Source organism: Pseudomonas sp. AC242, assembly GCF_979258655.1.
Genome location: NZ_OZ409873.1, coordinates 1,663,852 through 2,586,597, shown reverse-complemented (window position 1 = coordinate 2,586,597; position 922,746 = coordinate 1,663,852). Strand labels below are relative to the sequence as shown.

Genomic DNA, 922,746 nt, shown 5'->3' with positions numbered 1-922,746 from the left:
GACAAGCGGGATTGTGTGGGTCTGAAATCCTTGGCTGATCCACGTACTGTTGGTTTTCGAACCCGGTGGCTGCCAGAAAGTTTTTGCATACTCGCTGCCGTTCGTATCGTTGAGGGTGCCTGTCACACGCAGCCAGACATATTGCTCCAGAGCAATGAAAGGGTAGCTGTTCACTCGCATCGTTGCGTTCGTGGTCAGCGCGCTGATATCGAGCGTGGGGCCCTCACCGCTATTTTCAGCCTCGATGATCAATGGCATACCGAGCCTTGGGTCGCCATTGGCGATCGGCAGCACGCCAAGAAGAAATTCATCCGAGCGCTGCGGCACCGCATTGCGGATCACGGTGTAAGTCACTTTCACCTGTTCGCCCAAATTGAACGGAACCACTGACTTGGACAATGTAACTTCCTTGTCCGCCTGCTCGGTGATATCGACGGGGTCCGTTGTTGCGCTGCCCTGACCGGGCGTGCCGCTCCAGGTCACAGTGACTTGGGTACCGATCATGTTTGAATAGGCCGGAATAACGGCCGTCAGAGTGTCTTGGGCCGCGAACGGATCGAGAATGTTGTGGTCGGCTTCCTTGATGCTGGGCTCTTTAAGATCGAGTGCCACCCCGATCCGCAGTTTCAACTCCCGCGAATGCCCCAACGTTTCTCCCCCCCGCTCAATCCTGTAATCCGCCACCACCGTGCCGTTGCGGTTGGCCGTGACGTACTGTTTCGGCACGGTCACCCGCACCGGCTTGCCAGCAGTGGCGGGGATCAGGTCGATATGGTCACTGAAGCTGCCGCCGCTGACCGAGCCTTTCCAGTAGAAGTAAAACCGGTCTTTGTCCCGGGTACCGGTGTGGGTCAAGACCATGGTTGCGCCGGTCGGCGGCACCTTGTCCGGATCCAGCACGTCATTGGCGTCTGCTCCTTCGACTTCCGGGCGATCAAAGATTGGCTTCGCCACGCCGACCTGCATGATGAACGGCAGCGATTCGCGCACGCTGAGCAGCAGGTTGTCTCTGTTGGTGACGACGTAGTAGACCTTGACGCTCAAACCATCGAAACGCTGGATATCGCTCTGGGCAACGGCGCGCAAGACGGGCTCGCCATCCGCGATGTTGCCGACCGGGCGCGGGTCCTCATAGTAAACAGGGTCGCCGTTGGGCGCCCTTGCGTCCCAGATCACGTTCAGCAGATCACTGCCGTTGCGACCGACGTACCACGGAGCACTCACCGTTGCCCACGGCGTATCGACTGGCAACGTCCCGCCCGGTGCCTCGACGACGCTAGGCGCGGGCAGTTGGCTGATGTCGCCGACGATGCTGACGCTGGCGTTTTTCGAGGGGCGGTCGGACGCATTCTCGCGGCGCCGGACAAAACCCACCGACGCACTGCCCTTGGCGATGGCGCGTACGGCCGAGTTCGGGATGCTGAACTCGAGATGAAAATCCACGAACTTCACCGTCATCGATAATGGGCCGACTATGATTTGTGGGCCTTGGGCTGGGGTGCCGGTCCAGGTCAGGAGCACTTCATCGCCCTCGTCAAAGTCGGCATCTGGTGTGTACACGCGAACGATGACGTCGTCGTCACCCAGTGTTTCAAGGTCCACGCGATCGGTCGGCTGGCCTTTGACCAGCACCCGCGGTGGGTTCAGGCGATCACCGTTCATATCGACCAGCACCGACTGCAGGGCTGACCATGGCGCGCGCTCGTCCGGATAGTTGCCGCAGCGGTCGACCACCTGAAACGCCACCGCCACCGCGGAGCCATCGCCGGCGGCCTTGATCAGGTCGTAATCGAAAGTGATGTCGATGGGGTTTTTCACCGGATCCGCCGCTTGTTCCGGGGTGACCAGATGCATCACTTGCTGGCTGCCCCAGCGGGCGTGGATGCGGTCGTAGCGGGTCAGGTGGCGGTAGAGAACGATGCGCATCGTCACCACGTCGGTTTCCGAAAATTTCTGGTCGACTTCGTAGCGGTCGAGGGAAAAATTCAGGTCGGAGTGGCCGTCATCACCGGGGATGTCGTCGTATCCGCCGGGGCGGGTCAGTTTGACCAGCAGCTTCAAGCGGGGTCTGGATTCTTCGCCGGGATGGTTCTTGCCGGAAATCTTGTAGTAAACGTTGGTGGCGTCACCGTCGAGCACAGAATCCTTGGTCAGGGTGAAGATCACATCGCGATTGAGTTCGGAAGCATGTTGAATGGTCTTGCTCCACACCTCCTGCGTAGCGTTGTTCCAAAAAACATCGACCCGGTCGCCGATCTCCATGGAGAGCCAGGCAGGCACAGTGCCTTGCAAGCCGTTTTCCACCGCACGAATGGGGATGCCGCCATCGTAGTCTTCCGCTGGGGCGAGCGGGTTCAGGGCGGGGAAGTAGAGGGGCTTCAGGGCATCCGGTGTTGGGTTGGACATGGTGGCGAGCTCCGTTCGGTGAGGTAACGGAGTGATTGAAAGCGCATTGCTGGGGTTGCGCACCTGTCAGATCTGACAGGTGCGGGCTGGAATCCGACGGATGGTAATGTTGGGAGAGGTCGAGTCGAACTGAAAAAAACTTAGAGATTGATCGTTCCCACGCACAGCAAAGGAATGCAGCCCGGGACGCTCCGCGTCCCTCCCAAAGCCGAACGCGGAGCGTCCGTTGAGGCATTCCCATGCGGGAGCGTGGGAACGATCATAGAGGCCCGCTACTGCGGCACATCCAGATTATCCATCACCCGATTCACCGCCAGCTCACCGAGCATGATCAACTGCGCGATCCCCAAAGCACACAAGCCGGCGGATTCTGGCGTAGCTGTAGGCAATGGCGCAGGATGTGTAGCCTCAAAGACGTGTCTGCAGGTGTCTTTTAATCAGCGGAGTTTAAAAGGCATAGGATCGGGCAACCGGCTGGGTGCAAACATGGTTTGTCCCTGTAAACCCAGTGTGTGACCGACACTCACACAATTGAATCATTCCATGAAGTTTGATGTGTTGAGTCAGAAGCCCAGCGGGTACTGGATTACGACATAGATCCGGTCGATATCATCACCCGCCTGCGCCTCGTTGGCCCGGTGCGAGACATGCGAGACCTGCACCGACAGGTCCTTCGCCGCGCCCGATTGCACGACGTATTTCAAATCGATATCGCGCTCCCAATGCTTGCCGCCAGCGCCTTGCTGTGGCTGGTAGTTTCCGCTGTCAGCATCGAACGGGTTGTAGGCGCCGCCCTTTGGCGCATGGGTGCCATCGATGTGGCTGCCGCTGACGTAGCGGGTCATGAAGTTCAGGCCGGGGATGCCGAAGGCGCCGAGGTCGAGGTCGTAGCGCGCCTGCCAGGAGCGTTCGTTGGCGCCGTTGAAGTCGGCGTATTTGATCGAGTTGGCGAGGTAGATCGAGTCGCCACCGACGAAGTCGAACGGCGTGTCGCCATTGATCTTTTGCCAGCCAAGCATCACCGCGTGCGGGCCGAAGGTGTATTTGCCGGACAGGCTGAACGCGGTGTTGTCAATCGCGCCGGCCAGTGCTCGGCCGGTATCGCGGGTGTGGTAGAGGTTGGCGTCGAGGAGTACGCCCGATTGCTTGAAGTGCAGATTGCCGTAGTACTGATGCCAGGTGTCGCTGAGTTCCGAGGCATACAGCGCGCCGCCGACGGGGCTATCGCTGAACAGGTCGGCGCCGAGAAAGCTGATCCCGCCAGCCTCGGTATTGGCGCCATAGCCGTAGAAATCGCCTTTGCCGGATGAGCTGTCTTGATTCTTGAACGCGGTGAAATGCCCGGCCACCAGATTGAGGTGATCGAACTCGGCGCTGTTGAGCAGAAAACCGGTGGCGTACTCCGGTTGCAAGCGTTTGTCGGAAGTGTCGAACACCGGGGTTTCGACGGTCATTTCACCGAAGGCGAGGGTGGTGCGCGAGGTTTTCAGCTTGAGTGCGCCGCCCGCGCTGGAGTAGTCATTTTCGCTGCGACCTTCGCTGTCGACCGGCAGCAGACCGGTCCCGGAATGCCCTTTGCCGCCGTCCAGTTTCAGCCCGGCGAAGGCGTGGGCATCGATGCCGAAACCGATCGTTCCAGGTGTGAAACCGGATGAGAAAGTGCCGATAAAGCCTTGAGCCCATTCTTGTTTATAGTTTTTGCCGGAGGGTGAGGGCGAGCGATAGTCGTTGCTCAGGTAGAAGTTACGGGTGAGCACTTCGCCTTTGGCATCGTCGAAAAAACCGCTGGCGTGGGCGGTTGAGTTCAGACCGCAGAGCAGCGCGAGGAGGGTGAGGCGTGAAGAGGCGCGGTCGATCATGGTCGGTGGCCAGCGGCAATTAAGATGGCCTGAATGATCGAGGGATTGCGGGGAGGGGGATTGAGCGGATGTGCTGAATTGCTGTGGCTGTCAGGTCATGAGGTTGTGAATGCGCTGACGCCATCGCTGGCAAGCCAGCTCCCACAGGGATCTATGGTGTACCCACCGATCTTGGCATCACACAAAAAACTGTGGGAGCGAGCCTGCTCGCGAAGGCGGTGCATCAGGCGATATTTCTGTCGGCAGACACACCGCTTTCGCGAGCAGGCTCACTCCTACAGGGATTTGGGTCGAATGTGGATTTTGTGACTGGAGCTGAAATCTGTGGGAGCTGGCTTGCCAGCGATGGCGGTGTGTCAGTCAAGTTTATCCAGACTGACACACCGCTTTCGCGAGCAGGCTCGCTCCTACAGTTTTAAGCGCGTTACGACAATGGCGGCGTACGTGGCGGGATCTGGCGTTTGCTGCCGGTCGATTCAAACGCTGCAGCCAGGCGCAGCAGGTTCGAGTCGTCGTAGGCGCGGCCGGCGAAGGTCAGGCCGACCGGCATGCCGATGTCGGCCATCACGCCCATCGGCACGGTCACGGTCGGTACGCCGAGGTGGCGGATTGCAAGGTTGCCGTTGGCCACCCAGATACCGTTGCTCCAGGCAATGTCGGCCGACTCAGGGTTTACATCGGCGTCCGCCGGGCCGACATCAGCAACCGTCGGGAACAGCACGGCGTCGAGGCCCAGTGTGTCCATCCAGTCTTCGAGGTCGATGCGCCGAGTCTGTTCCAGGCCACGCAGGCCATCGGGCACGGTGGGGATTTCATTCCACGGCGTGATGCCGCGCTCGGCCATGCGCACGTATTCGTCCATGCCGGCAGCCAGATCGCCTTCACGGTTGGGCAGGGTGCCCGGGTCGTGCGGGAAGATTTTCGGCCCGTCGACGTCAACCAGACGATTGAGTTTCGGGTCGCCGTTGGCTTGCAGGAAGTCGTCGAACGCCCATGCAGTCAGGTCCCACAACTCATGGTGAAGGAACTCCTTGGAGACCAGACCACGGGTGAACACGGTTGGCGCGCCGGGACGATCGCCTTCGCAGTTGGAGACCAGCGGGAAATCGGTTTCGATGACTTCGGCACCGGCAGCTTCGAGTGCCTGACGCGCCTGTTTCCACAACTCGATCACCGACTCACGGGTATTGATGCGCTGGCCGGTCGGGCCGCCGATGCCCGGTGCTTCGCTGGTGCCGGCTTCAGGGTCGGCATTGATGAACATGCGCGGTACCGCGAAACGTTTGCCGGCCAAGGCTTTGGCATCGGCCGCCAGATCGGCGTAAGCGGCGGGGCGCACCTCGCTGACGCTGGGGATCGGCACCCACGGTTGCAGGCGCCAGAGGTCACCACGGGTGTCCGGGTCTTCGGCCACGACGATGTCGAGGACTTCAAGCAGGTCAGCCATGGTCCGTGCGTAAGGCACGACCACGTCCATGGTCGGCGTCAGCGGCCAGTTGCCGCGCACCGAGATCACCCCGCGCGACGGAGTGTAGGCGCACAAGCCATTGTTCGACGCCGGGCCACGCCCGCTCGACCAGGTTTCTTCCGCCAGACCGAATGCAGCGAAACTCGCAGCAGTGGCGGTGCCGGCACCGTTCGACGAGCCGGAGGCAAACGGCGCGGTCAGGTAATCGGCGTTGTAAGGACTTTCAGCGCGACCGTAGACGCCGCGTTGCATGCCGCCATTGGCCATCGGCGGCATGTTGGTCTTGCCCAGGCAAATCGCCCCGGCCGCACGCAGGCGTTCGATGGTGAAGGCATCGCGATAGGCAACCAGATCAGCGAAGGCCGGGCTGCCGGACGCGGCGGTCAGGCCCTTGACCAGGTAGCTGTCCTTGGCGGTGTAAGGAATGCCGTCGAGCGGGCCGAGGGTTTCGCCTTTGGCGCGACGGGCATCGGAGGCCTGTGCTTCGTTCAACGCTTCAGGGTTGCGCACGACTACGGCATTCAGCGCCGTTGCTGTGTCGGCACCGTCGTAGGCGTCGATACGGGCCAGATAGGCCTGGACCAGCTCGACTGCGGTGGTCTGCCCGGACTCAAGGGCGGCACGCAGTTGGGCAATGGAAACCTCGGTGACTTCGATCATGCGCTCACCGCTGTTTGAATTTGGGTGTTTTTCCTGGAATGGGTGTTCATATCGGTTCTCGTTGCACAGCTATAAGCGACAAGGTTAAGACTGGCGCCTATTTAACACCAAGCGGCGTGCGGAGTAATCGGCGGGATTGATCTCTTGCCTGTTTTCAACCCGACCGACGCCATCGCGAGCAGGCTCACTCCTACAGGGGGCTGCGGGGTATGCAGAATTCGTGTCCGCTGTAGATCCATATGGGAGCTGGCTTGCCAGCGATGGGGCCAGCCCATTCGATAATGAAGTGTCTGAACTATCGCCATCGCTGGCAAGCCAGCTCCCACAGGAATTTGTTGCGTTCCCAGAAGACAGGTACGTCCTCAGACGATCACAGCACCCCGTACTCCCGCGCCGTCCGATCCACCGCAATCCGCGTCTTGTCGATCAGCTCATCCAGCTCCGCACGCGTGGCGACCAGCGACGGCGCCATGATCATCCGCCCCAGTGTCGACCGAATGATCAGCCCTTCCTCAAAACCAATCGTGCGGCAACGCCAGGCGATATCGTTTTCATTGGCAAAGCGCTTGCGCGTGGCCTTGTCCTCAGCGAATTGCAACGCCGCCACCAGACCAACCCCCTGAATCTCACCCACCAACGGGTGATTGCCAAACACTTCGCGCAGGCAGTTTTGCAGGTACGGGCCGGTGTCGGTTTTCACCTGAGTCACCACGCCTTCATCACGCAAGGCCTTGAGGTTGGCAATCGCCACGGCGGCCGCGACCGGGTGGCCGGAGTAGGTCAGGCCGTGGGCAAACACGCCGCCTTTCTCGACCAATGCTTCGGCCATGCGCCGCGACAGAATCAGGCCACCCATGGGGATGTAGCCGGAGGTCAGGCCTTTGGCGATCGACAGGGTGTCGGGCTCGAACCCGAATGTCTGATGCGCGAACCATTCACCGGTGCGGCCGAAACCGCCAATCACTTCGTCCGCACACAGCAACACGTCATATTGGCGGCAGATACGCTGGATCTCCGGCCAGTACGTCGCCGGCGGAATGATCATGCCGCCCGCACCCTGAAACGGTTCGGCGACGAACGCCGCCACCTTGTCGGCGCCCAGTTCGAGAATCTTCTCTTCCAGTTGCCGCGCCGCGCGCAAGCCAAATTCTTCCGGGCTGAGGTTGCCTTCATGGGCGAACCAGTAAGGCTCATCGATGTGCGCGACATCGGGAATGCTGCCGCCCATTTCGTGCATGAATTTCATCCCGCCCAGCGCCGTCGCAGCCAGGGTCGAGCCGTGGTAGCCATTCCAGCGGCCGATCATGATTTTCTTCTCGGGTTGGCCCATCACCTGCCAGAACTTGCGCACGGTGCGGATCAGCACTTCGTTGGCTTCGGAGCCGGAGTTGGTGTAGATCGCGTGGCTGTAGTGCTTGGGCAGCAGGCTGAAGAGCAGTTCGGAGAGCTCGATCACCGCCGGGTGAGTGGTGTGGAAGAACATGTTGTAGTAGGGCAGTTGTTCCAGCTGCGCGGTGGCGGCAGCGGCGAGATCCTTGCGCCCGTAACCGAGGTTGGTGCACCACAGGCCGGACATGCCGTCCAGGTAACGCTTGCCGTCGTTGTCCCACAACGCCAGCCGATCGCCGCTGACCATCACCCGCGGGCCTTCCTCGTTGAGGGCCTTCTGATCGACGAACGCGTGGATGTGGTGGGCGGCGTCAGCGGCTTGGTAATCGCGGGTACTGCGGGTCGAATCGAATTCGGCGGACATGGCGGATCTCCAGAGCAAAGGGCAAGTGAGTGCGTTCGTCGCAGCGCTGCACGGACAAAGTTTTGTCATCTAAAAATATTTTTGTAAAGAAAATATTTGTCGGTGAAAAAAGATCTCCGTAGGCTGAGAGCCATTGGCAAGGATCATCAGAGGCAACATGAGCGGACTCAGAGAGCGGCAGAAGGAACAGCGCCGGCAGGTGATTGCCGAGGCGGCGCTTGAGCTGTTCAAAAGCAATGGCTTTGCGGCGACCACGCTGGAGCAGATCGCGGTCCAGGCGGGCGTTTCCGCACCCACAGTGGTGAATTATTTCGGCGGCAAGCAGGAGATTCTGCTGGCCTTGCTCAAGCAACCCGACGAGCAAGCCATGCGCGAAGCGCGGGCCAATCTGGACGAGGACAGCGATCCCCTGGAGGCGCTGTGCGAGTTCGAAGGGTTGATGACCGATTACCAGCTACAGGCAATGCCGGCTTCGTTGTGGCGGGAACTGGCGCCGTTTTTACTGACCGGTGAGCTGGCCGAGGCGATGAGTCCATGGAACGCGGCCGTGATCGAAGAGACCAAAGCGCTGCTTTTGCATTTCCAGCAAGCGGGAAAAGTGCGCGAATCGATCGATCTTGACGTGGTGGCAACCCTGTTCAACCAATACGCGAACATGGCGTTCATTCGGTTGGCAACGCAGGAAGTCCCGGACAGGGCCGCGCATGCCTTGCACATGCGCGGGGTTTTGAAGCTGTTGTGTCACGGCATGCTGGAGCGCTGAGCGCCCCGATCAAAATCGCCACGTCACGCCACCGCCAACAATGTGCAGCGCGCTATTGGGATAACTCCCCGACAGCGTCTGCCCATTGCGTTTGGTCTGTTGCACATCCATGTCGCCCAGCCAGACCAGCGTGTAATTGAGGTTGAGGTCGGTGTCTTCGGCCAGTTTGTAGCTCAGCCCGGTCGCCAGCCGCCAGGTCTCGTTCATCGGGTTGTCGACGGTGCGATCCTTGTCCTTCACGGCGGAGCTGTCGTAACCCACGCCCATGTTCCAGCGCAGTTTCGGGCTGATCTGGTTCTGTGCGCCGATCGACAGGTGCCAGGTGTCCTGATACTTGCGGTCGACCGAACGTGAAACGTCGCCTGCCGCCGTATCCACCGACACGCCGATGTCGGCAAAGTCGCTCCAGTCCTGCCAGTTCACCGAACTCAGCAGCGTCCACTGTTCGTTCAACTGATGGGCAATACTCAGGGTCGCGGTCTGCGGGATGTTCATGTCGATTTCCAGGTCGTCGACGTCCAGCCGCGACAGCGCCAGATTGAGCAGCGGATTGCGAATGCCATGCACGGAAGGTGAGTCCTTGAACTCAAGTTTGACCTTGCTGGTGTAAGCCAGGCCGACAGTGGTGCGTTCATTTAACTGATAGCGCAGGCCGAGGTTGATCCCGGTGCCGATGTCGGTGTCCTTGTACTGCAACTTGCCATCCTCCTGAAACGGCGTGCCCGGCAGGAAGGCGTTATTGTCGATGGCCATTTTTGTGTAGTAGTAGCCATAGACCAGACGCGGTCCGATGCCCATCGAAAGATCGTCGGTGATCTTGTAGGCGAAGGTCGGCTGCATCGAAATACCGATCAATGTCGATTCCTGGCTGAAGTAGCGGCCGGCCCAGTCATCGTCGTATTTCACGCTCAGGCCGAAGTTGCCGTACATACCGAAGCCGATACTGGCGCGATCATTGAGCTCATGGCTGATAAAGAAACTGGTGCCCGGCAGGAGCGGCAGCGGATTGCCGCCCTCGTTGCCGGAAAAGTCGTTGTCACTGTCGCGATCAAAACCAAGGCCGCCGAATATGGCCTGGCCGGTCAGGCTGATTTGCGTGCCTTTGAGTGCAGCAATGCCGGCCGGGTTACTCATCAACACGCTCGGGTCAGTGGCCAACGCCGCCGAGCCGGCATTCGCCAGTCCCGCGCCTTCCTGACCCGCTTCATACAGATCAATACCGCCCGCCAGTGCCTGACCGCCAGTGCCTGCCAGCGCAAGAATGATCAGTGAGTGCGTCGACTTCATCGCGAATTCCTTATCAATGCAGATCAGCCTTCAGGTTTAGTCGCGATTTGGCGTGCGCACCAGTCGAGACGATGTACCGGATGTGAACTAGGCTCACAGCGGTTCATTGATGGCCCAATCAGGAGCGCCGACATGGAAGACAAACCGCTGATCACCTTTCACAGTTCCAGAGCACTGCTGGACGTACTGATACGCGCGGGTCTGATCACCATTCTGGTGTTGTTCTGCTACGACATCTTTCATCCGTTTCTGAATGTCATGCTGTGGGCGCTGATCCTCGCGATCACCCTGTATCCACTCAATCAGAAGCTCGGCGCAAAGCTAGGCAACCGCTACGGTTGGGCGGCGATCTTGCTGGTGCTGCTGGGGTTGCTGATTTTAATGGTGCCGCTGAGCCTGCTCGGGGCTTCCGTTGCCGATTCGGTGAAAGTCGGCATGCACACGATGGAGGCAGGCCAGTTCGAGATCCCGCCACCACCGGCCAGCGTCGAGAACTGGCCGCTGATCGGTGCGCCGGTTTACGGCATCTGGCAACACGCCTCGCAAGACTTGAGCTGGGCGTTCAAGGAGCTGGCACCGCACCTGTCCAACTGGGGCAAAGTGTTATTGCATCAAGCCGCTGGCGTCGGTGCCGGGATCGTGGTGTTTGTGATTGCGCTGATCATCGCCGGATTGGTCATGACCCACGGCGAGCGCGGGCATCGCACGGCAGTGGCCATCACCACACGCATTTCCGGTCCGGTGCGTGGCCCGCAAATCGCCGAACTGTGCACGGCAACCATCCGCGCCGTGGCGCAGGGCGTAGTCGGCATCGCGTTTATTCAGATGCTGCTGGTCGGCGTGGCGCTGGTGGTCATGGGTGTACCGGCGGCCGGTATTCTCGCCTTGATGGTGTTGCTGTTGGGCATCACCCAATTGCCGGTGCTGCTGATCACGCTGCCCATCGTGATTTATGTCTTCGCGCAGGACGGGGTCAGCGCCAGCACGATTATCTTTGCGGTGTGGATGGCGATTGCCGGGCTTTCCGACAATGTGCTCAAGCCGATGTTGCTGGGACGCGGCGTTGCGGTGCCGATGCCGGTGGTGCTGATCGGTGCGCTCGGGGGCATGGTCACCAGCGGTATTATTGGTCTGTTCATCGGCCCGGTGATTTTGGCGGTCGGTTATGAGTTGTTCATCGGCTGGGTGTATCAACCGGCCGATGTCACCGAGCTTCTGGAGAGCCAGCGCAAAGAAAATCTGCCGTGACATTTATCGGTGCGCGGGAATCTGACAACCGTTCATCGCTCAACTACGCTGCCTTACGTATCCCTCTCTGACACTTGGGCGTAAGGAAACAGGCGCATGCGAAGCAGGCTGCTGGCGGTATGGATAGTGCTGTTCGCGGCGCTCTGGAGCGGGCTCGGCTGGGCGGCTGATGAGGCGGCAAAACCGGCGGATGAAGCAGTAGAGCTGAAGGTCGCCAATCGCAGCATCATGCTGTTTCGCGCCACCATCCTCGGCGAAGCGCCGGCCTCGCGGGTCAAACGGGCGAAAATGGTCATCAGTGAGGCGCTGGATGAAGGCGAGGACCTCAACGTCAGCATTGATCCGATCCAGAACAGCTATCTGGTGCTGATCGGTTCTAAACGCGCCTTCATCGTCGCGCCCAAGGACATCGACACGCTGGCCTATTCATCGGTGCAACAGGCTGCCGAGGGCGCGGCGGAAAAACTCCGCCAAGTGGTCAATGAAACCCGCGAAGCGCGCAGTCTCGACTTGATTCTGCGCTCGTTGGCACTGGCTGCCGTGGCCACGCTGATTTACCTTGCGCTGCTTTGGGGCCTGGCGTATTTGCGCCGCAAATTGCTGGCAAAACTCCCCGAACTGATGGATCGCCACACTCAGGCACTGAAGGTCGGGCGGGTGCAACTGATCGACTCCAACTTCCTGTATCCGCTGGTCAGCCGTCTGCTGTTGCTGCTGCGCTGGCTGCTGATTTTGCTGTTGACCTATGAATGGCTGGGTTTCGTCCTGTCGCGCTTTCCCTACACGCGGCCATGGGGCGAAAGCCTCAATAACTATCTGTTCGAGCTGGCCGGGTATTTGTTGCAAGGCATCGTCGATGCGATTCCCGGACTGGGCGTAGCCCTGGCGATATTCTTTATCGCCCGTGGCGTCACCGCGTTCACCCGACGCATCCTGCGGCGCATGGCTACGCCGGGAACATTCAGCTGGCTCAATCACGAAACCCTGCAACCGACCCAACGCCTGACGGCGCTGGCGGTCTGGTTGTTTGCTCTGGCGATGGCCTATCCGTATCTGCCGGGTGCCGGTACCGATGCGTTCAAAGGCTTGTCGGTGCTGATCGGCCTGATGATTTCCCTCGGCGCGACCAGTGTGGTCGGGCAGGCCGCCGCTGGTTTGATCCTCACTTACACGCGCACCTTGCGTCCGGGTGAGTTCGTCAAAATCGGCGAGTACGAAGGCACGGTCACCGAACTGGGCATGTTCACCACGCGTATTCGTACCGGGCTGGGGGAAGTGCTGACGCTGCCCAATTCGATGATCACTGGCACGGTCACCAAAAACTACTCGCGCACCGTGCAAGGCCCCGGTTATGTGGTGGATACGGTGGTGACCATCGGCTACGACACGCCGTGGCGTCAGGTCGAAGCGATGCTGCTGGAAGCGGCGAAGCGTACGCCGGGGATTCTCGAAGATCCTGCCGCGCAGGTATTCCAGACCGCGTTGTCGGATTTTTACCCGGAATACCGGCTGGTCGCGCAAGCGATCCCAAGCCAGCCGCGCCCGCGTGCGGTGCTGCTGAGCATGCTCCACGCCAATATCCAGGACGTGTTCAACGAATACGGAGTGCAGATCATGTCGCCGCACTATCTGGGCGATCCGCAGAGCGAAAAGTGGGTGCCGCGAGAAAAGTGGTACACAGCACCCGCGCAAGAACCGAAGGATCAGTGACCGCCGCTCAAAGGAGTTCGCCCCATGCTCGAATTCATCCTGCACGCCTTGCGCACCGACCCGGAAATCGCGGTGTTCCTGGCGATTGCCCTGGGCGTGTTCGTCGGCCGGATTCACATCGGCAGCTTCCACCTCGGCTCGGTGGCCGGTGCGCTGTTGATGGGTTTGCTGATCGGGCAGATCGGTCTGGAAGTGCCGGCGGGCCTGAAGTCAGTGTTTTTCGTGATGTTCATCTACGCCGTCGGGTTCAAGAGTGGCCCGGAGTTTTTCGGCAGCCTCAATCGCGGCACACTGAAACTGGTGCTGCTCTCGGTGGTGCTGTGCGCCACTGCGTTGGGGGCGATTCTACTGATGTACTCGCTGTTCGATTTCGACGCCGGGTTCACCGCAGGCCTCGGTGCCGGTGCGCTGACCGACACGGCGATCATGGGCACCGCGACCAGCGCGATCAATCAACTGACGATTGATGCGGCGGCCAAGGCGCAACTCAACAGCCACATGGCAATCGCGTATGCCATCACCTATCTGTTCGGCACCATCGGCTTGATCGTGTTTGTTGGCAGCATCGCGCCGAAACTGCTCGGGGTGAATCTGCGCGAATCGGCGCGTGAACTGGAGCTGGAATTGGGCATCGCCAAGGAAGAAGAGGCGATCACCGTGCCTTACACGCGCATCGTCGTGCGGGCTCATCAAGTGGCGAGCAACGGCCAGGCGGATGGCCAGCGCATCATCGACTTTGAAAAACTGCATGACTCATTGACGGTTGAGCGCGTGGTGCGGGCCGGGCAAATCATCGAGCGTGATGAAAGTTTCGTTCTCATGGCCGGCGATGTCCTTGGCGTGTATGCCTTGCGTGATGCCGTCGGTACGCTGAGTCACTGGGTCGGGCCGGAAATCGACCACCCCGAGTCCTTGTCATTCCCCACCCGCGAAGTGGACATCGTCCTGACTTCAGCCGAGTTTGCCGGCAAGACTATCCATGCAGCGAAAACCCGGCTGGCCAGTGATGGACGCCTGGGCTGTTTCGTCAACACCATCTCCCGCCAGGGCTACGAGCTGCCCTTGCTGCCCAACACGGTGCTGCGCCGAGGCGACGTGCTGACGCTGACCGGGCGCACTGCCAGTGTCGAGGCGATTGCCAAACGCCTGGGGCGGATCCGCAAGAACAACTACAAAAGCGATATCGCCATGCACACCCTGGGCATGGTCCTCGGCTCACTGCTGGGATTGCTCTCGACCCATGTCGGCATGATCCCGGTGGAACTGGGCATTGGCGGCGGGGTGTTGGTCGCCGCGCTGGTGATTGGCTGGTACAACTCGCGCCACCCGGAAATCGGCGCGCTGCCGCCCGCAGCGCAATGGGCGTTTTCCGAGTTTGGCCTGACGGCGTTTGGTGCGGTAGTGGGTTTGCTTGCCGGGCCGGCGGCGTTTGCCGCAATGAAAGAGCAGGGGCTGGCATTGCTGCTGTCCGGCGCAGTGGTGACGATTTTGCCGCCACTGGTGGCGTTGTATTTCGGTCGCTATGTGCTGCGCTTGCACCCGATGATCCTGTTCGGTGCCTTGGCCGGCGCGCAGACGGAAGCGGCATCGATGAACAAGATCATCGAGCAGTCGGGGAGTAACACACCGGTGATCGGTTTCACCGTGTGCTATGCGATTTCCAATGTGCTGCTGGCGGTGTGCGGGCCGATTATCATCTTCGTGGTTGCTGGCTAGAGCGGATTGTCAGAAACCACTTTCGCGCATCAGTACCGCCAGCACGTGCGTCGCGCCGTCGGCAAGCAAACTGCGCCGCTCGCCTTCAATCTTCAGATGCCCGCGGGTCTCGCGCAGGTTTGGCAGCGGCTCATCCAGTTGAATCAACACCTGAAACAGCGCGTTGCTCGGGATCAGCGCATGTTCGGCATTGGTCGTCGGCACGGGCCCGCCAAAGCGTGACGACAACATGCGGTGCGACAGCTGACTGGCGCGGGTGCTGCCGATTTGCACGACCCGGCCGGACAACGGCGTGGTCTGGCCATCGGCATAGAAACGCACGTGATCTCCGGTAGCCATGCGGTGCACCTGATCCTGCGCGACATAAGCATCGACCTGCCAACTGCGCGGATCAATCAGCATACCCAGCGACTCCTGACGGCCGACCCATTGCCCGGCTTTCCAGTCAGGATTGACGTCCAGCCAAACCCCGGCAAACGGCGTTTGCAGGTTCAGCCGGGCGATTTCCGAGCGGGCGGCGCGGGCTTCTTCGAATTGCACATTGAGGCGCTGGCGAGTCACGGCGTCTTCGGCCAGGCCGCCGGGATCGGCGATCAACCCGGACAGCCGCGCCTCATAGCTGCGCGCATTGGCTTCGCTGGATTGCAGGCGCGAGGCGATGTCCGGCTCGTCCAGGGCAGCCAGGGTTTCCCCAGCCTTGACCGGGCCGTGCGGGTGAATCGATTGCAAGCGCGCCGGGTAGGGCGCATACACGCGCAACTGGTGCTCGGCGCGGGCCACGCCGACCGCATCGATCTGCGTGCGCCATGGCATCGCCAAACCCAGCAGAATCAACAGCAGCATCGCGTAAAACGCCACTTTGCGCCGGCTCGGAATCGCCGCGCGGTTTTTCCACCAGTGGCCCAGCTCGCGCATCACGGGCAGGGCGATAAACCACGACAGTTCGACCATGAACAGGAAAATCCCCAAGAGCTTGAAGAAAAACAGATAGACCGCCAGCGCGATCCCCAGAAACAGCACCAGCCGATAAACCCAGGTGATGATTGCGAAGGTCACCAGCAAACGCCGCTGACCGCTCGGAAACGTTTCCGGCCAGTCTTCCTGCAAGCCCAACAGATTGCGCCGCAGGGTGACGCGCGCCAGCGCCGAAGCGCGTTCATGCAGGTTGGGAAAGTCGAGCAAATCGGAAAGGATGAAGTAGCCGTCAAAGCGCATGAACGGACTGGCGTTCAGCGCCAGTGATAACAGCCAACTGGTGGTTGCCAGATAGAGCAGGGCATTGCGCAATGCGCCGGGATCACACAACGCCCAGCCCAGCGTCGACAGTCCGGCCAGCGACAACTCGGTCACGATTCCCGCCGAAGCGATCGCCAGACGTTGCCGTGAACGGCTGAGTTTCCAGCTCTCACCGGTGTCGGTGTAGAGCATCGGCCACATCACCACAAACGCAATGCCCATGTGCCCGACGCGCAAACCGAGCCGGGTCGCGACCAAGGCATGGCCGAGTTCATGCAGGGTTTTCGCGACGATCAGCGCTAGGGCAAAACTGAACAGGCCCTCGGTGGAAAACGACTCGACCACCGCGCTGGTGAACACATCCCACTGCTGCAACACCAGAATGATCCCAAGCAGGCTCAGGCTCAGCACGATAATCCCGGTGAGCGGATGAAACAGCCAACCCAGCGTTCGCGCCAGGTATTGCAACGGCTGTTGCGGGCGCAGCAGCGGTATGCGGAAAAACAGGTAATGGTGCAGCCACCAGCGCCAGGTCAGCCAACTGCCTTCTGCGCTTTTGTTCTTGAGTCGTTCAAGCGCAGCGGGGCCGGCACGGAGTAACTGGTGTTGCTCCAGAAACTGGCGGAAATCGAGGACTTGCTCGACATCCGGTTTCAGCGCGGTGCCTTCGGCGATCTGCTCGCTGATCTGACGCGGCGACTGGCCCCAGCGCAGCAGGCACTCGAATTCCAGCCAGCCGATGCGGTAGAAACGGTTGATCACCGTGTCCTGAATCACCCACGCCGGTTCGCCGTTGCTGCCGTGGGCCGCTTCGCTCAGGCGCAAGTCTTCGCGCAGCGGCGGCACCGGCAGATCGGCCGGGTCGAGCATTACCAGCCACTCCAGGCGCGCAGCGTCGCCAGCGGCCGGCGCAGCAAGTAATAACCGAGCATGACCCGCCCGCCGTAAAGCTTCGCCGTGCCGTGCAGGCCGAGGCGCGCATGTTCGGGGGCGCCCTCAATGCTGGCGAGCAAGCGGTAGGCGACCACACCCTCATCGCTGGGCCGCGCCTGATAACTGGTTTCTAGAATCTGCCCCTTGAGGGGCGTCAGCGGATAGGCGGTGAGAAACAGCGTGACCTCGGCGCCCGGTTCCAGGGCGATGGCATCGGCCACGGCCAGTTGAATCAGCATGGCCGGTTGCGTCGGGTCAGCCACTTGCAGGATGCGCTCGCCGGTCACCACCGGTTTGCCCAGCCAGTCATTGGGGTCGCTGAACACCGCGACGCCGGCCTTTGGCGACAACACTTGTGTACGTTTCAGTTGCGCCTGCACCGCTGCCAACTCAGCCCGGCGTTGCTGCGCGCGACCGGCGAGCAAGGTCAGTTCGCTTTTGCTCTGCGGGTTATCGAAGGCCCGTTGGCTGGCTGCCTGCAACTCGGCATCTGCCACCGCGACCTCTTTGCCGAGCACTTCAGCGCGGCTGCGCAGGGTGGTTTCGTCCAGCGCAAACAGAGGTGTGCCAGCCTCCACCGGTTGATTGGGTCGAACCTGTATCTTTTCGATCACGCCATCAATCGGTGAGCTGATGATCTGCGCCTGCCGCGAAACGATTTCAGTCGGCGCCAAAGCCGTTTGCCGCACCGGCAACAGCAGCAGGGCCGCGAGCACGATCAACACCAGCAGCAGTTGTTTGCGATTGGGTCGCCAGCGCCGCAAGCCCTTGCGCCGGGTCAGCGCTGACCAACAATAGGCCCAGGTGCTGACCAGCCCCTTGAGGTGGTGCCACAACAGCGCCGGCGGTTCCTGCTCCAGCAACAGCAGCAACAGGCCCAGCCGTTGATTGTCGCGATCCTGCACTGGCACGCACCACAGCCCCGACGGCCACCATTCGTTCCAGCCTTCGGCGATGTCCAGCGGTGGACTGGCGCTGTCCTGGGACAGCCACACCGGCTCTGCATCGGGTACTTGCGCCGCGACCCAGCGACTGGCGCGCCGCAGCCACACCAGATAGGGCGAGTCTTCGCTGGGCCGTGACAGCCCCGAGACGTTTAACAGCTCCAGCGATGACTCACGCTGGGCGAACACCAGCGCCTGATGAAAGGGCAGCAGCGGGTACAGGTCGTTGGCCATGCTGAACGCCAGGCTGTTCAGCGAGTCAGCGGCCATGGCTTTATCACGCAGCGCATCGAGTTCGAGCAGCAGGTGAGGGTGAGGCAACGGCTCGTTCATGGTCATGGGCGCGCGTCTTGCTCGAACTGCGCGGTGCCGCTCATGCCGGCCATCAAGTCGGGGTACTTGTTGTCGAGCTTCGCTTCCAGTTCAACGGTTTGCGCTACTGCATCGACGCGTGAGTTGATGCCGCTGACATGGGCCGGATAGGTCTTGCCGGTTTCATGGATGCTGACCTGCAGCGGCAGGCCGGGCTTGAGGGTTTTCAGCAGGTTGGACGGTACGTTCAGGCGCACCTTCAGTGCACCGTCACTGACCAGATCGAACAGCGGCGTGCCGGCCGTAACCGTTTGGTAAGGCTTGACGTAAACCTTGGCCACACGCCCGGAAAACGGTGCGAGCACCTGGCAGTAACTGCTTTGCGCCGCGCCCATGGCCCGCGCGCCGTCGGCCTTTTGCACTTCGGTGTTGGCCATCGACACTTCGATATCGCCCACCGCGTTGAGTTGGCGCAGTTGTTGTTTGGCCTGCAGGTTCTGTTTGGCCATGGCCAGCTCCGCCGCCGCGACTTTCGCGCGCGCTTCGGCTTCATTGCAGTTGAAGCGGGCTAGCAATTGGGCCTTGGCGACCTGTTCGCCGAACCCGGCTTTCAGTTCGCCCAAGGTGCCGGCCATTTGGCTGGACAGGGTGGTTTCCAGTTCGGCGGCGAGCAACACGCGAATCGCACTGGCGCTTTCCAGTGTGGGTGCCGAAGTCGTTTCTTCAGCGTGGGCAGGGACGATCAGACTGGCCAACAACAGGGCCCCGAAACGGCACTCAAGGGCGATTTTGCGCATTCGGCGTTCCTTGCGAAGTGGCAGCGAGCAGACGTTGTTGTTCTTGTTCGTTCAAGGTGCGCTGGATTTCCCGGGCCAGGGTCTTGATGTCGTGTTGCGAGATTTCCTTGGGCAGCACGTCCAGCCCGACCGAGTTGTACATCCGCCCCCATGCGGCCTGCGCACTGGAGAACGCCGCTTCACGCTGATAACGCGAGAGCAGATAACGTCCCTCGGAGCGAATCACTTCCAGTTCCGAGCCCAACGCACCGGTTTTCGCCGCTTGCGCATAATCGAGCAGGCTGCGATCGACGCGCAGGCTGTCTTCGGCAAACTCGACCTCCTGCCGCGCCAGTTGATAGCGCAGGGTGCCGACCCGCACTTGGGTGAGAATCGCCATCGACAGCGCCACGCGCCGGGTGTCGTCGGTTTCGCTCTGGGATTTTTCCGCCGCGTTCAACGACGGCAGTTGCAGCAGACGAATCAGGTTCATCGACACTTGCAGACCGGTGCTCATCCAGTCGTTGTTGTAGAGGTATTTGTTGGAATCGTACTTGTAGCCGAAATCGACGCTGACGTTCGGCCATAGCTGCGCCTTGGCGATCTCCAGATCCTTTTGATTGACGCGTTTGCGGTACCACTCTTCCATGATTTCCGGTCGATTTTCCAACGACAGCTGTTCCAGCCGCGCCATGCTCTGGCGCACTTCCGGCAGCGGCGGGTCGGGCATGTCGGCGAGGATCATTTTCGAACCCGGCGGCAGCGACATCAGCGCCGATAGCTCGGCTTGAGCGAACTCCAGATCCTGCCGGCGCACGGTCAGCAAGTAGATCGAATCGAGCAGCGCGCGCTGATAGGCGAGGATTTCCTGACGCGGCAGCAGGCCACGGGTTTCCGCCTGGCGGGCCGAGGTCAGTGCGGTGTGGGTGCGCATCAGCAGTTTGTCGACTTCCGGCATCAAACGCTGGGCGCCGAGCGCCCGCCAATAGGCATTGCGCACGTCCTGCAGCACGTTCTGCGCGACTTTGCGCCGGCGCTCTTCGGCCATGAGGATCTGGTCGGATTTCTGCTGGGTACGGTAATACGCGACGCCAAAATCCAGCAGACTCCAGCTCAAACCCAGACCGTAGACTTCGCGATAGCGTTCTTCGGAGGTCGATGGACGCAAGCTGACCTGACGGTCTTCGATGCCGATCGAGGTGCCGCCGGAATCATTGTCACGCCCGGCATAACCGGCCGAGGCAACCAGACGCGGGAGCATTTCATGGCTGGAAACATCGCGCAGGTCCGAGGCAAGCGCGCTTTCCATGAGTTTGAGACGGTAGTCGAGGTTGTATTTCAGGGCCCGCGCGGCGGCTTCGTAAAAGGTGATCGGCGCGGTGACCGGCTCCTGACCGGAATACATGCGTGACTGGTCGGCGATGATGCGTTGACGGTTTTCTTCGTCGGTGGAGGGTTTCGGCTCCGTTGATGAGCAAGCACTGAGCAACAGTGCAGAAGCGATGGCGGTACTGAGAAGCCGGTTCGCGTGTAGGCGCATGTTCATTCCTTTGCATTCTTCGAATTTTTCTTCAGGTCGACCGCTTTACCGTGGCGTGCGCCGTTGCGCTGCATCGCGCAATTGCGCGCTGAAGCCCTTGGCCCGTGGTTTTTCATGAGGCTTTTCTGCGTGTGCCGGGCTGTGTGTCAGGTCGGCCGGGTTCAAGGTGAACAGCGACGGGTCGCTCAACAAGCCATCGGCGCTCAAACCGGTACGGCCCTGACGCCCCTGAATCCACAGCAGGTCCAGTTCGCTTTCGAGGCGACTGGTACGCACCGCTTGCGCGACGAATTGCCCCGGCACCAGGCCCAGACCATTGCCCACTGATTCGCTGGTGAACTCGCCGACCGCCGCCAGTCGCAGGTTGCTGCCATCGACGCCCCAGGCCGAGAGTTCGGAGATTTCAGCGGCGCGCTCGACCACCGGGGTGACGAAGATTGCCGGCTGTGGATCAGGAATCAGCAAGTTGCGGTTCAAAGTGTTCGGATCACGCTCGAAGTTATTGCCGCCGGGTGCCGGTATGAACGGCGTGGCGATGTCGAGGGTGATCACCAGTTCGGCCTGATCGCTGGCGCCGGCACGGTCGTTGATCGTGTAGGTGAACACGTCGCGCAGAATCTGCCCGAGGCCGGCGGCGGCGAGTACGGAAGGGTTGTTCTGATCGATGGTGTAGGTGTAACTGCCGTCGGCGTTCAGTACCAGTGTTCCGTACAAGCCAATGATCGGCTGGCCAATCACGCCCTCCGTGCCGGAACCGGCTTCAGCACCGGTGCGTACGCCGACCACTACCAGACTGTCATTGCCGTCGATGTCGCCATCGTTGGGCAGCACGTTGCCGGTGGTTTGCGGGGCAGGGGACTGATCGCTGGCAAACCCGCTGTCATTCTGCGCGACCGGTGCGTCGTTGGCGCCCTGAATGACCACCGTCAGCCGTGCGTCCGAGGTCGCGCCCGCCGCGTCGAGCATGCGATAGGTGAAGGTTTCGCTGAGGGTTTCGCCCGCAGTGCGCAAGGCCTGCACCACGGGATTGTTGTTGTCGATGACGTAGGTGTAACTGCCATCGGCATTCAGCGTCAGTTGCCCGTAGAGACCGATCAACACCTGTCCGGCACCGGTTGACTGGCCGGCCTGATTGCTGACGCTTTGCACCTGTTTGCCTTCGCCATTGGCGACGCTGTCGACATCCGTATCGTTGTCCAGCACGTTGCCGGTGGCGTTGCTGCCCGGCGTGCCGTTGTTGACGCCTCCGGCTTCGATCGCCGTGGCGCTGTCATCGGTGGCGACTGGTGTGTCGTTACGGCCATCGACGGTGATGCGCAATTCGGCGGTACTGGTGTCGCCCCAGCGATCGACGATGGTGTAGGTGAACACTTCATTCAGGGTCTGGCCGCTCTGACGCAAGGCCTGTACGGCAGCAAGGTTGTTGTCGACGGTGTAGGTGTAGCTGCCGTCGGCATTGATCAGCAAGTCGCCATACAAACCGCGCAACGAGGTGCCGACGCTGCCGACCGCGCCGATAGCGTTGACGGTGCCGGTGTGAATGCCGATCACCGACAGCGGATCGCTTTCGGCATCGGTGTCGTTGTCCAGCACATTGCCGCCGGGGTTGAGACCGGGTTGATCGTTGTTGCTGCCACCGGCCTCGATCGCCGTCGCTGTGTCGGTGTTGGCCACCGGTGCAATGTTGCGCCCGCGAATGATGATGTGGATTTCCGCCAGATCGTTCTGCCCGCCACGGTCGCTGACCTGATAGGTAAAGCGCTCATTGAGAAATTGCAGCGGCCCCAAAGCCAGCACCGCCGCATTGTTCGAATCGAGGTTGTAGGTGAAGCTGCCATCGGCGCCTATGATCAACTGCCCGTAGAGTCCGTTGATCAGCGTGCCGTTGCTGTTGTCGGTGCCAGCCGTGACCCCGGCCAGACTGCCGCCGGCGTCTTCCGTGCCGAAACGAATGCCGGTGACGGTCTTGCTGTCACCCTGGTCGACGTCGGTGTCATTGGGCAGCACGTTGCCGCTTGGGTTCACGCCATTGCCCTTGCCGTTGTCCGCCACGGCCAGCACGGTATCGTTGGCCGCGACCGGCGCATCCCAGGCGCCGTCGATGCGAATGCTCAGTTGCGCAGTGTCGGTGGCCCCGGCGATGTCGCGCAGGCGATAGGTGAAGGTTTCCACCAGCGAATCGCCGACTTTCAGCGCCTGCACGGCGGCGAGGTTGTTGTTGACCACGTAGCTGTAAGTGCCGTTGGTGTTGACGGTCAGCGTGCCGTACAAACCGTTGAAGGTCTGTGCGCCGGCAACGGTGGTGAAGGCACCGCCGGCCGCTTCGCTGCCCGTGCGGATGCCGGTGACCAGTTTGGCGTCGTTGGCATCGACATCGTTGTCGTTGTTCAGCACATTGCCGCTTGGGTTGACCCCGGGTGTGCCGTTGAACGTTCCGCCGGCCTCGACCGCCACGGCACTGTCGTTGCTGGCGATCGGGTTGTCGTTGGCCCCGCGCACGGTTATGGTCAGCGTCGCGCTGCTGGTGGCGCCGGCCAGGTCGCGGATCTGATAGGTAAAGGTTTCGGTGAGGGTGTCGGCATTGTTGCGCAGCGCCTGGACCAGCGGATTGAGGTTATCGACCACATAGCTGTAGCTGCCATCGGCGTTCAGGGTGAGAACGCCGTAGGTGCCATTGAACCCGCTGCCGATCAGGCCCACCGACGAGCCTTGATTGATCCCGATGACACTGAGCACTTCGCCGTTGCCGTCGACATCGCTGTCATTGCTCAGCACGTTGCCGCTCGGATTGGTGCCTGGCGTGGCGTTGTTCAAGCCGCCGGCCTCAACGGCGGTGTTGCTGTCGTTCTGCGCGATCGGCGTGTCATTGCGTCCTTGAATGGTGATGTTCAGCGTCGCGCGATCGCTGGCGCCGGCGGCATCGATCACCTCGTAGCTGAACGCATCGAGCAACGTATTGCCGGCGCGCAAGGCCTGCACGGCGGCCATGCTGTTGTCGAGGCGATAGCTGTAGCTGCCGTCGGCATTCAGCGTCAACCAGCCATAAGTGCCACGCAATTCGGTGCCGAGAACGCCAGCGTTACCGGTTCCGGCTTCGCTGCCAGTGCGCACCGAGGACACCGCGCGGGTCTCGCCATAGTCGTAATTGGGCAGATCGCCGGGGATTTCGCCGCCGTCGACGTCGCCGTCGTTATCCAGCACGTTGCCGGTGGGATCCTGGCCGGGCTGGCTGTTGTTCAGGCCTCCGGCCTCGATAGCCACGCCGGAATCATCACTGGCCAGCGGGTTGTCGTTCTGCCCGCGGATCAGCACGATGATTTCCGCGGTGTCGGTTTGCGGTGTAGCACCGACGCCATCGCTGACGGTGTAGGTGAAGCGCTCGGAAAGCAGATCGGCGCTGCGGCGCAAGGCTTGAACGTCAGGGTTGCTGTTGTCGACTTCATAGACGTAGCTGCCGTCGGGGAAAATCGTCAGCGTGCCGTACAGCCCGGCAATCACCGTGCCGCCGAGATTCACCGCAATCGGTGTGCCCGGGTCGCCGCTCGCGCCGGACTTGATCAGCGTGACCGTCAACGGGTCGCCATCGGGGTCGGTATCGTTGGCCGTGACGTCGCCCGAAGGGTTGACGCCCGGCGTCAGGTTGTTGATCCCGCCGGCTTCGGTGGCAACGGCGATGACGTTTTGCGCCACGGGTGGATCGTTGACGCCGTGGACGGTAATCACCAGTTGCGCGGTGTCGGTCAGGCCGGAGGTGTCGGTCACGCGGTAGGTGAAGAACTCGGTCAATGTCTGCCCTGGCGCCAAGGCCTGGACCGCTGCATTGGTACTGTCGACGTCATAGAAGAACGAGCCATCGGCGCCAATGCGCAAGGTGCCGTAAAGGCCTGTCACCAAGGTGCCGTTGGCTGAGGTGGTGCCGGTGGCCACACCGCTCAGCACGTCGACGGCCGGGTTGTAACTGGCTTCGCTTTTGTTGATCACGCCATTGACCAGCAACTGGCTACTCGGCTGGTCATTGGCATCGACGTCCTGATCGACGCCGTTGCCGCCGGGTTGGGTGATCGGTCCGGGGCGGCTGGGGAACTGAATCACGTTGCCGCTCGGATTGCTTTCCGAGGCTGCGCCATTGCTCGACGCGGCTTGTGCCGACGCCGCATCATCGCTGGCAACCGGGTTGTCGTTGGCGCCCTGAATGACGATGCGCAGTTGCGCGACATCGTCGAGCCCACCGGTATCGGTCAGCCGATAGCTGAAGAACTCGACCAATTGTTGACCTGCGCTGAGCCGCTGAACCGTGGCGTTGCTGTTGTTGACCACATAGCTGTAAGTGCCGTCGGGATTGATGGTCAACGTACCGTAGAGCCCGGTAATCGCCGTAGCGCCGCTGACAGCCGTGAAGTTGCCAGAACCGGCCTCGGCCACCGGGCGGATGCCGGTCACGGTGCGGGTTTCGCCATTGGCGGCGCTGTCGACGTCCTGATCATTGGTCAACACATTGCCGGTGGCATCGCTGCCCGGTGTGCCGTTGTTGACACCGCCGGCCTCGACGGCCACGCCGTCATCGTCGATGCCCTGCGGCGTATCGTTGGCGCCCTGCAAGGTGACAGTCAGCGTCGCCGTCGAAGTCTCACCGGCAAGGTCCGCGAGCACATAATTGAAGTTGTCCTGCAAGGTCTGGCCCGACACGCGCAAGGCCTGCACGGCCGCATTGTTGTTATCGACGACATATTGGTACGAACCGTTGCTGCCAATCACCAACTGACCGTACAGGCCATTGATCACGGTGACACCGAGCACCGGCGTCTGAATGCCGGCGCCGGGGCCGACCGAAACCACGTGCAGTTGGTCGGCGTTGGTGGCGATGTCGACGTCGGTGTCATTGCTCAGCACATTGCCGCGTGGGTCGATACCAGCGGAAGCGTTGTTGCTGCCGCCTGCCTCCAGTGCCGTGGCGCTGTCGTTGACACCGACCGGGTTGTCATTGACGGCGGCGAGGACGATTTGCAGGGTGTCGGTGTCGGTCAGCGCATCGGCGGCCGTGCCGGGAATACCGTCGCCATCGGCATCGCCGTAGTTGCCACGATCGTTGCTGAGCACGGTCAGGGTGTCGGTGCCGTTGAAGTTGGCATTGCCCAGATAACGCAGGCTGGCCAGCGCGGTATTGATATCGGCAAGGTTGCCGGTCAGGGTCATGCTCGCGGTATTGGCCCCGCTGATCGTGACGCCCGGCACTGTCGCGCCGAGGAACAGTGTCCCGTGAGTGACCGTGAGAATGACGCTGATGGCGCGGTCGTTGACGTTCGGATCACGGCTGGCATCGACATCGGCAACGCTGATGCCGCCGATATTCAGCACCACGTCTTCCAGGCCGTTTTGCGTGCCGGGGAGGGTGTTGACCGGCGCGTCGTTCTGTTCGACGTAACCGGCGTTGGCGCTTTGCGTGTCGGCATCGCCCAACGTGATTGTGATCTGGCCGAGAGTGCCGGCATCGCTGTCGACGCGCACGCGCAGATCGCCCACCGGTTGCGGGTAACTGACCAACCCTGCGGGCACATCGATACGGAACACGCCCAGCGGCAACACGCCGAAGCGGTACTGGCCGTTGGCATCGGTCGTGGTGGTGAATTGCAGGTTGTCGGCAGTAGTGTCGAGGCGGCCGTCGGCGCCGGCCCAGGTCAGGGTCACTATTTGCCCGGCCAGACCGGCGCCGTCCGGTGTGGCGCTGGCGGTCGGGCTGGCGGTGTCGTTCCACAAGGTGCCGGTGATCACGCCAAGCCCGGCGGTGTCGCGCAAAATGTACTGGTTCGGGCCGACGGCGCTGCCGTCGCGCTCGCCGGTGGCGGTACCATCGACCCCGACGCTGTTGCCGCCCCAACTGGTGAAGTCTTCGGGCAGGCTGCTCCAGGTCAGTGTCGCGTTGCTGCTGGCGATAATCGTCGAGTTCGGCAAGTCGACCGAGTAGCGCACCTGAATCTGCGCGCCGACATTCAGTTGATCGAAGTTGACGCTCAAACCGCCGCTGGTGCTGAAGCTGATTCCCGCCGGCAGGTTGCCCGGGCCGTAACTCACGCCATTGATACTGACGCTGAGCAGGGTGTAATTGCTGCCGCCGGCAAAGCCGTCGCTGACGCGCGCATCGAACGCCGGCAGGCCGCCGTTCTGGGTAAAGCTCAGTTGCACCGTCGCGTTGCCGGTGCTGCCGGCAGGGTTTGGGTTGAACGCGACAATCTGCTTGTCGAGGCCGCTGAAGCTCGGCTCGACCACCCGTTCAAACACCGTGTCACTGACCGCACGCCCGGCACCGTTGACGATTTCCTGTGCGGTCACCGCCAGTTGCGCGCCGGCAATGTTGGCGGCGATGTTGGTCACACGCACGTTGAACTCGATCGAGATGCCTTCCAGATCGTCGTCGTTGCCATTGCCGTTGACCACGTTGCCGAGGTTGAACGTCACAACCTGGCTGCCATCGGGGTTGGTGACGACGGTCAGCCGGCTGGGGTCGAAGATGCCTTGCGGCGCCAGACCTGACAGGTCGGCGGTGATCGGCAGGGCCTCGGGGCTGTTTTCGTTGCCGTCGATATTCAGCGTGCCGCCGACGATCAGGTTGGCGTCGCTGGTCAGCCCGCCGTTGGAAATGAACGCAATGCGCAGGGCATTGACCAGCGCATCCGGGGAGATGAACTGCAAGCCGTTGGCCAGGGTGATTTGCACCTGATAGTTGGGGTTGTTGCCTTCGGGCACCAGCACCACCACGCGGTAGCGAATCACTTCGCCGACGGTGACTTGTTCGACGGTTGCGGAGGTAGGGTTCGGCGCCGCCGTGTCCGGCAGGCCACCGACACGGGATATTTCGATGGCCTGAGCCACAGGAATCAACAAAGTCGACAGGTTACGGTAATCGTTGAGCGTGCCGCCATTGAGCACGCCATCAACGCCGGTACGTTCGCCGGCATTGCCGCCGTCGAGGCTGGTCCATTGCACGCTGGCGACGTTGGCGATGTTAGATAACGCTGCGGCGCTGGCGTTGACGATGCCGCGCAGTTGCAAAACGATGCTGCCGCCCTTGGCGATGTCGATATTGGCGCCGATGGCGGTGCGCAACTGGCCGCCGACGATTTCGAAGGCAACCCCGCCGTTGTTGGTGGCGCCGTTCTGATACAGCACGCCGACCAGCGTGACGTTGCTGAGCTGGGTCGGCAGGGTGTCGAGGAAACTGATGTCGAACGCACTGAAATCGGTGCTGCCATTGCCGTTAGTGATGGTGATATTGAAAGTCACCGTGTCGCCCTGGTCATAACCGCCCAGGCCCGAGGTCGAGGTGATCACCTGATTGATCTGCAAGGTCGGTTCGCGCAGGGTCACGGTGGGTTGGCCACCGCTCAGGGCAACGTTGCGATCCAGCGTGACCGCACCGTTCGGCGTGTCGCCATCCGGGTCGTTGTAAACCAACTGTGCATTGTTCTGCAGCGAGACGTTGGCCTGATTGGCAATGACGTTGTTGGCCACCAGTTGCAGACGAATCACGAAGGTGTTGTTGCCGGTCTGGTTGTCCGCCGAAACGCTGGAAACGCTGAAAGTCCAGCGTCCATCGACCCCGTCGCTGCCCAATGTACCGCCGATCCCGGCGAAACCACCGACCAGCACGCTGCCGGCGAAATCGGCGCCGAGCGCGCCACTGCCGGCGCGGGTGGTGATGATCTGGTAGCCAAGGCCACCGTTGAAACTGGTGTCCAGGCGCATGCCCGGCGGAATCAGGTCTTCGATGCGCAGGTTTTGTGTGGTGCCTTCGGGCAGGGTGATGACAATGTCGTAGCGCATGCTTTCGCCGACCACCAGATCGCTGCCATTGGTGTGGCTGGCGCTGGAGTCGCCATTGTCCAGTGTGCCGTCGGCAAAGACTTTGCTGATGACCGGCGCGGCAATCTGCTGGCTGGCCAGATCGGTGAGGTCGGTCGGGGTGAAATCGGTACCGCCGTTGACGCTGGCGTAATTGCTCAGGGTCGCGGTGGATTGCAGGCTGCGACTGGCCTCAATGGTTGCGCTGACCACGACGTCATAGCTGATTACCACGACGTTGGCGCCGCTGGTATCGGCCGCCGTGCCGCTGCGCCCGGCCAACAGACTGGCCTGGCCACCCGCATCAAGAAAGGTGATCTGGTTGCCGCTGACGCTGTAGTCGGTGCCCAACACCAGCAGCGTGCCGTCGCCGCGATAAATCTGCAGGTTGGCCGCCGCCAGGCTGCCGCCGACAAAGCTCAAGCCAGAGGGCAGGGTGATGCTGGTGCTGACGTCAAATGCGCCGCCACCACCGCTGTTTTCAATCGCCGTGACCAGGCGCAAACGGTCGGCGCCGTCGATATTGCTGATGTTGCCGTCGACCGCCGACAGGTCGGTGACGTTGCCATTGAACGGCTTGCCGGTGATGCCCGGCGGATTCCAGCTGCCGCTGGTGCCGGTCACCGTGCCGTTGGAACCGGACACCACGCCGTGCTTGATATTGAGCACCGGCTCGGCGACCGACACGATCGCGACAACGTCGGAGGAAATCAGCGTGCGGTCGGTGAGGGTGGTCTGCTGGCTCGATTGTGCGAGGACGTCGAGCGAGCGCTGGTCGGCAAATGGCTGATCGCCGACCCGGACCGTGAAGCGAATGACGATGCGGCTGCCGGTGGTGGTGTTGGTGGCAAAACTGCCGAAATCGAACACCACCGAGTTGCCGTCGGCGCTGGTGACGCTGACCACACCGCCGGCATTGGTATTGCCCGCGCCCAGTTGCCACTGGCCGACATCACTGCCCGAGCCCCAGGTGATCCCGCTGACATTGAACAGCGGCAGCGGCAGGTACGCGGTGAGTTTGAACTGCTCGTAGTCGCCGGTGATCAAGTCGTAGCTCAGCTCGAAGGTCACTTCATCGCCGGGGCGCAGTTCACCGTTGCCCGGCGGTGCGCCGTTATTGACCTCGACCAGATTGATATCGACGTTGCTGGTAGGGATCACGCTGGTGGTGGTGGAACCATCGGTTTCGCTCTCGCCCGTCAGGTTGAAGCGATCGACCAACAGCGTGCCGTCTACCGTGGCGGTGTTGCCCAGTTCGTCACCTTCGTTGATGTCCGGGTGCGGGTTGCCTGAAGGCGGCTTGTAGGTCTGGCCGACGATGGCCGAATAGCTCAACACCGCGACCACGGCGCCCTGCAACGTGTCGTCGAAGGCCAGGTCGCCATTGAGCCAGCCGCGAATGTTGTTGAACGCATTGCGCAGCGACTGGGCGATATCGAACACCATCGAGGTGCTGCCGTCGGCATTGTTCACCACGCTGGTGACCAGGGTGATGGTCTGCGCGACACCGTTGATCGTCACCGTCAGGGTCGGCGTGCCGCTGAGGGTCTGGCCATCGCTGAGTTGGTCGCGGATGACCAGTTGGCCTTCGTTGAAGAAGTCCTTGCCGAAGGCAAAGTAGTCGGAAATCGCCAGGTTCAGGGTGTATTGCAGGGTGTCGCCGGGGCTGATGCCGCTGTGGCCGATGTCGTTCTGCATCGTTGCGGTTTTCAGCAGCGTGATCGATTTGGCGATGAACTGTGTGCTCTGGCCGGTGCCGCTGAAATCGATGGTGGTGTTCGGTGCGGTGACGTCGCGAGGATCGAGTGGCACCCATTGCCCCGAAGCCGTCGGCGGGCCCAGGGTCACGGTCACCGCGTCGCCGGTGACCGGGTTGATCACCGGTTGACCGTTGGCGTCGACTTCCGGCACGTAGAACGCGACCACGGTGTCGGTCTTGCCGGTGAGGCTGGCGTACTCCACGGTGAACGAATTGATGTAGACGTCGTTGGCCGCAATCAGCACAGCGATTTGCGCAGCATTGGTTACCACGGTGCCGTCGTGCAGAGTGATCGAGGTCAGCCGACCGCCAGCGCCGGGGGTGATCGAGTTGACCTGGATGTTGTCGGGCAGGGGTTGGGTGACGACGACGTTGCTCAACGTCTGGCCCGGCGCGGGCGTCGCCGACAGGGTCAGCGTGCGCACGTAGTTGGGGCCGGTGGCGGTTTCGCCTTCCGGGGTATTGATCGTTTCGCTGACGGTAATCACCGTCGGGTGCACGACGAAAGCCGCAGTGCCGGCCTGGATCAGGCTCGGATCGTTGGTCGGGTTGTCCAGCGCGTCATTGCCGAATTCGAAGCCGCCACTGGCGCGGATGGTCAGGTCGGGGCTGCCATTGGAAAACGCCGTGTCGGCCAGATTGCTCAGGCTGGCGGTGATCTGCACGCCAATCACCGGTTGCTGGTTGGTGACGCTGGCGAAAGGCAACTCGATCACCACCAGTTTGTCGCCGGCGCGCATGCCGTAGGTGGCGGCGTTGATGATCAGGAAGTTGCCGTTGGCGTCTTTGGCCAGTGGATGCGTGGCGTTGCCATTGGCATCGAAGGTCACCACGTGACTGATGAGGTTTTGCCCAAGGTAGGTGGCCGAAATGAAATTGACGCCGTCGTCGCCATCCTTGCCGGTGACCGGCATCGCCAGGTTGATGAATGGCGCGTAACCCACCTGGGTCGAGGTGTTGCTGAAGTTCACGGTAAACGTGAAACGGTCGCCAAGCAGTACATCGCTGCCGCCGGTGGACACCGTCGCGGTCGGCGCGGCATCGGCCAGCAATCCGTCGAAATGCGCCATCGCGAGGCTGCTGATGGCGATGCTCTTGTCGAGGTCACCGACGCGGGTTTCCAGGGTCCAGTCGCCGCCGGCCTTGCTGCTGCCGGTGTCATTGCTGGAGGCGCCGACATCGGCGCCGGTCCAGCGTGCCAGTTCGCTGACCAGGGTTTGCCCGGCCGCACCGGCGCCGACATCGCAACCGTAGAGCTGAATGTCCGCGCCTTGGGTCAGGTTGTTGCGCCATTGTCCGAGGGTCTTGCCCAGCGAGTCGATGTTGTCCGAACTGACCGTGCGGTTGCCCAGGGTGAATTGCCCGGAGGCGCCGTGGGACATGATCTGGATCGAATCGACCTTGCCCAGTTGCGCCAACGCCGCAGAGATCGCCGCCAGACCGTCTTCGCCGACATTCACCACAATCGCGGTGACATTACCCGGCAACTGCGCGACCAGTTGATCGCGGTTTTCAATGCGGCTGTCGATCACCAGCAAACTGCGTGCAGCAGAAGGTGCTGGCTCGCTGGCGCGGCCCTCGGTGGGCGTGCTGTGAGGAACCTGGGCGTCCACCGCGGCCGGTGGCGCGGCGGGATCGCTGTGATGTTGATCGGCGGCCGCCGAAGCGGCGGCGCCGTCGAACAGAATTCTCGGTTCCAACGCCAGTGACTGACGTTGCGGGCGCCAATGGGCGCCGGACAATCCATTGCGTGAACCTTGCATGATCGGCCTCGTACTGCCTGCTGAATCCATCCAATGAGTACCGACGCCGGGCGACGGACAAATTCAGCGTAGGACGTTTCTTACGCTTTTCCAGCGAACTTCAGGGACTTGCAACGGGGCGCGATAACAGCCTATTGCCATCAATGCGCGGTGTGTCTGTGCGTATTGGCGCACAGCAAGGGTGAGGTCTAGGCTGGTCAGTCAGTCGCCCATGCGGCGCAACGCCCAACGCAGGGACAGGAGCGCAACCGATGAAAGCCCCAGCCAGTATTGTCTGCCTGATGTTCACGCTGGTGCTCGCGCCGGGAGCCCGCGCTGAAGACCCGCCGCCTGCGCCCGCTGCCGAGGCCACAGACGATGCGCCGTTGATCAACCCGCAAGTGGTCGACAAGCTGATCGATATGGGCAATTACCTGCGCAGCCTGCCGAAATTTCAGGTCGATGCCCAAGTCTCGCGCGACACGGTTCTGGAGTCCGGGCAGAAGATCAAGACCGAGTCCGCCAACACCCTGAAAGTGGTCGGCCATGATCGCCTGTATGCGAAAAGCGAAGGCGATGTGCGCACTCGCGAGTTCTTCTATAACGGCAAGAAGCTCACCCAGTATTCGCCGTACCTGAAGTACTACACCACCGTTGATGCGCCGACCACCGTCGCGGAAACCCTGCACAAGGTCGAGAGCTACTACGGTGTGCAGGTGCCGATGGAGGACCTGTTTCTGTTCGGCAGTGATCAGGCGCAGATCGATGCCTTGAAAGCCGCACTGTACGTAGGGCCGTCGGTCATCAAGGGCCAGCTCTGTGATCATTTGGCGTTTCGCCAGGAAGGTATTGACTGGCAGTTGTGGCTGACCCGCTCCGACAAACCCTTGCCGTGCAAACTGGTGATCACCACCACCGACGATAAGAGCTTTCCCGAGTACAGCGCGGTGTATCAGTGGAACCTCAAGCCGACCATTCCGGACACGCAATTCACCTTCAAACCGGGCAAAGGCGATGTGGCGATTGCGTTTAAAAAAGCCAGTGATCAGGGAGGGCAGTGACATGAACAAGTCGATAACGTGGAGTCTGTTGTTATCGCTGGCCGCCGCCACGCTGCTGACCGCAGGATATGTCACCGAAGCCGATGCCCGGGGGCAACGCGCTCAGGGCCATGCCCGCGCCAACGTCAACCGCGCGCCGGCGCCGAACGCGCAACGGGCGCAGCGGATCAATGCGCCGCAACGCGCCAATCACGTGAATGCCGGTAATCGGGTCAATTCGGGCAATCGGGTCAACGCCGGCAACAATGTCGGCAATCGCAGGTACGTCAACAACGGCAACCGCAACGTCAACATCGACAACAGTCGCGATGTCGATATTGATGTCGACGGCCATGGCCGTTATGGCTACGACGATCACTACCATCCGGTAGCGACGGCGGCGGCAGTGACGGCCACCGTGGCGGTCACGGCAGCGGTGGTGGGCGCGATCTTTACCCCGGCGCAAATGCCCAGCAGTTGTGTGCAGGTGATTCGCTACAACGTCGCCTACATGCAGTGCGGCTCGACCTGGTACCAGCCGCAGTATCAGGGCAGTGATGTGACGTATGTGGTGGTCAACGCGCCGTGATCAGGCTTTCGGCACCCACGGCTGCATCTGCGCGAGCATGCCACGACCGCCACGGCGCAAGCCGGTGGCCAGGGTCAGCCACGACAGGTCGGTGCTAATGACGTGTGCGGCCGGGACCAACCGCACTTCACCGGCGGTACCGCCGGCCGGTCCTCCGTCGGGCATGAAAATCGTCAGCCAGTCATCCACGCTCTCAACGATCAGGCACAACCGAAAACCTTCGCCTTCGGCAATTATTCCAACCTTGGAACCGTCTTCATTTTCCAGCCCGGCGAAGCGTGCCGTGGTGTCCTTGAACAACTGGTACCCCGGCAAGTTGCTCAGCAGCTTGTTTTCAGTGGCTTCCATGGCCCGCGCTGCCGCTGAGGTGCGTGCGAGCAGCCCGGCGAGAAAACACAGCACAATCAGACCCAACAACGTCGCCACACTCACCAATGTCACGCCCGCGACGTCATAGCCTTTGAACATCGGCAACAACTTCTCGACCGGCCCGCGCAGCAGGTGGATGGCTTTTTCGATCAGCACGACGATCAGCACCAGCGGCAGGATGAACAACAGCCCGCCGATCACGGTGGTCTTGATGAACTTGAACATGACGGCTCCTTGAATGACGTGCGACCGGATTCAAGGCTAGCTGATAAAAAAGGAATGAGCGCCGCGGCGCCCGTGCTGCAGATGGCACAAACCCGGCCAGTGCCGGGTTTGCGATGGTTGCGCGGAATCAGTTAATCCGCGGGTGCTGCTGCACCAGTTCTTTGCGCTTGGCTTCCAGCGCGGCGATCTCGGCGTCGATGTCTTCGATTTTCTGCTCGATGTTGTCGTGGTGTTCTTGCAGCAGTTCCTTCGCTTCTTCAAGGTCGGAGGCGGCCGGCGCAGCGCCACGCAACGGCTTGTTGGCGGTTTCCTTCATCGTCACGCCGGTGGCCAGACCGACCACGGCGATGACCATCAGGTAATACGCCGGCATGTACAGATCGTTGGTGCTCTCGACCAGCCACGCGACCACGGTCGGCGTCAGACCGGCAATCAGCACTGAAACGTTGAAAGCCGCTGCCAGCGCGCTGTAGCGAATGTGCGTGGGGAACATCGCCGGTAGGGTCGAGGCCATGACGCCGATAAAGAAGTTCAGCAACACGGCCAGCATCAGCAGGCCGGCGAAGATCAACCCGATCTTGCCGCTGTTGATCAGCATGAACGCCGGGATCGCCAGAATGAACAGGCCGATGCTGCCGACAACGATGAAGGGTTTGCGGCCAATCTTGTCGCTGATAAAGCCAATTGCCGGCTGCACGAAGAGCATGCCGACCATGATCGCGATGATGATCAACACGCCCCGGTTTTCGCTGTAGTGCAGGTTGTGCGACAGGTAACTCGGCATGTAGGTGAGCAGCATGTAGTAAGTAACGTTGGTCACCGCCACCACGCCGATGCAGGTCATCAGGCTGCGCCAGTGCTTGGTCGCGACCTCCTTGAACGAGACTTTCGGTCCGCCGGCGAGGCCTTCGCGATCGCCTTGCTCAAGCTTTTCGACGTGCTGCTGGAACGCCGGGGTTTCTTCCAGGGCGTGACGCAGGTAGAGACCGATCATGCCCAGCGGCAGGGCGAGGAAGAACGGCAGGCGCCAGCCCCATTCCTCGAACTTGGCTTCGCCCAGCGTCGTCGAGATCAACACCACCACCCCGGCACCAAGCACGAAACCGGCGATCGAGCCGAAGTCCAGCCAACTGCCGAGGAACCCGCGTTTACGGTCCGGGGCATATTCGGCGACGAAGATCGAAGCGCCTGTGTATTCGCCACCGACCGAGAAACCCTGAGCCATTTTCGCCAGCAACAGCAGGATCGGTGCCCAGATGCCGATCGAGGCATAGGACGGAATCAGGCCGATGGCAAAGGTGCTCAGCGACATGATCACGATGGTCGCGGCGAGGACTTTCTGTCGTCCGTACCTGTCGCCCAGAGCGCCAAAGAACAAGCCACCCAGCGGCCGGATCAGGAAGGGCACCGAGAAGGTCGCCAGCGCGGCGATCATTTGCGTGCCGGGGTCGGCGCCGGGGAAGAACACTTTGCCGAGCACATAGGCGACGAAGCCGTAGACACCAAAGTCGAACCATTCCATGGCATTGCCCAGTGCGGCGGCGGTGATCGCCTTGCGCATCTTGGCGTCGTCGACAATGGTGATGTCGTTCAGGCCGATCGGCTTGACGGTTTTCTTGCGTGATTTCATCCGGGTCTTCTCTTGGCTGATCCATCGTGCCGCGTAGATGCCATCTTTTTGATGGCGCGTACTCTTTGGCTCAGATACATGAGGACACGAAATAATTCACTGCTCGGTGCTTTTTTTCCTGAAGCACCTGTGTAGGAGCTGCCGAAGGCTGCGATTGATCGTTCCCACGCTCTGCGTGGGAATGCAGCCGGGGACGCTCCACGTCCCAACAAGATCGCAGCCTTCGGCAGCTCCTACAGGGGAATGTGGTTACCGGCGCAGGGTTGCGTAGGATTTACCGAGGTCGCTGGCCCAGCCATCCAGCACGACTTTGACGTCATCAGCAGTCAGCACCTGCTGGTCGTTCTCCAAAGGCACGCCGGTGCCTTTGCGCACCACTTCGGCAATCACTTCGCCGGTCGAACCGTCCTCGAACGACACCTCGGTAGCGACCTGACTGTCCTGATCACGGATACCGGTCGCCGTGCTTACGCCCGCAGCGACGAGGGTGACGGGCAGCCACTCATAAAAGCGCAAACCCTGAGTGCTGGTCGCCACTTGGGTGATGGCGGGGCGCACCACCAGCGTATTCGGCCCCGGTTGATTGACCAGATGCATGACCTTGCCCAACTCCAGCCTGAGCGCGGCGTCGTAGTAGTCGGTGACCCCAGACAATGTGCTCAGCGGAATTCGCAGAGTCGGCTCGGCGCTCGGGTAAAACTGGCTCGGCGCCAGATAAACCTGCGTGTATCGACCCCGGGCGAGGGCCGGGCTGACCCACGCCAATACAGGCTGACCGGACGGTGACTGGCGCTCGCTCAACACGCTGTAGTCATGCAGAAAACCGCTGTGTTCGACCTTGTTACTGCTGCAGGCCGACAGGCTCAGGGTGGTGGCGAGGGCCAGCGACAGCGAATGCGTGCGGGTCATTAACGGGTTTCCTTGCGAGGTTGCGTGGCGATGCTGTCCGAGCATTCGATGTGCAACTGGCCGTGGCTCATGATCCATTGGATCAGGTCGGCGGCGGCAATGCTGTGGACGTATTCGACCCAGTGCGCATTGGTCGGGCTGAACTGCTCGAAGTAGCGGCGCAGGACGATCCGGCTCTGATCGCTGGACACGCTCAGGCACGACTCCTGAAACACGATCGGCGTATCAGGGCCGAGCGCCGCGGTGCGCTGGCTGAGGATCAAGGGACGATTGCTGTTGTGCCCCCCGGCGCAATGGTTGTCGTTCAATAGCTTCATGCGAACCCCCTGGATTGGAATGGCCGCAGAATGCCCGCGAGGTTTTGCCAGAGAATGTCCGCTTGATGTCTGGCGGGTAGGAATGTTGCTCGATTGAAATAAATGACCCGGGCGGCGAAATGGCTTTAGATTGGCTTTTTTTGGTGCATGGATTCTGTAACTGTGAGCAGACTGCTGTTCGTCGACGATGACGTGGAAATTCTCGCGCTGCTGAAGAAGTTCTTCGTGCAGCACGCCTATGAAGTCGACGTGGCGCCGCACGGCGAGGCCATGTGGGCGGCGATCGCGCAGAACCGTCCGGACACGATCATTCTTGACCTGATGATGCCCGGCGAAAGCGGCCTGAGCCTGTGCCAAAAGGTGCGCGCGCAGCTGGGCATTCCGATCATCATGCTCACGGCCATGGCCGAGCTGAGCGATCGCATTGTCGGTCTGGAGTTGGGCGCCGACGATTACCTGACCAAGCCTTTCGCCCCGCAGGAATTGCTCGCTCGCATACGTGCTTTGCAGCGCCGCGCTGGCGAACAGCGCAGCCCGGTCGAGCCTTCACGCCCGGTGATCGGTTTCGCCGGTTGGCATCTGGACATCACCTGTCGCGAATTGCGCTCGCCGGAAAACGTGATGATTCCGCTGTCCGGCGGCGAGTTCGATTTACTGATGGTCTTCCTCGATCACCCGCAGCGCATTCTCACCCGCGAACAGTTGATCGACCTGACCCACGGCCACGGCCATGACGCCTTCGATCGCAGCATCGATGTGCAAGTCAGCCGCCTGCGCCGCAAGATCGAACCGGACAGCAAGCGCCCGGACCTGATTCGTACGGTGCGCAACGGCGGTTATCTGTTCACTGCCAAGGTCAGCCGCTGATGATCCGCCGACTGTTGCGCGGCGACACCCTGCGCCGGCACATCGCCCTGACCATCGTGGCGGCGATGGTCGCGTCACTGGCGTTGAATGCGCTGTTCGTGCAAGTCGCCGGCATCTGGGCGCGGCCACCGATTGAACGCACCGGCCTGCTGGAACAGATTGCCGCGACCTCGCGGGTGATCGAAGCGGCCCCGGCCAACCTGCGCCCGCAACTGGCCGCCGCCGCGAGCAGCGCCATGCTGCACGTGTCGTGGCAAGCACAGCGCGCGGATTTCGATCTGCCCAATGACGGCCTTCGCCTGCCAGCGAGCAGGGTGCCGGTGCTGCAGCAACTGCTGGGCAATGATCGAAAAATCGAGGTGTTCAGCCCAGGCGACTGGCCGAATGGCAGTCCCCAGGCGCATTACGCCGCCGTCGTGCAATTGGTCGATGGCAGTTGGTTGTCATTTATCCCGCCGGAGCGCAGTTGGGGGCTGGAATTTGGCGTGCGTATTGTGATCGTCATCGCGTTGGGACTGATTGCCACATTGCTCGTCGCCTGGGTCGCCACCCGGCAACTGGCCAATCCGTTGCAGCGTTTCACGCGTGCCGCCAGACGCTTCGGCACTGACCTGCGCGCACCGCCGATCAAACTCGAAGGCCCCGACGAAATTCGTCAGGCGATCATCGCCTTCAACACCATGCAGGCACAGATCCAGCACTTCATCGCCGAGCGCACGCACATGCTCGCGTCAATTTCCCACGACCTGCGCGCACCGCTGACACGCATGCGTTTGCGCAGTGAATTCATGGAAGACCTCGATCATCAGGGCAAATTGATTCGCGACGTTGAAGAGATGCAGTCGATGATCAACGCCGCGCTGGCGTTCTTCCGCGAAGACACGCACCGCGAGCAGACCACGGCATTCGATCTGTCGGAGCTGCTGCAAACCATCGTCGACGACTACCGCGATCAGCACATCAATGTCGATTTCGATGGCCCGGCGCATCTGGTGTACGAAGGGCGACCGCTGGGGATCAAACGGGTGATCGTCAATCTGCTGGAGAATGCGCTGAAGTATGCGCAGCGTCCGGGCATTACGTTGACGCGTGACGAGTATTCGATCTGTATCGAGGTCAGCGACGAAGGCCCCGGTATCCCCGAAGCGGCGTTGGAGCAGGTGTTCGATCCGTTCTTTCGCCTGGAGGCTTCGCGCAACCGCGACACCGGGGGCGTAGGCTTGGGGCTGTCGGCGGCGCGGGCGATTGTGCGCGAGCAGGGCGGAGAACTGACGTTGAGCAACCGTAGCGGCCAAGGATTGCTGGCGCGGGTTGAGTTGCCGCGTAACGGATAGTTGCTGGCGTGAAATTTATTCTGTAGATTTTCATGAAATTATAAAAAGATAATTTCATGAGGTCGCGCATGTTTCAGCAATCCAGCCAGCACGTCGACAGCTATTACGCCCATAGTTGCGCGGATATTCTGAGCAACCGCGCTGTGCTGGAAGGCCAGCATGACGCTGACGTGGTGATCATCGGTGCCGGTTTCAGTGGCTTGCACACGGCGTTGCGTCTGGCGTTGGCCGGCAAACGCGTGGTGGTGCTCGAAGCCAGTCGCGTGGCGTGGGCCGCGTCGGGGCGTAACGGCGGGCAGGCGATTCTTGGTTGGTCATGTGACATGCCGCCGCTGGAAGCTGCGTTGGGCCATGAACGGGCCAGACGGCTTTGGGATGGCATGCGCTGGGCCGCCGGGGAATTACGCGACTTGCCCGGGCGGCATGGTTTCGATTGCGACTATCGTCCCGGGCATTTGTGGACGTCGGTGATGCCACGGCGGGTCAGTCTGCTCAGCGAATGGCAACACGAGGCCAGCCACAAATGGGGCCACGATGGGTTGCAGTTCATTCCCCGTGAACAACTGCCGGAATGGGTGGCCACCGATCGCTATCAGGCCGGGCTTTACGACCCTGAGGGCGCGCACCTCAATCCACTGAAACTGGCGCTGGGCCTGGCGGACGCTATCGAGCGAGCCGGCGGGCGTATCCATGAACAAAGCAAAGCGTTGAGTTATCAGGAGCAGCGCGACGGTTTCCGCGTCAACACCGAGCGCGGTGCGGTGCGCGCCGATGTGCTGGTGCTGGCGTGCAACGCTTACCTCGATGAACTCGACCCGCAACTGTCCAGTTGCATTCTGCCGGTGGGCACCTACCAAGTGGCCACCGCACCACTGACATCCGAGCAGGCCACCGCGCTGTTGCCGCGCAATGTCTGCGTGACCGACAACCAGTTCGTCCTCGATTACTTCAGGCGCACGCCGGATAACCGTTTGTTGTTCGGTGGCGGCTGCACGTATCTCGGTGGCATGCCCAAGGACATCGCGGCAGCGACCCGACCGTTTCTTGAGCGGGTATTCCCGCAGCTCAAGGGCGTCGGCATCGAGTTTGCCTGGGGTGGGCATATCGACCTGACGATGAACCGCACACCCGATGTCGGCGGCGCGGGCAGTCGATATTGGCTGCAAGGCTACTCGGGCCACGGCGTTCTGCCGACATTGGCCGCCGCGCGTGCGGTGTCCGATGCGATTCTCGGTGATGCCGATGAACTGGCGTTGTACCAGGGCCTGAGTAATGGCCGTTTCCCCGGTGGCAAACATTTCGCGGCACCGCTGGAGGCGATTGGCAAAGCCTGGTATCGCCTGCGCGACAGTATTTGATGAGACCTTTTTCGGAATCCATGGCATGAACAAGCAAGAAGAAATCGCCGCGCTGGCGATCCTCATCCACGACCTGCGCAAGCACAAGAAATGGACCCTGAAGGAACTGGCCGACAAGATCGGCCGTTCGGTGGGTTTCCTCTCGCAGGTCGAGCGCGGCTTGTCGCGGCCAACCGTGGCGGATCTCACCGCGATCAGTGAAACCTTCGGCGTGCCGACCACTTATTTCTACAGCCTGCCCAAGCCTAAAGAGTTGCCGTGGGTCACGCGCCCGGACGAGCGCCGCACGCTGTATTACGCCAATGGCATCACCGACATTCTGGTGTCGCCGCAGATTCGCGCCTCGTTCTCCATGCTCGAAAGTCATCTGGAAGCCGGCGCCAGCAGCGGTGATCGCCATCTGACCGACAGCTCGGAGCAGGGCGGTTACGTCCTCGAAGGCGAACTGACGTTGTGGCTGGGCGACGACGAAGAACCCGTCACATTGAAGGCCGGCGACAGCTTTCAATTCGACAGTCATACCCGTTGCCGTTACGGCAACCTCACCGAGCAGCTGACTCGCGTGCTCTGGGTCTACACCTGATCACAAAAAAGGATGAACACGATGGACGCTGTCTGCGCTGACCTGCTCGCCGAAGTGCGTGCCTTTCGCCAACGCTACCCCGAAGTGCGTTATGTCGACCTGATTTGCCTGGACATTCCGGGGCACTTCTATGGCAAGCGTTATCCAATCGACATGCTCGAAAAAGTCGCGGCGGGCAGTGTGCTGAAACTGCCGCAGAACTGCGTATTGCTGGGCGTGCAGGGTGGTTTGTTCCCGATTGGCGATTACTGCTTCAACGACGGCGACCCGGATGCCGTGCGCCGCTTGGTGCCGGGCACACTGAAACCGGTGACGTGGGAAGCGAGCCCGCTGGGGCAGATGCTGATCACGTCGGACGGCACCGAAAAACCGATCGAATTCGAACCGCGTGAAGTCCTCGCGCAAGTGCTCAAGCGCCTGGCGCGCAAAGGCATTCATCCGGTGGTGGCCTTCGAGCTGGAGTTCTACCTGTTCGACAAAAAGCTGCGCGATGGCTTGCCGCAATTCCCCCGCGACGACCTGACTGACGACGCCGATGATCAACCGAACCTGCACATCGAACGCCTCTCACGCTTCGCGCCGGTGCTGGATGAAATGGTCGAAGCGACGCGGTCGCAGGGCATCGACGCTACCGTGATTACGGCTGAACTGGGTCCCGGTCAATTTGAAATCAACTTCGGCCATCTCGACGATGGCTTGCGTGCGGCGGATTGGGCGGCGTTGTTCTGCCGCAGCACGCGCGGTGTTGCGCTTAAACACGGCTACCGCGCCAGTTTCATGGCCAAGCCTTACTTGCAATATCCGGGCAGCGGTATGCATGTGCATGTCAGCCTCTACGATTCGGCGGGCAATAATCTGCTAGCCGCGAATGAGCAGCAGCCGCTACGCCATGCAATCGCTGGATGCCTGGAGTTGCTGCCGCACAGCATGCCTATCTTCGCCCCGAACCAGAACTCGATGCGCCGTTTAGGCGGCACGGTGAACACCGCGACCAAAGCCAGTTGGGGTTTTGAGGATCGCGATGCGTGCCTGCGCATTCCGGAGTCGGACGCGAAGAATTTGCGCGTTGAATATCGGCTGGCGGGCGCGGATGCCAATCCATATCTGGTGTTGGCGGCGATTCTGGTGGGGCTTGAACACGGGCTGGAGTCGGGTAAAGAACCGATCGTACCGCTGAATGAAGACCGCAACAGCGGGATCGATTTCCCCAAGGAGATGTTCGAAGCCGTGCGTGCGATGCAGCATCAGCCGCAATTGCGTGAGGGATTAGGCGCGGAGTTTGTCGATGTGTATTGCGAGAACAAACGGCAGGATCATTTGGCGTTTATGCAGGAGATTGGTGCGCGGGAGTATCGGTGGTATTTGTGAGGCTAGGGACATCGTTATTGTGGGATTGATGACGGTTTTGCAGGTGACGGCAGGCGTAGTCAGCGAGAAAGACAATAGTGTCATGGAGATAATCGTGGTTTATAAGGAGCTTCGTAATGACAAGTGAAAGTAACCGGCACATTGAAGTAAATCCACAAGAGCATTTGAATGAGATTCGGCGCCTGTTAGCGAAGGCCAAGCGTAGTTCATCAAAGTCTATGGAAGAGATGAGGGCTCTGGAGCGTGAGTTTCAGATCAATGTTGAAAAAATAAAATACGAACTGGGCAAAGAGATAATTGAACAGGCTAACGCGCCGATCAATAGGGCTGTTAGCGTTCTTAGTTATGTTTTAGCAGCGGTCGTTATCGTTGGTGGTGCGTTCGCCTGGATTACAACCAATAATCTTAAATCCACATTGCAGACCTTGATGACGCAAAGAATCGAGGGTTGGCTTTCATTGAACAATGACAGTTCGGAAGCCAGTAAAACACTTGATACTTATCGGACACGCGCTTTACTTGACTCCTATATGATCCAACTTGCCCGGCGTAAAGCTCAGAGTGACATTATGGCGAGACTGGATTTCAAGGCTGGCGACGAAAAACGGCTCTTGTCAATTGTCCAGTCAACGTCATCGGATCGTCAGGACTTCTACGACGCTTTACGTTTACTCGCCCTCGCAGACGGTGAATGGGGGATTATAGCTGGAGAGAATGGTTTGGGGCGGCAGCTCGTTGGGCTACTTAAAGACCCACAGTACGATGCAACGAGAAAGCTTGAAATACTTCAGATTCTTTCTCGCGATCGTAATTTGCTCGAGGTTGAGGCTGACTATATACAGGACGAGTCCGCACCTGAGTCGTTTCGCTATCAGTCTTACCTGAATCTTAAGGGGTATGATAAAAACTCAGTCCCAAATCAGCTTGCTTTAAAGTATGCGACTGCGCTGATCAGGGGTTCCAAAAGTACCTACAAGGTGCAGGATGCCTTGGAGTTCATCGCTTCTGTTGATCCGGACAATGCTGATTTAACGGCATTTCTTGGAAACATGAGCGAGCGTCAGCGTGAGGTCAGGATGGGTTATCGCCTGGCGGTTGCCAAAGGCCTCATCTCTCAACTTCCATCTCCAAGTTTTTCCGGCTATGAGGCGTTTGAAGAGAGCGAGCCAGTGGATAGGGGTTTGATACGCTCCAAAGTGGCAGAACTTATGTCGGAGTTACTGGATGATGGCCTGGTGCTAGGAGTCGACGAAAATTTTTCTGGCAAACCTCACCTCGAGATTCGCTATACGCAAGCGTCTGGCGTCGCATTATCAACGGTATTTCCGTTGGATCGCCTGCTTCAAGACGAACTGCTTATTCAGGAAATTTACAAGCGTCAATACACTAAAGGCTTAGATCGTTTTGCTCGATTTTTTTCAACGTTGGATAGAGGTGAAGTTGTAACTCAGGCAAAACTAACTGTGTCCGCAGAACAGCTTGGTGTGGGGCGCGATACATCACTGCCGAAAGCCATCATAGGCCGACTGGAGTTTGCCAAAGATGGAACATTAAAGTTCGCATGGAGAGACAGTTTGGGTGATTGGCAAACCAATGCTATTGAAACGCTGATCGATGCAACCGTCAGTTTAACGGTCGATAAAAACTACATCTCGTACCGTGATACGAGCCTGACAGACTGGATTTTCTAGCTGGGGAGATTCGGAGACAGATCAAGACACTAGACGTACAGGCCGATAACAGCTACTCACTCCCTCAACCCTTCAACGACATCGGCCTGTTCCCGCCCGGAGGCAAACCAAACAGCTTCCGCACCCCATTAAGAAACGCCCCATAAGGCCGCCCCAGAACCAGCATCATCACCGCCGCACCCAGCGTGCCGCGTACCAGTCCTTCACCCGATGCACCACTGAAGGCAATGATCGCTGCATAGATCGGCACCTGAAAACTGACCAGAGCAATACTGTCCCAGAGCAACCTCGACACCCGACCCTGACCGGCGCGCGTCATCACCCAATCGCGCCAGACACCGTAAGGTCGCGCGACTGGAATCATCAGCACCGCGCCCAGCAGGCGCGCCTGGAGAACCTGATCCCAGGTCATGTCGGCAATGAAACGTTCATTGATGATCCCGGTGGTGGTGAAAAACAGGATCAGCGCTGTGGTGTCTGCGATAAATGCAGTCCGACGCGTTGGCTGTTGCAGGCGTTGCGGCACCTCAATTCTCCTTTCATGGCTTCAGCTTTCTTCAGTTAAACGCCGGCGCTTCATCGTGATGTGACAGCGGCTGCACCGCGAGGTGCGGAGATTCGCCGAAGTACTCGATCAGCAGTTCGGTGAGCACGCGGATCTTGCGCGCGGGATGCGGGCCTGGCGCGCGGAGGAGGTAGGCTCCGGCAGGGGGCGGTGGATGGTTGGTCATGATCGGCACGAGTGCACCCGTGGCGATGTGCTCGTGGGTGAGGCAATCGGGCAAGTAGGCGACGCCGAGACCGGCAACTGCGGCCGCAGCGAGCGCAGTGCCATTGTCAGCCTTGAAGCGTCCTTGCGGGCGAACCGTGATGACCTTGTCAGCCACCATGAATTGCCAGGCTTCGGTGCCTTGCATGAGAGCCTGATGGGCTTGCAGTTCGTCCGGGGTTTCGGGGGCGCCGTGGGCTTTGATGTAGTCCGGGCTTGCGACGAGCTTGGTGTAGACCGGGCCGATACGCCTTGCGATCAAGTTGGAGTCCTGCAGATAACCCACGCGAATGGCGCAATCGTAGCCCTCGGTAATCAGGTCAACGAAGCGATCGCTGTAGCAGGTTTGCATGTGCAACTGAGGGTGACGGCGAGCCATTTCCGCCAGCACCGGGGCGAAGTGCGTCGGCCCGAACGACAATGGCACTGCTACTCGCAGGCGGCCACGCAGGGCGCCAGCGGGCAGGATGGTTTCCCTGGCGATATCGATTTCGCTGCAGACTTTGGCGGCGTAATCGCGGAACGTCGCGCCGGCCTCGGTGAGCGATGCGCCGCGCGTCGAGCGTGCCAGCAGTTGCACGCCCAGTTCTGCTTCAAGCCGGGCCAACCGGCGGCTGACGATTGATTTCGAGACCCCGAGCCGCAATGCCGCTTGTGAAATACCCCCGGCATCGGCCACTTCCACGAAGGTTTGCAGTTCTTCGATATCCATTTTCGCGTTCCCCTTGGCGCGACACAGTTCGCCTCGGGATGCTACTACTGCCGCGAATAGGGGAACAGCACAATGGGTTTTCCAGGCACGGCGTCACTCGCGTGCGTTCTGGAATCACAAACCGCACGGGCTCCGGCCGATTCACCCACGTGCGTTACCCAGACAAAAGGACCTGCAAATGGCAAGCGAAGCAATCCGCAACCCCCACACCGATCAACTGCTGACGCCCGAGAATTCAGCATTGATCGTCATCGACTATCAACCGGTTCAGGTGTCTTCGATCCGCTCGATGCCACGGGATGAACTGGTCTTCAACATCACCAGCGTTGCGAAGGCGGCGGTCAACTACAACCTGCCGATCATCCACTCGACCGTGAATGTCGCGACCGGGCGCAACAAACCGCCGATTCAAGAGTTGCAGGCGGTGCTCGGCCATCTGCCCACCTATGACCGCACGTCGATCAACAGTTGGGAGGACACCGAGTTCAAGCAGGCAGTCAAAGCGCTCGGGCGCAAGAAACTGATCATGACCGCGCTGTGGACTGAAGCCTGTCTGACCTTCCCGGTGCTCGACGCGATCCAGGAAGGCTATGAGGTTTATGTGCCGATCGATGCGGTAGGCGGCACGTCGCTGGCCGCGCACGAGGCGGCGTTGCGCAGAATGGAACAGGCAGGTGCGAAGCTGATCAGCCGGGTGCAGATGTACTGCGAACTGCAGCGCGACTGGGCGCGAGAGGTGACCGTGCCGGGCTTTATGGGCGTGTTCGAAAACTTCGACGGATTCAATGCTGAAAAGGCGCTTCAGGAGGCTGGCAACAAGGCCTGAGTAACGGGCCGTTGTTAAAGGTGGCGCTGGCAATCGCCGGCGCTGCCTTCATTTGGCCTGTTTCGAACGCCTGAAAATAATCTGAACCGCTGTAGGACCTGCTCGCCTAATGATTAGCTTGTGGTAAATCGCACAGGCGATGTGCCAATTCCGGCACACTCCGAGAGGTGGTCAACGTGGCTAAAGACGAAAAGAAAAGCAAAGACAAAGCTGACGCTTCGAAAGCCAGCAAGGATTTGAAGGACAAAAAGTCGTCACCTGCGAAGAAATCAGCAGCGGCTTCGGCGCTTTCAAAGTCCTCCGACAAGGACAAGAAAGACAAGAAGAAAGACGCCGAGCCGAAGAAATCTGCCAAGAAAGCCGATAGCAAGCCTGAGAAGGCCAAGGATTCGAAGAAGGCTGACAAGCCGGCTAAAAAGAAAAAGTGATCTTGAAGACAATAAAAAACCCGGCATTCGAACCGGGTTTTTTATCGCCTGTAATCGGAAAGTCAGAGCGCCGCTTTCACCTGCAAGCCAAACACCAATGCATTGTCGATGTCCTGCCCGGAGAACGCGCCCGGCTCGATGATGTACTGCACATTCGGGCGCAGGGTCAGCCAAGGCGTTGCCTGATATCCGTAGCCGAGTTCGATCAATTGCTCGGCGCTGTCCAGGTTTGGGAACGCTGTGCCGTTGTTCAATGCGGCGTCCTGCAAAACGTCACGGCTGCGCGGGTTCGGCACGGCGCGGCCATAACCGAGAGCGACGGTGTCACGCGGACGACCTTCGAACGGTTTGTACAGCACCACGCCGGTGCCGTACCACTTGCTGAACGGCGAAGCCGCTTCACTGGCGGCCGAGTACTGACCGAAAGCGTGCAGGCTGCGGCCTTCGGACGTTGGCGAGCTCCAGACCGCCTGATCGACCAGCAGGTAATGACCGCCACGACCGGACACTTCGTCGTCGCTGCCAATGCGTTTTACATCAGAGCTGTCGTAGTAGTAACCGAGCTTGTATTCGCCAGGCAGATCACCCGCGTGCTTGTACACCAACTCGATCGGCACCACGGTGCCGGTGGTGTGTTTTGGCCCAAGGTGCCAGGCGCGACTGGAGTTGCCGTTACTTTCCGGATCGACGTTGAACGCGGCCACGCGCAGTTGCCACGAGGACGACAGGTCGTATTTCACCCGCACACCGAGGTGGGCGTTGGGGTAGTTGGTCCAGCCGCTACCGCCGGACATGTTCAGCGGATGGCCGCAGAAACCGGCGTTCATGAAGTTGCACAGAATGCCGCTGTCGAGGCCACCGAGGTCGTTGCCCATGGCCATGTAACCGAGCTTCACGTTGAGCGCCGGGGTAAACAGGCTGCGCTCGTAGCTCAATTCGGTGAGGCGCGTGTACAGGCCGCCGTAGTTTTCCTGAATCGGCAGACGGTTGCCGACGAGGTCTTCCGAAGCGCTGTTGCCGCGACGGTCGTTGATGGTCAGCTGGACCTTGCCGGCATTGTCGACGCCATACAACCTGCTCAAATCGAACTGCACGCCGAGCTTGATGTTCTGCGAGTAGCGCGCCGAGCGGTGTAGGCCGCCATCGGCGTTGTATGCCATTTCACCGCTGTAATCGCCGGTGAACTTGATGCCTTGTTCATCCATCTGGTGACGCAAGCCACCCCAGTCACCGGTGAGCGTGCTGCGGGTCAACAGATCGGAATCGTTGTCGGCCAGCGCGGGGAGGGTAGTGGTGCACGCGACGCCCAGCAACAGGCCTTTGAACAGGTCGGAACGGGAAAAACGAACAGCCGATAGCATGTAAATCTTCCTGCAGAAAACTTGAGCAATAGGGGGGAAAGCAGCGCGGCACCCGAAGGTGCCGCGCTCAAAGCAAGCGTCCGCGTTTAACGTGGACACCGTGATCTATGGCAGGGCGTAAGCCATCACGTAGTCGCCGCGATCGGTCGACTGACGCGCACCACCGGCGGTGATGACGATGTATTGCTTGCCGGTTTTCGGCGAAACATAGGTCATCGGGCCGCCCTGACTGCCGACCGGCAGACGTGCTTTCCAGACTTCTTCACCGTTGCCGCTGTTGAACGCACGCAGGTAGAAGTCCTGAGTGCCGGCGATGAAGATCAAACCACCTTGGGTCGACAGTGTGCCGCCGAGGGTTGGCAGACCGATCTTGATCGGCAGGTGCATGCGGATGCCCAGTGGACCGGTGTCTTCAACAGTGCCGACCGGAACCTGCCAAGCAACTTTCTGGGTCTTCATGTCAATGGCAGTCAGCGTGCCGAACGGCGGCGCCTGGCAAGGAATGCCGGCTACCGACAGGAAGCGGTTTTTGTTCACGGCGTAAGGCGTGCCTTTCAGCGGTACGGCGCCCATGCCGGTGTTCAGTGCTTCGCCACCGCCAGCGGCCTGGCCTTTGTTTTGCGACGGGATCATCTGAATCCACAGACCCAGACGCATGTCGTTAACGAAGATGAAACCGTGCACCGGGTCAGTGGAAATGCTGCCCCAGTTCATGCCACCCAGCGAACCCGGGAAGCTCAGCGATTTATCGGTGCCTGGTGCGGTGTACAGACCGTCGTAACGCATGCCTTTGAAGTCGATGCGGCAGAGCAACTGATCGTACGGAGTGGCGCCCCACATGTCCGATTCGGTCAGGTGCTGAGCACCGATTTCTGGCATGCCTACCGATTTCGGCTGAGTAGGCGAGTACGGTTCGTTCGGGATGTTCGCCGCTTTGACCGGCACTTCTTTCACGTCGGTCAGCGGTTTGCCGGTTGCACGGTCGAGCACGTAAATCTGCCCGGCCTTGGTGCCGATGACCAGCGCCGGAACGGTTTTGCCGTCTTTGGTGAAGTCGATCAGGCTCGGCTGCATCGGCAGGTCGAAGTCCCAGAGATCGTTGTGCACGGTCTGGAATACCCAGCGTTCAGCGCCAGTCGTGGCGTCCAGCGCGAGGATCGAAGCGCCGTAGGTGTGATCGAGTTTGCTGCGCTCGACACCATAGATGTCGGTCGACGAACTGCCCATCGGCAGGAAAACGGTGTTGGTTGCCGGGTCGTAGGACATCGGCGCCCAGCTGTTCGGCGTGCTGCGCACATAAGTGCTGCCGTCGGCCGGAGCCTTTTTATCTTGCGGGTTGCCCGGGTCGAACGCCCAACGCATGGCGCCGGTCATCACGTCGAAACCACGGATCACGCCGCCGGGCATGTCGGTTTGCACGTTGTCAGCTACGCGACCGCCAACTACCACAGTGGTACCGGCCATCAGCGGCGCGGACGACAGCTGATAGTAGCTGTCCGGGACATCACCCAGGCCAGCCTTCAGATCTACCTGACCGTTGTTGCCGAAACCCTGGCAGAACTCGCCAGTGTCAGCATCGACCGCGATCAAACGGGCATCGATGGTGTTGGTCAGCAGACGACGCTGGCAGTTGGCGGCCGGCGCAGGCTTGGCTTCGATGATCGACGAGTTGCTCGGCTGAGCAATCGCTTTGGTGGCGTCGAAATAGGCCATGCCACGGCAGCGCTGCCAGACTTTCGACTGGGCGTTGATCGCGTTCTTCCACAGCTCTTTACCGGTGTCGGCATCGAGGGCGATCAGGTTGTTGTGCGGGGTGCAGATGAACACCTTGTTGCCAACCTGCAGCGGAGTGAGCTGGTCTTCAGCACCGTTGCCATCGCTCTCGGCGACGTCACCGGTGTGGTAGGTCCACGCGACTTTCAGCTTGTCGACGTTGCTGCGGTTGATCTGGTCCAGCGCAGCGAAGCGGCTACCGCCTTCGGTATTACCGTAGTGCGCCCAGTCCTTTTGCGCCTTGTCCGGCTCGACCGGAGTCAGGCCCGGGCCAGTGCCGGTTGCCGCCACGGTTGGATGGGCGACAAACATATTGCCGGCCGCTACAACCACGCCGACCGCCAGCACCGCAGCCACAGCGTAAGCGCCGCGACCGGCAACACCACCGTTGGCACGCTTGAGCAGCGGATAGACCAGCGCCACGACCAAGCCGATCACACTGAACATGAACAGGCGCGAGAACACCGGCCAGAACACCAGCCCGGCATCGCTCACCGCCCAGATCGCAGTTCCGACCAGGAACGCGGCAAACAGCCACGCGCCGGCAGGCTTGAAGCGCGCGATCAGCAGACCGGAAACGGCCATGACCAAGCCACCCACCAGGAAGTACCACGAGCCTCCCAGGCTGACCAACTTCACGCCGCCCGCAGCCAGCGCCAAGCCGAGCAGGGCGATGACGACGCCCAGCCCGATCAGAATGAATTTTGATATGCCCGAGAGGCGTTGACTCTGCTTCACGTTGAGTGTCCCGTTGAAATGAGGCGCGCATTATATAGTTAGGTAACTACCTAGTTAAATCACAAATTTCAACGTGAAGCGTAGTTCGAGGTTTCGGCTCGCGCCTGCAGAGGACTCAGATGTGGAAATGTCTGTCGAAATGCGCACAAGAATCGATGTTCTGTCAGATTGATTGTGATTTGTGACAGATATCGGATGCCGCGCCCTCAGGCGTAATTCATTTGCGTGGGGTTGTAAATGCGACGAATAACCGCCAGGTAGCCCGACCCAGAGCGGTCAATGGATGCGCTGAGCTATATGGATATGCTTTTTTAATCTTGGAATTCGCCACGATTTACCGCTCAACTTGCGCCTTTTTGATAGGTGGCTATTTATGTCCGAGCGATGTGAGGTGGTGGTTCTGGGCTTGGGAGCGATGGGCGCAGCAACGGTTTATCAGCTGGCGAAAGCGGGGGTGAACGTTGTCGGTATTGATCGTCATCACCCGCCGCACAACCTCGGTTCCAGCCATGGCGATACTCGAATCACCCGGCTTTCGGTCGGCGAGGGCGCGCAATATGTGCCGATCGTGCGCAATTCTCATCGCATCTGGCGTGAGCTGGAGGCCCTGACCGGCGAGTCTTTGTTCGAGCAGTCGGGTTTGCTGGTGCTGACGTCGAGCGCCGAATTCGATCCTGAAGATCAGACCGACTTCACCCTGCGCACCATCGGCCTGGCGCAAACCTACGGCATCGAGCACGAAGTCCTGTCCGCCGAACAGATTCGCCAGCGCTTCCCGCAATTCGCCAACGTGCACGACTCGGCCATCGGCTATTTCGAACCGGGTGGCGGCTTCGTGCGCCCGGAGCGCTGCATCGATGTGCAGCTCAAACTGGCCGAGCAACACGGTGCGACGCTTTATAAAGGCGAGACCGTTACGGCGATCAGCTCAAACGAAGCAGGGGTCACGGTCTCGACCAACCAGCGCACGCTACGCGCCGACAAACTGGTGATCAGCGCAGGCAACTGGAACGACGAATGGCTCGGTGAGCCGTATGAGAATTTGCTCAGCGTTTACCGACAAAAGCTGTTCTGGTTCGAGCTGGAAGAGAACGCCGGACTGGTCGGCCACTCACCGACGTTCATCTTCACCCACGGTCGCGGCGACGACAAAATCAACTATGGCTTTCCCGCGCTACCCGGCGAAAGCAGCATGAAAATCGCCACCGCGCAGTACCACACCTCAACGTCCGCGCAGGCCATTGACCGTACGGTGTCAGCGGCCGAAGCGCAGGACATGTACGAGCACCAGGTACACGATCGCATCGCCGGCGTGACCTCGACAGTGCTCAAGTCAGCGGTCTGCGCCTACACCGTGACGCCAGACCGGCATTTCATCATCGACGAACATCCGTCGCTGCAACACACCCTGTTCGTCTCGGCCTGTTCCGGGCACGGTTTCAAGCATTCCGCAGCGCTCGGCGAAGCATTTGCCCAGTGGTGCATGCGCGGCTCGAGCGATCTGGATCTGTCCTCTTTCTCCCTAAAACGCTTCGAAGGAAAACTATCGTGAAACGCTTCGCGCTCTCCGTAGCACTGCTGGTCGCCGCCATGGGCAATGCCTATGCCGAAACCCTGAAAATCGCCGTGGTGCCTGTGCCCCACGCCGAGATCCTCGAGTTCTTGAAGCCGGAGCTGGCCAAGGAAGGGGTGACGCTGGATGTCAAAGTCTTCTCTGACTACATCCAGCCCGACCGGCAGACGGATGAAGGCTTGCTTGACGCCAATTACTTCCAGAGCAAACCGTATTACGAGGCTTACAAGAAAGATCGGCCGAGCAGCGATCAAGTGCCGATCGTCGCCGTGCACATCGAACCGTTCGGTGCCTACTCGAAGAAGATCAAAAACATCAGCGAACTCAAGGACGGCGCGACCATTGCCATTCCCAACGACCCGACCAACTCCGGTCGGGCGCTGCTGCTGATCGCCAAACAAGGCCTGATCACCCTGAAGGATCCTGACAACATCATGGCCACGCGCCTGGATATCGTCAGCAATCCCAAGCATCTGAAGTTCCAGGAGCTCGAAGCGGCTATGCTGCCGCGGGTGTTGAATCAGGTCGACATGGCGTTGATCAACGCCAACTACGCGCTGGAAGCCAAACTGGTGCCGCACAAAGACGCGCTGTTTATCGAAAGTTCGGAATCGCCGTACGCCAATTATCTGTACGTGCGTCGCGACAAGGCCAACGCGCCGGCGGTGCAGAAACTCGGCGCATTGCTTAACTCACCGCAAGTGAAGCAGTTCATTCTTGAGCGTTATCACGGTGATGTGGTGCCGGCGTTCTGACGCCGTCGGGAGCCGCCAGAAATGCTGACGGCTCCCGACATCCTCAAGCGATCTCTTCAAACCTGCGCACATCGCCCAAGGAATCACGCTGCATCGACTGCAGGTTTTTTTCGATGGTTTCGCACAGGGCTTCCATCTGAATCTGATGTTCGCTGTGGCGAAAAGGGCTTTGCAGATCGGTGCCGATGCGTTCGATGGCCAGCAGCATAAAACCCACCACGGTCGAGGCCAGCGGTGTGAACCAGCCCAACGATTCCACCAGACCGACCGGGACGATCAGGCAGAACAGCGAAATAAACAGCCGTGGAAAATACACATAAGGGTAGGGCAGCGGTGTATTGGCAATCCGCTCCATGCCACCCTGGCTGTTGGACAGGTCCACCAGCGTCGATTCCAGCCGCGCCAGGCGAATGCTGTCCAGGCGCCCGGCCTTGTATTCCCGAGCGAGCAAAGTCGCGGAACCGGTGAGGATGTCATTGGCAAAGTTGTTGGTGGTGCCGCTGCGGGCAAACTCATCGGCGGGAATAAACGCGCGGACTTCCTCAGGGCAAGGCTGCCCTTGCAGATGCGCCGCGAGGCAGTTCACATAGGCGACGTGGCGGCGCAACAGGGTCGACTTGACCGGATTGACCTCGCCATCGGGATCATCCAGCAGCGTCAGCACCTGGCGGGCGAAGCTGCGTGAATTGTTGATCATCGACCCCCACAACGTGCGTGCTTCCCACCAACGGTTGTAAGCGCTGCTGTTGCGGAAACTGATCAGCACGATCAATGCCGAACCCAATAACGTCAGGGGCATCAATGGCAGATTCAGTTTGGCGTTGAGGAACAGCATGAAGTCGACGGTGACGGCGATGTCCCAGAGCAGCAGCCAGAACAACGCCCAGCCGACATAGCCCAGGGTCTTGATGATCAAACGGTATTTTCTGACGATGGCAGCTTTCAAACGGAAACCTCGTGGCGAGCGGTAAGCGTTAACGCCTTAGCTCGGACGCTGTTTTCGGGGGAAAGGTTCGGTCAATAGTCTGGCAATCGGCGTCTCGACTAGTCCGGGGTGATCATCGCTAAAGGCGTTAAACCTTACGTTCTCGCTACGCCCGGCACATCCATATTGATCTTGCGCCAGAAAGCTTCCGACAAACTGTAGACCGAGAAGGCAATCAGCCCCAAAGCCATCACCATCAAAATCAGCCAGCCAGCGGGCAGATTCTGCAGCGCATCGAGCGCTTCCTTCATTCCAGGTGGATCCATGGCTTGATAGGTGGAACCGCTGACCGCCAGCAGCAATGCAATCTCGATAAACACCACTCCGCGCGCGATCAGACCAAACCGGGAGACCGGGCGGACGTAGCGCATGACGTCCTCGTCGGCCTCGAAATACTTCTCGAACGACGCTTTCCAGCCCTTGAAGATGTGAGCAATGCCCACCCCAAGCGGAATGAGGGCGATCAGGTACATCAGCCAGTTCGAGTGTTCCCAGGACAGCAGATGCGCCAGCCAGTCTTTGGTTTGTCCTGCGGAATTGCCCGAGCTTTTAATCCCGCTGATGAGCAGGCCCAATGCGAAGAACGCCAGAGCACCGTTGACCAAGCCTCCGACAAACAGCCCTGTGCGAATCACCAGACCTTTGAGTTGTTTGCCGTGATGATCGACATCGCGCGTGGCCTGCAGGACACGCCAGGCGGCGAATGCCAGCAGTCCCGCCACGACAAGTCCCACCAGAAAATAGCCGAATGGCTGGCTTAGCAACGCCTCCAGACTCTTGTGGCTGTCCTTTGGTTTGGTCGAGTCATGAGCTGCGAGCAACGCGAAGATACCGATGATCAAATACAGCATTCCCCGGGCGGCGTAGCCTCCCCGAGCGAGGATGACAAGGTTGTGTTGCGCGGACATGGGACGTATTCCTGAGAGGTCATAGGAGAGCAGACCCTTCTTGCCGGGAGGGGTTCTATGAGCCGTCAAAACACTGCAGGGGCTTAGAGATCGAGAACGTCCTGCGAGCCCTGCTCAAGTCATACTCGCTGCCTCCAGAATCGGGCCTGCACAGTGACTTCCGTCTGTCGTAGGACTTGAACCATAAGGGGCGGATTGCGTCTTAACTTTCGCGAAATCAACCCTATGGAAGCAATCATGCTTTTGAAGAATAAGAGTCTCCTTGCTGTCATGTCCTGCGCCATGATGCTTGCAGCCGCCCCATTACTCCCTGCTGACATCTCTGTCATGAACTCTGCCTACGCGAAGGACGGTGGTGGTGGTGGTGGTGGTGGTGGTGGTGGTGGTGGTGGTGGTGGTGGTGGTGGTGGTGGTGGTGGTGGTGGTGGTGGTGGTGGTGGTGGTGGCAATGGCGGCGGTGGTGGCAACGGCGGCGGCAATGGTGGTGGTAACGGCGGTGGCCACGGCGGCGGTACGGGCGGCGGTCATGGCGGCTCAGATCACGGCAGTGCCAATAGCAATGGGCGTGGCGATGGGCTCAGTAGTGATCATGCCGGCAAAGCCGTACGCGACCATGGCGAAAGCGGGAACCACTATGGCAGTGATCGCAATGGTGACAGCGGTCACGGCTCAACGACTTCAGGCGTCGCCCATTCCAAAGATACGCGCGGCGTGACCAAAGCGACTGCCATCTCCGACACGACACCAGGGGATCACAATTCGAAAGGGTTGAGCAAAGCTGGAGCGTCGACAGCAAAGAAATCACACTGATCCGCTATTTCTCTGCAACACCCACTGTAAATAAAGAGGGCGTCTGAAAAGGCGCCCTTTTTTATGCATTCGCACAAAGGTCGCTTGTGGAATCAATTCCTCCACGCCGGATAATGAACACTGGGACAACCCTGGCTCCCGTGCGAATTGCCCGGTCGTTGGCCCAGAAATGGAATCAGTTGGTCGCCAGGGCTGAGTACCTTGAGTGACTTCTCCAGGACATCGACGCCTTGAGTGAGCAATATCTCAACCGAATTTCATGGACTCATGATCGCAGCCAGTTTCGGATGGTTTTTCGCGTAATACAGCTCTGACTCGGCGTCATCTTCCAGGAAGTGCCATATCTTTTTTGATCGCACGGAATACATGACGATAATCAGAAATACCCCGAGATAAAGCCACATCAAACTGGTTGCGCCGGATCTGGACATGATGGCGCCCGTCATCATGAATGAAACCGAACTTCCTAGCTGACTGATCACTAACGTGGATGCCATTAGTCGTACGCGTACGCCGGATGGGATCGACATGAGCCTCTTGTCCATTCCGACCATCGTAATGCAAGCACTCGCCGCTCCGGCAAAAAACAGGCAAGTACCCAACAGCCAGATTTCGTCGGCTGGTGTCGCTGCACAGAGTGCAAACGTTAACAGTGCCCAGCATCCAAGATACTTGTTGCGCTGATTTTCTTTTTTGCTAATCAGCGGGCTTAAAAAGAACACACCTGCAACGGCTCCACCCGCGAACACCGCATTGAACAAGCCAACGCTACCTTCAGCAAGGCCGTGCGTGTGTATGAGCGCTGGAACCAGCATCGGTACGGTCGCTGTGACGGCCAGACTCAGTAGTAATCCGGAAAAGGTCAAAAACTGTTCTGGCGGTAAAACGCATTTGAGTTTAAGCCCCAACAGCATGTCATTAACAAGATCGGTTGAGGATTTTCGGGGTTGCAGGGCAGGGGCTGCGCTGACCGGTAACGCCATGCCTAAAACCACGATGACCAATCCCAAGATCGACACGAATAGCAGCGAGATTTCCAGTGAAGAAACCGTAATCACAATACCCGCCAACAAAGGCCCCGCAACCCGGCCGACAGTAACAACGATGCGCCGGACGCGAAATGCAGCCTGCGCACGATGTTTATCAAGGGTTTCCGCAGGATAGATGCCCAAAAGAGGCTGGATCATTCCAAATGCTGATGCAGCGATCACATCGATCAGTATCAGCGCATCAAGCGAATACCAGTTTGTGGCAAAAAAGTATCGCAAGACACTCGCAATCAATAGCGCAAAACAGCCGACCTTAAGCGCCGTACTGCGGCGCATCGATTCAGCCCGCGGCGCCAGGCACAACATTGAAATGATCGCCGCGAGCGCGAGCGCTGTTTCGTATGCCGCCAGCTCCAGCAGACTTCCTCGCTGCACGATAATCAGCGGTAGCGTCGTATTCCAGCAGCCGAGGTAGATCCAAAGTAACAAGTCCAGGCAAAGATACTTTCGAAATGTACTCAAAGGGTGACTTCCTTGTTCCGCACCTTGTGTTTGGGATGTCATTCGCACGCGCCGAATTATCCGCAATACAACTGCGCAAATATCAGCTTATACCTGCGCTGACATCCGATGATTCTCCAGCAAGAAGTCCACGAACAAGCGCACCCGCGCCGGCATCGCCGCGCCACCGACGAACACCGCATGAATCGGTTCCTGATCCCCCGGGTTCCAGTCTTGCAACAGCGCAATCAGGTCGCCACGCTGCAGATCCTCACTCACGCTGAACTCTCCGATACGGGCAATGCCGGCGCCCACTCGCGCGAATTGTGCCAGCGCTTCACCACTGCTGCATTCGATGTTGCCACTGACCTTCAGGGAAAACGCTTTGCCATCGCGGATGAATGGCCAGTTGGGTTCGGCACGCTTGAAATTGAAGCGCAGGCAGTTGTGCTTTAGCAGGTCTTCCGGTTCCTGCGGGACGCCGTGACGCTGCAGATACTCGGGCGATGCCACCACGACCTGGCCGGTGGTGCCGATTCTGCGTGCGGTCAGCGGGCTGTCGGGCAGATGGCCAAAGCGGATCGCGACGTCGGCTTGGCCGCCGAGAATGTCGACCACTTCGTCGCCGAGGCTGAGGTCGACGACGATGTTCGGGTAGCGGGCGCTGAAGTCTGCGACCAACGGAACGATGGCCAGACGGCCATGGCCAAGGGCGGCACTGACCCGCAATCGCCCCTTGGGCACGCCTTGATCGGCGATGGCGTCTTCGACCTCGTCCATGTCGGCGAGGATACGCCGGGCGCCGCGCAGGAACGCTTCGCCCTCGGCCGTGAAGGTGATCGCCCGGGTGGTGCGCAGCAGCAGGCGAGTGCCAAGCCGTTGCTCGGTGCGCGCAATGATCCTGCTGACTGCCGAAGGTGTCAGGCCCAGTGCACGCGCGGCGGCCGACAGGCTGCCTTCCTGCGCCACGATGGTGAACACGCTCATTTCACCTGACCTGCCGTTGAAATCCACTTGTGCCTCCTAAGCAAAGGTGATTGCCAAAAATGCTATCTACCGCCTTAAAAGACGGGATCGTAGCATTGGCGGCATAGATAAGGAGCTCTCCATGCGTATCAATCCACCACTTGTTGCACTTGCCGTCGGTGCCTTCGGCATCGGCGTCACAGAATTCGCCCCCATGGGCATGTTGCCGGGTATTGCTGCGGATCTGGGCGTTTCCATTCCCGCTGCCGGTTTGCTGGTCAGTGCTTATGCGCTGGGCGTATTGCTCGGCGCGCCACTGATGACCCTGACCACCGGCAGGATTCCCCGGCGCTATCTGCTGATCGGGCTTATGGCGATTTTCACCCTGGGTAATCTGATGTCGGCCTTGGCCACCGATTACTACAGTCTCATGGTCGCCAGGGTCGTGACCTCACTGAACCACGGTGCCTTCTTTGGCGTTGGCTCCGTCGTCGCCGCCACCCTGGTCGCCCCGGAGAAACGTGCCGGAGCAGTTGCGGCGATGTTCATGGGCCTGACGCTGGCGACCATCGGCGGTGTGCCGCTGGCCGCCTGGTTTGGCGAACTGTTCGGTTGGCGTACGGCTTTCTGGGGGATTACCGGCCTCGGCGTGGTGACGATGGTCGCGTTGTGGTTCGCCTTGCCCAACGTGCGCGCGCCGCAAAGTGTCGGTGTCATGGCGGAAATTCGAGTATTGGGGCGCGGCCCCGTGCTGGCCGCGCTGGCCCTGACCGTCGTCGGCTCGAGTGCAATGTTTACCGTCTTCACCTACATCGCGCCGATCCTCAGCAGCGAGACCCATGCGTCCACCGCCTTCATCACCGCCATGCTGATGCTTTACGGTGTCGGTTTGACGCTGGGCAACATGTGGGGCGGCAAGGCCGCTGACCGCTCGATAGATCGCACCCTGATCGTCTCGTTGAGCGTGCTGATTCTGGTCTTGTTGGCGTTCACCGTACTGATGCGCTGGCCGCTGCCGGCCGCCGTGGCCATTCTGATCTGGGGTATTGCCAGCTTCGCCCTGGTGCCGCCGCTGCAGATGCGTGTGATGGAAGCGGCGAAGGACGCGCCCAATCTGGCCTCGGCGGTGAACATCGGCGCCTTCAACTTCGGCAATGCGATTGGTGCGGCGCTGGGCGGCGCGGTGATCGGCAGCGGGCTGGGTTATCCGGCGATCTCCCTGGCCGGCGCGGCAATGGCTGGCCTGGGACTGCTGATGGTGTTGGCGTTTGCGTGGCGTTCCAGAACGGTTGAAGCCGCCGTGGTGTAACACGTTCAACAATGCTCGGCGAGTTGTCAGTATTCGAGAGGATGAGTAAGCTGCCCCCATGAATCAGCCATCCCTATCTACCTCCTCGCCGAGCACTCGCGGCCCCGCCGAACACGACATTCGTGACCAGATTGTCGCCGCGGCCAACGAGCATTTCAGCCAATATGGCTACGGTAAAACCACGGTTTCCGACTTGGCCAAAGCCATCGGTTTTTCCAAGGCGTACATCTATAAATTCTTTGATTCCAAGCAGGCGATTGGCGAGGCCATTTGCGCCAACTGTCTGGGGCAAATTGTTGCCGCGGTCGAACAGGCGATAAACGCAGAGTCGGTTTCAGCGACCGAGCGTTTTCGCAGGTTGGTCAAAACCGTTATCGCCACGGGCGTGGACCTGTTCTTCAACGACCGCAAGCTATACGACATCGCGGCGTTTTCCGCCTCGGAGCGCTGGAACAGTGCCCAGGTGTATGAGGCGCAGATCAAGGGTTTTATCCTCGATATCGTGCGCCATGGTCGAGAAGCGGGGGAGTTCGAGCGCAAGACGCCGCTGGACGAGACGGTCGAGGCGATCAATCTGGCGTTGCGACCTTTCGTCAACCCGCTGCTGTTGCAACACAATCTGGATTTGATCGAGCAAGCGCCCATGCTGACAACCAACCTCATCCTGCGCAGCCTCATGCCTTGACCCTTCCCTGAGCAGAATTTTCAGGCGAGTCAATTCAAGGCGACATCCTCTTATCATGGTTCCTGTTCCCTGCACATGAGCGGCGGGAGAGCTATACATTCAACTGGAAGTGACCATTATCGGAGTTGGTCATATGAGTGATATGGCTACATACAAGTCTAGATGCCAGGTGACCTAGCAATAGCGAGTCAGGCCCGTCAGTCGATCCGTAGTCCGATGTTGCTGATGGCCAGGATGCAGTTATTTCTCAGGTTGTGACCATTGACGATATTGGTCACAAGACTGAGAATATGATGATCATCCTATTCCTCAGTAAGGGAATCTATGCGCCGGCTCCGACCTTTCCCCATTGCCGCATGCTTGTTGCCTCTTGCCCTGAGCGCCTGCGGCGAATCTTCCAGCGTTGCAGATCCCCGTACCCAGGCGCCGCTGGTCAGATCCGCTGCGGTTCAAGCGTCACCCGATGTCGCTCGTTCTTTCACCGGCGTGGTCGCGGCGCGCGTTCAGGGCGACTTGGGTTTTCGCGTGTCGGGCAAAGTGCTCGAACGTCTGGTTGATACGGGGGAGGTCGTCAAGCGAGGGCAGCCGCTGATGCGTCTTGACCCGATCGACCTTGGACTGCAAGCGCGGGCGCAGCAGGCGGCGGTCATAGCGGCTCGCGCCAGCGCCAAACAGACAGCCGACGACGAGGCTCGCTATCGCAAACTGGTCGGCGTTGGCGCCATTTCGGCATCAGCCTACGACCAGTACAGAGCCGCTGCGGAGACTGCAAAGGCGCAGCTCAACGCCGCGCAGGCGCAAGCGGACGTAGCGAGTAACGCTTCAGGTTATGCGTTGCTGGTTGCTGATGCGGACGGCGTGGTAGTGGAAACACTCGCTGAACCTGGACAAGTCGTAAGCCCGGGACAACCGGTGGTTCGACTGGCGCGCGCAGGTCAGCGCGAAGCCATCGTGCATCTGCCCGAAACGTTGCGTCCGGCAGCCGGTTCCACCGCACAAGCCAGCCTCTACGGGGTCAATTCAGCGGCGGTGACGGCAAAACTGCGGCTGCTTTCGGACTCCGCGGACCGCACGACGCGCACATTCGAAGCGCGCTATGTGCTTGAGGGGCCGCTGGCCAACGCGCCGATCGGTGCGACCGTCACCCTCAGCATTGCCGAGGGCGCCTCCCAGACACAGGCGTTACAAGTCCCCATCGCCGCGATTTACGACCCGGGCAAAGGACCCGGTGTGTGGGTGATCACCGGAACACCGGCAAAGGTGGCTTGGCGAGCGGTTAAGGTGCTGGGGTTGAGCGATGATTCGGCGCGCATCGCCGGCGACCTCACTGCCGGTGAGCAGGTTGTAGCGTTGGGCGCACATCTGCTGCGCGATGGCGAAGAGGTGCGATTGCCGCAACAGAGCGAAGCCAGCGTTGCCGGGAGTCGCCCATGAGCCAGGGGCGCTTCAACCTTTCGGCCATCGCGGTTCGTGAGCGGGCGATCACCGTGTTCCTGATCTTTCTGATTGCCGTTGCGGGGACGTTGTCGTTCTTTCAACTGGGACGTGCGGAGGATCCACCGTTTACGGTCAAACAGATGACGGTCATTACCGCGTGGCCCGGTGCGACTGCGCAAGAGATGCAGGATCAGGTCGCCGAACCCCTTGAAAAGCGCCTGCAAGAACTCAAGTGGTACGACCGCTCGGAAACCTACACTCGCCCTGGACTGGCGTTCACGATGGTGTCGTTGCTCGACAGCACGCCGCCGTCGCAAGTGCAGGAAGAGTTCTATCAAGCACGCAAGAAGCTCGACGATGAAGCCATCAGGCTGCCGGCCGGTGTTATCGGGCCGATGGTCAACGATGAGTTTTCCGACGTGACCTTCGCGCTGTTCGCCTTGAAAGCCAAGGGCGAGCCACAGCGCTTGCTGGTGCGTGATGCCGAAGCCATGCGCCAGCGTCTGCTACACGTGCCAGGGGTGAAGAAGGTCAACATCATCGGGGAGCAAGCCGAGCGCATCTACGTTTCGTTTTCCCATGATCGGTTGGCGACCCTGGGCCTGTCGCCGCAGGACATCTTCGCCGCCCTGAACAGTCAGAACGTGCTGACGCCCGCCGGCTTCATCGAAACCAGTGGGCCGCAGGTGTTTCTGCGTCTCGACGGTGCTTTCGACAAGGTGCAGAAAATTCGCGATACGCCGGTCTCCGTGCAGGGGCGCACGCTCAAGCTCTCTGATGTCGCGACGGTTGAACGCGGTTACGAAGATCCCGCCACCTTTTTTGTGCGCAATAACGGTGAAGACGCGCTGCTGCTGGGCGTGGTGATGCGCGAGGGCTGGAACGGTCTCGATCTGGGCAAGGCGCTGGATGCGGAAACCGCGCGGATCAATGCGGAAATGCCATTGGGCATGACCCTCGCCAAAGTCACCGACCAGGCAGTCAATATTGACTCGGCGGTCGGCGAGTTCATGGTCAAGTTTTTTGTCGCGCTGCTGGTGGTCATGCTCGTGTGCTTTCTGAGTATGGGCTGGCGGGTCGGGGTGGTGGTCGCTGCCGCTGTGCCGTTGACCCTAGCGATCGTGTTCGTGGTGATGGCCGCCACCGGCAAGAACTTTGATCGCATTACCCTCGGGTCATTGATTCTCGCGCTCGGGCTGTTGGTCGATGACGCGATCATCGCCATTGAAATGATGGTGGTGAAAATGGAGGAAGGCTACGACCGCATCAAAGCGTCCGCGTATGCCTGGAGCCATACGGCGGCGCCGATGCTGTCCGGCACGCTGGTGACCGCAATCGGTTTCTTGCCGAACGGTTTTGCCCAGTCCACTGCCGGCGAGTACACCAGCAACATGTTCTGGATTGTCGGTATCGCGTTGATCGCGTCCTGGGTCGTCGCGGTGGCGTTCACCCCGTATCTGGGCGTGAAGTTGTTGCCGGACATCAAGAAGGTCGAAGGTGGCCACGCGGCGATCTACAATACGCCGAATTACAACCGTTTCCGCCGGCTGCTGACCGCGGTGATCGCTCGCAAATGGCTGGTGGCGGGCACGGTGGTCACGCTGTTTTTCATCGCCGTTCCAGGCATGGGGCTGGTGAAGAAACAGTTCTTCCCGACCTCTGACCGCCCCGAGGTGATGATCGAGGTGCAGATGCCCTACGGCACTTCGATCGAGCAGACCAGCGCCACGGCCGCCAAGGTCGAAGCCTGGTTGCAGAAGCAGGATGAGGCCAAAATCGTCACCGCCTATATCGGCCAGGGTGCGCCACGTTTCTTCCTGGCGATGGCGCCAGAATTACCCGATCCTTCTTTTGCCAAAATCGTGGTGCTCACGGACAGTCAGGAAGCACGCGAAACCCTCAAGTTCCGGCTGCGCGAAGCGGTTGCAGAAGGCCTCGCGCCGGAGGCTCGTGTCAGGGCCACGCAAATTGTCTTTGGGCCTTATTCGCCGTTTCCGGTTGCCTACCGGGTGATGGGGCCTGATCCGGCGAAGTTGCGCGATATCGCCGAGCAGGTCCGGGGCGTGCTGCAAGACAGCCCGATGATGAGAACGGTGAACACTGACTGGGGACCGCTGACCCCGACATTGCATTTCAGTCTCGATCAGGACCGTCTGCAAGCAGTGGGGCTGACCTCGAATGCGGTCGCCCAGCAATTGCAGTTTCTGCTGAGCGGAGTGCCGATAACGGCGGTTCGCGAGGATATTCGTTCCGTGCAGGTCGTCGGGCGTGCGGCGGGTAATATCAGGCTCGACCCGGCGCAAATCAAAGGCTTCACTCTGGTCGGCGCGGCGGGGCAACGCATCCCGTTGTCGCAGATCGGCGAGGTCGATGTGCGCATGGAGGATCCGATTCTGCGCCGCCGTGATCGCACACCGACGATCACTGTGCGTGGCGACATTGCCGAAGGCTTGCAGCCACCGGATGTTTCGAGTGCGATCCTCAAGGAGTTGCAGCCGATCATCGAAACACTGCCTTCCGGTTACCGGATCGAGCAGGCGGGTGCCATCGAGGAGTCCGGCAAAGCGGGTAAGGCAATCTTGCCCCTGCTGCCGATCATGATCGCCATGACGTTGCTGATCATCATGGTGCAGGTGCGTTCGATCGCGGCGATGATCATGGTCTTCCTCACCTCGCCATTAGGCTTGATTGGTGTGGTGCCGACGCTGCTGATCTTCAATCAGCCATTTGGCATCAATGCGCTGGTCGGGTTGATTGCGCTGTCGGGAATCCTGATGCGCAACACGCTGATTCTGATCGGGCAGATCCATCACAACACGCTGGAAGGACTGGACCCGTTCCACGCTGTGGTCGAAGCCACGGTGCAACGTGCGCGACCGGTCCTGCTGACGGCGCTGGCGGCCATCCTGGCCTTTATTCCACTGACACACTCGGTGTTCTGGGGCACGCTGGCTTACACCCTGATTGGCGGCACGTTCGTCGGTACCATCATTACGCTGGTGTTCCTGCCGGCGATGTATTCGATCTGGTTCAAGATCCGCCCTGAGCACGAGATTCAGACCGAAACAGTCAAACTGGCGTAGTGACAACGCCTGCAATCGAGGCCCGCTTTCGCGGGCCTCTTTGTCCCCACGTCAAAGCGTGGTGATCTGCCCATTGCGATCCAGCTCATACACCTTGTTGCCCTGCAATTTCTCCTTCAGCCACCGCTCGGCTTTACCCAGCGGCCGTTGCCGCGCCCAGAGCAAATCCACACCAATCTGCCAGTCGGTATGCGGATACGCCGAGAGCTGCAGTTCCACCAGTTCACCCTTGGCCAATTCGCGCTGAACAAGCTGCCGGGGCAGGGTGGCCCAGCCGAGTCCGGCGCGGACCATTTCCAATAACGCCAGATAACTTTCCGCCTGCCACAACTGGGTCGAACGCAGGTATTCACTGCTCGGCAGTTTGCTCGCGTGGGCGCTGAAGGCCAGGCGCCGATGCACATGCAGGTCATCGAACGTGACGTTCTCGAGCTGCGCCAGTGGATGGTCGGGATGGCAGACGTGCAGCATGATCAGTTTGCCCAGTTGCTGGAACGCCAGCTCCTTGGGATAGCCGGGCTGTGAGAACGCCACACCGAGTACCGCTTCGCCGCTGCTGACCAGTTCGCTAACGTCGCCGTAAACCGGATGGCGGATGATCAGGTCGACAAAGGGGAACGCGGCTTCGAAGGCTTTGAGCACCGGCATGATCGGCCCGTACGGCGTTGCAATGGCGAGCGTCAGGCTGGTTTCGACGTTGTCCGAAAGACAATCGGCGTGGGCTTCGAAGGTCATGCAGCGTTCGAGCACGGCTTCGGCTTGAACCAGCAATTTGTGGCCGCTGGCGGTGAGCGCAGGGCTGCGGTTGCTGCGGTCGAACAGGTCGACGCCAAGGTCGGTTTCGAGGTTGGCAATCGCCGCGCTGATGGTCGATTGAGTCTTGCCTAGTTTGCGCCCGGCGGCGGAGAACGATCCGCTTTTGACCACTTGGACGAACATCAACAGTTGATCGAGTGAGAAGCGCAAGCGGTGAACTCCCGGGTCGAGGATGGGGGTTTAAAGCAGATAACCAATGCCAGATTCGTGCCATCGAAAAAAGCGATGGTTGCTAATTTTGTTCATCGCAATAAACGTTCAACTATGGCCCCGCGTCAAACGATCTCCGGGGCGGATCCACCCTACAAACGCCCCTGAGCATGCCCGCGATCTCAACAGATGCCGCACCTTCAGGAGCGTGTGAAATGACCCCACAACGCATTCATCCGGTGGACGAGGTTTTGCCACTGCGACAGTTGTTCACGTTTGGCTTGCAGCATGTTCTGGTGATGTACGCGGGAGCGGTGGCGGTGCCGCTGATTCTCGGCAGTGCGATGGGGCTGACCTCGGCGCAGGTGGTGTTGCTGATCAACGCCAACCTGTTGACCTCGGGTGTGGCGACGTTGATTCAAACCCTCGGCTTCTGGAAGTTCGGCGCGCGGCTGCCGCTGATTCAGGGCTGCTCGTTTATTGCCCTGGCGCCGATGATCATGATCGGCAAAGAGTTCGGCCTCAGTCAGATTTTCGGCGCGGTGATCGCAGCGGGCTTTATCACCATTGCCCTGGCACCGGTGTTCAGCCGCTTGCTGCGGTTTTTTCCGCCGGTGGTGATTGGCAGTCTGATCACCATTATCGGCATCTCGCTAATGCCGGCGGCGGCGATCTGGCTGGGCGGCGGCAATCCCGACTCGGCGGATTTTGGTAATCCCGCGAACCTGTTGCTCGGTTTGGCGACGGTCAGCGTGACGCTAGTGATCTACGCCAAATGCAAGGGCTTTCTCGGCAACCTCAGCGTGCTGATTGGTCTGTTCGTCGGCAGCCTGATCGCAGCAGCCTGCGGTATGACTCACTTCAATCGTGTCAGCGAAGCGGCGTGGTTTGAGCTGAGTGCGCCGATCGCCTTCGGCGCGCCGGAATTCGCACCGGTGCCGATTCTGATCATGACCCTGGCGATGCTGGTGATCATGGCCGAGACCACCGGCAACTGCTTGGCGATCGGCAAACTGACCGGCAAACCGACCACGCAACAGACTCTCGGCAACGCGTTCCGCGCCGACGGCTTGTCGACCATGCTCGGCGGTTTGTTCAACAGCTTTCCCTACAACGCCTTCACTCAGAACACCGGTTTGATCGCGCTTTCCAACGTGAAAAGCCGCTTCGTCGTGGCCGCCGCCGGGGCAATCATGGTGCTGATGGGCCTGTTCCCCAAACTCGGCGCGTTGATCGCCGCCGTGCCGACGCCAGTGCTCGGTGGCTGCGCGATCGTGATGTTCGGCATGACCACGGTGGCGGGCATTCAAGAACTGTCACGGGTGCAATTCGAGGGGACGCGCAACGGCATCATCGTTGCGGTTTCGGTGAGTGTCGGGGTGCTGCCGATGTCCTTTCCGGCGCTGTTCGAACACGTCGGTCCGACATTGAAACTGGTGCTCGACAGCGGGATTTTCCTCGGAGCGATCACCGCCATCGCCCTCAACATCCTGCTCAACAACGAAAAAAAATCGACCGAAACCCTCGGCGCTGAACTGGCCGACTGACTGTTTGTTTTCCACTGCCCAGGAGTTACCCATGAATCAATTCACTCAGCTCATTCCGGCCGGCGTCAGCGAGCTTGATCTGACCTTGCTGCGCCAGACCATTGCCTTGTCCGAGGCATCGAAACAACGCGGTCGCCATCCGTTTGCGGCATTGGTGGCCGACCGCAACGGCAAGGTGATTGTCGAAGCGGGGAATAACTCGATGCCGCCGGAAGGCGATCCGACGCAGCACGCCGAGTTGGTGGCGGCCGCCGCAGCGGCAAAATTGCTGTCGCCGCAAGAGCTGGAACTGTGCACGCTGTACACCAGCGCCGAACCTTGCTGCATGTGCGCCGGCGCGGTGTATTGGACCGGAATCGGGCGAGTGGTTTATGCCTTGTCGGAGCATGCCTTGCTGGGATTGACGGGGGATCATCCGGAGAACCCGACGTTCTCGCTGCCATGCCGCGAAGTATTCGCCAAGGGGCAGCGCAAGGTCAGTGTGTTGGGGCCGATGCTGGAGGGCGAGGCGGCTGCACCGCATAAAGGCTTCTGGTCGTAAACTGCTGTCCGCGTCACAAGGTCCAGCGAGGCGGGGACGGTAAACGAGCTTGAATGCCGCGCATTCTCGGATGCGCGGCAATTCTCACGAATCCATCGCGAGACGAACCGCGCTTTTACAACGCAAACGTAGTCCCCCGAGTATTCACAAACAGCGAATAGATCGAGTGACTGCTGGCCATGAACAACCGATTGCCTTCGCGCCCCCCAAAGCACAAATTCGGGCAGCGCTCTGGCAGGGAAATGTGCCCGATGGCCTTGCCTTGCGAATTGAACACGCGCACGCCGTCGAGTTTTTCCAGGTCGGCCTTGGGATCACCATTGCCGCCCCAGCCGCACCACAGGTTGCCGGCTTCGTCGCACTTGATGCCGTCGATCGCGGCATAGTCCAGCCCTTCGATATGCTTGCGGCGTTCGCCGAGTGTGCCATCGTCCTTCACCGCGATCGCCCAGATCAGGCGATTGGGCTTGGCGCGACCTTCAACGACGTACAGTGTTTTCTCATCGGGAGAAAAGCACAGACCGTTGGGGCCGTTCAGATCGTCGATGACCCGCGTGACCTTTTTGCTCTCGCCGTCGATGCGGTACACGGCGTGGGGTTGGCTCGGGGTGATTTTGTGGCCTTCGTAGTTGTTGCTGGTCTGGAAGGGCGGGTCGGTAAACCAGATTGATCCGTCACTTTTGCAGACGATGTCGTTGGGCGAGTTGAAGGGTTTGCCGTCGAAGCTGTCGGCCAGAACGGTGATCGTGCCATTGGCTTCGGTGCGCGTGACGCGCCGGCCTTCGCTGGTGGTGGTGGAGCCTTCGCAGACGATCAGACGTCCTTGGCGATCCCGGCACATGCCGTTGGAAAAGTTCGAGTGTTCGCGGTACACGCTGAAGGTGTCGGTGATTTCGTCCCAGCGCATGATGCGATTGTTGGGGATGTCGCTGACCAACAAATAGCGGCCATCACCGACCCACACCGGTCCTTCGGCCCAGCGCATACCGGTGGCAAGTTTTTCGACACTGGCGTTGAAAACGCGTAGCTCGAGGAAGCTGTCGTCGAGGATGTGAATCAGTGGATCTGGATAGCGCTGACTCAAGGGTTCGGCGGCCTCGGCGATCCGCGTCAGTGCGGTGCTGCCGACGGTGGCGAGCGTGGCGGAAACGGCGAGGGATTTTTTCAGGAAGCTGCGGCGGGTGTTGCCTTGCGCTCGGTCAGGGCTTTCAGGTCGAGCGGACAGGGATGAGTCCATGTAGCGATCTCCGTGGTTTTATTTTTATGTGGGAGACGTAGTAATACCTCGTGATAGGACATCGTACAAGTTGTTCGTTGCGCGACGCCAATGGGCGTAGGTAGCAGTGGAAGCCAGTAAGCATCATGGCCTCCACCTTAGAATTGGCATGCGATAACTTCGTGTCCTGCGGGCAAGGACAGCTTTTAGTCAACCATCACCTCATCCAGTGCCTGCTCAAGCAGGCTGACCGTGCGCTCGACATTCTGTAGCTTCTCCAGCCCGAACAGGCCGAGGCGAAAGGTCTGGAAGTCGGCCGGCTCATCGCATTGCAGCGGTACTCCGGCAGCGATCTGCAGGCCGTGTTGGGCAAATTTCTTGCCGCTTTTGATGTCGGCATCATCGGTGTAGCTCACGACGACGCCGGGCGCCTGAAAGCCTTCTGCGGCGACGCTTTTGATGCCTTTGCCGGTCAACAGCGCACGCACCCGATCGCCCAGCGCCTGTTGTTCATCGCGAACCTTGTCGAACCCGTACGCTTGTGTCTCTTTCATCACGTCGTTGAACCGCGCGAGTGAATCGCTGGGCATCGTCGCGTGATAGGCATGTCCGCCTTGTTCATAGGCCTGCATGATCTGCAGCCACTTTTTCAGGTCGCAGGCGAAGCTGCTGCTTTGCGTCTGTTCGATACGCTCGAGCGCCGCAGCACTGAACATCACCAGCGCGCAGCAAGGGGACGCGCTCCAGCCTTTCTGCGGGGCGCTGATCAGCAGGTCGACGGCGCATTTGTGCATATCCACCCAAATCGTGCCGGAGGCGATGCAGTCCAGCACGAACAGGCCACCCACCGCATGCACGGCGTCGCCAACGGCTCGCAGGTACTCGTCGGGCAGGAGGATCCCGGATGAAGTTTCAACGTGGGGGGCGAAGACCACTTTCGGCTTCTGCGCCGCAATGGCTGCCAGCACTTCGTCCAGCGGCGGCGGGGCGTAGGCTGCCTGGCGCCCCGTCTCGACCGGCTGGGCTTTGAGCACCGTGGTGGCCGCCGGGATGTTGCCCATCTCAAGGATCTGGCTCCAGCGATAACTGAACCAACCGTTGCGTATCACCAGACACTGTTGTCCGGTAGCGAACTGCCGCGCCACCGCTTCCATGCCGAATGTGCCGCTACCCGGAACCACCGCCACTGCTTCGGCGTTGTAGACCTGTCTCAGGGTCTTGGAAATGTTCTTCATCACGTCTTGGAAGGACTGCGACATGTGGTTCAGCGAGCGGTCGGTGTAGACCACTGAGTACTCGACCAATCCGTCGGGATCGATGCTCGGATAGAGCTTGGACATGGTGACTCCTTTGGCAGAGGGGTAAACATCATTGGCAAGCAAGTGTAGGCAAAGGGCAGGGATCAGCTCATTGATTTGCGCAAATGAGGTTAGAGTGCTCGGCAATGTCTCAATCGTTGCGTGAACCATGAAGCTGCCGCTGTTTATTTCTCTGGATGGGCCCAAGGGCACCGGCAAAACCACACTGCTGGAGGCTGTTACCGCTGCACTGCGGGCAGACAAGCACAAAGTCATTCGGCTCTGCGAGAGAAAAAGCGATCCGTACCGCGGCGAAACCATGGCCTTGGTCAACCAACTCGCCAGACATCCGTCGCGGGAACTGGAGTGGGCGGTGTGTCAACGCCTTGCGGATAGCCGTCGCTGGATTTCCCAGCAGGTGCTGCCCAAACAGCCACTGGACAGCATCATCCTGATCGACCGCTGGTATCCGTCTGACGCCGCATTTCGCCATAGCGTGCCGTTTGCCGAGATTCTGCAGTTGAACATGCAGCGAGGCGTGCGCGTGCCGGATCTGCATGTCGGCGTTGTCACCGCGCCGGATATTTCATGGGCGAGGGCGACGGCCCGGTCGCGAGGGCTGGGCGGCACGGTGATCCAGAAACACGCAGAGCACGTCGTCTGTACCGAGATGTTTGAGCAGGCGGTCGCCGATCACGGCTGGGTGTTGTGCCGTAACGAAGGAACCATCGAAGCCGCAACGACTCAGGTAGTTGCAGAGATCTATAAAGTGCTTGGCTGATTGTCGAATCAGCGCCGCCTGATCTAGTTTGAATGCCAGATTTCTCTGACCTGAACTCACCGTACTGACGGATCACACGCCCCCGATGCTCACAAACCTCTGGTATGTCGTTCTCCCATCGTCACAGCTGACTGATGGACTGATGCCGGTTCAATTGCTCGGACAACCTTTTGTGGCGTTCCGCGATGACGCGGGCGTCGCTCACCTGCTTTCGGATATTTGCGTGCATCGCGGCGGCTCGCTGTCAGCGGGCAGCAAAGTGGGCAATAGCGTGCAGTGTCCCTATCACGGCTGGCGGTTTGGCGCTGATGGTATTTGCACACTGATACCAGCGCAGCCGGACGTGCGGATTCCCGCCAAGGCCCGCGTCGATGCGTACCCGACGCTTGAGCGCTACGGTTGGATCTGGGCGTTTTTAGGTGATCTGCCGGAGTCTGAGCGCCCACCATTGCCCACGCTCGACTGGATCGACGATCCCGCCATCCGCGTGGTCTCGGGCCACTTTGACTGGCAGGCCAGTTGGGACCGGATTATCGAAAACGGTCTGGACTTCGCGCACGCGCCGTTTGTCCATGGCTCAACCTTCGGCGATCCGGATCATCCCGAGATTGAATCGTTCGAGGTCGACAGCGATGCGTGGAGCGGCAGCGCCCAAATGCTTATGCGCAGGCCGGCGCGCAAAGGGCTGCTGCGGCGTAAATCCTCCACCGAGTTTGTCAGTGTGGTGACTGTTCCGGGGTTTCACCTGTCCGGTCCGTGTACAACGCTGGAACTTGAATTACCGAACGGCTGGCGGATCTACATCGTCTCGGCGCATGTCCCGATTGACGCCAATCGCACGCGCACCTGGTGGATGATGGGCAGAACGTTCCTGCGCACCCGACTGCTGGATCGCAGGTTCATTGCGAGCAATATCCGTATCTTCGAACAAGATCATGCCGTGCTGAAAAACGTCAGGCCCGAACGTGTGCCGGACACTTTTCAGCAGGAGGTTTCGTTGAAGTCCGATGCGCTGCAGATCGCCTTTCGCAAAGACGTGCAGGCACTGGAGCAGCGCGGTTGGCGGATCGATGAAGACCGCCTCGCTCGAAACTTCACCGGACGCAAGGCTTGCGCGATACCCAGCCCTGAACGTCGTCAAATTCGCGCTTGGGCGATCGAGCCGATTCCGCTCGTGGATATCACCCACGAACCTGACTAGTGCTGCGAGCCAGCCTGCGCTTGGCGCAGACTGGCGCAACCCCTAGCGCGTCTCACATTGCGGCGAAGGCTCGCCGCTCAATGCATCCACCATCGGCGGATGCTCCTGCACCGCCTGACGCAAGTCCTCGGTCACTCGCAGCTCTGCACCTGTCGGTGAGAACGTCGCTGCTGCCGCAAACGGCGCGGGATTGGCCGGAACCGGGCGTTTGCCACGGCGCCACAGGAAGAAGGTAACCATGCACAGATTGACCAGCGCAAACACCCAGAACAGACCATTGGCACCGAACGAGTTCATCACCGGCGAGATCATCATCGGGCTGATCGCCGAGCCCAGTGAGTTGATCAGCAGCAAGCCCTGAATCATCGGCACCAAGGCTTCGGCCGGGGCGCGGTCGGCGGCGTGGCTGACGGCAACCGGGTACAGCGCAAACACACCGCCACCGAGCAGAAACAACATCACCGCGAGCATTGTCGAGGACAACGGCACCAGGACGATCAGCAGCGACAACACCGTGCACGCTACCGTCAGAATGGTCAGCACTTGCAAGCGATCCTTGCGATCAGACCAGCGTCCGACCGGGTATTGCAGGAGCATCGCGCCAAGAATCGTCCAAGCCATCATGCTGCCGACTTCACCGACATTCAGACCGCTGCGTTGCAGATACAGTGGCAGCAAGGTGTAGATCGCCGCGATGGTCACACCCGAGCCGAAACAGCCGACCAGCCCGGTCGGGGTCACGCCCAGCAGTTGCCGTGGTTTGAGCGGCTCGACCTGATCAAGCAGCGGCGACACGCGCGGCAGGATCACGATCGGCAACACCGACAACGAAGCGAGCATGCCGGCGACCATGAACGGTGCGCTGTCGCTGAGCCCGGTGATCTTGCCCAGCGTTGCCTGGCCCAGCACACCGGCGCCATACAAGACGATCATGTACAACGCGAGCAAGCGCCCGCGAATCTTCGCGTCGCCCGCCAGCAGCAGCCAGCTCTCGATCACCAGAAACACGCCGACCGTGGCCCAGCCGTTGATCAGGCGCAGGGCGAACCAGCCCCAAGTGTCATAGAACAAACCCTGCAGCAGGATGGTCACGGCGATCAGCGAGGCAAAGCTGCCGTAGGCGCGGATATGGCCGATGCGCAGAATCAAACGGTCATTGAACACCGCACCCAGGGTCAGACCGATGAAGTAGGCCGATGAAACGATGCCGATCATCGTGGTCGACGCACCGGCAGCGTCCAGTCGAAGGGTGGTCAGCGAAGACAGAAAACCGTTGCCCAGCGCAACAATGAACAGCCCGAGCAGGGGCGCCAGCGCCATGGCCAGCAAACGCGGAGACATAAAAACCTCTAGAGAACGAACAGCGCAACGTGCGCCTCTGCGCATGCGATTGCCAAGCCGGGATGTGTGGTGCAGGTGCCCGCCGAACGGGCAGGGCGGTTGGGTATGTTTCGGTCACCAGATCCGGCGACTGCAAGAGCGCGCGGATTCTAAGGCTTGTGCGGAATTTTCCAATGGCTGTTTGCTGCGACAGTTGGACGCAGGTCAATCAAGGCTGAGTCATAACGACAGCTCATCCTTTGCAGGGCAAAAATGTTCCTTTATTGATCTTCTTGCGCTGGTTAGCCTGTGCGGTCGGTTTGCCATTTTGTGCCAGGAGTCATGATGCTGATCAAAGGTGAGCGGGCCGCCACGGCGTGTGGTTTGGTGGCGATCGTTTTGTGGAGTACCGCTGCCGGATTGATCAGAGGCGTCAGCGAACACTTCGGCCCGCTGGGAGGCGCTGCGCTGATCTATTCGCTGGGCGCCATGCTCTTGCTGGTGTTCCTCGGCCGCCCGCGGATTCGCTCGACTTCCAGGCTCTATCTGCTGCTCGGCAGCGCATTGTTCGTCGCTTATGAGGTGTGCCTGTCGTTGGCATTGGGTTTCGCCAGTGATCGCCATCAAGCCATCGAACTGGGTGTGGTCAATTATCTGTGGCCATGCCTGACCGTGGTGCTGGCGATCGTCATGAACGGGCAGAAGACCCGCTGGTTCATCATCCCAGGCTCCGCGCTGGCGATTTTCGGCATCTTGTGGGTGGTCAGTGGCGAGGGTTTATCGCTGCCGGGAATTGTGCGCAATGTTCAGTCCAACCCGTTGAGCTACAGCCTGGCATTGACCTGTGCGATCACCTTTGCGCTGTATTGCAATGTCACGCGTCGCTATGCCGGCGGGCAGAATCTGGTGGTGCTGTTTTTTGTGCTGACGTCCGTCGTACTGTGGGGGAAGTGGTACGTGAGCCAGGAACAGATTCCGCCATTCACTTGGGAAAACTCCCTGGAGCTGCTGGCAGCCGGAATCGCCATGGCTGGCGGTTACGCGCTGTGGAACATCGGCATTCTGCGCGGAAACCTGACCTTGCTGGCGACCGCGTCCTACTCCGCGTCCGTGCTGTCGTCGGCGTTCGCCGCGCTGTGGCTGGGCGTCAGTTTGCAGATGCAGTTCTGGCAGGGCGCCGTGCTGGTGACGGTGGGCTCGCTACTGTGTTGGCAGGCGACCCGGCAGCACAAGGTTTCCCAAGCAACTCCGATCAAGGTCAGCGTGGGCGAAAACCCTCACTGAAACAGGCCTTAGCGGCCTGCCTTAACGGATGCTAAATTAGCGTCGCAACGCAAGTCTCCCGCAATCACGCGGGTTTATGGAGAGCAACAGCATGGAAGCCACCCCGGTAGACCGTTCAGCCCCGATCCGTTACTGGGCAGTACTGGGCTTGTCACTGCTGTTCAACCCCTCAACCCCGGCCATGGCCTTTACCCCCGAGCTGCATTCGGCCTACGCGCTAAAAGCAGCGCAGGCGTTTCAGCGCTGCCCCGGAGTAAAGCTACCTGTGCAGTTGGGCGAGGCGTTGGCTAAAGGAACGGATGCAGAAGACTCAAGCCCGCTGACGATCCTTCAGCGCGCCACCCACTGGCATTTCTACAACCGCAACGAAAAGCTTGAGCCACTCTGGTTGGTCCAGCGCAATCTGGACGCGATTTTCAACAAACGCATCAAGAAGCTGAACGAGCTGCTGGTGAAACCTGATGCCGACCCGGTTGCGGTCTACGAGCAAGCAGGAAGGGTTTTGCATTACATACAGGACATGAGCGTCCCCGGCCATGTGGTGCCGGCTTACCACGCAAAGTTACCGGGCAATCATTCCGATCCATTTGATGAGTTCGAGAGCATTGAAGCGCTGCCAGTGTTCGACTTGTCTGACGTGCAGTGTCAGGCGCTTCGTGATGAGGCGGATAAAGCCGATGCCAACCCTCGACGTTTTCTGGACGCCGCTGCCACAGCAACCTTGCAAGCGATAGAGCAGATAGACGCGGCCGGTAAACCTGTCGTCGACGGTGCATGGAACGCATATTGGGTTTACCCCGCGCGAAACACCGATGAAGCCCGCAAAGGCTGGGGCCAATACGGTACCTGCGAATTTGCAAAGGGCAATGTCAATGCTGGGTGCAAGCGTGAAGAAGAGCTTGTGGCGTTGTTCGAACAACAGTCTCGGCAGGCTCAGAGAAACTCGGTGCTGATGCTTTTTTATGTGCAAAAGAAGCTGGCCGAAGCAGGCCAGAAAAACGCCAGTGCAATGGCTGATCAATAGTGGGGACTGAAATTTAGAATGCGCCGCTTAATAACTCATGGATGTGTTGTCGTCAGTGTTGCGATGCTGTGTTCAGGATGTACCTCCTATGCGACCGTGCCGACAATCAACGAACACGCTGGAACCGCAACCCAGGAAATCATCTCCAGCTTCAGCTACGAAATAGACTCTCCCTGGAAAAACAGTCGCCTTGGCAAAGACGCCTACGCGCAGACAAAAAGCATGTTTCCACATGCACAGGATCACAGCTCCAGCCCTGTAGCCTCGAGCCTCCCTGCACTGGAAATCAAAGTCTCGGAATTTTCATTGGGTGGCGCTTGCACACAAGAGTATTTGACGGGGTTGAGTTTTGGTTTGATTCCGAGTTGGTGTACAAGGCCAGACCTGTACAAGTTTGATTTCACCCTGAATAAAGATAACGGCTTTTGCAGGCAAAGAACTTACTCAGTCAGCGCCACAACGGTTTCCCATCTCGTGATGATTCCGTTTGCGCTGTTTGAGCCCGAGAAACGACCACTGGCCATTTATCAGGCTTCGCTAAAAGATTTCCTTCAAGCCGATCAATGTTCCAAAGGCTTGTGACCGGCGCATCAGGCCTTCAAAAATCTCGCGGCGTAACTGACAAACAACAACAGGAAAACCAAGCCACCCAATGCGACCACCAGCGTACTGAGATGCGCAACCATGCCGATGAACGCTGGGCCCATGAGAATGCCGGCGTAGCCCATGGAAATGATCGCCGGAATCGCGGTGCGCTGGGGCATGCGTTGTTGCCGACCCGCCGCCGTAAACAGCACCGGAACAATGTTCGAGCAGCCGATACCGACCAAGGCATAACCCAGCAAGGACGCCTGCCAACTCTCGAACACCAGCGAAACCAACATGCCGGCCGCCGCGCAGATCCCGCCCAGCGCCACCACGCGAACGCCACCCAGTCGGCTGACGATGGCATCTCCGGTCAGGCGCCCGAGGGTCATCGCCGCGGCGAAGCTCGCATAACCCAAACCGGCGTAGCTGGGTTCCATTGCACGTTGCGAGGCGAGAAAAACCGCGCTCCAGTCAAGCATGGCGCCTTCCGTCAGGAAAACAATGAAACACAGGCTGCCCAACAGCAGCACGATCCCCCGTGGCATCGCCAACAACGGGCCGTCTCTCTCGGTGCCATAGGGCAACAAACTCGGCGCAGCCTTGTACAGTGCGGCGAGGATGATCGCCACCAGACTCAGCACAGACAACAGCGGATCCAGCCCCAGGCTGAGCATCGCCGTCATGGCCCCGGCACCGGCGATACCGCCGACACTGTAAAGCCCGTGGAACCCGGATTGCAGGGTTTCGCCGCTGTTCTTTTCAACAATGATGGACTGGATATTGATCGCGCAATCGAGCATGCCCATGCTCGCGCCGAACTCCAGCACCGCAAGGGCCAGCCCCGGCAGCCAGGCGAGATGGCTCAGCATCGGCAACACTGCGCACAACGCGACAGTCGAGCAGATGATCACTGGCCGACAGCCAAACCGTGCAGTCAGATAACCGGCAAACGGCATGGCGACGATCGAGCCGATACCAAATCCCAGCAACAACAGGCCCAGTCCGCCGTCGTCCAGTCCGGTACGCGCTTTCACCAACGGCACGAGTGGCGCCCAGGCCGACATCACAATGCCGGTGATCAAAAATACAATGCGCGTCGACACGCGTTCGCCGTAGTTTGCATAAGTCGCCACGGATGATGTCGAGGTGTTCATTGAGGCGGACATCCTTATCGGTGTCTCCCGGCTTTTTTTGGCGACGAACCGGAATAACAGGTTTTCGAGACGAAAGAGTCCCTGCCAGCATCCGTCGGGATGCTGGCAGGGAGCAGGGTTAACATGAGTGAACAGAGCGCAGATCAGCCAACAGACTTCAACGGAATAGGGCCTTTGAGCCGATCCATCATGGTCGCGCAATACCAGTCATCGAACTGACAAACGCCGGTCTCGGCGGTTTCCGAATAAGGACCCGGCTCGTACGAAGGCGAAGTCACGCCACGCTGGGTACCCTCGACCAGCGTGCGGTCCTGATCGTTGGTGGCAATCCAGACTTTGGTCAGGCGCTCGATATCGTAATCAACACCTTCCACTGCGCTGTCCGGTACCAACCATTTAGTGGTGACCAAGGTTTCGGTGGCGCTGATCGGCAGCACCCGGAAGCTCAATGCATGGTCACCGAGGAAGTGATTCCAGGTGGACGGGTAGTGGAAGTACAGCAGCGCGCCGATGTCCGCTTCAGCTGTCTTGTCCAGGCGACCGGCAACGGCCGGTTTGCCGTCCATGGTGTAGCTGACGGCGCCGGATGACAGCGGAATACGGGTCATGCGGAACTGGCCGTTGATATCCATCACCAAACGGCTTGGCAACCCGGCGCTCTCGCACTTGGACCAGTAGGCCGAGAGTTCGGGATCATCTTCACCACTGATGCCGCCCACCGACAGGTTATCGACGAACGAATGCAACAGTTCCGGGTGTGAGCCGTCGCAGTGGTAGCACTCGCGATTGTTTTCGAAGACCAGTTTCCAGTTGCCTTTCTCGATGATGTTCGACTCGAACGCCACTTTGCAGTTTTCAAGATAGTGCGGCGCGATGAAAGGGCTGACGGCTTTGCGGAAACCCTCGAAATCAGGAGCCTTGGCGGCCACGCAGACATAAATATAGGTATCAACGATCTCGCAGTGAACGCTTTTCAGGCTGTATTGGGATTTGTCGAAATCCTGGCCCATGTTGCCGGCGAACAACAGGTTGCCATCCAGCTCGTACGTCCACTTGTGATACGGGCAAACCATCTTCGCCACTTTGCCGTGATCGGCCTCGCAGATTTTTGCGCCACGGTGACGGCAGGCGTTATGGAACGCCCGAACTTCGCTGTCTTTGCCGCGTACCACTGCAACGGGATAGTCACCGATCTGCAGGGTGAAATACTGCCCCGGTTTGGTGATTTCAAAGGTGTGGCCGGCGAAGATCCAGTCCTTGTGCCAGATCTGCTCAAGATCCTGACGGTAAACGCTTTCATTGCTGTAAAGGGCGCCCGGCAGCGAATGCCAGGGTTTGCGCTGTGCGATCAGGTCAAAAACGCTTTCTTTATTCATTATTATCCTCCCAGGGGCGACATAGCCCTCAGCCTATAGGGCGCAGGACAGCGATCACAAACGACATTTGCTGTGGGCAATTCATGCGTTGGGGTTATCGATGATGTCTGACTGGCGTGCCAGCACTGGGTGAAAAATCGGTTCCAGAACCGTAATGGCGCAGCTGGATTGTGCAATGTGTTTGATCGCTGTTTTCACCTCGGCACTGCGCTCTACACCGAGACCGCTGGCGAACAGATCAAATTTCTGGCTCAGCTCTTCAGCGCTGAGGGGCGTTTCGGGGTCGCCCCGCGCGGCAGTGATCGGACTCACCAGCACGCCGCCGTTCTTCAGGGTAATGGTCAATCGGGAGAGGATTTCGGCTGGGAATCTGGCCGAGATATCGGCGGCTTCGACGACTTCGATACGGCGGCTCAGTGCCAGAATATCTTCGGCAAAAATCGCCGCCCCGGTGACTTCTTCCGGACCGACCTTGCCCCGCACAATCAGTGCGGCCAGCGGAAAGGCGAGGGCGTACTGCGCCTCATCGGCGTCACTCGGCGTATGCCCCTGCAAACACATCGACTCGTAGAACGTTTCCACGCAAACGGTTTCAATCGAGTCCGCATCGAGCTGAGGGTTTTCTCGCTGCAGTTCGAGCATGGCGGTCAGCGCCGGTTGTGCCCAGCGGCAAACTGGCCAGGGTTTGAAGTACTGACTGTCGATCTCCCAGCGTGCACCGATGTCGCTCCAGTATTCGGCGACTGTGATGTCTTCAACCGATTCTGCCGGTGCACCGGTGATGCCTTCCCGAGCCATGAGCAGGGCGTTCAAACCCGCAAATGCGCCTGCACCGTGGGCATCGCGCAGCATCGTCGGCGCTTGCACCACGCGCATCATCGGGCAGCGTGCGCTGAAGTACTCAGCGATGCCCAAGGCGTGGCGGAAGGTCGGCTCATCAAAGCCCAGCAAGCGCGCGCCGACGCAGACAACGCCCAGCGCGGAAAAACCACCCGATGCGTGATAAGTCGGCGAGGTCGCCATCAAGGCGGAACCGGCCCGCAGCGCCGTTTCATAACCGATGCACAGTGCGCTCAGTAGCGCATGGCCGCTGATCGACTGGCCTTGATGATGCAGCGCATCGGCGAGGGCAAGCACGGCGGGAACAACGGTCGCTCCGGCGTGCCCCTTGGATTTGAAGTGGCCTTCGTGGGCGTCGAGGCTGTCAGCGCTGAACCCTCCGGCCCACGCTGCGCCGAGCACGTTGACACGTTGCCCGGCAAAGATCAGGCGACTGCTATAGGCGCCCGCCGGGTAATGCTGTTCGGCAAAACGCCGCATGGCGCTGCTGGTGTCATTGCTGGCCGCGCCGGCCATGACGCCGACGATATCCAGCAGACTGTCCTGCAAGATTGCACGAGTCTTGAGCGGGGCATCGAGGAAATCAAAATCGCGACAGAATTCGAAGAGTGACATTCAACAATCCCTTCCTGTGAGTTGCGCCGGGCCGATCATGGCCGGCGCAGCTCAACAATGAGCCACGGGGAGGGTGCCGCTCTAGCAACATTTTCGTCGGGCTATTGATAACCAAATCAGCCGACGACGGTGCGGTGCGGATTAACGGCGGGGAAACTTCGCCAGAATCCATTCACGAAAACGCCGCAACTCGTCTTCGTTTTCGGAGCTTTCGCGACAGCTCAGGTAGTGCCAGCTATTGCGCAATTGCACCTGCTGCTCGATCGGTCGCACCAGCAGGCCTTGCTGTACCAATCCCGTGACCAGGTGATTCCAGCCCAGCGCAATGCCCTGATGGGTCAGGACCATGCTGATGAGCAGGTTGTAGTCGTTGGCATTGAAGATTTGCGGGCTGTTCGCCGGGCGATCGTCAATATCGATGGCCTGAAATGCCAGCCACACGCCCCAGTCGACATGTTCGGCGACTTGCGAGCGACCGTAAGGGCTGAGGTTGAGCAGGGCCGAATCGCGCACGCCTTCGATCGTCGAAATCTCTGGGTGCTTCTCCAGATACTGCGGGGTGCACACCGGGTAAATCACGTCGTGGCACAACGGGTAGCTTCTATAACCGTCACGGATGCGCGAAATCTTGGTGATGAAGATGTCCGGCTGCACACCGGGTTCCATTGTCAGAAAGTTCTGCGTGGTGATCAGGTTGAGTTCGATATCCGGGCACTGCGCGAAGAACTCTTGCAGATGATTCGACAGCCACAGTGCGGAAAAGGCCGGCGAGCAACAGACGGTGAGGACCTTCTTGGTCGACTGGCTGCTGCGGATGCGTTCGGCGGCCTGCGCGATGTTGACGAACGACAGTTGCGCGGCATCGAAGAACACCGCGCCGGCCGCCGTCAGCTCCACCGCCCGGCCGACGCGGGTAAACAGTTGCGCGCCCAGATAACTTTCCAGTTCACGAATCTGCCGGCTGATCGCGGCTTGGGAAACGCACAGCGCCTCCGCCGCGCGGGTAAAGCTTTCGTATTTGGCCGCGGCGACAAATGCCTTCACAGCCCTCAAGGACGGCATTTTCAGCAGGATGGTGTCAGGGTCGACATGCTTGCTCATTCGTACACTCTCCTAACGATACAGCTCCCCAACGAAGCGCGAGGAGGGTAACGGAACCGTGCGGGGAGGGCTACGCGAGCGTCGCTGCGGGGATAGACCCGGTCGCTCATGGTGCTGACGCGGCACTCGGCAATGGCTGTCGTCGCAACCGATAACCCGACGTTATCGAATTGCCCCTGTAAATGTAGTTGGATTAAGCGGGGTGATGCTAATAGATTTGAAACATCCCTTTTTCCTGGGACCTCAAAAATAATAAAAGGAAGCCCGTCGTGAAGACATCTATTCATTACCGCTGCCGCTTACAATTATTTTTGCTCGTTTGCCTGTCGCTTAATGCGAAAGATGCACGATGCGAAGGAGGCAAGGTATGACAAGTTCCGACGAGATCATTTGCGTAAAGAATGTTTTCAAAGTCTTCGGTACGCAGCCAGCACTTGCCATGAAAATGGTTAAAGAAGGCGCATCAAAAGCTGAAGTGTTCAAAAAGACCGGTCAGGCGATTGGTGTTTTTGATGCCAACTTCTCTGTTCGCCGCGGTGAGATTTTCGTGATCATGGGTTTGTCCGGTTCGGGCAAATCGACCATGGTCCGATTGTTCAACCGGCTGATCGAGCCGACGTCCGGGCAGATCTTTCTCAATGGCAAGGAAATCACCGGCCTGGGCGACAAGGACTTATTACAGGTTCGTCGCAAAGACATGGGCATGGTCTTCCAGTCGTTTGCATTGATGCCGCACATGAGCGTCATCGACAACGTTAGCTTCGGTCTGGAAATCAGCGGTGTCAGCGAGAAAGAACGCTATTGCCGCGCGATGGGCGCGCTGGAGCAGGTTGGCCTGGCAGGGCAGGAGTTCAGCTTTCCTCACCAACTCTCCGGCGGCATGCAGCAACGTGTCGGCCTGGCCCGCGCGCTGGCCAATGATCCCGCCATTCTGCTGATGGACGAAGCGTTCTCGGCACTTGATCCGATGATTCGCAGCGAGATGCAGGGCGAACTGATCAAGCTGCAGGCCGAGCAGGATCGCACCATCATTTTTATCTCCCACGATATTGAAGAAGCGGTTCGCATCGGTCACCGCATTGCGATCATGGAAGGCGGGCGCGTGGTGCAAATCGGCACGCCGCGTGAACTTCTGTGCAACCCAGTGAATAAATATGTGCGTGATTTCTTTAATGGTTTCGACACCAGTCGCATTCTGAAAGCGGGTGATATCGCGCAACAGGATTGCAATGTCGCTTATATACCGGGCGGGCAAACGCCGATTAAAGCGGAAGCGTCTCTTCGCGACATCTTTCATCTGGTTGCGGCCTCGGCAACTCCCATGCCGGTGGTGGATGAAGTTGGACTTTATAAAGGTTCGATTTCGCAGGGCCATCTTCTGAGCTGCCTGTGTAACAGCTGAACCGAGAATAATCAGAATTGATATGCCGTTTCTGAGTGCGAGGTAGCATCATGTCAGACTTCAACTTTTTAGATCCCTTTCAAAGTCTCAATATTCCTTTGGGATCCTGGGTGGAAAGCGCCCTTAAATATCTGGTGCATAACTTCAGGGAAGTGTTTCGCTCGATCCGCTGGCCGGTCGATCAAGTGCTGGACGGTGTGCAGTGGGGACTGCTGTCGGTTCCGCCGACGGTCTTCATCATCATTGCCGGGCTGATCAGTTGGCAGATTGGTGGCAAACGCATTGCCATTTTCAGCGTCGCCACCCTCACCGGGCTTGGACTGATCGGTGTGTGGAACGATGCCATGGTCACGCTGGCCCTGGTGCTGACATCGCTGTTGTTCTGCGCGGTCATCGGCATACCGCTGGGCATCTTGTGTGCACGAAGTGATCGCACGGAAATGATCATCCGTCCGGTGCTGGATGCCATGCAGACACTGCCGGCGTTCGTCTATCTGGTGCCGGTGGTGATGCTCTTTGGCATCGGCAACGTACCCGGTGTGATCGTCACCATCATCTTTTCCGTCGCGCCACTGGTGCGGCTGACCAACCTTGGTATTCGCCAAGTCCCAGCGGACAAGGTGGAAGCCGCCCGCGCATTCGGCTGCACGGCCACGCAAATGCTGATGAAGGTGCAGTTGCCGTTGGCGGCGCCAACGATGATGGCCGGCCTCAATCAGACCTTGATGCTGTCGCTATCGATGGTTGTGGTCGCCTCGATGATTTCGGTGGGCGGTCTCGGCTTGATGGTGTTGAGCGGCATCGGCCGCCTCGACATGGGCCTGGCCAGCGTCGGCGGTGCCGGGCTGGTGCTGCTCGCGGTATTCCTTGATCGACTGACCCAGGCAATGGGTGAGCGCAGCAGCGATCTGGCCTCCGGTCAGCGCTGGTATGAAAGCGGCCCTGTGGGGCTGGTCATGAAACTGAAGAAAAAGAAGAACGTTGCACGTCCAGTGACGAATTGAGTTGGCCTGCTCACCCCATTAAAAATTCCAAGCGTGGTGAAACATGAAACTGACAAATCTCAAGAAAAGCGTGGTTGCGAGCCTCGTGGCTTCAGTGTTTGGCACCTTGTTGTGCTCGGCGGTCTACGCGGCCGACGCCAACAAACCCGGTGCCGGCGTTTCGATTACGCCGATCTTCCCGACGATCGCCGAAGAGCGTTTTCGTGGTGAGGTGGTGATCGCCGGCCTCAAGGAGTTGGGCTACGACGTCAAACAGCTAAAAGAAGTCGACTACCCGGCGATGTTTCTCGCACTGTCTTACGGCGATGCGGACTTCACCGTGCATGAATGGGAGCACCTGCACCAAGCGTTTTATGAAAAGGCCGGCGGCGATGACGTGATGGTCAAAGTCGGGCAAGTCATGAAAGGCGTGTTGCAGGGCTACATGATCGACAAGAAGACGGCCGAGGCTTATCAGATCAAGGATCTGTCGGACTTGAAGAAACCCGAAATCGCCAAACTCTTTGACAGCAACGGTGACGGCAAGGCTGACCTGACAGGCTGCAACCCGGGTTGGGGCTGCGAGATCATGGTCGAACACCACATGAAAGCCTATGGCTTGGGCCCAACCGTGGTCGACAACCGCGGTTCGTACTTCGCGTTGATGGCAGACACCATTGCGCGCTTCCAGCAAGGCAAACCCGTGCTGTTTTTCACTTGGGTTCCGCAATGGATCGCCAGTGTTTTGGTGGAAGGGCGTGACGTGGTCTGGTTGCCGGTGCCTTTCACTTCGCTGCCGGATGGCAAGGAAAGCAAGGACACCTTCCATGATGGCAAGAACCTCGGTTTCCCGGTGGACACGATCAATGCCGTGATGAACAAAGAGTTCGCCGAGAAGAACCCGGTGGCGCGCAAATTCCTCTCTGAGGTCAGCATCCCTACGGCCGCTGAAAGTGCGCAAAACCTGCGCATGCAGAACGGTGAAAAATCGCTGGCCGACATCAAGCGCCATGCTGCGGAATGGATCAAGGCCAACCAGCAAGCCTATGACGGCTGGTTGAGTGACGCCCGGGCGGCAGCGAAGTAATCGGTTCGACCACGGTTTGGCGGCGGGCGGTGCCAGTCGCCAAGCCACAAGGTTGTCGTTTCAAGTGAAGGTGAGCGGGTGACGCAAGATGGAAACTTTCCAGAGTCCGTTGAAACAACAGAACATCGGCTTTCGCCCATCCACCGTGATGTCGGGCCATGAACGTGTGGTGCGGGTGGCGTTTATCCTGCTGGATCATTTTTCGTTGACGACCCTTTCAACGGCGATGGATGCCTTGGCCACTGGAAACCTGATCAATGGCGAAACGATTTACCAGGTATCGACCTACTCACTGCAGGGCGGGCTGGTTGAAAGTGATATCGGCGTGTCACTGGTCTCGCAAAGGCTGGTGGCGGAAGGCTTCAGTCATGATGCAGTGATTGTCGTCGGAGGTCAGCGTGTGAGGCTTGCCACGCAGCCAGTGCTGCGCCGAGTACTGAAGAAGTCCGCGAGCAAAGGGATCGTCGCCGGTTGCTGGAATGCCGCGTTTTATCTGGCCGATGCCGGTTTGCTCGAGACTGGGGAGTTTGCTTGTCACAGCGACAGCTGCGGTCTGATCAATGAATATTTCCCGCAGTTGAACGTTTCGACTCGCGAGTTTATTTGCGCACAGCGCCGAGCCACTTGCGCCAACGCTCATTCGGCGCTGGATATGACCCTGGCGATCATGCAGGAACTGGGCGCGCGCAACGATGCGCCACTGGTCGATGAAATAAAACGGGTTCACCAGTCTGGACACCTTCAACCGAAGACTGCCGACAGTCTCCGCTGTTCAGCGATTCCCAAGCCTTTGAACATAGCGCTCGACTTGATGGAAAAAAACATTGAGGAACCGTTGGAAATTGACGCAATCGCCAGCCAGGTTGGCGTGTCTCGCCGGCAATTGGAAAGAAGGTTTGCCCGCTATCTCAATGCCGCACCCAATCGATACTACCTGGAACTGCGTTTGACTCGGGCTCGGCAACTGATTGTGCAAAGTGATCGTTCGTTGACGGATGTGGCACTGGCCACCGGGTTTGTCAGCTATCCGCACTTCTATAAACGCTTCAAGGATCTGTTTGGCTTACCGCCCATGACCTTCAGGGATTACTACAACGCCAACGACTATGTCAGTAGCGGCCGTTATGCCGTGGCGGCGAATTTTTAAAACAAACAGTCAATCGTCACTGTTTGTGTAAGTGCCAGTTTTGCAAGTTTCCGGATCAACGCCATTGCGTGCGTTTGCTTTGTGCTGCGTGCGTTTTGCAACTTCAACGATTAACGGTTTAACACTATGAAAGTCAGTTCATTACCCGCCGATGATGATAGTTGTGGCTGGTTTCATTTGAGCAAGCCACGCAGTCCCGAGCCGGCTCACCGTGGGCACCGTTCCGCCCGCTGGGTGATCATCGGTGCCGGCTTCACGGGACTGGCGTGCGCGCGGCAACTGGCGTTGAATTTTCCCGACGATGAAGTGGTGCTTATCGAAGCGCAGGAAGTCGGACTGGGCCCGTCGGGGCGTAATGCCGGTTTTGCCATTGATCTTCCCCATGATATTGGCGCTGAGGATTACATCGGTGACATCGCACTGGCACGCACCAGTTTGAAACTCAATCTGGCCGGCCAATCGATACTTCGCGAGCTGGTCAATCAATACCGCATCGAATGCCAGATGAAAGCCTGCGGCAAATATCAGGCAGCGGTAGAGAACCGCGGTATCGCTGTACTCGATGCCTATCGCCGGGGCCTGGAAAAACTCGATCAGCCTTTTCAGATGATTGATGCCGATGAGTTGCCCGAACATTTGGGCACGCGGTTTTACCGCAAGGCGTTGTTCACGCCGGGCGCAGTGTTATTGCAACCGTCCGGACTGGTAAAAGGCCTCGCCGACAACTTGCCATCGAACGTCACGCTGTATGAGCGCACGCCGATTCTGGAAGTGGAGTACGGCACCAAGACGCTGCTCAAACATGCCCACGGCAGCATCACTGCCGACAAACTGATTCTGGCGAACAACTCGTTCGGCATGCGCTTCGGTTTCCTGCAAGGGCGCATGTTGCCGATCTACACCTACGCGAGCATCACCCGGCCGCTGACCGAAGAAGAACAGGCACGGCTGGGCGGCAAACCGTTCTGGGGCGCCATTCCGGCGGATCCGTTCGGCACCACGGTGCGCCGAACCCCGGACAACCGTTTGCTGATCCGCAACAGTTTCACCTTCAACCCGGATGGTCGCAGCAACAGTAAATACAACGAGCGTTTCGTGCGCCGGCACAAGGCTTCATTCGATCAGCGTTTCCCGATGTTGCCGGAGGTGACGTTCGACTACACCTGGGGCGGCGCCTTGGCCATGTCGCGCAACCACAACGGCTTCTTCGGTGAACTGGCGCCCAATGTTTATGGCGCGCTCGGATGCAACGGTCTGGGTGTCACGCGCGGAACCGTCACCGGCAAGTTGCTTGCTGACTGGCTGGCGGGGCAGCGTGACCCACTGATTGACTTCCTGCTGCAGGCGCCGGGGCCCAACAGCAACCCGCCAGAACCGTTCCTTTCGCTTGGGGTGAACATGAACCTCAAGTGGGGGCAGTACCGCGCCGGGAGAGAAAGCTGAGTCTGCGTTGGCCGGTCGCTGCAGCCTCGTCGCTCCGCTGCCGTCCTGAAGGCTTGCACCGCCAATAACCAAGGTCTGCCCGGCATGCCGTCGGGTGCACGGATTGAACATTGAACCACTGGAGAAAACGCTATGAACTTTGACGGAATTTTTACCCCTGCCATTACCCCGTTGTCCGCTGATGGCCAGATCGACTATTCGGCGTTCTCCGACGTGCTCGAATATCTGATCGAGTCCAAGGTTCACGGCATCGTTATTGGCGGCTCCACCGGCGAGTATTACGCGCACACCGCCGAGGAACGCGTGGCCGTCGCCGAGCGCGCCAAAGACGTGATCCGCGGACGTTTGCCTCTGGTCATCGGCACTGGCGGCATTCGTACCGAAGACTCGGTGTACTTCGCCGAAAAAGCCAAGTCACTCGAAGCGGACGCCATTTTGGTCGGTTCGCCACCGTATGCCTTGCCGACGCAAAAGGAAATTGCCGCCCATGTGCTCGCCGTGGACAAGGCGGCCGGGCTGCCGATCATGCTTTACAACTATCCGTCGCGGATGGGCGTGGCGATGGGCGACGAGTTTTTCGAAGCCATCGCTGGCTGCAAGAACATCGCCGCGATCAAGGAAAGTTCGGGTGAGATGAGTCGTCTGCACCGTCTGGCTCACGCCCATCCGTCGATCCAGTTGTCCTGTGGCTGGGATGATCAGGCGCTGGAGTTTTTCGCCTGGGGCGCGCGTAGCTGGGTATGCGCCGGCTCGAACTTCATCCCGCGCGAACACATCGCGCTCTACGAAGCCTGTGTACTGGAGAAGAACTTCGATAAAGGCCGGCGGATCATGTCGGCGATGCTGCCGTTGATGGATTTCCTCGAGAGCGGCAAGTTCGTGCAGTCGATCAAACACGGTAGCGAACTCAGTGGCCTGCGTGCCGGCGGTGTGCGGGCGCCACTGCAACCGCTGGAGCCTTCCGAGAAGCTAGCGCTGGAAAGCGTGATCAAAACCCTGCAGAAAAACGTCGCGCGTATCGTCGAGGAGGCTTGAAATGGCAGACCTGCTGAGCAAAGAGCAATACCTCGAACTGGCTGCGAAACTCGAATTTCGCAACCAAGCGTTCATCAACGGCCAGTTCTGCGCCTCCAGATCGGGCAAGACATTCACCACGACCAACCCGGCCACCGAACAGGTATTGACCGAGATCGCCGCGTGCGATGCCGACGACGTCGATGCCGCCGTCGCCGCTGCGAAGGAAGCCTTCGATGACGCACGCTGGCATTCACTGGCGCCGTCCGCACGCAAATCGGTATTGCTGCGCTTTACCCAATTGCTGGAAGACAACGCCCATGAACTGGCGGTGCTGGAAAGCCTGGACAGTGGCAAGCCGATTCGTGAATGCCAAAACATCGACGTGCCGGAAACGATTCATACATTGCGTTGGCACGCCGAGCTGATCGACAAGATCTACGACGCTACGGCGCCGGTCGGCTCGGGTGCGGTGACCATGGTGGTGCGCGAACCGATCGGGGTTGTCGGCCTGGTGCTGCCCTGGAATTTCCCGCTGCTGATGCTCGCCTGGAAAATCGGCCCGTCGCTCGCCGCAGGCTGTTCGATCGTGGTCAAACCGGCCAAGGAAACCACCTTAAGCACCTTGCGCGTCGCCGAACTGGCGTATCAGGCTGGGATTCCCGCCGGCGTGTTCAACGTCGTGCCCGGGGGAGGGAAAGAAGCGGGCGAGCCGCTGGGCCGTCACCCGGATGTGGCGATGGTCAGCTTCACCGGATCAACCGATACCGGGCGGCTGTTTCTCAAATATTCCAGCGAGTCGAACCTGAAACGCATCGTGCTGGAATGTGGCGGCAAGAACCCCGCCGTGGTGATGAATGATGTCGAAGACATCGACCTCGTCGCTCAGCACGTGGTGAACGGCGCGTTCTGGAATATGGGTGAAAACTGCTCGGCCTCTTCGCGCCTGATCGTCCACGCCGACGTCAAGGATGAACTGCTGCAGCGTGTGCAGGTTCATTTGGGTGACTGGAAAATGGGTGATCCACTGGATCCTGAAAACCGCCTGGGTTCGATGATCAGCAAAGCGCATTTCGACAAGGTGCGCTCCTACCTTGACGTGGCCCGCGACGAAAACCTGCATGTGCTGGTGGGCGGCAAAACCCGCCAGGATATTTTCGTCGAACCGACTATCGTTGACGGCGTGAGTCGCGATAGCCGTTTGTTCCAGGAAGAGATTTTTGGCCCGGTACTGAGCGTCACCACGTTCCAGACCGTTGACGAAGCGATTGAGCTGGCCAACGACACGGCCTACGGCCTGGCAGCATCGGCTTACACCGGCAACCTGCGCCATGCACTGAAATTCTCGCGCGGCATCCGTGCCGGGATTGTCACGGTGAATTGCTTCGGTGAAGGCGATGCCTCTACGCCATTCGGCGGCTACAAGGAGTCGGGGTTCGGCGGGCGCGACAAGTCGATCTGGGCGCACGATCAATACACTGAAATCAAAACCATCTGGATTGATGCTTCCTGATAACGCCTTGACGCAACAAATCGCATCGCCCCGACCACTGAATTGAGTGGCGGGGCGATTGCCACATACCGTAACCCCCATCCATGAGCTGGACTGGTTAGTGGCCACGTCAGCAGAAAGCTTTCAGTCATCCGCTTTTCTGCAGACATTTTGAACCTAACTCGACATCGGTGGCTCAACCGGGAAATGTTCGGGGTGGGCGAAATGAACGCGTTCAAGAATCAACTGACATTCGCACAAGAAACCAGATTACTCGCCTTGGCGGCCTGGCGACGTGCACTGGAAAACCTTGAACTGCGAAGGGACTGTCCAGACGCCTATCACGACGAACTGCTGCGCCAGTCGGATGAAATGGACCGCTTGGGCATGCTCAGCTGGGACGAGTGGCGCGACCTGCGCAGAGAAGCAGACGTTGCGTACCTGCGCGCAGTCGCTGGAGACGATTACCACTGAGGTCATGTACGTTGGTTATCCGCATCCGCTGAAAATATCGAATCAACAAAACAGGAGATTTCCATGCCCGAGCCGTTGACCTCATCAGCCGCACCCGCTCGCTCCTGGTTCGCCCGATTCTCAGGCTCCGGGTGGGGCGGGCGCGTCTTCTGGTCAATTCTGATCGGCGTGACAATCTTCCTGCTGATTAGCGGGTATGGTGCCTTCGTCGGGACCAACAAACAGAATCTGTACTTCGCCTTTATCGGTGGCATGACCGGCTTCGCTGCCACGGCAATCGGTGCTGTCGTAGCGATCGCGTTACGAGACATCGCCGCCCGAACCCAAGACATCATGCTCGGCTTCGCCGCCGGAATGATGCTGGCCGCCAGTTCGTTTTCGCTGATTCTGCCGGGCATAGAAGCGGCTCAGGCGCTTTGCGGTAATCAGTTGCTCGCAGCCTGCGTCGTCGTTGCAGGATTGGGATTGGGCGTAGCGCTGATGGTCGGCCTTGATCGTTTCGTGCCTCACGAACACGAGAAAAGCGGACGCCGCGGGCCGGATGCGCAGCGCATCAATCGTGTCTGGTTGTTCGTTCTGGCAATCACACTGCATAACCTGCCGGAAGGCATGGCCATTGGCGTTAGCTTCGCCAACGGCGATATGAAGGTCGGACTGCCGCTGACCGCGGCGATCGCCATCCAAGATATTCCCGAAGGCTTGGCTGTCGCTCTGGCATTACGCGTGACAGGCATCTCGGCACTTCGCGCAGCGCTTATTGCAGTGGGTTCGGGGTTGATGGAACCCATTGGCGCCATTGTCGGACTGGGTATTTCCAGCAGCTTTGCATTGGGATATCCCATCGCGCTCGGTCTGGCAGCCGGGGCGATGATTTTTGTGGTGTCCCATGAGGTCATTCCCGAGACCCATCGCAACGGGCATGAGACCCCGGCCACGTTGGGACTGATGCTCGGCTTTGGGGTGATGATGTTCCTCGATACTGCTTTGGGTTAATCGCGAACCTGACCAATGGCGAGAACCCCTCACGCACTGGCTTTAACCTCAGCCTTGACCACTGATTTACGATAAGTCAGCAGAACGATGCCCGTGACCACGATCACCCCGCCGAGAATCTGTCCTTTACTGAGCATCTGGTCCAGCACAATCCAGCCCATCAGCAGCGTTGCCAATGGCTCGATGTTCATGACCGGCGCGTTGCGCGGCATGTCGAGGCGAGGCACCGAAATGAACAGGACGATAAAACCTGTGCCGTACAGCACCACCAGAGTGGCGAGGGCCAGCCATCCGGTCGAGGTCGCGGGCAGGTTCAATCCGCCGGGAAGGGCGCCCGTCAGCCCTGCCAGGTTGACGCTGCTGAACACGATGAAAATGGTCAGCAGACTGCGTACCGAGCCACGTACCTGAGACAACTTGTGGTCGGTGATCCACAGCGCGCAGGCGAACACGCTGGCGGCGCAGAATGCGAGCGCGACGCCGGTCAGCCATTGCGCACTGACGTCCGTCGTGGTCGAGAGACGCCCGGGGACATCCAGCACAAACACCAGGCCCAGTAGAATCAAACCCATCAACGTCGCGGTACGTGCGCTCGGTCGCGGGCCACCCAGTGCCCAGGTGAGCAATGCCAGCAGAATGGGGAATACGTTCGCCACCAGCAGGGCAAGCGCCACCGGCACCCGTGCGACAGCAGAGTAGAGGCACAGACTCTGCGCAGTGATCAGCAGCCCCAGCAACAGTTGCCAACGCCAGGCGCCCGCCGGCAAACGCAGGCTTTGTCTTTGCCACAGCACCAGGATGGCGAGCACCAGCAAGGTCCCGCCGGAACGCATCAAAATCGCCAGCAACACTCCCGCACCATCATCAAATGCGACTCGCGCCGCCACATGATTGCCGGCAAACGCACAGCCCATGCACAGCAGAATGATTACGGCGAGAAAGCGAGGGAAGGGTGGCGGTACGGTTTGCGCAGCGGTAGGGCGAGGCATGGCAGATCTCAGGATTGTTAGCCGTTCGAACGACTTGGTTTTTATTAGGTTGTCGTATAACTAGCCCGTTTTATCGCATTCGGCGACGTCGGGCAATAGACCTGAAAGCGCACAGCTACGCATAAGTTCAGCGTTATGGTGGATTTTTACCTATTTGATTAAATGTAGAGATCGTATGACTTGATAGGGCAGGGGCGCATCGGCCCCTGCTTCCAGGGATTTACACATTCATGAGATGCGGGTCTGCATTTGTTCAGGCATGAAATGGATAATCGATGTACCCACGCTGATCCCCACCGAAAAAGCTGCTCGGATCCGGCGCGTTGAGCGCCAGGCCATCGTGCAGCCGACGCGGCAAGTCAGGGTTGGCCAGGAACGGCCGGCCAAACGCGATGATGTCGGCACGATCGGCAATCAGCGCCTGTTCGGCAGATTGCGCATCGTAGCCGCCCGCCAGAATCAGCACGCCGTTCCACGTTTTGCGCAACTGGGCAATGATCGCGTCCCAGCGCGGGTCGAAATTTTCATCTTTGACTGTGCCGACCATCGCCGGCTCGACCAGGTGCAGGTAGGCCAGATTCCATTGGTTGAGCGCCTCGACGAGGTGGCCGAAGGTCGCCTCCGGAGTGTCATCACCCATGCCCATGAAACGCCCCATCGGCGTCAGGCGTACGCCGACCCGCTCGGCACCGACTTCTTCAGCCACGGCCGCAACCACTTCCAGCAGAAACCGCGCGCGATTCTCCACGCTGCCGCCGTAGGCATCGTCACGCTGATTGCTGTTGCTGTTAAGAAACTGGTCGAGCAGGTAACCGTTGCCGGCATGGATTTCCACACCGTCCATGCCCGCTTTCAGCGCGTTGCGCGCGGCCACGCGATAGTCCTCGACGATACCGGCGATTTCCGCCGTTTCCAGCGCGCGCGGCACCGGCACATCACCCCAGACACCGTTACCGTTTTCGTCGACGATAAACGTCTTGCCCGGCACCGGCACCGGCAGCGCGCTGGGCGCAACGGGCAGGCCGGCATCAGGTTGAAAGCTGGGGTGGGACACCCGACCGACGTGCCACAGCTGCATGAAGATCAGGCCGCCGGCTTCATGCACCGCAGCGCTGACGTCACGCCACGCCTCAACTTGCTCAGGACTGTAGATGCCCGGCGTCCAGGCGTAACCCTGAGCCTGCCGGGAGATTTGCGTGGCTTCGGTGATGATCAGCGCGGCACTGGCCCGCTGGCGGTAGTACTCGGCGTTCATCGGTGTCGGCACGTCGCCCGGTTGGCCGGCGCGTGAACGCGTCAACGGCGCCATCGCCACGCGATGGGCGAGGGTGTAAGGGCCGAGTGCAAGGGGTTGGAACAGACGACGGGTCATGGGTAGCTCCAGATTTCAATAAAAGGAATTCAAGCGCGGCAGCGGGGCCGCGAACCAGTGCCGCTAACTTAACCGCGCTCAGCGGGGCTGATAATCGGTGACCGGCGCTACGCTGTTTTGCGCGCAACGCAACGGCGCCCGTGCTTATCAGCGATGAACACGGGCGTGGTTCAGGCGGGTTGGTTTGAGCGCGTCAGCGGCAGGTTCAGCCAGCGCCGGCCCGTAGCGTTGGCGACGGCGTTGCCAAGAGCGGCGGCCATTGGCCCTTGAACGATTTCAGCGGCACCGAGGAAAGGTTGTCCCGGCTGGTCGAGCAAATGCACATCGACTTTTTTCGGCAGTTGTGTGAAACGCAGAATCGGATAACCGCTCCAGTCGTAACTGCGAATGCCCCCCGCGTCGTAAGCGACTTTTTCGTACAGGGTCCAGCTCGCGGACTGCACGATGCCGCCCTCGACCTGATTGCGCAGGCCGTCGGGGCTGACGATCTGGCCGACATCCACCGCCGTCACCACGTGTTCGATGCGAATCTCGCCGGTCTGCGGATGCACGCGAAGTTTCACCGCGATGGCGCAGTAACCCATGATGTTTTTGTAGCGGGCAAAGGCGAAACCGATACCGGCGCCGGGCTCGTTGCTTTTTTGCGGCCAACCGATCTCATCACGCACACGCTCTACGACCGCGCGAGCACGCGGGTCGCTGAGATGGTCCAGACGCAAGGCGACCGCGTCGATGCCGGCCCGGATCGCCAGCTCGTCGATACTCGCCTCGATGGCGAAGATGTTGATGTGCGCACCCAGCGAACGCATGGCCGAGGTACGAAAGGGCATTTCGGTGACGAAGGTCATGTTGATGCGCGTTGAGTTCAACTCGTACAGCGGCACCGCGTTGCGATCACCATCGCCTTCGGGCTGGGCGATCGGCACGGAGGGCGCCGAGGCGAAGGGCCGCGCGAGCAAGCGTGCCGGCAACAGACGCCCGGCGTTGACGATGCGTTCGTTGTGCGGCGTGGTCCAGAGTTCGTAGGCCCAATCCTGCAAACGGCCGTGGCTGAGACCAGCGTCAACTTCGGTGACCATCGCCGAGCTGTATGGCTCCCAAAGATTTTCCTGTTCGCGCATCCATTGCACGCGCACCGGCGTACCGGGCACGCGCAGCGCGATCAATGCCGCATCGGCGGCGGCATCATCGGCGCCGTTATGCCCGTAGCACCCTGAGCCTTCGGTATGAATACAGCGCACCCGCTCAGGTGGCAGACCGAGCATTTCGGCAATGCCGGCGCGCAGCGGGTAAACGCCTTGGGTGTGGGTCCAGACCGTGAGATTGCCGTCCTTGAACCAGGCCACCGCGCAAGACGGGCCGATCGAGCCGTGCATCAGATATTGCTTGGTGACCCGCGCCTGAAAACGCGTATCGGCCGCGCCGCTCGGCGTGCCACTGTTGCTGATCGGATAGCGCCGTGAGGGCAGGCGTTTGAGCAGGTCATGAATCTGCGCCGAATCAGGAATCGCCTCGCCGCTGCTCCACTGCGCGACTTCGCTGGCACGGCGCATGGCTTTGATCGCTTGCCACTCGTCACGGGCGAGCACCGCCAGATAGTTGCCGTCGCGGATCACCTTGACCACGCCATCCAACGCCTCGATGGACGCCGCATCGAATGCCTGCAACGTGCAGCCCGGACGGGGCGGGCGGATCACCCGCGCATGCAGCATGCCCGGCAGGCGCATGTCCTGGACGAATGCCGCGCCACCGCTGACCTTCGCCGGGATGTCGAGGCGCGGCAACGAATGGCCGATCAGTTTGAAATCAGCGGCGGCCATCGCCGGTGATTGAGCCTTGGCATATTGATGCACATCGACATGTTTGACCGCGTCGGCGTAACTCATCCGCTGACCAGCCGGGCCTTCGATCACACCGTCGCGGGTGCTCAGCAGCGCCTCATCAACCTGCCAACTACGCGCGGCGGCATTGACGAGCATTTCGCGCACCTGCGCGGCGGCGTTATACAACGCGGTACCGCTGTCGAAAATGCTGTGGCTGCCGGCGGTGTAGCCTTCGTTGGGTGTTAGCGCGGTGTCGGCGGTGAGCAAGTTGATGGAGGTGGCCGGCACCTGCAAACGCTCGGCGGCGATTTGCAGCAACGCGGTTTTCACCCCGGTACCCAGTTCGACCTTGCCGGTGTAAACGGTAATGCCATCGGCGCCGATGCGGATCCAGGCGTCGAGAAACGGGTTGGTGCGCAGGCTTCCGGGGAGGTCGGGCGCGAGAACCACGGTGCCGAGCGTATCGACTTCGGTATCCGCCAACACACGTCGCGCCACCGGCAGTAGGGTGAATGCCACCAGCAACGCGCCACCGCGCAAGAACGCGCGTCGGCTCGGGTTCAATTCATTCGACTCACTCATGTCAGGCTCCCATTGTCCCCGGCCACCTGTTTGATCGCCTCGATGATCCGCAAGTGCGTACCGCAGCGGCACAGATTGCCGGCCATGTGCTCGCGAATGGTTGCCTCATCCGGGTGTCGATTGTGCTCAAGCAACGCCTGCGCGCGCATCAGCATGCCGGCAATGCAGTAGCCGCATTGCGCGGCCTGTTTCTCGATGAACGCCGCTTGCAGAGGGCCAGGTTTTTCCGCGCTGCCGAGGCTTTCCACGGTGCGGATTTTTTTGCCTTCGAGGCCGGCGCAGGGTGTCAGGCAGGCGAACACCGGTTGATCATCGACGATCACCGTGCAGGCACCGCATTGCCCGAGACCGCAGCCGTATTTGGCACCGTTGAGGTTCAAGTGATTGCGCAGCGCATACAGCGGCGGCATGTCCGGCTCCAGCTCAAGCGGTTGCGCGGCTCCGTTGACGTTGAGGGTGATCTGGCTCATTTCGTCTCCTGACGTAACGCTTCAATAGTGGAAGAGAGGTCGGTCCACGGCTGATCGGGGCTGGCTTGCTGACGCAGATACGCGGCCAGTGCGCCGAGTTTCGCGTTGTCGAGGCTGGCGGCGAACGCAGGCATCAGCGGGCCGGGCGATCCGGGTGTAGCGGGCAAGCCTTCAAGTACGGTTTTGAGGAAGTTGCGCGAACTGGCCGCTTGCAGTGCCGAGGTATTTTGCAGGCCCGGGCGACCATCGAGGGTGCGCATCGGTGCCGCCGGGCCATGGCAACCGGCGCAGGCGCTGCTGAAGAGCAGGGCGCCGGTCGAGTGGTCTGCCGCTTCACTGGCAGGCGTCTTCGGCGTCGTCCCTGTCAGCGAACGCGGGTTTTCCAGACTGAGCAGGTATTCGGCAATCGCCTCGGCTTCACTGGCGGGCAAGCGGGCCAGACTCAAACTGACCGGACGCATCGGCCCGGCTGGTGTGCCGTGGCCATCGACGATCTCGGCGCGCAGATAGCCCACCAGTTGCTCACGACGCCACGGGTTGCCGCGCTGGCCCATGCCGACCAGCGCGGGCGCTTGCCAGCCATCGACGATGCCGCCCTGCAAATACTCCGAGGATTTTTCCGCGCCGATCAGGTTCAGCGGCGAATGGCAGCCGGCGCAGTGCCCCGGGCCGTCGACCAGATAACGCCCGCGATTCCATGCCTCGGTACGTCCCGCCAGCGGCGTCAGTGGCTCACCGTGCAGGAACAGCAGGTTCCAGAACGACACCAGCGGGCGAATGTTCATCGGAAAATTCATCTGGTTCTGCTCGGCCGGCGCGTGCACGGCGGGGCCGCTCATCAAGTAGGCATAAGCGTCGGCGATATCTGCTGCGCTCATGCGCCGGTAGTGCACGTAGGGGAACGCCGGATAGAGCAAGTGACCATCGCGAGCAATGCCCTGACGCATCGCCCGCTCGAAGGCCGGCAGTGACCATTGGCCGATACCGGTCTCTACATCCGGGGTGATGTTGGTGCTGTACAGCGTGCCGAACGGCGTTACCAGCGGCAGTCCGCCGGCCAGATATTCACCGCCGGGGCGGGTATGGCACACCGCACAATCGCCGGCCTCGACCACCCGCGCACCGCGTTGCAACTGCGCAACATCGAACAGTGTCGAGCGCTCGATTGGCGCAATCGCCGGGCGCCACATCAGCCAAACGGCGCCGATCAGGCCGAGCACGGCGACGACGGCCACGCTGATCCATAGCGTTCTGGACTTCAGAAATGAGCTGTTCATGGGACTGAGAAAAACGCGGCAGGCAATGGCAGAACGGATCGGATACGGGTCATGACAACGCTCCTTGTAACAGCCGGGGAAGGGCGCCGATGGGGACGACGGCGCCAGGGGCCAAAGCGTAGAGAAACCGTCTGCGCGGGAGAATCAGCGGCGCACGCAACAGCGCGTTGCGCGAGAAGCAACGCCTGCGCCGTTGCGCCGGACGCATCACTGCGTTGCCCGCCGCGTGGATTCTGCGCGTCGCAACAGGGCCGTAGCCTTGGCAGCACTTTCCTGAACTCAATGAGGTGTCATCATGCTCACGGGCAATCCGGTCATTGCGACCAACGCCGAACAGCCGGCTGGACTTTCCGGCCTGATGGTTGCGTTCCTGGCATTTTGCTGTGGCGCGGTCGTGGCCAATCTTTATTACGCACAGCCAATCGTCGAACTGATTGCGCCGCAGATCGGTCTGTCCAGCGCCAATGCCAGCCTGATCGTTTCGCTGACGCAGTTTGGCTACGCGCTGGGCCTGTTACTGCTGGTGCCACTGGCCGACCTGATGGAAAACCGCCGGCTGGTGGTCGGTTTCACCCTGGCGGCGAGCGTCACATTGCTGTGCGCCGGGCTGACTCATTCGCCGTCGATGTTCCTGGTGTTGTCTTTGCTCATCGGTCTGACGTCGGTGGCTGTGCAGATCCTTGTGCCGCTGGCGGCGCACCTGGCGCCCGAGGCCAGCCGTGCCCGCGTCGTCGGCAATATCATGAGCGGCCTGTTGCTGGGCATTCTGTTGTCACGGCCACTGTCGAGCCTGCTGGTTGAAGTGTTCGGCTGGCGCGGGGTGTTTTACAGCGCATCAGCCCTGATGGCCGTCATCGCTCTGATTACCGCTGTGGCACTGCCGCGTCGACTGCCGACGCATAAGGCCTCTTATGCTGCGCTGATTGGTTCGGTGTTTGCCTTGGCCCGACGCTATCCGCTGTTGCGTCAGCGCTCGCTGTATCAGGGTTTACTGTTTGCCAGTTTCAGTCTGTTCTGGACCCTCGCACCGATTGAACTGATGCGTCACCACGGCTTCACTCAGGCCCACGTGGCGATCTTCGCGCTGGTCGGTGCCGTGGGTGCCATTGCCGCGCCGATTGCCGGGCGTCTGGCCGATGCCGGGCATGGTCGTCGCGGCACGCTGGTCGCATTGCTGTTGGCGCCGGTTTCGCTGTTGATCGCCGCACTCCCGGGCAGCGGCTATGTCTGGCTGGTGGTGTGCGCGGTGCTGCTGGATTTCGCTGTGCAATTGAACATGGTGCTCGGCCAGCGTGAGGTGTACGCCCTCGATCCCCACAGCCGTGCGCGCCTGAACGCCGTGTACATGACCAGCATTTTCGTCGGCGGCGCGCTGGGCTCACTGGTCGCCAGTCCGCTGTACGAGCACTTCGGCTGGAACCTGTCCGCCGTCGCGGTGGCGCTGCTGCCAGCGCTGGCGCTCGGGTTGTTCCTGAGCCGCAAGGCCGATGTCTGAACATCCGGCAAGTGCGGGCAAGCACGGCGGTACAAGACGTCGGGGGAACAGTGATGCACAATCGTCAGCGTTCCCTTTCGACCGGACCCCGCTTATGGACAAGTTGCTGGCACTGAAGATGTTTGTGGAAACCGTGCGCTGCGGGGGCTATTCCTCGGCAGCGCGCAAACTCGGGATATCCACGTCGTCAGTGACACGGCAAGTGGCCGGGCTGGAGCACGAGTTGGGCGCGAGCCTGCTCAATCGCACCACGCGCAACACCAGCGTGACCGTTGCCGGCCAGACCTATTTCGAAAAAGCCGTGGCGATTCTCGACGCGATCGACGAAGCCGATGCTGTCGTCGCCGATCGTGGCGCCGAAGCGCAAGGCCGTCTGCGCATCAGCGTGCCGGTGGAGTTCGGCCGACGCCTGATCGCGCCGCACCTGAGCCGTTTGCTTGAACGGCATCCGGGCCTGGAGATCAGTCTGTCGCTGAGCGATCAGGTCAGCGACCTGCTCAGCGAACAGATCGATGTTTCCGTGCGGCTGGGATCGTCCGTGGTCAGTGAAGACATTGTCAGCAAACGCGTGGGGCAGTTCGAACGCTGGGTGGTCGCGAGTCCGGCGTATCTGGCGCGTAGCGCGGCGCTCTGTCATCCACGGGATTTGCTGGAGCAGCAATGCCTGCGTTTCGATTACGGCGGCACCCACCAGCACTGGACCTTTCAGAATGAAGACGCGCCCATTCAACTCAACGTCCACGGGCGCCTGCAAAGCAACAACGCCGACATTCTGCGCGAAGCCGCCATCGGCGGCGGTGGAGTTACGCTACTGGCCGACTGGCTGGTGCGCGACGACGTCGCAGCCGGCCGGCTGACCCGCTTGCTTGAGCAGTACGAGGTCAATCCCGGCAGTGCCAGCACGTGCATCAACGCGTTGTATTTACCCAATCACCGTGGCTCCAGCCGGATCAATGTGTTTATCGATTTCCTCATGGAAATTCTCAGCCCGTCGCCGGCACCCGCAGCGTGACCCCTACGGCTCAACGGCGCCCGGTCCGCGTACTCACATCCACCCAAACCGCCAACACCAGAATGCTGCCCTTGACGATCATCTGCCAGTAGCTGTCGACATCGAGCATCGACATGCCGTTGTCCAGACTGGTGATGACCAGCGCGCCGAGGAGGGCGCCGTACACCGTGCCGGAACCGCCGCGCATGGAAGTACCGCCGATAAAGCACGCGGCGATGGCGTCGAGTTCGCCCATGCTGCCGGCCGAAGGTGAACCGGCGGCCAGGCGCGCGGTATTGACCACGCCGGCGAGGGCGCACATCACGCCCATGATCCCGAAGATCCACAGCTTCACCGCCTGCACATTGATTCCGGACAGACGCGTCGCTTCCATATTGCTGCCCACAGCGTAGACACGGCGACCGAACACGGTCTGGCTGGTCACGTAGCTGAACACACCGAGCAGAATCAGCAGCAACAAGACCGGCACGGGAATGCCGTCGTAGCTGTTCAGCGTCTGCACGAAACCGGTCAGCACGGCACCGATCACCAAGACGCGGATGACATCACGCACCAACGAATGTGCCGCGAGACCGTGAAGGGCGCGATTGCGCCGTTGTTTCCAGGTGAGGAACACGGTCAGCGCAAACAGCAGAACGCCGAGACCAGTGCCGATCGCGTGGGGCAGGTAACCCTGGCCGATGTAGACCAGCTCCGACGATACCGGCGCGATGGTCGTGCCGCCGGTAATCCCCAGCAGAATCCCGCGGAACGCCAACATGCCGCCCAGACCGACGATGAACGAAGGAATGCGCAAGTAAGCCGTCATGTAGCCGTTGGCGAGGCCAATCATCAGCCCGCAGAGGGCGACCAGACTCAGATTCGCCAGCAGCGGAATGTGGTAGACCACATCAAGAATCGCCGCGAGGCCACCGAGCAGGCCGAGCAATGAGCCGACTGACAAATCGATCTCGCCGCTGATGATCACCAGCACCATGCCGCAGGCAAGAATGCCGGTAATCGACATCTGCCGCAGCAGATTGGACAGGTTGCGCGGAGTGAGGAATCCGCCTTCGGTCTGCCAGCTGAAGAACAGCCAGATCAGCACCACGGCAAACACCAGCGCGAGCATTTTGTAGCGGGTGAACAGTTGTTTGACCTGATTCATTTACGCGGTTTTCCGATCATTATTGTTATGGCTGCCAGGCTGGCTGAGTGCGGCGGCGAGCACCTGCTCTTGTGTCAGATCATGGTTGATGAAGTCACCACGCAACTGGCCTTCGCCGATCACCAGCACGCGGTCGGAAACGCCGAGCACTTCGGCCAGCTCCGACGAGACCATGATGATCGACACGCCGGCGGCGGCCAGCGCGCCCATCAACTTGTAGATTTCGTATTTGGCGCCGACATCGACGCCTCGGGTCGGCTCATCGAGAATCAGCACCCGAGGTCTGGCCAAGAGCATCTTGGCCAGCACGGCTTTTTGTTGATTGCCGCCCGAGAGGCTGGTGATCGGCAGGAACGGGCTGGCGGTTTTGAGGTGCAGGCGCGAAATTTCCTTATCGATGCTGCCCAGTTCGGCTTCGGCGTCGATGCGGGTCAGTTTCGAGTAGTTGTCCAGCACGGCGAGGGTGATGTTCTGACCGACGCCCAGGTCCGGAATGATGCCTTGGCGCTTGCGGTCTTCCGGCACCAGGCACAGGCCGGCGCGGATTGATTTGAGCGGCGTGCGCGTGTCGATGGGTTGCCCGTCCAGCCAGACTTCGCCCTCGTGGCGACCGGGGTAAGCGCCGTAGAGTGCGGTCACCAGTTCGGTACGGCCGGCACCGACCAGACCGGCGATGCCGAGGATTTCCCCGCGCTTGAGGACGAAGGAAATGTCGTCGACCCGTTTGCGCTTGGGGTTATCGACGTCGTAGCAGGTGATGTGGCGGGCCTCGAAAATCACCTCGCCAATGTCGTGTGGTTCGCTGGGGTAGAGATTGCTCATTTCCCGCCCGACCATCTGAGTGATGATCTGCGCAATGTCCATGTCGGCCATGGCGGTGGTGGCGATGTGTTTGCCGTCGCGGATCACCGAAATGGTGTCGCACACGGCGGCCACTTCATCGAGCTTGTGCGAGATGTAGACGCAGGCCACGCCTTTGGCTTTGAGGTCGCGGATGATGTCCAGCAACACCTCGATTTCCGAACGGCTCAAGGCTGATGAAGGCTCGTCGAGGATCAGCAGTCGGGCCTTTTTATTGAGGGCCTTGGCGATTTCCACCAGTTGCTGATAGCCGCCGCCGTACTGCGACACCGGCAGCGCTACGTTCATGTCGGGGACTTTCAATTCGCGCATCAGCGCTTCGGCGCGGTGGATCATCGCCGGGTAATTCATGCGTCCGCCGGGCAGCGTCAGTTCATGGCCCATGAAAATGTTTTCGGCCACCGACAGGTCGGGCACCAGCGTCAGCTCCTGGTGAATGATGACGATACCGGCGGCTTCCGTTTCACTGATCGATTGCGCCCTGAGCGGTTGCCCGTCCCAGAGGATTTCACCGTCCCAGGTGCCGTGGGGGTAGACCGCCGAAAGGATTTTCATCAGCGTGGATTTGCCGGCGCCATTCTCGCCGCACAGGCCAACGCACTCGCCGGGCCTGACCTTGATGTCGATGCCGTTGAGGGCTTTGACACCGCCGAAGGTTTTGACGATGCCGTTCATTTGCAGCAGATAGTCGGACATGGGCAGGGCTCGTATATCAAAGACTCACACACCACTGAACCTGTGTGGGAGCGAGCATGCTCGCGAAAGCGTCGGTTCAGACAATGCTTCGTTGACTGACACAACGCCTTCGCGAGCAGGCTCGCTCCCACAAGGGTTTTCGCATTACCGGAGATCACTTCCCGGCGATTTGCGCCTTGGTGTAGAAGCCGTCCTGTTCGAGCAGGTCGATGTTGTCCTTGGTCAGCGGGGTTGGCGTGAGCAGGATGGTGTCGACCTTTTTGCTGCCGTTGTCGTACTGCGAGCTGAAAGCGGGCTTTTCATTGCGCGCCAGTTGTACCGAGAGCTTGGCGGCTTCGGTGGCGATGAGTTTCAGTGGCTTGTACACGGTCATGGTTTGCGTGCCGGCGATCACACGTTTGACTGCGGCAAGGTCAGCATCCTGTCCGGAAATCGGCACCTTGCCGGCCAGTTGCTGCGCCGCCAGTGCCTGAATGGCTCCGCCGGCCGTGGCGTCGTTGGAAGCGACGATGCCGTCGATTTTGTTGTCGTTGCGGGTCAAGGCGTTTTCAACAATGCTCAGCGCTTCGGTCGGGTTCCATTCCTTCACCCACTGTTGGCCGACAATCTTGATATCGCCCTTGTCGATGGCCGGTTGCAGCACTTTCATCTGGCCTTCGCGGAGGATTTTGGCGTTGTTGTCGGTGGGCGCACCACCGAGCAAAAAGTAATTGCCCTTGGGCGCCGCTTTCAGCACACCGCTGGCCTGCATCTCGCCGACTTTTTCGTTATCGAAGGAAATGTAGGCGTCGACATCAGCGTTGAGAATCAGTCGATCGTAGGAGACGACTTTGATCCCGGCTTTCTTCGCTTCGGCCACTGCGTTGGTCAGTACCGTGGCATTGAACGGCACGATGACGATAACATCGACGCCCCGGGAGATGAGGTTTTCGATCTGCGAAATCTGCTTCTGCTCGTTGGCATCGGCCGACTGTACGAAGACCTTGGCGTCCATTTTTTCCGCTGCCGCGACGAAGTAATCACGGTCACGCGACCAGCGTTCCAGTCGCAGGTCATCAATGGAGAAACCGATTTTCGGGTGGGCAGCGTCAGCCAGCACCGGCAGAGACAGCAAGGCCAGGGCAGTGGCCAATAGCGTGCGTTTTACGTTCTTCATAGTGGGGCGTCCTTTTATTGTTGTTGGAAAGACACGGCCTGACGATGAGTATCGGGCTGGTAAAACTGTAGAGAATCCGCAGACGCCGCAGGCACAGATTTGTCGTAGAAATGTCACCGCGTCGATGCGCCCGCAGACTCCCTGTGTGATCAGCGATAGATAAAGCGGTTGACGACGTTTTCGAGCATTTCCTGGCGGCCGCTGACCGCTTGCGGGTTCAACTCGTTGGTGAACGCGTGCTCGGCCAACGACTCAAGGTTGAAGTCACCCGCCATCACCGCCTGCCCGAACGGCTGCTGCCAGCCGGCGTAGCGTTGATCCTTCAGCCGTTGCAGTTCGTCGTTCTGCACCATGGCCGCGGCGCGCTCCAATGACAGGGCAAGAACGTCCATGGCACCGACGTGGCCATGGAACAGATCAATCTGATCAAGGCTTTGCCGGCGAACCTTGGAGTCGAAGTTGAAACCGCCATTCTTGAAGCCGCCAGCCTTGAGGATTTCATAGGTGGCCAAGGTCATTTCTTCGACGCTGTTAGGGAATTGATCGGTGTCCCAGCCGTTTTGCGGATCGCCACGGTTGGCGTCGATGCTGCCGAAAATCCCCAGCGAGACCGCCGTGGCAATCTCATGATGGAAACTATGCCCGGCCAGGGTCGCGTGGTTGGCCTCAATGTTGACCTTGATTTCGTGTTCCAGACCGAACTGCTGGAGAAAGCCGAACACGGTGGCGCTGTCGTAATCGTATTGGTGTTTGGTCGGCTCCTGCGGTTTGGGCTCGATCAGCAGGTCGCCGGTGAAACCGATCTTGTGCTTGTGCTCGACCACCATGCGCATAAAGCGGCCCAGCTGTTCGCGTTCACGCTTCAAGTCCGTGTTGAGCAGGGTTTCGTAGCCTTCGCGGCCGCCCCACAACACGTAGTTGGCGCCTTTAAGGCGATGGGTCGCGTTCATGGCGCTGAACACCTGAGCAGCGGCGCAGGCGAACACTTCTGGATCCGGGTTGCTCGCGGCGCCGGCAGCGAAACGCGGGTTGCTGAAGCAGTTGGCGGTGCCCCACAGCAGCTTGATGCCGCTGGCTTCCTGGTGTTGCTCGAGGTGATCGACCATTTGCGCGAAGTGGTTGCGGTACTCCCTTAAAGACAGACCTTCCGGGGCGACATCCGTGTCATGGAAGCAGTAATAGTCGATACCCAGTTTGGAGAAAAATTCGAAGGCGGCGGCTGCTTTGCCGATCGCCAGTTCCATGGGATCGCCAGCGTGTTGCCATGGCCGTTTGAACGTCCCCGCACCGAACACATCGGAACCCGGCCAGACGAACGTGTGCCAGTAACAGGCGGCCATGCGCAGGTGTTCGCGCATGGGTTTACCGAGGATGAGTTTGTCGGCGTCATAGTGGCGAAAGGAGAGGGGAGAATCGCTATCCGGGCCTTCGTAGCGAATCGCATCGACATCGGGAAAATACTGCATGGACCTTGTCCTTGTTGTTCTTGGCGGTGTCTCGATACTAGCAACGGCCCTGTACCCGCTGATTATGAAAAACATCAACACGGGGTGCGATTTTGCGTATTGAGCTTCTTCGGCCACGCGCCTAGTCTGTGCAAACCGTCTCCTTGAGAAGGGGGCCTCGAACAAGCCTGAAAACAATGAAAACCGTACCGCCTGTTCACCGCATCGCCCTTTTGTTCAACGGCAGCAAGATCTACGACCGAGGCATCATCAGCGGCATCGGCAACTACCTGAGCAGCACCCGTGCTTCCTGGGACCTGTTTCTCGAGGAGGACTTTCTCTGTCGTTTGAAAGGGATCGAACGCTGGCAGGGGGACGGGATCATTGCCGACTTCGACGATCCGCTGATTGGCGAGGCGTTGGCCGATATCCAGATGCCGGTGGTAGCAGTAGGGGGCTCGTACGAGGATAAACGCGCTTATCCGAAAGCGATTCCCTACGTCGCCACCGATAACAACGCGCTGATGACGCTGGCCTACAAGCATTTGATCGAGGCGGGACTGCAGCGCTTTGCCTGCTTCAGCCTGCCGGAAGCGCAAGCCAATCGCTGGGCGCAAGAGCGGGAAAAAGCCTTTCGCAAACTAATGAAGCGCGACGGCCTGCACGGCGAAATCTATCGCGGCATGGGCACCAGCGCACCGCTCTGGGACAGCGCCGTCGAACAGTTGATCGCCTGGCTGCAAAGCCTGCCCAAACCCATCGGCATCATCGCCGTCAGCGACGCCCGCGCCCGCCAGTTGCTGCAAGCCTGCCTGACCGCCGGCATTGCCGTGCCGGAGCAGGTGGCACTGATCGGCATCGACAATGATCCGCTGACCCGCAGCCTGACCCGCGTGCCGCTGAGTTCGGTCATTCAGGGCACGGAAACCATGGGCCGTACCGCCGCGCAATTACTCCATCAGATGCTCCATGGAATGCCGTCCACCGGTACACAAATCCTGATTCCTCCCGATGCGGTCAACGTGCAGGTGTCGAGTTTGCACCAGCCATTGGGTAATCCCTACGTCATGCAGGCGCTGCTGTTCATCCGCCAATATGCTTGCCAAGGCATTAAAACGGCGCAGGTGGCGGCTTATGTTGGTGTTTCGCGTTCGTCACTTGAAGCGCATTTTCGTGCTGAGCGAGGCTGTAGCGTGCATGACGAGATTTTGCGTTTCAAATTGGCAGCGGCGACTAGCGGCCTTAAAGATGCAGATTCAGTGATTGCCGACGTTGCGCGCAGTTGTGGGTTTAAATCTGCGCAGTATCTGCACACGGTGTTTCGGCGGGAGTTTGGCTGCACGCCGCGGGAGTATCAGCAAGGAGCAGGGATGCGCTGATGGAATACCGGAAATGAGGTTAGAGTGGGCATCAATGTCTTGATTGTTGCGTGAACAATGAATCGTCCGCTGTTCGTTTCTCTGGATGGGCCCAAAGGCACCGGCAAAACCACCCTATTGGAGGCCGTTACGCAAGTACTGAGGGCGGGCAACCAGAAAGTCATCCGGCTTTGCGAGAGAAAAAGCGATCCGTTCAGGGGTGAAACCATGGCCTTGGTTAACACTCTGGCGAGAAATCCTTGCCGGGATCTGGAGTGGGCTGTGTGTCAGCGCCTTGCGGATAGCCGTCGCTGGATCTCCCAGAACGTTCTGACGAAGCAGCCGCTGGACAGCATCATCTTGATCGATCGCTGGTATCCCTCGGATGCGGCGTTTCGCCAAACCATCCCGTTTGCCGAGATTCTTCAATTGAATATGGAGCGAGATGTGCGGGTGCCAGATCTGCATGTCGGCGTCGTCACCGATCCGGATATTTCATGGGCCAGAGCTGCTAACCGATCACGAGGACTGGGCGGCACTGTGATCCAGAAGCACGCAGAGCATGTGGCGTGTACGGAAATGTTCGAGCAAGCGGTCAAGGATCACGGTTGGATGTTGTGCCGTAATGAAGGAACGGTTGAGGAGGCGACGATGCTGGTGGTTTCTCGGGTCTATGAGGTGCTTGGGTTGAACGTCGAAGTGGATGCCAGTCTTGGCGCTCAGGGTATCGCGTAGACCTTGAAGTTCAGTGGGCACGGCCTGCCAGGAAGGGGCGTCTGGTGAAATTTTCTGGGGTTGGGCAGGACGCTTGCTCAGGCGCTCTGAATAGCCTGATGACGCTTTTATAGAAACAGGATGAGCAAAACCGCGACAGCCACAAAGCCATCGCGGTTGTTCTGCGTTTTAGCGGTTAGCGTCGGCCAAGCCAGCCTCGATGAAGCGAACGGAACTCTCCATAGCCTGCTGACCTTCTGGCAGCATGGTGGCGTAGAAGTGCCAAGCGTGGAACATCGCAGGCCATACTTCCAGGTTCACGCGAACCCGGTTATCTGCCAGGTGAGTTGCGAGGCGCATTGCATCACTCAACATCAGCTCGTTTTCGCCGATCTGCACCAAGATTGGTGGAAGACCGGTGACGTCCGCGAACACAGGTGAGGCAAGAGGATGATTGGCCAATGTGTCGCCGAGGAATGCTCTGGCGAGGATGTCCAAGACAGGCTTGGAGTTCAGAGGATCCAGACCTTCACGGTTGCTCATGGAAGCGCCGGTGTGTTCAAGGTTCGCCCATGGTGAGATGGAGGAGCCAACCGCAGGCAATGGAAGCCCTTTCGATTTAGCCGCAACCATGACGCTGACAACCATCGCGCCGCCAGCCGACTCGCCAGAGAACGCAATTTTGTTAGCCGGGATTTTCTGCTCAAGCAACCATTCGTAAGCGCGCAATGTGTCGTCAATTGATGCTGGGAACTTGTGCTCAGGAGCGAGGCGGTAGTCCGGCATGTACACACGAGCACCGAGCATTTTAGAGTAGTTGCCGCCGATACCGTGGTAGCCGTCTGGACGTCCTACAATGTAGGCGCCGCCGTGGATGTACATCACGACCGCGTCGGTTTTGATCTCGTCCGGAGTAACCAGTGTGCCGGGTACGCCACCCATGTCGACTGCTTCGAATTTAACGCCAGCTGGCGCTGGATTTTGCGCGAGCATTTTTGCGTAAGAGTCGCGGATGTCGCTCATTTTTGTAGTGGTATCGATTCCCTTAAGAACGGGTACCAGATCGCTAAGGCTATTGGCCCAGGTTTGGACGGCTGCTTGGACTTTAGTGTTCATAATGACCTCAATTGATCGTTGGGAGTGGATTAGCTAATTGAGATACTATGCTTACTATTGGGGAATAGGGTTCCCCATAACAGGTGCTAAGCCGCCCGAACGTTGAGACCACCGAGGCCGTATGGAACTCCATAACCTAAATGATATTGCCGCGTTTGTGAGCTCGGTAAACGCTGGAAGCTTCACTGCGGCGGCAAAACAGCTTGGCCTTACGCGCTCTGCAGTGGGCAAGTCGATAGTCAGGCTCGAGGCTCGTTTACAGGTACGTTTACTGAATCGCACTACGCGCAGTTTAAGCATGACGGATGACGGCCAGGTTCTGTATGAGCGCTGCGTGGGCGTTCTTCAGGATCTGGACGACGTGGAGGATGCCCTTGCGTTTCGTCGTTCGACACCCAGTGGGCGACTGCGGATGAGTCTGCCGGTTGCGCTGGGCAGACTTCATGTCCTTCAGCACATTGAGTGCTGCCTTAAGGATTGGCCCTCACTGAGCGTGGATATCACCTTTTCTGACAGGCTGGTCGATCTGATCGATGAGGGATTTGATTTGGCCATGCGTATCGGGCCACCGAAGGAAGATTCTCGGTTGTTAACGCGCACTGTGGCCTACCAACAAATGATTACCTGCGCTTCCCCCAAATATTTGGCTGAGCACGCCGAGCCTAAAACGCCGGAGGATTTATCCGAGCACCAGTGCCTGCATTTCGTGAGTGGTGGGAGATTGCTTCCTTGGAATTTTCGCGTGGATGGTAGCTCTGTGTCCGTTACTCATGGTGGAAGGCTACAGATGGACAGTGCTGAGTCATTACACCAGTCAGCTGTAGCTGGCCTGGGCATCGCGACTCTTCCTTCCTACGTGGTGAACGACGATTTGAGAAGCGGCAAACTTGTTCAATTGCTCGCTGGCTATGCAGAGGCCGCAGAGCCTATTCGGGTGATCTACCCTAGCAAGCGGCACCTCTCTCCAAAAATTCGACTCTTCATCGATAAGCTCGTGGAGGCTTGGTCACCATGCCCACCATGGGAGCAGCATTCTGCGGAAGGCATTCACTCTGCCTGACCCGTGAGCGAGGCCCGCTCGTCTAGTCGATACCTAGCATATGCATCGCGTATTCATTTCACTTGAGCATCGACTTCCAGGCGTGGGCACTGCGCCCGCATTCCGTGCATTTGCCAAAGGAGCCAGTGCCTCAGAGGCTTAGTGCGCCGGTGTTTTCCACATCCTCAATAGATGCTCATGACTGCGTTTCGTAGGAACTACTGGCGCTCCTTGCTGGGGAAGTGACCATGCAGACCGCTTGACAGCGGTCAAATATCCGAATAAAAATGAAGCGCTTCATAAATATCTCTTTAGAGAATAAATACAAAAAATAGAGTCGTGAAAATATCATGGATTTTGTTGGCTTATGGCCGCAGGCTGTGAAAATGAAGCGATTCATATTTTCCGTTTTACTAGGCAAGCCTGGAGTTCATAATGGTCACTGCATCATTAGCTTTCGCTCGGTCAACCACGCCGGCTGCCCTCTTATCTAAAGTCACCGACCGCCCCGGCACGGGGGCACAGGCTTCGCCACACAAATCTCCTAAAACCACCCGCATACATGAGTCCGAAATTTTCGGTCAGCCAGTGCGGCATTGGACGCGTGTGAGCATCACCGCGCCTTGTTTCTGTTTTTTCAGCGCGGGGAGTTTGACATGACGAATCTTCGACATTCAGGACGCACAGTTCTCATTACCGGGGCAGGAGGGGGCATTGGTGCCTCAATTGCCCGGCTGTACTGCGAGGAGGGCGCGCGGGTTGCTTTGGTAGATTTCGACGAACAGTCAGTTTCCGAGCTTTCACGGCAACTCAGTGCTGCCGGACATTGGGTGGCTTGGGCTAAAGCTGACGTATCAGATTTCGCTCAATGCAGTCGAGCCTGTCTTGAGCTTGGTGAGCAGCTCGGCCCGATCGACACCTTGATTAACAATGCAGGTATTTCCCCCAAACACGAGGGCGCACCAGCGCCGATTTGGGAAATGGATCCTCAGGAATGGGATCGCGTCGTTGGCATCAACCTGACAGGCTCATTCAACTTGGTCAGAGCTCTCGCACCAGCGATGGTCGAACGCCGTTTTGGAAGAATAGTGAATATGTCTTCCGTTGCCGGCAGCGCTTACCTCCCTATCGTCGCGGCGCATTACAGCGCCACGAAAGCAGCAGTTATCGGTTTTACCCGTCACCTGGCAGGTGAGCTCGGGCCTTATGGCATTACGGCAAACGCACTGGCTCCGGGACGCATCGAAACGCCGCTTCTAAAAACCGTTTCTGCGCAAGCGAACCAGGCAGTCGTTGATGAGACTCCGTTGGGCCGTCTTGGAACGTCACTTGAGGTAGCTAAAGCAGCATGCTTTTTGACTTCAAACGACAGTGACTTCATCACGGGCCAAGTTTTGGATGTGGCGGGTGGCTGGTTGATGCGCTGATCCATCCGGGCTCGTATTCAGCGTAACGATTTATCTCACAGTTTTTCAGCAGCGGGTGGTGGCATGGTTCGAACAATGGGTTTTCCTGGCCGATACGAGCAAGGGCCAGGCGCGCTAAAGCAGCTTGGCAGAATCCTTTCCGATATGGGGCAATCGCGCCCATTGGTCTTGTGCGACGAGTTCGTCTCGAGGCATCTGTGGCCTGAGGTAGGGAATGCATTGTCAGAGCATGGCTTCGAGGCGAACAGTATCGTTTTTCCTGGTGAATGCACTAAAGCTGCAATTGCGTCTCTCTGTGAGCGATCAGCAGATTACAGGCCAGACACCATCATCGCTTTGGGCGGGGGTAAGACAATTGACACGGCTAAAGGGATGGCTGCTCAGCTTAACGTCCCCATTGTCGTATGCCCGACCATTGCTTCCAGCGACGCCCCAACCAGCCGTTTGATTGTGCTTTACGACGAAGCGCACAAGGTCGTTGGTGTCGAGTACCTGAACATGAACCCCTCTGCAGTAGTCGTGGACACCGAAGTGATTGTCCGTGCGCCTGCAAGGTTTTTCGCCGCAGGCATCGGCGACGCCATCAGTAAAAAGTTTGAGGCGCAACAATGTCAGTCTGCCGGAGGCAATAACTCATTTGGTACTCCAGCGTTGAACACGGCATTGCTGCTAACAGAGGCTGTGTTTAAGACGCTTATGACCTACGGGTACAGCGCTTACCAAGCAGTAGGCCGGCACGAGGTTAATGATGATGTCGAGCGGGTTGTTGAAGGAACCGTCCTTATCAGTGGCGTTGGGTTTGAGAGTGGCGGCTTGTCGTTAGCCCATGCGCTTGTGCGAGGTCTTACGTCAATTCCTGCGATTACTTCCATGCTGCATGGTGAGCTTGTCGCATTCGGGACGCTGGTGCAGATGTCCGTCGAAGAGCGCCCAGACTCAGAGATCCTAGGGGTCGCTCAGCTTCTGAATGATGTGAATCTTCCCGTCACCCTCGACGGCCTTGGCCAGACGTCTGCGTTTACCTCTGAGGAATTGGACATTGTCGTCCAGGCAACACTGGGTGCGGTGTACGCGAAAAATATGGCGCCAGCCCTTACGGCTGAGCGAATCATCCGAGGACTCGCTCGTGCCGACGAGCTGGGACAACGATTGGAACGTTTCAACTAACCGCTAAATGCAGCACAGCTAATCCAAGAATAAAAGAGGCTCAGAAAATGACAGACAAGACCGTTCCGCATATTCATGACTTGCTCAAAGACTCCCCTAAGAATTGGGGTAAGTGGGGCCCGGATGATGAGGTAGGCTCACTCAACTACCTTACAGATATCGAAGTGCTCCAAGGGGTCAAAGAGGTCAAGCAAGGCAAGACATTTACTTTGCAGGTGCGGATGGCAGATCCTGCTGGTGACCCGGTCTGGCCTGGTCGCTCCCAGTCAAAACGCATGAATATCATGGATCGTGGTCACTACAACTGTGGCAAAGGCCCACATTTTCCGGGCTCTTACGAGTTCGCCGACGACGTGATGTTTTTTCATCTTCAAGGGTCAACTCAGTACGACGCCCTTGGGCATGTCTGGTACGACGATCAGATCTGGAATGGCTACAGCGCCGATACCACTATCGGTTCGCTGGCCAAGGCGAGCGTTGCTCCATTGGGTGAAAAAGGCATCGTTGGCCGAGGCATTCTGATCGACATCGCGCGCCACCGTGGTAAAGACGTGCTGGATGCAGGTGAAACGTTCAACCATGAGGATTTAATGGCTGCGGCCCGGGCTCAAGGCGTCTCTATCAACAAGCGCGACATTCTCATCATCCGCACTGGATGGATTGGCTCGTTTTATAAACGCGACCCGGAAGAGTTCTACAAAGACTTTATCGAGCCAGGCCTGACCTACAGCCCTGAGCTGGTGAAGTGGTTTCAGGAGATGGAAATTCCGAACATCGTCACCGACACCATTGCTAACGAAGTCACCGTCGACCCCGTGTCAGGAGTTGCGTTGCCGTTGCACAACGCACTCATGAGGAACTTGGGCATCACTCTCACTGAGATCGCTCAGCTTGATCCTCTCGCTGAGGACTGCGCTGAGGACGGTCAGTGGACGTTTCTCTATACCGCAGCCCCTCTAAAGGTCGTTGGCGGAACCGGAGCTCCTGTGAATCCGATCGTCATTAAATAAGTGTTTTTGCCTGGGGGCAGCAGAAACGCTGCTCTCAGGTTTTTCCCTCCAATTAACGGCTCCCGAACGGCAGGCTGTTGGCTTATCATCCTCTGCGCAAATCGAGGGCGTTCTTCTGATCGTCCTGTCTCCGCGCTACGATCGAGGATGCTGAATCTCCAATGAAAAAAATCGAGAAACCGAAGCTCAAGGATGTGGCTGAATTGGCGGGCGTCTCGATGGGGAGTGCTTCAAGAGCATTGGCTGTCCCGCACTTAGTGAAACCTGCCACGCTGGCCAAAGTACAAGCAGCTGTTCAAGAGCTCGGGTACGTGCGCGACGGGGCCGCGCGTGCTTTGGCATCCAGGCGCACGCACAGCATCGGAGCCGTTTTTCCTACTTTTAACAACCCTGCGTTCGCTGAAGCTGTCCAGGCCCTCCAGTTAAGGCTAACGGAGCTTGGGTATCATCTAATCATTTCTTCCCATGAATACGACCAGGCGCAAGAACTGGTAAACGTAAGGAACATGATTGAGCGGGGCGTCGAAGGCCTACTGTTAGTGGGTACTGAACATAGTCCTGAAATTTATGAAGCACTAACTGCCGCCCAATGCCCATTCATTCTCATGTGGTCGCTAGATGGTGCTCACGACCATCACTGCGTGGGATTCAGCAATGAGGAGGGTGGTCGATTGATTGCCAAGCACTTGCTTAGCCTTGGTCATCAAAGTATCGCGATGATCAGTGGAGTTGTTTCTAACAACGAACGGGCAAAATACCGTCTGAAAGGAATCACCGCTCAGCTACTCGAGTCAGGGATAGAGCTTTCAAGTGAACGGATTATTGAGCAGCCATTCACGATTGAGGGAGGGCGCGCCGGGCTGCGGATTGCTATGGAGCTTAACCCCAAGCCTACGGCCATTGTCTGCAGCACTGACCTCACCTGTATCGGAGCGTTGGCGGAAGCGCGCTCCAATGGGATCGACGTCCCCAAAGAACTATCAGTCAGCGGGTTCGATGATATCGAGTTCGCGGCTGCCTACGTGCCAGCCCTGACGACCGTCAGGGTGCCGACTTCGAAAATTGGTATCAGCAGCGCCAACAACATCGTTGCGCTAATCGAGGGGCGCCCACTTGCACGCCGCGAGCGCATACAAATCGAACTCGTCGTCCGAGATAGTACGGCGCCACGGCCCTAGAGCGTTTCCAGAAAGGCACTAAACTCTTGGTGCTTCATTGGCATTGAACCAGCCTGGGCGGTACTCGCTCCAGGTCAGTTGCCAGAAGCCCTCATGCTTGCGACGAAGCCGCATTCGGTAATGCGCGCCATAGAGAGGCGTGCCATCTTGCGTGTGTGAGTTTCCAGGAATGACTCTGCCGACAATCATTTCCGCTACACCCTTTTCCTCGTCGGCCTTGATCTCCAGCACGTCCGCGAAATGCTGCATCCACGGCCAGGGCCTGCGAAACTCTTTGAAGGAGCCGATGATCGCGTGGCGCCCTTCAATAAGGCCCATCGGTTGGAAATCACCAGCGGCGTCGTTGGCAAAGCAATGGGCAAGTAGCTGCATGTCAGCCTGATCCAGCGCCCATGAGTAACGAGCGTAGGTTTCAGCAATACACTCCTCGCTGGGTACCGAAGGCGTTGAGCTTGGGAAAGCAAGCCATGGCGAATTCAGCTCGCTAACGATGGTGGGGGCTGGATCGCCAATCCTCCATCCATCGTCACCTGGTGGAAGCTGCCAGTGAGTGGCAAGCGAGTAGTCCCCGGTTACCCAATTCAAGGCAATCAGCACGCTGTCGAGGCGCCAAGTGCCTGCTGTCTTTTTCAGAGAGCCTGTGACAGTCATACCAAATCCGAGCGTGGCCGACTTTGTGGCTTTGCTGATATGGCCATAGGCGTAGAAACTGAAATTGGCGTCGGTTTCTCCACCACCCACATAGTGATTGGTTGCCTTCACTGAAAAGCCATCAGCCTTGGCACGGTCTTGCTGGAAAGCTCTGACGATCTTGCGTCCACCCTCATGAGCGGACATGTGGCTTGTCACCAACTGGCAATTGTCAGTGAACATGTCCCCAGCAGATTCCCAATTACCGCTCTCCCAGGCTTCCAGAAAGGTGGCTATAACGCCCTTAATTTCGGTGCGATCAGTTGAGCCGGTCACTGGGTCACCTGCGAGGCAGGTTGGCCTATGGGGAAGTGTGGCAGGACATACTCAGCCATCTCCTCCAAGACATCAGCGGCTGGTCGCTGCAGAGGTTTGATATTCAGTGCGACGTGTGAAACACCTTCATCCTGTTGCCGTTTCCAGAGCTCCACGAGAGCATTACGCCCGATCCTTATTCCGTTGTAGCCGCGTTCCAGCGGTGTGCTCGGATCCTTCGCCAGATCGAAAAACGTCGCGTAGCCGTATGGTTTTACATTGCCGGTCTGGCTGGCAGAACGGAACTCGCGGATGAGGCCGGGCAAACGATTGAAGTCGCTCAGATGCCAAATCCAGGCATCGGCATTATTGGCTATCCACTCAAGCGTCTGACGGGCCCGGCCCACGACAATCATGGGGAGTCGAGGGCCCACGGGCTTGGGTACCATGTCTAGCAAGCCTTCCAGCTGGCCGAAAAGTTTGGTTGAGACGCTTGGGAAGCTGGTTTCAGTGACTGTCTTAATCAGCTCGAAGCCTTCCCGGTATCGTTCTTCTCTCGCTTCGAAATCAATCCCGAATGCTGGATATTCAATCGGGCGATCTCCGCTGGATAGCCCTAGCAAGAAACGACCGCCGGTTAGCTGGTCGACCGAAACGGACTGCTTAGCGACGATCAGTGGTTCACGTAACGGAAGAACGATGCCCGTTGTGCCCAAGGCAATGTTTTTGGTAACAGCAGCCAGATATCCCAGATATACAAACGGGTCGATCATTTGACCAGTATCACCAAAGCTCGGGTCATAGAAGGGCACATCTCTCATCCACAGACTTGCGAATCCAGCCTCGTCCGCGATGCGAGCAAGGCGTTGATGATCCTGCAGCGTGGGAAACGGTGAATTCGGATAGCCCTCCAAGGGCATGATGTATCCGAAGGTGAGGCCTTCGGGCTGGAACACTCGCGAATAGGCCGGGTGAGCTGCAAGTTCGGGACTGAGCTCAAGGGAAGGGCTGAGAGAAGTCATTGCTAAACCTCATTATTTCAAGCCGATTACTACTGTGTAAGCGGCTTTCAGATGAACAGGTCTGCATGGTAGTGAAGGTATTGGGGAAAATGTGTCCCCTCTGATGGGGCGCGATCCACTGGTGGCCGCTATCCACACAATGAAAAATCTGCTGGGTCAATCGCTTGAACTCGTCCGCAGTAGGCGTCTTAGATGAGTCGCGGCCTTCAACGGGATGAGTCTTACGCGCTGTGACGAGTGGTCACAGATGGTGTGAATTTCTGAGTATTCTCCTGTGCGAGAGCATCACCTACTCTCACTCAGCGATTGAAATCCTGGCTCGCTCGCCAGTCACACGTTGAGAGAAATTATAATGAATACGCCCGTTAAACCTGATGAACTTGCCATTCCTTATGCTTTGCCGCAGGTGCCTTTCATGTCTCCAGACATGGTGCATCCAGGCGTTATGACCACTTGGCTCGAAGACGATAATCTCTGGGTGCCTGTCACCAAGTCAGTATCTTTCAAACCACTGCTGCTGAGCGTTAGCGGTGGGTACTACATCAACTTGCTCCGAGTGCGGCAGAGCGGGGTTTTGTCACGTCACCGCCACTCAGGTGCAGTGCATGCGATCGTGTTGAAGGGGCGTTGGTACTACCTCGAACACGATTGGGTTGCTGATGAAGGCTCCTTTGCATTCGAGCCGCCAGGGGAGACTCACACTCTGTTCGTCCCTGAAGATGTCGAAGAAATGATTACTTGGTTCCACGTTCAGGGTGGCTACACTTACGTCGACCCACAGGGTGTCGCGGTTGGCTATGAAGACGTTTTCACCAAGCTGGAAGCTGCCCGCAGCCATTACAAAAATTTGGGCTTGCCGGACGATTATATCGAGCAGTTCATTCGCTGATTTTGGTACAAAAAAGAACGCGCTACGGCGCGTTTTTTTGTGTAGATAAACAGGTAGATTCAGTCGCGTAAGGAGCGTACCGAAATGGATCAATACTCCCAAATGCTAGCCTTCATCTGGTCAACAGAGTGCGGAAGTTTTTCTGCTGCCGCCAGGGCGCATGAGATGACTCCGTCGGCCATCAGTAAATTGATAGCGCGGCTAGAGGATCGGCTTCGAGTTCGACTGTTCCAGAGGGGTTCCCGAGTCCTCACTCTGACGGAGGAGGGGGCTGCTTATTTGCGAAGTGCGAAAGCTGTGGTTGAGGCGATGAGTGAAGCTGACTCTCTGGCAGAAGGGCTTCCTTCAAGGGTAAGTGGCACGCTACGCATCCACACGATGACCTCTTTTGCGAAGCAGCAGATCGTGCCTTGGTTGCCGGAATTCCTCGACGCTTATCCCGGTCTTGATGTCGAGATTCAGTTAGGCGCTCAGTTCGTTGACCAGTTCGAGCAGGGATTGGACATAGCCATCCATAGCGGGATTCTTCCGAGCTCTTCCAGAATCGCAAAGAAGATAGGCGAATGTGAATGGTTGCTGTGTGCTTCACCTGACTACTTGGAAAAGTATGGAAAACCGCAACAGCCACAAGACCTGATGAATCATCGATGCTTTAACTTCAGTTTTGCCAGCCCTTGGAACAAATGGGCCTTTATCCAGGACGGTCTGGGTGTGACGACCCCTGTGAAGCCCCGAGGATCGTTTACCCAAGGCGAACTGCTGAGGGACATGGCCAAATCAGGTGCGGGTATAGTCCGCCTTGCGGATTTCCACATTGGAAAAGACATTCAGGATGGATCGCTGGTGCTCCTGCTTGACGAGTACAAAGCGGAGATCTTAGAGCCTATTTACCTGCTCTACTCGGATAGAAAACATCTAAGCCCCCGCATCCGAGTTTTCATCGAGTTTTTCCAAAAAAAATGGATAGCACATCCATGGAAGGTCGTGAGAGGACTACCCGAAGCGACTTGATAGCCACTACGGCCTCGCGCTTACTTTCACTTTCCTTCCGCGCAAGCGTGCAACTTTGGCTCCTGCACAAGAGAGCCAATACTCCACCTCTCTGTAATTTTACCTCCTGCTCTGTGCCCAACAGAGCTCCCAAAAACTTGAGACCTATTTCCCAGTAATTACTTAGCCAGATGCTTCGCTGGCGCCTCTCTCATTTTGTGCCACTGACCTGTTCCTGGCGGTCACAGCAGGTGTGCTTTGCCAGCTATATTCAGCCCTGAAATTGAGCCATAACCTCTGTCCATGGTGAGCGGTACGACAAGTGCTGGATCACCTCGGATGTTGAGGCGTATGTGTGCAAAACACCGATCCTCAGCCGGAGAATAAAAATAAATACCCGGAGATATCCCCATGGGATTTGCTCAAGACAAAATCGAAGCATTACCTGCGGTCAATCGTGTGCCAAAAGGTGCAGGTGCAGCCTCCTGGGGTGCGATGGCTCTTTTGTGGCTCGTGTATGCCATGGATGCCAACTCCCGCCAGATGTTCTTTATGGTATTGCCCTCCATCACCAGCGAGTTCAAGACAAGCGCTGAGCTGACTGGACTGCTTGCCGCGTTCATCACGATCGCTACATCTTTGATAGCCGTGCCTTGCATGATTTGGGCTGATAAAGGCGGTCAGGGATGGATGCGAAAATACCGTCACCTGCCAATCGTTATTGCTTACACGCTATTCACCTTTCTGACCGGCCTCAATTTCTTGACTGGCTCGCTTGGAGTGCTTGTCGCGCTGCAAGTGATGTCTCACGCATTTGGTGGTGCTGGCGAAGCCATCGAAGTCACCTCCTTGTCTGAGTGGTGGTCGAAGGAGCGCCGTGGTTTCGCCTTAGGACTTCATCACACCGGATACCCTTGGGGCACATTGATCGGTGGCTTGGCGATCAGTGCTCTACTCCACGCTTACGGCCCGGAAAATTGGCGCTTGGCATTCCTGCTGTTCCCTGTACCGATGATCATCATCTTTTCGGTCTACTGGTGGTTCAGTACGAAGAAGCGTTACGAGTCCTTTGTTGAACACGCTCAAGCCGTGGGTGAGACCCCTCCATCAATGGAAGCGGTACAGGGTGTGGTGGAGGTGCCCAAAGGCGCGTTCAAGTCTGCAATGAAAAATCCGAACATCTCCGCTATCGCTCTTATCTCGATGTTCGCAATCGTTGGCTACTTCGGCATCAGCTTCTGGCTACCTCAGTACCTGGCCTTTGTTGCCCATTACAACTTCGCAGAGGCAGCTGCTTACTCGGTGCTCTTCACGATCACCGGTGGTATCGGCCAGATCGTTTGGGGATGGATTTCAGACCGTGCAGGCCGAAAACTTTGCCTAGTGCTTGTTTTCGCGTGGCTTGCGGTGGGCATGTACCTCTTCAAATACTCATCCGTCAGCCTGACTTGGCTTATCGCGATTCAGTTGTTTGCTGGATTCGCAATGAACGCGCCCTACACGTTGCTGTATGCCATTGCGTTTGACTCTGCGAAGCAAGGCACGACTGGCCTGGCGGGCTCAATCGTCAACGTCGGTATTTACGCCGGTGGCTTTGGGCCATTCGTGATCGGGATGTTCATCGGCGCAGGTGGTGGCTTTGAGCAGGCTGCGGGCTACAACTACGCGCTCTACTTTATCTCCGGCCTCATGGTACTGGCGGCCATCATCACCATTTTCTTCACCCGTGAAACTACCGGCTGGTTCCTTAAATACGACAAGGCGCTGGTATCGAAGTCCTCTTGCAACATGGGTTTGTAACGAACCGATCGTACCTGCACTTACAAGAAAATCCCCTTGGGGATAGCTAAAGCTAGGAGAAAGTCATGACCCTTATTAATGATGCCAAATGGTTGAGCCAATTCGCCGACGAGTTAAACGGTGATGCTGATTGGACTGCCGCTGCTCGCTATTTCGATGGACGCATTCAATTCAAGCACAGCACAGGCTTCTCAACGCTTGCGGTTCTCGCCGGTAAGGTCGTTGCGGTTTACCCGGAAGGAAGCCCCTTGGGTGCGGATATCATCGTGTCTGGCGCTGATGATGAGTGGCAGCGCGTTCTTGACGGAAAGATCGACTGGTTTGAAGCGTTGTCCCCAGGGTTGGGCAAACTTGAGCTTGAGGGCAACGTAGTCGCCGCATGGCAGTACGTTGATGTGATGGCCCGCGCGTTTGACGCAATGAAGCGTGTAGGGAAAGCTAATAATAACCCACCAGTCTCTTACTCTCCCGGGCCTAAGCCGTCGGGGAAAGAGACGGTAGGACGGTACATTACCGTTGATGGAATTCGCGTTTATTACGAAGAATCAGGGGAGGGACGTCCACTCGTTTGCTTCCACGCGGCATCACAAGATTCTCTGATGTACAGGCACGTACTGGACGGCCTCTCAGATGAGTTCCGCGTCATTGCAATTGACGCCCCCGGGCACAGCAAATCAGAGCTGCCCGAATCAGGCCCATTCCACAGCCTCACTCGCCACGCGGAGTTCAACGAGCACCTTATGGAGGCCTTGGGACTTGAGAAACCCGCCATCATGGGATGCTCGATGGGTGGCAATCTGGTGCTGGAATTGGGGGCACGTCGGCCCGATGCGTACAGCGCGATCATTTCAGCTGAAGGGGCAGATTTTACCCCGACGGTTTCCGAGTTCTTCCTCGATATGTTGCACATGAATGGGCCAGAGATCATCGGTGCCTGGTCTCGTTCGATGACGGGCAATCGCACTCCACCAGATCGTGCGAGGGAGGTGGTGTGGCAGATCTCGCGCACCACGCCGCAGGTGATGAAAGGTGACCTCACAGGCTATGCGAACTTTGATCAGAGGCAACAAGTTGGAAAGATCAACGCGCCTGTTTTACTTCTGCGCGGTGACGCGGATTGGTTGGTGTACCAAGAGAAGGTTGAGGAGACAGCATCTCGCATTCCCGGCAGTAAGATCGCCGTGCTCGCAGGTACTGGCCACTATCCAATGACTGAGAACCCATTGGAGTTCTGTGACACGGTACGTGCGTTCCTTCGTGAAGCGGGTCACGGCCACGCAGGCTGAAAGATCTGATTGAGGAGCCCGCTCGTCAGGCGGGCTTTTCTGCGTTTATTTAACGCGAAGGTTCAATCCCGAAAAAAACCTTTTCTGTTCCCGCACAAAAACCTGAAGCGCGCCGACCCACTGAGGCTCAGGCCGTTGCGGGAGCTATCTCGACCCTCGAATCCCTTCCATAGCCGGTCGTCAGACAATCAGAATTATTTTCTTGTGATCTGTGATCACACTGGATAGCATCTGTCTCAGAGCGAACAACTGAGCGTCAGCATTGTTCACCAACCGCTCAGACGATTACTCCTAAACATAAATACAAAATTTGGAGAACATCATGCGAAGTACAACTCCATCTGCGACCGAGCGTGGCCCCATTGCAATCGTTGGCGCGGGCCTGATTGGGAGAGCTTGGGCGATTGTTTTTGCTCGAGCAGGACATCCGGTGCGTTTACACGACATGGATCTGCAGACAATGCAGAACAGCCATGCCTACATCGAAGCGAGACTTAACGAGCTCGCAGAATTTGATCTTCTCAATGACGCCCCCCTCACCGTGCTGGCACGCATTACTTGCGTTCCCGACTTGGCTGATGCGCTACGTGATGTGGTGCTCGTACAGGAAAACGTTCGGGAAACGGTGGAGGCGAAAATCGACATTTTCAGTCGAATGGATGTGTTGGCGCCCAAGGATGCGATTCTTGCCAGTTCAACTTCATGGTTACCGGCCTCCGTGTTCACTAAAGATCTACCAGGTCGGGGGCGCTGCGTAGTTGCACACCCTACCAACCCGCCTTACTTAGTTCCTCTTGTGGAGTTATGCCCTGCGCCGTGGACAGAATCTGAAGTGATGATTCGAGCGCATGAGATCTACACCGCAGCAGGGCAGAGCCCTGTCGTTCTATCCCGAGAGATCCACGGCTTCTTGTTGAACCGAGTCCAAGCCGCAGTCCTCAACGAATGCTTCAAATTGCATGAGGAAGGCTTTGCCAGCTCGGAGGATATTGATCGGGTGCTCAAAGATGGACTCGCCCTCCGCTGGTCGTTTATGGGCCCCTTCGAAACCATCGATCTCAACGCCCCTGCCGGCGTATCTGACTATGCCAAACGCTACGGTCAGCAAAATCGCGAAACGATCAATTCCGAAAATGCTTTCGACTGGTCGGAATCAGCAGTCGCCCGAGTACATGACGAGCGCCGCCAAAAACTTGAACTTGAAGGCATTGCATTGCGATCCGCTTGGCGTGACCGCCGCCTTATGGCTCTCGCTGCGCACAAGCGTCAAGCACCAAATTCCTGACGGCATCACCTCATCCTGAACACCAAAATAAAAGTAACCAGGAGGTCACCATGGCTCGTAAAGTCATCATCACTTGCGCGGTCACCGGCGCAATTCATACACCTTCCATGTCCCGTTACCTGCCGGTAACACCAGGTCAAATTGCCGAAGCGGCGATTGGTGCCGCTGAGGCTGGCGCCTCAATTGTTCACCTACATGCTCGTAACCCAATTGATGGCAGCCCCTCTCAGGATCCGGAACTGTTTAAGCAGTTTCTGCCGGCTATCAAAGAGGCTAGCGATGTGGTGATCAACCTGACTACAGGTGGCGCACCGACAATGTCGCTTGAAGATCGCCTTCGTCCAGCACATCAGTTCAAACCGGAAGTGGCCTCACTGAACATGGGCACGATGAACATGGGACTTTACCCAATGCTCAATCGGTTTAAGGAGTTCAAACACGCCTGGGAGGAACCATACCTCGCCGGCAGCCATGACCGCATTTTCAAAAATACATTTACCGACATAGCCCACATCCTAGAGTCATGCAGTGAGAACGGGACCCGTTTTGAAATCGAATGCTATGACATTGGGCATCTCTACACCGCTGCGCATTTCATTGATCGCGGCCTCATCAAACCTCCATTTTTGATCCAATCGGTTTTCGGCATTTTGGGCGGAATCGGCGGTCACCCGGAGGATGTCCTGCATATGCGTCGCACAGCTGATCGTCTCTTCGGAGATGACTATCAGTGGTCGGTTCTTCCAGCAGGAAAGCAGCAGATGAGCATTGGTGCTCAATCAGCCACGCTTGGAGGACACGTGCGTGTGGGTCTTGAAGACTCGCTTTGGGACGGGCCGGGCCAATTGGCAAAAAGCAACGCCGATCAAGTCTCGCGTATGCGCAAAATTCTCGAAGGGCTTTCACTTGAAGTGGCGACACCTGCTGACGCGAGGGAAATCCTGAAGCTCAAAGGTGGCGATAACGTCAATTTCTAAGCGCCGGCACTCACCCCCCCATAAAGTCTATCTAGAGGATATTTTGATAATTAAAGGGCGTGGCACAACACCCGCGCCTTGGCAACTTATCCTCATGAGGAGAAAATGAACCATGTTAGCTACGACCCATACAAAAACACAAAAGGGACAGTCGCTGAACGCTTTAATGTTTCGCAAACTAATGCCGATGTTAATTTTTGCTTACGTTATAAGCTTTCTAGACAGAACTAACATTTCACTTGCCAAAACACACATGGCAGTAGACTTGGGTATTTCCGCTGCCGCATACGGTTTTGGTGCAGGGCTCTTCTTCCTTACCTATGCACTCATGGAGGTACCCAGTAACCTGATCATGCACCGGGTAGGTGCCCGGCTCTGGATCACCAGGATCATGATCACCTGGGGTTTGTTGTCTGCCGGTATGGCCTTCATTACCGATGAGACTACGTTTTACATTGCCCGCGCGCTACTGGGCGCAGCTGAAGCCGGATTATTCCCAGGTGTAATGCTCTATTTAACCTATTGGTTTGGTCGTGAGCAAAGGGCACGAGCCAGTGGCTATTTTCTAATCGGGGTCTGTCTCGCGAATATCATCAGCGGGCCGGTTGGCGGGCTGCTGTTAGAGATGGATGGAATCTGGGGTTGGCACGGCTGGCAGTGGCTGTTCTTCTTGGAGGGAATTCCAGCTGTTCTATTTTCCGTCGTGATTTGGCGAAAGCTTCCGGACGGCCCATCTACGGCAAGTTGGCTATCAAAGGAACAAGTCACTGAAGTAGAGCAAGTTCTGAAGAAAGAACATGATGAAGAAATCGCCTCCGGCAATGTAGGTCATTCTTTTAAGGGCGTCCTTAAGATCCCTCAAATTTGGCTTGCGATCACGGTGTATTTCCTCCACCAAGTTAGTGTGTATTCGGTAATTTTCTTCTTGCCGGGCATCATTGGCACGTATGGAGGCTTGTCATCGTTACAAATAGGATTGTTAAACTCAATCCCATGGATAGCAGCGGCACTCGGCGCAGCGCTTCTTCCAAAGTATGCAACTACTCCGAAAATCTCACGCAAAATAATGTTCGGTGGACTGCTCCTGATGTCGGCTGGATTGACTCTTGCGGCCTATACCACTCCACTGATAGCTCTAATAGGATTCACTCTTACGGCATCGATGTTTTTCGTTGTTCAGCCTGTGATATTCCTCTTTGCCAGTTCAAGACTGGCGGGAGCGGGTATGGCGGCGGGTCTGGCGTTAGTGAATACCTTTGGTATTACTGGTGGTTTCTTCGGCCCTTCACTTCTGGGCTTCGTTGAGCAAACTACCGGGAGCACAAAGAATGGACTCATTATTGTAGCGGCTCTTTTAACGCTCGCGGCATTCCTGAGTTTGAAACTACGTCAGGCACAAGAAATGATTACTACAAAAACGCGGGACAACATTGTATTGCCCCAGGCTGCGCCGTGTATTACTGATAATGCGAGGACAAAATGAAGAGTACATCCCTGGCACTTAAACTACATCCCGACGACAATGTTGCAATCGCACGCGCTTCGATACCTCAAGGAACCGTGGTTACGGAGTTCGGTAATATCGTGGTGCTCGCCGATGTGCCCGCAGCGCACAAGATTGCCCTTGCACACGTAAACCCAGGTGATCCTGTTCTGCGTTATGGCCAGATTATTGGCTTTGCTACTAAACCCATTGAGCCAGGCGATTACGTGCATACGCACAATCTGGAGATGGCGACGTTCGAGCGAGACTACGCGTTCGGCGAGGATGCCAAAGTCGCGTCGCCTGCGGCCTCTCCTGTGACATTCCAAGGTTTCGTCCGCGCTGACGGGCGAGTAGCAACTCGAAACTACATTGGTGTAGTGAGCACTGTGAACTGCTCCTCCACTGTTACCAAAATGGTGGTTGAACACTTCTCGCGAAACGGTGTGCTGGATGCTTACCCAAACGTGGACGGTGTGGTGCCGATCACCCACAGCTTCGGTTGTTGCATAGAGCACAATGGCGAGGGGGTGAACCAACTGCGGCGCACGCTAGGCGGTTTCATCAAGCACGCCAACTTCGCTGGCGTGGTGGTCATCGGGCTTGGCTGTGAAGCCAATCAGATGGGCGCTCTGTTCATGGCCCAGGGCATCGAGACCGGCAAGCTTATCGCTCCCGTGGTCATCCAAGACGTTGGCGGAACCCGCAACGCAGCGGATGCCGCCATTGCCGCCGTGGAATCGATGCTGCCGGTTGCCAACGAGTGCCGACGCGAGCCGGTCTCGGCGCGGCACCTGACCGTGGCGCTCCAGTGCGGCGGTTCAGACGGATACTCGGGCATCACGGCCAACCCCGCCCTCGGTGTGGCTGTCGATATGCTCGTAGCGCAAGGTGGAACTGCCATCCTTAGCGAAACGCCGGAGATCTACGGCGCTGAACACCTGCTGACTCGTCGCGCTGCAACCCGTGAAGTCGGCCAGGGTATCGTCGACCTTATCAAATGGTGGGAAAGCTACGCAGACCGCGAAAAAGGCAGTATTGATAACAACCCCACGCCTGGTAACAAGGCCGGCGGCCTGACGACCATTCTCGAAAAGTCTCTAGGCGCAGTTGCCAAAAGTGGCTCCTCAGCACTCATGGGCGTTTATCGTTACGCCGAGCCCATTACAGTCCGAGGCTTGGTGTTCATGGATGCGCCTGGCTACGACCCGATGGGAGCCACTGGCCAAATCGCCAGCGGCGCAAACCTCGTTGCGTTCACCACCGGACGCGGCTCGTGCTTTGGCGCTAAACCTGCTCCTTCGATCAAGCTTGCGACGAATACCAAAATGTACACTCGCATGAAGGATGATATGGACATCAACTGCGGGGATGTCATGGATGGCGATGCCACCCTTGAATCGAAGGGTAAAGAGATTTTCGACATGCTCATACGAGTGGCTTCGGGAGAAAAATCTAAAAGCGAGGCATTAGGCGTCGGCAATGAAGAAACAGTGCCTTGGATGATCGGCGCTCAAATGTAACAAGCAAAAAAAGAGGCGCCCTGATACCAGGCGCCTCTTTTTAAAACATGTTGGTGGAATTAATCAGCGTCGACAGGCTTGTGCGCATCGGCAACGATCAGCGCCCCTGTATTCACGATAAACTCGGCAGCACTTTTGATGTCATCTTGCAGTGCTTCACATGCTGCAACGGAGTCACCCTTCTTTAAAGCATCAACCATCGCTGCGTGATGACTGGCTTGCACTCGCTGAACCACACGCTCAGTGCCAGATCGTAGATCATAGTTGATGATAGGCCCTATTCTCAGCCACAGGGACTCAACTATCTGGAGCAGGATGGGCATGTCCGCTTGATTATAAATTGCAAAATGCAATTCTTTGTTCAGCGTAATCAGCCGTGACTCATCGGGAGCGCCTTTTGCAAACTCTGCGCAAAATGCCTCGTGTATCTTTTCAATCTCAGCCAGCGCCTGCGAATCAACAAGCTCCGCAGCACGAGCCGCAGCTTGCCCCTCAAGATTCAACCGGATACTGGTGATTTCCCGGAACTGGCTGACCGTCAGCACAGGAACACGAATATATCGATTTGCCGCCATCTCCAGCGCTTGCTCAGCGACCAACCTGTGAACCGCTTCTCGCACTGGCATGACGCTAACACCAAGAGCGTCCGCTATAGACCTGAGCGAGAGCTTTTCCCCAGGCATAACGCGTCCGCTTATCAGCAGATCACGCAGCTGGGCATAAACGTCCGCACTGAGAGTCTGGCGGATCATGGGCGTTACGAGTGTGGATAGGTTCATGGCGAGAATTATAGGCAGGTTCGATCAGGCGGCATAGCAAAATGAGACATCTGTAATCACGGATGTGCCGGTATCAAAAGTGACGGAATTGGGGAGAAACGAGTTCTCTAGCACAGGCATAACAAGCGTCTCGCTACCAAGGTCGGTGGCGAGACGTGTAGGTCTGACTAATCAAAGATACTCGACATTGCCGTCGATGCTGATTGCTTGTCCTGTCACATTGTTAGCAGCAGGAGAGCATAGAAATAAGGCCATTGCTGCCACGTCTTCGGGTGGAGTCATCCGGCGCAATGATATTTTCTTCAATGTTTGTTGGCGCATCTCCGGCTCTGAAATGCCTAACTGTTTGGCGCGATCACTGATGACGCGATCCTGGCGCGGGCCCTCGACGATGCCTGGCAGCAGTGCGTTGACTCGAATGTCTTTTTCGCCCAACTCGGCTGCCAATGACTTCATAAGACCAACGATGGCCCACTTGGTCGCGGCGTATGGCGTCCGCCAGGCATAGCCTAAGCGCCCCGCGACCGATGAAATATGAATGATGTGTGCGTGTTCTGACTTCGTCAGGAGGGGGACAGCATGATGAGCGAAGCGATACTGCGCATTAAGGTTGATTTCTACAGTCTGGCCCCATTCGGCATCGGTAATCTTGTCGATTCCGCCCGTTGGCCCTGCGATGCCTGCATTGTTGATCAGTACATCGAGCCCATCCACCCACTCCTGTTGTATCTCGAAGACTCGCTTAATTTGAGCAGAGTCGGAGACGTCAGCCAATGTGGCCAAAGCCTCTGGATAGCGCTCACGAAATTGTGCGATCGCCTGCTCACTTACATCGCATACATGGACTCTTGCCCCAATTTCGAGATATGCAGCCGCGATCGATTCGCCAATGCCTGCTGCCCCACCGGAAATCAAAACTCTCAATCCGGTATAGGGTGTCAGCCGCTTCATCACGTTCATAGCTAATGCGTCCTGTCTTGTTTTTGTTCATGAGTTCTTTCGTGGCTACGGCGTGCGTAGACAAGAAAACCTCATTAAGTGATATGTGATCACAGTTTGTTTGTCAAGACAGGTTTGCCGCAGATTTGCAGGTGATTACCGGAGAGGGTGCAGACTCCTACTCCGGCTCAGCATTGCTACCTACGGCCCGATTAATCTGCGAGTGGCAGCCGGCGGCGACTGCGCTTACCGCAGCACTTCATCATTATCGGATCTGGGCCATGGTCGGGTAATCCGTGTAACCGCGCTCCTCACCCTGATAGAAGGTGGTCGGGTCAGCGTCATTCAGTGCGACACCCTGTTCGAATCGCTCTACCAGATCCGGGTTGGCCAAAAAGGCTGTGCCAAAGGACACCAGATCAGCATTTCCTTCTCTGAGCGACGTTTCTGCGCGTTCCGCGTCATAGCCGCCATTGGCAATGTAGGTGCCTGCGAAATGACGCTTTAGTTCTTTGAAGTCGAATGCACCCGCACCGATTTCTACTACGTGAATGTAGGCTAGCCCGTAGCGACTGAGCATTTTCGCTGCATAGTTGAATGTCGCTCGTGGATCGCTGTCGCTCATGGAGAAGTAATTAAAGATTGGCGACAGGCGAACACCCACGCGGCTAGCCCCGAATACCTCGATGACCGACTCCACAACCTCCTTAAGAAACCGAGCGCGATTTTCTGCAGAGCCGCCGTATGAATCGGTTCGGGTGTTGGTGCCATCGCGCAGGAACTGATCGATCAAGTAGCCGTTCGCGCCATGTATTTCCACACCGTCAAAACCTGCACGCTTCGCGTTTTCAGCACCTTGGCGAAAATCCGCAATCACACCAGGAATTTCATCCAGACTCAGAGCCCGTGGCGACTCGTAAGGCTTCAGTCCTTCAGGCGTGTAGATCTCGCCATCAGCCTTGATCGCTGAGGGGGCTACCGGCAGCTGATTATCGAGCTGTACTAGGGAGTGTGACAGGCGCCCAACGTGCCAGAGCTGGAGAAATATCCGTCCGCCCTCTGCATGCACGGCGTCGGTCACGTGTTTCCAGCCGGCGCTTTGCTCGCTGGTGAAGATGCCCGGTGTTCTCATGTAGCCTTTGCCTTGAGCCGAGACCTGGGAACCCTCAGTAATGATGAGGCCGGCGCTTGCACGTTGACGGTAATACTCGACTACTGTGGAAGTTGGAACATCGCCTTGGCCAGCCCGGCTTCGCGTCAGAGGCGCCATCACCATATGATTTTTCAAGGGTAGGTTGGCGATTTGAGCGGGGGACAAAAGAAGGTTGAGATTGCTCGCTGTCATGACGTGCCTCAGTATGATTTGGGGTGTTGGATAGTTATCGTCGAGATGATTTTCACGCCGGCTTGAGCGGCGCTAGTTGAGCCGTCCTTGTTGCCGCAGCCGTGTGCCAATCCTCTGTATTTCCGTTTCACCCTGCGCCAGAGCTGCCTTGCTCGTGTGAACCGAGTAGTGACCCGTTACCAGGTCGTACGGATGCTTTACCGCCGAGCCCATCACGAAAGAGCAATCGCCTTTCGCGATGAAGTTGATGCGGTGCTCTGACTCTTCGAACACGGCTAATTCGCCTGCATTGATCAACCCACCTGCGTCCAGACTCCCAGAACTCACAGCGAGCCAAGCAATGTTGTGACCGGATGGAGGGGTGTAATGCCAGTGCTCACCGTCTTTTAAACTCACGGCGAGATAGTTCATTTCACTCGGCACTTCAATCAGGCTTTGGGCTGCCCCGTAACGTCCCAATAGCAAACGCGCGGGGCCCACTTGAGGAACTTGCGACGGCGCAAGGTAGACACTCATCGCGGGTGCGTTTTCAAGAGATGGTGGCAATGCCACCCAAAGCTGGAATCCCTGGATTGCGGACTTGCTGGCTAGCGTAGCGTCGTGCCACACCCCATTGCCGGCCTGCATCCACTCAACACCACCGGCAAGCAGTAAACCGGTCGCCCCTGTGGTGTCCTCATAAGAAACATCCCCTTTTGTCATGAAGGTAACCGTTGCGATTCCTGAGTGCGGATGCATGCCGAAACTCGACTTACCACCACTGGCGTTCAGGCTGAAAATGTCCAGGAAAATAAACGGCTTCAACATCTCGCCTAGATCACCTGGACTCATAAGCCTCGTTATGGGGCCGTGTGTGGTTCCTTCAGTACGATGGACAATGGCGCGTGGTCGAACTACTACGGTGGTGGTCATATGTTTTCTCTTTGTTCTCCATTGCCGACAGACGATGTCGTCGAGCGGAGTTCCGGCTGCCTGGACTGGATGTGGATGAACTCAGTGATGCCGAAAGTCTGGGCGGTGAGCCCGTAGGAGATTCCGGCAACTGAAGGTCAACTGCAGCAATGACAGAAGGATATGCGTCCGCTGATTGCTTTATTAGATGGCATAATTGGATTGGACTAATCCATTTTTGGAGTGGATGGCAGTAAAGATGATTGATCTGAATGACGTCGCATTGTTTGTAAAAGTGGTGCGCAGCGGTAGTTTCGCTGAGGCAGCACGGCAGCTTGGAATGCCCTCAAACACCTTAAGCCGGCGGGTTCAACAGCTCGAGGCTCAACTCGGTACGAGGCTGCTGCAGCGCTCCACGCGAAAGCTCACACTCACTCAGTCCGGCGAGACTTTTCACGAGCGCTGCTGTGGAGCAGTGGAAGGTCTGATTGACGCTGGTGAGCAGCTGATGACCGGAAACCAAGAGCCGAGTGGCACCGTGCGCATTGCGGCAATGGCTGATTTTTTCGACTTCTTTCCTATGGAGTGGGTGGCCGATTTTCTCGAGGCACATCCGCGGGTACACGTCGACTTTGTGCTAAGCGATGCACGTGCCGATTTGATCGCTGATCGCATCGATATTGCGTTTCGAGGTGGGGCGTTGCAGGACTCAGGATACGTCGGTCGCCAGCTTCTTGGAGCGGGTAACGAAGGTCTGGTAGCCAGCCCTGATTACATTAAAAAAAGAGGCATACCTAATAAGCTTGGAGATTTGGTCAAACACGACTGTGTGAGCTTTGGCCATCCTAGCGGTTTCACCACTTGGGTTCTTCATGGGCCAAACGATACGGCGGAAGAGGTGCGGGTCACTAGCCGTTTCAATGGCAACACCGCCCAGGCTTTGCGCAAGGCGACGTTGGCCGGGCTAGGAATTGCCTTGCTGCCGCCCGCTATGACTAAGTTTGATCTTCAGACGGGGCGCCTTGTGTCTGTACTTCCGCAGTACCACAGAACCGGATACGGCCTGCATCTGCTTTACCCTAGTCGGCGACACCTACCGCTGGCTGTATCTGCATTCATTGGCTTGGTTATGGAGAAATTAGAGGGGCAAGAATTCCCTGCAACGACTCTTTCCTGATCCATGCATTGTCGGAATATCGACGATTCGGTCGCGCTCGGAATAGAAGAGGGTAGCGCTATAGTGGGAGCCTGGCACTTCGTTGTTTGAGGATTCATTCCCCGTTCGAATGGTTACCTTCAAAGCCCGAATCATGCCTTGATGCATAAACATTTCGTCGCGCGGCAGTCGCAAGCCTCGTGTGCTTCGCAAACCTTCAACAGAGGCAACGATGATGAATTCAACCTGGGCAGATCAAGTGGCACTTGTGAGTGGAGCGGGCAGTGAGCTTGGAATCGGTATGGCCATTGCCCATCGTCTTGGGGCTCAAGGGGCCAAGTTGATCGTCACGGCAAGCAGCGCACGCATCAATGAGCGGGTTGCGGAGTTACGTGCCGCCGGCTTCGAAGCAGTGGGTCGACCGGTCGACTTGACTCAGGAAACTCAGGTGAGTGAATTCGTCGCTTGGGCTGAGGCCGCCTGGGGCCGCATCGATATTCTTGTAAATAATGCCGGTATGGCGATGCAAGGGAGTCCAGAACAGTTCTCCGAATTCACGAGTACGAGCCTCGAAAGCTGGAATCTTTCCATCGCTAGAAATCTGACAACTGCGTTTCTGTTAACCCAAGGGGTGTTGCCTGGGATGCGAGCGAGAGGCTATGGCCGCATAGTGAACATCAGCTCAACTACCGGCACACGGGCCAGTAATCCAGGGGAGGCTGCTTATAGTGCTGCAAAGGCGGGAATGGTAGGAATGAACATGAGTCTAGCTCTTGAGGTTGCTCATCAAGGTATCACTGTGAATTCAGTTGCCCCTGGTTGGATAGCTACAGGGTCGAGCACGCCTGATGAAGTCAAAGCCGCACGTTCTACGCCTCTCGGGAGAGCGGGGCGACCAGACGAAGTGGCTGCAGCCGTTGTATTCCTGGCTTCACCCGAAGCGAGTTACATCACCGGTGAGCTGCTCGTAGTGGATGGAGGCAATTGTCTGGTCGAGAACAAAGCTGATTAAGACTTTTTAGTTCCTGATAGGGATCTCAACGAGCTTGAGGGATTTTAGGGATATCGCCTGATCAGGTCGTGCGTCGACGCTCATTTTGCGTCTCCCGCACAGAAGTGCTGCTAAAGGACGTTGATATTGATGTCAATCAGCGTTGCCTTAGCTGCGGTGCGCCGACTCACTGGTCCAGCAAAAAACGCTCAATTTCCTCAACGGTACTGCGCGCCGTTCGGGTCACGCCGATCAGTGTCGCGGAAGCGGCGCCAGTCCAGTCGCCATAACCCACCAGCCACAAACGCGGTTCCTGAATCGAATGCGTACCTTTGACGGCCACGCGCCCGTCGGCGGAGCACACGCCCAGTGATTCCAGATAGCCGAGGGCAGGGCGGAAGCCGGTGCACCAGATCACCGCGTCGACCGGCGTTTGTGAGCCATCAGCCCAAGTCACGCCGGTCTCGGTGAAGCGCAGGAACGGCCGAACCGCGTGCAACACGCCGCGCTCCCGAGCCTCGACAACTGGCGGCACCATCACGATATCGCCCAGGCCGCCAACCGGGTTTTCAATGACCATGCCGGCCAGCTGCGCTTTCCAGCGCTCGGTGGCGCGTTCGAAGAGCACACGTCCATCAACGTCATCGGCAAGAAACTCTGGCGGCTGCGGAGTGACCCAGGTGGCATCGGCCACTTGCGAGACTTCAGCGAGGATCTGTGCACCGGAATTGCCACCACCTACCACCAGGACTTTTTTTCCGGCAAACGGTTTGGCGTTAACGTAGTGGGCCGAATGCAATTGCTGGCCGGTAAAGGTTTCGCTGCCGGGGTAATGCGGCAGGTAAGGATGGCGCCAGGTGCCGGTCGCGCTGACCACGGTACGGGCCAGCCAACTGCGACCTTGGGCTTTTACGTTGAGGTGATTGCCCCGACGTTCAATAGCGTTGACCCAGTAGGGCCGTTCGACAGGAAATTGGTAGCGTTGCTCATACTGACGCAGGTAATCGACTACGTTGTCGCGACTGGGGTAACCGTCAGTGACCGGAGGCATCATCCAACCGGCGATGGAGCTCGAGGTCGACGGTGAAAACAGTCGCAGGGAATCCCAGCCATGTCGCCACGCGCCACCCGGTGCTGCTTCGGCATCAATAATCACAAAGGAACGCCCGGTACGGCGCAGGAAGTAAGCCACGGCGAGTGCGGACTGGCCACCGCCAATAATCGCGACATCCACTTCGGCAGGCATGAGGAATCCTTGGGTCAGCGAGGTTCAGGTTAAGTTAATCCATTTGAAGCGGACGTTTGTTGATGTTGCTCAAGCGGAGGCGTTCTAAACCACAGCCCGGAACAGTGATACTCCCAGAACGGCAGCGCGCAGCCAGCCGAGACGATCGCTGCGATGAGATTCGGTGTTCATGGTTTAGCGGGACTTACTGTCTTTATATGGATCAATTGACATGACTTAACATAATATACATTACACGTAACAAGATGTTACGAGATCAGCCCGGTTGCACAGTGGATTTCAACCTACAGAATCGACCTGAATCCGATCCACTGCTTTTCCTTGAATTCGACGGCGCTCAACCCTCATCACGCGTCAGCTTTTCAATCAGCGTTCGATGCTGTGGAAATTGTTGCGTGAGTTTCTGCCGATTACCCATTTCCATATCGGCAAAATCAAATCCTGGCGAAACGGCTTCGCTGATCAGCCCAAATCCGTTTTCGCCTTCGAGCAACCGCGAAGCTTTCCATAGTCCACCCGGTACGTGTAATTGCAAAAGCTGTCCTGCCAGGATGTCGGCGCCCATCACCAATGTCTGCAACGAGCCGTCAGCATGAATCAGGCTGTACTCAATGGCGTCGCCCAGGTGGAAATAATGCAGGATGTCGGATCGATTGAAATGAAACTGGCCCACCGGTGATCGTTGATCGAGCAGATAGTAAATCGAGGTCATCAGATACCGTGGACCGCTGGGGGTTTCGAGTGGGTCGCGATGATCGGCTTGATAGGTTCTGCGGAAATAGCCACCTTCGAGGTGAGGCTGCAGATCCAGCGTTCTAATAATGTATCCAACTTTGGCTTCACCCTTGATCATGGTCTCTTCTCCGTCGAATATGATGCTATTTTACGTTAACTCGACTAAACGACCATTTAGTGTAGTTAAACATGATTTCTAGTGAATAAAGGTCCATGCTCGTGCCACTACTTTTGAAATTCACTACGCCGCTGGTATCTCCAAGCAATCATGACGGAGCCGCCCTACCCTCAATGCAAAACCTCATCAGATCGCCATCACCATCAAATTTTTCATCGCTTTCCTCCATTTAAAAAACCAGCGCTGCCCAGCGCGCAAATCTCTTTCGAACTGGCCTGTTACGGCGCAGGCCGGGGGCCTAGCTCGATTGGCGCGGTTTCAATCAAGCGCTTCGACACAATCATCGACTTGGTTGTGGCTGCGTACTTTTTGAAGTGCGGCGATTCGATATGGCTTCGGTATGCCGAATCGCTGGCGTAGATTTCGAAGAAATGAAACCAGTTCGGGCGGTCGACTTCGGCGACGGCGTAGATTGATATGACGCCCGGCTCTGTTCGAGTCGACTCTGTGATCTCTTCCTTGACTGCGGCTTGATAGGCCGCAACCTGTGCAGGATCGATTTCGAGTTGCGCGATGCGCACCACCAAGCCATTTTCCTCGGCGGCCAGCGCTTGTCCTGCCAGTAATCCAGCCAATGCCACCACTCCTAATAAACGTTTACCCATCAGGTTTCCCCCTCTTCATTGTGTGGCTCAAGGCGGAGGCGCTGATGCCCACCTCTTTGCCTGCGCGATTAAAGCTTTGATGGCGGGTAATGGCGAGAAAATAGACAAAGTCTGCGAGGTTGGCGCGGCTTACATTCATGAGGCCTCACAACTTGAATTCGGGATGGAAGCCGGACGAGCGACCACGTCAGGTGATTCTACGGATCACATCAGCGTATTTTGATGAATTTCCCTCATTAAACTGTCGCATCAGACTCATCAGTTGAATTCCATGATCGGGAACGAAGGCTGGAAATCGGCCTCGTATCGCTATTTGCCACCGAGACTCCCTCCGCCATCGACGCTGATCACTTGGCCCGTTACGAAGGATGCCCCCTCGCTCAGCAGGAAGGTAATCAGCGAGGCCACTTCTGATGGCGTTCCCAGTCTTTGCATCGGAATCGTGGACAGTATCTGACGCTCACCCTCACTTCCCACGGGTCGGTTGTTTCGGAAAAGCTCGGTGTCTATAGGGCCCGGGGCGACGGCATTGACCGTAATGCCAATGGGCGCCAACTCAAGTGCCCACGTACGCGTGACCCCCACCAATGCACTTTTTGCGGCAGAGTAAGCGGTTCTGTCCCGGGCTCCAAAAATGGCACGGCTGCAGACATTCACGATGCGTCCTGCAGAAGATCGCTTGAGAGACGGCAGACAAGCCTGGGTGATTTGTACCGAGGCTCTGACATTCAGGTCAAAAACGTTTTGGAGTGTTTCGAGTTCAAGCGTTTCCAGGCTTTGCGGAGACGCAACGCCTGCGTTATTGACGACGGCATCAATAGAGGTCCGCTCCAGGAGTTTCTCAAGCATTTCCCTCGTTTGCTGAGCATCACTTAAATCACAGAGCAGCAGCTTCCCGGGAAAATCATCAACCGGATGCCTGGCGATGCCGACCACATTCCACCCTGACTGATTCAACTGAGTACTGAGTGCGAAACCGATTCCTTTGGTTGCACCAGTGACCAGTGCAGTTCTGCTGTTGTTCATGGTTACCCCTCTCATCAACGATCACCTGCGCCGCCAGAAGTAGACGTTCCAGATAACTCACTCCAAGCAATATGACCGCCCTTCAGTATCGGTGAATTTCAATCCGTATCCCCTCATTCGTATCTGGAGCACGAAAGTAGCTCGTTATCAAATCAAACTCAGCGTCGCTTGCTGTAAACTCATGCTCGGCGCGGCCATTGCGCCGATGTAGCCTGCCCCGACAGGTCTCATCATCCACTTCGATGTAGTGGAAACAGTGGGGAATTTCGGCAGCGTCAGCCAGACCGCGTAACCACAGCCGATCCTCTGGCGTGTTGGCCGGGAAATCCAGAACCACAGTCACGCCAGCCTTCAGCACATCGATGACAAGCGGGCCCACCAGTGCCCGAATCTGACGCGCAAGCCTCACGTAATCGGCCACTGATTGGATCTGATCAGGGTAAAGCCTTGAGAGCCAATAATCCTCACTCATCAAAATAGCCGACCGTTCAGACGCCAAGGCCTTGGCCAACGTCGATTTACCGGATGCAATCTTGCCTGACATCAAATGAAGCATTGGTTTGGTCATGGGGGACGTCTCCTTGTCGAGTTCTGATGATCTTCATTGAAAGCATCGAAGCAACCGCATACCCTCCACTGTCAGCTTTGGACTGGGCCCGGTTTTTCCAGCCAGAACTTCAGCCTTTCTTGCTTTTCTCTTCATCGTATTCTTCTTGGACCACACGTAATAAGGATCCGAAATAGCCTCACTCGGTCGAAGGGACGGAAGCTTTGCTGCCCAAGCGTATGAGTTCATTGGAGAAACACAGGCCGACTATGATCAGCACCGCTCCCGCGTAGAGGCTTTCGCGCGGTACTTCATTGAGCGCCACAAACGCCAGCAGCGCGGCAAACAGTGGCTCGGTCAATTCCAGCGCTTGTACTTGGGATGGCTTGAGATACTCGATGGCCTTGGTCGTGCAGAAGAAGCCCAGGATTGTCGGCAGCGTGGCCAACGCCAGCAGCGCGGCGATCGCCATCGGCGACAACTCGCCTATTACAAAACCATCGGCGGCAGCCGGCATCAGCAAGTACAGGCTGCCAAAGAACAGCAATTGGCGGGTGAAGTGCAGTCCTCCCGACACCCCCATACGCTTCATGGCCACCGAAAAGGCTCCATAGCCGGAACCGGCCACGGCGGCGAGCGCAGCACCTTGCAGTGTAAAGCCCTGCTGCAGGTCGCCGCCGAAGATTACCGAGATTCCGGCGATAGCCAGTGTGGCGCCAACAGTAGCGTTCGCGGTGATCGCGTCCTTGAGGAAAATGCGCCCCAGAATGATCGAGGAAATTGAGGCGCTGGCCATCAGCACCACCACCACACCTGCCGCAGCGTAGTGTCGATAGGCGGACGTTTCGAAATGGAACAGCACAAAGATGCCAAGAAACGCGCAGACAGCCGCCTGCGTCCATTTGGTCGATGTCGCCGGGCGCTTGAGGAAAAACAACAGAATCGAGAGAAGCACGCAACCCAGTACGGTCTTGATGACAGCAACACTGGTAGAGGTGAAACCATTACTCATGAGTATTTTGCTGAGTACCCCGATCGTTGCGTTCAGTGCCGCAGCGGAGAGTGCAAATATGACGCCTTTCCTGAAAGTCGATTGCATGGATGACGATCCCTGTCGCTGAATGGTGGTTCGATAGAAAGCCGCCCTGTATCGACGGCGCAAAGTTTGAGGACACGAGCAGCCGACTAATCCCGATAGAGTGCTATTCGCCGTCATGTCGCCAACGGTCAGAGGGCCTGGCCTTTGGCGATGCAATACGAGTTGACGAACATGGCAGTGTGCTGCAGAGACTGACGTATATCCGGTTTGGCTATTCCGTGCATGTTGGCAAATTGTTCAACCGCCGCCGTATTAAAACGAGTGGTCTGGATAAAATCCAGGGCTTCGGGTTTTGAATTCAAGAACCACGCGACGGGAGGAATACTCAGTAGCAGCTTCAGCAATCGAAGTGAAATGTGATGCTTGGGAGACTTTAATCCCAAAGGTTGTGCAACCTGTTTCAGGAGTTCTCGCAGGTTTGGCGTCTGGTCATCAAGCGCCAGCAGTTCCTGACCCACCATGGCAGGATCAATCGAGTAACGCGGCCTGTTCCAGCAGCAGGCCGCGAAACCATTGCATTGCCGGGTCATGCTCTTGATAGGGATGCCATTGCAAGACTTGAACGGCCTCGGGAAAAGCCAACGGCGCCGGGTGGACGCGCAACGGATAACGCTGAGCGAAGCGTTGCGCCTGTCGTCGAAACACCGTGGCAATGCGTGCGGTACCGACAATGAATTGCGGCATCAGCACAAAGCTTTCAACGGTCACGGCCACTTGTCGCTCAATGCCGAGTTCATGCAGGTGCATGGCATCCATCGCCAGGTTGTGCCCGTCGGCAAACTCGCGCACCACATGCGCTGCGGCGCGATAGTCGGCCATGCTCAGTTGCTCGGTAAACTCTGGCTGCTGGGCGCAGACGATACAACAGAGCTGGTCCGTCATGAGCGGCACATGGGGATAGGCCGGGTTCAACCGTCGCTGCGGCACGATTACGCAATCACTGCGCCGATAATCGAGCGCTTCGCTGACGACATCACCGTCGCGCGGGACAGGCATGTCACGCAGGCTCAAGCGAATACCCGGAGCGATACGCGCCAATACACGGCTGACGGTTGGAAGCAGCACATCGGCGACGTAATCGGAGGCTACCAGAGTGATGTGTCGGTCGCAGTTCGCCGGGTCAAAATTCAGGGGTGCATCGACGATCTCCCGGGTCAGTGCCAGCGCAGCACGTACCTTTGGCAGCAATTCCAGACCCAGCGCTGTGGGTTCCAGGCGGCGCCCGACTTGCACCAGTAACGGGTCATTGAAATGTTCACGCAAGCGGCCCAGTGCCGAACTGGCAGCTGACTGTCCCAGGCACAGACGCTCGGCCGCCCGGCTGACACTGCATTCGCTCAACAAGGCGTCCAGCGCAACCAACAGATTAAGGTCGAGGCGTCGATATCGCATGTCGGTTCCGCTGAAGGTGATAGTGACGTCTTTGCGCCCGCCCGGTTTGCGGGCAGGATCAAAAACGAATCATGACCTTAGCGAGCTGTGTACCCATGCGCCAATCGCGTGTTGGGTTGGGAGGTATCGTTAACGAAGATACCAAGCGCCACTGCGCGTGAATTAGTTACTCAAGGGTAGCCACTAATAGAAAGGTCAACACGCACCATCGAGGATCCAGCAGGTAAGCAAATGCCCTGCGATCACTTTTGATCGAGGGTAACTTATAGGTTGCTCGAAATTGATGCTCGTGGACGGCAATCGGCCAAAAGCGGACATTGGCTTCGGCAGGTATTGGCCTAGACTGGGTCGACTCAATAATCGAAGGACATAGAATGCTTATTGTCTTTAGCGGCCTTCCAGGTACTGGAAAAACGACTATAGCAAGTGACCTTGCCACCAGAACAAGGGCGGTGTATCTGCGGATCGATACGATTGAGCAGGCTATCCGAAACTCCGGTGCTCTGGCACAAGACGTGGGGCGGAGCGGTTATATGGTCGCTAATGAGCTTGCTCTGAGCAATCTTCGCTTTGGCAGTACTGTCATAGTCGACTGTGTTAACCCAGTAATCGAAAGCCGAAACGCGTGGAGCGAGATCGCTATTCGCTCTGGTACTCCATTAGTGAATATCCAGGTGGTTTGCTCTGATAAATATGAACACCAGCGACGGGTAGAGACCAGGAAGATTGATATTCCTGGTCTGTCGCCCCCGACCTGGCAATCTGTATTGGATCATGAATATGAGCCGTGGGATGACGCTCCCTTTGATATAGACACAGCCTTGACGTCCCCGGCGGAGGCAGTGGCAATGATCACTAAACGATTTTTTCCGAGGAGTAGCGCCAGCTAAAAGCTCTACTTAGCAAGGTGCGATCAGCAGACGCTTGCCGCTTTTGGCCGAACACTGGTGGTCGAGAACGGCTGCTTTACGCCTCCACTCTCAGCAAAGGGCCGACACCCTGATGAACTCACTCACTGAGCATGTCGCCAGTTTGACGTCTTTTTCTCACACAACTGATTGTCAAAAGTACGCCGGCTGCAATGCCTTGTGTACCGCACATAAGCCAGATTAGGCCTATGTGAAAAAGGACCCAGGCACTCAAACCTAAAATCAGTGTTAACAATACCCCAAGTAAAAGTAGTGGCAGGTGTTGCACAGAGGGGCTGTCCTCCAGCGAGTCGGAAAAAATGCTCCAGCATGCCCATTGCGAGAACAGCGACAGCAGAAGCCACAACATGATCACCCCCCAACCAGAAAAGGATTGTGAGGTGAAGAGGTTGATCGTCGAGGTGATGGTGAACCAAAGAGTGAAGGCGAATGTAGTGCTTGAAGGTACGGTATAGGCTGGAAGGGCAATGGCTATCTGAATCAACTTGAGTGTTTGCAATCGAGTCATTCATACGCTCCCTGCAAGTTGAATTTCACCGCGTCCTATGGATTCTTCAGTGACTATAGATCAGGAGTCCTTCGAGGGGGAGCATGCGGGCGGTCAGCTATTGGCCCATTGCTGCCGGTCACCAAGGCCGCAATCGCCCATAGCTGCCGGTGAGGAACGGTAGATTTTGGCCATAACCGGACACTCGACAGCCCCCGAACGTTTGTTGAGTCCATCTGATCATCTATGAAAGAAGCGCTCGCAACGGAGCTGATATCGATGAGTTCGTCTCGCTCGGCCATCAAGGGCTTCTGCCTTTGATGGCGGCGATTGTGCCCACATCAGCGACTCAAAGATTTTCGCCTGGAACCTAAACACTCAGCTGCTTGATCCAGTCAAGACTCGCAACGGTAGATACAGAAGGACGGTACTCACACCCGATCCATCCTGCGTAGCCGCGCTGCTCCAGCGCCGCGAACAAGGCAGCAAAGTCGATACTCCCCGTTCCCGGCTCGTGACGACCCGGGCAATCGGCTATTTGCACATGCACGGTTCTGTCATAGAAACGCGCCAGCACATCGGCTGCATCTCCGGTCAAAAGCTGCGCATGGTAAAGATCAAGAATCAGCCCGACACTCGGGAAGGTCTCCAGTACCTGTTGCGCCTTGTTGAAGTCAGACATGTAATAACCCGGCATCGCCTCCGCGCTGATCACTTCGATCAGCGGCCGCAGCCCCTGGTCTTCCATGTACTTGACCGCATATTCCAGGTTGCCCGCGTAGGTTCGCTCAGCGTCATTCTGCGTGGTAACGCCCGACATGATGTGGACATCCGCACACGCCAAGGTCTTTGCGTAGCGGGCGGCCTGGAGCAACCCGTCACGAAACTCCTCTCCCCTGCCCTGTAACGCAGCGATGCCTTTGGTCACGCCAGCCGGGGCGGCGAACTGAATCAACGGCAAACTGTATTGGGCTAGATGGTCGGCAAGCAGACTGGCGTCGAATTCGTACGGTGACGGGAACTCCACTGCCCGGAAACCGGCGGCTGCGGCGGCTTCGATGCGTTGTAGAAAAGGCAATTCATTGAATTGGAAGCCGAGATGAGCATTGAACTTGAGCATTGGGTAATCATCCATCCTGGGAAGAAACGACATCATTAGCCTGGAGCATCCTTTGCCGCTCCAGCACTGCACTATCGCAAGTGCGTTCAACAATTAAAACCAGGTTTCCATCTGGATACCGTATTGCCACACCCCTCCCGCCTGGAAGTCGGACATGCCAAAGGAGTCGTTAGTACTGAACCTGTCCAGATCCGAAGACCAGTTCATGTAGCTGCCGAACACTCGCAACTCCGGACGCGAGAGTAGATCGCCGACGTCGAGTTTGAATGTCGGGGCGACCGTGAATTTCCAGAAGTTACCATCGACCGCATTACGTTGTAGATAGCCTTTGGGGTCGAGGTTCATGGTTTGCCAGCTCATTTCGTAGGCCATTTCGAAGTTGCTGTTGATTTTGTTGGCCAAGCGCACGTTGAGGGTCAGCCAGCGGTAGTCGTCACCTTTGACGTATCTATCCTTGCACTGTTCAGCCAGCAAGCTGGGCCCGATGCGCCAGTCAGAGGTCAGCGGGGTCTCACCGTAAAGTGCCAGACGCAGCGCGCGGGCGTCGTCGATCAGTTCACCATCCGAGCCGACGTTCTTGACCTCTGCCCCCAGGCCTTGCCCATAGAGCAGCGCCGTTTTGAAGAAGCCTTCCCTGCCGAAAAAGGTTTTCTGGTGATTGGCCAGCATGCTGTGCAAACCGGAATCCGCAGGCGTCAAACCGGCTTTATTGGTGCGGGTGCCAAAATCGTTTTTCTTGGCGCCGATGGCGTTGTACATCCACTGCCACTGGCCATCCTCGAAGAACTGGTTGGAGGTCAGGATGTAGCTTTCCACATCGGCATTGATACCGCCCTGACTGAAATCCCCGTAGCTACGCCCAATCAACGAGTAATTCGAGCGCCAATGCTTGTTCATCTGCACATCGTAAATTCCACCGCCGGTGCCGGCCAGGTAAACGACGTCCGAGTCCAGCCAGTGGATATCGAAATTATCTCTATCGAATCGCTTGCCTGCCCACAGCGTAGCGTTCTCGAAGACTGAATTGCCTTTGAATGCAGCGACATGGTCGAGCGTGGCGAACACCTGGCGTACGTTGAGTTTGCTTTCGTCGGCCGTCCAGTCATTGGAGCTTTCCACACCGTCGGCGATGGAGACGGTGAATTTTGAACGGGTGCCGTTTTGCGCATAGATCTCTTTCGACAGGTCGATACGCATGTAGGTGTCGTCCTCGTTACCGAGTCGCCCGACTGCCCCGCCCACCGAACCGGCCGGCGTTGTATAAGGGCCGCCACGCCCGCCACCCAGCCCCTCGTCGACCAGCAACCCGGAGCGCGCATAGCCGTTGAAGCTGAACCCATCGGTGAGGTTTCCGGCACCGCCCTCCTTCTCCAGGCTTTGCTGACGGGCTTCGAGTTTTGCCAGTCGGGTATCCAGAGCCGGCGCCGAAATGGCTGTTGCGTTAGCCGCGACGGACTGCGAGGGCGGCGTCGCGAATTTGATCTGCTGCAATTCCCGGGCAAGTGCCTGGGTCTGCTGTTCGGCCGTGGCTGCACGCTTTTCCGCTGCGCTGGCACGCGCTTCAAGCGCGGCCATGCGCTCTTCCAGCGTCGCGGCCTGAGAAGCCGCTGCCGATGTGCCGAGCACGCCGACCAGTAGCCAGCTTGATCCTTTCTGCATGTTGACTCCCTGTTTTGTTTTTATTTTTTGGTTGCCGCAGTTGCCTTTTTTGCGTGGGTCGCGAGTTGTCACAAACGACAAAAAAAGGATGCCTCCTCGCAAATACGCTGCTACATTTGGCGATGTTAACGTTAACTTTTCTAAAAACAAAAATAAAGGACGCTCGATGAAACACCTGAAATCGCTCCTGCCAGTTGCATTGATCACCCTGTCTGCCGCACTGCCATCCGTGTCGAACGCAACCGATCTGACGATCTCTTGCGGTGCGGTGGGTGCGGAGTTGCAGCTGTGCAAGGAAGCCGTCGATACATGGTCGAAACAGACTGGCAACAACGTCGAGGTGGTCTCCACGCCTAACTCGGCAACCGAGAGGTTGTCGTTCTACCAGCAGATCCTTAGTGCGCAGTCCGCCGACATCGACATCATTCAAATCGACATGGTCTGGCCGGGGATGCTGGCCAAACACTTGATGGATCTGCGTGAGGCGCTTCCCGCCAACGCGACCCAAGGCTACTTCCAGGCGCAGATCGATAACGCCACGGTCAACGGACGGCTGGTGACGATGCCGTGGTTCACCGACTCGGGGCTGCTGTATTACCGCAAAGACTTGCTTGAGAAATACAACAAACAGGTTCCTCAGACGTGGGAGGAAATGACCGCTACTGCCAGGGATGTGCAACAGGCTGAACGCAACGCCGGGAACGCCAATGCCTGGGGTTACATCTTTCAGGGGCGCGCCTACGAAGGGCTGACGTGTAATGCGCTGGAGTGGATCAGCAGCCAGCCGCAAGGCGGACTGATCAATCAACGCGGCGACATCGTGGTCAACAGTCAGGCCTCAAGAGCCGCGTTGACCCTGGCGAAAAGCTGGGTCGGAGATATCTCACCGCGTGGCGTGCTCAATTACACCGAGGAAGAAGGACGTGGCGTATTCCAGTCGGGCAATGCGCTGTTCATGCGTAACTGGCCTTATGTCTGGGCCCTGGTGCAAAGCCAGGACAGTGCCGTAAAAGACAAGGTCGGCGTCGCTCCCCTGCCCCGCGGCGGCGAGACCGGCGAGCATGCCTCCACCCTCGGTGGCTGGGGCCTGGCGGTCTCGCGTTACAGCGCCCATCCCAAACTTGCCGCCGAACTGGTGAGCTACCTGAGCAGTGCCCAAGAGCAAAAACGTCGAGCGCTGAAAGGCGCCTACAACCCGGTGATCGAATCGCTGTATCAAGATCCCGAGTTGCTCGCGGCCATGCCTTATTACGCTCAGTTGCACAGCATTCTCAACGCTGGGGTCATGCGCCCCGCCGCCATTACTGCCGATCGCTATCCACGGGTCTCCAATGCGTTCTTCGATCGGGTGCATGGCGTGCTGGCCGGCGAGTTGCCGGTCGATCAGGCACTCGCCGAACTGGAAAGCGAACTCACGCGCATCAAACGCCGGAACTGGTAAGCCACAAGGAAGGAAATCACCATGTCTGTCTCTACGACCCATGCCCCCTTTGACGAGCTGCTGCTCACGAGGGAAACGCCTGTACAACGTCGCCGGGTGCGCGCTGCCTGGCTGTTTCTGACGCCAATGCTGGTCTGCCTGGCCTTGGTGGCAGCCTGGCCGCTGCTGCGCACATTCTGGTTCAGCCTGACCGACGCCAGCCTGGCCGACACCGGTGGCGCAACCTTCATCGGCTTGAGCAATTATCTGCTGTTCAGCGGTTCCGGCTGGTCGGGCATCCTTGTCGATCCACAGTGGTGGAATGCGGTGCGCAACACGTTGTATTTCACGGTGGTCTCGGTGGGACTGGAAGTCATCCTGGGGCTGTTGGTGGCGTTGCTGCTGAACATCAAGTTCACCGGCCGTTCGCTGGTGCGGGCGTTGACTCTGATTCCGTGGGCGATTCCGACGATTGTCTCGGCGAAGATCTGGTCATGGATGCTCAACGACCAGTTCGGCATCATCAATCACCTGATGCTCAGCCTCGGCCTGATTGACGCACCTCTGGCCTGGACGGCAGATGCCGACCTGTCGATGTGGGCGGTGATCATTGTTGACGTCTGGAAGACCGTGCCCTTCGTCACGCTGCTGATGCTGGCGGCTTTGCAGATGTTGCCGAGCGATTGCTACGAAGCGGCCCGGGTCGATGGCATTCATCCGCTGAAGGTGTTCTGGCGCGTCACGCTGCCACTGTTGATGCCTGCAGTGCTGGTGGCGGCGATCTTCCGCATCCTCGATTCCCTGCGGGTATTCGACGTCATCTATGTGCTGACCTCGAACTCGTCGAGCACCATGAGCATGTCGGTGTATGCCCGCCAGCACTTGGTGGAGTTCCAGGACGTCGGTTACGGCAGCGCGGCGTCGACGCTGTTGTTTCTGGTGGTCGCTGTGATCGCCATGCTTTATCTCTACCTCGGACGCCGTCAAATGGAGGTCCACGCATGAGCCCGCGCCTGCTGAAAAAAGCGCTGTTGCGCCTCGGATTCTGGTGCCTGATCGGGGTGTTGCTGCTGTATGCGGTTTTCCCGTTCTACTACGCCATCGTGACCTCGCTGAAGCCCTCCAGTGCCTTGTTCGAGGTGAGTTACTGGATCGAAAATCCCGACTTCTCCAATTACGCGGCGGTCCTCCACCAGGCCTCATTCCTGCGAGCAATCGGTAATTCACTGGTGGTTGCGCTGTGCGTGGTCACCCTGGCGCTGTTCCTCAGCCTGACCGCTGCCTATGCCTTGGGCCGAGTGAAATTCCGTGGGCGTGGCACGGTGTTGATGATGGTGCTTGGCGTGTCGATGTTTCCTCAGGTCGCGGTGCTGTCGGGACTGTTCGAAGTGATCCGCGCCTTGGGTCTGTACAACACCTCGTGGGCGTTGATCCTCAGCTACACGATTTTCACCCTGCCCTTCACCGTCTGGGTGCTGACCACGTTCATGGGGCAACTCCCCCATGAACTGGAGGAAGCGGCAATCATGGATGGTGCGTCCCCGTGGGTGACGCTGACCCGCGTGCTGTTGCCGCTACTCTGGCCCGCCCTGGTCACCACCGGTTTGCTGGCCTTCATCGCGGCGTGGAACGAGTTTCTGTTTGCCCTGACGTTCACCCTCACCGACAGCCAACGCACGGTGCCGGTTGCCATCGCCTTGATTTCCGGCGGCAGCCCCCATGAGTTGCCTTGGGGCTTGTTGATGGCTGCCTCGGTGCTGGTCACCGTCCCACTGGTGATTCTGGTGCTGATCTTCCAGCGCCGAATCGTTTCCGGTCTCACTGCCGGCGCGTTAAAGGGTTGATGCCCAATAAAGACAAGGAACCGCATCGTGATGAAATTGAAACTGGACAACGTCAACAAACAATTGGGCGGCGCGCGGATTCTTCGCGACATCAACCTGGAGATCGCTGCGGGTGAATTCGTGGTGTTCGTCGGTCCTTCGGGCTGCGGAAAGTCGACGCTGCTGCGGCTGATCGCCGGACTGGATTCGATCTGCGCCGGCGACCTGCTGATCGACGGGCGCCGGGTCAACGACCTGGAGCCGCGCGAACGTGGCGTCGGCATGGTCTTTCAGTCTTATGCGCTGTACCCGCACATGAGCGTCTACGACAACATCAGTTTCGGTCTCAAACTGGCCAAGACTGAAAAGAGCAGCCTGCGCGAGCGGGTGCTGAAAACTGCGCAAATCCTGCAATTGGACAAACTGCTGCAACGCAAGCCAAAAGAACTGTCTGGAGGGCAGCGTCAACGTGTGGCCATGGGCAGGGCCATGGCGCGCGAGCCGGACATTCTGTTGTTCGATGAGCCGCTGTCCAATCTGGATGCTTCCTTGCGGGTGCAGATGCGTAACGAAATCGCCCGACTGCATGACCGATTGCGCTCGACCATGATCTACGTCACTCACGATCAGGTGGAAGCGATGACCCTCGCCGACAAAATTGTCGTGCTCAATGGCGGCCATATAGAGCAGGTCGGCTCACCACGCGAACTCTATGAGCGCCCGGCCAGCCGCTTTGTCGCCGGTTTTCTCGGTTCGCCGAGAATGAATTTCCTGCCGGCACGCTTGCAGGCGCCGGGAGAAACCAGCCTGGTTGATACTCCGGTTTTGGGGATGACCACCCTGCCCTTCGACAGCTCGAACCTGGCGGCAGACGCCTCGCTGAGCCTGGGCGTTCGCCCGGAACACCTGTCACTCAAAGCGGCGCCGGGAAGCGCTGGCGTCGTCGTGACCGGGGTCGAATACCTCGGCAGTGAAACCTATGTGCACCTGGATACCGGGCAGGACGAGCCACTGATCTGTCGTTGTGAAGTCAACGCCGGATGGCAGACAGGCGATCGGGTCGAACTGCAACTGGAGATCGACAAGATCCACCTGTTCGACGCCGACGGCACGGCATTGAAGCGCCACCCGCACGCCATTCAATCCGTGGCGGATGACCTCTCTCTGCGCTCAATCCGAGCACGCGCCCTATGACCTTGTCTTTGAATACCCAGAGCGATCCAATGTTTTCGACCCTTGACCTTGCGCAGCGCGCCTTGGCTGACAGCCAGTCCCGCGTCATTGAGGATTATCGACCCGGTTACCATATTGCCCCGCCGGCAGGCTGGATGAATGACCCTAACGGGGTCGTGTACTTCCGTGGCGAGTATCACGTTTTCTATCAGCATCACCCCTTCGACGCGAAATGGGGGCCGATGTATTGGGGCCACGCCAAGAGTGCCGATCTGGTGCACTGGCAGCACCTGCCCATTGCACTGGCACCCGGCGATGATTGCGACCGCGACGGCTGTTTTTCCGGTAGCGCCGTGGTCTGTGGCGATACCCTGGCGCTGATCTACACCGGGCACACCTGGCTGGGCGAAGTGGGTGACGAGCGCTTGATCAAACAGGTTCAGTGCCTGGCCACCAGCAACGACGGCATCCGCTTCGTCAAGCATGGCGCGGTGATCGACAGCGCGCCGCAAGACAGCATCATGCACTTTCGTGACCCCAAGGTCTGGCAGGACGATGGTTATTGGTACCTGATTGCCGGCGCACGTCTGGGCGACAAGCCGCTGCTGCCGTTGTACCGCTCCACGGATCTGCACGTCTGGGAATTCCTCGACTATGTGTCCGCCGGCAGCGAGGGCGATGGCTATATGTGGGAATGCCCGGACCTGTTTCGCCTGAATGGACACGATGTGCTGCTGTACTCCCCACAAGGCATGCAAGCCGACGGTTATGACCGGCTCAACAAATACCAGACTGGTTATCGAGTGGGCCAGCTCGATAACCAGTGGCACTTCACGGGCGGGCCTTTTATCGAGCTGGATAACGGCCACGATTTCTATGCGGCGCAAACGCTGTTGGCCGCCGATGGCCGGCGCCTCGTATGGGCGTGGCTGGACATGTGGGAAAGCCCGATGCCGAGCCAGGCCCATCACTGGTGCGGCATGCTCGGATTGCCACGCGAACTGGAACTGTGCGCCGATCGCCTTTGCGTATATCCGGCACGCGAGCTCAGCGCGCTGCGAATGGCGCAATTGCCGGGTACGCCGTGGTGGGAAGCGTCGGGAGCCCGCTGGGTGCCGGAGGTAAGCGGCGACATGCTCGAAATCCATGTGCATCTGGATCTGCTCGGCTGCACTGACGGCCACTTGGGAGTCGCCTTGCGCTGCAGCGACGATGGCCGTGAAGAAACCCTGCTCTATTACGATGCATCACTGCAGCGTCTGGTGCTTGATCGCAGCCGCTCGGGTGCGCAAGTCACAGGCCAGCGCAGCGTGGCGATAGACCCGACACAAGAGCGCTTGGAACTGCGCGTGTTTCTTGATCGCTCATCCATCGAGGTATTCGACGAAAACGGCCGCTTCAGCCTCAGCAGTCGCCTCTATCCGCGCTCCGACAGTCTGGGTGTGAAGCTGGTGGCAAGCGGGAGTGGCGGGCGTGTTTCGATTCCCAGGGCATGGCCTCTGGCTTCTGGATGGTCATGAGCGGCGTCATTCGGGTCGCGGAAGCCCGGGCCCTGTGTCATGATTCTGCGTCAACCTGACCGGCCGCACTTCGCATGACTTCAGTGAAAGACGTTGCACAGCTGGCCGGCGTGTCCCTGATGACGGTGTCTCGAGCGCTCAATACTCCGGAAAAACTGAGCCCCGAAACCCTTCTACGGGTGCGTCGTGCCATTGATGAACTGCAATTCGTACCCAGCCTGTCAGCGCGCAAGATGCGCGGTGACAACCTCCAGTCACGAACCATCGGTGTGTTCGCGCTGGACACTGCGACCACGCCCTTCGCGGTCGAGCTGCTGCTGTCCATTGAGCAGACCGCGCAACAGGCCGGCTGGAATGTCTTTATCCTCAACCTGCTCAGCAACCCGCCCACCGACCAGAACATCGACCTGATGCTGTCGCACCGTCCGGACGGCTTGATCTTCAGCGCCATGGGGTTTCGCCAGGTCAGCATTCCCGAGCGCTTGAAGAGCAAGCCGCTGGTGCTCGCCAATTGTCTGGCCGATGACAGCCGCCTCGTCAGCTATGTACCCGACGACGAAATGGGCCAGTATCGCGCCGTAGACCACGCGTTGAGCCTCGGCTACAAGCGTCCTCTGTGTATCAATCTGCCGAAACAGAGTCTGGCATGGGGGCTGCGACAACAAGGTCTGCAGCGTGCCTGTCAGGCATTCGGCCTGGCGCCTGACACGCTCCTGCAATACGACCTATCCGATCATGATGCCTACAGTGAAACAGCCGCTATCCTCGACCGGCATGTCATTGATGGTCGTCCCCAATTCGATATTTTGATCTGTGGCAACGACCGCATTGCCTTTTGTGCCTATCAGCTGTTGTTGGGGCGTGGCCTGAAAATTCCCGACGATGTCGCCGTGCTCGGCTACGACAACATGATCGGCATTGCCGAGTTGTTCATCCCGCCGCTGACTACCGTGCAACTGCCGTACTACGAGATTGGTCGCCAGGCTGCACGGCATCTGATCGAAACCCTTGAGATATCGGGAACTCAGCGCGTTGACTGTCCATTGGTGGTCAGGACATCACTATAAGAGTTGGACCGTTCGCTGATAGCACTCCCGATTGCTTACGATTTGCCGATTGGAATCAGAAATCGACCGTCGCTGAAAGCAGATAGGTTCTCGGTGTCGACAACGTCAATCCCGGTTCACTGTCATCGGACGCCCCTGCCGAACTCCAATAACGCTTGTCCAGCACGTTCTCGATATTCCCGCGCAAGGTGATGGTTTTGTCGTCAACCTTGAACGCATAGCGCGTGCCCACATCGAAGCGCTCCCAGGAATCGATTTCCTTCTCGTTGGACTGATCCAGGTACTGCGAACTGGAATAGATGCCACGGGTTGTCAGCGTCAGCCCTTGCACCGTCGGCACGTCCCACTCGGCGCCCAGATTGACGTTGTATTTCGGCGTCGCCGGCGCGCGATTGCCGTCGAAGGTGCCATTGGTGGTCTTGGTCAATTCGCTGTCGATGTACATCACGCCGCCAAGCAAACGGAAGCCTTTGAGCGGTTCGCCGAACACGCTCAGCTCCACACCATTGTTCTCGCGCTTGCCATTGGGTCCGAAGACTCGCGTGGTGGCGTTGGTTTCGTACGCCGGTTGCTTGATGCGAAACACCGCAGCGGTCAGCGCGTAGGCGCCGGCATCGTACTTGGCACCGACTTCAACCTGACGGCTGATAAACGGCGGGAAGATTTCGTCTTCGTTGATGGAAGTCGACGGCGCGATTTTGCCCTGGCTCAGGCCTTCCATGTAGTTGGCGTACAGCGACAGCTTGTCAGTCGCCTTGAACAGAATGCCGCCCGATGGCGAAATCTTTTCCTCGTCGTAAGCGGTGTCGCCTTTGATGTCATCGCTCCAGTCATCGACTTTTACCCGCTGCCAGCGAGCGCCGAGGGTCAGCAACAGTCGATCGTCGAAAAAGCCCAGGGTGTCGGACAGTGCTACGCCGCTGAAGCGGTTTTCCGTGTAGACCTTGGCGTCATTGCGTGTCGGCGTACCGGGTTTGGCGATTTCCACCGGGTCATACAGATTGCTGCGCCCGGCCGCGTAGCGGGCGCCGCCGTTCTCGAAATCCATGTAGAAGTAGCTGGCCGCGAGATTGACCTCATGGCTCACAGGCCCGGTATGGAACCAGTTGCGCACGCCTGCCGTGGCGGTCCGGACATTCTCGTCGCGGGTAAAATCACGCGGTTGCACGCTGAAATCACCGGCATCGTTGGTCACGGAAACGGCGTGGCGCAAGAAGTCATGATTACTTTTGCGCGCGCCGACGCCGCCGTACAGCATCACCGAGTCATTGACGTCGAACTCGGCGTTGAGCGTGCCGAAGGTGTCCTCGGTTTTCGCCTGAGTCCACGGTTGCGCGTAATTGCGATGCACGCTATTCGCGCTCGGAACCTTGGCATTGGCCGCGACCTGCACGCGCTCCTGCGGCGCGTCGGTATCGCGCTCGGTATGGCCGATATCGGTCGAAAGTCGCAAGCGCTCACCGCGAAAATCCAGGCCGAGCACGGCCATGTCACGGTCGACACTTTGATGATCCCATTCGGTATCACCCGACTGTTTGACGCCGTTGAAACGCAGGCCGAACTGATTGTCCTCGCCAAACCGCCGGCCGACATCCACTGCGCCGCCGACCTGATTGTTCGACGCGTAATTGGCCGTCAGCGAAGTGATCGGTTTGTCGGTGGCACGCTTAGGCACCACATTGATGCCTCCGCCCACGCTACCCCGTGGCGAGATGCCGTTAATGAGTTGGCTCGGGCCTTTGAGGATGTCGACGCGATCGGCCATTTCCATGTCAATGGTGTACGTCGGCAGCACGCCATAGAGCCCGTTGTACGCCACGTCGCTGTTGAACAGGCTGAAACCACGGATGGTGAACTGCTCGTAGCGGCCACCGGCCGGGTTGGTTGCACGCACCGAAGGGTCGCTGGCGATCAGATCGCCCAGCGTGCGTGCCTGCTGGTTTTTCACGGCTTCGCTGGTGTAGGTGGTCATGCTGAATGGGGTTTCCATGAAGTCTTTCGACCCCAGCAAACCCTGCGAGCCACGCCGCGCGACTTGGCCTCCGGCAAACACATCGGCATCGCTGGAACCGGTGGCACCGAGAATCGACGTCGGCGCCAGTTGCAGGCTGCTGCCCTCGGCGGCTGGAATCAGTGTGTAGGCCTGCTCGCCCAGCGGTTGCAGTTGCAGACCGGAACCCAGTAACAAACGAGCGAACCCCTCCTCCACAGCGAATTCACCGGACAAACCGTTGCTGTTGCGGCCACTTACCAGCGCCGGATCGACCGACAGATTGACCCCGGCCAACCCGGCAAAGCGGGTCAGCGCGGCACTCAGACTACCGGCCGGCACCTGGTAACTGCGCCGAGCGGCGTCTTCGGCCCAACTGGATTGAATCAACACAGGGCTGGCACTCAGGCTCAGCAGGAGGCTCAACTGCAACAACGGACGCAAACGACTTGGGAATACTGCGGGCATTGGAAGAAGCTCTCGATTTTGTTCACTTACCTGCAATGACCGGTGAGGCGAAAAAAGGGACAGGCTTCAGACGATATTTTTTCGCGGCGCCAGCGTTACCCAGAAACGCGTGCGCGAATGGACCTCCAACGGCAGGCTCGCCGCCAGCAGGGCCAGCACTTTATCGGTGTCGTCGAGACGGAAACTGCCGGTGACACGCAGACTTTCAAGTGCTGGCTCCCAGCGCAGAAGCCCCGAGCGATATCGGCTCAACTCGCGCAGGAAGTCCCCCAACGGCTGGTTTTGCGCCATCAACACACCGTCACGCCAACCCGGCATTTTGGCGTCGAACAACGTGACCGGTCCGGCGCCGGAGGTCTGCAAATTGACCAGTTGCCCGGCGTTCAACTGCAGCGCCGGCCCGTGCAACGGCTGCAATTGCACCGAACCACTGACCACCGACACGGTGCAATCACGTTCGTTGAGGCGCACGCAGACTTCGCTGCGGCTGACAATGATCCGACCGTACGGCGCGTTGACCGTCAATGCCGTGCTACCCGGAACGTTGAGCGCCATTTCGCCGCGCACCAACGTCAACTGACGGCTGGCCAGAACGACGTTCACCGCACTGGCGGTGTTCAGCTGCAAGGTGCTGCCGTCGGCCAGCCGTGTTCGCGTGTGCTCTCCGGTGGAAGTCTGCAAATCCGCGCGCCAGACGTCGAGCGGCAACTGGCGACTGATCAGCCACGCCGCAGGCACCAAAGCCGCCAGCCCCAGCGCCCTTTTCAATGCTGCACGCCGCGCCAGATCCGGGCGATCGAGTGTGGCCATGGCCAATTCTGTCGGCAGACTGGAAAAGCGCTGGCGCAGCAATTGAATCTTCTGCCAGGCGTTTTCATGGCGGCTATCGCTGTCACGCCAGTGCTTCAATCGCACGTGATCGGCTTCACTGGCCTCGCCGGATTCGAGCAATGCCAACCACTGTGCGGCGGCTCGCGCCACTTCACGCGCTTCGGTGTTGGGTGCGACGCGCATCATAGATCCAACATCAAACAATGCTCGTAAGCCATTGCCATGTAACGTTTTATACTGCGTTCAGAAACCTGCAAACGTTCGGCGATTTCACGGTAACCGAGGCCTTCGAGCTGACTCAGGAGAAAGGCCCGACGCACCGCTCGCGGCAAACCATCGAGTAACTCGTCCAGCGCTTGCAAGGTTTCCAGCAGCAGCCAACGCTGCTCGGGCGACGGCACGCATTCTTCGGGCAACTGCGCGAGGGCTTCGAGATAGGCCTTTTCCAGACTGCGGCGGGTGTAGAAATTGCTCAGCAGGCGTTTGCCCACCGTCAGCAAATACGCCCGCGGCTCGCGCATGTCGGCGATCGGTTGCGCACTGCAGAGTACGCGCAGGAAGGTGTCCTGACTCAGGTCCGCCGCATCCCACGCGTTGCCCATGCGCCGCCGCAGCCAGGTTTCCAGCCAGCCTCGATGGTCGCGATACAGTTCGTGCAGGTGCTGCGGCGATGGCGTCGCTGCTTCAGTCATCTCAAGAGTCCTGCGCGAAGTCAGTTTCAAATGAGAGTGATTCTATTTAACTTGCGCGCCGAGACAAAGCCTTTTTATCCAAGACGGCTTTCATGAGCGCTTCAAGGTCTCGCTCGGCAACTCCTTGAACAACGCCCGGTAACTGCTGGAAAACCTTCCCAAATGCCAGAACGACCACTGCATCGCCACCTCGGCAACCGTAGTTTCCGTGGGCCGACGCTTGAGCAATTCGCGGTGTGCACTGTTCAATCGGCGCAGGCGCAGCCAGTGACTTGGCGTCATGCCGGTGTAGGCCTTGAAGGCTTGTTGCAACTGGCGCAGTGGCACGCCCGCAACGTGCGACAGTTCGAGCAGATTGACGGTGTCTTCCGGCGAATCCGCCGCCCACTCTCCCACCCGTTTCATGATCATTCGCTCTTCGGTGCGCCGCTGTAACCCACCGCGATCAAGACTTGTATGAGCGTTGTCGAGGATGAACAGACAGTCTTCCAGCAACTGCTGTGTCAGCGCATCTTTATCAAGCGGATCAACAGCTTGCGACAACTTTGTGAGAATCGAGCTTAACCAGCGACTGAACAAGGCGTTCTGCCCGCAATTGAGTTGCGTCATGAACAAGCCTTCGAGTTTCGCCACATTCAGACCGTGCTGACGGACAAACTCCGGGCCGAACACGACGGCGATTTCCTGATAGTTCTCCGGGGTGATCCAGATGTTGCGGCTGTCTTCATTGAGCAGGTACAGCGCGTTGTCACTGCGATCAAAACAGAACGCCAAAGCACCCGATGGCGCACTGAAATTCTGCTCGACCCGGGTGTTCATCTGCTCTTCGTAGACCTCGACACCCTGCAGATCCAGATAGCGGATCTGCCCGGCGAAATGACCCGGCGACATCTGTTGGTAATGCTGGACCCAGCCCGGTGTGGCGCGGACTTGCTCAGCCACATCGGCGGTGTTGAATGCTTGAACCTGGAGCGGATTGCACGTTGTCATGGGGTGACCTTGCGCACTCTTTTGGTGCGCTTTGGTGCTGCTTAAAGTGGATAGATGGAACTGCAAGGCTCGCCCAAGATAGTCGTCAACGCGCCACAGGGGAAGGGGCGGAAGATGAAACCCGCCCTCCCCGGCGTCTATAAAACCAATAACGAGGTCTTTATGAATGCCCCTTTCGATCAGCTGTTCACGTGGCTGAAAGATCACAAGATTACCGAAGTCGAATGTGTGGTCAGCGACTTGACCGGCATTGCCCGCGGCAAGATCGCACCGACCAACAAGTTCCTGCATGAGCGAGGCATGCGTCTGCCGGAAAGTGTGCTGCTGCAAACGGTAACCGGGGATTTTGTCGACGACGACATCTACTACGACCTGCTCGATCCTGCCGATATCGATATGGTCTGCAAGCCCGTGGCTGACGCGGTCTACGTGATTCCATGGGCGATCGAGCCGACCGCCATCGTCATTCACGATACCTTCGACAAGTTCGGCAACCCGATCGAACTGTCGCCGCGCAACGTGCTGAAAAAAGTCCTGCAGCTGTACACCGATAAAGGCTGGAAGCCGATTGTGGCGCCGGAAATGGAGTTCTACCTGACCCAACGCTGCGAAGACCCGGACTTGCCGCTCAAGGCACCATTAGGCCGCTCGGGCCGTGCAGAAAGCGGTCGGCAGTCGTTCTCCATTGATGCTGCCAACGAATTCGATCCGTTGTTCGAAGACGTCTATGACTGGTGCGAACTGCAAGGACTGGATCTGGACACGCTGATCCACGAAGACGGCCCGGCGCAGATGGAAATCAACTTCCGTCACGGCGACGCCCTCGATCTGGCCGACCAGATCACCGTGTTCAAGCGCACCATGCGAGAGGCCGCGCTCAAGCACAACGTCGCCGCGACCTTCATGGCCAAGCCGATCGGCGATGAGCCGGGCAGCGCCATGCACATCCACCAGAGCGTGGTGGACATCGCCACTGGCAAACCGATTTTCGCCAATGAAGACGGGCAGATGAGCGAGCTGTTCCTGCATTACATCGGCGGTTTGCAGAAATACATCCCGAAAGTGCTGCCGATGTTCGCGCCGAACGTCAACTCGTTCCGCCGCTTCCTGCCGGACACCTCGGCACCGGTCAACGTCGAATGGGGCGAAGAAAACCGCACCGTCGGTTTGCGTGTGCCGACCTCCAGTCCGGAAGCCATGCGCGTGGAAAACCGTCTGCCGGGCGCCGATGCCAACCCGTACCTGGCGATTGCCGCGAGCCTGCTCTGCGGTTACATCGGCATGGTCGAAGGCATCGCGCCGAGCGCTGCGGTCCAGGGCCGCGCTTACGAACGCCGTAATCTGCGCCTGCCGATCACCATCGAAGAAGCGCTGACGCAGATGGAAGAATGCGAAGCCGTAGCGCAATACCTTGGCGACAAGTTCGTCCGTGGCTATGTCGCGGTGAAACGTGCCGAGCATGAAAACTTCAAGCGCGTGATCAGCTCGTGGGAGCGTGAGTTCCTGATGCTCAGCGTTTAACCCAAACCAAAATATCCCCTGTGTCGATCGTTCCCACGCTCTGCGTGGGAATGCAGCCCGGGACGCTCCGCGTCCCATCCAAAGCCGAACGCGGAGCGTCCGTTGAGGCATTCCCACGCAGAGCGTGGGAACGATCATTATAAGAAGAGGTGTCGATATGCGTCTGTTGAAATCCGTACTCCCGGTCGCCCTGAGCGTGCTGTTCAGCGCTGTAGCTCACGCCCAACCGACGGTCAGCGTCTACAACTGGACCGACTACATCGGCGAAACCACCCTCGCCGACTTCCAGAGCCAAACCGGGATCAAGGTGATCTACGACGTTTTCGACTCCAACGAAACCCTCGAAGGCAAACTGCTCGCCGGTCGTACCGGTTACGACGTGGTCGTACCCTCCAACCACTTCCTCGCGCGTCAGGTAAAGGCCGGCGCGTTCCTTAAACTTGATCGCTCGCAGTTGCCGAACTTCAAGAACCTCGACCCGAAACTGCTCGAACTGCTACAGAAAAACGACCCGGGCAACGAGCACTCGGTGCCGTACCTGTGGGGCACTAACGGCATCGGCTACAACGTCGACAAGGTCAAACAGGTGCTGGGCATCGACCACATCGATTCCTGGGCGGTGCTGTTCGAACCCGAGAACCTGAAGAAACTCACCCAGTGCGGCGTGTCGATGATGGATTCCGCAGACGAAGTCTTCCCCGCCGTGCTTAATTACATGGGCCTGGACCCACGCAGCGAAAACCCCGAAGACTATAAAAAGGCTGAAGCGAAACTGCTGAGCATCCGCCCGTACATCACCTATTTCCATTCCTCGAAATACGTGTCGGACCTGGCCAACGGCGATATCTGTGTGGCGTTCGGTTATTCCGGCGACGTGTTCCAGGCGGCCAACCGCGCCAAGGAAGCCAAGAACGGCGTGAACATCGCCTATGCGATTCCAAAGGAAGGCGCCAACCTCTGGTTCGATCTGTTGGCGATTCCGGCCGATGCGAGCAACACCAAAGAAGCCCACGCCTTCATTAATTACCTGCTCGATCCGCAGGTGATTGCCAAGGTCAGTGCGTCCGTCGGTTACGCCAACCCGAACCCGTCGGCCAAGCAATACATGGATCCGGAGCTGGTCAACAATCCTGAGGTGTATCCACCTCAAGAAGTCCTCGACAAACTCTACATCTCTACCACCCCGCCTCAAGCGATCATGCGTCTGATGACCCGCTCCTGGAGCAAAGTGAAGTCGAACAAATGAATCAGTACACCCAAGAACACGCCCGTTCCTATTACGCAGCCTCCGCTCGGGCGACTACACCTTATCCGCAACTGGAAGGTGATCTGAGCGCCGATGTCTGCGTGATCGGCGGCGGGTTCACCGGGGTCAACACCGCGATCGAACTGGCCCAGCGCGGGCTGTCGGTGATCTTGATCGAAGCCCGGCGCATCGGCTGGGGCGCCAGCGGACGCAATGGCGGTCAGTTGATTCGCGGGATCGGTCATGAGGTCGAAGGCTTCGCCAAATATGTCGGTCAGGAAGGCGTGCGTTATTTGCAGCGCGCCGGCATCGATTCAGTGGAACTGGTGCGTCAGCGCATCGGCGACAACGGCATCGAATGTGATCTGCGCTGGGGCTTCTGCGATCTGGCCAACACCACGGCGCAGTTCGCTGCGTTCAAGGATGAATTGGTCGATCTCGCCGAACTCGGTTACGCCCACGAAACCCGGCTGATCGGCCCGGAGCAGATCCGCCAGCAGGTGGTCAACTCCGACATTTATGCCGGTGGGCTGGTCGACATGGGTTCCGGACACCTGCACCCGCTGGATCTGGTGCAAGGCGAAGCGCGGCTGGCAGCGTCGCTTGGCGTGCGGATTTTCGAGCAGAGTGAAGTGCTGGAAATCATCCATGGCCCGACCGTGCAGGTGCGTTGTGCAAACGGTACGGTGCGGGCTGGCAGTCTGGTGCTCGGCTGCAATGCGCATCTGGACGAGCTCGAACAACAACTCAGTGGCAAGGTGCTGCCGGCCGGCAGTTACATCATCGCCACCGAACCATTGTCCGAGGCCCGCGCCGCGCAGCTGATTCCGCACAATCTGGCAGTGTGCGACCAGAAAGTCGGCCTCGATTACTACCGGCTCTCGGCGGACCGACGCCTGCTGTTCGGCGGTGCCTGTCACTATTCCGGGCGCGATCCGGCGGACATCGCCGCTTATATGCGGCCGAAGATGCTCAAGGTCTTCCCGCAACTGGCCGACGTGCGCATCGATTACCAATGGGGCGGCAAGATCGGCATCACCGCCAATCGTTTCCCACAGGTCGGCCGCCTCAAACAGTACCCGAACGTTTTCTATGCGCAGGGCTATTCCGGCCATGGTCTGAACGTCACCCACTGGTGCGCGAAACTGCTTGGCGAGGCGATTCATGCCGGCCACAGCCAAGGCATGGATGTGTTCAGCGGCGTGCCGCACATGACCTTCCCCGGCGGCCCGGCCCTGCGTTCGCCACTGCTGGCACTGGGGATGTTCTGGTATCGCCTGCGGGAAATGCTCGGCTGACAGCACAAGCAGCGCTGTCGCGATCTGATCGTTCCCACGCTCTGCGTGGGAACGATCATCAAGCACAGGTGAGCTATACACATTTGCTCTATCGCCAAGCACTTCTATATTGATGAGGTGCTTTTGCGTTCCTGACGCTCAGTGCCCATTCAATCGAGGAGACATGGATGAAGTCGTCAGCCACCGACGAGCCGCGAGCGCCAGGCCAAGCCCCCGTCAAAACCCGCCGTTTCGGCATTTCACTCGTCTGGATTGTGCCGATTGTGGCGGTGCTCGTGGGCATTTCGCTGGTGGTGCACAACATCATGCAGGAAGGGCCGACCATCGTGGTCACCTTCAAGACCGGCAGTGGTCTGACGGCCAATAAGACCGAAGTCAAATACCGTAATGTGGTGATTGGCCAGGTCACCGATGTCGAGTTGAGCGACGACCAGAAAAGCGTCAACGCCACGATCAAACTGGCCAAACAGGCCGAAACCTTCACCCGTGAAGACTCACAGTTCTGGGTGGTACGCCCGCGAATCGGTGCCGGAGGCGTGTCGGGTATCGACACTCTGCTCTCCGGCGACTACATCGGTGCCGACATCGGCCAGTCCAACTCCCGAGCGAAAAACTTCAAAGGCCTTGAAAACCCGCCGCCGATCACCTACGGCGAACCGGGCAAGCGTTTCATGCTGCACACCCAGGATCTCGGTTCGCTGGACATCGGGTCGCCGGTGTATTACCGCAAGATCCCTGTCGGCCAGGTCGTCACCTACGCGCTGGCGCCTGACGGTAAAGGCGTGAACATCGAAGTATTCATTCACGCGCCCAACGATGCGTTCGTCACCGAAAACACCCGATTCTGGAACGCCAGTGGCATCGACGTCAGCGTCGGCGCCAACGGTTTTCAGGTGAAAACCGAATCCCTGTCCTCCATGCTGGTGGGCGGCATCGCTTTTCGCGCCCCGGATTACAGCCCCAACGACGTCGCCGCCGCCGATGACAAAGACTTCGAACTGTTCGCCGACCAGACCACCGCCCTCGCCCCGCCCAATGGCAAGGCGCAATACCTGAGTCTGCGTTTCGACCAATCCCTGCGCGGCTTGAAGGTCGGCGCACCGGTGGAATTCCTCGGCATGGAAATCGGTCGGGTGGTGGCGATCAACCTGGATTTCGACGCGAAAAAACGCAGCTTCCCGCTTAACGTCGGCATCGTTATTTATCCGCAACGCTTGGGCATGGCATACGGAAAAATGCTCACAGCGTTCAAGCATGATCCCAACGATGAGGCCGCCGGCATTCGCTTGATGGGCACCTTCATCGACAATGGTCTGCGCGCCCAGGCCCGCAGTGGCAACCTACTGACGGGTCAACTGTACGTTGCCCTGGACTTCTTCCCGAAAGCCGAAAAAGTCGCCTTTGACCCCACGGCGCGCCCGGTGGTGATTCCAACCGTGCCCGGCAGCCTCGAACAGCTGCAGGAAAAACTCGAAGCCGTGGTCGACAAGCTCAACAAGCTGCCGGTCGATCGCATCGCCAGCAACCTCGACAGCAATCTGATCGAGCTGCGCAAAGGCCTGACCCAGTTCAACGCCAAGACCCTGCCGGGCGTGCAGAGCACTCTCGCCGATGTCAGCAAGACCTTGCAGTCCGCCAGCTCGACCCTGGCCGAAGATTCGCCGCAGCGCGAAAAACTCACGGAAACCCTCGACGAACTCGGGCGCATGTCGCGTTCGCTGCGGGAGCTGTCGGATTACCTTGGCCGGCATCCTGAGTCGTTGATCCGCGGCCGCCCCGATAACGCCGCGCCGCTGGATCTGAAAGGACCGCCACGCAATTGAGCACAGGAGCTAACCCAATGGCTTTACCGCTGAAGATCACCGTGCTCGCTGCCTTCATGCTGCTGGGCGCGTGCCGCAGCGACCCGATCAGCTTTCACACCCTGACGCCGGTGCAGATCGCCAACACACGGACCGGCGCGCAGATTCCGATTGAAGCGCTGAGCGTGCCGCCGCAGGTCGACCGGGCGCAAATCGTTATCCGCCAGGGCAACAGCGGCCTGGCGATTCTGGAAACCGATTGGTGGGGGGCGACACTGGCGGACGAGTTGCGCGGTGCGTTGGCCGATCAATTGAGCAATACCAGTGGCCAAGGCGATGTTTCGGTGCGCATCGAAGTGCAACGCTTCGACTCGATCCCCGGTCAGTACGGCCTGATCGACGCCAAATGGCGCTTGCGTCCCGTCGGCGCGACTGACAATGGCTTGCTGACCTGCCGCTCGACCGTGCAAACACCGTCCGGCCCGACCATCGATGATCTGGTGGGCGCCCAGCAGCAAAACGTCAAGCGGCTGGCTGAGCAGATCAGTCGGGCGGCAACCGGCAACGCGAGCACCTGCCCTTCTCCGTACTGACGGGGCCTACAGATCGAAACGATCCACCGCACGCCGCCGCTAGTTGTCATCACGCACATCGTAGTTGGCGGTGGTCTGGATGTTGCTGTGGTGCGCGAGCTTCTGCGCAATCGACAGATCATGTTCCTCGATGACCCGCGTGATAAACGAACGGCGGAAGTCGTGCGGCATGATCTTCACCCCGACCTGGGTGCCGCGCTGGCGGGCGATGTAATAGATCGCGTGTTTGGTGATGCGCTCGCGGGTGATGTGGCTGCCGCGCCGGATGCGATTGAACAGAAAGGCATCGTCACTCTCGCCTTCCTTGAGTTCCGAACGGCGCAGTTCCAGCCACGCATCGAGTTTGGCGAACGCCCACGCCGGTGCGTACTTGATCAGTTGCTTATTGCCTTTGCCGGTAACGGTGAGGCTGCGCTCGGTGAAGTCGACCTGCTTCAAGTCCAGGTCCACCGACTCCGATTTACGCATGCCGGTGCCGTACAACAACGCGATCACTGCCGCGTCACGCAGGCCTTGAGGCCGTGGATCGGCGGCGCAGACTTCCATCAATTCGTGAATCAAGGTGCGCTTCAAGTTGCGCCCCTGGGACAACCGCGTGCCGGCGATGCCCTTTACCGAGCGCATCTTCAGCAAATGGTCCTGACTGATCAGGCTCATGCGCCAGGCTTCATTCATCACCCCGCGCACGGCATTCACATACAGCGACGAGGTATTCGGCGCGTAACCGTCGGCGCGCAACGCGGCGACCAGTGCCACGACGTCTTCCGGTTGCAACCCGTGCCAGGGAATTTCTTCGATATCCACGTCTTCGAAACCGAGGCGGTCCGCAGCATCCTGCAAGACATAGCGCATGGTCAGTTGGCTGGAGGGCGCCAGTCGCGCCAGATAAATCGTCAGCGGATTAGGGTTGGACGGGGTGGATTCAGTACTCGACAAGTCAATCAAACGAAACGGCCTTGAATAGAAAACAGTTCAACAAAACAACTTAAAAGTGCAAACAAACTTATATAAAGAGCGACTCTTCCGTAGGACTTTTCTACTAAAGCAGCCGATGAACGGAAGAAGTCTGAACGGTGGCTGTATGGCTTGTAGATAGACGAATCGCCGACCGTTTTTTCATGTTCCTTTGACAAAAACGCGCATAACCTTAGTTACAACAGGTTGCCCCGAAAGGCCTGCAACCCTGCCGGCCGCGGACTGGAAAGTCAATCAGGTATTCCCCGACCGGTAACTCAACCCTTTGAAATTCCGTGTTTTTCAGACAATCGGCTGAAGGACGGCTGTCGCCCCGAGGTTCTTATGAGTCAAGCGTTTCTGCCGTTTTCCCGGCCGAGTATCGGCGATGAAGAAATAGCCGCGGTTGAACAAGTATTGCGTTCGGGCTGGATTACAACCGGTCCTAAAAGCCAGGCACTGGAAGAACAGTTTGCCGACTATGTCGGCTGCAAGCATGCAGTGGCACTTTCCTCGGCAACCGGTGGTATGCACATCACGTTACTGGCCTTGGGCATCGGCGCCGGTGATGAGGTGATTACGCCCTCGCAGACCTGGGTCTCGACCGCCAACATGATCTCGCTGCTAGGTGCCAAACCGGTATTCGTCGACGTTGATCGCGACACCTTGATGACCGACGCCGCGCGCATCGAAGCCGCCATCACCCCACGCACCAAAGCAATCATTCCCGTGCATTACGCCGGCGCCGCGTTCGATCTCGATCCGCTGTACGCGCTGGCCGACAAACACGGCATCGCCGTTATCGAAGACGCCGCCCACGCTGCTGGCACCCGTTACAAGGGTCGCCACGTCGGCTCGCAGGGCACGGCGATTTTCTCCTTCCATGCGATCAAGAACATGACCTGTGCCGAAGGCGCGATGTTCGTCACCGACGACGAAGCCTTGGCCAGCCGCGTGCGCATGCTCAAATTCCACGGTCTGGGCGTTGATGCCTACGATCGCCTGACCGGTGGCCGCAAGCCGCAGGCCCAGGTGATGGAGCCGGGGTTCAAATACAACCTCGCCGACATCAACGCCGCGATTGCGCTGGTGCAGCTTGAGCGTCTGGATGCAATCAACGCCCGCCGCACGGAACTGGCCGCCGCCTACCGGCAAAAACTCGAAGGCCTGCCGGTGCAACCGCTGGCCCTGCCCGCTTACGCACAAACCCACGCCTGGCACCTGTTCATCCTGCGCATCGACAGCGAGCGCTGCGGCATGGACCGCGAAGCCTTCATGAAAGGCTTGCAGGACCAGGGCATCGGCACCGGTATCCATTTCATCGCCACTCACCTGCACACCTGGTATCGCCAGCGTGCCCCCGACCTGTATCTGCCCAACACCGAATGGAACTCGGCGCGGCTGTGCTCGATTCCGTTGTTCCCCGACATGAGCGATCAAGACCTTGATCGCGTGGTCGGCGCCATCGCCTCCCTAATGGACAAACGCCCGTGAAACCTTATCCGATCCGCTGTGTGTCGATCGTCATACCGGTCTACAACGAACAGGACAGCCTGCCGCAACTGCTGCGCCGCACCGAGGCGGCCTGCCGGATGCTGCGTCACGACTATGAAATCGTCCTCGTCGACGACGGCAGCCGTGACGAGTCCGCGAATATGCTGGAAGAAGCCGTGACCCGTGAAGACAGCCCGTTCGTGGCGGTCATCCTCAACCGTAACTACGGCCAGCACGCGGCAATCATGGCCGGTTTCGAGCAGTGCAAAGGCGATGTCGTCATCACCCTCGACGCCGACCTGCAGAACCCGCCGGAAGAAATCCCCCGGCTGGTTGCTGAAGCGGAAAAGGGTTACGACGTCGTCGGCACAGTGCGCGGCAACCGTCAGGATTCGGCCCTGCGCCGCTATCCGTCGAAGCTGATCAACCTTGCCGTGCAGCGCGCCACCGGCGTTGCCATGAGCGACTATGGCTGCATGCTCCGCGCTTACCGCCGGACGATCATCGACGCGATGCTCGCCTGCCGTGAACGCAGCACGTTCATCCCGATTCTGGCCAACAGCTTCGCCCGCCACACCACGGAAATCGTCGTCGCCCACGCCGAGCGTGAACACGGCGATTCGAAGTACAGCCCGATGCGTTTGATCAACCTGATGTTCGACCTGATCACCTGCATGACCACCACACCTTTGCGCCTGCTGAGCATCGTCGGTTTCACCATGGCCGGGCTTGGATTGCTGTTTGCCTTCGCGTTGATCGTCATGCGCCTGGCGTTCGGTGCAGGCTGGGCCGGTGACGGCATGTTCGTACTGTTCGCCGTGCTGTTTGTGTTTACCGGTGGCCAGTTCATCGGCATGGGCCTGCTCGGTGAATACCTCGGGCGCATGTACAGCGACGTGCGCGCCCGCCCGCGTTTCTTCGTTGAAAAAGTCTTGCGCGGCCAACCCGCCATGCCGCCGCGCGCCATCACCGTCGACGGTCTCTCCTCCTCCAATGATCAGGTTCTCTCATGAGCGCAAAAACTGTTGTCTTCGCTTATCACGATATCGGCTGCGCCGGCATTCAAGCCCTGCTCGACAGCGGCTACGACATTGCGGCGGTGTTCACTCACGCCGATGATCCAAAAGAGAACGCCTTCTACGGGTCGGTTGCGCAACTGTGCGCCAACAAAGGCATCCCGGTGCACGCCCCGGAAGACGTTAACCACCCGCTGTGGATCGAGCGGATTGCCAAGCTCAATCCGGACTACGTGTTCTCGTTCTACTACCGCCACCTGCTGAGCGAATCGTTGCTGGCCACCGCGAAAAAAGGCGCGTTCAACCTGCACGGCTCGTTGCTGCCAAGCTACCGTGGCCGCGCCCCAGCCAATTGGGTGCTGGTCAACGGTGAGACTGAAACCGGCGTGACCCTGCACCGCATGGTCAAACGTGCCGATGCCGGCGCCATCGTTGCCCAGCAGCGCGTGGCCATCGAGCGCAGCGACACCGCTTTGAATCTGCACGGCAAGTTGCGCATCGCCGCCACCGATCTGCTGCGCGACACCTTGCCAGCAATGCTGCAAGGCAAGACCAGCGAAACCCCACAGGACGAATCTAAAGCCAGCGTTTACGGTCGTCGTAGCGCAGCGGACGGCAAACTGCTCTGGGCGAAACCTGCCGAGCAACTGTTCAATCTGGTGCGCGCCGTGACCCAGCCGTATCCGGGCGCTTTCTGCGCGGTCGGCGAGCACAAACTCATCGTCTGGAGCGCCGTAGTCGTTAAAGGCAACGACGGTCAGGCGCCGGGCCGGGTGATCAGCGTTGATCCGCTGCGCATTGCTTGTGGTGAAGATTCGCTGGTGATCCTCTCCGGCCAACGCAACGACAACGGCCTGTTCCTCAGCGGCCCGCAACTGGCCAGTGAACTGGGGCTGGTCGACGGCTCACTGCTGCGCGGTGCCGAGTCTGGCCGTGGGCCACGCCGCACGCGGGTGTTGATCCTCGGCGTCAACGGCTTTATCGGCAATCACTTGTCCGAACGCCTGCTGCGCGATGACCGTTACGAAGTCTATGGCCTGGACATCGGCTCCGACGCCATCGACCGCCTGCGCAGCCATCCGCACTTCCACTACGTCGAAGGCGACATCAGCATTCACTCCGAGTGGATCGAGTACCACATCAAGAAGTGCGACGTGGTCCTGCCGCTGGTGGCCATCGCCACGCCGATCGAATACACCCGCAACCCGCTGCGCGTGTTCGAACTCGACTTCGAAGAAAACCTGAAACTGGTGCGCTACTGCGTCAAGTACAACAAGCGCGTGATCTTCCCGTCGACCTCGGAAGTCTATGGCATGTGCCAGGACAAGCATTTCGACGAAGACACTTCCAACCTGGTGGTCGGCCCGATCAACAAGCAGCGCTGGATCTACTCGGTATCCAAGCAATTGCTGGATCGGGTGATCTGGGCCTACGGCGCCAAGGGTCTGAATTTCACCCTGTTCCGCCCGTTCAACTGGATGGGGCCGCGCCTTGATCGCCTGGATTCGGCGCGCATTGGCAGCTCCCGCGCCATCACTCAGTTGATCCTCAATCTGGTCGAAGGCACGCCAATTCGCCTGTTCGACGGCGGCGAGCAGAAACGCTGCTTCACCGATATTGCTGACGGCGTCGAGGCACTGGCGCGGATCATCGATAACGACAACGATGTCTGCAACGGCCAGATCATTAACATCGGTAACCCGGACAACGAAGCCAGTATTCGTCAGTTGGGCGAAGAGCTGCTACGCCAGTTCGAAGCGCATCCGCTGCGCGACAACTTCCCGCCGTTCGCCGGTTTCCGCGATGTCGAGAGCAAGGCGTTCTACGGCGCCGGTTATCAGGATGTCGAGCATCGCAAGCCAAGCATCGCCAACGCCAAACGTCTGCTCGACTGGACGCCGACCGTGGAAATGCGCGAGACCATCGGCAATACGCTGGATTTCTTCTTGCGTGAAGCCATGCTCGAACAAGCGGACAAGCGTTGATGCAGGCCGGTCTACGCATCGACGTCGACACCTTTCGCGGCACCCGTGAAGGTGTGCCGCGCTTGCTGGAAATGCTCGACGAGGCGCAGATCAAGGCGACGTTTTTCTTCAGTGTCGGCCCCGACAACATGGGCCGGCATCTGTGGCGCCTGATCCGCCCGCAGTTCCTCTGGAAAATGCTCCGCTCCAATGCCGCCGGCCTGTACGGCTGGGACATTTTGCTGGCTGGCACCGCGTGGCCGGGCAAACCGATTGGCCGTGACCTCGGGCACCTGATGCGTCAGGCGCGCGATGCCGGTCATGAAGTCGGTCTGCATGCCTGGGATCACCACGGCTGGCAGGCCAACGCCGGGCGCTGGAGCAATGCGCAACTGATCGAGCAGATCCGTCAGGGCGTCGACACCTTGAGCGACATTCTCGGTGAAAAAGTCGACTGCTCGGCGGCCGCTGGTTGGCGTGCCGACGAGCGCGTGATCGAGGCCAAGCAAGCCTTCGGCTTTCGCTACAACAGCGATTGCCGTGGGCAACGCCTGTTTCGCCCGTTGCTCGCCGACGGTACGCCGGGTACTCCACAGATTCCCGTGGACCTGCCGACCTTCGACGAAATCGTTGGCCCCATCGTCGCAGCGCGCGACTTCAACAGTTTCATTCTCGATCACTTCCGCCCGCAACAGCTCAACGTCTACACCATTCATGCCGAAGTGGAAGGGATTCTGATGGCTGAGGATTTTCGTCAATTGCTGGCCGCTGCACGTCAGCGCAACATCGAGTTCAAAGCGCTGGGCGATTTGTTGCCCGAGTTCTTCAACACCTTGCCTGTGGGCCGTGTGCAACGCGGCGCCCTCGACGGCCGTGAAGGCTGGCTGGGAGTGCAAGGCGCATGACTAAACGCTGGACGCTGCCACTGTTGTTGCTGGTCATTTGCTTGCTGGCCTATCTGCTGCCGCTGAGCACGCATGGTTTGTGGATTCCCGACGAAACCCGTTACGCGCAGATCAGTCAGGACATGCTGCTGAGCGGCAACTGGGTGTCGCCGCACTTCATGAGCCTGCGCTATTTCGAGAAGCCGATTGCCGGTTACTGGATGATCGCGCTGGGGCAGGAATTGTTTGGGCAGAACCTGTTCGGCGTGCGCTTTGTGTCGGCGCTGAGCACCGGCCTGAGCGTGCTGCTGTGCTATCTGCTCGCCCGACGTTTATGGAACGAACCGCGCAAAAGCTTCGTCTGCGCCCTGCTCTACATGAGTTTCACCATCGTCGCCGGGCAGGCCGGTTACGCCAACCTCGATCCGCAATTCACCTTTTGGGTCAACCTGAGTCTGCTGGCGCTGTGGTTTGCCCTCGACAGCCACACCAGCGGCAAGCGCATGGCGGCCTGGGCACTATTGGGCCTGGCCTGCGGCATGGGTTTCATGACCAAGGGATTCCTCGCCTGGCTACTGCCGGTGTTGATCGCCCTGCCATGGATGCTCTGGCAAAAACGCTGGCGTGAACTGCTGATGTTTGGCCCGGTGGCGATTGCCGTGGCGATCCTCATCAGCCTGCCGTGGGTGCTCTCGGTGCATGCGCAGGAACCGGACTACTGGCGGTTCTTCTTCTGGCACGAGCACATCCGCCGCTTTGCCGGAGACGACGCGCAACACGATGCGCCGTGGTGGTTCTACCTGCCGCTGCTGGTGGCGTTCAGTTTGCCGTGGGCGGGATTGCTACCGACGGCGTTCAAGCAAGCCTGGCAAAGCCGCGCTCAGCCCAAAATCGTGTTCCTGCTGCTCTGGCTGCTGATGCCGCTGCTGTTTTTCAGCCTGAGCAACGGCAAATTGCCGACCTACATCCTGCCTTGCCTGCTGCCGATGGCATTGTTGCTGGGCAATGCGCTGGCCGATCGTTTGCGTCTGGAGCAAGGTCGGGCGCTGAGCATCAACGGTGTGCTGAATCTGTTGTTGGGCATCGTCACGTTGATCGCGCTGGTCTACCTGCAACTGACCAAACCGGTCTACGACCACGAACTGCACAGCATGGTGCTGGTGTTTATCGCGCTGATCGGCTGGATCATCGCCAACCTGCTGCAAGCGTTCCTGCCGTTGCAATGCTGGGCGGCTCCGGCGCTGGGCAGCCTGTTGCTGATCGCGGTGTTGCCGGCGGCGCTGCCGAAGTCGGTGGTCGCCAACAAGATGCCCGATCAGTTCATCAAGCATCACGTCACCGAACTGGCGCAAACCACGCACCTGCTGAGCAACGATCTCGGCGCTGCGTCTGCGCTGGCCTGGCGCCTGAAAACCCCGCAAGTGGCGTTGTACAACACGATAGGCGAATTGAAATATGGCCTTGCCTATCCTGACGGCATTCAGCAGCGGGTCGATCCCGAACACGTACAACAGTGGATGCGTGAGGCGCGCCGCAGCGGTTCAGTCGGCGTGGTGATGCGCGTCAAGGGGCAGGACGAACTGGACGAAATCGATAGATTGCCTAAGGACGGCGTCCGTTATGAGCAGGGCAACCTGGTGATCATGATCCTGCCCAGGGAGGCGTCATGAGCCTGTTGCTGCTGTTGGCTGCGTGCCTGCTGACCTGCCTTGGCCAGATCGCGCAGAAATACGCCGTGGAGAGCTGGCGTGGCGTCGAGACGGGCTGGGCCGACAAACTGCGTTCGCCGTGGTTGTGGCTGGCCCTGCTCGCCCTGGGTTCAGGTCTGCTGGTCTGGCTGCTGGTATTGCAGCGGCTGGAAGTCGGCATCGCCTACCCGATGCTCAGCCTCAACTTTGTCCTGATCACTCTGATTGCCCGTTTCGTCTTCCGTGAACCCATCGACCGCCGGCATTGGTTTGGCGTGGCGTTGGTGATCGGCGGCGTGGTTTTGCTGGGGCAACAGTCATGAACCCGCGCCGTGGCATCACCTTCGCGTTGGGCAGCGTGTTTCTCGTCAGCGCTGCGCAATTGGGCATGCGCTGGAGCATGACCCGTCTGCCCGCACCGGAACAATGGCTGCACATCGACAGCCTCGATTGGCGCGCGCTGGCCGTGGTCATCGCGGCGATTTTTGCCTACGCCCTGTCGATGCTCTGCTGGCTCGCCGCCCTGCGCGATCTGCCGCTGGGCCGCGCTTACTCGCTGCTGAGCATCAGCTATGCGCTGGTGTATCTGCTGGCGGCCAGTCTGCCGCTGTTCAACGAATCCTTCAGTTTCACCAAATCACTGGGCGTGGCGCTGGTCATGCTCGGGGTCATCACCATCAACACTCGTCCGGCTCGTGCGCCCGAATTCAGGAGTGCTCCATGAAAATCACAGTATTTGGCAGCGGTTACGTCGGTCTGGTGCAAGCGGCTGTGTTGGCCGAAGTCGGCCATGATGTCGTGTGCATGGACGTCGACCAGAAGAAGGTCGACCTGTTGCGCCAGGGTCACGTGAGCATTTTCGAACCGGGACTGGCCAGCCTGGTGCGCGAAGGTCTGGATTCGAAACGCCTGCAATTCACCACCGATGAAAAGCTCGCCGTGCAGCACGCGCGGGTCGCGTTTATCGCAGTGGGCACGCCGTCGCGTGAGGACGGCTCGGCGGATCTGCGTTACGTGCTGTCGGTCGGCGATGCCATTGCCCGCCATCGTGAGCAGCCGCTGATCATCGTCGAGAAATCCACGGTGCCGGTGGGCACCGGCGATACGCTGCGCACGCACATCGAAAAAGCCTTGATCAAGGTTGGCCGCCTGCTGCAGTTCGATATCGTCTCCAACCCGGAATTTCTCAAGGAAGGCTCGGCGGTTGCCGACTGCCGACGCCCGGACCGTATCGTTATCGGTTGCGAAGGCGATGACGTGCGCGACGTGATGCGTGATCTGTACTCGCCGTTCAACCGCAACCACGACCGCATCATGTTCATGGACCTGCGCAGCGCCGAGCTGACCAAGTACGCCGCCAACTGCATGCTGGCGACCAAGATCAGCTTCATCAACCAGATCGCCGAACTGGCCGAGCACTTGGGCGCCGACATCGAATCGGTGCGCCAGGGCATCGGTGCCGACACGCGCATCGGTTACCACTTTATCTACCCGGGCTGCGGCTATGGCGGTTCGTGCTTTCCCAAAGACATGCGCGCGCTGATCCACAGTGCCGAAGAAGCGCATTGCTCCAGCGACTTGCTGCAAGCGGTCGAGGCGATCAATCAGCGCCAGAAACACAAACTGTTCGAGCGTATCAACGCGTTCTACCGCGGCGATCTGCGTGGCAAGACCTTTGCCCTGTGGGGGCTGGCATTCAAACCCAACACCGATGACATGCGCGACGCGCCGAGCCGGGTCCTGCTGGAAGAACTGTGGGGCGCCGGTGCCAGCGTGCGCGCCTTCGACCCGGAAGCCATGCAGGAAACCCAGAACCTCTACCCGGACGAGTCGAAGCTGATGCTGATGGGCACGCCCGAATCGGTGTTGCCCGGCGCCGACGCACTGATCATCTGCACCGAATGGCAGCAGTTCAAGGCGCCTGACTTCGACCTGATCAAGCAACGCCTCAACACCCCGGTGATTTTCGACGGCCGCAACCTGTACGACGCCGAGCGCCTGGCGCGCAATGGCTTCCAGTACTTCCCGATGGGCCGTGGCGAATCGCGTAAGTTGCCGATCCCGCTGCAACAGTGGCCGCACGCGTCCGACGTCGCTTGATTACGCTGTCGCCTGAGATTCGCCGGCAGTCGCTGATCGCAGGGCTGCTGGCGTTTTTATTGTTCATCGCCGGGGTCTTCGGGCAGGCCCCGATTGGTTTCGATTCGCGGTTTGTGTTGTTCGCGCAGGAAATGCTGCGCCATGGGCCGACGGTGTTTCCGACGACTTATGGTCAGCCGTACGCGGATTATTCAGCAGTTTCGACGCTGTTCATCTGGCTGCTGTCGTTGCCGTTCGGCGCGGTGAATGCGTTGACCGCGTGGGCGCCGAGTGCGATCGCCGGCGCACTGATCGTGACACTGATGTATCGACTGCTGGCGCCGTACTCGCGGCGCTGGGCGTTGATCAGTATTGCGTGGCTGATGCTCACCAGTGGCTTTGTCACCGAAGTGCGCGCGGTGTCGCAGGATTTGATGCTCGCGGCGGTGGCGTTCGCGGTGTTCTATCTGGGGTATGCCCATGATCATTTTGGCGGCAGGCGTCACTGGCCGCTGATCTTCGTTTTGCTGTTGCTCGGTTTCGGCATTCGCGGGCCGATTGGTCTGGTGGTGCCGACCGGCATGCTCTGCAGTTATTACCTGTTCAACCGGCAATGGTCGCGACTCTTGGTGTTCGGTGTGTTGGCTTCGCTGTTGCTGGCCGCGTGTGTCGGGTTGTTGTTATGGCTAGCGCAGGTCAGCGGTGGGCCGGTGTTTTTGCAGGACGTGATCCGCATGCAGTTCATGGGGCGCATGGACGGCAGCGAAGGCGTCAGCGGTTCGCTGTATTACTTCACTAGCTCCTTTGGTAACTATGCCCTCGCCTACCCGTTGGCATTGCTGGTGTTGGCGGCGGCCTGGCTGAGCAAACCGCAGCAGCGTGGCCAGGCGTTACGCCTGGTGCAGTATTGCGCAGCGGCGGGACTGATTGTGATGGTCGGCCTGTCGATTCCCCAGGCGAAGAAGGCGCGGTATTTGCTGCCGATGTTGCCCATGGCCGCGATCATTGCGGCGTATCCGTTTCAGGTCGCGCATGGTTGGGTATTTCGTTGGTTGCGCGGGTTGATGCTGGGTGTGTGGCTGGTCACGCCGGGCTTGTTGATGGTGGTGTTGCTGATCGCCCGACAGCGGTTTCCCGAGCAATTGGGTGAGGTTTCGATTGTTTTGATCGCGTTGGGCGTGCTGCAGCTGTTGGCGTTGTCGCGATTGTTGGTCCCGCGTTGGCGAGCCGAAGTGCTGGCGTTGTGTGCCGTGTTGGCGCTGTGGACGGTGTACGCGGCGGTGTTCGAGCCGGTGGAACGGCGTCTGTACGACACGCAAACGTTCAGCCGCGAGGTCTTCGCTCAGATCCAGCATAACCCCGCACCGCTGGTGCTGCACGGCATGGGCAAGGACGCGAAGGCGATCAAGTTCATGGTCAATCTCCCGCAGGATATGCAACCGCAGTTCAGTGACAGCATCCAGCAACTGGAAGTCATCGAGGGTCCGGCGTGGCTGATGATGGATCGCAGCGATTTCCAGGCCCTGCACGGCACGCCCTTCGGCGCAGTGCAGCCGACGTTGAGCGGTCAATTCGACAAAAACGAATATGTTCTGCTTTACCTGAAACCCTTGTAGGTATTGCCGAAGGCTGCGATCTTGATCGTTCCCACGCTCTGCGTGGGAATGCAGCCGGGGACGCTCTGCGTCCCAAATCAAGATCGCCGCCACGGAACTGGTCACAATGACGTCTCTTGTACGCCGCGCTCGTCCCTGCGACGCGGACGCCCTCCCCGCCATCGAACGCTCGGCCGCCGAGTTGTTTCGTCTTGATCCGCCACTGGCTTGGCTGGCCGACACCGAAGTGGCCGACGCCGCGTTTCATCTGCAAGCCATCCAGCAGGCCCGGGTGTGGGTCGCCGAAGACACTGAGGGGCAACTTTCCGGGTTCTTGCGCGCGGTGCCCGTCGATAACCAACTGCATGTAGAGGAACTGTCCGTCAGCCAACACTTTCAGGGTCAGGGTATTGGCCGCAAGTTGCTCTCGGCGGTCATCGCGCAGGCCGGTGAGCAACAACTTTGTGCGGTCACGCTGACCACCTTCCGCGACGTGCCGTGGAATGCGCCGTTCTATCAACGAATGGGTTTCACGCTATTGAAGGCGGATGAAACAGCCGCGCATTTAATCGACGCCTTGCACCAGGACAGCGTCCACGGCTTGCCCGCTGAACGGCGCTGCGCCATGCGCCTGATTTTGCGCTGAATTCAGGCTGGCGACTTCAGATCGACACCCAGTGCCTGGGCAAACGCCTTGACCAGCGGACTGCGTACGGTGTTGTGGCGCAGGATCAAATGGAACGGCGTGCTGATGTTGATGCGCTCCGGCAGTACCGCACGCAACTGCCTCGCCGCGACCATTGTGGCGGCGTAATGCTGAGGTAAAAAACCGACGAAACGCCCGGTCTTGATCAGCAACGCCACCGCTTCGACCTGGGTCGCTGACGCAGAAAAACTGTCATAGCGCGCGTAGTTGAGCTTGTCGCGATGTATCGCGTAGCGGTGGTTGATGCACTCGAATTCCTGCAAGACATTGCTGCCCATTTGCGCTTCCGGCATGTCGAACAACGGATGCCCGACCGCGCAGTAGACTTCCGAGCGCTCCTCGTACAGCGGGTAATAATCGAACTCTTCACGGCGTTGATAAACCGGCACTATTCCAGCCACTAAACGCCCCTCTACCACGCCTCTTTCCACTTCATCCAGTTGCGATGCTTGAAGTTGAAACCTGACCTTCGGCGATTGTTCATTAAGTTGTTTAAGCGCAGCAACTAATGGTGAGTTCTCATCGGTAATTGTATTGTCGATAACGCCCACGCCGAGGTCGCCAATAAGTTCATTCTGCGCAGAACTAAGTCGATCACGAAAGTTGTCCGCCGATGTAAACAAGTCAATCGACGCCTGATACACCAGACGCCCTTCTTCGGTCAGGTGAAAACCCTCTCGACCCCGCGTACAGAGGCGCATGCCGATGCGAATTTCCAGATCGGAAATTTGTTTGCTGATAGCGGCAAGGCCCACGTTCAGCTCGTTTTGCGCGGCGCTGAAGCCTCCGGCCTCGACCACTGCCTTGAACACCTTGAGCAGTTTGAAGTCCAGTCCGCTGAGCGCCAACGGTGCGCGTTGAGCCGTTTTCGGCGGCGGGTTTCCGGAATTGGAAAGTGGGGTTTCCATAATGCTGATTTACCTCTGGCGCAATGTTCAACAATCTGTGTCCAACAACAAAAACATCGCCGACCAATAATAATGAACACAGAAAACATGGCTTGGCAACCGGCAAAAAATCCCGAACATCAGTGCCAACTCACTGATCTCGAAACATTAAAAGCTGACACTTCGATCAGTTCTCGCTCCCTAGCAACTGCCCTCTTGAACACTGCTTTGGCCAGACTCCGTCTGCTGACTTTCCAGCAACGATCACGGCCATGCACAGCGATTTCAGTTCGCGTTACCGACGAGGAAAACAACACATGTCTCAAGCCACCGACCGCCTCTGGGGTGCCCGTTTCAAAAGCGGCCCTTCAGCCGCCCTGGCCGCGCTGTCCCGGTGCCCCGAGCGCCATTTCCGCCTGACGCCGTACGATCTGGCCGGTTCCAAGGCGCATGCCGGCGAACTGCAGCGGGCCGGTCTGCTCAGCGAGCAGGAAACCCGCACCATGCTGGAAGCCCTGGACGGCATCGGTGCCGACTTCCGCGCCGGACGTATTGCGCCAACGCTGGATGACGAAGACGTTCACACCTTTATCGAACGCCTGCTGACCGAACGCCTCGGCGCCCTCGGTGGCAAGCTGCGCGCCGGCCGTTCGCGCAACGACCAGACCGCCAACGACCTGCGCCTGTTTCTGCGCGATCACGTACGCACCCTCGCCGTCGAAGTCCTCGCCTTGCAGCAAGCGCTGGTGACTCAGGCCGAGCAACACGTCGAAAGCATCTGCCCGGGTTTCACTCACTTGCAGCAGGCGCAACCGATCGTATTCGCTCACCACTTGCTGGCCCACGCGCAATCGATGCTGCGGGACGTGCAGCGTCTGGTGGACTGGGACGCGCGCACCTCGTTGTCGCCACTCGGCGCAGCGGCCATGGCCGGTTCGGCGATTGCCCGCCAGCCGCAGCAATCGGCCAAGGAAATGGGCTACGCCGGGGTCTGCGAAAACTCCATCGACGCCGTCGCCAGTCGCGATCACGTCGCCGAGTTCCTGTTTATCGCCAGCATGCTCGGGATCAACATCTCGCGCCTCGCCGAAGAGTTTTGCCTGTGGTCGTCGCGCCAGTTCCGCTGGGTCGATCTGGACGATGCCTATGCCACTGGCAGCTCGATCATGCCGCAGAAGAAAAACCCCGATATCGCCGAACTGGCACGGGGCAAGGCCGGACGTTTGATCGGCAATCTCACCGGTCTGCTGTCGACGCTTAAATCCCTGCCGCTGTCGTACAACCGCGACCTCAGTGAAGACAAGCACGGCGTGCTCGACAGCGTCGACACTCTGCTACTGGTGCTGCCGGCCATGGCTGGGATGGTCGCGACCATGACCGTCAACGTCGAAGAACTGCGCCGTCAGGCGCCACTCGGTTTCACCCTCGCCACCGAGGTTGCCGACTGGCTGGCGGTGCGCGGCGTGCCGTTCAAGGAAGCCCACGAAATCACCGGGGCGCTGGTGCAGGCCTGTGAAAAACACGGCATCGAATTGTGGGAGGCCTCGCCGGCGCTGCTGGCCGAGATCGATCCACGCCTGACCGCCGATGTGCGCGACAGCCTGACGCTGGAAGCCGCCATTGCGGCCCGTAATGGTTGGGGTGGTACTGCGCCGCAACAGGTGCGCGAACAGATCGTCCGCTTGAAAACCACCCTCGCCGCGCAACAGCAGTGGACCGAAAACTACCAGGGCTTCCGCCTCTGAAGCCGCCAACGCAAAACCCTGTGGGAGCGAGCCTGCTCGCGAAAGCGATGGGTCAGCCAACTGCGATGTTGAAGGTGCTGCCGCCTTCGCGAGCAGGCTCGCTCCTACAGTGGAATGTGTTGGATTTGAAAGTACAGTTGGGAGAAACACCATGAGCCAGACCCAGGCAGAACGACTCCAGGCGGAGCGCAAACTGGCGGAAAACCAGTTCGATATCACCCAGTACCAGCACGTGCCTCGGCGTTATTACGGGCGGATTTTCTTCGCTACCGTGATTGTCATCGCGATTATCGGCCTGGTGCGCGCCTTCGCCGAAGGCAAGATCGAATGGTCGTACATCGGCCAGTTCCTCACCTCCGAAGCGATCATGTGGGGCCTGTTCAACACCATCATCATGGCCGTGCTGGCGATGGCGCTGGGCATCGTGTTTGGGGTGATCACGGCGATCATGCGCATGTCGGCCAACCCGATCCTGCGCTACGTGGCCGTGACCTACACCTGGTTGTTTCGCGGTACGCCGCTGATTCTGCAACTGCTGTTGTGGTTCAACCTGGCGTTGATCTTCCCCACCATCGGCATTCCGGGCGTGTTCGAACTCGACACCGTCAGCCTGATGACGCCGTTCGTGGCCGCGCTGCTCGGTTTGAGCATCAATCAGGGCGCCTACACCGCTGAAGTGGTGCGCGCCGGCCTGCTGTCGGTGGACACCGGCCAGTACGAAGCCGCCAAGTCGATCGGCATGCCGCGCCTGCAGGCGCTGCGCCGGATCATCCTGCCGCAGGCCATGCGCATCATCATTCCGCCGGTCGGCAACGAGTTTATCGGCATGGTCAAAATGACCTCGCTGGCCAGCGTGATCCAGTACTCGGAACTGCTCTACAACGCGCAAAACATCTACTACGCCAACGCCCGCGTGATGGAGCTGCTGATCGTCGCCGGTATCTGGTACCTGGCCACCGTCACCGTGCTGTCCTTCGGTCAAAGCCGTCTGGAGCGTCGTTTCGCTCGCGGCGCCGGCAAGCGTTCTTGAGGAGTCGAACATGAGAAGCATCGTCAAGGCCGTCAGCCTGAACAAGTATTACGACCAGTACCACGCGCTCAAGGACATCAACATCGAGGTCGAGCAAGGCGAAGTGCTGTGCATCATCGGCCCGTCCGGCTCGGGCAAGAGCACCCTGCTGCGCTGCGTCAATCAGCTGGAAAAGATCGACAAGGGTGGCCTCTGGGTTGACGGCGAACTGGTCGGCTACCGCGTGGTCGGCAACAAACTGCACGAACTCAACGAGTCGCAGATCGCCCGGCAACGCCTGGCCACCGGCATGGTGTTCCAGCGTTTCAACCTGTTCCCGCACATGACTGTGCTGCAAAACATCATCGAAGGCCCGTGCCAGGTGCTCAAGCGTTCGCCGAAAGAGGCGCACGAAGAGGCCCTGGAACTGCTGGCCCGCGTCGGTCTCGCCGACAAACGCGACAGCTATCCGATCGAGCTGTCCGGCGGGCAACAACAACGCGTAGCGATTGCCCGGGCGTTGGCCATGCGCCCGAAGCTGATGCTGTTCGATGAACCCACTTCGGCACTCGACCCGGAACTGGTCGGTGAGGTGCTGTCGGTAATGCGCGATCTCGCGCAGACCGGCATGACCATGATCGTCGTCACCCATGAACTGGGCTTCGCCCGCGAGGTTTCCAATCGCATGGTGTTCATGGACGGCGGGCAGATCGTGGAGGCTGGAAGCCCCGAAGAAATACTAATAAGTCCGCAAAACCCGCGCACCCAAAGCTTCATTTCTGCCGTTCGAACCTAAGCACCGATTGGTGCCACAACACTCATAAGAGAACGACCATGAAGAATTTCGTTATCCCAGCAGTACTCGCTTCAGTCATGTCTTGCGGTTTCGCCGTGGCCGCCGAGCTGCCGGCCAGCATCAAGGAAAAAGGCGAGATCGTTGTCGCGATCATGCCCAACTATCCACCGATGGATTTCAAGGACCCGGCCACCAACACCCTCACCGGTCTGGACTACGACCTGGGCAACGCCCTCGCCGAACGCTTGGGCGTGAAAATCAAATGGCAGGAAACCGGCTTCGAGCAAATGATCAACGCGCTGACCACCGACCGCGTCGACATGGTGCTGTCGGGCATGACCGACACCGCCGAGCGTCAGGCCAGCGTGACCTTCGTCGACTACTTCACCAGCGGCCCGCAGTTCTACACCTTGCAGAAGAACACCGCGACCAACGAGATCATTGATCTGTGCGGCAAGAAAGTCGGCACCAGCCGCCGCACCACGTTCCCGGCGGAAATCGCTGCGTGGAGCAAGGCCAACTGTGAAGCCGCGGGCAAACCGGCGATCAACGTGATCGGCACCGAAGGCTCGGCCGACGCTCGTGCGCAACTGCGCCAGAGTCGCATCGACGCGGCGATGCAAGGCAGCGAGACGTTGTCGTACCTGAAGACTCAGGAAAAGGACATGTACAAGACCGTCGGCCAGCCGATCTCCGTGCAGTTCACCGGTCTTGGCGTGAGCAAGAAAAAGCCTGAGCTGAGTGAGGCGGTGAAGGTTGCCCTGCAGAGCATGGTCGATGACGGCAGCTATGGCGCGATCCTGAAGAAATGGGACCTGGAGCTGGGCGCGATCAAGGAAGTGACGGTCAACGCCGGCAAGTAACCTTCGAGATCGATCCCCCCTCACCCCAACCCTCTCCCCCCAAGGGGGGCGAGGGGGAAAGGGAGCTGATCTTCAAGTGTTCCAAACCTGAGTCCGACGACACAGCGCCTGAGTTCGGCGCGATCTTTCAGGTCGATGCAAGGCGGGAGAACACCTCGGTCGGCTCCCTCTCCCTCCGGGAGAGGGCTGGGGTGAGGGTTTCAATTGATGCAACACCGGAGAGCCACAACCATGTCTTCGTGCCACCCCACCTGGCCCGACCCGCACAAAGCCTGCCTTGCCCTGGCCTTCGACCTCGATGGCCCGACCGGCGACGCCATGCTCAACGGCTCGATCTGGCACAAACCCGAGTACTTCGGTTTCGGCGGCTACGGCCCTTATCGCGCCCTGCCTCGCCTGCTCGATCTGCTCGACGCGTTCAAGTTGCCAACCACGTTTTTCGTCCCGGCATGGGTCGTGGAAAACTGGCCGAAGCAATGTCAGGCCATCGTCGAACGCGGCCATGAAGTCGCTTATCACGGCTACAAACACGAATCTTTCTACGCCCTGACGCTGGAGCAACAGCAAACCGTCATGGCCAAGTCCAGGGACGTGTTCTGGCAACACCTGCACATCCGCGCCGAGGGTTTCCGCACCCCGTCCGGCGACTGGCGCGCGGAAACCCCGGCGATGCTCGCCGACAACGGCGTCATCTATTCGAGCAGCATGCGCGGCGACGATCGCCCGTATCTGGTCAACGTTCCGGGGCACAGCACCCCGCTGGTGGAGATCCCCGGCCGTTGGGAAATGGACGATTACGCCTCCCTCGCCTACACCCGCGCGCCGAACTTTCCGTCCGGCCTCGATCGCACCGCCAGTTATGCGTTGACCCTCGACAACTGGCAGCGCGAATACGACGGCGCGATGGATGAAGGCCTGTGCCTGACCACCCTGTTCCACCCGAAAATCACCGGCAAACCGGGGCGCATTTTGTTGCTGGAAAAACTCTTCGAACACATGCGCCAGCGCGATGACGTGTGGTTCGCCACCTGCCGCGATGTCGCCCGTTGGTGGCTGAAGGAGCATCACCATGGTTGATTCCAGGATCTGGCCCGCTGGCAAGCGCTGCGCAGTTGTGCTGACCGTCGATTACAACGACATCCACGGCATTCTCACCCAGGCGCCGGAAGTGGCAGGTCGCGACAAGACCCTGTCGGTCTGGCGATATGGCAGCCAGCGTGGCGTCACGCGTTTGCTCGACCTATTCGCGGAACTGGGCGTGCGCAGCAGCTGGTTCGTGCCCGGTATCGTCGCCGAAGAAAATCCGCAGCACATCGCCGCGATTCGCGCCGGCGGGCATGAGATCGCTTGCGCCGGCTACCACCATCAGGATTACGACGGGCTCGATCTGGCGGCGCAAAGTGCCGACGTCGGCAAGGGATGTGCGGCACTTGAAGCCCTGACCGGTCAACGCCCGAGCGGGTTTCGCCTCCCTGCCGGCAACGGCGCGCCGGGTTTTATGGCCGCGTTGAAAGACCATGGCATCGTCTGGTCCTCTTCGTGGCGCGGCGATGATCTGCCATTCGCCCATCCCACTGCGCCTGAGGTGATCGAACTACCGTTGCACTATGAACTGGAAGACGAACCGTACTTCGCCTTCAATCTCAGCCCCGCCGTGCCACCGGCGCAATCGCGGATCGCCTCTTACAGTCACACCTTGGGCAACCTGCAAATGGACTTCGCCGGATTTCATCGCTTCGGCCTGTGTTATGTGCTGCGCCTGCACCCGGAAATCATCGCCACACCCGGACGCATCAGCGTGCTGCGCGAATTGCTGCAAGGCATTCAACAACATGACGATGTGTGGATCGCCAGCGGTGCCGAGGTTGCGCAATGGTGGGCAGAAACCGCAGCGCCGGTCGGCGCGGATCACCCGGCAGCGGTTTATGAGCAGCACTATCGGGACTATCTGTCATGACCGAACGCATTTGGCTGATCTGGCGCCTTCGCGAGCAGGCTCGCTCCCACACGGGTTCTTCACTGTTCAGACATTCCCTGTGGGAGCGAGCCTGCTCGCGAAGGGCACCACGCGGTCTGTAGTCGAACACAAAAACAACTGAAACAAGGACATTCGATTCCCCGTGGCCACTTACTCGCTCGTCATCCGCCGTCTGATGATTGTCTCGCTGACCATTGTTGTCAGCCGCGCCATCACCAGCCCGCTGCTGACGCTGTTTCTGAGCACCAAACTCGGTCTCAACCAGCAGGACGTCGGGCTGCTGCTGGGCATTGCGGTGTTTATCGCCACCCTGCTTGCGCTGTATGGCGGCTACATCATCGATCGCCTGGAAAAACGCCGGCTGCTGATTGTCGCCATGCTCTCCAGTGCCATCGGCTTCGTCCTGCTGACGTTCGCCCAGGATCTGTACCTGACCACCGCGACCCTGGTGATCACCGAAACCGCGTCGGCACTGTTCCTCATCGGCTCCAAGGCGATCCTCAGCGAAAACCTGCCGATGAGCCAACGGGCCAAGGCGTTTTCCTTGCGTTACACGCTGACCAACATCGGCTACGCCACCGGGCCGATGCTTGGCGTAGTGATCGCCGGGCATTACCCGATTGCGCCGTTTCTGATTGCCGCGGCGATCGCCTTCGGCAGCATTTTCCTGATGATCGGCATCCCCAAAGACGCCAGCCCGATTGCCGTGGTCAGTCAGCCGCCAAGCTTTCTGAAAACCCTCGTCACCCTGAAAAACGATCGCACCCTGATCATGTTCACCTGCGGTTGCCTGCTCAGCACGGTGGTGCACGGGCGCTTCACCCTATATCTGTCGCAATACCTGCTGGTGGTCAGCGACTCCAAGCGCGCCTTGCAAGTCATGGCCGCCCTGCTCGCCTGTAACGCGATCACGGTGATCCTGCTGCAATACCAGATCGGCCGCTTCCTCAGCCGCGAGAAACTGCGCTACTGGATCGCCGCCGGCACCGGCCTGTTCATTCTCGGTCTTATCGGCTTCAGCCTGGCTGACAGCTTGCTGAGCTGGTGCATCGCCATGTTCATCTTCACCTTGGGCGAAATGATCATTTACCCGTCGGAGTTCCTCTTCGTCGACACCCTCGCGCCCGAAGAACTGCGCGGCAGCTACTACGGCGCGCAGAATCTGGCGGCGTTGGGCGGTGCACTGAGCCCGGTGATCTGCGGCTTCCTGCTGATGCACACACCGGCACCGACGATGTTCTACGCCTTGAGCGCACTCACCGCGATGGGCGGCACCCTGTGCTTTCTTAGCGGACGTCGCGCGGATTCAATTCAAAACTAATGCACTAAATCTTCATTAATATGAATTTGTCAGCATCGAGTTTGAACGGCACACTGTGCACGTTCCTCCCCCAATGTTGGAACACTTCGAGGGCTTTCCGGATATGCCGGACAAGTCCTTTTTTTTGCCTCGAATTTGCTGCAAGGATCGGATTCACATGCTCGCTCGCTGGTTGCCCGCCGCCATCAATACCCGCCCGACCGAATGGAGCCGCGCCGCCATCGGCATGGCATTGGGCACATTGTTCAGCGTGTGGTTGTGCGCGCAGGTGTTCGGTCACGACGTCGCCTATCACCTGATTGGCCCGCTGGGGGCATCGGCGGTGTTGCTGTTCGCCGTGTCATCCGGCGCCCTCGCCCAGCCATGGTCGATTCTCGGTGGTTATTTGTGTGCCGGCGTTGTGGCGTTGCTGGTCGCTCACGTGCTCGGCCGAACTCTGGGCAGCGCCTGCCTGGCGGCGGGCATGGCGCTGATTCTGATGTGCTGGCTGCGTTGCCTGCATCCGCCGGCCGGGGCGTTGGCATTGACGCTCGTATTGGCCGATCCAGCGACCATCGCGATGGACTGGAAAGCCATGGAACCGGTGATGCTCGGCGCGGCGTGCATGCTGCTCAGTGCCTTGGCCTACAACAACCTGACGCGCATTCGTTATCCGAAACGTCCGGCTGAACCGGCGCCGATCGTTGCCCCCGTCGACAGTCAGGCCATCATCGCAGAAGACCTCAAACTCGCCTTGGCCGATATGGAAGCCTTCATCGACATCACCCCCGAGGATCTCGAACAACTGATCCACGCCAGCGAACTGCACGCCAAGCGCCGGAGCATTACCCAAACCTTCCGCTGACTCTGTGTAGGAGCTGCCGCAGGCTGCGATCTTTTGATCTTGCTTTTTAACGGTCAACAGATCGCAGCCTTCGGCAGCTCCTACATGAGCGCGCACATTTTCGACCAAGGTAAAAACGCAAACTCCCCCTGCGAATATCCCGGTTGTACACGGCAAATTTGCACTGTTACGATCCGGTAACGCTCGCGCGCGAGCTTCTCGAATAAAGACAATAAAAGCAGGGAGTTACTGATGACAGCTCAGGCTTCATCTCCGCGGACCCCGTCCATGGATGCCACGCAACACGAAGTGCTGGCCGACGTTCGCAACCACATCGGTCACCTGACCCTCAATCGCCCCGCCGGTCTCAACGCCATTACCCTCGACATGGTGCGTTTGCTGCAACAGCAGCTCGATGCCTGGGCAACTGACACCAATGTTCATGCCGTGGTCCTGCGCGGTGCCGGTGAAAAAGCCTTCTGCGCCGGTGGCGATATCCGATCCCTATACGACAGTTTCAAAAGCGGCGACACGCTGCACGAAGATTTCTTCGTCGAGGAATACGCCCTCGACCTGACGATTCATCACTACCGCAAACCAGTACTGGCGCTGATGGACGGATTCGTCCTCGGCGGCGGCATGGGCCTGGTGCAAGGCGCCGATCTGCGCCTGGTCACCGAGAAGAGTCGTCTGGCGATGCCGGAAGTGGCCATCGGTTATTTTCCCGATGTCGGTGGCAGCTATTTCCTGCCGCGCATTCCCGGTGAGCTGGGCATTTATCTGGGTGTCAGCGGCGTGCAGATCCGTGCGGCGGATGCGCTGTATTGCGGCCTCGCCGACTGGTACCTGGACAGCAGCAAACTGGCGCTGCTCGACGAAAAACTCGATCAGATGGAATGGCAGGACACGCCGCTCAAGGCGCTGCAAAACCTGCTGGCCAAACACGCCGTACAAACCCTGCCCGATGCGCCGCTTGAGTCTTTGCGCCCGGCGATCGACCATTTCTTCGCCCTGCCGGACGTACCGAGCATGGTCGAGCAGTTACGCGCGGTGACCGTCGCCGACAGCCACGAATGGGCGACCACCACGGCTGATCTGCTGGAAACCCGCTCGCCGCTGGCCATGGCCGTGACCCTGGAAATGCTGCGTCGCGGCCGGCACTTGAGCCTGGAACAGTGCTTCGCGCTGGAGCTGCATCTGGATCGTCAGTGGTTCTCCCGCGGCGACCTAATCGAAGGCGTACGCGCCCTGCTGATCGATAAAGACAAGACACCTCGCTGGAACCCGCCGACCCTCGCTGCGCTGGACGCTGCGCATGTCGCGAGTTTCTTCCACGGTTTTCCTGAGAGCGGGAGCTGAGCCATGCACGATCTCGAACTGACTGAAGAACAAGTGATGATCCGCGACATGGCCCGGGACTTCGCCCGTGGTGAAATCGCGCCGCACGCGCAGGCCTGGGAAAAGGCTGGCTGGATCGACGATGCGCTCGTTGCGAAGATGGGTGAGCTCGGTTTGCTTGGCATGGTGGTGCCTGAAGAATGGGGCGGCACTTACGTCGATTACGTCGCTTATGCATTGGCCGTGGAAGAGATTTCTGCCGGTGACGGCGCGACCGGCGCCTTCATGAGCATCCACAACTCGGTGGGCTGCGGCCCGGTACTCAATTACGGCAGCGAAGCACAGAAACAGACCTGGCTGGCGGATCTGGCCAGTGGGCAAACCATCGGCTGCTTCTGCCTGACCGAACCGCAGGCCGGTTCCGAAGCGCACAACCTGCGCACCCGCGCCGAACTGCGTGACGGTCAATGGGTGATCAACGGCGCCAAGCAATTTGTCAGCAACGGCAAACGGGCGAAACTGGCGATCGTCTTTGCGGTGACCGATCCGGATCTGGGCAAGAAAGGCATTTCGGCGTTTCTGGTGCCGACCGATACCGCCGGTTTTATCGTTGATCGTACTGAGCACAAGATGGGTATCCGCGCTTCCGACACCTGTGCGGTGACGCTGAACAACTGCAGCATTCCCGAGGCCAATCTGCTCGGCGAGCGCGGCAAAGGACTGGCGATTGCCCTGTCCAACCTTGAAGGCGGACGTATCGGCATCGCCGCGCAGGCTCTGGGTATTGCTCGGGCGGCGTTTGAGGCGGCGTTGGTGTATTCGCGCGATCGCATCCAGTTCGGCAAACCGATCAACGAACACCAGAGCATCGCCAACCTGCTGGCCGACATGCACATGCAAATCAACGCGGCGCGCTTGATGATCCTGCACGCAGCGCGTCTGCGCACGGCGGGTAAACCGTGTTTGTCTGAAGCGTCGCAGGCCAAGCTGTTTGCCTCGGAAATGGCCGAGAAGGTGTGTTCGTCGGCGATTCAGATTCATGGCGGGTATGGGTATCTGGAGGATTACCCAGTCGAGAAGTACTACCGTGATGCGCGGATTACCCAGATATATGAAGGATCGAGCGAGATTCAGCGGATGGTGATTGCGCGGGAGTTGAAGAACTATCAGTTGTAACGGTGTTGGCCCCTTTCCCTCACCCCAGCCCTCTCCCAATGGGAGAGGGAGCCGACCGAGGTGTCTGGCGTCATACGTCGACCTGAAAGACCGAGTCGATTATCGATTCGGTAAGCCAGGTCAATCAGGGATTCGGTAAAACTCTTTCAGGTCGGCGTACCTTCCAAGCATCCCCCCAATCAGTCCCTCTCCCTCTGGGAGAGGGAGCCGACCGAGGTGTCTGGCGTCATACGTCGACCTGAAAGACCGAGTCGATTATCGATTCGGTAAGCCAGGTCAATCAGGGATTCGGTAAAACTCTTTCAGGTCGGCGTACCTTCCAAGCATCCCCCCAATCAGTCCCTCTCCCTCTGGGAGAGGGAGCCGACCGAGGTGTCTGGCGTTATACGTCGACCTGATGACGGATTCGGTGATGAGCACCCAGGTCGGCGTAAATCTGAAATATCCCCCAATCAGTCCCCTCTCCCTCCGGGAGAGGGTTAGGGTGAGGGGCTTTTCGCTTTAGTCGCGTTACTTGCCCTTGAAGTCGGCCTCACGCTTGGCAATAAACGCCGCCATCCCTTCCTTCTGATCCTGCGTGGCAAACGCTGCATGGAACACCCGACGCTCAAAGCGCACGCCCTCGGTCAGGTTCACTTCAAAGGCACGATTCACGCTCTCTTTGATCATCATCGCAATCGGCAGCGACTTGCTGGCAATCACCGCCGCCACTTTCAGCGCTTCGTCGAGCAACTCATCGCTCGGCACAATCCGCGCGACAATCCCACAACGCTCAGCCTCCACTGCATCGATCAAACGTCCGCTCAGGCACATTTCCATGGCTTTCGCCTTGCCGACGGCGCGAGTCAGGCGCTGAGTGCCGCCCATGCCCGGTAACACGCCGAGGTTGATTTCCGGTTGACCGAACTTTGCGTTGTCACCTGCCAGAATGAAATCGCACATCAGCGCCAGCTCACAGCCACCGCCGAGGGCGAAACCGTTGACCGCCGCGATGATCGGCTTACGGCGGTTAGCCACGCGATCGCTGTCGCTGAACAGGTCGTCCATGTAGATCTGCGGGTAGGTCAGCTCGGCCATTTCCTTGATATCGGCGCCGGCGGCAAAGGCCTTTTTCGAGCCAGTGAGGACAATGCAACCGATGTTCGCATCGGCTTCCAGCGCATCAAGGGCTTGATTCACTTCGCTGACCAGTTGCGCATTCAGCGCGTTCAGCGCCTGCGGGCGGTTCAGGGTGATCAGGCCAACGCGGCCATGGGTTTCGAGCAGAATGGTTTCGTAAGTCATGATTAAAATTCCTTGTCAAAGATTGCGCGAAATGACCATGCGCTGAATATCGCTGGTGCCTTCGTAGATCTGGCAGACACGCACGTCGCGGTAGATGCGTTCCAGCGGGAAGTCGTTGAGGTAACCGTAACCACCGAGGGTTTGCAACGCCATCGAACAGACCTTCTCGGCCATTTCCGAAGCGAACAGTTTGGCCATCGACGCCTCGACCAGTGCCGGTTGACCGCTGTCGCGCAGAGCAGCGGCGTAATGCACCATCTGTCGGGCGACGGCGATCTGCGTGGCCATGTCGGCCAAGCGGAATGCCACGGCTTGATGCTCAATAATTGGTTTGCCGAAGGTGTCGCGCTCACGGGCGTAATCACGCGCCGCTTCAAACGCGGCGCGGGCCATGCCCACCGATTGCGAGGCGATGCCGACGCGGCCGCCTTCAAGGTTGGCCAGGGCGATTTTGTAGCCCTCGCCCTCCTCGCCCAAACGGTTGGCCACCGGCACTTTGACGTCTTCGAAGAGAATCTGGCAGGTGTCGGACGCGTGTTGACCGAGCTTGTCTTCGACGCGAGCGACTTTGTAGCCCGGCGAATCGGTCGGCACTATAAACGCAGTGATGCCGCGTTTGCCGGCACTCGGATCGGTCACCGCAAACACAATCACGATCCCGGCGTTCTGCCCGGAGGTGATGAACTGTTTGCAGCCGTTCAGCACGTAGTGATCGCCTTCCAGCCGTGCGCGGGTTTTCAGGCTGCTGGCATCGGAACCGGCCTGCGGTTCGGTCAATGCAAAAGCGCCGAGCATGGCGCCGCTGGCCAACGGTTTGAGGAAGCGTTCACGCTGATCGTCGTTACCGAACTTGAGAATCGGCACACAGCCGACCGAGTTGTGCACGCTCATGATCGTCGAGCAGGCACCGTCACCGGCGGCGATTTCTTCCAGGGCCATGGCGTACGCCAGGTAACCAGTGTCGCAACCGCCCCACTGCTCCGGCACGAGCATGCCGAAGAAGCCCAGCTCAGCCATCTCACCGATGGCTTCCTTGGGAAAACGGTGCTCGCGATCCCACTCGGCGGCGAACGGTTTGAGGCGTTCCTCGGCGAACTGCCGGGCCATGTCGCGGATCTGTGTTTGGTCTTCGTTGGGAATCATGGTGAATCCTTAATCCGGGTTACACGCGGTCCCCTGTAGGAGCTGCCGCAGGCTGCGATCTTTTGCTCTTGGTCTAAAAACAAGATCAAAAGATCGCAGCCTCGTTGCACTCGTCAGCTCCTACAGGATTAGTGCGTTTAGTAGACGCATTCCACGGCCATGGCCGTGGCTTCGCCGCCGCCGATGCAGATCGCCGCGATACCGCGTTTCTGCTTTCTCTGGCGCAGGGCCGACAGTAACGTCACCAGAATCCGCGCACCCGACGCGCCGATCGGATGGCCCAGGGCACAAGCACCGCCATGCACATTCAACTTGTCATGGGGGATTTCCAGGTGTGTCATCGCCGCCATGCCAACCACGGCAAACGCTTCGTTGACCTCAAACAGATCGACATCACCCAGCGACCAACCGGTTTTCTTGATCAGTTTCTTGATCGCACCAATCGGCGCCACCGGGAACAGGCCCGGGGTATCGGCGAACGCGGCGTGGCCATGGATCACGGCCAGTGGTTTCAGACCGAGTTTCTGTGCCTGCGACTGACGCATCAGCACCAGTGCCGCCGCACCGTCAGAAATCGAGCTGGAGTTCGCCGCCGTCACCGTGCCGCCTTCGCGGAACGCCGGTTTCAGCGAGGCAATCTTGTCCAGTTTGGCTTTTGGCGGTTGTTCGTCGTTGCTGATCAGCACCTGTTCTTTGCCGACGGTCACGGTCAGCGGGACGATTTCGTCCTTGAAGCTGCCGTCCTTGATCGCCTGCTGCGCGCGGGTGGTCGAGGCGATGGCAAAAGCGTCCTGCGCCTCACGGCTGAAACTATTGGTTTCGGCGCAGTCCTCGGCGAAGGTGCCCATCAGGCGGCCCTTGTCGTAGGCGTCTTCGAGGCCGTCGAGGAACATCGAATCGAGTACGCGGCCATGGCCCATGCGGTAACCGGCGCGGGCACGATCCAGCAGGTACGGCGAGTTGGACATGCTTTCCATACCGCCAGCGATGACCACATCGGCACTGCCAGCCACCAGCATGTCATGAGCCAAAATGGTGGTTTCCATACCCGAACCGCACATTTTGTTGACCGTGGTGCAACGGGTCGATTTATCCAGGCCGGCGCCCAAAGCGGCCTGACGCGCAGGCGCCTGACCGAGGCCTGCAGGCAATACGCAACCAAACAGCACTTCATCGACTGCATCGCTGGCGACACCGGCGCGTTCAACCGCAGCCTTGATCGCCGCAGCACCGAGTTGCGGCGCGGTGAGGCTTTTCAGTTCGCCCTGAAATCCACCCATTGGCGTGCGCACAGCGCTGACGATAACAATCGGATCGTTGGAAATAGTCATGACAAATCCTCCTTACTTGGCGGCCATGCGCAAGGCGCCGTCGAGACGGATCACCTCGCCGTTGAGCATGCTGTTTTCGATGATATGCCGAACCAGCGCGGCGTACTCGGCAGGCTTGCCCAGACGCGGCGGGAACGGCACGCCGGCGGCCAGCGAATCGCGGACTTCCGGGGTCATGCCGGCCATCATCGGCGTTTCGAAAATGCCCGGGGCGATGGTCATCACGCGGATGCCAAAGCGCGCCAGTTCGCGGGCGGCTGGCAGCGTCAGGCTGGCGATCGCGCCTTTGGAGGCCGAGTACGCCGCTTGGCCGATCTGACCGTCGAACGCCGCGACAGAGGCGGTGTTGATGATCACACCGCGCTCGCCGTCTGCATTCGCCTCGGATTCGGCAATCGCCGCAGCGGCCAGACGTAACATGTTGAAGCTGCCGATCAAGTTGACGTTGATCACTTGGGCAAAACTGCTCAGCGCATGCGGGCCGTTCTTGCCGAGGATCTTCTCGCCACGGACGATGCCGGCGCAGTTGACCAGACCGTTGAGGCTGCCAAAGGCTTTTACCGTCGCCTGCACGGCAGCTTCAGCGGCGGCTTCGTTGCTGATGTCGGCGACAACGCTTTGTGCGCCCAGACGCTGAGCCTGAGCGGCCACGGCTTCGGCGTTCATGTCCACCAGCATCACTTTGGCGCCGGCACTGACCAACAATTCAGCGGTGGCCGCACCGAGGCCCGATGCGCCGCCGGTGACGATAAAAACCTTGTTCTCGATCTGCATGACTGTATTTCCTGATTCAAGCTGAAACGTTATGCGCCGCAGCCTCTTGAGCTTTGGCGATTTCCTGGTTGCGCAAGATAAAGCGCTGCAATTTGCCACTTGGGGTCTTGGGCAATTCGCTGACAAATTCGATTTCACGCGGGTACGAATGCGCGGCCAGACGTTTGCGCACATGTTGGCGCAGCTCTTCGGCCAACTCCGGAGCCGCACGGTATTGCGCACTCAGCACCACGAAAGCTTTGACCAGTTCGGTGCGCTCCGGATCGGGTTTGCCGACCACCGCCGCCTCGACCACGGCCGGGTGTTCAATCAGTGCACTTTCCACGTCGAACGGCCCGACACGGTAGCCGGAGGTGGTGATCACATCGTCGCTGCGGCCGACGAAGCTGATGCTACCGTCCGGGTTCCATTCCACGGTGTCGCCACTGAGGTAGTAATTGCCGACGAAGGCTTTGGTCGGCGCGCCTTCGTAGCCACCGAACCAGCACATCGGTGATTGCGGTCGGTCGATGGCAAGAATGCCCGGCTGGCCGACGCCGAGTTCGTTGTATTGGTCGTCGAGCACGACGATGCGGTGGCCCGGCGAAGCGAAACCAGCGGCGCCGACGTGTACCGGATGGTCGAGGCCGTGGTGATTGCACAGGACCATGCCCAGTTCGGTCTGGCCGTAATGGTCGTGGATGACCACGTCGAGGTTGTCGGCGAACCAGCGGATCACTTCCGGGTTCAGCGGCTCACCGGCGCTGCTGACGATGCGCAATTTGCCTTTGATCGACTTGGCGAACTCGTCGCCGCCGGCAATCAGCAAGCGATAAGCGGTTGGCGATCCGGTGAGGTTGGTGATGCCGTACTTGTTGATCACCCGGCAGGTGCTTTCGAGGGTGAACGGGCCATCGTAGAAGGTGATCGGGTGGCCCATCGACAACGGCCCGGTGACGCCGAAGTAGATGCCGTAGGCCCAGCCCGGATCGGCGACGTTCCAGAACGCATCTTCCGGGCGCAGATCGACGGCATCACGGGTGTAACTCTGGAAGGCAACGATGGCCTTGAGTGGCACCGACAGCGCTTTCGACGGACCGGTGGTGCCGGACGTGAACATCAGCAGAAACGGGTCTTCTCCGGTCAACAGCACCGGTTCGCACACATTGGAATAGTTGGCCAGTTCGGCCCAGAAACTGAAATCGCCACGGACGATGCCCTGGCCTTTCGCGCCGCCAACGGTGACGAGCGTCGGGCAATCGGCGACTTCAGCGAGTTTCGGCCGGTTGACCGCGTCAGTAACAACGACTTTGGCGCCGGAGTTGTTCAGGCGATGTTCGAGGGCTTTAGGGCCGAACGCGGTGAACAGCGGCTGATACACCGCGCCGATGCGCCAGGTGGCCAACACGGTGATGAGCAATTCGACGTTGCGCGGCAGCAGCCCGGCGACCTTGTCGCCCTTCTGCACGCCTTGGGCGAGAAGGAAATTGGCGAAACGCGCGGCTTTGTCCTGCAGATCGTTGAACGTGTACGTCGCACTGGCACCGTCTCGGCCTTCCCAGAACAGCGCAATGCGCCCAGGCAAGGCGTGGCGGTCGCAACATTCGACGCAGGCGTTGAGCGCCTCAAGCGTACCGCTGAGCGCGGCATCCACGGTGTGCTGATAGTTGAACTGTGCGGTGGCAGACAAGTAATCGCGCATTGCCAGAATCCCTCTGTTTTTTATTAGGCTGGGAAGCGTAAACAACAGGGAGATAGTCGCGCTGTGGGGCAGCGGCGGCAATGGTCAAAGCCATCAATGTGGCTGACTGGTTTGGCCAATACTGCTACCACACTGATCGTTCCCACGCTCTGCGTGGGAATGCAGCCTTGGACGCTCTGCGTCCGCTCCAGGGCTGGAACGCGGAGCGTCCCTTGAGGCATTCCCACGCAGAGCGTGGGGACGATCAAGCGGCGGGATGTGTTGGATCAGACAACCTCGTTCAGGATCAACGTGCGGTAATGGCCCGGATTCGAACCCGACCACTTGCGAAACGCCTTGTAAAACGAACTCGCATCAGCAAAGCCCAAGCGGCTGGCAATTTCGACAAAACTGATCGAAGGCTCCGCCAGCCAAATGATCGCCAACTCTTTGCGCACACTGTCCTTGAGGCCCTGATAGGTCTGCCCTTCCTCTGCCAGACGCCGGCGCAACGTCGAGGCTGACATGCACAACTGTTGCGCCAGCGCCTCGGTCTCCGGCCATTGCTCAGCCGGCAGTTGCCGCAAATCCTGCTTGATCCTACTGGCAAGGCTTTCCGGGTCGCGGTACTTCACCAGAATGTTGGCCGGAGCATGGGCGAGAAAACGCTTCAACTCCTCGGCCGTGCGTTTGATCGGCAGGTCGAGGCAATCGGCAGAGAAAATCATCCGGGTTCGCGGCCGATCAAAACGCAGGTTTTCCGAAAACATCACCCGGTAGTCATCGGTGAAATTCGGTTCGGGGCAGCGCAGTTCAATCGCCAGAATCGGAATCCGCCGCCCGGCCAGCCAGCAGGCCACACCGTGGACGATCATCCAATAAGTGAAATAGGTGAAGGCGCGGCGCGGTTCGGGCTCATCCTCCAGCAGAACGATTTCCGCCAGACTTTGCTGGTGCACCAGTTGCGCCGGCAGGCATTCGAGCATCAGTGAGAGAAAGCTCAAACCCGTGCTCAAACCCGCCGCCAGCGTCGGTTGCGCCACGGCGCTGCGGCACAGGAACTCAAGACTGCCGGATTTGAGCTTGCGCGGGTCCATGCCAAAGAACTCGTCATCGCCACGGCGCGCCAATAACCGCCAGAGTTTCGCGTACTGCGAGGCCGGCACCCGGCCGTGTTCGGTTTGCAGCAACGCCGGATCAATCCCGACCTTGTTCAAGACTTCTTCCATGGCCACGCCCGGGGCACAACTTTGCAGCAGCGCTTCACGCACCAGTTGAACGGCGATGGTGTCTTTTTCCGACATGGAGCGCGCTGAACCTTGTTGTTTTTGAATGGCAGGCATATTACCGCAGGACACGAATTCAACACGAATCCCCTGTAGGAGTGAGCCTGCTCGCGATGGCGTCGTGTCATTTAGCGCTGAATGTTCTGACACACCGCTATCGCGAGCAGGCTCACTCCTACAGGGATCAATGCGAGGCAAAAATTGAGGTCGTTCAGCAACTGTTCAGGTTTATGTCAATCAATGTCATGTGAGAATGACTTTCATTATGTTACAACTTGTAACCTCTAGAAATGACCTCTTGGATGCCGAATGCTCGTTCCCTTTCTGATCATGCTGCGCGAAGGCATTGAAGCCGCGCTGATCGTTGGCATTATCGCCAGCTACCTGCAACAGACTGGCCGTGGTCAATGGATGCCTGCCGTGTGGATCGGCGTGTTTCTCGCTGCCGCCCTCGCCCTGCTGGTCGGTGGTGGCCTGGAACTGGTCAGCGCTGAATTCCCGCAAAAACAGCAGGAACTGTTCGAAGGCATCGTCGGGCTGGTGGCCGTGGGCATTCTCAGCTCCATGGTGTTCTGGATGCGCAAGGTCGCGCGCTCGATCAAGCATTCGCTGCAAGCCTCGCTCGATCACGCGCTGACATCTTCCAGACATCAAGTGATCGCGCTGATCGCCATGGTGTTTTTCGCGGTCGCCCGTGAAGGTCTGGAAACGGTGTTCTTCCTGCTCGCGGTTTTCCAGCAGAGCGAAGGCCCGGGCGCGCCGATCGGTGCCCTGCTCGGGCTGATTCTGGCGATCATCGTCGGGTTCCTGATCTACAGCGGCAGCATGCGCCTCAATCTTTCGGCGTTCTTCAAGTGGACCGGCCTGTTCATTCTGGTGGTCGCTGCCGGGATTCTCGCCAACTCAGTGCAGGCCCTGCATGAAGCCGGGCTGTGGAATCACCTGCAGACCGTGCTCTTCGACTTCAGCGCGACGCTGCCGATGGATGGCCCGTTGGGCTCGGTGCTGGCCGGCATGTTCGGTTATCAGGATGCGCCAACCGTCAGCACCCTCGGTGCCTATCTGCTTTATCTGCTGGTGGCGCTGGTGATGTTCTTCCTTCCCGCGCCCAAGCCCTCCACGCAATCGTCTTCCGTTTCCAGCCAATAAGGGCATCCATGTCAAAGCCTAATACTCCTCAGGCCTCCCCTCCTCGCGCCTTGCGTTGGGCGGTGGCCGGTTCAGTGGTGGTGATGATCGCCGCCGGTGGTCTGTTTTATTACGCCTCGAAAATGGCTGCGGCCAAGCGTCAGCACAACCACGATGAAGTGGTGGTGAACATTCATCCGGGCAGTTGCGAGCCGAATGCGCTGACGGTGCCGGCCGGTCGCGCCAGTTTCCGCATCGTCAACCGCTCCGACCGGGCGGTGGAATGGGAAATCCTTGACGGCGTACTCGTCGTTGAAGAACGCGAAAACATCGCGCCGGGCCTGAGCCAGGTGATCAACGCCAATCTGCAACCGGGCGATTACGCAATCACCTGCGGGTTGCTGAGTAATCCTCGCGGCACACTGCATGTGACGCCGACGGCTGCCTCCGATGCTGCGGCCAAAGCCAAACCATCGATGGTCGCCTTCGTCGGGCCGCTGTCGGAGTTCCGTGTGTACCTGGCCAGCCAGAGCAGCGCGCTGATCAAAGCCGTCACGGCGCTCAATCAAGCGATTGAAAGCGGTGATCTCAGCCAGGCCCAGGCGCTGTACCTGCCCGCGCGTGCGGCTTATCAACGTCTGGCCCCGGCCGCGCAACGCTTGGCCGAACTGGACAACAGCATCAACGCCCGCGCCGATTACTTCGAGAAACGCGAGCAGGATCCGGCCTTCGTTGGTTTCCACCGCCTCGAATACGCGCTGTTCCAGCAACGCAAACTCGACGAGCTGACACCCGTGGCCCAGCGCCTGCTCAGCGACGTCACCGCGCTCAAACAGCAATTGCTCGCGCAGTCGCTGCCACCGGAGCAACTGGTCAACATCATCGTGCGCAACCTCAACACCTTGGCCGACGTACGCGCCGCCAGTGGCGAAGAAGAACGCTACAGCCACAGCGACCTCAACGGTTTCGCCGCCAACGCACAGACCGCGCGCAAAGTCGTCGATCTGCTGCGGCCGATGCTGACCAAGTCTGCCGCCGACCTGATGCCGAAAATCGACAAGGCACTGGCCGACTTCGACAGCGAACTCAACAGCTACAAGATCAAGGACGGCTACGCCAGCTACGACTCCGTCAGCGGCGAACAACGCAAGCAGATCGCCGACAAGGCCCAGGCTCTGGCCGACGCACTGGATGGCATCGATCCCGCCCTCGGCCTCTCCGGCCTGTAAGCAGAAGAAGAATTCCCGATGAAAGATTTAGAAACGCTCAACCTGCAACGCCGCCGTGTCTTGATGGGCATGGGCGCCGCCGGTGTCGCCCTCGCCGGGTCCGCCCTGAGCTGCCCGGCCATGGCCGCCGCGCCGGCGCAGGTCACCGAAGCACCGAGCAGCGACAAGACCGAAGACCGCCACGATTTCCACGGCGTGCACCAGACCGGCATCGTCACTCCGCGTCCGGCGTCGGGCATGCTGGTGTCATTCGATGTGTTGGCCAGTGATCGCGAAGATCTGGAGCGGCTGTTCCGCACGCTCAACGAGCGCATTGCCTTTCTGATGAAGGGCGGCCCGGTCGCACAAATCGACCCGAAACTGCCGCCGCCGGATTCTGGCATCCTCGGCCCGAACGTCACGCCGGACAACCTGACCATCACCGTGTCCGTCGGTGAATCGCTGTTCGACGAGCGCTTCGGTCTGGCCGACGCAAAACCGAAACGCCTGATGCGCATGGTCGGGTTTCCCAACGATGCGCTGGACGCCGATTGCTGCCATGGCGATCTGAGTTTGCAGTTCTGCTCGAACACCGCCGACACCAACATTCACGCCCTGCGCGACATCGTCAAAAACCTCCCCGACCTGCTGCTGGTGCGCTGGAAACAGGAAGGCAGCGTGCCGCCGCAAGCCCCGGCGAAACCGGGGTTGCCAGCGCAATCGGCGCGCAATTTCCTCGGTTTCCGTGATGGCTCGGCCAACCCCGACTCCAACGACAGCAAAGCCATGGATCGTCTGGTCTGGGTGCAACCGGGCAGCGATGAACCGGCCTGGGCTGCCCATGGCAGTTACCAAGCGGTGCGGATCATCCGCAACTTTGTCGAGCGCTGGGACCGTACGCCGTTGCAGGAACAGCAAAGCATCATCGGCCGGGTCAAGACCACCGGCGCGCCGATGGGTGCGCAGCATGAGACCGAAGTCCCGGATTACAGCAAAGACCCGGCCGGCAAGCTGACCAAGCTCGACGCGCACATTCGCCTGGCTAATCCGCGTACGGCTGAAACCCAGGCCAATCTGATCCTGCGCCGGCCGTTCAACTATTCGAATGGCGTGAACAAGAACGGCCAGCTCGACATGGGCCTGCTGTTCATCTGTTACCAGGCCGACCTGGAAAAAGGCTTCATCACCGTGCAGACCCGCCTCAACGGCGAGCCGCTGGAGGAATACCTCAAACCGGTCGGCGGCGGGTACTTTTTCACCCTGCCGGGTGTCACGGGCGACAAGGACTTCATCGGCCGCTCGCTGCTCAACGCCACACAACCGAAAACCGCTGCCTGAAACAACATCTCAACACTGGAGCCGCCCCCATGAAAAAGACGCCACTCGCGTTATTGCTGACCCTAGGTTTGCTCAACACCCCGCTGTCGGCGTTCGCCGCCACGGCACCGCTGGATCTGGTCGGGCCGGTTTCGGACTACAAGATTTACGTCACCGAGCAATTGGATGAACTGGGTAGCCACACCCAACAATTCACCGACGCCGTGAAGAAAGGCGACCTGGCCACCGCGCAAAAGCTCTACGCACCGACCCGCGTTTACTACGAGTCGATCGAGCCGATTGCCGAACTGTTCAGTGACCTCGATGCGTCCATCGACTCCCGCGTCGACGACCACGAGAAAGGCGTGAAAGCCGATGACTTCACCGGTTTCCACCGCATCGAATACACGCTGTTCTCGGAGAAAAGCACTCAGGGCCTGAACGAACTGGCGGACAAGCTCAACAGCGACGTCAAAGACCTGCAAACCCGCGTCGCCAGCCTGACCTTCCCGCCTGAGAAAGTCGTCGGTGGTGCTGCTGCGTTGCTGGAGGAAGTGGCCGCGACCAAGATCTCCGGCGAAGAAGACCGCTACAGCCACACGGACCTCTACGACTTCCAGGGCAACATCGACGGCGCGAAGAAAATCGTTGATCTGTTCCGTCCGCAGATCGAAAAGCAGGACAAGGCTTTCGTAGCGAAGGTCGACAAGAACTTTGCCACGGTCGACAAGATTCTGGCCAAGTACAAGACCAAGGACGGTGGTTTCGAGACTTATGACAAGGTGAAGGATAACGACCGTAAGGCGCTGGTCGGGCCGGTGAATACACTGGCGGAAGACCTGTCCACGTTGCGTGGCAAGTTGGGTCTGAATTGATTTTTTGTAGCGTCTAAGCGGGCCTCATCGCTGGCAATCCAGCTCCCACAGTGTTCTCGGTCATTCACAAATATTGTGTACACCATAGAACCTGTGGGAGCTGGCTTGCCAGCGATGGCATTTTCAGCAGCCTTACAAAATCCGGTAGAGCAACCGCTCAATCCGCACCCGACTCACGCGCTTGAGAAACTTGGCCACCCCGGCCGGGTATTCCGGCAGCGTCTCCAGACTCTGAAAGCTGTCGATCCGCGTGGTATGGCGGAAAATCTCCTCCAGTTCCTTCGCTCGCGGCTCCAGCCACTCGCCCTTCGGGTCATCAATCAACAACGCGTTCTCAAGATCCAGGCGGAACGCCCGTGGATTCAGGTTGTTACCGGTGAGCAGCGTATAACGCTGATCGATCCACATGCCCTTGAGGTGATAGGTGTTATCGCCGTCGCGCCACAGGTGCAGGTTCAACTGACCGCTGTCGATGTTGCGCTGATGGCGCTTGGCAAAGCGCCGCAGGCTGATCTCGTACAGATACGGCAACGCTGCGATCACCTTGAACGGCTCGCTCGGCGGGATGTAGAAGTCGTTAGCGGTTTTGTCGCCGACGACGATGTCGATTTTCACGCCACGGGCCAATGCGCGGTTGATCTCGCGAATCACCCCCAGCGGCAGATTGAAGTATGGCGTGCAGATGGTCAGCTGTTTTTGCGCGCTGGCGATCAGTTCGAGAATCGCCCGGTTCAGCGGGTTGTTCTTGCCGACGCCGAGCAACGGGGTAACGGACAGACTGTCTCTGGCGGTGCTGCCGGTGGCCGTGTCGTACGTTGCATATTTGAGGCGGCTACGCAGATCACCGATGTCATTGCGCAAGCTACGCGTGGTCGGCAGGTTCGGCAGATCGAGGCGATGCACCGCTTTCGATTCGATCAGGCCGTGCTTGACCAAGTGATGCATCGAGTCCGCCAGCTCGTGGCTTTGCAGTACGTGGTAGCGGTCGAAACGGTATTTGTCGAACTTGTGCAGGTAAACGTTGTTCAGGCTCGCGCCGCTGTAGACCACGCAGTCGTCGATCACGAAGCCTTTCAAATGCAGCACACCAAACAACTCGCGGGTCTGCACCGGAACGCCGTACACCGGCACTTCGCTCTGGTGCGTGCGGGTCATTTCCTGATACCACGCCGAATTGCCCGGCTGCTTGCCGGCGCCGATCAGCCCGCGCTGAGCGCGCAACCAGTCGACCACCACGGCGATTTCCAGCTCGGGACGCTTGAGCTTGGCGGCGTGGAGTGCATCGAGAATTTCCTGACCGGCTTCGTCTTGCTGCAGATACAGCGCAACGATGTAGATGCGCTGGGTCGCTGCAGCGATTTTCTCGAGCAGGCAACGACGAAATTCAGCGGCGCCGGACAGAATGGTCACGGCCTCGGCGGTCAGCGGGAAGCTGCGCAATTTGGGCAGCAAGGAGCGTTTGAAAAGCAACGGCATAGGGCTCGCAATGGGTCGAATCCGAAGAACCCGAGAGCTTACACCATCGCATCCTTCGGGTCTTGTTAGTGCCCGTAATGAGATCAAAAGATCGCAGCCTTCGGCAGCTCCTACACGGGCCAATGTAGGAGCTGCCGAAGGCTGCGATCTTTTGATTTTAAAAAACCATTGCCAAAGGAGAACAATCGTTCTACTGTTCGCCACATGAACGAAATAACTAGCAACGACACACGCGAAATCATCCTGGATGTCACCGAAAAGTTGATCTATAAAAGTGGCATCGCTGCCACCAGCATGGACCTTCTGGTGAAAACCGCCGGCGTCTCCAGAAAAAGCATCTACCGCTACTTTGCCGACAAAGACGCGCTGACCGTCGCCGCCTTGCAGCGTCGCGACGTGCGCTGGATGCACTGGTACCGCAGCGCTGTCGATCAGGCCGAAACCCCGGCCGATCGCCTGCTTAACCTGTTCACGGTGCTCAAGAGCTGGTTCGCCTCGGAAGGTTTCCGTGGCTGCGCCTTCATCAACACCAGCGGCGAGACCGGCGATCCACAGGACCCGGTGCGCCTGGTCGCCAAAGAACACAAACAGAAGCTGCTCGACTACGTGTGCGAGCTGTGTACCGAACATGGCGCCGAGGACCCGCAACTGCTGGCCAAACAGTTGCTGATCCTGATTGACGGTGCCATTACCGTAGCGCTTGTGATGGGTGATCACAGTGCCGCCGATAATGCGCAATGCATGGCGCGAAAGTTATTGGACCTGTAACGCCTTAATAAGCCGGACTTGTTGTTCAATTATTAATTAGATTGGGAGACTGAACATGTCTACTGCAGCCCAGGTACGTCCGCCATTGCCGCCCTTCAACCGTGAATCGGCGATCGAGAAAGTTCGTCTGGCCGAGGATGGCTGGAACTCCCGCGACCCGGAACGGGTATCGCTGGCCTATACCCTCGACACCAAGTGGCGTAACCGCGCCGAGTTCGCCAACAACCGCGAAGAAGCCAAGGCCTTCCTCACCCGTAAATGGGCGAAAGAGCTGGATTACCGTTTGATCAAGGAACTCTGGGCTTACTCGGATACTCGCATCGCCGTGCGTTATGCCTATGAATGGCACGACGATTCGGGTAACTGGTTCCGCTCTTACGGCAATGAAAACTGGGAATTCGACGAGCAAGGCCTGATGTTCCAGCGCTACGCGTGCATCAACGACATGCCGATCAAGGAGAGCGAACGCAAGTTCCACTGGCCACTGGGCCGGCGCCCGGATGATCACCCGGGCCTGTCTGACCTCGGCCTGTAAATCCGGGACCTGTGAGTCTGTTGAATCTGCCGACCGCAGGACAACTGTAGGAGCAGCCTTCACTGCCCCTACAGTTGTTGCCTCACCATCTTAAACACGAAAACCGTCCGGCCACTTGAGCGGCCACGCCAGAGGATAGAATCAAAACCTTCCCCTCTTTGGCGGAACATAATCAGGGTCCGGCTCGAGTTCGTACGTAACAGTTGCGGAATGCTTGGACGGGTTTAGCACCACGTCTGAAATCTTCACTAACGACCCCGGTTTTTTTAGCAACTTCACAGCCTTTGCTTTAGCGTCTTCTTTGGTTTCAGAAGTTCCGTGCAAATCAACGATGAATTCCATTGCTCATGCTCCTGCGTGACCTCCACCAAGTCGGAATAACCGGGCGTAGTGAAGTCTGCCATCGGATTCAAAATGGAAAACCTGTCAAACTTGACAGGTATCGAGCTTGATTTGGAATAGCTTTCAGCAGTTTGATATCCAAATGTGTTGAATGCTCATTCGGCTTTGCCGGTAGGCTGGTTCCCACAGGTTCGCATAGGGTTCAGGCAACGGCGGCAGTCTTTTCTGCCTCCAGTTCACGCACCAGCGGCAACACCCGCCGGCCGAAATATTCGACTTCTTCCTGAAAGTGCAGAAACCCCGCCAGCACCAGATCCACACCCACCGCTTTCAACGCGACAATCCGCTCGGCAATCTGCAGCGGCGTACCAACCAGATTGGTTTTGAAGCCATCGTTGTACTGCACCAGATCTTCAAACGTCGATTTCGCCCAGTTGCCCTCACCTTCCGGCGACGCCCTGCCCGCCTGCTTCGCCGCGTCGCCAAAAGCATTCACTGCCTCTGGATCGGCCTGATCGATGATCTGCACCAGTACGGCTCTGGCCTCTTCTTCGGTGTCACGGGCGATGACAAAGGCATTCACACCAACCTTCACCGAATGATTGTTCGCCGCTGCTTTGGCACGAATATCGTCAACCTGCGCCTTGATCCCCTCAACGCTGTTGCCGTTGGTGAAATACCAGTCCGAAACCCGCGCGGCCATGTCGCGCGCCGCACGGGAACTGCCGCCCTGGAAGATCTCCGGACGGCCCAGCGGTTTCGGCTTCAGGCTGTAATTGTCGAAGCGGTAGAAGTCGCCGCGAAAGCTGAAGTTGTCCTGACTCCACACGCCGCGCAATGAGCGAATGAACTCCTCGGAACGGCGATAACGCTCGTCATGCTCCAGCCAATGCTCGCCGATGGCCTGGAACTCGCCTTTGAACCAGCCACTGACGACATTCACCGCGATACGGCCATTGGTGAGTTGGTCGATGGTTGCCAGTTGCTTGGCCGCCAGCGCGGGTTGCCATGGGCCGGGCAGAATCGCGGCGATCACCTTGAGTTTGCTGGTGGCAGCGAGTAACGCGTGGCTGAACGCCACGGATTCATGCTGGAACTCCGCACCATACCCGGCGGTGAAACGGATCTGCGTCAGCGCGTATTCGAACCCGGCCGTCTCGGCGAGCTGCGCCAGTTTGCGGTTGTAGTCGATGCCCCAATCGGTGCGCTGTTCGATCTTGCTGACCACCAGCCCACCGCTGACGTTCGGCACCCAGTAGGCAAATTTTACGGCTTGCTGACTCATCGGCGTGTCCTCGGGACATTTGCGGAGATGGGAGTCATAGAGCAGCAAGCGTGCCAGCCTTGGAATGTCCGGTTTTGTTGGGTTTCGGGATGGAGTTGATGTTTTGTGGAAGGGGGATTTGTTGGCAGGTTGTTGCGTGGGCAACAGTTGGTTTATTTGTTGGCAGGTTGTTGCGTGGGCAACAGTTGGTTTATTTGTTGGCTCGACTGCCCTCATCGCTGGCAAGCCAGCTCCCACAAGGATCGGGGTGAACAATGATCCTCAGTGCAACGCAAAAACCTGTGGGAGCTGGCTTGCCAGCGATGGCGTCAGATGGGTCGCCGCAACACTTGGAAATGAGTAACATGACCGCCCTCCCCGCAGCTCACGTTCTGCGCCCTGCCGAATAAGCCGATTCCATGCCTTTCGAACTCAGCGTTGACCTCACCACCCTCGCCATCCTGGCCCTTGTCGCTTTCATTGCCGGTTTCATCGATGCCATCGCCGGCGGTGGCGGTCTGTTGACCACGCCTGCCCTGCTGACCGCTGGCCTGCCGCCGCATCTGGTGCTCGGCACGAACAAACTCAGCTCGACGTTCGGTTCGGCCACCGCCAGTTTCACCTTCTACAAACGCAAATTGTTCCACCCGCGACAGTGGACCCACGCCATCGTCGGCACACTGGTTGGCGCATTGACCGGAGCCGTCGTCGCCCATTACCTGCCGGCCGAATGGCTGAACAAGATGCTTCCGGTAATCGTCTTCGCTTGCGGCCTGTATCTGTTGTTCGGCGGCACGCCAAAAGCGCCACTGGACAGCGACGCCCCGATCAAAAAGAATTGGCAATCGACCCAAGGCTTCAGCCTCGGTTTCTACGACGGTGTGGCCGGCCCCGGTACTGGCGCATTCTGGACAGTAAGCAGCCTGCTGCTCTACCCAATCGATCTGGTCAAGGCCAGCGGCGTGGCGCGCAGCATGAACTTCGTCAGCAACATTGCGGCGCTGTCGGTGTTCGTGTTTTCCGGGCAGGTGGACTGGATCATCGGTCTGAGCATGGGCCTGTCGGTGATGGTCGGCGCGTTCTTTGGCGCGCGCACCGCGATCAGCGGCGGCGCCAAATTCATTCGCCCGGTGTTCATCACCGTGGTGCTGGGTTTGACCGTACGCCTAGCCTGGCAGCACTGGTTCAGCGTGGCCTAAACGCCGCGCCACGTAGACGTCGATCAGGTAACGGGCAATCGACTTGGACGCTGGCAACGGCGGCAAGTCGTGCACGTTGAACCACTGGGCGTCTTCGATCTCGTCTTCCTGACAGACAATTTCGCCACCGGCGTATTCGGCATGGAAGCCGAGCATCATCGAATGCGGGAACGGCCAGCACTGGCTGCCCATGTACTGAATGTTCTTCACCTCGATCTGCACTTCTTCGCGCACTTCCCGAATCAGGCAATCCTCGGCGGACTCGCCCGGCTCGGCGAACCCGGCCAGCGTGCTGTAAACCCCGGTGACGAAACGCGGAGAGCGCGCCAACAGGATTTCGTCGCCACGGGTGATCAGCACGATCATGCTCGGCGAAATCCGCGGATAACTGCGCAGGTCGCACGGCTGGCAATACATCGCCCGCTCGCGCGGCACCTGCGTCATGGCCTGCCCGCAGTTGCCGCAGAAACGGTGCTCACGGGCCCAGGTGCCGATCTGCGCGGCATACCCAAGCACCTTGTAGATGGTGTGATCGCCGTCGAGCATGAACGCCCGCAGGCCTTTCCAGTTGCAACCTGATACTTCGCTGGCACTGCGCAGTTCCAGCAAATACACCGGCTCGCCATCGAGATGGCCAATGCCATGCTCGGTGAGAACTGACAAGTCCTGACGCTTGAGCCATTCCCGAGGGAACAACGCGCCGTTGTCGTCGAACAAAAAGCCTTCCGGGCTGCGCGCCACGGCCCAGCCGCCCGGTTGATCGGTGTCCAGTACTGCAGTGGTCCAGCGAGATGTCATGGTTTCTCAGTCCAGGAATTCGGGTTTCTGTTTGCTCATATGGGCAGCCATGGCCACGCGCAAGTCGGTGGATTGCAGCATGGCGGCATTCCAGGTGGCAACGTATTCGAGGCCGTCGTCGATGCGATGGTCGCGCATGTAGCTGATCATTTCCTTGGTGCCGGTGACCGCGATCGGCGATTTCGAAGCGATCTCGCGGGCGATGTCCAGCACACCTTCGAGCAGCGCGTCCTTGTCGCTGTAGACGCGATTGACCAGACCGATGCCGCGCGCTTCTTCAGCGCCGAACGTGCGACCGGTGTAAGCCAGTTCACGCAGCATGCCGTCACCGATGATCCGTGGCAACCGTTGCAAAGTGCCAACATCGGCGGCCATGCCGATATCGATTTCCTTGATCGAGAATTGTGCGTCTTCGGCGGCATAGCGCATGTCGCACGCGGCGATCAGATCGATGGCGCCGCCCAGGCAATAACCTTGAATGGCCGCAAGCACCGGTTTACGGCAGTTGTCGACGGCGTTGAACGAGGCTTGCAGGGTCAGAATTTTTTTACGCAGCAGGCGCGCGTTGCGGCCGACGTCCTTGCCCAGTTCATTGGCGACGCCGGCGAGCATCATCAGGTCGATGCCGGAGGAGAAATGTTTACCGTTGCCGCTGAGCACCACCACGCGCACTTCGTCGGTGTCGTCGACCCACTGGAAGATCTCGACGATCTCGCTCCAGAACGCCGCGTTCATCGAATTGATCTTTTCCGGGCGATTGATCTGCACATGGGCGATGTTGTCGGCCAGTTCGACGTTGAAGGCAGAGTATTGAGTCATGGCAGTGATCCTTTACCGGGCAGAAAATGAGGCCCGAACTATAACAAGGCATCACGGCGGCGGTTCGGCCAAATGCGGGACTGCAGTGCTTACTCCCGGGTTATTGCACAACCCCCACTCATCGAGCCAAACGCCGCAACCCAAACATCATCCCCCCCGCTCCCAACAACATCACCGCCAGAAACACCGGATAGGAAATCCACCACGGCGTCCCCGCCGTCATCATGCTGAACTCCGACATGCCACCAATGCTCGCAATCAGGTTCAACGGCAGAAACACCACGTTGATCAACGTCAGCTTGCGCAGCAGGTTGTTCATGCTGTTGTTCATCAGATTGCCGCGCGCATCGATCAGTCCGGAAAACACCGTGGAGTAGATTTCCGCCTGCTTGTAGCACTGATTGTTCTCAATGATCAGATCGTCAATCAGGCCGAGCGCTTCACTGCCGAAATGCTGTTTCTCGGCATGATTGCGCAGGCGCGTGAGGACCGCGCCGTTGCTGTGCAGCGCGTTGATGTAATAGATCAGGCTTTCGCTGAGGTTGAACATCTGCACCAGATGCTGGTTCTGCATCGAGTGGTTGAATTTCTGCTGCAATTCGCGGGCGACCAGTTTGATCACCTTCAGGTGCCCGAGGTAGTGATGGATATTGCTGAACAGCAAATCAAGCAACACATCCAGCGGCGTGTTCAACGGCTGGCGAGTGCCGAGGCCGTGCAGCGGCGTGTCGTCGGTGGCGATCACCAGCAGTTGTCCGGGGGCAAACAGCAATCCGCAGGACGACACTTCAAATGCCAGGCTGCCGCCACCGGAGTAGTTTTCCGGGCGTTTCCAGATCAGAAACAAATGGTCGGGATGAAACTCGATGCGCGACACCTCATCCGGGTCCAGCGCTGACGCCAATGCGTGTTCATCGACCTTGAAATGACTGTGCAGCAAGTCGCGCTCGGCGGCATCGGGGTTGCTGAACAGCATCACCTCGGCGTCCAGTCGCTCGACCCGCTGCAGGGCGCCGTGGCTCAGTGCGAAGCTGTTGATCATCGGCGCCTCACCAAGCCTGGCCGCGACGCTTGAGTTCCAGGCGGCGCACGAACTCTTCCAGCACCAGTGAGTACAGATCGTCGTGCAAATAGGCGTCTTCGATGCCGGCGTCGAGGTTGGGGTTGTCGTTGACTTCGATCACCACCACTTTGTCGCCGGCCTGCTTCAGATCGACACCGTAGAGGCCGTCGCCAATCAGATTGGCGGTCTTCACTGCCAGCTCCACCACCGCACGCGGCGCCTCGTGGATCGCCATCGTGCGGCATTCGCCATTGATGTCCTGACCTTTGGCCTTGTGGTTGTAGATTTGCCAGTGGCCCTTGGACATGAAGTATTGGCAGGCGAAGATCGGTTTGCGATTGAGCACGCCGATGCGCCAGTCGTATTCGGTGTAGAAAAACTCCTGAGCCAGCAGCAACACCGAGTGCTCAAACAATTCGGCGGTCGCCTCAAGCAGCGCTTGCTGACTTTCGACCTTGATCACACCACGGGAAAAACAGCCGTCGGGGATTTTCAATACCAGCGGAAAACCAAGGCGCTCACCCACTCGCTCGAAGTCTTCTGGTCGCTCCTTGTAGAGGATTTCGGTGGCGGGCATGCCCAGTTGATGGCTGTTGAGCAGATCGGTCAGGTAAACCTTGTTGGTGCAGCGCAATATCGACGTTGGGTCATCCATGACTACCAGCCCTTCACTTTCGGCCTTCTTGGCGAAGCGATAAGTGTGGTTGTCGACGCTGGTGGTTTCACGGATCAGCAAACCGTCGTACTCGGCGAGACGTGCGTAATCCTTGCGTTCAATCAGTTCAACGTCGATGCCCATGGTTTTGCCGACCCGGACGAAGTTCGCCAGTGCCTTGGCGTTGGACGGCGGTAAAGCCTCCTGCGGATCGTGCAATATTGCCAGGTCGTAGCGCGCTACTTGCGGCGAGCGCGGCACACGCCAGACTTTACGACTGAAACCGTCCAGCGCATTGGCAAACTGATCTTCCTGATCGTCGCGCAACTTGTGCAAGGCACCGGACTTGATGCCTTCAATATGCCATCCGTTAGTTCGGCGAAACTCAACTAACAGAATCGGACAGGGAAACACTTCAAACAACTGCCGGGCCAGATCCTGTAATGGCTCGATATGGGTCCGGCCAAAATACAGGGTCAGAGTAAAGCCTTCGGTATCACTGTAGAGATGATGACTGAGGGCTTTCTCAAGGGTTTTATCGAGATCGTCCAATGCCAGACCGTACAGTGATTTTTTTGTCAGTTCGCTGATGGTTCGCACCGACGGAATCACCTTGTGCCCCCGCGCCTCGGCGAGCAACGAGCAGTAGTAACCGTGGCCCAGGTACTTGTAGCTGCGGCACAGATTGATCACCTGCACGCGCTTGCCCGGCTCGCTGTCACAGCTGTGCTCGAGGTATTCCTGCGCCGTCAGGATGTCTTCGCTGGGGAAATATGAGGCCCAGTCTTCCTTGCGCTCGACAATAATCAAAACCTGACTGGATGTTTTAATCGCTGATTTTAAATAAGTTGCCGCCGGCAAACTTTGCTCGGATACTTCGCGCCAATGACCCTGTACCGCTGACATAGAGATTGATCCGTTGGAGAACAAGACCTTTTCTATTAAGCACGAAGTTTTTTGAAAGTCTCGTTTCGTTACGCAACTTTTACGGTGGTCATATGAAGGCTGTTTTTCGTTTGGCGGTAGTTGAAGACTTGCCGGCGTTGCTGGCACTGGAAATGCAATGTTTCACCACGGACCGGCTCACCAGTCGCAGCTTTCAGTGGATGATCACCCGTGCTCACGGGCAGTTGCTGGTGGCGGAGTACGACGGTCAATTGTTGGGTTATGCGTTGGTGTTGTTTCATCGCGGCACTTCGCTCGCGCGGCTGTATTCCATCGCCATCGCCGTCGAGGCGCGCGGCACGGGCCTGGGCAAGGCATTGCTGCAGCGCATTGAAGCGATGGCCCTGGAACATGACTGCGCGTACCTGCGCCTGGAAGTGCGCCTCGACAACCCTGCGGCCATCGCGCTGTACGAGCGCAATGGCTACCGGCGTTTTGCCCTGATTCACGATTACTACGAAGACCACGCCGATGCGCTGCGTCTGGAGAAACGCATTCTCCAGCACCGTGATTCGCGCAGCATCAAGGTGCCTTACTACCCGCAAACCACCGATTTCACCTGTGGCCCGGCGTGTCTGTTGATGGCCATGGGCGCATTGCAATCGGAGCGTTTGCTGGAGCGTCGGGAAGAGTTGCAGGTCTGGCGGGAAGCAACGACGGTGTTCATGACCTCCGGCCATGGCGGTTGCAGCCCGCAGGGATTGGCACTGGCGGCGTGGCGTCGGGGGTTTCGCGTGCGTATGGCGCTGAGCATGAGTGGGCCGCTGTTCCTCGACGGTGTGCGTGACGCGCATAAAAAAGACGTCATGCGCCTGGTCCACGAAGAGTTTACGGCGCAATTGCAAGAGACCGATGTCGAGTGCGTGATCGGTGCATTGCTGGATCTGCCGCGACTGCTGGATGCCGGTGGACAGCCGTTGGTGTTGATCAGCAGCTATCGACTGACCCGCTCCAAATCGCCGCACTGGGTGATCGTGACCGATTGCGACGAAGACTTCGTTTACCTGCATGACCCGGATGTTGACCACAGCCAGCATCGACAGCCCATGGATTGCCAGCATGTGCCGGTGAGTCATGGGGAGTTCGAGAAAATGTGCCGGTTTGGCCGGGGTAAATTGCGTGCTGCAGTAGTGCTGTATTCCCGCGAAACGTAAACCTCCACATGCAGGAGCTGCCGCAGGCTGCGATCTTTTGATCTTGATCTTGAAAACAAGATCAAAAGATCGCAGCCTCGTTGCACTCGACAGCTCCTACAGGGGGAATCTTCTTTAAAGTTCGGGCTTCAAGCCGATTTTGTACAAAGAGCCCTTCTCTTCATCCGTCAGCACGTACAAGTAACCATCGGGCCCTTGCCGCACATCACGAATCCGCTGCTTGAGTTCACCCAGTAAGCGCTCTTCGTGCACCACCTTGTCACCATCGAACTGCAAGCGGATCAGCTCCTGAGTCACCAGCGCGCCGATAAACGCATTGTGTTGCCACGGCTTGAAACGATCGGCATCGTAAAACGCCATACCGGTAACGCCCGGCGACTTCTCCCACACGTGGTGCGGTGCGACAGTGCCTTCGGCCGTTTTGCCCTGAGCTTCCGGGATCGGCTGCATCGAGTAATTGATGCCGTGGGTCGCCAGCGGCCAGCCGTAGTTTTTGCCGCGTTCGATGATGTTCACCTCATCGCCACCGCGCGGGCCGTGCTCGTTCTCCCACACCGTGCCGGTCCAGGGATTGAGCGCCGCCCCCTGCGGATTGCGTACGCCGTAGGCCCAGATCTCGGGGCGTACGCCGGACTGACCAACAAACGGGTTGTCATCCGGCACCTTGCCGTCCGGGTAGATGCGCACGACCTTGCCTTGCAGCTTGTCGAGATCCTGCGCGGTCGGCCGGTCGTTGTTCTCACCCAAGGTAATGAACAAATAACCGTCGCGATCAAACACCAGCCGTGAGCCGAAGTGATTGCCGACCGAAAGCTTCGGTTCCTGGCGGAAGATCACTTTGAAATCCTTCAGCGTCTTCAAGTCATCCGAGAGCCGTCCTCGCCCCACAGCGGTGCCGGCCTTGTCGCCGGCACCGCCACCTTCGGCATAGGACAGATAGACCAGACGATCCTGTTTGAAGTCCGGTGACAGCGCGACATCGAGTAACCCGCCCTGCCCCTTGGCCCAGACCTGCGGCACACCGGAGATCGGCGCCGACAGTTTGCCGTCGGCGGCCACCACGCGCAGATTACCCGGACGTTCGGTGACCAGCATGCCTTGGCGATCCGGTAAAAACGCCAGTGCCCAAGGATGCTCAAGGCCTGCGGTGATGGTCGTGACTTCGAGGGTGCCCTGCTCGCTTTGCAGCTCTTTGGGGGCGGCGGCAAAGGCCGGCGCGCTGATCAGCGCGCCGGCACACAGTGTGGCTAGAACGGTTTTACGCAACATGCACGATTCCTTTTGTTCGTTTGCAGGGCCGGCAGAACCTCAGTCCTGCCGCTCAACGGTTGCTGTCTCCGCTGCGCGAAGGTGGGTTGGGAATGAACGTGGGCGGCGTGCTCGGCACCGAGCGGATCGGCTGGCCATTACCAATGCCTCGGTTCTCGACCGTAGGCTGGCGCGGCGTCGGTACAGTGTTCGGTCCCCGAATGGGTGGAGCGCTAGGCTGAGTGCCCTGCATGCTGTTCGGATTGGCCCGGCGGATCGGACTGTTGTAGGGGTTATTGCTATTGCCGGTGGGGCTTTGCGCCAACAGGACGTCGGCATGAACCAGACCACCACTGAGGGTCAGGACGACGATGCCAAGCAGAATTCGGTTCATGACGCTGCCTCTCGATGGGGCCGGGGATAGAGCCTTCGAGTCCACGCTACGCTCAGGGTTCGGATTTGTTAACCCGCAAGCCTTAAACAACATGTAACACGGCTTGACCGAGTCCCTGTAAACCCGCGCATTTCGGGGAAACTTTCAGTCACAGCCGCAGGTCATCCGATCATCACTCGGAGAACTCACCATGGCTCGGGCAATCTGGAAAGGCGCAATCAGTTTCGGACTGGTGCACATCCCTGTCGCATTGGTCTCGGCGACCTCGTCGCAGGGCGTCGATTTCGATTGGCTCGACAGCCGCAGCATGGATCCTGTCGGTTATAAACGGGTCAACAAGGTCACCGGCAAAGAAGTCACCAAGGAGCACATCGTCAAAGGTGTGGCCTATGAAAAGGGCCGCTATGTGGTGCTGAGCGAGGAAGAGATTCGCTCGGCGCATCCCGTATCGACGCAGACCATCGACATCTTTTCCTTTGTCGATGCCGAACAGATTCCGCTGCAGAACATCGACACGCCCTACTACCTGGCACCCGACAAACGCGGCGGCAAGGTTTACGCATTGCTGCGTGAAACCCTGAGCAAAACCAACAAGGTCGCCCTCGCCCGCGTGGTGCTGCATACGCGCCAGTACCTCGCGGCGTTGATGCCGCTGGATTCTGCCTTGGTGCTGGTGAAGTTACGCTGGCCGCAAGAGGTGCGCAGCCTCGATGAGCTGGAGTTGGGCAGCGAAGTGACCAAGCCGCAACTGGCCAAGGGTGAACTGGACATGGCCAAACGGTTGGTGCAGGACATGAGCGCGGACTGGAAGCCCGAGGATTACAAGGATGAGTTCGAAGACAAGATCATGGCTCTGGTCGAGAAAAAGGCCCATGAAGGCAAGATCGAGGATGTCGAAACGGTGGGCGGCGAGGAAGAGCGCAAGACAGCCGATGTTATCGATTTGACCGAGCTGCTTAAACGCAGTCTGGGTGGGAAAGCGGTGGCGAAGCCAAAAGCGAAAGCAGAGAAAACGGCGAAATCTGCGCCGGCGAAGAAGACCAAGAAGGCTTCCTGATAGTGATTGGTTGCCCTTGAGACCTTCATCGCGAGCAGGCTCACTCCTACAGGGGAACGCATTCCAAATGTAGGAGTGAGCCTGCTCGCGATGGCGTCAGCAACGTCTGCCTGGAACTCAGATCAGAATGAAGATCGCCAGCAAACCACCGAAGATCGCCCACTTTTCCATGTAGTAACGCTTGCGATTGCGCTTTTTCAGTTCTTTGCCACGCAGACGAATCTTGTAGATCCGCGTAAACAAGCGGTTGATCCCGCCGGTGCGGTCGCCTGCATCGTTCGGCGCGCCGGCAGCCGACATCACCGTACGGCTGAACCAGGCGTTGAACGCGGCGGCCCAGCGGTACTTCATCGGGCGCTCAATGTCGCAGAACAGGATGATGCGGTTCTTGTCGGTGGTGTTTTCGGCGTAATGAATAAACGTCTCGTCGAACATCACCGCTTCGCCGTCACGCCAGTGGTAGCTCTCACCGTCGACGTTGATGTAGCAACCGGCGTCGTTCGGCGTGTCCAGGCCCAGGTGATAACGATACGAGCCGGCATACGGGTCACGGTGACGCACCAGTTTCGAGCCCGGTGGCAGCTCGGCGAACATCGCGGCCTTGATCGAACCAATGCTTTGCACCAGTTCGGTGGTGCGCGGACACAGCTTCATCGCCGACGGATGGCTTTCGCCGTACCACTTCAGGTAGAAACGCTTCCAGCCGCTTTTGAAGAACGAGTTGAACCCGACATCGTCGTACTGGTTAGAGCGCTTGATCTCGCCGGCTCGCAGCAAATTCTGCCCTTCTTCGCGGATTTCCTCCCAGTGTGCCTGCAACGGGCTCAAGTCAGGAAACTCGCTCGGGTCCAGGTACGGCTGGTTCGGCTTCTTCGAAAACAGATAAAGAAAGCAGTTGATCGGCGCCAGAAACGTCGAGTGGTCGCTTAGTTGTCGACCGAGCTTGTGGCGCACACGCCCACGCAAATGAACGTATGCAATGGAAATGACATAAATAGCAGCAATGATGAGTTTCACGGAAATCGTCACACGTCAGAAGTGAACAAACTGCGCGCCTGGCGGCCTGAGGCTCAGCGTCTTATGCAGTGGTCTGATTACAAATGGCACGTCCTTGGCCCGCGCCGTTACCGGACGCTCGGTGAAAGGTGGCATTTTAGCCACAGTTTGTAACCGATAGTGAATCTTCAACTGTGAAAAACTGTCCCGCGATGACGCCAATCGGCAATCGTGGCGTGATCGCCCTATCGTTTAGAGAGCCAGACCAGTACAATCGCCGCCAAACTTTACGCGCCCCCCTTGGTTGATGACGGGACTCTCCCGCTTCAGCGCACTTCGACTCGGGCCAAGCGCTGCAGCCGCACCCTCGCTACTCAGAATGCTTCGCAGGAATAACTCTTGATCTCTACAGCTAACATCACGATGCAGTTCGGCGCCAAGCCGCTCTTCGAAAACGTTTCGGTCAAATTCGGCGCGGGCAACCGCTATGGCCTGATCGGCGCCAACGGTTGCGGCAAGTCGACCTTCATGAAAATCCTCGGCGGCGACCTCGACCCGTCCGGCGGTCAGGTCATGCTCGAGCCGAACGTGCGTCTGGGTAAATTGCGCCAGGACCAGTTCGCTTACGAAGAATTCACCGTGATCGACACCGTGATCATGGGTCACGAAGAGCTGTGGAAGGTCAAAGCCGAGCGCGATCGTATCTACTCGCTGCCGGAAATGAGCGAAGAAGACGGCATGGCCGTGGCCGAGCTGGAAACCGAATTCGCCGAAATGGACGGCTACACCGCCGAATCCCGTGCCGGTGAACTGTTGCTGGGCCTGGGTATCGGCATCGAGCAGCACTTCGGCCCGATGAGCGAAGTCTCGCCAGGCTGGAAACTGCGCGTATTGCTGGCGCAGGCGTTGTTCTCCGATCCGGAAGTGCTGTTGCTCGACGAACCGACCAACCACCTGGACATCAACACCATTCGCTGGCTGGAAAACGTTCTGACCCAGCGTAACAGCCTGATGATCATCATCTCTCACGACCGTCACTTCCTGAACAGCGTGTGCACGCACATGGCTGACCTGGATTACGGCGAGCTACGCCTGTTCCCGGGCAACTACGACGAGTACATGACCGTGGCGACCCAGTCCCGCGAGCAACTGCTGTCGGACAACGCCAAGAAGAAAGCGCAGATTTCCGAGCTGCAATCGTTCGTCAGCCGCTTCTCGGCCAACGCCTCGAAAGCCAAGCAGGCCACCTCCCGCGCCAAGGCGATCGACAAGATCCAGCTGGCCGAGGTCAAGCCTTCGAGCCGCGTGAGCCCGTTCATCCGCTTCGATCAGAACAAGAAGCTGCACCGCCAGGCGGTCATCGTCGAAAAAATGGCCAAAGGCTTCGACGGCAAACCACTGTTCAAAGACTTCAGCTTCCAGGTTGAAGCCGGCGAGCGCGTAGCGATCATTGGCCCGAACGGTATCGGCAAAACCACCCTGCTGCGCACCCTGGTCAACGAACTGACCCCGGACGCCGGCAGCATCAAGTGGACCGACGCCGCCGAACTGGGCTACTACGCTCAGGACCACGCGCACGACTTCGAAGACGACGTCACCCTGTTCGACTGGATGGGTCAGTGGACTCAGGGCGAGCAGATGATTCGCGGTACTTTGGGTCGCATGCTGTTCTCCAACGACGAGATCCTCAAGTCGGTCAAAGTGATTTCCGGTGGTGAGCAAGGTCGCATGCTGTTCGGCAAGCTGATTCTGCAAAAGCCGAACGTGCTGATCATGGACGAACCCACCAACCACTTGGACATGGAATCGATCGAGGCGCTGAATCTGGCGCTGGAAAACTATCCGGGCACGCTGATCTTCGTCAGCCACGACCGTGAGTTCGTATCGTCCCTGGCCACGCGCATCATCGAGCTGAGCCCGGATGGCGTGACTGACTTCAGCGGCACTTACGATGACTACCTGCGTAGTCAGGGCGTCGTGTTCTAAACAGCTGCTGCAATCTAAAAAGCCCTGTCCATGTGACGGGGCTTTTTGCATTCAGGGCGCTGATCGTTCCCACGCTCTGCGTGGGAATGCATCTCGAGACGCTCCGCGTCACATGAGCGGGACGCGGAGCGTCCGTGGCGGCGTTACCATGCAGAGCGTGGAAACGATCAGTCTGGAAAGATAGTTAGCCTGCTTTCTTTTATCTGACACCCAAGCCATGATGCGAACTCTCCCACCGCCGCCCGCGAACGAGTCCTCATGTCTGCGCAGCAACTGCCACCGCAAAGCTCCATGGCGATCACCCTGCAGATCGTCTCCATCGTGTTCTACACCTTTATTGCGTTCCTCTGCATCGGTTTGCCGATCGCAGTGTTGCCCGGTTATGTGCACGAACAATTGGGTTTCAGCGCGGTGATTGCCGGTCTGGTGATTGGCTCGCAATACCTGGCCACCCTACTCAGCCGGCCGATGGCCGGGCGCATGTCGGATACGCTCGGCACCAAACGGGCGATCATTTATGGCTTGTGGGGGATTGTCCTCAGCGGCTTGCTGACGTTGCTTTCCACACTGCTGCAAGACTTTGCGCTAGCGAGCCTGATCATTCTGATCATCGGCCGTTTGCTCCTCGGTATCGCGCAGGGCTTGATCGGCGTCGGCACCATCAGTTGGTGCATGGGCCAAGTGGGTGTCGAACACACCGCGAAATCCATTGGCTGGAACGGTATCGCGTCCTATGGCGCGATTGCCATTGGCGCGCCGCTGGGTGTGGTGATGGTCGCCGACTACGGCTTTACCAGCCTCGGCATCGCGCTGGCGGTACTGGCGGCAGGCGCGCTGCTACTGATCCGCAACAAACCCTCGGTGCCGGTGATACGCGGCGAACGGCTGCCGTTCTGGGCGGTATTCGGACGGATTGCCCCGTATGGCGCCAGCCTGACCCTGGCCTCGATCGGCTACGGCACGCTGACCACCTTCATCACTTTGTATTACCTGAACCGTGGCTGGACCGGCGCAGCGTACTGCCTGACGGTGTTTGGTGTGTGCTTCATCCTGTCGCGCCTGATGTTTATCTCGGCGATCAGTCGCTTCGGCGGGTTCAGGTCCGCCATTGCTTGTATGACTATAGAAACCGTCGGGCTGGTGCTGTTGTGGCTGGCGCCGTCCACCGCTTTTGCCTTGATCGGCGCGGGATTGGCCGGGTTTGGCTTGTCGCTGGTGTACCCGGCGTTGGGGGTCGAGGCGATCAAGCAGGTGCCGAGTTCCAGCCGCGGCTCGGGATTGGGGGCTTATGCAGTGTTTTTTGATTTGGCGCTGGCGATTGCCGGGCCGTTGATGGGCGCGGTGGCGTTGAATCTGGGGTATTCGTGGATATTCTTCAGTGCGGCGCTGTTGTCAGTGATTGGGCTGGGGCTGACTTTGCTGCTCCAGCGCCGGGCAACGACCTGAAGTCCGACGCAGCCCCCTGTAGGAGTGAGCCTGCTCGCGATAGCGGTGTGTCAGTCGACATAATCTTTTCTGATGAACCGCTATCGCGAACAGGCTCACTCCTACAGGGGATTTGCGGGGTTATTGATCTGCGGTTTGCATGCCGGCCCGGGTTGGTCTGCCCAGCGTGTGGGAGAAGAACCGCCCGGCCTCTGAAATGAGGTTGCGATGGATATCCTCGCGATCCACGCCATCAGCATCGGTACACAACGCCGGCATCGCGCGAACCTGCTCTTCATTGCACGGCGCCATAAAGACGAAGTGCCCTGCCCCGGCGAGTAATTTGAAATCCGGCGCCGTCGGCAGTTTGCGCGCCAGCGCCGCCGCGTTCTTGTCGAAGGCGACCAGTTTGTCGCCATCACCGCTGTAGAGCAGCACCGGCACATGCACATCGGCCAAGGTGTGACGGCCGAACTTCAAGCTCAGCGGCGCCATCAGCAGCAAGGCATGGACGCGCGGATCCGCTACCGGTTGCAGGTCATCGCGATCAACGATCAATTCACCCTGCGTGTTGCAGGCATCACGATCATCTGGACGCTCTTGGCAATAACGACGCAGGCGATCGAGATCCGGTTGCGCCCCCGACAGGATCAACGCCGTTTCGCCGCCCGCCGAATAGCCAATCACCCCGACCTGATCGGCATTGACGTACGGCGCGAGCATGCGGTCGCCAAGCGTGGCGGTAATCGCTTCGGAAATCTGGATTGGCCGACCATAGAGATTGCTCAGGGTGCCCAATCGGCTGTGGTCTTTGGAGTTGTCGCCGGGGTGAATCACCGCCACCACGACAAAGCCTTTGCGTGCCAGTGAGGTCGCGAGGTCATGCAGCGCCAGCGGCGTGCCGGTGTTGCCATGGGAGAGCATCAGCATCGGGAAGCGGCCGATGGCGACTTTGGTGTCTTCGCCAGCCTCGACCGAATAACCCTCGAGCAGGCTCATGTGTTCGCGGTCGCTGGAGGGATAAAAGGCAATCGCGCGCATCGGCTGCAGATCCAGCGGATCGAGGAAGGTCATTTCGTGGTAGCCGACGCTCCACACCGGGTGTCGCCCAGGCGCAGCCTGCACTGAATTCAGGCCGCCGAGCAGGCAAATCAGTAACGCTGCACAAAGACGCATCATGGGATGCCCCACCCTGTTGTTACTCAATCGAAAGTTCCGCTGCGTTGCGGGCCTGAACCCCCGGTGATTAGGTGTTCCGGTACGACAATGCATTCAGACACTGATTGTGTGACTGCATAACCCGGGCCAGATTATGTAACAGTCAGAAACAAAAAACTCCGTATTCGCCCCTTGCGGAACCAGAATACAGAGTTTTTTGGGGGTTACCTGAACATCAGCTGTTCTTTACGCAAGCCTTACGCGGCGGCGAACAGTTGCTCGCTGATCTTCGCCTGAGCAGCGGTCATGGCGTTGTTGCGCACTTCTTCGCCATACGCCAGGCCTTCGGCTCGGACGATTTCGATATCGGTGATGCCAAGGAAGCCCAGTACCAGCTTCAGATATTCTTCGTGAGCGATGCCGCTGGCTTGGCCGGCGTGGATGCCGCCGGCAGTGGAGACGATCACGACTTTCTTGCCGCCGCACAGGCCTTCAGGGCCGGCTTCGGTGTAACGGAAGGTCTGACCGGCGACTGCTACGCGATCGATCCACGCCTTGAGTTGGGTCGGTACGGTGAAGTTGTACATCGGAGCCGCGATAACAACGGCGTCGGCGGCGATGAACTCGGCCAGGGTCGAAGCGCTCAGTTCGGCTTCGTGCTGTTGTGCGGCGTTACGCAGCTCAGCAGTAGTGCCAGCGGCGACCAGGGTGGTCGACGAGAAGTGGCTGATAGCGTCGGCGGCCAGATCGCGGTAAGTCACGACTGCGCTTGGCTCGGCGGCCTGCCAGGCTTTGACGACTTCGCTGCTCAACTGACGGGAAGCCGAGTTGTCGCCCAGAATGCTCGAATCGATATGCAGCAGTTTCATGTGGAATCTCCTGGAAGGAATCGCCGGTGGCGACGGAATGGAGACAATCCTACGCAAGAAACCAATGGATGATTAGCTGCCTGAAATGCGATAGTTTGTCCCACTGATAGAACAGTTGGATTTCCCTATGCAAGACCTCAACGATCTCTACTATTTCGCCAAAGTCGTCGAGGCTGGCGGTTTTGCTGCGGCCGGGCGATTGCTCGGGATTCCCAAGTCACGGCTGTCGCGGCGTATTGCCGAACTGGAAGAACGCCTCGGTGCGCGTTTGCTGCAACGTACCACCCGGCAACTCAATCTCACCGCCGTTGGCGAACGTTATCTGCGTCACTGCCAGGCGATGTTGCTGGAAGCGGAAATGGCCGATGAGGCCGTGGCGAGCATGTCCAGCGAGCCGCGCGGCCGTTTGCGGGTCTCCTGCCCCACCGGTCTGGCCCGGGAAATGTTGCCGTGGGTCATCAGCGAATTCCTCGGCAAGTTTCCTCAGGTGCAACTGGAAGTCGTCCTGCTCAATCGTCGGGTCGATCTGGTCGGCGAAGGTTTTGATGTCGCATTGCGCGTGCGTGAACACGGTGATGAGGATCCGCTGCTGGTGACCCGGCGTTTGCGTCAGGCACAAATGGTCGTGGTCGCCAGCCCGGCGTTTTTACAAGGCCAGACGATCAATCATCCGCAAGATCTGAAAAATCTGCCGGTGTTGGGGGCGCTGGAGGCCGATCGCATGGTGCATGTGCGTTTGCTCGATCAGCAGGGCCACAGTTTTGAACTGAACATGGAAGCCCGCCTGGGCATCGATGACTTTGTCGTACGCAAGACCTGCGTTCTGGCCGGTCAGGGGTTTACGCTGTTGCCGATGATGTATTGCGAGGCGGAGCTGGAAAACGGCACGCTGGTGCAGATGCTGCCAGAGTGGTCACTGCCCGGCGGCTGGCTGCAAGCGGTGTATCCGCATCGACGCGGCGTAATGCCGGCGGTGCGCGCATGGATCGATCATCTGGTCGAGTCGTTCAATGCCTGTGGGGAGCGGTTGTTATGAGCAAGGGAAAAATGAGCGAAGCCGACGTCGCGGCATTCTGCCTGGCATTGCCGGGCGCTCGGGAAGATTACAAATGGGGTGGCGTGCGGGTGTTTTCGATTGCCGGCAACAAGATGTTTGCCTTGCAGGGGCTGCGTGGCGATTCGTTGGCATTCAAGGTCGACAAGGATCTGTTTCTCGGTCATTGCGACCGCCCGGGGATTCATCCGGCGCCTTATCTGGCGCGGGCGCAGTGGATCATCATGCATCCGCCCTACCCGTTGGCTGCCGAGGAACTGAAGGGGTTGTTGCAGCGTTCGCATCAACTGGTGGTAAGCAAGTTGCCGAAGAAAACCCAAATCGGTTTGTTGCTGTAACCCCAATCCCCCTGTGTAGGAGCTGCCGAAGGCTGCGATCTTTTGATCTTTTAAAAAGCAAGATCAAAAGATCGCAGCCTTCGGCAGCTCCTACATAGGGAATTGCGGTGTATTCAAAACAGGGTCAGCAGATTCGAGCCGAGAAACAGCTGGTTGATCCAGAACACTTGGTGCAACACGACAATCACCCAGAACAAAATCTGAAACGACACCTTGCGCGTCTTGTGCCGGAACACCTGCTGGGCGATCAACGCGCCCGGCCAGCCGCCCGCCAGCTCTACCGCATGCAGGATGTTCTCCGGTGTGCGCCAGGCATCAGCGCGCGCCTTGCGCTTGTCCGCCCAATACATGAAGAACGCCAGCACGCTGACGATCCCGTAAGCGGCCAGCGGGACCAGCGAAATCCCGCGCAGCCACATCGACAACGAGCCGTACAGCGGCAACGCGCAGACGATCAGCAGAACGACCAGTTTCAGCTTCAGGTTCTGGATGTTGTTGCCGCCCGAAGGTCGTCCTTCGGGGCGGCGTGCGCGGGAGTCACTCATGGCTTGGCCGCCGCCCAATCGATCCAGCCAAACTGCCACGTCGCCAGAATCACCAGACCAAACACGATCCGATACCAGGCGAATGCCGCATAGCTGTGGCTAGCGATGAACTTGAGCAAACCGCGCACGGCGATCATGGCGAAGATGAATGCGGTGACAAAACCGATGGCGAACACCGGAAAATCCGCCGGGACAAACAGGTCGCGATACTTGTAGCCCGAGTAAACCGCCGCACCGACCATGGTCGGCATCGCAAGGAAGAACGAGAACTCGGTAGCGGTCTTGCGCGACAGGCCGAACAGCAAACCGCCAATGATCGTCGAGCCGGAACGCGAGGTACCAGGGATCATGGCCAGGCACTGCGCAAAGCCGACCTTGAGGGCGTCTTTCCAGGTGATCTCGTCGACCGTTTCCGCATGCACTGCATGCTGACGCTTTTCCGCCCACAACATGATGATGCCTCCCACCACCAGTGCGGTCGCGACGGTAATCGGATTGAACAGATATTCGTGGATCAGGTCGGCAAAGATCACGCCCAGCACCACGGCGGGCAGAAATGCGATCAGCAGGTTAGCGGTGAAACGCCGTGCGCTGGGCTGGGTCGGCAAGCCGATGACCACGTCGAGAATCTTGCGTCGAAACTCCCAGACCACCGCGAGGATCGCGCCGAGCTGGATGATGATATTGAACGCCATGGCCCGTTCGCCGCCGAACTCGAGCAAGTCGGCCACAATGATCTGGTGTCCGGTACTGGAAATGGGCAAAAACTCCGTCAGCCCCTCTACAACTCCTAGTATCAGTGCCTGCAAGGCCGTCCAAAGATCCATCAATCCCCCAAAGAGCGATGCGCGCTGGCATGCCCCGATAGTATTTTTTTACGTTCACTGCGATCAGCGTAGCTGGTTGTGGCTGTACCGATTCCGCGCGCACAAGATCCATACGAAACGGTCAAAATTCCGTGAAATATCAATTTGGATTCAGGTTTTCACGCGCGGGGCCGAAATCCTAACAGACAAGCCTTAATAGCGCTGCCGCGTTATACGACTTGGGTCGCGTATGCCCGCTCACAAAATCGTGGTTGGATGCTGGCGGTCGTTTATTACAAGAAAAAGAATCCGGAGTGACAGCGTTATGAACAGCTTGCGCAGTGTGTCGATCAGCCGACGCTTGTGGCTCATCTTGATTGTGGCGGTGGTCATGTTGCTGACCTTGGGCATATTGATGCTCAAGCAGATCCACGACGATCTCTATCACGCCAAGGCCCAGAAAACCCAGCACGTGGTGCAGACCGCCAGCGGCCTGCTGACCTATTACCACGACCTCGAAACTGCCGGCACCCTGAGCAAGGACGCCGCGCAGAAACAGGCGCTGACAGCAATTCGTGGTTTGCGCTATGACCAGAGCGATTACTTCTGGATCAACGACCTCACACCCGTGATGGTCATGCACCCGACCAACCCGAAACTCGAAGGCCAGAACCTTTCGGCGATCCGCGATCCGGACGGCTTCGCGGTGTTCAACGAAATGGTCGCCATCGCCCGATCCAAAGGCGCCGGCATGGTCAACTACCGTTGGCCAAAACCGGGCGCCAGTGAGCCGGTGGCCAAGACTTCCTACGTCAAACTGTTCGAACCGTGGGGCTGGGTGCTTGGCTCCGGGGTTTACGTCGATGACGTACAGGCGGAGTTCCAGGGTCAGGTGATCAAAGCCACGGTCATCGGCCTGGCGATTGCGCTGATCATGGCGTTGCTGGTGATCCTGATCGCGCGCAGCATCGTCCGTCCGCTACAGGAAACCGTGAACGCCATGGCCAACATTGCCAGCGGTGAAAGCGACCTGACCCGCAGCCTCGATACCCATGGCAAGGATGAAGTCACCGAGCTTGCGCATCACTTCAATGCCTTTACCGCCAAACTGCGTCGCGTGATCGGTGATTTGCAGGTGTCGGCCAGCGCCTTGGGCCAGTCGTCCAGCGAACTGGGCAACGACGCTTCGCAGGCGCAACAGCGTAGCCAGCAGCAGTCGCAGCAGATGGAACTGGTGGCGACGGCGATCAACGAAGTGACCTACGGTGTGCAGGATGTGGCGAAGAACGCCGAGCACGCCGCCGCCGAAATGCGCGATGCCGAAGCGCAGGCGCAACAGGGCCAGATCAACATCGATGGCAGCTTGCAGCAGATCGACAAGCTGTCCGGCACCATCGATCAAGCGGTTGAAGTGATTCGCACCCTCGCCGCCGAAAGCACACAGATAGGCAGTGTACTGGAGGTGATTCGCTCAATTGCCGAGCAAACCAACCTGCTCGCGCTCAACGCTGCAATCGAAGCGGCCCGGGCCGGTGAGCAGGGTCGCGGGTTTGCCGTGGTCGCCGATGAAGTGCGCTTGTTGGCGCAGCGCACGCAGAAGTCGACAGCGGAAATCCAGTCGATGATCGAACGCTTGCAGAACCATTCCGAGGCGGCCGTGAAGGTGATCGGTGACAGCAGCAAGGCATCGCAACTGACCATCGAGCAAGCCGGGCTGGCGGGGGCGAGTCTGAATGCCATTGGCCAGGCGTTGCGCAATCTCAATGGTCTGAATGCGTCGATTGCCAGCGCCACGCTGCAACAGGCGCATGTGGTCGAGGACATCAATCAGAACGTCACGCAAGCGGCCGGCCTCTCGCACAGCACAGCGATCGCGGCCGAGCAATCGAGTGCGGCCAGCCTGCGCCTCGGCCAATTGAGCGAACAACTCAACGCCCTCCTGCGCCAGTTCCGCGTCTGACCCGTGTAACTCTGGTGAGTCCCCCCTCACCCCGGCCCTCTCCCCGAGGAGAGGGGGCCGACCGAGGTGTCTCAAGCTATACGTCGACCTGAAAAATCGAGTCGATTATGGATTCAACGCAGAAAGATCAGGTCGGCGTATCTCGAACATCCAACTCGGTCAGTCCCCTCTCCTCTGGGAGAGGGTTAGGGTGAGGGGTTTGGCCCAATGCAGTACAATCCGCCCCCTCCTCAATTTCCCCCAAGGAACCGCCATGTCCGGGCTTGAACTGTTTGCCGCCGCCCTTGGCGTGATCGCCGTGTGGCTGACGGTCAAACAGAATCCGTGGTGCTGGCCGATCGGGCTGGTCATGGTCTTGCTCTACAGCTGGATCTTCTTTGAAGTGAAGCTGTACTCGGACATGTTGCTGCAAGTGATCTACGCCGCGCTGCAAGTCTATGGCTGGTGGCAATGGACCCGCGCCGGGACGATGCATGACGGTCGTGAGGTCACTCTCCTCGATCAACGCTCTATCCTGATCGGCCTCGGTGCTGGCGCGATCGGCAGCCTGTTGCTCGGCGCGGCCATGGCCCATTGGACCGACGCCGCGCAACCGTGGCTGGATGCAGCACTCACCGGTTTCAGCCTGGTGGCACAACTGTGGATGGCGCAGAAACGCCTGCAATGCTGGGCGCTGTGGTTCGTGCTCGATGTGATTTTTGTCGGCCTGTTCATCTATAAGGGGCTGTACCTGACCGCTGCGCTGTACGGGCTGTTTACCTTGCTGGCGATTCAAGGCTTTCGCGAATGGCGCGCCGACCCGGCGTTGCGCACATGAAGGTCGTGGTCCTGACCGGGCCCGAATCCACCGGCAAGAGCTGGCTGGCGGCGGGCCTGCAACAACGCTTTGGCGGCGTGCGGGTGGATGAGTACGTGCGCCGCTTTATCGAGCTCAATCCCCGTGATACCTGTCAGGCTGACATCCCGGAAATCGCTCAGGGCCAAATGCAATGGGAGGATCAGGCGCGAGCGCAGCAGCCTTCGTTGCTGATTCTCGACACTCACTTGTTGAGCAATATGCTATGGAGCCAGACGCTGTTCGGTGACTGCCCGGCCTGGCTGGAATCCGAGCTGTTGGCACGGCATTACGATCTGCACCTTCTTTTGTCCCCGGAACAGGTCGACTGGACTGATGACGGTCAGCGCTGCCAACCGGATCTGCACGAGCGAATGGCGTTTTACCGTTCCACGCGAAACTGGCTGGAAAACCATCACCAGCGTTTTCAGATCATTCAGGGCAATTGGGCCGAACGCCAGACTCAGGCATTTGCCGCCGTCGAGCAATTGCTGAGGCAGTGACCCGGTCAAAGGGTCAACTGCCCCACGACTCCCCCCTGTTTTGGGGGCAAAGTGTCCGTTCCTGAAACACTCCGTGAGTTGCAAAGTGCCCGTTTCAGCACTGTTCACTGCTTTGTCATCCGAGTTGTTACGCAACTGATACACACCGCGGCAAACCCTTGTTCCAGAGCTTTGTTCAGCCAATGGACAGGTCGGCGCACCAGTGCGTGTATCAAGCCTGAAACAGCCTGTGTATCAGACGTGCGCATTTATTTTCCAACCCTTTGAAATTACAACGCTTTTAAAAAGCGGCACAGCTTTCGCTCTCTCCTTCACAACGCTGACTAGGGCCAGCCCACTGAAGAAGGAATTGCAGCCGTGGGGAATATCCAAAAAGGTTTGACCTGCCTTCTGCTGATCGGATCAGCAGCCAGTACGTTGATCAGTTTCAATGTGCAGGCAGAAGGTAACGGCGTGATTGTTCTCGATCGCGATGTTCAGCCTATCCCGATCGGTCGCAACGGTGGCAAAGACCCCTACCCGACCACCGTCAATGCCAACCCGTCCGCACGCATCAATTCCACTATGAACAGCACCGAATTGAGCGATGGCGACTTCGCCGGCGTCGCCAGCGGCAGCGCGTTCCGCACCACCAACAATGTCCAGGCCGGCGCCAACATGCCAGGCCTCAATACCCTCACCAATCCCAACGGCATGCCCGGCATGAGTGCTGGCCACGGTGGCGGTTCCGGTGGCGCGATTTCCGGCACGATCAACCGCGCCATGAGTTCCGGCCTTGCGCCATTGACCCGCATGGCCGGAGGCCAATGAAATGAATCGTTCACTCCTTCTGCTCGCCTTGCTCGGTTGCACCACTGTCATGGCTGCCGATCCCGCTTCAGTGAACAACGCCAACATTCAGGATTCCGGGGTTCAGTACCGCGGCAACTTCAACGTCAACCAGGCGGCTGGCGATCAAATGCAACAGGCCAACGTCAAGGCTGTGGCGATCGGCACCGGATCCCATGCCAGCACCAGCGTCATGCAGAAAATCGATACGCCTGCCTCTCGCTCGATGGACGCCAGCGCAACCATCGGCGGCACCTCTTTCAGCAATGGCAACGGCATCCTTGGTGTGAACCAGGGTGCCGGGGCCAACAACCAGATGGCCAACGTCACGCGCGTCAGCATCAGTGCTGCCCCGCAGAGCGTTGACGACAGTGCCCTTTCACAACAGAACGTGGCGCTTTTACCGAGCTCAGGAGCAACTGGTACCTCATCCGGCAGTCGCCAGGTCACGACAAGTGATCAGGCCTTCACCGGCAGCCGCGGGGTAATCCAGGTGAACCAGAGTGCCGGGGTGGGGAACCGAATGGCTAACACCCTGAGCATCCGGGTCGCTGACTGACCCAAACAACAAAAAGCAGTGCAATTAGAAAGTACCAACACTTAACCAACTAATAAGCACGATGGAGAAACACCATGAAACCTACAATGGCTCTCAAACCACTGGTTTTCGCACTTGCAGCAGTGATGGCAATCGCAGCACAGGCAGGCGGTCGTGATGACAACAACGGTCATGGTAACGGGCATGGCAATGGACACGGCAACGGTCACGGCCAGCCACAAGGTCCAAATCTTGAACAACTGCTGCAGATCACCGCAGGCGCCGGCGCCGCTGTACTCGACGCGCAAAACAGCGACGGCAACGTGGTGAAAAACCAGGGCACTCTGAACAACGCCAATGCCAGCGACTCGCTCAATGGCTCTAACGGCAACATGGGCGCCAACGTTGCAGCCGGCGACGGCAACCAGCAGGACAACGCCGCCGCGCTGGCTACTGCCGATGAAAGCTTCATCTTCGGCAACGCTGTTGCTGCCTCGAGTGCAACTCAAGTCAACAACAACAACTATGTGAAAAACTCGTCCACCTTCAATAACGCTACGCTCAACAATGCAGGCAACAATGGTTCCGGCAACATCGGCATCAACGTGTCTGCAGGCAACTTCAACCAACAGAAAAACAACCTCGCAATCGCCGTATCCGGTGGCCGTGTAGCCACTGCCGCTGCTGCCGCCAACCAGTCTTCCACTGGCCTGGTTGTCGACAACAAAGGCGTGCAGACCTACAAAACCGATACCCTCACTGGCACCTACGCGGCCGCTGGCGTGTTTAAAGCCAAAGGCACTGCAACCATCGAAGATGATGACCACGGCGGTTATGGCAATCGTGGCGGCGGCCACGGTGGCAACGATGACCAGAAAGCCAAGTTCGAAGCCGTCGGTACTTTTGGCCTGGCTGGCGTAACCACCCAACAGGTGATGACCAAAGATGGCTGGAAAGCCCCTGTGGTCAACAATGCCAACATGACCAACTCGATGAACAACTTCTCCGGCAACGGCGGAGCCAACGTCTCGGCGGGTGTGGGCAACCAACAAAGCAACTCGCTGTCCATCGCTGCTGGCTGCAGAGCCTGCCTGTAATCGCGATCGAAACGAAAGCCCCGGCAACGGGGCTTTTCCTCAGTCCGCAAAGGCGTATCGATCATGCGTAAGACTGCCCTCCTCACTCTGCTTTTCGTCTGTGGCCTGACTCAGGCCGGTCAGATGCCCGTGGCTGCCCTGCCGGGTGGCACGCTCGTCTACAAAAACGTGCAGAGCATCCGCGAGCGCAAGTTTGCCGACATCGTCGAACAAAAAACCGATTTCAGCTGCGGCGCTGCTGCACTGGCCACGGTATTACGCCAGGCCTATTGGCTCGACGTCGATGAGGAGCACATCATCAAAGGCATGCTGGTCAACGCTGACCAGGACCTTGTTCGTACGCAAGGGTTCTCCATGCTGGACATGAAGCGCTACATAGAAAGCATCGGCATGCGCGCCAGGGGTTACAAGATTCCACCGGAAAAGCTCGAAGCGGTAACGATCCCGGTGGTGGTACTGATGGAAATTCGCGGCTACAAGCATTTCGTCGTGTTGCAGCGTTCGGACAAGGATTGGGTTTACATCGGAGACCCGGTTCTCGGCCATAAGCGTTACAAACATGACGACTTTGTCAAAGGTTGGAACGGCATTGTCTTTGCCATCGTCGGTCCCGGATATGACAAGGTCAACGCCTTGCGCAGCCCTCCGGTGCCCTTGACAGCCAAGAACAAGCTCGACGGTTTCAACCCTGTCAAAGATGCTGAATTGATGGATTTCGGGTTCATTCAGAGCGACTTCTTTTAATCGCCGATTATAGAAAATGGGACTGGATGTCCCGGGAGCAGCAGATGAAAACCTCATACTGGCTGGCCGCCGCCTGCCTGGCAGCGAGCGCATCGGGCTACGCCAATGCAGGATTCAAACCCATAGAAATCAAGGACCAGGAGCTCGCCGAGCTGCGTGGTCGGTATGTGATGCCGGGGCGGATTATCAGCTTCGGCATTGTCATGAGCAGTACCTGGCGCAACGCCAGTGGCGATCTGATCGGGGCGTCTGCATCCATGCAGGTGCAACAAACCACCATCAAACCGGAATTTTACGTGTCGACCATCAAGGAGATGGGCAACGGCAATACGCCGGAACTGGGCACGGGATCGATTATCGGTGGTGCCGGCCTTAACTCATCGTCGGGCGTGACGCAGAGCGTACGCGCGGCGGGTGACGGCAACACGGCGAACAACAACGTCGCCATTAACGTCAAGGAAGCCAATCAGGCGCCAGCACTCGCCCCCGTACAGGGCCAGGCCCTGATGGCCGGCCAGACTATTTCCGGCAGTAATGCCGCCGGCAATGTCGCAGTGTCGGCAACCGGTACGGGTGGCGTGCAAATGGCGATACAAGCCAGCGGCAATCAAGGCACGGCGCTGCAACAGGTCGCTTCGAGCGGTCTCTTGCAAAACACCCGTCTGCTCGGGAGTGCCAATGTGGTCAACAACCTGACTCAACTTAACGTCGTACTCAATAATAACGGCAGAAGTGCCGGCGCACTGGATTGCAACCTGACTCAACTCGGGGCCCTACGCAGTATTGGATATTGAACTACGCTGAGTCTCGATCATTGGGCTTAAAGGGACGGCTTATTCATGTATCGATCAGTATCACTGCGTGCCGCAGTGTGTTTGAGCACTCTTCTCCCTGCGGCGATGCTTCAAGCAGCACCGGACGCAGATGTAGAGGCCCTGAAACAGGAACTTCTGGAGCTGAAACAACGATACGAAGTACAACAAAAAGCCCTTGCGGTACTTGAACAACGAGTCCGCCAGGTTGAAGAGCAACCCGCCGCCCCACCGCCAAAACGGCTGGCCAAATCGCCATCGGACATGAAAGGCAATCGCGTCGCCACCGGCACCGGTGCGGCAGCAGCATCAGGAGGCGCCGCCGGGGGCAGTGGCGCTTCTTACGGGCAGTCGCTGGCGGACGATTCGCAACCGGCGCAGAGCGTTTCCAACCTGTACGACGAGGCCAGCGGCTTCTTCGGCGGCGGCAAGTTCAGCGTCGAAACCGGCATCACCTACTCGCGCTATGACACCCGTCAGCTGATTCTCAATGGCTTCCTCGCACTCGATTCGATCTTTCTCGGCAACATCAACCTCGACCGGATCAAGGCTGACACATGGACCCTCGACCTGACGGGCCGCTACAACTTCGATAACCGCTGGCAGTTCGACTTGAACGTGCCCGTGGTGTATCGCGAATCGACTTATCAGTCGGGCGGCGGCAATGAGGGCGCGGCGGGTGTCACCACAGAAGAAACCGTCACCAAGGATCCAACCATTGGCGACGTCAACTTCGGCATCGCTTACAAATTCCTCGACGAGTCGGTCAATACACCGGACGCGGTCGTCACCTTGCGGGTCAAGGCGCCAACCGGCAAGGATCCGTTCGGGATCAAACTGCGCCAGACCAATGCCAACTCCAATCTGTTTGTACCTGACACCCTGCCCACCGGCAACGGCGTCTGGTCGATCACGCCGGGCATCTCGCTGGTCAAGACGTTCGACCCGGCGGTGCTGTTCGGCAGCTTGTCCTACACCCACAACCTGGAGGAGTCGTTTGACGACATCAGTTCGACGGTCAACCAGAAAAACCCGGGCAAGGTAAAGATCGGCGACAGCTTCCAGATCGGCGCCGGTATAGCGTTTGCGCTGAACGAGAAGATGAGTATGTCGTTCTCGGTGTCTGATCTGGTGCAACGCAAGAGCAAGCTGAAACAGGATGGCGGGGATTGGGAATCGGTGGTGTCCAGCGACGCCAACGCCGGCTACTTCAACGTCGGCATGACCATTGCGGCCACCGACAACCTGACCATCGTACCCAACTTGTCCATCGGCATGACGGATGATGCCCCGGACTTTTCCTTCAGCCTGAAATTCCCGTACTACTTCTAAGCAAAAGTAAAAGATCGCAGCCTTCGCCAGCTCCTACAGGGATTACACAAATCCGAAGTAGGAACTGCCGAAGGCTGCGATCTTTTGATCTTCAGGTATCTAACGAATCTGGTGTTTATGCAGCAGGCGATAGAACGTCGGCCGTGATACGCCGAGGACTTTTGCGGCAACGCTGAGGTTATCGCTGTGCCGATTCAACACATCGCACAGCGCCTGGCGCTCGGCGCGAGTCTTGTAGTCTTCCAGCGTGCCCATGGGCGTAGCGATCGAATGCTGGCTGATCAACCCCAGATCACGGGCCTCGATCTGCCGGCCTTCGGCCAATACCAGCCCACGCCGCACACGGTTGGCCAATTCACGGACATTGCCCGGCCAGTCATGCTTGCCCATGGCAATCAGCGCGTCTTCGCTGAAACTGCGTGGGCGTCGGCCGGTTTCATGGCTGTAGAAGTGCGAAAAATGGTTGGCCAGCATCGACAGATCACCGTGACGTTCACGCAGCGGCGCGGTGACCACTTGCAACACGTTGAGCCGGTAATACAGATCTTCACGAAATCGCTTTTTCTCGATGGCCGCCTCTAGGTCGACGTGGGTCGCTGCCAGAACGCGCACATCCACTGGGATCGGCTGACTGCCTCCGACACGTTCGATGTGCCGTTCCTGCAGGAAGCGCAACAGATTGGCTTGCAGTTCCAGCGGCAGATCACCGATCTCATCCAAAAACAATGTGCCGCCATTGGCCGCCTCAATGCGCCCGATCTTGCGCTGATGGGCGCCGGTAAACGCACCTTTCTCGTGGCCGAACAGCTCGGACTGAATCAGGTGCTCGGGAATTGCCCCGCAATTGATTGCCACAAACGGTTTGTTGTGACGCTGGGATTGCCGATGCAGCGTGCGTGCAACCAGTTCTTTACCCGTGCCGCTTTCACCGCGGATCAATACCGGCGATTCGGTCGGCGCCAGTTTGCTGAGCAATTTGCGCAGTTCGCGGATCGGTTTGCTGTCGCCAAGCAATTCGTGCTCGGGCTGATCCACATGAATCGTGCCCTGCCCGCGCAAACGCGCCATGCCGAATGCCCGGCCGAGGGTAACCTGCACCCGCGACACGTCGAACGGCAAGGTGTGAAAATCGAAAAACCATTCACAGACGAAGTCACCGACGTTTTGTAAACGCAGGACTTCCTGATTGAGCACGGCGATCCATTCGGTGCCGCTGCGACTGATCAGTTCCTTGACGGCTTCAGGTCGTTCGAGGTGAAACGGCTGCAATCGCAACAAGCCGACATCACAACTTCGATCGGCGGCATTTTCCAGAGTGCAGCTATCAACATCCCAACCTACGGCGCGTAATCCGGGCAATAAGCGGTGGCAATCGTCGCAGGGATCGACCACCAATAAACGTCGTAACGCTGGCGCTTCGCTCATGACTGTTCCTTGGCGCCAAATTATTAGAAATGATTGTAAAAACAGTCATTTGGCAGACCCGACTGTAACATTAGCAAGATTTTGACAGGGCCTTGTATCGATTGCTTATAGGTGTACAAGCAAACACGTTATAAGAACAGAAGTTGTTAGTCAGCTATCTACTAATTTCTGCCTTAACCTTTCAGTGAGCTTTCAAAAACCTGTCTGTAAAGCAACGCCATGAAAGAAAGTTGAAATTTCTTTGTTTCATGTGTGACCCGCCTGCGGGTTCGGTGCATCAGTACAAGTACCAGCCGAACGGTAAGCCCAACCGACGGCACATCACTTGATTGGGCACGACAGAGAGAAAAATCCATGACCGCCCCGCTCCGTATCAACGAAGCTCTTCTGATTGCCAACCACGCGTTCAAACCTTTCCAGTGCGTGGCCTGGGCGCCACAAGACGGCAATGGCGAACTGAGCCTGACCGTGATTGACCGGACCAATAACAGTATCGGTCGCAAACAGATCCCAAGCAGCGCCTACTCTGATCCGGCGCAACTCGAGCAACTGCTGCAGCAGGCGCGCGCTGAACTCAGCAAAGAAGGTCACTTGCTGCAATCCTGGTCGATGCCACACTAACAACCGGGTAATGCGGATGACGTTCAGGTCATCCGCCCTCTTCCCTTAGTTGCAGTCTTTTTAACCCTCCGTACTTTTGTACAACTATTTGCAACGTGTTCAGGCTTAACTGCTTGGGCGGCTTGCTATTGGTTCAAAAAGACACTGTTCTGGCACAGTGCGACCCTCCACCTGTTAGTTCTTACAGTTGTACTTCTCCCGGTTCAGGGATTGAATGTTCCGCTCATGCAGTTACCCATCCGGTTTCCGGTCCAGGTCAACTCGCAAGGAGATGCGTGCATGTCCACTCTGAACACTTTTGCGCTGCCGGCGGTATCGACGTCTTTATTGAGCCGAGCCGGTCAACTCGACAGAACATTTGCCGCCACCGGCGTCGCTCAAGTGTATTTCACTGGCAGCGTCTCCAGCCTGACCGAGGACATTGCCCTCGATGCGCAGGGGCGCGTTCTGGTCGCAGCAAAGGTCGGCGTCGCTACCGGCAGCCGATTCGGCCTGGCGCGGATGCTGGCCGATGGCTCGGCCGATCTGACCTTCGGTGATAACGGCAGCGTGATCGACACCTTTGCCCCGGGTTTTGAAGCCACGGCCGGCAAAGTTCAGACGCTACCCGACGGGCGCATCCTGCTGGCCGGGCTGCATTATGAAAACGCTTATCGCACCCTGCCCGCCCTCGCCATGTTCGATGCCCAGGGCAAACCGGATGTGCGCTTCGGTGACAACGGTCGCCAGGTGGTGCGCCTGCCGGGCGATTTGTCCATGGGCAGCCGTGACAGCTGGTTGCCGCCAGGTGTGCCGGGGGCCGAAGCCAGCGATTTCGTCGTTCAGGACGATGGCCATATCCTGCTCATCGCCAATCACCACTTCGAACTCGCCGACCATGCCGGCATGCTGATTCGCCTCAAACCCGACGGCCGCCTGGATGAAACCTTTAATGGCCGTGGCTTCGTGATGGTTCGCCACTTGCTGCTCAATACCTGGCTCAGCAGCCTGCTACTGCAAAGGGACGGGCGGATTGTGGTGGCAGGTTCCATCGATTTTCCGCAGGAAGGTCTGTTGGCGCGCTACCTGCCCGACGGCCGCCTCGACGAGCGTTTCGCCGTGGACGGCTTCATGGCCTTCAAGGCGCACGGTAAAAGTGCTCAGGTCAGTCAGGTGATCGAAACCTCAGAGGCACTGCACTGTTTCGGCAGCAGTCGCGACCCGATTCGCTGCCTGGCATTCAGCCCGCACACAAACGGTCGCCCTAACCTGCACAACCATGGCGGCCAGCCACAATTATTGGAGATCGGCCCCAGCGGCTGCCAATGGAGCGCCGCCCAACGCATGGCGGACGGCCGCATCATCGCGGTCGGCGCAACCATTGGTGGAATCGAAGCGGACTTTATCGTCGCCCGTTACTCGAGTGATGGCGGCCTGGATCACAGTTTTGGCGACGGCAAAGGCTGGCTGCGCACGCGCTTGGGGCGCAGCCTGGACACAGCCAATTCGCTGGCTGTGCAAGCGGATGACGCGATCCTTGTCGGCGGTTATTCGCTGGATGGCAACTATCGGGCGATGGTGGCGCGGTATCTAAATTCATAGGCGAGCCGTATTAACCGTTCGTCGGGAATGGCCTTGTACCTGTAATTTCTGACAGTAGACGTCAACCTTGATCGGGCATCAGATAGCAGGGCGCGCAGAACATTGCGTGCTCTACCCGAAAAAGGAATTTTGATATGAACGATCTAGTGACACCGTCCAAACATCGCACATCGGTTGAACTGTCCTCAGTAAGCGCCGAGCTTGAAGCGCCGAGGATTCTCTCAATCACCAATGGTGACGATATCTCCATCCCACCTGGCGGCACTACCACGAACGGCAATCTGTCTTTTGTCGGTTCGGCGGAGCCGAATCAGTTAGCAGTGATGCTGGACAATGGGATTCCCGCACACCACCTCGTGACTGTTGACGAACGTGGTCATTTCAGCGCCCTGCTGCTTGATCAGGCACGGGGTATTCACGCATACAGCGTGACAACCTCCGATGGTCAAGTGTCAGCGACGTGGACTGTTGAAGTGGATGTCAGCGAAAAGGTCTCAATCGACTCGGTTTACGATGCTGCCGGTACGCCCGTCGGAAACGGTGAGACTACATTTCAAAATGAACTGAATTTTATTGGCAAGGCCGCGCCTGGCAAAGTAGTGGAGTTGGTGAATAACGGCACAGTGCTAAGCCTCCTGAATGTCGGAACAGACGGGCATTGGAGCGCCAACATCAAGGATCTCAAGACAGGCACCCAAAACTTCATCGCTCGGGAAACCAATGGGCAGCATTCCTCGTCATGGCGGATCCTGATAAAGCAACCTGCACCGATCAGCATCCAATTTGTCTTGGGCAATGAAAGTTTCCAATTGATCGGCAATCAAGAAACCACAACCGATCGATCAGTGACATTGGTGGGTACGGCAAACCCCGGTGAAACAGGCTGGATTGTCGACTATCACCGTGACTTGGTGCCCTTCGCTGCAAATGAACACGGTGTTTACTCCGCAAAAATCGAAGACCTGAAAGAAAACTTGGTTCACACCTTCAGACTCCGATCCGACCTAGGGCGGCTCTCGGCGCCGTGGGCAATCAAGGTGATTTCGTCGAAATTGCGATAAACGCTTTCCGGCGACAGACAAGGGCCCGTCGAGTCGTGACTCGGTGGGCCTTTGTCATTCCAGGGTGAAACATGCCAGGCTTGCAAAAAAGACATCGGTCAAATCCGGTAACACCTTGAACTTGCCCGCCACATCCGGCAACTTGCGCGCTTCTAAAAGACAAGGAGCAACCGATGTCCGGTTCTATGGCCCAGGCGTTCGCGCAAAACTTTCTCGGACACTCGCCACGCTGGTACAAGGCGACCATCGTCGGTTTTCTTATCCTTAATGCGCTGGTGCTGTTCACGGTTGGCCCGGTAGCGGCCGGCTGGTTGCTGGTGATTGAATTCATCTTCACCCTGGCGATGGCGCTCAAGTGCTATCCGCTGATGCCCGGTGGCTTGCTGTTGATCGAAGCGTTGCTGCTGAAGATGACCACGCCGCAGGCGCTTTACGATGAGCTGGTGCACAACTTCCCGGTGATCCTGCTGCTGATGTTTATGGTGGCCGGCATCTATTTCATGAAGGATCTATTGCTGTTTCTGTTCTCGCGGCTGCTGTTGGGCGTGCGGTCAAAAGCGGCACTGGCCTTGATGTTCTGCTTTCTTTCGGCGTTTCTCTCGGCGTTTCTCGATGCTCTGACGGTGACTGCGGTAATCATCAGTGCAGCGGTCGGTTTCTATTCCGTCTATCACCGCGTCGCCTCCGGCAATGATCCGCGCCAGGACAGTGAGTTCGCTGACGACCAGAACCTGCCAAAACTGCATCACGACGATCTGGAACAATTCCGCGCCTTCTTGCGCAGCCTGCTGATGCACGGTGCGGTCGGTACGGCATTGGGCGGCGTCTGCACGCTGGTGGGCGAACCGCAGAACCTGCTGATCGGCCACGAAATGGGTTGGCACTTCGGTGAGTTCTTCCAGAAGGTCGCACCGGTTTCGCTGCCAGTGCTGGCGGCGGGTCTGGTCACCTGCGTGCTGCTGGAGAAACTGCGCTGGTTCGGTTACGGCACACTGCTGCCAGACAACGTTCGCACGGTGCTGGCCAACTACGCCGCCGAAGACAATGCCGAACGCACAGCTCGCCAACGCGCCGCGCTGCTGGTGCAAGGTGCAGCCGCACTGATCCTGATCGGTTGTCTGGCGTTTCACATCGCGGAGGTCGGCCTGATCGGCTTGATGGTGATTGTGTTGATCACCGCGTTTACCGGTATCACCGACGAGCATCGTCTGGGCAGCGCATTCAAGGACGCCATGCCATTCACGGCGTTGCTGGTGGTGTTTTTTGCGGTGGTCGCAGTCATTCACGATCAACAGTTGTTTGCGCCGCTGATTCAGTGGGTGCTGGCGCTGCCGGTCGAACAACAACCGGGCATGTTGTTTATCGCCAACGGCCTGTTGTCGGCGATCAGTGACAACGTGTTTGTCGCGACGATCTACATCACCGAAGTGAAACAGGCGTTCCTCGCCGGGCACATGAGCCGCGAGCATTTCGAGACATTGGCGATCGCGATCAATACCGGTACCAATCTGCCGAGCGTGGCGACGCCAAATGGTCAGGCTGCATTCCTGTTTCTGCTGACCTCGGCGATTGCGCCGCTGGTGCGTTTGTCGTACGGGCGGATGGTGTGGATGGCGTTGCCGTACACGTTCGTCATGGGCCTGTTGGGCTGGTACGCGGTGAGCTACTGGCTCTGATCAACACCGCGTAAAAACTGTAGGAGTGAGCCTGCTCGCGATAGCGGTGTGTCAGCCCAGGAAATGGTGACTGATGCATTGCTATCGCGAGCAGGCTCACTCCTACATTTGGTTTTGCGTGCTTTCAGTGAGGGAGGATGTATTTCTCGATGGCCTGGGCGACGCCGTCTTCGGTGTTCGGCGCGGTGACCACGTCAGCCTGACGCTTTACCGCCTCCTCCGCCTGCCCCATGGCAATCGACAATCCCGCGCAATGAAACATCGCCGGGTCGTTGCCGCCATCACCGATGGCCGCTGTCTGTTCCAGTGGAATCCCGAGATGCGCGGCCAGGGTCGCCAGTGCGGTGCCTTTGTTGGCCTCCAGCGCCGTGACATCGAGATACACCGGTTGCGAGCGTGACACTTGTGCCATGCCATTGACTTTGGGCAACAGGCGCGCCTCCAGCTCAATCAACAGTTCAGTGTTGTTACTGGTCGCGACAATCTTGTCGATACGCTCCAGATAGGGCTCGAAACTCTCCACCACCACCGGCGGATAACCGAGGCCATGCTGTTCGCGCGGCACCATCGGCCCGTGCGGATCCTTGAGCAGCCAGTCACCGCCGCTGAACACCCAAATTTCCACATCAGGCTGATCGGCGAACGTTGCCAGGGCAATCAGCGCCGTCGTCGCCGGCAGGTAATGCGCAACCAGCAAACTGCCATCCGGATTGACGATGGTTCCACCGTTGAACGCCGCTGTCGGCAGATCAACGCCCAGGGCTTCGATCTGCTGCAACATGGCCTTCGGTGGTCTGCCCGTGGCGAGGCTGAACAACACGCCGGCCTCGCGCAGCGAGCGCACCGCGTCAATGGTGCGCTGACTCAAACTGTGATCGGGCAGCAACAGTGTGCCGTCCATGTCGCTGAGCAGAAAACGGACAGGTTGTTTCGGCAATTCACTCATCCCAGGCCATGCCAGACGCGACCATCGCGAGTCAGCAGATCTTCGGCAGCCTGCGGGCCGTCTTCACCGGCGGCGTAGGTCTGCACACTTGCATCCTGCTGCCAGGCATCAAGGAACGGTTGCACCGCACGCCAGCCATTCTCGATGTTATCAGCACGCTGGAACAGCGTCTGATCGCCGGTCAGGCAGTCGTAGATCAGCGTTTCGTAACCGGTCGACGGCTGCATCTCGAAAAAGTCCTTGTAGGCAAAACCAAGTTCGATGTTGGCCATGTTCAACGCCGGCCCCGGCCGTTTAGCCAGCAGGTCGAACCACATGCCTTCGTTCGGCTGGATCTGAATACGCAGGTAGGTCGGCTGTAATTCGTCGACTTCGGTGTCACGGAATTGCGCGTACGGCGCCGGTTTGAAGCAGATGACGATCTCGGTGTCGCGCACGCTCATGCGTTTGCCGGTGCGCAGGTAGAACGGCACGCCGACCCAGCGCCAGTTGTCGATCATCACCTTGAGTGCAACGTAGGTTTCAGTGTTGCTGTCAGGTGAAACGTTGGCCTCCTGGCGATAGCCGTTCAGCGCTTTGCCGTCGACTTCGCCAGCGCTGTACTGGCCGCGAACCGAGTTGGCCCGTGCCTCTTCAGTTGTCCAGGGACGAATCGCGCCAACCACTTTGGCCTTCTCACCGCGAACCGCGTCGGCGCCGAATGCCGCCGGCGGCTCCATGGCTACCATGGCGAGCAACTGGAACAGGTGATTGGGCACCATGTCACGCAGGGCGCCGGTGTGTTCGTAAAAACTGCCACGGGTTTCGACGCCGACGGTTTCGGCGGCGGTAATCTGCACGTGGTCGATGTAGTGATTGTTCCAGAACGCTTCGAAGAGGCTGTTGGAGAACCGGCTGACCAGAATGTTCTGCACGGTTTCCTTGCCCAGATAATGGTCGATCCGATAGATCTGCTTCTCGGACATCACCTTGAGCAAACAGGCGTTCAACGCTTCGGCAGTTTGCAGATCGGAGCCGAACGGCTTCTCGATCACCACCCTTCTGAAAGCCTCAGGGGTTTCTTCGAGCAGTTTCGCGGCGCCCAGTCGGCGCACCACTTCACTGAAGAAACGCGGCGCGGTGGCCAGGTAGAACACCGCATTGCCGGTGCCACTGTCGGCGATTTTCGCCGCCAGCGCGGAATAAGTGCTGTCGTCCAGGAAGTCGCCCTGGACGTAGCTGATACCTTTGGCGAGCTTGGCCCACAAGGCCGGATCCAGCATCTGATCGCCCTTGCCGACTTTTGCCGCCACTTCGGTACGGATGAAGTCTTCGAGCTTCTGCGCAAAGGCCTCATCGGTAATGGCGTTGTGGTCAACGCCAACGATCCGCAGATTTTCGTCAAGCAAGCCGTCGCGACTGAGGTTGTACAGCGCCGGCATCAGCAAGCGCTTGACCAGGTCGCCGTGGGCACCGAACAGAAACAGCGTGGTCGGTGGTGCGGGTTCTGCCTTGGATTTTCTGCGGATCGTATGGGTCATTTCTTCGGTGTCTCCACGTGGCCGCCGAAGCCGAAGCGCTGGGCCGAAAGAATCTTGTCGCCAAAGGTCCCCTGGCCGCGCGAGCGGTAGCGCGAGAACAGCGAGTTCGACAGCACCGGTACCGGCACCGCTTGTTCCATGGCCGCTTCGATGGTCCATTGACCTTCGCCGCTGTCGGCAACAGAGCCGGAGAAGCCGTCGAGTTTCGGATCGCTGGCCAGTGCATCAGCGGTCAGGTCGAGCAACCACGAGGACACCACGCTGCCACGACGCCAGACCTCGGCGATGTCAGCCACGTTCAGATCAAAACGCTGATCTTCCGGCAGGCGCTCGCTGGACTTGGTCTTGAGGATGTCGAAGCCCTCGGCGAACGCGGCCATCATGCCGTACTCGATACCGTTGTGAATCATCTTCACAAAGTGCCCGGCACCGGCGGGACCGGCGTGAATGTAGCCATGTTCGGCGCGGTGGTCGTCGGACTTGCGATCCTTGGTGCGCGGGATGTCACCCATGCCCGGCGCCAGTGCGGCGAACAACGGGTCGAGGCGCTGCACGGTTTCAGCGTCGCCGCCGATCATCATGCAATAGCCGCGCTCCAGGCCCCAGACGCCGCCGGAAGTACCGACGTCGATGTAGTGCAGGCCCTTTTCGGCCAGGGTCTTGGCCCGGCGAATGTCATCCTTATAGTTGGTGTTGCCGCCGTCGATGATGGTGTCGCCGGCTTCGAGCAAAGTGCTCAGGGTGTTGATGGTGTCTTCGGTTGGCGCGCCGGCCGGCAGCATGACCCAGACCGCACGCGGTTTGGCCAGGCCGGCAACCAGTGCCGGCAAGTCGGCGACGCCGGTGGAGCCCTCGGCGACCAGGTTATCGATGAAAGCGGTATTGCGGTCGTAAACAACGGTGGTGTGACCGTTGAGCATCAGACGTCGCGCAATATTGCCGCCCATGCGGCCCAGTCCAATAATCCCGAGTTGCATGTGCTGATGCTCCTTACTACAAATAAATGTGTGTCATTGGTTATAGCCCAACGCGACTGATGGAGGTTAGTCCAGAGCGTTGCGATGAAGTTTCCGGGCATTGTGCCCGAATCAGACTGATAACGCCCCGAAACGTGGCGAAGACACACCGACCATGAAAAATAAAAAAGTTCCATTCACGGGCAAAAGAAATCAAAATCGGCGCCGATAGTAGATCAGTACCCCAAATGGGGACGACCTACAGTTGATGCACGCCATTTGCGAGGTGAGCAATGGGCACAGTACACACAGCAATGCCGCCACAAACCCTGTACGTGACAATCCGTCGCGATGAATTGCGTCAGTTGAAAGACGAACGCGACCAGTTGAAGCAGGAGCTGGCGCAGCTGCGCCTGTTGACCCAAGGTGTGCAACCGCAACCTTTGCCGGTCGTTCAGCGTCATCCCCACGCTTGATCCCCCGCCTGATTCGGGAACGGCCGCCGCTGTTCCCGACATGATGCATCGCTGCCCGCTTCTCTATGGAACAAAGGCAGCAACTCACAAACTTTTCACATTCTCTTCGTAATACTCCGCCCCATTCTGGCCGTACCTGCGCGTACGGCTTCCGTTCGTCGGCTTCATGGATGTTCCGGCGGTGGTTGTAACGAGTGAGCTGGAGCGCCGAATGGCATTGTTCAAACGCAGCAAAACGACTGCGACAGGTTTCGACTGGGCCGGTTTTCTCTGGCTGTTTGTATTCTTCTGGTACTTCTCGGGTATCACCCAACTGCTGATTCAGCTGACTGGCACCTCGGGCTTTACCGGGTTCCGTCAGGCGTTCGTCATGAGCGCGATCTGGCTGGCGCCGATGTTGCTGTTCCCCAAACGCACCAAACTGCTCGCCGCGATCATTGGCGTGGTGCTGTGGGCCTGCTCGACGGCCAGCTTGGGCTACTTCTTCATCTATGAGCAGGAATTCTCGCAGAGCGTCATCTTCATCATGTTCGAGTCGAACATTTCTGAAGCTGGCGAGTACATGACCCAGTACTTTGCCTGGTGGATGGTGCCGGCGTTCCTCGCCCATACCGCGTTCGCCTATTTCCTGTGGACACGCCTGCGCCCGGTGTACATGCCCCGAGGTCGTGCGCTGGTGGCGGCAACCGCGATCGTGATCGCTGTAGTCGGTTACCCGCTGGTCAAACAGACCCTGCGCATGGGCACCTTCGCCCAAGGCTTCGAGAAATTCGAAACCCGCATCGAGCCGGCGGTGCCATGGCAGATGGTCGTGGCCTATCACCGTTATCAGGAAACCCTCGCCGACATGCAGGGCATGCTGCACAACGTGAGCAAGATCCCGCCACTGAAAAACCTTCAGGACGCCTCGGCCGATCAGCCGAAGACTCTGGTACTGGTCATCGGTGAATCGACCAACCGTCAGCGCATGAGCCTCTACGGCTATCAGCGCAACACCACGCCGGAACTGGACAAGCTCAAGGATCAACTGGCGGTGTTCGACAACGTCGTCACCCCGCGCCCGTACACCATCGAAGCGTTGCAGCAGGTGCTGACCTTCGCTGACGAAGAGCATCCGGATCTGTACCTGTCGACGCCGTCGCTGGTCAGCATGATGAAACAGGCCGGTTACAAGACCTTCTGGATCACCAATCAGCAGACCATGACCAAGCGCAACACCATGCTCACGACCTTCTCCGAGCAGGCCGACGAGCAGGTGTACCTGAACAACAACCGCAACCAGAACGCCGCTCAATACGATGGCGACGTGATCGAGCCGTTCAACAAGGCGCTGGCTGACGCGGCACCGCGCAAGCTGATCGTCGTGCATTTGCTCGGCACACACATGAGCTACCAGTACCGCTATCCGCCAACGTTCGACAAGTTTCAGGATCGCAACGGCGTGCCACCGGGTGTGCGTGACGACCAGGTACCGACCTACAACAGCTACGACAACGCCGTGCTGTACAACGACTTTGTCGTTTCGAGTCTGATCAAGGATTACGCCAAATCCGATCCGAACGGTTTCCTGTTGTACCTCTCCGACCACGGTGAAGACGTGTTCGACTCGGTGGGCCACAAGACCTTGGGCCGCAACGAAAACAAACCGACCGCGCCGATGTACACCATCCCGTTCATGGCCTGGGCTTCGCCGAAGTGGAAAGCCAGCCACGACTGGAACTTTGCCGGTGATCTGGATCGCCCGTACAGCAGCTCGCACCTCATCCATACCTGGGCCGACCTGGCCGGTTTGAGCTTCGATGAACTCGACCGCAGCAAGAGCCTGGTCAGCGACAGCTTCAAGGCGCGGCCACTACTGATCGGCGACCCGTACCAGACCGAGCAGCGCGCGCTGATCGACTTCAGCCTGATGAAGCCGAAGAAACCCGATAACGCCGTCGCCGACGCGGCGGAGCAGTAACACCGAAGGGGCCTGAAACGGCCCCTTTTTCATGTCCACTGCTAGCGAAGGACTGATCGCCATAAACCAAAGGTGCCGATGTGCAGCAACTGGCCCACACGGCGGTGATGTGGTTGAGCGATGGCTGGATGTAGTTGCCATTTAAACTCCGGTGTTTAAAAGACACCTCCAGACACGCCTTCGAGGCTACACATCCTTGCGCCATTGCCTACAGCTACGCCAGAATCCGCCGGCTTGTGCGCTTTGGGGGCGGGTTCTATTGTGGGTCGGTCGCTGACGAATCAGCGATCGGGTTTAGCAGCTCGGCAATTTTCAAGGCACGCGAGTTTCGCCAGTACGTTATGGCGGCTATGCGTGGGGCACTTCGGTGCGCCGGGATCCTTGAGCCTGGTCTGCTAACCCGCGTACAGCCGCCACCCTATCCGTTTAGCAGCGATGGATGACGGCTCCATATCTCAAGGAGCTTTACCGATGATCAAACCAACACCAAACCCACCTGAAACCGACCTCGCCTCCCCCTACGAATCCCACGACTCCAAAAAACTCAACGACGCCGCCGAACGCGCCCTCGATCACTACCTCTGCCCACCCGGCTCTACCCCACCGCCACGCAAAACCCGCCGGATGTACGCCGTCACTGCGGACTTCAAAAACGAGGAACTGCTGGCCGACGCCAGCGAAACTCTCGCCTCAGCCAGAACCATCGCTCATGACTTCGCCCACCTCATACCCGCGTCGCAGCGCAGAACGCTGCTGGGTATTGCGCAACTGATCATGCTCGGCGAACTGGCGGTGAATCGAGTGATGGATAATCTGCAGTTGCCGCAGTAGCGGGCCTCTATGATCGTTCCCACGCTCTGCGTGGGAATGCAGCCCGGGACGCTCCGCGTCCCTTCCGAAGCCGAACGCGGAGCGTCCGTTGAGGCATTCCCACGCGGAGCGTGGGAACGATCACGCTTTCGCGAGCAGGCTCGCTCCCACACTGGATCGGGGAGGTTTGGAGGAAAAAGTGGCGGAAGGCAGCCGGAGTCGAACCTGCCCGGGAACGGATGCCGTCCCCAACCGGGTTTGAAGCCCGGCCGCGCCACCGGGCGCGATTGCCTTCCTTGAACTCATTGTGCGTTGGCGTGGGCCAGCGCGTTGTCGGGGCGGATCTGGCGGGATTCGCCTATGCGTCGGGTCAGGCCGACGCGGTCGAAATATTCCAGATACTGAATGCAGCGTTTGCGACCCAAGCCTAGCGCATCACGGAAGGTTGTCACCTGGATCTGCGGATTTTCCCTGGCCAGTTGGAGCAACACGTTGGCCATTTGGCGCAGTTGCACGTCACTCAAGAACAGGTCGCGTACCACTTGATGCATCAGACCGAGCCGCGCCAGTTTGCGCAGCAGCAGGCGCACGACGGCGTCGTCCTGACCGAGCATTTTCGCGATGTCGCGCACCCATGGCGGGTCGAAACCGGCCTGTTCGAACAGCGGTTGCAGTTGCAGCCAGAGGCTTTCGTCCTCAGCATTCAAGCGCACTTGATGATCCGGCAAATGCAGCCACGGCCCGCTTGCCTGAATCGATCCGGCGGTGAGCAATTCATCCAGCAAACTGACAAACGTCGAGCGCTCCAATGCCAAGCCGCTGAAGCGGCGCAGGCGATCGCGATCCGGGCCCATCTGGTCGGGCTCCAGTTCATGGAACTGCGCGAGTTGTTCCAGCAGAGTGAACTTCAGCTGCGCCCAGCGCTGCACGTTAAACAGCAACTGGCCTTGGCGCGTGTCGATCAGGCGTACGTTTTCCGCTAACGCCCACGTTGAGCGCGGACGATTGAACTGACGTTCGAGCCTCAGCGGGTCGAGACCGCCCGCACTGTAGTTGAGCAACACGGGCAGGACCTGTTCGAACTCGTCGCCCGAGACCAAGGAGCGCAATTGCGCTAGACGTTCCGGGCTACGACGCTGTCGCGCCGGGGCGAACGGGTCGAGGACCTGGCCGCCGCCCAAGGTGCGTTGTGCGCTCTGGTCGCGCAGGATCAGCCGATCACCTTTCACCGCGTGCACCGGCGCATTGATCAGCAGTTGCGCGAACATGTGTTCGCCGGGACTGAGGCGCGGGCCTTCGAGCAACGCCACCCGTGCAATCACATCCTGCGTGCCGAGGTGCACGTGCACCGGGTGGAAGTGTTCGAAGGTGCGTTCACCGGGTAACAGTTGAAAGTCGATGTCGACCCGCTGCGTCGGCGCGTGCAGCCACTCGCTGAGTAACCACTGGCCGCGATGGATCTGCGCCAGTTCAAGGCGTTCGCCGCTGAGGTTCAACGCCACTCGCTGGCCGGCAAAGGCCTGTTCGGCGGGTTGATTTTGGGCGTGCAAACCTCGCACCCGCACCGATTTCCCCGAAGGCCCGAGGATGAGCTTGTCGCCGACGGCGACCGTGCCCGACAACGCCGTCCCGGTCACCACAATGCCGGCACCGGTAACGCTGAACGCGCGGTCGATGGCCAAGCGAAAAGCGCCTTCACGACTGCGTTCGTGCACTTCGTTTTGCGTCTGCACCAGCAGCTCGCGCAAGGCCTCAACGCCCTGTCCGCTCAGGCTCGACACGGTGAGGATCGGCGCCTCGGCAAACGGCCCCGGAGCGAGCAGGTCCAGCACCTGCCGCTGCACCTCTTCCACCCTGCCCGCCTCGGCCCGGTCGCATTTGGTGATCGCCACCAAAGCGCGCGGGATGCCGAGCAATTCGACAATCGCCAGATGCTCGCGGGTCTGCGGCATCACGCCGTCATCGGCGGCAACTACCAGCAACACCAAGTCGATGCCTTGCGCGCCGGCGAGCATGTTGTGGGTGAATTTCTCGTGGCCGGGGACGTCGATAAACCCGGTCAGGCCGGCGCCGGGTGCGAGTTCGACATAGAGATAGCCAAGGTCGATGGTCATCCCCCGCTCGCGCTCCTGCGGGCGGCGATCGCCGGTTTGTCCGGTCAGGGCTTGCAGCAACGAGGTCTTGCCGTGGTCGATGTGCCCCGCCGTGCCGATAATCACGAATCGACCTGCAACTGTGGCAACTGCGCGAGCCACGCCGGCTCATCGTCGAGTTGGCGCAGATCCAGCCACAGTGCATCGTCGTCGATACGACCGAGCACCGGGATCGGCAATGCACGCAACGCCGCTTCCAGATTCAACAGGCAACGCCCGCGCAAACGCTTGGAGACTTGCGGGCGACAACACAACGCTGCACTCGGCAGACGCGCCACCGGTTGGCTGCCGCTGCCGATCATGCCCAAGGCCTCGACTGCACTGACCTGCCAGATCTCACCCAACCGTTCAGCCATCAAGGGCTGCAAGCGCAAAGCCTGGGCGAAGATCTCAGCCTGCGGGCGAGTCAACAGACGCAAACTCGGCAGACGTTCAGCGAGGCGATCGGGATCACGATACAACCCGAGCACCGCTTCCAGCGCCGCCAAAGTCAACTTGTCCACCCGCAGCGCGCGTTTCAACGGGTTCTTCTTGATCTTCGCGATCAGCTCTTTACGCCCGACGATCAACCCGGCCTGCGGGCCACCGAGCAATTTGTCGCCGCTGAAGGTGACGATATCCGCGCCATCCAGCAGCGCCTGACGCACTGTCGGTTCGGCCGGTAACCCCCAACGGGTCAGATCCAGCAGGCTGCCGCTGCCCAGGTCTTCCAGCAACGGCAAGCCGTGTCGATGGGCCAGCTCGGCCAGTTCAGCAGTCGGCACCCGCGCGGTAAAACCTTCGATGCTGTAGTTGCTCGCATGCACGCGCATGATCAAACCGCTGCGTGGGCTGATCGCCGCTTCGTAGTCGCGGGCATGGGTGCGATTGGTCGTGCCGACTTCGTGCAGACGCACACCGGCACGGGCCATGATGTCGGGAATGCGGAAGGCGCCGCCGATTTCGATCAGCTCGCCACGGGAAATGATGCCTTCCTTGCGCGCGCCCAGACTGTTGAGCGTCAGCAACACTGCGGCGGCATTGTTGTTGACCACGGTAACGGCTTCGGCGCCGGTCAGTTCGCGGATCAGGCCTTCGATCAGGTCATCGCGATCGCCGCGTTTGCCGCTGGCCAGATCGAATTCCAGATTGAGCGGATAACGCGCGGCCATCTGCACGGCGTCGATGGCTTCGTCCGGCAACAAGGCGCGGCCCAGATTGGTGTGCAAGACGGTGCCGGTCAGGTTGAACACGCGGCATACGTTGCTGCGCTGTTGCTGGGCCAGACGTTCACCGACGCGGCCGGCAAGCACTTCGGGGCTGATTTCGACGGCTGACAATTGCCCGTTCAACACGCCGGAACGTAGCTCATCGAGCAACTGACGCAAACTTGCCAGCAGCGACTCACGGCCGTGACGCTCAAGTAAAGGCCCACACGCAGGATGACGCAACAGACCATCAATGGAAGGTAACCGCAGGGACATCAGCCACTCCTGGAGACAGATCACTGCGCCAGAGTGTAGACGCTCAGTTCATTCGTCTCCCGGTGCCAGCAACAGATTCGGTGCCAGCCGCTGATAACCGTCCTGCGCCAGGCGCATGTCCAGCAACAAACTGGTGAGATCCGCCGACAACGCCTCGGCATCGGCATCGTTTTCCAGATACACCAGCTTCAGATAACTGTTACAACCCGGACAGACCTCCGCCCGCAGCGGTGCCTGATTTGCAGCGTGGCGATCGTCCTCGAGGCTCAGATAATCAAGCCCTTTGCTCGACTCGCAATACACGCACTTGACCCGCACCACATGCCATTCGCAGGCACACAGCGAACACACCAGATAACGCAAACCATTGTGCTTGCCGCGATGGCGAATGACCCCGGCCATCGCCGGTGAACCGCACGCCGGGCATTGACTGAGGCTGTCACCGGGTTTGAGTTGCAGATTCGGCGCGCTTAGCAGCCAGTGACTCCAGGCCACTTGCAGCGCCGCACCGAGAAACGGCACCAGTTGCGCGGGCACCATTGTGTATTGGCCACTGACCAGCGCCACCGCCCACGCGCGTAACTGGCCCGAACTGGCGACCCGCAACGTCGTCACCGCATCAATGACGGCAGGTTGCTCAGCAGGTTCATAACGCTGCAGCAAAGCTTCAAGGTAAGCCTGCCAGCCCTCTTCGCGCACCAACGTATCGGCGGCAAACGGCGGCAAACCATGCTGCTGACAGGCTTCAATCCGTTGTTGATCGAACGGCGCCGTCAACGGCGGATCGTCGAAGACCTGCTGCTGCACCCGGCACAATCCGGCAATCAGTCGCAGGTATTCAGCCAGCGCATGCCCCTCGGCCAGTTGCTCCAGTCGATCAGCCCGCAGCGCAAACAGGTTCGAAGGCGGCAGATGCAGAAACGGCGGCGAACTCGCCGCCGCTTCAATTTCCCCAGGTTCCAGAATGGTTGGCAAGAGTCAGCCCTTTTTGGTGATCGGTCGTTCCGGCACATCCGGTTGGCGTTCGTCGCGGGTGATGTCGCGATACCAGAGTTCATGGTGTTTCCTGGCCCAGGCGCGGCTGACCCAGCCGTGCATCATTGCGTCCACCGAACCCTTGATCCACAGCCCGGCGTAGATGTGAATGATGATGCTCAGCACCAGAATAAACCCGGCCAGCGCATGCAGGAGCATCGCCCAGCGAATCACGGTGATGCCGAAATACGCACTGAACCAGGCGCGCCAGATCACCAGCCCGGTAAACAGCAAACCGAGCATGCACAGCAGTAAAGTCCAGAACAGCAGCTTCTGCCCGGCGTTGTATTTGCCCACCGGCGGCACGCTTTCTTCGTCGTTAACCAGCACCCGATCGATGCGGCGCAGCCACTTGCCGTCGTTGCTGATGAAGAAGTTGGCACGCCAGAAACTCAGCACCAGACCGAGGAAAAACACGAACATGGCGATGCCCATGTACGGATGCAGAATCCGCGTCCACGGCCCGCCGCCGAACAGGTTGCTGAGCCAGAACAACGACGGATGAAACAACGCCAGCCCGGACAGCCCGGCCATGAAAAACAGGATTGCCACCAGCCAGTGATTGGTGCGCTGGTTGGCGGTGTAACGCAGGATCGTCTTGTTGCTCATGGCCGGTCCTCCCCGCGTGGATCGAAGGTGTGCACTGCCGGATCGACAACGTGCACCGAGGTGTCGGGTGGTGTTGGGTGTTCATCCTCTTCCATCCGATTCGGGCCGATACGCACGTAATGGAAGAACCCGGCCAGCACCGCCGCGCCCATGGCCAGCAGGCCCAGCGGTTTGCTGATGCCTTTCCACAGGCCCACCAACGGGCTGATCGCCGGATCCTGCGGCAGATTGGCGTAGATCGTTGGTGTGTCAGCGTGGTGCAACACGTACATCACATGTGTGCCGCCAACGCCTGCCGGGTCATACAGACCGGCATTCTCGAAGCCACGGCTTTTCAGGTCGACGATGCGTTCGGCAGCGTGTTCCTTCATGTCTTCCTTGGTGCCGAACACAATGGCCCCGGTCGGGCAGGTTTTCACGCAGGCCGGTTCCAGCCCTACCGCCACGCGATCGGAACACAAGGTGCACTTGTAGGCTTTGTGATCCTTTTGCGAAATGCGCGGAATGTTGAACGGGCAACCGGTGATGCAATAACCGCAACCGATGCAGTGATCCTGATCGAAATCGACGATGCCGTTAGCGTGTTTGATGATCGCGCCGGGGCTCGGGCACGCCGCCAGACAACCGGGCTCGGCGCAGTGCATGCAGCCGTCCTTGCGGATCAGCCACTCGAGGTTGCCGGCGTCGGTTTCGTGCTCGGTGAAGCGCATCAACGTCCAGGTTTCTGCACTCAGGTCTTGCGGGTTGTCGTAGGTGCCGTGGTTGTGGCCGACCTCGTCGCGCAGCTCGTTCCATTCCGAGCAGGCGACCTGACAGGCCTTGCAGCCGATGCATTTGGTGGTGTCGATCAGCTTGGCCACCGCCTCCTGATTCCTCACCGATGGCGGCACGGTGGTAGTGGCCGAGCGGGCAATGATGTCTTGGCTGGCCATTTAAAGATTCTCCATTAGAGCTTCTCCACGTTGACCAGGAATGACTTGGATTCCGGGGTCTGTGTGTTGCCATCGCCGAGGAACGGCACCAAGGTGTTGGTCAGATAACCGTGACGCGTCAAACCGGTGAACCCCCAGTGCAGCGGGATGCCGATCTGATGCACGACCTGGCCGTTGACCTGCAACGGCCGGATCCTTTTCGTCACCACCGCCACCGCTTCGATAAAGCCGCGTTTGCAACTGACGCGTACGCGATCACCGGCAGCAATGCCCTTCTCTTTCGCCAGCACTTCGCCGATTTCGACGAACTGCTCCGGTTGAGCAATCGCGTTCAACTTGCAGTGCTTGCTCCAGAAGTGGAAATGCTCGGTCAACCGGTAACTGGTGCCGGCGTACGGGAAGTCCTTGGCCTCGCCGAGGGTTTCCCAGACCGAATCGAAGATCCGCGCCGCCGGGTTGCTGGTGGCTTTCTTGTTTTGCGGGTGCAGCGGGTTGATGCCGATCGGCGTTTCGAACGGCTCGTAGTGCTCGGGGAATGGTCCTTCGTTCATCTTGTCGACGGCGAAGAATCGCGCGACGCCTTCGGGGTTCATGATGAACGGGTTCATCCCGGCTTCCGGTGGTACGTCGGCCTTATAGTCCGGCACGTCGGTGCCGCCCCAAGCTTTGCCGTTCCACCACACCAGACGTTTTTTCGGATCCCACGGTTTGCCGGCGACGTCCGCCGAAGCACGGTTGTAGAGAATTCGCCGGTTGGCCGGCCAGGCCCACGCCCAGCCTTGATGCTGATGCATACCGAACGGGTCGCTGTTGTCGCGGCGGGCCATCTGGTTACCGGCCTCGGTCCAGCTGCCGGCGAAGATCCAGCAACCGGACGCGGTGCTGCCGTCATCCTTGAGCAAGCCAAACCCGGCCAATTGCGAGCCGGCCTTGACCGTCACACCCGTGGCATCGGTGAAATCGGCCACGGCGCTGCCGTTGATTTCCTTGGCCAACTCTTCCGGCGAAGGTTCGTCGGGGATCTTGTACGGCCACGTCAGTTTCAACAGCGGATCGGGGAATTTGCCGCCCTCGGCCTGATAACGCTTGCGCAGGCGCAGAAACAATTCGCTCATGATGCGGATGTCGGTCTGCGCCTCGCCCGGGCCATCGGCACCTTTCCAGTGCCATTGCAGCCAGCGACTGCTGTTGACCAGCGAGCCGTCCTCTTCGGCAAAACAAGTGGTCGGCAGGCGAATGACTTCGGTCTGGATCTCGGCGCTTTTCACGTCGTTGTACGGCCCGACGTTGTGCCAGAACTCCGAAGTTTCGGTAGCCAGCGGGTCCATCACCACCAGCCATTTCAGCTTGGCCAGTGCGCCCATCACGCGGTTCTTGTCCGGTAGTGCCGCGATCGGATTGAAGCCTTGGCAGAAGTAGCCGTTGACCTTGCCCTGGCTCATCAGGTCGAACATCTTCAGGACGTCGTAGTTGGGGATGTCGAGTTTCGGCAAATGGTCGTAGCACCAATTGTTCTCGACGGTGGCGTTGGCGCCGTACCACGACTTCATCAGGCTGACGTGGAACTTGCTGTAGTTCTGCCAGTAGGAAAGCTGTCCGGGTCTAAGCGGAACCTGCGTGCGTTTGTGGATGAACTGGGCGTAATCCTGCTCCATGTCGCTGCCCAGGGTCAGGTAGCCCGGCAGTGCGTTGGAGAGTAAGCCAAGGTCGGTCAGTCCCTGAATGTTCGAGTGACCGCGCAAGGCATTGACGCCACCGCCTGGCATGCCGACGTTGCCCAGCAGCAGTTGCACCATTGCCGCGCTGCGGATGATCTGCGCGCCGATCGAGTGCTGCGTCCAGCCGAGGGCGTAGAGAATCGTCATGGTCTTGCCCGGGATCGAGCAGGTGGCGATCTCTTCCCAGATTTTCTGCATGGCGTCGACCGGCATGCCGCAGATCTGGCTGGCGAGGTCGATGTTGTAGCGGCTGTAATGCTGCTTCATCAATTGATAGACGCAACGCGGATCCTGCAGGGTCGGGTCGACTCTGACGAAACCGTCCTCGCCCAGTTCGTAACCCCAGCCGGACTTGTCGGTGTAGCTGCGCTTGGCGACGTCGTAACCGCTGAAGATGCCGTCTTCGAAGCCATAGCCTGCTTTGACGATGAACGACACGTCGGTGTAGTTGCGCACGTATTCGTGCTGAATCTTGTCCTCGGTCAGCAGGTAATTGATCAAACCGCCCATGAAGGCGATGTCGGTGCCAGTGCGGATCGGCGCGTAATAGTCGGCCACGGACGCGGTCCGGGTAAAACGCGGATCGACCACGATAAGCCGCGCAGCGTTGTGCGCCTTGGCCTCGGTCACCCATTTGAAGCCGCACGGATGCGCTTCTGCTGCGTTGCCGCCCATCACCAGGATCAGATTCGCGTTGGCGATATCGGTCCAGGTATTGGTCATGGCACCACGGCCGTACGTCGGGGCAAGACTTGCCACCGTCGGGCCGTGTCAGACACGCGCCTGGTTATCGAACCCCAGCATGCCGAGACTGCGAATCACCTTCTGAGTTATGTAACCGGCTTCGTTGGACGCCGCCGACGCGGCGAGGAACCCGGTGCTCAGCCAGCGATTCACCGTTTGCCCGTTGGCATTTTTTTCGATGAAGTTGGCGTCGCGATCGGTCTTCATCAGGTCGGCGATGCGGTCGAGCGCTTCGTCCCAACTGATCCGCGTCCATTCACTGCTGCCCGGTTTGCGGGTTTGCGGGTAGAGCAATCGGCCGGGGCTGTGAATGAAGTCGAGCAGGCCTGCGCCTTTCGGGCAGAGGGTGCCGCGATTGACCGGGTGGTCGGCATCGCCCTCGATGTGAATGATGCTTTGCGCTACGTTCTTCGCGGTATCGCCCTGGCTGTACATGATCAACCCGCAACCGACCGAGCAATACGGGCAGGTGTTACGGGTTTCATGGGTGTGGGCTAGCTTGAAGTGGCGCACCTGCTCGGCGAAGGCTGGCGTCGGGGCCATGCCCAACGCGCCCAGGCTCGAGCCTGCAAGGCCGATACCGGCGACCTTGAAGAACTGACGACGGCTGAGATCCATCGTGCACTCCTGATCAGGTGGAACCCGGTACTGCTGCCGGGTTTTATCTGGACAATCACGGTTGCGGCAAACGTCTGCCGACCTTTTCACTGTAGACAATGACCACACGATCTGTGTGAAAACCGACCGTCGGCCGTTTGTCGGCACTCCTGCTAACAACCGCAAACCCTGTGCTGGCTTGCCAGCGATGACGTCGGCTCCTCCAACAATGATGGTGACTGACCCACCGCTATCGCTGGCAAGCCAGCTCCCACAGGGTTTGAGTGTGTTTCCAAAGGGACATGGGTTTATCATGCCCGCAGGACCAATCCCGCCTTCACGAGACCGCGCATGACTTTCGATTTTGATCAGGTATTCGACCGCCACAACACCGGCAGCACCAAGTGGAGCCGCTATTCGGCCGATGTGTTGCCGATGTGGGTCGCTGATATGGATTTCGCCGCGCCACCGGTGGTGATCGAGGCATTGCAGCAACGTTTGCTGCACCCGCTGGTGGGTTACAGCGTGGCGCAGGACAACTTGCGTGAAGCCATCGTCGCCGACCTCTGGGCCAAGTTGGCCTGGAAGGTCAAACCGCAAGAGCTGATCTTCCTGCCGGGAGTCGAGTCCGGCTTCAACATGGCTTTGAAGGCGCTGGTGCAGCCGCAGCAGAACGTTGTGGTGCAAGTGCCGAACTACCCGCCGCTGCGCCACGCGCCGGGGCATTGGGGGTTGAACAAGGTCGAGCTGGAGTTCGTCGCGCAGGCTGACGGCACTTACCTGACGCCGCTGGACGTGTTGCGTGAATCGCTGAACGGTGGCGGCGCGCTGCTGCTGAGCAACCCGCACAACCCGATCGGCAAGGTGTTTGGCCGTGAGGAACTGCAAGCGGTGGCGGATATCTGCGCGGCGCAGGACGCCTGGATCATCTCCGACGAAATCCACGCCGAACTGTGCTTCGACGGTCGCGTGCACATTCCGACCGCGTCGCTGAGCACGGAGATCGCCGAGCGCACCATCACCCTGATGTCGGCGAGCAAGGCGTACAACATTGCCGGCCTGAAGACCTCGTTCATGATCATCCAGAACACCGCCCTGCGCGAACGCGTCAACCACGCCCGTTGCGGCATGGTCGACAGCGTCAATCCGCTGGGCATGGAAGCCACGCGCGTGGCTTACAGCGAAGGTGGACCGTGGCTGGCCGAGCTGAAAACCTACCTGCAAGCCAATCGCGACTGGCTGGTTGAAGCGGTGCGCAGCCGCTTGCCTGGCGTGACCATCAATGTGCCGCAGGGCACTTATCTGGCGTGGCTGGATTGCTCGGCGCTGGACCTGGACAACCCGCAGCAGTTCTTCCTTGAACAGGCCAAAGTCGGGCTGAGCCCGGGTCTGGACTTCGGCGATCAACACCAGCAGTTCGTACGCCTGAACTTTGGCTGCCCGCGCTCGCTGCTGGAAGAAGGCATCGCCCGCATGGAGCGTGCCCTGACTCAGCGCAACACCTGAAAACACCACATCCCCTGTAGGAGCTGCCGAAGGCTGCGATCTTTTGATCTTGCTTTTTTAGAAGATCAAAATCAAAAGATCGCAGCCTTCGGCAGCTCCTACAGGGAATTTGCGTCGCGTGTAAATCCGATCGAACTCACGGCAAAGGCACCGGGTCAACCACCCATACCTGCCCTGAGACCTCGGAGACCCGCGATGACCGACCATCCAAAACCACCCTTCCCCGCACAAGCCCAAGCCGTGCCCGGCGCGCAAGGCAAAATGCAGCCCTACCCCGACTGCGGCGAGCAAAGCTACGTCGGCTCCGGGCGGCTGGCCGGCAAGATCGCCCTGATCACCGGCGCCGACAGCGGCATCGGCCGCGCCGTGGCAATCGCCTTCGCCCGTGAAGGCGCCGATGTTGCCGTCGCCTACTTGAATGAACATGAAGACGCCAAAGAAACCGCGCGCTGGGTCGAACAGGCCGGGCGCCAATGCCTGCTGTTGCCGGGCGACATCGCGCAAAAAGCCCATTGCCAGGCCTTGGTCGACAAGACCGTTGAACGCTTCGGCCGCATCGATGTGCTGGTCAACAACGCTGCGTTCCAGATGACCCACGAAACCTTCGAAGAAATCCCCGACGAGGAATGGGTGATGACCTTCGACGTCAACATCACCGCAATCTTCCGCTTGTGTCAGGCCGCGATCAAACATATGCGTGCCGGCGCGTCGATCATCAACACCAGTTCGATCAACTCGGACATGCCCAAACCCACCCTGCTCGCCTACGCCACCACCAAAGGCGCGATTGCCAACTTCACCGGCGGTCTGGCGCAGATGCTCGGGCCGAAAGAGATTCGCGTGAACTGCGTGGCACCGGGGCCGATCTGGACGCCGTTGATTGTCTCGACCATGCCCGATGAAGAAGTGCAGAACTTCGGCGGCAACACCCCGCTCGGCCGCCCCGGGCAACCGGTTGAAGTGGCGCCGATCTACGTGCTGCTGGCCTCGGACGAAGCCAGTTACATCACCGGCCAGCGCTATGGCGTGACCGGTGGTAAACCGATGTTGTGATGACGCCTTCGCCAACGCCTACAGTACAACTGAAGGCCCATTGAACACGGTGCGATTGCCGTCAGATCAAACATTTGAGGGCGGCAGATCATGAGTTTTATCGTGTGGGTCGCCGTACTCGGCGCCGTCCTGCTGACCCTGGCACTGACCTCGTCGTATCTGCGCTGGATGCCGGTGACCACGTCAGCAGTTTGCTTGTTGCTGGGGATAGGCATCGGCCCCAGTGGCCTCGATCTGCTGAAGTTATCCCTGGAAGACGCCTCGCTGTGGATGGAGCACCTGACGGAAGTCGCGGTGCTCTTCTCCCTGTTCGTCTGCGGCCTGAAGCTGCGCCTGCCGCTGCGTGACAAACGTTGGCGAATCGCCTTTGGCCTCGCCGGGCCAGTGATGGTGCTGACCATTGCCGGGGTTTGTCTGCTGCTGCACTTTGCGTTGAGCTTGCCCTGGGGGCCGTCGCTGTTGATCGGCGCGATTCTGGCACCGACCGATCCGGTGCTGGCGGCGCTGGTTCAGGTCAACGATGCGCGGGATGTCGACAGCGTGCGTTTCGGCCTGTCGGGTGAGGCCGGGCTGAATGACGGGGTGGCCTTTCCGTTTGTGATTCTCGGTTTGTTGTTGATCCACGGTGACGGCTCTGCCGCCGAGTGGCAGGGCTGGGTTCTGCGCAATTTATTGTGGGCGGTGCCCGCAGGATTGCTCACCGGTTACTGGATGGGCCGCGGTATCGGTCGGGTGACGCTTTCGCTACGTATCCGCAATGACGACAGCACGCTCAGTCCGAATGACTATCTGGCGTTGTCACTGATCGCCTTGGCCTATGTCGTCGCCGAGGCGATTGGCGGCTATGGCTTTCTGTCGGTGTTTGCTGCCGGGCTGGGCCTGCGTCAGGTCGAAGTGAAATCCACCGGCGCAGGGCAGCCACCCGCCGAGCATCTGGTGCAACCAGTGGTCGGCCACCAGAACGTCGAGCCGCAGCACGCGGTGCACGGCGACACGGAACGGCTGGAGAGTGACCAGGTCGCCGCCGGCATCATGATGGGCGACATGCTGTCATTCGGCGGTCTGGTCGAGCGCGCCATGGAAGTGTTTCTGGTAACTCTGCTCGGCGTGGTGCTGGTGGCGCATTGGGATTGGCGGGCGTTACTGGTGGGCGGCGTGCTGTTCTGCCTGATCCGCCCGGCCTGCGTTGCGTTGATGCCTTGGGGCGCATTGCTGGAGGGCCGCCAACGGCTGTTGATTGGCTGGTTCGGCATTCGCGGGATCGGTAGCCTGTTCTATCTGTTTTACGGCTTGAATCACGGGCTGACCGATAGCGTCGCCACCTTGTGTACCGACCTGACCTTGTCGGTGGTGGCACTGAGCATTTTGCTGCACGGCATCAGCACACAACCGATCCTGGCTCGCTATGAGCAGCACAAGAAACAAAAATCCTGATTTTTAATCCCGAGTTTTATCGACTAATTGATCGAACATTTTTCTGTAAAAAAATGGATCCCTGCTTAATCACCGGCAGTCACAAGCATAACCCCTCGCCGGATACGTCCGGCGAGGCCCGGCAGGTTCGGTTCCCCTGCGGCGCTACGCCTATGAAACGGAATCCTTGAAGAAAAAGGTCACGGTCATGAAAGAATGCTCGACTCCTGCGCAAATCAAGGCTTGCAGAGCACTGGCTCTGGAACGCAATCGTCAATTGTTCGATAACGCCCACACCCTCAATCGAGCGGCCAATGCGCTGCTTGAGGTTGAACATCTGGACATCGAACAATTCGAGCACTACCGAGCACTGCGCAAGAAAGCCGATTTGATGTTTGAAGATGCCATCGACCATTTGTGTGTCTTGAACGAGGACTTCCCGCCGATTCCGATGTCTTCGCAAAACTCGATGGCGCTGCGTCGAGAGCTTGAAACTGTGGAGTGAGGCAGAAAAGCCCCTCACCCTAGCCCTCTCCCAGAGGGAGAGGGAACTGACCGCGGTGAATGGTCGGGATACGCCGACTTGAGATACCGAGTCGAATGCGGATTTTTGAATACGACGAGGACCGGCTCACTACGGTGCGAACCTTGACAGCCCCTCACCCTAGCCCTCTCCCAAAGGGAGAGGGAACTGACCGAGGTGAATGGTCGGGAAACGCCGACTTGAAGTACCGAGTCGAACGCGGATTATTGAATACGACGAGGACCGGCTCACTACGGTGCGAACCTTGACATCCCCTCACCCTAGCCCTCTCCCAGAGGGAGAGGGAACTGACCGAGGTGGATGGTTGAGGTACGCCGACCTGAGATTCCGAGTTGAACGCGGACTTTGGCCTGAGGTACCGAGCCGAACGCAGATTTTGAACAGCACAAAAATCTGCTCCCTTCCCCCTCGCCCCCTTGGGGGAGAGGGCTGGGGTGAGGGGGATCGATCTGAATGGCAACACAAAATCCAAGCGAATGAAAAAGCCCGGCCACATAGGCCGGGCTCTTCTAGAGCTGCCCATCACCCCCCAGGATTGGTCACCTGAATAAACACCGCATAACTCCCCAGCAACACCCAAAACGTCGCAAAGATCCACGGCGTGCGCACCGAAAACAGCAGCGACTTGCGATAACCCTTGTGGCTCGATTCCATCTCGCTGAACAGCGGCGACTCGTCATACGCCAGGCCCATCAGCGGTTCGCTGTGGAGCAAGTGGCTCTGCTTGAAATGCCAGTGATCGATGATGTCGTACGCCGCGCGAATCCCCGGCCAGGCGTTCAGCGAGCTAAGCAACCCGAGGAGTGCCAGAAACGGTGGCACCACCAGCGTGAACAACTTGCCCCACTCCGGGTTGAGGTTGGCCATGCAGGACGCAAAGGCGATCACCAGAAACGATTGCGCCGCCAGATAGGCGTCGGTGCGGTTGGCGAGGATGCTGGTTTCGTACTGGATCTCCCGCCGATAGAAATCCAGCCGTTCCTTGGGTGAGCCGAACATTTTGGCGTTATGTTCGGTCAGGGTTTCTTCAGCAGTGGGCTCGGTCAGTATGCGAGACAAAAAGTGCATGCTCCGGGGTGGGGAAAACCTTTAGAAGTCCCCGTTGGCGCGCAAGTTCAGACGGATTGACCGACGTTTTTTTTCATCGACTGAGCAATGATTGCCACCAGATTCATTTGCGTGAACGGCTTGGGCAGCCGTGGCAGTTGCGCGGCAAAACCTTCCAGACGCTCGGCGTAACCGGTGGCCAGGATGATCGGCAGGTCCGGTTTGAGCACGCGCACGGCATGTGCCAGTTGTGCGCCGCTCATCTGCGGCATGGCCATGTCGGTGATCATCAGGTCGATGACCTCGCCCTGATCGAACAACGCCAGCGCCTGCGCACCGGACGTCGCACTGACCACCCGATGGCCAAGGTCTTCGAGCAGCAGACTGGTGCTGGTCAACACCAGCGAATCGTCATCCACGACCAGCACGCTCAGTCTCGGCACCACCACCGGCTCGGCGTGAGGCAGCGGCGGCTTGTTGGCCATGCCCGCGACGGCCACCGGAATCCACAGTTCCGCCGTAGTGCCTTGGGCCTTTGCACTCTTGAGGATGAAACGGCCACCGAGTTGCTCCATGAAGCCGTGGACCATCGACAGGCCCAGTCCGGTGCCCTTGCCCAGCCCTTTGGTGGTGAAGAACGGATCTCTGGCCGACGCCAGCGTGTGCTCATCCATGCCCTCCCCGCTGTCGATTACGCTGAGGCAGACATAACGCCCCGCTGGCAGGTCCGAATGCCCCAGCTCAAGCACCACTTGCGGTTCGGCAGTGATGCTCACCGTACCTCCATCGGGCATGGCGTCGCGGGCGTTGGTTGCCAGGTTAAGCAACGCCAACTCCAACTGATTGGTATCCGCCAGCACCGGCTCGATATCTTCGGGAAACCGCGTATCGATACGAATGCCCGGCCCGAGGGAGCTGCGCAGCAACCCGGTGATGCCCTGGACCAATTGCGCGATATCCACCGATTCGGTCTTCAGTTCCTGACGACGGGCAAAGGCCAGCATGCGCTGGGTCAGCGACACGCCGCGCAAAGCGCCCTGAGTGGCGTTCTCCAGCAGGCGGCTGATTTTCGGATCGTCGCCCACGCGTTTGTGCACGATCTCGAGGTTACCGAGAATCACCGTCAGCAGATTATTGAAGTCATGGGCGACGCCGCCGCTGAGTTGGCCGATGGCCTGCATCTTCTGCGCCTGGAACAGCGCTTCACGGGTTTTCTCCAGCGCTTGCTGCGCCAGGTGGGCCTCGGTGATGTCGCGGGTGATTTTGGCGAAACCGAGCAACGTGCCGGTGTCACCACGAATCGCATCGACCACCACATGAGCGAGAAACCGCGTGCCGTCCTTGCGCATGCGCCAGCTCTTGTTTTCAAAGCGGCCTTCGCGGGTGGCGATTTCCAGCGCCCGTTGCGGCTCGCCGAGTTCGCGATCTTCAGGGGTATAAAAAATCGAAAAATGCTGGCCGATGATTTCTTCCGGCAGATAGCCCTTGATTCGCTGCGCGCCCTGGTTCCAGTTGCTGACCCGGCCTTCGGGACTGAGCATGTAGATCGCATAATCAGTGACGCCCTGCACCAGCAAACGGAACTGCTGTTCGCTTTGCTTGAGGGTTTCCTCGGCCATCTTGCGGTCGGTCAGGTCGCGGGTGATCTTGGCGAAGCCGAGCAGCTTGCCGTCGGGATCAATGATCGGATCGATCACCACGTGCGACCAGAAGTTGGTGCCATCCTTGCGCACCCGCCAGCCCTCGCCTTCGAAGCGCCCTTCACGAATCGCGGTATCGAGCGCCCGTTGCGGCAGACCGGCGGCGCGATCCTCAGCGGTATAAAAGCGGGAGAAATGTTCGCCGAGGATTTCCGCCTCTTCATAACCCTTGAAGCGTTTGGCGCCGGAATTCCAACTGGTGATGATGCCGTCGGGATCGATCATGTAGATCGCATAGTCGACCACCGCATCGATCAATAGACGAAAACGCATCTCTTCGATCGCCGCGGTCTTGTTTTTCTCGCTCATCACACTCACCAGCCATTGTCATGATCGGAAGTATGCGGCAATCCAGCGAATTGGGAAGCGGCCGTCTCATGATTGATCGCCCACCAGCGCGGCAGCAGTTGTTTGATCCGGCTCTCGGCAAAGCGGTCGTCAATCAGCATCACCACGCCGCGATCCTCGCGGGTACGGATGACTCGTCCGGCGGCCTGCACCACTTTCTGCACGCCGGGGTACAGGTAGGTGTAGTCGTAACCGGCACCGAAGATGGCGGCCATGCGGTACTTGAGTTGTTCATTGACCGGATTGAACTGCGCCAACCCCAGCGTGGCAATAAACGCGCCGATCAGCCGCGCACCGGGCAAATCGATGCCTTCGCCAAACGCACCGCCCAACACAGCAAAGCCGATGCCCTGGCTGTGTGCGGTGAACTGGTCGAGAAAGGCCTGCCGCGCGCCTTCGAGCATCCCGCGCGATTGCTGCCAGAGGGTGATGTGCGGATAACGCTCCGCCAGCAACGACGCCACTTGTTGCAAATAATCGAAGCTGCTGAAAAACGCCAGATAGTTGCCGGGGCTCTCGCTGAACTGCCGCGCGATCAGCTCGACAATCGGTTCCAGCGAGGCCTGACGATGGTTGAAACGCGTCGAGATGCGGCTGACGATTTGCACCTGTAACTGCTCGGCGCAAAACGGCGACTCAACGTCGACCCACACGGTGTCGGCGGGCGTACCGAGCAAGTCAGCGTAATAATGGCGCGGACTGAGGGTCGCGGAAAACAGCACGCTGCTGCGCGCCGCTTTCAGGCGCGGGCCAATGAACGCGGCCGGCACCACATTGCGCAGGCACAATTGCGACAGCGGCTTTTTGCGCTCGAGGTCGCGCTTGCTGATATCGAACAGGTAATGCTCGTCGTACAGCTCGGCCACCCGGGCGAATTGCAGCAGGTCGAAGTAGAAGTTCTGCAAGGCGCTGTCGAGACCCTGCGGGTGGTCATTGAGGTAATCGCCAATGGCCGCGCAACACAGCGAGATGGCGTGCAGGAGTTTTTCCGGCGCCTTGTCGTACGCCTGATACGCCGCCAATTGCGGCGCATGCAGCGCGTTCCATTCACGGTTGACCCGTTGCAACGCGTTCTTCAGCGCCGCCGGCGCGGTTTTGCGCACGCTGCCGAGGGTGAACTGATCAAGACTGGCGCTGTACATCTGCCGGCCACGTTCGACGAGGTTATGCGCCTCGTCCGCCAGCACCGCGACTTTCCACTGATTGAGCTGGGCGAGACCGAACAGCATCGCGCTGAAGTCGAAGTAATAGTTGTAGTCGGCGATCACCACGTCCACCCAACGGGCCATCTCCTGACTCAGGTAATACGGGCACACCGCATGTTGCGCGGCGACCTCGCGCATGGCCGCTTGGTCGAGCAGGCGGATTCGACTTGCTGCCTCACGCGCGGCTGGCAGGCGATCATAAAAACCTTGGGCCAACGGGCAGGATTCGCCGTGGCAGGCTTTGTCCGGGTGTTCACAGGCCTTGTCGCGGGCGACCATTTCCAGCACCCGCAAAGGCAAGGCTGGTGACTGATCGAACAACACCTGACTGGCATCCAGCGCCAATTTGCGCCCCGGTGTTTTGGCAGTGAGGAAAAACACCTTGTCCAGTTGCTGCGGCGCCAGAGCCTTGATCATCGGGAACAGCGTGCCGAGGGTTTTGCCGATACCGGTCGGGGCTTGGGCCATCAGGCAGCGTCCGGTGCTGACGGCCTTGAACACCGACTCGGCCAGATGCCGCTGACCGGGACGAAAATCGGCATGGGGAAACGCCAATTGTTGTGCGGCGAGATTGCGCGCCTCGCGATGAGCCATTTCTTGTTCGGCCCATTGCAGGAACAGCGTGCATTGCTGCTCGAAAAAAGCTTTCAACGCATCTGCACTGAACGCCTCGACCAGACAGGTTTCCTTCTCGCTGACGATGTCGAAATACACCAGCGCCAGATTGATCTGTTCGAGTTCGAGCTTGCGGCACATCAACCAGCCGTAGATCTTCGCCTGCGCCCAGTGCAACTGGCGGTGATTGGCCGGTTGCTTGCTCAGGTCGCCACGGTAGGTTTTGACTTCTTCCAGGCAGTTTTGCGCCGGGTCGTAACCGTCCGCCCTGCCCTTGACCTTCAATTGCCGGAACTCGCCTTCCAGCGCCACTTCACTTTGATATTTTTCGCTGCGCCGCGAGGCCACGGTGCGGTGGCCGGCGATGCCTTCCAGCGCCGTGGGGGATGGAGTGAAGCGCAGGTCGAGGTCGCCGGTCTTGGCGGTGAACTCACACAGTGCGCGCACGGCAATGCTGTAGCTCAAGCGCTCTGCTCCGCCCATTGCACGTAACACACGGCCACCGGCATCTGGTGTTGATGACAGAATTCGAGCCAGCGCAATTGGTTGTCCTGCAGGCGATCGCCGGGGCCTTTCACTTCAATCATCCGGTAGGTTTTGTGCTGCGGCCAGAACTGGATCAGGTCGGGCATGCCGGCGCGGTTGGCCTTGATGTCGAGCAGCAAACGGTTGAACCAGTGCTTGAGATGTTCGGCGGGCAGACAGGCCAACGCCTGTTCCAGCAGTTGTTCATTCACCGCGCCCCAGAACACGAACGGCGACTGGATGCCCCATTTGTCGACAAAGCGCTGGCGAATGGTCGCGGCATAGCGACCGTCGTCGAGTTCGCTCAGGCACGCCTGAAACAGCTCGGCGCGGCGTTGCTGGAAGTCTTCGTTGAGCAGGTCCACCGGGCCACGCTGGAACGGGTGAAAAAACGCCCCGGGCAACGGCGCAAAGATCGCCGGCCAGCACAACAAGCCGAACAGCGAATTGATCAAGCTGTTTTCCACGTAATGCACCGGGCCGTCGTCATCGTGCAAGTGCGCCTGCACGTAATACTCCACGGACAACCCAGGATCGCTGCGCGGCAAGTGCAGATCCAGACGCTCGACCGGTCTGGCCGCTGTGCGCTTGAGTGGCGGGCCACCGAGTTTGCGCCGCAGCCTTGGCAGAATCCGTTGCAGGCCCTGCTGCTCGGCGGCACTTTCCGGTGCCTGTTCTGCCAGTGTGGCGAGTTCCAGCGCCAACGGGTATTCGCCGCTGCGCTCGAGCACGCGGATCATGCGCAAACGGGCGCCAGGATAGGCGCAGTCGCGGTAAATGCTCAGGGCCAGGGCAAATTCGCCGATGCGCTCGCAATACTGACCGATCTGGAACAACACCTTGCCACGCCGGCGTTGCAGCCACGGGTTGTCGAAGTGCAAGGCACTGACCTGCGCGACGATGGTGTCCAGCGGCTCACCGGCCTCGAAACGCAATTGGCAGTTGTGCAGGAACAGGCAGGCGTCGACGTCTGCGCGACTGCGCAGGCCCCGCGAGTCGGCGCAGAATTCGACTTTTTCATAGGTGAAGATGCCAAGGTCGGCGAGAACGAATTCCGACCAGTCTTGATACAGGTTGCCGAAGAACATCAGCCGCAAGCGGTCGCACAAGTCCATGATGGTCAGGCTGAACAAACGATCATCGAGCAGCGGCGCCCAGTCGCGCAGGCTGCGAGTGTCAGCAAACTGCTCGGCCAGTACCGGCAGCCAATCGTCCTTGCGACCCTTGGGCTGCTCGATGAAGGCTGCAAAGGCTTGCAGGATCTCGGCCTTGAGCAACACGTCGAACAATTCGGCGAGGGCCAGCGGCGCGTGTTCGTCGATCCAGCCGTGCCCCAGCAACGGCTGCGCGGCCTCGGCGATGTCACCGATTTCAACGTAATTGAGTTTGCCGGCACGAAAATGCACGCCCTTGCGCATCACCATCCGTACCAGCAAACCCTGCGAGGCGCGAGGCAAGGCCTTGAAGTCGCGAATGAACCCATGTTCCGCTTCGCTCATCACATCGGCATAGCGAAGCTCAAGCCAATCAAGTACTTGCCGGAAGTTGTTAAGGTAATAGAACGGATCGTCGAGGGGATTGGCAGTCACGGGAATTCTGGGCCATGGCGAACGAGTACTGGTTATGCGTACAGATACCAGCTGTGCCCTGCCCGGCGCAAACGGAAAATGATCAATGGCATTTTTTCGCCGGGCCATCGAACTTTTCCCCCGGGGATGGCACCAACCGCGTTAGAGGGCCGACAATGCTCGGCATCATATCGAATGAGGATTTAGAGGTGGGTATGAAAATCAAATCACTGGGCATCCCTTTCGCCATCGCTGCGGCGCTGACACTGGCCGGTTGCTCGACCCCGACGGTGGTCACTCTGCAGAACGGCACCCAGTATCTGACCAAGGACATGCCGAAGACCAAAACCAAGGATGGCTTCTATGAGTTCGAGGATATTTCCGGAGCCAAGGTGAAGGTCCGTGCTGATGAGGTCGCCACGGTTCGCGAAGAAGACTAGGTTTCGCTCGTGTCGATCATTCCCACGCTCTGCGTGGGAATGCAGCCCGGGACGCTCTGCGTCCCTTCAAAGCCGAACGCGGAGCGTCCGTTGAGGCATTCCCACGCAGAGCGTGGGAACAATCATCGCGTGTTATTCGAAAGTCGGCATACCCGGCAGGCTTCCGTCGCAAGGCATGTACGTGCCACCCCGCTTGACCACTTCCCCCTGCAAGCGCCGGCAGCGTTCCAGATCCTGTTGCGCCATACGATCGATGCTCAGATTGCCGGTGGTCTGCGGCTGTTTACTGTCACCCAGGCGCAGGGTCACGAACGGTTGTTCGGGCTGGATCTGAAAGCGGCTCTTCTCTTCGACCGATTCGACCGCCTCGGTTTTCGGCGGGCTCGGCAGTTGGTCGGTGGTAACGCCGTAACGGCTCAGAATCGAGCTTTGAGGCAGATCGGCGCAGGCATTGGCCGAACCCAGCGCCAGTGCAACGAACCCGACATACCCCTTGAAACCTTTCACGTTTGAATCTCCTGTACTCAATGGCGGCTAGCTGTAGAACGTGTGCGCACGTGCTGGCTTTAGGCCGCACTTGCTGTTTTCGCAGGGATTTGAGTCAGGTCGTGGCCATCGAGTCACTTTTGAAACCGAGTTATCGTTCTTCGCGAGCAGCCTCGCTCCCACAGGGGATTTGCAAACGACACAGATCCAGTGTGGGAGCGAGCCTGCTCGCGAAAGGGCCCTTACCGGCACCCCATCAACCTCAGGCGATCACAACACCGTCAGCACTCAGGCTGTTGAGTGACACCCCGACCAACGTCACCGAATCGTTGCCAAACGTCAGCACCGTATCCTGTCCAACGGTCGCGGCATGGGCACGGAAGTCCTCCGCCGGCAAAACTCCCTGCACGCCAAGAAACACCAGTTTGTCATTCGACGTGTAACCCACCACCCGGTCCTGCCCGAACGCACCGTTGAACAGAAACGTATCCGCCCCGCCCCCCGACTCCATCAGGTCGTTACCGGCGCCGCCGACAAACACGTCATTGCCGGTACCACCAATCAGGTGATCGTTGCCATCCAGGCCGAACAACCAGTCGCCGCCGGCATGTGCCTTCAGCGTGTCGGCGCCAGCAGTGCCTTTGACGCTGGACTCGTAAGCAGTGACGTTATTGCCGACCTTCAAGCCGCTCGCCGTGACGCTGTGGGTCACATCATCCTTGAACAGGCCCCAGAGAAACCCCGGTTCCTTGGTGACAATGCTACCGATGTCGCGGGTAATGCTGATCCCGCCGTTGGCATCGCGCACGTACAGATTGCCGGCGCCGTCGTTGGCGAAGTCGAAGTTCTTCACCGCGCTTTGCAGATCGAGGGTGTTGCTGCCCTGCCCGCCAAGGATGACGTTGTAGCCGCCACTGTCGCGGAAAGTGTCATTGCCGGCGCGACCTTCCAGGTAATCGTTGCCGCTGCCGCCCTGGATCAAGTCGCTGGCGTCGCTGCCGATGATGAACGTGCTGCCCTTGTGGGTTTCGGCGTTACGGTTGAGGTCCTGCACCCAGGTGTTGGCCCGCGCCGGGTCCGAGAGGTTGGCGACGATGATCGTCGAGTCGCGACTGGTCAGGTCGTAGAATTTTGAGTCGATCACCCGGTTCATGCCGTCGCCATACGCGGTCGGCAAGTGCGAGATCCAGGTGGGAATGTTGAGGATCGAGTACGGCAGCAGATTCCACGCGGTTGAGGCGTAGTGATCGTTGAAGCTGACGATGTTGTCGGTGGCCGATACTTTGGGCGCATCGTGCACGCCGACGGAGGCGCCGGTGAAGGTCGAACCGTCGAGGGCGCGGAACACCGGGTCGTTTTCGTAGCCGACGTTGAGCACTTTGTCGGTACTGCTTTGGGTTGGCGAGGCGTAGGCGATGTAGTTGGAATCGGCAAAGAAACCGCCCCACTTGCCGCCACTCAGATCCGCCATGCTGTTGACCGCCAGGCCGCCGAGGCTGTGACCACTGACCAGCACGTCCTTGCCGCTGAGGCCGTTGGCCTTGGCAAACGCCACCACATCATTGAGCAGATTGCCGAACGCTTCGCCGACATAATTCTTGGCGTAATCCTTGGGACCGAAGGCGGCGAGCAGGTCGTTGATCACGTCGCCGATGGAGTCGAGGATCAGGTTCTCACGTGGGCCGCTGGTGCCACGAAAGGCAATGCCGAGCTCGGTGAGATGGCCCTGAGCGTCGTACTTGCCGAGGATTTCCACTTGCGCGGTGGTGTAACCGGCCTTCTCGCCGAAGAAAGTTCCCCGCGCGTCGGTCTTGCCGTCGTAGCCTAACTGCGAGGCGGTGATGGGCGTCCAGCCGGCCTTTTTCACGGCGTCGAGGGCGAGCTTTTCCGAGTCGGGGTTCCACGGAATGCCGGGAATCACCCCTTGCGAATCGGTACCGCCGAGCAGCGCCGTGACCAGCGTGGCGGGCAGGCCAAGGCCGAAACCGTTGTGCTGATAACCGGCGGCAAAGCCGTTATCGAGGTTGTGGTAGGAATACAGCGTGATTGCCATGGCATCACTGAACAACGCCTTGGAATCGGCTGTGCCGAAGTTCTTGTAGTCATACACACCCATTGCTATTGCCTCTCTCTTGTTGGAATTGTTAGAGATAGCTCACAGCCAGGGCGCCCCACGGGGACGCCCCGGAGCATTTCGATACAACACTTCTTTAACGCGACCTTTGTAGGAGCTGCCGAAGGCTGCGATCTTTTGACTTGCTCCTAAAAGCAAGATCAAAAGATCGCAGCCTCGTTTCACTCGACAGCTCCTACAGGATTACTGTTTAGGCGAAAACGAACGCCGAGTCCGACAGGTTAGCCACTCCCACCCCGATCAGGGTCACGGCATAGTCGCCAATCTTCAGCACGGTATCGTTGCCGGTCTGCGCCGCGTGTTGCTTGTAGTCGTAGCCCTGCCCCGCGCCTTCAACGCCCATGAACACCAGTTTGTCGCTGCCCTGATAACCGTTGATGGCATCGAAACCGAACGCGCCGCTGAACAGGAAGGTGTTGTTGCCACCCACGGCAGTCATCACGTCGTTACCGGCGCCACCGACGAAGGTCACATGGCCTTTGTCGCTGATCAGCTTGTCATCGCCACCGAGGCCGAACAGCCAGTCACCGTCAGCCGTGGCGTGCAGCGCATTGCCGTAGCCATCGCCGCTGAGCGAATGGTTGTACTGGGTCAGCTCGCTGCCATTGGTCAAACCCTTAGCCGTGACGCCCCAGGTGATTTCCTTGCTGCCCCACCACGAACCCGACTCCTTGCTCACCAGCGCGCCAATGTCGCGGGTCATGCTGATGCCGCCGTAGGCATCGCGCACGTAAAGCGTGCCGTCACCATCGTTGGCGAAGCTGAAGTTCTGCAACGGTTTCTGCAGTTCGAAGGTGTTGTGACCCTGGCCACCGAGCAGGATGTTATAGCCGCCGTCATCACGGAAACGGTCATCGCCGCCCAGGCCTTCGAGGAAGTCGTTGCCCGCGCCGCCCTTGAGCCAGTCGTTGCTCTGGGTGCCGATAATGAAGGTGCTGCCGGTGTGCGGCTCACCGCTGCGCCCCAGATCCTCGACCCAGGTTTTGCCCCGGGACGCTTCTTCCAGATTGGAGACGATGATCGTCGAGTCTTTATGCGTCAGGTTGTAAAACTTCGAATCGATGACCCGATTCAAGCCATCGGCATAGCCCAGCGAGCTGTGGGCCGACCAGTTCAGCGGATTGACGATGCTGAACGGCACCAGGTTCTGCGCGGTGGACGCGTAGTTGTCGTTGAAGTTGACGATGTTGTCGGTGGTCGAATCGTGGGGTTTGTCGTGCTTGCCCATCGAGGCTGTGCTGAACGTGGTGCCATCGAGCACGCGGAACACCGGGTCGTTCTCGAAACCGATATTCAGCACGTTATTGCCGGTGCTGCTCTGGGTGGGCGAGGCGAAGGTGATGTAGTTGGCGTCCTTGAAGAAGCCGCCCCAGTTGCTCGCGCTCAATTCGGCAACGCTGTTGACGCCGAGCCCGCCGAGGCTGTGGCCACTGAGCAGGACGTCCTTGGCGGCGATGCCGTTGGCAATGGCGAATGCCGCGACAGCCTTGAGCAAATTGTCGAAGGCGTTTTTAGCGTAATTGCTCGCGTAATCCGAAGGCCCGATGGCAGCCAGCAGGTTGTTTTTCAGGTCGCCGAAGGTATCGCTGTAACCGAGCCCGCCGGTGCCACGAAAGGCCACGCCGATGCCGATCAGTTTGCCGGCGGCGTCGTATTTGCCGAGCACTTCGGCCTCGGCGCTGGTGAAGCCGTCCTTCTCGCCGAAGAACGTGCCCTGCGGCCCGACTTTGCCCTGATAGCCCAGCGCCGTCGCCGTGAGCGGCGTCCAGGCGGTGGCCGGCAGCGGCTTGCCGGTCGGCGTGTAGGCATATAGCGTCAGCGCGATGGCGTCGCTGTACAACGCTTTGCCATCGGCATTTTTATAATCGAACAGTCCCATGTTGTGCTCTCTCTTCCTTCAGAAACCGGCAGCTCTGTGCAGAGCTGCCGGTACGCTTTAGAACTGCCAGTCGAGGGTCAGACCCACACCGTGGTCCTTCTCGTTCGAGCCGATCAGGCCGTTGTAATCCAGGTTCACCCGCACATCGCGGTTGAGCGCCAGACCTGCCCGCACGCCGACCACCGCGGCGTCGCGATCCATCGACACGCCCTGCACGGTGAACGCGCTGTTGCCGTTGGCAAAGGCCAGATGGCTGTCAGCATCGACGTTGTTCAGGTTGTGCTGCCAGCCGAGGCTCGCGCCCAGTTCCAGCTGATGCTGATCCGACAAGGCGAACGAACGCTTGGCGCGCACGCCGAGGGTCGACAGCACCACATCGCGATTGTCCTCACCGCCCTTCAGCGCGGCGGCGTCACCCTTCTCGGTGAAGCTTTCGGTATTGAGGTGCACGTAGGACAGGTTGGCGAACGGTTCCAGATTCATCGGTTGCAGGCCCAGATCATAAGCGGCCTCGGTGAACACTTGAGTGGTGGCGGCATCGTGCTTGGTCTTTTGTTTACTGCTGACGTCCCCGAACTGCAGGTCACGTTTGACGTCGACACGGTGCCAGCTGTAGGCGCCGCCGACGGTCAGCCGCAGCGCATCGATCTGATGCCCCAGGTACGCACCCAAGTGGTAGCTGTCGACCGACGCCGACGAATGCGTGCCGCTGCCCATGCTCAACGAGCTGTCGCTATAACCGGTAACGAAACCCAGACGGGTATCTTCAGCGATCAAGCCATCAACACCGGCCAGCAGGCCGCCAATAGAGCTGTTGGAGTCGGCATTGTCATGCCCGCCATCACTCTTGCCCCACGAACCCAACACTTTGACCCAGGCGTTGCTGCGATCGTCGGTCGGTGCGCCAGCGTTGAACAGATCACGCTCACGCAGACGCTCGCCCACCGCTTCACGCAGGTAACGGCTGTCGTTGATCAGCATCGTGCCAATGGCCGGATGGATCTCGCCGGACAGTTGCTGGAACGCTTGCTGCGCCGACGCCGCATTCGGCGACAGCAACAGGGTTTCGAACAGCGCATTGCCGGCGCCCAGCCGTTCCGCCGCAGCGCCCACCGCGCGCTGGTTTGGCGTCAGACCGACGCTGGCGAACGAAGCCTCGTTACGCCCGACGGCCAACTGGATGCCATCGGCCGAGTACGCCAGCGTGCCACCGAGGAAGGCGTAATCCGGCAACACCTGACCGAAGCGCCCTTCAATGCCGCCGGCCGCTTGCAGGATGTTGTAGCGCGTGCCGAGCAGGCTTTGCACCTCGTTGGTGGTCAGCAGTGTCGGGCTGTTTTCCAGCGACATGCTCACCGTCGCGCCTTCAATGACCGCTTTGCCAGTCGCGATGATCTGGTCGCTGCTGGTCGGCGACAGCTCTACGGCGTAGGTCGAACCCGGTGCAAAGGTCACGTCACCGGCCACATTCATTGTGCCGATGGAGTTACCCGGCGCCACCGTACCGCCGCTGTTCACCGACAGCGCACCGATGTGGCCATTGCCGCCGAGGATACCGCCGTCATTCACCGTCACCGCCGATTGCAGCGAACCGTTAATGGCCAGACGCCCCTGATTGACCAGGGTCGGGCCGCTGTAAGTGTTGTTGCCGGTCAGCACCAGCGTGCCGATACCTTGCTTGGTCAAACCGCCGTGGCCGGAAATGTCGTTGCGCCAGGTGTCGAGGCCGCAGGTGATGTCGGTGCACACGCGTTCGGTCGGTTTGCCCTGATCGATGATCGCGCCGATGCCCGGTAGATCGGCGACAAACTGGCCGGAACCGTACGCGCCCTCGATGCGGAATTCCGCCGGTATGTCTTGCTCAGTGACGAACATCGACGGGCCATCGATGCCCTTGCGCAGGTTGATCATGCCCCAGCCGTACAAGGCGTCGATGCCCGGTGCGCCGAGGTCGGTGGCGGTGGTGCGCAAGACCGTGGCGACTTGATCGCCGGTCATGTACGGGAAGCGTTCCATCAGCACCGCCATGGAGCCGGCGACGTGCGGCGCGGCCATCGAGGTGCCGTTGTAGTTTTTGTAGCCGGTGGTCAGGTTGTCGGCGTTGGTGCCTTCGATGATCGAGCTGAAGATCTTCGTGCCTGGCGCCGAGACGCAGAAACTCGCGGTGTAACCGCAGCGCGAGGAGAACGTGCTCATGATGTACGGGTTGGCGCTGGCCAGGTCCGGGTTCTTCTGCAACGCGGCGACGGTGATCCAGTTCGGCGCGATGTCCGGAACGAAATAACCGAGGCCGGCGATGGCGTCCGGGTTGTTGAGGTTGTAGTCATTGCCGGCAGCGAAAATCGTCACGATGCCGCTGCGTGCGGCGGCAATCGCGCCATCGTAGGCACCGCCGGGTTTGGTGCCGAGCAGCGTGCGGATCTCGTTGAACTGCAACTGCGCGTCATTGACGGTGAAATGCGGGTACGCCGGATCGCGGCCGCCGAGGTCGAAACGATCAGTGATACCGATGCCCCAACTGTTGTTGATGATCCGCGCGCCGCTGGCGATCAGTGCATCCCAACCGGCCTTGTACACCGCGCCGTCGTTGCCGCGAACGATGCCGTCTTCCGGACCCGGGTCACCGTTGTCGGCGCTGATGATCTGCGCACCGAACGCCACACCGTGCATCGGTCCGCCGTCGCGACTGCCGGCGGCGATACCGCCGACGTGGGTGCCGTGGGCGCCGAGTTTGCCGTCGGAGCCGACCGAGGGCGAACCGTCATAGCGGAACGCATCGCCGGCTTTGACCGGGATGTACGGGTCGGTGTATTCGCGGATTCCGCTGGTGACCAGGGTGACGACTTTATTGCTGCCGGAAAACTCCGGGTGCGCGGCGTACACCGGCTGGTCGAAGATCCCCAGTTTCACGCCTTTACCGGTATAGCCGGCGGCGTAAGCATGATCGGCACCGATCGCGCCCAGACCCCAATCGGCCTGAAACTCGGCACTGCGCCAACTCGACGGATCGCCCGTGCGACCGCTCTCCACGTACGGCGCAGCGTGTGCCGTGCCGATTGCACAGAGTACGGCGAGCGTGAGGGATTTCAGGGCAAAGCGGCCACCCGTTTGCGCGGGGGTTTTATTGTTATTCATCCAGCGACCTTCCTTAGTGTTGTTGCGAAAAATCCGTCTCTTCAGCTCTGATCGTTCCCACGCTCCGCGTGGGAACGATCAGCGTGGGTTAGAACTGCCAGTTCAGGCTCAGGCCGACGCCATGGCTTTTCTCGCGATTGGCCAGTTGTCCGTTGTAATCAAGGTTGACGCGCACGTCCTTGCTCAACGCCAGGCTGGCCTGCACGCCAACGAGCGCGGCATCGCGCACCAGCGCCGAACTCTCCACCGCGTACGGCGTGCCGCCGCTGGCAAAGCGCAAATGCTGCTCGGAATCGATGTCGCTGAGGCTGTGCTGCCAGCCGAGGTGGCCGCTGACATCCAGTGCCTGCCGGGTCGACAGATTGAACGTCTTCACCGCCCGCACGCCGAGTGTGCTGAGCACCGCGTCACGTTGATCACCCGAACTTTTCAGCGCCGCGGCGTCGCCCTTCTCGGTGAAACCTTCAGTGTCCAGATGCACGTAAGCCAGGTTGGCGAACGGCTCCAGCGCCAGTGGTTGCAGGTGCAGGCGATAAGCCGCTTCGCCGAATACTTGCGTGGTGGTGGCATCGACCTTGGTTTTCTGTTTGGCACTGAGGTCGCTGTATTGCAGATCGCGTTTCACATCGGCGCGATGCCAGCTGTATGCCGCGCCGGTGCTCAAGCGCCACGCGCCGATTTCACGGCCGGCGTACGCGCCTAAGTGATAGCTGTCGACCTTGGCCGACGAATGCGTGCCCGAGCCCATGCTCAGCGAACTGTCGCTATAACCGGTGACCAGACCGATGCGCGTCTGCTCATCCAGCGCGCCATCGACACCGGCCAGCAATCCGCCAATCGAAGTGTTGTAGCCCGCCGTGTCGTGACTCGAATCGGTCGTGCCCCAAGCGCCGAGGGCTTTGATCCAGCCATTGCTTTGCGCAGCATTGTTATCGCGCAAACGCTCGCCCACTGCATCACGCAACTGGCGGCTGTCGTTGATCAGCATCGTGCCCAGCGCTGGATGGATTTCGCCGCTCAGTTGCTGGAACGCCTGTTGCGCAGACGCGGCATTTTCAGAGAGCAGCAGGCTTTCATACACCGAGTTGCCTGCGCCCAGACTTTCCGCAGCCGTCGCCACCGCGCGCTGATTCGGGGTCAGGCCAACACTGGCAAAAGAGGTCGCGTTGCGCTCGATACTCAGTTCAATGGTGGTGACGCCGTAATCGAGGACGCCGCCGATGAACAGATAGTTCGGTTGAACACTGCCAAACTGGCCCCATATTCCGCTCTTCGCCTCCAGGATGACGTAACGATTACCGAGCAGGCTTCTCGCTTCGACGGCACTGAGCAGGGTTGGACTGTTTTCCAGCGACACGCTGACCGCACCCTGACCGGGGGCAGCCATGCCTTCGGCAACGATTCGGTCGCTGCTCGTTGGCGACACCTCTACCTCGTAAGTCGAAAGATCCCCCATAAGGACGTCACGCATCACGCTGAGCGTGCCGATGGAGTGGCCGGGCGCAACGCGGCCGGTGCGGTTGAGGATCAATCCGCCGACCACACCAGTACCACTAAGAGTACCGCCGTCATTGACTGTCACCGTCGAAGTCAATGTACCGTCGACGCTCAGCAGACCGCCGTTGACCATGGTCTCGCCACTGAACGTATTGTTCCCGGTGAGATACAGACTCCCTGCCCCGGACTTGATCAGGCGACCCTGAAGTATCTTGTTCTCCCATGCGGCGTCGCGGGCCATGCCCACCGCATAATCCGTCTTGTCCTGCTGGCTGGCATTCTCCGGAAGCCCGTTGTACCAAGCCTTGTTGAAGAATGTTTTCTCCCACGCATAGTGCTCGGCGAGTGCTTCATCTTCGCGGGCTTTGCCTGCCTTGTCGGAAATGTCATTGCTCCAGACGTCACTCTGTCCGGCCGCCAGATTGGCATTGAACACCCCCATCAACTGCCCCGGCCCCCGCATCGCCCGGTCCAGGTTGATGACACCCCAGCCGACCTGTTCATTCGGCACTTGCGTCACCGAACCATCCAGTTGCGTGGCGGTGGTCAGCAGCACTTGCAGGGCTTGCTGATTGGTCATGTACGGGAAACGCTCCATGACCAGCGCCAATGCGCCGGTCGCATGGGGTGCCGCCATCGAGGTACCGGACTTGATCCCGTAGCCGCCGCCGGGAACGGTGCTGTCGATCTTCGCGCCCGGTGTGGTGATGCACCAGTATTTGGCGATGCCGCACTGGTTGTACTTCTGCTGATTGTTCTGATCGAGCCCGGAGACCGCCAGCCAGTGGCCTTCGAGATCCGGCTGAAAATACGGCAGTGCCGCACGCACGCTGGCATTCGGGTAGCCGCTGTTGCCGGCGCTGAACACGTTGATCACCCCGCGCCGCGAGACATCGGCCGCCGCGTCAAGCCAGGTGCCCTGGTTGTAGTGCTGGGCGTAGGCCTTCTGCACATCCGCGAGGGTGCGGTAACTGACATCTGGCGGCTGGCTACCCCAACTGTTGTTGATCGCGCGCACGCCGGCATCGGCCAGCGCGTCGTACACCGCTTTGAAATACCGCGGATCGGGATTGGGGCCGAACAGGAAGCTGTCGTTCTTGTTGGTGTTGCCGACGTAGATCTGCGCGTTGTACGCCACGCCATGCATGCCGCTGCCATCGCGCGAGGCGCCCATGGTGCCGACGACGTGGGTGCCGTGAGAGTCGTTGTTGGGATTGAGGGTGCCGTCGACGTTGAACGGCGAGCCATCGACGTAGCTGCCAGTGGCCGTCACCGGGTGATAGCGGTCACTGGCGAACTCTGGGTGAGTTGTGTCAAAGCCGGAATCGAGGGCGCCGATTTTTACCCCCTTGCCACTAAATCCTGCCGCGTAGGCTTTGTCGGCCTGCATCCGCTCAAGGCCCCAGTCACGGAGGAATTCGGCAGTGCGCCAACTGGCCGGATCGCCGGGTTTTCCAGGTTCCAGGTATTGCGCCTGAGCGGGGTTTGCGGAAATCGTAAGCAGCAAGGTGCCGAGCGAAATAGGTTTGATACGTCCGTCCATGTTCACCATTCACTTTTATTGTTTTATGCAGGTTCTTTTGCGGTGTTGCCTGTTCCCCTCACCCCAGCCCTCTCCCCGAGGGAGAGGGAGCCGACCGAGGTGTCTTGCGTCATTCATCGACCTGAAAACCTGGGTCGATTGTGGATTAGGTAAAGCACATCCCCTCACCCCAGCCCTCTCCCCGAGGGAGAGGGAGCTGACCGAGGTGTCTCACGTCATACATCGACCTGAAAACCCCGGTCGATTATGGATTCGGTGCCGCTCGATCAGGTCGGCGTACTTCTAAAATATCCCCCGATCGGTCCCCTCTCCCTCTGGGAGAGGGTTAGGGTGAGGGCTGGTGAGCGACCACAAATGCCTCATCCACCCGCGCCAGATCCTGCTCGTTCAACGTCCCGGCGTAGTAATGCAACTTGGTCCACGCCATCAAATAGTCATACCGAGCCTGCGCCAGATCACGGCGCGTGGTGAACAGTTGCTGCTCGGCGTTCAACGCGTCGAGGTTGGTGCGTTCGCCACCGAGAATGCTCTGCTTGGTCGACACCACCAGCGCTTCCGCCGAGCTCAACGCTTTCTGATAAGCGCGCAGTTTGCTTACCCCGGACAAACACGCACTGAACTGACGACGCAGTTCGATCAGCGTCTCGCGTGTCTTGCCATCAAGCTCGTACTCCGCCTGTTCCATGGTGCGGCTGGCCTGACGCGTCGACGCCGACACCCCGCCCCCGGCATACAACGGCACGCTGACTTCGAAACCAATGGTGTTGGTTTCGTAGCGCTGGTTGTAGGTATTGCCGCTTTCTGATTCGTTCTGGCGCATCGAGGCATAGGCATTGATTTTCGGCAGATGCCCGGCGCGATTGCGTTCCACTTCATAACGCGCAACTTCCACGGCCTGGCGCTGCGAGGCCAGATTCGGGTTATTGCTCACCGCCATTTCGTGCCAGGTGTCGTAATTGGCTGGCATCAGCGCGAAGGTCTGGAAGTTTTGCCCCAGCGGCGCCAGATCGCCGATATCCACCGCCGGCACGCCCACCAGTGCGCCCAGTTCACGCAGCGCCGCGTCTTGTTCATTGCGCGCTTCGATCTCTTCAGCGGTCGCCAGTTCATAGCGCGACTCAGCCTCGAGAATGTCGGTGCGCGTGCCCTCGCCTTGCTTGAACATGTGCTCGTTCTGCTGGAACTGCTGCTCGTAGGCCTTCTTCTTCGCCTGGGCGATATCGATCTGATCCTGCGCGAACAGTGCCTTGGTGTAGTTATCCAGCACGCGGACCAACAGTTCCTGGCTCTTGCCGCGAAAGTTTTCGTCGGCGAACAACGACTGCGCGACACCTTTGCGATACGCGGCATACGCCTCGTAATCGAGCAGCGGTTGCTGCAGGGTCAGTGCCGAGCCGTAACTGCTGTAGTTGCGGTCATCGGTACGATTACGCGCGCGCTCATCCAGCGAGGTGGCTTTCGAGGAGTTACGGCCCTTGTTGTAGGTGTAACCGATGCGCGGCAGCAGGCCGGCACGGCCAATGGCGCGGTTTTCCAGGCCGGCATCACGCTCCTTGATCGCCCCGAGGAACACCGGGTCATTGCGCAACGCCTGTTCGTAGATCTCGAACGGCCCCATCGCCGCCACTGCTGAGTGACTCGCGAGCAGCATCATTGCCGCCGCGAGCATGGAAAGCTTATTCATACAGCCGAACATCCTTATTCCTCGGTCAACGCGGAGCCGGCCCGGTCGAGCAGCGGTTTGAACAGATAGTTGAGGAGTGAACGTTCGCCGGTGCGCACGAACATTTCTGCCGGCATGCCGGGCTTGATCACCAGACCGTTGAGTTTTTCCATGGCCTGATCGCTGACGCTGCTGCGCAGGACGTAGTACGGCACGCCGGTTTTCTCGTCGACCATCTGGTCGGCGGAAATAAGACTGACTTCACCCGGTACACGCGGGGTTTTGCTCTGGTTGAACGCGGTAAACAGAATGTCCACCGGCAAATGCGTGCCGACCTTGTCGATCAGGTTGATCGGCAAGTGCCCTTCCACTTCCAGCGTGGTGCCTTGCGGAACGATCTCCAGCAAGGTTTCACCCTGACGCACCACGGCACCTTCGGTGTGCACGCCGAGGTTGACCGCGACGCCGTCGGCGGTGGCGATGATTTCGCTGTGCTGCAGATCGAAACCGGCGGAGGTCAGTTGCTCCGACAGGGTCACGCTTTTCAGCTGCGCGTCGGCCAGTTGCGTGCGGACTTCCTTCTGGTATTCCTCGGCGTGCTGTTGCAGCTTCAGCCGCGACTCGAGGATGCCCTGTTCCACGCGGCCGCTTTCACCGGTGTTTTCCGCCAGTTGCTGCTGCACTTGCGACAGTTGACGCTGGTACTCCATCAAGCGGTTGCGCGGGATGTAGCCGTTGTCCGCCAGCGGTTGCAGGTTGCTCAGCTGTTGTTGCAGCGAGTCGGCCTGGGCATTCAGATCGGTGCGGGCGCGGCGCATGCCGGCCAGTTGCGCGGTGGCGCCTTCGATGCTCGCACGCAGTCCGGCCTGCTCGCGGTAGTAGGCCTCGCGACGGCTGCTGAACAGTTGCCGCTGACCTTCCAGCACCAGTGCCAGACGCGGATCCGGATCATTGCTCAGCTCGGCGGGAAAGGTCACTTGCTTGAGGTTGTCGCGCTCGGCCTGCCAACGCGCGAGACTGGCCCAGGCCATGCGGTACTGCGCCTGCAGCGACTGCACGTCAGCGGCGACTTGCGTCTGATCGAGGCGGAACAACGGCTGACCCTGCTTCACGATTTCGCCTTCGCGCACCAGAATCCGGCTGACCACGCCGCTGCTCATCGACTGCACGGCTTTGCGCTTGCCCGAGACCACAACCGTGCCTTGCACCGGAATGCCTTGATCCAGCGGCGCCAACGCCGCCCAAGTGAAGAAACTGCCAGCGCCGACGATCGCCAGAATCCAGCCCATACGCGCGAAGAACTTTGCATCGCGTTCCGGGCGCTCGGTAATGTAGGCGTGTTCCATGCTCGCTTCGTTTTCAGTGTTCATGCTTGCGCTGCTCATACACCCGAATTCCTTGTCGAGGGCTGATACTGTCGACTCATGCTGAGCCCGCCCGGTGCCTGTGCAGCTTTTTCCCGTTGTTGTTCTTGCTGGCCGGAAAGTGCCTTGAGCACGTCCTGACTCGGGCCGAAGGCTTGCAAACGCCCGTCATTGAGGACCAGCAATTTGTCCGCCTGGGCCAGCACTGAAGAGCGATGCGTCACCAGCACCACCGTGGTGCCTTGCGCTTTAAGCGCGGCAATGGCGCTGGCCAGTGCCGCTTCACCGACGGTGTCGAGGTTGGAATTCGGTTCATCCAGCACCACCAGGCTCGGCGTGCCGTACATCGAACGCGCCAGTGCCACACGCTGCTTCTGGCCGCCGGACAAGCCACTGCCGTCCTCGCCCAGTTGCGTGTCGTAACCTTGCGGCAGACGCAGGATCATTTCGTGCACGCCAGCCTGTTGCGCGGCGGCGACGACTTTCTGTGGATCAGCCTCGCTGAAACGGGCGATGTTTTCGGCGATGCTGCCGCTGAACAGTTCGATGTCTTGCGGCAGATAACCGATGTAGGGGCCGAGCTGGTCGCGGTTCCAGCGATGAATATCCGCGCCATCGAGGCGCACGGTGCCGCCGAGGGTTGGCCAGACACCGACCAGCACACGGGCCAGCGTCGATTTGCCGGAGCCGGAAGCACCGAGCACGCCGAGCACTTCGCCGGCATTCAGATTGAAATTGACCATTTGCAACGTAGCCGTGCGTTGCCCCGGTGGGCCGGCGCTGACCTGTTCGAAAGTAATCTGGCCTTTCGGCGCGGGCAGCGCCATGGCGTCGTCACTCGGCGGGAACGCTTGCAGCAGCGCATCGAGACGACGGTAAGCCAGCTTCGCCCCGCTCCACTGCTTCCACACGGCAATCAACTGATCGATCGGGCTCAGTACACGACCCATCAAGATCGAACCGGCGATCATCATCCCGGCGGTCATGTCACCCTTGATCACCAGCAATGCGCCCAGGCCCAAGACCAGCGATTGCAGGCACAGGCGCAGGGTTTTACTCACAGAGCTGATCACCGCACCGGTGTCGCTGGCCTGATTCTGCAGACCGAGGAAGCGCGAGTGCACCTGGAACCAGCGCTTGCGCAGGGAACCGAGCATGCCCATCGCCTGAATGGTTTCGGCGTTGTGCAAATGGCTGGTGGCCAACTGGCTGGACTTCTGCGAATAACCGGCGGCTTCGCCCAGTGGCTTTTTGGTCATGTATTCGTTGAGGCAGGCCAGCCCGATCAGCAACAGTGCGCCTGCGGTGGCGAGCACGCCGAGCCAGACGTTGAACAGGTAAATCACGAACAGATAGACCGGGAACCACGGCGCATCGAAAAACGCGAACAGCGCCGGCCCGGTAACGAATTGACGAATGTGCGTGAGGTCGCCCAGCGACTGCCCGGCGTTGCCCTCGCCCTTGAACAGGTTGCGTTCGAACGCCGCTTGATAAACACGCAGGTTGAAGCGGCGCTCCAACTGGCTGCCGATGCGAATCACGATAAAGCTGCGGATCACTTCCAGCATGCCAATGAAGGCAAAGAAGCCGACGACCATCAACGACAGCATCGCCAGGGTCGTTTCGTTCTGCGACGACAGCACCCGGTCATAGACCTGGAGCATATAGATGGAGGGCACCAGCATCAGCACGTTAATCAGCGCGGTAAAGCAACCGACGCTGATCAGGATACTTTTATAGTCACCCAATGCCTTGATTAAGGGAGCGGTGGCTGGGGCCTTCGCCATCTTCATTGATTATTCCTGGAAAATATTTCCCGCCATTCATTGGCAAGATTCGAATTAATGATCCGTGCAACGTCGGAACTTGCTTTTTTCGTCTACCGCTTACACTTTCATAACAACTTGCGCGATTAACTGCGGTGCAGTTGCCATTCAGCGTTTCTTATAACCATTGCGTGGCGCTTTATATTAAAACCTTGTCGCCGTTTGAATAATCAAGGCTATTGCGCTGCGCGCTCAAGCGTAATCACCAGACCCGATTTCAAAGTCGCCAGATAAAGCCCGTCACGTTGTCGGCTGAAAAACTGGATTCTTGAGCCTTCTTTACCGGTGATCGCGATACCGTCCGGCTCAGGAAACCAGCCGATCGGGGTTTCTTCAAGCCATGCACCCAGGCAGTCGGCGCCTTTGCCCAAGGTTTTGTTGGCTGCCAATTCCACGAGGCACGTATTCGAAGGCTTGTCCTGTTGTTTTAGCGCTTCTCGATCATCATCCCGGGTAGACAATGTCGCTTGCCACTGTCCGGCAAACACCGAGGGTTCTTCGAGTCTGAGGCTGCTTGCCATGCTGGTTTCTCCTGAAATCATGATGAGCGCCGCCGAAAGCCACGCCGCTACCTTGTAGGTAAAAGCTTTACTGATCATGGGAATATTCGCTCCGGCGTGTAGCCTTGCTTACCTGTTAATACGATGCAAGCAAAGAAAGCGGCGCATCACGCGCCGCTTTCCATTTCTACATCACGCCACGATGTCGCTGGTCGCTGCCTGGCCAACGGTGCTGACCTGGAAGTCGGCCACGCCGTGCCCGGAGAAGTCCACCGAGAGCAGGCTGTTGCCGCCCGACGACGTCAGGACCGCGTCACCGGCAGCACCGGTGAAGCTGCTGACGAAGTGCAGGCCGGCACCGTTGGTGATGCCAGTCAGGTCGATTTTGTCCAGACCGCTGACGAAATCGAGGATCTGATCGATCGTACCTGGCTTGGAATCGGAACTGGCCGCGAACACAAAGGTGTCCGAACCAGCACCGCCCCACAACTTGTCAGCACCGCCAGCGCCGTAGAGGATGTCGTTGCCGGCACCGCCCTTGAGCTCGTTGGCCACGCTGTTGCCGATCAGCAGATCGCTACCCGAGCCGCCAATGGCGTTCTCGATGATCGCGCCCTTGGCGATGGACACGTTACCTACCATGCCGCCAACGTCGGAGAACGAGGCGTCATTGAGGTTGATCTTCTGGTTCTGGGTGAAACCCGAGAAGTCCAGAGTATCTTTGCCGCCCGCGTCCCACACCGAGAACACCACTTTGTCACTCGACGACGAAGCGCTGAGGAAATCGCGGCCAGTGTTGGAGTTGAAGCCGTAGGTGGTGTCACCGGTACGGGTGGTCAGGTTGGCACCGTAGAGCTTCTGGATGGCAGCGATATCGTCCATCAGTGGGCCGGACGAATACGCTTCGACCCCGCCCTTGCTGAAGTTCTGATTGGTGTTGCTTTCGCTCCAGTAGCTCATGACGCTGTAGCCGCGGGTGTCCTGCCCGTAGGACGCGTCGTTGTAGGTCGGGTTGCCATTACCGGCGTTGTAGTCGCCAGGGTGAGCGAGACCCAGGCTGTGGCCGATTTCGTGAGTCAGGGTCTGACGACCGTAGTTGTTCAGATCCGGATTCTTGTTCTGCGTGTAGCCACTGTTGATCAGGTACCACGAGGTGCCGTCATAACCGGCGCCAGTGCCTGGCAGATAAGCGAACGCTGCAGCGCCATCCTGGCCACCGCTGTAGTTACCGAAGGTCATGTGGCCGTCACCGCCCGAGGCTTTCTCGGTGAAGGTCACATTGGCCACGTCAGCCCAGGATTGCATGGCGAGCTTGGCCTGGGCTTGTTGTTGTGCACTGAACTGACTGAACCCGGTGATCCCGTGCTTGTACATCGTGCTGGACGATGCCGAAGTCAGGAACGTATAGGTGAGTTCGATCTTGCCGCTGCCGTCCTTGTCCTGGTAGGCAGCACCGTCGCGCAGCAACTGGGTGGCGGCCTGGTCGACGGAGTAGGAGGGTTTGCCATTGACCGTGAGGTTGCCGCCACGGTCGTACTGATGGCTGAAGCTATTGATCTGGTTATACGCCGAGCTGAAGGCTGACAGCTGGAAAGCCTGTTCGGCAGTATCAATAGCATTCGCTTTAACTTTCGACATAAACACACTTCCTTGTTTAGCAATGGAACAGTTTTTGTCCGACAGGACGATCTCTGGCGAGGTCGTCCTATCACTCGCCCAATGAAGGCGTAAGAAACCTGACACAATTTGAAATCTGCCGTAAAGGATTTTTTTGGGATCAAATCGGACTGTTTCGGGAAACTGCCGTAAACAAAGCGTGCGGAGGTGAAAGAATGTTTTAGTTGCGGAGCTTTTGCCTAATTGTCTGACGATTTTCTATTTAAATATTAAATATGGGTAAGTTGTTTTTTGTTAGGCGCGTCTCACTTTCCTGCACTTTATTAGTGCGATGCCAGTGTATTGATATCAACCAAATGGCTCACCCAAACTGTAGGAGCTGACGAGTGAAACGAGGCTGCGATCTTTTGACTTTGCCTTTCGAAAGCAAGATCAAAAGATCGCAGCCTGCGGCAGCGCCTACAGGGGAAAAGCGGATCAGCTACCGGTGCGTATCTTGTTCCACACGCGGGTGCGGATCCGGTCGATATTCAACGGCATCGCCTCCAGCGCGAATAATTTGCCCATCATCTCCGGACTTGGATACACCTTGGTGTCGTTCTTGATCGCAGGGTCGATCAGGCTGTCCGCCTGCTCATTGCCATTGGCGTAATGCACGTAGTTGCTGATGCCGGCCATCACGTCCGGGCGCAGCAGGTAGTTCATGAACGCATAACCAGCCTTCTCGTCCGGCGCGTCGGCGGGCATGGCGACCATGTCGAACCAGATCGCTGCGCCCTCCTTGGGAATCGCGTAGCCGATGTCGACGTCATTCTTCGCCTCTTTGGCGCGGTTCTCGGCTTGCAGGATGTCACCGGAAAAGCCAACAGCCACACAGATATCTCCATTGGCCAGATCGCTGGTGTATTTCGAGGAGTGGAAGTAGCTGACATACGGCCGCACTTTCATCAGCAGCGCCTCAGCCTTTTTATAGTCCTCGGGATTTTTGCTGTGGTGCGGCAGGCCCAAGTAGTTGAGCGCTGCCGGGAGCAGTTCCGGGCCGTTATCGAGGATCGCCACGCCGCACTTCTGCAGCTTTTCCATGTACTCGGGCTTGAAGATCAGGTCCCAGGAATCCACCGGTGCGTTGTCGCCCAGCACCGCTTTGACTTTGGCGATGTTGTAGCCGATGCCGGTGCTGCCCCACAGGTACGGAAAGCCGTGTTCGTTGTTCGGGTCATTGGTTTGCAGGGCTTTGAGCAGCACCGGATTGAGATTCTTCCAGTTCGGCAACTGGCTCTTGTCGAGTTTCTTCAGCGCCCCACCCTGAATCTGCCGAGCCATGAAGTGGTTGGACGGAAACACCACGTCGTAACCGGATTTACCGGTCATCAACTTGCCGTCGAGCGTTTCGTTGCTGTCGTAGACGTCATAAGTGACACCCACGCCGGTCTCTTTTTCGAAGTTCTTGGTGGTGTCCGGCGCGATGTAGTCGGACCAGTTGTAAACCTTGACCGTTTCCGCTGCCTGAGCAAGGGAAACGGCGAGCATCAGCGGTGCCAGAGCGAGGGTCTTGCGGATCATGGATCGATTCCTGTGTGGGTTTTCTTTTTTGTTGGCAGGCAATCAAAAGGATCAAACAATCAGAAAATCAGCACGTAGCTCTTGCGCACGGTTTCCTGGATATCCCAGATACCAAGCGTATTGGCCGGCAACATCAGTGCGTCGCCACCTTGTATGTGCAGGGTTTCGCCGCCACCGTCAGGGGTGAACGTGCAACGCCCGGAGATGAAATGGCAGAACTCTTGCGCGGTGATCTGCCGGCGCCAGCGCCCGGGCGTGCATTCCCAGACGCCGGTCTCGACGCCGTCATCGCGCTCGACGCTGGTGGTCGAGGCGATCGCCACCGGTTCGCCGAGGGGTACGGCCACCGGGTTGGATTCATCGAGTGGCAGGGTTGCGGTGTTTTTGAACTGGGTAATGCTCATGGTCTGACCTGTCTTTGGGCTTTCTTGAATTAAATCGACGTTCAATGCATGAAACCTTCCATGAAGCCCGCGACCTGGCTGGCGAGCTTGCGCCGCCATGGCGCGGTCGCCGGGTTGGCCAGGGTCTGGTCTTCGTGGACGAAACTTTTGATGATCGCGTTGTAGCCGAGCCAGCGGCACGGCTCTGGCTCCCAGGCGCGCAGGGCATGAATGCCGCCGTCCGGCAGCACCCACGGCTGATGGGTGAGTTCGGTGTCGCGCTCAAGAATCAGCTCCGCGAGGGTGCGCCCGCCGAGATTGCTCGCGCCAACGCCCTCCCCGCCATAACCGCCGGACAGCGCGATGCCATTGGCGCGATCGCAGAGCATGTGCGGTTTGAAGTGCCGGGACATGCCGAGGTTGCCGCCCCAGGCGTGGGTGATCTGCACGTTTTTCAGTTGCGGGAACAGTTCGCCGAACAGATAGCGGCGCAGCTCAACCTCATCGCGGGTCAGATCGAAGTTATGCCGCAACTTGCCGGCAAACTGATAACCACCACGGGCGCCAAAGATCAGGCGGTTATCCGCGCTGCGCTGGCCGTAAGTGACTTGGCGGCTGAATTCGCTGAAGGCTTGGCCGCGATTGAGGCCGATTTCCTCCCAGGTTGCCGCCGACAAGGGTTCAGTGGCGACAATCAGACTTTGCACCGGCAACTGATAACGGCCCAGCGGCGGCAACGTCACCGAATAACCTTCGACGGCCGGCACGATCCAGCGACTGCGCACGCTGGCTTTCGCCGTGCGTAAACTGCCCGACTGCCAATGGGTGACCGGGCTATTTTCGTAGATCTTCACGCCCATGTTCTGCACGGTGCGCGCCAGGCCGCGAACCAGTTTCGCCGGGTGGATGGTCGCCACGTGTGGCGCGTAAATCCCGCCATAGGGTTTGGCCACACGGATCTGCTGGGCCAGTTGTTCGGGGCTGAGCCAGCGGTAATCGTCGTCGGTCAGGCCCTGGGCATGCAGTTTGGCCAGATACTCACGCAGCGTGGCTTCCTGCTCCGGATAGCGCGCCGCGCAATACAGCACGCCGCCCTTGCGGTAATCGCAGTCGATGCCTTCGCGTTCGAGAACAATTTCCACTTCATCGGGAATGCTGTGCAGCAGATCGAATGACGCGCGGCGTTGCTCTGGCGACAGCCCGGCCAGCAAGCGATCCTCGCCGAGCAGGTTGCCCATCAGCCAGCCACCATTGCGACCGGAGGCACCGAAACCGGCGGTTTGTGCTTCGACAATCGCAATGTCGAGGCCCGGCGCGAGTTTCTTCAGGTAGTACGCCGTCCACAGGCCGGTGTAGCCGGCACCGATGATCGCCACGTCGACGTCCAGATCTCGCTCAAGCTCGGGCCGCGCGGTCAGCGGCTCATCGAGTTGATCCATCCACAAACTGATAGTGCGCCACGCCGGCATGCAAGACTCCGCCACTGAAAACCTTCGATGGCGTCGATCCTAGTGGCTGTGCTCAGTTGCTGTCTTGCGCGCGTGTCCGCAAAGAAATTTGTTTAACGTAAGCCTTCGGAGACTGGCCGGTGTGCTGGCGGAAACAGCTGTAAAACGCCGACAACGAATTGAAACCGGCAGCGAAAGCCAGTTCATCGATACGCACCGGCGGTGTGGCGTTATCCAGCGCACGCAGCAAATGCTGCAGGCGCGCCTGATTGACGTAGCGATAGAAGCTTTGCCCCAGCACCTGATTAAGCAGGTAGGAAATCTGATTGCGGCTGTAACCGCACTCCTTCGCCACCCGCTGCAAGTCGAGTTCAGGATCGAGATACGGCTGCTGCTTTTCAAAGTACTGTTGCAGGTCTTCAGCCATGAAACTCAATTGACGCGGCGACAAGCCCAGGCGACTGACCGCCGGGCGCTGACTTGCCGAGTTTGTGCCGTGAGTTTGCGTGCGCACCAGCGAAGCGTATTCGTTGACGCGCCAGATCAGCCCGTCCTTGACCGTGATCGCCTCGCTGGAGCGGAACGACACCAGGCCGTCGCCGCCGCGCAAGGTCACCTCGTATTGGATGAATGCGGTGTTGCCGTCGACGCGAATGCGGTCGCAATGCTCGAGCAATTCGTCGGATTCACGCGGCATGCTGACGCGTACGTACTCGCGCAACTCATCAAGGCCGAGCACGCGATTCTGGAAGAAATCGTTGTACTGGATGTCCGGGTGATACAGCGCCATGACGCTGTCGAGGTCACGGTGCTTCCAGCTCAGGTGATAGCGCATGACCGTGGCCGCCGTGGCCTGGGTCTGTTCTGGGCCGTCGTCGTCGGCGTGCATAAAGGGCTCGGCGCAAAAGAATCGAGCTTGCCGAAGTTCGGCGCGAGCTTCAATGACTAATCCGTAGTGGCCATTTGGCGACGATTGCGTAGGCCGTGACTTACATCAAAAAATGCGAAGCAATCGCAAAATGAACTGAAAAATCTCACAGGAATTTCACATGCAGATGCTACTTTTAATGTCAGTCACCGGTTGAGCCAATGAAGGCTCTTCCCACCTAACATGAGCAAACGGAAGCGCTCGATGAAGAAGGCGGGCAACACATGAATAAAGGGTCAAGCAAAGTCACGTTTCCCAATGCATGCCAGCTGATGCGCTGGCATTTTCATCCCATGGGTTTTGAGGCGACGATGGACGCGCCGGGCAGCATGATCGCCCGTCTGTTTGATCGTGCCAGCGGCGAAACCATGATCGCCATCGCTGGCATCCCGTGTGCGACGGTGATGAATGCAGCAGATGTCGAACGAATTATCGAGGCTGTGGAGGATGAACTGGAAGCCTTCGTACCTCCAGAGTCTCTCAGAAGCTACGCATAAGCTTTTGATTTAAAACAAAAAGCCCACATCTCTGTGGGCTTTTTTGTGCCTATGCGGTTTGTTTGGTAACACGGTGATCAACGAAGAACGGCTTGCCCTTGGCCACCCGGTCAGACGCCCGCGGCATGTTCACCGCTTGCGCTTCCTGCGGTTCGACGTACCAGTAGCAATGGCTGACCGCCCGTGTAATACCGACATAGGCCAGGCGCAGGATTTCGTCTTTTTGCGCAGTGTCGTACGGTTCGCTGTCGCCCGACTTCCCCAAACCTGCCATGCGATAGACCTGGTTCTTGTAGGGCGAACTGGTCAGGTGCTGGCAATCGCCGAGCAGAAACACCGCGTCGGCCTGCAAGCCTTTGGCGCTGTGGTAGGTCAGTTGCTTGAGACGTCGCGCTTCGTACGGCAAGCTCGAATCAACATTAACCACTGACTGAATATGCTCTTCAATCAATAGCTTATCGCTGCTTTTTCGATAAAGCATCAAGATCGAATGACCTTGGCGGTAGTGCTCGGCGAGGCGCTGCCCCAAGGCCTGATCATCGCGCTCCAGCACATTGACTGGCTGCAGCGGCTTGGGCGCACCGCTGGCCTTGGCTTTTTTGCCGGGGATCGCCGGCGCCGCGCGGACGATGTGTTCAGCGGCATCGATGATGTGCTGGTGACTGCGGTAGTTGTCACTGAGCATCACCCGCGTGGTGCCTGGCGACGGGAATTCCTTGTCGAACGCCATGAAGTAACTCGGCGAACTGCCACGCCAGCCGTAAATCGACTGCCAGTCATCGCCGACGCACAGCAGCGATGAACGCTGCGCGCCCCTCCCGACATGCATGGCGGGGCCACGGCTGCGGATTTCCGTGAGGCTGGCGCGAATCCACGAGACGATCTGCGGCGATACGTCCTGAAACTCGTCGATCATTAAATGCGACAACGGTCTGAGTAACTCATCGCTCAACAGCTTGAGGTTTTCCGGTGAGTGCTCGCTGAACAGCGCGAACATCCGGTTGTAGGTCATGATCGGCGGCTTCTGGTCGAGCAGATGATCTTCAAAGGCCCGCCAGAACAGGCTGAGTGCCTCAAAGAAAAACCGGTCTGGGTCGTCCTTGGCAAAGCTCATGCGACCGACCGCGTCTGGCACGTCCAGGCCGAGGTTTTCGATGAAACCGGCCGCCGCGACAAAACAGTCGAGCAATGGCGCGGAAGCCAGCTCGCCCTTGACCTTGTACTCAAAGCCCGGCCCGGCGCTGGCATCACCCGCCAACGTGGCCAGAACACGCCTTGACGATTCGTAACTATCTAGCCAAATCATAGGCTTACGACAGAAAGCTTGAAACAGGGTGCGCTTGACTGCCCACTCGGCGCGCACGCTGAGCTTGGCATTTGGCCGGCTCGTTTGCGGGTTTTCCCGCGGATCGAAGCCGAGCACCACCCAGGCATCCAGGCTCGGAATGTAGCCATGACAGTGAAATTTCGCGCCGTTGATATCGAAACTCTGCCGGTTCGGCTCAATGCCCTTGATCGGCCAGGCGCCAGCGCGGAACCACAGATCTTCAATGGCATCGCACAGTTCTTCATCGCGCTGGGAGGCTAACTGCGTCACCGCTACGCGTTTTTGCACGTCCGGATGATCGCGTTCCAGCTCCTTGAGCTGCAAACCAGCTCGGGACAGCGGCTGAATCAACTGGCGGAAACGCTCGTCTTCATTAAACAAGCGCTGATAACAGGCGTTGAGTTGCTGGCGTTGTGCATCGTTGATGCGCAGGTCGAAGGGGTTACTGTCGACCTCCTGCTCATCACCTTGTGCGCGGTGACTGAGGTTTTCAAAGGCCTGCAGACGTTCGAAACCCGGCAAGCTGCGCACCATCGGCAGGATGCGCGAGTGGAAAGTACGCACCAGATCGCGTGCCTGGCGCAGGTTCAGCGCCAGGCCCCAGAGCGCGAACAGCTCGATCAGTTTGTTGATGAAATCCTTGCGCGACTCGCGGGTGAAGGTCACCACGGTCATCGAGTCCAGCTCAAAACCCAGATAGTGGTTAAGCAACAGAATGCGCAGCACCAGCGTGGTGGACTTGCCCGCGCCAGCGCCAGCTACCACTGAGGTTGACGGGGTTTCGCTGAAAATCATCTTCCACTGCGCGACGCTCGGTTGAGCGTGCTCAGGCAGCAAACGGGCGACATCGGCCTTCATGCGCTTTTTCAGCTCGGCCGTCAGCGGCAGGCGCCAATCGTCAAACAGATGGTTATCGACGCTGGGCGGTCGATGCTCAGTGTTACGACTGTCACGGATCAGCAGCACCTGACGGCCTTCTTCCAGCCCCTCAAGCTTGCCTTCCTTAAAGCCATATTCGACGCCGGCGGTATGCCCGCTGCGAAAGCCATCGGCCTGACCGTGCAACCACGATGCTCGGTGTTGAGCGCGCAGCCGGGTCAAACCATGGCCGAAAAAGCGCGCAGCCAGACGTTTGAACCATGGCATCTCGGCCAAGGGGCGAAGTTCGGGAGGAAGATCGGGGGTGTGTTGCGCCACGCTGACGGACTCCAGTGTGTGAGGCTGTTGCGGCTATGGTGTCTGTATTTGCCGTTCAGTTCTAGCGAAATGCTTACAGGTCATTGGTTTAGGCGATGAACTGAAGGTGAGATGAGATCCTTTCGAGCTTGTTTCCAATCGATCAATTCGATAATAACGCCGCACTTTTTACGCTTTTTATCGATTATTGACTGATAGATGATGGCCGTCATAAACCACCGGTGTCGCGTCGGGTGTCAACCATTAACACCCCATGACGAACCTTTTGAGGAGACGATCATGCTTGAACTCAGACCCTTCAGCTCGCTGGGCGGCGCCCACCACGGCTGGTTGGATGCCCATCACCACTTTTCGTTCGCCGAGTACTACGATCCGCAGCGCATGAGCTGGGGCAACCTGCGGGTGTGGAACGATGACGTGATCGCCGCAGGTACTGGCTTTCCACAACATCCGCATCGCGACATGGAAATCATCACGTATGTCCGTGAAGGTGCGATTACTCACCAGGACAATCTCGGCAACAAGGGTCGCACCGAGGCTGGCGACGTTCAGGTGATGAGCGCCGGCACCGGCATCGCGCATAGCGAATACAACCTGGAAGCCAAGGACACCAAGATCTTCCAGATCTGGATCCTGCCAACGGAAACCGGCGCGCCGCCCTCGTGGGGTGCCAAACCATTCCCGAAAGGCCAGCGCGAAGGCTTTGTCACGCTGGCCAGCGGCAAGGAAGGTGATGACCAGAGCTTGCGGATTCGCGCTGATGCAAGATTGGTCGCGGCCAATCTCAAAGCCGGGGAAACTGCCGAATATCAGCTGGGTGAAGGTCGTCGTGCGTATCTGGTGCCGGCCACTGGCGTGATTGAGGTCAACGGCTTGCGTGCACAAGCTCGAGACGGTGTGGCGGTGGCGCAGGAACGAGTGCTCAGCGTCACGGCCATTGAGGACAGTGAAATTGTCCTGGTGGATCTGGCCTGATCGCTCGAATGGCAGGCAAAAAAAAGGGGCAACCAGACGGTTGCCCCTTTTTTCATGCGCTTGCCGACTTCATCAGCCGGAAATGGCGCCATCTACCAGCGTCTGCGCTTCAACGACCAATTGCTTGAGGTGGTCGTCACTGATGAAGCTTTCGGCGTAGATCTTGTAGATGTCTTCGGTGCCCGACGGACGCGCGGCGAACCAGCCGTTTTCAGTCATCACTTTCAGACCGCCAATCGCCTGATCATTGCCCGGTGCATGGCTGAGAATGCTCTGGATTTTCTCGCCGGCCAGTTCTGTCGAGGTGACCTGTGCAGGCGACAGCTTGCTCAGCAACGCTTTCTGCTCCGGATTGGCCTTGGCATCGACGCGCACCGAGAACGGTTCGCCCAGCTCATCGGTCAATGCCTTGTAGGCCTGGCTCGGATCGCGACCGGTGCGCGCGGTCATTTCAGCGGCGAGCAATGCCGGGATCAGGCCATCCTTATCGGTGCTCCACACGCCACCGTCCTTGCGCAAGAACGATGCGCCCGCGCTCTCTTCGCCACCGAAACCGAGCGAGCCATCGAACAGGCCGTCGGCGAACCATTTGAAACCGACCGGAACTTCGTACAGACGACGCCCCAAGCGCTTGGCCACGCGATCGATCAGACCGCTGCTGACCACGGTTTTACCGACGCCAGCATCCGCACGCCACTGCGGGCGGTTCTGGAACAGGTAATCGATCGAAACAGCGAGATAGTTGTTCGGCGCGAGCAATCCACCGGACGGCGTCACGATGCCGTGACGGTCGTGATCGGGGTCGCAGGCAAAAGCGACGTCGAAACGCTCTTTCAGGCCGATCAGGCCTTGCATCGCGTGGCTGGACGACGGGTCCATACGAATCTGGCCATCCCAGTCAACGGTCATGAAACGGAACGTCGCGTCGACTTCCTTGTTGACCACTTGCAGATCGAGGCGGTAATGCTCGGCAATCGCCGACCAGTAGCGCACCCCTGCTCCGCCCAGCGGATCAACACCCAGGCGCAGTTTGGCGTCACGAATGGCGTCGAAGTCGATCACGTTGATCAGGTCGGCCACATAAGTGTTCACGTAGTCGTGACGATGCGTCGTGCTGGCCTTGAGCGCCTGCTCGTAACTGATGCGCTTCACACCGGCCAGTTTGGCGGCCAACAGTTCATTGGCCTTGGCTTCGATCCATTTGGTGATGTGCGTGTCGGCCGGCCCGCCGTTGGTTGGGTTGTATTTGTAACCACCACTTTGTGGCGGATTGTGCGACGGCGTGATGACGATGCCGTCCGCCAGGCCCGAGGTGCGGCCACGGTTGTAGCAGAGAATGGCGTGGGAAATGGCCGGCGTCGGCGTGTATTCATCACCTTCGGCGATCATCACGGTGACACCGTTGGCGGCCAGTACTTCCAGCGCGCTGGCTCCGGCCGGAGTCGACAGGGCGTGGGTGTCGATGCCGACAAACAACGGCCCGGTGATCCCTTGGGCTTCGCGATACAGACAGATCGCCTGGCTGATGGCCAGAACGTGCCACTCGTTGAAACTCAAATCGAACGAGCTGCCCCGGTGCCCGGATGTTCCGAACGCCACACGCTGAGTGGAAATCGAGGCGTCAGGCTGTCCGGTGTAGTAAGCCGTTACCAGTCGCGGGATATCGACCAACAATTCTGCCGGTGCCGGTTTGCCCGCAAAAGGACTGAGTGTCATGCAAAACCTCTGAAATAGAGTGATTCAGGAATAGAGCGCAGTTTACTGGCAGTTTGACCGCAGTGCGATGGGATCTATCCGGGACGCTCCCGATGTTTTTTAACGTTATTCACCGGGTGCCAGGCGCAAGGCGTCACCGAGCAGGCCGACCACGCGGGCCAAGTCATGCTCGCCGTGGCTCAGCGGACTCAACCGCACATGCTGCGCATGCAGGCCTTGCAGGCTGAACAGCTCGCCCGGCGCAATAATGATCTGCTGCCTCAGCAGGCGCTGGAACACCTGTGCCATGTTGACCGGCCGCAGAGAACGCACCCACACGGTCGCGCCACCTTGGGGTTCGACAACCTGCAACGCATCGCCCAGACGCTCACGCAACAGCTCAATCAATTGCGTGCGACGCTCCTTGAGCATTCGTCGCAGTATCAACAAATGCTGATCCAGCCGACCACCCGCCAACAGCCTGGCAACGGCCTTCTGACGGATCGGCGACAAGCGAAACGCGCGCAACAGAAAATGCCTCTGCAACTCGTTGCGCCACTGCCGTGAGAGCAATATGCCGAAGGGTGCCTCGGCACCAATGAATTTCTCGAACGTGGAAAACACCAGCAGACGATCAGGGTCCAGCCAGTCACGCAATCGTTGGGTGCCCCCTCCTTCGTGGAGTTCGCTGTAACAATCGTTTTCCAGCACCCAAGTGCCATGGCGCCCGAGCAAATGCGCGACTGCCTGTTGGTTGCTCAGCGGTATCAGGCTGCCCCGCGGCATGCTCAACGCCGAAGACAACAGGATCAAACGCACCGACTCACTCTTGAGCACCGACTCCAGGCGCTGCAGATCAATCACGCCACCGGCAAATGGCAGTTCGATAACACGCACCTCGGCGGCTTCCAGCAGACGCAAGATCACCCAGTCACAGGGCGACTCGACGACCACGGTGGCGCGACGCAACTCAAGCACGGAAATCAGAATGTCCAGGACACCGCGCAGATCAGCACCAATATAGACGTCATCCGCACGCCAGTAATTGGCGGTAGACGAGGTATAACGCGCGGCCATTACCGTGCGTAGTTCAAGCTCTCCGCAAGGTTGCACGAGCGCTTGCGGCTGGCGCGGATATTGACGCAGCAGTTCGCGCTCCAGCATCAGTAACGGACTGTCGAGCGGTTGCAGAGAGGCCGGATCATCGGCGCTCAGCACACACATGCCCGGGCGCCTGGCATTGACGTAAACGGTTTCCAGCAAATCACTGCCGCTATCGGGCGAGTCCGATACGTGTAGCGCTTGCGCGTAGTATCCGGATTTGGCGATTGAATAGACCCTGCCTTCCTTTTCCAGCAGCGAATAGGCGTACTGGACCGTCGAGATCGACACATTGAGCCGATCCGCCAGTTGTCGCAGTGAAGGCAAGCGCACCGCCGAGCCACTGCCCGCCTCGTCTATCAGCAGCGTGAGATATCGATATACCGCCTGATAAACAAAGTCATTCTGCCTCGCCGCTTTCACAAGCTCGCGTCCGTTGGCATGGCTCCATCTCCCTGCACGAGGCTCACGTTCACCCCTCCGCTGATCGATCAGCTGCCGGTTCAACGACCGGGTCCTGCGAGGCTTTTTCACCGGCAGCAGGCATATGAACAGGCCCCATTGCATACAGGCGCACAATCAGCCTGACCGGCAGCCCACTGACATCCGTCATCCATTTCATGACCTGTTCCGGCGCATGCAGGCCCTGCATCGCCCGGTGCAGATCCGGCAACGCCACCAACATGCCGGGGTGACAATTGCGCAAGAACCGCTCGAGCCCGGCGCCAGCATTGATGAACGGTGAAAACAGCAAGCACGTCAGCTGGATTTCATTCAGTTCGAAATTGGCCTGCAGAGCGCTTTCTGCCTGCTTACGCAGAGACTCGAGTGCCTGCAGATTGCCGAAACTCGCCAGCAACTGTTCGCAAACAGGTTCGGGAACCTGTTTTTGTCGCATGGATATCAGGCTGTTTTTCAGGTAATCGCTGACGCCAGCCTCGTAGGTCCGTCCCTCGATGAAGTGCGCCTGCAAGCCCTGCAGATGCGCAGCTACCAGAGGTTCCACATGTTCGTTATCACCTTGATAAAGCGTCAGGTCATCAGCCTGGAAACCCAGAAAATCACTCAGCAAGGGCCAGCGTTCTTCGAGCTTGCCGACAATCATGTCGTTGATGCTGATGAAACTGGTGCGCCGACAGGCCTCGAATTGACCTTCGGGACGCCACGCTACCCGCTCTTCTTCGGGATAAAACTCGCGGTAATAATCGCCACCCAGTCCATCGAGAAGCGGGAACAGCATGTCAAAGCCGAGAGAACTCACCTGCGGCCCGGCAATCGCGGCTTTCTGCGCGGCGCGCCCCAATCCCTCCAGGAAGTGCCCCTGACGGCGCACGGATTCACTGCCGATCATCGCATCGACGCCATTGTTCCAGCGGGCAACCTGCCCGTAGAACTCGGCAGTGGCCAGATAAGCGTCATCCCACAGTTCAAGCGTTTCGTTCCAGGTTCGACGATGGCCGATCAGCAACAGATTGACGCGGTTGGCTTCACGCCCCGCCTCGCCAATGGGTGCCTGATGATCAAACGGCAGGACCTCGCGGTGATCCACCATCACCAGTTCGACTCGTGGATCGTCATACAGAAACAGCGCGCTGTAGCTGCGGTGCATGTTTTGCAGGGACGCCGGGCTGCTGCCGTTCCAACGCAGGTTGGCGACCCGCAGCTGAAAGGTCGCGGGCGATCGGCCAGCAATGGTCAGTTGTGCGGCCCGTAAAAGGGCCAGCGTATAACAACTGTCGCGCGACCCTGACTGGTTCACCAGAACCTTGAAATGACCGATGTTCTCCATACCGCCGGCGGCCACTGCCAGTCGCTGGATCAGCAACTGCAACGCCGTGCGTTCCGCGCGAGAGAAGAAACTCAGCAAACGTTGCAATACTTGCTGGTAGACATAGTTCATTGCCTGATCATGGATCGTGCTCATCGGTATTTACCCGGTATCGAAAGTTTCATGCCGCGCGGACTGAAAATCAGTCTGGCGACAATTCATCAATAAGTAATAGACGTTCGAATGCTAACACTTACAAGTTTGTAGTTATTTGAAACACTTGAGCTGCAAAAACCCCTTCAGCGACCGACCAACAGCCTCAAGCCGCTGTAATTGCAGGGATATTTTTTTCCGGACGCAGTCCTAGGAAACTTCCCACAATGTCCCACGACAAGTGAGTACAAGAAAAAGAGAAGCAGTTTCCGAATAGCCCTACAACAATTAAACAAAAGTTGGCTTGATCAATCGATTTATTCGTTTGATATCGCGCAGGACAAATTGAATGCACAGCCATGGCTCATTCCTTGAGATGAAAGTAATCATTCAATTATCAGGGCTTACATTGTGATTAGAAGATACAGATAGGGAGCAAAAACCAGTTCAGTTGCTGAACGGTCCCGGGGCTGCACCAGAGCGCTGTGTTTTTCAGGAGGGAGGTAAACGCACAAGAGTCCGTGGGGCCACGGACTCTGATGACAAGGCTTACGCCGGTTCGACTTGCAGGGCAACCCGTTCGCGGCATGGGCATTCGTCCATGTAGCGATGCGCTTCGACGAATTCGTTGAACGGGAAAACCCGCGTTTTCAGCGGTAGCAACACACGATCAGCGGTCAACTGGTTGATGTCACGCAAGGCACGTTGCAGAGCGACGTGGTCCTGAGTGATGCCCAGTTCCGGCTTGCCGGTGAAGTTGCCGATGCAGTGCACGAAAAACTGGATGTTCTTCTGGAACGCTGCACAGGCCGGGAACGGCGTCTGGTTGCCGCCCTGCAAACCGTACAGCACCAGGCTGCCACGCGGCGCCAGCACATCGCCAAGCAGCGACATCTGTGGGCCGCCGAGACCATCGAACACCACATCGACACCACGGTTGTCGGTGATCTTGTTGATTCGCATCAACAGATCTTCCTCTTCCGTGACGATGACCTTTTCTGCACCGAGGGACAGCAGGTACTCGCGCTCTTCGGCTTCTTTGGTCGCAGCGATCACCCGCACGCCCATCGCCTTGCCCAACTGGACAAACGAGGGACCGGCACAATGGCTGGCGTCCGTGACCAGAGCGAATTGCCCAGGCTTGACCCGCGCCAGATCGGCGTAGGCAAAGTAGGCGATCAGCAGCGGCGTGTAATGCACGCTGGCTTCGATCGGGCTGAGCACATCCGGATAACGGGTCAGCGCAGTACGCGGCAGTACGATCGACTCGCCGTATACCGGATAGTCGTTCGGGCTTTCAGCCGGAAAACTCGCGACCTTGTCACCGACGGACAGGTCCTCGACATCGGCACCGACTGCAGTGACCACGCCGGCCATTTCATGGCCAAGACCCGATGGCAAACGTGCCTGGGACGATGCCAGGTTCTGACGCCACAGGGTGTCGTACCAGCTGATGCCGATTGCCTCGACACGCACCTGCACTTCGCCAGGACCTGGCTGAGCGGCCGCATGCTCTTCGCATTTGAGCACCTCGGCCGGACCAAACTTGTGAAAACGGATCGTGCGGGACATCGCAAACCTCGTCAAAGTAACCTCTAATGCCATGAACTCTATCTGGGCTTTTGACCCAAGACTATCAGTGGCTATTAATAGTCGACATGCCTGTCATTGATTCCGCAACAGGGGCGGCAGTGGCAAAATCCATGAAAAACTGCTGCCACCGTCTCATTCAAGCTGAATTTTCCGGTGCAGAGTACCAGCCTTTCCCCGTAAGATTCATGCCGGCCATTGTTCTCATATGGCCGCTCTCGTCAAGCTTGATGACTCTGCCAGGACTCCAGATGAATCGTAATGACCTGCGTCGTGTCGACCTGAACCTGTTGATCGTATTCGAAACATTGATGCACGAACGCAGTGTGACCCGGGCGGCAGAAAAGCTCTTTCTCGGTCAACCGGCAATCAGTGCGGCGCTCTCGCGCCTGCGCAGCCTGTTCGATGACCCGCTGTTTGTACGCACCGGGCGCAGCATGGAACCGTCCGCCCGCGCGGTGGAAATCTTCGCCCTGCTCTCGCCGGCCCTCGATTCGATTTCGACCGCCGTCAGCCGTGCGGCCGAATTCGACCCGGCGACCAGCACGTCGGTATTCCGTATCGGTTTATCGGATGACGTCGAATTCGCCCTGCTGCCAATGCTGCTCAAACGCCTGCGCGCCGAATCCCCGGGAATCGTGTTGGTGATTCGTCGCGTCAATTACATATTGATGCCGGGCCTGCTGGCTTCCGGCGAGATATCCATTGGCGTCAGCTACACCACGGACCTGCCGGCCAACGCCAAGCGCAAGGTCCTGCGTCGCAGCGCGCCAAAATTGCTGCGTGCCGATACCGTGCCGGGGCCGTTGAGCCTGGACGACTATTGCGCGCGTCCGCATGCGCTGGTGTCGTTTGCCGGTGACCTCAGTGGCTTTATTGATGAAGAGCTGGAGAAGCTGGGCCGCAAGCGCCATGTGGTGCTGGCTGTTCCGCAGTTCAATGGCTTGAGTACGTTGTTGGCAGGCACTGACATCGTGGCGACCGTGCCCGATTACACCGCGGAAGCATTGACGGCTGCCGGCGGTGTTCGCGCGGAGGACCCGCCGTTGCCGACGCGTACGTTTGAGCTGCATATGGCTTGGCGTGGGTCGCAGGATAATGATCCGGGTGAGCGGTGGTTGCGGTCGCGGATTCAGATGTTTTTTGGGGATCCGGATAGTCTCTGAATCAGCGCTGGCAGTTCTGAATATTATTGAACGCAAGCGTAGCTTGCGGCATTCTTCGCAACGAAATTTCCAGGGACGGTAAAATTTGATGCGTACTTCACGTATGCAAGCGCTTGTGCCCCTCGCGTCTTCAAACACCACCGGTGTGATTGAAGGCGAACACTCGCATCCGTCCGGATGCACATGGGGTCAATGTCTCGCAGAACTGCCACCACACCTTCGCCATTCCCGATTCTACGACCGCTTAAGGCTGCCGATCCAACGGACAGCCTTGGCGCTCTACGCTACGGCTATCCATCACAGCTGCCCGATCTGACCTCTTGAAACGGAACTTCGCATGAGCGGAAAACCTGCTGCACGCCTCACGGACCCCACTAGCTGCCCTCTTCCGGGACATGGCACGAATCCCATTGCCAGTGGCTCGCCCAATGTGAACTTTGACGGGCTTGCTGCCGCCCGGATGACCGACAAATCCGCTTGTGGCAGTCCGATCACGGGAGGCGTCAGCTCGACCGTTTTCATCAATGGTTTGAATGCTGCGACGATCGACAGCACGGGCGGACACGGCAACATCGTTGTGGGCGGTTCCGGAACAGTCATCATCGGCGACACCTTCGTCTCGGCACCTTTCAGCGGTCTGCTGCCGATGCCGGTGCACTTCAGCGACAAGATCAAATTGATCGACGAAAGCACGGGTGAGCCCATGCCTAATCATGCCTACGCGATTCAGCGCGCGGACGGCAGTTTCGAGTACGGCACCAGTGATTCGCTGGGGTTCACGCACGTCGTGAGTTCACACGTGGCAGAAACCTTCAAACTATTTCTGGAAGATTGAAAACATGCCGGCAGAGCAAATCCAGCTTCCCAATGGAAATACCGCGAGTCTGGCCGTCACGCCGACGTTAACACTCGTGAAGGATCAGTCGGTAAAGACGGCTCCCGTTCCCGTAAAGAAGGCGATCGTTTTTTTCATTGGTGGGGCTGCCGACCAAGAGAAATATTATTTTCAAGGCGCGTTCCACAATATCGACGACGCAAAAAAACAGCTCGACGGCAAAATTGCCGGCAGCGCCAAGCTGCCGGCGAAATACACGGGGTTCCCTAAAAGTTATAAGGATGCAAGGGGTTCCGGCGATATCCAGACTCACTTCATCGACAACATTCCCAGCAAATCCTGCCCGGTTTACATCGTCGGCCACAGCCTCGGCGGATGGAACGGCGCACATCTGTCACAGATCCTTTCCGAAGCCGGTTACACCATCAAATATCTGGTGACACTCGATCCAGTGGGTGAAGGATTCCTGGTATGGCTGGGTTCCGATATCTATTTTTCGGAGCCAACGCCTGTCGCTGAAACATGGATCAACATCCGGGCCAACGCCAGTACACCTGACCAATCTGACGGTGTCGCAGAATTCGGGGAGCGTTGGATGATCGAGTCTGGTCCGACCATCAACAAGACCATTGATAGGCACCATGCATCTGCTGACTGGATGTTTATAGAACCTGTGCAAGGGACGAAGTCCGCCTGCGATCTGATTTTTGACTCAATCAACGGTATTTTCGGCCAATGAACAGCTTCCGCGCGGTCATATACCTGGGCGTTCTACTCTTCACCGGCTGCGTAAAAACGGCGAGCATTCCCCCCGCCGACCTCACGCTATCGTCGTTTGAGCTCGGCCCCGCCAATCTGTTCACGGCCCACTTCAACTCCACTGTGGATTTGCAGAACGCTTTCAATGATTACGAAAACTCCAACCAGCTCAACCCTACCCTGATCTGCTCTCTCAATCGCGACATGGAGTTCTCATCCGAGCATTCAATCGCGGTAAAAGCCGAAGGGCGAGTGAACGCAAGCGGTCAAGCCAGGCCCAATTACAAGTTTTCCTCCGACCTGATCTTCTACTACACCAATCCGGATGGTACGCAACGCGACTTGAATGACTACGACGCCATCAAACCGTTGCTGACGTCGCAAACTTCCATCCCGTGCAAAGTTCGCATAACCGCCTATGGGTATGAGGCCTATTACACTAATACGTTATTCATCCCCTCCAGGATCATGATTGAACAGATCTTCAGATAGCCGCGCTTTGCTGAACCTGGCGCAAGGATTTGGAGACGCACTGGTTGTCAGGCGAGCACCCATAAAAAAGCCCGGAAACCTTCCCCGGGCTTTTTCATTTGTGCGTCTCTTTTGCATTTTTGTGCGACACATCCCCTTTCAGGACTCCCGCAAGGCTCTGACACGGTGTTAGGTTGTAAGCGTATGTGTCTCAACCTTGAGACACGCCTAACTCACTGCCCTGCAAAGGAATGCCCTTCGTAATGAATGTCCCTTTCAAAAAACTGGCTGCCACCACGTTGATGTTGGCCGGCCTTGCCGTGTTCACTGCGCCCGCGCAAGCCAATATCACCCCACAACAGAGCGCTGAAATCCTCAAGACCTACAGCGCCGACAAAGCCACTGATTTCCGCCAGTTCATCGGTAATCTGGGCAAGAGCGATCTGGCGAAAACCGCCGACATTGGCTCGGCGATTGGCGCGTACCTTGATAACAAGACCCTGACCGCCGAGCAGCAGAACGAAATCTATCGTCTGCTGGGTATCTACACGCGCGCGAAATACAGCGCCGCCGCCACCGAAACCCTGCGCGAACTGGTCGAGATCCCGACTTATCGCAAGGACGGCGTCGAACAGCACGACAACCCGGAATTCACTAAGATCGCGGCGAAGATTCAGAGCCTTGCCGAGTCGTTCAATCTGAAATTCCGCAACATCGACAATCGTGTCTACGAGATCTCTCTCGACGGTAGCGGCGACGAAGTGGTTGGCATTCATGCGCACGCTGACGTGGTACCGGTGACACCGGAAAACTGGGTGCTCAAGGATGGCACCCGCCTCGACCCGTTCAAGATCACTCTGATCGGCGACCGCATGTACGGTCGTGGCACCGAGGATGACAAGAACGGCATCGTGGTTACGCTGTATGCCATGAAAGTCATCAAGGAAGAAAAGCTGCCGCTGGTGCGCAACTTCAAGCTGTTGGTCGACACCACTGAAGAAACCACGGGCGACGCGATTCCCTACTACTTCGAACGCAATCCGACACCGAACTACAACCTGGCGCTGGACGGCGGTTACCCGGTGGTGATTGCCGAGAAAGGCTACGGCACCGTCATGGCCAACTTTGCCAAGCGCAAAGGTGCAGGCAAAGGTGCGGAAATCATCTCGATGACCGGTGGCCTGGCGACCAACCAGATTCCATCAGCGTCTGTCGTCACCCTGGTCACCGACAAGCCTGCGGAGCTGGCCGCCAGTCTGCAGAAGGCCGGTGACGAGTTTGCCAAGCGTAATGGCGGCGATTTCCAGGTGAATGCCAAGGTTGATGGCAAAGACGTCAAGCTGACCGTGACTGGCGTATCTGCGCACTCCTCCGAGCCAGAGTCCGGGGTCAACCCGGTCGCGCGGATGCTGGTCTTTATCAATAGCCTTGATGGCAAAGTCGCGTTCAAGCAAAACCACATCACCGATGCCGCGCGTTACGCCGCCGACAACTGGGGTCTGGATTACCTCGGTAACAAGCTGGGGGTCGGTTTCTCCGATGCTTTCATGGGGCCGCTGACAACGTCGTTGACCTACGTCGGAATGGATGACAAAGCCTTCAAACTCGCGGTCAACCTGCGCGTGCCGAAGGGCAAGTCGCCGGAGAAGCTCAAGGCTGAAATCGCTGAGAAACTGGCGGCGTGGAGCAAGAAATCCCACGTAGCGGTTGCGTTCGACTACTCGATTGCCGAGCCGATGTACCGCAATCCTGAGGGCGAATGGGTCAAGGCACTGTTGGCGGTTTCGACAGAAAACCTCGGCATGAAACACGAGTTCGGCACTTCCGCCGGCGCCACTTCGGTGCATGAACTGCCGAATGGCGTGCAATTCGGTTTGGCCATGCCAAATGTGAAGTACACCGGTCACACTGATGGCGAGTTCAAGACCGTGGAGCAATTCCAGCTGGATCTGCAGATCGTGACGGAAATGATCGGACGCATCGGCCAGTTGCCGAAACTCTGATCACATTGCCGAACCCGCCGCCATGGCGGGTTCGGCATTTTTAATCCCCGCGTAATCCCCGCCGCGCAGCCTCGCTCCTGACTTTTGCAGGTCAGGCAACAGAGAATTGCCGTCAGAGAGATTGATAGCCACCTAACGAAAGGTGCATGCTAGAGGGCTCGTTCGGGTCTTATATCATTCCGAATGATAGTTACCTTTGCTTCATTCGATTCGTGCCATCACACCCCGCCGAGCATCATCCGCCCATCTTCAATACATTGGCGGATGCATCCATGGAACAGTCACTCAAACATTTGCGCTTCCCGTTGGCCATGTTGGCCGTACTGGTGATGAGCGCCTGCGGCAAGACTCCGGAGACTGCCGCCACTATGCCCGCTGCGAAAGTCAGCGTGGCCAAGGTGATCGAACAACCGGTCAACGAGTGGGACGAATTCACCGGGCGCCTCGAAGCGCCAGAAACCGTTGAAATCCGTCCACGGGTCTCCGGCCAGATTGACGAGGTGGCTTTCACCGAAGGCGCACTGGTCAAGAAAGGCGACCTGCTGTTCCAGATCGACCCGCGTCCGTTCCAGGCTGAGGTGCGCCGCCTCGAAGCATTGGTCGCCCAGTCCCGCGCCAACGCCACCCGCAGTGAAAACGAAGCCGGACGTGGTGAGCGTCTGCGCGCCAGCAACGCCATTTCCGCCGAACTGGCCGACTCGCGCACCAGCGCTGCACAGGAAGCCCGCGCCGCCGTCGGTGCCCTGCAAGCGCAACTGGATCTGGCCAAACTGAACCTCAGCTTCACCCGCGTGACCGCGCCGATCAGTGGCCGCGTCAGCCGTGCCGAAATTACCGCAGGTAATCTGGTAACCGCCGACACCACGCCACTGACCAGCGTGGTTTCCACCGACCGTGTCTACGCCTACTTCGACGCCGACGAGCGCGTGTTCCTCAAATACACCCAACTCGCCCGTAACGGTCAGCGCGGTGCCACCACTCCGGTGTACATGGGCCTGTCCAACGAAGACGGCAACCCGCACCTCGGCCAGATGAACTTCGTCGACAACCAGGTCAACCCGAAAACCGGCACCATTCGTGGTCGCGCGGTGTTCGACAACCGCGACGGCACCTACACCCCAGGCCTGTACGCACGCCTGAAACTGGTCGGCAGCGGTACCTACAACGCCATGCTGATCAACGACGAAGCGGTCGGTACCGACCTCGGCAAGAAGTTCGTGCTGGTGATGGATGCGGACAACAAAACCGCGTACCGCGCCGTCGAACTGGGTCCGAAAATCGAAGGCCTGCGCATCGTCCGTAACGGCCTGAACAAGGACGACACGATCATCGTCAAGGGTCTGCAACGGGTTCGCCCTGGCTCACCGGTCACTCCTGAAGTGGTGCCAATGGCCAGCGAACAGACCATCGCGGCACTCGCTCAACAACGTCAAGCGCTGGAAGCCAGCAACCTGCCCAAAGTCGCCCCTGCCAAAGGTGCGTCCGGTTCGGTTGTGAAGCTGGCTGCTACGACCCCACGCGGTTAAGGGACGACAACTCCGATGAATTTTTCCCAATTCTTCATTTCACGGCCGATCTTCGCAGCGGTGCTGTCGCTGTTGATCCTGATCGCCGGTGCGATCTCGCTGTTCCAGCTACCGATCAGCGAATACCCGGAAGTCGTGCCACCGACCGTGGTGGTACGTGCCAACTTCCCGGGCGCCAACCCTAAAGTCATCGGTGAAACCGTGGCCGCTCCGCTGGAGCAGGCCATCACCGGCGTCGAGAACATGCTGTACATGTCCTCGCAGTCGACCGCCGACGGCAAGATCACCCTGACCATCACCTTCGCTCTGGGCACTGACCTGGACAATGCGCAGGTGCAGGTGCAAAACCGGGTGACCCGTACCGAACCGAAGCTTCCCGAGGAAGTGACGCGCATCGGTATCACCGTCGACAAGGCCTCGCCCGACCTGACCATGGTTGTGCACTTGACCTCCCCGGACAAGCGCTACGACATGCTCTACCTGTCCAACTACGCGATCCTCAACATCAAGGATGAGCTCGCTCGTCTGAACGGTGTTGGTGATGTGCAGTTGTTTGGTATGGGCGATTACTCGCTGCGGGTCTGGCTCGATCCGAACAAGACCGCTTCGCGCAATCTGACCGCAACGGATGTGGTCACCGCGATTCGTGAGCAAAACCGCCAGGTCGCGGCCGGTCAATTGGGTGCGCCCCCTGCCCCGAATGCCCAGAGCTTCCAGCTGTCGGTCAACACGCAGGGCCGTCTGGTCAGCGAGGAAGAGTTCGAGAACATCATCATTCGTGCAGGCGACGACGGTGAAATCACTCGTCTCAAAGACATCGCTCGCGTTGAACTCGGTTCCAGTCAATACGCCCTGCGCTCGTTGCTGGACAATCAGCCGGCGGTAGCCATCCCGATCTTCCAGCGTCCAGGCTCCAATGCCATCGACATCTCGAACGACGTTCGGGCGAAAATGGACGAGTTGAAGAAAGGCTTCCCGCAAGGCATGGACTACAGCATCGTCTATGACCCGACGATCTTTGTGCGCGGCTCGATCGAGGCGGTGGTTCACACCCTCTTCGAAGCACTGATTCTCGTGGTACTGGTGGTGATCCTGTTCCTGCAAACCTGGCGCGCCTCGATCATTCCGTTGGTGGCGGTGCCGGTATCGTTGATCGGTACGTTTGCGGTGATGCACCTGTTCGGCTTCTCGCTCAATGCGCTCTCGCTGTTCGGCCTGGTGCTGGCCATCGGTATCGTGGTGGACGACGCCATCGTGGTGGTGGAGAACGTCGAGCGCAATATCGAGCTCGGATTGAATCCGGTCGAAGCCACCAAGCGCGCCATGCGTGAAGTGACCGGCCCGATCGTTGCCACGGCTCTGGTGCTGTGTGCGGTGTTCATTCCGGCGGCCTTCATCTCCGGTCTCACCGGGCAGTTCTACAAACAGTTTGCACTGACCATCGCCATCTCGACCGTGATCTCGGCGTTCAACTCGCTGACCCTCTCGCCAGCACTGGCCGCTGTGTTGCTGAAAAGCCACGACGCACCGAAAGACCGCTTCTCCAAAGTGCTCGACAAGATCTTCGGTGGTTGGCTGTTCCGTCCGTTCAACCGCTTCTTCGACCGCGCCAGCCATGGCTACGTCGGTACGGTGGGCCGGGTTATCCGCAGCAGCGGCATCGCCCTTCTGCTCTACGCCGGTCTGATGGTCCTGACCTTCTTCGGTTTCTCCAGCACGCCGACCGGTTTCGTACCCGGCCAGGACAAGCAATACCTGGTGGCCTTCGCACAACTGCCGGATGCTTCGAGCCTGGATCGCACCGAAGACGTGATCAAGCGCATGTCTGATCTGGCGCTGAAACAGCCAGGCGTGGAAAGCGCCGTTGCGTTCCCGGGTCTGTCGATCAACGGTTTCACCAACAGCCCGAACGCCGGCATCGTCTTCGTGACGCTGAAACCGTTCGACGAGCGTAAAGACCCGAGCATGTCCGCCGGTGCAATTGCCGGTGCCTTGAACGGCCAATATGCGAACATTCAAGAGGCGTACATGGCGATCTTCCCGCCACCGCCGGTACAAGGTCTGGGCACCATTGGTGGTTTCCGTCTGCAAATCGAAGACCGGGGCAACCTGGGCTACGACGAGCTGTACAAAGAAACCATGAACATCATCAACAAGAGCCACAGCGTGCCGGAACTGGCGGGCCTGTTCACTAGCTACACGGTGAACGTGCCACAGGTCGATGCCGCCATCGACCGTGAAAAAGCCAAGACCCACGGCGTGGCCGTCAGCGACATCTTCGACACCCTGCAGATCTACCTGGGCTCGCTGTATGCCAACGACTTCAACCGTTTTGGGCGCACCTATCAGGTCAACGTTCAGGCCGAACAACAGTTCCGCCTCGAATCCGATCAGATCGGTCAGCTGAAAGTGCGCAACAACAAAGGCGAAATGATCCCGCTGGCGACCTTCATCAAGGTCAGCGACACCTCGGGCCCGGATCGCGTGATGCACTACAACGGCTTCATCACCGCAGAAATCAACGGTGCGGCAGCTCCCGGTTACAGCTCCGGCCAAGCCGAGAAAGCCATCGAGAAACTGCTGAAAGATGAACTGCCGAACGGCATGACCTACGAGTGGACCGACCTGACCTACCAGCAGATTCTGTCCGGCAACACCGCGTTGTTCGTGTTCCCGCTCTGCGTACTGCTGGCGTTCCTGGTACTCGCCGCTCAATACGAAAGCTGGAGCCTGCCATTGGCGGTAATCCTGATCGTACCGATGACCCTGCTGTCGGCCATCACCGGCGTGATCATCTCGGGGGGTGACAACAACATCTTCACCCAGATCGGTTTGATCGTACTGGTCGGACTTGCCTGTAAGAACGCGATTCTGATCGTCGAGTTTGCCAAGGACAAACAGGAAGAAGGCCTCGACCCGCTCGCTGCGGTACTGGAAGCCTGCCGTCTGCGTCTGCGGCCGATCCTGATGACTTCCTTCGCGTTCATCATGGGTGTGGTGCCGCTGGTGTTTTCCAGCGGTGCCGGTGCCGAGATGCGTCACGCCATGGGTGTGGCAGTGTTCTCCGGGATGCTCGGGGTGACCTTCTTCGGTCTGTTGCTGACACCTGTGTTCTACGTACTGATCCGTAACTTTGTCGAACGCGGTGAAGCCCGCAAAGCGGCCAAAGCTCTGAAACTGGAGGCGCAACAATGAGTCTGAAAGTCTTCCTGCCGAGTCTGCTGGTGCTGGCCCTCAGTGCCTGCGCCGTCGGCCCCGACTACAAGACCCCAGCCACGGAGGCGGCCAACATCACGGCCGTCACCGACGGCGCCGCCGGGCAAAAGAACTTCGACCGCTCGAAATTCGAAGGCATCTGGTGGCAGCAATTCGACGATCCGACCCTCAACCAGTTGGTGACCCAATCGCTGCAAGGCAACCGTGAACTGCGCGTGGCGTTCGCCCGCTGGAAAGCCGCCCGGGCGATCCGCGACGACGCCAGCAACGATGCGATGCCGACCATCACCAGCCGCGCCAGCAGTGATCTGGCCAAGGGGCAAATCCCTGGCCAGACCACCGACCGGGTCAATAGCGAACGCTATGACCTCGGTCTGGACATGGCCTGGGAGCTGGACCTGTTTGGCCGCATCCAGCGCAATCTGGAAGCCAGCAACGCCGACCAGCAAGCGGCCGAAGCCGATCTGTATCAACTGCAAGTCACCATGATTGCCGAACTGGTCGATGCTTACGGTCAACTGCGCGGTGCCCAGCTGCGCGAAAAGATCGCCGTGGCCAACCTGAACAATCAGGTGGAGTCGCGCAAGATCACCATCAGCCTGCGAGACGCCGGTGTCGGTGATCAGCTCGATGTCGAGCGCGCCGATGCGCGTCTGGCCAACGTTGAAGCCACCGTGCCGCAGTTGCAGGCGGAACAGGTTCGGCAGAAGAACCGCATCGCCACCCTGCTCGGTGAGCGTCCGGACAAGCTGACCGTCGATCTGAGCCCGAAAGACTTGCCGGCGATTGCCAAGGCCTTGCCGATCGGAGATCCGGGCGAACTGCTGCAGCGTCGGCCGGACATTCTCAGCGCTGAACGCAATCTGGCTTCGGCCACGGCGCGTATCGGCGTGGCGAAAGCCGATCTGTTCCCTCGGGTCAGCCTTAGCGGCTTCCTCGGCTGGACGGCCGGGCGTGGTTCGCAGATCGGTTCCTCGGCGGCCAACGCCTGGGCACTCGGCCCGAGCATCACGTGGGCGGCGTTCGACCTTGGCAGCGTACGCGCCCGTTTGCGTGGCGCCGATGCTGAAGCCGAAGGCGCACTGGCGACTTACGAGCAACAAGTGCTGCTGGCCCTGGAAGAGTCGGAAAACGCTTTCAGCGATTACGGCAAACGCCAGCAACGCCTGATCTCGCTGATCCGTCAGAGCGAATCGAGCCGCAAGGCTGCCGACCTGGCTGAAATTCGCTATCGCGAAGGCACGACTGACTTCCTCGTGCTGCTCGACGCTCAACGTGAACGGTTGAACGCCGAAGACAGTCAGGCCCAGGCCGAAGTTGACCTGTATCGCGGCATTGTCGCGATCTACAAGGCCCTTGGCGGCGGCTGGCAACCGGAGACTGTTGCCAGCAAGTAATCGATTGTTAAAGAGCTCCTTTGGTTGGCCGCAACCAACCAAATTTTTTGCCCCGCGTATCATTCGGTCGCGGGGCTTTTTTATGCCTCGAAAATCACACCCTCTTCTGTAAGAGCTGCCGCAGACTGCGATCTTTCGACTTTGCTTTAAAGGAGCAGATCAAAAGATCGCAGCCTGCGGCAGCACCTACAGGGATCAGTTTTCCAGCACGGTGACGGTCGCTGTGGTGCCCGCACGCAAATGGTTTTTGCCGGCGTAGTCGCCATCGATTTCGATCCGTACCGGCACCCGCTGCGCCAGTTTCACCCAGGTGTAACTCGGGTTGATGTTCGCCAGCAGCCGACTGCCCGGCGCGTTCTCCCTGTCGGCAATGGCGAAGGCAATGCTCTGCACCGTACCGCCGAAGGTCTCCCCACTCATCAATTGCACCCGCACCCGAGCGCCCTCACCGATTCGCGGCAGTTTGGTTTCTTCGAAATAACCGCTGATGTAGAACGAATCACTGTCGACCAGCGCCAACAACGCGCCGCCACTCACTGCGTAGTCACCTTCGCGAGTCAGCAGGTTAGTGACATAGCCACTGACCGGTGACTCGACGCGGGTGCGCTGCAAGTCCAGTTCGGCCTGAGTCATCGCGGCAATCGCCAACTGCACATTGGCTTCGGCCAGGCCGAGATTGGCCTGATTACGTAAAAGATCGGCCTGGGCCACCGCTACATCGGTACTGGATTTCTCCCACTCTTCCCCGGAAATCGCAAAACCCTGCTTGAGCGTACGCCGCCTACGCTCTTCGCTTTGCCGCTGTTTGAGCAAGGCTTCACTGGCAACGATCGCCGCTTGCGACTGGCCCAGCGTCGCCTTGGCCACTTCCACTGAACGTCGCGAATGCTCCACCGCCAACCTGTAACGCGCCGGGTCGATCTCCATCAACAGTTGCCCCTTGTCGACATGCTGGTTGTCCTGCACCGCCAGCCTGACAATGCGCCCCGAGACATCCGCCGACAGCGTCACCACATCCGCCCTCACCCGGGCATCGCGAGTCCACGGTGCGCGGGTGTAATGCTCCCAGGCGAACCAGCCGAGCACGATCGCCAGCAACACCACCGCCAACGTGATCAATCGCGTGAATAACACTTTCAAGGCATCAGGCTCCCATCAGCAAAATCAGCGTGGCACAGACGCAGGCATATAGGGCGCCTTCGAACAGCGCTTCATGCCAGACCAGGCGCAGCACACCCAGACGCCGCAATCCCCAGTCGAGCAGCATGAATATCGGTATGGCCAACAATAGCGCCTGGGCAATGGGCGGCAGGTAGACACCGCCAATCTCGAAATCAATGGGCAAGGGCTGCTTCTCCTTCCGGGACAGATTGCTGGATGGCGTCACCGTGGCGCTGCAGGAATGACACGACGATCAACAGGGCCACGCGCATGCGAAACAACGACCACACATGCTCATGACTGGCGACGTGCAATTCATCCAGTTCGTCGCCCAGTGTGTGCAGCGTGGTCAGCAGTGGCGCCAATTGCACATCCTGACGCCCGGCGACAAAACGCCCGGTTTTGCGCACGGCCGAAGCAAGACGCTGATTGAAGGTGTCTGTCAGCAGCGCATTGTTGTGTGCCTGCTGACGCAGTTGATGCATCGCCACACCCAGCGCAACACACGCCAGGCTGATTTCGTAAAGTTGCTGCATCGCGCGGCTGTTCACCGCCGGCAGCAGGCCGAGCATGCTGGTCAGACGATCGACCATGCGGCTTTCGAAGGCGAACTGTTGTTCATCGGTCGCGGGGGTTTTGGTTAGCGCATACACCTGCTCGCGCGCTTCGTTGTACAAGCGACGAAGGCGCCACGCCGGGCGAAACGGGAAAATCCACGCGTAAACGATCAGGGCGAGCATGGCTGCACTGACGTAGGCGCCGGCGAATTCGAACCATTGAATCGCCGTGTTCTGCCCGGTACCGACATTCTGTGGGCCAAGCATGAGAAAGCTCGACAATCCCAGGCCCATGCCGATTCCTGCCGTGGCCGGGCTGGCCAGGCCGATTGCGATCACATACAGCAGCGGCGCCAACGCCAATGCCAACAGTTCGAAATCACTGATCGCCGGCACCAGCATGAATTGATAGAACGCCGAGACCACCAGCGCGAGCCCCAAGCCTCGGGCGTAACTTTGCGCGGCCATCAGTGGACGCGGGAAAGTAGCCATCAGCGAACAGAGGATTCCCACCAGAATCATCCCGCCCCGCGCACCGTCCCACGCGGTTTCGATCCAGATCAACCCGGCCACCAGCAACGCAGTGAAAGCGCGAATCGCGTTCATCGACGCCAGGGTGAAGTCCAGATGCAACGGGCTGACCTGACCGCGATAGAGGCAACTGGCCTCGCGCCCTTCCTGGATGGCATCGCTCAATTCGAGGATTTGCTCCAGTTGCTGCAACAGCCGCGCCTGTTCCCAGCGCAGCGCCCAGGCCAGCGAACGTAGCGTGGCACTCATGTCTTCAGTCAGTTGTTCGGCCTGATAAGCGAGCGCCTCGAACTGATGCTGCAGCGTGATAAACCGGTGACGTGTGGGCTCGGGCAATGATCGCCCCTGCTCCGCCAACTGATCGAGGAGCGCCAGTTCGTCCGCACGCAGTCGCTGGATATCCAGCGGCAGCTCCCCCTCCCAACGTTCGGTGAGCAGTTCGCGTTGATGGCGCAGCGCGGTCAATCGCGAGGTCAACAGCATCAGTTGATTGCCCAACAGCAGCACCAGATGGTTGGCGCTGCGCAATCGTGGTGCATCGAAATACAAGTGTCGCCGCAAGCCTTCAAGTGCGCTGATCTCCCCCAGCAGTTGCATTTGCCGGCGCTGGAAATCGGCCTCGCTTTCTTCCGTGCGAAGCACCGCCGCTGCGTGGCTGGCGGCCAGTTTGATCACTTGATCGACTTTGGCGAAATAACCCTTGGCCACCGCTTGCGGGCGCGCTGTCAGCAGGCTGACGACACACACGCACGCCACGGCCAGCAAGGTTTCAGTCACGCGGGTAACCGCCAGTAAAAACGTACCGTCCTGATCCGGAATCGCCAGTAACGCCACCACCACGGCAGTGTAACCACTGAGCACAAATGCTTGAGAGCTGGTGTAGCGCAGCAACGTACCGCCCGCCGTGCACAGCGCCAGCCATAGGGCCAGAGTGGTAATGAATGGCAGCGGTGCCTGGGGAAAGATCGCCATGATCAACACCGCCACCGCCGCCCCGAGGGTCGTACCGATCACCTGACCGAAACTGCGCGCCAGTGCCATCCCGGCCAACGGCTGGCTGACGATGACTACCGCCATGATCGACCACTTGGGCTGGTCGAGATCGAACAGGAACGCCAGATACAGCGTCAGCAACCCCGCCGCAATAGTTCGCAGGGCAAACAGCAGGACGGCCTGACCGGGATGGATCACGGCCTTGAAATAATTGAACAGGGCTTGCATGGGCACACTCATCGAAGCGACTTCTGCAAGCGTAGACACTGCATCGAAAGCCTGACGGGTAACTGAGTCGACGCAGCTTGTAGGGCGATTCGCATGCACAGGGTTTGACTCGTGGCCCGCGCTGACCGAAGCTTGCCGTTCTGCTCAAGAACGCCTGTTTCGGAAACCTGCATGCCTCAGTCGCGCCGCTACCTGCTTATCAGCCTGGGCCTTGTGCTTGTCGTCATTGTCGCGTGGTTGTCCGTGCGCAGCACCGTGCCGGTCATACCCGATGCGATCAAACACGGCTATAGCGAAGCGCTGGATGCCGCCCGCAAGGGTCAACCGGGCGCGGCGCGTCAGCTATATCAACAGCTGGGCCGTCCGGACATCTCGGTCAAGCGCCGCGTGTGGCTGCATGGCGAGCTGCCTAACTATCCGAGTCCACAGGCGTTGAAGCTGGCCGACACCGACCTGCAAAACGAATCCCCAGCCGTGCGGCTGGCGGCGATCAAAAGCGTGGTGGGGCTGGTGCCAGGCGGGCAACGCAGCCTGTTGCTCGGGCCAATGCTCGATGATGAAGATCGAACCGTGCGCTTTGCCGCCATCAACGCTCTGCTCGGCTTGACCCCGGATGAACTGGGTCTGTACTTCGCACCGCTGCAACAAGCAATCGACGGCTGGGAACAAACGCTCAAGGCGCAACCGGAAAGCGCCGCCAACTACGCGCAAATCGCTCGGCTGCATCTACACAACGCCGAACTCAAGGAGGCGCAGGTCGCGCTCGATAACACCCTGCGCCTGGAGCCCGGCAATCTGCAGGCGCTGGTGATGCAGATCGATGTCCTCGACCGCCAGGGCCAGACCGACGCCGCCCGGCAATTGCTGGGGCAACAACTCAAAGCGCAACCCGATTCTGCTTACCTGCAACATGCTCTGGGTCTTTGGCTGTTACACCACGATCAGCGCGAATACGCCCTGCTCGGCTTGTCCAAAGCCGTCGAACTTGAGCCAGACAACAAGGATTACCGCTACGACCTCGCCACCACCCTGCACAGCGCCGAAGAACTGGAAGCGGCACAAAAGCAATTGCAGGAAATCGTCCAGCGCCACCCCGCTGACCGCAAGGCGCGGGTCTTGTTGATCAACTACTGGAAAGAAAGCGGTCAACTGCAGAATGTGCAGATTCTGTTGGCGCAACTGGAACAACTCAACCCGGATGACCCGGCCTTGCAGCAAGGCCTCTGACCCACTTTCGACAGCTCTTTCGACACATCTCGCAAGGAATTTCGGAACTGCCATCACGCCAAAGGGTCAAGTTAATCAGGCCGCGTGATTCTGTTGGCGGCCTCGCTTCCCTTAGTCATGAGAGGGCATTTTTTGTCTACTTCTAACGAGTTGATCAGTGCGAAAGCCGCTACCGGCATTGTGGGTCTGGACGACATCCTGGCCGGTGGTTTGTCTCGCGGTCATGTTTTCTTGCTGGAGGGTGAACCCGGTACCGGCAAAACCACGGTCGCTTTGCATTTTCTCCTGGCCGGCGCGAAAGCCGGCGAACGCTCGTTGTACATCACGCTCTCGGAAACCGAGCGCGAACTAAGGCAAGGGGCGTCGTCCCACGGCTGGACGCTGGATGACAACATCAAGATCTTCGAGCTGACGCCCCCGGAAAGCCTGCTCAATGCCGAGCATCAGCAGAGCCTGTTGTATTCCTCCGACCTGGAACTAGGCGAAGCCACCAAGCAGATTTTCGAAGCAGTCGAACGCTTCAAGCCGACGCGCGTGGTGCTCGACAGCCTGTCGGAGATCCGTTTGCTGGCGCAGAGTTCGTTGCGTTATCGCCGACAGATTCTGGCGATCAAGCATTACTTCGTGCGCTACAACGCCACCGTATTGCTGCTTGACGACCTGACCACCGAGTCGCTCGACAAGACTGTGCACAGCGTTGCTCACGGGGTCATTCGCCTCGAAGAGCTGACACCTAACTACGGCGCCGAGCGCCGACGCGTGCGGGTGGTCAAGTACCGCGGCCAGAAGTATCGCGGTGGTTTCCATGACTTCACCATCATGGGCGATGGCGTGCATGTATTCCCACGACTGGTGGCGGCCGAACATCGCGGCGAGTACGCGCGATTGCAACTCTCGAGCGGCATCCCGGAAATGGACGCGCTCCTCGGCGGCGGCATCGAGACCGGCTCCAGTACGCTGATTCTCGGCCCTGCCGGTACCGGTAAATCGCTGATCTCGATGATCTTCGCTGCCGCTGCCGTACTACGCGGGGAAAAAGCCGCGCTGTTTATCTTCGATGAAGAACTCGGCCTGCTGTTTGAGCGGATGAAAAACATCGGCATCGACCTGAAAGCCTTGCAGGCCACCGGCAATCTGTTGATCGAACAAGTCGACGCCGCTGAACTGTCGCCAGGTGAGTTCTCCCATCGCGTGCGACGCTGCGTCGATGAAGGTCAAATCAAAACCGTGGTCATCGACAGCATCAACGGCTATCAGGCGGCAATGCCGGAAGAAAACGCGCTGGTGCTGCACATGCACGAGTTGTTGCTGTACCTGAACCGCAAAGGCGCGGCGACGTTCATGACGGTCGCCCAGCATGGTCTGGTCGGCGACATGCAAGCGCCGGTCGACATTACTTATCTGGCTGACACGGTGATTCTGTTGCGCTACTTCGAAGCACTGGGCAAAGTCCGCCGCGCGATCTCGATCATCAAGAAACGCACCGGCAGCCACGAATCGACCATTCGTGAATACCGCATTTCCACGCAAGGCATGACCATCGGTGAACCGCTTGAAGCCTTTCAAGGCGTGCTGCGAGGCGTCCCCACCTACCTCGGCGCGAGTAATCCGCTGTTGCAGGAAGAACACTTGTGACGGTTCAGGTGCCGCTGGCCGAACGGGCGCTGATTCTGGCGCCGGTGGGTCGCGACAGCCAGATTGCGCTGATGATCCTCAACGAGGCCGGCTACAGCGGACTCGTCACGCCAGGTCTGGATTCGCTGTGCACGGAGCTTGAACAGGGTGCCGGTCTGGTGCTGGTCGCCGCCGAAGCCTTGCGCGGACCGGAACTGGAAGCGCTGTTCCTGCACCTGGAGCAGCAGCCGGCGTGGTCGGATCTGCCCATTGTGCTGTTGACCCATCACGGCGGCCAGGAACAAGGCCCCTCCTCGCGGTTGAGCGATCTGTTGGGCAACGTGACATTCCTTGAGCGACCGTTCCATCCCGCGACACTGGTCAGTATGGTGTCCGCCGCATTGCGCGGCCGACGACGACAGTACGAGGCCCGCGACCGGCTGGTTGACCTCAGTGAAAGCGAACGACGTCTGCAATCGACCCTGGAAACCCTTGAACAACAGGTCGAAGAGCGCACCGCACAACTGCGGCACAATGAAGAAGCCCTGCGCCAATCGCAGAAAATGGAAGCGGTCGGCCAACTCACTGGCGGTATCGCCCACGACTTCAACAACATGCTGACTGGCATCATCGGCAGCCTGGAGTTGTTACGTCGGCGCCTGGCCCGTGGACGTCTGGACGACCTCGACAGCCTGATCGATCTGGGCGTGACTTCGGCCAACCGTGCCGCCAGTCTGACCCACCGCCTGCTGGCATTTTCGCGTCGGCAATCACTCGATTCAAAAGCTGTGCAGATGAACACCCTGGTGCTGTCCATGGGTGAACTGCTGCAACGCAGCCTCAACGAAAGCATTCAACTGGACATGCGCCTCAACGACAAGTTGTGGGTCGCAGAGGCCGACCCCAATCAACTGGAAAGTGCCCTGCTCAACCTGGTCATTAATGCCCGCGACGCCATGCCCGACGGCGGCAAACTGGTGGTCGAGACCAGTAATCAGGTACTCAAGCGCGAATTCACCGAGGCCTACAGCAATCTCGAACCCGGTGATTACGTGATGCTCAGTGTCACCGACAACGGCAGCGGCATGCCGCAAAGTGTCATCAACCGTGCGTTCGATCCTTTTTTCACCACCAAACCGATTGGTCAGGGCACCGGGCTGGGCCTGTCGATGATCTACGGGTTCAGCAAGCAGTCCCGTGGCCATGTCTCGATTCACAGCGAGATCGATGAAGGCACCACGGTAAAACTTTATCTGCCGCGCTTTCGCGGTGAAGAACTGTCCAGTCCAGACTCGGCTATTCAACAAGCCCCGAATGCGCTGGACGGCGAAACCGTGCTGATCGTCGAGGACGACCCGGCAGTGCGCGTGCTGGTCTGCGCGGTGCTCGGTGAGTTGGGCTATGCCTTTGTCGAAGCCTGGGATGCTGACAGCGCCGTGCCGATTCTGAATTCGACGCAGCGTATCGATCTGCTGATCAGCGATGTCGGCCTGCCGGGCATGAACGGCCGGCAGCTGGCAGAAGTCGGCCGCCAATATCGTCCGGGGCTGAAGGTTCTGTTTATCACCGGCTACGCCGAGCACGCCGCAGTGCGTGGCGGGTTCCTCGATTCGGGGATGCAGATGATCACCAAACCGTTCACTTTCGACCTGTTGACCGCCAAAGTGCGGGAGATGATCGAAAGCTGAAACCGCTGAAACTGTAGGAGCTGCCGAAGGCTGCGATCTTTTGATCTTGTTCTTGATCATCAACATCAAAAGATCGCAGCCTTCGGCAGCTCCTACAGGGCTTTACGCGAGCAATTCCTGAATCTTTTCCTGCAACACATCCAGGTCGAATGGTTTTTCCAGGATCGGCGCCTTGCGTGTGATCGGGCTGCCGGTTTCGCGGATTTCCTGCGGATAGCCGCTGATGAAAATCACCTTCAGGTCCGGGCGCAATTTGACGGCCGGTTCAGCGATCTGCACGCCGGAGATCCCGCCCGGCAAACGGAAATCGGTGATCAACATGTCCAGATGTGGCTTGCGCGCAAGAATCTCGAACGCCTGCTCGCCGTTTTCCGCCTGCAACACGCGATACCCCTGCCCTGACAAGTAATCCGTCAGGACCATCAAGATAACCGGTTCGTCCTCGACGACGAGTACTACATCTTGTGCATCTACGCTCATGGGAAGCCTTTGTTCAGTCAATAGCTGCTGATACGACCGTACGGTCAATCAGAGGTTGCGTCGGATGTGCCGTTTTCCTGAATTGGCAGACAAACGCGAAACAGGGCGCCTTCGTTGATTTCACTCTCGACGACGATGGAGCCGCCATGGGCGGCGACGATCTGCTCGGAAATGAACAGACCCAGCCCGAGCCCGGCCACTACCGTCTTGGCGGAAACCCGTTCGAACTGTTGGAAAATACGTTTCTGATTCTCTTGGCTGATGCCGATGCCACGGTCCTGCACCTCGACCCGCGCCTCATCACCTTCACGGTAAACCCGCACCTGAATCGGGCTGCGACCACCGTAACGCAGGGCGTTGGTCAGCAGATTGGACACCACCTGCTCGATGCGGAACTCGTCCCAATGGCCTTCCACCGGTACAGGCGCGGTGAACGACACTTCGGTTTCAGAAGCTTCGATCTGTGCCGCGAAGTTTTGCAGCAGGTTGCTCACCAGTTGCACCAGATCGAAACGGCTCGGTCGGATCGACAATTTGCCGGTGCGAATGCGTGACACGTCGAGCATGTCTTCGATCAGGCGGATCAGGCTTTTGATCTGGCGTTCATCGCGGTCGACCATGGCGTGCATCTTGTCGAGGGTGAACGCCGCAGCGTTGTCGCGGGCCAGGTGCATCTTGCGCAGCTGGGTTTCAAGGATCAGGCCATTAAGCGGCGTGCGCACTTCATGGGCGACGATGGACATGAAGTCATCGCGCATGCGCACCGCCTGCTCCAGTTCCAGCTGGGTGCTTTGCAGTTGTTGCAACAGTGCTTCCTGCTCGCGACGGGCCTGCTCCAGCGCTTCGAGCTGTTGCTTCATCGCCTTGCTCTGACGGTACAGATCGACGAAGACGTTGACCTTGCTCTTCACCGCGTGGATATCCAGCGGCTTGTGCAGAAAGTCCACTGCCCCGCTCTCGTAGCCCTTGAACGCGTAATTGAGTTCACGGCCGGCAGCGCTGACAAAAATGATCGGGATGTTCTTGGTTTTCTCGGTGCCGCGCATCAACTCGGCAAGCTCGAAGCCGTTCATGCCCGGCATCTGCACATCGAGGATGGCCATGGCGAACTCGTGTTGCAGCAGCAGCGACAGCGCTTCATCGGCCGACAAGGCTTTGTAGACAGTACGGTCTTCACGCTTGATCAGCGCTTCGAGCGCCAGCAGGTTCTCCGGCAGATCGTCGACGATCAGCAGTTTGGCTTGGATATTACTCAGCATGCGATTCGTTCCAGCTCGACAAGCAGACGGCCGATGCCGTGAATGGGTAGGACATGGTCCGGCTGCTGAATCTTCAGTGCAGCCAAGGGCATGGTGGCGACTTGCGCGTCTTCGGGGTCTTGAACGATGGTCAGGCCACCGCGGCGTTTGACTTGCGCCAGCCCGCGCGCGCCATCGTGATTGGCGCCGGTGAGCAGTACGGCGGCCAGCGACTCTCCGTAGGCGTCAGCCGCCGATTCAAACAGATAGTCGATCGATGGCCGGGAATAATGCACGCGCTCCTCAAGGCTCAGCGAGAGGCTGCGATCCTGCTCCACCGACAGGTGATAACCCGGCGTGGCGAAATACACATTGCCGGCAACGATATCCTGCTTGTCAGCAGCCTCGTGCACCGGCATGTCCACGCGGCGGGCGAAGACTTCGGCCAATTGACTGCGGCGTTCTTCGGGCAGATGCAGGACCACAACGATCGGCAACCTATAGCCTCGGCGCAGCGGTCCGAGCAGGCTCAGCAGCGCCTCGACGCCGCCGGCGGAAGCCCCGACCACAATCGCCTCGACGCGAGGTAAATCCACGGCCTCGTTCATGTTTTGCGGTAGATCCGTTCTTGTTTGACCAGCGGTTCGAACTGGTTCGCGTAACCGGAGAAATCCAGCGTTTCCTTGCTGCCCAGCACCAGAAATCCGCGGTGGCACAGCGATTCATGAAACAGACCGAAGGCACGGTCCTGAAGTTTCTTGTTGAAGTAAATCAGTACGTTGCGACAGGAAATCAATTGGGTTTCGGAGAACACACTGTCCGTCGCCAGACTATGGTCGGCGAAGGTCACGTTCTCGCACAGGCTCTTGTCGAAAATCGCATAACCGTACGCTGCCGTGTAGTAGTCGGCAAACGAACGCTGACCACCGGCCTGCTGATAGTTGGCCGTATACGCACGAACATTCTCCATGGAGAAAATCCCCTGCTTGGCCTTGTCCAGCGAGCGCGGGTTGATATCGGTGGCATAGATGATCGTGCGATCGAGCAGGCCTTCTTCGCGCAACAAAATCGCCATCGAATAGACCTCCTCGCCCGTGCTGCACCCGGCAATCCAGATCTTGATCGACGGATAGGTGCGCAGCAACGGCACCACTTCCCTGCGAATGGCGAGGAAGTGCGACGGATCGCGGAACATCTCGCTGACCGGAATCGTCAGCAATTGCAGCAACTGCATGAACGCCGTCGGATCGTGCAGGACTTTTTCCTGCAGCGCCGAAATGGTCGCGCATTCGAACTGGCTCAGCGCGTGCTGCACCCGGCGCTTGATTGAAGCGCCGGAGTAATCGCGAAAATCGTAGCTGTACTTGAGGTAAATCGCCTCAATCAACAAGCGCAGTTCGATTTCACTGTTTCGTTCAGCTGGCGTACTACGTTCCACTAAATGCGTTCCATCTTCGGTAACCACACGCGAATCAGCGAGAACAAGCGATCCAGGTCGATAGGCTTGGCCAGGTAATCATTGGCGCCCGCCTGCAGGCAGCGCTCCTGATCGTCTTTCATGGCCTTGGCCGTCACCGCGATGATCGGCAGCTTGCGCCAGCGCGGATCCTTGCGGATTTCAATGGTGGCTTCGAAACCATCCATTTCCGGCATCATCACGTCCATCAACACCAGATCGATATCCTCGACTTCATTGAGTCTTTCAATCGCCTCACGACCGTTACGGCCGATCACCACGACTGCGCCTTTGGTCTCCAGGGCACTGGTGAGGGCGAAAATGTTGCGCACATCGTCGTCCACCAGCAGCACCTTGCGACCCTCGAAGACCTTGTCGCGGCTGCGCGCGGTCTTGAGCATCTTCTGCCGTTCATGGGACAACTGCGATTCGACTTTGTGCAGAAAGAGTGTGACCTCATCCAGCAAACGCTCTGGCGAGCGTGCGCCCTTGATGATGATCGAGCGCGAGTACTTGCGCAGTTCGGCCTCTTCATCGCGAGTCAGGTTGCGTCCGGTATAGACGATGACCGGCGGGAACGAGCAGATGTCCTCGGTGGACATGCGCTTGAGCAGGTCATTGCCGAGCATGTCCGGCAATTTCAGGTCGATGACCATGCAGTCGTAGATCGTCGTGCGCAGCAGCTCCAGCGCGTCCTGCGCGAGGCCGACGGCGGTGATTTCGATGTCTTCGTCGCCGATCAGTCGGGCAATGCTCTCGCGCTGCAAGTCGTCGTCCTCGACCAACAGCACGCGTTTGACCTTCTGGGTCAGCTTGGCCTCAAGACGGGCGAACACGTCCTTGAGCTCTTCGCGGGTGGTCGGTTTGACCGCGTAACCGATCGCACCCATGTGCATCGCCGCTTCGACGCGGTCCTCGACGGAAATCACATGCACCGGGATGTGCCGGGTTCCGGCGTGTTCCTTCAGACGCTGCAGCACGGTGAGGCCGGAGTGATCCGGCAGACGCATGTCGAGCAGGATGGCATCCGGGACGAATTCTTTGGCCAGGTCGTAGCCCTCGTCCGCGCCATGAGCCACCAGGCACTGATAGCCAAGCTCATGCGCCAGATCGTAGAGGATATGCGCAAAGTTCGGCTCGTCTTCCACCACCAGAATGCAGCGCGTGGCGAATGGCGCTTTGTTACGGTCATCGGCGAAGCGCGGAATGTGCACCGGCGTCAACGGCGAAACAACCGGCGCCAGTGGCACGCTGGCCACCGCCGCTGGCGGGGTAAAGGTCAACGGAGCGAACGGCACTTCATTGGTCTCGTCGAACTGCTGCGGCAACACCAGCGTGAACACACTGCCCTGCCCCGGCGTACTGCTGACGCTGATCGAACCGCCGAGCAAGGTCGCCAGATCCCGCGAAATCGACAGGCCCAGACCGGTGCCGCCGTACTTGCGGTTAGTGGTGCCGTCGGCCTGGCGGAAGGCTTCGAAAATGCTTTCCTGCTGATCGGCAGCAATGCCAATACCCGAATCGCGCACGATGAACGCGACGCGATCATCCGGCTGGCCGGCAATGGTCAGGCTGACTGCGCCCTTCTCGGTGAACTTCACGGCGTTGGACAGCAGGTTCTTGATCACCTGCTCCAGACGCTGACGGTCGGTGTAGAGCATGCCCGGTGCGCCAGGTTGCAAATCGACACTGAAGGTCAGCTGCTTGTCTGCCGCCAGAGGTTCGAACACGCTGCGCAGACCATCGGCCAGACGCGCCACGCTGGTGTTCTCCGGAATCACTTCGAGCTTGCCCGCCTCGACCTTGGAGATGTCCAGAATATCGTTGATCAGGTTGAGCAGATCGTTGCCGGCGGAGTAGATCGATTCGGCAAACTTGACCTGTTCGGCGCTGAGGTTGTCTTGCGGGTTCTCCGCCAGCAGCTTGGCCAGAATCAGCGAACTGTTCAGCGGTGTGCGCAGTTCGTGGGACATGTTGGCGAGGAATTCGGATTTGTACTTGCTCGAGCGCTGCAATTCTTCGGCGCGTTCTTCGAGTTGTACCTGGGCCTGGTTGAGTTCGGTGTTCTTCAGGTCCATGGCGTCGCGCTGTTCGGCCAGAGTCTGGGCCTGCTCGGCGAGTTGCTCGTTGGTCTGCTCCAGTTCGACCTGCTGGGTTTCCAGATGCGCCTGGGATTCCTTGAGAATCCGCGACTGCTCTTCCAGTTCTTCGTTGGCGGTTTTCAACTCTTCCTGCTGCACCTGCAACTCTTCGTTGAGCTGCTGGGTTTCGGCCAGCACTTCCTGCAAGCGCTGACGGTAGCGCGCAGCTTCGATGGAGGTGCCGATATTGCCGGCAATCAGTTCCAGCAATTCGATATCGCGATCCGTGAGCGGCCGCAGGAAACCCAGTTCGATCACGCCATTGACCCGGTCGTCATCGCTGGTCGGCACTACCAGCACACTGTGCGGCAAGCCCTCGCCCAGCCCAGAACTGACTTTGAAGTAGTCCGACGGCACCGAATCCAGACGGATCAGCCGCGCCTGTTGCGCCACCTGGCCGACAATGCCTTCGCCGCTGTAAATCGACTGATCTTGTTCTTCCTGCTCGCGAGAGAAGCCGTAAGTGGCCACCCGCTTGAGGCCGCCATGTTCTTCACGCACGTACAGCGCGGCCACGGCGGTGCCCAGGTATTGCGCGCAGAACTGCAGAATATTGCGCCCCAGCAAGTTCAGCGTCAGTTGCCCCAGCACCTGCTCGGCCAGCTCGGTCTGACCATTGCGCAACCACGCCTGCTGCTCCAGACGTTCGGCACTGGCTTGCTGTGCGGCAAGGTTGGCGCTGTAGTTGGTCGACAGATTGACCAGATCACGACGGCCGATATAGGCCAGCAAGCCGCTGATACCAGCGATGAAAATCAGGTAGAGGCTGATGCTCCAGATCGTGGTGCGGCGCACGTCTTCATTGCGCGTCGTGCGCAGAACCTGTTCGGTTTCGATGACGTCTTCAAATTGCTTGCGGATTTCGTCCGTCAGGCGTTTGCCACGTCCAGCCTTGACCGCGCCCCGGTAATCGCCGCTGGAGCGCTGCAGATCGATCATCGATTGTGCGTAATTGGCCCACTCGATCTGCAAGGCCTGCAAACGACGCAAGCGATCGGTCTGCACCGGGTTATCGGCGGTCAGATCGAGCAAAGTACTGAGCGCCACCGCGATACGCGGTTTGGCAGTTTCGTAAGGGTCAAGGAAATGCTCGTCGCCGCTAAGCAAGAAACCGCGCATGCCGGTTTCCAGGTCCACGGTGAGCTTCACCGCTTCGTTGGCGTTATTGATCACCCGGTCGGTGTGCTCCACCCACTGGATCACCGACAGCAGATAAGTAATCAGCGACACGAAGAACACGGCACTGAGCACACCGACGCCCAAGGGCAGACTGATGTTGCGACTCAGGAGTTTACGAAACCGTTGCTCATCAACCGTAGACGGAGAGGACATGGGGCAGCCTTGTCGAACTGTTGAAAAACAGGCAGTTTGCCCCAAAACGGCGGCATGGATCCATTTTTCTCACACCTTTCGCAGCAAATTCCTACGCTCACCAGCATGTTCATGCCCCTGAACAGTTATCCTTGCGCCCCCATCTGCGGCTATGCTTTTTTTGCGTCGGGCGGGGAACTTGTGGCACTGCGCCACTTACTGATGAAGAAGCCCGGCACTTTTGATCGACCGGCGACCCTGAACTGACTTTCGAGAGCCTTATTATGTCTACCCCCGCCTCCACCATCCTTGTCGTAGAAGACGACGACATCGTGCGCATGCTGATCGTCGATGTGCTGGAGGAGCTGGAGTTCACGGTGCTCGAAGCAGACGGCAGCGAACAGGCACTGGAAAAGCTTGAAGACTCAAGTCTGCACATTGATCTGATGATGACCGACGTCGGCCTGCCGGGCATGGATGGCCGCGAACTGGCGACCGAAGCACGCAAACTGCGCCCCGCCCTGCCGATTATGTTTGCCAGCGGTTATGCCGAATCCATTGATGTACCCGCAGGCATGCATGTAATCGGCAAACCGTTTTCAATTGATCAGTTGCGTGACAAGGTAAAAGCCATATTGAACAATTAACAACAGGAAATAGCAGCCGAAGCAACTTGTTATATCCACGCATAATTCGCAACGCACTAAACCTGTAATTACTGATCACCGCAGTTCTATCCTGAGTCAACTCTTTGATCTGTGGCGCCTGACAAATCAGCGCCGCTAACAAAGACACTTGAAGCTTACCCGACTCAGGATAGAAGACATGCGCCCCGCAGTAATCAATAAAACTTCATACGTCGATCGTTCTCTTTTCGACAAACAGGAAAGAGCCAACATCACCCAAGCGCTGAATGCTGCCCTTCTACGTTCGCATCCCACTTTGACATTTGAGCAGTACAGCGCGAGCGCGTCTTTACCCGAGACAACCAGGCTTAGCCTGCAGAACCTGTTTTTCCCCTACGTTGCCGGCAGCACGTTCGATGAAGCCTATGAGCCAGCACGTCATGCCTTGCAGAAAATGATTGAAACCGAGCAGTTCTCGCATCTTTGCGAAATTCATGGTTTTCCGGCGAACGCTAGAATCGGTGTCGACGGCGAAGGCAGTATCTTTGGAATATTTGAACACGCCAAACATGAGCTACCCATCGGCGGAAGCGCAGAGACGCTGATGCTGGCCGAGTTTGCGGAAATAACCGGTGGCTATGTTTATTCCGGTTACGACATTGGCATTGAGCAATGGCTTGCCTTTGAAGGTTTGAATCTGCCGCAGACCATTGGCGACATCAAACAATTGATCGCCTATTTGATTTTTGAACTTCCCGCCCCTCCCGACTCCGGCGATTACCACGAGTTACTGAACAGTGAAGCGGATTCACCGTTTCATTTATCGCGCGCCAAACGCGAAATCATCACACAAGTCATTCAGGAAGCGACTGAAGGCAAGAGCACTCTTCTGAAAAAACTGTCCCTCGCCGATTTCAAGCAGATTCCCATCGCCACTAAACGCAAGCACGTGGACGACATTATTACCGACTGTTTGAAGCAGAACTTTGCCAGTGACCTGGGCCGAAAGCTCCATGAGTGCCTCGACTGGCATCTGGAAACGGACGATCAGCACGTGCGCGCCAATCAGCTTCGCGAAATCCTGCAGGCCGCGCTGGTCATCGATCTGGAGGCGCGGACCAACTCGCCCATCCTCGCCGGTTACGACCTGTATCAACCGGCCAATGCAACCCGCCATGCTGCACAAGTGCGTGAAAGCCTCGAGCAGCATCTCGTTAGCGAAGGCTTGATTGAACCAGACTACGCCCTGCTGGCGGCACACCTGTTACTGGCCGGCTCCGCCGCTGAATTTCTGATCGCCGATATACCGCCTGATCTGACCCTGGAAAAACCTGGCTGGGTCGTCATCGCTCAAGCGGTGGCGTTGATCGAACACGCCTCGCCGGGGTCCTCCCGAATGATGACATATAGCCAAATCAAGGCGTTTGCAGAACTGGCTCCGCTGTCCCCCGAACAAATCGAACTGCACCAGGTAGCTGGATTCACCCCGACGATCAATTGGGCAGTACTCAATGGCGTGATCGACTACCGAGCCCAAAAAGATTACGACAAGCCCACGCTGGTCAAGGCTACCGCGCACTTCGAGCGCTACATGGAGGCCCTCAGCCAATCGGAGACGGGTCTGTCGCGAACGCCCCCCGAGCGCAGAACAATCGCCCTTGAGGCATTAAAGAAGGTGATGCCCGAAGGCAGTTACCTCGAAAAGAAAGGGTTCTCCATCAAATACCTGAGCAGCTTCAAAGACCGCAGCTGGCTCGAGGGACTCAAGGCGGCGCACCCGGCCGGCATTCTCAGCGAGTTCTATGATGCGCTGCTTAGCACAACCGGCAACAGCGAATACGCGATAAACAAACTGCTGCGCCTGCGCTTCTCGATAGTGGATCTCTACCTGTCCGGCGACCTGATCGAAAATGGCAAGTTGACAGACCGATTTCAGCAACAAAGCGATTTCAAGCCACCCGCTGACGCGTTTGCCCGATTGTCCGAACTCGAATTGCCTGGCGTACTGTTCGATCAAGCCTTCGATTGCTATTACAAAGACGTGCGCGAGGGAATGTCTTCGGTCATGAAAATGGCGATTTCGAACATGCCCGAGCGCGATAGACAGGCGCTCACCAACGGCTACATGACGCTTTACACCGTCAGAAAGGAAGTCAATCCACTCAATCCACAGGAAGAAACCCAATTCGCTCGTGACGAAGCGAAAGGTCGCAACGGCCTTATTCTGTGCTGTAACAATGACGATGCATTGCGTACTTATGAGTTATTCAGCTTGCGCGGTCTGTGTCGCGAACGCCCCGAATTACTGGTGTTATTGCAAAGCACGCAGATCATCGATGCTCGCCCGACACTCTCCTTCACCGGCAGCCGGTACGACTTCCAGGCAAAGAACAAAGCCGTGGAATGGCCTCTCGATTTCGCGGCTTACAGCGAGGGCAGCGAGCCCCGAGGTGGCGTGACGTCTCGCGTAGTGGTGGAAAAGCTCTGGCACCTGAATCTGGCCGCCACGGACAATCGACCGGTTTCCCTGTTCTTTTCCCGCGAGGTCGATGACATCGCCGAATGCATCCTGACCCACCATCCTGTGGCCAGCCGTGCCGAGCTGTACGCCTCACTGAATGTGCAGACGGAGTTGGAGGAATGGCGCACAACCATAGAAACCGTTGAACGCTTGGCGATCAACGTGATCGTGCCGTTCAAACAATGTATTGAAGATATCCGTTCGGGGCGTACTGATCGGGTTTCCGAGGGCATCGGTGGCTGTGTGCTGGATGGCCTGTCGGTCATCGGTTTGTTGATTGGTCTGGGGGCAAGCGCGGCAAGTATCGCCGCCAAGACCGGGTCAACCACACTCAAGGTATTGAAAATCTCCAGGGCCGTGGCTCGTGTAGCGCTGTCGTTGATCAATCCGCTGGATGGCTTGCCGACACTGGCACGCAAAGGTCTGCGGCTCGCGGGCCGTGGCATCGTCTTCGTCGGCGAAAACGCACTGAGTACGGCGCGAACCGCCAATGCCCAGTTGCGCAAACTCGTGCGCGGTGCAAATGCCCCTGAGTTGATCAAGTTCGAACGGCTGACCGATATGCGCCAGGCGACCTGGCGCGGGGCGGACGGTGTGAGCCAGGCCGTCGATATTGCCGTGCTGCAACGCAACAAGCGCTGGCACGCACTCAACCTCAAAGTCGGCGGTGCCTGGGGGCCGCGCCTGAAGTTCCTCAATCTGGGGAATTTCTCGCCGTTGAAACGATTGTTCGCTCGCGCCAGGCCCTTCAGTTACACGCAGGGATATCTGACCAAAGCCATTCCCCACGCGAAAAGCAAACTCGACAACACGATCGGCATGCTCAGCAACATACACGAGGACGATCACCATGTTCGCTCGCTGCTCAAGCATGTCTTTGGCACTGACTCTAACGAAGCAATTGAATACATCACCCACAATTTGCGCGCCATGCGCAAGGATCTCGACTCCGTTGATCTCACCAATATGGTATTCCGCCCGCATGAGCCGGACATCCTCGCGGCACTGCGTGTCGATACCTACAAACACTGGAGAGCCGGCGTGGACGCTGGCGTGAAAGTCGATAAAAACGCAGGTCAGTTTCTCGCGATCTACCCGGACAATCTGGATGAGTTCTATCAAGTGTCCAGGTATGACGATGGCAGCATTGGCGATGTCATCGTCCATGAAATGTCGCACGGCGCTCCGGGAACGCTCGACCTTTACTACGGCGAAGTGCTTGCCGGGGTTACTCCCGCCGAGTTCGATGCCGTCGGGCTGCTTGAATTTGCCAGGGACGCGCACAGGGCCCATCCGGATAATCTGAGCAATCCCCATTTCCGCTTTGCCAAGCGTGAGGAATACATCGAGTTCAAGCGAATCAAGGACGGGCTGCCAAAAGTGGTCCAAGACCATCCCGCATTGTTGAATGCGGAATCCTATGCACTGTCTGTCTCGCTCCTGGACCAGCAAGTGACCGCGCCCGCGGCGTTTCAACTCAACCTCTCGGCCATGGAAAACGCTTTGAAGAACACGGCTCCCGGTGCTTTTATCCAGGGGCCGCTGTTGCTTAATCTCGCCAAACCGATGTGAAGAGAAACAGGGCGCATCCAAGCTTTATGGCTGTGGTTTAATTGCGCCCTTTTTTCTCACCTGCTTTAAAGGATCTGCCCCCATGACCCAACCCGATAACACCAAAGTCCTGGTCATCGGCTACGTCTGGCCCGAGCCGCGCTCTTCCGCGGCCAGTGGTCATGTGATGCAGATCCTCGAAACCTTCCTGCAACAAGGCTGGGACATTACCTTCAGCAGCCCGGCCGGTCCCGGCGAGCACAAGGCGGATCTTGCCGCACTCGGCATTCGTGAGGTGCCGATCGAACTCAACAACAGCAGCTTCGATCAATTCATCAGCGGACTGGCGCCGGACATCGTCTTGTTCGACCAATTCATGATGGAAGAGCAGTTCGGCTGGCGAGTTGAAAAACACTGCCCTCAGGCGCTGCGCGTGCTGGAAACTTCCGACCTGCAAAGTCTGCGGCATGCGCGTCATCAGCGACTCAAGTCTCGTCTGAAGGTCAATCCTGACCAGAATGATTTCAGTGATGTCTTTGCCCCGGCCCTGCGCGACGAGTTCGAACTGATGGCCGAAACCGATCTGGCCAAGCGTGAAATCGCCGCGCTGTATCGTTGCGATCTGAACCTGATGATCTCCGAAGTGGAGATCGAATTGTTGATCGAGCAGTTCGGCTTGCCCCGACAATTGCTGCACTGGTGCCCGCTGATGATCGACCCGCCTGCGGTCGAACCTGCAACATTTGCGGATCGGGCGCACTTTCTGAGTATCGGCAACTTCCGCCACGCACCCAACTGGGATGCCGTGCTGTGGATGAAAACCACGATCTGGCCGCTGATTCGCCAACAGTTGCCCCAGGCACAATTGCACATTTACGGCGCGTATACGCCGCCGAAAGCCACAGCGCTGCATAACGCCCGCGAAGGTTTCCACATCATGAACTGGGCCGAAGATGCATTGCAGGTCATGTCTGCCGCGCGAGTCTGCCTGGCGCCCTTGCGATTTGGTGCCGGTATCAAGGGCAAACTGGTCGACGCCATGCTTTGCGGTACACCCAGTGTCACCACGCCGATTGGCGCCGAGGCCATGCAGGGCGATCACGCGTGGCCCGGTGCAGTCACCAGCAGCGCAGTGGAGTTCGCCAACAGTGCCGTGGCGCTTTACAACGACGAGTCGCGCTGGCAGGACGCTCGTCTGGCGGGATACACGCTGTTGAATGAACGCTACCCACAACCAGTACATGGTCCGGCATTGATTGAAAAACTGCGTTATTGCCAACGGAACTTAGAACACCTCAGATCCAACAACTTCATTGGCAGCATGCTCCGTCATCACTCGCACAAAAGCACCCAGTACATGGCGCAATGGATCGAAGCGAAAAACCGACACACACAACAAACACCGGACATATAAGTACGCCTTTTACACGACTTGCATTAAAAGCAAACTTGGCCGAACACCCGGCACCCGTTATAAACATCCTGCGCGCGCAATTCCGACAACTTTCGTTTTCAATTGCAGGATGTACAACATGAACAATCTTGATAATTTCCAACCTTATCAATGGATGGCGGATTCGCCGCAAATCGACAACTTGTCGCTTTTCGAACTTAGTTTGCCGGGTGCCCATAACGCTGGCTGCGACTGGGAAGCGGGTTATGCACTGATACCCGGTAAAAACTGGCTCGCCTGCCAGGATGTCTCCTTTTATTCACAATTGAATCGCGGTGTTCGAGCACTCGACGCCCGCCTGACTTACGATAACAAAGCGCAAGGACTGGCAAAGTTCCGCTTCCACCACAACGGCTACCTTTCTTCCCGTACGCTTGAAGATCTTGTACGCGACGTCAAAGCTTTTTATGAAAGGAACATCAATGAATTCATCATTCTGGACTTTCATGAATTGGGTAGTGGCAAGGACGCATTCGATCATTCGGAGTTTCAAGCGTTGATACTGCAACACTTGGGCGACCGAATGATCCCGACCCGGAATCTGCACCTGACGCTTGGCCAGCTCAAAGCGATCAGCCCATTGCAGCGCATCATGGTGGCAGCCCCCATGACCTGGGAAACCGAGGACTACCGTATCTATGGAAGAATCCAGCACAAGTGGATCGGAAAGCAGCTTGTCAGTTCTCTCGATCTGCAGGGTTACATCAAAGAAGTATTGAGCACTGCCAACAGCACACTTCGCCCGTGGTCGCTGTCAGCAACCAGTTTTTCGATTGGCGGCCCTCAGCGAATTCTGGATGATCTCGACCACTGGTTTGACCCAGCCAGATCGGATTGGGCCAAAAAGTGCAACATCATCAATTTCGACTTTATTAAAAACTCGAACATTGTACGTTTCTGCCAGATGGCCAATCTGGAAAAAGCCATCGAGAAGTCCAGAGGCAGCGTCCGCGAGCAGACCGCTTGAGTGAAGCTGGCGCAAGTCCCGAGAAACGAGGCATGATCGGCAGGCGATAACAAAAAAAGTAGCTCGCCATGACTCGAACCGCCCGCGTGACCGACCCTTCATACGAGTTGATGGATGACCACAACGGGTTGTCCATCATCTACCGCCAGCACGGTTTTCCGTGCCCGCTGGTGCGCTGGCATTTCCACAAGGAATATGAACTGCACCTGATTGTCGCCAGCTCGGGCAAGGTGTTTATCGGTGACTACATTGGCAACTTCTATCCCGAAACCCTGTTCCTCACTGGCCCCAATTTGCCGCACAACTGGATCAGCCAGGTGGCCGAGGACGAGGTCGTTGAAAAGCGCGACATGCTGGTCAACTTCACCGACGAGTTGTTCGAGAGTGGCCACCAGGTGTTTGCCGAACTGAAGACCCTGGCGCCCCTGCTGGAACGTGCGCAGTACGGCATCGAGTTTCGCTGCAAACGTACCATCCGCCAGGCCATGACGCTGATGCAGCGCATCGCCGACAGCAAGGGCATCACCCGCCTCGGGCACTTCTTTATCCTGATGGAATTGCTCGCGGCCAGCGATGATTTCCAGCTGTTGTCCGGCGCCACCACCCCGCAACTGGCCGATGAGCACAATATCGATCGTACCAACCGGGCCGTCGACTATATTTTCAGCCACTACGCCCGCGATATCTCGCTGGAGGAAGTCGCCGCGCATCTGGGCATGACGCCGACCTATTTCAGCCGAGTGTTCAAACAGGCCACCGGGCGCAATTTCATCGAGTTCGTCAATCGCTTGCGTATCAGCAAGTCCTGCGAGCTGCTGGCCGATGGCGACAAACCGGTGACCGAGGTGTGTTTCGAATCGGGGTTCAACAACATTTCCAACTTCAATCGGCGCTTTCAGCAGCTCAAGGGCATGACGCCGTCGCACTATCGGCGGCTTGCGGTGCAGCGCCTGACTGAACAAAACCATCTCTGACAACGCAACTCCCCTGTAGGAGTGAGCCTGCTCGCGATAGCGGTGTGACAGCGTGCAGATATGTTGGCTGACACTCCGCTATCGCGAGCGGGCTCACTCCTACAAGTTGCGATGCCACTCCGGAAACCTGTACGCATCCGACAGCACCTCTGCGCTGAAAAGCCCTTCCCTGCATTCGCCCCACAAAAGCCCAGTGCAAAAAAGTATCGATCAAAGTGTTAGGGATGATTTGTCAGCCCTGCGATTGAAGGCTGTAATCAGCGCACATTCTTCCTGCACAGGAAGACACAAAAACAATAACTGTCCTTCTGTAACCCTACGGGTGCAGAAAAGGAGTGCACGATGCAACCGACTGCAAAAGCTCTGCTTGCCCTCACCTGCATGACCCTCAGCAGCGTCAGCCTTGGCGCCCAGACCCTGACCATCGCCACCGTCAACAACAGCGACATGATCCGCATGCAAAAACTCTCGAAAACCTTCGAGACCGAGCATCCGGACATCAAGCTCAATTGGGTCGTGCTCGAAGAAAACGTCCTGCGCCAACGCCTGACCACCGACATCGCCACCCAGGGCGGCCAGTTCGACGTGTTGACCATCGGCATGTACGAAGCCGCACTGTGGGGCGCCAAAGGCTGGCTGGAACCGATGAAGGATCTGCCGGCCAGTTACGCTCTCGACGATGTGTTCCCATCGGTGCGTGAAGGCTTGTCAGTCAAGGGTTCGCTGTACGCCCTGCCGTTCTACGCGGAAAGCTCGATCACCTATTACCGCACCGACCTGTTCAAGGATGCCGGCCTGACCATGCCGGAGCGTCCGACCTGGGAGCAGATCGCCGGTTTCGCCGAAAAACTCACCCACAAAGACAAAGAGCAGTACGGCATCTGCCTGCGCGGCAAGGCCGGTTGGGGCGAGAACATGGCGCTGATCACGACGGTTGCCAACGCCTACGGCGCGCGCTGGTTCGATGAGCAGTGGAAACCGGAATTCAGCGGGCCGGAGTGGAAAAACGCGCTGAATTTCTACGTCGACACCATGAAGAAATCCGGCCCGCCGGGCGCCTCCAGCAACGGTTTCAACGAAAACCTTGCGCTGTTCAACAGCGGCAAATGCGCGATCTGGGTCGATGCCAGCGTCGCCGGCTCGTTCGTCACCGACAAGACCCAGAGCAAGGTTGCTGATCACGTCGGCTTCACTTTCGCCCCGCATCAAGTGACCGACAAAGGCTCGGCCTGGTTGTATTCATGGGCGCTGGCAATCCCGACCAGTTCCAAAGCCAAAGACGCCGCCAAAGAATTCAGCGCTTGGGCGACGTCAAAAGAGTACGGCGAACTGGTCGCCAAGACTGACGGCATCGCCAACGTACCGCCCGGCACCCGCGCCTCGACCTACAGCGATGCCTACATGAGCGCCGCGCCGTTTGCCAAGGTCACGCTGGAATCGCTGAAAGCGGCTGATCCGAGCAAGCCAACGCTGAAACCGGTGCCGTACATCGGTATTCAACTGGTGACCATTCCTGAGTTCCAGGCGGTGGGCACCCAGGTCGGCAAGCTGTTCTCGGCGGCGCTGATCGGCCAGACCACGGTGGATCAAGCCCTGACTGCCGCGCAGCAAACCACTGAACGCGAGATGAAGCGCGCCGGTTATCCCAAGTAACCGCCTCTAAACCTGTGGGAGCTGGCTTGCCAGCGATGAGGCCGGCACATTCGACATTGCTGTCGGCTGACCTATTGCTATCGCTGGCAAGCCAGCTCCCACAGGGGCCGCGCCGATGTCAGGAATGTTGTCTTTCCTGAACATGTTTCTGCACCCAATTGGTTGTGATCACCATGAATACTTCAACTGCCAAAGCCCACATCGACCTGTCGCAGCCTGCGCGCAAAGTCCGCGTACGCAATCCCGGCTGGTTTCTGGTCAGCCCTTCGGTGGCCCTGTTGCTGCTGTGGATGATCGTGCCGCTGGGCATGACCATCTACTTCTCGATGATCCGCTACAACCTGCTTTACCCCGGTGAAAACCAGTTCGTCGGGTTGGAGAACTTCACATACTTCCTGACGGATTCGGGTTTCATGCCCGGTGCGACCAACACCTTGCTGCTGGTCGGCAGCGTGTTGTTGATCAGCGTGGTGCTCGGCGTACTCATCAGTGCGTTGCTTGAAGCGAGTGAGTTCCTCGGTCGCGGCATCGTGCGGGTTATGCTGATCTCGCCGTTCTTCATCATGCCCACGGTCGGTGCGCTGATCTGGAAGAACCTGATTTTCCATCCGGTCTCGGGGATCCTCGCTTACCTCTGGAAGTTGTTCGGCGCGCAACCGGTGGACTGGCTCGCCCACTACCCGCTGCTGTCGATCATCATCATTGTTTCGTGGCAATGGCTGCCCTTCGCGATCCTGATTCTGATGACGGCGATGCAGTCCCTCGATCAGGAACAGAAAGAGGCCGCGCGTCTCGACGGCGCCGGGCCGATCGCAATCTTCTGGCACCTGACCCTGCCGCATCTGGCACGGCCGATTGCCGTGGTGGTGATGATCGAAACGATCTTCCTGCTGTCGGTGTTCGCCGAGATTTTCACCACCACCAACGGTGGCCCCGGCTACGCCTCGACCAACCTCGCCTACCTGATCTACAACCAGGCGCTGGTGCAGTTCGACGTCGGCATGGCCTCGGCGGGCGGTTTGATTGCCGTGGTCATCGCCAACATCGCCGCGATCATTCTGGTGCGGATGATCGGCAAAAACCTGACTGACAAAGCCTGAGGCCTGCCATGACTCTTCAACAATCCCGCCGGCTGCAAAGCCTGCTGCTCGGCACCCTGGCCTGGGCCATCGCGATCGTGATTTTCTTCCCGATCTTCTGGATGCTGATGACCAGTTTCAAAACCGAAATCGACGCGTTCGCCACGCCGCCGCAGTTCATCTTCACGCCGACGCTGGAGAACTACCTGCACATCAATGAGCGCAGCGATTACTTCAGTTTCGCCTGGAACTCGGTGGTGATTTCCTTCAGCGCCACGGCCCTGTGCCTGTTGATCGCGGTGCCGGCAGCGTACTCGATGGCCTTCTACGAAACCCAGCGCACCAAAGGCACGTTGCTGTGGATGCTCTCGACCAAAATGCTGCCGCCGGTGGGCGTGCTGATGCCGATCTACCTGCTGGCGAAGAGTTTCGGCCTGCTCGATACGCGCATCGCGCTGATCGTGATCTACACGCTGATCAACCTGCCGATCGTGGTCTGGATGGTTTACACCTACTTCAAGGACATCCCCAAAGACATCCTCGAAGCCGCCCGTCTCGACGGCGCCACGCTGTGGCAGGAAATGGTCCGCGTGCTGCTGCCGATCGCCAAGGGTGGCCTCGCTTCGACCGTGCTGCTATCGCTGATTCTGTGCTGGAACGAGGCGTTCTGGTCGCTGAACCTGACCTCGTCGAAAGCCGCGCCACTGACCGCGTTGATCGCCTCGTATTCGAGCCCGGAAGGCTTGTTCTGGGCCAAGTTGTCGGCGGTGTCGACCCTGGCGTGTGCGCCGATTCTGATCTTCGGCTGGATCAGCCAGAAACAACTGGTGCGCGGCCTCTCGTTCGGCGCCGTGAAATGAAGATTGAAAAGCAAAAGATCGCAGCCTTCGGCAGCTCCTACATGGAATGTCGTATCGGCATAAATCTCCTGTAGGAGCTGCCACAGGCTGCGATCTTTTGATCTTAAAAAAACAACAATGTGGAGGCCCATCCTCATGGCCAACCTGAAAATCAAGAATCTGCAAAAAGGCTTCGAAGGTTTCTCCATCATCAAAGGCATCGACCTTGAGGTGAACGACAAGGAGTTCGTGGTCTTCGTCGGCCCGTCGGGCTGCGGCAAATCCACCCTGCTGCGGCTGATCGCGGGTCTGGAAGAAGTCAGCGACGGCACCATCGAACTCGATGGCCGCGACATCACCGAAGTCAGCCCGGCCAAGCGCGATCTGGCGATGGTGTTCCAGACCTACGCGCTGTACCCGCACATGACCGTGAAAAAGAACATGTCGTTCGCCCTCGATCTGGCCGGCGTACCGAAAGCCGAAGTCGAGAAGAAGGTCGGCGAAGCGGCGCGCATTCTCGAACTCGGGCCGATGCTTGAGCGCAAGCCGAAACAGCTCTCCGGCGGCCAGCGCCAGCGTGTTGCGATCGGCCGCGCCATCGTGCGCAATCCGAAAATCTTCCTCTTCGACGAACCCCTCTCCAACCTCGACGCCGCGCTGCGCGTGCAGATGCGTCTGGAGCTGCTGCGCCTGCACAAAGACCTGCAAGCGACGATGATCTACGTGACCCACGATCAGGTCGAAGCGATGACCATGGCCGACAAAGTCGTGGTGCTCAATGGCGGCAAGATCGAACAGGTCGGCTCGCCGCTGGACCTGTATCACAACCCGGCAAATCTCTTCGTTGCCGGTTTCCTCGGCACGCCGAAAATGGGCTTCCTCAAAGGCAAGATCGCCCGCGTCGACGGCCAGAGCTGCGAAGTCTCGCTGGACGCCGGCACGCGCATCACCCTGCCCTTCAATGCTGCCAACCTCAGTGTCGGCAGCGCCGTGACCCTCGGCATTCGCCCGGAACATCTGGAACTGGCGCAACCCGGTGATTGCAGCCTGCAAGTCACCGCCGACGTCAGCGAACGTCTGGGCAGCGACACTTTCTGCCACGTCACCACCAACGCCGGCGAAGCCCTGACCATGCGCGTGCGCGGTGATCTGGCCAGCCGTTACGGCGAACAACTGAGCCTGCACCTCGACCCGGCGCACTGCCACTTATTCGATGCCGAAGGTATCGCGTTGACCCGTCCGCTGCGCGCTGCGGCCTGATTTCGAGAACTCCCGATGAAACTCAACCAACAGAACCTCCATCGTCTGGCCGCCGAAGTGCAACTGCCGGCCTACAACCTTAGCGACACGCGCCAAGGCATCGCGCACATTGGCGTCGGCGGCTTTCACCGCGCGCATCAGGCGTATTACACCGATGCCTTGATGAACACCGGCGAAGCCCTCGACTGGGCCATTTGTGGCGTCGGCCTGCGCGCCGAAGACCGCCGTGCTCGCGATGACCTCAAGGAGCAGGATTACCTGTTCACCCTGTTCGAACTCGGTGACAGCGACGACACCGAAGTGCGCGTGATCGGCGCGATTCGCGACATGCTACTGGCCGAGGACGGCGCTCAGGCGTTGATCGACAAACTCGCCGACCCACAAATTCGCATCGTCTCGCTGACCATCACCGAGGGCGGTTACTGCATCGACGACAGCAACGGCGAGTTCATGGCGCACCTGCCGCAAATTCAGCATGATCTGGCCCACCCAGAAGACCCGAAAACCGTGTTCGGTTTCTTGTGTGCGGCCCTGGAAAAACGTCGGGCGGCGGGCATTCCGGCGTTTACCGTGATGTCCTGCGATAACCTGCCGCACAACGGCGCCGTGACGCGCAAGGCGCTGCTGGCGTTTGCCACCCTGCGTAACAGCAATCTGTGCAGCTGGATCGACGCCAACGTCAGTTTCCCCAACGCCATGGTCGACCGCATCACGCCAATGACCAGCACCGCGCATCGCCTGCAACTGGCGGACAAACACGACGTCGACGATGCCTGGCCGGTGGTCTGCGAGCCGTTTGTTCAATGGGTGCTGGAAGACAAATTCGGCAACGGTCGCCCGGCCTGGGAAAAGGTCGGCGTGCAGTTCACCGACGATGTTTCGCCGTATGAAGAGATGAAGATCAAACTGCTCAATGGCAGCCACCTCGCGCTGACGTATCTGGGCTTTTTGAAGGGTTACCGGTTTGTGCACGAAACCATGAATGACCCGCTGTTCGTGCGTTATATGCGCGCCTACATGGATCTGGACGTGACCCCGCAACTGGCGCCGGTGCCAGGTATTGATCTGACGGATTACAAAAATACGCTGGTGGCACGCTTCTCCAATCAGGCGATTGCCGATCAGCTTGAGCGGGTGTGTTCGGACGGCTCGTCGAAGTTTCCCAAGTTCACCATTCCTACCATCAACCGGTTGATTGCCGATGGGCAGGAGACCAAGCGTGCGGCGTTGGTGGTGGCGGCGTGGGCGTTGTATTTGAAGGGTGTGGATGAGAATGGTGATACCTATTCAATCCCGGATCCGCGCGCGGCGTTTTGTCAGGCGTTGGTGGCGGACGATGCTTTAATTACGCAGCGGTTGTTGGCGGTCGAGGAGATTTTCGGCACGGCGATACCGCGTTCGGCGGAGTTTGTCGCGGCGTTCGAGTGGTGCTGCAACAGCTTGCGCGAAGAGGGTGTGACGCGGACTTTGCAGCGGATTCTGGATTGAAAAGCCCCTCACCCTAGCCCTCTCCCCGAGGGAGAGGGCTAGGGTGACCGAGTGGTTTGTGCAAGTTACATCGACCTGAACGTCCGGAGTCGAACTCAGGTATTGAACAGCACCTGATTGAGAGAACCGCAGTCGAACTCAGGTTTTGAACAGCCCCGGTTTGAGAGAACCGGAGTCGAACTCAGGTTTTGAACAGCCCCCCGATCAGCTCCCTTCCCCCCTCGCCCCTTTGGGGGAGAGGGTTGGGGTGAGGGGGTAAGCTCTTGATCTTCACCACACCCGAGTGGTTCACACATGACAACACAACAACTGTTCCTAGGCATCGACTGCGGCACACAAGGCACCAAAGCCATCATCCTTGACGCCGCCAGCGGTCAAGTCATCGGCCAGGGCGCCGCCGCCCACACAATGATCAGCGGCGCCAACGGCCGCCGCGAACAAGACACCCAGCAATGGCTCGAAGCCTTCGCCCTCGCCACTCGCCGCGCATTGTTGGCGGCGAATGTCGATGGCCAGTCGATCCTCGGCATCGGCGTCTCCGGCCAGCAGCACGGTCTGGTCCTGCTCGATGATCAAGGTGAAGTGCTGCGCCCCGCCAAGCTCTGGTGCGACACCGAAACCAGCGCCGAAAACGACCGTCTGCTCACTCATCTGGGCGGTGAAAAAGGCTCACTGGAACGCCTCGGTGTGGTTATCGCGCCAGGCTACACGGTGTCGAAGCTACTCTGGACCAAAGAACAGCACCCCGTGGTGTTCTCACGCATCGCGCGTATTCTGCTGCCCCACGACTACCTGAATTTCTGGCTGACCGGTCGCGCCTGCAGCGAATACGGCGATGCCTCGGGCACTGGCTATTTCAACGTGCGCACCCGCCAATGGGACTTGCAACTGCTGCGCGACATCGACGCCAGCGGACGCCTGCAAGCTGCACTGCCTGAGCTGATAGACGCGCATCAATCTGTCGGCACCATCCTCCCGGCGATTGCCGAACACCTCGGCATCAACCCCAATGCGCTGGTCTCCAGCGGTGGCGGCGACAACATGATGGGCGCCATCGGCACTGGCAATATCCAGCCCGGCGCGATCACCATGAGCCTCGGCTCTTCCGGCACGGTTTACGCCTATTCCGAAGTACCAAAAGTCAGCCCGGACGCTTCGGTCGCGACGTTCTGTTCGTCCAGCGGCGGTTGGTTGCCGCTGATCTGCACCATGAACCTGACCAATGCTACTGGCGCGATTCGCGAGCTGTTCAACCTCGATCTGCCACAGTTCAACGACCTCGTCGCGCAAGCCCCCATCGGCGCCGACGGCGTGAGCATGCTGCCGTTCCTCAACGGCGAGCGCGTTCCCGCCCTGCCCCACGCCACCGGCAGCCTGCACGGCTTGACGCTGGATAACCTGACCCAGGCCAATCTGTGCCGCGCCGCCGTCGAAGGCACCACCTTCGGTTTGCGCTACGGACTGGATTTGCTCCGCCACAATGGTTTACAAAGCCGCAGCATTTGCCTGATCGGCGGCGGTTCGAAAAGCGCGGTTTGGCGGCAGATCGTTGCCGACATCATGAACACCCCGGTGATCTGCACCGAACAAAGCGAAGCCGCGGCACTTGGCGCAGCGATTCAAGCGGCGTGGTGCAAATCCTGGTCGAATGGCCACGAAGACAGCCTCGCCGACCTGTGCCAGCGCTGCGTGAAACTCGATTCAAGCAGCGAAACCCTGCCGATTGCCGCCAACGTTGCGGCGTTTCAGCAGGCCTATGAACGCTATCAACAGCATGTCGCAACCCTATAAAGAGCAAACAATTATGTATTTGGTGTGTGGCGAAGCCCTGTTTGATTTTTTCAGTGAAGACGACGCCAGCGGTCTGGCCTCGAAAGTCAATTTCAAGGCGATTGCCGGCGGCTCGCCGTTCAACGTCGCCGTCGGTTTGCGCCGTCTGGGCGTGGACTCGGCCTTGTTCGGCGGGCTGTCCACTGACTACCTCGGCCGTCGTTTGCAGCAAGTGCTGCAGGACGAAGGTGTGTGCCCGGACTATCTGGTGGACTTCGCCGCACCGACCACGCTGGCCATGGTCGCCGTCGGTGCCAATGGCTCGCCGCACTACAGCTTTCGCGGTGAAGGCTGCGCGGACCGGCAGTTGAGTCTGGTGCATCTGCCGGCGCTGGGTCCTGAGGTGCGCGGCTTGCACATTGGCTCGTTCTCGCTGGTGGTGCAGCCGATTGGCGACACCTTGCTGACGCTGGTACAGCGCGAGAGCGGCAAACGCCTGATCACCCTCGACCCGAACGTACGCCTCAATCCCGAGCCGAACATCGACCTGTGGCGTGAGCGCATCGCGACGCTGGTGCCACTGGCCGATCTGATCAAGGTCAGCGACGAAGACTTGAGCCTGCTCTACCCCGAACAGGATCCGCAACGCGTGATCGAAGGCTGGCTCGAACACCGCTGTCAGATTGTCTTCCTCACCCGTGGCGGCGACGGCGCCAGTGTGTTCAGCCGCCAGCATGGCAACTGGTCGGTGCCGGCGGCCTCGGTGAAAATCGCCGACACCGTTGGCGCGGGTGACACCTTCCAGGCCGCGCTGATCACCTGGCTGACCGAGCACGGTCTGGATTCGGTCGAAGGCGTGCAGCAACTCGACCGCGAGCAGATCGACGCCATGCTCAAGTTCGCCGTACAAGCCGCCGCGCTGACCTGCAGCAAGACCGGCCCGGATCTGCCCTATCGTCACCAATTGAGTTGAACGCGTAGACTGTCGGCCTTTTTGCGCACGACGGGATAACGGCTTTTGAATTACAGGCAGACGCTTGGACTACTGACACTGGCAACGCTACTGAGCGGGTGCGGCACCTCGCCGCCCCGTTCGCCGGAAGATATCTGCGAGATTTTCCGCGAGAAAAGCGACTGGTACGACGCGGCGCAAGTCACGCAAAAACGCTGGGGCGTGCCGATTCAGGTGCCCTTCGCGATCATGTATCAGGAATCCGGCTACCGCTACGACGCCAAGACTCCGCGCAAATACTTGCTCTGGGTGATCCCGTGGGGCCGTGTGTCCACCGCATCGGGCTATGCGCAAGCCAAGGATGAAGTCTGGGCCGACTATCAGAAAAGCACCGGTCGCAGCGGAGCCGATCGCGAAGACTTCGACGACGCCATCGACTTTGTCGGCTGGTACATGGACAAGACCTATTCGATCAACGGCGTCTACAAGTACGACGCCTATAACCAATACCTCAACTATCACGAAGGCTGGGGCGGCTTCCGCAACAAGACTTACGCGAGCAAAGCCTGGCTGATGCCGACGGCGCGCAAAGTGCAGAACCGTTCGGATGTGTATGCGCGGCAATATGCCGGGTGCAAGGAGGATTTGAATCGCGGATTCTGGAGCCGGTTCTGGCATTGGTTATAACAGCTTCGGGATCCCGTGTAGGAGCTGCCGAAGGCTGCTCCTACAATGGAGGTCTTTACAGGACGGAGAAGCTATAACTCACAATCAACCGGGTCTCATCCACATCCCGGGCAAACTTCTCATAATTGGTGCGATACGTAGCATTCCTCAAACGCAGACTCACATCCTTGAACGTGCCCGTCTGAATCACATACTTCAACTCGCTGTCGCGTTCCCACTCCTTGCCTTCCTGATCACTGCCCAACACCTTGATGTGGTCACCGTTCACATAACGGGTCAGGAAGCTCAAACCATTAATGCCAATGGCCTTGAAGTCATAGTCATAACGCAACTGCCACGAACGTTCCTGCGCGGCGGCGAAGTCGTTGACCTGCACGTAGTTGACCAGATACGGATTGCTGCCATCGAGGTACGGCATCGAGTTGTCGCCGTTCATACGCTGCCAACCGGCGCTGAACGTATGGCCGCTGTGCGCATACGACAACATGCCGCTCAACGCACGGTTATCAATGGAACCGGCCTTGGCATCACCGCTATCGGCACTCTTCAGCACCCGCAGATCTGCTTTAAGTACACCGCCAGCTAACGGTTGATTACCCAACAGCCCGACAAAGTGCTGACGATAGATGTCTTCCAGTTCAGCGTAGTGATACTGCGCAGTCAGACGATCGTTGATCTTGTAATCGAAGCCGTACATGTCGAAATGGTCGGCGGTGGTGTTGCAGGCGTAGCGCTTGTTCTTGCAGTGCACGCGGATGTCTTGCGAATCGGTGGAATCACGCGCGGTGTACTTGTCCAGACGCGCGGCCATGAAGGTCAGGTCTTTCAGCTCTTTAGAAGTGAGCATGGCGCCATTGAACATGGTCGGCAGCAAACGGCCGTCGTTGTATTTCAGCAACGGCAGATCCGGCAGTAGCGCGCCGTACTTCAGCACGGTGTCCGAGACTTTGACCTTGGCGGTCAGGCCCATTTTCGCGTACTGGCCTTTCGAGCCGCGCGGATCGTTGCCACTGGAAGGCAGCAAGCCGCTGTTGCTGCGGTTCGGGCTGGAATCGAGTTGAAAGCCAAGCATGCCCAGCGCATCGATACCAAAACCCACCGTACCTTCGGTGTAGCCCGATTGCAGGTTGAGAATAAAGCCCTGTGCCGACTCTTCACGCTTGGAGGCGCCCTGAGCGTTCGAGGTGCTCCCATCACGGAAATCGCGGTTGAAGTACACCGTGCGCGATTCGATTTTCGCCGTGGTGTCTTCAAAGAATCCGCTGGCCTGAACCTGTGCGGTAAAACCTGCGCACAGCACAAAGGCTCCGAAGCCAAACGACTGGCGCGGGGTGATGAGGGGAAATGGGGGACGCATGAAAAACTCCAACAATGCAGCGTTTGCGCAAGCGCGCAACAAGCCAGAAAAATAGCTCCCGTCCCGGGTCAGATTGACCGGGAGAAAGTGAACACGCAGGGGTGAACGGCAATGATGGCAGATGGCTTTGACGTGCTACAGGCGACTTTAGTCTGAATCTGACTGAGGATTCTTCAACCCGGGATCGTGGGAAAAGTTGCCGGCGATCAACGCCAATTCGCACTAAACACCCGTTTTCATTGGGCCAAACACCCCATCTAAGGGTTTTCCCTATACCGCAAACCTGCCAGACCTACGGCTTTTGTGCCTTGAACGAGGCTGCTTAATCCTCCATCATCCGTCACCTGCTTATTCAACGGACGGAATTCAAGGCATGCTGGACGCCAACGCAACCCACATCACACTCACGCTTGAAGGCGCCAACGCCGACCTGCAAGTCCTCAGCTTCACCGGTCGCGAAGCCCTCAACCAACCGTTCCGTTTCGACCTCGAACTCGTCAGCGCCCGCCCCGACCTCAAACTCGAAGAGCTGTTGCACAAGCCCGGCGTCCTGACCTTCGGCCCGACCGGCGAAGGCAAGATCCACGGTCTGGTCTATCGCATCGAGCAAGGCGACTCCGGCAAGACCCTGACCCGTTACAGCCTCAGCCTGGTGCCACAACTGGCCTACCTGCGGCACAACCACGATCAGCAGATTTTCCAGCAACTGACCGTGCCGAAGATCATCGCCCAGGTGCTGGAAGATCGCGGCATCCTCGCCGACGCCTACAGCTTCCAGCTCGGCGCCGAATACCCGCAACGCGAATACTGCGTGCAGTACGACGAATCCGACCTGCATTTCATTCAGCGTTTGTGCGAAGAGGAAGGCATTCACTTCCACTTCCAGCACAGCAGCAGCGGCCACAAACTGGTGTTCGGCGACGACCAGACCGTGTTCCGCAAGCTGAAACCGGTGAGCTACCAGCAAGACTCCGGCATGGCCGCCGACAAACCGGTGATCAAGCGTTTCAACCTGCGTCTGGAAACCCGCACCACCCGCGTCAGCCGCCGCGACTACGACTTCGAAAAACCAAAGATCCTCCCCGAAGGCGCGGTCAAAACCGAGTTCGCCCCGGACCTCGAGGACTACGACTACCCCGGCCGCTTCACCACCCGCGAGCGCGGCAAGTTCCTTTCCACCCGCGCCCTCGAACGCCATCGCAGCGACTACAAACTCGCCGAAGGCAAAGGTGACGAACCAACCCTCACCAGCGGCCATTTCCTCACGCTCGCCGAACACCCGCGCGCCGAATGGAACGACCTGTGGCTGCTGCTGGAAGTCTTCCACGAAGGCAAACAACCGCAAGTCCTCGGCGAAAACGTCACCAGCGACGTCACCGACCACAAAAGCGATTTCCACCAAGGCTACCGCAACAGCTTCCTCGCCACACCCTGGGACGCGCACTACCGCCCTGCCCTTGAACACCCGAAACCAAAAGTCCTCGGCAGCCAGACCGCCGTCGTCACCGGCCCCGCAGGCGAAGAAATTCACTGCGACCAATACGGCCGCATCAAAGTGCAATTCCACTGGGACCGCGACGGCCAGGGCGACGACAAAACCACCTGCTGGATGCGCGTCGCCAGCGGCTGGGCCGGCGCGGCGTATGGCGGCATCGCCATCCCGCGCATCGGCATGGAAGTCCTTGTCACCTTCCTCGAAGGCGATCCCGACCAGCCGCTGGTCACCGGTTGCCTGTACCACAAGGAAAACGTCGTCCCCTACGACCTGCCGGCCAACAAAACCCGCAGCACCTTCAAGACCCTGAGCTCACCGGGCGGCAAGGGCTACAACGAATTCCGTATCGAAGACAAAAAAGGCGTCGAGCAGATCTACATCCACGCCCAACGCGACTGGGACGAAAACATCGAGCACGATCAGAAGATTCGCGTCGGCAACGAACGACATGACACCGTTGAAACCAACACGCTGAGCGAGTTCAAGGTTGAAGAGCACCGAATTACGCATCTGGATCGCATCAGCGAGATGCGTGCGGATGATCACCTGACCGTGGGTGTCACCCAGCACCTGAAGGTCGGGACTGCGCAGTTTGTCGAGGCCGGGTCAGAAATCCATTACTACGCCGGCCAGAAAGTGGTGGTCGAAGGTGCGATGGAACTCACGGCCAAGGCTGGCGGGAGTTTCGTCAAGGTTGACGCGGGTGGCGTGACCATCAGCGGTGCCGAAGTGAAGGTCAACACTGGCGGCTCGCCTGGGGTCGGGACGCCTGCGGCACCATTGCTGCCGGGACCGATGAAAGTGGCGGATGCGGATAAGGCCGGAAAAGTACTCATCCCGCTTCCAAAGCGTCTGAACGAGTCAGGTATCACGCCGTTGTGCGGAAAACAAAGCAACGGCGCCTGCAGCCGTAAGGATTGCACATGCATGTAAAAGCGCTGACCGCCCTCCTCGAAGCGCCACGCCATGGGTTCGAGGAATTGCCGAGAGAAAGCTCCGACCTGACCCTGTGTTTCATCATTGATCGCGTCCGTCAGCCGGAAGCCATGAGCCGCCTGTACCGTGTCGGCGAGCCCGTAGACACCCAAGGTCTGTTTCTCAACACCGACTTCGCTGAAATTGCCGCTGACGGTCCTCTCTGGCTGGTCGCCCCGTGGGGCAGTCGACTCGCAGCCGAAGCGGCAAAGCTCTGCGAAGAAAATTTCTCCGGCATTGCCCTCTCCACAACAGATCCAGCCAAGGCACTGGCACATGCCCGCTGGCTCCTGCGTGCCAACGATGGCTCAGGTGGCCAAAGCCTGTTGAGCTATCACAAGCCAAGCCTGTGGGCCGCGCTGGCCTACACCGCTGGTGAAAGTTCGCATCAACTTTTCGGCCCTTGGCAACACGTTTACAGCCCGGCACCGGTCCACTTCGGGCGTAATCGCGGTCGCTGGCTCAGCTGGCGCCCCGTTTCGGAACTTGAATGGCTGGGCGACGTCTCAGCGTTCAACCTGCCGCCAACAGCGCCAAAGGTTCAGGAGCATCTGGGTTGGGTTTACTGGGCAGACGAGCAATACGCTGCCTACGGTGAACCCACCGACGAACAACTGCCCAACCTCGTGGAAAACCTGAACGTGCTGGTTGCCCACAACATTTACGAAGGTCGTCATTTACTGAAACTGGGCCAAATCACCAACGGCCCGCTGCTCGAAATGCAGCCTCAGGCAATGGCCATCCTGCAATCCAGGGAAGAGTCGTTCATCAAAGTGCAGCAGTTGCAGCAACTCGCTATCAGCGCTGCTTGATGACCCCCGTCCGTAAAGAATGAATGGAAGCGAAATGGAACAGAACACCAGCGCAACAACTAACACCGAGTCGGCACCTGCTACACCAGTAGTTGCAGACGAGACTTGTGCAAAACCACCTCGGGATATCGGTGAACAACCCGAAGCGCCGGAAGATACACCAGGCGATCACGACAAAGTGAAAACGCCCTGCTCCACCGTTTATGGCAGCGCCATTTACGACACTGAGAATGAATCATTCTGGTTGCTGCCGGAGCGAACCAATTCGGCACTGAAAGAAGCTTCCAGCGATCTGGAACAAAAAGTTAGCTCTACCAAGTCACCCGAAGAGCGCAAAAAAGGGCTCTACGAATCCGGTCTCTTGGAGTATTTCCTCGAACCCAAGCTGGCAAACTTTCTTGAGGGTGAAGAGAAATCCCGGATGCTGGAGATCGAAACTCAACATCCCAACATAAGTAATCTGGACGCGGCCCTGCTTGAATCGCAACAGAGCAGGAAAGCCGCAGCACCAGAAGCAGAAGCAGAAGCACCTGCAACGCCTCTCACGCGCCTCGAACAGGATCAGATCAAAAGAAACGAATTGATGTCCGCCCGTGAAGACGCTACTCGCGTGCACGGCATGCACAGTGAATGGAAAAAGCTCAAGCGTACGGCCATTGCCGCCGCGACGGAAAAAGGCTACGCGTACGAAAGCGGCAGTCTTTATGCGCCGAAAGCCATAGCCGCTCGTGAAGCCGTTCAAAAATATCTGAAAGCACGAGAAGCGCTGTTAGAAGACAAGGATCTAACCACGTTAACATCGGCAGAACTCGCCCCGATGCTCGCTCAGGACAAAAAGCGGATAGATGACATCGCGATGTGCGGCACCAATAATCAGTTGATGCTGTGTACTTATGTGCGTGACCAGGAAATCAAACGCAAGGAAAGGAAAGCGACTTATAACGCTTATCTGGATGCCATCACCGATGTTGCTCAGTACGGAATTGCCTTGCCCGAGTTCGCACTGATCCCCGAAGGGGGAGCAGTCGAGGGTGGCGTCGACTTGTTCAAGCAGTATCTGGCACTAGAGAAAGAGCAAAAAGAGGTCAATGAACGCCTCAGTACCAAATACAAAAGCTGGATCGAGGCAAGTGGACGACAAGCCAAGGCGCCCACCAACCTTGTCACCAATGAGCGCACCGCCTGGGATCGGCTGCAAGCATCAAAAGAAACACTACGGCTCCAGGCTGAAAACAATGTGGAAACGGCGACTGTTCGCCGTCATCTGTTGTGGGAGCCAGAACAATTTCAGGCAAGACCTGAAGAGCGTTTGATCAAGAACGGCTTCCCGCTGGCCGAGATGAGCATGGCGGACAGCCTGAAAAAACCTCTGACCTATCTCAGCATGTATTCGCTGCCACGAATCAAACAGACCGTTAAAGATGACTGGAAGAAAGTTGGCGCCAAGGTCAAAGATCTGGCGAAGCGTCCGGGCAATAGTGATGGAAAAGCAACGACCGACACTGAGCTGAGCTTGTTCGGACAGTGGCTGAAAGACGAAGGCGCTTTGAGGATCAAGGATCAGGAAAGCGATTGGTTCTCCTCCGAAGGCTGGTTCGAGATCGAAAAATTCAACGCCTATCTTGAAAGCAAAAAGTACAAGGTTACGGCGCTGGAGAGCGCTGGAACGCGTAAAGAATGGGGAGACCGGTTGCAGCAAGTGTTGTTCAAGGACAACGTTCGCAAGACCTTCCGCATTTTCGACATCACTCCGCAGGCACAGTTGGTTCGTTGCCTGATGCCTTCCACCACGAAGATCATCCATTCGTCGACAAAAGTAGAGGGGCCTGATTGGACATTGGCCGAAGGATTCCAGGCCTCGGCGAAGGCGACCTTTGCCGTTGACCTTGCCAGGGGTGAAGTCGAACTCTTCAAAGTCGACTTGCCAGACCGCGCCAGCGCTAAAGATATCGTTATCACCTACCGAAACGCCGAAGACATACAGCAGAAGATGAACCTCGGACGTTTTTCGCTCTATCTAGGCGCGAAGGCTTGGGGCTACGCCGGAGCATCGTTGCTGCTTTCTTCGGAAATTGCATTGGATGTCAGCAACGCTGGCTTCCATTTAGCGCCTCCGGAACCAGTCGTTCGCAACCCCGATAAGCGCAGCTACGCGAGAACTGAAAAAAGTGGCCAAATTAAAAGAGCTCCTGAAACGCTACAGATACAGGATGGCGCAAAAGCCGCATTCAATCTGTTCGCAGGCCTGCAAACCGGGATCATGGTCACCGGAGCGCTAAACTGGGCTCCCCCCTCCGAAGTAGCCTTGCTAACCAAAGCGCCCGTTGCCGGCAAAGCTGCCGGAATGAAGGCCAGCGAATGGTTTAGCCTTGCGCGTTTGACCGTGGAACTCAATGCCGCAGCCGGTCTCGGTGCGAGGGCTGAAGCCAGTATTTCCTTGCACGAGGGGCGTCTGGTTCTGGTGCTCAAGGCCGCATTGATAGCCGGCCCCGGCGTAGGAGGCTCCTTCAAGTTCGAAGTGGGGTACGACGCCGTCACTGAGTTGCTTAACATGTTCCGTAGAGAACTGTACAAAAACAATCAAAACCCGATTTTTGTCATTGAAGATGAGACGTACGCTTACTTATCCAAAATGAATTCGCTTGCTATCTCCGGCTTCGATGTAGGGATGATTTATCTCATGGGGGTAGATGCAGTGATGAGCCTTTATGAAAGCTTGACCTCCACTGGAAAAGGAGGACTGATCGCAGACACGATTATGTTTTATGACCAACAAGCAGAAATCGAGGAGTGGTGTGTCAACGCGATCCCAGGAGCACTTGGCCCTCTGCTCATGACGTTAATTAGTCCGCCAGAAGGATTCACTATCAACGCGTCATCCCCTTCGAACCCATCAAATAAAGAAGAACGAAAATACAGCGCCGATGAGGCTCATCTAATCCAACAAAGAGCGATCGAAAGAATATTAGCGTGGATAGTAAATAACGCTCAAAAGCAAAACTGTCTGGACAAAGCGCAGAGCCAATTCGTAGAGATCTGCATGAGCATGAACAAGTTCGGCTTGAAACCGAAGAACGCAGATCAAAAATACTGTGAAAGCCGCTTGGATCTTGATAATTTCATGAATGAAGCAGTGTTGCGCCTCGTGGAAATTGATGGTGACCGAATGCGCGAACGATACTCATCCCACGTCAAGTTACTAGGTGCAAAACGAGACAGCTTCTGTCAGCGAACTCAGTATTACGGGCGTACCTATATCCCCTCCGGCAAAGCCACCTATGTTGGCACTCCAAAAACAACCATTTAGCTCGGAACCCTCATGTTAATCAAAACAGCACTTTCGCTATTGATGTTTTTCACGCTCAACTGCTATGCAAACACTGAACTGACAAAAGAGCAAAGCTCGGCGAAAAACACTGGGATTATTTTATATAACCAATACAAAGCCACTTCTGCGATCCCTTTTTTAACAACAGCAGCAGAAGCGGGCGACTCCGAAGCACAATATTATTTAGGAGAGTCTCTTCGAAAGAAAAATCATTACATGAACAATGAGGCCAGAAAATGGTATGAAGCATCGGCAGGTCAGAACAATCTTTATGCCATGATCCAATTGGGCCGCATTGAGCACGACATGTGCGAAATATCCAACGACTGCCCCACTTCGCAGAAACAAGCAATTGATTGGTTGAATCAGGCAAAAAATATAGCTCAAGAAAAAGCCGAAGCTGGAGACGCGGAGGCGATGTACATAATGTATGAAATCACGCTAGATGATACTTGGCTTGAAAGATCCGCCGTTGCGGGAGATGCATTTGCACAGTACTGGATGGCGGTTTCCGTCAAGCAAGGCGATGGCTTTTTCCTGCCTTGGAAACGAAGAGAAGCAGTTGAAAAATGGTTTAAGCTTTCGGCTGAAGGCGGCTACCCCAAGTCAATGATGAATTATGCCGCCATTTTATATGAACGAGGTGATGTAGAAGGCTATCGCCATTGGGTCGAAAAGACAGCGCTAACGGGGTATGCAACTACTGTTTTCGGCTACGGCTCGGATTTGGCACATGAGCCTGACAGATTTGGATTTCCGCTAGATTTAATTAAGGGGTACGCGCTTTTATACTGGCTGTCCGAGCTCGACGGGGGTGGTGGCATGAAGGAAAATGTTGAGTACACGCTACCTCGAATCGCCGCTAAAATGACTGCTGAACAGATTGAAGCAGCAAAAAAGTTTTCTCAAGAATGGGCTGCGTCGCACCCTCCTCTCTCTTTTTTTCCTGACAAACTTAGCCGTTGATCACCATGAAACTTCCTATCGCAGGTTTTTTGCTAGTCGCTTTTAACCCCGCCGCACTGGCACTAAGTGACTACAAACTTGCAATGAAATATCGCGACATAGTTCTTTACAATCATTTTAAAGCTGTTTCAGCGCCTCCTCTACTGAGAATAGCGGCAGAGGCTGGAGACCATGAGGCACAATATTATATAGCTGAGTCATTGCGACAAAAAAATAGCTATATGAATTCTGAAGCAAGAAAGTGGTATGAAAAGGCAGCTACAAAAAATCACCAAATTTCACAGTATTTGTTAGCTAAAAGCTACCATCAGGGGGACGGTTTTTTTCTTCCATGGAAACGCTCAGAAGTTGTCGAAAAACTATTCAAAGCTTCAGCTGAGGGTGGGTACCCGCCTTCCATGATGGAATACGGAGCCCTTCTTTATGGAAAAGATGATATTGAAGGGTTCCGTCATTGGAATGAGCAAGCAGCTTAGCAAGTTACGCCACAAAGGTTTATGGTTACGGCTCTGATCTTGCTCATGAGCCAGACACGTATGGATTTCTATTCGATGTCGTTAAAGGTTATGCGCTCGCTTACCCGAAGAAGCTAGACGGCGGTGGGGGTTTACAAGAAAGAGTGGAGAGCAAGCTACCAAAAATTGAAGCGAAGATGACAGCTGAAAAAATTTCAGAAGGCAAACAACTTGCGAAAGAATGGAAGGCTACTCACGCCCCACTTTCCTTCTACCCAGACAAATTAAGTCGCTAAAAACTAAATCTATCATTATCCTCTTTCTGACAAGTTAAGCTGATAGAACCCATGAAGTATTTGGCCATTTTTCTGCTACTCATGACATCACTTCCTTCTTACGGGGAAGCCCAACTGGATGCACAGCAGAAAATCGCTAAAAACAAAGGCATTGCACTTTACAACCAGTACAAGGCCACTTCAGCCATCTCCTTTTTAACAATTGCTGCAGAGGCTGGCGATCCTGAAGCTCAGTATTATTTAGGCGAAGCTCTTCGAACAAAAAATCACTATATGAACGCAATTGCCAGAAAATGGTACGAAGCGTCTGCGAACCAAAACAACCTATATGCAATGATTCAGTTAGGGCGTATAGAGCAAGATCTATGTAACATATCAAGTGACTGCCCCCTTCGCAAAAAACACCTGCAGAGTGGTTAAATCAAGCAAAACAGTTAGCCCGACAATAAGCTGACGCGGGTGACGCAGAAGCGATGTACCTGATGTACGAAATAACGCTAGATGATATTTGGTTAGAAAAGGCTGCATCTTCAGGAAATGCTATTGCGCAATACTGGGTGCCAACTTCATTGAAACAAGGTGAGATTTTTTTACTTCCATGGAGGCGAAGTGAGGCGATTGAAAAATGGTACAAACTTTCGGCTGAAGGCGGCAATCCTAAGTCAATGATGGAGTTGGCGGTTCTTCTTTTTGAGAAGGGGAATATTGAAGGCTTCCGGCATTGGAATGAACAAGCGGCAGTTACGGGTTATGCAGAGTTCATATATGGATACGGTTCATACTTGGCTCACGAGCCTGACACCTATGGCTTTCCTTATGAGCCTGTACAGGGATACTCGCTCATTCACTCCCTAAGCATCTTGGATGGTGGTGGAGGAATGCAGGAAAACGTTAAATACAAGCTTCCGCTTATTGCTTCCAAGCTAACCCCTTCGCAGATATTAGAAGCCAAGGAACAATCAAAAAAATGGATATCAACGCATCCACCCCTGTCTTTTTTCCCTGACAAGCTAAGCCGTTAGATTATTTTATTCAAAACAGTGGCGCAAGAATCATACAAACGGGAGGAGTAGATAGCTCGGAGTTAGCCCAGCGCCGTCCTACTCCCGTTTTTACTAGCCCATCAAACCGGCGCCTTCCAACTCAACATCTGCTGCTGCGCCACCTGCAGCAAATCATTGCCATCCTGCGTCAACAGGTAAAGTGCATGGGTGATGTGTGGAATGTCTTGCACGTCGGCGTGCTTGAAGCACAGGCAATGCAGGGTTTCGAGCAGGTCGGCGGCGGCGCGGATGCGCTGGACGGCGGCTTCGAGGATGTCTTTCGGGTTGGCTTGGGTGTCGATGAGCAGTGTCGGGGTTTCGGTGACGTTGCTGCTGAGGGGGAGATAGCGGTTTTGTAGCAGTTTGATTATTGGCATATTGATTACTCGATTGTTTCAAAAGTAACCGCCGACACCGTGACCAAACGATGGGAGGCGGGCCGTGTACAGGCTTGGTCAACCGAGAACAATCAACTCAGCTCGCCCGAAGGCGTCCTGCACACGGCCGCCACAGCTATGCACTTCACGGTCAAAGAACTCCGCGGTGCAAATGATGGCACATATGCAATCGATTATTCCCGGGTGACCAAACCCGAACCACTGATTTTGCAGCGGCAACCGACAATAACCGCCCTGCTCCAACCGCCGAAAGCAGACAAAGCACCAGCCTTTGTAGGAATTCGCCAAACCTTCCAAAGAAAACCGCCGCACTCCCTGACAGCCGGCGTTCAGCTCGGTTAACCATCCCTTAACGCCGTGGTCAAAAACTCTACTGAACCGCACGCCCTCAGCCATTCTGGCTGTTGCCCAGTGCGGCAGGTTCGGGTGAATCACGCCGAACTCTAGAACCGCCACTCGGGAGTCCTTTCATGAACATTCGTCCTTTATTGCTCAGCGTCGCCCTCGCCTGCACCGCGTTCGCCGGGCTGGCCCAGGCCAATGACACCTCTGCCACGTCCAAAGCCGTGCCGTATGAGTACGGCATGCCGCTGCATGTGGCCAAGGTGGTGTCGTTGACCGAGCCGCCAACACAAACGTGCAAAGTGGTTACGGCCGATATGAAGTACATCGACAACGCCGGTAAGCCTGAGGAAATCAGCTACCGGAAATTGTCTGACGCGTGCAACTTCCAGAACTGACAGAAACGTCTGATTTGCGGGTTTGCGGTAGGCGTGGGGTGTTTCGGCGGTTATGCTCGGAGCCCTCCTCACTGCCGCAAGGATTCGCCATGCAGTTGTCGTTTCGCACGTTGTCGGGTCTCACTTCTTCGTTGTGTTTTCTGTTGGCGCTGGCCTGGGGCTTTGTCCCGGACATGCTGCTGGCGATCTGGAGCATTGAATATTCCGAAGGGGCCGGATTTGTCGCGCGGCGCAGTGCGGTGCTGTTTGCGGCGTTGGGAGTGATGTTTTATCTGGTGCGCAATGCACCGCCGTCGCTGGGGCGCAATGCGCTGAGCAACGGGTTTATCGTCGGTTGTTTTGGTTTGGCGGTGCTGGGTTTTGCGGAATGGCTGAACGGTCATGCCGGCCCCGGGATTTTGCTCGCGGTGCTGGTCGAGTTCGCGCTGGGCCTTGGTTTTGTGCAGGCCCGGCGCGTGACGGTCGAACTGGGTGAAACGGTGCGTTAGACGACTCTGGAGCGTGGGCTGTAGTGATGTTGCACAGTTTGCTGGTTCAGATCCGAGCGCAGCCCGGCGATCAGTTCGTTGATTTCACGACAGCCATTGAGATGGCTGGCGTCGATGCCACTGACCAGCAGATCGACCTGATCGGTCTGGTGATCGCCGAAGACCTTGACGGTCATCGACAAGTCCGGCGATAGCGTGCACTGGCAGCGTTTCGGCAGAAAACTGCTTTCAATGATATTGCGTAGTTCCAAGGCAGACAGAAACATGGCGAAACCCTCTCCTTACTGTGAGATGCCAATCAAGTATTCACGCTGACCGTTGCTGCCCCTGCACGGGTGTGTCCCCGCTGTTTCCCTGGTGCGACAAGCGGTGGTACTGCGAAATGCCCATTGGAGTGTAGGCGCCCAAGGCCGGTGCGCCGCACTGAAAAGACGCATAAAGCGTGCCTTTCATCGGTTCATTTTCACCCTCATGAAATCAAGCACTTGGCGGCGGTGCCAGCATTTGGCTACTTGCAAATTGCAAGAATGGACCCTGCCGGCACTGCATTTTGCAACTCGACGCTGGTTTGCAATCACGGCCCATGACGGTAAGAATGCCCGTCATCCACCCTACACCCGCACGGAGGCTTCCATGGGTTCTTTACGCGTTTACGCGACCACCGGTTTGTTCATCGCCAGCCTGTCCACCCTCGCCCACGCCGCCAAGCTTGAAGACGTCGCGCCGTTCCCGAAGGCTGAAGCCGGGTTCACCCGCCAGGTCATTCACTTGCCCAAGCAAGAGCAGGAAGAAAACTTCCAGGTGGAAATTCTCGCCGGCAAAACCCTGGAAGTGGACTGCAATCGCCAGCGTTTGGGCGGCGTTCTCGATGAGAAGAATCTTGAGGGCTGGGGTTATCCGTTCTATCGCCTGGAAAAAGTCATCGGGCCGATGAGCACGATGATGGCCTGCCCGCCCGGCAGCCAGAAGAAACGCGCATTCGTGCCGGTCGTCGGTGACGGTTTCATGCTGCGTTACAACAGCAAGTTGCCGGTCGTGGTGTATGCGCCGTCTGACGTCGAAGTGCGTTATCGCATCTGGTCGGCGTCGGACAAAGTCGGTACAGCCCTGCAGGAATAACCGGAACAAGGAGTGCTTCGTTTGATTACCTGCCACGTCCGATATGTCATTGATCCCTACCAATTGCCTGAGTTCGAGGCTTACGCCAAGGCCTGGCTCGGCATCGTCGAGCGCTTGGGCGGCACCCATCACGGCTACTTTTTGCCGTCCGAAGGCGCGAGCAACATCGCTTATTGCCTGTTCAGTTTTCCGTCGCTGGCGGATTACGAAAGCTATCGGCACATCGCGATGACCGATCCGGAAAGCACCGCACTGGTGGCCAGCCTGGTCGAGAAGAAGTTCATCGTCAGCTACGAGCGCAGCTTCCTGCGCCCGTTGCTGTCGTAAACCTCATCATGCCGAGACGCCGCACATCGCGGCGCGCTCGGCGACATGGCGCAGGCTGTCGAAGTTGATATTGGCGCCCGAGTCGATCGCCACGAATGTCTGCTCGCGCACCCCGGTTCGCGCTACGTACTGCTTGATCCCGGCCACGGCCAAGGCGCCGGACGGTTCGGTGATCGAGCGGGTATCGTCGTAGATATTCTTGATCGCCGCGCAGAGATCGTCGTTGCTGACGGTGATGACTTCGTCGACGCAAAAGCGGCAAACCTCAAACCCAAACGCGCCAATCTGCGCTACCGCCACGCCATCGGCGAAGGTGCCGACATTGGGCAGCACCACGCGCTGATCTGCTTCGAGCGCAGCCTTCAGGCAAGCTGAGTGTTCAGATTCGACGCCGATGATCCGTACTTCCGGGCGCAGGTATTTGACGTAGGCCGCGATGCCGGCGATCAGACCGCCGCCGCCCACCGGGATAAAAATCGCATCCAGCGAACCTTGATGCTGGCGGAGGATTTCCATCGCCACGGTGCCCTGCCCGGCGATCACTTCCGGGTCATCGAACGGTGAAACGAAGGTGCGCCCAGTCTGTTGCGCCAGTTGCAGCGCATGGGCCAGTGCGAACGGGAAACTCTCGCCGTGCAGCAATGCTTCAGCGTCACGACTGCGCACACCCAGCACTTTCAATTCTGGCGTTGTCGCCGGCATGACGATGGTCGCTGCAATCCCCAGTTCGCGTGCTGCCAATGCCACGCCTTGCGCGTGATTGCCAGCCGATGCGGTGATTACCCCCCGCGCCCTCTGTTCGTCGCTCAATTGCACCAATTTGTTGTAGGCGCCACGGATCTTGAAGGAGAACGTCGGTTGCAGGTCTTCACGCTTGAGCAGAATCCGGTTGCCCAGCGCCTCCGACAGCGCCGGCGCCGCTTGCAAAGGCGTGCGCACCGCGAGGTCGTACACCGGCGCGGCGAGGATCTTTTTCACGTAGTGCTCAAGCAAGTTTTGCTGATCGGGGCTGTGCGGCATGGTCGTCTCCTGACATTTTTCAAAACCCCGGAGACAGAAAGTAAAAACCCGCCTCTAGGGCGGGTTGGGTGCTGCAGTCGTGAGCTAGCCCGCCAAATGAGGAATGGCGGTAATAATCATTGGCTGGCAACGCGATACAGTCGAAGTCATAGACTGGAAATTAGCCTGCACGGTGCTGGCAAGTCAATGGCCAATTTTGCGTGGCGACGTTAGTCTGGCGACTCTCTCATCACACCAAGGAAGGCTTGCATGATGTCTATCGCCCTGCCCCTCACGGCTTTACTCGCTTTCAGCGCTTACACCGTTTCAGTGATGCTCCAGGCTGAACAGTCGTTGATCGACTTTGGCATCAGCCTGATGTCGCGGCCCGACACAGCGCAGGTGGTGATTGATCTGTATCTGCTGGCGACTCTGGCCGGCGTATGGATGGTCAAGGATGCCCGGTCGCGTGGGCAGTCGGTCTGGTCGGTGGTGCCGTATTTGTTGCTGACGGCGGTTTTTGTCTCGGTTGGGCCGTTGTTGTATCTGGTGGTGCGCGGGGTTCGCGAACGGCGGAAGGCGGTGGCAAAGTGCAGCCAGATACTATGAACACCTGAAACCCCTGTAGGAGTGAGCCTGCTCGCGATAGCGGAGTGTCAGCCAAAGATGAGGTGACTGACACTCCGCTATCGCGAGCAGGCTCACTCCTACACTGGAATGTCGTGGCATTCAGCCCTTTTTTACGGCGACGAACGCGGCGGTTTCGTAAGGCACCGTCACCACATCCCTACCACGCAGTTCCGGCTCGGCGGCAATCAACGCGCGAAGCTGCTCATCAACCTTCGCCCGCTGCGCATTCGGCAGCGCGGCGATGAAACTGGTCGAGCGCACGCGGTTGAAAATCACGTCCTCCGGCGAACCGGTATGGCCATGGTGAAACCGTTCGACCTGCAGAGGCGCGAACGCCGGGTGCGGAAACACTGTGCGCCAGGCGCCGGTGTAATAGCGTGGCGTGTCACCTTCCAGTGCGTTGACGATGGCGTCCAGTTTCGGCACCCAGCTGACCTGGGTGTCGCGCAGATTCCAGATCAACCCCAACTGGCCACCGGGCTTGAGTACCCGGGCGATTTCGGTCAGTGCTTCGGTGCTGGCGAACCAGTGAAACGCTTGCGCGCAAATCACCACATCGACTGAAGCGTCCGGCAACGGCAGATCAGTCGCCGTGCCGTTCACGGCCAGCACATCGGGCCAGGCGTCAGACAGCTTTTCCAACATCTGCGGCACCGGTTCAACCGCGATCACTTGTGCGCCGGTCGCCACCAGCCGCCCGGTGAACTTGCCAGTACCGGCGCCCAGATCGATCACGGTTTTATGCCCATCCAGGCCCAGCGTCGCGGTCAACCATTGACTGACTTGCGGCGGATAGTCCGGCCGCCCTTTGACGTAGGTGTCGGCGGCGGTTTTGTAGCCGGCAGCGGCTGAGTGATGGATTTGGTCGGTCATGGCAACGCTCCTTACGGCAAAACATCGGATCGACGGCAGACGCTCCCGAGCATAGCGCTTGAATTTACGCTGAACTTGAACAGTCACTGATAAAGCGATGAATAAAAATTCACCCTGTGGTGTTCAAAGTGAAACATAACCCCCTGTGGAGCCTTGCCCATGACTATCCGTTCCGTTATGTTCGCCGCCCCGTTTCTGCTGGTCGCCGCGATGTCCAGCCAACTGGCCTTGGCCAATGGTGATGAAGAAGCGCCGGTGCAGAAACCCGAATGCCCGAAAGGCCAGGTCTGGGACAGCAAAACGCAGAAGTGTGTGATGCAAGTCAGCAAAGCACTTTCGGATGCCGACCGTACCGATTATGCCTATCGCCTCGCCAAGGTCGGTCGCTACGAAGAGGCCCTAGCGCTGCTCGACACACTGAAGCAACCGAACACTGCCAAGGCCCTCAACTATCGCGGATACGCCACACGCAAACTGGGGCGCACCGACGAAGGCATCGGTTATTACCTGCAATCGGTGAAACTCGATCCGCAGTACGCGCAAGTGCGCGAATACCTCGGCGAGGCCTATGTGATCAAAGGTCGCGTCGATCTGGCGCAGGAACAGTTGCAGCAGATCAAATCGATTTGCGGTATGTCCTGCGAGGAATACCAGGATCTGGCCGAAGCCATCAACGATTCATCGAAAACCTGAGCACATATAAGGGCCGTCATCATCGTCAACGATCAGGCATTCAGAACAGAACTCGGACAGCATCTGGCGCGACTGTGGCGCTATGGTCTGCTGTTGTCGCGCAATCGGCACGTGGCCGAGGATCTGGTGCAGGCCACGTGTGTGCGGGCGCTGGAGCGCGCCAGTCAGTATGTGGCCGGCACGCGCATGGATCGCTGGTTGCTGAGCATTCTGCATTCGATCTGGCTCAACGAAGTGCGCGCTCGTCGCGTGCGTCAGGGGACGGGACAGGTCGATGCCGATGGTCAACTGGCGTTCGACGGTGAGTACGCCGCGCAGACGCACGTGATGGCGGCGCAGGTGATTCGCCGAGTGGACGCGCTGCCGGAAACCCAACGCGAAACCGTGTATCTGGCCTATGTCGAAGGCTTGTCCTACCGCGAAGTCGCCGAGATCCTGCAAGTGCCGATCGGTACGGTGATGAGTCGCCTGGCCACCGCACGGCTGAAACTCGCCGAATACCCGCCGTTGCAAGCAGTGCCTAAACCCACCGAAGGAGACCGTTCATGAACACGCCTTCGGATGAACAACTGGTCGCCTACCTCGACGGCGAACTCGACCCTGAGTACCGCGATCAGCTGGACAATGCCATTGCTGAAGACTCGCTGCTGAGTCTGCGCGTGCAATGGCTCAGCCGCAGCAATCTGCCATACAAGAACGCCTATGACGAACTGGCGCAACAGGCGCCGCTCGATCGCCTGCAGGCGCGGCTGGATGCGATGCCTTCACCGCAGCGTCCGGGCTTCAACCGCCGCTGGTTTATCGCTGGCGCCGCCGCAGCGCTAGTGGCCGGCGGGGTGTTGGCCGACCGCTTGTTCCTCGGCTGGCATGCCGCACAATCGAATAACTGGCGAGGGTTGGTGGCTGATTACATGGCGCTGTACGTGCCGCAAACGCTTGATCATCTGCCCACCGACGACGCCGCACAACGGGCACAACTGCGCACGATCGATGCGCGCCTGGGCCTCAATCTTTCACCTGCCGCGTTGAAGTTACAAGGTGCCGAGTTCAAACGGGCGCAGATGCTCGAATACGACGGTGTGCCCATCGCGCAGATCGTATATCTGGATGCGAAACATGGGCCGTTGGCGCTGTGTGTCACGCGCTCGAACCGCGGCAGTCAGCCGTTGGCCCATGAGCGTCGACGTGAGATGAACGTGGTGTATTGGACTGAACGTGAACACGCGTGGATGCTGATCGGACACGACGCCCCGGTGGCGCTGGAAGACAAGGCAAAACTGTTGAACAGCCGTTTAAACACCGGATAAATGCTGCACTATTCTGGGTGAGTGATTTTTCAAGGACTCCACGATGCCTGATTCTTCCCGTTCTGCCTTACTGGTTATCGACGTTCAAAACGACTTCACCCCCGGCGGCCAATTGGCAGTACCGGAAGGTGACCTGATTGTGCCGCTGATCAACCGGCTCGCCCGTCAGTTCACCCAGGTCGTCGTTGCACAGGATTGGCACCCCACCGGCCATGCCTCATTCGCCTCCAGTCATCCCGGACACCAGCCCTACGATGTCATCCAGTTGCCTTATGGCGAGCAGACACTCTGGCCCGACCACTGTGTGCAATCGACAGCAGGGGCCGAGTTTCACCGGGGACTCGACTTGCCTCATGCCCAGTTGATCATTCGCAAGGGCTGCAATCCTGATATCGACAGCTATTCAGCCTTTCTGGAAGCCGATCGCCGAACCACCACTGGGCTGGCCGGCTACCTCAAAGAGCGCGGGATCGATACGGTCTACATGGTGGGGCTGGCACTGGATTTCTGCGTGATGTTTTCGGCGCTGGATGCACGGGCGGCGGGGTTCAATGCCTACGTGGTGCTGGATGCGTGCCGGGCGATCGATCTGAATGGATCACTGGCGGCAGCAATTGAACGGATGCAGGACGCCGGCGTCGGGTTGATTCAATCGACTGAACTGATCTGAACAACCACAGCCCCCTTTGGGAGCGAGCCTGCTCGCGAAGGCGGCCAAGTATGCGTTGACTGACCCGACGCCTTCGCGAGCAGGCTCGCTCCCACAGGGATATTTTCAGCGTCATGTAGCTCAGGCGTTATTGGGCAACCACAACCGGAAGCGTGCCCCGCCCAACGGTGAAGACTCTACGGTCAACGTGCCGCCCTGCGCTTCCAATGCGCGACGACTGATCGCCAGGCCCAGGCCAAACCCGCCGGTGGCGCGATCGCGGCTGCGATCCAGTCGATAGAACGGCTCGAAAATCCGCTCCCGCTCGTCATCGGGAATACCGATGCCGTCATCATCGACCCAGATCTCACAGCCCTCGGCATTGACCTGCACACCAATCTGAATGCGCTTTTCGCAATAGCGCATGGCGTTGCGCAGCAGGTTCTGGATCGCCCGCGCGGTCAGGCGTGGGTCGAGGGAGAAGCGTTCGAGCTGACCGTGCAGCAACACGTCGATAACGATCTCCGGTGATTCCAGCTCTTCATCGACACTGCCCAGAATGCTGTCGATGAACTCGTCCAGCGACACCTCGACCTGCTCCGGCAGTTGCGCCGGATTCTGCAAGCGGCTGTAAGAGAGCAACTCCAGCACCAGTTCATCCAGCTCGCGAATGTGCGCGACCAGTCCCAGCAAGCGCTCGCGGCTGGCGGTCGGCAAGTCATCGGACAAAGCCAGCGCCAAGCCGAAATCCAGGCGCGTCAGCGGTGTACGCAATTCATGGGACACGGCGTTGAGCAGATCGCGTTGCTGATTGAGCAGGTTTTCGATATCGCCGGCCATGGTGTCGAAAACATTGGCGAGGCTGCCGATGTTGGAGCTCTGGGCGATTTTCGTGCGTTCGCTCAAATGCCCCTTGCCGAAACGTTCGGCGGTGCCTTTGAGGCGTTCCAGATCACGCCAGTGCGGGCGCAACCACATCAGCAGGCAGGCGAGCAGGCTCGCGCCGATCAGCACGTTGATGCTCCAGTACAACAGATTGACGTCCATCGGATCCGGCGGCACGACCATTTGCACGGCGGTGGTGTCGTCCAGCGGCGTCACCGCCAGCGTGCGCCAGCCCCAGTCGCCGATACGCACAACGTTTTCGCCACGGCGCAGGCGCTGCTGCTCGATGGCGGTGAACTCGGCATCGTCGATGCGCGCCAGGACGATGTGCAGCGGCTGGAAATCCTTGTCCATCGACGCCGCCAGCGCCGGCCACTGCTCATGCGGCACTGCATGAAACTGGCGGGTAATCAGCGATTGCAGGCCGCGCGAATAGTCGAGGTTGTAGGTGACGAAGCGATCGCGGAACGCCATGACCACCAGATCCGGCACCAGATAGATCGCCGCGCTGTACGAGACGATCGTCACCAGATACAGGCGAAACAGGATGCGAAACATCAGCTCAGCATTCCCACTCGGAACGGCTGAACAAATAGCCCTTACCCCACACGGTCTTGATCTTGCGCGCTTCGCCGGCGTGGTCGTCGAACTTGCGGCGCAGCTTGGAAATCGCCACGTCCACCGAACGGTCAGTGCCGTTGAATTCGATACCGCGCAGGCGTTGCAGGATCTGATCGCGGCTTAACACTTCGCCGGCGTGACGGGCCAGGACCACGAGCAGGTTGTACTCACCGCTGGACAACTCGACCGGTTGATCACGCCAGGTCACGGTGCGCTCGGACAGGTCGATGCACAGATTGCCCATGAGGATGCGGTCATTGGCGGTCAGCGGTTCGCCGAGGCTGCTGCGGCGCAACAAGGTGCGTACCCGTGCCAGCAACACGCGCGGTTCGCAAGGTTTGGTGACGTAATCGTCGGCGCCCATTTCCAGGCCCAGAACCTGATCGTGGCTGTCGTCGCGGGCGGTGAGCATCAGGATCGGCAATGTCGCTGAATCGGCACGCAGTAAACGGCAGACTTGCAGGCCGTCGAGGCCGGGCAGCATCAGGTCGAGAATCACCAGATCCGGCGGATTGACCCGCGCCCGTTCGCGCACGTGGTCACCACGGCCGATCACGCTGACGGAATAACCGTTGCGCTCCAGGTAGCTGGAAATCAGTTCGGCGAGGGCGGTGTCGTCTTCGACCAGGAGGATGTTGGGCATGGGTGATCCAGAAAGTGCTGTGGCGACTGATAAGGCCCATTCGCGAGCAGGCTCGCTCCCGCACTTGGAATGCGATTCCTTGTGGGAGCGAGCCTGCTCGCGAAAGCTATCTATCTGTCGCAATAAATTTCAAGACCTGAAGGATATACGCCCTCGCCCATCCCTGAGCAAAACCCTTACACAATTTCACACAGCGCCTACAAAGCTTCACCGCTAATCTCGGCGTCTGCCCGTAGGATGCGGACATCAATATTGGGGGTTGTACATGTCGAACAAACTGCTGGCCGGGCTCGGCCTGATCGCGATGGCGCTGACACTGAGCGCCTGTGATTCGTCCTCGAAGGCAGAGGATCAGACGCCACCGGCCACGGTGCGCATCGAGACGATCGAAGCGCATCCCCTGACGCTCAGCAGCGAACTCAGCGGCCGCATCGCCGCGCCGCGAATTGCCGAAGTGCGCGCACGGGTGGCCGGAGTGGTCTTGCAGCGCACCTTCCGCGAAGGCAGCGACGTGAAAAAGGGCGACGTGCTGTTCCGCATCGACCCTGCACCGTTCAAGGCTGACCTCGACAGCGCCGAAGCCGCGCTGCGCAAGGCCGAGGCCAATGCGTTCCAGGCCAAACTGCAAGAGCAGCGCTATGCCCAGTTGATCGACGACCAAGCCATTAGCGGCCAGGACTACGACAACGCCCGCGCCAATGCCCGGCAAACCGCCGCTGACGTTGCGGCCAACAAGGCGGCCGTCGAACGGGCGAAACTGAATCTGGGTTATGCCACCGTCACCGCGCCGATTTCCGGGCGTGTCGGTCGTGCACTGGTCACCGAAGGCGCACTGGTCGGGCAGAACGAAACCACACCACTGGCGCTGATCCAGCAGCTCAACCCGATTCACGCCGACCTCACCCAGTCGACCCGTGAACTCAACGAATTGCGCCGCGCGTTCCGCTCCGGGCAGTTGCAGGAAGTCGGTCAGGATCAGGTCAAAGCCACGCTGATTCAGGATGACGGCAGCCTCTACCCGCTGCCGGGCAAGCTGCTGTTCAGCGACATCACCGTCGACCCGGGCACTGGTCAGATCATCCTGCGCAGCGAATTCCCCAACCCGGACCTGGATTTGCTGCCGGGCAGTTTCATTCGCGTGCGTCTCGAGCAGGCAACCATTCAGAACGGCATCACCGTGCCGCAACGCGCCGTGCAGCGCGACAGCGCCGGCATTGCCCAAGTGCTGACCGTCGATGAGCAAATGCGCGTCGCCGAGCAACCGGTGCAACTGGGCGCGGTGCAGAACAATCGCTGGATCGTCACCGGCGGCCTCAAGCCCGGCGACCGCATCGTCATCGAAGGCCTGCAACATGCCCGTCCCGGCGAAACCGTGCAGATCGACGACACCCCTCTTCCACTTGCCCAGACCTCTGGTCAGTAAGCAGGACGCTTTTCTATGCCGCAGTTCTTTATCGACCGCCCGGTGTTTGCCTGGGTCGTCGCATTGTTCATCCTGTTGGCCGGTGCGCTGGCCATCCCGCAGTTGCCGGTGGCGCAGTATCCCGATGTCGCCCCGCCGCAGATCGAAATCTACGCCGTGTATCCCGGCGCCTCGGCGCAGACCGTCGATGAAAGTGTGGTCAGCCTGATCGAGGAAGAGCTCAACGGCGCCGATCACCTGCTGTACTTCGAATCGCAAAGCAGCCTCGGCAGCGCGACGATCAAAGCCACGTTCCAGCCGGGCACCAACCCGGAGCTGGCGCAGGTTGACGTGCAAAACCGTCTGAAAGTGGTCGAGTCGCGCTTGCCGCAAGCGGTGAATCAGCAAGGTCTGCAGGTCGAAAAAGTTTCGTCCGGTTTTCTCTTGCTGATCACCCTGACGTCCAGCGACGGCAAGCTCGATGACGTGGCGCTCAGTGATTATCTGGCGCGCAACGTGATGAACGAGATCAAGCGTCTGGAGGGCGTCGGCAAGGCGCAGTTGTATGGCGCCGAGCGGGCCATGCGCATCTGGATCGATCCGCAGAAGCTGATCGCTTTCAACCTGACGCCGGCTGACGTCAATGAAGCCATCGTCGCGCAAAACGCTCAGGTCTCCGCCGGCAGCATCGGCGACCTGCCCAATCCGTCGAACCAGGAAATCACCGCGACCATTCTGGTAAAGGGTCAGTTGTCGACGCCGCAAGAGTTCGCCGACATCGTGCTGAAAGCCAATCGCGACGGCTCGACCGTGCGCATCGGTGACGTCGCGCGGGTCGAAATTGGCAGCCAGGAATATCAGTTCGGCACGCGCCTCAATGGCAAACCGTCGACCGCTGTCGGCGTGCAGCTGTCGCCCGGTGCCAATGCGCTGAACACCGCGACCCTGGTGCGGGCGAAGATGGATGAGCTGGCGCGCTACTTCCCGGCGGGCGTGGAATACAAGATTCCGTACGACACCTCGCCGTTCGTCAAAGTCTCGATCACCAAAGTGGTTTACACCTTGGGCGAAGCGATGTTGCTGGTGTTCGCGGTGATGTTCCTGTTCCTGCAGAACGTGCGTTACACGCTGATCCCGACACTGGTGGTGCCAGTGGCGTTGATGGGTACATTCGCGACCATGCTCGCGCTGGGCTTCTCGATCAACGTGCTGACCATGTTCGGCATGGTGCTGGCCATCGGCATTCTGGTGGACGACGCGATTGTCGTGGTGGAGAACGTCGAACGGATCATGGCCACCGAGGGCCTGTCGCCCAAGGAAGCCACGCGCAAGGCGATGACGCAGATCACCGGCGCGATCATCGGCATCACCCTGGTGCTGGTCGCGGTGTTTATTCCGATGGCGTTCATGCAAGGTTCGGTCGGGGTGATTTACCAGCAGTTCTCGCTATCGATGGCGACGTCGATTCTGTTCTCGGCGTTCCTCGCCCTGACCCTCACGCCGGCACTGTGCGCGACACTGCTCAAGCCGATTGCCAAGGGTGAGCATCATGAAAAGTCCGGGTTCTTCGGCTGGTTCAACCGCCGCTTCGAGCGCCTGACCGATCGTTATCAGGGCTGGGTCGGCTATGCGCTGAAACGCAGCGGTCGTTATCTGCTGATCTACGTGGTGCTGCTGATCGGGTTGGGTCTGTGCTTCGCGCGCCTGCCCTCTTCGTTCCTGCCGGTGGAAGATCAGGGTTACACCATCACCGACATTCAACTGCCGCCCGGCGCCACCAAGAATCGTACGGTGGCGGTGGCTGAACAGCTTGAGGCACATAACGCCGGCGAGCCAGGGATCAGTGACAGTGTGGTGATTCTCGGTTTCAGCTTCTCCGGTAGTGGCCAGAACGCGGCTTTGGCATTCTCGACGCTGAAGGACTGGTCACAGCGTGGCAGTGATGATTCCGCCAGCTCGATTGCTGATCGCGCCAACATCGCGCTGAGTGAAATCAAGGACGCCATGGCGTTCTCGGTACTGCCACCGCCCGTGGATGGCCTCGGCACGTCCAGCGGGTTCGAGTTCCGCTTGCAGGATCGCGGTGGTCTTGGCCATGCGACCTTGATGCAGGCGCGAACTGAACTGCTCGCGGCCGCCGAGAAGAGCAAAGTGCTGATGAACGTGCGTGAAAGCGCACTGGCCGAAGCGCCGCAGGTGCAATTGGTCGTGGATCGTAAACAGGCCAATGCCCTGGGCGTCTCGTTTGCCGACATCGGCAACGTGCTGTCCACTGCGGTCGGCTCCAGCTACATCAACGACTTCCCCAATCAGGGGCGCATGCAGCGCGTTGTCGTGCAAGCCGAAGGTGATCAACGTAGCCAGGTGGCCGATCTGCTGAAAATGCACGTGCGCAACAACGCCGGGCACATGGTGCCGCTGTCTGCATTCGTACAGGCCAACTGGATTCAGGGCCCGGCGCAGTTGACCCGTTACAACGGCTATCCGGCGATTGCGATTTCCGGTGAACCGTCACCGGGGCACAGTACCGGCGAAGCCATGGCGGAAATCGAACGTCTCGTTGCACAGGGGCCGAAAGGTCTGGGTCAGGAATGGACCGGCCTGTCGTTGCAGGAACGCTTGTCTGGCAATCAGGCGCCGATCCTGCTCGGTCTGTCGCTGCTGGTGGTGTTCCTGTGTCTGGCGGCGCTGTACGAGAGCTGGTCGATTCCGACTTCGGTGTTGCTGGTGGTGCCGCTGGGTGTGCTCGGCGCGGTACTGGCGGTGACGTTGCGCGGGATGCCCAATGATGTGTTCTTCAAGGTTGGCCTGATCACCATCATCGGTCTGTCGGCGAAGAACGCGATCCTGATCATCGAGTTCGCCAAGAGCCTGTATGACGAAGGTCACGACCTGATCGATGCAACGTTGCAGGCGGCGCGTTTGCGTCTGCGGCCGATCGTGATGACGTCGCTGGCGTTCATTCTTGGCGTGGTGCCATTGGCCATTGCCACCGGCGCCAGCTCGGCGAGCCAACAGGCGATCGGTACTGGCGTGATCGGCGGGATGATTACCGCAACGCTGGCGGTGATCTTCGTGCCTGTCTTCTTCGTCGTGGTCATGAAACTCGTACAACGATTCACCAAACCCCACTGATCCAAACTGTAGGAGCTGCCGCAGGCTGCGATCTTTTGACTTTGCTTTTAGAAGATCAAAAGATCGCAGTCTTCGGCAGCTCCTACAAAAGCAGGGTTGCGTACGCTATGGTGCAGAGACAGTTCACCAACGTGAGTCCCCATGCGCTTCCTCGCTCGCACCCACCCTCGCCTGTCTGCCGCCGCCCTCCTCGGCCTTGCCACCGGTCTCCTGGTCCCCGCCGATTCCATCGTCAGCAAAATCCTCATCGGCTGGAACGCTGGCGTCTGGACTTACCTGATCCTGATGTTCTGGCTGACCGTGCGCGCCAAGGCTCCGGACGTCAAACGCATCGCTGAAGTCGAAGACGAAAATGCCGGGCTGGTGCTGTTCGTGGTGTGCATCGCCGCGCTGGCGAGTTTGGCGACCATCACCTTCGAGCTGGCTGGCAGCAAGGACCTCGAAACCACGCGCAAACTGCTGCACTACGGTTTCACCGCGCTGACGGTGATCGGCTCGTGGCTGCTGATCGGGGTGATTTTCTGCGTGCACTACGCCAGGTTGTATTACACCTGGAATGGCAAAGAGCCGGCGTTGCGCTTCGCCGAGGGGCTGACTACCCCCAACTATTGGGACTTCTTGTACTTCTCCTTCACCATCGGCGTCGCCGTGCAGACTGCAGATGTCGGCGTGGCCACCCGCGATATCCGCAAAATCGTACTGGCGCAATCGTTGATCGGCTTCGTGTTCAACACCGCGATTCTGGGATTTTCGATCAATATCGCCGCGGGTTTGTTCGGCTGACGCGATCCCGCCCGTCGGCGACACAAAGACCGCTGGTGATCATTCACTTGACGGAAGATTTGTTTTTGGTGTTTCCTGAAACCGGTTTCAGCGCTGCATGCAGACGTTGAGCCTATAAATCCAATAACAAGGTTTCAGACCGTGAACGACTTCTCCGCCGCCCAGCGCAGCCGCGTGACCATGCTTGATGTCGCCGAACGCGCTGGCGTGTCCAAAGCCAGCGTCTCGCGCTTCATCGGCGAGGACCGCGCCCTGCTCTCCGATACCATTGCCCTGCGCATCGAGCAGGCCATCGCGGAGCTCGGCTATCGCCCCAACCAGATGGCTCGCGGCCTGAAACGTGGGCGTACACGCCTGATCGGCATGCTGGTGGCCGATATCCGCAACCCTTATTCGATCGCCGTAATGCACGGGGTGGAAACCGCGTGCCGTGCGCACGGCTACAGCCTGGTGGTGTGCAACACCGACCGCGATGACGAGCAGGAACGCCAGCACTTGGCGCTGTTGCGCTCTTACAACATCGAGGGGCTGATCGTGAACACGCTGGGCCATCATCGTGACGAGTTGCATGAGTTGCGCCGCGAGATGCCGCTGGTGCTGGTGGATCGCAAGGTCGACGGGCTCGACAGCGACATGGTCGGACTGAACAACCCGCAAGCTGTGGAAATGGCGCTTACGCATCTGCAGCAACGTGGTTATCGGGATCTGGTGCTGGTGACTGAACCCTTTGACGGCACCAGTTCGCGAATCGAACGGGTCAGCAGCTTTCAGGCACAGATTGCCCAGCGGTCGGCCCTGACCGGGGCGGTGCTGGAAACCGGCGACGCTCTGAACGCGCAACTTCAAACCTTTTTAAACACACCCGGTAATGGTCCGAAAGCGCTGTTTTGCGCCAATGGCGTAGCGGCGCTGGCTGCGACGACTGCGTTACGGCAAATGGGTTGCCGATTGTTCGAGGACGTCGGGCTGATTGCCCTGGATGAACTGGATTGGTATCCGTTGGTGGGCAGCGGGATTACCGCGCTGGCTCAGCCGACGGCAGAGATGGGTGCGCGGGCGTTTGAGTGTCTGCTCAAGCGCTTGCGTGGGGATGATGAGATGGCGCGGGTGGTGGATTTTGCGCCGGTGTTGATTGAGCGGGGGTCTACCCGTGAGGTTGGCGGTGCTTGAGCTGACGCTATCGCTGGCAAGCCAGCTCCCACAGGTTTAGAGGTGTACCAAGCCTTGTGTACGACCCGAACACTGCGGGAGCTGGCTTGCCAGCGATGAGGCCCAAAAGGACAACACAGAAACACCTGATATTTTTTTGAACAAAAATGAAACCGGTTTCAGAGGTCAATAACAATGAATAAACCCGCCGTTTCCATCAGTCTGTCCAGCTACGGCGCCGAGCTTGTGCGCCAGCGCGGGCAGGATGCTTTCATCGCTGTTCTGGCTGCGGCCGGGGCCAATCGCATCGAGTGGCGCGAAGAGCTGCTGACGCGTGAAGACCCTGCGCAACTGGCTCAGGCCTCCGAGGCGCAGGGCCTGCAAAGCATCTATTCCTCCCCCACCGAACTGTGGCTGGCCGGGCAGGCGCAGCCTAATCCCGAGTTGATCACCGCGCTGCAACAGGCCGAAGCATTCGGCTCAAAGTGGCTCAAGGTTTCTCTCGGCTACTTCACCGACACCAACGATCTGCAAACTTTGGCCGAGCGTTTGAAACGCAGCCCAGTGCAGTTGCTGGTGGAAAACGACCAGACTTTACACGGCGGGCGCATCGAGCCATTTCAGCGTTTCTTCGCTGCCGTCGAGCAGCACAACCTGCCAATCAAAATGACTTTCGACATCGGCAACTGGCAGTGGCAAGACCAGTCCGCCGCCAGCGCCGCCCGCCTGCTCGGCCGATATGTCGGTTATGTGCATTGCAAAGCCGTGGCCCGTCGCGCTGACGGCAAACTGGTCGCGGTGCCTCCCGCCATCAGCGACTTACACCTGTGGGAACAACTGTTGCGGCACATGGCCCAAGGCGTTATGCGCGCCGCCGAATACCCATTGCAGGGCGAAGATCTGGTGCAACTGACCAGCGAGCACGTCGCCGCCCTCGCCCGCCTCGGCCAATCCCGCCTGGAGCCTGCTCATGTCTGAGATCGATATTCTCTCGTTCGGTGAAACCATGGCGATGCTGGTCGCTGAGCAGACCGGTGATCTGGCCGCCGTCGAGCACTTCCACAAGCGCATCGCCGGGGCTGACAGCAATGTCGCCATCGGGCTTTCGCGTCTGGGTTTCAACGTCGCATGGCTGAGCCGCGTCGGTAACGATTCGCTCGGGCGCTTTGTGGTGCAGACCTTGATGAAGGAAGGCCTGGATTGCAGCCATGTCGATGTCGATAAACAACACCCGACCGGTTTCCAGTTCAAGTCCCGCAATGACGATGGCAGCGATCCGCAGGTCGAGTATTTCCGGCGCGGTTCGGCGGCCAGTCATTTGTCGCCGCAGTCGATTACGACCAATCTGCTAAGCGCTCGTCATCTGCATGCCACGGGCATCCCACCGGCGCTCTCAGCCTCGACGCGGGAGATGTCCTTTGAACTGATGACACGCATGCGCAATGCCGGGCGCAGCGTGTCCTTCGACCCCAATCTGCGCCCGAGCCTGTGGGCCAGCGAGCGCGAAATGATCACCGAGATCAACCGCCTCGCCGCCCTCGCCCATTGGGTGCTGCCGGGTTTGAGTGAAGGCCGTTTGCTGACCGGTTTCGAAGACCCGGCGGACATTGCTGCGTTTTATCTCGATCAAGGTGCCGAAGCGGTGGCGATCAAACTTGGCCCGCAGGGTGCGTATTACCGAACGCATCTGGATCAGGGTTTTGTCGCGGGTGTGCCGGTGACCAATGTCGTCGACACGGTCGGTGCCGGTGACGGCTTTGCGGTGGGGATGATCAGCGCCCTGCTGGAGCATCAGGGTTTTGCCGAGGCGGTGCAGCGCGCGAACTGGATTGGCAGTCGGGCGGTGCAGAGTCGCGGGGATATGGAGGGCCTTCCAACCCGGGCCGAACTCTTCAGCGAATTTGAGGCCGCCATCGCTGGCAAGCCAGCTCCCACAAGGGTTGGTGGTGGAAATACAATCTTTGACATACCCGAGATCCCTGTGGGAGCTGGCTTGCCAGCGATGAGGCCCTGACAGGCAACCGATTTATTGAACCTGCTGCGACAAAAACAACAAGCTCAGGAGCAAGACCCATGAAAACCGCAACCCTCGCCACCCGCCGCTGGTGGTACATCATGCCGATCGTGTTCATCACCTACAGCCTGGCGTATCTCGATCGCGCCAACTACGGTTTTGCCGCCGCCTCGGGCATGGCCGAAGACCTGATGATTACCCCGGGCCTGTCATCGCTGCTCGGTGCACTGTTCTTCCTCGGTTACTTTTTCTTCCAGGTGCCGGGGGCGATCTACGCGCAAAAACACAGCGTGAAGAAACTGATTTTCGTCAGCCTGATTCTCTGGGGCGGTCTCGCCACGTTGACCGGCGTGGTCTCCAATGCCTATTGGCTGATCGTCATCCGCTTCATGCTCGGTGTCGTCGAAGCCGCTGTCATGCCGGCAATGCTGGTCTACCTGTGCCACTGGTTCACCCGTGCCGAACGCTCGCGGGCCAACACTTTTCTGATCCTCGGCAACCCGGTGACCATGCTGTGGATGTCAGTGGTCTCGGGTTATCTGGTGCAGCATTTCAGTTGGCGCTGGATGTTCATCATCGAAGGTTTGCCGGCGGTGCTCTGGGCGTTTATCTGGTGGCGTCTGGCCGATGATCGTCCGGCTCAGGCGAAGTGGCTCAATGATCAGGAAAAGCACGATCTGGAAAGCGCACTCGCTGCCGAACAGGTCGGCATCAAAGCGGTGAAAAACTACGCCGAGGCCTTCCGTTCGCCGAAGGTGATCATTCTCGCGCTGCAGTTTTTCTGCTGGAGCATCGGCGTTTACGGCTTTGTGTTGTGGCTGCCGTCGATCCTCAAGGCCGGCGCACAAATGGACATGATCGAGGCCGGATGGCTGTCGGCGCTGCCGTATCTGGCGGCGGTGATCGGCATGCTCGTGGTGTCGTGGGGTTCGGACAAGTTGCAGAAGCGCAAACGTTTTGTCTGGCCGCCGCTGCTGATCGCGTCCATTGCGTTTTACGGTTCTTACGCACTGGGCGCTGAACATTTCTGGTGGTCGTACACGCTGCTGGTGATTGCCGGCGCCTGCATGTACGCACCTTACGGGCCGTTCTTTGCCATCGTCCCGGAGATTCTCCCGGCCAACGTTGCCGGTGGCGCGATGGCGCTGATCAACAGCATGGGCGCGCTCGGTTCGTTCGGCGGCTCGTATCTGGTCGGTTACTTGAACAGCTCCACCGGTTCGCCCGGCGCTTCGTACCTGCTGATGAGCGGCGCGCTGCTGCTGTCGGTGGTGCTGACTATTTTTCTCAAGCCCGGCGCCAGTGATCGCGTCGTTGCCAAAGCCGTTGCCACGCGTGCCGTGCCAGCGCATTCCTGAAGAGACTTTTGCCATGAAAAAACAGGTCGTGTTGTACAAGAAACTTTCGCCCGCGCTGATGGCGCGTCTGCAAGAGCAGTGCGAAGTGACGCTGATCGACAGCCTCGACGCCGACGGTCTCATGCAACTGCGCGACGCCCTGCCCCGTGCCCACGGTTTGCTCGGCGCCAGCCTGAAACTTGATGCGGCGTTATTGGATCTGGCGCCGCAACTGCAAGCCATCGCCAGCGTCTCGGTGGGCGTCGACAACTACGACATCGATTACCTGAACCAACGCCAGATCCTCCTGAGCAACACCCCGGACGTGCTTACCGAAACCACCGCCGACACCGGTTTCGCGCTGATCCTCGCGGCTGCCCGGCGTGTGGTGGAACTGGCGAACATGGTGCGCAGCGGCCAATGGAGCCGCAACATCGGTCCGACGCATTTCGGCACCGATGTACATGGCAAGACGCTGGGGATTATCGGCATGGGCCGCATCGGCGAAGCGCTGGCGCAGCGTGGGCATTTCGGGTTCGGCATGCCGGTGATCTATCACAGCCAGTCGCGCAAACCGGCGGTCGAGGCGCGATTTGATGCGCAGTATCGAAGCCTCGAAGAATTGTTACAGCAGGCTGATTTCATTTGCCTGACTTTGCCGCTGACAGCACAGACGGAAGGCTTGATCGGCGCCGAGCAGTTCGCACTGATGCGCCCGGACAGCATCTTCATCAATATCTCGCGGGGCAAGGTGGTCGATGAGGCGGCGATGATTGAGGCGCTGCGTCATCAACGGATTCGTGCGGCGGGGCTGGATGTGTTTGAGCGTGAGCCGCTGAACCATGATTCGCCGCTGTTGCAGCTGAATAATGTGGTGGCGACACCGCACATGGGCTCGGCGACGCATGAGACGCGCGAAGCGATGGCGCGCTGTGCGGTGGAGAATCTGTTGGCGGCGTTGAAGGGAGAGAAGCCGGCGAATCTGGTGAATCCATCGGCCTGGCAGGGCTGAGATCTTCAGTGCCTGTTCTGGCCCAATCGCTGGCAAGCCAGCTCCCACAGGGTTCTCGAGCGGACACAAATATCATGTCCACCTCAAATCACTGTGGGAGCTGGCTTGCCAGCGATGGGGCCAGTGCAGGCAAGACAAAACCATCAAGCACTGCGCGCTTGTAACAACTGCGCCGCGCAAAGCGCAATCCGCGCACAGGCATCCGCCAGTTTCACCCGGTCCAGCACCAAACCAATACGAATATGCCCTGCCGCACTCGGCCCGAACGCCTCACCGGCCAGCACCGACACGCCATAACCCTCCAGCAACCGCTCGGCAAACGCCTGGGCGCCCAGCCCGGTCTGGCGCACATCGACCATCACAAACATGCCGCCATCCGGGCGAATCGGGTACAACCCCGGACAACCCTGCAAACGTTCGCAGACCAGATCCCGGCGCAGGCGATATTCCTCGCGCATTTGCGTCACTTCCGGCAGGTCTGACTGCAACGCAATCTCTGCGGCTTTCTGCACAAAATCCGGCAACCCGAACAACATGCTCAGCGACAAATTGACTAAATGCTCGGCCAGCGATGTCGGCCCGATCATCCAGCCGATGCGCCAGCCGGTCATGGCGTGGGACTTCGACAGGCTGTTGATCGTCGCCGTGCGTTCGGCCATGCCCGGCAAACTCGCCGGGCTGACGTGCTGACCTTCATAGAGCAGTTCGCTGTAGACCTCGTCGCTGATCAGCCACAAGTCATGCCGCACGCAGAGCGCCGCCAGTTCCTGCCAGATCAGCAGTGACAGGCTCGCGCCGCTGGGATTGTTCGGACTGTTGAGCAGCATGGCGCGGGTTTTCGGCGTGATCCGCGCAGCGACATCGGCCGGGTCGACGCGAAAGCCGTTTTCCGGGCGCACCGGCACCGGCACCACTGTCGCGCCGCAAGCGCCAAACACGCCTTCGTAGGTGACATACATCGGCTCAGCGACGATGACTTCATCGCCCGGATCCAGCAAGCATTGCGCCACCGAATACACCGCGCATTGCGCACCGGGCATGACGATCACATGGTCAGCATCGACCGTTTGCCCGCTGCGCCGACGATGGCGTTCGGCAATCAGCGTGCGCAGTGCCAAACGACCGCGTACTTCGGAATAATGGGTATCGCCGGCCAACAAGCTGTCGATCGCGCCGTGAACAATTGGCAGAGGTGTATCGAAATCCGGATCGCCAATGCTCAGCAGCAGGATATCGACACCCTCGGCGCGCAACTCCAGCGCTCGGTCGTGAATCTGCCAGGCGGCGGCTCCTTCTCCGGCGATTCGTTGGGTCAAGGCTGAATAGCGCATGTACGTCTCCTGATTGCGCGGTTTCCAGCCTTCACCGTATCTCAAATCACGAAACGCGCCACCATGGCGTTCAAATCCACCGCCAGACGCGACAATTCGTGGGTCGCGGCGCTGGTCTGGTTGGCCCCGGCGGCCGATTGCGTGGCCAGATCGCGGATGTTGACCAGGTTGCGGTCGACCTCGCGCGAGACTTGCGCCTGTTCTTCCGAGGCGCTGGCAATCACCAGGTTGCGCTCGTTGATTTGGTGAATCGACTGGGTGATCTGCTCTAGCGCCACGCCGGCCGCGCGGGCCATTTCCAGGGTGGTCTGGGTGCGCTGGTTGCTTTGCTGCATCGAGGAAACCGCTTCGCCCGTGCCGTTCTGAATGCCGGCGACCATTTTTTCAATCTCTTGGGTCGACTGCGCGGTGCGATGGGCCAATGCCCGCACTTCGTCTGCGACCACGGCAAAACCCCGCCCTGCTTCACCGGCACGCGCTGCTTCGATCGCGGCGTTGAGCGCCAGCAGGTTGGTCTGTTCGGCGATGGCGCGGATCACATCGAGCACTTTGCCGATGTCACGGCCCTGCGCGGCGAGACCTTCGATCATCTGTGCGGTGTTCTGCACGTCGTGGGTCATGGTCTGGATGGCGTCGACGGTTTTCACTACTTGATCGCGGCCTTCGCGGGCGGCGTGGGTCGACTGGTTCGAGGCTTCCGAGGTCGACACGGCGTTGCGCGCGACTTCCTCGACGGCGGCGGTCATCTCGTTGACAGCGGTGGCGGCTTGCTCGATTTCGTTGTTCTGCTGCTGCAGGCCACGGGAGGCTTCTTCAGTCACCGCGCTGAGTTCTTCGGCTGCGGCGCCCAGTTGCGTGGCGGAGCCGGCGATCTGCTCGATGGTTTTGCGCAGGTTGCTCTGCATGGTGGCCAGCGCCTGCAGCAACTGCGTCGCTTCGTCCTTGCCGTCGATTTCGATGACTTTGCTGAGGTTGCCGTCAGCAATGGTTTGCGCGGCCTGCACGGCACGGTTCAGCGGCGTGACGATGCTGCGGGTCAGCAGCCAGGCCAGTAGCACCGTGGCAACGGCTGCGAAAACAGCGACGATAATGATGCCGGTGATGGCGCTGTCATAATATTGGCCGGCCTGAATCGACGCGGCTTTGGCATCGGCGGCGTTCATCGCTATCAGCTTGTTGAGCTGTTCGCCCATCTGGTCGGTGCCGTCCTTGATCCGCGTGTTGATCAGGGCACGCATCTCGTCGAGTTTGTCCTGACGCGACAGCTCCATCATCTGGTTCTGCGCTTGCAGGTAGTTGTCCAGCGTGGTGGCGAAGCTCTGGTACAACGCCCGTTCTTCCGGGCCGGCCGGCAGTGCGGCGTAACTGGCCTGGGCGGCGCGAACCTTGTCGACCAGAACGCCGATGCGAGTCTGCGCTTCCTGCAACCCGGCCGCTTCGCGGTTGACCAGCACGCGGAACGACAGAATCCGCAGACGCAGAACGTTTTCTGTCACTACGGCAAGTTGCGTCACGCTGGGAAGTTGCGTCGAATCCATCTCGACGGACGCCTGACGGATGATCGACATGCGGTTGACGGCGAACACGCCGAGCACGATCACCAGCAAGGCGATAAAGGCAAAACCGAGGAAGGCACGGGGCGCGATATTCAGGTTACGCAGGGACATAGTTGAGCTCTCGAAAGATAGAAACTACGAGCGTCCATGCGTCATCACTGGCCCGAGGGGGGCGGGTCCAGTCCGGCGTCACTGTTTTAGGAAGTTATGTGCGCGCCTGTTAGCTGTATCGGCCAGGCTTTAGGAAGATTGCGGGTCAAGAGCAACTATTTTTCAGGGTGTTACAGCAATGAAACACAGTTGGTTGTTTTGTGTAGGAGCTGTCGAGTGGAACGAGGCTGCGATCTTTTGACGTTTAAAAGCAGTATCAAAAGATCACAGCCTTCGGCAGCTGATCAGGCTCAGCGGTCGATAGCGAGCTGCCAGACACGGGCGATGTCCGTCGCGCGTTCACGCAACAGGCGCGGTGCTTCGGCGCAGGCCTGTTCCAGGGACATCGGGCCGCTGGTCACAGCGAATGCCGCGTCGATGCCGTGCTCGTAGAGTTCTTGGTAACCCTCGCCCAAAGTACCGGCAATGACAATCACTGGCACGTCATGCCGTTTGGCAATCCGCGCAACGCCGAACGGCGTCTTGCCACGCAAGGTCTGGGCATCGAAGCGCCCTTCCCCGGTGATCACCAGATCGGCACCTTTGACGGCTTCGGCGAGGCCGACCAGTTCGGCAACCACTTCCACCCCGGCTTGAAATTGCGCACTGAGGAAGGCCTTGGCCGCAAACCCCAAACCACCTGCCGCGCCGCTGCCCGGCTCATCACGAACGTCTTTGCCCAACGCTTGTGCGCACAGTTCGGCGAAGTGCCCCAAGGCCTGATCGAGTTGCTGCACTTGCGCCGGTGAGGCACCTTTCTGCGGGCCGAAAATCACGGAAGCTCCGTGCGGACCGCAGAGTGGGTTATTGACGTCCGCTGCGATATCGAAGCGCACGTGCGCCAGTCGCGGGTCAAGTTCGCTCAAATCGACACGCGCCAGTTGCGCCAAGGCCAAGCCGCCGGGTACCAACGTCTGTCCTTGCGCATCGAGCAACTTCACGCCCAACGCTTGCACCGCCCCGGCGCCGCCGTCATTGGTCGCGCTGCCACCAATCGCCAGAATCACCCGTTGCGCGCCGGCATCCAGCGCTGCGCGAATCAGTTCGCCGGTACCGAAAGTGCTGCTGATGCAGGCATCGCGCTGCCCCAGCGGTACCAATTGCAAGCCGCTGGCCTCGGCCATTTCAATGATTGCGGTGTGGTTGTGCGGCAACCAGCCCCATGCAGCGTCGACGGCTGTGCCCAAAGGGCCGCGCACGCGGGTGCGGCGCAGCTCGCCTTCGCACGCGGCAAGGATCGATTCGACCGTGCCTTCGCCACCATCAGCCATTGGGCATTTGACCAAGGTCGCGTGCGGCCAGACCTGAGCAAGGCCGAGGGCAATGGCTTCGGCGACGCCTTGGGCACTGAGGCTGTCCTTGAACGAATCGGGGGCGATGACGATCTTCATGCGAATTCTCCGGTTGCAATGCCCCTCATGCTGCCAGTCTGCCTGAGCGTTGACGCCGGTCCGCTGCACAAGTGGCGGGGGCGTTTATTGTTCATTTTCACAAAGACAGGGAAAGTGGCGGTGAATGTTCGGCCGCCATCGCTGGCAAGCCAGCTCCCACAGGGATTGTCGGTGAACACAAATGTAGTGAACACCATCAACCCTTGTGGGAGCTGGCTTGCCAGCGATGGCGGCCTCAAAATCACCTCATGCCGACAGATCTGTCTGGGGTAACAGCTGCACCCCAAGATAAAGCGCCAACATCCCATCGAGCCGCAACGGATCAACCCCACTCAGTTCAGCGATCCGCTCCATCCGATAGCGCAAACTGTTGCGATGAATCCCCAACGCATCGGCACACGCCTGACTCTGGCCATCGTGCTCGCACCAACTGCGCAGCGTCGCCAGCAACTGGCCGTTGCCGTCCTTGGCGATCACCTTGCGCAGCGGCTTGAGCAATTCGTCCAGCGCATCGTCGTCGCGATGTCGCCACAACATCACCGGCAAGCGATAGCGGTTCAGCGTCAGCAATCGCGAGTGCGGCAACACTTCCCGGCCATAGGCGAGCAAATCACCAACCCGCCGATAACACCGACGTAACCCGGCCAGTCCATCCGCCTGCCCGCCCACGGCGATGCGCAGAATCTTCCAGCCGAGGCCGTCGAGTTTTTCCAGTAAGCGGTCGTGCTCGACGGTCTGATTCGCCGGGCGACACCACAGCAGCGATGACTTCGCCGAACTCACGCACCAGCTATCGGGATAACGCGACATCAGCCAGGCACTCAACGCCTCGACGGTTTGCCCCGGCCCATGCTCAAGGCCCAGCTCGAACAGATACGGCACCCGCGTCAGTTGCGGTTTAAGCCCGAGTTGCTGCGCTTCATCGACCAGACGCGGCGAGTCACCCGCCTCGCTCAACAGCAGCGCGAGCAAATCATCACAACGCTGGCGCCGCCATTGCTGTTCGGCCTGCTGATTGCGCTGGCCGACGAGCATTTCGGCGGTCATGCGCACCAGTTCCGCATACGTGCGCAGTTGCTCCGGTTCGCCGGTAATGCCGAGCACGCCGATCAAGCGCTGATCGAGTAACAGCGGCAGGTTGATGCCCGGTTGTACGCCCTTCAAATGCACGGCCGTCTGCGCGTCGATCTCGACCACGCGACCGTTGGCCAGCACCAGTTGCGCGCCTTCGTGACGGGTGTTGATGCGCTCCGGTTCGCCGCTGCCGAGGATCAGCCCCTGGCTGTCCATGACGTTGACGTTGTAGGGCAAAATGGCCATGGCCCGGTCGACGATGTCCTGGGCGAGGTCGTGATCGAGTTCGAACATAACGGCGGCAATCCTTAAGTTTCGGCACTGGCAGTTGTTCACCCGCACAGGGTCTGGTGGCAAACCCTGTGCTCAGGCACAAAGACAATCCGGCCAAAGGTGGCCGAGACTCTCGGGGCGATCAACGTTACCCTTTGCATCGCAAAAAATCATAATAAAGAGAGAGCCGCTATGTCGCACAGCGCCGCAGCTACCCAGACCATCGATGACGATAAAAACGCCGTCTACAAACGCATCACCCTGCGTTTGATCCCCTTCATTTTCATCTGCTACTTGTTCAACTACCTCGACCGGGTCAACGTTGGATTTGCCAAACTGCAGATGCTCGACGCGCTGAAATTCAGCGAAACCGTGTACGGCCTCGGGGCCGGTATCTTCTTTATCGGCTACGTGCTGTGTGGCGTGCCGAGCAATCTGGCGTTGACCAAATTCGGCCCACGGCGCTGGATCGCGGTGATGATGATCACTTGGGGCACGCTGTCGACCTGCCTGTTGTTCGTCACCACCCCGACCGAGTTCTACACGCTGCGCCTGTTCACCGGTGCGGCCGAAGCCGGGTTCTTCCCGGGCGTCGTGTTGTACCTCTCGCAGTGGTTCCCGACCTTCCGCCGTGGCCGGATCATGGCGTTGTTCATGTCGGCGATCCCGGTTTCCGGATTGCTCGGTAGTCCGTTCTCTGGCTGGATTCTCAATCACTTCGCCGCAGGGCAAGGTGGTTTGGCGGGCTGGCAGTGGATGTTTCTGCTGCAAGGCATTCCTACCGTCATTCTCGGCGCCCTCGCCTATTTCCTCCTGAGCGACAGCTTCGCCAACGCCAAATGGCTGAGCCCGCATGAGCGCGCCGTGCTCGAAGCGGATCAGGCGGAAGATTTGGCGAACAAGCCGAAGACTACGTCCGACTCGCTGCTGGCGGTGTTCAAGAACCCGGCGATCTGGGCGTTTGGCCTGATCTATTTCTGCATCCAGAGTGGCGTGTACGCGATCAACTTCTGGCTGCCGTCGATCATCAAGAACCTCGGCTTCAGCGATAACCTGGTGATCGGCTGGCTGAGTGCGATTCCGTATTTGCTGGCGGCGGTGTTCATGCTGGTGGTCGGGCGTTCGGCGGACTTGCGCAAGGAGCGTCGCTGGCATTTGGTGGTGCCAATGCTGATGGGCGCGATCGGTCTGGTGATTGCGGTGAACTTCGCGGCTAACCCGGCGATTGCGATTCTCGGTCTGACCATTGCCACCATGGGTGCGCTGACTGGCCTGCCGATGTTCTGGCCGGTGCCAACCGCGATGTTGAGTGCCGGTGCTGCGGCCGGTGGGCTAGCGTTGATCAACTCGATGGGGCAGATGGCCGGGTTCCTCAGTCCGTACCTGGTGGGTTGGGTCAAGGACAGCACCGGTTCGACCGATGCCGCGCTGTATCTGCTGGCGGGGGTGATTGTTGGCGGGAGTTTGCTTGCGTTGCGCATGACGCGGACGTTGCGGGCTTGAGTTTTTGATGCAGAGTAGAACGGCCTTTTTCAGGGCCGTTTTTTATTGGGTGTCCGACTTGGGTTTTGTGGTGTTCTGGAGATCTTTTCCCCCTCACCCCAGCCCTCTCCCCCAAGGGGGCGAGGGGGAAAGGGAGCCGATTTTGGTGCTTTTCAAGATTTGAGTTCGATTCGGTATTGCACGTCGGCGTAGCTCGTTCAAACACCTCGGTCAGTCCCCTCTCCCTTCGGGCGGTCCGACGTTTCGGGAGGGTTAGGGTGAGGGGCTTCTAATGCGTCCAGCTCAATCACCAGACCACCCGGCATTTGCACAAAAATCTGCGCGATCCCCTCGCCCGGTACCTGCGCCAACTGATACGGCAAACCACTGTCACGCACCCGCTGCAACACCGCTTCCGCCGGCTCATCAGTACGAAACGCGATGTGGCTCAATTCCGTGTCATCCGGCAACGGCCGCTCAATCACATGCGCCACGGCATGTTCATCCTGATACAGCCAACGCCCGGGAAACGGAAACGGCGGACGACGGCCCGGCTTGAGCCCGAGCAACTGGGCGAAACTGTCCTGCAAGGTCTGACCGTCAGCGGTATTGAAGGCCAGGTGATCGAATGTCCAGGTCATGCGCCTCTCCTGCGATTATTGATTGATTGCAGTATCCATCCTTGCCAATCACGAAAAAATCCCGCAAAAACGCAAAGATCTTTAAAGGATTTTTAGCAATGAGCTCAATTCTCGATCTGGAGATCTTCGTCCGCGTTGCCGATGCCGGCAGCATTTCCGCTGCCGCTCGCGCGCTGGAGCTGACCCCGGCCGCCGCCAGTATCGCGCTGAAGCGCCTGGAAACCCGCCTCGGTATCCGTTTGTTCGCACGCTCCACCCGCAGCATTCGTCTGACAGAAGAAGGCCGCCGTTATCTTGAAAGCGTGCGCCTGGCACTGGCGGCACTGGCTGAGGGCGAACAGGCAATCAAGCAGCAAAACGAAGGCCTGAGCGGCGTGTTGCAACTGGCTGCGCCGTCGGACTTCGGCCGCAACGTGTTGTTGCCGTGGCTCGACGATTTCAAACGTGAACATCCGAATGTTCAGCTGCAACTGCTGCTCAACGACCGACATGCCGATCTGTTTCGCGAGACCGTCGATGTGGCGTTGCGTTTTGGCGTGCCTAGCGATTCGACGCTGGTGGCGTTGCCGATTCTGCCGCAACACCGGCGCGTCGCTTGCGCCAGCCCTGACTACCTGGCGCGACGTGGTATCCCGCAACATCCCACTGAACTGAGCGAGCACAGCGCCCTGCTCTACCTGCGCAATGGCCGACCCTACAACAGCTGGCGTTTCAGCCGCGGCGATGAAACGCTGGAAGTCGAGGTCCATGGTGACTACCTCAGTGACGACGGCGAAGTCGCCCGCCGCTGGGCGCTGGCCGGGCATGGCATCGCTTACAAAGCTTGGCTGGACATTGCCCAAGACGTCCGCGCGGGGCGGTTGGTTACGTTGTTTGATGATTGGGACGGGGAAACTGCGCCGTTCAATTTGCTGTGTCCGCATCGAGTTCAAGTGTCTGAACGAGTCAGAGTGTTGCAGGTGTTTCTGCAAGAGCGCTGCACCGGGCTGAGCCGATAAATCACTTTTCCCCATTGCGTGCTTTGATCGTTCCCACGCTCAGCGGGGGAACGATCAAACTATTCAGATAGCCAGTAAACACCAGGCGGTCCAACTGCGAGCACTGAGGATAGTATTAAACGAGTAGTCAGGTCTCATGTATGCGCCCCATTGCCCAAAATTAGCACATGTCCAAACGTGCTCTGTTCGAAGGGGCGGAGAATATACTCGAACAATGTCATTACGAAAGATGCTGTCATATGTATGACGGCCTCCCAATGAATTCCTCCACGCTTCAGCCTCAGGAGAACCCAGCGTCTGGTCGCTGATTTGCAGCTTATAAACATTCGTAACAGCCACCAGGTAACTAACTGTCTCACCCTCCCGATCCGTAACGTATATCGTCGCCACGCCCTGCTTGAGTCCCGTTACCTTACCGGCCGCACTCACCGGCGCAGTCAACGGATCCGAAGAAGCATAGTCATACGGCGGAACCCCACCCGTCGGTACGCGAATACCCGTATTACCAAGCGAATCCTCACCGGTTTTCGGCCATTGCGGCACCTTCACCGAGAAACCGTCCAGCTTCATCTGCGTCCGGTCGATGTTGAGCGCCAAACGTTGAAACCGCCAAGGATCAGACTCAAATTGATTCCCGGTTTTTTCCTTCACGGTAAAGTTGTGCTGCCCCACCGCAATCGGCAGCAACTTGCTCTGCCACTTATAATTCGATCCGGTTTGAATCTCCTCAATAAACGCCTCACCATCAAAAACCCGCAACACCATCCCCGCCAGCGCAGAACCCGACAACACCACTTTATTGTCCGAAACCGTGCCGCCGTTTTGCACGTCCGCTCCGGACGAGTTCTTAACTTCTAAAATAACCGGTTTCACAATCACCCGTGCCCGTGCAACTTTCGATGTTGCAATAACGACTCCCCCTCGTACTTGCTCATACAGCACAGCGACCACACTGTCGCCGATGACCTTGGCATTGGGAATCATCAACCGGTGCACAAAAGGAAGCCTGCCGACCAACTGGTCAACCGTATGTGCGACAACGGGTCCGCTGCCTGGCGTCGCGGTGTATTTCACGCGGACAGTGTCGTTGGAGGCCCAAAGAGGTTCCAGGACATGCACCTGGATGGTCAGATCCTTGTTGCCCAGTTTGTTCAGGTCAATGGTATCCGGCGCGTCGTGCGGGTCATCCGGGTCTTCGGCAATATCGGGAGCGGCCATCCGTGTGCCCTTGAGATCGACAACAACGCGGATCGCCGCCGACCACGGCGAATTCAGATCGGCTCCGTTGCCAATCTGGTCGAACACCGTATAGGTGAAAGAGAACTGGGGATGATCACCAGCCGCCTCCAGATCGGCTTTTTCCAATAGACGCCCAATGCGAGTGGGTGTACTGGTCGGTGTCGCCGGAGCCTCGTCCGGATGCGCCACCCACTCAACATCATGACCGTTACAGTTGAGCACAATCCGGTCGTACGGCCGGCAATAGGGATAGGAGAACCAGACCTGCACGCCCTGTGCCGCACGATCGGCATCGATACCGTCCTCCAGCACATCCCGAGGCAGTCCTAACTCGAGTTCGGAGTGTCCTTCATCGCCGTTCTTGTCCTCCATCCCGGGGCGAATGGCGTTGTACAGAATAGTCAATGGCGGCTCGTAGGTTTCTTCAGCACCGGTGGTGCGTGTGACGGTATAGCTCAGTTCATTGACGAAACCCGGATCGGATCTCAGCAAATTTTTGGGAATATGCAGAGTCACTGCGTCGTCCGTGGATTGGGCCTGCTGGCTGTCGACGCGCATTGCTCCGTTCACGTGAATTGCAAACGTATCCAGCGGCCGCTGCGCCAGCACCGGATTGATAATGACGGTTGCGCCATTCGGCCGCAGCTCGTAGAACGCCTTGGCGATGCCGCAATCGGCACCGGCCACGGAGGTATTGCTGTCCGGAAGTTGCGGCGCGTAAAGGTTGATCTCGGCGTCGGCGGGTAACGCCACACCCAAAGTCTTGGTATCCATCAACGAGCTCCTGATTTCAAGAATAGGCCAGGACTTTTCAACGAGGCCACCCTTCAGAATCAGGCCAGAACATCTACCGCCGTGCCTACTGTCAGATCTGACAGTCACGACGAACGGCTCCCGTCGGGTGGGGTTTGAAAAGTAATTCCTGGACAAATTTGTTTGCCGGCTTCAGCGGTTCTGGTATTTGATTAACCCTTTCCCACCGACAAAAGGATTTCGGCATGACAGTCCGCTGGCCCGTGGCGTGCTCAGCGGCAAATACGCGCCGGATGTGCAGCCGGACGCCAATAGCCGCGCCGGGCGTCAGGACAAACGCATTCTGGAAACCGAGTGGCGCGTGGAATCACTGCGCATTGCCCAGCAGATTCAGCAGTACACCGAGCAGCGCGGCGTCGGGATGGTGGAGTTTGCGATTGCCTGGGTGCTGAACAACAGTGCCGTGACGTCGGCGATTGTCGGGCCGCGCACCGAAGCGCAATGGGATGCGTATTCCAAGGCACAGGCCGTGAAGATCACCGCAGCCGATGAGGCTTTCATCGATTCGCTGGTGACGCCGGGCCACGCATCGACGCCGGGATTCAACGATGTCAGTCATTTTGTGTCGGGGCGTAAACCGCATCTGGTTTAAGCGTTTTCCCTTGTCCAGCAACAGCCGATACAATCGGCTGTTTTTCGTTGAAGCAAGCGCGATCAAACGGATGATTTGATTGAGCGTTCAGAAATAACCAGGGATTTAATACATGCTCAATCGCCCCGTTGAGGTAACCAGGAAGCCTTTGCACGGCAACACCGTTTCCGCCGCTTCATCGGTTCGAAAAGCAATGTTGCTCAACTCCGTGTCATCCGGCAACGGCCGCTCAATCACATTGAATAAGGCCGGCGTTATCTTGAAAGCATGCGTCTGGCACTGGCGGCGCTGGCCGAGGGCGAACAGGCAATCAAGCAGCAAAACGAAGGCCTGAGCGGCGTGTTGCAACTGGCCGCACCGTCGGACTTCGGGCGCAACGTGTTGTTGCCGTGGCTCGACGATTTAAAGCGTGAACACCCGCATATTCGACTACAACTGCTGCTCAACGACCGGCATGCCGATCTGTTCCGCGAAACTGTCGATGTTGCACTGCGCTTTGGCGTGCCGAGCGATTCGACACTGGTGGCGTTGCCAATTCTGCCGCAACACCGCCGCGTCGCTTGCGCCAGCCCTGACTATCTGGCGCGCCATGGCACCCCGCAACATCCCGGTGAATTAAGCGAGCACAGCGCCCTGCTCTATCTGCGCAATGGCCGGCCCTACAACAGCTGGAGTTTCAGTCGCAGCGACGAAACGCTGGAAGTGGAAGTCCACGGCGACTACTTAAGCGACGACGGCGAAGTCGCCCGCCGCTGGGCGCTGACCGGGCATGGCATCGCTTACAAAGCCTGGCTGGACATTGCCCAAGACGTCCGCGCCGGGCGGTTGGTGACGTTGTTTGATGGTTGGGACGGGGAAACTGCGCCGTTCAATTTGCTGTGTCCGCATCGGGTGCAGGTGTCGGAACGGGTCAAGGTGCTACAGGCATTTTTGCAAGAGCGCTGTGCAGCGCTCAGTCGATAACGGGATGGTTTTTTTTGAACAAAACGCGGCGCGTCCGTTGAGGCATTCCCACGCAGAGCGTGGTAACGGTCAATAACGCCGAACGCGGAGCGTCCTGCGTATCATGGAAAAATCAAACTCGTAGATTCAACCTGGTTGAATACACCATGATTTATTAGTGTGCGATATGTGTTCACAGCCCACATAGACCTCATTCGACCTATAAAAAGGAGAATAATCGCCCGGACATCCGTTCCTACTACACATCCAGTACCCTGAATCTTGCTGTGCCGTTCCATATACTCGCGCAATATCATAAATAGCAGCATCAAAAACAGGAATCGCGTTATCGAGACTTTCTCGCCATTCTATGGCTTGAGAAGCTGTTAACAGACGGTTGTCAATTCTAAGAAAATAAACATTAGTTACAGCAACCAGATAATTAAGAGTAACTCCCTCCTGATCCGTAACATATATCGTCGCCACGCCCTGCTTGAGTCCCGTTACCTTACCGGCCGCAGTCACCGGCGCAGTCAACGGATCCGAAGACGCAAAGTCATAAGGCGGAACCCCACCCGTCGGTACGCGAATACCCGTATTGCCGATCGAATCCTCCCCGGTTTTCGGCCATTCCGGCACCTTCACCGAGACCCCGTCCAGGTCCATTTGCGTCCGGTCGATGCTCAACGCCAAACGTTCAAACCGCCAAGGATCCGATTCAAATTGATTCCCGGTTTTTTCCTTCACGGTAAAGCTGTGCAGCCCCACCGCAATCGGCAGCAACTTGCTCTGCCACTTATAATTCGATCCGGTTTGGATCTCCTCAATAAACGCCTCACCATCAAAAACCCGCAACACCATCCCCGCCAGCGCAGAACCCGACAACACCACTTTATTGTCCGAAACCGTGCCGCCGTTTTGCACGTCCGCTCCGGACGAGTTCTTAACTTCCAAAATAACCGGTTTCACAATCACCCGTGCCCGCGCAACTTTTGATGTCGCAATAACGATTCCCCCACGTATTTGCTCATACAACACAGCGACCACACTGTCGCCGATGACCTTGGCATTGGGAATCATCAACCGGTGCACAAAAGGAAGCCTGCCGACCAACTGGTCAACCGTATGAGCGACAACGGGTCCGCTGCCTGGCGTCGCGGTGTATTTCACGCGGACAGTGTCGTTGGTGGCCCAAAGAGGTTCCAGAACATGCACCTGGATGGTCAGTTCCTTGTTGCCCAGTTTGTTCAGGTCAATGGTATCTGGCGCGTCGTGCGGGTCATCCGGGTCTTCGGCAATATCGGGAGCGGCCATCCGTGTGCCCTTGAGATCGACAACAACGCGGATCGCCGCCGACCACGGCGAATTCAGATCGGCTCCGTTGCCAATCTGGTCGAACACCGTATAGGTGAAAGAGAACTGGGGATGATCACCTGCCGCCTCCAGATCGGCTTTTTCCAATAGACGCCCAATGCGAGTGGGTGTACTGGTCGGTGTCGCCGGGGCCTCGTCCGGATGCACCTCCCACTCAACATCATGACCGTTACAGTTGAGCACAATCCGGTCGTACGGCCGGCAATAGGGATAGGAGAACCAGACCTGCACGCCCTGTGCTGCACGATCGGCATCGATACCGTCTTCCAGCACATCCCGAGGCAGACCTAACTCGAGTTCGGAGTGTCCTTCATCGCCGTTCTTGTCCTCCATCCCGGGGCGAATGGCGTTGTACAGAATCGTCAATGGCGGCTCGTAGGTTTCTTCAGCACCGGTGGTGCGTGTGACGGTATAGCTCAGTTCATTGACGAAACCCGGATCGGATCTCAGCAAATTTTTGGGAATATGCAGGGTCACTGCGTCGTCCGTGGATTGGGCCTGCTGGCTGTCGACGCGCATTACTCCGTTCACGTGAATTGAAAATGTATCCAGCGGCCGCTGCGCCAGCACCGGATTGATAATGACTGTCGCACCATTCGGCCGCAGCTCGTAGAACGCCTTGGCGATACCGCAATCGGCACCGGCCACGGAGGTATTGCTGTCCGGAAGTTGCGGCGCGTAAAGGTTGATCTCGGCGTCGGCGGGTAACGCCACATCCAAAGTCTTGGTATCCATCAACGAGCTCCTGATTTCAAGAATAGGCCAGGACTTTTCAACGAGGCCACCCTCCAGAATCAGGCCAGAACATCTACCGCCGTGCCTACTGTCAGATCTGACAGTCACGACGAACGGCTCCCGTCGGGTGGGGTTTGAAAAGTAATTCCTGGACAAATTTGTTTGCCGGCTCCAGCGGTTCTGGTATTTGATTAACCCTTTCCCACCGACAAAAGGATTTCGGCATGAGCTTTCGCACACTCGGGCACTCGGGCTTGCAGGTGTCCACCCTCACCCTTGGCACGATGATGTTTGGCGAGCAGACCAGCGCTGAGGATTCGCTGCGTATCATCGACAAGGCCTGGGATCAGGGCATCAATTTCATCGACACCGCCGACGTCTACACCAACGGCCGTTCCGAAGAGATCGTCGGTGAAGCGATTGCCCGTCATCGGCATGAGTGGGTGCTGGCGACCAAGGTCGGTTTCGGCCCGGTGGACGGTGTGCCGAATCGCAGCGGTTTGAGCCGCAAACACATTTTCAATGGCATCGATGCCAGCCTGACCCGGCTCGGTACTGACTATCTCGACATTTATTACCTGCACCGCGAAGACCACAACACGCCGCTGGAAGTGAGCGTGTCGGCGATTGGCGATCTGATTCGTCAGGGCAAGATTCGTTATTGGGGTTTGTCGAACTATCGCGGCTGGCGGATTGCCGAGGTGATTCGCATCGCCGATAAACTCGGCGTGGACCGCCCGGTGATCAGCCAGCCGTTGTACAACATCGTCAACCGTCAGGCCGAGACCGAGCAGATCACCGCGGCGCAAACCTACGGCTTGGGTGTGGTGCCCTACAGTCCGCTGGCCCGTGGCGTGCTCAGCGGCAAATACGCGCCGGATGTGCAGCCGGACGCCAATAGCCGCGCCGGGCGTCAGGACAAACGCATTCTGGAAACCGAGTGGCGCGTGGAATCACTGCGCATTGCCCAGCAGATTCAGCAGTACACCGAACAGCGCGGCGTCGGGATGGTGGAGTTTGCGATTGCCTGGGTGTTGAACAACAGTGCCGTGACGTCGGCGATTGTCGGGCCGCGCACCGAAGCGCAATGGGATGCGTATACCAAGGCACAGACCGTGAAGATCACCGCAGCAGATGAGGCTTTCATCGATTCGCTGGTGACGCCGGGCCATGCATCGACGCCGGGGTTCAACGATGTCAGTCATTTTGTGTCGGGGCGTAAACCGCATCTGGTTTAAGCGTTTTCCCTTGTCCAGCAACAGCCGATACAATCGGCTGTTTTTCGTTGAAGCAAGCGCGATCAAACGGATGATTTGATTGAGCGTTCAGAAATAACCAGGGATTTAATACATGCTCAATCGCCCCGTTGAGGTAACCAGGAAGCCTTTGCGCGGGCTGCTGTTCAAACTGTTTGCCGATAAGCTTCCTGCGCCGGCAGGGACCGCAACTGCGGTGGATCGCAAACCTTCGATTGATTACCGTGCGGATATCGATGGGCTGCGCGCAATCGCGGTGTTGTTGGTGCTGATTTTTCACGGCGGCCTGGCGTTCTTCCCGTCAGGGTTTATTGGCGTCGATATCTTCTTCGTGATCTCGGGTTATCTGACCACCGCAATCATCATGAAGTCGCTGAACAACGGCACGTTCACTTTCTCGGGGTTCTACACGCGTCGAATCTGGCGCTTGCAACCGGCCGTGATTGCGTTGCTGGTCGTAACGCTGATTGTCACAACGTTGCTGTATTTGCCCGATGACTATGTGGATTTTCTCAAAAGCGAAAAATACACGTCGCTGATCATCTCCAACCAGTACTTTTCCAAAGTCACCACGGGTTACGCCACGCCCGATGCGGCCAGTCTGCCGCTCTTGCACACCTGGTCGCTGGCCATCGAATGGCAGTGGTACCTGGCGCTGCCACTGGGCCTCTGGTTGCTCTACCGTTATCTGGCGAAAAGCCTTTTCAAAGCAGCGGTGCTCGGCTTGACCCTGGCGGCAATCGCGCTCGCCCTGTACCTGTCTTACACGGCTCCTGAAAAAAACTATTACTTCTTCACCGCGCGAATTTTCGAGTTGATGATTGGCTCTTGTGCGGTCATCTTCAGCACGGACACGTTCAGGCTCAATCGCCTGAGCGCCACGCTGGTCTGCGCGCTTTCGCTGGCGACGATCATCTACTGCGCCACCCTGGAAGATATCCTGCCGGGCTTTCCGCGATATCACGCCATTGCCGTGTGCCTCGCAACGGCAGCCCTACTGTTCCAGGGTGTTGGCGATGCGAGCATCACTTCAAAACTGCTTGCGTTCAAACCCCTGGTGTTTATCGGCACGCTCTCGTACTCCTTGTACTTGTGGCACTGGCCGATCCTGGCGGTGATGAGTTACATGGGCATCGCGCTCACCCCGCCGATGACGATCGTTTACTTCGTCTCCACGTTCGTCACGGCCTGGCTCTGCTATGTGTTGATCGAAAACCGCTTTCGAAAGGCCAGGCTCGGCTTTGCCAAAACCCTGGTCGTGCTGATGATCGTGCCGGCGATCGGCCTGTCGCTGCTCCACGCGGCCAGCGTCAGACAAGAAGGCTGGCCGAACCGCTTCAACCAAGGCTACAACGACGTGTTCAACGGTTTGAAAGCATCTGTTCCGGCCACTCGCGAGGGATGCCTGGGTGTCAGCGATGGCGCCGATCCTGGCTGCATATCGGGCGCCGCACAGGCTGCACCGCAAATACTGCTGATGGGCGATTCGTTTTCGAATCATTACTGGGGCTTTGTTGAAACATTGGCCAAGGATGCCAATCTTGCCGTGCTCACACAGGGCTATCCGGCGTGCCTGGCCTTGCCCGGGATCTACCTCTATGACGAGAGTAAATACACCAACGGGCTGTATCAAAAATGCCACAACGCCGCTCAACGCTATTACGACATGATCGCGAAGCGGCATTTCAAGTATGTGATCGTGGGTCAGTTCTGGGAGGCCTATCTCGACGATGACATCGTCACCAAACTCGATGACCCGCGCAGCCCGGAACTGTCAAGACAACGTCTCGGCACAGCGATCCGCAAGGCTCTGGATATCATTGTCGAATCCGGTGCTACTCCAGTCCTTCTCGAGAACACGCTGCCTATGCCTGAGGGGATCAACACCTGCCTGCTGCAACAGGTCAAGTTGCGCGGTTTGATGGGCAGTGTCGAGCAAAGCAACCTCTGCGCCACGGCGCCATGGTCAGGTGCCAAAGAGCCGGTACTGGAACAACTCTTCAATGATCTGAAGGCTGAATATCCCGACTTGATCGTCATTGACCCGAAAATCGTGCAGTGCAAAGACGCCGCCTGCATGACCACCGTCGACGGTTTGCCGGTCTATCGTGATATTGGTCACGTCACCGATTATGCCTCTTACAAGTTCGGCGAGATGTACCTCAAGCGCTTCGGTAATCCGTTGAAGGTTGCTCAGTGATGTTTTCCTGCCACTGACTACGCTTGTGGAGGAACGCCCGCAGGTTGCGATCTTTCGACTTTCAAAGGCGAGATCAAAGATCGCAGCCTGCGGCAGCTTATACAGGGGAATGTGTGTGAAGAATATTGAGCATTTGCCCAATATTCAGCACAAAAACCACGTATCCTTCGCGCCCCGTTTGACCATCAACCCCCGCGAGGACAGTTTGTCTAAAGGTATCGCTCTATCGGTTTCAGCCTCGGTGCTGTTTGCCGTCATGTATTACTACACCTCGTTGCTCACACCGTTGAGTGGCGTAGAGATTTTCGGCTGGCGAATGCTGCTGACCGTACCGTGCATGACCGTGTTCATGCTGGTGTCCGGGGAATGGCGGCGGGTGCTGGAGCTGGTTCGTGTGGTCGCGGCAAAGCCAAAACTGATCGCCGGGTTGAGCGTCTCGGCTGCCCTGCTCGGTGTGCAACTGTGGCTGTTTATGTGGGCGCCGCTCAACGGCTACAGCCTCGACGTGTCGCTGGGCTACTTTCTGCTGCCGCTGGCGATGGTGCTGACCGGACGGATTGCCTACGGAGAAAGTCTGTCTTATTTGCAGAAAATTGCAGTGTTCTTCGCCAGTTTGGGCGTGCTCAATGAGCTATATCAGGTCGGCGGTTTTTCCTGGGCGACACTGGTGGTCGTGGTCGGCTATCCACTGTATTTCGTCCTGCGCAAATACCTGAAAACCGACCACCTCGGCGGATTGTGGGTGGATATGACGCTGATGCTGCCGGTCGCCTGGTGGTTTGTGCAGGGCGGCGAGCAAGGCTTGGGCGTGTTTGATCAATACCCGGGGCTGATGTGGCTGATCCCGCTGCTCGGCCTGATCAGTGCATCGGCGCTGGTGGTGTACATCATTGCCAGCCGATTGCTGCCGTTCAGTCTGTTTGGCCTGTTGAGTTATGTTGAGCCGGTGCTGTTGCTTGGCGTGGCGTTGTTGCTCGGTGAGAGCATCAAGTCCGGGGAATGGCTGACGTATATTCCGATCTGGCTGGCGGTTGTGGTGCTGATCTTCGAAGGCTTCAAACACCTGACGCGGCAACGCCGTCCTTAAAAGCAAAAGATCGCAGCCTGCGGCAGCTTCTACATTTGGAATGCATTTTCCCTGTAGGAGCTGCCGCAGGCTCGGGCCGCGATCTTTTGATCTTCAAAAAAATCCCGGCCCTGCATCGCTGCAGGCCGGGATTTTTCATTTCAGTGGCCGATTACTCGGTGGCTAGCACACCACGACGCACCTGATCGCGTTCGATCGACTCGAACAGAGCCTTGAAGTTGCCTTCGCCGAAACCATCATCGCCTTTGCGCTGGATGAATTCAAAGAACACCGGGCCCATCAGGGTTTCCGAGAAGATCTGCAGCAGCAGACGCTTGTCGCCCTGCTCCGAGGCGCCGTCGAGCAGGATGCCACGCGATTGCAGTTGATCAACCGGCTCGCCATGGTTCGGCAGACGGCCTTCGAGCATTTCGTAGTAGGTGTCCGGCGGCGCGGTCATGAAGCGCATGCCGATCTTCTTCAACTGATCCCAGGTCTTGATCAGGTCGTCGGTGAGGAACGCGACGTGCTGGATGCCCTCGCCGTTGAACTGCATCAGGAACTCTTCGATCTGGCCCGCGCCTTTCGACGACTCTTCGTTCAGCGGGATGCGGATCATGCCGTCCGGTGCGGTCATCGCTTTCGAAGTCAGGCCGGTGTATTCGCCCTTGATGTCGAAGTAACGGATCTCGCGGAAGTTGAACAGCTTCTCGTAGAAGTTCGCCCAGTAGGCCATGCGACCGCGATACACGTTGTGGGTCAGGTGGTCGATGATTTTCAGGCCAGCACCGACCGGGTTGCGATCAACGCCTTCGATAAACACGAAGTCGATGTCGTAGATCGAGCTGCCTTCGCCGAAACGGTCGATCAGGTACAGCGGCGCGCCGCCAATGCCTTTGATCGCCGGCAGGTTCAGCTCCATCGGACCGGTTTCGATGTGGATCGGCTGAGCGCCGAGTTCCAGTGCGCGGTTGTAGGCTTTTTGCGAATCCTTGACGCGGAACGCCATGCCGCAAACGGACGGACCGTGCTCGGCGGCGAAGTACGACGCAACGCTGTTGGGTTCGTTGTTGAGGATCAGATTGATCGCGCCCTGACGGTACAGGTGCACGTTCTTGGAGCGGTGGGTGGCGACTTTGGTGAAGCCCATGATCTCGAAGATCGGCTCCAGGGTGCCCGGCACCGGCGATGCCAGCTCGATGAATTCAAAGCCCATCAGGCCCATTGGGTTTTCGTATAAATCTGCCATGGTGGCACCTCATCATTTCTTATCAATTAACCAGGGTTATTTGTCAGTCATGTGAGGTCGGTGGGTGGCGCGCAGGAGATGCCACGCACACTGCGGGCGAGAAAGTCACCGTAGATCAGTTGAAACCCGAATATCTTCATTGTCGACCCAAGGCTTTTGCGGGCGAGGCTTCTGCTGCCAGAAGACGATTATTATTGTATGCGTAACCCGATTCTACACAGCGTAAATAGGCTTGTCTGCTCTCTCTATAAAATCCGCTTTCTGGCGCCCGGTGCAAGGGGTTTGTTGCACAGGTAAATGCCCGTCAGGATCAGTGCGCCACCTCCATACATGGCCAATGTCAGGTGTTCGTCCAGCAACACTGCGCCGAAGACCACGGCCGTCAACGGGTTCAGCGCGATAAACACCCCGCTGCGCGTCGCGCCGATTTTGCGGATACCGTGGTAATAGCCGATGTAGGCCAGCGCCGAGCCGAGGACGCCGAGGTAGGTCAGGCTCAACCATTGCGGCAGCCCAAGATCATCCAGCGCCTCCCAGCTCAGTTCGCCGCGCACAGCCGCCACAACCCACAACATGAGCGTGCCGATCAGGATCGAATACGTCACGGTCTGCACCGGCCCCAGCGTCTGATTCAATTCACGGGAAAACAACGAGTAAACACCCCATCCCAGCACACAGCCGAGGATCAACAGATCACCGATCCATGCGTCAGGCGTTGCAGCCAGTAATTGCGGATTACGGCTGACGATCACTAGACCAGCGCCAACAATACAGGTGGCGATTCCGGCGACTTTCACCCGCCTCAAGCGTTCTTTGAACAACCACCATGAGGCCAGACCGATCACCGCCGGGTTCAACGCGACGATCAACGAAGCCCGCGACGCGTTGATGTATTGCAGGCCGTAAAAGAAGCACAGGTTGTAGAAGAAGATCCCGAAGAATCCCAATAGCATCAGTTGCAGCCACTGCCTTGGGGTCGGCCGCGCCAAGGGGATCCGCGCCAGCCACAAAAAGCCCAGCAACGCCGCACTGGCCAGCAAGAAGCGCAGGCTGGCGGCGAACATTGGGCTCAGGCTGCCGGCCAGGAAACGTCCGGCGACAAAGGTCCCGCCCCAGATCATGGTGACCGCCGACAGATTCAGGTAAACGGCGATGTCGGATGAAGTTGTGTGTAGCTGCTCAACGTTGCGCATGACGCTCCAGTCCAAGGAAATTGAGGAATGCCGTATCATTCACCTCATTCCCCATCATCGTAAAATGAGCAAATACTCATGACCCTTACCCAACTGGAGATCTTCTCGCTGGTCGCCGAACTGCGCGGTTTCACCCTCGCGGCGCATCGGCTGGGGATTTCACAGTCGGCGGTATCCCATGCGATGAAAGCGCTGGAGCAAGAACTCGGCGTCGAGCTGCTGCGTCGGCACCAGTCGACAGTGGAACTCAGCGATATCGGCGAGCAACTGTTGCTGCGCGCCCGCGCGATGCTCGGTCTGGCCAACACCTTGCGTCAGGAAGCCGCCGATGCGCGCGGTATGAAAAGCGGCACCTTGCGCATCGGCTCGTTCGGACCAACATCGTCGATCAAACTGTTGCCCAATATTTTGCGGCGTTATCGAGAGGCGCATCCGGGCATCGAGGTGCACATCGATGAAGGACCGGATCGACAAGTGACTCAGTGGCTCGAAGAGCGGCGGATCGACATCGGTTTTGTGGTGCTGCCCCAAGATCGCTTCGACACGTTTGCGCTGATCGAAGACCAGATGGTTGCCCTGCTCCCTGTAGGTCATCCGCTGGCAGCGCGATCGGCATTGACTCTCAAGGACTTGTGCGACGACCCGTTCGTGCTCACCGAGGCGGGTTCTTCAGAACTGGTATCGCAGCTGTTCATGGCCGCGCGCTTGCAACCGAATATTCGCTATCGCTGCTCGCAACTGCTCAGCACCCTCGACACCGTCAGCCGTGGCGATGGCATCACGATTGTTGCCGAAGGCTCATTGCCGGAGGAAGCAACGTCTCACTACGTGAAAAAGCCGTTGTTGCCCGCCGTGCAGCGCCAGGTCGGACTTGCCGTCCTCGATCAGCGCCAGGCCTCTCCCGCCACCCTGGCCTTTATCGAAGTGGCGTCGCGGATGAATCTTTGATGAGCAGCGCAAGCGCCTTCTGCCATCTATCCTCCCTTCTGGCTGATGTGATTTTCAGCGGCGCGCCGTTATCCGGCCTGCATTCGAGAGCCCCACTCCACCGCGACAGGATGCGCCCATGCCGTTGACCGCCAGACCCCGCCGCAAACGCAGCGCCCGCATCGTCGTCACACTGTTCAGTGGCTTGCTTCCGGTGCTGCTGGGCAGCGTAATTCTCTACGTGCAGGCCGAACGCACGCTGGAACAAGGTTCACAACAGACTGCGGAAGAGGCGTTGCGCCAATTCGAATTGATGCTCGACAACACGGCCCAGGCAGCCCGTGAATTGCTGCCTCTGGCCGGCCAGACTTGTGAGAACGTCAAACTCGCCCTGCGCGAGCAAGTGACCCGTCGCCCGTTCGTGCGCTCGACCAATCTGGTGTGGGACGACAACCTCTATTGCAGTTCGTTGTTTGGCGACTTCAAGGAAGCCGTCAACGCGGGCGACTACAACCAGGGCAAGTTGTGGCTGATGAATGGCAACCCGGTAACACCCAACACCGCTCTGTTGGTCTATCGACTCAGCGAAGGTCGCGGCGGCGCCCTGACGACACTCGACGGTTACCATCTGAGCAATATGCTGCGGCTGATCGGCCGGCACATGTTGCTGGTGCTGCAAGTGGGCGACAACTGGCTGTCGGCCGACGGCAAAGTACACACTGGCGCCCTGCCCGCGTTGCCGATAGCACAACACACACTCGATTCTTCGCGTTATGCGTTCAGCGTTTCTGCGGGATTTCCCGAGGGCGAAACCTGGCGCTACATGGCCGATGAATACCCGCCGCTGTTCAGTCTGCTGATCTTTTTTGGCGTGGTCTCGGGTGCCATCGGCCATGTCTTGCAGAAGCGCTCGACGTCTCCGAGCCACGAGATGCTTCGGGCGCTCGAGGCAGGCGAATTCATTCCTTACTTTCAGCCCGTGGTGCATGGCGACAGCAAGATGTGGTCGGGGGCCGAAGTGCTGATGCGCTGGACTCACCCCAAAGAAGGACTGGTGCGCCCGGACCTGTTTATTCCATTCGCCGAGCATTCGGGGTTGATCGTGCCGATGACCCGCGCCTTGATGCAACAAACCGCTGCGCTGCTGGGACCGCTGTCATCAACGTTCACCCCGCCCTTTCATATCGGCATCAATATCACCGCGAGCCATTGCAAGGATCTGGAACTGGTGGAGGACTGCCGGGCGTTTCTCGCCGCGTTCGTGCCCGACAGCGTCAGCCTGGTGTTGGAGTTGACCGAGCGCGAATTGATCGAGCCGACCGACATCACCCGGCAACTGTTCGAGCAACTGCATGCACTGGGCGTGAAGATCGCGATTGACGACTTCGGTACCGGTCATTCAAGCCTCGGCTACTTGCGCAAATTCAATGTGGATTTCCTCAAGATCGATCAGAGTTTCGTCGCCATGATCGGCGTCGATGCGCTGTCCCGACACATTCTCGATACCATTATCGAACTCTCGGCCAAGCTTGATCTGGGTATTGTTGCCGAAGGTGTCGAAACTCAGGCGCAAGCCGATTATCTGACTGCACATCACGTCAACTTTCTGCAAGGCTACCTGTTCGGCAAACCGATGCCGGCCGCGGAGTTCATCAGCGCATTAACTCACCATTAACTAAGCCGGATTAAGACGAGCGTCCCGATCAGGCGCACCAAATTGATACAAAAGACCGCTGTTGTTACATGAAGACAACATCAGGATTTACTCTTGGCGCATTAACTACTACAATTTTTTCAACCTGAGCAAGATTGGCAGGTGAGCCATTTATCACCGAGTCGCTTCAAGGCTCTTGGCTTATTAGCTTTGTTTGCGGTTGGTATCAGCCAAACACACTATTGGAGTAAAGATATTGTCCAGACTCGCTGAATTTCGTGCAGCTGAAAAGGCCCTTCAGGAACAGCTCAAGCAGCTGGAATCGCTGAAGAACGATGCCGGGCTCAAGAAAGAAATCGAATTCGAAGAAAAGCTCCAGGGGCTGATGAAAACCTACGGCAAAGGCCTGAAAGACATCATCGCCATCCTCGATCCGAACCCGGCAAAATCCGGTCTGCAGACCTCTGCAGCGCCTAAAACCCGCCGCGCTCGCGTGGTCAAGGTTTATCACAACCCGCACACCGGTGAACTGATCGAAACCAAGGGCGGCAACCACCGCGGCCTGAAAGCCTGGAAGGAACAATACGGTGCTGCCACCGTTGACTCCTGGTTGCGCGGTTAATCCCTTGCCAACAAAAAAGCCCTGCATCATGCAGGGCTTTTTTATTGACAATATCTAACAAATGAAATGAATTTCATCGAAGAAGTTTCGAGTTTTCTGTAACGTTGCTGAGCCAGACGCCAAACATTTTGCTGCGCGATGTTACGATCATGACCCACGTTAAACTTTGTACTTAATCCCTTCGGGTATCTAACCTTCGCCGTGAAGAGTACAGCGGCTTAAAGTTTCAAGCTGTTTCTCGCCGCCACTATCTCGTCTGCGCTCGCCTTATAAACCTCAGCTTGCCCGGCGTAGGAAAGAACATAAGCCTTGTCCGCCTCTACCGCCGCTACCAGGGTTTGCGACAACACATGCCGACCGTTTTCGGTGATCGTGCAAGTGGTTTCCAGCGCCGACAAAGAACCCAGCGTCGCCGCATGCACTTTGTTGCAGACGCTTTGGTAGCCGCCCTGGAAGAAGTCCTTCTGTATCGACTTGCGCATTTCCAGCAGCACGCCCTGCAAATTGACCTGGTGGCCCTTCTCAACCTGAGTCATGGTCAATTCCATCACCATCACCTGATTGCCATTGGCATCATTCTTCACCGCTCGCTGACGGGAAACCTGTGCCGTCACCGGAGGCAGCGCCTCGACTTCCCAGCCGGCCGGCCAGGTGATGCTCGGTTCGTCCGCCGACGCGCACACCGCCACCAGCGACAAAAAAGAAAAAACAAACAGGGATTTGAACAGTCGGATCATTGCCGGGCGCACTCACAGATTGAGCGGTAAAGTCTGAGGCTCGCCCGCACGCAGGGCAAGCCTGCCCTTTCATTTGGCGATGCCGACAGGCATGCGTATCATTGCGCCCATTCACTCGCCCATAGTTATTGGAGGGCCCATGAGCCTGCACGAACTCAACACTTTCCCCGGCGTCACTGCCACCCCAGACAGCGCAACCCGCAACTTCGTCTTCAACCACACCATGTTGCGCGTCAAAGACATCACCCAATCCCTGGACTTCTACACTCGCGTGCTGGGTTTCTCGCTGGTTGAGAAGCGCGATTTCCCGGAAGCCGAGTTCAGCCTGTACTTCCTCGCGCTGGTCGACAAGGCACAGATCCCGGCTGACGCAGCGGCTCGCACCGAGTGGATGAAGTCGATTCCAGGCATTCTGGAACTGACTCACAACCACGGCACTGAGAACGACGCCGATTTCGCTTATCACAACGGCAATACCGATCCGCGTGGTTTTGGCCATATCTGCATTTCGGTGCCGGATATTGTCTCGGCCTGTGCGCGTTTTGAAGAACTGGGCTGCGACTTCCAGAAGCGTCTGAGCGATGGCCGCATGAAAAGCCTAGCGTTCATCAAGGATCCGGATGGTTACTGGGTCGAGATTATTCAGCCTGCGCCGCTGTAAAAGCAAAAGCCCCTCACCCTAGCCCTCTCTCTGGGGGAGAGGGAACTGATTGGGGGATATTGCAGCGTTACACCGACTTGAACGATTGGCGTTGAATCCATAATCGATTAGGTCTTACAAGTCGACGCACCACTTCTCGGCCGGCTCCCTCTCCCACAGGGAGAGGGGCTGATTGGGGGATATTGCGCAGGTTCACCGACTTTAACGGCTGGCGCTGTATCCATAATCGACTGGCGCTTTCAGGTCGATGGAAAACGCCAGACACCTCGGTCGGCCCCCTCTCCTTCGGGAGAGGGCTGGGGTGAGGGGCAGCTTTTCACGCGCAATAAAAAACCCATGATCGCTCATGGGTTTTTTCATTTCTGACCCGGCAGTTACGCAGGAGCCGACGTGCGGATCAAATGATCAAAAGCGCTCAGCGAAGCCTTGGCGCCCTCGCCCACCGCAATCACGATCTGCTTGTACGGCACAGTGGTCACGTCACCCGCTGCAAAGATGCCTGGAATCGACGTTTCACCGCGGTTATCGACAATGATCTCGCCACGCGGCGACAGCTCGATGGTGCCCTTCAGCCAGTCAGTGTTCGGCAGCAAACCGATCTGCACGAAGATCCCTTCCAGCTCGACAGTGCGCAGCTCGTCAGTGTTGCGATCCTTGTAGCGCAGACCGTTGACCTTCTCGCCATTGCCGGTGACTTCAGTGGTTTGCGCACTGGTGATCACGGTGACGTTCGGCAGGCTGTGCAGCTTGCGTTGCAATACGGCGTCAGCACGCAGTTGTACGTCGAACTCCAGCAGCGTTACGTGCGACACGATCCCGGCCAGGTCGATGGCCGCTTCGACGCCGGAGTTACCGCCACCGATCACTGCCACGCGCTTGCCCTTGAACAATGGGCCGTCGCAGTGCGGGCAGTACGCCACGCCTTTGTTGCGATACTCCTGCTCGCCCGGCACGTTCATTTCACGCCAGCGCGCACCGGTCGCCAGAATCACACTCTTGGCTTTGAGGGTTGCGCCGCTGGCGAAGCGGACTTCATGCAGCTCGCCGTTTTTGCCCGGGATCAGCTTGTCGGCGCGTTGCAGGTTCATGATGTCGACGTCGTACTGCTTGACGTGTTCTTCGAGTGCTGTGGCCAGTTTCGGCCCTTCGGTTTCCTGTACGGAAATGAAATTCTCGATGGCCATGGTGTCGAGCACCTGACCGCCGAAACGCTCAGCCGCGACGCCGGTGCGGATGCCTTTACGTGCAGCGTAAATCGCTGCCGAAGCACCGGCCGGGCCACCGCCGACAACCAACACGTCGAAGGCCTCTTTAGCGCTGATCTTTTCGGCCTGACGCTCAATGGCGCCGGTGTCGAGTTTGGCGAGAATCTCTTCCAGGCCCATGCGGCCCTGGCCGAAGTTTTCACCATTGAGGTAGATGCTCGGCACGGCCATGATCTTGCGATCGTTGACTTCGTCCTGGAACAACGCGCCGTCGATGGCGACGTGGCGGATGTTCGGATTGAGCACGGCCATCAGGTTCAGTGCCTGAACCACGTCCGGACAGTTCTGGCAGGACAGCGAGAAGTAAGTCTCGAAGCTGAACTGGCCTTTGAGCGAGCGGATCTGCTCGATCACTTCAACACTGGCTTTCGATGGGTGGCCGCCGACTTGCAGCAAGGCCAGCACCAGCGAAGTGAACTCGTGGCCCATCGGGATGCCGGCGAAACGCAGACTGATGTCAGCGCCCGGGCGATTGATCGAGAACGATGGCTTGCGTGCATCGTCACCGCTGTCGATCAAGGTAATTTGGCTCGAAAGACTGGCAACGTCTTTCAGCAGTTCCAGCATTTCACGGGATTTCGCACCGTCGTCGAGGGAGGCAACGATCTCGATCGGCTGGGTGACCCGTTCCAGGTACGATTTCAACTGGGCTTTAAGATTGGCGTCCAACATACGGGCGATTTCCTTTATTTGAGGCGAAAAAAAGCCCGAGCGAATCTCGCCCGGGCATTTTTATGGGGCGGTGCAGCTAACTTAAGTAGGTGCGGAGATCCGCCCCGAGTTGCGTGTCACAGACTTAGATCTTGCCGACCAGGTCCAGGGACGGTGCCAGAGTGGCCTCGCCTTCTTTCCACTTGGCTGGGCAAACTTCGCCTGGGTGAGCAGCAACGTACTGAGCGGCCTTGATCTTGCGCAGCAGCTCGGAAGCGTCACGGCCAACGCCGCCATCGTTCAGTTCAACGATTTTGATCTGGCCTTCAGGGTTGATCACGAAGGTGCCACGGTCAGCCAGACCAACTTCTTCGATCAGCACGTCGAAGTTGCGGGAGATGGCGTGGGTCGGGTCGCCGATCATGGTGTATTCGATTTTGCCGATGGCTGGCGAAGTGTTGTGCCAGGCAGCGTGAGCAAAGTGGGTGTCGGTGGAAACGCTGTAGATCTCTACGCCGAGTTTCTGGAAGGCAGCGTAGTTGTCAGCCAGGTCTTCCAGCTCGGTTGGGCAAACGAAGGTGAAGTCGGCTGGGTAGAAGAACACGACCGACCACTTGCCTTTCAGGTCAGCGTCCGAGACTTGAACGAAGTCGCCGTTTTTGAACGCGGTAGCTTTGAACGGTTTTACTTGGCTGTTGATGATAGGCATTGATGACTCTCCGTCAGGGGTTATGAAGTTGATGGGGGAATCCTACCCACTCACTCGACGGATGGCTCATTGGCAAACCTGATGCTGCTGATTTGTTTTCGCTATTAGCTGACTGTATTAATAGAAGAAAACGATCTCTACGACGAAGCCGGTTTATCCGTAATCCGAGCCATTCCCTGGAATGGGCTGGCTTCAACATAGCGCATCGCGGACTTCATATCCTTCCAGCCGACGTAGCTCATCAACGACTTCAGATCCCAGCCACTTCGGTGTGCCCATGTGGCAAAGCCTCGGCGCAGCGAGTGGCTGGTGTAGTTTTCGGCGGCAATGCCCGCACGCTGCAACGCCTGGCGCAGCAGAGGGATGATGCTGTTGGCGTGCAAGCCCTCCTCGTTCAGATTGCCCCAGCGGTCGATGCTACGAAAAACCGGGCCACGCACCAGCGCCGCCTCAGTGATCCAATCGATGTAGGCCTGCACCGGACACAACTTGAGCAGCGCCGGCGCTTGATAGGTCTGGCCGAGGTTTTCCCGATCACCCTTGCTGCGTGGCAAATACAAGGTAATGCCTTTGCCGGCGTGCGCCTGTACATGCTCGATTTGCAAGCGACACAACTCATCGCTGCGGAAGCCGCGCCAGAATCCCAGCAGGATCAAGGCGCGATCGCGGTAAGCCTTGAGCAGTAACGGGCGATCCTGTTGCTCTTTCGCGGTTTGCACCTCCTGCTCAAGCCAATCGATGACGCGCTGCAGATCCTGCAACTGCAACGGCTCGGCCTGTTTCTCCTGCGCCGGGTGCAGAGCACGAATGCCTTTGAAGACCTTGCGCACCACTGGCGCCTTGGTCGGATCGGCAAACCCTTGACTGTTGTGCCACTGCGCCAGCGCCGACAGACGCAGTTTCAGCGTATTGATCGACAGCTCTTCGGCGTGCGCTACCAGATACCGCGCGACGCTGTCGGCCGTGGCCGGCAAGAACCCGCCCCACTTCACTTCGAAATGCTCGATGGCCGCGCGGTAGCTACGGCGGGTGTTGTCGCGGGTGGCCGCTTGCAGATAGCGATCCAGATCGCTCATGGGCTGTTTTCTCGCTGGCGTACTGATATGGGGATGCAGATGCGCATTTTGCCGCCTGACACTGGGTAATACCAGTATATCCCGCGCCTTGATTATCAAAGTTTTATGTTTATTTTTGAGATGGTACACTGCGTACTTAAGTGGCATGTACCACAGTACGTAACCGTAGGAGTTCACATGGCCCGTGGCGGCATTACCAAAGCACTGGTGCAGATCGCGCGCACAGCGATCCTCGCCCGTGGCGAACACCCGAGCATCGATGCAGTACGCATTGAAATGGGCAACACCGGCTCGAAAACCACGATCCATCGTTATTTGAAAGAGCTGGATGACGGTGCGCAGCCGGTTGAAGCCTCGGCGGAGCCCATCGATGACGAGTTGACCGCCCTCGTCTCTCGTCTCGCCCAGCGCCTCAAAGAACAGGCGCAAGAGCCCATCGAGCAGGCCCGTGCGCAGTTCGAGGAACAGCGCGAAGCACTGGAGTCGGAGCTGAAACAAACGCGCCAGGCGCTGGAAAAGCTCGAACACGACCACGACATTCAAGGCGCCGCACTGGAGCGCGAGTCCGAAGCGCTGAACAACACGCGGTCAATGCTGCAAACCGAGCAAACCCGCAATGCCGGGCTGAATCAGGCACTGGCGGATTTTGAATTGCGCTTGCAGGACAAGGACGAGCAGATCCGCTCGCTGGAAGAAAAACACCTGCATGCCCGTGACGCGCTGGAGCACTACCGCAACGCCAGCAAAGAGCAGCGCGAGCAGGAACAGAGCCGCCACGAAGCGCAGGTGCAGCAGATTCAGGCCGAGCTGCGTCAGGCGCAGCAAAGTGCATTGGTCCGCCAAGACGAGATCACCCAACTGCACCGCGACAACGAACGCCTGCTCACGGAAAACCGTGGCACCCAGCGCGAACTGAGCTTGTTGCAAGATCAGCTCAAGCAGAGCAATCAGCGTCAGGATCAACTGCTCGAACAAGCGACCCGCGTCGACAGTGAGCGCACCCTCCTCCAGGAACGCTTGCGCGTAGCCACCCTGGAAAGCCAGACACTCAAACAGAGCGTCGAGGAGCAGACGCTGCTCAACCAGTCACTGGAAAAGGAATTGAACAAGGCCCAGGCAAGCCTGGAAGAAAGCCAGCGTCTGGCGCCCACCGTTGCGGCAGCGCCAGACTCAGCCAAACCGAAAGACGCTTAAGCGCCGACCGGCGTACGCATGGTGACGAACTCTTCGGCGGCCGTCGGGTGTACCCCGATCGTGTCGTCGAAGTCACGCTTGGTTGCGCCAGCCTTCAACGCAATCGCCAAACCCTGAACGATCTCGCCAGCGTCCGGGCCGACCATGTGGCAGCCGAGGACTTTGTCGGTCTTGCCGTCGACCACCAGCTTCATCAGCGTCTTCTCCTGGCACTCGGTCAGGGTCAGCTTCATCGGTCGGAAACGGCTCTCGAAGATCACCACATCATGACCCGCGTCGCGCGCTTCTTCCTCGGTCAAACCGACCGTGCCGATGTTCGGCAGGCTGAACACCGCCGTCGGGATCATCTTGTAATCCACCGGACGGTATTGCTCAGGTTTGAACAGACGACGCGCCACGGCCATACCTTCAGCCAATGCCACTGGCGTCAGTTGCACACGACCAATGACATCGCCCAGCGCCAGAATCGATGGCTCGCTGGTCTGGTACTGCTCGTCGACTTTGATGAAGCCTTTGTCGGTGAGCTGCACATCGGTGTTTTCCAGCCCCAGATTGTCCAGCATCGGACGTCGACCCGTGGCGTAGAACACGCAATCCGCTTCCAGCACACGACCATCCTTGAGGGTCGCTTTCAAGCTGCCATCGGCCTGCTTGTCGATACGCGCGATGTCAGCATTGAACTGCAGATCCAGACCACGTTTGGTCAACTCTTCCTGCAAATGCTTGCGCACCGAACCATCGAAGCCGCGCAGGAACAGATCACCGCGATACAGCAGCGTGGTATTTGCACCGAGGCCGTGGAAAATCCCGGCGAATTCGACCGCGATATAACCGCCGCCCACCACCAGCACACGCTTTGGCAGCTCTTTGAGGAAGAACGCTTCATTGGAACCAATTGCGTGTTCGCGCCCCGGAATTTCCGGAATCTGCGGCCAGCCACCGGTGGCAATCAGGATGTTTTTCGCGGTGTAGCGCTCACCATTCACTTCAACCTCATGCGGGCCAACGATCTTCGCGTGCGCTTCATGCAAGGTCACGCCGCTGTTGACCAGCAGGTTGCGATAGATGCCGTTGAGGCGATTGATCTCGCGATCCTTGTTGGCGATCAGCGTCGCCCAATCGAAATTCGCCTCACCCAGGCTCCAGCCGAAACCGGACGCCTGCTCAAAGTCTTCGGCGAAATGCGCGCCGTACACCAGCAGCTTTTTCGGCACACAGCCGACATTGACGCAGGTCCCGCCCAGATAACGGCTCTCCGCCACCGCCACTTTCGCACCGAAACCGGCCGCAAAACGCGCAGCGCGCACACCGCCGGAACCGGCACCAATCACATAAAGGTCAAAATCGTAGGCCATTTCTATCTCCTCGGCAGGGGATCAGCATACCTGCAGACGCCCATTGGGCAAGCACTGCCAGTCATATGGGGGCGCAAAATGAAAAAACCCGCCGAAGCGGGTTTTTCTTACAGACCAATCAAGCGCTCTTAGTAAGCCTTGCCAGTCTTGTAGAAGTTCTCGAAGCAGAAGTTGGTCGCTTCGATGTAGCCTTCAGCGCCACCGCAGTCGAATCGCTTGCCTTTGAACTTGTAGGCCATGACGCAGCCGTTCTGGGCTTGTTTCATCAGGGCGTCGGTGATCTGGATTTCGCCGCCCTTGCCTGGCTCGGTCTGTTCGATCAGGTCGAAGATGTCCGGGGTCAGGATGTAACGGCCGATGATTGCCAGGTTCGACGGCGCGTCTTCCGGCTTTGGCTTCTCGACCATGCTGTGCACGCGGTAGATGTCGTCGCGAATCATCTCGCCAGCGATAACGCCGTATTTGCTGGTTTCCTGCGGATCGACTTCCTGGATGGCGATGATCGAGCAGCGGAACTGCTTGTACAGCTTGACCATTTGGGTCAGTACGCCGTCGCCTTCGAGGTTGACGCACAGGTCATCCGCCAGGACCACGGCGAACGGTTCGTCGCCGATCAGCGGGCGGCCGGTCAGGATCGCGTGACCCAGGCCTTTCATTTCAGTCTGACGGGTGTAGGAGAACGAGCACTCGTCGAGCAGTTTGCGGATACCGACCAGGTATTTCTCTTTGTCGGTGCCTTTGATCTGGTTTTCCAGCTCGTAGCTGATGTCGAAGTGGTCTTCCAGAGCACGCTTGCCACGACCGGTGACGATGGAGATTTCCGTCAGGCCGGCATCCAGAGCTTCTTCAACGCCGTACTGGATCAGTGGCTTGTTTACCACCGGCAGCATTTCTTTAGGCATGGCTTTAGTCGCTGGCAGGAAGCGAGTACCGTAACCGGCTGCTGGGAACAAGCATTTCTTGATCATATAAGTCCTTGAAAGGGCTGTGTGTACGAGTTTCGGCGCAGTCTAATCAGGCGGCGTGCACCTTACAATGCCCCGCACTGGCTAACCGATGCCAACATAGAGAAATATTCTCGCCGATAGTTCCATCGGCATCCTGACGCAGCCAGATCAGCGTAGCTCATAGCTGTCGACAATCCGGATTACCATACGCTCATCGCCCCCCAATGCCAGCATTTGGCGGTATCATGGCGCCTTTGAACCAGCGAACGAGACAGATAGATGGCCGCGGTAAAAATCATCAACGGGTATGTGATCGACAAGAAAGACGGCAAGTGGACGCTGACCACCACCAATGGCGAACACATCGCCGGGCCTTTCGACAGCGAACAAATGGCCACCGATGTGGCTTCCGTATTCACGGACACTCCGGCATCGGCCAAGCGCCGCGGCAAAGATCAGGACTGATCAGTCCCGACACGCCCCAGCCCTGCCCTTGTGCAGGGCTTTTTTGTGCCCGCTGACAAACAAGTGGCCAAACGCTATAACCTTTTCACACCGGCGCTGTCAGAGCGTCTAGTCCCCCTTGCTGAAGACCCCGAACATGACTTTGAAAAAATGGCTGCCCCTGATAGCGGTATTGGCACTGGCCGGCTGCGCGACCTCCCAACCCACGTACCTGAACAACGGTGAACAGGGCCTGTCGATCGATTGCTCCGGCGAAGCCAACTCCTGGGCGACCTGCTATGAAAAAGCCGATGCGTCCTGTGCAGGCACCGGTTATCGCATCGTCGGCACTGACGGTACGCCTCAGCCCAAGGAAAGCGACAAAACGCTGGGAGTCGATGTCGGCAACTACAAGAACCGCAGCGTTGTCGTGGTCTGCAAATAGACCTTACATATGAATTTCGGCGAATTTGATCCCGAGTCCGCGTACGACTTCGATCAGATCGTCGAGACGGTTGAACGACTCGACTTCGTCGTTTTCGTCGACCAGAAAATAACTGCGTCCGGCGCTCTTCTTGAAAAACACGATCCACTCCCCCGGATTCGCCGGGTTCTGGATGACATGGGTGGCAGAGATCAGGCCCTCTACGTGGCGCTCCCGTACTTGCTCTCGCTTCATCGCGACTCCAGAAATGAAAATGCCGTCACAGCATGACTGCGACGGCATCGTTGCTGATGACAATCAGTCTATCAGCCGGAAATACACGCATTGGCGGCGTTTCGCACATCACGCGGACGTACTGGCACATTCGACATGCGCTCATGCAACTTGATGCTGCTGCCGCCGGAGCGATCTTCGATATCAAATACCGCTGCCGCGCCGGTGGAAAATTTACCCGGGACGATCACCCGAACCCCGTCCTTGTGCGGCTGCATTTGCAGCGCACCGCGGCTGTCCGCCAGCTTCTCGGCCAGGCATTGGGCATATTCATGGGGTTTCTTGCCGGAGATTACGCTCACGGTCGGCAGCGTTTCATTGATTTCGGAAACACTCGCACAACCACCCACAGCCAGAATCAACGGTAGACACACCACACCCCACTTCATACAAAACCTCCGTTAAAGACCGTCCGACAGCACAAATGCCGTTTTTCTCCGGGGCCTTCTGCATTTAACCCGCATCCGATTGCGAATATCTGTTCAAAATTGTCAAACCAACGCCCGACGGCCAGATAATAACCCGTGCGGGCTGATAAACTGCGCGCAATTACAAGCTATCGTTTTGATTTTGTAGAAAAAGCCCTTCTGGAGGCGCCCATGAAATTCATTCACCAGCGCGAACACCTCAACGAAGACGACATCGTCGTCATCCAATGCTCGCAAATGTGCAACATCCGTCTGATGAACGACGCCAACTTCCGCAGCTTCAAAAACGGCGGCCGTCACACCTATCACGGCGGCGCCTTCGACACCTTTCCGGCCCGTATCACCGCGCCGAGCACCGGTTTCTGGAACATCACCATCGACACCGTCAACCGCCGTGCGATCAGCGTGACCCGCAAGCCGACGCTGACTCACTCGATCAAGATCATCCGCCGCTCCAGCACCAAACTCAGCTGAGACAAGCCGTCCAACCAGAAAGGAATGCATGACCGTGGCCCAAACGACCAAATACGTCATCAAATACAAACTCAACGGTGAACGCCGCTTTGAGTTCGCGCAGCTGGAAAACGGCACTGCCGAAGAAGCCAAGGCTGCTTTGGATGCCCTTCACGGCCAGAGCGACGACGTGATCAGCGAGATCGCCGTCAGCAAAGCGCTGTAAGCATCGACAGGAATTCGACCGCAAGCGGCGGAGTGTTCTGCCGCGAGGCCCTGCCTAGACTGATTTTCTTCGACCAAGCGTCAAGGAGTCAGCATGTCGATGTCACCCTCTCGTCTGGATTCACTCGACTGGGCAAGCCTTGAGCGGCAACTGGATCAGGACGGCTACGCGATCGTCCGTTCGCTGCTGCTGGCTAAAACCTGCGATCAATTGAGTGCGCTGTATCAGCAGACCGAACCGTTTCGTTCGCAGGTCATCATGGCCCGCCACGGTTTCGGTCGTGGCGAGTACAAATATTTTCGTTATCCCCTGCCGACACCCGTAGAACGCCTTCGCGGCGCGCTGTACCCGCGCCTGGTTGCCTTGGCCAATCGCTGGTACGAACGCATGAACCTGCCCGAGCGTTTTCCGCCGAGCCATGCCGAATTTCTTCAGCGCTGCCATGCCACCAGTCAACTACGCCCTACCCCGCTTCTTTTGCAGTACGGCGCGCAGGACTACAACTGCCTGCATCAGGACCTGTACGGCGAATCGGTGTTTCCGCTGCAAGTGGCGATACTTCTGTCAGAACCCGGGCAAGACTTCAGTGGGGGCGAATTCGTTCTCACCGAGCAGCGCCCGCGCATGCAGTCTCGCCCGCACGTACTTGATCTGACGAAAGGTGATGCGGTGATCTTTGCCGTGAACCAGCGCCCGGTCAAAGGCGTGCGCGGTGATTATCGGGTAACGATGCGCCACGGCGTCAGTCGCCTGCACAGTGGAAAAAGGCATACCCTAGGCATCATCTTTCACGACGCCACCTGACCTACATGCAACCGAACACTTTCGATCTGTTCGCCGATCATGAACCCGAGCAACGCCCCCGCGCCGAGCAGATTGGCGAGCAATCGTGGCTGCTGCATGGTTTTGCCCTGCCGCTGATCGAGCAGATCCTGCCGGCGCTGGATACGATTCTTGCCGCAGCGCCGTTGCGCCACATGGTCACGCCGGGTGGATTCAGCATGTCGGTGGGCACCAGCAGTTGCGGCGCTTTGGGCTGGATCACTGATTGCTATGGCTATCGTTATTCAGGCGTCGATCCGCTCAGTCATTTGCCATGGCCGCCAATGCCGGAAGTATTCGCGGCACTGGCGCACTCGGCAGCCGCGCAAGCCGGATTCGCTGATTTCAACGCCGATTCCTGCCTGATCAACCGCTATGTCCCCGGCGCCAAGATGTCATTGCACCAGGATAAAGACGAAAAGGCCTACAGTGCACCGATCGTTTCGCTGTCACTGGGGTTGCCGGCAATGTTCCTCTTCGGCGGTTTCAATCGCAGCGACAAGAGCCAGCGCATTGCCTTGCTGCATGGCGACATGGTGGTCTGGGGTGGCGTTGATCGCTTGCGTTTTCACGGTGTACTGCCGATCAAGCAAGGACGGCATCCGCGCCTGGGGGAACAGCGGATCAATCTGACCTTTCGCGTGGCCGGATAGTCTGCAAAAAATTTGACCGCAAGGCCCGGAGTGTTGCGCCTTGCGACGCTGGTTAACCTGAATCAAACAGGTCAACGGACAAACCCTCATGAAAACGTTTTCGACTCCTTTCACGATTGAAACAGACCCACGCTGGGCCGCTGTGGTTGCGCGAGATTCACGAGCGGACGGGCAATTTGTCTACGCGGTGAAAACCACCGGCATCTACTGCCGCCCGAGCAGCCTTGCGCGCTTGCCGAAACCGCAGAACGTCGAGTTTTTCGATACCGCTGAACAGGCCGAGGCTGCCGGCTATCGGCCGAGCAAAAGAACCAGCAAGGATCAAAGTGATGTCGCCGCGCAGCATGCCGCGACCGTCGCCATTGCCTGCCGCCAAATCGAATCCGCCGAGACGTTGCCGGCGCTCAACGAACTGGCGCAAACCGCTGGCCTGAGTCCGTTTCACTTCCATCGTGTCTTCAAGGCCGCGACGGGGTTGACGCCCAAGGGCTACGCAACGGCGCATCGCTCGCGCAAAGTCCGTGAGCGCCTGGCAGACGGCGGCTCGGTAACCGATGCGTTGTATGACGCCGGTTTCAATTCCAATAGCCGTTTCTATGAATCAGCAGATCATTTGTTGGGGATGAAACCCGGCGACTATCGCGCGGCCGGGAGGAACAACGACATTCGCTTCGCCGTCGGCCAATGCTCGCTAGGAGCGATTCTGGTGGCGCAAAGCGAGCGCGGTGTGTGTGCGATTCTGCTGGGTGACGATCCGCATCAATTGGTGTGCGATCTGCAGGACCAGTTTCGCAAGGCCAACCTGATTGGCGCCGATAGCGGTTTCGAGCAATTGATCGCCAGGGTCGTGGGATTTATCGAAGCGCCGGCGATTGGCCTGGACCTGCCACTGGACGTGCGAGGCACGGCGTTTCAGGAACGCGTGTGGCAGGCGCTGCGGGAAATTCCGCTGGGCCAGACGGCCAGCTACGCCGAGATTGCCCAGCGCATTGGCGCACCGACATCCATGCGCGCGGTAGCCCAGGCCTGCGGGGCCAACCGTTTGGCGGTGGCGATCCCTTGCCACCGCGTGGTGCGCAGCGATGGCAATCTTTCGGGCTATCGCTGGGGCGTCGAGCGCAAACGTCAATTGCTTGAGCGCGAGACACAGGCTTGACGGATGCCGAGGTCGATCGCGACTGACATTGTCAGCGATTAACGTCCACTACAACCCGCCCGCGAAGCTGTCCGGCAAGTAACTTCGGCGCCGCATCAATCGCCTCGTTCAGGCCGATTTCATGGCTGATCAATGCCAGCAAGGAGAAATCCAGATCCCTGGCCAGACGCTCCCACGCTTCGAGGCGGCGCGCCTTGGGCTGGGTCACGCTGTTGATGCCGGCCAGTGTCACACCACGCAAAATGAACGGAGCAACCGACGCCGGGAAATCCATGCCCTGCGCCAGACCACAGGCGGCGACGGTGCCTTCGGAGCGAGTGCTGGCGCAGGCATTGGCCAGCGTATGACTGCCTACCGAATCGATCACCGCTGCCCAGCGCTCTTTGGCCAGTGGCTTGCCGGGCGCTGACAAGGTCGCGCGGTCGATGATTTCAGCGGCGCCCAACTGCTTCAGATATTCATGCTCGGAAACACGGCCGGTGGATGCGACGACGCGGTAGCCGAGCTTGCTCAGCAAAGCGATGGCGAAACTGCCAACGCCACCGTTGGCCCCCGTGACCAACACCTCACCCTGATCGGGCGTCACGCCATTACGTTCGAGTGCCAGAATGCACAGCATCGCCGTATACCCGGCCGTACCGACGGCCATGGCTTGCGCTGCGGTGAAGGCTTTGGGCAAAGGAATCAGCCAGTCGCCATTGAGCCGCGCCTTCTGCGCCAGACCACCCCAGTGATTTTCGCCGACACCCCAGCCATTGAGGACCACCTGATCACCCACCTTATAGTCGGGGTGCGAACTGGCTTCTACGCTGCCCGCCAGGTCGATCCCCGGCACCATCGGAAACTTGCGTACCACCGGACTGCTGCCGGTAATCGCCAGCCCATCCTTGAAGTTCAGCGTGCTGTACGCAACAGCGACGGTGACATCGCCTTCGGGCAACTGATCTTCGTTGACTTGCTGCAGGCTGGCGCGATAACCGCTGTCGTCTTTGTCGATCACAATGGCGTTGAACATGACTGCCTCGTATGACTGTTTTCAGAATGTCGTGCCTTGAAATACCACATTGCAACACGCTGCCACATACGACTTTGTGCCAATCGGCGAATCCGCCGGGTATTTCCAACACGGGCGACTATGCTTTTTCGACGGTCGTGGTTTCACCGTTATTCCTTCAGAAATCGGCCTGTCGATGGAGCTGACAATGCCTTACCCGCGCTCGTTTCTCATGATGTTGATGCTGTGCCTGCTGACGTTCGGCAGTGCCTGGGCGGCACCGGCCGCTGAGACCCCGAGCGAGCCGACCTGGCCGCAAGTGATCAGCAGCGGCAAAGCGAAGCTGACGGTCTATCAGCCGCAACTCGACAGTTGGGACGGCTACACCCTCAATGCTCGTGCGGCGGTTGAAGCCACCAACGCCGATGGCAAATCAACCTACGGCATTGTGCAGTTCAGCGCGCATACGCTGGTCGACAAGGCCACGCGCTGGGTCGCGCTGGATCAGTACAAAATCATCAAAGCCGATTTCCCGGCCGATGCCAGTCAAGCCGACACTTGGATCGCAGCCCTGCAGAAGGACGCCGACAACCGCAAGAAAACCATTTCGCTGGATCAACTGGAAGCGGCTGTCGGCGTTCTGTCAGCCGAGCAGAAAACTGACAACGCGCCGCTGGAAAACACGCCGCCGACCATCATCAGTTCTGACGTTCCCGCCCTGCTCGTCTATATCGATGGCGATGCGGCCTACCGATCGGTGGACGGCACGGCGCTGCAGCGGGTGATCAATACTCGCCCGCTGTTGTTGAAAGACGCGCAGGGCAAACATTATCTGCACGTCTTTGATGGCTGGATGGTCGCGGACCAGATCAATGGCGCGTATACCCGCCTGGCCACACCGTTTGCCGAACTGGAAAAAGCCAAACAGGCCGCCATTCAGAGCCGGCAAGTCGATCTGCTGACCGGGCAAAGCGACCCGAAAGACAAAATCCCCAGCCTGGCCAGGTCACCACAACCAAAGATTTTTGTCGCGACCACGCCCACTGAATTACTGGTCACTGACGGCGCAGCGCAATGGACGCCCATTCAGGGCACCGGTTTGCTGTATGTCAGCAATACCACCGGGCACATCTTCAAGGAGATCGGTGACCAGAACAGCTATGTGCTGATCTCCGGGCGCTGGTTTCGCGCCACCGATATGAATGGCCCGTGGACGTTTACCCCGGCAGACAAGCTGCCGGCAGATTTCGCCAACATTCCCGATGACAGCCCGAAGGAAAACGTCAAAGCTTCGGTCGCCGGCACGCCGCAAGCCAAAGAGGCCGCCATTGCTGCGACTATTCCACAGACGTCGGCGATCAAAAAAAGCGCGGTGAAAATGACCGCGCCACAGTTCGATGGCGAGCCGCAACTCAAAGCCATCAACACCACGACGCTGCAATATGTGGTCAACAGCGCTACGCCCATTATCCGAGTCTACAACGACAGCTGGTACGCCGTGGAAAACGGTATCTGGTTCACCGCTACCGGTGTGAACGGCCCGTGGGTTGTCGCCAGTTCCGTGCCAGCGGTGATCTATTCGATCCCGCCGAGCTCGCCCATGCATTACCTCACGTACGTCAAGGTCTACGAGTCCAGCGGCGATACCGTGGTGGTCGGCTACACGCCGGGTTATCAGGGTTCAAATCTTGATCCGAACACGGGCGTCGTGGTGTATGGCACCGGTTATCCCTACACGCCCTGGGTGGGCAGCGTCTGGTATGGTCCGCCGGTGACTTACGGTTTCGGCGTCGCCATCCGCTATACACCGTGGACGGGCTGGACCTTCGGTTTCGGTTTTGGCTGGAGCTGGGGCGGCAGCACCGTCGCGATGGGTTGGGGCTGGGGCGCGTACCCGTGGTGGGGCAATTACGGCTGGGGTTATGCCTGGGGGCCGCACCTGTACCCGGCGCCACTGGCCTGGGGTGGCGCCGCTTACGGCTATCGCGGTGGCGCGGTGGCCTGGGGACCTGGCGGCTGGGCCGGCACAACCGGCAACCTCTATCATCAGTGGGGTGACCGGGCCACGGTCAGCCGCTATGGCGCGGGCTACAACGCCTGGACCGGCAATCGCTGGGCCGGCCAGGTCGGTGCTTCCTACAACTCACGCACGGGCGTCGCGGCTGCCGGTCAACGCGGTGCCGTGCACAACGTCTACACCGGCAATTACGCAGCCGGACGCAGCGGCGCGGCAGTCGGACCGAACGGTGGTGCCATTGCCGGCGAAAGGGTCACCGCCGGCAATGCGCGTAACGGCACGCAGGTCACCGCCAATCGTGGCGCCGTGTACAACCCCAACACCGGCAACACCACTCAATATGGCGGGATTCGCGGGCGCAATGACGGCGCTGCACGCGTGGGCGACAACGTTTACGCAGGACGCGACGGCAACGTCTACAAGAAGACCGACAACGGCTGGCAATCGATGGTCGGGGGCGCGACTCGCACTGCCCCGGTCAATAACAATGCGCAATTGCAGAACCTCAACCGTGACTCCGCTGCGCGCAACTTCGGCAACCAGCGCACCAACAACTTTCACAACTCTTCGCAATTCATGAATCACTCGTTTGGCGGCGGTGGAGGCGGCGGATTTCATCGACGCTGAAAAACTGCACGGGTTGTTCTGAATTTCGAACTGGCTGCGGATCCGGTTTTGCTGTTAAAAAACCGGCTCTGCCTTTCATAGTTTGGAGTACAGCCTTCATGAGCCAATGGCCAGACACGCGCCTTCTTGACCTGCTCGGCATTGAACTGCCGATCATCCAGGGCCCGATGGCCGGTGCGACGAATTCGTCCATGGTCATCGCGGTGTGCAATGCCGGTGGCCTGGGTTCGATGCCGGCGGCGATGCTGAGCATCGAGCAATTGCGCGAAGAGCTGAAGACCATTCGCCACCACACCGACAAGCCCTTCAACGTCAACTTCTTCTGCCATCAGCCACGGCCGGCCGATGAGCAGCGCGCGCGTGAATGGAAGCATTTGCTGGAACCGTACTACCGCGAACTGGGCGCCGATTTCGACGCACCGACGCCGGTGTCGAACCGAGCACCGTTCGATGCGGCAGCCTGCGCAGTGCTGGAAGAATTTCGACCTGAGGTCGTGAGTTTCCACTTCGGTCTGCCAGAGAAATCCCTGCTGGATCGGGTCAAGGCGACCGGGGCGAAAATTCTGTCCTCGGCCACCACTGTCGATGAAGCGATCTGGCTGGAGCAGAACGGTTGCGACGCGATCATCGCCATGGGCTACGAGGCCGGCGGCCATCGCGGCATGTTTCTCAGCGATGATCTGAGCAGTCAGGTCGGCACGTTTGCCCTGGTGCCTCAGGTGGTCGATGCGGTGAAAGTGCCGGTGATTGCTGCCGGGGCCATCGCCGATGCTCGCGGTGTGGCAGCGGCATTCTTGTTGGGCGCTTCAGCAGTGCAGGTCGGCACAGCCTATCTGTTCACGCCGGAAGCGAAAGTCAGCGCCGCTCACCACAAAGCACTGCGCACCGCCAAAGAGAGCGAAACAGCGATCACCAATATTTTCACCGGGCGACCAGCGCGGGGTATTCTCAACCGCGTCATGCGCGAGCTGGGTCCGATGTCGTCGAAGGCACCGGCATTTCCCTTGGCCGGTGGTGCACTGATGCCACTGCGAGCGATCAACGAAACAGAGTTTGCCAACCTCTGGGCCGGTCAGGCATTCACTCTCGGTAAAGACATCGGCAGCGCTGAGCTGACCCGGCAATTGGCCGAAGGTGCATTGGCAAAACTCACTCGCCAGTGACGCTAACCAGAGTGAGGATTCAAGCATCCTCACTCTGCTTTTAAGCAACGCTTCCCGTTTGGCGGCATTTCGCTATATATTTCGCTATATAGCGAATTCACCCCCTCGCATCGGCGCAGTCCACGTCCAACAAAAGCGCCCTCTGCACTCGCCAACACGGAGCTGTTACATGACCATTCGTGCCCCACGTTTTGCCCCTACCTGCCTGGCCTCTTTACTCGCCGTCTTCGCCATTGGCGCTGCTCAGGCTGATGAGGTGCAGGTGGCGGTTGCAGCCAACTTCACCGCGCCGATCCAGGCCATCGCCGCCGATTTTGAGAAAGACACCGGGCACAAATTGGTGGCTGCCTATGGCGCCACTGGCCAGTTCTACACCCAGATCAAGAACGGCGCGCCGTTCGAAGTGTTCCTCTCCGCTGACGACACCACCCCGGAAAAACTCGAAAAAGAAGGCGACACCGTCAAAGGTTCGCGCTTCACTTACGCCATCGGCACTCTGGCGCTGTGGTCGGCGAAAGAAGGTTATGTCGATGCAAAGGGCGAGGTGCTGAAAAACAACGAGTACCAGCACCTGTCCATCGCCAACCCGAAAGCGGCTCCCTACGGCCTGGCAGCCACACAAGTGCTGGAAAAACTCAAACTGACCGAAACCACCAAAGCCAAGATCGTTGAAGGCCAGAACATTACTCAGGCCTACCAATTCGTTTCGACCGGCAACGCCGAGTTGGGTTTTGTCGCCCTGTCGCAAATTTTCAAGGACGGCAAAGTCAGCAGCGGTTCGGCATGGATCGTCCCTGCGAGCATGCACGACCCGATCAAGCAAGACGCCGTGATCCTCAATAAAGGCAAAGACAACGCCGCTGCCAAAGCCTTGGTTGAATACCTCAAAGGCCCGAAAGCCGCTGCGGTAATCAAGTCTTACGGATACCAGCTGTAAATGTCGCTGACGAGTGCCGATTTCGCGGCGATCTGGCTGACCCTGAAACTGGCGTCCCTGACCACCGCGATCCTGCTGGTTGTCGGCACTCCGATTGCCCTGTGGCTGTCGCGCACCCGTTCGTGGTTGCGCGGCCCGATCGGCGCGATCGTAGCCCTGCCCCTTGTGTTGCCACCGACCGTCATCGGTTTCTATCTGTTGCTGATGATGGGCCCGCACGGGTTTCTCGGCCAATTCACCCAATGGCTGGGTCTGGGCACCCTGACTTTCAGCTTCACGGGCCTGGTGATCGGTTCGGTGATCTATTCCATGCCATTCGTGGTGCAACCGTTGCAAAACGCGTTCTCGGCGATCGGCACCCGCCCACTGGAAGTCGCCGCTACCCTGCGAGCCAACCCGTGGGACACTTTTTTCAGCGTGATTGTGCCGCTCGCGCGCCCCGGCTTTATCACCGCAGCTATTCTTGGCTTCGCCCATACCGTCGGCGAATTCGGCGTGGTGCTGATGATTGGCGGCAACATTCCCGACAAGACCCGCGTGGTTTCCGTACAAATCTACGACCACGTCGAAGCGATGGAATACGCACAGGCGCACTGGCTGGCCGGGGCGATGCTGGTGTTCTCGTTTCTGGTGTTGCTGGCGCTGTACTCCAGTCGCAAAACCCGCGCAGGCTGGAGCTGAGTGATGATTGATGTACGTCTTAACATTGCCTACTCGGGCTTCAGCCTCGACGTCGACCTGAACTTGCCGGGGCGTGGCGTGACCGCGCTTTATGGGCATTCCGGCTCGGGTAAAACCACCTGCCTGCGCTGTATCGCCGGGCTTGAGCGCGCCGAACAAGGCTTTATCCGGATCAACGACGAAATCTGGCAGGACAGCGCCAACGGCATTTTAGTCCCGCCGCACAAACGTGCGCTCGGCTATGTGTTTCAAGAAGCCAGCCTGTTCCCGCACCTGTCGGTGCTGGCCAATCTGCAGTTCGGCCTCAAGCGTATCGCCAGATCCCAGCGTCGGGTCGACATGGCGCAAGCCACCGAGCTCCTGGGCATCGGTCATCTGCTCGAACGCCATCCGCAGCACTTGTCGGGGGGCGAACGCCAGCGAGTCGGTATCGCCCGCGCGTTGCTGACCAGCCCGAAGCTGCTATTGATGGACGAGCCATTGGCGGCGCTCGACAGTCAGCGCAAAAGTGAAATCCTGCCTTACCTGCAACGCCTGCATGACGAGCTGGATATTCCGCTGCTGTACGTCAGTCATGCCCAGGATGAAGTCGCACGGCTGGCCGATTATCTGGTCTTGCTCAGCGAAGGCAAGGCGCTGGCCAGCGGCCCGATCGGCGAAACCCTTGCGCGTCTGGACCTGCCGATGGCGATGGGCGATGACGCGGGTGTAATTATTGAAGGCCAGGTCAGTGCTTACGATGCGGAGTATCAATTGCTGAGTCTGCAATTGCCGGCCACCGACATGAGCATCCGTGTCACGCACGCGCCGATGGCAGTGGGTCAGGCCCTGCGCTGCAAGGTACACGCTCGCGATATCAGCCTGACCCTGCACAACAGCGAGGTCAGCAGCATTCTCAATCGACTGCCGGTGACGGTGGTCAGCGAACAATCGGCAGACAACGCCGCTCACGTGCTGATTCGTCTCGATGCCGGCGGCACCCCGCTGCTCGCGCGCATCACGCGCTACTCCAGAGATCAGTTGGGCGTACATCCGGGCCAGTCATTGTGGGCGCAGATCAAAGCGGTCGCGGTTCTCGCCTGAATCATTCGGCACGACGGCAACGGCGCGCGGTCAATCGTTTTACAGACCGCCGCGCCATTGAAGGAAACCGCCATGCCCGACACCGAGCTGATTGCCGAACTGCCCTCCGATCTGCATTACGTCGATGACACCCAGCCCGGTATCACCCGCAAGAAGCTGCGCGGCAAGTTCAGCTACTTCGAACCGTCAGGTCAGCGCATAACCGACACCGACGAAATCAAACGCATCAATGCCCTCGCCGTGCCGCCCGCCTACACCGACGTGTGGATCTGCGCGGACCCGCGTGGCCACCTGCAAGCCACCGGCCGTGATGCCCGTGGCCGCAAGCAATATCGTTATCACGCTCGCTGGCGCGAAGTGCGCGATGCCGACAAGTATTCACGCCTGCGCGAGTTTGGTCTGGCGTTGCCAAAATTGCGCAAACAACTGGAGGCACTGTTGGACGCACCCGGTTTCAGTCGTGACAAGGTCATGGCCACGGTGATCACGCTGCTCGACGCCACACTGATTCGCGTCGGCAACACGCAATACGCCCGCGACAATCGTTCCTACGGCCTGACCACCCTGCGCAGCCGACATGTCGAGGTCAACGGCAGCGCGATCCTGTTCCAGTTTCGCGGCAAAAGCGGCATCGAACACCAGATCACCGTCAAGGATCGACGCCTGGCCCGCATCATCAAACGTTGCCTGGAGATTCCCGGGCAGAACCTGTTTCAGTACCTGGATGAAAACGGCGAACGACATACCGTCAGCTCTTCCGACGTCAACGCCTACCTGCAAACTCTGACCGGCGCCGATTTCACCGCCAAGGATTACCGCACTTGGGCGGGCAGTGCCTTGGCGCTGGCGGTGTTGCGCGAGTTGCAATGGGAATCCGAGACGGAGGCCAAGCGGCATGTGGTGGAGATGGTCAAAGGCGTCGCCAAGCAATTGGGCAACACCCCGGCGGTGTGCCGCAAGTGCTACATCCACCCCGCGGTGGTGGAGAAATTCATGCTCGGCGCCCTCGCTGAACTGCCCCGGCCGCGTGTGCGCAAGGGCCTGCGTGCCGAGGAAGTGGCATTGGCGATGTTTCTCGAACAAATGAGCGAGATGACCGAAGCCCCTTGATCCACGGCAAAACGTCATCTAGGCTAGCGACCTTCTCCTCCTCCCCGGACGACCGCAGAAGTGAACAATCCAGCCTTCTAAAAATGTAATCGCGACAGGCCGCTCTCGGCGCTTGTCAGTGTTCACGACATTTTTTGGAGGTGCCGATGACTCACGTCTCGCGTACAGCCGCACTCGTTTCCCTGAATCAACTGGGCTTTCAGTTCGCCAATGGCGCAACGCTTTTCGAAGCCCTGAACCTGAACTTCGATGGTCAACCGACCGCTATCGTCGGGCGCAATGGTGTCGGCAAGAGTGTGCTCGCACGTTTGATTGCCGGGCATTTGCAGCCTGATTTCGGCAGCGTGGCACGTTCAGCGTCCGCGCACTATGTCGCGCAAACCTTGGTCACCACACATGGACAAACCGTAGCTGACGCCACAGGAACAGCCACGGTGCTCCGCGCACTGGAGCGACTGCAACTCGGTTGTGCCACAAGCGAAGATTTCGATCTCATCGGCGAACGCTGGGACCTGAGCGAACGCTTGCGTGAAATACTTGATGAGACCGGGATGAGCGATATCACCGCGACGGACCTGACCGAAAACCTCAGCGGTGGCCAGCAAGCCAGAATTGCCTTGATCGGCGCGTTGCTGAGTCAGGCGCAATTGCTCGTCCTCGACGAACCCACCAATCACCTCGACACTGCCGGTCGACAGTGGCTGATGAGCGCACTTGATCGCTGGCAGGGCGGACTGATTGTCGTCAGCCATGACCGGCAACTACTGGAGCACATGCAGCGAATCGTCGAACTTACACCGCTGGGGGCAACTGTTTTCAGCGGAAGATTTTCGGCGTTCACCGAGCAGCGCCGGATACATCAACAAGCCGCGCAGGCACAACTCGATCAGGCCCGTACCGAGCGTCAGCGCGAACGCACGCGACTGCAACGCGAGCACGATACGATTCAACGCCACGCGGCTGGCAGCCGGCGCAATGCGCAAACTGCCAACGTTTCTGCCTTCGAACGGGCGGCGATGAAAGCGGCCGCGCGGGACATCACGGGGCAAACAAAGGTTGGCCATCAGGTACGCAAATCCGAACTGGATGAACGCGTTCGTGAGGCTTACGCCAAGGTCCCGCTGGACGACGGCGTGCTGATCAATTTGCCGGGCAGCGTGGTTCCAGATAATCGCCGGGTGTGCACACTCGTCGACGCCTGTTTGCCATGGTTGTCGGCAGACGCGCCCAGCTCTCGGCTTGACCTCGCCATTCAAGGGCCGATGCGCATTGCTGTCAGCGGTCCTAACGGTTGCGGCAAATCAACGCTGTTGAGATTGCTGGCTGGCGAGTGGGCACCCGTGAGTGGCGAGTGCATCACCCATGTGCCTTTTGCCTTTCTCGATCAACAGCTGAAACTGCTGGATCCTGATGCATCTATTGTCGATCAATTGCTGACACAGCAGACGCCTTTGAGCGAAGGGACGCTGCGCAGTTACCTCGCTCAACTGCAACTGGATGCGCAGCGTATCACCCGACCTTGCGCCTCACTCAGTGGTGGTGAACGCTTGAAAGCCGCGCTCGCGCTGGCGCTGTGGCGCCAGACACCAGCACAACTACTGCTGCTGGATGAGCCCACCAATCATTTGGACCTGGCGTCGGTGCAGGCCTTCGAACAAGCCTTGCGGACATTTCCCGGAGCGATTATCACGGTGTCCCACGATCAGGCGTTTCTAGAGGCGTTAAACCCAAGCCATCATTTGACTTGGCACCGCGAAGGCTGGCGCTGGCAACCGACGAGCTGAGCTGTCTATTTTTTGCACGATTGCCAAGGGCTTCTATAGTTGATCTGACACGAATCAGCTGCGGTGACGCCATGGAAGACATTTTCGTCGTGAAGCGTTGCAACAAGATCATCATTCACGGTCGACGCGCCGGAGACAGTCAACATGATCCCGCCGAAGCCACTGGCTGGTTTCGCATCTGCGACACTCGCACCGGCGGTTTTATCGGCGACGGCTTCGACGCAGAGCAGGACGCGCAGCGCGAATGCAGGCGTCTCAACGCAGCCAGTTCCCCACTACCGGCCCGCGCGCCGTCCGGCTGATGCCGATCAGAAGCGGGTCTATACTGAAACCAGCTGAAGGAGCAGCACCCCACGGCAGAAGGCTCGCAACACGCGGGCTTTTTGCTGCAGCTCAGGTTTCATAGAACGGAGGTGTTCCATGTCCGAAAAAGAGTCCATCACCACCCTCCTCACCCTGCTCGACGCTCGGCAAGCGCGCCTTGCGGCCGCCTGCAAAGAGATCGCCGACTGGGTCGACCACCAAGGCGGACATCCAACCGCCCTGCGCATCCGTGACCGGCTGAACGACATCGAGAAAGATGCTCCGCTGATTCGCAATACGCTGTCGGCGCTCAAACCCCTTGATCGGCCACTGCCTCGGTTCAGATGACCTCGACCCGGCCAGGGTTTCAGGAATTTGCTCATTAGCGGTGACACATGGGTCACCGCGCATGTGTCTGGCCGCTATGTTTCTTTTTCCAGTTTTTCACATGACCAATACATCCGCGCGACTACAGTGAAATCACTCCTTTGCAAAGTAACGCCCTCACCCGCCCGCATGCGGGTGTTTTTTTGCCAATGCCCAAACGGCGAACGGTTGCAGTTCGTAAGTTGTCATAACTTATACATGTCGCAAAGGAGACAGTCATGGTTACCCATTTCAGCGTCGACGGGCATCTGGCCTGCGGCCACAAAGGCAAACAACTGTCGGCAAGTCGCGAACTCAATCGCGTGAAGTGCCGCAGTTGCCGCAATACCGATGCCTACAAGCAGGCACGAAAGGATCAGCGCAACGCCACCCGCCGCATGGCCCGTCAGGCCAAAACCTTGCACGGCGCAACAAATTGGCGCGCAGAGTGGATCGAGCGCCTGACCGCCATGGCCGGCCTTCAGCGCTTGCCTCGCGGCTTTAGCGGGCAAGCATTCGTCTAGCAGCGCGTATAAGCAAGGCACAAAAAAGGCCTGCATGAGAAAACTCATGCAGGCCTTTAATATTCAAGGTACCGCGCGGCGTCGTCCGAACATCCACATGGACTCAATCCCGCCAATCTGGAGAGCCTCGCCTTAGCACAAATGAGGCACCGAAGGATGAACATACGTTCATCGAAAACATGGCTCGATGCGTCTAGGCTGCGGGTTCCGACATAGTGACTACAGGAGTAACCCACCATGTTCTCGCACGAAAGCATCCCGCTTGTTGCCATCTTCATCATCATGCTCATAGGCGTGCTTACCGCCTTCCTACACCCGGTGCACGCGATCTTCAGCTGGCTTCGGAGACGGATTGAAAGATCTTCCTCTCGCTCTTCGAAAGAAGTGGATTCGCGCTGAATTTTCCCCGACGAGCCCGGATACGTCCGGGCTTCTTATTCGTAACGCCTGCAAACTGCCGATAGCAGCCAACGGCCTCCACACACCTTTGCCTGCAAGCCCAAGGGATGGGATTGCACCAACTTCAGCGCGCTTACGATCTGGATTGAGACCCGGAAACAAACAAGGGTTTGCATCAGCTTTCGCCCGCAAACCCTTGATTCAAGATGGTGCCCGAAGCCGGAATCGAACCGGCACGCCCTTACGAGCGGGGGATTTTAAGTCCCATGCGTCTACCAGTTTCGCCATTCGGGCGGTAGCGCGGTGTTGCTGTGTTCTGCTGCACGGTAGCGATCCTGACAGGATCCAGCCTTGAACAGTAGTGCGGGAAATATATACATCACTTCCCGGTGAAGCAAGTTCGCAATGGCCGTTTTTCAAGACTAAATCTTGCAGCGCAGTGCAAATAAAAAAGCTCCGTAAATCATGGATCTACGGAGCTTGTTTATAGTGGAGGCCGAGGTCGGAATCGAACCGGCGTAGGTGGATTTGCAATCCACTGCATAACCATTTTGCTACTCGGCCTCAAAGTATTTGCTGTCAGTAGCACAACAACAAACACTGTACAAATTGGAGCGGGAAACGAGACTCGAACTCGCGACCCCGACCTTGGCAAGGTCGTGCTCTACCAACTGAGCTATTCCCGCTTGGTGATGCGCATTCTATAGAATTAAGAAGCTCCGTCAACCCCTTGATTCAAAAAAGTTTTATTTCTTTTCAACATCGGTCTTCAGGTGCGGCCAGGCGGCACGAAGGTATTGAACCATCGACCACAATGTCAGGCCAGCAGAGACCATCAGCAAGGCGTAACCCAGGATAACCCAGAAACTGAAGTCTTTAGGATTGGCCAGCAGGATTACCAGTGCGAGCATCTGCGCTGCGGTTTTCCATTTGCCGAGATTGGAAACGGCGACGTGGGCACGGGCGCCGAGTTCGGCCATCCATTCACGCAAGGCCGACACCACAATCTCGCGACCGATGATGACAGCCGCCGGCAGAGTGAGCCAGAGGTTGCCGTGTTCCTGGACCAGCAGTACCAGTGCCACCGCAACCATGAGTTTGTCGGCGACCGGATCGAGAAACGCACCGAAAGGCGTGCTTTGCTCCAGACGACGGGCCAGATAACCGTCCAGCCAGTCCGTCGCTGCCGCAAAGGCAAACACCGAGGCGGAGGCCATGTAACTCCACTGGTAAGGCAGATAGAACAGCAAAATGAAGATCGGAATGAGCAGGACGCGTAGAACGGTAATCAGATTAGGGATATTCATCGGCACAACTGGCTACGAGGTGAAGGGGCATTCTACTCGCTATGCAGGTTTGCATAAATCGACTCTGCGAGCTTTTTACTGATCCCCGGGGCTTTGGCGATCTCTTCGATGCTTGCACGAGACAGCTCCTGCAATCCACCAAAATGTTTCAACAAGTCGCGACGTCGGGTCGGCCCGACGCCGGCAACGCCTTCCAGCGTTGACGTACGGCGGGTTTTGCCGCGGCGTGCGCGGTGTCCTGTAATCGCGAAGCGGTGGGCCTCATCGCGGATCTGTTGAATCAGGTGCAGCGCCGGCGAATCGCCACGCAAGGTGAACTCATGCGCTGCATCATTCAGATACAACGTTTCGAAGCCCGCCTTGCGCGTAGCACCTTTGGCAACACCGAGGAGGATCAGGTCCGGCACGGCCAATTCGTTGAGAACATCTCGTGCCATCGACAGCTGGCCCTTGCCACCGTCCACTAGCAAGATGTCCGGCAACTTGCCCTCGCCTTCCTTGAGTTTGCTGAAGCGACGCGTCAGGGCCTGATGCATGGCGGCATAGTCGTCTCCCGCCGTGACCCCTTCGATGTTGTAGCGCCGGTAGTCCGACTTGATCGCGCCTTCCGGACCAAACACTACACAAGACGCGACCGTCGCCTCACCACTGGAATGACTGATGTCGTAGCATTCCAGGCGCTGCGGCGGCTCATCCAGGTTCAATACTTCGGCCAAGGCCTCAAACCGCGCGGCAGTGTGTTGACGGTTGGCCAGGCGCGCGCCCAACGCCTGCTCGGCATTGGTGACGGCCAGTTGCTGCCAGCGCGCACGCGTACCGCGCACCCGGTGACTGATGGCCAGCTCGCGACCACGCAACTCATGGATCGCTTCAATCAGAGTTGGAAAGTCTTCATGCACCACGTTGACGATCAGCTCGCTCGGTAAATCGCGCTCAGGGCTGCTGATGAAGTATTGGCCGAGAAACGCGGCCATGACTTCCGAAACATCCTCTTCGATACCGACTTGCGGAAAGAAATTCTTGCTGCCCAACACGCGCCCACCACGGACGCTGATCAAGTGCACGCAGGCACCGCCCGGATTGACGAATGCCGCGATGACATCGATATCTCCCGTGCCGCCCTCCATGCTTTGTTGATCCTGGACCCTGCGCAACAGCGCGATCTGATCGCGCAACTCGGCAGCTCGCTCGAACTCCAGGTTGATTGCCGCCTCTTCCATTGCAGTCGACAATTCGTTGGTCAGCGCGTGACTACGCCCCTCAAGGAACATGACCGAGTGACGCACGTCTTCGGCATAAACCTCAGGCTCAACCAACCCCACGCAAGGCGCTTTGCAGCGTTTGATCTGATACTGCAGACAGGGACGGGTGCGGTTCTTGTAATAGCTGTCTTCACACTGGCGAACGAAGAAGGTCTTTTGCAGCAGACTCAGGCTTTCACGTATGGCGCCGGCACTCGGATAGGGGCCGAAGTACTTGCCTTTGGCTTTTTTCGCCCCGCGATGAATGCTCAGACGCGGGAATTGGCCGTCGGACAGAAATACGTAGGGATAGGATTTATCGTCGCGCAACAGGATGTTGTACGGCGGCCGCCACTCCTTGATCAGCGTCTGTTCAAGCAGCAGCGCCTCGGTTTCGTTGGCGGTGATGGTCGTTTCGACCTGCGCAATGCGACCCACCAACGCGGCAGTCTTGGGCGCCAGACCGGTTTTGCGAAAATAGCTGGCCAAGCGTTTTTTCAGGTTCTTGGCCTTGCCCACGTACAACAGGCGTGCATCGCTGTCGAACATACGATAGACGCCCGGGCGCCCGCTGACTGTCGACAGAAACGCGCCGGAATCGAATGTGTCAGTCATGGTCAGAGGCTGGCATCAACCATGCCGTGACGAACCGCCAACAGTGTCAACTCGACGTCGCTGCTGATCGAAAGCTTCTCGAAAATACGGTAGCGATAGGTGTTCACGGTTTTCGGCGACAGACACAACTTGTCGGAAATGATCTGTACCTTCTGACAGCCAACGATCATCAGGGCGATCTGAATTTCCCGCTCGGACAAGGCGTCGAAGGGCGAATCATTGGACGGCTGAAAGGACTTGATCGCCAATTGCTGGGCAATCTGCGGACTGATATAGCGCTGGCCGGCGAACACCAGGCGAATGGCCTGGACCATTTCCGGCAAACCCGCGCCTTTGGTCAGATAACCCGCGGCACCCGCCTGCAGCAAGCGTGTCGGGAAAGGATCCTCTTCACACACCGTAACCGCGACCACCTTGATGTCCGGATGACTGCGCAACAGTTTGCGCGTGGCTTCCAGACCGCCGATGCCAGGCATCTTGACGTCCATCAGCACCACATCGGGCTTCAACTCTCGGGCCTTGATCAGGGACTCTTCCCCGGACTCGGCCTGGCCAACCACCTGCAAGCCATCGATATCGGCCAGCATACGTGTAATGCCTGTACGAACGAGATCATGGTCATCGACCACTAGCACCCTAATCAAGCAGACACCTCGCGATATGGTCATATTGGGATGCCGGACACCTTAGCAAAAAGAGCCACACAGACCTAGCGGAAAGCATCATTTAAAAAGTTTCAATTCATCATTGAAGGCTTGCCGGCCGTGGGTTTCAGAGCACATGTGTACTGATATCAAGCTGCATTCGCAGAAAACACTCGTCCGCGCCCTGAACCTGTAGGCCTTTTCTTTCATACAAGTTTCTCGCCGGATTATTTTCGAATACGGTCAGCCGCAAAGCCGGACGCTTTTCTTTGCGAGCCATCTCGATAACCTGATCAATCGCCCAGGAACCCAGGCCCCGCCCCTGAAACGCTTCAGCAATCTGCAGTTCACGAATGTACAACGCGCGCATATCCCGGCTGAGGCTGAGATAACCTGCCGGCACATCACCCTGCACTATCAGCCAGTTCTGCCGCCCCGACCACGCCACGTCAAACGCCTCGTCCTGCCATAACAGGTCATGGTGAATGTAGTAGCGCAGCATGTTCTGACAGGTGAGATCGCGGGCAAACGCCAGATCCTCTGGACTTGCGAGACGTAAGCGCAATGTCATCAGGCTTGCACAACAGGAACTACTCGCCCCTGCCATCCACCCTCGTGGCGCTCGGCGATTACCAGAAGATCGCCCGCCCCTGACGCCGCAACGACCAACGAACCATCTTCAGACCAGATGCCACTGCGCCCTGCGGATTGCCATCCACCGGTTAGCCCGCCGTGATTGGCCATCAACACAGCCATCGAATGTTGCCGGGCATAACCCTGAAGTATTGCTGTGTCGGCTGCGTACCCTTTTTCGCTGATCAATACACCGGCCGCGTACAAGCCAGCGCCCTGATCAGCGGCCGCTGCAGCATGGCTGGCATGTGAGAAATCGGCGCACACCGCCAATGCGATCACTTCGCCGCCAATGTTCAGCGTCGACCCGCCGACACCTGGGGCAAAAACAAGCTCCTCGCCCGAGTGCAAATGCTGCTTGCTGTACACGCCGAGCGAGCCATCAGCGCCCAGGACGAGGGCACCGATCAAAACCGAAGCACCGTCTTCAAGCCGAATCGGCATGCCGACGACGGTCGTTATACCAAGCGCTCGGGCCAAATCCCTCAGAGGTTGCAGCACGGCATCTTGCGGGTCTATCGCCAAAGCTGCCGCCACCTCTCCCTCGTAGCCAGTCAGCGACAACTCGGGGAAAACCAGCAATTCGACGCCCTGCTGCGCAGCGATCTCAATGAAGCGACCATGCCGGGTAATGTTTGCAGAAAGATCACCGGCGATGGAAATGGTCTGGGCAGCAGCAATAGTCAATGTCGACACGTTTCATCCTTGGCAATCAAGCAAAGCACAGAGTGTCACCACTCTTGCGTGACTCTAGCAATAGGCGTTTTGTTGATCAGGCGATAGCAATTTCTGATTGCTGAGGCGTATCAGCCTCTAGTAAGCTCGGCCCATTCATCGGAGACAGACCATGTTCAGCGCCCTCTCACAGCTTCGTACCGCCAGCGCCCTGCGCTCGGTTGCGGCTGCCCGGATGAATGACGTTTGCGCTCCGATCAGCTTTTATTTTGGGTATTGGTTTAGCCACTGGCGCGCCTGATACCAAAACGGCGCCCATAAAAACGGGTCGCCTACCAGAGAATTCTCAACCCCCGGTCGGCCTCCCGACCGGGGGTTTTGTTTTTTCAGCCCCCCACTTTTTCAGCAACACACCAGACACTTTGAGGATTCACGAAATGAACTACGCCACTTATTACCGTTACGACAGCTTTAGCGCCTGGCGATTTACCAGCTTCCGCTCGGGACAGCCTGCCGCCTCCGATCGGTCACCTACAGGTGGCAAGCACACACATATAGCCAATACGGCCAACTGTCGAACACCCCAGTAGGGCCGAGTGCGCGGGAAGAACCCGCCGCCAGCCCAGGAAGACCGAATATGAACTCGTCCGTTTCTGCTCTGCCACTGTCCACCCTGAACCCTGCCAACGAAGCATTGACCCTGCGTCTGCCCAGCTCGTTGCAACTCAAACAGCAATTGCCTCTGAGCAATGCCTTAAGCCTGCAAGTCACCAACCACCGCCAGGCGGTTCGTGCCATTCTCAATGGCCAAGATCCGCGACTGCTGGTTATCGTTGGCCCCTGCTCCATCCACGACCCGCAATCGGCACTCGAATACGCGGGCAAACTCGCTCGACTGGCTGAAGAAGTCAGCGGCGAAATGCTCTTGGTGATGCGCGCCTACGTCGAAAAACCACGCACCACGGTCGGCTGGAAAGGTCTGGCCTACGACCCACACCTGGACGGCAGCGATGACATGGCTGGCGGCCTGACTCTGTCACGCGAGCTGATGCTGGAAATGATCCGTCTCGGCTTGCCGGTGGCCACAGAATTGCTGCAACCGATGGCCGCCGGCTACTTCGATGACCTGTTGAGCTGGGTGGCCATTGGCGCCCGCACCACTGAATCGCAGATTCACCGGGAGATGGCCAGTGGTTTGAGCATGCCGGTCGGCTTCAAGAACGGCACCGACGGCGGCGCAGCCATTGCGGTTGACGCCATGCGTTCGGCAGCCCATCCGCACCGGCATTTCGGCGTCGACAGCCAAGGTCATCCGGCCATCATTCAAACGCCAGGCAACCCCGACACTCATCTGGTATTGCGTGGGGGCCATAAAGGGCCGAACCATGATCGCGAGAGCGTGGCAAAAATCCACGCTGACCTGAACCGACTGAAGATTCCAGGCCGAATCATGGTCGACTGCAGCCACGCCAACAGCGGCAAAGATCCATTGCGCCAGCCAGGCGTATTCAACGAAGTGCTCGAGCAACGCCTGCAAGGTGATCGCGCACTGATCGGCATGATGATTGAATCGCACCTGTTCGAAGGCTGCCAGCCACTGAGCGAGTCCCTGCGTTACGGGGTGTCGATTACCGATGGCTGCCTCGGTTTCAGCGCAACGGAACACCTGCTCCTTGACGCCGCACAACGCCTGGCGGCACAGGTAAAAGCCTGACAACCAGGCTTGCCCTCCAGATTCAGTGCAATCCGGAGGGCTGGCCACGTTCCCGCTATGCCTCCACTTGCACCTGCGCCACCGCCGATGCCTGACTGACATCGTCCAGACGTTCAACCGTGTAGGCCACACGCACAGTCGTGCCATGGTGCTCACGCCAGAACCGGTGTGGCACGATAAAGATCAGCGGCTTTCCCGCCGTCTCCCGAGTGATCTCACGGTCATCCCGGTGGTTGAAAAGATCGCCGTCGCACTTGAGATAAACCAGCTCACCTTCCTGCGTCTGGGCATTACCGATCACCACGGTGACACCATCGACTGAATCCTCTTTCAGCAACACGCCATTTTCAGCTTCCAGCACGTCGGGAGCATCCAGTTCACCACGAAGGAGCGGAGCGACGAGGATTTTTGTCACCTCGGATTTTCGCACTGCTCCACCGGCCTGCTCGACTCGATAGCTCACCATCACTTCGCCACCGAGATGCGCTGCGATGTGCGCCCCGTCAACCCAGAACGACAGCACGTCAGCGACAGCACAGGCTTCAACCTTCAAGCTGTCGCTGAACGCTGCGGGCAGTGCGTCAGCGCCCCACAGCAACCTGACCCGATCCCCCACCGCCATTCGGGCGTAAGGCTGGATCACGATTAGCGTGCCTTCCGTCACTCGCTCCGGATCCAGTGTTCCCCTTATCGCCCCCTCGACAACTGGTGCAAGCAACTGCGGCGGAGTATCTCCCACAGACAATTGCACCCGTGCAGATAGCGCAGGGACGGACGCGCCCGCACTGAGCAGCTTCCAGTAGACCTCCAGCGAGCCGCCATCCAGCGCCGCGATGTGCATGCCTTTGATAACGAAAACGACATCCTTGCCGACCTGGGCTTCGCTGACATAACGAACCATTTCATGCTGATAAGCAAAGCCCTCTATATCCAGACCGTCCCAACTCAACAGCAACTGATCGCCACAGGTCATGTTTGCATAAGGGGCAATACGGGCAACGACCTTGCCAAGAGAAGGGTCCAGCACCGCCCCCTCCAGACAATCCAGGGTTGCCGCTGGCAGCAGTTCGTTCGCCACACAGGGACTGACGGGGTGACGCATCCGGTAGCAAAACTCGACTTCATGCGTGTGCATTGGTGGCTCCATTCCTTGGAAAAAACGCCGTATCGGTGGACGGCGTCGACAGCCAACATTTAACCCGCCCTCTCACATTTTCGATGTCAGCCCGATCCGCCGCAGGTTCCCGGCAAAGGCCTCCAACTGGGTAGGCAAACTGCACAAAACCGCTATCAACCGGGCGAAAGATGGCCGCAACTTCCGATTCGGATTTCATAAGTATCTGAAAATTCGTACAGCACCTAGTCCAGATTCAACGGCCAAGAGAAGCCTCTTCTTACTTCGTCAACGGGACGAGTGTTTTAGAGTGGCCTCGGTACTCCCCGATGAACTTCTGCGAAAAAGGTAAGAACATGCAACGGAATGCTTCAACTCGTTATCCCGTCCTGTTGGTACATGGCCTGTTCGGATTTGAGCGCATTGGTCATTTCGAGCTGTTCCATGACGTAAAGAACGCGCTGAAAGCCGGCGGCAGCCGAGTGTTTGTTCCGCACCTCTCTGCCACCCACAAAAACGAAATACGAGGTGAACAACTGCTTGCACAGATTGATCGTGTATTGCGGGGCACAGGTGCCGAAAAAGTCAATCTCATCGGACACAGCCAGGGCGCACTGGCTGCCCGATACGCTGCGGCGCTTGCGCCACACGCGGTAGCCTCGGTGACTTCTGTCAGCGGTCCGAACCACGGTTCGGAGCTGGCCGACTTTCTGCGCAAGGCACTGGTGCCCGGGCGACTGCCCGAGGCGGTCGCACAGAATGTTGCGACCCTGTTCGGCAACTTTCTTTCGCTGCTCAGTGGCAGTGCAAGATTGCCGCAAAACGCGCTGGCGGCACTCAATGCCTTGACTACCGAAGGCGTGGGCGATTTCAACGACAAGTTTCCTCAAGGGTTGCCCGGGAGCTGGGGCGGCCACGGCGCGGAGCAAGTCAATGGTGTGCGTTATTACTCATGGAGCGGCGTCCTGCCGGCTGACAGTCCATCGACACTCGATCCGACCCGGAACATTTGCCATGCGCTATCGCAATACTTCATGACCGAGACCCAGCAGAATGACGGTTTCGTCGGTCGCTTCAGTTCTCATCTGGGGCAGGTTATCCGCTCCGACTATCCGCTGGACCATCTGGGCAGCCTGCGCCGCACGGCCAGTCCCATCACGACCCTGCCCGACCCGATTGAACTGTACGTTGAACACGCCGAACGTCTGCACGCCGCCAATCTCTGAGCAAAGCTGCGGACAATCGAACGGAACTTTGCCGAGAATTCGCCCACTGAATCCGGTAGGCTCCACACTTTACTGAAATAGATTGGAGAGTTTCCCCATGGCTAAAGCCACTGCCCGCCACATCCTGGTTTCCAGCGAAGACAAGTGCAACGAACTCAAGGCCCAGATCGAAGGTGGCGCTGATTTCGCCGAAGTTGCCAAAGCCAACTCCACCTGCCCGTCCAGCCGCCAGGGCGGTGATCTGGGTTCGTTCGGTCCTGGCCAGATGGTCAAGGAATTCGACACCGTGGTCTTCAGCGCGCCAATCAACGTCGTGCAAGGTCCAGTGAAAACCCAGTTCGGTTATCACCTGCTGGAAGTCACCAGCCGTCAGGACTGATCCGTCGCCTGATTGCTTATCAACGGCCCGCCTTCTGGTGGGCCGTTGTGTTTCAGTTACACATACGGCTGGCGACTGGCGCGCCTCTCGCGTACAACTTGCGCTTATCGATTTCCCGGTTCCAAGGCTGACGATGCGACTGGTTTTCCCCACATTGATGCTCACCGCCCTCGCCCTGCTGACGGGCGCCACCGGCGCGAACGCTGCACCGCAACACGCGCTGACTGTTTATGGCGAACCCGCCAAGTACGCTGCCGGCTTCAGTCACTTCGACTACACCAACCTGCAAGCGCCCAAGGGCGGGACGATGCGCCGCTCGGCCATCGAAATCGGCCACTTCGATCATGTTCTTCCTTATATAGACAAAGGCATCGGCGTCACCCAGATCGATGGTTTGCTCTATTCGCCGCTGGCCCAGCGTTCGCTGGATGAGCCTTACACGGTTTACGGACTGGTCGCGCAAAAGATGGAGCGCTCGGATGACGGTCTGTCGCTGCGATTTTTCATCAATCCCAAGGCACGTTTTGCTGATGGCAAGCCGATTACCGCCGAAGACGTACGCTACACCTACGATTTATTGATGACCCAGGGCAGCCTGCGTTATCGCACCCAATTTGCTGACGTCAAAGGCGTCGAAGTGGAAGGCCCGTTGACCGTGCGTTTCGACTTCAAGAGCAATGAAAACCGCACCCTGCCACTGGACGTCGCGACCCTGCCGGTATTTCCCGAGCACTGGTGGAAGAGCCGCGATTTCGCCGGGGGTGGCGGGTATGAACCACCCCTGGGCAGCGGCCCTTATCGAGTCGGCAAAGTCGATTCAGGGCGCAGCATCACCTTTGAGCGCAACGCCGACTGGTGGGGCAAGGATTTGCCGGTCAGTCGCGGCCTCTACAATTTCGATCATTTCAGCATCGAGTACTTCGGTGATACCGACGTCGCCCGGCAAGTGCTGCGCGGTGGTGCTTATGACTACAACCGCGAGTTCTCGGCCACCGGCTACTCGATCGGCTACGACAGCCCCGCACTGAGCGACGGACGCCTGCAAAAAGCGCATCTGGCCACCGAGGCGCCCCAGTCGGCCCAGGGGTTTGTGTTCAATCTGCAAAAACCTGTATTCGCCGATCGCCGCGTGCGCCAGGCCCTGGCCATGCTCTGGGACTTCGAATGGAGCAACCGGCAGATGATGCGCGGCATGTATATCCGTCAGCAGAGCTACTTTTCCAACACGCAATTGGCCGCAAGCGAATTGCCCGATGCGCAGGAACTGAAAATTCTCGAACCGCTGCGCGGTCAGGTTCCCGATGAAGTCTTCAGCAAAGTCTTTGAAGCACCGAAAACCGACGGCAGCGGCCTGATCCGCGACAAACAATTACAGGCCCTCGAATTGCTCGAACAGGCTGGCTGGAAACCGGATGGCGATCAACTGGTGAATGCCCAGGGCGAGCCGCTGACCTTCACCTTCCTGGTCAGCCAGAACGGCATGGACCGCTTGCTGCTGCCGTACAAGCGCACGCTGAAACAGATCGGCATCGACCTGAACATTCGCCGCATCGACTCTTCGCAATACGTCAATCGCCTGATGAGTCGTGACTACGACATGATCGTCACCGGCTATCCGGTCAGCACTTCACCGGGAGGCGAGTTGCTCAATTACTTCGGTTCCGCATCGGCCAACGACCCGGGCGCGAACAACTACATGGTGTTGAAAAACCCTGCCGTGGATACGCTCATCAACGGTCTGATCCGCGCCTCCACGCAGTCCGACATGCTGCGCTACGCCCATGCTCTGGACCGCGTTCTGCAATGGAATTACTACTGGATTCCCAACTACTATCCACCGGGCACCTCGACCGTGTGGTGGAACCGCTTCGGCATACCGTCGGTGCAAGCCAGCAATGACGAAGCCATCGAGAGCTGGTGGGAAATCAGCAGCACGCCGCTGACCAATCAACAGATGACGGCCGAGAAGATCGGCCGTGGCAGACCCGGAGGACCGCACTGATGTGGGGTTACATACTGCGGCGCCTGCTGCTGATCATCCCGACGCTGGTGATCATCCTGCTGGTCAATTTCGTGATCATCCAGGCCGCGCCCGGCGGTCCGGTGGAACAGGCCATCGCCCACCTGCAAGGGATCGGCGGCGCCAGTGTCGGCGGTGGTGCCAGCGAAACCATGAGCGGTACTTCCCGCGCCAGTCGCGGTCTCGATCCGCAACTGATCAAGGACATCGAAAAACAGTACGGCTTCGACAAACCGGCTCACGAACGCTTGTGGCTGATGTTGAAGAACTACGCGCAACTGGATTTCGGCAAGAGCTTCTTTCGTGGCGCGACGGTCACCGACCTGATCCTGGAAAAAATGCCGGTGACCATTTCCCTCGGGCTGTGGGCGACGCTGATCACCTATCTGGTGTCGATCCCGTTGGGAATCCGCAAGGCTGTGCACCATGGCAGTCATTTCGATATCTGGAGCAGCACGGCGATCATCATCGGTTACGCGATGCCAGCGTTTCTGTTTGCGATGTTCCTGATCGTGGTGTTCGCCGGCGGGACGTCATTGAACTGGTTTCCGGTGCGTGGCCTGGTCTCGGACAACTTCGAATCACTGTCGACTCTCGGCAAGATTGCCGACTACTTCTGGCACCTGGTGCTGCCGGTCACGGCGCTGGTGATTGGTGGTTTCGCCACACTGACCATCCTGACGAAAAACTCGTTTCTCAATGAGATCACTCGCCAGTACGTGGTCACCGCGCGCGCCAAAGGTCTGAGCGAACGTCGCGTGCTCTACGGACATGTGTTCCGCAACGCGATGCTGCTGGTGGTGTCAGGCATCCCGCAGGCGTTCATCAGCGTGTTCTTCGCCGGTTCCTTGCTGATCGAAGTGATCTTCTCCCTCGACGGTCTCGGGCGCATGAGCTACGAAGCCGCGGTTTCGCGGGATTACCCGGTGGTGTTCGGTTCGCTGTTCATCTTCACCCTTTTCGGCCTGCTGATAAAACTCGTCGGTGACTTGTGTTACACGATGGTTGATCCGCGTATCGATTTCGCCGCGAGGAACGCCTGATGTTCAAGCTTTCGCCGCTGGGCCGTCGGCGCTTCGAACGCTTCAAGAAAAACCGCCGTGGCTGGTGGTCGCTGTGGCTGTTTATCGGCCTGTTTGTGCTGACACTGGGTGGTGAGTTGATCGCCAACGACAAGCCTTTGGTCGTCAGCTATCAGGGCCAATGGTACTTCCCGGTGTTCAAGCGGCATACCGAGCAGGAGTTCGGCGGGCAACTGCCGTTCCAGGCCGATTACCGCAGCGACTATGTGCAGAAGCTGATTCGCAAGGACGGCGGCTGGTTGCTGTTCCCACCGATTCCATTCAGTGACGACACACCAAACTACGATCTCAACAAACCGGCGCCGAGCCCGCCGACGTCGGTCAACTGGCTGGGCACCGACGATCAATCGCGAGATGTACTGGCGCGAGTGATTTTCGGCGCACGGGTGTCGATTCTGTTTGCCTTGATGCTGACGTTTGTCAGCGCCCTCATAGGCATCGCCGCCGGGGCTTTGCAGGGCTACTACGGCGGCTGGGTCGACCTGCTCGGGCAACGCGTGCTGGAAGTCTGGTCGGGGTTGCCGGTGTTGTATCTGTTGATCATCCTCTCCGGTTTCGTTGAACCGAATTTCTGGTGGTTGCTGGGGATCATGGCGCTGTTTTCGTGGCTGGCACTGGTGGATGTGGTGCGCGCCGAGTTCCTGCGCGGACGCAACCTGGAATACGTCAAAGCCGCCCGCGCGCTGGGCCTGAGCGACCGCAAGGTGATCTTCCGGCACATTCTGCCCAACGCCATGAATGCGACACTGAGCTACCTGCCGTTCATTCTGACCGGGGCGATTTCCACCCTTACTGCGCTGGATTTTCTCGGTTTCGGCATGCCTGCTGGCAGTGCCTCGCTGGGTGAGTTAATCGGTCAGGGCAAACAGAACCTGCAAGCACCGTGGCTTGGGTTGACAGCGTTTTTCACCTTAGCGCTGATCCTTTCTTTATTGGTGTTCATCGGCGAAGCGTTACGCGACGCGTTCGACCCTCGATCATGAAGCGTGGCCATGACTGACAACCTGATTGAAATCCGTAACCTCAACGTCGCCTTCCATGGCCAGAACGTGGTGCGCGACCTGTGTCTGGACATCCGCCCCGGCGAATGTCTGGCGCTGGTGGGCGAATCGGGCTCGGGCAAATCGGTGACCGCCCATTCGATTCTGCAATTGCTGCCCGAAAGCGAAGCGCAAACCACTGGCAGCATTCGCTATCGCGGACAGCAACTGATCGGCGCCGATCCCAAGGTCTTGCGCGAGTTGCGCGGCAACCGCATCGCCATGATCTTTCAGGAGCCGATGACCTCGCTCAATCCGCTGCACACCATTGAAAAGCAGATCGGCGAAACCTTGCTGCTGCACCGTGGCCTCGGCGGCAAAGCGGCGCAAGCGCGGATCCTCGAACTGCTGGGACTGGTGGGCATCCAGAAACCCAAGGAACGCCTCAAGGCTTACCCGCATCAACTCTCCGGCGGCCAACGGCAACGGGTGATGATCGCCATGGCGCTGGCCTGCGAACCGGAGCTATTGATCGCCGATGAACCGACTACGGCGCTCGACGTGACGGTGCAGCGCAAGATCCTGCTGCTGCTCAAATCCCTGCAGCAACGCCTGGGCATGTCGCTGCTGCTGATCAGCCATGACCTCAATCTGGTGCGCAGTATTGCCCAGCGCGTGTGCGTGATGAAGGCCGGGGAAATCGTCGAACAGGCGCCCTGCGAAACCCTGTTTACCGAGCCGAAACATCCTTACAGCTGCGTGCTGCTCAACGCCGAACCCGAAGGCGAAGCCCTGCCCCGGGATGAACGCGAAAACGTGCTGGAGGTCGATGACCTGAAGGTTGAGTTTGTCGTCGGTGGCGGTCTGTTTCAGCGCAAGCGATACCTGCGGGCGGTGGATGGCATCAGCCTGAGCATCCAGCGTGGCAAGACCCTCGGCATCGTCGGCGAGTCCGGCTCAGGCAAGTCGACGCTGGGTCAGGCGATCCTGCGTTTGCTCGACTCCGAGGGCGGTATCCGCTTTCAGGGCCAGGCGCTCGACGGCCTCAATCAGAAGCAGATGCGGCCGTGGCGCCGGCAAATGCAGGTGGTGTTTCAGGATCCGTTCGGCAGTCTCAGCCCGCGCATGTCAGTGGCGCAGATCATCAGCGAAGGCCTGGAAGTGCACTGCGAGTCGAGCGCTGATGAATGCGACGAACAAGTGATCCGCGTGCTTAAAGAAGTCGGCCTCGACCCCGAGAGTCGCCATCGCTACCCACACGAGTTCTCCGGTGGCCAGCGCCAACGCATTGCCATCGCTCGGGCGCTGGTGCTGAAACCGGCACTGATCCTGCTCGACGAACCAACGTCGGCGCTGGATCGCACGGTGCAGAAACAAGTGGTCGCCCTGCTCCGCCAGCTTCAGGAAAAACACGGTCTGACCTATCTGTTCATCAGCCATGACCTGGCGGTGGTGCGCGCCCTGGCCCACGACATGATCGTGATCAAGGATGGCAAAGTGGTCGAGCGTGGTGCCAGCCATGACGTGTTTGATGCACCGCAGCATCCGTATACCAAAGAGCTGTTGGCGGCGGCGCATCCGGGGTAGGCATAATCGGGGATCGACGTGAAACCGAGTCGCGGCCATCGCTGGCAAGCCAGCTCCCACAAGGGGCTGCGGTGTACACAACAGGTGTGAACGACCGAGAACCCTGTGGGAGCTGGCTTGCCAGCGAAGAGGCCCGCATCAACAACTCAAATTCCGGACCAGCCGCCAGATGAACACCACCGAAAGCCTCAAGGACTACCAACGGGTTCGCACCCTCGCGATCCGTTCGCTGTTCGAGATCATCGAGCAGTCCAGCGAAGGCACGGTGATTGTCGACCGCGATGCCAACATCGTCTGGATGAACGAGCGTTACGCCCGGCGTTTCGGTCTTGAATCGGCAGCAGGCGCGATCGGCAAACCCTGTGAAAGCGTGATTCCCGGCAGCTTGTTGCGGGAAGTGGTGCGCACCGGCCGCCCTATTCTTCTGGACATGCAAGACACGCCAAAAGAGCCTTTGGTGGTGATGCGCCTGCCGATCCATGACGACGCCGGCACGGTGATCGGCGCGATCGGATTTGCCCTGTTCGACGAGTTGCGCACGCTGTCGCCGATGCTCAAACGCTACTTGAGCATGCAGGAAGAACTGGCCTCGACCCGTTCTCTGCTGCGCGCCCGACAGACCAAGTACAACTTCGCCCATTTCATCGGCACCAGCGCCGCCAGCCTCGAAGTCAAACGCCGTGCCCGGCGCAGTGCGAGTGCCGAGTCGCCGGTGTTGCTGCTCGGCGAGACCGGCACTGGCAAAGAGTTGCTGGCCCAGGCGATTCACAGTGCCTCGCCACGGGCACACAAAGCCTTTGTGAGCATCAACAGCGCGGCGATTCCCGAGGCACTGCTGGAGGCAGAATTTTTCGGCACGGCACCCGGTGCGTTTACCGGCGCCGACCGCAAGGGCCGCACCGGCAAGCTGCAGATCGCCCAGGGCGGCACGTTGTTTCTCGACGAAATTGGCGACATGCCGCTGCCCTTGCAGAGCAAGCTGCTGCGCGTGTTGCAGGAAAAGGAGTTCGAACCGGTCGGCTCCAACGAGGTGATTCAGAGCGATGTGCGTGTGATTGCCGCCACCTCGACCGATCTGCAAGCGGCGATCAAACGCGGTGAGTTCCGCGCCGATTTGTACTATCGCCTCAATGTGTTGCCGATTCAGGTGCCGCCATTGCGTGAGCGTCTCGATGATCTGCCGGCGCTCAGCGAAGCGATCCTTGAAGAGCTGCGCAGTCAGCATGAGCTGCACCGTGATGCTCTCGAACTGCTCGGGCAACACGCCTGGCCGGGGAACATTCGCGAGCTGCGCAATGTGCTGGAACGGGCGGCGTTGCTCAGTGATGACTTGATGCTGACCGAGCAGGATATTCGCGCGGCGATTGGCACGTTGACGCCGGTTGAACGTGCGACCGTGCCGACGATAGAGGCGCTGGCTGAAGAGACATTCGCTCAGGCGCGGGAGCGTTTTGATCGACAACTGATCCAGGCAGCTCTTGCGCAATGTGCGGGGAACGTGCCCGAGGCAGCGGCTCGGCTGGGACTCGGGCGGTCGACGTTGTACAAGAAAATGGTGGCGCTGGGGATTGCTTGAGTCTCTATAAAGAGACATCAATCTCTTTTTTTAGATCAGTTATTTGAAGAGCAAAAGATCGCAGCCTTCGGCAGCTCCTACAGGGGAAATTCGCGTTCGCACTGTAGGAGCTGCCGAAGGCTGCGATCTTTTCGGTTTAACTCAGTCTCTAAAAGGAGACGAAACCGGTGAAAACCTTTAGTCACAACCAATAAAATCCATATATTTCAATACCTTAAATATCTGGCACAGATCTCGCTAATACCTCTCCCACACCCGTTCCACCCACAAAAATAACAATTCTGGAGAGACACACCATGAGTGTGATCATTGCCTTGGCAGCCCTGGCGCTGCTGATGCTGGCTGCCTACCGTGGCTATAGCGTTATCCTCTTCGCCCCGATTGCTGCCCTCGGCGCCGTGCTGCTCACCGACCCTTCCGCCGTCGCTCCCGCGTTCACCGGGGTGTTCATGGAAAAAATGGTCGGGTTCATCAAGCTGTATTTCCCTGTGTTCCTGCTCGGCGCCGTGTTCGGCAAGTTGATCGAACTGTCAGGGTTCTCCCGCTCGATTGTCGCTGCGGCCATTCGCTTGCTGGGCACCAAACAGGCGATGCTGGTGATCGTGCTGGTCTGCGCCTTGCTCACTTACGGCGGCGTGTCGCTGTTCGTGGTGGTCTTCGCGGTTTACCCGTTTGCTGCCGAGATGTTCCGCCAGAGCAATATTCCCAAGCGGCTGATCCCGGCAACGATCGCCCTCGGCGCGTTCTCGTTCACCATGGACGCCCTGCCCGGCACCCCGCAGATCCAGAACATCATCCCCAGCACGTTCTTCAATACCACCGCGTGGGCGGCGCCGTGGCTGGGCGTGATCGGTACAATTTTCGTGTTCTGCGCCGGCATGCTGTTTCTGCAACGTCAACGCAACAAGGCCCAACGCGCTGGCGAAGGCTACGGCACTGAATTGCGCAACGAGCCGGAAACCGCTGAAGACCTGAAACTGCCAAACCCATGGCTTGCGCTGTCGCCGTTGTTGGCGGTGGGCATCATGAACCTGCTCTTCACCCAGTGGATTCCGCAGTGGTACGGCAAGACCCACAGCCTCGCGCTGCCGGGCATGGCGGCTCCGGTCACCACCGAGATCGCCAAACTGACGGCGATCTGGGCCGTGCAGGCGGCTTTGCTGGTCGGCATTCTGATGGTGCTGGCATTCGGCTTTCAGGCGATTCGCAGCAAGCTCGCCGAAGGTAGCAAAAGTGCGGTCAGCGGTGCATTGCTGGCGGCGATGAACACCGCGTCGGAATACGGCTTCGGCGCGGTGATCGCGTCGCTGCCGGGCTTTCTGGTGCTGGCGGACTGGCTCAAGCAAATCCCCAATCCGCTGGTCAACGAAGCCATCACCGTGACCCTTTTGGCCGGTATCACCGGCTCCGCCTCGGGCGGTATGAGCATTGCGCTGGCGGCGATGTCCGAGCAGTTCATCAGTGCGGCCCACGCCGCGAATATTCCGCTGGAAGTGCTGCACCGCGTCGCCGCGATGGCCAGTGGCGGCATGGACACCCTGCCGCACAACGGCGCGGTCATCACCTTGCTTGCGGTGACGGGCCTGACCCACCGCGAAGCCTATAAAGACATTTTCTGTATTACGCTGATCAAGACCCTGGCGGTTTTCGTAGTGATCGGCACTTTCTACGCCACTGGCATTGTGTGAGGTATTCATGACGACTCTTTCCGGCAAGACCGCCCTGGTGACCGGTTCCACCAGCGGCATCGGTCTGGGCATCGCACTGAGCCTGGCCAAGGCTGGCGCCAATCTGATTCTCAACGGGTTTGGCGATGCATCGAAAGTCATCGCCGAAGTCGCCCGGTTCGGCGGCAAGGTCGGCCATCATCCGGCCGATGTCAGTGATCCGGCGCAAATTGCCGACATGATCAATTACGCCGCGCGCGAGTTCGGCGGCGTCGACATTCTGGTCAACAACGCCGGCATCCAGCATGTCGCCGCCGTGGAGGATTTCCCCGTCGAGCGCTGGGACTCGATCATTGCCATAAACCTGTCTTCGGTGTTTCACAGCACGCGCCTGAGCCTGCCGGGGATGCGCGCCAAAGGTTGGGGGCGGATCATCAATATCGCCTCCGTGCATGGTCAGGTCGGCTCCACCGGCAAAGCGGCTTATGTGGCCGCCAAGCACGGCGTGATCGGTTTGACCAAAGTGGTCGGCCTGGAAACCGCGACCAGTAACGTCACCTGCAACGCGATCTGTCCGGGCTGGGTGCTGACGCCGCTGGTGCAGAAACAGATCGATGACCGCGCAGCCAAGGGTGTCGATCCGCAGCAGGCGCAGCATGATTTGCTGGCAGAGAAACAGCCGTCGCTGGAGTTCGTGACACCGCAGCATCTGGGCGAACTGGTGTTGTTTTTGTGCAGCGAAGCTGGCAGTCAGGTGCGTGGGGCGGCGTGGAATATTGATGGTGGGTGGTTGGCGCAGTAATGCTGCGTTCCTGTAGGAGTGAGCCTGCTCGCGATAGCGGTGTGTCAGCCCCGTAACAGTTAACTGACAAACCGCCATCGCGAGCAGGCTCACTCCTACAGGGGAATTTTTGTAATCCGATAACAAGAGGCAAACAATGTCCGACATCCTCTGGCAACCCGACGCTACCCGTATCGCCCAATCGCGCATGGACACCTTCCGTCGTGCCGTGAACCAACGGCACTCGCTGAAACTCGACGACTACCCTGCCCTGCACCAATGGAGCGTCGAGCAGCGCGCGGAGTTCTGGCAGGCGATTGTCGATTTCTTCGATATCCGCTTCCACACTCAGCCCGATGCGGTGCTGCGCGAAGGCCCAAACATGCCCGACGCCGAGTGGTTTCCCGGCGCCACGCTGAACTTCGCCGAACACCTGCTGCGCCGGCGTGACGATGCAGTGGCGGTGATCAGCGTGGCGGAGAACGGTCAGCGCGAGCAATTGACCTGGGCCGAACTCGCCGAGCATGTCGCCGGATTTCAAGCCAGTTTGCAGGCCGCCGGCGTCGGTATCGGTGATCGTGTCGCCGCGTGCATGCCGAATACCTGGCAGACGCTAGTGGCGATGCTGGCCACCACCAGCCTCGGCGCGATCTGGTCGTGCTCCTCGCCGGATTTCGGCACCCACGGCGTGATTGATCGTTTCGGCCAGATCGAACCCAAGGTACTGCTCACCTGCGCCGGTTATCGCTATGCCGGCAAAACCATCGACCAGACTGACAAGATCAACGGAATACTCGAGCAACTGCCAACGTTAAGGCAGTTGATCATCGTGCCTTATGCCCAGCCGCACGCCCACGTCGAGACTTACCGGACTCACGCCGAAGTGACCTTGTGGGATGACTTCTATCAAGCCGGCGGCGAAGCGGATTTTGTCCCGGTGCCGTTCAGTCATCCGCTGTACGTGTTGTATTCCAGCGGCACCACTGGCGTGCCGAAATGCATCGTCCACAGCACCGGCGGCGTACTGCTGCAACACGTCAAGGAACACGGCCTGCATTGCGATCTCGGCCCGGGCGATCGACTTTTCTACTACACCACCTGCGGCTGGATGATGTGGAACTGGCTGGTTTCGGCGCTCGCGGTCGGCAGCGCCGTGGTGCTCTACGACGGCTCGCCGTTTCACCCGGACAACCAGCGTTTGCTCGACTTGATCGACGACGAACGCATCAGCGTGTTCGGCACCAGCCCCAAGTTCCTCGCCACCCTGGAAAGCAGCGGTGCGAAACCCCGTGAAAGTCATGACCTCGGTAGCCTGAAGACGCTGCTGTGCACCGGTTCGGCGTTATCGCCGCAAAGCTACGATTTCGTCTATCGCGACTTCAAGCCGGATGTGTGCCTGGCGTCGATGTCAGGCGGCACCGATATCGTTTCGTGCTTCGTCAACGCCAATCCACTGTCTTCGGTGCGGCGCGGCGAGATCATGGGCAAGAGCCTGGGCATGGCGGTGGAAGTCTGGAATGACGCCGGCCAACCGGTGATTGGCGAAAAAGGCGAACTGGTCTGCATCCGGCACTTTCCGGCCATGCCGATCGGTCTGTGGAATGACCCCGACGGAACGAAACTGCGGCAATCGTATTTCAGCCTCTTTCCGGGCGTCTGGGCACAAGGCGATTACGCCGAGCAACGGCCGCACGGCGGGATGCTGATCCATGGCCGCTCCGACGCCGTGCTCAATCCGGGAGGCGTGCGCATTGGCACGGCAGAGATTTATCGCCAGGTCGAGAAAGTCGCCGAAGTGCTGGACAGCGTCGCCATCGGTCAGCAGTGGCAGGATGATGTGCGGGTTGTGCTGTTTGTCAGGTTGCGTGAAGGGTTAGCGCTGGATGAGGCGCTGGAACAACGCATCCGCCAGGTGATCCGCGCCAATACCACCCCAAGGCACGTGCCGGCGAAGATCGTTGCGGTGACGGACATTCCGCGCACCATCAGCGGCAAGATTGTCGAACTGGCCGTACGTGAAGTGGTGCATGGACGGCCAGTGAAGAACACCGATGCGCTGGCCAATCCCGAAGCGCTGGAGCAGTTTCGGGATCGGCCGGAGCTGGAGATCTAGTACAAGAGATTTGCGCCAGATGACTACACCGGTCTGACCCAGCCATCTGCCAGGGGCGGATCAGTCAGATCGTGTGTAGATGTGGCGTTCAGTTTGATCAATACAGGTCCGATAATCGTGCCCTCGACATTGTTGTCAACGGCTGCGCGAAGCACTCGCAGATTGCTTTCAAACGTCACTTTATCGGTGCTCATCTGGCTGAGGAGCGAGGTGAGCAATGCCAGAGAATCGGCGTTTTCAAAGGCTTTGGTACTTGGGTGAAAGACGTTGCTGGAATCTGCAACCGCCAGTCGCCCCAAGGCAAGATTAAGCAGTGCAGCCACGTCCAGCTGTTGCCCACCCTTGGTAACGCCATCGACATCCAGGGCATAACCGACATCATTGTTCTGTACGACCCCATGAAATAACTCGTGAATCACATCATCCGCTACTACGTCGTGGTTCATGCCCTTATCGATGAACTGTCGATTGATATTGGGTGTATTGATCTGGATGAACGGAATCGGACTCTGCCCACCGGCGCGCTTCCATTGCTGGTAGGCCTGCGCATCAAACTCAGCGATGTCGTTCGTCTCCTTGAGCGGATCGAGAAAGAAGTTGCTCATGGAAACGCCGGCAAAATCCGCCCTGACCAACCGCAGATAATCCAACACACGATTCGCCGCATCGCTGGAGGTCTGGCCCATCAATATTTTTATCAGCGCATCGCGCTCAGCCCGGTAGTCATGGCTGGTCAACACACTGATTGCACTTTCTATTTTTGCCCGTGCCCGGGGCAAGCTTTGCTCGATGAACAGTCGTGTATAACTGACGGGCAAGGTGTGATTGGCACGCGGCAACCGAAGTGACGCAGTAAAGTTGAAATGCCCCAGAGCCGGCCCCCAGGGCTTGCCCAAACTATCCAGTGCATACCACTTGTAGTTATTGCGCGCCGCCAGCACCGTGAGCGTGTCCGAAGCTGAAGCATTCGGCCGCCAGGTACCATGCGCTATTGAAGCATTATCCGCTGAGCGGATCAGGTGCTTGCCTTTATTACCGCCGTGCAACGTGGTCAATTGAGATTTGGCCAGTCCCAACAGTTCCAGCGTAGGCTTGCTGAATCGCAGTAATCCCTTGTGAACGAGTTTGCCGACGCCGTACACCGCCGTGGGTACTCCATCTACCGGATTGAAAGCCGATACGGAGGTTGCCACCACTAGTTTGGTCACGCGCGCGGCTTTGCCGGCCGCAGAGATTGCCTTGGCGGAAATGCTCAAGGCTTTGACACCGGCGCCATAGAATGCGCCACCCAAAGCAATGGCATCCATGAGGCAACCGTAGATCCCGTCTACGACTCGATTGTGCTCACCCGTTGATATGTCCTCGATACATTTTTTGAAAGGCACGGCCAGATCAACGAAGTAAGTGGCGATTTTCTCGCCTTTGGCCCGCTCTGCTTCGAGTTCCGTTGGCTCCGTGGCCGCCGCTACCAGTTCTTCAAACTTGATAACAGGATGATGATTGATGATGAAGTCGGCCAGGCGCACAAGTTGTGGATTGCTGAAGTTCTTGTAAACACTCTTGTCCAGCTGGATCGGATTGGCAGCAGCGCTCAGCACGCCCAGTTTTTCAGCGATGGCCTGACCAGATCCTGAACTGAAGTCTGGAGAATCGCCATGTAAGTACTTGGAGAAATCAATATTGAAAGACGTTTTAGCGATGGGCTCGTCTTGTTTCTTCAGATCACCCTTAAAATCCAGTCTGGCGGGTTTCTGGAACAAGCCTCTGCTGACCAGTTCATTACCAAGCTGATTATTCTTTACCAGTTCGCCCCGCAACGTAAACAGCTCATAGGCAGTCAGCTCCGCACCATTTGACACGCACATCAATAGTCCGAAACGCCCGGTGGCAGCATCCTTGCCTTGGCGTGTTTCATAGTCCACCTCAAAGGTAAAAGGTCCGGCGGCGCGAAACGACGAAGTTTCAATCGCACGGTCGCGGAAGGTAAAGAAGGTGACAGTGCCTGTCAGAAAGGCCTGCAGATCCCTATGAGGCATGTTGGAAAGCGCCAGTTTCACCGTGGCAACCAACGAGCGATTGAGGTTTTCCAGATAGACCCGCAACTGGCGATGAAACTCTTGGTCATTCGGGCGCAGGCGACGTAGCCGTGGAAATTCTTCGTGGATACTCGCAACCGAAGGGTCATGACGTTTGGGCCGTTCGTAGTTGGTTACACCAGCATGCAAGGAAGGAATATTGGAGTAGACGTTATCCGGGAAGATTTCCGGCCGATCCCAAGCCCCTCCAGACAGATCGCCGGACATATGCAAATCGATCATGCAGGCGGCCGTCGGAGACGCGCCGAGGCCCGGATGCTGGTGAAGTACTTTTTCTTCCAGAAAGTCACACAACGGCGCGGCATCTTCCAGCGCTTCTTTTGCGATCAGACGTCTGTCCGGCAGCCGCCCGAAGCGCGGAACGAAGTTGTCTGCATACTCCTGAAATGCAGACAGCGCACGCTCTGTGGTGGCCTTTTCCTTATTCGCCAATTCAGACGACGTCACCACATCATTGATCAATGCCCAGTCGATCATCGGGCCGATCATTGCCATATCACGCAGGTGTATCTGCGCCTCACCCAGTGGCTCCAGTTCGCCATAGGCGACTATTTGCGCATAGCTCATCACCCGCGCAGCGCCCTTTCGCACAGACTCGGCCAAGACGACGGCGCGGCAATAACTCATCCATTCCACCGACCCCATCTGTAGCGAAGACGGAATACCCTTGACCATAAATTCCGGAGCAATGCCCGTCAGCAACAAGTGCGCAGCAACGGCTGCCAAACCGGCCGATGCCATTTGTTTGGCTACCAAAAAGGCCCGTAGCTCCTGGCAAATAACGGAGGCCTGGCGGCCGACATTGCTCGGGGCATAAAGCTGCAGGCCTGCGATGGACTTGCGAACGGCGTTACCGCCGATCGATGGGTCGATATCCAGCAACAGGGCAGTTACCAACAACTTGGCGAGACCACGATTTGATGGTATCTCTCCCGGCTGCGAACCCAGCCACTGCAGTTTTTGCAGATAAGCCGTGGCCAGATCACGCGCATAGTCATGGCTAAGTACACGCACAATCCATCCGTCAGCATTCTCTGCGGTGACGGATGTTTGTCCGGTATTACGGTGCAGAACGTCCAATAGCTTTTGGCCTGCTCCTACCAGTTGCGTTGTTACCGAACGTATGGCGCGGCATTGTTCGGCAGACAGCACGATCAGCGAATGATCTTCTGCATCCAGCAATTCCCAGAAATTGCCGAGCGAATCCACCTGCGGATTGAATTCGAAGTAACCGATCAGATTCTGGGTTTGCACCAAGGTTTGCGGGACGGGCAAATTGTGAAACTTTAGCCATTGATCAATATTGACGTCATCGGCGTCGTAGATATATCCACAAGCCTGCCTGGCGATATCACCGACCAGCAGAACATTTTGATAAAGGCGGGTACGATGGGGGATATTGTCGATATCCACTTCATGCCATTTCCCGGTTTCCTTTCGAAAGACTTCGACCCCACCGTTTTCATTTACTCTGACCAAGACGGTATTAAGCGCACGATGGCGACGTAGCTCACTCATAATCCGGTCGTTGTCGAGCAATTTGCTCCAGAGCACGCGCCCAGGATTAAAAACCTCATGAAAAGACGATCCCGCCTGCACATCAACGGCGTAGCCCTGCCAGCTATAAACCGGATCAACACCTTGCTCTTTGACTGCATCGCGCAACTGAGCAAGTACGGCCTCTCGCTCTTCAGCGTCAATCGCTTGTCGGCGCTGCTGCTCTTGATGGGCAACGCTGTAAGACTTGAATAACTTCCCTGAACTTTCAGACAACATCACGACTTCCTTATAAATATAGATGCGCTCTAGCTGAGCAAGTAAAGTTAACCCCACTCATCGCCAAAGACGCCATCAAACATTTATAAGTTCGTATGTAAGCAATTCAAAAAACAACAACTATTCCAATAAACCCCAACCATCACTCCCGTCGCCCGTGCCACTCCCACCCTCAACTTTCAGCTTGATCTTCAGCTTCAGATTGGTTCCAGAGTCGGCATGTTTCATCACCTCCTCTTCGTTAACAACATGACTCTCAAACAAATCGAACAATGATTGATCAAACGTCTGCATACCCTGCGCCACGGATTTTTCCATGATCGTTTTAAGCTCGCCTAATTCATTACGATGTATCAGATCTCTGACAGTCGGCGTTCCCAGCATGACTTCCACCGCTGCCCGTCTCTGCCCGTCAACCGTGCGCACCAATCGTTGGGAAACACAGGCTTTAAGATTATTGCCCAACGTCTGCAACAACTGCGGTCGTCGCTCTTGCGGGAACATATTGATAATCCGATCGAGCGCCTGATTGGCGTTAATAGCGTGCAACGTCGAGAGCACTAAATGCCCGGTATCGGCGAATGCCAGCGCATGTTCCATGGTTTCGCGGTCACGGATTTCGCCGATCAGCACCACATCCGGTGCCTGACGCAGGGTGTTTTTCAGGGCGGCGTGGAAACTGCGCGTATCGACCCCGACTTCCCGTTGATTGATGATCGAACGCTGGTGGCGATGGATGTACTCGATCGGATCCTCGATGGTGATGATGTGCCCGCTGCTGTGGCGATTGCGGTGGTCGATCAGCGCAGCCAGCGACGTCGATTTGCCGGAATCGGTGGCACCGACAAACAGAATCAGCCCCTGCTTGAGCATGACGGTTTCGAGCAGTACCGCTGGCAGTTTCAGATCAGCGAAACGCGGAATGTCGAGTTTGACGTTGCGAATGACGATCGATACATCGTTGCGCTGTTTGAAGATATTGACGCGAAAGCGGCCAATGCCCGTTCGCGAAATCGCCAGGTTCATTTCCAGATCCCGGTCGAACTCCCGTCGTTGCTCGGCGTCCATCAGGGAGGCAGCGATGGCGGCCGTTTCACCGTTTTTGAAAGGTCGTTCGCTCAACGCCGTGAGCACGCCGTCGACGCGCGCACTGGGCGGTGCTCCCGTTGACAGGAACAGATCCGAACCGTTTTTTTTGGACAAAACTGACAACAGTGCATCGATTTCCATGGCAAAAAACACCCGCGAAGCATTCAATGAACAGACAATGAACTACGCCTGGCGCAGATCAACTGCAACAATGATAGACGTCGCCTCACCGAACCACGCTCAGGACTGATGTAATGAATGCTGTACCGAACAACGACGACGCCCAGGCACTGATCGCCCGCACCGACTGGAGCCGCAGCCCTTTGGGCGCTGCCGGCAACTGGCCGCAGAGCCTGCGCACCGCGGTGGACATCGTGATTCACTCGCCGATGCCGATGCTGTTGTTGTGGGGCCCGCAACTCACGCAGATCTACAACAATGGTTTCGCCCTGCTCGCCGGCCACAAGCATCCGCACGCTTTCGGACAGCCTGCGCACCAGATCTGGCCAGAACTTCGCGACTTTACCGACCCGATTTACAGCGCCGTCCTACAAGGCCAGGTTCGCACCTACAGCGAAAGACGCTTCACCCTGCAGCGCGAAGGCCAAGAGTCCGACTTCTGGCTGGATTTGACCTACAGTCCGATCCGCGATGAAACCGCGCAAGTCGCCGGGATTCTGGTCACCGCCATCGAAACCAACGAACGCCGACGCATCGCTCTGGAACTGCAGCGACGCTCCGAGGAAAGCCTCAAGGCTCAACGGGAAACCGAAGAGCGCCTGCAACTGGCGTTGGCCGCAACTGATGCCGTTGGCACCTGGGATTGGGACATCGGTGAAGACCGCTTTATCGCCGACGCGCATTTCGCCCAATTGCATGGCGTCGATCCCAGCCTCGCCGGACAGTTGCCGATCAGCGATTACTTGCAAGGCGTGCACCCTGAAGACCGCGCCATGATTGCGCGCAGCATCAAACACTGCATCACCCACGGCACCGAATACGCCGAGGAATATCGCTTGCAGCAAGGCGATGGCGAGGTGCGCTGGGTGTTCGCCCGCGGGCGTTGCTACAAGGATCACCACGGCAGGCCCATGCGCTTCCTCGGCGCGGCGCTGGACCTGACCGAGCGCAAACACACCGAACAGGCGCTGCGCCAGAGCCAGACTGAACTGCAGTTGATCATCAACGCCATGCCGATCCTGATCAGTTATGTCGACTGTGAAGAGCGCTTTCGCCTGAACAACGCGGCCTATCTGGACTGGTACGGCCTCACGCCACAGGAACTCTACGGCCGCACCATTCGCGAAGTCATCGGTGAAGAAGCCTATTTCCTGCGCCTGCCCTACATTGCCGAAGCGCTGGCCGGCAGACCGTGTTCGTTCAGCCTGTACACCCCGCACCGTGATGGCAGCAATCGCCACGCGCTGATGAATTACCTGCCGCGTTACGCCGCCGACGGCGCGATCAGTGGTTTCTATATCTTTGTGATCGATGAGACCGAGCGCAAGAAAACCGAAGAAGCCTTGCGCAATCTCAACGAAACCCTGGAAGAACGGGTCAGCGCCCGTACCGAACAATTGGCCCAGGCCAACCAGCGTTTGCAGAACGAGATGTTCGAACGCGAGCGCGCCGAAGATGCCTTGCGTCACGCGCAGAAGATGGAGGCGGTCGGTCAGCTCACCGGCGGTATCGCCCACGACTTCAATAACATGCTCACCGGCATTATCGGCAGCCTCGATTTGATGCAGCGCTACATCGCCAACGGCCGGGCCGACGAGATTGGTCGTTTTACCGAAGCGGCGGTGTCATCGGCCAACCGTGCGGCAGCATTGACCCATCGCCTGTTGGCATTTTCGCGGCGCCAGTCGCTGGATCGCAAAACCCTGAACGTCAATGAACTGGTGCATTCGCTGGAAGACCTGATCCGTCGGACCAAGGGCGACCCGATCGAACTCACCCTGCGTCTGGCCGAGAACGTGTGGCCGGTCAGCACCGACGTCAGCCAATTGGAAAACGCCCTGCTCAACCTGGTCATCAATGCCCGCGATGCCATGCCCGATGGCGGCGAGTTGTTGATTGAGACGGCCAACGTCTATCTCGACGGCAGCGATATCACCACGCTCGAACCGGTCAAGGCTGGCGATTACCTGATGCTGGCGGTCAGCGACAACGGCACCGGCATGACGCCGTCCGTACGTTCCAAGGCCTTCGATCCGTTTTTCACCACCAAGCCTATTGGTCAAGGCACCGGGCTGGGCCTGTCGATGATTTATGGTTTTGCCCAGCAATCAGGCGGGCATGTCAGCCTCGACAGCCTGCCAGGCCAGGGCACGTGTGTGCGCTTGTACTTGCCGCGGTTGTACGGCATCGAACCGGAACAGCCGGCTATCGTGCCAGTAAAACAAGCGCCGACGACGGCGACCGGTGAAACCGTGGTGGTCGTCGAAGATGACCCGGCGGTGCGCATGCTGGTGCTCGATCTGCTCCGGGAGCTGGGTTATCAGGCCCACGAAGCCGAAGACGCCAAGACCGCCCTGCCCCTGCTCGAATCCGATCTGCGCGTGGACCTGCTGGTCACCGACGTCGGCCTGCCAGGCATGAACGGCCGACAGTTGGCGGAGATTGCCCGTCAGCATCGGCCGGGCCTCAAGGTGCTGTTCATGACCGGCTACGCACAGAAAGCCGCCGAGCGGCAGGGGTTTCTCGAGGACGGCATGGACATGGTCGCCAAACCGTTTGCCATTGAGCTGCTGGCCAGCAAGATCCGCACGATGATCAGCCAAACCCCGTGACTTGAGGCATAATCCGCGCCCCGCCGTCACCCCGTTATCAGGTACCGCACGATGAAAGCCCAAGCCCGCCACATTCTGGTGAAAACTGCCGAAGAGGCCGAACAGCTAAAACAACGCATCGCCAAGGGTGAAGCGTTTGATGTGCTGGCGAAGAAATTTTCGACCTGCCCGTCCGGCAAGCGCGGCGGCGATCTGGGTGAAGTGCGGCCGGGGCAGATGGTCGGGGCGATTGATGCGGTGATTTTCAAGAAACCGCTGCGCACTGTGCATGGGCCGATCAAGAGCAAGTTCGGCTATCACCTGGTGCAGGTGTTTTACCGGGATTAATACTTTCCTCACAGGAGCTGTGTAGGAGCTGTCGAGTGAAACGAGGCTGCGATCTTTTGATCTTGATCTTGAAAAACAAGATCAAAAGATCGTCCGATCGCGGCCCGAGCCTTCGCCAGCTCCTACAGGGATTGCATTTCAGGTTCTGGGGATCAGTGCTCCTGGCATCTGAATCACCCGACTTGCCAGCAGATGCCCGGCCTCGGCAGCCTCCGCCGGACTCCCCCCAGCAGTCGCCTGGCCAGATACGCCGCACTGAACGAATCCCCCGCCGCCGTAGTGTCCACCACTTTCCCGACCTTCTGCGCCGGCACTTCAAATGCCTCACCATCACAGCGAATCAGACACGCCTCGGCGCCGCGCTTGAGCACCACTTCCGGCGTGCCGAACTGCGTGTAAGCGGCAAACACCGCGTCGCCATCGGCGAAACCGAACAGCGCCTGTTCGTCATCCACGGTCAGCAACGCCAGATCAACGTAAGGCAACACGTTGCGATACGCCGTCCGCGCGTCTTCTACAGAAGCCCACAACCGTGGCCGGTAGTTGTTATCGAAGACGATGCGCGCATCACGCTGCCGTGCTTCGATCAAGGTCTGGATCAGTTTTTCCCGGCCGAGCGCACCGAGCACGGCCAGGGTGATGCCGCTGAAATACAGCACATCGTAATCCGGCAACGCCGCAAGAATCGGCGCGGCGGCTGGCGTGGTGAAACAGTCGCGCACGGCGGCCTCGTTGCGCCAGTAGAGAAAGCGCCGTTCGCCGTTGGCGTCAGTCTGAATGCAATACAGGCCCGGCAAGCGACCCGGCAGACGCTGCACCAGACCGAGGCCGATACCTTCGCTGCTCCAGATCTGGCACATGGCGTCGCTGAAGCTGTCATCTCCCAGCGCGGTGACGTAGTCGACCTGCGCCCTCTCGCCCATGGCGCGGGACAGATACACCGCCGTGTTCAGGGTGTCGCCGCCGAAACTTTGCTGCAGGCTGCCGTCGGCACGCTGCTGCAGTTCGATCATGCACTCGCCGATCAGGGCAATGCGCGGGGTGTTCGGGCCCAGGGGGCTGAGGGTGTTCATCTTGTGCTGTCTCTGGTTGATCGATGGTGTCTGGACTTGCTCGCGAATGACCGCGACTCGGTCTCAAGCTTTAGAAACAGGTCTCCATGCTCTCGATCACTGACAACTGCTCATCCACCAGCAACCCCACACGCCACTTGTCGAACGTCAGGCACGGGTGCGACGTACCAAAGGAAATGATGTCACCCACACGCAATTCAACGCCCGGCGCCACCGTCATGAACGCGTGCTGATCCATCACCGCCGTGACTTTGCACGCACCGACATCCTCGCCCACTGCCGGCACCACACCCGCCTTGTAACGCAACAACGGCACCGGCAAACCGGCATCGAACGCAACATCACGTTTGCCCAGTGCGATCACCGCGAAGCCCGGCTCGGGCAGCGACTGCACGTGCGCCCAGACTTCCAGCGCCGGGCGCAAGCCCTCGTGCAGATCACTGCGACGATCAAGCACGCAGCACTGCGCTTCCTTGTAAATGCCATGGTCATGGGCCACGTAACTGCCGGGACGCAACACACTGAGGAAACGTCCGGATGCGTTTTGTGCTTCGAACGATTCGGCAATCAGGTCGTACCACGCCGAACCCGAGGCAGTGATGATCGGCTTACCGATGGCGAACGCGCCGCTGTCTTGCAATTGCACCGCCAGGCGTACCAGTGACGCGGCAAATTCACGAATGCCACTGACCGCGTGATCACCGTGAATCACCCCTTCGTAACCTTCAATGCCGGTCAGGGCCAGCGCCGGTTGCGCGGTGATCGCCTTGGCCAGTTCGATGACTTCCTGTTCGCTGCGGCAACCGCAACGCCCGCCGACTACGCCGTATTCGATCATCACGTTCAGCTTCACCCCACGCGTGGCGAAGTAGGCGCCGAGATCCGCGACGTTGTCCGGGTGATCGACCATGCAGTAAAAATCGAACGACGGATCGGCGAGCAGATCGGCAATCAGCGCCATGTTCGGCGTGCCAACCAGTTGGTTAGCCATCAGCACCCGGCGCACACCATGGGCGTAAGCGGCGCGAGTCTGGGTCGCGCTGGCGAGGGTGATGCCCCAGGCACCGGCGTCGAGCTGACGCTTGAACAGTGCCGGGGTCATGCTGGTTTTGCCGTGAGGCGCAAGCTGCGCGCCGCTGTCGCTGACAAACTTCTGCATCCAGCGGATGTTGTGCTCCAGCGCTTCGCGGTGCAGCACCAGCGCCGGCAGGCTGACGTCGCGTACCAGTTGCGCGCCGATGGCGGCGTCGCCCTTTTCCACAGCAGTATTGATGGCAGTCGTCATGGTCGAACTCCTCACTTTCGCGGCCGCAGGCAGCCGTGGTTATTCGTTGATGCGCCGGGCGAGGCTGTTGGCGCTCTCGATCAGCACTCGGCGATAGTCGTTGTAATTGTTCTTCGCATCGGCCCGCGGGGCGACGATGCACAAGGTGCAAATCGCTACGCCTTGAGGGTCTTTGACCGGCGCGGCGAAGCAGTGGGTAAAGGTGTCGGCGACGCTGTCGAAGGAGAAAAATCCGTCGATGCCGGCCTGACGGATTTCCGCGAGAAAACGCTCCAGCGGCAGACGTTCGCCATCGGGCAGGATGAAGTCGTCTTCGTCAATCAGGTCGATGATCTGTTGATCGCTCAAGTGCGCGAGCAACAGACGCCCGGAAGCCGTCCACGGGATGGGGGCGTTTTCACCGATGTCGGAGGAAATGCGGAAATGCCGCTCGCCCTCCTTCATCAACGCCACTGTGTATTTACGGCCGTTGAGCAGGCACATCTGCGCGGTTTCATGGGTCTGACTGACGATCTCCTGCAAGGCGTGATCGGCCTCGCGGCTGAGGTCGAAATGACGCAAATGCGCCTGACCGAGAAAATACAACTGCCGGCCCAGATAGACATGACCGTCCTTGCCCACCGGCTCCAGAATTCGTCGCTCGAGCAGCGACGCGACCAGTTCGTAGACCGTGGATTTCGGGCTGCCGATGCCGTTGGCGATGTCGTTGGGGCGCAGCGGCTGGCCGATCTCCTTGAGGAAATCGAGGATATCGAACGCCCGGTCCAGACCGCGTGCCCGGCGTTTGATGGTGTCTTCGGTCATTTCAGTGGTTCCCATTCAAAGTCGCCGGATGGTAACTGGCCCTTGGTGTTGTGTCAGTTGGATTGCTGCCCTCACCCCCCGCCCTCTCCCTGAGGGAGAGGGAGCCTGACTGGATCGATGCACATGTTGTGGTCAGCCGCCAAAATCTGCATCGATGGAGATCAGTCCCCTCTCCCAGAGAGAAAGAGCCTGGCCGTATCGATGTAAATGTAAGCGTCATACGCAAAATCCACATCGATACAGATCAGTCCCCTCTCCCTTGGGAGAGGGTTAGGGTGAGGGGCTGCGGCCTAAGCAACACAGCAATTTTCAAGCCTTCTTCTTGTAGGCGATGCAGTCGATCTCGACCTTGCAATCGACCATCATGCTCGCCTGCACACAGGCCCGCGCCGGTGCGTGTTCAGGTTTGAAGTACTCGCCGAAAACCTTGTTGAAACTGCTGAAATCACGCGGATCATCCAGCCACACCCCGGCACGCACGACATCTTCCAGGCCATAACCGGCCTCTTCGAGAATCGCGATCAGGTTCTTCATGGTCTGATGGGTCTGCTCGACGATGCCGCCGACAATAATCTCGCCATCCACCGCTGGCACCTGGCCAGACACATGCAGCCAGCCATCCGCTTCAACGGCGCGAGCGAAGGGACGTGGCTGACCGCCAGCGGCGGTGCTGCCGGTGCCGTAACGCGTAATGCTCATGGGTACTTCTCCTGATTACAAAACGAAAGTTAAAACCGCGTGCTCTTGAGAAACTCAGCCAGACGCGGCGATTGCGGGCGCTCGAACAGTTCCTTGGGAGGCCCCTGCTCTTCGATTCGCCCCTGATTCATGAAAACGATTTTGTCCGAGACCTCGAAGGCGAAACGCATCTCGTGGGTCACCAGCAGCATGGTCATGCCGTCTTCGGCCAGACCCTTGATCACGTTGAGCACTTCGCCAACCAGTTCCGGGTCGAGGGCCGAAGTGACTTCATCAAACAGCATCAGGCTCGGGTTCATCGCAATCGCCCGGGCGATCGCGACGCGCTGTTGCTGACCGCCGGACAACTGACCGGGAAAGTGATTGCGCCGCTCCAGCAAGCCGACGCGCTCCAGCCACTTTTCCGCGAGGACGACGGCTTCGTCCTTGTGCATTTTCTTCACCTTGAGCAAGCCCAGGGTGACGTTCTGCAACGCGGTCAAATGCGGGAACAGGTTGAACTGCTGGAACGCCATGCCGGTCATCGCACGATGGCGGGCGATGACTTTTTCGGCATGCCGCACTCGCTTGCCGTTGACCTCGTCATAGCCGATGGATTCGCCGTCGAGCAGGATCTGTCCGCCCTGGAATTCTTCGAGCATGTTCACGCAACGCAGCAGCGTGGTTTTACCCGAACCGCTGGAACCGATCAGCGTCACCACGTTGCCGCGCTGCATGCTCAGATCGACACCTTTGAGCACTTCTACTGCGCCGTACTGTTTGTGCAGGCCACGGATGTCCAGCAACGCCTGATTCTGTGGAGAAACTTGAGCTTGAGTCATGGCAGGGCCACCCGCTTTTCAATGTGCCGGCCGAGTAATTCGATGCCGTAGTTGATGACGAAGAACAGAAAACCGGCGAACAGGTAGAACTCCAGGGTCATGAAGTTCCGGGCGATGATCTGTTGCGTGCTGAGCAGCAGTTCGGCCACGCCGATCACCGAGAGCAAGGTCGAGGCCTTGACGATTTCGGTGGACGAGTTGACCCAGGTCGGCAGGATCTGCCGCAGTGCCTGGGGTAACAGCACATAACCGAGGGATTGATAAAACGTCAGGCCGATGGCTTTGCTCGCCTCCATCTGCCCGCGCGGCAAGGCTTGCAGCGCACCCCGCACGATTTCAGCGACGTGGGAGCCGCAGAACAGCGTCAGCCCCAAGGCCCCGGCCTGAAATGCGCTGATCTGCCAGCCGAGTGCCGGCGCCATATAGAAGCAGGCCAGTACCAGCACAAACACCGGCGTGCCGCGAATCAGATCGACGTAAAACCGAAACGGTGCGCGCATCCAGAACTTGCCGTACGTCAGCACCAACCCGGTAATAACGCCGAGCATCGTGCCGAGCAGAATCGCCAGCGCCGACACTTGCACGCTGGTCAAAAAACCCTGCCACAGTGGCTCGCGTGCGACCCACAACTCATGTAACCAACTGGGAGATTCGTACATCGCAGCCTCCTATCGGCGGATCGCCAGACGCTGCTCGAGGTAGCGCAGCAGCATGGCAATGAGGTAACAGGCCGCAACATACAACGCCGTGGTCACCAGCCAGGTTTCAATCACCCGGTAGCTCTCGACGTTGATCTTGCGCGCGTAATAGGTCAGCTCCGGCACCGCGATCGCGGCAGCCAGCGAGGTGTCCTTGAACAGCGAAATGAAGTTGTTCGACAGCGCCGGCAAGACGTTGCGCAACATCACCGGCACGGTGACGTAGGCCTTGACCTGCCACTCGCCGAGCCCTATCGCCAGCCCGGCTTCGCGCTGGCCCTTGGGAATACTCAGCAAGCCGCCACGGAACACTTCGGTCAGGTACGCCCCGGCATACAACGACAGCGTGATGATGAACGAGGGAATCTTGTCCAGACGAATGCCCAGGCTTGGCAGCGCAAAGTAGATCAACAGAATCAACACCAGAATCGGCGTGTTACGCACCACCGTGACGTACACCGAAGCCAGCACCCGCAAGGCGCGATGCTTCGACAGCAAGGCAAACGCCATCAGCAGGCCGATCACGCAGCCGATGGCGATCGACACCAGCGCCAGTTCGAGGCCCAGACCGAGCCCCGCCAGCAAGGTGTCGAAATCGCGCCAGACGGCGGCAAAGTTCAACTGATAGTTCATGGTCAGCAGTACCTTGAGCGGGGCGACTTTAATCGCCCCACTCTCACGGGATCATTTGAATTCGACTGGGAAACCAATTGCTGGCGAAGGCAGATCTACACCGAACCATTGCTTGAACGACGCCGCGTAAGTCGGGAATTCAACGCCGGTCATGGCTTCATGCAGCGCGGTGTTGACGAAGTTCAGCCAGTCCTGATCGCCGCGTTTCACCGCGCACGCATAGGTTTGCGGGCTCCACGCATAGCTTGGGCTGCGGTAGCGGCCAGGGTTCTGCACCATCAGGTATTTGACCGAGGACTGGTCGGTGGCGGCGGCGTCGGCGCGACCGGAGTTAACGGCCTGATACATCAGATCGACGCTGTCGTATTGATCGACCTTGGCCTTCGGCAAGGCCTGATGCACCAGTTCTTCGGCGTAGACGTTTTGCAGCACGGCCACGGTAACGCTGTCGCCGGCGGCTTGCAGATCTTCGATTTCCTTGTACTTGCTGTTGTTCGGCAACAACAGGCCGACGCCTTCGCGGTAGTACGGCAGGGTGAACGCCACTTGTTGCGCGCGGCTGGCGGTAACGGTGATGAACTGGCAGCTCATGTCGACCTTGTCGGTCAGCAGATTGGGAATCCGCGCATCGGACGACTGCACCACGAACTCGACTTTGCTCGGATCATTGAACAGACCTTTGGCGACGATCCGCGCGATGTCGATATCAAAGCCCTGCAACTTGCCGTCCGCGCCCTGAAAGTGCCACGGCGCATTGGTACTACCGGTGCCCACGATCAATTTGCCACGGGCCAGAACACTGTCGAGTTTGCTGTCAGCTGCCTGGGCCATACCCATGACAGCGGACGAAGCCGCAAGAACAAAAACACACGCTTTGAACAACGAAGGACGGCGATGCATGGCAAGCACTCCAGAATGGTGTTTATTCCGCTATACCGGAACACGGTTTGTTACTACGGAATAGACAGCAGAAAGTGTGCCATAGCTTTGGCAATAAAACCCAGGTCTTCGGAAACATTAATCGGTTCAACAAGTTAGCCCGCGGATCTGCGCGCGACCATTGCCAATAGAGGTTTGAACTTCGCTACTGAGGGCAACCGATTGGGAAGTAACGTCACATCCAAGGGCATGTGCGCGACCGATTGATGCACAGATAAAGCATTGAATCGGACTTGGAAAATGGCTTGAGCGCGAGTGACCGCTCATCGGATTTCCGGCTCGACCTGTCAGAGTTGACAGTTGTTGACCGGTGAATTGATAGGCCTACTGGTCCGGACCGAACGGGTCAGGAACCGAACTTAAAATCTCAATAAGGACTTTTGAAATGGCCAATCTGATTAAAAATGGTGATTTTGCGAATCAGGGCGATCACTGGACAGCAACAACCCCGAATAACGTCAGTTACGTAAATGGTCACTGCATAATCGCGACTCCTGACTCCATCAGTCAGGACATTCTCCTGGGCAGCGAGGGCGGTGGCAAATTCATGATCTCGGCAAGAATGAAAACACTGCCTGGCTATGCTGGCCGCGTCACTGTGCAACCACTTCCGACAGGCAACCCGGTTGAACTTGACGTCGGAGGTAACCAAGGCTGGACGATCAAGTTCCAAGAGTTCGACGCCCCTCTCGCGACACTCAAGTTCACGGTGAAGGTTGAGTCCAATGACGGTACGTTTGATGAACTTGGCTCTTATTTCAGCGATGTAACGCTATCCAAGCTGCTCTGAGCCAATACTCTTGAAAGCGAGCTTTCATCTCGTGACGGCTCGTTTTCTCCGTGAACGCATCACCACTGCAGTCCGAAAAAGGGAGTTTCCAATGGACTTGACAACCCCTTTCGCAGCCTTGCCTGCCACCTATCGCAAAGCCCTGAAAACCTGGCGCCCGGTGATTCTGTATTTCGCTAACGAGTACTGCCCCGCCTGCGAGTGGGCCGGGCCGATTTTTCGCCAGACGGCCGAGCCATACCGGCATCGCGCCAATATCTACATGCTCAATACCAGCGAAACTGCCCGTCATCCGCTGGTAACCGGTACGCCCACCGTACTGTTCTACAAGAACGGCAGGCTGGTGAAAAAACTCAAAGGCATCGGCACGGAAGAAACCCTCGCACGGGATTTCACCGAGCACATCGGCAAGACCAAAGCGCCCGTTGCCGCCCGTAAAAAAACGCATGATCTGCCCTGGCTGCGTCAGACACTTCGTACTCTGTGCACGGTTGCACGTGCGCACCTGCGGAGTCAGTGCTGAACAGGCTGAAGGTTCCGAAGCCGGGTTAACCAAAAAGTCGCAGGGAGGGATAAGGACATGACGAATTTGATCAGGAATGGCGAGTTCTACGAAGGCGAGAAAGACTGGTCAGTGAGCCATCCAGATCAGGTGAAATTCAACGAGGATGACTGCAGGATCACTTCACCCGGATACATCAGTCAGGACGTCATTTTCCAATCTGAAGCCGAAGAATATGCGCTGTCCGCCAGAATCAAGACTGCATCCGGCTCCACGGCTCGCGTGATATTGACGCTACATCCTGCTGGCGACGAACTTGAGTTGGCGCTGACAGACGATCCAAACTGGCAAGTGCGAACCGACTGGATCCTCGCGCCAGCCGGCACGACCGGCGCCACAGTCAGACTCCAGACAGACGGAGCAAACAGCGTCGCCGCCGCGCAATTTGGCAGTCTGGTGCTACTGAGTCTGGAGACTAGAGAACCGAAAAACACCCTTGAGCGAATCGTGGTGTAGTGGAGATCCCTGTTCGGTGTCAGGGGATAAATCCAGCTTCCTGTTCTCTTGTTTGAAGCGCACTCATTCGAGCAGTGACGTCGAAAGCCGGAAGTAAAAACGCCCAAGGAACAGCAAGGCAGTGGTACGTCAGGATGAACAATGGATCAACCCAAGCATTCGCGAGCAGGCTCACTCCCACATTTGAAACGCATTCCAATGTGGGAGCGAGCTTGCTCGCGAAGTGGCCGGCACGTTTCGTAGAGAACTCAAGGATTACGCTGGCGCGCGCTCCAAAAGCACCCGCGTCACCCGCCGCTCTTCCACCGCTTTGACCGTCATGTGCCAGCCTTCAAGTTCCAGACGATCACCAATGACCGGGAGACGATCAAGAAGGCTCATCACCAACCCGGCCATGGTCTGATAGTCCTCGGTCGGCTTGGCGCCAAACCCGGTGCGTTGGCGCACCCGCGCCAGATTCAACGCACCGCTGACCATAAACCCGCCCTGCTCCTCGACCACGTCCGGGCCTTCGATTTCGCTGGCATCGGGCAACTCACCGGCAATCGATTCGAGAATGTCGGTCATGGTCAATACGCCGACAAAGTCGCCGAACTCGTTGACCACGAAGGCAATGTGCGTCGACGCAGCGCGCATCTGCTCCAGTGCGTTGAGGATCGAATAGCTGTCGAGCAAATTGATGGTCTTGCGCGCCAGGTGTTCCAGGTTCGGCTCGGTGCCGGTCAGGTATTCCTTGAGCAATTCTTTCTTGTGCACGAAGCCCAACGGCTCATCCACCGCACCGTTGCGAATCAACGGCAGACGCGAATAGGACGAGTGCATCAAGCGGGTGCGAATCGCCTCGCGATCATCGGCCAGATCAATCGTGTCGACATCGGCGCGCACGGTCATCAGCCCGCGAATCGGGCGCTCGGCCAGTTGCAGTACGCCGCTGATCATCACCCGTTCACGACGATCGAACAGTTCGGTACTTGGCGCGTCACCGTCGTCGAGCAGGTCGGAGAGTTCTTCGCCGACCTCTTCCACCGCCAGTTTGCGCCCGCCCAGCAAACGCATGACCGCGTGAGCCGTGCGCTCGCGTATCGGCCGTAAACCCTGCATCGAGCGCTTGCGGCGTGCCCGGGCGATCTGGTTGAACACCTCGATCAGAATCGAGAAACCGATGGCGGCGTACAGATAACCTTTCGGAATGTGGAAGCCCAGACCTTCGGCGGTCAGGGCGAAACCGATCATCATCAGGAAGCCCAGACACAGCATGATCACCGTCGGGTGCGCGTTGACGAAGCGCGTCAGCGGCTTGCTGGCGACAATCATCAAGCCAATCGAGATGATCACCGCGATCATCATCACCGCCAGTTCATCGACCATGCCCACGGCGGTGATCACCGCATCGAGGGAGAACACTGCATCGAGCACCACAATCTGCGCGACGATCGGCCAGAACATGGCATAAGCGCTGTTGGTCGTGCGTTCGCCGACGTGACCTTCAAGGCGTTCGTGCAATTCCATGGTGGCCTTGAACAGCAGGAACACGCCACCGAACAGCATGATCAGGTCACGGCCGGAGAAGCTCTTGTCGAACACCTCGAACAACGGCTGCGTGAGGGTGACCAGCCAGGAAATACTCGCCAACAGGCCAAGACGCATGATCAGCGCCAGCGACAGGCCGATAATCCGTGCACGATCACGTTGATGCGGCGGCAATTTATCCGCGAGGATTGCGATGAACACCAGGTTGTCGATACCCAGCACCAGTTCCAGCACGATCAAAGTCAACAAGCCTAACCAGGCCGTGGGATCCGCTAACCATTCCATAAAACGTCTCTATCTCTCTCGATTGATTCAGGCTGCCGGACACGGCAAAGCGCAACGCAAAGGCTCTGGGGCCGCGTTATCTACAATAGTCGGGTGTCGGAAAACCGGATGCTGCGAGTGCGTCAAGACCGCGCCATGGCGCGAGGGGAAGGTGCGACTGGGAGGCTCCGAGAGGGTGTTCATGCAAATCCTGAATGAAAAATGGCCTTGGAGCGTACAGGCTTTGGGAACATTTCCTACAGCGGCAAATCATTTCAAAATCTGTAATCCGCCCCGAATACCTCTGTAGGAGCTGCCGCAGGCTGCGATCTTTTGATTTTGATTCTTAAAAACAAGATCAAAAGATCGCAGCCTGCGGCAGCTCCTACAGTACGGTGTCAGCGTCCGGCAAAACGCAATCGCGACAACTGCCGCAAGTCCCCCTCGATGTAGTAATCGTTAGTCCAACTGTCATCCACGGCCAACGGACTCACCTGCCTCAACGCCAGCTTCTTCGCGAAATAGCGAAACCGGTAATGCTCGTAAAATCGCAGCAGCTCCAGCCCGTAACGATCCGCCAGATCGGTGTCGCCGCGAATGATCAGGTAGTTTTCATCGTTGCCATTGCTGGCCGAAGCGCTGAGGTTATGGCTGCCACTGATGATGGTCGGCGTATCGGTGGTGAAGTCGGTGACCACCGCTTTGGTGTGCACCAGCAGATTGCCTTTCTGACCTTTCATGTTCTCGCGCAGCCAGCCTTCCAGACCGGTATTGAGCAAAGCGGTGGCGGCGAATTCGGCGCTGCGGTCGGCGTGAAACCCGGTGATGCGGCTGGCGGTGTTTTGCAGGCCATAACGCAAAATGTCGTCGTGGGGCTGGCCAAGCAAGGCATTAAGGATCGCGTCCGGCAGCGAGAACGCGGTGACGAACAGCACGTCCTTTTTTGCCGCGCTGATGATGTTCTCGAACGCCTGCAGGTCAGCCCCGCCGGTACGCGGTGAAAACCCGGTAAATAACGGCTGTTGCGGATTCATCGGATTGTGTTCGGTGATCCAGTCACGGGTTGCACCGACGTCGTCCGGCTGCACCCAGATCTGCTCGAACGTCTGCTGATAACTCGCGGCGATCGTTTCATCGTCCAGCACATGCACCACGTTGGCCTGCCGGTAGACCCCGTTGGCGGTAAAATTAGTGCTGCCACACAGAACCGCTTCAGGGTGATGCTCACCACTGACACCGACGCGACTGAGGACCATGAATTTGTTGTGAAAGATGTTATGGGTCACTCGCCCGCGTTTGCTCGCCGCAGGCAGTGCCGCCAGACTCGCTTCGTTGATTGTGGTGTCTTCATCGTCCGGCCGGGCGTGGTAGAGCACCCGCACCTTCACGCCCCGCGCGAACGCCGCGTTCACCGCTACGACGATCGCCTGCAATTGATATTCGTAGATGGCAATGTCCAGCGCCCATTGGTCATCGACGGCACGCTCGATAAAACCCAGCAAGCGCCCGAGCAAACCGTTTTCCAGCCACTGACGGGCCGCATCGGGCCAGGCTTCGATGGGCATGTTTTTATTGGCGCTGATCTGCGCGTCGAGATCGGGAAACTTGCGCTGGAAGGCCTGACTGGCAGCAACGGCTCGATTGAAATTCACGCTTTGGTTGCTCGGCTGGCCGTCATCGGAAGTGATCGTCAGCTCCAGCGACTCGCCCAACTGCACGGCATCGGCCGTGCCGTAGGCCAGATGCACGCGATAGTGGAGGGTCATGCCCGGATTGACCGCGTAATCCGCCCAGCGAAATTTCTGCAGCGGCGCGGTATCGCTTGGTGTCGCGTGGAACTGGGGAAAGGTGTGAGCCTTATTCGGGAAGGTCAGGCTGTTGAACAGGAACAACCAGGGTTTGGCGCCCTGCTGCTTTTCGATGGCAAATCCCAGCAGGCCTTTGCGCCGGGGTTCGGCCAGATCCATGGCCAGCAGCACGCCGTTGGTGCCGGCGTAGGCTTTGACGCGGAAGTCGTCTTGAGGGTTTTTGACCAGAACGCGCATCGCTCACTCCTTGTGATTGGGCTGGGTGCAGCATAGAGCAGGGATGCGGGTTTTGAGTGTTCGGTTCTAGACCGGGTCGATGCAATCGCGAGCAGGCTCACTCCTACAGGGGAACGCATTCCAAATGTAGGAGTGAGCCTGCTCGCGAAGACGGTAGAAAAATCGCCGAAAAGGTTAGAGAGAAATCAGCTCATCAATGTGTCGATACTCGGATCCCAACGCTGAAGCCAGATCCCGCGCCCGCCCCAACCGGATCGGCCCACGCTCGATATCGATCAACAACCCCGGACACGCCAGCGCCGCTAGTCCCGACCACTTTTTCAAACGCCCATCGGTCACCACCAGCAGGCGTTGCTGCTCGGCGGGAAAACGCTTGCGGCGCACCGCCAGCCATTGCTCTGCCTGCCCCAGCGCCGCCAGCAACGGCGTGCCACCGCCAGCGCCCAACGCCTCCAGCCAGCTATGCAAACCGCTGGAGGCCTTCAACCCTTGCACCTGCCATTTCGGCGCCGAGCCGCTGGCCGTCAACAAGGCCAGGCGCGCCCGTTGGCGATAGGCGTCATCGAACAGTTGCGCGAGCAGGCCTTTGGCATCGCTCAAGGCCTGATGACGCCGCGTCGAGGCGGAGGCATCGACGATCACCAGCCACAGCTCATGCGGCGAGCGTGTGCGCAGTTGAAACAGCAGATCTTCACGAACCCGAGGACGCCCCTTGAGCAACGTGCCCGGCCAGTTCACCGTACCGCTGCGGGCCGTATGGCGCTTGCCCTGACGTCCGTTGTCCAGCCGTCCGGCGCGGGGTCTGGCATTCGCCCCCGCATCGGATCGGGGGCGAATGCCTAAGGCTTTTTTGGCCAGCTCGGCACTTCGCGGCGGGCGCCGGTGGCGAGCGCCGGCGCCGGCATGTCACCCCACTGGCCCTGCCCTTCGCTCGGTGATGCCTGAGTCTCGGCCGGCGCCTGAGCCGGTTGTTGCGGACTCGATGGCGCTTGCTCACGGCGCCGATGGCGCAGGGCAAACTCGGCCACGGCGTCGATGTCTTCCTCGCCAATCACCGCAGCCCCGCGCCATGCCGCGTGAGCACGAGCGGCGCGTAACCAGACCAGGTCGGCACGCAGTCCATCGACGCCGGCAGCAAAGCAACGCTCGGTGATCTGCGCCAGTGCGGCATCGTCCAGCGCAATATTGGCCAAGGCAGCGCGAGCATTTTCGCAACGCACACGCAGGGCTTGTTGCTCAGCTTCCCACTGCGTGCAGAACGCTTGCGGGTCGCTGTCGAAATCCAGACGCCGGCGGATGATCTGCCCGCGCTCGGTCGGCGCCGTGTGGCCACTGAGGGCAACGTTCAGGCCGAAGCGGTCAAGCAGTTGCGGACGCAGCTCGCCCTCTTCCGGGTTCATCGTGCCGATCAGCACGAACTTCGCCGAATGCCGATGGGAGATGCCGTCGCGCTCGATCAGGTTGGTGCCGCTGGCGGCAACGTCGAGCAGCAGATCGACCAAATGATCGGGCAGCAGATTGACTTCATCGACGTAGAGCACGCCGCCGTCAGCCTTGGCCAGTACGCCCGGCGAAAACTGCGCTCGCCCCTCGCTGAGGGCGGCGTCGAGGTCGAGGGTGCCGACCAGGCGTTCTTCAGTCGCACCCAGCGGCAAGGTGACAAATTGACCGCTGGCGAGCAGGTCGGCCAAACCACGGGCCAGGGTGGATTTGGCCATGCCACGCGGGCCTTCGATCAGCACACCGCCGATTTTCGGGTCGATGGCGGTGAGGCACAGGGCGAGTTTCAGGTCATCGGCACCGACCACGGCGGAGAGCGGGAAATGCGGGGTGTCGGTCATTTGGGTTTTCTCTGTCGTGGTCGTGGATGTACTTGGCATTGTGGGGTGTCAGTCGGGGTGGCCCTCACCCTAGCCCTCTCCCGGAGGGAGAGGGAACTGACCGAGGTGTTCTTTCAAGGTACGCCGACCTGATTTATCGAGTTGAACTCAGACTCCAAGCCAACAAAAATCGGCTCCCTTTCCCCCTTCCCCCCATACTCCCCTGGGGGAGAGGGAACTGATTGCGGTGCTCTTTCGAGTTACGCCGACCTGGATTATCGAGTCGACTTCGATTCTGAACAGCACACAAATCGGCTCCCTTTCCCCCTCGCCCTCTTGGGGGAGAGGGCTGGGGCGAGGGGGTGACTTTCCTGAGGACGCTACATATCTTCCTCAATATCCAGCAGCAGATTTTCCAGTGCTTCCTTATAAGCCCCCGGCTCCTGCCACATCCCCCGCTGTTGAGCCTCCAACATGCGCTCGGTCATGTCCCTCAGCGCATGCGGATTATGCTCGCGAACAAACTCCCGAGTCGCCGGGTCGAGCAAGTAGGCATCGGCCAGCAAAGCGTACTGATGATCATCGATCAACTGTGTCGTGGCATCGAACGCGAACAGATTATCCACCGTCGCCGCCATCTCGAACGCGCCTTTATAGCCATGACGCTTGACCCCGTCGATCCATTTCGGATTGGCCGCCCGTGAGCGAATCACCCGGTTCAGTTCTTCTTTCAAGGTGCGAATCTTCGGCAGGTCCGGTTGACTGTGATCGCCGTGATAACTCGCCGCCGCTTCGCCGCGCAGGGTTTCCACGGCAGCCAGCATGCCGCCCTGGAACTGGTAGTAATCATTGGAATCAAGCAAGTCGTGCTCGCGGTTGTCCTGATTTTGCAGCACCGCCTGGACCTGACTCAGGCGCTGGACGAACTGCTCGCGGGCGGCCGTACCTTCGTCGGCACCGCCATAGGCGTAAGCGCCCCAGTTCAGATAAACCTCGGCCAGATCGTCGCGGCTCTGCCACAAACGGCCATCGATCGCGCCCTGCACGCCTGCGCCGTAGGCACCGGGTTTGGCGCCGAAGATCCGCCAACCGGCCTGACGCCGTGCGGTGTCCGCATCGACGCCCGACTGCAACAGTGCCTCGCGCTCGGCCCGTACTTTGGCGGCCAATGGGTTGAGATCGTCCGGCTCGTCCAGTGCCGCTACCGCCTGCACCGCCGCATCGAACAGGCGAATCAGGTTAGCGAACGCATCGCGGAAAAATCCGGAAACCCGCAACGTGACATCGACGCGCGGGCGGTCGAGCAGACTCAGCGGCAGAATTTCGAAATCGTCAACGCGCTGACTGCCAGTGGCCCACACCGGACGCACGCCCATCAACGCCATGGCCTGGGCGATGTCGTCGCCACCGGTACGCATGGTTGCCGTGCCCCAGACCGATAAACCGAGCTGGCGCAGGTGATCGCCGTGGTCCTGGAGATGGCGTTCGAGAATCAACGTCGCCGACTGGAAGCCGATGCGCCACGCGGTGGTGGTCGGCAAGTTGCGTACGTCGACCGAGTAGAAGTTACGACCGGTGGGCAGCACGTCGAGGCGGCCACGGCTCGGTGCGCCACTCGGGCCAGCAGGGACGAAACGACCGCTGAGGGCGTCGAGCAGGCCGCGCATTTCGGCAGGGCCGCAGGCATCGAGGCGTGGGGCGACGACTTCGCGCAGATTCTCGACTATTGCACTGACTTCAGCCCAACGCGGTCCTTGTAGGAGTGAGCCTGCTCGCGATGGCGGTGTATCAGGCAAATCCGTATCGAATGACACTCCGCTATCGCGAGCAGGCTCACTCCTACAAGGGGATTGCAGCGTCTGGGAAATCAGTTGCGTGGCAAACAGTTCGAGGCGTTCGCGGGTGTCGCCGGCGCTGCGCCAGACTTCATCGCTTTGCGATTGCAGCTCTGCGGGGCGCGGGCCGGTCCATGGATCGGCTAGCGCGCAATCGAGCGGATCGAAACCGAGTTCAAAGGCTTTGGCCAACGCGCGCAGCAGACTCGACTGCGCGCCCTTGCCGTCTCCGCGTGGAATGCGCAGCAGCGCCAGCAACGTATCAATGCGCAATCGCCCGCTCGGTGACTCGCCAAAAATGTGCAAGCCATCGCGAATCTGCGATTCCTTCAAATCACACAAATAGGTATCGAGACGCGGTAGCCAGATTGCCGCGTCGGCGTCGCTGTCCATCCCGGCGTCGAGTTGCAGTTCGCGGTCGATCTGCGTCTCGCGCACCAATTGCAGAATGTCGCGCTGCAACTCGCGGGCGCGGCGCGGATCGAGCAGTTGTGCTTCGTAATACTCGTCAGCCAGCAGTTCCAGATTGCGCAGCGGCCCGTAGGTTTCGGCGCGGGTCAGCGGCGGCATCAGGTGATCGATGATCACCGCTTGCGTGCGGCGCTTGGCCTGGGCGCCCTCACCCGGGTCGTTGACAATAAACGGATAAATGTTCGGCAGCGGCCCGAGCAACGCATCCGGCCAGCAATTCTCCGAAAGACCAACACCCTTGCCCGGCAGCCATTCGAGGTTGCCGTGTTTGCCAACGTGAATCACGCCGTGTGCACCGTAGGTGTTGCGCAGCCAGAAATAGAACGCCAGATAGCCGTGCGGTGGCACCAGATCCGGGTCGTGATAGACCGCACTCGGGTCAACCTGATAACCACGCGCCGGTTGAATGCCGACGAAGGTCAGGCCGAAGCGAATGCCGGCGATCATCATGCGCCCGTCGCGGCACATCGGATCGTTTTGCGGCGCGCCCCAGCGTTCAACCACCGCCGCACGATTGGTTTCGGGCAAGGCGTTGAACATCGTCAGGTAAGCGTCCATCGCCAGGCTTTGCTGGCAGGGGCGCTGATCAATGGTGTCGAGATCGTTGCTGACGCCACCGAGCAACTGCTGGATCAACTCGGTGCCGCTGCCCGGCAATTCTGCGGTGACCGGATAGCCCTCAGCCTGCAACGCACGCAGGATGTTCAGTGCCGCTGCCGGCGTGTCGAGGCCGACGCCGTTGCCGATGCGTCCATCACGGGTTGGGTAGTTGGCGAGAATCAGCGCGATGCGTTTTTCGCCATTCGGCACCCGCGCCAGATCGATCCAGCGCCGCGCCAGTTCAGCGACAAAATCCATGCGCTCGGGTTGCGCGCGATAGCAGACCACGTCGGACTGACTGCGCTCGCTGCGCCAGGCCAGATCCTTGAAGCTGATCGGTCGGCTGATGATGCGCCCGTCGAGTTCCGGCAAGGCAATGTGCATGGCCAGATCCCGCGGCCCCAGGCCTTGCTCGCTGGCGCGCCAGCCAGGCTCGTTGTCCTGCGCGCAGATCGCCTGGATCACCGGAATATTGCGGCGAAACGGCCGCAAGTGCGGCGCTTCAGGGCTGGATTGGGCGAAGCCAGTGGTGTTCAAAATCACCCCAGCCTCGACTTCATCCAGCCAATCCTCGACCACCGCCAGGCAGCCGGGTTCTTTCAGACTGGCCACCGCGATCGGCAGCGGATTAAGCCCCGCCGCCTGCAAGCGCTGGCAGAAAACATCGATAAAAGCAGTGTTCGCCGCCTGCAGATGCGAGCGGTAAAACAGCACCGCCGCAACCGGGTTTTCGGGCAGCCATTCGGCTTGCCAGTCACTCAGTGCGGCGGAGGTTTTATTGGGGTGGTAAATCGCCGTGCGCGGCAGGGTCTGCGGCTCTTCCCAAGGGTAATCGCGGCCGAGCCAACGGCTGGCCAGACAGCGGAAGAAGTCCAGCGCATTGCCCAGGCCGCCCTGACGCAAAAACTGCCAGAGCCGGTCGCGATCTTCGGCGTTGGCAGTGCTCAAGTCGCTGAGCTCCGGATCGGGACGGTCATCGCCCGGCACCAGAATCAGCTGCACGCCACGCTCGGACAACTCAACCAGACGCTCAACGCCATAACGCCAATAGGCAATGCCACCGTGCAACGAAATCAGAATCACCTTGGCGTGACGCAGCACTTCATCGACATACAGATCGACCGAGGCGTGATTCTGCACCTGCATCGGATTGGCCAGGCGCAGGCTCGGGTAATCCTCGGGCAACTGCTGCGCGGCCTCGGCGAGCAGCGCCAGGCTGGAGTCGCCGCTGCACAGGATCACCAGCTCGGCGGGGGTTTGGCCAAGGTCGGCAATGTTGTCATCCGAGACGAAACCGCCGGGCTGGGTCCTGAGCAGGTGCATGGATTAAACGCTGAGCGCGGCGCGCAGTTGCGCTTCGAGTTGGGCGGCGTCGAGTTCCTGGCCGATCAGCACCAGACGTGTCACGCGCGCTTCATCGGCGCCCCACTGACGGTCGAAATGTTTGTCGAAACGCGTACCTACACCCTGGATCAGCAGGCGCATCGGCTTGTTCGGAATGGCGGCGAAACCTTTGACCCGGAGGATGCCGTGCTTGACCACCAGTTGTGTCAGTGCGTCGAGCAGCAGGCTTTCATCGGCTTGCGGCAGTTCGATGGAGATCGAATCGAAGGCGTCGTGATCGTGGTCATCGTGGTCGTCATCGCCTTCACCGTGGTGGTGATCGTGATGGCTGTGGCGGCTGTCGATGTGTTCTTCGGATCCGGCGCCGAGGCCGATCAGCACGTCCAGCGGCAGACGGCCGTTGCTGGCTTCGATGATTTTCACCGCTGGCGGCAGCTCTTCGGCGACTTCAGCGCGAACGCGAGCCAGATCTTCCGGGCTGGTCTGGTCGGCCTTGTTGAGGATGACGAGGTCGGCGCTGGCCAGTTGGTCGGCGAACAGTTCGTGCAGCGGCGATTCGTGATCGAGGTTCGGATCGAGTTTGCGCTGGGCATCGACCTGATCCGGGAACGCAGCGAAGGTGCCGGCAGCGACGGCCGGGCTGTCGACCACAGTGATCACCGCGTCAACGGTGCAGGCGCTGCGGATTTCCGGCCACTGGAAAGCTTGTACCAACGGTTTCGGCAGGGCCAGGCCCGAGGTTTCGATGAGGATGTGGTCGAGGTCGCCACGACGGGCAACCAGTTCACGCATCACCGGGAAGAATTCTTCCTGAACGGTGCAGCACAGGCAGCCGTTGGCCAGCTCGTAAACGCGGCCGGTGGCTTCTTCTTCGGTGCAACCGATGGTGCATTGCTTGAGGATTTCACCGTCAATGCCCAACTCGCCAAACTCGTTGACGATCACCGCGATACGACGGCCCTGAGCGTTGTCGAGCATGTGCCGCAGCAGCGTGGTTTTGCCCGAACCGAGGAAGCCGGTGACGATGGTGACGGGGAGTTTGGCCAGTGTTTTCATCGGTATGCCCTTTGGCAAGCGGCGGGCATACGGGACGAGAACCGGCAACGCGCGTGCGTGCCCGGAGAGTTCGCCACCGGATCACCCCGCCCGGTTGAATTGAGAATCTGTGACGAGGCAGGTCTCCTGGCTGACGGCGTTCAGGCGCTGGGCCTGGCGTTTGCTGCGCCTTCCCGCGGGCTCATCAGTTGAGCTGGCAGTGGCGTGGCAGCGAACATCACCGTTCACAGTTGCGGGGGCAGCCGCGGCATTGACCGCGTTCCCTTCTTAGCTTCGGCGTGGGCCGAAGAACCTCGAAGGCGCAAGGCTACGCATCGTCTAAGGGTGGGTCAATGGGCGTTGAGATTTGGTTTTGGGGGCATATCCGTTGCTGCGGGTGCTGCCGCTGGCGGTTTCGCTCTTACAGCGAGTCCCTTTTTCAAACGCCAAAAAGGAACCAAAAGGCTTTGCCCCGGCGTACGGCACTTCGCTGAGGCTCAGTGTTCCCTCGCTACGGTGTCCATCCGGGGGCATCGCCTACGGTTTGCTTCGCTGCACCTCCTCTCGATGTGTTCGACTTCGTCGAACGGCGCTGCGCGCCTAACCCCCGGATGAACACCTTCGCTCGGCCTGCCGAAGGGGCAAAAGATCAAAAGCCAAAGCCAAAGCCAAAGCCAAAGCCAAAGCCAAAGCCAAAGCCAGATCAAGAGCCCCTCACCCTAGCCCTCTCCCAAAGGGAGAGGGGACTGACCGAGTGGTTTGGTAGGGTTACGCCGACGTGAGATATCGCGTTGAACTCAAGCTTTGAAAAGCACATAAATCGGCTTCCTCTACCTCGGGAGATTGGACTGATCGAGGCGTTTGGGGGAGGTACGCCGACGTGCGATACCGCGTTGAACTCAGATTTTGAAAAGCCCACAAATCGGCTCCCTCTCCTTAGGGAGAGGGCTGGGCGGGCGGCGTTCCGATGAGGGGCGAATCCACCACAAATCCAAAGCCGACCACGCTGTGCTCCTCACCACTCAATAGGCCGAGTGTCAGCTCGCCTGCTTTTGATCTTGATCTTGATCCACCGGCGACGTCGGAAGGCTGAGTGGAGGGATTGATCCGGGCGTGGGAGCGCAGCGACCGTTTGGCGCAGCCAAACACAGCGGGAGTAGGTGCAGCGAAGCAAACCGGAGACGCTGCGCCCGGATCGATCCCGGAGCGAAGGGACCCCGAGCCCCAGCGAGCGGGCCGCACGTAGGAGCAAGCCTTTTTGGTTACTTTTTTCTGGGCCGGCACTCCGGGCGTCTGGAAAAAGTGACCCGCCGTAAGGGCGGAACCCTAATCAGCAACACCCGCAGCAACGGATCCACCCCAAAAAATTGACCAAAACCCCACCCCCATGCTCTCCTACACAACTTGTTACGGGTGCCCTTCACAGGGTGAAACGGGAAACCGGTGAATCATGTGCTTTACTCAAGCCCATGTCAGTCCGGTGCTGCCCCCGCAACGGTAAGCGAGCGAAGCGTCAAAACCACTGTGTCAGCAAGGCATGGGAAGGTGACGCTTGCAGGTCGGCCTGACGCCAACCCCTCGTGAGCCCGGAGACCGGCCCGCAACACACAGCCCGCATTTTGTGCGTCGCTGAACATAACAAACCCGCGGTGGGCGGGCGCTGTTCGAACCTCTGCGAGCCCGACCCGCAGGGGTTTTCATGCGCTCGATTCACCCACTGACACTCCAGAGGGAAGCGCCATGTCGATCATCAGCAGCACCGGCAGCAACACGGACAAAATTGTCAGCACCACCACCCTGAGCCAACGCCTGAGCGCTGCGATCTTCGCGTCGATCCTCGGCGCCAGCCTGGTCTACTTCGCCGGTTTCTCGCACATCGAGGCGGTGCACAACGCCGCTCACGATACCCGTCACAGCGCCGCGTTCCCGTGCCACTGAGACCTGCCGACATGATCAAGCGTATTGCGCAAACCGCAGGTTTCACCGGCCTGCTGGCCGCCCTGCTCCTCACTCTGCTGCAAAGCTTCTGGGTTTCACCGCTGATTATTCAGGCTGAAACCTACGAGAAAGCCGAGCCGGTGGCTGTTCATGAACACGCCGAAGGCACCATGGCCGGCCACACCCACGATGCAGAAGCCTGGGAGCCGGAAGACGGCTGGCAGCGCGTGGTATCGACCACAGGCGGCAATCTGGTGGTGGCTGTCGGTTTCGCCCTGATGCTCGCGGGCCTCTACACCCTGCGCGCGCCGACCAAAACCTCGCAAGGCCTGCTCTGGGGTCTGGCCGGTTACGCAACATTCGTCCTCGCGCCAACCCTGGGCCTGCCGCCTGAGTTGCCGGGCACCGCTGCCGCTGATCTGGCCTCACGACAAATGTGGTGGATCGGCACGGCCGCTTCGACCGCTGTCGGCCTGTCGCTGATCGTGTTCAGCCGTCACTGGCTGATGAAGATCCTTGGTGTGGCCATCCTCGCCGTGCCGCACGTGATCGGCGCGCCGCAGCCGCAAGTGCATTCGATGCTCGCGCCGGAAGCACTGGAAGCCCAGTTCAAAATCGCTTCGCAGCTAACCAACGTAGTGTTCTGGCTGGCCCTGGGTCTGATCAGCGCCTGGTTGTTCCGCCGCAAAAGCGATGGTCAATACCACGTATGACCGATGACAGCGCAGTGCCGACCTTCGTGATCGGCCTGGGCTGCCAGCGCGGCTGCCCGGCCAGCACGCTGCGCGCATTGCTTGACCAAGCCTTACAGGCACACCGAATCGAGCTGCAAGCGGTCAAGGCGTTGGCCAGCATCGACTTGAAGCGCGACGAGCCAGGGCTGCAAGAACTTGCCGCGCAACTGGCCCTGCCCTTGCTGTACTTCAGCAGCGAGGAATTGGCCACTTATCAGCAACGACTCAGTCACCATTCGCAAATCGCCTTCGAACGCACCGGTTGCTACGGCGTCGCCGAAAGTGCGGCACTGGCCCTCGCCGAACAGTTGATTCAGGCACCGGCAAAACTGCTGATTTCCCGGCAGAAATACGCCCAGGCCACGTTGGCATTGGCCGGCGCGGCGTAAAATCCCGATAATCCCCGCCATTGATCATGAGCAATCTTCATCTGAAGCGTTGTTGCACCTCTTTTCCAAGGATTTAACGATGACTGTCTACTTCATCGGCGCCGGCCCCGGCGACCCGGAATTGATCACCGTCAAAGGCCAGCGGCTGATCCGCAGTTGCCCGGTGATTATCTATGCAGGTTCGTTGGTGCCGGCAGCGGTGCTCGACGGCCATCAAGCCGAGACGGTGGTCAACAGCGCTGAGCTGCACCTCGAACAGATCATCGAACTGATCAAAACCGCGCATGCCAACGGCCAGGATGTGGCGCGGGTGCATTCCGGCGATCCGAGTCTGTATGGCGCGATTGGTGAGCAGATTCGTTATCTGCGTGAGCTGGATATTCCGTTTGAGATCATTCCCGGGGTGACCGCGACCGCTGCGTGTGCGGCGTTGCTTGGCGCGGAACTGACACTGCCGGACGTGTCGCAGAGCGTGATTCTGACCCGCTACGCCGATAAAACCGCCATGCCGGCCGGTGAGGAATTGGGCAGCCTGGCGCAGCACGGCGCAACCATGGCGATTCATCTGGGGGTCAACCATCTGGAGAAGATTCTGGCGGAGCTGTTGCCTCATTACGGCGCAGACTGCCCGATTGCGGTGATCCACCGGGCGACGTGGCCGGATCAGGATTGGGTGGTGGGGACGCTGGCGGATATTGCCGGGAAGGTTGAGGCCAAAGGGTTTCGGCGTACGGCGTTGATTCTGGTGGGACGCGTGTTGGGCAGTGAGGTTTTTAGCGAGTCATCGTTGTATCGCGCCGGGCATGCTCACCTCTATCGCCCATAAAGCCTGCTCGCGAATGCATTCCTGAATGTCACCCATAAAAAAACGGCGCTCACGGGGCGCCGTTTTTCATGTCCGCAGCGAACACCTTAGTAGTAGGCGTTTTCTTTCTGCGTGTGGTCGGTCACGTCGCGAACGCCCTTGAGCTCCGGGATGCGCTCGAGCAAGGTGCGCTCGATGCCTTCCTTCAAGGTCACGTCCGCCTGGCCGCAGCCCTGGCAACCGCCACCGAACTGCAGAACGGCGATGCCGTCTTCAACCACATCGATCAGGCTGACCTGACCGCCGTGGCTGGCCAGCCCCGGGTTGATTTCGGTTTGCAGGTAATAGTTGATGCGCTCGTTGACCGGGCTGTCAGCGTTGACCATCGGTACTTTGGCGTTTGGCGCCTTGATGGTCAGTTGACCGCCCATGCGGTCGGTGGCGTAGTCGACTACGGCGTCATCGAGAAACGCTTCGCTGAAGTGATCGATATACGCGGTGAAGCTTTTCAGCCCCAGCGCGGTGTCTTCAGGTTTTTCTTCGCCCGGCTTGCAGTAGGCAATGCAGGTTTCGGCGTACTGGGTGCCAGGCTGGGTGATGAAGACGCGGATGCCGATGCCCGGGGTGTTCTGCTTGGAGAGCAGATCAGCCAGGTAATCGTGGGCGGCGTCGGTAATGGTAATAGCGGTCATGGAAACTCCTCGCAGGCTTGGGCGCAGTTTACGCCAATCGTTGCGCCGGACAAAGTCCTAGTATTTTTGTCGGGAAAGATTCTCGTCAGGCTCTTCGTCGATTTGCGCCTTGAGCCAGCGATAGCTGCGTTTTTCCACCCACTCGTAGCTCAGCCAGGAGCCGACACCGATGGCCAGCGCGCAGACGACAAACATCAAATACGGGTTGACGCCGTAGCGCCGGGCCAGAAAACCGCCTGCCGACAGCACCAGAACGTGCATCAGGTACACCGAATACGAGCAATCGCCGAGCAGTTTGAGTACCCGGCTGCGCTCGACATAACGCTCAAGTGAGATACATGCCATTACCAGCACGGCACTCGGCACACCCCAGTTCAGCAGCCTCGGCGCCGGCGGCAACTGATAGATCGTCAGCAATACCGCCACGATTGCCACTAGCGGCAGCCACAGTCCCGCACCGATCCAGCCCCGGCGATAAAGCATGCCGATGCCAATCCCCAGCAGGAATTCATAGACGATGTCCGAACGATAGAACTCGCTGATCCAGCCAAACCCGGTCCAGGTCTGACACACGGCGAACAACAGCGCCGCGACCACCAACAGACGCACCTGCAAGCGAAACAACAGCGCCCAGGCAAACAGCACGTAGAAAAGGATTTCGTAATTCAACGTCCAGCCGACATTGAGCGTCGGGTAGATGCCGTAACCGCCGGGGTTCTCGGTAGGAATGAACAGCAACGACAACAGCAGATGGCCCCAGTCCACCGTTTGATCCGGCAATATGGGCTGGGCAAACACCACCAGCAGCGCCATCAGCAGCGTGTACAGCCAATACGCCGGGACGATGCGAAACAGCCGGTACAAGAGAAACCGCGCGGGCGGTAGGGGTTTGTTTTCGGTCGAGAGGAAAATCACCAGGCCGCTGATGACAAAGAAAATATCGACCCCCACCGCTCCTTTATCGATGAACAGTTGCCCGATCGGTCCGTGTGCCTTGAAGTCGAAGAAAATCTGCATGAAGTGATGGCAGACCACCGTCCACGCGGCCAGCGCACGCAGGGCTTGCACTGAAATCAACATCACCTGCTCCCGATCACACCCTCAAATTCACCTCAATCCCTGTAGGAGCTGCAGCACGCGGCGATCTTTCGATCTTGATTTTGAAAGATCAAAAGATCGCAGCCTCGTTTCACTCGACAGCTCCTACAGGGTTTTGCGGTGTTGCTTGAAGTTGGGACAGCAAGCCAATCTGAATCGATCAAAGATTCTCGTAGCGGTTCATGTCCAGCACACCCTCTTCCACCGGATCGGTTTCGTGGATGTATTGACTCAAATCGTGGAAATAGAACCAGAATTTCGGATGACTGCGCCGAATTCCCCAACGTTCGACGATTTTCTCGAAGCGGTTGGCATCTTTGGCGTTTTCCATGGCATCGACAAATTCCGCCACTTGGTCGGCAGGAATGTTGAACATGAAGTTCGGATAACTGCTGAGCACGCCCGGATAAATCGTGATCGTGTCCAGCCCAGGCTGATAGCGCAGCGACTCACCAAGCAGGAACGCCACGTTGCTGTGCGCACGGTTGCGCAGCAGGCTGTAGACCTCGCGCTTGCCGTTGGCCGTTTCTATGCGCAGCATGGTCGCTTCCGGCAACTGGTCGATCACCTTCAAGCCGGCCGCCGGGCGCGACGTCAGGCGACTCAGCGCCTGTTCGGCATTTTGCAGCGCCGGGTCAATATTCGGCCGTGAGCAGTAAGCGCCGTCGCAACGGTTGATCGGATCGGGCCGCGCGTTGAGGTCGCCGTAACGCGCCAGCAATTGCATGGCGAAGTCGTATTTCGGATCCTTTTCATCGAGCTTCAGCGCCGTCGGCTTGTCGTCATCGATCGCCTCATAATCGAGCCACATCTTGAACTGGCCGCTGCTCTGGTACCAATCGTCGAGGTAATCCTCGCGGGAATCGGCGGGCATCAGGCGCAGGAAGTTCTGCTCGGCGCCATTACGGATCAGGTCGAAATACAGACGGGTTTGCGCCTGATGCGAAACGTTGCCGAACACGTCGAAGTTGACTGCCAACTGGTAATAGGTGCGCTCGAGCAAGGGATAGTCGAACAGCCACATTGTCTGCGGCACCTCGCCAATCAGGCCTTTGGTCACTGAAGCGCTGTCGAAGTGACGGAAAATGCTCAGCAACGCGTTGTCGTTGCCGGCCCACAGGGTCGACCAGCTCGGCGCGGGCAGATCGGCGTAGCTGTCGCGGCGCAGCGCTTCGTACTCATTACGTTTGTTGCGGTAGTTGTGCCACAAGCTCAAAACGCTGCCGACATCGTCGTTCTGCCCGGGCATGGCCAACAACGGCGTGGCCTGGCCGCGATAGTTCGGGTCGGTGATATAGAGGTCGTGTTCCGGCGCCTGGAACAGCGCCCAGAAGTTGTCGCGGATTACGTCGGTGGCGATCTGGCCCCGGCACACCGGCCCGCGAATAAAGGTGCGGACGAAGTATTCGGCGTTATCGAGCATAAATTGATATCGCGCCTGGGCCGGAATCGCTTCGAACGTCGCGAATGGATTGGCACGGCTCTGCGGGCCGTAACCGGGCAAGGCATTGACCTGCCAGTTGCCGCTGTAGAACAGGCTTTTCACCCGCGCCATCTTCGCCGCGCTCAGCGGATAGGTGATGTGGGTTTTATGCACAATCACGCCCTGCACCGGCCACAAGCGGTAATACACCTGAGTACCCGGATCGTCGTTGGGACGACGGGTGGCGATCAGGTCGATCGGCTGACCGCTCGGCGTGCGCGAACGCACCCACTGGAAGTAATGCCCCGGCTCGCCGTCCTTGAAATAAATGTGCGCGAGGTACCAGTGCTCGTACAACCAGCGGCCGACCAGACTTTGCCGTGCCCCCGGCATGTTGAGCAGGTTCTCCCACTGGACGATTTGCAGCGCCTCTTTCGCACTCGGTGCCAGGCCTTGTTCGTCAATCGGCGCTCCGGATGCCAGCCAACGCTGCAACGTCTGATATTGCTGATCGGTCAACCCGGTCACCGCCAGCGGCATGCCTTCTTTCGGGTGAGCGCCGGCGTAACCTTCAAACTCGGCGGGCAGCGCGCACATATTCTGGCGGTTCAGGCCCAGCACGATCTCTTCCGGGAGTTTGGCGTTCGGTGTCAGCGGCGTCTTGTGCCCGAGTTCGAGCATGCGCGCCATCAGTGCAGCCTGGCTGCCTTGGGCGTCGAGCACCGAATAGAAATCTTTCTGCTGCCAGGCGCGTTTGCCGAAGGCGTCGTAATACAGCCGGGTGGTCGGCGCCGCGACAGTGCGCTCGCCGTCATAGACCGGCATTTTGCTCGCACCACGGGCCGCTCCTTCGCCACTGCCCAGATTCAACTGGCAAGCGGAGTCGTAGCACGCATGGCAGGCTACGCACTTCTCGGTGAAGATTGGCTGGATGTCGCGGACGTAAGAAATCGAAGGAGAAATGGCCGGTGCAGTCGCTGGCTCTTGCGCCACGGCGCCCCAGCTGAGAAACAGCAACATTAAACCAATGACGCGGTAAGACATGCTGCTGATCCCGATTGTTAAAAAAACGCCGCGATTCTACATTATGACGCTCGTACCAACATGAGCGATATTCATGCAAAAGCCACGCATGCTCTAAAACCGCACAGGTTTGCTATGATCCCGCTCCTTCGTAATGGTCTTTCCGAGTAGTCCAAATGTCCGATCGCAGCGTCCGCCTTCAAGCTCTCAAGCAAGCTCTCAAAGAGCGCATCCTGATACTCGACGGCGGCATGGGCACGATGATCCAGAGCTACAAGCTCGAAGAGCAGGATTATCGCGGCAAACGCTTCGCGGATTGGCCGAGTGACGTCAAGGGCAACAACGACCTGCTGGTGATCACCCGTCCGGACGTGATCGGCGGCATCGAGAAAGCCTACCTGGATGCCGGTGCCGACATCCTCGAAACCAACACTTTCAACGCCACGCGCATTTCCATGGCCGACTACGGCATGGAAGAACTGGCCTACGAATTAAACGTAGAAGGCGCACGTCTGGCGCGCAAGATTGCCGACGCCAAGACCGCCGAGAACCCGGCCAAGCCACGTTTCGTCGCTGGCGTGCTCGGTCCTACGAGTCGCACCTGTTCGCTGTCGCCGGACGTCAACAACCCCGGCTATCGCAACGTCACCTTCGATGAGCTGGTGGAAAACTACACCGAAGCCACCAAAGGTCTGATCGAGGGCGGCGCCGACCTGATCCTGATCGAAACCATTTTCGACACCCTCAACGCCAAAGCGGCGATCTTCGCCGTGCAAGGTGTGTTCGAAGAGCTGCACATCGAACTGCCGATCATGATTTCCGGGACCATCACCGACGCCTCCGGCCGTACCCTCTCGGGCCAGACCACCGAAGCGTTCTGGAACTCGGTGGCGCACGCCAAGCCGATTTCTGTAGGTCTGAACTGCGCGCTCGGCGCCAGTGAACTGCGTCCGTACCTGGAAGAGCTATCGAACAAGGCCAGCACTCATGTGTCCGCGCACCCGAACGCCGGCCTGCCGAACGAATTCGGCGAGTACGACGAACTGCCGTCGGAAACCGCCAAAGTCATCGAAGAATTCGCCCAGAGCGGCTTCCTCAACATCGTCGGCGGCTGCTGCGGCACCACGCCGGGGCACATTGAAGCCATTGCCAAAGCCGTCGCCGGTTATGCGCCGCGGCAGATTCCGGACATTCCCAAGGCTTGCCGCCTGTCGGGTCTGGAACCGTTCACCATTGATCGCAGTTCGCTGTTCGTCAACGTTGGCGAGCGCACCAACATCACCGGTTCTGCCAAATTCGCCCGCCTGATCCGTGAAGACAATTACACCGAAGCGCTGGAAGTCGCCCTGCAGCAGGTCGAGGCCGGCGCGCAGGTGATCGACATCAACATGGACGAAGGCATGCTCGATTCGAAGAAGGCCATGGTGACCTTCCTCAATCTGATCGCCGGTGAACCGGACATCTCCCGCGTGCCGATCATGATCGACTCGTCGAAATGGGAAGTCATCGAAGCCGGCCTCAAGTGCATTCAGGGCAAGGGCATCGTCAACTCGATCAGCATGAAAGAAGGCGTCGAGCAGTTCATCCACCACGCCAAACTGTGCAAGCGCTACGGCGCGGCGGTGGTGGTGATGGCGTTCGACGAAGCCGGCCAGGCCGACACCGAAGCGCGCAAAAAAGAAATCTGCAAACGCTCCTACGACATTCTGGTCAACGAAGTCGGCTTCCCGCCGGAAGACATCATCTTCGACCCGAACATCTTCGCCGTCGCCACTGGCATCGAAGAACACAACAACTACGCGGTGGACTTCATCAACGCCTGCGCCTACATCCGCGACGAACTGCCGTACGCGCTGACGTCGGGCGGCGTGTCCAACGTGTCGTTCTCGTTCCGTGGCAACAACCCGGTGCGTGAGGCGATCCACTCGGTGTTCCTGCTGTATGCGATCCGCGCAGGCCTGACCATGGGCATCGTCAACGCCGGGCAGCTGGAGATCTACGATCAGATCCCGCAGGAACTGCGCGACGCTGTGGAAGACGTGATCCTCAACCGCACGCCGGAAGGCACCGACGCCCTCCTCGCCATCGCCGACAAGTACAAGGGCGACGGCAGCGTCAAGGAAGCCGAAACCGAAGAGTGGCGCAACTGGGACGTCAACAAGCGTCTGGAACATGCGCTGGTCAAAGGCATCACCACGCACATCGTTGAAGACACCGAAGAGTCGCGTCAGTCGTTCGCGCGTCCCATCGAAGTGATCGAAGGCCCGCTGATGTCGGGCATGAACATCGTCGGTGACCTGTTCGGCGCCGGTAAGATGTTCCTCCCGCAGGTAGTGAAATCCGCCCGTGTGATGAAGCAGGCCGTGGCGCACTTGATCCCGTTCATCGAACTGGAAAAAGGCGACAAGCCGGAAGCCAAGGGCAAGATCCTCATGGCGACGGTGAAGGGCGACGTGCACGACATCGGCAAGAACATTGTCGGCGTGGTACTCGGTTGCAACGGCTATGACATCGTCGACCTCGGCGTAATGGTGCCGGCGGAGAAGATTCTGCAGGTCGCCAAAGAACAGAAGTGCGACATCATCGGCCTCTCCGGCCTGATCACGCCGTCGCTGGACGAAATGGTTCACGTTGCCCGTGAGATGCAGCGTCAGGATTTCCATCTGCCGCTGATGATCGGTGGCGCGACCACTTCCAAAGCGCACACTGCGGTGAAGATCGAACCGAAGTACAGCAACGATGCCGTGGTTTACGTGACCGACGCTTCCCGCGCGGTCGGCGTGGCCACGCAGTTGCTGTCGAAAGAATTGAAGGCCGGTTTCGTCGAGAAAACCCGTCTGGAATACGTCGATGTACGCGAACGCACCTCGAACCGCAGTGCCCGTACCGAGCGCTTGAGCTACGCCGCGGCCATCGCCAAGAAGCCGCAGTTCGACTGGGCAACTTATGAGCCGGTCAAACCGACCTTCACCGGCAGCAAGGTGCTGGACAACATCGACCTTAAAGTCCTCGCTGAATACATCGACTGGACGCCGTTCTTTATCTCTTGGGATCTGGCCGGCAAATTCCCGCGCATCCTTGAAGACGAAGTGGTCGGTGAGGCCGCCACCGCGCTGTACAAGGACGCGCAGGAAATGCTCGCCAAGCTGATCGACGAGAAGCTGATCAGCGCCCGTGCGGTGTTCGGTTTCTGGCCGGCCAATCAGGTGCATGACGACGACATCGAACTGTACGGCGATGACGGCAAGCCATTGGCCAAGTTGCATCACCTGCGCCAGCAGATCATCAAGACCGACGGCAAGCCGAACTTCTCGCTGGCCGACTTCGTTGCGCCGAAAGACAGCGAAGTGACCGACTACGTCGGCGGTTTCATCACCACCGCCGGCATCGGCGCCGAGGAAGTGGCCAAGGCTTATCAGGACGCTGGCGACGATTACAACTCGATCATGGTCAAAGCGCTGGCCGACCGTTTGGCCGAAGCCTGCGCCGAATGGCTGCACCAGCAAGTGCGTAAAGAGCACTGGGGTTACGCCAAGGACGAAGTGCTCGATAACGACGCGCTGATCAAAGAGCAATACAGCGGCATCCGCCCTGCTCCGGGTTACCCGGCCTGCCCGGATCACACCGAGAAAGCCGCGCTGTTCGCCTTGCTCGATCCGCAAGCCGAAGAAATGCGCGCCGGCCGCAGCGGCGTGTTCCTCACCGAACACTACGCGATGTTCCCGGCGGCTGCGGTCAGCGGCTGGTACTTCGCCCACCCGCAAGCGCAGTACTTTGCCGTGGGCAAGGTCGACAAGGATCAGGTGCAGAGCTACACCTCGCGTAAAGGTCAGGAGTTGAGCGTGACCGAGCGCTGGCTGGCGCCGAATCTGGGTTACGACAACTGAGACCGGTCAAGGGCCCGGGATTTCTCTAATCCCGAGCCCGGTCAATCACTCAGTCACGAACGCCACGAGGGCCCGGGCTTGGCTGAAAGCGTGCCTGGGCGCTCCGACTCATCGGCCAGACTCCGAAGATCGTTGATCTCTCGACGGGTCAGCTCGACTACTTTCTGTACGCGCAGGGCATCAATTGTCCTGCTCAGCTCAGCCAATTCCAGGTTGTAGTGTTCTTTGTCGATTTCACCGTTTGACTGGCGATCCTCAAGCTCGCTGAGCGATTGGTGACGCTGCTCGGCCACCGCGCGGTCGATCGCATTCATTTCCTGGGGATAACGCTCGTGCAGATATTCGTTCCAGTAGTCGCGCGATGCCATGCTCACCAACAGTGCATCGGTGCGCTCCGCCTCCAGAATCGATGCCCGCGATTGCGCCAGCATTTGGTCGCTGATCGGCGTGCCGTATAGCATGTACGCCGGTTGCCCGGGCAAATCCACGCCGTCCCCCCAACCGCTGGTCAGGCTGATCCGATAACGCAGACGTATTTCGGCGCGATCATGCCCCTGCCCTGCGGCCTCGGCCAGGGTCTCGACCCTTTCCAGACGAAACAACTGCCGTGACAACCTCAACAAGGCCCGCCCTCGGAGCATCAGTCGATTCGGTGGAATTTCGCGCAAGGCGCGATACACCGCCACCCGCACTTCCATTTCGCTGAACGTCAGAGTTCGTCCATCAGGACAGGTGCCATGGGACTCAGCGCTTTGGAACAGCAACTCCCGAAGCTCGGTGTTTTCGCTTGCGGCGTCCATGACATCCCACACCCTGCGCGTCAGATCGGCCTGCACAAGCCTGTAGTCGCGGGTATCGCGCAACAGTCGGATCAACTGGAAAAAGCGCTCGTGGCCTGGCTCTTGCGCCAATCGCGCCCAGACACCCCTTCTCACTTCAGCCAATTGCGGTGAAGCCCCCTCGAGCCAGGGATTCAATGCCCTTGGCGCAATGTCGTTGGCCGGGTCAAAGATGTTTTCGGCTGGCAACACGGCCGCATGGGGGTCATGCCCTGCGACGGCGCCATCTTCGCCTTCCACCACGCCACCGTTTCCGGCAATGGGCTGCTCGGCGAGTGGGCTGACGTCGGCGCCAAACAGCTGAGCGTGAATCATCCCGTCAATCTGCCCGCGTGAAATGCCCAGGACATGAGAAGAGGCATTCACGCGACTGAAGTATCTGAGCTGCTGTAACGCAGAAAGTGACAGGTCATCGTTGCCGGACAAATCGGTGCCTGCTACCAGGCGCGAGTGATTGCCATCGAAAAGCGTCTCGGGAAGGTGCGCGATGTTGTTGCTGCGCAGATCCAGCCGGCGCAGGTATCGAGCCTGCAAGACGCCAGCGGGCCAATCGTTCAACGCGTTGTAGCGCAGATCCAGCGTTTCGAGGACGCCGAAGCCGGGCGGGTTGAAGGCTTGCAGAATGTTGTAGCCCAGATCCAGTCTGCGCAGACGGTTATGGCTCAGCAACGGGTAAACACTGGCGCCGCTCGAGAGGTTGCAGTGTTGCATTTCCAGTTGTTCCAGTTCGCGCATGCGGCGCACCGCGCCTGGAAGATTCGCGAGGTCATTGCCACTGATGATCAATGTGTTCAGATCAGCAAAGGCATTCAGAAAGCCATCGGACCCGTGCTCGCTGATTCCCACACCGCGCAGGTTCAGCGTCGTCACCCCTGCAAGTGGCGCATCCAGAGAAGGTAGATCGCCGGTCTGCAGTCCTTGCAACCTAAGCTCCATGGCTTCGCCAGCGGCGCCCGGCGTCAGCCCCTCGAGCCAGGCTTCACAGATGCGCAAAGCCGCGAACGAGCGATTTTGCGCAGTGATGTGGCGCCTGCCAGTGCGCACCTCGCGGGTATACAGCCAGTCATTCAACTGGCGAATCAAGCCCTCACTGGCTTGCTGCCATTGGCTGATTTGCGCGTCTATCTGCACATCGCTGCGTCCCGCTTCACGCAGCTTGCGCAATAGCAGCCGGGCGCGTTCGGGCGTCATGCTCGGGGTCAGGCGCCGCAAGTGCGCCAGCCTCCCCGCCTTGTCCGCAATCACGGCGCCGCGCTCGGGCACGGGTAACAACAGGTCAGTCAGAGACCAGCCCGTTTCCGTCGGTGGAAACTGTGCAGGCACCGGCTCCTCGGCGAAGCGTGTCAATGCGCCCTGCCCAAGCCCTTTGGCCTGCTCGATGCGGCGCAAAGCCGTATTCAGGGCGGTCTCGCCTTCAGCACTGAAGACGTTGCCCGTCAGATTGGCTTTTATCAATGCATCGGGATGCGCCAGTGCTTGAGGCGACAGCGACGCTATGTCGTTGTCACGCAAGTCGAGCCAGGACAGCTGCGGCAGACTTTCGGCGCCGGTGGGCCAGGATTGCAGCTTCGTCGAGCGAAGGTTCAACGCCTGCAACCCGGTCATCGCCCTGACATCGAGAGTGTTTAACGGGTTATGCCCCAGATTCAGTACCTCGATGCGCGGCAAATCATTGAATTGCGCTTGCACTGGCGGTGTGACGAGCAGGTTGTTATTGGACAAGTCGAGTTCGGTCAAGGCCGGTAGCTCACTGGCGGTAAACGGCAGTTCGGTGAACGCATTGCCACTGACATCCAGTATTTCAGCACCGCTGAAACCTCTGATAAACCCGCGAGCCTGTTCGACGGGAACGTCGAGCAACCCCAGGCGCAACGTAGAAACGTGGGGAAAACTGCCCGCCGGCAATGACGGCAGCGTGAGGATCTTCTCGGCCGATGTCAGTCCTCCAAGGCTCGGCCCTGACTCAGGCAGGGCAAATGTGGAAAGGTCTGCCCTCACGCCGTAACGCTGACGAAGCGCGCCATTCCAGCTGCTCTTGAGCGCCCTTAAAACGCCAGCGCTGCGTCCGGTCGCCCATTGCCAGCGAAGTGCCGGGTTGCGCAGCCCGCCCTGCTGGGACGGGGCGTAGAACTGCGCAAAGATTTCATCGTGTTCGACCCTGAGCTGGTCAATCGCCAGCAGTCTCGCTTCGGGCGTTGTCCAGACCTCATTGAATCTCTGCGGCAGAGGATCGCTGAAGTTCGGCATCACGGCCATGAAGTCCAGTTCTGCGCGGCAATACTCGCTCACCATTTGTTCCAGATCGACCAGATGGCCGAAGGAGCCTGAATAGTTTTTGACGTATTCAAAAGCGCGCCTGAACGCCGCCCGACTCAGTTTCGACCAGTCCAGCGAGAGTCCGGCCCAAAGCCTTTCGTGCCCGCTGTAGAGAGCATCGGGCAGTGTGTCGATCGAGGTACGTGTCAAATCCAGACGCTCAAGCTGTTCCAGCCGCTCGACGTAAGCCGGCCACTGTCGCAATGCGTAGGGGGCGTTGACTTGCAAAGCACGCAAACCACTCAGCGGTGAAAGATCCAGCGCGTGCAGGGTTGTCGAGTCGAATCCTGAATAGTCGATGCGTAACGTCTGCAAAGACGTCAACGCACTGAGCCTGTACGTAAAACTCTCGGCCAATTCCGGCGCATAGGTCGAAAACCGCAGGTGGGTCAGCCCGGACAACCGAGTGACCGCCTCGGGCAATGAGGTGAGTGGTTGAGGCCTGGCGGGCAGTTGACCATAGCTGGGGCCCAGATCCCCCAGGGTCAGCCGGGTGACATTGGGGAACAACGCGATGAAGGCGTCGGCATTGGCATCCGTGATGCCGCTGCCTGTCACCGAAAGTTCGCGCACATGGGGAAAACGCGTGGTGATCACCGGCAGCGGCGTCTCACACACCAGCGACAGACGCGCCGCTTCGGCTGAGTGCTCCGCGAGCGGGCCATTGCGCCAAGCCTCCCTGAGCGCTTGAGAGAATGACCACTGGTGTTGTCCAGCCTGACTGCCAGTCGGGCCGGCCTGCCATTGATCCAGTGTGGCGTTGAGCGCCTCCCACTCGCGCCGACGCGCGCCCAGCTCAGTGAAAATTTGCCTGTCGGTCCGGCCACGCTGCTGGCGCAGAAATGCCTCGGCCTGTTGCGGACTCGGATAAAGCTCCGTCACGCTCGCTGCGACGGAGGAATGCAGGCTGGCGCCACGCCCGCTTGCGTAGTAGCCCTTGAGTGTTGCGCTCACCCGTGTCGGAGGCTTGAACCCTTTGAGTGGCGGCGCCAGCAATTGTGCGGCTTCACGGCGGTGGATATGCGCGTATTCGATGATTTTGCGTTGCAGTTCATGGCTGTCACTGACCTGCGGCAGACCGATCGCCGCACGTGCGTCATCCGGCAGCGCATACATGATCGAGTTGTAGAAGTTGTCGCCCGCCCCGGAAACGTGGTTAAGCAATTCACCGCGCTCATTGAAGGCGAGAAAAAATGCTCCGTTCTTGACCAGGTATCTTTTATCCGGCGCGGTTGTTTCACCGAGACTGTCGAGCAGTGCTCCGGTGGTGCTGCCTTCACGGAGTTCCAGACGCAGGGTCGGCGGCCAGCCTGGCAATTGCCGCAAGGCGTGCAAGGCCAATCGTCGGCTGTCCGCCGTTGCAAGGTTGGCACTGCGCAAACCGATAAAGGCGCGGGTCTGGCGTCCTTGACGTGCATGCCAGCGAGCCTCTTCGAGCATTTTCAAAGGCGAGCGCCCCGTCGTATCCATACGCGCCAGCTGTGCTGCAGTGGCATGATCCAGCACATCCTGCGCGGCTGCTTCGCTCAAACCTGGACACTCGCGCTGCAGCAGGCTGACACGCGCATCGAGCGGTTCAGTGCCGTCGTAGAGGCTGGCAAAAATCGCAGGCTGGCGTGTATTGGCAAAACCGGCGAGTTGCTTGCGCAATGCGTCTGCTCTGGCGGAATGGAGTCGCGCCGCATCCCTGCCAAGCAGATAGGTAATCTCGTTTTCGTCCAGCGCCGCCAGAATCCGCGCCGGCATTTCGCCGTTCAACACCTGCGCACGACTGAGCTGGATAACCGGTCGGGGGACGACCCATGGCGGTTGCTTTGCCGCGCCATAGCGGATGGACGGCCCGGACAATTCCGCCGCTTCAAAAACTTCCAGCGCCCGACCGAGTGGCCAGCGCGGCATTTCGGTGACCAGGGTAAGTGCATACAGATAGCGATCATCGATCCGCGCTGCCCCGCTCAACTGTTCGATGACCTGCCCTGCCGACGCATCCGCTTTGAACAAACGCATGGCGTCGAGCCATTCCGGCGGCGGTGGCAAATGATCCAGGTGCATCTTGCGCAAGGTGTTGTCGCTGACACCGCTGATCTGCGCCAGCATCAACAACGCCTCATCCGAAAGGCCCTCGGTCACATGCCCCATGCGCCGCAGCAGTGTCAGCGTGTCCCAGGACATCGGGCGTTCCAGCGTGTGGCGCCAGGCACCCCGGCCGTTGTGCCCAAGGACGGGCTGGTAAGCGTTGGGTTCAGTGGGGTGCCTGAGGCGCCATTGCGACGTCGAGGGATCGAAAAACTGTTCGTAGAACTTGTCACCCTGACGGATGTAGGTTTTACCGTCGATAGCGTGTTGCCCCAGGTCATTCGGCCCGGTCGAATCACTCAGCGTGACAGGATGTTCATAGCCGCTCAGATCGGATTTCCACAAACGTGTTTCACCGGTGGGCAATGTCACCGGGTGCAGATCTTCGATCACCGGCTCAGGCTTGACGGCAGCCAGTCGATTGAACCCCGCGCCCGCGCCAGCCATCACAGCGATCAGCGCAAGGTTTTCTGCCACATCCACCAGGTGCGCCTTGGCGGCGTGCTTGTCGCCCTCGCTCCACTCTTTTACGCCTTCGAAGGTTTCGAATAACAGTTGTCCGGCCATGATCACCATCATGACCTCGCCCAACACCGGGACGAACATCGACACCATGTTCAGCCCCAGCAACCCGACCTGCAGCAAGGCCGCCAGTTTGGCGTCGCGCGCCTTGATGTTGACGTCAGCGGTCGGAACCGCATGACTGCGCGCGTCGGCCAACACCCTGTCGCGATGCTGTTCATAGAGATATGTCCACAAATCCGAATTCTCGGCCCAATGACCATCGCCTTCGTGACGCAAAAGCGAGGCGCCCAGATAAGGATCAGGATCAGGCTGCATTTTCGTATGCCTGGGTGGCAGCTCCTGGATCGCGATAAACGGGTAAGCCGGGGTAATGACCTCGATGATCCTGCGCCACGGCGACCAAAGCAGATCAGTTGATGCATCGTCAGCTTCCTGTACGAACTGGCTGAAGTAATAGGGGCGCTTGGCATAAGGCAAAAACTGGCTGAAAAACCGCTGATAGGGTGTCGGCTCGGCACTCTGTGCCTGTTGTGCATCGCGAGTGGTAAACAGGCGCTTGAACGTTTCGTTGGCTTGCTTGCCGGAGTAGCGTTTCAGCGGATGCTCGGGATCATTGGGCACATAGAGAATCGTTGCATCGTACGACCGACGCTTTTCAGCGATCGTGAAGGCGACGCAGCCCACCAGCCTTTCCCCCATCAGGCCCAAGTCATGAAACCAGACGGGTTTGCCTCCCACCCTTGGATGTTTTTCACCATCGACGACGGAAAGAATCATGGCGTGATCTTCTGGCTGAATATCCCCGGCCAACAACGCGCGTTCGGCCGCCGCCCTCAGGGCGGCCTTTTGACTGGCAATGAAATGCTCGCGCAACAGCGTTTCTGCCGCAGTGTCCGCCGGGTGGAAAAAAGCCTTGAGATACGCCTGGTATTTCGCCCCGATGTCCAGGTCGCGGCACAGGTTCAGAAATCCTCTGACCGAGACGTTAACGGGCACTGGCGTGTAAATGCCGGGAGTAGTGGTCTCTACGATGAAACCGGAACTGCGGTGAAAGGCACCGTACTTGCACTCCTGACTTTCGAAGTTGTGCAGAGCCGCCTGCAGCAGCGGCAACTTCAAGACCTCGAAAGAACCGATTTCCGCTTGAAAGATCCCCATGACCAAAGGACGCTTGAGGCATAACAAGGTCTTATCGACGTCGACATCCACCTGATGGCGACTTTTCAACGCTTCAAGCAGTAAAGGCCGGGCAAACGCGTCGATGTCTTTGAAGCTGGACAGGGTGTTGTCCAATTGCACCTGCGCCGTGACACTGCTCTTGAAACTGGCATCCAGAATCTGGCGTTGTGCAGATGACGCGCGCGCGTACCAGTCTGGCATCACCGTCCCCGCGCGCTTGATCGCCGTCCTTCTCGGCTCGCTGGCATCGATCAGCCATTGCGGTACTGCGGCTTCCAGGAACTGCGCGTGGAAACTGTCCGTGGCTTGAGGTCTGGCTGGCCCGTTGTCCTGGGCAGTAAGGGAATTGGGGGACATACATCGCTCCTGTAAATGGAGCGACAGCACACCATCTCTGCCCCGCTGTACTGCGATACATAGTTATTGGCGATCGGTATCAGTTGTAACAAGTCATCTGAATCAAAAGACCGAGGCACCGCTGGCGCCTTTGACTATGCTTCAAATGCACGATTTCGAAGGGGGATTTATGGACGATCCAATCGACAACAAACCACCGACCTTCTGGCAGATGCTGCACAGTGTGATGGCGGCGGCGTTCGGGGTGCAGAGCGGCAAGAACCGGGCAAGGGACTTCACCCATGGCAAGCCCAGCCATTTCGTGGTGCTGGGCATTCTGTTCACGGCGGTGTTTGCGTTGACACTATTTGCCATCGTGAAACTGGTGCTGCATTTCGCCGGGGTCTGACGTGATCAGCGCATCAGGGTCTGCAAGGTGAACGGGTAGCGATACGACACCGGTTGCCCCTTGGCCGAGAGCTTGCGGAAATTCACGCCGTAGTTCGGCGACTTGCCCATGGCCAGCATTTGCCGGGCATGCGATTTGTCGATCAATTGCAACAAGGGAATCTGCCGGTCACGGCCGCCGTAGTGATTCAAATCGACGCCCTGCTCAACGTCATGCAACGCGACCAACGCCCAGCCACCCAAGGTGAAATGTCCACCGACCAGTGCGCTCAGGCGCCCGTCAACCAGCGCCTGCAAGGCCGCCGGTGAGGTGTTGACCGCACTGAACAAGGCATTTTTGCCGGCGACTTTGCCGGTCTCGGCGTACGCGCGCATCGCGCCGAAAGCCATTTCATCATTGGCCGACCACACCAGCGACACCTTCGGGTAACGGGCGAACAGCTGTTTGGCCTGCTCATAGGCGCGTTCCTGGTTCCAGCCGCTGTAGACCAATTGCCGCAGACGCATCTGAGGGTGTTCGGCCAGCGCCCGTTGCATGCCACGCTCGCGCAATTGCGCCGAGGGGGTGACTTTCAGCCCGGAGAACGCCAACACTTCAATCGGTTCGGCAGCGGGCGTCGGCGGGTGCAGGCGGATCAGTTCCTTCATCATCAGGTAACCGCCCTCCTCGTCGTTCGGCACCAGACTGCCGATGCGGTCATTCCGTTCGCCGACCAGCGCTTGCTGGTCAGGTGTCAGTGCCGCGTTGACCATAAACAGCTTCACGCCGCTGTTCTCGGCCAGACGCAAAATTTGCGGGGCGACGTATTGTTCGTTGACGAACACCAGGTACTCGGGACGATTCGGCCCCTGCAACGCGACACGCGCCTGAGCCAGGGTCAGTTCGGGCTGGCGTTGGGAGTAGAGAATCTGCAGATCGATGCCCAGATCATGGGCGGCCGCCTGCATGAATTGCGAATAGCTGACCCAGAAGGCTTCCTGCGTCGAACCCGGATTCAAAAACAGCACAGACTCTGCCCGCGCGCCGGTCTGGAACAGCGCGACGAACAACAGAAGACTGATTTGCAAAAGCTTGAACATGAAGCATCCGGGCCCAAGGAAAAATGGCCGCGCATTATAGCCCTCGTTCCACCGGCTATTGATGCCTGATCCCGCTTTTGTCCGACAATTTGTCGGAAGCGGGCCCGGATGGGTCGTTTACTGATGGCTGACCCAGAATACCGCTGTTCCTACCACGAGAATGATCAGGAACAAAATGGCCCACGCATCGACACTGCTGTCGCTTTTTCTTGCCTTGGTCGGATTGCTCATTGCATCGCCTCTTGTCGGTTTTATCGGTGATTGCAGAAAGACTCGACCACAGTTAAGACGATGATTGTCCGCACGACAAATGTAGATTAGTCGACAGCGATTCTCGTTAGGCGATTTGGTTCTTTACATATACTCAAACATCACTTTTGCGCATAACTGCAAACGGGTATATTGCCCCGGCTCCGTTAGGGAGTGCGCGGCCGTGCGCGCAGAATTGCAGAGGCACAATCGGACTCCGGCAAGCGAAAACGCAGTGCTACTCCGAATGGCCCAAGCCTGAGAACAGGACTTATATGTACGTATACGACGAGTACGATCAGCGGATCATCGAGGACCGCGTCAAGCAGTTCCGTGATCAGACCCGACGCTATCTGGCAGGTGAGCTGAGCGAAGAAGAATTCCGCCCCCTGCGCCTGCAAAATGGCCTGTACATCCAGCGCTTCGCGCCGATGTTGCGTGTGGCGGTGCCTTACGGCCAGCTGACTTCGCGTCAGACGCGCATGATGGCCAAGATTGCCCGCGACTACGACAAGGGCTACGCCCACATCAGTACGCGGCAGAACGTGCAGTTCAACTGGCCGGCGGTGGAAGACATCCCGGACATTCTGGCTGAACTGGCCACCGTGCAGATGCACGCGATCCAGACCAGCGGCAACTGCCTGCGCAACGTCACCACTGACCAGTTCGCCGGTGTCGCTGCCGACGAAGTGATCGACCCGCGCCCATGGTGCGAAATCGTCCGTCAGTGGACTACATTCCACCCGGAATTCGCCTACCTGCCGCGCAAATTCAAGATCGCCGTCAACGGTTCGACCGCTGACCGTGCGGCCATTGAAGTCCACGACATCGGTCTTGAGCCGGTGCACAACGCCGCCGGCGAACTGGGTTTCCGCGTGCTGGTCGGCGGTGGCCTTGGTCGTACGCCAGTCGTTGGCGCGTTCATCAACGAGTTCCTGCCATGGCAGGACCTGTTGAGCTACCTCGACGCCATCCTGCGTGTCTACAACCGCTACGGCCGTCGCGACAACAAATACAAGGCGCGGATCAAGATCCTCGTCAAGGCACTCACGCCTGAAGTGTTCGCACAGAAAGTCGATGCGGAAATGGAACACCTGCGCGGTGGCCAGACCACACTGACCGACGCTGAACTGCAGCGCGTGGCCAAGCACTTCGTCGACCCGGACTACAAGGCGCTGGACAACCAGACTGCGCAACTGGCCGAGCTGGACAAAGAGCATCCGGGTTTCGCCCGCTGGCGTACCCGCAACACCCTGGCGCACAAAAAGCCGGGTTATGTCGCCGTGACCCTGTCGCTGAAGCCGACCGGCGTTGCCCCGGGCGACATCACTGACAAGCAGCTCGATGCCGTCGCCGATCTGGCCGACCGCTACAGCTTCGGTCAGCTGCGCACCTCGCACGAGCAGAACATCATTCTTGCCGACGTCGAGCAAAGCCAACTGTTCACCCTCTGGGGCGAACTGCGTGAAGGCGGTTTCGCTACGCCGAACATCGGCCTGCTGACCGACATCATCTGCTGCCCTGGCGGTGATTTCTGCTCGCTGGCCAACGCCAAGTCGATCCCGATTGCCGAATCGATCCAGCGCCGCTTCGATGACCTCGACTACCTGTTCGACATCGGCGAGCTGGACCTGAACATCTCCGGTTGCATGAACGCCTGCGGTCACCACCACGTCGGCCACATCGGCATTCTCGGCGTCGACAAGAAAGGCGAAGAGTTCTACCAGGTCTCCCTCGGCGGCAGCGCCAGCCGTGATGCGAGCCTGGGCAAGATCCTCGGCCCGTCCTTCGCTCAGGAAGCCATGCCGGACGTGATCTCGAAGCTGATCGACGTGTACGTTGAACAACGTACCGAAGACGAGCGCTTCATCGACACCTACCAGCGTATTGGCATCGACCTCTTCAAGGAACGCGTCTATGCAGCGAATCATTAAGAACAACGAGGTCGTCGACGAAACCTGGCACTTGCTGCCCAAGGATTTCAACATCGACGAGATCAGTAACTGCGACGATCTGATCGTGCCGCTGCAACTGTGGCGCGAACACAGCCGCATGCTCAAGGCTCGCGACGGTGGTCTGGGTGTATGGCTGGACGCCGACGAAGAAGCCGAAGAAATCGGTGAAGACGTCGCCGAGTTCCAGGTGATTGCCCTGAACTTCCCGGCGTTCACTGACGGCCGCAACTACTCCAACGCCCGCCTGCTGCGTGACCGTTACGGTTTCAAAGGTGAACTGCGGGCGATTGGCGACGTGCTACGCGATCAGCTGTTCTACATGCACCGCTGTGGTTTCGACGCCTTTGCCGTGCGTGCGGACAAAGATCCGTACGAAGCCCTGGAAGGTCTCAAGGACTTTTCGGTGACCTACCAGGCTGCCACCGACGAGCCGCTGCCGCTGTTCCGTCGCCGCTAAGTCTTCTGGTTTAGCGCGGACAAAAAAACGCCGGTCATGTGACCGGCGTTTTTTTATGCCTGCTCGATTTACCAGAAACGCTGCTGGGTCAGGCGACTCCACCAGCTCAACAGTACGCGATCAACCGAACCGCTGGCGGCCATGCCAATGCGCTCTTGCAGGCTTTTGCGCTCGGCATAGTGCAGGTGATAGACCTCGGCCTTTTTCGCTCGGTCTGCGAGGTATTCATCGCTGGTCTTGAGCTCATCGACCAATTGTTTATCCAGTGCTGCGACGCCGAGCCAGACTTCACCAGTGGCGACATCGTCGATCGCCAGTTGTGGACGGTAGCGGGCGACGAAGTTCTTGAATAACTGATGAGTGATGTCGAGGTCTTCCTGGAACTTCTCCCGGCCCTTCTCGGTGTTTTCGCCAAACACGGTCAGGGTGCGCTTGTACTCACCGGCGGTGAGGACTTCAAAGTCAATGTCGTGTTTCTTCAGCAAACGGTTGACGTTGGGCAACTGCGCGACCACACCAATCGAGCCGAGAATCGCGAACGGCGCGCTGATGATCTTCTCGCCGATGCACGCCATCATGTAACCGCCGCTGGCCGCGACCTTGTCGATGCACACGGTCAACGGCACGCCGGCTTCACGGATACGCGCCAGTTGCGAGGACGCCAGACCGTAGCTGTGAACCATGCCGCCACCGCTTTCCAGACGCAGAACCACTTCATCTTTGGGTGTGGCGAGGGTCAGCAGTGCAGTGATTTCATGGCGCAGGCTTTCGGTGGCCGAGGCCTTGATGTCGCCGTCAAAATCCAGCACGAACACCCGTGACTTGGTCTCGGGCTTGCTCTTCTTCTTTTTCTCGCTTTTCTCCGATTTGGCCTCGCCCTTGCGCAGGGCCTTGAGCTGATCCTTGTCGAGCAAGGTCTGCTCCAGGCGTTCGCGCAGGCCCTTGTAGAAATCATTGAGTTTGCTGACCTGCAACTGACCGGCCGATTTGCGCCGGCCCTTGCTGCGCAATGCAGCAAAACTGGCCAGCACCACCAGAATGGCGATCACCAGGGTGACGGTCTTGGCCAGGAAGCTGGCGTATTCGGTGAAAAACTCCACAGAGACTCCTTAAACGATGCGCGGATTTCAGACACACGCGGGATGGCTCCAGCATACCCATGCGCCGGCTTGTCGGCCAGCCGTGAAACCTCTGGCAACACCCCTGTAACGGGCATTTCAAACAAGCGTATGTTTTTTCATTGACAGCTACCCGTCATCCTCATAACCTCGCCACAACCTTCAACGTACCGGGATGACGCGGACGTGGGCAGCATCTACTTGATTCGACATGGCCAGGCCTCCTTTGGTGCAGACGACTATGACGTCCTCTCGCCGACCGGTGTGCGCCAGGCAGAAATCCTCGGTCAGCACCTCGCTGAACTGGGTATCAGCTTCGATCGCTGCCTTGCCGGCGACCTGCGTCGTCAGCAGCACACGGCCACCAGCGCGCTGGCGCAATTCGCCGCCAAAGGTTTGCCGGTGCCGACGCTGGAAACCGATTCCGCTTTCAACGAATTCGATGCTGACGCGGTCATCCGCGCGCTGCTCCCGGACATGCTGGCGGACGAGCCGGAAGCGCTCGACATCTTGCGCAACGCCGCGCAAAACCGTGGCGAATTCCAACGCATTTTCGCCCTGATCATCGAGCGCTGGCTGGCCGGCACTTATGACACACCGGGGCTGGAAAGCTGGCTGGGGTTCGTCGAACGCGTTCAGGCCGGGCTGCAGCGGATTCTTGATCTGGCCGATAAAAACCAGAAAATCGCCGTGTTCACCTCCGGCGGCACCATCACCGCCCTGCTCCACCTCATTACGCAAATGCCGGCTAAACAGGCTTTTGAATTGAACTGGCAAATCGTCAACACCTCGCTCAACCTGCTGAAGTTCCGCGGTCGCGAGGTGGCTTTGGCCGCCTTCAACAGTCATGCACATCTGCAGCTGTTGAAGGCTCCGGAACTCATCACTTTTCGCTGAGTCCGGTTAACTGTGAACCTTGCTGTAATCAACCTCATAAGGATCGAACCATGACCTCCGTAGCCGATGCCGTAAAAGCAATGCAAGCCAAGTTCAACCCAGCCGCTGCTGCCGGTCTGGATCTGGTCTTCGGTTTCAACATCACTGACGAAGACAAGCAGTACTCGCTGATCGTCAAAGACGGCACCTGCGATATCCAGGAAGGCGAAAACCCGGATGCCAACTGCACGCTGGTGCTGGACAGCGAAACCCTGAAAGGTATCGTCAGCGGCGAAACCGACGGCATGCAGGCTTTCATGGGCGGCAAGCTACGCGTTGAAGGCGACATGATGCTGTCGATGAAACTGTCCGAGCTGTTCCCGTCGTAATAACGCGTTCAGTGACACAAGAATCCCGCCCCCTGTGGCGGGATTCTTGCGTTTCGGCCCAGTAGGAGCTGCGGCACGCTGCGATTTTTTGACCCTGTTTTTTTAGAAAGCAAAGTCAAAAGATCGCAGCCTCGTTTCACTCGACAGCTCCTACAGGGTTACCCGGTGAACGAAGCGGCCAGTAGCTCCCGGGTATACGGATGCTGCGCCGCATGAAACAGCGCATTCGTCTCGCCACGCTCCACCACTTCACCGTCCTTCATCACAATCAAGTCATGGGCCAACGCGCGCACCACCGCCAGATCGTGGCTGATGAACAGATAGGTCAAGCCGTGCTCCGCCTGCAAACGCCGCAACAACGCGACGATCTGCTTTTGCACCGTGCGATCCAGTGCCGACGTCGGTTCATCCAGCAGGATCAAGTCGGGCTTGAGCACCAGCGCCCGGGCAATGGCGATGCGTTGCCGCTGACCACCGGAAAACTCGTGGGGATAGCGATGGCGGGTAGCCGGATCGAGACCGACTTCATGCAACACTTCAATCACTGCCCTCTCACGCTCGCTGGCGTTCAAATCGCTGTGCACCTGTAAACCTTCAGCGATGATCTGCTCCACGCACAGGCGTGGGCTGAGGCTGCCGAACGGATCCTGAAACACCACTTGCAGACGTTTGCGCAGCGGTCTGAGTTGCTTGCCGCTCAAGTGCTCCAGCGCCTCGCCCTGAAAGCGGATGCTGCCCTGGGCATCGAGCAAACGCAGAATGGCCTGGCCCAGTGTCGACTTGCCTGAACCGGATTCGCCGACAATCCCCAAAGTCTTGCCGCGCTGAAGATGCAAATCAATGCCGTTGACCGCGTGCAACCAAGACTTCGCGCGCAGCCAACCACCGCCCAAACGGAAGCGCACATTGAGATCGCGCACCTCCAGCAAATCCTCGGCGGGCTCACGGCACAATGCCTCACCACCCGGCTCGGCATTGAGCAACTCAATGCTGTAAGGATGCTGCGGCGCGCTGAACAACTGTTCACAGGGCGCCTGTTCGACAATCACCCCGCCACGCATGACCGCCACCCGCTGAGCGATATTGCGCACCAGATTCAGATCATGACTGATGATCAACAGCGCCATGCCCAGGCGCTCCTGCAGTTCTTTGAGCAACAGCAGAATCTTGCGTTGCACGGTCACGTCCAGCGCCGTGGTCGGCTCGTCGGCAATCAACAACTGCGGCTCGCAAGCCAGTGCCATGGCAATCATCACCCGTTGGCGCTGACCGCCCGAGAGTTGATGCGGATAGGCCTTGAGCCGCTCGCGCGGGCGCTGAATACCCACGAGTTCGAGCAACTGCACAATTCGCTGACGTGCAGCCGCTCCAGCCAACCCCTTGTGCAGCGCAAGGCTTTCACCCAGTTGCCGCTCAATCGTGTGCAAAGGGTTCAGCGAGCTCATCGGCTCCTGAAAAATCATTGCGATGCGGTTGCCACGCAATTGCCGCAAGTAGCGCTCATGCACGCCCAGCAGTTCCGTGCCGTCATAGCGGATGCTGCCGTCGATCCGGGTGATGGCCGGGTCAAGCAATTGCAGAATGCTGTGCGCCGTGACGGATTTGCCCGAACCGGATTCGCCGACCAGTGCCAGGCACTCGCCGGGGCGGATATCGAGGTCGATGCCGTGCACCACAGACTGGCCATTGAAGGCGACGCGCAGGTCACGAATTTCAATCAAGTGTTCAGGCATCTCAAGTCCTCGGATCAAACGCATCGCGGCAGGCTTCGCCGATGAATACCAGCAGCGAGAGGATCAGCGCCAACGCAAAGAACGCGGTGAAACCCAGCCACGGTGCTTGCAGATTGCTCTTGCCCTGGCCGATCAACTCGCCCAGCGAAGCGCTGCCCGCCGGCATGCCGAAACCGAGAAAATCCAGTGCTGACAAGGTTGCGATTGCCCCAGTGAGGATGAACGGCAGATAAGTCAGCGTTGCGCTCATGGCATTGGGCAGGATGTGCCGAACGATCACTTGCGCATCACCTACACCCAGCGCCCGCGCCGCTTTGACGTACTCCAGACCGCGACTGCGCAGGAATTCGGCCCGCACCACATCGACCAGGCTCAACCAGGAAAACAGCGCCATGATCCCCAGCAGCCACCAGAAATTCGGCTCGACAAACCCGGACAGAATGATCAGCAGGTACAACACCGGCAGCCCCGACCAGACCTCCAGCAAGCGCTGACCGATCAGGTCGACCCAGCCGCCGTAGTAACCCTGCAAGGCCCCCGCGGCGATGCCGATCAGCGCACTCGCCGCCGTCAGCGCCAAGGCAAACAGCAGCGACACGCGGGTGCCAAATATCACCCGTGCCAGCACGTCGCGCGCCTGATCATCGGTGCCCAGCCAATTGTCGCCGCTGGGTGGACTCGGCGCCGGCTCCGTCAGGTCGTAATTGACCGTGTCGAACGCGAACGGAATCGGCGCAAACCACATTCGCCCGCCCTGCCCCTCGATCAATTGCCGCACCTGAGCACTGCGATAGTCCGGTTGAAACGGCAACTCACCGGCGAAGTCCTGCTCGGTGTAGCGCTTGAACGCCGGGAAATACCAGTCGCCCTGATACGTCACCAGCAGCGGTTTGTCATTGGCCACCAGTTCACCGCCAAGGCTCAGGCCGAACAACGCGAGAAACAGCCACAACGACCACCAACCACGGCGATGCGTCTTGAAGCGCGCCCAGCGGCGCTGGCCGATCGGAGATAACGTCAACATCAGGCAACCCTCGCGGTGAAGTCGATGCGCGGGTCGACCAGCGTGTAGCAAAGGTCGCCGAGCAGTTTTATCAGCAGGCCGAACAGGGTGAAGATGAACAGCGAACCGAACACCACCGGATAGTCGCGCGCCACCGCCGCTTCGTAACTGAGACGGCCGAGACCATCTAGGGAAAAGATCACTTCGATCAACAGCGAGCCGCCGAAGAACACCGTCACCAATGCTTGTGGCAAACCGGCGACGACCAGCAGCATCGCATTGCGAAACACATGGCCGTACAACACCTGCCTTTGACTCAGCCCTTTGGCACGCGCTGTGACCACGTACAGTCGTGAGATCTCATTGAGAAAGCTGTTCTTGGTCAGAATGGTCAACGTGGCGAACCCACCAATGACCAAGGCAATCACCGGCAACACCAAGTGCCAGAAATAGTCGGCCACCTTGGCCCATGGCGACAGTTCGGCGAAGTTGTCCGAGACCAGCCCGCGTACCGGAAACCAGTCCAGCGCCGTGCCGCCGGCAAACACCACGATCAGCAGCAGCGCGAAGAGAAATCCGGGCAGCGCATAACCGATGATGATTGCCACACTGCTCCAGACATCGAACGCCGAGCCGTTGTGCACGGCTTTGCGAATGCCCAACGGAATCGACACCAGATAGGTGATCAGCATCGCCCACACGCCCAACGACAAGGTCACCGGCAGTTTCTGCCAGATCAGTTGCGTGACGCTGGCACCGCGAAAGAAACTCTGGCCGAAATCCAGTCGCGCATAGCTTTTGAGCATCAGCCACAAACGCTCGCTGGCCGGTTTATCGAAGCCGTACTGACGCTCGATATCGGCCAGCAGTTTCGGGTCCAGCCCTCGGGTGGCGCGAGACTCGCCACCGACGGTTTCGACATGGCTGGAACCCACCGCCGCGCCGACGCCAATTCCCTGCAAGCGCGCGATGGCCTGTTCCACCGGGCCACCGGGCGCGGCTTGGACGATAACGAAGTTGACCAGCAGGATCGCGAACAAGGTCGGCACGATCAGCAGCAGACGCCGCAGGCTATAACCCCACATGGCTGTACTCCTTGTGCATCTCGCTTGTGGTCAGTGCAGTCGGGCTGATTTCCCACCAGGTGTCGAGGCCGGCGTCGTACAGCGGCGCAATCGCCGGTCGGCCGAAGCGGTTCCACCACACCGTGGAAATCCCCGGCGGGTAATAGTTGGGCACCCAGTAATAGCCCCACTGCAACACCCGATCCAACGCATGAGCATGGCGCAGCAGACTCTCGCGATTGTCGGCCCGCACCAGCCCTTCGAGCAGGGCATCGATGGCTGGATCGCGCAGCACCATGTAATTGTTCGAGCCAGGATCAGCGGCGCCATCTGAGCCGAAGTAATTGAACATTTCGCGCCCCGGCGCCTGACTCACCGGGTAACCGGCGACGATCATGTCGTAGTCGCGATTGCGCACGCGGTTGGTGTATTGCGCGGTGTCGACCTGACGGATATCGAAGCCGATGCCGATCTGCGCGAGGTTGCGTTTGAACGGTAACAACAGTCGTTCGAAACCTTTCTGGCCATTGAGAAACGTGAAGTGCAGCGGCTCGCCATTGGCGTTCACCAATTGATCGCCACGGGGTTTCCAGCCAGCGGCTTCGAGCAATTTCAAAGCCTGCAACTGTTCGGCGCGGACGTTGCCGCTGCCATCGGTTTTCGGTGCTTCAAACACCGTGGTGAACACTTCATCGGGAATCTGTCCGCGCAACGGCTCAAGAATCTTCAACTCTTCGGCATCCGGCAATGCCGTGGCCGCCAGTGCGCTGTGGGAGAAGAAGCTGCGCTGACGCAGGTACATGCCGCGCATCATCTGTCGGTTGGTCCACTCGAAATCCCAGAGCATGGCGATCGCCTGACGCACGCGACGATCCTGAAACGGCGGTTTCTGCAGGTTGAACACAAAGCCCTGCGCGCCTTGAGCGGCACCGGGTGCAAGATGTTCGCGGAGTAATTTGCCTTGCTCCAGTGCGACCCCCGCGTAACCGATGGTGAAACTGGTGGCGGAGAATTCGCGGTTGTAATCAAAGCCACCGGCCTTGAGCACCTGCCGTGACACGTCGGTGTCGGCGAAGAACTCCACGCTCAATTGATCGAAGTTGTACAAACCGCGCGTGATCGGCAGATCCTTCGCCCACCAGTCCTGCACCCGCTGGAATTTCACGCTGCGCCCGGCATCCACCGCGCTGAGGCTATACGGACCGCTGCCGGGCGGGATCTCGAAACCGCCGCCCTCGGCGAAATCGCGGGTCCGCCACCAATGTTCGGGCAGCACCGGCAGTGTCGCCAGATCCAGCGGCAAGGTGCGGCTGTCGTTGTTCTTGAAGAGGAAGCGCACTTGCGTCGGCGACTCCACGACGACTTCAGCGACATCGCGAAACTGCTGGCGGTATTTGAGGCTGCCCTGGGTGGTGAACAGGTTGAAGGTGTAGCGCACGTCTTCGGCGGTGATCGGCGTGCCGTCGTCGAAACGCGCCTTCGGGTTCAGGTAGAAGCGTATCCAGCGGCGATCCGGATCCAGCTCCATCTGCTGCGCCACCAGACCGTAGACGCTGTAAGGCTCGTCCTTGCTGCGATAGGCCAGCGGTGCGTAGAGCCAGCCATCGATGTCGGCCACGCCAGTGCCTTTGTCGGTATAGGGAATCAGGTGATCGAACGGGCCGCTTTCCAGCGAAGAACGGCGCAGGCTGCCGCCCTTCGGTGCATCGGGGTTGGCGTAGGCCAGGTGCTGGAAGTCGGGGGCGTATTTGGCGGGTTCGCCGTAGACCGTTAACGCGGGTTGCGGTGCGGCCCAACTGAACGGCGTTAAAAGCGCACATGCGCTGAATAAAATGAGCCTGGAGAACATGGGCAGATCCTTTTACACGGTGCTGCTACTGGCCTCATCGCTGGCAAGCCAGCTCCCACATGGAATTTGTGAACACCACAGTCTCTGTGGGAGCTGGCTTGCCAGCGATGAGGCCAGAACAGCCAATACACCTTCTGCCTACCTGTGATGTGCAACAGGCCGGCGATTTTTATAGGGCGGGCTTTAGATCAATAGGTGACTAAAATCCGCACCAACAGCTAAAGCCCGTTCTGTAGGAGCTGCCGAAGGCTGCGATCTTTCGCCGTTGGAAGATCAACAGATCGCAGCCTTCGTTAGCTCCTACAGGGCTGGTTTCAGAACTTGTAACTGACCCGCGTGTACAGCGTCCGCCCAAACGGATCGCCGTATTTCGGGTCGTAGCCGCTCTGGAACGTGTACGTCTGGTTGCTGAACGGTGGCTCGCGGTCGAACAGGTTTTTCGCGCCGAGGGTCACGCTCAGGGTCTTGCGCCAGGTGTAGGTGCCGGCCAGATCCCAGACGTTGTACGAGCCGACGTAATCGTGAGTATCGCGATCGGAGTCGTGGTAACCGCTGGTGTAGCGGTTGGTCAGCGCGGCGCCGAACGGGCCGAAACTCCAGCTGCCGGTCAGGCTGTGCCGCCAGCGCGCCACGGCGCCCGCCGAAGCAAAGTCGCCGCCACGGAAATCGCCCAGTTTGTCGATGTAGTCGCCCTTGAGCTGTTGCTGATAGTCATAGCGAGTGACGTAAGTGCCTTGCAGGCCGATGCCGAAATTGCCGTACGGGGTGCTCGGCAGACGGTAATCGAAGCTGACGTCGACGCCGTTGGTCTTGATCTTGCCGAGGTTGGCCAGGCCGGTAACGATGTGGTCAATGGAGCCATCCGGCTTGCGGATCAGGCGATCCGGGTACAGCTCAGGATTGTCGAACACCGCCGACTCGGGGAATTCGGCAATCTGGTTGGCGATGTCGATCCACCAGAAATCCAGCCCGGCGCTCAGGCGCTCGAACGGTTGATAGACAAACCCGAGGGTAACGTTGCGCGCGGTTTCCGGGTTCAGGTCGGTATTGCCGCCACTGGTTCGATTGAACTGCTGCGCGCAATCACGGTTGGCGATACCGCCATTGCTCGGATTGCCGCCAGCGCACAAGCGCGGATCGTTGTAGTTGGCGTTGGTAAAACTGGTGAAGGTCGGGTTGTACAACTCATACAACGAGGGCGCGCGGAACCCTTCGCTGTAGGCACCGCGCACCACCAGTTCCTTGAACGGCTGGAAGCGGAACGAATACTTCGGATTGGTGGTGCTGCCGAAGTCGCTGTACTTGTCGTGACGCACGGCGGCGGACAGTTCGAGGCTGTCGAGCACCGGCACGTTGACCTCGGCGTACTCGGCCGAGACGCTGCGATCGCCGGCCACGCTGCCATTGGGATCGACACCGAGGCTTTGCACGTCGCCGGCAAACTGCGCGAAATCCTGATGGAAATCTTCCTTGCGGTATTCGCCGCCCAACGCCAGTGCCGAAGGGCCGGCACCGAACCAGTCGCCGATTTCACGGCTGATGCGCCCGTCGATAGCCTTCACCCGCCCGACCGCCGTGGCGTAATCGCCGTCCACCGCGTTGGCCGCCAACAGCGCCGAGCCGGCAGCCGTCTGCGGGCCGAACGGATTGATCACACCGTTGGCAATACCGGCACTGACGGCGCGGTCGTTGACGTAACCGTCCTGAATACTGTTGACCACTTTGTTCTGGTTGTACGAGGCACCGAGGTTGTAATCCCAACCGACCAGCGTGCCGTCGAAACTCAGCAGCAAGCGCTGACTGGTGTTGTCGTCTTCGTGCTGGCGCGCGCCGACGGCGGTTTCGCGCCAGTTCACGTCGACCGGTTGCGTCGGGTCGAGGGCAAAGCCGTTCGGCCCCGGCGTGATGCCGTTACCCGGATAGAACGTCGTACCGGGGTTGACCTGATTACCCATCAAGGTGCCGGGGCCGATTTGCGTGCGGTTTTCGTTTTGCGCCCAGAAGTATTCGAGGCTGACGTTGTGATCGTCGGACAGCTTGCCGGTGGCTTTGGCGAAGGCCGAGGTCTTCTCCGTTTCCGGCACCAGATCGAGGTAGTTCCACAGGCTCTGCCGGCAGATGCCGTTGCGCGCCAGCAACCCCGGTGCGTTGCAGCCGGAACCGGCCAAGGGGTTGGTGGCGTTACTGCCCTGACTCCAGTTGGCCGGCGATGCGGTGCCGGAGGTGTAGTCGAGTCCACGGTTCGGCTGATAGTTGTAGGTGTAGCCGCGATCCTCAGCAGCCAGACGTTGCTGCTTGTCGTAGCTGACCACGCCGAACACGTTGAAGCGATCATCCTGCAAATCACCGAAGCCCCAGCTGCCGCTGAAGTTGCGGCTTTCACCGCCACCGGAGTGCGTCGGTGTGTCGTAGTTAGTGCTGATCTGCCCTTCGGTGAGGCTGGTCTTGGTGATGAAGTTGATCACTCCGCCAATCGCATCAGTGCCGTACAACGCCGAGGCACCATCGCGCAGCACTTCCACGCGGTCAATGGCGGCAAACGGAATGGTGTTGAGGTCGACACCCGAGCCATTGATCGCGTTGGTCGCGTTGTTGCTCAGGCGGCGACCGTTGAGCAGCACCAGCGTCTTGTTCGGGCCGATGCCACGCAAGTCTGCATAGGACGCGCCGCCACTGCTCGAGCCCACCGAACGTCCGGAGCCAACCGAAGACTGGTTGGCGGAAATGCGGCTGACCAGTTCCTCGGTGGTGGTGACGCCCTGCTCGCGCAGCTCTTCGACGCGCAGGATGGTGACCGGTACCGCTGTTTCTGCATCGACCCGGCGAATTGCCGTCCCCGTGACTTCGACACGCTGCAGTTGAGTGGTCGGTTCGGTTGCCGTGCTATCAGCGGCGATGGCCGGCAGCGTGTTGATTGCCAGCAGCAAGGCCAGGCTCAAAGGTGATTTGACGGGTGAAAACTGAATCATGAACAGCCATCCCTGCGTTTTGGTTTATGCAGGGATGTGCGATGACGAATCAGGATTTATAGAGGACGATTTAGACCGTTGGGTGATGAGGTTATGCAAAAAATGCCATGCCTCAGTATCAAGCCAATGCCACTTCCTTCAACAAGCGGGTATCCAGCCCGAAACGCTCCTGAGAGATCATCTTGAACTGCCCCTCTGCCAGATCGCAACTCACCAGCAAATTCCACGAATGCCGGGTTGCCGCTGATGGGATCAGTACAAATGGATGCTCAGCCAGCAAAGCGTCGGCAAACCGCTGTTGATTGGGTGAAGGCGGTGCTGGACTCAGCCAGTAAGGATTCGGCACCTCTTCCGGCTGTACGATTCTGACCCTTGCGTCGCTGATAACTTCAAAGCAGGTCAGTACATAAGGCTCCTTGTCCAGCACATCAAAACTGCGATTAGCGGCCACCTCCAGAATGGCAGAGGACGGATCGACTGAGGCGTAAACGACACGCCGGCCGGGTGCATTCCACCGGCCTCCGTTCACCTCTGAACCAATCCCGCTGTCCCACGTACATCGGTATACCTCGGGATCCAGTCGCCACGCATACCAACGTTCATCCCAGGGCAAGGGATTCATGGAGTAACCCCGTAAATGAGCCGACCCAAATGTTGCTCCACCCTCTGGAAACCCAGTGGGTGTCGGGTCAACTCCAACGGCACGTGGCCGTTCAGGTAAGGGGTGGGCTTCTGCATCCACTCCTCCGCCCGTGGCTGTCCCCCGAATGCCCGAATGGCCATTTCCAGCACCAATGCGTATTGGTAGGCGACGACACTCTGCTGCGGGTCAAGCCGTACCGGATTGCCCTCCTTCAGGAGACGGCGCACGGTTCTGACAGATTTGCCGGTGATACGCTTGACCATGTCGCCTTGCAGATATAGCTCGGAGGTTGAAAGCATGTTGACGACGTCGCTCAATTCAAAGCCCTGGTCAGTCAGGTGGACGATCAGCAAGGCATCGTCGTCTATGTTCTGGCCGTTCACGAGCAACTCGACAGGTTTTCCGTCGGCCTTTTTCAGCCCCGTGAGCCGAGGTGTTTGTACTGTGGGCATCGCGACATCCTCCATAGGGCACCTGGCGCGATCATCGCGCCAAAAATACCGATGAGAATAAGCAGGCGTTTCATGCTCGATGTGAGGGGTACGCATAATCGATCCTTTATCTGGGAGCCTGAGCGTTCAAGCCGCTCAGCGACTTCAATGTCAGGTCCGATGCTATAGGTCGCGCTTCCGACGACCAACCTGAAAAAGTCGTCGGAAATATCCCCTGCTTGCCGCAAAAATCGCCAATTTCCGTAGGACGTAAACGCGAAATTCCAGCCATCAGCCGCCGAAGTGATAACTCACATCGAGCCACCATTGCCGTCCGTACGGGTCATAGTTGCCAGTCGGGTAGTTCGGCCACCCCGCCGAGTCGTCGTGTTTAACCTGATCAAGCACGTTGTTCACGGTCAGGCCAACACTCGCCCGATCATTGAGTTTGTAACGCGCACTGGCGTTGAACACTGTCCACGGCGACAGGCGCCCGTCCCCCGCACCGTTGGTGACCGAACCGTAACGAATGCCCATCAGCGTCGCCGTGGCTTTCTGATAATCCCAGGTCAGGCTGGCGTTGACCTTGCTGCGCCAGTCGTAGTTGGTGCGTGAGGTGCGCCAGTCTTGTGTCGGCGCCTCTTCCGATTCCTTGTAGTAATGCGACAGCACCAGGGTGTAGCCCAGCGCCGAACTGAACGCACCGTACTGCCCGGCGCCCCAGCGGATGTTGCTTTTGAAGTCCAGACCACTGACCCGCTCGCTCGCGGCGTTGATCGCGTTGACCCGCACGCGATTCAGCTGGTTCGGATCGACCGCCGCATTGCCGGCGTTGCGATCGATGCGCGCCAGCGTCGATTGGCAATTGGCCGAGTTGATGTCCTGAGTGCCATTGCGGCACTCGTTCTCTTGTTGCAGCAAGCGGTTTTCATCGACGGTGGTCAGCAGATCGTCGATCTCCACGCGCCAGAAATCCGTGGAGAAATCGAAATTGCGCGACGGCGACCAGACAAACCCGTAGGTCCAGGATTTGCCGCGTTCCGACTCCAGGTTCGCCGTGCCGCTCTGGGTGTAGTCAACGCGCCCACGATCACAGGCGCCCTCCACGCCTTGGCTGCAACCGTAGTAATCGATTTGCGCCGGGTAGTAGCCGTTGCTGTCGGACTGATAGATGTAGTTCAGGTCCGGCGCACGGAAACTGGTGCCGTAACTGCCGCGCAGCAACAGGCTGGTCACCGGGCGCCATTCCAGCCCGAGGTTGTAGGTTTTCTGCTGCTCGGTGCGGCCACTGAACTTGTATTGATCCCAGCGCCCGGCGGCAGTCGCCAGAATCGTGTCGGTGACCGGAATGCTGAACTCGCCGCCCGCCGCATAACGCTTGCGCGAGCCCCCGGAGCTTTGCTGTGGGCTTACGCCGTAGAACGTGCCGTCGTTGAGGCCGTCATCCGGATCGACACGGTATTCCTGCTTGCCCGCCTCCAGCACCCCGGCGAAGCCCACCGGACCGGCCGGCAGATCGAACAGATCACCGTTGACCGAAGCGTTGTAGCTGGTCGATACCGACTTGCTGCTCTGGGTCAGGTTGCCGCGAAACTGCTGCCACTCCTGCGGCGTCAGTGGCCGGTCGAGCCGCGAGGCGTCCGGGGCGAACACCGGATAACCGCCGCTCACACCCAACTGCGGGCCGAGGTAGAAATCCTGAATCGATGCCAGCGGCGTGTAGCGAGTGGTTCTGACGCTGCGATACTCCGAGCGATTGGCCGCCAGATCGTAACTCCAGCCGGTGTCGGCGATCTTGTCCGAGAGGCCGAGGGTGCCGGTCCACGAGGTATCGCGCCACTTACTGTTATTGCTGGTGCGTCCGCCGATCTCTTCCTCACCGAAACGGCGATACCAGCGTTCCAGATTGCCGCTGTTCTGGTTGATGAAGTCCGGCGAGGTGAAGGTCGGCCCGCGTGTGTTGTTCTGGATGTGGTCGAGGCCGTACATCAAATCGGCGAAGACCTGACCGCTGTCACTGAAATGCCAGGTGCCACGGGTGTAGCCGTCGTAGTTTTCTTTCTGGGTCTGCACGGTCCAGTAATCGTTGTACATCTGGTCGGTACGGCAGCGCCCGCCACTGTTGACCAGTTTGTTGTCGAAGGTGCCCTGATAGGCGCCGCAACCTGGTCCCAGATAGCGACTGTTACTCAAGTCGCGGCGGTAACCGACGTCCGCCAGCGGGCCGTTTTGCATAAAGCCACGGTCATCGGCCCAGATTGGATCGCGGTTAGTCAGCTCCAGACCAAACAAACCGTCGAAGTCACCCCAACTGCCGCCGCCACTGATCTGCAAACGCTGGTTGTCACCGCCGCCGCGCTCACTGGTGCCGCCCTTGAGATTGACGTCGACGCCGTTGATCTTGTCCTTGAGGATGATGTTGACCACCCCGGCGATCGCGTCCGAGCCGTAAATCGCCGAGGCGCCGCTGCTGAGGATTTCGATGCGTTCGATGACCGCCGACGGAATGTTCGCCAGGTTGGTGAAGTTGACCTTGCCGTCGTATGGCGTCGGGTAATCGGCCACGCGACGGCCATTGATCAACACCAGCGTATGGTTCGGGCCGAGGCCGCGCAGGTTGAGTGCACTGGCCGCCGGTTGCCAGGTATTGCCGTAATCTTCGCCTTGGGTCATGCCGGTGTTTTGCGTTTGTGTGGCCAGGGCGTCGTAGACGTTTTTGTAGCCGCGCGCTTCCATTTCTTCGTGGGTGATGACGTTGACCGGCGTCGCGCCATCGCTTTGCGCGCGGGCAATGCGCGAGCCGGTGACGGTGACTTTTTCCATGCGGTAATCGGCGCTGGTGACCGGTGCCACGGCAGTGACTTTCACCGGCGCATCGGCTGCGCGAACGGTCAGGCCCTGAGCGCTTTGCTCGACTTGCAGGCCGCTGCCGAGCAAAGCCTTTTCCACTGCCTGACGACCGCCCAACGCCCCGCGCACCGCAGCGCTGCGTTTGCCCTGCACCAGCTCCTGACTGAAGGAAATCGGCACACCGCTCTGCCGCGAGATGCCCAGCAGCACTTCGTCGAGCGGTCCGCTAGCGATGTCGAAGGTGAACACCGCCGCAGCAGGTTCCTGAGCGACTGCCGCCAGTGGACTGAGGCCCAGCGCCAAGGCAGCGGCGAGGGTCAATCGAGGTAATTGTTGTTTGAATGAGAACATCGAAGGGTTTCCCTGTTGGAGGCATCTGCAGGGAATGAGCAGCGGGCCGGCGCTTTTTATAGGGCGGCGATTAGGCCAAGAAGTTATGGATTTATAACCGCGCGTCGACGCTGACCCAGTACGGGTTGTGCCAAGTCACGCGGATCGGTAGCGAGCGCTCCAGCAGTTGCAGGGTGCGATCACTGTCGTCGAGCGGATACAGCCCGCTGAGGCGCAGATCGGCGACTTCCGGACTCAGATGCAAAATGCCGCGACGGTAACGGCGCAGGCTGTCGATGACCTCGCGCAGAGGCCGGTCGCGGACTTCCAGGCGCCCCTGCACCCAGGCACTTTCCTGGCCGTTGCTGCGCTCCAGCGCCAGCAGTCCGACACCGTTGAACAGCAGACTTTCGCCGGCCGCCACCACTTGCCGCGCGCCACCTGCGGTGACTACTTCAACTTGCGAATGAAGCATCACCAAACGCGTCGAGTCCTCGCTGTACTGCACGAGAAACTTCGTCCCCAGTGCACGCATGCGACCGTGCCCGGTCTCGACCACAAAGGGCCGCGCCGGTTCTTTGGCCACGTCGACCAACAATTCACCACTGCGCAACGCGAGCAGTCGTTGCTGGCCGTCAAACAAAGGCACCACACGACTGCGCGCATTGAGCGTCAACGCACTGCCGTCGGCCAAGGTGAAGTCACGTCGCTCGCCGGTTCCGGTCGACAGCTCCCCCGCCTCCGGCAGCCAGCCGTAGCGCCGTCCGAGCAACCCGGCCAACAGCGCAATGCCGAGCACACTCAAACTGCCGCTGATAAAGCGTCGCCGACTCGACGGCGCATTGAGACTGTGCAGCAGGCTGTTGCGCGGCACGTTGCGCAGGCTCGGGTTACGCAGCAGATTGAGGCCGCCGCCCATTTGCTCGATGACCTGCTGATGCCGAGGATCAGCAACACGCCAAGCCTCGAATGCGGCCCGCTCGGCCATGCCCGCCTCGCCCGATTGCAGCAACGCCAACCATTGCGCCGCCTCGTCGATCACCGCTTCATCCGGCCTCATGCCTGCATCGCCTGATAGCAGCGCTTGAACGCCTCGACCATGTATTGCTGCACGCGGCTGGTGGACACGCCGAGGCGCTCGCCGATCTCGCTGTAAGTCAAACCGTCGAGTTGATGGTAGAGAAACGCCGCTTTTGCCTTGGCCGACAGCCCATTGAGCAGGCGATCGACCGCCAGCAGTGCTTCGATCACCAGCGCGCGTTCTTCCGGGGACGGATGCACCGGCTCGGGCGCCAGCGCCAGACTGTCCAGATAAGCGCGTTCAAGGTCCTGACGGCGCCAACCTTCGTACACCAGCCGCCGGGCGATGGTGGTCAGCAGCGCGCGTGGCTCACGAATGGCCGTGGGGTCCGGCAGTGCCAATACCCGCAAAAAGGTTTCCGAGGCAATGTCTTGCGCACTGTGCGGGCAACCCAGCGTGCGGCCAACGGCAGCGCACAGCCAGCGATAGTCCTTTTGGAACATCTGCCCGATGATCTGGTAATGCGGGTTGTACCCACCCATGCCTTGCTCCCTGAAACGGGTCCCACCCGCTGCGAAAAACCATCGTTCTGCCGGGATCGTCCGGCTCTGATCAGGCGCGACTGTGCAATAGCCTCGAAGACATTTGAAGTAATAAAAAATCAGCACAAGCAAACCATTGAGCATAAGGAGTTTGGTCGCCGCAGAAACATTGGCTGACACAACGTTGACCTCGGTCACTGGCGCGTGGCCGGCCACTGATTAATCTCGCGGCTCCATCGAAAGCCAAGGACGGCTCAGCGAGAGCCCGTGGCTGAATCCACTCAAGGAAGAGCAAGCATGCGACCACTCAACATCATTCTGCTGTCGTCAGCATTCAATGGCCTGACCCAACGCGCCTGGCTGGAACTGCGCGAGGCCGGGCACTCACCCAGCGTCGTGCTGTTTACCAATGAACAGGCTGTGTGCGAACAGATCGAGAACAGTGGCGCGGATCTGGTGATCTGCCCGTTCCTCAAGGACCGCGTTCCGCAGGCACTGTGGAGCAACACCGAGCGTCCGGTGGTGATCATCCATCCCGGCATCGTCGGCGATCGCGGCGCCAGTGCCCTCGACTGGGCGATTACCAACGAGCTGCCGAGCTGGGGCGTCACCGCACTGCAGGCCGTCGAGGAAATGGACGCCGGCCCGGTGTGGGCTACCTGCGAATTCAATCTGCCAGCGGGCCTACGCAAATCCGAGCTGTACAACGGTCGGGTCAGTGACGCGGCGATTCGCTGCATACGCGAAGTGGTGGAGAAATTCGTCGAAGGCTTTGAGCCGGTGGCGCTGGATTACGCCGATACGAAGGTGCGCGGGCGCTTGCAACCGAACATGAAACAGGTCGACCGCAGTTTCAGCTGGCACGATTGCGCGCGCTTCATCAAACGTTGCATCGATGCCGCCGACGGCCAGCCCGGCGTGTTGGCGAGCCTCGCTGGCGGTCAGTATTACGTATACGACGCACACCTCGATTCGCGCAGCGGCATGCCCGGCGAGATTCTCGCGGTGCATGACGATGCGGTGCTGGTTGCAGCGGGTGATCAAAGTTTGTGGATTGGCGCACTGCGGCGTAAACCGCAACCTGGCGAAGAAACCTTCAAGCAACCGGCGCGGCACCTGTTGGCCGGGCAACTGACCGACGTGCCGGTGCTGGACTGGTCGATCGCTACACAGCCGTTCAGTGACGAAGCCTATCAACCGCTTCGTTATCGCGAATCCGGCAACGTCGGCGAATTGACCTTCGAGTTCTACAACGGCGCCATGAGCACCGAGCAATGCCAGCGCATGGTCGCCGCGCTGCGCTGGGCCAAGTCCCGTGATACCCAAGTGTTGCTGATCAAGGGTGGGCGCGGCAGTTTTTCCAACGGCGTGCATTTGAATGTGATTCAGGCTGCGCAGGATCCTGGCGCCGAAGCCTGGGCCAATATTCAGGCAATCGACGACGTCTGCGCAGAACTGCTGACGGCCCGGCAACTGGTGGTCAGCGGCGTCACCGGCAACGCGGGCGCCGGTGGCGTGATGCTCGCACTGGCGGCCGACATCGTGTTTGCCCGCGCCGATGTGGTGCTCAATCCGCATTACAAGAGCATGGGTTTGTACGGCTCCGAATACTGGACCTACAGCCTGCCCCGCGCCGTCGGCCCGGCGATGGCCGAGCAATTGACCCAGGCTTGCCTGCCGGTAAGCGCGGTGCAGGCGTGGCAACTGGGCATGGTTCAGGAAATCGGCCCGCGTTGCCCGGACGAGTTTTCGTTGTGGTTGCTGCAGCGGGCCAATGCTGTGCTGAGCGATCCGACCTATGCCGCGGTGCGCGAGCGCAAGGCGCGGGTTGATCAGGCGTTGATCCAGCAGTGCCGCGAAACCGAGTTGCAGGAGATGCAGGAAGACATGCTCTACAATCGCCATCAGTTTGCCGAGAAGTGCCGAAATTTTGTCTTCAAGCGTAAGGTGTGTGGCACGCCGGCGCGGTTGATTGAGGAGTGGGCGCGGGTGCGTTTGACCGAGTTGGCCAGTTGATTTTGGCGGTGACTGCATTTTCCCTCACCCTAGCCCTCTCCCAGAGGGAGAGGGGGACCGACCGAGGTGTCTGGCGCCCTGCATCGACCTGAAAAATCGAGTCGATTATGGATTCAACGCTGATCGTTCAAGTCAGTGCATTGCTTCAATATCCCCCAATCGGTCCCCTCTCCCTCCGGGAGAGGGTTAGGCGGGCGGCGATCCGATGAGGGGCTTTTGCCGTTACAATGCCGCACCTCAAACACCGGCCCGCCCATGGACATCGATCTCGCTCGCACCTTTCTGGAAATCGTCCGTCACGGCAGCCTCGCCGCCGCCGCACAGAAGCTGTTCGTCACGCAAACGGCAATCACCGCCCGGGTGCAGAAACTCGAAAGCCAGCTAGGCAGTACGCTGTTCGTGCGCAACCGCGCCGGGGCGAAACTGACGCCCAATGGCGAGGCCTTTGTGGTCTACGCCAATCAGCTGGTGCAGACCTGGGAAGCGGCGCGCCGCGACCTGCCACTGCCCGAGGGTTATCACAACGTGCTGCACATCGGCGGCGAAGTCAGCCTGTGCAACCCGTTGATGCTCAGTTGGGCGGCGGAGCTGCGTGAGAAAATTCCCGGGCATGCCCTGCGCATGGAAATCCGCGACGGCGAAAATCTGCTGCGCCAGCTCGAACTCGGCGTGCTCGACGCGGCGCTGGTCTATCAGCCGGAATACTGGCCGGGCTTGCAGGTCGAGCAAGTGCTGGAAGAAAAACTGATTCTGGTGCGCGCCCCCGATCGCCCCGATCCCTACGTCTACATCGACTGGGGCCCGGACTTCCGCCGCCAGCACGACGCCGCCCTGCCGGAAAAAGCCAAAGCGGCGCTGAGTTTCAACCTCGGCCCGCTGGCCCTGCAATACATCCTCGAACACGGCGGCAGCGGCTACTTCCGCACTCGTGTGGTGCGCACCTACCTGGAAAGCGGCGCCCTCGAAGCGGTGACCAAAGCTCCGGAATTTGGCTACCCGACTTACCTTGTCTACTCACGCGATCGCGATTCGACGACGCTGCAGCAAGCCTTCCACCTGCTGCGCGAAGTGATCCGCACCGATGACGACTGGTCGCAACGCTGGAACCCTTTGAGCTGAAGCGGCAGCATTACACCGGAGCATGGCGCATGTGCCATCGAGGTCCGGCCTGCACAAACGGCCGGATCGGCTAATCTGCCGGGTATAACAACAATACCCGCAGGTGAAGCAGTGAGGCAGACCACCGAGATATTCCGCAGCCGTTACCGTGCGGCCATTCATCCGCTGTACAGCCCTTGGCTGCACGGCGCCTTCGTGCTGTTGTTCGGGGTGCTGGCCATCGGTGGGTTCTGGAGCAGCGTGCAGCAGGTCAGCCTGCTGGAATGGCTGACAGTGCCGCTGACCCTGCTGTTGTTCAATTTCGGCGTGTACATGGTCCATCGCCATCTCGGCCACCACAAAAAAGCCTTCGCAAAAATGTTCTACGCCCGGCATGCCGGCGATCATCACAGCTTCTTCACCCCCGGCCACATGACCTACGACAGTGCCCGTGACTGGCGGGTGATTCTGTTTCCCGCCTGGCTGATCGTACTGCACACGCTGGTGATCACCCTGCCGCTGTGGTGGCTGATCGCACAAGCCAACGCCAACGTCGCCGGACTGTTCGGCGGCTGCATGGTGCTGGGTTATCTGACTTACGAAATATTCCACGCCTGCGAACACCTGCCGCCGCACAACCCGCTGACCCGCCTGCCGTGGATCCGCCAGATGCGCCGTCTGCACGAATTGCATCACCGCCGCGAGCGCATGCAGGAGCGCAACTTCAACATCGTTCTGCCGCTGATGGACTACCTGTTCGGCACCCTGTACTGGGAGCCGGAAACCGCCCCTTTGAGCTATTCGAGAATGCCCATGACCCGTATGCAGCACACCATCGATATCGCTGGCGACCCGATTGCCGTGCTCGCCTACGCCGCCAGCGTCGGTCGCTGGCCGGAGTGGCACCCCTCTTCGCTGAAAATCGACGGCGCCCACGGCCCGCTGCATGCCGGCTCGCGCTTCGAAGAGGACATTCACGCGGGTGGACGTGAAGGCCATTTGAGCTGGGAGGTCACCGAGTATTTGCCCGGTCGGCGCTGGTGCGCGCGGGCGCAAGGCGATCATGGATTATCGTTGCAGCTGACCTATGAATGCAGCGCGGCAAGCAGCGGCACGCGGTTCGTGCGCACGCTGGATTATCGCTTCGAAGGACTGGGCATGCGCATCGCCAATCACCTGCTGCTGAAACGGCGCATCGAGCGTGAATCCGCCGCATCGATGCTGGCGCTGCGCGACATGGCCGCGCAATACCTGGCATCGACGAGGGCCAGCGCGTGAAGCTACGGCATCTGTTGTTGCTGCTGATCCTCATCGTCATCGCGTTCTTATTATTGATGCCGACCAAAGTCGAACCCGTGGCCTGGACGCCGCCTCCAGCACCTTCGCTGAAAGAAGGTCTCTACGCCGAGAATCAGAAACTCAAAGGCGCAGTGCAGGTCGGGCCGAGCGACATCGAGGGACCGGAAGCCTTGCTGCTGGAGAGTGATTTTTTGATCACCGGGCTGCACGACGGCCGACTGATCCGCACCAGCCTCGACGGCCAGCAACGCAAAGTACTCGCCGACACCGGTGGCCGACCGCTGGGATTGGCCCGGCATCCGAACGGCTTGCTGGTCATTGCCGATGGGGTCAAGGGCTTGCTGTCCCTCGATGCGCAAGGTCAGCTGGTTCCTTTGACCACGGAGGCCAATGGACTGGCCTTCGGTTTTACTGATGACGTGGCCATCGACAAGTCAGGGCATTACGCCTATTTCAGCGATGCTTCCAGTCGCTGGGGTTATGGCCATGACGGCGAGGCGGTCATTGAGCACGGCGGCGATGGACGTCTGCTGCGCTATGACTTTCAGAGCGGCAAAACCAGTGTGCTGCTGGACAAGCTGGAGTTCGCCAACGGCGTGACCCTCGGCCCGGACGACGCCTATGTGCTGGTCAATGAAACCGGCGCTTACCGCATCAGCCGTTACTGGCTGACCGGGCCGAAAGCCGGCACTCACGACCTGTTCATCGACAACCTGCCGGGGCTGCCGGACAACCTGGCGTTCAATGGCAGCAATCGGTTCTGGGTGGCGTTGTATGCGCCGCGCAATGCTCTGCTTGATGGCACTGCGGGGCATCCATTCGTGCGCAAGATGATCGTGCGGGCGCTGAAGGTTTTACCGAAACCGGTGGAGAAGCGCGGGTTTGTTCTGGGGCTGGATCTGGACGGCAAGGTGATCGCCAATCTGCAGGATGCGAGCAGTGGCAATTATTCGCCGATTACCACGGTGCGCGAGTATGGGCCGTGGTTGTATTTCGGCTCGTTGAAGGCGACGCATATGGCGCGGATGCCTTTGGATGCGGCGCTGAAGTGAACCTGCTGGATCTGTATCGAGCCTACTGACGCCATCGCTGGCAAGCCAGCTCCCACAGGGTTCTTTGCTGACCACGGCATTTGCGGACAACACCATTCACTGTGGGAGCTGGCTTGCCAGCGATGGCGATCTGTCAGTTGCTGGACTTGTCGAACTTGTCCGGATCTTCGTCTTCGGGAAGATCCTCATCCGGTTCTTCAGGATTGGCCGTGGTATGCGCCGGGCTATTGGGTTCGGGATGCGTGGGAACCGGGTCGAATGCGCCCTGCTCTTCACTGGGGAATTTGGGATCGTTCATAAGGCACCTCGTAAAGAGTCGGTAAAAGAAGACTCTGTACATTCGAGGTGCCGGTCGGGGCTGTCGTTCCCGTCAATCCGCAACCGCAGGTCGGCGGATCAACAAGGCCTCAGGTTCGCGCCTGCAATTGCTCGACAATCTTGTCTTTGACCTGCAAGCGCTTTTCTTTGAGTTTTTTCAGCGTGTCGTCGCTGGGAGCATCCGAGGTGGCAGTCTCGGCCTTGACTACCTCGGCGTCCGCCCGGGAGTACTTGTTGATCAGTGCATCCAGATGTGGATCCGCGGTGCGTTTTTGCTGGATCTCTTCCTTTGTAAGCTTCAAGTCCTGTAACAGATCATGGGTCACCGGCATGGAACACCTCCGTCAGTTGATCGGCTGGCCAACACGACCGATTGCGCTGGCCAGTTATCAGAATGGCCTCGGTTGGGCGCTTCTGTCGACCACCTGTCAGACCAGCGGTGTCCGTTCGTCGCCCTGTCGCAAATGCGATCAAACCTTTGTTCGCCACATTGCCTCCATTGGTTAACACCAACAAAAACTGCGTGGAGATACACCAATGGACGGATTCAACCTGCGTCATCTGGTTTTGGCTGTCGCTTTGAGCAGCGGCATGGGCAGCGCCTTCGCTGCGACTGACAATGACTTTGTCGATAACGCCGCAGCCGGTGGCATCGCGGAAATCGAAACCAGTCGACTGGCGCTGGAAAAAAGCCAATCGGCTGACATCAAGGCCTTCGCCAATATGATGATCACCGACCATGGCAAGGCCAACGATGAGCTGGCGACCATTGCCAAGGCTAACGACATCGAAGTCCCGGACACCACGACTCTGGTCAAACAGGCCAAGGAAAAAATCCTCGAAGTGCGTGATGAGTCTTTCGACGCGGCCTACGCCAACAATCAGGTGAAGGCGCACGAAGAAACCATCGAGCTGTTCAAGAAACAAGCCAATACCGTGACCGATGACAAGGTCAAAGGCGCTCCTGAATTGAAGGCGTTTGCGCAGAAAATGCTGCCAGCCCTGGAAAAACATTTGACCGCCGCCAAGGAACTGCAGGCCAAGCATCCGAGCAAGTAAACAGCCTTACCCTCACCCCAACCCTCCCGAAACGTCGGACCGCCCGGAGGGAGAGGGAGCCGACCGAGGTGGATGCTCGAGTTACGCCGACCTGAACGTTTTGAGTCGAACGCAGGTTCTGAACAGCCCCCGATCTGAAATCTCGAGCTGAACTGAGCTTTTGAAAAGCACCGAGATCGGCTCCCTTCCCCCTCGCCCCCTTGGGGGAGAGGGCTGGGGTGAGGGGGGTCGATGTCCGCAACGCCACAAATCCAAAGCAAAAAAAAGGCCGCATTCAATAGATGCGGCCTTGTCATATCCGCCGAAATCAACCGCCATCCGTATCAATATCAGCATCGGTCTCCTCGCCCGGCTTTGCCCGGTCCGGTTTTGGCTCGAAGCCCGGGCTGAACTCATTGTCGTTGTCCGTGTGCTTGTTCTTCTGATCCACCGCCGGATCGCCACTCTGCGCCTGCCCGCCATCGCCCTGCTGCTGCGTCGGCACCGGCTGCCCCGGCACCTGCGGGTCGATAGCCGGATCATTGCGATTGATCGGTTCGCCAGATTGGCTCTGCTGCTTCGTTTGCTCGTTCATGGCCACCTCGTTGGTCAAACACCCCGGCGCACATCCGCCGGGTGTCAAAGATTCGAAGCCTGCCCCACGCCAACGTTCAAAACTTCGCCGCGCCCGGCCACGCCGACTAGAGTTACCGGGACGTTCCTTGCGCCAGATCAAAAAATATACGTGCGTGAACGAACAACTATTTCGAACGGCAAATGTCGATCACTTCGCGGCGATCATTTTCACGACCGCCCCCTAATTCGCGACGGAGCAACAGGCACATGGCAGCACTGCAGAACAGCACACTCGATGCGATGAAAAACAAACAAGCACAACTGCTGGGCGAATGGATCAACGGCCTGCAAGCCAGCGGCGCCACGCGTAACCTGAAAGAGCACGATCTGCAGCAACAGACCACGGAATTCCTGCAACTGGTGGTCAGTGGCATCGAGAACGACAACGGCACCAACATCGCCGCACCCGGTTGGGAGACCACCCGCCAGTTTCTCGAAAAGCTCTCCCACAGCCGCGCACTGCTCGGCCAGGATTCGCAGCAGACCGCCAGTTTCATCTTCGCCCTCAAAGGCCCGCTGTTTAACCTCCTGCAGAACCATTACAAAGACCAGCCTGCGCTGCTCGCCGAACAGCTCTGGGAAGTCTCGGAACTGCTCGACGCGTTCGGCATGCACACCATCCGCACCTTCCAGAAATCCCGCGAGGCGGTGATCAAGCGTCAGCAGGAAGAACTGCTGGAGCTGTCGACCCCGGTGGTCAAGCTGTGGGACGGCGTGCTGGCGCTGCCGATGATCGGCACCCTCGATTCGCAGCGCACGCAAGTGGTGATGGAGTCGCTGCTGCAACGCATCGTCGACACCGGTTCGGAAATCGCCATCATCGACATCACCGGCGTGCCGACCGTCGACACCCTGGTCGCGCAACACCTGCTGAAAACCGTGACCGCAATCCGCCTGATGGGCGCCGACTGCATTATCAGTGGTGTGCGTCCGCAAATTGCGCAAACCATCGTCCACCTCGGTCTCGACCTGCAAGGCGTGGTGACCAAGGCCAATCTGGCCGACGCGTTGAAACTGGCCCTGACCCGTCTGGGTGTCAGCCTCGTCAAGACGGTATAAACATGGAACGTATCCCGATTCTCCAGATGGGCAAGTTCCTGCTGGTGACCATTCAGGTCGACATGCATGACCAGCTCGCCCTCACCTTGCAGGACGACTTGTCCGAGCGCATCAGCAAGACCTCGGCGCGCGGGGTGTTGATCGACATCTCGGCGCTGGACATGGTCGACTCGTTCATTGGCCGGATGATCAGCACGATCTCCGGCCTGTCGAAAATCATGGACGCCGAAACCATGCTGGTCGGCATGCAGCCGGCCGTGGCGATCACCCTGGTCGAACTCGGCCTGACCCTGCCCGGTGTCAGCACGGCATTGAACGTCGAGCGCGGAATGAAGCTGCTGCAGGAACGAGTAGATCGGCAATGACCGTACGCAGCAGCGGTACTCAACCCATCCACATCGAGCAGGATGTCGTGCTCGCGCGCCAGACCGCACGCAAACTGGCCACCGAATGCGGGATGCGCCTGATCGACCTGACGAAAATGGTCACGGCGGTCAGCGAACTGGCGCGTAACACCATGGTTTACGGTGGCGGCGGCGACATGGACTGGCAGATCCTCGATGAAGATCACAAGGTCGGTCTGCGCCTGACCTTCCGCGACGAAGGCCCGGGCATTGCCGACATCAAACTGGCGATGACCGACGGCTGGACCTCCGGCAGCGGCATGGGCCTGGGTCTGACCGGGGCGAAACGCCTGGTTGAAGAGTTCGAACTGGAAACAGAGCCCGGCAAGGGCACACGAATAACGATTACCCGATGGACATGAATATCAGCGGGTCGATGACCCAGGTTTTACTGATCGAGGACAGCAGCCAGATCGGCTACGCACGGCGTACGGCGCAACAACTGGCCGAACAGCATGGCTTCGACGAGCGCGATGCCGGGCGTGTGGCATTGGTGGCGACGGAGCTGGCGAGTAACGTGCTCAAGCACGCCAACCACGGTGAGATGCACCTGCGGGTGCTGCCGCGCATTGATGGTTTCGGCATTGAGTTGCTCGCTATCGACCGTGCTCAGGGGTTTGATTTGCAGGCCTGTATGCCCGACGGCTTCTCCACCGGAGGCACCCAAGGCATTGGCCTCGGCTCGATATCACGCCAGGCTGAAGTGTTTGATGTGTACGCGGATGCCCGTGGCGCGGTGTTACTGGCCCGGTTTTATCCTCGCTCGGATCGCGAACCGGACATGCATTTTGGAGTCAGCCAGCACTCGCTGCACAACGATCCCGCCTGCGGCGATGTCTGGCACCTGGCGTATGACAACGGCAGCGTCAGCGCGCTGATCATCGACGGCCTCGGTCACGGTGAAGACGCCGAACGCGCCGGGCGGGCCGGAGCGCAAACCTTCGCTCTGATGCCTTTCGCCGAGCCAGTGATGCTGATGGAAGACATGCACCGCGACATGATCGGTACTCGCGGCGGCGCTGTCGCGTTTGCCCAATTCGATGCACGGCGCGACAGCCTGACCTTCGCCGGCGTCGGCAACATCGGCGCCAGCCTGATCAACGCCGACAAGTCCCGCGGCCTCGCTTCGCACCCGGGCATTGTCGGCGTGCAATACCGGAAAGCCCGGCCCTTTGACTATGCTCACGTGAACGGACATCTATTGATCATGTACAGCGACGGCTTGCAGTCCCGTTGGAATCTTCAAGACTACCCCGGTCTGGTGCACCGCCATCCCGCCGTGATAGCCGCCGTCCTGCACCGCGATTTCTGTCGCGGGCGCGACGATGTAACGGTACTGGTCGTTGCCCTGGAGGCCGCCCATGGCTGAGTCGCCGATTCTGAGCAGTGCCGAGCAGGCTGCGCTGATTGCGCAGTTGCAGAGCGAAACCGCGGCGCTGCGCGAAGAACTCGATGAAACCAATCAGGGTGTGCTGGCCCTGTACGCCGAACTCGACATACAGGCTGAGGAATTGCGCCAGGCCTCGGACTTGAAAAGCCGTTTCCTGTCGTACATGAGCCATGAGTTCCGCACGCCACTGGGTTCGATCCTGAGCATCAACAGCCTGCTCGCCGACGAACTCGACGGCCCGCTCAGTCCCGAGCAACACAAGCAGGTAGCGTTCGTCAGCACGGCTGCGCGCGAACTCAGCGACATGGTCGATGACCTGCTCGATCTGGCAAAGATCGAGGCCGGACGCATCAGCATTTCCCCGGCGTGGTTCGACATGTTCGACCTGTTCTCCGCCCTGCGCGGGATGTTCCGGCCGATTGTCGATGCTACTGCGGTCGATTTGATCTTCGAAGAACCAGTCGGTTTGCCGCGCCTGTATACCGACGACAAGAAGCTCGCACAGATCCTGCGCAACTTCATTTCCAACTCGCTGAAGTTCACCACCCGTGGCGAAGTGCGGGTTTCCGCGCGTCTCGAAGGGGCGGACAAGGTGCGATTTGCGGTCAGCGACACCGGAATCGGTATCGCTGCCGAGCTGCATGGCGCATTGTTCGAGGACTTTTCCCAGGTCGACTCGCCGCTGCAGAAACGTCTGCGCGGCACCGGGCTGGGCCTGTCGCTGTGTAAACGCTTCGCCGCCCTGCTCGGCGGTGAAGTCGGGCTGGAAAGCACGCCGGGGGTCGGCTCGACCTTCTTCGTGATCATTCCACTGGCGATCGCTCTGGAGAACGTCGATGAAACGTGACATCCGCCTGTTGATCGTCGACGACAACGTCGCCACCCGCTACGCCCTGCGCCGGCGCCTGGAGCGCCACGGCTACGAGGTGCTGGAGGCCGGCACCGGCGGCGAGGGGCTGGCGCTGATCGACAGCGAAGCACTCGACGCGTTGATTCTCGACGTCAATCTGCCGGACATGAGCGGCTTCGACATCGTGCGCAAACTGCGCGCAGATACCCGCACGGCGCTGCTACCCGTTATTCATGTGTCAGCTGCGTCGATCCAGACCGGCGACATCATCACCGGCCTCGACGCCGGTGCCGATGCCTACCTGATTCACCCGGTTGACCCGGATGTGCTGCTGGCCACCCTGCGCACGTTGCTGCGAGTACGCGACACGGAAAATGCCCTGCGCGAAAGTGAAGCGCGGTTTCGCGAGATTTTCGTCAACGTCTCCGCACCGATCGCGGTGCTCGATGCCAGCCTCAAGGTGCACGAATGCAACCATGCCTTCACACAACTGATTCTCGACAATCGGGATCCGCAGGCCCTGCGTGAATGCTTCGCCGAAGATCAGAGCGCCATCCTCAATGAGCTGCGCCTGCGTCTGGTCGATGGCGAGCGCTGGAAAGGCACGCTGAACATGCGTGTGCAGGGCGAGATCCGCGAGACCGAGTGGCAGATTTCGCCGTACCGCACGCCCGAACTGAGCCTGGTCTTCGTTGAGGACGTTACCGAACACCGCCATCGCGAGCGCTCGCATCTGGCGCGCCTGGACGACACCACCACGCAACTGGCCAAGGAAGTCGCCGAGCGCGTGCGTGCCGAGGCGCAGTTGCTGCAAGTGCAGAAAATGGACGCACTGGGCAAACTCACCGGCGGTATCGCCCACGACTTCAACAACCTGCTGACCGGGATCATCACCAGCCTCGAGCTGATCCAGAAACGTGTTGCCGATCAACGTCTGGACAAAGTGCAGTTTTATAGTGAAGCGGCGCTGAATTCGGCGATGAGTGCTGCGTCGCTCACCCATCGTCTGCTGGCCTTCGCCCGTCAGCAGCCGCTGGATACACGGCCGGTGGACATCAACGAGCAAGTCCGTTCGCTGGAAGAATTGCTGATGCGCACCATCGGTGAGCGGATCACCCTCAAGCTAGAGCTGACCAGCAAACCGGCCATCGCGCTGGTTGACCCGGTGCAGCTTGAAAGCGCGGTGTTGAATCTGGTGATCAACGCCCGGGATGCCCTGCCGGTGGGCGGCAATATCTGGGTCAATACTTACGCCGCGTACTCCCACGGCGATCCGAATCTGGCCGATGGCGCTTACGTGGCGCTGTCGGTGCGTGATGACGGTACGGGCATCGAGCACAATGTCATCGACAAGGTCTTCGATCCGTTTTTCACCACCAAACCGTTGGGCCAGGGTACGGGGCTGGGGTTGTCGACGATCTATGGTTTTGCCCGTCAGTCGGGCGGCGATGCGCACATCCGCAGCGTCGCGCGGCGCGGCACCGAAGTGACGATCATGTTGCCGGCCAGCACCGACCCGACGGGGGCCGATATCCCTGCTCCCGTGGTCGATCCGCAAGGCAGCGGTGAGCATGTGCTGATTGTCGAGGATATGCCGTCGGTGCGCATGTTTGTCACTGAAGTGCTGGAGGACGCCGGTTATCGCTGCACCCAGGCGGCGGATATCGAAACGGCGCTGGAGCGGTTGCAGAATGATCCGTCGATCAACCTGTTATTGACCGACGTCGGCCTGCCGCGCATGAGCGGTCGTGAATTAGCGGATGTTGCGCGCGGTTGGCGTGAGGGATTGCCGATTCTGTTCATGACCGGGTATGCGGAGACAGCGATCAATCGTCAGGTGTTTCTGGGCAGTGGCATGGACATGCTGGTCAAGCCGTTTCAGATCAGTGAACTGCTCGACAAGGTCCGCCGCACCCTTGATGGTGCCTGACTGCAGCACCCACAGGAACTGATGTCGAACACAGATCCACTGTAGGAGTGAGCCTGCTCGCGATGGCGTCAGGTCAGCCAATTCATCTGTGGCTGACCTGACGCCATCGCGAGCAGGCTCACTCCTACAGGGGTCTTGTGGTGGACCCATACTTCGAATTCACCGCAAAAAACTGTGGGAGCTGGCTTGCCAGCGATGAGGCCAGTGGCAGCACCGCATCTATTAATTCAGGGCCCGAGCCAGAAACGGCGCCGTCCGGCTCTTCTTGCTCGCCGCAACCTTCTGCGGCGTGCCCGCCACGACAATCCTGCCGCCCTGATCCCCCGCCCCCGGCCCGATGTCGATCACCCAGTCACTCTGCGCCACCACGCGCATTTCGTGCTCGACCACGATCACCGTGTGCCCCGCCGTCACCAGCGTATCCAGTTGCTCCAGCAGCCGATCGACATCGCGCGGATGCAACCCGGTGGTCGGTTCATCCAGCACATACAAGGTCGCGCCGCGCTGATTACGCTGCAACTCGGTAGCCAGTTTGATCCGCTGCGCTTCACCGCCAGACAGCTCCGTGGCCGGTTGCCCGAGGCGCAGATAACCCAGGCCAATATCGCGCAGCACTTCCAGTGAACGACGAATCCCCGCTTGCTCGGAAAACACTGACACCGCTTCCTCGACGGTCAATTGCAGCACCTGGGCGATGCTCAAACCCTCCCAGAGAATCGCCAGGGTCTGCGGGTTGTACCGCGCGCCATGGCAGGTTGGGCACGGCGCATAAACGCTGGGCATGAACAACAACTCGACACTGACAAAGCCTTCGCCTTCGCACGTGGCGCAACGACCCTTGGCGACGTTGAAGGAAAACTGCCCGGCGTCATAACCCGCCGCCCGTGCAGCGTCGGTCGCGGCGTAGAGCTTGCGTACGTTGTCGAACAACCCGGTGTAAGTCGCCAGATTGGAACGTGGCGTACGGCCGATGGGTTTCTGGTCGACCTGCACCAGTCGCTTGATCGACTCCAGCCCGGACGTGACCTGACCGCTGCTGACCTGCGGGGCGTCGTCTTCGAGGCTGAGTTCTTCCGGCTCGCTGTCCACCGTCGGCCGCCCCAACTGCGCGCCGACCAGTTCCAGCAAGGCCTGACTGACCAGGCTCGACTTGCCGGAGCCGGAGACGCCCGTCACCGAGGTAAAGCAGCCCAAGGGAAATTCGGCACTGAGGTTGTTCAGATTATTGCGGGTGATGCCCTCAAGTTTCAGCCACGCCGTCGGTTTACGTGCCGTTCTTGTCTGACGTTGCGATTCGGCAAACAGATAAGCACGAGTCTGCGATTGCTCGATCTCGGCCAGACCGGCGGGCGGGCCGCTGTACAGCACCTGCCCACCCTGCTCGCCCGCTGCCGGGCCGACATCGATCAGCCAGTCGGCGCGGCGCATGGTTTCCAGGTCATGCTCGACCACAAACAGCGTGTTGCCGTCCGCCTTCAAGCGCTGCAAGGCTTCGAACAACGCTTCGCCATCGGCTGGATGCAAACCGGCGGAAGGTTCGTCGAGCACATAAATCACACCAAACAACTGCGAGCCCAATTGTGTCGCCAGGCGCAAGCGCTGCAACTCACCCGACGACAGCGTTGGCGTACTGCGCTCCAGCGCCAGATAACCGAGGCCCAGATCGGTCAGCGTGCTGACGCGCTCCAGCAGATCCTCGGCAATACGCTGCGCCGCCAGACGTTTCTCCAGCGACAGATTTGGCGTGTGGCGCACATCGGGCGCGCTGCCGTGCCCGCTGGCGCCATGGGCCACGCGTTGCTGACGGGCCTCGCGGGTTTGCGCGTGACTCAAGGTCTCGCCGGTTTCTTCGGCATGTTCCAGATAACTGGCCGCCGCCACCGGCCGTAATACCTCGGCCACTTGCAATAACGGCATCTGCGACAATTCGCCAATGTCGTACCCGGCAAACGTCACCGACAACGCTTCACGTTTCAGGCGTTTGCCGTCGCATAACGGACAAGGGCTGCCGAGCATGAACTGTGAAACACGCTTTTTCATCAGCGCACTTTGCGAATGGGTAAACGTGTGCAGGATATAGCGTCGGGCGCCGGTGAAGGTGCCTTGATAACTCGGCTCCATCTTGCGTTTGAGGGCGACCCGGGTTTCTTCCGGGGTCAGCCCGGCGTACACCGGCACGGTCGGGGTTTCTTCGGTGAAGAGAATCCAGTCGCGCTGTTTTTTCGGCAGCTTCTTCCACGGGATGTCGACGTCGATGCCCATGGTCACGAGGATGTCGCGCAGATTCTGCCCCTGCCACGCCAGCGGCCAGGACGCCACCGCGCGCTGGCGGATGGTCAGGTTCGGATCGGGCACCATCAGCGCCTCAGTGACTTCATAGACGCGGCCGAGGCCATGGCACTGCGGGCAGGCGCCTTGCGGGGTGTTCGGCGAAAAATCCTCGGCGTACAACATCGGCTGCCCCGGCGGATAACTGCCGGCGCGCGAATAGAGCATGCGGATCAGGCTCGACAACGTGGTCACGCTGCCCACCGACGAGCGCGTGCTCGGTGTGCCGCGTTGCTGTTGCAGGGCCACGGCCGGCGGCAGGCCTTCAATCGAGTCGACATCCGGTACGCCAACCTGATCGATCAGCCGTCGCGCGTACGGCGCCACCGATTCGAAGTAACGGCGCTGGGCTTCGGCATACAAAGTCGAGAACGCCAACGACGACTTGCCCGAACCGGACACCCCGGTAAACACCACCAGTGCATCGCGGGGGATGTCGACGTCGATGTTTTTCAGGTTGTGTTCACGGGCGCCGCGCACCCGGACCATGCCGGTGGGCGCTTTGGAGGTGCGTTTGGAAGTCATCGACCTGCCTTGGTAAAGGAATGTTCAACGCTCAGCTACCGAGCACCACCCGAATCATCTGCAACATGGCTTCCGGGCTATACGGTTTGCCAAGCAAGTGCGTGTCGGGGCTTAACTGGTGATTGCGCGAAATGATGTCGCGGGTGTGCCCGGAGGTGAACAGCACCGCCACCGGCGGCGTCTGCACCTTGGCCCAGGCGAACAGGTCGGAGCTTTTGATCAGCCCCGGCATGACCACGTCGGTGAAGATCAGGTCGACTTCGGTACCTTCCAGCAGCATTTGCATGGCCGCATCGCCGTGGCCGGCGGTCAACACGCGGTAACCCTCCTCGCGCAACAACTCGACCGCCGAGGCGCGCACCGCGTCGTTGTCTTCGACCACCAGAATCGTCTCGTGGCCGCCACTCTGCTGCCGTTGCAGATTGGGTGACTCATCAAGGATCGGTCGCAAGCTGCGCGGAAAATACAATTGCACCCGCGTGCCCTCGCCGACGGCACTGGCAATGTCGACATGCCCGCCACTCTGCTTGACGAAGCCGAACACCATGCTCAGGCCCAGCCCGGTGCCCTGGCCATCGGCCTTGGTGGTGAAAAACGGTTCAAACACCTGCTCGAGAATGTCTGGCGCAATGCCGGCGCCGCTGTCACTGACGGCGACCCGGACAAACTCGCCGGGGACGATGCCTTTACCGGCGCAGAACTCGCGATCGAGGCGCACGTTGGCAGCGCTGAGCGCAATGGTGCCCTCGCCCTTCATCGCATCGCGAGCGTTGATCGCCAGATTGAGAATGGCGTTTTCCAGCTGGTTGCGGTCGACGTTGATATGCCACGGTTGCTGCGGCAGCTGCACATCGATCTGAATGGTTTCGCCCAGCGCTCGCTGCAGCAATTCGCCGACACCTTCGAAGATCTGTCGCGGGTTACATACTGCCGGCGACAACGGCTGACGCCGGGCAAACGCGAGCAATTGCGAGGACAGCTTGGCACCGCGCTCGACCGCCGCCAGCGAGGCACTGACCCGGCGTTGCACGTTGGCATTGTTCGGTTCGTGGCGCGCGAGCAGATGCAGATTACCGGCGATCACTTGCAGCAGATTATTGAAGTCATGGGCCACGCCGCCGGTGAGACCGCCAATGGCTTCAAGCTTCTGCGACTGGCGCAACTGCTCTTCAGCCGCCAGCCGCGCCTCGACCTCTTCGCCGACGCGCTGTTCAAGGTTGCGGGTAAATTTGAGCAGGGATTCTTCGGCGATCTTGCGTTCGTGGATGTCGATCAACACGCCGGGAAAGCGTAACGGCGCGCCGTGTTCGCCGAACTCACAGGCGCCACTGGCCAGCACCCAGGAATAACTGCCGTCACTGCGCCGCACGCGATACTCGGCGTTATACGGTTCACCGGTCTGCACGGAATGGGCGACGCGCTCTTGTACCCAGGCGTGGTCATCGGGGTGAATGCGCGACTCGGCAACGTCCTGGGCCAGATTGCTCAGGTCCTGATCCGGTGGATAGGAGAACGTGCGGGCGAATCGTTCGTCTGCCGACAGCGTGTTGTTTTTCACGTCCCAGACAAACGAGCCAAGCAAGGCCCCGGCATTCAGCGCCAGACGAACCCGCTCATTGTCGGCGCGGTAGGCTTGTTCCGCCGCCTGACGCCGGCGTTCGGAGTGCACGAACTCGGTGGTTTCCACCACCATCGCCATGACCCCGGCCGGCTTGCCGTCATCATTGGCCACCGGGCTGTAATACAGATCCATCCAGACGTCTTCGGGGACGCCATCGCGCAACAACACCAGCTCTTTATTGCGAAACGACAAGGTGCCACCGGCCAGGCAGGTATCGACCACGTGCCGGTTGAAATCGGCGACTTCCGGCCAGCCCAGTTCTACCGGCGAACCGAGCAGATAGGGGTGGCGACCACCGGCAAACTTCGAATAGGCATCGTTGTAGATCATGTATCCGGCATAGCCCCAGAGCATGACCATCGGCAGTGGCGACGCCAGCATCAGTTGCACCGCACTGCACAGGCTGGCCGGCCAGCTGTTCAACGGGCCGAGTTCGGTGTGGCTCCAGTCGAACGCACTGATGCGCCCGGCCATTTCGCCTTTCCAGCCCTCACAACCATGGCTATCGGATAAAAACTGCATCGACTGACTCAGTGTCCTGTGGTGATTGCCCGATAAATCGCGACGCCATAACGACGCAACGCCCGTCTGTTTCGAGCGTCATCAGTTGTATTGGTTTCATATGAGGTATAGCCGATTTCATCCTCGCCCGAAGCCTAAACCCCGATCAGGTGTTTGAGCGGATGGTAGCCAGTTTTCATTTTGGCGGCGACGTCGAGAATGGCCTTCTCGATGCCGTTGAGATGCGTGCAGGTCAATTCGATGGCAGCGCTCTGATTACCGGCCTCGATGTATTCGATCAGACGCAGGTGCTCGTCGTCGCGGCAGACTTCATGGCTGTCGTCGTCCAGCGCCGCAGCATACAACGAGGCACGGGAAATCAACTTCTGGAACCAGTCGAGCAGCACCGGATTATTCAGGCTGCGCGCCAGTTTGATGTGGAACTCGCCGAGCAGATGAATCAGCCGCTCGTGGTCACCAGCGGCGTGCGCTTCGTCTTCCAGCAGCAGGTGTTCACGCAGGTCCTGCATCGCGGCGGTGTCCTTGCGCCGGCACAGTTCAGTGACGATGCCGATTTCGATAAGGCGGCGGGTTTCGAACAGCGAACGGATCTCTTCGTTGCTCGGCAGCGACACCGATGCCCCTTTATTGGGCTCAGTGGTGACCAGTCCGTCGGCCTCCAATTGCTTCAATGCGGCGCGCACCGACGTGCGGCTGACATTGAATAACTCGGCCAGCGAGGCCTCGCCCAGCTTCATCCCAGGGCGCAACGAACGCTTGCTGATCGCCTCGTAAACCCCTTGGTAGACGCGGTCGACCGTGGTTTCCGGTTTCTTTTCGGTCATTTGGGCACTCCTTTAACGTCGAGCAACTGAGTGTCACGCAGGATATAGCCTTCGGCGTCGAGATGCAGGGTCTTGATTGCACGTTGATTGCGGATCCCCCATGGGGGCGGCGTCGCTCTATCTATCTGCTCGTTGCAAGCAGGACACATGTGTTGGGAGGGGGGCGGTGAGCAGGCTCACTCCTGCGTTTGATCGTTCCCACGCAGAGCGTGGGAACGATCAGTACCGGCTTCAGTCAGTGCCGTACTTCGGCGAACGCGGGCCGTACAGCAGGCCTGCCCGGTGTCCGGCCGAGAGCAGACGATTGCTCGCCACACCGGCAATCGGGTAGCCGGCATCGGTGGAGCTGTTGATGATTTGCTTCACTGCCGCCGAGATCAGCATGCCGACGATACCGCCGGCATTGCTATTGCCGCCCTCTTCGCTCGACGCCCGGGCCGAACCGGTCCACAGCGTCGTGCCGCTTTTCAGGTCGACCAGTTTCGCCGTCGCGGTCACTGCCGTTTCGCTGCTGATCACCATGTAACGCGTACCGTATTCGGTCACGGTGATGTACAGCGCAGCGTCCGCACCGAAGATCTCCTTCAGTTTGCTCGGCGGGGCCTGATGGATGTCGTCCGGGGTGGTCAGACCGTTCTGGCGGAACGTCTCGTCAACCAGCGCGATCGGCAGCACGTAATAACCGGCTTCGGCCAGCGGGAAGGTCACCTGCGACAACAGGCTGTACGACGCCTTCACATCCGGCGAAGTGTTCAGCGGAGGCAGCACCAGAATGGTTTTCGGCCGCGCCTGTTTGTAGGCCGAGTAATCCACGGTCTTGGGCGCAACGCAGCCACCCAGCACGGTCAGGGCCAGACCGGCGGCCAGCAGTTTCAAGGTGCGCGCGATCATTTCGCGTCTCCGCTCTTGGCGTTTTTGAGCAGGAAATCCATGTACGTCCCGGATTCGGGGAACAGGGTTTTCTCGGTTTTGAACTGCTGCACCATCTGGTCGTCCTTGCCCATGCTCAGATAGAGCAGGCCAAGGTGCGCGTGGTAACCCGGCGGTACGGCCTTGCCGGTGGAGCGGATTTTCTGCAGGTCACGTTCCAGCGCTTCGGCCTGGGCTTCTTTCGGCTCTTCGCCTTTGAAGTATTCGTAGACCTGGGGCTCGTAACCTTCCCACTGGTACAGGGTTTGCGGGCCGGAGGCACAGCCGGCCAGCAAGGCACTGGCGGCCAGGGTCAACGCCATCAACGCGCGCGACAAATTCAGAGTCATGGGGTGTTGCTCCTTGCAATGGGCGTCGATCAGTTGCCCGGTTTCCAGGCACCGGCGTTCATGCCATCGACCAGACGATTGATCGCCTCGCGCATGGCCAGATCCAGTACTTTGCCGTTGAGGGTGGAGTCGTAGGCAGCGGTGCCGCCGAAGCCGATGATTTCGCGGTTGGACAAGGCGTACTCGCCAGCGCCCTGAGTCGAATAGACCACTTCGGAAGTGCTGATGTTGACGATGTTCAGGTTGACCTTGGCGTAGGCCACTTGAGTCTTGCCACGACCAAGAATGCCGAACAACTGGTGATCGCCAGTCTCTTTGCGGCCGAACTCGGTGACGTCACCGGTGACCACGTAATCAGCGCCTTTCAAGCGTTGGGCCTGACCCTTGATCGCGGCTTCCTGCTGGATTTCACCCATGTTGTCGCGATCCAGCACGCTGAAGCGGTTGGTCTGCTGCAAGTGGGTGATGAGGATGGTCTTGGCCTGACCGCCGAGACGGTCAACGCCGTCGGAGAAGATCCCGCGCATGTAGCTGGAACGGTTGTCGAACTTGCCCACGGCCATTGGCACACGAACGCCGGTCCAGACTTGAGTGGCGCTTTCAACCTTGGCCACCGGCAGCGCGCGGGAGCTTTCGGTGGCGCAACCGGCGAGTGTGCCGGCAATCGTGCCGAGCACAGCAATCGCGACGCCTGAAACCAGCATCCGGGAGATCATTCTCACTGAATATTCCTTTTGAAAAACGGGGATGTCCCACCACGGCAATGCGCGGCGGGAGTTGAAAAGGGGCGGCATTATGACAAAGTGCCATCATTCGTGACAGGTTTTTTTGACGCCAATGAATTGGCCGTCTTGAACATTGATCGTTCCCACGCTCTGCGTGGGAATGCAGCCACGGACGCTCCGCGTCCGCTGTGACGCGGAGCGTCACGGGAAGCGTTACCACGCAGAGCGTGGGAACGATCAGATCAGGGCGCGCTAATGGAAATCGCGGCTCTGCACGCGGATGCCATTAAGCAGCGGGCTGAGGTCGCTCAAACGCCCGGCGATCAGGTGGCGCACTTCACCTTCGCGCTCCCAGCGGCCATCGACTTTCAGTAGTTGCGAGCCCACCAGCACTTGCCGCTGACGCTCGGCCAGATCACGCCAGACCACCACGTTGACGTTGCCGAATTCGTCTTCCAGGGTCACGAAGGTCACGCCACTGGCAGTGCCCGGTCGTTGCCGCCCGGTGACCAGCCCGGCGACGCTCACCGGCCGGCCGTGCTCGACGTCGAGCAATTCCTGAGAACTGCGACAGCGCCGCGCCTTGAGTTCGCCACGCAACAGCGCCAACGGATGCGGCCCCAACGTGGTGCCGACGGTGCTGTAATCGGCGTGCAGATCCTCGCCGACACTGGGTTTGGGCAGCTCCACCTTCGCCTCCTCCTGACTCGGCAGCCCGGCAAACAGACCCAACTGCTTCTGCACCCCGGCCACTTCCCAGCGCGCCCGATGCCGATGCCCGGCCAAACCGCGCAACGCCCCGGAATCGGCCAGTAACGCCTGCGCCCGACTGTCGAGTGCGGCCCGTTCGCCCAGATCGGCAACATCGGCAAACGCCCCGCGCGCCCGCGCCGCCTCGATGCGCCAGGCATCGTCCTCGCGAAAGCCCTTGATCATGCGCAGGCCCATACGGATCGCCGGTTGCGCCGCTGTGGTGGTTTCCAGGCTGCAATCCCAGTCACTGGCGCGCACGTCGACCGGGCGGATTTGCAACTGGTGTCGGCGCGCGTCCTGGAGAATCTGATCCGGGCTGTAGAAACCCATCGGCCAGCTGTTGATCAGCGCACAGGCGAACGCCGCCGGTTCGTGGCACTTGAGCCAGCAACTGGCGTAAGTCAGCAACGCGAAACTGGCGGCGTGGGATTCGGGGAAGCCGTAGCTGCCGAAGCCTTTGATCTGCTCGAAAATCTGCGCGGCGAACTCCGGCGTGTAACCGTTTTTCTTCATGCCGGCGGCGAGGCGTTCCTTGTGCGGTTCCAGTCCACCGTGGCGTTTCCACGCGGCCATCGAGCGGCGCAACTGATCGGCCTCGCCGGGGCTGTAGTCGGCGGCGACGATAGCGATCTGCATCACCTGTTCCTGAAACAGCGGCACGCCGAGGGTGCGTTTGAGCACCACTTCCAGCTCCGGTGACGGATAGGTTTCTTTCTCTTCTTTATTGCGCCGGCGCAGGTACGGATGGACCATCCCGCCCTGAATCGGCCCCGGGCGGACGATGGCCACTTCGATCACCAGATCGTAGAACTTCGCCGGTTTCAGACGTGGCAGCATCGACATCTGCGCCCGCGACTCGATCTGGAACACGCCAATGGTGTCGGCGCGGCTGATCATCTCGTAAGTCGGTTTGTCTTCGGCCGGGATCGTCGCCAGACTCAAGTCCATATTGCGATGGCGGCGCAGCAAGTCGAAGCAACGACGGATCGCACTGAGCATGCCGAGGGCGAGGATGTCCACCTTAAGCAGCCCGACCGCGTCGAGGTCATCCTTGTCCCACTGGATGATCGTGCGCTCGGCCATGGCGGCGTTCTCCACCGGCACCAGCGTGTCCAGCGGCTGCTCGGAAATCACGAAACCGCCGGGATGCTGCGACAGGTGCCGGGGGAAACCGATCAACTGCCCGGTCAGGCTCAACACCCGGCGCAGCACCGGGCTGTCCGGGTCGAAGCCGCCTTCGAGCAAACGCTCGACCGGCGGCGTTTCATCGCTCCAGTGGCCGCAGCAATCGGCCAGTGCATTGACCTGATCCGGCGGCAGGCCCAAGGCCTTGGCCACATCGCGCACCGCGCCGGCGGCGTGGTAAGTGCTGACCACCGCCGTCAGCGCCGCACGACCACGGCCGTAACGGCGGAACACGTATTGCAGGACTTCTTCGCGGCGCTCGTGTTCGAAGTCGACGTCGATGTCCGGCGGCTCGTTGCGCTCCTTGGACATGAAGCGTTCGAACAGCAGTGTGGTGCGATCCGGGTCGATTTCGGTGATGCCCAAGGCAAAACACACCGCCGAGTTGGCCGCCGAGCCCCGGCCCTGACAGAGTATTTTTTGCTCACGAGCAAAGCGCACCACGTCATGCACGGTGAGGAAGTAGCTTTCGTAGCCGAGTTCGGCGATCAGCTTCAGCTCTTTGTTGATCTGCCTCAGCACCTTGAAGGGCGCGCCCTTCTCCCAGCGCCAGGCGATGCCTTCCTTGGTCAGTTGCCTTAGCCAGGAACTGGCGCTGTGTTCCTCGGGCACCAGTTCCTTGGGATATTGATAACGCAATTCGCCGAGATCGAAGGTGCAACGCCGGGCCAACTTCACCGACTCATCCAGCAAGGCCTGCGGATACAACTCGCGCAACACCTCGACGCTGCGCAAATGTCGCTCGCCATTGGGGTGCAAACGCAACCCTGCCTCGGCCACCGGCACGTGATGGCGGATCGCGGTCATGGTGTCCTGCAAGGCGCGGCGGCCACGGGCGTGCATATGCACATCGCCGCTGGCCACGGCTGGAATCTGCAACTCGGCGGCCAGCCCCAACAACGCCGCCAGCCGCTGCTGATCGTCCTGGCCACGATGCAATTGCACCGCCAGCCACAGGCGTTCGGCGAAGGTCTGCTGCAGCCAACGGCCCTCTTCCACATCATCGAGTGAATCCGGCACCCACAACACCAGTAATCCCGGCAGCGCTTGCTCAAAGTCCTCGCGCAGCACTTGATACTGACCTTTCTGCGTACGCCGCCGCGCGCGCGTGATCAAACCGCACAGCGCTTGATAGCCTGCAAGGTTCTCCACCAGCAACAGCAGTTTCGGGCCGTTGTCGATGCGCACTTCACTGCCGATGATCAGCGGCAACTCAACGGACTTCGCCGCTTGCCAGGCGCGAACGATGCCGGCCAGCGTGCATTCATCGGTGATCGCCAGTGCCTGATAGCCGTGCTTTTTTGCCCGCTGAAACAGTTCCAGCGCACTGGACGCACCGCGCTGAAAACTGAAGTTCGACAGGCAGTGCAGCTCTGCATAACCGTCATTCATGCAAACCAGCCCTGCAGCCACAAGGGACCGCCCTCACCCACCGCGCGATAAGCCCAACCCTGTTGGCCGGTGCGGTTCTGGATCAGGTAATAATCGCGGCGCACATCGTCACCGTCCCACCAGCCGGATTCGATGCGTTCCGGGCCCATGAGAATCCGCGCCGAACCCTCTGCCACACTCTGCGGTTCACCCAATAACCAGCCCGGACGATGCACATTCGGCAAGCCTGCGCAGCGCTGTTTGTCGACGCCGTGCTGCCACGCACACTCCGGACGATGATCAGCCTGAAAGCGCAGCCCCTGCACGGCGTCATCACCCAAGCGTGCACGCAAGCGTTCGCGCAATTGCTCCCAGGGCAAGGTCTGCTGCGGACGGTCGTCGAACAGTTCCTGAAACTGCGGCACGAAGCTCGGCAGGTCCTCGGCACGCAGACGAAAACCACGCACGGGCGCCTCGACCTGCACTTGCTCGAGCCGACCACGGGCCAGTTCGAAGAGCATCGCCGGATCACGTTCGGCGCTGAGCAAACCGACTTTGATCACGCTGTCCGGCAGCCCGGCGTGTTCCAGATGCAGGTCGAAACGCTGCACGCCGCTGTCGCGCCCGCAAAGGAACGCCGACAGATCGCCAGTCAAACGCCGTAGCGGAAACAGCAGCGCCTGATGGGATTGCACGTCAAAGTTGAGTTCGATGCGCACATCGAAACGATCGGGCGGCAAGTAAAACTCCAGCGCCAAGGGTCGCGCGCCAAACAAGGTGTCGAGGTGCTTGAGCATCTGCGCTTCGAAGCGTCGGGCCAGCGCCTGACGCGGCAAGCTCTGCACCTGACTGAGGTTGCGCAGGCCCATGCGCGACAACGCCGTGGCCACGCTCGGCTCCAGGCCGACACGGTCGACGGGCAACTGGCCGAGGTGATGCTGCAAGGCTTCGCCGTCCGGCACCACCAAGCCATCGTAAGCATTGGCCAGTACCCGCGCCGCCACCGGATTCGGTGCGGCAACGATGCGATGGCGAAAGCCCAGATCGCTCAGTTCCTTGCGCAACCGTGCTTCAAACTGCGCCCAGGAACCGAACAGCCCCAGGCTCGATTCGATTTCGAACACCACGGCGCGCGGGTAATGCACGCTGACCTGCGCGCTGAAACCGTAGGCCCACGCGGCAAGAAACTGCTGCCAGTGCTCGACCTCGGCCACCTCGTAATCGGCGGTGGCAAACCCTTTGCTCATCGCTTGGGCGGCGGTCATCGACTGGCCAGCGCGCAACCCGAGTTTGCGCGCCGCCGGGTTGACCGCTTGCAGCACTCGACGCTGGGCCGGGCCGCTGAGCAGCACCAACGGCTCATCAGGATCGGGGCGCTGACGCAGCACGGCATCAAGGGCCAATTGCGGGAACAGAATACACACCCAGCGCATGGCGACCTCAGTGACCCACGGCAAAGGCAATCGGCGCCGCACGCGCCAAACCGCCACGGCACTTGAGCACGCGCAACTGCGCGGGTTTGGCATCGATGGCAATCCGTAATGCCGCCGGTGACGGATTGACCGCTTCGCTCAACGGACGCCAGGCAAACGCCAGGGTCTGGCCGGTTTCCGCCGCCACCTGCAAACGCCGCAACGCGCGGTCATCAGCCTTGTGAGGCCAGCACAGCACCGCGCCGCAACTGCCTGAACGCAGGCATTGTTCCGCCGCCCACAAGGCATCGCGTTCACTGGCCTGAATCACCGACAACTGGCGCAGATCGACCCCGGCGTTCTCCCACGCCTGCGGGTACGGCACGAACGGCGGCGCCACCAGCACAATGCGCTCGCCCGCCGCCGACAACCGCGCCAGCGTCGGCCAGACCAGTTGCAGTTCGCCGACACCGGGGCCGGCCAACAGGATTTCGCTCAGCGCCGCTTCCGGCCAGCCACCGCTGGGCAATGCTGCGTCGAGCGCGGCGTGCCCGGTGGGTTGCGGACTGGCGGCCGGCGGCGCAGGCCGGCCCCTCCAGACCTGGCCGCCATTGAACAGCGTATCCAACGCTACGACGGCGCCCATCAGCCTTGCCTCACCAGACCGCAGAACACCCCTTCGATGGCCAGATCCTGATCGTCGCGCACGACAATCGGCTGGTACGCCGGGTTGCGCGGCAACAGCCGCACTTCATCGCCGAGCCGTTCGAAGCGTTTGATAGTGACTTCACCGTCGAGCCGCGCCACGACGATCTGGCCGTTGAGCGCTTCGGGATTGCGCCGTACGCCGACCAGATCACCGTCGAGAATGCCGTCCTCGATCATCGAATCGCCCTGCACCCGCAGCATGTAGTCGGGTGTGCGGGAGAACAGCGCCGGGTCGAGCAGCAAGCGGCTATGGATGTCGGCATCGGCGCCAATTGGTGCACCGGCAGCGACGCGGCCGAGCACGGGGATGTCGAGCAGCTCCGGGCGTGGCGGTTGCCCGAGCAGGCGAATGCCGCGGGCCTGATGCGGATTGACCTCGATAAAACCGGCTTCGGTCAGCGCGAGCACGTGCTTGCGCGCCACGCTGCGCGAGGCAAAACCAAAAGCCTCGCTGATTTCAGCGAGGCTTGGGGGCTGACCGTGTTCGGCGATTCGATCGCGGATAAACGTCAGGATGGCGGTACGGCGGGGAGTCAGGTTCGTCATGGAGTACATTTGTACTCCTGTAGGATTTTCCTGACAAGCGCCACAGGTCGGCCCACCCCACGTTGATCGTTCCCACGCTCCGCGTGGGAATGCAGCCAGTGACGCTCCGCGTCACTGGACGCAGAGCGTCCCTAGAGGCATTCCCACGCAGAGCGTGGGAACGATCAGTACGATCAGTGCGGGGGAGTCAGTTAAGGCCGCGTTCGGCGAGAAATGCTGAGATGTAATCGATGAAGGCAACGACCTTCGCCGTGGCCCGGCGGTGGCTCGGGTACACCGCCAGAATGTGCGGGCCAAAGGTGTCCGGGTCGATCTCGTAATCGGCCATGACCCGCACCAGTCGCCCGTCGGCAATGTACGGCGCGGCGCTCCACAACGGCGTGTGCAGCAAACCGCGCCCGGCCAAGGCACTGGCCAGCAACAAATCGTAATTGTCACTGCGCAACAACGGCGCTGCGGGTTGCGCCAGACTCAAGCGCTGCCCGTCACGCTCGGCCCACCAGAATTCGCGGCTGAGTAACGGGTGCTGATAGAGCAGCCATTCATGCTGCTCAAGGGTTTGCGGGTTGACCGGCAAATCCTTGCGCGCCAGATATTCCGGGCTGGCGCACAACGCCAGACGATTGCTGCCGACCACCCGCGCAATCAGCCCCGGCAAGTCATCGTGGCCCTCGCGCAGCGCCAGGTCGTAGCCACTTTCCAGCAGATTGACGAAGGCATCGCACAGGTCCACTTGCAGGCTGATCTGCGGGTATTGCTGCAAAAATCCGTCACACACTTGATCGAGAAACGCCCGGCCATAGGCCAGCGGGGCGGTGATTTTCAGGCTGCCGCGCAAGCCGTGCTGCAACTGCTCGATTTCCTCGCTGGCCTCATCGAGTCGCTGCAACACCAGCCGTGCGGTTTCCAGGTACACCCGACCGATTTCGGTGAGCAGAATCCGCCGCGTACTGCGCTCGAACAGCCGTGCGCCCAGCTCCGATTCCAGGTGATTGACCGCTTTGGTCAGCGCCGACGGGGTCTTGCCCAACTGCTCGGCGGCGCGGCTGAAACTGCCGAGCTGCGCGGTGACCACGAACATTTTCAATGCACCCAACTTGTCCATGCTTTTTCCATTCAGGCAAAAACGTTTTTCGTGAGGCAGGCGTTCTGTCGGCCGTCGCCAGCCACTAATCTCGCCATCAGACGCAATAACAAGGAAATCTTCAATGAAAAGATTCATCCCGAAGCTGTTGGCTCTCGCTGTAAGTTTTGCCTCGATGGAAGCCATGGCCGCCGCCGATCTGGTGCTGCTCAACGGCAAGATCTTCACCGCCGACCGCACTCAACCCAAGGTGCAAGCCTTGGCCGTGGAGAACGGCAAAGTGCTGAAAGTCGGCACCGATGCGCAGATCAAAGCCTTGATCGAACCCGGCACCCAAGTCATCGACCTCAAGGGCAAAGCGTTGATGCCCGGCCTGATCGACAGCCATTCCCACGCGATTTTCGGTGGACTGGAAATGGTCTCGGCGAACATGGAAGACGAAGTCGTCGACCTCGACGAACTGCAAAAACGCCTGCGCGACTGGCGTGCAGACGGCAAGGCCAAACACGGCGATGTGCTGAGCATTGCCGGCATGAGTTCGGTTTACTGGGCGCAGGCCGAGGCCTTGGGCAACACCTTCAACAGCGGCGAATGGGCCAATGTGCCGGTGGTATTTATCGGCAGCGACCACCACACCGCGTGGGCCAACAATGTGATGCTCAAGCGCGCCGGCATCGACGCCGCACTGCTGAAAACCCTGCCCGACGCGGAAAAAGACACCATCGGCAAGCTGGCCAACGGTGAGCCCAATGGATTTGTGGTCGACGCCGGTTGGGATCGGGTCGCCTCGAAGATGCCGGTGCCGAGCCCTGCCGACATGTTGAACGCCGCCAAATCAGCAGTGCGCTACAACAACAGCCTCGGCATCACCGCGTGGATGGACCCGGCCGCCAACGCCGCGCCGGGCGAAGCAGTGTTCGCGCTCAAACCCACCGAGAAAACCGTCGGTGTGCTGCCGGCCTATAAAGCCTTGTCAGAAAGCGGCGACATGAGCGTGCACGTCGCGGCGCTGCTGGTGGCCAACCCGAAAAGCGTGCCCGCCGACCTCGATACGCTGGACAAGGTGCGCCAGCAATTTCAGGGCATCCCCAACCTGACCCTGCCCGGCATCAAGATCTTCGCCGACGGCGTGATCGAGTTCCCGGCGCAGAGCGCGGCGATGATCGACCCGTACAGCAACTCGCACAAACAGGGCGAACTGCTGATCGATCCGCAGCATTTCGGCGAACTGGTCAGCGCCATCGATCAGCGCGGCTGGCTGGTGCACATCCACGCGATCGGCGACCGCGCGGTGCGCGAATCGCTGAACGGCATTGCTCAGGCGCGCAAGGATCGGCAGAGCGACGTGACCCACTCGATCACTCACCTGCAAATGGTCAACCCAAAAGAGTTCGCCCGTTTCAAACCGCTCAACGTCATCGCCTCGATGCAACTGCTGTGGGCCAGCGCCGACGATTACACCACCGACATGATCAAGCCCTATGTCAGCGCCCTCGCCTTCCGCTATCAGTACCCGGCGCACTCGCTGCTGAAACAGGGCGCGACGATTGCCGGTGCCAGTGACTGGCCGGTGTCTTCGCCAAACCCGTTCAATGCCATGGCTCAAGCAATTACTCGCGTCGGCCCGTTGGGCGTGCTCAATGCCGATGAGCGTCTGGACCGCGACACTATGTTCTACGCCTACACCGTTAATGCGGCGCGGACGATTGGTCTGGAGAAGCAGATCGGCTCGCTGACGCCGGGCAAACAGGCCGACTTCATCGTGCTCGATCGTGATGTGTTCAGCGTCGACAACAAAGCCCTGCATGACACCAAAGTCCTGCAAACCTGGTTCGGCGGTCGTCAGGTCTACACCGCCACCCACTAACAACGCGTTTCCCCTGTAGGAACTGCCGCAGGCTGCGATCTTTTGACTTTGATTTTAAAAACCAAGATCAAAAGATCGCAGCCTGCGGCAGCTCCTGCAGGTTTACCTCCTGCCCCCATAACAATCACAACATCGGGACTTCACATGAAAGCCTTGCCCCTGTTCGCCCTGAGTTTCTTGAGCGTGCTGCCCTTGAGCAGCTTTGCGATCCCCTTGAACGATGATTTTGCGCTGTTGGTGGATCTCACTTTAGCCAGCGACTACCGGACCCGTGGCATCTCGCAAACCCAGAATGACCCCGCCGCACAGGCCGGCCTGACCCTCGCGCACAGCAGCGGTCTGTACCTTGGCGCGTGGAGTTCCAACGTCGATTTCGGCGGTGGCCTGAAAACCCGCCAGGAAGTCGATTACTACGGCGGCTGGCTGTGGCAGGCGACCGAGGAGGTCAGCCTCGATCTGGGCTACATCAAATACGCCTACCCCAAGGAAAGCCAGTTCAACCAGAGCGAGGTCTACGGGATTCTCGGCGTTTATGGGGTGAAACTGGCGGCGTACTACTCCAACGATGCGCCGGGGATCGATAGCAAGCAGAGTTCGCTGTACACCTACATCGGTTATGAAACCGAGTTGCCGTTCGACTCGGGCTTGAAGCTGCGCTACGGCAATATGGATTTCAAGGATCCGCATTTGTATTCGGCGTCCGGGCAGGACGAAGACAGTTATCGCGAATGGGAAGTCAAACTCACCCACAATCTGGCCGGGGTGGTGTTGGGCCTGAGCTACATCGACACCGATCTCTCACAGAGCCAATGCCTGAGCAACTGGGGCTTCAAAGACGTCTGCACCGCCACCGTCGTCGCCAGCGTCAGCAAATCCTTCTGACCCACCGAAATCCCTCTGTAGGAGCTGCCGAAGGCTGCGATCTTTTGATCTTGATGTTAAGAACAACATCAAAAGATCGCAGCCTTCGGCAGCTCCTACAGGAAATGGGGTCGAACTTGTTACAGGATGTTTACGAATTTTTTACTAATGCTCTTCTACAGTTACCCGCGCAACCGCGTGGCTTTCTATTCATGTAGAGGAATGTTTGACATGGCTTTGGGCAACGGACTGCGTTTACCGTCCATCACGCCTACCCGACTGGTGCTGCTGTTTTCCCTGGCGCTGGTGGCGTTGTACAACCTGGCGACCTGGAAGGCGCTGGGCACGCTGATCACCCTGCAGGGCGCGCACAAAGTGGCGTTTTTCGCTTCGTTCGGGCTGTTTTTGTGGGCCGCGATCGCCCTGCTGCTGACCCTGGTGTCGTTCCGCTGGACGCTGAAACCGCTGCTCAGCGTGGTCGCCTTGCTCTCGGCCTGCGCCGCGTATTTCATGAACGAATACGGCATCACCATCGACACGGTGATGATTCAGAATGTCTTCGAAACCAACCCCGCCGAAGCCACCGCGCTGTTCAACGGCAAGCTGCTGGCTTACGTGCTGCTGCTCGGTGTGTTGCCAGCGGCATTGATCTGGCGTTGGCCGGTGAGTTATCGGCCGTTCTTTCGCGGCTTGCTCAACAAGGTGTTGGTGATCATCGCCTGCGTGCTGGTGATCGCTGCGTCGGTGGGCGCGTTCTATTCGACCTACGCGCCGATCTTCCGCGAAGAAGACAAGCTCACCCACTTCATCAACCCGACCAACTACATCTACGCGATCAGCAAGTACGCCAAGCAACGCCTGGGCATCAAAAAGCACTTTGTGGTGCAGGCCATTGGCGAAGACGCGGTGATGAGCGCCAAGGCGGCCAGCCGCGAGAAGAAATCGCTGATGGTCTTTGTGGTCGGTGAAACCGCCCGCGCCGATCACTTTTCGCTGAACGGTTATACGCGCGAGACCAATCCCGAACTGAGCAAACTGGACATCCTCAACTTCACTCAGGTGCACTCCTGCGGCACGTCAACGGCGGTCTCGGTGCCGTGCATGTTCTCGATGTTTCCACGTGAGGATTACAGCGACAAGAAAGGCAAAACCTACGAGGGCCTGCTCGACATTCTCCAGCGTGCCGGCGTGCAAGTGCTGTGGCTGGACAACAACAGCGACTGCAAAGGCACCTGCCTGCGCGTGCCGCATCGCGATATTGCGAAGAACCAGCCGGGGCCGTTCTGCGATGGCAACAACTGCCTCGACGAGGCGCTGCTGCAAGATCTGCAAAGCTACATCGACAGCCTCAAGGGCCACGCGATCATTGTCCTGCATGCCGACGGCAGCCACGGCCCCGAGTACTACGAGCGCTATCCGAAAGACATGGAGCGCTTCAAACCGATCTGCCACACCAATCAACTGGGCAGTTGCAGCGGCGATGAACTGGTCAACGTGTACGACAACACGATTCTCTACACCGACCATTTCCTCGCCAAGGTGATTGAGCTGCTCAAGCGTAATCAGGACTCGCTGGACACGTCGATGGTGTACGTCTCCGATCACGGTGAATCGCTGGGCGAAAACGGTTTGTATCTGCACGCCGCGCCGTATGCGCTGGCACCTGAAGCGCAGACCCATGTGCCGATGGTGATGTGGTTTGGCGACGGCACGCTGGCAAGTGAAGGGATTGATCGCGGGTGTCTGCAAGGCAAGACCGGGCAGGCGGATTTGAGCCACGACAACCTGTTTCACTCGGTGCTGGGGTTGTTTGAGGTGAAGACCTCGGTGTATCAGCCGGGGCTGGATATTTTTCATGGCTGCCGGCCGGCGATGACGGCCACGAATTAACCAAACACTGAAGATCCCTGTGGGAGCTGGCTTGCCAGCGATAAGGCCGGCACATCCGGCATCTGTGTTGACTGACAAGCCGCCATCGCTGGCAAGCCAGCTCCCACAGGGTAAATGGTGCTCTCAGGAGGTGAGGTTTGCCAGATAGGCCCACGGGTAGATGCCGCGCTGGTGGCCGTCGCTAAACACCAGTTGCACGCCGTAGCCCTGGGGGTTGAGTTCGATCAGGCGCACGCGATCATCGACCATGGGCGTCAGGCCTTTCAGGCGAAACGCGCGGCATTGCGAGCATGGGCACTGGCGGCGCAGTTCGGCGTGGTTGAGCTGTTGTTCGCGGCCGTCCGGCCAGCTCAAGCGCAAGGTGCCTTCGCTTTGCGAATTACCGACTGACAGCGGGTTCATTGCAACTGACTCAAGGCAATGCGCACGGCTTTGCGCACTTCCGGGTCACCGTCGTCCTGCGCGGCCTGCAAGGCGGCCACGGCGCTGCGATCATTGAGTTCGCCCAAGGCCAGCGCGGCCTCTTTGCGCAGGTTGCTGATGCGATGAGCAAGGGTGTCGATCAGCGCATCCAGCGCCGGTGCGAAACGCAGACGACCGAGGCTGCGAGTAGCGCGCAGGCGCACTTGCCAGTAGTCATCGCTCAAGGCTTCGACCAGTGCAGAGCCAGCGTCAATGTGGCCGACCTTGCCCAAGGTCGTCGCGGCTTCTTCGCGCACTTGCCAGGCGTCGTCCTGCAAAGCCTGGCACAGGGCTGGCAACACTTCGGCGCTGGAGGCCAGTCCCAAAGCGCCAGTCGCAGCACGGCGCACTTCGGTGTCCGGGTCAGCGCTGGCCAATCGTGCCAGGGCGGGCAAAGCGTCGAGTTGCTTGAGCCAGCCGAGCACGCCCACGGCTTCACGACGAACGCTGGCGTCGGCATCGTTCAGCGCCGAAACCGCAGCCGGCGCGGCGTCGGCGAAACGCAACTCACGCAAGGCACGGAACGCAGCGATACGCACACTGACGTCGGCATGATCAGTCCACGGCAAAAGCACCTGCCCCGCCGCTTCCGTTTTGAGCAAGCTCAGGCTCTGCGCGGCGGCCGATTGCACGGCGGGCGACGGGTCGGTCAAGGCTTCACACAAGGCTTGCACGACGGCCTCATCTTCCCAGGCTTCCAGCAAACGTGCGGCTTCGGCGCGGACTTCTTCAGCGGGATCTTGCCTCAGGCGATCAACCAGCCAAAGCAAGCCATCCGGCTCTTCCAGATCCGCCAGATCAATCAGCGCAATACGCCGCACACCAGCATCTTCAGCAGTCAGGCGCGGTTGCAGATCGAGAATGTCTTGGTTATCGGTCACAGCAAAAATAGAGGTCATAGGGCAAATCGCGGCAAATGGTTTTCAGGAGGCAGGCCGAGCGGATTGAGGCGCGGCAGCGGTCGGTCGTTGTCGTGGCGCAGCAGGTCGAGGCAGTGGCGTTTGAGCCGGGAGAACTCGGGGCTGGTGACCAGTTCGCTGGTGCGTGGTCGGGCGAAGTCCAGACGCAAGTCTTCAATGATTCGCCCCGGCCGCGCACTCATCACCAGCAAGCGGTCGGCGAGGAACAGCGCCTCGTCGATATCGTGGGTAACGAAGACCACGGTGGTGCGGATCCGCGTCCAGATGTCGAGCAGCAGTTCCTGCATGTTCAGGCGGGTCAAGGCATCCAGAGCGCCGAACGGCTCATCCATCAGCAACAGACGCGGGCGATTGACCAGCACCCGGGCGATCTCGACGCGTTGCTGCATGCCACCGGAGAGCTGATCGGGCCAGCGTTCGGCGAAACCTTCGAGGCCGACCAGTTTGAGGATTTCGTCAGCGGCGCGATGGCGCTCAGCCTTGCCGATGCCACGCATTTTCAGGCCGAAAGCCACGTTGTCGCGCACAGTGCGCCACGGAAACAGCGTGTGATGCTGGAACACCATGCCGCGCTGCGGTGACGGGCCGGACACCGCCGCGCCATCGACTTTCAGGCTCCCGGCGTGAGCGCTCAAATGCCCGGCCAGAGCGCCGAGCAAGGTCGATTTGCCGCAACCGGACGGGCCGAGAATACAGACGAACTGGCCGGGTTCGATCTGGCAATCGAGTTCGCGCACCGCTTCGAACGCCTCACGCCCTGCGCCGAGAACGATGGACAACTGGCGGATGTCGATCCGCCCTTCCGGGGTTTGCATCACGCTCATCAGGCTTTTCCTCGCGGTCGATGCCAAGGCGTGAACAGCCCGCCCAAGCGTTTGATCAGCAGACTGCTGCCCATGCCCAATACGCCGATCAGCAACATGCCGACGACGATGTCGGCGTAGTTCTGAATGGTGTAGGACTCCCAGGTGTAGTAACCGATGCCGAACTGGCCGGAGATCATTTCCGCCGTCACCAGACAGAACCACGAAGTGCCCATGCCGATCGCCAGCCCCGTGATGATGCTGGGTGCCGCGCCTGGGAGAATCACCTCCAGCAGGATCGCCCGGCGCCCTGCCCCGAGGCTTTTCGCCGAGGCGATCAGTCGTGGGTCGACGCCCTCGACGCCGTGCACGGTGTTGAGCAGGATCGGGAACAGTGCGCCGGTGAAGGTGATGAAGACCATCGACAGTTCAGAGGATGGAAACATCAGGATCGCCAATGGAATCCATGCGACTGCAGGGATTGGGCGCAGGACTTCCAGTGGTGGCAGCAGCAGGTCTTCGGCCCATTTCGAGCGGCCGATGGCCAGACCGAGGGCGATGCCGATCAGCAGTGCGGCGAGGTAACCGGCGAACACGCGGCTGAGGCTGGCGATCAGGTGTTGCAGGAGCTTGCCGGAGTCGCCGAGACCCAGTGCAGCTTCGATGACGGCCAAGGGTGTTGGCACGTTGGCGAAGGTGACGAGGCCAAGGTTCCAGTGGTGGCTGGCGGCGAGTTGCCAGAACAGCAGACAGAGCAGCAAGGATGCGGCTCTTGATGTCCAGCGGATGGGTGTTTTCATGGAGCGGGTTTCCAGTTCTGGAGCTGTGTTGTGGCTGAGATTTACCCCCCTCACCCCAGCCCTCTCCCCCCAAGGGGGGCGAGGGGGAAAGGGAGCCGATCTTCATGCCTTTCAAGCCTGAGTTCGGCTCGGTATTTCCGGTCGGTGTACCTTGCCCAAACACCTCGGTCAGTCCCCTCTCCCTCCGGGAGAGGGCTAGGGTGAGGGGCTCTTGATCTTGAGTCAGCGGGCAGCAACCGCCTGGGCAGTGGCATCGCTGAAATCGAGGACCTTGCCACCCTGCGCCGAGGCATATTGCTGGGCCTGACCCTTGAGCAAAAACGCGCTCAGGCGCCCTTTCGAATCACTGGCAAACCAGGCCTGGTCCGCGAGCAGCTTGATCCCGCTGTCACTGGCCTGCGCATACACCGCCCGAATGTTTTTGCCTTCCTGCTTCAAAGCCGCCAGTGCAGTGAAGGCAGACTCGGCCGAGGCATAGCGGCGGACTTTGTCCTCACCGCGCACCCAGATTTCCGCAACATGGCTGAAGTCGGTGATTGCGTTACCGGTTGCGGCATCCGTAGCCTTCAGCGGCGTCTGCGCGTAGTTGGCCAACTGCGCCGTGTAATCCAGACCCGACGCCTTGAACGCCGCCCGGATGAACTGATCGTCGATGAAGGTATTCAGATCGAGCCCGCGATCAGCCTTCTTCAGCAGCTTCAACGTATCGATAGCCGTGCCGACTGCCTGGCGATATTCAGGCTTCCAGCTCAGGTCGCGGGTCTGCACGCCGAGCGGACCGTGGAACAGGTAATTCACTTCGGCATCGACCCCGGTGACTTTGGCGATCAACTCGCTGTACTTCTCAGGCTCGGCGGCGAGCAATTGATTGGCCTCGATGCTCGCACGCAGGTACGCGACGACAACTTCCGGATACTTTTTGGCGAAAGCCTGATCCACCAGCGCGCCATGGAATGTCGGCGCATTGGCCTGTGCGCCGTCGTAGATCTTGCGGGCGAATCCACGGCTCGGGAACAGCTCGGCGAACGGCACGAAATCGGCGTGAGCGTCGATCTTGCCGGCCTGCAACGCCGAGCCGGCGACTTCCGGCGGCTGGGCGATGATGTTCACGTCCTTGAGCGGATCCCAGCCCTGCGCCGCCACGGCACGCAGCAGCATGCCGTGGGCGGTGGAGGCGAACGGCACGGAAATCGTCTTGCCCTTGAGTTCGCTCAGCGCCTGCACGCCCGACGCGCTCGGCACGACGATGCCGTTGCCGCTGCCCTTGATACTGCCCGAGAGCACGCTGATGAACAGGCTGTGTTTGCCGGCGGTTTCGAACGCAACACCGTTGAACGCACCGGGGAAATCGGCCATGGCGCCGAAGTCGAGTTTGCCGGCAACCATTTCGTTGGTCAGCGGTGCGCCGCTGGTGAAGTTTTTCCACTGAACATCGTACTTCGCGTCTTTGTAGACGCCGTCGTGGGGCAGGTATTTGTCGAGCAGGCCAAGTTCACGAATCAACAGACCGCCAGCGGCGCAGTTGATGGTGGTGTCCTGGGTGCCGATGGCGATGCGGATGGTTTCGGCCGAGGCCGACACGGTGAACGAAGCCAGTACCAGACCGGCGATTGCTGCACGCAACATGAGTGTTTCCCCTCGAATCATTTATTTGAGTTCGTCTCCGCCGCGATCAGGGCGCGGTGGGAAACGAGGGGTTTTCGGTGAATCCAGCGTCCGGGTGTTTCCGGGTAGCTCTTATGTTGTCCAGGCGGGCCTCATCGCTGGCAAGCCAGCTCCCACAGGGATTTTCAGTGGGACACAGATGTCGCTAACAACAGAGGAACCTGTGGGAGCTGGCTTGCCAGCGATGAGGCCCTTTCAATCAACGCAATAAATAGGGGATGTCGACTTTGACGGCACCCGTCGGGCAATCCTTCTCGCACGGCATGCAGTACCAGCATTCATCGAACGCCATGTAGGCCTTTTGCGTCGCCGGATTGATCGCCAGCAAGTCCATCGGGCAGACATCCACGCACACGGTGCAGCCCTTTTCGGCGATGCATTTGTCCTCGTCCACGGTGACGGGGGCGTTGGAGCGGAAGAAGATTTCCTGAGCTTGATAGGCCATGGTTCGGGCTCTCTGGTTATTGATGTATCAAGCGGCGAAAGCGCCGACCCGCAAACGGTCGTAAGCCTGCATTTCCTCGGCATCGAGCGGGATGATGTAAGGCTCGACGGCTTTCTTGAAACTGGTCATCTGGCCGTCCTCGCCCTTCTTCAGGTGGCAATGACAGAACCATTCGCTGTCGTTGCGTTGCGGGTGATCGACGCGATAGTGGTACAGGCCCCAGCGGCTTTCGGCGCGGAACAACGAGGCGCGCGCGGCCATTTCGGCGCAGTCGCGGATCACGCTGGTTTCCATCGCGCGCATCAGTTCGTGGGCGTTGCTGGCCTTCATCTGCTCGAGATCGCGTTCGATGTCGCTGAAGCGCTGCAGGCCGATCTGCATCTTTTTGGTCACTTTCGGCGGTTGCAGGTAGTCGTTGACGAAGCGCCGCAGCTTGTACTCGACCTGCGCTGGCGGCAGACCGTTTTCACGATCCAGCGGTGCGTAGACCCGAGCCTTTTCCTTTTCGATTTGCGCGGCATCCAGCGCGGAAAACTCGCGCCCGGCGACAAAGTCGGCGGCGTTGTGCCCAGCGAACCAGCCATACGTGAACGCGCCGAGCATATAGTTGTGCGGCACAGCGGCCATGTCACCCGCCGAGTACAACCCTTTCACCGAGGTCTCGGCACGCTCGTTGACCCACACCCCAGACGCCGAGTGGCCGCTGCAAAAGCCGATTTCGGAGATGTGCATTTCAACCATTTGCGTGCGGTAATCGGTGCCGCGATTGGCGTGGAACTGGCCACGGCTCGGGCGCTCGTTGCTGTGCAGGATTTCCTCGATGTTCTGGATGGTTTCTTCCGCCAGGTGATCGAGTTTGAGAAACACCGGACCGTTGCCGCTCTCCAGTTCCTGGTGGAACTCCCACATCATCTGCCCGCTCCAGTAGTCGCACTCGATGAAGCGTTCGCCCTTGTTGTTGGCGGTGTAGCCACCCAGCGGACCGGTGACGTAGGCGCAGGCCGGGCCGTTGTAATCCTTGATCAACGGGTTGATCTGGAAGCATTCGAGGTTGGCCAGTTCGGCACCCGCGTGATAGGCCATTGCGTAGCCGTCGCCAGCGTTGGTCGGGTTTTCGTAGGTGCCCATCAAGTAGCCCGACGACGGCAAGCCGAGGCGTCCGGCAGCACCGCAGGCAAGAATCACCGCTTTGGCCTTGATTACGTGGAAATCGGCAGTGCGGCAGTCGAAGCCCATCACACCATTGACGGTGCCCTCCGCGTCGGTCAGCAACCGCGTGCAAACGAGACGATTGGTGATGCTCACCCGCGCACGTTTCAATTGGCGATAGAGGACTTTTTTGATGTCGTGTCCTTCCGGCATCGGCAGCACGTAGGCGCCCATGTGGTGGACTTTTTTCACCGCGTAATCGCCGGTTTCGTCCTTCTCGAACTTCACGCCCCAGCGGTCGAGTTGTTCGATGGTTTCGAAGCTGTGGGTCGCGTAGGCGTAAACGGCGGCCTGATTGACGATGCCGTCGTTGGCGATGGTGATTTCCTTGGTGTACTGCTCCGGTGTCGAGTGGCCGGGAATGATCGCGTTGTTCAGGCCGTCCATGCCCATGCTGATCGCGCCGCTGCGTTTGACGTTGGCCTTGTCGACCAGCAACACGCGCAGGTCGCGGTTCTTTTCTTTGGCTTTGATCGCGGCCATCGGCCCTGCGGTGCCGCCGCCGATGACGACGATGTCGTATTCCTGTTCGAGCACGTTGCGGGTCATGCCTGCTCCCCTTTTTGCCGGTCGATCCGCAGGCGGTACTGAAACGCATCGCCACGGTAGTAAAGGTGTTCGAAGTCCAGCGGCTGGCCTTGCGCGTCGTGGGTCAGACGCTCGATGCGCATGATCGGCGAGCCGGCCTCGACGTTCAGCGCCTGGGTCAGGTCGCTGTCGGCCAGCACCGCGTCGATGGCCAGATCGGCGTGGCCGAGGGCAATGCCGCAGTCGTTTTCGAGAATCAGGAAGATGTCGCGGGTGACCAGATCGGCCTTCTCCAGGCGCTCGCCGACGACTTTCGGCAGGTAGGTGATTTCCAGCGAGATCGGCTCACGGTTGATCAGGCGCACACGTTTGATCTGCGCGACGGTCTCGCCTTCGGCAACTTGTAAACGTTCGGCGACGCGCTTGTCAGCCGGGATGAATTTGAAGCTGCGCAGGCGGTTGATCACCTCGTAGCCACGCCCGGTCATCGACTCGGCAAGGCCTTGCAGGCTGCTGACGTTCTGAAAGGTTTTCGGCTTGGCGACGAAGGTGCCTTTGCCGTGGATCTTGAAGATCAGCCCTTCCTTTTGCAGATCGCCGAGCGCCTGGCGCACGGTGATGCGGCTGACTTTGAACAGCACGCCGAGTTCGCTTTCGGAGGGCATCTGGCTGTCTTGCGGGTATTCGCCGTCGAGAATGCGCGCACGGAGAACGTCGCGCAGTTGGGTGTGCAGCGGGACACTTGATAAGGAGAGCGGGCTAAGAGAGAGAACGTTATCGGTCATCGCGGGATCACTTGTCATAACGAGTTATGACGTGATCTTAGAGTTGTTATGACAAGGTTAGAAATATTGTTTGGGCATAACCTTAGATTCGGTGTTGAAAATCAAAAGATCGCAGCTTTCGGCAGCTCCTACAGGGGATCGCGGTCTCATGTAGGAGCTGCCGAAAGCTGCGATCTATTGATCTTAACGTTTGAGGATCTGGTCCATGACCCAGTCGGTCTTGAGCGCTTGTTCGGCGACTGCAGGGTGTTGTGAATCACCACGAATATGCGCATTCATGCCCAATACGTGATGCCACTGGATGTTTTCGTGATGAGGGATGTCCAGGCTGACGACTTCATCCGCATTCAGCTGCACAGAATGCTCATCAAACACCGAAAAACCGATCCGCCCGAGGCTGCCGATGATCTCGACCCGATCCTCACGCCGATCCGCAACAAAGCTCCAGCAACCCATGCCCAGCGCCCCGGAGGCGAACCGCCAACTGGCGCTGACCGCATCCTCTGCCGCGTACAACCCGGCCTGACGCGCGGTGAATCCGGCGACCTCGACGATGTCGCCAAGCAGATACTGGAACAGGTCAAAGCCATGACTGGCCAGATCGGCAAAGTAACCGCCACCGGCCACCGCCGGATCCGTGCGCCAATTGTCGCGACCGTCCAGATCCACCGGCGAAGGTGCCTTGGTCAGCGTCCAGCTCAAGTGCCGAACCTCACCGATGCGCCCCTCCGCCAACCATTGCCGCACCTGCGCAAAACGCGGCAACGAACGGCGATAGTAGGACACAAACAAGTGCAATCCGGCCTCGGCAAACACCTGCTGCATCTCGCGACTTTGTCCGGCATTCAGCGCCATCGGTTTTTCCACGCAGCAATGTTTGCCGGCGGCGGCGACTTTCAGGCTGTAGGCGTGGTGGCTGTCGGGTGGCGTGGCGATGTACACCGCGTCCACCTCGGGATCGTTGATCAGCGCATCGACATCGGTGTAGACCCGCGCGATGCCGTGGCGCGCGGCGTAATCGGTCACCGCTTCGAGGCGTCGGCCCATCACCGCCACCAGCGCCGAACCGGGCGCTTTGTAGAAGGCCGGCCCGCTCTTGCGTTCAGCGACGCTGCCACAACCGATCATGCCCCAGCGCACCACGTCCATGTTCATTCCTTTTAGCCGATGCGCAAGGCGCGCAGATCGAGGTGACCGTCCTTCAGCGGCGGGCACCAGTAGTAGCCGCCAGTGATCGGGCGGCTGATGCGATACAGACCATCGGTGATGCCGTCTTCCAGACCACTCATACGGCGCAGTTGCGCTTCGAAGGCATCCAGCGAAAAGCCAAAAGCAAGGAACATCAGCCCGGCGCGATCACCTTCGATCCACGGCATCGAACGACGCACGACGAACGCTTCCGGGGCGAAGCTTTCCTGCGCGGTGCGTTTGACGTGGGCGGAGACCGGGGCGTCGTCGATCTCTTCGTTGTCGCTGAGGCGACGGCCCATGATGTTGTCTTTGTCGTCGGCGGACAGCTTGTGGAAACCCTTGAGGTCGTGCTGCCACTGCTGGATCGCGGCGAAGCTGCCACCGACCATACCGTCAGCGCCTGCGCTTTGCAGGGCGGCGGCGATGGCCGCTTCGTCGTGCGGGTTTTCGGTGCCGTCTTCGTAACCGGTGAGGTCGTGGCCGTCCTTGTGGCGGAAGGCTTCCTGCATCTCGACCAGACGCAGGGCCGGGGCCAGTGCGGCTTCGAGAGCGTTGCAACGGTTAAGCAGTTCACCACGGTCGACGCCGTGCAGCCAGACCCACAGTGCGTGCTGGGTCGACGGGTTTTCGACGCCAACGCCAGTCATGGCCGGAAAGCTGCGCAGGCCGTCGATCTGCACGTTGAGGGCCTTGGCCAGGGATTCGCCGAAACCGACCACCGCCGACTGGCCGTCTACCTGATTGATCAGGTTGTCGATCGCCTGCGGCAGCGCTTCCACCGATTCAAGGGCGAAAAACAGATGACGTGCTTGCGCAGGAACTGGGGTGGCGAGAATGCCCGGCTGGTAGTAACTCATGTGAACTCCTTGGGAAAGTGCGCGGGAGTTTACCTGTGACCGGAAGGTTTGTGGGGGTTTGGACGCAAGTCAAAAGCCCCTCTCCCTAGCCCTCTCCCAGAGGGAGAGGGAACTGATTCGGGGATATTAAAGATCTACACCGACTTGAACGTACATCGGTGAATCCATAATCGACACAGATCTTTCAGGTCGATGCATGACTCAAGACACTACGGTCGGCCCCCTCTCCCTCCGGGAGAGGGCTGGGGTGAGGGTTGGCGTCATTACGCCAGGCGCTAGGGCTCAGCCCCGTCCAACGCTTGAACGCTCGGCGAAAACTGCGCACATCGCTGTAGCCCACCTCTTCGGTAATCCGCTCGATCGGCATATCAGGATTGGCCAGCAAACTCAGGGTCCGCGCCTGCCGCACCTGCTCCAGCAACGCCTCGAACGTCAGCGCATGCTCAGTCAACCGCCGGCGCAAGGTGCGGCTGCTCATATTCAAATCACCAGCAATCTTTTCAATGTGACTGCCACTACTCAGATCCCGCGCAATCGCCCGTTCCACAGCCTGAATCAGATCAAGCTTCTGATGCACCTGCGCCGCTTCCAGCTCCAGCAATGCCACCGCCTGACGCAACGCCAGCGAATGATGATTGGGCAGATTCACATCCAGCCATTGCCCATCGATCAGCATGCGATTGTGCAGGCAACCGAAGCGCACATCCGGCCCCAGCAGGCGGTGGTATTCGCTCAGATAATCCGGCGCGGCGTGCACGAACTCCACGGCAATCGCCTTGAACTCAGCCCCTGCCAGCGCGCGGCCGTACACCAGCAGACTGGCGAAAAACTCCTCGACTGCGAACACCTGCACATCAGCGAACGGCAAGCGGCATTCAGCATCGAGATGCACCTGGCCACCGACCACATCGACGCTCGACACCACGATGCCGCCCGAGGTGTGCTGATGCCGAATGCCCAACGCAAAAGCATCACGCAAGGTCTTGCACAGCGACAGCACATGCCCGAGCAGGCCCAAAGTGCCGAGCACGTTCTGCGCCCCGACCCACAGGCCCAAGCCCTGATTAGGCAGCACTTTAAGTGCGCGCTGAATCATCGCTACGGCTTGGCGATAGGAAATCCGCTGCGCCGGATCCTGCAGGTCTTCAAGGGTAAAACCCAGCCCACGGCACAGGCTCTGGGAATCGATGCCCCTGCTCTGCACGACTTCGGCGAGGGTTTGCAGGAGGAACGGCGAGACCAGCGCCAGTTCGAAGGTCGGGTCTTGGACTTTTACGTTCATGGGGGCTGACATTCCGGATCACGCTTGATTGTTATTTTTGTAACCGGTTGTGTCGATGGAAGTTAGCACAAGGTTTACGGACTGTCCGCAGATGCCCCCCTCATTGTCCGCCAATACCCTGCCCCAACGTACGCCAAACGCTTATTTCTAGCGTACCGGCGCTGCGAGCGACCGGTACCAGGTCCCAATCACAATAATAATGAGGACAGTCATGAGCCAGAACCGTGCAACATCCATCTTGCCGCTCGCCCTTTTCATCGCGGGTTGCACCCTGACGTTGCCCGCCCTTGCCACCGAAACCGGGGTCGACAACATCGGCACCGGCACCGACGGCTTTTTCATGCTGCCGCTGGAAGTCGACAGCCTTCCGGAGAACATGGTCGCGTTCAACCTCTACTACAACCATTACAAATCGCGAAAGCTCAACATCAGCTCGTTCGGCGGCAAGGTGCCGAATGTCGAAATCGAATCCACCGCGGTGATTCCGCGCCTCGATTATCTAAGCCCGGTGCGGATATTCGGCGGGCGCCTGGCCGGTTACATCGCCCAGCCGTGGTTGAAGCAGGAAGTCTCGGTGTTCGGTTTGAGCGACACCCGCGAAGGCATGGGCGATACCACCATCGCGCCGATCATTCTGTGGGACATGGGCAAAAACCTGACCCTCGGCGCCGCCGTGGAGATCACCGTGCCCACCGGTGAATACAGCGTCGATCGGCTGGCCAACACCAGCAACAATTTCTACACCTACAAGCCGCTGTTCTCCTTCACTTGGTTACCGACGGACAAGACCGAAGTCTCGATGAAGACCACCTACAGCTTCAACGAGAAAAACAAGGATACCGACTACAAGTCCGGGCAAATCTTCCACTTCGACTATTCAGCCAGCTACAAGATCACCGACGACTTGATGCTCGGCGTCAACGGCTACTTCCTCAAGCAGACCACCGACGACAAACAGTTCGGCCACACCGTGCAGTTTGCCGGGCAGGACGTCGATGACGGCGTGCGCGGCAAGGTCTTCGCGATTGGTCCGGCGTTGCACTTCACCTTTCTCAAGTACGCCAGCGCGGAGATTCGCTGGGCCAAGGAATTTGATGTGGAGAACCGGCCGGAGGGGGAAATGTTGTGGGCGAAGGTGAGTATTCCCTATGCGTTCTGAGTGCATTTGTAGGAAAGCGCACCTGGATTTGTAGCCTGAAAACCCGAAAAACGCATAGGTGGAATACGCCTACAGCGGCGGTCGAGATTACCGGACAACGGGGGGAAACGTCTGGCAGATTTAAAGGGGGGCGCTTGCAGATACTGGGCTCCGTTATCCCATGGTTCCTCAAGGGCTCATGGGGTGCATCGTCTGCCAGTGACGACAATGGGCCATTCCCCCCTTAGACTGCTGAGATTGATCATGGAGATCACTATGAGCATATTACTTTCCCCGTTTTACTCTGACTTCGAATCCGAAGAAGAGGCCGAGAGCTACGATCGCTGGTTTCGTTCCAAGGTGCAGGCTGCACTGGACGATCCTCGCCCGGCCATTCCCCATGAGGAAGCCATGGTGCGGCTCGACCAATTATTAGAAGAGAAACGCAAGAATCGACGCGCTGCCGCTTGAATGGAGCGATCAGGCTCTGGACGATCTGGCTGACATTATCGATTACATTGAACAACACAATTCCAACGCTGCAGCGGCTCTGCAGCACAAGGTGGGTGCAGCAACGCAAAGGCTCTCATCAATCCCTTATGGTTACAGATCCGGTCGAGTGCCAAGCACTCGGGAAATGGTGGTCAATTCAAACTATCTGCTGATCTATCAAGTGAACGGGCGCATCAAAATACTGACGTTAGTCCACACCAGACAACAATACCCACGAACCTCATAAATATAAAAAAGGGCGACCAACCGGCCGCCCAAACGTACTACACGAGAGTCTTTACAACGTCAGTTGCCCACGCTCCTCTTCGGTCAACTGCTGTTTCGCCTGTTCATCCAGCGCCCCGGCGCCCAACACCTGCACCGGGCTGTTCGGGTTGTAACCCGGGGCCGGGGCACGGCTAGCGCCATCGCGGGACGGCGCAAGCTGTTCGTTGCCGAAGCTCAACACCTGCACGGTGAACACCGACGCCTGATTCTGTCGCGCCGCCGCTTGCTGCTGACGAGCGACGTCCTCCGCCGCTTGCGTCGCCGACGATGCCGCCGAACTGGCCGACGTGATCGCGCCGGTATTCACCGCCGACACCACCGGCACACCGGTCGCTTTGCCCTGCACCGAAATGTTCGCGGCGTTGACCACCGTCAGCGCGGCGATGTTGACGTTGCCCGACACACGAATCCCCGCCTCGCCCGCATCGATGGTGCCCAGCGGCGCGATCAGGTCGATGTCGCCCGGTGCCACTTCGGCGATCGGGTTGAGCGTGGCGATACCCGCGCCGGTGCTCGGCACCGACGGCGACAGTGTGACGTTGCCCCAAGTGTCGTAAACGCGTTTCGGCGGGGTGTAGACCACAGTGGTTTTCGAGCCACGACCGGCGTTGATGTCGCCCTCGGCCGACCAGCCGAGAATCGAGCCGCCGAACGTGGTCATGATCCGGCTCTGGCCGAGCAAAATGCTGCCCTGCGAATAGAGCTGAATGTTGCCCGAACCCTGAGTGATGATCCCTGCGGTGGACGGTGGCGCCGCGCCTTCAATACCGAACACCTGACCGCCACCCGGCGTGAGCATCTGGATGTCGCCGCCGAACAGGGTCTTGACCCCTGCTCCGCCGTACAGCGTGATGTCGCCGTCGTAACGGATCGGATTGCCCGCCACATCAGTGGTCGGGAACAGCGCGGCAATGGCGTTGCGACCGCGTAGATAACTGCCTTTACGCGGGCCATCGACATCGTTGTACTCCAGGCCGCCGGCGCGCAGCTCGGCGAAGTACACCTGCCGCGCGAAGATCGCCTGCTCGGCGCTCGGCAGCGCGGCGTAGAACGCTTGGGCCTGTTCGTCACTGCCGTTAAATCCATAGCCGAGGGTCAGCCAGCTCTGCAGTTCGTCGAAGTAGGTCCTGACCACTTTGCCCGGTTGCGCACTCAACGACTGGTCAGGGTTGGCGAGGTTCTGGCGATTCAGATAATGCGCGATAAAGCGTGAGTAATCAGGCCCTTGCGCGCCCACACCCGCCTGCATGACCACGCTGGCACCAGGGCGGTTGTCACCCGCCACTACCGGCCCGATGCTGGTAATACTGGCGCGGTCCTCCATCAGGATATTGCGCCCGGCATTGATGTCGAGAACGCCGGGACCGGCGATGTCGAAGCTGCTGTAGAGAATGTCGCGGCCCGCGGATACCCGCGAAATATCTCGCGGATCGTTATGCACGAACAGGTTGCCGGTCGACGCAATGCTTTCGCTACTCGGCGAGCCCATTTCGGCGTTGGGCACGATCGTTGGCTGGCCGAGGAATGTACCGGACGCAACGATGTCGCGCCCGGCCAGCATCGACACCGGGGCCGCCGCTTCGTACCAGGTGCGTCTGGACAGGTTGAACGTCAGCGTTTCACCGCTGCGCACGCCCACCAGATCCCCGGTCAGGGCATAGAAACGTGCCGGTGCCTGCACATCACTCAACCCCGAGTAACTGTTGGGCCCAAAGGCAAACAGCGGATAGCGCACATTCTTGTCCGCTGAAACACCGTCACTGTTCAGATTCGTCATGATTGGCGTCGCCGACGTACTGCTGCCGTAGCCATTGAATGCGGGAGCGAACGGCGTGGCGATGGCCAGTGGACTGGCGCCCGACTGGTTGATCGCATAGCCGCCGGCATAGATCGAATCCTGCGCCAGCAACTCCAGTTGCCCTGCATTCGACGGCGCCAGCAGCAATGAATAACTCGTTGCCGGCACTACGCCGCTGCCTTGGCTGTACACCGCTGACGGCCCGGCATAGATCGAGCCTTGCGCAGCCACTGCGCGCAAGATCGACGGATAGACAAAGCGCCCGTCGGTCGGCGAGGTATTACGCGCAGTCACGGGACCTTGCCCGGTGGTTTCGCCCAGTTGGGTGCTCGGCGTCAGATTGCCGCCCGCTGAAAACAGGTCGATCGCGGTGTGATCGGTCCACAACGAGAAGCCGCTCAAGCCGCCGCCGTCGTGTACGACGCCGTCATCGGTGGTAAACGGCGTAGAGTTCTGCAAGCGTACCCGGCCCGGGTCCGCCGCCCCACCCAGCACCAGATCGCCACGGGTATTCAAGCTCATGGCCGAGTCGCCCGGGATCAACACCAGGCCGCCGGAAGCGCTGCCCAGCGTGGCCGTAAACGGATCGTACGGGCGGACTTCACGAACATCCTGAACGGGAGCGGCAGCGCCATACTGAAGATTGATACCACCCAGCGCACCCCCGGTCAGTTGTGCGGCACCGCGCAGGTTGATCAACGCACCTTGCAGATCATGTTGCGCAACACCGACGCCATTTTGTCCCGCCCGGGCCTGCAGCGATGGGTTGACCGAGCCACCGACACGGATGTCCATGTCGCCGCCGCCGGTCAATTGCAGAGTGCCGTCGCTGCCCACACGTCCGGTGCTGCCGACTGCCACGATCAAGCCCTGCCCACGAGGATAAAGGTTGCTGTTGCCGCTGCCGCCCATGGCCTTGAGCATGCCGGCGTCAGCACCGGCGCGCAGGCTGATGTTGCCGCCACCCAACGTCCCGAAACCGGTGAACCCCACCAGGAAGGGGCCAGTGTCGACGCTTTGATCCGGCAACGGCTGAGTCGCGTAGCTGCCGAAGTTGATCCACCACGCCGTCGGCACATCGCTGCTGCCGGTGCCCTGACGCCAGAGCCAATTGCCCACGGCCACACTCGGCACCTGTTCCGGGGTATCCATGTTTTGCGAGTACCCGCGGCGACCCAGCACATCGCCGGAAATCGAACCGCCGGCATTGATCGTCAGGTTGCCACCCATTTGCGGGTACCAGGCCTGATACAGGCTGTCGTTGCCACTGACCCATTTTTCGTAATCGCTGCCGCCACTGCCCAGCACCGAGCCGTTATCCGACAGGCGTCCGCGCGGCTGGTTGTACAGCGGATCGACGTCCTGCGACTGCGTGCCGGCGGTGTACACGCCGAACGGTGAATCCATGCTCAGATCGCCCGCGGCGAGCACGTCCAGATCGCCGGTGCCGGTGCGCAACACGCTGAACATTTGCGTGCGGGTTTTGACGGTGATGCCCGGTTTGTTTTCCACGCACAGTTCCGGGAACGCACCGCACCAGGCCGCCACGTCATCGTCGCTCATCGGGGAGCCGGCAGGCATGCCCAGCCAGTTGTCCGGCGCCCACGCCCAACGCGGCGCCGGCACGCAAGAGTTCGGCGCCCAGTCACACCAGTCTTTCAGGTCGTCAGGCACTGGCTCACCGGGAGTAAAACCACCCAGGTTGCCGTCGCCCCAGACCAGCGTCGGCGGTTTTTCCGTCACCTTCAAGCCGTAGTGGGTGTCGGCCAGACGCAAGTGCCCATCGCTGGAAAGCGGCTTGATCGCGCGGCTGTCCGCCGCACTCAGATCCGCACCCGCCACCACGCGCATCGACCACGACGCACTGCCGGCCGGCAACATGCTTGCGACTGCCCAGTTGCGCCCCTGTTGCGTGCCGCTCAACGGTCGCAACTCAATGAACGCGGTGCCGTCAGCCAACACGACATCAGTCATCGACGGGATCAGCGAGCCACGCAACAGAGCAAGCGAACCGCTCAGGCGCACGCCCTTGATCGCGTTGGTGCCCGCCTCGACGTTGCCTGGCAACGGCACGCCTTTGGGCCAGCGCACGGCGCCGATCGCCGTCACGTTGTTCAAGCGGATGCCCGCGCCAAGGCGACTGCCCGCCGGCAAGGTCACGCTGTCGGCAAGCAACGTACCGGCGGCGTACAACAACTGGCCCGTCGCATCGTGTACCGCAGCGGCCAGCACTGTGCCTGCGCCCAAGGTATACGGTCCGGCCAGGGTCGCCTCGGTGGGCAACAGGGTCCCGGCGGGCAGCGTCGCGGCTTGCAGCGGCACGTCGTAGTTCAACGTGACACCGGCCGGGAACAGCGTGCCTTCGGCCAGGGTCACGCCCGCCGTCGGCACGATCAGGTCACCACCAAACGGCTGGATGCCCGGCAAGAGTTTCCAGCCGGCATCGTCGACGGTTTCCGGCGGCGGCGCGAAGCCGTCGTTGAGGCTGCCATGAATATCGAGGTTGCCGCCGGCTCGCATCACCAGACTGCCCGCCTCGCCCGAACCGTACACAGCGGTTTTCTGCGTATGCGGATTGAGGCTGGCATAGCGGTAGCCGGACAAGTCCACATCGCCCTGCACCACCAGATCGCCGTCGGCGGTTTTGCTGGCGATTTCCACGCCCGGCCGTAAATGGAACGCATCGGCGTAGGTGGCATTGTTCAGCCCCGCCAGCTTGTTCTGCAGCAGGTTGCGGTTGGCCAGCGCCGCGTCGATGAACGCACTGCTGTCAGCATGGATGCGGTCGAAGTAGGCCTGATCGATCACCTGATACGGCCGTCCGCTGGCCGCCGGGTCGACGCCGTCGGTGGCATCGGTATAACGCCGCGTGGCGTTAAGGCCAATCGACCGTGCGCCCTGAATGCTCAGCGCCCCGCTGGCATCAATGGCGATGTCATCGACCCCAAGACGCGGCGCGTTCAACTCCAGCGTGCCGCGCAACAGCCCGTCGGACTGCCCGGGCAAGGTGCCGCGCACGGCATCGGTGCCATGACGCAGATCGATCCGCGCACCGGCGCCAAGGGTCAACAGACCCGCAGCGGAATTGAGCTCAACCGTCGCCCGGTTCGGCGCGTCGATGATCTTGCCGTAGCTATCGACCCGCAGCACACGACCATGGGCGTCGAGCACGGCGTTGCCGGCCAGAGTCAGGCCGTTTTGCGCCGACAGGCGAATGTTGCCGACCCGCTCGCCGCTGGCATCGATCAAACCCGCGACGGTCAGGCTGCCGTTGTCCACCGAGACGTTCACTTCGCCAGCCTTGAGTCCGTCGCCAATCAGCAGATCACCCTGCTTGAGTTGCAAGCTGCGACTGCCGAAGACCTGACCGGCATTCAAGCGCTGGTTGAGGGCGGCAAACTGCTGACTGGCATCACCGTTCAGGTGCTGGGCGCGGATGTCCACGCCTGCGGATTTGTACGGCACCCACGTGCCGCCGGCATCGTAATGGCCGCTGCTGGTTCCGAGGATCTGGCCTTGCAGATCAACCATGCCCGCATCGCTGGCCAGCGCGACGGCACTGAGGGTGCCGGCCTGATTGTTCTGCGCCGAGAGGTCGATGCGCGAACCGGCGGCCTGACGAATATTGCCGTGGCTGCTGTACAGCGCCACATCGCCGCCCCAGCTGTACTTGCTGACATCATTGAACGGCAAGGTGCGGCCGGCCATGTCCACAGACGCGCCATCGGCGAGGGTCAGATCGCCCTCGGATTTCACCAGCAGTTTGCCGCTGGCCAGGGTGATGCGGCTGTCCAGCGCGATGCTGCGGGCATCGAGCGTCAGTTCCGCGCCCAAGGCATTGGCGGCCGCTGGCGTGCCGGCGCCGGTGAGCGTCAGGTTGTTGCCGGCCTTGAGCAGGTTTATCGAAGCGGCCTCGCCCGTCAGCAGCGGCGTGCGCAGGTTGAGATTGCCGCCGCTGTAGACATAGCCCTTGACCGGATCGTAAACGCCCTGTTCCTGGTACACCGCCAGGCTGCCCTTGTGATTGGCGGTGATGCGCTCACTGGCGCTGAGGTTGACGTTGGCAAAACCCAGCGCCAGCCGATTGTTCTGCTCCAGACCGCTGGCCTGCGGATTGGGGCCGTAACCGAATTCGATGCGCTGCGCCTGAATATCGAGGGTGCCGCGGCCCGTGCCGGCGCCGCCAGTGATGACGGCGCCGGGATCCTGGCTGGCGCCGTTCCAGATCAGATTGGCGGTGCGAATGGACGCCACGTCAGCGCTTTCACCCAAGCCGTAAATGGCTGGCGTGGTGAATATCAGATTCTGCAATTTACTCACGCCCGTCTGCGCGTCCAGCGTATCGAGGCTGACGTTGCCGTAAAAGTTGAACGCATCGCGGCTGGTCAGGCTCAAGGTTTCCAGCGCGGGCGCACCCAACTGCGTATCGCCGCGCAACAGGCGATCGAGCACACTCTGGTTCAGCGTCAGACCGGTCGGCACGCGGTTGCCGGCAGCGCTCAAGGCTTCGGCGCTGCCAGCGTTGACGGCGCCGACAGCCAGGGCCAGATGGCGGGTGCCGAAGCGTACCGACTCATCGAGTTCAAACTGCTTGTCGGTGGCGGCGGTAATGCTGCCGTTGGAATAGAGCAGCGTCGGGTTGGTGCAGACGGTCGTCGGGCACTTGCCAATGCGAATGTCGCCCGCACCGGAAGTACCGTCCGCTACCGCTGGCGCCAGGACGTTGGTCCAACCGTTCGACACCATCAGCAGCGCGGCCGCCCCCGGCTGGTAGATGAAACCACTGCTGGAGTCGTACGGCGCGTTGCCACGGCCCAGGGTGTTGATCCCCGAACCGGCTTCGAGGGTAATGCCACCATCGCTGCGGGCGATGCGCAACAGCACCTCGGGCGCCGACAACATCGCCCCCTCGCGCAGGGTGATCGACGTCGTGTAGCCGGTGAACGAGATGATATTGCCCGCGCCGCTGTAATCGATCAGCGGTTGCGCGCCGAGGGTCAGGCGCCCGGCATTCAGACCGTTGAGGCTGTCGGCATACAGCGACACGCCAGTGAAACCGTCGGTGCGCGAATGCCCGGCGCCGAGAATTTCAAAGTCCATTGCCCCGCGTACGGTGGCCGTTCCGACCACCCCGCCGGCGGCCGGGGCGAATAACGCGCGGCCGTTGAAATCCAGGGCAACGTCCTGCTCGGCGCCTGACATCAAATACAGATTCAGCGATTTGCCATCCATCGGGGCCAAGGCCCGGGGCACGCCACGCCGTGTCGCGTCACTCTGGATGAATTGGCTGAAACCGGTCTCGTTGTACTGCGAATAACGGCGCAGAACATCCGCAGACGTCAGAATGACCTGGCTGGGCAGGCTGTTACGCAGCCCGGTGTTGGCAATCGACATCTGCCCCGAACGGGTCCACGAACCATTGCGCATCTGCAACGCGTCGTTGCTGACGCCTGCTGTGGCCTGACCATTGACTTCGACCCGGAACGCCCCGGGCAGCAAGGCAAAGGTCGAGGGCAGCAACGTGTAGGTGCCCGCCGCCAGACCCGGCACGCCGGCACCGAGGGTAATCTGCTGGCCGATGCGCGGATCGACCGCCCCGGCCTCGGCGAGCATCGGCGCGTAGGCACTCTGATTGCCCGGCACGATGGCGTACACCGGATTGCTGGCAAGGCCCGGCAGGCTGAAGGTGCCGTCATTGGCGTTGCGCACCAGCGGGTTGTAGCGGGCATCGGTGGAACCGCCGCGCCCGGAGACAAACCCGGCGCCGCGCAGATCACCGCCACCGGACAGATCGATCAGCGCGCCGCTCTGCACATCGACGTAGCGCGAGGTCAGCGTCACGCCGGCGGTATCCGCACTGATGCCCTTGAGCTGAACGGATTTGCCAGCGTAGCGATAGTCGATGCCGTCGGTAGTTCCGCCATATGGCATGAGCAACCCCGCGGCGCTGACCGAAGTCACGCTGCCTGGCAGCAAATGCAGCTCGCGGGTATTGACCACCGTCTCACCGCCAAGGCTGATCATGCCCAGCGGTGCGCGGATCACCCCACCTTGTTCAATGCGCCCGGCCGCCAGTGTCAGGTTGCCAAACACCGAATACGGCAACGCGGCCGGTGCGGCCCCGCTGCTGCTGATGCGCAAGGTGCGAGCCGGATCGGCACCGGGAATCACGCTTTGGTAGCCCACCCGCACCTCAGCGGTGACATCGCTGGCAGGATAGATCTGCGCGGCACGCAGGTTGAGGTCGCCCGGTGTCCACAGTTCGGTTTTCTCGACATAACCGGTCGGCGCCAGAAAGCGCAGGTCACCACGGCTGTGCAGGGAGACCTGATCAAAGCCACGACGCGTCACCTGCAAATCCGCACCCGTGAGCTGGACAATATTGCCCGCGGTACCGAACGACAGGTTGTTGCTCAGGTCCAGTTGATCCGCACTGGCATTGAATTGCCCCATCGATATACGCGTTGTCGGCGTGTTCATCACCCGTGGCCGAAGGTTGCCCGGCGCCTCGAAATACTTGCCCGTCCCCGACAGACGCAGGTAGGGCGCAGACAGGTCGATACGCGCATTGTCTTGCGCGCCTTCGGTCAGCGAAATCGCGCCGGCAAACAGGCTCAGGCTTTGCTGCATGTGCAGATTGACGTCACCGTCGAACGACAGCAGGCCGTTGCTCAGCACACTCAGATTATCGAACCCGCCAGCCATCAACTGGTCGGCACTCAGGCGGGCACGCCCGTATTGCAACGCGGGCGCCGCTTCACCCGGTTGCACATCGGCCGGCAACAGGGCGTCAGCGGTTTGCTGGCTGATGATGATTTCGCGCGGCACGCGCACCTCATTGCTGGCATCACTGCGCAGATAACTCGGCGTCTCCAGAGCGATCTCCAGGCGCCCACCCGCCGCGCCGACGCCACCGGCCGCCGCGCGCAGGTCGCCGTCGATGAACAGGCCGTTATAGGAACTCAGGGAAATTCGCCCGCCGTCCGTAGCGACCGCCGTCGGCCCCTGCCCGGCGATATCCAGCAGCGCCTGCGCACCGGAAGCGTCAAGCCGCGCGCCATTGCGCACGACGACATAGGCATCGGCCGCCGTGGCGGTGGCCTTCTTCGCATCGGTTTCACCGCCAATGATGATGCTGCCGCCCTTGCCCACCAGCCCATATACCCGGCCCAGCGCATCCACGCCCGTGGCAGCGCGCCCGGCGACATCGAGCACGGCGTGGTCGCCAATCCAGATCGAGCGGTTGTGGGCATTTTTGTCGGCGACTTGCGAGGCCTCGGCGACATTCATCGAGCCGAACTGCTGCTGGCGAATGTCGATGATGCCGCCCCAGGCATTCAACTCACCGTCGACAGTAATCTGTCCGGCGCCGCGCACATTGATGCTTTGCCCCGGGTCGACACTGATGCGCGAGCCCTGGCCAAGGGTCAACGCATTACGCGCAGGATCGCTCAACGCCACCTCGCTGGAACCGGCCTGCAAGCTCAGGCTGGCACCCGCGCGTTGCGTCAGTTGCGCCTTGGCCGGATTGTCCTGATAGAGCGTCGGCGTCCACAGTTCCAACGCCTGTTGCGGGGCGACACCTCTGGCCTGACTGGCTGCCGCGTCAGCAAACCGGTAAACCGGCATCAGCACGTCGATCAGCGTGTTGTCCGCAACGTCCAGGCGGTTGAGCCCGATCAGGTTGTAGGCTGAAAAGCCCTTGTCGAACAGATCCGCTTGCAGCTGCAAGGTATTGTCGGCGAGGTCTTTGTCGGTCTGGCCGATCAGCACGTTGCCGGCCTGAATCAACAGGCTGCCGCCGCCCGTCACACCATAGCCACGCAACTGGCCAGCGAGGCGCAGATGACTGTCACCCGGCGCTGACAACGCACTGGACTCCAGCGTCATGTCGCCGCCCTTGCCCCCCCGAGTCTTGCCGTTGGCCAAGAGCGCGCCGCCGGAGGACACGTCGAGCAGGCTGCCGGTGCCGATTTCGATGTCGCCGCTGCTGCGGATCGAAATGACGCCACCGTCCAGATACGCAAGACTGCTCGCGTCATCCGGGTCAGTGCGCAAGTTGCTCCACAGCCCCCGGGTGTCCAGTTGCACCTTTTCCGCCACGCGAACACCCGTGGTCGTGCCCGCAGGCGCAACGATGCGGGTATCGGTGACACGGTCGGTATTGAGCTGGTTGAGCACGTTGCCCACATGCAGGCTGCCGCCCCGTGCAATCAGGTCGGCGTTGACCTGCACCTGCGGCGCGTAGAGGGTGATATCGCCACCGTTGCCGACCGTCACGGCGCCGTCCACGTCGATGCGCTCTTTGGCGGCGACTTTCAGCGCGCCCAGTTGCCAGTCACTCAGTTGTGCAGCATCGAGAAACAGCTTGCCATTGCGCGCCTCGGACACCACGCCGGTCAGGCCCGCGTCCGCGTCATTGTCGCCGAGCGGACGCTCAATGCCGATCTGCACCTGATCGAGCAACGGATTGAGGCCATAGAGCACGCCACCCGCCGCCGCGACGTAGGCGGCATCGTAACCACCGACGATCAACTGCCCGCGCCGCGCGAGTGCGGTCTGACGCTGCGCGTAGCCATCGAGCACGGCACGCGGCGCCTGAGTCTGGCGCTCGCCCTGATAAACCTCCCCCAGCAGTTGCCCGTCGAGCAGCGCGTTACGGGTGCCGATCACCAATTGCCCGGCATCGCGACCCACGGTGTAGCCGGCCTCCAGGCGCTTGGTCGGTGCGATCAGCGGGTTGTAGTAATAGCTCGTCTGACCCCAGCGTTCGCTGCTGTCTTCATAACCGTTGTATAGACCGCTGTAGAGCAGATCGCCCGGCGCCTTGGACAATTCGTAGAGATGCCCGTCAGCCCCGCGCAACCAACTCTGGCGAATCTCGCCACTTTGCACATCGAGCGTGCCGCCAGACAGGTTGATCAACGAGCCCTTCTCGGTCACCACGTCATTGCCGGCGAAATTTACCGTCCCGCCCTGGGCCATCCATTCACCGATGCTGTGCCCTTGGGTGCCAAGGTAACCACCGACTTCGAGCAGACCACCTGCTGTGTACCAGCGATCCGTGGCGTAACCGTTGGTGCCGGCGGGCACGTAGACCAGCTCACGCACGTCAACCCAGACGTCGTTGCTGTTCAGCGCACCTTTGTCGCGGTTGCCCGAAGCGTCGCGCTGTTCGTTGCCCTGCACATTGATCTTGATGCTGTTGGATTCCATCGCGACTTTCACGCCGATGGCGCCGGAAACGTCGATCAGCGCACCGTCGCGCACCAGGCTGCGACGCTGCGCGGCCACCGCGATTTGTCCGCCCGTGGCCAGGGTAATCGAACCGTTCTGGAACTCGACGCTGCCACCACTCTGGATGTCGATGCGCGACTGATCACTGCGAATCGAATTGGTCGGGGTAACGGCGGTCAATGCGGACTGATGCTGGCTGTCGAGGGCCGTGAGGTCACTGCTGTCGAGCATGATCGCCGTGGCGCTGCCCTGCCCCAGCGTCACGCTGCCTTGGGTGTCCGTTGCCGGGTTGAGCAGATGAATCGTGCCGCGCGTGGCGACCGATGTGCTGGCGAGTAATACGCCGTTTTGCACGACCTCATGGCCGGTCAGGGTGATGTCGCCGGTCGCGGCCTGAATCAGACCGTTGTTGCTGACCTTGCCGGCAACGCTGGCGGCTTTGAAGCCCGGCGTGACTTCGTTGCCGAACGTCGTGGAGAAGCCGTTGCCTTCGGTGCCCGCACCCTTGCGAATGTAAAAGCGATCCCCCGCCCCCAGCACGGTCTGGCCCTTGGCGGTGTTGATGCTGCCGTCGTTCTGCACTTCGCTGCCCAACAGCAAGGCATAACCGCCGGCGTCGGTGGACTTCGCCGGTCGTGCGGTTTCGATGGACGCCCCGCGCTCCACCAGCACTTTGCCCGCCGCGTCGGTGAACGTCGGCTGGCTGGCGCTGCTGTCGAAATACAGGCCGCGATCACGGAACTGGATATCGGTGATGTTGGCGGCGGCTGCCACCAGGTTGCGCACGTTGACCTGACTGGTGCCGCTGAAGACGATGCCGTTGCGGTTGATCAGCATCACCGTGCCGTCGCCCTTGATCTGCCCCTGAATCTGACTGGCCCGTGCACTCGGATCGTTGACCCGGTTGAGCACCGCCCAATTCGCTTGCTGGGCAAATTCAACGCTGGTGTTACGCCCGACGTTGAAGGTTTCCCAGTTGAGAATGGCTTTGTCGGCGGTTTGCTCGATCTTCACCGTGGTCTTGCCGTCGGCCTGAGTCTGTTGCGGGCCTTTGGCGTTCTGCCAGCCCTGGGTAAGGCTGTTGTCGACCTTCAGCCCCCCCTCGGCCAAACCGTCCGGAACAAACTGCACCGAACCCAATGCTGTCGCGCGTCCGGCCGCTTGCGCCGCTTGCTGTGCAGCAATCGCGGCGACGGTGTTGTTCAAGGTCTGAATCGACCGCTGCAGCTGTTGGTTGGCCTTCTGCTGTTGCGCCAGCGGCGGCGTCATCCCCGGCAAACCGCCGGTGCCGGGCCGTGCAGCGCTCGCCTGCTGCGCCGCGCCCTTGGCGGCAAACCATCCCGAACTGAAAGCAGTGGCCGCCTCGGCGCTGCCCGCCACCAGACACAAGGCAATCGCCTGCGCCAACGGCTTGAGCAGCCACAGCGCCGGATCGACGACAAGACGCTGTTGAGGCTGGACACGGGTACTGCGACGGGATGGGCGAGCGAGCATCACTACGAGATCCTTTTGAGTTGCCACACGAGGCCGCAGGTCGGGTGGACCCTGCTGTTATGACGTAGGCGGTTGGCGAAGGCCGCGACCGAACGGATGTCACACAAACTTCATGATTGAGGAGTAGATCGGCCAAAAAAAAGCAGCAGCCCGAAGGCTGCTGCGATTGCATTGCGACTGAAGCGAAGCTTACAAAGGACGACCGATAGCGTTGCAGACGCTGGCGTTGTTGATGTCCAGGTTGTTGCCCGAAGAGTTGGTGACGAAGTTGGCGGTCACAGCGGCTTTCCAGTTGGTTGGAACCGGAGTGAAGCTGTGCGCGATGGTGGCAGCGTTGTTGCCCGGGTTGCTGTAGTGAGTGGTCAGGAAGCTGCGTACATCGTTGGCCACGGTTGCATCCTTGTAGCACTGACCGAAGATGAAGTTGGTGTAAGCGACGATCGGGTAGCCGCTCGCCGGGTTAGGCACAACCGGTACCCACTGCGCCGGGTTGGCAGGCGCGGCTGGCAGAGCGGCCGAACCCAATGCCAGGGAAACGTTGGCAGTGGTTGGCTGCACGCCGTTGACGCGGGCAACAACAGCGTTGCTCGCAGCGTTCACACCGTCCGGACCGACGTAACCGATCGAACCGTCAACGGCGTTGACCTGGGTGGCGACGTCAGACGTACCGGCAACACCCACCCAGTTCGCTGGCAGTGCGGAGCCGGCTGGCAGGCGAGCGTTGGTGAAGGTGGAGTTGGTGGCGAACTTGGTCGGGCAGATCGAGTTCAGGTGGCGAGTGAGGATTTCCGAAGTGCCGCTGGAAACGTTGCGATAAACAACGCGAATCGGCGTGGTGTCGGCAGTACCCAACAGCGCACCCCAAGTGGTTTTGGCGCCCGAGAAGGCATCACACAGCTGAGTGCTGGTCAGGTTCAGCGCGGTCTGGCCAGACTTTTTGTACGGAATGGCAACCGAAGTGGCCACCGAAGGCAGTTGGATCAGCGGGCCGTACGAAGCGCCGTAGGTGCTGTTGTAGGTGCTGATTTCCGTAGCGCTGAGGATCGAGTCGCTACCGGCGAAGTGCACCGAACCGGTGGTGCTGAACAGCGCGGAGTTGTTGGTCAGGAAAGCCGTTTTGCCAGTGCCGCTACCGGTGCCCAGGTAGCTGAAGTTGGCTGGCAGGATGCTGTTGGCAGAACCTTTGTACAGAGCGGCAGGCAGAGTCGCGCCACCACCGGTAACGTTGGCGGCCATGGCCTGGGCGGAAGCCAGAGCGGCGACGGTCAGTGAGGCGGCGATCAGAGTGCGCTTGAACATGAAGAATCTCCTTTTCAACTGGGTTGTGAACACAGGTTTCGGGGTTGCTTGCATGACACTGGGAGGACTCACCGGGGCCCTCGCTAGCGCTGGCCTTGGTTAAGTCGCACTGAGAAATTCGCAGTTTCCGGTGACAGATAAAGGAAAAAACCTCGGGAGCTGTGAGGTGTTTCCGAAGGGATTTTCTCGGGTGTTTGTCGGGTGCTGCGCAGCGTCTGGGGCGGGGGTTTGGCTGAATCGGGCTGGAGGCGTTGGCGGGTGGTTGCAGATGACAGAAAGGAGAACCCGAGGATGGTTTTTTTGAGGGTCGGGTGATGGTCGAATGCGCTGTAAAAGTTTTACAGATTCTTTTCCTGAGCTGACCTTATCGCGAGCAGGCTCACTCCTACAGGGGAACGCATTTCAAATGTAGGCCTTCGCCTGCTCGCGATGAGGCCCTACTCAACAACAGCACTATTGGACCAGTTGATTGATCTCAATGATCGGCAACAACACCGCCATCACAATCACCAGCACCACCCCGCCCATTACCACAATCATCAGCGGCTCCAGCAGTGCGGTCATGCCCATTGCCCGCCGTTCGATATCACGCGACAGGGTTTGCGCCGCACGCTCAAGCATCGGTGGCAGTGAACCGGTTTTCTCGCCGCTGGCAATCAAATGAATCAGCACCGGTGGAAACACATTCTCCACGCGCAACGCTGCCGCCAGGTTCACGCCCTCACGCACCTTGGCCGTGGCCTCAGTGACGCTCAAACTCAAGCGATCATTGGACAAGGTCTGCCGCGCCGCCTCCAGTGCACGCAACAACGGCACCCCGGCGCCGCCGAGAATCGCCAGAGTCGAAGCGAATCGCGCGGTGTTCAGGCCCAGAATAAAACGCCCGAACAGCGGCAACTTCAGCACCCGGTGATGCCAACTCAAACGTGCCGCCGGATTGCGCAGGTACAGGCGCCAGCTCCAGAACGCCCCTGCGATGATCGCCGCACACAACCAGCCCCACGCCCTTATGAAATCACTGGCGTTTAGCATCGCCAACGTCAACCCAGGCAAATCCTGCCGCGCCTGGGAAAACGCACTGACCACCTGCGGCACCACATAGCTGAGCAGGAAAATCACAATGCCGATCGACACCAGACCCACCACACCCGGATAGATAAACGCGGTGAGAATCTTGCCGCGCAGGTTGTTGCGTTCCTCGATGTAATCGGCCAGCCGCTCCATGACCTGCGCCAGATCCCCGGACTCCTCGCCAGCCGCAATCAACGCGCGATAGATCTCAGGAAAATCCCGTGGCCGCGCCGCCAGCGACTCGGCCAGACGCATGCCACTGCGCACATCCGCACGCACAGCGCTGAGGGTGTGGGCGATGTGCTTTTTTTCGGCCTGCTCGACCGTGGCACTCAGCGCTGCTTCCAACGGCAGACTCGCGCCCAACAGACTCGCCAGTTGCCGCGTGGCCCAGGCCAGATCGTTGTCCGAGAGCTTGGCGCTGAACAGTCCACCGCCACCGTGCTGGGCGACGTTGCTTTCCTTGTGCACCGACAGCGCGGTCAAACCGCGCCCGCGTAATGTTGTGAAAGCGGCGCTTTGACTGTCCGCCTCAAGGTGCCCGGATTCGATCTTGCCAGTGGCATCAGCAGCTTCAAAACGATAGCGATTCATCAGGCGTCCCGTGTCACACGGAGGATTTCTTCAGGGGCGGTGGCGCCGCTACGGATCCAGCGCTCACCGTCCTCGCGCAGGCTGAACATCCCGGCCTTGGCGGCTGATGCGCGCAAGGCCTGCTCCCCTGCACCTTGATGAATCAGGGTGCGGATGTCGTCGTCGATGCAGAACAATTCGTGGATGCCGGTGCGGCCGCTGTAACCGGTTTGATTGCACGCCGGGCAACCGACCGGGCGCCACGTCCCCGGTGTCGCCGGGTCTTCCTGTTTGCAGTGATTGCACAGGCGCCGCACCAAGCGTTGCGCAAGCACGCCGAGCATCGACGACGCTAGCAGAAACGGTTCGACGCCCATATCGATCAAGCGGTTGACCGCCGACACCGCGTCGTTGGTGTGCAAGGTTGCCAGCACCAAGTGACCGGTCAGCGAGGCTTGCACGGCGATTTGCGCGGTTTCGAGATCGCGGATTTCACCGATCATGATGATGTCCGGGTCTTGGCGCAGAATTGCCCGCAGTGCGAGGGCAAAGGTCATGTCGATCTTGGCGTTGACCTGAATCTGGCTGATGCCCGGCAGGTCATATTCCACCGGATCTTCCACGGTGAGGATGTTGCTGGTGCTCGCATCGAGCCGCGCCAGTGCGGCGTAGAGGCTGGTGGTTTTGCCGCTGCCGGTCGGCCCGGTGACCAAAACGATGCCGTGGGGCTGGCGAATCAGATGATCGAGCTTGGCCAGCACTTGCGCGTCCATGCCGAGGGTTTCCAGATGCAGGCGCCCGGCCTGTTTGTCGAGCAGACGCATCACCACCCTTTCGCCATGCCCGGTCGGTACCGTTGAAACACGAATATCGATCGGCCGCCCGGCCACGCGCAACGCGATGCGACCGTCCTGCGGCAGGCGTTTTTCGGCGATGTCGAGCTGCGCCATGATCTTGATCCGCGACACCAATGCACCGTGCAAGGCCTTGCGCGGCGAGACCACGTCACGCAACGTGCCGTCGACGCGGTAGCGCACCACGGAATGGGTTTCGAACGGCTCGATGTGAATGTCGCTGGCTTCATCGCGGGCGGCTTGGGTGAGCAAGGCGTTGATCATGCGGATCACCGGCGCACCGTCCTGGGTGTCGAGCAGATCGGTGATTTCCGGCATGTCTTGCATCAAGCGGTCGAGGTCGACTTCGTTTTCTGCTGCGCCGACCACTGCCGCCGCACTGCCGGTGTCGGCATAGGCAGCGGCGAGCAAACCGTCGAGTTCGTCATCGCGTACGCGTTGAATCGTGGTCGCACCGAACTGCCGCCGCGCCTCGCTGATCGACCAGCCCGGCGTTGACGGGCAAACGGTCAGCACGCCATCACACAACAAAATCCGCTGCGCCTTGGCCCAGGCGTAAGGCAGCGCACTCATCTCATGCCCTCCCCAATCCCTGTAGGAGCTGCCGAAGGCTGCGATCTTTTGATCTTTGGTCGTTTGGGTCCGTCGAAGAGCAGGATCAAAAGATCGCAGCCTTCGGCAGCTCCTACAAATCGGTTTTCCAGATCAAGAGGCGATGGCGGAATCATTGGATGGGCACCGCTTTGATAGTGGCGCGCGGACCCGACCCCGGTAAAACCGCCGGTACGCCCTGCGCCGCTGTCGGCAATTGCGGCGCCTGCATGTCCGGCATCGCCCAGCTGCGTTCCGGTTGCAAACCGCCCTGCGCACGGCGCATAAAGTCGTAGCGGTTGAGGGTGATGCTGCGCCCCGCTTCGCTGTCGCGAATGATGTACGGACGCAGAAAGACCATCAGGTTGGTCTTGGTAATCGCCCGGCGCTCGTTGCGAAACAGCGCGCCAATCCCCGGCAGACTGCCCAGCCACGGCACCGCGTCATTGCTCTGGCTATAACCATCCTGCAGCAACCCACCGAGGACCATGATCTGCCCGTCATCAAGCAGAATGCTAGTGTCGATCGCGCGTTTGTTGGTGACAATCCCCGCAGAATTGGCACTGGCCGAAGCCCGCTCATCAATACTGCTGACTTCCTGATAGATATCGAGCTTCACCGTACCGCCCTCGGAAATCTGCGGGCGCACGTTGAGCTTCAGTCCAACCTCTTCCCGGGTCACAGTCTGGAACGGGTTATTGCTGGTGCCGCCACCGCCAGTGACGTAACTGCCGCTGACAAACGGAATGGTCTGGCCGACAAAAATACTCGCCGCTTCGTTGTCCAGGGTCAGCAGGTTCGGCGTTGACAGTACGTTGGTGCCGCCCTTGCTTTTCAAGGCCCGGGCCAGCACTTTCAGGTCGAGAATCTTGCCGATACCGGGAATGTCGACGGTGCCGTTGACGTAACCCAGGTTCAAACCCTGCGGCAACACATCGATGCTGGTCTTGCCGTTGGTGTTGATCCCCGAACCACCCAGATTCGCCCCGCCGATCACGCCTTTGCCGCCGAGGTTGCCGGTCTGCCATTGCACGCCGAACTCACTGGCATCGTCCTCGCCGACTTCGACGATCAGGCTTTCGATCACCACTTGCGCGCGGCGCTGGTCGAGCAGATCGATCACCTCGCGCAGGTTGCGATACAACGGCTCCGGCGCGGAAATCAGCAAAGTGTTGGTGGTGGCGTCGGCCTGAATCGTTACCCCGCCGGCACTGAAGGCGACGTTCTGTTCGCTCGCCTGATTACCGCTGCTACTGGTGCCGCCACTGCCTTGTGCGTAACTGCCACCGGCACTGCCGCTGCTATTGCTGGTCGATGTCGTGCCGCTGGTTTGCGTGCCGCTCTGGCCGTTCTGCCCAGCGCTGCCGCCAGTACTTGCACCCATCGCACTAAGCACCGAACGCGCACTGTCACTGGTGCCGCTATCACTCTCACCGGTGAGTAACCCGCGCAAGGCCTGCGCCAGTTTCGCCGCTTGCGCGTTACGCAGATAAACCACATGCAGGTTGCTCGGATTGCTCTGCGCGTTATCCAGTTTGTAAATCAGGTTACGCGCCAGCTCCGTACGCTCCGGACTGCCGGCGCGAATGATGATGGTGTTGGAGCGCGGATCTCCGATCACCGCTATTTTCTGCGTCGGATCATTGCCCGGCGCATCCAGCAAATCCGCGACCATCGGCGCGATGTCAGCAGCGATGCCGTTCTGAATCTGCACCACATCGGTGTCAATCGCACTCGGCGAATCAATGCTCGCGATCAACTGCGCAACGCGGGTCAGGTTCTCGGCGTAATCGGTGATGACGATGGTGTTATTGCCGGGATAGGCGTTGATCGGGTTGTTCGGCGAAACAATCGGCCGCAGCACCGGAATCAGATTCACCGCGTTTTCGTATTGCAGGCGAAACGTGCGCGTGAGCATGCCGTTACCCGCCGGTTTGTCAGCGCTGTAAATCGGCCCACCCAGCAGCTTGGCATCCGCCTCCGGCACCACCTGCGCCACGCCGCCGACATCCACCACACTGAAACCCTGCATACGCAACGCCGCCAACAACATGTCGTAAGCCTGCCGCGCCGGCACCTGACCTTCCGAGACCAGGGTCAACGTGCCCTTGACCCGAGGGTCGACCAGAAACTGCTGCCCGGTCGATCGCGCCAACGCGCGCACCACCGCTTGAATATCGGCGTCGACAAAATTCAGCGTCACTGGTTGATCGCCCAAAGGATTGCTCGGCAACGCAATGCCCGACGACGCCGCACCGCTGCGCGCACTCTTGCTGATGTTGTGCAATTGCTTGGGCGCCGGTCGCGCTTGGGCCTGTGCGCGTTCGCGGTCGAGCACCGCGTCGCCGCTGCGCTGAGTATTGGCCAGCGGCCGCCCGAGTTCACTGTCGACCAGCAATGGCGGCTGGTTTTGCGGTGTGCTGGTGTTGCTGCACGCGCTCAACGCCATCAGCAGCATCGGCAACGCCAGACGTGCCGGTTTGGATCCTGACCCCTTCATGAAGCTTCCTTAGCGCCCAGCGCCTGATCCATGCGAACGGTGCCTGACAAAGTGCCGGCGGTGACTTCGGTCGAGGGGTTGTCTGCGCGTTGCAAACGGGCCTCGACCACTTGCAGAGAAAGTTGTGCCGGGTTGCTCAACAGCCAGTCGAGCACGGCATCGGCCGGCGCCGCGTCGAAGGTCAACTGCCAGGCACCCTGTGCCTCCTGTAATTGGTAATGCCCCGCCAGGCCACTGGCCTGAAGGGTCTGCTCCAGAGACTGCGCCACGCTTTGCCCGTCCGGGCGCACGCTGACTTCGCGCAGCAGCACTTCCAGCGCCTCGGTCTGCGCGCGCAGCTTTGGCGTCTCGGTTTGCCAATAGGTGATTTTCTTCAGCGGCGGCTGGATCAGCGCGACCCACAGCAACAGGCCGATCAGCGCTATGGCCATGGCGGCAACCATGCGCTTTTCACGCAGGGCCAACGGCTGCCAACGCGCCTGCACCTGAGCTTTGAAGCGTTGCCACTTGGCGCGGTAGAGCGCGAGCGAGGCCTTATTCATCTTCTTCTGCTCCGCCGCTGTCATCGCTTTCACTTGGGCTGGCTTCAGTGGCCGGACGCAAGGTCCAACCCTCGTCATCGGCAGTGACGCTGATGCCGGCCTGGGCCAAGGTGCTTTGCCACTCCTGATCATTGCCGCCACGACGGGCTTCGCTGAGCAGACTCAGTTGCAAGGCACCGTCGACAAACGCCAGCCGCTCGACACTGCCAGCCATCGACGGCATGCCGCTGCCGGCCTGCAACACCAGACGATTGAACGTCTGCGCCGGATCATCCGCCGCGCCCTTCTGCCGCGCCGCCAGTTGCTGACGCGCCTGTTGCAACGGGTTGAGGATCACCGGCAACTCGGGGAAGGCCTGCTTTACCCGCAGGTTCATCTGGGCTTTCAGCTGCTGGCCCTTACTCGCCTCACGGGCGGCATACAGATTCAAACCGATCACCCAAACAGCCACGGCCAACGCTGACAGGGCGATCGCCCTGCCCCAGCCGCGATGCTCGTTTTTTTGTTGCTGGACCGCGCCATGCAGTCCCCACCCCGGTAGCGGCCCGATCCAGCGCTGCGCATCCGCCATCGGCAGTTCAGCACCCGACGGTGGTTGCTCACCGATCCAATGCAAAGTGACGCCCGGTTCCCACACGACACCGTCGAAACCGTCATCGAACAACGGCTGCACCCGTGCCGCTTGCACGCTATCGCGCAACAACAGATGCCCGTCTTGCACGCACGCCACGGTGCCGGGCAGCACCGGCAAACGGTACGGCGCCGGATAGAGACCGCGCAGGTTCAGCCCAGCGCTTTTCAGCAATTGCCCAAAACTCAATAACTGCTGCCGAGGCGCCCAGGCGATCTGCACCTGCCCGGCCTCGTCCCGCGAACTGTGCGCGATGTGCATCTCGCTGCTGTCGCCGAGCATCAAGGCCTGCGCCGCACACTGCACCGCCGCGACAATCTTGTTCGCCGGCAGCGGCGGCAAATCGAGACTCGCCAACAGGCTGTCAGCCGGGTGCAGAAAACACACCAGCGGCGGCAGTTTCGCCTGCTGGCTCAACTGGCTCAGGCTGAGGCGTTCTTCCCGCGTAACCTGGCCCTGACGATCCAGCCAGGCGCAATGCAATTGACTGTGCAGATCCAGCTCCGCCAAGGGCGGCAACGCCACTTTCAACTGGCTCATACGCCCACCCGCGACCAAATCACCTGCGGCAAGCGGTCCTGGCTGCGATGCAGCAACGCCTCAAGACTGACCCGCCGCTGATCGCGCCGCGCCTCGCCGCGCAGGCGAAACCAGTCACTGGTGATGCCGACCTTGACGCTGGTCAGCTCCAGTTGCGGCAGGCGCAAACGGTTAACGAAGTCGCCACGGTTGATAAACCAGCGCCCGGCATCGCGCTCGGCGATCAGCGCATTGGCACGCTCCAACGACAGCCCCGGCACGTAAGCAGCCAAAACTGGCGCGGTGGCGGTGTTGCCGTTGAGCCAAGTGGTTGCGGGGATCACCGTCAGGTACGGCGCCAGCTTGCCCATCACCGCCTCATTCACGCCGTCGACACTGCGCAGATCATCGATGCTGCGCAGCATCGGCAGCGTCGGATTCTGCGGTTTGTGTGAAGCGTTGGGCGAAGTGGCGCGACCACTGTCGAAACCACTTTTCGGCGCCTCGGCCATCTGCGGATTCAGCAGTCGCGGGTACGAGGCAATCACCCGCTGACTGATGCGTTGACTCAACCCGGCACTGACCCCGATCAACTCACACAAGCGCTGAAACGCCGCCACCTGCGCCTCATCAACCCGCTCGTTGGCCACCAGATTGCGCAGGTTGAACTTGCCCTGCTCATCCTCCAGCCGCCCTTCAAAACCTTGCGCGGAGAGCCGCTGCGCCCACGGCTGATCGAGCCGGGTCAACGGATCGCGCTGACGTGCGTCCCACAACAATTGACGGCTGATCTCCAACCCGCCCTGCACCAGCCAACGCCCCTGTACGCGCTGCTGATCCGCCTCCAGCGCCCGGGTCGACACGCTCTGGCGCGTCAACATGCCCGCCGCAATCACCGCCACCACGGCCGCAATCAACAACGCGCTGATAATCGCCATGCCCTGTTGCTTCGCCCCCTCAGGCGAGCGGCTGTTCATGGCCGGCCTTACAACTGCCAGGAACCGATATCGGCATTCACGCCGTCGCCGTCCGGCTGACCGTCGGCACCGAGGGAAAAGATGTCGATCTCGCCATTGGCGCCAGGGTTGAGGTACTGATAAGGACGCCCCCACGGATCGTTCGGCAAGCGCTCCAGGTACGAGCGCCAATTGCTGTTCTTCGCATCCGCCGGCCGCTCCACCAACACCTTCAGCCCTTGGTTCATGCTCGGGTAAGTGCCGTGATCGAGGCGATACAACTTCAACGCCTGCATCAACCCACCAATATCCTGCTTCGCCGCCGTCGCCCGCGCCTGATCCGGCCGATCGAGCACCTTGGGCACCACCATCGCCGCCAGAATCCCCAGAATCACCACGACCACCATGATCTCGATCAGGGTAAAACCCTGCTGCCCACGCGGCGTGCGCATCGGTTGCTGAAGCGATTTGAAAGGTGCGATATCCATCTCGACATACCCTGGTTTGATTCGATTCGACGCGCAGTGTTGCAAGAAGATATGTCAGTGATGTTGAAAATCCTCGGGTGTTTTCGTCGTCAAGCCGTCAAGGACGGGGGTTAGCGTCGAGGGCTGGGTTTGGGTTTTGGGCCATGTATGCGTGCGCGTTCGCGGGAAGCGGGTTTCACGTTGATTGAGGTGCTGGTGGCGCTGGCGATTATTGCCGTGGCGATGTCGGCGGCTGTGCGGGTGGCGGGGTTGATGACGCAGAGTAGTGGGATTTTGCGGGATCGGTCGGTGGCGATGATTGCAGCGCAGAGTCGGATGGCGGAGTTGCGGTTGGAAGGGAAGTTGCCGATGGGTATGAAAGCGCTGGATTGTGATCAGGGGCGGTTGTTGTTGCGGTGTGAACAGGTGATCAGCGCAGCCGAAAACGGCCGCTTACTCAAGATTGGCATTCAGGTATTCGACCGCAACCAAGATGCGCCGCCGTTGGCTAGGCTGGAAACTTTGATGTCCCGAACCCGAAAGCCCCTCACCCTAGCCCTCTCCCAAGGGAGAGGGAACCGATTCGGGGATATTCGAAAGCTGCACCGACTTGAACGTCTTTCATTGAATCCAAAATGGCCAAGCTCACAAAGCCAAATCGAAGGCCCTTCACCAAACCATAATCGCCAAGGCCTTTCATCAAAGCCATAATCGCCAAGGTCTTCCAGGTCGACGTACCCCGCAACACACCTCGGTCGGCCCCCTCTCACTCCGGGAGAGGGCTGGAGTGAGGGCCGCTTCTACTCGCAAAATCCCAGAATCACCAAAGCCATAATCACCAAGATCTTCCAGGTCGATGCACCCCGCAAGACACCTCGGTCGGCCCCCTCTCACTCCGGGAGAGGGCTGGGGTGAGGGCCGCTTCTACTCGCAAAATCCCAGAATCACCAAAGCCATAATCACTAAGATCTTCCAGGTCGATGCACCCCGCAACACACCTCGGTCGGCCCCCTCTCACTCCGGGAGAGGGCTGGGGTGAGGGCCGCTTCTACTCGCAAAATCCCAGAATCACCAAAGCCATAATCACTAAGATCTTCCAGGTCGATGCACCCCGCAACACACCTCGGTCGGCCCCCTCTCACTCCGGGAGAGGGCTGGGGTGAGGGCCGCTTCTACTCGCAAAATCCCAGAATAACCAAAGCCATAATCACCACGGTCTTCCAGGTCGATGCACCCCGCAACACACCTCGGTCGGCCCCCTCTCCCTCCGGGAGAGGGCTGGGGTGAGGGCCAGGGTTGCCAGCTAGCGGTCACTTGGCAGCAACGCTCTCAAGCGCCGGGTCCTCAGCGACGCCCCATTTGTTGAAACCATAGCCAAGTACCGTTGCGATCAAAATGAACACGGACAGGCTCGCCAGCGGAGGAAAGGGGGCGACGGCGAGCAGCACGCTGACGACGCCAGCCGTCACGAACATGAGGGTGCCGCCCGCCGCCGACGAGGCCCCCGCTTTCTCGCTGAACATCTCCATGGCCCTGGAGGCGGCGGCGGGCCTGACCAGTGTCGTTCCTAGCGTACAGATGATCATTGGGATGGCCACTGTAGCGATAGAGAGCTGGAACTGAATCAACCCCACCATGATCAGGCCGGACAGCCCGGAGATAGCCAATCCCACCTTGATTTGAGTGTCGATCGTCAGTGTTCTGGATAACCGGGTGGCCAATAACCCGCCCACCACATAGGCGCCTCCGTAGGCCAGTAGCACAAATGAGTAACTCAACGAGGACACCCGGAGCGTTTCGAGAAAGATGATGGGAGAAATAGCAATGAATCCAAAATGACAGGAAAAGGCCATAGCCGATGTCATCCACGAATACACGAAAGGTTTATAGCTGAAGATATCCGCATAACGCTTGAGAATTTCCAGCTTTTGCGATCGCGACGTTAGCGACTGATCCGGTAATTTGGGAAAAAACCACAGTGTTTGCCCCAGCAAGATCACAGCCAGCACAGCAAACACGTAGAAACTCCCCTGCCAATTCAGGGCGTACTGCAGATACGTCCCAAACAACGGAGAAAAGGAAATACAAATCCCGCTTAACGACAGCATGTAAATGCGAATCCGCTGCCGGTCTTCAGCCGTGAAGACATCCTGAACAATCGCTTGAGCCAACACAAAACATCCGCACCCTGCGCCCTGCACGACTCGCGCCAAGGCAAACTGCAGTTGCGTGCTGGACAGCAGGCAGCCCGCAATACCCAGCAGTGACACTACCAACCCAAGTTTGAGCATGACAGGCCGGCCATACTTGTCGGACAGCGGCCCTACAACGATCTGAGAGATGGAGAACCCCACCGCAAATGTCGCCACAAAGTAGGTGACTTCATTGACCTTCATTCCAAACGCATCCGCCAGAGCCGGATAAGACGGCAGTAATACATCGAGCGGGAATACGCCAAGTGCGACCATGACCGACAGCAGGAAAAGTGCAGAGGCCTTTGAAGGCGATTTGAGTTTAACGTTCACCGTAGTCTCCCTTTGTCTGTCATTCGATAAGCCCTGCCTCGGCAAAGCGCTTCACGTTCATCGGTTCTTTGAAAAAACCACTGCGTTTCATCGCCGTTATCGTTGCGGTACATCCAGCTCTGGCCCTGGCACGATGAGGCGCGCTGCCTTGCTGCCTTTCATGGATAACCTGCGCGCTGGCGGCATCAACGCCCACCAGCTTCAAGTTCTCGTACAACCATGTTTCATGCAGCCTGAAAAATTCGAAGATGGCTTTAACGATAAAGTCCGCCATGAATGTTTTCTGAGCGTCCGAAGCACCCTGCCAAACAATGGTAAAAAGATGCGAAAAATAAAGTGAGTGCTTGAGTTCATCCTCAAGATGGTCACGCAGCATCCGGTAGACGGGCGTATAAACCGTTGACCTGGAGATCTTCAGGAATTCTTTGGTAATCACAGTTTCAGAAACAAATCCAACAACAAACCAAGCCAATTCGGTATGGGCAGGCTCTACCGAGTTAACAAGCGCCCGGATGTTCTGCACGCGTTCCGAGGTAATTTCCCGATTGGCAATTCCATAAATAGCGCTGACTTGATTGGCGACATCTGCCGACATCACTGCATGGTAGGCCTCATCGGCATATAACTTGAGCCCTGTGAGTTTCAACTCTGGAGACAAACCCAAACCGATTCGATCATGAGCAATGGTTGTGATCGAGCGATTGACAATGCGGGTCTCTAACTCAGTTGTGTAGTCGAGGAACATCACCAGATATCTTGCCAATATCGCCTGCCTGACGGCGTCGCCATGGCAATGAACAGCCTCATCAGCCAACCAGGGAGTTGCCGTCGGTACAAACCAGTCTTTGTGCTGTTCGCCGCCCTGCGCCCAACCCGACAGGTCATAGGCGTTAGGCCGCGAACGCACGGTGGCGGCCTCGTTCCAGTCCAGGAAGACCATCAACGCATCGCCGTCGATTGAGCACTCTTGCTTAATCATTTTCTCGTGCGCCTCCGCTGGCATGCAGCGCTTCCAAAGCCACCGGCATGTCCCTGCCGGTGCTAACCCCGGCACCGACAAACAACAAAGGAGCTGACTGATGGGAATCGCCCAGAATCGGCTCCAGACAAGCCTCATCAATAGCGGCAGAGACCCAAGTCCCAAGGCCCAAGGCAGTTGAAACAAGCTGCACGGTCTGGGAAATATGACCGGCGTCCAGCAGCGCGACGCGGTAGGCCCTTGAGTGCGGATACTTCCACCATAGCCGGTCAAACTGGCACGTCAGAAAAATACCGAACGGAATATCTTCCGCGAAAAATTGGCCGTTGAGTGCATGACCCAAGCTGAAATCGTCATCGGTTTTTATGGATTCCAACTGGTGTTCGACAGGATTGTAGTAATAGAACCCAGGCGGGATCTGCGCGACATTGTTGATGTAAACATATCCCTCAATGGCATTGAGTCCGCCACCTGATGGGCTACTTCTGCGATGGCGAAGTTCATCAGGGCACAGCTGGCTAGTCGCAAGACCGCGGGAAGGAAGATATGCCAGCGAATAATAAAGAATCAATTCTATCTGCTGCTTCGTGAGCGCCACAGGAAGGAACTCCCTGACGCTGCGGCGCTTTGACAAGGTACTTTGCAAGTCATAATTCTGAGTAGTGACCGGTCGTGTTAGAGCAATACAGTGCCCTGTATCTTTACCCTTACTCTCATGCCTTAACCTCGGCACTGGAACAGTAAAGGCTTCGTCACATGCCGATTGGTAGGCTATCGCCCATTCATCGACACTTTCCGGTCGCGCCGCATAGTCGATCTTGCTAGTGCCAACGTGAAAGATGCGGGAAAGATCATCCCAGCCCCATTCCATTGCGGGAAATCCGCTCTCTGACACTACCCCGGCGGCCAGCAATCCCTGGTCGATCGAATCTTGTGTATCCGGCTCTACGTCTGGGTTTTGGCTGAGATGCAGTAAACGACAAAGATACTGAGGAGAGATGGAATATTGCTTGTGTGCCTGGTAGTCCCATAGCACCAATTGCTTATTCTTGATCAGAAAAAAAATATTATCACTAATATAGGATGGCACTTCTCTCGTCCTTGAGACTGGTAAAAACAAAAAGCCCGGAAGAACTTCTTCCGGGCCCTGACATCACTTGACGGTGGTTTTAACCGGACCTGCTGCTTGAGTCCAGTTAGCCAGGGTTTTCGATTCGAGATTAATAACAGTCATGACACTCTCCTTATACTCAATGAAGCCGAACCATTCGGCGAAGTGAGATTTAAACAAATAAAAACAGCTGTCAAGAATGAAAATCAAAAAAACTTTTTGCGCTTAACTTGGTGCGTAACTGTTATACAACCGCACCGGGATAGTGCTACGAAAGTCTCCGAATCCGGCCAGTTCGATCATTGTCCGACAATTTAAGTGCGCCATTGCAGCGCACACTTTCTAAGCATATGAATCGCCCTGAATTTCATAAACGCCGCTTTGCCTGAACTGACATCGACCAAATGACAGAATGGCGTGCGGCTGGATTGCGTCTTTATCAATCGGTCGCCGAGGTAACTGTCATGACAACGCCCGACGCACGGACAGGGGCCACAGACTACTGCCTGCCGAATGCTCGACCATTTCCAGAGACACGTATCCGCCACAAGCGGTCAGCGCATGACAATGGTATCGTCCACTCCTTTTCAATGTTTCTGACAGATTATGAATAGAGCCAAATCCTCAAACCGGACCATTGCTCCCGCACCAGGCATCCCTGAATCCGAAGTGAGGCCAGGACACCATCGCTATGCTTTTGTGAGTTTTCGACCTTGCTCTCGCTGAAGGATGTCTACATGCCCAACGCATCGCAGAACGCGCGACTCACTGAGTTGCTGACGGTGAGCGAAGCCAGTATTGACAGGGCTGAATCCAATGCCGACCTCCTGAACGTGATCCATGAGTTCGCCTTGTACAACGGCCCGCTCGAATTCGATCGCACACGCGCATGGTGGTGTTTCGGCACCGGCCTGTTATTGCTTGCGAGCGCTGTGGCCCTTTATTGGATTGGGAACATCCATAGCGTCGCTCTGTTCTTTTACCGGTTGGAAATTGATCCCGACTCGTTCGGCATGGGTACTGGTTTTCTCGGCATCGTGATTGCCGTTTGGAGTCTGGCATGGATGAAATCCAAATCTGATCGGTTGCCGTCGCTCAGTAAAAGAATTGCTCGACTGTCATCCTATTTCCACAACGGACTGACTTTCCTGAGAGAAGACTCGGCCGCGACCCTCAAGGAGCTGGACACGGAATTTGGTGATTACCGTCGCGGCGACTACAGCCGCAAGTTGGTCGAGTCGATACAGGGTGAATTTACCGGCACGTTGCGCAACCTCCCTTTCACGTACCGCCAGCTGCACTATGTCAACCGACGCGAGGTGCACACCACGGTTACCGACGAAAAGGGCAATACCAAAACCGAGACTCGAGTGGTTTATGACCACTACGATCGCTACAGTTTGGTCATCGACTTTCCATGGGTCACCGGAATATCGGTCAGATCTGATTACCAGTCCCAGAACGACTATTCGCATCCCATGGACACGGCTTCTACGGATTTCAATAAAGCGTTCCGTTTGACCGGTCGCAGCGAGATGCTTTGTGCGAAATTCATCAAGCCTTCGACGGTGCTCCACTTGCTGAAGCTGTTCGACATCCTCCATCGTCCGAACCTGGAGTTCTCCGACAGTGGAGAGCTCTGCCTAAGCTTTGAGAGCAACGACCTGTTCGCGTTCGGTGCCCAGTATTCGCTGGCTTCGCCCAACAATTTTTACGAAGAAATTTCTGCCGGTATCGAACTGCCGCGTCTGATGTCTGCGCTCCAATGGAGCCATGCACTCAGTGAGCTGCACGATGACAACTTTACCTTTACCGCCACTCCCCCAAAACAACGCCAAGAGAAGTAAGCCATGGACATTGCACTCATCCTCTCCGCTGTTATCGCTGTCGTCATAATCGTAGCGGGCTTCAGCATTTATAACGGCATTATCGGGGGACACAACCGAGTACAACGTGCATGGTCGGACGTCCTCGTTTACGAACGCCAGAAGACCAAAGTTCTCGACCAGCTGCAAAAAGTGCTCGCAGATTTCATGGTCTATGAGGCCAGCCTCCTGGAAAAGATCACCGGCCTTCGCAGCGCGGTCAACGCCCTGCCTGCGGGCGCCAATGGCAATGCCCTCACGACCGTTGAAACCGCCACCCGGGAGCTGATGGGTGGCCTGCGCATCGCTTTCGAGGCCTACCCTGACCTGAAAGCATCAGAAGCGGCGAACAACATGATGCGTGAAATTGCCGAACAGCAAGAGAACGTCGGCGCCGCCATCACCATCTACAACCGCAACGTCGAACTGTTCAACAACGCCATCGAGATGTTCCCCGGCTCGGTCATCAATGGCCTGTTCAACAAGAAAACTCGCGTCACGCCATTCACCGATACCGAAGCTTCGCAGGGTTTCTCTTACACCCCGAATATCTAACCTGCGTTAAGTATCGAACCATCGCCCGTGAGGGTGGTGGTTCGATCACCTGCCTTCTTGAATAGATTCGCCGCTGATTTCTCGGGCGCGAACCATTCAATGACACGAGCGTTCAATCGGCCCCTTCTGAATCAACCAACCCCACCACCGGAACCTGCCAAGCAGGCTTTTTCCCACTCTGACCATCAAACACCCGACGCGCCTCGCGAAAATCATCGACGTGCTCCACAACCCAAGTCCAAATCGGCGACATGCGAACCAACAGCTCCATACCCAACGCCGTCAGCTCGTACTCGACATGGGGCGGCACTTGATCCAACTCCCGCCGTATCAGCAAACCATCGCGTTCCAGCGCGCGCAGCGTTTTGGTCAACATGCGCTGAGTCACGCCCGTCATTTGCCGTTTGATCTCGGCATGACGCATCGTGCCGTACACACCCAGGGCATGCAGGATACCCAGTGACCAGCGGCTGCCGGCGTGCGCCAGGACTTCGCGCCGCACGCCATCATCGTCTCGTCTTAGCGTCTGGCAGATCGCTTCTGCCTGGCTAAGGGTTTCCTCATCGGTCATATGTCCCCCTGGTATCACGCGTGTGCCTTCTTCTGAGCGCTGCGCAATCGTGCCAGCATCGCCAAATCATACAGACGACGGATCTCAGGAGACATCATGACCGCAGCGACCCACCCTTCCCCACAATCCATTCTCGTACTCGGCGCCGGCGAACTCGGCCTGCCGGTGCTGCGCAATCTTGCGCGGGTAGCCAAGCGCTCGCCCGGCAGCACCATCAGCGTCCTGCTCAGGGATTCGACCATCAACACGCAAGCCCCCGAGAAAAAACTGGAAGTCGATGAACTGCGCAGTCTGGGCATCCAGCTAGTCGCTGCAGACCTGGTCAACGATTCCATCGATCAACTGGCCGAAGTGTTCGCAGCATTCGACACCGTCATAGGCTGCGCCGGCATGGTCGCGGGCCGCGAAACACCGATGAAACTGGCAACAGCGGCGCTCAGGTCCGGCGTGAAGCGCTACTTCCCTTGGCAGTTTGGCGTCGATTTCGAAGTGATTGGCCGGGGCAGCCCGCAGGATTTGTTCGATGCGCAACTCGACGTGCGCGAGTTGCTCCGCGCCCAGGATAAAACCGAATGGGTGATCATCTCGACCGGCATGTTCACCAGTTTTCTGTTCGAGCCGGTATTTGAGGTCGTCGATTTTGAGAACGACACCGTCAACGCCTTGGGCAGCCTGGAAACCAGCGTGACGCTCACGACACCCGAGGACATCGGCAAGCTGACAGCGGACATCGTTTTCTTCGAACCGCGCTTTCGCAATGAGATCGTGTACCTGTCTGGCGACACGGTGACGTATGGACAGGTGGCGAGCCTGCTTGAACGTGTGCTGGGGCGTCCGTTCAAGCGTAACGTCTGGACGGTGCCGTACCTGATGCAGGAACTGGAAAAAGACCCCACTCACCACATCAAAAAATACCGCGCCGTATTTGCCCAAGGCAGAGGTGTGTCGTGGCCGAAAGCGGGGACGTTCAACGAACAGCAGTCGATTCAGGTCACTACGGCTGAACAGTGGGCTCGGGACAACCTGGCAGTCGATTGACGCAAAGAAAGCAACCCACTCGCAGGTACAGATAAGCGTACATCGTCTCAACATTTATCGCGGCTGAAGAGCAAGTCCGCTCCCACCTTGGAACACACTCAAAGGTAGGAGCGAGCCTGCTCGCGAAGGCGCCAGAATGAACACCTGATCAATCACCAAGTGATCCCGCCCCCCGCATCACTCCGGCAACTGCAAATTATCCAACGCCCGATTCACCGCCAACTCCCCGAGCATGATCAACTGCGCAATCCCCAACAACGCCCGACGCTGCGACGCCGGCAACAGACTGGCGACGTTCTGCGCGATGGTTTTGGCCGAAGCGAGTGTTTCACTGGCATCGGTTAGCAGTTCTTCGTTTTTGTTGTCGGCGGTGACGGCATACATCCCACGGTTTTTACGTGGCGGCGGCGTGGAACCGGGCGGACAGAGGTAATGGTCGAGCGCGCGGTCGGCGGCTTCGTGGAGTTTTTTTGAGTCGATGGATTCGTAGGGGGAAACCGAGGCGGTTTCGGGCGGGTTGGGTGTTGGTTTGATCATGGTGAAGCTCCTTGATGACTGGAGCCGCCACTGTTCGCGGTCAAACAAACAGGGTGGCAGCTGTACGCGGGTTGACCGACCGGACATCAAGGAATCCGGCACACCCGAAGGTGTCCCACGCACAGCCACCGCGACATGATTTCAGACAATGCCTGAACACGTGCAGAACGCTGGCGCGCCTTGATATTGGGCGGACGGTCAAATCCGATCGCTGATTCGTCAGCGACCGCACCAAGATAGAACTCGCCCCCAAGGCGCACAAGCCGGCGGATTCTGGCGTAGCTGTAGGCAAAGGCGCAAGGATATGTAGCCTGAGAGAGTGTCTGGTGATGTCTTTTTAAACATTGGCGTTTATCGGAATCCTCATTGCGTCTCGGATCCCAGCACAGATCCGTCCCCTTGCCCCAACAGACGTAAGCGTCCGGCGAATACATCCCCCTGAAACTGATAGGGAGCCATCGCCTCCATTGAACCGAGGCCGCAGTGGTTATGCGGATTCTGTTCTCTATAATCACTGACCGGCCATGTTTAGGGTGCTTGTCATGCCAGCCTCCACTGATCAAAACTCCGCTGTCGTTTTATGCGCAGCTTCCGATAACGACCTGGAAGATCTGGTAGCCATCAGGATTGAGGCCATGCGCGAGAGCCTTGAACGGCTTGGACGATTTGACACAGATCGTGCGCGCGAACGATTTCTTGGTGGGTTCGACGCTAACAGCACACGCCGCATAGAAGTATTAGGTGATCTGGTCGGTTTTGTCGTAATCAAAGACCAGCAGAGCGAGCTGCTGCTTGACCACTTGTATGTGATACCCAGAGCTCAAGGAGCAGGAATCGGCTCTGAAGTTATTACTCGGATTTTCAGAGAGGCTGATGAGATCGGGCGTCCCATCAAGGTTGGTGCTCTCAAGGAAAGCGCTTCAAATCGCTTTTACACTCGCCATGGCTTCGTGTTCATCGAAAGCGGTGAATTCGATAATTATTATGTCCGGGCTAGCGGTAATGCCGTTGATTTGGGCGACTAGGTAGATCTTGATACGGTTCCCCGTCAGAGGTTGCACCGTTAGATGGGCATCTGCATTCAAGGGGACGGATCTATTTTTCAAATATAAATCCGTCCCCTTTTCCTCCTGTAGGAGCTGCCGAAGGCTCGGGCAACGGATACAACGCATGTGTCATCGCCATCGCTGCCAGCCCTGCTCCCAAAGGTCTCAGCGCCGGACACAACATTCCTGACCAACACAAAACCCTGTGGGAGCGAGCCTGCTCGCGAAAGCGCCAGAATGGACACCCGATCAATCAGCAGGCGTCCCCGACAACCGCATCACTCCGGCAATTGCAAATTATCCAACGCCCGATTCACCGCCAACTCCCCGAGCATGATCAACTGCGCAATCCCCGCCAGCGCATGGCGCTGCGATGCCGGCAACAGGCTGGAGACGTTCTGGGCGATGGTTTTGGCCGAAGCGAGTGTTGCACTGGCATCGACCAGCAGTTCTTCGGTTTTGTTGTCCGCCGTCACGGCGTACATCCCGCGCTTTTTACGTGGCGGCGGAGTGGAACCGGGCGGACAGAGGTAATGGTCGAGCGCGCGGTCGGCGGCTTCGTGGAGTTTTTTGGAATCGATGGATTCGTAGGGAGAAACCGAGGCGGTTTCGGGCGGGTTGGGTGTTGGTTTGATCATGAGTGAATCTCCAAATCATAGAAAAGGAGCCATCATCTTTCGCTACCAAACGAAGGGGTGGTGGCCATACGAAGGTTGGTAGACCGGTGACTTGGAGAACCGGCGCGCCCGAAGACGCCCTGCGCATGACCACCATAAATACACAGCCCCAAAAAAGGCCTGTATCGGGTGACGCTATGCGCCAAGTCTAAGCCGGGCTACCAAACCCGATCGCTGATTCGTCAGCGACCGGACCACAATAGAATCCGCCCCAAAAGCGCACAAGCCGGCGGATTCTGGCGTAGCTGTAGGCAAAGGCGCAAGGATGTGTAGCCTGCAAGAGTGTTTGGAGATGTCTTTTTAAACATTGGCGTTTATCAAGGACTCATTGCGTCACGCTTCCCCAAACAAGTCCGTCTCCTTCGCCCTTCCGCATCAAGTCGTAAATTTTTAAGCGAGTTTGGCGGTTTCGATGTCATTGGGCCAAACTCATCTGCTGAGCCGTTATGACTGTACTCATCAAGGAACATGGATATGCCTGAAAGAACTCCTTGGAAAACAGCAATAGAGGTCGAGCCGAAAACTGAATCCGAACGGTACCTAAGCCGGCTTGCGCGGCTGGCGTTTCTTAGTTTTTGGTGCTACGGAAACGTTCACACAAATGAGGGAAAAACAACTGAGACTGGGGACGGCAAGGAGCTTTGCGACCTGCTCGTGGTATTTGGCAACCATATTTTGATCTTCTCAGACAAGCACTGCGAGTATCCCGAGCACCCTGACGCGCTAGTGGCTTGGAACCGTTGGTACAAGCGCGCGATCGACAAGTCGGTAAAGCAACTGTTAGGCGCGGAGAAATTTATTCGTGATCATCCGGATCGCCTGTTTCTAGACAAGCAGTGCACGGTGCCATTTCCTTATCGCTTACCCAATATGGAAGAGGCTGTCATTCATCGAATCGCTGTGACGCGTGGTTCCCACGATGCCGCTTTCGCTCATTGGGGCGGGCAAAGCAGCGGTAGTCTGATGATCGACACAGGCCTTGCAGGTAAATCTGAGCACCTGGAAAGTCCGTTTACCATTGGCTGGCCGGCTGGCCGAGATAGATTTGTTCATGTTCTCGATGAGCTCACACTAGATGTATTGCTCGACGAGTTCGACACCGTCCCTGATCTAATTGCATATTTCTCTGAAAAGGAGCGTTTTCTCAATAGTGCTCGGTACATCAGCGTGCCCGGGGAAGAAGAATTAATCACGCTCTATCAGACCCGCCTGCATGATGGGAGACATTCTCTGCCGCAAGATATTCCAGATTCAAACATGGTCGTTCTACAGGAAGGTAATTGGGAAGCCTTTAATAGCAGCGCCCAGCGTGCGGCGCGCAACGCTGCAAACGAATTGAGCTACCTGTGGGATCACATCATCGAGTACCAGTCCTCTTTCATTCGCTCCGCAGAGACCGTATCGGTTTGGGGCGACGAATACACCGTCGATCAACAAGAAGAACTTGTCCGCGCCCTAGCTAGCGAGAGCCGCTTCAGCAGGCGTATCCTGGCTACAGCGTTGGACGGTCTACTACATCGCCCCGTTGCTGCAGATCAGCAAGCGACTCGTCGCCTACCCAGCCCCTCCATACCGGGCCGTCACTACGTTTTTACCGTCATGGGGCGTAATACGTCGATCGACTATGAGCTTTATAGCGAGCAGCGGGCGAAGTTCCTTACCACCTATTGCTGTGGGTTGAGGCTACATCACCCAGATACTACGGAAGTGATTGGGCTCGCAACCGAACCCTTGGCCACAGAAGTCTCTTCACAGGACTTCTTCTATGGAAAATTTCCATCTCCCGCGACCCAAGAAGAGTTGGACGATGTGCGGGAACTCTGTAATGAACTGGGTATCATGCAGGATGCCGCAATGAGAGCAACCGCGTTCATCGATTATGAGTTTCCTGAGCCAATTACACCAAGCAACCCTCGTTGGCCAAGTGGATCAGGCAATCGCGCCGAGCGTCGAGCAAATGAAAGCCATCAGCGCAGACGGAAGGGTGGCAAACGCGGTTGGTGAAATAGAAATTTTCGGCGCGTCCGTTGTGTTTGAACTGAACTTTTAACTGTCCCAGTTTATCAGTCGAACAGCTGCTACCAGTTGAACACAAAAAAAGCGAACAAAGGGGGACCGAATTGTTATTCAAAAAATAGATCGCTCCCTTTTTTACTGTCGATGTATTCAAGGATAACGTCCATCTTGATAGATGCAATGTAGAGGGCGATCCCGACTAAAAATGAAATGGATTGTCCGCCAGCCGAACTGGCTGAGGTTAAATTTATTCAAACCCAATGATCAGCAATATAAAATATACTAAATTACAAATCGATAACTTTATTTACAGCCTCACTTTCACTTAACAACTTCTCAAACCACCAAATTATTCATGCAACTTGAACCCAAGGTAGTACAGCCCCCAAAACGTAGCTGCAACAAGCTGAAAAAAAGCAAAAAAGAACAAAGCAAGCAACAACAACGAAATCCACCACCCCACACTTACTCCGTAAGCGGAAAAAAGCGAAAGACTGGAAGAAAGCTCAATCGCAAATATAGAAAAAATAATAAGCACAATACTTTCAGCTGTCAGAAAGGAAAAAAGCATCGCTAGAAAACGCCTTCTAGTTAACTTTACTATGTTCTCCCCCCCTATAAACTTCACCTTGACTTCGGGGGTCGGCTCAGGCAAAACGCTGTCAATGTCAGCACGACCAAAGGTAGCAATTGCGGCCAAAGCAGCAATATAAAAGCCTGGTAGAGACTGAACAAAAGACAGCAAAGAAGAAACCATTCCACCTTTAGCTAATAATAGACTGACGTCAGTTGCGTACAGCAAGCCCAGCAGAGTCAGCAATGTAGCTAATGCAGGATAAAACCAGTCGACGACCCACTTATGAGGATGCCTTATCGCTAGATAACCAAAAGGCATTAATATTTGCTTTAGTAACATGGCTCTTCCTTTAGAAGTTTATCAATGCACGCAACAACTCCGACCTGCACCTTATCAAAGCTATTGTAGTTCACCGTCGACGCGCTGATAGTTTGCTTGCGAACATAAGAATCTGCTGCATACAACTCGCCCGTATCAGAGGATAGCACAGCATCCTTAGCGTCACCTTGTTCCGTTTTAAACTTTACCCTTATTTGAGCATACTCTTTATGCTGGGTGGTAATCTTATTACGAATACCTTTCAAGGTTGTTAGTACGTCACCAATTAGATCTGCTTTTGGCTCCAGAATCACGCTTCGTTTTTTTTCTGTTACAAAGCCACGGTCATCCCATGTCGCACCAACCTCAGAAAAGCTTACAAGCTCAATAGAAGAAAGTCGCCCTCCGCTCAAGTCGCGCTGAAACTGCTTAGATGGATGCCCCCGAAAATCAATTTCGTGGTAGAGGCCAACTTGGAGCCTCTGTCCTTTTTTGTCAGTCGCCCCGCTAATATTTACAACCTTGTAACTTGTAGGCTTTTGCTTTTTACAGTGCCTAACAATATGAGCCAAATAAGATTTAATGCTTGTAGCCGAAAGCCCAGATCCATAAGCGCTCTCAAACACACAGAGATAATGATTATCCCCGCGAACTGGATTTACATAGAGGATAATATGAGCGGAATACTCCCCCCCATGCCCATCTGGTTTGTTATGGACGACCCTAGTTTTTAGATCTGGATTACTGGAAACCGCATCTGGTGCAGAGGGATCACTGCGATTTACGAGCAGCACTACACGATCAGATGATACGGCCATGTCCGCTAAATAAAAACTATCTGCCTGTGCGGAGTAGCCTTTCTGCAAAAAATTATCTCCCGCCAAGTGAAGCGAGTGAACATCCGATAGTATTTCATTCAATGATTTTGGTACTGCAGCGAAGTCAGCCTCATTATCTTTAGCTCTTGAGTTTCCTCGCGCAGCAATAATCAAATCATAAAAAAAAACAGTTCGACGCGACATACCAACTCCCTCTACGAAGCAAAAAATAAAAACTATTCAGTGTTGCAAGTTTTTTAAGCTCGTAAGCTTTTAATATTTCAAGTATTTATGGGGCTCACAATCTTAACTAGACGTCTCGATCAACTCGGTTGTTTGAGCCAACTTGAGCGCGTCCTAACACAAAATCCGGTTGCAGGTCATCCGCCATCCACGCAGTCGGCACGCAGTCGGCACGCAGTGATGATCATTCAATGGATAGACTTTTTCGCCGTAATCTGCAGCGCAGAAGTTGACAAAATAATTGGTGTCTCTGGGAAAGGAGGGCCGCGACGAAGATCCGAAGTATTTTCTGATCAACAGCAAAGCTGCATTTCCACTTTGGAAGTATTTTGCTTGGCAGTGCACACTCATCTCAGAGGAACCCCATTAATCGAATGCCTTTGGCTTTCAAACGGAGGAGATAATGCCACCCTTTTGACATCAGCGACAACTGCTTCACGTTACGCTAGTCGGGAGTTAAGACTCTGTCTAATACTGATAATGATTTACACCTGTTATATCCGAATGCCGGAGACGGCCGATCACGAGTATAGACCGTACCGACTCACTCATAATCTCGAACATCTGCTGTTTCCCGATGGCGGAAATTCACGACGATCCGTTACTGACTGGCACTTGAAATGGTTCGCGACTAAACGGCAAAAACAACTAACATCAACCCTATGGATCACGGCCTCGTCAGCCTCGGCAACACCACCCCCTCCACCAACTTCTCCACCCCCAACCGCACCCTCTCCCCACCCTGCTCAATCACAACCCCATCCCCCTCCACCGCCACCAACTTCACCCCAGGCCCCACCTTCTCCCCCTGCAAAAAACTCCTCGGCGGCCCATCGTTCAAACTCAGTATCGCCACCGCCCCCCGACTCCCCGCCATCACCCCGCTCACCTTGATATCCATCGGCGCCGTTTGATTGGAAAACCACTGCAACGCCGGGCTATCACTGCGTGCCGCCAGCAATTGCGGGGCCGCTGCCGGGGTGTGTGATTCGGCGGAGGTCAGCAGCAGCGACGACCACGTCGCCACGCCGACCAGCGCGGCGAGCAGTGCGAGGGCCTGGACTATTTGCGGTGGGGAAAAGCGTGCGGTGAAGGTCATGGGTTGAATCTCCTTTTTATCCCTGCTGCCAGCCTACGCGGCAATTCTCTCCGTTTTATTTCACACGCCTTACAGGTTGGCCGTGCGCGATGGCACAGGACGCAAAGGAGCGCGCGCGCGATGAACAGGCAAGAGGGTTTTACGCTGATCAAGTTGATGGTGGTGCTGGTTATCATCGCCGGGGCCGGTTTAGGGCACGGAGTAATGAGCGTTGAATGGCCCTGATTGCGGAGTCCGGATGGCCGAGTTATGCGGTTGTTGCGCTTTGAACAGGTCGTTGGCGCGGCGGGGAATGGGCGGTTGCTCAAGGTTGGCGTGGAGGTGTTTGACCGTAGTCAGGGGCGCTACCGTTGGCCACACTCGATACCCTGCTGAGCAGCCCATGAAGCTCCTGAGCCTGGCCCTCATATTTAGAAAAGGACTGGGCCAGGAGCCACTTTTTAGCCTACTTGTTTAGAACCACAGTGAAGGTCCGCGGCAGGGACGCGTCTCCAGCACCGTATAACGCCTTGGCTGTAATGCTGTGCAAACCTACGCTCAATCCAGTCAAGGAAAGGGCCCATTTCCCCGTTGGATCAACAGCGGCTGCACCTTTGGCAAACGCGCCATCAAACACTTCAACTTTCTGCGCTGGTTCCGCTGTACCGGCAAGTGTCACGCTGGTCTCGATGGTTGTGCCGCCATTTGCGATTTCTACGCCGCTGGCTCCTTTGACCGAAACGATAGTGGGTACGATTGCATTGGATTGGGATGTCGACATGGTGAAAACTCCGATAGTGAGATAAATGGAACGGAGTAATTCAACGCTGAAAAACGCAAGTGCACACCTGTCAGATCTGACAGGTAGCGGTCCTTTTTCGACGAGCGGTCGTCATCACTCAGGGTCGGTCAGCGCCGCGAGCAGTGCGAGGGCCTGGACCATTTGGGGTGAGGAAACGCGTGCGGTGAAGGTTATGGTTTGAATCTCCTTTTTATCCTTGCTGTCAGCCTACGCGGCAATTCTCTCCGTTTTATTTCACACGCCTTACATGTTGGCCGTGCACGATGGCGCAGGACGCAAAGGAGCGCGCACGCGATGAACAGGCAAGAGGGTTTTACGCTGATCGAGTTGATGGTGGTGCTGGTGATCATCGGCATCGCCAGTGCGGCGATCAGCCTGAGTATCAAGCCCGATCCGTTGCAGTTGTTGCGCAAGGATGCCGAGCGTGTGGCGCAGTTGCTGCAGGTGGCGCAGGCGGAGGCGCGCGCGGATGGCCGGCCGATTGTGTGGGTGAGTGATGCCAAGGGGTTTCGGTTTAGTCGGCGCAGTGACAGTGGCAAGGGGTTTGATCATTTCGCGCAGGATCCGCAGTTGCGGCCGCGTGCCTGGCAGAGTCCGAAGATGGAGGTGCGGGTGGAGCCGAAACAGAGGGTTGTGCTGAACGCTGAGTGGATTAATCCGCCGCTGCAATTGACCTTGTCGGATGGGTTGAATCGGTTGAGTGTGCTGCGTGATGGCAGCGGCAGGATCAGCCTGCAATGAAGCGCCAGCAAGGGTTTACGTTGATTGAGGTGATGGTCGCGATTTTGTTGATGGCGGTGGTGAGTCTGATTGCCTGGCGGGGGCTGGACAGTGTGACGCGGGCGGACAGTCATTTGCAGGCGAGCAGTGAGCAGAGTGACAGTTTGTTGCGCGCGCTGAATCAGTTGCAGCGGGATGTGGAGATGCGCGCGGGGGTTGAGTTGACCGAGCCGAAGAAGGTTGGCGTGGATGATGAGCCGCCGAGCGCCCCGCCCGCTCTGACTGTGCGCAGTAGCGACAGTAAGGGTTTTCGTCTGGACATCATTCGCACGGCGGCGGATCAGCCGGGGGCGTTGCAGCGGGTGCGCTGGTGGGTCAAGGGCGGCACGTTGTATCGGGCGGTGGCTGAGGCGCGGAGTCGGTATCCGTTGCCGGCGCCTGGGAATGGGGTTGCTGTTTTGAGTGATGTCAGTGATGTGCAGGTGCGGGTTTGGGAGGTGGATAAAGGCTGGCGGCAGTTGAGCGGGAATCGGCGGGAGGATCCGTTGGGGTTGGAGATTCGGCTGAGTCGGGGGACGGCGCAGGGGGTGGAGAAGTATCGGCAGGTGATTGGGCCGTTGGAGTGATACTGGCTGCAATGTGGATATCCGTGTAGGAGCTGCCGAAGGCTGCGATCTTTTGACTTTGAAGATCAAAAGATCGCAGCCTCCGGCAGCTCCTACATTGGGATTGGGTGCAGTCAGTTGGGGTTGGTTGGCTGGCAGGCCGTCATCGCTGGCAAGCCAGCTCCCACAGGAATTGGGTGAAGTCAGTCAGGGGTTGGTTGACTGGTTGGTCGTCATCGCTGGCAAGCCAGCTCCCACAGGAATTGGGTGAAGTCAGTCAGGGGTTGGTTGACTGGTTGGTCGTCATCGCTGGCAAGCCAGCTCCCACAGGAATTGGGTGAAGTCAGTCAGGGGTTGGTTGTCTGGTTGGTCGCCATCGCTGGCAAGCCAGCTCCCACAAAGACTGAGTGCAGCCGGTAGATATTGGTCCGCTGACAGGCCGCCATCGCTGGCAGGCCAGCTCCCAAAATTTCGATTCGCGAGCACAGCATGCGGCGAAGCCGCCCCACTCAATGGCCGAGTGTCAGCTCGCCGAAAGCTCTTGATCTTGATCCACGGGCGACGTCGGAAGGCTGAGTGGAGGGATTCATCCGGGGGTGGGAGCGCAGCGACCGTTTGGCGCAGCCAAATGCATCGAGAGGAGGTGCAGCGAAGCAAACCGTAGGCGATGCGCCCGGATGGATCCCGCAGCGAAGGAACCCCGAGCTTTAGCGAGCGGGCCGCACGTAGGAGCAAGCCTTTTTGGTTACTTTTTCGGCGTCTGGAAAAAGTGACCCGCCGTAAGGGCGGAACCCTAAGCAGCCATATCCGCAGCAACGGATATGTACCCAATCAAACCCACTAGCTCAAAACGACAACACCACCCGGCAGCTCAGTGCATTTGACGCCATAGGCATCCCGAATCAGCAATGCAACGCCAGCAAGTTGGTCAAGGCTAAAGCGCGCCTGCACCCGCCGCTGCCCAAGCTCACGGTTGAGCAACAACAACATCCCCGGCCGATAGCGATTGATCTCATCAATCATCTGGCTCAGCGTAGCGCCGTTAAACACCAACACTTGCTGACGCCAATTCATCACCGCCGCCGTGTCGACACTCTGCACACTGCCAACCTGCCGCGCGTCATAGGTCACCTGCTGCCCCGGTTCAAGACGCAGGCTACGACCTTCAACATCCACGTCAACCGCACCATCAAGGCAAGTCACGCAAACTTGCTGATCAGTGTTACGCAAGTTGAAACGCCCCTGACTCGCGCGCAACCACCCTCCCCCAGCCTGCATCGCCAACGGCAACCGCACGGTCTGCACTTCAACCTCACCACTGACCAGCTCAAACCCCTGCACACCCTCAGACACTGCACGCTGATTGATCCGCGTCTGAGTATTCAGCTCCAGGCTCACACCCTGCACAGGTTCAAAACGCCGCTGCTGGCCAACTTCAGTAATGTAGTCAGCGCCCAGCCCTTCAAAACCACCGGGAATCGTCCCGCGCACCAGCAAAAACGCCGCCGACGCAGCAATCGCACCACCGAGAAACGCACGTCGACCAAACCCGCGCGGTGCCTGCATTTGCTCCACGGCCGGTTGCAGGTTGTGCCACAACCGCTTGGCCTCTTCGAACGCGCGGGCATGCTCGGCACTCTGCGCGCACCATTCGCGCAAGGCCCGGGCGTCGCCCACGGTGGCGCGGCCGGAAGTCAACAGGACCAGCCAGTCGCGAGCTTCGCTGTGCAGATTGTCGGCCGCCGATGGCTCGGCAGATGTCAGTCGAAAGATGTTCAAACGCGCAGATTCTCAACGAATTGATCGGGCACTATTCAGAAGACGGTTTTCCGGCCCCGCGACCGAACCGCTGAAACACTTTTCTTTCCAGTTTCGCCGCGCAGAAGCCCAACGCGGCTTTGATTTCCTTCTCGACCATGCGCGTGGAAATGCCGAAGCGCTGCGAGATTTCCAGATGCGGCGCCTCTTCCAGGCGCGCCGCGATGAAGATCTTCCGGCGCCGTGCGGGCAGCTCGTACAACGCACTGAGTAGTGACTGGATTTCCTTTTGCCCACCGACCACCCGCGCCGGGTCCAGCGCTTCGTCGCCGATTTGCAGCAGCTCCTCGACTTCCTCGCCGGTGAGCAGGCGCGCATCGGCCTGGCGGCGGTCGGCGGCAATGTTCAGGGCCATGCGATAGAGGTAGGCATTGGGCCGCAGGACGTTCGGCGGCGTCTCCATGCGATCGACCCGCAGGTAGGTTTCGTGCAGCACGTCGTTGGCCAGATCTTCCGAACCGAGACGCCTGCGCAGGCGCACCCGAAAGTCCTCGTAGGACGTCAGGAACAGTTGGACCATCGAACCTTGTCCGGTGTCTTTCATCCCCCGGAAACTCCTTCCCATTTGGTGCATTCCATGCGTTTCCCTGACGACTCCGGTAACAACAGCAACGTGACCGGCTGACGCAAGGCGCTGGGCGTCGGCCGATCAATTTTGAGGTTGCGAAAGCTCTCCACCAGCGCGTTGTCGCGCCGTACATCTCCGGTCGAAGTGACCAACCGGTTGTGCTGCACCACGCCGTCGCGGCCAACCCAGACCTGCAACACCGCGCGATAACTGCCCGGACGGGTCAGTGGCGAGCGGCACAGGTTGCGCTCGATCGCCGCTTGCACCGCCGTGGCGTAACTGCGATTGACGGCGACGCTTTCCGGCGTCTGTTTTTGTGCCGGCGCCGGTACGTCTTCGACCTGCGCCACTTGCAAAGTAAACGCATCGTCGCGGGCATACCGCGCCATCAAACCACTGCCGCCGAGCAATCGACGCAGGGCATCGGCGGCGGTGTATTCACCGTCCACCGCCAGCGAGCGACGACCGCGACTCAACTGACTGTCGACCAGCACCGCAACGCCGGTGGCGAGGCTGTACTGATCCAGCGCGTGTGCCAGATCCTGTGCCGGAATGTGCAGCGTCATCCGCAGGTCCGCTGGCACCGCATCAGCCATTGCCTGGCCCGCGGCGCAGCCAAGCAGCCACCCCAGACACATCCGGCGCACAAGCCTCGTTGAACGCTGAAAACCGTCCGTGGAATTGCCTCGCTGCACGGCTGACGAATCCTTGGAAATCGTCATCCTGATGGCTGTTTATGAATCTGGTGTGACGGGCGGTGCAAAAAAACCATCACGGGAATTGCGCACGGCTTGCACTAGACTCAAGCCATAGCGCGGCCCCGTCGGGCCGGCCAGGAGGCGAGCATGAATAGACTGTGGCGATTGAGCCTTGGCGGGCTGTTGTTGATGGCGCTGTCGAGCGCTTATGCCGAGCAGCCGTTGGGCTGTGTCGAGGTGACGGTCGGCGGTTACAAGGCGCCGAATTACGACTGTTTGAGCCAGCAGATGGGCAACAACCCGGAAGGCGCAGCGGCGGCGCAGAAGAATCAGGAGGCGCTGAATGTGCCGGTGAACAAACGGCCACCGAATCAGGTTGGCCTCGCGACCCCAGCCGCAACCAGCACGCGGATGGGCAATACCTTTGGCACATCAGTAAAACCACAACGCCCACCGCAATGACACCCCACCGATCGTTCCCACGCTCCGCGTGGGAATGCAGCCCGGGACGCTCCGCGTCCCATCCGGAGCCGAACGCAGAGCGTCCGTTGAGGCATTCCCACGCAGAGCGTGGGAACGATCAGGGCAGGCTCATTCGCTGGGGGTTTGGCGGAAACTCACGGCCAAACGATTCCAGCTGTTGATGGTGGTCACGGCCATGGTCAGGTCAACCAGTTCGCCTTCGCTGAATTGCTCGCGCGCCTGCTCATAAACGTCATCAGGCACACGGCTCTCCGCTAAAAGCGTTACCGCCTCCGCCCAGGCCAGCGCCGCACGCTCGCGCGGGTCGAAGAAGTTGCTGTCACGCCACACCGCGATCGCATACAAACGCCGATCACTCTCCCCGGCCCTCCGCGCGTCCACCGAGTGCATGTCGGTGCAGAAGGCGCAGCCGTTGAGCTGCGAGGCACGGATCCGGATCAGTTGCAGCAACGGCTGTTCGATACTGAGGTTGGCAGTCAGCGCCTCCATGGCAATCATCGCTTTCATCGCCTTGGGCGAAGCGTTGTAGTAATCCAGGCGCGGGGACATGGCGGTTCTCAGTGGACGGAATAATGAGTTCACCGTAACCGCCGACAGCCATGCATAAAAGCCCCAATTGCACGGAAAACCGCTACACCACTGCCCCCTGCCTTTACGCGCTGATCGTTCCCACGCTCCGCGTGGGAATGCAGCCATGGACGCTCCGCGTCCACTGTGACGCAGAGCGTCACGGGATGCGTTACCACGCAGAGCGTGGGAACGATCAAAGATCGCAGCCTTCGGCAGCTCCTACAGGGATTGGGGCCAATTTCGGGTTTTTCGGGTAGGCAACTATTGCCAATCAAACAACAGCGCTAATCTGGCGGGCACGCCAAATAGTCTCGGGAGCCTCGTCGGTATGGAACTTCACGTCGTGATCAACGGCCGCAAGGATCTTGCCGGTCAGTTGTATCAGCAGTTGCGCGGCGCCATTGAATCCGGGCGCTTGGCCGCTGGCACGCAGTTGCCGCCCAGCCGTCTGCTCGCCGAGCAACTGGGCATCTCGCGCAAGACCATCTCCGACACCTACGCACAACTGACCTACGAAAACTTCCTCACCGGAGTGATCGGCAAAGGCACCTACGTCAACGCACGCCCGGCGCAAATCCAGCGCAAGCAAAGCCACAGCGAACTGGCCAGTGCCGAGGTGATCGAGAGCTGGCGCAATCTGCCGGTGTTTCTGCGTCACCCGACGCTGGAAGGCTCGCTGCGTTACGACTTCATCGGTGGCGCAACCAGCAAGGGCCAGTTCCCGCAGGATGACTGGCGCCGCTGCGTCGCCCATGCGATGCGCCAGATGAGTCAGTCCAAGGGTTTCTACAGCGTGGCCGAAGGCCTGCCGGCGCTGCGCAATGCGATTGCCCGGCACATCGCGTTTTCCCGCGGGATCAACTGTCAGAACGAAGACATCGTCGTGTGCAACGGCGCGCAACAGGCGCTGGACCTGATCACCCGTGTGCTGATCAGCCCCGGCAGTCTGGTGGCGATGGAAGATCCCGGTTATCCGCCGGCACGCCTGCTGTTCGGCACCCATGGCGCCGAGGTGGTCGGCGTGCCGGTGGACGCCGAGGGCATTCAGGTCGAGCACATTCCCGATGGCACGCGCCTCATCTATGTCACGCCGTCGCACCAGTTTCCGTTGGGTATGCCGATGAGTCAGGCGCGCCGTGAAGCCTTGCTGGCTCGCGCCCATGAGCTGGGCGCGATCATCATCGAGGACGACTATGACAGTGAGTTCCGCTACGAGGGGCGGCCCACCGATTCGCTGTTCAACCTTGATCAACGCGGCATCGTTGCTTACGTCGGCACCTTCTCCAAGACCCTGTTACCCGAGCTGCGTCTGGGTTACGGGATCCTGCCCACAGCGATCATCGAAGCAGTGATCCGCGCCAAGCAGCTCACCGATCTGCACGCCTCGACCCTGCCGCAATGGGCGCTGGCCAAGTTCATCGCCGAGGGTTGCCTGCTCAAGCATATCCGCCGTTGTCATGCGATTTATGCGCAGCGCCGCGAGCGGATTCTCGCGCGCATGGCCACCGATCTGGCGCCATGGCTGGAGGCGGTGCCGGCCAGCGCCGGGTTCCATATGGCAGTGTTCTGCAAGGTGCCGATCGACCTGCCGCTGGTGATCGAATTGGCGAAAAAAGTTGAAGTCGGGCTGTACTCGATCAATGGTTTTTATCATCAACAACCGGCGAAGAACGGCCTGTACTTCGGCTTCGGTGCTATCGAAACCCTCGACATCGACATTGCGCTGGATCGCCTGCGCGACATCCTCCAGCAGGTCGCCTGAGCGATTGGCCTAAAGATTTAACCGCCGATTGGTTATTGGTGTTCCGGGGGTGCAGGCCTATCCTGCACAGGCGTTATCCCTCAATGAGCAGGATTCGTCCGGCCTGATTCAGGAGTGTGAGCAATGTCCAACGAAGTGATCAATACGGTCCAGGTGCAAGCTGCCGTCGGCCGCTCGGATGAACTGGGCAGGCAACTGCAGAAGATCGTCGAAACCCTGCGCGAAACGCCAGGCTGCGATTCCTACCTGGTCGACCGCTGCCCCGAGGACAGCCACCGCTGGACGGTCAGTGCGCGCTGGCAGTCGGAAGCGGCGATGCAAGCGCATTTCAACCGGCCCGAAGCGCAGGGGTTTATTGACTTGATCGATAGTCGGTTGGCTAATAGCGTGGATTTCAACAGCTTCCCTATCGTCTGATCTGACGACATCGCTGGCAAGCCAGCTCCCACAGGGTTCAGCGTCGTTCGATAATTTAATGAACGACACAAAACCTGTGGGAGCTGGCTTGCCAGCGATGGCGTACTCAAACACGCTGAATAACCGCCGATTGGTCACCTGATCTTCCCGAATATTGGCCGTTTGAATGCCCCACCCTGCGGACTACTGTGATTGCACCCCCAGCCATCACAGGTAACCCGCCATGAAAGCCCTACCCTTCTTCGCCGCCGCCCTCGCCCTGAGCCTCTGCGCCTCTGCCGCCTTCGCTCACGACCCATCTGAAAAAATCACCGTCCTGCAAGACCAGATGCTGAAAAACGCCCCCGGCAAAAAAGCCATGATGATCGAAGTCGACTACAAACCCGGCCAATCCTCCATCGCCCATAAACACGACGGCACCGCCATGGCCTACGTGCTCGAAGGCGAGGTGATTTCCCAAGTAAAAGGCGAACAGGCAATCACCTACAAGAAGGGTCAGTTCTGGTACGAACCGGCCGGTTCCGAACATCTGGTGTCGAAAAATGCCAGCAAATCCAAAACCGCCAAGTTGCTGGTGTTCATGGTGCTGGCCCCGGATGAGCAAGTGCTGATCCCGCTGAAAAACTGATGGCTGTTTAACCAGCCATAAATAAAGAGGCGCAAATCATCGTTTCGCGCCTTTTTATTTCCCGGCGCAATTAACCGCGCCGGGTTACAGCAAATGAAACTATCTAACACGTTTTAACTCAGCAAATTGTCAGGTTGACGGGTTTAGTCTGAATTAACGGTCGTCACCAACGACCTTTAAAACTTTCCGACTGATGTTGTTTCACGGGAGAAACACCATGAAACTTGCGTTCACCAGTGTACTGGCGATATCGGTTTTAACGCTGTCAGCCTGTTCGGTACCCACCGCGCCTCAAGCCGTTTCCTCACTGGACACCCTGCTCCCCCATCCCACCGGCCGCAGCAGCGCCACCCAGGTAAAAAGCGGTCCCGGCGTATCGCTCGGCGTGGTCTACAGCCCAAGCACCCAGACCAACCGCGAATACCTGCGCGACTATCAGGCCAACGCCGGCACCGGTTTCGGCCAGAGCCTGCTGGTGCAGCCGATCCATGACGCCTACGTCGCCAGCTCGAAACCGGACATGGCGGTGGACTGGGTCAATGCATCCCTGCAACGTCAGTTTGGCTCAGTGACGGTGTATCCGGACATGCAGAGCCTGCGCGCAGCCAGACCGGATGTGGTGGCGATTGTCGATACCCACAGCCAGTTGATTACCTCGCGCAGTTCCGACATCAAAGCTGATGTCAGTGCCGACTTTTATGATGCGCAGTTGAACTACATCGGTACGGCGAAAGGTTCAGAGGCGCGAGAACTGACGCCGGTGTGGGCGGACTTCAAGCGGTCGGAAGAGATAGTTGCCGATATTAATCAGCAGCAGGATGTGCAAGTTCGGGCGTTGCAGAAGTTTGACCAGTCGCTCAACAATTTGGTCGCGCGGCCGGCGGATAAAGTGTCGATGCTCGATAGTGAACAAGATAAAAAGTTGTATTGAATGTAAGAGTTCTTTCGCGAACAGGCTCGCTCCCACATTTGAAATGCATTCCCCCTGTGGGCGAGCCTGCTCGCGAAGGGGCCAGTATTGCCCCAAAACCCTCAACATCTCACGACACCAGGGATTTCCGGTTCAACCAAGTAAAATCAGGAATTTTCAGCAAATGCGAGGTACCGCGCCCCACGAACTTCACAGATACCTTCATCTGTCTACTGTTAACCCTGACAGTAGACCGCCTCGCCAAATCGGCTTCCAATAACTTGACAGTATTGATCTCTCGATCCCAGGTCGGTTATCGAGGTATGCAGAAGCTACAGATTTGAGGAGCAGACAATGTCTAACATTATCAACAGCGCTAACGTGGAAGCGCTCGACCCAACTTTTGGATCTGATGAATCAGGCGTGAGTTGGTTAAAATATCCGGATGGCACCAATGGATTTGTGTGGGGCATCACCGTCGCGCCGGACGACAAACTGTTGATCGCCGGTAGAGCTGGAAAACGTTTCTCAATCGTGCGCCTGAAGACTAATGGTCGACAAGATCCCGATTTCGGTGATCAAGGAAGTGTCATTGGTGAGTTCGCCGTCGGCGAACGATCAACGGGCATGGGTGTTCGTGTACTCAAAGACAAGACAATACTGCTTGAAGGGTGGTTCGAGTACGATCCTTCGACCCCACCGCTGCGTGGTCTGGCTCTTTTTGACGATAAGGGATTGCCCGTCAAGGCATTTGGAAACGATGGGGTACTGATAGTTGATCCCATCTCGACACCCGCCTACCGATTGTCCAGAGAAGAGATCGCCAATAAAGACGCATCGGCGTCCCTCGAAGGTGGAAACTCCATTGAATTGCCCGACGGCAAGCTGATGATTATCAGCAATCATCTATATAGCTTTAGCGACAAGATCGGTTTATTGATGAGGCTGGAAAAGAACGGTTCGCTGGACATGGATTTCCATGAAAAAGGCTATGTCGCTGTCCAGTATCTCGCTAATTACACAACGGCTGCTTCACTGATAGGGCTCCAGGACGGATCGTTTGCCGTTGGTGGAAGCACGGCCGTGAATGGCAAAATGATGCCGATGATTGCTCGCTTCAATGCACAGGGTGAGATCATTAAAGAGTTCGGAAACAAAGGCTTCGCGGTAATTGAAACTGATCAGCATCGTGGCGGTACAAGTCAACTTATAGAATTACCAGACGGCAATATCCTGGGTATTGGTAGCACGTCGTCGAACGGTACTCATAGTGGCCTATTGTTTTGTATCGACAACGAAGGCGCATTGGCCTCTTCTTTTAATCAAGGCAAGCCATTGATTACCTCATATCCACGCGCGCCGATGGGAATTCAATGGCATAAAGGCACCCTGCGACAGGGTAAGCACATATTGGTTATCGCCGACACCTTAGGAGAGGAAGACTCAAAAACGATCATTGCCAAGTTCGACCTGAAGGGCGTTCAAGACACCAATTTTGCAGATAAAGGTTTTTTGTCCATTAATCTGACTGATGTTCTCGATTTCGGCATATCCATAGCCACCCAAAATGATCAGATTGTCGGGGCTGGCACTTCCTTGCCTCATGCCGATGGGGTACGCGCTTTCGCCTTTCGTTGTTCGGAACTGGTTTAAATCAGAACAATGAAAAAGCCCCGCCTCTTCCGAGAGCGGGGCTTTTTATTCAACCACTACTTACGCCAGTTCAAGCTCGGCATTCGCAGCAACCGCAGGCACGACCGCTTGCCCGCTCAACGCCAAATCCAGCAACTCACGGTTGGCCACCGCATACATGGCGTAGTCCGTGCCGCTTGCCGCGCGGATTTCCACCAGCATGGCGCGCCAGCGCGAGATCATGCTTTCGTGCTGTTCCATCCACAGCGCCAGACGTGCTTCCACGTCCAGTGTGCCGTCGCCTTGTTGCAGGACGGAGATGGTGATCGCACGTTGCTGCCAGTCGACGTCATCACGGAACGCTTCACGGGCCAGGGCTTGCCAGTTGTTTTCAACCGGCAGTGCGCTGATCTGTTGCAGGTACCAGGTGATGTCCAGCGCACTGCCCACGGCGAAGTAAGCCTTGGCCACTTCAGCAGGGTTCTGGCCAGTCACGTCGGACGCTTCGATGATCGGCAGCAAGGTGTACAGGTGCGAGGTGCCCGCAACCATACGCGCCAGCAATTCCGGTACACCGGCTTCGACGTACGCCTGATAACGCGCCTGCCAGTTTTCACGGATTTCGCCGCTCAGCAGTTCGTCGAGCTTCAGGCCCAGCTCTTTCAGGTGCGGACCGAAGTGCGCGACGTCACGGGCAGCGTTCTGCTCGTTGCGACGGGCACGCAGGAACCAGCGCGTAGCGCGACGGCCCAGACGCATCAGCTCGTCCATCAGCTCCAACTGCACATCAGCGCTGACTTGGTAGTCCAGCGCTTCGATCTGACGGAACCAGTGCGGGAGGTGGAAGATGTCGCGCACGATCACATAAGCGCCAGCGACGTTCGCCGGGCTCATGCCGGTCGACTCTTTGAGTCGTTGAACGAAGGTGATGCCCATGTGGTTGACCAGGTCGTTGGCGATCTGGGTGCTGACGATCTCACGCTTCAGACGGTGACGACGCATGGCTTCGGAGAACTTGCTGACCAGGGTCGGCGGGAACGCCGTTTCCATGTCGCGGGTCAGGTAATCGTCGTCCGGTACCAGCGAGCCCAACAGCTGCTCTTTGAGGTCGATCTTGCTGTACGAGATCAGCACCGAAAGCTCAGGACGGGTCAGACCGTGGCCTTCAGCAATACGCTCGGCCAGTTGCTCTTCGGTCGGCAGGAACTCGATGGCACGGTCCAGCTTGCCACGGCCTTCCAGATCGCTCATCAGACGCTTGTACTCAGCGATGCGCGCATAAGCGCGACGGGCCGCCAGGGACAGGGCCTGAGTCTGCTTGTAGTTGTTGCCCAGCACCAGATTGCCGACTTCGTCGGTCATGCTCGCCAGCAACTGGTTGCGTTGCTTGTCGGTCATGTCACCGGCCTGAACCACTTCGTTCAGCAGGATCTTGATGTTCACTTCGTGGTCGGAGCAGTCCACGCCACCGGCGTTGTCGATGAAGTCGGTGTTGGAACCGCCGCCATTCAGACCAAATTCCACACGACCCAGTTGGGTCATGCCGAGGTTACCGCCCTCGCCCACGACTTTGCAGCGCAGTTCGTTGCCGTTGACGCGCAGTGCATCGTTGGCCTTGTCGCCGACATCGGCGTGGCTTTCAGTGCTGGCTTTGACGTAAGTACCGATACCGCCGTTCCACAGCAGATCCACCGGTGCCTTGAGCAAGGCGTTCAGCAGTTCGGTCGGGGTCAGTTTGTCAGCCTTGATGCCGAAGCGTTCCTGCATCTGCGGGGAGATCGCGATGCTCTTCGCGCTGCGCGAGAAGATACCGCCACCTTCGGACATGATGCTGGTGTCGTAGTCGGTCCAGGCCGAACGCGGCAGGTCGAACATGCGCTGACGCTCGACGAAGCTGGTCGCCGGGTTCGGGTTCGGGTCGATGAAGATGTGCATGTGGTTGAAGGCAGCGACCAGTTGCAGCTTGTCGGACATCAACAGACCGTTACCGAACACGTCACCGGCCATGTCGCCGACGCCGACCACAGTGATGCTGTCTTCCTGAACATTGATGCCGCGCTCGCGGAAGTGACGTTGTACGCCAACCCACGCGCCTTTGGCGGTAATGCCCATTTTCTTGTGGTCGTAACCGGCCGAACCACCGGACGCAAACGCGTCACCCAGCCAGAAGCCGTAGTCGATGGCGATGCCGTTGGCGATGTCGGAGAAGGTCGCAGTGCCCTTGTCCGCCGCGACTACCAGGTACGGGTCGTCATCGTCGTGGCGAACCACGTTCAATGGCGGCACCAGTGCGCCGTCTTTCAGGTTGTCGGTGATGTCCAACAGGCCCGAGATGAAGATGCGGTAGCAGGCGATGCCCTCGGCCGCGATCTCGTCACGGCTGCCGCCCAGTGGCAGGCGACGCGGCAGGAAGCCGCCCTTCGCGCCCACAGGCACGATGACCGAGTTCTTCACTTGTTGAGCTTTAACCAGACCAAGGACTTCAGTACGGAAGTCTTCTTCACGGTCGGACCAGCGCAGACCACCACGAGCGACGTTACCGAAGCGCAGATGCACGCCTTCAACGCGTGGCGAGTAAACGAAGATTTCGAACTTCGGCACTGGCTTCGGCAGTTCAGGGATCGCGTGCGGGTTGAACTTGAAGCTGAAGTACGACTTGTTCTGGCCGTTGGCATCAGTCTGATAGAAGTTGGTGCGCAGGGTGGCTTTGATCAGGTCGAGGTAACGACGCAGGATGCGGTCTTCGTTGAGCACCTGGACGTCGTCCAGTGCGGTCAGAATCGCTTGTTCCAGACGCAGTTGCTTGTCTTCCAGATCGTCGCTGCCGAGTTTGCGCGCCAGATAGAAGCGGGTCTTGAACAACCGGGTCAGTTCGCGAGCGATGTCGGTGTGGTTGTTCAGGGTGCTGGCGATGTAGCCCAGATCGAAGCCCAGACGAATCTGCTTCAGGTAACGCGCGTAAGCACGCAGCAGCGCGACGTCGCGCCATGGCAGGCCGGCGGTCAGTACCAGACGGTTGAACGCATCGTTTTCGGCGTCGCCGCGAACGATGTGGACGAAGGCGTCCTGCAGGGTGTCGTTGAGTTGCTGAATGTCGAGGTCGAGGCCTTCAGCGGCGGTGAACGCGAAGTCGTGAATCCAGAACTCGCGGCCATTGGTGTGACGCAGACGGTACGGGAATTCACCCAGTACGCGCAGGCCGAGGTTTTCCAGGATCGGCAAGACGTCGGACAGCGCCAGCGGCGTGTCGGCGTGGTACAGCTTGCAATGCAGCTCGCGCTGGCCGGAAACCTGACCGAGCGGCTGGTAGAAGCTCATCACCAGCGGATTTTTTTCGTTGAGGCTCAGCAGGTGCTGCATGTCGACCACGGCCGAATGCGCAGCGAAACGCTCGCGGTAACCCGCCGGGAAGCCTTTCGGGAAGTCGGCCAGCACGTTGGTGCCGTGGGCTTCGCCGAAGCTTTCGACGGTCAGGGCGGCGTAGTCGTCCTGCCAGCTGCGGCACGCTTGCACGACTTCTTTTTCCAGCAGCACCGGGTCGATGTCGAGACGGTTTTTCGGGTCGACACGCAGGATCAACTGCACACGCGCCAGTACCGACTCGGAGAAGAACGTCCAGAATTCGCAATCGGAAGCCTTGAGGCGCTCCATCAGCACTTGCTGGATCTTCTGGCGAACTTCGGTGGAGTAGATGTCGCGCGGCACGTAGGCCAGGCAGTAGCAGAAACGACCGTACGGGTCTTTGCGCAGGAACACGCGGATCTTGTTGCGTTCCTGGATCTGCACGATCGACATGACGGTGGTGAACAGTTCGTCGACCGGGGTCTGGAACAGGTCGTCACGCGGCAGTACTTCGAGGACCTGCGCCAGTTCCTTGCCCAGGTGAGCCTTGGACTGGAAGCCGGAGCGCGTTTCGATTTCTTCGACCTTGCGGCGGATGAACGGGATGACCCGCACGCTCTCGCCATACACCGAGGAGGTGTACAGGCCCATGAAGCGGTGTTCCTTGATGACCTTGCCGTCAGCGTCGATTTCACGGATCGACACGTAATCCGGGTACGCCGGACGGTGAACGCGGCTGGGATGCGCAGCCTTGGCGAACGACAGCAGGGTCGGTTCGCGCAGGTAGGCAACGGCGTAGTCTTCGATGCGCAGGTCTTCGTAGGTCAGGCCGGTGCGCAGCAGTTTGGTCAGGCCGAGGAAGGAGTTCTGGTCGTACTCGATGTGGCCGCCATCGGCCTGATCGGTGACCACGAATTCTTCGTAGCCGAGGAAGGTGAAGTGGTTGCCCACCAGCCATTCCAGGAAGCTTTTGATTTCGTTCTTTTCGTCGGCATCGACGGCGAAGGCGCTGTTGTCGAGCTTGGTGAGGATTTCCTGCACCTTGGCTTTCATCGGCTCGAAATCGGCGACCGCAACGCGGACTTCACCGAGAACCTGTTCCAGCTCTTTGCTCAGCACATTCAGTTCGGCCGCGTTGGCGCAGCGGTCGATTTCCAGGTACATCAGCGATTCATGCAGAACGCCTTCGCCGGTGCTGCCCTTCGGCAGGATTTCCAGCAACTCGCCCTTGCTGCCACGACGCACGCTGAGCACGGTGGTTTGCAGGGTGTGGATGCTGTAGCCGCGGCGGTTCAGCTCGGTGCGGACCGAGTCGACGAGGAATGGCAGGTCATGGTGCAGCACTTCGACCGCGGTGTGGGTCGACTGCCAGCCATGACGCTCGTAATCAGGGTTGTAGACGCGCACTTGCGGTTGCGCGTGATCGAAGCGCTCAAGCAGGCGCCACGCGGAAAGAGTACAGCCAGCGAGGTCGGAGAGGCGACGTTGAGTCAGCTCGTCCAGGGAAATGATGCCGAAGAATTGTTCAGCGAACAGCGCCACTTGTGGCAGTGCCTGTTCACTGATGTGCTGCGCCAGTGCCGCTTGCAGTTGGTGCTGGAAGTCGGCTTTGCTGGCTGCGGTGAAGAACGCCATCTGTGGTACTCCGCTTAAGCTTGTTATTGATGGAAAGCGTCGCGTGCAACACCCCTTTCGGGGCTTGTGTCGCCCTGTTCCTGATTCTCGGGCAGAGGAAACAGGGGGACAGGTGGGTGAAGCTGGACGGGACACTCAGGTCACATTCACCTTCCATAGAATGAGCATCTGCAAAAGCGACTGCCAGCGGTGCCGACAATGCCTTTACGGGTGCTCATCCGTTGCGCAGCTTAAAGGGTGCGACAATGTGTCTGCTTGCGGTGCTGCGACATATTCGGTCATTGGCACGTAAACCGAGGGTTTGGCACCGGTAAACACTAGCACTCGTGGCGCAAAACGCTGGTCTGAATGCCCTTTTTTACGGTACATGCGTGCCAGAAATGACCATTGACCCACGTCGCGTTCACGACACATCCTCTGACACTCTCACATGCAGAAATTCCCGAGGACTGGCAGAATCGCGCCCATTAGCGACCGACACGCCCTTTGAGGCAGGAATTGACCATGCAAATGACCACCGCCCTACTGATCGTCAACCCGTGCGATGACGAAGAAGACAACATGGCCATGCTCTGCTGCCACAGCGACAAGGGCGACATGTTCTTGATGAGCCGCTACCCGGATGAGGATGAGCTGGAGATCACCCTGGATGGCGAGCCTTCGACGCTGGACGGGGTGAAAGTCACCCTGACTTCGACGCTGCTGAAGATCGAGATTGCGGCGGCGGATGCCGATGCGTTGAACGGGGATGATGTGCTGGAGATCAGCTTCAACCCGGATATGGTGGATATGGATGAGGTTGTCGAGACCCTGACGAATATCCTTAACGGGACTGGCACCTTCATCAACGAAGTTTGATGGTGTCCGGACTGGCCCCATCGCTGGCAAGCCAGCTCCCACAGTGATCGATGTGTTGCACAATTCGTATGCACAACGCTGAACCTGTGGGAGCTGGCTTGCCAGCGATGAGGCCAGAACAGCCACCTCAACACTCCCCCACTACAAAAACCCAACAATTCCCCCAGTCATTTCCCGCACTTTGCGCAAAATGCCGTTAGTCGCCACCCCCCGCGATGGATTAAAGTAACGCCCCCAGCCCCGGCGTTATCCGAACGCCTGTGGCCACCCCTTTCCAGGAACAGTCACCGATGGAACATCGTGAAGCGCTGCTGGCGCTGCGAACCTTTCTTTCAACGCAGATTCTCGGCCAGGAAAAACTCATCGAGCGTTTGCTCATCGCCCTGCTCGCCGATGGCCACATGCTGGTCGAGGGCGCTCCGGGTCTGGCCAAGACCAAAGCGATCAAAGAACTCGCCGAGGGCATCGAAGCCCAGTTCCATCGCATTCAGTTCACCCCGGATCTGCTGCCGGCCGACATCACCGGCACCGAGATCTATCGCCCGGAAACCGGTAGTTTCGTGTTCCAGCAAGGGCCGATCTTCCACAACCTGGTGTTGGCGGACGAAATCAACCGTGCCCCGGCCAAGGTGCAATCGGCGCTGCTCGAAGCCATGGCCGAGCGTCAAGTCAGTGTCGGCCGCAGCACTTATGAGCTGTCGCCGTTGTTTCTGGTGATGGCCACGCAAAACCCGATCGAGCAGGAAGGCACTTACCCGCTGCCGGAAGCGCAACTCGACCGCTTCCTGATGCACGTGAAAATCGGTTTCCCGGACGCCGCCGTCGAACGCCGCATCCTGCAGCAGGCCCGTGGCGAAGCGTTGAACGGTGAAACCAAGCCCGAGCGCCGCGTCAGCCAACAGGCGATCTTTGCTGCACGCAAGGAAATCCTCGGTCTGTACATGGCCGACGCCGTGGAGGAATACCTCGTGCAACTGGTCATGGCCACGCGCAACCCGGCCAAGTTCGACCCGGAAATGGCCGAGTGGATCGCCTATGGCGCCAGCCCGCGTGGCTCGATTGCCCTTGACCGCTGCGCCCGCGCCCACGCCTGGCTGGCCGGTCGCGACTTCGTCAGCCCGGAAGACATTCAAGCGGTGCTGTTCGATGTGTTGCGTCACCGCATCATCCTGTCGTTTGAAGCCGAAGCCGCCGGCATCGATCAGGATCGGGTGGTGCAGCGGATTCTCGACGTCGTAGCTGTCGCTTGACCCCCATGAACGCCTCCCTGCCGTCCGAACCGGGCATCCGCGTCAGCCTCGCCGAGCTGATCGAGATGCGTCACCGTGTGCGCGAGGTGCAGCTGTTTTCCACGCCGAGTCAGCGCAGCCCGCTGATCGGCCTGCATCACTCGAAATTCCGTGGCCGTGGCGTCGACTTCGATCAGGTGCGGGTCTATCAGGCCGGCGACGACGTGCGCACCATCGACTGGCGCGTCACCGCACGCACGCAAGAGCCGCACACCAAGCTGTTCCATGAAGAACGCGAACGGCCGATTTTCATCATGGTCGAGCAAAGCACACGGCTGTTTTTCGGCTCGGGGCTGATGTTCAAATCGGTCCTCGCGGCGCAAGTCGCGGCACTGATCGGCTGGGCCGCACTTGGCCACAATGACCGGGTTGGCGGGCTGGTGTTCGGCGACAACGAGCACTACGAAATCAAGCCACGGCGCAGCAAACAGAGCCTGCTGCAATTGCTCAACCGTCTGGTCAAGGTCAACCAGTCGCTGCACAGCGAGCGTGAGCCGGATCGCGATGCGTTTGGCGTGGCTTTGCGCCGTGCCCGCGAAGTGTTGCGTCCAGGCAGCCTGGCCATCGTGATCTGTGACGAACGCGCACTGTCCGACAGCGCCGAGCAACAGCTCAGCCTGTTATCGCGTCATTGCGACCTGTTGATGTTGCCGATTTCCGATCCGCTGGATCACGCCCTGCCCGCCGCCGGGCTGTTGCGCTTCGCACAACGCGGTGCGCAACTGGAACTCGACACGTTGAACTTCGAGCTGCGCCAGACCTATCGTGCCCAGGCCGAAGCACGCATCGCTCGCTGGGAACTGCTCGCGCAAAAGCTGCGGGTGTTGCTGATGCCGCTGAGCACGCAAAGTGAAATGGTCGAGCAGATGCGCGAATTCCTCAATCCGCAGCGTCCGGGGAAAGGTCGATGAACGGCCTCGAACAACTGCAACCGCTGATCTCGCCGCCACCGATTGCCTTCTGGCCGCCGGCGCCGGGCTGGTGGCTGCTCCTGTTGTTATTGCCGCTGCTCGGTTTCGCCGTGTGGAAGCTGCGCCGCTTCATTCCCATGAGGAAACGCCCGATCGTCCGTGCCGAGCAGCCGCTCGACCCGGTGCGCGTCGCCGCCCTCGCTGAACTCGCACAAATGCCCAAACCCTACGACGGCGCCCCGGCCGGTGCCTGGCTGCAGCAACTCAACGGCCTGCTCAAACGCCTGTGCCGCAACCACTACCCCTACAGCCAGAGCCACACCCTCAACGGGCGTAAATGGCTGGCCTTTCTCGACAACCGTTGTCCGGCGGCCGGTCTGACGCGCTGGATGGTGCTGGTCGAAGGCGCGTACAAACCGGAATGCAAACTCGACGACAAAGCCATCGCCGGCCTGACCCAGGCTGTCGACACGTGGATTCGCAAACATGTTTGAGTTCGCCTGGCCGTGGATCTTCGTGCTGGTGCCGCTGCCGTGGCTGATGCGTCTGGTGCTGCCAGTGGCGGACAGTGGCGAGCCAGCCTTGAAAGTGAGTTTTCTTGCCGATCTGGAAGGCCTCGCCCGCCGCCGCGCCCGCGCCAACCTGCCGGCGTGGCGCCAGCAAGCACCGTTCATGCTGTTGTGGCTGTTGCTATTGACCGCCGCCGCCCGCCCGCAATGGCTCGGCGAACCACTGCCGATTGCTGCCAGCGGGCGTGATCTGCTGGTAGCGGTGGACGTGTCCGGCTCGATGGATTTCCCCGATATGCAATGGCAGGACGAAGAGGTCAGTCGCCTGACGCTGGTGCAGCATCTGCTCGGTGATTTCCTTGAAAGCCGCGACGGCGACCGTGTCGGCCTGATCCTGTTCGGCAGTCAGGCTTATCTGCAAGCGCCGCTGACGTTTGATCGCCACACCGTGCGCGTCTGGCTCGATGAAGCGCGGATCGGCATTGCCGGCAAGAACACCGCGATTGGCGATGCTATCGGTCTGGCACTAAAACGCCTGCGCATGCGTCCGGCGCAAAGTCGCGTACTGATTCTGGTCACTGATGGCGCTAACAATGGCGGCGAAATCGACCCGCTGACGGCGGCAAAACTGGCCGCCAGCGAAGGCGTAAAAATCTACCCGATCGGTATCGGTGCCAATCCAGAGGACAGCGGCTCGACCGGTCTGCTGGGCGTCAATCCGAGCCTGGACCTCGACGAGCCGGCGCTCAAAGCCATCGCCGAAGTCACCGGCGGCCAGTATTTCCGCGCCCACGATGGCAAAGAACTGCAAGCCATCAAAGACACCCTCGATCAACTCGAACCGGTCACCCAGCAACCGACCCAGGCCCGCCCGGCACAAGCCCTGTACCACTGGCCTTTGGCGCTGGCGTTATGGTTGAGCCTGTTGCTGGTCGCCCGTGAATTGTGGCCGGACAACCCGCTGCAACGCCTGTTCACCAAGGAACTGTATCTGCAAAGTCCACTGCCTGACTGGCGCGAGCGCCTCAAGCGCCTGCGTCTGCGGAGGCGCCGATGATTGCGCTCTGGCCGCACTGGTTCCGTCCGTGGTGGTTGCTGTTGCTGCCGCTGCTCGGCTGGCTGATCTGGCAACTCTGGCACCGGCAGAAACGCGCCGGGCGCTGGCAGATGATTTTGCCGCCGGCCTTTCATGCCACCCTGCTCAGTGGCGGCAGTGGTCGCGACAGCAAACTGCCGTGGATCGCCCTTGGCGTGGCGTGGTTGCTGACGATTCTGGCGCTGCTCGGGCCGAGTTGGGAGCGCGTCGAACAGACCAGCCAGAAGCCCGCCGATCCCTTGGTGGTGGTGCTGGAACTGACCCCGGAAATGCTCGCCACCGACTCGCCACCAACGCGACTGGAACAAGCGCGGCGCAAGCTCTTCGACCTGTTGCAGGCGCGCAGCGATGCGCAGACCGCCATCGTCGTCTACGCCGGCAGCGCGCACACGCTGGTGCCGCTGTCGGATGACCTGGCGACCAGTCGCAATCTGCTCGATGCGCTCAAGCCATCGTTAATGCCAGAAAGCGGCCATCGCGCCGATCTGGCCGTGAGTAAAGCGCTGGCCCTGCTGAAACAGGGCGCGCTCGGTCAGGGGCGAATTCTGCTGATCGGCTCCTCATTGAACGAAGAGGAGCGCCAGGGCATTCGGCGTGCCCTCAACGGTGAGTCGGCACAACTGTTGATGCTCGGCATCGGCACCGCTGAAGGCGCGCCGATTGCTCAGGAGGACGGCAGTTTCCTCAAGGACGAGCAAGGCGCGATTCGCGTACCGCAACTCGACAGTCCGGGCCTGAGCGCATTCCTCAATAGCATCGGCGGCGAATACCACCCTGCCCGACTCGACGAAGCGGATCTAGGCGCGCTCGGCCTGCTTAACGGTCCACGCAGCCTGCGCGACGATGGCCAGACCGTGCGCCTCGATACCTGGGCCGATCAGGGTTACTGGCTGCTGTTGCCACTGTTGTTGCTCGCCGCCTGCGCCGGGCGTCGTGGCTGGTTGTTCTGCCTGCCGTTACTGCTGTGTCTGCCGCAGCCGAGCTACGCTTTTGACTTTGAGGATTTGTGGCTGCGCCCCGATCAACAGGGCCTGCACCTGCTCAAACAGAAGCGCCCGGCCGAAGCCGCGCAGCATTTTGACGATCACCAATGGCAAGGGGTGGCGTTGTACGAAGCCGGCGACTACAGTGGCGCCGCCCAGCGCTTTGCCGAAGGCAGCGATGCCCGCGCCCACTACAATCGTGGCAATGCTTTGGCAAAAAGCGGTGAGCTGGAAGCAGCGATCGACGCCTATGAGCAGGCCCTGGAGCTGCAACCGGATTTGCGCCCGGCGCAAACCAACAAGGCGCTGGTGGAAAACCTGCTCAAGCAGAAAAACACGCCGCCGCCGGCCGAGCCGGACACCCAGCCGAGCGAACAGCAAAGTCTGCCGGGCGACGAACCAGCGCCCGCGACCACGCCGCCGCCCGCCGTGAACAGTGAAACCCAGAGCCCGTCGCAGCCTGTCGAGTCGGCCAGCGAACCGCCAACGACCACGCCGCCGCAGCCAGGCCCCAACGAAGTGCCAGGCAGCGACGAGGAAGAACAAACGGACACCGTGCCGACGCTGCGCCCGAGTGAAGACAACCTCCAAGGCGAACAGCGTCAGGCACTGGAGCAATGGCTGGGCAAGATCCCGGATGATCCGGGCGAATTGCTGCGACGCAAATTCTGGTACGAACAGCAACAACATCAGGATCAGGAAAACACTCGATGACCCGCTTCACCGCTCTCTTGCTGCCCCTGCTGCTCTGCACGGCCACCGCCCAGGCGGCCGAGCTGACCGCCAGTGTGGATCGCAGTCGCCTGAACTCCGGCGAGACGGTCGAACTCACCCTCGAAACCAGCGACGTCACCCAGTTCGGCAAACCCGATCTGACCGCGCTGGAGGCATTGTTCGAAGTGCGCGGCACGCGGCAGGTCAACCAGCTCAATACCCTCAATGGCGACAACCGCGCGACCACGCGCTGGATCATCACCCTGCTGCCCAAAGAGAACGGCAGCGTGGTGATCCCGCCGCTGCAACTGGGCGACGCACAGAGCCAGCCGATCACCGTACAAGTGGTCGAAAGCGACACCCGCGAGAACCAGAACAGCCTTGATCCGGTGTTCATCGAAGCCAGCCTCGATCAGTCCAGCGTCTATGTGCAGGCGCAGGCGATCCTGACTTTGCGCATCTACCATTCGGTGTCGCTGTACGACGACAGCAGCCTGACGCCGCTGCAAATCGCCGATGCACGCATCGAACAACTGGGCGACACGCGCACCTACGAAAAAGACCTCAACGGTGTACGCCATGGCGTGATCGAAATGCGCTATGCAATCTACCCGCAACACAGCGGTTTGCTGACCATTGCGCCGCAGACCTTCAGCGCGACACTGGTCGATACGCAGCCGTCACAGGACGCGAATGCGCAGGGGCCGAAGCCGGGCAAACTGATGCGCGTCAGTTCCGCCGAAATCCCCCTGACCGTCAAACCCAAGCCCCTGACCTACCCGGTCGACGCGCCGTGGCTGCCCGCACGCAGCCTGAGCCTCAGCGAAAGCTGGAACCCGGAACCGGAACACACTCAGGTCGGCGATTCCCTGACCCGCAGCCTGACGTTGAAAGTCGAAGGCCTGGCCGCCTCGCAATTGCCGGCGCTGCCCGCCACCGACGTCAACGGCCTGCGCCGCTACCCCGACCAACCGGTGCTGAGCAACCAGAGCACTGACCGGGGCATTGTCGGCAGCCGCGAAGAACGCGAAGCGCTGGTGCCGAGCCGCAGCGGCGCCATCGATTTGCCGACGGTGGACGTGGTCTGGTGGAACACCTTTGAAGATCACCTGGAACACAGCAGCCTACCCGCGCGTACCCTGCAAGTGGCCAACAACCCGAGCCTGCAAGTCGACACCCCGGCCGGCAATTTGCAACCGAGCGTCGTCGATAACGATGTGTTGTGGTGGTGGAAACTCAGCACCCTGATCCTCGCCTGCACCACCCTCCTCGGCTTCGGCCTGTGGTGGCGCGCACGCTGGCAACCGGCCGTGCACCGCGCCGCACAAACCGGCCCGAGCCCACGCACGCTGATGGATGACATCAAACGCGCGAGCCAAGCGAATGATCCGCAAGCGACGCGGCAGGCACTGGATGCGTGGGCGCGTCAGCAGCCGGAGACATTGGCGGATATGGCAGCGCGGTTTGTGCCGTTGTCGGATGCGCTGGATGGGTTGAATGGTGCGCTGTACAGCGAGACGGGCCAGCATTGGCAGGGTGAGGATTTGTGGCGGGCGATTCGCACGATTCCCGCGGCGGAACGGGTGCAGGACCCGGTGGGTGACAGCGGGTTGCCGCCGCTTTATCCGAAGTAAAAGATCAAAAGATCGCAGGCTTTGGCAGGTCCTACAGAGGGTATGTGTAGGAGTTGCCGAAGGCTGCGATCTTTTGATTTTGCTTTAGGGATAAAAGGCTGAAGACAATCGGAATCAATAGTCGAATTTCGTTTTCACTTGTTCGCCTTCGCGATAGGAGAGAACAAATGCCTTCCAGGGCTCACCGCGAGCGACTGCATGCTCGTGTAATTTTTCTACAAGCGCATAGATTTTCGAATGGTTGAAATCAGTTTCAGCGTCCCAGATTTCTGAGCCATTTTTTTCAACGGCGAGGTCTGCCTCCATATAGTTCCCCCCCATTCAACGCGGTATCGAAAAGCGTCATAACCGTGAACAATTCCGGCCTCAACCAGCTGAAAAATGGCTGTCACAAGTTCAAAATCTTCTGCAATCACTCTTTGACCTCCGGAAATTGATTGTACCAATCATCCCCTCTTTTAAGTGTGCGCGGAAAAGCTCGACACAGTTGGCCTCGACATCCCGTCTACTTCAATCGCCCAATCCCGTGCAACTAATTCACTTCCTTTATATAGGAAGAAAACTGTCCACCACCTTGGTCCACGTGCAGCCGCCCGCACTGCTGGCATCGATAAACCGTAACAGCCCCTTGGTCTATCGCTTCGTAGAATTCGTCTTCAGACAGCCAGCGATTTGACAGCTCATAGCCAATTTCATCTATCTTCTGTTCAGCGACCAGAGACATTTCACACTCGGACGTCCCTTGAGACAGGTTAATGACGTGACCGCATACACAAGCAAATTTTGGCATGGCTACTGAAGTGTCCTTTTTCTGTTCAAGTTTTGCCTTATGGCGATTTTGGAGTCACACCCACGAAAGATCCCTCAGGGACAGTCCACGTTTATTTAAACGTGGTCTGCCCCATTATCCTCCGCCTATTCAACCTATGCCCGTGGTCTGGACATGCTGGTCGGCGCCTACAACTACCTCGACCTCACGCCCAAGGGCAGAAATGAGGACGAGATCATGGAGTGGGTGCGGTATCATGATCGGTATGATAATGAGACAAAATCCTGCGGATGCCATGAACGATAAAAGATTCCACCACTTCATGGAGATAGCGCTGAACCTGGGAGATTTACGTTGAGTAAATCTCCCAGGGCTTTACAGGAAAAAAACACTCAACCTTCTTCTGGCGCAATGTAGTTGAAATCAATTTTCAACTTCCCCAGCACGGTATCCAACGTGACAACACAGCTGTTCCAAACCGGTAGCCCGGATGTCATGTTTTGCGCTTTATAGAGATTCCTCAGCGCCATCAGGTTTTCATGAATACCAACATCGACCTCTGGGCTGCCTGGGCTGAACCAATCTTTCTCTCCATTGCCATCAATATAGTCAAACAACAACTTACAATGATCACCTCGGGTGAAAGTTCAGCCTCAACGATAACCGCACTCGCTGCATCAGGAGCAGTGTCAATCAGAATTTGGCCGATCTGGCGATAAATTTCGTCTTCACTCATCCTATTCCCCCGTTTACACCCCAGCCAGCAGCCTCTTAATCCGAAATTTTTTCGTAAACAAAACCCTTGGGGATTTCCGGCCAAAAAGGTTTTTTTACCAGCGCATCGAGATCGTCATAAATATCGCGAAAAAAATTAGCCAGATCCATGAAGTCCACACGTGAATTCATCAGCGCAACTTTCAACATGACATCTTCTGCATTTTCCTTGGCGGATGCCGCTCTGGACATATTGTAGAGAGCGTTTCCCAACCTTTCGGAAAGTTCAACCTCCCAGTCCAGCTTGTAATCGGCCTCCAAACTATTGCCATCAAAGCTACCCGCCTTTTCTTTCATCAGCTCGATGATCAGCTGTTTCACCGACTCAAAATCATTCATCTCAATTTTCTCTCATAGTAAAACGGGGACAGACTACGTTTTCGGAGTACTTTCTAAACGTGGTCTGTCCCCATCATTTACTCGTATGCCTCAAGAAACCCCTTGTCACTCGATTCAACGGTAAGCACTGCTTCCTCATACCCCTCAAGGTCATCGCTCAGCCAGGTTTCCCCTGGGCGCAGCAGATGAAACTTCACCGTCGCATCGAATTCGTCACCCGAAATGACTCCCTGCAGAACTCCCGGCATACATGACTTGTTCCACGCCTCAAACACTAAAGACAGGTAGGAGCACGCGCATGCCAAAAAATCAGCGTTTACATAATCATCGGCATGGATCGAATTTACGAAACATTCATAACCCGTTCTATCTAGGAAATTCTTTAGGCTTACATGCTTCTGGACGCTTTCCAGACTCGCCAGAAAAACACAGCCATCCCGTTCCACGAAACCGGACCTTGCGATATCCGCCAACTCGCCGTCCAGAGAAGTACGTCCCGCACGAACGAGCATTTGCTCCATTTCACTGTTAAGTTTCACACACCTCCCTCAAGCATCACGCCACTCCGCCAAGCACCAGGTGCTGCACGGGTGTATAGCGCACGGATAAATGCCACTCATCCAAAGACGAGAGTTTTCTCGAGGTCCCATAAAAATCCGCCTCTTGCTCCAAGTCCTGACGTCTCATTTTCCGGATCCCAAACTCAGTGGCCCAACCTGGTAGAAAGTAATATCCGGGCCATAGTTCTGCTCTGAGTTCGACACCTCTACACAGAAGATCTTCTCTGGAAACTTCTCTTTCAGCACCATGCGCCACGAAAAACCAATCACATTGCACAATTGAAGAAAAACATCATCCGAAACATCACGGGCACCCTGACCAAAAACGTCATAGATCCTCACAACATTCAATAACTGCTCAGTCTTTGAAAGATCACCGGAGGCAAGGGCAAAACACCTGTCAAACACTTCGTCTGAAAAATTTCGTCCTAAAAATACACCACCCTCGGCTACCACAAAGTCAGGGAAGAGCATATTGGAAAACATCAAAACATGGTCGGGCCTGCATTGATCAAAGATGTACGAATGAACATCCAGATCTTCTTGGCTAGACCATTGTTTTTTCCAGGAACAATACGCTTGGGTGTCAGTAACAGAAGGTATCGAATTGACCCGTTTCATTGCACTTGCTCCAAACTCTATATCGCTGTGTGAGCTATCGTGGCGCGGAGGTAGAAGCCCGACGGATTGTTCGATCTCAAAATGATATCAATATAGTGGCTCAATGGTAGGTAACCGGCGTTGGGTCGTCAATGAAGGGATTCGTCGAAATGCCCGGCTACGTCCCGTCCGGACAAGCCCTCCCGCCGCAATAATCTGTAAACTCTCCCCTCTTTCGCCGCCCATCATTTCCTCGCGGCCATCACCTATTTAATTGTTGCGGAGTCCACCTTGCGTCTGTTCCACACCTCCGACTGGCACCTTGGGCAAAACCTGCACGGCCAGGAGCGCGATTTCGAGCATGCGTGCTTCCTCGAATGGCTGCTGCGCCAACTGCAACTGGCGCAGCCGGATGTACTGCTGATCGCCGGGGACATCTTCGACACCGTCAATCCTCCGGTCAAAGCTCAGGAACGCCTCTACGACTTCATCGTCAGCGCCCACGAGCAGCAGCCGTTGCTGACCATCGTGATGATTGCCGGCAACCACGATTCCGGCTCGCGGATCGAATTGCCCGCGCCGCTGATGCGCCGTTTGCGCACCCATGCGCTGGGGCGGGTGTTGTGGCTGGATGACGGCCAACTGGATGCCGAACGCCTGCTGCTGCCGTTGCCGGATAAAACCGGCGAAGTCGCTGCATGGTGCCTGGCGCTGCCGTTCCTGCGCCCGGCGGAGGTGACTGGCGCACATCTGGGCGATAACTATTTGCGCGGCATCGGTCAGGTGCACGAATGGCTGATCGAAGCGGCCAACGCCAAGCGCAAACCCGGTCAGGCGCTGATTGCCATCAGCCACGCGCACATGGCCGGCGGTTCAGTGTCGGAAGACTCTGAGCGCAGCCTGATCATCGGTAACGCGGAGGCCCTGCCCGCCAGCCTGTTCGGCCCGAGCATCAGCTATGTTGCCCTCGGCCATTTGCACAAGCCGCAGAAGGTCAACGCTGAAGAGCGCATCCGCTACAGCGGTTCGCCGATTCCATTGTCGTTCTCGGAGATTGGCTATCAGCACCAGATTCTCGACGTCACCCTTGATGGCGAAACCTTGGTCAGTGTCGAGCCGAAACTGATCCCGCGCTCGGTCAACCTGCAGCGCATCGGTCCGGCACCGCTGGCCGAGATTCTGCTGCAACTGGCCGACCTGCCAAACATCGATCTGCTCGCCGAAACCCAACGCCAGCCATGGCTGGAAGTGCGTGTAACCCTCGATGAACCGCAGCCGGATCTGCGTCATCAAGTCGAAAGCGCCCTGCAAGGAAAAGCCGTGCGGTTGGTGCGCATCGCCGCCGAATACGCTGGCAACCGTGGCGCTGACGGTTCGGAGGACGGCAGCGCGCTGATCGAACTCGACCAACTCACCCCGCAAGAACTGTTCAGCCGCGCCTGGCTCGATAACTACGGCAGTGAAGTCGATGAGCAGACGCTGAAGGACTTCGCCGAACTGCTACAAGACGTACAACTGGAGGGCGAGCAGCCATGAAGATTCTCGCCATTCGCTTGAAGAACCTTGCCTCGCTGGCGGGTCCGTTCGAGATTGATTTCACCGCTGAGCCGCTGGCCAGTGCCGGTTTGTTCGCCATCACCGGCCCGACCGGCGCCGGTAAAAGTACTTTGCTCGACGCCTTGTGCCTGGCGCTGTTCGGCGCCGTGCCGCGTCTGAACAACACTGGCCGCGACGCCAAAGTCCCGGATGCCGACGGCGAAATCGCCACCGGCGACCCGCGCACCTTGCTGCGTCGCGGTACTGGCGAAGGTTATGCCGAAGTGGATTTCGTCGGTGTCGATGGCCGTCGTTATCGGGCGCGCTGGGAGGCCAACCGCGCCCGCGAGAAGGCCGGCGGCAAGTTGCAGGCCAGCCGGCAGAGCCTGCGCGATATCGATCAGGATCAACTGCTCGCCAGCCAGAAAGGCGAATACAAAACTCAACTGGAAGCTGCGCTCGGCCTGAACTTCGAACAGTTCACCCGCGCCGTGCTGCTGGCGCAGAGCGAGTTCAGCGCATTCCTCAAGGCGGACGACAACGACCGCAGCGAGCTGCTGGAAAAACTCACTGATACCGCGCTGTACACCCGCCTCGGCCGCCGCGCCTTCGACAAGACCAAAGAGGCCCGCGAAGCGCACAAGCTGTTGCAGGATCAGGCTACCGGCGTGACCCCGTTAGCGCCCGAAGCCCGGGCCGAGCTGGATGAGCGTTTCAATGCTGCGCAACAGCAAATGAAGTTGCAGCAGGCGCAGCTCAAACAACTTGAGCAGCAGCACGCTTGGCTCAAGGATTTGCGTGTGTTGCAGGACGCGCAACAGGCCGCCACCGAGCAATTGCACAGCGCACAGCAGCAATCGGAAGGTCTGGCCGGCGAACAGGTGAAACTGACGCGACTGGAGCAGCTTGGCCCGCAACGGCATCAGTTCGCGCGCAAAAGCGAACTCGATGCCCTGCTGACGCCACTGGCCGCGCAGATAGCCGCGCACACCCGGCAACACGCCGAACTGACTGAGCGCCAGACGCAACTGGAGCAGGATCTCGACGCGGCAAAAGTCGCCCTGAGCGAAGCACAGCAACGGCAAAGTGAAAACGCGCCGCTGTTGCGTCAGGCCTTTGAAGAACAAAGCACCCTCGCCCGTCTGGCCAAAGATGTCGCGCAAAGTGGCGAAGCCAGGCTCAATGCGCAGCAGGCTTGCACCGAAGGCCAGAACGCCATTCAAGCCTTGCTGGAAAAACAGACGCAGGTCGCCGAGCGCCTGCAGCGCATTGCCGCCGAGCTTGAGCAAAGCGCTCATCTGGCGCCGCTGAGCGACGCGTGGAATGCCTACCGCGATCGCCTGCAACAGCTGATGCTGATCGGCAACCGCTTGAACAAAGGCCAGGCCGAACTGGCGAGCCTTGAAGAAAACGCCACCCGCAGCGCTGAAGAACTGACCACGCAGAAACAGCAACTCGAAGTGCTGTTCAAAGAGGCTGGCGCCGAACCCGATGCCGTCGCCGAACAGATCGGTCTCCTCGGCACGCTGCTGCAGGACAACCGCAAGCAACTGCGCGCCTTCGAAGACTTGTCGCGTCTATGGGCCACGCAACAGGATCTGGACAAGCGCAGCAGTGAGTTGCAACAGCGTCAGCTCAGCGCCCAGCAGGAACGCGAACGCCTGACGCAGGACGGCGTGAAAAGCAAAGCCGAGCTGACCGTCGCCGAACAAACCCTCAATGTCACCCGCGAGCTGCTCGAACGCCAGCGCCTGGCGCGCAGTGCCAGCGTTGAAGAGTTGCGCGCGCAGTTGCAGGACGATCAGCCGTGCCCGGTCTGTGGCAGCAGCGAGCACCCGTATCATCAGCCCGAAGCGCTGCTGCAAAGCCTCGGTCGCCACGACGAAAGCGAGCAGGCCAACGCCCAGCAGGTGGTCGATCAGCTCAAGGAAAAACTCATCGAACTGCGCGCCGAAGTCGGTGGCGTGATTGCTCAGCAGAAAGAATTGCTGCAACAGCAGGAACAACTGGCCACCCAGCAGCAAGCGTTGGCGCCTAGCCTCGATGCGCATCCGCAGTCCGCGCAGTTGTTCAATCAGGATGCTGACAAGCGCGATGCCTGGCTCGCCCGGCAAAACGAGCAACTGAACCAGAGCATCACTCAGGACGAACAACGCCAGAGCGCCCTGCTCACCCTGCAACAAGACGCTGCGCGACTGACCCAGCAATTGCGTCAGGCCGAAACCGCGCATCAGCAAGCGGCGCAGCACCTGAGCAATCAGCAGCGCGAGCTGAGCAGCGACCGTCAGCGCCTCGACGAAGAACTCACCGCGTTCGGCAATCTACTGCCGGCCGACACCCTCGAAGCTTTGCGCCAGGAGCCGGCAGCAACCTTCATGCAACTTGACCGGCAGATCGCCGAGCGCCTGGCGCAGGTCGATCAGCACAAGGAAGAACAGACCGAGCAACAGCAGCGGCAACAGACGCTGGAGAAAGAACAGGATCGCCAACAGACCCGCGCGCAGCAGTTGCTCAGCGTCGAACAGCAATTCACTGCGCTGACCGAGCAGCAGCACACCTGCCAGCAGAAACTCGCGCAACTGCTCGGCGAACACAGCAGCGTCGAACACTGGCAGCAGCAACTTGAGCAAGCGGTCGAGCAGGCGCGCAATACCGAAACCGCTACCGCGCAGGAACTGCAAAACGTGCGCACGCAACTTGTGCAGATCGCTGCCGAGCTCAAGGCGCAGCAGGAGCGTTTGCAGGCGCTGGAAACCGAAGAGCAGGATCTGGCCGGCAAGATTGCCGACTGGCGCGCCCGCCATCCTGAACTGGACGACGGTGGCCTCGAAGACCTGTTGCGAGTTGACGACGCGCAAGTCGCCGAGCTGCGTCAGCGTCTGCAACACAATGAAAAAGCCATCGAACAAGCCAAGGTGTTGTTGCAGGAGCGTGACCAGCGTCTGCTCGATCATCAGGCGCAGCACAACGGCAACCTCGATGCCGAACAACTCGCCAGTGCCCTCGCCGAGCTGCAAAACCAGTTCAACCTCAGCGAGCAACAGTGCGCCGAATTGCGTGCCGAACAGGCCGAAGACCAACGGCGGCAAAACGCCAATCAGGCGCTGGCCCAGCAGATCGCCTCGGCCTATGCCGAGTATCAACGCTGGGCGCGCCTGAGTGCCTTGATCGGCTCGGCCACCGGTGACACCTTCCGCAAGATCGCCCAGGCCTACAACCTCGACCTGCTGGTGCATCACGCCAACGTGCAACTGCGCCAACTGGTCAAACGCTATCGCCTGAAACGCGGCGGCAGCATGCTCGGTTTGCTGGTGATGGACACGGAAATGGGCGACGAACTGCGCTCGGTGCATTCGTTGTCCGGCGGCGAGACGTTCCTGGTGTCGCTGGCCCTCGCTCTGGGCTTGGCGTCAATGGCGTCGAGTACGCTGAAGATCGAGTCGCTGTTTATCGATGAAGGTTTCGGCAGCCTCGATCCAGAGTCGCTGCAACTGGCGATGGATGCGCTGGACGGCTTGCAGGCACAGGGCCGCAAAGTGGCGGTGATTTCCCACGTGCAGGAAATGCACGAGCGGATTCCGGTGCAGATTCAGGTGCAGCGTCAGGGCAATGGTTTGAGCACGCTGGAGGTGAAATGAACACGCTGTATTCCTTCCGCCGCTGCCCGTACGCGATGCGCGCGCGGATGGCGCTGCGTTATTCGAACGTGCCGGTGGAGATCATTGAGGTCAGCCTCAAGGCCAAGCCGGCTGAGATGCTGGCGATCTCGCCCAAGGGCACGGTGCCGGTGCTGGATGCCGGTGGGCGGGTGATTGATGAGAGTCTGGAGATCATGCGCTGGGCGTTGGCGCAGAATGATCCGCAGGATTGGTTGCTTGATGGCGACTCGCGGATTGCTGAATTGATCGAAGCGAATGATCAAGGGTTCAAAGTGCATTTGAATCGCTACAAGTACGCCGAGCGTTACCCGGAGCAACCGATGGAGATTTATCGGGCTGAGGGGGCGCTGTACTTGCAGAGGCTGGAGGAGCTGCTTGAAGGTCGCGAATATTTGCTGGGCGATCATCCGAGCCTGGCGGATATCGCCCTGCTGCCCTTCGTTCGCCAGTTTGCCCATGTTGACCGCGAGTGGTTTGCGCAGACGCCTTATGTTCGCTTACAGGCCTGGTTGCAGCGTTTCCTCGAATCCGAACTGTTCACCTCGATCATGAAGAAATAACCTTACCTTCCTGCGTTGATCGTTCCCACGCTCTGCGTGGGAATGCCTCAAGGGACGCTCTGCGTTCCAATCGGACGCGGAGCGTCCGGGGCTGCGTTCCCACGCGGAGCGTGGGAACGATCACTCCTACAGGGTCAAGCCAGTGCGTTGCACATGCCGAGTGCCATGCAATCTATCTCGAACGGGCCGAGAAAATCGGCCGAGACCTTCACCGGTGGATTGCCGGCCATCAGCCCCAGAGTATTCGCCCGTTCGATGTTGTGCGCGATGGTGTGATTGGCCTCTATGGCCCGTGCCAGAGCTCCAACCGAGCCTTGACCTATTCCCAGCAATGAAGCGCCGTTGGTCATGATTGCCAGACTGGCAATGACCCAAAGTCTGTAGCCTTTCATGCGCCGCCGACTCCCGCGAGTTCGGCCCGATCGACCATCACGCTTTGCGAGCGGACTTCGAACTGGACGCCGGGATGGGCGACTTGAATCGGCGCGTCGAAGCTGTGTTCCATCTGCGAGGCGATGCTGACGACCAGCACCACGGCCAGGTACAGACCGATGACCAGATAGGCGCCGCGTTTGGCTGAATGAAGGATTGCGCTGGCCATGGTGTTCTCCCGTGGGCATGTTTCGATGTCCACAGAATCAATCAAAAAAGCCGCGCTAACCACTCAGGGTTTGCCATAGTAAACATCAGCTTCGTTGATTATTTAGCCAGTCTATTTGCGTGTTTGAAGAAACCTATCGTGCTGCGAAAAACACACGCACACATGTAGGAGCTGCCGAAGGCTGCGATCTTTTGATTTTGCTTTTTCCGATCGTTCCCACGCTCTGCGTGGGCATGCAGCCCGTGACGCTCCGCGTCACTGGACGCAGAGCGTCCCTAGAGGCATTCCCACGCAGAGCGTGGGAACGATCAAACAAGATCAAAAGATCGCAGCCTTCGGCAGCTCCTACAGGGAGTTGTTCGAGGCAGGCATTTCAGTGTTGGGCTTTGTGATCCAGGGCGGCGTAGAAGTTGGCGCTCTGTTGCAGGTATTTCTGGGTGTAGCTCTGGGTGTGGGATTTTTTGCTGTTGATTTCAACGTTGGCACTGGCTGGCAGCACCACGGTGGCGGAGATGGCGGAAGCAGCAATCACGGAGAAAAGATTGAAGTTCATAGCGGTAACCCTCGTGTTCGGTTGGCTTGCTTGCCCGGTTGGGCCGTGAAGCAAACTTAACGCTCGAGGGTTGATCGCTTGAAATGCTTTGTAGCATTACCGGATATCAGCGCGATTAATACAAAGAGACAGGCCCCGCAAACCGGGGCCTGTGGCTTATTGTCGCACTCAGGAACTTGACGTCGCTCGGCGCGTCCATCGGCAGTTTCTGCACGGTTTTGCCGAGCAGACCGGTCTTGCCATCACGCTCGACAACGACAATTTCGTTGCTTTTCTGGTTGGCGATCAGCAGGAATTTGCCACTAGGGTCGAGGCTGAATTCGCGCGGGTGATCACCTTCCACCGAACGTTTTTGCAGCTCTTTGAGCTGGCCGGTTGCCGGATCAATCGCGAACACCACCAGTTGATTGGCGGTGCCACGGTTGCTGACGTAGAGGAACTTGCCATCCGCCGAGGCGTGCAGCGCTGCAGCGGCTTTGTCCGAGGTCGGCTGGCCGGCGGCCAGATCGACCAGTTGCGTCTGGGTCAGCACGCCGTCGTTGTAGTCGAACACCGCAACCTGTGCGCTCATTTCCATGCTCAGCCAGGCGTGTTTGCCATCGGCGCTGAACAGCAAATGACGTGGGCCGCTGCCGGCGGGCATGGCGACCGAGGCGGTTTTCGCCGGGGTCAACGGCAGTTCCGGGTTGGCTTTCGGGTCGAATTGGTAGATGAAGACTTTGTCCGCACCCAGGTCGTTGGAGAACACGTAGCGACCGTCCGGCGAGGAAACCGTCGAGTGCACGTGGTTGGAGGCCTGGCGCTCAGGATTGACCCGGCTGGCCGGGTGCGCGCTCATCTGCACCACCGGTTTGAGTTTTCCGTCGGCACCGACCGGCAATACCGCCAGCGTGCCGCCCGGGTCTTCCACCACCGAATAGTTGCTGACGAACAGGTGGCTAGCGTCACCGCTGAGGCTCGAATGGGTCGGCTCATTGCCCAGGCTCTGCACTTGACTGATCAGGTTCAGGGCGTGGGTTTTCGGATCAATCGAATAGCTGCTGACACGGCCAACCGGGTCCTTCTGACCCGGGCCGTTTTCGTTGACCACGAACAGACGTTTCTGGTCTTTGGACAGGGTCAGCCATGACGGGTTTTCGCTCTTGACCACTTGCAGCGGCTTGGCGGCGATCTGGCCGGTGGCACTGTCGAAGTTCATGCGATAGATGCCCTGGCTGGTGCCGGCGGTGTAGGAGCCGACCAGCAACTGGAAGTTCTCGGCAGAGGCCGTGGACACCCCCATGGCGCCGACGCTGCCGGCCATCAGCAGCGGCCAGAATTTACGCATTTTCATCAGATTCTTCCTCATCATCGCTGCTGCTGACTACGTCGCCATGGCAGACCAGGCGGTGTTCGCCGATCGCTTTGGTCTCATTGAAATAACCGACGATCAGCCAGCTTTGCAGTGAGTCATCAAATGTTGCCGCTGCAACCTGAGCCGGAGTGAATTCCCAATGCTTGGCCGCTCGGCCATCGATGCATTCGATGTGCAGGTTGTCATCTTCGTCGAGGGCGAATTCGAAGGCGTGCAGGCCGTCGATTTCGACCATACCGCAGTGTTCGAGGGCGTTGAGAAGGGTTTGGGCAGTCATGGCAGTAAAGTCTTTCAGGGGGGAAATCGGCAATGATAGCTCAAGAAGCACACTCCCCCTGTAGGAGCTGCCGAAGGCTGCGATCTTTTGATGTCTGATCGTTCCCACGCTCAGCGTGGGAATGCAGCCCGTGACGCTCCGTCACTGGACGCAGAGCGTCCCTAGAGGCATTCCCACGCAGAGCGTGGGAACGATCAAAAAAAAGATCAAAGGATCGCAGCCTTCGGCAGCTCCTACAGGGGTGTTTTTCAGAGGGCTTCGCGGCTAGGTTTGCCATCAACCAGGCGCTGGATGCGCAGCGGGTTGGCGTTTTTCAGTGGCTCGGGCAACAAGCTGTCCGGGTAGTTCTGGAAGCATACCGGGCGCAGGAAACGGTCGATGGCCAGCGTGCCCACCGACGTGCCACGGGCATCGGACGTCGCCGGATACGGCCCGCCGTGCACCATCGAATCACAGACCTCGACACCGGTCGGATAACCGTTGAGCAGGATCCGCCCGACCTTCTGCTCCAGCAACGGCGTCAGCTCAGGGAAACGTTCGAAATCCGCCTGCTCGCCAATGATCGTCGCAGTCAGTTGCCCGTGCAGGCCATGCAGTGCGGCGCTGAGTTGCGCCTTGTCCGCCACTTCGATAATCACCGTGGTCGGACCGAACACTTCTTCCTGTAGCACTTCATCGCCATCGATCAACAGGCTCGCATCGGCCTTGAACAATTGCGGTTGCGCCTGATTACCCTGCTGTGGATTACCCGCCAGATGTTCAATACCTGCGTGTGCCAACAGCTTCTGCAAGCCTTTGCCGTAGCTGCCGAGGGTGCCGGCGTTGAGCATGGTTTGCGCCGGTTGATCACCGATCAAACCAGCGACTTGCTGCACGAACGCGCTGAACTGCGGCGAACGAATACCGATCACCAGACCGGGATTGGTACAGAACTGACCGCAGCCCTGCACCACAGATGCAGTGAGGTCACGAGCAACGGTTTCCGAACGCTCGGCAAGGGCTTGCGGCAGAACGATCACCGGGTTGATGCTCGACATCTCGGCGAACACCGGGATCGGTTGCGGGCGCGCAGCGGCCATGTCACAGAGAGCGCGACCGCCCTTGAGCGAACCGGTGAAACCCACTGCCTGAATTGCCGGATGCTTGACCAGCCATTCGCCGACGCCACCGCCGTAGATCATATTGAATACGCCGGCCGGCATCGCGGTTTTTTCGGCAGCGCGGATCAGCGCATCGGCAACCAGTTCCGCTGTCGCCATGTGGCCGCTGTGAGCCTTGAACACCACCGGGCAACCGGCGGCGAGTGCCGAAGCGGTATCGCCGCCAGCCGTAGAAAAAGCCAGCGGGAAATTGCTCGCGCCGAACACTGCGACAGGGCCTAGGCCGATGCGGTATTGACGCAAATCCGGGCGCGGCAACGGCTGGCGATCCGCTAACGGCAGATCAATGCGCGCACCGTAGAAATCACCTCGGCGCAGGACTTTGGCGAACAGACGCATCTGCCCGCTGGTGCGTCCGCGCTCGCCTTGAATACGTCCGGCCGGCAACGCGGTTTCGCGGCAGACCACAGCGACGAAGTCATCACCGAGCGCATCCAGCTCATCAGCAATCGCATCGAGAAACTGCGCGCGGCGTTCGGCGCTAAGGCTGCGATAAGCGGGGTAGGCGGCAGCGGCAGCTTTGGCTGCAGCGTCGACTTCTTCAACCGTGGCCTGAATGAAATCGTGCGGCAATTGTTCGCCCGTGGTTGCGTCGACCGATTGCAGTTTGACGTCGCCAGCGGCGCTGCGCTGACCACCGATGTAGTTGTGACCGAGAATCTGAGTCATGGGATCTCCTTAAAGGGTGCCGATGCTGTCCGGTTCATAAACCGCTGGGACCGGGACGATGCCGTTGAGCAGTGGCGCGCCGAATTCGGCCTGGCTGATTTCAAAAACGTCGCCCGGCTGGGTGCGGATGCCATCGGCGAACGACAGGGTCGCGGTGCCGAAAAAGTGAATGTGCACGTCACCGGGACGCAGGAACTGACTGTATTTGAAGTGGTGGTATTCGAGGTTGGCGAGGCTGTGGCACATGTTCGCCTCGCCACTGAGAAACTCGTTCTGCCAGAGCACTTCGCCGTCACGCAGGATGCGACTGGTGCCGGCCAGATGTTGAGGCAGTTCACCGGTGCGAAGTTCCGGGCCATAACTGCAACTGCGCAATTTCGAGTGGGCGAGGTACAGGTAATTCTTGCGTTCCATGACATGGTCGGAGAACTCGTTGCCCACCGCAAAACCGAGACGGTAAGGCTTGCCGTCGTGGCCAATGATGTACAAACCGGCCATTTCTGGTTCTTCGCCGGCGTCTTCGGCAAACGGCGGCACCGGGAAGGGTTGACCGGGGCGAACGACGATGCTGCCGTCGCCCTTGTAGAACCATTCCGGTTGCACACCGGCCTGCCCCGCCGCCGGTTTGCCGCCCTCCACGCCCCATTTGAAGATGCGCATGGTGTCGGTCATCGCCGCTTCATCGCCGGCCTGCTGGTGCATTTTGTCCCGCGCCGAGGCACTGCCAAGATGCGTCAGGCCGGTGCCGCTGATCAGCATGTGCGCCGGGTCCGGGTGATCGAGGGGCGGCAGCACGCGCAGTTGTGCGAGCAGCTCGGCGTAATCGTGGCTGATGCCGAGGCCGAGGGTTTGCACTTGCTGCTTCAGGGTGTTGCCGGCCTCGATGGCGGCCAGGGCCAGATCGCGCACGGAACGCGCGTCTTGCACTTCGCGCACCAGACCGTTGTCGACCACGCCGACGCGGCGTTCGCGGTTGCTTAATTCGAATTGAACCAGATGCATATGTCCTCTCCTGTATACAAAACTTCAAAACACTGCAAAACCCTGTGGGAGCTGGCTTGCCAGCGATGGCAATCTGTCTGACACATCAATGTTGAATGTGCCGCCGTCATCGCTGGCAAGCCAGCTCCCACAGGTTCCTTGGTGATTGATAGCGGGGGTCAGGTACGGGTGGCACCGCGTGCACTTGCTGCGAATTGGTCAACCGGGAGCACGTGTTTGCGCTCCAGCACGCGGTAGACGATGCCGGTCAGAATCAAGCCAAACACCATCACCCCCGAGAGAAAATACAGGCCGGACGCGAGGTTGCCGGTGTACTCCTTCAACGCCCCAATCACAAACGGCCCGATGTACCCGCCAAGATTTCCCACCGAATTGATCAGAGCAATCCCCGCCGCCGCACTCGCGCCGGCAAAGAAGCGCCCCGGCAAGGTCCAGAACACCGCCGTGCAGGAAAACAGCGCGAACGCCACCAGACACAGCGCCGCCAGTTGCGCCACCGGCAACGACAACCAGGCACTGAGGAACAGGCCAATCGCGCCCAGCACATAAAGCACGGCCAGATGCCCGTAGCGATCATTCAAGCGGTCAGAACTGCGCGGTACGATCAGCAAGCCGATGATGCCGAAGATGTACGGCACCGATGAGACGAAGCCGGTGACCAGATCGCTGCCGCCAAACTGTTTGATCAGCGTCGGTAACCATAGACCGAGACCATAAATGCTCAACGTCACCGGCAGATAAAACAGCGCCAGCAGCAACACGCGTTTGTCTTTCAGCGCATGCAGCGGATTGCCGTGACGGGTCTGGCCGTATTCCTGCAGATCCTTTTTCAGCTCACCGGTCAGCCAGTCTTTCTCGGCCTGATCCATCCATTTCACCTGCTGCGGGCCATCCGGCAACCAGCGCAACACCGGCCAGGTCAGCAGGATCGCCGGAGTGCCGATGACGATGAACAGCCACTGCCAGCCGTGCAGCCCGAGGACGCCATCCATGCCGAGCAAACCGCCGGACACCGGACCGGTGATCATCATCGCGATCGGTTGGGAGAGGATGAACAGCCCGAGGATCTTGCCGCGATGGCGCACCGGGAACCATTGGGTGATGTAGTAGAGAACGCCAGGGAAGAACCCCGCCTCGGCCGCGCCGAGCAGAAAGCGCATGACGTAGAAACTGTGCGGGCCCTGGACGAAGGCCATGCCGATGGTGATCGCGCCCCAGGTGATCATGATCCGCGCAAACCAGCGCCGCGCACCGAAGCGTTCGAGCATCAGGTTGCTGGGGATTTCGAAAAGGAAGTAACCAATGAAGAACAGCCCGGCGCCGAGGCCGTAAGCCGCATCGCCGATGCCGATGTCGGCGCCCATGTGCAGCTTGGCGAAGCCGACGGCGGAGCGATCCACATAGGCGATCAGGTACAGCAGGATCAGGAAGGGAATCAGTTTCAGCGTAATGCGCCGTATCAGCCGCAGTTCCTGGCTCATGAGATCGGTCTCCGATTGTTGTTTTTATAGAACCTCGGGGGACGCCTCTCACGGAAAACCGTCAGGGCCATCCCTCCGTCGAAAACGACTATATAGTAATACTAATTCACCAACAACACTTCCAAACCTAGGATTTTGCGCTTAGATTAAGCCGTAGCTGGAACACTATAGTCATACAATAAGAGAATCGATCATGTCTGATAAGAAACCCACCCTGCGCTCCGCCCAATGGTTTGGCACGGCCGACAAGAACGGCTTCATGTACCGCAGCTGGATGAAGAATCAGGGCATCGCCGACCACCAGTTTCACGGCAAGCCGATCATCGGCATCTGCAACACTTGGTCGGAACTGACCCCGTGCAACGCGCACTTCCGCCAGATCGCGGAGCACGTCAAACGCGGGGTGATCGAGGCTGGCGGTTTTCCAGTGGAATTCCCGGTGTTCTCCAACGGCGAATCGAACCTGCGTCCGACCGCCATGCTCACCCGCAACTTGGCGAGCATGGACGTTGAAGAAGCGATTCGCGGCAATCCGATCGACGGCGTGGTGCTGTTGACCGGTTGCGACAAAACCACTCCAGCGCTGCTGATGGGCGCGGCGAGTTGCGATGTGCCAGCGATTGTTGTGACCGGCGGGCCGATGCTCAACGGCAAGCACAAGGGCAAGGACATCGGCTCGGGCACGGTGGTCTGGCAGCTCAGCGAACAGGTCAAGGCCGGCACCATCACGATCGACGATTTCCTTGCAGCCGAGGGCGGCATGTCGCGTTCGGCGGGCACCTGCAACACCATGGGCACCGCATCGACCATGGCTTGCATGGCTGAAGCACTCGGCACTTCGCTGCCGCACAACGCGGCGATCCCGGCGGTGGATGCGCGGCGTTATGTGTTGGCGCACATGTCCGGCATGCGTGCGGTGGAGATGGTTCGCGAAGATCTGAAACTGTCGAAGATCCTCACTAAAGAAGCCTTCGAGAATGCTATCCGGGTCAACGCTGCCATCGGTGGTTCGACCAACGCGGTGATTCACTTGAAAGCCATCGCCGGGCGCATCGGTGTTGAACTGGATCTGGACGACTGGACCCGCATCGGGCGCGGCATGCCGACCATTGTCGACCTGCAACCGTCGGGGCGTTTTCTGATGGAAGAGTTCTATTACGCCGGTGGTTTGCCAGCGGTGCTGCGTCGTCTCGGTGAGGCCAATCTGATCCCTAACCCGAATGCACTGACGGTGAACGGCAAGTCGATCGGCGAGAACACCAAGGACGCGCCGATCTATGGCGAAGACGAAGTGATCCGCACCCTCGACAATCCGATTCGCGCCGACGGTGGTATCTGCGTATTGCGCGGCAATCTGGCGCCACTGGGTGCGGTGCTCAAGCCATCTGCCGCGACCCCGGAATTGATGCAGCATCGCGGCCGTGCGGTGGTGTTTGAAAACTTCGACATGTACAAGGCGCGGATCAACGATCCGGAACTGGATGTCGATAAGGATTCGATTCTGGTGATGAAGAACTGCGGGCCGAAGGGTTATCCGGGCATGGCCGAAGTCGGCAACATGGGTTTGCCGGCCAAGTTGCTGGCGCAGGGTGTGACGGACATGGTGCGCATTTCCGATGCACGGATGAGCGGCACGGCGTATGGCACCGTAGTTTTGCACGTGGCGCCGGAAGCGGCGGCCGGCGGGCCTTTGGCGACAGTGAAGGAAGGCGACTGGATCGAGCTGGATTGCGCCACCGGGCGTTTGCACCTGGATATTCCGGATGCCGAACTGGCGGCGCGCATGGCGGATCTGCAGCCACCGCAGCAGTTGTTGGTGGGCGGCTATCGTCAGCTGTACATCGACCATGTGCTGCAGGCGGATCAGGGCTGTGACTTCGATTTCCTTGTCGGTTGCCGAGGGGCTGAAGTGCCGCGCCATTCCCATTAAAATCAAAAGATCGCAGCCTTCGGCAGCTCCTACATTGGAATGCATTTGATCGTTCCCACGCTCCGCGTGGGAACGATCATTACCCGCCTCAAGATTGTCTGGTGCCTGCTATGATGCGCGGCATCTCCATCGCTCAGGATCGCGCCACTCCCCATGGATTACCGCAAACCCTCCGACCGTAAAAGCATGCACTCGCGCATCGTCCAGGAACTGGGCATGCAGATAGTCTCCGGACGCTTTTTGCCCGACGACAAACTGCCCGCCGAAGCCTTGCTCTGCGAGGAGTACGCGGTCAGCCGGCCGGTATTGCGTGAAGCCACACGGGTATTGGTAGCCAAAGGTCTGGTGTATTCCAAGCCACGCGTCGGCACGGTGGTCAAAGCGCGCCGCGAGTGGCACATGCTCGACCCGGACGTGCTGCACTGGTTGATGCAAAGCAGCCCGCAGAATGAATTCTTCAATGTGCTGACCAGTGTGCGCAGCATTATCGAACCGGCGGCTGCCGCCCTCGCCGCTCAACATGCGACCGAGGCTGATATTGCCGCGATTGGCGAGGCGTATCAGCGCATGGAAGCGGCGCCGACGCCGGAGGCTTTGTTGCAACCGGATCTGGATTTTCATAGCCGGATTGCTGATGCGACGCACAATGATTTGCTGGCGAACCTGTGCAATATGTTGTCGGTGGCGATTGCCGAGGCGTTGAAGCATTCGAATCAGCGGCCGAATCTGCATGAATTGGCATTGCCTCGGCATAAGGCGATTTTGACCGCCATTGAAAATCGTGATGCCCTGGGTGCTCGGCATGCGACGTTGGTGCAGTTGGATGATGCGCGTAGTGCGTTGAGTGTTGTGCTTGGCGCTGAACTCACTTAACGCTTGAGATCCTCTGCCCTCACCCTAGCCCTCTCCCAGAGGTAGAGGGGACCGATTGGGGGATATTCGAGATTTACGCCGACTTGAACGATTTGCTGTGAATCCATAATCAACTCGGTGCTTCAGGTCGATGTATCAAGCCGCACCACTCGGTCAGTCCCCTCTCCCTCGGGGAGAGGGTTAGGGTGAGGGGCTCTTGATCTTCAGCCACAAAAAAGCCGCAACCCAAAGGTTGCGGCTTTGTCGTTTCAGCCCTTCAGATCAATGCGCAAACAGCGAATTACCCTTCTGCCCCGCCAGTTTCTCCGGCTTGATCAGGAACTTCGCCAGTGCCGGCAGCAGCCACAGCGCACCGAACATGTTCCACAGCAGCATGAAGGTCAGCATCAGACCCATGTCGGCCTGGAACTTGATCGCCGAGAAGATCCAGGTGCACACGCCGATCGCCAGGCACAGGCCGGTGAACAGCACCGCTTTACCGGTGGATTTCAGCGTCTGGTAATAGGCTTCCTGCAGCGGCAGGCCGGCGCGCAGGAAACTTTCCAGACGGCTGTAGATGTAGATGCCGTAGTCGACACCAATCCCCACACCCAGCGCCACCACTGGCAACGTTGCGACTTTCACGCCGATGCCCATGAACGCCATCAGCGCGTTGCCGAGAACCGAGGTCAGCACCAGCGGCAGGACGATGCACAGGGTCGCCGCCCACGAACGGAAGGTGATCATGCACATCACCGCCACGCAGATGTACACCAGAACCAGGATAGTCAGCTCAGCCTGTTTGATGACTTCGTTGGTGGCCGCTTCGATCCCGGCGTTACCGGCAGCAAGGATGAATTCCAGGCCGTCCTTGTTATTTTCCTGGGCAAATTCCTGCACCGCGTGCACCGCACGATCGAGGGTTTCGGCCTTGTGATCGTTGAGGAACACCAGCACCGGCGCCAGCGAGCAACTGTTGTTGTACAAGCCATCGGCACGGGCAATCGAGTTGTTCAGCACGTCCGGGTTGCGCGACAGGGTTTCCCATTTCAGGTTGCCCTCGTTCATGCCCTTGATCATCTGCTTGGACACGGTCACCAGCGAGATCGCCGACTGCACGCCCTCGGTGTTCTGCATCTTCCACATCAACTGATCGATCGGCGCCATGGCTTCATAACGCGAACAGCCTTCGGCTTTGGTCTTGACCATCACCACCAGTACGTCAGAGCTGGTGGAGTAATTGCTGATGATGAAGTTGTTGTCCTTGTTGTAGCGCGAGTCCGGACGCAGTTCCGGTGCGCCCTGATCGAGGTCGCCGATTTTCAGGTTCTGGCTGTACCAGAGGCCGCCACCGAAGGCGATCAGCGCCAGCACCACCGAAATGCGTGCGACTTTCGGATTGGCGAAATTCGACAGCAGCCGCCAGAACGGATGTTCGCGGTTCGCGTCTTTCTTGCTCTTGGCAATCGCGCGCTTGCTGATGCCGACATAGGAAATCGCCACCGGCAGCAGAATCAGGTTGGTGAAGACGATCACCGCCACGCCGATGGAGGCGCCGATGGCCAGTTCACGGATCACGCCGATATCGATGATCAACAGCGTGATGAAACCCACCGCATCCGCCAGAATCGCGATCATCCCCGGCAGGAACAGTTGCCGGAAGGTGCGGCGCGCTGCGGTCAGCGCGTTGTCGGCCTCACTGGATTGCAGGGCGATACCGTTGATCTTCTGCACGCCGTGGGAAATACCGATGGCGAAGATCAGGAATGGCACCAGCATCGAATACGGATCGAGCCCGAAGCCAAAGAAGTGCATCAGACCGAGCTGCCAGACCACCGCCACCAGCGTCGTGCTCAACACCGCAATGGTGCTGCGTACGCAGTTGGTGAACCACAGCAGCAGAATCAGGGTAATGACGAAGGCGATGCCGAAGAACAGCACGACCATCACCAGACCATCGATCAGGTCGCCGACCTTCTTGGCGAAACCGACGATGTGGATTTTGACGTTGGGGTTCTGCGCTTCGAACTTGTTGCGGATCTTGTCTTCGAGTTCATGGGAGAACTTGCGGTAGTCCAGCGCGAGCAACTTGCCCTGGTCTTCCGGGTCCGGGTAGGACTCCAGCAGCGGGATGTCGACGATGCTCGACTTGAAGTCGTTGGCCACCAGACGCCCGACCTGGCCGGACTTGAGCACGTTGTTGCGCAGCAGATCGAGGCTGTCCTGCGAGCCGTTGTAGCTCTGCGGGATCACTTCACCGCCGGCAAAACCCTCTTCGGTCACTTCGGTCCAGCGTACGCTCGGACTCCACAGCGACTTCAGCCCGGAACGGTCAACGCCGGAGATGTAGAACACCTCGTCGTTGATCTGGCGCAGGGTCTCCATGTACTCCTTGGAGAAGATGTCGCCGTCCTTGGCCTCCACCGAAATCCGCACGGTGTTGCCCAGGTTCGCCAGATCGTTGCGGTGCTCCATCATCTTTTCGATGAAGGGATGCTTGAGCGGGATCATTTTTTCGAAACTGGTCGACGGCCGGATCAGCGTGGCCTGCCAGAACAGGAAAATGCTCACCACCAGACAGATCAGGATCACGGCCGGGCGGTTGTTGAAAATCAGGCGCTCAAGAAACGTCGCCTTGTCCTGCTGAGGAGTGATCAAGGAAGTCATAGCCCCGCCTTCTTGTTATTGATCTCGGCACCGTTTGGCTGCGTGGTGTGAAGCCCACCCTGCCCGCTCAGAATCAAGTTGCCATCGCCGGCAGCGGTGACCGATGACAGCGAGATGCGGTCCGGACGGTTGAACACGCTGAAGGTTTCGCCGTTGTCGCTGCTGCTGATCACCGAACCGCCGTTGCCGACGATGACGATCGAGCCATCTTCGAGCAGCGTCGCACCGGACAGGCCGAACTCCAGCGCACCGCGCGCAGCTTTCAGTTCGACCTGCTCCCAGGTGCTGCCGAAATCGGTGGAGCGGTAGAGGTTGCCGCGCAAGCCGTAGGCCAGCAGGGTCTGCGGTTGGGCCGTGCCGATCACGCCGAAGAGCGAACCTTCGTACGGGCCTTCGAGTTTTTCCCAGGTCTGACCGTCGTCGGCGGAGCGAAACATGCTGCCCGACTCGCCAACGATGAACAGCCCGGCGTCCTTCACCGCCGCGATGGCGTTAAGGTGGAATTGATCTTCGTTGTCGAGGCGGTCGCTGACGTCTTCCCAGTTCTTGCCGCCGTCGGTGGTTTCCAGCAGCGCGCCGTACGCGCCCACAGCGAGGCCACTGTTGACGTCCTTGAACCAGACGTCGAGCAGCGGCGACTCACGCTTGAGGTCTTCGAATTGCTTGGTCCAGGTCAGACCGCCGTCTGCGCTGGCGAGGATTTGCGCGTCGTGGCCGACCGCCCAGCCGTGCTTGTCGTCGACAAAGTACACAGCGGTCAGCAGTTGCCGGGTCGGCACTTTGGCCTGGGTCCAGGTTTTGCCCTGGTCATCGGAATAGAGTATGTGCCCACGATCGCCGACCGCGACCAGGCGCGCGCCAGCGTGGACGACATCGAGAATCAGACTTTTCGCGGCTTTCGCAGATTCGGTGGCATAGACCACGTCAGCCGGGGCCTCGGCGGCAAACACAGGTGCCGATAACGTGGCAAAGCCCAGCAGAGAGAGTGCTGTGGCCAGCAACGCGGTGTTGCGTAACGCCGGCGGGCGGCAACGACTCATAGACCTTCCCCTATTTATTATTGTTAGGCCATCTGGCCTTCAAGGGCGCCGCAAGTGTGCTCCGCTGATGGCTGGTCAGAAGCATAGACCTGAAACCCGCAATCCAGAGCCACTTCGGAAGCTGGCTCATCCTATCGGGCTTTCGAAACGTCTGACAATCGGCGCCACGTTATCTTTTGTTAACCGCATTGCTGACGAATTTCACCCTGTAGGAGTGAGCCTGCTCGTGATAGCGGTGTATCAGGTAAGAATTCATTGACTGACACACCGCTATCACGAGCAGGCTCACTCCTACAGGGGGTCGTGGGGGCTTTGGGATTTGAATACATGACCATTCGCCGGGGTGATGCGGCAAAAGTTACCGGGGGGACTTGCACGATTGGTATTATGGTATACCATCAGACGCACAGGCACTCTCAATCCCTCAACGGAGCAGCTCATGAGTTTCGAAATTCGCAAGATCGTCAGCTATGTCGAAGAAACCTTCATCGAAGGCGGCAAGGCCACCGACAAGCCAGTGACCATGGTCGGCCTCGCCGTGGTGATGAAAAACCCTTGGGTGGGCAACGGTTTCGTGGAAGACCTCAAGCCGCAGATCCGCGCCAACTGCTCTGACCTCGGCGCACTGATGGTTGAGCGTCTGGTCGGCATCATCGGCGGTGCCGAGAAGATCGAGGCCTACGGCAAAGCCGCTGTGGTCGGTGCTGATGGCGAGATCGAACACGCCTCCGCCGTGATCCACACCCTGCGCTTCGGCAACCACTACCGCGAAGCCGTCAACGCCAAGAGCTACCTGAGCTTCACCAACAAGCGCGGCGGCCCGGGCACCTCGATTCAGATCCCGATGATGCACAAGGACGACGAAGGTCAGCGTTCGCACTACATCACTCTGGAAATGCAGATCGAAGACGCGCCGCGCGCCGACGAAATCGTCGTCGTGCTGGGTTGCGCCGACGGTGGTCGCCTGCACCCGCGCATCGGTAACCGCTACATCGATCTGGAAGAACTGGCTGCCGAAAAAGCCCAGTAATCACAATAAAAAGGCACTGCAGGAGCGCTCCATGATTCGGCTCACCGCTGAACTCACCCCGGCTGGCACCAGTTACCTGGCGACCGGCCAAGGCCAGCCCGTGGTTTTGATCCACGGCGTGGGCCTGAACAAAGAAATGTGGGGCGGGCAGATTGTCGGCCTGTCCAGCCAGTACCGGGTGATCGCCTACGACATGCTCGGCCATGGCGCGAGCCCGCGACCGGCCAGCGGCACCGCCCTGCTCGGTTACGCCGATCAGTTGCTGGAGCTGCTCGATCATCTGAATCTGCAACAGGCAGCGGTGATCGGTTTCTCCATGGGCGGTCTGGTCGCGCGGGCCTTTGCCCTGCATTACCCGGAGCGCCTGCAAAGCCTGGTGGTGTTGAACAGCGTGTTCAACCGCAGTGAAGAACAGCGTGCCGGCGTCATCGCTCGCACCGCGCAAGCCGCCGAACATGGCCCGGACGCCAATGCCGAAGCGGCGCTGTCACGCTGGTTCAGCCGCGAATATCAGGCGGCCAATCCGGCGCAGATCGCTGCGATCCGCCAGACCCTGGCCGGCAATGATCCGCAAGGCTATCTGACCACCTACGAATTGTTCGCCACCCAAGACATGTACCGCGCCGACGACCTGGGCAGCATTCAGGCGCCGACGCTGATCGCCACCGGTGAACTGGATCCGGGTTCGACCCCGGAAATGGCCGAGCAACTGGCCCGACGCATCCCCGGTGCGAAGGTTGCCGTGCTGTCTGAGCAACGGCATATGATGCCCGTAGAGTCGCCGCGTCTGGTCAATCAGACGCTGCTGGAATTTCTCGAATTCGCACACTCCCGACAAAACCATATAAAGGGGATCGTTGCATGACACTCGCACGCTTCCAGATGTGCATCGGCGGAGAATGGGTCGACGCCCTCTCCGGCAAGACCTTCGAAAGCCTCAACCCGGCCACCGCGCTAGCCTGGGCCGAATTGCCTGACGCTGATGAAGCGGATGTCGAACGCGCCGTGCAATCGGCACAGACTGCTTTCGACAGCCCGGCGTGGCGCGGCCTGACCGCCACTGCTCGCGGCAAACTGCTGCGCCGTCTCGGCGACTTGATCGCCGAAAACAAAGAACAACTGGCGCAGCTGGAAAGCCGCGACAACGGCAAGCTGATCCGCGAAACCCGTGGCCAAGTCAGTTATCTGCCGGAGTTCTTCCACTACACCGCCGGCCTTGCCGACAAGCTTGAAGGCGGCACCCTGCCGCTGGACAAGCCGGATCTGTTCGCCTACACGGTGCACGAAGCAATGGGTGTGGTTGCCGCAATCATTCCGTGGAACAGCCCGCTGTACCTGACAGCGATCAAGCTCGCCCCGGCCCTCGCCGCCGGCAACACGATTGTGATCAAGCCGTCAGAGCACGCTTCGGCAACTATTCTCGAGCTGGCGCGTCTGGCCCTCGAAGCGGGGATTCCGCCGGGTGTGGTCAACGTCGTCACCGGTTACGGCCCGAGCACCGGCGCCGCCCTCACCCGCCATCCGCTGATCCGCAAAATTGCCTTCACCGGCGGCGCGGCGACAGCGCGGCATGTGGTGCGCAGCAGCGCCGAGAACTTCGCCAAGCTGTCGCTGGAACTGGGCGGCAAGTCACCGAACATCATCTTCGCCGACGCCGATCTGGACAGCGCGATCAACGGCGCGATTGCCGGGATCTACGCGGCGTCAGGGCAGAGTTGCGTGTCCGGTTCACGGCTGTTGGTGCAGGACGAAATCTACGACAAGTTCGTCAACCGACTGGTCGAACGCGCCCAGCGCATTCGCATCGGCAACCCGCAAGAAGACGACAGTGAAATGGGCCCGATGGCCACCGCGCAGCAACTGGCGGTGGTTGAAGGCCTGGTCGCGGATGCCATCGCCGAGGGCGCGCGTTTGCGTACCGGTGGCAAGCGCCCAACCGATCTTGGCGAAGGCTGGTTCTATGAGCCGACGCTGTTCGAATGCGACCGCAATTCGATGAAGATCATGCAGGAAGAAGTCTTCGGCCCGGTGGCGTCGGTGATTCGCTTCAAAGATGAAGCCGAGGCACTGGCGATCGCCAACGACTCGCAGTTCGGCCTCGCCGCTGGCATCTGGACTCGCGATCTCGGTCGCGCCCATCGCCTCGCCCGCGATGTTCGCTCGGGAATTATCTGGGTCAACACTTACCGTGCGGTGTCAGCGATGGCACCGATCGGCGGCTTCAAGAACAGTGGCTATGGACGCGAAAGCGGCATCGATTCGGTGCTGGCCTACACCGAACTGAAAACGGTGTGGATCAACCTTTCTCAGGCGCCAATGCCTGATCCGTTTGTGATGCGCTAGGAGTCCTGCGAAATGATCGAACCCGGCATTTACAAAGACGTCATGAGCTCGTTCCCGTCCGGCGTCACGGTGGTCACCACCCTCGACCCGGACGGCGGCATCGTCGGCATCACCGCCAGCGCCTTCAGCGCGCTGTCGATTGACCCGGCGCTGGTGCTGTTCTGCCCCAATTATGCTTCCGACACCTACCCGGTGCTGCGTGACAGCAGGAAGTTCGCGATCCATTTGCTGTCCGCCGACCAGACGGCTGAGGCCTATGCGTTTGCTGGTAAAGGCAAGGACAAGGCCAAGGACATCGAGTGGCATTTGAGCGAGTTGGGTAACCCGATTCTGGCCAAGGCCACGGCGATCATCGAGTGCGAGTTGTGGCGGGAATACGATGGTGGTGATCACGCGATCATTGTTGGCGCGGTGAAGAACCTGATCCTGCCGGCGCAACCGGTGACGCCGATGATTTACCACAAAGGCAAGCTCGGGCCGTTGCCGACACTGGCCTGAAGCGACAATGCAGAACCCTGTGGGAGCTGGCTTGCCAGCGATGAGGGCTTAACATTCAACATTGATGTTGGCTGATAGTCCGCTATCGCTGGCAAGCCAGCTCCCACAGGGATTGAGGTGAGGCAAAGAATATGAGTAACGAAAAGTACGAAAAAGGCCTGAAAATCCGCACTCAGGTACTCGGCGAAGCCTACGTCCAGCGTTCTATCGAGAACGCCGACGACTTCACCCGTCCGCTGCAGGAAATGGTCACCGAATACTGCTGGGGCCATGTCTGGGGGCGCGAGGGGTTGTCGCTCAAGGAGCGCAGCATGATCAACCTGGCGATGATCTCGGCGCTCAACCGTCCGCACGAACTCAAGCTGCATGTGCGTGGCGCCTTGCGTAACGGCCTGAGTCGTGAGCAAATACGCGAAATTCTGCTTCAGGTCGGCATTTATTGCGGCGTTCCGGCGGCCGTGGACAGTTTCCGGCTGGCCCGTGAAGCCTTTGCCGAAGCCGACGCCGAAGCCCCAGTTAACCCCTCGGCTGTTTAGATGCCCGTCTGGCATGGACAGCCAACCGAAAGAGCGGACCCCATGAAACGCCAGCCACTCGACGACAGCTTCAAGGTCAATCGCAACCCCGTTACTCTGCGCGAAATCGTGCTGGATAAACTGCGTAGCGCGATCATGAATTTCCAGCTCATGCCCGGCGATCGTCTGGTCGAACGCGATCTGTGCGATCGCCTGGGCGTTAGCCGCACATCGGTTCGCGAAGCCCTGCGTCACCTCGAATCCGAAGGTCTGGTCGAGTTCGCCGATGCGAAAGGCCCGCGCGTGGCGATCATCACCCTCGCCGATGCCGTCGATATCTACGAGTTGCGTTGTGTGCTGGAAGGTTTGATCGTGCAGTTGTTCACCCTGCGCGCCAAAGCCAAGGACATCAAAGCCCTGGAAAAAGCCCTCGACGAGAACCGCAAGGCGCTCAAGGACGGCGAACTGCAACAGGTGATCGACTCGGTGCAAGGTTTCTACGACGTGCTGCTCGAAGGCTCGGGCAACCACGTGGCGGCGACTCAGTTGCGTCAGTTGCAGGCACGCATCAGCTACCTGCGTGCGACTTCGGTGTCGCAGGAAAACCGGCGCGGCGCGAGTAATCAGGAAATGGAGAAAATGGTCGAAGCGATCAAGAGCGGTGATCCGCTGGTGGCGCATCAGGCCTGTGTTGATCACGTTCGCGCTGCCGCTGCGGTAGCGCTCGACTATCTCAAGCGCAAGCAGGAAGAGACCGGCGCAACCCCGGCCATGACCCTGCCGATCGCGCTGAAAGAACCCCGTATAGGTCACTGATATGTTCAGCCCGAGCTATTGCCCGAAATGCGGTGGCCCTGACCTCGGTCAGCAAATACCCTCGGGTGATACGCACGAGCGCCTGATGTGCCGTGGCTGCGGCTACATCCACTACGTCAATCCGAAGATCATCGCCGGCTGCATCATCGAGCAGGATGGCAAATACCTGCTGTGCCAACGGGCGATTCCCCCGCGCCCGGGCACCTGGACGCTGCCGGCCGGGTTCATGGAAAGCGGCGAAACCACCGAGCAAGCGGCGATCCGTGAAGTATGGGAAGAAAGCGGCGTGCGTGCGGAAATCGTCTCGCCATATTCGATTTTCAGCGTGCCGAAGATCAGCGAGGTGTACATCATCTTCCGTGCGATCGCGCTGGAGATCACCGGGCAGTACGGGCCGGAGACCATGGATTACAAGTTCTTCGCGCCTGAAGACATTCCGTGGGAGCAAATTTATTACCCGGCGATCCGGCAGATTCTCGAGCGCTATATCGAAGAGCGTCAGGCTGGGGTGTATGGGATTTACATGGGCAATGATGACAGCGGCAAGATCCACTTTATCCGCTGATCTCATCCCCCTTGCCGGTGCCCCATCTGATCGTTCCCACGCTCCGCGTGGGAATGCAGCCCGGGACGCTCCGCGTCCCTTTCACAGCCGAACGCGGAGCGTCCGAAGAGGCATTCCCACGCGGAGCGTGGGAACGATCAATACCGTAGGCTTCAGAGTGGGGCAATGCCTTCAACGATGATGATCTCCGCCCTCGCCCATTCCTCGCGATAACTCTTCGCTTCCTGGTACGCCGCCGAGTGGTAGCACGCCACAGCCTTCTCATAGCTCTCGAACTCGATCACCACGCTGCGCTGCGGCGTCTTGCGCCCTTCCATCGCTTCGTTGCGCCCGCCCCTCGCCAGAAATTTCGCGCCGAATTCGGCGAACGCCGCCGGCGCGCGCTGGGTGTATTGGCTGTAATGATCGGCATCGGCTATATCCACGTGAGCAATCCAGTACGCCTTCATAGTGACCTCTTTGTTGATTTTGTATTATGGTATACCAATATATTTCCAACGAACCCTGAGAGTCCAGCATGGCCTTCAACAGCATCGAAGAAATCATCGAAGATTATCGTCTCGGCAAAATGGTCTTGCTGGTCGATGACGAAGACCGCGAAAACGAAGGCGACCTGCTGCTGGCCGCCGACCGTTGCACGCCTGAGGCGATCAGCTTCATGGCCCGTGAAGCACGCGGGCTGATTTGCCTGACGCTGACTGACGAACATTGCCAGCGTTTGGGCCTGGAGCAAATGGTGCCGGCCAATGGCAGCGTGTTCAGCACCGCGTTTACCGTGTCGATTGAGGCGGCGGTTGGCGTGACCACTGGCATTTCGGCGGCGGATCGCGCCTGCACCGTGGCCGCCGCCGTCGCGCCGAATGCCCGCGCTGAAGACCTGGTGCAGCCCGGCCACATCTTCCCGCTGCGCGCCAAGGAAGGAGGCGTACTGACGCGCGCCGGCCACACCGAAGCAGGCTGCGATCTGGCGCGCCTTGCTGGTTTTACCCCGGCCTCGGTGATCGTCGAGGTGATGAACGATGACGGCACCATGGCCCGTCGCCCGGATCTGGAAGTGTTTGCGCGCAAGCACGGGATCAAGATCGGCACCATCGCCGACCTGATCCACTATCGCCTGAGCACCGAACACACCATTGAACGCATTGGCGAACGTGAGCTGCCGACAGTGCATGGCACGTTCCGTTTGATCACCTTTGAGGATCGCATCGAGGGCGGCGTGCACATGGCGATGGTTATGGGTGATTTGCGCCGTGAGGAACCGACGCTGGTGCGTGTGCATGTGATCGATCCGCTGCGTGATCTGGTCGGCGCCGAATACAGCGGGCCGACGAACTGGACGCTGTGGGCGGCGCTGCAACGGGTCGCGGCTGAGGGACATGGGGTGGTTGTGGTGCTGTCCAATCATGAATCTTCGCAGGCGTTGCTGGAGCGGGTGCCGCAATTGACCCAGCCGCCGCGGCAGTTCAGTCGTTCGCAATCGCGGATTTATTCGGAGGTGGGGACTGGGGCGCAGATTTTGCAGAACCTCGGGGTGGGCAAGCTGCGTCACCTGGGCCCTCCTCTGAAATACGCTGGCCTGACCGGGTATGACCTGGAGGTGGTCGAGAGTATTCCGTTCACTGAATAAAGCTGCCCTCACCCCAGCCCTCTCCCGGAGGGAGAGGGAGCCGACCGAGTTGTTTAGTCGCTATACGCCGACCTGAGATTCCGAGTCGAACTCAGGCCTTGAACAGCATGAAGATCTGCTCCCTTTCTAATACCCAATCGAGCTCGGTTTTGAACAGCACAAAAATCGGCTCCCTTTCCAATACCGGGTCGGACTCGGTTTTGAACAGCATGAAAATCTGCTCCCTTTCCCCCTCTCCCATTGGGAGAGGGCTGGGGTGAGGGGCTGAATCTGAAATTTCTACACATCTCTCAAGTGAAAACCATCAACCGCCAGATAACCGGTAAGGCAAAGTGCTTGCACAAAGTTTGGAATACCATAATATGATATTCCATAGACCGGACACTCCAACGAACGTCCAGCTACTGCTCCCGACAGGCGGGCAACAACGCAAGCCCGCTCAAAAACACAACAATGAGGGCGTAAAAATGGTGTTGAACAAAGCTGCAACCGCGATCTTTTTTGCGGGACTGCTCAGCGTCACCGGCCAGGCTGCAATGGCTGCCGAAAGCGTGAACTTCGTCAGCTGGGGCGGAAGCACCCAGGATGCGCAGAAACAGGCCTGGGCTGATCCTTTCAGCAAGGCCAGCGGCATCACGGTCGTCCAGGACGGCCCGACCGACTACGGCAAACTCAAAGCCATGGTCGAGAGCGGCAACGTGCAATGGGACGTGGTCGATGTCGAAGCCGATTTCGCCCTGCGCGCCGCCGCTGAAGGCCTGCTCGAACCCCTCGATTTCAAAGTCATTCAGCGCGACAAGATCGACCCGCGCTTCGTCAGCGATCACGGCGTCGGCTCGTTCTTCTTCTCCTTCGTCCTCGGCTACAACGAGGGCAAACTCGGCGCCAACAAGCCGCAGGACTGGAGCGCCCTGTTCGACACCAAAACCTACCCCGGCAAACGCGCCCTGTATAAATGGCCAAGCCCTGGCGTGCTCGAACTGGCGCTGCTGGCCGACGGCGTAGCGGCCGACAAGCTCTACCCGCTGGATCTGGATCGCGCCTTCAAAAAACTCGACACCATCAAGAAAGACATCGTCTGGTGGGGCGGCGGCGCGCAGTCGCAGCAACTGCTGGCGTCCGGTGAAGCGAGCATGGGCCAATTCTGGAACGGCCGTATCCACGCCCTGCAGGAAGACGGCGCGCCAGTGGGCGTGAGCTGGAAACAGAACCTGGTCATGGCCGACATTCTGGTCATCCCTAAAGGCTCGAAAAACAAGGACGCGGCGATGAAGTTTCTGGCCGCCGCCAGCAGCGCCAAAGGCCAGGCCGACTTCTCCAACCTGACCGCCTACGCCCCGGTCAACCTCGACAGTGTGGAGCGTCTGGATTCGACGCTGGCCCCCAACCTGCCGACTGCCTACGCTAAGGATCAGATCACTCTTGATTTCGCGTACTGGGCCAAAAACGGCCAGGCCATCGCGACACGGTGGAACGAATGGCTGGTCAAATGAAAATGGCGGCCACCGCGTCCCGTCCCTCCACTGCCACCGGGAGCGCCAACGGCGCTGCCGGCTCGGCCCACGGAACACAGGCGGTTGCGATGCAGCAAGCCCCGTCCCTCAGACAACGCTGGCGCGGCGCCGGCAACCTCGCCCCGGCGTTGCTGTTCATCGGCCTGTTCTTTCTCGCGCCGTTGATTGGCCTGCTGTTGCGCGGCGTGCTCGAACCGACGCCAGGCCTTGGCAACTATGAGCAACTGTTCGCCAACTCGGCGTATGCCCGGGTGCTGCTCAACACCTTTTCGGTGGCCGGGCTGGTGACCCTGTTCAGCCTGCTGCTGGGCTTTCCGCTGGCCTGGGCGATCACCCTGGTGCCGCGTGGCTGGGGGCGCTGGATCCTCAACATCGTGCTGCTGTCGATGTGGACCAGCCTGCTCGCCCGCACCTATTCGTGGCTGGTGCTGCTGCAAGCGTCCGGCGTGATCAACAAGGCCTTGATGGCGATGGGCATCATCGATCAGCCGCTGGAAATGGTGCACAACCTGACCGGCGTGGTGATCGGCATGAGCTACATCATGATTCCGTTCATCGTACTGCCGTTGCAGGCAACCATGCAGGCCATCGACCCGATGATCCTGCAGGCCGGCTCGATCTGTGGCGCCAGCCCGTGGACCAACTTCTTCCGGGTGTTCCTGCCGCTGTGCCGGCCGGGTCTGGCCTCCGGTGGCTTGATGGTGTTCGTCATGTCGCTCGGTTACTACGTGACCCCGGCGCTGCTCGGCGGGGCGCAGAACATGATGCTGCCGGAGTTCATCATTCAGCAGGTGCAATCGTTCCTCAACTGGGGCCTGGCCAGTGCTGGCGCCGCGTTGCTGATCGCGATCACTTTGGTGCTGTTCTACTTCTACCTGAAGCTTCAGCCGGAATCCCCGGTTGGCGCCAGTAACGCGAGGTAAGCCGACATGCTCCTGACCCCAAATGCGATGAGCCGGCGCATGCGCTTCGGCTTGTATGCAACCACCGGGCTAATCGGTCTGTTCCTGCTGTTGCCGATCGTGTTTATCGTGCTGCTGTCGTTCGGCTCCTCGCAGTGGCTGGTATTCCCGCCGCCGGGCTGGACGCTGAAATGGTACGGCCAGTTCTTCTCCAACCCGGACTGGATGAACGCCGCTGCCGCCAGCCTCAAGGTTGCTGTGCTGACGACGATCTGCGCCGTGGCCCTCGGTCTGCCGACTGCGTTTGCGCTGGTGCGCGGACGTTTTCCCGGCCGGGAAATGCTCTACGGCCTGTTCACCCTGCCGATGATCGTGCCGCTGGTGATCATCGCCGTGGCGGTGTACGCGCTGTTCCTCAAGCTCGGCTACACCGGGACCATGTTCGCCTTCGTCGTCAGCCATGTGATCGTCGCGCTGCCGTTCACCATCATCTCGATCATCAACTCGCTGAAGCTGTTCGATCAGTCGATTGAAGACGCCGCGGTGATCTGCGGTGCCTCACGCCTGCAAGCGGTGTTCAAGGTGACGTTCCCGGCGATTCGCCCGGGCATGGTCGCCGGCGCCCTCTTCGCCTTCCTCGTTTCGTGGGACGAAGTGGTACTCAGCGTGATGATGGCCAGCCCGACCTTGCAAACCCTTCCCGTGAAAATGTGGACCACTTTGCGCCAGGACCTGACGCCAGTGATCGCCGTCGCTTCGACGCTGCTGATCGGCTTGTCTGTTTTGGTCATGGTCATCGCCGCCGCGCTGCGCCGGCGCAACGAAATCAGCGCCTGAGCGCCAGGAGTACGACATGAGTGCCGTGATCAAAGACGCTTCCCAGCAGAACGACAAACCTCTCGTCAGCCTGCGCAACCTGAACAAGCATTACGGCGACTTTGCTGCCGTGGACAACATCTCGCTGGATATCAAGGACGGCGAGTTCCTGACCTTCCTCGGCTCCAGCGGCTCGGGCAAGAGTACGACGCTGTCGATGCTCGCCGGGTTTGAAACGCCGAGCAGTGGCGAGATCCTCGTCAACGGTCAGTCGCTGGTGAATGTGCCTCCGCACAAGCGTGATATCGGCATGGTGTTTCAGCGCTATTCGCTGTTCCCGCATCTGTCGGTGCGCGACAACATTGCGTTTCCTCTAGCAATTCGCAAACTGGCGGCGGCTGAACGCGACAAGCGTGTCGATGCAATGTTGAAACTGGTGCAGCTTGAGCAGTTCGCCCATCGCCGCCCTTCGCAACTGTCTGGCGGCCAGCAGCAACGTGTCGCCATTGCCCGGGCGCTGGTTTACGAGCCGCGCATTCTGTTGATGGACGAACCGCTCGGTGCGCTGGATAAAAAGCTGCGCGAGGATTTGCAGGATGAATTGCGCCAACTGCATCGGCGCTTGGGCATCACTATTGTTTACGTGACCCACGACCAGGAAGAAGCCATGCGTTTGTCTCAGCGCATCGCGATTTTCAGTCACGGCAAGATTGTTGGTTTGGGCAGCGGGTATGACCTTTATCAGAATCCGCCGAATGCGTTTGTGGCGTCGTTTCTGGGCAATTCGAACTTCCTCAAGCTCAAGGCGCAGGGCAATGCAGCGGCGAGTTTTGAGGGGCAGTCGTTGTCGATTCGCCTGACCGCTGGGTTGCACACCGATCAGGATGTGTTGCTGATGGTGCGGCCGGAAAAGGCACTGGCGTTGAGCGTCGCGCAGGCGATCAGCGAACCGTTGCCGTCGGGTTGGAACGAGGTCTCAGCGAAGGTTGTGGAAGTGCTGTTTCTGGGTGAGAGCCAGACTTGCAGCGTGGTTACTTCGGGCGGGACTTCGATGACGGTGAAGGCTTTGTCCGCCGCCGGCATGCCGCTCAAGGCCGGGGATCCAGTGCAGGTGCGCTGGGCTACGGCTGATGCTTGCGTGTATACCGAATGGACTGAAAGCGACCTGAACAAGGCTGCCGGCGCTCACTGATAGCGTGTTGTCTGTGGGATCTACCCCCTCACCCCAGCCCTCTCCCCCAAGGGGGGCGAGGGGGAAAGGGAGCAGATCGGGGGCTTTTCAGGACCTGAGTTCGACTCAGGACTTTCAAGTCGATGTATAACGCCAAAACAACCCGGTCAGTCCCCTCTCCCTCTGGGAGAGGGCTAGGGTGAGGGAACCAGTCAACACGGTCTCAGGTAATGGCGCGGTAGCCTTCAATCTCATCCGGCCACGCCGTAAGAATTTCAAACCCGGTTTCCGTCACCGCAACCATATGCTCCCACTGCGCCGACAACGACCCATCCTTGGTCAGCACCGTCCAGCCATCCGGCATGTTCTTCACATGACGTTTGCCGGCATTGAGCATCGGTTCAACGGTAAAAATCATCCCCGCCTTCAACTTCATGCCCTGATCGGGAAAGCCGTAATGCAGAATCTGCGGCTCATCGTGGTAGACCTTGCCGATCCCGTGTCCGCAATACTCGCGCACCACGCTGAAGCCTTCCTTCTCCGCCAGGCTCTGGATCGCGTGGCCGATGTCGCCCAACGTTGCGCCCGGTTTAACTACGCGAATACCCGCGCACATGGCGTCATAGGTAGTCTTGATCAGATGCTGCGCTTCAGGTGTTGCCTCGCCGACCACGTACATGCGGCTGGTATCACCGAACCAGCCATCCTTGATCACCGCGATGTCGAGATTGACGATATCGCCATCCTTCAGCGGTGTGCCCGACGGGATGCCGTGGCAGACCACATCGTTGACCGACGCGCAGACGGTTTTCGGAAAACCGTGATAACCGACATTGGCCGGCACGGCTTTCTGCACGTTGACGATGTAGTCGTTGCACAGTTTGTCGAGTTGATCAGTGGTGACGCCCGCCTTGACGTGCGGCACCAGCATCGCCAGTACTTCGGCGGCGAGTTTGCCGGCAGCGCGCGATTGAGCGATGTCGGCCGGGGTGTTGATCTTGATCTGGTTTCTCATGCGCTGACGGCTTCCTGAGTCAGTTGTTGCAGATCCAGCCCGCCGTTCTGTTCGGCGCGGATCAGCAAGCGGCAAATGGCGCTGTGGTCGAGGTTGGGGTGCAGTTCGGCGAGCATGCCGATGCGCATCCAGTGCTCGGCCTGCGCGTTGATCGAGCGGCTGAGGGCGTTGCTGGAGATACGCAGGTTCTCGTGCATGTCCTCTGAAATCTTTACGATGCCCATATATGAATCCGATACGATATGTATATGGATCGTATATTAGCCAAGCATCCACCAAAATTGCAAACACACACGCTGATCGTTCCCACGCTCCTGCGTGGGAATGCAGCCCGTGACGCTCCGCGTCACTGGACGCGGAGCGTCCCTAGAGGCATTACCACGCGGAGCGTGGGAACGATCAGTTCGCGGCATTGCCAAATCGCGGGCAAAAAAAAGCTGCCAAATTCGGCAGCAAAAACTTTAAGAACACGCGATGTATTGGCCTCAGCATAGACGCCGGATAATGACAGTGTCATGACAGCCGCAAATTCATTCAACCGACCCTGCCCCGTCATCAGGATGTCATCAAGATCACGGCAGAATCCTCGCAAACCGTCTTGAGCCTCGCGACGGATGCTCTGCAAGGATTCCCATGAAAGACGACGCCTCGCTGTTTGCCGCCATCGACCTGGGTTCGAACGCCTTTCGCCTGATGATCGGCCAGTCGGTGCGCAGTCGAAAGGGCCTGCAGATTCAGGAAGTGAAAACCCTGCGTGAACCGGTGCGGCTTGCCGAAGGCTTTGATGGCGGTGCGCTGGATGCACTGGCACTGGATCGCGGCTGGCAGGCATTGGCGCGGTTCGGCAAGAAACTGCGCGGTTTCGAGGCCGGCCGGGTGCGTGCGGTGGCGACCAGTGCGGTGCGTGAAGCGGATAACGCGCAGCTGTTTCTGGCCAGTGCCGAGCGGCATCTGGGCTTTCCCATCGACGTCATTTGCGGCCATGAAGAGGCGCGGCTGGTCTACGCCGGCGTAACTCACGCCTTGCCCAGCGCCGACGACCTGCGCCTGGTGGTCGACATCGGCGGAGGCTCCACCGAGCTGATCCTCGGCCAGGGCTCACAACCCTTGTTAACCGAAAGCATCGCCATCGGCAGCGGCACCTTGAGCACGCGATTCTTTCGCGGCGGTGATGTGTCCGCCGGCGCGCTACAGGAGGCCGAACGCTTCGCCATCCTGCAGTTTGAACACGTCGCCAAGCGCTATCGCGCGCAAGGCTGGCAGCAGACCATCGGCTCTTCCGGCACCGCACGCATGCTGGCCAAAGTGCTCAAGGCCAATCGCCTCAACGACTTCGGCCAGGACGGCATCACCTACGGCGGACTGCTGCGCCTGTCGCTGCTGCTGTTGAAGGTGAACAACGTGCAACAGCTCAAGCTCGCCGGCCTGCAACCACACCGCCAGAGCATTTTGCCCGGCGGTCTGGTGCTGATGCTGGCGGCGTTCAAGGTGTTCGGCATCGCGCAAATGCTGCCCTCCGAACCGGGCCTGCGTTTAGGCGTCTTGCACGGTTTGATGAGCCAGCACTAATCCTCGCCGCAACAGATTCGTCTCCCCTTCAGCGGCTTGATCGACTACCATGCCGCCGCTGGTTCCCGAACGGGACTAATAGGGAATCCGGGGTGCTTGCACAGCATTGACCGGAACTGCCCCCGCAACTGTAGGTGCCGAGCCTGCTCCACGACTGCCACTGGGTGAATCCCGGGAAGGCCGGAGCCAGGCGATGACGCATCAGTCAGGAGACCTGCCGGCACAGTGATTACTAACCGGCGGGGTGTCCGGGAAGGACATCGTGCCGTGTACTTCTGCTTTTGATGACCGGCCTTGCGCAGTTTCCCTGACCGCGTTCGATGGTGTGTTTCCGATCCGTACTCTCCCGCTCCCCGTACGGTTCCCCAGGAGACTGCCCCATGCTGCTGCCCCGCATCGCCACCCTCATCACCGGCCTGAGCCTTGGCGCCTTGGCGCAAGCGGCACCGACGGTCTATCCGCTGACGGTCGAAAACTGCGGCAGCACCCTGACCTTCCAGCACGCCCCGACGCGCACGGTGACCATCGGCCAGGCCGGCACGGAAATGCTCTACGCCATGGGCCTGGGCGATAAAGTCGTCGGCACCTCACTGTGGTTCAACAATGTGCTGGCCAAGTACAAGCCGCAGGACGACAAGATCGAACGCCTGGCCGACAACGAACCGAGTTTCGAGTCGGTGATCGGCAAGAGCCCGGAACTGGTCGCCGTGGAGCTGGAATGGATGGTCGGCCCGCAAGGCGCGGTCGGCACCCGTGAGCAATTTCATGAATTGAAGATTCCGACCTACCTGCTGCCCTCCGATTGCGAAGCCAAGGACAACCTCGTCGGCGCCGATGGCACGCGACTGGCGCCGTTTCGCATCGAGACGATTTACAAAAGCGTGAGCCAACTGGCGCAAATCTTTGATGTGCAGGAGCGTGGCCAGCGGCTCAACGACGAACTCAAGGCCAGCCTCGCCAAGTCGATTGCCACCGCCCAAGGTAAACAACTGAAGGACGCCAGCGCGCTGGTGTGGTTCTCCAGTGCACAAATGGACATCGAGCCATTTGTGGCCGGGCACAAAGGCGTTCCCGATTTCATGCTCAGCACCCTCGGCGTGCGTAACGTGGTGGAGTCCGATGAGGAGTGGCCAACGGTCGGCTGGGAAACCATCGCCAAAGCCAATCCGACCTTCCTCGTCATCGCGCGCATGGACCGTCGGCGCTTCCCCGCTGACGACTATGAAAAGAAACTCGCCTTCCTGCGCAGCGACCCGGTGACGCGCAACATGGACGCGGTGAAACACAACCGCATCATCATTCTCGACGCCATGGCCATGCAGGCAAGCCTGCGCATGTTCGACGGCATCGAGCAACTGGCCACGGCCATCAACGGCTATGACCTGTCGCGATGAGTGCCAGCCTGATCCGTACGTTGCTGGCCCTGGCGACGCTGTTGATTGCAGTGGTTGCGGGCGTGGCCATCGGTGAAACCTCGATTGAACCGGGTGTGGTCGTGCAAGTGCTGGCGAACAAGTTGTGGAACGCCGGTTACGCGCTCGACCCGATCGATGAAGGCATCGTCTGGAACTACCGCCTGACCCGCGCACTGGTCGCGGCCGCGTGCGGTGCGGGTCTGGCGACGTGCGGGGTGATTTTGCAGTCGCTGCTGCGTAATCCGTTGGCCGATCCCTACTTGCTGGGGATTTCTGCCGGCGCCTCGACCGGGGCGGTGATGGTCGCGCTGCTTGGCGTTGGCGCGGGGATGATCTCATTGTCAGTCGGTGCCTTCGCCGGCGCCGTCACGGCGTTCGTGCTGGTGATTCTGCTGGCGCGAGTCAGCGGTTCGGCCAGCGGCACCGGGCAGATCATTCTTGCCGGGATCGCCGGTTCGCAGTTATTCAATGCCCTGACGGCGTTTCTGATTACTCGTTCGGCCAGCTCCGAACAGGCGCGCGGCATCATGTTCTGGCTGCTGGGCAATCTCGGTGGCGTGCGCTGGCCATCGGTATGGCTGGCAGTGCCGGTTGCCGTGCTGGGACTGGTTGTGTGTCTGTGGCATCGGCGGGCGCTGGATGCGTTTACCTTTGGCGCGGATTCGGCGGCATCCCTCGGCATTCCGGTGCGACGGGTGCAGATTTTGCTGATTGGTTGTGCGGCGCTGGTGACGGCGGTGATGGTGTCGATTGTCGGTTCAATCGGCTTTGTCGGGCTGGTGATTCCCCACGCCGCGCGGCTGTTGCTCGGTATGGGTCATGCGCGATTGCTGCCGGCCAGTGCCTTGGGCGGTGCGGTGTTTTTGATTGCTGCTGATGTGCTGTCGCGCACGCTGATCAAGGGTCAGGTGATTCCGGTCGGGGTGATTACCGCGCTGGTCGGTGCGCCGGTGTTCGCCTTGATTCTGGTTGGCCGCAGGTCCGCGCGATGAACAGTGTTCTGAGTTGTTCTGGTCTGAGCTTCAAGGTACGCGGCGCCGAGTTGCTCAACGGTGTCAGCCTTGACGTCCGGCGCGGCGAAACCTTGGGTATCGTCGGGCCAAATGGCTCGGGCAAATCCACCCTGTTGAAGTTGCTGGCAGGGCTGCGTGAACCGAGCGCTGGCGAGGTGCTGCTTGAAGGTCAGCGCTTGGGCAAAATGGCCCGGCGCAGCATTGCGCAGAAGCTGGCGGTGGTCGAACAACAGGCCGACACCGACGACGGCATTCGCGTGTTCGATGCCGTGGCGTTGGGCCGCACGCCGTGGTTGTCGGCGCTGCAACCGTGGTCGGCGGCGGACGATGCCATCGTCGAGCAGGCGCTCACCGACGTTGACGCGACGCACCTGCGCACGCGTCTCTGGCGCAGCCTGTCGGGTGGTGAGCGGCAGCGAGTGCATATCGCTCGCGCCCTGGCGCAGCGACCGCAGATTCTGTTGCTGGACGAGCCGGCCAACCACCTCGACATTCAGCATCAACTGACCATTCTCAACGTGGTGCAGGCGTTGCCGGTGACCACGTTGATCGCGCTGCATGATCTTAATCAGGCGTTGAAGTGTGATCGTCTGGCGGTGCTGGAGCGCGGGCGGCTGGTGGCGTTGGGCGCGCCGCTGGAAGTGCTGACACCGCAGCGGTTACAGGAGACGTTCGGGGTCAGGGCGCATTACCTGACGGACCCGTTCGATGGGGCGCAGATTCTCCGGTTTCACTCATGAGATTGTGCATGTGGGTTGTTTGCCAGACCGGGTCAGCGTCGACATCGATAATCTCGAAGCCTTGGCGCTGCCAGAACGCGATGGCGCCCGGCAGAAATGGATGAGTATGCAGGTAGATCACTTCAACTCCGTCGGCGAGTGCCAGGTCTTTGAGTGATCGATACAGCGCACCGGCCAGGCCTGAGCGGCGCTGTGATGGCAGGACAAACAGACGGACGATTTCCACCACTTTAAGGTCCGGATAGAGCAAGTGCGGGAAGCGTCGGTCGTAAGGGAGATAGCCGATTGAGGCGACAATCTGCCCTTCGTGACGAGCGATCAGAAAGCGCCCTGCCCCACGCAGATAAGCCTCGGCAAAACGCGCCAGATCGTCGGGCATGCCGGTCGCGCTGAGCTTGGGAAAAAGCTCGGCGCGGGCGCTTAGAACAAAATCCAGCACCTCGGGAATGTCTGCGTCGGACACGGTTTGGATAACGGGTTGATCACTCATGTAGCGGCAAATACCTAGGATGCGGCTGGGCACAGTAGCAACAGCTTTTCAGCGATGCCATGAGAATTCCCGTTTCTGAAAATACATACACAACCCCTGTAGGAGTGAGCCTGCTCGCGATAGCGGTGTGTCAGTCACCGATGATTTGACTGACACACCGCTATCGCGAGCAGGCTCACTCCTACAAGGGGTTGTGTTTATTCAGGTGGTTAAGGTGTCAGGCCAGCTCTTTACGCAATTGCCGGGCGGCGGTAACCATATGCACCAGCGCCGCTTCCGTCTCCGGCCAGCCACGGGTTTTCAGGCCGCAGTCCGGGTTGACCCATAGCCGCTCGGCCGGAATACGCTTGGCAGCCTTGCGCAGCAGATTAGCCATTTCCGAAGCATCCGGAATGCGTGGCGAGTGGATGTCGTAGACGCCCGGGCCGATGTCGTTCGGGTAAGCGAACGCTTCGAAGGCCTCCAGCAATTCCATGTCGGAACGTGAGGTTTCGATGGTGATCACGTCGGCATCCATCGCCGCGATGGACTCGATCACATCGTTGAACTCGCTGTAGCACATGTGCGTGTGGATCTGCGTTTCGTCGCGCACACCGGAGGCGCACAGGCGGAACACTTCTGTCGCCCAGTCCAGATAATGCTGCCACTGCGCCTGACGCAACGGCAGACCTTCACGGAACGCCGCTTCGTCGATCTGCACGATCTTGATGCCGGCGGCTTCCAGATCCACCACTTCATCACGAATCGCCAGCGCCAGTTGCCGCGCCTGCACTTCACGGCTGACGTCTTCACGCGGGAACGACCACATCAGCATGGTCACCGGCCCGGTCAGCATGCCTTTCATGACCTTGTCAGTCAGGCCCTGCGCATAACGGATCCACTCCACGGTCATGGCTTTCGGGCGGCTGAGGTCGCCGAAGATCACTGCCGGTTTGACGCAACGCGAACCGTAACTCTGCACCCAGCCAAACCGGGTGAATACGTAGCCGTCGAGTTGCTCGGCGAAGTACTCGACCATGTCGTTGCGCTCGGCTTCACCGTGTACCAGCACATCGAGGCCCAGACGTTCCTGGATTTCCACCGCATGGCGAATTTCGCTGTGCATGGCTTCGGTGTATTCGGCTTCGGTCAGCTTGCCTTGTTTGAACGACTGGCGAGCGAGGCGGATCGACGCGGTTTGCGGAAACGAACCGATCGTCGTGGTCGGGAACAGCGGCAGATCCAGACCGGCACGCTGCTTGGCGATGCGCTGGGGAAACAGCGACTGACGCTGGCTGTCCTTGGCCGTAATCGCGGTGACACGGGCCTGAACAGCCGGTTTGTGAATGCGCGGCGAAGCGGCACGCGCAGCCTGCACCGAACGGCTTTCGGTCAGTGCGCGCAGCACTTTCGGCGCTTCGGGTTCATTGACGGCATGCGCCAGAATCGCCACTTCTTCGCACTTCTGCACAGCGAAGGCCAACCAGCTTTTCAACTCGGCATCAAGCTTGTCTTCGCGGCCCAGATCCACCGGGCTGTGCAGCAGCGAGCAGGACGGCGCCACCCACAAGCGATCACCCAAACGCTCATGGGCATGGCGCAACGTCGCCAAGGCGTTTTCCAGATCGCAACGCCAGACGTTACGCCCGTTGACCACGCCCAGGGACAACACTTTGTAGGCCGGCAGACGATCGAGAATGGTCGGATACTGCTCCGGTGCGCGCACCAGATCGATGTGCAAACCATCGACCGGCAGGTTCGCCGCCAGACCGAGGTTTTCTTCCAAGCCACCGAAGTACGTGGCGAGCAGTTTTTTCAGCGGATCACGCTGAATCTGGTTGTAGGCACGCTCGAACGCGTTCTTCCATTCCTGCGGTAGGTCGAGTACCAGAATCGGTTCGTCGATTTGTACCCACTCGACACCCTGAGCAGCGAGGCGCGCGAAGATCTGCCCATACAACGGCAGCAAGCGATCAAGCAATTCCAGCTTGTCGAATTCGGCGCCCTTGGCCTTGCCCAGCCACAGATACGTCAACGGGCCAATGATCACCGGTTTGACGTTGTGGCCCAGCGCACGGGCTTCTTCGACTTCTTCAAACAACTGATCCCAACCCAACTGGAACTGTTGATCCGCGCTGAATTCCGGGACCAGGTAATGGTAGTTGGTGTCGAACCACTTGGTCATTTCCTGGGCGTGCGCCCCGCCGCAGCAACTGTCGCTGACGCCACGGGCCATGGCGAACAGGGTGTGCAGATTGGCTTTGCCATCGTGCGGGCGGAAGCGCTCAGGGATCACACCGAACATCAGCGAGTGCGTCAGCACCTGGTCGTACCAGGCGAAATCGCCGACCGGCAGCAATTCGATGCCAGCGTTTTTCTGCAAGTCCCAGTGGGCCTTGCGCAGCTCGCGACCGACTTCACGCAGGCCTGCCTCGTTCAGTTCTCCTTTCCAGAACGCCTCTTGCGCTTTCTTCAGTTCGCGGTCGCGACCGATGCGCGGAAATCCAAGGGAATGGGCCAGTGCCATAACAAACAACTCCAGTGTTCTGTTGATGGCGGCCATTGTCGGCAGTGGTCGCTAGTGAGACAAACTCAATTTAATCTTGATCAACACAAGTTTCCCTCATGATCAAATGATCGCAGTCTGTCTCCTGAAAACACTCCGAGGTGAGAGCGTTTGGCACGGCTGAGCGTTTTTTGCGGCGGGAAACTTGTCGGCAATTCAAGCTGTTCGTCGCCATGAAGACGCCCTTTGAAAACTCGATGACGCCTCTGTGTAAACGCTCTCGAACCCGCCCCGGCAGGTCTTTGATTTCGATCTATCGTTAGATCGAAATGGCTGAATTGGCGACCGACTAAAGGTTGCGACAGCTGATGTCTGAGCCTATGTTGCACGCGTGTCTTTTCCCCGCGATTGGAACGCGATCAACACCACCAAGAGGTGAAGAAATGTCAAAGGAATCACGCCCTGCCGTACTTGGGCTGATAGGCAACACTCCGCTTGTGCAGGTCACCCGCTTTGATACCGGGCCGTGCACACTGTTTCTCAAGCTTGAATCGCAGAACCCTGGGGGTTCGATCAAGGATCGCATTGGCCTGGCGATGATCGACGCCGCCGAGCGTGATGGACGTCTGCAACCCGGCGGCACCATCGTCGAAGCCACCGCCGGCAACACCGGCCTGGGTCTGGCACTGGTAGGCCGCGCCAAAGGCTATCGCGTGGTGCTGGTGGTACCGGACAAAATGTCCACCGAGAAAGTCCTGCACTTGAAGGCCATGGGTGCCGAAGTGCACATCACCCGCTCCGATGTCGGCAAGGGTCATCCCGAGTATTACCAGGACGTCGCCGCCCGTTTGGCAAAAGACATTCCCGGCGCGTTTTTCGCCGACCAGTTCAACAACCCGGCCAACCCGTTGGCCCACGAATGCAGCACCGCGCCGGAGATCTGGGCGCAGACCGAACATGATCTGGATGCCATCGTCGTCGGTGTCGGCTCGGCCGGCACGCTGACCGGCCTGAGCCGCTTCTTCAAACGCGTGCAGCCGGATCTGGAAATGGTCCTCGCTGACCCGGTCGGTTCGGTGATGGCCCAATACAGCCGTGACGGTTCGCTGCCGACGCCCGGCTCATGGGCCGTGGAAGGCATCGGTGAGGACTTCATTCCATCGATCACCGACCTCTCCAGCGTGCGCCACGCCTACTCGATCAGCGATGAAGAAAGCTTCGACCACGCCCGTCAGTTGCTCAAAGCCGAAGGCATTCTCGGCGGCTCCTCGACCGGCACCCTGCTCGCCGCCGCATTGCGTTATTGCCGCGAACAGACCGAACCGAAACGTGTGGTCAGCTTCGTTTGCGACACCGGTACGCGCTATCTGTCGAAGGTCTACAACGACCAGTGGATGACCGATCAAGGCCTGTTGCAGCGCAAGGGTTACGGTGATTTGCGTGACCTGATCGCCCGCCGCTTCGAGGACGGCCGCGTGATCAGCGTCGGCCCTGACGACACCCTGCTGACCGCGTTCCAGCGCATGCGCCTGGCGGATGTTTCGCAATTGCCGGTGCTGGTGGAGGGCAAGCAACTGGTCGGCGTGATCGACGAATCCGACATCCTGCTGGCGGTGCACGAAGACGCCGCGCGTTTCAGCCAATCCGTCTCCAGCGTGATGACCGACAAACTGCAAACCCTTGCCCCTGGCGCCAGCCTTGCTGAGCTGGAAACGGTGCTCAGCCGTGGTCTCGTCGCGATCATTGCCGATGCATCGGGCTTCCATGGCCTGATCACTCGCACCGACATGCTCAACCAATTACGGAGATCCCTCGCATGAGTCAGCACGACGATAAATCCCAAGGCTTCGCGACCCGGGTGATCCACGCCGGGCAGACGCCGGACCCGACCACCGGCGCGCTGATGCCGCCGATCTACGCCAACTCCACGTACCTGCAAGACAGCCCCGGCGTGCACAAGGGTTTCGATTACGGCCGCTCGCACAACCCGACGCGTTTTGCCTTGGAACGCTGCGTGGCGGACCTGGAAGGCGGCACCCAGGCGTTTGCCTTTGCTTCCGGGCTGGCAACGATTTCCACGGTGCTCGAACTGATCGATGCCGGTTCGCACGTCATCTCCGGCAATGACTTGTACGGCGGCACGTTCCGCCTGTTCGACAAGGTCCGTCAGCGCAGTGCCGGACACCGTTTCAGCTACGTCGATCTGACTGACCTGGCGGCGTTCGAAGCGGCGCTGCAGGACGACACACGCCTGGTGATTGTCGAGTCACCGACCAACCCGCTGCTGAGCCTGTCGGACCTCGCCGCTATCGCCCGTATCTGCCGTGCACGCGGGATTATCAGCGTGGCCGATAACACCTTTGCCAGCCCATATATTCAGCGGCCGCTGGAGTTGGGTTTCGACATCGTGCTGCACTCGACCACCAAGTATTTGAACGGCCACTCCGATGTGATCGGTGGGATCGCCGTGGTCGGCCAGAACCAGGAACTGGCCGAGAAGCTGGGCTTCTTGCAGAACGCCGTCGGTGCGATTGCCGGGCCGTTCGATGCGTTTCTGACCCTGCGCGGGGTGAAGACGCTGGCGCTGCGCATGGAACGTCATTGCAGCAATGCGCTGGACCTGGCGCAGTGGCTGGAGCAGCAGCCGCAGGTTAAACGCGTCTACTATCCGGGTCTTGAGTCACATCCGCAGCATGAGTTGGCCAAGCGCCAGATGCGTGGTTTCGGCGGGATGATTTCCGTGGACCTGAACAGTGATCTGGACGGTGCACGCCGTTTCCTTGAGAACGTGAAGATCTTCGCCCTCGCGGAAAGTCTCGGCGGCGTGGAAAGCCTGATCGAGCACCCGGCGATCATGACCCACGCAACCATTCCGGCTGATACCCGCGCAAAACTGGGGATTGGCGATGGCCTGGTGCGTCTGTCGGTGGGCGTTGAAGACGTTGAAGACCTGCGCGCCGACCTGGCGCAAGCGCTGCAATCGATCTGACCTGGCAAGAACGACAAAGCCCGCACGAAGCGGGCTTTGGTGTTCGAGTAGGCGGCCAGTGCTGGTCTCTGGCTTACAAGGTTTATCGGGCTTCCCACAGTACCGGGTCAAATTGAAAGTTAGTGCCTCGGCTGCTTCACACGGCATAAGGGCTGGATCTCAGCGCGGAGATCTTTCTAACCGTGTACCTTTCGGAGCGCGCCCCACGCCCCCTTGCTATCCGATTGCGCATCAGTCTGCGTCTTCGCCTACACCTTTGAGCCTAGCAAAGCCTCGTGGACTTGAATCAGAGTTTTTAGACTGATTTGAGCTTTGCTCAAAACGGGCAGGAAGATAAGCGCCTAAAGGCCGCCGATCCCCCCGCCGTACCGCCTCGCTATCGCGATCTATACTCAATCAGTTCGATCATGATTCTGTCGACACCCGCACGCCTGACGGTGTGCCCGTGCCTTTCGCCCACCAGACTGACCCAGGCCAATGAGTCATAACGCCAGCGAACAAACGGCGGACGATGCCTTATCGCTTTGTGGCTGCCGGGTCATGGAGAAAACTATGAAACACAAGCTGTTGTCAGGCGTGCTTCTGGCGGTCGTGGCGACCGTGGTGGTGCCCAGTGTCTGGGCTGCACAACCGCAGGCGTTGGCTTCCGATGGATCGGATCACGTCGGGGCCGGAGCGGTGGCTTCTGATGGTGCCGATCATGTCGGTGCAGGTGCGGTGGCTTCCGACGGCGCCGACCATGTCGGTGCAGGCGCGGTAGCTTCCGACGGTGCTGATCATGTCGGTGCAGGCGCCGTGGCTTCTGATGGTGCCGATCATGTCGGTGCAGGTGCGGTGGCTTCCGACGGCGCCGACCATGTCGGTGCAGGCGCGGTAGCTTCCGACGGTGCTGATCATGTCGGTGCAGGCGCCGTGGCTTCTGATGGTGCTGATCATGTCGGCGCAGGTGCGGTCGCTTCTGATGGTGCCGATCATGTCGGTGCAGGCGCAGTCGCTTCTGATGGTGCCGATCATGTTGGCGCGGGCGCAGTCGCTTCTGATGGTGCCGATCATGTTGGCGCGGGCGCAGTCGCTTCTGATGGTGCCGATCATGTCGGGGCAGGCGCGGTAGCTTCCGACGGTGCTGACCATGTCGGTGCAGGCGCGGTCGCTTCTGATGGTGCCGATCATGTCGGTGCGGGCGCATTGGCGGCAGATGGCGCCGATCGCACCGGCGTCAATCGGGTTGCCTATTCGCGTGTCGGCGTTGGTTCTGATCGCGTCGCCTCCGCACTGATGACCGGCAGTTATTCCGACCAGTTCAACAGTCCCCAGTAATCCTCCTTCGGCGCAACAGGCGGTTTTAGCGAGCTGCCTGTTGAGCGCCGCACTAGCACATTTGTGCTAATCGACCGGCCTGTCAGCTGGCGTTATATTCCCCCGCAACCCCCGATGTTCCTCAACGTTGCCAGTTCGCAGCGTGCGGGATCGTTGTGCCTGGAAATCAGAACAACACCAAGGAAGAAACACCATGAAACTCCATGCAAACCTCACCAAAATCGCCGTATTCGGTGCCGTGCTGCTCAGCGTGGCCGCCTGCCAGACCGTGAAACCGACTGAAGCGAGCATGAAAGAACGCGCTCAGACGGTGATCGGTAAACCGGTGTCGAAAATCGACAACATCCGCAACGACAGCACCCTCACCTACTACACCGCGTACACCCCGGCCGGGGAATACAACTGTGAATTGCCCAGCGGCGTAATCATCGCCGTGGCCAGCATGGGCATGATGTCGCCGCCGCTGTCGTGCCTGCCGAAAGGCGCCTCGCCGATTCCACTGCAGTAACTTCCCCGCCCGGTAAAGGACACCGTTTGCCCATGAAAACCCTGATCGCAACACTCACCCTCAGCGCCCTGTTCCTGACTGGCTGTGCCACGCCGAAACAGTGGGAGGCCACCGGCGGCAGCAAAAACGATGGCGTCGTCCAGGTCTCCTATGAACTGGGCCAATTCGAAAGCGGCCAGACCAGCGCCGAACAAGGCCTGACCGTCGCCGCACAACGCTGCAAGACCTGGGGCTACAAGAACGCCGAAGTGACCGGCTCGGAGAAAAATATCTGCCGCACCATGGGCCAATACAACTGCCTGCAAACCACCATCACCCAGGATTACCTGTGCAAACGCTAGACGCTTGACCCTGTAGGAGCTGTCGAGTGCAACGAGGCTGCGATCTTTTGATCTTGCTCTTCTCATCAGCATCAAAAGATCGCAGCGTGCCGCAGCTCCTACAGCCCCATGGACACCTACAAGGCATTTTCGGTGGGTTCGGGCTGGCGATCGCGCAGGGCTCGCAAGGTCGCGCGCAGTTCGGCCGGGCGTACCGGTTTGGACAGGATGGCGATGTCGCGGTCGTGCAGGGCTGCCTGGATTTTCTCGACGTCATGCCCGGTGATGATCATCGCCGGTACCGCCCAACCGCGCTGCCTGCGCACATCATCAATACATTCGATGCCGGTGGCATGGGTGCCGAGGTCATAGTCGGCGACGATGATGTCGCAGTCGGTGACCAGATCCTGAGCCGTCAACTCGGCCTGAACCACACAGCCCCAGCGCTCCAGCAACGCTGAAGTCGCCAGCAGCACATTGCGGTCATCTTCCACCAGGCACACCTTCAGCCCGGTCAGCAAACCGACTTGGCGCGCCTCATTCCGATTGACCGTTAACGGCGCTGGCGCGGCGATCGGCAACCCGTACAAAGTCACCGCCGTTCCGCGCCCAAGCCGCGAACGCAGAGTAACGCCGACACCAATCAACTCACCCAGACGCTTGACGATCGACAGCCCCAAGCCCACGCCTTCGACGTCTTTGTCGCGCACTTGCCGTACCCGATAAAACTCCTCGAACACCTTGGCCTGATGCTCCTCGGCGATACCGTTGCCACGGTCATAAACCACGATTGACAGCCCTGCCCCGTGCCGACGCACACCGATCAATACCGGCCGATGCGCACCGTATTTGAAGCAGTTGGACAGTACGTTCTGCACCATGGTCGCGAGCAACGCCGGATCCGTGCGCACCCAATATTCACAGGGGCGCACATGCAATTCGACCCCGGCCCAACGCGCGGCTTCAGCGTTCTGGCGAATCAGATCCGCGAGCCATTCCCCTAAATTGAGGGTTTGCAGTTTGGGCAGAACCCGGCCGTTATCAAGGGTGTACAGATCGAGAATCGAGCGGAACAGTTGCGAAACGTTGAGCAACGAACGGTCGATATTGTCGACCAAGCGCCGCTCCTCCTCGCCCAGTCTCGACTCACGCAGACAGGCAGTAAACAGACCGATGGAATGAATCGGCTGACGCAAATCATGACTGGCCTGGGCGAGAAACCGCGACTTTTCCAGATTCGCCGCCACCGCCTCTTCGGAGGCCTTACGCGTGCGTTCCAGCAACAAGTGCGCATAGAACGGAATCACCGTGCTGGTGAGCATCAGCATCAACACCATGAACGGTTGCGCCTGCCACACCGGCGTCAGGCGATAAACACACAGCAATGCCAGCAGCGCCAGCGCCGTGGCAATCGCCAGATAGCGCGAGCCATAGCGCATGCCATTGCCGAGGTTGACCCAGATGATCACCGCGTACAGCGGCAACGCCATCTCGCCGCCCACCACCAGACCAAAGCAGGTGCCGGTGTAATCATGGATCATGGCGAAAATCCGTCGCGCCGGGTAATGCCCTGGCCAGCGCGCAATCGCCTGACGCAGGGCGATCGAGGCCAACAAAAACACAATGATGTAGGTAATGATCGGCAGGTATGTATCGAAGCGCTGGCCTGGCAAAAAACCCAGTATCAGCATGTAAACCACGGCAATACTGGCAATGATGATGCGCAGGTTGGCCTGATCGAGTTCGGTGTTTTTCTCGAACTTCATGGTTAAACGTCCTTGTGCGGCAATCGTCAGTTTCCGAATCAGCCTACAGGCAACCTTCGCGCCCGGTGCTAAGGTGCAAGCCTTGAGTAACGCCTGACCCAGGGAGGGTCATGCCATGACCTGCCGAATTATCATAGCCGACGATCACCCGCTGTTTCGCGAGGCGATGCTGCGCACGGTGCAGCGGTTGCTGCCCGAAGCCGTTATCGAAGAAGCGGGCGATCTCGACGCCGTACTGGCGCTGCTGCCTTTGGGCGAGCCGGACACATTGATTCTCGACTTGCGCTTCCCCGGGCTCACGTGTGTGAGCCAGCTCGCCGAACTGCGTCGACGCTTGCCGCGTACCACGCTGATTGTGGTGTCGATGGTCGATGATGAGTCGCTGATCAGCGAAGTCATGACCGCTGGCATTGACGGTTTTATCGGCAAAAACATTGCCCCCGATGAAATCGGTCAGGCGATTCTGGCGATTCGTGAAGGTGAGGTGCTGGTGAAGTTTGCGCCGTCCGGCTTGCTGCCGCTGGAAACCGGCGCCGCCCTTACGCCTCGTCAGCAAGACGTGCTGCGCTTGATCGCCCAAGGCAAGACCAACAAGGAAATCGCCCGTGAACTGGATATTTCGCCGTTCACGGTGCGGATTCATGTGTCGTCGTTGTTGCGCACATTGAACGTGCCCTCGCGGGCAGCCGCGGTGAAATACGCAGGAACTCTGTAGGCGCAGTCTTCAGCAGCGCCTACACGGGGTCGGTGCGTTATGGATCGACTTGCGCCATCAGCTCCGGCACCGATTCCGGCCGTTTCGCATAACGCTGAGCGAGCACCGCGCAGACCATCAATTGAATCTGATGGAACAGCATCAACGGCAGAATCAACACACCAATCGTGCTACCGGCAAACAACACCTGCGCCATCGGCACACCGGTGGCCAGGCTCTTTTTCGAGCCGCAGAACAAAATGGTGATGCGATCTTCCTGGCTAAAACCGAACGCCTTGCCGAGCAGCGTCGACGCCAGCAAGACCAGCGCCAGCAGGATGCAGCAAACCACCACCAGCCCGAGCAGTTCGACTAGCGGGATCTGATGCCAGATGCCTTCGTTGACCGCTTCACTGAATGCGCCGTAGACCACCAACAGAATCGAACCCTGATCAACGAACTTCAGCCAGTTCTTGTTGCGCCCCACCCACGCGCCGATCCAGCGACGGGCGATCTGCCCGGCAATGAATGGCAGCAACAACTGCACGCTGATTTTCAGAATCGCATCCAGCGTCGATCCGCCATCACCGTGGACGTCGAGCAGCAGCGTCACCAGCAATGGCGTGAGGAAAATCCCGAACAGGCTAGAAGCTGCCGCGCTGCAGATCGCCGCCGGAATATTACCGCGCGCCAGCGAAGTGAAGGCGATCGCCGATTGCACCGTTGCCGGCAGTGCGCACAGGTAAAGCATGCCCATATACAGCTTGTCGCCGATCAACGGAGACAGCAGCGGTTTCAGCACCAGCCCGAGAATCGGGAACAGCACAAAGGTCAGGCCAAATACCAGCAAGTGCAGGCGCCAGTGCCCGGCACCGGCGATGATCGATTCGCGGGACAGTTTGGCGCCGTGCAGGAAAAACAGCAGCGCGATGGCGATGTTGGTCAGCCAGCCGAAGCCGACGGCGACTTGGCCGCTGGCCGGCAGGAAACTGGCCAGCAGTACGACGCCGATCAGCGTCAGGGTGAAGTTGTCGGGCAAAAAGCGTGGGCGAGTCATGGTCGGTTCATCCGGGGGTTGCCAGGGCGTGCCGACGACTCTAACGTGGCTGCGAATTACCGACTAACGCCGAAGGGCCACAAGATGCCGCCTAAAGGACATGACAAAAGCGTTCGGCGCAGCATTCCCGGGCTGCCCAGCCTGCCGCGTCCACTGTACGGGCGCACCGAATCGCTGCCCAATCGCGCCCTGACCCGGCGCCACAGTCACCCGTGGGTGCAGTTGTCCTATGCGATTCAGGGCGTGCTGGAAATCCAGACCAGCGCCGGCCGCTTCGTCGCCCCGCCGGAGCGCGCCGTGTGGATTCCGGCGGGCGTACCGCATCGGGTGTTCAGCTCGCCGCACACGGAAATGCGCAGCCTGTACATAGATTGCAGCGTTGCCGGATGGGCGCTCCAGCGCTGCCATGTACTCGGCGTCAGCGATCTGCTCAGGGAGCTGATCCGCGCGTTCAGTCAGGTTCCGGTGGAGTACGACCAGAGCGGCCCGCATGGACGTCTGGCGCAAGTGATCCTCGATCAACTGGCCGAAGCGCCGCAGATCGACCTGATGCTGCCGCTGCCGCAAGACGCGCGCTTGAAGCAGATCTACCAGAGCCTTGAACAACACCCGGAACAACAGACCACGCTGAGCCACTGGAGCGAGAAGTTCGGCGTCACCGAGAAGACCCTGACCCGCCTGTTTCTGCGCGACACCGGCCTGACCTTCCGCGCCTGGCGCCAGCGCTTGCGCCTGCTCGGCGCGCTGACACCGCTGGAGAAGGGTGAACGCGTCACCGACGTCGCGCTGGCCTGCGGTTACGACTCGACATCGGCGTTTATCGCGGCGTTTCGTCAGCAGTTCGGTGAAACGCCGGGGGAGTTCTTTCGTTGATCAGCGATCCGCCAGCTCTTCCAGTAAATCCGCCGACGGCACGAAATACAGGCTACCGGTGACCGCCGTGCTGAAATCCAGCAACTTGTCGTAGTTGCCCGGCGGCTTGCCAACGAACATGTTTTCCAGCATCTGCTCCATCGGTTCCGGCGAGCGCGCGTAACCGATAAAGAACGTGCCGAACTCCCCTGCCCCCGGTCGGCCGAACGGCATGTTGTCACGCAGAATCTTCACTTCCTCGCCGGCTGCGTTGGTGATAGTGGTCAGCGCACTGTGCGAGTTGCTCGGTTTGACCGCGTCATCCAGTTCGATGTCGGAGAGCTTGGTGCGCCCGATAACGCGTTCCTGCGCTTCAACGCTCAAACCGTTCCACGCGGTCATGTTGTGCAGGTACTTTTGCACCAGCACATAACTGCCACCGCTAAAGCCCGGATCTTCGTCACCGACGATGGTGAAATTGACCGCTTTGCGTCCGACCGGGTTTTCCGTGCCGTCGACAAAACCGATGATGCTGCGCATGTCGAAATAGCGGAACCCCTGAACCTCGTCGACCACCGTCACCGCATCGCCGAGAACCGCCATGATTTGCGTGGCCAGTTCAAAACACAGATCCATTTGATCGGCGCGAATGTGCAGCAGCAGATCGCCCGGGGTTGCCGGCGCGTGCCGCCCTTCCCCGCCAAATTCGCGAAAACCGTGCAGCGATGCCGGGCGTGGATTACCGAAAAGTCGATTCCAGGCGTTCGAGGAAAAGCCGCAGATACAGGTCAGATTGCCTGTCGGTACGCGCTTGCCCACCGAACGCACCAGCCCGGCGACATCGCCGCACCAGTCTTTGACGGTTTGCGCGGCTTCAGCCCCGTCGTTGAGCGTCGCAACGATGAAAATCGCGCTGCTGGTGATCGGACTGCACACCGCTTGAGGTTCGAGAATGTCGGTATTCATCGCTGAAAACATTGCTCCGTAAAAAGTGCCCGAGCTGTTAACGAGGGCGGATAGTTCGTTTTTAACGAACTGTTGCGCAGAAATAAACGATTTTTCTTTGCCGCAAACTGGTCGCTAGCATGGCCTCGTCTGACCCCAATCCAAGAATAGACAGGGAGCGTGACATGCCAGCCACCAACATCAATATCGGCGAACCATGGATGTGGGGCGCCTTCATCGTCTTCGTACTTGCCATGCTGGCATTGGACCTGTTTGTCTTCGGTGGGCGCAAGGCGCATCGGGTCTCAGTGCGCGAAGCCTTGTCCTGGGTCATCGCCTGGTGCCTGCTGGCACTGAGTTTCGCCGCCCTGCTCTGGTGGTATCTGCACGGCGCGTTCGGCGCCGAGATTGCCCGGGAAAAAACCCTCGAATTCCTCACCGGTTATCTGATCGAGCAATCGCTGTCGATCGACAACATGTTCGTCTTCGTGATGATCTTCAGCTACTTCGCCGTGCCGCCGGAGCTGCAACGGCGGGTGCTGCTGTACGGCGTGCTCGGCGCGATCGTGATGCGCGCGGTGATGATTTTTGCCGGGGTGTGGCTGGTGTCGCAGTTCGAATGGCTGCTGTATGCGTTCGGCGTGTTCCTGATCTTCACCGGGATCAAGATGCTGGTGTTTGCCGACCACCAGCCGGACCTGGACAAGAATCCGCTGCTGCGCTGGGTGCGCGGGCATATGCGCATCACCAGTGGTTTTCACGGCGAACGGTTTTTCATCCTGCAGAACGGCGTGCGCTGGGCCACGCCGATGTTTCTGGTGCTGGTGCTGATCGAGGCCAGTGACCTGATGTTCGCGGTCGACAGCATCCCGGCGATTTTCGCCGTGACGACTGATCCGTTCATTGTGTTCACTTCGAATATCTTCGCGATCATGGGCCTGCGCGCGCTGTACTTCCTGCTGGCGGACATGGCGGACCGCTTTCACTTGCTCAAGTACGGGCTGGCGATTGTGCTGGTGTTTATCGGCGGCAAGATGGTGTTGATGCCGTGGTTGCACATGCCGGTGGAATGGTCGCTGGCGGTGGTCGGTGGGGTCATCCTGAGTTCGGTTCTGCTGAGTCTGGTGATGACTAGAGAATCCGAACGCAGCACGGAATGACACACCACAAAACCTTGTAGGAGTGAGCCTGCTCGCGATAGCGGTCTGTCAAACGACGCGATGTTGACTGATCTGGCGCTATCGCGAGCAGGCTCACTCCTACAGGGGGAGCGGTGTTACTTATCGGACTTGATGTTGGTCCACACGCGGGTGCGTACACGCTCAAGTTTTTGCGGCAACGGCTGCACGACGTAGAGGTTTTTCAGCGCTTCCGGGGTCGGTGTCAGGTTCGGGTTGTCAGTGATTTCCTTGTTGATCAGCGGCATCGAATCCTTGTTCGCATTCGGGTAGCCGAGGAAGTCGCTGATCGGCGCAATCACTTTCGGGTCGAGCAAGGTGTTGAGGAATTCATGCGCCTCGGCGACGTTCTTCGCGCTCTTCGGAATGGCGAAGGTGTCGAACCAGATCGGCGCGCCTTCCTTCGGCAAGCGCCAGTCGACCACCACGCCGTTTTTCGCCTCTTTGGCGCGATTGCCGAACTGGTAGAAGCTGCCGGAATAACCGATGGCCACGCAAATATCGCCGTTGGCGATGTCAGTCATGTATTTGGCCGAGTTGAAGTAAGTCACGTACGGGCGAACCTTGAGCATCAGCTCCTTGGCTTTTTCATAGTCGGCGGGGTTCTGGCTGTTCGGGTCGAGGCCCAGATAATGCAGGGCCAGCGGCAGGATTTCCGTCGGCGAATCAAGCATCGCCACGCCGCAGGATTTGAGCTTTTCCATGTTCTCCGGCTTGAACACCAGATCCCAACTGTCCACCGGCGCGTTGTCGCCCAGTGCCGCTTTGACTTTGGCCGGGTTGAAGCCGATCAGCACGGTGCCGACCATGTAAGGCACGCCGTACTGATTGCCCGGATCGTTCTTGCCCAGCAGTTTCAACAGTTCCGGATCCTGATGACTCCAGTTCGGCAGTTTCGATTTATCCAGTTTCTGAAACACGCCTGCCTTGATCTGCGTTTCAAGGAACTGATTCGACGGCACCACCAGGTCGTAGCCGGAGTTGCCGGTCAGCAGTTTGGCTTCGAGGGATTCGTTGGTGTCGAAGGTGTCCCAAGTCACTTTGATGCCGCTTTTTGCGGCGAAATCCTTGGGCACGGACGGCAGGATGTAATCCGCCCAGTTGTACACGCGCAGTTCGCGTTGCTCAGCCTGGACGGCGCCGGCCAACAGCGACAGCCCACACACAGTGGCACCCAGAATGCGTTTCATCGTGACCATGGTTGTTCCCCAAAAGGCAGCGTGAGTTCGATGGTTTTTATGTTCTGTACACGGCAGCGGCTGTAAAGGTAGCCAAGGGTAAAAAGGGTCGAGCGTCTCGTTGTGGTTTTGATTCTTGCTGACAGCGTAGCTGGAGCACAGTGGGGGATGGGCCAAAAGGGGATCGATGTGGCCAATTTGATTGACCGCCGGGATGCGTAAACAACAATGCCCGGCGAAGGGCCGGGCATTGTGCTGAAGCAGATCAGGTCAGTCGGTGTAACCCAACCTGGCCGCCCTGCTCTGCTGAGTCTGGCCGCGTGTCGCCAGGCAGTAATACAACGGAACGGTCACCACCAGGCCGACCAGCCAGGACAAGTCCGCGCCCTCAACCAGATTGGCGTACGGTCCGACGTACAGCGAGGTGTTGGCGAACGGCAACTGCACGAGGATGCCGATAAAGTACGCAATGATCGCGTGCAGATTGAAGCGCCCGTAAATCCCGCCATCGGCGCGGAAGATCGAGGTAATGTCGTAGCAGCCGCGCTTGATCAGATAGAAGTCGATCAGGTTGATCGACGCCCACGGCACCAGCACCAGCAGCAGCGCCAGAATCAAACCGATGAACTCGGAAATGAAATCCGCCGACGCGCCCAGCGCAACCACGCAGCAACCCGCGAGCACCACGCTCGACAACACCACGCGCACCTTGATGCTTGGCGTCCATTGGCTGGCGAAAGTCTGGATCGAGGTGATGATCGACAGCACCGCGCCATACAGATTCAGCGCGTTGTGGCTGATGATATTGAGCAGAAACAGCACCATCAGAATTGGCCCGAGCCAACCCGTCGACTGCTTGACCGCGACCATCGCTTCAGTGCCTTCCGGGGTCGCCAGCACGGCCACCGCGCCGAAGCTGAACGACAGAATCGTGCCCAGCGTCGCGCCCAGATAAGTCGCCCAGAACGGTTTGGCAATGCCAATATCCGCCGGCAAGTAACGCGAATAGTCGGACACATAAGGCGAGAAACTGATCTGCCAGATGATCCCCAGCGACACCGTCGCCAGCCACCCCGACAGGTTAAAACTGCCGCGAGTGAGAAAGTCCGCCGGTAAGTCATGGGCGAAGATATAGATGAAACCGGCGAGCAACGCGCTGCCCATCACCCAGGTGCCAATGCGGTTCAGCGTGTGAATGAAGTTGTAGCCGATCACCCCGATCGCCGTGGCCGCCAGTGCGCCGATCAGAATGCTCAGCGGCGCCGGCACCGAGGGCGCGATGCCGACGATGGATTTGCCGGCGAGCACGATGTTGGAAATAAAGAAACCGATGTAGATCAGCGCGGCGAAGAACACGATCAACAGCGCGCCATAACGGCCGAACTGGCCGCGACTCTGGACCATCTGCGGAATGCCCATGCGCGGGCCTTGCGCCGACGCCAGCGCAATCACCACGCCGCCAATCATGTGCCCCAGCGCAATCGCCAGCAGCCCCCAAAGCAAATCGAGGTGGAACACCTGAACCACCATGGCGCCGGTGACGATGGGCAGTGGCGCAATGTTGGTGCTGAACCAAAGGGTGAATAGGTCGCGGGCCTTCCCGTGGCGTTCCGCGAGTGGGACGTAGTCGACCGTATGGTTCTCGATCAACGGATCTTGCCGGGACATCTGGGACATATGCATGAACTCGAGTTTGTCTGTTCTTATCGTTGTATGAAGCCAAACCGGGAGGACTCTGTGGTCGCCCCTCAGATGCAGACCATATTATGGTATTCCAAACAATTCACAAGACTGGTCCGCAGTTTGCGGCGTTATCTGATATGCCATGCTCGCTGAATCCGTGGCCTGCAGACCAGCCGAAAGCCCCGTAAATGCTGAGTTTCCGACGAACGCGGCACGTTTATCGGTTCAGCTTAAAAGCCCTTGCAAAGATTGAATACTGGTATACCATCAGACCAACAAACACATAAAAACAGCAGCACCACATCCGAGGACCGACCAATGATCGATGCCGCCATCTACAAACAAGTCATGGGCTCGTTCCCGTCCGGCGTAACCGTTATTACCACCCTGGACGATGACGGTCAGATTTTCGGCCTGACTGCCAGTGCGTTCAGCTCGCTGTCGATGGACCCGGCGCTGGTGCTGTTCTGCCCCAACTACAGCTCTGATTCCTACCCGGTACTGATCAAGAACAAGCGTTTTGCCATCCACGTTCTGTCCGGCGGCCAGCAAAGCGAAGCCTACGCCTTTGCCCGCAAAGGCAAGGACAAGGCCCAAGGCATCGAATGGACCTTGAGCGAACTGGGCAACCCGATCCTCGCCAACGCGACGGCTATCATCGAATGTGAACTGTGGCGCGAATACGAAGGCGGCGACCACGCCATCATGGTCGGCGCGGTGAAGAATCTGATCGTCCCCGAGCAAATTAGCGGGCCGCTGGTGTACTGCCACGGCAAGATGGGCGCCCTGCCCGTCCTGGCCTGATCGTCAGCCCCGCACAATTCAACTGTAGGAGTGAGCCTGCTCGCGATAGCGATTTATCCGATGTCGATATGTTTTCTGACACACCGCCATCGCGAGCAGGCTCACTCCTACAAGTTTTGTAGCCTCAACAACAAAAAATCCGAGGAAGCGTCATGAAATTTTCCCTGTTCATCCACATGGAACGCTGGGACGAAAGCGTCAGCCACCGCCAACTGTTCGAAGACCTCACCGAACTGACCCTGATGGCCGAGGCCGGCGGTTTCAGCACCGTGTGGATCGGCGAACACCACGCGATGGAATACACCATCTCGCCAAGCCCGATGCCACTGCTCGCCTACCTCGCCGCCAAGACCACCACCATCCACCTCGGCGCCGGCACCATCATCGCGCCGTTCTGGCACCCGTTGCGGGTAGCCGGTGAATGCGCGTTGCTCGACGTGATCAGCAACGGTCGCATGGAAGTCGGCCTGGCCCGTGGCGCCTATCAGGTTGAATTCGATCGTATGGCCGGCGGCATGCCTGCCTCCAGCGGCGGCCAGGCATTGCGCGAAATGGTCCCGGTGGTCCGCGCCCTGTGGCAAGGCGATTACGCCCACGACGGCGACATCTGGAAATTCCCCACCTCGACCAGCGTACCGAAGCCGATCCAAAAGCCGAATCCGCCGATGTGGATCGCCGCCCGCGACCCGGATTCGCACAACTTCGCCGTGGCCAACGGCTGTAACGTAATGGTCACGCCGCTGATGAAGGGCGACGAAGAAGTCCTCGACCTGAAGAACAAGTTCCAGACCGCACTGGATAACAACCCAGACGTGCCGCGTCCGCAATTGATGGTGCTGCGCCACACCCACGTGCACACCGCTGATAATCCGGACGGCTGGAAAGTCGGCGCGAAAGCGATCTCGCGTTTCTACCGCACCTTCGATGCGTGGTTCGGCAACAAGCAAACCCCGGTCAATGGCTTCCTCGCGCCAAGCCCGGAAGAGAAGTTTGCCGGGCGTCCGGAATTTGAGCTGGAGAGCCTGCACAAGACGGCGATGATTGGTACGCCCGAAGAGATCATTCCGCGGATCAAGTACTACCAGGAACTGGGCGTGGATGAGTTCAGTTTCTGGTGTGACAACAGCTTGCCGCATGAAGAGAAGAAGAAATCGCTGGAGCTGTTTATCAAGCATGTGGTGCCGGCGTTTCGCTAAGTAACCTGGCATCGGAAGGACTTGAAACACGTCATCTGTGGCGAGGGGGCAAGCTCCCTCGCCACACTGAATCAGTGTTCTACGCCAAGCCGCGTCGCCACATCTGCAGGGCCAAGCGTTCGGCCATCGGCAGACTGCAATTCCAGCTTGCGAATGGGCTGGCGGTCCCTTGCATCGACCATCACCGAACCTGGCTCACCCGGCCCATACATGAACTCTCCCCCCCACTGCGATAGCGCAACGATCACGGTCTGCAAGGCTTTGCCGCGCTCTGTCAGCACGTATTCCTTATAGGCACCGCCATCAGCAGCCGGCGCGGTTTGCAGGATGCCCTGCTCCACCAGCCCCTTTAAGCGCGCGCTGAGCATGTTTTTTGCGATATCCAGACTCTTCTGAAAATCATTGAAACGGCGAATTCCGTCCAGCGCATCGCGGATGATCAGTAGTGACCACCAGTCGCCGATCAGGTCCAGCGTGCGGGCAACGGGGCAGGCGTTGCCCTGCAAACTTTTGCGTTTCACTTAGACGTACTCCCTCGTATCAGTGGCCGACCGTGCGGCTTTGGGTTGCATCATACAACTCTGCAGCAGATCCACGACTGTACCGACGCAAAACCAGCACCTGCATACAAGTAGCCGGCGCGCTTTGCGCTGATAGTGAATGCCGCCATTTCGGCACTGAACCCCGAAGCAGGAGTTTCCATGAGTACATTCACCACGCAAGACGGTACCGAGATTTACTACAAGGATTGGGGCAGCGGCAAACCCGTGCTGTTCAGCCATGGCTGGCCGCTGGATGCCGACATGTGGGAATACCAGATGGAATACCTGAGCAGCCGTGGCTATCGCACCATTGCGTTCGATCGCCGTGGTTTCGGCCGTTCCGACCAGCCGTGGACCGGTTACGACTACGACACCTTCGCCGATGACATCGCGCAATTGATCAATCATCTGGACCTGCGCGACGTGACCCTGGTGGGCTTCTCCATGGGCGGCGGCGACGTCAGCCGCTACATCGCCCGGCATGGCAGTGAGCGGGTTGCCGGTCTGGTGTTGTTGGGCGCGGTGACGCCACTGTTCGGCAAGAAAGCCGACTTTCCACAGGGCGTCGACACCTCGGTGTTCGATGGCATCAAGGCCGGCCTGCTGCAGGATCGCGCGCAGTTCATCGCCGATTTCGCTGCGCCGTTCTATGGCACCAACCAAGGCCAGAAAGTCTCTGCCGGCGTGCTCACGCAAACCCTGAATGTCGCCCTGCTGGCGTCACTCAAAGGCACGGTGGATTGCGTTACCGCATTCTCGGAAACCGACTTCCGCCCGGACATGGCCAAAATCGATGTGCCGACGCTAGTGATCCATGGCGACGGCGATCAGATCGTGCCGTTCGAAACCACCGGCAAACAGGCTGCCGCACAAATCAAAGGCGCCGAGTTGAAGGTCTACGCAGGAGCGCCACATGGCTTTGCGGTGACCCATGCGCAGGCGTTGAATGAGGATTTGCTAGCGTTTCTCAAACGCTGAAAATTCGCCATTAAAAAAGTCCGTCGGCATCGGCTTGACGGACTTTTTTGTTACCCTCGTCAAATGACCCCTTCCGACCTCAACGCAATGGACGAAGACATCTCTGTGCAAGCCGCCGATTGGTGCATGCGTCTGCACGATGACGATTGTCCGCCGGCCGTACGCCAGCGCTTCAAGCGCTGGTTACAGCGCAACCCGCGCCACGCTTTCGAGTACGCCAAAATGCTCGAGATCTGGGATCTCAGCGGTCAATTGCCGGATGAACCCGAGACGGCGAAAAAACTCCTCACCGGTCATGGGGTAGCGCCTGAGCGCAAGCGTGAAATCTAGCCGCCAGGTTTTGCCCTTCCCTTCCCGCGGCCAGAGCTGCAGCCCGCATTGTTAAAGGCTTTCGCCGCTCTGCATCAGAATTTTATCTTCACATCCCAGCTTAATAATATTTTACCGATATCCCCCCTCTCCCTAGTCTGACCTCAAGCCAAACGGACAAGCCAACAGCGGCCCGAATCCCACTGCCTTGCTAGGAAGGATGTAGAGATGACCCCTGAAATAATAAAAACAGACACGCTGATCGTGGGTGCCGGCCAAGCGGGCGTGGCCATGAGCGAGCACCTGAGCAAACTCGGTGTGCCGCACCTGGTGCTGGAGCGCGATCGCATTGCCGAACGCTGGCGCACCGGGCGCTGGGACTCGCTGGTTGCCAACGGCCCGGCGTGGCACGACCGCTTCCCTGGACTGGAATTCGATGACGTCGATCCCGACGGATTTGCCCCGAAAGAACGTGTGGCGGATTACTTCGAAGCCTATGCGAAGAAATTCAATGCGCCGATCCGCACCGGCGTTGAGGTGAAAAGCGTGGTGCGCAATGTCGGTCGCCCGGGTTTCACCGTCGAGACATCCGAAGGTGTGATCGAAGCCAACCGCGTGGTCGCCGCGACTGGCCCGTTCCAGAAACCGGTGATCCCGGCGATTGCTCCGCAAGACCAACGTCTGTTGCAGATCCATTCCGCTGATTATCGCAACCCGCAGCAACTGCCGGCAGGCGCAGTGCTGGTGGTCGGCGCTGGTTCTTCCGGGGTGCAGATCGCCGATGAACTGCAACGTTCCGGCAAGCAGGTTTACCTCTCCGTTGGCGCCCATGACCGCCCACCTCGCGCCTATCGCAACCGGGATTTCTGCTGGTGGCTGGGCGTGCTCGGCGAATGGGATCAGGCGGCGATGAAACCGGGGCGCGAGCACGTGACCATCGCCGTCAGCGGCGCCCATGGCGGTCGCACCATCGATTTCCGTGGTCTGGCCCATCGCGGCATGACCCTGGTCGGCGTCACCGAATCGTTCAATAACGGCGTGGTGACTTTCAAGCAAGATCTGCTCGGCAACCTCACTCGCGGCGACGAAAATTATCTGGCGTTGCTGGATGCCGCCGATGCTTACATCGAGCGCAACGGCCTCGACCTGCCGGAAGAACCGGAGGCGCGCGAAACCTATCCGGACCCTGAGTGCGTGAAGAATCCGCTGGCCGATCTGGATCTGGCCAAGGCTGGCGTCACCTCGATTATCTGGGCCACAGGGTTTGCCGTGGATTACTCCTGGCTGCAAGTGAAAGCATTCGATGACAAGGGCAAACCGGTGCATCAGCGCGGCGTGTCGAGCGAACCGGGGGTGTATTTCCTCGGGCTGCCATGGCAGTCACGCCGGGGGTCGTCGTTCATCTGGGGTGTGTGGCACGACGCCAAGCATGTTGCCGATCACATCGCCACCCAGCGCAAGTATCTGGACTACCGCGATGCCGAGCAGCGTGAAGCCGCACTGCATTCGAGCAGCCACAACAAAGCCGCCGATACCGTCGACGCTTGATTGCCTTTTTTCGCTCCGGCGCCGATTGCGCCGGGCCAACCTTCTTCAGGAGCCTTTCATGAGCCAGCCCACCCACACTCGCATCCGCATGTTCAACACCAAAGACACCTACCCCAACCAGACGCTGGACAACGATCTGTGCCAAGCCGTGCGCGCCGGCAACACCGTGTATGTGCGCGGTCAGGTCGGCACGGATTTCGACGGCAATCTGGTCGGTCTCGGCGACCCGCGTGCGCAGGCTGAACAAGCGATGCGCAACGTCAAGCAACTGCTGGAAGAAGCCGGCAGCGACATGAGCCACATCGTCAAAACCACCACCTATCTGATCGACCCGCGTTACCGCGAGGCGGTGTATGGCGAAGTCGGCAAGTGGCTCAAAGGCGTGTTCCCGATTTCCACCGGGCTGGTGGTGTCGGCGCTGGGGCAGCCGCAGTGGTTGATGGAGATTGATGTGATTGCGGTGATTCCTGAGTAAGGCATCACACCGCGTTATGGCCATCGCTGGCAAGCCAGCTCCCACAGGTATCGGGTTGATCACAACATCTGGGCTTAACTCAAAACCCTGTGGGAGCTGGCTTGCCAGCGATGAGGCCCTCAAGGACAACATCTTCCTAGAAAGGAATAAGCAGATGACCTTTTCAATCACAGCCCGCTGCGCCGAAACCGGCCAGTTCGGTGTCGCCATCAGCTCCTCCAGCATCGCCGTCGGCGCCCGCTGTCCGTGGCTGCTGCCGGGGGTCGGCGCGGTGTCGAGCCAGAACATCACCCTGCCGTCCCTCGGCCCGGAAGTCCTTGCGCTGATGGAGCAAGGTTTGACGCCGGACGATGCGCTGGACAAAGTCCTCACCCGCAACGGCTACAGCCAGTACCGCCAGATCACCGCGATCAACTACCTTGGCCAGACCGCGCATTTCAGCGGTGCGCAAACCCTCGGCGTGCACAACGCCGTGACCGGCGAACAGTGCGTCGCCGCCGGCAACATGCTCGCTGGGCGTTCGGTCATCGAAGCGATGGTCAGCGCCTTCGAGGATGGCGAAGGTCAACTGGCTGATCGCCTGCTCAAAGCCCTGCACGCCGCACAAGCGCTCGGCGGTGAAGCCGGCCCGGTGCATTCGGCCGCCGTTGTGGTGGTCGGCGAGCAGACCTGGCCGATCGTCAACCTGCGCGTGGATTGGGCCGATGAAGACCCGATCGGCCAGCTGCAAAAACTCTGGAACGCTTACGAGCCGCAGCTTCAGGACTACATCGACCGCGCCCTCGATCCGGCCAAGGCACCGGGTTATGGCGTGGCCGGGGATGATCGATGAACAGTGTCGAGTTGCTCAAGGCGCTGGTGGCGTTCGACACCACCAGCCGAGAATCCAACTTGCAGCTGATCGAATTCGTCCGCGATTACCTCGAAGGTTTCGACGTCCCGTGTGCGCTGATTTACAACGACGAGCGCAGCAAAGCCAACCTGTTCGCCACGATCGGCCCGGTGGATCAACCGGGCATCGTGCTGTCCGGGCACACCGATGTGGTGCCGGTCGATGGCCAGCCGTGGACGCTGCCGCCGTTCGAACTGACCGAACGCGACGGCAAGGTGTTTGGGCGTGGTACCGCAGACATGAAGGGTTATATCGCCTGCGTGCTGGCCTTGGTGCCATTGCTGGTTAAAACGCCGCTGCGCCTGCCGGTGCACATTGCCCTGTCTTACGACGAAGAGGTTGGCTGCCTCGGCGTGCGCTCGTTGCTCAAGGTCTTGCAGCAACGCCCGATCAAGCCATTGCTGTGCATCATCGGCGAACCGACCGAACTGAAACCGGTGCTTGGCCACAAAGGCAAACTGGCAATGCGCTGCGACGTGCACGGCCATCCGTGCCATTCGGCGTACGCGCCGCTCGGCGTCAATGCGATTGAATACGCCGCCGAACTGATCGCTGAGCTGGGTCGTCTCGGTCAGCAACTGAAAGCGCCGGAGCATCACGATGCGCGCTTCGACCCGCCCTACAGCACGGTGCAAACCGGGGTGATCAGCGGCGGCAAGGCCTTGAACATCGTGCCCGCCGATTGCCGTTTCGATTTCGAAATCCGCGCCCTGCCCTCGCAGGATCCGGCGCTCGTTGCCGAAGCGCTGCAAACCTATGCCGAACGCGAAGTGCTGCCGCGTATGCGCGCGGTCAGTGCGCAGAGTGATATCCGCTTCAGCGCCTTGTCGGCGTATCCGGGATTGGCCACCGATGCACAAAGTCAGGCCGCCGAGCTGATTTCAGTGTTCTGCGGTTCAAAGGATTTCGGCACTGTAGCGTTTGGTACCGAAGGCGGACTGTTTGATGCCGTAGGGATTCCCACGGTGGTCTGCGGCCCCGGCAGCATGGATCAGGGCCACAAACCCGACGAGTTTGTCGCCCTCGAACAGTTGCAGGCGTGCGATGCCATACTGCAACGGATGCTGGCGTTTATCAGCCTCTGACCAGCGGCTCGACGGCACTCACGAGTGCAGTCGGGCCATTTCTATGCGGCAATGGTCAACAAACAACTGCACCGGTTTGGTCAGTTGCACCCGCCGCAACCAGGCCGCCGACAAGCCCGACCCGGTGACGTTTTCCGCCAGCGGCACACAGACGACTTGCTGGCCGTCGTAGGTGTAGTCGCTGAACGGTTTGGTCACCAGAATCGAGAAGCCGAAACCGTTGCCGACCATGCCGCGCACCATCTCGATCGATGGCGAGCTGAAGACGATGTTCGGCGTCAGCCCGCGCTCTTCGAAGATGCTCACGAAATAGGTGCGGCTCGGCACCACGTCGAGCAGAATCATCGGTTCCAGCACCAGATCATGCAGCGAGACTTTCGCCTGTTGCGCAAAGCGATGGCTGGCCGGCAGCAACGCATAAGGCTGCTGCGGCGGCATCAGCGGCGTGGTTTCAATGGTGCTGTCCAGATCGTGCTCGAACATCATCGCGACGTCGATGCTGCCAGCGGTCAGAGCCTGTACCAGCTCTTGTTGCTCGCCATCACGAATGCGGATTTCCACCCCCGGCCAGCGCGCCTTGAACCCGGCGATCAGGCGCGGCAGGTACAGCGGCGCGACGGTTTCGAAACAGCCGATATCGATCTGCCCCGCGACCACATCATTGTCGGCCAGGGCGTTCTGCTCAAACTCATGGGCCACCCGCAGCAACTCCAGCGCCTTGCGATAGAACCGCGAACCGCTGGGCGTCAGAGAGACGCCTTGGGCGTGATGGCGAATGAACAACTGCACGCCGAAACTTTCCTCCAGATGCTTGATGGCCGTGGAGACCGAGGGTTGCGCGATGTAGAGCTTGCGCGAGGCTTCGGCGACGCTGCCGCAATCAGCCGTGGTAACGAAATATTTGAGCTGGCGCAGGTTGTAGGCGGCCATGTGAGTCTCCCAAAGAGCGCGGGTGTTCGCCCTGTTTCCCTGGCGCACGATCAAGCTTGAACATACCGGACGCCGGCGCCAGCCGAAGCATATTTTTTTTAAGGTCTGAAGCAACAAACTTACTAATTTATCTATGCCGATGCTTTGCACATGATCACTTCAACAAGAAATGCGCCGCCCGTGCCGGCGCTTGCCGAAGTACGTCCACGTACTCATCCTTGCCTTGGAGTTCGTCATGGCTACCCCTGCAGCATCCTCCGCTCCGCTGATTGAAAAACACACGATAGGCTACGTGCCCCCCGAAGATCGCCACGGAAAGGTCAGGGATCTGTTCACGCTCTGGTTCGGCGGCAACATCGCACCGTTGCCCATCGTTACCGGTGCACTGGGCGTGCAGTTGTTTCACTTGAATCTGCTCTGGGGCATCGTCGCGATTCTCGTCGGCCATCTGGTCGGCGGCGTGCTGATGGCGCTGCACTCGGCGCAAGGCCCGCAGATGGGCATCCCGCAGATGATCCAGAGCCGCGCGCAGTTCGGCTCCCTCGGCGCATTGCTGGTGGTGTTGATTGCCGGCGTCATGTACATCGGCTTTTTCGCTTCCAATATCGTGCTGGCCGGCAAATCGCTGCACGGTGTGGTCGACAGCGTTCCAGTGCCCGTCGGCATCGTCATTGGCGCAGTCGGCTCGGGGATCATCGGCATCATCGGCTACCGTTTTATCCACGTGCTCAATCGCATCGGCACCTGGGTGCTGGGGATCGGCATCGTCGTCGGTTTCGGCTACATCTTCACTCACATCCAGACTGACGACTTCCTCACCCGGGGCAGTTTCAACCTCTCCGGTTGGCTGGCCACCGTGTCGCTGGCGGCACTGTGGCAGATCGCGTTCGCGCCGTACGTGTCCGACTATTCGCGTTACTTGCCAGCGGACGTAAAAGTCTCGTCGACATTCTGGACGACCTATCTGGGTTCAGCGCTGGGGTCGAGTCTGGCGTTCATCTTCGGTGCCGTCGCCGTGCTGGCAACCCCGGTGGGCATGGACACCATGGACGCGGTCAAACTCGCCACCGGTTCCATTGGCCCGCTGATGCTGGTGCTGTTCCTGCTCAGCGTGATCAGCCACAACGCCCTCAACCTGTACGGCGCGGTGCTGTCACTGATTACCTTGGTGCAGACCTTCGCCTACCGCTGGATCCCCACCGCCAAGAGCCGCGCAGTGATCTCGATTATCGTGCTGCTGGCCTGCTGCTTTGCCGCCGTGGGCGCCTCGAAGGATTTCATCGGCCACTTCGTCGACATGGTGCTGGTGTTGCTGGTAGTGCTGGTGCCGTGGACGGCGATCAACCTGATCGACTTCTACGCCATCCACAAAGGCCAGTACGACATCCAGTCGATCTTCCAGGTCGACGGCGGCATCTACGGGCGCTACAACCCGCAGGCGTTGCTGGCTTACGCGATCGGCATCGCCGTGCAAATTCCGTTCATGAACACGCCGCTGTACGTCGGCCCGGTGTCGGCGCACATCAACGGTGCGGATCTGTCCTGGCTGGTGGGACTGCTGGTGACCTCGCCGCTGTATTTCTGGCTGGCCAACCGCGACACCTCTTATCGTCGGCGAATGATGGGCGGGAAACTGGCGAGCAGCCTGTGAGATTGATGCGCTGAAAAAGAAGGCCCGCACTGTGCGGGCCTTCTCCGTTACGCTGTGATATTTCTGTAGGTCTGACGACAATTGGGTAAGGGACATCCAATGCTGCGAATACTCGGTAAAGCCTCATCGATCAACGTGCGCAAAGTGCTGTGGACTTGCGCTGAATTGCACATTCCTTTCGAGCGCGAAGACTGGGGGTCGGGCTTCAAATCGACCAACGATTCGGCGTTTCTCGCGCTCAATCCCTGCGCCATGGTGCCGGTGATTCAGGACGGTGATTTCACGCTGTGGGAATCGAACACGATCATTCGTTATCTGGCCGCACGGTATGACGGTTCGCACCTCTATCCGACTGACGCGCAAACCCGGGCGCGGATCGATCAGTGGATCGACTGGCAGGCGTCGGAGCTGAATCGCTCGTGGTCGTACGCCTTCATGTCGCTGGTGCGCCAGTCGCCCGACTATCAGGACAACGCCGCGCTGGCGAACGGCATTGAGCAATGGTCGAAGACCATGGCCATCCTCGACCGGCAACTGGAAAAGACCGGCGCCTACGTCAGCGGCGAACAGTTTTCTCTGGCGGACATTCCCATCGGACTGTCGGTGAACCGCTGGTTCGAAACCCCACTGGCTCACCCGGATTTTGCCGCGGTGAAAGCCTATTACGAGCGCTTGAGCCTGCGTCCCGGCTACTTGCTGCACGGTCGCAACGGCACGCCGTGATCGAGGTTATTTGCTTTTGAACGCCTCACGCCGCACCTGCCGTTCGGCGGCGTAGGCGGCTTGTGGCTGGCTGATCAGATCCTCCCGACGCAACGGTTCGCCGCAGTGCTCGCACAGCGGCCCGAGGCCGGCGTCGTGGTTGCAGTTTTTGTGGGTCATGTTCACCGCCAGCCCCTCTTCCGGTGTTTTGCACCAGGTTTCTCCCCACGCCCGCAACGCAATGATCACCGGATAGAACGCCTCGCCCTTCGCGGTGAGGTGGTACTCGTAGCGTTTCGGTCGCTCGTTGTACAAGCGGCGCTCGACCAGCCCATCCGCTTCCAGACATTTCAGACGCGCGGCGACCATTTGCGGCGTACCGCCGGTCTGCGCCTGAATCTCGTCATAGCGATGATTGGCCATGAACAACTCGCGCAAAACCAGCACGGTCCAGCGGTCGCCGACGATCGTTTCGGCCCGGGAAATCGGGCACAGCGTGTCGGGAAGACTATCGTTTACTGCCATCAGGGCTTGCCTCTTTTACAGTTACTATGATTATCATATCTACACGATGCCGGGACAAGCCCTGTGCACCGATAATCCCATTGCCGGAGCAAGCCGCCATGTCGAATACCGCCTACCCGCTGGACAGAACCGCCTATCTGCTGGTCGATCCATACAACGATTTTCTGTCGGACGGCGGCAAGATTTTCCCTTTGATCAAACCGATGGCTGAACAGAACGGCCTGCTCGACAACCTGCGCAAACTCGACCGCACGGTGCGCGAGCTGAATATTCCGGTGGTCATCGTACCCCATCACCGCTGGGAAAAAGGCGACTACGAAAACTGGGATCACCCGACTCCCACGCAATGCAAAATCATGCACATGCATCATTTTGCCCGGGGCGAATGGGGCGGTGAATGGCACCCGGATTTTGCGCCGAAGGACGGCGATATCGTGGTTCAGGAGCACTGGGGTTCCAGCGGTTTTGCCAACACCGACCTGGATTTTCGCCTGAAGCAGCAAGGTGTCACCCACGTGATCATCGTCGGCCTGCTGGCCAACACCTGCATCGAAGCCACCGCGCGCTATGCCTCGGAACTGGGCTACCACGTCACCCTGGTCCGCGATGCAACGGCGGCCTTCAAAGCGGAAATGATGCATGCCGCCCACGAACTCAACGGCCCGACATTCGCGCACGTGATTGCCAGCACGGACGAACTGATTGCTCGACTCAAAGCCCAGGGTGAAGCGCAATGAATCTGACCGGCCACTTGCTGATCGGCGCGGCGGATGTCGCCGCCACCGAAGGCACGATGAAAGCCCTGAATCCGGCCACTGAACATTCGATCGAACCGGACTTCGCTTTCGGCGGTGCGGCACAGGTTGATCAGGCAGTAACACTCGCCGAGGCGGCATTCGACCGCTACAGCCATACCTCGTTGGCCGAACGCGCGGCGTTCCTCGAGAGCATCGCTGACAACCTCGACGCAGTACGCAGTGAACTGGCGGCACGCGCGGCACTGGAAACCGGACTGCCCGAAGCTCAGCTTGAGGGCGAAGCGTTGCGAGCCGCGACCCAGTTCCGCCAGTTCGCCGATGTGGTGCGCCGGGGCCGCTTTCTGCAATTGGCCATCGACCCGGCGCAACCCGAACGTCAGCCGCGCCCACGGCTGGATCATCGCCTGCAAAAAATCGCCATCGGCCCGGTGGCGATTTTCGGCGCGAGCAACTTCCCGATTTCCTATTCGGTGGCGGGCGGCGATACCGCGTCGGCACTGGCGGCCGGGGCAACGGTGATTCTCAAGGCACACAACGCGCATCCCGGTGCCTCGGAAATCCAGGCCCGCGCCATTCGTAAAGCCGTGCAGGCGCATGGCTTGCCCGAAGGTGTTTTCTCGATGGTGCGCGGTGGCGGCAATGCCATTGGCCAAGCGCTGGTCGATCATCCGCTGATCAAAGCCGTGACCTTCACTGGCTCCGAACCGGGTGGCATGGCGCTCTATCGCCGCGCGCAGTTGCGCCCTGATCCGATCCCGGTGTTCACCGAGATGACCAGCGTCAACCCGACCTTCATCCTGCCCGAGGCACTGGCGGCTCGCGGCGCCGAGATCGGTGATGGCTTTATCGAACGCATGCTGGTCAACGTCGGCCAGGCCTGTTTGTGTCCGTCGATCCTGATCGCCATCCGCGGTGCGGGGTTTGATCAGCTGCGCAACGCCATGCGCAAACGGGTCAGTGAGGCGCCGGCAAGGACAATGCTGACGCCGGGCATTCATGGTGCCTACGTCGCGGGGCTGTTGGCCATGGAACGTGCCGGCGCGCAGCTGATCGCGGCAGGCACGCCGGCTGATGCCACGCTCGCCGGACGTGCTGCGTTGCTGGAAATCGAGGGACACCAATTGCTCGCCGAACCAGAGTTGGCCCTCGAAGTGTTTGGTCCGTCGGCGCTATTGGTTGCTGTCAACGATGAGGCCGAGCTGCTGGCCGTCGCCCGTTCGTTCAAGGGTCAGCTCAGCGCGGCGATTCACCTTGAAAGTATCGATCTGGAAGTGGCGCGGCGCCTGCTGCCGATTCTCGAACGGCGCACCGGACGCATCGTAGTCAACGCCTTCGCCCACCCACAGGAGGTGACCTTCGCCACCGTACACGGCGGGCCGTTTCCGGCTACATCGGACAGCCGCTTCACGTCGGTCGGCATGACCTCGATCGAGCGCTTCTTGCGGCCCGTGGCGTATCAGGGGTTTCCCGATGAGTTGTTGCCAGAGGTGTTGCGCGAAGGGAATCCGCTGAATCTGCCGCGCAGCGTCGACGGGCAATAACGGCGATCCGGTGCGCGGCAGCTGCGATCAAGCATCTGCACGCACCACCCCGCGCTCTTCCAGCAAGCGCACAAACATGCTCAAACTGCGCGACACCGTGCCCCGCCGCCACACCAGCCAGGTGGTCAGATAACGAAAGTCCGCCGCCAATGGCCAGACGCTGACGGTCGCACTGCCGGGCATGCTCTGGAGCATTTTGCGCGGCATCAAGGCCAGCCCGGCACCCGCACTGACACAAGCGAGCATGCCGTGGTACGACTCCATTTCGAAGATCTTGCCCGGGACCGCCGCGTCGGTGCTGAACCATTTTTCAAAGTGGTGACGGTAGGAGCAGTTGGAACGGAAGGCATAAATGTTCTCGCCGTTTACGTCCGCTGCGCGCTCGACGGGGGCGTGATTGATCGGGGCGATGATGACCATTTCTTCCTCGAACGCCGGCACGCCTTCCAGCGTCGGATGCAGCACCGGGCCGTCGACAAACGCTGCGGCCAGGCGCCCGGAGAGCACGCCGTCGATCATTGTGCCGGACGGCCCAGTGGACAGGTCGAGGTCGACTTTCGGGTGCAACTGGTTGTACGCCGCCAGCAATTCGGGAATGCGCACCGCCGCCGTACTTTCCAGCGAACCCAACGGAAAAGCGCCCTGCGGTTCCTCCCCCGCCACCGTCGCCCGCGCCTCTTGCACCAGATCGAGAATGCGCCGTGCATATTCGAGAAAACTCCACCCCGCCGGCGACAGACGCAAACGGCTTTTCTCGCGAATAAACAGATCAACACCCAGATCCTGCTCAAGCTGTTTGATCCGCGTGGTCAGGTTCGACGGCACGCGATGGATCTGCGCCGCGGCGGCGCTGATGCTGCCGTGCTCGGCAACCGCTTTGAAGATTTCCAGCTGCACCAGATCCATAGTCATTCTCCATTCGTGAAAGAAACGATCTTTATTATTCAGTTTCCAGAAAACAAACACCACCCTACTCTAGGCTCATCCGACGAACATGCAGGACGAAGCCATGAGCCAGATTTCCAGCCAGACCCACGCCATCTCGATCAACCCCGCCACCGGCGAGCAGATCGGCCACTACGCGTTTGAATCCGCCGCCGCCCTCGACGCCGCGCTGACCCGCGCAGCTTTCGGCTTCGGCAAATGGAAGCGCAAGCCGTTGCAGGATCGCTCGCGCTTGTTGACCGCGCTGGCCGCTGCGCTGCGTGAAACCAGCGATGCCATGGCGACGATGATCACTCAGGAAATGGGCAAGCCCATTGCTCAGGCCCGTGGCGAAATCGAAAAATGCGCCAAGCTCTGCGAGTGGTACGCCGAGAATGGCCCGGCGATGCTCGACGCTGAGCCGACCCAGGTTGAAGGCGGCAAGGCGCGCATCGAGTACCGTCCGCTCGGCCCGATCCTCGCGGTCATGCCGTGGAACTTCCCGATCTGGCAAGTGCTGCGCGGTGCCGTTCCGGCGTTGATCGCCGGCAACACTTACGTGCTCAAACATGCGCCGAACGTGATGGGCAGCGCCTATCTGTTGCGCGATGCCTTCACCCGCGCCGGTTTCGCCGAAGGTGTTTTTGAGGTGATCAACGTCACTCCGGAAGGCGTTTCCACGGCCATCGCTGACCCGCGCATTGCCGCCGTGACCCTGACCGGCAGCGTACGTGCCGGCATGGCCATCGGCGCTCAGGCCGGTGCCGCGTTGAAAAAATGCGTGCTGGAACTCGGCGGCTCCGATCCGTTTATCGTGCTCAACGACGCCGATCTGGATGAAGCTGTGCAAGCCGCTGTGATCGGTCGCTACCAGAACTCCGGCCAGGTTTGCGCCGCCGCAAAACGCCTGATCATCGAAGAAGGTGTGGTCGAGGAATTTACCCGCAAGTTCGTCGAGGCTACGCGAAAGTTGAAGGTCGGCGATCCATTGTCCGCTGAGACCTACATCGGCCCGATGGCGCGTTTCGATCTGCGTGATGAACTCGACCAGCAAGTGCGCGACACCCTGGAAGAAGGCGCGACGCTGTTGCTCGGCGGCGGCAAGTCCGAAGGTCCAGGCAACTACTACGAGCCGACCGTGCTGGCCGATGTCACCGACCGCATGACCTCGTTCAAACAGGAACTGTTCGGCCCGGTCGCTTCGATCATCACCGCCCGCGATTGCGCGCATGCTGTGGCCCTGGCCAATGACAGCGAGTTCGGCCTGACCGCAACCATTTACACCGCCAACGTGGCACTGGCGCAGCAACTGACCAGCGAACTGGACACCGGCGGCGTGTTCATCAACGGCTACTCCGCCAGCGATCCACGGGTGACCTTTGGCGGCGTGAAGAAGAGTGGCTTCGGTCGTGAACTGTCGCACTTCGGCGTGCGCGAATTCTGCAACGCGCAGACCGTGTGGCTGGATCGCAAATAACCCAGACACCGGAAAAACCTGTGGGAGCGAGCCTGCTCGCGATAGCGGTCGTGTAAACGTATCGGCCCTATCGCTCGCAAGCTCGCTTACTATCCCGTTGAGAGTGATGGGCGGATATATCGATCACAATTGCAGTAACGATAGTTGCCCTTGGCATTTCTAATCATGTTCGGTATCTGTCTCGGTTCGAATTCTGCCGATCATGACCACGAAAATTGCACGCCATCGCTGTTTTCAGCTATCAACTCTGGTGTCAGTGACCAATACCGCTGATCGCTGCTAGGGGCTAAATTCATAGCCGTTTCAATTGATCTTCGCAAGATTTCTGCGTTGCCCGAAAATCGTATTGGGTGCCTTGGGTCCTCGCCATATCGGAGAACATTTTCACGCCTTGCGGGTCTTCATTTTTTAGCAGTCTGATCATCTCACCAGCTTGATTGACGTACTGTCGAGCGAGTTCTCGATAGGCAGAGAACAGTGTCAGAGATGAGTTTGCGGTCATGAATACCGTGGAGTTTTGGGGGAAAACCTGACACAAGGATTTCTTGCGATCCCAGCTATTTAAAATCAAGGCAGCCGCATCGCAATTCAACAATGGAACCTTCGTCCCTGTAAGCTTCGAGGGGCGCCCAGGAACGCTGCAAGTCCTTAACTGATAGCCTTGAAGCTCCCGCCCCATAATTGCAGTCATATTGATCGCGGGTTTGACTACGATCAACCGAGTATCCTGATCCGATAGATTTTCGCAGGCATGCGCCTCGTTCACCTGTTCCGCTTTTCTGATGCACCCGACTAATGCAGGGAACTCGAACGGCCATTCACGAATGTTGTAGCCCTGTTTGCGCTCGAGCAAAGCAGTACAGTGTTGATTGAAGTTATTGAGTCCCGGTATATAGAGGAATCCCCCCCTGCCCTTCGGCACATTCCTTAGCCGCGTCGCCAAGGCACAAATGTCGCCGAACTTCCCATCCGGATCAGAGGCAGCATCGGCTAGCACTATATTTCGGACATTCCTTTTGAAGAGCGAGTAGACCCCTAGATTTTCTCCATTCCCACCATCTATTAAACGAATAAAGGATGATCGGACTCGATCCTGGGTTTCTTTGCTATTCGAGGCGTCAGTCAGGTACCGCGCGTAACCGCCATCCAGCCAATACAGTGGCACAGGAAGCCATCGATGTAATGTTCTGCGAGAGTCTTGGACGTTATAGTTGGGAATGTCGATTCCCCAGTCCGCCGCAAAAGTATGAGCAAGCACACCAATGCCACCGCGAGTGAGAGGTTCCTTGTAGACAAGCTGGTTGGCATCAAGGAACGCAGCGGATGAGGCGACCGCATCTAAAACAGTCATGTTGTGCAATGAGGCAGGGGCCGAAACATAACCGTATCGCCCCGAACCATGACTAACTGCAGTCAGTTCAAACATGTCACTGTTAGTTGTGTCATCTTCACCCAATGCCCACCACCCCAATCCGCTCCTGGACTTCGGCGCAGCGGCGTTGATAATCCAGAATGGAATTTGAGATTCTTTTTTGATCGTAAGCAAACCAGTTCTCAGTTCCTCAAATGTCATATCAACAGGGTCTGAGTCGAACCTGTTCGGTTTGCAATCGGTCGCATAACCGGTGTCGTTTTTCGTACAGGGTATTTCTATGGAATGGCCACCTTGCGCCGGTTTCAGAGCATTTATGTCGCTTATCGTCGCTCCGTAAGCAATCCCGATTCCATCACGATACGATCGCGCTGTTGGCGAAACTGATATACCGGTATCGAATACTGTATTGGCGATAAAACTCAGTGGAACCGCAGCAGCAGTTCCCAAAAATGCTATAGGAGGAATACCAAAATCTTCTGATGTTCTTTGTGTCGAACAAATTCCTGGCTTGAACACATCCTGCTGGCATCGTAAAAAAGCTTGATATTTATTGTTTTTATCCACACGACCGGTTTCACCGTTTGAGCTATAGAGCAAATCATTAGGTTTACAGGTGCCGTATTCTTCGATCTGATTCACGACGTTTGGATCAGTATATTGAGATCCAATCGACATGATGCAGTCTCGAAAGAGGTCTTCACTGGTCGGTTTGCCTCGATCGGAGCGCTCGTTACGAACTGCAGGAAAGATCCTATGAGTGTAGTAAAAATAAGCTGCGTAACTGCCGCCTGATACACTACTGACGTAATCCGAAGAATCCAACAAGTGTTGGTCTGCCAACCCAGCCAGCACCCCAATAGCAAAAGACGAAGCTTTTGAGCCCCCACCAGACAGCGCTATTCCCAATGAAGGTCTTTTACCGTCGAGATGTGTAAAAGGGCTTTCCAGCGTGTCTCTCAAGCGTTGTTCCTCGCTGGAAAACGCCTGACTTTCAAGTCTTGTCAGCGCTTGTTGATCGGTTTCATTAACCTCTTGAGGCTCATTTTTTCCTGATGCCTCAGGCTGGGTGACACATACCCAGCCAGGATCAAACTTAGGGAAATGACCTTTATTGGCACTGTAATCAGTACCTAATATCGCTCTAGACTTATCCAGTATGACGCGCGTACAAGACGCAAGCGGGAAGGAAACACCCCGCTCTTCAGGAGAGGGTTGGTGACTCGCGCATCCGTTCAACAGACCCAATGCGATTAACGCAGAGAGAAAAAGGCTTTTCATTAAGCTTCGGTCTGCGCCGCCTCCATCCATGAATATTTACAAGCAGTGAACCACTTGAAAAATCATCACCTTCTCTAGGTGTAGCAGAGCCCAGGAAGAACACAATATCAAGAAGCCACCACCTAATAACGAAACGCCAGCAGGCGCGCGAAACCCCGTCATTTTCAACAAAACCCGCCTGCTGACCAGCGAACTGGACACCGGCGGCGTGTTCATCAACGGCTACTCCGCCAGCGATCCACGGGTGACCTTTGGCGGCGTGAAGAAGAGTGGCTTCGGTCGTGAGCTGTCGCACTTCGGCGTGCGCGAATTCTGCAACGCGCAAACCGTGTGGCTGGATCGCAAATAACCCAGACACCGGAAAAACCTGTGGGAGCGAGCCTGCTCGCGATAGCGGTGCATCAATCGATGAAGATGTTGAATGCACCGGCCCCATCGCTGGCAAGCCAGCTCCCACAATGACTGCGGTGTAACCACTGACGCTGCAGACACCCTGGAACCCTGTGGAAGCTGGCTTGCCAGCGATCGCGGTGCATCAGTCGACGTTTATGCCAACTGATAGTCCGCTTTCGCGAGCAGGCTCGCTTGTATGGTAGGACTTGAAGGGAGGAGGAGGGACAAGGCTCGATTCTGACTGTTGACGCAGCACAGACCGTGGGAGATTTCGCCCCTCCTCCTTTCACCCAAGCGCCGATAAAGAATGCATCTGGCTAGACCGACGATAGGAACAAGCCTGCGCCTCTGGGTGAGCCCTTCAAGTGCTCAAACCTTATCCCGGAGGAAATCCTGTGGCAATGCCAGTTGCTCTATCAAATCCGATCGTTGGCGTGGATGTCGCCAAAAATGAACTGGTGATTTATCAGGCCGATATCGATCTGCTTGAAGCGATTCCCAACACCAAAACATCCATCAAGCAGTGGCTGAAGGCCTTGCTCGGCCCCGTGTCTATTGCCATTGAAGCAACCAACATCTACCACCTGGAATTCGCTGATTTGGCCTATGCGGCCGGTTGCACGATTTACATGGTGGGCGGCTATGAACTCAAACATTACCGCGAAGGCGTGAAGATCCGCGCCAAAACCGACGCCTTGGACGCCAAGTTGCTGGCCCGTTACCTGAAGAACGAAGCCGAGGAGTTGCGCCCCTGGACCCCGCCATCACCGCTGTACCGCCAGCTCCTGAGCCTTTTCCGCCGCCGCGCGGCTTTGGTCCAGGCAAGGGTCGGCCTGGTGCAGAGCTGGTCGAATGAGCCGCTGTTGAAGGCAGCTTTTGCTGAACAAATAAAATCCATGCAGCGGCTTGAAACGATGATCGAAAAGACGATCAACGATCAGCTCAAACAAGCCGGTTTGCTCGGCCAATTGAAGCGTTGCCTGAAAGTTGAGGGCATTGGATTTCTGACCGGAGCGCGCCTGCTCACGGCGTTTCAGCGGGGGGAATTTAGCAAAGCGGATGCGTTTATCGCCTTCCTGGGCATGGATTTACGGGTATCGAAATCAGGGCAAAAGGACGGTCGCCGCAGCTTGACCAAGCGCGGAGACCCCGAGGCCCGCCGACTTTTGCACAACGCAGCGATGTCGGCTAGCCGTACGAAAGCCTGGAAAGGGTTTTACGAAGCCCAAAGAGCACGGGGTTTCAGCACCACGCAGGCGTTGGTGATGCTGGCTCGCAAACTTGCTCGGGTGGTATTCGCCTTGCTGAAAAGGCAAAGCGAATATCAGACAAAAGTCAGTTGAGGGCTTCCCCTCAACCATAGAATCTCCCACATTGGGTTTATGCGGCAGCCTGTTGTGGCTCTGTGACGCTGCGATCCTTGCTCAACAACCCCAGCACCACCGCCGCCGACACCAGCGTGATGACCGTCAGGATGTGCAGCAGATACTGGAACGCTGACGCATACCCTTCCACCAGACGCCCGTTGGCCAGCCCCGGAACAGTATTGATCGCATGCGCCATATCACCCGTGGTCACCCGGTGCGCGGTCTCGGCAATCAGCGACGCCTCGGCACTGCCTGTCACCGCGTGTACGGCACCCGACAGATCAGCGTGCAGCAATGACGCCAGCACCGCCGCGACAATCGCCAATGCAATCCCCTCACCCGCCACTCGCACGGTGCTGAAGATGCCCGCCGCCATGCCTGCGCGCTCTTTCGGCACGACGCTGACCGACAAACCATCCATCAGCCCCCACGGCAAACCGGCGCCAATGCCGATCAGCAGCATCGGCACCACCAGCGCAAATTTCGCGTCACCGACGTTGTACAGACTCAGCCAATGCAGGCCCACGGCAGCAATCAGGAACCCCGCGCCAGACAAGATGCCAGCGGAAACAAAACGCGCCAACGAGGCCGCCAGCATCGGCACCACCAGCATCGGTGCGGACAACGCCAGTAGCAGCAGACCGGCATCAATTTCGCTCAAGCCCTCAACGCCGATGAAGCGCAGCGGCAACATCACCACCAGCACGATGTAGCAGAAACACGTGCCGATCGGCAGCATCTGCACGCCAATGAATCGCGGATAACGGAACAGGGTCAGATCGAGCATCGGCCGTTCGACACGCGTTTCGACGATCACAAAAGCTGCCAGCAACAACGCCGAAGCGCCTAATAAAGTGATCACCAAAGGACTGTCCCAACCACTGTCCGGCGCCTGGATCAGGCCAAACGTGAACAACGCCAGCATTGCGCTGAACAGCAGCGTGCCCGGCCAGTCCAGCCCCTTGGCATCGGGGTCGCGGGTTTCGCGCATGCGCGGCAGACCGAAGACCATCGCAATCATGCCGATCAACGCGGTAAAGACAAAAATCGCCCGCCAGTTGAAAGCCTCGATCAGCGCACCCGCCACCAACGGCCCGAATGCCAGACCAATGCCGAACGTCGTGCCAAGCACGCTGTACGCGCGAGTCCGGGCATGCCCTTCGAACTCTTGCGCCAACGCCGCCGAACCGCTGGCCAGCGCCGCCGCCCCAGCCACACCTTGTACGGCGCGCAACACATCCAGCCAGAACACCGACGGCGCCAGACTCTGCGCAAACGAGGCAGCGGTGAACAGCAACATGCCGAAGGTGAACAGGCGTTTGCGTCCGTAAACATCAGCCAATGCGCCGGCGGCCATCAGCAAACTGCCGAACGTCAACATGAACGCGTTGGTGATCCAGGTCAGCGCCACCGGGCTGCCGCCCAGATCGCGACCAATGGCCGGTGTCGCCACCGCACCGCCGGTAAAGCTGAGGGGCAGGACCAGAGCCGAGAGGCACACGGCCGCGAGTATGAGCAACTTGTCGCGCGTTCCGTGCGGCTGGGTCATAGCGTTCATCATTCCATCCCTTGAGCAATCAAAAAGCTGCGTCGCGCAGCGAATAAGGCGCGAAATACACAGAAAAATCCACCGAAGTTTGCGCACGAAAGAGATGAGAGCGAGCAACCTCGCTCTCACAGCTCAGGCGTTCAGTTGGCGAAGTCGGTGGACAGCGCCAGCTCATTCCACTCGGCCAACTCCTGCGCCACCAACCGATTCTTCGCCTCGATCCGCGCCACCGTATCGCTGCCCAGCGCCAGGCGCAGCGGCGGGGTCGGTGCATTGACCAGCGCCAGCATCGCCTCGGCAAACTTCTGCGGATCACCCGGTTGTGCATGATTGGCCGCCTCGGCAAACGCACGCATCTTGCCAACGGTTTCGTCATAGTCCGCCAGCTCAAGCCGGGTTTTGATCAGGGACTGCTCATCAAGGAAATCCGTGCGAAAGAAACCCGGCTCGACCACCGTGGCTTGAATGCCCAGCGGCGTCAGTTCCTGATGCAATGCTTCGGTGATGCCTTCGACGGCAAATTTGGTCGAGCCGTAAACGCCCCAGCCCATGTATGCCTGATAACCACCGATCGACGAGATGTTGATCACCCGACCACTGCGTTGCGCCCGCATATGCGGCAACACCGCGCGGGTGACGTTGAGCAGGCCGAACACATTGGTCGCGAACAAGCGCTCGGTCTCGCTGGCGCTGGTTTCTTCGACGGCGCCGAGCACACCAAAACCGGCGTTGTTGATCAGCACATCGATACGGCCAAAACGCTTGATTCCTTCAGCAACCGCTTGGTGCGCTTCTTCCTCGCGGGTGACGTCGAGGCGCACCGCCAGCAGGTTCGGTTGCTCGCCGAGGCGGTCAGTGATGTCTTGCGGGTTGCGCGCGGTAGCGATGACCGCGTCACCGGAACGCAAGGCCTGCTCGGCGATGAGAATGCCAAAACCACGGGAAGCGCCAGTAATGAACCAGGTACGCATAACAACTTCTCCTGTTAGAAACCCTGACATGGGTGCCGGGCCTGTTTGATAAGTTGAAGCGACTTTAAAGACATGCTACTGATGCGATAATCCCAACAATTTTGCATGACTTTGTGAAAGGCATTCACAGATGAAATCACCTTCGGCGGCGGATCTCAGCGTTTTCCTGTGCACCGCGCAGCACCTGAACTTCAGCAAAGCGGCCATCGAACTCGGCCTGACCCCCTCCGCTCTTAGTCATTCAGTAAAGGCGCTGGAAAATCGTCTTGGCGTGCGTCTGTTCAATCGCACCACCCGCAGCGTGGCGTTGACCGAGGCTGGCGAGCGCCTGTACGCGCGATTGAAACCGGCCTTTCGCGACATCGACGATGCGCTGGAAGACCTCAACCATTTCCGCGACAAACCCTCGGGTAATTTGCGCATCACCTGCGGGCGGCAAGCCGGCGAATTGGTGTTGCTGCCGATTGCCAGTGAGTTTTTGCAGGTGTATCCGGACATTCGTCTGGAAGTGGTCGAGAGCGATGCGCTGCTGGATATCGTCGCCAATGGATTCGATGCCGGGGTGCGCTTCGGCGATCGCCTGGAGGCCGACATGGTGTCGCTGCCGATTGGCCCGACAATGCGTTCAGTGGTGGTCGGCTCACCGGCGTTTTTCGAACGCTACGCGGCACCGCAAAAACCCGAGGACCTGCACGGACTGCCGTGCATCCGCCACCGCTACCCCAGCGGTTCGATGTACCGCTGGGAGCTTGAGCGCGGTGGCATTGCCCAGGAAATCGAAGTCAACGGCCCGCTGACCCTCGGCGATGTCAGCCTGATGGTCGGGCCAGCGCTGCAAGGGCTTGGTCTGGCTTATGTGTTCGAAGACATGGTCAGCGAACACCTGGCCAGCGGGCGGCTGCTGCAAGTGCTGGGAGACTGGTGCCCGCACTATCCGGGTCTGCACCTGTACTACCCGAGCCGCCGTCACGTACCGGCAGCGCTGAAGGCGTTCATCGACTTCGTGCGCAACCGGCGCTAGCGCTTAGAGGTATTTCAACCAGCCGATGTCACGGCGACGGGCCTTCAACGCCGAGAACCAGCGCACCGCCGGGAACAGTGCAATCGCCAGAATGACGGCCGCCAGCCAGATCGCCGAGACGGGCGAAAAACCGAAATAGCTGCCCTGATTCAGCCCGAACAGGGCCACGCCGATCAGGTACAACACCTTCAACGCGTACAAATGCAGCAGATAGAAAAACATCGGCGCCGAACCGAAAACGCTCAACCAGCGAATCCAGCGACGATCCTGTAACCGCTCGAACGCCAGGAGCAGTAACAGCCCGGCGCTCACCGTCAGCGCGATAAACAGCAACGACGGTGGGTATTTGGTGATGTTGAAAAAGCTCATCAGGGTTTGCAGCAGCGTGTCGCCCACGGCCCATGGTTTTTCGCCATAGCCGTTGATCAACCGCAGCCCGACAAAGCCCAGCAGCCCGGCGCTACCCGCAATCAGCAAGTGCTGTTGACGAAATACCGCTTCAACGCCGCGAGCAAACCACGGCCCCAGCGCATAACCGAGACCGATCACACCAATCCACGGCAACAACGGATAGGAGGTACGCAAACGCAGGTTGTCGCTGACGTCGATCCAGCCGCGATCATGCAAAATCGCCCACGGCACATGCAGCGCCGACTCCACTGGAAAATGCACGGCGTCGAGCAGGTTGTGCCCGGCAATGATCATCAGGCTCAACGTCAGCAACAGCCAGCGCGGCAGCCAGACCAGCAGCGACAAGGCGATCATGCTCAAGCCGATCGCCCAGATCACTTGCAGATAAATCACGCTCGGCGGCAACTGGAACGTCCATGCGAAGTTCACCAGCGTGAATTCCAGCACCACCAGAAACAGACCGCGCTTGAACAGAAACGCACTGACATCGGCCTTGCCCGCGTACTTTTCACCGAACAACCACGCCGACAATCCGGTCAGCAAGACAAACACCGGCGCGCACAGATGCGCCAGAGTGCGGCTGAAAAACAGTGCCGGCTCGGTGCTGGCAATGTCCATCGGGTCACTGACCTGGCGGTGCAGCAAAAAGGTTTCGCGCACGTGATCCAGCAGCATGAACAGAATCACCAAGCCTCTGAGGGCGTCAATGGACAGCAGCCGGCCAGTGATCAATGGGGCAGAACGAGGAAGCACAATCGTCATAAGCGTTTCGCAATCGAAGGGATAACAACAAGGGCCACAAGGGCTAGCCCTTAAAATTTGCGTTACCTTATAACATCAAAAAGCAAAATCCAAATCCGGATCGCCCGTGATATTCGGAAAAAAACCAGCTGATCGCGCCGCGCCATTTGCCCAATAGCCTCAGGCTTCTATAGTGATCAGGTCTCCCTTGCCCTTGCGGCCTGCTGTCGAGCGTTGTCCATGGTCAACACCGAACACCTGATCATTTGCGAGCACTGCGACTGCGTGTACGAAAAAGCCGTGCTGGCCAAACACCAGAAAACCTTGTGCGTGCGCTGCGGCGGCGTCCTCCAGCGTTTCAACGGTCTGAGCGTCGAACAGCGTTTGGCCCTGACATTCACGGCGGCGATGCTGTGGCTGTTCGCCAACTTCTATCCGGTGATGAGCATCAGCCTCAAAGGCCTGAAAAACAGTGCGACGCTGTGGGATTCGGTGCTGGCGCTGAGTCAGGGACCGATCACCTTCATGGCGATGGTCGCGGCGATTTCGATCATCATTGCCCCGGCGTTTCAACTGGTGCTGCTGGTCTGGGTGCTGAGTTTCGCCCTGTCCTCCCGACGCGCGCCGGGCTTCAAGCTGTGCATGCGCTGGCTGGAAACCCTGCGGCCGTGGAGCATGCTCGAAGTGTGCCTGCTGGGGGCGATGGTGGCGGTGTTCAAACTGGCCGGGTTGCTCGACGTGTTGCCCGGCATCGGCCTGTTCGCGCTGGCCGTGCTGAGCTTGATGATGATCAGGATTGCCGGCCGCGACATCCGCGACCTCTGGGACATTTTATGAAACGGCCACCGACCGCCAGCGAACTCAATCTGTGCTTGTGCCACAGCTGCGGACTGGCCTGCGACATGACCGACGAGCCGCATGAATGTCCGCGTTGCGACGCGCCGCTGCACCGACGCAAGACCAACTCACTGACTCGTACCTGGGCCTACATGCTCGCGGCGCTGGCGTTTTACGTGCCGGCCAATCTGCTGCCGGTGATGAACACCACCATGCTCGGCAGCGGCGCCGACAGCACGATCATGAGCGGCGTGCTGGAGTTCTGGGAGCACGGCGCGTGGGACATCGCCCTGATCATTTTCATCGCCAGTATCGCCGTGCCGGGAGTCAAGTTCGTCGCCCTCACGCTGCTGCTGATGACCGTACAACGCGACAGCGCCTGGGCGCGCAAAGAACGTTCGAAGCTGTACCGCTTCGTCGAGCTGATCGGCTATTGGTCGATGCTCGACGTGCTGGTGGTGGCGCTGGTCGCAGCATTGGTGAAGTTTCAGGCGCTGGGCGATATCGAACCACGACCGGGCATTCTGTTTTTCGGCCTGGTCGTGGTGTTTACCATGCTCGCGGCGATGAGTTTCGATCCGCGCCTGATCTGGGACAAGGACACGGGCGACACCCTCAGCGACGCTGAACCTCAAGCAACACCTGCAACGGATGACGCAGTGCCTGATCCGACTGGCGCTTGACCTGACTGCGGCAGGAATAACCGGTCGCCAGTGCTTCGCCCTGCTCCGCCGGCGCGTCGACCTGACGGGCCCACGACTGCTCGTAGATCACCGCCGAGGTCTGGCGATTGCGCGCCTCGTGGCCGTAAGTGCCGGACATGCCGCAGCAACCGGTGGCCTGGGTGGCCAGCTTCAATCCTGCGCGTTCGAACACCTGTTCCCACTGTCGGGTCGCGGCCGGGGCGTTGGTTTTCTCGGTGCAATGGGCGAGCAGTCGGAACGTTACGGTTTTATCCTGCGCCGCCTGCTCCGGCATCACCTTGAGCAACCACTCCTGCACCAGCGCCACTTCCGGGCATTGCTGCATACCGGGGACTTTCAGGTATTCCTGGCGATACACCAGCGTCATCGCCGGATCGAGGCCCAACAACGGCACGCCCACATCGGCCAATTCGCGCAACTGTCGGGCATTGCGCAGTGCCGCGCGGTTGAACGCCGAGAGGAAGCCCTGCACATGCAATGGCTTGCCGTTGGCGCTGAACGGTGCGAGATACACCTGATAGCCAAGGCGCGAAATCAGCTCGACCAGATCGGCCAACAGCGGCGCTTCGAAGTAGCGCGTAAAGGCGTCCTGCACGATGACCACGCTGCGCACGCGTTGCGCCTCGGTCAGCGCCGACAGAGTCGACACCGTCGCCGGTTGCACCTGCCAACGGCGCATCGCCGCATGGAAATCAAAACGACTGAGCAACGGCACGTCGATCATGCCGCCGACCCGTTCCAAGCTGCTGCGAACAAATGAAGCGCCCATCAATCCGTTGTACAGCGCCGGAATCCGCGCCATGTACGGAATGCTGTACTCCAGCGAAGCAATCAGATAATCGCGCGCCGGACGCAGATAACGGCTGTGATACAGCTCGAGAAAGCGCGAACGAAACTCCGGCACATTGACCTTCACCGGGCACTGCCCTGCGCAGGATTTGCACGCCAGGCAGCCGGCCATGGCGTCGTAGACTTCGTGGGAGAAGTCTTCGGCCTGCGCACGGCTGTTGCGCCAGCGCTGCCACAAGGTGCTGAAAAACGCCGGTTTGCGAATGGCATCGGACAACACGTCGACACCTGCCTCGCCCTGCAAACGCAGCCACTCGCGAATCAACGAGGCGCGGCCCTTGGGCGACTGCGCACGCTCGCGGGTGGCTTTCCACGACGGGCACATCGCATCGTCAGGGTCGAAGTTGTAGCAGGCGCCGTTGCCATTGCAATGCATGGCGGCGCCGTAGTCCTGCCAGACTTTTTCGTCGATCTGCCGATCCAGTTCACCGCGCAAAGTCACTTCGTCGATTTTCAGCAGCGCCGCGCCGGTGTTGGCCGGGGTGGCAATTTTGCCCGGGTTGAACTGGTTGAACGGGTCGAACGCGGCTTTCAAGGCTTGCAGGGCCGGATACAGCTCACCGAAAAATGCCGGCGCGTATTCCGAGCGCAAGCCTTTGCCATGCTCGCCCCACAACAGGCCGCCGTAACGTTGGGTCAGTGCCGCAACGCCGTCGGATACCGGACGCACCAGCGCCGCTTGCTGCGGGTCTTTCATGTCGAGGATCGGCCGCACGTGCAGCACGCCCGCGTCGACGTGACCGAACATGCCGTACTGCAAACCGTGGCTGTCGAGCAGGTCGCGTAACTCGGCGATGTACTCGGCCAGGTGCTGCGGTGGCACCGCAGTGTCTTCGACAAACGGTTGCGGGCGCGCTTCACCGGCGACGTTGCCGAGCAGGCCTACCGCACGTTTGCGCATGCCGTAGACTTTGTTCACCGCTGCGTGACCAACCGCCAGCGTGTGGCCCAAACGCTCAACCGTGCGGTCGCTGCTCAAGTGTTCGACGAATGCTTCGACCCGGCGCTGCAAATCCTCCGGATCGTCGCCGCAGAACTCCACCAGATTGATGCCCAAGGTCGGGCGCTCGGCGCTTTCCGGGAAATACTCGGCGACGCCGTGCCAGACGATGTCCTGCATCGCTAGCAGCAAGACTTTCGAGTCGACGGTTTCGATCGACAACGGTTTGAGCGCCATCAAGGCGCGGGCGTCGCGCAACGCGTCCATGAACCCGGCGTAGCGGATGTTCACCAACATCGTGTGTTTGGGGATCGGCAACACGTTCAGACGCGCCTCGACGACAAACCCCAGCGAGCCTTCAGCACCGCACAGCACGCTGTTGAGGTTGAAACGGTTATCCGCCTCACGCAGATGCGCCAGGTCATAACCGGTCAAGCAGCGGTTGAGATCGGGGAAACGCTCTTTGATCAGCTCGCCCTGTTCATCAATGATCTGCCGCGCGCAACGGTAGACTTCACCGACGCGATCTTCACGGGCGCACAGGGCTTCAAGTTCACTCTCTTCCAGTGGCTGGCCGTGCAGGCGCTCACCGCCGCGCAAAATCATATCGAGTTCGAGCACATGGTCGCGGGTCTTGCCGTAGGTGCAACTGCCCTGACCGCTGGCGTCGGTATTGATCATGCCGCCGACGGTGGCGCGGTTGGAGGTCGACAGTTCCGGGGCGAAAAACAGCCCGGCGGATTTCAGCGCAGCGTTGAGCTGATCCTTGACCACCCCGGCCTGCACGCGCACCCAGCGCTCCTCAACATTGATTTCGAGGATGCGGTTCATGTGCCGCGAGAGGTCGACGACGATGCCATCGGTCAGCGATTGGCCGTTGGTGCCGGTGCCACCGCCGCGCGGGGTGATCACCACTTGCTGGTACGCCGGTTCGGCGATCAGTCGTGCGACCCGTGCCACGTCATCGGCATCCATCGGAAACACCGCGGCTTGCGGCAGGCGCTGATAGATCGAGTTGTCGGTCGCCAGCACCACGCGGCTGGCGTAATCGGCGCTGATTTCACCGCGAAAACCGCTGTTCTTCAGGGCGTTGAGGAATTGTTGGTAATCGCTGGTCAGGACTTTCGCGGGGGACAGCTGGGCAATCATCGGTCAGGTTATCTCGGTCAAATCGGGCCGTGTGGCGGTGAACAGTTGTACGCAACGAATGATTGCGTCAGGCTCCGCCATCTCATGGTGCCCATGTTCATTGCTGGCGAACGCCGGGACAACCGTAAATTCGACCCGCTATTGATGACTTTTACGAATGAATCCGCGCACGCTCACCCCTTCCATGTCGTTATTGCTGGCTTTCGAGGCCGCCGCGCGCCACGAAAGCTACACCCGCGCCGCCCATGAACTGTCGCTGACGCAGAGTGCGGTCAGCCGTCAGGTGCAGATTCTCGAGAAGATGCTCGGCATGCGTTTGTTCAGCCGCGAAGGCCGGCAAGTGGTACTGACCGATGTCGGGCGCATGTATCAGCGCGAACTCGCCGAAGCGCTTGGGCAGATTCGCAGCGCGACGTTGCAGGCCATGGCATTTGGTTCGGGCATTCACAGTTTGCGCCTGGCGACGCTGCCGACCTTCGGCTCGAAATGGTTGCTGCCACGGCTGAAGGATTTCTACACCGCGCATCCGGGCATGACCGTGCATTTGCATTCGCGGATCGAAGCAATCGACTTCGATACCAGCGAAATCGATGCAGCGATCTGTGTTGGCGGCGGGGACTGGCCGGGATTGACCGCCCTGCCCCTGCATACCGAAGAATTGGTAGTGATCGCCAGTGCGCAGTTGTCCGACGCCGAACGCGATGACGCCCAACAGCACATCGCCGGGCAACTGCTGCTCAATGTCAGCAGCAATGCCCAGGCCTGGGCGGAGTGGTTCAGTCATCACGGCTTGCCGCACCGCAGCATGCGCATCGGCCCGAGTTTTGAAATGACCTCGCACTTGACTCAAGCGGTGCGGGCCAATATTGGCGTGGGGCTGGTGCCGCGAATTCTGGTTGAGGATGAGTTGTTGAATGGTGAACTGCTGCAACTGGGTGAACCAATTACCAGTCGCCGCAGCTATTACCTGGTGTATCCGCCGCGCAATGAGAGTTTGCCATCGCTGAAAGCGTTTCGGGATTGGCTGCTAGAAACGTTGTAACCGTGAGGACGCCAATCGCGAGCAGGCTCACTCCTACAGTTGGAATGCGTTTCCCTGTAGGAGTGAGCCTGCTCGCGATGGCGTCAATTCAGACACCTCAAAATCTCGGCTTGATCGCCTTCCAATCCGGCTTGTAACGCTGCATCTGCCGCACATCATCACGCTGGCGAATCCCGCACGTCAGGTACTGATCATGCAGCTTGCCCAACTGATCATGGTCCAGTTCCAGCCCAAGCCCCGGCGCCCGGGTGATCTTCACGCAGCCATCGACAATCGGCAGTTTGCCGCCCTTGATCACTTCTTCGTCCGGTTCCTGCCACGGGTAATGGGTGTCACAGGCGTAATCCAGATTCGGCACCGCCGCCGCGACATGCGCCATCGCCATCAGGCTGATGCCCAGGTGCGAATTGGAATGCATCGACACGCCAACGCCGAATACATCGCACATCTTCGCCAGCGTTTGCGTGTCGCGCAGGCCGCCCCAGTAATGATGGTCAGCAAGGACGATCTGCACGCTGTTCTGCGCAACGCTGCGACGGAACTCGGCGAAATCGGTGACCACCATGTTGGTCGCCAGCGGCAGACCAGTGCGCTTGTGCAGTTCGGCCATGCCGTCGAGGCCAGGGGTCGGGTCTTCGTAATATTGCAGATCATCGCCGAGCAATTCGGCCATGCGAATCGAGGTTTCCAGTGACCAGTTGCCATTCGGATCGATGCGCAGCGGGTAGCCGGGAAAGGCTTTTTTCAGCGCCTTGATGCACGCCACTTCATGCTCCGGCGGCAACGTACCGGCCTTGAGTTTGATGCTCTTGAAGCCGTACGCCTCGATCATCCGCGCAGCTTGCGCAACAATCTGTTGTTCGCTGAGTGCTTCGCCCCAGTTGTCCGGTTTATAGGGCGAATCGACATGCTGCGCGTACTTGAAGAACAGATAGGCGCTGAACGGTACCTCATCGCGAATCGCGCCGCCGAGCAGGTCCACCAGCGGCACATTCAGGTAATGCGCCTGCAAATCGAGGAAAGCCACTTCGAACGCCGAATAGGCATTGCTCACCGCTTTACTGGCGTGGGAACCGGGGGCCAGTTCGGCACCGGCGAGACTGGCAGGTTTGTTCGCGGCAACGGTCGCCTGGACGATGGCGCGCAACTGGTTGAGATTGAACGGGTCGAGGCCGATCAGTTGCGCCTGCAATTGCTGCTGGATCGCCAGCGCCGGGGCATCGCCATAACTTTCGCCGAGGCCGATGTAGCCGTTGTCGCTTTCGATCTCGATGATCGAGCGCAAGGCGAAGGGTTCATGAATGCCGCTGGCGTTGAGCAGCGGCGGATCACGGAAGGCAATCGGGGTCACAGTTACGCGGGTAATTTTCAAGATAACGCTCCTGACAGATCAACAATCAATTCAATGGCTCGCGGCCGGGCTGGCCGTCACAACAACGGCGGTCTCGTCATGGGGCTTTGCCAGGGATTTACCCTTGGCACCCGGCGCGGTGCGGGCGAAAAAGATCACTACCGCAGCGATCAGCGACGTCGCCGCCAGGCCATACAGTCCGCCCTCGATGGAGCCAGTGGTTTCTTCGAGGAAGCCGAACGCCGTCGGCGCAACGAAGCCGCCGAGGTTGCCGATGGAGTTGATCAACGCGATCACCGCAGCGGCGATACGCGCATCCAGATAGCTTTGCGGAATCGGCCAGAACAACGCCGATGCAGCCTTGAAGCCGATGGCGGCGAAACAGATGGCAACGAAGGCGAAGATCGGCCCGCCAATGGTCGACATAAACATGCCGATCGCCGCGATCACCAGCGTCAGCGCCACCCAGGCCTGCTGGAATTTCCACTTGCCGGCCATCGCCGCGAAACCGTACATGGCGACAATCGAAATGATCCACGGGATCGAGTTGAGCAGGCCGACCTGGAAGTCGCCGAGATTGCCCATCTTCTTGATCATGCTCGGCAACCAGAACGTCGCGCCGTAAATGGTCAGGGCAATGGAGAAGTAGATGAAGCAGAACAGCGCAATCTGCCGATCCGCCAACAGTTTGAACATCGACGGTTTGGCCACCTGCACCGCTTCGCGGGCACGCTGTTCTTCGGCAATTGCCGCCACCAACGCCTCACGTTCCTCCTCGCTCAACCACTTGGCCTGACGCGGATGCGATTGCAGCCAGAACCAGACAAACGCGCAAAGCACCACCGAGGCTGCGCCCTCGATCAAGAACATCCACTGCCAGCCGTGCAGACCCAAGCCGCTGATGTGCAGCAGCGCACCGGACACCGGACCGGAGATCACCGAGGCAATCGCCGAACCGCTGAGAAACACCGCCATGGTCTTGCCGCGCTCGGAGGCTGGCAGCCATTGGGTGAAGTAATAAATGATCCCCGGAAAGAACCCCGCCTCGGCCGCACCGAGAATAAAGCGCAGCACATAGAAACTGGTTTCACCTTTGACGAAGGCCATGGCCATGGCGGCAGCGCCCCAGGTGAACATGATCCGCGTCAACCAGACTCGCGCGCCGTAACGTTGCAGAAGCATGTTGGACGGCACTTCGAACAGCGCATAGCCAACGAAGAACAATCCGGCGCCGAGGCCGTAAGCCGCCGCGCCGATGCCCAGATCGGTTTCCATGTGACTGCGCACGAAACCGATGTTGACCCGATCAATGTAGTTGACGATGAACATCACCACGAACAGCGGCAGCACGTGGCGCTTGACCTTGGCGGCGGCACGGGCGAGCACCGTGACGTCCAGCGGACTCTGGAGGGTTTTCAAAGGCGACTCCCGATCTTGTTTTTTTAGGGATGGCGTGAAGCGTTGAGCCGATCATGGACGGGGTCATTGATCCCGTCTAATCTAACTTGGCATTCGATTGATACCCGGATTAGATCAATGTTCGAACTGACCCAACTGCGCTGCTTCACCACCGTCGCCACCGAACTCAACTTTCGCCGCGCCGCCGAACGGCTGAACATGACGCAGCCGCCGCTGAGCCGGCAGATCCAGTTGCTCGAACATCACCTCGGCGTCGAGCTGTTCACCCGCAGCACCCGCAGCGTCGCGCTGACCGCCGCCGGCCGTGCTTTTTTCATCGAAGCCCAGAACCTGCTGGAACGCGCGCAGCAAGCGGCAGTCACCGCCCGGCGGTTTGCCGAAGGCGACATTGGTTCGGTGAACATCAGTTTTGTCGGCAGCGCGGTGTATGAGTTTTTGCCCAAGGTGATCGCCGAGGCGCGACTGAAACAGCCGCAGGTGAAAATCGATCTGACGGAGATGAACACTTACCAGCAGCACGAAGCCCTGCGCGCGCGTCGCATCGATCTGGGCATCGCCCGTGCGCCATTATTGGAGCCGGGCTACGCGACTGAATGCCTGGTGCGCGAGCCGTTTGTGCTGGCAGTGCCGAGCGGTCATCCCTTGGCGACGGCGGCTGAAGTGGCGGTCAGTGACCTGGATAAACAACCGTTCCTGATGTATTCACACGCAGCTTATCCGCCGTTCAACGAATTGCTGACCGGCATGCTGCGCTCAGCGCGGGTTGCGCCGGATTACGTGCAGTGGCTGGGCTCGTCGCTGACGATTCTGGCACTGGTCAATGCGGGCATGGGCCTGGCGCTGGTGCCGCGTTGCGCCACCAGTGTGGTGTTCAAAAATGTAGTGTTTCGCGATATCGATTTGGGCGAAGGGGTGCAGAGCGAGCTGCATCTGATCTGGCGGGAGAACAACGACAACCCGGCGTTTGCGATGTTGCTGGAAGCGATTCGCCGGGCGGTGGCTGAGGGTTGGGGGTGAAAGGATGACGGAGCTGATCAGCGCTTTGGTGGAGGGGGCGCACTTGGCCCTTTGACTAGCGGTTTTGCCAATGGCTTGCCGTCTGGCCCCACGAAGAGACGCGCCACGTGAGGTGGCATGGGATTGGGTGCTTTGGCGCTCATGAAACAACCTCCTCGACAGAATTGAATTCGACCCACTGAACTTTCGAGGAATCTATCACCATTAATTCGGCGCCAAAAGTGAGCACCTCGCCACCATCGCCAAGCCATTGTGGATTCAGCAAGATGAATTGTCCTTCCGAGGGACCGGAGGGCCACTCCAAAGGCCAGCCAAACAATCGCCTCTCGTCATTCAGTTGCAAAGTGACAAGGCGATCCTGTCGCTCAAAGGCGCTGTACCACTCGCTAGGATGGGAGCTTTTGCGTGTCAGGTGTCGCTTGCGTAGCCACACATGCAACATCCCGTTTGAAGCCAGATAACAGAAAAGCCCGGCGAGACATACTGAAACAATAAATGCCCACAATGCCTCCGCCCGAGCATCCCATTTCCCTACAGAAAAGCCTTTCGAACCCACACACAGACAAATTGCCCCAATCCCCAATACCGCGCCCTGAATCACAAACGTGAAAATCAGCGCCTGCACAATCTGCCCGAACGTATCCGGTCGCTTGAACGCCGTCAGCGAATAAAAAATCCACGCCGACAAAAACCCGGGAATCAAGTACTGCAACAACGGGATAACTTCTTTGACCAGATCATCCATGATCCGCGACTCCTTGAAAGACCGGCCGATCTGACTATCGACCGCCCCTTAAAAGCCTAGTGCACACGGAAAAAACCCTTCGTGCGCAACTGTCACCGTTCATTTCGCAAATCAAATCCACACCTTTCAGCCTCCAGGCAGCCAAAAAAAAGCAGAAACCGACGATACGGCTTCTGCTTTTTTTGCCCCTGCAGGCGTCGTTACAGGCAGTCACGCACCGATTGGCGCAACGACCCGGACTTGGCCCACGGCGGGCCCTGATACAACGAAACCCGGCTGCCGTCCTTGTATTTGACGATGTCGAGAATCTCGTCCGCCGTGATGATGCTCGGCGCAGTGATGCGGTAGCCGTTGGAAATCGATGTCTGATAAGTCTTGGCTACATCCTTCTGCCACAACGGTAATAAACACGCAGCATAGTCTTTGGGCGACTTGGCGCTGGTTTTGCTGATATTCGGCTCACCCGGCACCAGCGACGCCGGCAACGAGCAGCCTGCCAACAGGGTCAACGCCAGACTCCCGATCCATATCCGCATGGTGTATTCCTGATCTGAAAAAAAGTGAATGTAGCGTGTAAGCGGCGCTACATCCATCGTGGCACCGCGCCCTCGGCGCAATCTGCACAACTTTTCACAACCGTTCAGCGTGCTGACGAACAGGCTTTGCCCATCGACGAAAAATGCGACTACTCTTTTCTACCGAGAATGTTCTGGAGGTGATCATGCGGCTCAATGAATACGAACACGAACTTCAACGCGACCTGCAAAGTGTTGCATCGGACTTGAGATGGTCGGCGGTCGACCTGAAACGTATCGCAGAACAACTGCGCAAATCCGGCAATGAGGCAGATGCGCAAAGCGTGCTGAGATCCTGTGAGGTGCTGCAAAGCGATGAAGAACGGCTGCAACTCTATGCCAGGGAAGTGAAAGCCCGCGCCATCAGCCGGACCAAGGTCCACTAAGCCACCCTCCCCCCAAAAACAGAAGCCCCGACAATTGCCGGGGCTCTTTCATTACAGCCAGCCTGTCAGTGGGTTTTGTGACTTTGCGCGCGCGCCGAGCGTTTTTTGTAGCCAGGCAGGGCGGCGGCGTAGGCCAGCGCTTCCTCCCGGCTGCCAAACGACGCCAGCCGATCGCCCTGAGTACAAACCCGCCATGGGCCATTGTTCACGCTAAGCACGTCATAGCCGTTCATGTGCATCTTGTTCAACATCGGCATGCTCATGGACACCTCCATTTTTTGCTAACGGTCAGATCCAGCTTCACGCTTTTACCTTACACCTTGATTCGCACGAAATACCGACCGAGTGTCGCAAGCCGCGACAGTCACGGTGTCGGCACTTTTCGCCGCTGCGAACGCTCCAAACTTCAATGAAACCTTTGGCGCAGGCTTCGGCTCAAATATTGCAGTTTTATTTCTATTTTGTGACAAGCGGTAAACAGGTAACAGATGAAAGTACGCGCAACCGTTATATGCGAGCAGGATCGCCACATTCTCCTGGTACGCAAACCCCACTGCCGCTGGACATTGCCCGGTGGCAAGGTCGAGCCCGGAGAAACGCGAGCGCAGGCCGCCGTACGTGAATTACAGGAAGAAACCGGCCTGGATGCTGACGCTGTGCTGTACCTGATGGAACTGCACAGCGGCAGCACGCAGCACCATGTCTACGAGGCGTCCGTGTCGGACTTTGAGCAAGTGCGCCCGCAAAACGAGATCATCGATTGCATCTGGCATCCGCTGGATTCAGTGCGCAATCTGCACACCAGCGAGGCGACGCTGCGCATCGTTCAAGCGTTCCAACGGCGTTTATGAGGCATTAGCCGGCGAAGGCTCGACGACCAGCGCTCATTTCGGTGCGTAATTCACCGATGAAATTGGAAATGTCACGGATCGTGACGAGGTGCTCCGGGGAAACGCCATTCAACAGTAATTCGACGCGTCCGCTGTCCGGCTCGTACACCTTGATTTGCAAAAGGCCTTGCGAACTCGGAATGCAATCGCACTTGAACGCAGGAAAGCCGGATTCGACAATCCGGCAGATATCGTCAATGGCAAGCATGAGTGAACGCCTCGCAGGCGGGTCGATCGACTGGTTGAGCATAGATGAGCAATGTGTGACCCGCCCGGTACAAAAATGCCAACCCGATCACAACTTTCCACCCTGCCCTCAGTGCGCATCGTGATCCCAAATCCAGTTCCACATTCCCGGCAAATTCACTGGCTCCGAGCTTTTATCCACGGTACGCGCCAGCGCAGCTTTCTCCAGTTCGGCGTGATCATCGTAGAAAGGCTTGTCCGCCAGCTTCACGCCTGTCGCGGCGGCGCTATCGAGCAGAATCTGCAGGTATTCGCGCGTGTGCCGCGCGGTATAGCGGTTGAGATCATGAAACGTCACCACCACCGGAATCACCCCGTCCACAGTCGGCAACTCGCCGAGGGCAATACGTTCACGGACTTCCGATAACTGCCGCAGCATGTTTGCCCGACGCCGGGGGCTGGCATTGAAGCCCCAGATCTTGCCGTCGTTGGCACTTAAATCCGTCAGCAACACGTGCAAACCGTGCTGTTGATAGGCGGCGAAGGTGCGTTTGTCGTAATTCCAGAACGGCGGGCGCAGCAACGTCGGCGGCGCCCCGGTGATGGCTGCGATATCAGCCGTGCCGTTGGTCAGTGACTCTTCGAGTTCTTGCGGGTCGAGCAAGCGATGATTGGTGTGCCAGTGGGTGGCCGTGTGAAACGCCAGTATGTGCCCCTCGTCATGCTCACGCCGCATGATGGCGCGACCGATGTCACTGTTGCCCGCTCGTGGCGCGCGCGTCTGCACGAAGAACACCGCTTTGATATTCGGCAACAGCGGATTGTCCTTGAGGCTGTCGAGCACCGTCGCCGACGGATTCCAGAAACTGGATGCACTGGGGCCATCGTCAAACGTCAACAGAAAGCGCACCGGTGCCTGGGTTTTCAGGCGTGATTCGGTTTGCGCAGTCATTTCTATCGGGGCGGCGATACAACCGGCCAACCCGAGGGCGATGAGCGCTGCACAGAGAAACTTGAATCCGGATGTCATGTTTTGCCTTGAGCACGGCGACGGCCGTCATGTTGTCGATTGGCAAAACTCCCTCGCCCTTATCCATCCTTGCGCTCCGATACACGAGCGGAGGTTGGATAAGGTACACAGGGTTTGGTTCCGGCGCTCGCTCAGTGCGCCAATGCCTGTTGAAAAGACGTGTCGATAATCCCGGCGGTGGCCAACGGTGCCGGCAGCGCTTTGACTTTGAACAGGAAGTCGGCGGTGCTTTGCAGGTCCGTCGCCGCTTGCGTGTCGACCGGTCCCACCGTCATGTGCGCCTGACGTAACCAGTGGCGCGACACCTGCTGATCGAGATTGGCTTTCTTCGCCCACAGATCGGCGTACTCATCCGTATGACTATCAACCCACGCCCGTGCCTGTTTCAAACGACCGAGAAAATCCGCAATGGCCGCACGTTTGCTGTCGATCGACGGCGTCGACGCAGCGATTGCACTGAGCCCCGGCATCAGATTTTTTGCGGTCAGGATCGGCCGTGCGCCGGAGAACACGATCTGCTGGGAAATGTACGGTTCCCACACCGGGAAGGCGTCGATGCTGCCCTGTGGCAGGGCTGCGGCGGCATCAATCGGCATCAACTTGACGAAATCGACGTAGTTTTCCGGCAGACCGCCCTGCTCCAGGGCGCGCAAGGTCAACTGCTGACTCCAGGCGCCGGGCCAGTAGGCAACTTTCTTGCCCTTCAGGTCGGCGATGGTTTTTACCGGCGAATCCTTCGGCACCAGCAGCGCGATGGTGTCGGGATTTTGCCGCGAAACGCCGATCAGCTTTACCGGCGCCTGCTTGGCGGCCAGAAACAGAAAACCGGAATCGCCCAAAAAGCCCAGATCCAACGAGCCGGTTTGCAAGGCTTCCGCCAAAGGTGCAGCGGCCTGGAAGTGTTTCCAGTCGACGGTATAAGGCGCGTCTTTCAACACGCCGGAGGCCTCCACCGAGGCACGGATGTTGTAGTAGTTCTGATCGCCGACATGCAGGACCAATGGCTCACCTGCATGGGAAAGCGGCGAGGCAAACAGTGCGGTGATTAGCGCACTGCGCAGGAAACGAGAAAGCTTCATGGGCTGACCTGCAAAGGGAAATTGCATAGACCATAACGCTGTTATTTCCTGGTTTTGAAATTCGATTAACGCATAAGCTCATCACCGTTGAACACGGCTGTTTGCTTGGCAACAGTGACGAATCACAGTGTTGCTCAAGCAACAGCTGGAATCCTGCAACATCCCCTCAAGCCCTTTTAAAACGGCGCTTTCAAGTACATGGCACAGAGCCTGCAATATTCCATTCATGCAGGAAGCATTCGATAAAAATATCTTTTTGGACATAAGAAATCTGTGCCTTTGCCGGAGCGCCCCATGACATCGTTCTTTCCTCGACTCAAAACCCTGCTGGCTGCCAGCGCCATGGTACTGAGCCTGCAACCGCTCGCCTACGCGGCTGAAACCGCGCCGGCAGAAGTGCATCTCGACTACGCCTATTACTCGCCAGTCAGCCTGGTGCTCAAGCACTTCGGCTTCCTCGAAAAAGCCTTGCCGCAGACCAAGGTCAGCTGGGTACTGAGCCAGGGCAGCAACCGCTCGCTGGAATACCTCAACAGTGGCGGCGTGGATTTCGCTTCCAGCGCCAGCCTCGCCGCGGTGCTGAGCCGCGCCAACGGCAGCCCGATCAAATCGGTCTACGTTTACAGCCGTGCCGAATGGACAGCATTGGTGGTGCGCAAGGACTCGCCATATCAGACCATCGCCGACCTCAAGGGCAAAAAGATCGCCGCCACCAAAGGTACCGACCCGTATCTGTTCACCCTGCGCAGCCTGCAACAGGCCGGGCTGAAAAAAGACGACGTGGAACTGGTCCACCTGCAACACCCGGATGGTCGCACTGCGCTGGAAAAGGGCGATGTTGACGCCTGGGCCGGACTCGATCCGCACATGGCCGCCAGTCAGGTTCAGGCCGGCTCGCGCCTGATCTACCGCAACCCGGCGTTTAACAGCTACGGCGTGGTCAGCGTCACTGAGCAATACGCCAAAGAACATCCGCAAACCATCGACACCGTGATCAAAGCCTACGAACAGGCCCGCGACTGGGCGCTGAAAAATCCCGATGAGTTCGCCGCCCTTCTCGCCAAAGAGTCCGGCTTGCCACTGGACGTAGCCAAGCTGCAACTGTCGCGTACCGATCTGAGCAGCCCGCAACTGACCCAACAGGACATCAGTGCCTCCAAGGCAGCGGCGCCGATTCTGGTCTCCGAGGAACTGGTGCGCCGTGGGGTGAATGTCGATCAAGTCATCGATCAATTGCTCGACAGCGGCGTGCAGCAAGCCGTCGCCCACCAGTAATCGATCAGTCTCACGACACATCCGCTGCTGTCGCGGATGTGTCGTGAGCGGAGCTCAACCATGACCACTCACAGCAAAGACTTGCCCGCGCCACTTGCCGTGTCGCGCCAGCGCCCGGCGGGTTTCAGTCCGGCGTGGCAGCGCCGTTTCAAAGGCTTGGCCGTGCCGCTGCTGATCATCATCGCCCTGGAAATTATCGTACGCATCGGTTGGTTGCCGTCCTACCAGATGCCGGCGCCGAGCGAGATCGCCCTGACCCTCACCGACCTCGCTGAAGGCGCACTGTGGAAACACATCGGCGCCAGCCTGATTCGCGTGTTGCTGGGTTTTGCCATTGGCGCCAGTCTCGCGCTGGCGTTTGCTGCCTGGGTCGGTTTGAGCCGCGAAGCCGAGGCCTATCTGGAACCGACTTTTGCAGCGCTGCGTTCCATTCCGAGCCTGGCCTGGGTGCCGCTGCTGCTGTTGTGGCTGGGCATCGACGAGACCTCGAAAATTGTCTTGATCGCTATCGGCGCGTTCTTTCCGGTGTACGTCAACGTGGTCGCGGCCATTCGCAACATTGATCGCAAACTGGTGGAAGTCGGCCGCATCTATGGCTTCAGCCGCTTGCAACTGGTGCGACGAATATTGCTGCCCGCTGCCCTGCCCGGCCTGTTCACCGGGTTGCGCAGCGGCATGAGTCTGGCGTGGATGTTTCTCGTGGCAGCAGAGTTGATCGCGGCCACCAAGGGCCTGGGCTATCTGCTCAGTGACGGCCGGGAAACCTCGCGGCCGGACATCGTGCTGGCTGCGATCATCGTGCTCGCCTTGCTCGGTAAACTCAGCGACGGCTTGCTGGCCATGCTCGAACGCCGCTGGCTGAGCTGGCGCGACACGTTCACCGGCCAAGGTGCCAGCGACTAAGCTGAAATCTCCAACCGGAGATTCAGCCCATGTGCGGAAGACTCTCGCAGTACCGAGGCATTCATGACTTCGTCGCGGTGCTGAGCATTCCCGACGCGTTGATCAATCATGTTGGCGATGCGCCGCTTGATCGCTATAACGCGGCGCCGACCACCGCGCTGGCCGTCCTGCATCAACAAGGACGGCACCTGCAGGCCGACAATCTGCGCTGGGGCTGGCGCCCGCATTGGGCCAAGGATCGCCCGCCCCCCATCAATGCCCGGGTCGAGAAAGTCGCCCATGGTCCATTCTTCCGGGCGATCTGGCGACAACGTTTGATTGTGCCCGTGGACAACTGGTTTGAATGGGTCGACAGCGGCGACAAAACCCGGCAACCCTGGCTGATTCGTCGCGCGGATCATGCAGCGGTTTTCTGCGCCGCCATCGGACAATTTCCGACAACCGAAACGGCGGCCCGGGATGACGACGGTTTCGTGATTATCACCGCCGACGCCGCCGGCGGCCTGCTCGACGTCCACGATCGCCGACCGGTGGTATTCCGCGCAGAGTTGGTGCGCGAATGGCTCGACCCGGCGACACCCGTTGAACGCGCTGAGCAAATGTTGCTGTTCGAAGGTGAAGGCAGTGAAGTGTTCGAGTGGTACAAAGTCGGCAAAGCCGTCGGTAACGTGCGCAATCAGGGGGCCAGTTTGATTATTGAGCAGACTTAAACATTTGCCGACTTCACGCGTCTATCAATGTAGGAGCTGTCGAAGGCTGCGATCTTTTGACGCAGCGCTATATGAGATAAACCCATTGCAAATTTTAGCAACTCATAAAGCGAATCACTGCCGTTACAAACCCTGTTTCATTTTTGAGACGGCGCACATAAAACACACGTTCGAATGAACTAACCGCCTGTCTGACATTTCAACCGTCATACATACATTTAGATGCACTACGGATAGCATGCGCGCCGCATTTCCATTTGGTATACCAGTTGACCAAAGAGTCAACAAACCAGGAATCCCCTAACGTCTACAAGCCTTGCAGAGAAATAAGTTGCGCGACGATTTTGCAATCAAACAGGTCAGCGACCTGGAGTGTATTTATCTGTCGATGACAGAACGCTTTGAACTCGACTGTTTTATCGGCCACTACATCAAGACCCGAAACCTGCGTGCCGTACCCGATATCGAACGCGTCCTGCGCACCACACTTGAAGGGTATCCCGGCCACGCGCCGGTGATGGTCAACGAGCTGAATGCGTGGATTGATCGAACCTTGGGATATCGGGCCACACACCCCGATTTCACGCAGTTGGACGATCTTTGAAACCGTAAAAAAGCCCTGCGTTTGCGGGGCTTTTTCGTAGAAATCACTCAAAACTTGCGATCGGGGTCTGAAAGCTCTCTTCCGTCATCGTGCTTCCAGGTTTGTTCCTTATGCTTCTCCCGCTCTATTTCCTCTTCAGTCGGCTCATCCGTCTCTTGCTCATCCGTCTCCGGAAGCTTCTGCTCAGTCGCCATGTGCACCTCCCGTTATCAGTAAACCTGCATGCCTGAAGCGTAGAACAGACAACTTACAACCACCAGCGCAGCAAAAAGAAGAACGCCATGCTCAACAGCATGCTGAGCAAAGTATTGCGCGTGTATATCACCAGTGCGATCGCCACCAGCGAACTAAGCAAATACGGATTATCCCACTGCAGATTCAGCTGTTTGTCCGGCATGAAGACAATCGGCCCACAGATAGCGGTCAACATCCCCGGTACCGCAAACCCGAGAAACTGCCGCGCATTGCTGCTCAAACGCACGGGCAATCGCGGCTCGAGAAATACATAGCGATTGAGAAAAACCAGAATCCCCATGCCAAAAATCACCGCCCAAACCATCATGTGCGCTCCCGATACAGCTTGTTGCAGATAAACCCGGCAGTCATTCCGGCCAATCCGGACAAAACCAGCGCCGAACCCCATTGCCAGTAACTGAACAGCACCGAACAAAACAGCGACACCGCCACGCAAACCACCGTCGGCACGTTGCGTACCACCGGTGTAATCAGGGCGATGAAGGTGGCAGCAATCGAGAAGTCCAGCCCCAAGTGTTCAAGCCCCGGAATGCTGCTGCCGAGGACAATGCCGGCCAGGGTGAACAGATTCCAGGCGATGTAGAACGTCAGGCCGACGCCCAGCGCATACCAGCGATTGAACTGCTGGCGATCATGCTGACTGGTCAACGCGAACAACTCATCAGTGAGCAAAAAACCCAGCCCTATGCGCCAGCGCCCCGGCAGCGGCGAAATCACCGAACGCATGCTCATGCCATACAGCAAGTGCTGCGACGTCAGCAGCAGCGTGGTCAACAAAATCGAGAAAATCCCCGCGCCGCCCTTGAGCATGCCGATCGCGACCAATTGCGCCGCACCGGCAAACACGATGCTCGACAAGCCTTGGCCTTGCAGCGGCGTGAGGTTGGCTTCGATCGCCATGGAACCGGCCAGCAGCCCCCACGGCGCGGTGGCCAGAGACAACGGCATGATCGCCGCCGCACCGCGAAGGAACGCACTGCGCGGCATAAGTGAGTCGGACATAAACGTTCTTCAACCAGGAAAACGGTCGCAGACTGTGCCAGCCATTTCGTCTTTTTGGCTTGAACAATCTTGCGCACTTGTGGGAAATCGGCCGGATGCGCGCGCAATTCGCTGATTTTCGCACTGACCTCTAATGCCCTGAGCGGCGTAACATAGCGCCATTCACAATCGCGTCAGGGAGACGACATGCTGTACCGAATCGCAGCCGACGGGCTGGTGCTGTTCCATTTGTGCTTCATTCTGTTCGTGCTGTTTGGCGGGCTGCTGGTGCTCAAATGGCCACGTTTGATGTGGCTGCATTTGCCGGCTGCCGCCTGGGGCGTGGCGGTCGAGGTGTTGCACCTGACCTGCCCGCTGACCTACTGGGAAAATCTCATGCGCCACGCTGCCGGGCAGACTGAATACGCCGGCGGCTTCATCGAACATTACATCTGGCCGATCATCTACCCGGCCGGGCTCACCCCGCAGATTCAACTGGCGCTCGGCAGCGTGGTGCTGGCGATCAACCTGTTGGTGTATGGGCGGGCCATTCGCTCATGGAAACATCGTCGCGCCGCCTCGCAGCTTTAATCACCCTCGCCGATTGACTTGTAGCGGGCCTCGAAATCCGCTGCCAGGTCCGCCAGGGTGATGCCGCCCAACCGCGACAGCAACAGCGCCTGCGCCTCATCGAAGGTGCGGGTCAGTGCGGCGTTCACCGCTTGCTCGACCAGACACTCCGGGTGATCCGTCGACAAGCCGATGGAAAAAATCGACTGCGTGCCCAACGCCTGATGGATATCCAGCAGGGTGATCTGCGCCAGCGGTTTGGCCAGCGCCCAGCCTCCCTGATGGCCCTTCTCTGACGTCACAAACCCCTCCTCCTTGAGCAAGCCCATGGTGCGCCGCACTACCACCGGGTTGGTGCCAAGCATGCCGGCGATGGTTTCCGAGGTCGCGCGCTTTTCATGGCGGGCCATGTGAATCAACACATGGAGCATGCGCGATAACCGCGTGTCGTTTCTCATCGATGATCCTTTTTTCAAGCCGTTGCGAAGATGCGCCGAGTATCGCTTGCAAGGTCTGAAGTTACGAGACTATTGACAGCAATATTTCTCGTAACTTACGGTGTGCCCTGAAAACTCAAGAGGAGATTCGCTCATGGTGTACGACGTCATCATCGTCGGCGGCAGCTATGCCGGGCTGTCCGCCGGCCTGCAACTGGCCCGCGCCCGACGCAATGTGTTGGTGCTCGATTCGGGCCTGCGACGCAACCGTTTTGCCGAAACATCCCACGGCTTCCTCGGCCAGGATGGGCGTGCACCGGGGCAAATTGCTGACGAAGCACGGGCACAATTACTGGCTTACCCCAGCGTGCAATGGCTAACGGATACAGCGACTGAAGCGACTCGGACTGACAACGGATTCGGTTTGCGCACCGAGAGCGGACAGCGGCTCAGCACCAAGCGACTGATCCTGGCCTCGGGCGTCGTCGACGAATTGCCGGACATCGACGGCCTCAGGCAACGCTGGGGCCAAAGCGTTTTTCATTGCCCGTACTGCCACGGTTATGAACTGAATCAAGGCGCGATCGGCGTATTGGCAACGTCACCCATGTCGATTCATCACGCCCTGCTACTGCCGGATTGGGGACCGACCACGTTCTTCACCAACGCAGTCTTCGAGCCGGATGCCGAGCAATTGGCGGAACTGGATCGACGCGGTGTCACCCTGGAAACCCGGTCGGTCATTCACATCCGTGGCGAGCGTGCGGACGTGGTGCTCAGCGATGGCCAGGTCATCGCCGTTGCAGGCCTGTTCGCCATGCCACGCACACGCATGGCCAGCCCGCTGGCTGAACAATTGGGATGTACATTCGAGGATGGCCCGATGGGGCCGTTTATTCAGACTGACGCGACACAACAAACCAGCGTCGCCGGCGTATTTGCCTGCGGAGATGCGGCATTGGCTGCCGGTTCGGTAGCGCTGGCTGTTGGCGATGGGGCCCGCGCCGGTGCAGGCACTCATCGCTCACTGGTCTTTGGCTGATACGTAATACTGCGGGCGTCTCAGCGCGAAGTCGGCTTCAACGCCTCCAGCCAGGCCGGATCAAGGCGCGTCTGCTCGGTGTCGAGTCCCAGCGCCTGCATCCGCTCCTTGTGCGCCTCGACTTCGCGCCACAGCTGCCCATGATCGCTGGAGTTACCGTCCAGTTCATGCATCTGCGTCAACCCAAGATGATAGAAACGCAGCACTTTCATGGCCGTCGCATCGTTCTGCTCCACCGCCGCCGTGACCTGATGCATCACATTGGTGATGCTCATCAGGTTGCGCTTGAGTCGCCAGCTGTACACGGCTGGCGCCATCCAGCTCTGATTCCAGAAACGCCCGCGCAATAACGCAGCCGTCAGCAGAAATGCCACAAACACCCCACCGACATTGAAGCGCAGGTTATCGCCGCCAGGCTCGCCAAACAGCGCCACGGCCACGCTGGAAAACAGCATCGCCAGCACCAGGAACAGCACGGCGATGATGATCGTGCTGCGTCGCGTCTGCTGGCGAAAAGTGGCGGCATCCATCGGCTGAATCTCGAACATCACAAATGACTTCCTTGAGCGACAAAAGGGCTAACTGAAAAAACCGGCCGGCGCATTATCGCCTCTACCGCGGATTTAGCTATGCTGGGGCTCCTTTTCATCTTTTCAGCGTCCAACGGGGACATGGCGGTATAGCGCAGATCGTGCCATCTTCATTCATGGATACACACTATTCGGATGCCATTGCTCAGCTTCGTGATGACATCGTTTTAAGGATCATTGCATGACCCAACGACACGTAATCAATGCCTCGGTCAGCCCGAAAGGCAGCCTGGAAACCCTTTCTCAACGTGAAGTTCAGCAACTGAGCGAAGCCGGATCCGGCAGCACCTACACCCTCTTCCGCCAGTGCGCCCTGGCCATCCTCAACACCGGCGCCCATGTCGATAACGCCAAGACCATCCTCGAAGCCTACAAGGACTTCGAAATCCGCATTCACCAACAGGATCGCGGCGTGCGCCTGGAGCTGCTGAACGCTCCGGCCGACGCGTTCGTCGACGGCGAAATGATCGCCAGCACCCGCGAAATGCTCTTCAGCGCCCTGCGCGACATCGTCTACACCGAAAACGAACTCGACAGCCAACGCATCGACCTGAGCACCTCGCAAGGCATCAGCGACTACGTTTTCCACCTGCTGCGCAACGCGCGCACCCTGCGCCCGGGCGTCGAGCCGAAAATCGTCGTGTGCTGGGGCGGCCACTCGATCAACACCGAAGAATACAAATACACCAAGAAAGTCGGCCACGAACTGGGCCTGCGCAGCCTCGACATTTGCACCGGTTGCGGCCCGGGCGTGATGAAAGGCCCGATGAAGGGTGCGACCATCGCCCACGCCAAGCAACGCATTCACGGTGGTCGCTACCTCGGTTTGACCGAGCCGGGCATCATCGCCGCCGAAGCGCCGAACCCGATCGTCAACGAACTGGTGATCCTGCCGGACATCGAAAAACGTCTGGAAGCCTTCGTGCGCGTTGGCCACGGCATCATCATTTTCCCGGGCGGCGCCGGTACAGCAGAAGAATTCCTCTACCTGCTGGGCATCCTGATGCACCCGGACAATAAAGGGCTACCGTTCCCGGTGATCCTCACCGGGCCGAAGCACGCCGCGCCGTATCTGGAACAGCTCGACGCCTTCGTCATCGCCACTCTCGGCGAAGCGGCCAAGCAGCACTACGAGATCATCATCGACGACCCGGCCGAAGTGGCGCGGCAGATGACCCAAGGCCTGAAAGCAGTGAAGCAGTTCCGCCGCGAGCGCAACGACGCGTTCCATTTCAACTGGCTGCTGAAAATCGACGAAGGCTTCCAGCGTCCGTTCGATCCGACCCACGAAAACATGGCGAATCTGAAACTGCACCGCGACCAGCCACCGCATGAACTGGCGGCCAACCTGCGCCGGGCGTTCTCCGGTATCGTCGCCGGCAACGTCAAGGACAAGGGCATTCGCCTGATCGAAGAACACGGGCCGTACCAGATCCGTGGTGATGCGGCGATCATGCAACCGCTCGACGCACTGCTCAAAGCCTTCGTCGCCCAGCACCGGATGAAACTGCCGGGTGGCGCGGCGTATGTGCCGTGCTATCGAGTGGTGGCGTAACTCTTTCGGTTACCACGCTACAAATGTAGGAGCGAGCCTGCTCGCGATAGCGGTATATCAGTCACTGTTGATGTTGACTGACCCTCCGTTTTCGCGAGCAGGCTCGCTCCCACAGGGTCTGGATGTGTACACAAAGCCTGCATTCACCCACTCAACTGTGGGAGCGAGCCTGCTCGCGAAGAGGCCGCCAAGCACACCTCAAATTTCTGACCTACCCGCCAACCGCATCGCCAGCGCCTTGGCCTGCAACGCCACATCCGTCACCGCCGTACTCTCCCACCACATCCCGCGCAACGGCGGCCCCATGGCAAATAATCGGCTAGCCGCACGCCCGTCGGTATCCAGCACCGCGCCGTCGATTGCCGCCGCAATCCCCAACGCCAACGGCCCCGACCGCACCAGACCGCGCGCCAGCAGTTGCTGCGGCAACGGTCGCGCCACTCGGCGCCAGTCGTATTCGATACCGCTGGAATTGATCAATGCGGCGCCTTGCACCACGCAGGTTTGCGACTCACCGCGCCGCCGAATGCGAATACGGACGCCACCGTCCGGACTTGTCTCAAGCCCTTTGAACGAAGCTGCCTGAATACGCAATCGCCCTTCTTTATAAAGACGCTCAACCAGCGCCGCACTCAACGGTGGCGAACGGTGGTGATGACTTTCCCACCACGGCCGTACATGCCGTACGAATTGTCGACGCTGCGTGTCAGTCGCCTGACTCCACAAACGAGCGATATGCACCCGAACCGTGTCCAGTGGCGCCTGCCAATCGATGCCTTGTGCAATGGCTGCCCGGCAATGCCGGCGTAATTCGCGCAATAACTGGCGAGGCGTGCGAATACTGTGATCGTCGCTGAGAAAATCGATCCAGCCCGGTGGCTGTCGGCGCACATGGGGCAACAAGCCGTGCCGGGAAAACACTTCGATCGGCCCGCGATGCCCGGCTTGCTCCAGCGACACCACGGCATCGACCATGGTCAGGCCAGAGCCGATGATCAACACGGTCGATTGCGGGTCGAGTTGACGCATCGCCGCGACATCCCACGGATCGAGCGCGGCGGCGTTGAGGCCACTGGAAGCTTTCTGCGGCGTTCGTGCTGCGGGGAACATACCGGTCGCCAGCACCGCGCAGGCTCCGTGCAATGACTGCCCATCGCTCAGTGTGAGCTGCACCGAACCGGTATCGACTTGCAGATCGACGACCTCCGCGCGGATGTGCTCAGCGCTCGAGCCATTTTGCATTCCGGCAATGCGCGCCTCGGCCAGACGCTGCTGCACATAGACGCCGAACAATCCACGCGGCGCAAACAGCTCGCTGACCGGCACGTCCTGCTCGGCCGATTCAGGCCAGCCACCGCCGGCAATGTGCTCGGTCAGCCATTGCGTCAGATCATCAGGATTATCCGGATCGACGCTCATACGTGCGGCGTTGCCGTTGAGCGTGTGTCCCAACTCGACCGCGCTGTACGCCTCGCCCCGTCCCAGTTCCGCACGCGGCTCAATGATCAGGACCTTGCGCCGGCCAGGCAGACGTAGCAATTGCACCGCCAGCATCGTGCCGCTGAGGCCACCACCGATAATCAGGATGTCTGCGCTCTGACTCATTCAAATCACCACATTGCGAACAAACCGCGCCGCAACCTCGCCATCGTTGCGATAGGAATGCGGCTGGTTGCTGGCAAACATAAAAAACTCACCGGTGCCGATGTGCTGCGGCTGATCCCCGAGCATCAGGGTAAGGCAGCCTGCAAAGACGAAAATCTGCTCGCTCCAGCCCTCGGCATCTGCTTGCGACGGGTAGACCTCACCCGGTTGCAGACACCATTCCCATTGCTCGACTTCGCGAGTCGCGGTGGCTTTGGAGAGCAACACCGCTTTGCTGCCCGGGTGGGTTCCTGCCCAGGCCACCTCGTTGATGCGGCTCGGGTCGCGGGCATCCGGCGCTTGAATCAGATCGCTGAACGCCACATCCAGCGCTTCGGCAACGCGATCGAGGGTGGTCAGGCTGACATTCTTCTCGCCCGCCTCGATCGCCACCAGCATGCGCCGGCTGACCCCGGACTTTTCTGCCAGCGCGGTCTGGCTCATATCGGCGGCATGCCGTAGACGCCGCACATTCAGGCTGACGTGTTGCAGAACGGACGCCCGTTGCGTTGAATCTTTGTGCACTATATTGCTCACTCGGTGAGGTTGGGCAGTATACTGCGCAACGTTGGGCGCATTGTGCGGCCTCTTTTTTAAAGTGCGCAAGGTCATGACGTCGCAGAACAGCTCCTCCACTCCTCTCCGTTTCTCTCGTTTCAGCAAAGCCGAGTGCGTGCTGGTACTGATCACCATGATCTGGGGCGGTACTTTCCTGCTGGTTCAGCACGCGATGACCGTCAGCGGACCGATGTTTTTTGTCGGTCTGCGCTTCGCCGCTGCGGCGGCTATCGTCGCGCTGTTCTCATGGCGTCATCTGCGTGACCTGACCCTCTTCGAATTGAAGGCGGGCGCCTTTATTGGCGTGGCGATCATGCTTGGTTACGGCTTGCAGACGGTCGGTTTGCAAACGATCCCGAGCAGTCAGTCGGCGTTCATCACCGCGTTGTATGTGCCGTTTGTGCCTTTGCTGCAATGGCTGGTGCTGGGGCGACGCCCGGGGCTGATGCCCAGCATCGGCATCATGTTGGCGTTTACCGGTTTGATGCTGCTGTCAGGCCCGTCCGGTGCAGCGCTGAATTTCAGCCCTGGCGAAATCGCCACGCTGATCAGCGCTATCGCCATCGCCGCCGAAATCATTTTGATCAGCACCTATGCCGGTCAGGTCGATGTGCGCCGAGTGACTGTCGTGCAATTGGCAACCACATCGGTGCTGTCGTTCCTGCTGGTGGTGCCTACCGGGGAAATGATTCCGGATTTCTCCTGGACGCTGCTGGTGACCGCCCTGGGGTTGGGCGCGGCGAGTGCGGCGATTCAGGTGGCGATGAACTGGGCGCAGAAAAGTGTTTCGCCAACCCGGGCGACGTTGATCTATGCGGGCGAGCCGGTATGGGCCGGGATCGTCGGGCGGATTGCCGGGGAGCGGTTGCCAGCGATTGCGCTGGTGGGCGCAGGGTTGATTGTGGCGGCGGTGATTGTCAGTGAGTTGAAGACCAAGGGTAAGGTTGCCGAAGCAGAAGCCGACGCTGAGCAGGCGCGGGAAACCCAAGGTTAATCTGCAATGTCCTTAGTGCCTGGGCTATAGCTATCGCGAGCAGGCTCACTCCTACAAACGCGTTCCCCTGTAGGAGTGAGCCTGCTCGCGATGGGGCCATCACAGGCGCCGTCCCTTCACCTGAAACAATGCCAAACAGAAAATTCCAGACTACTTTGTAGGATTCTGAGACATCCTGGCGTTTGGTGATCAGGGAGCTGGCACGTATGATGCTTCACAAACTTCCGCAGATTAGAAGCCTATGTCCCTGATAGTTCTACTGCTTCTGCCATTCATTGGCAGCTGTCTGGCAGCGGTGCTGCCACACAACGCGCGTAATACCGAATCCCTGTTGGCAGGTCTGGTCGCTTTGATCGGCACCGTCCAGGTCGCGATGTTGTACCCGCAAATTGCCCACGGCGGCGTGATCCGCGAAGAATTCATGTGGCTGCCCAGCCTCGGTCTGAACTTCGTTCTGCGCATGGATGGCTTCGCCTGGCTGTTCTCGATGCTGGTACTCGGCATCGGCACGCTCGTTTCTCTTTATGCCCGTTATTACATGTCGCCGGACGATCCGGTGCCGCGTTTTTTCGCGTTTTTCCTGGCGTTCATGGGCGCCATGCTTGGCCTGGTGATCTCCGGCAACCTGATTCAGATCGTGTTTTTCTGGGAGCTGACCAGCCTCTTCTCGTTCCTGCTGATCGGCTATTGGCACCACCGCGCCGACGCCCGTCGCGGCGCTTATATGGCGTTGATGGTCACCGGTGCCGGCGGACTATGCCTGTTGGCGGGGGTCATGATTCTCGGCCATGTCGTCGGCAGCTATGACCTCGACAAGGTCCTGGCCGCCGGCGACATGATTCGTGCACACGCCCTCTACCCGATTCTCCTTCCTCTGATTCTTATCGGCGCACTCAGCAAAAGCGCCCAGTTCCCTTTCCATTTCTGGCTACCGCACGCGATGGCGGCGCCGACACCGGTTTCGGCTTATCTGCACTCGGCCACCATGGTCAAGGCCGGGGTTTTTCTGCTCGCACGCTTGTGGCCGTCGGTGTCCGGCAGCGAAGAATGGTTCTACATCGTCAGCGGGGCTGGCGCCTGTACGCTGTTGCTCGGTGCGTATTGCGCGATGTTCCAGAACGATCTCAAAGGTCTGCTCGCTTACTCGACCATCAGCCACCTCGGCCTGATCACATTGTTGCTGGGCCTGAACAGTCCACTGGCTGCCGTGGCGGCGGTATTCCACATCCTCAACCATGCGACATTCAAAGCTTCGCTGTTCATGGCTGCGGGCATCATCGACCACGAAAGCGGCACCCGTGACATTCGCAAACTCAGCGGCCTGATCAAACTGATTCCCTTTACCGCGACGCTGGCCATGGTTGCCAGCGCCTCGATGGCGGGTGTGCCATTGCTTAACGGCTTCCTGTCGAAAGAAATGTTCTTCGCTGAAACCGTGTTCATCAACGCCACGGCGTGGGTCGAAGCGGCACTGCCGATTGTCGCGACCATTGCCGGTACGTTCAGCGTTGCCTACTCGCTGCGCTTTACCGTCGATGTGTTCTTCGGTCCACCGGCTACCGACCTGCCGCACACTCCGCACGAGCCGCCGCGCTGGATGCGTGCGCCGGTGGAATTGCTGGTATTCACCTGTTTGTTGGTGGGGATTTTCCCGGCGCAGATCGTCGGTCCATTGCTAGCGGCAGCGGCATTGCCCGTCGTCGGCGGCGAACTGCCGGAATACAGCCTGGCGATCTGGCACGGTCTGAACGCACCGATGATCATGAGCCTGATCGCCATGTCCGGCGGCATCATTGTCTATCTGTTGCTGCGCAATCAGCTCAAGCGCGGACGCTTCAAATACCCGCCGTTGGTTGGCCGCTTCAACGGCAAGCGCCTGTTCGAACGCAGCCTCGTGGTGATGATGCGCCTGGCCCGACGTCTGGAGCGGCGACTCGGCACCAAGCGTCTGCAGATGCAATTGTTCCTGATGGTACTGGCGGCGGTGCTCGCCGGCCTGATCCCGATGTTGCACAGCAGCCTGAGCTGGGGCGACCGGCCGAAGATTCCCGGCTCGATCGTTTTTGTGACCTTGTGGCTGCTGGCGATTGCCTGTGCCCTTGGCGCCGCGTGGCAGGCCAAGTATCACCGTCTCGCTGCATTGACCATGGTCAGCGTCTGCGGCTTGATGACCTGCGTCACCTTCGTCTGGTTCTCCGCGCCCGACCTGGCGCTGACGCAACTGGCAGTCGAAGTGGTCACCACCGTGCTGATCCTGCTCGGTCTGCGCTGGTTGCCACGCCGTATCGAAGAAGTTTCGCCACTGCCAAGCAGCCTGCGCAAGGCACGCATTCGTCGTCTGCGCGACTTGCTGCTGTCGATTGCCGTCGGTGGCGGCATGGCGCTGCTGTCTTACGCCATGCTGACGCGGCAGACGCCGAACGATATCTCTTCGTTCTACCTCAGCCGCGCCATGCCTGAGGGCGGGGGCAGCAACGTGGTCAACGTGATGCTCGTGGACTTCCGCGGCTTCGACACCCTCGGCGAAATCACCGTGCTGGTCGCCGTGGCGCTGACCGTATTCGCCCTGCTACGGCGTTTCCGCCCACCGAAAGAAAGCCTGCAACTGCCTGCCCAGCAACGCTTGCTGGCGCCGGACGTGGTCACCGATCTGGTCAACCCGCGCTCGGCGAGCGACACCGCGCTCGGCTTCATGATGGTGCCGGCCGTGCTGGTGCGCCTATTGCTGCCGATTGCGCTGGTGGTGTCGTTCTACCTGTTCATGCGCGGGCACAACCAACCGGGTGGCGGCTTTGTCGCCGGTCTGGTGATGTCGGTGGCGTTCATCCTGCAATACATGGTCGCCGGTACACAGTGGGTCGAGGCGCAAATGAGCCTGCGGCCACTGCGCTGGATGGGCACCGGGTTGCTGTTTGCCACCGCTACCGGCCTCGGGGCGATGGTCGTCGGTTATCCGTTCCTGACCACGCACACCTGGCATTTCAGCTTGCCAGTGCTGGGGGACATCCATATCGCCAGCGCATTGTTCTTCGATATCGGCGTGTACGGCGTGGTGGTTGGTTCGACGCTGTTGATCCTCACCGCCCTCGCCCACCAATCGGTGCGGGGCCACAAGACCGCATCGCTGCCCAAGTCCGTCGCCAGCAAAGGAGCCGTCTGATGGAAGAAGTCATCGCAATCGCCATCGGCGTGCTCGCCGCGTCCGGCGTCTGGCTGATCCTGCGGCCACGGACGTTCCAGGTGGTCATGGGCCTGTGCCTGCTGTCGTATGGCGTCAATCTGTTCATCTTCAGTATGGGCAGCCTGTTCATCGGCAAGGAGCCGGTGATCAAGGACGGCGTCACCCAGGATTTGCTGCACTACACCGACCCGCTGCCACAGGCCCTGGTACTCACCGCGATCGTCATCAGCTTTGCCATGACCGCGCTGTTCCTCGTCGTGCTGCTCGCCTCGCGCGGCCTGACCGGCACCGACCACGTTGACGGCCGGGAGCCTAAAGAATGATGGCGATGACTCACCTGATCGCCGCACCGATTCTGCTGCCGCTGCTGACTGCCGCGATCATGCTGATGCTCGGCGAACGGCACCGACCGCTGAAGGCGAAAATCAACCTGTTCTCCAGCGTCGTCGGTCTGTTCATTTCGGTGCTGTTGCTGCAGTGGACGCAAACCACTGGCGTACCCGGTTCCATCGGCGTGTACCTGCCGGGCAACTGGCAGGCGCCATTCGGCATCGTGCTGGTGGTCGATCGGCTGTCGGCGCTGATGCTGGTGCTGACCGGGATCATCGGCGTCAGCGCCCTGCTCTTCGCCATGGCACGTTGGGATGGCGCCGGTTCGAGCTTCCACGCGTTGTTCCAGATTCAATTGATGGGCCTGTACGGCGCATTCCTGACGGCGGATCTGTTCAACCTGTTCGTGTTCTTCGAAGTGCTGCTGGCCGCGTCTTATGGCTTGCTGTTGCATGGATCGGGTCGGGCGCGGGTCTCGTCGGGGCTGCATTACATCTCGATCAATCTGTTGGCCTCTTCGCTGTTTTTGATTGGCGCGGCACTTATCTACGGCGTCACGGGCACGTTGAACATGGCCGATCTGGCGCTGAAGATTCCACTGGTGCCGGAAGCTGACCGTGGCTTGCTGCATGCCGGCGCCGGGATTCTCGCCGTCGCGTTCCTGGCCAAGGCCGGTATGTGGCCGCTGAACTTCTGGCTGGTGCCGGCCTACTCCTCGGCCAGTGCGCCGGTCGCGGCGATGTTCGCGATCATGACCAAGGTTGGCGTCTACACCCTGCTGCGCCTGTGGACCCTTCTGTTCTCAGGGCAAGCCGGAGCGTCGGCATTCTTCGGTGGCGACTGGCTGATCTACGGCGGCATGGCGACCATGGCCTGCGCGGCGCTGGCGATTCTCGCCGCGCAACGCCTGGAGCGCATGGCCAGCCTGAGCATTCTGGTGTCGGCCGGTATCCTGTTGTCCGCCGTAGGCTTCGCCCAACCGAACCTGATCGGCGCAGCGCTGTTCTATCTGGTCAGCTCGACCCTGGCCTTGAGCGCGCTGTTCCTGCTGGCCGAGTTGATCGAACGTTCTCGTTCCGCCAACGAGATTCCGCTGGAAGACGAAAGCGAACTGCTACCGCGCCCGCAGGAATCCCTGCAACCGCCCAAAGGTATCAACCTCGATGACGAGCAGAAAGCGGTGGTCGGTCAGGTCATTCCGTGGACCATGGCGTTTCTCGGCCTGAGCTTTATTGCTTGTGCGCTGCTGATCATCGGCATGCCGCCGCTGTCTGGCTTCATCGGCAAACTCAGCCTGATCGGCGCATTGCTCAATCCGCTGGGCCTGGGCACCGGTGCGCCGATTTCCATCGCTGCATGGGCGTTGCTGGCGCTGCTGATCCTCACCGGCCTCGCGTCGTTGATGGCGTTCTCGCGCCTCGGCATCCAGCGCTTCTGGACGCCGGAGGAGCGCCCTTCGCCGCTGCTGCGCAAACTCGAATGTGCGCCGATCTTCCTGTTGCTGGGGCTGAGTATCGTCCTGACCTTTAAGGCTGAACCGCTGCTGCGCTACACCCAAGCTACCGCCGAGGCGCTGAACAACCCGCAGCAATACGTCATGGCGGTGCTCGGCACCCGTGCCGTACCGAGTCCGGAAGCCAAATCGGCGATGCTGGAGGTGCAGCCATGAAGCGCGTGTTTCCTGCACCGTTGTTGTCGTTGGCATTGTGCGTTCTGTGGCTGACCCTGAACCTGTCGATCAGCCCGGGCAATCTGCTGCTCGGCGCGATGCTGGGTTTTGCTGCACCTTTGATGATGCGCAAACTGCGTCCGAAACAGGTACGCATTCGCCGCCCCGGGACAATCCTGCGCCTGTTCTTCCTCGTCGGTCGCGACGTGGTGGTGTCCAACCTGATTGTCGCGTGGGGCGTGCTCAACGCCGGTCGTCGCCCGCTGCGCTCTGGCTTCGTCAAAGTCCCGCTGGACCTGCGCGATGCTCACGGTCTGGCGACACTGGCGATGATCTGCACGGTGGTGCCCGGCACGGTGTGGTCGGAGCTGGCGCTGGACCGCAGCATTCTGTTGCTGCACGTCTGGGATCTGGATGATGAAGCGCAATTCATCGAGCACTTCAAGTCCACCTACGAGCGGCCGTTGATGGAGATTTTCGAATGAGCCCATTACTGTCGAACGCCATCCTGCTGACGCTGTTCCTGTTCTCGCTGGCCATGGTGCTGACGCTGGTGCGTTTGTTCAAAGGCCCGTCGGCACAGGATCGAGTCCTGGCGCTGGATTACCTGTACATCGTCGCGATGTTGATGATGCTGACCCTGGGTATTCGTTATTCCAGTGACACTTACTTCGAAGCGGCGCTGCTGATTGCGCTGTTCGGCTTCGTCGGCTCGTTTGCCCTGGCGAAATTCCTGCTGCGTGGCGAGGTGATCGAATGAATGCTGAATTGTCTCTGTGGGTCGAGATTCCGGTGGCGATCCTGCTGGTGCTCAGCGGCCTGTTCGCGCTGATTGGTGCAATCGGTTTGTTGCGCATGAAGGATTACTTCCAGCGCATGCACCCGCCGGCACTGGCCTCAACGCTGGGGGCGTGGTGTGTGGCGTTGGCGTCGATCATCTGCTTCTCGGCGCTGAAATCCGGGCCGGTGATACATGCCTGGCTGATTCCGATTTTGCTGGCGATCACTGTGCCGGTGACGACCTTGCTGCTGGCGCGAGCGGCGTTGTTCCGCAAGCGCATGGCCGGGGATGATGTGCCGGCCGAGGTCAGTAGCCGACGCACCGAGAGCGGTAGCTGAACCGTTACAAGATCGCAGCCTTCGGCAGCTCCTACATTGGAATGCGCTCCCCCCTGTAGGAGTTGCCGAAGGCTGCGATCTTTTGATCTTGCTTTTCTAGACCCAAGCCACCGCCAACAACCCCGCCCCCAACACCGCACACAACGGCGAATACACCCAGGTGTCGAGCCGCGCAAACCGCGAATCCTTCACTTCCTTGAAAAAACCGACCAGATTCGAATCACCAATCGCCCGGGCAAACATCAACAGCGCAATCGCGCTGATCACCCATTGCAACGCCTTGTGCGTCACCGCCGGCATGCCCCAGCCCACCCGCATACACACCAACGCCGCAATCACCAACAATGCCGCCGCCACAATCAACGTGAGCCAGCCAGACGGCTTGAACGCCGGCCGCACCGTTGCGACAAATCCGCGCACCGGCACCTGCGGCACCACCACCGCAGCCGCCCACTGCCCGCCCAACGCCCAATACACGTGCATCAAGGCGATCACCGCAAACGTTGTCACCAGCCATTGAGCCAACACAAAGGTCATGGTTGAAATCCTTGGAAAGGGATTTGAACAAATCATCCTAGTCGGATTTTTTTCAAGTGCACGACCGATCGGCGGTACGGTAAAGTGCCGCCCCATGAAATTCTCCCGTTCCGATCGCTCACTGCTGGCCTGGATGCTCTATTGCTGCGTCCTGTTCAACGTGTTCGCCTGCAGCATCGGTCACGGACAAATGGTCGGCATGCAGCTGAACGGTATCGGCGGCCAGTTCTGTACAGTCGACCCGGCCACTCAAGCGCCGCTCGCCAGCAACCCCACCGAAGAACAACTGCCCACCCTGTCCAAGGCATTTGGCTGTCCGCTGTGCTCGGTCGGCGGTGGCATGGGCCCAGCATTCAACTCCAGCCTCACGCTGGCGATCCTGCCCGAACACCACAGTCCGCCGCTGGCGCCCATCGTCAGCGCCGACCTCCCTGCCCGCTTCACCTGGCCTTCAGCCAACCCTCGCGCCCCACCGCTCGCCTGAGTGTCTCTGCCTTTTTGATTTGTCAGCCCACTGCGCCAACGCGCGGCGTTCGCCTGTGCGCTGACTCCTAGACAAGCATTCAGGATTCAAATGATGAAACAACTCACTTTGCTGGCGAGCCTATGCGGCTGCCTGTCCGTTAACGTCTGGGCGCAATCCACCGTGGATCTGGCGCCAATCACCATCGATGGCGAGTCCGGCACGGAACCGGGCCTGAGCCTCGACCAATCCAGCGGCATGGCCTCGCGCCTCGGCTTGAGCGTGCGCGACACACCCGCCTCGGTGGCCATCGCCAAGCGCAACGATATCGAACGCCATGGCGCGCAGAACTTCCAGGACGCCGCCAACGCCTTGCCCGGGGTCAACGCCAGTGCGCCGCCGGGATTTGGTGGTTTCGTTTCCTATCGCGGCTTCACCAGCAGCCAGATCACCCAGATGTTCAACGGCATCAACGTTTCCGGCGGCCTCGCGCGGCCTGTCGATTCGTGGATCTATGATCGTGTGGAACTGGTCGGCGGCCCGTCATCGCTGATCAATGGTGCGGGCTCCGTTGGCGGCTCGCTGAACTACGTAACCAAACTGGCCACCCGCGATGAACAAGCAGTTGAAGGCCGGATCAGCTACGGCACCTACGACACCACCGAGACGGCGTTCGGCCTCAATCATGCACTGACCGAGCCGAGCGCCGACGTGCAGCACTACGCGCGACTCGACGTCAGCCACAACACCAGCAACGGCTACATCGACCGCCAGGAGCGCGATGCCTGGAGCGTGGCGTTCTCGCTGCTCAGCGACCTCACGCCCGACCTGTCGCACACGTTGGCGCTGGAATATCAGGACGAACACGAAGACAGTCCGTACTGGGGCACGCCCGTACTCAATCCCAAGGCCGGCGAATTGAAGATCGACAAACACAATCGCTTCAACAACTACAACGTCGAGGACGGTCGCTACGAGCAGCGGACAATTTGGGTGCGCTCGATCATCGACTACCGGATCAACGACAGCACCACCCTGCGCAACACGCTGTATCACCTCGACAGCCAGCGCGATTACCGCAACCTCGAAACTTACCAGTACAACGCCGACAACACGGCGGTGAATCGTTCGACTGCCTATCAGGTACGCCATCAGGGCGAGCAGAACGGCAACCAGTTCGAACTGCGCCACGACAACATGCTGTTCGGTCTCGACACGACGTGGTCGGGGGGCTTCGAATACAAGGTCAACCAGACCACCAACTCGCCACTGAACGTCAAAGGCGCGAGCACGGTCGATCCGAACAACTATCGTCCGGGGCACTTCTACGACATCCCGGGCACCAACCCCAAACTGATCAGCGACAAGACCAACGAGGTCACCACCAAGGCGCTGTTCGTGGAAAACCGGCTGGCGTTGACCGACAAGCTGTCGCTGCTCACCGGTCTGCGTTATGACGACATTGATCTCGACGTGACCAACCATCGCACTGTAACCGCCGCTAACCCCAAGCACCTCAAGCGCAGTTGGGAGCCGGTCACCGGCCGCGCCGGCCTGACCTACCAATTCATTCCATCGGCCAACGTCTACGTGCAATACAGCACCGCCGCCGAGCAGCCGAACGGTACGCAGGACTTCGACGTTTCGACCGGCAAGCAGTGGGAGATTGGTAGCAAATTTGATTATCTGAATGGACGCGGCTCGGCGACGATTGCCGCCTACACCATTGAGCGAAAGGACTTCGCGGTGACCGATCCGCTGGACCCGACCAGCAGCATTCCGGTCGGCCAGCAAACGTCAAAAGGCATCGAAATCGCCAGTTCGCTGCGGATCACCGACAAGTTATTGGCCGAAGGTAACTTCGCCTGGGTCGATGCGCAGTACGATGATTTCACCGAAAAGAATGCTGCCGGGGTGGTGGTGTCGCGCAAGGGCAACACGCCGACCAACGTGCCGGATCGAGTCGGTAATCTGTGGCTGACGTATGACTTTTCGCCGCAATGGCAAGGTGGGGTTGATGCGCGGTATGTGGCGTCGGTGTATGCGGACACGGCGAACACCATGACCGTGCCGTCGTACACCCTGTTTGGCAGCTTCCTCAGCTACAAGGTGGATTCGCACACCACCGTGACCGGTCGCGTGCGTAACCTGACCAATGAGGTGTATGCCGAGTTTGCGCATGTTTCGCCGGCGTATTACCTGGGGACACCGCGCACCTTCGAACTGGCCGTGCAGACGAAGTTTTAAAAGCATCGCGGGCAAGCCCGCTCCCACAGTGTTTGGTGTCGTACATAAAATTTGCATTCGACGACAATACCTGTGGGAGCGGGCTTGCCCGCGATGAGGCCGGGCGCTACAGCCTCTATTTCAGATCAGCCGAAACCTTCTCCGCCACATCCTTCGGCAACCAGGCCTGCCACACATCCGGGTGGGCCTTCATGAACGCCACCGCCGCATCACGCGGCGCCGTGTGCTTCTCGCTCATCTCGGCCAATGCCTTGTTCAACGGCTCAATTGGAAAGTCCACTTTGCTGAAGAACTCGGCAATCTGCGGATATTGCTTCTGGAACGGCGTAGACACGCCAATCGACAGCTTCGACGCCAGCGAACGGGTCGGTTTTGGATTGGGATTATCAGCATCAGTCAGCGTCTTCCACGCCTCGGCATCAAACGGCGGCTCTTCCAGCTGCACCAGTTTGAATTTGCCTAGCAGCGGCGTCGGTGACCAGTAGTAAAACAGCACCGGTTTGCCGCGACGAATCGAAGAGCTGATCTCGGCATCCAGCGCCGCGCCCGAACCACTGCGGAAATTGGTGTAATCGTCCTGCAACCCATAAGCCGTCAACTTCTGCTTGTTGACCACTTCCGAGGTCCAGCCGATCGGGCTGTTGAGGAAGCGCCCCTTGCCCGGGGTTTCCGGATCCTTGAACACGTCCTTGTACTTTTTCAGATCACTGACACTGCGCAGCTCCGGTGCCAGCGGCTTGATGCCTTTGGCCGGATCGCCCTTGATCACGTACTCCGGCACCCACCAGCCCTCGGTAGCGCCTTTGACGGTATCGCCAAGACTGACGACTTTACCTTCGGCCTCGGCCTTGACCCACACCGGACTGCGCCCGGCCCACTCCTCGCCAATGACCTGGATGTCATTGTTGGCCAGTGCGGTTTCCAGCGTGATGGTGGTGCCAGGCAAGGTGTCGGTCGGCAAACCATAGCCCTTCTCGACGATGATCCGCAGGACATCGGTAATCAGGCTGCCACTTTCCCAGTTCAGGTCGGCAAAATGGATCGGCGCCTGGGCGGCCATCACCGATGGCGCTGATGTCAGCAAACCGAACGTGGCCACGCTGGCGGCCAATAACCGTCGAAATCCGTTCATGCATTGCACCTCGTGCTGTTCACAGCAATGGCAGGATGGCCTGACAGAAGACCGCAAGCCTCTGAATACTCAGTCAACTGACTGTAGCCGAGGTTCCTGCTTTTTCCGGGTCATGCTGCGGACGAGGTTATCAATCAGACTTTTCCTGCAAGCGTTGCAGCTCGCGTCTGACCATGCTGGCGTATTCCGCAGGGCGCAACTGGTAGATCTGCGCAGCCAGCCAATTCAGCCAGGCGCCTTGCAGCTCAGCCTTGGCGGCGAACAAGCGCTGGGCCTCCTCGCGTGCAGTGTCGAGGTTCTGCGAATGGAAATCCGCGCGGCTCACTCGCTGGCCTTGAACGTCACCAGTTCGCCCTTGCGCCACTTGGCAGCTTTGGCGGTCACGGCTTTCAGCGTTTTGGTCAGGCCTTCCTGCAATTGCTGATGAGCGGCGAACACGGTCACCACGCTGTGGCCTTCCTTGAACAGGATCGCGTGCCCGTCAGCGGTCTCGACGAAAGCGTAATCGCCCAGTCCATAGACCGTGAGTTTGATTTCGCGAAAACGGATATCCATCTTGCCGCCTTCACGGCTGGGCAAGACCGATGCACTGAAATGATCGCCGACCTTGAGCTTGAGCCCCGGCTTGTCATCAACCACCAAGGCGCTTTCGGTGTCGATCTCGGCCACGTAAATGCCTTCGGCGTTCTGCTCGGTGATGTAAACAAAACGCGACTGGAACAACTTGACCAGCTTTGCACGCAAATCACCCAACACGAACAAAGCATGCATATCGAGATTACTGACTGCCAAAGAAACATCCCCACATCTGAAAAAACCGCACACGGAAAACGCGCACGGCAAAAAAACGGCCAGGCCGATGTCACTGCCAAATAAATCAATAAAGCCCGAATCGAGCAGAGTGCTCATTCAACACGAGGCTGGTAAGACTACCGGATTGTCACTCGCGAAACTCATCCCGAAGTCGCCAAAGCTTGAAGGAAAAATCCTCACCGTTGGCAAGAGCAGTCTGACTACGAACTTTAGGGAAAATTCTCACGAAAAAAAGCACTTTTCCGACATATCGCTGGCGAAAAATTGCTTTAGATAAGCCCTGTCGCCAACGGGTACTGGCGATTCTAGAGCAGCGATGCTCATTCCGACTACCCGCAACGGCCTGTAAATATCGGCCAACTGATGAAAAGGACTTCATATGTGCACTCGGACTCACTTTGCCATGACCACAGACGCCCGGATCGAATCACCGCTGATCCTGCGTGCCACTGATATGAGCGACCATTGCCCACGTTTTCAAGTCGTACCGGCCGGCAACGCCTTCTTCCACATAAAGGAAACATCGACCGGCCGTGTAAGAGGTTTCCGTGAAGATCACAACGAAGCCTGCGCCCTCGCCCGCTCACTGGAATCAAAGATCGAACTCCTGGCGAGTGGCTGCCTCAGATAAAGAGAGCGATCCACCGCGCCGTAACGGCGCCCATTGAAGGAGTACACGATGGAACTGCCAGCATACGATCTGAAAACCCTGTTCGATCAACTGGGGTTGCCTTCAGAAGGTAACGCAATCGACGATTTCATCGAGGCGCATCCATTGGATGCAAACACCAAACTGATCGACGCCGATTTCTGGTCACCGCAACAGGCACAACTACTCAAGGAATGGCTAAGGGCCGATGGCGAAGAAGCGGTGATGGTCGATGAACTGAATGTGCGCTTGCACCGCGGCAAGTAATTCTGGATCAGTGAAGGCTGTCACATGGTTCGGCGTGCAACTGCGCGAGCCATGCAGCCTTGCACTCCTCGGCCTCGTCGCGACTGGCAAACGCGGTGCCGCGACGCTCGCCATTGAGCAATACCACCCAGCAAATGCTGCGCCCCATTGCGCGCAGTCCGGCCGGTACGCCACTGCCGATCATCACCGCGACATCAACTCTGCACTGCATGCAGCCCTCCCGAAATCATTAGCAACCTAACTAAGTGGTCAGATTAATGGTTTCTTTCGAGCGGAAACAGCAAGCTCCGTGCACAGATTCATTGCATCAGAAGTAACAATCGCTCAACGCGGTTTTTCCGGCTTATAGCCCAGACGCAATCCACCCCAGTGCCGGCCCTTGATCATGATCGGCACCGACAAATCATGCATCAGCTCACCGGTGTCGCGGGTGTAAGTCTGCAACAACACCGGTTGTTGATGGCTGCCGCAGCGAATACCGGTGCGGTCAGCAAACTTGCGTTTGGTGCGATTGTTCACTGCGTCGACCTGCGCATCGCCGGTTAACGGCTGACTGAACAGCTGATTGTGCGTCGGCACATAACCCTGTTGCGTACAGGCAATGGCGAATACCAACCCCTCGTGACGCGGCAACAATGGCTCCTGAATCGCCGGCAGCACCTGATCGGTGTAGCGGTCGAAACGGGTTTGGAATTTCGCCGGTTGTGTATTCGGGATCGGCTGATACTGACGATCAAACAGGTCCTCAAGGCTGATCCGGCCCTGCTCGACATCCGCCTCGAAACGCGCAGCAATCTGGCTCGCGCCCTCGCGGGCCAGATCGTAGATGCGCTGGTGATAGTCATCCAGCCCGACTTCGGCAAGACGCTCACTGATGGTTTCCGCCTGCCCTTCCATTTGCACTGCGGCTTCAGCGAGGCGGCGAGTCTGTTGATCGCTGATCGCCAGATCGCTACGCATCTGCTCGATCGCCTTGAACAGGCTGTCGAGTTGTTCGCGATTGGTTTCCGCGCCCTGAGCAATTTCACCGACCTGACTTTCCACCCCGGCTGCCAGTCGCGCGATGTTCTCCAGATGCTGACCGGTGTGCTCGACCTGCTCGACACCGGTCTGCAGATCACTCGACAGCTGGCGAATCTGCTCCACCACCTGCGCCGTGCGTTGTTGAATGTCAGCGACCATCTCACCCACTTCACCGGTGGCCGACGCCGTGCGCGCCGCCAATCCACGAACCTCATCCGCCACCACGGCAAACCCGCGACCATGCTCACCGGCTCGCGCCGCTTCGATCGCCGCGTTCAATGCGAGCAGATTGGTCTGGCTGGCAATCGACTGAATCACCAGCGTCACGCGCTGAATATCATCGCTGCGCAGACTCAAGGCTTCGATCAGTTCACGGCTGGCATTGGCGCGCTGACTGAGTTGATGCATGCGCGAGATCGAATCCACCAGCTCCGTGCGCCCCGCTGCGCTGCTGTGATGCGCTTGACTGGCCGCCTCAAGCGCGGCACGGCTGAGTTGTGAAGTGGCGTGTTCGGTGGCGATCATCACCTCGGCATTGCTGACGATCTGCGCCGCCGCATCGAGTTGCGATTCGAGTTTGCTCGCCAGTTCCTTGACCGAAAACGCCACGCCGGCCGCCGACAACGCGTTATGGCTGGTGGTGTAGGAAAGGTCGCGGGTCAGTTCGGACATTGCGCTGCCAGTGTCGGCAGGCTGGACCTCGGGGATGGCGCGAGAACGCAAGCGCGGTAGCCAGACAATCAGCACCGCCAACGGCATGCCAATGTACAGCGACCATCCACCCAGCGTCATGCCGGCCAGCAACAGCATCAGGGCGATGCTTTGCAGGGTCGGTGCGATCCAGCGGTTTTTCGGCAAAAGCACTGGTGCAGGCAAAGCCCCAACCAGAGATCCGTCTCTCGTCATATCAATACCCCACGCTTGTTCTCGTTATTGTGACTGCATTAAACGCCACTACAACGCCATTATCCATGGTCCGTTAGTCGTGGGGTCTGTGGCAGGTCAATGGAACGGCGCGGGATTGTTGCAGACGAGCAAAAACAAAGATCGCAGCCTTCAGCAACGCCCATGTAGGAGCTGCCGAAGGCTGCGATCTTTTCAAGGTGCCCTGTTGAAAGGGTCACCCCACAGAATCAGGCCTGACGCTGGTGCTTGTCGATCTGCTCGTGACGCTCTTGAGCTTCGATGCAGTACTTGGTGGTCGGGCTGATCAGCAGGCGCTTCAGGCCAATGGCCTCGCCGCTGTCATCGCACCAGCCAAAACTGTCTTCCTTGATGCGCTCAAGGGCTTGTTCCAGTTGCGGCAGCATGCGCTGGTCGCGATCGATCGCGTTTACCAGCCAAGTGCGCTCTTCTTCAACCGAAGCCGCGTCCGCCGGGTCAGCCGGGGTGTCCAGGCTTTCGATGGCGATACGATTTTGCTCAATGCGCTCGTGGGTTTCGACTTTCATGTTCTGCAACAGCTCAGTGAAGAAAGCGTGCTGCTCTGCATTCATGTAGTCATCTGCCGGCATGGCCAGCAACTTGTCCTTTGTCATTGATATCTCTATAAAAAAACGTGCATTAAGGCGAATTAGGGAGCGTTTCGGCGAACCGCGAGCGGTCGGCGAAAAGGCATCGTTTATTGCAAATGCCACCCGGCACTCAATTTACGAGGGGCGGCAGTCTAAGGCCCGAATGAGGCCTCAGCAACTGTAAATACAGGGAATTTGTCCGACAACGTCCGGAAAGTGCTCTGACACAGCGTTCACACGGCCATCGGAGTGCGTTTATAGCAAGAAATTCAGTCGAGCGGCTGTATATAGAAGACAAACGGCTAACCACACAGCGCCCAGACGCAATTTTTTACCACGCACTGCATCGTTTCAGCAAAGCAGAACCGCAAAAGCCCCCCTACTATCAGGCCCACCGTGTGATCAAACAGCCTGAAGGATGACCTATGCCCCGCCCCGATCTGCCGGCCACCGACGAGGTTTCACTCGCCAGCCCCCCGATCAATGCCGAGCGCCTGCTGCAACTGATCACCGACGAATACGACGCCCTGCCGCGTCAACTTAAACGCATCGCCAGCTACATCAGCCAGCAGAGCGACCGGATCATGGTCGACCGCATCAGCGACATCGCCCGCGAGTGCGAAGTCCACCCGTCCGCCATCGTGCGCTTCTCGCAACGCTTCGGTTTTAGCGGCTTCAGCGAAATGCAGGCACTGTTCCGCAGCGCCTACACCCACAAAGCCTCACCGGTGCAAAACTACCAGCAGCGCATCCGCAGCATGATCGCCAACCAGTCGCAGCAAGCCAGCGCCGGCGACCTCGCCCGCGAATGCATCGACGCCACCCGCTCCGGCATCGAACGCCTGGGCCGTGAACTCGACGACGCCGCGTTCGAAAAAGCCGTCGACCTGATCGTCAACGCCGACAACATTTATGTCGTCGGCGTGCGCCGCTCCTTCGCCGTCGCCGACTACCTCGTTTACAACTTGCAACACACTCAGAAGCGCATTCACCTGGTTTCCGGGCTGGGCGGCAGCTATCGAGAGCAAATGCGCAGCGTGCGCGCGAACGATCTGGTCATCGCCATCAGCTTCGTGCCCTACGCCAAGGAAACCCAGCACTGCCTGCGCTTCGCCCGCCAGCAACAGGCCAACACCCTGATCCTCACCGACAGCCACCTCTCGCCGCTGGCGAAACTCGCCGACAGCGTATTGCTGGTCAACGAAGGCAGCGCCCTCGCCTTTCGTTCGCTGAGTGCGACGTTGTGTTTGTGTCAGGCCTTGTTTGTCGCGGTGGCGTATCGGCTGGAACTGAATGTTGATGAGATCCACGAGCAGGCGGGGTTTGATGACTAGTGCGCCGGCAGGTGCAGGGCATCGGCCGGCGCATAGCTTTGCTCACGGATATTGCCTAATCCGCCTTGGGGGCGTCTTCATTCATTAGCTTCATTATTATTTTCAAGATGGTGCTCGGATCATCGCCTTTGCGGACAAGCACAACAGGAGTGGACCCCGGAGATACCCGCGGCACGTTGGCAACCTGATCGGCATCCTTAGGTGGCAGCAACGATTCAACGCTGTAATTGATACCTCGGAAACCTATGGCTACGGGCCGGGCGAACGCCTGACGCAGTGTCACACCCAATGCAGATGATCTGACCACTGAACCCGTAACGCCAGGCAAGTCAGGCGCCACCTTGCTGACCTTTTCACGCAGCTGTGCGTTCACTTGCACCAGTTCGGCTTCCACTTGATCGATCTTTGCTTGAGAACTCGCCGATACCGGCGCTTCTGCCGGTTTTGCCTCTGGTTTGGGGGTCTCCGGGGTTTTCGGGTCGGCCATTTTTGTGACCTTGTCTTCTTTGGTTTGCACCTTGCCCGCTTCCCCTTCGCCTGCGGCCTTCGGTGCCGGGCGGAGTTTGGTCAACTGCGCCTCAAGGCTTTTTTTCTTGTCACTCAAATCGACCATGGCCATGGTCAATGCCGAAAACGAGGCACTCATTCCCTCTTCCGAAGAAACACTCACATCAATGGCTCGGGCCAGGTAAACATCCGTGATCAACACCAGGACGGGTGGCGAGCGATCAAAAAATGTCGAGCTCTTCTTGCGCAGCGATTCTGCAGCCTCTTGCATCATTTGCCGATCTGCGATGGTGTAACGCTTTGGAGCCAAGGCGGCAAACCGACGCCTCGCCTGCAGATAGCTGACACCATAGGTTTCAGCTGCCGGCACCGAGTAAGACACGCTGTATTGTGATCGGCGGCCAAACCCAAGCATTGCCCCGATCGCGTTGCTGGCGACGTTAACGCCAATGTCGCTTTCCGATAGCGATGCAAAGGTGAATCCGGGAAACGCCACAAGGCTGTTGACCACCCTGTCGTGAACCATCAGTGGCAAGACCTTGCGCGCCTGGACGGTGCCATTTCCCGTCCCGTCATCGTAGGTGTCGGTTGACTCGAACCTGACAGTGGGCGCCGATTCATATAGTTCCTCACTGAGATCGATGTGATCGATTCGTAAGGACCCCAGTACATAGTCAGCCGTCTTGGCCTTCTGCCCATTCGGGACCGAGCGCGCGATAAATACGTCCCCAACCTCGAACTGGGCGCGAGGTGGATAAATAGCCTGAATGCCCAACTGCTCCGTATTTGTCGCCCAGTTTTCGGCAACAACCCCGGGCTCCGGCCTGGAACCGCATCCCGCCAATCCCACTCCGATCACGCACCAGCACAGGTACCTGTATTCCCTCATTGGATGCCCCTCCCTCCAGTTTCGAAAGCACGAACTGCCGCATCGAATGCGCTCAGGTCGGCGCCTCAACGTTCTAGGGGTCGTGGACTGCAAGGGAGTAATACAAACGAGTACTGAATCAGAGGGCCTGAAGCTCGCTTAACTTTTCCATCCCTGGACGGTGCTGGCACTCTGACTATAGAACCCTCGCAACAACTGGCAAGGCCAGGTGAAGCCTTTATTTTCGGGTGTTTCATGCGTGTTACGGATCGCGACGACGAACTCTTCGAGGGCGTTACAGTAGTCAGCCGACAAACTTTCCCGCTACATTCGACATCCATTGCCCGTCATCATCAGTCCCGCCAAGGAATTGCACATGAAACTGATCGGAATGCTCGACTCACCCTACGTGCGCCGCGTAGCCATCTCCGCCAAACGCCTTGGCATCGACCTCGAACACGAGTCAGTCTCGGTGTTCCGCCACTTCGAGCAATTCCAGCAGATCAACCCGGTGGTCAAAGCCCCCACGCTGATCCTCGACGACGGCGTGGTCCTGATGGACTCGACCCTCATCCTCGACTACCTCGAAGCCAGTTCCGGCAAAAGCCTGCTGCCAACCGACCTGAAACAACGCGCCCACGCCCTGCGCCTGATCGGCCTCAGCCTCGCCGCCTGCGAAAAAGCCGTGCAGCTCTACTACGAACGCAACCTGCGCCCGGCCGACATCCAATACCAGCCGTGGGTCGAACGCGTCGAAGGCCAACTCGCCGCCGCCTTCACCGCCCTCGAGCAAGAACTGGAAAAAACCGGCCTGCCCACCGACGGCACCCTCACCCAGGCCGGCATCAGCCTCGCCGTCGCCTGGAGCTTCACCGGCCTCGTCGTCCCCGACCAGATCGACACGCGCCGCTACCCCCACATCGCCCAATACACCGCCTACGCCGAAACCCTCGAAGCGTTCGTCAGCACCCCGATGACCTGACCATGAGCACCACCGACACCGCCGCCCCGGCGTTAAAGGAAATCTTCAACGCCGAGCGCTTGCAGCACATCGCCAGCGAAATGAGCGCCGTGTACCCGGCATTCAAGGCCAAGGCGTTTCTCAAACACGCCCAGGACGGACTCGCTGAATTATCAGTGATGCAACGCATGGCGCGGGTTAGCGAAAGCCTGCACGCCGTGTTGCCGCTGGACTACGAAGATTCCCTCAATGTATTGCGTGAACTCGCACCAAGGCTGAACAGCGGATTCGTCAGCATGTGTTTGCCGCATTACGTCGCGAGCTATGGCGGGCATGCGTTCGACACCTCCATGGACGCCCTGAAGTACTTCACCACCTTCGGCTCCTCCGAATTCGCCATCCGCCACTTTCTGCGCAGCGACCTGGAACGGTCGTTAGAGCTGATGCACGACTGGACCCGCGATGAGAACCACCACGTCCGACGACTCGCCAGCGAAGGCAGCCGCCCTCGCCTGCCTTGGTCGTTTCGGTTGGAAGCGGTGCAGGCGGATCCACAGTTGGCCGCCGGGATACTCGATCGGTTGAAGGCGGATGAGAGTTTGTATGTGCGCAAGTCCGTGGCGAATCATTTGAATGATGTGACGAAGGTGCATCCGGGGTGGGTGCTGGACACGATTGAAGGTTGGTCGCTGGAAAACAAGCACACGGCGTGGATTGCGAAGCATGCGTTGCGGAGCTTGATCAAGCAGGGGGATTTGCGGGCGCTGACGGTGATTGGTGCCGGGGCGAAGGCTGAGGTTGAGTTGTTGGATGTGCGGGTTGAACCGGCGGTGGTTAGGCTGGGGGAAGCGATTACGTTGTCGTTTGTGGTGAAGTCGACGGTGGCGCATGAGCAGCGGTTGGTGATTGATTATGCGATTGACTATGTGAAGGCGAATGGTGGGGTTTCGGGGAAGGTTTTTAAGTTGAAGACGGTGGGGTTGGCGGGGTTTGAGAGTGTGGTTGTGGGGAGGCGGCAGGTGATTAGGGACTTTACGACGAGGAAGCATTTTGAGGGGCGGCATGTGGTACGGGTTATGGTTAATGGGGAGGTGTTAGGTAACGCTGCATTCGACATTGTTGCTGGGTGGCACCACAGATAAATTCCGTTGATCTGAGAGTAACGCTGATTGATATGGAATTACGGACAGAGCTGCTTTCGGCCAATAGTGGGCGTTCGCCAGAGATGCTGCCGACCAATACAGAAGATAAGATAGTCACAACTTGAGAAATTATGGAGTCGCCACAGCATCCAACGCAAACATTAGCCACTTAAACCAAGCGCAGTCGCTGCGTAAAAAATAGCTAAATTCATCGTTAAAACGAAGACAAAATCATTGTTCAACACAACCAAATTCAAAATCTCAGTTGAACAGCAACTACCCCTAATCGCGCTACAGCCCAGAAACAGCGATCTAACAAGCATGGCAACATTGTTCAAACTCTGCGAAATCTCTGAAAAAATCACAGAAGCCTATCCCGCCTACACAAGAAAGATAACAATTTAAACCCAAAAACAAACGTGATGCCGCATGGTGGCATTGCGCCACAAAAAATCGTAAACTAGCTAGAGCTATATCGAACATCAACCAAGCAACACAAGGCAAGGCAACCTACTAATAAATCACGAAGGCAAAGTCAACCTTTAACCTCTACCAAGGCGAAACATCAAACACAAACTTAATAGCCCCATTTAATAGATAAACTGGAATCAGCAACTTAAGGAAGAATATGACCCCCACCGCAATCCAACTCGAAGTTCGCGACCTCTTCATAAAACTAAAGTTTGGAGAGATTTCAGAAGAGACTGCAACTTTAACATTAGACTCAACCCTCAATAAAATAAATAATTTGCAATGGGAAAACTTTCAAAAAGCCCACACTTTAACTATTCAAGAGCTTCAAGATTTTGGTTTTGGTGCTTTTCCTCTGCTACTAAAATTCCTGTTGGATCATACGAAGGGCTTAGCCACAGTAACACCTATCAAACGACAAGACCCTACATTTGATCCATGCGGGAAAAACAAGTACTTTACATTCTACAGAAAAGCCATTGGCTCTCATAAAAACGGCATTAGACTTTCAACTTTTTCCATTCCAAACACAACCAAAAAAGAAACAGAACAATATAAAGCTTGGACCATATCCCTACTGAATGAAACAGTATCTACACCGAGCGAAAGTGAGCACAAAGGCGACCTTGTCACTGCACTTTCATTACTAGCACTGCTAAAGCAGTTGAGCAAAAAAACGGGCAAGCCTGAAGAATTTTATTTCTACTGTGATTCCCTACTAGACAGGTTAGTCAGAGACGGTCGCAATCAGGATGCTCGAGACATTGCAGAAGAAGTCATCGCCTGCTCAATCAGCGACAACCTGAGGCAATACGGACACTGGTGTAAAATGTCGTTAATTAATAGGCAAAAAAACCCTATTGAGGCTGCACTTAATGGCTGCCTAATGTTCAAAGCCATTCAACAATCAACGGAGATACCAGAACAAAGTATTTATCGAATACTGAAAGCCCTGTTAATACTTTTTAGAGATTGCGGGTTACTTGAGCTTCTTGAAGACGTTCAAAACACTATTAATTCTTACGACTTCCTCGACCAATATGACAAAGAAAGCCTCGTCGTCATGTCGATAAACGACAAACTGCGCCACGCTCCATCAGAGAGTGCGCAAATTGCTGAAAACTACGCAAGCCAGAATCTTGAGGCAATTCTAAAACGTGGGAAGCCTGCTATTGAGAGTTGGCATGCGATAATCTGTAATCTAATTAATCACGTACCAAATCTGATTGCCAACCACCCCTCGCTCAGCAGAATTTTCTCTGAATCCGAGAGCATATTGGGTGCGACTCACACAAAACAAATGAGGGGTATGATCCTCTCAGATCAAAGCAACACTAAAGAAGTAATTCTTTCATCCATTAATCGACTCCACTCTACGAGAAACAAATCTGACCACATCCATGAAATCAACTTACTCCAATTGACTGCAAGCAATCTAATCACCAAATCACTATCAGACAACGACATAGAGGGCATACTTATAGGCCATCGTGTAAAATCCGATGGTGCATTAGCATTTAAACTATCTCCAGACTTGCCAAGCAATGCCTTAATAAAGTTCAAATCAGACGAAACTAGAGAACAAAAAATAAAATCTGATTTCTATGATAACTGCCTAAAAACCTTGTCACCCTGCACGGATACTAAATTCATCTGGATCGGTGAAAATAAGGATAACATATATACTCTAGTGCTTGAAGACGGCGTATTCAATACACTCAGCACGCGGACACCACTGGACACTTGGTCGAAATGGATCAAAAATGAACTCCCAAATTTTGGCTTTGATGACACGCCAAGAACTGGACTTCTTGAAACCAAAGAGGACATCTGGCGAGATGAAAGCCTGTTAATAAAGTCAAAACTACCAAGCATTGAACTGAAAGTATCAGATAAGAAAACTGTAGTTTTTGCCGACATAGAAACATCGAGAATACCTCATAATTTAATGTTCACACCTAAAGACACTCCTCAGGCAATTTGCAACTCCCTCACACTTGACCTATATCAATCATATACACCCAAAAACATTAACACCCAATCACTTTCGATCTGGGCGCCTCTAACGGAACAAGACGTCGCCATTCAGATAGCTCATGCCAAACTGACAGACTACTTTCCAGCTCAAAACACTACATACCATACAGATTCCACTCCACCCAAGCAGGATCACTCCGATATAAGAGCCTTCGTATGCCATGGCGGCCGCAATGAAGATGGAGGGTTTAATGGCTTGTACCCTAGTCACGGTAAGGTATTCACTTCCAACCATATTTTCGGATCTGGAAAACTCGCAATTCTTTTTGTTTGTCATGGAGGGCATATACATCCAAGCAAATATGCTCGAACACTACAAACGCTAACAAAGACACTTCTTTTAGATGGCTACGAAAGCGTGATCTCTCCAGCTTGGAGCCTCAATGTCGTCATTCCAGGCCCTTGGCTTTCTGCCTTTACTACAGCACTTAGCGAGGGGAATTGTATAAGTCTTGCGGTTCAATCAGCCAATTCTTCTATTAAAGAAATGTACCCAGTAGAAACCGCGTGGGGTGCAATGCATCTATTCGGAAACCCTCACATCAAATCAAGCCGGCGGACATAAAATCCGGAGCAGACCTCTATAAAGGAAGAGGGACAGACCGCCATTAGATATGGCCTGCCCCTTTTGCCTTTATTGGTTGACGGTTTACCAACTGCCATACGGAATCCCATATCTATCGATGTACCCCTTGGCCTTGTCACTCACTGGATAGGCATAGCGTCCACCATGCTTCCCCTGCTCGGGGCCTAGCGGTTCACTTTCGCCTTGGGCATAAGCGACTTGGACCGGGCGATGGCATGAGTCTCTGACCCAAGCTTGTAATACGCCACATGGGGCCAGACCCACGTATAGCGAAGCCATGTATCGAGCGGCTCTTTCGGGAGTTTCCGGGCAACGCTGGTTCGTTGACTCAACCATCAACTGCCTGGCTGATTCTGGGATTTCGATGAATCCCTTGTAGGTTTTCTGCTCTGATATGGACTGCCAACGGACGAAGATGAATTTGGGAAGATCGGCACCGGTTACCGGAATGCCAGAGCCACTGACAGTGCCCCACCCACGGGCAGACTCTGTGCCATCTTCTGGTTCACCTCCGGCAGCGGTTCTCCCGCCTGCCTTGAAAAACGTCCTGTTTTTGATGTCCAGAACTGTGCTGTCTTCTACCCAAACCTTCATGTAAGCCGGTTCAGTGAAGGCCAGTCCCCACCAATCGGATCTCGGATCGTTCTCGGCTGAAAATGGGTCGGTAGCCTGGCATCCAGCTACCAGTAAAACACTCAACATTAATATGATTTGCTCCATTGGCGGACGGTTACCAACTCCCGTAAGGGATGCCAAATTTCTCGATATACCGCTTGGACTTTTCGCTGACGGGATACGCGTAGCGTCCTTGGTTTTTGCCTTGACTAGGCCCTAGCGGTTCGATCTCCGCCTCTGCTCTGGAGACTTTGACAGGATGGTGGCATGAGTCCCTGACCCAGATTTGCACGACTCCACCGGGCGCCAGGCCCAAGTGGATAGACGCGTTATAACGCCCCTGTTGTTCAGGTGTTTTTGCACAGCGCTGGTTGACGGACTCAAGCATGAGTTGTCTGGCTTCCTCTGGAATGTCGACCCAGACCTTATACGTTTGCGGTTCAGCAATGGATTGCCAACGGACATAGATACGTTTGGGAAGATCAGCACCAACAACAGCTTTTCCTGTGCTTCCCACGCCATGCCAACCACGGGCAGAGTCTGTGCCGTCTTCCGGTTGGCCACCTGAGGCGGATCCTCCACCAGTGCGCAAGAACGTCTCGCCCTTGATGTCTTCCACTGCAGTGTCCTCTACCCAAACCTTCATGTAATTAGGCTCGGTGAACGCGAGTTCCCACCATGGAGACCTACGATCATTTTTTGTGGAAAGCGGATCAGTTGACTGGCAACCGGTAATTAACAAAGCAACAAGCATCGTTATCAGTTGTTTCATCGGGTGACGATTACCAACTCCCATAGGGAATGCCGTACTTGTCTATATACCGCTTGGCCTTTTCACTGATGGGATAAGCATATTGACCACCATTCTTACCCAACTCGGGCCCCAGCGGCTCCAACTCAGCCTGGGCACGAGCGACTTTCACTGGGCGCCGGCATAAATCTCTTACCCACACTTGCACCACACCACCAGGGGCGAGTCCCAAATAGACGGAGGCCATGAAGCGTGCTGTTTTCTCGGGAGTTTCCGGGCAGCGCTGATGGGTAGACGTCACCATCACTTGTCTGGCTTCTTCAGGAATATCTACCCACGCCCGGTAAGTTTTTTGCTCTGGAATCGATTGCCAGCGGACAAAGATCCGCTTAGGTAGCCCTGCCCCAATAACCGGTTTGCCTGTACCACCAACACCTATCCAACCGCGCGCCGATTCTTTGTCGTCATTTGGTTCTGCACCGCTGGCGTTCCCTCCCCCGGCTCGCAGAAAGGTCTTACCGTCAATGTCTTCCACGGAGCTGTCTTCAACCCACACGTTCATGAAATTGGGTTTGATGAACGCCAGCTCCCACCACGGGTATTTGGGATCATTTTCACCTGAGTTGGAGCTTGTTGCGTGACAGCCTGTGAAGGCCAAAACGCTCAATAGAGCTACGAGTATTCTCATTACCAAAGCTTCCAGTCAGCTACGTGAGGATGCTGCACGCGAATGCCATCCTCCGTTGGTGCATTGATGTAAACGGCCCTCAAGCCGCTGCCGTCACGTCTCCCTTGGGGATGGTTCCAGTTGGCAGAGGTGTGGATGTACTTCAGTTTCAGCAATTGCTCTTCTTCTGCGGTGGTGCTGTAGTCGCCGGCGATGAACCTGTCACAAAGCGATTGCAGTTCCTGGGGAACGGCATACTCGGTTCGTCCAGGAATGTCGGTGAACGGGACACCTTTTTCTTTGGCCAACTGATACATCACTCTCAAGTAAACCGTTGAGAGTTTGCCACTAACCGGGCGTTTGAGTTGTAGCCCAGCGTATACGCGTTTTTGCTTAGGCCCGAAACGATCTTGCGGATCGGCCGGCAAAGCAAGCGCAGTGGGCGTTACGATTTCCAAAAGATGAGCAGGCCAGCCTTTGGCTACCCACTGACTTTTTACCCGAGCGGCATCCTGATAGATCGAGGTTGTTTTCACGTCAGTGTTGCTCCAAACATCAAGCGTTTGCATGGGACTGACCAAAACACACTCTTCGACTTCATCGAGGTAGCTGCCCCCGATATCCGAGTGGACACCTGGAAATGCGTATTCTGGATAGTCGGGTTTAACTTTACTGAGGGCGAAGTTGGCCCGACATTCGTCGCGAGCAACCAAGTGGACGACGTCCTTGAAAAAGCGCGGATCAAGGTACAGTTTTATGCCCGGTGCTATGGGGCTTTTCACCCTGCCAAAATTTGTGAAGCCAGCAATTGACGGCACTGTATCGAACAGCCCAATGAAGCCCATTCGGATGCTGCCACCGTACTGGTCGACAAAGGTCCGGGAGAAATTATTGGCGTAAGTGGTCAATAGATCCCTAAGCGGCCCCTGCTTGCCTCTTACGATTTCATTTGAGAAATGGCGGGCTGCCGCTGCGCCCCGACTAAATCCGAAAGTATCAAAGGTGATCGATGTAATTTCGCTGTTCGGATTCTCTTGAAGGGCATCCTCAAGGACTTGTTTGATGAAGGTAAACGAAGTCTGAACACGCCCTGCGACTCCTGTCTCTCCACGCCCCATGCCTTGACCGACCAAACTGTCTTCTTCATTGGATTGAGTACCAATGCCTTCAATGTACAAAGGGCGGGATACCTGCTTTATCGGTCCCTCTCCTTCAGCAATCGGAGCTTCGTAATACAGGTCGGCAAGCTTCTTTACATTGGTCGCGCCAGCACCATAACTGCTGTCAGGATCCCCCATATAAGGCTGACAGCTAGCAGGAATATCTTCCGGCGCAATCGGATGCTGCGCCCCACACAGCAATCCAGCCGCCGTGTTGTTCGCATTATTCCCAGTGCCATCAAAGAAAACCCCAATCCTCAGCGCTATCCCGATTTTCTCAGGTTCGCGCGCAGGTTCTTTCCCATGCTTCTCATACTCAGCCCAACGCTGGGCGTGAATATCGACGGGTTTGGCTTCTTCGTAGCGGTAGTTTTTCGGGGGGTTGGGTACGTAGCCACTCATCCGTGATTCCTGGTTCTGATCCTTGAGAACGGCCCGAAGGTTGACAGCCGAGGCTGGGGGGCGCAAGCCGTGGCCGTGTGCCAGCCAGGGTGTGACCGCGGGGTTCGACGAGGGTTTCCCCTCGTCGGGGTGGGGGTTAGCTGGCGATTTCGACGTTATCCAGCGCTTGGTTGACGGCGATTTCGCCGAGCATCACGACTTGGGCGATGCCCAGTGCGGTTTTGCGGTGCGGGGTGTCGAGCATGGCGGCGAAGTTGAGGAGCATTTCGCTGGCGGAGCCGAGGGTTTCGCTGGCGTTGGCGAGCAGGGATTCGCTGTTGTACTTCGGGTTGGCGAGGTACATGCGTTCGGGTTGTTGGGTGCTGGCCATGATTTGGCTGGCGGGTTTGAGGTAGTGGTCGAGGGCGCGTTCGGCGGCTTCGTGGAATCGCTTGGAATCGGGGGATTCGTAAGGGGATGTGGGGTCGATTTCAGGTGGGTTGGGTGTTGGTTTGATCATTGATGAAGCTCCTACGTCAAAAAAAGGAGCCATCACTCTCGCTACCAAACGAGGGTGGCGGCCATGCGCAGGTTGGTAGACCGGGACGTAGAAAACCGGCGCGCCCGAAGACGCCCTGTGCATGACCACCATAAAAGCCGTGTCGAACAGACACTGCGAATCATGATGCTTATGCAATCTACGAAAACTCAGGGCTACCAAACCCGATCGCTGTTTTTCAGCGACCGACAGACGATAGAACCCGCGCCCTAGACGCACAAGCCGGCGGATTCTGGCTTAGTCGTAGGGAACGGCGCAAGGCGTTGTAGGGTTTCGGTGGTTACTTGAGGCTTCGTTTAAACAGTGGTGGTTTTTACTGTTTATTTCGGTCAGTGGTTGATGGGGTGACTGGGTGGGCGTCTTCGCGAGCAAGCTCGCTCCCACAGGGATATGTGGTTGAGTTGGGATTGGTGGTGGCTGAGCTGGCGTTATCGCGAGCAGGCTCACTCCTACAGGGGATTGAGTCTGGCTTGGGATTTGGGTTGGTTGGGCTGGCGTCTTCGCGAGCAGGCTCGCTCCCACAGGTTTTGTGTTGGGCTCGGGGCTCGCAGTGGCCGGGCTGGCGTCATCGCGGGCAAGCCCGGCTCCCACAGGGTTTGGGGGATGGCTATGGTCGGTGGCGCGTCATGTTGATCAGCGCTGAGCGCCCACCACCCGGCGCCGGGCGCTCTTCGATGGAGAACGGCACGAAGCCGAGTTTTGGGTAGAGCAGCAGGCCTGCGGTGTTTTCGTTGAAGCAGGAGAGCTGCACTTCCTTGGCCTGGTATTTTTCGAAGCCCAGCGCGGTCATGATCTCGACGATGTACCGCGCCACACCCTGGCCTCGGGCGTAGGGCGCGACGATGACATTGCCGATGCAGCAGATGCCTTCGTGCTCAGCGCGGTAGAAATTGGCGAAGCCGACGAACTCGCCGTTGGCCAGAAAAGCCGTGGAGTCGAAGCGTTGGCTGATTGCGCTGTGCATCTGCTCTTCCGTCAGCGGGAAGTTGGCTTTCGGGAACATGAAGAACAGCTCTTGTTCGCCTTGGGGAAAGCTGCAGAGGGTGTTGACGTCGTCGGCCCGTCACTGGCCGGTGGGAGAAATTCATCGCTGCCCTGCCCTCACTTTTTACCCGCCAGATGATGCGCAACCAAGGCGTTGGCATGACCGTGGCCCATGCCGTGTTCCTCCTTGAGCCACGCCACCAGTTCCATGTGCTTCTTGTCGGTGATGCCGGCAAGCAGGCTCAGCCAGTGATCGATGGGCTGGCCGTATTTTTTCTCGATGGAGGGAAAGTACGACGCCGGGCCTTTTACCTTGTTGTCTTCGCTCATGCTGCAAGCTCCCTGTGGTCACGACGGAGGGTCGGCGGACGCTCCTTGTCGGCAGGTCATAGAGTGGACGCGAGAGACTGTTCCGGCAAGTGGCCCGGCCCGGCCAGTTCAGTTCACTCCGACCTTGACCGGAAACTCTGATGACCAGGACTCCTGCCCAGCCTTCAAAATCGGCTGCGCCGGGTAACGGTATTCGCTGAGGGCCTTGACCACCGCTTGGTCCACGTCGTTGTTGCCGGAGCTTTCGACCAAGGTGATGTGCGGCACCAGCGAACCGGGTTTGCCTTTCGCCTCCAGCGTGACGGGCTTGCTCGCGGTGCCGGGTTTGATCTGTCTGTTCAACAGCAACTCGGTATCGTGTATCGCTGCTGCGAGGCTGTTGCCGACGCCGTCGTACCATTTTTCGTTGTAGCGCTGTGTCTGCTCGGTGGTCAGCGTCAACACCTGGGCGCGGACCCGCTGCACGCCGGCCCATGCCTCGTCATCGATGCGCTGAGTGGCATTGAGGTAATGCGTCAGCGCCCCGGACAGATCCTGTGGGCCGCCTCGCCCTGCTTCCATCAACCGTGCCAGCGCGAACTCGCTGTAGACGCTCTGACGATGCGCGAGCGCCAATTGATAAAGTCGTCGCGCTTCGACAGCATCGGGCGCCTGACCGCTGCCCTCATCGGCCATGCGCGCCAGTTGCTCATACCCGGCGCCATCCACGACAGCGACAGACTCATACAGGGCCCGGGCCTTGCGCACATCTGGTGATAAGCCGCCACGACCGAACTCATACAACACGCCAAGCGCAATCTTGCACTTGAGGTTGCCGTTGCTGCTGGCTTCGCGAACATAGTCGAGGTGTTCGGTGGAAAGGTCTTTCACACTCGAGAACACCATGCAGCGGGTGCCGGTGAGGCTTTCTCCCTGAGGATTGGGTGGAGTGCTCTTGCAGCCTGCAACGAGGGCAGTAAGCGCCAGTACAGCAACTACCTTGTTCATGAATGGCATCCGTTGAAATCGTGCAGATTTCATCGGCAGGCAGGCGCAAAACCTGAAGTGTCGGTTACTCGAAAACACCAGAAAAACCTGTGGGAGCGAGCCTGCTCGCTCCCACAGGGGTTGTAGTCGATCAGGGTTATTCGGTGCGGCCCGGCAGCATCCGCACCAGCGTGTTATCCCGCACCCAATAATGGTGAAACAACCCCGCCAGCGCGTGCAGCCCGATCAGCCAGTAGCCGGTGCTGCCAATCAGTTCATGCCAGTACTTCAGTTGTTTGGCGAAGTCCGGGTCGATGGCCACGGGCGCCGGGACGTGGAAGCCGAAGTACGGGAACGGTTTGTCGGCGGCGGCGAGCATCAGCCAGGCGAGGATCGGCGTGGCGATCATCAGGCCGTACAGCGCCAGGTGTGTCAGGTGCGCGATACCGGTCTGCCACGCAGGGGGTTTGGGCGTGATCGGCGGGCGTGGGCTGAGGCGGCCGAGCAGGCGGAGCCAGACCAGAGCGAAGATGCTCGCGCCGAACAGGCCGTGGAAGCCCATCAGCAAGCCGCGTGCTTCGCTGCCCTTGGGCAGGTAGCCCTTGATTTCGACGCATGCGTAGACGCCGACAAACAGCGCCAGCATCAGCCAGTGCAGGGTGATTGAGAGTTTTCCATAACGGGTTACGGCGGTGTCGCGGTTCATAAGCTGCGCCTCGTGATTGTCGTGAGTGACGGCCGATTCGTTCGACCGCCTCGCTCCGGTTGTTGGGCGAACCGACGGCGTTACCCTGCCCGCCCAGTCTTAAGAGAGTCTGAAGACAGACCCTCACGTTAACCTTTTTTCACCTTCAGACTTCGTTAAGAAATGCCTCCGATACTCGCCTCAAACCTATTGAGGGAGGCGTTCTGCCCATGCCCGATTTTGACTGGAACATCGCCCTGCCCCTGCGCTTCGGTCAAGCCGAAACACCGCAGATGACACTGACCGGCGCGCTGCCCGACGACACTCTGCGAGCGACGTTTGAAAGCTTTATCCAGCAACGCTTTCGCAAGGCCCACGGCGCCGACATTCGCCACTTCATGCCCGAGCTGTTCGGCATGCACAACGGCGATGGCGAGTTGTGCGCCGTGGCCGGGGTGCGTCGCGCGCATCTGGAATCACTGTTCCTTGAGCGCTATCTGGATGAGCCGATCGAGCCGCTAATCAGCGCGGCGGCGGATCGTGCGGTCGAGCGCAGCGCCATCGTCGAAGTCGGCAACCTCGCCGCCAGCGACACCGGCAGCGCGCGCCTTAGCATCATCGCCATCACCTACCTGCTGGCCATGGGCGGCCTGGAATGGGTGACGTTCACCGGCAACATCGGCCTGGTCAACAGCTTCCATCGCCTGGGTTTGAAGCCAGTGACATTGTGCGCCGCTGACCCGGAACGATTGGGTGACGAGCGTCAACACTGGGGCAGTTATTACGAAAGTAAACCTTGGGTGCATGTCGGCAACATCCGCGCCGGGTTCGTCCATTTGCGCGATATCGGCCTGTTTACTCGCCTGGGTTTGCCGACTTCGATTGAAGGAGCCTGCCATGTCGCTTGAACTGCAACGCTTCCAGGAAACCCTGCGCGACCATGCCCGGCGCAATGACAACGCGACGGCCCTGTGGGGCGACACGCTGAAACTCGATTACGCCACGCTGTACGCCGAAGTGTTGTATCGCCAGGAGCGTTTGCGCGACGAGCAGGCGCAGGTGATTGCGCTGGCGTTGGACAACGGCGTCGACGCGATGCTCTGGGATCTTGCCGTGCTGTTTGAAGGCCTGACCTGCGTGACGCTGCCGCCGTTTTTCAGTGCGGCGCAACGCGCTCATTGTTTGCAAAAGAGCCAGGCCGAACGGGTCATTGCCGAGCCGGAACTGGGTGCCGAACTGCTCGCGGCTGGCTATGAACAACGTGGCGAGTTCTGGTGCCGCTCCTTCAGTGGCCCCAGTCGCATGCCGGCCGGTACCGCAAAACTCACCTTCACCTCCGGCACCACCGGCACGCCGAAAGGTGTGTGCCTGAGCGCCGACAGCCTGTTGCGGGTCGCGCAGGAGCTGGATCAGGCCAGCGAAGCCACCGGCCCGCAGCATCATCTGGCGCTGTTGCCGTTGGCGATTCTGCTGGAGAACCTCGGTTGCTATGCCGCGCTGTATGCCGGCGCCATGCTGAGTTTGCCGAGCCAGAAAACCCTCGGCATTCAGGGCGCCAGCGGCGTCGACATTCCGCGCTTGCTCGGTTATCTGGCCAGCCGTGCGCCGGAGAGTCTGATCCTGGTGCCGCAGTTGCTGTTGTTACTGGTCAGCGCCGCCGAACAAAAAGCCTTCGACCCGCAAACCCTACGCTTTGCCGCTGTCGGCGGTGCGCGCGTCTCGGAGGATCTGCTGCACCGTGCGCAACGGGTCGGGCTGCCGGTTTACGAAGGCTACGGCCTGTCCGAATGCGCCTCGGTGGTGTGCCTCAATCGCCCCGGCGCGCGCCGCCCCGGCAGCGTCGGCCGGCCGTTGCCGCATGTCGAAGTGCGGCTGGCCGAGGACGGCGAAGTGCTGATCAAGGGCTCGACGTTGCTCGGCTATCTGGGGGACGCGCCGTACGCCGATGAGTGGTGGCCGAGCGGCGATCTGGGCGAGTTCGACCCGGAAGGTTTTCTCTATCTCAAGGGCCGCAAGAAGCACCAGTTCGTCACCAGTTTCGGGCGCAACGTCAACCCGGAATGGGTCGAGTCGGAGCTGACCCAGCGCCGCCATATCGCCCAGGCGTTCGTTTACGGCGAGGCTTTGCCGCGCAATCACGCCCTGCTCTGGCCGCATCGCCCGGACTGCACCGACGCCGAACTGGCCGCTGCCGTCGCCGAAGCCAACGAGGCTTTGCCCGATTACGCCCAGGTGCATCAGTGGACGCGCTTGCCGCAACCCTTCACCGCCGCCAATGGCCTGCTCACCGCCAATGGCCGCCCGCGCCGCGACGCCATCGTCGCGCAGTACCACAACCAATTGACCGAATCCGCTGTTTCCGAGGAGTCCGCATCATGAGTTTTTTTGACACCCTGCAAGAAGCCACGCAACAGGAACGCCACGAACTGTTCAACCTGCCGATCATCGTCGATGCCCTGCAAGGCAAGGTCAGCCTCGACAGTTATCGGGCGTTTCTGGCGCAGGCGTATTACCACGTGCGCCACACCGTGCCGCTGATGATGGCTTGCGGTGCACGCCTGCCGACGCGTCTGGAATGGCTGCGCAAAGCGGTGGCCGAGTACATCGAAGATGAATACGGCCACGAGCACTGGGTGCTCAACGATATCGCTGCATGTGGCGGCGATCGCGATGCGGTGCGCGATGGTCAGCCGTCGTTGTCGATCGAGCTGATGGTCAGCTTCCTTTACGACCTGATCGCCCGTGGCAATCCGGTCGGTCTGTTCGGCATGGTCAATGTGCTCGAAGGCACCAGCATCGCCCTGGCCACCCACGCGGCGGGCAGCATTCGCGAACGTCTGGCGTTGCCGGAAACGGCATTCAGTTACTTGAGTTCCCACGGCTCACTCGACATCGAGCACATGCAAACCTATCGGCGCCTGATGAATCAGTTGGAAGACCCTGCCGATCAAGCCGCCGTGATCCATGCCTCGAAGGTCGTCTATCGCCTGTACACCGACATGTTCCGTGGCTTGCCGCGTGACGCGGAGGCTCAACATGCAGCTGCGTGACGCGCGGGTGGTGCTGACCGGTGCCAGTGGCGGCATCGGTCTGGCCATCGCCGAAACCTTGTGCGCTGCCGGTGCCCACGTGCTCGCGGTGGCACGGCATCAGGAGGCTCTGCTGCCGTTGCTCAAGCGCTACCCCGACTCGTTGTGCTGGGTCGGCGCCGACCTGACCTTCCTCAGCGACCGTCGTAAAGTGCTGGTCGCCGCCGAAGCCATCGGCGGCATCAACCTGCTGATCAACGCCGCCGGGGTCAATCACTTCGCCATGCTCGAACAGCTGGATGACAGCGACATCAACGCGATGCTGGCGGTAAACATCAGTGCACCGATGTGCCTGACCAAACTGCTGTTGCCGCTGCTCAAGCAGGCCGACAGCGCCATGGTGGTCAACGTCGGCTCGACCTACGGCTCGATCGGCTACCCGGGTTACGCCAGTTATTGCGCGACCAAGTTTGCTTTGCGCGGATTTTCCGAGGCACTGCGCCGGGAGCTCGCCGACACCCGGGTCAGCGTGCTGTACGTCGCGCCGCGCGCCACGCGCACCTCGATGAACAGCGCCGCCGCGCAAGCACTGAACGACGCACTCAAGGCCAACGTCGACGATCCGCAAACCGTAGCCTCAGCGGTGATCCATGCGATTGCCGGTGATCGCCGCGACCTTTACCTGGGCTGGCCGGAACGCTTCTTCGTCCGCCTGAACAATCTGCTCCCGCATCTGGTGGATCGAGGCCTGCGCAAGCAGTTGCCGTTGATCCGCCGTCTCAGTGAAAAACCTGACCACGAGTCGCCAAAGCCATGAAAAAACTATCCGCATGCCTGTTGCTCGCCGCCTTGAGTCAAAGTGTCTGGGCGCTGGAACCGGCCGACCAGCAACGCCTCGAGGGCATCCAGCAGAGCTGGGCGCACATTCAATATGAAGTGGCGGAAAAACAACGCGCCGCCGCGTTCGAACAATTGGCCAGCGAGGCCAACGCGTTCACCACGCAGCGCCCGGCGGTGGCCGAAGCGTGGATCTGGAAAGGCATCGTCACCAGCAGTTGGGCCGGTGCCGAGGGCGGCCTCGGTGCCTTGGGCAAAGCCAAGGACGCCAAGGCTGACCTGGAGAAATCCCTGACCCTCGACCCCAAAGCCCTGCAAGGCTCGGCCTACACCAGCCTCGCCGCGCTGTATGACCGCGTGCCCGGCTGGCCCATCGGTTTCGGCGACAGCGACAAGGCCGAGCAACTGCTCAAGCAAGCCTTGCAACTCAACCCCAACGGCATCGACAGCCTGTACTTCTGGGGCGATCACCTCTACCGTCAGAAGCGCTACGCTGAAGCCAAAGCTGCGCTGCTCAAAGCCCAGCAAGCCGCGCCGCGCCCGGGCCGGGAAAGTGCCGATGCCGGGCGCCGCAAAGAGATCGCCGCCCTGCTGGTGGACGTGAACAAGAAACTCGACTGACAGGAGTCCGCGTGCGTTTATTACTGGTTGAGGATGACGAGGCGCTGGGTGAAGGCATTCATCAGGCGCTGGGCCGCGAGGGTTACACCGTCGACTGGCTCAAGGACGGCAGCAGCGCGTTGCATGCGCTGCTCAGCGAAACCTTCGATGTCGCCGTGCTCGATCTCGGTCTGCCGCGCATGGACGGCCTGCAAGTGCTGCGCCGCCTGCGCGACAGCGGTTCGAATCTGCCGGTGCTGATTCTTACCGCGCGCGACGCTACCGAAGATCGCATCGCCGGGCTCGACGCCGGGGCCGACGACTACCTGATCAAACCGTTCGACCTGGACGAGCTCAAGGCACGCCTGCGCGCCTTGTTGCGCCGCAGTGCCGGGCGCGCCCAGGCGTTGATCGAGCATGCCGGCATCAGCCTTAACCCCGGCACCCAGCAAGTCAGCTATCAGGGCCAGCCTGTGGCCCTGACGCCCAAGGAATATCAGTTGCTGCACGAACTGCTATCGCCGCCGGGCCGAGTGATGACCCGCGATCAACTGATGCAGCTGCTTTACGGCTGGAACGAAGAAGCCGAAAGCAACACCCTCGAAGTGCACATCCATCACCTGCGCAAGAAGTTTTCCACCGACCTGATCCGCACCATCCGTGGTGTCGGTTATCTGGTGGAGGAGCGTCGATGACCTCGATCCGGCGCCGCACGCTGACCTTGATCATCGGCCTGTTGCTGGCCGGCCTCGCGGTGCTCAGCACCTTCAACCTGCACGACAGCAACCACGAAATCGCCGAAGTCTACGACGCGCAGTTGGCGCAGAACGCGCGCCTGCTGCAAGGCGTGATGCGTATGCCACTGGCCAGCAAACAGCACGCCGAACTGTACCAGGCGTTCAACTCGGCGCTGGGCGAAGCGGTGCCGCGCGGCGAGGGTCATCCGTACGAACGCAAAATCGCTTTTCAGGTGTGGAATCCTGCCGGTGATGTGTTGGTGCACACCGCCAGCGCCCCGTCCTTCAGGGCGCCGCCGACTCAGCCCGGCTTCAGCGATGTGGTGGATCTGAACAATCGGCACTGGCGCGCTTTTCTCCTTGAAGACAAACAGAACGGCCTGCGCATCTGGGTCGGTGAGCGTGACGATGTGCGCGCCGATCTGGTCGACCGCATCGTCCGCCACACCCTGTGGCCGAATGTGGTCGGCAGCTTGCTGCTCGCGGCGATGGTCTGGCTGGCCATCGGCTGGGGCCTCAAGCCCTTGGCGAACATGGCCGAAACTCTGCGCGCCCGTCACAGTGGTTCGCTGGAACCGTTGCAACTGGCGCCGCTGCCCAGTGAGCTGGAACCGATGCAAGCGGCGCTGAACCGCATGCTCGCGCAGATTCAGGAAGTGCTTGGCCGCGAACGGCGCTTTATCGCCGATGCCGCCCACGAGATGCGTACGCCGCTGGCGGTGCTGCGGGTGCATGCGCAGAATCTGCAGGAGGCTGGCACCGAACAGGAGCGCCGCGAATCGCTGGCGTTTCTGATCGCCGGGGTCGACCGCACCAGTCGCTTGGTCAACCAGTTGCTGACCATGGCGCGCCTGGAGCCGAAACCCAATCCACCGCCGCTGCAACCCATCGACCTCAGCGAAACCGTGCGCAACAGCCTGGTGCAACTGACGCCATGGTTGCTGAGCAAACACCTGGAACTGGCTTTTGAAGACAGCGCTGAACCGTTCAACATCATGGCCAGCCCCGGCACGATCGACATTGCCCTGAACAACCTGATCACCAACGCTGCGAACTTCTCCCCCGAACACGGCGTGATCACCGTGCTGCTCAGTCAGGCCGAGGGTTTCTATCACTTGAGCGTTGAAGATCAGGGGCCGGGCATCGATGAAGCGGACCGCGCGCGCTTGTTCGAACGCTTCTACAGTCGCGGCAATGCCCACGGCGCGGGGCTGGGGCTGACTATCGTCAACACCATCGCCACGCAGTTGGGCGGACGAATCACGTTGGCCAACCGCGCCGAAGGTGGTTTACGCGCAACCTTGTCGATTCCCGACGGGCAACCGCGCCCCGCATCGCAACGCAGCACCCGCGAACCGCCGCAGAGTTGAGCCTGTTGCGGAAACAGAAGCACCATCGCCCGCTGAAAAACAGTGGCCGCGTGTCGGAATCTGATCCAGATCAGTTCCCGGGGCTGACATCGGTGTAGAACAGACTCAGCGCACTCTCCTGCGCGTTGCTCGTTCAGCCCCGATGGAGGCTCATCTCATGCTCACTGTCAAAGACCACAATGACCGCGCGGCGCCGGCCTATGCCGCGCACCAAGGTGAATACTGGATCGAGTCGCTCAAGGATGGCCGCCACGTCTTGGTCCGTGCCCTGGCCGCCAAGGATCGCCAACGCGAATATGCGTTCATCAAGCGCTTGTCGCCCGAGTCCCGACACCTGCGCTTTCTCGCACAGATCAGTGAGCCGGGCACCGCGTTGCTCGATCAGTTGATGGACGTCGATTACAAACAACGCGCGGCCTTCATCGCACTGGTTCACGAAAATGGCGAATTGATCGAGATCGGCATCAGCCGCTACGCCGCCACGGGCGAGCAGGACTGTGAATGCGCCGTCACGGTCGCCGATGAGTGGATGCACCTGGGCCTGGCCACGTTGCTGATGGAACACCTGATCAAGGCTGCCCGGCACAACGGTTTCAAGCAGCTGTATTCGGTGGATTCCGCCAGCAACACGGGCATGCGCGACCTCGCCCGATCACTGGGCTTTGAAACCCACAGCGATCCTGATGATCCGCACCAGGTCATTCATCGCCTGAGTCTGTAGCGACATTCCTGCGCCCCGCACCTTTAAACGTTGCGGGGTGCGTTGCCGATCACGGCGTGATTGCCACCTTCATCACTCCATCGCGCTGATGCGCGAACAGTTCATACGCGGCTTCGATATCGTCCAGTTTGAAGTGGTGGGTCACCAGCGGCGACAGATTGACGCCACCGCTTTGCACCACCGCCATCAACCGGCGCATGCGTTCCTTGCCGCCGGGGCACAGGGTGCTGACGATGCTGTAATCGCCCAGCCCCGCCGCGAAAGCATCGTAGGGAATGCGCAGGTCCGACGCGTAAACCCCCAGGCTCGATAAGCGTCCGCCCGGGCGTAACACCCGCAAGGCAGACTCGAACGTGCCTTGGGTGCCCAAGGCTTCGATGGACACATCCACGCCGCGCCCGTCGGTCAACGCCATGATTTGCTCGACCACGTCGCCGTCCTTGAAATTGACCACATGGGTCGCGCCCAACTGCCGCGCGACACTCATGCGCTCGGCCACCGCGTCGACGCCAATGATCACGCTCGCGCCCTTGAGCCGCGCCCCGGCCACCGCACACAGGCCGATTGGCCCCAGCGCGAATACCGCAACGCTGTCGCCGATACTGACTTCGCCACGTTCGGCACCGGAGAACCCGGTGGACATGATGTCCGGGCACATCAGCACCTGTTCGTCACTCAGCCCGTCGGGGATCGGACACAGGTTGGCCAAGGCATCGGGCACCAAGACGTACTCCGCCTGGCAGCCATCGATGATGTTGCCGAATTTCCAGCCGCCGGTGGCGCGAAAACCGTGGCGAGTGTCCGGCCCGTCCTGGGAGCCGCAACCGCACAGACAGGCGTAGCTTTGACCGCTGGGGGTGATGGCGCCGGCGATCACTCGCTGGCCTTCGAAAAATCCGCGCACCTGTGAGCCGAGCTTCTCGATCACGCCCACCGGTTCGTGACCGACGGTCAAGCCTTTGGCCACTGGATACTCGCCGCGCAGGATATGCACGTCGGTGCCGCAGATCGTCGTGGTGGTGATCCGCACCAGTGCGTCCAACGGGCCAACCTCGGGGATCGGTTTGTCATCCAGCACGATGCGATTCTTTTCGACGAATATCGCCGCTTTCATCATGGCCATGATCAAGACTCCTGTGCAGGTGTTTGCAGTGAGTTCAGCACCTTTCCAAGGCTGCGCCGAACTGACCGACACAAGGTTGATAACGATCAATCAATGCAGGATTGCGCATCGCCGATGCCGCACGTCGGACGCAGGCATTATTGGGCCGCGTCATTGACAAAGATCAAGCCACGCCCGGCGGCACGGAGCAACATGAACTGACGCCGTTGCGTCTGGCCGGCCAATGCCGCTACCCACAGGAGATTCGTCATGTCCGAGCAAGCACGTTTCATGCTGGTAGCTTCACCGCTGATGAAACACAGCCCTGCGTTCGATCGGGCCGCGGCCCTGGCCAAGGCATCGGGGGCGGCGCTGCACATCGTGGCATTCGATTACCTCGAAGGGCTGGCGACCGCCGGATTGGTCAACGAGCAGGCCCTGGAACAGATGCGCCTGGGTTATGTCGAGCGCCACCGCCAATGGCTAGAGGACCAGGCGCGGCCCATGCGCCACCTCGGCGTGACCGTGACCACGGAAGTGGTGTGGGTCGACAATCCGTTGCATGAAATCCAGATTCACCTCAAGGAGCAGCCGATGGCCCTGCTGATCAAGGATCTGCAGCACGCCTCGTTCATGTCGCGGTTGATGTTCACCCCGCTCGATGTTCATTTGCTGCGCGAATGCCGGGTGCCGCTGCACTTCGTCAGCCATGTTCAGCACGCCCGGCCCCGGCGGATCGTCGCGGCGATTGATTCGTTTCATCGCGACGAGCAATACGCCGACTTCAACGACCGTATCCTGCGCGAGGCCGCGAAACTGGCCAGCCTCTGCGATGCCGAACTGGATGTGGTCTATGCCTACGACCTGTCATCAATCAGCGCCGACGAGTTCGGCTTTGGCAACGCCTCGACGTTTTTCACCGAGGGCAAGGCGAAAACGCTGTTCGATGCGCAAGGCGATGCATTCCGCGAACTGGCCGAGCGCAACGGCATTGCGCCGGAACGCCAGCACATGATCATGGGCAATCCGGCCAACGTGCTGTGCAGCTACGCCGATGCCTATGACATCGATGTGATCGTCATGGGCCGTATCGGCCATCGCGGCCTGGGTCGGTTGATCGGTAGCACGGTGGAACAGCTGTTGTACAAAATGCCCTGCAGCGCCTGGGTGGTGTCGCCGCAAGTACTGGTCGACTGAACGCAGCCGTCCCTCTCGAGGGACGGCCTCAGATCGAACGCTGATTCACCCGAGCCATCAATTGCTCGGCGCTTTCCTTGCGCTCGGAGTAGCGGTCGACCAGATGCGCCTGTTGATCGCGCAGCAGCACGGTGAACTTCACCAGCTCTTCCATCACATCGACCACACGATCGTAGAACGGCGACGCTTTCATTCGCCCGGTGTCGTCAAATTCCATGTAGGCCTTCGGCACCGAGGATTGGTTGGGGATGGTGAACATGCGCATCCAGCGGCCCAACACGCGCAACTGGTTGACCACGTTGAACGACTGCGAACCGCCGCAGACCTGCATCACGGCGAGGGTCTTGCCTTGGGTCGGGCGTACCGCGCCGAGTTCCAGCGGGACCCAGTCGATCTGTGCCTTGAACACGGCAGACATTGCGCCGTGCCGTTCTGGTGAGCACCAGACCTGGCCTTCCGACCACAGCACCAGCTCGCGCAGTTCCTGCACCTTGGGATGGTCGACCGGAGCGTCGTCGGGCAGTGGCAGACCGGACGGGTTGAAGATGCGCGTTTCGGCGCCGAAGTGTTCGAGCAGGCGCGCGGCCTCCTCTACCAGCAAACGGCTGAACGAGCGTTCGCGGGTCGAGCCGTAGAGCAGCAGGATCCGCGGTTTGTGCGCGCCCGCTTGCGACGGTTTGGCGTTATCGAACAGATTGAGATCGAGGTTGGGCAGTTCGGACATAAATCCTCCTTAAAGCGCGCCGATGCGGTCGAGCTCAGCCTTGAGTTGATCGCGGCTGAGCGAGTGGAAAGGCAGATCGAGGAAGGCCTGACAGCGTTGGCCGATGCGCATAAGGGTGGCGTGAAAAGCCGCGTCGACAGTGGCTTCGTCGCCCTTCACTTCGGACGGATCTTCCAGCCCCCAGTGGGATTTCAGCGCCGGGCCGAAATACACCGGGCAAGTCTCGCCAGCGGCTTTGTCGCACACGGTGATGACGATGTCCGGCGGGTTGCTTTCAAAAGCGTCGTTGCCTTTGCTGTGCAAACCATCAATGGCGATGCCGGCCTGTTGCAGCGTCGACAGGCTGCGCGGCAAGACCTGACCTTTGGGAAAACTGCCGGCACTCACCGCTTCGAATCCCGCTGGTGCCAGATGATTGAACATGGCTTCAGAGAGGATGCTGCGGCAGCTGTTGGCCGTGCACATGAACAGAACTCGCATGGATTGCTCCTACCGCTTTTGGCGGACATCAAAGGCTCAGGCGCAGTGCCAGGGCCGAAAGAGTGATCAACAGAACCGGAAGGGTCAGCAGAATGCCGACCTTGAAGTAGTAGCCCCAGGTGATGCGCAGACCTTTGCGTTCCAGCACATGCAGCCAGAGCAACGTGGCGAGGCTACCGATGGGGGTGATTTTCGGGCCGAGGTCGCAGCCAATGATGTTGGCGTAGATCATCGCTTCGCGAACGAGCCCTTGGGCGTCGCTGGCCTGGATCGACAGCGCACCGATCAGCACGCTGGGCATGTTGTTCATCACCGATGACAACAGCGCGGACAGCAGGCCAGTGCCGAGCGTGGCACTCCATAAACCTTGCTCGGCCAAGCGGTCGAGGACGACGGCCAGCAGGTCAGTCAACCCGGCATTCTTCAGGCCATACACCACCAGGTACATGCCCAGCGAGAACACCACGATCTGCCACGGCGCATCACGCAAAACCCGTCGGGTAGCGATCTTGTGGCCCTTGGCAGCGACCGCAAAAAGGATCGCCGCACACACTGCCGCAACGGCACTGACAGGAATCCCCAGCGGTTCCAGTGCGAACAGTCCGACCAGCAATATCAGCAGTGTCCAGCCGCCGACCACGAAGGTGGCGTGGTCGCGAATCGCTGCTTTGGGCTCCTGAAGCGCCTCAACCGGGTAGCGCTGTGGCACATCGCGCCGGAAGTACATAAACAGCACCAGCAACGTCGCCGCGACACTGACCAGACTCACCGGCACCATCACCGATGCGTATTCGGCAAAGCCCAAGCCGAAGTAGTCGGCGGAGACGATGTTGACCAGATTTGATACCACCAGCGGCAGGCTGGCCGTGTCGGCAATAAACCCGGCGGCCATGACGAATGCCAACGTCGCCGCCGGTGAAAAGCGCAGCGCCAGCAACATCGACATGACAATGGGCGTAAGGATCAGCGCCGCACCGTCGTTGGCGAACACCGCCGCCACCGCCGCGCCGAGCAACACGCAGAACGCGAACAATCGATAACCACTGCCCTTTGCCCATCGTGCAACGTGGAGTGCCGCCCACTCAAAGAAGCCGGCTTCATCCAGCAGCAGACTGATGATGATCACCGCGATAAACGTGGCGGTGGCGTTCCAGACGATGGCCCACACCGTGGGGATGTCCTGCAGCGAAACGGCACCGACGGCCAGGGCGATCACGGCGCCGAACGTGGCGCTCCAACCGACGCCTAATCCTTTGGGCTGCCAGATGACGAGTACGAGGGTGAAGACGAAAACAGCGAAAGCCAGCAACATTTCAGAACTCTCTAAATCCGGATTCAGCAGCAGGCGGCTTCGCGCACCGGACGCCCGTCCATGTTCTGCAGGCGGGCGACGTTGTCCTTTAGCCAATCAGCATTGGCCAGGGACGTCACTTGCAGGATTTCGCGCACCCACGCTGGCAGATCCGGGTTGAGACGGTAATAGACCCACTGGCCCTGACGGCGATCAAGCAACAACCCATTACTGCGCAGTTGCGCGAGGTGGCGGCTGATTTTCGGTTGGCTGTCGTCGAGCGCACACATCAGCTCGCAAACGCAGAGTTCACCTTGATCGGAAATGAGCAGCATGGCGCGGACGCGGGTTTCGTCAGCGAGGCTCTTGAAGACTTCGGTGGGAGTGATCATGGGACGGGCTCATCACATACGGAAATCCGAATATACGGATATCCATATATAAATCAACCCGGCAAATGCCATCGACCAAAGAACCCTGTGGGAGCACCTGTCGTCACCAGCGTTTTCAACAGCGAATGACGACTCCACGGGCCGCAGTACTCAGGCACATGCGCGATCAATCTATATCCGCAGCGGATGTACCACCGGGCGACGTTGTCATCCAGCGTTTCGATCAAGGCATCCACGCACGCCCTTTCAACCGCTAACGCCTCAAGCTTGTGCAACGCCTCAGTACCCAGCCCGGTTCCGCGCCATTGCGCGTCGATCCACAGGTAATTGACAAACAGACGCCGGAATTCGGTTCTGCCGGTAGCGCCGCCGATCAGTCTTCCCTCCTCCATCAGCGCACAGGCGATGGCTTCAGCTTGCCCGCCGCGCGCCTCAGACAAGGCTCGGCCATGCCGCAAGACGCCGTCACTGATGGCCTTCAAGGTGTCCGCATTGATGTCGCGAACGCTAAGCCATTCCCTCATTGCTGCTCTCCATTGCCAAAGGCCTTGGTGCTACTCAAGCAAAAGCGGCGCCAACAGCAGCACAGCAAAAAGGATTAACGGATGCCGGCCTGCGATCTGCCCAGCAGCAAGCCCTGCTCCGCCTCACACAACCCCACCACATAATCCCAGACCACCCGCAGCCGCACCGACTTGTGCAACTCCCGTCGCGTGCTGATCCAGTAACTGCGCTCGATGCTTTCATCCGGCAGCAACGGCACCAGATCGGGATCCGACTCGGCCATGTAGCAAGGCAATACGGCAATACCCAATCCCGACCGCGCTGCTTCCTGCTGGGCGATGACGCTGGTGCTATGGAACACCACGCGCGGACTGCGACAGAAACTGTTGAGAAACATCAATTCCTGGCTGAACAGCAAATCATCGACATAACCGATCCACGCATGCCGCCCGAGGTCTTCGCGGCTTTGCAATGGCGGCGCCTTATCGAGATAGCGTTGGCTGGCGTACAACGCGAGTCGATAGTCCGTGAGTTTGCGCGTAACCAGCATGTCCGCCGCCGGGCGCTCCAGATGAATACTGATTTCCGCTTCACGGTTGAGGATGCTGACGAAGCGCGGCACGGCGACCAGTTCCACTTCCAATCCCGGATAGCGTTCGAACAAGCCGATCATGCGGCTGGCGAGAAACTTGATGCCCAGCCCTTCCGTCACCCCCACACGAATCTTGCCCAGTGGCGCGGTGGATTGGGTGATCTCTTCCTGCGCCAGCAACGCCACGTTTTCCATCGCTTCAGCATGCTTAAGCAGCGCCTCCCCCGCTGGGGTCATTTCGTAGCCTTGCGCGTGCTGGACGAACAGCGCGGTGCCGAGGCTTTTCTCGATGGCTTCGATGTGGCGGGCGACGGTGGCGTGGGTGGTGTTGAGGCGGCGGGCGGCGGTGAGCAGGCGGCCGCTGCGTTGCAGCTCGAGAAAAAACCGCAGGTCGTTCCAGTCGAACATGGCGTGTCCTTGTCGGCTAAGGTCTATGCAGGCTGTTTGAAAACGCACAGCGGCTGCGCAAAAACTAACATTCTTTTAACGAAAGCTAACAACTAGAGTGTCCGACAATAAAAACAAAAAGCGAGGTCAGGGAATGCAGACTTCCCTCGATGAATACGACTACATCGTGGTCGGCGCCGGCCCTGCCGGGTGCTTGCTGGCCAATCGGCTGTCGGCAGATGCGCAGCAGCGCGTGCTGTTGATCGAAGCCGGCGGACGCGACAACTATGCGTGGATTCACATTCCTGTCGGTTACCTGTTCTGCATCGGTAACCCGCGCACCGACTGGTGCTTCAAGACCGAAGAACAACCGGGCCTCAACGGCCGCGCGCTGAGCTATCCGCGCGGCAAAGTGCTCGGTGGTTGTTCGTCCATCAACGGCATGATCTACATGCGTGGCCAGGCCAACGATTACGATGGCTGGGCGGCCGAAGGCAATCCGGGCTGGGCCTGGAACGACGTGCTGCCGCTGTTCAAACAAAGCGAAAACCATTTTGCCGGCGCGGCTGAATTCCACGGCGCCAAGGGTGAATGGCGGGTCGAACAACAGCGGCTGTCATGGCCGATTCTGGATGCCTTTCGCAGTGCCGCCGAGCAGAGCGGCATTGCCAGCATCGATGACTTCAATCAGGGCGACAACGAGGGTTGCGGCTACTTTCAGGTCAATCAGAAATCCGGCGTGCGCTGGAACGCGGCGAAGGCATTTTTGAAACCGGTGCGTGATCGGACCAATCTGACGGTGCTGACCGGGGTTGAGGTTGACCGGGTGCTGCTGGAGGACGGTCGCGCAACAAAAGTCAGTGCGCGTCATGAAGGTCAGACCAAGCAATTCAAGGCGCGCAAGGAGATCGTCCTGTGCGCGGGCGCGGTCGGGTCACCAAGCATTTTGCAGCGCTCCGGGATTGGTCCTCGGCCATTGCTCGAACGCTTGGGCATCGGCGTGATTCATGAGCTGCCGGGCGTCGGCGGTAACTTGCAGGATCACCTGCAACTGCGCCTGATCTACCAACTGGAAAATGCGCGCACGCTGAACCAGATCGCTGGCAGCGTGTGGGGCAAGATGGGCATGGGTCTGCGTTATCTGTATGACCGTAGCGGCCCGTTGTCGATGGCGCCGAGTCAGTTGGGCGCGTTTGCGCGGTCGGGGCCGGAGCAGACCTCGGCGAATCTTGAGTACCACGTGCAGCCACTGTCGCTGGAGCGCTTTGGCGAACCGTTGCACAGCTTTCCCGCCTTTACCGCTTCGGTTTGCGATTTGCGTCCGCAGAGTCGGGGACGCATCGACATTCGTTCGGCAGATCCACAGGAAGCGCCGCTGATTCAACCCAACTACCTCAGTCATCCTGAAGATCTGCGCGTGGCAGCGGATGCGATTCGTCTGACCCGGCGCATCGTCAGTGCCCCTGCCCTGCAAGCGTTCAAACCGGTCGAGTATCTGCCCGGCGCCAACCTGCAAAGTGAAGAGGAACTGCAGGAAGCGGCGGCGAAGATCGGTACGACGATTTTCCATCCGGTCGGCACCTGTCGCATGGGCAATGACGGTGATGCAGTGGTCGACGCACAGCTGCGCGTCCACGGCGTGCCCGGGTTGCGCATTGCCGATGCGTCGATCATGCCGCGCATTACCTCGGGCAACACCTGTTCGCCTACGCTGATGATTGCCGAGAAAGCCGCACAACTGATCCTCAACCCCAACACCAGGAGCAGCACCCCGAAATTGGAGCTGGCCCAAACCCTGTAGGAGCTGCCGAAGGCTGCGATCTTTTGACTTTGGATTTTCCAGATCAAAAGATCGCAGCCCGCGGCAGCTCCTACAAAGAACCGCGTTTAATTCAAGGCATCACCCGGACACGCAACACCAGTGGAACAACAAAAACAATCACTGTGAGGGATACCGATATGTCAGAACACGTTCAGCCGCTGGACGCCGTGCGCAGCGTCGAGACCAGCCCGGATACACGCAAAGTCATCTTCGCTTCATCACTGGGGACGGTGTTCGAGTGGTATGACTTCTTCCTCTACGGCGCCCTTGCGGCGGTGATCAGCAAGCAGTTTTTCGCCGGGGTCAACGACACCACGGCGTTCATCTTTGCGCTGATGGCTTTCGCTGCAGGGTTTATCGTGCGGCCTTTCGGGGCGCTGGTGTTCGGTCGGTTGGGGGACATGATCGGGCGCAAATACACCTTTCTCGCGACAATCATTCTGATGGGCGTCGCAACGTTCTGCGTCGGTCTGCTGCCGACCTACGCCAGCATCGGCATCGCCGCGCCGATCATTCTGGTGGTGCTGCGCATGCTTCAGGGCCTGGCGCTCGGCGGTGAATACGGCGGCGCTGCGACCTACGTGGCCGAGCACGCGCCAATCGGCAAACGCGGCTTCCACACCAGCTGGATTCAGTCCACCGCGACCCTCGGCCTGTTGCTGTCGCTGCTGGTGGTACTCGGTTGCCGCTATTTCACCGGCGATCAGTTTGAAGTGTGGGGCTGGCGTATTCCGTTCCTGTTGTCGATCGTGCTGCTGGGCATTTCCACCTGGATCCGCCTGAGCCTGCACGAGTCGCCGGCGTACCTGAAAATGAAAGAGGAAGGCAAAACCTCGAAGGCGCCGATCCGCGAATCTTTCGGCAAATGGGAAAATCTTAAAGTCGTGCTGATCGCCCTGTTCAGCATCAACGCCGGCCAAGCGGTGACCTTCTACGCGGCGCAGTTTTACGTGCTGTTCTTCCTCACCCAGTTCCTGAAAATGGACCCAGCAGTGGCCAACACCTTGCTGATCATCAGCGTGGTCATCGGCGCGCCGTTCTTTATCTTTTTCGGCTGGCTGTCGGACAAGGTCGGGCGTAAACCGGTACTGATGCTCGGCCTGCTGCTGGCCACAGCGCTGTACTTCCCGATCTTCAAATCCCTCGCCCACTACGCCAACCCGGCGATCGATCAGGCCAGCCGTCAGGCGCCAATTACCGTACTGGCGGATCCGGCAACTTGCACCTTCCAGTTCGATCCGGTGGGCAAAGCCAAATTCGACAGCCCGTGCGACAAGGTCAAAACCTTCCTGGTCAAGCAAGGCCTGCCCTACTCCAGCGCCGCCGCCCCGGCTGGCAGCGCCGTGCAAGTGAGCGTCGGCGACGTCAAACTCGACGGCTTCGATGAGGCTGCCCTGCGCGGCGCGATCACCCTCGCCGGCTACCCGCAACAAGCCGATCTGCAGCAGATCAACAAGCCAATGATCGTCGCCCTGATCGTGGCACTGATCATCATCTCGGCCATGTGCTACGGGCCGCTGGCGGCGCTGATGGTCGAACTGTTCCCGACGCGCATTCGCTACACCTCGATGTCGCTGCCGTACCACATCGGCAACGGCTGGTTTGGCGGGTTCTTGCCGACGGTGTCGTTCGCGCTGGTGGTGTACACCGGGGACATTTTCTATGGCTTGTGGTACCCGGTGTTGATTACCGGGGTGAGCCTGGTGGTGGGGATGATCTGTCTGCGTGAGACGAAGAATATCGATCTCGACAAGAACTGAAACTCAACCAGAAAAATCAATCGGCGAGGGCTTTGACCCTCGCCGTTTTTTTTGCTCAGGCATCTGCCTTGATCACTTCGAACTTCACCTGATCCGGATAAAACGCCACGTAGTCGCGGATCGGTGCCACTGACACTTTCGGATTCTCGTAGGTCCACACCGCGTTCGCCCCTTCATGCCCCGGCACTTGCAGGCTGAAGTAATTGGCATCGCCCTTGTAAGGGCAGTAACTGGTGTGGTCGGTGCGGGCGAAATACTTTTCGTCGATGTCTTCGCGCGGGACGTAATAGACCGGCGGATAGTTGGCTTCGTTGAGAATCATGACGTGGGAAGAAGCGGCAACCTGGATGCCGTGGAATTTCACTATCAGGCAGCCGGAAAGTTGTTCGAGGGCAATGACGGGACTGGGACCGGGGCTTTTCATGGGTTTCTCCTGAATACGGCGAAGAGACCGGTTCAGGTATAGCCCATCGGTTCTGGTTAGGGTGGGTTTACAGCCGAACGGCCCATCAACCTCAAAAGCCCCTCACCCTAGCCCTCTCCCTGAGGGAGAGGGAACCGATTGGGGGATATTGGCGAACTTCACCGACTTGAACGATTGGCTTTGAATCCATAATCGACCCGATTTTTCAGGTCGATGTATGTCGCCAGAGAACTCGGTTGGTCTCCTCTCCCACCGGGAGAGAGAACCGATTGGGGATACTGGCGAGATTCACCGACTTGAACGATTGGCTTTGAATCCATAATCGACCCGATTTTTAAGGTCGATGTATGTCGCCAGAGAACTCGGTTAGTCTCCTCTCCCACTGGGAGAGAGAACCGATTGGGGATACTGGCGAGATTCACCGACTTGAACGATTGGCTTTGAATCCATAATCGACCCGATTTTTCAGGTCGATGTATGTCGCCAGAGAACTCGGTTAGTCTCCTCTCCCACTGGCAGAGAGAACCGATTGGGGATACTGGCGAGATTCACCGACTTGAACGACTGGCTTTGAATCCATAATCGACCCGATTTTTCAGGTCGATGTATGTCGCCAGACAACTCGGTTAGTCCCCTCTTCCACTCGGAGAGAGAACCGATTGGGGATACTGGCGAGATTCACCGACTTGAACGATTCGCTTTGAATCCATAATCGACTAGATTTTTCAGGTCGATGGATTTCGCCAGACAACTCGGTCAGTCCCCTCTCCCACTGGGAGAGGGTTAGGGTGAGGGCCGCTGCTCAGGCATCACGCAACGATATCAGTCGCCACCGCTTGCCCCACCACACCCACGGCAAAGTCCACCGAACCCTGCCCCGTCAGGTCAACCATCAGGCTGGTCTGATTGGTCTGCTCGAAGTAGGTCAGGATCGCATCGCCCGCATGCCCAGTGAAGCCGCTGACGAAGTTCAACGACGCCGCGCCCGTGGTAAAACCGGCGATCCCCGATAAGTCGATCTTGTCCAGGCCGCTGGTGAAATCCATGATCCAGTCCGGCGCAGTCATGGTCGAATCGCTGGCAGCACCGAACACAAAAGTGTCTGCACCTGCACCACCCCACAAGGTATCGCCACCGCCACCACCGTAAATGATGTCATTACCGGCACCGCCGACCAGTTCGTTGCCTACGGCGTTGCCGATCAGCAGGTCATTGCCTGAACCGCCGATGGCATTTTCCACGGTTACACCGTAAGCAATGGAAACGTTGCCCACCAGACCGCCAACATCGGAGAACGAGCCTTCATTGAGGTTGATCTTCTGGTTCTGGCTGAAGCCGGAGAAGTCCAGCGTGTCATTACCGCCGCCATCCCACACCGAGAAAACCACTTTGGAAGACGCCGAAGTGGCGCTGTAGAAATCGCGCTCGGCGTTGGAGTTGAAACCGTAGGTGGTGTCATCGGCGCGGGTCGCGTAGTTGGCGCCATACAGTTTTTGCACCGCGACGATATCGTCCAGCAATGGCGCCGAAGCATACGCACCGCTGCCGTCCTTGCTGAAGTTCTGCTCGGTGTTGGCTTCGCTCCAGTAGCTCATCAGGCTGTAGCCGCGAGTGTCTTCGGCGTACTTGGCGTCGTTGTAGGTCGGGTTGCCGTTGCCGGCGTTGTAGGCCCCGGGGTGCGACAGGCCGAGGGTGTGGCCGATCTCGTGGGTCAGGGTCTGGCGCCCGTAGTTGTTGGTGTCCGGGGTTTTGTTGACCTGATACTGATCGTTGATCAGGTACCACGACTGGCCGTCATAGCTGCCGCCGCTCGGCAGGTAAGCGAAGGCCGCACCACCGGTGCTGACATCGTAGTTGCCGAAAGTCATGTGGCCATCGCCGCCCTTGCCTTCAGTGAACGTGACATTGGCGACGTCAGCCCAGGATTGCATGGCCAGCACGGCCTGAGCTTTTTGCTGGGCGCTGAATTCGCTGAAGTTGCCCAGTTTGACGTTGTAGTTCGCCGGTTTCTCGGTCAGGAAGGTATAGCTGAGGTCGATCTTGCCGTCAGCGTTCTTGTCGCCCCACGACAGGCCTTTACGCAGGATTTCATCCGCAGCCTGATCGGCAGTGAATGAAGGTTTGCCATTGACCAGCCCGACGCCACGGTCATACAGGTGGCTGAACGTATTGATTTCGTCGAAGGCGCTGCTGGTTTTCGATTTGGCTTGAGCCATGATGGACTTCCTTGTTTCTGAGTAGTCAGTGTCGACAGACCACGGCGATCTTCTGGCGAGATCGTCCTGTCACTCGCGTGTTTGAATCGGCGAAAAACCTGACACAGGCGCCAGCCGGGCGCTAATCAATTTCTCGATAGCCCGGCCTGCGTCCCGGTATTACCCGTCACGTGCTGCAATGTTTTTTATCTGTATATCCATACAGATAAAAGTTGCCCCTGAGGCCAAGTCCGGCCATTCTGTGCACCTGTTCGGACCTTGATCGACGATGGTGGTTATGCGGCTGTACCTCTGTGAAAAACCCTCCCAGGCCAAAGACATTGCGGCCGTGCTCGGCGCCAAACGTCGGGGCGACGGCTGCTGGCTGGGAACGGACGTCACGGTGACCTGGTGCATCGGCCACTTGCTCGAAACGGCCCCGCCGGATGCCTATGACGCTCGCTACAAGCGCTGGGTGCTGGCTGATCTGCCGATCATTCCGGACAAGTGGAAAATGACCGTCAAGCCGCGCACGGCCAGCCAGTACAAAGCGGTCAAGCGCCTGCTGGGTGAAGCCAGCGAACTGATCATCGCCACTGACGCCGACCGTGAGGGCGAGATGATCGCCCGGGAACTGGTCGAGCACTGTCGTTATCGCGGGCCGATCCGCCGTTTGTGGCTGTCGGCGCTGGATGAAGCATCGATCCGCAAGGCCTTGGCCGCTTTGAAACCGGGAGCCGAGACGTTCAGCCTGTATCACTCGGCGCTGGGCCGCTCGCGGGCGGATTGGCTGATCGGCATGAACATGAGTCGGCTGTTCACACTGCTGGGGCGTCAATCGGGTTATCAAGGGGTGTTGCCGGTGGGTCGCGTGCAGACGCCGACCTTGCGCCTGGTGGTGGATCGCGACCGCAGCATCGCCGATTTCGTGCCGGTGCCGTTCTGGGCGATCGATGTCGATCTGCTGCACAACGGCACACCGTTTACCGCACAGTGGCGCGCGCCGCCGGATGCCTGTGACGATCAGGATCGCTGCCTCAATCAGGCGTTGGCCCAGCAAGCCGCGGATGCGATCAGCAGCGCTGCCAGTGCGCGGGTGGTCAAGCTGAAAACCGAGCGCATGCGTGAAGTGGCGCCCCTGCCCTTCGATCTCGGCACCTTGCAGGAAGTCTGCTCGAAGAAACTTGGCCTCGGCGCTCAGGAAACCCTCGACATCGCCCAGGCGCTCTACGAAACCTACAAGGTCATCACTTACCCGCGCAGCGATTGCGGCTACTTGCCGCTGAGCCAGCACAGCGAGGCACCGGGGATTCTCGCCGCGTTGCGTCAGGCCGATCCGGGTCTTGAAGCGCTCAAGGGGTTTCTGGAGCCACAACGCAAATCCCGCGCGTGGAACGACGCCAAGGTCAGCGCTCACCACGGCATTATTCCCACCGCAGCGGCGAAAAATCTTGAACGCCTGACCGGCAAACACCGCGCGGTCTACACCCTGATTCGCGCACGCTATCTGGCGCAGTTCCTGCCCAATCATGAATACGATCGCACCCAGGCCGATTTCGATTGCGCCGGTGAGGCATTGCGCGCGGTCGGCAAGCAAATCATCGAACCAGGCTGGAAGCGTGCTCTGCCCGAAGCGCTGGCAGCGGCGAAGGGCCGCGAGGCACCCGCACCGCAAACCTTGCCGGCCCTGAGCAAGGGGGGCGAATGCGCCATCGCCGCAGTGAAGCTCAAGGATCTGTGGACGCAACCGCCCAAGCCCTACACCGAGGGCGATCTGATCAAGGCGATGAAAAACGTCGCCAAACTGGTCGAGGATCCGCTGCTCAAACAGAAGCTCAAGGACACCACTGGTATCGGCACCGAAGCCACCCGCGCCTCGATCATTCAGGGTTTGATTGACCGTGGCTATCTGGTGAAAAACGGCAAGGCCCTCGCTGCTACGCCGGCGGCGTTCAGCCTGATCGACGCGGTGCCACGGGCGATTGCCGACCCCGGCACCACGGCGATCTGGGAGCAGGCGCTGGACATGGTGCAAAGCGGTGAAATGAGTCTGGAAGACTTCGTCACCAAACAAGCGGCGTGGATGAGCAAGCAAGTGACGCGCTGCTCCAGCCTCAGCCTGACCATCAGCGGCCCGCCGCCGGCCGGTAAAGCCGCAGCACCGTGGAAGAAGAAACGCAAATCGACCCGCAGCAAAACCACAGGCACAACCAAGCGCACGCCGAAACCAGCTGCCAAATAAAACCCGCTAGTGTTTCTGCAAGGCTCAGCACTTTCAGGAACCCGGCGTATGGCCAATATCGAACTGCACCCAGCCCAGCGCGATGAGCTGGAAATCATCGAAAACCTCATGCAGTTCTACATGTACGACTTCAGCGAATGGCTGCCGCTAAAGCTCGCTGCGCATGGTTTCTTCTCCATCCAGCCGAAAATCGACTACTGGCGCCACCCGGCTACCCAACCATTTCTGATTCAGGTCGACGGCGAACTGGCCGGTTTCGTGACCGTCGATAACGAAACCCACGTCGCCGGCGCCGAACACAACATTGGCTACTTCTTCATCGCACGACGCTTTCGTGGCCAAGGCGTCGCGCAGTTTGTCGTCTCTGCCCTCTTGAGCCAGATCCCCGGTCAATGGCAGATTTTCCACATCGACGCCAACCTGCCGGCGCAGCGCTTCTGGGCCAGGCTGATTCCGTTATTGAGCGACGGCCACTTCACCCTGCAGCAGCGCGAAGTAGACGGTTATCCGTGCACCTTCTACGTGCTGCGCACGCCTTTTTCCGCTGCCTGAACGGATTCTTTCTCATTCCAAAACAGCTTTGTCCGACAATATGTAGTGAGCAAAAATAATCACTACAAAACCGTTGACGGCATCGTTTTGCTTTTGCATGATGAAGACGTTCCCCGATCGGGAACATCGGTAACACGCTTGAGCAAACTCGTCTGACCGCCGAGTTGTTTTTTCCGGATACACGCTGCCCACAAGGCAGATTGAAGAAGCTGACCTGGCCTGAACGTCCAGTACAAGGACGAGAAGCGCTGGCGAAAATTCTCAAGACGCTTGTGGTCGACACGGTAAATGTCGTCAAGGAGCCTCCCGGTTTTCGCTGCTTCTCCTCGTTGTGACGCTATTGCGTAGCAGTTATTCAACACGACTACATGCAACAGATGCACGACCCCGTACTTCACACGGGCGAGCGCTGACGTCCTGGTTTCGGTGCCAGGGATCAACTAACCGATGGGCTACCTGTATTAGCGAATCAACTTTGAAAGATCACCAGACTGGTCAAGGGGCAAAATCATGAATCTGAACAATCAACCTACTATCGAAGAACTGGCTCGTATGTTCGCTGCGCAGAAAGACAGCCACGACAGCCATATTCTCTGGATCAGCAAGTCGGGGCAGGTGCATATCGACTGCCTGGCGACCCATGCTGACGAAGACGAGTTCGACCGCAATCATCAGAACCTGCTGGCCCGCCTGAAGATGTACCGCCGTGGCCACGGTTATGTTGGCAAGAAGGCTGCGGCCGACAAGGACTTCATCGGTAATGTTCTGCAAACGCTGAAACAGGCGTGGGATTCGATGCAGAACAACAATGAAGTTCGGGTGATTGATCGGTTCTGCTGAGTTAGTCATTAAATAATTGAAAGGCCTGCCTCCTTAAAGGAAGCAGGCCTTTTTTTGTTCGCTTGCATTGATTTGGCGTGACTGGAATTGTAGCCCCTCACCCCAGCCCTCTCCCGAGGGAGAGGGAGCCGATCGAGTTGTATAAAGTCATCCTTTAACCCGGAACACCGAGTTGATTATGGATTCAGCAAAACACTCTCAGGTCGGCGTATTACTCCAACATCCCTCAGTCAGTCCCCTCTCCCACTGGGAGAGGGTTAGGGTGAGGGGCTTCCCATGTCCAACACCAATTCTACAAACGCCACCGCCGCCGCACTGTGATAATTATTGCGCCGCCGCAACAACGCCGCTCCACGCTCCGGCGCATCACCTTCAACCCGCAACCGGCGCAACGCCCGATCCTCCGTCGCAATCGCCTGCGGCAACATTGTCGCCAGCGGCGAAAAACGCACCACTTCCAGCAACGTACTCACCGAATTCACCTCGATCCGCACCTGCGGCGTAATCCCGTGTTGGCGAAAATACTCATCCACCGATAACCGCGTGATGAAGTCCGGCGCCAACAAGGCGAAATCCAATGAAGCGATATCCTCCGGTGTCAGCACCGCCACACTGTCATACAGCGGATGCTCCCGCCCAACCATGATCCCCAGCGTTTCGGTAAACGCCGGAATACATTCGATATCGACGTTACGCACCGGCGTAAACGCAATCGCAATATCCAGCGAGTCATCCGCCAGCCCCGCCTCGATGTCGTCCATCGACAGCTCAAAAATCTGCAGATGAATCCCCGGATATCGCGCCGCAAAATCGCGCACCAACGGCCCGACCAGATACGCCATGAACGTCGGCGTCATCGCCAGACGCAACGTCCCGCGAGACAAATCCTTCACGTCATGCAACGCGCGCTTGCCCGCCTCCAGCTCTACCAGCACCCGCCGCGCGCATTCGATGTAGGCCTCGCCGGCATCGGTGGGTTTGACCGTACGCGAAGTGCGATCAAACAAGCTCACCCGAAGGGTTTCCTCCAATTGGCGAATCTGCTGCGACAGGGTCGGCTGCGACACATGCAATGCCTCGGCAGCACGGGTGAAGCCGCCGTGATCGGCAACGGCCAGCAGATAACGCAGATGTCGCAGCAGCATGGGAAACACCATCTATAGGCAGGGCTTATGCCAAGCATTGTATATCGGTCTTGGACGCTATGGATCAATCAGCAGAAGATCAATCCCACACAGCAAGCCAACCCCTGAAAGGAGTGACACCATGCAACAGTCCCACGTCTACAACGACACCAGCCTGGCCCTGACTACCCGCATTCTCGATGCCAAGGCACGCAAAGATCTGTCGTGGCAGGCTCTCGCTGACGACACCGGTCTGAGCCTGGCGTACGTCACCGCCGCCCTGCTCGGCCAGCACCCGCTGCCGGAAAACGCCGCCCAAGTGGTCGGTGACAAGCTCGAACTGAGCGCTGAAGACGTCGCGGCGATGCAGATCATCCCGCTGCGTGGCAGCCTCAGCGGTGTGCCGACCGACCCGACCATCTACCGCTTCCACGAGATGATCCAGATCTACGGCACCACCCTTAAAGCGCTGGTTCACGAACAGTTCGGCGACGGCATCATCAGCGCGATCAACTTCAAACTCGACATCAAGAAAGTCGAAGACCCGGAAGGCGGTTCCCGCGCCGTGGTCACCCTCGACGGCAAGTTCCTGCCCCTGCGTCCGTTCTGATCCGCACCGGCCCGCACCCTGCGTGCGGGCCAACACACCTCAAATGGCTACCCGTCACCAAACACATCTGGAGGCTGCCCCATGCAAAAAATTCTGTTGATTCTGGCCCTGCTCGGCGGCATTTGCGCCCAGGCATCTGCCGCTGACGAGGCCGTTGCCTACCGCTACGGCATGCAACTGGACATCGCCCACGTGCTGAGCATTACCCCGGTTGCCGATGTGTGTGGCGTGGTGCCGGTGGAGATGACGTATCTGGACAGCAGCGGCGGCAAACACATTCTTCAATACAGCGAATTCGGCAGCGGTTGCTCGAACTGAGAGGACAACACCATGAAAAACCTGATTGATGGCTTCCTGAAATTCCAGAACGAAGCGTTTCCACAACGCACCGAACTGTTCAAACACCTGGCGACCACGCAACAGCCCGGCACCTTGTTCATCACCTGTTCTGACAGCCGTGTCGTGCCGGAATTACTGACCCAGCAAGAACCTGGCGAGCTGTTCGTGATCCGCAATGCCGGTAATATCGTGCCGTCCTACAGCCCGCATCCGGGCGGGGTTTCGGCGACGGTGGAGTACGCGGTGGCGGTGCTTGGGGTGACCGACATTGTGATCTGCGGGCATTCTGACTGCGGCGCGATGACCGCGATCGCCAAGTGTAAATGCATGGATCACCTGCCCGCCGTCAGCGGCTGGTTGCAGCATGCCGAGTCGGCGAAAGTGGTTAACGAGTCGCGGCCGCATGCCAATGACGCGGCGAAATTGAGTTCGATGGTGCGCGAGAACGTGATCGCGCAACTGGCGAACATTCAGACCCACCCGAGCGTGCGTCTGGCACAGGAGAAAGGTCTGCTGAACCTGCACGGCTGGGTGTATGACATCGAGACGGGCTCGATCGATGCTCTGTCCTCGGACCGCCGCACGTTTGTGCCGCTGGCCGAGCAACCGGCGACTTGCGCGATCCATGCACAAACCACCCTTGCTGCCTGAGCAACTGATCGTTCCCACGCTCTGCGTGGGAATGCCTCTGGGGACGCTATGCGTCCAGTGACGCGGAGCATTACGGGCTGCGTTCCCACGCTGGAGCGTGGGAACGATCACTGACTACGAGATCAGCGTTTTACGGTGAGGTCGATCTGGCTCATCCGGCTACGAACAGTGAATACGCCATCCCCTGAAAGAATCGCACTGCGCGCAAACAAGCGCCCGCTCTCCCAGTTCGAAAGGCCTAGCTCCGGCTTGTTCAACGCATATTGCCCATCGACCCAACGGGTAATGCCATTGCCCACGAACGGAGCGTTGACCGCGTTGTAAAAGCGCTCCTGCACCTGCGCATCCTCACTGATCAACGACACAGTGAACTGCGGGCTGTAGCGGTTGAACAAGGCGATCGCCTGATCCAGATCGTCAACGATCATCAGGCTGACTTCCGGGGTTTCTTCCCATTCCCACTCGCGGCCCAACTCGGACTCTGCCAAGGGTTCTGCCAGTGCTTCGGTCTGATAACCCTCGGCGCGATAAACCTCGACCGTCGCGTTCTGCCACTCACTCGGCAAGCAGCCTTCGCTACCTTCGACGATATGCAATTTGCAGCCCTGGCCACGCGCAGTACCGGCCTGTTGCAGCGCGTCGAGAAACAACGGTACCAATTCCGCCGCGCGATCACGCTGGATCAGGCACACGTTGAGCGTGTTGCAGACTTTGCGGTCCAGCGAGTTGCGCACCACCGCGGCAAAGCGATTGGCGTCCGCTGCACGATCGGCGATCAACCACGCGCCACCCGTGCCATGCAGGCTGACGGCGGTGCCGGCTTGCTGGGCAATGCTGCCCAACTGACTGACCGCACGACCCGAACCGCGCGCCACGGCCAACGACAAACGCCGATCAGCGAACATCGCCCAACCGGCGGCATGATTGACACTTTCCACCAACGACACCGCACCGGCCGGCAGACCGGCGTCGGCCAGCGCCGGGTTCAAGGCATGAGTGACGATGGCTTGCGCGGTGCCCAAGGCATCGCTGCCGATGCGCAGCACAGCGGTGTTGCCGGTGCGCAAGACACCGGCGGCGTCGGCGAACACGTTAGGGCGTCCTTCGAAGACAAACGCGACGATGCCCAATGGCGAGACAACCTGTTCAACCTTCCAGCCGTCGTGCTCGACGCTGCTGATGACTTTGCCGCGCGTGGCGGCGGCATCACGCCAGGCGCGCAGGCCGGCGATCATGTCGCGACGCATGCGCTCATCAGCGAGCAGCCGGGTGGTGGAGCGGCCGCGCGCTTTGGCCCTTTCGATGTCGGCGAGGTTGGCGGTTTCGATGTGCGCCCAGCACGCCGGGGTTTCCAGTCGTTGCGCAAACAGGTCGAAAAACTGGCTGATGGCCTCATCGGACACCGCCGACAGCGCGGTGAATGCCGCTGCCGCACGCTCGATCGCCACGGACGCTGCTTGTTGATCGGCCACGGGGATCAACAACAGCTCGCCACTGACCTGCTCCACCAGCAGGTGGTCACCGGGTTGAAAGCGCGCGGCCAGTTCGGGGCTGACCACGGTGACGCGGTTACCAGCGAAAGGGATCGGCGTGCCAGCGACTAGACGTTCGAGCGCGAGAGACATGAAGCGGATTCACCATGCAGGGAGCGGCCGGAAAATGTAGCGGATTACTCGATGAAATACACCTCTTCAAACACTTAAGAAACCTGTGGGAGCTGGCTTGCCAGCGATAGCGGTGGTTCAGTCAATTTATAGTGACTGACAGGCCCTCATCGCTGGCAAGCCTGCTCCCACAGGGTTTTGTGGTGTCTGTGTGATCGGATCAGAACACCGACCAGCCAATCCGCGAACTGAGCATCTCCAGCGCCGCCATCCCCGCCAGCGAATTCCCCGCAGCATTCAACTCCGGCGACCACACGCACACCGTGAACTGCCCCGGCACCACGGCAACAATCCCGCCACCGACGCCGCTCTTGCCCGGCAAGCCGACGCGGTAAGCGAAGTTACCCGCTTCGTCATACAGCCCGCTGGTGGCCATGATCGAGTTGACCTGCTGGGTCTGCCGACGCGTGAGGATCTGTTCGCCGCTGTGTTTGCAGAAACCGTCGTTGGCCAGAAAGCAGAACGCCCGCGCCAGATCGATGCAGTTCATGCGCAACGCGCAGTGACTGAAATAGCTGCGCAGCACCGCTTCGACATCGTTGTGAAAATTGCCGAACGACTGCATCAGATACGCCATCGCTGCATTGCGCGCGCGGTGCTGGTATTCCGAGTCGGCGACTTTGCCGTCGATCATGATCTGCGGATTGCCCGACAGTCGGCGGACGAAATCGCGCATCGACAGGGTTGGTGCGGCAAAGCGCGACTGGTTGATATCGCAGATCACCAGCGCACCGGCGTTGATGAACGGATTGCGCGGCCGACCGCGCTCGAATTCCAGCTGCACCAGCGAGTTGAACGGTTGCCCGGACGGCTCGTGACCGAGGCGTTCCCAGATCGCTTCGCCGGAATGATCGATCGCCTGCACCAGGCTGAACACCTTGGAAATACTCTGCACCGAGAACGGCGTCTCGGCGTCACCGGCGCAATACATCTCGCCGTCGTTGCCGTACACGGCGATGCCCAGCTGATTGGCCGGCACGGTGCCGAGGGCGGGAATGTAGTCAGCCACCTTGCCCTGCCCGATCAACGGGCGGACAGCGTCAAGAATCTCGTTCAACAGCGCTTGCATGCCGGGTTCCGAAGTCTCGCCCCATGGGATTGCGGGGACACTGGGGCTAGACGCTGCGCCCGCCCGTCGAATCACACCGGCCACCATCGCACTGAATGTTCTAGGCTCAACCGCACATTCAAAAACGGGAGAGCAACCATGCAGCTCGAAGGCTCCTGCCATTGCGGCGAGGTCACGTTCAGTCTCACCAGCGCCCACCCCTACCCTTATCAACGCTGCTATTGCTCGATCTGTCGCAAGACTCAGGGCGGCGGCGGTTATGCGATCAACCTCGGCGGCGACGCGACCAGCCTCAAGGTGCGCGGGCGCAAACACATCAGCGTCTATCACGCGAAGATGAAGGACGCTGACGACCAGCGCGCCCATCGCAGCACCGCTGAACGGCATTTCTGTTCACTGTGCGGCAGCGGCTTGTGGCTGTTCAGCCCGGAGTGGCCAGAGCTGATTCACCCGTTCGCCTCGGCCATCGACACACCGCTGCCGGTGCCGCCGGAGCACACACATCTGATGCTCGGTTCGAAAGCGCCTTGGGTAGAAGTAGACGCTAAATCGAAAGACAAACAGTTCGACGTCTACCCCGAAGAATCCATCGCCCAGTGGCATGAACGCCTCGGTTTGACCCGCTGAACCGTGCCCCCTGTAGGAGTGAGCCTGCTCGCGATAGCGGTGGATCAGACACACCCATGCTGACTGACCCGAGGCTTTCGCGAGCAGGCACAAGCCACAGAACTAATCCAGATGCGCCCAGGTCATCCGGAACGACGCTCCACCCCAGGGAGAATCACCCACCTCTACATGGCCGCCATGGGATTGCGACACCCTTCGCACCAACGCCAGGCCCAAACCAAACCCGCCGGTGCGGCGATCCCGGCTGGCATCCAGCCGCGAAAACGGCTCAAAGATCTTCTCTCGCCCGTGCACCGGCACTCCCGGTCCATCGTCGTTGACCCGCACTTCGTAATAATCGCCGGTGCGCACCAGCGACACTTCAACGCGTTGCTCGGCATAGCGAATCGCGTTGCGCAGCAGATTGATCACCGCCCGCGCCATGAATCGCGGCTCAATGCGCACGGTGTCGAGCCGGCAATCACCGATCAGCAACTGTACTCCCGCTGCTTCGGCCTCCAGCGCCACGCTGCCAACCACGCTATCAAGCCAATTGGCAGCCTGGATGTTTTCGCGCTTGATCACCGTCGCGCCACGTTCAAGGCTGGCGTAGGTGAGCAATTCGGAAACCATCTCCTCCAGTTCACCAAGGTCTGCGTACATGTCGGCAATCAGCTCGCGGTTCTGGCTGGCGTCCGGCTGCTGCTTGAGTTGATCAAGTTCAAACGACAGCCGCGCGATCGGCGTGCGCAATTCGTGGGACACGGCATTGGTCAGTTCACGCTGGTTAGCGATCAACCCTTCAATGCGTGCAGCCATCAGATTGAAGTGCTCGGCCAGATCGCGGATGTTCGAGCGTTTCGACAGTTGAATGCGCACCGACAGATCGTTGTCGCCGAAACGCTCGGCAGCCAGGCGCAGTTTCTCCAGATCGCGCCAGTGTGGACGTACCCAGAAAAACAGCACGATGCCGATCAGCACGGCGATCATCAGGTAGGCAGCGGCGATGTAGAACGGCATCAGGCTCGGCTCGGCCGGCAAGCGGATGCTGAGCAACTGCGGCCCCTCATCAATCGCGGAAATGTACTGGTTGTACTGGTCGCGGATCACCAGCAGCCCTTTGGCCAGTTCGGCTTTTTCCTCGTCGCTCAGGGCCAGTTCAGTGGTATCGACCAGCGTCAGCCCCAAACCGTAATGCGGGCGGATCGTTTCCAGTTGCTTTTCCCGGGCGGTGCCGTCGAGGTCACGCAACTGCTGGCCCAATGTCCATGCCTGGCCGCGCACGGCCTCACGGTTGTAGTCCTGCATCTGATAATCGAGCAAGGCATCAAAGGTGCGCTCGACCGTCTGCAAGGCCAGCACCAGACCCAACGTCATGACCAGAAACAGCCCGAGAAATAACCGCAGCATCTACAACTCCCACGCGAACGGATTGAACAGATAACCCTTGCCCCACACGGTTTTGATGCACATCGGCTCGCGGGGATTGTCTTTGAGTTTGTTGCGTAATTTGCTGATGTACACGTCGACGCTGCGGTTGAGGCCGTCGAAGGCAATCCCGCGCATGCGATTGAGGATGTCGTCGCGCGACAGCACTTTGCCGGCGGCGCTGGCCAGCAACCACAGCAGCTCGAATTCCATGGTGGTCATTTCGATGACCTCGCCCGCCAGCCGCACTTCACGGCAACTGCGGTCAACGCTCAACTGGCCAAACTCCATATAACTCACCACGTTGCTGTCCGGCACCTGCCGCCGTTGCAACGCGCGCAGCCGGGCCAGCAACACCGGTGGCTTGATTGGTTTGATTACGTAATCATCGGCGCCGGACTCCAGACCGAGGATATGGTCGAGATCGTCTTCCTTGGCCGTCAGGATCACGATCGGCGTGTCCGACACGCTGCGAATCTCGCGGCATACGTGCAGACCGCTCTGCCCCGGCAGCATCAGGTCGAGCACCACGACTTTCGGCTTGAATTCCAGAAAGGCAGCCACGGCCAGGTCTCCACGATGCACCGTACGCACCTCGTAGCCGTGTTGTTCGAGAAAGTGGGCGATCAACGCCGCCAGACGCTCATCGTCTTCCACCAACAGGACTTTGCCAAAACCCAGGTTATCCATAACGCCCGTCTGCCGCCCTTGTGTGAAGTGGTCGGCATTATGGCGGCTTTCATGGCGCAGGCGTTTGTTTCAGGCAGCAAAAACCGGCCGCTTGGGCCGGTTTTCGGTGATGTTTCATACTCTTAAGAGTTTTTAACATTCATGCACTGATCGCTACATCTGTAGGAGCTGCCGAAGGCTGCGATCTTTTGATCCGGCTTCGTCAAAAGCAAAAGATCGCAGCCTTCGGCAACTCCTACACGGAGTCATGCGGTGGCCGGCACACCGCTGTGGAAGCGGAATTCTTCGTCCGGCGACTCGATCAGTTCCTGCTCGGCGGCGCGGACTTTCTCGATGACCTGAGCAATATCCTTCGCATCGCCGTACTGATAGGCCAGTTTCAGATAACCCTGAAAATGCCGCGCCTCGCTTTTCAGCAGGCCAAAGTAAAACTTGCCGAGTTCTTCGTCCAAATGCGGCACCAGGGCTTCGAACCGCTCGCAACTGCGCGCTTCGATAAACGCGCCGACCACCAGCGTATCCACCAGTTTCACCGGCTCATGGCTGCGCACCACCTTACGCAAGCTCGAGGCGTAACGACCGGCGTGGAGCTGGCGCAGTTCGATCTTGCGCCGCTTCATGATGCGCATGACCTGCTCGTGGTGCACCAGTTCTTCCCGGGCCAGACGCGACATCATGTTGATCAGGTCGACGTGGGAATGGTACTTGGCAATCAGGCTCAGGGCGGTGCTGGCAGCCTTGAACTCGCAGTTCTTGTGGTCGATCAGCAGGGTTTCCTGATCGGCCAGGGCGGCCTGAACCCAGGCGTCGGGGGTGCGGCAGCCAAGGAATTCGTGGATTTCGGGAAGGATCATGGGGCTCACGGTAAAAGGTGTTCGAGCGAAGGGCGCCGATTATACCGGCCTGTCCGCAGACCACCAGCGGCTGGCGTTGATATGCATCAAGTCGCACACGATCGAGCAGCAACTATAGTTGTGCAACGCCGTGCCTTTTCTTTGCTGGAGACTCCGCTCATGCAAGCCATTCGCAGCATTCTGGTGGTCATCGAACCCGAACATTCGGAAAGCCTGGCGCTCAAGCGCGCCAAGTTGATCGCCGGCGTAACCCAGGCCCACCTGCACCTGTTGGTGTGCGACAGGAAACACGACCACGCCGGCATGCTTGGCGTACTCAAGGCTGCGCTGGTGGCCGACGGCTACAGCGTGACCACCGAACAGGCATGGAATGAAAGCCTGCACGAAACCATCATCGATGTGCAGCAGGCCGAGGGTTGCGGGCTGGTGATCAAGCAGCATTTCCCCGACAGCTCACTGAAAAAAGCCCTGCTGACCCCGGCGGACTGGAAGCTCTTGCGCCACTGCCCTACCCCGGTGTTGCTGGTGAAAACCGCAGGTTCCTGGAAGGACAAAGTGATTCTGGCGGCGGTGGACGTGGGCAATGCCGATGGCGAACACCGGCATTTGCACACGACGATCATTGATCATGGCTACGACATTGCCAGTCTGGCCAAGGCGCATCTGCACGTCATCGCTGCGCACCCATCGCCGATGCTGTCGGCGGCGGACCCGACGCTGCAACTGAGTGAAACGATCGAGGCGCGTTATCGCGAGCAATGCCGGGCGTTTCAGGAGGAATTCGATGTCGATGATGAACATCTGCACATCGAGGAAGGCCCGGCGGATGTGTTGATCCCGTTTATGGCGCACAAGCTGCAGGCGGCGGTGACCGTGATCGGCACGGTGGCGCGTACCGGGTTGTCCGGGGCATTGATCGGCAATACGGCGGAAGTTGTGCTCGATGCACTGGAGAGCGATGTGCTGGTGCTCAAACCGCAGGAGGTTGAAGATCATCTGGTGGAGTTGGCGGTGAAGCATTAAAGATCAAAAGATCGCAGCCTTCGGCAGCTCCTACAGGTAGAACGCATTCCCATGTAGGAGCTGCGGCACGCTGCGATCTTTTGACCTTCAGGCGCCAAAGGCGTCTTTGAGGAATCCGGGGGCGATGTAGCGCTGATAGTGCGCTTCCGACAGCAGGAAGAATTCCCGATCAATGGCATCACGCAATTCCGGCAGGTTCCAGTCGCGAAACTCCGGCAGCAACACCATCCCGTAGGCTTCCAGATTAATGATCACCCGCGCGCCACGGGCGATCAGCTGATACGCCCAACAATACTCCGACTGATGCGGCACGAAGCGGATCTTGCGCTGTTCCAGCTGCTCGCGCAGGCGCGCCGAATCGAAAATCTCGACCTTGCCCGCCATCACTTGTGACAGCAATTGCTCCAGACGCAGCCACACTGCACGCTTTTCCTCCTCGTTGTACCCATTCCAGTGGATCACTTCGTGGTGGAAACGCTTGCAGCCACGGCACACCAGATCACCGTAAACAGTGGAGCAGAGGCCGACGCAGGGGGTCTTGATGGTCTGATTGGGCATAAGATAGGCAAAACACTGAAACGCGGAACAGGTCGGCATGTTAGCCCTTTGTCGGGCATTGATCACCCCTCAAACATCAGGGTCACAGCCGCGCGCGGCATTTGCCCCGGCCACGCGCATTGCCACGAAAGTCCAATAGAGCGCGACTTACCTTTAAATTTTTTTTGCCGTAGAATCAGCCAGCCTTTTAAGGCGCCAATGTCCGTTAGAAGCTGTTTTCAAAGCGTCACGAGCACAGTCGTTCCTTCAGAGCGGTGTTGGCGAGGGATTTTTCCAGCGGGGAAAAATCCACCGCCAACCCTCATCAGCTCCCCGTTCTGCAGGCGTAAAACTTTGAAAGCAGCTTCTGTAAGGAATTGCCGGTAATTCTGGCCGAACGACCCACAACGTCGTGAGGAGCATGAGTACGGCAATTTCGGGATGAGCGTCCCGGACACCCATTTGGGACCACTGATGAGGGTAATAACTGTGCTTGAAGCCTACCGCAAACATATCGAAGAGCGTGCAGCCCTGGGTATCGTTCCCCAGCCGCTTAACGCCGAACAAACAGCAGGCATGGTCGAGCTGCTGAAAAACCCTCCGGCTGGCGAAGAAGAATTTCTCGTTGACCTGATCACCAATCGCATTCCACCAGGCGTGGACGAAGCGGCCTATGTCAAAGCCGGCTTCCTGTCTGCACTGGCCAAGGGCGAAGTTTCCTCCCCTCTGCTGGACAAAAAGCGCGCTGTAGAACTGCTCGGCACCATGCAGGGCGGCTACAACATCGTGACCCTGGTTGACCTGCTGGACGACGCCGAACTGGCGCCAGTCGCTGCCGCGCAACTCAAGCACACCCTGCTGATGTTCGATGCGTTCCACGACGTGGCGGAAAAAGCCAAGAACGGCAACGCTCACGCTAAAGCCGTGCTGCAATCCTGGGCTGACGGCGAGTGGTTCAAGAACCGTCCGACCCTGGCCGACAAGATCAGCCTGCGCGTCTTCAAGGTTACCGGCGAAACCAACACCGACGACCTGTCCCCTGCTCCAGATGCCTGGTCGCGTCCAGACATCCCGCTGCACGCCCTGGCCATGCTGAAAATGGCCCGTGACGGCATCGTTCCTGATCAGCAGGGCGCCATCGGCCCGATGAAGCAGATCGAAGAAATGCGCGGTCAAGGCTTCCCGATCGCCTACGTCGGTGACGTGGTCGGTACCGGTTCCTCGCGTAAATCGGCGACCAACTCGGTACTGTGGTTCTTCGGCGACGACGTTCCTTACGTGCCGAACAAGCGCGCTGGCGGTTTCTGCTTCGGCAGCAAAATCGCTCCGATCTTCTACAACACCATGGAAGATGCCGGCGCACTGCCAATCGAGTTCGACGTTTCCAACATGAACATGGGCGACGTGATCGACCTGTACCCGCATGCTGGCAAAGTCTGCAAACACGGCACCGACGAAGTCCTGACCACCTTCGAAATGAAAACCCCGGTGCTGTTGGACGAAGTCCGTGCCGGCGGCCGTATCCCGTTGATCATCGGCCGTGGCCTGACCGAGAAGGCTCGCGCCGAACTGGGTCTGCCTCCGTTCGATCTGTTCAAGAAGCCGGAAGCTCCAGCTGAAAGCACCAAGGGTTTCACCCTGGCGCAGAAAATGGTTGGTAAAGCTTGCGGTCTGGCAGAAGGCCAAGGCGTTCGTCCTGGCACCTACTGCGAACCGAAGATGACCACCGTAGGTTCTCAGGACACCACCGGTCCAATGACCCGTGACGAACTGAAAGACCTGGCGTGCCTGGGCTTCTCCGCTGATCTGGTGATGCAGTCCTTCTGCCACACCGCGGCGTATCCGAAGCCGATCGACGTGACCACCCACCACACCCTGCCTGACTTCATCATGACCCGCGGCGGCGTTTCCCTGCGTCCGGGCGACGGCATCATCCACTCGTGGCTGAACCGCATGCTGCTGCCAGACACCGTCGGTACCGGTGGTGACTCGCACACCCGTTTCCCGATGGGCATTTCGTTCCCGGCCGGTTCCGGTCTGGTTGCGTTTGCTGCGGCCACCGGCGTTATGCCGCTGGACATGCCGGAATCGATCCTGGTGCGCTTCAAAGGCAAAATGAAACCTGGCATCACCCTGCGTGACCTGGTTCATGCGATTCCTTACTTCGCTATCCAGAACGGCCTGCTGACCGTCGAGAAGAAAGGCAAGAAAAACGCCTTCTCCGGCCGCATCCTGGAAATCGAAGGTCTGGAAGGTCTGACCCTGGAGCAGGCGTTCGAACTGTCCGACGCCTCGGCCGAACGTTCGGCTGCCGGTTGCACCATCAAGCTGTCGAAAGAATCGATCACCGAGTACCTGAACTCCAACATCACCCTGCTGCGCTGGATGATCGGCGAAGGCTACGGCGATGCTCGTACTCTGGAACGTCGTGCTCAAGCGATGGAAGCCTGGGTGGCCAACCCGGAACTGATGGAAGCCGATGCCGACGCCGAATACGCCGAAGTCATCGAAATCGATCTGGCCGACATCAGCGAGCCGGTACTGTGCGCGCCGAACGACCCGGACGATGCCCGTCTGCTGTCCAGCGTTGCTGGCGAGAAGATCGACGAAGTGTTCATCGGTTCGTGCATGACCAACATCGGTCACTTCCGCGCTGCCGGTAAGTTGCTGGATCAGGTCAAAGGTCAGCTGCCAACCCGTCTGTGGCTGTCGCCGCCGACCAAGATGGACGCTCACCAACTGACCGAAGAAGGCTACTACGGCATCTACGGCAAGGCTGGCGCACGCATGGAAATGCCAGGCTGCTCGCTGTGCATGGGTAACCAGGCACGCGTTGAGCCGAACAGCACCGTGGTGTCGACATCGACCCGTAACTTCCCGAACCGTCTGGGCGACGGCGCGAACGTCTACCTGGCTTCGGCTGAGCTGGCGTCCGTTGCTTCGATCCTGGGTCGCCTGCCGACCGTCGAGGAGTACATGGAATACGCTGGCAAGATCGACAGCATGGCGGCCGATATCTACCGCTACCTGTCCTTCGACCAGATCGCCGAGTTCCGTGAAGCTGCTGCGAACGCCAACATCCCGGTCGTTCAAGCCTAACGCTGCAACGCAATGAAAAACGCCGCCCATCGTCAGATGAGCGGCGTTTTTTTATGCCTGATGGAGGGTGGTTGTCTGTTCGGGCCTCATCGCTGGCAAGCCAGCGATGGCGGAGTGTCAGTCGACATCGTTGCCAATGACTCACCCCTTTCGCGAGCAAGCTCAGCTCCCGAGCCAAAAAAAACCGCTGTGCCCGGGCAGGCACAGCGGTTTTTATCGATTGAAGCCGTGTTACATCGTCAGCTTGTAAACCAGTGCCGAAATCGCTACCAGACCTACCGCCGTCACAAACACGTTAGACGCCTGACCACGATAGCGTGCCATCGCCGGAACCTTGCGAATCGCATACATCGGCATCAGGAACAGAATCGCCGCGATTACCGGGCCGCCTACAGTTTCGATCATGCCCAGAATGCTCGGGTTCAGCGTCGCGATGATCCAGCAGATCACTAGCATGAACGCCGCCACGATACGATCCAGTGCCTTGGCGCTCGGACGCTTGCCGCTCTTCACGATCAAGCCTTTCAGGCCCTCACTGGCACCGATGTAGTGACCGAGGAACGATTTGGAGATCGCCACGAACGCAATCAGCGGCGCCGCAAAGGCGATGGTCGGGTTGCTGAAATGGTTGGCCAGATAAGACAGGATCGACAGATTCTGCTCTTTGGCTTCCGCCAATTGCTCTGGCGACAACGTCAGTACGCAACTGAACACGAAGAACAGCACCATCAGCACCATCAACGCGTGTGCGCGGGACAGAATCTGCGAGCTGCGCTCTTCAGCGTGGACGCCGTAACGACGCTTCTGATCGACTGCAAACGCCGAGATGATCGGCGAATGGTTGAACGAGAACACCATCACCGGAATTGCCAGCCACAGCGTGTGCAGCAACGCAGACGGTGCCGGCACGTGCGAAGCGGTGGCGAGGATGCCGCCGTTCCAGTGCGGAATCAAATAAATGGCGAGAAACAACAGCGCGACAATAAATGGATAGACCATCAGGCTCATGGCCTTGACGATCGCCTGCTCGCCACAACGTACCACCGCCAGCAAGCCGAGGATCAGCACGAACGACAGCAGCGCGCGCGGTGGCGGTGTGATGTGCAGTTGATGCTCGAGGAAACTGGCGACCGTGTTGGTCAGGCCGACGCTGTAAATCAGCAGGATCGGGAAAATGGCGAAGAAGTACAGCAGCGTGATCAGCGCACCGGCCTTGATGCCGAAATGCTGCTCGACCACTTCAGTGATGTCGGCGCCTTCGCGACCGGAAAGCACAAAGCGGGTCAGGCCACGGTGGGCGTAGAACGTCATCGGGAACGCCAACAGCGCAAGGATCACCAGCGGCCAGAAACCACCCAGCCCTGCGTTGATCGGCAAAAACAGTGTGCCGGCGCCGATGGCCGTCCCAAACAGTCCCAACATCCAGGTGGTGTCCTGGCGATTCCAGCTCGAAAGTTCAGCGGGTGCTGCTGCATCAAAGCGCTCTTCGACGCTATTGGCCTGATCATTCATCCGGTCGGATCTCCGCATTCCGGTCACTTGCCACTCGGTCAGGACGCGTCGGAAAAAACCGACAGACATGCTCCGGCCGAAACAGGGGCGCGATTCTCCGTGATAAATGAGCAGAAGCAAAGACTTAGCTGAGGAATGGTTGTGCGGAGCAGATCAGCGGGATGTCGTTTTCGGATTAATAGCTGTCGCCCCCAGCTAAGTTGAATGTCGCTTTTAGCGCGCATCCAAGCTAAGCGGTCTCTGGAAAACACTTCAGATCGAACGAAGCACTATCGTCCCGATGGTGATGACGACCAGCGCAAATATTGCCCCCATACTGAACCTGAATAATTCTGAGCGAATCTCAGCCGGGGACAGACCTCTGGCCTCTTCAGCGAACTCGGCGTCCTCTCGTCGAAGTCGTTCAGCTCTGGCTTTAGGGTCCTCTATGTACATGTTTATTGTCCTTTGCGAGGTCACGAGACCAATCTGTTATGTAAACCGTTGTTAAGCATCCGGAACGCTTGAACACAAGCAATGATGTGTGAAGCGCTTCATTTGGAGCTTGGTCAATATCCCGAATACAGCTGTAATCGCAGTCAGCAGCCCCGTGCCTACCGCTACCGGGTACCAGAACCTTTCTCGCTTTAATTTGTTTTCCTCAGCCATAAGCTTGCGCCTCTCGACAATGAGCTTGCGTGATTCGTTTTCTAGTCTTTCGAGTTCCAGATTTTCCCGATCATTCTGAAGCATGCGCCTTCCTTGGCTATTGGCAGCCGTTACCTTGGCTGCTTTGTACCCTCATGATTTCGCATTGATCACCTGCCGGGTAGCGGACGAGTCTGGCGGTTTCGTAGGCAAAATCCGTGAGTAAAGTAGGCAGCCTCATACAGTGACTTTTAAGGAACTGCGTCGATTTCAAGCCCCCAATCCTTTCAATTTGCCCCACATGATCTAGCGTGAGATGAGTCCCCTGCCCTGCGGAGCCTTCCCCATGCCACTGGTTCGTGTCGACATCAGACATAACCCCGACCCCACTTTCGCCAAACGCATCGGCGAGCAGATCTACGCGGCCCTGCGCAGTTGTATCGATGTGCCCGAGCACGACAACTTCCAGATCCTCACCGAGCATGATGACCAACACCTCGTCTACGACCCGCAGTATCTGGGGATCCAGCGCAGCGATGGCGTGGTGTTCATTCAAATCACCATCAGCGAAGGGCGCACGGTGGAGAAAAAGCAGTTGCTGTTCAAAACCATCGCCGAAAGCCTGCACACACAATTGGCGGTGCGCCTGGAAGACGTGTTCATCAATCTGGTCGAGGTAAAAAAAGAGAACTGGTCATTCGGCAATGGCGTCGCGCAGTACGTCACTTGACCCGCTCATTGACAGCCCGTTATCAGCGCCAGCATGATCGGCCCATGAACATTCGCGCGCTGCAACTCACCCGTACCACCACGACCGCCACCGGCGGGTCGTGGTGTTTCTGTCTGAGGTGACCCCAGCGCAGCAAACCCAAGGCCCCGCCAGCAATGGACGGGGCCTTGTTGTTTCTCCCGTCCGTGCGGCATCTGCAGCACCCAAGGAGAAACACCATGCCCGCAGCACTGTTGATCATCGATATGCAGGTCGGTCTGTTCCACGGACCGGAAAAGCCCTATCAGGGCGAACGGATTCTGGCCAACATCCGGCGCCTGGTCGCTCAGGCCCGCGCGACTCAAGTGCCGATCTTCGCCGTGCGCCACACCGGCCCGGATGGTTCACCGATTGCCGCTGGCAGTCCATTCTGGCAATTGTTGCCAGCGCTTGAACTGGACGCTGACATCGACACCCTCTGCGACAAATCCCGCCCCGATGCTTTCCATGGCACTGACCTCGCACAGCAACTCAAAGCCGCACAGGTAGAAGACCTCTATGTGGTCGGCATGAAAAGCCAGTTCTGCATCGACAGCACCTGTCGCCGCGCTGCCGATCTGGGCTTCAGACCACTGCTGGTCAGCGACGCCCACACCTGCATGGACACTGCTGCGCTATCGGCCGAAGCGATCATCAACCATCACAACGCCACCCTCGGTGCCGCTTTCGCACGGTTAATCGACAGTGCTGAAGTGAAGTTCTAAGGAAGCCTCCCGAAATAGACGCAACTTCACTTGCTGCGGTTGCGTCAACCAGACATTTGTTACGGCATCCCTTGTCCTACAGCTTCGTGTAATCAGTTAATGACGCCAGCGACGTTAACCACAGAAAACGCCAACAAACAAACCAATCAACCAACAAACTTTCAGAATAATCCTACAAGTTAAACAGCCACAAATACTCATAACAAAATATTACTTAAAACCGAATATCAGCCATTTGTTACAAACAACTACCCAGCCATTGAACAATATTCCATGGCAGGTCTATATTTTTATCGCTCCGAATTCGAAGACTAATAATTGAAGTGTGATCAAGAGGACACAGCATGCACAAGAACATGATGACCGGCCTGTTGTTGGCCGCACTGCTTGCGCCGCTCGCCAGCGCCAACGCCGATGTCCGCGAGCTGGCTTCTTCGCCACGATGGCTGACCACCAAGGTCTATATCGACGGCGCCCCTGAAACCGACGTCAAAGCGAAGTACCCCGGCGTCGTTGGTATATCGACGTGGGATCCCGAGCGCAATCGATACGAATTCTTTTACACCGATACAGGCGAATCAAAGTACAACAATGGCGGTGGCGGGTATTTCTTTGTCACCGGCGATCAGCAACAGCACATTCTTGTGCCGGATATCGAGCCCGACCAAAACATGGGTCAGGCGTTTGGAAACACTGAACAAACGTGAGTTCACTTATTCTCGGGAAGTCCCTCGCGACATGGTCGACAACAATCCTCTTGTGCGCATTCATGTCGTTCACGCGCCCTATACCGGAACGATAGAAACCAAGTCCGCCATCAAACAATAAAACCAGGAGTTCGCTATGCAAAAGTCAATTAAAACCCTGCTGATGTCGACGTTACTGATTTCTTCTGTCTATTGCGCCGGGGTCAGCGCACAAGCTACCACCCAGCCCGCAAAAAATGCCGTCGCCACCGCCGACAACGCGATGATGCTGACCGTGTTTCTGAAACATGATCAAACCCGACCGTTAAGTGAACTAAAGGCTCAGCTTGCGCAACAGGGTTTCCATAAAACGTTCCCCCCGGCCGGAGTCGAGGTGGTGAGCTGGAACATCATGATGGGGATCGGCCAGGTCGTGACCGTGCGCTTTCCTGTCTCGCGTCTGGCGGAAGTTAACCTGGCGCTGGAAAACACCGCATGGGGCAGTTACCGCACCGAGTTCTATCCGACCTACGATATCAAGCCGCTCGCGATGGCTGAGCAAGCCAAAGCCCAAGCCGCCCAATGATGCCGACAGCACAGCGGATCACCGGTGTGCTGCCTAACCTTGCTTCTTGCCCGAAGCCGTCCAGAATCAAAGCACCACTGCGCCAATGACAACGATTGCCAAGTCGCTGCGGATTCAGCACTCTGAAACGACTTTCGCGACCAACCCGCCGACGTTCACAGGAGCCGCGCAATGCCCGCCACCGTTCTGGTACTGGTTGAAACCATCAATGACTACTTGCCGATTCTCGAACATCAGGGCTTCCACCTGATCCTTGCCCCCACGCCCGCTGAACGTGCGCAAGCCATTGCCACCCAAGGCAGCCGCATCGACGCGGTGCTGACCCGTGGCCCGCTGGGTCTGACAGCCGATGAGATCGCCGCCCTGCCCGCGTTAAAGATCATTACGGTCATCGGCGCCGGTTACGAACAGGTCGACCTGCAAGCCGCCAGCAACCGTGGCATTACCGTGACCAACGGAGCCGGAGTCAACGCCTCATCGGTGGCCGACCATGCGCTGGCAATGTTGTTGGCACTGGTGCGCGATATACCACGTTGCGACGCCGCAGTGCGCCGGGGTGAATGGCCGAAGATCATGCGCCCGTCGCTGGCCGGCAAACGCCTGGGGGTTCTCGGGCTGGGCGCAGTGGGCATGGCGATCGCCAAACGCGCGAACCTCGGTTTCGACATGCAGATCAGCTATCACAGCCGTCAGGTGCGCAACGATGTGCCGTACGCGTTCTGCTCGACGCCGACCGAACTGGCGCGAGCGTCGGACTTCCTGATCGTCGCCACGCCCGGCGGTATCGGCACACAGCATCTGATTACCCGCGCGGTGCTCGATGCGCTCGGTCCGAAAGGGTTTATCGTCAATATTGCCCGCGCCAGTGTGATCGCCACGGCGGATCTGATCACCGCCCTTGAACAACGCAAAATTGCCGGCGCCGCGCTGGATGTGTTCGACCACGAGCCACAAGTGCCGGATGCGCTGAAAACCCTGAGCAACGTGTTGCTGACACCCCACGTCGCGGGGCTGTCACCGGAAGCGACGCAAGGCACGGTGGAGCTGGTGGGCAAAAACCTCGTGGCGTTCTTCTCGGGCGAGCCTGTGCTGACGCCTATCGCGCTGCCGCCAAAACTCAACAATCAACGCGTGCACTAAAGCACCCCGAGCAACGTCCACAAACGCCGCGATTCCGCATCGGCACTGATCAACTCACCGAGCAACTCGCTCAGCGGTTTGTTGCCCCACTCGACGCCGCGCCGAATCAGATACGGCACGGGGCTGTGAGGTTCGGTGCGGGCAAGGTATTCGGCGATCAGCAGCAATTGTCGGTAAGCCTCTTCGCGACTGGCCGGTTCGCGAAATACCTGGGTAGCCGGTGCAGGTTCTTCTGGTTGCGGCAAGGCGACGGGGGCTTCCACCACCGGTGCCGGCGAAGCCGGTTGTTGTGGGTGCATGGCGATAAACTCCTGAACCAACGTCAGCAGCGCTTGAATAATGTCCTGCAAGGGCCGCAATCCCGGGCCCTGATCCCCTAGATAAGCATTGCTCCAGCTGTCGAGCCGCTGCAGATGTTGCAGGCTCAGCAGCAGATTGCCCTGGGTGCGCAACCAGAACGCCAGCGGCGTGGCGCGGATCTGATCGCTGAGTTTTTTCTGTTCGTTGCGCGCGGTTTCTGCCGAGCTCTTGGCATTCTTGCTGTCGTTGGCCTGCACCTGCTGAATCTTTAAACGCCGCCAGACTTCAAGCGTATAAACCTCGAAATCACTGTTGCGAGTGCCGAACAGCGGCACGCGAGTGAGCAAGACTTCACTGTAGCGACGCACCAGCCATTCCAGCGGAATCACGCGCCACGACTGATCGCCCTCCTCGGCTTGTGGGTGCAAGTGCTCGGGGAAACGCTCACATAAACCGGCGATCAACGCCAGGCTGCCGGGCAAACCGTCCAACGCTTGCAGGTGCAGCCAGGCTTCGCCAAGCCACGCGCTGAGCATCAAGTCCTTGCTGCGCTCGAGCAATAACGCAGTGGAGAGCTTCTCGACTTCCGACCAGTTCGCCCGCTTCAGTGTCGACTGCCAGACGCCGGTCGGCAGGCTGGCATCGTCCTCGCGGCGCAAGTCGCGCAACTGATCGAACTCACGCTCATAGCGCAAATCGACGCCACAGGGCGCATCCGCGCTGATCGGCGCGAGCAATTGATCAATCAGATCTGGCACAGCGGCCGATGGCAGGTTCACAAATCTTCCTTCTGCGATTCAAGGGCGACGGTGCTGCCGGTCACCTGAAACGGTGAGCGCGGCGCACGGGTGGGCAACGGCGCGATCGACAGCGGCAGTTTCGAGCCCTGGCTCATCAGCGACAGACGCACGAACATCCGCGTGAATTCGCTGGTGACGCTGTCCGGCGCCCCGGTTACAGGTAAACGCAACGTCAGCGGGAAATCGGTGTAATCCACGTTTGGCTGACGCTGCACCGAGAAATGCGCGCGCATCAGGCGCAGCAGCGACCATGGCCCGCCGTACTCCCAACCGGCCTCCAGTTCACGCACCACCAGATTCGGTTGCAGCGGGTCGTTGACCGGACGCTCCTTGCCGTTTCGCGCCCAGCGCAGGGTCAGGCGGACAGGCTGGCCGACCATCCAGCGCAGATTCGGTTGCTCGGCTGCCGGATAGTTGATTTGCTGATTGCCGGCGAGCAAGCCCCAGGCAATCACCTGATCGGCGCCCAGCTCATCATCGCGATCGGTGCGCCAGCGCACGTCCAGCTCGACGCCAAGGATGCCGCTCTTGTCGCGCACGAACAGCGGCGTCAGCCAACTGCTGGCTTGCTTCAAGCGGTTGAGAAAATCCGCCGCGGCCAGGCGTTCCGGGGTCTGGTTGGTGGCAAGGCCGGCCTGCGCGACCGGCAGTTTTTTGTCGATCAGTTGCAGAAAATATTCAACCCGCGCCGGATCGGCGTCCTGCATCTGCACGCCGTTGGCGAACGGAAAGCGATCCGCCAGATATTGATTGAAGTAGTTGGCCAGCTCATTCCATGCCGCAGCGGCCTGTTGCACTTGCAGCATCTGGCAACGCTGCATGGCTTCCTGTTGCAGCTCCACCGCGCGCATCGCCAACGTGCCGCGTCCGCCGGCGATGTTGGCGGTCTGCAGCATTTGCAGGCAGGAATTGACGTCCATCTCGACGAAATCGCGGCTGACCAGTTGCTCGATCTGTGCCGGCGAACTGGCCGGGTTGGCCTCTTTGTATTTGCGCAGTTCGTCGTTGAGCGCACTGAACTGCGTCACGCGTTCGTAATCCAGGGCCGACAGATTGGCTTGCTGTGTTGTCAGCCACTGCAACGAAGACGTGCGCCGCTCAGTGATGCCGAGCATGGTGTTGAACTGCTGCTTGAGGCTCAGCTTCAGATCCTGCACGTCGCTGGCGCCGAACAGTTCCAGACCAAGGTTTTTCGAACCGTCCCACTGGCTGATTTCGGCCCGTCCGCCGAACAGTGGTTGCGCGGTGATTTCATCCAGACCACCAATAAGCTGCGCCATGGCGCGGCGGTTGAGCGCCGCTTGCAGACGCGTGGCGAGATCCGCGCGGTGCACCTCGACGAAAGCCTTTTGCAGGGCCATGGCTTGCTCGGCCTGCACATTGAACACAGCGTAAGGATGCGCCTGATCGTTGTGATCCTTGAGGCTCAACCACATCGCCTGGGCGGCGGCACGCTCGGCGGCTTTGAGCACCGCAACGCGATAGTCCGGTGGAATGCGTGGCAGTTCTTCGGCGATGTAGCTGTTGTAGTCGGCGAAATATTTCAGCGATTCATTGAGGTCATCACCGTCCACGGTCTGGCCTTGCATATTGACGTTGTCTTCGCTGGCACGCAGGGCGACCGAAACGAAGTCGCGCTTGAACAGGGCCTGTATCGCGTTATCGAGTTTCACCACTTGGTCTTGCAACGCCAATTGCCCGCTGACTTGCTGTACCAGCAAATTGTCCCGCGAGCCAACCTGTGCGATCCATTGATCGCGGAAACTCTGCTGCAAGCGTGACGCTTGCGTGTCGAGGTCTTGTTGGACTTGCGCGCCCAACAATGTGCTCTTGCCCACTTTGGCGAGGAAGTCACCATAACCCGGCACCAATTCCTGGCCTTTGCCACGGCTCCACGTTGCATTGGTCAGGGCAATTGCCGCTTGCAGATCGTCGACCAGCGCGGTCAGCTCTTCGAGCTCGCGCAGGCTGTTGCCACTGCCGGCCTCCAGTTGATCGAGGTGCAACTTGAGATAACCGGCCTTGCTGACAAAGTTGTCGGCGAGAAAATACTGATCCAGCCAGCGCTGCATCAATCCGGAAAAGTTGCTGACGATCAGTGGCCGGTCGACGCTCAGATCCAGCGCCTGCAAGCTGCCGTCTTCCGCGGCCACGAGCAGCCGATTGTAGAACGCCGCGTAGGGCAAGGTGCCGGTGTTGAGGTTCAGCGACAGCGCGTTGTTGCTCAATTGCACCAAGTCGTCCAGTGGCGCGCGCTGATTGTTTTGCACCTGATTGAATAGCTGGTTCTGCTGTTCCAGACGCAAGGCCCGATCTACCAGATCGTTCGCCTTCAGATAGTTCTGCCACTGCGCCGGGTCGTCGCTTTCGACACTGCTGCGTCGGTCGGTGCTGCGGATCGCCTTGATCTGCGCCAGTTGCGCACTCAACAGGTCATGCAGCGGCACCATGATGTGGCGCTGGGTGGACTGCAAGACTTGCTGCTCAAGCTGATTGTCGAGCGAGGAAAACCACGACGTCGGGAACACCAGAGAAACGTAGTTCCAGTGCGGCGCACGCTCCAGCACGCGCCAGAAGGTCTGCACATTGCGTCGGGTCGAGTCGACCCGTTGCGCCTCGTCGCTGATCGCCACGTAGCCCTTTTGCGCACCTTGCATCTGCCGCGCCAGTTCGTGGGCATCCTTGACCGACACCTGCCAGACCCAGAGCATCGCCACGGCCCAGATCACCCCGACCACCAGCGCCACGCCGGCCGTCAGCCGCTGCCAACGCTGACGCAAACGCAGCAGGCGCGGCACGCCTTGCGCCAACCCGCGCTCGCCGACCAAGCACTGACGCCACAACTGGCGCACAAACACACTCTGCTGCAAGCCGCTGTCGTCAGCGGAAAATCCATCTTTGGCATCCTCCGAGGCCTGACTGGCGCTGAAATAGACACCGCGAAAACACGGCGCTTCCCCCTGGGCGTTGCCTTGAAACACCGGTTCCAGAACACTCTGCAAACCGCGGCGCAAGGTTTCCAGACGCTCTGGCAAGGCGTACAGATCTGCGCTCAACTGGCCGGACAAGGTGCCGATTTCGATGATGGCTTCCGCTATGGCGCGATGGATGCGATCGAGTGCCTGATCGCTCCACTGCCCTTGCCAAACCGCATCGCGTGAATAAGGTGACGACCAGCCCAGGGTACGCTCGCGGGCCTCGTCGGGCAGCGCGCTGATCAGTTCCTGGAATCCCGGCAGTTCTTCGAGTCCGGTGATGATCACGTACACCGGCACACTCAATCCAAAACGTTGCAGCAGATCGATGAAGCGCCGGCGCGCCGCCAGACCGAGGCCGGCGGCCTGTTCAAGATTGCTCAAACGACTGACCGGCACCAGCCAGACCACCCCGTCCAGCGGGCGTTTGCTGCGCATTCGCAGGATCAAACCAAGTAATCGCCACCAACCGCCACGCTGCAAGTGCATACCGTCGTCGGGCAGAAACAGCGCTTGCGGCACCACCAGCACGGCGCCTTCGGGATCTGACCACCAGCGACCGAACCAGGCGGGTTTGTCGGTCGGTTGCAGACGCCATTCACTGACCAGTTGCGTGCCCTGGGTTTCGTCACCGAGCATCAGCAGCCATGGCATCTGATAGCGGTCATGACTGCCCTGCTCTTGCTCCATTTGCCGTACGGCTGCGTAAAAACTGCGGATCGCTGCGCCACTCTGGGTGCGCAACCACCACACGGCCACGGCGATGATCACCACGACCAGCAGCAGCGCGACAACCCACGCAACCATCGTCAGGGTGCTCATGAGTCTTGCTCCGCAGGCACCACCGAGTCGATGATCTGCAGCACCGGGTCCAGTTCCGAACGAATGTCCCGCCAGAGCAACTGGCCAAGCCCGGTCAGCAACAGCAGCATCGCCAGAATCCCCAACGCCAGGCGAAAGCCATCCGGCAGCGCCGTGCGCACCGGCAGTTGCAATGGCGTGGTCAGCGACGGCTGCGTCAGACGCTGACTGACATCGACATAACTGGCCTCGCCCTGCCAGGCCAAGGTGTACAGCGCCAGCCGCCACTTCTCCAATTGCGCCTGACTGTGTTCTCCGCGCAAACGCCCATGGAAACCGAGGATCAGGCATTGCAGATACACGTTGGCCAGATCGCGCGTGGTCGGTTGCTGTTCATCGAGCAAAGCTTGAATCGCCGCCGGCACTTGTTCGCCGGCCTGACGACTGGCATACAGACGCGACTCCAAAGGTTTGTCCTGCCACGCTGATTGTCCAGGCCAAGGGGTGAACAGCAGGGTTTCATCGACCAGTGCGACGAACGCGTAAACCAACGCCTTGACCTGCTCGGTCGCCGAATCACCGACCCGCGCATAAGCGGTGCGCCACAATCGCTGCGAGGCCTGTGTCGAGAGTTCGACCACGGTCTCCACCAGCGCCGCTTCGTCCTCGCTGTCCTTGGGCAATTGCACCCAGTCCTGTTGCCATTGCTGCCACGTCTGGCGGAACGCGCTGCTCAACGGTGCGTCCTGCAACCCAAGGCTTGCGGCACTTCCTTGCGACATACGGCGTTCCTTGTGTGATCAGGCACTTTCACTGTTCTGGGCGACAAACAGCACCACTTGCCACGGGCTGCTGGTCAGTTTCGTCGCCGGCGCGGCGATAATCAGCGGCAGTTGCGCGTCGAACCACGTACCTTCGGCGGTGACCACAAACAGCCGCGTGTCCTCGCCAACGCTGTAGGCCACCTGTTCGCTGCGGCTCATGACCTGGTGCGACAAACCGCTCATGCGCTGGCGACTGAGCAGCGCAATGTGCGGTGCCGAGGCGATGATCGCGCCACGCAACCAGTCAATTGCCGCTTGTTCGCTGGCGCCGTTGGGCATGCGCAGACCGATCACCAGACGCTGACTCGGCTGCTCGTCCGGCAGTTGAATGGAAAAGCTGTGCTCACCGCGCTCGAACGGCAGGCTGCGATAGCCGGCGCGGATCAGTTCGAGGGTGATCTCCAGCCATTGCAGCACGGCGTCATAACCGCGCTGCAATTCGACAAAATCCAGCGCTGCAAACGCCGGCACGCCGGCCAGCGGATCGAGCGCCGACCACGCGCCGGCCAGACCGAGCAATTGCACATAGAGGGTTTGTGGATGAGCAATACGGCTGTTCAGCGCGCCTTCGACTTCCGGCAGACGCGCCCACAACGCCGTCAACTGGCGGCGGATTTCCAGCGCATCGTCCTGATTGCCGGCCTGCTGCGCCTGACGCAAACGGCCACCGAGAAACAGACACTTCTCCCGCGACCGCGCGCAGAGACCGGCGATGCGTCGACCGAGCGCCGACTCCGGCAACAGGATCGGCGTCGGCGCCGTGTAAGACAGCGGCAGAAAACCGCCACCCTCCTTGCGGATTTTCAGCAGCGGCAGGCAGATCGAATCGGCCTTGTTCAATTGCGTGCACAGGCGTGGATTAGGCCGCCACACGGTGATCGATTCAGGAAATTCACCGCTGGTGAGATCCGGCAGCGCGTCGCCCACCACCGACTGCAAGCGCCCTTTGAGCGGCAGCAACTGACCGGCCCGCCACATCGGGCTGATCGCCAGGTAAACGGTAACGGTGGCGTCGTCGGTGGCATCGATCGCCGCGCCGACATCCAGTTCCAGCGCCGGCCCGATCCCGGCCTGCAAATCTACCGGCAGGCCGTCGGGCATCGTCCCCTGCAGCGACAAGACGCGCACCACGCCAGCGCTCAGCGCCGAAGGATCGAATTCCATGTGGCTGACGCCCCAGAACCACGGGTTGCACGCTTGCGCCAGATGCGCGCCGAGCGCTTCGGCCCGCAATCCTTGCAACTGAAAATGCTGCGGCAGCAATTGCATGCCTTCGTGCCAACAAACCGCGTCAGGTAGCAGACTCATACGACTCCCTTCGACAAGCCGCGATCCGGCGGCAGCGGTGGTGTTTCAGTGTTCGGTGGCGTTGACCAGGCTCATCTCGCGGCTGTCGAATTTCAGCCACGCCTCGCTCTGATCGTCGAGCCGCAAGCGGTGTGCTCCGGGTGTGTTATAGCTGGCGAAGACTAAAAGTCCAGCAGCCTTCTTGCCCCCCAACGGGAAGGGTTGGCGGTCGATGAATTGCCCCGGCACCAGCTCCAGTCCCCACACGCTCATCAACTGACGATAGTCGCGTTGGTACTGTTCGCGCCCGGCGAACCACTGGCTGGCACTGATGCCTGACAACTGTTTGAGCAGATCCGGGTCGGCGACTGCAATGAAGTCCACGGCAATCGGCGTGTCGTCGTTGGCTTTCGGAGCGACGTCGAGGGTCAGGCTGTCGAGGTCCACCTTCGGCCCGAAAAGGGAGCAACCGGCCAGGGACGCAAACAGCAGTGTTAGAAAAAGTCGTCTACGCAAAATGAATTTTCCTTTTCGCGAACCTGTCCAAAAATGTTTTTGCTTGCTTTTTTATAGACCTGTTCTAGCGTCTTGGGTAGTTCGGTTCCTACAGCCGAATCAAGAAGGTTTGTCAAAGGAACGACAGGTCATCTGCCTCCCTTTCTAACCTACGGTCCAGCAAGGGAAAGCGATGAACGGGCCTCCCCGATGCATTGCGCCCGCTCATCGCATCGGAGTCCGCCGTCATGGCAGAAAGTACTCAGCACAAGCTCGACCGGGTGCGCCCGCCCCGAGTGCAAATCACCTACGACGTCGAAATCGGCAACGCCATCGAGAAAAAAGAATTGCCACTGGTGGTCGGAATTCTCGCCGATCTGTCGGGCAAGCCGCTCGAACCATTGGCAAAACTGACTGACCGGCGTTTTACCGAAATCGACCGCGACAACTTCAACGAAGTGCTCGCCTCGATCGGCCCGCGCGCCACGCTGCAGGTCAACAACACCCTCAGCGGCGACGACAGCAAGCTCAACATCGAACTCAATTTCAAACACATCGACGACTTCGACCCAGTCAAGGTGGTGGAACAAGTCACACCGCTGCGCCGCCTGTTCGAGGCCCGCCAGCGTCTGCGCGATCTGCTGACCAAACTCGACGGCAACGATGACCTGGACAAGCTGTTGCGCGACGTCATCGCCAACACCGAAGGCCTGCAGGAAATCAAATCGGCCCGCCCGGACAACGCTACCCCGGCAGCTGATGCCGAGGCGCCGGCCGAACCGCAAGCCTGATCGTCCACTTACATCGAGGGGAGAATTCGCCATGCCCGCTTCAGCTCAGAAACAAGCCAGCGACAGTACGACCGAGACACTTTCCCTGCTTGACCAGATCATTCTCGACGGCCGCATGGCCCACGATGACAGTCAGCAGGATTACGCCCGCGACATGCTCGCGGAGTTCGCCACCCAGGTCCTCGACGAAGGCATGGCCATCGACAAGGACACCGTGGCGATGATCAACGACCGTATCAGCCAGATCGACGAGCTGATCAGCGCCCAACTCAACGAGGTCCTGCACCACCCCGACCTGCAAAAACTCGAAGCCTCGTGGCGCGGTCTGCACCTGCTGGTGCAGAACACCGAAACCAGCACCCGACTGAAACTGCGCCTGCTCAACGTCACGCAGAAAGAGTTGCAGAACGACCTGGAAAAAGCCGTCGAGTTCGACCAGAGCGCGCTGTTCAAAAAGATCTACGAAGAGGAATACGGCACCTTCGGTGGCCATCCGTTCAGCCTGTTGGTCGGTGACTACACCTTTGGCCGGCACCCGCAGGACATCGGCCTGCTGGAGAAACTGTCGAACGTCGCCGCCGCGGCCCACGCGCCGTTCATTGCCGCCGCCAGCCCGCGCCTGTTCGACATGAACAGCTTCACCGAACTGGCGGTGCCGCGTGATTTGTCCAAGGTCTTCGAGAGCCAGGAACTGATCAAGTGGCGCTCATTCCGCGAGAGTGAGGATTCGCGCTACGTATCGCTGGTGCTGCCGCACTTCCTCCTGCGTCTGCCCTACGGCCCCGACACCTCGCCGGTGGAAGGCATCAACTACGTCGAAGACGTCAATGGCACCGACCACAGCAAATACCTGTGGGGCAACGCCGCGTGGGCGCTGTCGCAACGCATCACCGAAGCCTTTGCCAAATACGGCTGGTGCGCGGCAATTCGTGGCGCTGAAGGCGGCGGCGCGGTTGAAGGTTTGCCGGCGCACACCTTCCGCACCAGTTCCGGCGACCTGTCGCTGAAATGCCCGACCGAAGTGGCGATCACCGACCGCCGCGAGAAGGAACTCAACGACCTCGGCTTCATCGCCCTGTGCCACAAGAAGAACAGCGACGTCGCGGTGTTCTTCGGCGGCCAGACCACCAACAAGTCCAAGGTCTACAACACCAACGAGGCCAACGCCAACGCGCGGATCTCGGCGATGTTGCCGTACGTGCTCGCGGCCTCGCGTTTCGCCCATTATCTGAAGGTGATCATGCGCGACAAGGTCGGCAGTTTCATGACCCGCGACAACGTGCAGACCTACCTCAATAACTGGATCGCCGATTACGTGCTGATCAACGACAACGCGCCGCAGGAAATCAAGGCGCAGTACCCGTTGCGTGAAGCCCGCGTGGACGTCACCGAAGTCGCCGGCAAACCCGGTGCCTACCGGGCGACGGTGTTTCTGCGGCCGCACTTCCAGCTTGAGGAACTGACTGCATCGATCCGCCTGGTGGCAACCTTGCCGCCACCGGTTGCCGCTTAAAGCTCCAGAGAAAACCCTGATGGCGAGAGGATTTATCCCCTCGCCACGGGCTCCGTGTTCAGCCCATTTGCCTAATGTGAATTTCTTCAGGAGTTTCAAGCGATGGATGCAATCATTCTCGACCTCGGCGGCGACATCAAAGGCGACAGCCTGCTCGAAGGTTTTGCGGACAAGATCGAAGTCATGTCCTACAGCCACAACGTGGCGATGCAAGTCACCAACGACGTCAGCAACTCGGAGCGCACCTCCGGCAAACCCCATGTCGGCGAGTTCACGGTGACCAAGTTTATCGACAGCTCGACACCGTCACTCAACGAATACTGCTGCGCCGGCAAGCCGATCCCCGAAGCCATCATCACCATCGGCCGCAACGCCGCCGAGGGCAGCGGGCAGTTGATGCCCTTTATTGTCTACACCCTCACCAACGTGGTGCTGTCCAACGTCAGCGTCAGCGGCGGTACCGGTGGCAAACCGGTGGAAACCGTGTCGCTGAACTTCACCAAGATCAAATGGGAACTCACCGCGCAGAAAGACGACGGCACCAAGGAAGGCACCGCCGCGTCGACCTGGGACATGGCCGCCAACAAGCTTGTCAGCTAACCCGGCGCCTTGGCCATGGCAGGCACCGGCATGCGCGCGCCGCTGTTCGAACGCCTCGCGTCCAGCGAGGCCGAGAGCACGCGCGAGTTCGATCGGCAGGACTTGCTCGACTCGGTGCACGCCGAGCTCGGGCGCCTGTTCAACACCCGCCGTGGTCCACTCACGCGGACCACGCCAGCGAGTGTGATCGACTACGGCATCGCCGACTGGAGCGCCTTGCAACAGCAACGCAGCGATGATCGGCGGCGGCTGGCGCGGGACATCCGCGAAGCGATCATGCATTTTGAACCGCGCCTGCTGCTGGGCGAAGTTCAGGTCAATCCCTTGCCCGAACACCCGCAGCGCATGAGCATTCGCTTGCTCGGCGAATTACGCAGCGGCCAGCAGCACTGGCCGGTAGCCTTTGTCATCGAGCCTGGCGGCGAAGGGCTGGAGGTGCGCCATGAGCGACTCGATTGACCCGCAACTGCTCGATTACTACCAACGCGAACTGACCTGGCTGCGGCATGCCGGCAGCCAATTTGCCGAACGATACCCGAAAGTCGCGCGGCGTCTGGAACTGTCCCCGGGCGAATGCCCCGATCCGCACGTCGAGCGTTTGCTGGAAGGTTTCGCCCTGCTCGCCGCCCGCCTGCAACGACGTCTGGATGACGACTACGCCGAGTTCAGCGATGCGCTGCTCGAGCAACTTTATCCGTTGGCGATGCGGCCGTTGCCGTCCTGCGCCATCGTGCAGTTCGAGCCAGACCCAGGCAAAGGCAAACTCGACGAGGGCTATCCCCTGCCCCGCGATACGCCATTATTCGTCACCACCAGCAAGGGCGAGAGCATTCACTTTCGCACCTCGGCCGCCGTTCGGTTATGGCCGATCGAAGTCACCGAAGCGCTGTTGCTGGGCAGCGATGAAGCCCAGGCGTTGACCGGCGTGGCGCAATCGCGCTCGGCATTGCGTTTGAGTCTGCGCTGCCTGGGCGAGAGCCAGTGGGCTGATCTGGGCATTGAGCAATTGCGCATCCACCTGGCCGCTTCCCCGGTGGTCAATGCTTGCCTGTATGACCTGCTTGGCGCGCATGCGATGCAGGTATTGGCGGGATCGCCGGGCAGCGTTCCGACGGCGCTGAAAGGTTTGCCGAACATCGTCGGTTTCAGCGATGACGAAGCACTGTTGCCGGATGAAGACGGTGTCCATCCGGGCATGCGCTTGCTGGCCGAGTATTTTGCTTTCCCGGATAAATTCCACTTTTTCGATCTGCCCTTGAGCGGTGTTTCCAGCGACAGTCAGGCCCTCTATCTGTATATCGTTTTCGACCGTGTCCCTGCTAGCCGCCTGCACTTGCAGGCCAGTGATATCGCCTTGGGCTGCGCACCGGTAATCAACCTGTTCCCGCGGACTTCCGAGCCGCTGCGTCCCGACGGCACGCGCAGCGAGTATCGACTGATCGCCGACAGCCACCGCGAGAACAGTGTCGAAATCCACAGCATTCGCGGCATGCGCGCCAGTACTCGCACCGGTGTGCAGCGCCTGCCGGCGTATTACGGCAGCCAGCACAGCGGCGGCGACCAGCAGCGCTACTGGCATGCGCGACGGGTCAACGGCATGACGCCAAACCGGCTCGGCAGCGATTTATTGGTGAGCGTGGTCGACACTCGTTTTGAACCGCAAACCGATCTGCCTGATTACAGCCTTACCGCCGAGTTGCTCTGCACCAACCGTCATCTGGCGCAAACCCTGCCGGCCGGTACGCCGCTGGGTTTCGAGCGCCCCGGCCCGGTTGCCTGGGCACGCCTGCGCAATCCGCCGAGTGCACAAAGTCAGCCGCGGCTGGACGGTGATTCGCGCTGGCGCCTGGTGTCGCAACTGACCCTCAATCATCTGTCGCTGGTTGAAGGCCCGCAGGCGCTGGATGCACTGAAAGAGATTCTGCATCTGCACAACCTGCGCGATGAGGCCAGCGCCTTGAAGCAGATCGAAGGCCTGCTGCACCTCAGCTGCGAACGGGTAATCGGCCATGTTGGCGCTGATGCCTGGCGCGGCTGGCGCAATGGTCTGGAAGTGCAGTTGCAGCTTGATCCGCAGCATTTTGTCGGCAGCAGCGCGGTGTTGTTTTCGGCGGTGCTGGCGCAGTTCTTTTCCCTGTACGCCACGGCCAACCGCTTTGTGCGCACCGTCCTGATGCAGTCCGACAAGGAGGTCAAGGCATGGCAACCCCAAGCCGGCATGCCCCTGTCGCTCTGACCCTGAGCCAGCGCCTGCGCCGTGAGCCGCAGGCCTTCGAATGGTTGCAGGCGTTGCTGTTGCTCGAACGCGAGCAGCCGCAGGCCGACCCACTCGGCAGCGGCACCTCGCCGCAGACCGAAGCGCTGAAACTGCGCGGACCACTGACGCCGGCTTTTGCCGCCAGCCAGATTGAAGCCCTGCACGAAGCGCCTGGCGAACCGCTGACACTCGACACACCGATATTCGGACTCGGCGGCCCGGATGGCCCTCTCCCCTACGCCTATCAGGATTGGCTGCAACAACGGGCGCGGGCCAAAGATCATGCACCGGCCGCGTTTCTCGATCTGTTCCAGCATCGCTTGCTCAGCCTGCTGTACAAAGTGATGCGCAAACACCGGGTGGCGCTAGGCTTTGTCACGCCGGGGGCGTCGCCGGTACAGGCGCAATTGCGCGCGCTGATCGGTTTGCTGCCCAAGGCGTTGCAGGAGCGCCAGGCTGCTCCCGACTGCGCCGTTCTTGCCTGTACGGCGTTGTTTGCCGATGGCCGTCGCTCACTGGCGGGATTTGCCGCGATCGTGCGCGAGCAGTTTGCCGTGCCGGTCGAGTTGAGCGCCTACGAAGGTGCCTGGCGGCAGATCCCGTCCGCCAGCCGCAGCGTGATCAAACCCGGCGGACGCAACCTGCAACTGGGGCGCAGCGCCGTGGCCGGCACGCGGGTCTGGGATGAGCACGCCGGCATTCGCCTGACCCTCGGACCATTGCCGTCGACGCAAGCGGCGCGCTTTCTGCCGGATGGCGAAGCACACCCGGCACTGGCCAGTCTCGCGGCACTGTATTTCGGCCCGGATCTGGACATCAAACTGGTGCTGCGGGTACGCGGTGCCGAGCCGCTGAAACTCGCTCGCCAGACTCCGGCCCTGTTGAGCTGGAACGGTGGGTTGCAGCGTCAGGCCAGTCTCGGCGTGCAAACCATCGAAACCCGACTGCGTCAGCTGGAGATTACCTGAACATGGAACTGGCCAGCCTGATCGGACGCCTCAACCCGGACAACCGTCGCGCCCTCGAACGCGCCGCGCAGCGCTGCTTGCAGCGCGGGCATCACTTTGTCGAGATCGAACACCTGTTGCTGGAACTGCTCGATATCGAGGGTGGAGACTTGGCTTTTCTGCTACCGCGTTTCGGCCTCGAACGTGATGCGCTGACGGCCGAGATCAACAAGGCGCTGGACCTGTTCAAGGCAGGCAGTACGCGCACACCGGCACTGTCGTCGCACACCCTCGGCTTGCTCGAAGATGCGGTGGTGCAGGCCAGTGTGTTGGGACTCGACAGCATTCGTTCCGGCTTGCTGTTGTTGGCGTTGGTTGATCGCGATGAGCGCCGCAGTCTGCTGCTCAACAGTGCCTCGTCGTTGCTGCGAATTCCCAAAGAAGCGCTGCGCGCGAATCTGCTGGAGTGGACGGAAAACTCTCGTGAACATGTCGGTGCGCGTAAGGGTTCATCGGCCAATCCTGCACCGCGCCAGGACTCGCTACTCGATCAATACACTCAGGATCTGACGGCCGACGCCCATGCCGGGCGCATTGATCCGATCGTTGGCCGCGACGGCGAGATTCGCCAGTGCATCGATATCCTGCTGCGGCGCCGACAAAACAATCCGATTCTGGTGGGTGCACCGGGCGTGGGTAAAACCGCCGTGGTCGAAGGCCTGGCCCTGCGCATCGCTGCCGGGGATGTGCCGCCATCGTTGCAGGAAGTCAGCCTGCGGGTGCTCGACCTCGGTCTGCTGCAGGCCGGTGCCGGGGTCAAAGGTGAATTCGAACAGCGTTTGAAAGGCGTGATCGACGCGGTGCGCAATGCTGACAAGCCAATCATTCTGTTTATCGACGAAGCCCACACCCTGATCGGTGCTGGCGGCGCCGAGGGCGGCAGCGATGCGGCCAACCTGCTGAAACCGGCGCTGGCGCGGGGCGAACTGCGCACCCTCGCTGCCACGACGTGGATGGAATACAAAAAATACTTCGAGAAAGACCCGGCCCTCGCCCGCCGCTTTCAACTGGTGCAGGTTGAAGAACCGGATGAAATCACAGCAGTGGAAATGCTCCGAGGCGTGGCGGCCAAACTCGAACAGCATCATGGCGTGCAGGTCCTCGACGCGGCGATTCATGAAGCGGTGAAACTTTCGCATCGTTACATTTCCGGTCGTCAGTTACCGGACAAAGCCATCAGTGTGCTCGACACGGCGTGCGCCCGGGTCGCCCTCGGCCAGCACGACATACCGCCGCCGCTGGAGAGCCTGCGTCATCGGCAAAACAGCCTCAAGGATGAAGTCGAGCGCCTGCGTCGCGAACAGGCCACAGGGCTGGATCACCGTGAGCGCATCACCCTGCTGGAAACTGAATCCAGCGTAAATGTGCAGGCCATCCGCGAACTGGAAACCCGCTGGGGCGAGGAACGCGTCGCGGTGCGCGAGCTGCTCGATACCCGTCGTGAGTTGCTGGCCTTGAGCGAGCGCGCCGACAGCGACAAACCCGATGAAGCCACCGACAGTCGCATTGATCATCTCGCGGCTGAATTACTGCGCCTTGAGGCCGGACTGGACGCCATCCGCCAGGACGATCCGCTGGTGCCCGAACAGGTCGACACTAAAACCGTCGCTGCGGTAATCGCCGGCTGGACCGGCATCCCCGTCGGCAAAATGCTCGCCGACGAAGCCCACGCCGTGCGCACCCTCGGCACGCGCATGGGGCAACGCGTGATGGGCCAAAGCACCGCGCTCAATACCATCGCCCAACGTTTGCAGGCCTACCGCGCCGGACTCACCGACCCACAAAAACCGGTGGGTGTGTTCCTCCTCGTCGGCCCTACCGGTGTCGGCAAAACCGAAACCGCTTATGCATTGGCCGATGCGTTGTATGGCGGCGAACGCAACCTGATCAGCATCAATCTTTCGGAATATCAGGAAGCTCACACCGTCAGCCAACTCAAAGGCGCACCACCGGGTTATGTCGGTTATGGCAGCGGCGGCGTGCTGACCGAGGCGGTGCGGCGCAAACCGTATTCGGTGGTGTTGCTGGATGAGATCGAAAAGGCGCACCCGGATGTGCTCGAGGCGTTTTACAACGTGTTCGATAAAGGCTTGATGGAGGACGGCACCGGGTTGGTGGTGGATTTCAAGAACACCGTGATGCTCGCCACCAGCAACGTCGGCGCCGAACTGTTGCTCGACACACCGGTTGCGCAACTCGGCTCCGAAGCCTTCAACGAAGCCCTGCACAAGGTCCTCCTGCAAGCCTTCCGCCCGGCATTTCTGGCGCGCATGACCGTGGTTGCGTATCGGCCGCTGGATGAGGCGACGCTGGAGGGGATTGTGCTGGCCAAGCTTGAGAAGTTGCGTGGCCGCTACAAGGCAGCGACCGGCAAACAGTTCGAGTTTGATTCGGGAATTGTCAAAGCGGTGCTCGCCAAGTGCAGCGCGGCCGGTGCGCGGGATGTCGAGAATGTGTTGATGACGCAAGTGACGGGGAAGTTGGCGGAGTGGGTGTTGGAATAGCTTGACGTGATAGGGAGACACCAATCTCAGTAGTTGCGTGCTAACAGCGGTTCATTCTCAGCGATGCTCCCGTCCAGACGGGCCTTTCAACCATCCAGCGGCAGATAAAAAATGTCCAAATACCTATCGCAAGTCCTCCTGTCTTTCCTTTCAGGACACGGTGACGACACCATCAATAACGGGACGAACTCCATAATCGCCAAAGGAAATACAACCGGGGTCACATCGCACTCGTTCATTGCCAATACAACATCCCCTCAAACCGTCGCACAGACAGCGTCCGGAACGATGGGGCCATGGCGTCTCTACGTGCGTGGACATGGCAGTCATTCCAAGCAAACGCTGGGATCATTCTCCGTTGATCAGGTTGCCTGGTATCTCAGTGAGTGTGGGCTCGGCACCAACTTGCCAGACGTCATTTCGGTGACTTCGTGCAAATTGGCACTCGGCACAGATCAATCCACCACCGAAAAAGTTTTTCAGCCCTCTTATGACAGCTTCGTCGGCAGGCTACATAAGCTGCTTGGAAACAAGTACAACCTGTACACCACCATGTACGGCAGAACAATGAACAATAGTGTCGTTAAAAATGCAGGCGCCCATACAGGTCGAAAAACAACCCGCACGCCAGGGGGCAAACATCTTCATCAACAGTCATTCGCAAAAGTTACTTACTACTGGGATAGCAGCAAAAACCAGCAGGTGAAATTTTCCTATAACGAAATGGAGATTGACGCCGAAGTCAGCGAAGCAATGGATATTGACTGGACTCCCGACATGATGGACATCGGGTAAGCGCTGACAACGTCTACCCATAAATAAATAAACAAACAGTCCCTCCCATCCCCAACCGAGAAGCGGTGCATCATGTGCAACTTCAAAAAGATAATTACGATCGAAAGCATTATTGATGAGTTCCGGCTAACCATCGACCCCCATCAAAGCAAACCGCTGGAGTACACCATTTACTCTGCACCTGCTCGTTTCGATGATTCCACTCCGCTGAATTTCGCTGAGAACCAAACCTGTTTCTATCGGGCGATGACCGCCGAAGAGTTCGAGGCGTTCCGGTTCGGCACCGTGTTATCCGCCGCTGGCCATCAGGGATTCGCATCATTCCGCAACTACAGCAAAGCCTACCTCAACAAAATGTTCGGGCGTAGTAACTATGCGGTACTCGTCGAAGTTTATGCTCCCCAATGGATCAATGAGCTTCACACTCACGGGTGGTCAACCGGAAAGGCGGAAAGCGGCGACATGTCTTGGGGTATTGGCCAGACTCAATCCAATGGTTGGACCAACAAGGGAACAATCAAGGCTTCCAACAAAAACCTCGCACGCTCCCCTCTAAGCATATTTCAGACCACTCGTCGTACATTCAAAGTCGTCAATCTCATCATCAAAGCCAAAACCAAGAAAAATGAAGCCCTTAACGCGCCTTCCGACGCACCATGGTTCGGGATATTCAGCACGATAGACACTGACCTGATTTCACCCAAGGACATCGAGTTACTCAAGAAAAGCAACGGTTTTTCATCAGATCTTCCGCGACTACCAATCAGTGAATCTCGTGATGAAAATGGAATACCCACAGATGGCAACTGTTTGTTCCATACGCTCTCAAGATGTCTTCAGCAAAGGGGTATGCATGGAATATCACACGAGGACCTCAGAAACTACGTTTGCTTGTACATGGATAACAACCTGGCCTTCTGTGAAACCTGGGGCATCACGGTGGCGTACATTACAAACATGCGACTATCCGGAACTTGGGGTGGAGGTATAGAAATAGCGATCATTGCGCAAATATATAATGTAAAGATCAACGTCATGATCCCCAATCAGGGATTTACTTCAATGATTGCGTTCAATGCAACGACTGAAACAGCGCCCATTCAAATTGAATACAGAAACGGCAATCACTACACCACGCCGTGAGTGCTGCCAGCGGAAAAAATCGTCACCGTCCTCCATGAACTGAAAGCTCACCAAAGGCCAATTCATGCCTCGCGCCACCGACAGCAGCACTACGATTTCACTCACCGCCACTTCGCTGTCGGCGCTGTTCCCTGAGTCGTTTTCAGGCGACGAAGCCCTGAACATATTGGGTTCACAAACCCTCAACGGTCTCAACGACGGCACTTCTCTTACGCTGACCAGCGCTATCGCTACCCACGTCACCACCACTCTGCACAACGATGCGCAGATGCGCGAGTTCGACGCACTGGTAGCCGAGATCCGCCAACTGCCCGCCGATGCCACAGCCGAGCGCTATAAGATCCTGCTCAGACCGTGGCTGTGGTGGCTGACCCTCGCGAGCAACAACCGCGTGTTTCAGAACCTCGCCACGTCGGACATCGTCACGACGATTTTCAAGGCCCATGGCTTCACCGATTTCAAACTCTCGCTGACCGGCAGCTACACGCCCCGTGAATACTGCGTGCAGTACGGCGAAAGCGATTTCGCTTTTGTTTCGCGGCTACTGGAAGAGGAAGGCATCTTCTGGTTCTTCACCCACGACGAAGGCAAGCACACGCTGGTGCTCGGCGACAGCAACGATGCCTTCGTACAGATACCCAACGGGCCGACGGTCAAGTACCTGGGCCAGGGATTGGGCGAGCGTGAACTGCATGGGATCCGCTCCGGGCAGGTGTGTCTGCAAGCGGTGGCCGGGGTCTATCGGGCGACGGATTACGAGTTCACCACGCCAACCACTTCGCTCTACGGCCAGGCCGAAGCCGTCGCCGGGCCGCGTTCGATCTACGAGCATCCGGGCGGCTACAACGCCAAGGCGCGCGGTGATGCGTTGACCAAGCAACGGGTCGATGGCTTGCGCAGCGAGGAGAAACGTTTTGTCGGCGAAAGCGACTGCCGTTGGTTGATTCCGGGGCACTGGTTCACTCTCGAAGGGCACGACGATGCCAGTCTGAACATCGATTGGGTGGTGACGCGGGTCACCCATGACGTCAGCCATGAAAGCTATCGCAACCGCTTCGAAGCGATCCCCAAAGCCACGCCGTTTCGTCCGCAACGCACCACTCCGAAACCGCGCATGCATCCGCAGACAGCCATTGTCGTGGGCAAGTCCGGTGAGGAAATCTGGACCGACGAGTACGGCCGGATCAAGTTGCAGTTCCCGTGGGATCGCGACGGCAAGAATGATGAAAGCAGTTCCTGTTGGGTGCGCGTGGTGTTGCCGTGGAGTGGCAAGGGCTTCGGCATGCAGTTCATCCCGCGCATCGGCCAGGAAGTCATCGTGACGTTTATCGATGGCGATCCGGATCGGCCACTGGTAACCGGTTGCGTCTATAACGGCGACAACGCCCTGCCCTACGCGTTGCCGGCCAATCAGACGCAATCGGGGATCAAGACCCAATCGTCCAAGGGCGGTGGCGGTTTCAACGAGTTGCGCTTCGAGGACAAGAAGGACGCTGAGGAGGTGTTCTTGCAGGCGCAGAAGGATTTCAACATCAACGTACTCAACGACACCACCGCTACCGTCGGCCACGATGAAACCCTGACCGTGCAGAACGCGCGCATCCGCACAGTCAAGGACGGCGATGAGACCGTGACCCTGGAAAAAGGCAAACGCAGCGTCACGATTCAGACCGGCAGCGACAGCCTCGATGTCAAAGACAGCCGCACGGTGACGGTCGGCGCCGACCAGAATCACAGCACCGGCGGCAATTACACCGACAAGGTCAGCGGCGATTACAGCCTGACAGTCGATGGCAACCTGACGATCAAAGTCAGCGGCACCCTCACCCTGCAAAGTGGCGGCAGCTTCACGATCAAGAGCGGCGCCGATCTGGCGACCTCGGCCAGCACATCGATCACGCACAAGGCCGGCACTGCCTTGACCAATCAGGCCGGTACCTCACTGGACAACAAGGCCGGAACGACGCTGACCAACGATGCCGGGATCAGCCTGACCAACAAAGGCGCAGCCTCGCAGACCGTGGATGGCGGCGGCATGCTGACCATCAAGGGCGGCCTGGTGCAGGTCAACTGACAAGGAGAAACCATGGCGATCACACCGCTGGATCTGCAGCAGGATGACAAGCAGCTCAAGGGGCGCCTGCAAGACGGTCAGCTTGATGGCCCGCTGAACATCAAGGATGACGGGCGCAAACAGGCGGATCTGAATTACAACCAGGGCGAATTGCACGGCACCTCACTGCTGTATCACACCAACGGTAAGGTCTCGGCACAGATGCCGTTTGTACGCGGCAAGTTGCAGGGCGTTGCCAGTTTTTATGCGCCCGAGGGTTTTCTGCAACGTAAAGCGACGTATCGCCGCGGCTTGTTGCATGGCGAGGCGTTCAATTACTTTGCCGACGGACAAGTGGCGGAGGCTGAGTTTTATCGCGATGGTGTGCGTGAGGGGCGCTATCAGCGCTTTCACCCCAATGGCAAACCGGCGGTGGAGGCGCGCTATGTGAATGGCCAGTTGCTGGAGCCGGAACAAGGATTTGCCGAGGACGGGCGGCCGCTGGGGGCGGATGGCAAGCCGATTTCGCGGGTGCGCTGGTGGTATCGGCAGTGGGCGGATCCGCAGCAGGTTTGAGAACCTTGAAGAGCCCCTCACCCTAGCCCTCTCCCAGAGGGAGAGGGAACTGATCGGGGGAGATTGGCGAGTTACGCCGACGTGAAAGACTTGCTGTGAATCCATAACCGACCCGCTCCGCAGATAGGTCGAGGCACAGCACGAATAATCGGCTCGGTTATTCAGGTCGATGTACAGCGCGAGACACCTCGGTCGGCTCCCTCTCCCTCCGGGAGAGGGCTGGGGTGAGGGGTTTGGATTTCACGCCAAGTAAAAAACTCAGGGAATAAGCATCTGCATCTGCCCCGGCACCACAATCTTGATCACCCCCGCCCAGTTGCACATCAACGTTGAGTTGGCATCGATCGCCGGCATCCCGCCCAGCAACAACGTCGGCGCCCCGCCGGGAATCCACGGTGTGGCCGTCGCCGGAATACACGGCATCGGCGTCAACACCCCCAGGGCGGCGGCAGTTGCAGCGGCGACCATCGGATTGGCCATGCTCATGCACACCCCGAACGGCAGGATATTCACCAGCGGGATGTGATCCATGATGTTCGCCGCCGGCATCCCGCCGGTCAGCGTGCGATTCACCGGCAACACATTGAGCATCGACGGCGCGGCGCCGAAGCTGCATTGCAAAGTGGCCGTGGCACAGACTTGCGGACAGCCCATTTCAAAGCTCCTTTTTGCCCATGGCATACCCGCTAAACCTTAGTCTGCTGCGGCCCGTCGCGCACATTCTCAAAGGTGATTATCCGGCAACACGCTAACCTATAAGACCGACCTGCGCTTGTGACTGCCCGAGCGCACCATTAGATTAGCCAATGATGTCTGGCCTCCAAAATAAGCAGAAGGGATAAGCATGGCGCTTACTGACCAGTCCACCCGTATCCGCTCTGGCGAAGAACTCGATGCCAGCCTGATTGATCCGTACCTTAAGGCGCACATTCCGGGCCTGAGCGGCTTGCCTGCGATCAGCCAGTTCCCCGGCGGTGCCTCGAACCTGACCTACCTGCTGGAATACCCGGAACAGGAATTCGTCCTGCGCCGCCCGCCGTTTGGCCACAAAGCCAAGTCTGCCCACGACATGGGCCGCGAATTCCGTATCCTCAATCAATTGCGCGACGGTTTTCCGTATTGCCCGAAAGCCTACGTGCACTGCACCGACGAATCGGTGATCGGCGCCGAGTTCTATGTGATGGAACGGGTCAACGGCATCATCCTGCGCTCGGAGCTGCCGCCGGAACTGGGCCTCGACTCAGCGAAAACCGAAGCCTTGTGCAAAAGCTTCATCGACCGCTTCGTCGAACTGCACCGCGTCGACTACAACGCCTGTGGCCTCGGTGATCTGGGCAAGCCGGAAGGCTACGTTGCCCGCCAGATCAAAGGCTGGAGCGAACGCTACGAAAAGGCCCTGACGCCCGACGCGCCACACTGGGAAAAGGTCAAAGCCTGGCTCAACGACAAGATGCCGGCTGACCACCCAACCTCAAGCATCGTCCACAACGACTATCGCTTCGACAACGTCATTCTCGACCCGCAAAATCCGATGCAGATCATCGGTGTGCTGGATTGGGAACTGACTACCCTCGGCGACCCGCTGATGGACGTGGGCAACACCCTCGCTTATTGGATTCAGGCGGACGATCCGGCGCCGGTGCAACTGATGCGCCGCCAGCCGAGCCACGCACCGGGCATGCTCACCCGCCGTGAATTCGTCGATTACTACGCCGAACGTTCGGGCATCCAGATCGACAATTTCGACTTCTACTACACCTACGGCCTGTTTCGCCTGGCCGGCATCGTGCAGCAGATCTACTACCGCTTCTACCACGGCCAGACCCAGGACAAACGCTTCGCGCAGTTCATTCACATGAACAAACTGCTGGAGCAGATGAGCTTGCAGGTCATTGCGAAATCGAGCCTCTGACGGCCCACACCCAGGAACCCTTATGTCCAAGACTCAGTTGTTCGACCTCGACGGCAAGATCGCTTTCGTCTCCGGCGCCAGCCGCGGCATCGGTGAAGCCATCGCCAAACTGCTCGCCCAGCAAGGCGCCCACGTGATTGTCTCGAGCCGCAAACTCGACGGCTGCCAACACGTGGCCGATGCGATCATCGCTGCTGGCGGCAAAGCCACCGCAGTTGCCTGTCACATCGGTGAAATGGAGCAGATTGCCCAAGTGTTTGCCGGGATCAAGGAACAGTTCGGCCGCCTCGATATTCTGGTCAACAATGCCGCGACCAACCCGCAGTTCTGCAACGTGCTGGACACTGACTTGGGCGCGTTCCAGAAGACTGTCGATGTGAACATTCGTGGCTACTTCTTCATGTCCGTCGAAGCCGGCAAACTGATGCGCGAAAACGGTGGCGGCAGCATCATCAACGTCGCGTCGATCAACGGCATTTCACCGGGGATCTTCCAGGGCATCTACTCGGTGACCAAGGCGGCGGTGATCAACATGACCAAAGTCTTTGCCAAGGAATGCGCGCAGTTCGGCATCCGCTGCAACGCCCTGCTGCCGGGCCTGACCGACACCAAGTTCGCCTCGGCACTGGTGAAAAACGATGCGATCCTCAAGCAGGCACTGACGCAGATCCCGCTCAAGCGCGTGGCGGATCCGAGTGAAATGGCCGGTGCGGTGTTGTACCTGGCCAGCGATGCGTCGAGCTACACCACCGGCGTTGCGCTGAATGTGGACGGTGGTTTCCTGTCCTGATCCCGGGTAAATGATTAACCCCCTGTAGGAGTGAGCCTGCTCGCGATAGCGGTGTGTCAGATACATAAATGTTGACTGACACACCGCTATCGCGAGCAGGCTCACTCCTGCAAGGGTTGTGCATCAGGCAATGACTTTCGGCAATTGCCAGCCGTAATGCACCGACAGCAAACGCAGAGCCAGACACACCGCCCCCGCCAGCAACGCCGCCGCGACCGGTGAAACGCCCAGCCTGCACGCAACGGCAACCAGCGCCACCCCCGCCGCCGAGGCCGACGAAAAACGCAATCACCATCACCCCCAACAAGTCGGGCTGACTGTGCATCGCCGCAATGGCGCCTTCCACGGCAACCACCGCCGTACCGGCCAGGACGGCGACCAGCACAACCCGCTCAACCCGAGACTTGCGCCCCGCCGGCGCTACTGCGTGACACAACGGGTAGTGGTGATGTGTCGAGTAACCTGCCCGTCGGCGTACATGTCACCGGCGACTTCAGTATTTTCGAGCACCTGGCAAGTACGTTCCGGTGGCGGAGGTGGCGCAACCGGTGGAGGGGGTGGAGGACTGGCACAACCCGCCAGCAAAACGGCAAAAAAAGTCAACGGCAACACGCGTTTCCCAAGATTGTTCATAGGACGACCCGCGATGAATGGAAGAGCAACTTCCGCGACCCAACCGACCACGGAAGACCTGACCACTCATTCTTTATAGCCGAGCGCCCTGCAAGCGCCAGTGAATTGGCCCGATTGGGTGGTAATGGCTGTCGATTTTGCGTCGGGGTTTGAGCGAGTTAGCAGAGTGAAACGCACATTGCCAGACAAGGCCCCTTCGCAAGCAGGCTCGCTCCCACAGAAAAGCAGAAGCAGAAGCAGAAGCAGAAGCAGAAGCAGAAGCAAACAGCGCAACCCACACACCGCTTCTGCTCCTAACCACTCAACAGGATGAGCGTTAGCTCGGCTGCGGCTCTTGATCTTGACCTGGGAGCCCGTCGGCAGGCTGAGTGGAGGGATTGATCCGGGGGTGGGAGCGCAGCGACCGTTCGACGAAGTCGAACACATCGAGAGGAGGTGCAGCGAAGCAAACCGTAGACGATGCCCCCGGATCGATCCCGGAGCGAAGGAACCCCGAGCCCCAGCGAGCGGGCCGAACGTCAGGGCGCAGACCTTTGGTTCCTTTGGGGCGTTTGCCAAAGGGACTCGCCGTAAGGGCGAAACCGCCAGCGGCAACACCCGCAGCAACGGATCTACCCCCACCCCCCAACAGCATGGTCGGCCCAAAGGCCGCCAAGAACCAAAGGGCGGCGCTAAGCCAAATCCGGATCCCGAAACGAACGCAAAGAATTGCTCTCAAGCTCATACCGCAATTCTTCAATCAAAGCATCAACCGACTCAGGCGTCCGCAGCGCATTAAGTTTCAGCCCACTGATCACCAGATCCACCTGCCCCGACACCGGGTGATAAAGCTTCACCGTCAGCGAATGATCGCCGTCCACCAGACACTCACACGCCAGCGGCGAAAAACTGCGTTCAAGCTGCGTGCGCAACTGCGCAAGATTCATCATCAGACTGTTCCTATAACGACTGCGAAGGGCCGCGATCCCGAGCCAAAAAACCTCGTATCGCACCCCACCAGACTAAGAACAGACCTCACCCGCCAACACCTCAATTTGCACCAGGCCAACTAGTGCATTTGCACCCTATCGTTGACCCTTGGCGCTCGATTCGCCGGCAAACAGCCCACGCTCCCGCGCCCAGACAATCGCCTCACTGCGGCTGTGCACATCAAGCTTGGAATACACCGTCGCCACATGATTTCGCACCGTATTCGGAGCGAGTTTCAGCCGCGCCGCGATCTCCTTGTCCGCCAGCCCTTCACAGATCAACCCCAGCACATCACGCTCACGCGCCGTCAGATCAGTGAACGAAACGCTGGGCAGTTGCGGCGAGTTGACCTTCTTCACATTGGCCAGTTTCTCGATCAACGTACGGCTGAACCAGGAAGCGTCCTTCATCACCTCCTCAATCGCCGCCACCAACTCAAGCTCGGTGCGCTTGCGCTCGGTGATGTCCATCAGCACCAGCAAATAACACGGCATGTCCTGAATATTCACGGTATCGGCGGATAGCGCACATTCGAGCAGGTCCGCATCCTTCTTGCGCACCCGCACATCGACCCGATCCACCCGACCGTTTTTCGCCAGCGCCGCCAGCAACTGCGTGCGTGCACCACTGTCATCGATGAAATCCAACTGCGTCACGGTTTTACCGAGCACGTCCTCGCTGTCGAAGGCCAAGGCCTCAAGGAACGCCTGATTGACGTCGATCACCTGCTGCTCGTCGGCACTGCAAATCAGGATCGGCACCGGTGTCAGGCGAAACGCCTTGGCAAAACGTTCCTCACTCTGACGCAACGCCACCTCGGCCTTGTGCCGCATCTCCATGTCGACGAAGGAAAACAACATGCAATCCTCATCGTTGAGCGTCAGCGGCTGCCCGGCGACGATCACTTGCTTGCTGCCGCCGTCAGGCAGGCGCAGTTCAGCCTGCATCTGCGGGATGGTCGCAACGTCGCGCAGGCGCTGAATCGCCAGATCCCGGTGTTCGGCCTGCTCGAAAATGTCGATTTCATAAGAGGAAGTGCCAATCACCTGTTCACGGGTGTACCCGGTCATTTCCAGAAACCCCGGATTGACCTTGATGTAACGCAAATCACTGAGCCGACAGATCACCGCCGGCGCCGGGTTGGCGTTGAACGTCCTTTCGAAGCGCTGCTCGGCGTTGGCCCAATCGGTGACGTCGCTCATGATCAGCACCAGCGACTCGGGCTGCCCTTCGCGGTCCGTGAGAATCATGCTGCGCACGCTGTGCACCCAGATACGTTCCGGGTCGTCGGTCGGCGACACCTCAATCAGCACGTCATTGAAACTCTCACAGCGCGCCACCCGGCTGATCGGGTAGTTTTCGGCGGTGATCGAATGATTATTGCGATAGCGCAGGTTGAACTTCTTGGCGTATTCGTCGGCATTGTGACCCAGATCGGTGATCCGTTTGACACCGTGCATGGCCAGCGCTGCTTCGTTGGCCCAGAGAATGCTCTGATCCAGCTCCAGCAAAATCACCCCGTCGGACAGCCCGGCGATGATCTGCTGCAACTGGCGGCGGTTGGTTTCGGTGGTCAGGACTTCCTGGCTCATTGGATCTCCACAAGTGATACGCCCATGTGAAGAGTACGACCGCGGCGGCCTCTGATCGTGCCGAGCATAAATGTTCGCAACGGCACAAATCCCTTTGTTGGAGTGAGCCTGCACACGATAGCGGTGTGTCATTTGACTTTTATATTGACTGTCACACCGCTATCGCGAGCAGGCTCACTCCTACTGGGGATGACGGTGCATTCGCGACTTCCTGCTTTGTCGACTAACGTTAATACCTCATCGGATTGAGCCCCTGCCCGCAACACCGGGCTCTTGATCAAGGAGAGACTGATGACGTCGCGTCGCACCATCGAACAGACCTACCGCACCTGGTCCAACCCGATTCTGCTGGAGTTGAAAAAACGTGAGCACCAAATGGCGCCAGTCGAGCGTCAGGCCCTGGAGAATGTCTTGGTGGAAAGAAGGCTGCTGGACATCGGCGGCCCGGAGGGTATTGAACGTCGACGAAACAGCGGTGCCTGACACTGCTCGCGAAGGGGCCAGCAAAGATGCCTTGATCATTGAGGCCGACGCACCGCTCTCACCCGTCCACTGTCACCGCCAGCGCAATAAAAGCGATCCGCGCTGCCAGCGCCACCTCGGCCTCGGCCTCGGCGACCACACAATGCGCCCGTGACAGCGGCTCATTGCTGCCGAACGCCTTTATCGCCCTTTGCAACAACGCCTTGGCGCGGGACAGATCACCGAGCTGAGCCATGGCAATTGCGCGCAGCGCGCAGCGCCAGCGCCGGCGGGTCCTCACGCAGAGCGACGTAGTTCAACGCGCCTAGCGGGTCACCAGCAGACAGCGCGCGGCCGGCGGCGTTGATCAGCGAATCCATGGCTCGTCCGTCCCTCGATGGCTGAATCGTGGCTGAGTCTGATCGCTGATTATGGCGCGTTTGGACGCTTGATCGGCTGTTTCAGTTGTTGCAACATCGGCACAGCTTTTCCAATGGATGGAGTCGAGCATGCTGGATGCAAACGCTAGCCACATTACCTTCACTGTCGAAGGCGCCAACGCCGACCTGCAAGTCCTCAGCTTCACCGGTCGCGAAGCCCTCAACCAACCGTTCCGTTTCGACCTCGAACTCGTCAGCGCCCGCCCCGACCTCAAACTCGAAGAGCTGTTGCACAAGCCCGGCGTCCTGACCTTCGGCCCGACCGGCGAAGGCAAGATCCACGGTCTGGTCTACCGCATCGAGCAAGGCGACTCCGGCAAAACCCTGACCCGTTACAGCCTCAGCCTGGTGCCACAACTGGCCTACCTGCAGCACAACCACGATCAGCAGATTTTCCAGCAACTGACCGTGCCGAAGATCATCGCTCAGGTGCTGGAAGATCGCGGCATCCTCGCCGACGCCTACAGCTTCCAGCTCGGCGCCGAATACCCGCAACGCGAGTACTGCGTGCAGTACGACGAATCCGACCTGCACTTCATCCAGCGCCTGTGCGAAGAAGAAGGCATTCACTTCCACTTCCAGCACAGCAGCAGCGGCCACAAACTGGTGTTCGGCGACGACCAGACCGTGTTCCGCAAACTCAAAGCCGTGAGCTACCAGCAAGACTCCGGCATGGCCGCCGACAAACCGGTGATCAAGCGTTTCAACCTGCGCCTGGAAACCCGCACTACGCGCGTCAGCCGCCGCGACTACGACTTCGAAAAACCGCAGATCCTCCCCGAAGGAACCGCGAAAAGCACCTTTGCCCCGGACCTCGAGGACTACGACTACCCCGGCCGCTTCACCACCCGCGAGCGCGGCAAGTTCCTTTCCATCCGCGCGCTGGAACGCCATCGCAGCGACTACAAACTCGCCGAAGGCAAAGGTGACGAACCAACCCTCACCAGCGGCCATTTCCTGACGCTGGCCGAACACCCGCGCGCCGAGTGGAACGACCTGTGGCTGCTGCTGGAAGTCTTCCACGAAGGCAAACAGCCGCAAGTGCTCGGCGAAAACGTCACCAGCGACGTCACCGACCACAAAAGCGATTTCCACCAGGGCTACCGCAACAGCTTCCTCGCCACCCCATGGGACGCGAACTACCGCCCTGCCCTCGAACACCCGAAACCAAAAGTCCTCGGCAGCCAGACCGCCGTCGTCACCGGCCCCGCAGGCGAAGAAATCCACTGCGACCAATACGGCCGCATCAAAGTGCAATTCCACTGGGACCGCGACGGCCAGGGCGACGACAAAACCACTTGCTGGATGCGCGTCGCCAGCGGCTGGGCCGGCGCCGCGTACGGCGGCATCGCCATCCCGCGCATCGGCATGGAAGTCCTCGTCACCTTCCTCGAAGGCGATCCCGACCAGCCTCTGGTCACCGGTTGCCTGTACCACAAGGAAAACGTCGTCCCCTACGACCTGCCGGCCAACAAGACCCGCAGCACCTTCAAAACCCTGAGTTCACCGGGCGGCAAGGGCTACAACGAATTCCGGATTGAAGACAAGAAAGGCGTCGAGCAGATCTACATCCATGCCCAGCGCGATTGGGATGAGAACATTGAGCACGACCAGAAGATCCGCGTCGGCAACGAACGACATGACACCGTTGAAGCCAATACGCTGAGCGAGTTCAAGGTTGAAGAGCATCGGATTACGCATCTGGATCGGATTAGCGAAATGCGTGCGGATGATCACCTGAAGGTGGGTGTGACGCAGCATCTGAAGGTAGGGACTGCGCAGTTTGTCGAGGCCGGGTCAGAAATCCATTACTACGCCGGCCAGAAAGTGGTGGTCGAAGGCGCAATGGAACTCACGGCCAAGGCTGGCGGGAGTTTTGTGAAGGTGGATGCCGGTGGTGTGACCATTAGCGGGGCTGAGGTGAAGATCAATACCGGCGGCTCGCCCGGCGTGGGCACCGGGATCGGGATTCTGGTGCCGTTGATTCCCGGCGCAGTTGACACCGATAAATTCGGCCAATTGCCTGACAGCGCGCCGCGCAGTCACAAGGCGCGCTACCTGTTGCTGGATGAGAAAACCGGTGAACCTCTGGTGGGTACCCCCTATACGTTGAAGCTCGCTGATGGCACCCGAATTGCTGGTTATACCAACGAAGAAGGAAAAACCTTTCAGGCACACAGCAGCAGCCCGGCAGAGGTTGAACTGCTGACACCTGTTCGCAAACCCGAGCCTGAAGAGCCGTTGATCAGGGCAGGGGAAAGCGCACCCAAGGAAATGACCCTGGACTTCAAAAACGCCAACTCGGAGGGCTGAATCATGCCGGTCATGCAACCACCTCAAACGCCACAAGGCTGCACGAACACCAGTATCGAAGGTACGGTCAAACAAGCACCGCTGCCCAATCCTGATAACAAACCGTATCTGATGGAAAAAGCCAATTACGCATCGCGGTTTCCCAGATTAACGATAAAAAAAGCCAAAGATGGCGACTTCACCGGCATGGAGCTTAAACAGCTGGTAATGAGTGGATTGATTCGGGCAGATGAATACCGCTGGGAATTCAAATGGGATTACAAAGCTGAAGTCTGCTTCGACATGTCGTCCCTCCCCCCCAAACCATTCCTGAGTTCCTCATGGCTGGGCGACGACGTGAAGCCAGACCCCACGCGGCGCCATTCACTCTTTCCATTCCCTAAAGGTTCAGTCAAAGGATTATTACGGCGTCCCGACGTTATCATCGTCAAGACACGCAGCTTGCGTTGGCCGGGACAAGCTGGAACAGATCATCAAGGTGTTGCGCACCCGGATAATCTGGAAAGGCTAGTGGAAGTGAAGTTTCCCGGGGACGTCCTCGGTATGGCACAGCGAGAGGCTTATCTAGATATAGCAGGTGGCCCAAACCGTTTTTCTGTACTCGAAATCAATGATTGTCGAGATGACGGCGAGCGTGAACGCGACCGCGAATACAACAGACAACATAAGCCTACTGGTGAGTTCAACCCACAGCAATGGCCTGTTTTGCTGCCCCCGACCGGAGGCCCGGGGCAAGCCCCAAGACCCGCTCCGGTCCCTGTTCCCGCGTACGGCCCAACAGCGACACCCAGACCGGCGCGGGTCGAAAGCTGGACGCAACTTCAAGAGGCCGTTGAAGGGCTCTTGGAGCAAGGTGCTCAGGGCATTCGAAGGCTATCGCAAGAAATGCAACAACACCTCGAAGACGCCGCTACGTGGCTCGGAATCAAGGGTCAATGGATTAGACGTGAGTCTCAAAAAGCCTGGGAATGGGTCAGTGAAACAGGTGCGAAGATCGTTCGCTGGACGGATGAGCAACTCAGGGCTGCGTGGAAGGAAATTCAGCATTTCACCGACCTGACCTTGGAAAAGCTCAAGGAAATCGACTGGATGCAAGTATTGATTGACGTAGGAACAGTCGTTGCCACCGTTGTGGTGGCTTTTGCTATTGGAGCGGCACTGGTTGCTGCCGGTGTGCCTGCTGCTATCGTCGCAGCAATTTTGGTTATCGTTCGACTGGCTCAGCTTTCATGGGCCGTGCTAGCCACCATTTTGGGCGGCGCTGCTATCACTGCTGCGGCGACAGCCTGATAAAAGAGAGCTTTATGAATACATTGGAAAAACTGAGCGAACAAGCTCCAGACCTGACGTTTGAGCTACCCGATAACACCCCCGTTGTACGACTCGGGCTGATCGCAACCCTCTACTTCAAGGAAGGCTACTCGCTGCAAAGCAAGCGCAATGTCATGCAATGTTTCACCCGATTCAAGGAAGAGTTCGGCCAGCATCTGAAGGGACAGTTCGACGACCGCTACAAGAAGCTGACAGATTCCGGATTCAGCAAAACCCAGGAAAAAATCCGCGAGTCAGGGCCAAACGAACAATACGAATGGCACATCAGCAGCGCCGCAACGGCGAACGAAGCTGCTGCGTACAGCCTGTCCGCACTGAACTCGTTCGAGGTGCATGGCGATCAAAAACGCTCATACCTGAAGATGACATTGCCCTGGAGTTTCCTGAAAGAGCCCGATGGCGTCGCGCGCTTTGAAGAATGGCTGGTTTACTTGTGCGATCAGGTTGAAGCCGAACATGGCTACGGCGGACTCTCGAGCATACTGCCCTACGACTTCGATCGTTACATGCCCATGGAATTTCAACTGGCGCAGCAATATGTCGGTCTGGAAGTTGACTCAATGGTGCACAACTTCAAACGAGAACTGCTTGATCACATCAAAGGTGTCAACTGGTACACCATTGTAGGCACTCGATTTACCGAGCAACTGGGAGGTAAAGACGGATTACGCCACGCCTTAAGCGGACGTGGCGACGTCGAGATGCTGGATTATCAGGGCGGACTGATCATTCGCGCCGGCGCTTTACCCGAACTGGGCGCTATCCATGAACCTCTGCCCGTAACCTATGTAGCGGTGAACCGCGTATTGAAACAGCTTCGTAATCCAAAACCCGATCAACTGCACACTTATTCACCCTACGGTAACTGCTTCGAACAAGACAGTACCGAGCGCTGGTACGCGCGATTCGACCAAGACGATGCGCATTCGAAAACTCCAGCACGAATAGAGGCCGGTCAGCCTTGTAGCGCCGCGGGTTATTGGTTCAGCCCCGCACAGGCAAACTCCCGACGTTACTTCGACTTGGGGGAAATAATGCCTCGGTTCAGTGGCTCGAATTGGGGCGATACGCTTTGGTATTGGTCAGGTGAAGCGTGAGTGCAGGAATAAGAGCGAGCGAACGCCAATCCTTTTTCAGCAGACGCCACTACGCACACTTTCTCGGGGAACATGATGCTGTCGTGGAGTTCTTCAAGACCAATCGCTTCCAATCAGATTCTGACGACGAAGAAGCCAGCCTGCGCGCGGCATTCTTTCAGAGACTGGCGCTTGATAAGTTGCTTGCAACTTATACCGTTGGCGAGCCTATCGAAGCTCTCCTCCCGTTACTTGAAGACTTGCTCGATCAGTATGAACTGCGCCAGCAGAGGCTGGCCGCCTACGAAGATGTACCGCAAATCTCACCACTCGCCATTGATGATTGGCCAGATGAATACGAAGAAGCCGTTCAAGTGATCAGCCTGTGCATTCTGCTCGACCGCAAGGACCTGCTCATACGATTCGTTAAACTTCTGGACGACGCTGGTTACGCCGGTGACGACACGCTCTATGAAGATCTGCTGAAAAAAGTCCTGCCTGATCGGCAAGACGTTGATCAGTGGTATCACGACGTCTACACCCCTCTCGTACAGGCAATCTATGCCGACACCCGCGAAGAGGCGTCCCTGCTGCTCAAGGAGTATTGCCAGACTTGGTATCCAGCTTTCGAACAAGCGCCTTGGCACGATACGCACTTACAGGGCGACGACGGCAACTACGTCGGCTACTGGGCATTCGAAGCTGCGGCGATTGTCTTTCTGTATGGCTTGGATGATCGCCATGTCGATCACTGGGTTTACCCGAAAGATCTCGTCGAGTACGCGCGAAGTCGGTGAATCGATTGCACCGGAATTCGTATCCCCCAGCTGAGCTCAGCCGAGCAATCCGGTGCTCCTCAGCAGCTCCTGCAAGCCTTTTGGCACCAAGGGCGCCTGCTCGCTGAAGCTTGAGCTGTCATGCCAGCGCGCGGTGAAGGGCGCGCCGTCGCTTTCATGGCCATCGATCTGTGCGTGGTCGTATACGCCCTGATCGACAAACGTCGCGTCGTATACCTGGACAATTTCGTGTCCCGGTTTGCCGTTGTAAACGAAAAGACTTTCGAGTGTGCCGAGCAGACGCAGGTCCGTCATGGACAGCCCCAACTCCTCCTGCACTTCGCGCACAATGGTCTCGGCGCTCGTCTCGCCGAACTCGATACCGCCGCCGACGGGCCGAAAGCAGGTTTGCTCGCTGACCGGGTCACGAAATTCGTTAACCAGAATTTTGCCGTTGTGATGAAAAACGCAAAGTGCGAGTGCGCGAATACGGTGTTCGGCCATGACTGAAGTCCATTTACAGGTGTGGGGGCGCGGCATTTAAACATGCTTTGCGCGACACACCCGTGGACGTCACTGGAAAAGGGTCGCCTCAGACCGGAGAAATCGTTGCGAGCAGGCCGATCAGAATGGTCAGTGTCAGAAAGCCACCCAGAAAAATCGCCATCTTGTTCATGTTGCTCTCCTCAATGCTGAGCTTGCGGTGCACTGGGCGCTTCGAAATGAAGGACTGCCGCGAGTGCCGAACCGTGGGGCTATTTTGAGCCGCTGACTGAGCCGGTAACAGAGGCAGATCCAGCGAAAAAATACGGATCAGATACGCATGGGCCATGGGCCGACATTCAGATCGCGGCACAAGGGTTCAATTTTGGCGTGGTTGATCTAGAGTCATTGCCTTCGCGACAACAACAAGAAAAACCTGGAGTGAACATGACCGACCTGAATCTGCAACCCAACGTCGCCGCATCGCTAGGCAAATGGCACGAAATGATCCGCACCGGCAACCTCAGCGCCCTGCCCGGCCTGCTCGACCCGCAAGCCGTGTTCCGCTCGCCGATGGCCCACACGCCTTACCCGGGTGCGCCGGTGGTGTCGATGATCCTCAATACCGTGTTTGAAGTGTTTGAAGACTTCACCTACCACCGCGAACTGGCGACTGCCGATGGCTTGAATGTGATTCTGGAGTTCAGCGCCAAGGTGGGTTCGAAGGAGCTGAAAGGTATCGACATGATTCGCTTTGACGAGAACGGCAAGATTGTCGAGTTTGAGGTGATGGTGCGGCCGCTGAGCGGTCTACAAGCCTTGGGCGAAGAGATGGGCCGGCGGCTCGGTGCTTATCTGGCGTCCGCCAAAGCCCTGTAGGAGCTGCCGCAGGCTGCGATCTTTTGATCTTGATCTTTCAAAAGCAAGATCAAGATCAAAAGATCGCAGCCTCGTTTCACTCGACAGCTCCTACAAAACTATTTGCCATGAAAAAGCCCACTGACCGTCGCCGGTTCAGTGGGCTTTGTGTGTCAGGCGTTTAGTTACAGCGCCATGTCACGTGCAGCGTTTTCCTTCGGTGCTTCCGCTTTTCCAGCGGCAGGTGCAGCCGGAGCAGCAACCTGACCAATCACCGGAGGCGTTGGCAGTTCGAGGATTTTGGCGGTGTAAGCCCACTCCGCAGCCACTTTGGCTGGATCGCTGTTCAGCTGAGTGCCGTAGCTTGGCACGATCTGGTGCAGCTTGGCTTGCCACTCAGGGGTCGCGACTTTGTCTTTGAAGACTTTCTGCAGCACGCTCAGCATGATCGGTGCAGCGGTCGACGCGCCTGGCGATGCGCCCAGCAGGCCGGCGATGGAGCCGTCTTGTGCAGCAACGATTTCGGTGCCCAGTTTCAGCACGCCGCCAGCGGCTTCATCACGCTTGATGATTTGCACGCGTTGGCCGGCTTGCCACAGGCGCCAGTCTTCGGCTTTGGCGTTCGGGAAGTATTCCTTCAGCGCGTTCAGACGGTCTTCATCCGACAGCATCAGTTGGCCAGCAAGGTACTCGACCAGCGGGTATTCCTTGATGCCGACCTTGGTCATAGGCCAGATGTTGTGGGTAGTGGTGCTGGTCAGCAGGTCCAGGTACGAGCCTTCTTTCAGGAACTTGGTGCTGAAGGTCGCGAATGGGCCAAACAGAATGACGCGCTTGCCGTCCAGGACACGGGTGTCCAGGTGCGGAACGGACATCGGTGGGGCGCCAACCGACGCTTTACCGTAGGCCTTGGCCAGGTGCTGTTCAGCGATGGCCGGGTTATCGGTCACCAGGAACGAGCCGCCTACCGGGAAGCCAGCGTATTCCTTGGCTTCAGGAATGCCCGACTTCTGCAGCAGGTGCAGTGCACCGCCGCCCGCGCCGATGAAGACGAACTTGGCGTCGGTTTCGGTTTTAGTGCCGTCTTTCAGGTTTTTGTAGCTGACGCGCCAAGTGCCATCGGCATTCTTGGTGATGTCCTGGACTTCGCTCGACAGTTTCAGATCGAAGTTAGGCTTGGTCTGCAGGTACGTGGCGAACTGGCGGGTGATTTCGCCGAAGTTCATGTCGGTACCCAGCGGGCTCCAGGTGGCCGCGATTTTCTGGTTCGGGTCACGCCCTTCCATCATCAGCGGGACCCACTTCTTGATCACAGCCGGGTCTTCGGAGTACTGCATGCCGGCGAACAGCGGGCTCGCTTGCAGGGCTTCGTAACGCTTTTTCAGGAATTTGATGTTGTCATCGCCCCACACGAAGCTCATGTGCGGAGTGGTGTTGATGAACGAGCGAGGGTTCTTCAGAACGCCTTGCTGAACCTGCCAGGCCCAGAACTGACGGGAGACCTGGAACGCTTCGTTGATCTCGACGGCTTTCGGGATCGTCACGTTGCCTTTGTCGTCTTCCGGGGTGTAGTTCAGCTCGGCGAGCGCCGAGTGACCGGTACCGGCGTTGTTCCAGCCGTTGGAGCTTTCGAGGGCGACGCCGTCGAGGCGCTCGACCATTTCCATCGACCAGCTTGGCTCCAGCTCATTGATCCACACACCGAGGGTGGTGCTCATGATGCCGCCGCCGATCAGCAGGACGTCGACTTTCTTTGCTTCGTCAGCATTGGCGGATGTCATCCCCATCGCCAAAGCCAGACCCAGCAGGGCTGTGTTCACTTTTTTAAACATCTGTTGCACCTATGATAAAACGCCTTCCGCCCGCCGCTGTTATCAGTATGCGATCCGCTTTGATGACGCTCAGGCTAGCGTCGCAGATTCCGGCACACTTCAATTTTGACGGGTGGGCACACAAGGCCGACATGCTGCATCGACCTCAGTTAATGTCCCTTCTGAACTGACTTCTTATCATTATTGGCTCAGCTACTTGAGCGACAGGGATTCCGTCGGCCCGCCCGAAGGCAAGCAAACTGAATAAGGTCAAACCAAGTTGGCGCGAAGAATATCACGTCAGGGCAAACCCGCGCGTCTGTTCCCGACTTGAGAGTCTTTTTCCGCTCAGGACACTATCGGCCGACGAAGGCTGAACATGACCCCGACGATCATCGCGTTGAAGCAGTGCCTTATCTGAAAATAATCTGCTAGGTTGTACGATGACTGACGAATCAGTCATCCCTCCATAACAACAAGGAAATACGTTCATGACCAAGACCCGACTGCTGATCGGTTTTCTCTGTGCCTTCAACGGTTACGCCATGGCCGCCCCTGCCCCGGCAGAAAAAGACGTCGCCCAAGCGGTAGACCTTCTGACCCAGGCGATGCTGCACAAGGACATCGCCGAACTGAACGCCCTCACCGCGCCCAACCTGACCTACGGTCATTCCAGCGGCAAGATTCAGGACAAGAAAGAGTTCATCGCCGACATCGAAACCGGCAAGAGCGCGTTCAAGACCCTGGAAATGCAGAATCAGACCATTACCCTGTCCGGCGATACCGCGCTGGTGCGCCACCACTTTTCTGCTCAGGCGTTGAAGGGGACCGAGGTGGTGCCGACGGAGATCGAGAATTTTCAGATCTGGCAGAAGCAGCATGGCAAGTGGTTGCTGGTGGGGCGGCAGGCGTTCAAGTTTTGAGGGGAGCTATCTAGCCTGAATGAATATTGATCGGGCTGGCCTCATCGCGGGCAAGCCCGCTCCCACAGGGTTCGATGTCGTAAATGCAATTGTGTTTACACCTCCGCCCATTGTGGGAGCTGGCTTGCAAGCGATGAGGCCAATTCAGACACCACAAGTGCAATTGTTCCAATCGCTATCACAACCGAAACCGATCCACCGACTGCGCCAACTGCCCCGCCAGGCTCGACAACTCATCGGTGGTATTCGCCGTTTGCCCGATCACCCGGCTATTGCCTTCGGACATTCCGGCAATCATTTCCACCTGATGGGCGATCTCGTTGCTGGCTTGGCTCTGCTCGCCAATCGTGCGGGTGATGTCGTTGACCAGTTGCGTCGTGCTCAGCGTAGCATCGAGAATTTCACGTATCGCCCGCTCGACATCCGCCGTCACCGCCATGCCCTTGTCGACCTGCGCGACCCCCGCCTCCATGCTGCTGACCGCCTCGCGGGTGCTGTGTTGAATGCGTGCAACCATCGCGGCGATTTCCTGGGTCGAGGCGCTGGTGCGTGCCGCCAGACTGCGCACTTCGTCAGCCACCACGGCGAAACCCCGGCCCTGCTCGCCGGCGCGGGCCGCTTCAATGGCGGCATTGAGCGCCAGCAGGTTGGTCTGATCGGCGATGCTCTTGATCACCTGAATGATGTTGAAAATGGCTTCGGATTCCTGATCCAGCGTACGAATCACCTGGGCCGACTGCTGCGCTGATCGGGCGATATCGTCCATGTCGCTGACCACCTGATGAATAACACCGCCGCCCTCTTTCGCCAGGGTTTCGGCTTGATTAGCCATGCTCAGGGCCCGTTCGGCGTGACGGGTGATTTCTTCGATGCTCGCGGTCATCTGGCTGGCCGCTGCGGCCATGGTGCCGGCGGCGACGCTTTGTTGCTGGCTGCTGTCGGCGACCTGATGGCAGCCCTGGCTGAGTTGTTCGCTCATGCCACTGACGCCATGAGCATTGCGCCGCACCACATCGATCATGTTGCGCAAATCGCGCTGCATGGTTGCCAGCGTGCGAATCAGAACACTGGCTTCGTCCTTGCCGGACGGCTCGGCGATCGGCTCGCTGAGGTTGCCGTGGGCGATGCTCTCGGCGATGCGACTGGCGGTCTTCAATGGCCCCATGATGCTCAGAATCACCCAGCGCCCCTGAATCAACAGCAGCACAAGACTGGCGAGCAACACCACGCCGAGCGCGACATTGGCGCTGCGAATGGCTGATTCGGTAGCTGCGCTAGTCTGCCGCGTATTGGATTCGATCAACTCGCTCAACGCGGCCATTTGCTCTTCCAACTGGCCAAACGCCGTGTTGAAGGTGCCCAGTTCCTGTTGAGCGGCATCAGGATTGTCCAGCGCCAACCCGACAATCCGTTCGCCCGCGTTGATGTAGGTATCGAGGCTCGGTTTGATCTGCTCCAGCGCCGTGCGCAATGTCGGGTTGATCGGCAGCTTGAGATTCTCCTCGAGCACCTCACGAAAATGCCCGGCATGCTCGTTGATCGAATCGCGCACCTCGCTTGCCGTGCTGGTGCTCTTGCCCAACCCCACCAGCATCGCCGAGTAAACATCTGCGCGCAGGGCGTCGTGCATCATGTCGGCTTCCATGTGGTTGCGCAGCGCGCTCATGCTGACCGCGTTATCGCTCACCGCCGAGGCCATCCGCTGGTTGCCGACGTAACTGACCAGACTCACGATCAACGCCGTCAGCAGACTTGTCACAATCAGCAACACTAAACGCAGTTTGATCGACACCGGATTTTCCTCTCTCGTTACGCCCGTAAGCGCTTGTCAGCCTTCAGTTAAGCCTATTTGCGCAGGTCTGCCGCGCCAGAGCGTGTCGGCAGGTGTCGGCATGCTGGCCAAAGGCAGCAAAACTTTCGGATTGCGCGGCAAGTCTCACTTTTCAACGCGCACGGCCAACGCCTTCATCACCGGTTAATGCCGGCAGGCTATTGAGTCCGTCGTTCTGAATTCTCATGCAGCAAAAGGAAACGCTATGAAACGCGCATTGTGGTTGGGTTTGCTCGGCTCCTTCGCCATCAGTACCGCACAAGCGGCGACGGAAAAAGTCACCATCAATCTGGTCAGCGCCGACGGCGCGCCGCAAGCGATCGGCTCGGTCACTATCAGTGAGACGGCGTATGGCCTGTTGTTCACGCCCGATCTGAAATCCTTGCCGGCCGGCGTTCACGGTTTCCACGTGCATGAAAACGGTAGCTGTGAAGCCGGCATGAAGGACGGCGTGAAAGGCGCCGCACTGGCCGCGGGCGGACACTTCGATCCGCAAAAAACCGGCAAGCATCTCGGCCCTTACGCTGACGGTCATTTGGGTGATCTGCCAGCGGTTTACGTGAGCGCTGACGGCATCGCCAACTACCCGGTATTGGCGCCGCGCCTGAAAAACATCTCCGAGATCAAGGGCCACGCGCTGATGATCCACGCCGGGGGCGACAACCACGCCGACGTGCCGAAACCGCTGGGCGGTGGCGGCGATCGCATGGCCTGCGGGGTGATCTGACTCACCGCAGCTTGAAAGTCGGGCAACCCGCCATGGCGTTGCCCGCGTCTATTTTGCAATAACGCAGACTTTGCTGCGCCACGGAACTCCCGCCGCGTGCGCCCCTCTCACATTATGTAATCCTTCCCTTTTTGCTTCGCGCTTGTGGAGGAACACCGTCATGCGCAAGTTAGTGCTCATTTCTTCCTTACTCTTATGCCTGCCTGTCGGTTCGGCGTTGGCCCGTGTTGATGCGGGCGATGTCGCCACCTCGGCCGGTGTCTCCGCGTCGCTGTACTCGACCTTCAAGGATCACAAAATGGTGATTCCGGCCCGTGACGACTTGTCTGCATTTGTCGCCAGTGGCGGGGCCATTCGTGGGGTTTATCTTGAATCGGTACTGCAGCAGGCTCGCCAGGACAATCCTGGCCTCAACGCCAGCGATGAAGATCTGGCCAACGCGATTCTGGTGCATTACGAAGGCCTGAATCAGTAGCCGTCACGGAAAAAGCAGGCGATGGATGGCCGCTGAAGGCGCATAGGCAAAACTGTCCGACGGCCTCTATGATGGAGGCCATGACGACTTCTGTGCCCTTGCGCTCCCCCTGCCCGCCCGGCGCCTGCATTTGCGGGCGCGATCCGTTGCTGGAGACGCCCGGCGCGGATTTGCGCATCCTGCGCCTGACCCGAGAGGAAGAAAAACGCCTGCTCGCGCGCCTCGAAATGCTCAAAGACCTGAATGACCTCAAACATCTGCAACAGCGGATGTTCGAGCAACTGGGCATTCGTGTCGATGTCGCCCCCGGTTTCAACGAAGTGCGCACCATGCGTGGCATCGCCATTCAGATCGGCGAGTTACCGGGCCTGTGCCGCAAAACTCGCGCAGCAATTCCCGCGGCCATCCGTCGCGGCCTGGAAAACCACCCGGAAATCGCCTTCGAATTGCTCAACGCCCACGACTTGCTGCGCGACACCTGATCACTTTTTCAGCCCAAGGCGTTTGCGCATCTCGGCGGTGATGCTCTGGCGGGTTTTCTTCATGTCAGCCCACGGCGCGTCACCGACTTCGGCCAGCCGCTCATGAACGTTATGCACGTTCCACTGATTGCCGCCCTTGATCTCGGCGACCTCTTCGCGAAACAGCGGCACCGACACCGGCAAACCTTCGCGGGTACGCGCGGCGTAAGCGCAAATGGTGGTGGCGCCCAGACCGTTGCGCAGGTAATCGATAAAGATCCGCCCGACGCGATTTTTCGGCCCCGACACCGCAGAAAAGCGGTCCGGCAACAGTTTGGCAATATGACTGACGATGGCGTGGCTGAAATCCTTGACCTCGTCCCAGCCAAGTTTGCGGGTCAGCGGCACCACCAGATGAATACCCTTGCCGCCGCTGGTTTTGAGAAACGCCTTGAGGCCCAGTTCATCGAGCACGGTCAATGTCAGCGCCGTCGCTTCGACCATGCTTTTCCACGGCAGCGCCGGATCCGGGTCGAGGTCGAGGACGAAGCGATCGGGCTTGTCCAGATCGACCGTGGTCGCGTTCCAGGTGTGCAGTTCGACGGTGCTCATCTGCACCGCGCCGATCAGCGCTTCGGCGTTGTTGATCAGCATCACCGGTTGTCCGGTGACGTCCTTGTCCAGCGTGGTGATGCCGGGGATCGCCAGGCGTTCGGCGTTTTTCTGGAAGAACAATTCGCCGGCAATGCCGTCCGGCGCGCGCACCAGGGCCACCGGGCGATCCTTGAGTTGCGGCAGAATCCATTCGGCGACGCTGGCGTAATACTCGGCCAGTTGCATCTTGGTCGTGCCGCTGACCGCATCGATCACCCGGTCCGGGTGCGTGATGCGCACCTTGCCGTTGGCTAGCCCGAGCTGTGACGGCGCGGTGTCGGCATTGCTCGCCGGGGCTTTTTTCGGCGTTTTCTTGCTGGCGGTTTTCTTCTCTGCAGTCTTCACCGGTTTCGCTCGCTCCTCAGTGATGGCTTTGGCCGGTTTGTCATTGCGCAAGCCATGGAACACGGCGTGGCGCACCGAACCGTCCTTGGTCATTTCAGCAAACGCGACTTCCGCCAGCAGTTTCGGCTTGAGCCAGTGCACGCCTTTGGCCTCGAAGCCGCTGGGTGGGTTGACCACCGCTGCCTTCTTCGCCTGCAACGGTTTGAGCTGCCCCAGAATGCTTTTCAACGTCGACTCGTTGAAGCCCGTGCCGACCTTGCCGGCGTAGCGCAACTCGCCACTGTCGCGATCATGCAGCCCCAGCAGCAAGGCGCCGAAAGCACTGCGCGCGCCTTTCGGATCGGTGTACCCAACGATCACGAACTCCTGACGGTGCTTGCACTTGAGCTTGATCCAGTCGCCACTGCGCCGCGACACATACGGCGAGCCAAGGCGTTTGCCAATCAGGCCTTCCATCTGCATCTGGCAGGCGCTGTTGAGCAGGGCGTCCGGGGTTTCATCGAAGGCTTCGGAGAAGCGCAGCAAAGGTTGTTCATGATTGCCGAGCACCGTGGCCAACGCGGCGCGACGTTCCTCGACCGGCACTTCGCGCAAGTCGACGCCGTTGAGATACGGCAGATCAAACAAGTAGTAGAGAATGTTGCCGCTGCGCCCGGCTTCAAAGGCATTTTGCAGGGCCTGAAAGTCCGGCACGCCCTGTTCGTTGGCGACAACCATTTCGCCGTCCAGCCACGCCGATTCCAGACCCAGCGCGGCCAAGGCTGCGGCCTGTTGCGGCAACTTGTGCGTCCAGTCATGACCGTTGCGAGTGAACAGTTGCACCTGATCATGATCGATGCGCGCCATGATCCGGTAACCGTCGAATTTGATCTCGTAACTCCACTGCCCTTCGGGCGCACTGTCGACCAGTGTCGCCAGTTCCGGCTTGAGTTGCGTCGGCAATTTGGCCTTGTGCGCCCCCGTCAGCTTGCCGGTAGCGGTTTTGCGCGTCTTCGCCGCGGGCTTTTTCAGCGGTTTGCTGTGCTCGGCGGCCAGCTTGGGCTTGCTCACGAGCGTGCGTTCGCTCAACACACTGTCCGGCTCGGCCACCAGCACGTCGTAGTCATCCTGCGGCCGCGCAGCAGCGTCCTGATGCTTGATCAAAAACCATTGTTCCTTCTTGCCCGGCATGTGCGTGCGCACCAGATTCCAGATGCCGGCAAGCTTCTCGCCTTGCAGTTCGAACTTGAGCTTGCCCTTTTCGTAGGCCTTGTGCGCATCCTCCAACGGAATCCACACGCCACGATCCCAGACGATCACATCACCGGCGCCGTAATGCCCTTCCGGAATGTTGCCCTCGAATGTTGCGTAATCCAGCGGATGATCCTCGACATGCACCGCCAGACGCTTGACCTTGGGATCGAGCGACGGCCCTTTCGGCACCGCCCAACTCTTCAGTGCGCCATCGAGCTCCAGGCGAAAGTCGTAATGCAGGTGCGAGGCATCGTGCTTCTGGATGCAGAACTGCAACGCGTGATCGGCGCCGGTTTTACGCCCTGAGCGCTTGACGGCGGCCGGTTCCGACGTCGCCGAAAAATCGCGCATGCGGTTGTAGTCGTCGAGGTTTCTGTTCATCGTGCACCTGCCTTGTTTCAGCCCAGTCGAGTCACGGTCAGCGCCACCACTGCGATGCGATCGACCCGTTGATAACCGGGGTTGAGCAATTCTTCGCCGAAGACATCCGGATCGAGTTCACGGTACGTCCAGCCAAAGCGCTGCTCGTCCAGTCGTGGCAGCACGGTGTCGAGAAACGGGTCGCGACCATCGACCATCGCCACACCGGTGTAGAGCAGCAGCGAGCCGCCGGGAGCCAGTCGATTCAGTGCCTGTTCGACGATGCGCAACGACAGCCCTGCCCCCAGCGTTCCGCCACCATGGCGATAAGCGCGTTCCGCCGGGTCGGCCATGTATGGCGGGTTGGCGACAATCAGGTCGAACTCGCCGTCGACGCCCTGCAACAGATCACTGGCGCGCGCTTCAACGTTGGCGACTTCCGCCAGCGCCGCATTGATCGCAGTCAGACGCAGCGCCGCAGGGTTGATATCCAGCGCCAGCACCTGCGCCTCGCGGCGGGCGCGGCCGATCAAAATCGCACCGACGCCAGCGCCACAACCGATGTCCACCGCGCGATGGATTGGCGCAAAGTTCTGCTGCAGGTGGGCGTGGATCAGTTGCGCGAAACGGTAGGTGTCGGGGCCGAAAAACACCGCATCCGCCGCTTCGGTGGGGAATGCCGAATGCACGAACAGCAAATCATCCAGGCTCGACCAGCGCACTCGACTCTTCAACTGGCCTTCGTAACTATCAATGACCTGCGCGTCTTGCAGTTGCCGCTGTTCATCGGCCGACAACAACCCCGGCGCGAACGGACGCGACCAACCGAACACGTCGCGCAAAGAGTCGGCCATCTGGCCCTCGTCACGCTGGTTGACCCGTTGATGGGTCAACGGCGTCGGAGTGGTGAACCGATATCCGTCTGCCAACAAGCGCCGGCCAAGGTGCAGCAGCACGAGGTCGTTGGGGCAGAGTTGTTCTTCCTGATTCATCGGCAAGGTCCTTAAGGCAAGCGGGATTTGAGTTCGATAAAACGGCGGGTGGCGAGCAGCCCGGCGGGATGTGCATGCCGGGCTGGGGCGAGCCAGGGGATCAGAACTGCCATCTGCGACAAGGCATCCTGACCTTGCAGCGCCGCGTTGAGCGCCTGGATGTCGGGATCCTGTTCAAGCCCTTCGATGGGCGCTGCGGTTTGACTGTGCCGTCGAACAGGTTTCGCTTGGTCTGACGACGTCCAGTCGCCGGCGATCCAGTCGTGCACCAGTTGTTTTTCGTAGGCATTGAACACGCCAAACATCGCCGCACCATCACCCGCGATCAGTTGCCAAAAGCGACTGGCCTGCGGGTCTTCATGGCGTTTGATCCAGCCTTTGTTCTGCAATGCCTGGAGGAACCCGGGCAATTGCTCCGGTGCGGCCAGCCACTGATTGACGGTCTGCCCTTCGAAGCGGCAGTAATCGGAGTGCATGTGCTGGGCGAAGGGACACTTGCGCTCGAGCATCGCCAGTAACTCGTGCTCAAGGTCGAAACCTTCAATGATCGCGCGACTGCCCTGCCCGAGGTCGTTGAGCCGATAACCCAACGAGACCCGGCGCAAGAACTCCGTGCGATCAGCCTCGAGCGGCAGCAGATCGAGCGCCGCCTGCACAGCCTTTTGCGCATGGCCGGTGCTGGCGTTGTCGATCGTCACATGCAGGGTGAAGTAGTAGGGATCGATGCCTAACTCACTGAGTTCGTAACTGCTGATCAACAGGTGCAACGGCAGTTGTTCATAGCCGAGGTTGTAGCCGATCACTTCGGGCAAATAATCAGTACCGCAGATGCCGAGTGCCAGTTGTATTGCGCCTTGCAGGTAGCGCTCATCGTCGATGGCGCTGCTGTCCTGCAAGTCGTGTTCAGCGAGCAGTTTGCGGTAGATCACCACGTGGTTTTGCGCCGGATTGCCTTCGCCCAGCTCTTCCAGAAAGGTGCGCAGCAGGCCCTGGAAACGCGGGTCCTGCCAGCGCGGCAATAGACCATAAAGCCAGGCACCGTCGACCAGTTTGGTCGATGCCACCGCTTGCAGAAAATACAGCGCCTGCGCCTTGCCACGGAAGAATTGCCGAGGCCCGCCGGCCTTGCGTTGTTGCAGGTAGTCGGCGTATTGCCGGGCCACATCGGCGCAATGCTCGGCCACCCAAGCGTGCCACGTCGTCGGATCTTCGGGCAGGGAATCGGTGAGTTGCGCGGCGAGTTGCAGTTGCTCCTGCAAAAAAGCCCGCGCAAGGTCCTGGCAATCGTCATCGCGCAACAGCGTTTCATAGACTTGCCGGATGTTCCCGGCGGCGTTCATCGCATGCGGTTGGCCAGGCGCAGCTTGCAGGTGTGTCAGGACAGTCATGGCAAAATTCTCGGTCGGTTGGCAGGACGCTGTTCCACACGCCTCTACAGCAGCAGAGAGGCGGCGCCTGTGAAAAATTCAATCGACGTGAAAATTGCCCGGACGGACGGCGAGGCAGCTCCTTGGCGGAACTGCTGAGGGCTATGGTTTTTTGACGTTAGTTCAGGCCTGACCTTTGGCCTGCTGTTCCAGATGCACCTGCAAATCCGGGTCGATCTGCAAGGCTGCTGCCAGCTCGTCCAGATAACTGCGCTCCGCGTCCCGCTGGTCATCCACGAGGATCACGCTGACCAGATACATCTCAGCGGCCATGGCCGGATCGCCTTTGGCCGCCTGCGCGACTTCGTTGGCGTCCAGCGGTTTCGAGACTTCGTCCTCAAACCATTGCTGCAATAGTGGGTCGTCGGTGTGTTTGCTGATTTCCCCACTGATCATCTGTTGTTCCCGGGCGTCGATCTCACCGTCAGCCTTGGCCGCCGCAATCAACGCGCGCAACACAGCATGGCTGTGCTCCTCGACTTCCGGACCGGCAAGGAGATTCGCCGTCTGCGGGATCTGTTGCGGTGCCGAACTGGCCTGGCTGCGTTGCCAGGCCTGATACGCCTGGAACGCCATCATGCCCAACGACGCCAGCGCCGCATAATTGCTCGCGCCGGAGCGGCTTTGCGTGCTGCCACCGCCACCCAGTGCCCCACCCAATGCGCCGCCCAGACCGCCACCAGCACCGGCACCGCCGCCGAGCAAACCACCGAGCAAACCACCTAATCCGCCCAGCCCCCCGGCTGCAGAGCCACCACGTGTGCCGGTGGAATCCGCGCCGCCGAGCAGGCCACCCAGCAACCCGCCTAAACCACCCAAACCATCGCCGGCAGACGCTGAAGATTGTTGACCTGCCGAGGCCTGGCCTCGCAGCAGTTGTTCAAGCAAATCGCTGGTGTTCATGACGTCATCCTCAAGCGTTGACAGTGACTGCGTCTGGCAACGATAGCCCCCTCAAGCCATAGCGCCAGCACCGTTTGGCTGACACTCAAGCGCCTGGCGGATTTCGCCCGCGTATTTTTTCGCCGGCCAGCTAAGATTGATCAGTGGTGAACCTTATCCCGGCCAGACCGGTCGATAGCTGCAACCCCGACCCGGTTTGCCGGCGCCCTGCTACTCAAGGGTGATACCCGGCTTGCTTCACTTTCTGGAGAACGCCCCCGTGATATCGACCGTACACATCGCCAGGCTCAAAGCATGGGGCGCCCATGGTTTTACTGCGACTGGCGTGGTCACTGCCTTTCTGGCCACCCTCGCCTTATTGGAAAACCAGCCGACCCATTGTCTGATGTGGCTGGGCGTGGCGCTGATTGTCGACGGCCTCGACGGCGCACTGGCGCGCAAGGTCAACGTGCAATCAGTGCTGCCGAGCTTCGATGGTTCGATCCTTGATCTGGTGATCGATTACCTGACATATGTATTCATTCCGGCATTGTTCATCTATCGCTACATTCCGCTGCCGGACTACACCCTGCTGCTGACCGTGTCGCTGATTCTGGTGTCGTCGCTGTTCTGCTTCTGCAATGTCAACATGAAGAGCAAGGACAACTACTTTGTCGGGTTTCCGGCGGCGTGGAATGTCGTCGCGCTGTGCCTGTACATCATCGGGCCGGGGCCGTGGATCACTTTTCTGACGGTGATTGGTCTGGCGCTGTTGACCGTGACGCGGATGAAGTTTTTGCACCCGTTCCGCGTACGCCGGTTCATGCCGATCAACATTGCGGTGACGGCAATCTGGCTGCTGTGCAGCCTGTCGCTGGTGCTCAACCACCCGGTGATCAACCCGTTGGTGATGGGCTTGTGGTTATTGATGTCGGCGTACTTTCTGGGGATCTGCATCTGGCGTACGGCGCTGGAGTGGTTTGATCGGCCGCAGGTGAAATAGACCCCAGAGCCAAACACACATCCAATGTAGGAGTGAGCCTGCTCGCGATAGCGGTGTATCAGTCGAAAAATATTCAGCTGACAGACCGCTATCGCGAGCAGGCTCACTCCTACAGGGATCTTCATTCAGCGCTTGGTGATCACCACCTCCAGATACTCACTCGGCACCACCAGCGAACCTTCCCCCGCCCGATTCAACCGATTGAGCAAATCCGCCAGATCACTCTCCAGCGCCTGCCCGCTCTCCGGCGGTAATGCCGCAAAGGCCTTGTGCACCGGCCCGTACCAATGGCGGAAAATATCGATGAAATGCGCGGCCGAGCGATAGCGAAAGTTGAACTCGCGCCGCGTCACGCGCAGCAGAAAATCACGGTCATCGAAATGCTTGTGCAGCCAAGCATCGGAGCCCCAATTGGAGGGCGGCTGGGCGCCGGCAGGCGGTGGCAGATGCCGGCCGAGGGTCTTGAACATCAGGCCAACAAAACCTTCCGGCGTCCAGTTGGCCAGACCAATGCGACCGCCACGGCGACAAACCCGGCCGAGTTCAGCAGCGGCCTTGTCCTGATCCGGGGCGAACATCACGCCAAAGGTCGACAGCACTGCGTCGTAACTCTCATCAGCGAACGGCAGTGCCTCGGCATCGGCAACTTGAAACGTCACGTCCAAATGCTCCGCCCGGGCCCGATCCTGCCCGCGCTCCAGCAATGCCGCGACGTAATCGGTCGAGGTGACCAGACAACCGCGCCGTGCCGCCGCCAGCGTCGCATTACCGTTGCCGGCAGCGACATCCAGTACCTCTTCGTCGCAACGCAGGTCGCAGGCTTCGGCGAGGTTTTCACCGACGATTTGCAACGTCGTGCCGATCACGGCGTAGTCGCCACTGGCCCACGCGACTTTCTGGCGTTCCTTCAAGGCAGTCAGATCAATCGGGGTACTCATGACAGTGCGCTCCGCTACAAATTGGATCAGTGATTATTCGGCCGTCGTCGGGTCAATGACCGTCATCACCCGCGCCACACTGTTGGCAGGAAATCCTCCAAGCCTGGCGTGTTCGCGCACCTGCTCTTCGTCAGGCGCGATGTACACGCAATAGATTTTGTCTGCGGTGACATAGCTCTGCAGCCATTGCACCTGTGGGCCGAGTTCGCGCAACACGTCACAGGACTTGTGCGACACGGCTTTGAGTTCTGCTTCCGACAGCTTCCCGGCCCCTGGAATCTCGCGTTCAATCACGAATTTAGGCATGGCTACCTCGCGCTCTTGTTATGGGGCAAGGCCGGCAGTGACCCTGCTCACGCACTATCGCGCCGAGACCACGCGGCGTCCCTGCCAATCGTCTGGCAACCCTGTAAAACCAGGGGTTTGCCGATGAGCGGTGGAAATCTGTAAAGCGTCTGGAACACCTTGAGGATTGCCAAGGTTGGGGGATTGGTTTCTGATGCTCGCTCGCTTCTGGAACGGATTCGTCAGATGTCACTGAAAATTGATTGGCTCGCGCATCACATGCACCACAGCGACCACTATGCCCAATGGATTCACCAACAATTTCCCTACGAATACGTCGACCAATCACTGGCCGAATGGCAGCGTGAATTTGCCGAGGGCCAAAGCAATGGCGACTGGTCCTGCCTGATCGGCATGGACGGTGAACGTCTGGTCGGCGGCGCCGCACTGGCACGCGATGACCTCGACCTGCGTCCCGACCTCGGCCCATGGCTGGCCTGCGTGTTCGTCAGCCCTGAAGCACGCGGGCAAGGGCTGGCGGAACGTTTGATTGAAGGGATTTGTCAGGAGGCGAAAGACTGCGGCTTTGCGCGTTTGTATCTGCATACGCAGAGCAAGCAGGACTACTACGCCAAGCGCGGCTGGCAAGTCCTGGAGCGTTTTCGCGCCTGGGACAACGAACAATGGCTCATGGTCCGCGACCTCTGAGCCATTGGTGTTGCTGATCAGGCCGCCGGCGCCTTCGCCTCCTGCAGCAACTGCTGGATCATCTGTTCCTGCGCTTCGTAGCGACCTTCGCCAAAGTGGCTATAACGCACCTGGCCCTTGGCGTCGATCAGGTAGTGCGCTGGCCAGTACTGATTGTCGAAGTTGCGCCAGATCGCGTAGTTGTTGTCGATGGCCACCGGGTAGGTGATGCCGAGCTTTTTCACCTGATCCTTGACGTTGTCGATGATCCGCTCATAGCCGTATTCCGGGGTGTGTACGCCGATCACCACGAGCCCGTCTTTTTCGTATTTCTTCGCCCAGTCTTTGACGTACGGCAGGGTGTGCTGGCAGTTGATGCAGTCGTAGGTCCAGAAGTCCACCAGTACAACTTTGCCGCGCAGAGCTTCAGCGCTCAGCTCGGGCGAGTTCAGCCATTGCACTGCGCCGCCCAGTGACGGCATCGCGCCTCTGCCCTCCTCCATCGGCGAGTCCGCGCGGACTTTGCTGACGAAGTAGTCGACCACTTTCGGCACGTTCTCCAACACGCTTTTTTCGACGCTGGCGACGCTTTCAGAGGAGGTCTTCGCCAACAAGGTTTTATCGAAGCCGGTAGCAATAACCGCTGCCGTTGCCAGTACCGCAACCCCGGCACCTCGGCGCAACCAGCCAGTAAACGGAATCGACGGTTTCAGGCGATTGACCAAACCGCGCCCGGTGAAAATCAACGTGCCCAGCGACAATGCACTGCCAGCGCCGTAGGCCAGCAGCAACAGGCTGGTCTGCACATTGGCGCCTTGCAGCATGGCACCGGTGAGAATCACCCCGAGAATCGGCCCGGCACACGGTGCCCACAGCAGCCCTGTAGCCACGCCAAGCATGATCGACCCCATCGGCCCGGCCTTTTTCCGAGTATCCGGGTCAAGGCGATTGCCCAGCATCACAAAGGGACGTGTCAGCCAGTCGCCGATGCGCGCCGAGATCAGCGACAGGGCGAACACGCTCATCACGATCAGCGCGGCGTAACGTCCGCTGTTGCTGGCCTGGATCACCCACTCGCTGCTGACCACGGCAAGGCTTGAGATCAGCGCGAAGGTCAGGGCCATGCCACCTAAGGTCAGCAGTATCGAAGCGCGACTGCGTTGGGCGCCGGCAAACAGAAACGGCACCACCGGCAGGATGCAGGGGCTGAGCACGGTCAGCAGACCGCCGAGGAATGCGATGAGGTACATAATGAGTCACCCTTGATCAATGAATGTGACGAGCCATTCAGACGTTCTGGCTGTCCAGCCAATGGCTCTGCGGCGTGCGGCTGGCGCCGTTCTCGGCAAACATCTGGCCCTGCGGCGTGCGGCTGGAACCGTCCGCAGCAATCAAGCCATCGCTGCCCTGCTTGGCCACCGGCGTCAGTTGGAAGCAGGTGCTGCTGTGGCAGCTATGCTGTTCAACCGCGGCGTTGGCATGGGCGGCGACGCCGGCCAGGGAGAAGGCGATGGCGGTCAAAAAGCGCGATACGTTGTTCATGGCTGTTTCCTTCTATAAAGAGTGATGACTTAGTTGTCGTTGTTGCAGCCGTCGGCAAATTTGCTGTAATCGAGCACGCGGGTCTGACCGGCCGAATCGAGGTAGGTCATGCGCGCCTCGACAATCCCGCAATTCACCGAGTTGTCCTGTTTCAGCGAGAGCACTTTCTGGATATCCAGGTGGGTGCCGTAGGTGTAGGTTTGCGGGGTGACAGCGGCTTCGGCGCGGACCGACAGCGTGCAGATGTTCAGCGCGGCGAACAGGCAGGCGGCGATTACGGATTTGTTGTTCATGGCGTTTTCCTCAAGGCTTCAGTGGGGTTTGAGCCGAGGCGATCTGTGTGGGCCTCGATGGAGCCTATTTGAGGCTCGCGAGGTATCGCGTCTGTGTCAGGAACAGGCGCGTTTCAATCGCTGTGTATCCCTGCCATCGGGGGATACACAGCGATACAAAACCCTGGAAAATTCGCGTTTTTGCGTTCCCGTGTATCCGCCGACACGGCAGATACACTGCAATACAAAGGCAGGCAGGCGAGTCATTGAAGGCTCTATAGACTGCACGGCATTCCCCTTCCGACTGAGGCTTGAACCGATGGATCATGTCGATCACATTCTCATCGTCGACGACGACCGCGAGATCCGTGAACTGGTGGGCAACTACCTGAAGAAAAACGGTCTGCGCACCACCGTGGTCGCCGATGGCCGGCAGATGCGCAGTTTTCTCGAAGCCAACACCGTCGACCTGATCGTGCTCGATATCATGATGCCCGGTGACGATGGTCTGCAGCTGTGCCGCGAACTGCGTGTGGGCAAACACAAGGCCACGCCGGTGTTGATGCTGACCGCGCGCAACGATGAAACCGACCGCATCATCGGCCTGGAAATGGGCGCCGATGATTACCTGACCAAACCGTTCGCCGCCCGCGAATTGCTCGCGCGGATCAACGCCGTACTGCGCCGCACGCGGATGCTGCCGCCGAATCTGGTGGTCACCGAGGCCGGGCGCTTGCTGGCTTTCGGCCGTTGGCAACTGGACACCTCAGCCCGTCATCTGCTCGACAAGGACGGCACCATGGTCGCCCTCAGCGGCGCCGAATACCGCTTGCTGCGAGTGTTCCTCGATCACCCGCAACGGGTGCTCAGCCGCGATCAACTGCTCAACCTGACCCAGGGCCGTGACGCGGATCTGTTCGACCGCTCGATCGATTTGCTGGTCAGCCGTTTGCGTCAGCGTCTGCTCGATGATGCGCGCGAGCCGGCCTACATCAAGACCGTGCGCAGCGAGGGCTACGTGTTCTCGCTGCCGGTCGAGATTCTCGGGGCGCCGGCATGAGCGTCAATCTGCACTGGCCGCGCACCCTCGCCTCACGCCTGTCGCTGATTTTCCTGATCGGCTTGCTGCTTGCGCAGGCGCTGTCGTTCGGCGCGCAGTATTACGAGCGTTACCAAAGCGCGAAAAACACCATGCTCGGCAATCTGCAAACCGACGTCTCGACCTCGATTGCAATCCTCGATCGCCTGCCTGGCGAAGAACGCCCTGCCTGGCTCGAGCGGCTGGCGCGAAAAAATTATGGCTACCTGTTGAGCGAGGGCGATCCGGGCACGCCGATCGAGCCCGGTGATGTGCCGGTGGCCGTCACCTCGATCACTGACGCAATCGGTGATCGCTATCCGCTGACCTTCACCGACATTCCCGGGCCGAAGAAACATTTTCAGGGCCATCTGCGCCTGAGCGACGGCAGCCCGGTGACCATCGACGTGCGCCCCGCGATGGTCCCGTTGTCACCCTGGTTGCCGGCGGTATTACTCGGCCAACTGGCGCTGATGATCGCCTGCACCTGGCTGGCCGTACGCATCGCGGTCCGCCCCTTGACCCGGCTGGCCAACGCCGTGGAAACCCTCGACCCCAACGCCCACCCGATCAACCTCGATGAAAGCGGCCCCACCGAAGTGGTCTACGCCGCGCGTGCATTCAACACGATGCAGGCGCGCATCGCTGCCTACCTCAAGGAGCGCATGCAATTGCTGGCAGCGATTTCCCATGACCTGCAAACGCCGATCACGCGGATGAAACTGCGCGCCGAGCTCATGGACGATTGCACCGAGAAAGACAAGCTGTGGAATGACCTCAGCGAGATGGAACATCTGGTGCGCGAAGGCGTTGCCTATGCGCGCAGCATCCATGGCTCGACCGAGGAAAGCCGCCGCACCAACATGGACTCCTTCCTCGAAAGCCTGGTGTTCGACTATCAGGACATGGGCAAGCAAGTGAACCTGGTGGGCAAGAGCGCGGCGGTCATCGATACTCGGCCCCATGCCTTGCGCCGTGTTCTGGTCAACCTGACCGACAACGCGCTGAAATTCGCCGGCGCCGCCGAAGTCTGGGTTGAAGCCAACAAGGGCAGCCTGGCGATCACCGTCATGGACCGCGGCCCGGGCATCGCCGACGCCGAACTGGCGCAGGTGCTGCAACCGTTCTACCGCGTGGAAAACTCGCGTAATCGCGATACCGGCGGCACCGGCCTGGGGTTGGCGATCGCCCAGCAACTGGCCATGGCGTTAGGCGGCTCGCTGACCTTGAGCAACCGCGAAGGCGGCGGGTTGTGTGCTGAGCTGAAGTTGCCGCTGCACCCCTGAACCTTTCAACGGCGTTGTTTAAATGCTACCAACCGGCGCTGGTCGGTAGCCTGCGCATCGCAGCGCCAATGCCTACAACCTCATCAGAATCCACCGACTGTGCGCCTTGGTCGTTGCGCTTATCGTTGTGCTGCCCGTTTCGCACTGATCACCACTGGTCGCGACTGTCAGATCTGACAGTGGCGAGTCAGCGCCGGGCTGCGGTTCCATGACGATTGGCCCAACCTGTCGAGGCGCAACATGAATCTGCTCGAATCCGTCACACAAGTGTGCAGGCGACTGGCGCCCGGCGGCTGGCATTCGCTGATGCTCGCGCATGGCCTGGACCTGCTCGCCGAACCGCTGGCGGCGGAATTGGGCAAACCGTTGAACGTCGACCGTTCACTACCCGGATTCGCCGACTTCGCTCGGGCCGGCAGCCGCGCAATCGAAGCCGGCGTACCGTCACGCAGCCTGCTGTATCACGCATTGGCTTCGCCACGGGTCATCAGCGATGAAAACGGCCAGACACTACAGCTGTTTCCCACACCTGCTGAAATCGAAACAGTGCTCGACTATGTCTACAGCGTCAGCCCGCCCACGCTCGACAGTTTGCGCAGCAAAGCGTTGGGCGCACCGTTGGCAATGGTCGCGTTCGCCAGTGAATATCGTTGCGCGGCCGACACCGTGCATGGCCGGCATGCCGATCTGTGTTTCTCGCGCACCGGTATCGCCCGCGTCGGCACCGCCCCCGCGCGCTATGACGCAAAACTGCGCAGCTTTTTGCCCTTCGTCGACGATGACCCTTACCGCATCCGAGTCATGCCGGTGCGCTACAGCGCCTATATCGCCGTCAAACTCAAAGGCGATGCCACGCGCTTCGGACCGATGGATTTTCAGGTGGAGCTCGATCCCGAACTGGATTTCTGGGTGCCGCTGCACAAGCTGTTCAACGGCGCACAGTGCCTGGAGGGCATGAACCTGACGGTGACGCTGGACAACCACCAGATCAACGAAAAACTGCGGCATATCCATTTACGCCACAGCGGCACCGGCTGGCAGGAGCCGCAGATCAGCCAGCCGCCCTTCGTCGTTACCGCCGACCTGGCGCATTGGGCAACAGTGACGGATGGCGGCCCGGGGCTGCTGTTACCCGTGGCCAAACCGCGGCTGGTCGAGCCGGCCGCGTACCAGGGTCAACCGTTGTCCTTTGTGATGCCGGCCAACAGTGGCGGCATGATTCACGGGCGTCACCGGGTCGAGGCGGATGGCAGTATCGAAGACCTGAACGAGTATGAAAATGTCGAAGAATTGCTGCGCCAGGGGGGTTACCGCGCCTTGCACTATCAGGACAGCACCGCCGATGGCTGGGTGCGGCCACGGTGCCCGGCGCTGGAAAAAAGTTTGCCGACAGTCGCGGCCTACTCAGTGATCGGCCCACCGGACTTCTATCCGCTGTGCAGCCAGCGCAACCTGTTGCGCTGGGTCAGCGACGAGCCGTCATTGCCGAGTACCGGTCTCTGGCACGCCCGACTGGAAGCGCTTTCCAATGTCCGCTACTGCGCCAACCTGCACTTGCAGGATCACCTGTTCTCCCCCGCCGATCGCGGGGTGAGTGCCATCGTCGCCCTCGCCGAACAATCCGACACTGTGCAATCCGAAGCCCCGCTACCGCCGCCATCACGGCCTACCTCACTGCCCGACGGCGCCGCCGGGGTGTTCGGGCCAGGCTGGGAGGTCGGCTGGGTTCGTCAGCGCACCGTGGACGAAGAATGGATCAACGTTCTCGCCGGTTATCAGATGGCCAGCCCGTTTCCCGAGGATGCAAAAATCTGTGCGGCGCTGGGGTCTTTCTGGCCCGGCGTGGCACCCGACTCAGCGCGGGTCTTCGAGCCGCGCGCGACCCTGCACAGCATCATTCCCCTGACCGATGAGGACATCGGCATGGGCGGCGGTGTGGCCTGGGATAATCAGCGCGGCCCGCAACTGATCACGCATGACAATCGATTGATCGCCCGATACCACGCGTACGCCCATGCCGACTACACCCAAGTGGCTCTCGACAACCTGTTTTCCCTGGGCATGACCGGTCACACCTCGCAAACGGCGTATCAGCAACGCGTGCTATCGATGTATCGCGTGTACCGCGTGCTTGGCGCCGCCAACGACAAACAATTGCGCAATACATGGCCGCTGTTATCGTTCATTGAAGTGCAGCGGCCGAATGCCGAACTGGACACCGCACAGGCGGAATCCGGGCAGGTCCTCGACGGCTGGGTGCAGCGCTTTTTGCTGTACAGACGCGGTGCCGTGCGGATCGCTGAAAGCGATTTCAGGTTGCGCGACGTCGAAGTCGAAGCGCTGGTGATTCTGTTGCTCGGCGCCGATACGATCCTGATCAAAACTGACGCGCTGCCGTGGCAGGTAGCCCATGCAGCATTTTGATGTCGTGATCGTCGGCGCCGGCCCTGCGGGGTGCGCAACGGCAATCAGTTGCGCCAGGCGTGGCTTGCACGTGGCTTTGATCGAACGGCAGGCGTTCCCACGATTTCGCCCCGGCGAAAGCCTGCATCCGGGCATCGAACCGTTGTTACGCCTGCTGGGGGTTGCCGAGCCCTTGTGTGGCCGAGCGGCCCGGCGCTTTGACGGTCACTGGGTAACGTGGAACGGCGCGCCGCATTTCAACGGTTTTGGCACCGATGACAGCGGCATTTGGCAGGGCTTTCATCTCGAGCGAGCCCAATTGGACGCAACGTTGCTGGCGCAAGCCGCTTCTTTGGGCGTAGAGGTCATCCAGCCCAGCCGGGCACGGCGGGTGCTGACGCAGGCTAACCGGGTGATCGGCGTCGACACCGACAGCGGCTGCCTTTACGCAAAATGCCTGATCGATGCGAGTGGCGCTCGCGACTGGCTCAGCCGCCAACTCGGCCTGACGACTCACAGTTGCTCCGCGCCACTGGTGGCTCGTTACGGCTACTTGCAAGGCTCTAACGCAGTCTATGCCACGACGGCACACTTGCTGGCCGACCCTGAGGGGTGGACGTGGATCGCCCAGGTTGAGGATCGTTTGCTGCACTGGACGCGCCTGACCTTCGAACGCAACACTCGGTCGGTGATGCTCCCTTCCACCCTGCAATCATTACCAGCGGTGGGTGCCGTGCGCGGCGCCGATGTGACCTGGCGCCTCACCCCGGCCGCCGCCGGTGCCGGTTATTTCCTGGTAGGCGATGCCGCCAACCGGCTTGATCCGGCGGCGTCCCACGGCGTACTCAAAGCGCTGATGAGCGGCATTCAAGCCGCGCAAGCCGTGGCGGATTTTCTGCGCCAACCGGCCTTGCAAGTGCCTGCCCAGATGCAATATCGACAATGGCTCATCGACGGGTTCACACGCGATGTGGCGCAACTGCGCAACTTCTATCGTCAGCATCCTTGCCCGCCGTCGTGGTTGCCTGCCCATTGATTCAAACGATGCTGCAGAGCACGGCGTCTTCATGCATTTGCCGCAACAACATCAATCCGTTTTCCATGAATGCAACGGTTGCAGTCTCCCCCGCCTCCACCGCCAAACCTTGCAACTGCTGACGGCCATCAAGGGCGGGATATTCGTCGATGCGCTGCAGCAACCGCCAGGCCAGCGGACTCAGTTCGGAAAACTTCACGTTCCAGTCAGCCGTGCGTCGCACCAGTAACAAGGTCGGTTGAGCCGGTGGCGTGGCGGGCTGATTGTCCGGGTCGAGTTCATGCACCGGCCATACATACGCCAGCGGCCAGGCCAACGCCGAGACTTGCAGCGGGCGTTCCAGCAACAACGCCGGATCCGTCGACGGCAGCGCTTGAGCATCAGATTGCTGCAAGACCATTTCGACCCATTCGTAATGCGCCAGCTCCAGCAGAAACGCCGGCCACTCACCCTCGCGCAACACCTGCGGTTGCGCAGCGAGATAGTCGAGAAACGTTTCGGCGATCTCACCGAACCTGGGTGTCTGCGCCCGCCAGTCGCGCAAGAATCCTCGCACCAGCCAGCCCCAGCGTTTTTCCCCAATGATTCGAATCAACACCGGGAAGGTGCCACTCAACAATTGCGACAGGTTGTTGAATACCAGGTCCCGGTAGACGTTAACCCGTTGCACATTCATGTCGACGGGCGGCGACTGATGTTCGGGATCACGCAAATACCGGGTCAGCGCCTGCTGTTGCTGTAGCAGGTTATCCACGATGGCTGCCCCCCGCTTGTAAATGGCGAATGGTCTGCAACTCGGCAATCAGTTCGGAAAATGCCGGGAAGTTGAAATCCCGCTCCAATAAAGTGGGTTGCGCACCGAACCGCGCGTAGGCCTCAGCCAGCAATGCCCAGACCGCCGGCTTCACCGAGGCACCATGGGTGTCGATTTTCAGCGTATCGGACTCATCGAAATGCCCCGCCACATGCATGCCGACCACCCGGCCCGGCTCAATGCCGGCGAGAAAGGTTTGCGGTTCGAATCCGTGGTTGATCGCGTTGACGTAGACATTGTTGACGTCCAGCAGCAGGTCGCAATCGGCCTCGCGCAGCACGGCATTGGTGAAGCTCACCTCGTCCATGTCCTGACGTGGCGCGGCGTAGTAGGAAACGTTTTCCACGGCCAGACGCCGGCCGAGAATGTCCTGGGCCTGACGGATTCGCGTGGCGACGTGGTGCACCGCCTCTTCGGTGAACGGCAATGGCAGCAAGTCATACAGGTGCCCGTCATCGCTGCAATAACTCAGGTGCTCGCTGTACAGCGCCACGTTGTAATGGTCGAGAAACACCCGGACCTCCTGCAAGAACCCGACATCCAGCGGCGCCGGCCCGCCGAGTGACAGCGACAAACCGTGGCAGGACAACGGGTAGCGTTCGGCCAGTTCACGCAATGCTGCACCGTGGGCGCCGCCGACGCCGATCCAGTTCTCAGGGGCGACTTCGAGAAAATCGAAAGTGCCGCTGTGCGCAGCATGCAGGTCTTTCAGCAGGCCACGGCGCAGGCCGAGGCCGACGCTGGGTGGCATTGATGAGGGCGGCGTATGCATGGGATGTACCTCAGCAGTGGGTTTTCCACATTTGAGCCGCCGGATGTATTGCGGTTGTGTGCAGATGACCGGGCATTTGCAGCCCTGTGTGTCCCCCCGTCACGGCGATACACAGTGATACAGATTCACTGCCGATCAATATTGTAGGAGCGAGCCTGCTCGCGAAAGCGTCGGCACTGACAAGATCAGAATTACCTGAAATGCCGCCTTCGCGAGCAGGCTCGCTCCCACAGGTTTTCGTTGCTCACAAATCCAGCGACACGCCCGGACCGGGGCTAGACTCCTTTATTACCCAGTCGAGGGGGACGCAGGACGTCAGCCGTGCCCTGCCCAACTCCGTGACCACCGCCCGGTGGCGCACGCCTCGACCTTCGACGCCGCCGGACCGTGATCCTGTTTCAGGAGCACACATGATGGACGAGGCGAAGCTCAACCAATTCATGGGCAAACTGGTCAACGACATGGGCGGCGCGGCGATGCTGGCCAATGTCATCGTCGGCGAAGAACTCGGTTTGTACCGGGCGATGGCCGACAGTCAGCCAATCAGCGCCGATGCCCTCGCCGCCAAAACCACCTGTAATCCGCGTCTGGTGCGCGAATGGCTCAGCGCTCACGCGGCGTCCGGCTATATGGAGCACCACGACGGCCAGTTCCGTCTGCCGGAAGAACAGGCGCTGGCCCTCGCCGTCGAGGACTCGCCGGTCTACGTCGCCGGTGGTCTCGGGGTGGTGGCGTCGTTTTTCCACGACAAAGACAAACTGGTCAAAGCCATGCGCGGCAATGGCGCTCTGCCTTGGGGCGATCATCATCCGTGCATGTTCACCGGCACCGAGCGGTTCTTCCGGCCCGGCTACAAAGGTCACCTGATCGCCGAATGGCTGCCGGCGCTGGACGGCGTGGTGGCGAAACTGGAGGAAGGCGCCAAAGTCGCCGATGTCGGCTGCGGCCATGGCGCCTCGACGGTGATCATGGCCCAGGCCTTTCCCAACTCGCGCTTCGTCGGCTACGACTATCACGCGCCCTCGATCACTGTCGCCACCCAACGCGCCGAGGAAGGTGGCGTCAGCAGCCGGGCGAAGTTTTTCCAGGGCTCGGCAAAGAGCTACCCCGGCGATGACTACGACCTGATCTGCTATTTCGACTGCCTGCATGACATGGGCGACCCGGTCGGCGCCGCCCGTCACGCTTATGACTCGTTGAAAGACGACGGCACGGTGTTGCTGGTCGAGCCATTCGCCAACGACACGCTGGACGACAACATCAACCCGGTCGGACGGCTGTTCTACGCCGCCTCGACGTTTATCTGCACACCCAACTCGCTGTCGCAGGAAGTCGGCCTCGGCCTAGGCGCGCAAGCCGGGGAAATGCGTTTACGCAAAGTGTTTTCCGAGGCCGGGTTCAAGCACTTCCGTCGGGCCACGCAGACACCGTTCAACCTGATTCTGGAGGCGCGCAAGTAAGCCATGCGGGTCGCGTGCTAACCTGCTGGCACTGCCCACTTCGGAGCGCTGACCATGCTCGACAGCCCGACCCGCGAACACCTCGACACCCTGCAAGAGGTGATGGCTGATGGCGACTTCATCGTACTGACCGGGGCCGGCATCAGCACGCCGTCGGGCATTCCGGACTACCGCGACAGCGACGGAGTACGCCGTGGCCGACAACCGATGATGTACCAGGAATTCCTCGCCGCCCCCGAGTCGCGCCGCCGCTATTGGGCGCGGGCCATGCTCGGTTGGCCAAGGGTGCGTCAGGCGCAACCGAACGCGGCTCACGAGGCATTGGCCGATCTGCAGCACGGTGGGCTGATCCGTGACTTGATCACCCAGAACGTCGACACCCTGCACGATCAGGCCGGCAGCCACGACGTGATCGAACTGCACGGCAGCCTGCATCGGGTGTTGTGCCTGGACTGCGGTCAGCGCAGCGAGCGCGATGCGATTCAACAACTGATGGAATTGCACAATCCGTATCTGGCCGGGGTCGACGCGGTGCAGGCACCGGATGGCGACACCCTGCTCGACCCGGCGTTCGAGGCGCGTTTTCAGGTGCCGCACTGCCCGCATTGCTTTGGCGAGCGGATGAAACCGGACGTGGTGTTTTTCGGCGAAAACGTTGCGCAGCACACGGCGGCACGGGCGATGGCGGCGGCAGAAAATGCCGCGGGGATGTTGGTGGTGGGGTCTTCGTTGATGGCGTATTCGGCGTTTCGCCTGTGCCGGGTGATCGCCGATCGCGGGAAACCGTTGATTGCGATCAATCTGGGCAAGACCCGGGCGGATGATTTGCTGGATTTGAAGATTGAAGCGTCGTGTGAACAGCTTTTGCCGTTGTTGGTTGAAGTGCTGGATCGGTGAGTTGCTGCACTTTGTGCTCGACTCAGGACCCAAGCCCCTCACCCTAGCCCTCTCCCAAGGGAGAGGGAACTGACCGAGTTGTCTGGGCTGAATACTGCGACCTGAAAATGCTGAGTCGAGCTCACAATCTGAATAACCACGATCTGCTCCCTTTCCCCGAACACTAGGCCTCGCCCTCGCCCTCGCCCTCGCCCAAGGGAAAGGGAATTGACCGAGTTGTTGCTAGCGATACATCGACCTGTAAATTTCGAGTCGAACCCATTTTTTGAAATGCCCCCGATCAGCTCCCTTCCCCCTCGCCCCCTCTGGGGGAGAGGGTTGGGGTGAGGGGGTAGATCTCACAGTAGCCCGAGATCTTCAGCCTTGAGAATATCGAACAACGCCTGCGCCGCCGCCGACAGTTCATTGCCCGGTTCGGTCAGCACGCCGATGGCTCGCTCCACCGAGTCATCCAGCGTCAGGCAATGGGCGCCCAATTCCTGCATCTGCCCGGCGCACAACGCCGGCACGGCACTGACGCCCAGCCCGCTGGCGACCATCCGCCCGACCGTGGCCAATTGATGGCTTTCAAACTCCACCGGCAACTTCATGCCCCGCGCCTGCAAGTGCTCTTCGAGCATCACCCGCACCGTCGAGGGCCGCTGCAAGGTGATGAACGGCTCCTGCAATAACGTCTGCCAATCGATCTCGCTGCGCTGCGCCAATGGCGAATCCTTCGACACCACCGCGACGAAGCGATCTCTGTACAGCGGCGTAAATGTCATCGAGGTGTTTTGCATCGGCTCGAACGCCACCCCCAGCTCAACCTGACGATCACGGACCATTTCCAGCACTTGCTCGTTGATCACGTCATTGACCGTGACGTTGACGTTCGGATAGCGCGCGCGAAACGTTTTGAGGATCGGCGGCAACAGGTTGCCGGCAAACGACGGCATCGCCGCTAACGTCACCCGCCCGCGTTGCAGGCTAAAGCGTTGACGCATCTCGTCTTCGGCGTTGTCCCAGTCCGCGATCAGGCGCCGGGCCAGTGGCAGCAGCGACTCACCTTCTGCGGTCAGCGCCACATTGCGGGTGTTGCGACTGAACAGGCGCCCGCCCAGTCCCTCCTCCAGCGCTTTGATGGTCAGGCTCAACGCTGATTGCGAGAGATGCAGGCGCTCGCAAGCCACGGCGAAGCTGAGGCTCTGGGCCACGGCGAGGAAGGCGCGGATCTGTTTGATGGTCATACTCAAACCTCTGAACATGAAACTCGGTCAGGTAGGAGCTGCCGGAGGCTGCGATCTTTTGATCTTGGTTTTATCAGATCAAAAGATCGCAGCCTTCGGCAGCTCCTACAGGGGGCAGATGCATTTGTTGAGTTTTATCTATCAATCAACCTTAAAAATCAACTTAACAAATATATCTTCCAGCGAGACACTCCAACCATTCGGCTAGCCAGCCGCCCGCAAATAATAAAAGAGGTGCATATGGCAGGTTTCGACAAGCGCGTGAGTTCCTACGAGGAAGCCCTGGCCGGGCTTGAGGACGGCATGACCGTCATCGCCGGCGGCTTCGGTCTGTGCGGCATTCCGGAAAACCTGATCGCCGAGATCAAGCGCAAAGGCACCCGCGACCTCACCGTCGTCTCCAACAACTGCGGCGTCGACGGTTTCGGCCTTGGCGTACTGCTCACCGACCGTCAGATCAGCAAAGTCATCGCCTCCTACGTCGGCGAAAACAAGCTGTTCGAAGAGCAACTGCTCAAGGGCGACATCGAAGTCATCCTGACCCCGCAAGGCACCCTTGCCGAGAAGATGCGCGCAGGCGGCGCCGGCATTCCGGCCTTCTTCACCGCCACCGGCGTCGGCACTCCGGTCGCCGAAGGCAAGGAAGTGCGCGAATTCAAGGGTCGCAAGTACCTGATGGAAGAATCCATCACCGGCGACTTCGCCATCGTCAAAGGCTGGAAAGCCGACCACTTCGGCAACGTCGTCTACCGTCACACCGCGCAGAACTTCAACCCGCTGGCCGCCACCGCCGGCAAGATCACCGTGGTTGAAGTCGAAGAAATCGTCGAACCCGGCGAACTCGACCCCTCGCAGATCCACACCCCGGGCATCTACGTCGATAGGGTCATTTGCGGCACGTTCGAAAAACGCATCGAACAGCGCACCATCCGCAAATAATTCAGGCTGACGGAGAATAAAAAATGGCACTTACCCGCGAACAAATGGCTCAGCGCGTCGCCCGCGAAATGCAGGACGGCTTTTATGTGAACCTCGGCATCGGCATTCCGACCCTGGTCGCCAACTACATTCCTGAAGGCATGGAAGTCATGCTGCAATCGGAAAACGGCCTGCTCGGCATGGGTCCGTTTCCGACCGAAGAAACCATCGATGCCGACATGATCAACGCCGGCAAACAGACCGTGACCGCGCGTATCGGCGCATCGATCTTCAACTCCGCCGAATCCTTCGCGATGATCCGTGGCGGTCATGTCGATCTGACCGTGCTCGGCGCGTTCGAAGTCGACGTCGAAGGCAATATCGCTTCGTGGATGATCCCCGGCAAACTGGTCAAGGGCATGGGCGGCGCGATGGATCTGGTGGCCGGCGCCGACAACATCATCGTGATCATGACCCACGCCTCCAAGGATGGTGAGTCCAAGCTTCTGGCCAAATGCAGCCTGCCGCTGACGGGCGCCGGTTGCATCAAGCGCGTGCTGACCGACCTCGCCTACCTGGAAATCGAAAATGGCGCTTTTGTCCTCAAAGAACGCGCACCTGGCGTCAGCGTCGAGGAAATCGTCGCCAAAACCGCTGGTAAACTGATCGTCCCGGATCACGTACCGGAAATGCAGTTCGCTGCCCAGTGAGGAATTCGAAAATGCAAGACGTCGTAATTGTTGCCGCCACGCGTACCGCGATCGGCAGTTTCCAGGGTTCGCTGGCCAGCGTCTCCGCGGTGGATCTGGGCGCGGCGGTGATCCGCCAGTTGCTCGAACAAACCGGGCTGGACGGTGCGCAGGTCGATGAAGTGATCATGGGCCAGGTGTTGACCGCCGGCGCCGGCCAGAACCCGGCGCGTCAGGCCGCGATCAAAGCTGGCCTGCCCCACGCCGTGCCAGCGCTGACCCTGAACAAGGTCTGCGGTTCGGGCCTTAAGGCTTTGCACCTGGGTGCGCAGGCGATCCGTTGCGGCGACGCTGATGTGATCATCGCCGGCGGCCAGGAAAACATGAGCCTGTCCAACTATGTAATGCCTGGCGCACGCACCGGTCTGCGCATGGGCCACGCGCAAATCGTCGACACCATGATCAGTGACGGTCTGTGGGATGCGTTCAACGATTACCACATGGGCATCACCGCCGAGAATCTGGTCGACAAGTACGAAATCAGCCGCGAGCAGCAGGACGCCTTCGCCGCAGCCTCGCAGCAGAAAGCCGCCGCAGCGATTGAGGCCGGCCGTTTTGTCGATGAGATCACCCCGATCCTGATCCCGCAGCGCAAAGGCGATCCTGTTGCTTTCAAGGTCGACGAGCAACCGCGTGGCGACACCACCGCCGAATCCCTGGCGAAACTGCGTCCGGCGTTCAAAAAGGACGGCAGCGTCACCGCTGGTAATGCTTCGTCGCTGAATGACGGCGCCGCCGCCGTGATTCTGATGAGCGCGGAAAAAGCCAAATCCCTCGGCTTGCCTGTACTGGCTACCATCGCCGCTTATGCCAACGCTGGTGTCGACCCGGCGATCATGGGCATCGGCCCGGTATCGGCGACCCGCCGCTGCCTCGACAAGGCTGGCTGGAACATCGACCAGCTCGACCTGATCGAAGCCAACGAAGCATTTGCCGCGCAATCGCTGGCGGTGGCCAAGGATCTGCAATGGGATCTGGACAAGGTCAACGTCAATGGCGGCGCCATCGCTTTGGGCCACCCGATCGGTGCATCGGGTTGCCGCGTGCTGGTGACCCTGCTGCATGAAATGATCAAGCGTGATGCGAAAAAGGGTCTGGCGACCCTGTGCATCGGCGGCGGTCAGGGTGTGGCGCTGGCGCTGGAACGCGCATAACCAGAGTTCAACAGTGAATGGCGGATCCACGACATCCGCCGCTTGCTGGCAACAAAAACCCGGTGCGACTTGCGTTGCACCGGGTGTTTTTTTGCCTGTTCAAAATGTACGTTGAATGTTCCGGCCCTATCGCGAGCAGGCTCACTCCTACATTGGAATTGTGAACCCATTCAATTGTAGGAGTGAGCCTGCTCGCGATGGGGGCCAGTCCAAGCACCAACAATCTAAGGCTTGCGCAGCAAATACGTATCCATGATCCACCCATGCTCCGCCCGCGCCTTCTTGCGCACCCGCTCGATCTCGTCCGCGACATCCGCCAGCCTGCCGCTAATCAGAATCTCATCCGGCGTGCCCAGGTAAGCCCCCCAGTAAATCTCGGTCTGCTGATCGGCCACCCGGTGATACGAATCCTCAGCATCGAGCATCACCACCAGACTGTCCGTATCACTCACCTGCCCTGCCGCCAAACGCCGTCCGGTGGTGATTTCGATGGAACGACCGATGGTGTTCAGCGGCACCTTGTGCTGCGCCGCCAACGCCTGAACGCTGGTGATCCCGGGAATCACCTCAAACTCGAAGGCACAGGTGCCCGAGGCCAGGATTGCCTGGAGGATACGCACGGTGCTGTCGTACAACGCCGGGTCGCCCCACACCAGGAAACCACCGCACTGACCGTCAGACAATTCGTCATTGATCAGGCGTTCGAAGGTTTGCTGCTTGGCACGGTTCAGGTCATCGACACTGGCCATATAGTCGACATCACCGCGTTCGCGTTCCGGGCTGTGGGCTTCGACAAAGCGATAGTCAGGGTCGTCGATGTAGCGCTCACAGATCTCGCGGCGCAAGTCGATCAGCTTGTCCTTGCTCTGGCCTTTATCCATCAGAAAGAACACATCGACACGGTTCAGCGCTTTCACGGCCTGCATCGTGATGTAGTCGGGATTACCGGCACCGATGCCGATCACCAGCAGTTGTTTCATCAAAGTGCTCCTTGAACGTCGAGGCCCGGCAGACGCAAGCGCCAACGCCCGGTGAAGCGCAATTCGACCGCTGACAACGGTTCGACATCAATGTCATGAAACGCCGAACCGCGCATCACGTGGATCAGCGCGGCGCGGATGACAAACGGATGCGTCACCGCCACTACATGTTCTGGTGTGGTTTGCAGACTGCTCAGCCATACCGCCACGCGCTCGCATAACTGCGTCACTGATTCACCGCCGTGAGGTGTCGCATGGGGATCTTCGAGCCAGGCGTGCAACGCCGCGCCTTCAGCGTTTTGCAGGGATTTGATCGATACCCCATGCCAGCGCCCCCAGTCACAATCGCGCAGCGCCTCATCGACCTGCGCATCCGCGCCAAACCACGCCGCAGTCTGGCGCGTGCGCAACTCCGGCGCGCAAATCAAACGTCGCGCGGCGTCGAAACGCTCGGACAACTCGCCCGATGCCAGCCCGATATTTTCAACAGGCTCATTCGTAGGAAAACACGCCAATTTCTGTGCGACGGTTCGCGCATGGCAAATCAATGTCAAACGAGTGGTCTGCACAGGTATCGCTCCGGTGGGCCTTCATGAAAATCAGCGGCGCAAAGCCATTCTGTCGTTAATTGTGCCGTAAACCGAGGGCTGCAGGGCTGCCGGATCGCCTCGGTCACAGCAGAAAAAAGCACAAATACGGCGATTTCTGACACTGCCGTGGGCGATGGACTACAAGCCCGATCGAATTACGTGTAGCCCTTGTTACACGGGCATCTCGCTTCATTCCGGAGCCTTTTCAACACACTGAAAAATTCACTAGACATGTAACGTCAGTTACATAAATACTGTTTTAACGGATTATGAAGCGAATTCAACACCCTCATCCAGCAGGAGCCCGGATGCCCCCTCTCAGAGACCTGATCACCGATCCCGGCCTGGATCTTACGCCGTCGGAGCGCAAAGTCGTTCGCGCCTTGCTTGATCAGTACCCACGCAACGGTCTGGGGCCGATGGCGCGTCTGGCCGAACATGCCGGGGTCAGCGATCCGACCATTGTGCGGCTGGTGAAAAAACTCGGCTTCGGCGGTTATGCCGAATTCCAGGAAGCACTGCTCAGCGACATGGACCACCGCTTGCGCTCGCCGCGCACGCTGTTGCAACCGCGCGCCCATCAGCACAAGGACGACGCCTGGAGCCACTATCTGGGCGACAGCCATCGCCTGCTGGTCGAAACCCAATCGCTGACCCAACCCGAAGACGTGCGCATTCTCACCGACTGGCTGCTCGATGCCCGGCATCAGGTGTACTGCTTCGGCGGGCGCTTTAGCAGCCTGATGGCCACTTACCTGCTCAATCACCTGCGCCTGCTGCGCCCCGGTTGCTTCGCTTTGGAAGACAACGCGCAACTGCCCGATCGCCTGTTCGATCTGCAACGCCAGGACGTCGTGCTGGTGTTCGATTATCGCCGCTACCAGACCCAGGCCCTGCGGGTCGCCAGCGCGGCAAAGAACAACAACGCGCGCGTGGTGCTGTTCACCGATATCTATGCCTCGCCGCTGCGCGAGTTGGCCGACCTGATCATCAGCGCGCCGGTGGAGTCGGCCTCGCCGTTCGACACCATGGTGCCGGCGCTGGCTCAGGTCGAAGCACTGATTGCCTGCCTGACCTTGCGCACCGAAAACCTCGCCGATCGCCTGGAAGGCATCGATGCCCTGCGCAACGACTTCAACACCCACCTGCTGGAGGATAAATAAGGATGTTCAGCCTTCCCCACCGCTCGCCACGGGATCTGCCGTTTGTCACTGACCACACCGCATTGTTGCTGGTGGACATGCAGCGTGCCTGGCTCGAACCGCAGTTCGACGCGCACCTCAATGGGCCTGACGCCGAGTATTTCCTGACCCGTGCGCACATGCAGGTGGTGCCCAACCAACGTCGTTTGCTCAGTGCCTTTCGCGAGGCGCGGCAGAACGTGCTGCACACGATTATCGAGAGCCTCACCGCTGATGGTCGCGACCGCTCGCTCGACCACAAACTCTCGGACATGCACCTGCCCAAAGGCAGCGTGCAGGCCAGGATCATTGAAGACCTGACCCCGGTGGAAAACGAAATCGTCCTGCCGAAGACGTCTTCGGGCGTCTTCAACTCGACCAACATCGACTACGTGCTGCGTAACCTGCAAACCCGTCACCTGATCATTGCCGGCATCGTCACCGACCAGTGCGTCGACATGGCCGTGCGCGACGCCGCCGATCGCGGCTATCTGGTCACGCTGGTCGAGGACGCCTGCGCCACCTACAGCGCCGAACGCCATCACGCCTGCCTGAATGCGATCAAGGGTTACTGCTGGATCACCGACACCGACACCGTGCTCGCCCGCCTGCAGGAGATGCGGTCATGAGCACGCGCCTGACGCCGCTACCGATGACCACGCTGGTCACCACCGACCTGATCGGCATCACCCGCGGCCGCTCGTTCCCCACTGATGAGCTTGAGCATTATCAAGCCGCCGGGTGCGGCTGGGTGCCGGCCAACAGCGCGTTGACGCCGCAGGACATCATTGCTTCGACCAATCCGTGGGGCGCCTATGGCGACCTGCGACTGATTCCCGATCTGAGCAGCCGCGTCACCGTCGGCAATGGCCCGGACGCCGATGCCCCGGCGCTGGATTTCATCCACGGCGATATCCGCGAAACCGATGGCCGCCCGTGGGGCGCCTGCCCGCGCACGTTGTTGCGTGATGAAATCGAACGTTATCGCGATGGGTTGGGCTTGCAGGTCAACGCCGCGTTCGAGCACGAATTCAACCTGCACGCCGGTTTCGCCGAGCACCTGGCGTTCTCTCTCGAAGCCCAGCGTCAGGGCGCCGCGTTCGGCGGCTGGCTGCTCAGCGCCCTGCGCGCCGGCGGAGTCGAGCCGGAAATGTTTCTGCCGGAATACGGCAAGCACCAATACGAAATTACCTGCCGCCCGACGCTCGGCGTGGCGGCAGCCGATCGCGCCGTCAACGTGCGCGAGATCACCCGCGAGATCGCCCGGCAAATGGGCCTGGACTTGAGCTTCGCGCCGAAGACCGCCGCCGACGCGGTGTGCAACGGCGTGCACCTGCATGTCAGCCTGCTTGATCTGGGCGGTCTGCCGATGCTCTACGACGCTGGCACCAGTAACGGTCTGTCGAGTCTCGGCCAGCATTGGGCAGCGGGAATCCTGCATTACTTGCCGGCGCTGTGTGCGTTTACCGCACCGACGCCGGTGTCGTACGAACGCTTGCAGCCGCATCACTGGAGCGCCTCCTACGCCTGTCTCGGCCAACAGAACCGCGAAGCAGCGCTGCGCATCTGCCCGACGGTGACCCTTGGCGGCAAGTCCGTGGCCAACCAGTTCAACCTCGAATTCCGCGCCATGGACGCTACCGCCTCGCCACATCTGGCCATGGCCGCGCTGTTGATCGCCGGTCGGCTGGGCATCGAACAACGCTTGGCACTGAACGCGATCACCGATGAAATTCCCGATTCACTCAACGACGAGCAACGCCAGGCCCGGGGCATCGTCGCCCTGCCCGCCTCGCTGGCCCAGGCGCTGGATTGCCTGCGCAACAGTGGCGCCTTCACTGCATGGCTGCCCAAGCCGCTGCTCGACACCTATTACGCCCTGAAAACCGAGGAACTGGCGCTGACGGAACAGCTCTCGCCCGCTGACTTGTGTGAGCACTATGCACGCCTGTACTGAATCCGCCGAGCTGGGGTTGTACACCCGACCGGCCTACAACCTGAGCCGCGCCGACTCGACGCACCCGTTGATTCTGGTGTGCGAACACGCCAGCCGCTACATCCCCGAAGCTCTGAACAATCTGGGCCTGGACGCTGCCGCCGCCGCTGAACACATCGCCTGGGACATTGGCGCGCTGCAACTGGCCGAGCAGTTATCGGAGATGCTCGGCGCAACCCTGTTGAGCGCCAATTATTCGCGGCTGCTGATCGATCTGAACCGGCCACGCCACGCCCCGGACAGCATTCCGGCGCAGAGCGAGATTTATCAGGTGCCGGGCAACCGTGAACTCGACGAAGCCACCCGCGAATACCGCCGCCAGACCTTGTTCAAGCCGTTTCACGCGCGCTTGCAAACGCTGATCGACGAACGTGTTGCCAAGGGCCAAGCGGTGCGTGTGGTGGGGATTCACAGTTTCACCCCGGTGTATTACGGCCAGCCGCGACCGCTGGAGGCCGGCGTGTTGTTCGGTCAGGCCAAGGCCTACGCGCAACGCCTGCTCGACGGCCTCGGCGAACACCCGCTGAAAGTCGCCGGCAATCAGCCGTACAAGATCGATCCGCTGGGAGACATGACCGTGCCGGTGCACGGCGATGCCCGTGGCCTCGACTCGGTGCTGATCGAGGTGCGCAATGACTTGCTGCGCAGCCCAGAAGCCGTATCGCGCTGGGCCGGCTACTTCGCGCCATTGCTGTAATGAATGAAAGACTGCTGACGCTGTAAACGATGGACCGATAACAACTAAAACGACCGACTGGCTGACAAGGAGTTGCGCTTCATGGAAATTGAAGAATTCGGCTACAAGCAAGAGTTGAAACGTAGCCTGACGCTGACCGACCTGGTGGTGTACGGGATGATCTTCATGATCCCCATCGCCCCGTTCGGTGTGTATGGCTACGTCAACGCCGAGGCCCCGGGGATGGTGCCGCTGGCGTACATCATCGGCATGGTGGCGATGCTGTTCACCGCGCTGAGCTACGGCAGCATGGCCAAGGCTTTTCCGATCGCCGGTTCGGTGTATTCCTATGCGCAACGCGGCCTTAATCAGCACGTCGGCTTCATCGCCGGTTGGCTGATGCTGCTCGATTACCTGCTGATCCCGCCGCTGCTCTACGTCTATGCGGCGATGGCGCTCAACCATTTGTACCCGGACATCCCGAAAGTCGGCTTCATTCTGGCGTTTCTGGTCAGCGCGACCTTCGTCAACCTGCGCGGCATCACTTTCACCGCACGGATGAACATCATCTTCCTGCTGGCGCAACTGGTGGTGCTGGGGATCTTCCTGTTCTATGCGTGGAATGCCCTGCACAACGGTGGCGGTAATGGCGAGCTGACCCTGGCGCCGCTGTATCACCCGGAAACCTTCAACTTCGCCCTGCTGATGCAAGCGGTGTCGATTGCCGTGCTGTCATTCCTCGGCTTCGATGCGATCTCTACCCTCGCCGAAGAAATCAAAGGTGATCCAGGCAAAAGCGTCGGCAAAGCAGCGTTGATTACGCTGGTGGTCATGGGGGTGATTTTCGTTGCGCAAACCTGGATTGCCACCGATCTGGCGGCCGGCATGGGCTTCAAATCCGCCGACACTGCGTTCTATGAAATCGCCGAAATCGCCGCCGGCAGCTGGCTGGCGACCCTGACTGCTGTTGCCACGGCATTGGCCTGGGGCGTGGCCGTGGCAATCACCTCGCAAGCCGCGGTTTCGCGCCTGCTGTTCGGTATGGCCCGCGACGGCAAACTGCCGAAAGTGCTGGCCAAGGTGCACCCGAAACACAACACGCCGTACCTGAGCATTTATCTGGTGGCGGTGCTGTCGCTGGTGATCTGCTACCTGTTCATCAACTCGGTCGACACCCTGACCTCGCTGGTCAACTTCGGCGCACTCAGCGGCTTCATGCTGCTGCACCTGACAGTGATCAACTACTACTGGCGTCGGCAAAAGTCCGGTCAGGTCGTGCGTCACCTGATCTGCCCGGTGGTCGGCTTCATCATCGTCGCGGCCATCATGTACAACATGGGCGTCGATGCGCAGAAGCTCGGCCTGATCTGGATTGCTCTGGGTCTGGTGTACCTGTTCTTCCTCAACAAGCTCGGCGCCAGTCCCGCGTTGCCGGACCCGAGCAACGGCTGACAAGAAAAAGAGCGGCGTCTGACAACAAATCAGGCGACCGCCGATTTATCGCGTGGAAACCGACAGTGATAGTCAGGTTCGGCGACTTTGCCGAACCTTTTGATACAGGAGTACATCCATGCTGGTCTTACGCCCAGTCGAACAGACTGATCTGCCCCAGCTACAACAATTGGCCCGCGACAGTCTGGTGGGCGTGACCTCCCTGCCGGATGACAGCGAACGCCTGCGCGAGAAAATCGCCGGTTCCTGTGCCTCGTTCGCCAGTGCGGCAGAGGCTAACGGCCCGGAGAACTACTTCTTCGTTCTGGAGGATCTGGACAGCCAGCGGCTGGTTGGCTGCTCGGAAATTCTCGCCACTGCGGGCTTCGACGAGCCGTTCTACAGCTTGCGCAACCGCCATTTCACCAGCGCTTCCCGCGAGCTGAACATCGAACACGGCGTGCCCGCGCTGTCGCTGTGTCACGACCTCAACGACCACACGCTGCTGCGCGGCTTTCACATCGACGCCGCGCTGGTGCGCACGCCGTTCTCCGAGTTGCTGTCACGGGCGCGCCTGTTGTTCATCGCCGCTCATGCGCCGCGCTTCGCCGAGGCGGTGATTACCGAAATCGTCGGCTACAGCGACGAGGAAGGCCATTCGCCGTTCTGGGATGCACTGGGCAAACACTTCTTCGACCTGCCTTACGCAGAAGCCGAGCGCCTGTGCGGGTTGCAGAGCCGCACGTTCCTCGCCGAACTGATGCCGCAATACCCGATCTACGTGCCGATGCTGCCGCAAGCCGCGCAGGACTGTATCGGTCGCATTCACCCGGACGGTCAGGAAGCGTTCGACATTCTTGAGCGTGAAGGCTTCGAGACCAATAGCTACATCGACCTGTTTGACGCCGGCCCGACCCTGTATGCGCGCACCTCGAATATCCGTTCGATTGCTCGTAGCCAGACCGCAACGGTGCAGCAACGGCCGCAGATCGATGCCCGTGGTCGTTACCTGCTGAGCAACGACGCACTGCACGGCTTTCGCGCGATCATGACCGAACTCGATTATCAACCCGATCAACCGCTGTCCCTCACCCCTGCAATGTGTGCGGCGCTGAACGTGACCGATGGCTGCCCGATCCGGCTGATTGCCCTGTGAAACCCGCGCGGTTGCGCAGCCAACGACAGTGCCCGAACAGGCGCGCAGAAGGAGTTACAGCATGATTGTCCGCCCGGTCAAAGTCAGCGACCTGCCAGCCTTGATGGCGCTGGTGCAACAGGCTGGTCCGGGGTTCACCACCCTGCCGGCCAACGAAGATCGCCTGTCCCACCGGGTCCGCTGGGCACAGCGGGCGTTCGCCGAACAAGTCGAACGAGCCGACGCGGACTATCTGTTTGTGCTCGAGGACGACGACATGCGCGTGGTCGGCGTCAGCGCCCTGGCCGGGGCGGTCGGCCTGCGCGAGCCCTGGTACAACTATCGGGTCGGGTTGACCGTGAGTTCGGCGCCGGATCTGGGCATTCAACGGCAGATCCCGACACTGTTTCTCAACAACGAACTGACCGGCCAATCGGAGCTGTGCTCGCTGTTTCTCGGCCATGATCAGCGCCACGGCAGCAATGGCCGCCTGCTGTCGCTGGGGCGGTTGCTGTTCGTTGCCGAGTTCCCGCACCTGTTCGGCGAAAAAATGATTGCCGAACTGCGCGGCAGTGCCGATGAACACGGTTGTTCACCGTTCTGGGACAGTCTGGGCCGGCATTTCTTTCAAATGGACTTCAGCCATGCCGATCACTTGTCGGGGCTGGGCAACAAATCATTCATCGCCGAACTGATGCCGCGCCAGCCGCTGTACACCTGCATGCTCACCGAACAGGCCCAGGCGGTGATCGGCCAGGCACACCCGAATACCGAGCCGGCGCTGAAAATCCTCCAGGCCGAAGGCTTCACCCACAAAGGCTACATCGACATCTTCGACGGCGGCCCGGTAATCGAAGCGCCGGTGCGCAGTATTCGCACCGTGCGCGAAAGCGTCGAGTTGACCCTGAGCCTCGGTAGTCCGGATGAACAGGCGCCGCTGTGGCTGATTCACAACCGGCGCCTGGAAAACTGCCGCATCACCGTCGCCCGCGCCCGCCGTGTCGGTAGCAGCTTGGTGATCGACCGCCTCACCGCCAAGCGCCTGCAACTGCAACCGGGCAATTCGGTACGGGCGGCGATGCTGCCCAATCAACAGCAACAGGCGGTGGCGGCCTGACGGTCACCACCGCAAAAAGGTAAATCCTTTCAGCAAAAGCGTCCGCGACATCCTGTCCCTTGCAAATTCGTCATGATCATTGACCCATTCGCGTGATAGCCTTTTCATTCTTCGGCGTTGACACCTTTGTTCAAGCCTTTCCATTCCTTTGTATTGGTGGAACTCGTATGACCAGGCTTTCCCATCAAGATTTGCGCCGTAACTTCCGTCAACTGCTGGCTTCCGACACCTGCTATCACACGGCTTCGGTGTTCGATCCGATGTCCGCGCGGATTGCCGCTGACCTCGGTTTTGAAGTGGGGATCCTCGGCGGTTCCGTGGCCTCGTTGCAGGTGCTGGGTGCCCCGGACTTTGCCCTGATCACCCTCAGCGAGTTCGCCGAACAGGCCACCCGCATCGGCCGCGTCGCCCAATTGCCAGTGATCGCCGACGCCGACCACGGCTACGGCAACGCCCTCAACGTGATGCGCACCATCGTTGAACTGGAACGCGCCGGCGTCGCCGCCCTGACCATCGAAGACACCTTGCTGCCGGCACAATTCGGGCGCAAATCCACCGACCTGATCACCGTTGCCGAAGGCGTCGGCAAGATCCGCGCGGCGCTGGAAGCCCGGGTTGATACGGAAATGGCGATCATCGCCCGTACCAATGCCGGCATCCTGCCAAATCAGGAAATCATCAGCCGCACTCGCCAATATCAGGCGGCCGGAGCTGACGGCATCTGCATGGTCGGAATTCAGGATTTCGATCAGCTTGAACAAATCGCCGAACACCTGACCGTGCCGCTGATGCTGGTGACCTACGGCAACCCGGCGTTGCGCGACGACAAACGTCTGGCCGAACTCGGTGTGCGCGTGACCATTGATGGCCATGGTGCTTATTTTGCGGCGATCAAAGCGACCTACGACAGCCTGCGCGAACAGCGGCAGATCTTTACCCAGGCTTCAGATCTAAGCGCTACTGAACTGACGCACACCTATACCCAACCGGAGGAATACATTCTCTGGGCCAAGGAATACATGAGCGTCAAGGAGTGATGGGTTGGCCGGGCTGACGCCATCGCTGGCAAGCCAGGCTCCCACAGGTTATGCGGTTCGACATCAATTGATGGTTCAACACCAAACCCTGTGGGAGCTGGCTTGCCAGCGATGAGGTCTGCCGCTACACCGCTAAACCGGCGTCTTGTAAGCTTCCTCCCGCTGCACCGCCCGCGCCTGAATCACATTCAGAATCGCACAGCCCTCGCGCATCAACAGATGCACCGCGCTGGTCACCCGTGTCAGATCACAATCGGAAATGCCCTTGAGGTTGAGACTGGCAAAGGTGTCGGCCAGATCGCGCACAACCACAAACCGGTGCATCGCACAGGCGGCCATGTCGCTGAGTTCTGAGTGAGTGTTGAGGAAGAGCACCGGGGATTCGGCGTCGTAGGTGTCGATGGGGAGGAAGCGGGGCATTACTTGGTCACACATTGGTATAACTCCTGTATTGAGAGAGCTACCACCAGTCGCGGCCAAACGAGGAAGGTGGCAGCCGTACGCGGGTTGGCCGACCGGATACAGGAACCGGCACACCCGAAGGTGTCCCACGCACAGCCGCCATAACACAACATCACAGACAAACATCGACTGAATATGTTGGGCAGACTGTACGTCTCTGTATCGACCGGCCAAGGTCGTTCGCGGTGTTTTTCCGCGAGCCCGAACTATAGGGGTCGATACCGAAATGCGGCAACAGGGTACGTTGTAGGAAACGTCTTGGAAAGTTGTACGCCGTCCGCGACTTCCACTTTTCCCACAAAAGCCCCTCACCCTAGCCCTCTCCCGGAGGGAGAGGGAACTGATTGGGGGATGTTCGGGATCTACGCCGACGTGAGAGATCGCGCCGAATGCAAATCTGAATTCAACTTGATCTGCCGGTTGCCACATGGACCACAAACAACACGGTCAGTCCCCTCTCCCTCCGGGAGAGGGTTAGGGTGAGGGCAAATGCACCTGACACCCCACCCGCATCAGTCACACCACAAACCCACTCACCGCGGCTTGGCCAACTCCATAATCATCCGTGACAACAGATAAATCCGCGGCGCCACGCTCGCCACCTCGGCATACTCCTCCGGCGTGTGAATATTGCCGCCAACAATCCCGAAACCATCCAGCGTCGGCGTGCCAACCCCGGCGGACAAACTCGCATCCGCCGCGCCGCCACTGCCCTCCTCGGTCAACTTGCGGCCAATCTCGCCGTAAATCCCTTGGGCCATGGCCATCAGACGGTCCGACTCAGGCGTCTGCGGCATAGGTGGCAGCCCGCGTTGCAACGAAGTCTTCACTTCCGTCTCAGCAATCAGCTTGTCCTGCGACACCCGCGCCAGATCCTTCTCGATCCGGTCGAACTCCTCCGGTACCGCCGCGCGCACGTCAGCCTTGGCCGTGGCTTGATCGGGAATCACGTTGGTGCGGTCACCGGCCTTGAGCACAGTGAAGTTGATGGTGGTTTTCTTCGCCTCATCGCCGAGTTTGCCCAGTTGCAGAATCTGGTGCGCAGCCTCCATCGCGGCATTGCGCCCCAGTTCGGGGGCGACACCGGCGTGCGCGGCTTTGCCCTTGACCTCGACCAGCGCCGTCGCGCTGCCCTTGCGCCACACCACCAAGCCATCAGCCGGGCGGCCCGGCTCCAGATTGAGGGTCACGTCGTGCTGTTTGGCGGTTTTCTTGATCAGGTCGGTGGCGACGTCCGAGCCGGTTTCTTCGCTGGCGTCGAGCAGGAAAGTAATTTGCGCGTAGTCTTTGAAGTCGAGGTTTTTCAGGACTTTCAGTGCATAGATCCCGGCGACGATGCCGCCCTTGTCATCCATTACCCCCGGCCCGTAAGCACGGCCGTCCTTGATATGGAACGGCCGCTCGGCCGCCGAACCTTCCTTGAACACCGTATCCATGTGCGCCATCAGCAGGATTTTTGCCTTGCCGGTGCCTTTCAGCGTCGCCAGTACATGGTTGGATTTTTCCGGCGTGTTCGGCACCAGTTCGATGGTCGCGCCGAGTTTTTTCAGTTCATCGATGGCGATGTCGCTGACTTGCTTGAGGCCCGGTTCATAGCCGGAACCGGAGTCGATATTGACCAGTCGCTCCAGCAGTTTCAGCGCTTCTGGCTGGTATTGCTCGGCATCGGCGAGCACTTGTTTGTGCAGTTCGGCGAAGGCTTGGGCAGCGGAAAAAGCGAGAGACAGGCCGAGGCTGGCGGCCAGCAGGGAGCGAGAAAATGAGAACGTCATGAAGCGATCCTTGTTTCGCGTCGGGGGGATTTAACCGTACCCGACATCGGCGCGAGGCTCTACACCGAATGCGACCTCTCCCTGACCACCACCGAACACGTGTAGGAGCTGCCGAAGGCTGCGATCTTTTGATCTTGCTTTTGATTTAGAAAGGCCAAAGTCAAAAGATCGCAGCCTTCGGCAGCTCCTACAGGGGATGTGGGGTATAGCGGTCAAACCGAATCCAGCAACGTCCGCCGGGGCTTGCCATCGCAATTGCAGATCACCCGATTACGCCCGCCTGCCTTGGCCTCGTACAACGCCTGATCGGCATCATTGAGCCAGCGTGTCGCGTCGGCATGCGCCGGATCGTACGCCGCCAGGCCGATGCTCAAGCTGACCTTCAACGCCGGATTCTGCTCATAGCCCAGAATCGCGAAGCGTTCGCGCAACGCCTCCATGGCCTGCGCGGCATTGAACAGCGGCAGATCCGGCAAAATCACGCAGAACTCATCACCGCCATAACGCCCGGCAACGTCTGTCGCCCGCAGGTTTTGTTTAAGTAACTTGCTCAACTGGCGCAACACGATGTCGCCCGCGACGTGGCCGTAAGTGTCGTTAATTGCCTTGAAGTGATCGATGTCGATCAGCGCAATCGCCGCGCCCTGCTTCTGCCGCTTGCAGCGCTGAAAAGCAATCTCCAGTTGATCCTTCCAGGCGCCGTGGTTAAGCAGCCCGGTCAGGCTGTCGGTGCGGCTCAGGGCCAGCAGTTCGCGTTTATGTCGACCGAGGGTGTAGGCCTGGCGAAAGCAGATCCAGCCCAGCGCCAACGGGTACAGCAGCAGTAACGGGAAGCAGGCGTACATTTGCGCAGGGGTGGTCTGCGGAATGAATGCCGGAGCAAACACCACCAGCCCGACGCCGACCCCGAGCAACTGCGCCGCAGTGCCTGCCAATAGAAAACGTGAACCACCGATGGCGACGTTGTTCATCGCCATCATCGAAATGGTCGTGGCAGTGGGCAACGGATTGAAATGCATGGCGGCAAGCCAAAAGCCGCCGAAAAAGGCGTCGATCAACAGATTGCGGTGTTCAGCGTGGTAAGGAACCCGGGCGCGGCGTGCCCATTGAAACGCCAGATGCGGCCAGACCAGGCCGTTGAAGAACATCAGTGCCCAGACCCACAGCGGCGGATCGAGCGAGTACATCGCCACGCTCACGCACACGAGCCCCAGAATCAACCCGAGGATGCGCGATGTATAAAGCCTCCTGGCCAATGAAAGTCCCTTTCCTCCGGTATTTCCCATAAGGACCTCGATCACGCACACCGCAGGACGGATGTGCTGGAAGTCTAACAGGGCGACGTTAAATAGCCATCACCGGCCAGCGGGCTGAATAGAGCGACATCAGGGCCGCGCACAGTGCAAATATTTGGCTATACATGAAAGGAGCAAAATGGAAAAACAACTATAAGAAGGAGGCCCATGCACACCTATCACGTGTTGATCATCGGCAGCGGTTTTGGCGGTCAATGTGCTGCGGTCAACCTGCTAAAAGCCGGAATCGACGATTTTCGCCTGCTGGAGCGACGGGACTTCTTTGGCGGCACCTGGTGCCAGAACACCTATCCCGGCGCGGCGGTGGACGTGCCATCGCCGCTGTATTCACTGTCGTTTGCGCCGTACCGCTGGTCGCAGATGTTCGCCGGGCAGGCCGAACTGCAGCGCTACACCGAGCACGTTATCGAACAGTTCGGTTTGCGCGAACGCGTGGAGCTGGAGGCCAATGTCGAGCACGTCGAATGGGACGACACAGACAAACGCTGGGCCGTGCACACCGCCAGCAAAGGCACCTTTTATGCGCAGTTCCTGATCAATGCCACCGGGCCATTGAGCCAACCGGTCATCCCACACTTTCCCGGCCAGGATCGCTTTCAAGGCAAGACTTTTCATACAAACAACTGGGATCACAGCTACGACTATCGCGATAAACGCGTGGCCATCGTTGGTAGCGGTGCCAGTGCGGTGCAAGTGATTCCAGCCATTGCGGAACAGGTCGAGCAACTGCACGTGTTTCAACGCACACCGCATTGGGTGCTGCCCCGCGCCGATCGTCAGTTCGGACCGCTGCAACGCTGGCTGCTCGGTCTGAAACCCGCCTACAAATTATTGCGCTGGCTGATTTACTGGCAATTCGAAACCCGGGTCATCGCCTTCAAATATTCAAAAGCGGCGATTCACATGGTCCAGCAGCACGCCCTGCGTTTTCTCAAACGCCAGGTGCCGGACCCGCTGCTGCGAGAAAAACTCACCCCGGACTTCACCATTGGCTGCAAACGGGTGCTGGTGTCCAGCACCTATTACCCGGCGCTGAGTCGCGCCAACGTCACCTTGCATACCCGCGAGCAAGGCATTGCGTCCATCGACGAAACCGGCATCAACACTCAGGACGGTCAGCACATCGACGTTGATCTGATCGTCTGGTCGACCGGTTACGACGCCACCGACGGGGTGATTTCCTACCCGGTCAGCGGAAAAAACGCAGTGCAACTCAGAGATGTCTGGGCGCAATACCCGCGCGCGTATCTGGGCACCAGCCTGCCGGACTTTCCCAACCTGTTTATCGTCACCGGGCCCAACACCGGCATCGGTCACACCTCGGCGCTGTTCATCATCGAATCTCAGATGAACTACATCCTCGACTGCATCCGCGCCGTGCAGGCCAAAGGCCTGCGCAGCATTGAAGTGCGCCGTGAAGCGGAACGTACCTACACTGAGATGATTCATCGGGAGATGGAGCGCACGGTCTGGAAGTCCGGCGGCTGCCACAGTTGGTATCAGAGCAAGAGCGGTCATGTGATCGCGATGTTTCCCGGCTTCAGTTTCAGCTATCACCGCTTGACACGGGCGCTGAAACCGGCCGACCACATTCTGTCCTGAACACGTAAAAGGAAGACGTCGATGCTTTTGCTGTTTGTCGCCCTCGCGGTTTTCGTGGCCTGGAGCTGGTTGAGTTATCCGGCGGTCGGTCATTGGCTGTACGACCTGAACATGGCCATCGAGGCCAAGTTGTACAAATTGCACAAGATCGAAGTGCCGATCGCCGAGATGACCGTCTCGACCTGGCAGGGCGGGCCGTATGAAGCGGCCAGCGCGATTCTGATGCTGCATGGCTACAGCGCCGACAAGAACCTGTGGCTGCGCTTTTCCCGGCACTTCGTGCGCCAGTATCGGGTGATCATTCCGGACCTTGCCGGCCATGGGGAAACCGGCTTCAAGGCTGGCGGCGGCTACGACATTCCGTTGCAGGCCAAACGCATGATCCAGTTGCTCGACGTTTGCGGCGTGGAGAAAGTCCACGTGATCGGCAACTCGATGGGCGGCTACATCGCCGCGTGGCTGGCGGCGACGTATCCCGACCGCATCGCTTCGGTGGCACTGATCGACCCGGCGGGCGTCACCGCGCCCGAGGTCAGCGACATGGAGCGGCATCTGGCGCGCGGGCATAACCCGTTTCTGATCAACTCGCGGGAAGAGTTTCGCCAGTTTTACGCGATGACCATGGAATCGCCGCCGTGGGTGCCGAACCTGGTGCTGGACGCGATCGCCCAGCGTTACGAACAACAACGCGATGAACTGGAAGAGATCTTCCGCGATTTTCGCGCCAGCCCGCCGATGGAGCCGAAACTGGCCGACATCAAATGCCCGGCGCTGTTGCTCTGGGGGCGCAAGGATCGGCTGATCGATGTCAGCAGCGTGCCAGTGTGGAGCAAGGGCATCGCCAATTTGCGCGTGGATGTCTGGGATCATGTCGGGCACATGCCGATGGTTGAACAGCCGGGGAATACTGCGCGCCTGTATCGGGAATTCCTCGGAAGCCAGAAATGACACTCAACACATCCTGTGTAGGAGCTGCCGAAGGCTGCGATCTTTTGATTTTGCTTTTTAAAAACAAGATCAAAAGATCGCAGCCTCGTTTCACTCGACAGCTCCTACAAAGTGACGAGGTCTGAGGTGTAGATGAACATTCTTTATGACGAACGCCTCGACGGCCCGTTGCCGCAGGTGAACAAGGCCGAATTGCTCAAGGCATTGCAGCAAACGCTGCCAGACCTCGACATTTTGTGGCGCGAGGACGAACTCAAACCCTACGAATGCGACGGCCTCTCCGCCTACCGCACCACGCCGATGCTGGTCGCCCTGCCGCGTCGACTCGAGCAAGTGCAAACCCTGCTCAAACTCTGTCATGAAAAAAACGTCCCGGTGGTTGCCCGTGGCGCCGGCACCGGGTTGTCCGGCGGCGCCTTGCCGCTGGAACAAGGCCTGCTGCTGGTGATGGCGCGCTTCAACAATATCCTGCACATCGACCCCGCTGCCCGTACTGCGCGGGTTCAGCCGGGGGTGCGCAATCTGGCGATCTCCCAGGCAGCGGCGCCCTTCGGCCTGTATTACGCGCCGGACCCGTCCTCGCAAATCGCCTGTTCGATCGGCGGCAACGTCGCCGAAAACGCTGGCGGCGTGCATTGCCTCAAGTACGGCCTGACCGTGCACAACCTGCTGAAAATCGAAGTGCTGACCATCGAGGGCGAACGCCTGACTCTGGGCTCGGACGCCCTCGATTCAGCGGGTTTCGATTTGCTCGCGTTGTTCACCGGTTCCGAAGGTTTGCTGGGGATCATCACCGAAGTCACGGTCAAACTGCTGCCCAAACCGCAAGTCGCGAAAGTCCTGCTGGCCAGTTTCGATTCCGTGGAAAAGGCCGGCCGCGCCGTCGCCGAAATCATCGCGGCGGGGATCATTCCCGGCGGGCTGGAGATGATGGACAACCTCGCCATTCGCGCCGCTGAAGATTTCATCCACGCCGGTTACCCGGTCGACGCCGAGGCGATCCTGCTGTGCGAACTCGATGGCGTCGAAGCCGATGTTCACGACGATTGCCAGCGGGTGCGCGAGGTCATGACCGCGGCCGGCGCCACCGAAGTGCGTCAGGCCCGTGACGAAGCGGAACGCGTGCGCTTCTGGGCCGGACGCAAAAATGCTTTCCCGGCCATCGGCCGTTTGTCGCCCGATTACTACTGCATGGACGGCACCATCCCGCGCCGCGAATTACCCGGCGTCCTGCAAGGCATCGCCCGCCTCAGTGAAGAATACGGTTTGCGCGTGGCCAACGTGTTCCATGCCGGCGACGGCAACATGCACCCGCTGATCCTGTTCGACGCCAATCAACCGGGCGAACTGCACCGCGCCGAAGCATTGGGCGGCAAGATCCTCGAACTGTGCGTGCAAGTTGGCGGCAGCATCACCGGTGAACACGGCGTCGGCCGCGAGAAAATCAACCAGATGTGCGCGCAGTTCAACAGCGACGAACTAAGTCTGTTCCACGCAGTAAAAGCCGCGTTCGACCCACAAGGCCTGCTGAATCCCGGCAAGAACATTCCGACCCTGCACCGCTGCGCCGAATTCGGCGCGATGCACATTCACGCCGGGCAATTGCCGTTCCCCGAACTGGAGCGTTTCTGATGGCCGATGTCGACGCCGCCAGCGCCCTGCTCGATCAGGTCAACGAAGCGCGGGCCAATGCCACGCCGCTGAAAATTCAGGGTGGCAACAGCAAAGCCTTTCTCGGCCGCGAGGTCGCCGGCGAAGTGCTCGACACCCGCGCCCATTGCGGCATCGTCCGTTACGAGCCGACCGAACTGGTGATCACGGCGCGCTCCGGCACGCCTCTGTCCGAGCTGCTGGCGGTGCTGGACGCTGCCGGACAAATGCTGCCGTGCGAGCCGCCGGCATTCGGCGAAGGCGCGACGGTTGGCGGCATGATCGCCACGGGGTTGTCCGGGCCTCGGCGGCCGTGGTCTGGCTCGGTGCGCGACTTCGTCTTGGGCACACGAGTCATCACCGGCCTCGGTCAGCACCTGCGTTTCGGCGGCGAAGTGATGAAAAACGTCGCCGGTTATGACCTGTCGCGGCTGATGGCCGGCAGTTACGGCTGCCTCGGCGTGCTCACCGAAGTGTCGCTGAAAGTCCTGCCGAAACCACGGCAGTGCCTGAGCATTCGCCTCGACATGGACTGCGCGAGGGCACTGGCCAAGCTTGCCGAATGGGGTCAGCAACCGCTACCGATCAGTGCCGCTTGTCACGATGGCCAGAGCCTGTATCTGCGTTTGGAGGGCGGCGAAGGTTCGGTGACGGCGGCGCATCAACGCTTGGGTGGCGAACCGCTGGACTCGCAGTTCTGGCGTGATCTGAATGAGCAGAGGCTGGCGTTTTTCGATGAGGGCCGGCCGTTGTGGCGCCTGTCACTGCCGAACAATCTCGGCCCGCTGGATCTGCCCGGCGAGCAGTTGATCGACTGGGCCGGCGCGCAACGCTGGCTGAAATCCGACGCGGAGCACATCCACATTCTCGCGCAGGAACTGGGCGGCCACGCTACCTGTTTCAGCCATGGCGCCAGCAATTCGCCGTTTCAGCCATTGCCCGCGACACTGCTGCGTTATCACCGACAACTCAAGGTGCAACTCGACCCGCAAGGGCTGTTCAACCCCGGGCGGATGTACGCGGAGTTCTAGCCATGCAAACCACCCTCAGCGAACAATCGCGACAACTGCCCCGTGCCGCCGAGGCGGAAAAGATTCTGCGCACCTGCGTGCACTGCGGTTTTTGCAACGCGACGTGTCCGACCTATCAATTGCTCGGTGATGAACTGGATGGCCCGCGCGGGCGCATCTACCTGATCAAACAAGTGCTCGAAGGCGCACCGGCGACGGCACAGACGCAACTGCATCTGGACCGCTGCCTGTCGTGCCGCAACTGCGAAACCACCTGCCCGTCCGGCGTCGACTATCACAACCTGCTCGACATTGGCCGCGCGGTGGTCGATCACGCGGTGCCACGTCCGGCGGCGCAACGTCTGTTGCGCGAGGGTTTGCGCGCATTGGCGCCGAATTCAGGGTTGTTCAAAGGCTTGTTGCGGGTGGGCACGACGTTTCGGCCGCTGTTGCCGCGTTTGCTTGAAAGCAAATTGCCGCAGCACTTGCCGGTTAACGGCTCGCGCCCTGCCCCTCGGCATGCCCGGCGGGTGTTGTTGCTTGAAGGCTGCGTACAACCGGGGTTGTCGCCAAATACCAATGACGCCACGGCGCGGGTGCTGGATCGCTTGGGCATCAGTGTCACCCCGGTGGCCGAGGCCGGGTGTTGCGGCGCATTGGACTATCACCTCGACGCGCAAGCCAAAGGCCTCGACCGCGCGCGGCAGAACATCGATGCCTGGTGGCCGCACCTGCAAAACGGTGCAGAAGCAATTGTGCAGACCGCCAGCGGTTGCGGCGCATTCATCAAGGATTACGCGCATTTGCTGGCAGACGATCCGCTGTATGCGGCCAAGGCCCGGGCAATCAGCGAGCGCACGCTGGATCTGGTGCAGGTACTCGCGCAGGAGCCGCTGGAACAGATCTGCGCCGCCACTGAACGGCGGATTGCCGTGCATTGCCCGTGCACGTTGCAGCACGCGTTGAAACTGGGCGGCGCGGTGGAAGCTGTGCTGACGCGCCTCGGTTTCAATCTTACCGCCGTGCCCGACGGCCATTTGTGCTGCGGCTCGGCGGGCACGTATTCGTTGACGCAACCGGTGCTGGCCCGGCAACTGCGCGACAACCGCCTCAATGCGCTGGAGAGTGGCCGCCCTGAGCTGATCGTCACTTCCAACGTTGGCTGCCAGAGCCATCTGGCCAGTGCCGGACGCACGCGGGTGATGCACTGGATCGAATTGGTGGATCAGTCGTTGGCAGAATGAAGTTCGTAGGATTCTTCGTTTGCCCGCGTGCGAGAAGGCTGCGATCTTTTCCCTCATCCATTCCGTGACCGTGGCAGGAATTTTTTTCATGACCGTGCAGCCGTTCGTCAGCCCCGACCTGATCCGCCAACGCTTCTCCAAAGCGATGTCCGACATGTACCGCGAAGAAGTGCCGTTGTACGGCGCGCTGATGCAATTGGTCGAGCAAACCAACCGCGAGGTGCTTGCCGATCAGCCGGACATCGCCCGGCAACTCGACAGCACCGGTGAAATCCAGCGGCTGGACATGGAGCGCCATGGCGCCATTCGCGTCGGCACCGCCACCGAACTGGCCACCCTCGCCCGCTTGTTTGCGGTGATGGGCATGCAGCCGGTGGGTTATTACGACCTGACCCCGGCGGGCGTACCGGTGCATTCCACGGCTTTTCGCGCAGTGCATGAGGACGCGCTGCAAGTCAGCCCGTTTCGAGTGTTTACGTCGTTGTTGCGCCTGGAGTTGATTGAAGATCCGCAGCTACGCGCCTTCGCCGAATCCGTGCTGGCCCAGCGTTCGATCTTTACCCCGGAGGCATTACGCTTGATCGCGCAGGCTGAAACCGCAGGCGGACTGAATGAAAGCGAGGCCGAGGCATTCGTCCTGCAGGCACTGGAAACCTTTCGCTGGCATCACAGCGCCACGGTTACTGCCGCGCAATACCAGACTTTAAGCGCCCAACACCGCTTGATCGCCGACGTGGTGGCGTTCAAAGGCCCGCACATCAACCACCTGACGCCGCGCACGCTGGACATCGACAGCGTGCAGGAACAGATGCCGGCCCATGGCATCACCCCAAAAGCCGTCATCGAAGGCCCGCCGCGCCGGCAGTGCCCGATCCTGCTGCGCCAGACCAGTTTCAAGGCGTTGGACGAGCCGATCGCCTTCACCGATCAGAACCAGACCCGTGGCAGTCACAGCGCGCGTTTCGGCGAAATCGAACAGCGCGGCGCGGCACTCACCCCCAAAGGCCGGGCGCTGTATGACCGCTTGCTGAATGCCGCGCGCGATGAACTCGGCGACTTCCCCAACGAAGGCAATGCCGCACGCTACAACGCGCTGATGGCTCAACACTTTGGCGAATTTCCTGACAGTGTCAAAGGCATGCGTGAACAAGAGTTGGCGTACTTTCGCTATTTCGCCACGGAAAAAGGTCTCGCTGCTGGAGGGCTTGGACAGTCGTCACTGGAGGACTTGTTGCGCGATGGTTATGTGAAAGCGGAACCGTTGGTGTACGAAGATTTCCTGCCGGTGAGTGCGGCGGGGATTTTTCAGTCGAACCTTGGCGATGCGGCGCAGGCGCACTATGGCGAGCATTCCAATCGGCAGGCTTTTGAGCAGGCTTTGGGGCGCACGACCATTGATGAGTTGGGTTTGTATGCCGCGACGCAGCAGCGTTCGATCGAGGAATGCCTCACCCAATTCGCGCGTTGAAAAATCAAAAGATCGCAGCCGCCTCGACCAAATGATGGCGCGTGGCCATTGTGCGCAAGAAGTTGCGCACTTGTTTTGCAAAACCGACCGAAAAAACCTCTGAAAGCACCGTCCTACAAGGCCTGCAGCCAAGTGCGCAAGAAGTTGCGCAGTACTGCGCAACTTCTTGCGCACTTTTGCCTTGAGCGAGCGCTTTGTTTCGCACAAGCGCCTGAAAAATCAGTCAAACACCCCGGCCCGTATGGCTGCCACAATTGTTGGCACGCTCCTTGATAACAGTCAGGCACCCACCGGGCGATTTCGCCTCCCGGGCACCTTAAATTATTCCGCAAGGAGAGCACCCCATGGCAACACCAGCGTACATGTCGGTTACCGGCGAAAAACAAGGCCTGATCACTGCAGGCGCTTTCACCGCTGACTCCGTAGGCAACACCTACCAGGAAGGCCACGAAGACCAGGTTATGGTTCAGGCTTTCAGCCACGACGTGATCATCCCGCGTGACCCACAATCCGGTCAGCCAACCGGTCAGCGCGTTCACAAGCCAGTTGTGATCACCAAGGTCTACGACAAGGCTTCGCCTCTGCTGCAAGCCGCTCTGACCTCCGGCGAGCGCATGAGCGAAATCGTTATCCAGTGGTTCCGTACTTCTGCTCAAGGCACCCAAGAGCACTACTACACCACCAAACTGGAAGACGCGATCATCGTCGCCATCAACAACAAAATGCACAACTGCCAGGATCCAGGCAACTCGCACTTCACCCACCTGGAAGAAGTGCAGTTCACCTACCGTAAAATCACCTGGACCCACGAAGTATCCGGTACTTCGGGTTCCGATGACTGGCGTGCTCCAGTCGTTTAATTACGGCTGATCGTTACAAGCATCGGCCAGCTCTGCTGGTCGATGTTGTTTACGCCCCTCCAGAATTTCGCGTACGTTGAGCCGCTTTGCGGTCGTCGACGAACGCCGCTGTACAGCACGAGGAACAAGGGATGTTCGCGCCGGCCAATGAAACCCACTTTGCCCTGACCATCGAAGGTCTTTCCGCCGATTTCCAGGTGTTTACCCTCACCGGTCGGGAAGCCATCAGCCAGCCTTTTGTCTTCGAGGTGGAGCTGGTCAGTGAGCAGCCGTCGCTGGACCTCGAAACCCTGTTGCACAAACCGGCCTTCCTGCAACTGTCGCCCGACGGCAGCGGCATCCACGGCCAGATCTACCGCGCCGCGCAAGGTGACTCGGGCAAACGCCTGACCCGTTATTCAGTGACCCTGCGTCCGCAATTGTCTTACCTCGCGCATCGCGTCAACCAACGCATCTTCCAGAACCTCACCGTACCGAAAATCATCGGCATGGTCCTCGAAGAGCACGGCATTCAAAGCAACGCCTACGAATTCAAGACTGGTTCGATCTATCCCGAGCGCGTCTACTGCGTGCAATACGATGAATCGGACCTGCATTTCATCCAGCGCCTGTGCGAGGAAGAAGGTATTCACTACCACTTCCAGCACACGGCGACGGCGCACAAACTGGTGTTCGGCGATGACCAGACGGTATTCCCGAAACTCAAGCCTGTGGCCTATCAGCAAGACTCCGGCATGGTCGCCAGCGACCCGGTGATCAAGCGTTTCGACCTGCGCCTGGAAACCCGAACCAGCCGCACCACCCGCCGCGATTACGACTTCGAAAAACCGCGCCTCACCCTCGAAAGCGAGAACCGTGGCGACGCCCTGCCCGACCTTGAAGATTACGACTACCCGGGCCGCTTCGTCGACCGCGAGCGCGGCAAACACCTGGCCAAACGCGCCCTCGAACGTCATCGCAGCGACTTCCAGTTGGCTGAAGGCAAGAGTGATCAACCGTTGCTGGTCAGCGGCCACTTCCTCGCCCTGACCGCGCACCCGAAAGCCAAATGGAATGACCTCTGGTTGCTGACCGAAGTCCTCCACGAAGGCAAGCAGCCGCAAGTCCTCGAAGAATCGGTGACCAGCGACACCACTGCGCTGAAAGACGATTTCCATCAGGGCTACCGCAACCGCTTCCAGGCCACCCCGTGGGACGTGCCGAATCGCCCGCCCCTGCGCCACCCGAAACCGCGCATCCTCGGCAGCCAGAGCGCCGTGGTCACCGGCCCGAAAGGCGAAGAGATCCATTGCGACGAGTACGGCCGCGTCAAAGTGCAATTCCACTGGGACCGCGAAGGCCAGGCCGACGACAAAACCAGCTGCTGGCTGCGCGTCTCCAGCGCCTGGGCCGGCGCCCAGTACGGCGGCATCGCCATCCCGCGTATCGGCATGGAAGTGCTGGTCACTTTCCTTGAAGGCGACCCCGATCAACCGCTGATCAGTGGTTGCCTGTACCACAAGGAAAACACCGTCCCCTACGAACTGCCGGCGAACAAAACCCGCAGCACCTTCAAGACCCTCAGCTCGATGGGCGGTGGCGGCTACAACGAACTGCGCATCGAAGACAAAAAAGGTCAGGAACAGATCTACCTGCACGCCCAGCGCGACTGGGACGAAAACATCGAGCACGACCAGAAAATCCGCGTCGGCAACGAACGCCACGACACCGTCGAAAAGAACAGCTACAGCGAGTTCAAGGCCGAAGAACACCACACCGTCTACGCCGACCGCAAAGTCGAAACCCGCGCCAACGACCACCTCACCGTGGGCGTCAATCAGCACATCAAGATCGGCACCGGCCAGTTCATCGACGCTGGGCAAGAAATCCACCTCAGCAGCGGCATGAAGGTGGTAATGGAAGCAGGCGCAGAGCTGACCCTGATCGGCGGCGGCAGCTTCATCAAGATCGACGCCGGCGGCGTGACCCTGAGCGGCCCGGTGATCAACATGAACTCCGGCGGCAGCCCCGGCAGCGGCACCGGCGCCGCCCCGCTGATGCCCGGCGTGCTGAAACAGGCCGACGCCGACAAGGCCGGCCAGGTCCTGACCCCGGCCCAGATCAACACCCTCAAACGCAACGCGCCGTTCTGCGAAGAATGCGAAAAATGCAAGGCAGGTGCCTGTGCCATCTGATCGAATTACGCCCAAGGATTGGCTGGCGCAACAGCCGTTGCAGACTGGCGAGCGCTTGTATTTGGTTATTAGTGCGGCGAGTGATTCCGAGCCGCTCAAGCCTTTCTATCAGCAAGATGCCGCACCACAACTTCACCCTATTTGGGGTGGAACGCCTTACGCTGATTGGCTTCCTGTCATGCCGTATCTCGCCGAGATCAGCCCCAATGCCAGTTTTCTGCAATGGATTACTGAAACCGATGCATCGGATTGGGGTTGGCTAGCGGTATCCACCAGCGCGCCGGAAACGGTGCTGGAGCATTTGCGCAGCCTGACTCAGGTAAAAATGCCGGACGCCACTGAGGTGTTTTTCAGGTTCTGGGATGGTCGACATTTTCATCCGATCATCGAAGGGTTAGGTGCTACAGCAGGTGAATTGCTGCCGGTGTTCCAACGCTACCTGATTAACGGACAGACGCTCGATGTCGGCAGAAGAGCGATACCTCCCGCAAAAGAGTGGCCCTGGTGGGAGATCCCCCAAACGCTTTTGGATGCTCTCGCGAAAAAGGACCACACCACCGTCGTTGAAAACCTGATGCAGTGGCTATCCGAAGATTGCCCTGAGTTGTACTTCGAATTCCCCGAAGCCAACTTGCGCAGAAAGGTTGAGCGCTTCGTGCGCCAGAACCCAAACACAGAAGAGATGGCAGAGCGTCTCGCCGCAGAGCTGACAAAGGAAGTCACGTCATGAATACCCCGATTGGTACCCTGGTCCTGCGTGTGCTGGACGCCAAAACACCTGACGTGAACTTGATCCTCAAAGACTTCAAAAACTGCCTGAGTGATTACAAGGAATGGGCAGACGGTTTCTGGACTGGCTGGGCGCTGGACGTCGACCAGACCTTCAAGGTCGGCAACGAAGTCAGCATCACCGAACGGAAAACCGAAACAGGTGCGGTAAAGACCTACGCCACGTGCCCGTTGGTAGGTGATTTCACGCTGATTCATATGTTCGAGTCGGCGCGCTTTGTGCCGATTGGCAACACGCCAGTCAAACTGGAACCGGTCACCAAGGGTACCTTTTACGACGACGTTACCGGTCCGGTCATCGAAACCACGATCGGACCCAGCGGCATCAAAGTGATCGAGGGGGCCAAGAGAGGTCAGACTTACCGCATCACTTTTTTCCCCAACGTATCCCAGAGCGACGTCAAGGCGCTCTATGACTCTTATCAAGGCGTTATCGGCAAGCTTGATGGCTGGTTGCAGAGCGAATGGTCGAGCAAGTTTAAGCCGCAATGGGCCAGTTACTCAGCAGCGGATCGTGCCGGGCGTTCCGTGATTTTGCTCAAACGAGCCTTCGAGGGGTTTGAAAAGGCTCTGTTGCAGCTGTGGGATGACATCAAAAGCCTGTTCGAGCTACTCGCCAATCCGAGGAAAAATTACGAAAAGCTGAAAAAATACTTGTCGGACGTCGAGATCGACAAACTCTATGCAGCCTCCAAGGAATCGATCGCTTCAGGATTGCTGATACTCAGCGACGAACCCCTGATGTTTATCTATATCTCAGCCATTGTGGCTTGGGTGGGCATGCTGCCTCCCCAAGTCGTAGTTGACGTAGTAACTGCGATTGCCTCGGAATTCCTGATCAACGTCCTAGTGGGCATCTGCCTGACAGGTGGCGCTGGGTTGGCCGTTAGAGCAGGCACCAAAGTCCTCTCCACCATCAAATCGGGAGAAGCGGTCAAGTACCTTGAGGACCTCGCCTCTACCCTGATGACACTCAGCAACAAGCACGCTTTGCCCGCCCATGCGGAAGTGTCGAAGCCAATTATCGTTAGCGCTAAGAATGTGCCAATGAAGCCGGCCAAAACAGCCGCATTGAAGATCGATGAGGCCGTCGCCGAAGCGCCTAAACCGCAGTCAGCGAAGGAAGCTTCGCATAGTCAGGTGGCGCAAAAGCCTGCTCAGAGTCCGCTGCCCAAAACGGCGGACACTCCGAAGCAAGAGGTTAAGGACGCCTCCTCATTTCCACGCGACAAGAAACAAAACAAACATACGCTCCAGCCGGAGGAAAAACTCGACGACGTATCTACGCAGTCGAAAACCCCGGACGATAAAAGTGCAACCAGTGCGAAAAAAACCTGTACTAACAATTGCCCCGTATCGATGGTTACTGGCGAGGAATTGTTGACGATTACCGATGGTGAACTGGGTGGCTTGCTGCCGTTCATCTGGACTCGTCTCTACCGAACCAGCGCGGCTGAAATCGACTGCGGTCTAGGCTATGGATGGAGTCACGCTCTCGCTCAGCGGGTGGACATCAATGGCGACGAGGTCGTGTGGACCGATCACGAAAACCGGGTCACCACTTTTCCGCTGCCCAGCGTACAGCGCCCGGCAATCACGAACAGCCTTTCAGAAGCCGCGATTTTCATTGGCGACGATCCGTCCGAACTCGTACTGACTCAAGCCGGCGAAAAGCCGCAGTTCTATCACTTCCGCTTCAACAGCAAAGGCGCGACGTTGATCGCCATCAGCGACAACTACGACAATCGCCTGCACATCACCCGTGACATCCATGGTCGAATCAAGCGCGTGGATAACGGGGCTGGTCGTGCATTGCTTGTGCGGTACGACCGCAAGCATATTGTCGCCATCGACTATCAGCAGTTTATTCCAGCGGACAATCTCGAAGACGCCTGGAACACCGTTCAGACGCTGACCACCTATGAGTACGATGCTCAACATCGGTTGATCAAAGCCACAAACGCTCTGGGAGAGTCCGAGCGTTATGCCTACAACGAACAGAACGTCATTCTTGAGCGGCAGCTCGCCGGAGGCGCAAGCTTCTACTGGGAGTGGGAAAAGGAAGGCAAGTCCGCACGTTGCATCCATCACTGGGCCAGTTTCTCTCAGATGGATGCGCACTATGCGTGGGATGACAAAGGCAGCGTCACCGTTACCAACGCCGATGGCAGCGAAGAGATCTATACCCACGACGACAAGGCGCGACTCGTCGCCAAAGTTGATCCGGATGGTGCCGAGCACTTAAAAGCCTATGACGACAAAGGCCGACTGTTCGCCGAAAAAGATCCGATGGGTGCGGTCACTGAATATCAGTACAACGAGGCCGGCCGTTTGATCGCGGTGATCCCGCCAGAAGACGCGCCGACCACCTACGAGTACTACAAGGGCTTTGTCCGTGTGGTGAATCGCGGTACCGCCAAATGGATCTACTGGCGTAACGATCAGGGTGACATCACTGAGCAAGTCGACCCGGACGGCAACTCGACGCATTACACCTATGATCGCCAAGGACGCCTGCTGGAGATCCGCCATCCCGACGGCAGCCGCCACCAACTGGGCTGGAACAATCTCGGCCAATTGCTGGAGGAGCGCCTGCCGGACGGCGGCCAGCGCAAATACCGCTACGATGCGCTCGGTCGCCAGATCACACGTCAGGCTGAAACGGGTGCAATCACCCACTACCAGTGGGATGCGGCTAACCGTCTGGCACAGATCACGCTGCCCGGCGGCGCTACCCGTGCGTTCACCTACAACCCATACGGCCGCGTCACTGCTGAACGCGACGAACTGGGCCGCGTAACCCGTTACGAGTATGCCGATAACCTGCATCTAGTCAGCCGTCGCATCAACCCGGACGGCAGCCAACTGCGCTATCGCTACGATAATTCGCGTCTGCTGCTCACCGACATCGAAAACGAACGCGGCGAACACTATCAGCTGGATTACTACTCGAACGGGCTGATCCAGCAGGAAACCGGTTTCGACGGACGCCGTACCGCTTATGAGTACGACCTCAACGGCAAACTGTTGAAGAAAACCGAGTTTGGTGACGACGGCAGTGAACTGGTGACCGAGTATCAGCGCGATGCCTCTGGTCGCCTGCTGGTCAAAACCCTCGCTGATGGCGAAGAAATCCATTACAGCTACGATGCCCTGGGTCGCCTGGTAAACGTCGACGACGGCCACTGGCCCCTCGCCTATGAGTACGACGTACAAGATCGTCTCACCACTGAGCACCAAGGTTGGGGCACCACGCGGTACGAGTACGACAGCGTCGGCCAACTCAATCACTGCCGCCTGCCGGATGGCAGCACACTCGATTACCGCCACTTGTCCGGCGGTCGGCTGAGCAGCATCGACCTCAACGGTTCGCGCCTGACTACGCACCAGTTCGACGCTGGCCGTGAACAGCAGCGCCAACAAGGCGTGCTGCTCAGCCAATATCAGTACGACGAACAGGGAAGGCTTCAAGCGCACACCGTAGGTCAGCAGAATCGCAATCTGTTCCAGCGCCGCTACGCCTACGATGCAAACGGCAACCTGGCCGGCATCGATGACAGCCGCAAAGGAAACCGCAGCTACCACTATGATCCACTGGATCGTCTGGTCAGAGTTCGCGGCGCCACCCCCGAAACCTTCGCTCATGACCCGGCCGGCAACTTGCTCGGTCAAAACGATCTGCCAACTGCGAACCTCGCCAACGTAAAAGGCAATCGCCTGCTTATGCAAGGCGACCGGCATTACGACTACGACGCCTACGGCAACCTTAGTCGCGAACGCCGTGGTACCGGCCAGCAACTGGTCACCGAATATCGCTACGACTGCCAGCATCGCCTGATTGGCGTCTCGCTGCCCGGTGGCAGCACCGCAAGCTACAAGTACGACGCCTTTGGTCGTCGCATTGAGAAGACCGTCGATGGTCAGACCACAGAGTTTCTCTGGCAAGGTGAACGCCTGATCGCCGAAAGTGCCGAGAATCGCTATCGCACCTACATCTACGAGCCTGGCAGCTTCCGCCCATTGGCAATGCTCGACGGCGAAGGCCCCGTCAAGGCAACCCCGTACTATTTCCAACTTGACCACCTCGGCACACCTCAAGAACTCACCGACTACAGCGGCGAAATCATGTGGTCGGCGAAATACCGTGCCTATGGCAATCTGGCCACCTTGGACATCGCCGAAATCGACAACCCTCTGCGCTTTCAGGGTCAGTATTTCGATGCGGAGACCGGGTTACATTACAACCGGCACCGCTACTACAATCCCAGCACCGGGCGGTTTCTGACACCGGATCCGATCAAGCTTGCAGGTGGTTTGAACAACTATCAGTATGTGCCTAACCCTACGGGATGGGTGGATCCGTTGGGATTAACGGCTATCGAGTGTGAACCTCCTGTTGTGGATGCGAGTGGCCGCCCTAAATCCAGCCCTCACTATAGCGTCGCTTATGAGGCCACATTGGAAAAAGACGTTCACTATCCTGGAAGAAGCGATCTTTCACACTTTCAGGAAGGCAATAAACAGCTCTACAACACTATGAATAATGATCCTGTTTACAAAGATCATATGGAAACGTTGTATCCTGGCATTTTTGATAAAGTCAGCCCTGGCCCGAAGGGCGCTCACGCAAGGTCAAAGCCACATCCTCTACTAACCTGGCATCATGATGCCTACCGTGAAGGGATTTTGCAGCTCATCCCTACGGCGCAACACAGATCCGGAGGGGTAGTTGCTGATGTTCTACATCCAGGCCAGAAAGGTGGGATGGAGCTCTGGGGAGGCGGCCGAAAATAAATGGTGGATCAAATGAAAAAAACAAAATTTATTAATGTTCTCTCTGATGCAGAAAACCTAAATTGGGAAGACGCATTGTATTTACCAAAAAACAAAGAAGAGTGGGGTTTGAATTGCGAAGCAATAATCGAAAACCCAGACACCTTTGAAGACTACGACGCTGATGATAATCCGACAGAGCTATCAAAAATAGGCTATCGTTATGTTTTACTCTGCGACGACCTATCGTCCATAATAAAAAACCTAAAAGAACAGACCGCCTCATATGATATGGATACTGCCTACAAAGCGTTCATATTTTATTTTAATAACGATAGCTTCATTAAAATAGCCTAAACAATAGGCCCAGCACAAATATCGATAATAGTGGGCAGATGAAAAGATAGATTTATTTTTAAATGTATCAACCAAAGCCATTAAAAATAATCTGCCCCCTTTTTACCGGCATGTTCCAGAGAAATTTTGACATGCCTAAGATAAGTATTTCGTGCAACAGTCTTGTAAAGAATACAAGACAAAAAGGGGACAGATTTATTTTCTAAAAAATGAAAATAAATCTGTCCCCTTTTTTCCCTCAATGAGTGGCCGGGTCGGAGGTTAGAAGGTGGAGTTGACTCTCTCCCATCTGGCCTTAAAAATTGAGGAGAAAAAGATGAGTAATAAAAAAACAGTATCAATTTGGACTGCAAACGCCGACTGGCAGCAATCCACTCTTCGGGAAATAGTGACGCCTGCCTATTCTGACGATGGAGAATCTCTAGGATCGGAGTTCAGCAATGCATTTTCTCTGGGCTTTATTGACGACGACTTTATTGAAGCTGATATCGTAGAGCCAACTAAAAATTTGGAAAAAGCAATCGAGGATTTTTCTTATGACTCCGATATCATCGCTGAAATAAAAAAGAAAAACCTCTCTACCTCACCTGAAAAAATAAACACTGTTATTACAATTTATGATTGTGCTTATAAAGGAAAAACCACAGCCTACATATTACGAGGCATCGAATTTACATATCGAGGTCAGTTTGAATATAAAGATTAGGACACATGAGACGCAACCGATAAAGATTGAAGTTTTTACTTCCCTAAGTGCCCATCGGATGACCTTTACCCGTCAACCCTAAATGCTCGTGACTAGCCTCGTCGATGTCAAAGACAAGCACCTGACGACACCCTTACTATATGGATAATTGCACCGTAAACGGGGGACAAACCACGTTTTCTTTTTCTGAAGGCAATCTGCACTTTATGAGCTTCCGTCCCCTTTTCTGTTCTTTGAGAGTTCCTTTGGTCTTAAACCTGGCTTTCTTAGCAACAATCAATTATTGCGCGTGGACATCACTAACCCAAGGGAACTTCAATTAAGAATTCCATCAGGAAATGAAGCCGGCGCTAACGACCTATGGATTCCGGGTGGAAGGTTGCCAAATGGAAACAGTGAAGCAATAGTCGACGCTAAAGGCCCCATTGCACCGAAACTTGAAATATCACCACTGTCGCTATAGAGGGAAATCATGAAATTCAATGACACTTTTGTCAATACAGACGAGCGATTCACTTTAGGAATAGAAGCCGCCAGTGGGAAGTATTATGTCTCTATCCCTGTTAGCAACCGCTTGGTTGACTATGACGAGTATTACGAAATAAGCAGAGAGTCATACGAACTCTTTCTTAAAGATCCGTCCGCAGCGCTGATATTTGTAGAGCGCTGTAAAGCTAGACAAGAAGACGAATCTCTCATGTTCAAGCCAGGCGCAGACCGCGGAGTTGCGACCTAAAAAAATTTCTGGCGAGCCGAACTTTCTATTTCCTCGGGAAGGGTCTAGCCCTTTCGGGGTAGGCATCTCGGTTCAGCCGATTGCGGCCATTCACAGGCGCTTGCTTTTGGCGGTTAACTGCCGCTCCCGATCGTACACTTCCGGCCAGAAGCGAACGCTTACCCGACCAACTTCCGCCCGTAGAACAGCGACAAAAAGGGGACAGATTTATTTTCTACAAGTACGACGCCTTCGGCCGTCGTATTGAGAAAACCGTCGACGACCACACCACCGAGTTCCTGTGGCAAGGCGAACGCCCCATCGCGGAAAGCGCTGAAAACCGCTATCGCAGCTACATCTACGAACCGGGTACCTTCCGACCATTGGCGATGCTCGACGGCGAAGGCCCGCTCAGGGCTATACCGTTCTATTACCAACTCGACCATCTCGGCCCCCCACAGGAACTCACCGACTACAGCGGCGAAATCATGTGGTCGGCCAAATACCGAGCTTACGGCAACCTCGCGGTATTGGAAGTCAGTGAAATCGATAACCCTTTACGGTTCCAGGGTCAGTATTTCGATGCCGAGACAGGTCTAAATTACAATCGCCATCGCTACTACAATCCGAACACTGGACGATTTTTGACCCCGGATCCGATCAAACTGGCGGGGGGCTGAATAATTATAAATATGTCCATAATCCAACTGGCTGGGTGGACCCGTTAGGTTTAGACGAGTGCCCAGGAGCATCAGAGGCAAATCCTCCCGCACCCGACTCCCAAGGAACCAAGGTCGCTGGGGGCCCGACGGAAAAGGAAAACCGGGGGAAAGCCCTTGGTACTCAGACATTCCTGAGGTCAACGAAGTAACCAAAGGGGAGCCTATTCCTTTCGTTAACGGTCGTCCCGACTTTTCACAGTGGTCCAAAGGTACTGTCAAATTCAAACCTGGTGTACTAAATGGAACAGATAAAGATTTCAAACAAGTATACAAAAGACTGAAAAAGGATCGAGGCCTGAGAAGCGCCAATGCTGCTAAACTACTGCTACGAAAAGCCGGGCTCACACCACATCATCTTGACAAAGAGACCATTCAGTTAATACCAACAGTCCTACATGGAAATACCCCCCATATCGGCTCTGCTTCGGACATGAGGAATTAGTTATGTCATATGACAAGATTTTAAACGAGCTCGGCGCCGAGTCGATGTCTTTCGAGACAAAACGGCCCAGCAATAGTTTGCCAGACGATATTAAAATTTCTGAAAGCTTGAATCAGCTGCTTGATAGATTCAAGACAGCCATTGTCTTTTCCAATGGGGCAAAATTCAAAACCCCTAAAAAGATGCCTATCGGCGACCAAGATGGCTTCGTATTCTTAGATGTAATATACGGACTAGCCCCGGATTCAAATAACATCTACTACAAAAATGAAATGTATGCGAACCAAATACGCGGTGAACTCTATACTTTTGGTGAGTCAGGTGGAGGAGATCAATTTTGCATTAACAAAAACACAGAAGAAGTATATTACTGGTATCACGAAGCAAAAGATGATGCATCATCACTATTTCTAATTGCGCCGTCCTTTACTAGTTTTTTCGAGCAGCTCACACCTGACAATGATGAGACCGATTCGAAAGATGACGACGGAATAGTCAGCGCCGAGTTTAATTTTTAGAAATCACAAAAAAGTACACATTCAGTTAGAGGGGGCATTCTCCAAGCTTGGATTCGGGGTGCCCCCCCTGATTTTGTGGCCTCATGGCTCTTTTGATATTGACCGACGAAGATCTAGCCAATGCCAACTCTCTGACGGCATTACGCGCGATAACAGCCAAAATGAAATTCGCTCCTATCCCCGGAGATCCCGAATGCACCACTTTATGATCAGTCGGGGCGATTCACAGCAACTGCTTGGATTGATGGTTACCGGCCCGAAAGGCGAAGAGATCCATTGCGACGAGTACGGCCGCGTCAAAGTGCAGTTCCACTGGGACCGCGAAGGCCAGCGCGATGCGTCCGGACGTCTGCTGGTCAAAACCTTGCCAGACGGCGAAGAAATCCACTACAGCTACGACGCATTGGGGCGCCTGGTAAACTTCGACGACGGCAACTGGCCGCTCGCGTACGAATACGACGTGCAGGACCGCCTGATCACCGAACACTAGGGCTGGGGCACTACACGTTACGAATACGACAGCGTCGGCCAACTGAGCCACAGCCGCCTTCCAGATGGCAGCACACTCGATTACCGTCATCTACCCGGCGGACACCTGAGCAACATCGACCTGAACGGCTCACGCTTAACCTCTCACCAGTTCAGCGCCGGTCGCGAGCAACAGCGACAAAAGGGTTTGCTCCTAAGCCAGTAGCAGTACGACGAACAAGGTCGCCTGCAAGCGCATAGCGTTAGCCAACGCGACAAAAATCTATTCCAGCGACGCTACAACTACGACGCGAATGGCAACCTAGCCGGCGTAGATGACACCCGCAAAGGTAATCGCAGCTATCACTACGACCCGTTGGATCGACTGATCAGTGTGCGTGGTGCGACACCGGAAAGCTTCGCCCACGATCCAGCAGGCAACCTCCTCGGTCAGAATGACCTGCCCGTAGCCAATTTGGCTAACGTCAAAGGCAACCGCCTGCTGATGCAGGGTGACCGCCATTACGACTATGACACCTACGGCAATCTGATTCGCGAGCGTCGCGGCGCCGGCCAGAAACTCGTCACCGAATACCGCTACGACTGTCAGCACCGCCTCGTCGGTGTCAGCCTGCCGGGTGGAAGCATCGCGAGCTACAAATACGACGCCTTTGGCCGCCGTATCGAAAAAACCGTCGACGGGCACACCACCGAATTCCTCTGGCAAGGTGAACGCCTGATCGCAGAAAGCGCTGAAAACCGCTATCGCAGCTACATCTACGAACCGGGCAGCTTCCGTCCACTGGCGATGCTCGATGGCGAAGGCCCGCGCAAGGCTACGCCGTTTTACTATCAACTCGACCACCTCGGCACACCGCAGGAACTCACCGATTACAGCGGTGAGATCATGTGGTCGGCGAAGTACCGAGCCTACGGTAATCTCGCTGCGCTGGACGTCAGCGAGATCGATAACCCGTTGCGGTTCCAGGGTCAGTATTTCGATGCCGAGACGGGGTTACATTACAACCGCCACCGCTACTACAATCCGGGGACTGGACGGTTTTTGACGCCGGATCCGATCAAACTTGCGGGTGGGTTGAATAGCTACCAGTACGTGCCGAACCCTACGGGGTGGGTGGATCCGTTGGGGTTGAATTCTTGCCCGCCTGGAGATGAAACTAAAGGTAAGAAGGCGGATGATTCGGAAAAGGCTGAACACGACGAAGGTCGAGCACCACCTGATCCATATAATCGCCCATACGCTGGAGCACTGCCCGCCCAGATGCAAGACAAGATTCTGTTCGGCACACGTAGTCCGAACAGTAATAAACCAATTGGCGGACACTCCTCTGAAGTACTGAAGTCCCCTAAGCACCAGATGACCGTATTGCAGAAAAACCCGGACGGCACGATAAAAGTCGAAGATTTCAAAATGATTCTTGAACGAAAAGACGGTACCGTCGGCATGTCGGCCAAAAAAGGAGGGAAACACACACTAGCGCCGGAAACTTGGAGTAACGATAAGATACTTTGGGTTACGGATGAAGTAGCCGCAACACCGGGTGTACTCATGCGCGATGTTGACGGAGTTACGACCACTCTACACACCAAAACGGTTGATGGTGTTCAGTGGCAGGTGTTGAAAGACAATGGCGTCGTGACATCTTCATTCCCGGCGGGCGACGCACCTATGTCACCACCGATCTAAGTAGAGATAAAAAATGACTAGCAAGACTTACGATGAATACAATTACTGGCTTGGCCAGAATGAAGACTCGAATTGGAATGAGTACATTACCGAGCAGGTAGCCCAGGGGGTTTTGCGAAAATTTGACTCCGAAGACTGGAAACTTCTTCGAGAAACTATTCTTTCAAAAGAGGAGTATTGGCAAGAACGAAGTACTGCTGCGCTCGGAGAACTACGATCTCATGATGCAATAGAGATTTTAAAAGCACTCCTTGACTCGAATTTTCCCGAGGTAACTATCGCTGCGGCATCGGAATTAGACTGGACAGAAGCAGCGATTGAACAAGAATACGCGGGGAAAATACAAAAAATCATAGATCTACTTCCACCGGAAGAGGTGGATTCTTATCCAGAGCTTGCAAGCCTACTAAAAAAAACCAAGAACCATGATTAAATACCAATTGTATCGGGGACAGACCACGTTTTCTTTTTCTGAAGGTAATCTGGAAAATATGGCGATGGCGGAGCACAACAACTCCATCTAGATAGGCAAAAAGTAAACTTCTACAAACTCGACGTACTTCCGGAAAAAAAATGAGAACTTTTCATGTGATTGCTAGTAAGGATATGGAGCCAAACCTCCCGCATAGCTCAAACTGGCCAAAGGTTATAGGCTACTCCTTCGCAGATAACTATCTTTATTTATCCGAAGGCAAAGGCCACGGCTTTGCCCGCGAACGACATGCCTGAATCGAAAGCTAAAAGACCAGAATGGCTTGAAATATTTACAGCTTTAGACGCGACTTGGTTCCTTAACATGATTGACAACACTAACTTTACCAGCGAAACGGATTTCCGTAAAAAATTAACAGCACACATTGGCAACGTTGATACAATAATATTTTGACCAACTCGAGTTCGGTATTACACCAGCAGGCAGGGCTCAACTGGCATCGAAGTGATGGTGTAATCCAAGCACAGGAAAACAATCGTGTCTACGTGAAATCTGCCAACGCCTACCAATGTGTAAACGGCGGACAGACCACGTTTTCTTTTTTTTGCATCTATAATCTGCCCTTTGGAAACTCTCCTCTTTCTCGCTATTTAACGTGGTCTGTCCCTGTACCATTACTGGTGATCTTCCCCCAAATTACGTTACAAAAGCTCAGGCAACACAAAGCGGATGGAAAAAAGGTAAAGCAGTCAACAATAGCGTTCCTGGCGGGCAGCTAGGCGGTGATGTTTTTTACAACGATACAAACGTACTTCCTTCAGCCCCCGGCCGAACCTGGTATGAAGCTGACGTCGGTCTCAATAACACGATGTCGCGGAGCAATCAGCCGGGGACCAGCCTACTCTACTCAGATGACGGACTCCTTTACATAACTAGTGATCATTACGAAACTGTTACCCCTATTGGAAAGTGGAAGTAAATCAAAATGATAGTTGAGCTTGATGGATTGTCCATCTCATCTGAGCAAGAGTTCCATAAGCGGATAGCGTCTGCTTTTTCTGTTACTCAATACTATGGAAATAATCTTAATGCGCTTTGGGATCTACTCAGCACCGATGTAGAGCGCCCAATTGAATTAATTTGGACAAAATCAAAACATTCAGAAGAACGAATGGGCGACTCATATAGAAAAATATTAATTATTCTTGATCGAGTCAAAACTCAAGATGAAAACTTTGGACTGGATGAGAAATTTAGTTACCAACTGAAATAGTAAAGCTGTAAACGGGGAGCAGACCACGTTTTATTTTGTCTGAAAGTGGTCTGTCCCTGAATAACATAGAGAGCCTCTAATTCTTTCGACGGAACCCACTGTAAAAAGGGGACCACAAGAGACAAAGAGACAAAGAGACAATACAAAAAAGGGGACAGATTTATTTTGTCTGACGGTGGTCTACCCCGAACGGCCATCAATCTTTCCGCGTTCTAAACGTGGTTTTCTCCTGATTAATTACTTATGCAAATCCATCTTAACATCGAAGGCCTACCAGCCTACCCATACCCTACAAACTTCCTGCATTTTGCATCCATTGAACCAGAAACAGACATCGAGCCTTGGTGGCTGCTGGTATACAACGAAGGTACAATCAGCAACTGGTACAAAACACTCAAACGGCTTTATCCAAAACGCACATTGATCCCATTCGCCAAATTCAACGCGAATGATGACATCGCGTGTTTTGATGGAGAGGATCTTTCTGGGCAGCCCCACGTGTTGATAATTCATGCTTATGCGTCAGAGGGCTGGGAACTTCACGCCACCTACGCTAGCTTCGATAAGTGGCTAGAAGAAGCCATGGTGCAAAATGCCGAGTGGCTCAACGAGGACTAAAAACTTTAATCCCGACAAGCCTGGTATTTGCTTTAGAAAAAACGAGAGAACCGCAGGCAGCCCCTGAGAAATCTCGTTGTTTAACCTCTACTCCCCCGGACTGAACAATCAAAGGACTGTAGCCTTGAAACGCCTGAATCGCCCATTTTCCATCCTCCTCGCCCTCACCTTCTCCCTCAATGCGAATGCACTGTCCCTTCGCTCCGAACAACGCCCCGACGGCACCACTGCCCTGTTACTTTCAAACGAACCCGCCGCAGAACGCGCGCCAAAGCTCAATCAGGATCCCGCGGTGCGCTCTGCACTGGTTGATTTTTTTGGCTATCAGACCGGTAGCTATACCAACGACAACACAATGATTGTGCAGCAAGTTCTGGAAGCGCTTGATTCGGAAATGTCGACGTTTGCGGACGGTGTGCCTGCCGGCAGCAAAATGATTACTGCCATGGATGATGGCAACAATGGGTTTGAGCGCGGCGCATTGTTGCTTAACGACAAGGGCCAGTTGGTCGCTGTCGGGCTGGTCAATGGCCACTGCACGGTCAAGTCGCGTGAGGAGGCTTTGACCTGTAATGATGCCCCGCAAACCGTGCTGACCATTTTCCAACCGCAAGGCGCTAAACAAGCTGATGCCGAATCTTTGATAGGCTGGAGTAAACAACTGCCTCCGATGATGGCGATATGGGCGGAAAGTGATGATCCGGAACGCCGAGCCAACGCGCAGAAAATTGCCAGCGTTGAATACGCTGCAACCAAACCGGAACAGGGAGCGTGGACAGCGGCACAGTTACCTTCCGACTTTCCCAAAGCCATGCTGGCGATGCTTCCGCAGCGGGCTCACCTGATAGGTGCTGGCGCCCACGGTGTTTTCACGACGCCGGGGATGGAGGGCACGCCGATTGAAGGTGATTGGGACAAAATAGCCGGCCGTCCACGACATGAGTTCGAAGTCATTCTCCGGACTTTTACAGAGTACGCAGACGTCATCGACTTCTATCAGCAGCATGCGAAGGATGCCGAAATCAGCGGCAACCAGAGAAAGGCACTCGTTGAAGGCTATATTGGTGGCGGCACCTACAAGATTGAAATCAGTAATAGAAAAGACGAAGGCACAGTGATCACACTCTCTGCTTGGCGACAAGAAGTCTGATTTATCCAAATAAAAAAAGGGCGATCCCATGATCGCCCTCTTTCAAATCAAGAAACCTTTCCTTTGCAAATCAAAGCTTTTCCAACGCTTCCTCCGCTCCCGGAGCACGGCGTTCGTTGGCTTTGAGCATCCAGTACTCGGCCTTGGATTTGCTTTTTGGCAAACCGCCACGTCCTTGTGCGTACATTTTCCCAAGCGCCAACTGCGCGTTGCCAAAATCGGCATCCGCAGACTTGCGGTAAAGCTTGGCCGCTTCACGTTGGTTTTTTACGGTGCCTCGCCCCTGTTCAAGCATTTGCGCCATTTCATACTGCGCGTACTTATTGCCGAGCGCGGCCGACTTGCCAAACCAGGAAAATGCCAGCGCTTCATCCTTGTCCACACCTCGTCCTGCGGCAATCATCTCCGCGAGGTTCAGCTGTCCGTAATCGTCACCGGTTTCAGCAAGTTTGCGATACCACTGAGCGGCAACAACATCGTCCTGTGTAACTCCGTCACCCTTCTCATAGAGGCTTGCCAGCAGCATGTAGGCTGAGGGATACCCACCTTCGGCGGATTGGTGGTAGTACGCTAATGCTTTGTCCATGTCCTTGAGATTTTTGATCGATCGGCCACCGCGATGGTATATCTGCGCCAAACTGAACTGGGCTTTGGCGTTACCTTGTTCCGCAGCTTTCAAATCCCAGTAAACACTTGCGTCTTCACCCTCAACGCTTCGATCCCAACGAAGTTCCTCAGCCAATCCGACTTGCGCTTCAGCATTACCTTGCTCTGCAGCTTTGCGAAACCACACTTCCGGCATGCCCGGAGACCACTGCTCAACCACCCCGCAGAGGTTCTCTTGAATGGCTTTGCCAAACTGCGTCTGCGCGTCAAGATCACCTGCGACCGCTTGTTCATGCAGCCGCTCAGAATTTGGCGCGCACTTCCCTGCCTTCATACCGTCGTAGTAATCACGCGGCGCTTGCGCCCACGTATTAAAGGCGATGAACATTGAAAAAAGCGCAGTGCTCGCCATACCGACAGTTTTGAAACGGTTGATCATTTGTTACTTCCTTGTGGCTTAAAAAATCCAACGAAAACCTTGCGGAAAATACTAGCTCGCTTCGAACATCCGCTCGTCCACGTCGTACTTAACCACCACCCGATTCCGATACAACCTCACCCTCTCGACCAACTCCCCAACCTGCCCCTTCTCCCGCACCTCTCGCCAAATCTCATTCTCCCGATACACCCGCGCGCCCTCCCGCACAAACCGATGCGCCTCCTGGAATACGTGATACCGATACTCCCTCACCCGATCACACAACAACTCCCCTTCAAGTTGTGTCTCGCCCACGTTCAGCTTCAACTGAAAGCTCCGATCCGTCGGGTTATGCAGCACCAGATCAACGTAGTTATAGAAAATCGCTGCCCCTGACCCGAACGGCAGTACCCGCCCCTCATCCGGAAACGGGTCGAAGCTGTGGTTGGAGCGTTCGACCACCACCAGCGGTGAATGAATCGCCATCCAGTGGATCAGGTTGCTCAGTTGGCAAATGCCACCGCCCACCCCGCGTCGTGCTTCGCCGAAGGACAGTTCCATGCCTTCAACGTAGCCGCGCTTCAACGTCGGGCGGCCGACGAGGCGGCAGAAGGAGAAGTGTTCGCCGGGGGCGATGATGACGCCGTCGATGGCGGCGACGGCGAGTTTGAGGTTGATGACTTTATTGTGTTGCAGGGCGAGGTCGGAGTCGCCGAGTTTGCGGATGAGTTTCGAGGTGTGTTTGAGGTAGCGGAACGGCAGACGCTCGGCCGTAGCGACGGGGCGTGCGTAGCGTTTGCTGGAACAGTGCCAGGCGATCTGGCGGAACAGTCTTTTTTGCCACACGCGCAGCCAGTACAAGGCCGGGTGGTAGAGGGAAAGTGGTTTCATCCGTGACACAACGGCGTGCGCCGTTTCTTCCTTGAACCGCGAGAGGGGCGCGCATTTTATCCGGTAATGACCGGCAGCACCCCATGCATTTCATAAGACCAGCGGTCTCCCTTCGGCATACATCTACCGTCACATCCGCAAATTAAGGTTCGACTAAGGTTGCCTCGCTACGATCGCGGCCAAGAAACCCTGTTGCCTTTGAATCGCAGATGAGCCCTTCCGACATGAAAGCGTTTGATTTACCAACCCAGCCAGCGTCGAATTTCAGCCTTGTCTTGGTAAATTACAAAACCCCGGACATCACCCGAATGTGCCTTGAGCTTTTGCGTGAGCACGTTCAGGAGCAACGCATTCCGGTGTGGGTGGTGGATAACGATTCGGCGGATGCCAGCCTGGATTACTTGCGCTCGCTCGACTGGATCAACTTGATCGAGCGGCCTTCGCCGGGCAAGGAAGCCGGGCATATTGCGCATGGCAAGGCACTGGATCTGGCACTGGAAAAAGTCGACACCGATTATCTGTTTCTGTTGCACACCGACACCTTTGTCTACGACAAAGAGGTGTTTGCCATGATGATGCGCGAATGCACGAAAACGCCGGACATGGCTGCAGTCGGTTGTGTCGAACAACTCAATCGCGGGATTGTTCGTGACACTTGGCGTCTAACTTCGCGCTTCTGCAAGCACTATGTTCGTAAAGCAAAAGTGCGTCTGGGTATGCGTTCGAAAATGCCAAGGCCGTACAAAGAAACGCATCTGAAAAGTTTCTGCACATTGTGGAATGCGCGCTTGATGAAGTCCCAAGGCCTGCACTTCTGCATGGATGACCTCGTACCCGGCTACACGTTGCAAGATCGAATGAGCAGCCTGGGTTATGGCATCAAGTTTCTATCACCGCGCAAGATTTTCAGCTATCTGGATCACATCCAGGCAGGCACCGTCGCGGCGGCGGGCACCTACGGGAAAAATCACCGCAGGACAAAAATGTATCAGGCCACGCTGAAGCGCTTTCAAGAGCAGCAAGCCTGACGTGCAAATCTCGGTTTAATCCACCGCAAACAAAAAGGGCGACTTTTAAAGTCGCCCTTTTTGTTTGCAGAAATTGTATACAACTACTCCGAAGAGGTGTTCGCCCAGTGTAATGGCCTGGCAATCCATGCACCGGTAAAGAGCCCTGACACTGGGCGAACGGGAAGGATTTTAATAGAAGTTGGCGCTTATGTCCTCATTCTTGAATATGAAATTTATGTACGAAAGCGTTAATAGATATTTATCGACGATTCCTTTCATGAAACTTTCAATGAGGTCAATCCAAACTAATAGTATGACTACTCTAATACAAAAACTGTACAAGAGCAGTCATCTTGTAGAGTTAAAGCTCAACTTTCGTGTTGACTGGTCACTTTCAAGATATCGGTGTAAGTGACAATAACGCTCTGCCCTTCTTTCAGATCTTTCAGTTTGGCTTGGATTTCAGGCTTTTTCACGTCGAGAACTTTCGACACGCCCGCCGGGTTTTGCAGGGTCACCTGATTTGTCTTCAAATCAATTTTGGTGATTTTCAATTGCACCTGAACCTGACGGTACGCTTCGCCGCCGGGGTTATCGCTGCCCGGAGCCTTACGCAGCTCACCGGTACGTTCGGTGGTGCCAGGCAGACCTTTATCCACATCGGTATCGAGGTAGGCGGCGACGGAACGCTGTACCTGGATGTTGACCTGATCGCCGGCCTTGAGATTGGCGAGGTTTTTCGCCTTGTCGCTGAGTTGAACATGAACCGGCTTGCCTTCGGCACCTTCGAGCACAACCTGATGGTTGGCGGCATCGACGGAGATCACTTTGGTGGTGACCTGATCGGCTTCAACAGTGGCGGACAGCGGAATATCGGCAGCCAGGGCGCCGAAGCTGGTGGCGGACAGTACGGTTGCGAGGGTGATGGCCTTGGCCAGTGCGTCGAGCTTCATATGCATTACTTTCCCTGTGATGAATGGCAGCGCCCGGCGCCGAATTGGCTTCGGCGACGAACGTGCCACTGAGCATAGACGCTGTTCAGGGCTTGGCTTTGGTTTGTGTCGAGGAGGTCTGTTGTTTGGCGGTGTCCTGCGCGGTGGACTCGCCGCTGGGCGTGCCTTTGCCAGTGTTTTCACGCTGTTTCGGGTCGGTGGGGCGCAGGGCGTCGTTGTCGCGTTCGGTTTCGCCCGGTGGCCGGGGTTCGTCGGGGTGTTCGCCTTGGGTGATGGGTTTCATGGGGCTGTCCTCAGGCTTCGGGGTCATCGAGTTCACGGGTGACGTTGATCGCGGGGGAATCCTTGTGCAGGTCGTCGGCTTTGGCGCGCAGGATCTGCCATTGCTCAAGATCGATGGCGCCCTGGCCGAGCAGGTCATCGGCGATGCGTTGCAGATCGAAATAATGCGCGTCGGGGGATTGCTGCCAGTAGGTCCGGTCATCAAACAGACGCTGCCAGGTGGTCATGTCTGGGGGTTGCAGGTCGTCGCTCATGGCAAATCCTCGACAGGTTTTTCTGTAGAGGACAACACAGTAAGCCGAGTTCAAACCGATCCATTGTAGGAGCTGCCGAAGGCTGCGATCTTTTGATGTTGGTCTTAAAAGCAACCTCAACAGATCGCAGCCTTCGGCAGCTCCTACAGGGATTTGCGGATACCTTTCAGTACCCGGTCATTTCCAGATAGCCCCGGCCGGGATGGCTGCCGCTGATGCGCACCGGACCTTCCCAGTACGGGATACGCAGGTTCATCCAGGCGTTGGGGTTGAGCGCGTCGAGGGTAATGTCGAGGTGTTTGTCGGGGATGCTGATCGTCCATTTCACCGGCATAACCCGGCCAGCGACTTTCGCGGTGTCTTGCGGGTTGAGCTGGATCTGCGAGCTATTCAGGGTTTGCGTGTGGCCATCGGCAGCAATCCAGGTACCGGTGAGATACGGCGCGCCGTCCTTCTGGCGCATGCGGTAAAGCATCACGTGTTCGCCGCTGTCCAGGTGCAGGGAGAACCAGTCCCAACCGGTTTGATTGGCGGTCAGTGGCTGGCTGCTCCATTCCCGATCGAGCCACGCGGGGCCGCTGACGGTGTAGCTCTGGCCGTCGATCTGCAACGTTCCGCTGGCCTGGAAAAACGGCTGGCTGTAGTAATACGACGCCTGCCCCTCTTCGGATTTCTGACTGAACCCCTTGTCGCCCTGCAACACCAGCGGGCGGCTGGAAGTCAGGTGCAGTTGATAGGCGAAATCCTTATCGCGAGCGCTGAGTTGCAGGTCGCTCAGGGGATCCTGCGCCTGACTGGCAAACCGCCAATCATCGATCCACGCCTCGAACGGCGCCAGTTGCACACCCGCCTGCCCCACCCCGCCTCGGGCGTAACGTTCGGCGGCGTGATGCACCGTGCTCGAAGTCACCGCCGCATGCCCCAGCCAGATCGTCTGATTACCCCACCCTGCCGTCTCCGCCACAGGTTTTAAAGCGCTGCGAAACAAGGTCCACTGCACGCCGAATTCATTGCCCTGCTGATCCTTGAGATTGGCGGTGACGTACCACCACTCAATGCGAAAACCGTTATGCGCAGCGTGATCCGCCGGAAAACTGAACACTCGCCCCGGCACCACCGGCGTGAACGCCAACGCCTGATCGCCCATCCCGGCGAAGCCTTTCTGCTCCGGCACCGATTGATCGCAACCACCGAGCAGCAACAAAACCATCAGCACAACGAGGTTAATCCTCATGGGCAAACGTCCTCAACAGGTCCGCCGGTTGCGTGCGGTACAGCGAGTACAGCGGCCATGCCGACGCCAGCAACGTCGCCAGCAACGCCCACCCCATCAACTGCAGCAATTGCCACGGAAACACCCGTAACGGCAGCCGCCAGCCAAACGCTTGCACGTTGATCACCGCATCCAGGCACCACGCCAGCGCGATCCCCAGCGGCAACGCTAACACCAGCGTCAGCACCGCCAACAGCCAGGTCTGACCAAGATTGAGCAGCATCAATTGCCGCCGCGTTACGCCCAACGCCCATAGCGGTGCGAGTTGGCCGAGGCGGCTTTGACTCTGGGTCAGCAGGCTGATGAACAGCGCCACGCCCGCCACCGCCAGGGTCAGGCTGTTCAACGCCGCAGTGGCCGCAAAGGTGCGTTCGAAAACCTGCACCGACCAGCCCTTGAGCCGCGCCTGATCGACGATGCGGCTGTCCTCCAGTTGAAAGCGCGCCTGCAAGCTATTCAACAACGCCGGGATGCTCTGCGGCTCGATGCGCAGATTGAAACGGTTCGGCGTCAGTTGCGGCCAGCCGCGCAGCAGGTGGTGGTGGATACTGACCAGCAAATGCCCCTTGGGATTGCCGTAGTCGGCGTAGATGCCAACGATGCGCGGCGACCAAGTGCCGTTGGGTGTCGGAATCGCCACATTTTCACCCACGTGCAATTTCAGGCGCCGGGCGATTTGCTCGCTGAGCATCACCGCATCATCCGTGGCCAGATGTGCCCACGGATCGTCGCCCATCGCATCAAGCAGCGGCCAGTGCTGGCGATAATGCGCGTGATCGATGATGCCGAACACTTCCGCCGGCCAGCCTTGCAACGTCACCGCGACCTGCCAGTTGGGCAGAATCGCCGCAACATTCGGCTGCTGCTTGAGCCAACTGTACATTTCCCGCGACTGTGCCGGATTGCTCGGGTTGATATACAACTCGGCACTCAGGCGTTGTTCGAGCCAGTCGTTGAAGGTCTGGCGAAAACCGGCGGTCATGCTGCCGGCGCCGATGTTGGCGGCGAGCGCCAAAAGCAACGCCATCAACGCCAGACTCAGTGCCGGCAGTTGCTGGCGGCAATCGGCGAGAAACCACTGCCCCAGCACCGAGCGACTGCGCCCGAGCAACTGATTCAACAACGCGCTGAGCAACACCGGCAGCGCCAATGCCGCGCCGATCAGCAACCCGGCCATGAGGACAAAACCACTGGCCAGACTGTCGCCCCAGATCAACGCCGCCAACGCAATCAAAACCAACCCTGCCGCCAGCCAACCTTGTCGGCGCAGCCAGCGCGCGTATTGCTGATGCCAGGCTTGCGGATCGGCCACGGCCAACAACGGCAAACGGGCGGCGCGCAACAGACTGTTGGCCCCGGCAAGCAACGCGCCGAGCAGGCTCAAGCCGATGCCGCTGAACCACCACCACGGACTGAGGCGCAGCTGCCCCGCCACTTCGGCGCCATACAAACCGCGCAGGCTGGCGGCGACATCCGGCAGCAAGACACTGGCCAACCAATAACCGCTGATCACGCCGAACAGCCCGCCGATCAGCGCCAGCACACCCAGCTCAACGATCAAGCACAAGATCAACATACGCGCGCTGACCCCACAGGCGCGTAAAGTACGCAACAAGCCGCGCCGTTGCTCCAAAGCAAGGCCGATGGCCGCGTGAACAATGAACAAGCCGACCACGAACGAGAGAAATCCCAGCGCATCGAGATTCAGGTGAAAGCTCTCGGTCAGTCGCGCCAGATTGTTTTCCTCGCCGCTGCTTTTGAGCTGCAACTGCCCCTTGAACACGGCGGGTAACTCGGCGTGAAAATCCTTGGGCAACAACAGCCGCGACAATTGCCCGGGTTGTTCCAATAGGGTCTGCGCGACGCCGATGTCGACCAGCAACAGGCCGGGCGCCATGTCCTTTTGCGCGAGCAATGGCGGCAATCGCAGACCATTAGCCGTTTGCGGCGTGTCGCCTTCGCGCAGACCCAGCGCTTGCAAGGTTTCCGGTGAAATCCAGGTACTGCCCGGCGGCGTGAAAAACTCGACGACACGCTCAATCGGCAGCGCCTGCCCGGCCACTGCGGAATCGGCCGGCAATGACACCGGCTCGATGCCCATCAGTTGCAGGCGCTGATCTTCATGGCCCTTGAGCAGCAACCGACCCTGCAGCAGTGGTGACACCGGCCAGCCCTGTCGACGCAGATCAACGAACCATTGCTGCGCAAAAGTCGCCACGTTCGGTGTGCTGAGACTGGCCTGCGGTTCACCGCCGATCAATTGGCTGGCCCGCGCGTAGCTGTCGCGCGCCTGACTGTTCAACGCTTCGACGCCAGTCAACAGACTGGTCGCCAGCCACAACCCGGTCAGCACACTGAAAAACTGCACCGGATGACGCCGCCAATGGCTGAGCAACGCGCGTAGCGTTTGCGCAAAGACGATCACGTCAGCCGTCCACTGGACAACACCACTCGCTGCGCCAATCGGGCCGCGACTCGCGGGCTGTGGGTGACCATCAACAAAGTGGTTGGCGTGTCATCGAGCAATTCCAGCAACAACCGCAGGACTTCGTCGCTGGTGGCTTCGTCGAGGCTACCGGTGGGCTCATCGGCCAACAGCAATTTCGGCTGCGAGGCCAGCGCCCGGCCCAACGCGACCCGCTGCTGCTGACCACCGGAAAGTTGCTCGGGATAACGCTTGAGCAAATCGCCGAGGCCCAAACGCTGCACCAGATGCGCCTGCCAACGCGGCTCATGACGCCCGGCAAGGCGCGCCTGAAAAGCGAGATTGTCTTCGACGCGCAGGCTGCCGATCAGGTTGAACTGCTGGAACACCAGGCCGATTTCGCTGCGCCGCCAATTCGCCAGTTGCGCCTCGTTCATCGTTTCCAATCGATGCTCGCCGCTGCGAATGCTGCCGCTGTCGACTTTGTCGAGGCCGGCCACCAGGTGCAGCAAGGTGCTTTTGCCACTGCCGGATTCGCCCATCAGTGCCAGGCTGCTGCCGGATTCCAGCGTCAGGTCGACGCCTTGCAGCACCGGCAATGGGCCTTGCGGGGTGAGATAACTTTTGAAGACGTTTTCAACACGAAGCATGCCGCCACCTGATCGGTCAGTGTGGGGCAAGGATAGCGGATGCCGGTGACAGAGCTGAATCTTGCGGTGAACTCTATGGCCTCATCGCTGGCAAGCCAGCTCCCACAGGGAATGAGGTTGTTCACAAATATTGAATTCCCTAAAACACTGTGGGAGCTGGCTTGCCAGCGATGGGGCCAGTCCTGCCAACTCAAAACTTACTGACCAGCCGCGACACTCGCCGGCGCCTGAGATGGCGTGACAATGCTGCCCAGATCAATGTGCTTCCACTCAGGCTTGGCCCCCAGCCGCGCATTGAAGCGGTAGTTGAAGGTAAATTCATCCGCCGTCGCGACACTCAGTGGCTTGCCATAAACAGCCTCGATCCCCGTCAGGTCATAGCCCATCAACTGCAACAGCGTCGGGAAAATGTTGTAGTGGCTGGAACGATCCTTGTTCGCCGCCAGTTGTGCCGACCAGTCCAGCGTTTTCAGATCGCTGCCCTGAATCACCACCAGCGGCACCAATCCTTCCTCCTCCACTGGATCGCCACCGCAGTGAGTGTTCAAGCCCGGATTACCGCGCTCATGCAAATCCTGGCCATGATCAGACGTATAGATCAGCAACGCATTGTTCAGATTGCCCTGAGCGAACACCCGCGCAAAGAACTCGCCGACGTTCCACAACACGGTGTTCTTGTAGGCGTTGCGGTACAACACCCAATCATCAGGCTGACCATTGAAACCGTTGCGCTCGCCGGTATCGGCCACCTCGGTGAACTGCCCGCGCGGCAAGGTCGGGCGGTAGGCCATGAACGCATCCGGGTATTTGTCATGCACCGGGAAGTGCGCGCCGACCTTGTTGATCACCACCAGCTCCGGCTGGTCATCGTTGAGCAATTCGATCAGCTTCGCTGCCGCCGCCATGTCGCGATCGCGCACGCTGGTCTGGTCGAATTGCACGAACTGGTCGATGTCCTTCTTCTCGGTTTCGGTCATCAGGTTCTGCAGGTTGCCGGCGGTGCGCTGGGCGTCGATGTACACGGTGCGCAGACCGGCCTTCTTGGCGTACTGCCAAATCGACGGCAGCGTGCTGTTGATGCGCATGTAGTCGGCGCGGGTGCCGCCATAGCGCAGGGTCACGTTGGTGTCGGCGCTGCAATTGGCGATGGACGCCGCGTAGCCGTAATTGAAGACATCGACGCCGGGACGCGCCTGTTTGAGGTTGCTGTGCACACCGAACGGCGCGTTGATGTCGAGGTAATTGCCGGAGATGCTTTCGTCGATGATCAGCACGATGTCATGCCCGACGGCTTGTGAGGTGCGCGCCAGCGTCACTGGTTCGCGCGGGCCGACGGTGTTGTGCAGCGCTTCATAGGCAAACAGATTGAGGTAGGCCAGCGGCGTGTACATGATCGGCAAGCCGCGCGCGCCCTCACCCGCTCGCAAGAACAGCACCGCACTGAGCAGCAGCACACCACACAGTGGCGCCGCCACACGCAAAGCGTTGGGAACCGCCAACCCATGGCGGGGCTTCAGACCGATGCCGAACAGCAACAGCAAACCACTGAGCACGCCACGCAGGAGCGCGTCCCGGTACTGGTACGCCGCTTCCTGGATGAAACCGCCGGAGTAAACCAATGACACGAAACCGCTGTAGGTCAGGTAATCCGCCGTGACCCGGGTATAGACATCGAAAAACACTGCCGAGACAAACATTGCCAATGCGAACACGTGGCGAATGAGAGTCTGCCTTATATACGCCATTAGATATAACGCCAAAGTAAGCGCCAAAAACATCGCGCCAAAAAGAAGTACAGAAAAACTGAAGCCGATAGCATTTAACCGATCAATGTAATATTCGGAATAAATCAACAAATAAACAATTAAGAGCAATTCTTTGGCATATCTGAACATGGCGATACCGATCGGGCAAAACGGCAGGGAGTCAAAGGTTTGTCAGTCAGAACCTGACACTAGCACCCGGCCATCAAAGCGCAAGAATTGACTGTTTTTTATAGAAAGCGTCAAAAAAACGGTGACTCAAATCTGACACAGCCAAGACGCTATAAGCCTTTAAATTAGCGGCTTACGACCGTTTATCGCTTATTTAAAATCTGAACAAATCTGCACAAAAGCAACAAATTCAATCGCAGCAATGACTTGATGGCCAATCGCCAAAAAATGCTTAAGTGTTATACAGATGCAACATGTCATTTTGCTGACACGCTTTTCAAACGCTGCGCTATACCCCTTTAACAATCTCATTCCGTAGTTAACTTTTGGTGTTACTGAGGTGCGCAGATGGACGTGAGCGTATTTGGCACTGGCTATGTCGGACTTATACAAGCCGCCGCACTTGCAGATGTCGGTCATCGCGTTTTATGCGTGGACATTGACCCCAACAAAATTAAACAACTGCAACAAGCAGTGCCGCCCATTAGCGAACCAGGTTTATCCAGCACGCTTGAGGAAAACATCAAGGCCGGCCGTCTGCTGTTCAGTACCCAGGCCAGCGACGCCGTCGAGCATGCCGAGCTGATTTTCATCGCCGTCGGCACCCCGGCCGATGAGGATGGCTCCGCCGACCTCAGCCATGTGCTCAACGTCGCCCGGCAAATTGCTTCGTATATGGAAGCTGACCGCACCCTCATCATCAAATCCACGGTACCGGTGGGCACGGCCGATCAGGTGCTGGCCACCGCCAACAGCGAACTGCTGCGCCGCGGCAAGACTGATCTGCAAGTGCGGGTGGTGTCCAACCCGGAATTCCTCAAAGAAGGTAGCGCCCTCGCCGACTGCATGCGTCCGGACCGGATCATCGTCGGCACCCGCGACGACGCGGCCCGCGAGCAGATGAGCGAGCTATACGCACCGTTCTGCCGCAACCACGAAAAACTGATGTTCATGGACAACCGCAGCGCCGAACTGACCAAGTACGCCGCCAACGCCATGCTCGCCACGCGCATCAGTTTCATGAACGAGTTGGCCAATCTCACCGAACTGCTCGGTGCCGACATCGAAGCGGTGCGCAAAGGCATCGGTTCGGATCCGCGCATCGGCTACCACTTCATCTATCCGGGCTGCGGCTTCGGTGGCTCGTGCTTTCCCAAAGACCTGCGCGCCCTGCTGCACACCGCCGAACACAACGGCATGCCGCTGAAACTGCTGCGCAGCGTCACCGACGTCAACGACCTGCAGCGGCACATCCTGTTCAGCAAACTCAAAGCACAGTTCCCGCAAGGCCTGGCGGGTAAATCGATTGCTGTATGGGGTCTAGCGTTCAAACCCAACACCGATGACATGCGCGAAGCCCCGAGCCGTTATCTGATGGATGCGCTGTGGGCCGAGGGTGCCAGTGTGCAGGCCTACGACCCGGAAGCCATGTCCGAATGCCGGCGCCTCTACGGCTACCGCAACGATCTGCACCTGTGCGCCACCCGCGACGACACCTTGGAAGACGCCGATGCGCTGGTGATCTGCACCGAGTGGAAAAACTTCCGCGTGGTCGATTTCGAGTTGCTCGCCGAAAAGCTGCGTTCGAAGGTGATCATCGACGGCCGCAACCTCTACAACCCGGAACAAGTGGCGGCCGCCGGCCTGCATTACAGCGGCATCGGTCTACGTCACATTGCGCCTGAAGGACTACGGCCATGAAGGTCTTGGTCACCGGTGCGGCCGGCTTCATTGGTGCCCATTGCGTGCTGCGGCTGATGCGCGACGGACACTCGGTGGTCGGTCTGGATAATTTCAACGCCTACTACGACCCGCAACTCAAGCACGATCGCGTGCAATGGGTGCGTGAGCAGGTCGGCGATTTCCAGCTCGCCACGGTTGACCTGGCCGATGCCTCGGCCATCGAAGCGCTGTTTGTCCGCGAACGTCCGCAAGTGGTGATTCACCTGGCGGCGCAGGCCGGGGTGCGCTACTCGCTGGAAAATCCACGGGCATATCTGGACAGCAACCTAAACGGTTTCCTCAACATTCTGGAGAGTTGCCGGCATCACCCGGTCGTGCATTTGATTTACGCCTCGTCGAGTTCGGTGTACGGCGCCAACCAGCACACGCCGTACTCGGTGCAGGACGGCGTCAATCATCCGCTGTCGCTGTACGCCGCGACCAAGAAAGCCAATGAACTGATGGCGCACAGTTACAGCCACCTGTTCGGCATTCCTTGCACCGGCCTGCGCTTTTTCACCGTGTATGGGCCTTGGGGCCGGCCGGACATGTCGCCGATCCAGTTCGCCCGGGCGATCAGCGAAGGGATGCCGCTGAAGCTGTTCAACTACGGCGAACACCAGCGCGATTTCACCTACATCGACGACATCATCGAAAGCATCGCTCGCCTCACCCACCGCCCGCCGCACGCCGATCCGCAATGGGATCGCAAGCAACCCGACCCGGCCAGCAGCATGGCACCGTGGCGGTTGTTCAACATCGGCGGGCAGCATCCGGTTGAACTCAAGACCTATCTGGCGCTGATGGAAAAGCACCTCGGCCAGAAAGCCATTGTCGAGCTGCTGCCGCTGCAACCGGGCGACGTACTCAACACCTGCGCCGAGGCCAGCGACCTGGCTCAGGCCACCGGATTTCAGCCCCGGATAGAGCTGGATGAGGGACTCGGATGCTTTATCGCCTGGTTCCGCGACTACTACCCCACTGCCTATCGCCCACGCGCCGTTCGCGGCTGAATGAATGTGGAGGACTCCATGACTGGACATGAGAAAAGTGTAGCGATCCAAGAAATGCGCCGCGACAAGCGCGTGGATCCCGAGCACCGAATGCGTCTCGACGCGGCGATTCATCGCCAGGGTCGCGGCTGGTTTACGGGCCGCGACGGCGGTCGGCCATGGCAACTGTCACGCACCAATCGGGTGGTCGCCTGCCTTGGGGCGCTGCTGATCCTGGTGCTGATCTCGCCGCTGTTGCTGGGTCTGGCGCTGGTCATCAAATTCTCCAGCCCCGGGCCGGTGATGTTCGTGCAGAAACGCACCGGATATCGCGGCCGCAAATTCGGCATGTTCAAATTTCGCACCATGGTGGCCAACGCCGAAGAACTGAAAGAGTCGCTGCGTCACCTCAACAAACACGGTGCCGACGCGATCGATTTCAAGATCGACCACGACCCGCGCATTACCCGCATCGGCGGTTTCCTGCGGCGCACCAGCCTCGATGAATTGCCCAACCTGATCAATGTAGTGACCGGCGACATGCGCTTGGTCGGCCCGCGTCCGACCTCGTTCAACGCCTACCGCTACAAGGACAACCACCTTGCCCGTCTGGCGATCTACCCCGGCATGACCGGCCTGTGGCAGATCTCCGGACGCAGCAATATCGACTTCGACCAGCGCGTTGAGTTGGACCTCAGCTACATCGCCGAGCAGAGCCTTCTGCTTGATCTGAAGATTCTGTTGAAAACCCCCTTCAAAGTATTCAGCGGCCACGGAGCAAGCTAATGGACGGTTCAACCAATAAAAGCCTGAGCATCGCCACCCCCAGCGAATCGAACCTGACCTCGACCGTGCTGGATCTCGATCTGCGGATCCTGTTCCTGACCGCCGCCAACCCCGGCGCCGGCACCACCACCAGTGCCCTGGCGCTGGCCAGCCAACTGGCGCAAATGAGCAGCGGCCAAGTGCTGCTGGTCGACGCCAGCCAGTCGGCCGACAACCTCACCCAGCAGTTGAACCTGAGCAAGGAGCGCGGCCTGCGCGACTTGCTGTTCAACCCCGACAAACCGCCGCTGTTGCAGGACTGTGTGGTGCAGGTCTCAAGCCTGCCGTTCCACGTGCTGCCCAACGGCCGGCCAATCCGCACCCTGGAGCACCTGACCGCCGAGCGTCTGAGCCCGTTGCTTGATCAATTGGGCAGCCAGTACCGCTTCGTGGTGATCGACGGCGACGCGGTGTACTCCGCCGCCGACACGCTGGTGATCAGCACTCAGGTCGACGGCGTGGTGTTTGTGGTACGCGCCGAAGACACCCGTTGGGAAGTCGCCCAGGCCGCCGTGCA

General features: G+C 59.0%; 782 protein-coding genes, 4 tRNA genes, 16 pseudogenes and 3 riboswitches (2 of these 805 cut by a window edge). Of the genes and pseudogenes, 432 read left to right on the top strand and 370 right to left on the bottom strand.

The window, feature by feature from the left end:
• The 5 genes and pseudogenes from ACZZ0A_RS11620 to ACZZ0A_RS11600 form a co-directional block, all read right to left on the bottom strand.
• Positions 1–2,406: the 5' portion of a hypothetical protein gene (locus tag ACZZ0A_RS11620; RefSeq protein ID WP_463543110.1), read on the bottom strand. The gene continues 666 nt to the left of window position 1, outside the view; only the first 2,406 of its 3,072 coding nucleotides appear in the window; it begins with the start codon at positions 2,404–2,406; its stop codon lies beyond the left edge, outside the window.
• 272 nt (positions 2,407–2,678) lie between these two features.
• Positions 2,679–2,759: pseudogene (locus tag ACZZ0A_RS11615) on the bottom strand (DUF6124 family protein); the annotation flags it as partial.
• Between the two features lie 210 nt (positions 2,760–2,969).
• Positions 2,970–4,265 carry an OprD family porin gene (locus ACZZ0A_RS11610; RefSeq protein ID WP_463543109.1) on the bottom strand — a complete coding sequence of 432 codons (1,296 nt, stop codon included), beginning with the start codon at positions 4,263–4,265 and terminating at the stop codon, positions 2,970–2,972.
• A 424-nt stretch (positions 4,266–4,689) separates the two neighbouring features.
• Entirely contained in the window at positions 4,690–6,393 is a 1,704-nt protein-coding gene (locus ACZZ0A_RS11605; protein ID WP_463543108.1) for an amidase, read from the bottom strand.
• 370 nt (positions 6,394–6,763) lie between these two features.
• Entirely contained in the window at positions 6,764–8,146 is a 1,383-nt protein-coding gene (locus tag ACZZ0A_RS11600) for an aspartate aminotransferase family protein (RefSeq protein ID WP_414894297.1), read from the bottom strand.
• Between the two features lie 157 nt (positions 8,147–8,303).
• Here ACZZ0A_RS11600 and ACZZ0A_RS11595 point away from each other — a divergent pair, with 157 nt between their 5' ends.
• Positions 8,304–8,909: a TetR/AcrR family transcriptional regulator gene (locus tag ACZZ0A_RS11595; protein ID WP_123375305.1), complete on the top strand. Its 606-nt coding sequence runs from the start codon at positions 8,304–8,306 to the stop codon at positions 8,907–8,909.
• A 9-nt stretch (positions 8,910–8,918) separates the two neighbouring features.
• Here ACZZ0A_RS11595 and ACZZ0A_RS11590 read toward each other — a convergent pair whose 3' ends face one another.
• Positions 8,919–10,196: an OmpP1/FadL family transporter gene (locus ACZZ0A_RS11590; RefSeq protein ID WP_414894295.1), complete on the bottom strand. Its 1,278-nt coding sequence runs from the start codon at positions 10,194–10,196 to the stop codon at positions 8,919–8,921.
• A gap of 132 nt (positions 10,197–10,328) precedes the next feature.
• On the opposite strand from ACZZ0A_RS11590, the gene ACZZ0A_RS11585 reads away from it, so the two are divergent.
• The 3 genes from ACZZ0A_RS11585 (at position 10,329) to aspT (ending at position 14,870) form a co-directional block, all read left to right on the top strand.
• On the top strand, positions 10,329–11,444 hold the full coding sequence (locus ACZZ0A_RS11585; RefSeq protein WP_007913325.1) for an AI-2E family transporter: 1,116 nt from the start codon (positions 10,329–10,331) through the stop codon (positions 11,442–11,444).
• A gap of 96 nt (positions 11,445–11,540) precedes the next feature.
• A complete protein-coding gene (locus ACZZ0A_RS11580) occupies positions 11,541–13,154 on the top strand; it encodes a mechanosensitive ion channel family protein (RefSeq protein WP_007913322.1) in 1,614 nt (537 codons plus the stop codon).
• 24 nt (positions 13,155–13,178) lie between these two features.
• Positions 13,179–14,870, top strand: a complete 1,692-nt coding sequence (aspT, locus tag ACZZ0A_RS11575; RefSeq protein WP_007913321.1) for an aspartate-alanine antiporter — start codon at positions 13,179–13,181, stop codon at positions 14,868–14,870.
• A 9-nt stretch (positions 14,871–14,879) separates the two neighbouring features.
• Here the strand turns inward: aspT and ACZZ0A_RS11570 are convergent, their stop codons facing one another.
• The 5 genes from ACZZ0A_RS11570 to ACZZ0A_RS11550 are packed head-to-tail and all read right to left on the bottom strand — an operon-like array spanning position 14,880 to position 31,969.
• Positions 14,880–16,976, bottom strand: a complete 2,097-nt coding sequence (locus tag ACZZ0A_RS11570) for an HlyD family efflux transporter periplasmic adaptor subunit (RefSeq protein ID WP_463543107.1) — start codon at positions 16,974–16,976, stop codon at positions 14,880–14,882.
• A complete protein-coding gene (locus ACZZ0A_RS11565; RefSeq protein WP_007913317.1) occupies positions 16,976–18,322 on the bottom strand; it encodes an efflux RND transporter periplasmic adaptor subunit in 1,347 nt (448 codons plus the stop codon). Before ACZZ0A_RS11565 ends, ACZZ0A_RS11570 begins: the two co-directional genes overlap by 1 nt.
• On the bottom strand, positions 18,319–19,092 hold the full coding sequence (locus tag ACZZ0A_RS11560; RefSeq protein WP_007913315.1) for an efflux RND transporter periplasmic adaptor subunit: 774 nt from the start codon (positions 19,090–19,092) through the stop codon (positions 18,319–18,321). The genes ACZZ0A_RS11565 and ACZZ0A_RS11560 overlap by 4 nt, the downstream gene beginning before the upstream one ends.
• Complete coding sequence (locus ACZZ0A_RS11555) at positions 19,073–20,611, bottom strand: TolC family protein (protein ID WP_038361564.1); 1,539 nt, start codon at positions 20,609–20,611, stop codon at positions 19,073–19,075. The genes ACZZ0A_RS11560 and ACZZ0A_RS11555 overlap by 20 nt, the downstream gene beginning before the upstream one ends.
• A gap of 45 nt (positions 20,612–20,656) precedes the next feature.
• Positions 20,657–31,969: a VCBS domain-containing protein gene (locus tag ACZZ0A_RS11550; RefSeq protein ID WP_463543106.1), complete on the bottom strand. Its 11,313-nt coding sequence runs from the start codon at positions 31,967–31,969 to the stop codon at positions 20,657–20,659.
• A gap of 251 nt (positions 31,970–32,220) precedes the next feature.
• Here ACZZ0A_RS11550 and ACZZ0A_RS11545 point away from each other — a divergent pair, with 251 nt between their 5' ends.
• The gene (locus ACZZ0A_RS11545; protein WP_463543105.1) at positions 32,221–33,009 is read left to right on the top strand and encodes a DUF2092 domain-containing protein; all 789 of its coding nucleotides are present in this window, start codon (positions 32,221–32,223) and stop codon (positions 33,007–33,009) included.
• A gap of 1 nt (position 33,010) precedes the next feature.
• Positions 33,011–33,577, top strand: a complete 567-nt coding sequence (locus ACZZ0A_RS11540; protein ID WP_463543104.1) for a hypothetical protein — start codon at positions 33,011–33,013, stop codon at positions 33,575–33,577.
• On the opposite strand, the gene ACZZ0A_RS11535 is transcribed toward ACZZ0A_RS11540, so the two are convergent.
• The 4 genes from ACZZ0A_RS11535 to ACZZ0A_RS11520 form a co-directional block, all read right to left on the bottom strand.
• Entirely contained in the window at positions 33,578–34,171 is a 594-nt protein-coding gene (locus ACZZ0A_RS11535; RefSeq protein WP_123375300.1) for a DUF502 domain-containing protein, read from the bottom strand.
• 127 nt (positions 34,172–34,298) lie between these two features.
• The gene (gene proP / locus ACZZ0A_RS11530; protein ID WP_463543103.1) at positions 34,299–35,801 is read right to left on the bottom strand and encodes a glycine betaine/L-proline transporter ProP; all 1,503 of its coding nucleotides are present in this window, start codon (positions 35,799–35,801) and stop codon (positions 34,299–34,301) included.
• Positions 35,802–36,050: 249 nt separating this feature from the next.
• Positions 36,051–36,710: a DUF3313 domain-containing protein gene (locus ACZZ0A_RS11525; RefSeq protein WP_463543102.1), complete on the bottom strand. Its 660-nt coding sequence runs from the start codon at positions 36,708–36,710 to the stop codon at positions 36,051–36,053.
• Positions 36,710–37,027, bottom strand: coding sequence for a hypothetical protein (locus tag ACZZ0A_RS11520; protein ID WP_414917186.1), 318 nt, complete (start codon positions 37,025–37,027; stop codon positions 36,710–36,712). The genes ACZZ0A_RS11525 and ACZZ0A_RS11520 overlap by 1 nt, the downstream gene beginning before the upstream one ends.
• A gap of 147 nt (positions 37,028–37,174) precedes the next feature.
• Between ACZZ0A_RS11520 and ACZZ0A_RS11515 the strand changes: the two genes are divergently transcribed.
• From ACZZ0A_RS11515 to ACZZ0A_RS11490, 6 genes are all read left to right on the top strand, one after another.
• Positions 37,175–37,894, top strand: a complete 720-nt coding sequence (locus ACZZ0A_RS11515) for a response regulator (protein ID WP_463543101.1) — start codon at positions 37,175–37,177, stop codon at positions 37,892–37,894.
• The gene (locus ACZZ0A_RS11510; protein ID WP_463543100.1) at positions 37,894–39,228 is read left to right on the top strand and encodes an ATP-binding protein; all 1,335 of its coding nucleotides are present in this window, start codon (positions 37,894–37,896) and stop codon (positions 39,226–39,228) included. The genes ACZZ0A_RS11515 and ACZZ0A_RS11510 overlap by 1 nt, the downstream gene beginning before the upstream one ends.
• 68 nt (positions 39,229–39,296) lie before the next feature.
• Positions 39,297–40,586: an NAD(P)/FAD-dependent oxidoreductase gene (locus tag ACZZ0A_RS11505; RefSeq protein WP_095112117.1), complete on the top strand. Its 1,290-nt coding sequence runs from the start codon at positions 39,297–39,299 to the stop codon at positions 40,584–40,586.
• Between the two features lie 25 nt (positions 40,587–40,611).
• Positions 40,612–41,169, top strand: coding sequence for a helix-turn-helix domain-containing protein (locus ACZZ0A_RS11500; RefSeq protein WP_095112118.1), 558 nt, complete (start codon positions 40,612–40,614; stop codon positions 41,167–41,169).
• Between the two features lie 21 nt (positions 41,170–41,190).
• On the top strand, positions 41,191–42,537 hold the full coding sequence (locus tag ACZZ0A_RS11495) for a glutamine synthetase family protein (RefSeq protein WP_463543099.1): 1,347 nt from the start codon (positions 41,191–41,193) through the stop codon (positions 42,535–42,537).
• A 116-nt stretch (positions 42,538–42,653) separates the two neighbouring features.
• On the top strand, positions 42,654–44,228 hold the full coding sequence (locus ACZZ0A_RS11490) for a hypothetical protein (RefSeq protein ID WP_463543098.1): 1,575 nt from the start codon (positions 42,654–42,656) through the stop codon (positions 44,226–44,228).
• A gap of 64 nt (positions 44,229–44,292) precedes the next feature.
• On the opposite strand, the gene alaE is transcribed toward ACZZ0A_RS11490, so the two are convergent.
• Positions 44,293–44,754: an L-alanine exporter AlaE gene (gene alaE, locus ACZZ0A_RS11485; RefSeq protein WP_463543097.1), complete on the bottom strand. Its 462-nt coding sequence runs from the start codon at positions 44,752–44,754 to the stop codon at positions 44,293–44,295.
• Between the two features lie 31 nt (positions 44,755–44,785).
• The gene (locus tag ACZZ0A_RS11480; protein WP_463543096.1) at positions 44,786–45,709 is read right to left on the bottom strand and encodes a LysR family transcriptional regulator; all 924 of its coding nucleotides are present in this window, start codon (positions 45,707–45,709) and stop codon (positions 44,786–44,788) included.
• A gap of 178 nt (positions 45,710–45,887) precedes the next feature.
• Between ACZZ0A_RS11480 and ACZZ0A_RS11475 the strand changes: the two genes are divergently transcribed.
• Together ACZZ0A_RS11475 and ACZZ0A_RS11470 are read left to right on the top strand one after the other, a co-directional pair.
• Positions 45,888–46,535: a hydrolase gene (locus tag ACZZ0A_RS11475; protein WP_038361513.1), complete on the top strand. Its 648-nt coding sequence runs from the start codon at positions 45,888–45,890 to the stop codon at positions 46,533–46,535.
• A gap of 176 nt (positions 46,536–46,711) precedes the next feature.
• Positions 46,712–46,963 (top strand): hypothetical protein, encoded by a 252-nt coding sequence (locus ACZZ0A_RS11470; protein ID WP_007913274.1) that lies wholly within the window; start codon positions 46,712–46,714, stop codon positions 46,961–46,963.
• A gap of 62 nt (positions 46,964–47,025) precedes the next feature.
• Here ACZZ0A_RS11470 and ACZZ0A_RS11465 read toward each other — a convergent pair whose 3' ends face one another.
• Together ACZZ0A_RS11465 and ACZZ0A_RS11460 are read right to left on the bottom strand one after the other, a co-directional pair.
• Entirely contained in the window at positions 47,026–48,324 is a 1,299-nt protein-coding gene (locus tag ACZZ0A_RS11465) for a carbohydrate porin (RefSeq protein WP_463543095.1), read from the bottom strand.
• A 105-nt stretch (positions 48,325–48,429) separates the two neighbouring features.
• Positions 48,430–50,835 carry a glucose/quinate/shikimate family membrane-bound PQQ-dependent dehydrogenase gene (locus ACZZ0A_RS11460; RefSeq protein ID WP_463543094.1) on the bottom strand — a complete coding sequence of 802 codons (2,406 nt, stop codon included), beginning with the start codon at positions 50,833–50,835 and terminating at the stop codon, positions 48,430–48,432.
• Positions 50,836–51,208: 373 nt separating this feature from the next.
• On the opposite strand from ACZZ0A_RS11460, the gene solA reads away from it, so the two are divergent.
• Positions 51,209–52,387: an N-methyl-L-tryptophan oxidase gene (gene solA, locus ACZZ0A_RS11455; protein WP_463543093.1), complete on the top strand. Its 1,179-nt coding sequence runs from the start codon at positions 51,209–51,211 to the stop codon at positions 52,385–52,387.
• 38 nt (positions 52,388–52,425) lie between these two features.
• On the top strand, positions 52,426–53,163 hold the full coding sequence (locus ACZZ0A_RS11450; protein ID WP_042704999.1) for a MetQ/NlpA family ABC transporter substrate-binding protein: 738 nt from the start codon (positions 52,426–52,428) through the stop codon (positions 53,161–53,163).
• Between the two features lie 43 nt (positions 53,164–53,206).
• Here the strand turns inward: ACZZ0A_RS11450 and ACZZ0A_RS11445 are convergent, their stop codons facing one another.
• Together ACZZ0A_RS11445 and ACZZ0A_RS11440 are read right to left on the bottom strand one after the other, a co-directional pair.
• Positions 53,207–54,109: a bestrophin family protein gene (locus ACZZ0A_RS11445; RefSeq protein WP_007913263.1), complete on the bottom strand. Its 903-nt coding sequence runs from the start codon at positions 54,107–54,109 to the stop codon at positions 53,207–53,209.
• 134 nt (positions 54,110–54,243) lie between these two features.
• The gene (locus tag ACZZ0A_RS11440) at positions 54,244–55,056 is read right to left on the bottom strand and encodes a DUF1206 domain-containing protein (RefSeq protein ID WP_007913262.1); all 813 of its coding nucleotides are present in this window, start codon (positions 55,054–55,056) and stop codon (positions 54,244–54,246) included.
• A gap of 237 nt (positions 55,057–55,293) precedes the next feature.
• Here ACZZ0A_RS11440 and ACZZ0A_RS11435 point away from each other — a divergent pair, with 237 nt between their 5' ends.
• Positions 55,294–55,866: a hypothetical protein gene (locus ACZZ0A_RS11435; protein WP_463544091.1), complete on the top strand. Its 573-nt coding sequence runs from the start codon at positions 55,294–55,296 to the stop codon at positions 55,864–55,866.
• A gap of 257 nt (positions 55,867–56,123) precedes the next feature.
• Here ACZZ0A_RS11435 and ACZZ0A_RS11430 read toward each other — a convergent pair whose 3' ends face one another.
• Positions 56,124–57,377: an MFS transporter gene (locus ACZZ0A_RS11430; RefSeq protein ID WP_463543092.1), complete on the bottom strand. Its 1,254-nt coding sequence runs from the start codon at positions 57,375–57,377 to the stop codon at positions 56,124–56,126.
• Positions 57,378–57,464: 87 nt separating this feature from the next.
• The gene (locus ACZZ0A_RS11425) at positions 57,465–58,370 is read right to left on the bottom strand and encodes a LysR family transcriptional regulator (protein ID WP_463543091.1); all 906 of its coding nucleotides are present in this window, start codon (positions 58,368–58,370) and stop codon (positions 57,465–57,467) included.
• Positions 58,371–58,464: 94 nt separating this feature from the next.
• On the opposite strand from ACZZ0A_RS11425, the gene ACZZ0A_RS11420 reads away from it, so the two are divergent.
• From ACZZ0A_RS11420 to ACZZ0A_RS11405, 4 genes are all read left to right on the top strand, one after another.
• Complete coding sequence (locus ACZZ0A_RS11420) at positions 58,465–59,631, top strand: MFS transporter (protein ID WP_463543090.1); 1,167 nt, start codon at positions 58,465–58,467, stop codon at positions 59,629–59,631.
• Between the two features lie 58 nt (positions 59,632–59,689).
• Positions 59,690–60,316 carry a TetR/AcrR family transcriptional regulator gene (locus ACZZ0A_RS11415; RefSeq protein WP_463543089.1) on the top strand — a complete coding sequence of 209 codons (627 nt, stop codon included), beginning with the start codon at positions 59,690–59,692 and terminating at the stop codon, positions 60,314–60,316.
• 324 nt (positions 60,317–60,640) lie between these two features.
• Positions 60,641–61,750 (top strand): efflux RND transporter periplasmic adaptor subunit, encoded by a 1,110-nt coding sequence (locus tag ACZZ0A_RS11410; RefSeq protein ID WP_414894277.1) that lies wholly within the window; start codon positions 60,641–60,643, stop codon positions 61,748–61,750.
• Positions 61,747–64,836 carry an efflux RND transporter permease subunit gene (locus tag ACZZ0A_RS11405; RefSeq protein ID WP_463543088.1) on the top strand — a complete coding sequence of 1,030 codons (3,090 nt, stop codon included), beginning with the start codon at positions 61,747–61,749 and terminating at the stop codon, positions 64,834–64,836. Before ACZZ0A_RS11410 ends, ACZZ0A_RS11405 begins: the two co-directional genes overlap by 4 nt.
• Positions 64,837–64,887: 51 nt before the next feature.
• Here ACZZ0A_RS11405 and ACZZ0A_RS11400 read toward each other — a convergent pair whose 3' ends face one another.
• A complete protein-coding gene (locus ACZZ0A_RS11400; RefSeq protein WP_463543087.1) occupies positions 64,888–65,802 on the bottom strand; it encodes a LysR family transcriptional regulator in 915 nt (304 codons plus the stop codon).
• A gap of 215 nt (positions 65,803–66,017) precedes the next feature.
• On the opposite strand from ACZZ0A_RS11400, the gene ACZZ0A_RS11395 reads away from it, so the two are divergent.
• Positions 66,018–67,349: a nucleobase:cation symporter-2 family protein gene (locus ACZZ0A_RS11395; protein WP_414894275.1), complete on the top strand. Its 1,332-nt coding sequence runs from the start codon at positions 66,018–66,020 to the stop codon at positions 67,347–67,349.
• 31 nt (positions 67,350–67,380) lie between these two features.
• Positions 67,381–67,890: a nucleoside deaminase gene (locus tag ACZZ0A_RS11390; RefSeq protein WP_463543086.1), complete on the top strand. Its 510-nt coding sequence runs from the start codon at positions 67,381–67,383 to the stop codon at positions 67,888–67,890.
• Positions 67,891–68,005: 115 nt separating this feature from the next.
• Here ACZZ0A_RS11390 and ACZZ0A_RS11385 read toward each other — a convergent pair whose 3' ends face one another.
• The gene (locus ACZZ0A_RS11385) at positions 68,006–69,127 is read right to left on the bottom strand and encodes an SMP-30/gluconolactonase/LRE family protein (protein ID WP_463543085.1); all 1,122 of its coding nucleotides are present in this window, start codon (positions 69,125–69,127) and stop codon (positions 68,006–68,008) included.
• Between the two features lie 185 nt (positions 69,128–69,312).
• Positions 69,313–70,446: an aminotransferase class V-fold PLP-dependent enzyme gene (locus ACZZ0A_RS11380; protein ID WP_463543084.1), complete on the bottom strand. Its 1,134-nt coding sequence runs from the start codon at positions 70,444–70,446 to the stop codon at positions 69,313–69,315.
• 127 nt (positions 70,447–70,573) lie between these two features.
• On the opposite strand from ACZZ0A_RS11380, the gene ACZZ0A_RS11375 reads away from it, so the two are divergent.
• Both ACZZ0A_RS11375 and ACZZ0A_RS11370 read left to right on the top strand, forming a co-directional pair.
• On the top strand, positions 70,574–71,185 hold the full coding sequence (locus ACZZ0A_RS11375) for a dTMP kinase (RefSeq protein WP_463543083.1): 612 nt from the start codon (positions 70,574–70,576) through the stop codon (positions 71,183–71,185).
• Between the two features lie 85 nt (positions 71,186–71,270).
• Positions 71,271–72,386, top strand: coding sequence for an aromatic ring-hydroxylating dioxygenase subunit alpha (locus ACZZ0A_RS11370; protein WP_463543082.1), 1,116 nt, complete (start codon positions 71,271–71,273; stop codon positions 72,384–72,386).
• A 42-nt stretch (positions 72,387–72,428) separates the two neighbouring features.
• Here the strand turns inward: ACZZ0A_RS11370 and ACZZ0A_RS11365 are convergent, their stop codons facing one another.
• A complete protein-coding gene (locus ACZZ0A_RS11365) occupies positions 72,429–73,772 on the bottom strand; it encodes an MFS transporter (protein ID WP_463543081.1) in 1,344 nt (447 codons plus the stop codon).
• A 279-nt stretch (positions 73,773–74,051) separates the two neighbouring features.
• On the opposite strand from ACZZ0A_RS11365, the gene yddG reads away from it, so the two are divergent.
• The 3 genes from yddG (at position 74,052) to ACZZ0A_RS11350 (ending at position 76,596) form a co-directional block, all read left to right on the top strand.
• Entirely contained in the window at positions 74,052–74,990 is a 939-nt protein-coding gene (gene yddG, locus ACZZ0A_RS11360; RefSeq protein ID WP_463543080.1) for an aromatic amino acid DMT transporter YddG, read from the top strand.
• A 91-nt stretch (positions 74,991–75,081) separates the two neighbouring features.
• Positions 75,082–76,014: a hypothetical protein gene (locus ACZZ0A_RS11355; RefSeq protein WP_414917157.1), complete on the top strand. Its 933-nt coding sequence runs from the start codon at positions 75,082–75,084 to the stop codon at positions 76,012–76,014.
• A gap of 18 nt (positions 76,015–76,032) precedes the next feature.
• Entirely contained in the window at positions 76,033–76,596 is a 564-nt protein-coding gene (locus tag ACZZ0A_RS11350; protein ID WP_095112144.1) for a hypothetical protein, read from the top strand.
• An 8-nt stretch (positions 76,597–76,604) separates the two neighbouring features.
• Here the strand turns inward: ACZZ0A_RS11350 and ACZZ0A_RS11345 are convergent, their stop codons facing one another.
• From ACZZ0A_RS11345 to ACZZ0A_RS11330, 4 genes are all read right to left on the bottom strand, one after another.
• Complete coding sequence (locus ACZZ0A_RS11345) at positions 76,605–77,756, bottom strand: MFS transporter (RefSeq protein WP_463543079.1); 1,152 nt, start codon at positions 77,754–77,756, stop codon at positions 76,605–76,607.
• A gap of 143 nt (positions 77,757–77,899) precedes the next feature.
• On the bottom strand, positions 77,900–79,135 hold the full coding sequence (locus tag ACZZ0A_RS11340) for an aromatic ring-hydroxylating oxygenase subunit alpha (protein ID WP_463544090.1): 1,236 nt from the start codon (positions 79,133–79,135) through the stop codon (positions 77,900–77,902).
• A 78-nt stretch (positions 79,136–79,213) separates the two neighbouring features.
• Positions 79,214–80,587, bottom strand: a complete 1,374-nt coding sequence (locus tag ACZZ0A_RS11335) for an MmgE/PrpD family protein (protein WP_463543078.1) — start codon at positions 80,585–80,587, stop codon at positions 79,214–79,216.
• A gap of 141 nt (positions 80,588–80,728) precedes the next feature.
• A complete protein-coding gene (locus ACZZ0A_RS11330; RefSeq protein WP_150706698.1) occupies positions 80,729–81,688 on the bottom strand; it encodes a LysR family transcriptional regulator in 960 nt (319 codons plus the stop codon).
• Between the two features lie 367 nt (positions 81,689–82,055).
• Here ACZZ0A_RS11330 and ACZZ0A_RS11325 point away from each other — a divergent pair, with 367 nt between their 5' ends.
• From ACZZ0A_RS11325 to ACZZ0A_RS11285, 9 genes are all read left to right on the top strand, one after another.
• Positions 82,056–83,090 carry a quaternary amine ABC transporter ATP-binding protein gene (locus ACZZ0A_RS11325; RefSeq protein WP_414917155.1) on the top strand — a complete coding sequence of 345 codons (1,035 nt, stop codon included), beginning with the start codon at positions 82,056–82,058 and terminating at the stop codon, positions 83,088–83,090.
• Positions 83,091–83,140: 50 nt separating this feature from the next.
• Positions 83,141–84,094: a glycine betaine/L-proline ABC transporter permease ProW gene (proW, locus tag ACZZ0A_RS11320; RefSeq protein WP_463543077.1), complete on the top strand. Its 954-nt coding sequence runs from the start codon at positions 83,141–83,143 to the stop codon at positions 84,092–84,094.
• Between the two features lie 43 nt (positions 84,095–84,137).
• A complete protein-coding gene (gene proX, locus ACZZ0A_RS11315; protein WP_463543076.1) occupies positions 84,138–85,160 on the top strand; it encodes a glycine betaine/L-proline ABC transporter substrate-binding protein ProX in 1,023 nt (340 codons plus the stop codon).
• A gap of 88 nt (positions 85,161–85,248) precedes the next feature.
• Positions 85,249–86,307 carry a GlxA family transcriptional regulator gene (locus ACZZ0A_RS11310; RefSeq protein WP_463543075.1) on the top strand — a complete coding sequence of 353 codons (1,059 nt, stop codon included), beginning with the start codon at positions 85,249–85,251 and terminating at the stop codon, positions 86,305–86,307.
• 126 nt (positions 86,308–86,433) lie between these two features.
• Positions 86,434–87,750, top strand: coding sequence for an NAD(P)/FAD-dependent oxidoreductase (locus ACZZ0A_RS11305; RefSeq protein ID WP_463543074.1), 1,317 nt, complete (start codon positions 86,434–86,436; stop codon positions 87,748–87,750).
• A gap of 132 nt (positions 87,751–87,882) precedes the next feature.
• Positions 87,883–88,785 (top strand): dihydrodipicolinate synthase family protein, encoded by a 903-nt coding sequence (locus tag ACZZ0A_RS11300; protein ID WP_095112152.1) that lies wholly within the window; start codon positions 87,883–87,885, stop codon positions 88,783–88,785.
• 1 nt (position 88,786) lies between these two features.
• On the top strand, positions 88,787–90,277 hold the full coding sequence (locus tag ACZZ0A_RS11295; protein WP_463543073.1) for an aldehyde dehydrogenase: 1,491 nt from the start codon (positions 88,787–88,789) through the stop codon (positions 90,275–90,277).
• A gap of 204 nt (positions 90,278–90,481) precedes the next feature.
• The gene (locus tag ACZZ0A_RS11290) at positions 90,482–90,730 is read left to right on the top strand and encodes a hypothetical protein (RefSeq protein ID WP_463543072.1); all 249 of its coding nucleotides are present in this window, start codon (positions 90,482–90,484) and stop codon (positions 90,728–90,730) included.
• Between the two features lie 63 nt (positions 90,731–90,793).
• Entirely contained in the window at positions 90,794–91,723 is a 930-nt protein-coding gene (locus tag ACZZ0A_RS11285; RefSeq protein ID WP_463543071.1) for a ZIP family metal transporter, read from the top strand.
• Positions 91,724–91,752: 29 nt separating this feature from the next.
• On the opposite strand, the gene ACZZ0A_RS11280 is transcribed toward ACZZ0A_RS11285, so the two are convergent.
• The 5 genes from ACZZ0A_RS11280 to ACZZ0A_RS11260 form a co-directional block, all read right to left on the bottom strand.
• Positions 91,753–92,712, bottom strand: a complete 960-nt coding sequence (locus ACZZ0A_RS11280; protein ID WP_463543070.1) for an EamA family transporter — start codon at positions 92,710–92,712, stop codon at positions 91,753–91,755.
• A gap of 253 nt (positions 92,713–92,965) precedes the next feature.
• The gene (locus ACZZ0A_RS11275) at positions 92,966–94,084 is read right to left on the bottom strand and encodes an alkene reductase (RefSeq protein WP_463543069.1); all 1,119 of its coding nucleotides are present in this window, start codon (positions 94,082–94,084) and stop codon (positions 92,966–92,968) included.
• Positions 94,085–94,254: 170 nt separating this feature from the next.
• On the bottom strand, positions 94,255–96,489 hold the full coding sequence (locus tag ACZZ0A_RS11270; RefSeq protein ID WP_463543068.1) for a xanthine dehydrogenase family protein molybdopterin-binding subunit: 2,235 nt from the start codon (positions 96,487–96,489) through the stop codon (positions 94,255–94,257).
• Positions 96,486–96,959 (bottom strand): (2Fe-2S)-binding protein, encoded by a 474-nt coding sequence (locus ACZZ0A_RS11265; protein ID WP_463543067.1) that lies wholly within the window; start codon positions 96,957–96,959, stop codon positions 96,486–96,488. The genes ACZZ0A_RS11270 and ACZZ0A_RS11265 overlap by 4 nt, the downstream gene beginning before the upstream one ends.
• Positions 96,956–98,236 carry a c-type cytochrome gene (locus tag ACZZ0A_RS11260; RefSeq protein ID WP_463543066.1) on the bottom strand — a complete coding sequence of 427 codons (1,281 nt, stop codon included), beginning with the start codon at positions 98,234–98,236 and terminating at the stop codon, positions 96,956–96,958. Before ACZZ0A_RS11260 ends, ACZZ0A_RS11265 begins: the two co-directional genes overlap by 4 nt.
• A 295-nt stretch (positions 98,237–98,531) precedes the next feature.
• Here ACZZ0A_RS11260 and ACZZ0A_RS11255 point away from each other — a divergent pair, with 295 nt between their 5' ends.
• Together ACZZ0A_RS11255 and ACZZ0A_RS11250 are read left to right on the top strand one after the other, a co-directional pair.
• Positions 98,532–99,731, top strand: a complete 1,200-nt coding sequence (locus ACZZ0A_RS11255; RefSeq protein WP_463543065.1) for an MFS transporter — start codon at positions 98,532–98,534, stop codon at positions 99,729–99,731.
• 94 nt (positions 99,732–99,825) lie between these two features.
• The gene (locus ACZZ0A_RS11250; RefSeq protein ID WP_463543064.1) at positions 99,826–100,743 is read left to right on the top strand and encodes a LysR family transcriptional regulator; all 918 of its coding nucleotides are present in this window, start codon (positions 99,826–99,828) and stop codon (positions 100,741–100,743) included.
• A gap of 10 nt (positions 100,744–100,753) precedes the next feature.
• Here ACZZ0A_RS11250 and ACZZ0A_RS11245 read toward each other — a convergent pair whose 3' ends face one another.
• The 4 genes from ACZZ0A_RS11245 to xylA form a co-directional block, all read right to left on the bottom strand.
• The gene (locus tag ACZZ0A_RS11245; RefSeq protein ID WP_463543063.1) at positions 100,754–101,890 is read right to left on the bottom strand and encodes a sugar ABC transporter permease; all 1,137 of its coding nucleotides are present in this window, start codon (positions 101,888–101,890) and stop codon (positions 100,754–100,756) included.
• Entirely contained in the window at positions 101,891–103,447 is a 1,557-nt protein-coding gene (gene xylG, locus ACZZ0A_RS11240) for a D-xylose ABC transporter ATP-binding protein (protein WP_463543062.1), read from the bottom strand.
• 154 nt (positions 103,448–103,601) lie between these two features.
• Entirely contained in the window at positions 103,602–104,603 is a 1,002-nt protein-coding gene (gene xylF / locus ACZZ0A_RS11235; protein WP_095112164.1) for a D-xylose ABC transporter substrate-binding protein, read from the bottom strand.
• 149 nt (positions 104,604–104,752) lie between these two features.
• Positions 104,753–106,069, bottom strand: a complete 1,317-nt coding sequence (xylA, locus tag ACZZ0A_RS11230) for a xylose isomerase (protein ID WP_463543061.1) — start codon at positions 106,067–106,069, stop codon at positions 104,753–104,755.
• A 176-nt stretch (positions 106,070–106,245) separates the two neighbouring features.
• Here xylA and ACZZ0A_RS11225 point away from each other — a divergent pair, with 176 nt between their 5' ends.
• Both ACZZ0A_RS11225 and ACZZ0A_RS11220 read left to right on the top strand, forming a co-directional pair.
• Positions 106,246–107,427, top strand: a complete 1,182-nt coding sequence (locus ACZZ0A_RS11225; RefSeq protein WP_447785432.1) for a XylR family transcriptional regulator — start codon at positions 106,246–106,248, stop codon at positions 107,425–107,427.
• Positions 107,428–107,484: 57 nt separating this feature from the next.
• A complete protein-coding gene (locus ACZZ0A_RS11220) occupies positions 107,485–108,141 on the top strand; it encodes a dTMP kinase (protein WP_007913190.1) in 657 nt (218 codons plus the stop codon).
• Positions 108,142–108,309: 168 nt separating this feature from the next.
• On the opposite strand, the gene ACZZ0A_RS11215 is transcribed toward ACZZ0A_RS11220, so the two are convergent.
• Positions 108,310–109,236, bottom strand: a complete 927-nt coding sequence (locus tag ACZZ0A_RS11215) for an alpha/beta hydrolase (RefSeq protein ID WP_007913189.1) — start codon at positions 109,234–109,236, stop codon at positions 108,310–108,312.
• 121 nt (positions 109,237–109,357) lie between these two features.
• Between ACZZ0A_RS11215 and ACZZ0A_RS11210 the strand changes: the two genes are divergently transcribed.
• The 5 genes from ACZZ0A_RS11210 to ACZZ0A_RS11190 all read left to right on the top strand — a co-directional run bounded on the left by ACZZ0A_RS11210 (position 109,358) and on the right by ACZZ0A_RS11190 (position 115,057).
• On the top strand, positions 109,358–110,296 hold the full coding sequence (locus ACZZ0A_RS11210; RefSeq protein WP_463543060.1) for a LysR family transcriptional regulator: 939 nt from the start codon (positions 109,358–109,360) through the stop codon (positions 110,294–110,296).
• A 635-nt stretch (positions 110,297–110,931) separates the two neighbouring features.
• Positions 110,932–111,702 (top strand): SDR family oxidoreductase, encoded by a 771-nt coding sequence (locus tag ACZZ0A_RS11205; RefSeq protein WP_123375241.1) that lies wholly within the window; start codon positions 110,932–110,934, stop codon positions 111,700–111,702.
• Positions 111,703–111,765: 63 nt separating this feature from the next.
• Positions 111,766–112,869: a glycerol dehydrogenase gene (locus tag ACZZ0A_RS11200; RefSeq protein ID WP_463543059.1), complete on the top strand. Its 1,104-nt coding sequence runs from the start codon at positions 111,766–111,768 to the stop codon at positions 112,867–112,869.
• A 47-nt stretch (positions 112,870–112,916) separates the two neighbouring features.
• Positions 112,917–113,879, top strand: coding sequence for a cyclase family protein (locus tag ACZZ0A_RS11195; RefSeq protein ID WP_007913184.1), 963 nt, complete (start codon positions 112,917–112,919; stop codon positions 113,877–113,879).
• A 161-nt stretch (positions 113,880–114,040) separates the two neighbouring features.
• A complete protein-coding gene (locus ACZZ0A_RS11190) occupies positions 114,041–115,057 on the top strand; it encodes a LacI family DNA-binding transcriptional regulator (RefSeq protein ID WP_007913182.1) in 1,017 nt (338 codons plus the stop codon).
• Between the two features lie 18 nt (positions 115,058–115,075).
• Here the strand turns inward: ACZZ0A_RS11190 and ACZZ0A_RS11185 are convergent, their stop codons facing one another.
• A complete protein-coding gene (locus tag ACZZ0A_RS11185; RefSeq protein WP_463543058.1) occupies positions 115,076–116,023 on the bottom strand; it encodes a nuclear transport factor 2 family protein in 948 nt (315 codons plus the stop codon).
• Positions 116,020–117,024 (bottom strand): LLM class oxidoreductase, encoded by a 1,005-nt coding sequence (locus ACZZ0A_RS11180; RefSeq protein ID WP_123375239.1) that lies wholly within the window; start codon positions 117,022–117,024, stop codon positions 116,020–116,022. The genes ACZZ0A_RS11185 and ACZZ0A_RS11180 overlap by 4 nt, the downstream gene beginning before the upstream one ends.
• A gap of 352 nt (positions 117,025–117,376) precedes the next feature.
• On the opposite strand from ACZZ0A_RS11180, the gene ACZZ0A_RS11175 reads away from it, so the two are divergent.
• The 8 genes from ACZZ0A_RS11175 (at position 117,377) to ACZZ0A_RS11140 (ending at position 127,257) form a co-directional block, all read left to right on the top strand.
• Complete coding sequence (locus ACZZ0A_RS11175; protein ID WP_007913179.1) at positions 117,377–117,913, top strand: 2,4'-dihydroxyacetophenone dioxygenase family protein; 537 nt, start codon at positions 117,377–117,379, stop codon at positions 117,911–117,913.
• 84 nt (positions 117,914–117,997) lie between these two features.
• Positions 117,998–118,924 carry a LysR family transcriptional regulator gene (locus ACZZ0A_RS11170; RefSeq protein ID WP_463543057.1) on the top strand — a complete coding sequence of 309 codons (927 nt, stop codon included), beginning with the start codon at positions 117,998–118,000 and terminating at the stop codon, positions 118,922–118,924.
• A 390-nt stretch (positions 118,925–119,314) separates the two neighbouring features.
• Complete coding sequence (locus tag ACZZ0A_RS11165) at positions 119,315–120,703, top strand: MFS transporter (protein ID WP_007913177.1); 1,389 nt, start codon at positions 119,315–119,317, stop codon at positions 120,701–120,703.
• A 65-nt stretch (positions 120,704–120,768) separates the two neighbouring features.
• On the top strand, positions 120,769–121,989 hold the full coding sequence (locus ACZZ0A_RS11160) for an alpha/beta fold hydrolase (protein ID WP_463543056.1): 1,221 nt from the start codon (positions 120,769–120,771) through the stop codon (positions 121,987–121,989).
• Between the two features lie 322 nt (positions 121,990–122,311).
• Positions 122,312–123,274, top strand: coding sequence for a 3-hydroxyacyl-CoA dehydrogenase (locus tag ACZZ0A_RS11155; RefSeq protein WP_463543055.1), 963 nt, complete (start codon positions 122,312–122,314; stop codon positions 123,272–123,274).
• 50 nt (positions 123,275–123,324) lie between these two features.
• Positions 123,325–124,251, top strand: coding sequence for a 3,5-dioxohexanoate:acetyl-CoA acetone transferase (gene kce / locus ACZZ0A_RS11150; protein ID WP_007913166.1), 927 nt, complete (start codon positions 123,325–123,327; stop codon positions 124,249–124,251).
• A gap of 112 nt (positions 124,252–124,363) precedes the next feature.
• On the top strand, positions 124,364–125,734 hold the full coding sequence (locus ACZZ0A_RS11145) for an MFS transporter (RefSeq protein ID WP_463543054.1): 1,371 nt from the start codon (positions 124,364–124,366) through the stop codon (positions 125,732–125,734).
• Entirely contained in the window at positions 125,731–127,257 is a 1,527-nt protein-coding gene (locus ACZZ0A_RS11140) for a UxaA family hydrolase (RefSeq protein WP_090404149.1), read from the top strand. The genes ACZZ0A_RS11145 and ACZZ0A_RS11140 overlap by 4 nt, the downstream gene beginning before the upstream one ends.
• 59 nt (positions 127,258–127,316) lie before the next feature.
• Here the strand turns inward: ACZZ0A_RS11140 and ACZZ0A_RS11135 are convergent, their stop codons facing one another.
• From ACZZ0A_RS11135 to ACZZ0A_RS11120, 4 genes are all read right to left on the bottom strand, one after another.
• On the bottom strand, positions 127,317–128,009 hold the full coding sequence (locus ACZZ0A_RS11135; RefSeq protein ID WP_238539550.1) for a GntR family transcriptional regulator: 693 nt from the start codon (positions 128,007–128,009) through the stop codon (positions 127,317–127,319).
• 198 nt (positions 128,010–128,207) lie between these two features.
• Entirely contained in the window at positions 128,208–128,996 is a 789-nt protein-coding gene (locus ACZZ0A_RS11130) for an SDR family oxidoreductase (RefSeq protein ID WP_007913158.1), read from the bottom strand.
• 244 nt (positions 128,997–129,240) lie between these two features.
• Positions 129,241–130,320, bottom strand: a complete 1,080-nt coding sequence (locus ACZZ0A_RS11125) for an alkene reductase (RefSeq protein WP_463543053.1) — start codon at positions 130,318–130,320, stop codon at positions 129,241–129,243.
• A 72-nt stretch (positions 130,321–130,392) separates the two neighbouring features.
• Positions 130,393–131,232, bottom strand: coding sequence for a pirin family protein (locus ACZZ0A_RS11120; RefSeq protein ID WP_123375233.1), 840 nt, complete (start codon positions 131,230–131,232; stop codon positions 130,393–130,395).
• 238 nt (positions 131,233–131,470) lie between these two features.
• On the opposite strand from ACZZ0A_RS11120, the gene ACZZ0A_RS11115 reads away from it, so the two are divergent.
• Both ACZZ0A_RS11115 and ACZZ0A_RS11110 read left to right on the top strand, forming a co-directional pair.
• Complete coding sequence (locus ACZZ0A_RS11115) at positions 131,471–132,388, top strand: LysR family transcriptional regulator (RefSeq protein WP_463544089.1); 918 nt, start codon at positions 131,471–131,473, stop codon at positions 132,386–132,388.
• Positions 132,389–132,602: 214 nt separating this feature from the next.
• The gene (locus ACZZ0A_RS11110; protein WP_123375449.1) at positions 132,603–133,379 is read left to right on the top strand and encodes an SDR family NAD(P)-dependent oxidoreductase; all 777 of its coding nucleotides are present in this window, start codon (positions 132,603–132,605) and stop codon (positions 133,377–133,379) included.
• Positions 133,380–133,545: 166 nt separating this feature from the next.
• On the opposite strand, the gene ACZZ0A_RS11105 is transcribed toward ACZZ0A_RS11110, so the two are convergent.
• From ACZZ0A_RS11105 to ACZZ0A_RS11065, 9 genes and pseudogenes are all read right to left on the bottom strand, one after another.
• The gene (locus ACZZ0A_RS11105) at positions 133,546–134,604 is read right to left on the bottom strand and encodes an ArsO family NAD(P)H-dependent flavin-containing monooxygenase (protein WP_463543052.1); all 1,059 of its coding nucleotides are present in this window, start codon (positions 134,602–134,604) and stop codon (positions 133,546–133,548) included.
• Positions 134,605–134,941: 337 nt separating this feature from the next.
• Positions 134,942–135,457: a cupin domain-containing protein gene (locus ACZZ0A_RS11100; RefSeq protein WP_463543051.1), complete on the bottom strand. Its 516-nt coding sequence runs from the start codon at positions 135,455–135,457 to the stop codon at positions 134,942–134,944.
• Positions 135,458–135,735: 278 nt separating this feature from the next.
• Positions 135,736–136,122: a putative quinol monooxygenase gene (locus tag ACZZ0A_RS11095; protein WP_463543050.1), complete on the bottom strand. Its 387-nt coding sequence runs from the start codon at positions 136,120–136,122 to the stop codon at positions 135,736–135,738.
• A 13-nt stretch (positions 136,123–136,135) separates the two neighbouring features.
• A pseudogene (locus tag ACZZ0A_RS11090) lies at positions 136,136–136,261 on the bottom strand (helix-turn-helix domain-containing protein); the annotation flags it as partial.
• 170 nt (positions 136,262–136,431) lie between these two features.
• Positions 136,432–137,148: an SDR family oxidoreductase gene (locus ACZZ0A_RS11085; RefSeq protein ID WP_463543049.1), complete on the bottom strand. Its 717-nt coding sequence runs from the start codon at positions 137,146–137,148 to the stop codon at positions 136,432–136,434.
• An 82-nt stretch (positions 137,149–137,230) separates the two neighbouring features.
• Positions 137,231–137,716 carry a P-loop nucleotide/nucleoside kinase family protein gene (locus ACZZ0A_RS11080; RefSeq protein WP_095048959.1) on the bottom strand — a complete coding sequence of 162 codons (486 nt, stop codon included), beginning with the start codon at positions 137,714–137,716 and terminating at the stop codon, positions 137,231–137,233.
• A 178-nt stretch (positions 137,717–137,894) separates the two neighbouring features.
• The gene (locus ACZZ0A_RS11075; protein ID WP_095118873.1) at positions 137,895–138,794 is read right to left on the bottom strand and encodes a DMT family transporter; all 900 of its coding nucleotides are present in this window, start codon (positions 138,792–138,794) and stop codon (positions 137,895–137,897) included.
• A 128-nt stretch (positions 138,795–138,922) separates the two neighbouring features.
• A pseudogene (locus ACZZ0A_RS11070) lies at positions 138,923–139,270 on the bottom strand (SDR family oxidoreductase); the annotation flags it as partial.
• Positions 139,263–140,186, bottom strand: coding sequence for a LysR family transcriptional regulator (locus ACZZ0A_RS11065; RefSeq protein WP_463543048.1), 924 nt, complete (start codon positions 140,184–140,186; stop codon positions 139,263–139,265). The pseudogene ACZZ0A_RS11070 and the gene ACZZ0A_RS11065, both read right to left, overlap by 8 nt.
• A gap of 374 nt (positions 140,187–140,560) precedes the next feature.
• Between ACZZ0A_RS11065 and ACZZ0A_RS11060 the strand changes: the two genes are divergently transcribed.
• A complete protein-coding gene (locus tag ACZZ0A_RS11060; protein WP_463543047.1) occupies positions 140,561–141,076 on the top strand; it encodes a P-loop nucleotide/nucleoside kinase family protein in 516 nt (171 codons plus the stop codon).
• Between the two features lie 118 nt (positions 141,077–141,194).
• Here ACZZ0A_RS11060 and ACZZ0A_RS11055 read toward each other — a convergent pair whose 3' ends face one another.
• The 3 genes from ACZZ0A_RS11055 to ACZZ0A_RS11045 all read right to left on the bottom strand — a co-directional run bounded on the left by ACZZ0A_RS11055 (position 141,195) and on the right by ACZZ0A_RS11045 (position 144,381).
• The gene (locus tag ACZZ0A_RS11055; protein ID WP_007910226.1) at positions 141,195–141,623 is read right to left on the bottom strand and encodes a hypothetical protein; all 429 of its coding nucleotides are present in this window, start codon (positions 141,621–141,623) and stop codon (positions 141,195–141,197) included.
• A 349-nt stretch (positions 141,624–141,972) separates the two neighbouring features.
• Positions 141,973–142,722 (bottom strand): hydroxypyruvate isomerase family protein, encoded by a 750-nt coding sequence (locus tag ACZZ0A_RS11050; RefSeq protein ID WP_463543046.1) that lies wholly within the window; start codon positions 142,720–142,722, stop codon positions 141,973–141,975.
• Between the two features lie 93 nt (positions 142,723–142,815).
• A complete protein-coding gene (locus tag ACZZ0A_RS11045) occupies positions 142,816–144,381 on the bottom strand; it encodes a carbohydrate porin (RefSeq protein ID WP_463543045.1) in 1,566 nt (521 codons plus the stop codon).
• 166 nt (positions 144,382–144,547) lie between these two features.
• Between ACZZ0A_RS11045 and ACZZ0A_RS11040 the strand changes: the two genes are divergently transcribed.
• The 6 genes from ACZZ0A_RS11040 to ACZZ0A_RS11015 all read left to right on the top strand — a co-directional run bounded on the left by ACZZ0A_RS11040 (position 144,548) and on the right by ACZZ0A_RS11015 (position 151,384).
• Positions 144,548–145,822, top strand: a complete 1,275-nt coding sequence (locus ACZZ0A_RS11040; protein WP_007910219.1) for an ABC transporter substrate-binding protein — start codon at positions 144,548–144,550, stop codon at positions 145,820–145,822.
• Positions 145,823–145,843: 21 nt separating this feature from the next.
• Positions 145,844–146,806: a carbohydrate ABC transporter permease gene (locus tag ACZZ0A_RS11035; protein ID WP_463543044.1), complete on the top strand. Its 963-nt coding sequence runs from the start codon at positions 145,844–145,846 to the stop codon at positions 146,804–146,806.
• Positions 146,803–147,645 (top strand): carbohydrate ABC transporter permease, encoded by an 843-nt coding sequence (locus ACZZ0A_RS11030; protein ID WP_007910217.1) that lies wholly within the window; start codon positions 146,803–146,805, stop codon positions 147,643–147,645. The genes ACZZ0A_RS11035 and ACZZ0A_RS11030 overlap by 4 nt, the downstream gene beginning before the upstream one ends.
• A gap of 27 nt (positions 147,646–147,672) precedes the next feature.
• Positions 147,673–148,818 carry an ABC transporter ATP-binding protein gene (locus tag ACZZ0A_RS11025; protein ID WP_463543043.1) on the top strand — a complete coding sequence of 382 codons (1,146 nt, stop codon included), beginning with the start codon at positions 147,673–147,675 and terminating at the stop codon, positions 148,816–148,818.
• Entirely contained in the window at positions 148,815–150,317 is a 1,503-nt protein-coding gene (locus tag ACZZ0A_RS11020; RefSeq protein WP_463543042.1) for a glycoside hydrolase family 32 protein, read from the top strand. Before ACZZ0A_RS11025 ends, ACZZ0A_RS11020 begins: the two co-directional genes overlap by 4 nt.
• Positions 150,318–150,391: 74 nt before the next feature.
• The gene (locus tag ACZZ0A_RS11015) at positions 150,392–151,384 is read left to right on the top strand and encodes a LacI family DNA-binding transcriptional regulator (protein WP_463543041.1); all 993 of its coding nucleotides are present in this window, start codon (positions 150,392–150,394) and stop codon (positions 151,382–151,384) included.
• Between the two features lie 55 nt (positions 151,385–151,439).
• Here the strand turns inward: ACZZ0A_RS11015 and ACZZ0A_RS11010 are convergent, their stop codons facing one another.
• The 4 genes from ACZZ0A_RS11010 to ACZZ0A_RS10995 all read right to left on the bottom strand — a co-directional run bounded on the left by ACZZ0A_RS11010 (position 151,440) and on the right by ACZZ0A_RS10995 (position 156,355).
• A complete protein-coding gene (locus ACZZ0A_RS11010) occupies positions 151,440–153,842 on the bottom strand; it encodes a TonB-dependent receptor (protein ID WP_463543040.1) in 2,403 nt (800 codons plus the stop codon).
• 66 nt (positions 153,843–153,908) lie between these two features.
• Positions 153,909–154,856 (bottom strand): FecR domain-containing protein, encoded by a 948-nt coding sequence (locus ACZZ0A_RS11005; RefSeq protein ID WP_095112175.1) that lies wholly within the window; start codon positions 154,854–154,856, stop codon positions 153,909–153,911.
• Complete coding sequence (locus ACZZ0A_RS11000; RefSeq protein WP_038361341.1) at positions 154,856–155,365, bottom strand: sigma-70 family RNA polymerase sigma factor; 510 nt, start codon at positions 155,363–155,365, stop codon at positions 154,856–154,858. Before ACZZ0A_RS11000 ends, ACZZ0A_RS11005 begins: the two co-directional genes overlap by 1 nt.
• Before the next feature lie 90 nt (positions 155,366–155,455).
• Entirely contained in the window at positions 155,456–156,355 is a 900-nt protein-coding gene (locus ACZZ0A_RS10995; protein ID WP_123375203.1) for a helix-turn-helix domain-containing protein, read from the bottom strand.
• 162 nt (positions 156,356–156,517) lie between these two features.
• Between ACZZ0A_RS10995 and ACZZ0A_RS10990 the strand changes: the two genes are divergently transcribed.
• The 5 genes from ACZZ0A_RS10990 (at position 156,518) to ACZZ0A_RS10970 (ending at position 162,815) form a co-directional block, all read left to right on the top strand.
• The gene (locus ACZZ0A_RS10990; RefSeq protein ID WP_042704900.1) at positions 156,518–157,876 is read left to right on the top strand and encodes a glutamine synthetase family protein; all 1,359 of its coding nucleotides are present in this window, start codon (positions 156,518–156,520) and stop codon (positions 157,874–157,876) included.
• A gap of 157 nt (positions 157,877–158,033) precedes the next feature.
• The gene (locus tag ACZZ0A_RS10985; RefSeq protein ID WP_463543039.1) at positions 158,034–159,122 is read left to right on the top strand and encodes a polyamine ABC transporter substrate-binding protein; all 1,089 of its coding nucleotides are present in this window, start codon (positions 158,034–158,036) and stop codon (positions 159,120–159,122) included.
• Positions 159,119–160,420 carry an NAD(P)/FAD-dependent oxidoreductase gene (locus tag ACZZ0A_RS10980; RefSeq protein ID WP_463543038.1) on the top strand — a complete coding sequence of 434 codons (1,302 nt, stop codon included), beginning with the start codon at positions 159,119–159,121 and terminating at the stop codon, positions 160,418–160,420. Before ACZZ0A_RS10985 ends, ACZZ0A_RS10980 begins: the two co-directional genes overlap by 4 nt.
• A 167-nt stretch (positions 160,421–160,587) precedes the next feature.
• A complete protein-coding gene (locus ACZZ0A_RS10975; protein ID WP_463543037.1) occupies positions 160,588–162,243 on the top strand; it encodes a PqiB family protein in 1,656 nt (551 codons plus the stop codon).
• A 17-nt stretch (positions 162,244–162,260) separates the two neighbouring features.
• Complete coding sequence (locus ACZZ0A_RS10970) at positions 162,261–162,815, top strand: PqiC family protein (protein WP_463543036.1); 555 nt, start codon at positions 162,261–162,263, stop codon at positions 162,813–162,815.
• Between the two features lie 39 nt (positions 162,816–162,854).
• Here ACZZ0A_RS10970 and ACZZ0A_RS10965 read toward each other — a convergent pair whose 3' ends face one another.
• Positions 162,855–163,667, bottom strand: a complete 813-nt coding sequence (locus ACZZ0A_RS10965) for a site-specific integrase (protein WP_463544088.1) — start codon at positions 163,665–163,667, stop codon at positions 162,855–162,857.
• Positions 163,668–164,114: 447 nt separating this feature from the next.
• On the opposite strand from ACZZ0A_RS10965, the gene arnB reads away from it, so the two are divergent.
• The 10 genes from arnB to ACZZ0A_RS10915 all read left to right on the top strand — a co-directional run bounded on the left by arnB (position 164,115) and on the right by ACZZ0A_RS10915 (position 175,135).
• The gene (gene arnB, locus ACZZ0A_RS10960; protein ID WP_463543035.1) at positions 164,115–165,263 is read left to right on the top strand and encodes a UDP-4-amino-4-deoxy-L-arabinose aminotransferase; all 1,149 of its coding nucleotides are present in this window, start codon (positions 164,115–164,117) and stop codon (positions 165,261–165,263) included.
• Complete coding sequence (gene arnC / locus ACZZ0A_RS10955) at positions 165,260–166,276, top strand: undecaprenyl-phosphate 4-deoxy-4-formamido-L-arabinose transferase (RefSeq protein ID WP_463543034.1); 1,017 nt, start codon at positions 165,260–165,262, stop codon at positions 166,274–166,276. Before arnB ends, arnC begins: the two co-directional genes overlap by 4 nt.
• On the top strand, positions 166,273–168,264 hold the full coding sequence (arnA, locus tag ACZZ0A_RS10950; protein ID WP_463543033.1) for a bifunctional UDP-4-amino-4-deoxy-L-arabinose formyltransferase/UDP-glucuronic acid oxidase ArnA: 1,992 nt from the start codon (positions 166,273–166,275) through the stop codon (positions 168,262–168,264). Before arnC ends, arnA begins: the two co-directional genes overlap by 4 nt.
• The gene (arnD, locus tag ACZZ0A_RS10945) at positions 168,264–169,148 is read left to right on the top strand and encodes a 4-deoxy-4-formamido-L-arabinose-phosphoundecaprenol deformylase (protein ID WP_463543032.1); all 885 of its coding nucleotides are present in this window, start codon (positions 168,264–168,266) and stop codon (positions 169,146–169,148) included. The genes arnA and arnD overlap by 1 nt, the downstream gene beginning before the upstream one ends.
• Positions 169,145–170,797, top strand: coding sequence for a lipid IV(A) 4-amino-4-deoxy-L-arabinosyltransferase (arnT, locus tag ACZZ0A_RS10940; RefSeq protein ID WP_463543031.1), 1,653 nt, complete (start codon positions 169,145–169,147; stop codon positions 170,795–170,797). Before arnD ends, arnT begins: the two co-directional genes overlap by 4 nt.
• On the top strand, positions 170,794–171,138 hold the full coding sequence (gene arnE / locus ACZZ0A_RS10935) for a 4-amino-4-deoxy-L-arabinose-phosphoundecaprenol flippase subunit ArnE (RefSeq protein WP_463543030.1): 345 nt from the start codon (positions 170,794–170,796) through the stop codon (positions 171,136–171,138). The genes arnT and arnE overlap by 4 nt, the downstream gene beginning before the upstream one ends.
• Positions 171,135–171,539, top strand: coding sequence for a 4-amino-4-deoxy-L-arabinose-phosphoundecaprenol flippase subunit ArnF (gene arnF / locus ACZZ0A_RS10930; protein ID WP_038361305.1), 405 nt, complete (start codon positions 171,135–171,137; stop codon positions 171,537–171,539). The genes arnE and arnF overlap by 4 nt, the downstream gene beginning before the upstream one ends.
• Positions 171,536–172,915, top strand: coding sequence for a UDP-glucose dehydrogenase family protein (locus tag ACZZ0A_RS10925; RefSeq protein ID WP_463543029.1), 1,380 nt, complete (start codon positions 171,536–171,538; stop codon positions 172,913–172,915). The genes arnF and ACZZ0A_RS10925 overlap by 4 nt, the downstream gene beginning before the upstream one ends.
• Complete coding sequence (locus ACZZ0A_RS10920) at positions 172,912–174,510, top strand: ArnT family glycosyltransferase (RefSeq protein WP_463543028.1); 1,599 nt, start codon at positions 172,912–172,914, stop codon at positions 174,508–174,510. The genes ACZZ0A_RS10925 and ACZZ0A_RS10920 overlap by 4 nt, the downstream gene beginning before the upstream one ends.
• Positions 174,511–174,616: 106 nt before the next feature.
• Entirely contained in the window at positions 174,617–175,135 is a 519-nt protein-coding gene (locus ACZZ0A_RS10915) for a GNAT family N-acetyltransferase (protein ID WP_463543027.1), read from the top strand.
• A gap of 2 nt (positions 175,136–175,137) precedes the next feature.
• On the opposite strand, the gene ACZZ0A_RS10910 is transcribed toward ACZZ0A_RS10915, so the two are convergent.
• Positions 175,138–176,103, bottom strand: a complete 966-nt coding sequence (locus ACZZ0A_RS10910) for a LysR family transcriptional regulator (protein ID WP_463543026.1) — start codon at positions 176,101–176,103, stop codon at positions 175,138–175,140.
• Between the two features lie 296 nt (positions 176,104–176,399).
• Between ACZZ0A_RS10910 and argH the strand changes: the two genes are divergently transcribed.
• The 10 genes from argH (at position 176,400) to ACZZ0A_RS10860 (ending at position 187,131) form a co-directional block, all read left to right on the top strand.
• Complete coding sequence (gene argH, locus ACZZ0A_RS10905; protein WP_463543025.1) at positions 176,400–177,827, top strand: argininosuccinate lyase; 1,428 nt, start codon at positions 176,400–176,402, stop codon at positions 177,825–177,827.
• 151 nt (positions 177,828–177,978) lie between these two features.
• Entirely contained in the window at positions 177,979–178,857 is an 879-nt protein-coding gene (locus ACZZ0A_RS10900; RefSeq protein ID WP_123449966.1) for an amino acid ABC transporter permease, read from the top strand.
• Positions 178,858–178,867: 10 nt separating this feature from the next.
• On the top strand, positions 178,868–179,632 hold the full coding sequence (locus ACZZ0A_RS10895) for an amino acid ABC transporter ATP-binding protein (RefSeq protein ID WP_064587499.1): 765 nt from the start codon (positions 178,868–178,870) through the stop codon (positions 179,630–179,632).
• 38 nt (positions 179,633–179,670) lie between these two features.
• Positions 179,671–180,495 (top strand): ABC transporter substrate-binding protein, encoded by an 825-nt coding sequence (locus ACZZ0A_RS10890; RefSeq protein ID WP_463543024.1) that lies wholly within the window; start codon positions 179,671–179,673, stop codon positions 180,493–180,495.
• A 231-nt stretch (positions 180,496–180,726) separates the two neighbouring features.
• Positions 180,727–181,572, top strand: coding sequence for a polysaccharide deacetylase family protein (locus ACZZ0A_RS10885; RefSeq protein ID WP_463543023.1), 846 nt, complete (start codon positions 180,727–180,729; stop codon positions 181,570–181,572).
• The gene (locus tag ACZZ0A_RS10880) at positions 181,565–182,452 is read left to right on the top strand and encodes a polysaccharide deacetylase family protein (RefSeq protein WP_463543022.1); all 888 of its coding nucleotides are present in this window, start codon (positions 181,565–181,567) and stop codon (positions 182,450–182,452) included. The genes ACZZ0A_RS10885 and ACZZ0A_RS10880 overlap by 8 nt, the downstream gene beginning before the upstream one ends.
• A 163-nt stretch (positions 182,453–182,615) precedes the next feature.
• Positions 182,616–183,794, top strand: a complete 1,179-nt coding sequence (locus tag ACZZ0A_RS10875; RefSeq protein ID WP_401041955.1) for an MFS transporter — start codon at positions 182,616–182,618, stop codon at positions 183,792–183,794.
• Between the two features lie 157 nt (positions 183,795–183,951).
• Positions 183,952–184,638: an HPP family protein gene (locus ACZZ0A_RS10870; RefSeq protein WP_463543021.1), complete on the top strand. Its 687-nt coding sequence runs from the start codon at positions 183,952–183,954 to the stop codon at positions 184,636–184,638.
• A 231-nt stretch (positions 184,639–184,869) separates the two neighbouring features.
• Positions 184,870–185,976 (top strand): enoyl-CoA hydratase/isomerase family protein, encoded by a 1,107-nt coding sequence (locus ACZZ0A_RS10865; protein WP_463543020.1) that lies wholly within the window; start codon positions 184,870–184,872, stop codon positions 185,974–185,976.
• 3 nt (positions 185,977–185,979) lie between these two features.
• The gene (locus ACZZ0A_RS10860; RefSeq protein ID WP_003224706.1) at positions 185,980–187,131 is read left to right on the top strand and encodes an acyl-CoA dehydrogenase family protein; all 1,152 of its coding nucleotides are present in this window, start codon (positions 185,980–185,982) and stop codon (positions 187,129–187,131) included.
• 510 nt (positions 187,132–187,641) lie between these two features.
• Here ACZZ0A_RS10860 and ACZZ0A_RS10855 read toward each other — a convergent pair.
• The 6 genes from ACZZ0A_RS10855 to ACZZ0A_RS10830 all read right to left on the bottom strand — a co-directional run bounded on the left by ACZZ0A_RS10855 (position 187,642) and on the right by ACZZ0A_RS10830 (position 194,627).
• Complete coding sequence (locus ACZZ0A_RS10855) at positions 187,642–188,415, bottom strand: enoyl-CoA hydratase (protein ID WP_007918876.1); 774 nt, start codon at positions 188,413–188,415, stop codon at positions 187,642–187,644.
• Positions 188,416–188,430: 15 nt separating this feature from the next.
• Positions 188,431–189,558, bottom strand: coding sequence for an acyl-CoA dehydrogenase (locus ACZZ0A_RS10850; protein ID WP_007918873.1), 1,128 nt, complete (start codon positions 189,556–189,558; stop codon positions 188,431–188,433).
• A gap of 137 nt (positions 189,559–189,695) precedes the next feature.
• Entirely contained in the window at positions 189,696–190,889 is a 1,194-nt protein-coding gene (locus ACZZ0A_RS10845; protein ID WP_007918870.1) for an acetyl-CoA C-acyltransferase, read from the bottom strand.
• Positions 190,890–190,901: 12 nt separating this feature from the next.
• The gene (locus tag ACZZ0A_RS10840) at positions 190,902–191,663 is read right to left on the bottom strand and encodes an SDR family NAD(P)-dependent oxidoreductase (protein ID WP_007918867.1); all 762 of its coding nucleotides are present in this window, start codon (positions 191,661–191,663) and stop codon (positions 190,902–190,904) included.
• A gap of 16 nt (positions 191,664–191,679) precedes the next feature.
• On the bottom strand, positions 191,680–193,344 hold the full coding sequence (locus ACZZ0A_RS10835; RefSeq protein ID WP_463543019.1) for an AMP-binding protein: 1,665 nt from the start codon (positions 193,342–193,344) through the stop codon (positions 191,680–191,682).
• A 266-nt stretch (positions 193,345–193,610) separates the two neighbouring features.
• The gene (locus ACZZ0A_RS10830; RefSeq protein WP_463543018.1) at positions 193,611–194,627 is read right to left on the bottom strand and encodes an AraC family transcriptional regulator; all 1,017 of its coding nucleotides are present in this window, start codon (positions 194,625–194,627) and stop codon (positions 193,611–193,613) included.
• Positions 194,628–194,918: 291 nt separating this feature from the next.
• Between ACZZ0A_RS10830 and efeU the strand changes: the two genes are divergently transcribed.
• Genes efeU through efeO (ACZZ0A_RS10810) form a run of 4 tightly spaced genes read left to right on the top strand, consistent with a single transcriptional unit; the run spans position 194,919 to position 199,137 of the window.
• A complete protein-coding gene (gene efeU, locus ACZZ0A_RS10825; RefSeq protein WP_007918853.1) occupies positions 194,919–195,758 on the top strand; it encodes an iron uptake transporter permease EfeU in 840 nt (279 codons plus the stop codon).
• A gap of 8 nt (positions 195,759–195,766) precedes the next feature.
• A complete protein-coding gene (gene efeO / locus ACZZ0A_RS10820) occupies positions 195,767–196,966 on the top strand; it encodes an iron uptake system protein EfeO (RefSeq protein ID WP_463543017.1) in 1,200 nt (399 codons plus the stop codon).
• An 18-nt stretch (positions 196,967–196,984) separates the two neighbouring features.
• Complete coding sequence (gene efeB / locus ACZZ0A_RS10815) at positions 196,985–198,283, top strand: iron uptake transporter deferrochelatase/peroxidase subunit (protein ID WP_463543016.1); 1,299 nt, start codon at positions 196,985–196,987, stop codon at positions 198,281–198,283.
• Between the two features lie 29 nt (positions 198,284–198,312).
• Positions 198,313–199,137 carry an iron uptake system protein EfeO gene (gene efeO / locus ACZZ0A_RS10810; RefSeq protein WP_447785388.1) on the top strand — a complete coding sequence of 275 codons (825 nt, stop codon included), beginning with the start codon at positions 198,313–198,315 and terminating at the stop codon, positions 199,135–199,137.
• A gap of 132 nt (positions 199,138–199,269) precedes the next feature.
• Here the strand turns inward: efeO (ACZZ0A_RS10810) and pssA are convergent, their stop codons facing one another.
• Entirely contained in the window at positions 199,270–200,613 is a 1,344-nt protein-coding gene (gene pssA / locus ACZZ0A_RS10805; RefSeq protein ID WP_007949921.1) for a CDP-diacylglycerol--serine O-phosphatidyltransferase, read from the bottom strand.
• Between the two features lie 204 nt (positions 200,614–200,817).
• Here pssA and ACZZ0A_RS10800 point away from each other — a divergent pair, with 204 nt between their 5' ends.
• Positions 200,818–201,381: a TetR/AcrR family transcriptional regulator gene (locus ACZZ0A_RS10800; protein WP_463543015.1), complete on the top strand. Its 564-nt coding sequence runs from the start codon at positions 200,818–200,820 to the stop codon at positions 201,379–201,381.
• 55 nt (positions 201,382–201,436) lie between these two features.
• Positions 201,437–201,916 carry a nuclear transport factor 2 family protein gene (locus tag ACZZ0A_RS10795; RefSeq protein ID WP_034153955.1) on the top strand — a complete coding sequence of 160 codons (480 nt, stop codon included), beginning with the start codon at positions 201,437–201,439 and terminating at the stop codon, positions 201,914–201,916.
• A gap of 141 nt (positions 201,917–202,057) precedes the next feature.
• Here ACZZ0A_RS10795 and ACZZ0A_RS10790 read toward each other — a convergent pair whose 3' ends face one another.
• Both ACZZ0A_RS10790 and sfnG read right to left on the bottom strand, forming a co-directional pair.
• Entirely contained in the window at positions 202,058–202,258 is a 201-nt protein-coding gene (locus tag ACZZ0A_RS10790; protein WP_007914739.1) for a hypothetical protein, read from the bottom strand.
• A gap of 202 nt (positions 202,259–202,460) precedes the next feature.
• Positions 202,461–203,543, bottom strand: a complete 1,083-nt coding sequence (gene sfnG, locus ACZZ0A_RS10785; RefSeq protein WP_463543014.1) for a dimethylsulfone monooxygenase SfnG — start codon at positions 203,541–203,543, stop codon at positions 202,461–202,463.
• A 398-nt stretch (positions 203,544–203,941) separates the two neighbouring features.
• Between sfnG and ACZZ0A_RS10780 the strand changes: the two genes are divergently transcribed.
• Positions 203,942–204,721 carry a TSUP family transporter gene (locus ACZZ0A_RS10780; protein WP_463543013.1) on the top strand — a complete coding sequence of 260 codons (780 nt, stop codon included), beginning with the start codon at positions 203,942–203,944 and terminating at the stop codon, positions 204,719–204,721.
• Here ACZZ0A_RS10780 and nudC read toward each other — a convergent pair.
• The 4 genes from nudC to ACZZ0A_RS10760 all read right to left on the bottom strand — a co-directional run bounded on the left by nudC (position 204,689) and on the right by ACZZ0A_RS10760 (position 208,962).
• Positions 204,689–205,519, bottom strand: a complete 831-nt coding sequence (gene nudC, locus ACZZ0A_RS10775) for an NAD(+) diphosphatase (protein ID WP_007914754.1) — start codon at positions 205,517–205,519, stop codon at positions 204,689–204,691. The two genes, ACZZ0A_RS10780 and nudC, sit on opposite strands and share 33 nt — an antisense overlap.
• 6 nt (positions 205,520–205,525) lie before the next feature.
• The gene (locus ACZZ0A_RS10770; RefSeq protein ID WP_463543012.1) at positions 205,526–206,338 is read right to left on the bottom strand and encodes a crotonase/enoyl-CoA hydratase family protein; all 813 of its coding nucleotides are present in this window, start codon (positions 206,336–206,338) and stop codon (positions 205,526–205,528) included.
• A 118-nt stretch (positions 206,339–206,456) separates the two neighbouring features.
• A complete protein-coding gene (locus ACZZ0A_RS10765) occupies positions 206,457–207,380 on the bottom strand; it encodes a magnesium transporter CorA family protein (RefSeq protein WP_095113256.1) in 924 nt (307 codons plus the stop codon).
• Between the two features lie 7 nt (positions 207,381–207,387).
• Complete coding sequence (locus ACZZ0A_RS10760) at positions 207,388–208,962, bottom strand: RimK family protein (protein ID WP_463543011.1); 1,575 nt, start codon at positions 208,960–208,962, stop codon at positions 207,388–207,390.
• Positions 208,963–209,054: 92 nt separating this feature from the next.
• Here ACZZ0A_RS10760 and ACZZ0A_RS10755 point away from each other — a divergent pair, with 92 nt between their 5' ends.
• Positions 209,055–210,155 carry a peptidase C39 family protein gene (locus tag ACZZ0A_RS10755; protein ID WP_095113258.1) on the top strand — a complete coding sequence of 367 codons (1,101 nt, stop codon included), beginning with the start codon at positions 209,055–209,057 and terminating at the stop codon, positions 210,153–210,155.
• Positions 210,156–210,269: 114 nt separating this feature from the next.
• Here ACZZ0A_RS10755 and ACZZ0A_RS10750 read toward each other — a convergent pair whose 3' ends face one another.
• Together ACZZ0A_RS10750 and ACZZ0A_RS10745 are read right to left on the bottom strand one after the other, a co-directional pair.
• Positions 210,270–211,424: a PQQ-dependent sugar dehydrogenase gene (locus ACZZ0A_RS10750; protein WP_463543010.1), complete on the bottom strand. Its 1,155-nt coding sequence runs from the start codon at positions 211,422–211,424 to the stop codon at positions 210,270–210,272.
• Positions 211,425–211,476: 52 nt separating this feature from the next.
• Positions 211,477–211,797 carry a hypothetical protein gene (locus ACZZ0A_RS10745; protein ID WP_007914772.1) on the bottom strand — a complete coding sequence of 107 codons (321 nt, stop codon included), beginning with the start codon at positions 211,795–211,797 and terminating at the stop codon, positions 211,477–211,479.
• Positions 211,798–211,987: 190 nt separating this feature from the next.
• Between ACZZ0A_RS10745 and ku the strand changes: the two genes are divergently transcribed.
• Positions 211,988–212,854, top strand: coding sequence for a non-homologous end joining protein Ku (gene ku, locus ACZZ0A_RS10740; protein WP_007914774.1), 867 nt, complete (start codon positions 211,988–211,990; stop codon positions 212,852–212,854).
• Positions 212,855–212,971: 117 nt separating this feature from the next.
• On the opposite strand, the gene lpxO is transcribed toward ku, so the two are convergent.
• Positions 212,972–213,871: a lipid A hydroxylase LpxO gene (lpxO, locus tag ACZZ0A_RS10735; protein ID WP_007914777.1), complete on the bottom strand. Its 900-nt coding sequence runs from the start codon at positions 213,869–213,871 to the stop codon at positions 212,972–212,974.
• A gap of 378 nt (positions 213,872–214,249) precedes the next feature.
• Between lpxO and ACZZ0A_RS10730 the strand changes: the two genes are divergently transcribed.
• Both ACZZ0A_RS10730 and ACZZ0A_RS10725 read left to right on the top strand, forming a co-directional pair.
• On the top strand, positions 214,250–215,836 hold the full coding sequence (locus tag ACZZ0A_RS10730; RefSeq protein ID WP_007914779.1) for an ABC-F family ATPase: 1,587 nt from the start codon (positions 214,250–214,252) through the stop codon (positions 215,834–215,836).
• 258 nt (positions 215,837–216,094) lie between these two features.
• On the top strand, positions 216,095–217,282 hold the full coding sequence (locus ACZZ0A_RS10725) for an MFS transporter (protein ID WP_463543009.1): 1,188 nt from the start codon (positions 216,095–216,097) through the stop codon (positions 217,280–217,282).
• 120 nt (positions 217,283–217,402) lie between these two features.
• On the opposite strand, the gene ACZZ0A_RS10720 is transcribed toward ACZZ0A_RS10725, so the two are convergent.
• Together ACZZ0A_RS10720 and ACZZ0A_RS10715 are read right to left on the bottom strand one after the other, a co-directional pair.
• Positions 217,403–218,440: an alpha/beta hydrolase family protein gene (locus tag ACZZ0A_RS10720; protein ID WP_463543008.1), complete on the bottom strand. Its 1,038-nt coding sequence runs from the start codon at positions 218,438–218,440 to the stop codon at positions 217,403–217,405.
• A 236-nt stretch (positions 218,441–218,676) separates the two neighbouring features.
• Positions 218,677–219,288 carry an FMN-dependent NADH-azoreductase gene (locus tag ACZZ0A_RS10715; protein WP_007914786.1) on the bottom strand — a complete coding sequence of 204 codons (612 nt, stop codon included), beginning with the start codon at positions 219,286–219,288 and terminating at the stop codon, positions 218,677–218,679.
• Positions 219,289–219,415: 127 nt separating this feature from the next.
• Here ACZZ0A_RS10715 and ACZZ0A_RS10710 point away from each other — a divergent pair, with 127 nt between their 5' ends.
• Both ACZZ0A_RS10710 and ACZZ0A_RS10705 read left to right on the top strand, forming a co-directional pair.
• A complete protein-coding gene (locus ACZZ0A_RS10710; protein WP_007914788.1) occupies positions 219,416–220,324 on the top strand; it encodes a LysR substrate-binding domain-containing protein in 909 nt (302 codons plus the stop codon).
• Positions 220,321–220,680: an MmcQ/YjbR family DNA-binding protein gene (locus tag ACZZ0A_RS10705; protein ID WP_123375180.1), complete on the top strand. Its 360-nt coding sequence runs from the start codon at positions 220,321–220,323 to the stop codon at positions 220,678–220,680. The genes ACZZ0A_RS10710 and ACZZ0A_RS10705 overlap by 4 nt, the downstream gene beginning before the upstream one ends.
• 113 nt (positions 220,681–220,793) lie before the next feature.
• On the opposite strand, the gene ACZZ0A_RS10700 is transcribed toward ACZZ0A_RS10705, so the two are convergent.
• Together ACZZ0A_RS10700 and ACZZ0A_RS10695 are read right to left on the bottom strand one after the other, a co-directional pair.
• Entirely contained in the window at positions 220,794–221,225 is a 432-nt protein-coding gene (locus ACZZ0A_RS10700) for a DUF1294 domain-containing protein (protein ID WP_463543007.1), read from the bottom strand.
• Positions 221,222–222,052 (bottom strand): undecaprenyl-diphosphate phosphatase, encoded by an 831-nt coding sequence (locus ACZZ0A_RS10695; protein WP_463543006.1) that lies wholly within the window; start codon positions 222,050–222,052, stop codon positions 221,222–221,224. Before ACZZ0A_RS10695 ends, ACZZ0A_RS10700 begins: the two co-directional genes overlap by 4 nt.
• A 304-nt stretch (positions 222,053–222,356) precedes the next feature.
• On the opposite strand from ACZZ0A_RS10695, the gene ACZZ0A_RS10690 reads away from it, so the two are divergent.
• The 9 genes from ACZZ0A_RS10690 (at position 222,357) to ACZZ0A_RS10650 (ending at position 230,680) form a co-directional block, all read left to right on the top strand.
• On the top strand, positions 222,357–223,991 hold the full coding sequence (locus ACZZ0A_RS10690; protein WP_463543005.1) for a methyl-accepting chemotaxis protein: 1,635 nt from the start codon (positions 222,357–222,359) through the stop codon (positions 223,989–223,991).
• A gap of 253 nt (positions 223,992–224,244) precedes the next feature.
• Complete coding sequence (pnuC, locus tag ACZZ0A_RS10685) at positions 224,245–224,808, top strand: nicotinamide riboside transporter PnuC (protein ID WP_447785367.1); 564 nt, start codon at positions 224,245–224,247, stop codon at positions 224,806–224,808.
• On the top strand, positions 224,805–225,329 hold the full coding sequence (locus tag ACZZ0A_RS10680; protein WP_463544087.1) for an AAA family ATPase: 525 nt from the start codon (positions 224,805–224,807) through the stop codon (positions 225,327–225,329). Before pnuC ends, ACZZ0A_RS10680 begins: the two co-directional genes overlap by 4 nt.
• Positions 225,330–225,686: 357 nt before the next feature.
• The gene (locus ACZZ0A_RS10675) at positions 225,687–226,139 is read left to right on the top strand and encodes a hypothetical protein (RefSeq protein ID WP_007914809.1); all 453 of its coding nucleotides are present in this window, start codon (positions 225,687–225,689) and stop codon (positions 226,137–226,139) included.
• A gap of 1 nt (position 226,140) precedes the next feature.
• Complete coding sequence (locus ACZZ0A_RS10670) at positions 226,141–226,716, top strand: hypothetical protein (RefSeq protein WP_007914811.1); 576 nt, start codon at positions 226,141–226,143, stop codon at positions 226,714–226,716.
• Positions 226,717–226,790: 74 nt separating this feature from the next.
• The gene (locus tag ACZZ0A_RS10665) at positions 226,791–227,792 is read left to right on the top strand and encodes a hypothetical protein (protein WP_007914813.1); all 1,002 of its coding nucleotides are present in this window, start codon (positions 226,791–226,793) and stop codon (positions 227,790–227,792) included.
• A gap of 63 nt (positions 227,793–227,855) precedes the next feature.
• Positions 227,856–228,536 carry a C39 family peptidase gene (locus tag ACZZ0A_RS10660; RefSeq protein ID WP_007914815.1) on the top strand — a complete coding sequence of 227 codons (681 nt, stop codon included), beginning with the start codon at positions 227,856–227,858 and terminating at the stop codon, positions 228,534–228,536.
• A 44-nt stretch (positions 228,537–228,580) separates the two neighbouring features.
• Positions 228,581–229,330 carry a hypothetical protein gene (locus ACZZ0A_RS10655; RefSeq protein ID WP_007914817.1) on the top strand — a complete coding sequence of 250 codons (750 nt, stop codon included), beginning with the start codon at positions 228,581–228,583 and terminating at the stop codon, positions 229,328–229,330.
• Positions 229,331–229,375: 45 nt separating this feature from the next.
• Positions 229,376–230,680: a hypothetical protein gene (locus ACZZ0A_RS10650; RefSeq protein ID WP_123375174.1), complete on the top strand. Its 1,305-nt coding sequence runs from the start codon at positions 229,376–229,378 to the stop codon at positions 230,678–230,680.
• A 99-nt stretch (positions 230,681–230,779) separates the two neighbouring features.
• Here ACZZ0A_RS10650 and ACZZ0A_RS10645 read toward each other — a convergent pair whose 3' ends face one another.
• Complete coding sequence (locus tag ACZZ0A_RS10645; protein ID WP_007914820.1) at positions 230,780–232,105, bottom strand: sigma-54 dependent transcriptional regulator; 1,326 nt, start codon at positions 232,103–232,105, stop codon at positions 230,780–230,782.
• A 354-nt stretch (positions 232,106–232,459) separates the two neighbouring features.
• Between ACZZ0A_RS10645 and ACZZ0A_RS10640 the strand changes: the two genes are divergently transcribed.
• The 4 genes from ACZZ0A_RS10640 (at position 232,460) to nhaB (ending at position 237,044) form a co-directional block, all read left to right on the top strand.
• Positions 232,460–232,726 (top strand): hypothetical protein, encoded by a 267-nt coding sequence (locus ACZZ0A_RS10640; protein ID WP_007914821.1) that lies wholly within the window; start codon positions 232,460–232,462, stop codon positions 232,724–232,726.
• A 279-nt stretch (positions 232,727–233,005) separates the two neighbouring features.
• The gene (locus tag ACZZ0A_RS10635) at positions 233,006–234,307 is read left to right on the top strand and encodes an NHL repeat-containing protein (RefSeq protein WP_007914822.1); all 1,302 of its coding nucleotides are present in this window, start codon (positions 233,006–233,008) and stop codon (positions 234,305–234,307) included.
• Between the two features lie 134 nt (positions 234,308–234,441).
• Positions 234,442–235,368 (top strand): hypothetical protein, encoded by a 927-nt coding sequence (locus ACZZ0A_RS10630; RefSeq protein ID WP_463543004.1) that lies wholly within the window; start codon positions 234,442–234,444, stop codon positions 235,366–235,368.
• 173 nt (positions 235,369–235,541) lie between these two features.
• Positions 235,542–237,044: a sodium/proton antiporter NhaB gene (gene nhaB / locus ACZZ0A_RS10625; protein ID WP_007914825.1), complete on the top strand. Its 1,503-nt coding sequence runs from the start codon at positions 235,542–235,544 to the stop codon at positions 237,042–237,044.
• Between the two features lie 124 nt (positions 237,045–237,168).
• On the opposite strand, the gene ACZZ0A_RS10620 is transcribed toward nhaB, so the two are convergent.
• From ACZZ0A_RS10620 to gnd, 3 genes are read right to left on the bottom strand one after another with little or no spacing between them, the layout of a single operon-like run.
• Positions 237,169–237,990 (bottom strand): HAD family hydrolase, encoded by an 822-nt coding sequence (locus tag ACZZ0A_RS10620; protein ID WP_095113271.1) that lies wholly within the window; start codon positions 237,988–237,990, stop codon positions 237,169–237,171.
• A complete protein-coding gene (gene zwf / locus ACZZ0A_RS10615) occupies positions 237,987–239,510 on the bottom strand; it encodes a glucose-6-phosphate dehydrogenase (protein WP_007914830.1) in 1,524 nt (507 codons plus the stop codon). The genes ACZZ0A_RS10620 and zwf overlap by 4 nt, the downstream gene beginning before the upstream one ends.
• Positions 239,507–240,487 (bottom strand): phosphogluconate dehydrogenase (NAD(+)-dependent, decarboxylating), encoded by a 981-nt coding sequence (gene gnd / locus ACZZ0A_RS10610; RefSeq protein WP_007914838.1) that lies wholly within the window; start codon positions 240,485–240,487, stop codon positions 239,507–239,509. Before gnd ends, zwf begins: the two co-directional genes overlap by 4 nt.
• Positions 240,488–240,759: 272 nt before the next feature.
• On the opposite strand from gnd, the gene ACZZ0A_RS10605 reads away from it, so the two are divergent.
• The 3 genes from ACZZ0A_RS10605 to ACZZ0A_RS10595 all read left to right on the top strand — a co-directional run bounded on the left by ACZZ0A_RS10605 (position 240,760) and on the right by ACZZ0A_RS10595 (position 243,733).
• A complete protein-coding gene (locus ACZZ0A_RS10605; RefSeq protein ID WP_007914840.1) occupies positions 240,760–240,942 on the top strand; it encodes a DUF6026 family protein in 183 nt (60 codons plus the stop codon).
• A gap of 211 nt (positions 240,943–241,153) precedes the next feature.
• Complete coding sequence (locus ACZZ0A_RS10600) at positions 241,154–242,902, top strand: phosphoethanolamine transferase CptA (protein ID WP_463543003.1); 1,749 nt, start codon at positions 241,154–241,156, stop codon at positions 242,900–242,902.
• A 471-nt stretch (positions 242,903–243,373) separates the two neighbouring features.
• On the top strand, positions 243,374–243,733 hold the full coding sequence (locus ACZZ0A_RS10595; protein WP_414915118.1) for a DUF6124 family protein: 360 nt from the start codon (positions 243,374–243,376) through the stop codon (positions 243,731–243,733).
• A gap of 179 nt (positions 243,734–243,912) precedes the next feature.
• Here ACZZ0A_RS10595 and ACZZ0A_RS10590 read toward each other — a convergent pair.
• The 7 genes from ACZZ0A_RS10590 to fdnG form a co-directional block, all read right to left on the bottom strand.
• Positions 243,913–244,008, bottom strand: a tRNA-Sec gene (locus tag ACZZ0A_RS10590).
• A gap of 6 nt (positions 244,009–244,014) precedes the next feature.
• Positions 244,015–245,931, bottom strand: coding sequence for a selenocysteine-specific translation elongation factor (gene selB / locus ACZZ0A_RS10585; RefSeq protein ID WP_463544086.1), 1,917 nt, complete (start codon positions 245,929–245,931; stop codon positions 244,015–244,017).
• On the bottom strand, positions 245,928–247,331 hold the full coding sequence (gene selA, locus ACZZ0A_RS10580; RefSeq protein WP_463544085.1) for an L-seryl-tRNA(Sec) selenium transferase: 1,404 nt from the start codon (positions 247,329–247,331) through the stop codon (positions 245,928–245,930). Before selA ends, selB begins: the two co-directional genes overlap by 4 nt.
• A 45-nt stretch (positions 247,332–247,376) precedes the next feature.
• On the bottom strand, positions 247,377–248,303 hold the full coding sequence (fdhE, locus tag ACZZ0A_RS10575; protein ID WP_463543002.1) for a formate dehydrogenase accessory protein FdhE: 927 nt from the start codon (positions 248,301–248,303) through the stop codon (positions 247,377–247,379).
• 3 nt (positions 248,304–248,306) lie between these two features.
• Complete coding sequence (locus tag ACZZ0A_RS10570) at positions 248,307–248,972, bottom strand: formate dehydrogenase subunit gamma (protein ID WP_447785344.1); 666 nt, start codon at positions 248,970–248,972, stop codon at positions 248,307–248,309.
• On the bottom strand, positions 248,969–249,904 hold the full coding sequence (fdxH, locus tag ACZZ0A_RS10565) for a formate dehydrogenase subunit beta (protein WP_463543001.1): 936 nt from the start codon (positions 249,902–249,904) through the stop codon (positions 248,969–248,971). Before fdxH ends, ACZZ0A_RS10570 begins: the two co-directional genes overlap by 4 nt.
• Positions 249,905–249,918: 14 nt before the next feature.
• Positions 249,919–252,984, bottom strand: a complete 3,066-nt coding sequence (gene fdnG / locus ACZZ0A_RS10560) for a formate dehydrogenase-N subunit alpha (protein ID WP_463543000.1) — start codon at positions 252,982–252,984, stop codon at positions 249,919–249,921.
• 330 nt (positions 252,985–253,314) lie between these two features.
• Here fdnG and ACZZ0A_RS10555 point away from each other — a divergent pair, with 330 nt between their 5' ends.
• From ACZZ0A_RS10555 to ACZZ0A_RS10540, 4 genes are all read left to right on the top strand, one after another.
• Positions 253,315–254,469 (top strand): MalY/PatB family protein, encoded by a 1,155-nt coding sequence (locus tag ACZZ0A_RS10555; protein ID WP_463542999.1) that lies wholly within the window; start codon positions 253,315–253,317, stop codon positions 254,467–254,469.
• A gap of 195 nt (positions 254,470–254,664) precedes the next feature.
• On the top strand, positions 254,665–255,522 hold the full coding sequence (locus tag ACZZ0A_RS10550; protein ID WP_007914862.1) for a glucose 1-dehydrogenase: 858 nt from the start codon (positions 254,665–254,667) through the stop codon (positions 255,520–255,522).
• Between the two features lie 90 nt (positions 255,523–255,612).
• Positions 255,613–256,956, top strand: a complete 1,344-nt coding sequence (locus ACZZ0A_RS10545; protein WP_123375160.1) for a cation:proton antiporter — start codon at positions 255,613–255,615, stop codon at positions 256,954–256,956.
• Positions 256,957–257,143: 187 nt separating this feature from the next.
• Positions 257,144–257,440 (top strand): hypothetical protein, encoded by a 297-nt coding sequence (locus ACZZ0A_RS10540; protein WP_095113281.1) that lies wholly within the window; start codon positions 257,144–257,146, stop codon positions 257,438–257,440.
• Between the two features lie 561 nt (positions 257,441–258,001).
• Here the strand turns inward: ACZZ0A_RS10540 and ACZZ0A_RS10535 are convergent.
• The 4 genes from ACZZ0A_RS10535 to ACZZ0A_RS10520 are packed head-to-tail and all read right to left on the bottom strand — an operon-like array spanning position 258,002 to position 264,508.
• A complete protein-coding gene (locus tag ACZZ0A_RS10535) occupies positions 258,002–258,538 on the bottom strand; it encodes a hypothetical protein (RefSeq protein ID WP_007914867.1) in 537 nt (178 codons plus the stop codon).
• A 56-nt stretch (positions 258,539–258,594) separates the two neighbouring features.
• Entirely contained in the window at positions 258,595–260,535 is a 1,941-nt protein-coding gene (locus ACZZ0A_RS10530) for a hybrid sensor histidine kinase/response regulator (RefSeq protein ID WP_123375159.1), read from the bottom strand.
• A 5-nt stretch (positions 260,536–260,540) separates the two neighbouring features.
• Positions 260,541–262,859: an ATP-dependent DNA helicase gene (locus tag ACZZ0A_RS10525; RefSeq protein WP_463542998.1), complete on the bottom strand. Its 2,319-nt coding sequence runs from the start codon at positions 262,857–262,859 to the stop codon at positions 260,541–260,543.
• Entirely contained in the window at positions 262,856–264,508 is a 1,653-nt protein-coding gene (locus tag ACZZ0A_RS10520; RefSeq protein WP_463542997.1) for a VRR-NUC domain-containing protein, read from the bottom strand. The genes ACZZ0A_RS10525 and ACZZ0A_RS10520 overlap by 4 nt, the downstream gene beginning before the upstream one ends.
• A 194-nt stretch (positions 264,509–264,702) precedes the next feature.
• Between ACZZ0A_RS10520 and ACZZ0A_RS10515 the strand changes: the two genes are divergently transcribed.
• Positions 264,703–264,927, top strand: a complete 225-nt coding sequence (locus ACZZ0A_RS10515; RefSeq protein WP_042705060.1) for a YgdI/YgdR family lipoprotein — start codon at positions 264,703–264,705, stop codon at positions 264,925–264,927.
• Positions 264,928–265,059: 132 nt separating this feature from the next.
• Here the strand turns inward: ACZZ0A_RS10515 and ACZZ0A_RS10510 are convergent, their stop codons facing one another.
• The 14 genes from ACZZ0A_RS10510 to ACZZ0A_RS10445 form a co-directional block, all read right to left on the bottom strand.
• Positions 265,060–265,434, bottom strand: a complete 375-nt coding sequence (locus tag ACZZ0A_RS10510; RefSeq protein WP_463542996.1) for a hypothetical protein — start codon at positions 265,432–265,434, stop codon at positions 265,060–265,062.
• Positions 265,435–265,675: 241 nt separating this feature from the next.
• The gene (locus ACZZ0A_RS10505; RefSeq protein WP_463542995.1) at positions 265,676–267,529 is read right to left on the bottom strand and encodes a polyurethane esterase; all 1,854 of its coding nucleotides are present in this window, start codon (positions 267,527–267,529) and stop codon (positions 265,676–265,678) included.
• Positions 267,530–267,737: 208 nt separating this feature from the next.
• Positions 267,738–269,426 (bottom strand): polyurethane esterase, encoded by a 1,689-nt coding sequence (locus ACZZ0A_RS10500; protein WP_463542994.1) that lies wholly within the window; start codon positions 269,424–269,426, stop codon positions 267,738–267,740.
• Between the two features lie 57 nt (positions 269,427–269,483).
• On the bottom strand, positions 269,484–272,561 hold the full coding sequence (locus ACZZ0A_RS10495) for an autotransporter domain-containing protein (RefSeq protein ID WP_414915132.1): 3,078 nt from the start codon (positions 272,559–272,561) through the stop codon (positions 269,484–269,486).
• An 88-nt stretch (positions 272,562–272,649) separates the two neighbouring features.
• Positions 272,650–275,610 (bottom strand): autotransporter serine peptidase EprS, encoded by a 2,961-nt coding sequence (eprS, locus tag ACZZ0A_RS10490; protein ID WP_463542993.1) that lies wholly within the window; start codon positions 275,608–275,610, stop codon positions 272,650–272,652.
• A gap of 316 nt (positions 275,611–275,926) precedes the next feature.
• On the bottom strand, positions 275,927–277,297 hold the full coding sequence (locus ACZZ0A_RS10485; protein WP_007914891.1) for a TolC family outer membrane protein: 1,371 nt from the start codon (positions 277,295–277,297) through the stop codon (positions 275,927–275,929).
• A gap of 2 nt (positions 277,298–277,299) precedes the next feature.
• On the bottom strand, positions 277,300–278,649 hold the full coding sequence (locus tag ACZZ0A_RS10480; RefSeq protein ID WP_007914892.1) for an HlyD family type I secretion periplasmic adaptor subunit: 1,350 nt from the start codon (positions 278,647–278,649) through the stop codon (positions 277,300–277,302).
• Positions 278,646–280,421 (bottom strand): type I secretion system permease/ATPase, encoded by a 1,776-nt coding sequence (locus tag ACZZ0A_RS10475; protein ID WP_007914893.1) that lies wholly within the window; start codon positions 280,419–280,421, stop codon positions 278,646–278,648. The genes ACZZ0A_RS10480 and ACZZ0A_RS10475 overlap by 4 nt, the downstream gene beginning before the upstream one ends.
• Before the next feature lie 209 nt (positions 280,422–280,630).
• A complete protein-coding gene (locus ACZZ0A_RS10470) occupies positions 280,631–281,053 on the bottom strand; it encodes an AprI/Inh family metalloprotease inhibitor (RefSeq protein ID WP_176472339.1) in 423 nt (140 codons plus the stop codon).
• A gap of 93 nt (positions 281,054–281,146) precedes the next feature.
• Positions 281,147–282,592 (bottom strand): serralysin family metalloprotease, encoded by a 1,446-nt coding sequence (locus tag ACZZ0A_RS10465; RefSeq protein WP_095113289.1) that lies wholly within the window; start codon positions 282,590–282,592, stop codon positions 281,147–281,149.
• A 456-nt stretch (positions 282,593–283,048) separates the two neighbouring features.
• Entirely contained in the window at positions 283,049–284,134 is a 1,086-nt protein-coding gene (locus ACZZ0A_RS10460; protein WP_463542992.1) for a polyamine ABC transporter substrate-binding protein, read from the bottom strand.
• A gap of 59 nt (positions 284,135–284,193) precedes the next feature.
• Positions 284,194–284,538 carry a cupin domain-containing protein gene (locus tag ACZZ0A_RS10455; protein ID WP_123375153.1) on the bottom strand — a complete coding sequence of 115 codons (345 nt, stop codon included), beginning with the start codon at positions 284,536–284,538 and terminating at the stop codon, positions 284,194–284,196.
• Between the two features lie 41 nt (positions 284,539–284,579).
• On the bottom strand, positions 284,580–285,986 hold the full coding sequence (locus tag ACZZ0A_RS10450; protein WP_095113291.1) for an NAD(P)/FAD-dependent oxidoreductase: 1,407 nt from the start codon (positions 285,984–285,986) through the stop codon (positions 284,580–284,582).
• A gap of 52 nt (positions 285,987–286,038) precedes the next feature.
• Positions 286,039–286,854, bottom strand: coding sequence for a helix-turn-helix domain-containing protein (locus tag ACZZ0A_RS10445; protein ID WP_123375151.1), 816 nt, complete (start codon positions 286,852–286,854; stop codon positions 286,039–286,041).
• A gap of 263 nt (positions 286,855–287,117) precedes the next feature.
• On the opposite strand from ACZZ0A_RS10445, the gene ACZZ0A_RS10440 reads away from it, so the two are divergent.
• On the top strand, positions 287,118–287,390 hold the full coding sequence (locus tag ACZZ0A_RS10440) for a DUF1652 domain-containing protein (protein ID WP_038367758.1): 273 nt from the start codon (positions 287,118–287,120) through the stop codon (positions 287,388–287,390).
• A 49-nt stretch (positions 287,391–287,439) separates the two neighbouring features.
• Here the strand turns inward: ACZZ0A_RS10440 and ACZZ0A_RS10435 are convergent, their stop codons facing one another.
• On the bottom strand, positions 287,440–289,914 hold the full coding sequence (locus tag ACZZ0A_RS10435; RefSeq protein WP_463542991.1) for a UvrD-helicase domain-containing protein: 2,475 nt from the start codon (positions 289,912–289,914) through the stop codon (positions 287,440–287,442).
• A gap of 279 nt (positions 289,915–290,193) precedes the next feature.
• On the opposite strand from ACZZ0A_RS10435, the gene ACZZ0A_RS10430 reads away from it, so the two are divergent.
• On the top strand, positions 290,194–290,889 hold the full coding sequence (locus tag ACZZ0A_RS10430; protein WP_463542990.1) for a pirin family protein: 696 nt from the start codon (positions 290,194–290,196) through the stop codon (positions 290,887–290,889).
• A gap of 72 nt (positions 290,890–290,961) precedes the next feature.
• Here ACZZ0A_RS10430 and pgm read toward each other — a convergent pair whose 3' ends face one another.
• From pgm to ACZZ0A_RS10410, 4 genes are all read right to left on the bottom strand, one after another.
• Entirely contained in the window at positions 290,962–292,605 is a 1,644-nt protein-coding gene (pgm, locus tag ACZZ0A_RS10425; RefSeq protein WP_007914911.1) for a phosphoglucomutase (alpha-D-glucose-1,6-bisphosphate-dependent), read from the bottom strand.
• 105 nt (positions 292,606–292,710) lie between these two features.
• The gene (locus tag ACZZ0A_RS10420) at positions 292,711–294,108 is read right to left on the bottom strand and encodes an aminotransferase-like domain-containing protein (RefSeq protein ID WP_463542989.1); all 1,398 of its coding nucleotides are present in this window, start codon (positions 294,106–294,108) and stop codon (positions 292,711–292,713) included.
• A 49-nt stretch (positions 294,109–294,157) separates the two neighbouring features.
• Positions 294,158–295,609: a hypothetical protein gene (locus ACZZ0A_RS10415; RefSeq protein ID WP_463542988.1), complete on the bottom strand. Its 1,452-nt coding sequence runs from the start codon at positions 295,607–295,609 to the stop codon at positions 294,158–294,160.
• A gap of 546 nt (positions 295,610–296,155) precedes the next feature.
• Positions 296,156–297,178, bottom strand: coding sequence for a zinc-dependent alcohol dehydrogenase family protein (locus ACZZ0A_RS10410; protein WP_007914918.1), 1,023 nt, complete (start codon positions 297,176–297,178; stop codon positions 296,156–296,158).
• A 269-nt stretch (positions 297,179–297,447) separates the two neighbouring features.
• On the opposite strand from ACZZ0A_RS10410, the gene ACZZ0A_RS10405 reads away from it, so the two are divergent.
• The 8 genes from ACZZ0A_RS10405 to ACZZ0A_RS10370 all read left to right on the top strand — a co-directional run bounded on the left by ACZZ0A_RS10405 (position 297,448) and on the right by ACZZ0A_RS10370 (position 308,569).
• On the top strand, positions 297,448–298,362 hold the full coding sequence (locus ACZZ0A_RS10405; protein ID WP_007914920.1) for a LysR family transcriptional regulator: 915 nt from the start codon (positions 297,448–297,450) through the stop codon (positions 298,360–298,362).
• A 337-nt stretch (positions 298,363–298,699) separates the two neighbouring features.
• On the top strand, positions 298,700–299,197 hold the full coding sequence (locus ACZZ0A_RS10400; RefSeq protein ID WP_007914923.1) for a PAAR domain-containing protein: 498 nt from the start codon (positions 298,700–298,702) through the stop codon (positions 299,195–299,197).
• Between the two features lie 4 nt (positions 299,198–299,201).
• Complete coding sequence (locus tag ACZZ0A_RS10395) at positions 299,202–299,936, top strand: alpha/beta hydrolase family protein (protein WP_007914925.1); 735 nt, start codon at positions 299,202–299,204, stop codon at positions 299,934–299,936.
• A complete protein-coding gene (locus tag ACZZ0A_RS10390; protein WP_007914927.1) occupies positions 299,933–300,448 on the top strand; it encodes a hypothetical protein in 516 nt (171 codons plus the stop codon). The genes ACZZ0A_RS10395 and ACZZ0A_RS10390 overlap by 4 nt, the downstream gene beginning before the upstream one ends.
• A 242-nt stretch (positions 300,449–300,690) precedes the next feature.
• Positions 300,691–302,430 carry a dipeptidase gene (locus ACZZ0A_RS10385; protein WP_463542987.1) on the top strand — a complete coding sequence of 580 codons (1,740 nt, stop codon included), beginning with the start codon at positions 300,691–300,693 and terminating at the stop codon, positions 302,428–302,430.
• Between the two features lie 272 nt (positions 302,431–302,702).
• Positions 302,703–303,956: a multidrug efflux RND transporter periplasmic adaptor subunit MexE gene (gene mexE, locus ACZZ0A_RS10380; RefSeq protein ID WP_007914931.1), complete on the top strand. Its 1,254-nt coding sequence runs from the start codon at positions 302,703–302,705 to the stop codon at positions 303,954–303,956.
• 15 nt (positions 303,957–303,971) lie between these two features.
• Positions 303,972–307,151 (top strand): efflux RND transporter permease subunit, encoded by a 3,180-nt coding sequence (locus ACZZ0A_RS10375; protein WP_463542986.1) that lies wholly within the window; start codon positions 303,972–303,974, stop codon positions 307,149–307,151.
• Complete coding sequence (locus tag ACZZ0A_RS10370) at positions 307,148–308,569, top strand: efflux transporter outer membrane subunit (RefSeq protein ID WP_007914935.1); 1,422 nt, start codon at positions 307,148–307,150, stop codon at positions 308,567–308,569. The genes ACZZ0A_RS10375 and ACZZ0A_RS10370 overlap by 4 nt, the downstream gene beginning before the upstream one ends.
• Before the next feature lie 195 nt (positions 308,570–308,764).
• On the opposite strand, the gene ACZZ0A_RS10365 is transcribed toward ACZZ0A_RS10370, so the two are convergent.
• Genes ACZZ0A_RS10365 through ACZZ0A_RS10355 form a run of 3 tightly spaced genes read right to left on the bottom strand, consistent with a single transcriptional unit; the run spans position 308,765 to position 312,039 of the window.
• The gene (locus ACZZ0A_RS10365) at positions 308,765–309,709 is read right to left on the bottom strand and encodes an HlyD family efflux transporter periplasmic adaptor subunit (RefSeq protein ID WP_463542985.1); all 945 of its coding nucleotides are present in this window, start codon (positions 309,707–309,709) and stop codon (positions 308,765–308,767) included.
• A 4-nt stretch (positions 309,710–309,713) separates the two neighbouring features.
• Positions 309,714–309,914: a DUF1656 domain-containing protein gene (locus ACZZ0A_RS10360; protein ID WP_007914938.1), complete on the bottom strand. Its 201-nt coding sequence runs from the start codon at positions 309,912–309,914 to the stop codon at positions 309,714–309,716.
• A complete protein-coding gene (locus tag ACZZ0A_RS10355; protein ID WP_463542984.1) occupies positions 309,904–312,039 on the bottom strand; it encodes an FUSC family protein in 2,136 nt (711 codons plus the stop codon). Before ACZZ0A_RS10355 ends, ACZZ0A_RS10360 begins: the two co-directional genes overlap by 11 nt.
• A 171-nt stretch (positions 312,040–312,210) precedes the next feature.
• On the opposite strand from ACZZ0A_RS10355, the gene ACZZ0A_RS10350 reads away from it, so the two are divergent.
• From ACZZ0A_RS10350 to ACZZ0A_RS10340, 3 genes are all read left to right on the top strand, one after another.
• Positions 312,211–313,266 (top strand): tetratricopeptide repeat protein, encoded by a 1,056-nt coding sequence (locus ACZZ0A_RS10350; protein WP_463542983.1) that lies wholly within the window; start codon positions 312,211–312,213, stop codon positions 313,264–313,266.
• Positions 313,267–313,398: 132 nt separating this feature from the next.
• Positions 313,399–314,901 (top strand): ATPase domain-containing protein, encoded by a 1,503-nt coding sequence (locus ACZZ0A_RS10345; protein WP_007914943.1) that lies wholly within the window; start codon positions 313,399–313,401, stop codon positions 314,899–314,901.
• A complete protein-coding gene (locus ACZZ0A_RS10340) occupies positions 314,898–316,568 on the top strand; it encodes an ATP-binding protein (protein ID WP_007914944.1) in 1,671 nt (556 codons plus the stop codon). The genes ACZZ0A_RS10345 and ACZZ0A_RS10340 overlap by 4 nt, the downstream gene beginning before the upstream one ends.
• Positions 316,569–316,670: 102 nt before the next feature.
• Here the strand turns inward: ACZZ0A_RS10340 and ACZZ0A_RS10335 are convergent, their stop codons facing one another.
• From ACZZ0A_RS10335 to ACZZ0A_RS10315, 5 genes are read right to left on the bottom strand one after another with little or no spacing between them, the layout of a single operon-like run.
• Positions 316,671–317,048: a response regulator gene (locus tag ACZZ0A_RS10335; protein WP_007914945.1), complete on the bottom strand. Its 378-nt coding sequence runs from the start codon at positions 317,046–317,048 to the stop codon at positions 316,671–316,673.
• Positions 317,049–317,092: 44 nt separating this feature from the next.
• Positions 317,093–318,307 (bottom strand): hybrid sensor histidine kinase/response regulator, encoded by a 1,215-nt coding sequence (locus ACZZ0A_RS10330; RefSeq protein ID WP_463542982.1) that lies wholly within the window; start codon positions 318,305–318,307, stop codon positions 317,093–317,095.
• Complete coding sequence (locus ACZZ0A_RS10325) at positions 318,301–318,894, bottom strand: chemotaxis protein CheB (RefSeq protein ID WP_007914949.1); 594 nt, start codon at positions 318,892–318,894, stop codon at positions 318,301–318,303. The genes ACZZ0A_RS10330 and ACZZ0A_RS10325 overlap by 7 nt, the downstream gene beginning before the upstream one ends.
• The gene (locus ACZZ0A_RS10320) at positions 318,891–319,724 is read right to left on the bottom strand and encodes a CheR family methyltransferase (protein WP_007914952.1); all 834 of its coding nucleotides are present in this window, start codon (positions 319,722–319,724) and stop codon (positions 318,891–318,893) included. Before ACZZ0A_RS10320 ends, ACZZ0A_RS10325 begins: the two co-directional genes overlap by 4 nt.
• Positions 319,724–323,215: a response regulator gene (locus ACZZ0A_RS10315; RefSeq protein ID WP_007914954.1), complete on the bottom strand. Its 3,492-nt coding sequence runs from the start codon at positions 323,213–323,215 to the stop codon at positions 319,724–319,726. The genes ACZZ0A_RS10320 and ACZZ0A_RS10315 overlap by 1 nt, the downstream gene beginning before the upstream one ends.
• Positions 323,216–323,478: 263 nt before the next feature.
• Between ACZZ0A_RS10315 and ACZZ0A_RS10310 the strand changes: the two genes are divergently transcribed.
• The 13 genes from ACZZ0A_RS10310 (at position 323,479) to ACZZ0A_RS10250 (ending at position 341,014) form a co-directional block, all read left to right on the top strand.
• Positions 323,479–323,841, top strand: a complete 363-nt coding sequence (locus tag ACZZ0A_RS10310) for a response regulator (protein WP_007914955.1) — start codon at positions 323,479–323,481, stop codon at positions 323,839–323,841.
• Between the two features lie 178 nt (positions 323,842–324,019).
• Positions 324,020–327,913, top strand: coding sequence for a hypothetical protein (locus tag ACZZ0A_RS10305; protein WP_463542981.1), 3,894 nt, complete (start codon positions 324,020–324,022; stop codon positions 327,911–327,913).
• An 82-nt stretch (positions 327,914–327,995) separates the two neighbouring features.
• Positions 327,996–329,306 carry a glycosyltransferase gene (locus tag ACZZ0A_RS10300; protein ID WP_007914960.1) on the top strand — a complete coding sequence of 437 codons (1,311 nt, stop codon included), beginning with the start codon at positions 327,996–327,998 and terminating at the stop codon, positions 329,304–329,306.
• Between the two features lie 118 nt (positions 329,307–329,424).
• Positions 329,425–330,312: a PI-PLC domain-containing protein gene (locus ACZZ0A_RS10295; protein ID WP_007914963.1), complete on the top strand. Its 888-nt coding sequence runs from the start codon at positions 329,425–329,427 to the stop codon at positions 330,310–330,312.
• Positions 330,313–330,380: 68 nt separating this feature from the next.
• On the top strand, positions 330,381–331,286 hold the full coding sequence (locus ACZZ0A_RS10290; protein ID WP_007914965.1) for an AraC family transcriptional regulator: 906 nt from the start codon (positions 330,381–330,383) through the stop codon (positions 331,284–331,286).
• 342 nt (positions 331,287–331,628) lie between these two features.
• The gene (locus ACZZ0A_RS10285) at positions 331,629–332,939 is read left to right on the top strand and encodes an ABC transporter substrate-binding protein (protein WP_007914967.1); all 1,311 of its coding nucleotides are present in this window, start codon (positions 331,629–331,631) and stop codon (positions 332,937–332,939) included.
• Positions 332,940–333,112: 173 nt separating this feature from the next.
• Entirely contained in the window at positions 333,113–334,039 is a 927-nt protein-coding gene (locus tag ACZZ0A_RS10280) for a carbohydrate ABC transporter permease (protein WP_007914969.1), read from the top strand.
• An 8-nt stretch (positions 334,040–334,047) separates the two neighbouring features.
• Positions 334,048–334,878, top strand: a complete 831-nt coding sequence (locus ACZZ0A_RS10275; RefSeq protein WP_007914972.1) for a carbohydrate ABC transporter permease — start codon at positions 334,048–334,050, stop codon at positions 334,876–334,878.
• A gap of 135 nt (positions 334,879–335,013) precedes the next feature.
• Positions 335,014–336,117 (top strand): ABC transporter ATP-binding protein, encoded by a 1,104-nt coding sequence (locus ACZZ0A_RS10270; protein ID WP_007949744.1) that lies wholly within the window; start codon positions 335,014–335,016, stop codon positions 336,115–336,117.
• A 15-nt stretch (positions 336,118–336,132) separates the two neighbouring features.
• The gene (locus ACZZ0A_RS10265) at positions 336,133–337,605 is read left to right on the top strand and encodes a mannitol dehydrogenase family protein (RefSeq protein WP_007914977.1); all 1,473 of its coding nucleotides are present in this window, start codon (positions 336,133–336,135) and stop codon (positions 337,603–337,605) included.
• A gap of 294 nt (positions 337,606–337,899) precedes the next feature.
• The gene (xylB, locus tag ACZZ0A_RS10260; RefSeq protein WP_007949745.1) at positions 337,900–339,396 is read left to right on the top strand and encodes a xylulokinase; all 1,497 of its coding nucleotides are present in this window, start codon (positions 337,900–337,902) and stop codon (positions 339,394–339,396) included.
• A 13-nt stretch (positions 339,397–339,409) separates the two neighbouring features.
• Positions 339,410–340,348, top strand: a complete 939-nt coding sequence (locus ACZZ0A_RS10255) for a carbohydrate kinase family protein (protein ID WP_007912128.1) — start codon at positions 339,410–339,412, stop codon at positions 340,346–340,348.
• A 45-nt stretch (positions 340,349–340,393) separates the two neighbouring features.
• A complete protein-coding gene (locus ACZZ0A_RS10250; RefSeq protein WP_007912129.1) occupies positions 340,394–341,014 on the top strand; it encodes a transglycosylase SLT domain-containing protein in 621 nt (206 codons plus the stop codon).
• Positions 341,015–341,069: 55 nt separating this feature from the next.
• On the opposite strand, the gene ACZZ0A_RS10245 is transcribed toward ACZZ0A_RS10250, so the two are convergent.
• Positions 341,070–342,371 (bottom strand): OprD family porin, encoded by a 1,302-nt coding sequence (locus tag ACZZ0A_RS10245; protein ID WP_007912132.1) that lies wholly within the window; start codon positions 342,369–342,371, stop codon positions 341,070–341,072.
• 373 nt (positions 342,372–342,744) lie between these two features.
• On the opposite strand from ACZZ0A_RS10245, the gene ACZZ0A_RS10240 reads away from it, so the two are divergent.
• From ACZZ0A_RS10240 to ACZZ0A_RS10210, 7 genes are all read left to right on the top strand, one after another.
• Positions 342,745–344,799: a type VI secretion system Vgr family protein gene (locus tag ACZZ0A_RS10240; protein ID WP_463542980.1), complete on the top strand. Its 2,055-nt coding sequence runs from the start codon at positions 342,745–342,747 to the stop codon at positions 344,797–344,799.
• A complete protein-coding gene (locus tag ACZZ0A_RS10235; protein ID WP_007912135.1) occupies positions 344,790–345,653 on the top strand; it encodes a DUF4123 domain-containing protein in 864 nt (287 codons plus the stop codon). The genes ACZZ0A_RS10240 and ACZZ0A_RS10235 overlap by 10 nt, the downstream gene beginning before the upstream one ends.
• Positions 345,654–345,687: 34 nt before the next feature.
• On the top strand, positions 345,688–348,960 hold the full coding sequence (locus ACZZ0A_RS10230; RefSeq protein WP_007912137.1) for a hypothetical protein: 3,273 nt from the start codon (positions 345,688–345,690) through the stop codon (positions 348,958–348,960).
• A 12-nt stretch (positions 348,961–348,972) separates the two neighbouring features.
• Positions 348,973–349,947, top strand: coding sequence for a tetratricopeptide repeat protein (locus ACZZ0A_RS10225; RefSeq protein ID WP_007912139.1), 975 nt, complete (start codon positions 348,973–348,975; stop codon positions 349,945–349,947).
• 5 nt (positions 349,948–349,952) lie between these two features.
• Positions 349,953–350,423 (top strand): SEL1-like repeat protein, encoded by a 471-nt coding sequence (locus tag ACZZ0A_RS10220; protein WP_338010054.1) that lies wholly within the window; start codon positions 349,953–349,955, stop codon positions 350,421–350,423.
• Between the two features lie 326 nt (positions 350,424–350,749).
• Complete coding sequence (locus ACZZ0A_RS10215) at positions 350,750–351,118, top strand: SEL1-like repeat protein (protein ID WP_081498739.1); 369 nt, start codon at positions 350,750–350,752, stop codon at positions 351,116–351,118.
• Between the two features lie 62 nt (positions 351,119–351,180).
• The gene (locus ACZZ0A_RS10210; RefSeq protein WP_007912145.1) at positions 351,181–351,720 is read left to right on the top strand and encodes an SEL1-like repeat protein; all 540 of its coding nucleotides are present in this window, start codon (positions 351,181–351,183) and stop codon (positions 351,718–351,720) included.
• A gap of 101 nt (positions 351,721–351,821) precedes the next feature.
• Here ACZZ0A_RS10210 and ACZZ0A_RS10205 read toward each other — a convergent pair whose 3' ends face one another.
• Positions 351,822–352,118, bottom strand: a complete 297-nt coding sequence (locus ACZZ0A_RS10205; protein WP_007912147.1) for a hypothetical protein — start codon at positions 352,116–352,118, stop codon at positions 351,822–351,824.
• A gap of 78 nt (positions 352,119–352,196) precedes the next feature.
• Complete coding sequence (locus tag ACZZ0A_RS10200; protein WP_007912149.1) at positions 352,197–352,595, bottom strand: hypothetical protein; 399 nt, start codon at positions 352,593–352,595, stop codon at positions 352,197–352,199.
• 14 nt (positions 352,596–352,609) lie between these two features.
• Between ACZZ0A_RS10200 and ACZZ0A_RS10195 the strand changes: the two genes are divergently transcribed.
• Together ACZZ0A_RS10195 and ACZZ0A_RS10190 are read left to right on the top strand one after the other, a co-directional pair.
• The gene (locus tag ACZZ0A_RS10195) at positions 352,610–352,879 is read left to right on the top strand and encodes a DUF2790 domain-containing protein (protein ID WP_007912155.1); all 270 of its coding nucleotides are present in this window, start codon (positions 352,610–352,612) and stop codon (positions 352,877–352,879) included.
• 89 nt (positions 352,880–352,968) lie between these two features.
• The gene (locus ACZZ0A_RS10190; RefSeq protein WP_007912156.1) at positions 352,969–353,367 is read left to right on the top strand and encodes a hypothetical protein; all 399 of its coding nucleotides are present in this window, start codon (positions 352,969–352,971) and stop codon (positions 353,365–353,367) included.
• Here ACZZ0A_RS10190 and ACZZ0A_RS10185 read toward each other — a convergent pair.
• Positions 353,364–353,633: a DUF1652 domain-containing protein gene (locus tag ACZZ0A_RS10185; protein WP_007912157.1), complete on the bottom strand. Its 270-nt coding sequence runs from the start codon at positions 353,631–353,633 to the stop codon at positions 353,364–353,366. The two genes, ACZZ0A_RS10190 and ACZZ0A_RS10185, sit on opposite strands and share 4 nt — an antisense overlap.
• A gap of 367 nt (positions 353,634–354,000) precedes the next feature.
• Between ACZZ0A_RS10185 and eco the strand changes: the two genes are divergently transcribed.
• Both eco and ACZZ0A_RS10175 read left to right on the top strand, forming a co-directional pair.
• A complete protein-coding gene (gene eco, locus ACZZ0A_RS10180) occupies positions 354,001–354,486 on the top strand; it encodes a serine protease inhibitor ecotin (protein ID WP_007912158.1) in 486 nt (161 codons plus the stop codon).
• A gap of 21 nt (positions 354,487–354,507) precedes the next feature.
• The gene (locus ACZZ0A_RS10175) at positions 354,508–354,813 is read left to right on the top strand and encodes an NIPSNAP family protein (RefSeq protein WP_007912159.1); all 306 of its coding nucleotides are present in this window, start codon (positions 354,508–354,510) and stop codon (positions 354,811–354,813) included.
• A 24-nt stretch (positions 354,814–354,837) separates the two neighbouring features.
• Here the strand turns inward: ACZZ0A_RS10175 and ilvA are convergent.
• Positions 354,838–355,833: pseudogene (gene ilvA / locus ACZZ0A_RS10170) on the bottom strand (threonine ammonia-lyase, biosynthetic); the annotation flags it as partial.
• 249 nt (positions 355,834–356,082) lie between these two features.
• On the opposite strand from ilvA, the gene ACZZ0A_RS10165 reads away from it, so the two are divergent.
• Entirely contained in the window at positions 356,083–356,421 is a 339-nt protein-coding gene (locus ACZZ0A_RS10165) for a DUF2834 domain-containing protein (RefSeq protein WP_007912161.1), read from the top strand.
• A gap of 120 nt (positions 356,422–356,541) precedes the next feature.
• On the opposite strand, the gene ACZZ0A_RS10160 is transcribed toward ACZZ0A_RS10165, so the two are convergent.
• Entirely contained in the window at positions 356,542–357,315 is a 774-nt protein-coding gene (locus tag ACZZ0A_RS10160) for a class I SAM-dependent methyltransferase (protein ID WP_007912162.1), read from the bottom strand.
• A gap of 159 nt (positions 357,316–357,474) precedes the next feature.
• Between ACZZ0A_RS10160 and ACZZ0A_RS10155 the strand changes: the two genes are divergently transcribed.
• The 4 genes from ACZZ0A_RS10155 to pncA all read left to right on the top strand — a co-directional run bounded on the left by ACZZ0A_RS10155 (position 357,475) and on the right by pncA (position 359,985).
• Positions 357,475–358,008, top strand: coding sequence for a tetratricopeptide repeat protein (locus ACZZ0A_RS10155; protein ID WP_007912163.1), 534 nt, complete (start codon positions 357,475–357,477; stop codon positions 358,006–358,008).
• Between the two features lie 63 nt (positions 358,009–358,071).
• Positions 358,072–358,557: an RNA polymerase sigma factor gene (locus ACZZ0A_RS10150; RefSeq protein ID WP_414894951.1), complete on the top strand. Its 486-nt coding sequence runs from the start codon at positions 358,072–358,074 to the stop codon at positions 358,555–358,557.
• Complete coding sequence (locus ACZZ0A_RS10145) at positions 358,554–359,315, top strand: anti-sigma factor family protein (protein WP_007912167.1); 762 nt, start codon at positions 358,554–358,556, stop codon at positions 359,313–359,315. Before ACZZ0A_RS10150 ends, ACZZ0A_RS10145 begins: the two co-directional genes overlap by 4 nt.
• A 43-nt stretch (positions 359,316–359,358) precedes the next feature.
• A complete protein-coding gene (pncA, locus tag ACZZ0A_RS10140) occupies positions 359,359–359,985 on the top strand; it encodes a bifunctional nicotinamidase/pyrazinamidase (protein WP_007912169.1) in 627 nt (208 codons plus the stop codon).
• A 120-nt stretch (positions 359,986–360,105) separates the two neighbouring features.
• Here pncA and ACZZ0A_RS10135 read toward each other — a convergent pair whose 3' ends face one another.
• Both ACZZ0A_RS10135 and ACZZ0A_RS10130 read right to left on the bottom strand, forming a co-directional pair.
• Entirely contained in the window at positions 360,106–361,407 is a 1,302-nt protein-coding gene (locus ACZZ0A_RS10135; protein ID WP_007912170.1) for an ATP-binding protein, read from the bottom strand.
• 4 nt (positions 361,408–361,411) lie between these two features.
• Positions 361,412–362,113 carry a response regulator gene (locus ACZZ0A_RS10130; protein ID WP_007912171.1) on the bottom strand — a complete coding sequence of 234 codons (702 nt, stop codon included), beginning with the start codon at positions 362,111–362,113 and terminating at the stop codon, positions 361,412–361,414.
• 265 nt (positions 362,114–362,378) lie between these two features.
• Here ACZZ0A_RS10130 and ACZZ0A_RS10125 point away from each other — a divergent pair, with 265 nt between their 5' ends.
• The 8 genes from ACZZ0A_RS10125 to ACZZ0A_RS10090 all read left to right on the top strand — a co-directional run bounded on the left by ACZZ0A_RS10125 (position 362,379) and on the right by ACZZ0A_RS10090 (position 372,945).
• Positions 362,379–363,536 carry an efflux RND transporter periplasmic adaptor subunit gene (locus tag ACZZ0A_RS10125; protein WP_007912173.1) on the top strand — a complete coding sequence of 386 codons (1,158 nt, stop codon included), beginning with the start codon at positions 362,379–362,381 and terminating at the stop codon, positions 363,534–363,536.
• A 15-nt stretch (positions 363,537–363,551) separates the two neighbouring features.
• Positions 363,552–366,650 (top strand): efflux RND transporter permease subunit, encoded by a 3,099-nt coding sequence (locus ACZZ0A_RS10120; RefSeq protein WP_007912175.1) that lies wholly within the window; start codon positions 363,552–363,554, stop codon positions 366,648–366,650.
• Positions 366,651–366,791: 141 nt separating this feature from the next.
• Complete coding sequence (locus ACZZ0A_RS10115; RefSeq protein ID WP_007912177.1) at positions 366,792–367,433, top strand: DUF1345 domain-containing protein; 642 nt, start codon at positions 366,792–366,794, stop codon at positions 367,431–367,433.
• A 141-nt stretch (positions 367,434–367,574) separates the two neighbouring features.
• The gene (locus ACZZ0A_RS10110) at positions 367,575–368,603 is read left to right on the top strand and encodes a LacI family DNA-binding transcriptional regulator (RefSeq protein ID WP_463542979.1); all 1,029 of its coding nucleotides are present in this window, start codon (positions 367,575–367,577) and stop codon (positions 368,601–368,603) included.
• 174 nt (positions 368,604–368,777) lie between these two features.
• A complete protein-coding gene (locus tag ACZZ0A_RS10105; protein ID WP_007912182.1) occupies positions 368,778–369,560 on the top strand; it encodes a sugar phosphate isomerase/epimerase family protein in 783 nt (260 codons plus the stop codon).
• A complete protein-coding gene (locus ACZZ0A_RS10100; RefSeq protein WP_463542978.1) occupies positions 369,553–370,596 on the top strand; it encodes a sugar kinase in 1,044 nt (347 codons plus the stop codon). Before ACZZ0A_RS10105 ends, ACZZ0A_RS10100 begins: the two co-directional genes overlap by 8 nt.
• 59 nt (positions 370,597–370,655) lie before the next feature.
• Entirely contained in the window at positions 370,656–371,954 is a 1,299-nt protein-coding gene (locus ACZZ0A_RS10095; protein ID WP_038368553.1) for an MFS transporter, read from the top strand.
• 13 nt (positions 371,955–371,967) lie between these two features.
• Entirely contained in the window at positions 371,968–372,945 is a 978-nt protein-coding gene (locus tag ACZZ0A_RS10090) for a 2-hydroxyacid dehydrogenase (RefSeq protein ID WP_463542977.1), read from the top strand.
• Between the two features lie 143 nt (positions 372,946–373,088).
• On the opposite strand, the gene ACZZ0A_RS10085 is transcribed toward ACZZ0A_RS10090, so the two are convergent.
• The 4 genes from ACZZ0A_RS10085 to ACZZ0A_RS10070 form a co-directional block, all read right to left on the bottom strand.
• Positions 373,089–374,276 carry a pyridoxal phosphate-dependent aminotransferase gene (locus ACZZ0A_RS10085; protein ID WP_463542976.1) on the bottom strand — a complete coding sequence of 396 codons (1,188 nt, stop codon included), beginning with the start codon at positions 374,274–374,276 and terminating at the stop codon, positions 373,089–373,091.
• 41 nt (positions 374,277–374,317) lie between these two features.
• Positions 374,318–375,943 carry a methyl-accepting chemotaxis protein gene (locus ACZZ0A_RS10080; protein ID WP_463542975.1) on the bottom strand — a complete coding sequence of 542 codons (1,626 nt, stop codon included), beginning with the start codon at positions 375,941–375,943 and terminating at the stop codon, positions 374,318–374,320.
• Positions 375,944–376,233: 290 nt separating this feature from the next.
• The gene (locus ACZZ0A_RS10075; protein ID WP_007912195.1) at positions 376,234–377,373 is read right to left on the bottom strand and encodes a glycerate kinase; all 1,140 of its coding nucleotides are present in this window, start codon (positions 377,371–377,373) and stop codon (positions 376,234–376,236) included.
• Positions 377,374–377,619: 246 nt separating this feature from the next.
• Positions 377,620–378,741: a sugar diacid recognition domain-containing protein gene (locus ACZZ0A_RS10070; RefSeq protein ID WP_463542974.1), complete on the bottom strand. Its 1,122-nt coding sequence runs from the start codon at positions 378,739–378,741 to the stop codon at positions 377,620–377,622.
• A 171-nt stretch (positions 378,742–378,912) separates the two neighbouring features.
• Between ACZZ0A_RS10070 and ACZZ0A_RS10065 the strand changes: the two genes are divergently transcribed.
• Positions 378,913–380,223 carry an MFS transporter gene (locus tag ACZZ0A_RS10065; protein ID WP_007912199.1) on the top strand — a complete coding sequence of 437 codons (1,311 nt, stop codon included), beginning with the start codon at positions 378,913–378,915 and terminating at the stop codon, positions 380,221–380,223.
• A 197-nt stretch (positions 380,224–380,420) separates the two neighbouring features.
• Here ACZZ0A_RS10065 and ACZZ0A_RS10060 read toward each other — a convergent pair whose 3' ends face one another.
• Positions 380,421–380,843 (bottom strand): VOC family protein, encoded by a 423-nt coding sequence (locus tag ACZZ0A_RS10060; protein WP_463542973.1) that lies wholly within the window; start codon positions 380,841–380,843, stop codon positions 380,421–380,423.
• 98 nt (positions 380,844–380,941) lie between these two features.
• On the opposite strand from ACZZ0A_RS10060, the gene ACZZ0A_RS10055 reads away from it, so the two are divergent.
• Positions 380,942–381,841, top strand: a complete 900-nt coding sequence (locus ACZZ0A_RS10055) for a LysR family transcriptional regulator (protein ID WP_007912202.1) — start codon at positions 380,942–380,944, stop codon at positions 381,839–381,841.
• 63 nt (positions 381,842–381,904) lie between these two features.
• Here the strand turns inward: ACZZ0A_RS10055 and ACZZ0A_RS10050 are convergent, their stop codons facing one another.
• The gene (locus ACZZ0A_RS10050) at positions 381,905–383,854 is read right to left on the bottom strand and encodes an Ig-like domain-containing protein (protein WP_463542972.1); all 1,950 of its coding nucleotides are present in this window, start codon (positions 383,852–383,854) and stop codon (positions 381,905–381,907) included.
• A 229-nt stretch (positions 383,855–384,083) separates the two neighbouring features.
• Between ACZZ0A_RS10050 and ACZZ0A_RS10045 the strand changes: the two are divergent.
• Together ACZZ0A_RS10045 and ACZZ0A_RS10040 are read left to right on the top strand one after the other, a co-directional pair.
• Positions 384,084–384,485, top strand: a pseudogene (locus tag ACZZ0A_RS10045) (aldo/keto reductase); the annotation flags it as partial.
• Between the two features lie 246 nt (positions 384,486–384,731).
• Positions 384,732–385,448: pseudogene (locus ACZZ0A_RS10040) on the top strand (substrate binding domain-containing protein); the annotation flags it as partial.
• A 126-nt stretch (positions 385,449–385,574) separates the two neighbouring features.
• On the opposite strand, the gene ACZZ0A_RS10035 reads toward ACZZ0A_RS10040, so the two are convergent.
• Positions 385,575–387,536: an Ig-like domain-containing protein gene (locus ACZZ0A_RS10035; RefSeq protein ID WP_463542971.1), complete on the bottom strand. Its 1,962-nt coding sequence runs from the start codon at positions 387,534–387,536 to the stop codon at positions 385,575–385,577.
• 224 nt (positions 387,537–387,760) lie between these two features.
• Between ACZZ0A_RS10035 and ACZZ0A_RS10030 the strand changes: the two genes are divergently transcribed.
• The 3 genes from ACZZ0A_RS10030 (at position 387,761) to rarD (ending at position 392,079) form a co-directional block, all read left to right on the top strand.
• A complete protein-coding gene (locus tag ACZZ0A_RS10030) occupies positions 387,761–388,774 on the top strand; it encodes an aldo/keto reductase (protein WP_007912205.1) in 1,014 nt (337 codons plus the stop codon).
• A gap of 112 nt (positions 388,775–388,886) precedes the next feature.
• The gene (locus ACZZ0A_RS10025; protein WP_463542970.1) at positions 388,887–390,992 is read left to right on the top strand and encodes an acyltransferase family protein; all 2,106 of its coding nucleotides are present in this window, start codon (positions 388,887–388,889) and stop codon (positions 390,990–390,992) included.
• A 205-nt stretch (positions 390,993–391,197) separates the two neighbouring features.
• Positions 391,198–392,079 (top strand): EamA family transporter RarD, encoded by an 882-nt coding sequence (gene rarD, locus ACZZ0A_RS10020; RefSeq protein WP_414915178.1) that lies wholly within the window; start codon positions 391,198–391,200, stop codon positions 392,077–392,079.
• Positions 392,080–392,230: 151 nt separating this feature from the next.
• On the opposite strand, the gene hppD is transcribed toward rarD, so the two are convergent.
• Positions 392,231–393,307, bottom strand: a complete 1,077-nt coding sequence (hppD, locus tag ACZZ0A_RS10015) for a 4-hydroxyphenylpyruvate dioxygenase (RefSeq protein WP_007912211.1) — start codon at positions 393,305–393,307, stop codon at positions 392,231–392,233.
• Between the two features lie 245 nt (positions 393,308–393,552).
• Positions 393,553–394,500, bottom strand: a complete 948-nt coding sequence (locus ACZZ0A_RS10010) for a DMT family transporter (protein ID WP_463542969.1) — start codon at positions 394,498–394,500, stop codon at positions 393,553–393,555.
• 78 nt (positions 394,501–394,578) lie between these two features.
• On the opposite strand from ACZZ0A_RS10010, the gene ACZZ0A_RS10005 reads away from it, so the two are divergent.
• The 3 genes from ACZZ0A_RS10005 to ACZZ0A_RS09995 all read left to right on the top strand — a co-directional run bounded on the left by ACZZ0A_RS10005 (position 394,579) and on the right by ACZZ0A_RS09995 (position 397,703).
• Positions 394,579–395,448 (top strand): LysR family transcriptional regulator, encoded by an 870-nt coding sequence (locus ACZZ0A_RS10005; protein WP_414915180.1) that lies wholly within the window; start codon positions 394,579–394,581, stop codon positions 395,446–395,448.
• A gap of 118 nt (positions 395,449–395,566) precedes the next feature.
• Entirely contained in the window at positions 395,567–397,102 is a 1,536-nt protein-coding gene (locus ACZZ0A_RS10000) for an EAL domain-containing protein (RefSeq protein WP_463542968.1), read from the top strand.
• Between the two features lie 235 nt (positions 397,103–397,337).
• Positions 397,338–397,703 carry a histone-like nucleoid-structuring protein, MvaT/MvaU family gene (locus tag ACZZ0A_RS09995; protein ID WP_007912217.1) on the top strand — a complete coding sequence of 122 codons (366 nt, stop codon included), beginning with the start codon at positions 397,338–397,340 and terminating at the stop codon, positions 397,701–397,703.
• A 218-nt stretch (positions 397,704–397,921) separates the two neighbouring features.
• On the opposite strand, the gene ACZZ0A_RS09990 is transcribed toward ACZZ0A_RS09995, so the two are convergent.
• The gene (locus ACZZ0A_RS09990; protein WP_007912218.1) at positions 397,922–398,440 is read right to left on the bottom strand and encodes a DUF4946 domain-containing protein; all 519 of its coding nucleotides are present in this window, start codon (positions 398,438–398,440) and stop codon (positions 397,922–397,924) included.
• 139 nt (positions 398,441–398,579) lie between these two features.
• Here ACZZ0A_RS09990 and gloA point away from each other — a divergent pair, with 139 nt between their 5' ends.
• Positions 398,580–399,101: a lactoylglutathione lyase gene (gloA, locus tag ACZZ0A_RS09985; protein ID WP_007912219.1), complete on the top strand. Its 522-nt coding sequence runs from the start codon at positions 398,580–398,582 to the stop codon at positions 399,099–399,101.
• Positions 399,102–399,475: 374 nt separating this feature from the next.
• Here the strand turns inward: gloA and ahpF are convergent, their stop codons facing one another.
• The 3 genes from ahpF to ACZZ0A_RS09970 form a co-directional block, all read right to left on the bottom strand.
• Positions 399,476–401,038, bottom strand: a complete 1,563-nt coding sequence (gene ahpF / locus ACZZ0A_RS09980) for an alkyl hydroperoxide reductase subunit F (protein ID WP_038368199.1) — start codon at positions 401,036–401,038, stop codon at positions 399,476–399,478.
• 124 nt (positions 401,039–401,162) lie between these two features.
• The gene (gene ahpC / locus ACZZ0A_RS09975; RefSeq protein WP_007912224.1) at positions 401,163–401,726 is read right to left on the bottom strand and encodes an alkyl hydroperoxide reductase subunit C; all 564 of its coding nucleotides are present in this window, start codon (positions 401,724–401,726) and stop codon (positions 401,163–401,165) included.
• Positions 401,727–401,863: 137 nt separating this feature from the next.
• A complete protein-coding gene (locus ACZZ0A_RS09970) occupies positions 401,864–402,802 on the bottom strand; it encodes a site-specific integrase (protein WP_463542967.1) in 939 nt (312 codons plus the stop codon).
• Between the two features lie 177 nt (positions 402,803–402,979).
• Here ACZZ0A_RS09970 and ACZZ0A_RS09965 point away from each other — a divergent pair, with 177 nt between their 5' ends.
• Positions 402,980–403,996 (top strand): DNA-binding protein, encoded by a 1,017-nt coding sequence (locus ACZZ0A_RS09965; RefSeq protein ID WP_123375113.1) that lies wholly within the window; start codon positions 402,980–402,982, stop codon positions 403,994–403,996.
• Here ACZZ0A_RS09965 and gorA read toward each other — a convergent pair.
• Positions 403,993–405,351, bottom strand: a complete 1,359-nt coding sequence (gene gorA / locus ACZZ0A_RS09960; protein WP_123375112.1) for a glutathione-disulfide reductase — start codon at positions 405,349–405,351, stop codon at positions 403,993–403,995. The two genes, ACZZ0A_RS09965 and gorA, sit on opposite strands and share 4 nt — an antisense overlap.
• Before the next feature lie 128 nt (positions 405,352–405,479).
• Positions 405,480–406,319: a UTP--glucose-1-phosphate uridylyltransferase GalU gene (gene galU, locus ACZZ0A_RS09955; protein ID WP_007912230.1), complete on the bottom strand. Its 840-nt coding sequence runs from the start codon at positions 406,317–406,319 to the stop codon at positions 405,480–405,482.
• 258 nt (positions 406,320–406,577) lie between these two features.
• Here galU and ACZZ0A_RS09950 point away from each other — a divergent pair, with 258 nt between their 5' ends.
• The gene (locus tag ACZZ0A_RS09950) at positions 406,578–406,763 is read left to right on the top strand and encodes a hypothetical protein (protein WP_007912238.1); all 186 of its coding nucleotides are present in this window, start codon (positions 406,578–406,580) and stop codon (positions 406,761–406,763) included.
• Between the two features lie 136 nt (positions 406,764–406,899).
• Positions 406,900–407,187: a hypothetical protein gene (locus ACZZ0A_RS09945; RefSeq protein ID WP_123375111.1), complete on the top strand. Its 288-nt coding sequence runs from the start codon at positions 406,900–406,902 to the stop codon at positions 407,185–407,187.
• Between the two features lie 3 nt (positions 407,188–407,190).
• Here the strand turns inward: ACZZ0A_RS09945 and ACZZ0A_RS09940 are convergent, their stop codons facing one another.
• The gene (locus ACZZ0A_RS09940; protein ID WP_007912247.1) at positions 407,191–407,421 is read right to left on the bottom strand and encodes a hypothetical protein; all 231 of its coding nucleotides are present in this window, start codon (positions 407,419–407,421) and stop codon (positions 407,191–407,193) included.
• A 71-nt stretch (positions 407,422–407,492) separates the two neighbouring features.
• Positions 407,493–407,849 (bottom strand): hypothetical protein, encoded by a 357-nt coding sequence (locus ACZZ0A_RS09935; protein ID WP_007912249.1) that lies wholly within the window; start codon positions 407,847–407,849, stop codon positions 407,493–407,495.
• Between the two features lie 210 nt (positions 407,850–408,059).
• Between ACZZ0A_RS09935 and ACZZ0A_RS09930 the strand changes: the two genes are divergently transcribed.
• From ACZZ0A_RS09930 to ada, 5 genes are all read left to right on the top strand, one after another.
• Positions 408,060–408,362 (top strand): DUF1883 domain-containing protein, encoded by a 303-nt coding sequence (locus ACZZ0A_RS09930; protein ID WP_007912251.1) that lies wholly within the window; start codon positions 408,060–408,062, stop codon positions 408,360–408,362.
• A 28-nt stretch (positions 408,363–408,390) separates the two neighbouring features.
• The gene (locus ACZZ0A_RS09925; protein WP_007912252.1) at positions 408,391–408,567 is read left to right on the top strand and encodes a hypothetical protein; all 177 of its coding nucleotides are present in this window, start codon (positions 408,391–408,393) and stop codon (positions 408,565–408,567) included.
• Positions 408,568–408,660: 93 nt separating this feature from the next.
• On the top strand, positions 408,661–409,371 hold the full coding sequence (locus ACZZ0A_RS09920; RefSeq protein WP_414915185.1) for a 2OG-Fe(II) oxygenase: 711 nt from the start codon (positions 408,661–408,663) through the stop codon (positions 409,369–409,371).
• A 5-nt stretch (positions 409,372–409,376) separates the two neighbouring features.
• Complete coding sequence (alkB, locus tag ACZZ0A_RS09915; protein WP_414915186.1) at positions 409,377–410,042, top strand: DNA oxidative demethylase AlkB; 666 nt, start codon at positions 409,377–409,379, stop codon at positions 410,040–410,042.
• An 88-nt stretch (positions 410,043–410,130) separates the two neighbouring features.
• A complete protein-coding gene (gene ada / locus ACZZ0A_RS09910; RefSeq protein ID WP_414915187.1) occupies positions 410,131–411,198 on the top strand; it encodes a bifunctional DNA-binding transcriptional regulator/O6-methylguanine-DNA methyltransferase Ada in 1,068 nt (355 codons plus the stop codon).
• Between the two features lie 31 nt (positions 411,199–411,229).
• Here ada and acuI read toward each other — a convergent pair whose 3' ends face one another.
• Positions 411,230–412,213 carry an acrylyl-CoA reductase (NADPH) gene (gene acuI, locus ACZZ0A_RS09905; protein WP_095113348.1) on the bottom strand — a complete coding sequence of 328 codons (984 nt, stop codon included), beginning with the start codon at positions 412,211–412,213 and terminating at the stop codon, positions 411,230–411,232.
• A gap of 187 nt (positions 412,214–412,400) precedes the next feature.
• Between acuI and ACZZ0A_RS09900 the strand changes: the two genes are divergently transcribed.
• The 10 genes from ACZZ0A_RS09900 to ACZZ0A_RS09855 all read left to right on the top strand — a co-directional run bounded on the left by ACZZ0A_RS09900 (position 412,401) and on the right by ACZZ0A_RS09855 (position 422,787).
• Positions 412,401–414,836, top strand: a complete 2,436-nt coding sequence (locus ACZZ0A_RS09900; RefSeq protein ID WP_463542966.1) for an autotransporter — start codon at positions 412,401–412,403, stop codon at positions 414,834–414,836.
• Between the two features lie 98 nt (positions 414,837–414,934).
• Entirely contained in the window at positions 414,935–415,999 is a 1,065-nt protein-coding gene (locus ACZZ0A_RS09895; protein ID WP_463542965.1) for an NAD(P)H-dependent flavin oxidoreductase, read from the top strand.
• 169 nt (positions 416,000–416,168) lie between these two features.
• The gene (modA, locus tag ACZZ0A_RS09890; protein ID WP_007912266.1) at positions 416,169–416,936 is read left to right on the top strand and encodes a molybdate ABC transporter substrate-binding protein; all 768 of its coding nucleotides are present in this window, start codon (positions 416,169–416,171) and stop codon (positions 416,934–416,936) included.
• Complete coding sequence (modB, locus tag ACZZ0A_RS09885; RefSeq protein ID WP_007912267.1) at positions 416,937–417,617, top strand: molybdate ABC transporter permease subunit; 681 nt, start codon at positions 416,937–416,939, stop codon at positions 417,615–417,617.
• 3 nt (positions 417,618–417,620) lie between these two features.
• Entirely contained in the window at positions 417,621–418,700 is a 1,080-nt protein-coding gene (modC, locus tag ACZZ0A_RS09880) for a molybdenum ABC transporter ATP-binding protein (protein WP_463542964.1), read from the top strand.
• A gap of 72 nt (positions 418,701–418,772) precedes the next feature.
• Positions 418,773–419,810 carry a DNA topoisomerase IB gene (locus ACZZ0A_RS09875; RefSeq protein ID WP_123375104.1) on the top strand — a complete coding sequence of 346 codons (1,038 nt, stop codon included), beginning with the start codon at positions 418,773–418,775 and terminating at the stop codon, positions 419,808–419,810.
• A 146-nt stretch (positions 419,811–419,956) separates the two neighbouring features.
• Complete coding sequence (locus ACZZ0A_RS09870) at positions 419,957–421,594, top strand: ATP-binding cassette domain-containing protein (protein WP_463542963.1); 1,638 nt, start codon at positions 419,957–419,959, stop codon at positions 421,592–421,594.
• A gap of 71 nt (positions 421,595–421,665) precedes the next feature.
• Positions 421,666–421,896, top strand: a complete 231-nt coding sequence (locus tag ACZZ0A_RS09865; protein WP_007912276.1) for a hypothetical protein — start codon at positions 421,666–421,668, stop codon at positions 421,894–421,896.
• Between the two features lie 118 nt (positions 421,897–422,014).
• Complete coding sequence (locus ACZZ0A_RS09860) at positions 422,015–422,245, top strand: hypothetical protein (RefSeq protein WP_007912278.1); 231 nt, start codon at positions 422,015–422,017, stop codon at positions 422,243–422,245.
• Positions 422,246–422,502: 257 nt separating this feature from the next.
• The gene (locus tag ACZZ0A_RS09855; protein WP_414894905.1) at positions 422,503–422,787 is read left to right on the top strand and encodes a hypothetical protein; all 285 of its coding nucleotides are present in this window, start codon (positions 422,503–422,505) and stop codon (positions 422,785–422,787) included.
• A gap of 606 nt (positions 422,788–423,393) precedes the next feature.
• Here ACZZ0A_RS09855 and ACZZ0A_RS09850 read toward each other — a convergent pair.
• The 8 genes from ACZZ0A_RS09850 to ACZZ0A_RS09815 all read right to left on the bottom strand — a co-directional run bounded on the left by ACZZ0A_RS09850 (position 423,394) and on the right by ACZZ0A_RS09815 (position 428,322).
• A tRNA-Leu gene (locus ACZZ0A_RS09850) sits at positions 423,394–423,480 on the bottom strand.
• Positions 423,481–423,676: 196 nt separating this feature from the next.
• Positions 423,677–423,750 (bottom strand) — tRNA-Cys (locus ACZZ0A_RS09845).
• A gap of 46 nt (positions 423,751–423,796) precedes the next feature.
• Positions 423,797–423,872 (bottom strand) — tRNA-Gly (locus ACZZ0A_RS09840).
• Between the two features lie 60 nt (positions 423,873–423,932).
• Positions 423,933–424,493 (bottom strand): CDP-diacylglycerol--glycerol-3-phosphate 3-phosphatidyltransferase, encoded by a 561-nt coding sequence (pgsA, locus tag ACZZ0A_RS09835; RefSeq protein ID WP_007950102.1) that lies wholly within the window; start codon positions 424,491–424,493, stop codon positions 423,933–423,935.
• 32 nt (positions 424,494–424,525) lie between these two features.
• Complete coding sequence (uvrC, locus tag ACZZ0A_RS09830; RefSeq protein WP_038368253.1) at positions 424,526–426,349, bottom strand: excinuclease ABC subunit UvrC; 1,824 nt, start codon at positions 426,347–426,349, stop codon at positions 424,526–424,528.
• A gap of 2 nt (positions 426,350–426,351) precedes the next feature.
• Complete coding sequence (gene gacA, locus ACZZ0A_RS09825; protein WP_016984198.1) at positions 426,352–426,993, bottom strand: response regulator transcription factor GacA; 642 nt, start codon at positions 426,991–426,993, stop codon at positions 426,352–426,354.
• A gap of 127 nt (positions 426,994–427,120) precedes the next feature.
• Complete coding sequence (locus ACZZ0A_RS09820) at positions 427,121–427,564, bottom strand: GNAT family N-acetyltransferase (RefSeq protein ID WP_007912292.1); 444 nt, start codon at positions 427,562–427,564, stop codon at positions 427,121–427,123.
• Positions 427,564–428,322 (bottom strand): carbon-nitrogen hydrolase family protein, encoded by a 759-nt coding sequence (locus ACZZ0A_RS09815; RefSeq protein ID WP_463542962.1) that lies wholly within the window; start codon positions 428,320–428,322, stop codon positions 427,564–427,566. The genes ACZZ0A_RS09820 and ACZZ0A_RS09815 overlap by 1 nt, the downstream gene beginning before the upstream one ends.
• Positions 428,323–428,938: 616 nt before the next feature.
• Here ACZZ0A_RS09815 and ACZZ0A_RS09810 point away from each other — a divergent pair.
• Entirely contained in the window at positions 428,939–430,015 is a 1,077-nt protein-coding gene (locus ACZZ0A_RS09810) for a 3-deoxy-7-phosphoheptulonate synthase (protein ID WP_007912298.1), read from the top strand.
• Positions 430,016–430,070: 55 nt separating this feature from the next.
• Here ACZZ0A_RS09810 and ACZZ0A_RS09805 read toward each other — a convergent pair whose 3' ends face one another.
• On the bottom strand, positions 430,071–431,150 hold the full coding sequence (locus tag ACZZ0A_RS09805) for a hypothetical protein (RefSeq protein ID WP_095113358.1): 1,080 nt from the start codon (positions 431,148–431,150) through the stop codon (positions 430,071–430,073).
• A 335-nt stretch (positions 431,151–431,485) separates the two neighbouring features.
• Between ACZZ0A_RS09805 and ACZZ0A_RS09800 the strand changes: the two genes are divergently transcribed.
• The 10 genes from ACZZ0A_RS09800 (at position 431,486) to ACZZ0A_RS09755 (ending at position 444,540) form a co-directional block, all read left to right on the top strand.
• Complete coding sequence (locus ACZZ0A_RS09800) at positions 431,486–432,355, top strand: lipase family alpha/beta hydrolase (RefSeq protein WP_095113419.1); 870 nt, start codon at positions 431,486–431,488, stop codon at positions 432,353–432,355.
• Positions 432,356–432,452: 97 nt separating this feature from the next.
• Positions 432,453–432,734 (top strand): peptidylprolyl isomerase, encoded by a 282-nt coding sequence (locus ACZZ0A_RS09795; RefSeq protein ID WP_007912303.1) that lies wholly within the window; start codon positions 432,453–432,455, stop codon positions 432,732–432,734.
• A gap of 133 nt (positions 432,735–432,867) precedes the next feature.
• Positions 432,868–434,736, top strand: a complete 1,869-nt coding sequence (locus ACZZ0A_RS09790) for an extracellular solute-binding protein (protein WP_463542961.1) — start codon at positions 432,868–432,870, stop codon at positions 434,734–434,736.
• Complete coding sequence (locus ACZZ0A_RS09785) at positions 434,736–435,797, top strand: microcin C ABC transporter permease YejB (RefSeq protein ID WP_007912305.1); 1,062 nt, start codon at positions 434,736–434,738, stop codon at positions 435,795–435,797. The genes ACZZ0A_RS09790 and ACZZ0A_RS09785 overlap by 1 nt, the downstream gene beginning before the upstream one ends.
• A complete protein-coding gene (locus ACZZ0A_RS09780; protein WP_007912307.1) occupies positions 435,797–436,819 on the top strand; it encodes an ABC transporter permease in 1,023 nt (340 codons plus the stop codon). The genes ACZZ0A_RS09785 and ACZZ0A_RS09780 overlap by 1 nt, the downstream gene beginning before the upstream one ends.
• Before the next feature lie 9 nt (positions 436,820–436,828).
• Positions 436,829–438,403, top strand: a complete 1,575-nt coding sequence (locus ACZZ0A_RS09775) for an ABC transporter ATP-binding protein (protein ID WP_463542960.1) — start codon at positions 436,829–436,831, stop codon at positions 438,401–438,403.
• Positions 438,404–438,572: 169 nt separating this feature from the next.
• Positions 438,573–439,979, top strand: coding sequence for a sigma-54 interaction domain-containing protein (locus ACZZ0A_RS09770; protein WP_007912311.1), 1,407 nt, complete (start codon positions 438,573–438,575; stop codon positions 439,977–439,979).
• A gap of 296 nt (positions 439,980–440,275) precedes the next feature.
• Positions 440,276–441,667, top strand: a complete 1,392-nt coding sequence (locus tag ACZZ0A_RS09765) for a GntP family permease (RefSeq protein WP_007912313.1) — start codon at positions 440,276–440,278, stop codon at positions 441,665–441,667.
• Positions 441,668–441,674: 7 nt separating this feature from the next.
• Positions 441,675–442,448, top strand: coding sequence for a 3-hydroxybutyrate dehydrogenase (gene hbdH, locus ACZZ0A_RS09760; RefSeq protein ID WP_095113360.1), 774 nt, complete (start codon positions 441,675–441,677; stop codon positions 442,446–442,448).
• 136 nt (positions 442,449–442,584) lie between these two features.
• Positions 442,585–444,540 carry an acetoacetate--CoA ligase gene (locus ACZZ0A_RS09755; protein ID WP_463542959.1) on the top strand — a complete coding sequence of 652 codons (1,956 nt, stop codon included), beginning with the start codon at positions 442,585–442,587 and terminating at the stop codon, positions 444,538–444,540.
• Between the two features lie 23 nt (positions 444,541–444,563).
• On the opposite strand, the gene ACZZ0A_RS09750 is transcribed toward ACZZ0A_RS09755, so the two are convergent.
• Positions 444,564–448,412, bottom strand: coding sequence for a hypothetical protein (locus tag ACZZ0A_RS09750; protein WP_463542958.1), 3,849 nt, complete (start codon positions 448,410–448,412; stop codon positions 444,564–444,566).
• A 120-nt stretch (positions 448,413–448,532) separates the two neighbouring features.
• Positions 448,533–449,642 (bottom strand): PilT/PilU family type 4a pilus ATPase, encoded by a 1,110-nt coding sequence (locus ACZZ0A_RS09745; protein WP_463542957.1) that lies wholly within the window; start codon positions 449,640–449,642, stop codon positions 448,533–448,535.
• Positions 449,643–449,755: 113 nt separating this feature from the next.
• Between ACZZ0A_RS09745 and ACZZ0A_RS09740 the strand changes: the two genes are divergently transcribed.
• Positions 449,756–452,293, top strand: a complete 2,538-nt coding sequence (locus ACZZ0A_RS09740) for a PAS domain-containing hybrid sensor histidine kinase/response regulator (protein ID WP_095113364.1) — start codon at positions 449,756–449,758, stop codon at positions 452,291–452,293.
• Between the two features lie 51 nt (positions 452,294–452,344).
• On the top strand, positions 452,345–452,620 hold the full coding sequence (locus ACZZ0A_RS09735) for a peptidylprolyl isomerase (RefSeq protein ID WP_007912322.1): 276 nt from the start codon (positions 452,345–452,347) through the stop codon (positions 452,618–452,620).
• A 138-nt stretch (positions 452,621–452,758) separates the two neighbouring features.
• On the opposite strand, the pseudogene ACZZ0A_RS09730 reads toward ACZZ0A_RS09735, so the two are convergent.
• From ACZZ0A_RS09730 to ACZZ0A_RS09695, 8 genes and pseudogenes are all read right to left on the bottom strand, one after another.
• Positions 452,759–453,693, bottom strand: a pseudogene (locus ACZZ0A_RS09730) (sugar kinase).
• A 70-nt stretch (positions 453,694–453,763) separates the two neighbouring features.
• Positions 453,764–454,978, bottom strand: a complete 1,215-nt coding sequence (locus ACZZ0A_RS09725) for an amino acid deaminase (RefSeq protein ID WP_123375091.1) — start codon at positions 454,976–454,978, stop codon at positions 453,764–453,766.
• Positions 454,979–455,017: 39 nt separating this feature from the next.
• A complete protein-coding gene (locus ACZZ0A_RS09720; protein ID WP_007912327.1) occupies positions 455,018–455,782 on the bottom strand; it encodes an IclR family transcriptional regulator in 765 nt (254 codons plus the stop codon).
• 309 nt (positions 455,783–456,091) lie between these two features.
• Positions 456,092–456,481, bottom strand: a complete 390-nt coding sequence (locus ACZZ0A_RS09715) for a RidA family protein (RefSeq protein WP_007912330.1) — start codon at positions 456,479–456,481, stop codon at positions 456,092–456,094.
• 29 nt (positions 456,482–456,510) lie between these two features.
• Entirely contained in the window at positions 456,511–457,302 is a 792-nt protein-coding gene (locus tag ACZZ0A_RS09710) for an amino acid ABC transporter ATP-binding protein (RefSeq protein ID WP_007912331.1), read from the bottom strand.
• Positions 457,299–457,961, bottom strand: a complete 663-nt coding sequence (locus tag ACZZ0A_RS09705; protein WP_007912332.1) for an amino acid ABC transporter permease — start codon at positions 457,959–457,961, stop codon at positions 457,299–457,301. The genes ACZZ0A_RS09710 and ACZZ0A_RS09705 overlap by 4 nt, the downstream gene beginning before the upstream one ends.
• A 9-nt stretch (positions 457,962–457,970) precedes the next feature.
• Positions 457,971–458,633 (bottom strand): amino acid ABC transporter permease, encoded by a 663-nt coding sequence (locus tag ACZZ0A_RS09700; protein WP_003225455.1) that lies wholly within the window; start codon positions 458,631–458,633, stop codon positions 457,971–457,973.
• Between the two features lie 51 nt (positions 458,634–458,684).
• Positions 458,685–459,533, bottom strand: a complete 849-nt coding sequence (locus ACZZ0A_RS09695; protein WP_007912334.1) for a transporter substrate-binding domain-containing protein — start codon at positions 459,531–459,533, stop codon at positions 458,685–458,687.
• Between the two features lie 424 nt (positions 459,534–459,957).
• On the opposite strand from ACZZ0A_RS09695, the gene ACZZ0A_RS09690 reads away from it, so the two are divergent.
• The 3 genes from ACZZ0A_RS09690 to ACZZ0A_RS09680 all read left to right on the top strand — a co-directional run bounded on the left by ACZZ0A_RS09690 (position 459,958) and on the right by ACZZ0A_RS09680 (position 461,380).
• On the top strand, positions 459,958–460,362 hold the full coding sequence (locus ACZZ0A_RS09690; RefSeq protein ID WP_102901908.1) for a hypothetical protein: 405 nt from the start codon (positions 459,958–459,960) through the stop codon (positions 460,360–460,362).
• A gap of 91 nt (positions 460,363–460,453) precedes the next feature.
• Positions 460,454–460,885 carry a thioredoxin family protein gene (locus ACZZ0A_RS09685; RefSeq protein ID WP_463542956.1) on the top strand — a complete coding sequence of 144 codons (432 nt, stop codon included), beginning with the start codon at positions 460,454–460,456 and terminating at the stop codon, positions 460,883–460,885.
• 57 nt (positions 460,886–460,942) lie between these two features.
• Positions 460,943–461,380, top strand: a complete 438-nt coding sequence (locus tag ACZZ0A_RS09680) for a hypothetical protein (protein ID WP_007912336.1) — start codon at positions 460,943–460,945, stop codon at positions 461,378–461,380.
• 255 nt (positions 461,381–461,635) lie between these two features.
• Here the strand turns inward: ACZZ0A_RS09680 and ACZZ0A_RS09675 are convergent, their stop codons facing one another.
• From ACZZ0A_RS09675 to cobW, 6 genes are all read right to left on the bottom strand, one after another.
• Positions 461,636–463,195, bottom strand: coding sequence for a TerC family protein (locus ACZZ0A_RS09675; protein WP_463542955.1), 1,560 nt, complete (start codon positions 463,193–463,195; stop codon positions 461,636–461,638).
• Between the two features lie 377 nt (positions 463,196–463,572).
• Positions 463,573–465,219: a phospholipase D-like domain-containing protein gene (locus ACZZ0A_RS09670; protein ID WP_463542954.1), complete on the bottom strand. Its 1,647-nt coding sequence runs from the start codon at positions 465,217–465,219 to the stop codon at positions 463,573–463,575.
• A 174-nt stretch (positions 465,220–465,393) separates the two neighbouring features.
• The gene (locus tag ACZZ0A_RS09665) at positions 465,394–466,077 is read right to left on the bottom strand and encodes a vWA domain-containing protein (RefSeq protein WP_463544084.1); all 684 of its coding nucleotides are present in this window, start codon (positions 466,075–466,077) and stop codon (positions 465,394–465,396) included.
• On the bottom strand, positions 466,059–467,060 hold the full coding sequence (locus ACZZ0A_RS09660) for an ATP-binding protein (protein ID WP_007919214.1): 1,002 nt from the start codon (positions 467,058–467,060) through the stop codon (positions 466,059–466,061). Before ACZZ0A_RS09660 ends, ACZZ0A_RS09665 begins: the two co-directional genes overlap by 19 nt.
• Before the next feature lie 359 nt (positions 467,061–467,419).
• Positions 467,420–471,268: a cobaltochelatase subunit CobN gene (gene cobN / locus ACZZ0A_RS09655; protein WP_463542953.1), complete on the bottom strand. Its 3,849-nt coding sequence runs from the start codon at positions 471,266–471,268 to the stop codon at positions 467,420–467,422.
• Between the two features lie 3 nt (positions 471,269–471,271).
• Entirely contained in the window at positions 471,272–472,345 is a 1,074-nt protein-coding gene (gene cobW / locus ACZZ0A_RS09650) for a cobalamin biosynthesis protein CobW (RefSeq protein ID WP_034154301.1), read from the bottom strand.
• A gap of 99 nt (positions 472,346–472,444) precedes the next feature.
• Positions 472,445–472,656: riboswitch (cobalamin riboswitch) on the bottom strand.
• Positions 472,657–473,718: 1,062 nt separating this feature from the next.
• A riboswitch (cobalamin riboswitch) is annotated at positions 473,719–473,940 on the top strand.
• 124 nt (positions 473,941–474,064) lie between these two features.
• On the opposite strand from cobW, the gene ACZZ0A_RS09645 reads away from it, so the two are divergent.
• The 4 genes from ACZZ0A_RS09645 (at position 474,065) to cobM (ending at position 476,211) form a co-directional block, all read left to right on the top strand.
• Positions 474,065–474,262 carry a CbtB domain-containing protein gene (locus tag ACZZ0A_RS09645; protein WP_007912603.1) on the top strand — a complete coding sequence of 66 codons (198 nt, stop codon included), beginning with the start codon at positions 474,065–474,067 and terminating at the stop codon, positions 474,260–474,262.
• Between the two features lie 11 nt (positions 474,263–474,273).
• Entirely contained in the window at positions 474,274–474,975 is a 702-nt protein-coding gene (locus ACZZ0A_RS09640; protein WP_463542952.1) for a CbtA family protein, read from the top strand.
• Complete coding sequence (locus tag ACZZ0A_RS09635) at positions 474,972–475,385, top strand: cobalamin biosynthesis protein (RefSeq protein ID WP_007912596.1); 414 nt, start codon at positions 474,972–474,974, stop codon at positions 475,383–475,385. Before ACZZ0A_RS09640 ends, ACZZ0A_RS09635 begins: the two co-directional genes overlap by 4 nt.
• Before the next feature lie 79 nt (positions 475,386–475,464).
• Positions 475,465–476,211 carry a precorrin-4 C(11)-methyltransferase gene (gene cobM / locus ACZZ0A_RS09630; protein ID WP_123375080.1) on the top strand — a complete coding sequence of 249 codons (747 nt, stop codon included), beginning with the start codon at positions 475,465–475,467 and terminating at the stop codon, positions 476,209–476,211.
• A gap of 86 nt (positions 476,212–476,297) precedes the next feature.
• Here cobM and nfuA read toward each other — a convergent pair whose 3' ends face one another.
• The 3 genes from nfuA to ACZZ0A_RS09615 all read right to left on the bottom strand — a co-directional run bounded on the left by nfuA (position 476,298) and on the right by ACZZ0A_RS09615 (position 480,447).
• Positions 476,298–476,882 (bottom strand): Fe-S biogenesis protein NfuA, encoded by a 585-nt coding sequence (nfuA, locus tag ACZZ0A_RS09625; protein ID WP_007912592.1) that lies wholly within the window; start codon positions 476,880–476,882, stop codon positions 476,298–476,300.
• Between the two features lie 57 nt (positions 476,883–476,939).
• Complete coding sequence (locus tag ACZZ0A_RS09620) at positions 476,940–477,962, bottom strand: acyltransferase family protein (RefSeq protein ID WP_463542951.1); 1,023 nt, start codon at positions 477,960–477,962, stop codon at positions 476,940–476,942.
• A 178-nt stretch (positions 477,963–478,140) separates the two neighbouring features.
• Positions 478,141–480,447 carry a fatty acid cis/trans isomerase gene (locus tag ACZZ0A_RS09615; RefSeq protein WP_463542950.1) on the bottom strand — a complete coding sequence of 769 codons (2,307 nt, stop codon included), beginning with the start codon at positions 480,445–480,447 and terminating at the stop codon, positions 478,141–478,143.
• A 155-nt stretch (positions 480,448–480,602) separates the two neighbouring features.
• Here ACZZ0A_RS09615 and metH point away from each other — a divergent pair, with 155 nt between their 5' ends.
• The gene (gene metH, locus ACZZ0A_RS09610) at positions 480,603–484,313 is read left to right on the top strand and encodes a methionine synthase (RefSeq protein WP_007912586.1); all 3,711 of its coding nucleotides are present in this window, start codon (positions 480,603–480,605) and stop codon (positions 484,311–484,313) included.
• A 53-nt stretch (positions 484,314–484,366) separates the two neighbouring features.
• Here metH and ACZZ0A_RS09605 read toward each other — a convergent pair whose 3' ends face one another.
• Positions 484,367–491,605 carry an NEL-type E3 ubiquitin ligase domain-containing protein gene (locus ACZZ0A_RS09605; protein ID WP_463542949.1) on the bottom strand — a complete coding sequence of 2,413 codons (7,239 nt, stop codon included), beginning with the start codon at positions 491,603–491,605 and terminating at the stop codon, positions 484,367–484,369.
• A 169-nt stretch (positions 491,606–491,774) separates the two neighbouring features.
• On the opposite strand from ACZZ0A_RS09605, the gene ACZZ0A_RS09600 reads away from it, so the two are divergent.
• Positions 491,775–491,993, top strand: a complete 219-nt coding sequence (locus ACZZ0A_RS09600; protein ID WP_007912583.1) for a DUF2970 domain-containing protein — start codon at positions 491,775–491,777, stop codon at positions 491,991–491,993.
• A gap of 5 nt (positions 491,994–491,998) precedes the next feature.
• On the opposite strand, the gene ACZZ0A_RS09595 is transcribed toward ACZZ0A_RS09600, so the two are convergent.
• Positions 491,999–493,072, bottom strand: a complete 1,074-nt coding sequence (locus ACZZ0A_RS09595; RefSeq protein WP_463542948.1) for an ABC transporter substrate-binding protein — start codon at positions 493,070–493,072, stop codon at positions 491,999–492,001.
• A gap of 524 nt (positions 493,073–493,596) precedes the next feature.
• Here ACZZ0A_RS09595 and ACZZ0A_RS09590 point away from each other — a divergent pair.
• Together ACZZ0A_RS09590 and ACZZ0A_RS09585 are read left to right on the top strand one after the other, a co-directional pair.
• The gene (locus tag ACZZ0A_RS09590) at positions 493,597–495,255 is read left to right on the top strand and encodes a nitrite/sulfite reductase (RefSeq protein ID WP_007912574.1); all 1,659 of its coding nucleotides are present in this window, start codon (positions 493,597–493,599) and stop codon (positions 495,253–495,255) included.
• Positions 495,239–495,733, top strand: a complete 495-nt coding sequence (locus ACZZ0A_RS09585; protein WP_007912572.1) for a DUF934 domain-containing protein — start codon at positions 495,239–495,241, stop codon at positions 495,731–495,733. Before ACZZ0A_RS09590 ends, ACZZ0A_RS09585 begins: the two co-directional genes overlap by 17 nt.
• A gap of 68 nt (positions 495,734–495,801) precedes the next feature.
• On the opposite strand, the gene sohB is transcribed toward ACZZ0A_RS09585, so the two are convergent.
• Positions 495,802–496,833 carry a protease SohB gene (sohB, locus tag ACZZ0A_RS09580; protein WP_007912571.1) on the bottom strand — a complete coding sequence of 344 codons (1,032 nt, stop codon included), beginning with the start codon at positions 496,831–496,833 and terminating at the stop codon, positions 495,802–495,804.
• Between the two features lie 204 nt (positions 496,834–497,037).
• On the opposite strand from sohB, the gene ACZZ0A_RS09575 reads away from it, so the two are divergent.
• Complete coding sequence (locus ACZZ0A_RS09575) at positions 497,038–497,748, top strand: histidine phosphatase family protein (protein WP_007912569.1); 711 nt, start codon at positions 497,038–497,040, stop codon at positions 497,746–497,748.
• A gap of 50 nt (positions 497,749–497,798) precedes the next feature.
• Positions 497,799–498,116, top strand: coding sequence for an SCP2 sterol-binding domain-containing protein (locus ACZZ0A_RS09570; protein WP_007912567.1), 318 nt, complete (start codon positions 497,799–497,801; stop codon positions 498,114–498,116).
• A 158-nt stretch (positions 498,117–498,274) separates the two neighbouring features.
• Here ACZZ0A_RS09570 and ACZZ0A_RS09565 read toward each other — a convergent pair whose 3' ends face one another.
• The 10 genes from ACZZ0A_RS09565 to ACZZ0A_RS09520 form a co-directional block, all read right to left on the bottom strand.
• A complete protein-coding gene (locus tag ACZZ0A_RS09565; RefSeq protein ID WP_463542947.1) occupies positions 498,275–499,849 on the bottom strand; it encodes an ABC transporter ATP-binding protein in 1,575 nt (524 codons plus the stop codon).
• A 1-nt stretch (position 499,850) separates the two neighbouring features.
• On the bottom strand, positions 499,851–500,873 hold the full coding sequence (locus tag ACZZ0A_RS09560; RefSeq protein ID WP_095113382.1) for an ABC transporter permease: 1,023 nt from the start codon (positions 500,871–500,873) through the stop codon (positions 499,851–499,853).
• The gene (locus ACZZ0A_RS09555; RefSeq protein WP_463542946.1) at positions 500,873–501,937 is read right to left on the bottom strand and encodes a microcin C ABC transporter permease YejB; all 1,065 of its coding nucleotides are present in this window, start codon (positions 501,935–501,937) and stop codon (positions 500,873–500,875) included. Before ACZZ0A_RS09555 ends, ACZZ0A_RS09560 begins: the two co-directional genes overlap by 1 nt.
• Positions 501,924–503,765 carry an extracellular solute-binding protein gene (locus tag ACZZ0A_RS09550; RefSeq protein WP_463542945.1) on the bottom strand — a complete coding sequence of 614 codons (1,842 nt, stop codon included), beginning with the start codon at positions 503,763–503,765 and terminating at the stop codon, positions 501,924–501,926. Before ACZZ0A_RS09550 ends, ACZZ0A_RS09555 begins: the two co-directional genes overlap by 14 nt.
• A gap of 314 nt (positions 503,766–504,079) precedes the next feature.
• Positions 504,080–506,734 (bottom strand): TonB-dependent receptor, encoded by a 2,655-nt coding sequence (locus tag ACZZ0A_RS09545; RefSeq protein WP_463542944.1) that lies wholly within the window; start codon positions 506,732–506,734, stop codon positions 504,080–504,082.
• A gap of 118 nt (positions 506,735–506,852) precedes the next feature.
• On the bottom strand, positions 506,853–507,356 hold the full coding sequence (locus tag ACZZ0A_RS09540; protein WP_095113386.1) for an RES family NAD+ phosphorylase: 504 nt from the start codon (positions 507,354–507,356) through the stop codon (positions 506,853–506,855).
• Entirely contained in the window at positions 507,353–507,829 is a 477-nt protein-coding gene (locus tag ACZZ0A_RS09535) for an antitoxin Xre/MbcA/ParS toxin-binding domain-containing protein (protein ID WP_007912557.1), read from the bottom strand. The genes ACZZ0A_RS09540 and ACZZ0A_RS09535 overlap by 4 nt, the downstream gene beginning before the upstream one ends.
• A 270-nt stretch (positions 507,830–508,099) precedes the next feature.
• Positions 508,100–511,009, bottom strand: a complete 2,910-nt coding sequence (locus ACZZ0A_RS09530; RefSeq protein WP_463542943.1) for a TonB-dependent receptor domain-containing protein — start codon at positions 511,007–511,009, stop codon at positions 508,100–508,102.
• A 91-nt stretch (positions 511,010–511,100) separates the two neighbouring features.
• Positions 511,101–512,048, bottom strand: a complete 948-nt coding sequence (locus ACZZ0A_RS09525) for a FecR domain-containing protein (protein WP_463542942.1) — start codon at positions 512,046–512,048, stop codon at positions 511,101–511,103.
• A complete protein-coding gene (locus ACZZ0A_RS09520) occupies positions 512,045–512,551 on the bottom strand; it encodes a sigma-70 family RNA polymerase sigma factor (protein WP_007912551.1) in 507 nt (168 codons plus the stop codon). The genes ACZZ0A_RS09525 and ACZZ0A_RS09520 overlap by 4 nt, the downstream gene beginning before the upstream one ends.
• 297 nt (positions 512,552–512,848) lie before the next feature.
• On the opposite strand from ACZZ0A_RS09520, the gene ACZZ0A_RS09515 reads away from it, so the two are divergent.
• From ACZZ0A_RS09515 to ACZZ0A_RS09500, 4 genes are all read left to right on the top strand, one after another.
• Positions 512,849–514,567 (top strand): hydrogenase maturation protein, encoded by a 1,719-nt coding sequence (locus ACZZ0A_RS09515; protein ID WP_463542941.1) that lies wholly within the window; start codon positions 512,849–512,851, stop codon positions 514,565–514,567.
• A gap of 255 nt (positions 514,568–514,822) precedes the next feature.
• Positions 514,823–515,686, top strand: a complete 864-nt coding sequence (locus ACZZ0A_RS09510; RefSeq protein WP_175555705.1) for a LysR family transcriptional regulator — start codon at positions 514,823–514,825, stop codon at positions 515,684–515,686.
• A 111-nt stretch (positions 515,687–515,797) separates the two neighbouring features.
• Positions 515,798–516,943, top strand: coding sequence for a sterol desaturase/SRPBCC family protein (locus ACZZ0A_RS09505; protein WP_463542940.1), 1,146 nt, complete (start codon positions 515,798–515,800; stop codon positions 516,941–516,943).
• Positions 516,940–518,016, top strand: coding sequence for an SMP-30/gluconolactonase/LRE family protein (locus ACZZ0A_RS09500; RefSeq protein ID WP_447784854.1), 1,077 nt, complete (start codon positions 516,940–516,942; stop codon positions 518,014–518,016). The genes ACZZ0A_RS09505 and ACZZ0A_RS09500 overlap by 4 nt, the downstream gene beginning before the upstream one ends.
• A 133-nt stretch (positions 518,017–518,149) precedes the next feature.
• Here ACZZ0A_RS09500 and ACZZ0A_RS09495 read toward each other — a convergent pair whose 3' ends face one another.
• Both ACZZ0A_RS09495 and ACZZ0A_RS09490 read right to left on the bottom strand, forming a co-directional pair.
• Positions 518,150–518,314 (bottom strand): hypothetical protein, encoded by a 165-nt coding sequence (locus ACZZ0A_RS09495; RefSeq protein ID WP_007912545.1) that lies wholly within the window; start codon positions 518,312–518,314, stop codon positions 518,150–518,152.
• 109 nt (positions 518,315–518,423) lie between these two features.
• Entirely contained in the window at positions 518,424–518,666 is a 243-nt protein-coding gene (locus ACZZ0A_RS09490; RefSeq protein ID WP_463542939.1) for a YdcH family protein, read from the bottom strand.
• Positions 518,667–518,871: 205 nt separating this feature from the next.
• Between ACZZ0A_RS09490 and ACZZ0A_RS09485 the strand changes: the two genes are divergently transcribed.
• Positions 518,872–519,393, top strand: coding sequence for a DUF4142 domain-containing protein (locus ACZZ0A_RS09485; protein WP_463542938.1), 522 nt, complete (start codon positions 518,872–518,874; stop codon positions 519,391–519,393).
• 307 nt (positions 519,394–519,700) lie between these two features.
• Here ACZZ0A_RS09485 and ACZZ0A_RS09480 read toward each other — a convergent pair whose 3' ends face one another.
• Complete coding sequence (locus ACZZ0A_RS09480; protein WP_007912542.1) at positions 519,701–519,967, bottom strand: hypothetical protein; 267 nt, start codon at positions 519,965–519,967, stop codon at positions 519,701–519,703.
• A gap of 248 nt (positions 519,968–520,215) precedes the next feature.
• On the opposite strand from ACZZ0A_RS09480, the gene ACZZ0A_RS09475 reads away from it, so the two are divergent.
• Genes ACZZ0A_RS09475 through ACZZ0A_RS09450 form a run of 6 tightly spaced genes read left to right on the top strand, consistent with a single transcriptional unit; the run spans position 520,216 to position 525,641 of the window.
• Complete coding sequence (locus ACZZ0A_RS09475; RefSeq protein ID WP_007912541.1) at positions 520,216–521,067, top strand: STAS domain-containing protein; 852 nt, start codon at positions 520,216–520,218, stop codon at positions 521,065–521,067.
• Between the two features lie 2 nt (positions 521,068–521,069).
• Entirely contained in the window at positions 521,070–521,432 is a 363-nt protein-coding gene (locus tag ACZZ0A_RS09470) for an STAS domain-containing protein (protein WP_007912539.1), read from the top strand.
• Positions 521,429–521,833, top strand: a complete 405-nt coding sequence (locus tag ACZZ0A_RS09465) for an anti-sigma regulatory factor (RefSeq protein ID WP_007912537.1) — start codon at positions 521,429–521,431, stop codon at positions 521,831–521,833. Before ACZZ0A_RS09470 ends, ACZZ0A_RS09465 begins: the two co-directional genes overlap by 4 nt.
• A complete protein-coding gene (locus ACZZ0A_RS09460) occupies positions 521,830–522,840 on the top strand; it encodes an ATP-binding protein (protein WP_414915233.1) in 1,011 nt (336 codons plus the stop codon). Before ACZZ0A_RS09465 ends, ACZZ0A_RS09460 begins: the two co-directional genes overlap by 4 nt.
• Positions 522,833–523,708 carry a sensor histidine kinase gene (locus ACZZ0A_RS09455; protein ID WP_273914909.1) on the top strand — a complete coding sequence of 292 codons (876 nt, stop codon included), beginning with the start codon at positions 522,833–522,835 and terminating at the stop codon, positions 523,706–523,708. The genes ACZZ0A_RS09460 and ACZZ0A_RS09455 overlap by 8 nt, the downstream gene beginning before the upstream one ends.
• Positions 523,698–525,641, top strand: coding sequence for a response regulator (locus ACZZ0A_RS09450; protein ID WP_463542937.1), 1,944 nt, complete (start codon positions 523,698–523,700; stop codon positions 525,639–525,641). Before ACZZ0A_RS09455 ends, ACZZ0A_RS09450 begins: the two co-directional genes overlap by 11 nt.
• A 222-nt stretch (positions 525,642–525,863) precedes the next feature.
• On the opposite strand, the gene ACZZ0A_RS09445 is transcribed toward ACZZ0A_RS09450, so the two are convergent.
• From ACZZ0A_RS09445 to ACZZ0A_RS09395, 11 genes are all read right to left on the bottom strand, one after another.
• Positions 525,864–528,494, bottom strand: coding sequence for an excinuclease ABC subunit UvrA (locus ACZZ0A_RS09445; protein WP_414915792.1), 2,631 nt, complete (start codon positions 528,492–528,494; stop codon positions 525,864–525,866).
• 31 nt (positions 528,495–528,525) lie between these two features.
• On the bottom strand, positions 528,526–530,637 hold the full coding sequence (locus ACZZ0A_RS09440; protein ID WP_463542936.1) for an ATP-binding protein: 2,112 nt from the start codon (positions 530,635–530,637) through the stop codon (positions 528,526–528,528).
• Between the two features lie 134 nt (positions 530,638–530,771).
• Positions 530,772–531,461, bottom strand: coding sequence for a GntR family transcriptional regulator (locus tag ACZZ0A_RS09435; protein ID WP_007912527.1), 690 nt, complete (start codon positions 531,459–531,461; stop codon positions 530,772–530,774).
• Between the two features lie 231 nt (positions 531,462–531,692).
• Positions 531,693–532,352 carry a DUF799 domain-containing protein gene (locus ACZZ0A_RS09430; RefSeq protein WP_007912525.1) on the bottom strand — a complete coding sequence of 220 codons (660 nt, stop codon included), beginning with the start codon at positions 532,350–532,352 and terminating at the stop codon, positions 531,693–531,695.
• Positions 532,349–532,720 carry a DUF4810 domain-containing protein gene (locus ACZZ0A_RS09425; RefSeq protein ID WP_463542935.1) on the bottom strand — a complete coding sequence of 124 codons (372 nt, stop codon included), beginning with the start codon at positions 532,718–532,720 and terminating at the stop codon, positions 532,349–532,351. The genes ACZZ0A_RS09430 and ACZZ0A_RS09425 overlap by 4 nt, the downstream gene beginning before the upstream one ends.
• A 29-nt stretch (positions 532,721–532,749) precedes the next feature.
• The gene (locus ACZZ0A_RS09420) at positions 532,750–533,436 is read right to left on the bottom strand and encodes a CsgG/HfaB family protein (protein ID WP_161986630.1); all 687 of its coding nucleotides are present in this window, start codon (positions 533,434–533,436) and stop codon (positions 532,750–532,752) included.
• Positions 533,437–533,697: 261 nt separating this feature from the next.
• Positions 533,698–536,796, bottom strand: a complete 3,099-nt coding sequence (locus ACZZ0A_RS09415) for an error-prone DNA polymerase (RefSeq protein WP_463542934.1) — start codon at positions 536,794–536,796, stop codon at positions 533,698–533,700.
• Entirely contained in the window at positions 536,772–538,187 is a 1,416-nt protein-coding gene (locus ACZZ0A_RS09410) for a Y-family DNA polymerase (protein ID WP_463542933.1), read from the bottom strand. The genes ACZZ0A_RS09415 and ACZZ0A_RS09410 overlap by 25 nt, the downstream gene beginning before the upstream one ends.
• Before the next feature lie 7 nt (positions 538,188–538,194).
• On the bottom strand, positions 538,195–538,812 hold the full coding sequence (imuA, locus tag ACZZ0A_RS09405) for a translesion DNA synthesis-associated protein ImuA (protein ID WP_007912516.1): 618 nt from the start codon (positions 538,810–538,812) through the stop codon (positions 538,195–538,197).
• Positions 538,812–539,429 carry a transcriptional repressor LexA gene (lexA, locus tag ACZZ0A_RS09400; RefSeq protein WP_007912515.1) on the bottom strand — a complete coding sequence of 206 codons (618 nt, stop codon included), beginning with the start codon at positions 539,427–539,429 and terminating at the stop codon, positions 538,812–538,814. Before lexA ends, imuA begins: the two co-directional genes overlap by 1 nt.
• Before the next feature lie 178 nt (positions 539,430–539,607).
• Positions 539,608–540,525, bottom strand: coding sequence for a LysR family transcriptional regulator (locus tag ACZZ0A_RS09395; RefSeq protein ID WP_007912513.1), 918 nt, complete (start codon positions 540,523–540,525; stop codon positions 539,608–539,610).
• 103 nt (positions 540,526–540,628) lie between these two features.
• Here ACZZ0A_RS09395 and ACZZ0A_RS09390 point away from each other — a divergent pair, with 103 nt between their 5' ends.
• The 3 genes from ACZZ0A_RS09390 (at position 540,629) to ACZZ0A_RS09380 (ending at position 545,122) form a co-directional block, all read left to right on the top strand.
• Positions 540,629–542,371: an amidohydrolase gene (locus tag ACZZ0A_RS09390; RefSeq protein WP_463542932.1), complete on the top strand. Its 1,743-nt coding sequence runs from the start codon at positions 540,629–540,631 to the stop codon at positions 542,369–542,371.
• A gap of 144 nt (positions 542,372–542,515) precedes the next feature.
• The gene (locus ACZZ0A_RS09385; protein WP_447784841.1) at positions 542,516–543,253 is read left to right on the top strand and encodes a TorF family putative porin; all 738 of its coding nucleotides are present in this window, start codon (positions 542,516–542,518) and stop codon (positions 543,251–543,253) included.
• Positions 543,254–543,463: 210 nt separating this feature from the next.
• Positions 543,464–545,122, top strand: a complete 1,659-nt coding sequence (locus tag ACZZ0A_RS09380; protein WP_463542931.1) for a phosphoethanolamine transferase — start codon at positions 543,464–543,466, stop codon at positions 545,120–545,122.
• A 123-nt stretch (positions 545,123–545,245) separates the two neighbouring features.
• On the opposite strand, the gene ACZZ0A_RS09375 is transcribed toward ACZZ0A_RS09380, so the two are convergent.
• From ACZZ0A_RS09375 to ACZZ0A_RS09325, 11 genes are all read right to left on the bottom strand, one after another.
• Positions 545,246–545,524 carry a DUF971 domain-containing protein gene (locus ACZZ0A_RS09375; RefSeq protein WP_123375052.1) on the bottom strand — a complete coding sequence of 93 codons (279 nt, stop codon included), beginning with the start codon at positions 545,522–545,524 and terminating at the stop codon, positions 545,246–545,248.
• Positions 545,521–546,483: a HEAT repeat domain-containing protein gene (locus ACZZ0A_RS09370; RefSeq protein ID WP_463542930.1), complete on the bottom strand. Its 963-nt coding sequence runs from the start codon at positions 546,481–546,483 to the stop codon at positions 545,521–545,523. Before ACZZ0A_RS09370 ends, ACZZ0A_RS09375 begins: the two co-directional genes overlap by 4 nt.
• Positions 546,480–547,328: an ABC transporter ATP-binding protein gene (locus ACZZ0A_RS09365; protein ID WP_463542929.1), complete on the bottom strand. Its 849-nt coding sequence runs from the start codon at positions 547,326–547,328 to the stop codon at positions 546,480–546,482. Before ACZZ0A_RS09365 ends, ACZZ0A_RS09370 begins: the two co-directional genes overlap by 4 nt.
• On the bottom strand, positions 547,328–548,107 hold the full coding sequence (locus ACZZ0A_RS09360) for an ABC transporter permease (protein WP_095113405.1): 780 nt from the start codon (positions 548,105–548,107) through the stop codon (positions 547,328–547,330). Before ACZZ0A_RS09360 ends, ACZZ0A_RS09365 begins: the two co-directional genes overlap by 1 nt.
• A 222-nt stretch (positions 548,108–548,329) precedes the next feature.
• Entirely contained in the window at positions 548,330–549,754 is a 1,425-nt protein-coding gene (locus ACZZ0A_RS09355) for an ABC transporter substrate-binding protein (RefSeq protein WP_463542928.1), read from the bottom strand.
• A gap of 217 nt (positions 549,755–549,971) precedes the next feature.
• On the bottom strand, positions 549,972–550,217 hold the full coding sequence (locus ACZZ0A_RS09350; RefSeq protein WP_003225615.1) for a 4Fe-4S dicluster domain-containing protein: 246 nt from the start codon (positions 550,215–550,217) through the stop codon (positions 549,972–549,974).
• A 27-nt stretch (positions 550,218–550,244) separates the two neighbouring features.
• On the bottom strand, positions 550,245–551,975 hold the full coding sequence (locus ACZZ0A_RS09345) for a fumarate reductase/succinate dehydrogenase flavoprotein subunit (protein ID WP_414915782.1): 1,731 nt from the start codon (positions 551,973–551,975) through the stop codon (positions 550,245–550,247).
• Positions 551,972–552,739 (bottom strand): GntR family transcriptional regulator, encoded by a 768-nt coding sequence (locus tag ACZZ0A_RS09340; RefSeq protein ID WP_463542927.1) that lies wholly within the window; start codon positions 552,737–552,739, stop codon positions 551,972–551,974. The genes ACZZ0A_RS09345 and ACZZ0A_RS09340 overlap by 4 nt, the downstream gene beginning before the upstream one ends.
• A gap of 183 nt (positions 552,740–552,922) precedes the next feature.
• Entirely contained in the window at positions 552,923–553,888 is a 966-nt protein-coding gene (locus tag ACZZ0A_RS09335) for a Gfo/Idh/MocA family protein (protein ID WP_463542926.1), read from the bottom strand.
• A gap of 11 nt (positions 553,889–553,899) precedes the next feature.
• Positions 553,900–554,787: a Dyp-type peroxidase gene (locus tag ACZZ0A_RS09330; protein ID WP_095113410.1), complete on the bottom strand. Its 888-nt coding sequence runs from the start codon at positions 554,785–554,787 to the stop codon at positions 553,900–553,902.
• Positions 554,788–554,971: 184 nt separating this feature from the next.
• A complete protein-coding gene (locus ACZZ0A_RS09325) occupies positions 554,972–556,069 on the bottom strand; it encodes an AraC family transcriptional regulator (RefSeq protein WP_463542925.1) in 1,098 nt (365 codons plus the stop codon).
• Positions 556,070–556,280: 211 nt separating this feature from the next.
• Between ACZZ0A_RS09325 and ACZZ0A_RS09320 the strand changes: the two genes are divergently transcribed.
• The 3 genes from ACZZ0A_RS09320 (at position 556,281) to ACZZ0A_RS09310 (ending at position 557,946) form a co-directional block, all read left to right on the top strand.
• Positions 556,281–557,228, top strand: coding sequence for a SphA family protein (locus tag ACZZ0A_RS09320; RefSeq protein WP_463542924.1), 948 nt, complete (start codon positions 556,281–556,283; stop codon positions 557,226–557,228).
• A 255-nt stretch (positions 557,229–557,483) separates the two neighbouring features.
• Complete coding sequence (gene relB, locus ACZZ0A_RS09315; RefSeq protein ID WP_123375043.1) at positions 557,484–557,678, top strand: type II toxin-antitoxin system RelB family antitoxin; 195 nt, start codon at positions 557,484–557,486, stop codon at positions 557,676–557,678.
• The gene (locus ACZZ0A_RS09310; protein WP_311196930.1) at positions 557,659–557,946 is read left to right on the top strand and encodes a type II toxin-antitoxin system RelE/ParE family toxin; all 288 of its coding nucleotides are present in this window, start codon (positions 557,659–557,661) and stop codon (positions 557,944–557,946) included. The genes relB and ACZZ0A_RS09310 overlap by 20 nt, the downstream gene beginning before the upstream one ends.
• Positions 557,947–557,997: 51 nt before the next feature.
• Here the strand turns inward: ACZZ0A_RS09310 and ACZZ0A_RS09305 are convergent, their stop codons facing one another.
• The 9 genes from ACZZ0A_RS09305 to gspG all read right to left on the bottom strand — a co-directional run bounded on the left by ACZZ0A_RS09305 (position 557,998) and on the right by gspG (position 580,540).
• The gene (locus ACZZ0A_RS09305) at positions 557,998–570,516 is read right to left on the bottom strand and encodes a filamentous haemagglutinin family protein (protein ID WP_463542923.1); all 12,519 of its coding nucleotides are present in this window, start codon (positions 570,514–570,516) and stop codon (positions 557,998–558,000) included.
• A gap of 189 nt (positions 570,517–570,705) precedes the next feature.
• On the bottom strand, positions 570,706–571,815 hold the full coding sequence (locus ACZZ0A_RS09300; protein ID WP_007918196.1) for a substrate-binding domain-containing protein: 1,110 nt from the start codon (positions 571,813–571,815) through the stop codon (positions 570,706–570,708).
• 453 nt (positions 571,816–572,268) lie between these two features.
• On the bottom strand, positions 572,269–573,480 hold the full coding sequence (gspF, locus tag ACZZ0A_RS09295) for a type II secretion system inner membrane protein GspF (protein ID WP_007918198.1): 1,212 nt from the start codon (positions 573,478–573,480) through the stop codon (positions 572,269–572,271).
• Positions 573,480–574,886, bottom strand: a complete 1,407-nt coding sequence (gene gspE, locus ACZZ0A_RS09290; RefSeq protein WP_007918200.1) for a type II secretion system ATPase GspE — start codon at positions 574,884–574,886, stop codon at positions 573,480–573,482. Before gspE ends, gspF begins: the two co-directional genes overlap by 1 nt.
• Before the next feature lie 151 nt (positions 574,887–575,037).
• Positions 575,038–577,404 carry a type II secretion system secretin GspD gene (gene gspD / locus ACZZ0A_RS09285; RefSeq protein WP_463542922.1) on the bottom strand — a complete coding sequence of 789 codons (2,367 nt, stop codon included), beginning with the start codon at positions 577,402–577,404 and terminating at the stop codon, positions 575,038–575,040.
• Positions 577,401–577,946 (bottom strand): type II secretion system protein GspM, encoded by a 546-nt coding sequence (gene gspM, locus ACZZ0A_RS09280; protein ID WP_463542921.1) that lies wholly within the window; start codon positions 577,944–577,946, stop codon positions 577,401–577,403. The genes gspD and gspM overlap by 4 nt, the downstream gene beginning before the upstream one ends.
• Positions 577,939–579,117, bottom strand: coding sequence for a type II secretion system protein GspL (gene gspL / locus ACZZ0A_RS09275; RefSeq protein ID WP_463542920.1), 1,179 nt, complete (start codon positions 579,115–579,117; stop codon positions 577,939–577,941). The genes gspM and gspL overlap by 8 nt, the downstream gene beginning before the upstream one ends.
• Complete coding sequence (gspK, locus tag ACZZ0A_RS09270; RefSeq protein ID WP_463542919.1) at positions 579,114–580,073, bottom strand: type II secretion system minor pseudopilin GspK; 960 nt, start codon at positions 580,071–580,073, stop codon at positions 579,114–579,116. Before gspK ends, gspL begins: the two co-directional genes overlap by 4 nt.
• An 8-nt stretch (positions 580,074–580,081) precedes the next feature.
• The gene (gene gspG / locus ACZZ0A_RS09265) at positions 580,082–580,540 is read right to left on the bottom strand and encodes a type II secretion system major pseudopilin GspG (protein ID WP_038368790.1); all 459 of its coding nucleotides are present in this window, start codon (positions 580,538–580,540) and stop codon (positions 580,082–580,084) included.
• Between the two features lie 147 nt (positions 580,541–580,687).
• Here gspG and gspI point away from each other — a divergent pair.
• A pseudogene (gspI, locus tag ACZZ0A_RS09260) lies at positions 580,688–581,056 on the top strand (type II secretion system minor pseudopilin GspI); the annotation flags it as partial.
• Positions 581,057–581,829: 773 nt separating this feature from the next.
• Here gspI and ACZZ0A_RS09255 read toward each other — a convergent pair.
• From ACZZ0A_RS09255 to ACZZ0A_RS09245, 3 genes are read right to left on the bottom strand one after another with little or no spacing between them, the layout of a single operon-like run.
• Positions 581,830–583,044: an MFS transporter gene (locus ACZZ0A_RS09255; RefSeq protein ID WP_007919039.1), complete on the bottom strand. Its 1,215-nt coding sequence runs from the start codon at positions 583,042–583,044 to the stop codon at positions 581,830–581,832.
• A gap of 19 nt (positions 583,045–583,063) precedes the next feature.
• On the bottom strand, positions 583,064–584,023 hold the full coding sequence (locus ACZZ0A_RS09250) for a diiron oxygenase (RefSeq protein WP_463542918.1): 960 nt from the start codon (positions 584,021–584,023) through the stop codon (positions 583,064–583,066).
• A complete protein-coding gene (locus ACZZ0A_RS09245) occupies positions 584,016–585,113 on the bottom strand; it encodes a SagB/ThcOx family dehydrogenase (RefSeq protein WP_463542917.1) in 1,098 nt (365 codons plus the stop codon). The genes ACZZ0A_RS09250 and ACZZ0A_RS09245 overlap by 8 nt, the downstream gene beginning before the upstream one ends.
• Positions 585,114–585,871: 758 nt before the next feature.
• Between ACZZ0A_RS09245 and ACZZ0A_RS09240 the strand changes: the two genes are divergently transcribed.
• Positions 585,872–586,981, top strand: a complete 1,110-nt coding sequence (locus ACZZ0A_RS09240) for a hypothetical protein (RefSeq protein ID WP_095111423.1) — start codon at positions 585,872–585,874, stop codon at positions 586,979–586,981.
• 3 nt (positions 586,982–586,984) lie between these two features.
• Complete coding sequence (locus ACZZ0A_RS09235; protein WP_463542916.1) at positions 586,985–587,554, top strand: LemA family protein; 570 nt, start codon at positions 586,985–586,987, stop codon at positions 587,552–587,554.
• A gap of 112 nt (positions 587,555–587,666) precedes the next feature.
• On the opposite strand, the gene ACZZ0A_RS09230 is transcribed toward ACZZ0A_RS09235, so the two are convergent.
• Positions 587,667–588,125: a winged helix-turn-helix transcriptional regulator gene (locus tag ACZZ0A_RS09230; protein WP_095122810.1), complete on the bottom strand. Its 459-nt coding sequence runs from the start codon at positions 588,123–588,125 to the stop codon at positions 587,667–587,669.
• A 96-nt stretch (positions 588,126–588,221) separates the two neighbouring features.
• On the opposite strand from ACZZ0A_RS09230, the gene ACZZ0A_RS09225 reads away from it, so the two are divergent.
• Positions 588,222–589,163, top strand: coding sequence for an aromatic alcohol reductase (locus ACZZ0A_RS09225; RefSeq protein WP_463542915.1), 942 nt, complete (start codon positions 588,222–588,224; stop codon positions 589,161–589,163).
• Between the two features lie 177 nt (positions 589,164–589,340).
• On the opposite strand, the gene ACZZ0A_RS09220 is transcribed toward ACZZ0A_RS09225, so the two are convergent.
• On the bottom strand, positions 589,341–589,700 hold the full coding sequence (locus tag ACZZ0A_RS09220; RefSeq protein WP_463542914.1) for a DUF6124 family protein: 360 nt from the start codon (positions 589,698–589,700) through the stop codon (positions 589,341–589,343).
• A gap of 542 nt (positions 589,701–590,242) precedes the next feature.
• Here ACZZ0A_RS09220 and ACZZ0A_RS09215 point away from each other — a divergent pair.
• Complete coding sequence (locus ACZZ0A_RS09215; protein ID WP_463542913.1) at positions 590,243–590,725, top strand: GNAT family N-acetyltransferase; 483 nt, start codon at positions 590,243–590,245, stop codon at positions 590,723–590,725.
• A gap of 299 nt (positions 590,726–591,024) precedes the next feature.
• Here ACZZ0A_RS09215 and ACZZ0A_RS09210 read toward each other — a convergent pair whose 3' ends face one another.
• The gene (locus ACZZ0A_RS09210) at positions 591,025–591,384 is read right to left on the bottom strand and encodes a DUF6124 family protein (protein ID WP_414915763.1); all 360 of its coding nucleotides are present in this window, start codon (positions 591,382–591,384) and stop codon (positions 591,025–591,027) included.
• A gap of 513 nt (positions 591,385–591,897) precedes the next feature.
• On the opposite strand from ACZZ0A_RS09210, the gene ACZZ0A_RS09205 reads away from it, so the two are divergent.
• Positions 591,898–593,427 carry a hypothetical protein gene (locus tag ACZZ0A_RS09205; protein ID WP_463542912.1) on the top strand — a complete coding sequence of 510 codons (1,530 nt, stop codon included), beginning with the start codon at positions 591,898–591,900 and terminating at the stop codon, positions 593,425–593,427.
• A 361-nt stretch (positions 593,428–593,788) separates the two neighbouring features.
• Here ACZZ0A_RS09205 and ACZZ0A_RS09200 read toward each other — a convergent pair whose 3' ends face one another.
• The 4 genes from ACZZ0A_RS09200 to ACZZ0A_RS09185 all read right to left on the bottom strand — a co-directional run bounded on the left by ACZZ0A_RS09200 (position 593,789) and on the right by ACZZ0A_RS09185 (position 597,254).
• On the bottom strand, positions 593,789–594,355 hold the full coding sequence (locus tag ACZZ0A_RS09200) for a hypothetical protein (protein ID WP_463542911.1): 567 nt from the start codon (positions 594,353–594,355) through the stop codon (positions 593,789–593,791).
• Positions 594,346–595,356, bottom strand: a complete 1,011-nt coding sequence (locus tag ACZZ0A_RS09195) for a hypothetical protein (protein WP_463542910.1) — start codon at positions 595,354–595,356, stop codon at positions 594,346–594,348. The genes ACZZ0A_RS09200 and ACZZ0A_RS09195 overlap by 10 nt, the downstream gene beginning before the upstream one ends.
• Before the next feature lie 706 nt (positions 595,357–596,062).
• Positions 596,063–596,494, bottom strand: a complete 432-nt coding sequence (locus ACZZ0A_RS09190) for a type II secretion system protein N (protein WP_463542909.1) — start codon at positions 596,492–596,494, stop codon at positions 596,063–596,065.
• A gap of 445 nt (positions 596,495–596,939) precedes the next feature.
• A complete protein-coding gene (locus ACZZ0A_RS09185) occupies positions 596,940–597,254 on the bottom strand; it encodes a hypothetical protein (RefSeq protein WP_007913942.1) in 315 nt (104 codons plus the stop codon).
• A 315-nt stretch (positions 597,255–597,569) separates the two neighbouring features.
• On the opposite strand from ACZZ0A_RS09185, the gene gspH reads away from it, so the two are divergent.
• Both gspH and ACZZ0A_RS09175 read left to right on the top strand, forming a co-directional pair.
• A complete protein-coding gene (gene gspH, locus ACZZ0A_RS09180) occupies positions 597,570–598,016 on the top strand; it encodes a type II secretion system minor pseudopilin GspH (RefSeq protein WP_064392940.1) in 447 nt (148 codons plus the stop codon).
• A complete protein-coding gene (locus tag ACZZ0A_RS09175; protein WP_463542908.1) occupies positions 598,013–598,621 on the top strand; it encodes a prepilin-type N-terminal cleavage/methylation domain-containing protein in 609 nt (202 codons plus the stop codon). Before gspH ends, ACZZ0A_RS09175 begins: the two co-directional genes overlap by 4 nt.
• 819 nt (positions 598,622–599,440) lie before the next feature.
• On the opposite strand, the gene ACZZ0A_RS09170 is transcribed toward ACZZ0A_RS09175, so the two are convergent.
• The 3 genes from ACZZ0A_RS09170 to ACZZ0A_RS09160 are packed head-to-tail and all read right to left on the bottom strand — an operon-like array spanning position 599,441 to position 601,624.
• Positions 599,441–600,379, bottom strand: coding sequence for a FecR family protein (locus ACZZ0A_RS09170; protein WP_463542907.1), 939 nt, complete (start codon positions 600,377–600,379; stop codon positions 599,441–599,443).
• A 31-nt stretch (positions 600,380–600,410) separates the two neighbouring features.
• A complete protein-coding gene (locus ACZZ0A_RS09165; protein WP_007913935.1) occupies positions 600,411–600,962 on the bottom strand; it encodes an RNA polymerase sigma factor in 552 nt (183 codons plus the stop codon).
• Positions 600,959–601,624 carry a secretin and TonB N-terminal domain-containing protein gene (locus tag ACZZ0A_RS09160; RefSeq protein ID WP_123375013.1) on the bottom strand — a complete coding sequence of 222 codons (666 nt, stop codon included), beginning with the start codon at positions 601,622–601,624 and terminating at the stop codon, positions 600,959–600,961. The genes ACZZ0A_RS09165 and ACZZ0A_RS09160 overlap by 4 nt, the downstream gene beginning before the upstream one ends.
• A 207-nt stretch (positions 601,625–601,831) precedes the next feature.
• On the opposite strand from ACZZ0A_RS09160, the gene ACZZ0A_RS09155 reads away from it, so the two are divergent.
• Positions 601,832–602,146, top strand: coding sequence for a hypothetical protein (locus ACZZ0A_RS09155; RefSeq protein ID WP_007913932.1), 315 nt, complete (start codon positions 601,832–601,834; stop codon positions 602,144–602,146).
• A 129-nt stretch (positions 602,147–602,275) separates the two neighbouring features.
• Here the strand turns inward: ACZZ0A_RS09155 and ACZZ0A_RS09150 are convergent, their stop codons facing one another.
• Complete coding sequence (locus tag ACZZ0A_RS09150) at positions 602,276–602,716, bottom strand: carboxymuconolactone decarboxylase family protein (RefSeq protein WP_463542906.1); 441 nt, start codon at positions 602,714–602,716, stop codon at positions 602,276–602,278.
• A gap of 349 nt (positions 602,717–603,065) precedes the next feature.
• Here ACZZ0A_RS09150 and pdxR point away from each other — a divergent pair, with 349 nt between their 5' ends.
• The 5 genes from pdxR to ACZZ0A_RS09125 all read left to right on the top strand — a co-directional run bounded on the left by pdxR (position 603,066) and on the right by ACZZ0A_RS09125 (position 608,107).
• A complete protein-coding gene (gene pdxR, locus ACZZ0A_RS09145; protein ID WP_463542905.1) occupies positions 603,066–604,499 on the top strand; it encodes a MocR-like pyridoxine biosynthesis transcription factor PdxR in 1,434 nt (477 codons plus the stop codon).
• Positions 604,500–604,622: 123 nt separating this feature from the next.
• Positions 604,623–604,916: an antibiotic biosynthesis monooxygenase family protein gene (locus ACZZ0A_RS09140; RefSeq protein ID WP_463542904.1), complete on the top strand. Its 294-nt coding sequence runs from the start codon at positions 604,623–604,625 to the stop codon at positions 604,914–604,916.
• Positions 604,917–605,139: 223 nt separating this feature from the next.
• Positions 605,140–605,544, top strand: coding sequence for a cupin domain-containing protein (locus tag ACZZ0A_RS09135; RefSeq protein WP_463542903.1), 405 nt, complete (start codon positions 605,140–605,142; stop codon positions 605,542–605,544).
• Positions 605,545–605,761: 217 nt separating this feature from the next.
• A complete protein-coding gene (locus tag ACZZ0A_RS09130) occupies positions 605,762–606,475 on the top strand; it encodes an ATPase (protein WP_123375008.1) in 714 nt (237 codons plus the stop codon).
• A 333-nt stretch (positions 606,476–606,808) separates the two neighbouring features.
• Positions 606,809–608,107, top strand: a complete 1,299-nt coding sequence (locus ACZZ0A_RS09125) for an NHL repeat-containing protein (protein WP_463542902.1) — start codon at positions 606,809–606,811, stop codon at positions 608,105–608,107.
• Between the two features lie 60 nt (positions 608,108–608,167).
• On the opposite strand, the gene ACZZ0A_RS09120 is transcribed toward ACZZ0A_RS09125, so the two are convergent.
• On the bottom strand, positions 608,168–613,063 hold the full coding sequence (locus tag ACZZ0A_RS09120; RefSeq protein WP_463542901.1) for an NAD-glutamate dehydrogenase: 4,896 nt from the start codon (positions 613,061–613,063) through the stop codon (positions 608,168–608,170).
• A gap of 504 nt (positions 613,064–613,567) precedes the next feature.
• Here ACZZ0A_RS09120 and ACZZ0A_RS09115 point away from each other — a divergent pair.
• From ACZZ0A_RS09115 to ACZZ0A_RS09085, 7 genes are all read left to right on the top strand, one after another.
• Positions 613,568–613,921: a hypothetical protein gene (locus ACZZ0A_RS09115; RefSeq protein WP_123375005.1), complete on the top strand. Its 354-nt coding sequence runs from the start codon at positions 613,568–613,570 to the stop codon at positions 613,919–613,921.
• A gap of 290 nt (positions 613,922–614,211) precedes the next feature.
• Positions 614,212–615,171 carry an AAA family ATPase gene (locus ACZZ0A_RS09110; RefSeq protein WP_007913915.1) on the top strand — a complete coding sequence of 320 codons (960 nt, stop codon included), beginning with the start codon at positions 614,212–614,214 and terminating at the stop codon, positions 615,169–615,171.
• A 5-nt stretch (positions 615,172–615,176) separates the two neighbouring features.
• Positions 615,177–616,121 carry a DUF58 domain-containing protein gene (locus ACZZ0A_RS09105; protein ID WP_007913913.1) on the top strand — a complete coding sequence of 315 codons (945 nt, stop codon included), beginning with the start codon at positions 615,177–615,179 and terminating at the stop codon, positions 616,119–616,121.
• Complete coding sequence (locus tag ACZZ0A_RS09100) at positions 616,118–616,615, top strand: DUF4381 domain-containing protein (protein WP_007913911.1); 498 nt, start codon at positions 616,118–616,120, stop codon at positions 616,613–616,615. Before ACZZ0A_RS09105 ends, ACZZ0A_RS09100 begins: the two co-directional genes overlap by 4 nt.
• Positions 616,608–617,687: a vWA domain-containing protein gene (locus tag ACZZ0A_RS09095; RefSeq protein ID WP_007950106.1), complete on the top strand. Its 1,080-nt coding sequence runs from the start codon at positions 616,608–616,610 to the stop codon at positions 617,685–617,687. Before ACZZ0A_RS09100 ends, ACZZ0A_RS09095 begins: the two co-directional genes overlap by 8 nt.
• The gene (locus ACZZ0A_RS09090) at positions 617,684–619,423 is read left to right on the top strand and encodes a tetratricopeptide repeat protein (protein WP_463542900.1); all 1,740 of its coding nucleotides are present in this window, start codon (positions 617,684–617,686) and stop codon (positions 619,421–619,423) included. Before ACZZ0A_RS09095 ends, ACZZ0A_RS09090 begins: the two co-directional genes overlap by 4 nt.
• The gene (locus ACZZ0A_RS09085) at positions 619,420–621,057 is read left to right on the top strand and encodes a BatD family protein (RefSeq protein WP_463542899.1); all 1,638 of its coding nucleotides are present in this window, start codon (positions 619,420–619,422) and stop codon (positions 621,055–621,057) included. Before ACZZ0A_RS09090 ends, ACZZ0A_RS09085 begins: the two co-directional genes overlap by 4 nt.
• A 114-nt stretch (positions 621,058–621,171) precedes the next feature.
• On the opposite strand, the gene ACZZ0A_RS09080 is transcribed toward ACZZ0A_RS09085, so the two are convergent.
• Entirely contained in the window at positions 621,172–621,363 is a 192-nt protein-coding gene (locus ACZZ0A_RS09080; RefSeq protein ID WP_447795631.1) for a hypothetical protein, read from the bottom strand.
• 610 nt (positions 621,364–621,973) lie between these two features.
• On the opposite strand from ACZZ0A_RS09080, the pseudogene ACZZ0A_RS09075 reads away from it, so the two are divergent.
• Positions 621,974–622,132 (top strand): annotated as a pseudogene (locus ACZZ0A_RS09075) (DUF899 family protein); the annotation flags it as partial.
• Between the two features lie 86 nt (positions 622,133–622,218).
• On the opposite strand, the gene ACZZ0A_RS09070 reads toward ACZZ0A_RS09075, so the two are convergent.
• From ACZZ0A_RS09070 to ACZZ0A_RS09055, 4 genes are all read right to left on the bottom strand, one after another.
• Entirely contained in the window at positions 622,219–622,446 is a 228-nt protein-coding gene (locus ACZZ0A_RS09070) for a hypothetical protein (protein ID WP_463542898.1), read from the bottom strand.
• Positions 622,447–622,597: 151 nt separating this feature from the next.
• Positions 622,598–622,939, bottom strand: a complete 342-nt coding sequence (locus ACZZ0A_RS09065) for a hypothetical protein (RefSeq protein ID WP_007916522.1) — start codon at positions 622,937–622,939, stop codon at positions 622,598–622,600.
• Positions 622,940–623,016: 77 nt separating this feature from the next.
• On the bottom strand, positions 623,017–623,478 hold the full coding sequence (locus tag ACZZ0A_RS09060) for a hypothetical protein (protein ID WP_447784765.1): 462 nt from the start codon (positions 623,476–623,478) through the stop codon (positions 623,017–623,019).
• A gap of 144 nt (positions 623,479–623,622) precedes the next feature.
• Complete coding sequence (locus ACZZ0A_RS09055; RefSeq protein ID WP_007916528.1) at positions 623,623–624,120, bottom strand: hypothetical protein; 498 nt, start codon at positions 624,118–624,120, stop codon at positions 623,623–623,625.
• Positions 624,121–624,390: 270 nt separating this feature from the next.
• Between ACZZ0A_RS09055 and ACZZ0A_RS09050 the strand changes: the two genes are divergently transcribed.
• From ACZZ0A_RS09050 to ACZZ0A_RS09040, 3 genes are read left to right on the top strand one after another with little or no spacing between them, the layout of a single operon-like run.
• Positions 624,391–625,635, top strand: a complete 1,245-nt coding sequence (locus tag ACZZ0A_RS09050) for an exonuclease SbcCD subunit D C-terminal domain-containing protein (RefSeq protein ID WP_007916530.1) — start codon at positions 624,391–624,393, stop codon at positions 625,633–625,635.
• Positions 625,632–629,273: an SbcC/MukB-like Walker B domain-containing protein gene (locus tag ACZZ0A_RS09045; RefSeq protein ID WP_463542897.1), complete on the top strand. Its 3,642-nt coding sequence runs from the start codon at positions 625,632–625,634 to the stop codon at positions 629,271–629,273. Before ACZZ0A_RS09050 ends, ACZZ0A_RS09045 begins: the two co-directional genes overlap by 4 nt.
• On the top strand, positions 629,270–629,854 hold the full coding sequence (locus tag ACZZ0A_RS09040; RefSeq protein ID WP_463542896.1) for a glutathione S-transferase: 585 nt from the start codon (positions 629,270–629,272) through the stop codon (positions 629,852–629,854). The genes ACZZ0A_RS09045 and ACZZ0A_RS09040 overlap by 4 nt, the downstream gene beginning before the upstream one ends.
• A gap of 134 nt (positions 629,855–629,988) precedes the next feature.
• On the opposite strand, the gene ACZZ0A_RS09035 is transcribed toward ACZZ0A_RS09040, so the two are convergent.
• The 8 genes from ACZZ0A_RS09035 to ACZZ0A_RS09000 all read right to left on the bottom strand — a co-directional run bounded on the left by ACZZ0A_RS09035 (position 629,989) and on the right by ACZZ0A_RS09000 (position 636,951).
• Entirely contained in the window at positions 629,989–630,246 is a 258-nt protein-coding gene (locus tag ACZZ0A_RS09035) for a hypothetical protein (protein WP_007916537.1), read from the bottom strand.
• On the bottom strand, positions 630,243–630,455 hold the full coding sequence (locus tag ACZZ0A_RS09030) for a hypothetical protein (RefSeq protein ID WP_007916539.1): 213 nt from the start codon (positions 630,453–630,455) through the stop codon (positions 630,243–630,245). The genes ACZZ0A_RS09035 and ACZZ0A_RS09030 overlap by 4 nt, the downstream gene beginning before the upstream one ends.
• Before the next feature lie 373 nt (positions 630,456–630,828).
• On the bottom strand, positions 630,829–631,008 hold the full coding sequence (locus ACZZ0A_RS09025) for a hypothetical protein (RefSeq protein ID WP_007917967.1): 180 nt from the start codon (positions 631,006–631,008) through the stop codon (positions 630,829–630,831).
• A 115-nt stretch (positions 631,009–631,123) separates the two neighbouring features.
• Positions 631,124–632,341, bottom strand: a complete 1,218-nt coding sequence (locus tag ACZZ0A_RS09020; protein WP_463542895.1) for a lactonase family protein — start codon at positions 632,339–632,341, stop codon at positions 631,124–631,126.
• Positions 632,328–632,639 carry a DUF5629 family protein gene (locus ACZZ0A_RS09015; protein WP_007917971.1) on the bottom strand — a complete coding sequence of 104 codons (312 nt, stop codon included), beginning with the start codon at positions 632,637–632,639 and terminating at the stop codon, positions 632,328–632,330. Before ACZZ0A_RS09015 ends, ACZZ0A_RS09020 begins: the two co-directional genes overlap by 14 nt.
• Positions 632,640–632,887: 248 nt before the next feature.
• Positions 632,888–634,468 carry an aldehyde dehydrogenase (NADP(+)) gene (locus ACZZ0A_RS09010; RefSeq protein WP_463542894.1) on the bottom strand — a complete coding sequence of 527 codons (1,581 nt, stop codon included), beginning with the start codon at positions 634,466–634,468 and terminating at the stop codon, positions 632,888–632,890.
• Between the two features lie 9 nt (positions 634,469–634,477).
• Positions 634,478–635,470, bottom strand: a complete 993-nt coding sequence (araD1, locus tag ACZZ0A_RS09005) for an AraD1 family protein (RefSeq protein ID WP_414893992.1) — start codon at positions 635,468–635,470, stop codon at positions 634,478–634,480.
• Positions 635,471–635,628: 158 nt separating this feature from the next.
• Positions 635,629–636,951: an MFS transporter gene (locus tag ACZZ0A_RS09000; RefSeq protein ID WP_007917982.1), complete on the bottom strand. Its 1,323-nt coding sequence runs from the start codon at positions 636,949–636,951 to the stop codon at positions 635,629–635,631.
• 193 nt (positions 636,952–637,144) lie between these two features.
• Here ACZZ0A_RS09000 and ACZZ0A_RS08995 point away from each other — a divergent pair, with 193 nt between their 5' ends.
• Together ACZZ0A_RS08995 and ACZZ0A_RS08990 are read left to right on the top strand one after the other, a co-directional pair.
• Positions 637,145–638,881 carry an IlvD/Edd family dehydratase gene (locus ACZZ0A_RS08995; RefSeq protein ID WP_007917984.1) on the top strand — a complete coding sequence of 579 codons (1,737 nt, stop codon included), beginning with the start codon at positions 637,145–637,147 and terminating at the stop codon, positions 638,879–638,881.
• 153 nt (positions 638,882–639,034) lie between these two features.
• Positions 639,035–639,754 (top strand): FadR/GntR family transcriptional regulator, encoded by a 720-nt coding sequence (locus tag ACZZ0A_RS08990; protein WP_064392969.1) that lies wholly within the window; start codon positions 639,035–639,037, stop codon positions 639,752–639,754.
• A 261-nt stretch (positions 639,755–640,015) separates the two neighbouring features.
• Here ACZZ0A_RS08990 and ACZZ0A_RS08985 read toward each other — a convergent pair whose 3' ends face one another.
• Both ACZZ0A_RS08985 and ACZZ0A_RS08980 read right to left on the bottom strand, forming a co-directional pair.
• Positions 640,016–642,400 carry an efflux RND transporter permease subunit gene (locus ACZZ0A_RS08985; RefSeq protein ID WP_095111456.1) on the bottom strand — a complete coding sequence of 795 codons (2,385 nt, stop codon included), beginning with the start codon at positions 642,398–642,400 and terminating at the stop codon, positions 640,016–640,018.
• On the bottom strand, positions 642,397–643,440 hold the full coding sequence (locus tag ACZZ0A_RS08980) for a WD40/YVTN/BNR-like repeat-containing protein (RefSeq protein ID WP_463542893.1): 1,044 nt from the start codon (positions 643,438–643,440) through the stop codon (positions 642,397–642,399). Before ACZZ0A_RS08980 ends, ACZZ0A_RS08985 begins: the two co-directional genes overlap by 4 nt.
• Positions 643,441–643,879: 439 nt before the next feature.
• Between ACZZ0A_RS08980 and ACZZ0A_RS08975 the strand changes: the two genes are divergently transcribed.
• From ACZZ0A_RS08975 to ACZZ0A_RS08945, 7 genes are all read left to right on the top strand, one after another.
• Complete coding sequence (locus ACZZ0A_RS08975; protein WP_007917992.1) at positions 643,880–644,470, top strand: amino acid synthesis family protein; 591 nt, start codon at positions 643,880–643,882, stop codon at positions 644,468–644,470.
• A 31-nt stretch (positions 644,471–644,501) separates the two neighbouring features.
• Entirely contained in the window at positions 644,502–645,335 is an 834-nt protein-coding gene (locus tag ACZZ0A_RS08970) for an alpha/beta fold hydrolase (protein WP_463542892.1), read from the top strand.
• Positions 645,332–646,813 carry an aldehyde dehydrogenase gene (locus ACZZ0A_RS08965; protein WP_463542891.1) on the top strand — a complete coding sequence of 494 codons (1,482 nt, stop codon included), beginning with the start codon at positions 645,332–645,334 and terminating at the stop codon, positions 646,811–646,813. Before ACZZ0A_RS08970 ends, ACZZ0A_RS08965 begins: the two co-directional genes overlap by 4 nt.
• 12 nt (positions 646,814–646,825) lie before the next feature.
• The gene (locus tag ACZZ0A_RS08960) at positions 646,826–647,311 is read left to right on the top strand and encodes a flavin reductase family protein (RefSeq protein WP_463542890.1); all 486 of its coding nucleotides are present in this window, start codon (positions 646,826–646,828) and stop codon (positions 647,309–647,311) included.
• A 131-nt stretch (positions 647,312–647,442) separates the two neighbouring features.
• Complete coding sequence (locus tag ACZZ0A_RS08955; RefSeq protein WP_008088075.1) at positions 647,443–647,847, top strand: carboxymuconolactone decarboxylase family protein; 405 nt, start codon at positions 647,443–647,445, stop codon at positions 647,845–647,847.
• A gap of 42 nt (positions 647,848–647,889) precedes the next feature.
• A complete protein-coding gene (locus ACZZ0A_RS08950; protein ID WP_007918001.1) occupies positions 647,890–648,642 on the top strand; it encodes a GntR family transcriptional regulator in 753 nt (250 codons plus the stop codon).
• Position 648,643: 1 nt separating this feature from the next.
• Entirely contained in the window at positions 648,644–649,207 is a 564-nt protein-coding gene (locus ACZZ0A_RS08945) for an NUDIX hydrolase (RefSeq protein ID WP_463542889.1), read from the top strand.
• 152 nt (positions 649,208–649,359) lie between these two features.
• Here ACZZ0A_RS08945 and ACZZ0A_RS08940 read toward each other — a convergent pair whose 3' ends face one another.
• The gene (locus ACZZ0A_RS08940; protein WP_463542888.1) at positions 649,360–649,656 is read right to left on the bottom strand and encodes a DUF1330 domain-containing protein; all 297 of its coding nucleotides are present in this window, start codon (positions 649,654–649,656) and stop codon (positions 649,360–649,362) included.
• Positions 649,657–649,724: 68 nt separating this feature from the next.
• Here ACZZ0A_RS08940 and ribBA point away from each other — a divergent pair, with 68 nt between their 5' ends.
• The 5 genes from ribBA (at position 649,725) to ACZZ0A_RS08915 (ending at position 655,258) form a co-directional block, all read left to right on the top strand.
• Complete coding sequence (gene ribBA, locus ACZZ0A_RS08935) at positions 649,725–650,834, top strand: bifunctional 3,4-dihydroxy-2-butanone-4-phosphate synthase/GTP cyclohydrolase II (protein WP_463542887.1); 1,110 nt, start codon at positions 649,725–649,727, stop codon at positions 650,832–650,834.
• 467 nt (positions 650,835–651,301) lie between these two features.
• Complete coding sequence (locus tag ACZZ0A_RS08930; RefSeq protein WP_007918009.1) at positions 651,302–652,327, top strand: ABC transporter substrate-binding protein; 1,026 nt, start codon at positions 651,302–651,304, stop codon at positions 652,325–652,327.
• Positions 652,324–653,271: an ABC transporter permease gene (locus tag ACZZ0A_RS08925; RefSeq protein ID WP_038368077.1), complete on the top strand. Its 948-nt coding sequence runs from the start codon at positions 652,324–652,326 to the stop codon at positions 653,269–653,271. Before ACZZ0A_RS08930 ends, ACZZ0A_RS08925 begins: the two co-directional genes overlap by 4 nt.
• 6 nt (positions 653,272–653,277) lie before the next feature.
• Positions 653,278–654,087 (top strand): ABC transporter permease, encoded by an 810-nt coding sequence (locus ACZZ0A_RS08920; RefSeq protein WP_007918021.1) that lies wholly within the window; start codon positions 653,278–653,280, stop codon positions 654,085–654,087.
• Between the two features lie 16 nt (positions 654,088–654,103).
• Positions 654,104–655,258: an ABC transporter ATP-binding protein gene (locus tag ACZZ0A_RS08915; RefSeq protein ID WP_095050091.1), complete on the top strand. Its 1,155-nt coding sequence runs from the start codon at positions 654,104–654,106 to the stop codon at positions 655,256–655,258.
• Positions 655,259–655,460: 202 nt separating this feature from the next.
• Here ACZZ0A_RS08915 and map read toward each other — a convergent pair whose 3' ends face one another.
• The 3 genes from map to ACZZ0A_RS08900 all read right to left on the bottom strand — a co-directional run bounded on the left by map (position 655,461) and on the right by ACZZ0A_RS08900 (position 656,877).
• The gene (gene map, locus ACZZ0A_RS08910; protein ID WP_463542886.1) at positions 655,461–656,252 is read right to left on the bottom strand and encodes a type I methionyl aminopeptidase; all 792 of its coding nucleotides are present in this window, start codon (positions 656,250–656,252) and stop codon (positions 655,461–655,463) included.
• Positions 656,249–656,476, bottom strand: coding sequence for a ParD-like family protein (locus ACZZ0A_RS08905; protein WP_007918027.1), 228 nt, complete (start codon positions 656,474–656,476; stop codon positions 656,249–656,251). The genes map and ACZZ0A_RS08905 overlap by 4 nt, the downstream gene beginning before the upstream one ends.
• 122 nt (positions 656,477–656,598) lie before the next feature.
• Positions 656,599–656,877: a hypothetical protein gene (locus ACZZ0A_RS08900; RefSeq protein WP_463542885.1), complete on the bottom strand. Its 279-nt coding sequence runs from the start codon at positions 656,875–656,877 to the stop codon at positions 656,599–656,601.
• 8 nt (positions 656,878–656,885) lie between these two features.
• On the opposite strand from ACZZ0A_RS08900, the gene ACZZ0A_RS08895 reads away from it, so the two are divergent.
• The 4 genes from ACZZ0A_RS08895 (at position 656,886) to ACZZ0A_RS08880 (ending at position 660,989) form a co-directional block, all read left to right on the top strand.
• Positions 656,886–657,821 (top strand): Ppx/GppA family phosphatase, encoded by a 936-nt coding sequence (locus tag ACZZ0A_RS08895; protein ID WP_095111471.1) that lies wholly within the window; start codon positions 656,886–656,888, stop codon positions 657,819–657,821.
• Between the two features lie 42 nt (positions 657,822–657,863).
• Positions 657,864–658,057, top strand: a riboswitch (cobalamin riboswitch).
• A gap of 144 nt (positions 658,058–658,201) precedes the next feature.
• Positions 658,202–659,215: an ABC transporter substrate-binding protein gene (locus ACZZ0A_RS08890; protein WP_463542884.1), complete on the top strand. Its 1,014-nt coding sequence runs from the start codon at positions 658,202–658,204 to the stop codon at positions 659,213–659,215.
• Between the two features lie 8 nt (positions 659,216–659,223).
• Positions 659,224–660,228, top strand: a complete 1,005-nt coding sequence (locus ACZZ0A_RS08885) for a FecCD family ABC transporter permease (protein ID WP_463544083.1) — start codon at positions 659,224–659,226, stop codon at positions 660,226–660,228.
• Positions 660,225–660,989, top strand: a complete 765-nt coding sequence (locus ACZZ0A_RS08880) for an ABC transporter ATP-binding protein (RefSeq protein ID WP_463542883.1) — start codon at positions 660,225–660,227, stop codon at positions 660,987–660,989. The genes ACZZ0A_RS08885 and ACZZ0A_RS08880 overlap by 4 nt, the downstream gene beginning before the upstream one ends.
• Here ACZZ0A_RS08880 and ACZZ0A_RS08875 read toward each other — a convergent pair.
• Positions 660,928–661,479 (bottom strand): GNAT family N-acetyltransferase, encoded by a 552-nt coding sequence (locus ACZZ0A_RS08875; RefSeq protein ID WP_123374978.1) that lies wholly within the window; start codon positions 661,477–661,479, stop codon positions 660,928–660,930. The two genes, ACZZ0A_RS08880 and ACZZ0A_RS08875, sit on opposite strands and share 62 nt — an antisense overlap.
• 217 nt (positions 661,480–661,696) lie before the next feature.
• Positions 661,697–663,985, bottom strand: a complete 2,289-nt coding sequence (gene metE, locus ACZZ0A_RS08870) for a 5-methyltetrahydropteroyltriglutamate--homocysteine S-methyltransferase (protein ID WP_463542882.1) — start codon at positions 663,983–663,985, stop codon at positions 661,697–661,699.
• Positions 663,986–664,407: 422 nt separating this feature from the next.
• On the opposite strand from metE, the gene ACZZ0A_RS08865 reads away from it, so the two are divergent.
• Positions 664,408–665,784 (top strand): pyridoxal-phosphate dependent enzyme, encoded by a 1,377-nt coding sequence (locus ACZZ0A_RS08865; protein ID WP_095111476.1) that lies wholly within the window; start codon positions 664,408–664,410, stop codon positions 665,782–665,784.
• Entirely contained in the window at positions 665,781–666,953 is a 1,173-nt protein-coding gene (locus ACZZ0A_RS08860; RefSeq protein WP_141128681.1) for a cystathionine gamma-synthase, read from the top strand. Before ACZZ0A_RS08865 ends, ACZZ0A_RS08860 begins: the two co-directional genes overlap by 4 nt.
• Before the next feature lie 570 nt (positions 666,954–667,523).
• On the opposite strand, the gene ACZZ0A_RS08855 is transcribed toward ACZZ0A_RS08860, so the two are convergent.
• Positions 667,524–668,123, bottom strand: coding sequence for a hypothetical protein (locus ACZZ0A_RS08855; protein WP_463542881.1), 600 nt, complete (start codon positions 668,121–668,123; stop codon positions 667,524–667,526).
• Between the two features lie 340 nt (positions 668,124–668,463).
• Between ACZZ0A_RS08855 and ACZZ0A_RS08850 the strand changes: the two genes are divergently transcribed.
• Positions 668,464–668,778, top strand: coding sequence for a hypothetical protein (locus tag ACZZ0A_RS08850; protein ID WP_007918063.1), 315 nt, complete (start codon positions 668,464–668,466; stop codon positions 668,776–668,778).
• Between the two features lie 32 nt (positions 668,779–668,810).
• Positions 668,811–669,119, top strand: a complete 309-nt coding sequence (gene yecR / locus ACZZ0A_RS08845; RefSeq protein WP_007918065.1) for a YecR family lipoprotein — start codon at positions 668,811–668,813, stop codon at positions 669,117–669,119.
• Between the two features lie 116 nt (positions 669,120–669,235).
• On the opposite strand, the gene ACZZ0A_RS08840 is transcribed toward yecR, so the two are convergent.
• Positions 669,236–670,864, bottom strand: a complete 1,629-nt coding sequence (locus ACZZ0A_RS08840; protein ID WP_007949861.1) for an ATP-binding response regulator — start codon at positions 670,862–670,864, stop codon at positions 669,236–669,238.
• A 115-nt stretch (positions 670,865–670,979) separates the two neighbouring features.
• Between ACZZ0A_RS08840 and ACZZ0A_RS08835 the strand changes: the two genes are divergently transcribed.
• Positions 670,980–671,579 carry a response regulator transcription factor gene (locus ACZZ0A_RS08835; RefSeq protein WP_007910868.1) on the top strand — a complete coding sequence of 200 codons (600 nt, stop codon included), beginning with the start codon at positions 670,980–670,982 and terminating at the stop codon, positions 671,577–671,579.
• 37 nt (positions 671,580–671,616) lie between these two features.
• Here the strand turns inward: ACZZ0A_RS08835 and ACZZ0A_RS08830 are convergent, their stop codons facing one another.
• The gene (locus tag ACZZ0A_RS08830) at positions 671,617–672,615 is read right to left on the bottom strand and encodes a bile acid:sodium symporter family protein (RefSeq protein WP_414894009.1); all 999 of its coding nucleotides are present in this window, start codon (positions 672,613–672,615) and stop codon (positions 671,617–671,619) included.
• Positions 672,616–672,699: 84 nt separating this feature from the next.
• Between ACZZ0A_RS08830 and ACZZ0A_RS08825 the strand changes: the two genes are divergently transcribed.
• Positions 672,700–673,488: an AraC family transcriptional regulator gene (locus tag ACZZ0A_RS08825; RefSeq protein ID WP_463542880.1), complete on the top strand. Its 789-nt coding sequence runs from the start codon at positions 672,700–672,702 to the stop codon at positions 673,486–673,488.
• Here the strand turns inward: ACZZ0A_RS08825 and ACZZ0A_RS08820 are convergent, their stop codons facing one another.
• Positions 673,489–674,433, bottom strand: a complete 945-nt coding sequence (locus tag ACZZ0A_RS08820; RefSeq protein ID WP_123374975.1) for a Dyp-type peroxidase — start codon at positions 674,431–674,433, stop codon at positions 673,489–673,491.
• Positions 674,434–674,597: 164 nt separating this feature from the next.
• Here ACZZ0A_RS08820 and ACZZ0A_RS08815 point away from each other — a divergent pair, with 164 nt between their 5' ends.
• On the top strand, positions 674,598–675,572 hold the full coding sequence (locus tag ACZZ0A_RS08815) for a TerC family protein (protein WP_123374974.1): 975 nt from the start codon (positions 674,598–674,600) through the stop codon (positions 675,570–675,572).
• 116 nt (positions 675,573–675,688) lie between these two features.
• Here ACZZ0A_RS08815 and ACZZ0A_RS08810 read toward each other — a convergent pair whose 3' ends face one another.
• Positions 675,689–676,789 carry a polyamine ABC transporter substrate-binding protein gene (locus ACZZ0A_RS08810; RefSeq protein WP_007910859.1) on the bottom strand — a complete coding sequence of 367 codons (1,101 nt, stop codon included), beginning with the start codon at positions 676,787–676,789 and terminating at the stop codon, positions 675,689–675,691.
• Positions 676,790–677,038: 249 nt separating this feature from the next.
• Complete coding sequence (locus ACZZ0A_RS08805) at positions 677,039–678,445, bottom strand: purine-cytosine permease family protein (RefSeq protein WP_447784728.1); 1,407 nt, start codon at positions 678,443–678,445, stop codon at positions 677,039–677,041.
• A 324-nt stretch (positions 678,446–678,769) separates the two neighbouring features.
• Here ACZZ0A_RS08805 and ACZZ0A_RS08800 point away from each other — a divergent pair, with 324 nt between their 5' ends.
• Together ACZZ0A_RS08800 and ACZZ0A_RS08795 are read left to right on the top strand one after the other, a co-directional pair.
• Positions 678,770–679,255, top strand: coding sequence for a flavin reductase family protein (locus tag ACZZ0A_RS08800; protein ID WP_463542879.1), 486 nt, complete (start codon positions 678,770–678,772; stop codon positions 679,253–679,255).
• Positions 679,256–679,407: 152 nt separating this feature from the next.
• Complete coding sequence (locus tag ACZZ0A_RS08795; RefSeq protein ID WP_007910852.1) at positions 679,408–680,451, top strand: LLM class flavin-dependent oxidoreductase; 1,044 nt, start codon at positions 679,408–679,410, stop codon at positions 680,449–680,451.
• 71 nt (positions 680,452–680,522) lie between these two features.
• Here ACZZ0A_RS08795 and ACZZ0A_RS08790 read toward each other — a convergent pair whose 3' ends face one another.
• Positions 680,523–680,972 carry a winged helix-turn-helix transcriptional regulator gene (locus tag ACZZ0A_RS08790; RefSeq protein WP_095111481.1) on the bottom strand — a complete coding sequence of 150 codons (450 nt, stop codon included), beginning with the start codon at positions 680,970–680,972 and terminating at the stop codon, positions 680,523–680,525.
• Between the two features lie 180 nt (positions 680,973–681,152).
• Between ACZZ0A_RS08790 and ACZZ0A_RS08785 the strand changes: the two genes are divergently transcribed.
• The 6 genes from ACZZ0A_RS08785 to argE all read left to right on the top strand — a co-directional run bounded on the left by ACZZ0A_RS08785 (position 681,153) and on the right by argE (position 686,280).
• The gene (locus ACZZ0A_RS08785; protein WP_007910848.1) at positions 681,153–681,971 is read left to right on the top strand and encodes an alpha/beta fold hydrolase; all 819 of its coding nucleotides are present in this window, start codon (positions 681,153–681,155) and stop codon (positions 681,969–681,971) included.
• 63 nt (positions 681,972–682,034) lie between these two features.
• Positions 682,035–682,301 (top strand): FecR/PupR family sigma factor regulator, encoded by a 267-nt coding sequence (locus ACZZ0A_RS08780; protein ID WP_414894013.1) that lies wholly within the window; start codon positions 682,035–682,037, stop codon positions 682,299–682,301.
• A 207-nt stretch (positions 682,302–682,508) separates the two neighbouring features.
• Positions 682,509–683,828 carry a flavin-containing monooxygenase gene (locus ACZZ0A_RS08775; RefSeq protein WP_414894014.1) on the top strand — a complete coding sequence of 440 codons (1,320 nt, stop codon included), beginning with the start codon at positions 682,509–682,511 and terminating at the stop codon, positions 683,826–683,828.
• A gap of 58 nt (positions 683,829–683,886) precedes the next feature.
• A complete protein-coding gene (locus ACZZ0A_RS08770) occupies positions 683,887–684,303 on the top strand; it encodes a RidA family protein (protein ID WP_007910844.1) in 417 nt (138 codons plus the stop codon).
• A gap of 154 nt (positions 684,304–684,457) precedes the next feature.
• Positions 684,458–685,135 (top strand): DUF1028 domain-containing protein, encoded by a 678-nt coding sequence (locus ACZZ0A_RS08765; protein WP_414894015.1) that lies wholly within the window; start codon positions 684,458–684,460, stop codon positions 685,133–685,135.
• On the top strand, positions 685,132–686,280 hold the full coding sequence (gene argE / locus ACZZ0A_RS08760; RefSeq protein ID WP_414894016.1) for an acetylornithine deacetylase: 1,149 nt from the start codon (positions 685,132–685,134) through the stop codon (positions 686,278–686,280). Before ACZZ0A_RS08765 ends, argE begins: the two co-directional genes overlap by 4 nt.
• Positions 686,281–686,298: 18 nt before the next feature.
• Here argE and ACZZ0A_RS08755 read toward each other — a convergent pair whose 3' ends face one another.
• On the bottom strand, positions 686,299–687,210 hold the full coding sequence (locus ACZZ0A_RS08755) for a LysR family transcriptional regulator (protein ID WP_463542878.1): 912 nt from the start codon (positions 687,208–687,210) through the stop codon (positions 686,299–686,301).
• A gap of 235 nt (positions 687,211–687,445) precedes the next feature.
• Between ACZZ0A_RS08755 and ACZZ0A_RS08750 the strand changes: the two genes are divergently transcribed.
• The gene (locus ACZZ0A_RS08750; protein WP_007910838.1) at positions 687,446–688,861 is read left to right on the top strand and encodes a purine-cytosine permease family protein; all 1,416 of its coding nucleotides are present in this window, start codon (positions 687,446–687,448) and stop codon (positions 688,859–688,861) included.
• Positions 688,862–688,960: 99 nt separating this feature from the next.
• Positions 688,961–689,584 carry a glutathione S-transferase family protein gene (locus ACZZ0A_RS08745; protein ID WP_007910836.1) on the top strand — a complete coding sequence of 208 codons (624 nt, stop codon included), beginning with the start codon at positions 688,961–688,963 and terminating at the stop codon, positions 689,582–689,584.
• A 6-nt stretch (positions 689,585–689,590) separates the two neighbouring features.
• On the opposite strand, the gene ACZZ0A_RS08740 is transcribed toward ACZZ0A_RS08745, so the two are convergent.
• Positions 689,591–690,088 (bottom strand): winged helix-turn-helix transcriptional regulator, encoded by a 498-nt coding sequence (locus tag ACZZ0A_RS08740; protein WP_463542877.1) that lies wholly within the window; start codon positions 690,086–690,088, stop codon positions 689,591–689,593.
• 98 nt (positions 690,089–690,186) lie between these two features.
• Between ACZZ0A_RS08740 and ACZZ0A_RS08735 the strand changes: the two genes are divergently transcribed.
• The gene (locus tag ACZZ0A_RS08735; RefSeq protein WP_123374968.1) at positions 690,187–690,825 is read left to right on the top strand and encodes a cysteine hydrolase family protein; all 639 of its coding nucleotides are present in this window, start codon (positions 690,187–690,189) and stop codon (positions 690,823–690,825) included.
• Positions 690,822–692,387, top strand: a complete 1,566-nt coding sequence (locus tag ACZZ0A_RS08730) for an aldehyde dehydrogenase (NADP(+)) (protein WP_463542876.1) — start codon at positions 690,822–690,824, stop codon at positions 692,385–692,387. Before ACZZ0A_RS08735 ends, ACZZ0A_RS08730 begins: the two co-directional genes overlap by 4 nt.
• 27 nt (positions 692,388–692,414) lie before the next feature.
• Here the strand turns inward: ACZZ0A_RS08730 and ptrR are convergent, their stop codons facing one another.
• Positions 692,415–693,293 carry a putrescine utilization regulator PtrR gene (gene ptrR, locus ACZZ0A_RS08725; RefSeq protein WP_007910829.1) on the bottom strand — a complete coding sequence of 293 codons (879 nt, stop codon included), beginning with the start codon at positions 693,291–693,293 and terminating at the stop codon, positions 692,415–692,417.
• Between the two features lie 103 nt (positions 693,294–693,396).
• Between ptrR and ACZZ0A_RS08720 the strand changes: the two genes are divergently transcribed.
• Positions 693,397–694,788: an aldehyde dehydrogenase family protein gene (locus tag ACZZ0A_RS08720; protein ID WP_463542875.1), complete on the top strand. Its 1,392-nt coding sequence runs from the start codon at positions 693,397–693,399 to the stop codon at positions 694,786–694,788.
• Positions 694,789–695,080: 292 nt separating this feature from the next.
• Here ACZZ0A_RS08720 and ACZZ0A_RS08715 read toward each other — a convergent pair whose 3' ends face one another.
• Entirely contained in the window at positions 695,081–697,441 is a 2,361-nt protein-coding gene (locus tag ACZZ0A_RS08715) for a hypothetical protein (RefSeq protein ID WP_463542874.1), read from the bottom strand.
• Between the two features lie 181 nt (positions 697,442–697,622).
• Between ACZZ0A_RS08715 and ACZZ0A_RS08710 the strand changes: the two are divergent.
• Both ACZZ0A_RS08710 and ACZZ0A_RS08705 read left to right on the top strand, forming a co-directional pair.
• Positions 697,623–697,790, top strand: a pseudogene (locus tag ACZZ0A_RS08710) (aldehyde dehydrogenase family protein); the annotation flags it as partial.
• A gap of 445 nt (positions 697,791–698,235) precedes the next feature.
• Positions 698,236–699,177 (top strand): IS110 family transposase, encoded by a 942-nt coding sequence (locus tag ACZZ0A_RS08705; RefSeq protein WP_463544082.1) that lies wholly within the window; start codon positions 698,236–698,238, stop codon positions 699,175–699,177.
• Between the two features lie 37 nt (positions 699,178–699,214).
• On the opposite strand, the gene ACZZ0A_RS08700 is transcribed toward ACZZ0A_RS08705, so the two are convergent.
• Complete coding sequence (locus ACZZ0A_RS08700; RefSeq protein WP_463542873.1) at positions 699,215–700,759, bottom strand: MFS transporter; 1,545 nt, start codon at positions 700,757–700,759, stop codon at positions 699,215–699,217.
• Between the two features lie 131 nt (positions 700,760–700,890).
• The gene (locus ACZZ0A_RS08695; RefSeq protein WP_463542872.1) at positions 700,891–701,721 is read right to left on the bottom strand and encodes an oxidoreductase; all 831 of its coding nucleotides are present in this window, start codon (positions 701,719–701,721) and stop codon (positions 700,891–700,893) included.
• Positions 701,722–701,851: 130 nt separating this feature from the next.
• Between ACZZ0A_RS08695 and ACZZ0A_RS08690 the strand changes: the two genes are divergently transcribed.
• Entirely contained in the window at positions 701,852–702,742 is an 891-nt protein-coding gene (locus ACZZ0A_RS08690) for a LysR family transcriptional regulator (protein ID WP_463542871.1), read from the top strand.
• Between the two features lie 3 nt (positions 702,743–702,745).
• Here ACZZ0A_RS08690 and ACZZ0A_RS08685 read toward each other — a convergent pair whose 3' ends face one another.
• Positions 702,746–703,915 carry a DUF1624 domain-containing protein gene (locus ACZZ0A_RS08685; protein WP_463542870.1) on the bottom strand — a complete coding sequence of 390 codons (1,170 nt, stop codon included), beginning with the start codon at positions 703,913–703,915 and terminating at the stop codon, positions 702,746–702,748.
• Between the two features lie 219 nt (positions 703,916–704,134).
• Here ACZZ0A_RS08685 and ACZZ0A_RS08680 point away from each other — a divergent pair, with 219 nt between their 5' ends.
• Positions 704,135–704,731: a paraquat-inducible protein A gene (locus ACZZ0A_RS08680; RefSeq protein ID WP_007910822.1), complete on the top strand. Its 597-nt coding sequence runs from the start codon at positions 704,135–704,137 to the stop codon at positions 704,729–704,731.
• A complete protein-coding gene (locus tag ACZZ0A_RS08675) occupies positions 704,728–705,414 on the top strand; it encodes a paraquat-inducible protein A (protein WP_007910821.1) in 687 nt (228 codons plus the stop codon). Before ACZZ0A_RS08680 ends, ACZZ0A_RS08675 begins: the two co-directional genes overlap by 4 nt.
• Here the strand turns inward: ACZZ0A_RS08675 and ydiJ are convergent.
• Positions 705,347–708,373, bottom strand: coding sequence for a D-2-hydroxyglutarate dehydrogenase YdiJ (gene ydiJ / locus ACZZ0A_RS08670; protein ID WP_463542869.1), 3,027 nt, complete (start codon positions 708,371–708,373; stop codon positions 705,347–705,349). The two genes, ACZZ0A_RS08675 and ydiJ, sit on opposite strands and share 68 nt — an antisense overlap.
• Before the next feature lie 157 nt (positions 708,374–708,530).
• Between ydiJ and ACZZ0A_RS08665 the strand changes: the two genes are divergently transcribed.
• Positions 708,531–709,415, top strand: a complete 885-nt coding sequence (locus ACZZ0A_RS08665; RefSeq protein ID WP_463542868.1) for a LysR substrate-binding domain-containing protein — start codon at positions 708,531–708,533, stop codon at positions 709,413–709,415.
• 97 nt (positions 709,416–709,512) lie between these two features.
• Here ACZZ0A_RS08665 and ACZZ0A_RS08660 read toward each other — a convergent pair whose 3' ends face one another.
• Together ACZZ0A_RS08660 and ACZZ0A_RS08655 are read right to left on the bottom strand one after the other, a co-directional pair.
• Complete coding sequence (locus ACZZ0A_RS08660; protein WP_414894023.1) at positions 709,513–710,787, bottom strand: glucarate dehydratase family protein; 1,275 nt, start codon at positions 710,785–710,787, stop codon at positions 709,513–709,515.
• Positions 710,788–710,817: 30 nt separating this feature from the next.
• Complete coding sequence (locus ACZZ0A_RS08655) at positions 710,818–712,185, bottom strand: MFS transporter (protein WP_095111499.1); 1,368 nt, start codon at positions 712,183–712,185, stop codon at positions 710,818–710,820.
• Positions 712,186–712,302: 117 nt separating this feature from the next.
• On the opposite strand from ACZZ0A_RS08655, the gene ACZZ0A_RS08650 reads away from it, so the two are divergent.
• The gene (locus ACZZ0A_RS08650; RefSeq protein ID WP_095111500.1) at positions 712,303–713,202 is read left to right on the top strand and encodes a LysR family transcriptional regulator; all 900 of its coding nucleotides are present in this window, start codon (positions 712,303–712,305) and stop codon (positions 713,200–713,202) included.
• Positions 713,203–713,341: 139 nt separating this feature from the next.
• Here ACZZ0A_RS08650 and ACZZ0A_RS08645 read toward each other — a convergent pair whose 3' ends face one another.
• Positions 713,342–713,947: a DUF6338 family protein gene (locus ACZZ0A_RS08645; RefSeq protein ID WP_463542867.1), complete on the bottom strand. Its 606-nt coding sequence runs from the start codon at positions 713,945–713,947 to the stop codon at positions 713,342–713,344.
• Between the two features lie 200 nt (positions 713,948–714,147).
• Positions 714,148–714,483, bottom strand: a complete 336-nt coding sequence (locus tag ACZZ0A_RS08640; protein ID WP_007910806.1) for a hypothetical protein — start codon at positions 714,481–714,483, stop codon at positions 714,148–714,150.
• Between the two features lie 185 nt (positions 714,484–714,668).
• Here ACZZ0A_RS08640 and ACZZ0A_RS08635 point away from each other — a divergent pair, with 185 nt between their 5' ends.
• Positions 714,669–714,908, top strand: a complete 240-nt coding sequence (locus ACZZ0A_RS08635; protein ID WP_007910805.1) for a hypothetical protein — start codon at positions 714,669–714,671, stop codon at positions 714,906–714,908.
• 65 nt (positions 714,909–714,973) lie between these two features.
• Here the strand turns inward: ACZZ0A_RS08635 and ACZZ0A_RS08630 are convergent, their stop codons facing one another.
• Positions 714,974–715,171 (bottom strand): hypothetical protein, encoded by a 198-nt coding sequence (locus ACZZ0A_RS08630; RefSeq protein ID WP_007910804.1) that lies wholly within the window; start codon positions 715,169–715,171, stop codon positions 714,974–714,976.
• 225 nt (positions 715,172–715,396) lie between these two features.
• On the opposite strand from ACZZ0A_RS08630, the gene ACZZ0A_RS08625 reads away from it, so the two are divergent.
• The gene (locus tag ACZZ0A_RS08625) at positions 715,397–715,759 is read left to right on the top strand and encodes an NUDIX hydrolase (protein WP_123374958.1); all 363 of its coding nucleotides are present in this window, start codon (positions 715,397–715,399) and stop codon (positions 715,757–715,759) included.
• Positions 715,760–715,763: 4 nt separating this feature from the next.
• On the opposite strand, the gene ACZZ0A_RS08620 is transcribed toward ACZZ0A_RS08625, so the two are convergent.
• The 3 genes from ACZZ0A_RS08620 to ACZZ0A_RS08610 form a co-directional block, all read right to left on the bottom strand.
• The gene (locus ACZZ0A_RS08620; RefSeq protein WP_007910802.1) at positions 715,764–716,006 is read right to left on the bottom strand and encodes a DUF1652 domain-containing protein; all 243 of its coding nucleotides are present in this window, start codon (positions 716,004–716,006) and stop codon (positions 715,764–715,766) included.
• 108 nt (positions 716,007–716,114) lie between these two features.
• On the bottom strand, positions 716,115–717,014 hold the full coding sequence (locus ACZZ0A_RS08615; RefSeq protein ID WP_123374957.1) for a polysaccharide deacetylase family protein: 900 nt from the start codon (positions 717,012–717,014) through the stop codon (positions 716,115–716,117).
• A gap of 131 nt (positions 717,015–717,145) precedes the next feature.
• Positions 717,146–718,093, bottom strand: coding sequence for an ABC transporter substrate-binding protein (locus tag ACZZ0A_RS08610; protein ID WP_463542866.1), 948 nt, complete (start codon positions 718,091–718,093; stop codon positions 717,146–717,148).
• A 294-nt stretch (positions 718,094–718,387) separates the two neighbouring features.
• Between ACZZ0A_RS08610 and ACZZ0A_RS08605 the strand changes: the two genes are divergently transcribed.
• The 4 genes from ACZZ0A_RS08605 (at position 718,388) to ACZZ0A_RS08590 (ending at position 721,585) form a co-directional block, all read left to right on the top strand.
• The gene (locus tag ACZZ0A_RS08605; RefSeq protein WP_463542865.1) at positions 718,388–719,368 is read left to right on the top strand and encodes an aliphatic sulfonate ABC transporter substrate-binding protein; all 981 of its coding nucleotides are present in this window, start codon (positions 718,388–718,390) and stop codon (positions 719,366–719,368) included.
• A 60-nt stretch (positions 719,369–719,428) separates the two neighbouring features.
• Positions 719,429–720,271, top strand: coding sequence for an ABC transporter permease (locus tag ACZZ0A_RS08600; protein ID WP_095111505.1), 843 nt, complete (start codon positions 719,429–719,431; stop codon positions 720,269–720,271).
• A 29-nt stretch (positions 720,272–720,300) separates the two neighbouring features.
• Positions 720,301–720,981, top strand: a complete 681-nt coding sequence (locus tag ACZZ0A_RS08595; RefSeq protein ID WP_447784695.1) for an SOS response-associated peptidase — start codon at positions 720,301–720,303, stop codon at positions 720,979–720,981.
• Between the two features lie 331 nt (positions 720,982–721,312).
• Positions 721,313–721,585 carry a hypothetical protein gene (locus ACZZ0A_RS08590; protein WP_007910785.1) on the top strand — a complete coding sequence of 91 codons (273 nt, stop codon included), beginning with the start codon at positions 721,313–721,315 and terminating at the stop codon, positions 721,583–721,585.
• A 47-nt stretch (positions 721,586–721,632) separates the two neighbouring features.
• Here ACZZ0A_RS08590 and ACZZ0A_RS08585 read toward each other — a convergent pair whose 3' ends face one another.
• From ACZZ0A_RS08585 to ACZZ0A_RS08575, 3 genes are read right to left on the bottom strand one after another with little or no spacing between them, the layout of a single operon-like run.
• Positions 721,633–721,779, bottom strand: a complete 147-nt coding sequence (locus ACZZ0A_RS08585) for a hypothetical protein (RefSeq protein WP_007910783.1) — start codon at positions 721,777–721,779, stop codon at positions 721,633–721,635.
• A 53-nt stretch (positions 721,780–721,832) separates the two neighbouring features.
• Complete coding sequence (locus ACZZ0A_RS08580; protein WP_176472272.1) at positions 721,833–722,144, bottom strand: AzlD domain-containing protein; 312 nt, start codon at positions 722,142–722,144, stop codon at positions 721,833–721,835.
• Positions 722,144–722,842: an AzlC family ABC transporter permease gene (locus ACZZ0A_RS08575; RefSeq protein ID WP_016983007.1), complete on the bottom strand. Its 699-nt coding sequence runs from the start codon at positions 722,840–722,842 to the stop codon at positions 722,144–722,146. Before ACZZ0A_RS08575 ends, ACZZ0A_RS08580 begins: the two co-directional genes overlap by 1 nt.
• A 186-nt stretch (positions 722,843–723,028) precedes the next feature.
• Between ACZZ0A_RS08575 and ACZZ0A_RS08570 the strand changes: the two genes are divergently transcribed.
• Complete coding sequence (locus ACZZ0A_RS08570; protein WP_007910777.1) at positions 723,029–723,412, top strand: DUF2784 domain-containing protein; 384 nt, start codon at positions 723,029–723,031, stop codon at positions 723,410–723,412.
• On the opposite strand, the gene ACZZ0A_RS08565 is transcribed toward ACZZ0A_RS08570, so the two are convergent.
• The gene (locus tag ACZZ0A_RS08565) at positions 723,409–723,849 is read right to left on the bottom strand and encodes an Rrf2 family transcriptional regulator (RefSeq protein ID WP_007910775.1); all 441 of its coding nucleotides are present in this window, start codon (positions 723,847–723,849) and stop codon (positions 723,409–723,411) included. The genes ACZZ0A_RS08570 and ACZZ0A_RS08565 overlap by 4 nt on opposite strands.
• 133 nt (positions 723,850–723,982) lie before the next feature.
• Between ACZZ0A_RS08565 and ACZZ0A_RS08560 the strand changes: the two genes are divergently transcribed.
• Complete coding sequence (locus ACZZ0A_RS08560) at positions 723,983–724,870, top strand: NAD(P)/FAD-dependent oxidoreductase (RefSeq protein ID WP_463542864.1); 888 nt, start codon at positions 723,983–723,985, stop codon at positions 724,868–724,870.
• Positions 724,871–724,890: 20 nt separating this feature from the next.
• Here ACZZ0A_RS08560 and ACZZ0A_RS08555 read toward each other — a convergent pair whose 3' ends face one another.
• Positions 724,891–725,418 (bottom strand): DUF3087 domain-containing protein, encoded by a 528-nt coding sequence (locus tag ACZZ0A_RS08555; RefSeq protein ID WP_095111507.1) that lies wholly within the window; start codon positions 725,416–725,418, stop codon positions 724,891–724,893.
• A 223-nt stretch (positions 725,419–725,641) separates the two neighbouring features.
• Here ACZZ0A_RS08555 and ppnN point away from each other — a divergent pair, with 223 nt between their 5' ends.
• Positions 725,642–727,015 (top strand): nucleotide 5'-monophosphate nucleosidase PpnN, encoded by a 1,374-nt coding sequence (gene ppnN / locus ACZZ0A_RS08550; protein ID WP_007910770.1) that lies wholly within the window; start codon positions 725,642–725,644, stop codon positions 727,013–727,015.
• 198 nt (positions 727,016–727,213) lie between these two features.
• On the opposite strand, the gene ACZZ0A_RS08545 is transcribed toward ppnN, so the two are convergent.
• A complete protein-coding gene (locus ACZZ0A_RS08545; protein ID WP_463542863.1) occupies positions 727,214–728,620 on the bottom strand; it encodes an FAD/NAD(P)-binding protein in 1,407 nt (468 codons plus the stop codon).
• On the bottom strand, positions 728,621–729,184 hold the full coding sequence (locus ACZZ0A_RS08540; protein ID WP_007910768.1) for a helix-turn-helix domain-containing protein: 564 nt from the start codon (positions 729,182–729,184) through the stop codon (positions 728,621–728,623). It abuts the gene before it with no gap.
• An 85-nt stretch (positions 729,185–729,269) separates the two neighbouring features.
• Between ACZZ0A_RS08540 and ACZZ0A_RS08535 the strand changes: the two genes are divergently transcribed.
• The 7 genes from ACZZ0A_RS08535 to ACZZ0A_RS08505 all read left to right on the top strand — a co-directional run bounded on the left by ACZZ0A_RS08535 (position 729,270) and on the right by ACZZ0A_RS08505 (position 736,510).
• Positions 729,270–730,211, top strand: a complete 942-nt coding sequence (locus ACZZ0A_RS08535) for a DMT family transporter (RefSeq protein ID WP_463542862.1) — start codon at positions 729,270–729,272, stop codon at positions 730,209–730,211.
• Between the two features lie 241 nt (positions 730,212–730,452).
• The gene (locus tag ACZZ0A_RS08530; protein ID WP_463542861.1) at positions 730,453–733,371 is read left to right on the top strand and encodes a monovalent cation/H+ antiporter subunit A; all 2,919 of its coding nucleotides are present in this window, start codon (positions 730,453–730,455) and stop codon (positions 733,369–733,371) included.
• Complete coding sequence (locus ACZZ0A_RS08525; protein ID WP_007910763.1) at positions 733,371–733,715, top strand: Na+/H+ antiporter subunit C; 345 nt, start codon at positions 733,371–733,373, stop codon at positions 733,713–733,715. The genes ACZZ0A_RS08530 and ACZZ0A_RS08525 overlap by 1 nt, the downstream gene beginning before the upstream one ends.
• Positions 733,712–735,391, top strand: a complete 1,680-nt coding sequence (locus ACZZ0A_RS08520; RefSeq protein ID WP_123374949.1) for a monovalent cation/H+ antiporter subunit D — start codon at positions 733,712–733,714, stop codon at positions 735,389–735,391. Before ACZZ0A_RS08525 ends, ACZZ0A_RS08520 begins: the two co-directional genes overlap by 4 nt.
• On the top strand, positions 735,388–735,876 hold the full coding sequence (locus tag ACZZ0A_RS08515) for a Na+/H+ antiporter subunit E (protein WP_463542860.1): 489 nt from the start codon (positions 735,388–735,390) through the stop codon (positions 735,874–735,876). The genes ACZZ0A_RS08520 and ACZZ0A_RS08515 overlap by 4 nt, the downstream gene beginning before the upstream one ends.
• Complete coding sequence (locus ACZZ0A_RS08510) at positions 735,873–736,151, top strand: K+/H+ antiporter subunit F (RefSeq protein ID WP_007910754.1); 279 nt, start codon at positions 735,873–735,875, stop codon at positions 736,149–736,151. The genes ACZZ0A_RS08515 and ACZZ0A_RS08510 overlap by 4 nt, the downstream gene beginning before the upstream one ends.
• Positions 736,148–736,510, top strand: coding sequence for a Na+/H+ antiporter subunit G (locus tag ACZZ0A_RS08505; RefSeq protein ID WP_016982998.1), 363 nt, complete (start codon positions 736,148–736,150; stop codon positions 736,508–736,510). Before ACZZ0A_RS08510 ends, ACZZ0A_RS08505 begins: the two co-directional genes overlap by 4 nt.
• 96 nt (positions 736,511–736,606) lie before the next feature.
• Here ACZZ0A_RS08505 and ACZZ0A_RS08500 read toward each other — a convergent pair whose 3' ends face one another.
• Positions 736,607–737,047: a DUF3995 domain-containing protein gene (locus ACZZ0A_RS08500; RefSeq protein ID WP_007910751.1), complete on the bottom strand. Its 441-nt coding sequence runs from the start codon at positions 737,045–737,047 to the stop codon at positions 736,607–736,609.
• A 94-nt stretch (positions 737,048–737,141) separates the two neighbouring features.
• Between ACZZ0A_RS08500 and ACZZ0A_RS08495 the strand changes: the two genes are divergently transcribed.
• Both ACZZ0A_RS08495 and ACZZ0A_RS08490 read left to right on the top strand, forming a co-directional pair.
• The gene (locus ACZZ0A_RS08495) at positions 737,142–737,531 is read left to right on the top strand and encodes a DUF2946 domain-containing protein (protein ID WP_095111513.1); all 390 of its coding nucleotides are present in this window, start codon (positions 737,142–737,144) and stop codon (positions 737,529–737,531) included.
• 93 nt (positions 737,532–737,624) lie between these two features.
• Positions 737,625–739,757, top strand: a complete 2,133-nt coding sequence (locus tag ACZZ0A_RS08490) for a TonB-dependent receptor (RefSeq protein ID WP_463542859.1) — start codon at positions 737,625–737,627, stop codon at positions 739,755–739,757.
• A 115-nt stretch (positions 739,758–739,872) separates the two neighbouring features.
• Here ACZZ0A_RS08490 and ACZZ0A_RS08485 read toward each other — a convergent pair whose 3' ends face one another.
• The 3 genes from ACZZ0A_RS08485 to ACZZ0A_RS08475 all read right to left on the bottom strand — a co-directional run bounded on the left by ACZZ0A_RS08485 (position 739,873) and on the right by ACZZ0A_RS08475 (position 741,681).
• On the bottom strand, positions 739,873–740,889 hold the full coding sequence (locus tag ACZZ0A_RS08485; protein ID WP_414915300.1) for an ABC transporter substrate-binding protein: 1,017 nt from the start codon (positions 740,887–740,889) through the stop codon (positions 739,873–739,875).
• 130 nt (positions 740,890–741,019) lie between these two features.
• Positions 741,020–741,214, bottom strand: a complete 195-nt coding sequence (locus tag ACZZ0A_RS08480; RefSeq protein ID WP_007910742.1) for a hypothetical protein — start codon at positions 741,212–741,214, stop codon at positions 741,020–741,022.
• On the bottom strand, positions 741,211–741,681 hold the full coding sequence (locus tag ACZZ0A_RS08475) for a hypothetical protein (RefSeq protein WP_038366424.1): 471 nt from the start codon (positions 741,679–741,681) through the stop codon (positions 741,211–741,213). The genes ACZZ0A_RS08480 and ACZZ0A_RS08475 overlap by 4 nt, the downstream gene beginning before the upstream one ends.
• A 400-nt stretch (positions 741,682–742,081) precedes the next feature.
• Here ACZZ0A_RS08475 and ACZZ0A_RS08470 point away from each other — a divergent pair, with 400 nt between their 5' ends.
• Positions 742,082–742,333, top strand: coding sequence for a hypothetical protein (locus tag ACZZ0A_RS08470; RefSeq protein ID WP_095111515.1), 252 nt, complete (start codon positions 742,082–742,084; stop codon positions 742,331–742,333).
• A 48-nt stretch (positions 742,334–742,381) separates the two neighbouring features.
• Complete coding sequence (locus ACZZ0A_RS08465; RefSeq protein WP_007910733.1) at positions 742,382–742,618, top strand: DUF2789 family protein; 237 nt, start codon at positions 742,382–742,384, stop codon at positions 742,616–742,618.
• A gap of 7 nt (positions 742,619–742,625) precedes the next feature.
• On the opposite strand, the gene ACZZ0A_RS08460 is transcribed toward ACZZ0A_RS08465, so the two are convergent.
• The 3 genes from ACZZ0A_RS08460 to ACZZ0A_RS08450 all read right to left on the bottom strand — a co-directional run bounded on the left by ACZZ0A_RS08460 (position 742,626) and on the right by ACZZ0A_RS08450 (position 745,179).
• Complete coding sequence (locus ACZZ0A_RS08460) at positions 742,626–742,829, bottom strand: hypothetical protein (protein ID WP_007910732.1); 204 nt, start codon at positions 742,827–742,829, stop codon at positions 742,626–742,628.
• 113 nt (positions 742,830–742,942) lie between these two features.
• Positions 742,943–744,166, bottom strand: coding sequence for a methyl-accepting chemotaxis protein (locus ACZZ0A_RS08455; protein ID WP_463544081.1), 1,224 nt, complete (start codon positions 744,164–744,166; stop codon positions 742,943–742,945).
• A gap of 608 nt (positions 744,167–744,774) precedes the next feature.
• Positions 744,775–745,179 carry a TraR/DksA family transcriptional regulator gene (locus tag ACZZ0A_RS08450; RefSeq protein ID WP_003225981.1) on the bottom strand — a complete coding sequence of 135 codons (405 nt, stop codon included), beginning with the start codon at positions 745,177–745,179 and terminating at the stop codon, positions 744,775–744,777.
• A gap of 401 nt (positions 745,180–745,580) precedes the next feature.
• Between ACZZ0A_RS08450 and ACZZ0A_RS08445 the strand changes: the two genes are divergently transcribed.
• The gene (locus tag ACZZ0A_RS08445) at positions 745,581–746,489 is read left to right on the top strand and encodes a MurR/RpiR family transcriptional regulator (RefSeq protein WP_463542858.1); all 909 of its coding nucleotides are present in this window, start codon (positions 745,581–745,583) and stop codon (positions 746,487–746,489) included.
• Between the two features lie 55 nt (positions 746,490–746,544).
• Here the strand turns inward: ACZZ0A_RS08445 and ACZZ0A_RS08440 are convergent, their stop codons facing one another.
• Positions 746,545–747,885 (bottom strand): hypothetical protein, encoded by a 1,341-nt coding sequence (locus ACZZ0A_RS08440; protein ID WP_463542857.1) that lies wholly within the window; start codon positions 747,883–747,885, stop codon positions 746,545–746,547.
• 355 nt (positions 747,886–748,240) lie between these two features.
• Here ACZZ0A_RS08440 and ACZZ0A_RS08435 point away from each other — a divergent pair, with 355 nt between their 5' ends.
• From ACZZ0A_RS08435 to ACZZ0A_RS08425, 3 genes are all read left to right on the top strand, one after another.
• Positions 748,241–748,846, top strand: coding sequence for a glutathione S-transferase (locus ACZZ0A_RS08435; protein ID WP_007910713.1), 606 nt, complete (start codon positions 748,241–748,243; stop codon positions 748,844–748,846).
• A gap of 2 nt (positions 748,847–748,848) precedes the next feature.
• A complete protein-coding gene (locus ACZZ0A_RS08430) occupies positions 748,849–749,967 on the top strand; it encodes a DNA alkylation repair protein (protein ID WP_463542856.1) in 1,119 nt (372 codons plus the stop codon).
• A gap of 628 nt (positions 749,968–750,595) precedes the next feature.
• Positions 750,596–753,040: a hypothetical protein gene (locus ACZZ0A_RS08425; protein ID WP_463542855.1), complete on the top strand. Its 2,445-nt coding sequence runs from the start codon at positions 750,596–750,598 to the stop codon at positions 753,038–753,040.
• Positions 753,041–753,124: 84 nt separating this feature from the next.
• Here ACZZ0A_RS08425 and ACZZ0A_RS08420 read toward each other — a convergent pair whose 3' ends face one another.
• The 9 genes and pseudogenes from ACZZ0A_RS08420 to ACZZ0A_RS08380 all read right to left on the bottom strand — a co-directional run bounded on the left by ACZZ0A_RS08420 (position 753,125) and on the right by ACZZ0A_RS08380 (position 760,180).
• Positions 753,125–753,781 carry a DUF2931 family protein gene (locus tag ACZZ0A_RS08420; RefSeq protein ID WP_463542854.1) on the bottom strand — a complete coding sequence of 219 codons (657 nt, stop codon included), beginning with the start codon at positions 753,779–753,781 and terminating at the stop codon, positions 753,125–753,127.
• Positions 753,782–753,791: 10 nt separating this feature from the next.
• Entirely contained in the window at positions 753,792–754,448 is a 657-nt protein-coding gene (locus ACZZ0A_RS08415; protein ID WP_463542853.1) for a DUF2931 family protein, read from the bottom strand.
• Between the two features lie 10 nt (positions 754,449–754,458).
• Positions 754,459–755,115 (bottom strand): DUF2931 family protein, encoded by a 657-nt coding sequence (locus tag ACZZ0A_RS08410; protein WP_123593879.1) that lies wholly within the window; start codon positions 755,113–755,115, stop codon positions 754,459–754,461.
• Positions 755,115–756,656 (bottom strand): phospholipase effector Tle1 domain-containing protein, encoded by a 1,542-nt coding sequence (locus tag ACZZ0A_RS08405; RefSeq protein ID WP_463542852.1) that lies wholly within the window; start codon positions 756,654–756,656, stop codon positions 755,115–755,117. The genes ACZZ0A_RS08410 and ACZZ0A_RS08405 overlap by 1 nt, the downstream gene beginning before the upstream one ends.
• Before the next feature lie 136 nt (positions 756,657–756,792).
• Positions 756,793–757,155 carry a DUF6124 family protein gene (locus ACZZ0A_RS08400; RefSeq protein ID WP_007910704.1) on the bottom strand — a complete coding sequence of 121 codons (363 nt, stop codon included), beginning with the start codon at positions 757,153–757,155 and terminating at the stop codon, positions 756,793–756,795.
• A gap of 646 nt (positions 757,156–757,801) precedes the next feature.
• A pseudogene (locus tag ACZZ0A_RS08395) lies at positions 757,802–758,282 on the bottom strand (GNAT family N-acetyltransferase).
• 13 nt (positions 758,283–758,295) lie between these two features.
• Entirely contained in the window at positions 758,296–758,508 is a 213-nt protein-coding gene (locus ACZZ0A_RS08390) for a DUF4287 domain-containing protein (protein ID WP_123374929.1), read from the bottom strand.
• A 108-nt stretch (positions 758,509–758,616) separates the two neighbouring features.
• Positions 758,617–759,495 carry a tetratricopeptide repeat protein gene (locus ACZZ0A_RS08385; RefSeq protein WP_463542851.1) on the bottom strand — a complete coding sequence of 293 codons (879 nt, stop codon included), beginning with the start codon at positions 759,493–759,495 and terminating at the stop codon, positions 758,617–758,619.
• A gap of 136 nt (positions 759,496–759,631) precedes the next feature.
• Entirely contained in the window at positions 759,632–760,180 is a 549-nt protein-coding gene (locus ACZZ0A_RS08380) for a cytochrome b (RefSeq protein ID WP_463542850.1), read from the bottom strand.
• 209 nt (positions 760,181–760,389) lie between these two features.
• On the opposite strand from ACZZ0A_RS08380, the gene ACZZ0A_RS08375 reads away from it, so the two are divergent.
• The 8 genes from ACZZ0A_RS08375 (at position 760,390) to ACZZ0A_RS08340 (ending at position 767,453) form a co-directional block, all read left to right on the top strand.
• The gene (locus ACZZ0A_RS08375; RefSeq protein WP_150794668.1) at positions 760,390–761,067 is read left to right on the top strand and encodes a thermostable hemolysin; all 678 of its coding nucleotides are present in this window, start codon (positions 760,390–760,392) and stop codon (positions 761,065–761,067) included.
• On the top strand, positions 761,057–762,538 hold the full coding sequence (locus ACZZ0A_RS08370) for an AMP-binding protein (protein ID WP_463542849.1): 1,482 nt from the start codon (positions 761,057–761,059) through the stop codon (positions 762,536–762,538). The genes ACZZ0A_RS08375 and ACZZ0A_RS08370 overlap by 11 nt, the downstream gene beginning before the upstream one ends.
• Complete coding sequence (locus ACZZ0A_RS08365; protein WP_095047431.1) at positions 762,535–763,209, top strand: TenA family transcriptional regulator; 675 nt, start codon at positions 762,535–762,537, stop codon at positions 763,207–763,209. The genes ACZZ0A_RS08370 and ACZZ0A_RS08365 overlap by 4 nt, the downstream gene beginning before the upstream one ends.
• Complete coding sequence (locus tag ACZZ0A_RS08360) at positions 763,196–764,005, top strand: SDR family oxidoreductase (protein ID WP_463542848.1); 810 nt, start codon at positions 763,196–763,198, stop codon at positions 764,003–764,005. The genes ACZZ0A_RS08365 and ACZZ0A_RS08360 overlap by 14 nt, the downstream gene beginning before the upstream one ends.
• Positions 764,002–764,646, top strand: a complete 645-nt coding sequence (locus ACZZ0A_RS08355; protein WP_414894042.1) for a tetratricopeptide repeat protein — start codon at positions 764,002–764,004, stop codon at positions 764,644–764,646. The genes ACZZ0A_RS08360 and ACZZ0A_RS08355 overlap by 4 nt, the downstream gene beginning before the upstream one ends.
• Before the next feature lie 11 nt (positions 764,647–764,657).
• Positions 764,658–765,320 carry a response regulator gene (locus ACZZ0A_RS08350; protein ID WP_463542847.1) on the top strand — a complete coding sequence of 221 codons (663 nt, stop codon included), beginning with the start codon at positions 764,658–764,660 and terminating at the stop codon, positions 765,318–765,320.
• Positions 765,317–766,732: an ATP-binding protein gene (locus ACZZ0A_RS08345; RefSeq protein ID WP_463542846.1), complete on the top strand. Its 1,416-nt coding sequence runs from the start codon at positions 765,317–765,319 to the stop codon at positions 766,730–766,732. Before ACZZ0A_RS08350 ends, ACZZ0A_RS08345 begins: the two co-directional genes overlap by 4 nt.
• Before the next feature lie 157 nt (positions 766,733–766,889).
• The gene (locus ACZZ0A_RS08340; RefSeq protein ID WP_463542845.1) at positions 766,890–767,453 is read left to right on the top strand and encodes an N-acetyltransferase family protein; all 564 of its coding nucleotides are present in this window, start codon (positions 766,890–766,892) and stop codon (positions 767,451–767,453) included.
• Positions 767,454–767,502: 49 nt separating this feature from the next.
• On the opposite strand, the gene ACZZ0A_RS08335 is transcribed toward ACZZ0A_RS08340, so the two are convergent.
• A complete protein-coding gene (locus ACZZ0A_RS08335) occupies positions 767,503–768,576 on the bottom strand; it encodes an NAD(P)-dependent alcohol dehydrogenase (RefSeq protein WP_007910665.1) in 1,074 nt (357 codons plus the stop codon).
• Positions 768,577–768,825: 249 nt separating this feature from the next.
• Between ACZZ0A_RS08335 and ACZZ0A_RS08330 the strand changes: the two genes are divergently transcribed.
• Complete coding sequence (locus tag ACZZ0A_RS08330) at positions 768,826–769,752, top strand: universal stress protein (protein WP_463542844.1); 927 nt, start codon at positions 768,826–768,828, stop codon at positions 769,750–769,752.
• A 28-nt stretch (positions 769,753–769,780) separates the two neighbouring features.
• Here ACZZ0A_RS08330 and arsH read toward each other — a convergent pair whose 3' ends face one another.
• The 6 genes from arsH to ACZZ0A_RS08300 form a co-directional block, all read right to left on the bottom strand.
• Entirely contained in the window at positions 769,781–770,476 is a 696-nt protein-coding gene (gene arsH / locus ACZZ0A_RS08325) for an arsenical resistance protein ArsH (RefSeq protein WP_095111539.1), read from the bottom strand.
• A gap of 9 nt (positions 770,477–770,485) precedes the next feature.
• Positions 770,486–770,956, bottom strand: a complete 471-nt coding sequence (locus ACZZ0A_RS08320; protein ID WP_007910659.1) for an arsenate reductase ArsC — start codon at positions 770,954–770,956, stop codon at positions 770,486–770,488.
• A gap of 28 nt (positions 770,957–770,984) precedes the next feature.
• A complete protein-coding gene (locus ACZZ0A_RS08315; protein WP_463542843.1) occupies positions 770,985–772,268 on the bottom strand; it encodes an arsenic transporter in 1,284 nt (427 codons plus the stop codon).
• A gap of 23 nt (positions 772,269–772,291) precedes the next feature.
• Positions 772,292–772,639 carry a metalloregulator ArsR/SmtB family transcription factor gene (locus ACZZ0A_RS08310; protein WP_007910655.1) on the bottom strand — a complete coding sequence of 116 codons (348 nt, stop codon included), beginning with the start codon at positions 772,637–772,639 and terminating at the stop codon, positions 772,292–772,294.
• Positions 772,640–772,692: 53 nt separating this feature from the next.
• Positions 772,693–773,163 (bottom strand): GNAT family N-acetyltransferase, encoded by a 471-nt coding sequence (locus ACZZ0A_RS08305; RefSeq protein ID WP_463542842.1) that lies wholly within the window; start codon positions 773,161–773,163, stop codon positions 772,693–772,695.
• Between the two features lie 74 nt (positions 773,164–773,237).
• On the bottom strand, positions 773,238–774,143 hold the full coding sequence (locus tag ACZZ0A_RS08300) for a LysR family transcriptional regulator (RefSeq protein WP_110720479.1): 906 nt from the start codon (positions 774,141–774,143) through the stop codon (positions 773,238–773,240).
• A 133-nt stretch (positions 774,144–774,276) separates the two neighbouring features.
• Here ACZZ0A_RS08300 and ACZZ0A_RS08295 point away from each other — a divergent pair, with 133 nt between their 5' ends.
• Both ACZZ0A_RS08295 and ACZZ0A_RS08290 read left to right on the top strand, forming a co-directional pair.
• Positions 774,277–775,923 (top strand): GMC family oxidoreductase, encoded by a 1,647-nt coding sequence (locus ACZZ0A_RS08295; protein WP_463542841.1) that lies wholly within the window; start codon positions 774,277–774,279, stop codon positions 775,921–775,923.
• A gap of 158 nt (positions 775,924–776,081) precedes the next feature.
• A complete protein-coding gene (locus tag ACZZ0A_RS08290; RefSeq protein ID WP_007910646.1) occupies positions 776,082–777,704 on the top strand; it encodes an MFS transporter in 1,623 nt (540 codons plus the stop codon).
• A 55-nt stretch (positions 777,705–777,759) separates the two neighbouring features.
• Here ACZZ0A_RS08290 and ACZZ0A_RS08285 read toward each other — a convergent pair whose 3' ends face one another.
• Together ACZZ0A_RS08285 and ACZZ0A_RS08280 are read right to left on the bottom strand one after the other, a co-directional pair.
• On the bottom strand, positions 777,760–778,128 hold the full coding sequence (locus ACZZ0A_RS08285; protein ID WP_123374916.1) for a DUF427 domain-containing protein: 369 nt from the start codon (positions 778,126–778,128) through the stop codon (positions 777,760–777,762).
• An 809-nt stretch (positions 778,129–778,937) separates the two neighbouring features.
• Complete coding sequence (locus ACZZ0A_RS08280; protein WP_463542840.1) at positions 778,938–780,344, bottom strand: serralysin family metalloprotease; 1,407 nt, start codon at positions 780,342–780,344, stop codon at positions 778,938–778,940.
• Positions 780,345–780,621: 277 nt separating this feature from the next.
• Here ACZZ0A_RS08280 and ACZZ0A_RS08275 point away from each other — a divergent pair, with 277 nt between their 5' ends.
• The 3 genes from ACZZ0A_RS08275 (at position 780,622) to ACZZ0A_RS08265 (ending at position 783,957) form a co-directional block, all read left to right on the top strand.
• A complete protein-coding gene (locus ACZZ0A_RS08275) occupies positions 780,622–782,565 on the top strand; it encodes a DNA topoisomerase III (RefSeq protein ID WP_463542839.1) in 1,944 nt (647 codons plus the stop codon).
• Positions 782,566–782,613: 48 nt separating this feature from the next.
• On the top strand, positions 782,614–783,117 hold the full coding sequence (locus ACZZ0A_RS08270; protein ID WP_463542838.1) for a GNAT family N-acetyltransferase: 504 nt from the start codon (positions 782,614–782,616) through the stop codon (positions 783,115–783,117).
• A gap of 510 nt (positions 783,118–783,627) precedes the next feature.
• Positions 783,628–783,957 carry a hypothetical protein gene (locus ACZZ0A_RS08265; RefSeq protein WP_007910633.1) on the top strand — a complete coding sequence of 110 codons (330 nt, stop codon included), beginning with the start codon at positions 783,628–783,630 and terminating at the stop codon, positions 783,955–783,957.
• Between the two features lie 257 nt (positions 783,958–784,214).
• Here the strand turns inward: ACZZ0A_RS08265 and cynR are convergent, their stop codons facing one another.
• Positions 784,215–785,102, bottom strand: a complete 888-nt coding sequence (cynR, locus tag ACZZ0A_RS08260; protein WP_463542837.1) for a transcriptional regulator CynR — start codon at positions 785,100–785,102, stop codon at positions 784,215–784,217.
• A 121-nt stretch (positions 785,103–785,223) separates the two neighbouring features.
• Here cynR and cynS point away from each other — a divergent pair, with 121 nt between their 5' ends.
• The 3 genes from cynS to ACZZ0A_RS08245 all read left to right on the top strand — a co-directional run bounded on the left by cynS (position 785,224) and on the right by ACZZ0A_RS08245 (position 786,681).
• Positions 785,224–785,691 (top strand): cyanase, encoded by a 468-nt coding sequence (gene cynS, locus ACZZ0A_RS08255; protein WP_463542836.1) that lies wholly within the window; start codon positions 785,224–785,226, stop codon positions 785,689–785,691.
• 81 nt (positions 785,692–785,772) lie between these two features.
• Positions 785,773–786,009, top strand: coding sequence for a DUF2790 domain-containing protein (locus ACZZ0A_RS08250; RefSeq protein ID WP_007910995.1), 237 nt, complete (start codon positions 785,773–785,775; stop codon positions 786,007–786,009).
• A gap of 12 nt (positions 786,010–786,021) precedes the next feature.
• Positions 786,022–786,681: a carbonic anhydrase gene (locus ACZZ0A_RS08245; protein WP_463542835.1), complete on the top strand. Its 660-nt coding sequence runs from the start codon at positions 786,022–786,024 to the stop codon at positions 786,679–786,681.
• Positions 786,682–786,803: 122 nt separating this feature from the next.
• Here the strand turns inward: ACZZ0A_RS08245 and ACZZ0A_RS08240 are convergent, their stop codons facing one another.
• Entirely contained in the window at positions 786,804–788,306 is a 1,503-nt protein-coding gene (locus tag ACZZ0A_RS08240; RefSeq protein WP_463542834.1) for an aldehyde dehydrogenase family protein, read from the bottom strand.
• Positions 788,307–788,505: 199 nt separating this feature from the next.
• Positions 788,506–789,414, bottom strand: coding sequence for a glutaminase B (gene glsB, locus ACZZ0A_RS08235; protein WP_034152462.1), 909 nt, complete (start codon positions 789,412–789,414; stop codon positions 788,506–788,508).
• 138 nt (positions 789,415–789,552) lie between these two features.
• Here glsB and ACZZ0A_RS08230 point away from each other — a divergent pair, with 138 nt between their 5' ends.
• Complete coding sequence (locus ACZZ0A_RS08230; protein WP_007911003.1) at positions 789,553–790,041, top strand: GFA family protein; 489 nt, start codon at positions 789,553–789,555, stop codon at positions 790,039–790,041.
• Positions 790,042–790,143: 102 nt separating this feature from the next.
• Here ACZZ0A_RS08230 and ACZZ0A_RS08225 read toward each other — a convergent pair whose 3' ends face one another.
• The 3 genes from ACZZ0A_RS08225 to ACZZ0A_RS08215 all read right to left on the bottom strand — a co-directional run bounded on the left by ACZZ0A_RS08225 (position 790,144) and on the right by ACZZ0A_RS08215 (position 792,992).
• Positions 790,144–791,430 carry an ATP-binding protein gene (locus ACZZ0A_RS08225; RefSeq protein WP_463542833.1) on the bottom strand — a complete coding sequence of 429 codons (1,287 nt, stop codon included), beginning with the start codon at positions 791,428–791,430 and terminating at the stop codon, positions 790,144–790,146.
• A complete protein-coding gene (locus ACZZ0A_RS08220; RefSeq protein ID WP_095111551.1) occupies positions 791,431–792,138 on the bottom strand; it encodes a response regulator in 708 nt (235 codons plus the stop codon).
• A 245-nt stretch (positions 792,139–792,383) separates the two neighbouring features.
• Positions 792,384–792,992, bottom strand: coding sequence for a MiaE family protein (locus ACZZ0A_RS08215; RefSeq protein ID WP_007911009.1), 609 nt, complete (start codon positions 792,990–792,992; stop codon positions 792,384–792,386).
• Between the two features lie 159 nt (positions 792,993–793,151).
• Between ACZZ0A_RS08215 and ACZZ0A_RS08210 the strand changes: the two genes are divergently transcribed.
• Positions 793,152–794,015 carry a universal stress protein gene (locus tag ACZZ0A_RS08210; RefSeq protein WP_463542832.1) on the top strand — a complete coding sequence of 288 codons (864 nt, stop codon included), beginning with the start codon at positions 793,152–793,154 and terminating at the stop codon, positions 794,013–794,015.
• A gap of 87 nt (positions 794,016–794,102) precedes the next feature.
• Here ACZZ0A_RS08210 and ACZZ0A_RS08205 read toward each other — a convergent pair whose 3' ends face one another.
• Positions 794,103–794,573, bottom strand: coding sequence for a DUF1289 domain-containing protein (locus ACZZ0A_RS08205; protein ID WP_038366489.1), 471 nt, complete (start codon positions 794,571–794,573; stop codon positions 794,103–794,105).
• Positions 794,574–795,041: 468 nt separating this feature from the next.
• Here ACZZ0A_RS08205 and acnB point away from each other — a divergent pair, with 468 nt between their 5' ends.
• Positions 795,042–797,651, top strand: coding sequence for a bifunctional aconitate hydratase 2/2-methylisocitrate dehydratase (gene acnB, locus ACZZ0A_RS08200; RefSeq protein ID WP_463544080.1), 2,610 nt, complete (start codon positions 795,042–795,044; stop codon positions 797,649–797,651).
• 231 nt (positions 797,652–797,882) lie between these two features.
• Here the strand turns inward: acnB and ACZZ0A_RS08195 are convergent, their stop codons facing one another.
• Both ACZZ0A_RS08195 and ACZZ0A_RS08190 read right to left on the bottom strand, forming a co-directional pair.
• On the bottom strand, positions 797,883–799,163 hold the full coding sequence (locus ACZZ0A_RS08195; protein ID WP_463542831.1) for an HAAAP family serine/threonine permease: 1,281 nt from the start codon (positions 799,161–799,163) through the stop codon (positions 797,883–797,885).
• A 486-nt stretch (positions 799,164–799,649) separates the two neighbouring features.
• On the bottom strand, positions 799,650–799,895 hold the full coding sequence (locus tag ACZZ0A_RS08190) for a hypothetical protein (RefSeq protein ID WP_095111553.1): 246 nt from the start codon (positions 799,893–799,895) through the stop codon (positions 799,650–799,652).
• A gap of 241 nt (positions 799,896–800,136) precedes the next feature.
• Here ACZZ0A_RS08190 and ACZZ0A_RS08185 point away from each other — a divergent pair, with 241 nt between their 5' ends.
• From ACZZ0A_RS08185 to ACZZ0A_RS08165, 5 genes and pseudogenes are all read left to right on the top strand, one after another.
• The gene (locus ACZZ0A_RS08185) at positions 800,137–800,520 is read left to right on the top strand and encodes a tautomerase family protein (protein ID WP_007911017.1); all 384 of its coding nucleotides are present in this window, start codon (positions 800,137–800,139) and stop codon (positions 800,518–800,520) included.
• Positions 800,521–800,738: 218 nt separating this feature from the next.
• A complete protein-coding gene (locus ACZZ0A_RS08180) occupies positions 800,739–801,263 on the top strand; it encodes a cysteine hydrolase family protein (RefSeq protein WP_463542830.1) in 525 nt (174 codons plus the stop codon).
• Positions 801,264–801,607: 344 nt separating this feature from the next.
• Positions 801,608–802,091, top strand: a pseudogene (locus ACZZ0A_RS08175) (DUF4822 domain-containing protein).
• 15 nt (positions 802,092–802,106) lie between these two features.
• A complete protein-coding gene (locus ACZZ0A_RS08170) occupies positions 802,107–802,535 on the top strand; it encodes a hypothetical protein (RefSeq protein WP_463542829.1) in 429 nt (142 codons plus the stop codon).
• A 171-nt stretch (positions 802,536–802,706) separates the two neighbouring features.
• The gene (locus tag ACZZ0A_RS08165; protein ID WP_007911024.1) at positions 802,707–803,675 is read left to right on the top strand and encodes a 2-hydroxyacid dehydrogenase; all 969 of its coding nucleotides are present in this window, start codon (positions 802,707–802,709) and stop codon (positions 803,673–803,675) included.
• Here the strand turns inward: ACZZ0A_RS08165 and tssA are convergent.
• Genes tssA through ACZZ0A_RS08140 form a run of 5 tightly spaced genes read right to left on the bottom strand, consistent with a single transcriptional unit; the run spans position 803,672 to position 811,178 of the window.
• The gene (tssA, locus tag ACZZ0A_RS08160) at positions 803,672–804,754 is read right to left on the bottom strand and encodes a type VI secretion system protein TssA (RefSeq protein ID WP_463542828.1); all 1,083 of its coding nucleotides are present in this window, start codon (positions 804,752–804,754) and stop codon (positions 803,672–803,674) included. The genes ACZZ0A_RS08165 and tssA overlap by 4 nt on opposite strands.
• The gene (locus ACZZ0A_RS08155) at positions 804,751–808,572 is read right to left on the bottom strand and encodes a type VI secretion protein IcmF/TssM N-terminal domain-containing protein (RefSeq protein ID WP_463542827.1); all 3,822 of its coding nucleotides are present in this window, start codon (positions 808,570–808,572) and stop codon (positions 804,751–804,753) included. The genes tssA and ACZZ0A_RS08155 overlap by 4 nt, the downstream gene beginning before the upstream one ends.
• The gene (locus ACZZ0A_RS08150; protein WP_463542826.1) at positions 808,569–809,333 is read right to left on the bottom strand and encodes a DotU/TssL family secretion system protein; all 765 of its coding nucleotides are present in this window, start codon (positions 809,331–809,333) and stop codon (positions 808,569–808,571) included. The genes ACZZ0A_RS08155 and ACZZ0A_RS08150 overlap by 4 nt, the downstream gene beginning before the upstream one ends.
• Before the next feature lie 18 nt (positions 809,334–809,351).
• Positions 809,352–810,683 carry a type VI secretion system baseplate subunit TssK gene (tssK, locus tag ACZZ0A_RS08145; RefSeq protein WP_463542825.1) on the bottom strand — a complete coding sequence of 444 codons (1,332 nt, stop codon included), beginning with the start codon at positions 810,681–810,683 and terminating at the stop codon, positions 809,352–809,354.
• Positions 810,684–810,728: 45 nt separating this feature from the next.
• Entirely contained in the window at positions 810,729–811,178 is a 450-nt protein-coding gene (locus ACZZ0A_RS08140) for a hypothetical protein (protein ID WP_007911033.1), read from the bottom strand.
• Between the two features lie 227 nt (positions 811,179–811,405).
• Here ACZZ0A_RS08140 and tssB point away from each other — a divergent pair, with 227 nt between their 5' ends.
• The 11 genes from tssB to ACZZ0A_RS08085 all read left to right on the top strand — a co-directional run bounded on the left by tssB (position 811,406) and on the right by ACZZ0A_RS08085 (position 824,396).
• Positions 811,406–811,948, top strand: coding sequence for a type VI secretion system contractile sheath small subunit (tssB, locus tag ACZZ0A_RS08135; RefSeq protein WP_007911036.1), 543 nt, complete (start codon positions 811,406–811,408; stop codon positions 811,946–811,948).
• A gap of 31 nt (positions 811,949–811,979) precedes the next feature.
• Positions 811,980–813,461 (top strand): type VI secretion system contractile sheath large subunit, encoded by a 1,482-nt coding sequence (gene tssC / locus ACZZ0A_RS08130; RefSeq protein WP_007911038.1) that lies wholly within the window; start codon positions 811,980–811,982, stop codon positions 813,459–813,461.
• Positions 813,462–813,563: 102 nt separating this feature from the next.
• Positions 813,564–814,061: an Hcp family type VI secretion system effector gene (locus ACZZ0A_RS08125; protein ID WP_007911046.1), complete on the top strand. Its 498-nt coding sequence runs from the start codon at positions 813,564–813,566 to the stop codon at positions 814,059–814,061.
• A 15-nt stretch (positions 814,062–814,076) separates the two neighbouring features.
• Positions 814,077–814,520, top strand: a complete 444-nt coding sequence (gene tssE / locus ACZZ0A_RS08120; RefSeq protein ID WP_042704864.1) for a type VI secretion system baseplate subunit TssE — start codon at positions 814,077–814,079, stop codon at positions 814,518–814,520.
• Entirely contained in the window at positions 814,504–816,297 is a 1,794-nt protein-coding gene (gene tssF, locus ACZZ0A_RS08115; RefSeq protein ID WP_463542824.1) for a type VI secretion system baseplate subunit TssF, read from the top strand. The genes tssE and tssF overlap by 17 nt, the downstream gene beginning before the upstream one ends.
• Positions 816,261–817,286, top strand: a complete 1,026-nt coding sequence (gene tssG, locus ACZZ0A_RS08110) for a type VI secretion system baseplate subunit TssG (protein WP_463542823.1) — start codon at positions 816,261–816,263, stop codon at positions 817,284–817,286. Before tssF ends, tssG begins: the two co-directional genes overlap by 37 nt.
• A gap of 2 nt (positions 817,287–817,288) precedes the next feature.
• A complete protein-coding gene (gene tssH, locus ACZZ0A_RS08105; RefSeq protein WP_463542822.1) occupies positions 817,289–819,829 on the top strand; it encodes a type VI secretion system ATPase TssH in 2,541 nt (846 codons plus the stop codon).
• 111 nt (positions 819,830–819,940) lie between these two features.
• Positions 819,941–820,624 (top strand): hypothetical protein, encoded by a 684-nt coding sequence (locus ACZZ0A_RS08100; RefSeq protein WP_463542821.1) that lies wholly within the window; start codon positions 819,941–819,943, stop codon positions 820,622–820,624.
• 72 nt (positions 820,625–820,696) lie between these two features.
• Positions 820,697–821,767 carry an OTU domain-containing protein gene (locus ACZZ0A_RS08095; protein ID WP_463542820.1) on the top strand — a complete coding sequence of 357 codons (1,071 nt, stop codon included), beginning with the start codon at positions 820,697–820,699 and terminating at the stop codon, positions 821,765–821,767.
• A 64-nt stretch (positions 821,768–821,831) separates the two neighbouring features.
• Entirely contained in the window at positions 821,832–823,841 is a 2,010-nt protein-coding gene (locus tag ACZZ0A_RS08090) for a type VI secretion system Vgr family protein (RefSeq protein ID WP_463542819.1), read from the top strand.
• Positions 823,842–823,853: 12 nt separating this feature from the next.
• Entirely contained in the window at positions 823,854–824,396 is a 543-nt protein-coding gene (locus ACZZ0A_RS08085) for a toxin-antitoxin system YwqK family antitoxin (RefSeq protein WP_463542818.1), read from the top strand.
• A 258-nt stretch (positions 824,397–824,654) separates the two neighbouring features.
• Here ACZZ0A_RS08085 and ACZZ0A_RS08080 read toward each other — a convergent pair whose 3' ends face one another.
• Entirely contained in the window at positions 824,655–825,050 is a 396-nt protein-coding gene (locus tag ACZZ0A_RS08080) for a DUF4280 domain-containing protein (RefSeq protein WP_007911072.1), read from the bottom strand.
• 190 nt (positions 825,051–825,240) lie between these two features.
• Between ACZZ0A_RS08080 and ACZZ0A_RS08075 the strand changes: the two genes are divergently transcribed.
• Both ACZZ0A_RS08075 and ACZZ0A_RS08070 read left to right on the top strand, forming a co-directional pair.
• The gene (locus ACZZ0A_RS08075) at positions 825,241–826,308 is read left to right on the top strand and encodes a phosphotransferase family protein (RefSeq protein ID WP_463542817.1); all 1,068 of its coding nucleotides are present in this window, start codon (positions 825,241–825,243) and stop codon (positions 826,306–826,308) included.
• 22 nt (positions 826,309–826,330) lie between these two features.
• Positions 826,331–827,098 (top strand): SDR family oxidoreductase, encoded by a 768-nt coding sequence (locus ACZZ0A_RS08070; protein WP_007911074.1) that lies wholly within the window; start codon positions 826,331–826,333, stop codon positions 827,096–827,098.
• A 123-nt stretch (positions 827,099–827,221) separates the two neighbouring features.
• Here the strand turns inward: ACZZ0A_RS08070 and ACZZ0A_RS08065 are convergent, their stop codons facing one another.
• From ACZZ0A_RS08065 to ACZZ0A_RS08055, 3 genes are all read right to left on the bottom strand, one after another.
• Positions 827,222–827,386 (bottom strand): hypothetical protein, encoded by a 165-nt coding sequence (locus ACZZ0A_RS08065; protein ID WP_463542816.1) that lies wholly within the window; start codon positions 827,384–827,386, stop codon positions 827,222–827,224.
• A gap of 1,016 nt (positions 827,387–828,402) precedes the next feature.
• A complete protein-coding gene (locus ACZZ0A_RS08060; RefSeq protein ID WP_007919628.1) occupies positions 828,403–828,660 on the bottom strand; it encodes a DUF1652 domain-containing protein in 258 nt (85 codons plus the stop codon).
• A gap of 135 nt (positions 828,661–828,795) precedes the next feature.
• Positions 828,796–830,292 (bottom strand): helix-turn-helix transcriptional regulator, encoded by a 1,497-nt coding sequence (locus tag ACZZ0A_RS08055; RefSeq protein ID WP_463542815.1) that lies wholly within the window; start codon positions 830,290–830,292, stop codon positions 828,796–828,798.
• Positions 830,293–830,583: 291 nt separating this feature from the next.
• On the opposite strand from ACZZ0A_RS08055, the gene ACZZ0A_RS08050 reads away from it, so the two are divergent.
• Complete coding sequence (locus ACZZ0A_RS08050) at positions 830,584–830,775, top strand: hypothetical protein (RefSeq protein ID WP_007919624.1); 192 nt, start codon at positions 830,584–830,586, stop codon at positions 830,773–830,775.
• A 97-nt stretch (positions 830,776–830,872) separates the two neighbouring features.
• Here ACZZ0A_RS08050 and ACZZ0A_RS08045 read toward each other — a convergent pair.
• Positions 830,873–831,134: pseudogene (locus tag ACZZ0A_RS08045) on the bottom strand (helix-turn-helix domain-containing protein); the annotation flags it as partial.
• A gap of 129 nt (positions 831,135–831,263) precedes the next feature.
• On the opposite strand from ACZZ0A_RS08045, the gene ACZZ0A_RS08040 reads away from it, so the two are divergent.
• Genes ACZZ0A_RS08040 through ACZZ0A_RS08025 form a run of 4 tightly spaced genes read left to right on the top strand, consistent with a single transcriptional unit; the run spans position 831,264 to position 836,712 of the window.
• A complete protein-coding gene (locus tag ACZZ0A_RS08040) occupies positions 831,264–833,507 on the top strand; it encodes a type VI secretion system Vgr family protein (RefSeq protein ID WP_463542813.1) in 2,244 nt (747 codons plus the stop codon).
• A gap of 3 nt (positions 833,508–833,510) precedes the next feature.
• Complete coding sequence (locus ACZZ0A_RS08035; protein WP_007919616.1) at positions 833,511–834,797, top strand: VRR-NUC domain-containing protein; 1,287 nt, start codon at positions 833,511–833,513, stop codon at positions 834,795–834,797.
• A gap of 14 nt (positions 834,798–834,811) precedes the next feature.
• On the top strand, positions 834,812–835,936 hold the full coding sequence (locus ACZZ0A_RS08030) for a DUF3396 domain-containing protein (RefSeq protein WP_150752206.1): 1,125 nt from the start codon (positions 834,812–834,814) through the stop codon (positions 835,934–835,936).
• The gene (locus ACZZ0A_RS08025) at positions 835,933–836,712 is read left to right on the top strand and encodes a PoNe immunity protein domain-containing protein (protein WP_007919612.1); all 780 of its coding nucleotides are present in this window, start codon (positions 835,933–835,935) and stop codon (positions 836,710–836,712) included. Before ACZZ0A_RS08030 ends, ACZZ0A_RS08025 begins: the two co-directional genes overlap by 4 nt.
• A gap of 36 nt (positions 836,713–836,748) precedes the next feature.
• On the opposite strand, the gene ACZZ0A_RS08020 is transcribed toward ACZZ0A_RS08025, so the two are convergent.
• Both ACZZ0A_RS08020 and ACZZ0A_RS08015 read right to left on the bottom strand, forming a co-directional pair.
• A complete protein-coding gene (locus ACZZ0A_RS08020; RefSeq protein WP_463542812.1) occupies positions 836,749–837,195 on the bottom strand; it encodes an NUDIX hydrolase in 447 nt (148 codons plus the stop codon).
• A gap of 88 nt (positions 837,196–837,283) precedes the next feature.
• The gene (locus ACZZ0A_RS08015) at positions 837,284–837,523 is read right to left on the bottom strand and encodes a hypothetical protein (RefSeq protein WP_007919609.1); all 240 of its coding nucleotides are present in this window, start codon (positions 837,521–837,523) and stop codon (positions 837,284–837,286) included.
• A gap of 98 nt (positions 837,524–837,621) precedes the next feature.
• Between ACZZ0A_RS08015 and ACZZ0A_RS08010 the strand changes: the two genes are divergently transcribed.
• On the top strand, positions 837,622–838,053 hold the full coding sequence (locus ACZZ0A_RS08010; protein WP_007919607.1) for a nuclear transport factor 2 family protein: 432 nt from the start codon (positions 837,622–837,624) through the stop codon (positions 838,051–838,053).
• A 164-nt stretch (positions 838,054–838,217) separates the two neighbouring features.
• On the opposite strand, the gene mqo is transcribed toward ACZZ0A_RS08010, so the two are convergent.
• Positions 838,218–839,864, bottom strand: coding sequence for a malate dehydrogenase (quinone) (gene mqo / locus ACZZ0A_RS08005; RefSeq protein ID WP_007919606.1), 1,647 nt, complete (start codon positions 839,862–839,864; stop codon positions 838,218–838,220).
• Between the two features lie 470 nt (positions 839,865–840,334).
• Between mqo and ACZZ0A_RS08000 the strand changes: the two genes are divergently transcribed.
• On the top strand, positions 840,335–840,766 hold the full coding sequence (locus tag ACZZ0A_RS08000; RefSeq protein ID WP_463542811.1) for a nuclear transport factor 2 family protein: 432 nt from the start codon (positions 840,335–840,337) through the stop codon (positions 840,764–840,766).
• Positions 840,767–840,944: 178 nt separating this feature from the next.
• Here the strand turns inward: ACZZ0A_RS08000 and ACZZ0A_RS07995 are convergent, their stop codons facing one another.
• Positions 840,945–841,670: a methyl-accepting chemotaxis protein gene (locus ACZZ0A_RS07995; RefSeq protein ID WP_371748306.1), complete on the bottom strand. Its 726-nt coding sequence runs from the start codon at positions 841,668–841,670 to the stop codon at positions 840,945–840,947.
• A 132-nt stretch (positions 841,671–841,802) separates the two neighbouring features.
• Positions 841,803–842,558 (bottom strand): annotated as a pseudogene (locus ACZZ0A_RS07990) (MCP four helix bundle domain-containing protein); the annotation flags it as partial.
• 244 nt (positions 842,559–842,802) lie between these two features.
• Between ACZZ0A_RS07990 and sodC the strand changes: the two are divergent.
• From sodC to ACZZ0A_RS07975, 3 genes are all read left to right on the top strand, one after another.
• Complete coding sequence (gene sodC, locus ACZZ0A_RS07985; protein ID WP_463542810.1) at positions 842,803–843,324, top strand: superoxide dismutase [Cu-Zn] SodC; 522 nt, start codon at positions 842,803–842,805, stop codon at positions 843,322–843,324.
• A gap of 160 nt (positions 843,325–843,484) precedes the next feature.
• On the top strand, positions 843,485–843,799 hold the full coding sequence (locus ACZZ0A_RS07980; RefSeq protein ID WP_007919602.1) for a DUF2388 domain-containing protein: 315 nt from the start codon (positions 843,485–843,487) through the stop codon (positions 843,797–843,799).
• 80 nt (positions 843,800–843,879) lie between these two features.
• The gene (locus tag ACZZ0A_RS07975; protein ID WP_176472264.1) at positions 843,880–844,281 is read left to right on the top strand and encodes a hypothetical protein; all 402 of its coding nucleotides are present in this window, start codon (positions 843,880–843,882) and stop codon (positions 844,279–844,281) included.
• On the opposite strand, the gene ligD is transcribed toward ACZZ0A_RS07975, so the two are convergent.
• The 4 genes from ligD to ACZZ0A_RS07955 form a co-directional block, all read right to left on the bottom strand.
• On the bottom strand, positions 844,282–846,873 hold the full coding sequence (ligD, locus tag ACZZ0A_RS07970) for a DNA ligase D (RefSeq protein WP_463542809.1): 2,592 nt from the start codon (positions 846,871–846,873) through the stop codon (positions 844,282–844,284).
• A gap of 17 nt (positions 846,874–846,890) precedes the next feature.
• Positions 846,891–847,844, bottom strand: coding sequence for a methyltransferase (locus tag ACZZ0A_RS07965; protein WP_463542808.1), 954 nt, complete (start codon positions 847,842–847,844; stop codon positions 846,891–846,893).
• 11 nt (positions 847,845–847,855) lie between these two features.
• The gene (locus tag ACZZ0A_RS07960; RefSeq protein ID WP_463542807.1) at positions 847,856–849,232 is read right to left on the bottom strand and encodes an iron-containing redox enzyme family protein; all 1,377 of its coding nucleotides are present in this window, start codon (positions 849,230–849,232) and stop codon (positions 847,856–847,858) included.
• 162 nt (positions 849,233–849,394) lie between these two features.
• Positions 849,395–850,174 carry a tellurite resistance TerB family protein gene (locus tag ACZZ0A_RS07955; protein WP_463542806.1) on the bottom strand — a complete coding sequence of 260 codons (780 nt, stop codon included), beginning with the start codon at positions 850,172–850,174 and terminating at the stop codon, positions 849,395–849,397.
• Between the two features lie 259 nt (positions 850,175–850,433).
• On the opposite strand from ACZZ0A_RS07955, the gene pcsA reads away from it, so the two are divergent.
• Entirely contained in the window at positions 850,434–851,156 is a 723-nt protein-coding gene (pcsA, locus tag ACZZ0A_RS07950; RefSeq protein ID WP_007919592.1) for a phosphatidylcholine synthase, read from the top strand.
• A gap of 125 nt (positions 851,157–851,281) precedes the next feature.
• Here pcsA and ACZZ0A_RS07945 read toward each other — a convergent pair whose 3' ends face one another.
• Together ACZZ0A_RS07945 and ACZZ0A_RS07940 are read right to left on the bottom strand one after the other, a co-directional pair.
• Positions 851,282–852,094: a class I SAM-dependent methyltransferase gene (locus tag ACZZ0A_RS07945; RefSeq protein ID WP_007919589.1), complete on the bottom strand. Its 813-nt coding sequence runs from the start codon at positions 852,092–852,094 to the stop codon at positions 851,282–851,284.
• A 33-nt stretch (positions 852,095–852,127) separates the two neighbouring features.
• Positions 852,128–852,400, bottom strand: coding sequence for a DUF4242 domain-containing protein (locus tag ACZZ0A_RS07940; protein ID WP_095120244.1), 273 nt, complete (start codon positions 852,398–852,400; stop codon positions 852,128–852,130).
• 225 nt (positions 852,401–852,625) lie between these two features.
• Here ACZZ0A_RS07940 and ACZZ0A_RS07935 point away from each other — a divergent pair, with 225 nt between their 5' ends.
• A complete protein-coding gene (locus tag ACZZ0A_RS07935) occupies positions 852,626–853,087 on the top strand; it encodes a GNAT family N-acetyltransferase (protein ID WP_463542805.1) in 462 nt (153 codons plus the stop codon).
• Between the two features lie 17 nt (positions 853,088–853,104).
• Here the strand turns inward: ACZZ0A_RS07935 and ACZZ0A_RS07930 are convergent, their stop codons facing one another.
• The 3 genes from ACZZ0A_RS07930 to ACZZ0A_RS07920 are packed head-to-tail and all read right to left on the bottom strand — an operon-like array spanning position 853,105 to position 854,901.
• Positions 853,105–854,316, bottom strand: a complete 1,212-nt coding sequence (locus ACZZ0A_RS07930) for a cytochrome c biogenesis protein DipZ (protein WP_463542804.1) — start codon at positions 854,314–854,316, stop codon at positions 853,105–853,107.
• Between the two features lie 37 nt (positions 854,317–854,353).
• Positions 854,354–854,608 carry a hypothetical protein gene (locus ACZZ0A_RS07925; RefSeq protein ID WP_007919581.1) on the bottom strand — a complete coding sequence of 85 codons (255 nt, stop codon included), beginning with the start codon at positions 854,606–854,608 and terminating at the stop codon, positions 854,354–854,356.
• A gap of 29 nt (positions 854,609–854,637) precedes the next feature.
• A complete protein-coding gene (locus tag ACZZ0A_RS07920) occupies positions 854,638–854,901 on the bottom strand; it encodes a DUF2790 domain-containing protein (RefSeq protein WP_463542803.1) in 264 nt (87 codons plus the stop codon).
• 298 nt (positions 854,902–855,199) lie between these two features.
• Between ACZZ0A_RS07920 and ACZZ0A_RS07915 the strand changes: the two genes are divergently transcribed.
• The 4 genes from ACZZ0A_RS07915 (at position 855,200) to ACZZ0A_RS07900 (ending at position 860,683) form a co-directional block, all read left to right on the top strand.
• The gene (locus tag ACZZ0A_RS07915) at positions 855,200–855,940 is read left to right on the top strand and encodes a response regulator (protein WP_007919579.1); all 741 of its coding nucleotides are present in this window, start codon (positions 855,200–855,202) and stop codon (positions 855,938–855,940) included.
• Positions 855,937–857,244 (top strand): ATP-binding protein, encoded by a 1,308-nt coding sequence (locus tag ACZZ0A_RS07910; protein WP_095111582.1) that lies wholly within the window; start codon positions 855,937–855,939, stop codon positions 857,242–857,244. Before ACZZ0A_RS07915 ends, ACZZ0A_RS07910 begins: the two co-directional genes overlap by 4 nt.
• Before the next feature lie 240 nt (positions 857,245–857,484).
• A complete protein-coding gene (locus ACZZ0A_RS07905; protein ID WP_463542802.1) occupies positions 857,485–859,668 on the top strand; it encodes a hypothetical protein in 2,184 nt (727 codons plus the stop codon).
• Complete coding sequence (locus ACZZ0A_RS07900; protein WP_463542801.1) at positions 859,655–860,683, top strand: NAD(P)/FAD-dependent oxidoreductase; 1,029 nt, start codon at positions 859,655–859,657, stop codon at positions 860,681–860,683. The genes ACZZ0A_RS07905 and ACZZ0A_RS07900 overlap by 14 nt, the downstream gene beginning before the upstream one ends.
• Before the next feature lies 1 nt (position 860,684).
• Here ACZZ0A_RS07900 and ACZZ0A_RS07895 read toward each other — a convergent pair whose 3' ends face one another.
• Positions 860,685–861,437, bottom strand: coding sequence for an HvfC family RiPP maturation protein (locus ACZZ0A_RS07895; protein WP_463542800.1), 753 nt, complete (start codon positions 861,435–861,437; stop codon positions 860,685–860,687).
• Positions 861,430–862,269, bottom strand: a complete 840-nt coding sequence (locus ACZZ0A_RS07890) for an HvfB family MNIO-type RiPP peptide maturase (RefSeq protein ID WP_463542799.1) — start codon at positions 862,267–862,269, stop codon at positions 861,430–861,432. Before ACZZ0A_RS07890 ends, ACZZ0A_RS07895 begins: the two co-directional genes overlap by 8 nt.
• A 413-nt stretch (positions 862,270–862,682) precedes the next feature.
• Here ACZZ0A_RS07890 and ACZZ0A_RS07885 point away from each other — a divergent pair, with 413 nt between their 5' ends.
• Positions 862,683–863,729 carry a class I SAM-dependent methyltransferase gene (locus ACZZ0A_RS07885; protein WP_463542798.1) on the top strand — a complete coding sequence of 349 codons (1,047 nt, stop codon included), beginning with the start codon at positions 862,683–862,685 and terminating at the stop codon, positions 863,727–863,729.
• Positions 863,730–863,783: 54 nt separating this feature from the next.
• Complete coding sequence (locus tag ACZZ0A_RS07880; RefSeq protein ID WP_007919572.1) at positions 863,784–864,626, top strand: NAD-dependent protein deacetylase; 843 nt, start codon at positions 863,784–863,786, stop codon at positions 864,624–864,626.
• A gap of 338 nt (positions 864,627–864,964) precedes the next feature.
• Here ACZZ0A_RS07880 and ACZZ0A_RS07875 read toward each other — a convergent pair whose 3' ends face one another.
• Positions 864,965–865,852, bottom strand: coding sequence for a LysR family transcriptional regulator (locus tag ACZZ0A_RS07875; RefSeq protein WP_007919570.1), 888 nt, complete (start codon positions 865,850–865,852; stop codon positions 864,965–864,967).
• 240 nt (positions 865,853–866,092) lie between these two features.
• Between ACZZ0A_RS07875 and ACZZ0A_RS07870 the strand changes: the two genes are divergently transcribed.
• Genes ACZZ0A_RS07870 through ACZZ0A_RS07860 form a run of 3 tightly spaced genes read left to right on the top strand, consistent with a single transcriptional unit; the run spans position 866,093 to position 868,673 of the window.
• Positions 866,093–866,791 (top strand): CoA transferase subunit A, encoded by a 699-nt coding sequence (locus ACZZ0A_RS07870; protein WP_007919568.1) that lies wholly within the window; start codon positions 866,093–866,095, stop codon positions 866,789–866,791.
• A gap of 23 nt (positions 866,792–866,814) precedes the next feature.
• The gene (locus ACZZ0A_RS07865; protein WP_007919566.1) at positions 866,815–867,480 is read left to right on the top strand and encodes a CoA transferase subunit B; all 666 of its coding nucleotides are present in this window, start codon (positions 866,815–866,817) and stop codon (positions 867,478–867,480) included.
• A gap of 11 nt (positions 867,481–867,491) precedes the next feature.
• The gene (locus ACZZ0A_RS07860; RefSeq protein WP_463542797.1) at positions 867,492–868,673 is read left to right on the top strand and encodes an acetyl-CoA C-acetyltransferase; all 1,182 of its coding nucleotides are present in this window, start codon (positions 867,492–867,494) and stop codon (positions 868,671–868,673) included.
• Positions 868,674–868,897: 224 nt separating this feature from the next.
• Here ACZZ0A_RS07860 and cobF read toward each other — a convergent pair whose 3' ends face one another.
• On the bottom strand, positions 868,898–869,653 hold the full coding sequence (gene cobF, locus ACZZ0A_RS07855; protein WP_007919563.1) for a precorrin-6A synthase (deacetylating): 756 nt from the start codon (positions 869,651–869,653) through the stop codon (positions 868,898–868,900).
• On the bottom strand, positions 869,653–870,222 hold the full coding sequence (locus ACZZ0A_RS07850) for a histidine phosphatase family protein (protein WP_007919562.1): 570 nt from the start codon (positions 870,220–870,222) through the stop codon (positions 869,653–869,655). Before ACZZ0A_RS07850 ends, cobF begins: the two co-directional genes overlap by 1 nt.
• Before the next feature lie 329 nt (positions 870,223–870,551).
• Between ACZZ0A_RS07850 and ACZZ0A_RS07845 the strand changes: the two genes are divergently transcribed.
• The 8 genes from ACZZ0A_RS07845 to ACZZ0A_RS07810 all read left to right on the top strand — a co-directional run bounded on the left by ACZZ0A_RS07845 (position 870,552) and on the right by ACZZ0A_RS07810 (position 878,816).
• On the top strand, positions 870,552–871,406 hold the full coding sequence (locus ACZZ0A_RS07845) for a MurR/RpiR family transcriptional regulator (protein WP_038369126.1): 855 nt from the start codon (positions 870,552–870,554) through the stop codon (positions 871,404–871,406).
• 2 nt (positions 871,407–871,408) lie between these two features.
• The gene (locus ACZZ0A_RS07840) at positions 871,409–872,053 is read left to right on the top strand and encodes a cysteine hydrolase family protein (protein WP_007919558.1); all 645 of its coding nucleotides are present in this window, start codon (positions 871,409–871,411) and stop codon (positions 872,051–872,053) included.
• Positions 872,050–873,381, top strand: coding sequence for a type I glutamate--ammonia ligase (locus tag ACZZ0A_RS07835; RefSeq protein ID WP_007919556.1), 1,332 nt, complete (start codon positions 872,050–872,052; stop codon positions 873,379–873,381). The genes ACZZ0A_RS07840 and ACZZ0A_RS07835 overlap by 4 nt, the downstream gene beginning before the upstream one ends.
• Positions 873,365–874,117, top strand: a complete 753-nt coding sequence (locus tag ACZZ0A_RS07830) for an N-formylglutamate amidohydrolase (protein ID WP_007919554.1) — start codon at positions 873,365–873,367, stop codon at positions 874,115–874,117. The genes ACZZ0A_RS07835 and ACZZ0A_RS07830 overlap by 17 nt, the downstream gene beginning before the upstream one ends.
• An 81-nt stretch (positions 874,118–874,198) precedes the next feature.
• Entirely contained in the window at positions 874,199–875,548 is a 1,350-nt protein-coding gene (locus tag ACZZ0A_RS07825; protein ID WP_463542796.1) for an APC family permease, read from the top strand.
• A 118-nt stretch (positions 875,549–875,666) separates the two neighbouring features.
• Positions 875,667–876,683 carry an arginine N-succinyltransferase gene (locus ACZZ0A_RS07820; RefSeq protein ID WP_463542795.1) on the top strand — a complete coding sequence of 339 codons (1,017 nt, stop codon included), beginning with the start codon at positions 875,667–875,669 and terminating at the stop codon, positions 876,681–876,683.
• Between the two features lie 61 nt (positions 876,684–876,744).
• Entirely contained in the window at positions 876,745–877,779 is a 1,035-nt protein-coding gene (astA, locus tag ACZZ0A_RS07815) for an arginine N-succinyltransferase (protein ID WP_095111593.1), read from the top strand.
• 167 nt (positions 877,780–877,946) lie between these two features.
• The gene (locus tag ACZZ0A_RS07810) at positions 877,947–878,816 is read left to right on the top strand and encodes an isocitrate lyase/PEP mutase family protein (protein ID WP_007919546.1); all 870 of its coding nucleotides are present in this window, start codon (positions 877,947–877,949) and stop codon (positions 878,814–878,816) included.
• Positions 878,817–878,948: 132 nt separating this feature from the next.
• Here ACZZ0A_RS07810 and ACZZ0A_RS07805 read toward each other — a convergent pair whose 3' ends face one another.
• The 3 genes from ACZZ0A_RS07805 to ACZZ0A_RS07795 all read right to left on the bottom strand — a co-directional run bounded on the left by ACZZ0A_RS07805 (position 878,949) and on the right by ACZZ0A_RS07795 (position 882,336).
• A complete protein-coding gene (locus ACZZ0A_RS07805) occupies positions 878,949–879,251 on the bottom strand; it encodes a hypothetical protein (RefSeq protein WP_038369113.1) in 303 nt (100 codons plus the stop codon).
• A gap of 560 nt (positions 879,252–879,811) precedes the next feature.
• Positions 879,812–881,050 (bottom strand): M20/M25/M40 family metallo-hydrolase, encoded by a 1,239-nt coding sequence (locus ACZZ0A_RS07800; RefSeq protein ID WP_463542794.1) that lies wholly within the window; start codon positions 881,048–881,050, stop codon positions 879,812–879,814.
• A gap of 212 nt (positions 881,051–881,262) precedes the next feature.
• Positions 881,263–882,336, bottom strand: a complete 1,074-nt coding sequence (locus tag ACZZ0A_RS07795; protein WP_463542793.1) for a diguanylate cyclase — start codon at positions 882,334–882,336, stop codon at positions 881,263–881,265.
• A gap of 177 nt (positions 882,337–882,513) precedes the next feature.
• On the opposite strand from ACZZ0A_RS07795, the gene ACZZ0A_RS07790 reads away from it, so the two are divergent.
• The 22 genes and pseudogenes from ACZZ0A_RS07790 to ACZZ0A_RS07685 all read left to right on the top strand — a co-directional run bounded on the left by ACZZ0A_RS07790 (position 882,514) and on the right by ACZZ0A_RS07685 (position 907,994).
• Positions 882,514–883,968, top strand: coding sequence for a flavin-containing monooxygenase (locus ACZZ0A_RS07790; RefSeq protein WP_463542792.1), 1,455 nt, complete (start codon positions 882,514–882,516; stop codon positions 883,966–883,968).
• A 21-nt stretch (positions 883,969–883,989) separates the two neighbouring features.
• The gene (locus ACZZ0A_RS07785; protein WP_322846703.1) at positions 883,990–884,916 is read left to right on the top strand and encodes an alpha/beta fold hydrolase; all 927 of its coding nucleotides are present in this window, start codon (positions 883,990–883,992) and stop codon (positions 884,914–884,916) included.
• A gap of 132 nt (positions 884,917–885,048) precedes the next feature.
• Complete coding sequence (glcD, locus tag ACZZ0A_RS07780; protein ID WP_463542791.1) at positions 885,049–886,548, top strand: glycolate oxidase subunit GlcD; 1,500 nt, start codon at positions 885,049–885,051, stop codon at positions 886,546–886,548.
• On the top strand, positions 886,548–887,597 hold the full coding sequence (gene glcE / locus ACZZ0A_RS07775) for a glycolate oxidase subunit GlcE (protein ID WP_463542790.1): 1,050 nt from the start codon (positions 886,548–886,550) through the stop codon (positions 887,595–887,597). Before glcD ends, glcE begins: the two co-directional genes overlap by 1 nt.
• A 2-nt stretch (positions 887,598–887,599) precedes the next feature.
• The gene (gene glcF, locus ACZZ0A_RS07770; protein WP_123374873.1) at positions 887,600–888,820 is read left to right on the top strand and encodes a glycolate oxidase subunit GlcF; all 1,221 of its coding nucleotides are present in this window, start codon (positions 887,600–887,602) and stop codon (positions 888,818–888,820) included.
• A gap of 88 nt (positions 888,821–888,908) precedes the next feature.
• Positions 888,909–890,288, top strand: a complete 1,380-nt coding sequence (gene hglS, locus ACZZ0A_RS07765; protein WP_463542789.1) for a 2-oxoadipate dioxygenase/decarboxylase HglS — start codon at positions 888,909–888,911, stop codon at positions 890,286–890,288.
• A 344-nt stretch (positions 890,289–890,632) separates the two neighbouring features.
• Positions 890,633–891,148: an Hcp family type VI secretion system effector gene (locus ACZZ0A_RS07760; protein WP_007919523.1), complete on the top strand. Its 516-nt coding sequence runs from the start codon at positions 890,633–890,635 to the stop codon at positions 891,146–891,148.
• A gap of 131 nt (positions 891,149–891,279) precedes the next feature.
• Positions 891,280–893,322, top strand: a complete 2,043-nt coding sequence (locus ACZZ0A_RS07755) for a type VI secretion system Vgr family protein (protein ID WP_463542788.1) — start codon at positions 891,280–891,282, stop codon at positions 893,320–893,322.
• Positions 893,312–894,052, top strand: coding sequence for a DUF4123 domain-containing protein (locus ACZZ0A_RS07750; protein WP_463542787.1), 741 nt, complete (start codon positions 893,312–893,314; stop codon positions 894,050–894,052). Before ACZZ0A_RS07755 ends, ACZZ0A_RS07750 begins: the two co-directional genes overlap by 11 nt.
• Positions 894,049–898,905, top strand: a complete 4,857-nt coding sequence (locus ACZZ0A_RS07745) for an RHS repeat-associated core domain-containing protein (RefSeq protein ID WP_007919519.1) — start codon at positions 894,049–894,051, stop codon at positions 898,903–898,905. The genes ACZZ0A_RS07750 and ACZZ0A_RS07745 overlap by 4 nt, the downstream gene beginning before the upstream one ends.
• Before the next feature lie 12 nt (positions 898,906–898,917).
• On the top strand, positions 898,918–899,241 hold the full coding sequence (locus tag ACZZ0A_RS07740; RefSeq protein ID WP_238539547.1) for a DUF7716 domain-containing protein: 324 nt from the start codon (positions 898,918–898,920) through the stop codon (positions 899,239–899,241).
• Positions 899,242–899,509: 268 nt separating this feature from the next.
• The gene (locus ACZZ0A_RS07735; RefSeq protein ID WP_238539546.1) at positions 899,510–899,947 is read left to right on the top strand and encodes an immunity 22 family protein; all 438 of its coding nucleotides are present in this window, start codon (positions 899,510–899,512) and stop codon (positions 899,945–899,947) included.
• Positions 899,948–900,419: 472 nt separating this feature from the next.
• Complete coding sequence (locus ACZZ0A_RS07730; RefSeq protein WP_007919513.1) at positions 900,420–900,683, top strand: hypothetical protein; 264 nt, start codon at positions 900,420–900,422, stop codon at positions 900,681–900,683.
• 215 nt (positions 900,684–900,898) lie between these two features.
• A pseudogene (locus ACZZ0A_RS07725) lies at positions 900,899–901,428 on the top strand (RHS repeat-associated core domain-containing protein); the annotation flags it as partial.
• Complete coding sequence (locus tag ACZZ0A_RS07720) at positions 901,401–901,826, top strand: HNH endonuclease (protein WP_157279747.1); 426 nt, start codon at positions 901,401–901,403, stop codon at positions 901,824–901,826. The pseudogene ACZZ0A_RS07725 and the gene ACZZ0A_RS07720, both read left to right, overlap by 28 nt.
• A gap of 2 nt (positions 901,827–901,828) precedes the next feature.
• The gene (locus ACZZ0A_RS07715) at positions 901,829–902,344 is read left to right on the top strand and encodes an SMI1/KNR4 family protein (protein WP_414915475.1); all 516 of its coding nucleotides are present in this window, start codon (positions 901,829–901,831) and stop codon (positions 902,342–902,344) included.
• Between the two features lie 244 nt (positions 902,345–902,588).
• Positions 902,589–904,520: pseudogene (locus ACZZ0A_RS07710) on the top strand (RHS repeat-associated core domain-containing protein); the annotation flags it as partial.
• Positions 904,521–904,533: 13 nt separating this feature from the next.
• Positions 904,534–904,953 (top strand): HEAT repeat domain-containing protein, encoded by a 420-nt coding sequence (locus ACZZ0A_RS07705; RefSeq protein WP_007919503.1) that lies wholly within the window; start codon positions 904,534–904,536, stop codon positions 904,951–904,953.
• 655 nt (positions 904,954–905,608) lie between these two features.
• Positions 905,609–905,932 (top strand): ribonuclease domain-containing protein, encoded by a 324-nt coding sequence (locus ACZZ0A_RS07700; RefSeq protein WP_086935990.1) that lies wholly within the window; start codon positions 905,609–905,611, stop codon positions 905,930–905,932.
• Positions 905,933–905,938: 6 nt separating this feature from the next.
• On the top strand, positions 905,939–906,226 hold the full coding sequence (locus ACZZ0A_RS07695) for a barstar family protein (RefSeq protein WP_081498759.1): 288 nt from the start codon (positions 905,939–905,941) through the stop codon (positions 906,224–906,226).
• Between the two features lie 243 nt (positions 906,227–906,469).
• The gene (locus ACZZ0A_RS07690) at positions 906,470–906,844 is read left to right on the top strand and encodes an SMI1/KNR4 family protein (protein ID WP_007919499.1); all 375 of its coding nucleotides are present in this window, start codon (positions 906,470–906,472) and stop codon (positions 906,842–906,844) included.
• A gap of 124 nt (positions 906,845–906,968) precedes the next feature.
• The gene (locus ACZZ0A_RS07685; protein ID WP_007919497.1) at positions 906,969–907,994 is read left to right on the top strand and encodes a hypothetical protein; all 1,026 of its coding nucleotides are present in this window, start codon (positions 906,969–906,971) and stop codon (positions 907,992–907,994) included.
• 70 nt (positions 907,995–908,064) lie between these two features.
• On the opposite strand, the gene ACZZ0A_RS07680 is transcribed toward ACZZ0A_RS07685, so the two are convergent.
• Both ACZZ0A_RS07680 and ACZZ0A_RS07675 read right to left on the bottom strand, forming a co-directional pair.
• A complete protein-coding gene (locus ACZZ0A_RS07680; RefSeq protein WP_463542786.1) occupies positions 908,065–909,039 on the bottom strand; it encodes a tetratricopeptide repeat protein in 975 nt (324 codons plus the stop codon).
• A gap of 51 nt (positions 909,040–909,090) precedes the next feature.
• A complete protein-coding gene (locus ACZZ0A_RS07675) occupies positions 909,091–909,909 on the bottom strand; it encodes a VanW family protein (RefSeq protein WP_150650781.1) in 819 nt (272 codons plus the stop codon).
• Between the two features lie 224 nt (positions 909,910–910,133).
• Between ACZZ0A_RS07675 and ACZZ0A_RS07670 the strand changes: the two genes are divergently transcribed.
• Complete coding sequence (locus tag ACZZ0A_RS07670) at positions 910,134–910,937, top strand: glycosyltransferase family 2 protein (RefSeq protein ID WP_102902789.1); 804 nt, start codon at positions 910,134–910,136, stop codon at positions 910,935–910,937.
• A 350-nt stretch (positions 910,938–911,287) separates the two neighbouring features.
• On the opposite strand, the gene ACZZ0A_RS07665 is transcribed toward ACZZ0A_RS07670, so the two are convergent.
• From ACZZ0A_RS07665 to ACZZ0A_RS07635, 7 genes are all read right to left on the bottom strand, one after another.
• A complete protein-coding gene (locus ACZZ0A_RS07665) occupies positions 911,288–911,872 on the bottom strand; it encodes a hypothetical protein (RefSeq protein WP_042704991.1) in 585 nt (194 codons plus the stop codon).
• An 85-nt stretch (positions 911,873–911,957) separates the two neighbouring features.
• Positions 911,958–912,155, bottom strand: a complete 198-nt coding sequence (locus tag ACZZ0A_RS07660; RefSeq protein ID WP_007919492.1) for a hypothetical protein — start codon at positions 912,153–912,155, stop codon at positions 911,958–911,960.
• A 10-nt stretch (positions 912,156–912,165) separates the two neighbouring features.
• The gene (locus ACZZ0A_RS07655) at positions 912,166–912,408 is read right to left on the bottom strand and encodes a hypothetical protein (RefSeq protein ID WP_007919491.1); all 243 of its coding nucleotides are present in this window, start codon (positions 912,406–912,408) and stop codon (positions 912,166–912,168) included.
• 166 nt (positions 912,409–912,574) lie between these two features.
• A complete protein-coding gene (locus ACZZ0A_RS07650) occupies positions 912,575–913,642 on the bottom strand; it encodes a lipocalin-like domain-containing protein (protein WP_463542785.1) in 1,068 nt (355 codons plus the stop codon).
• On the bottom strand, positions 913,632–916,106 hold the full coding sequence (locus tag ACZZ0A_RS07645) for an ABC transporter permease (protein WP_463542784.1): 2,475 nt from the start codon (positions 916,104–916,106) through the stop codon (positions 913,632–913,634). The genes ACZZ0A_RS07650 and ACZZ0A_RS07645 overlap by 11 nt, the downstream gene beginning before the upstream one ends.
• Positions 916,103–916,756 carry an ABC transporter ATP-binding protein gene (locus ACZZ0A_RS07640; protein ID WP_007919484.1) on the bottom strand — a complete coding sequence of 218 codons (654 nt, stop codon included), beginning with the start codon at positions 916,754–916,756 and terminating at the stop codon, positions 916,103–916,105. Before ACZZ0A_RS07640 ends, ACZZ0A_RS07645 begins: the two co-directional genes overlap by 4 nt.
• Positions 916,757–916,953: 197 nt before the next feature.
• Positions 916,954–918,651, bottom strand: a complete 1,698-nt coding sequence (locus ACZZ0A_RS07635) for a sulfatase-like hydrolase/transferase (protein WP_463542783.1) — start codon at positions 918,649–918,651, stop codon at positions 916,954–916,956.
• A 387-nt stretch (positions 918,652–919,038) separates the two neighbouring features.
• On the opposite strand from ACZZ0A_RS07635, the gene ACZZ0A_RS07630 reads away from it, so the two are divergent.
• The 4 genes in view from ACZZ0A_RS07630 to ACZZ0A_RS07615 are tightly spaced (at most 18 nt apart) and all read left to right on the top strand, a layout consistent with a single transcriptional unit that may run on beyond the window.
• Complete coding sequence (locus ACZZ0A_RS07630; protein ID WP_095111616.1) at positions 919,039–920,391, top strand: UDP-glucose dehydrogenase family protein; 1,353 nt, start codon at positions 919,039–919,041, stop codon at positions 920,389–920,391.
• Positions 920,388–921,425 (top strand): NAD-dependent epimerase, encoded by a 1,038-nt coding sequence (locus tag ACZZ0A_RS07625; protein ID WP_463542782.1) that lies wholly within the window; start codon positions 920,388–920,390, stop codon positions 921,423–921,425. Before ACZZ0A_RS07630 ends, ACZZ0A_RS07625 begins: the two co-directional genes overlap by 4 nt.
• A gap of 18 nt (positions 921,426–921,443) precedes the next feature.
• Positions 921,444–922,190, top strand: a complete 747-nt coding sequence (locus tag ACZZ0A_RS07620; protein WP_007919478.1) for a sugar transferase — start codon at positions 921,444–921,446, stop codon at positions 922,188–922,190.
• Positions 922,190–922,746, top strand: partial view of a CpsD/CapB family tyrosine-protein kinase gene (locus ACZZ0A_RS07615; protein WP_095111617.1) — the 5' portion only. The gene runs 91 nt beyond the window's last position; only the first 557 of its 648 coding nucleotides appear in the window; its start codon is at positions 922,190–922,192; its stop codon lies off the right edge, out of view. The genes ACZZ0A_RS07620 and ACZZ0A_RS07615 overlap by 1 nt, the downstream gene beginning before the upstream one ends.

Excerpts from the sequence above, each read along its gene's own strand:
- ACZZ0A_RS08960 (WP_463542890.1), top strand. The coding sequence starts at position 646,826 with ATGATCGAACCCGGCATTTACAAAGACGTCATGAGCTCGTTCCCGTCC.
- ACZZ0A_RS09965 (WP_123375113.1), top strand. The coding sequence starts at position 402,980 with ATGGCCCGTGGCGGCATTACCAAAGCACTGGTGCAGATCGCGCGCACA.
- ACZZ0A_RS11375 (WP_463543083.1), top strand. The coding sequence starts at position 70,574 with ATGAAGCTGCCGCTGTTTATTTCTCTGGATGGGCCCAAGGGCACCGGC.
- ACZZ0A_RS09545 (WP_463542944.1), bottom strand. The coding sequence starts at position 506,734 with ATGATTCAGTTTTCACCCGTCAAATCACCTTTGAGCCTGGCCTTGCTG.
- ACZZ0A_RS10205 (WP_007912147.1), bottom strand. The coding sequence starts at position 352,118 with ATGCCAATAATCAAACTGCTACAAAACCGCTATCTCCCCCTCAGCAGC.
- ACZZ0A_RS10220 (WP_338010054.1), top strand. The coding sequence starts at position 349,953 with ATGAAACTTCCTATCGCAGGTTTTTTGCTAGTCGCTTTTAACCCCGCC.
- ACZZ0A_RS07925 (WP_007919581.1), bottom strand. The coding sequence starts at position 854,608 with ATGAACAACGTATCGCGCTTTTTGACCGCCATCGCCTTCTCCCTGGCC.
- ACZZ0A_RS10005 (WP_414915180.1), top strand. The coding sequence starts at position 394,579 with ATGACCCTTACCCAACTGGAGATCTTCTCGCTGGTCGCCGAACTGCGC.
- arnB (WP_463543035.1), top strand. The coding sequence starts at position 164,115 with ATGAGTCAAGCGTTTCTGCCGTTTTCCCGGCCGAGTATCGGCGATGAA.
- ACZZ0A_RS09010 (WP_463542894.1), bottom strand. The coding sequence starts at position 634,468 with ATGACTCAGATTCTCGGTCACAACTACATCGGTGGTCAGCGCAGCGCC.
- ACZZ0A_RS10745 (WP_007914772.1), bottom strand. The coding sequence starts at position 211,797 with ATGAACCGAATTCTGCTTGGCATCGTCGTCCTGACCCTCAGTGGTGGT.
- ACZZ0A_RS08685 (WP_463542870.1), bottom strand. The coding sequence starts at position 703,915 with ATGACGATTGTGCTTCCTCGTTCTGCCCCATTGATCACTGGCCGGCTG.
- relB (WP_123375043.1), top strand. The coding sequence starts at position 557,484 with ATGAGCATATTACTTTCCCCGTTTTACTCTGACTTCGAATCCGAAGAA.
- ACZZ0A_RS10895 (WP_064587499.1), top strand. The coding sequence starts at position 178,868 with ATGAGAAGCATCGTCAAGGCCGTCAGCCTGAACAAGTATTACGACCAG.
- ACZZ0A_RS09045 (WP_463542897.1), top strand. The coding sequence starts at position 625,632 with ATGAAGATTCTCGCCATTCGCTTGAAGAACCTTGCCTCGCTGGCGGGT.
- ACZZ0A_RS09525 (WP_463542942.1), bottom strand. The coding sequence starts at position 512,048 with ATGAGGCCGGATGAAGCGGTGATCGACGAGGCGGCGCAATGGTTGGCG.
- ACZZ0A_RS11055 (WP_007910226.1), bottom strand. The coding sequence starts at position 141,623 with ATGACTCGATTGCAAACACTCAAGTTGATTCAGATAGCCATTGCCCTT.
- ptrR (WP_007910829.1), bottom strand. The coding sequence starts at position 693,293 with ATGGATCTGGTGCAGCTGGAAATCTTCAAAGCGGTTGCCGAGCACGGC.
- ACZZ0A_RS08445 (WP_463542858.1), top strand. The coding sequence starts at position 745,581 with ATGCCCCGCCCCGATCTGCCGGCCACCGACGAGGTTTCACTCGCCAGC.
- ACZZ0A_RS09875 (WP_123375104.1), top strand. The coding sequence starts at position 418,773 with ATGCCCGACACCGAGCTGATTGCCGAACTGCCCTCCGATCTGCATTAC.
- ACZZ0A_RS10865 (WP_463543020.1), top strand. The coding sequence starts at position 184,870 with ATGACAGCTCAGGCTTCATCTCCGCGGACCCCGTCCATGGATGCCACG.
- ACZZ0A_RS11300 (WP_095112152.1), top strand. The coding sequence starts at position 87,883 with ATGAACTTTGACGGAATTTTTACCCCTGCCATTACCCCGTTGTCCGCT.
- ACZZ0A_RS09640 (WP_463542952.1), top strand. The coding sequence starts at position 474,274 with ATGATCAAGCGTATTGCGCAAACCGCAGGTTTCACCGGCCTGCTGGCC.
- cobN (WP_463542953.1), bottom strand. The coding sequence starts at position 471,268 with ATGCACCTGCTCAGGACCCAGCCCGGCGGTTTCGTCTCGGATGACAAC.
- ACZZ0A_RS09350 (WP_003225615.1), bottom strand. The coding sequence starts at position 550,217 with ATGGCCTATCAAGCTCAGGAAATCTTCTTCCGCTCCAACGCCCCCGTC.
- ACZZ0A_RS10390 (WP_007914927.1), top strand. The coding sequence starts at position 299,933 with ATGAACAGCTTCCGCGCGGTCATATACCTGGGCGTTCTACTCTTCACC.
- ACZZ0A_RS08290 (WP_007910646.1), top strand. The coding sequence starts at position 776,082 with ATGTCAGAACACGTTCAGCCGCTGGACGCCGTGCGCAGCGTCGAGACC.
- ACZZ0A_RS08635 (WP_007910805.1), top strand. The coding sequence starts at position 714,669 with ATGCGGCTCAATGAATACGAACACGAACTTCAACGCGACCTGCAAAGT.
- ACZZ0A_RS09385 (WP_447784841.1), top strand. The coding sequence starts at position 542,516 with ATGAAAGCCTTGCCCCTGTTCGCCCTGAGTTTCTTGAGCGTGCTGCCC.
- ACZZ0A_RS09705 (WP_007912332.1), bottom strand. The coding sequence starts at position 457,961 with ATGTACGAATCTCCCAGTTGGTTACATGAGTTGTGGGTCGCACGCGAG.
- cobM (WP_123375080.1), top strand. The coding sequence starts at position 475,465 with ATGACTGTCTACTTCATCGGCGCCGGCCCCGGCGACCCGGAATTGATC.
- ACZZ0A_RS08545 (WP_463542863.1), bottom strand. The coding sequence starts at position 728,620 with ATGAGTCAGAGCGCAGACATCCTGATTATCGGTGGTGGCCTCAGCGGC.
- ACZZ0A_RS09340 (WP_463542927.1), bottom strand. The coding sequence starts at position 552,739 with ATGACCGATAACGTTCTCTCTCTTAGCCCGCTCTCCTTATCAAGTGTC.
- ACZZ0A_RS07740 (WP_238539547.1), top strand. The coding sequence starts at position 898,918 with ATGAAAAAAACAAAATTTATTAATGTTCTCTCTGATGCAGAAAACCTA.
- ACZZ0A_RS09520 (WP_007912551.1), bottom strand. The coding sequence starts at position 512,551 with ATGGGTGGGTACAACCCGCATTACCAGATCATCGGGCAGATGTTCCAA.
- ACZZ0A_RS09805 (WP_095113358.1), bottom strand. The coding sequence starts at position 431,150 with ATGCACACGCATGAAGTCGAGTTTTGCTACCGGATGCGTCACCCCGTC.
- xylF (WP_095112164.1), bottom strand. The coding sequence starts at position 104,603 with ATGAAGAACGTAAAACGCACGCTATTGGCCACTGCCCTGGCCTTGCTG.
- ACZZ0A_RS08370 (WP_463542849.1), top strand. The coding sequence starts at position 761,057 with ATGTCGCTTGAACTGCAACGCTTCCAGGAAACCCTGCGCGACCATGCC.
- ACZZ0A_RS10980 (WP_463543038.1), top strand. The coding sequence starts at position 159,119 with ATGAATCAGTACACCCAAGAACACGCCCGTTCCTATTACGCAGCCTCC.
- ACZZ0A_RS10870 (WP_463543021.1), top strand. The coding sequence starts at position 183,952 with ATGCTCGCTCGCTGGTTGCCCGCCGCCATCAATACCCGCCCGACCGAA.
- ACZZ0A_RS09790 (WP_463542961.1), top strand. The coding sequence starts at position 432,868 with ATGCGACTGGTTTTCCCCACATTGATGCTCACCGCCCTCGCCCTGCTG.
- ACZZ0A_RS11475 (WP_038361513.1), top strand. The coding sequence starts at position 45,888 with ATGGCAAGCGAAGCAATCCGCAACCCCCACACCGATCAACTGCTGACG.
- ACZZ0A_RS10975 (WP_463543037.1), top strand. The coding sequence starts at position 160,588 with ATGAAGTCGTCAGCCACCGACGAGCCGCGAGCGCCAGGCCAAGCCCCC.
- ACZZ0A_RS08220 (WP_095111551.1), bottom strand. The coding sequence starts at position 792,138 with ATGGATAACCTGGGTTTTGGCAAAGTCCTGTTGGTGGAAGACGATGAG.
- ACZZ0A_RS11205 (WP_123375241.1), top strand. The coding sequence starts at position 110,932 with ATGACGAATCTTCGACATTCAGGACGCACAGTTCTCATTACCGGGGCA.
- tssB (WP_007911036.1), top strand. The coding sequence starts at position 811,406 with ATGGCAGAAAGTACTCAGCACAAGCTCGACCGGGTGCGCCCGCCCCGA.
- ACZZ0A_RS07860 (WP_463542797.1), top strand. The coding sequence starts at position 867,492 with ATGCAAGACGTCGTAATTGTTGCCGCCACGCGTACCGCGATCGGCAGT.
- ACZZ0A_RS08800 (WP_463542879.1), top strand. The coding sequence starts at position 678,770 with ATGATCGATGCCGCCATCTACAAACAAGTCATGGGCTCGTTCCCGTCC.
- ACZZ0A_RS11010 (WP_463543040.1), bottom strand. The coding sequence starts at position 153,842 with ATGCCCGCAGTATTCCCAAGTCGTTTGCGTCCGTTGTTGCAGTTGAGC.
- ACZZ0A_RS09540 (WP_095113386.1), bottom strand. The coding sequence starts at position 507,356 with ATGAATCCCTTGCCCTGGGATGAACGTTGGTATGCGTGGCGACTGGAT.
- ACZZ0A_RS09375 (WP_123375052.1), bottom strand. The coding sequence starts at position 545,524 with ATGAACCCGCTGTCAGTCGGTAATTCGCAAAGCGAAGGCACCTTGCGC.
- ACZZ0A_RS08620 (WP_007910802.1), bottom strand. The coding sequence starts at position 716,006 with ATGCTTGCCATTGACGATATCTGCCGGATTGTCGAATCCGGCTTTCCT.
- ACZZ0A_RS10010 (WP_463542969.1), bottom strand. The coding sequence starts at position 394,500 with ATGCGCAACGTTGAGCAGCTACACACAACTTCATCCGACATCGCCGTT.
- ACZZ0A_RS08940 (WP_463542888.1), bottom strand. The coding sequence starts at position 649,656 with ATGAAGGCGTACTGGATTGCTCACGTGGATATAGCCGATGCCGATCAT.
- ACZZ0A_RS07865 (WP_007919566.1), top strand. The coding sequence starts at position 866,815 with ATGGCACTTACCCGCGAACAAATGGCTCAGCGCGTCGCCCGCGAAATG.
- ACZZ0A_RS10890 (WP_463543024.1), top strand. The coding sequence starts at position 179,671 with ATGAAGAATTTCGTTATCCCAGCAGTACTCGCTTCAGTCATGTCTTGC.
- ACZZ0A_RS08470 (WP_095111515.1), top strand. The coding sequence starts at position 742,082 with ATGTGCACTCGGACTCACTTTGCCATGACCACAGACGCCCGGATCGAA.
- ACZZ0A_RS11540 (WP_463543104.1), top strand. The coding sequence starts at position 33,011 with ATGAACAAGTCGATAACGTGGAGTCTGTTGTTATCGCTGGCCGCCGCC.
- proX (WP_463543076.1), top strand. The coding sequence starts at position 84,138 with ATGAAACTGACAAATCTCAAGAAAAGCGTGGTTGCGAGCCTCGTGGCT.
- ACZZ0A_RS11285 (WP_463543071.1), top strand. The coding sequence starts at position 90,794 with ATGCCCGAGCCGTTGACCTCATCAGCCGCACCCGCTCGCTCCTGGTTC.
- ACZZ0A_RS08455 (WP_463544081.1), bottom strand. The coding sequence starts at position 744,166 with ATGATCGCCACCGAACACGCCACTTCACAACTCAGCCGTGCCGCGCTT.
- ACZZ0A_RS08050 (WP_007919624.1), top strand. The coding sequence starts at position 830,584 with ATGACGTCGCGTCGCACCATCGAACAGACCTACCGCACCTGGTCCAAC.
- ACZZ0A_RS10915 (WP_463543027.1), top strand. The coding sequence starts at position 174,617 with ATGACGTCTCTTGTACGCCGCGCTCGTCCCTGCGACGCGGACGCCCTC.
- ACZZ0A_RS10440 (WP_038367758.1), top strand. The coding sequence starts at position 287,118 with ATGAATAAAGGGTCAAGCAAAGTCACGTTTCCCAATGCATGCCAGCTG.
- ACZZ0A_RS10480 (WP_007914892.1), bottom strand. The coding sequence starts at position 278,649 with ATGAGCAGCGCAAGCATGAACACTGAAAACGAAGCGAGCATGGAACAC.
- ACZZ0A_RS09465 (WP_007912537.1), top strand. The coding sequence starts at position 521,429 with ATGACCGTACGCAGCAGCGGTACTCAACCCATCCACATCGAGCAGGAT.
- ACZZ0A_RS11115 (WP_463544089.1), top strand. The coding sequence starts at position 131,471 with ATGATTGATCTGAATGACGTCGCATTGTTTGTAAAAGTGGTGCGCAGC.
- ACZZ0A_RS08000 (WP_463542811.1), top strand. The coding sequence starts at position 840,335 with ATGACCAAGACCCGACTGCTGATCGGTTTTCTCTGTGCCTTCAACGGT.
- ACZZ0A_RS08430 (WP_463542856.1), top strand. The coding sequence starts at position 748,849 with ATGAGCACCACCGACACCGCCGCCCCGGCGTTAAAGGAAATCTTCAAC.
- ACZZ0A_RS10245 (WP_007912132.1), bottom strand. The coding sequence starts at position 342,371 with ATGCGTCCCCCATTTCCCCTCATCACCCCGCGCCAGTCGTTTGGCTTC.
- ACZZ0A_RS08980 (WP_463542893.1), bottom strand. The coding sequence starts at position 643,440 with ATGAGTCGTTGCCGCCCGCCGGCGTTACGCAACACCGCGTTGCTGGCC.
- ACZZ0A_RS08150 (WP_463542826.1), bottom strand. The coding sequence starts at position 809,333 with ATGTCGCAAGGAAGTGCCGCAAGCCTTGGGTTGCAGGACGCACCGTTG.
- ACZZ0A_RS11160 (WP_463543056.1), top strand. The coding sequence starts at position 120,769 with ATGACCCTTATTAATGATGCCAAATGGTTGAGCCAATTCGCCGACGAG.
- ACZZ0A_RS08505 (WP_016982998.1), top strand. The coding sequence starts at position 736,148 with ATGAATGCTGAATTGTCTCTGTGGGTCGAGATTCCGGTGGCGATCCTG.
- ACZZ0A_RS09080 (WP_447795631.1), bottom strand. The coding sequence starts at position 621,363 with ATGGAGGCAGACCTCGCCGTTGAAAAAAATGGCTCAGAAATCTGGGAC.
- ACZZ0A_RS09560 (WP_095113382.1), bottom strand. The coding sequence starts at position 500,873 with ATGTTGACGTTATCTCCGATCGGCCAGCGCCGCTGGGCGCGCTTCAAG.
- ACZZ0A_RS08195 (WP_463542831.1), bottom strand. The coding sequence starts at position 799,163 with ATGAATGATCAGGCCAATAGCGTCGAAGAGCGCTTTGATGCAGCAGCA.
- ACZZ0A_RS08400 (WP_007910704.1), bottom strand. The coding sequence starts at position 757,155 with ATGATCAAACCAACACCCAACCCACCTGAAATCGACCCCACATCCCCT.
- ACZZ0A_RS10445 (WP_123375151.1), bottom strand. The coding sequence starts at position 286,854 with ATGCACGCCGACGACGACGGCCCAGAACAGACCCAGGCCACGGCGGCC.
- ACZZ0A_RS10030 (WP_007912205.1), top strand. The coding sequence starts at position 387,761 with ATGAGCTTTCGCACACTCGGGCACTCGGGCTTGCAGGTGTCCACCCTC.
- ACZZ0A_RS10065 (WP_007912199.1), top strand. The coding sequence starts at position 378,913 with ATGTCGCACAGCGCCGCAGCTACCCAGACCATCGATGACGATAAAAAC.
- ACZZ0A_RS08665 (WP_463542868.1), top strand. The coding sequence starts at position 708,531 with ATGAATCCGCGCACGCTCACCCCTTCCATGTCGTTATTGCTGGCTTTC.
- ACZZ0A_RS11350 (WP_095112144.1), top strand. The coding sequence starts at position 76,033 with ATGCGCCGCTTAATAACTCATGGATGTGTTGTCGTCAGTGTTGCGATG.
- arsH (WP_095111539.1), bottom strand. The coding sequence starts at position 770,476 with ATGTCCGAACTGCCCAACCTCGATCTCAATCTGTTCGATAACGCCAAA.
- ACZZ0A_RS07745 (WP_007919519.1), top strand. The coding sequence starts at position 894,049 with ATGAATACCCCGATTGGTACCCTGGTCCTGCGTGTGCTGGACGCCAAA.
- ACZZ0A_RS09110 (WP_007913915.1), top strand. The coding sequence starts at position 614,212 with ATGGAACATCGTGAAGCGCTGCTGGCGCTGCGAACCTTTCTTTCAACG.
- ACZZ0A_RS09085 (WP_463542899.1), top strand. The coding sequence starts at position 619,420 with ATGACCCGCTTCACCGCTCTCTTGCTGCCCCTGCTGCTCTGCACGGCC.
- ACZZ0A_RS08515 (WP_463542860.1), top strand. The coding sequence starts at position 735,388 with ATGAAGCGCGTGTTTCCTGCACCGTTGTTGTCGTTGGCATTGTGCGTT.
- ACZZ0A_RS09345 (WP_414915782.1), bottom strand. The coding sequence starts at position 551,975 with ATGACCCGCAACGTGCTCGAACAGGAATACGACATCGTCGTCATCGGC.
- ACZZ0A_RS07840 (WP_007919558.1), top strand. The coding sequence starts at position 871,409 with ATGTTCAGCCTTCCCCACCGCTCGCCACGGGATCTGCCGTTTGTCACT.
- ACZZ0A_RS11590 (WP_414894295.1), bottom strand. The coding sequence starts at position 10,196 with ATGAAGTCGACGCACTCACTGATCATTCTTGCGCTGGCAGGCACTGGC.
- ACZZ0A_RS09365 (WP_463542929.1), bottom strand. The coding sequence starts at position 547,328 with ATGAGCGTGATGCAAACCCCGGAAGGGCGGATCGACATCCGCCAGTTG.
- ACZZ0A_RS07820 (WP_463542795.1), top strand. The coding sequence starts at position 875,667 with ATGCTGGTCTTACGCCCAGTCGAACAGACTGATCTGCCCCAGCTACAA.
- gnd (WP_007914838.1), bottom strand. The coding sequence starts at position 240,487 with ATGCAACTCGGGATTATTGGACTGGGCCGCATGGGCGGCAATATTGCG.
- ACZZ0A_RS10755 (WP_095113258.1), top strand. The coding sequence starts at position 209,055 with ATGAAGGCTGTTTTTCGTTTGGCGGTAGTTGAAGACTTGCCGGCGTTG.
- ACZZ0A_RS07890 (WP_463542799.1), bottom strand. The coding sequence starts at position 862,269 with ATGCATACGCCGCCCTCATCAATGCCACCCAGCGTCGGCCTCGGCCTG.
- ACZZ0A_RS09675 (WP_463542955.1), bottom strand. The coding sequence starts at position 463,195 with ATGGAATGGTTAGCGGATCCCACGGCCTGGTTAGGCTTGTTGACTTTG.
- ACZZ0A_RS10690 (WP_463543005.1), top strand. The coding sequence starts at position 222,357 with ATGAACAGCTTGCGCAGTGTGTCGATCAGCCGACGCTTGTGGCTCATC.
- ACZZ0A_RS09040 (WP_463542896.1), top strand. The coding sequence starts at position 629,270 with ATGAACACGCTGTATTCCTTCCGCCGCTGCCCGTACGCGATGCGCGCG.
- ACZZ0A_RS09925 (WP_007912252.1), top strand. The coding sequence starts at position 408,391 with ATGACCGTGGCCCAAACGACCAAATACGTCATCAAATACAAACTCAAC.
- ACZZ0A_RS09090 (WP_463542900.1), top strand. The coding sequence starts at position 617,684 with ATGATTGCGCTCTGGCCGCACTGGTTCCGTCCGTGGTGGTTGCTGTTG.
- ACZZ0A_RS09455 (WP_273914909.1), top strand. The coding sequence starts at position 522,833 with ATGGCTGAGTCGCCGATTCTGAGCAGTGCCGAGCAGGCTGCGCTGATT.
- ACZZ0A_RS09025 (WP_007917967.1), bottom strand. The coding sequence starts at position 631,008 with ATGAACTTCAATCTTTTCTCCGTGATTGCTGCTTCCGCCATCTCCGCC.
- fdxH (WP_463543001.1), bottom strand. The coding sequence starts at position 249,904 with ATGGCCAGCCAAGACATCATTGCCCGCTCGGCCACTACCACCGTGCCG.
- ACZZ0A_RS09745 (WP_463542957.1), bottom strand. The coding sequence starts at position 449,642 with ATGGAAATCGATGCACTGTTGTCAGTTTTGTCCAAAAAAAACGGTTCG.
- ACZZ0A_RS10765 (WP_095113256.1), bottom strand. The coding sequence starts at position 207,380 with ATGATCAACAGCTTCGCACTGAGCCACGGCGCCCTGCAGCGGGTCGAG.
- ACZZ0A_RS08215 (WP_007911009.1), bottom strand. The coding sequence starts at position 792,992 with ATGATCCTTCCCGAAATCCACGAATTCCTTGGCTGCCGCACCCCCGAC.
- arnF (WP_038361305.1), top strand. The coding sequence starts at position 171,135 with ATGAACCCGCGCCGTGGCATCACCTTCGCGTTGGGCAGCGTGTTTCTC.
- ACZZ0A_RS09140 (WP_463542904.1), top strand. The coding sequence starts at position 604,623 with ATGTCCAACGAAGTGATCAATACGGTCCAGGTGCAAGCTGCCGTCGGC.
- ACZZ0A_RS08210 (WP_463542832.1), top strand. The coding sequence starts at position 793,152 with ATGCAAGCCATTCGCAGCATTCTGGTGGTCATCGAACCCGAACATTCG.
- ACZZ0A_RS11110 (WP_123375449.1), top strand. The coding sequence starts at position 132,603 with ATGAATTCAACCTGGGCAGATCAAGTGGCACTTGTGAGTGGAGCGGGC.
- metE (WP_463542882.1), bottom strand. The coding sequence starts at position 663,985 with ATGGCACTGGCCCATTCCCTTGGATTTCCGCGCATCGGTCGCGACCGC.
- ACZZ0A_RS10850 (WP_007918873.1), bottom strand. The coding sequence starts at position 189,558 with ATGATTCCCAACGAAGACCAAACACAGATCCGCGACATGGCCCGGCAG.
- ACZZ0A_RS10880 (WP_463543022.1), top strand. The coding sequence starts at position 181,565 with ATGGTTGATTCCAGGATCTGGCCCGCTGGCAAGCGCTGCGCAGTTGTG.
- ACZZ0A_RS08460 (WP_007910732.1), bottom strand. The coding sequence starts at position 742,829 with ATGCAGTGCAGAGTTGATGTCGCGGTGATGATCGGCAGTGGCGTACCG.
- ACZZ0A_RS08720 (WP_463542875.1), top strand. The coding sequence starts at position 693,397 with ATGAGCCAGATTTCCAGCCAGACCCACGCCATCTCGATCAACCCCGCC.
- ACZZ0A_RS10125 (WP_007912173.1), top strand. The coding sequence starts at position 362,379 with ATGTCGAACAAACTGCTGGCCGGGCTCGGCCTGATCGCGATGGCGCTG.
- ACZZ0A_RS11365 (WP_463543081.1), bottom strand. The coding sequence starts at position 73,772 with ATGCGCAGAGGCGCACGTTGCGCTGTTCGTTCTCTAGAGGTTTTTATG.
- nfuA (WP_007912592.1), bottom strand. The coding sequence starts at position 476,882 with ATGACCGCTATTACCATTACCGACGCCGCCCACGATTACCTGGCTGAT.
- tssF (WP_463542824.1), top strand. The coding sequence starts at position 814,504 with ATGAGCGACTCGATTGACCCGCAACTGCTCGATTACTACCAACGCGAA.
- ACZZ0A_RS08675 (WP_007910821.1), top strand. The coding sequence starts at position 704,728 with ATGAAACGGCCACCGACCGCCAGCGAACTCAATCTGTGCTTGTGCCAC.
- ACZZ0A_RS10770 (WP_463543012.1), bottom strand. The coding sequence starts at position 206,338 with ATGACTCAATACTCTGCCTTCAACGTCGAACTGGCCGACAACATCGCC.
- ACZZ0A_RS10855 (WP_007918876.1), bottom strand. The coding sequence starts at position 188,415 with ATGACTTACGAAACCATTCTGCTCGAAACCCATGGCCGCGTTGGCCTG.
- acuI (WP_095113348.1), bottom strand. The coding sequence starts at position 412,213 with ATGTTCAACGCCATTGTGATCGACAAAGACGACAGCGGTTATCGCGCC.
- ACZZ0A_RS11265 (WP_463543067.1), bottom strand. The coding sequence starts at position 96,959 with ATGAGCCAGATCACCCTCAACGTCAACGGAGCCGCGCAACCGCTTGAG.
- ACZZ0A_RS08925 (WP_038368077.1), top strand. The coding sequence starts at position 652,324 with ATGAAAATGGCGGCCACCGCGTCCCGTCCCTCCACTGCCACCGGGAGC.
- ACZZ0A_RS08565 (WP_007910775.1), bottom strand. The coding sequence starts at position 723,849 with ATGAGAAACGACACGCGGTTATCGCGCATGCTCCATGTGTTGATTCAC.
- ACZZ0A_RS09410 (WP_463542933.1), bottom strand. The coding sequence starts at position 538,187 with ATGCGCTGGGTGTGTATTCTGTTCCCGCAATTGGCCCTTGATGCCGTG.
- ACZZ0A_RS10165 (WP_007912161.1), top strand. The coding sequence starts at position 356,083 with ATGATGTCTATCGCCCTGCCCCTCACGGCTTTACTCGCTTTCAGCGCT.
- ACZZ0A_RS08680 (WP_007910822.1), top strand. The coding sequence starts at position 704,135 with ATGGTCAACACCGAACACCTGATCATTTGCGAGCACTGCGACTGCGTG.
- ACZZ0A_RS09870 (WP_463542963.1), top strand. The coding sequence starts at position 419,957 with ATGACTCACGTCTCGCGTACAGCCGCACTCGTTTCCCTGAATCAACTG.
- ACZZ0A_RS11015 (WP_463543041.1), top strand. The coding sequence starts at position 150,392 with ATGACTTCAGTGAAAGACGTTGCACAGCTGGCCGGCGTGTCCCTGATG.
- ACZZ0A_RS09035 (WP_007916537.1), bottom strand. The coding sequence starts at position 630,246 with ATGAAAGGCTACAGACTTTGGGTCATTGCCAGTCTGGCAATCATGACC.
- ACZZ0A_RS11545 (WP_463543105.1), top strand. The coding sequence starts at position 32,221 with ATGAAAGCCCCAGCCAGTATTGTCTGCCTGATGTTCACGCTGGTGCTC.
- ACZZ0A_RS09900 (WP_463542966.1), top strand. The coding sequence starts at position 412,401 with ATGCCTTACCCGCGCTCGTTTCTCATGATGTTGATGCTGTGCCTGCTG.
- ACZZ0A_RS08040 (WP_463542813.1), top strand. The coding sequence starts at position 831,264 with ATGCTGGATGCAAACGCTAGCCACATTACCTTCACTGTCGAAGGCGCC.
- ACZZ0A_RS09395 (WP_007912513.1), bottom strand. The coding sequence starts at position 540,525 with ATGGACAAGTTGGGTGCATTGAAAATGTTCGTGGTCACCGCGCAGCTC.
- ACZZ0A_RS08775 (WP_414894014.1), top strand. The coding sequence starts at position 682,509 with ATGACCCCTGAAATAATAAAAACAGACACGCTGATCGTGGGTGCCGGC.
- ACZZ0A_RS11260 (WP_463543066.1), bottom strand. The coding sequence starts at position 98,236 with ATGAACAGCTCATTTCTGAAGTCCAGAACGCTATGGATCAGCGTGGCC.
- ACZZ0A_RS08055 (WP_463542815.1), bottom strand. The coding sequence starts at position 830,292 with ATGAGCCAGGAAGTCCTGACCACCGAAACCAACCGCCGCCAGTTGCAG.
- ACZZ0A_RS10505 (WP_463542995.1), bottom strand. The coding sequence starts at position 267,529 with ATGGGTGTGTATGACTACAAGAACTTCGGCACAGCCGATTCCAAGGCG.
- ACZZ0A_RS10790 (WP_007914739.1), bottom strand. The coding sequence starts at position 202,258 with ATGGAATTCATCGTTGATTTGCACGGAACTTCTGAAACCAAAGAAGAC.
- ACZZ0A_RS08280 (WP_463542840.1), bottom strand. The coding sequence starts at position 780,344 with ATGGCTCAAGCCAAATCGAAAACCAGCAGCGCCTTCGACGAAATCAAT.
- ACZZ0A_RS08300 (WP_110720479.1), bottom strand. The coding sequence starts at position 774,143 with ATGTTCGACTGGAACGACCTGCGGTTTTTTCTCGAGCTGCAACGCAGC.
- ACZZ0A_RS11095 (WP_463543050.1), bottom strand. The coding sequence starts at position 136,122 with ATGGGTAAACGTTTATTAGGAGTGGTGGCATTGGCTGGATTACTGGCA.
- solA (WP_463543093.1), top strand. The coding sequence starts at position 51,209 with ATGTCCGAGCGATGTGAGGTGGTGGTTCTGGGCTTGGGAGCGATGGGC.
- ACZZ0A_RS08995 (WP_007917984.1), top strand. The coding sequence starts at position 637,145 with ATGTCTGATAAGAAACCCACCCTGCGCTCCGCCCAATGGTTTGGCACG.
- ACZZ0A_RS09750 (WP_463542958.1), bottom strand. The coding sequence starts at position 448,412 with ATGTTGTCTGAAAGTTCAGGGAAGTTATTCAAGTCTTACAGCGTTGCC.
- ACZZ0A_RS08770 (WP_007910844.1), top strand. The coding sequence starts at position 683,887 with ATGAGCCAGCCCACCCACACTCGCATCCGCATGTTCAACACCAAAGAC.
- ACZZ0A_RS07885 (WP_463542798.1), top strand. The coding sequence starts at position 862,683 with ATGGACGAGGCGAAGCTCAACCAATTCATGGGCAAACTGGTCAACGAC.
- ACZZ0A_RS10705 (WP_123375180.1), top strand. The coding sequence starts at position 220,321 with ATGAGCAAGGGAAAAATGAGCGAAGCCGACGTCGCGGCATTCTGCCTG.
- ACZZ0A_RS09645 (WP_007912603.1), top strand. The coding sequence starts at position 474,065 with ATGTCGATCATCAGCAGCACCGGCAGCAACACGGACAAAATTGTCAGC.
- arnE (WP_463543030.1), top strand. The coding sequence starts at position 170,794 with ATGAGCCTGTTGCTGCTGTTGGCTGCGTGCCTGCTGACCTGCCTTGGC.
- ACZZ0A_RS09225 (WP_463542915.1), top strand. The coding sequence starts at position 588,222 with ATGACCGCAGCGACCCACCCTTCCCCACAATCCATTCTCGTACTCGGC.
- ACZZ0A_RS10795 (WP_034153955.1), top strand. The coding sequence starts at position 201,437 with ATGTCTACTGCAGCCCAGGTACGTCCGCCATTGCCGCCCTTCAACCGT.
- ACZZ0A_RS09480 (WP_007912542.1), bottom strand. The coding sequence starts at position 519,967 with ATGAACGAGCAAACGAAGCAGCAGAGCCAATCTGGCGAACCGATCAAT.
- ACZZ0A_RS08285 (WP_123374916.1), bottom strand. The coding sequence starts at position 778,128 with ATGAAAAGCCCCGGTCCCAGTCCCGTCATTGCCCTCGAACAACTTTCC.
- ACZZ0A_RS08735 (WP_123374968.1), top strand. The coding sequence starts at position 690,187 with ATGTCGAATACCGCCTACCCGCTGGACAGAACCGCCTATCTGCTGGTC.
- ACZZ0A_RS08605 (WP_463542865.1), top strand. The coding sequence starts at position 718,388 with ATGACATCGTTCTTTCCTCGACTCAAAACCCTGCTGGCTGCCAGCGCC.
- ACZZ0A_RS10630 (WP_463543004.1), top strand. The coding sequence starts at position 234,442 with ATGAACGATCTAGTGACACCGTCCAAACATCGCACATCGGTTGAACTG.
- ACZZ0A_RS09020 (WP_463542895.1), bottom strand. The coding sequence starts at position 632,341 with ATGAAAATGCGTAAATTCTGGCCGCTGCTGATGGCCGGCAGCGTCGGC.
- ACZZ0A_RS10665 (WP_007914813.1), top strand. The coding sequence starts at position 226,791 with ATGAAACCTACAATGGCTCTCAAACCACTGGTTTTCGCACTTGCAGCA.
- hglS (WP_463542789.1), top strand. The coding sequence starts at position 888,909 with ATGACCGTGCAGCCGTTCGTCAGCCCCGACCTGATCCGCCAACGCTTC.
- ACZZ0A_RS11140 (WP_090404149.1), top strand. The coding sequence starts at position 125,731 with ATGAAGAGTACATCCCTGGCACTTAAACTACATCCCGACGACAATGTT.
- ACZZ0A_RS09735 (WP_007912322.1), top strand. The coding sequence starts at position 452,345 with ATGAAAGCCCAAGCCCGCCACATTCTGGTGAAAACTGCCGAAGAGGCC.
- ACZZ0A_RS09195 (WP_463542910.1), bottom strand. The coding sequence starts at position 595,356 with ATGTCGCGTCGAACTGTTTTTTTTTATGATTTGATTATTGCTGCGCGA.
- ACZZ0A_RS10465 (WP_095113289.1), bottom strand. The coding sequence starts at position 282,592 with ATGTCGAAAGTTAAAGCGAATGCTATTGATACTGCCGAACAGGCTTTC.
- ACZZ0A_RS11495 (WP_463543099.1), top strand. The coding sequence starts at position 41,191 with ATGGACGCTGTCTGCGCTGACCTGCTCGCCGAAGTGCGTGCCTTTCGC.
- ACZZ0A_RS11535 (WP_123375300.1), bottom strand. The coding sequence starts at position 34,171 with ATGTTCAAGTTCATCAAGACCACCGTGATCGGCGGGCTGTTGTTCATC.
- ACZZ0A_RS09205 (WP_463542912.1), top strand. The coding sequence starts at position 591,898 with ATGCCTGAAAGAACTCCTTGGAAAACAGCAATAGAGGTCGAGCCGAAA.
- ACZZ0A_RS08930 (WP_007918009.1), top strand. The coding sequence starts at position 651,302 with ATGGTGTTGAACAAAGCTGCAACCGCGATCTTTTTTGCGGGACTGCTC.
- ACZZ0A_RS11125 (WP_463543053.1), bottom strand. The coding sequence starts at position 130,320 with ATGACAGCGAGCAATCTCAACCTTCTTTTGTCCCCCGCTCAAATCGCC.
- ACZZ0A_RS11550 (WP_463543106.1), bottom strand. The coding sequence starts at position 31,969 with ATGCAAGGTTCACGCAATGGATTGTCCGGCGCCCATTGGCGCCCGCAA.
- ku (WP_007914774.1), top strand. The coding sequence starts at position 211,988 with ATGGCTCGGGCAATCTGGAAAGGCGCAATCAGTTTCGGACTGGTGCAC.
- ACZZ0A_RS08205 (WP_038366489.1), bottom strand. The coding sequence starts at position 794,573 with ATGCCCAATCAGACCATCAAGACCCCCTGCGTCGGCCTCTGCTCCACT.
- ACZZ0A_RS10330 (WP_463542982.1), bottom strand. The coding sequence starts at position 318,307 with ATGCTGAGTAATATCCAAGCCAAACTGCTGATCGTCGACGATCTGCCG.
- ACZZ0A_RS10135 (WP_007912170.1), bottom strand. The coding sequence starts at position 361,407 with ATGTTTCGCATCCTGTTTCGCCTGTATCTGGTGACGATCGTCTCGTAC.
- ACZZ0A_RS09660 (WP_007919214.1), bottom strand. The coding sequence starts at position 467,060 with ATGACCGACACCCCGCATTTCCCGCTCTCCGCCGTGGTCGGTGCCGAT.
- ACZZ0A_RS10255 (WP_007912128.1), top strand. The coding sequence starts at position 339,410 with ATGTATTTGGTGTGTGGCGAAGCCCTGTTTGATTTTTTCAGTGAAGAC.
- ACZZ0A_RS08890 (WP_463542884.1), top strand. The coding sequence starts at position 658,202 with ATGCTGCTGCCCCGCATCGCCACCCTCATCACCGGCCTGAGCCTTGGC.
- gspF (WP_007918198.1), bottom strand. The coding sequence starts at position 573,480 with ATGAATCGCTATCGTTTTGAAGCTGCTGATGCCACTGGCAAGATCGAA.
- ACZZ0A_RS10080 (WP_463542975.1), bottom strand. The coding sequence starts at position 375,943 with ATGTCCCTGCGTAACCTGAATATCGCGCCCCGTGCCTTCCTCGGTTTT.
- xylB (WP_007949745.1), top strand. The coding sequence starts at position 337,900 with ATGACAACACAACAACTGTTCCTAGGCATCGACTGCGGCACACAAGGC.
- ACZZ0A_RS09935 (WP_007912249.1), bottom strand. The coding sequence starts at position 407,849 with ATGAAGTGGGGTGTGGTGTGTCTACCGTTGATTCTGGCTGTGGGTGGT.
- ACZZ0A_RS09125 (WP_463542902.1), top strand. The coding sequence starts at position 606,809 with ATGTCTAACATTATCAACAGCGCTAACGTGGAAGCGCTCGACCCAACT.
- ACZZ0A_RS10800 (WP_463543015.1), top strand. The coding sequence starts at position 200,818 with ATGAACGAAATAACTAGCAACGACACACGCGAAATCATCCTGGATGTC.
- ACZZ0A_RS08270 (WP_463542838.1), top strand. The coding sequence starts at position 782,614 with ATGGCCAATATCGAACTGCACCCAGCCCAGCGCGATGAGCTGGAAATC.
- nhaB (WP_007914825.1), top strand. The coding sequence starts at position 235,542 with ATGTCCGGTTCTATGGCCCAGGCGTTCGCGCAAAACTTTCTCGGACAC.
- ACZZ0A_RS09450 (WP_463542937.1), top strand. The coding sequence starts at position 523,698 with ATGAAACGTGACATCCGCCTGTTGATCGTCGACGACAACGTCGCCACC.
- ACZZ0A_RS08015 (WP_007919609.1), bottom strand. The coding sequence starts at position 837,523 with ATGGCCCATGCGTATCTGATCCGTATTTTTTCGCTGGATCTGCCTCTG.
- ACZZ0A_RS09530 (WP_463542943.1), bottom strand. The coding sequence starts at position 511,009 with ATGTTCTCATTCAAACAACAATTACCTCGATTGACCCTCGCCGCTGCC.
- ACZZ0A_RS08315 (WP_463542843.1), bottom strand. The coding sequence starts at position 772,268 with ATGTTGCTGGCTTTCGCTGTTTTCGTCTTCACCCTCGTACTCGTCATC.
- ACZZ0A_RS08855 (WP_463542881.1), bottom strand. The coding sequence starts at position 668,123 with ATGATCGGCACCATCAGAAGCGACCGCGCCTGCACCGACATGGTCAGC.
- ACZZ0A_RS09165 (WP_007913935.1), bottom strand. The coding sequence starts at position 600,962 with ATGAAAGACACCGGACAAGGTTCGATGGTCCAACTGTTCCTGACGTCC.
- ACZZ0A_RS10860 (WP_003224706.1), top strand. The coding sequence starts at position 185,980 with ATGCACGATCTCGAACTGACTGAAGAACAAGTGATGATCCGCGACATG.
- ACZZ0A_RS08530 (WP_463542861.1), top strand. The coding sequence starts at position 730,453 with ATGTCCCTGATAGTTCTACTGCTTCTGCCATTCATTGGCAGCTGTCTG.
- ACZZ0A_RS08525 (WP_007910763.1), top strand. The coding sequence starts at position 733,371 with ATGGAAGAAGTCATCGCAATCGCCATCGGCGTGCTCGCCGCGTCCGGC.
- ACZZ0A_RS07830 (WP_007919554.1), top strand. The coding sequence starts at position 873,365 with ATGCACGCCTGTACTGAATCCGCCGAGCTGGGGTTGTACACCCGACCG.
- ACZZ0A_RS09095 (WP_007950106.1), top strand. The coding sequence starts at position 616,608 with ATGTTTGAGTTCGCCTGGCCGTGGATCTTCGTGCTGGTGCCGCTGCCG.
- ACZZ0A_RS10405 (WP_007914920.1), top strand. The coding sequence starts at position 297,448 with ATGAATCGTAATGACCTGCGTCGTGTCGACCTGAACCTGTTGATCGTA.
- ACZZ0A_RS08390 (WP_123374929.1), bottom strand. The coding sequence starts at position 758,508 with ATGAGCGAAGACAACAAGGTAAAAGGCCCGGCGTCGTACTTTCCCTCC.
- pdxR (WP_463542905.1), top strand. The coding sequence starts at position 603,066 with ATGGAACTTCACGTCGTGATCAACGGCCGCAAGGATCTTGCCGGTCAG.
- ACZZ0A_RS10035 (WP_463542971.1), bottom strand. The coding sequence starts at position 387,536 with ATGGATACCAAGACTTTGGATGTGGCGTTACCCGCCGACGCCGAGATC.
- ACZZ0A_RS10275 (WP_007914972.1), top strand. The coding sequence starts at position 334,048 with ATGACTCTTCAACAATCCCGCCGGCTGCAAAGCCTGCTGCTCGGCACC.
- ACZZ0A_RS08990 (WP_064392969.1), top strand. The coding sequence starts at position 639,035 with ATGGATTACCGCAAACCCTCCGACCGTAAAAGCATGCACTCGCGCATC.
- ACZZ0A_RS08535 (WP_463542862.1), top strand. The coding sequence starts at position 729,270 with ATGACGTCGCAGAACAGCTCCTCCACTCCTCTCCGTTTCTCTCGTTTC.
- ACZZ0A_RS10670 (WP_007914811.1), top strand. The coding sequence starts at position 226,141 with ATGAATCGTTCACTCCTTCTGCTCGCCTTGCTCGGTTGCACCACTGTC.
- ACZZ0A_RS10900 (WP_123449966.1), top strand. The coding sequence starts at position 177,979 with ATGAGCCAGACCCAGGCAGAACGACTCCAGGCGGAGCGCAAACTGGCG.
- ACZZ0A_RS10415 (WP_463542988.1), bottom strand. The coding sequence starts at position 295,609 with ATGAGCACGATCCATGATCAGGCAATGAACTATGTCTACCAGCAAGTA.
- ACZZ0A_RS10885 (WP_463543023.1), top strand. The coding sequence starts at position 180,727 with ATGTCTTCGTGCCACCCCACCTGGCCCGACCCGCACAAAGCCTGCCTT.
- ACZZ0A_RS10450 (WP_095113291.1), bottom strand. The coding sequence starts at position 285,986 with ATGCCGGCGTGGCGCACTATCAGTTTGTGGATGGATCAACTCGATGAG.
- ACZZ0A_RS08805 (WP_447784728.1), bottom strand. The coding sequence starts at position 678,445 with ATGTCCCAGATGTCCCGGCAAGATCCGTTGATCGAGAACCATACGGTC.
- efeO (WP_463543017.1), top strand. The coding sequence starts at position 195,767 with ATGTCAAAGCCTAATACTCCTCAGGCCTCCCCTCCTCGCGCCTTGCGT.
- ACZZ0A_RS08600 (WP_095111505.1), top strand. The coding sequence starts at position 719,429 with ATGACCACTCACAGCAAAGACTTGCCCGCGCCACTTGCCGTGTCGCGC.
- ACZZ0A_RS10650 (WP_123375174.1), top strand. The coding sequence starts at position 229,376 with ATGTATCGATCAGTATCACTGCGTGCCGCAGTGTGTTTGAGCACTCTT.
- ACZZ0A_RS09130 (WP_123375008.1), top strand. The coding sequence starts at position 605,762 with ATGAAACTTGCGTTCACCAGTGTACTGGCGATATCGGTTTTAACGCTG.
- ACZZ0A_RS08415 (WP_463542853.1), bottom strand. The coding sequence starts at position 754,448 with ATGAAACAACTGATAACGATGCTTGTTGCTTTGTTAATTACCGGTTGC.
- ACZZ0A_RS08730 (WP_463542876.1), top strand. The coding sequence starts at position 690,822 with ATGAATCTGACCGGCCACTTGCTGATCGGCGCGGCGGATGTCGCCGCC.
- ACZZ0A_RS11500 (WP_095112118.1), top strand. The coding sequence starts at position 40,612 with ATGAACAAGCAAGAAGAAATCGCCGCGCTGGCGATCCTCATCCACGAC.
- ACZZ0A_RS11225 (WP_447785432.1), top strand. The coding sequence starts at position 106,246 with ATGAAAACCGTACCGCCTGTTCACCGCATCGCCCTTTTGTTCAACGGC.
- ACZZ0A_RS10600 (WP_463543003.1), top strand. The coding sequence starts at position 241,154 with ATGGCATTGTTCAAACGCAGCAAAACGACTGCGACAGGTTTCGACTGG.
- ACZZ0A_RS09755 (WP_463542959.1), top strand. The coding sequence starts at position 442,585 with ATGTCCGACATCCTCTGGCAACCCGACGCTACCCGTATCGCCCAATCG.
- ACZZ0A_RS08405 (WP_463542852.1), bottom strand. The coding sequence starts at position 756,656 with ATGAGTGGCTACGTACCCAACCCCCCGAAAAACTACCGCTACGAAGAA.
- ACZZ0A_RS08865 (WP_095111476.1), top strand. The coding sequence starts at position 664,408 with ATGTCAAAGGAATCACGCCCTGCCGTACTTGGGCTGATAGGCAACACT.
- ACZZ0A_RS10395 (WP_007914925.1), top strand. The coding sequence starts at position 299,202 with ATGCCGGCAGAGCAAATCCAGCTTCCCAATGGAAATACCGCGAGTCTG.
- ACZZ0A_RS08190 (WP_095111553.1), bottom strand. The coding sequence starts at position 799,895 with ATGCTTCAGAATGATCGGGAAAATCTGGAACTCGAAAGACTAGAAAAC.
- ACZZ0A_RS09550 (WP_463542945.1), bottom strand. The coding sequence starts at position 503,765 with ATGTTCTCCAGGCTCATTTTATTCAGCGCATGTGCGCTTTTAACGCCG.
- ACZZ0A_RS09785 (WP_007912305.1), top strand. The coding sequence starts at position 434,736 with ATGTGGGGTTACATACTGCGGCGCCTGCTGCTGATCATCCCGACGCTG.
- ACZZ0A_RS11395 (WP_414894275.1), top strand. The coding sequence starts at position 66,018 with ATGACCCCACAACGCATTCATCCGGTGGACGAGGTTTTGCCACTGCGA.
- xylA (WP_463543061.1), bottom strand. The coding sequence starts at position 106,069 with ATGCAGTATTTTCCCGATGTCGATGCGATTCGCTACGAAGGCCCGGAT.
- cobW (WP_034154301.1), bottom strand. The coding sequence starts at position 472,345 with ATGAAAACACTGGCCAAACTCCCCGTCACCATCGTCACCGGCTTCCTC.
- ACZZ0A_RS11580 (WP_007913322.1), top strand. The coding sequence starts at position 11,541 with ATGCGAAGCAGGCTGCTGGCGGTATGGATAGTGCTGTTCGCGGCGCTC.
- ACZZ0A_RS11585 (WP_007913325.1), top strand. The coding sequence starts at position 10,329 with ATGGAAGACAAACCGCTGATCACCTTTCACAGTTCCAGAGCACTGCTG.
- ACZZ0A_RS08795 (WP_007910852.1), top strand. The coding sequence starts at position 679,408 with ATGAAATTTTCCCTGTTCATCCACATGGAACGCTGGGACGAAAGCGTC.
- ACZZ0A_RS09720 (WP_007912327.1), bottom strand. The coding sequence starts at position 455,782 with ATGACCGAAGACACCATCAAACGCCGGGCACGCGGTCTGGACCGGGCG.
- ACZZ0A_RS08155 (WP_463542827.1), bottom strand. The coding sequence starts at position 808,572 with ATGAGCACCCTGACGATGGTTGCGTGGGTTGTCGCGCTGCTGCTGGTC.
- ACZZ0A_RS08920 (WP_007918021.1), top strand. The coding sequence starts at position 653,278 with ATGCTCCTGACCCCAAATGCGATGAGCCGGCGCATGCGCTTCGGCTTG.
- ACZZ0A_RS09595 (WP_463542948.1), bottom strand. The coding sequence starts at position 493,072 with ATGTTCAAGCTTTTGCAAATCAGTCTTCTGTTGTTCGTCGCGCTGTTC.
- ACZZ0A_RS11280 (WP_463543070.1), bottom strand. The coding sequence starts at position 92,712 with ATGCCTCGCCCTACCGCTGCGCAAACCGTACCGCCACCCTTCCCTCGC.
- ACZZ0A_RS10680 (WP_463544087.1), top strand. The coding sequence starts at position 224,805 with ATGAAGGTCGTGGTCCTGACCGGGCCCGAATCCACCGGCAAGAGCTGG.
- ACZZ0A_RS11515 (WP_463543101.1), top strand. The coding sequence starts at position 37,175 with ATGGATTCTGTAACTGTGAGCAGACTGCTGTTCGTCGACGATGACGTG.
- modC (WP_463542964.1), top strand. The coding sequence starts at position 417,621 with ATGATTGATGTACGTCTTAACATTGCCTACTCGGGCTTCAGCCTCGAC.
- ACZZ0A_RS07785 (WP_322846703.1), top strand. The coding sequence starts at position 883,990 with ATGCTTTTGCTGTTTGTCGCCCTCGCGGTTTTCGTGGCCTGGAGCTGG.
- ACZZ0A_RS11005 (WP_095112175.1), bottom strand. The coding sequence starts at position 154,856 with ATGCGCGTCGCACCCAACACCGAAGCGCGTGAAGTGGCGCGAGCCGCC.
- ACZZ0A_RS10370 (WP_007914935.1), top strand. The coding sequence starts at position 307,148 with ATGAGTCTGAAAGTCTTCCTGCCGAGTCTGCTGGTGCTGGCCCTCAGT.
- ACZZ0A_RS10195 (WP_007912155.1), top strand. The coding sequence starts at position 352,610 with ATGAACATTCGTCCTTTATTGCTCAGCGTCGCCCTCGCCTGCACCGCG.
- ACZZ0A_RS10500 (WP_463542994.1), bottom strand. The coding sequence starts at position 269,426 with ATGGGACTGTTCGATTATAAAAATGCCGATGGCAAAGCGTTGTACAGC.
- ACZZ0A_RS08450 (WP_003225981.1), bottom strand. The coding sequence starts at position 745,179 with ATGACAAAGGACAAGTTGCTGGCCATGCCGGCAGATGACTACATGAAT.
- ACZZ0A_RS11210 (WP_463543060.1), top strand. The coding sequence starts at position 109,358 with ATGGAACTCCATAACCTAAATGATATTGCCGCGTTTGTGAGCTCGGTA.
- cobF (WP_007919563.1), bottom strand. The coding sequence starts at position 869,653 with ATGAAACAACTGCTGGTGATCGGCATCGGTGCCGGTAATCCCGACTAC.
- ACZZ0A_RS10310 (WP_007914955.1), top strand. The coding sequence starts at position 323,479 with ATGTCTACCCCCGCCTCCACCATCCTTGTCGTAGAAGACGACGACATC.
- ACZZ0A_RS11180 (WP_123375239.1), bottom strand. The coding sequence starts at position 117,024 with ATGACTTCTCTCAGCCCTTCCCTTGAGCTCAGTCCCGAACTTGCAGCT.
- ACZZ0A_RS10660 (WP_007914815.1), top strand. The coding sequence starts at position 227,856 with ATGCGTAAGACTGCCCTCCTCACTCTGCTTTTCGTCTGTGGCCTGACT.
- ACZZ0A_RS08850 (WP_007918063.1), top strand. The coding sequence starts at position 668,464 with ATGAAACTCCATGCAAACCTCACCAAAATCGCCGTATTCGGTGCCGTG.
- cynS (WP_463542836.1), top strand. The coding sequence starts at position 785,224 with ATGCAACAGTCCCACGTCTACAACGACACCAGCCTGGCCCTGACTACC.
- ACZZ0A_RS09680 (WP_007912336.1), top strand. The coding sequence starts at position 460,943 with ATGACGAATTTGATCAGGAATGGCGAGTTCTACGAAGGCGAGAAAGAC.
- ACZZ0A_RS09780 (WP_007912307.1), top strand. The coding sequence starts at position 435,797 with ATGTTCAAGCTTTCGCCGCTGGGCCGTCGGCGCTTCGAACGCTTCAAG.
- ACZZ0A_RS11020 (WP_463543042.1), top strand. The coding sequence starts at position 148,815 with ATGACCTTGTCTTTGAATACCCAGAGCGATCCAATGTTTTCGACCCTT.
- ACZZ0A_RS10315 (WP_007914954.1), bottom strand. The coding sequence starts at position 323,215 with ATGTCCTCTCCGTCTACGGTTGATGAGCAACGGTTTCGTAAACTCCTG.
- ACZZ0A_RS09700 (WP_003225455.1), bottom strand. The coding sequence starts at position 458,633 with ATGAACTATCAGTTGAACTTTGCCGCCGTCTGGCGCGATTTCGACACC.
- ACZZ0A_RS08875 (WP_123374978.1), bottom strand. The coding sequence starts at position 661,479 with ATGAGTGATCAACCCGTTATCCAAACCGTGTCCGACGCAGACATTCCC.
- ACZZ0A_RS10635 (WP_007914822.1), top strand. The coding sequence starts at position 233,006 with ATGTCCACTCTGAACACTTTTGCGCTGCCGGCGGTATCGACGTCTTTA.
- ACZZ0A_RS11565 (WP_007913317.1), bottom strand. The coding sequence starts at position 18,322 with ATGACCATGAACGAGCCGTTGCCTCACCCTCACCTGCTGCTCGAACTC.
- ACZZ0A_RS10060 (WP_463542973.1), bottom strand. The coding sequence starts at position 380,843 with ATGACCTGGACATTCGATCACCTGGCCTTCAATACCGCTGACGGTCAG.
- ACZZ0A_RS09135 (WP_463542903.1), top strand. The coding sequence starts at position 605,140 with ATGAAAGCCCTACCCTTCTTCGCCGCCGCCCTCGCCCTGAGCCTCTGC.
- ACZZ0A_RS10050 (WP_463542972.1), bottom strand. The coding sequence starts at position 383,854 with ATGGATACCAAGACTTTGGGTGTGGCGTTACCCGCCGACGCCGAGATC.
- imuA (WP_007912516.1), bottom strand. The coding sequence starts at position 538,812 with ATGGGCGCCGTCGTAGCGTTGGATACGCTGTTCAATGGCGGCCAGGTC.
- ACZZ0A_RS11610 (WP_463543109.1), bottom strand. The coding sequence starts at position 4,265 with ATGATCGACCGCGCCTCTTCACGCCTCACCCTCCTCGCGCTGCTCTGC.
- ACZZ0A_RS09945 (WP_123375111.1), top strand. The coding sequence starts at position 406,900 with ATGACTTTGAAAAAATGGCTGCCCCTGATAGCGGTATTGGCACTGGCC.
- ACZZ0A_RS09950 (WP_007912238.1), top strand. The coding sequence starts at position 406,578 with ATGGCCGCGGTAAAAATCATCAACGGGTATGTGATCGACAAGAAAGAC.
- ACZZ0A_RS07955 (WP_463542806.1), bottom strand. The coding sequence starts at position 850,174 with ATGAACACCAGCGATTTGCTTGAACAACTGCTGCGAGGCCAGGCCTCG.
- ACZZ0A_RS07945 (WP_007919589.1), bottom strand. The coding sequence starts at position 852,094 with ATGAGTACCCCGATTGATCTGACTGCCTTGAAGGAACGCCAGAAAGTC.
- ACZZ0A_RS07655 (WP_007919491.1), bottom strand. The coding sequence starts at position 912,408 with ATGAGCGACGACCTGCAACCCCCAGACATGACCACCTGGCAGCGTCTG.
- ACZZ0A_RS10990 (WP_042704900.1), top strand. The coding sequence starts at position 156,518 with ATGAATGCCCCTTTCGATCAGCTGTTCACGTGGCTGAAAGATCACAAG.
- ACZZ0A_RS08340 (WP_463542845.1), top strand. The coding sequence starts at position 766,890 with ATGCTCACTGTCAAAGACCACAATGACCGCGCGGCGCCGGCCTATGCC.
- ACZZ0A_RS11370 (WP_463543082.1), top strand. The coding sequence starts at position 71,271 with ATGCTCACAAACCTCTGGTATGTCGTTCTCCCATCGTCACAGCTGACT.
- ACZZ0A_RS10455 (WP_123375153.1), bottom strand. The coding sequence starts at position 284,538 with ATGAGCATTACCCAGTTCAAAAACACCGCAACCCTGCCACTCGATGAA.
- ACZZ0A_RS08615 (WP_123374957.1), bottom strand. The coding sequence starts at position 717,014 with ATGACATCCGGATTCAAGTTTCTCTGTGCAGCGCTCATCGCCCTCGGG.
- ACZZ0A_RS11075 (WP_095118873.1), bottom strand. The coding sequence starts at position 138,794 with ATGCAATCGACTTTCAGGAAAGGCGTCATATTTGCACTCTCCGCTGCG.
- ACZZ0A_RS09555 (WP_463542946.1), bottom strand. The coding sequence starts at position 501,937 with ATGTGGGGTTATAGCCTGCGGCGTCTGCTGCTGATCGTGCCGACCTTG.
- ACZZ0A_RS11390 (WP_463543086.1), top strand. The coding sequence starts at position 67,381 with ATGAATCAATTCACTCAGCTCATTCCGGCCGGCGTCAGCGAGCTTGAT.
- ACZZ0A_RS08500 (WP_007910751.1), bottom strand. The coding sequence starts at position 737,047 with ATGACCTTTGTGTTGGCTCAATGGCTGGTGACAACGTTTGCGGTGATC.
- uvrC (WP_038368253.1), bottom strand. The coding sequence starts at position 426,349 with ATGACTGACACATTCGATTCCGGCGCGTTTCTGTCGACAGTCAGCGGG.
- ACZZ0A_RS08240 (WP_463542834.1), bottom strand. The coding sequence starts at position 788,306 with ATGTCTCTCGCGCTCGAACGTCTAGTCGCTGGCACGCCGATCCCTTTC.
- ACZZ0A_RS09970 (WP_463542967.1), bottom strand. The coding sequence starts at position 402,802 with ATGAGCGATCTGGATCGCTATCTGCAAGCGGCCACCCGCGACAACACC.
- ACZZ0A_RS10715 (WP_007914786.1), bottom strand. The coding sequence starts at position 219,288 with ATGAAACTGCTGCATATCGATTCGAGCATTCTGGGCGACAACTCGGCT.
- ACZZ0A_RS08740 (WP_463542877.1), bottom strand. The coding sequence starts at position 690,088 with ATGGCAGTAAACGATAGTCTTCCCGACACGCTGTGCCCGATTTCCCGG.
- ACZZ0A_RS09800 (WP_095113419.1), top strand. The coding sequence starts at position 431,486 with ATGCAACGGAATGCTTCAACTCGTTATCCCGTCCTGTTGGTACATGGC.
- ACZZ0A_RS10385 (WP_463542987.1), top strand. The coding sequence starts at position 300,691 with ATGAATGTCCCTTTCAAAAAACTGGCTGCCACCACGTTGATGTTGGCC.
- ACZZ0A_RS10750 (WP_463543010.1), bottom strand. The coding sequence starts at position 211,424 with ATGTTGCGTAAAACCGTTCTAGCCACACTGTGTGCCGGCGCGCTGATC.
- ACZZ0A_RS09990 (WP_007912218.1), bottom strand. The coding sequence starts at position 398,440 with ATGATCCGACTGTTCAAATCCCTGTTTGTTTTTTCTTTTTTGTCGCTG.
- ACZZ0A_RS08035 (WP_007919616.1), top strand. The coding sequence starts at position 833,511 with ATGCCGGTCATGCAACCACCTCAAACGCCACAAGGCTGCACGAACACC.
- ACZZ0A_RS09210 (WP_414915763.1), bottom strand. The coding sequence starts at position 591,384 with ATGATCAAACCAACACCCAACCCGCCCGAAACCGCCTCGGTTTCTCCC.
- ACZZ0A_RS07920 (WP_463542803.1), bottom strand. The coding sequence starts at position 854,901 with ATGAACAACAAATCCGTAATCGCCGCCTGCCTGTTCGCCGCGCTGAAC.
- ACZZ0A_RS08125 (WP_007911046.1), top strand. The coding sequence starts at position 813,564 with ATGGATGCAATCATTCTCGACCTCGGCGGCGACATCAAAGGCGACAGC.
- ACZZ0A_RS09510 (WP_175555705.1), top strand. The coding sequence starts at position 514,823 with ATGGACATCGATCTCGCTCGCACCTTTCTGGAAATCGTCCGTCACGGC.
- ACZZ0A_RS10910 (WP_463543026.1), bottom strand. The coding sequence starts at position 176,103 with ATGGAAACCCCACTTTCCAATTCCGGAAACCCGCCGCCGAAAACGGCT.
- ACZZ0A_RS08060 (WP_007919628.1), bottom strand. The coding sequence starts at position 828,660 with ATGATGAATCTTGCGCAGTTGCGCACGCAGCTTGAACGCAGTTTTTCG.
- ACZZ0A_RS08640 (WP_007910806.1), bottom strand. The coding sequence starts at position 714,483 with ATGCGGATATGGATCGGGAGTCTGGCGTTGACCCTGTTGGCAGGCTGC.
- ACZZ0A_RS10115 (WP_007912177.1), top strand. The coding sequence starts at position 366,792 with ATGCGCTTCCTCGCTCGCACCCACCCTCGCCTGTCTGCCGCCGCCCTC.
- sodC (WP_463542810.1), top strand. The coding sequence starts at position 842,803 with ATGAAACGCGCATTGTGGTTGGGTTTGCTCGGCTCCTTCGCCATCAGT.
- ACZZ0A_RS11420 (WP_463543090.1), top strand. The coding sequence starts at position 58,465 with ATGCGTATCAATCCACCACTTGTTGCACTTGCCGTCGGTGCCTTCGGC.
- ACZZ0A_RS09710 (WP_007912331.1), bottom strand. The coding sequence starts at position 457,302 with ATGACTCAAGCTCAAGTTTCTCCACAGAATCAGGCGTTGCTGGACATC.
- ACZZ0A_RS07930 (WP_463542804.1), bottom strand. The coding sequence starts at position 854,316 with ATGTACCTCATCGCATTCCTCGGCGGTCTGCTGACCGTGCTCAGCCCC.
- ACZZ0A_RS10530 (WP_123375159.1), bottom strand. The coding sequence starts at position 260,535 with ATGAGCGAGAAAAACAAGACCGCGGCGATCGAAGAGATGCGTTTTCGT.
- ACZZ0A_RS09190 (WP_463542909.1), bottom strand. The coding sequence starts at position 596,494 with ATGACCTTCACCGCACGCTTTTCCCCACCGCAAATAGTCCAGGCCCTC.
- ACZZ0A_RS11060 (WP_463543047.1), top strand. The coding sequence starts at position 140,561 with ATGCTTATTGTCTTTAGCGGCCTTCCAGGTACTGGAAAAACGACTATA.
- ACZZ0A_RS09940 (WP_007912247.1), bottom strand. The coding sequence starts at position 407,421 with ATGAAGCGAGAGCAAGTACGGGAGCGCCACGTAGAGGGCCTGATCTCT.
- ACZZ0A_RS08690 (WP_463542871.1), top strand. The coding sequence starts at position 701,852 with ATGAAATCACCTTCGGCGGCGGATCTCAGCGTTTTCCTGTGCACCGCG.
- ACZZ0A_RS08305 (WP_463542842.1), bottom strand. The coding sequence starts at position 773,163 with ATGAGGGAATGGCTTAGCGTTCGCGACATCAATGCGGACACCTTGAAG.
- ACZZ0A_RS11245 (WP_463543063.1), bottom strand. The coding sequence starts at position 101,890 with ATGAATCAGGTCAAACAACTGTTCACCCGCTACAAAATGCTCGCGCTG.
- ACZZ0A_RS08030 (WP_150752206.1), top strand. The coding sequence starts at position 834,812 with ATGAATACATTGGAAAAACTGAGCGAACAAGCTCCAGACCTGACGTTT.
- ACZZ0A_RS11175 (WP_007913179.1), top strand. The coding sequence starts at position 117,377 with ATGAATACGCCCGTTAAACCTGATGAACTTGCCATTCCTTATGCTTTG.
- ACZZ0A_RS10100 (WP_463542978.1), top strand. The coding sequence starts at position 369,553 with ATGTCTGAGATCGATATTCTCTCGTTCGGTGAAACCATGGCGATGCTG.
- ACZZ0A_RS10285 (WP_007914967.1), top strand. The coding sequence starts at position 331,629 with ATGCAACCGACTGCAAAAGCTCTGCTTGCCCTCACCTGCATGACCCTC.
- ACZZ0A_RS09795 (WP_007912303.1), top strand. The coding sequence starts at position 432,453 with ATGGCTAAAGCCACTGCCCGCCACATCCTGGTTTCCAGCGAAGACAAG.
- ACZZ0A_RS09810 (WP_007912298.1), top strand. The coding sequence starts at position 428,939 with ATGAACTCGTCCGTTTCTGCTCTGCCACTGTCCACCCTGAACCCTGCC.
- ACZZ0A_RS10130 (WP_007912171.1), bottom strand. The coding sequence starts at position 362,113 with ATGCCCAACATCCTCCTGGTCGAAGACGACACCGCCCTCGCCGAACTG.
- ACZZ0A_RS10495 (WP_414915132.1), bottom strand. The coding sequence starts at position 272,561 with ATGAATAACAATAAAACCCCCGCGCAAACGGGTGGCCGCTTTGCCCTG.
- mqo (WP_007919606.1), bottom strand. The coding sequence starts at position 839,864 with ATGTTTAAAAAAGTGAACACAGCCCTGCTGGGTCTGGCTTTGGCGATG.
- ACZZ0A_RS08085 (WP_463542818.1), top strand. The coding sequence starts at position 823,854 with ATGGCGATCACACCGCTGGATCTGCAGCAGGATGACAAGCAGCTCAAG.
- ACZZ0A_RS08575 (WP_016983007.1), bottom strand. The coding sequence starts at position 722,842 with ATGTCCGACTCACTTATGCCGCGCAGTGCGTTCCTTCGCGGTGCGGCG.
- ACZZ0A_RS11440 (WP_007913262.1), bottom strand. The coding sequence starts at position 55,056 with ATGTCCGCGCAACACAACCTTGTCATCCTCGCTCGGGGAGGCTACGCC.
- ACZZ0A_RS10965 (WP_463544088.1), bottom strand. The coding sequence starts at position 163,667 with ATGCGCTATGTCTTGCAGGATGCTGCGGACCGCCTCGGTTTCGAAGAC.
- ACZZ0A_RS09920 (WP_414915185.1), top strand. The coding sequence starts at position 408,661 with ATGTCGATGTCACCCTCTCGTCTGGATTCACTCGACTGGGCAAGCCTT.
- ACZZ0A_RS08510 (WP_007910754.1), top strand. The coding sequence starts at position 735,873 with ATGAGCCCATTACTGTCGAACGCCATCCTGCTGACGCTGTTCCTGTTC.
- ACZZ0A_RS11155 (WP_463543055.1), top strand. The coding sequence starts at position 122,312 with ATGCGAAGTACAACTCCATCTGCGACCGAGCGTGGCCCCATTGCAATC.
- ACZZ0A_RS09100 (WP_007913911.1), top strand. The coding sequence starts at position 616,118 with ATGAACGGCCTCGAACAACTGCAACCGCTGATCTCGCCGCCACCGATT.
- ACZZ0A_RS10710 (WP_007914788.1), top strand. The coding sequence starts at position 219,416 with ATGCAAGACCTCAACGATCTCTACTATTTCGCCAAAGTCGTCGAGGCT.
- ACZZ0A_RS08830 (WP_414894009.1), bottom strand. The coding sequence starts at position 672,615 with ATGACTCGCCCACGCTTTTTGCCCGACAACTTCACCCTGACGCTGATC.
- ACZZ0A_RS09220 (WP_463542914.1), bottom strand. The coding sequence starts at position 589,700 with ATGATCAAACCAACACCCAACCCGCCCGAAACCGCCTCGGTTTCCCCC.
- gspL (WP_463542920.1), bottom strand. The coding sequence starts at position 579,117 with ATGAGCCAGTTGAAAGTGGCGTTGCCGCCCTTGGCGGAGCTGGATCTG.
- ACZZ0A_RS09235 (WP_463542916.1), top strand. The coding sequence starts at position 586,985 with ATGGACATTGCACTCATCCTCTCCGCTGTTATCGCTGTCGTCATAATC.
- ACZZ0A_RS09000 (WP_007917982.1), bottom strand. The coding sequence starts at position 636,951 with ATGAGCCAGGAACTGCGGCTGATACGGCGCATTACGCTGAAACTGATT.
- ACZZ0A_RS11505 (WP_095112117.1), top strand. The coding sequence starts at position 39,297 with ATGTTTCAGCAATCCAGCCAGCACGTCGACAGCTATTACGCCCATAGT.
- ACZZ0A_RS07630 (WP_095111616.1), top strand. The coding sequence starts at position 919,039 with ATGGACGTGAGCGTATTTGGCACTGGCTATGTCGGACTTATACAAGCC.
- glcD (WP_463542791.1), top strand. The coding sequence starts at position 885,049 with ATGAACATTCTTTATGACGAACGCCTCGACGGCCCGTTGCCGCAGGTG.
- ACZZ0A_RS08835 (WP_007910868.1), top strand. The coding sequence starts at position 670,980 with ATGACCTGCCGAATTATCATAGCCGACGATCACCCGCTGTTTCGCGAG.
- ACZZ0A_RS09695 (WP_007912334.1), bottom strand. The coding sequence starts at position 459,533 with ATGCATCGCCGTCCTTCGTTGTTCAAAGCGTGTGTTTTTGTTCTTGCG.
- ACZZ0A_RS07795 (WP_463542793.1), bottom strand. The coding sequence starts at position 882,336 with ATGGGAAATACCGGAGGAAAGGGACTTTCATTGGCCAGGAGGCTTTAT.
- ACZZ0A_RS11355 (WP_414917157.1), top strand. The coding sequence starts at position 75,082 with ATGGAAGCCACCCCGGTAGACCGTTCAGCCCCGATCCGTTACTGGGCA.
- ACZZ0A_RS09305 (WP_463542923.1), bottom strand. The coding sequence starts at position 570,516 with ATGCTCGCTCGCCCATCCCGTCGCAGTACCCGTGTCCAGCCTCAACAG.
- ACZZ0A_RS08320 (WP_007910659.1), bottom strand. The coding sequence starts at position 770,956 with ATGCGAGTTCTGTTCATGTGCACGGCCAACAGCTGCCGCAGCATCCTC.
- ACZZ0A_RS08975 (WP_007917992.1), top strand. The coding sequence starts at position 643,880 with ATGAGTTTCGAAATTCGCAAGATCGTCAGCTATGTCGAAGAAACCTTC.
- tssG (WP_463542823.1), top strand. The coding sequence starts at position 816,261 with ATGGCAACCCCAAGCCGGCATGCCCCTGTCGCTCTGACCCTGAGCCAG.
- astA (WP_095111593.1), top strand. The coding sequence starts at position 876,745 with ATGATTGTCCGCCCGGTCAAAGTCAGCGACCTGCCAGCCTTGATGGCG.
- ACZZ0A_RS11215 (WP_007913189.1), bottom strand. The coding sequence starts at position 109,236 with ATGAACACTAAAGTCCAAGCAGCCGTCCAAACCTGGGCCAATAGCCTT.
- ACZZ0A_RS08520 (WP_123374949.1), top strand. The coding sequence starts at position 733,712 with ATGATGGCGATGACTCACCTGATCGCCGCACCGATTCTGCTGCCGCTG.
- argH (WP_463543025.1), top strand. The coding sequence starts at position 176,400 with ATGTCTCAAGCCACCGACCGCCTCTGGGGTGCCCGTTTCAAAAGCGGC.
- ACZZ0A_RS08555 (WP_095111507.1), bottom strand. The coding sequence starts at position 725,418 with ATGTTCGAGATTCAGCCGATGGATGCCGCCACTTTTCGCCAGCAGACG.
- ACZZ0A_RS08435 (WP_007910713.1), top strand. The coding sequence starts at position 748,241 with ATGAAACTGATCGGAATGCTCGACTCACCCTACGTGCGCCGCGTAGCC.
- gspE (WP_007918200.1), bottom strand. The coding sequence starts at position 574,886 with ATGAGTGCGCTGCCTTACGCCTGGGCCAAGGCGCAGCGGATTTTGTTG.
- ACZZ0A_RS07650 (WP_463542785.1), bottom strand. The coding sequence starts at position 913,642 with ATGAGGATTAACCTCGTTGTGCTGATGGTTTTGTTGCTGCTCGGTGGT.
- ACZZ0A_RS10375 (WP_463542986.1), top strand. The coding sequence starts at position 303,972 with ATGAATTTTTCCCAATTCTTCATTTCACGGCCGATCTTCGCAGCGGTG.
- ACZZ0A_RS10075 (WP_007912195.1), bottom strand. The coding sequence starts at position 377,373 with ATGAAGATCGTCATCGCCCCCGATTCGTTCAAGGACAGCCTCAGTGCC.
- ACZZ0A_RS07665 (WP_042704991.1), bottom strand. The coding sequence starts at position 911,872 with ATGAAGCTCGACGCACTGGCCAAGGCCATCACCCTCGCAACCGTACTG.
- ACZZ0A_RS08010 (WP_007919607.1), top strand. The coding sequence starts at position 837,622 with ATGACCGACCTGAATCTGCAACCCAACGTCGCCGCATCGCTAGGCAAA.
- tssK (WP_463542825.1), bottom strand. The coding sequence starts at position 810,683 with ATGAGTCTGCTACCTGACGCGGTTTGTTGGCACGAAGGCATGCAATTG.
- ACZZ0A_RS09380 (WP_463542931.1), top strand. The coding sequence starts at position 543,464 with ATGGCTTTGGGCAACGGACTGCGTTTACCGTCCATCACGCCTACCCGA.
- ACZZ0A_RS09160 (WP_123375013.1), bottom strand. The coding sequence starts at position 601,624 with ATGTGTCTGGGGTGGCTGCTTGGCTGCGCCGCGGGCCAGGCAATGGCT.
- sfnG (WP_463543014.1), bottom strand. The coding sequence starts at position 203,543 with ATGAGTCAGCAAGCCGTAAAATTTGCCTACTGGGTGCCGAACGTCAGC.
- ACZZ0A_RS09930 (WP_007912251.1), top strand. The coding sequence starts at position 408,060 with ATGAAATTCATTCACCAGCGCGAACACCTCAACGAAGACGACATCGTC.
- ACZZ0A_RS11325 (WP_414917155.1), top strand. The coding sequence starts at position 82,056 with ATGACAAGTTCCGACGAGATCATTTGCGTAAAGAATGTTTTCAAAGTC.
- ACZZ0A_RS10240 (WP_463542980.1), top strand. The coding sequence starts at position 342,745 with ATGCTGGACGCCAACGCAACCCACATCACACTCACGCTTGAAGGCGCC.
- ACZZ0A_RS09115 (WP_123375005.1), top strand. The coding sequence starts at position 613,568 with ATGCAAATGACCACCGCCCTACTGATCGTCAACCCGTGCGATGACGAA.
- gspD (WP_463542922.1), bottom strand. The coding sequence starts at position 577,404 with ATGAAGGGGTCAGGATCCAAACCGGCACGTCTGGCGTTGCCGATGCTG.
- ACZZ0A_RS08330 (WP_463542844.1), top strand. The coding sequence starts at position 768,826 with ATGTCCGAGCAAGCACGTTTCATGCTGGTAGCTTCACCGCTGATGAAA.
- ACZZ0A_RS11525 (WP_463543102.1), bottom strand. The coding sequence starts at position 36,710 with ATGACCCGCACGCATTCGCTGTCGCTGGCCCTCGCCACCACCCTGAGC.
- modB (WP_007912267.1), top strand. The coding sequence starts at position 416,937 with ATGTCGCTGACGAGTGCCGATTTCGCGGCGATCTGGCTGACCCTGAAA.
- ACZZ0A_RS10335 (WP_007914945.1), bottom strand. The coding sequence starts at position 317,048 with ATGAGCGTAGATGCACAAGATGTAGTACTCGTCGTCGAGGACGAACCG.
- ACZZ0A_RS07835 (WP_007919556.1), top strand. The coding sequence starts at position 872,050 with ATGAGCACGCGCCTGACGCCGCTACCGATGACCACGCTGGTCACCACC.
- ACZZ0A_RS11510 (WP_463543100.1), top strand. The coding sequence starts at position 37,894 with ATGATCCGCCGACTGTTGCGCGGCGACACCCTGCGCCGGCACATCGCC.
- ACZZ0A_RS07965 (WP_463542808.1), bottom strand. The coding sequence starts at position 847,844 with ATGAATCAGGAAGAACAACTCTGCCCCAACGACCTCGTGCTGCTGCAC.
- ACZZ0A_RS07800 (WP_463542794.1), bottom strand. The coding sequence starts at position 881,050 with ATGACGTTCTCATTTTCTCGCTCCCTGCTGGCCGCCAGCCTCGGCCTG.
- ACZZ0A_RS10185 (WP_007912157.1), bottom strand. The coding sequence starts at position 353,633 with ATGTTTCTGTCTGCCTTGGAACTACGCAATATCATTGAAAGCAGTTTT.
- ACZZ0A_RS08585 (WP_007910783.1), bottom strand. The coding sequence starts at position 721,779 with ATGGCGACTGAGCAGAAGCTTCCGGAGACGGATGAGCAAGAGACGGAT.
- ACZZ0A_RS08360 (WP_463542848.1), top strand. The coding sequence starts at position 763,196 with ATGCAGCTGCGTGACGCGCGGGTGGTGCTGACCGGTGCCAGTGGCGGC.
- ACZZ0A_RS08560 (WP_463542864.1), top strand. The coding sequence starts at position 723,983 with ATGGTGTACGACGTCATCATCGTCGGCGGCAGCTATGCCGGGCTGTCC.
- ACZZ0A_RS08880 (WP_463542883.1), top strand. The coding sequence starts at position 660,225 with ATGAACAGTGTTCTGAGTTGTTCTGGTCTGAGCTTCAAGGTACGCGGC.
- ACZZ0A_RS09015 (WP_007917971.1), bottom strand. The coding sequence starts at position 632,639 with ATGACTGCCCAAACCCTTCTCAACGCCCTCGAACACTGCGGTATGGTC.
- ACZZ0A_RS09335 (WP_463542926.1), bottom strand. The coding sequence starts at position 553,888 with ATGGACGTGGTGCGCTGGGGCATGATCGGTTGTGGCAGCGTCGCTGAA.
- ACZZ0A_RS09765 (WP_007912313.1), top strand. The coding sequence starts at position 440,276 with ATGAGTGTGATCATTGCCTTGGCAGCCCTGGCGCTGCTGATGCTGGCT.
- ACZZ0A_RS07715 (WP_414915475.1), top strand. The coding sequence starts at position 901,829 with ATGTCATATGACAAGATTTTAAACGAGCTCGGCGCCGAGTCGATGTCT.
- ACZZ0A_RS10430 (WP_463542990.1), top strand. The coding sequence starts at position 290,194 with ATGCTTGAACTCAGACCCTTCAGCTCGCTGGGCGGCGCCCACCACGGC.
- efeO (WP_447785388.1), top strand. The coding sequence starts at position 198,313 with ATGAAAAAGACGCCACTCGCGTTATTGCTGACCCTAGGTTTGCTCAAC.
- ACZZ0A_RS09105 (WP_007913913.1), top strand. The coding sequence starts at position 615,177 with ATGAACGCCTCCCTGCCGTCCGAACCGGGCATCCGCGTCAGCCTCGCC.
- tssE (WP_042704864.1), top strand. The coding sequence starts at position 814,077 with ATGGCAGGCACCGGCATGCGCGCGCCGCTGTTCGAACGCCTCGCGTCC.
- aspT (WP_007913321.1), top strand. The coding sequence starts at position 13,179 with ATGCTCGAATTCATCCTGCACGCCTTGCGCACCGACCCGGAAATCGCG.
- ACZZ0A_RS08355 (WP_414894042.1), top strand. The coding sequence starts at position 764,002 with ATGAAAAAACTATCCGCATGCCTGTTGCTCGCCGCCTTGAGTCAAAGT.
- ACZZ0A_RS08090 (WP_463542819.1), top strand. The coding sequence starts at position 821,832 with ATGCCTCGCGCCACCGACAGCAGCACTACGATTTCACTCACCGCCACT.
- ACZZ0A_RS09150 (WP_463542906.1), bottom strand. The coding sequence starts at position 602,716 with ATGTCCCCGCGCCTGGATTACTACAACGCTTCGCCCAAGGCGATGAAA.
- ACZZ0A_RS10090 (WP_463542977.1), top strand. The coding sequence starts at position 371,968 with ATGAAAAAACAGGTCGTGTTGTACAAGAAACTTTCGCCCGCGCTGATG.
- ACZZ0A_RS08420 (WP_463542854.1), bottom strand. The coding sequence starts at position 753,781 with ATGGAGCAAATCATATTAATGTTGAGTGTTTTACTGGTAGCTGGATGC.
- ACZZ0A_RS10300 (WP_007914960.1), top strand. The coding sequence starts at position 327,996 with ATGACCCAACCCGATAACACCAAAGTCCTGGTCATCGGCTACGTCTGG.
- ACZZ0A_RS08180 (WP_463542830.1), top strand. The coding sequence starts at position 800,739 with ATGCCCGCAGCACTGTTGATCATCGATATGCAGGTCGGTCTGTTCCAC.
- ACZZ0A_RS11435 (WP_463544091.1), top strand. The coding sequence starts at position 55,294 with ATGCTTTTGAAGAATAAGAGTCTCCTTGCTGTCATGTCCTGCGCCATG.
- ACZZ0A_RS08860 (WP_141128681.1), top strand. The coding sequence starts at position 665,781 with ATGAGTCAGCACGACGATAAATCCCAAGGCTTCGCGACCCGGGTGATC.
- ACZZ0A_RS10695 (WP_463543006.1), bottom strand. The coding sequence starts at position 222,052 with ATGGATCTTTGGACGGCCTTGCAGGCACTGATACTAGGAGTTGTAGAG.
- ACZZ0A_RS10325 (WP_007914949.1), bottom strand. The coding sequence starts at position 318,894 with ATGAACGAGGCCGTGGATTTACCTCGCGTCGAGGCGATTGTGGTCGGG.
- pssA (WP_007949921.1), bottom strand. The coding sequence starts at position 200,613 with ATGCCGTTGCTTTTCAAACGCTCCTTGCTGCCCAAATTGCGCAGCTTC.
- yddG (WP_463543080.1), top strand. The coding sequence starts at position 74,052 with ATGCTGATCAAAGGTGAGCGGGCCGCCACGGCGTGTGGTTTGGTGGCG.
- nudC (WP_007914754.1), bottom strand. The coding sequence starts at position 205,519 with ATGACATCTCGCTGGACCACTGCAGTACTGGACACCGATCAACCGGGC.
- ACZZ0A_RS09200 (WP_463542911.1), bottom strand. The coding sequence starts at position 594,355 with ATGTTACTAAAGCAAATATTAATGCCTTTTGGTTATCTAGCGATAAGG.
- ACZZ0A_RS09635 (WP_007912596.1), top strand. The coding sequence starts at position 474,972 with ATGACCGATGACAGCGCAGTGCCGACCTTCGTGATCGGCCTGGGCTGC.
- hppD (WP_007912211.1), bottom strand. The coding sequence starts at position 393,307 with ATGGCAGATTTATACGAAAACCCAATGGGCCTGATGGGCTTTGAATTC.
- ACZZ0A_RS08570 (WP_007910777.1), top strand. The coding sequence starts at position 723,029 with ATGCTGTACCGAATCGCAGCCGACGGGCTGGTGCTGTTCCATTTGTGC.
- ACZZ0A_RS10570 (WP_447785344.1), bottom strand. The coding sequence starts at position 248,972 with ATGAGCAACAAGACGATCCTGCGTTACACCGCCAACCAGCGCACCAAT.
- ACZZ0A_RS11450 (WP_042704999.1), top strand. The coding sequence starts at position 52,426 with ATGGGCAATGCCTATGCCGAAACCCTGAAAATCGCCGTGGTGCCTGTG.
- ACZZ0A_RS09445 (WP_414915792.1), bottom strand. The coding sequence starts at position 528,494 with ATGACTTCCAAACGCACCTCCAAAGCGCCCACCGGCATGGTCCGGGTG.
- ACZZ0A_RS08100 (WP_463542821.1), top strand. The coding sequence starts at position 819,941 with ATGTCCAAATACCTATCGCAAGTCCTCCTGTCTTTCCTTTCAGGACAC.
- ACZZ0A_RS07760 (WP_007919523.1), top strand. The coding sequence starts at position 890,633 with ATGGCAACACCAGCGTACATGTCGGTTACCGGCGAAAAACAAGGCCTG.
- ACZZ0A_RS11405 (WP_463543088.1), top strand. The coding sequence starts at position 61,747 with ATGAGCCAGGGGCGCTTCAACCTTTCGGCCATCGCGGTTCGTGAGCGG.
- ACZZ0A_RS07910 (WP_095111582.1), top strand. The coding sequence starts at position 855,937 with ATGAGCGTCAATCTGCACTGGCCGCGCACCCTCGCCTCACGCCTGTCG.
- ACZZ0A_RS11170 (WP_463543057.1), top strand. The coding sequence starts at position 117,998 with ATGGATCAATACTCCCAAATGCTAGCCTTCATCTGGTCAACAGAGTGC.
- ACZZ0A_RS11385 (WP_463543085.1), bottom strand. The coding sequence starts at position 69,127 with ATGGACTCATCCCTGTCCGCTCGACCTGAAAGCCCTGACCGAGCGCAA.
- ACZZ0A_RS08815 (WP_123374974.1), top strand. The coding sequence starts at position 674,598 with ATGCCAGCCACCAACATCAATATCGGCGAACCATGGATGTGGGGCGCC.
- ACZZ0A_RS08715 (WP_463542874.1), bottom strand. The coding sequence starts at position 697,441 with ATGAAAAGCCTTTTTCTCTCTGCGTTAATCGCATTGGGTCTGTTGAAC.
- ACZZ0A_RS11105 (WP_463543052.1), bottom strand. The coding sequence starts at position 134,604 with ATGCCTGCCGAAGTGGATGTCGCGATTATTGGCGGTGGCCAGTCCGCA.
- ACZZ0A_RS10215 (WP_081498739.1), top strand. The coding sequence starts at position 350,750 with ATGAAGTATTTGGCCATTTTTCTGCTACTCATGACATCACTTCCTTCT.
- ACZZ0A_RS11085 (WP_463543049.1), bottom strand. The coding sequence starts at position 137,148 with ATGAACAACAGCAGAACTGCACTGGTCACTGGTGCAACCAAAGGAATC.
- mexE (WP_007914931.1), top strand. The coding sequence starts at position 302,703 with ATGGAACAGTCACTCAAACATTTGCGCTTCCCGTTGGCCATGTTGGCC.
- ACZZ0A_RS10055 (WP_007912202.1), top strand. The coding sequence starts at position 380,942 with ATGAGCTCAATTCTCGATCTGGAGATCTTCGTCCGCGTTGCCGATGCC.
- ACZZ0A_RS08610 (WP_463542866.1), bottom strand. The coding sequence starts at position 718,093 with ATGAAGCTTTCTCGTTTCCTGCGCAGTGCGCTAATCACCGCACTGTTT.
- ACZZ0A_RS11345 (WP_463543079.1), bottom strand. The coding sequence starts at position 77,756 with ATGAACACCTCGACATCATCCGTGGCGACTTATGCAAACTACGGCGAA.
- ACZZ0A_RS09230 (WP_095122810.1), bottom strand. The coding sequence starts at position 588,125 with ATGACCGATGAGGAAACCCTTAGCCAGGCAGAAGCGATCTGCCAGACG.
- ACZZ0A_RS07975 (WP_176472264.1), top strand. The coding sequence starts at position 843,880 with ATGACGACTTCTGTGCCCTTGCGCTCCCCCTGCCCGCCCGGCGCCTGC.
- ACZZ0A_RS10830 (WP_463543018.1), bottom strand. The coding sequence starts at position 194,627 with ATGTCGGAAAAAGACACCATCGCCGTTCAACTGGTGCGTGAAGCGCTG.
- ACZZ0A_RS08245 (WP_463542835.1), top strand. The coding sequence starts at position 786,022 with ATGAAAAACCTGATTGATGGCTTCCTGAAATTCCAGAACGAAGCGTTT.
- ACZZ0A_RS08580 (WP_176472272.1), bottom strand. The coding sequence starts at position 722,144 with ATGGTTTGGGCGGTGATTTTTGGCATGGGGATTCTGGTTTTTCTCAAT.
- ACZZ0A_RS11065 (WP_463543048.1), bottom strand. The coding sequence starts at position 140,186 with ATGCGATATCGACGCCTCGACCTTAATCTGTTGGTTGCGCTGGACGCC.
- metH (WP_007912586.1), top strand. The coding sequence starts at position 480,603 with ATGTCCGATCGCAGCGTCCGCCTTCAAGCTCTCAAGCAAGCTCTCAAA.
- ACZZ0A_RS09065 (WP_007916522.1), bottom strand. The coding sequence starts at position 622,939 with ATGAATGATTTTGAGTCGGTGAAACAGCTGATCATCGAGCTGATGAAA.
- ACZZ0A_RS09670 (WP_463542954.1), bottom strand. The coding sequence starts at position 465,219 with ATGCGCGTTCTGGTCAAAAACCCTCAAGACGACTTCCGCGTCAAAGCC.
- eco (WP_007912158.1), top strand. The coding sequence starts at position 354,001 with ATGGGTTCTTTACGCGTTTACGCGACCACCGGTTTGTTCATCGCCAGC.
- ACZZ0A_RS09585 (WP_007912572.1), top strand. The coding sequence starts at position 495,239 with ATGCAGCGAATCATTAAGAACAACGAGGTCGTCGACGAAACCTGGCAC.
- ACZZ0A_RS07620 (WP_007919478.1), top strand. The coding sequence starts at position 921,444 with ATGACTGGACATGAGAAAAGTGTAGCGATCCAAGAAATGCGCCGCGAC.
- ACZZ0A_RS11410 (WP_414894277.1), top strand. The coding sequence starts at position 60,641 with ATGCGCCGGCTCCGACCTTTCCCCATTGCCGCATGCTTGTTGCCTCTT.
- ACZZ0A_RS09570 (WP_007912567.1), top strand. The coding sequence starts at position 497,799 with ATGACCTCCGTAGCCGATGCCGTAAAAGCAATGCAAGCCAAGTTCAAC.
- ACZZ0A_RS11415 (WP_463543089.1), top strand. The coding sequence starts at position 59,690 with ATGAATCAGCCATCCCTATCTACCTCCTCGCCGAGCACTCGCGGCCCC.
- gspK (WP_463542919.1), bottom strand. The coding sequence starts at position 580,073 with ATGAACAGCCGCTCGCCTGAGGGGGCGAAGCAACAGGGCATGGCGATT.
- ACZZ0A_RS08695 (WP_463542872.1), bottom strand. The coding sequence starts at position 701,721 with ATGCGTACCTGGTTCATTACTGGCGCTTCCCGTGGTTTTGGCATTCTC.
- ACZZ0A_RS11330 (WP_150706698.1), bottom strand. The coding sequence starts at position 81,688 with ATGAGCAAGCATGTCGACCCTGACACCATCCTGCTGAAAATGCCGTCC.
- ACZZ0A_RS08915 (WP_095050091.1), top strand. The coding sequence starts at position 654,104 with ATGAGTGCCGTGATCAAAGACGCTTCCCAGCAGAACGACAAACCTCTC.
- ACZZ0A_RS09590 (WP_007912574.1), top strand. The coding sequence starts at position 493,597 with ATGTACGTATACGACGAGTACGATCAGCGGATCATCGAGGACCGCGTC.
- ACZZ0A_RS09775 (WP_463542960.1), top strand. The coding sequence starts at position 436,829 with ATGACTGACAACCTGATTGAAATCCGTAACCTCAACGTCGCCTTCCAT.
- ligD (WP_463542809.1), bottom strand. The coding sequence starts at position 846,873 with ATGAACAGAAACCTCGACGACTACAACCGCATGCGCGATTTTTCGGCG.
- ACZZ0A_RS08380 (WP_463542850.1), bottom strand. The coding sequence starts at position 760,180 with ATGAACCGCGACACCGCCGTAACCCGTTATGGAAAACTCTCAATCACC.
- ACZZ0A_RS11555 (WP_038361564.1), bottom strand. The coding sequence starts at position 20,611 with ATGCGCCTACACGCGAACCGGCTTCTCAGTACCGCCATCGCTTCTGCA.
- ACZZ0A_RS08490 (WP_463542859.1), top strand. The coding sequence starts at position 737,625 with ATGAAACAACTCACTTTGCTGGCGAGCCTATGCGGCTGCCTGTCCGTT.
- ACZZ0A_RS11135 (WP_238539550.1), bottom strand. The coding sequence starts at position 128,009 with ATGATCCGCCAGACTCTCAGTGCGGACGTTTATGCCCAGCTGCGTGAT.
- ACZZ0A_RS11030 (WP_007910217.1), top strand. The coding sequence starts at position 146,803 with ATGAGCCCGCGCCTGCTGAAAAAAGCGCTGTTGCGCCTCGGATTCTGG.
- ACZZ0A_RS08700 (WP_463542873.1), bottom strand. The coding sequence starts at position 700,759 with ATGAACGCTATGACCCAGCCGCACGGAACGCGCGACAAGTTGCTCATA.
- ACZZ0A_RS09240 (WP_095111423.1), top strand. The coding sequence starts at position 585,872 with ATGCCCAACGCATCGCAGAACGCGCGACTCACTGAGTTGCTGACGGTG.
- gspG (WP_038368790.1), bottom strand. The coding sequence starts at position 580,540 with ATGGATATCGCACCTTTCAAATCGCTTCAGCAACCGATGCGCACGCCG.
- ACZZ0A_RS09865 (WP_007912276.1), top strand. The coding sequence starts at position 421,666 with ATGGAAGACATTTTCGTCGTGAAGCGTTGCAACAAGATCATCATTCAC.
- ACZZ0A_RS08625 (WP_123374958.1), top strand. The coding sequence starts at position 715,397 with ATGAAAGTACGCGCAACCGTTATATGCGAGCAGGATCGCCACATTCTC.
- ACZZ0A_RS10305 (WP_463542981.1), top strand. The coding sequence starts at position 324,020 with ATGCGCCCCGCAGTAATCAATAAAACTTCATACGTCGATCGTTCTCTT.
- ACZZ0A_RS08840 (WP_007949861.1), bottom strand. The coding sequence starts at position 670,864 with ATGAAGTTCGAGAAAAACACCGAACTCGATCAGGCCAACCTGCGCATC.
- proP (WP_463543103.1), bottom strand. The coding sequence starts at position 35,801 with ATGAAATCACGCAAGAAAACCGTCAAGCCGATCGGCCTGAACGACATC.
- ACZZ0A_RS11600 (WP_414894297.1), bottom strand. The coding sequence starts at position 8,146 with ATGTCCGCCGAATTCGATTCGACCCGCAGTACCCGCGATTACCAAGCC.
- hbdH (WP_095113360.1), top strand. The coding sequence starts at position 441,675 with ATGACGACTCTTTCCGGCAAGACCGCCCTGGTGACCGGTTCCACCAGC.
- ACZZ0A_RS11050 (WP_463543046.1), bottom strand. The coding sequence starts at position 142,722 with ATGCTCAAGTTCAATGCTCATCTCGGCTTCCAATTCAATGAATTGCCT.
- ACZZ0A_RS08275 (WP_463542839.1), top strand. The coding sequence starts at position 780,622 with ATGCGGCTGTACCTCTGTGAAAAACCCTCCCAGGCCAAAGACATTGCG.
- ACZZ0A_RS09460 (WP_414915233.1), top strand. The coding sequence starts at position 521,830 with ATGAATATCAGCGGGTCGATGACCCAGGTTTTACTGATCGAGGACAGC.
- ACZZ0A_RS08955 (WP_008088075.1), top strand. The coding sequence starts at position 647,443 with ATGAGTAACGAAAAGTACGAAAAAGGCCTGAAAATCCGCACTCAGGTA.
- ACZZ0A_RS08365 (WP_095047431.1), top strand. The coding sequence starts at position 762,535 with ATGAGTTTTTTTGACACCCTGCAAGAAGCCACGCAACAGGAACGCCAC.
- ACZZ0A_RS07625 (WP_463542782.1), top strand. The coding sequence starts at position 920,388 with ATGAAGGTCTTGGTCACCGGTGCGGCCGGCTTCATTGGTGCCCATTGC.
- ACZZ0A_RS10550 (WP_007914862.1), top strand. The coding sequence starts at position 254,665 with ATGACCGACCATCCAAAACCACCCTTCCCCGCACAAGCCCAAGCCGTG.
- ACZZ0A_RS11270 (WP_463543068.1), bottom strand. The coding sequence starts at position 96,489 with ATGAGTGAGTCGAATGAATTGAACCCGAGCCGACGCGCGTTCTTGCGC.
- ACZZ0A_RS10970 (WP_463543036.1), top strand. The coding sequence starts at position 162,261 with ATGGCTTTACCGCTGAAGATCACCGTGCTCGCTGCCTTCATGCTGCTG.
- ACZZ0A_RS10760 (WP_463543011.1), bottom strand. The coding sequence starts at position 208,962 with ATGTCAGCGGTACAGGGTCATTGGCGCGAAGTATCCGAGCAAAGTTTG.
- ACZZ0A_RS08970 (WP_463542892.1), top strand. The coding sequence starts at position 644,502 with ATGATTCGGCTCACCGCTGAACTCACCCCGGCTGGCACCAGTTACCTG.
- kce (WP_007913166.1), top strand. The coding sequence starts at position 123,325 with ATGGCTCGTAAAGTCATCATCACTTGCGCGGTCACCGGCGCAATTCAT.
- ACZZ0A_RS11465 (WP_463543095.1), bottom strand. The coding sequence starts at position 48,324 with ATGCTATCGGCTGTTCGTTTTTCCCGTTCCGACCTGTTCAAAGGCCTG.
- ACZZ0A_RS07905 (WP_463542802.1), top strand. The coding sequence starts at position 857,485 with ATGAATCTGCTCGAATCCGTCACACAAGTGTGCAGGCGACTGGCGCCC.
- ACZZ0A_RS09515 (WP_463542941.1), top strand. The coding sequence starts at position 512,849 with ATGCGACCACTCAACATCATTCTGCTGTCGTCAGCATTCAATGGCCTG.
- ACZZ0A_RS10645 (WP_007914820.1), bottom strand. The coding sequence starts at position 232,105 with ATGAGCGAAGCGCCAGCGTTACGACGTTTATTGGTGGTCGATCCCTGC.
- ACZZ0A_RS08165 (WP_007911024.1), top strand. The coding sequence starts at position 802,707 with ATGCCCGCCACCGTTCTGGTACTGGTTGAAACCATCAATGACTACTTG.
- ACZZ0A_RS08375 (WP_150794668.1), top strand. The coding sequence starts at position 760,390 with ATGCCCGATTTTGACTGGAACATCGCCCTGCCCCTGCGCTTCGGTCAA.
- ACZZ0A_RS08965 (WP_463542891.1), top strand. The coding sequence starts at position 645,332 with ATGACACTCGCACGCTTCCAGATGTGCATCGGCGGAGAATGGGTCGAC.
- ACZZ0A_RS09615 (WP_463542950.1), bottom strand. The coding sequence starts at position 480,447 with ATGTCTTACCGCGTCATTGGTTTAATGTTGCTGTTTCTCAGCTGGGGC.
- ACZZ0A_RS09715 (WP_007912330.1), bottom strand. The coding sequence starts at position 456,481 with ATGAGCATTACGCGTTACGGCACCGGCAGCACCGCCGCTGGCGGTCAG.
- ACZZ0A_RS08950 (WP_007918001.1), top strand. The coding sequence starts at position 647,890 with ATGAAACGCCAGCCACTCGACGACAGCTTCAAGGTCAATCGCAACCCC.
- ACZZ0A_RS07705 (WP_007919503.1), top strand. The coding sequence starts at position 904,534 with ATGACTAGCAAGACTTACGATGAATACAATTACTGGCTTGGCCAGAAT.
- ACZZ0A_RS07900 (WP_463542801.1), top strand. The coding sequence starts at position 859,655 with ATGCAGCATTTTGATGTCGTGATCGTCGGCGCCGGCCCTGCGGGGTGC.
- arnT (WP_463543031.1), top strand. The coding sequence starts at position 169,145 with ATGACTAAACGCTGGACGCTGCCACTGTTGTTGCTGGTCATTTGCTTG.
- ACZZ0A_RS08230 (WP_007911003.1), top strand. The coding sequence starts at position 789,553 with ATGCAGCTCGAAGGCTCCTGCCATTGCGGCGAGGTCACGTTCAGTCTC.
- ACZZ0A_RS10725 (WP_463543009.1), top strand. The coding sequence starts at position 216,095 with ATGTCTGCGCAGCAACTGCCACCGCAAAGCTCCATGGCGATCACCCTG.
- ACZZ0A_RS08810 (WP_007910859.1), bottom strand. The coding sequence starts at position 676,789 with ATGGTCACGATGAAACGCATTCTGGGTGCCACTGTGTGTGGGCTGTCG.
- ACZZ0A_RS08630 (WP_007910804.1), bottom strand. The coding sequence starts at position 715,171 with ATGAGCATGCCGATGTTGAACAAGATGCACATGAACGGCTATGACGTG.
- ACZZ0A_RS11080 (WP_095048959.1), bottom strand. The coding sequence starts at position 137,716 with ATGACCAAACCAATGCTTCATTTGATGTCAGGCAAGATTGCATCCGGT.
- ACZZ0A_RS11190 (WP_007913182.1), top strand. The coding sequence starts at position 114,041 with ATGAAAAAAATCGAGAAACCGAAGCTCAAGGATGTGGCTGAATTGGCG.
- ACZZ0A_RS10655 (WP_007914817.1), top strand. The coding sequence starts at position 228,581 with ATGAAAACCTCATACTGGCTGGCCGCCGCCTGCCTGGCAGCGAGCGCA.
- ACZZ0A_RS08410 (WP_123593879.1), bottom strand. The coding sequence starts at position 755,115 with ATGAGAATACTCGTAGCTCTATTGAGCGTTTTGGCCTTCACAGGCTGT.
- ACZZ0A_RS10470 (WP_176472339.1), bottom strand. The coding sequence starts at position 281,053 with ATGATCAGTAAAGCTTTTACCTACAAGGTAGCGGCGTGGCTTTCGGCG.
- ACZZ0A_RS07880 (WP_007919572.1), top strand. The coding sequence starts at position 863,784 with ATGCTCGACAGCCCGACCCGCGAACACCTCGACACCCTGCAAGAGGTG.
- ACZZ0A_RS08495 (WP_095111513.1), top strand. The coding sequence starts at position 737,142 with ATGAAATTCTCCCGTTCCGATCGCTCACTGCTGGCCTGGATGCTCTAT.
- ACZZ0A_RS09620 (WP_463542951.1), bottom strand. The coding sequence starts at position 477,962 with ATGTTGATTTCAGTGCAAGCCCTGCGTGCGCTGGCCGCGTGGACGGTG.
- ACZZ0A_RS07915 (WP_007919579.1), top strand. The coding sequence starts at position 855,200 with ATGGATCATGTCGATCACATTCTCATCGTCGACGACGACCGCGAGATC.
- ACZZ0A_RS09860 (WP_007912278.1), top strand. The coding sequence starts at position 422,015 with ATGTCCGAAAAAGAGTCCATCACCACCCTCCTCACCCTGCTCGACGCT.
- ACZZ0A_RS11490 (WP_463543098.1), top strand. The coding sequence starts at position 42,654 with ATGACAAGTGAAAGTAACCGGCACATTGAAGTAAATCCACAAGAGCAT.
- ACZZ0A_RS08765 (WP_414894015.1), top strand. The coding sequence starts at position 684,458 with ATGACCTTTTCAATCACAGCCCGCTGCGCCGAAACCGGCCAGTTCGGT.
- ACZZ0A_RS10845 (WP_007918870.1), bottom strand. The coding sequence starts at position 190,889 with ATGACTATTTCCAACGATCCGATTGTTATCGTCAGCGCTGTGCGCACG.
- ACZZ0A_RS10400 (WP_007914923.1), top strand. The coding sequence starts at position 298,700 with ATGAGCGGAAAACCTGCTGCACGCCTCACGGACCCCACTAGCTGCCCT.
- ACZZ0A_RS11200 (WP_463543059.1), top strand. The coding sequence starts at position 111,766 with ATGGTTCGAACAATGGGTTTTCCTGGCCGATACGAGCAAGGGCCAGGC.
- ACZZ0A_RS11310 (WP_463543075.1), top strand. The coding sequence starts at position 85,249 with ATGGAAACTTTCCAGAGTCCGTTGAAACAACAGAACATCGGCTTTCGC.
- ACZZ0A_RS08650 (WP_095111500.1), top strand. The coding sequence starts at position 712,303 with ATGTTCGAACTGACCCAACTGCGCTGCTTCACCACCGTCGCCACCGAA.
- ACZZ0A_RS10485 (WP_007914891.1), bottom strand. The coding sequence starts at position 277,297 with ATGTTCGGCTGTATGAATAAGCTTTCCATGCTCGCGGCGGCAATGATG.
- galU (WP_007912230.1), bottom strand. The coding sequence starts at position 406,319 with ATGATCAAGAAATGCTTGTTCCCAGCAGCCGGTTACGGTACTCGCTTC.
- ACZZ0A_RS07810 (WP_007919546.1), top strand. The coding sequence starts at position 877,947 with ATGACCAGGCTTTCCCATCAAGATTTGCGCCGTAACTTCCGTCAACTG.
- ACZZ0A_RS07755 (WP_463542788.1), top strand. The coding sequence starts at position 891,280 with ATGTTCGCGCCGGCCAATGAAACCCACTTTGCCCTGACCATCGAAGGT.
- ACZZ0A_RS07680 (WP_463542786.1), bottom strand. The coding sequence starts at position 909,039 with ATGATCAACCGTTTCAAAACTGTCGGTATGGCGAGCACTGCGCTTTTT.
- ACZZ0A_RS10460 (WP_463542992.1), bottom strand. The coding sequence starts at position 284,134 with ATGATCCGCAAGACCCTCGCTCTGGCACCGCTGATGCTCGCCGTTTCC.
- ACZZ0A_RS09725 (WP_123375091.1), bottom strand. The coding sequence starts at position 454,978 with ATGACGACTGCCATCAATACTGCTGTGGAAAAGGGCGACGCCGCCATC.
- xylG (WP_463543062.1), bottom strand. The coding sequence starts at position 103,447 with ATGTCCGACTATCTGCTGCAAATGAACGGCATCGTCAAAACCTTCGGC.
- ribBA (WP_463542887.1), top strand. The coding sequence starts at position 649,725 with ATGGCCTTCAACAGCATCGAAGAAATCATCGAAGATTATCGTCTCGGC.
- ACZZ0A_RS08755 (WP_463542878.1), bottom strand. The coding sequence starts at position 687,210 with ATGGCCGCCTACAACCTGCGCCAGCTCAAATATTTCGTTACCACGGCT.
- ACZZ0A_RS07995 (WP_371748306.1), bottom strand. The coding sequence starts at position 841,670 with ATGGCCGCAGCGGCCAGCCAGATGACCGCGAGCATCGAAGAAATCACC.
- ACZZ0A_RS08465 (WP_007910733.1), top strand. The coding sequence starts at position 742,382 with ATGGAACTGCCAGCATACGATCTGAAAACCCTGTTCGATCAACTGGGG.
- ACZZ0A_RS09770 (WP_007912311.1), top strand. The coding sequence starts at position 438,573 with ATGAACACCACCGAAAGCCTCAAGGACTACCAACGGGTTCGCACCCTC.
- ACZZ0A_RS10160 (WP_007912162.1), bottom strand. The coding sequence starts at position 357,315 with ATGACCGACCAAATCCATCACTCAGCCGCTGCCGGCTACAAAACCGCC.
- ACZZ0A_RS08265 (WP_007910633.1), top strand. The coding sequence starts at position 783,628 with ATGAATCTGAACAATCAACCTACTATCGAAGAACTGGCTCGTATGTTC.
- ACZZ0A_RS08080 (WP_007911072.1), bottom strand. The coding sequence starts at position 825,050 with ATGGGCTGTCCGCAAGTCTGTGCCACGGCCACTTTGCAATGCAGCTTC.
- ACZZ0A_RS08295 (WP_463542841.1), top strand. The coding sequence starts at position 774,277 with ATGCAGACTTCCCTCGATGAATACGACTACATCGTGGTCGGCGCCGGC.
- ACZZ0A_RS09470 (WP_007912539.1), top strand. The coding sequence starts at position 521,070 with ATGGAACGTATCCCGATTCTCCAGATGGGCAAGTTCCTGCTGGTGACC.
- lexA (WP_007912515.1), bottom strand. The coding sequence starts at position 539,429 with ATGTACTCCATGACGAACCTGACTCCCCGCCGTACCGCCATCCTGACG.
- ACZZ0A_RS08705 (WP_463544082.1), top strand. The coding sequence starts at position 698,236 with ATGCCAGTTGCTCTATCAAATCCGATCGTTGGCGTGGATGTCGCCAAA.
- ACZZ0A_RS10105 (WP_007912182.1), top strand. The coding sequence starts at position 368,778 with ATGAATAAACCCGCCGTTTCCATCAGTCTGTCCAGCTACGGCGCCGAG.
- ACZZ0A_RS10270 (WP_007949744.1), top strand. The coding sequence starts at position 335,014 with ATGGCCAACCTGAAAATCAAGAATCTGCAAAAAGGCTTCGAAGGTTTC.
- ACZZ0A_RS10235 (WP_007912135.1), top strand. The coding sequence starts at position 344,790 with ATGCATGTAAAAGCGCTGACCGCCCTCCTCGAAGCGCCACGCCATGGG.
- ACZZ0A_RS07635 (WP_463542783.1), bottom strand. The coding sequence starts at position 918,651 with ATGTTCAGATATGCCAAAGAATTGCTCTTAATTGTTTATTTGTTGATT.
- ACZZ0A_RS11035 (WP_463543044.1), top strand. The coding sequence starts at position 145,844 with ATGTCTGTCTCTACGACCCATGCCCCCTTTGACGAGCTGCTGCTCACG.
- ACZZ0A_RS11520 (WP_414917186.1), bottom strand. The coding sequence starts at position 37,027 with ATGAAGCTATTGAACGACAACCATTGCGCCGGGGGGCACAACAGCAAT.
- ACZZ0A_RS07980 (WP_007919602.1), top strand. The coding sequence starts at position 843,485 with ATGCGCAAGTTAGTGCTCATTTCTTCCTTACTCTTATGCCTGCCTGTC.
- ACZZ0A_RS07875 (WP_007919570.1), bottom strand. The coding sequence starts at position 865,852 with ATGACCATCAAACAGATCCGCGCCTTCCTCGCCGTGGCCCAGAGCCTC.
- glcF (WP_123374873.1), top strand. The coding sequence starts at position 887,600 with ATGCAAACCACCCTCAGCGAACAATCGCGACAACTGCCCCGTGCCGCC.
- ACZZ0A_RS11040 (WP_007910219.1), top strand. The coding sequence starts at position 144,548 with ATGAAACACCTGAAATCGCTCCTGCCAGTTGCATTGATCACCCTGTCT.
- ahpF (WP_038368199.1), bottom strand. The coding sequence starts at position 401,038 with ATGTTGGACGCCAATCTTAAAGCCCAGTTGAAATCGTACCTGGAACGG.
- ACZZ0A_RS10985 (WP_463543039.1), top strand. The coding sequence starts at position 158,034 with ATGCGTCTGTTGAAATCCGTACTCCCGGTCGCCCTGAGCGTGCTGTTC.
- ACZZ0A_RS10780 (WP_463543013.1), top strand. The coding sequence starts at position 203,942 with ATGCCTTTCGAACTCAGCGTTGACCTCACCACCCTCGCCATCCTGGCC.
- ACZZ0A_RS10095 (WP_038368553.1), top strand. The coding sequence starts at position 370,656 with ATGAAAACCGCAACCCTCGCCACCCGCCGCTGGTGGTACATCATGCCG.
- tssC (WP_007911038.1), top strand. The coding sequence starts at position 811,980 with ATGCCCGCTTCAGCTCAGAAACAAGCCAGCGACAGTACGACCGAGACA.
- ACZZ0A_RS10835 (WP_463543019.1), bottom strand. The coding sequence starts at position 193,344 with ATGCGCGATTACTTGTCTGCCACCGCACAGTTCAACTATCAGCACACC.
- ACZZ0A_RS10355 (WP_463542984.1), bottom strand. The coding sequence starts at position 312,039 with ATGCAAGCCCTGTTCAATTATTTCAAGGCCGTGATCCATCCCGGTCAG.
- ACZZ0A_RS08345 (WP_463542846.1), top strand. The coding sequence starts at position 765,317 with ATGACCTCGATCCGGCGCCGCACGCTGACCTTGATCATCGGCCTGTTG.
- ACZZ0A_RS10545 (WP_123375160.1), top strand. The coding sequence starts at position 255,613 with ATGAGTTTTATCGTGTGGGTCGCCGTACTCGGCGCCGTCCTGCTGACC.
- ACZZ0A_RS08905 (WP_007918027.1), bottom strand. The coding sequence starts at position 656,476 with ATGGGCATCGTAAAGATTTCAGAGGACATGCACGAGAACCTGCGTATC.
- ACZZ0A_RS09055 (WP_007916528.1), bottom strand. The coding sequence starts at position 624,120 with ATGAAACGGGTCAATTCGATACCTTCTGTTACTGACACCCAAGCGTAT.
- glsB (WP_034152462.1), bottom strand. The coding sequence starts at position 789,414 with ATGCAAGCGCTGTTGAACGAGATTCTTGACGCTGTCCGCCCGTTGATC.
- ACZZ0A_RS10640 (WP_007914821.1), top strand. The coding sequence starts at position 232,460 with ATGACCGCCCCGCTCCGTATCAACGAAGCTCTTCTGATTGCCAACCAC.
- gloA (WP_007912219.1), top strand. The coding sequence starts at position 398,580 with ATGAGCCTGCACGAACTCAACACTTTCCCCGGCGTCACTGCCACCCCA.
- ACZZ0A_RS09370 (WP_463542930.1), bottom strand. The coding sequence starts at position 546,483 with ATGACCTCTATTTTTGCTGTGACCGATAACCAAGACATTCTCGATCTG.
- ACZZ0A_RS08440 (WP_463542857.1), bottom strand. The coding sequence starts at position 747,885 with ATGAGGGAATACAGGTACCTGTGCTGGTGCGTGATCGGAGTGGGATTG.
- ACZZ0A_RS08020 (WP_463542812.1), bottom strand. The coding sequence starts at position 837,195 with ATGGCCGAACACCGTATTCGCGCACTCGCACTTTGCGTTTTTCATCAC.
- ACZZ0A_RS10190 (WP_007912156.1), top strand. The coding sequence starts at position 352,969 with ATGCAGTTGTCGTTTCGCACGTTGTCGGGTCTCACTTCTTCGTTGTGT.
- ACZZ0A_RS08825 (WP_463542880.1), top strand. The coding sequence starts at position 672,700 with ATGCCGCCTAAAGGACATGACAAAAGCGTTCGGCGCAGCATTCCCGGG.
- cynR (WP_463542837.1), bottom strand. The coding sequence starts at position 785,102 with ATGCTGCTGCGACATCTGCGTTATCTGCTGGCCGTTGCCGATCACGGC.
- ACZZ0A_RS10070 (WP_463542974.1), bottom strand. The coding sequence starts at position 378,741 with ATGTTCGAACTCGATCACGACCTCGCCCAGGACATCGTCGACCGGGCC.
- ACZZ0A_RS08225 (WP_463542833.1), bottom strand. The coding sequence starts at position 791,430 with ATGCTGCGGTTATTTCTCGGGCTGTTTCTGGTCATGACGTTGGGTCTG.
- ACZZ0A_RS08425 (WP_463542855.1), top strand. The coding sequence starts at position 750,596 with ATGACCCCCACCGCAATCCAACTCGAAGTTCGCGACCTCTTCATAAAA.
- ydiJ (WP_463542869.1), bottom strand. The coding sequence starts at position 708,373 with ATGATTGCCCAGCTGTCCCCCGCGAAAGTCCTGACCAGCGATTACCAA.
- ACZZ0A_RS11195 (WP_007913184.1), top strand. The coding sequence starts at position 112,917 with ATGACAGACAAGACCGTTCCGCATATTCATGACTTGCTCAAAGACTCC.
- argE (WP_414894016.1), top strand. The coding sequence starts at position 685,132 with ATGAACAGTGTCGAGTTGCTCAAGGCGCTGGTGGCGTTCGACACCACC.
- ACZZ0A_RS09600 (WP_007912583.1), top strand. The coding sequence starts at position 491,775 with ATGGACGATCCAATCGACAACAAACCACCGACCTTCTGGCAGATGCTG.
- ACZZ0A_RS08250 (WP_007910995.1), top strand. The coding sequence starts at position 785,773 with ATGCAAAAAATTCTGTTGATTCTGGCCCTGCTCGGCGGCATTTGCGCC.
- proW (WP_463543077.1), top strand. The coding sequence starts at position 83,141 with ATGTCAGACTTCAACTTTTTAGATCCCTTTCAAAGTCTCAATATTCCT.
- ACZZ0A_RS08895 (WP_095111471.1), top strand. The coding sequence starts at position 656,886 with ATGAAAGACGACGCCTCGCTGTTTGCCGCCATCGACCTGGGTTCGAAC.
- glcE (WP_463542790.1), top strand. The coding sequence starts at position 886,548 with ATGGCCGATGTCGACGCCGCCAGCGCCCTGCTCGATCAGGTCAACGAA.
- ACZZ0A_RS08780 (WP_414894013.1), top strand. The coding sequence starts at position 682,035 with ATGACCCCTTCCGACCTCAACGCAATGGACGAAGACATCTCTGTGCAA.
- ACZZ0A_RS10225 (WP_007912139.1), top strand. The coding sequence starts at position 348,973 with ATGTTAATCAAAACAGCACTTTCGCTATTGATGTTTTTCACGCTCAAC.
- ACZZ0A_RS08785 (WP_007910848.1), top strand. The coding sequence starts at position 681,153 with ATGAGTACATTCACCACGCAAGACGGTACCGAGATTTACTACAAGGAT.
- ACZZ0A_RS11130 (WP_007913158.1), bottom strand. The coding sequence starts at position 128,996 with ATGAACGTGATGAAGCGGCTGACACCCTATACCGGATTGAGAGTTTTG.
- ACZZ0A_RS07940 (WP_095120244.1), bottom strand. The coding sequence starts at position 852,400 with ATGCCTAAATTCGTGATTGAACGCGAGATTCCAGGGGCCGGGAAGCTG.
- ACZZ0A_RS09440 (WP_463542936.1), bottom strand. The coding sequence starts at position 530,637 with ATGCAGTTTTTATCCGATAGCCATGGTTGTGAGGGCTGGAAAGGCGAA.
- ACZZ0A_RS11220 (WP_007913190.1), top strand. The coding sequence starts at position 107,485 with ATGAATCGTCCGCTGTTCGTTTCTCTGGATGGGCCCAAAGGCACCGGC.
- ACZZ0A_RS10700 (WP_463543007.1), bottom strand. The coding sequence starts at position 221,225 with ATGAGTGACTCCCGCGCACGCCGCCCCGAAGGACGACCTTCGGGCGGC.
- ACZZ0A_RS11380 (WP_463543084.1), bottom strand. The coding sequence starts at position 70,446 with ATGTCCAAGCTCTATCCGAGCATCGATCCCGACGGATTGGTCGAGTAC.
- ACZZ0A_RS10120 (WP_007912175.1), top strand. The coding sequence starts at position 363,552 with ATGCCGCAGTTCTTTATCGACCGCCCGGTGTTTGCCTGGGTCGTCGCA.
- ACZZ0A_RS09740 (WP_095113364.1), top strand. The coding sequence starts at position 449,756 with ATGAATGCTGTACCGAACAACGACGACGCCCAGGCACTGATCGCCCGC.
- ACZZ0A_RS08385 (WP_463542851.1), bottom strand. The coding sequence starts at position 759,495 with ATGAACAAGGTAGTTGCTGTACTGGCGCTTACTGCCCTCGTTGCAGGC.
- ACZZ0A_RS09120 (WP_463542901.1), bottom strand. The coding sequence starts at position 613,063 with ATGGCGTTCTTCACCGCAGCCAGCAAAGCCGACTTCCAGCACCAACTG.
- ACZZ0A_RS08645 (WP_463542867.1), bottom strand. The coding sequence starts at position 713,947 with ATGGATGATCTGGTCAAAGAAGTTATCCCGTTGTTGCAGTACTTGATT.
- ACZZ0A_RS10475 (WP_007914893.1), bottom strand. The coding sequence starts at position 280,421 with ATGAAGATGGCGAAGGCCCCAGCCACCGCTCCCTTAATCAAGGCATTG.
- map (WP_463542886.1), bottom strand. The coding sequence starts at position 656,252 with ATGAGAAACCAGATCAAGATCAACACCCCGGCCGACATCGCTCAATCG.
- ACZZ0A_RS07695 (WP_081498759.1), top strand. The coding sequence starts at position 905,939 with ATGATAGTTGAGCTTGATGGATTGTCCATCTCATCTGAGCAAGAGTTC.
- ACZZ0A_RS07670 (WP_102902789.1), top strand. The coding sequence starts at position 910,134 with ATGAAAGCGTTTGATTTACCAACCCAGCCAGCGTCGAATTTCAGCCTT.
- alkB (WP_414915186.1), top strand. The coding sequence starts at position 409,377 with ATGCAACCGAACACTTTCGATCTGTTCGCCGATCATGAACCCGAGCAA.
- ACZZ0A_RS09535 (WP_007912557.1), bottom strand. The coding sequence starts at position 507,829 with ATGCCCACAGTACAAACACCTCGGCTCACGGGGCTGAAAAAGGCCGAC.
- ACZZ0A_RS09390 (WP_463542932.1), top strand. The coding sequence starts at position 540,629 with ATGAAAAGATTCATCCCGAAGCTGTTGGCTCTCGCTGTAAGTTTTGCC.
- ACZZ0A_RS09175 (WP_463542908.1), top strand. The coding sequence starts at position 598,013 with ATGAAGCGCCAGCAAGGGTTTACGTTGATTGAGGTGATGGTCGCGATT.
- ACZZ0A_RS09855 (WP_414894905.1), top strand. The coding sequence starts at position 422,503 with ATGGTTACCCATTTCAGCGTCGACGGGCATCTGGCCTGCGGCCACAAA.
- ada (WP_414915187.1), top strand. The coding sequence starts at position 410,131 with ATGAAAACGTTTTCGACTCCTTTCACGATTGAAACAGACCCACGCTGG.
- yecR (WP_007918065.1), top strand. The coding sequence starts at position 668,811 with ATGAAAACCCTGATCGCAACACTCACCCTCAGCGCCCTGTTCCTGACT.
- ACZZ0A_RS11000 (WP_038361341.1), bottom strand. The coding sequence starts at position 155,365 with ATGACTGAAGCAGCGACGCCATCGCCGCAGCACCTGCACGAACTGTAT.
- ACZZ0A_RS10995 (WP_123375203.1), bottom strand. The coding sequence starts at position 156,355 with ATGACAACGTGCAATCCGCTCCAGGTTCAAGCATTCAACACCGCCGAT.
- ACZZ0A_RS09490 (WP_463542939.1), bottom strand. The coding sequence starts at position 518,666 with ATGCCGGTGACCCATGATCTGTTACAGGACTTGAAGCTTACAAAGGAA.
- efeU (WP_007918853.1), top strand. The coding sequence starts at position 194,919 with ATGCTCGTTCCCTTTCTGATCATGCTGCGCGAAGGCATTGAAGCCGCG.
- ACZZ0A_RS08820 (WP_123374975.1), bottom strand. The coding sequence starts at position 674,433 with ATGAATACCGACATTCTCGAACCTCAAGCGGTGTGCAGTCCGATCACC.
- modA (WP_007912266.1), top strand. The coding sequence starts at position 416,169 with ATGACCATTCGTGCCCCACGTTTTGCCCCTACCTGCCTGGCCTCTTTA.
- ACZZ0A_RS10085 (WP_463542976.1), bottom strand. The coding sequence starts at position 374,276 with ATGCGCTATTCAGCCTTGACCCAACGAATCGCCGGAGAAGGAGCCGCC.
- ACZZ0A_RS09355 (WP_463542928.1), bottom strand. The coding sequence starts at position 549,754 with ATGATTCGAGGGGAAACACTCATGTTGCGTGCAGCAATCGCCGGTCTG.
- ACZZ0A_RS10350 (WP_463542983.1), top strand. The coding sequence starts at position 312,211 with ATGCCTCAGTCGCGCCGCTACCTGCTTATCAGCCTGGGCCTTGTGCTT.
- ACZZ0A_RS08070 (WP_007911074.1), top strand. The coding sequence starts at position 826,331 with ATGTCCAAGACTCAGTTGTTCGACCTCGACGGCAAGATCGCTTTCGTC.
- ACZZ0A_RS10605 (WP_007914840.1), top strand. The coding sequence starts at position 240,760 with ATGGGCACAGTACACACAGCAATGCCGCCACAAACCCTGTACGTGACA.
- ACZZ0A_RS11255 (WP_463543065.1), top strand. The coding sequence starts at position 98,532 with ATGCTCACGGGCAATCCGGTCATTGCGACCAACGCCGAACAGCCGGCT.
- ACZZ0A_RS09360 (WP_095113405.1), bottom strand. The coding sequence starts at position 548,107 with ATGAAAACACCCATCCGCTGGACATCAAGAGCCGCATCCTTGCTGCTC.
- ACZZ0A_RS09420 (WP_161986630.1), bottom strand. The coding sequence starts at position 533,436 with ATGATCTCCCGGATGCTGGTTTCAGGCGTCGCGATTGCTGTGCTCGGC.
- ACZZ0A_RS09435 (WP_007912527.1), bottom strand. The coding sequence starts at position 531,461 with ATGACCGAAAAGAAACCGGAAACCACGGTCGACCGCGTCTACCAAGGG.
- ACZZ0A_RS09820 (WP_007912292.1), bottom strand. The coding sequence starts at position 427,564 with ATGACATTGCGCTTACGTCTCGCAAGTCCAGAGGATCTGGCGTTTGCC.
- ACZZ0A_RS11275 (WP_463543069.1), bottom strand. The coding sequence starts at position 94,084 with ATGACCCGTCGTCTGTTCCAACCCCTTGCACTCGGCCCTTACACCCTC.
- ACZZ0A_RS07730 (WP_007919513.1), top strand. The coding sequence starts at position 900,420 with ATGAAATTCAATGACACTTTTGTCAATACAGACGAGCGATTCACTTTA.
- ACZZ0A_RS09325 (WP_463542925.1), bottom strand. The coding sequence starts at position 556,069 with ATGAACGTAAAAGTCCAAGACCCGACCTTCGAACTGGCGCTGGTCTCG.
- ahpC (WP_007912224.1), bottom strand. The coding sequence starts at position 401,726 with ATGCCTATCATCAACAGCCAAGTAAAACCGTTCAAAGCTACCGCGTTC.
- ACZZ0A_RS11335 (WP_463543078.1), bottom strand. The coding sequence starts at position 80,587 with ATGTCACTCTTCGAATTCTGTCGCGATTTTGATTTCCTCGATGCCCCG.
- ACZZ0A_RS08185 (WP_007911017.1), top strand. The coding sequence starts at position 800,137 with ATGCCACTGGTTCGTGTCGACATCAGACATAACCCCGACCCCACTTTC.
- ACZZ0A_RS08335 (WP_007910665.1), bottom strand. The coding sequence starts at position 768,576 with ATGGCCATGATGAAAGCGGCGATATTCGTCGAAAAGAATCGCATCGTG.
- efeB (WP_463543016.1), top strand. The coding sequence starts at position 196,985 with ATGAAAGATTTAGAAACGCTCAACCTGCAACGCCGCCGTGTCTTGATG.
- ACZZ0A_RS09425 (WP_463542935.1), bottom strand. The coding sequence starts at position 532,720 with ATGACTCTGAATTTGTCGCGCGCGTTGATGGCGTTGACCCTGGCCGCC.
- ACZZ0A_RS10515 (WP_042705060.1), top strand. The coding sequence starts at position 264,703 with ATGAAAATCAAATCACTGGGCATCCCTTTCGCCATCGCTGCGGCGCTG.
- ACZZ0A_RS09565 (WP_463542947.1), bottom strand. The coding sequence starts at position 499,849 with ATGCCTGAACACTTGATTGAAATTCGTGACCTGCGCGTCGCCTTCAAT.
- ACZZ0A_RS10145 (WP_007912167.1), top strand. The coding sequence starts at position 358,554 with ATGAACACGCCTTCGGATGAACAACTGGTCGCCTACCTCGACGGCGAA.
- arnA (WP_463543033.1), top strand. The coding sequence starts at position 166,273 with ATGAGCGCAAAAACTGTTGTCTTCGCTTATCACGATATCGGCTGCGCC.
- ACZZ0A_RS09300 (WP_007918196.1), bottom strand. The coding sequence starts at position 571,815 with ATGTTCAAGCGCACTCTGATCGCCGCCTCACTGACCGTCGCCGCTCTG.
- ACZZ0A_RS09895 (WP_463542965.1), top strand. The coding sequence starts at position 414,935 with ATGAGCCAATGGCCAGACACGCGCCTTCTTGACCTGCTCGGCATTGAA.
- ACZZ0A_RS10210 (WP_007912145.1), top strand. The coding sequence starts at position 351,181 with ATGTACGAAATAACGCTAGATGATATTTGGTTAGAAAAGGCTGCATCT.
- ACZZ0A_RS09430 (WP_007912525.1), bottom strand. The coding sequence starts at position 532,352 with ATGATCGCGCGCACCTTGAAACTGCTGGCCGCCGGTCTGGCCCTGACC.
- gspH (WP_064392940.1), top strand. The coding sequence starts at position 597,570 with ATGAACAGGCAAGAGGGTTTTACGCTGATCGAGTTGATGGTGGTGCTG.
- ACZZ0A_RS09185 (WP_007913942.1), bottom strand. The coding sequence starts at position 597,254 with ATGTCGACATCCCAATCCAATGCAATCGTACCCACTATCGTTTCGGTC.
- ACZZ0A_RS11560 (WP_007913315.1), bottom strand. The coding sequence starts at position 19,092 with ATGCGCAAAATCGCCCTTGAGTGCCGTTTCGGGGCCCTGTTGTTGGCC.
- ACZZ0A_RS11100 (WP_463543051.1), bottom strand. The coding sequence starts at position 135,457 with ATGATCAAGGGTGAAGCCAAAGTTGGATACATTATTAGAACGCTGGAT.
- ACZZ0A_RS09475 (WP_007912541.1), top strand. The coding sequence starts at position 520,216 with ATGGCAGCACTGCAGAACAGCACACTCGATGCGATGAAAAACAAACAA.
- ACZZ0A_RS08595 (WP_447784695.1), top strand. The coding sequence starts at position 720,301 with ATGTGCGGAAGACTCTCGCAGTACCGAGGCATTCATGACTTCGTCGCG.
- ACZZ0A_RS10410 (WP_007914918.1), bottom strand. The coding sequence starts at position 297,178 with ATGTCCCGCACGATCCGTTTTCACAAGTTTGGTCCGGCCGAGGTGCTC.
- gorA (WP_123375112.1), bottom strand. The coding sequence starts at position 405,351 with ATGGCCTACGATTTTGACCTTTATGTGATTGGTGCCGGTTCCGGCGGT.
- ACZZ0A_RS09155 (WP_007913932.1), top strand. The coding sequence starts at position 601,832 with ATGAATAGACTGTGGCGATTGAGCCTTGGCGGGCTGTTGTTGATGGCG.
- ACZZ0A_RS10840 (WP_007918867.1), bottom strand. The coding sequence starts at position 191,663 with ATGCAGATCGAGAACAAGGTTTTTATCGTCACCGGCGGCGCATCGGGC.
- ACZZ0A_RS10155 (WP_007912163.1), top strand. The coding sequence starts at position 357,475 with ATGACTATCCGTTCCGTTATGTTCGCCGCCCCGTTTCTGCTGGTCGCC.
- araD1 (WP_414893992.1), bottom strand. The coding sequence starts at position 635,470 with ATGCATCTGGTTCAATTCGAATTAAGCAACCGCGAACGCCGCGTCGGC.
- ACZZ0A_RS07640 (WP_007919484.1), bottom strand. The coding sequence starts at position 916,756 with ATGCTTCGTGTTGAAAACGTCTTCAAAAGTTATCTCACCCCGCAAGGC.
- pncA (WP_007912169.1), top strand. The coding sequence starts at position 359,359 with ATGCCTGATTCTTCCCGTTCTGCCTTACTGGTTATCGACGTTCAAAAC.
- ACZZ0A_RS10265 (WP_007914977.1), top strand. The coding sequence starts at position 336,133 with ATGAAACTCAACCAACAGAACCTCCATCGTCTGGCCGCCGAAGTGCAA.
- ACZZ0A_RS11480 (WP_463543096.1), bottom strand. The coding sequence starts at position 45,709 with ATGGATATCGAAGAACTGCAAACCTTCGTGGAAGTGGCCGATGCCGGG.
- ACZZ0A_RS08745 (WP_007910836.1), top strand. The coding sequence starts at position 688,961 with ATGCTGCGAATACTCGGTAAAGCCTCATCGATCAACGTGCGCAAAGTG.
- pgm (WP_007914911.1), bottom strand. The coding sequence starts at position 292,605 with ATGACACTCAGTCCTTTTGCGGGCAAACCGGCACCGGCAGAATTGTTG.
- ACZZ0A_RS10720 (WP_463543008.1), bottom strand. The coding sequence starts at position 218,440 with ATGATGCGTCTTTGTGCAGCGTTACTGATTTGCCTGCTCGGCGGCCTG.
- ACZZ0A_RS08310 (WP_007910655.1), bottom strand. The coding sequence starts at position 772,639 with ATGATCACTCCCACCGAAGTCTTCAAGAGCCTCGCTGACGAAACCCGC.
- ACZZ0A_RS08750 (WP_007910838.1), top strand. The coding sequence starts at position 687,446 with ATGGCTACCCCTGCAGCATCCTCCGCTCCGCTGATTGAAAAACACACG.
- ppnN (WP_007910770.1), top strand. The coding sequence starts at position 725,642 with ATGACCCAACGACACGTAATCAATGCCTCGGTCAGCCCGAAAGGCAGC.
- pnuC (WP_447785367.1), top strand. The coding sequence starts at position 224,245 with ATGTCCGGGCTTGAACTGTTTGCCGCCGCCCTTGGCGTGATCGCCGTG.
- ACZZ0A_RS11605 (WP_463543108.1), bottom strand. The coding sequence starts at position 6,393 with ATGATCGAAGTCACCGAGGTTTCCATTGCCCAACTGCGTGCCGCCCTT.
- ACZZ0A_RS07790 (WP_463542792.1), top strand. The coding sequence starts at position 882,514 with ATGCACACCTATCACGTGTTGATCATCGGCAGCGGTTTTGGCGGTCAA.
- ACZZ0A_RS07960 (WP_463542807.1), bottom strand. The coding sequence starts at position 849,232 with ATGACTGTCCTGACACACCTGCAAGCTGCGCCTGGCCAACCGCATGCG.
- arnD (WP_463543032.1), top strand. The coding sequence starts at position 168,264 with ATGCAGGCCGGTCTACGCATCGACGTCGACACCTTTCGCGGCACCCGT.
- ACZZ0A_RS09330 (WP_095113410.1), bottom strand. The coding sequence starts at position 554,787 with ATGAGTTACTACCAGCCGGGCATTCTCGCCACCCCAGTTCCTGCGCAA.
- ACZZ0A_RS07845 (WP_038369126.1), top strand. The coding sequence starts at position 870,552 with ATGCCCCCTCTCAGAGACCTGATCACCGATCCCGGCCTGGATCTTACG.
- ACZZ0A_RS09250 (WP_463542918.1), bottom strand. The coding sequence starts at position 584,023 with ATGATTAAGCAAGAGTGCTCAATCGACGGCGATGCGTTGATGGTCTTC.
- ACZZ0A_RS10000 (WP_463542968.1), top strand. The coding sequence starts at position 395,567 with ATGCCGTTGACCGCCAGACCCCGCCGCAAACGCAGCGCCCGCATCGTC.
- ACZZ0A_RS07675 (WP_150650781.1), bottom strand. The coding sequence starts at position 909,909 with ATGAAACCACTTTCCCTCTACCACCCGGCCTTGTACTGGCTGCGCGTG.
- ACZZ0A_RS10280 (WP_007914969.1), top strand. The coding sequence starts at position 333,113 with ATGAATACTTCAACTGCCAAAGCCCACATCGACCTGTCGCAGCCTGCG.
- ACZZ0A_RS09215 (WP_463542913.1), top strand. The coding sequence starts at position 590,243 with ATGCCAGCCTCCACTGATCAAAACTCCGCTGTCGTTTTATGCGCAGCT.
- ACZZ0A_RS10595 (WP_414915118.1), top strand. The coding sequence starts at position 243,374 with ATGATCAAACCAACACCAAACCCACCTGAAACCGACCTCGCCTCCCCC.
- ACZZ0A_RS08985 (WP_095111456.1), bottom strand. The coding sequence starts at position 642,400 with ATGACTTCCTTGATCACTCCTCAGCAGGACAAGGCGACGTTTCTTGAG.
- ACZZ0A_RS10290 (WP_007914965.1), top strand. The coding sequence starts at position 330,381 with ATGACTCGAACCGCCCGCGTGACCGACCCTTCATACGAGTTGATGGAT.
- zwf (WP_007914830.1), bottom strand. The coding sequence starts at position 239,510 with ATGACCCATACGATCCGCAGAAAATCCAAGGCAGAACCCGCACCACCG.
- ACZZ0A_RS07870 (WP_007919568.1), top strand. The coding sequence starts at position 866,093 with ATGGCAGGTTTCGACAAGCGCGTGAGTTCCTACGAGGAAGCCCTGGCC.
- tssH (WP_463542822.1), top strand. The coding sequence starts at position 817,289 with ATGGAACTGGCCAGCCTGATCGGACGCCTCAACCCGGACAACCGTCGC.
- ACZZ0A_RS09605 (WP_463542949.1), bottom strand. The coding sequence starts at position 491,605 with ATGTCCCCCAATTCCCTTACTGCCCAGGACAACGGGCCAGCCAGACCT.
- ACZZ0A_RS07690 (WP_007919499.1), top strand. The coding sequence starts at position 906,470 with ATGCAAATCCATCTTAACATCGAAGGCCTACCAGCCTACCCATACCCT.
- ACZZ0A_RS11595 (WP_123375305.1), top strand. The coding sequence starts at position 8,304 with ATGAGCGGACTCAGAGAGCGGCAGAAGGAACAGCGCCGGCAGGTGATT.
- ACZZ0A_RS10540 (WP_095113281.1), top strand. The coding sequence starts at position 257,144 with ATGAAAGAATGCTCGACTCCTGCGCAAATCAAGGCTTGCAGAGCACTG.
- ACZZ0A_RS09320 (WP_463542924.1), top strand. The coding sequence starts at position 556,281 with ATGAGCCAGAACCGTGCAACATCCATCTTGCCGCTCGCCCTTTTCATC.
- ACZZ0A_RS08945 (WP_463542889.1), top strand. The coding sequence starts at position 648,644 with ATGTTCAGCCCGAGCTATTGCCCGAAATGCGGTGGCCCTGACCTCGGT.
- ACZZ0A_RS10620 (WP_095113271.1), bottom strand. The coding sequence starts at position 237,990 with ATGAGTGAATTGCCGAAACAACCTGTCCGTTTTCTGCTCAGCGACATG.
- ACZZ0A_RS10555 (WP_463542999.1), top strand. The coding sequence starts at position 253,315 with ATGACTTTCGATTTTGATCAGGTATTCGACCGCCACAACACCGGCAGC.
- ACZZ0A_RS09495 (WP_007912545.1), bottom strand. The coding sequence starts at position 518,314 with ATGAACGATCCCAAATTCCCCAGTGAAGAGCAGGGCGCATTCGACCCG.
- ACZZ0A_RS11145 (WP_463543054.1), top strand. The coding sequence starts at position 124,364 with ATGTTAGCTACGACCCATACAAAAACACAAAAGGGACAGTCGCTGAAC.
- ACZZ0A_RS07660 (WP_007919492.1), bottom strand. The coding sequence starts at position 912,155 with ATGAAACCCATCACCCAAGGCGAACACCCCGACGAACCCCGGCCACCG.
- ACZZ0A_RS07825 (WP_463542796.1), top strand. The coding sequence starts at position 874,199 with ATGGAAATTGAAGAATTCGGCTACAAGCAAGAGTTGAAACGTAGCCTG.
- ACZZ0A_RS08485 (WP_414915300.1), bottom strand. The coding sequence starts at position 740,889 with ATGAACGGATTTCGACGGTTATTGGCCGCCAGCGTGGCCACGTTCGGT.
- ACZZ0A_RS11305 (WP_463543074.1), top strand. The coding sequence starts at position 86,434 with ATGAAAGTCAGTTCATTACCCGCCGATGATGATAGTTGTGGCTGGTTT.
- ACZZ0A_RS11295 (WP_463543073.1), top strand. The coding sequence starts at position 88,787 with ATGGCAGACCTGCTGAGCAAAGAGCAATACCTCGAACTGGCTGCGAAA.
- ACZZ0A_RS07935 (WP_463542805.1), top strand. The coding sequence starts at position 852,626 with ATGTCACTGAAAATTGATTGGCTCGCGCATCACATGCACCACAGCGAC.
- ACZZ0A_RS11570 (WP_463543107.1), bottom strand. The coding sequence starts at position 16,976 with ATGCTCGACCCGGCCGATCTGCCGGTGCCGCCGCTGCGCGAAGACTTG.
- ACZZ0A_RS10925 (WP_463543029.1), top strand. The coding sequence starts at position 171,536 with ATGAAAATCACAGTATTTGGCAGCGGTTACGTCGGTCTGGTGCAAGCG.
- ACZZ0A_RS10230 (WP_007912137.1), top strand. The coding sequence starts at position 345,688 with ATGGAACAGAACACCAGCGCAACAACTAACACCGAGTCGGCACCTGCT.
- ACZZ0A_RS09485 (WP_463542938.1), top strand. The coding sequence starts at position 518,872 with ATGGACGGATTCAACCTGCGTCATCTGGTTTTGGCTGTCGCTTTGAGC.
- eprS (WP_463542993.1), bottom strand. The coding sequence starts at position 275,610 with ATGGTGAACATGGACGGACGTATCAAACCTATTTCGCTCGGCACCTTG.
- ACZZ0A_RS10025 (WP_463542970.1), top strand. The coding sequence starts at position 388,887 with ATGCTCAATCGCCCCGTTGAGGTAACCAGGAAGCCTTTGCGCGGGCTG.
- ACZZ0A_RS11250 (WP_463543064.1), top strand. The coding sequence starts at position 99,826 with ATGGACAAGTTGCTGGCACTGAAGATGTTTGTGGAAACCGTGCGCTGC.
- ACZZ0A_RS08075 (WP_463542817.1), top strand. The coding sequence starts at position 825,241 with ATGGCGCTTACTGACCAGTCCACCCGTATCCGCTCTGGCGAAGAACTC.
- ACZZ0A_RS07805 (WP_038369113.1), bottom strand. The coding sequence starts at position 879,251 with ATGTGTGACCAAGTAATGCCCCGCTTCCTCCCCATCGACACCTACGAC.
- ACZZ0A_RS09030 (WP_007916539.1), bottom strand. The coding sequence starts at position 630,455 with ATGGCCAGCGCAATCCTTCATTCAGCCAAACGCGGCGCCTATCTGGTC.
- ACZZ0A_RS10295 (WP_007914963.1), top strand. The coding sequence starts at position 329,425 with ATGAACAATCTTGATAATTTCCAACCTTATCAATGGATGGCGGATTCG.
- ACZZ0A_RS11120 (WP_123375233.1), bottom strand. The coding sequence starts at position 131,232 with ATGACCACCACCGTAGTAGTTCGACCACGCGCCATTGTCCATCGTACT.
- ACZZ0A_RS09685 (WP_463542956.1), top strand. The coding sequence starts at position 460,454 with ATGGACTTGACAACCCCTTTCGCAGCCTTGCCTGCCACCTATCGCAAA.
- ACZZ0A_RS11045 (WP_463543045.1), bottom strand. The coding sequence starts at position 144,381 with ATGCAGAAAGGATCAAGCTGGCTACTGGTCGGCGTGCTCGGCACATCG.
- pgsA (WP_007950102.1), bottom strand. The coding sequence starts at position 424,493 with ATGAATATCCCTAATCTGATTACCGTTCTACGCGTCCTGCTCATTCCG.
- ACZZ0A_RS08170 (WP_463542829.1), top strand. The coding sequence starts at position 802,107 with ATGCAAAAGTCAATTAAAACCCTGCTGATGTCGACGTTACTGATTTCT.
- ACZZ0A_RS11165 (WP_007913177.1), top strand. The coding sequence starts at position 119,315 with ATGGGATTTGCTCAAGACAAAATCGAAGCATTACCTGCGGTCAATCGT.
- ACZZ0A_RS11290 (WP_463543072.1), top strand. The coding sequence starts at position 90,482 with ATGAACGCGTTCAAGAATCAACTGACATTCGCACAAGAAACCAGATTA.
- ACZZ0A_RS08095 (WP_463542820.1), top strand. The coding sequence starts at position 820,697 with ATGTGCAACTTCAAAAAGATAATTACGATCGAAAGCATTATTGATGAG.
- gspM (WP_463542921.1), bottom strand. The coding sequence starts at position 577,946 with ATGAATAAGGCCTCGCTCGCGCTCTACCGCGCCAAGTGGCAACGCTTC.
- ACZZ0A_RS09690 (WP_102901908.1), top strand. The coding sequence starts at position 459,958 with ATGGCCAATCTGATTAAAAATGGTGATTTTGCGAATCAGGGCGATCAC.